General features: G+C 72.8%; 776 protein-coding genes, 15 tRNA genes, 3 rRNA genes, 1 other RNA gene, 18 pseudogenes and 3 riboswitches (2 of these 816 running past the window's edge). Of the genes and pseudogenes, 417 read left to right on the forward strand and 396 right to left on the reverse strand.

Going from position 1 to position 909,274, the window contains the following annotated elements; translation table 11 throughout:
* The 4 genes from C7M71_RS06200 to C7M71_RS06220 form a co-directional block, all read left to right on the forward strand.
* Positions 1-563: the final stretch of a YhgE/Pip domain-containing protein gene (locus tag C7M71_RS06200; RefSeq protein WP_111494225.1), read on the forward strand. It extends 1,672 nt beyond the left edge of the window; only the last 563 of its 2,235 coding nucleotides appear in the window; its start codon lies off the left edge, out of view; it ends in the stop codon at positions 561-563.
* Positions 564-592: 29 nt separating this feature from the next.
* Positions 593-1,183 carry a TetR/AcrR family transcriptional regulator gene (locus C7M71_RS06205; RefSeq protein WP_111494229.1) on the forward strand — a complete coding sequence of 197 codons (591 nt, stop codon included), beginning with the start codon at positions 593-595 and terminating at the stop codon, positions 1,181-1,183.
* A 401-nt stretch (positions 1,184-1,584) separates the two neighbouring features.
* Positions 1,585-2,220 (forward strand): DUF4126 domain-containing protein, encoded by a 636-nt coding sequence (locus C7M71_RS06210; RefSeq protein WP_111494227.1) that lies wholly within the window; start codon positions 1,585-1,587, stop codon positions 2,218-2,220.
* Positions 2,221-2,509: 289 nt separating this feature from the next.
* On the forward strand, positions 2,510-4,015 hold the full coding sequence (locus C7M71_RS06220) for a phytoene desaturase family protein (RefSeq protein ID WP_111493197.1): 1,506 nt from the start codon (positions 2,510-2,512) through the stop codon (positions 4,013-4,015).
* Between the two features lie 26 nt (positions 4,016-4,041).
* On the opposite strand, the gene C7M71_RS06225 is transcribed toward C7M71_RS06220, so the two are convergent.
* The gene (locus C7M71_RS06225; RefSeq protein WP_111493199.1) at positions 4,042-4,380 is read right to left on the reverse strand and encodes a winged helix-turn-helix transcriptional regulator; all 339 of its coding nucleotides are present in this window, start codon (positions 4,378-4,380) and stop codon (positions 4,042-4,044) included.
* A gap of 76 nt (positions 4,381-4,456) precedes the next feature.
* On the opposite strand from C7M71_RS06225, the gene C7M71_RS06230 reads away from it, so the two are divergent.
* Complete coding sequence (locus C7M71_RS06230; RefSeq protein WP_456107172.1) at positions 4,457-5,083, forward strand: malonic semialdehyde reductase; 627 nt, start codon at positions 4,457-4,459, stop codon at positions 5,081-5,083.
* A gap of 108 nt (positions 5,084-5,191) precedes the next feature.
* Here C7M71_RS06230 and C7M71_RS06235 read toward each other — a convergent pair whose 3' ends face one another.
* The 4 genes and pseudogenes from C7M71_RS06235 to C7M71_RS33140 all read right to left on the reverse strand — a co-directional run.
* A complete protein-coding gene (locus C7M71_RS06235) occupies positions 5,192-6,244 on the reverse strand; it encodes a DUF1996 domain-containing protein (RefSeq protein WP_111493207.1) in 1,053 nt (350 codons plus the stop codon).
* A 103-nt stretch (positions 6,245-6,347) separates the two neighbouring features.
* Positions 6,348-7,400: a LacI family DNA-binding transcriptional regulator gene (locus C7M71_RS06240; protein ID WP_111493203.1), complete on the reverse strand. Its 1,053-nt coding sequence runs from the start codon at positions 7,398-7,400 to the stop codon at positions 6,348-6,350.
* Between the two features lie 117 nt (positions 7,401-7,517).
* A complete protein-coding gene (locus tag C7M71_RS33135; RefSeq protein ID WP_407675973.1) occupies positions 7,518-9,215 on the reverse strand; it encodes a discoidin domain-containing protein in 1,698 nt (565 codons plus the stop codon).
* An 891-nt stretch (positions 9,216-10,106) separates the two neighbouring features.
* Positions 10,107-10,595 (reverse strand): annotated as a pseudogene (locus tag C7M71_RS33140) (discoidin domain-containing protein); the annotation flags it as partial.
* Positions 10,596-10,929: 334 nt separating this feature from the next.
* Here C7M71_RS33140 and C7M71_RS06250 point away from each other — a divergent pair.
* Together C7M71_RS06250 and C7M71_RS06255 are read left to right on the forward strand one after the other, a co-directional pair.
* On the forward strand, positions 10,930-13,380 hold the full coding sequence (locus tag C7M71_RS06250; RefSeq protein WP_114914218.1) for a glycoside hydrolase family 3 C-terminal domain-containing protein: 2,451 nt from the start codon (positions 10,930-10,932) through the stop codon (positions 13,378-13,380).
* 122 nt (positions 13,381-13,502) lie between these two features.
* Positions 13,503-14,219, forward strand: coding sequence for a VOC family protein (locus C7M71_RS06255; protein WP_111493896.1), 717 nt, complete (start codon positions 13,503-13,505; stop codon positions 14,217-14,219).
* 46 nt (positions 14,220-14,265) lie between these two features.
* Here the strand turns inward: C7M71_RS06255 and C7M71_RS06260 are convergent, their stop codons facing one another.
* Both C7M71_RS06260 and metF read right to left on the reverse strand, forming a co-directional pair.
* On the reverse strand, positions 14,266-15,165 hold the full coding sequence (locus C7M71_RS06260; protein ID WP_111493894.1) for a hypothetical protein: 900 nt from the start codon (positions 15,163-15,165) through the stop codon (positions 14,266-14,268).
* A 138-nt stretch (positions 15,166-15,303) separates the two neighbouring features.
* A complete protein-coding gene (metF, locus tag C7M71_RS06265) occupies positions 15,304-16,221 on the reverse strand; it encodes a methylenetetrahydrofolate reductase [NAD(P)H] (protein ID WP_111493892.1) in 918 nt (305 codons plus the stop codon).
* A gap of 142 nt (positions 16,222-16,363) precedes the next feature.
* Between metF and C7M71_RS06270 the strand changes: the two genes are divergently transcribed.
* A complete protein-coding gene (locus tag C7M71_RS06270) occupies positions 16,364-17,494 on the forward strand; it encodes a polyprenyl synthetase family protein (RefSeq protein WP_229758568.1) in 1,131 nt (376 codons plus the stop codon).
* A 57-nt stretch (positions 17,495-17,551) separates the two neighbouring features.
* Here the strand turns inward: C7M71_RS06270 and thiE are convergent, their stop codons facing one another.
* The 3 genes from thiE to C7M71_RS06285 form a co-directional block, all read right to left on the reverse strand.
* Positions 17,552-18,217, reverse strand: coding sequence for a thiamine phosphate synthase (gene thiE, locus C7M71_RS06275; RefSeq protein WP_111493890.1), 666 nt, complete (start codon positions 18,215-18,217; stop codon positions 17,552-17,554).
* Positions 18,218-18,221: 4 nt separating this feature from the next.
* Positions 18,222-18,587 carry an Rv2175c family DNA-binding protein gene (locus tag C7M71_RS06280; RefSeq protein WP_111493888.1) on the reverse strand — a complete coding sequence of 122 codons (366 nt, stop codon included), beginning with the start codon at positions 18,585-18,587 and terminating at the stop codon, positions 18,222-18,224.
* A 124-nt stretch (positions 18,588-18,711) separates the two neighbouring features.
* Positions 18,712-19,875 carry an NAD(P)/FAD-dependent oxidoreductase gene (locus tag C7M71_RS06285; RefSeq protein ID WP_229759065.1) on the reverse strand — a complete coding sequence of 388 codons (1,164 nt, stop codon included), beginning with the start codon at positions 19,873-19,875 and terminating at the stop codon, positions 18,712-18,714.
* A gap of 404 nt (positions 19,876-20,279) precedes the next feature.
* Between C7M71_RS06285 and C7M71_RS06290 the strand changes: the two genes are divergently transcribed.
* The 7 genes from C7M71_RS06290 to C7M71_RS06320 all read left to right on the forward strand — a co-directional run bounded on the left by C7M71_RS06290 (position 20,280) and on the right by C7M71_RS06320 (position 27,209).
* Positions 20,280-21,584, forward strand: a complete 1,305-nt coding sequence (locus C7M71_RS06290; protein WP_111491743.1) for an ABC transporter substrate-binding protein — start codon at positions 20,280-20,282, stop codon at positions 21,582-21,584.
* A 1-nt stretch (position 21,585) separates the two neighbouring features.
* On the forward strand, positions 21,586-22,500 hold the full coding sequence (locus C7M71_RS06295; protein WP_111491742.1) for a carbohydrate ABC transporter permease: 915 nt from the start codon (positions 21,586-21,588) through the stop codon (positions 22,498-22,500).
* Positions 22,493-23,371: a carbohydrate ABC transporter permease gene (locus C7M71_RS06300; protein ID WP_111491741.1), complete on the forward strand. Its 879-nt coding sequence runs from the start codon at positions 22,493-22,495 to the stop codon at positions 23,369-23,371. The genes C7M71_RS06295 and C7M71_RS06300 overlap by 8 nt, the downstream gene beginning before the upstream one ends.
* Positions 23,372-23,391: 20 nt before the next feature.
* Positions 23,392-24,747 carry a GH1 family beta-glucosidase gene (locus tag C7M71_RS06305; RefSeq protein WP_111491740.1) on the forward strand — a complete coding sequence of 452 codons (1,356 nt, stop codon included), beginning with the start codon at positions 23,392-23,394 and terminating at the stop codon, positions 24,745-24,747.
* 154 nt (positions 24,748-24,901) lie between these two features.
* A riboswitch (TPP riboswitch) is annotated at positions 24,902-25,014 on the forward strand.
* Positions 25,009-26,178 carry a glycine oxidase ThiO gene (gene thiO, locus C7M71_RS06310; RefSeq protein ID WP_111491746.1) on the forward strand — a complete coding sequence of 390 codons (1,170 nt, stop codon included), beginning with the start codon at positions 25,009-25,011 and terminating at the stop codon, positions 26,176-26,178. Its footprint overlaps the riboswitch before it by 6 nt.
* Positions 26,175-26,399 carry a sulfur carrier protein ThiS gene (gene thiS, locus C7M71_RS06315; RefSeq protein WP_175607642.1) on the forward strand — a complete coding sequence of 75 codons (225 nt, stop codon included), beginning with the start codon at positions 26,175-26,177 and terminating at the stop codon, positions 26,397-26,399. The genes thiO and thiS overlap by 4 nt, the downstream gene beginning before the upstream one ends.
* A 3-nt stretch (positions 26,400-26,402) precedes the next feature.
* A complete protein-coding gene (locus C7M71_RS06320) occupies positions 26,403-27,209 on the forward strand; it encodes a thiazole synthase (protein WP_111491739.1) in 807 nt (268 codons plus the stop codon).
* A 20-nt stretch (positions 27,210-27,229) separates the two neighbouring features.
* Here C7M71_RS06320 and C7M71_RS06325 read toward each other — a convergent pair whose 3' ends face one another.
* Positions 27,230-28,069, reverse strand: coding sequence for a MurR/RpiR family transcriptional regulator (locus tag C7M71_RS06325; protein WP_111491738.1), 840 nt, complete (start codon positions 28,067-28,069; stop codon positions 27,230-27,232).
* A 46-nt stretch (positions 28,070-28,115) separates the two neighbouring features.
* Here C7M71_RS06325 and C7M71_RS06330 point away from each other — a divergent pair, with 46 nt between their 5' ends.
* The 3 genes from C7M71_RS06330 (at position 28,116) to C7M71_RS06340 (ending at position 31,141) form a co-directional block, all read left to right on the forward strand.
* Positions 28,116-28,424: an EamA family transporter gene (locus C7M71_RS06330; protein WP_111491737.1), complete on the forward strand. Its 309-nt coding sequence runs from the start codon at positions 28,116-28,118 to the stop codon at positions 28,422-28,424.
* Between the two features lie 107 nt (positions 28,425-28,531).
* Positions 28,532-30,499: a Stk1 family PASTA domain-containing Ser/Thr kinase gene (gene pknB, locus C7M71_RS06335; RefSeq protein WP_111491736.1), complete on the forward strand. Its 1,968-nt coding sequence runs from the start codon at positions 28,532-28,534 to the stop codon at positions 30,497-30,499.
* A gap of 33 nt (positions 30,500-30,532) precedes the next feature.
* The gene (locus C7M71_RS06340; RefSeq protein WP_175607643.1) at positions 30,533-31,141 is read left to right on the forward strand and encodes a GNAT family N-acetyltransferase; all 609 of its coding nucleotides are present in this window, start codon (positions 30,533-30,535) and stop codon (positions 31,139-31,141) included.
* Between the two features lie 219 nt (positions 31,142-31,360).
* Here C7M71_RS06340 and C7M71_RS06345 read toward each other — a convergent pair whose 3' ends face one another.
* From C7M71_RS06345 to C7M71_RS06355, 3 genes are all read right to left on the reverse strand, one after another.
* Positions 31,361-31,582 carry an SGNH hydrolase domain-containing protein gene (locus C7M71_RS06345; RefSeq protein WP_229758569.1) on the reverse strand — a complete coding sequence of 74 codons (222 nt, stop codon included), beginning with the start codon at positions 31,580-31,582 and terminating at the stop codon, positions 31,361-31,363.
* A 108-nt stretch (positions 31,583-31,690) separates the two neighbouring features.
* Complete coding sequence (locus tag C7M71_RS06350) at positions 31,691-32,563, reverse strand: alpha/beta fold hydrolase (RefSeq protein WP_111491734.1); 873 nt, start codon at positions 32,561-32,563, stop codon at positions 31,691-31,693.
* Between the two features lie 14 nt (positions 32,564-32,577).
* Positions 32,578-33,219 carry a sulfite oxidase-like oxidoreductase gene (locus C7M71_RS06355; protein ID WP_229758570.1) on the reverse strand — a complete coding sequence of 214 codons (642 nt, stop codon included), beginning with the start codon at positions 33,217-33,219 and terminating at the stop codon, positions 32,578-32,580.
* A gap of 178 nt (positions 33,220-33,397) precedes the next feature.
* On the opposite strand from C7M71_RS06355, the gene bfr reads away from it, so the two are divergent.
* The gene (gene bfr, locus C7M71_RS06360; RefSeq protein ID WP_111491732.1) at positions 33,398-33,877 is read left to right on the forward strand and encodes a bacterioferritin; all 480 of its coding nucleotides are present in this window, start codon (positions 33,398-33,400) and stop codon (positions 33,875-33,877) included.
* A gap of 3 nt (positions 33,878-33,880) precedes the next feature.
* Here bfr and C7M71_RS06365 read toward each other — a convergent pair whose 3' ends face one another.
* Together C7M71_RS06365 and C7M71_RS06370 are read right to left on the reverse strand one after the other, a co-directional pair.
* Complete coding sequence (locus tag C7M71_RS06365) at positions 33,881-34,111, reverse strand: (2Fe-2S)-binding protein (protein ID WP_111491731.1); 231 nt, start codon at positions 34,109-34,111, stop codon at positions 33,881-33,883.
* 141 nt (positions 34,112-34,252) lie between these two features.
* Positions 34,253-35,587 (reverse strand): class II 3-deoxy-7-phosphoheptulonate synthase, encoded by a 1,335-nt coding sequence (locus C7M71_RS06370; RefSeq protein WP_111491744.1) that lies wholly within the window; start codon positions 35,585-35,587, stop codon positions 34,253-34,255.
* A gap of 281 nt (positions 35,588-35,868) precedes the next feature.
* Between C7M71_RS06370 and C7M71_RS06375 the strand changes: the two genes are divergently transcribed.
* Entirely contained in the window at positions 35,869-37,791 is a 1,923-nt protein-coding gene (locus C7M71_RS06375; RefSeq protein ID WP_114914220.1) for an anthranilate synthase family protein, read from the forward strand.
* A gap of 379 nt (positions 37,792-38,170) precedes the next feature.
* A complete protein-coding gene (locus C7M71_RS06380) occupies positions 38,171-39,298 on the forward strand; it encodes a P1 family peptidase (protein ID WP_114914221.1) in 1,128 nt (375 codons plus the stop codon).
* Between the two features lie 18 nt (positions 39,299-39,316).
* Here the strand turns inward: C7M71_RS06380 and C7M71_RS06385 are convergent, their stop codons facing one another.
* From C7M71_RS06385 to C7M71_RS06400, 4 genes are all read right to left on the reverse strand, one after another.
* The gene (locus tag C7M71_RS06385) at positions 39,317-40,342 is read right to left on the reverse strand and encodes a 6-phosphofructokinase (protein ID WP_111491285.1); all 1,026 of its coding nucleotides are present in this window, start codon (positions 40,340-40,342) and stop codon (positions 39,317-39,319) included.
* Between the two features lie 103 nt (positions 40,343-40,445).
* The gene (locus C7M71_RS06390) at positions 40,446-41,090 is read right to left on the reverse strand and encodes a response regulator (protein WP_111491296.1); all 645 of its coding nucleotides are present in this window, start codon (positions 41,088-41,090) and stop codon (positions 40,446-40,448) included.
* Between the two features lie 46 nt (positions 41,091-41,136).
* On the reverse strand, positions 41,137-42,330 hold the full coding sequence (macS, locus tag C7M71_RS06395) for a MacS family sensor histidine kinase (RefSeq protein ID WP_111491297.1): 1,194 nt from the start codon (positions 42,328-42,330) through the stop codon (positions 41,137-41,139).
* 79 nt (positions 42,331-42,409) lie between these two features.
* Positions 42,410-43,204, reverse strand: a complete 795-nt coding sequence (locus C7M71_RS06400; protein ID WP_111491298.1) for a lysophospholipid acyltransferase family protein — start codon at positions 43,202-43,204, stop codon at positions 42,410-42,412.
* Between the two features lie 169 nt (positions 43,205-43,373).
* Here C7M71_RS06400 and C7M71_RS06405 point away from each other — a divergent pair, with 169 nt between their 5' ends.
* The gene (locus C7M71_RS06405; RefSeq protein WP_111491286.1) at positions 43,374-44,141 is read left to right on the forward strand and encodes an alpha/beta hydrolase; all 768 of its coding nucleotides are present in this window, start codon (positions 43,374-43,376) and stop codon (positions 44,139-44,141) included.
* Between the two features lie 45 nt (positions 44,142-44,186).
* The gene (locus tag C7M71_RS06410; protein WP_229758571.1) at positions 44,187-44,831 is read left to right on the forward strand and encodes a DUF805 domain-containing protein; all 645 of its coding nucleotides are present in this window, start codon (positions 44,187-44,189) and stop codon (positions 44,829-44,831) included.
* Between the two features lie 45 nt (positions 44,832-44,876).
* On the opposite strand, the gene C7M71_RS06415 is transcribed toward C7M71_RS06410, so the two are convergent.
* From C7M71_RS06415 to C7M71_RS06440, 6 genes are all read right to left on the reverse strand, one after another.
* A complete protein-coding gene (locus tag C7M71_RS06415; RefSeq protein ID WP_111491287.1) occupies positions 44,877-45,647 on the reverse strand; it encodes an endonuclease/exonuclease/phosphatase family protein in 771 nt (256 codons plus the stop codon).
* Positions 45,648-45,798: 151 nt separating this feature from the next.
* Complete coding sequence (locus C7M71_RS06420) at positions 45,799-46,743, reverse strand: ROK family glucokinase (RefSeq protein WP_111491288.1); 945 nt, start codon at positions 46,741-46,743, stop codon at positions 45,799-45,801.
* Between the two features lie 222 nt (positions 46,744-46,965).
* Positions 46,966-47,448 carry a DUF5304 family protein gene (locus tag C7M71_RS32855; protein ID WP_111491289.1) on the reverse strand — a complete coding sequence of 161 codons (483 nt, stop codon included), beginning with the start codon at positions 47,446-47,448 and terminating at the stop codon, positions 46,966-46,968.
* An 89-nt stretch (positions 47,449-47,537) separates the two neighbouring features.
* Positions 47,538-48,758: an ArsA family ATPase gene (locus C7M71_RS06430; protein WP_111491290.1), complete on the reverse strand. Its 1,221-nt coding sequence runs from the start codon at positions 48,756-48,758 to the stop codon at positions 47,538-47,540.
* Positions 48,759-48,814: 56 nt separating this feature from the next.
* Positions 48,815-49,249: an SRPBCC family protein gene (locus C7M71_RS06435; protein WP_111491291.1), complete on the reverse strand. Its 435-nt coding sequence runs from the start codon at positions 49,247-49,249 to the stop codon at positions 48,815-48,817.
* Between the two features lie 107 nt (positions 49,250-49,356).
* Entirely contained in the window at positions 49,357-50,124 is a 768-nt protein-coding gene (locus C7M71_RS06440; RefSeq protein ID WP_111491292.1) for a metallophosphoesterase family protein, read from the reverse strand.
* A gap of 272 nt (positions 50,125-50,396) precedes the next feature.
* On the opposite strand from C7M71_RS06440, the gene C7M71_RS06445 reads away from it, so the two are divergent.
* A complete protein-coding gene (locus C7M71_RS06445; RefSeq protein WP_111491293.1) occupies positions 50,397-52,190 on the forward strand; it encodes an AMP-dependent synthetase/ligase in 1,794 nt (597 codons plus the stop codon).
* A gap of 74 nt (positions 52,191-52,264) precedes the next feature.
* Here C7M71_RS06445 and C7M71_RS06450 read toward each other — a convergent pair whose 3' ends face one another.
* On the reverse strand, positions 52,265-53,407 hold the full coding sequence (locus C7M71_RS06450) for a glycosyltransferase family 4 protein (protein ID WP_111491294.1): 1,143 nt from the start codon (positions 53,405-53,407) through the stop codon (positions 52,265-52,267).
* 146 nt (positions 53,408-53,553) lie between these two features.
* Between C7M71_RS06450 and C7M71_RS06455 the strand changes: the two genes are divergently transcribed.
* Entirely contained in the window at positions 53,554-54,975 is a 1,422-nt protein-coding gene (locus C7M71_RS06455; protein ID WP_229758572.1) for a glycosyltransferase 87 family protein, read from the forward strand.
* Between the two features lie 7 nt (positions 54,976-54,982).
* On the opposite strand, the gene C7M71_RS06460 is transcribed toward C7M71_RS06455, so the two are convergent.
* Positions 54,983-56,164 (reverse strand): M48 family metalloprotease, encoded by a 1,182-nt coding sequence (locus tag C7M71_RS06460; protein WP_229758573.1) that lies wholly within the window; start codon positions 56,162-56,164, stop codon positions 54,983-54,985.
* A 309-nt stretch (positions 56,165-56,473) separates the two neighbouring features.
* Here C7M71_RS06460 and C7M71_RS06465 point away from each other — a divergent pair, with 309 nt between their 5' ends.
* The gene (locus tag C7M71_RS06465; RefSeq protein ID WP_229758574.1) at positions 56,474-57,664 is read left to right on the forward strand and encodes a methyltransferase domain-containing protein; all 1,191 of its coding nucleotides are present in this window, start codon (positions 56,474-56,476) and stop codon (positions 57,662-57,664) included.
* On the opposite strand, the gene C7M71_RS06470 is transcribed toward C7M71_RS06465, so the two are convergent.
* From C7M71_RS06470 to C7M71_RS06495, 6 genes are all read right to left on the reverse strand, one after another.
* Positions 57,621-58,592 (reverse strand): hypothetical protein, encoded by a 972-nt coding sequence (locus tag C7M71_RS06470; RefSeq protein WP_229758575.1) that lies wholly within the window; start codon positions 58,590-58,592, stop codon positions 57,621-57,623. The two genes, C7M71_RS06465 and C7M71_RS06470, sit on opposite strands and share 44 nt — an antisense overlap.
* Before the next feature lie 332 nt (positions 58,593-58,924).
* On the reverse strand, positions 58,925-60,034 hold the full coding sequence (locus tag C7M71_RS06475; protein WP_111492431.1) for a C40 family peptidase: 1,110 nt from the start codon (positions 60,032-60,034) through the stop codon (positions 58,925-58,927).
* 197 nt (positions 60,035-60,231) lie between these two features.
* Positions 60,232-61,302 carry a C40 family peptidase gene (locus C7M71_RS06480; RefSeq protein ID WP_111492435.1) on the reverse strand — a complete coding sequence of 357 codons (1,071 nt, stop codon included), beginning with the start codon at positions 61,300-61,302 and terminating at the stop codon, positions 60,232-60,234.
* Positions 61,303-61,314: 12 nt separating this feature from the next.
* Positions 61,315-61,465: riboswitch (cyclic di-AMP (ydaO/yuaA leader) on the reverse strand.
* A gap of 352 nt (positions 61,466-61,817) precedes the next feature.
* Complete coding sequence (locus C7M71_RS06485) at positions 61,818-62,849, reverse strand: C40 family peptidase (RefSeq protein WP_111492432.1); 1,032 nt, start codon at positions 62,847-62,849, stop codon at positions 61,818-61,820.
* A 108-nt stretch (positions 62,850-62,957) separates the two neighbouring features.
* Positions 62,958-64,496, reverse strand: a complete 1,539-nt coding sequence (locus tag C7M71_RS06490; protein WP_111492433.1) for an NYN domain-containing protein — start codon at positions 64,494-64,496, stop codon at positions 62,958-62,960.
* Between the two features lie 454 nt (positions 64,497-64,950).
* A complete protein-coding gene (locus C7M71_RS06495; protein ID WP_111491931.1) occupies positions 64,951-65,202 on the reverse strand; it encodes a hypothetical protein in 252 nt (83 codons plus the stop codon).
* Between the two features lie 175 nt (positions 65,203-65,377).
* Between C7M71_RS06495 and C7M71_RS06500 the strand changes: the two genes are divergently transcribed.
* Together C7M71_RS06500 and C7M71_RS06505 are read left to right on the forward strand one after the other, a co-directional pair.
* Positions 65,378-66,211: a rhomboid family intramembrane serine protease gene (locus C7M71_RS06500; RefSeq protein WP_111491930.1), complete on the forward strand. Its 834-nt coding sequence runs from the start codon at positions 65,378-65,380 to the stop codon at positions 66,209-66,211.
* A 58-nt stretch (positions 66,212-66,269) separates the two neighbouring features.
* Positions 66,270-66,551, forward strand: a complete 282-nt coding sequence (locus tag C7M71_RS06505; RefSeq protein WP_111491929.1) for an Lrp/AsnC family transcriptional regulator — start codon at positions 66,270-66,272, stop codon at positions 66,549-66,551.
* Between the two features lie 21 nt (positions 66,552-66,572).
* Here C7M71_RS06505 and C7M71_RS06510 read toward each other — a convergent pair whose 3' ends face one another.
* The 3 genes from C7M71_RS06510 to C7M71_RS06520 all read right to left on the reverse strand — a co-directional run bounded on the left by C7M71_RS06510 (position 66,573) and on the right by C7M71_RS06520 (position 70,082).
* Entirely contained in the window at positions 66,573-67,979 is a 1,407-nt protein-coding gene (locus tag C7M71_RS06510) for an aminotransferase class V-fold PLP-dependent enzyme (protein ID WP_111491928.1), read from the reverse strand.
* 256 nt (positions 67,980-68,235) lie between these two features.
* Positions 68,236-68,355: riboswitch (SAM riboswitch) on the reverse strand.
* Between the two features lie 94 nt (positions 68,356-68,449).
* On the reverse strand, positions 68,450-69,523 hold the full coding sequence (gene trpD / locus C7M71_RS06515) for an anthranilate phosphoribosyltransferase (RefSeq protein WP_111491927.1): 1,074 nt from the start codon (positions 69,521-69,523) through the stop codon (positions 68,450-68,452).
* 127 nt (positions 69,524-69,650) lie between these two features.
* Positions 69,651-70,082, reverse strand: a complete 432-nt coding sequence (locus C7M71_RS06520) for a response regulator transcription factor (RefSeq protein WP_111491926.1) — start codon at positions 70,080-70,082, stop codon at positions 69,651-69,653.
* A 173-nt stretch (positions 70,083-70,255) separates the two neighbouring features.
* On the opposite strand from C7M71_RS06520, the gene ctaE reads away from it, so the two are divergent.
* The 5 genes from ctaE to C7M71_RS06545 all read left to right on the forward strand — a co-directional run bounded on the left by ctaE (position 70,256) and on the right by C7M71_RS06545 (position 74,996).
* Positions 70,256-70,876 (forward strand): aa3-type cytochrome oxidase subunit III, encoded by a 621-nt coding sequence (gene ctaE / locus C7M71_RS06525; protein WP_111491925.1) that lies wholly within the window; start codon positions 70,256-70,258, stop codon positions 70,874-70,876.
* Positions 70,877-70,945: 69 nt separating this feature from the next.
* Positions 70,946-71,749: a cytochrome bc1 complex diheme cytochrome c subunit gene (gene qcrC / locus C7M71_RS06530; protein WP_111491924.1), complete on the forward strand. Its 804-nt coding sequence runs from the start codon at positions 70,946-70,948 to the stop codon at positions 71,747-71,749.
* Between the two features lie 8 nt (positions 71,750-71,757).
* The gene (qcrA, locus tag C7M71_RS06535; protein WP_229758577.1) at positions 71,758-72,810 is read left to right on the forward strand and encodes a cytochrome bc1 complex Rieske iron-sulfur subunit; all 1,053 of its coding nucleotides are present in this window, start codon (positions 71,758-71,760) and stop codon (positions 72,808-72,810) included.
* Positions 72,807-74,465, forward strand: coding sequence for a cytochrome bc1 complex cytochrome b subunit (gene qcrB, locus C7M71_RS06540; protein ID WP_111491922.1), 1,659 nt, complete (start codon positions 72,807-72,809; stop codon positions 74,463-74,465). Before qcrA ends, qcrB (C7M71_RS06540) begins: the two co-directional genes overlap by 4 nt.
* A gap of 150 nt (positions 74,466-74,615) precedes the next feature.
* Positions 74,616-74,996, forward strand: coding sequence for a GntR family transcriptional regulator (locus tag C7M71_RS06545; RefSeq protein ID WP_111491921.1), 381 nt, complete (start codon positions 74,616-74,618; stop codon positions 74,994-74,996).
* On the opposite strand, the gene C7M71_RS06550 is transcribed toward C7M71_RS06545, so the two are convergent.
* From C7M71_RS06550 to ctaC, 5 genes are all read right to left on the reverse strand, one after another.
* Entirely contained in the window at positions 74,993-75,622 is a 630-nt protein-coding gene (locus C7M71_RS06550) for a hypothetical protein (protein WP_162824153.1), read from the reverse strand. The two genes, C7M71_RS06545 and C7M71_RS06550, sit on opposite strands and share 4 nt — an antisense overlap.
* Before the next feature lie 148 nt (positions 75,623-75,770).
* On the reverse strand, positions 75,771-77,084 hold the full coding sequence (locus C7M71_RS06555; RefSeq protein ID WP_111491919.1) for a L,D-transpeptidase: 1,314 nt from the start codon (positions 77,082-77,084) through the stop codon (positions 75,771-75,773).
* Between the two features lie 186 nt (positions 77,085-77,270).
* Positions 77,271-77,669, reverse strand: a complete 399-nt coding sequence (locus C7M71_RS06560) for a cytochrome c oxidase subunit 4 (protein WP_111491918.1) — start codon at positions 77,667-77,669, stop codon at positions 77,271-77,273.
* A complete protein-coding gene (gene ctaD, locus C7M71_RS06565; RefSeq protein WP_111491917.1) occupies positions 77,669-79,423 on the reverse strand; it encodes an aa3-type cytochrome oxidase subunit I in 1,755 nt (584 codons plus the stop codon). The genes C7M71_RS06560 and ctaD (C7M71_RS06565) overlap by 1 nt, the downstream gene beginning before the upstream one ends.
* Entirely contained in the window at positions 79,420-80,265 is an 846-nt protein-coding gene (ctaC, locus tag C7M71_RS06570) for an aa3-type cytochrome oxidase subunit II (protein WP_111491916.1), read from the reverse strand. Before ctaC ends, ctaD (C7M71_RS06565) begins: the two co-directional genes overlap by 4 nt.
* Before the next feature lie 354 nt (positions 80,266-80,619).
* On the opposite strand from ctaC, the gene C7M71_RS06575 reads away from it, so the two are divergent.
* On the forward strand, positions 80,620-82,062 hold the full coding sequence (locus tag C7M71_RS06575; RefSeq protein ID WP_114914673.1) for a cysteine desulfurase/sulfurtransferase TusA family protein: 1,443 nt from the start codon (positions 80,620-80,622) through the stop codon (positions 82,060-82,062).
* Here the strand turns inward: C7M71_RS06575 and C7M71_RS06580 are convergent, their stop codons facing one another.
* Positions 82,063-83,040: a carbohydrate kinase family protein gene (locus C7M71_RS06580; RefSeq protein WP_162824154.1), complete on the reverse strand. Its 978-nt coding sequence runs from the start codon at positions 83,038-83,040 to the stop codon at positions 82,063-82,065.
* 322 nt (positions 83,041-83,362) lie between these two features.
* Between C7M71_RS06580 and C7M71_RS06585 the strand changes: the two genes are divergently transcribed.
* On the forward strand, positions 83,363-84,088 hold the full coding sequence (locus C7M71_RS06585) for a hypothetical protein (protein WP_162824155.1): 726 nt from the start codon (positions 83,363-83,365) through the stop codon (positions 84,086-84,088).
* A gap of 74 nt (positions 84,089-84,162) precedes the next feature.
* Here C7M71_RS06585 and erpA read toward each other — a convergent pair whose 3' ends face one another.
* Complete coding sequence (gene erpA / locus C7M71_RS06590) at positions 84,163-84,516, reverse strand: iron-sulfur cluster insertion protein ErpA (protein WP_111492675.1); 354 nt, start codon at positions 84,514-84,516, stop codon at positions 84,163-84,165.
* Positions 84,517-84,777: 261 nt separating this feature from the next.
* Between erpA and C7M71_RS06595 the strand changes: the two genes are divergently transcribed.
* The gene (locus C7M71_RS06595; RefSeq protein ID WP_111492676.1) at positions 84,778-85,656 is read left to right on the forward strand and encodes a GNAT family N-acetyltransferase; all 879 of its coding nucleotides are present in this window, start codon (positions 84,778-84,780) and stop codon (positions 85,654-85,656) included.
* A gap of 36 nt (positions 85,657-85,692) precedes the next feature.
* On the opposite strand, the gene C7M71_RS06600 is transcribed toward C7M71_RS06595, so the two are convergent.
* On the reverse strand, positions 85,693-87,060 hold the full coding sequence (locus tag C7M71_RS06600; protein ID WP_229758578.1) for a pyridoxal phosphate-dependent decarboxylase family protein: 1,368 nt from the start codon (positions 87,058-87,060) through the stop codon (positions 85,693-85,695).
* 318 nt (positions 87,061-87,378) lie between these two features.
* Positions 87,379-87,870 carry an Lrp/AsnC family transcriptional regulator gene (locus tag C7M71_RS06605; RefSeq protein WP_111492677.1) on the reverse strand — a complete coding sequence of 164 codons (492 nt, stop codon included), beginning with the start codon at positions 87,868-87,870 and terminating at the stop codon, positions 87,379-87,381.
* Positions 87,871-88,092: 222 nt separating this feature from the next.
* Between C7M71_RS06605 and nadA the strand changes: the two genes are divergently transcribed.
* Positions 88,093-89,277: a quinolinate synthase NadA gene (gene nadA / locus C7M71_RS06610; protein ID WP_111492678.1), complete on the forward strand. Its 1,185-nt coding sequence runs from the start codon at positions 88,093-88,095 to the stop codon at positions 89,275-89,277.
* 74 nt (positions 89,278-89,351) lie between these two features.
* Here nadA and pspAA read toward each other — a convergent pair whose 3' ends face one another.
* Together pspAA and C7M71_RS06620 are read right to left on the reverse strand one after the other, a co-directional pair.
* Positions 89,352-89,630, reverse strand: coding sequence for a PspA-associated protein PspAA (gene pspAA, locus C7M71_RS06615; protein WP_111492679.1), 279 nt, complete (start codon positions 89,628-89,630; stop codon positions 89,352-89,354).
* 10 nt (positions 89,631-89,640) lie between these two features.
* The gene (locus C7M71_RS06620) at positions 89,641-90,435 is read right to left on the reverse strand and encodes a PspA/IM30 family protein (RefSeq protein ID WP_229758579.1); all 795 of its coding nucleotides are present in this window, start codon (positions 90,433-90,435) and stop codon (positions 89,641-89,643) included.
* A 183-nt stretch (positions 90,436-90,618) separates the two neighbouring features.
* On the opposite strand from C7M71_RS06620, the gene C7M71_RS06625 reads away from it, so the two are divergent.
* The 3 genes from C7M71_RS06625 (at position 90,619) to C7M71_RS06635 (ending at position 93,144) form a co-directional block, all read left to right on the forward strand.
* Positions 90,619-91,215: a DUF3043 domain-containing protein gene (locus C7M71_RS06625; protein WP_111492681.1), complete on the forward strand. Its 597-nt coding sequence runs from the start codon at positions 90,619-90,621 to the stop codon at positions 91,213-91,215.
* A gap of 140 nt (positions 91,216-91,355) precedes the next feature.
* Positions 91,356-92,114, forward strand: a complete 759-nt coding sequence (locus C7M71_RS06630; RefSeq protein ID WP_229758580.1) for a class I SAM-dependent methyltransferase — start codon at positions 91,356-91,358, stop codon at positions 92,112-92,114.
* A 25-nt stretch (positions 92,115-92,139) separates the two neighbouring features.
* Positions 92,140-93,144, forward strand: a complete 1,005-nt coding sequence (locus C7M71_RS06635) for an aldo/keto reductase family protein (protein ID WP_111492682.1) — start codon at positions 92,140-92,142, stop codon at positions 93,142-93,144.
* A gap of 62 nt (positions 93,145-93,206) precedes the next feature.
* Here the strand turns inward: C7M71_RS06635 and C7M71_RS06640 are convergent, their stop codons facing one another.
* Positions 93,207-93,407, reverse strand: coding sequence for a hypothetical protein (locus tag C7M71_RS06640; protein ID WP_111492683.1), 201 nt, complete (start codon positions 93,405-93,407; stop codon positions 93,207-93,209).
* Between the two features lie 8 nt (positions 93,408-93,415).
* Between C7M71_RS06640 and cobU the strand changes: the two are divergent.
* The 7 genes and pseudogenes from cobU to C7M71_RS06675 form a co-directional block, all read left to right on the forward strand.
* Positions 93,416-94,084 (forward strand): annotated as a pseudogene (gene cobU / locus C7M71_RS06645) (bifunctional adenosylcobinamide kinase/adenosylcobinamide-phosphate guanylyltransferase); the annotation flags it as partial.
* Between the two features lie 18 nt (positions 94,085-94,102).
* Positions 94,103-95,164, forward strand: a complete 1,062-nt coding sequence (locus C7M71_RS06650; RefSeq protein ID WP_111492685.1) for a nicotinate-nucleotide--dimethylbenzimidazole phosphoribosyltransferase — start codon at positions 94,103-94,105, stop codon at positions 95,162-95,164.
* The gene (locus C7M71_RS06655) at positions 95,161-95,958 is read left to right on the forward strand and encodes an adenosylcobinamide-GDP ribazoletransferase (protein WP_229758581.1); all 798 of its coding nucleotides are present in this window, start codon (positions 95,161-95,163) and stop codon (positions 95,956-95,958) included. The genes C7M71_RS06650 and C7M71_RS06655 overlap by 4 nt, the downstream gene beginning before the upstream one ends.
* Positions 95,959-96,647: 689 nt before the next feature.
* Positions 96,648-98,150 carry a leucyl aminopeptidase gene (locus C7M71_RS06660; protein ID WP_111494842.1) on the forward strand — a complete coding sequence of 501 codons (1,503 nt, stop codon included), beginning with the start codon at positions 96,648-96,650 and terminating at the stop codon, positions 98,148-98,150.
* 313 nt (positions 98,151-98,463) lie between these two features.
* Entirely contained in the window at positions 98,464-99,852 is a 1,389-nt protein-coding gene (lpdA, locus tag C7M71_RS06665; protein WP_111494840.1) for a dihydrolipoyl dehydrogenase, read from the forward strand.
* Positions 99,853-99,907: 55 nt separating this feature from the next.
* The gene (gene sucB, locus C7M71_RS06670; protein ID WP_114914224.1) at positions 99,908-101,782 is read left to right on the forward strand and encodes a 2-oxoglutarate dehydrogenase, E2 component, dihydrolipoamide succinyltransferase; all 1,875 of its coding nucleotides are present in this window, start codon (positions 99,908-99,910) and stop codon (positions 101,780-101,782) included.
* A 121-nt stretch (positions 101,783-101,903) separates the two neighbouring features.
* Entirely contained in the window at positions 101,904-102,419 is a 516-nt protein-coding gene (locus tag C7M71_RS06675; protein WP_111494501.1) for a DUF4240 domain-containing protein, read from the forward strand.
* A 6-nt stretch (positions 102,420-102,425) separates the two neighbouring features.
* Here C7M71_RS06675 and C7M71_RS06680 read toward each other — a convergent pair whose 3' ends face one another.
* Positions 102,426-102,926 carry a GNAT family N-acetyltransferase gene (locus C7M71_RS06680; RefSeq protein WP_175607644.1) on the reverse strand — a complete coding sequence of 167 codons (501 nt, stop codon included), beginning with the start codon at positions 102,924-102,926 and terminating at the stop codon, positions 102,426-102,428.
* A gap of 68 nt (positions 102,927-102,994) precedes the next feature.
* On the opposite strand from C7M71_RS06680, the gene C7M71_RS06685 reads away from it, so the two are divergent.
* Together C7M71_RS06685 and C7M71_RS06690 are read left to right on the forward strand one after the other, a co-directional pair.
* A complete protein-coding gene (locus tag C7M71_RS06685) occupies positions 102,995-103,900 on the forward strand; it encodes a TIGR01777 family oxidoreductase (protein ID WP_111494505.1) in 906 nt (301 codons plus the stop codon).
* 367 nt (positions 103,901-104,267) lie between these two features.
* Positions 104,268-105,587, forward strand: a complete 1,320-nt coding sequence (locus C7M71_RS06690; protein ID WP_111494507.1) for an NAD(P)/FAD-dependent oxidoreductase — start codon at positions 104,268-104,270, stop codon at positions 105,585-105,587.
* 129 nt (positions 105,588-105,716) lie between these two features.
* On the opposite strand, the gene C7M71_RS06695 is transcribed toward C7M71_RS06690, so the two are convergent.
* Positions 105,717-107,363: a regulator gene (locus tag C7M71_RS06695; RefSeq protein ID WP_229758582.1), complete on the reverse strand. Its 1,647-nt coding sequence runs from the start codon at positions 107,361-107,363 to the stop codon at positions 105,717-105,719.
* A gap of 340 nt (positions 107,364-107,703) precedes the next feature.
* Here C7M71_RS06695 and C7M71_RS06700 point away from each other — a divergent pair, with 340 nt between their 5' ends.
* The 6 genes from C7M71_RS06700 (at position 107,704) to C7M71_RS06725 (ending at position 113,889) form a co-directional block, all read left to right on the forward strand.
* Positions 107,704-108,495 carry a 3-hydroxybutyrate dehydrogenase gene (locus tag C7M71_RS06700; protein ID WP_111495146.1) on the forward strand — a complete coding sequence of 264 codons (792 nt, stop codon included), beginning with the start codon at positions 107,704-107,706 and terminating at the stop codon, positions 108,493-108,495.
* A gap of 138 nt (positions 108,496-108,633) precedes the next feature.
* Complete coding sequence (locus tag C7M71_RS06705) at positions 108,634-110,643, forward strand: helix-turn-helix domain-containing protein (RefSeq protein ID WP_114914225.1); 2,010 nt, start codon at positions 108,634-108,636, stop codon at positions 110,641-110,643.
* A gap of 127 nt (positions 110,644-110,770) precedes the next feature.
* Positions 110,771-111,541, forward strand: coding sequence for a lipoyl(octanoyl) transferase LipB (gene lipB / locus C7M71_RS06710; protein WP_111489209.1), 771 nt, complete (start codon positions 110,771-110,773; stop codon positions 111,539-111,541).
* Between the two features lie 100 nt (positions 111,542-111,641).
* The gene (gene lipA, locus C7M71_RS06715; protein WP_111489198.1) at positions 111,642-112,601 is read left to right on the forward strand and encodes a lipoyl synthase; all 960 of its coding nucleotides are present in this window, start codon (positions 111,642-111,644) and stop codon (positions 112,599-112,601) included.
* A gap of 209 nt (positions 112,602-112,810) precedes the next feature.
* Positions 112,811-113,068 (forward strand): hypothetical protein, encoded by a 258-nt coding sequence (locus tag C7M71_RS06720; RefSeq protein WP_111489197.1) that lies wholly within the window; start codon positions 112,811-112,813, stop codon positions 113,066-113,068.
* A 122-nt stretch (positions 113,069-113,190) separates the two neighbouring features.
* The gene (locus C7M71_RS06725) at positions 113,191-113,889 is read left to right on the forward strand and encodes a DUF4191 domain-containing protein (protein ID WP_407675870.1); all 699 of its coding nucleotides are present in this window, start codon (positions 113,191-113,193) and stop codon (positions 113,887-113,889) included.
* Between the two features lie 155 nt (positions 113,890-114,044).
* Here C7M71_RS06725 and C7M71_RS06730 read toward each other — a convergent pair whose 3' ends face one another.
* Positions 114,045-114,512 carry an RDD family protein gene (locus C7M71_RS06730; RefSeq protein ID WP_114914226.1) on the reverse strand — a complete coding sequence of 156 codons (468 nt, stop codon included), beginning with the start codon at positions 114,510-114,512 and terminating at the stop codon, positions 114,045-114,047.
* 333 nt (positions 114,513-114,845) lie between these two features.
* Here C7M71_RS06730 and glnA point away from each other — a divergent pair, with 333 nt between their 5' ends.
* Positions 114,846-116,255, forward strand: coding sequence for a type I glutamate--ammonia ligase (gene glnA / locus C7M71_RS06735; RefSeq protein WP_111489195.1), 1,410 nt, complete (start codon positions 114,846-114,848; stop codon positions 116,253-116,255).
* 324 nt (positions 116,256-116,579) lie between these two features.
* Here the strand turns inward: glnA and C7M71_RS06740 are convergent, their stop codons facing one another.
* The 5 genes from C7M71_RS06740 to C7M71_RS06760 all read right to left on the reverse strand — a co-directional run bounded on the left by C7M71_RS06740 (position 116,580) and on the right by C7M71_RS06760 (position 119,279).
* Positions 116,580-117,440 (reverse strand): alpha/beta fold hydrolase, encoded by an 861-nt coding sequence (locus C7M71_RS06740; RefSeq protein ID WP_229758583.1) that lies wholly within the window; start codon positions 117,438-117,440, stop codon positions 116,580-116,582.
* Between the two features lie 142 nt (positions 117,441-117,582).
* Positions 117,583-117,831, reverse strand: a complete 249-nt coding sequence (locus C7M71_RS06745) for a hypothetical protein (RefSeq protein ID WP_111489194.1) — start codon at positions 117,829-117,831, stop codon at positions 117,583-117,585.
* Positions 117,832-118,011: 180 nt separating this feature from the next.
* Positions 118,012-118,236, reverse strand: a complete 225-nt coding sequence (locus C7M71_RS06750; protein WP_111489193.1) for a hypothetical protein — start codon at positions 118,234-118,236, stop codon at positions 118,012-118,014.
* A gap of 218 nt (positions 118,237-118,454) precedes the next feature.
* A complete protein-coding gene (locus C7M71_RS06755; RefSeq protein ID WP_111489192.1) occupies positions 118,455-118,889 on the reverse strand; it encodes a response regulator in 435 nt (144 codons plus the stop codon).
* Between the two features lie 45 nt (positions 118,890-118,934).
* Positions 118,935-119,279, reverse strand: a complete 345-nt coding sequence (locus tag C7M71_RS06760) for a hypothetical protein (RefSeq protein ID WP_111489191.1) — start codon at positions 119,277-119,279, stop codon at positions 118,935-118,937.
* A 221-nt stretch (positions 119,280-119,500) separates the two neighbouring features.
* Here C7M71_RS06760 and C7M71_RS06765 point away from each other — a divergent pair, with 221 nt between their 5' ends.
* From C7M71_RS06765 to C7M71_RS06775, 3 genes are all read left to right on the forward strand, one after another.
* Entirely contained in the window at positions 119,501-121,123 is a 1,623-nt protein-coding gene (locus C7M71_RS06765) for a sensor histidine kinase (protein WP_111489205.1), read from the forward strand.
* A gap of 23 nt (positions 121,124-121,146) precedes the next feature.
* A complete protein-coding gene (locus C7M71_RS06770; protein WP_111489206.1) occupies positions 121,147-122,370 on the forward strand; it encodes a PP2C family protein-serine/threonine phosphatase in 1,224 nt (407 codons plus the stop codon).
* 74 nt (positions 122,371-122,444) lie between these two features.
* Positions 122,445-122,981: an SRPBCC family protein gene (locus tag C7M71_RS06775; RefSeq protein WP_111489190.1), complete on the forward strand. Its 537-nt coding sequence runs from the start codon at positions 122,445-122,447 to the stop codon at positions 122,979-122,981.
* Between the two features lie 98 nt (positions 122,982-123,079).
* Here the strand turns inward: C7M71_RS06775 and C7M71_RS06780 are convergent, their stop codons facing one another.
* Positions 123,080-123,994: a Gfo/Idh/MocA family protein gene (locus tag C7M71_RS06780; protein ID WP_111489189.1), complete on the reverse strand. Its 915-nt coding sequence runs from the start codon at positions 123,992-123,994 to the stop codon at positions 123,080-123,082.
* A gap of 702 nt (positions 123,995-124,696) precedes the next feature.
* Here C7M71_RS06780 and C7M71_RS32530 point away from each other — a divergent pair.
* Both C7M71_RS32530 and C7M71_RS06790 read left to right on the forward strand, forming a co-directional pair.
* Entirely contained in the window at positions 124,697-127,090 is a 2,394-nt protein-coding gene (locus tag C7M71_RS32530; protein ID WP_265737644.1) for an ATP-binding SpoIIE family protein phosphatase, read from the forward strand.
* A 90-nt stretch (positions 127,091-127,180) separates the two neighbouring features.
* Complete coding sequence (locus C7M71_RS06790; RefSeq protein WP_111489187.1) at positions 127,181-127,603, forward strand: CBS domain-containing protein; 423 nt, start codon at positions 127,181-127,183, stop codon at positions 127,601-127,603.
* Between the two features lie 61 nt (positions 127,604-127,664).
* Here C7M71_RS06790 and C7M71_RS06795 read toward each other — a convergent pair whose 3' ends face one another.
* The gene (locus tag C7M71_RS06795) at positions 127,665-128,387 is read right to left on the reverse strand and encodes a hemerythrin domain-containing protein (protein ID WP_111489186.1); all 723 of its coding nucleotides are present in this window, start codon (positions 128,385-128,387) and stop codon (positions 127,665-127,667) included.
* 212 nt (positions 128,388-128,599) lie between these two features.
* Between C7M71_RS06795 and C7M71_RS06800 the strand changes: the two genes are divergently transcribed.
* Positions 128,600-128,809: an antitoxin gene (locus C7M71_RS06800; protein WP_229758584.1), complete on the forward strand. Its 210-nt coding sequence runs from the start codon at positions 128,600-128,602 to the stop codon at positions 128,807-128,809.
* A gap of 84 nt (positions 128,810-128,893) precedes the next feature.
* The gene (locus C7M71_RS06805) at positions 128,894-129,469 is read left to right on the forward strand and encodes a hypothetical protein (protein WP_229758585.1); all 576 of its coding nucleotides are present in this window, start codon (positions 128,894-128,896) and stop codon (positions 129,467-129,469) included.
* Between the two features lie 80 nt (positions 129,470-129,549).
* Here C7M71_RS06805 and C7M71_RS06810 read toward each other — a convergent pair whose 3' ends face one another.
* Both C7M71_RS06810 and pulA read right to left on the reverse strand, forming a co-directional pair.
* A complete protein-coding gene (locus C7M71_RS06810; protein ID WP_229759070.1) occupies positions 129,550-131,250 on the reverse strand; it encodes a carbohydrate-binding module family 20 domain-containing protein in 1,701 nt (566 codons plus the stop codon).
* A 299-nt stretch (positions 131,251-131,549) separates the two neighbouring features.
* Positions 131,550-137,207 carry a pullulanase-type alpha-1,6-glucosidase gene (pulA, locus tag C7M71_RS06815; protein ID WP_229758586.1) on the reverse strand — a complete coding sequence of 1,886 codons (5,658 nt, stop codon included), beginning with the start codon at positions 137,205-137,207 and terminating at the stop codon, positions 131,550-131,552.
* A 415-nt stretch (positions 137,208-137,622) separates the two neighbouring features.
* On the opposite strand from pulA, the gene C7M71_RS06820 reads away from it, so the two are divergent.
* A complete protein-coding gene (locus C7M71_RS06820; RefSeq protein ID WP_229758587.1) occupies positions 137,623-138,486 on the forward strand; it encodes a phosphatase PAP2 family protein in 864 nt (287 codons plus the stop codon).
* A 16-nt stretch (positions 138,487-138,502) separates the two neighbouring features.
* On the opposite strand, the gene C7M71_RS06825 is transcribed toward C7M71_RS06820, so the two are convergent.
* The 7 genes from C7M71_RS06825 to C7M71_RS33145 all read right to left on the reverse strand — a co-directional run bounded on the left by C7M71_RS06825 (position 138,503) and on the right by C7M71_RS33145 (position 147,590).
* The gene (locus C7M71_RS06825; RefSeq protein WP_111489202.1) at positions 138,503-141,505 is read right to left on the reverse strand and encodes a bifunctional [glutamine synthetase] adenylyltransferase/[glutamine synthetase]-adenylyl-L-tyrosine phosphorylase; all 3,003 of its coding nucleotides are present in this window, start codon (positions 141,503-141,505) and stop codon (positions 138,503-138,505) included.
* 225 nt (positions 141,506-141,730) lie between these two features.
* Positions 141,731-142,885 carry an LLM class flavin-dependent oxidoreductase gene (locus tag C7M71_RS06830; protein WP_111489182.1) on the reverse strand — a complete coding sequence of 385 codons (1,155 nt, stop codon included), beginning with the start codon at positions 142,883-142,885 and terminating at the stop codon, positions 141,731-141,733.
* Positions 142,886-142,930: 45 nt separating this feature from the next.
* Positions 142,931-144,154, reverse strand: coding sequence for an SfnB family sulfur acquisition oxidoreductase (locus C7M71_RS06835; RefSeq protein ID WP_111489181.1), 1,224 nt, complete (start codon positions 144,152-144,154; stop codon positions 142,931-142,933).
* A 29-nt stretch (positions 144,155-144,183) separates the two neighbouring features.
* Entirely contained in the window at positions 144,184-144,744 is a 561-nt protein-coding gene (gene ssuE, locus C7M71_RS06840; protein WP_111489180.1) for an NADPH-dependent FMN reductase, read from the reverse strand.
* 150 nt (positions 144,745-144,894) lie between these two features.
* Positions 144,895-146,115 (reverse strand): acyl-CoA dehydrogenase family protein, encoded by a 1,221-nt coding sequence (locus C7M71_RS06845; protein ID WP_111489179.1) that lies wholly within the window; start codon positions 146,113-146,115, stop codon positions 144,895-144,897.
* Between the two features lie 79 nt (positions 146,116-146,194).
* Complete coding sequence (sfnG, locus tag C7M71_RS06850) at positions 146,195-147,328, reverse strand: dimethylsulfone monooxygenase SfnG (protein ID WP_111489178.1); 1,134 nt, start codon at positions 147,326-147,328, stop codon at positions 146,195-146,197.
* Positions 147,329-147,503: 175 nt separating this feature from the next.
* Positions 147,504-147,590, reverse strand: a complete 87-nt coding sequence (locus C7M71_RS33145) for a putative leader peptide (RefSeq protein WP_407675974.1) — start codon at positions 147,588-147,590, stop codon at positions 147,504-147,506.
* 160 nt (positions 147,591-147,750) lie between these two features.
* On the opposite strand from C7M71_RS33145, the gene C7M71_RS06855 reads away from it, so the two are divergent.
* Positions 147,751-148,743, forward strand: a complete 993-nt coding sequence (locus C7M71_RS06855; RefSeq protein WP_111489177.1) for a LysR family transcriptional regulator — start codon at positions 147,751-147,753, stop codon at positions 148,741-148,743.
* Here the strand turns inward: C7M71_RS06855 and C7M71_RS30990 are convergent.
* The 7 genes from C7M71_RS30990 to sigJ all read right to left on the reverse strand — a co-directional run bounded on the left by C7M71_RS30990 (position 148,665) and on the right by sigJ (position 155,662).
* Complete coding sequence (locus tag C7M71_RS30990; RefSeq protein WP_175607645.1) at positions 148,665-149,207, reverse strand: DUF302 domain-containing protein; 543 nt, start codon at positions 149,205-149,207, stop codon at positions 148,665-148,667. The genes C7M71_RS06855 and C7M71_RS30990 overlap by 79 nt on opposite strands.
* A gap of 51 nt (positions 149,208-149,258) precedes the next feature.
* Positions 149,259-149,762, reverse strand: a complete 504-nt coding sequence (locus tag C7M71_RS06865; RefSeq protein ID WP_111489176.1) for a MarR family winged helix-turn-helix transcriptional regulator — start codon at positions 149,760-149,762, stop codon at positions 149,259-149,261.
* Positions 149,759-151,771 carry an MFS transporter gene (locus C7M71_RS06870; RefSeq protein WP_456107177.1) on the reverse strand — a complete coding sequence of 671 codons (2,013 nt, stop codon included), beginning with the start codon at positions 151,769-151,771 and terminating at the stop codon, positions 149,759-149,761. The genes C7M71_RS06865 and C7M71_RS06870 overlap by 4 nt, the downstream gene beginning before the upstream one ends.
* A 212-nt stretch (positions 151,772-151,983) precedes the next feature.
* Positions 151,984-152,223 carry a ferredoxin gene (locus C7M71_RS06875; RefSeq protein WP_111489174.1) on the reverse strand — a complete coding sequence of 80 codons (240 nt, stop codon included), beginning with the start codon at positions 152,221-152,223 and terminating at the stop codon, positions 151,984-151,986.
* 13 nt (positions 152,224-152,236) lie between these two features.
* Entirely contained in the window at positions 152,237-153,475 is a 1,239-nt protein-coding gene (locus tag C7M71_RS06880) for a cytochrome P450 (RefSeq protein WP_111489173.1), read from the reverse strand.
* 148 nt (positions 153,476-153,623) lie between these two features.
* Positions 153,624-154,691: an NAD(P)/FAD-dependent oxidoreductase gene (locus C7M71_RS06885; RefSeq protein WP_229758588.1), complete on the reverse strand. Its 1,068-nt coding sequence runs from the start codon at positions 154,689-154,691 to the stop codon at positions 153,624-153,626.
* 83 nt (positions 154,692-154,774) lie between these two features.
* Positions 154,775-155,662, reverse strand: coding sequence for an RNA polymerase sigma factor SigJ (gene sigJ, locus C7M71_RS06890; RefSeq protein ID WP_229758589.1), 888 nt, complete (start codon positions 155,660-155,662; stop codon positions 154,775-154,777).
* Between the two features lie 343 nt (positions 155,663-156,005).
* Here sigJ and C7M71_RS06895 point away from each other — a divergent pair, with 343 nt between their 5' ends.
* Positions 156,006-157,205, forward strand: a complete 1,200-nt coding sequence (locus tag C7M71_RS06895) for a chymotrypsin family serine protease (RefSeq protein WP_111489171.1) — start codon at positions 156,006-156,008, stop codon at positions 157,203-157,205.
* Between the two features lie 108 nt (positions 157,206-157,313).
* Here the strand turns inward: C7M71_RS06895 and C7M71_RS06900 are convergent, their stop codons facing one another.
* Positions 157,314-157,682 carry a hypothetical protein gene (locus C7M71_RS06900; RefSeq protein WP_162824156.1) on the reverse strand — a complete coding sequence of 123 codons (369 nt, stop codon included), beginning with the start codon at positions 157,680-157,682 and terminating at the stop codon, positions 157,314-157,316.
* A 94-nt stretch (positions 157,683-157,776) separates the two neighbouring features.
* On the opposite strand from C7M71_RS06900, the gene C7M71_RS30525 reads away from it, so the two are divergent.
* The 3 genes and pseudogenes from C7M71_RS30525 (at position 157,777) to C7M71_RS30530 (ending at position 159,389) form a co-directional block, all read left to right on the forward strand.
* Positions 157,777-158,040 (forward strand): hypothetical protein, encoded by a 264-nt coding sequence (locus C7M71_RS30525; RefSeq protein WP_162824157.1) that lies wholly within the window; start codon positions 157,777-157,779, stop codon positions 158,038-158,040.
* 190 nt (positions 158,041-158,230) lie between these two features.
* Positions 158,231-158,688: pseudogene (locus C7M71_RS33345) on the forward strand (tyrosine-type recombinase/integrase); the annotation flags it as partial.
* Between the two features lie 203 nt (positions 158,689-158,891).
* On the forward strand, positions 158,892-159,389 hold the full coding sequence (locus tag C7M71_RS30530) for a hypothetical protein (protein ID WP_162824158.1): 498 nt from the start codon (positions 158,892-158,894) through the stop codon (positions 159,387-159,389).
* On the opposite strand, the gene C7M71_RS06905 is transcribed toward C7M71_RS30530, so the two are convergent.
* The 3 genes from C7M71_RS06905 to C7M71_RS06915 form a co-directional block, all read right to left on the reverse strand.
* Positions 159,374-159,634 carry a hypothetical protein gene (locus C7M71_RS06905; protein WP_162824159.1) on the reverse strand — a complete coding sequence of 87 codons (261 nt, stop codon included), beginning with the start codon at positions 159,632-159,634 and terminating at the stop codon, positions 159,374-159,376. The two genes, C7M71_RS30530 and C7M71_RS06905, sit on opposite strands and share 16 nt — an antisense overlap.
* Positions 159,635-160,561: 927 nt before the next feature.
* A complete protein-coding gene (locus C7M71_RS06910) occupies positions 160,562-160,792 on the reverse strand; it encodes a DUF7848 domain-containing protein (protein WP_111489168.1) in 231 nt (76 codons plus the stop codon).
* A complete protein-coding gene (locus C7M71_RS06915) occupies positions 160,789-160,986 on the reverse strand; it encodes a hypothetical protein (protein WP_111489167.1) in 198 nt (65 codons plus the stop codon). The genes C7M71_RS06910 and C7M71_RS06915 overlap by 4 nt, the downstream gene beginning before the upstream one ends.
* Positions 160,987-161,142: 156 nt before the next feature.
* Between C7M71_RS06915 and C7M71_RS06920 the strand changes: the two genes are divergently transcribed.
* Positions 161,143-161,865: a GntR family transcriptional regulator gene (locus C7M71_RS06920; RefSeq protein ID WP_019761424.1), complete on the forward strand. Its 723-nt coding sequence runs from the start codon at positions 161,143-161,145 to the stop codon at positions 161,863-161,865.
* A gap of 70 nt (positions 161,866-161,935) precedes the next feature.
* Here C7M71_RS06920 and C7M71_RS06925 read toward each other — a convergent pair whose 3' ends face one another.
* Positions 161,936-162,781 (reverse strand): GntR family transcriptional regulator, encoded by an 846-nt coding sequence (locus C7M71_RS06925; protein WP_111489166.1) that lies wholly within the window; start codon positions 162,779-162,781, stop codon positions 161,936-161,938.
* 259 nt (positions 162,782-163,040) lie between these two features.
* Here C7M71_RS06925 and C7M71_RS06930 point away from each other — a divergent pair, with 259 nt between their 5' ends.
* Genes C7M71_RS06930 through C7M71_RS06940 form a run of 3 tightly spaced genes read left to right on the forward strand, consistent with a single transcriptional unit; the run spans position 163,041 to position 164,944 of the window.
* Entirely contained in the window at positions 163,041-163,367 is a 327-nt protein-coding gene (locus C7M71_RS06930) for an SCO3933 family regulatory protein (RefSeq protein WP_229759071.1), read from the forward strand.
* Positions 163,367-163,642, forward strand: coding sequence for a hypothetical protein (locus tag C7M71_RS33150; RefSeq protein ID WP_162824160.1), 276 nt, complete (start codon positions 163,367-163,369; stop codon positions 163,640-163,642). Before C7M71_RS06930 ends, C7M71_RS33150 begins: the two co-directional genes overlap by 1 nt.
* Positions 163,643-163,675: 33 nt before the next feature.
* The gene (locus tag C7M71_RS06940) at positions 163,676-164,944 is read left to right on the forward strand and encodes a tyrosine-type recombinase/integrase (protein ID WP_111489164.1); all 1,269 of its coding nucleotides are present in this window, start codon (positions 163,676-163,678) and stop codon (positions 164,942-164,944) included.
* 73 nt (positions 164,945-165,017) lie between these two features.
* Here the strand turns inward: C7M71_RS06940 and C7M71_RS30540 are convergent, their stop codons facing one another.
* Together C7M71_RS30540 and C7M71_RS06945 are read right to left on the reverse strand one after the other, a co-directional pair.
* Positions 165,018-165,653, reverse strand: a complete 636-nt coding sequence (locus C7M71_RS30540; protein ID WP_162824161.1) for a hypothetical protein — start codon at positions 165,651-165,653, stop codon at positions 165,018-165,020.
* A 6-nt stretch (positions 165,654-165,659) separates the two neighbouring features.
* The gene (locus tag C7M71_RS06945) at positions 165,660-173,570 is read right to left on the reverse strand and encodes a ricin-type beta-trefoil lectin domain protein (protein WP_111489163.1); all 7,911 of its coding nucleotides are present in this window, start codon (positions 173,568-173,570) and stop codon (positions 165,660-165,662) included.
* A 453-nt stretch (positions 173,571-174,023) separates the two neighbouring features.
* Between C7M71_RS06945 and C7M71_RS06950 the strand changes: the two are divergent.
* The 4 genes and pseudogenes from C7M71_RS06950 to C7M71_RS06970 all read left to right on the forward strand — a co-directional run bounded on the left by C7M71_RS06950 (position 174,024) and on the right by C7M71_RS06970 (position 180,426).
* A pseudogene (locus C7M71_RS06950) lies at positions 174,024-177,241 on the forward strand (DNRLRE domain-containing protein).
* A 154-nt stretch (positions 177,242-177,395) separates the two neighbouring features.
* Positions 177,396-178,085 carry a polysaccharide deacetylase family protein gene (locus C7M71_RS06960; RefSeq protein WP_111489160.1) on the forward strand — a complete coding sequence of 230 codons (690 nt, stop codon included), beginning with the start codon at positions 177,396-177,398 and terminating at the stop codon, positions 178,083-178,085.
* Positions 178,066-179,388, forward strand: coding sequence for an SGNH/GDSL hydrolase family protein (locus C7M71_RS06965; protein WP_229758590.1), 1,323 nt, complete (start codon positions 178,066-178,068; stop codon positions 179,386-179,388). The genes C7M71_RS06960 and C7M71_RS06965 overlap by 20 nt, the downstream gene beginning before the upstream one ends.
* A 75-nt stretch (positions 179,389-179,463) precedes the next feature.
* Positions 179,464-180,426: an alpha/beta hydrolase gene (locus tag C7M71_RS06970; RefSeq protein ID WP_111489159.1), complete on the forward strand. Its 963-nt coding sequence runs from the start codon at positions 179,464-179,466 to the stop codon at positions 180,424-180,426.
* A 3-nt stretch (positions 180,427-180,429) separates the two neighbouring features.
* Here C7M71_RS06970 and C7M71_RS31525 read toward each other — a convergent pair whose 3' ends face one another.
* On the reverse strand, positions 180,430-180,858 hold the full coding sequence (locus C7M71_RS31525; RefSeq protein ID WP_229758591.1) for a PucR family transcriptional regulator: 429 nt from the start codon (positions 180,856-180,858) through the stop codon (positions 180,430-180,432).
* Positions 180,859-181,594: 736 nt separating this feature from the next.
* Here C7M71_RS31525 and C7M71_RS06980 point away from each other — a divergent pair.
* A complete protein-coding gene (locus C7M71_RS06980; RefSeq protein WP_111491140.1) occupies positions 181,595-182,959 on the forward strand; it encodes an extracellular catalytic domain type 1 short-chain-length polyhydroxyalkanoate depolymerase in 1,365 nt (454 codons plus the stop codon).
* A gap of 73 nt (positions 182,960-183,032) precedes the next feature.
* Here the strand turns inward: C7M71_RS06980 and C7M71_RS06985 are convergent, their stop codons facing one another.
* Entirely contained in the window at positions 183,033-184,394 is a 1,362-nt protein-coding gene (locus tag C7M71_RS06985; RefSeq protein ID WP_111491141.1) for an SGNH/GDSL hydrolase family protein, read from the reverse strand.
* Positions 184,395-184,980: 586 nt separating this feature from the next.
* Here C7M71_RS06985 and C7M71_RS06990 point away from each other — a divergent pair.
* Positions 184,981-186,480, forward strand: coding sequence for an endo-1,4-beta-xylanase (locus tag C7M71_RS06990; RefSeq protein WP_111491142.1), 1,500 nt, complete (start codon positions 184,981-184,983; stop codon positions 186,478-186,480).
* A 73-nt stretch (positions 186,481-186,553) separates the two neighbouring features.
* On the opposite strand, the gene C7M71_RS06995 is transcribed toward C7M71_RS06990, so the two are convergent.
* Both C7M71_RS06995 and C7M71_RS07000 read right to left on the reverse strand, forming a co-directional pair.
* Entirely contained in the window at positions 186,554-187,915 is a 1,362-nt protein-coding gene (locus tag C7M71_RS06995; RefSeq protein ID WP_111491143.1) for a glutamine synthetase family protein, read from the reverse strand.
* A gap of 189 nt (positions 187,916-188,104) precedes the next feature.
* Complete coding sequence (locus C7M71_RS07000) at positions 188,105-188,677, reverse strand: hypothetical protein (protein WP_111491144.1); 573 nt, start codon at positions 188,675-188,677, stop codon at positions 188,105-188,107.
* A gap of 174 nt (positions 188,678-188,851) precedes the next feature.
* Here C7M71_RS07000 and C7M71_RS07005 point away from each other — a divergent pair, with 174 nt between their 5' ends.
* Complete coding sequence (locus C7M71_RS07005) at positions 188,852-190,633, forward strand: NAD+ synthase (RefSeq protein WP_111491145.1); 1,782 nt, start codon at positions 188,852-188,854, stop codon at positions 190,631-190,633.
* 60 nt (positions 190,634-190,693) lie between these two features.
* Here C7M71_RS07005 and C7M71_RS07010 read toward each other — a convergent pair whose 3' ends face one another.
* The 3 genes from C7M71_RS07010 to C7M71_RS07020 form a co-directional block, all read right to left on the reverse strand.
* On the reverse strand, positions 190,694-191,737 hold the full coding sequence (locus C7M71_RS07010) for an endonuclease/exonuclease/phosphatase family protein (protein ID WP_111491146.1): 1,044 nt from the start codon (positions 191,735-191,737) through the stop codon (positions 190,694-190,696).
* Positions 191,738-192,048: 311 nt separating this feature from the next.
* The gene (locus C7M71_RS07015) at positions 192,049-192,720 is read right to left on the reverse strand and encodes a TetR/AcrR family transcriptional regulator (RefSeq protein ID WP_111491147.1); all 672 of its coding nucleotides are present in this window, start codon (positions 192,718-192,720) and stop codon (positions 192,049-192,051) included.
* A gap of 24 nt (positions 192,721-192,744) precedes the next feature.
* Positions 192,745-194,364: a DHA2 family efflux MFS transporter permease subunit gene (locus tag C7M71_RS07020; protein WP_111491148.1), complete on the reverse strand. Its 1,620-nt coding sequence runs from the start codon at positions 194,362-194,364 to the stop codon at positions 192,745-192,747.
* A gap of 238 nt (positions 194,365-194,602) precedes the next feature.
* On the opposite strand from C7M71_RS07020, the gene panB reads away from it, so the two are divergent.
* The 4 genes from panB to C7M71_RS07040 all read left to right on the forward strand — a co-directional run bounded on the left by panB (position 194,603) and on the right by C7M71_RS07040 (position 200,024).
* Positions 194,603-195,475 carry a 3-methyl-2-oxobutanoate hydroxymethyltransferase gene (gene panB / locus C7M71_RS07025; RefSeq protein WP_111491149.1) on the forward strand — a complete coding sequence of 291 codons (873 nt, stop codon included), beginning with the start codon at positions 194,603-194,605 and terminating at the stop codon, positions 195,473-195,475.
* 540 nt (positions 195,476-196,015) lie between these two features.
* Entirely contained in the window at positions 196,016-197,938 is a 1,923-nt protein-coding gene (locus C7M71_RS07030) for a glycoside hydrolase family 6 protein (protein ID WP_322975150.1), read from the forward strand.
* Between the two features lie 206 nt (positions 197,939-198,144).
* Positions 198,145-199,206, forward strand: coding sequence for an ATP-binding cassette domain-containing protein (locus tag C7M71_RS07035; protein WP_111491151.1), 1,062 nt, complete (start codon positions 198,145-198,147; stop codon positions 199,204-199,206).
* The gene (locus C7M71_RS07040; protein ID WP_175607646.1) at positions 199,203-200,024 is read left to right on the forward strand and encodes an ABC transporter permease; all 822 of its coding nucleotides are present in this window, start codon (positions 199,203-199,205) and stop codon (positions 200,022-200,024) included. The genes C7M71_RS07035 and C7M71_RS07040 overlap by 4 nt, the downstream gene beginning before the upstream one ends.
* Here the strand turns inward: C7M71_RS07040 and C7M71_RS07045 are convergent, their stop codons facing one another.
* Together C7M71_RS07045 and C7M71_RS07050 are read right to left on the reverse strand one after the other, a co-directional pair.
* Positions 200,025-203,441 (reverse strand): ATP-binding protein, encoded by a 3,417-nt coding sequence (locus C7M71_RS07045; RefSeq protein ID WP_114914229.1) that lies wholly within the window; start codon positions 203,439-203,441, stop codon positions 200,025-200,027.
* Between the two features lie 79 nt (positions 203,442-203,520).
* Positions 203,521-204,318: a VOC family protein gene (locus C7M71_RS07050; RefSeq protein WP_111491764.1), complete on the reverse strand. Its 798-nt coding sequence runs from the start codon at positions 204,316-204,318 to the stop codon at positions 203,521-203,523.
* A gap of 216 nt (positions 204,319-204,534) precedes the next feature.
* On the opposite strand from C7M71_RS07050, the gene C7M71_RS07055 reads away from it, so the two are divergent.
* Positions 204,535-205,317 (forward strand): site-2 protease family protein, encoded by a 783-nt coding sequence (locus tag C7M71_RS07055; RefSeq protein WP_111491763.1) that lies wholly within the window; start codon positions 204,535-204,537, stop codon positions 205,315-205,317.
* A 14-nt stretch (positions 205,318-205,331) separates the two neighbouring features.
* Here the strand turns inward: C7M71_RS07055 and C7M71_RS30995 are convergent, their stop codons facing one another.
* Positions 205,332-205,502, reverse strand: a complete 171-nt coding sequence (locus tag C7M71_RS30995; RefSeq protein WP_175607648.1) for a hypothetical protein — start codon at positions 205,500-205,502, stop codon at positions 205,332-205,334.
* Between the two features lie 140 nt (positions 205,503-205,642).
* Entirely contained in the window at positions 205,643-206,383 is a 741-nt protein-coding gene (gene npdG / locus C7M71_RS07060; protein WP_111491762.1) for an NADPH-dependent F420 reductase, read from the reverse strand.
* Between the two features lie 47 nt (positions 206,384-206,430).
* On the opposite strand from npdG, the gene C7M71_RS07065 reads away from it, so the two are divergent.
* Together C7M71_RS07065 and C7M71_RS07070 are read left to right on the forward strand one after the other, a co-directional pair.
* Positions 206,431-207,057 (forward strand): hypothetical protein, encoded by a 627-nt coding sequence (locus C7M71_RS07065; protein WP_111491761.1) that lies wholly within the window; start codon positions 206,431-206,433, stop codon positions 207,055-207,057.
* A gap of 145 nt (positions 207,058-207,202) precedes the next feature.
* Positions 207,203-208,549 carry an MFS transporter gene (locus C7M71_RS07070; RefSeq protein ID WP_111491766.1) on the forward strand — a complete coding sequence of 449 codons (1,347 nt, stop codon included), beginning with the start codon at positions 207,203-207,205 and terminating at the stop codon, positions 208,547-208,549.
* Between the two features lie 10 nt (positions 208,550-208,559).
* On the opposite strand, the gene C7M71_RS07075 is transcribed toward C7M71_RS07070, so the two are convergent.
* Positions 208,560-209,615 (reverse strand): class I SAM-dependent methyltransferase, encoded by a 1,056-nt coding sequence (locus C7M71_RS07075; RefSeq protein WP_111491760.1) that lies wholly within the window; start codon positions 209,613-209,615, stop codon positions 208,560-208,562.
* A gap of 83 nt (positions 209,616-209,698) precedes the next feature.
* Positions 209,699-209,923: a hypothetical protein gene (locus C7M71_RS07080; RefSeq protein ID WP_111491759.1), complete on the reverse strand. Its 225-nt coding sequence runs from the start codon at positions 209,921-209,923 to the stop codon at positions 209,699-209,701.
* Between the two features lie 165 nt (positions 209,924-210,088).
* On the opposite strand from C7M71_RS07080, the gene map reads away from it, so the two are divergent.
* On the forward strand, positions 210,089-210,937 hold the full coding sequence (gene map, locus C7M71_RS07085) for a type I methionyl aminopeptidase (RefSeq protein WP_111491758.1): 849 nt from the start codon (positions 210,089-210,091) through the stop codon (positions 210,935-210,937).
* 19 nt (positions 210,938-210,956) lie between these two features.
* Here the strand turns inward: map and C7M71_RS07090 are convergent, their stop codons facing one another.
* Positions 210,957-211,661: a bifunctional DNA primase/polymerase gene (locus C7M71_RS07090; RefSeq protein WP_111491757.1), complete on the reverse strand. Its 705-nt coding sequence runs from the start codon at positions 211,659-211,661 to the stop codon at positions 210,957-210,959.
* A gap of 331 nt (positions 211,662-211,992) precedes the next feature.
* Here C7M71_RS07090 and C7M71_RS07095 point away from each other — a divergent pair, with 331 nt between their 5' ends.
* Together C7M71_RS07095 and C7M71_RS07100 are read left to right on the forward strand one after the other, a co-directional pair.
* Positions 211,993-212,226, forward strand: a complete 234-nt coding sequence (locus C7M71_RS07095) for a hypothetical protein (RefSeq protein ID WP_111491756.1) — start codon at positions 211,993-211,995, stop codon at positions 212,224-212,226.
* Between the two features lie 44 nt (positions 212,227-212,270).
* Positions 212,271-212,456, forward strand: coding sequence for a hypothetical protein (locus C7M71_RS07100; RefSeq protein ID WP_111491755.1), 186 nt, complete (start codon positions 212,271-212,273; stop codon positions 212,454-212,456).
* A 55-nt stretch (positions 212,457-212,511) separates the two neighbouring features.
* Here the strand turns inward: C7M71_RS07100 and C7M71_RS07105 are convergent, their stop codons facing one another.
* Both C7M71_RS07105 and C7M71_RS07110 read right to left on the reverse strand, forming a co-directional pair.
* Positions 212,512-213,417: an RNA polymerase sigma factor SigF gene (locus C7M71_RS07105; protein ID WP_111491754.1), complete on the reverse strand. Its 906-nt coding sequence runs from the start codon at positions 213,415-213,417 to the stop codon at positions 212,512-212,514.
* A gap of 232 nt (positions 213,418-213,649) precedes the next feature.
* Positions 213,650-214,240: a hypothetical protein gene (locus tag C7M71_RS07110; protein WP_111491753.1), complete on the reverse strand. Its 591-nt coding sequence runs from the start codon at positions 214,238-214,240 to the stop codon at positions 213,650-213,652.
* Between the two features lie 186 nt (positions 214,241-214,426).
* On the opposite strand from C7M71_RS07110, the gene C7M71_RS07115 reads away from it, so the two are divergent.
* Both C7M71_RS07115 and C7M71_RS07120 read left to right on the forward strand, forming a co-directional pair.
* Positions 214,427-214,987: a MarR family winged helix-turn-helix transcriptional regulator gene (locus C7M71_RS07115; protein WP_111491752.1), complete on the forward strand. Its 561-nt coding sequence runs from the start codon at positions 214,427-214,429 to the stop codon at positions 214,985-214,987.
* 81 nt (positions 214,988-215,068) lie between these two features.
* The gene (locus C7M71_RS07120) at positions 215,069-215,464 is read left to right on the forward strand and encodes an ATP-binding protein (protein ID WP_111491751.1); all 396 of its coding nucleotides are present in this window, start codon (positions 215,069-215,071) and stop codon (positions 215,462-215,464) included.
* A 43-nt stretch (positions 215,465-215,507) separates the two neighbouring features.
* On the opposite strand, the gene C7M71_RS07125 is transcribed toward C7M71_RS07120, so the two are convergent.
* Positions 215,508-216,305 carry an N-acetylmuramoyl-L-alanine amidase gene (locus C7M71_RS07125; RefSeq protein ID WP_111491750.1) on the reverse strand — a complete coding sequence of 266 codons (798 nt, stop codon included), beginning with the start codon at positions 216,303-216,305 and terminating at the stop codon, positions 215,508-215,510.
* A gap of 263 nt (positions 216,306-216,568) precedes the next feature.
* Between C7M71_RS07125 and C7M71_RS07130 the strand changes: the two genes are divergently transcribed.
* From C7M71_RS07130 to C7M71_RS07200, 15 genes are all read left to right on the forward strand, one after another.
* The gene (locus tag C7M71_RS07130) at positions 216,569-217,645 is read left to right on the forward strand and encodes an NADH-quinone oxidoreductase subunit B family protein (protein ID WP_111491749.1); all 1,077 of its coding nucleotides are present in this window, start codon (positions 216,569-216,571) and stop codon (positions 217,643-217,645) included.
* Positions 217,646-217,772: 127 nt separating this feature from the next.
* Positions 217,773-219,557 (forward strand): nickel-dependent hydrogenase large subunit, encoded by a 1,785-nt coding sequence (locus C7M71_RS07135; RefSeq protein ID WP_111491748.1) that lies wholly within the window; start codon positions 217,773-217,775, stop codon positions 219,555-219,557.
* Complete coding sequence (locus tag C7M71_RS07140) at positions 219,554-220,072, forward strand: NifU family protein (protein WP_111491747.1); 519 nt, start codon at positions 219,554-219,556, stop codon at positions 220,070-220,072. Before C7M71_RS07135 ends, C7M71_RS07140 begins: the two co-directional genes overlap by 4 nt.
* The gene (locus C7M71_RS07145; protein ID WP_114914231.1) at positions 220,069-220,731 is read left to right on the forward strand and encodes a DUF5947 family protein; all 663 of its coding nucleotides are present in this window, start codon (positions 220,069-220,071) and stop codon (positions 220,729-220,731) included. Before C7M71_RS07140 ends, C7M71_RS07145 begins: the two co-directional genes overlap by 4 nt.
* Entirely contained in the window at positions 220,728-221,411 is a 684-nt protein-coding gene (locus C7M71_RS07150) for a DUF6084 family protein (protein WP_111495431.1), read from the forward strand. The genes C7M71_RS07145 and C7M71_RS07150 overlap by 4 nt, the downstream gene beginning before the upstream one ends.
* Entirely contained in the window at positions 221,408-222,823 is a 1,416-nt protein-coding gene (locus C7M71_RS07155; protein WP_114914232.1) for a hypothetical protein, read from the forward strand. The genes C7M71_RS07150 and C7M71_RS07155 overlap by 4 nt, the downstream gene beginning before the upstream one ends.
* Complete coding sequence (locus C7M71_RS07160) at positions 222,820-223,374, forward strand: hydrogenase maturation protease (RefSeq protein ID WP_111495188.1); 555 nt, start codon at positions 222,820-222,822, stop codon at positions 223,372-223,374. Before C7M71_RS07155 ends, C7M71_RS07160 begins: the two co-directional genes overlap by 4 nt.
* A gap of 84 nt (positions 223,375-223,458) precedes the next feature.
* Complete coding sequence (locus C7M71_RS33155) at positions 223,459-223,563, forward strand: DUF6893 family small protein (RefSeq protein WP_407675871.1); 105 nt, start codon at positions 223,459-223,461, stop codon at positions 223,561-223,563.
* 130 nt (positions 223,564-223,693) lie between these two features.
* Positions 223,694-224,110, forward strand: coding sequence for a hydrogenase maturation nickel metallochaperone HypA/HybF (locus C7M71_RS07165; RefSeq protein WP_111495186.1), 417 nt, complete (start codon positions 223,694-223,696; stop codon positions 224,108-224,110).
* A 6-nt stretch (positions 224,111-224,116) separates the two neighbouring features.
* Positions 224,117-224,854, forward strand: a complete 738-nt coding sequence (hypB, locus tag C7M71_RS07170; RefSeq protein ID WP_111495184.1) for a hydrogenase nickel incorporation protein HypB — start codon at positions 224,117-224,119, stop codon at positions 224,852-224,854.
* Positions 224,851-227,211, forward strand: coding sequence for a carbamoyltransferase HypF (gene hypF / locus C7M71_RS07175; protein WP_114914233.1), 2,361 nt, complete (start codon positions 224,851-224,853; stop codon positions 227,209-227,211). The genes hypB and hypF overlap by 4 nt, the downstream gene beginning before the upstream one ends.
* Before the next feature lie 65 nt (positions 227,212-227,276).
* On the forward strand, positions 227,277-227,597 hold the full coding sequence (locus tag C7M71_RS07180) for a HypC/HybG/HupF family hydrogenase formation chaperone (RefSeq protein WP_111489726.1): 321 nt from the start codon (positions 227,277-227,279) through the stop codon (positions 227,595-227,597).
* Positions 227,594-228,757 (forward strand): hydrogenase formation protein HypD, encoded by a 1,164-nt coding sequence (hypD, locus tag C7M71_RS07185; RefSeq protein ID WP_111489727.1) that lies wholly within the window; start codon positions 227,594-227,596, stop codon positions 228,755-228,757. The genes C7M71_RS07180 and hypD overlap by 4 nt, the downstream gene beginning before the upstream one ends.
* A 13-nt stretch (positions 228,758-228,770) precedes the next feature.
* Entirely contained in the window at positions 228,771-229,832 is a 1,062-nt protein-coding gene (gene hypE / locus C7M71_RS07190) for a hydrogenase expression/formation protein HypE (RefSeq protein ID WP_111489764.1), read from the forward strand.
* Positions 229,833-230,261: 429 nt separating this feature from the next.
* On the forward strand, positions 230,262-231,185 hold the full coding sequence (locus C7M71_RS07200) for an NmrA family NAD(P)-binding protein (protein ID WP_111489729.1): 924 nt from the start codon (positions 230,262-230,264) through the stop codon (positions 231,183-231,185).
* A gap of 23 nt (positions 231,186-231,208) precedes the next feature.
* Here C7M71_RS07200 and C7M71_RS07205 read toward each other — a convergent pair whose 3' ends face one another.
* The 3 genes from C7M71_RS07205 to C7M71_RS07215 all read right to left on the reverse strand — a co-directional run bounded on the left by C7M71_RS07205 (position 231,209) and on the right by C7M71_RS07215 (position 234,243).
* Positions 231,209-232,162 (reverse strand): NADP-dependent oxidoreductase, encoded by a 954-nt coding sequence (locus C7M71_RS07205; RefSeq protein WP_111489765.1) that lies wholly within the window; start codon positions 232,160-232,162, stop codon positions 231,209-231,211.
* A gap of 115 nt (positions 232,163-232,277) precedes the next feature.
* Complete coding sequence (locus C7M71_RS07210) at positions 232,278-233,180, reverse strand: ABC transporter substrate-binding protein (protein WP_162824162.1); 903 nt, start codon at positions 233,178-233,180, stop codon at positions 232,278-232,280.
* A 403-nt stretch (positions 233,181-233,583) separates the two neighbouring features.
* Positions 233,584-234,243: a ScbR family autoregulator-binding transcription factor gene (locus C7M71_RS07215; RefSeq protein ID WP_229758594.1), complete on the reverse strand. Its 660-nt coding sequence runs from the start codon at positions 234,241-234,243 to the stop codon at positions 233,584-233,586.
* A gap of 165 nt (positions 234,244-234,408) precedes the next feature.
* Between C7M71_RS07215 and C7M71_RS07220 the strand changes: the two genes are divergently transcribed.
* The 3 genes from C7M71_RS07220 to C7M71_RS07230 are packed head-to-tail and all read left to right on the forward strand — an operon-like array spanning position 234,409 to position 237,214.
* Positions 234,409-235,434, forward strand: coding sequence for a ScbA/BarX family gamma-butyrolactone biosynthesis protein (locus tag C7M71_RS07220; protein WP_162824164.1), 1,026 nt, complete (start codon positions 234,409-234,411; stop codon positions 235,432-235,434).
* The gene (locus C7M71_RS07225; RefSeq protein WP_114914234.1) at positions 235,431-236,540 is read left to right on the forward strand and encodes an acyl-CoA dehydrogenase family protein; all 1,110 of its coding nucleotides are present in this window, start codon (positions 235,431-235,433) and stop codon (positions 236,538-236,540) included. The genes C7M71_RS07220 and C7M71_RS07225 overlap by 4 nt, the downstream gene beginning before the upstream one ends.
* Complete coding sequence (locus C7M71_RS07230) at positions 236,537-237,214, forward strand: HAD-IB family hydrolase (protein ID WP_162824165.1); 678 nt, start codon at positions 236,537-236,539, stop codon at positions 237,212-237,214. Before C7M71_RS07225 ends, C7M71_RS07230 begins: the two co-directional genes overlap by 4 nt.
* Here C7M71_RS07230 and C7M71_RS33160 read toward each other — a convergent pair.
* From C7M71_RS33160 to C7M71_RS07300, 15 genes and pseudogenes are all read right to left on the reverse strand, one after another.
* The gene (locus C7M71_RS33160; RefSeq protein ID WP_407675975.1) at positions 237,199-237,573 is read right to left on the reverse strand and encodes a methylmalonyl-CoA mutase family protein; all 375 of its coding nucleotides are present in this window, start codon (positions 237,571-237,573) and stop codon (positions 237,199-237,201) included. The two genes, C7M71_RS07230 and C7M71_RS33160, sit on opposite strands and share 16 nt — an antisense overlap.
* Positions 237,556-237,960 (reverse strand): annotated as a pseudogene (locus C7M71_RS33165) (methylmalonyl-CoA mutase family protein); the annotation flags it as partial. The pseudogene C7M71_RS33165 and the gene C7M71_RS33160, both read right to left, overlap by 18 nt.
* Positions 237,961-237,973: 13 nt before the next feature.
* Positions 237,974-239,197, reverse strand: coding sequence for a dihydrolipoamide acetyltransferase family protein (locus C7M71_RS07240; protein WP_111489767.1), 1,224 nt, complete (start codon positions 239,195-239,197; stop codon positions 237,974-237,976).
* A 38-nt stretch (positions 239,198-239,235) separates the two neighbouring features.
* Positions 239,236-240,213: an alpha-ketoacid dehydrogenase subunit beta gene (locus tag C7M71_RS07245; RefSeq protein WP_111489734.1), complete on the reverse strand. Its 978-nt coding sequence runs from the start codon at positions 240,211-240,213 to the stop codon at positions 239,236-239,238.
* Entirely contained in the window at positions 240,210-241,301 is a 1,092-nt protein-coding gene (pdhA, locus tag C7M71_RS07250) for a pyruvate dehydrogenase (acetyl-transferring) E1 component subunit alpha (protein WP_407675872.1), read from the reverse strand. The genes C7M71_RS07245 and pdhA overlap by 4 nt, the downstream gene beginning before the upstream one ends.
* On the reverse strand, positions 241,294-242,214 hold the full coding sequence (locus tag C7M71_RS31530) for a MaoC/PaaZ C-terminal domain-containing protein (protein WP_229758596.1): 921 nt from the start codon (positions 242,212-242,214) through the stop codon (positions 241,294-241,296). The genes pdhA and C7M71_RS31530 overlap by 8 nt, the downstream gene beginning before the upstream one ends.
* 3 nt (positions 242,215-242,217) lie before the next feature.
* Positions 242,218-242,643 carry a hotdog fold thioesterase gene (locus C7M71_RS07260; RefSeq protein WP_111489736.1) on the reverse strand — a complete coding sequence of 142 codons (426 nt, stop codon included), beginning with the start codon at positions 242,641-242,643 and terminating at the stop codon, positions 242,218-242,220.
* 14 nt (positions 242,644-242,657) lie between these two features.
* Positions 242,658-243,341: a beta-ketoacyl-[acyl-carrier-protein] synthase family protein gene (locus tag C7M71_RS07265; protein WP_111489737.1), complete on the reverse strand. Its 684-nt coding sequence runs from the start codon at positions 243,339-243,341 to the stop codon at positions 242,658-242,660.
* A complete protein-coding gene (locus C7M71_RS07270; protein WP_111489738.1) occupies positions 243,338-244,513 on the reverse strand; it encodes a beta-ketoacyl-[acyl-carrier-protein] synthase family protein in 1,176 nt (391 codons plus the stop codon). Before C7M71_RS07270 ends, C7M71_RS07265 begins: the two co-directional genes overlap by 4 nt.
* Entirely contained in the window at positions 244,503-244,763 is a 261-nt protein-coding gene (locus C7M71_RS07275) for an acyl carrier protein (protein ID WP_111489739.1), read from the reverse strand. The genes C7M71_RS07270 and C7M71_RS07275 overlap by 11 nt, the downstream gene beginning before the upstream one ends.
* A complete protein-coding gene (locus C7M71_RS07280; RefSeq protein WP_162824166.1) occupies positions 244,760-245,032 on the reverse strand; it encodes an acyl carrier protein in 273 nt (90 codons plus the stop codon). The genes C7M71_RS07275 and C7M71_RS07280 overlap by 4 nt, the downstream gene beginning before the upstream one ends.
* 80 nt (positions 245,033-245,112) lie before the next feature.
* Positions 245,113-246,366, reverse strand: coding sequence for an enoyl-ACP reductase FabV (gene fabV / locus C7M71_RS07285; RefSeq protein ID WP_111489741.1), 1,254 nt, complete (start codon positions 246,364-246,366; stop codon positions 245,113-245,115).
* Entirely contained in the window at positions 246,363-247,787 is a 1,425-nt protein-coding gene (locus C7M71_RS07290) for a class I adenylate-forming enzyme family protein (protein WP_111489742.1), read from the reverse strand. Before C7M71_RS07290 ends, fabV begins: the two co-directional genes overlap by 4 nt.
* A 67-nt stretch (positions 247,788-247,854) precedes the next feature.
* Positions 247,855-249,030 (reverse strand): 3-dehydroquinate synthase II family protein, encoded by a 1,176-nt coding sequence (locus C7M71_RS07295; protein ID WP_111489743.1) that lies wholly within the window; start codon positions 249,028-249,030, stop codon positions 247,855-247,857.
* A gap of 57 nt (positions 249,031-249,087) precedes the next feature.
* Complete coding sequence (locus C7M71_RS07300) at positions 249,088-249,921, reverse strand: 2-amino-3,7-dideoxy-D-threo-hept-6-ulosonate synthase (RefSeq protein WP_111489744.1); 834 nt, start codon at positions 249,919-249,921, stop codon at positions 249,088-249,090.
* Positions 249,922-250,287: 366 nt separating this feature from the next.
* Here C7M71_RS07300 and C7M71_RS07305 point away from each other — a divergent pair, with 366 nt between their 5' ends.
* The 5 genes from C7M71_RS07305 to C7M71_RS07325 are packed head-to-tail and all read left to right on the forward strand — an operon-like array spanning position 250,288 to position 255,390.
* A complete protein-coding gene (locus tag C7M71_RS07305; protein WP_162824167.1) occupies positions 250,288-250,800 on the forward strand; it encodes a flavin reductase family protein in 513 nt (170 codons plus the stop codon).
* Positions 250,793-252,082 carry an FAD-dependent oxidoreductase gene (locus tag C7M71_RS07310; protein WP_111489746.1) on the forward strand — a complete coding sequence of 430 codons (1,290 nt, stop codon included), beginning with the start codon at positions 250,793-250,795 and terminating at the stop codon, positions 252,080-252,082. Before C7M71_RS07305 ends, C7M71_RS07310 begins: the two co-directional genes overlap by 8 nt.
* 4 nt (positions 252,083-252,086) lie before the next feature.
* Entirely contained in the window at positions 252,087-252,944 is an 858-nt protein-coding gene (locus tag C7M71_RS07315; protein ID WP_111489747.1) for an arylamine N-acetyltransferase family protein, read from the forward strand.
* Positions 252,941-254,149, forward strand: coding sequence for an LLM class flavin-dependent oxidoreductase (locus C7M71_RS07320; protein WP_111489748.1), 1,209 nt, complete (start codon positions 252,941-252,943; stop codon positions 254,147-254,149). Before C7M71_RS07315 ends, C7M71_RS07320 begins: the two co-directional genes overlap by 4 nt.
* Entirely contained in the window at positions 254,146-255,390 is a 1,245-nt protein-coding gene (locus C7M71_RS07325) for an acyltransferase family protein (RefSeq protein ID WP_162824168.1), read from the forward strand. The genes C7M71_RS07320 and C7M71_RS07325 overlap by 4 nt, the downstream gene beginning before the upstream one ends.
* Here the strand turns inward: C7M71_RS07325 and C7M71_RS07330 are convergent.
* Positions 255,368-256,048, reverse strand: a complete 681-nt coding sequence (locus tag C7M71_RS07330; RefSeq protein WP_162824169.1) for a TetR/AcrR family transcriptional regulator — start codon at positions 256,046-256,048, stop codon at positions 255,368-255,370. The genes C7M71_RS07325 and C7M71_RS07330 overlap by 23 nt on opposite strands.
* Positions 256,049-256,173: 125 nt before the next feature.
* Between C7M71_RS07330 and C7M71_RS07335 the strand changes: the two genes are divergently transcribed.
* Entirely contained in the window at positions 256,174-257,649 is a 1,476-nt protein-coding gene (locus tag C7M71_RS07335) for an MDR family MFS transporter (RefSeq protein ID WP_111489750.1), read from the forward strand.
* Between the two features lie 71 nt (positions 257,650-257,720).
* Here the strand turns inward: C7M71_RS07335 and C7M71_RS07340 are convergent, their stop codons facing one another.
* Positions 257,721-258,689: a zinc-binding dehydrogenase gene (locus tag C7M71_RS07340; protein WP_111489751.1), complete on the reverse strand. Its 969-nt coding sequence runs from the start codon at positions 258,687-258,689 to the stop codon at positions 257,721-257,723.
* A gap of 7 nt (positions 258,690-258,696) precedes the next feature.
* Positions 258,697-259,668, reverse strand: coding sequence for a 3-oxoacyl-ACP synthase III family protein (locus tag C7M71_RS07345; protein ID WP_229758597.1), 972 nt, complete (start codon positions 259,666-259,668; stop codon positions 258,697-258,699).
* A gap of 321 nt (positions 259,669-259,989) precedes the next feature.
* On the opposite strand from C7M71_RS07345, the gene C7M71_RS07350 reads away from it, so the two are divergent.
* The 6 genes and pseudogenes from C7M71_RS07350 to C7M71_RS33170 form a co-directional block, all read left to right on the forward strand.
* Positions 259,990-261,030 carry a 3-oxoacyl-ACP synthase III family protein gene (locus C7M71_RS07350; RefSeq protein ID WP_111489753.1) on the forward strand — a complete coding sequence of 347 codons (1,041 nt, stop codon included), beginning with the start codon at positions 259,990-259,992 and terminating at the stop codon, positions 261,028-261,030.
* Complete coding sequence (locus C7M71_RS07355) at positions 261,027-261,923, forward strand: 3-hydroxyacyl-CoA dehydrogenase family protein (protein ID WP_111489754.1); 897 nt, start codon at positions 261,027-261,029, stop codon at positions 261,921-261,923. Before C7M71_RS07350 ends, C7M71_RS07355 begins: the two co-directional genes overlap by 4 nt.
* Entirely contained in the window at positions 261,920-262,723 is an 804-nt protein-coding gene (locus C7M71_RS07360; RefSeq protein WP_111489755.1) for an enoyl-CoA hydratase/isomerase family protein, read from the forward strand. Before C7M71_RS07355 ends, C7M71_RS07360 begins: the two co-directional genes overlap by 4 nt.
* Positions 262,720-263,499: a crotonase/enoyl-CoA hydratase family protein gene (locus C7M71_RS07365; protein ID WP_111489756.1), complete on the forward strand. Its 780-nt coding sequence runs from the start codon at positions 262,720-262,722 to the stop codon at positions 263,497-263,499. Before C7M71_RS07360 ends, C7M71_RS07365 begins: the two co-directional genes overlap by 4 nt.
* Positions 263,500-263,511: 12 nt before the next feature.
* Complete coding sequence (locus C7M71_RS07370) at positions 263,512-264,273, forward strand: SDR family NAD(P)-dependent oxidoreductase (protein WP_111489757.1); 762 nt, start codon at positions 263,512-263,514, stop codon at positions 264,271-264,273.
* Between the two features lie 124 nt (positions 264,274-264,397).
* Positions 264,398-264,811, forward strand: a pseudogene (locus tag C7M71_RS33170) (4'-phosphopantetheinyl transferase family protein); the annotation flags it as partial.
* A gap of 201 nt (positions 264,812-265,012) precedes the next feature.
* On the opposite strand, the gene C7M71_RS31535 reads toward C7M71_RS33170, so the two are convergent.
* Both C7M71_RS31535 and C7M71_RS07385 read right to left on the reverse strand, forming a co-directional pair.
* On the reverse strand, positions 265,013-265,684 hold the full coding sequence (locus C7M71_RS31535; RefSeq protein ID WP_111489759.1) for a helix-turn-helix transcriptional regulator: 672 nt from the start codon (positions 265,682-265,684) through the stop codon (positions 265,013-265,015).
* A 2-nt stretch (positions 265,685-265,686) separates the two neighbouring features.
* On the reverse strand, positions 265,687-266,313 hold the full coding sequence (locus C7M71_RS07385; protein ID WP_111489760.1) for a TetR/AcrR family transcriptional regulator: 627 nt from the start codon (positions 266,311-266,313) through the stop codon (positions 265,687-265,689).
* 159 nt (positions 266,314-266,472) lie between these two features.
* Between C7M71_RS07385 and C7M71_RS07390 the strand changes: the two genes are divergently transcribed.
* Positions 266,473-267,636, forward strand: a complete 1,164-nt coding sequence (locus C7M71_RS07390; protein ID WP_111489769.1) for an acetyl-CoA C-acetyltransferase — start codon at positions 266,473-266,475, stop codon at positions 267,634-267,636.
* 126 nt (positions 267,637-267,762) lie between these two features.
* On the opposite strand, the gene C7M71_RS07395 is transcribed toward C7M71_RS07390, so the two are convergent.
* Positions 267,763-268,743, reverse strand: a complete 981-nt coding sequence (locus C7M71_RS07395; RefSeq protein WP_111489761.1) for a DsbA family oxidoreductase — start codon at positions 268,741-268,743, stop codon at positions 267,763-267,765.
* 145 nt (positions 268,744-268,888) lie between these two features.
* Here C7M71_RS07395 and C7M71_RS32535 point away from each other — a divergent pair, with 145 nt between their 5' ends.
* Entirely contained in the window at positions 268,889-269,011 is a 123-nt protein-coding gene (locus tag C7M71_RS32535) for a hypothetical protein (protein WP_265737645.1), read from the forward strand.
* A gap of 155 nt (positions 269,012-269,166) precedes the next feature.
* Here the strand turns inward: C7M71_RS32535 and C7M71_RS07405 are convergent, their stop codons facing one another.
* Entirely contained in the window at positions 269,167-270,132 is a 966-nt protein-coding gene (locus tag C7M71_RS07405) for a phosphotransferase family protein (RefSeq protein WP_111489763.1), read from the reverse strand.
* A 617-nt stretch (positions 270,133-270,749) separates the two neighbouring features.
* On the opposite strand from C7M71_RS07405, the gene C7M71_RS07410 reads away from it, so the two are divergent.
* Positions 270,750-276,716, forward strand: coding sequence for a DNRLRE domain-containing protein (locus tag C7M71_RS07410; protein ID WP_229758598.1), 5,967 nt, complete (start codon positions 270,750-270,752; stop codon positions 276,714-276,716).
* Positions 276,717-276,720: 4 nt separating this feature from the next.
* Positions 276,721-277,056, forward strand: coding sequence for a hypothetical protein (locus C7M71_RS07415; protein ID WP_111490584.1), 336 nt, complete (start codon positions 276,721-276,723; stop codon positions 277,054-277,056).
* A 121-nt stretch (positions 277,057-277,177) separates the two neighbouring features.
* On the opposite strand, the gene C7M71_RS07420 is transcribed toward C7M71_RS07415, so the two are convergent.
* Entirely contained in the window at positions 277,178-278,722 is a 1,545-nt protein-coding gene (locus tag C7M71_RS07420) for an FAD-dependent monooxygenase (protein ID WP_111490583.1), read from the reverse strand.
* 391 nt (positions 278,723-279,113) lie between these two features.
* Here C7M71_RS07420 and C7M71_RS07430 point away from each other — a divergent pair, with 391 nt between their 5' ends.
* From C7M71_RS07430 to C7M71_RS07445, 4 genes are all read left to right on the forward strand, one after another.
* Positions 279,114-279,692 carry a TetR/AcrR family transcriptional regulator gene (locus C7M71_RS07430; protein ID WP_229758599.1) on the forward strand — a complete coding sequence of 193 codons (579 nt, stop codon included), beginning with the start codon at positions 279,114-279,116 and terminating at the stop codon, positions 279,690-279,692.
* Between the two features lie 137 nt (positions 279,693-279,829).
* Positions 279,830-280,711 carry an SDR family NAD(P)-dependent oxidoreductase gene (locus C7M71_RS07435; RefSeq protein ID WP_175607778.1) on the forward strand — a complete coding sequence of 294 codons (882 nt, stop codon included), beginning with the start codon at positions 279,830-279,832 and terminating at the stop codon, positions 280,709-280,711.
* A gap of 600 nt (positions 280,712-281,311) precedes the next feature.
* Entirely contained in the window at positions 281,312-282,061 is a 750-nt protein-coding gene (locus tag C7M71_RS07440) for an SDR family oxidoreductase (protein WP_111490579.1), read from the forward strand.
* 155 nt (positions 282,062-282,216) lie between these two features.
* Complete coding sequence (locus tag C7M71_RS07445) at positions 282,217-283,488, forward strand: transcriptional regulator (protein ID WP_111490578.1); 1,272 nt, start codon at positions 282,217-282,219, stop codon at positions 283,486-283,488.
* Here C7M71_RS07445 and C7M71_RS07450 read toward each other — a convergent pair.
* The gene (locus C7M71_RS07450; RefSeq protein ID WP_111490577.1) at positions 283,469-284,128 is read right to left on the reverse strand and encodes an HAD family hydrolase; all 660 of its coding nucleotides are present in this window, start codon (positions 284,126-284,128) and stop codon (positions 283,469-283,471) included. The two genes, C7M71_RS07445 and C7M71_RS07450, sit on opposite strands and share 20 nt — an antisense overlap.
* A 356-nt stretch (positions 284,129-284,484) precedes the next feature.
* On the opposite strand from C7M71_RS07450, the gene C7M71_RS07455 reads away from it, so the two are divergent.
* The 6 genes from C7M71_RS07455 (at position 284,485) to serS (ending at position 291,891) form a co-directional block, all read left to right on the forward strand.
* Positions 284,485-285,294 (forward strand): sugar phosphate isomerase/epimerase family protein, encoded by an 810-nt coding sequence (locus C7M71_RS07455; protein WP_162824172.1) that lies wholly within the window; start codon positions 284,485-284,487, stop codon positions 285,292-285,294.
* Positions 285,295-285,356: 62 nt separating this feature from the next.
* On the forward strand, positions 285,357-286,394 hold the full coding sequence (locus C7M71_RS07460) for a Gfo/Idh/MocA family protein (RefSeq protein ID WP_162824173.1): 1,038 nt from the start codon (positions 285,357-285,359) through the stop codon (positions 286,392-286,394).
* A 280-nt stretch (positions 286,395-286,674) separates the two neighbouring features.
* Positions 286,675-288,204, forward strand: coding sequence for a radical SAM/SPASM domain-containing protein (locus tag C7M71_RS07465; RefSeq protein ID WP_162824174.1), 1,530 nt, complete (start codon positions 286,675-286,677; stop codon positions 288,202-288,204).
* 13 nt (positions 288,205-288,217) lie between these two features.
* Entirely contained in the window at positions 288,218-289,750 is a 1,533-nt protein-coding gene (locus C7M71_RS07470; RefSeq protein ID WP_111490573.1) for a nucleotidyltransferase family protein, read from the forward strand.
* A gap of 13 nt (positions 289,751-289,763) precedes the next feature.
* Positions 289,764-290,585, forward strand: a complete 822-nt coding sequence (locus tag C7M71_RS07475; protein WP_111490572.1) for a shikimate dehydrogenase — start codon at positions 289,764-289,766, stop codon at positions 290,583-290,585.
* A 73-nt stretch (positions 290,586-290,658) separates the two neighbouring features.
* On the forward strand, positions 290,659-291,891 hold the full coding sequence (gene serS, locus C7M71_RS07480) for a serine--tRNA ligase (RefSeq protein ID WP_111490571.1): 1,233 nt from the start codon (positions 290,659-290,661) through the stop codon (positions 291,889-291,891).
* 136 nt (positions 291,892-292,027) lie between these two features.
* Here serS and C7M71_RS07485 read toward each other — a convergent pair whose 3' ends face one another.
* The 5 genes from C7M71_RS07485 to C7M71_RS07510 all read right to left on the reverse strand — a co-directional run bounded on the left by C7M71_RS07485 (position 292,028) and on the right by C7M71_RS07510 (position 296,485).
* Positions 292,028-292,666, reverse strand: a complete 639-nt coding sequence (locus C7M71_RS07485; protein WP_111490570.1) for an HD domain-containing protein — start codon at positions 292,664-292,666, stop codon at positions 292,028-292,030.
* 617 nt (positions 292,667-293,283) lie between these two features.
* Positions 293,284-293,781: a hypothetical protein gene (locus C7M71_RS07490; RefSeq protein ID WP_162824175.1), complete on the reverse strand. Its 498-nt coding sequence runs from the start codon at positions 293,779-293,781 to the stop codon at positions 293,284-293,286.
* Positions 293,782-294,167: 386 nt separating this feature from the next.
* Complete coding sequence (locus C7M71_RS07495; protein ID WP_111490568.1) at positions 294,168-294,401, reverse strand: hypothetical protein; 234 nt, start codon at positions 294,399-294,401, stop codon at positions 294,168-294,170.
* A 702-nt stretch (positions 294,402-295,103) separates the two neighbouring features.
* Positions 295,104-295,502, reverse strand: an RNA gene (gene rnpB / locus C7M71_RS07505) — RNase P RNA component class A.
* A 62-nt stretch (positions 295,503-295,564) separates the two neighbouring features.
* Positions 295,565-296,485, reverse strand: a complete 921-nt coding sequence (locus C7M71_RS07510; protein ID WP_111490567.1) for a hypothetical protein — start codon at positions 296,483-296,485, stop codon at positions 295,565-295,567.
* A 10-nt stretch (positions 296,486-296,495) separates the two neighbouring features.
* Here C7M71_RS07510 and C7M71_RS07515 point away from each other — a divergent pair, with 10 nt between their 5' ends.
* From C7M71_RS07515 to C7M71_RS07525, 3 genes are all read left to right on the forward strand, one after another.
* Complete coding sequence (locus tag C7M71_RS07515; RefSeq protein ID WP_162824176.1) at positions 296,496-296,753, forward strand: hypothetical protein; 258 nt, start codon at positions 296,496-296,498, stop codon at positions 296,751-296,753.
* 312 nt (positions 296,754-297,065) lie between these two features.
* Positions 297,066-298,766 (forward strand): aa3-type cytochrome oxidase subunit I, encoded by a 1,701-nt coding sequence (gene ctaD, locus C7M71_RS07520; RefSeq protein ID WP_407675873.1) that lies wholly within the window; start codon positions 297,066-297,068, stop codon positions 298,764-298,766.
* A 27-nt stretch (positions 298,767-298,793) separates the two neighbouring features.
* Positions 298,794-299,324, forward strand: coding sequence for a hypothetical protein (locus C7M71_RS07525; RefSeq protein WP_114914239.1), 531 nt, complete (start codon positions 298,794-298,796; stop codon positions 299,322-299,324).
* A 71-nt stretch (positions 299,325-299,395) separates the two neighbouring features.
* Here C7M71_RS07525 and C7M71_RS07530 read toward each other — a convergent pair whose 3' ends face one another.
* From C7M71_RS07530 to C7M71_RS07550, 4 genes are all read right to left on the reverse strand, one after another.
* A complete protein-coding gene (locus C7M71_RS07530; protein ID WP_229758600.1) occupies positions 299,396-301,018 on the reverse strand; it encodes an alkaline phosphatase D family protein in 1,623 nt (540 codons plus the stop codon).
* Between the two features lie 217 nt (positions 301,019-301,235).
* A complete protein-coding gene (locus C7M71_RS07535) occupies positions 301,236-301,406 on the reverse strand; it encodes a hypothetical protein (RefSeq protein ID WP_322975151.1) in 171 nt (56 codons plus the stop codon).
* 41 nt (positions 301,407-301,447) lie between these two features.
* Positions 301,448-301,768, reverse strand: coding sequence for a MarR family winged helix-turn-helix transcriptional regulator (locus C7M71_RS07540; protein WP_229758601.1), 321 nt, complete (start codon positions 301,766-301,768; stop codon positions 301,448-301,450).
* Between the two features lie 288 nt (positions 301,769-302,056).
* Positions 302,057-303,499: an MFS transporter gene (locus tag C7M71_RS07550; protein ID WP_111492949.1), complete on the reverse strand. Its 1,443-nt coding sequence runs from the start codon at positions 303,497-303,499 to the stop codon at positions 302,057-302,059.
* 132 nt (positions 303,500-303,631) lie between these two features.
* Between C7M71_RS07550 and C7M71_RS07555 the strand changes: the two genes are divergently transcribed.
* Entirely contained in the window at positions 303,632-306,274 is a 2,643-nt protein-coding gene (locus C7M71_RS07555) for a SpoIIE family protein phosphatase (RefSeq protein ID WP_111492950.1), read from the forward strand.
* A gap of 66 nt (positions 306,275-306,340) precedes the next feature.
* Positions 306,341-306,760, forward strand: coding sequence for a DUF6597 domain-containing transcriptional factor (locus tag C7M71_RS07560; protein WP_111492951.1), 420 nt, complete (start codon positions 306,341-306,343; stop codon positions 306,758-306,760).
* On the opposite strand, the gene C7M71_RS31000 is transcribed toward C7M71_RS07560, so the two are convergent.
* Positions 306,757-306,900: a hypothetical protein gene (locus tag C7M71_RS31000; protein WP_175607650.1), complete on the reverse strand. Its 144-nt coding sequence runs from the start codon at positions 306,898-306,900 to the stop codon at positions 306,757-306,759. The genes C7M71_RS07560 and C7M71_RS31000 overlap by 4 nt on opposite strands.
* A gap of 226 nt (positions 306,901-307,126) precedes the next feature.
* On the reverse strand, positions 307,127-307,381 hold the full coding sequence (locus C7M71_RS31005) for a hypothetical protein (RefSeq protein WP_175607651.1): 255 nt from the start codon (positions 307,379-307,381) through the stop codon (positions 307,127-307,129).
* 284 nt (positions 307,382-307,665) lie between these two features.
* On the opposite strand from C7M71_RS31005, the gene C7M71_RS07570 reads away from it, so the two are divergent.
* Positions 307,666-309,252, forward strand: a complete 1,587-nt coding sequence (locus C7M71_RS07570) for a phytoene desaturase family protein (RefSeq protein ID WP_111492956.1) — start codon at positions 307,666-307,668, stop codon at positions 309,250-309,252.
* 53 nt (positions 309,253-309,305) lie between these two features.
* Positions 309,306-310,103, forward strand: coding sequence for a peroxide stress protein YaaA (gene yaaA / locus C7M71_RS07575; RefSeq protein WP_111492952.1), 798 nt, complete (start codon positions 309,306-309,308; stop codon positions 310,101-310,103).
* A gap of 49 nt (positions 310,104-310,152) precedes the next feature.
* On the opposite strand, the gene C7M71_RS07580 is transcribed toward yaaA, so the two are convergent.
* From C7M71_RS07580 to C7M71_RS07590, 3 genes are read right to left on the reverse strand one after another with little or no spacing between them, the layout of a single operon-like run.
* Complete coding sequence (locus C7M71_RS07580; RefSeq protein ID WP_111492953.1) at positions 310,153-311,304, reverse strand: bifunctional RNase H/acid phosphatase; 1,152 nt, start codon at positions 311,302-311,304, stop codon at positions 310,153-310,155.
* A 4-nt stretch (positions 311,305-311,308) separates the two neighbouring features.
* Positions 311,309-312,052, reverse strand: coding sequence for a zinc ribbon domain-containing protein (locus tag C7M71_RS07585; protein WP_114914676.1), 744 nt, complete (start codon positions 312,050-312,052; stop codon positions 311,309-311,311).
* Positions 312,053-312,083: 31 nt separating this feature from the next.
* A complete protein-coding gene (locus C7M71_RS07590) occupies positions 312,084-312,923 on the reverse strand; it encodes a Nif3-like dinuclear metal center hexameric protein (RefSeq protein WP_114914240.1) in 840 nt (279 codons plus the stop codon).
* A gap of 78 nt (positions 312,924-313,001) precedes the next feature.
* Between C7M71_RS07590 and C7M71_RS07595 the strand changes: the two genes are divergently transcribed.
* From C7M71_RS07595 to C7M71_RS07605, 3 genes are read left to right on the forward strand one after another with little or no spacing between them, the layout of a single operon-like run.
* Positions 313,002-313,454 (forward strand): hypothetical protein, encoded by a 453-nt coding sequence (locus C7M71_RS07595; RefSeq protein WP_111494459.1) that lies wholly within the window; start codon positions 313,002-313,004, stop codon positions 313,452-313,454.
* A complete protein-coding gene (locus tag C7M71_RS07600) occupies positions 313,451-314,314 on the forward strand; it encodes a tetratricopeptide repeat protein (protein WP_111494457.1) in 864 nt (287 codons plus the stop codon). The genes C7M71_RS07595 and C7M71_RS07600 overlap by 4 nt, the downstream gene beginning before the upstream one ends.
* Complete coding sequence (locus C7M71_RS07605; protein WP_111494455.1) at positions 314,311-315,582, forward strand: ATP-binding protein; 1,272 nt, start codon at positions 314,311-314,313, stop codon at positions 315,580-315,582. Before C7M71_RS07600 ends, C7M71_RS07605 begins: the two co-directional genes overlap by 4 nt.
* A 31-nt stretch (positions 315,583-315,613) precedes the next feature.
* Here the strand turns inward: C7M71_RS07605 and C7M71_RS07610 are convergent, their stop codons facing one another.
* Positions 315,614-316,804: a 4-hydroxybenzoate 3-monooxygenase gene (locus tag C7M71_RS07610; RefSeq protein ID WP_111494453.1), complete on the reverse strand. Its 1,191-nt coding sequence runs from the start codon at positions 316,802-316,804 to the stop codon at positions 315,614-315,616.
* Between the two features lie 310 nt (positions 316,805-317,114).
* On the opposite strand from C7M71_RS07610, the gene C7M71_RS07615 reads away from it, so the two are divergent.
* From C7M71_RS07615 to C7M71_RS07635, 5 genes are all read left to right on the forward strand, one after another.
* Positions 317,115-318,521 (forward strand): protein kinase domain-containing protein, encoded by a 1,407-nt coding sequence (locus tag C7M71_RS07615; RefSeq protein ID WP_162824177.1) that lies wholly within the window; start codon positions 317,115-317,117, stop codon positions 318,519-318,521.
* Positions 318,522-318,603: 82 nt separating this feature from the next.
* Positions 318,604-320,469 carry a S9 family peptidase gene (locus C7M71_RS32540; RefSeq protein WP_114914242.1) on the forward strand — a complete coding sequence of 622 codons (1,866 nt, stop codon included), beginning with the start codon at positions 318,604-318,606 and terminating at the stop codon, positions 320,467-320,469.
* A 290-nt stretch (positions 320,470-320,759) separates the two neighbouring features.
* On the forward strand, positions 320,760-320,948 hold the full coding sequence (locus C7M71_RS07625; protein ID WP_111494433.1) for a hypothetical protein: 189 nt from the start codon (positions 320,760-320,762) through the stop codon (positions 320,946-320,948).
* Positions 320,949-321,171: 223 nt separating this feature from the next.
* Positions 321,172-321,429 (forward strand): LysE family translocator, encoded by a 258-nt coding sequence (locus tag C7M71_RS07630; protein ID WP_265737690.1) that lies wholly within the window; start codon positions 321,172-321,174, stop codon positions 321,427-321,429.
* A gap of 86 nt (positions 321,430-321,515) precedes the next feature.
* The gene (locus C7M71_RS07635) at positions 321,516-322,184 is read left to right on the forward strand and encodes a class I SAM-dependent methyltransferase (RefSeq protein WP_111494437.1); all 669 of its coding nucleotides are present in this window, start codon (positions 321,516-321,518) and stop codon (positions 322,182-322,184) included.
* 25 nt (positions 322,185-322,209) lie between these two features.
* On the opposite strand, the gene C7M71_RS07640 is transcribed toward C7M71_RS07635, so the two are convergent.
* Positions 322,210-322,713, reverse strand: a complete 504-nt coding sequence (locus C7M71_RS07640; protein WP_111494439.1) for an NUDIX hydrolase — start codon at positions 322,711-322,713, stop codon at positions 322,210-322,212.
* A gap of 945 nt (positions 322,714-323,658) precedes the next feature.
* On the opposite strand from C7M71_RS07640, the gene C7M71_RS07645 reads away from it, so the two are divergent.
* The 3 genes from C7M71_RS07645 (at position 323,659) to C7M71_RS07655 (ending at position 326,411) form a co-directional block, all read left to right on the forward strand.
* Positions 323,659-324,360 (forward strand): hypothetical protein, encoded by a 702-nt coding sequence (locus C7M71_RS07645; RefSeq protein ID WP_162824178.1) that lies wholly within the window; start codon positions 323,659-323,661, stop codon positions 324,358-324,360.
* 106 nt (positions 324,361-324,466) lie between these two features.
* On the forward strand, positions 324,467-325,387 hold the full coding sequence (locus C7M71_RS07650; RefSeq protein ID WP_114914677.1) for an N-acetylmuramoyl-L-alanine amidase: 921 nt from the start codon (positions 324,467-324,469) through the stop codon (positions 325,385-325,387).
* A gap of 64 nt (positions 325,388-325,451) precedes the next feature.
* A complete protein-coding gene (locus tag C7M71_RS07655) occupies positions 325,452-326,411 on the forward strand; it encodes a hypothetical protein (protein WP_111493741.1) in 960 nt (319 codons plus the stop codon).
* Positions 326,412-326,547: 136 nt separating this feature from the next.
* Here C7M71_RS07655 and C7M71_RS07660 read toward each other — a convergent pair whose 3' ends face one another.
* The 3 genes from C7M71_RS07660 to C7M71_RS07670 all read right to left on the reverse strand — a co-directional run bounded on the left by C7M71_RS07660 (position 326,548) and on the right by C7M71_RS07670 (position 329,913).
* A complete protein-coding gene (locus C7M71_RS07660) occupies positions 326,548-327,645 on the reverse strand; it encodes a prenyltransferase (RefSeq protein ID WP_111493743.1) in 1,098 nt (365 codons plus the stop codon).
* Positions 327,642-328,451: a class I SAM-dependent methyltransferase gene (locus C7M71_RS07665; RefSeq protein WP_111493745.1), complete on the reverse strand. Its 810-nt coding sequence runs from the start codon at positions 328,449-328,451 to the stop codon at positions 327,642-327,644. The genes C7M71_RS07660 and C7M71_RS07665 overlap by 4 nt, the downstream gene beginning before the upstream one ends.
* An 85-nt stretch (positions 328,452-328,536) precedes the next feature.
* Entirely contained in the window at positions 328,537-329,913 is a 1,377-nt protein-coding gene (locus C7M71_RS07670) for a glycosyltransferase family 4 protein (RefSeq protein WP_111493747.1), read from the reverse strand.
* Positions 329,914-330,099: 186 nt separating this feature from the next.
* Here C7M71_RS07670 and C7M71_RS07675 point away from each other — a divergent pair, with 186 nt between their 5' ends.
* From C7M71_RS07675 to C7M71_RS07715, 9 genes are all read left to right on the forward strand, one after another.
* Entirely contained in the window at positions 330,100-330,708 is a 609-nt protein-coding gene (locus C7M71_RS07675; RefSeq protein ID WP_111493749.1) for a TetR family transcriptional regulator, read from the forward strand.
* A 224-nt stretch (positions 330,709-330,932) separates the two neighbouring features.
* Positions 330,933-332,327, forward strand: a complete 1,395-nt coding sequence (locus C7M71_RS07680; RefSeq protein WP_114914244.1) for a prenyltransferase/squalene oxidase repeat-containing protein — start codon at positions 330,933-330,935, stop codon at positions 332,325-332,327.
* The gene (locus C7M71_RS07685) at positions 332,324-333,040 is read left to right on the forward strand and encodes an SCO2322 family protein (protein ID WP_175607652.1); all 717 of its coding nucleotides are present in this window, start codon (positions 332,324-332,326) and stop codon (positions 333,038-333,040) included. The genes C7M71_RS07680 and C7M71_RS07685 overlap by 4 nt, the downstream gene beginning before the upstream one ends.
* Positions 333,041-333,044: 4 nt before the next feature.
* Positions 333,045-334,274: an energy-coupling factor transporter transmembrane component T gene (locus tag C7M71_RS07690; RefSeq protein ID WP_407675874.1), complete on the forward strand. Its 1,230-nt coding sequence runs from the start codon at positions 333,045-333,047 to the stop codon at positions 334,272-334,274.
* Positions 334,271-335,923 (forward strand): ABC transporter ATP-binding protein, encoded by a 1,653-nt coding sequence (locus tag C7M71_RS07695; RefSeq protein ID WP_114914245.1) that lies wholly within the window; start codon positions 334,271-334,273, stop codon positions 335,921-335,923. The genes C7M71_RS07690 and C7M71_RS07695 overlap by 4 nt, the downstream gene beginning before the upstream one ends.
* Positions 335,920-336,813 (forward strand): ECF transporter S component, encoded by an 894-nt coding sequence (locus tag C7M71_RS07700; protein ID WP_114914246.1) that lies wholly within the window; start codon positions 335,920-335,922, stop codon positions 336,811-336,813. Before C7M71_RS07695 ends, C7M71_RS07700 begins: the two co-directional genes overlap by 4 nt.
* Positions 336,814-337,006: 193 nt before the next feature.
* Positions 337,007-338,080: a sugar ABC transporter substrate-binding protein gene (locus C7M71_RS07705; protein WP_229758603.1), complete on the forward strand. Its 1,074-nt coding sequence runs from the start codon at positions 337,007-337,009 to the stop codon at positions 338,078-338,080.
* 45 nt (positions 338,081-338,125) lie between these two features.
* Entirely contained in the window at positions 338,126-338,929 is an 804-nt protein-coding gene (locus C7M71_RS07710) for an ATP-binding cassette domain-containing protein (RefSeq protein ID WP_111493213.1), read from the forward strand.
* A complete protein-coding gene (locus C7M71_RS07715) occupies positions 338,926-340,206 on the forward strand; it encodes a sugar ABC transporter permease (RefSeq protein ID WP_111493215.1) in 1,281 nt (426 codons plus the stop codon). The genes C7M71_RS07710 and C7M71_RS07715 overlap by 4 nt, the downstream gene beginning before the upstream one ends.
* A gap of 131 nt (positions 340,207-340,337) precedes the next feature.
* Here C7M71_RS07715 and cutA read toward each other — a convergent pair whose 3' ends face one another.
* Together cutA and C7M71_RS07725 are read right to left on the reverse strand one after the other, a co-directional pair.
* The gene (cutA, locus tag C7M71_RS07720) at positions 340,338-340,661 is read right to left on the reverse strand and encodes a divalent-cation tolerance protein CutA (RefSeq protein ID WP_111493217.1); all 324 of its coding nucleotides are present in this window, start codon (positions 340,659-340,661) and stop codon (positions 340,338-340,340) included.
* A gap of 31 nt (positions 340,662-340,692) precedes the next feature.
* The gene (locus C7M71_RS07725; protein WP_175607653.1) at positions 340,693-341,040 is read right to left on the reverse strand and encodes an antibiotic biosynthesis monooxygenase family protein; all 348 of its coding nucleotides are present in this window, start codon (positions 341,038-341,040) and stop codon (positions 340,693-340,695) included.
* Positions 341,041-341,224: 184 nt separating this feature from the next.
* Between C7M71_RS07725 and C7M71_RS07730 the strand changes: the two genes are divergently transcribed.
* Positions 341,225-341,914: a 4'-phosphopantetheinyl transferase family protein gene (locus C7M71_RS07730; protein ID WP_111493219.1), complete on the forward strand. Its 690-nt coding sequence runs from the start codon at positions 341,225-341,227 to the stop codon at positions 341,912-341,914.
* A 76-nt stretch (positions 341,915-341,990) separates the two neighbouring features.
* Positions 341,991-342,449, forward strand: coding sequence for a TIGR03618 family F420-dependent PPOX class oxidoreductase (locus C7M71_RS07735; RefSeq protein WP_111493221.1), 459 nt, complete (start codon positions 341,991-341,993; stop codon positions 342,447-342,449).
* Positions 342,450-342,553: 104 nt separating this feature from the next.
* Here C7M71_RS07735 and C7M71_RS07740 read toward each other — a convergent pair whose 3' ends face one another.
* Positions 342,554-344,683, reverse strand: a complete 2,130-nt coding sequence (locus C7M71_RS07740; RefSeq protein WP_111493223.1) for an MDR family MFS transporter — start codon at positions 344,681-344,683, stop codon at positions 342,554-342,556.
* A gap of 383 nt (positions 344,684-345,066) precedes the next feature.
* On the opposite strand from C7M71_RS07740, the gene C7M71_RS07745 reads away from it, so the two are divergent.
* Both C7M71_RS07745 and C7M71_RS07750 read left to right on the forward strand, forming a co-directional pair.
* Positions 345,067-346,074: a peptidoglycan-binding domain-containing protein gene (locus C7M71_RS07745; protein WP_114914247.1), complete on the forward strand. Its 1,008-nt coding sequence runs from the start codon at positions 345,067-345,069 to the stop codon at positions 346,072-346,074.
* Between the two features lie 34 nt (positions 346,075-346,108).
* A complete protein-coding gene (locus C7M71_RS07750; protein WP_111492840.1) occupies positions 346,109-346,696 on the forward strand; it encodes a hypothetical protein in 588 nt (195 codons plus the stop codon).
* Here C7M71_RS07750 and C7M71_RS07755 read toward each other — a convergent pair.
* The 3 genes from C7M71_RS07755 to C7M71_RS07765 all read right to left on the reverse strand — a co-directional run bounded on the left by C7M71_RS07755 (position 346,686) and on the right by C7M71_RS07765 (position 350,582).
* The gene (locus C7M71_RS07755) at positions 346,686-347,270 is read right to left on the reverse strand and encodes a TMEM165/GDT1 family protein (RefSeq protein WP_111492841.1); all 585 of its coding nucleotides are present in this window, start codon (positions 347,268-347,270) and stop codon (positions 346,686-346,688) included. The two genes, C7M71_RS07750 and C7M71_RS07755, sit on opposite strands and share 11 nt — an antisense overlap.
* 234 nt (positions 347,271-347,504) lie before the next feature.
* Positions 347,505-348,311: an ABC transporter permease gene (locus C7M71_RS07760; protein WP_111492842.1), complete on the reverse strand. Its 807-nt coding sequence runs from the start codon at positions 348,309-348,311 to the stop codon at positions 347,505-347,507.
* Between the two features lie 3 nt (positions 348,312-348,314).
* Positions 348,315-350,582 carry a family 2 encapsulin nanocompartment cargo protein terpene cyclase gene (locus C7M71_RS07765; RefSeq protein ID WP_111492843.1) on the reverse strand — a complete coding sequence of 756 codons (2,268 nt, stop codon included), beginning with the start codon at positions 350,580-350,582 and terminating at the stop codon, positions 348,315-348,317.
* A 337-nt stretch (positions 350,583-350,919) separates the two neighbouring features.
* Here C7M71_RS07765 and C7M71_RS07770 point away from each other — a divergent pair, with 337 nt between their 5' ends.
* From C7M71_RS07770 to C7M71_RS07780, 3 genes are all read left to right on the forward strand, one after another.
* On the forward strand, positions 350,920-351,720 hold the full coding sequence (locus C7M71_RS07770; protein ID WP_111492844.1) for an SAM-dependent methyltransferase: 801 nt from the start codon (positions 350,920-350,922) through the stop codon (positions 351,718-351,720).
* Positions 351,717-353,888 carry a putative bifunctional diguanylate cyclase/phosphodiesterase gene (locus C7M71_RS07775; RefSeq protein ID WP_111492845.1) on the forward strand — a complete coding sequence of 724 codons (2,172 nt, stop codon included), beginning with the start codon at positions 351,717-351,719 and terminating at the stop codon, positions 353,886-353,888. The genes C7M71_RS07770 and C7M71_RS07775 overlap by 4 nt, the downstream gene beginning before the upstream one ends.
* A 104-nt stretch (positions 353,889-353,992) precedes the next feature.
* Entirely contained in the window at positions 353,993-354,814 is an 822-nt protein-coding gene (locus C7M71_RS07780) for an SAM-dependent methyltransferase (protein ID WP_111492846.1), read from the forward strand.
* A 113-nt stretch (positions 354,815-354,927) separates the two neighbouring features.
* Here C7M71_RS07780 and C7M71_RS07785 read toward each other — a convergent pair whose 3' ends face one another.
* Positions 354,928-355,743: a rhomboid family intramembrane serine protease gene (locus C7M71_RS07785; protein ID WP_111492847.1), complete on the reverse strand. Its 816-nt coding sequence runs from the start codon at positions 355,741-355,743 to the stop codon at positions 354,928-354,930.
* Between the two features lie 140 nt (positions 355,744-355,883).
* On the opposite strand from C7M71_RS07785, the gene C7M71_RS07790 reads away from it, so the two are divergent.
* From C7M71_RS07790 to C7M71_RS07805, 4 genes are all read left to right on the forward strand, one after another.
* Positions 355,884-356,714, forward strand: coding sequence for a VOC family protein (locus C7M71_RS07790; protein WP_111492848.1), 831 nt, complete (start codon positions 355,884-355,886; stop codon positions 356,712-356,714).
* A 286-nt stretch (positions 356,715-357,000) separates the two neighbouring features.
* Complete coding sequence (gene mreB, locus C7M71_RS07795; RefSeq protein ID WP_162824179.1) at positions 357,001-358,008, forward strand: rod shape-determining protein; 1,008 nt, start codon at positions 357,001-357,003, stop codon at positions 358,006-358,008.
* A 129-nt stretch (positions 358,009-358,137) separates the two neighbouring features.
* The gene (locus C7M71_RS07800) at positions 358,138-359,268 is read left to right on the forward strand and encodes a carboxylate-amine ligase (protein ID WP_111495086.1); all 1,131 of its coding nucleotides are present in this window, start codon (positions 358,138-358,140) and stop codon (positions 359,266-359,268) included.
* A 130-nt stretch (positions 359,269-359,398) separates the two neighbouring features.
* Positions 359,399-360,445 (forward strand): iron-containing redox enzyme family protein, encoded by a 1,047-nt coding sequence (locus tag C7M71_RS07805; RefSeq protein WP_111495088.1) that lies wholly within the window; start codon positions 359,399-359,401, stop codon positions 360,443-360,445.
* 6 nt (positions 360,446-360,451) lie between these two features.
* Here C7M71_RS07805 and C7M71_RS07810 read toward each other — a convergent pair whose 3' ends face one another.
* On the reverse strand, positions 360,452-360,751 hold the full coding sequence (locus tag C7M71_RS07810) for a CDGSH iron-sulfur domain-containing protein (protein ID WP_114914249.1): 300 nt from the start codon (positions 360,749-360,751) through the stop codon (positions 360,452-360,454).
* A complete protein-coding gene (locus C7M71_RS07815) occupies positions 360,726-361,388 on the reverse strand; it encodes a HemK2/MTQ2 family protein methyltransferase (protein ID WP_111495205.1) in 663 nt (220 codons plus the stop codon). Before C7M71_RS07815 ends, C7M71_RS07810 begins: the two co-directional genes overlap by 26 nt.
* Before the next feature lie 130 nt (positions 361,389-361,518).
* Between C7M71_RS07815 and C7M71_RS07820 the strand changes: the two genes are divergently transcribed.
* From C7M71_RS07820 to C7M71_RS07830, 3 genes are all read left to right on the forward strand, one after another.
* Positions 361,519-361,956, forward strand: coding sequence for a phage holin family protein (locus C7M71_RS07820; RefSeq protein ID WP_111495207.1), 438 nt, complete (start codon positions 361,519-361,521; stop codon positions 361,954-361,956).
* Positions 361,932-362,390: a DUF3618 domain-containing protein gene (locus C7M71_RS07825; RefSeq protein ID WP_111495209.1), complete on the forward strand. Its 459-nt coding sequence runs from the start codon at positions 361,932-361,934 to the stop codon at positions 362,388-362,390. The genes C7M71_RS07820 and C7M71_RS07825 overlap by 25 nt, the downstream gene beginning before the upstream one ends.
* 864 nt (positions 362,391-363,254) lie before the next feature.
* On the forward strand, positions 363,255-363,641 hold the full coding sequence (locus C7M71_RS07830; protein WP_407675875.1) for an SRPBCC family protein: 387 nt from the start codon (positions 363,255-363,257) through the stop codon (positions 363,639-363,641).
* Positions 363,642-363,647: 6 nt separating this feature from the next.
* Here the strand turns inward: C7M71_RS07830 and C7M71_RS07835 are convergent, their stop codons facing one another.
* Positions 363,648-365,261 (reverse strand): phytoene desaturase family protein, encoded by a 1,614-nt coding sequence (locus C7M71_RS07835; protein WP_114914250.1) that lies wholly within the window; start codon positions 365,259-365,261, stop codon positions 363,648-363,650.
* A gap of 453 nt (positions 365,262-365,714) precedes the next feature.
* On the opposite strand from C7M71_RS07835, the gene C7M71_RS07840 reads away from it, so the two are divergent.
* Complete coding sequence (locus C7M71_RS07840) at positions 365,715-366,104, forward strand: ATP-binding protein (RefSeq protein WP_229758605.1); 390 nt, start codon at positions 365,715-365,717, stop codon at positions 366,102-366,104.
* 9 nt (positions 366,105-366,113) lie between these two features.
* Here the strand turns inward: C7M71_RS07840 and C7M71_RS07845 are convergent, their stop codons facing one another.
* The 5 genes from C7M71_RS07845 to qcrB (C7M71_RS07865) form a co-directional block, all read right to left on the reverse strand.
* Entirely contained in the window at positions 366,114-366,932 is an 819-nt protein-coding gene (locus tag C7M71_RS07845) for a trypsin-like serine peptidase (protein WP_229758606.1), read from the reverse strand.
* A 38-nt stretch (positions 366,933-366,970) separates the two neighbouring features.
* Positions 366,971-368,017 carry an NrfD/PsrC family molybdoenzyme membrane anchor subunit gene (gene nrfD, locus C7M71_RS07850; protein ID WP_114914251.1) on the reverse strand — a complete coding sequence of 349 codons (1,047 nt, stop codon included), beginning with the start codon at positions 368,015-368,017 and terminating at the stop codon, positions 366,971-366,973.
* Positions 368,014-369,006, reverse strand: coding sequence for a 4Fe-4S dicluster domain-containing protein (locus C7M71_RS07855; RefSeq protein WP_111494131.1), 993 nt, complete (start codon positions 369,004-369,006; stop codon positions 368,014-368,016). The genes nrfD and C7M71_RS07855 overlap by 4 nt, the downstream gene beginning before the upstream one ends.
* Positions 369,003-372,251 carry a formate dehydrogenase gene (fdh, locus tag C7M71_RS07860; RefSeq protein ID WP_111494135.1) on the reverse strand — a complete coding sequence of 1,083 codons (3,249 nt, stop codon included), beginning with the start codon at positions 372,249-372,251 and terminating at the stop codon, positions 369,003-369,005. Before fdh ends, C7M71_RS07855 begins: the two co-directional genes overlap by 4 nt.
* Positions 372,252-372,332: 81 nt before the next feature.
* A complete protein-coding gene (gene qcrB, locus C7M71_RS07865) occupies positions 372,333-373,934 on the reverse strand; it encodes a cytochrome bc1 complex cytochrome b subunit (protein ID WP_111494133.1) in 1,602 nt (533 codons plus the stop codon).
* A gap of 274 nt (positions 373,935-374,208) precedes the next feature.
* On the opposite strand from qcrB (C7M71_RS07865), the gene C7M71_RS30545 reads away from it, so the two are divergent.
* The 6 genes and pseudogenes from C7M71_RS30545 to C7M71_RS07895 all read left to right on the forward strand — a co-directional run.
* Positions 374,209-374,604, forward strand: coding sequence for a hypothetical protein (locus C7M71_RS30545; RefSeq protein ID WP_162824180.1), 396 nt, complete (start codon positions 374,209-374,211; stop codon positions 374,602-374,604).
* 36 nt (positions 374,605-374,640) lie between these two features.
* Entirely contained in the window at positions 374,641-375,405 is a 765-nt protein-coding gene (locus C7M71_RS07870) for a bestrophin-like domain (protein WP_111495126.1), read from the forward strand.
* A 108-nt stretch (positions 375,406-375,513) separates the two neighbouring features.
* Positions 375,514-376,614 carry a PP2C family protein-serine/threonine phosphatase gene (locus C7M71_RS07875; RefSeq protein ID WP_407675976.1) on the forward strand — a complete coding sequence of 367 codons (1,101 nt, stop codon included), beginning with the start codon at positions 375,514-375,516 and terminating at the stop codon, positions 376,612-376,614.
* Between the two features lie 34 nt (positions 376,615-376,648).
* Positions 376,649-377,101, forward strand: coding sequence for a MaoC family dehydratase (locus tag C7M71_RS07880; protein WP_111495124.1), 453 nt, complete (start codon positions 376,649-376,651; stop codon positions 377,099-377,101).
* Positions 377,102-377,177: 76 nt separating this feature from the next.
* Positions 377,178-377,606, forward strand: a pseudogene (locus C7M71_RS07890) (acyl-CoA dehydrogenase family protein); the annotation flags it as partial.
* Positions 377,607-378,250: 644 nt separating this feature from the next.
* Positions 378,251-378,706 (forward strand): annotated as a pseudogene (locus C7M71_RS07895) (DedA family protein); the annotation flags it as partial.
* A gap of 203 nt (positions 378,707-378,909) precedes the next feature.
* Here C7M71_RS07895 and C7M71_RS07900 read toward each other — a convergent pair.
* The 3 genes from C7M71_RS07900 to C7M71_RS07910 all read right to left on the reverse strand — a co-directional run bounded on the left by C7M71_RS07900 (position 378,910) and on the right by C7M71_RS07910 (position 382,021).
* Entirely contained in the window at positions 378,910-380,397 is a 1,488-nt protein-coding gene (locus tag C7M71_RS07900; RefSeq protein WP_175607654.1) for a dihydrolipoyl dehydrogenase family protein, read from the reverse strand.
* A 109-nt stretch (positions 380,398-380,506) separates the two neighbouring features.
* Positions 380,507-381,016: a DoxX family protein gene (locus C7M71_RS07905; RefSeq protein ID WP_111495481.1), complete on the reverse strand. Its 510-nt coding sequence runs from the start codon at positions 381,014-381,016 to the stop codon at positions 380,507-380,509.
* 99 nt (positions 381,017-381,115) lie between these two features.
* A complete protein-coding gene (locus C7M71_RS07910; protein ID WP_114914252.1) occupies positions 381,116-382,021 on the reverse strand; it encodes an ion transporter in 906 nt (301 codons plus the stop codon).
* 271 nt (positions 382,022-382,292) lie between these two features.
* Between C7M71_RS07910 and C7M71_RS07915 the strand changes: the two genes are divergently transcribed.
* Positions 382,293-382,646 carry a hypothetical protein gene (locus C7M71_RS07915; RefSeq protein WP_111494408.1) on the forward strand — a complete coding sequence of 118 codons (354 nt, stop codon included), beginning with the start codon at positions 382,293-382,295 and terminating at the stop codon, positions 382,644-382,646.
* Here C7M71_RS07915 and C7M71_RS07920 read toward each other — a convergent pair.
* Positions 382,628-383,377, reverse strand: coding sequence for a FadR/GntR family transcriptional regulator (locus C7M71_RS07920; RefSeq protein ID WP_162824181.1), 750 nt, complete (start codon positions 383,375-383,377; stop codon positions 382,628-382,630). The genes C7M71_RS07915 and C7M71_RS07920 overlap by 19 nt on opposite strands.
* Before the next feature lie 96 nt (positions 383,378-383,473).
* Between C7M71_RS07920 and C7M71_RS07925 the strand changes: the two genes are divergently transcribed.
* The 11 genes from C7M71_RS07925 to C7M71_RS07975 all read left to right on the forward strand — a co-directional run bounded on the left by C7M71_RS07925 (position 383,474) and on the right by C7M71_RS07975 (position 394,798).
* Positions 383,474-384,265 carry a (Fe-S)-binding protein gene (locus C7M71_RS07925; protein ID WP_111494412.1) on the forward strand — a complete coding sequence of 264 codons (792 nt, stop codon included), beginning with the start codon at positions 383,474-383,476 and terminating at the stop codon, positions 384,263-384,265.
* The gene (locus C7M71_RS07930; protein WP_111494414.1) at positions 384,262-385,833 is read left to right on the forward strand and encodes a lactate utilization protein B; all 1,572 of its coding nucleotides are present in this window, start codon (positions 384,262-384,264) and stop codon (positions 385,831-385,833) included. Before C7M71_RS07925 ends, C7M71_RS07930 begins: the two co-directional genes overlap by 4 nt.
* Positions 385,830-386,480, forward strand: coding sequence for a LutC/YkgG family protein (locus C7M71_RS07935; protein ID WP_111494416.1), 651 nt, complete (start codon positions 385,830-385,832; stop codon positions 386,478-386,480). Before C7M71_RS07930 ends, C7M71_RS07935 begins: the two co-directional genes overlap by 4 nt.
* Before the next feature lie 71 nt (positions 386,481-386,551).
* A complete protein-coding gene (locus tag C7M71_RS07940; protein WP_114914253.1) occupies positions 386,552-387,943 on the forward strand; it encodes a cryptochrome/photolyase family protein in 1,392 nt (463 codons plus the stop codon).
* 195 nt (positions 387,944-388,138) lie between these two features.
* Positions 388,139-389,014, forward strand: coding sequence for a ribokinase (locus tag C7M71_RS07945; protein ID WP_229759077.1), 876 nt, complete (start codon positions 388,139-388,141; stop codon positions 389,012-389,014).
* The gene (locus tag C7M71_RS07950; protein WP_111492465.1) at positions 389,011-390,012 is read left to right on the forward strand and encodes an ABC transporter permease; all 1,002 of its coding nucleotides are present in this window, start codon (positions 389,011-389,013) and stop codon (positions 390,010-390,012) included. The genes C7M71_RS07945 and C7M71_RS07950 overlap by 4 nt, the downstream gene beginning before the upstream one ends.
* 94 nt (positions 390,013-390,106) lie before the next feature.
* Complete coding sequence (locus C7M71_RS07955; protein ID WP_111492464.1) at positions 390,107-391,129, forward strand: sugar ABC transporter substrate-binding protein; 1,023 nt, start codon at positions 390,107-390,109, stop codon at positions 391,127-391,129.
* Positions 391,126-392,655, forward strand: a complete 1,530-nt coding sequence (locus tag C7M71_RS07960; protein ID WP_111492463.1) for a sugar ABC transporter ATP-binding protein — start codon at positions 391,126-391,128, stop codon at positions 392,653-392,655. The genes C7M71_RS07955 and C7M71_RS07960 overlap by 4 nt, the downstream gene beginning before the upstream one ends.
* A gap of 67 nt (positions 392,656-392,722) precedes the next feature.
* Entirely contained in the window at positions 392,723-393,178 is a 456-nt protein-coding gene (gene rbsD / locus C7M71_RS07965; RefSeq protein ID WP_111492462.1) for a D-ribose pyranase, read from the forward strand.
* A gap of 62 nt (positions 393,179-393,240) precedes the next feature.
* Positions 393,241-393,960, forward strand: coding sequence for a deoxyribose-phosphate aldolase (deoC, locus tag C7M71_RS07970; protein ID WP_111492461.1), 720 nt, complete (start codon positions 393,241-393,243; stop codon positions 393,958-393,960).
* 76 nt (positions 393,961-394,036) lie between these two features.
* Positions 394,037-394,798 (forward strand): GntR family transcriptional regulator, encoded by a 762-nt coding sequence (locus tag C7M71_RS07975; RefSeq protein WP_111492460.1) that lies wholly within the window; start codon positions 394,037-394,039, stop codon positions 394,796-394,798.
* 72 nt (positions 394,799-394,870) lie between these two features.
* Here C7M71_RS07975 and C7M71_RS07980 read toward each other — a convergent pair whose 3' ends face one another.
* The 4 genes from C7M71_RS07980 to C7M71_RS07995 form a co-directional block, all read right to left on the reverse strand.
* A complete protein-coding gene (locus tag C7M71_RS07980) occupies positions 394,871-395,452 on the reverse strand; it encodes a TerD family protein (RefSeq protein ID WP_229758608.1) in 582 nt (193 codons plus the stop codon).
* A 32-nt stretch (positions 395,453-395,484) separates the two neighbouring features.
* Complete coding sequence (locus tag C7M71_RS07985; RefSeq protein WP_111492458.1) at positions 395,485-396,060, reverse strand: TerD family protein; 576 nt, start codon at positions 396,058-396,060, stop codon at positions 395,485-395,487.
* Between the two features lie 176 nt (positions 396,061-396,236).
* The gene (locus C7M71_RS07990; protein WP_111492457.1) at positions 396,237-397,265 is read right to left on the reverse strand and encodes a FecCD family ABC transporter permease; all 1,029 of its coding nucleotides are present in this window, start codon (positions 397,263-397,265) and stop codon (positions 396,237-396,239) included.
* Positions 397,262-398,305 (reverse strand): FecCD family ABC transporter permease, encoded by a 1,044-nt coding sequence (locus C7M71_RS07995; RefSeq protein ID WP_111492456.1) that lies wholly within the window; start codon positions 398,303-398,305, stop codon positions 397,262-397,264. The genes C7M71_RS07990 and C7M71_RS07995 overlap by 4 nt, the downstream gene beginning before the upstream one ends.
* Before the next feature lie 123 nt (positions 398,306-398,428).
* Here C7M71_RS07995 and C7M71_RS08000 point away from each other — a divergent pair, with 123 nt between their 5' ends.
* From C7M71_RS08000 to C7M71_RS08065, 14 genes are all read left to right on the forward strand, one after another.
* Complete coding sequence (locus tag C7M71_RS08000; protein ID WP_111492455.1) at positions 398,429-399,496, forward strand: ABC transporter substrate-binding protein; 1,068 nt, start codon at positions 398,429-398,431, stop codon at positions 399,494-399,496.
* Positions 399,497-399,692: 196 nt separating this feature from the next.
* A complete protein-coding gene (locus C7M71_RS08005; protein ID WP_111492454.1) occupies positions 399,693-400,310 on the forward strand; it encodes a helix-turn-helix domain-containing protein in 618 nt (205 codons plus the stop codon).
* Positions 400,311-400,379: 69 nt separating this feature from the next.
* Positions 400,380-401,501 (forward strand): extracellular solute-binding protein, encoded by a 1,122-nt coding sequence (locus C7M71_RS08010; RefSeq protein ID WP_111491986.1) that lies wholly within the window; start codon positions 400,380-400,382, stop codon positions 401,499-401,501.
* Between the two features lie 3 nt (positions 401,502-401,504).
* Positions 401,505-402,383, forward strand: a complete 879-nt coding sequence (locus C7M71_RS08015; RefSeq protein WP_111491985.1) for an ABC transporter permease — start codon at positions 401,505-401,507, stop codon at positions 402,381-402,383.
* A complete protein-coding gene (locus C7M71_RS08020; RefSeq protein ID WP_111491984.1) occupies positions 402,380-403,171 on the forward strand; it encodes an ABC transporter permease in 792 nt (263 codons plus the stop codon). The genes C7M71_RS08015 and C7M71_RS08020 overlap by 4 nt, the downstream gene beginning before the upstream one ends.
* Positions 403,161-404,339, forward strand: coding sequence for an ABC transporter ATP-binding protein (locus tag C7M71_RS08025; RefSeq protein WP_175607655.1), 1,179 nt, complete (start codon positions 403,161-403,163; stop codon positions 404,337-404,339). The genes C7M71_RS08020 and C7M71_RS08025 overlap by 11 nt, the downstream gene beginning before the upstream one ends.
* Positions 404,336-405,742, forward strand: coding sequence for an NAD(P)/FAD-dependent oxidoreductase (locus C7M71_RS08030; protein WP_111491983.1), 1,407 nt, complete (start codon positions 404,336-404,338; stop codon positions 405,740-405,742). The genes C7M71_RS08025 and C7M71_RS08030 overlap by 4 nt, the downstream gene beginning before the upstream one ends.
* A gap of 16 nt (positions 405,743-405,758) precedes the next feature.
* The gene (locus C7M71_RS08035) at positions 405,759-406,136 is read left to right on the forward strand and encodes a cupin domain-containing protein (RefSeq protein ID WP_229758609.1); all 378 of its coding nucleotides are present in this window, start codon (positions 405,759-405,761) and stop codon (positions 406,134-406,136) included.
* Complete coding sequence (locus C7M71_RS08040; RefSeq protein WP_111491981.1) at positions 406,133-407,782, forward strand: amidohydrolase; 1,650 nt, start codon at positions 406,133-406,135, stop codon at positions 407,780-407,782. Before C7M71_RS08035 ends, C7M71_RS08040 begins: the two co-directional genes overlap by 4 nt.
* A gap of 307 nt (positions 407,783-408,089) precedes the next feature.
* Positions 408,090-409,118, forward strand: coding sequence for a cation diffusion facilitator family transporter (locus tag C7M71_RS08045; protein WP_111491980.1), 1,029 nt, complete (start codon positions 408,090-408,092; stop codon positions 409,116-409,118).
* A gap of 248 nt (positions 409,119-409,366) precedes the next feature.
* Entirely contained in the window at positions 409,367-410,404 is a 1,038-nt protein-coding gene (locus tag C7M71_RS08050; RefSeq protein ID WP_111491979.1) for a zinc-dependent alcohol dehydrogenase family protein, read from the forward strand.
* 99 nt (positions 410,405-410,503) lie between these two features.
* The gene (locus C7M71_RS08055; protein WP_229758610.1) at positions 410,504-411,517 is read left to right on the forward strand and encodes a DUF1996 domain-containing protein; all 1,014 of its coding nucleotides are present in this window, start codon (positions 410,504-410,506) and stop codon (positions 411,515-411,517) included.
* A 152-nt stretch (positions 411,518-411,669) separates the two neighbouring features.
* Positions 411,670-412,221 (forward strand): sigma-70 family RNA polymerase sigma factor, encoded by a 552-nt coding sequence (locus C7M71_RS08060; RefSeq protein ID WP_111491978.1) that lies wholly within the window; start codon positions 411,670-411,672, stop codon positions 412,219-412,221.
* Positions 412,218-412,976, forward strand: coding sequence for an anti-sigma factor (locus C7M71_RS08065; protein ID WP_111491977.1), 759 nt, complete (start codon positions 412,218-412,220; stop codon positions 412,974-412,976). The genes C7M71_RS08060 and C7M71_RS08065 overlap by 4 nt, the downstream gene beginning before the upstream one ends.
* Positions 412,977-413,084: 108 nt before the next feature.
* Here the strand turns inward: C7M71_RS08065 and C7M71_RS08070 are convergent, their stop codons facing one another.
* Complete coding sequence (locus tag C7M71_RS08070; RefSeq protein ID WP_111491976.1) at positions 413,085-413,762, reverse strand: hypothetical protein; 678 nt, start codon at positions 413,760-413,762, stop codon at positions 413,085-413,087.
* Positions 413,763-413,884: 122 nt separating this feature from the next.
* Between C7M71_RS08070 and C7M71_RS08075 the strand changes: the two genes are divergently transcribed.
* Both C7M71_RS08075 and C7M71_RS08080 read left to right on the forward strand, forming a co-directional pair.
* Entirely contained in the window at positions 413,885-414,163 is a 279-nt protein-coding gene (locus C7M71_RS08075) for a hypothetical protein (protein ID WP_111491975.1), read from the forward strand.
* Positions 414,163-414,786 carry a hypothetical protein gene (locus C7M71_RS08080; RefSeq protein WP_111491974.1) on the forward strand — a complete coding sequence of 208 codons (624 nt, stop codon included), beginning with the start codon at positions 414,163-414,165 and terminating at the stop codon, positions 414,784-414,786. The genes C7M71_RS08075 and C7M71_RS08080 overlap by 1 nt, the downstream gene beginning before the upstream one ends.
* Positions 414,787-414,861: 75 nt before the next feature.
* On the opposite strand, the gene C7M71_RS08085 is transcribed toward C7M71_RS08080, so the two are convergent.
* The 3 genes from C7M71_RS08085 to C7M71_RS31015 form a co-directional block, all read right to left on the reverse strand.
* Positions 414,862-419,268: an FtsK/SpoIIIE domain-containing protein gene (locus C7M71_RS08085; RefSeq protein ID WP_114914679.1), complete on the reverse strand. Its 4,407-nt coding sequence runs from the start codon at positions 419,266-419,268 to the stop codon at positions 414,862-414,864.
* Between the two features lie 65 nt (positions 419,269-419,333).
* Entirely contained in the window at positions 419,334-419,627 is a 294-nt protein-coding gene (locus tag C7M71_RS08090; protein WP_111491026.1) for a WXG100 family type VII secretion target, read from the reverse strand.
* Positions 419,566-421,497, reverse strand: a complete 1,932-nt coding sequence (locus tag C7M71_RS31015) for a putative T7SS-secreted protein (RefSeq protein WP_175607606.1) — start codon at positions 421,495-421,497, stop codon at positions 419,566-419,568. Before C7M71_RS31015 ends, C7M71_RS08090 begins: the two co-directional genes overlap by 62 nt.
* 215 nt (positions 421,498-421,712) lie before the next feature.
* Between C7M71_RS31015 and C7M71_RS08105 the strand changes: the two genes are divergently transcribed.
* Positions 421,713-423,110: a hypothetical protein gene (locus C7M71_RS08105; protein ID WP_162824182.1), complete on the forward strand. Its 1,398-nt coding sequence runs from the start codon at positions 421,713-421,715 to the stop codon at positions 423,108-423,110.
* A 46-nt stretch (positions 423,111-423,156) separates the two neighbouring features.
* Here C7M71_RS08105 and paaK read toward each other — a convergent pair whose 3' ends face one another.
* Together paaK and paaI are read right to left on the reverse strand one after the other, a co-directional pair.
* On the reverse strand, positions 423,157-424,503 hold the full coding sequence (paaK, locus tag C7M71_RS08110) for a phenylacetate--CoA ligase PaaK (protein ID WP_111491030.1): 1,347 nt from the start codon (positions 424,501-424,503) through the stop codon (positions 423,157-423,159).
* On the reverse strand, positions 424,500-424,925 hold the full coding sequence (gene paaI, locus C7M71_RS08115) for a hydroxyphenylacetyl-CoA thioesterase PaaI (protein WP_111491031.1): 426 nt from the start codon (positions 424,923-424,925) through the stop codon (positions 424,500-424,502). Before paaI ends, paaK begins: the two co-directional genes overlap by 4 nt.
* 105 nt (positions 424,926-425,030) lie before the next feature.
* Between paaI and paaN the strand changes: the two genes are divergently transcribed.
* From paaN to C7M71_RS08175, 12 genes are all read left to right on the forward strand, one after another.
* Positions 425,031-426,776, forward strand: a complete 1,746-nt coding sequence (gene paaN / locus C7M71_RS08120; RefSeq protein WP_111491032.1) for a phenylacetic acid degradation protein PaaN — start codon at positions 425,031-425,033, stop codon at positions 426,774-426,776.
* Complete coding sequence (locus C7M71_RS08125) at positions 426,766-427,989, forward strand: thiolase family protein (protein WP_111491033.1); 1,224 nt, start codon at positions 426,766-426,768, stop codon at positions 427,987-427,989. Before paaN ends, C7M71_RS08125 begins: the two co-directional genes overlap by 11 nt.
* A 5-nt stretch (positions 427,990-427,994) precedes the next feature.
* Entirely contained in the window at positions 427,995-428,744 is a 750-nt protein-coding gene (locus C7M71_RS08130) for an enoyl-CoA hydratase/isomerase family protein (protein WP_111491034.1), read from the forward strand.
* Between the two features lie 113 nt (positions 428,745-428,857).
* Entirely contained in the window at positions 428,858-429,667 is an 810-nt protein-coding gene (locus tag C7M71_RS08135; protein ID WP_229759079.1) for a 3-hydroxyacyl-CoA dehydrogenase family protein, read from the forward strand.
* A gap of 88 nt (positions 429,668-429,755) precedes the next feature.
* The gene (gene paaA / locus C7M71_RS08140; protein WP_111491036.1) at positions 429,756-430,784 is read left to right on the forward strand and encodes a 1,2-phenylacetyl-CoA epoxidase subunit PaaA; all 1,029 of its coding nucleotides are present in this window, start codon (positions 429,756-429,758) and stop codon (positions 430,782-430,784) included.
* A complete protein-coding gene (paaB, locus tag C7M71_RS08145) occupies positions 430,781-431,083 on the forward strand; it encodes a 1,2-phenylacetyl-CoA epoxidase subunit PaaB (RefSeq protein ID WP_111491037.1) in 303 nt (100 codons plus the stop codon). The genes paaA and paaB overlap by 4 nt, the downstream gene beginning before the upstream one ends.
* A 9-nt stretch (positions 431,084-431,092) precedes the next feature.
* Positions 431,093-431,956 carry a 1,2-phenylacetyl-CoA epoxidase subunit PaaC gene (gene paaC, locus C7M71_RS08150; RefSeq protein WP_111491038.1) on the forward strand — a complete coding sequence of 288 codons (864 nt, stop codon included), beginning with the start codon at positions 431,093-431,095 and terminating at the stop codon, positions 431,954-431,956.
* Between the two features lie 125 nt (positions 431,957-432,081).
* Positions 432,082-432,525, forward strand: coding sequence for a 1,2-phenylacetyl-CoA epoxidase subunit PaaD (paaD, locus tag C7M71_RS08155; protein ID WP_407675977.1), 444 nt, complete (start codon positions 432,082-432,084; stop codon positions 432,523-432,525).
* A complete protein-coding gene (gene paaE / locus C7M71_RS08160; protein ID WP_175607656.1) occupies positions 432,525-433,640 on the forward strand; it encodes a 1,2-phenylacetyl-CoA epoxidase subunit PaaE in 1,116 nt (371 codons plus the stop codon). Before paaD ends, paaE begins: the two co-directional genes overlap by 1 nt.
* A 215-nt stretch (positions 433,641-433,855) precedes the next feature.
* The gene (locus C7M71_RS08165) at positions 433,856-434,533 is read left to right on the forward strand and encodes a response regulator transcription factor (protein WP_111491040.1); all 678 of its coding nucleotides are present in this window, start codon (positions 433,856-433,858) and stop codon (positions 434,531-434,533) included.
* Entirely contained in the window at positions 434,526-436,019 is a 1,494-nt protein-coding gene (locus tag C7M71_RS08170; protein ID WP_229758611.1) for a sensor histidine kinase, read from the forward strand. Before C7M71_RS08165 ends, C7M71_RS08170 begins: the two co-directional genes overlap by 8 nt.
* A gap of 100 nt (positions 436,020-436,119) precedes the next feature.
* A complete protein-coding gene (locus C7M71_RS08175) occupies positions 436,120-436,623 on the forward strand; it encodes a hypothetical protein (RefSeq protein ID WP_162824183.1) in 504 nt (167 codons plus the stop codon).
* Positions 436,624-436,787: 164 nt separating this feature from the next.
* Here C7M71_RS08175 and C7M71_RS08180 read toward each other — a convergent pair whose 3' ends face one another.
* The 3 genes from C7M71_RS08180 to C7M71_RS08185 form a co-directional block, all read right to left on the reverse strand.
* Complete coding sequence (locus C7M71_RS08180; RefSeq protein WP_111491042.1) at positions 436,788-437,201, reverse strand: VOC family protein; 414 nt, start codon at positions 437,199-437,201, stop codon at positions 436,788-436,790.
* A complete protein-coding gene (locus C7M71_RS30550; protein ID WP_162824184.1) occupies positions 437,198-437,356 on the reverse strand; it encodes a hypothetical protein in 159 nt (52 codons plus the stop codon). The genes C7M71_RS08180 and C7M71_RS30550 overlap by 4 nt, the downstream gene beginning before the upstream one ends.
* 290 nt (positions 437,357-437,646) lie before the next feature.
* The gene (locus C7M71_RS08185) at positions 437,647-438,099 is read right to left on the reverse strand and encodes a winged helix-turn-helix transcriptional regulator (RefSeq protein ID WP_111491043.1); all 453 of its coding nucleotides are present in this window, start codon (positions 438,097-438,099) and stop codon (positions 437,647-437,649) included.
* A gap of 82 nt (positions 438,100-438,181) precedes the next feature.
* On the opposite strand from C7M71_RS08185, the gene C7M71_RS08190 reads away from it, so the two are divergent.
* Positions 438,182-438,880, forward strand: a complete 699-nt coding sequence (locus tag C7M71_RS08190) for an SDR family oxidoreductase (protein WP_111491044.1) — start codon at positions 438,182-438,184, stop codon at positions 438,878-438,880.
* Between the two features lie 151 nt (positions 438,881-439,031).
* Here the strand turns inward: C7M71_RS08190 and C7M71_RS08195 are convergent.
* Positions 439,032-439,103, reverse strand: a tRNA-Val gene (locus C7M71_RS08195).
* Between the two features lie 301 nt (positions 439,104-439,404).
* Between C7M71_RS08195 and C7M71_RS08200 the strand changes: the two genes are divergently transcribed.
* Positions 439,405-440,706: a hypothetical protein gene (locus C7M71_RS08200; protein ID WP_175607781.1), complete on the forward strand. Its 1,302-nt coding sequence runs from the start codon at positions 439,405-439,407 to the stop codon at positions 440,704-440,706.
* Between the two features lie 57 nt (positions 440,707-440,763).
* A complete protein-coding gene (locus C7M71_RS08205) occupies positions 440,764-440,985 on the forward strand; it encodes an FmdB family zinc ribbon protein (protein WP_111490682.1) in 222 nt (73 codons plus the stop codon).
* Between the two features lie 55 nt (positions 440,986-441,040).
* On the opposite strand, the gene C7M71_RS08210 is transcribed toward C7M71_RS08205, so the two are convergent.
* The 3 genes and pseudogenes from C7M71_RS08210 to C7M71_RS08220 all read right to left on the reverse strand — a co-directional run bounded on the left by C7M71_RS08210 (position 441,041) and on the right by C7M71_RS08220 (position 446,055).
* Positions 441,041-441,898: an HAD family hydrolase gene (locus C7M71_RS08210; protein WP_111490681.1), complete on the reverse strand. Its 858-nt coding sequence runs from the start codon at positions 441,896-441,898 to the stop codon at positions 441,041-441,043.
* Between the two features lie 82 nt (positions 441,899-441,980).
* Positions 441,981-444,661 (reverse strand): annotated as a pseudogene (locus tag C7M71_RS08215) (phosphoribosyltransferase domain-containing protein).
* A gap of 215 nt (positions 444,662-444,876) precedes the next feature.
* A complete protein-coding gene (locus C7M71_RS08220; RefSeq protein ID WP_111490680.1) occupies positions 444,877-446,055 on the reverse strand; it encodes an HpcH/HpaI aldolase/citrate lyase family protein in 1,179 nt (392 codons plus the stop codon).
* Between the two features lie 385 nt (positions 446,056-446,440).
* On the opposite strand from C7M71_RS08220, the gene C7M71_RS08225 reads away from it, so the two are divergent.
* Complete coding sequence (locus C7M71_RS08225; RefSeq protein WP_111490679.1) at positions 446,441-447,331, forward strand: TerD family protein; 891 nt, start codon at positions 446,441-446,443, stop codon at positions 447,329-447,331.
* Between the two features lie 34 nt (positions 447,332-447,365).
* Here the strand turns inward: C7M71_RS08225 and C7M71_RS08230 are convergent, their stop codons facing one another.
* Positions 447,366-448,049, reverse strand: a complete 684-nt coding sequence (locus C7M71_RS08230; RefSeq protein ID WP_229759081.1) for a TerD family protein — start codon at positions 448,047-448,049, stop codon at positions 447,366-447,368.
* A 347-nt stretch (positions 448,050-448,396) separates the two neighbouring features.
* On the opposite strand from C7M71_RS08230, the gene C7M71_RS08235 reads away from it, so the two are divergent.
* The 3 genes from C7M71_RS08235 to C7M71_RS08245 all read left to right on the forward strand — a co-directional run bounded on the left by C7M71_RS08235 (position 448,397) and on the right by C7M71_RS08245 (position 451,753).
* On the forward strand, positions 448,397-449,473 hold the full coding sequence (locus tag C7M71_RS08235; protein ID WP_111490678.1) for a DUF2637 domain-containing protein: 1,077 nt from the start codon (positions 448,397-448,399) through the stop codon (positions 449,471-449,473).
* Between the two features lie 89 nt (positions 449,474-449,562).
* Positions 449,563-450,459, forward strand: coding sequence for a chitosanase (locus C7M71_RS08240; RefSeq protein ID WP_162824186.1), 897 nt, complete (start codon positions 449,563-449,565; stop codon positions 450,457-450,459).
* A gap of 103 nt (positions 450,460-450,562) precedes the next feature.
* Complete coding sequence (locus C7M71_RS08245; RefSeq protein WP_229758612.1) at positions 450,563-451,753, forward strand: ROK family transcriptional regulator; 1,191 nt, start codon at positions 450,563-450,565, stop codon at positions 451,751-451,753.
* A 58-nt stretch (positions 451,754-451,811) separates the two neighbouring features.
* Here C7M71_RS08245 and C7M71_RS08250 read toward each other — a convergent pair whose 3' ends face one another.
* The 5 genes from C7M71_RS08250 to C7M71_RS08270 form a co-directional block, all read right to left on the reverse strand.
* A complete protein-coding gene (locus tag C7M71_RS08250; protein ID WP_111490675.1) occupies positions 451,812-452,963 on the reverse strand; it encodes a DUF475 domain-containing protein in 1,152 nt (383 codons plus the stop codon).
* A 101-nt stretch (positions 452,964-453,064) separates the two neighbouring features.
* A complete protein-coding gene (locus tag C7M71_RS08255; RefSeq protein WP_111490674.1) occupies positions 453,065-453,640 on the reverse strand; it encodes a TerD family protein in 576 nt (191 codons plus the stop codon).
* 279 nt (positions 453,641-453,919) lie between these two features.
* Positions 453,920-454,495 carry a TerD family protein gene (locus C7M71_RS08260; RefSeq protein WP_111490673.1) on the reverse strand — a complete coding sequence of 192 codons (576 nt, stop codon included), beginning with the start codon at positions 454,493-454,495 and terminating at the stop codon, positions 453,920-453,922.
* Between the two features lie 169 nt (positions 454,496-454,664).
* Positions 454,665-455,123, reverse strand: coding sequence for a peroxiredoxin (locus C7M71_RS08265; protein ID WP_111490672.1), 459 nt, complete (start codon positions 455,121-455,123; stop codon positions 454,665-454,667).
* A 252-nt stretch (positions 455,124-455,375) separates the two neighbouring features.
* Positions 455,376-455,816 carry a DUF3052 domain-containing protein gene (locus C7M71_RS08270; protein ID WP_111490671.1) on the reverse strand — a complete coding sequence of 147 codons (441 nt, stop codon included), beginning with the start codon at positions 455,814-455,816 and terminating at the stop codon, positions 455,376-455,378.
* Positions 455,817-456,450: 634 nt separating this feature from the next.
* Here C7M71_RS08270 and aceE point away from each other — a divergent pair.
* Entirely contained in the window at positions 456,451-459,201 is a 2,751-nt protein-coding gene (aceE, locus tag C7M71_RS08280; RefSeq protein WP_111490669.1) for a pyruvate dehydrogenase (acetyl-transferring), homodimeric type, read from the forward strand.
* Between the two features lie 437 nt (positions 459,202-459,638).
* On the opposite strand, the gene C7M71_RS08285 is transcribed toward aceE, so the two are convergent.
* On the reverse strand, positions 459,639-461,240 hold the full coding sequence (locus tag C7M71_RS08285; protein ID WP_111490668.1) for an MFS transporter: 1,602 nt from the start codon (positions 461,238-461,240) through the stop codon (positions 459,639-459,641).
* 220 nt (positions 461,241-461,460) lie between these two features.
* Between C7M71_RS08285 and C7M71_RS08290 the strand changes: the two genes are divergently transcribed.
* From C7M71_RS08290 to C7M71_RS08320, 7 genes are all read left to right on the forward strand, one after another.
* Entirely contained in the window at positions 461,461-462,180 is a 720-nt protein-coding gene (locus C7M71_RS08290; protein WP_229758613.1) for a TetR family transcriptional regulator, read from the forward strand.
* A 221-nt stretch (positions 462,181-462,401) separates the two neighbouring features.
* Complete coding sequence (locus C7M71_RS08295; protein WP_111490666.1) at positions 462,402-463,742, forward strand: sensor histidine kinase; 1,341 nt, start codon at positions 462,402-462,404, stop codon at positions 463,740-463,742.
* The gene (locus C7M71_RS08300; RefSeq protein WP_111490665.1) at positions 463,739-464,416 is read left to right on the forward strand and encodes a response regulator; all 678 of its coding nucleotides are present in this window, start codon (positions 463,739-463,741) and stop codon (positions 464,414-464,416) included. Before C7M71_RS08295 ends, C7M71_RS08300 begins: the two co-directional genes overlap by 4 nt.
* Before the next feature lie 181 nt (positions 464,417-464,597).
* The gene (locus C7M71_RS08305) at positions 464,598-465,785 is read left to right on the forward strand and encodes an alpha/beta hydrolase (RefSeq protein WP_114914255.1); all 1,188 of its coding nucleotides are present in this window, start codon (positions 464,598-464,600) and stop codon (positions 465,783-465,785) included.
* Positions 465,786-466,270: 485 nt separating this feature from the next.
* Positions 466,271-467,461: an alpha/beta hydrolase gene (locus C7M71_RS08310; RefSeq protein WP_114914256.1), complete on the forward strand. Its 1,191-nt coding sequence runs from the start codon at positions 466,271-466,273 to the stop codon at positions 467,459-467,461.
* Positions 467,448-468,704 carry an acyltransferase family protein gene (locus C7M71_RS08315; protein ID WP_229758614.1) on the forward strand — a complete coding sequence of 419 codons (1,257 nt, stop codon included), beginning with the start codon at positions 467,448-467,450 and terminating at the stop codon, positions 468,702-468,704. Before C7M71_RS08310 ends, C7M71_RS08315 begins: the two co-directional genes overlap by 14 nt.
* Positions 468,705-468,742: 38 nt before the next feature.
* Entirely contained in the window at positions 468,743-469,093 is a 351-nt protein-coding gene (locus C7M71_RS08320; RefSeq protein ID WP_111492849.1) for an MmcQ/YjbR family DNA-binding protein, read from the forward strand.
* Between the two features lie 23 nt (positions 469,094-469,116).
* Here the strand turns inward: C7M71_RS08320 and C7M71_RS08325 are convergent, their stop codons facing one another.
* The gene (locus C7M71_RS08325; RefSeq protein ID WP_111492850.1) at positions 469,117-470,127 is read right to left on the reverse strand and encodes an aldo/keto reductase; all 1,011 of its coding nucleotides are present in this window, start codon (positions 470,125-470,127) and stop codon (positions 469,117-469,119) included.
* Positions 470,124-470,612, reverse strand: a complete 489-nt coding sequence (locus tag C7M71_RS08330) for a MerR family transcriptional regulator (protein WP_111492851.1) — start codon at positions 470,610-470,612, stop codon at positions 470,124-470,126. The genes C7M71_RS08325 and C7M71_RS08330 overlap by 4 nt, the downstream gene beginning before the upstream one ends.
* A gap of 129 nt (positions 470,613-470,741) precedes the next feature.
* Between C7M71_RS08330 and C7M71_RS08335 the strand changes: the two genes are divergently transcribed.
* Positions 470,742-471,575, forward strand: coding sequence for a serine hydrolase domain-containing protein (locus C7M71_RS08335; RefSeq protein WP_111492852.1), 834 nt, complete (start codon positions 470,742-470,744; stop codon positions 471,573-471,575).
* A gap of 10 nt (positions 471,576-471,585) precedes the next feature.
* Here the strand turns inward: C7M71_RS08335 and C7M71_RS08340 are convergent, their stop codons facing one another.
* Entirely contained in the window at positions 471,586-472,359 is a 774-nt protein-coding gene (locus C7M71_RS08340; protein ID WP_229758615.1) for a pirin family protein, read from the reverse strand.
* A gap of 267 nt (positions 472,360-472,626) precedes the next feature.
* On the opposite strand from C7M71_RS08340, the gene C7M71_RS08345 reads away from it, so the two are divergent.
* The 7 genes from C7M71_RS08345 (at position 472,627) to C7M71_RS08375 (ending at position 479,401) form a co-directional block, all read left to right on the forward strand.
* The gene (locus tag C7M71_RS08345) at positions 472,627-473,883 is read left to right on the forward strand and encodes a PucR family transcriptional regulator (protein WP_111492853.1); all 1,257 of its coding nucleotides are present in this window, start codon (positions 472,627-472,629) and stop codon (positions 473,881-473,883) included.
* Between the two features lie 91 nt (positions 473,884-473,974).
* Positions 473,975-474,934, forward strand: coding sequence for an ACP S-malonyltransferase (locus tag C7M71_RS08350; protein ID WP_111492854.1), 960 nt, complete (start codon positions 473,975-473,977; stop codon positions 474,932-474,934).
* A complete protein-coding gene (locus C7M71_RS08355; RefSeq protein WP_111492855.1) occupies positions 474,931-475,977 on the forward strand; it encodes a beta-ketoacyl-ACP synthase III in 1,047 nt (348 codons plus the stop codon). Before C7M71_RS08350 ends, C7M71_RS08355 begins: the two co-directional genes overlap by 4 nt.
* Positions 475,978-476,083: 106 nt before the next feature.
* Entirely contained in the window at positions 476,084-476,326 is a 243-nt protein-coding gene (locus C7M71_RS08360) for an acyl carrier protein (protein WP_111492856.1), read from the forward strand.
* Positions 476,327-476,463: 137 nt separating this feature from the next.
* Positions 476,464-477,732, forward strand: coding sequence for a beta-ketoacyl-ACP synthase II (gene fabF / locus C7M71_RS08365; protein ID WP_114914257.1), 1,269 nt, complete (start codon positions 476,464-476,466; stop codon positions 477,730-477,732).
* 265 nt (positions 477,733-477,997) lie between these two features.
* Positions 477,998-478,594, forward strand: coding sequence for a hypothetical protein (locus tag C7M71_RS08370; protein ID WP_114914258.1), 597 nt, complete (start codon positions 477,998-478,000; stop codon positions 478,592-478,594).
* 90 nt (positions 478,595-478,684) lie between these two features.
* Entirely contained in the window at positions 478,685-479,401 is a 717-nt protein-coding gene (locus C7M71_RS08375; RefSeq protein ID WP_111489973.1) for a class F sortase, read from the forward strand.
* 93 nt (positions 479,402-479,494) lie between these two features.
* Here C7M71_RS08375 and C7M71_RS08380 read toward each other — a convergent pair whose 3' ends face one another.
* Entirely contained in the window at positions 479,495-479,989 is a 495-nt protein-coding gene (locus tag C7M71_RS08380; protein WP_111489972.1) for a DUF3145 domain-containing protein, read from the reverse strand.
* Positions 479,990-480,427: 438 nt separating this feature from the next.
* Here C7M71_RS08380 and C7M71_RS08385 point away from each other — a divergent pair, with 438 nt between their 5' ends.
* Positions 480,428-481,513 carry a cation diffusion facilitator family transporter gene (locus C7M71_RS08385; RefSeq protein WP_111489971.1) on the forward strand — a complete coding sequence of 362 codons (1,086 nt, stop codon included), beginning with the start codon at positions 480,428-480,430 and terminating at the stop codon, positions 481,511-481,513.
* Positions 481,514-481,617: 104 nt separating this feature from the next.
* Here C7M71_RS08385 and C7M71_RS08390 read toward each other — a convergent pair whose 3' ends face one another.
* The 6 genes from C7M71_RS08390 to C7M71_RS08415 all read right to left on the reverse strand — a co-directional run bounded on the left by C7M71_RS08390 (position 481,618) and on the right by C7M71_RS08415 (position 484,680).
* Positions 481,618-482,643: an NADP-dependent oxidoreductase gene (locus tag C7M71_RS08390; protein WP_111489970.1), complete on the reverse strand. Its 1,026-nt coding sequence runs from the start codon at positions 482,641-482,643 to the stop codon at positions 481,618-481,620.
* A gap of 102 nt (positions 482,644-482,745) precedes the next feature.
* Positions 482,746-483,168, reverse strand: a complete 423-nt coding sequence (locus C7M71_RS08395; protein ID WP_111489978.1) for a CBS domain-containing protein — start codon at positions 483,166-483,168, stop codon at positions 482,746-482,748.
* A gap of 145 nt (positions 483,169-483,313) precedes the next feature.
* On the reverse strand, positions 483,314-484,129 hold the full coding sequence (locus tag C7M71_RS08400) for an EI24 domain-containing protein (protein WP_111489969.1): 816 nt from the start codon (positions 484,127-484,129) through the stop codon (positions 483,314-483,316).
* Between the two features lie 129 nt (positions 484,130-484,258).
* Positions 484,259-484,332, reverse strand: a tRNA-Ile gene (locus tag C7M71_RS08405).
* A gap of 154 nt (positions 484,333-484,486) precedes the next feature.
* A tRNA-Asn gene (locus C7M71_RS08410) sits at positions 484,487-484,559 on the reverse strand.
* Between the two features lie 48 nt (positions 484,560-484,607).
* Positions 484,608-484,680: transfer RNA gene (locus C7M71_RS08415), tRNA-Asn, on the reverse strand.
* A 332-nt stretch (positions 484,681-485,012) separates the two neighbouring features.
* On the opposite strand from C7M71_RS08415, the gene C7M71_RS08420 reads away from it, so the two are divergent.
* Together C7M71_RS08420 and C7M71_RS08425 are read left to right on the forward strand one after the other, a co-directional pair.
* The gene (locus C7M71_RS08420; protein ID WP_111489968.1) at positions 485,013-485,294 is read left to right on the forward strand and encodes a hypothetical protein; all 282 of its coding nucleotides are present in this window, start codon (positions 485,013-485,015) and stop codon (positions 485,292-485,294) included.
* Positions 485,295-485,441: 147 nt separating this feature from the next.
* On the forward strand, positions 485,442-486,875 hold the full coding sequence (locus tag C7M71_RS08425) for an FGGY family carbohydrate kinase (protein WP_111489977.1): 1,434 nt from the start codon (positions 485,442-485,444) through the stop codon (positions 486,873-486,875).
* A 25-nt stretch (positions 486,876-486,900) separates the two neighbouring features.
* Here the strand turns inward: C7M71_RS08425 and C7M71_RS08430 are convergent, their stop codons facing one another.
* From C7M71_RS08430 to C7M71_RS08445, 4 genes are all read right to left on the reverse strand, one after another.
* The gene (locus C7M71_RS08430) at positions 486,901-488,175 is read right to left on the reverse strand and encodes an RNA polymerase sigma factor (protein WP_229758617.1); all 1,275 of its coding nucleotides are present in this window, start codon (positions 488,173-488,175) and stop codon (positions 486,901-486,903) included.
* A 322-nt stretch (positions 488,176-488,497) separates the two neighbouring features.
* Complete coding sequence (gene dnaG, locus C7M71_RS08435; RefSeq protein ID WP_111489967.1) at positions 488,498-490,414, reverse strand: DNA primase; 1,917 nt, start codon at positions 490,412-490,414, stop codon at positions 488,498-488,500.
* 58 nt (positions 490,415-490,472) lie between these two features.
* Positions 490,473-491,738 (reverse strand): NAD(P)/FAD-dependent oxidoreductase, encoded by a 1,266-nt coding sequence (locus C7M71_RS08440; protein ID WP_111489966.1) that lies wholly within the window; start codon positions 491,736-491,738, stop codon positions 490,473-490,475.
* 164 nt (positions 491,739-491,902) lie between these two features.
* Positions 491,903-493,204 (reverse strand): deoxyguanosinetriphosphate triphosphohydrolase, encoded by a 1,302-nt coding sequence (locus C7M71_RS08445; protein ID WP_111489965.1) that lies wholly within the window; start codon positions 493,202-493,204, stop codon positions 491,903-491,905.
* A 282-nt stretch (positions 493,205-493,486) separates the two neighbouring features.
* Between C7M71_RS08445 and C7M71_RS08450 the strand changes: the two genes are divergently transcribed.
* Both C7M71_RS08450 and lysA read left to right on the forward strand, forming a co-directional pair.
* Entirely contained in the window at positions 493,487-493,723 is a 237-nt protein-coding gene (locus C7M71_RS08450) for a hypothetical protein (protein WP_111489964.1), read from the forward strand.
* 6 nt (positions 493,724-493,729) lie between these two features.
* Entirely contained in the window at positions 493,730-495,004 is a 1,275-nt protein-coding gene (gene lysA, locus C7M71_RS08455; protein WP_175607657.1) for a diaminopimelate decarboxylase, read from the forward strand.
* Between the two features lie 164 nt (positions 495,005-495,168).
* On the opposite strand, the gene C7M71_RS08460 is transcribed toward lysA, so the two are convergent.
* Both C7M71_RS08460 and C7M71_RS08465 read right to left on the reverse strand, forming a co-directional pair.
* The gene (locus tag C7M71_RS08460; protein WP_111489962.1) at positions 495,169-496,071 is read right to left on the reverse strand and encodes an aminoglycoside phosphotransferase family protein; all 903 of its coding nucleotides are present in this window, start codon (positions 496,069-496,071) and stop codon (positions 495,169-495,171) included.
* The gene (locus tag C7M71_RS08465; protein WP_111489961.1) at positions 496,068-497,501 is read right to left on the reverse strand and encodes a helix-turn-helix domain-containing protein; all 1,434 of its coding nucleotides are present in this window, start codon (positions 497,499-497,501) and stop codon (positions 496,068-496,070) included. The genes C7M71_RS08460 and C7M71_RS08465 overlap by 4 nt, the downstream gene beginning before the upstream one ends.
* A 514-nt stretch (positions 497,502-498,015) precedes the next feature.
* On the opposite strand from C7M71_RS08465, the gene fxlM reads away from it, so the two are divergent.
* The 5 genes from fxlM to C7M71_RS08490 all read left to right on the forward strand — a co-directional run bounded on the left by fxlM (position 498,016) and on the right by C7M71_RS08490 (position 504,948).
* Positions 498,016-499,248 carry a methyltransferase, FxLD system gene (fxlM, locus tag C7M71_RS08470; RefSeq protein ID WP_111489960.1) on the forward strand — a complete coding sequence of 411 codons (1,233 nt, stop codon included), beginning with the start codon at positions 498,016-498,018 and terminating at the stop codon, positions 499,246-499,248.
* A gap of 51 nt (positions 499,249-499,299) precedes the next feature.
* Positions 499,300-499,506 carry an FxLD family lanthipeptide gene (locus tag C7M71_RS08475; protein WP_111489976.1) on the forward strand — a complete coding sequence of 69 codons (207 nt, stop codon included), beginning with the start codon at positions 499,300-499,302 and terminating at the stop codon, positions 499,504-499,506.
* Between the two features lie 86 nt (positions 499,507-499,592).
* A complete protein-coding gene (locus C7M71_RS08480; RefSeq protein WP_111489959.1) occupies positions 499,593-502,667 on the forward strand; it encodes a lantibiotic dehydratase in 3,075 nt (1,024 codons plus the stop codon).
* Positions 502,664-503,899 carry a lanthionine synthetase C family protein gene (locus C7M71_RS08485; protein ID WP_111489958.1) on the forward strand — a complete coding sequence of 412 codons (1,236 nt, stop codon included), beginning with the start codon at positions 502,664-502,666 and terminating at the stop codon, positions 503,897-503,899. Before C7M71_RS08480 ends, C7M71_RS08485 begins: the two co-directional genes overlap by 4 nt.
* Complete coding sequence (locus C7M71_RS08490; RefSeq protein WP_111489957.1) at positions 503,881-504,948, forward strand: thiopeptide-type bacteriocin biosynthesis protein; 1,068 nt, start codon at positions 503,881-503,883, stop codon at positions 504,946-504,948. The genes C7M71_RS08485 and C7M71_RS08490 overlap by 19 nt, the downstream gene beginning before the upstream one ends.
* A 614-nt stretch (positions 504,949-505,562) precedes the next feature.
* Here the strand turns inward: C7M71_RS08490 and C7M71_RS08495 are convergent.
* Complete coding sequence (locus tag C7M71_RS08495; RefSeq protein ID WP_111489956.1) at positions 505,563-506,018, reverse strand: hypothetical protein; 456 nt, start codon at positions 506,016-506,018, stop codon at positions 505,563-505,565.
* Between the two features lie 217 nt (positions 506,019-506,235).
* On the opposite strand from C7M71_RS08495, the gene C7M71_RS08500 reads away from it, so the two are divergent.
* Positions 506,236-508,002 (forward strand): ABC transporter ATP-binding protein, encoded by a 1,767-nt coding sequence (locus C7M71_RS08500; RefSeq protein WP_111489955.1) that lies wholly within the window; start codon positions 506,236-506,238, stop codon positions 508,000-508,002.
* A 9-nt stretch (positions 508,003-508,011) separates the two neighbouring features.
* On the opposite strand, the gene C7M71_RS08505 is transcribed toward C7M71_RS08500, so the two are convergent.
* The 3 genes from C7M71_RS08505 to C7M71_RS08515 form a co-directional block, all read right to left on the reverse strand.
* Positions 508,012-508,599, reverse strand: coding sequence for a hypothetical protein (locus tag C7M71_RS08505; protein ID WP_111489954.1), 588 nt, complete (start codon positions 508,597-508,599; stop codon positions 508,012-508,014).
* An 81-nt stretch (positions 508,600-508,680) separates the two neighbouring features.
* Positions 508,681-509,670 (reverse strand): SGNH/GDSL hydrolase family protein, encoded by a 990-nt coding sequence (locus tag C7M71_RS08510; RefSeq protein ID WP_111489953.1) that lies wholly within the window; start codon positions 509,668-509,670, stop codon positions 508,681-508,683.
* Between the two features lie 133 nt (positions 509,671-509,803).
* Positions 509,804-510,736 carry a PAC2 family protein gene (locus C7M71_RS08515; RefSeq protein WP_111489952.1) on the reverse strand — a complete coding sequence of 311 codons (933 nt, stop codon included), beginning with the start codon at positions 510,734-510,736 and terminating at the stop codon, positions 509,804-509,806.
* A 544-nt stretch (positions 510,737-511,280) separates the two neighbouring features.
* Between C7M71_RS08515 and C7M71_RS08520 the strand changes: the two genes are divergently transcribed.
* Positions 511,281-511,985: a GNAT family N-acetyltransferase gene (locus C7M71_RS08520; RefSeq protein ID WP_111489951.1), complete on the forward strand. Its 705-nt coding sequence runs from the start codon at positions 511,281-511,283 to the stop codon at positions 511,983-511,985.
* A gap of 285 nt (positions 511,986-512,270) precedes the next feature.
* Here the strand turns inward: C7M71_RS08520 and C7M71_RS08525 are convergent, their stop codons facing one another.
* Positions 512,271-512,966 carry a TetR/AcrR family transcriptional regulator gene (locus tag C7M71_RS08525; RefSeq protein ID WP_111489950.1) on the reverse strand — a complete coding sequence of 232 codons (696 nt, stop codon included), beginning with the start codon at positions 512,964-512,966 and terminating at the stop codon, positions 512,271-512,273.
* 185 nt (positions 512,967-513,151) lie between these two features.
* Between C7M71_RS08525 and C7M71_RS08530 the strand changes: the two genes are divergently transcribed.
* The gene (locus C7M71_RS08530) at positions 513,152-513,592 is read left to right on the forward strand and encodes a nitroreductase/quinone reductase family protein (RefSeq protein ID WP_111489975.1); all 441 of its coding nucleotides are present in this window, start codon (positions 513,152-513,154) and stop codon (positions 513,590-513,592) included.
* Between the two features lie 99 nt (positions 513,593-513,691).
* Here the strand turns inward: C7M71_RS08530 and C7M71_RS08535 are convergent, their stop codons facing one another.
* Entirely contained in the window at positions 513,692-515,056 is a 1,365-nt protein-coding gene (locus C7M71_RS08535) for an APC family permease (RefSeq protein WP_229758619.1), read from the reverse strand.
* A 21-nt stretch (positions 515,057-515,077) separates the two neighbouring features.
* A complete protein-coding gene (locus C7M71_RS08540; RefSeq protein WP_111489949.1) occupies positions 515,078-515,983 on the reverse strand; it encodes a carbon-nitrogen hydrolase family protein in 906 nt (301 codons plus the stop codon).
* A gap of 109 nt (positions 515,984-516,092) precedes the next feature.
* Here C7M71_RS08540 and C7M71_RS08545 point away from each other — a divergent pair, with 109 nt between their 5' ends.
* Positions 516,093-516,875, forward strand: coding sequence for a FadR/GntR family transcriptional regulator (locus C7M71_RS08545; protein ID WP_175607658.1), 783 nt, complete (start codon positions 516,093-516,095; stop codon positions 516,873-516,875).
* On the opposite strand, the gene C7M71_RS08550 is transcribed toward C7M71_RS08545, so the two are convergent.
* The 3 genes from C7M71_RS08550 to dusB form a co-directional block, all read right to left on the reverse strand.
* Positions 516,872-517,309, reverse strand: a complete 438-nt coding sequence (locus tag C7M71_RS08550) for a ribonuclease domain-containing protein (RefSeq protein ID WP_114914259.1) — start codon at positions 517,307-517,309, stop codon at positions 516,872-516,874. The genes C7M71_RS08545 and C7M71_RS08550 overlap by 4 nt on opposite strands.
* 163 nt (positions 517,310-517,472) lie before the next feature.
* The gene (gene ppdK, locus C7M71_RS08555; RefSeq protein ID WP_111494418.1) at positions 517,473-520,190 is read right to left on the reverse strand and encodes a pyruvate, phosphate dikinase; all 2,718 of its coding nucleotides are present in this window, start codon (positions 520,188-520,190) and stop codon (positions 517,473-517,475) included.
* A gap of 443 nt (positions 520,191-520,633) precedes the next feature.
* Positions 520,634-521,809, reverse strand: coding sequence for a tRNA dihydrouridine synthase DusB (gene dusB, locus C7M71_RS08560; protein ID WP_111494420.1), 1,176 nt, complete (start codon positions 521,807-521,809; stop codon positions 520,634-520,636).
* A gap of 138 nt (positions 521,810-521,947) precedes the next feature.
* On the opposite strand from dusB, the gene C7M71_RS08565 reads away from it, so the two are divergent.
* Both C7M71_RS08565 and C7M71_RS08570 read left to right on the forward strand, forming a co-directional pair.
* Positions 521,948-522,547: an NADAR family protein gene (locus tag C7M71_RS08565; protein ID WP_111494422.1), complete on the forward strand. Its 600-nt coding sequence runs from the start codon at positions 521,948-521,950 to the stop codon at positions 522,545-522,547.
* Between the two features lie 203 nt (positions 522,548-522,750).
* On the forward strand, positions 522,751-524,118 hold the full coding sequence (locus C7M71_RS08570) for a hypothetical protein (protein WP_114914260.1): 1,368 nt from the start codon (positions 522,751-522,753) through the stop codon (positions 524,116-524,118).
* A gap of 306 nt (positions 524,119-524,424) precedes the next feature.
* On the opposite strand, the gene C7M71_RS08575 is transcribed toward C7M71_RS08570, so the two are convergent.
* Positions 524,425-525,807, reverse strand: coding sequence for a glycine--tRNA ligase (locus C7M71_RS08575; RefSeq protein WP_111494892.1), 1,383 nt, complete (start codon positions 525,805-525,807; stop codon positions 524,425-524,427).
* A gap of 189 nt (positions 525,808-525,996) precedes the next feature.
* On the opposite strand from C7M71_RS08575, the gene C7M71_RS08580 reads away from it, so the two are divergent.
* Genes C7M71_RS08580 through C7M71_RS08595 form a run of 4 tightly spaced genes read left to right on the forward strand, consistent with a single transcriptional unit; the run spans position 525,997 to position 529,130 of the window.
* A complete protein-coding gene (locus tag C7M71_RS08580; RefSeq protein ID WP_111494894.1) occupies positions 525,997-526,956 on the forward strand; it encodes a metal ABC transporter substrate-binding protein in 960 nt (319 codons plus the stop codon).
* On the forward strand, positions 526,953-527,735 hold the full coding sequence (locus C7M71_RS08585) for a metal ABC transporter ATP-binding protein (protein ID WP_111494896.1): 783 nt from the start codon (positions 526,953-526,955) through the stop codon (positions 527,733-527,735). The genes C7M71_RS08580 and C7M71_RS08585 overlap by 4 nt, the downstream gene beginning before the upstream one ends.
* Positions 527,732-528,685 (forward strand): metal ABC transporter permease, encoded by a 954-nt coding sequence (locus tag C7M71_RS08590; RefSeq protein ID WP_114914261.1) that lies wholly within the window; start codon positions 527,732-527,734, stop codon positions 528,683-528,685. Before C7M71_RS08585 ends, C7M71_RS08590 begins: the two co-directional genes overlap by 4 nt.
* Before the next feature lie 34 nt (positions 528,686-528,719).
* On the forward strand, positions 528,720-529,130 hold the full coding sequence (locus C7M71_RS08595; protein WP_111493341.1) for a Fur family transcriptional regulator: 411 nt from the start codon (positions 528,720-528,722) through the stop codon (positions 529,128-529,130).
* 64 nt (positions 529,131-529,194) lie between these two features.
* Here C7M71_RS08595 and C7M71_RS08600 read toward each other — a convergent pair whose 3' ends face one another.
* From C7M71_RS08600 to leuA, 5 genes are all read right to left on the reverse strand, one after another.
* Positions 529,195-530,067, reverse strand: coding sequence for an isoprenyl transferase (locus C7M71_RS08600; RefSeq protein ID WP_111493339.1), 873 nt, complete (start codon positions 530,065-530,067; stop codon positions 529,195-529,197).
* 3 nt (positions 530,068-530,070) lie between these two features.
* A complete protein-coding gene (gene recO / locus C7M71_RS08605; RefSeq protein WP_111493337.1) occupies positions 530,071-530,817 on the reverse strand; it encodes a DNA repair protein RecO in 747 nt (248 codons plus the stop codon).
* Positions 530,814-530,942, reverse strand: coding sequence for a hypothetical protein (locus C7M71_RS32545; RefSeq protein ID WP_265737646.1), 129 nt, complete (start codon positions 530,940-530,942; stop codon positions 530,814-530,816). Before C7M71_RS32545 ends, recO begins: the two co-directional genes overlap by 4 nt.
* 165 nt (positions 530,943-531,107) lie before the next feature.
* Positions 531,108-531,803: a TerB family tellurite resistance protein gene (locus tag C7M71_RS08610; RefSeq protein ID WP_111493335.1), complete on the reverse strand. Its 696-nt coding sequence runs from the start codon at positions 531,801-531,803 to the stop codon at positions 531,108-531,110.
* A gap of 254 nt (positions 531,804-532,057) precedes the next feature.
* Positions 532,058-533,839: a 2-isopropylmalate synthase gene (gene leuA, locus C7M71_RS08615; RefSeq protein ID WP_111493333.1), complete on the reverse strand. Its 1,782-nt coding sequence runs from the start codon at positions 533,837-533,839 to the stop codon at positions 532,058-532,060.
* A 335-nt stretch (positions 533,840-534,174) separates the two neighbouring features.
* Here leuA and C7M71_RS08620 point away from each other — a divergent pair, with 335 nt between their 5' ends.
* A complete protein-coding gene (locus C7M71_RS08620) occupies positions 534,175-535,227 on the forward strand; it encodes a M4 family metallopeptidase (protein WP_111493331.1) in 1,053 nt (350 codons plus the stop codon).
* A 110-nt stretch (positions 535,228-535,337) separates the two neighbouring features.
* Positions 535,338-535,604 carry a protealysin inhibitor emfourin gene (locus C7M71_RS08625; protein ID WP_111493329.1) on the forward strand — a complete coding sequence of 89 codons (267 nt, stop codon included), beginning with the start codon at positions 535,338-535,340 and terminating at the stop codon, positions 535,602-535,604.
* A gap of 17 nt (positions 535,605-535,621) precedes the next feature.
* Here C7M71_RS08625 and era read toward each other — a convergent pair whose 3' ends face one another.
* The 12 genes and pseudogenes from era to hrcA all read right to left on the reverse strand — a co-directional run bounded on the left by era (position 535,622) and on the right by hrcA (position 548,982).
* Positions 535,622-536,572, reverse strand: a complete 951-nt coding sequence (era, locus tag C7M71_RS08630; protein ID WP_407675876.1) for a GTPase Era — start codon at positions 536,570-536,572, stop codon at positions 535,622-535,624.
* A gap of 43 nt (positions 536,573-536,615) precedes the next feature.
* On the reverse strand, positions 536,616-536,780 hold the full coding sequence (locus C7M71_RS30555; protein WP_162824188.1) for a hypothetical protein: 165 nt from the start codon (positions 536,778-536,780) through the stop codon (positions 536,616-536,618).
* A 258-nt stretch (positions 536,781-537,038) separates the two neighbouring features.
* Positions 537,039-537,404 carry a cytidine/deoxycytidylate deaminase family protein gene (locus C7M71_RS08635; RefSeq protein ID WP_175607783.1) on the reverse strand — a complete coding sequence of 122 codons (366 nt, stop codon included), beginning with the start codon at positions 537,402-537,404 and terminating at the stop codon, positions 537,039-537,041.
* 120 nt (positions 537,405-537,524) lie between these two features.
* Positions 537,525-538,883 carry a hemolysin family protein gene (locus tag C7M71_RS08640; RefSeq protein ID WP_114914262.1) on the reverse strand — a complete coding sequence of 453 codons (1,359 nt, stop codon included), beginning with the start codon at positions 538,881-538,883 and terminating at the stop codon, positions 537,525-537,527.
* 25 nt (positions 538,884-538,908) lie between these two features.
* Entirely contained in the window at positions 538,909-539,397 is a 489-nt protein-coding gene (gene ybeY, locus C7M71_RS08645) for an rRNA maturation RNase YbeY (protein ID WP_111494559.1), read from the reverse strand.
* A gap of 21 nt (positions 539,398-539,418) precedes the next feature.
* A complete protein-coding gene (locus C7M71_RS08650; RefSeq protein WP_111494561.1) occupies positions 539,419-540,621 on the reverse strand; it encodes a PhoH family protein in 1,203 nt (400 codons plus the stop codon).
* A 296-nt stretch (positions 540,622-540,917) separates the two neighbouring features.
* Entirely contained in the window at positions 540,918-541,838 is a 921-nt protein-coding gene (locus C7M71_RS08655; RefSeq protein ID WP_111494563.1) for a ribonuclease Z, read from the reverse strand.
* Between the two features lie 29 nt (positions 541,839-541,867).
* Complete coding sequence (locus C7M71_RS08660) at positions 541,868-542,233, reverse strand: histidine triad nucleotide-binding protein (protein ID WP_111494565.1); 366 nt, start codon at positions 542,231-542,233, stop codon at positions 541,868-541,870.
* A 156-nt stretch (positions 542,234-542,389) separates the two neighbouring features.
* Positions 542,390-545,607, reverse strand: a pseudogene (locus tag C7M71_RS08665) (S41 family peptidase).
* 400 nt (positions 545,608-546,007) lie between these two features.
* On the reverse strand, positions 546,008-546,757 hold the full coding sequence (locus C7M71_RS08670; protein WP_111491124.1) for a 16S rRNA (uracil(1498)-N(3))-methyltransferase: 750 nt from the start codon (positions 546,755-546,757) through the stop codon (positions 546,008-546,010).
* Positions 546,758-546,786: 29 nt separating this feature from the next.
* Positions 546,787-547,935 (reverse strand): molecular chaperone DnaJ, encoded by a 1,149-nt coding sequence (gene dnaJ / locus C7M71_RS08675; protein WP_111491125.1) that lies wholly within the window; start codon positions 547,933-547,935, stop codon positions 546,787-546,789.
* A gap of 30 nt (positions 547,936-547,965) precedes the next feature.
* Positions 547,966-548,982, reverse strand: a complete 1,017-nt coding sequence (hrcA, locus tag C7M71_RS08680; protein ID WP_111491126.1) for a heat-inducible transcriptional repressor HrcA — start codon at positions 548,980-548,982, stop codon at positions 547,966-547,968.
* A 267-nt stretch (positions 548,983-549,249) separates the two neighbouring features.
* On the opposite strand from hrcA, the gene htpX reads away from it, so the two are divergent.
* Genes htpX through C7M71_RS08695 form a run of 3 tightly spaced genes read left to right on the forward strand, consistent with a single transcriptional unit; the run spans position 549,250 to position 551,604 of the window.
* Entirely contained in the window at positions 549,250-550,158 is a 909-nt protein-coding gene (htpX, locus tag C7M71_RS08685) for a zinc metalloprotease HtpX (RefSeq protein WP_111491127.1), read from the forward strand.
* Between the two features lies 1 nt (position 550,159).
* Entirely contained in the window at positions 550,160-550,744 is a 585-nt protein-coding gene (gene pspAB / locus C7M71_RS08690) for a PspA-associated protein PspAB (RefSeq protein WP_111491128.1), read from the forward strand.
* Between the two features lie 23 nt (positions 550,745-550,767).
* Positions 550,768-551,604, forward strand: coding sequence for a DUF3097 domain-containing protein (locus C7M71_RS08695; protein ID WP_111491138.1), 837 nt, complete (start codon positions 550,768-550,770; stop codon positions 551,602-551,604).
* A 5-nt stretch (positions 551,605-551,609) separates the two neighbouring features.
* Here C7M71_RS08695 and hemW read toward each other — a convergent pair.
* Positions 551,610-552,838, reverse strand: a pseudogene (hemW, locus tag C7M71_RS08700) (radical SAM family heme chaperone HemW).
* A gap of 55 nt (positions 552,839-552,893) precedes the next feature.
* Positions 552,894-554,792, reverse strand: a complete 1,899-nt coding sequence (locus tag C7M71_RS08705) for an AMP-dependent synthetase/ligase (RefSeq protein WP_111491130.1) — start codon at positions 554,790-554,792, stop codon at positions 552,894-552,896.
* 288 nt (positions 554,793-555,080) lie between these two features.
* On the opposite strand from C7M71_RS08705, the gene C7M71_RS08710 reads away from it, so the two are divergent.
* Entirely contained in the window at positions 555,081-556,814 is a 1,734-nt protein-coding gene (locus tag C7M71_RS08710) for an ABC transporter ATP-binding protein (RefSeq protein ID WP_111491131.1), read from the forward strand.
* Positions 556,815-556,873: 59 nt separating this feature from the next.
* Positions 556,874-558,772, forward strand: a complete 1,899-nt coding sequence (locus tag C7M71_RS08715; RefSeq protein ID WP_322975215.1) for an ABC transporter ATP-binding protein — start codon at positions 556,874-556,876, stop codon at positions 558,770-558,772.
* A gap of 75 nt (positions 558,773-558,847) precedes the next feature.
* Here C7M71_RS08715 and lepA read toward each other — a convergent pair whose 3' ends face one another.
* Positions 558,848-560,719, reverse strand: a complete 1,872-nt coding sequence (gene lepA / locus C7M71_RS08720; RefSeq protein WP_111491132.1) for a translation elongation factor 4 — start codon at positions 560,717-560,719, stop codon at positions 558,848-558,850.
* Positions 560,720-560,934: 215 nt separating this feature from the next.
* Between lepA and rpsT the strand changes: the two genes are divergently transcribed.
* Entirely contained in the window at positions 560,935-561,204 is a 270-nt protein-coding gene (gene rpsT / locus C7M71_RS08725; RefSeq protein WP_111491133.1) for a 30S ribosomal protein S20, read from the forward strand.
* A gap of 321 nt (positions 561,205-561,525) precedes the next feature.
* Here the strand turns inward: rpsT and holA are convergent, their stop codons facing one another.
* Positions 561,526-562,518 (reverse strand): DNA polymerase III subunit delta, encoded by a 993-nt coding sequence (holA, locus tag C7M71_RS08730; protein WP_111491134.1) that lies wholly within the window; start codon positions 562,516-562,518, stop codon positions 561,526-561,528.
* A gap of 61 nt (positions 562,519-562,579) precedes the next feature.
* Between holA and C7M71_RS08735 the strand changes: the two genes are divergently transcribed.
* Positions 562,580-562,846 carry a hypothetical protein gene (locus C7M71_RS08735; protein ID WP_111491135.1) on the forward strand — a complete coding sequence of 89 codons (267 nt, stop codon included), beginning with the start codon at positions 562,580-562,582 and terminating at the stop codon, positions 562,844-562,846.
* A 123-nt stretch (positions 562,847-562,969) separates the two neighbouring features.
* Here C7M71_RS08735 and C7M71_RS08740 read toward each other — a convergent pair whose 3' ends face one another.
* On the reverse strand, positions 562,970-565,645 hold the full coding sequence (locus tag C7M71_RS08740; RefSeq protein ID WP_114914680.1) for a discoidin domain-containing protein: 2,676 nt from the start codon (positions 565,643-565,645) through the stop codon (positions 562,970-562,972).
* A 555-nt stretch (positions 565,646-566,200) separates the two neighbouring features.
* On the opposite strand from C7M71_RS08740, the gene C7M71_RS08745 reads away from it, so the two are divergent.
* Complete coding sequence (locus tag C7M71_RS08745) at positions 566,201-568,324, forward strand: discoidin domain-containing protein (protein ID WP_194104085.1); 2,124 nt, start codon at positions 566,201-566,203, stop codon at positions 568,322-568,324.
* 205 nt (positions 568,325-568,529) lie between these two features.
* Positions 568,530-568,964: an NUDIX hydrolase gene (locus tag C7M71_RS08750; RefSeq protein WP_111494807.1), complete on the forward strand. Its 435-nt coding sequence runs from the start codon at positions 568,530-568,532 to the stop codon at positions 568,962-568,964.
* 293 nt (positions 568,965-569,257) lie between these two features.
* On the opposite strand, the gene C7M71_RS08755 is transcribed toward C7M71_RS08750, so the two are convergent.
* The 6 genes from C7M71_RS08755 to C7M71_RS08780 all read right to left on the reverse strand — a co-directional run bounded on the left by C7M71_RS08755 (position 569,258) and on the right by C7M71_RS08780 (position 579,868).
* On the reverse strand, positions 569,258-571,759 hold the full coding sequence (locus C7M71_RS08755; RefSeq protein WP_114914264.1) for a ComEC/Rec2 family competence protein: 2,502 nt from the start codon (positions 571,757-571,759) through the stop codon (positions 569,258-569,260).
* Between the two features lie 31 nt (positions 571,760-571,790).
* Positions 571,791-572,726: a ComEA family DNA-binding protein gene (locus tag C7M71_RS08760; RefSeq protein ID WP_229758620.1), complete on the reverse strand. Its 936-nt coding sequence runs from the start codon at positions 572,724-572,726 to the stop codon at positions 571,791-571,793.
* 790 nt (positions 572,727-573,516) lie between these two features.
* Complete coding sequence (locus C7M71_RS08765; protein WP_111492999.1) at positions 573,517-574,362, reverse strand: DegV family protein; 846 nt, start codon at positions 574,360-574,362, stop codon at positions 573,517-573,519.
* Positions 574,363-574,453: 91 nt separating this feature from the next.
* On the reverse strand, positions 574,454-575,224 hold the full coding sequence (locus C7M71_RS08770; RefSeq protein WP_111492998.1) for a hypothetical protein: 771 nt from the start codon (positions 575,222-575,224) through the stop codon (positions 574,454-574,456).
* 232 nt (positions 575,225-575,456) lie between these two features.
* Complete coding sequence (gene leuS / locus C7M71_RS08775; RefSeq protein ID WP_111492997.1) at positions 575,457-578,348, reverse strand: leucine--tRNA ligase; 2,892 nt, start codon at positions 578,346-578,348, stop codon at positions 575,457-575,459.
* Between the two features lie 167 nt (positions 578,349-578,515).
* Positions 578,516-579,868, reverse strand: coding sequence for a hypothetical protein (locus tag C7M71_RS08780; protein WP_114914265.1), 1,353 nt, complete (start codon positions 579,866-579,868; stop codon positions 578,516-578,518).
* Positions 579,869-580,263: 395 nt separating this feature from the next.
* On the opposite strand from C7M71_RS08780, the gene C7M71_RS08785 reads away from it, so the two are divergent.
* The 4 genes from C7M71_RS08785 (at position 580,264) to C7M71_RS08800 (ending at position 585,657) form a co-directional block, all read left to right on the forward strand.
* Positions 580,264-582,030: a hypothetical protein gene (locus tag C7M71_RS08785; protein ID WP_114914266.1), complete on the forward strand. Its 1,767-nt coding sequence runs from the start codon at positions 580,264-580,266 to the stop codon at positions 582,028-582,030.
* On the forward strand, positions 582,030-583,544 hold the full coding sequence (locus C7M71_RS08790; RefSeq protein WP_111492102.1) for an NADH-quinone oxidoreductase subunit NuoF family protein: 1,515 nt from the start codon (positions 582,030-582,032) through the stop codon (positions 583,542-583,544). Before C7M71_RS08785 ends, C7M71_RS08790 begins: the two co-directional genes overlap by 1 nt.
* Positions 583,545-583,683: 139 nt before the next feature.
* Entirely contained in the window at positions 583,684-584,559 is an 876-nt protein-coding gene (locus C7M71_RS08795) for a fructosamine kinase family protein (protein ID WP_111492103.1), read from the forward strand.
* Positions 584,560-584,751: 192 nt separating this feature from the next.
* A complete protein-coding gene (locus tag C7M71_RS08800; protein ID WP_111492104.1) occupies positions 584,752-585,657 on the forward strand; it encodes a class I SAM-dependent methyltransferase in 906 nt (301 codons plus the stop codon).
* A gap of 58 nt (positions 585,658-585,715) precedes the next feature.
* On the opposite strand, the gene C7M71_RS08805 is transcribed toward C7M71_RS08800, so the two are convergent.
* The 3 genes from C7M71_RS08805 to C7M71_RS08815 are packed head-to-tail and all read right to left on the reverse strand — an operon-like array spanning position 585,716 to position 588,974.
* A complete protein-coding gene (locus C7M71_RS08805) occupies positions 585,716-586,804 on the reverse strand; it encodes an NAD(P)-dependent alcohol dehydrogenase (protein WP_111492105.1) in 1,089 nt (362 codons plus the stop codon).
* Positions 586,801-588,210 carry an aldehyde dehydrogenase family protein gene (locus C7M71_RS08810; RefSeq protein WP_111492114.1) on the reverse strand — a complete coding sequence of 470 codons (1,410 nt, stop codon included), beginning with the start codon at positions 588,208-588,210 and terminating at the stop codon, positions 586,801-586,803. The genes C7M71_RS08805 and C7M71_RS08810 overlap by 4 nt, the downstream gene beginning before the upstream one ends.
* Positions 588,211-588,218: 8 nt before the next feature.
* Entirely contained in the window at positions 588,219-588,974 is a 756-nt protein-coding gene (locus tag C7M71_RS08815) for a (5-formylfuran-3-yl)methyl phosphate synthase (protein ID WP_111492106.1), read from the reverse strand.
* A 232-nt stretch (positions 588,975-589,206) separates the two neighbouring features.
* Between C7M71_RS08815 and C7M71_RS08820 the strand changes: the two genes are divergently transcribed.
* The gene (locus C7M71_RS08820; protein ID WP_111492107.1) at positions 589,207-589,938 is read left to right on the forward strand and encodes an HAD family hydrolase; all 732 of its coding nucleotides are present in this window, start codon (positions 589,207-589,209) and stop codon (positions 589,936-589,938) included.
* A gap of 79 nt (positions 589,939-590,017) precedes the next feature.
* On the opposite strand, the gene C7M71_RS08825 is transcribed toward C7M71_RS08820, so the two are convergent.
* From C7M71_RS08825 to C7M71_RS30560, 10 genes are all read right to left on the reverse strand, one after another.
* Positions 590,018-590,090 (reverse strand) — tRNA-Ala (locus C7M71_RS08825).
* 187 nt (positions 590,091-590,277) lie between these two features.
* Positions 590,278-590,967, reverse strand: coding sequence for a class IV adenylate cyclase (locus C7M71_RS08830; RefSeq protein ID WP_162824189.1), 690 nt, complete (start codon positions 590,965-590,967; stop codon positions 590,278-590,280).
* A gap of 146 nt (positions 590,968-591,113) precedes the next feature.
* Positions 591,114-591,186: transfer RNA gene (locus C7M71_RS08835), tRNA-Ala, on the reverse strand.
* 1 nt (position 591,187) lies between these two features.
* Positions 591,188-591,260 (reverse strand) — tRNA-Ala (locus C7M71_RS08840).
* A gap of 154 nt (positions 591,261-591,414) precedes the next feature.
* A complete protein-coding gene (locus C7M71_RS08845; protein ID WP_111492109.1) occupies positions 591,415-592,062 on the reverse strand; it encodes a histidine phosphatase family protein in 648 nt (215 codons plus the stop codon).
* Positions 592,059-592,547, reverse strand: a complete 489-nt coding sequence (rsfS, locus tag C7M71_RS08850) for a ribosome silencing factor (RefSeq protein WP_111492110.1) — start codon at positions 592,545-592,547, stop codon at positions 592,059-592,061. Before rsfS ends, C7M71_RS08845 begins: the two co-directional genes overlap by 4 nt.
* A gap of 119 nt (positions 592,548-592,666) precedes the next feature.
* Positions 592,667-594,595 (reverse strand): LCP family protein, encoded by a 1,929-nt coding sequence (locus C7M71_RS08855; protein ID WP_229758621.1) that lies wholly within the window; start codon positions 594,593-594,595, stop codon positions 592,667-592,669.
* Positions 594,596-594,635: 40 nt separating this feature from the next.
* Positions 594,636-595,280 (reverse strand): nicotinate-nucleotide adenylyltransferase, encoded by a 645-nt coding sequence (gene nadD, locus C7M71_RS08860; RefSeq protein WP_111492112.1) that lies wholly within the window; start codon positions 595,278-595,280, stop codon positions 594,636-594,638.
* A 102-nt stretch (positions 595,281-595,382) separates the two neighbouring features.
* Entirely contained in the window at positions 595,383-595,529 is a 147-nt protein-coding gene (locus C7M71_RS31020; protein WP_175607659.1) for a hypothetical protein, read from the reverse strand.
* A gap of 177 nt (positions 595,530-595,706) precedes the next feature.
* The gene (locus C7M71_RS30560) at positions 595,707-595,859 is read right to left on the reverse strand and encodes a hypothetical protein (protein WP_162824190.1); all 153 of its coding nucleotides are present in this window, start codon (positions 595,857-595,859) and stop codon (positions 595,707-595,709) included.
* 206 nt (positions 595,860-596,065) lie between these two features.
* On the opposite strand from C7M71_RS30560, the gene C7M71_RS08865 reads away from it, so the two are divergent.
* Positions 596,066-597,139, forward strand: coding sequence for a M48 family metallopeptidase (locus C7M71_RS08865; RefSeq protein ID WP_111492113.1), 1,074 nt, complete (start codon positions 596,066-596,068; stop codon positions 597,137-597,139).
* 24 nt (positions 597,140-597,163) lie between these two features.
* Here C7M71_RS08865 and C7M71_RS08870 read toward each other — a convergent pair whose 3' ends face one another.
* The 10 genes from C7M71_RS08870 to C7M71_RS08915 form a co-directional block, all read right to left on the reverse strand.
* Complete coding sequence (locus C7M71_RS08870) at positions 597,164-598,693, reverse strand: SCO2583/SCO2584 N-terminal domain-containing protein (protein WP_162824191.1); 1,530 nt, start codon at positions 598,691-598,693, stop codon at positions 597,164-597,166.
* A 152-nt stretch (positions 598,694-598,845) separates the two neighbouring features.
* Positions 598,846-599,424, reverse strand: a complete 579-nt coding sequence (locus tag C7M71_RS08875) for an SCO2584 family spore wall biosynthesis protein (RefSeq protein WP_111493445.1) — start codon at positions 599,422-599,424, stop codon at positions 598,846-598,848.
* A 141-nt stretch (positions 599,425-599,565) separates the two neighbouring features.
* The gene (locus C7M71_RS08880; RefSeq protein ID WP_111493447.1) at positions 599,566-600,858 is read right to left on the reverse strand and encodes a glutamate-5-semialdehyde dehydrogenase; all 1,293 of its coding nucleotides are present in this window, start codon (positions 600,856-600,858) and stop codon (positions 599,566-599,568) included.
* A gap of 104 nt (positions 600,859-600,962) precedes the next feature.
* Complete coding sequence (locus C7M71_RS08885) at positions 600,963-601,433, reverse strand: hypothetical protein (protein WP_111493449.1); 471 nt, start codon at positions 601,431-601,433, stop codon at positions 600,963-600,965.
* Between the two features lie 80 nt (positions 601,434-601,513).
* The gene (gene proB / locus C7M71_RS08890; protein ID WP_229758622.1) at positions 601,514-602,695 is read right to left on the reverse strand and encodes a glutamate 5-kinase; all 1,182 of its coding nucleotides are present in this window, start codon (positions 602,693-602,695) and stop codon (positions 601,514-601,516) included.
* A 122-nt stretch (positions 602,696-602,817) separates the two neighbouring features.
* Positions 602,818-604,299, reverse strand: a complete 1,482-nt coding sequence (gene obgE / locus C7M71_RS08895) for a GTPase ObgE (RefSeq protein WP_111493451.1) — start codon at positions 604,297-604,299, stop codon at positions 602,818-602,820.
* A 118-nt stretch (positions 604,300-604,417) separates the two neighbouring features.
* Positions 604,418-604,675 carry a 50S ribosomal protein L27 gene (rpmA, locus tag C7M71_RS08900; protein WP_111493453.1) on the reverse strand — a complete coding sequence of 86 codons (258 nt, stop codon included), beginning with the start codon at positions 604,673-604,675 and terminating at the stop codon, positions 604,418-604,420.
* Positions 604,676-604,688: 13 nt separating this feature from the next.
* The gene (gene rplU / locus C7M71_RS08905; RefSeq protein WP_111493455.1) at positions 604,689-605,003 is read right to left on the reverse strand and encodes a 50S ribosomal protein L21; all 315 of its coding nucleotides are present in this window, start codon (positions 605,001-605,003) and stop codon (positions 604,689-604,691) included.
* A gap of 233 nt (positions 605,004-605,236) precedes the next feature.
* The gene (locus C7M71_RS08910; RefSeq protein ID WP_114914268.1) at positions 605,237-608,545 is read right to left on the reverse strand and encodes an Rne/Rng family ribonuclease; all 3,309 of its coding nucleotides are present in this window, start codon (positions 608,543-608,545) and stop codon (positions 605,237-605,239) included.
* A gap of 394 nt (positions 608,546-608,939) precedes the next feature.
* Entirely contained in the window at positions 608,940-609,740 is an 801-nt protein-coding gene (locus C7M71_RS08915; protein ID WP_111494043.1) for a TIGR03936 family radical SAM-associated protein, read from the reverse strand.
* 260 nt (positions 609,741-610,000) lie between these two features.
* On the opposite strand from C7M71_RS08915, the gene C7M71_RS08920 reads away from it, so the two are divergent.
* Positions 610,001-610,273, forward strand: a complete 273-nt coding sequence (locus C7M71_RS08920) for a hypothetical protein (RefSeq protein WP_111494037.1) — start codon at positions 610,001-610,003, stop codon at positions 610,271-610,273.
* Between the two features lie 55 nt (positions 610,274-610,328).
* Complete coding sequence (locus C7M71_RS08925; RefSeq protein ID WP_111494039.1) at positions 610,329-610,724, forward strand: twitching motility protein PilT; 396 nt, start codon at positions 610,329-610,331, stop codon at positions 610,722-610,724.
* Positions 610,725-610,764: 40 nt separating this feature from the next.
* On the opposite strand, the gene C7M71_RS08930 is transcribed toward C7M71_RS08925, so the two are convergent.
* The 10 genes from C7M71_RS08930 to folC all read right to left on the reverse strand — a co-directional run bounded on the left by C7M71_RS08930 (position 610,765) and on the right by folC (position 623,182).
* Complete coding sequence (locus C7M71_RS08930) at positions 610,765-612,693, reverse strand: TIGR03960 family B12-binding radical SAM protein (protein WP_111494041.1); 1,929 nt, start codon at positions 612,691-612,693, stop codon at positions 610,765-610,767.
* 86 nt (positions 612,694-612,779) lie between these two features.
* Complete coding sequence (locus tag C7M71_RS08935; protein ID WP_114914269.1) at positions 612,780-614,309, reverse strand: CYTH and CHAD domain-containing protein; 1,530 nt, start codon at positions 614,307-614,309, stop codon at positions 612,780-612,782.
* A 59-nt stretch (positions 614,310-614,368) separates the two neighbouring features.
* Positions 614,369-615,571 carry a rod shape-determining protein RodA gene (gene rodA, locus C7M71_RS08940; RefSeq protein ID WP_111495380.1) on the reverse strand — a complete coding sequence of 401 codons (1,203 nt, stop codon included), beginning with the start codon at positions 615,569-615,571 and terminating at the stop codon, positions 614,369-614,371.
* Positions 615,568-617,856, reverse strand: a complete 2,289-nt coding sequence (gene mrdA, locus C7M71_RS08945) for a penicillin-binding protein 2 (RefSeq protein WP_114914270.1) — start codon at positions 617,854-617,856, stop codon at positions 615,568-615,570. Before mrdA ends, rodA begins: the two co-directional genes overlap by 4 nt.
* Positions 617,857-617,909: 53 nt before the next feature.
* Positions 617,910-618,557 (reverse strand): rod shape-determining protein MreD, encoded by a 648-nt coding sequence (mreD, locus tag C7M71_RS08950; RefSeq protein ID WP_111493377.1) that lies wholly within the window; start codon positions 618,555-618,557, stop codon positions 617,910-617,912.
* A gap of 2 nt (positions 618,558-618,559) precedes the next feature.
* Positions 618,560-619,483, reverse strand: a complete 924-nt coding sequence (mreC, locus tag C7M71_RS08955; protein ID WP_114914271.1) for a rod shape-determining protein MreC — start codon at positions 619,481-619,483, stop codon at positions 618,560-618,562.
* Between the two features lie 85 nt (positions 619,484-619,568).
* On the reverse strand, positions 619,569-620,594 hold the full coding sequence (locus C7M71_RS08960; protein ID WP_111493389.1) for a rod shape-determining protein: 1,026 nt from the start codon (positions 620,592-620,594) through the stop codon (positions 619,569-619,571).
* Between the two features lie 376 nt (positions 620,595-620,970).
* Positions 620,971-621,384, reverse strand: coding sequence for a nucleoside-diphosphate kinase (gene ndk, locus C7M71_RS08965; RefSeq protein WP_111493381.1), 414 nt, complete (start codon positions 621,382-621,384; stop codon positions 620,971-620,973).
* Between the two features lie 63 nt (positions 621,385-621,447).
* Positions 621,448-621,783 carry a DUF4233 domain-containing protein gene (locus tag C7M71_RS08970; RefSeq protein ID WP_111493383.1) on the reverse strand — a complete coding sequence of 112 codons (336 nt, stop codon included), beginning with the start codon at positions 621,781-621,783 and terminating at the stop codon, positions 621,448-621,450.
* Between the two features lie 16 nt (positions 621,784-621,799).
* Positions 621,800-623,182 (reverse strand): bifunctional tetrahydrofolate synthase/dihydrofolate synthase, encoded by a 1,383-nt coding sequence (folC, locus tag C7M71_RS08975; protein WP_111493385.1) that lies wholly within the window; start codon positions 623,180-623,182, stop codon positions 621,800-621,802.
* Positions 623,183-623,282: 100 nt separating this feature from the next.
* On the opposite strand from folC, the gene C7M71_RS08980 reads away from it, so the two are divergent.
* The gene (locus C7M71_RS08980) at positions 623,283-624,317 is read left to right on the forward strand and encodes an Lrp/AsnC family transcriptional regulator (protein ID WP_175607607.1); all 1,035 of its coding nucleotides are present in this window, start codon (positions 623,283-623,285) and stop codon (positions 624,315-624,317) included.
* Positions 624,318-624,630: 313 nt separating this feature from the next.
* Here C7M71_RS08980 and C7M71_RS08985 read toward each other — a convergent pair whose 3' ends face one another.
* Complete coding sequence (locus tag C7M71_RS08985) at positions 624,631-626,205, reverse strand: carboxyl transferase domain-containing protein (RefSeq protein ID WP_114914272.1); 1,575 nt, start codon at positions 626,203-626,205, stop codon at positions 624,631-624,633.
* Complete coding sequence (locus C7M71_RS08990) at positions 626,202-627,449, reverse strand: CaiB/BaiF CoA transferase family protein (protein WP_111490844.1); 1,248 nt, start codon at positions 627,447-627,449, stop codon at positions 626,202-626,204. The genes C7M71_RS08985 and C7M71_RS08990 overlap by 4 nt, the downstream gene beginning before the upstream one ends.
* 335 nt (positions 627,450-627,784) lie before the next feature.
* On the opposite strand from C7M71_RS08990, the gene C7M71_RS08995 reads away from it, so the two are divergent.
* Genes C7M71_RS08995 through C7M71_RS09005 form a run of 3 tightly spaced genes read left to right on the forward strand, consistent with a single transcriptional unit; the run spans position 627,785 to position 631,005 of the window.
* Positions 627,785-629,230: an amidase gene (locus C7M71_RS08995; RefSeq protein ID WP_111490843.1), complete on the forward strand. Its 1,446-nt coding sequence runs from the start codon at positions 627,785-627,787 to the stop codon at positions 629,228-629,230.
* Positions 629,231-629,242: 12 nt separating this feature from the next.
* Positions 629,243-629,527 (forward strand): hypothetical protein, encoded by a 285-nt coding sequence (locus C7M71_RS09000; RefSeq protein ID WP_111490842.1) that lies wholly within the window; start codon positions 629,243-629,245, stop codon positions 629,525-629,527.
* Positions 629,524-631,005, forward strand: coding sequence for a sodium:solute symporter family protein (locus C7M71_RS09005; RefSeq protein ID WP_229758623.1), 1,482 nt, complete (start codon positions 629,524-629,526; stop codon positions 631,003-631,005). The genes C7M71_RS09000 and C7M71_RS09005 overlap by 4 nt, the downstream gene beginning before the upstream one ends.
* 73 nt (positions 631,006-631,078) lie before the next feature.
* On the opposite strand, the gene C7M71_RS09010 is transcribed toward C7M71_RS09005, so the two are convergent.
* A complete protein-coding gene (locus C7M71_RS09010) occupies positions 631,079-633,715 on the reverse strand; it encodes a valine--tRNA ligase (protein WP_111490845.1) in 2,637 nt (878 codons plus the stop codon).
* 146 nt (positions 633,716-633,861) lie between these two features.
* On the opposite strand from C7M71_RS09010, the gene C7M71_RS31025 reads away from it, so the two are divergent.
* Complete coding sequence (locus C7M71_RS31025; protein WP_175607660.1) at positions 633,862-634,833, forward strand: flagellar basal body-associated FliL family protein; 972 nt, start codon at positions 633,862-633,864, stop codon at positions 634,831-634,833.
* A 105-nt stretch (positions 634,834-634,938) separates the two neighbouring features.
* On the opposite strand, the gene clpX is transcribed toward C7M71_RS31025, so the two are convergent.
* The 5 genes from clpX to C7M71_RS09040 all read right to left on the reverse strand — a co-directional run bounded on the left by clpX (position 634,939) and on the right by C7M71_RS09040 (position 639,859).
* Complete coding sequence (gene clpX / locus C7M71_RS09020) at positions 634,939-636,222, reverse strand: ATP-dependent Clp protease ATP-binding subunit ClpX (protein WP_111490841.1); 1,284 nt, start codon at positions 636,220-636,222, stop codon at positions 634,939-634,941.
* A 260-nt stretch (positions 636,223-636,482) separates the two neighbouring features.
* The gene (locus tag C7M71_RS09025) at positions 636,483-637,139 is read right to left on the reverse strand and encodes an ATP-dependent Clp protease proteolytic subunit (protein WP_111490840.1); all 657 of its coding nucleotides are present in this window, start codon (positions 637,137-637,139) and stop codon (positions 636,483-636,485) included.
* 58 nt (positions 637,140-637,197) lie between these two features.
* On the reverse strand, positions 637,198-637,836 hold the full coding sequence (locus C7M71_RS09030; protein ID WP_111490839.1) for an ATP-dependent Clp protease proteolytic subunit: 639 nt from the start codon (positions 637,834-637,836) through the stop codon (positions 637,198-637,200).
* A 249-nt stretch (positions 637,837-638,085) separates the two neighbouring features.
* Positions 638,086-639,486, reverse strand: a complete 1,401-nt coding sequence (gene tig / locus C7M71_RS09035; RefSeq protein ID WP_111490838.1) for a trigger factor — start codon at positions 639,484-639,486, stop codon at positions 638,086-638,088.
* 299 nt (positions 639,487-639,785) lie between these two features.
* A tRNA-Pro gene (locus C7M71_RS09040) sits at positions 639,786-639,859 on the reverse strand.
* Positions 639,860-640,043: 184 nt separating this feature from the next.
* On the opposite strand from C7M71_RS09040, the gene C7M71_RS09045 reads away from it, so the two are divergent.
* Both C7M71_RS09045 and C7M71_RS09050 read left to right on the forward strand, forming a co-directional pair.
* Positions 640,044-640,117: transfer RNA gene (locus C7M71_RS09045), tRNA-Gly, on the forward strand.
* Positions 640,118-640,352: 235 nt separating this feature from the next.
* Positions 640,353-641,138 (forward strand): DUF6348 family protein, encoded by a 786-nt coding sequence (locus C7M71_RS09050; protein ID WP_111490837.1) that lies wholly within the window; start codon positions 640,353-640,355, stop codon positions 641,136-641,138.
* A 37-nt stretch (positions 641,139-641,175) separates the two neighbouring features.
* On the opposite strand, the gene C7M71_RS09055 is transcribed toward C7M71_RS09050, so the two are convergent.
* Together C7M71_RS09055 and C7M71_RS09060 are read right to left on the reverse strand one after the other, a co-directional pair.
* Entirely contained in the window at positions 641,176-641,349 is a 174-nt protein-coding gene (locus C7M71_RS09055) for a hypothetical protein (protein ID WP_229758624.1), read from the reverse strand.
* Positions 641,350-641,721: 372 nt separating this feature from the next.
* A complete protein-coding gene (locus C7M71_RS09060) occupies positions 641,722-642,903 on the reverse strand; it encodes a PP2C family protein-serine/threonine phosphatase (protein ID WP_111490835.1) in 1,182 nt (393 codons plus the stop codon).
* Positions 642,904-643,115: 212 nt separating this feature from the next.
* Between C7M71_RS09060 and C7M71_RS09065 the strand changes: the two genes are divergently transcribed.
* Positions 643,116-644,411 (forward strand): GNAT family N-acetyltransferase, encoded by a 1,296-nt coding sequence (locus tag C7M71_RS09065; RefSeq protein WP_111490834.1) that lies wholly within the window; start codon positions 643,116-643,118, stop codon positions 644,409-644,411.
* 164 nt (positions 644,412-644,575) lie between these two features.
* Here the strand turns inward: C7M71_RS09065 and C7M71_RS09070 are convergent, their stop codons facing one another.
* The 4 genes from C7M71_RS09070 to C7M71_RS09085 all read right to left on the reverse strand — a co-directional run bounded on the left by C7M71_RS09070 (position 644,576) and on the right by C7M71_RS09085 (position 647,418).
* Positions 644,576-645,385, reverse strand: a complete 810-nt coding sequence (locus C7M71_RS09070) for an Fpg/Nei family DNA glycosylase (protein ID WP_111490833.1) — start codon at positions 645,383-645,385, stop codon at positions 644,576-644,578.
* 7 nt (positions 645,386-645,392) lie between these two features.
* The gene (locus C7M71_RS09075) at positions 645,393-645,881 is read right to left on the reverse strand and encodes a ribose-5-phosphate isomerase (RefSeq protein WP_111490832.1); all 489 of its coding nucleotides are present in this window, start codon (positions 645,879-645,881) and stop codon (positions 645,393-645,395) included.
* 117 nt (positions 645,882-645,998) lie between these two features.
* Entirely contained in the window at positions 645,999-646,598 is a 600-nt protein-coding gene (locus C7M71_RS09080; protein ID WP_111490831.1) for a biotin transporter BioY, read from the reverse strand.
* 190 nt (positions 646,599-646,788) lie between these two features.
* On the reverse strand, positions 646,789-647,418 hold the full coding sequence (locus C7M71_RS09085) for a DsbA family oxidoreductase (protein ID WP_229758625.1): 630 nt from the start codon (positions 647,416-647,418) through the stop codon (positions 646,789-646,791).
* Between the two features lie 190 nt (positions 647,419-647,608).
* On the opposite strand from C7M71_RS09085, the gene pepN (C7M71_RS09090) reads away from it, so the two are divergent.
* Positions 647,609-650,212: an aminopeptidase N gene (pepN, locus tag C7M71_RS09090; protein WP_111490829.1), complete on the forward strand. Its 2,604-nt coding sequence runs from the start codon at positions 647,609-647,611 to the stop codon at positions 650,210-650,212.
* A gap of 93 nt (positions 650,213-650,305) precedes the next feature.
* Here the strand turns inward: pepN (C7M71_RS09090) and C7M71_RS32550 are convergent, their stop codons facing one another.
* Complete coding sequence (locus C7M71_RS32550; RefSeq protein WP_114914273.1) at positions 650,306-651,991, reverse strand: sigma-70 family RNA polymerase sigma factor; 1,686 nt, start codon at positions 651,989-651,991, stop codon at positions 650,306-650,308.
* A 234-nt stretch (positions 651,992-652,225) separates the two neighbouring features.
* On the opposite strand from C7M71_RS32550, the gene C7M71_RS09100 reads away from it, so the two are divergent.
* The 4 genes from C7M71_RS09100 to C7M71_RS09115 all read left to right on the forward strand — a co-directional run bounded on the left by C7M71_RS09100 (position 652,226) and on the right by C7M71_RS09115 (position 655,477).
* Entirely contained in the window at positions 652,226-653,398 is a 1,173-nt protein-coding gene (locus tag C7M71_RS09100) for an SPFH domain-containing protein (protein ID WP_114914274.1), read from the forward strand.
* 350 nt (positions 653,399-653,748) lie between these two features.
* Positions 653,749-654,573 carry a C40 family peptidase gene (locus C7M71_RS09105; protein ID WP_162824192.1) on the forward strand — a complete coding sequence of 275 codons (825 nt, stop codon included), beginning with the start codon at positions 653,749-653,751 and terminating at the stop codon, positions 654,571-654,573.
* 86 nt (positions 654,574-654,659) lie between these two features.
* Positions 654,660-655,193 (forward strand): response regulator transcription factor, encoded by a 534-nt coding sequence (locus C7M71_RS09110; RefSeq protein WP_111491082.1) that lies wholly within the window; start codon positions 654,660-654,662, stop codon positions 655,191-655,193.
* A 59-nt stretch (positions 655,194-655,252) separates the two neighbouring features.
* Positions 655,253-655,477: a hypothetical protein gene (locus tag C7M71_RS09115; protein ID WP_111491081.1), complete on the forward strand. Its 225-nt coding sequence runs from the start codon at positions 655,253-655,255 to the stop codon at positions 655,475-655,477.
* On the opposite strand, the gene C7M71_RS09120 is transcribed toward C7M71_RS09115, so the two are convergent.
* Entirely contained in the window at positions 655,462-656,277 is an 816-nt protein-coding gene (locus C7M71_RS09120) for a hypothetical protein (RefSeq protein WP_111491080.1), read from the reverse strand. The genes C7M71_RS09115 and C7M71_RS09120 overlap by 16 nt on opposite strands.
* Before the next feature lie 172 nt (positions 656,278-656,449).
* On the opposite strand from C7M71_RS09120, the gene C7M71_RS09125 reads away from it, so the two are divergent.
* The 3 genes from C7M71_RS09125 (at position 656,450) to pepN (C7M71_RS09135) (ending at position 661,237) form a co-directional block, all read left to right on the forward strand.
* Entirely contained in the window at positions 656,450-656,725 is a 276-nt protein-coding gene (locus C7M71_RS09125; protein ID WP_111491085.1) for a WhiB family transcriptional regulator, read from the forward strand.
* A gap of 95 nt (positions 656,726-656,820) precedes the next feature.
* Positions 656,821-658,485 (forward strand): outer membrane protein assembly factor BamB family protein, encoded by a 1,665-nt coding sequence (locus C7M71_RS09130; protein WP_111491079.1) that lies wholly within the window; start codon positions 656,821-656,823, stop codon positions 658,483-658,485.
* 130 nt (positions 658,486-658,615) lie between these two features.
* Entirely contained in the window at positions 658,616-661,237 is a 2,622-nt protein-coding gene (pepN, locus tag C7M71_RS09135) for an aminopeptidase N (RefSeq protein ID WP_111491078.1), read from the forward strand.
* A 96-nt stretch (positions 661,238-661,333) separates the two neighbouring features.
* On the opposite strand, the gene C7M71_RS33180 is transcribed toward pepN (C7M71_RS09135), so the two are convergent.
* From C7M71_RS33180 to C7M71_RS09155, 4 genes are all read right to left on the reverse strand, one after another.
* Positions 661,334-661,783, reverse strand: a complete 450-nt coding sequence (locus C7M71_RS33180) for a cellulose binding domain-containing protein (protein WP_111491084.1) — start codon at positions 661,781-661,783, stop codon at positions 661,334-661,336.
* Positions 661,738-662,466 carry a cupin domain-containing protein gene (locus tag C7M71_RS09145; RefSeq protein WP_111491077.1) on the reverse strand — a complete coding sequence of 243 codons (729 nt, stop codon included), beginning with the start codon at positions 662,464-662,466 and terminating at the stop codon, positions 661,738-661,740. Before C7M71_RS09145 ends, C7M71_RS33180 begins: the two co-directional genes overlap by 46 nt.
* A complete protein-coding gene (locus C7M71_RS09150; protein ID WP_229758626.1) occupies positions 662,463-664,052 on the reverse strand; it encodes a glycoside hydrolase family 43 protein in 1,590 nt (529 codons plus the stop codon). Before C7M71_RS09150 ends, C7M71_RS09145 begins: the two co-directional genes overlap by 4 nt.
* Positions 664,053-664,480: 428 nt before the next feature.
* Positions 664,481-665,539: a LacI family DNA-binding transcriptional regulator gene (locus C7M71_RS09155; RefSeq protein WP_111491075.1), complete on the reverse strand. Its 1,059-nt coding sequence runs from the start codon at positions 665,537-665,539 to the stop codon at positions 664,481-664,483.
* A gap of 213 nt (positions 665,540-665,752) precedes the next feature.
* Here C7M71_RS09155 and C7M71_RS09160 point away from each other — a divergent pair, with 213 nt between their 5' ends.
* From C7M71_RS09160 to C7M71_RS09180, 5 genes are all read left to right on the forward strand, one after another.
* Positions 665,753-667,015 (forward strand): ABC transporter substrate-binding protein, encoded by a 1,263-nt coding sequence (locus C7M71_RS09160; RefSeq protein ID WP_229759085.1) that lies wholly within the window; start codon positions 665,753-665,755, stop codon positions 667,013-667,015.
* 2 nt (positions 667,016-667,017) lie between these two features.
* The gene (locus C7M71_RS09165) at positions 667,018-667,947 is read left to right on the forward strand and encodes a carbohydrate ABC transporter permease (protein WP_111491073.1); all 930 of its coding nucleotides are present in this window, start codon (positions 667,018-667,020) and stop codon (positions 667,945-667,947) included.
* Between the two features lie 4 nt (positions 667,948-667,951).
* Positions 667,952-668,851, forward strand: a complete 900-nt coding sequence (locus C7M71_RS09170; protein WP_111491072.1) for a carbohydrate ABC transporter permease — start codon at positions 667,952-667,954, stop codon at positions 668,849-668,851.
* A 50-nt stretch (positions 668,852-668,901) separates the two neighbouring features.
* Entirely contained in the window at positions 668,902-671,304 is a 2,403-nt protein-coding gene (locus C7M71_RS09175; RefSeq protein WP_111491071.1) for a beta-xylosidase/alpha-l-arabinosidase, read from the forward strand.
* Positions 671,305-671,583: 279 nt separating this feature from the next.
* On the forward strand, positions 671,584-671,826 hold the full coding sequence (locus C7M71_RS09180) for a hypothetical protein (protein ID WP_162824193.1): 243 nt from the start codon (positions 671,584-671,586) through the stop codon (positions 671,824-671,826).
* Between the two features lie 24 nt (positions 671,827-671,850).
* Here the strand turns inward: C7M71_RS09180 and C7M71_RS09185 are convergent, their stop codons facing one another.
* On the reverse strand, positions 671,851-672,642 hold the full coding sequence (locus C7M71_RS09185) for a class II aldolase/adducin family protein (RefSeq protein WP_111491069.1): 792 nt from the start codon (positions 672,640-672,642) through the stop codon (positions 671,851-671,853).
* Complete coding sequence (locus tag C7M71_RS09190) at positions 672,639-673,604, reverse strand: C-terminal binding protein (RefSeq protein ID WP_111491068.1); 966 nt, start codon at positions 673,602-673,604, stop codon at positions 672,639-672,641. The genes C7M71_RS09185 and C7M71_RS09190 overlap by 4 nt, the downstream gene beginning before the upstream one ends.
* Before the next feature lie 185 nt (positions 673,605-673,789).
* On the opposite strand from C7M71_RS09190, the gene C7M71_RS09195 reads away from it, so the two are divergent.
* The 3 genes from C7M71_RS09195 to C7M71_RS09205 all read left to right on the forward strand — a co-directional run bounded on the left by C7M71_RS09195 (position 673,790) and on the right by C7M71_RS09205 (position 677,942).
* Positions 673,790-674,728 (forward strand): Lrp/AsnC family transcriptional regulator, encoded by a 939-nt coding sequence (locus C7M71_RS09195; protein WP_229758627.1) that lies wholly within the window; start codon positions 673,790-673,792, stop codon positions 674,726-674,728.
* A gap of 163 nt (positions 674,729-674,891) precedes the next feature.
* Complete coding sequence (locus C7M71_RS09200) at positions 674,892-676,529, forward strand: amidohydrolase (RefSeq protein WP_114914276.1); 1,638 nt, start codon at positions 674,892-674,894, stop codon at positions 676,527-676,529.
* Positions 676,530-676,604: 75 nt separating this feature from the next.
* Positions 676,605-677,942, forward strand: coding sequence for an MFS transporter (locus tag C7M71_RS09205; protein WP_111494601.1), 1,338 nt, complete (start codon positions 676,605-676,607; stop codon positions 677,940-677,942).
* A 98-nt stretch (positions 677,943-678,040) separates the two neighbouring features.
* Here C7M71_RS09205 and C7M71_RS09210 read toward each other — a convergent pair whose 3' ends face one another.
* Positions 678,041-678,493 (reverse strand): Lrp/AsnC family transcriptional regulator, encoded by a 453-nt coding sequence (locus tag C7M71_RS09210; protein ID WP_111494599.1) that lies wholly within the window; start codon positions 678,491-678,493, stop codon positions 678,041-678,043.
* Between the two features lie 83 nt (positions 678,494-678,576).
* Between C7M71_RS09210 and C7M71_RS09215 the strand changes: the two genes are divergently transcribed.
* Positions 678,577-679,602 carry an asparaginase gene (locus tag C7M71_RS09215; protein ID WP_407675877.1) on the forward strand — a complete coding sequence of 342 codons (1,026 nt, stop codon included), beginning with the start codon at positions 678,577-678,579 and terminating at the stop codon, positions 679,600-679,602.
* Positions 679,603-679,656: 54 nt separating this feature from the next.
* On the opposite strand, the gene C7M71_RS09220 is transcribed toward C7M71_RS09215, so the two are convergent.
* Both C7M71_RS09220 and malQ read right to left on the reverse strand, forming a co-directional pair.
* The gene (locus C7M71_RS09220; protein WP_111494595.1) at positions 679,657-679,887 is read right to left on the reverse strand and encodes a hypothetical protein; all 231 of its coding nucleotides are present in this window, start codon (positions 679,885-679,887) and stop codon (positions 679,657-679,659) included.
* 57 nt (positions 679,888-679,944) lie between these two features.
* A complete protein-coding gene (malQ, locus tag C7M71_RS09225; RefSeq protein ID WP_114914277.1) occupies positions 679,945-682,143 on the reverse strand; it encodes a 4-alpha-glucanotransferase in 2,199 nt (732 codons plus the stop codon).
* Positions 682,144-682,640: 497 nt separating this feature from the next.
* Here malQ and C7M71_RS09230 point away from each other — a divergent pair, with 497 nt between their 5' ends.
* Positions 682,641-686,876: a beta-N-acetylglucosaminidase domain-containing protein gene (locus C7M71_RS09230; RefSeq protein ID WP_229758628.1), complete on the forward strand. Its 4,236-nt coding sequence runs from the start codon at positions 682,641-682,643 to the stop codon at positions 686,874-686,876.
* A gap of 277 nt (positions 686,877-687,153) precedes the next feature.
* Here the strand turns inward: C7M71_RS09230 and C7M71_RS09235 are convergent.
* Positions 687,154-687,666 (reverse strand): annotated as a pseudogene (locus tag C7M71_RS09235) (HNH endonuclease); the annotation flags it as partial.
* 301 nt (positions 687,667-687,967) lie between these two features.
* Between C7M71_RS09235 and C7M71_RS09240 the strand changes: the two are divergent.
* The 14 genes from C7M71_RS09240 (at position 687,968) to C7M71_RS09305 (ending at position 706,480) form a co-directional block, all read left to right on the forward strand.
* Positions 687,968-689,158: a mechanosensitive ion channel family protein gene (locus tag C7M71_RS09240; protein ID WP_229758629.1), complete on the forward strand. Its 1,191-nt coding sequence runs from the start codon at positions 687,968-687,970 to the stop codon at positions 689,156-689,158.
* Between the two features lie 702 nt (positions 689,159-689,860).
* Positions 689,861-691,054, forward strand: coding sequence for an ROK family transcriptional regulator (locus C7M71_RS09245; RefSeq protein ID WP_111493599.1), 1,194 nt, complete (start codon positions 689,861-689,863; stop codon positions 691,052-691,054).
* A gap of 120 nt (positions 691,055-691,174) precedes the next feature.
* Positions 691,175-692,521 carry an ABC transporter substrate-binding protein gene (locus C7M71_RS09250; protein WP_229758630.1) on the forward strand — a complete coding sequence of 449 codons (1,347 nt, stop codon included), beginning with the start codon at positions 691,175-691,177 and terminating at the stop codon, positions 692,519-692,521.
* 5 nt (positions 692,522-692,526) lie between these two features.
* Positions 692,527-693,483 (forward strand): carbohydrate ABC transporter permease, encoded by a 957-nt coding sequence (locus C7M71_RS09255; protein ID WP_111494527.1) that lies wholly within the window; start codon positions 692,527-692,529, stop codon positions 693,481-693,483.
* A gap of 17 nt (positions 693,484-693,500) precedes the next feature.
* On the forward strand, positions 693,501-694,391 hold the full coding sequence (locus C7M71_RS09260; RefSeq protein WP_111494521.1) for a carbohydrate ABC transporter permease: 891 nt from the start codon (positions 693,501-693,503) through the stop codon (positions 694,389-694,391).
* On the forward strand, positions 694,391-695,695 hold the full coding sequence (locus C7M71_RS09265) for a 6-phospho-beta-glucosidase (protein WP_111494519.1): 1,305 nt from the start codon (positions 694,391-694,393) through the stop codon (positions 695,693-695,695). The genes C7M71_RS09260 and C7M71_RS09265 overlap by 1 nt, the downstream gene beginning before the upstream one ends.
* 110 nt (positions 695,696-695,805) lie before the next feature.
* Entirely contained in the window at positions 695,806-696,846 is a 1,041-nt protein-coding gene (locus C7M71_RS09270) for an N-acetylglucosamine kinase (RefSeq protein WP_407675978.1), read from the forward strand.
* Positions 696,847-697,049: 203 nt separating this feature from the next.
* Positions 697,050-698,450: a hypothetical protein gene (locus C7M71_RS09275; RefSeq protein WP_111495535.1), complete on the forward strand. Its 1,401-nt coding sequence runs from the start codon at positions 697,050-697,052 to the stop codon at positions 698,448-698,450.
* Between the two features lie 11 nt (positions 698,451-698,461).
* Entirely contained in the window at positions 698,462-699,400 is a 939-nt protein-coding gene (locus C7M71_RS09280; RefSeq protein WP_114914279.1) for a glutamate ABC transporter substrate-binding protein, read from the forward strand.
* Between the two features lie 20 nt (positions 699,401-699,420).
* Complete coding sequence (locus C7M71_RS09285; RefSeq protein ID WP_111495040.1) at positions 699,421-700,713, forward strand: hypothetical protein; 1,293 nt, start codon at positions 699,421-699,423, stop codon at positions 700,711-700,713.
* 22 nt (positions 700,714-700,735) lie between these two features.
* Positions 700,736-703,180: a serine/threonine-protein kinase gene (locus C7M71_RS09290; protein ID WP_114914280.1), complete on the forward strand. Its 2,445-nt coding sequence runs from the start codon at positions 700,736-700,738 to the stop codon at positions 703,178-703,180.
* A gap of 5 nt (positions 703,181-703,185) precedes the next feature.
* Positions 703,186-704,295 (forward strand): PP2C family serine/threonine-protein phosphatase, encoded by a 1,110-nt coding sequence (locus C7M71_RS09295; protein ID WP_114914281.1) that lies wholly within the window; start codon positions 703,186-703,188, stop codon positions 704,293-704,295.
* A gap of 30 nt (positions 704,296-704,325) precedes the next feature.
* Positions 704,326-705,657: a vWA domain-containing protein gene (locus C7M71_RS09300; protein WP_111495487.1), complete on the forward strand. Its 1,332-nt coding sequence runs from the start codon at positions 704,326-704,328 to the stop codon at positions 705,655-705,657.
* Positions 705,658-705,760: 103 nt separating this feature from the next.
* A complete protein-coding gene (locus C7M71_RS09305; protein ID WP_322975157.1) occupies positions 705,761-706,480 on the forward strand; it encodes an FHA domain-containing protein in 720 nt (239 codons plus the stop codon).
* Between the two features lie 492 nt (positions 706,481-706,972).
* Here the strand turns inward: C7M71_RS09305 and C7M71_RS32555 are convergent, their stop codons facing one another.
* A complete protein-coding gene (locus C7M71_RS32555; protein WP_265737692.1) occupies positions 706,973-707,620 on the reverse strand; it encodes a methyltransferase domain-containing protein in 648 nt (215 codons plus the stop codon).
* On the opposite strand from C7M71_RS32555, the gene C7M71_RS31570 reads away from it, so the two are divergent.
* The 4 genes from C7M71_RS31570 to C7M71_RS09330 all read left to right on the forward strand — a co-directional run bounded on the left by C7M71_RS31570 (position 707,556) and on the right by C7M71_RS09330 (position 710,486).
* Positions 707,556-707,753: a hypothetical protein gene (locus tag C7M71_RS31570; protein WP_229758631.1), complete on the forward strand. Its 198-nt coding sequence runs from the start codon at positions 707,556-707,558 to the stop codon at positions 707,751-707,753. The genes C7M71_RS32555 and C7M71_RS31570 overlap by 65 nt on opposite strands.
* Before the next feature lie 154 nt (positions 707,754-707,907).
* Entirely contained in the window at positions 707,908-708,825 is a 918-nt protein-coding gene (locus C7M71_RS09320) for an ABC transporter ATP-binding protein (RefSeq protein ID WP_111491946.1), read from the forward strand.
* Positions 708,822-709,988 carry an ABC transporter permease gene (locus C7M71_RS09325; RefSeq protein ID WP_229758632.1) on the forward strand — a complete coding sequence of 389 codons (1,167 nt, stop codon included), beginning with the start codon at positions 708,822-708,824 and terminating at the stop codon, positions 709,986-709,988. Before C7M71_RS09320 ends, C7M71_RS09325 begins: the two co-directional genes overlap by 4 nt.
* A 93-nt stretch (positions 709,989-710,081) precedes the next feature.
* Complete coding sequence (locus C7M71_RS09330; protein ID WP_111491947.1) at positions 710,082-710,486, forward strand: globin; 405 nt, start codon at positions 710,082-710,084, stop codon at positions 710,484-710,486.
* Between the two features lie 48 nt (positions 710,487-710,534).
* On the opposite strand, the gene C7M71_RS09335 is transcribed toward C7M71_RS09330, so the two are convergent.
* The 5 genes from C7M71_RS09335 to ssb form a co-directional block, all read right to left on the reverse strand.
* On the reverse strand, positions 710,535-711,236 hold the full coding sequence (locus C7M71_RS09335; protein WP_111491948.1) for a hypothetical protein: 702 nt from the start codon (positions 711,234-711,236) through the stop codon (positions 710,535-710,537).
* Positions 711,237-711,250: 14 nt separating this feature from the next.
* The gene (locus C7M71_RS09340; protein WP_162824194.1) at positions 711,251-711,703 is read right to left on the reverse strand and encodes an acyl-CoA thioesterase; all 453 of its coding nucleotides are present in this window, start codon (positions 711,701-711,703) and stop codon (positions 711,251-711,253) included.
* A gap of 162 nt (positions 711,704-711,865) precedes the next feature.
* Entirely contained in the window at positions 711,866-713,530 is a 1,665-nt protein-coding gene (gene ettA / locus C7M71_RS09345; RefSeq protein WP_111491950.1) for an energy-dependent translational throttle protein EttA, read from the reverse strand.
* Positions 713,531-713,704: 174 nt separating this feature from the next.
* Positions 713,705-715,237, reverse strand: coding sequence for a thioester domain-containing protein (locus tag C7M71_RS09350; protein ID WP_162824195.1), 1,533 nt, complete (start codon positions 715,235-715,237; stop codon positions 713,705-713,707).
* Positions 715,238-715,546: 309 nt separating this feature from the next.
* The gene (ssb, locus tag C7M71_RS30565) at positions 715,547-716,005 is read right to left on the reverse strand and encodes a single-stranded DNA-binding protein (RefSeq protein WP_162824196.1); all 459 of its coding nucleotides are present in this window, start codon (positions 716,003-716,005) and stop codon (positions 715,547-715,549) included.
* Positions 716,006-716,560: 555 nt separating this feature from the next.
* Here ssb and C7M71_RS09360 point away from each other — a divergent pair.
* Positions 716,561-716,633: transfer RNA gene (locus C7M71_RS09360), tRNA-Arg, on the forward strand.
* 182 nt (positions 716,634-716,815) lie between these two features.
* On the opposite strand, the gene C7M71_RS09365 is transcribed toward C7M71_RS09360, so the two are convergent.
* The 4 genes from C7M71_RS09365 to C7M71_RS09380 all read right to left on the reverse strand — a co-directional run bounded on the left by C7M71_RS09365 (position 716,816) and on the right by C7M71_RS09380 (position 723,242).
* Complete coding sequence (locus C7M71_RS09365; protein WP_111491953.1) at positions 716,816-717,691, reverse strand: glycoside hydrolase domain-containing protein; 876 nt, start codon at positions 717,689-717,691, stop codon at positions 716,816-716,818.
* A 182-nt stretch (positions 717,692-717,873) separates the two neighbouring features.
* Complete coding sequence (locus C7M71_RS09370; protein WP_111491954.1) at positions 717,874-720,123, reverse strand: endo-1,4-beta-xylanase; 2,250 nt, start codon at positions 720,121-720,123, stop codon at positions 717,874-717,876.
* 264 nt (positions 720,124-720,387) lie between these two features.
* A complete protein-coding gene (locus C7M71_RS09375; protein WP_111491955.1) occupies positions 720,388-722,400 on the reverse strand; it encodes a M3 family metallopeptidase in 2,013 nt (670 codons plus the stop codon).
* A gap of 233 nt (positions 722,401-722,633) precedes the next feature.
* Positions 722,634-723,242, reverse strand: a complete 609-nt coding sequence (locus tag C7M71_RS09380; RefSeq protein WP_111491956.1) for a DUF309 domain-containing protein — start codon at positions 723,240-723,242, stop codon at positions 722,634-722,636.
* A gap of 448 nt (positions 723,243-723,690) precedes the next feature.
* Between C7M71_RS09380 and C7M71_RS09385 the strand changes: the two genes are divergently transcribed.
* Positions 723,691-725,424, forward strand: a complete 1,734-nt coding sequence (locus C7M71_RS09385) for a bifunctional 3'-5' exonuclease/DNA polymerase (RefSeq protein WP_114914285.1) — start codon at positions 723,691-723,693, stop codon at positions 725,422-725,424.
* A gap of 7 nt (positions 725,425-725,431) precedes the next feature.
* On the opposite strand, the gene C7M71_RS09390 is transcribed toward C7M71_RS09385, so the two are convergent.
* Positions 725,432-725,938, reverse strand: a complete 507-nt coding sequence (locus tag C7M71_RS09390; RefSeq protein ID WP_229758633.1) for a GNAT family N-acetyltransferase — start codon at positions 725,936-725,938, stop codon at positions 725,432-725,434.
* A 150-nt stretch (positions 725,939-726,088) separates the two neighbouring features.
* Here C7M71_RS09390 and C7M71_RS09395 point away from each other — a divergent pair, with 150 nt between their 5' ends.
* The 3 genes from C7M71_RS09395 to C7M71_RS09405 all read left to right on the forward strand — a co-directional run bounded on the left by C7M71_RS09395 (position 726,089) and on the right by C7M71_RS09405 (position 729,743).
* Entirely contained in the window at positions 726,089-726,874 is a 786-nt protein-coding gene (locus C7M71_RS09395) for an SGNH/GDSL hydrolase family protein (protein ID WP_111492317.1), read from the forward strand.
* Between the two features lie 303 nt (positions 726,875-727,177).
* Positions 727,178-727,393, forward strand: coding sequence for a heavy-metal-associated domain-containing protein (locus C7M71_RS09400; protein ID WP_111492318.1), 216 nt, complete (start codon positions 727,178-727,180; stop codon positions 727,391-727,393).
* 64 nt (positions 727,394-727,457) lie between these two features.
* Positions 727,458-729,743 (forward strand): heavy metal translocating P-type ATPase, encoded by a 2,286-nt coding sequence (locus C7M71_RS09405; RefSeq protein WP_111492319.1) that lies wholly within the window; start codon positions 727,458-727,460, stop codon positions 729,741-729,743.
* A gap of 23 nt (positions 729,744-729,766) precedes the next feature.
* Here C7M71_RS09405 and C7M71_RS09410 read toward each other — a convergent pair whose 3' ends face one another.
* The 3 genes from C7M71_RS09410 to recD2 all read right to left on the reverse strand — a co-directional run bounded on the left by C7M71_RS09410 (position 729,767) and on the right by recD2 (position 734,687).
* Positions 729,767-730,486 (reverse strand): SDR family NAD(P)-dependent oxidoreductase, encoded by a 720-nt coding sequence (locus C7M71_RS09410; RefSeq protein WP_111492320.1) that lies wholly within the window; start codon positions 730,484-730,486, stop codon positions 729,767-729,769.
* Between the two features lie 460 nt (positions 730,487-730,946).
* A complete protein-coding gene (locus C7M71_RS09415) occupies positions 730,947-732,236 on the reverse strand; it encodes a citrate synthase (protein WP_111492321.1) in 1,290 nt (429 codons plus the stop codon).
* Positions 732,237-732,371: 135 nt separating this feature from the next.
* Complete coding sequence (recD2, locus tag C7M71_RS09420) at positions 732,372-734,687, reverse strand: SF1B family DNA helicase RecD2 (RefSeq protein WP_111492322.1); 2,316 nt, start codon at positions 734,685-734,687, stop codon at positions 732,372-732,374.
* A 182-nt stretch (positions 734,688-734,869) separates the two neighbouring features.
* Here recD2 and C7M71_RS09425 point away from each other — a divergent pair, with 182 nt between their 5' ends.
* Positions 734,870-735,358, forward strand: a complete 489-nt coding sequence (locus C7M71_RS09425) for a glutathione peroxidase (protein WP_111492323.1) — start codon at positions 734,870-734,872, stop codon at positions 735,356-735,358.
* A 138-nt stretch (positions 735,359-735,496) separates the two neighbouring features.
* Positions 735,497-736,174, forward strand: coding sequence for a MarR family winged helix-turn-helix transcriptional regulator (locus C7M71_RS09430; RefSeq protein WP_407675879.1), 678 nt, complete (start codon positions 735,497-735,499; stop codon positions 736,172-736,174).
* Positions 736,175-736,412: 238 nt separating this feature from the next.
* Here the strand turns inward: C7M71_RS09430 and C7M71_RS09440 are convergent, their stop codons facing one another.
* Complete coding sequence (locus C7M71_RS09440; protein ID WP_111492324.1) at positions 736,413-737,216, reverse strand: ZIP family metal transporter; 804 nt, start codon at positions 737,214-737,216, stop codon at positions 736,413-736,415.
* Between the two features lie 183 nt (positions 737,217-737,399).
* Between C7M71_RS09440 and C7M71_RS09445 the strand changes: the two genes are divergently transcribed.
* Positions 737,400-738,059 carry a hypothetical protein gene (locus C7M71_RS09445; protein WP_114914286.1) on the forward strand — a complete coding sequence of 220 codons (660 nt, stop codon included), beginning with the start codon at positions 737,400-737,402 and terminating at the stop codon, positions 738,057-738,059.
* A gap of 6 nt (positions 738,060-738,065) precedes the next feature.
* Here C7M71_RS09445 and C7M71_RS09450 read toward each other — a convergent pair whose 3' ends face one another.
* The 5 genes from C7M71_RS09450 to C7M71_RS30570 form a co-directional block, all read right to left on the reverse strand.
* Positions 738,066-738,500 (reverse strand): DUF6278 family protein, encoded by a 435-nt coding sequence (locus C7M71_RS09450; RefSeq protein WP_111493638.1) that lies wholly within the window; start codon positions 738,498-738,500, stop codon positions 738,066-738,068.
* Positions 738,501-738,575: 75 nt separating this feature from the next.
* The gene (locus C7M71_RS09455; RefSeq protein ID WP_111493640.1) at positions 738,576-740,243 is read right to left on the reverse strand and encodes a restriction endonuclease; all 1,668 of its coding nucleotides are present in this window, start codon (positions 740,241-740,243) and stop codon (positions 738,576-738,578) included.
* 209 nt (positions 740,244-740,452) lie between these two features.
* A complete protein-coding gene (locus C7M71_RS09460) occupies positions 740,453-742,150 on the reverse strand; it encodes a hypothetical protein (RefSeq protein WP_111493642.1) in 1,698 nt (565 codons plus the stop codon).
* A gap of 513 nt (positions 742,151-742,663) precedes the next feature.
* Positions 742,664-743,308 carry a YigZ family protein gene (locus tag C7M71_RS09465; RefSeq protein ID WP_111493644.1) on the reverse strand — a complete coding sequence of 215 codons (645 nt, stop codon included), beginning with the start codon at positions 743,306-743,308 and terminating at the stop codon, positions 742,664-742,666.
* A gap of 48 nt (positions 743,309-743,356) precedes the next feature.
* Positions 743,357-743,497, reverse strand: coding sequence for a hypothetical protein (locus tag C7M71_RS30570; RefSeq protein ID WP_162824197.1), 141 nt, complete (start codon positions 743,495-743,497; stop codon positions 743,357-743,359).
* A gap of 116 nt (positions 743,498-743,613) precedes the next feature.
* On the opposite strand from C7M71_RS30570, the gene C7M71_RS09470 reads away from it, so the two are divergent.
* Positions 743,614-745,374 (forward strand): protein kinase domain-containing protein, encoded by a 1,761-nt coding sequence (locus C7M71_RS09470; protein WP_111493646.1) that lies wholly within the window; start codon positions 743,614-743,616, stop codon positions 745,372-745,374.
* A 129-nt stretch (positions 745,375-745,503) separates the two neighbouring features.
* Positions 745,504-746,178: a hypothetical protein gene (locus C7M71_RS09475; RefSeq protein WP_229758634.1), complete on the forward strand. Its 675-nt coding sequence runs from the start codon at positions 745,504-745,506 to the stop codon at positions 746,176-746,178.
* A gap of 29 nt (positions 746,179-746,207) precedes the next feature.
* On the opposite strand, the gene C7M71_RS09480 is transcribed toward C7M71_RS09475, so the two are convergent.
* Positions 746,208-747,527, reverse strand: coding sequence for a DUF2637 domain-containing protein (locus C7M71_RS09480; protein WP_111493610.1), 1,320 nt, complete (start codon positions 747,525-747,527; stop codon positions 746,208-746,210).
* A 160-nt stretch (positions 747,528-747,687) separates the two neighbouring features.
* Here C7M71_RS09480 and C7M71_RS09485 point away from each other — a divergent pair, with 160 nt between their 5' ends.
* Positions 747,688-748,719, forward strand: coding sequence for an MBL fold metallo-hydrolase (locus C7M71_RS09485; protein ID WP_111493613.1), 1,032 nt, complete (start codon positions 747,688-747,690; stop codon positions 748,717-748,719).
* 65 nt (positions 748,720-748,784) lie between these two features.
* Here C7M71_RS09485 and C7M71_RS09490 read toward each other — a convergent pair whose 3' ends face one another.
* Positions 748,785-749,240 carry a lamin tail domain-containing protein gene (locus C7M71_RS09490; RefSeq protein WP_111493615.1) on the reverse strand — a complete coding sequence of 152 codons (456 nt, stop codon included), beginning with the start codon at positions 749,238-749,240 and terminating at the stop codon, positions 748,785-748,787.
* 572 nt (positions 749,241-749,812) lie between these two features.
* On the opposite strand from C7M71_RS09490, the gene C7M71_RS09495 reads away from it, so the two are divergent.
* From C7M71_RS09495 to C7M71_RS09505, 3 genes are all read left to right on the forward strand, one after another.
* Positions 749,813-751,240 carry a hypothetical protein gene (locus C7M71_RS09495; protein ID WP_111493618.1) on the forward strand — a complete coding sequence of 476 codons (1,428 nt, stop codon included), beginning with the start codon at positions 749,813-749,815 and terminating at the stop codon, positions 751,238-751,240.
* On the forward strand, positions 751,237-751,803 hold the full coding sequence (locus C7M71_RS09500) for a hypothetical protein (RefSeq protein WP_111493621.1): 567 nt from the start codon (positions 751,237-751,239) through the stop codon (positions 751,801-751,803). The genes C7M71_RS09495 and C7M71_RS09500 overlap by 4 nt, the downstream gene beginning before the upstream one ends.
* Before the next feature lie 112 nt (positions 751,804-751,915).
* Entirely contained in the window at positions 751,916-754,015 is a 2,100-nt protein-coding gene (locus tag C7M71_RS09505; RefSeq protein WP_114914287.1) for a hypothetical protein, read from the forward strand.
* An 82-nt stretch (positions 754,016-754,097) separates the two neighbouring features.
* Here the strand turns inward: C7M71_RS09505 and C7M71_RS09510 are convergent, their stop codons facing one another.
* Positions 754,098-755,969, reverse strand: a complete 1,872-nt coding sequence (locus tag C7M71_RS09510) for a DUF2075 domain-containing protein (protein ID WP_114914288.1) — start codon at positions 755,967-755,969, stop codon at positions 754,098-754,100.
* A gap of 85 nt (positions 755,970-756,054) precedes the next feature.
* Here C7M71_RS09510 and C7M71_RS31580 point away from each other — a divergent pair, with 85 nt between their 5' ends.
* The gene (locus C7M71_RS31580; protein ID WP_229758635.1) at positions 756,055-757,806 is read left to right on the forward strand and encodes an HNH endonuclease; all 1,752 of its coding nucleotides are present in this window, start codon (positions 756,055-756,057) and stop codon (positions 757,804-757,806) included.
* Between the two features lie 176 nt (positions 757,807-757,982).
* On the forward strand, positions 757,983-759,950 hold the full coding sequence (locus tag C7M71_RS09520) for a DUF2075 domain-containing protein (RefSeq protein ID WP_111492345.1): 1,968 nt from the start codon (positions 757,983-757,985) through the stop codon (positions 759,948-759,950).
* Between the two features lie 89 nt (positions 759,951-760,039).
* Here C7M71_RS09520 and C7M71_RS09525 read toward each other — a convergent pair whose 3' ends face one another.
* On the reverse strand, positions 760,040-761,419 hold the full coding sequence (locus C7M71_RS09525; protein ID WP_111492344.1) for a uracil-xanthine permease family protein: 1,380 nt from the start codon (positions 761,417-761,419) through the stop codon (positions 760,040-760,042).
* A 263-nt stretch (positions 761,420-761,682) separates the two neighbouring features.
* Between C7M71_RS09525 and C7M71_RS09530 the strand changes: the two genes are divergently transcribed.
* Together C7M71_RS09530 and C7M71_RS09535 are read left to right on the forward strand one after the other, a co-directional pair.
* Positions 761,683-762,477 (forward strand): metal-dependent hydrolase, encoded by a 795-nt coding sequence (locus C7M71_RS09530; RefSeq protein ID WP_111492343.1) that lies wholly within the window; start codon positions 761,683-761,685, stop codon positions 762,475-762,477.
* A 79-nt stretch (positions 762,478-762,556) separates the two neighbouring features.
* Positions 762,557-763,378, forward strand: coding sequence for a vWA domain-containing protein (locus tag C7M71_RS09535; protein ID WP_111492342.1), 822 nt, complete (start codon positions 762,557-762,559; stop codon positions 763,376-763,378).
* Positions 763,379-763,452: 74 nt separating this feature from the next.
* On the opposite strand, the gene C7M71_RS09540 is transcribed toward C7M71_RS09535, so the two are convergent.
* Positions 763,453-765,150 carry a hypothetical protein gene (locus C7M71_RS09540; RefSeq protein WP_114914289.1) on the reverse strand — a complete coding sequence of 566 codons (1,698 nt, stop codon included), beginning with the start codon at positions 765,148-765,150 and terminating at the stop codon, positions 763,453-763,455.
* Positions 765,151-765,945: 795 nt separating this feature from the next.
* Here C7M71_RS09540 and C7M71_RS09545 point away from each other — a divergent pair.
* The 3 genes from C7M71_RS09545 (at position 765,946) to C7M71_RS30575 (ending at position 769,858) form a co-directional block, all read left to right on the forward strand.
* Positions 765,946-766,374, forward strand: a complete 429-nt coding sequence (locus C7M71_RS09545) for a PPOX class F420-dependent oxidoreductase (protein WP_111492341.1) — start codon at positions 765,946-765,948, stop codon at positions 766,372-766,374.
* 365 nt (positions 766,375-766,739) lie between these two features.
* Positions 766,740-769,121: a protein kinase domain-containing protein gene (locus tag C7M71_RS09550; RefSeq protein ID WP_114914290.1), complete on the forward strand. Its 2,382-nt coding sequence runs from the start codon at positions 766,740-766,742 to the stop codon at positions 769,119-769,121.
* Positions 769,122-769,252: 131 nt separating this feature from the next.
* Positions 769,253-769,858 (forward strand): hypothetical protein, encoded by a 606-nt coding sequence (locus C7M71_RS30575; RefSeq protein WP_162824198.1) that lies wholly within the window; start codon positions 769,253-769,255, stop codon positions 769,856-769,858.
* 148 nt (positions 769,859-770,006) lie between these two features.
* On the opposite strand, the gene C7M71_RS09560 is transcribed toward C7M71_RS30575, so the two are convergent.
* The 4 genes and pseudogenes from C7M71_RS09560 to speB form a co-directional block, all read right to left on the reverse strand.
* Positions 770,007-770,903: a DUF4142 domain-containing protein gene (locus C7M71_RS09560; protein WP_162824199.1), complete on the reverse strand. Its 897-nt coding sequence runs from the start codon at positions 770,901-770,903 to the stop codon at positions 770,007-770,009.
* Positions 770,904-771,146: 243 nt separating this feature from the next.
* Positions 771,147-775,072: pseudogene (locus tag C7M71_RS09565) on the reverse strand (ABC transporter ATP-binding protein).
* A gap of 51 nt (positions 775,073-775,123) precedes the next feature.
* A complete protein-coding gene (locus C7M71_RS09570; RefSeq protein WP_111495394.1) occupies positions 775,124-775,567 on the reverse strand; it encodes a PPOX class F420-dependent oxidoreductase in 444 nt (147 codons plus the stop codon).
* Between the two features lie 156 nt (positions 775,568-775,723).
* A complete protein-coding gene (gene speB, locus C7M71_RS09575) occupies positions 775,724-776,698 on the reverse strand; it encodes an agmatinase (RefSeq protein WP_111495547.1) in 975 nt (324 codons plus the stop codon).
* Positions 776,699-777,069: 371 nt separating this feature from the next.
* On the opposite strand from speB, the pseudogene C7M71_RS32865 reads away from it, so the two are divergent.
* The 3 genes and pseudogenes from C7M71_RS32865 to C7M71_RS32875 form a co-directional block, all read left to right on the forward strand.
* Positions 777,070-777,288 (forward strand): annotated as a pseudogene (locus C7M71_RS32865) (PucR family transcriptional regulator ligand-binding domain-containing protein); the annotation flags it as partial.
* A gap of 635 nt (positions 777,289-777,923) precedes the next feature.
* Positions 777,924-778,073 (forward strand): hypothetical protein, encoded by a 150-nt coding sequence (locus C7M71_RS32870; RefSeq protein ID WP_229758636.1) that lies wholly within the window; start codon positions 777,924-777,926, stop codon positions 778,071-778,073.
* Positions 778,070-778,486 carry a helix-turn-helix domain-containing protein gene (locus C7M71_RS32875; RefSeq protein WP_229758637.1) on the forward strand — a complete coding sequence of 139 codons (417 nt, stop codon included), beginning with the start codon at positions 778,070-778,072 and terminating at the stop codon, positions 778,484-778,486. The genes C7M71_RS32870 and C7M71_RS32875 overlap by 4 nt, the downstream gene beginning before the upstream one ends.
* 75 nt (positions 778,487-778,561) lie before the next feature.
* On the opposite strand, the gene C7M71_RS09590 is transcribed toward C7M71_RS32875, so the two are convergent.
* Positions 778,562-779,194, reverse strand: a complete 633-nt coding sequence (locus C7M71_RS09590) for an SACE_7040 family transcriptional regulator (protein ID WP_111493146.1) — start codon at positions 779,192-779,194, stop codon at positions 778,562-778,564.
* Positions 779,195-779,339: 145 nt separating this feature from the next.
* On the opposite strand from C7M71_RS09590, the gene C7M71_RS09595 reads away from it, so the two are divergent.
* From C7M71_RS09595 to C7M71_RS09610, 4 genes are all read left to right on the forward strand, one after another.
* Positions 779,340-781,004: a carboxyl transferase domain-containing protein gene (locus C7M71_RS09595; protein WP_111493147.1), complete on the forward strand. Its 1,665-nt coding sequence runs from the start codon at positions 779,340-779,342 to the stop codon at positions 781,002-781,004.
* Positions 781,005-781,060: 56 nt separating this feature from the next.
* The gene (locus C7M71_RS09600) at positions 781,061-783,295 is read left to right on the forward strand and encodes an acetyl/propionyl/methylcrotonyl-CoA carboxylase subunit alpha (protein ID WP_111493148.1); all 2,235 of its coding nucleotides are present in this window, start codon (positions 781,061-781,063) and stop codon (positions 783,293-783,295) included.
* Positions 783,292-784,254, forward strand: a complete 963-nt coding sequence (locus C7M71_RS09605; protein WP_111493149.1) for a hydroxymethylglutaryl-CoA lyase — start codon at positions 783,292-783,294, stop codon at positions 784,252-784,254. The genes C7M71_RS09600 and C7M71_RS09605 overlap by 4 nt, the downstream gene beginning before the upstream one ends.
* 81 nt (positions 784,255-784,335) lie before the next feature.
* Complete coding sequence (locus C7M71_RS09610) at positions 784,336-785,526, forward strand: acyl-CoA dehydrogenase family protein (RefSeq protein ID WP_111493150.1); 1,191 nt, start codon at positions 784,336-784,338, stop codon at positions 785,524-785,526.
* Positions 785,527-785,656: 130 nt separating this feature from the next.
* Here C7M71_RS09610 and C7M71_RS09615 read toward each other — a convergent pair whose 3' ends face one another.
* The gene (locus C7M71_RS09615; protein ID WP_407675880.1) at positions 785,657-786,271 is read right to left on the reverse strand and encodes a universal stress protein; all 615 of its coding nucleotides are present in this window, start codon (positions 786,269-786,271) and stop codon (positions 785,657-785,659) included.
* 606 nt (positions 786,272-786,877) lie between these two features.
* On the opposite strand from C7M71_RS09615, the gene C7M71_RS09620 reads away from it, so the two are divergent.
* Positions 786,878-787,744 (forward strand): HAD family hydrolase, encoded by an 867-nt coding sequence (locus C7M71_RS09620; RefSeq protein ID WP_229758638.1) that lies wholly within the window; start codon positions 786,878-786,880, stop codon positions 787,742-787,744.
* On the opposite strand, the gene C7M71_RS32565 is transcribed toward C7M71_RS09620, so the two are convergent.
* Positions 787,699-788,523, reverse strand: coding sequence for a GNAT family N-acetyltransferase (locus C7M71_RS32565; protein ID WP_114914293.1), 825 nt, complete (start codon positions 788,521-788,523; stop codon positions 787,699-787,701). The genes C7M71_RS09620 and C7M71_RS32565 overlap by 46 nt on opposite strands.
* 867 nt (positions 788,524-789,390) lie before the next feature.
* Between C7M71_RS32565 and C7M71_RS09630 the strand changes: the two genes are divergently transcribed.
* The 4 genes from C7M71_RS09630 to C7M71_RS09645 all read left to right on the forward strand — a co-directional run bounded on the left by C7M71_RS09630 (position 789,391) and on the right by C7M71_RS09645 (position 792,162).
* On the forward strand, positions 789,391-790,728 hold the full coding sequence (locus C7M71_RS09630; RefSeq protein ID WP_114914683.1) for a GlxA family transcriptional regulator: 1,338 nt from the start codon (positions 789,391-789,393) through the stop codon (positions 790,726-790,728).
* A gap of 5 nt (positions 790,729-790,733) precedes the next feature.
* The gene (orn, locus tag C7M71_RS09635; protein WP_111492813.1) at positions 790,734-791,339 is read left to right on the forward strand and encodes an oligoribonuclease; all 606 of its coding nucleotides are present in this window, start codon (positions 790,734-790,736) and stop codon (positions 791,337-791,339) included.
* A 151-nt stretch (positions 791,340-791,490) separates the two neighbouring features.
* Positions 791,491-791,566: transfer RNA gene (locus tag C7M71_RS09640), tRNA-His, on the forward strand.
* A gap of 143 nt (positions 791,567-791,709) precedes the next feature.
* Positions 791,710-792,162 (forward strand): DUF4442 domain-containing protein, encoded by a 453-nt coding sequence (locus C7M71_RS09645; RefSeq protein WP_162824200.1) that lies wholly within the window; start codon positions 791,710-791,712, stop codon positions 792,160-792,162.
* Between the two features lie 29 nt (positions 792,163-792,191).
* Here the strand turns inward: C7M71_RS09645 and C7M71_RS09650 are convergent, their stop codons facing one another.
* Positions 792,192-793,142 (reverse strand): slipin family protein, encoded by a 951-nt coding sequence (locus C7M71_RS09650; RefSeq protein WP_175607787.1) that lies wholly within the window; start codon positions 793,140-793,142, stop codon positions 792,192-792,194.
* 239 nt (positions 793,143-793,381) lie between these two features.
* The gene (locus C7M71_RS09655) at positions 793,382-794,434 is read right to left on the reverse strand and encodes a LacI family DNA-binding transcriptional regulator (RefSeq protein WP_111492815.1); all 1,053 of its coding nucleotides are present in this window, start codon (positions 794,432-794,434) and stop codon (positions 793,382-793,384) included.
* Between the two features lie 427 nt (positions 794,435-794,861).
* Between C7M71_RS09655 and C7M71_RS09660 the strand changes: the two genes are divergently transcribed.
* The 5 genes from C7M71_RS09660 (at position 794,862) to C7M71_RS30580 (ending at position 800,301) form a co-directional block, all read left to right on the forward strand.
* Entirely contained in the window at positions 794,862-796,211 is a 1,350-nt protein-coding gene (locus tag C7M71_RS09660) for an ABC transporter substrate-binding protein (RefSeq protein WP_111492816.1), read from the forward strand.
* 136 nt (positions 796,212-796,347) lie between these two features.
* Positions 796,348-797,352, forward strand: a complete 1,005-nt coding sequence (locus C7M71_RS09665) for a carbohydrate ABC transporter permease (protein ID WP_111492817.1) — start codon at positions 796,348-796,350, stop codon at positions 797,350-797,352.
* 4 nt (positions 797,353-797,356) lie between these two features.
* Entirely contained in the window at positions 797,357-798,283 is a 927-nt protein-coding gene (locus tag C7M71_RS09670) for a carbohydrate ABC transporter permease (RefSeq protein WP_111492818.1), read from the forward strand.
* A 114-nt stretch (positions 798,284-798,397) separates the two neighbouring features.
* Complete coding sequence (locus tag C7M71_RS09675) at positions 798,398-799,873, forward strand: GH1 family beta-glucosidase (RefSeq protein ID WP_111492819.1); 1,476 nt, start codon at positions 798,398-798,400, stop codon at positions 799,871-799,873.
* A gap of 140 nt (positions 799,874-800,013) precedes the next feature.
* Complete coding sequence (locus tag C7M71_RS30580) at positions 800,014-800,301, forward strand: hypothetical protein (RefSeq protein WP_162824201.1); 288 nt, start codon at positions 800,014-800,016, stop codon at positions 800,299-800,301.
* A 65-nt stretch (positions 800,302-800,366) separates the two neighbouring features.
* On the opposite strand, the gene C7M71_RS09680 is transcribed toward C7M71_RS30580, so the two are convergent.
* A complete protein-coding gene (locus C7M71_RS09680) occupies positions 800,367-801,242 on the reverse strand; it encodes a spermidine synthase (protein WP_111492820.1) in 876 nt (291 codons plus the stop codon).
* Positions 801,243-801,344: 102 nt separating this feature from the next.
* The gene (locus C7M71_RS09685; protein ID WP_229758640.1) at positions 801,345-801,791 is read right to left on the reverse strand and encodes a hypothetical protein; all 447 of its coding nucleotides are present in this window, start codon (positions 801,789-801,791) and stop codon (positions 801,345-801,347) included.
* A gap of 236 nt (positions 801,792-802,027) precedes the next feature.
* Here C7M71_RS09685 and C7M71_RS09690 point away from each other — a divergent pair, with 236 nt between their 5' ends.
* Positions 802,028-803,392: an ATP-binding protein gene (locus tag C7M71_RS09690; RefSeq protein WP_111490245.1), complete on the forward strand. Its 1,365-nt coding sequence runs from the start codon at positions 802,028-802,030 to the stop codon at positions 803,390-803,392.
* Between the two features lie 25 nt (positions 803,393-803,417).
* Here the strand turns inward: C7M71_RS09690 and C7M71_RS09695 are convergent, their stop codons facing one another.
* Both C7M71_RS09695 and C7M71_RS09700 read right to left on the reverse strand, forming a co-directional pair.
* The gene (locus tag C7M71_RS09695; RefSeq protein WP_111490244.1) at positions 803,418-804,056 is read right to left on the reverse strand and encodes a histidine phosphatase family protein; all 639 of its coding nucleotides are present in this window, start codon (positions 804,054-804,056) and stop codon (positions 803,418-803,420) included.
* A 15-nt stretch (positions 804,057-804,071) separates the two neighbouring features.
* Positions 804,072-804,839 carry a TetR/AcrR family transcriptional regulator gene (locus C7M71_RS09700; protein WP_111490243.1) on the reverse strand — a complete coding sequence of 256 codons (768 nt, stop codon included), beginning with the start codon at positions 804,837-804,839 and terminating at the stop codon, positions 804,072-804,074.
* Positions 804,840-804,972: 133 nt separating this feature from the next.
* Here C7M71_RS09700 and C7M71_RS09705 point away from each other — a divergent pair, with 133 nt between their 5' ends.
* From C7M71_RS09705 to C7M71_RS09735, 7 genes are all read left to right on the forward strand, one after another.
* Entirely contained in the window at positions 804,973-805,797 is an 825-nt protein-coding gene (locus tag C7M71_RS09705) for a phosphatase PAP2 family protein (RefSeq protein WP_111490242.1), read from the forward strand.
* Positions 805,798-805,860: 63 nt separating this feature from the next.
* The gene (locus C7M71_RS09710; RefSeq protein ID WP_111490241.1) at positions 805,861-807,102 is read left to right on the forward strand and encodes a hypothetical protein; all 1,242 of its coding nucleotides are present in this window, start codon (positions 805,861-805,863) and stop codon (positions 807,100-807,102) included.
* Entirely contained in the window at positions 807,099-808,724 is a 1,626-nt protein-coding gene (locus tag C7M71_RS09715) for a hypothetical protein (RefSeq protein WP_111490240.1), read from the forward strand. Before C7M71_RS09710 ends, C7M71_RS09715 begins: the two co-directional genes overlap by 4 nt.
* A gap of 16 nt (positions 808,725-808,740) precedes the next feature.
* Positions 808,741-810,135: an AAA family ATPase gene (locus tag C7M71_RS09720; protein ID WP_111490250.1), complete on the forward strand. Its 1,395-nt coding sequence runs from the start codon at positions 808,741-808,743 to the stop codon at positions 810,133-810,135.
* Positions 810,136-810,343: 208 nt separating this feature from the next.
* Complete coding sequence (locus C7M71_RS09725) at positions 810,344-810,715, forward strand: hypothetical protein (protein WP_111490239.1); 372 nt, start codon at positions 810,344-810,346, stop codon at positions 810,713-810,715.
* Positions 810,716-810,834: 119 nt separating this feature from the next.
* Entirely contained in the window at positions 810,835-811,413 is a 579-nt protein-coding gene (locus C7M71_RS09730; RefSeq protein ID WP_111490238.1) for a bifunctional DNA primase/polymerase, read from the forward strand.
* Positions 811,414-811,430: 17 nt separating this feature from the next.
* A tRNA-Lys gene (locus C7M71_RS09735) sits at positions 811,431-811,503 on the forward strand.
* 87 nt (positions 811,504-811,590) lie between these two features.
* Here C7M71_RS09735 and C7M71_RS09740 read toward each other — a convergent pair.
* Both C7M71_RS09740 and C7M71_RS09745 read right to left on the reverse strand, forming a co-directional pair.
* The gene (locus C7M71_RS09740; protein ID WP_111490237.1) at positions 811,591-812,640 is read right to left on the reverse strand and encodes a right-handed parallel beta-helix repeat-containing protein; all 1,050 of its coding nucleotides are present in this window, start codon (positions 812,638-812,640) and stop codon (positions 811,591-811,593) included.
* Positions 812,641-812,810: 170 nt separating this feature from the next.
* Complete coding sequence (locus C7M71_RS09745) at positions 812,811-813,182, reverse strand: hypothetical protein (RefSeq protein ID WP_162824202.1); 372 nt, start codon at positions 813,180-813,182, stop codon at positions 812,811-812,813.
* A gap of 129 nt (positions 813,183-813,311) precedes the next feature.
* Here C7M71_RS09745 and C7M71_RS09750 point away from each other — a divergent pair.
* Positions 813,312-813,384, forward strand: a tRNA-Lys gene (locus C7M71_RS09750).
* A gap of 200 nt (positions 813,385-813,584) precedes the next feature.
* Positions 813,585-814,592 (forward strand): EamA family transporter, encoded by a 1,008-nt coding sequence (locus C7M71_RS09755; RefSeq protein ID WP_111490235.1) that lies wholly within the window; start codon positions 813,585-813,587, stop codon positions 814,590-814,592.
* 85 nt (positions 814,593-814,677) lie between these two features.
* Here the strand turns inward: C7M71_RS09755 and C7M71_RS09760 are convergent, their stop codons facing one another.
* Positions 814,678-815,013, reverse strand: coding sequence for a chorismate mutase (locus C7M71_RS09760; RefSeq protein WP_111490234.1), 336 nt, complete (start codon positions 815,011-815,013; stop codon positions 814,678-814,680).
* Between the two features lie 447 nt (positions 815,014-815,460).
* Here C7M71_RS09760 and C7M71_RS09765 point away from each other — a divergent pair, with 447 nt between their 5' ends.
* The 3 genes from C7M71_RS09765 (at position 815,461) to C7M71_RS09775 (ending at position 818,943) form a co-directional block, all read left to right on the forward strand.
* Positions 815,461-816,225, forward strand: coding sequence for a VOC family protein (locus C7M71_RS09765; protein ID WP_111490233.1), 765 nt, complete (start codon positions 815,461-815,463; stop codon positions 816,223-816,225).
* A 94-nt stretch (positions 816,226-816,319) separates the two neighbouring features.
* A complete protein-coding gene (locus C7M71_RS09770) occupies positions 816,320-816,745 on the forward strand; it encodes an OsmC family protein (protein ID WP_111490232.1) in 426 nt (141 codons plus the stop codon).
* 386 nt (positions 816,746-817,131) lie between these two features.
* Positions 817,132-818,943: a putative bifunctional diguanylate cyclase/phosphodiesterase gene (locus C7M71_RS09775; protein WP_111490249.1), complete on the forward strand. Its 1,812-nt coding sequence runs from the start codon at positions 817,132-817,134 to the stop codon at positions 818,941-818,943.
* A 58-nt stretch (positions 818,944-819,001) separates the two neighbouring features.
* On the opposite strand, the pseudogene C7M71_RS33185 reads toward C7M71_RS09775, so the two are convergent.
* Together C7M71_RS33185 and C7M71_RS09780 are read right to left on the reverse strand one after the other, a co-directional pair.
* Positions 819,002-819,130: pseudogene (locus tag C7M71_RS33185) on the reverse strand (carbohydrate-binding protein); the annotation flags it as partial.
* Between the two features lie 78 nt (positions 819,131-819,208).
* Positions 819,209-820,414 (reverse strand): annotated as a pseudogene (locus C7M71_RS09780) (carbohydrate-binding protein); the annotation flags it as partial.
* Between the two features lie 421 nt (positions 820,415-820,835).
* Here C7M71_RS09780 and C7M71_RS09785 point away from each other — a divergent pair.
* Entirely contained in the window at positions 820,836-821,687 is an 852-nt protein-coding gene (locus C7M71_RS09785) for an NAD(P)H-binding protein (RefSeq protein ID WP_111490231.1), read from the forward strand.
* A gap of 66 nt (positions 821,688-821,753) precedes the next feature.
* Here C7M71_RS09785 and C7M71_RS09790 read toward each other — a convergent pair whose 3' ends face one another.
* Positions 821,754-822,215 (reverse strand): MarR family winged helix-turn-helix transcriptional regulator, encoded by a 462-nt coding sequence (locus tag C7M71_RS09790; RefSeq protein WP_111490230.1) that lies wholly within the window; start codon positions 822,213-822,215, stop codon positions 821,754-821,756.
* Between the two features lie 383 nt (positions 822,216-822,598).
* Here C7M71_RS09790 and C7M71_RS09795 point away from each other — a divergent pair, with 383 nt between their 5' ends.
* Positions 822,599-823,213 (forward strand): TetR/AcrR family transcriptional regulator, encoded by a 615-nt coding sequence (locus C7M71_RS09795; RefSeq protein WP_111490229.1) that lies wholly within the window; start codon positions 822,599-822,601, stop codon positions 823,211-823,213.
* Positions 823,197-824,831 carry an acyl-CoA dehydrogenase family protein gene (locus C7M71_RS09800; protein WP_111490228.1) on the forward strand — a complete coding sequence of 545 codons (1,635 nt, stop codon included), beginning with the start codon at positions 823,197-823,199 and terminating at the stop codon, positions 824,829-824,831. The genes C7M71_RS09795 and C7M71_RS09800 overlap by 17 nt, the downstream gene beginning before the upstream one ends.
* Positions 824,832-824,964: 133 nt before the next feature.
* On the opposite strand, the gene C7M71_RS09805 is transcribed toward C7M71_RS09800, so the two are convergent.
* Positions 824,965-826,059, reverse strand: a complete 1,095-nt coding sequence (locus C7M71_RS09805; protein WP_111490227.1) for an LLM class flavin-dependent oxidoreductase — start codon at positions 826,057-826,059, stop codon at positions 824,965-824,967.
* A gap of 163 nt (positions 826,060-826,222) precedes the next feature.
* Here C7M71_RS09805 and C7M71_RS09810 point away from each other — a divergent pair, with 163 nt between their 5' ends.
* Together C7M71_RS09810 and C7M71_RS09815 are read left to right on the forward strand one after the other, a co-directional pair.
* On the forward strand, positions 826,223-827,503 hold the full coding sequence (locus C7M71_RS09810; protein WP_111490226.1) for a multidrug effflux MFS transporter: 1,281 nt from the start codon (positions 826,223-826,225) through the stop codon (positions 827,501-827,503).
* A gap of 58 nt (positions 827,504-827,561) precedes the next feature.
* Positions 827,562-827,634, forward strand: a tRNA-Lys gene (locus C7M71_RS09815).
* Positions 827,635-827,695: 61 nt separating this feature from the next.
* Here the strand turns inward: C7M71_RS09815 and C7M71_RS32570 are convergent.
* The 3 genes from C7M71_RS32570 to C7M71_RS09830 all read right to left on the reverse strand — a co-directional run bounded on the left by C7M71_RS32570 (position 827,696) and on the right by C7M71_RS09830 (position 830,128).
* The gene (locus tag C7M71_RS32570; protein WP_407675881.1) at positions 827,696-827,818 is read right to left on the reverse strand and encodes a hypothetical protein; all 123 of its coding nucleotides are present in this window, start codon (positions 827,816-827,818) and stop codon (positions 827,696-827,698) included.
* Positions 827,819-827,873: 55 nt separating this feature from the next.
* The gene (locus C7M71_RS09825) at positions 827,874-828,134 is read right to left on the reverse strand and encodes a hypothetical protein (RefSeq protein ID WP_111490225.1); all 261 of its coding nucleotides are present in this window, start codon (positions 828,132-828,134) and stop codon (positions 827,874-827,876) included.
* Between the two features lie 137 nt (positions 828,135-828,271).
* Entirely contained in the window at positions 828,272-830,128 is a 1,857-nt protein-coding gene (locus C7M71_RS09830; RefSeq protein ID WP_229758642.1) for a flavin monoamine oxidase family protein, read from the reverse strand.
* A 154-nt stretch (positions 830,129-830,282) separates the two neighbouring features.
* Between C7M71_RS09830 and C7M71_RS09835 the strand changes: the two genes are divergently transcribed.
* The 5 genes from C7M71_RS09835 to C7M71_RS09855 all read left to right on the forward strand — a co-directional run bounded on the left by C7M71_RS09835 (position 830,283) and on the right by C7M71_RS09855 (position 833,684).
* Positions 830,283-830,789: a GNAT family N-acetyltransferase gene (locus tag C7M71_RS09835; protein WP_111490248.1), complete on the forward strand. Its 507-nt coding sequence runs from the start codon at positions 830,283-830,285 to the stop codon at positions 830,787-830,789.
* Positions 830,790-830,970: 181 nt separating this feature from the next.
* The gene (gene lepB / locus C7M71_RS09840) at positions 830,971-831,885 is read left to right on the forward strand and encodes a signal peptidase I (RefSeq protein ID WP_111490223.1); all 915 of its coding nucleotides are present in this window, start codon (positions 830,971-830,973) and stop codon (positions 831,883-831,885) included.
* A 121-nt stretch (positions 831,886-832,006) separates the two neighbouring features.
* Complete coding sequence (locus C7M71_RS09845) at positions 832,007-832,264, forward strand: UBP-type zinc finger domain-containing protein (protein WP_111490222.1); 258 nt, start codon at positions 832,007-832,009, stop codon at positions 832,262-832,264.
* A gap of 5 nt (positions 832,265-832,269) precedes the next feature.
* On the forward strand, positions 832,270-832,911 hold the full coding sequence (locus C7M71_RS09850) for a phosphoribosyltransferase (protein WP_111490247.1): 642 nt from the start codon (positions 832,270-832,272) through the stop codon (positions 832,909-832,911).
* Between the two features lie 56 nt (positions 832,912-832,967).
* Positions 832,968-833,684 carry an alpha/beta fold hydrolase gene (locus C7M71_RS09855; RefSeq protein WP_111490246.1) on the forward strand — a complete coding sequence of 239 codons (717 nt, stop codon included), beginning with the start codon at positions 832,968-832,970 and terminating at the stop codon, positions 833,682-833,684.
* A 22-nt stretch (positions 833,685-833,706) separates the two neighbouring features.
* Here C7M71_RS09855 and C7M71_RS09860 read toward each other — a convergent pair whose 3' ends face one another.
* The 6 genes and pseudogenes from C7M71_RS09860 to C7M71_RS09890 all read right to left on the reverse strand — a co-directional run bounded on the left by C7M71_RS09860 (position 833,707) and on the right by C7M71_RS09890 (position 842,845).
* Complete coding sequence (locus tag C7M71_RS09860) at positions 833,707-834,690, reverse strand: aldo/keto reductase (protein WP_111490221.1); 984 nt, start codon at positions 834,688-834,690, stop codon at positions 833,707-833,709.
* Between the two features lie 99 nt (positions 834,691-834,789).
* Positions 834,790-834,906 (reverse strand): 5S ribosomal RNA (gene rrf, locus C7M71_RS09865).
* 74 nt (positions 834,907-834,980) lie between these two features.
* A 23S ribosomal RNA gene (locus C7M71_RS09870) occupies positions 834,981-838,101 on the reverse strand.
* Positions 838,102-838,371: 270 nt separating this feature from the next.
* Positions 838,372-839,888: ribosomal RNA gene (locus tag C7M71_RS09875) — 16S ribosomal RNA — on the reverse strand.
* Together the 16S, 23S and 5S rRNA genes form the textbook arrangement of a ribosomal RNA operon.
* A gap of 554 nt (positions 839,889-840,442) precedes the next feature.
* Positions 840,443-841,069: a MarC family protein gene (locus tag C7M71_RS09885; protein WP_111492642.1), complete on the reverse strand. Its 627-nt coding sequence runs from the start codon at positions 841,067-841,069 to the stop codon at positions 840,443-840,445.
* A 328-nt stretch (positions 841,070-841,397) separates the two neighbouring features.
* A pseudogene (locus C7M71_RS09890) lies at positions 841,398-842,845 on the reverse strand (aminotransferase-like domain-containing protein).
* Between C7M71_RS09890 and C7M71_RS09895 the strand changes: the two are divergent.
* The 5 genes from C7M71_RS09895 to C7M71_RS09915 all read left to right on the forward strand — a co-directional run bounded on the left by C7M71_RS09895 (position 842,844) and on the right by C7M71_RS09915 (position 850,797).
* A complete protein-coding gene (locus C7M71_RS09895) occupies positions 842,844-843,761 on the forward strand; it encodes a DMT family transporter (protein WP_111492644.1) in 918 nt (305 codons plus the stop codon). The pseudogene C7M71_RS09890 and the gene C7M71_RS09895 sit on opposite strands and share 2 nt — an antisense overlap.
* A gap of 173 nt (positions 843,762-843,934) precedes the next feature.
* Positions 843,935-847,399 (forward strand): S8 family serine peptidase, encoded by a 3,465-nt coding sequence (locus C7M71_RS09900; protein WP_111492645.1) that lies wholly within the window; start codon positions 843,935-843,937, stop codon positions 847,397-847,399.
* 443 nt (positions 847,400-847,842) lie between these two features.
* Positions 847,843-848,424, forward strand: a complete 582-nt coding sequence (locus C7M71_RS09905; protein ID WP_111492646.1) for a DedA family protein — start codon at positions 847,843-847,845, stop codon at positions 848,422-848,424.
* A 263-nt stretch (positions 848,425-848,687) separates the two neighbouring features.
* The gene (locus tag C7M71_RS09910; protein ID WP_229758643.1) at positions 848,688-850,004 is read left to right on the forward strand and encodes a polysaccharide deacetylase family protein; all 1,317 of its coding nucleotides are present in this window, start codon (positions 848,688-848,690) and stop codon (positions 850,002-850,004) included.
* A 43-nt stretch (positions 850,005-850,047) separates the two neighbouring features.
* The gene (locus C7M71_RS09915; RefSeq protein WP_111492647.1) at positions 850,048-850,797 is read left to right on the forward strand and encodes an SAM-dependent methyltransferase; all 750 of its coding nucleotides are present in this window, start codon (positions 850,048-850,050) and stop codon (positions 850,795-850,797) included.
* Positions 850,798-850,832: 35 nt separating this feature from the next.
* On the opposite strand, the gene C7M71_RS09920 is transcribed toward C7M71_RS09915, so the two are convergent.
* The 6 genes from C7M71_RS09920 to C7M71_RS09945 form a co-directional block, all read right to left on the reverse strand.
* Positions 850,833-851,735, reverse strand: a complete 903-nt coding sequence (locus tag C7M71_RS09920; RefSeq protein ID WP_114914294.1) for an alpha/beta hydrolase — start codon at positions 851,733-851,735, stop codon at positions 850,833-850,835.
* On the reverse strand, positions 851,732-852,853 hold the full coding sequence (locus C7M71_RS09925; protein WP_407675882.1) for a branched-chain amino acid ABC transporter permease: 1,122 nt from the start codon (positions 852,851-852,853) through the stop codon (positions 851,732-851,734). Before C7M71_RS09925 ends, C7M71_RS09920 begins: the two co-directional genes overlap by 4 nt.
* On the reverse strand, positions 852,850-853,737 hold the full coding sequence (locus tag C7M71_RS09930; protein WP_111492565.1) for a branched-chain amino acid ABC transporter permease: 888 nt from the start codon (positions 853,735-853,737) through the stop codon (positions 852,850-852,852). Before C7M71_RS09930 ends, C7M71_RS09925 begins: the two co-directional genes overlap by 4 nt.
* Entirely contained in the window at positions 853,737-854,447 is a 711-nt protein-coding gene (locus C7M71_RS09935) for an ABC transporter ATP-binding protein (protein WP_175607788.1), read from the reverse strand. Before C7M71_RS09935 ends, C7M71_RS09930 begins: the two co-directional genes overlap by 1 nt.
* 74 nt (positions 854,448-854,521) lie before the next feature.
* Positions 854,522-855,277, reverse strand: coding sequence for an ABC transporter ATP-binding protein (locus C7M71_RS09940; protein ID WP_111492564.1), 756 nt, complete (start codon positions 855,275-855,277; stop codon positions 854,522-854,524).
* 3 nt (positions 855,278-855,280) lie between these two features.
* Positions 855,281-856,531 (reverse strand): substrate-binding domain-containing protein, encoded by a 1,251-nt coding sequence (locus tag C7M71_RS09945; RefSeq protein WP_111492563.1) that lies wholly within the window; start codon positions 856,529-856,531, stop codon positions 855,281-855,283.
* Positions 856,532-856,727: 196 nt separating this feature from the next.
* Here C7M71_RS09945 and C7M71_RS09950 point away from each other — a divergent pair, with 196 nt between their 5' ends.
* Together C7M71_RS09950 and C7M71_RS09955 are read left to right on the forward strand one after the other, a co-directional pair.
* Complete coding sequence (locus C7M71_RS09950; RefSeq protein ID WP_111492568.1) at positions 856,728-857,492, forward strand: CoA transferase subunit A; 765 nt, start codon at positions 856,728-856,730, stop codon at positions 857,490-857,492.
* Positions 857,493-857,494: 2 nt separating this feature from the next.
* On the forward strand, positions 857,495-858,136 hold the full coding sequence (locus tag C7M71_RS09955; protein ID WP_111492562.1) for a 3-oxoacid CoA-transferase subunit B: 642 nt from the start codon (positions 857,495-857,497) through the stop codon (positions 858,134-858,136).
* A gap of 444 nt (positions 858,137-858,580) precedes the next feature.
* Here the strand turns inward: C7M71_RS09955 and ung are convergent, their stop codons facing one another.
* Positions 858,581-859,267: a uracil-DNA glycosylase gene (gene ung / locus C7M71_RS09960; protein WP_229759093.1), complete on the reverse strand. Its 687-nt coding sequence runs from the start codon at positions 859,265-859,267 to the stop codon at positions 858,581-858,583.
* Positions 859,268-859,481: 214 nt separating this feature from the next.
* On the opposite strand from ung, the gene C7M71_RS09965 reads away from it, so the two are divergent.
* On the forward strand, positions 859,482-860,627 hold the full coding sequence (locus tag C7M71_RS09965; RefSeq protein ID WP_265737648.1) for an NAD(P)H-dependent flavin oxidoreductase: 1,146 nt from the start codon (positions 859,482-859,484) through the stop codon (positions 860,625-860,627).
* Between the two features lie 4 nt (positions 860,628-860,631).
* Here C7M71_RS09965 and C7M71_RS09970 read toward each other — a convergent pair whose 3' ends face one another.
* Positions 860,632-861,411 (reverse strand): HAD-IIA family hydrolase, encoded by a 780-nt coding sequence (locus C7M71_RS09970; RefSeq protein ID WP_111492566.1) that lies wholly within the window; start codon positions 861,409-861,411, stop codon positions 860,632-860,634.
* A gap of 119 nt (positions 861,412-861,530) precedes the next feature.
* On the opposite strand from C7M71_RS09970, the gene C7M71_RS09975 reads away from it, so the two are divergent.
* From C7M71_RS09975 to C7M71_RS09990, 4 genes are all read left to right on the forward strand, one after another.
* A complete protein-coding gene (locus C7M71_RS09975; protein WP_111492559.1) occupies positions 861,531-862,589 on the forward strand; it encodes a Gfo/Idh/MocA family oxidoreductase in 1,059 nt (352 codons plus the stop codon).
* 98 nt (positions 862,590-862,687) lie between these two features.
* Positions 862,688-863,908, forward strand: coding sequence for a sensor histidine kinase (locus C7M71_RS09980; protein ID WP_114914295.1), 1,221 nt, complete (start codon positions 862,688-862,690; stop codon positions 863,906-863,908).
* Positions 863,909-864,419: 511 nt separating this feature from the next.
* On the forward strand, positions 864,420-864,716 hold the full coding sequence (locus C7M71_RS09985; protein ID WP_114914296.1) for a DUF6412 domain-containing protein: 297 nt from the start codon (positions 864,420-864,422) through the stop codon (positions 864,714-864,716).
* 84 nt (positions 864,717-864,800) lie between these two features.
* Positions 864,801-865,601, forward strand: coding sequence for a YidC/Oxa1 family membrane protein insertase (locus C7M71_RS09990; RefSeq protein ID WP_114914297.1), 801 nt, complete (start codon positions 864,801-864,803; stop codon positions 865,599-865,601).
* Between the two features lie 40 nt (positions 865,602-865,641).
* On the opposite strand, the gene C7M71_RS09995 is transcribed toward C7M71_RS09990, so the two are convergent.
* The 3 genes from C7M71_RS09995 to C7M71_RS10005 all read right to left on the reverse strand — a co-directional run bounded on the left by C7M71_RS09995 (position 865,642) and on the right by C7M71_RS10005 (position 868,681).
* Positions 865,642-866,718 (reverse strand): adenosine deaminase, encoded by a 1,077-nt coding sequence (locus tag C7M71_RS09995; RefSeq protein WP_111494793.1) that lies wholly within the window; start codon positions 866,716-866,718, stop codon positions 865,642-865,644.
* Positions 866,719-866,729: 11 nt separating this feature from the next.
* Positions 866,730-868,049, reverse strand: a complete 1,320-nt coding sequence (locus C7M71_RS10000; protein WP_407675883.1) for a DUF445 domain-containing protein — start codon at positions 868,047-868,049, stop codon at positions 866,730-866,732.
* 266 nt (positions 868,050-868,315) lie between these two features.
* Positions 868,316-868,681 (reverse strand): hypothetical protein, encoded by a 366-nt coding sequence (locus C7M71_RS10005; RefSeq protein ID WP_111494795.1) that lies wholly within the window; start codon positions 868,679-868,681, stop codon positions 868,316-868,318.
* Positions 868,682-868,819: 138 nt separating this feature from the next.
* Between C7M71_RS10005 and C7M71_RS10010 the strand changes: the two genes are divergently transcribed.
* The 3 genes from C7M71_RS10010 to C7M71_RS10020 all read left to right on the forward strand — a co-directional run bounded on the left by C7M71_RS10010 (position 868,820) and on the right by C7M71_RS10020 (position 870,909).
* On the forward strand, positions 868,820-869,179 hold the full coding sequence (locus C7M71_RS10010) for a hypothetical protein (RefSeq protein WP_111494797.1): 360 nt from the start codon (positions 868,820-868,822) through the stop codon (positions 869,177-869,179).
* Positions 869,176-870,096 carry a DUF4388 domain-containing protein gene (locus tag C7M71_RS10015; RefSeq protein WP_229758644.1) on the forward strand — a complete coding sequence of 307 codons (921 nt, stop codon included), beginning with the start codon at positions 869,176-869,178 and terminating at the stop codon, positions 870,094-870,096. The genes C7M71_RS10010 and C7M71_RS10015 overlap by 4 nt, the downstream gene beginning before the upstream one ends.
* A gap of 426 nt (positions 870,097-870,522) precedes the next feature.
* Positions 870,523-870,909, forward strand: coding sequence for a roadblock/LC7 domain-containing protein (locus C7M71_RS10020; protein ID WP_111492523.1), 387 nt, complete (start codon positions 870,523-870,525; stop codon positions 870,907-870,909).
* A 76-nt stretch (positions 870,910-870,985) separates the two neighbouring features.
* Here C7M71_RS10020 and C7M71_RS10025 read toward each other — a convergent pair whose 3' ends face one another.
* The 3 genes from C7M71_RS10025 to C7M71_RS10035 all read right to left on the reverse strand — a co-directional run bounded on the left by C7M71_RS10025 (position 870,986) and on the right by C7M71_RS10035 (position 873,695).
* Positions 870,986-871,981, reverse strand: a complete 996-nt coding sequence (locus C7M71_RS10025; RefSeq protein ID WP_111492524.1) for an ABC transporter ATP-binding protein — start codon at positions 871,979-871,981, stop codon at positions 870,986-870,988.
* 24 nt (positions 871,982-872,005) lie between these two features.
* The gene (locus C7M71_RS10030) at positions 872,006-872,821 is read right to left on the reverse strand and encodes an ABC transporter permease (protein WP_175607661.1); all 816 of its coding nucleotides are present in this window, start codon (positions 872,819-872,821) and stop codon (positions 872,006-872,008) included.
* 73 nt (positions 872,822-872,894) lie between these two features.
* Entirely contained in the window at positions 872,895-873,695 is an 801-nt protein-coding gene (locus C7M71_RS10035) for an ABC transporter permease (protein WP_111492535.1), read from the reverse strand.
* Positions 873,696-874,105: 410 nt separating this feature from the next.
* Here C7M71_RS10035 and C7M71_RS10040 point away from each other — a divergent pair, with 410 nt between their 5' ends.
* The gene (locus tag C7M71_RS10040) at positions 874,106-876,469 is read left to right on the forward strand and encodes a transglycosylase domain-containing protein (protein WP_111492526.1); all 2,364 of its coding nucleotides are present in this window, start codon (positions 874,106-874,108) and stop codon (positions 876,467-876,469) included.
* A 76-nt stretch (positions 876,470-876,545) separates the two neighbouring features.
* Here C7M71_RS10040 and C7M71_RS10045 read toward each other — a convergent pair whose 3' ends face one another.
* A complete protein-coding gene (locus tag C7M71_RS10045; protein WP_229759096.1) occupies positions 876,546-876,848 on the reverse strand; it encodes a GroES family chaperonin in 303 nt (100 codons plus the stop codon).
* A 141-nt stretch (positions 876,849-876,989) separates the two neighbouring features.
* On the reverse strand, positions 876,990-877,349 hold the full coding sequence (locus tag C7M71_RS10050) for a DUF3618 domain-containing protein (protein WP_229758645.1): 360 nt from the start codon (positions 877,347-877,349) through the stop codon (positions 876,990-876,992).
* Between the two features lie 136 nt (positions 877,350-877,485).
* On the opposite strand from C7M71_RS10050, the gene bcp reads away from it, so the two are divergent.
* On the forward strand, positions 877,486-877,953 hold the full coding sequence (bcp, locus tag C7M71_RS10055) for a thioredoxin-dependent thiol peroxidase (protein ID WP_111492528.1): 468 nt from the start codon (positions 877,486-877,488) through the stop codon (positions 877,951-877,953).
* Between the two features lie 225 nt (positions 877,954-878,178).
* Positions 878,179-878,263, forward strand: a tRNA-Leu gene (locus tag C7M71_RS10060).
* 74 nt (positions 878,264-878,337) lie between these two features.
* Here the strand turns inward: C7M71_RS10060 and rdgB are convergent.
* The 4 genes and pseudogenes from rdgB to C7M71_RS10080 all read right to left on the reverse strand — a co-directional run.
* Positions 878,338-878,946, reverse strand: coding sequence for an RdgB/HAM1 family non-canonical purine NTP pyrophosphatase (gene rdgB, locus C7M71_RS10065; RefSeq protein WP_111492529.1), 609 nt, complete (start codon positions 878,944-878,946; stop codon positions 878,338-878,340).
* Between the two features lie 52 nt (positions 878,947-878,998).
* The gene (locus tag C7M71_RS10070; RefSeq protein ID WP_111492530.1) at positions 878,999-879,373 is read right to left on the reverse strand and encodes a hypothetical protein; all 375 of its coding nucleotides are present in this window, start codon (positions 879,371-879,373) and stop codon (positions 878,999-879,001) included.
* Between the two features lie 120 nt (positions 879,374-879,493).
* A complete protein-coding gene (gene rph, locus C7M71_RS10075; RefSeq protein ID WP_111492531.1) occupies positions 879,494-880,219 on the reverse strand; it encodes a ribonuclease PH in 726 nt (241 codons plus the stop codon).
* 50 nt (positions 880,220-880,269) lie between these two features.
* Positions 880,270-880,506: pseudogene (locus C7M71_RS10080) on the reverse strand (glucose PTS transporter subunit EIIB); the annotation flags it as partial.
* Positions 880,507-880,735: 229 nt separating this feature from the next.
* On the opposite strand from C7M71_RS10080, the gene C7M71_RS10085 reads away from it, so the two are divergent.
* Entirely contained in the window at positions 880,736-881,890 is a 1,155-nt protein-coding gene (locus tag C7M71_RS10085; RefSeq protein WP_111492533.1) for a PTS transporter subunit EIIC, read from the forward strand.
* 23 nt (positions 881,891-881,913) lie between these two features.
* Here the strand turns inward: C7M71_RS10085 and C7M71_RS10090 are convergent, their stop codons facing one another.
* The 7 genes from C7M71_RS10090 to clpS form a co-directional block, all read right to left on the reverse strand.
* A complete protein-coding gene (locus tag C7M71_RS10090; protein WP_111492534.1) occupies positions 881,914-882,660 on the reverse strand; it encodes an MBL fold metallo-hydrolase in 747 nt (248 codons plus the stop codon).
* A 319-nt stretch (positions 882,661-882,979) separates the two neighbouring features.
* Positions 882,980-883,948: a PLP-dependent cysteine synthase family protein gene (locus C7M71_RS10095; protein ID WP_111493097.1), complete on the reverse strand. Its 969-nt coding sequence runs from the start codon at positions 883,946-883,948 to the stop codon at positions 882,980-882,982.
* Positions 883,948-884,226, reverse strand: a complete 279-nt coding sequence (locus C7M71_RS10100) for a MoaD/ThiS family protein (RefSeq protein ID WP_111493096.1) — start codon at positions 884,224-884,226, stop codon at positions 883,948-883,950. Before C7M71_RS10100 ends, C7M71_RS10095 begins: the two co-directional genes overlap by 1 nt.
* 380 nt (positions 884,227-884,606) lie before the next feature.
* Positions 884,607-885,038 carry a Mov34/MPN/PAD-1 family protein gene (locus tag C7M71_RS10105; RefSeq protein WP_111493095.1) on the reverse strand — a complete coding sequence of 144 codons (432 nt, stop codon included), beginning with the start codon at positions 885,036-885,038 and terminating at the stop codon, positions 884,607-884,609.
* A gap of 30 nt (positions 885,039-885,068) precedes the next feature.
* Positions 885,069-886,484, reverse strand: coding sequence for an amino acid permease (locus C7M71_RS10110; protein ID WP_111493094.1), 1,416 nt, complete (start codon positions 886,482-886,484; stop codon positions 885,069-885,071).
* 189 nt (positions 886,485-886,673) lie between these two features.
* Positions 886,674-887,273, reverse strand: a complete 600-nt coding sequence (locus tag C7M71_RS10115) for a DUF2017 domain-containing protein (RefSeq protein ID WP_111493093.1) — start codon at positions 887,271-887,273, stop codon at positions 886,674-886,676.
* A 50-nt stretch (positions 887,274-887,323) separates the two neighbouring features.
* Positions 887,324-887,626, reverse strand: a complete 303-nt coding sequence (gene clpS / locus C7M71_RS10120; protein WP_111493092.1) for an ATP-dependent Clp protease adapter ClpS — start codon at positions 887,624-887,626, stop codon at positions 887,324-887,326.
* Positions 887,627-887,776: 150 nt separating this feature from the next.
* Between clpS and C7M71_RS10125 the strand changes: the two genes are divergently transcribed.
* Positions 887,777-889,138 (forward strand): nicotinate phosphoribosyltransferase, encoded by a 1,362-nt coding sequence (locus tag C7M71_RS10125; RefSeq protein ID WP_111493091.1) that lies wholly within the window; start codon positions 887,777-887,779, stop codon positions 889,136-889,138.
* 168 nt (positions 889,139-889,306) lie between these two features.
* Positions 889,307-889,900: an isochorismatase family protein gene (locus C7M71_RS10130; RefSeq protein WP_111493090.1), complete on the forward strand. Its 594-nt coding sequence runs from the start codon at positions 889,307-889,309 to the stop codon at positions 889,898-889,900.
* Between the two features lie 3 nt (positions 889,901-889,903).
* Here the strand turns inward: C7M71_RS10130 and C7M71_RS10135 are convergent, their stop codons facing one another.
* From C7M71_RS10135 to C7M71_RS10170, 7 genes are all read right to left on the reverse strand, one after another.
* Entirely contained in the window at positions 889,904-891,394 is a 1,491-nt protein-coding gene (locus C7M71_RS10135) for a multicopper oxidase family protein (RefSeq protein ID WP_111493089.1), read from the reverse strand.
* Between the two features lie 99 nt (positions 891,395-891,493).
* The gene (locus C7M71_RS30585; protein WP_162824203.1) at positions 891,494-892,483 is read right to left on the reverse strand and encodes a hypothetical protein; all 990 of its coding nucleotides are present in this window, start codon (positions 892,481-892,483) and stop codon (positions 891,494-891,496) included.
* A 183-nt stretch (positions 892,484-892,666) separates the two neighbouring features.
* The gene (locus tag C7M71_RS10150; RefSeq protein ID WP_162824204.1) at positions 892,667-893,956 is read right to left on the reverse strand and encodes a S8 family serine peptidase; all 1,290 of its coding nucleotides are present in this window, start codon (positions 893,954-893,956) and stop codon (positions 892,667-892,669) included.
* Between the two features lie 11 nt (positions 893,957-893,967).
* The gene (locus C7M71_RS10155; protein ID WP_111493559.1) at positions 893,968-895,374 is read right to left on the reverse strand and encodes a PPE domain-containing protein; all 1,407 of its coding nucleotides are present in this window, start codon (positions 895,372-895,374) and stop codon (positions 893,968-893,970) included.
* A 30-nt stretch (positions 895,375-895,404) separates the two neighbouring features.
* Positions 895,405-895,800, reverse strand: a complete 396-nt coding sequence (locus C7M71_RS10160) for a hypothetical protein (protein ID WP_111493557.1) — start codon at positions 895,798-895,800, stop codon at positions 895,405-895,407.
* Between the two features lie 123 nt (positions 895,801-895,923).
* Positions 895,924-896,649, reverse strand: coding sequence for an endonuclease V (locus C7M71_RS10165; RefSeq protein WP_111493555.1), 726 nt, complete (start codon positions 896,647-896,649; stop codon positions 895,924-895,926).
* 81 nt (positions 896,650-896,730) lie between these two features.
* A complete protein-coding gene (locus C7M71_RS10170; RefSeq protein ID WP_229758646.1) occupies positions 896,731-899,106 on the reverse strand; it encodes an immune inhibitor A domain-containing protein in 2,376 nt (791 codons plus the stop codon).
* A 417-nt stretch (positions 899,107-899,523) separates the two neighbouring features.
* Here C7M71_RS10170 and C7M71_RS10175 point away from each other — a divergent pair, with 417 nt between their 5' ends.
* The gene (locus C7M71_RS10175) at positions 899,524-899,790 is read left to right on the forward strand and encodes a hypothetical protein (protein ID WP_111493551.1); all 267 of its coding nucleotides are present in this window, start codon (positions 899,524-899,526) and stop codon (positions 899,788-899,790) included.
* A 44-nt stretch (positions 899,791-899,834) separates the two neighbouring features.
* On the opposite strand, the gene C7M71_RS10180 is transcribed toward C7M71_RS10175, so the two are convergent.
* Both C7M71_RS10180 and C7M71_RS10185 read right to left on the reverse strand, forming a co-directional pair.
* Positions 899,835-900,452, reverse strand: a complete 618-nt coding sequence (locus C7M71_RS10180; protein WP_111493549.1) for an RDD family protein — start codon at positions 900,450-900,452, stop codon at positions 899,835-899,837.
* 75 nt (positions 900,453-900,527) lie between these two features.
* Positions 900,528-902,396 (reverse strand): RDD family protein, encoded by a 1,869-nt coding sequence (locus C7M71_RS10185; RefSeq protein ID WP_162824205.1) that lies wholly within the window; start codon positions 902,394-902,396, stop codon positions 900,528-900,530.
* A 379-nt stretch (positions 902,397-902,775) separates the two neighbouring features.
* On the opposite strand from C7M71_RS10185, the gene C7M71_RS10190 reads away from it, so the two are divergent.
* Positions 902,776-903,183, forward strand: a complete 408-nt coding sequence (locus C7M71_RS10190; RefSeq protein ID WP_111495362.1) for an SsgA family sporulation/cell division regulator — start codon at positions 902,776-902,778, stop codon at positions 903,181-903,183.
* A gap of 13 nt (positions 903,184-903,196) precedes the next feature.
* Here C7M71_RS10190 and C7M71_RS10195 read toward each other — a convergent pair whose 3' ends face one another.
* The 3 genes from C7M71_RS10195 to C7M71_RS10205 all read right to left on the reverse strand — a co-directional run bounded on the left by C7M71_RS10195 (position 903,197) and on the right by C7M71_RS10205 (position 907,078).
* On the reverse strand, positions 903,197-904,528 hold the full coding sequence (locus C7M71_RS10195) for a glycosyltransferase 87 family protein (RefSeq protein ID WP_111495364.1): 1,332 nt from the start codon (positions 904,526-904,528) through the stop codon (positions 903,197-903,199).
* Positions 904,529-904,925: 397 nt separating this feature from the next.
* Positions 904,926-906,350: a sensor histidine kinase gene (locus C7M71_RS10200; protein ID WP_111491914.1), complete on the reverse strand. Its 1,425-nt coding sequence runs from the start codon at positions 906,348-906,350 to the stop codon at positions 904,926-904,928.
* Complete coding sequence (locus tag C7M71_RS10205) at positions 906,347-907,078, reverse strand: response regulator transcription factor (protein WP_111491913.1); 732 nt, start codon at positions 907,076-907,078, stop codon at positions 906,347-906,349. The genes C7M71_RS10200 and C7M71_RS10205 overlap by 4 nt, the downstream gene beginning before the upstream one ends.
* Before the next feature lie 208 nt (positions 907,079-907,286).
* On the opposite strand from C7M71_RS10205, the gene C7M71_RS10210 reads away from it, so the two are divergent.
* Entirely contained in the window at positions 907,287-907,775 is a 489-nt protein-coding gene (locus tag C7M71_RS10210; protein ID WP_162824206.1) for a hypothetical protein, read from the forward strand.
* A 171-nt stretch (positions 907,776-907,946) separates the two neighbouring features.
* The gene (locus C7M71_RS10215) at positions 907,947-908,741 is read left to right on the forward strand and encodes an MgtC/SapB family protein (RefSeq protein ID WP_111491911.1); all 795 of its coding nucleotides are present in this window, start codon (positions 907,947-907,949) and stop codon (positions 908,739-908,741) included.
* Positions 908,742-908,749: 8 nt separating this feature from the next.
* Here C7M71_RS10215 and C7M71_RS10220 read toward each other — a convergent pair whose 3' ends face one another.
* Positions 908,750-909,274, reverse strand: partial view of an FAD-binding oxidoreductase gene (locus C7M71_RS10220; protein WP_111491910.1) — the 3' end only. Its footprint extends 840 nt past the window's final position; the window shows 525 of its 1,365 coding nt (coding positions 841-1,365); its start codon lies beyond the right edge, outside the window; it ends in the stop codon at positions 908,750-908,752.

Here is a 909,274-nt window from a genome sequence, read left to right on the forward strand (position 1 = left end):
TCTGGGTCGGCGCCATGGTCAGCTATATGCTGCTGCGCCCGCTCAGCCCCCGGGCGCTGTCCGCCAACGCCCCCTCCTGGCGGATCGCCCTGGCCGGCTGGCTGCCCGCCGCCGGGATCGGCGTCCTCCAGTGCTGCGCCCTGCTGGCGGTACTGCACTGGGGAGTCGGCCTGGAGACCGCGCGCACCGCCGGGGTGGTCGGCTATCTGCTGCTCACCGTGGGCTGCTTCACCGCCGTGATGCAGTGGCTGAACGCCCGCTTCGGCCCGGCCGGACGGCTGCTCGCCCTCGCCCTGCTGATGCTCCAGCTGACCTCGGCCGGAGGCACCTACCCGGTGGAGACCAGCCCCCGGTTCTTCGGCGCCCTGCATCCCTTCCTGCCGATGAGCCATGTGGTCCAGGGTCTGCGCCGGCTGATCAGCGGCGGCGATCTCGGCCCGGTCTGGACCGGCTGCGCGGTACTGGCCGCCTTCCTCGCCGCCGCGCTCGCCCTCACCGCGCTCACCGCCCGCCGCAGGCAGGTCTGGTCGCTCTCCCGGCTCCACCCGGAGCTGGCCCTGTGACCGCCGCCCGCACCCGCGACAATGCCACCATGAGCAGCAGCAGCACGCGACGCGGCGCCACCCGGCAGAAGCTGTACGAGGCGGCCGTGACCCTCATCGCCGAGCAGGGCTTCTCCTCGACCACCGTGGAGGAGATCGCCGACCGTGCCGGGGTCGCCAAGGGCACCGTCTACTACAACTTCGCCAGCAAGACGGAACTCTTCGAGGGGCTGCTGCGGCACGGGGTGGGCCTGCTCACCGACTCGCTGCGCGGCGCGGCGGCCGACCGGCCGCCGCTGGAGGCCCTGGACGCGATGGTCCGGGCCGGGCTGGAGTTCATCGCCGCCTACCCCTCCTTCGCCCAGCTCTTCGTGGCCGAGACCTGGCGTACCAACCGGGCCTGGCACGACACCCTGCGGCTGCTGCGCGACGAGGCGGTCTCGGTGGTCGCCGACGTGCTCGACGACGCCGTACGCCAGGGCGAACTCGCCCCCGACCTGGACACCCGGCTCACCGCCTCCGCCCTCTTCGGCATGGTCCTGGTGGTGGCCCTGGACTGGCTCGCCTTCCAACCCGAACGCGACATCGCCGACGTGCACGCCGCCCTGGTCCGCCTGCTCCACGGCCGGATCAGCGCCTGACCGCTCTGCCGGGACCGGTCGGCCGCCGCCGGGTTCCGCTCCGCCGCCCCGTGTCGGCGGTGCGGAACCCGCGGTCGGCTCCAGCGCGGCGGTCCCACCCGGCCGGGCCCCCGTGGAGCCCCGCTCCCCCCTCGCCCCCGTGTCCCCCCGTGGGCTCGCGGGCTCCCGTCCCCGGCGGGCGGTGTCCGTCGCGCTCCGGGCGGCCGGTGCCTCGCGGCCCGCCGTCCCGGTGCCACCACTCTCCCGTCCCGCCAGGTCACGGCGTATCCGTCGGACTACTCAAAGCCGCAGCCGAGTACTTCTGAGTACCCGTGCTCACCGGAACCGCCGCTTCCCCGGGAGGCGTCTCCCCCTCACCTACGCTGTGTCGGCGGCAGCACTTCGGAAGCAGGGAGACGGGCGTGTCGATCATCCCGATGATCTTCACCAGCGGATGGGCGAGCGGGATCAACGCCTATGCGGTGGTGCTGCTGCTCGGGCTCTTCGGCCGGTTCGGCGGCGCCGACTCGGTGCCGCCCGCGCTGGAGCGCACCGACGTCCTGATCGCCGCCGCCGTGCTCTTCCTGCTGGAGGTGGTGGCCGACAAGATCCCCTACCTGGACTCCGCCTGGGATGTCGTGCACACCGTGGTCCGCCCGGTGTCCGGCGCCGTCGTCGGCGCGCTGCTGGCCGACCAGGCCGACGGCTCCCTGGGCGAACTCGCCGCCGGGGCGATGGGCGGCACCAGCGCCCTGGTCAGCCACCTCACCAAGGCCGGACTGCGGATGGCGGTCAACACCTCCCCGGAGCCCGCCAGCAATATCGCGGTCAGCCTGCTGGAGGACGCCACCGTCGCCGGTGTCGTCATCCTCGCGGTCTTCCATCCGCTGCTCGCCGCCTCCGTCGCGGGCGTGCTGATGCTCATCGGCATCCTGCTGGTCTGGTTCGCCGTCTCCCGCATCCGCCGCTTCCTCCAGCGCCGCCGCGAACGCCGCACCCAGCGGACCGCCGCCGCCCCCGCACCACCCCCCTACACCGACTCCGGCCCGCCCCGCTGACCACATACCGGCCCAGCCGTCACCCCTGCCGCGCCGTATCCAGCGCCCGCGCAGACACCCGCTCCTCACCCGCACCGCCCCGCCCCGACTCCCCCGCCCGGCCCCGGTCCTCACCCCACCGCCCCGCCCCGACTCCCCACCCGGCCCCGGTCTCCACACCCCACCGCCCCGCCCCGACTCCCCACCCGGCCCCGGTCTCCACACCCGCCGACCCCACCTGGCTCCCCCAGGTCCTCACCCCGACGCCCCGCCCCGACTCCCCCACCCGGCTCCCCTAGGATCGTTGGCCATGGCAAAGATCGTGGTCATCGGTGCAGGCATGGGCGGGCTGGCAGCCGCCGCGCGGCTGGCCACGGTCGGCCATCGGGTGCTGGTGTGCGAGGCGTCCGGGACATACGGGGGCATGGTCGGCCGGTATGAACGGGACGGGTTCGCCTTCGACACCGGGCCGACGCTGCTCACCCTCCCGGCGGTCTACCGCGACCTGGCGCTGAAGACCGGCAAGGAGCGGCTGGAGGACCTGGTCGAACTCTCCCCGGTCGACCCGGAGAGCCGCCATCTGCTGCCGGACGGCACCGAGCTGCTGCTGCCCAATGCCTCCCGAGCCGGGGTGGTGCGGGCGCTGGACGAGGCATTCGGGGCCGGGTCGGGCGAGCGGTGGGGGGCCGTGATGGACCGGGGCCGGCAGGTGTGGGAGGCCACCCGGCGCCCGCTGCTGGAGGAACCGCTCACCGGGGACGCCGCCGCCCTGCACACCGACCCGTACCCGGACCGGCGGAGCACCCTGGGCCGACTGCTCGGCGGCGGCCCCACCCTGGCCCGGGTGGCCCGCCGGGAGCTGGGCGGGCAGCCGGGGCCGTCGGCGCTGCTGGCCGAGTATGCGCTGCGCTTCGGCCTGGACCCGCGCCGGGCCCCGGCGAGCCTCACGGTGGTGCCGTATATGGAGCAGACCTTCGGCGTCTGGTACGTGGCCGGTGGGATGCGGGCGCTGGCCGACGCGGTGTACGCGCGCTGCGAGCGGCGGCGGGCGGAGTTCCTCTTCCACGCGGCGGTCTCCGAGGTGGTGGTGCGGGAGGGCAGGGCCGCCGGGGTGGAACTCTCCGACGGCAGCCGGATCGACGCCGACCTGGTGGTCTCGGCCGTGGATGTGCGGGCGCTGTACGGGCAGCGGCTGGTCGGCGGGGAGCGGCAGGAGCAGTGTCCGCCGCTGCCGGAGCCGCTGTCGGAGCCGCAGCCGGGGCGGTTCACGGTGCTGCTGGCACTGCGCGGCGCCCGCCCCGGGGGGACCGCGCACCGTACGGTCGTCCACGCGGCCGATCCGGCGGACGAGTTGGACGCGCTCTTCGCCCCCGCCGCCCGGCTCTGCGAGCGGCCCACCGTGCAGGTGCTGCGGCCCGACGACCCCGCGCTGCGGCCGGACGGTGGCCATGAGGCCGTCTCGCTGACGGTGACCGTGCCGCGCCACGGGGCGGTGGACTGGGACGCGCCGGGCCGGGCGGAGGAGTACGCGGACCTGGTGCAGGCCCAGGTGGAGGCGGCCGGGCTGGGGTTGCGGGACCGGGTGCTCTGGCGGCAGGTACGCACCCCGGCCGAGGTCGAACGGGAGACCGGGGCGCCGGGCGGTTCGGTACCCGGGCCGGCGCTGGCGGGCGCCGGGGGCGCCTTCCTGGCCGCCCCCAACCGCTCCCCGCTGCCCGGCCTCTATCTGGCGGGCGGCTCGGCGCACCCCGGCGGCGGGCTGCCCCGCGCCGGGATGTCGGCGGCGGTCACCGCGGCCCTGATCGGCACCCCCTGAGCCGCACTTCCCCGGGCTGACCGCCCTCAGCCCGGCAGGTTGTCCTCGGCCCAGCTGGTGAGCTCCTCAAGGGCCGGAAGCAGCGCATGCCCGGACGGGGTCAGGCTGTAGACCACCGCGACGGGCGGCCCCTGCTCGACGGTGCGCCGCACCAGACCGGCCCCGGCCAGTTCGGTGAGCCGGTCGGACAGCACCGAGTCGCTGATGCCCGCCACGGCCCGCTTGAGGTCCGCGAAGCCGGCCGGGCCCTGGATGAGGGTGCCCAGCAGCACGCCGTTCCAGCGCTTGCCGAGGAAGCCGAACGCACGCCTGAGCGCGGCATCGCACGCTCGCGGCTCGTGCTCTTCGCCGCGTCGCCTCTCCATGCCGCCATCCTACCGGGCCTGCTATTCTCGGCACCGTTGCTCGTTTTTTCGAAGTAGCAAGGGAGATGAGAGTACTGTGACCACGGACTCCGGCACCGCCGTACCGCCCGCCCTGGACCTCCTGGACGACGCCGGCCGCGCCCTGCTGTTCACCGAGGCCCGGACGGCGAACAGCTTCGCGCCGACGCCGGTCACCGACGACGAGCTGTCCCGGATATGGGAGCTGGCCAAGTGGCCGCCGACCGCCGCCAACGTCCAGCCGCTGCGCGTGCTGTACGTGCGCACCGACGAGGGGCGCAAGCGGCTGGTCCAGCACCTGAACGAGGGGAACCGGGCCAAGACCGAGTCCGCCCCGGCGGTGGCGGTGCTGGCGATGGACACCCGGTTCCATGACCACATCCCGACGCTGCTGCCGTTCCGGCCGGAGCTGAAGGACGTGTTCGAGGCCCAGGAGGAGATGCGGGAGTCGACCGGTCGCTTCAGCGCGGCGCTCCAGGCCGGCTACTTTGTGCTCGCCGTCCGGGCGCTGGGCCTCGCCGCCGGGCCGATGGGCGGCTTCGACGCCGCCGCGCTCGACGCCGAGTTCTTCCCCGACGGGCAGTGGCGCTCGCTCCTGGTGGTCAACATCGGCCACCCCGGCGAGAACCCCTGGTTCGACCGGCTGCCCCGGCTCGACCACTCCGACGCCCTGCGCTGGGCCTGACCCGCACGACCCGGGGACAGCGCGACCGGAAACAGCGCGACCCGGAATACGGGCGGCCGCCCCGGGGTTCCCGGGGCGGCCGGCTCGGCGAAGGGTGTGCTCAGGCGGTCACGGCAGCCGGTACTGGTCGTTGAGCGCCGCGCCCGCCTCGGGGTGCTCCTGGTCGTAGCCACGGGCGTCGCACTGCAGGCCGCCGACGATGCAGTGCTTGACCATCGCGGCCAGGGTGGCGTCGTCCCAGGCGTTGAAGAAGTCGTAGTGGTAGCTGTAGGCAGCCCCGCTCGACAGGTGCACCTGGGACATGTTGCCGTCCACCGGGAAGGCCATCTTGAACTCGACCATCGGGAGCGCCACCGGGTGGTCGGCGGGGCAGATGCCGTCGACCGGGTAGGCCATGTGGCTCTTGTGGTCGGGGGTGTCCAGGTACTTCCCGTTCCAGCAGCTGGGCGCCTGGAGGCGGATGTTCAGCTGGCTGCCCGCCGGACAGCTCCCCGGGAAGTCGATGTTGTGGTAGCTGTCACCGCACTCCCAGCCGGCCACATAGCCGGGGTTGGCGCGGAACTCCGCGGCGGTGGCCGTCGGGCTGCCGACGACAAAGCGCAGCCCCTTGGGGAACGGGCGGACGCTGGTGTAGTCGATCACTCCCGTCTTGTAGTAGATGGTCTGCGGGCCGACCGGGGTGATGACCTTGTCCCCGTTGTACAGGGTGGGCACCCAGTAGCCCGAGGTGTCACCGGGCACCTTGCACGCCGTGCCACCGGCGGTCAGGGAGTCGACGGTGGAGTAGGCGTTGGTGTTGTTGGCGCCCATGAAGGTGTGGTCATGCGATGCGCCCGGCTGCCCCGGGAAGACGATCGGGTCGTCGGGGGCCCGGTGGGTGACCGAGCAGTTGGCCTGGAACTCGTGGAAGTAGCGGTGCGGGGGGTTGGCGGTGGAGGGGACCACGCCGGTCACCGGGGGGTTGGCGGGGATGTAGTTCCCGTCGGGCATGGCCATCGCGGCCATCGCGGCGTGCCCGGCGTGCGCAGCCGGGGCGGCGGGGGCCGCCGGGGTGGACGCGGCTTCGGTCGAGGTCGCGGGGGCGACCATCAGGGCAAGCGCGGTCAGGCCGCCGAGGGCGGCGGCGAGTGCCCCCGAGAGGAAGGGGGGTCGGCGGAACATGTGAGCCTCCATGTCGTGGACGAACATGGGAAAGCGCTCTCCAAGGTAGTCTCAGTCTCCTGGCCATTTCGCGGACATGTCAATGCTCTGGGAGCCGACGGCTTCAGGCCGACTGCCGCCGTACCAGCTCCGGCTTGAAGATCACCGAGGTCACCCGCTGGTCCGGCCGCTCGATCCGGTCCAGCAGCAGCCGCGCCATCTCGGCCGCCATGTCCTCCACCGGCTGCCGCACCGTGGTCAGCTGCGGCCGGGCGGCGAGCGCGGCGCTGCTGTCGTCGAACCCGACCACCGCGACATCCTCGGGGACCCGCCGCCCCCGGTCGCGCAGCGCCAGCAGGGCGCCCTGGGCCATCAGGTCGTTGGCCACGAAGACGCCGTCGGTCTGCGGGTGCTCGGCCAGCAGCCGCGCCATGGCCCGCTCCCCGCCGTCCTGGGTGAAGTTGCCCTCCACGCTGGGTGCGAAGGCGTGCCCGTGCTCGGCCATGGCCTCGCGGAAGCCGGCCAGCCGGTCCTGTCCGGCCGGGGCGTCCAGCGGGCCGGAGACGGTGGCGATATGCCGGCAGCCCCGGGCGAGCAGATGCTCGGTGGCCAGCCGGGCGCCGGCGTGGTGGGCCACGTCGACATAGCTGATCGGGACGGGCGTCGTCGGCCGGGCGAAGAGCACGGTGGGCACCTCGGTCTCGGTGAGCAGCCGGGGCAGCGGGTCGCCCGGGGCGATGGAGACCAGCACCACGCCGTCGATGCGCTGCTGCTGAAGCTCGGCGAGCAGGGCGGTGCGGCTGTACGGGGAGTCGGCGAGCATCAGCAGCGGATGCACCCCGCGCGGGCGGAAGACGGTGAGCAGCCCGCCGACGATCCGGCCGAAGAAGGGGTCGCTGAAGACCTGGCCCAGGAAGGGGTCCTGTTCGGCGTGGACCTCGGGCACCGAGAAGACCAGGGCGACGGCGTCGGTGCGGCGGGTGACCAGCGACCGCGCCGCCCGGTTGGGCACATAGCCGGTGGCCGCCACCGCCGCCAGCACGGCCTTGCGGATCTCCGGGTCGACATTGCGGGTCTCGTTGACGACCCGGGAGACGGTGGCCCGGGAGACTCCGGCGGACCGGGCGACGTCTTCGAGGGTCGGCAGGCGTGGCCCCGCCGGACGGCTGCTGGTCATGGAGCTGTTATACCACGCTCGGAAAGCGCTCTCCGAGGCAAAGCCGCAGACCGGGCGGGGTACGGCGGCGGTCGGTACCGCGCCGCCGTACCCCGCTCCAGGCCGGACGGGATCGGCTCAGGCGTAGACGCCGAACTCGTACAGCGAGTAGCCGTAGGCCGTCCCCCGCTGCGTCATATAGACCCGGATGTAGCGGCCGGAGGCGGTGACGTCGACATCGTCGACCCCGCCGCTCCCGGTGGACGTGGAGTACACGGTCCGCCAGGTGTTGCCGTCGTCCGAGACCTGGAGGTCATAGGACTTGGCGTAGGCCGCCTCCCAGCCGAGCTGCACATGCCGCACGGCGGTGGTCTTCCCGAGGTCCACCTGGACCCACTGGGGGTCGCTCCAGTCGCTGGCCCAGCGGGTGTCCCACTTGCCGTCGGTGGTGTTCGACGGCGGGAAGGGCGCCCCGTTGCCGGTGGCCTGGTACGAGGAGGCGGTGGTGGGCTTGGAGAGCGCCACATTGGTCCCGCTCGGGGTGGCGGCCACCACCCGGAAGGAGCGGGTCTCGATGCCCACGTTGCCGTGGCCGTCGTAGGCGTAGACATAGACCTTCCACACCCCGAGCCGCTTGGGCGCGGTCACCGAGAACCGGCCGTCCCCGGTCTGGGTGAAGGTCACCTGCTGGAGTCCGGTGCCGCCGTCGACGTACTTGGTGGAGTACATCAGCTGGTAGCGGATGGCATCGCCGTCCGGGTCGCTCGCCGAGGCGGAGACGGTGAAGGTGGAGCCGGCCGCCACCGCCGTGGCGCCGCCGACCGTCATGCTGCTGATCACCGGCGGGGTGTTGGACGGCGCGGTGCCGCCGTAGTCCTTGACGACCGAGTAGTACGCCAGCCGCTTCCAGCCGCTGGGCACGATGTTGAACCAGACGCCGCCGAAGTCGTTCTCATTGCCGTAGTGGAAGATCGTGGCGCCCAGCGCCACTCCGGTGTGGCCCTTGATGCAGTCCCAGGCGGACACATAGGCGTCGCGCTTGGCGATGTCGGAGGGCTCGGTGGGGACGCCGTTGGCGTCGTTGGGCACCTCCCACTCGCCGGCCTCACCGGTCTCGGTGACGATGTACGGCTTGGTGTAGCCGCCGGCCGCCCAGTCCTGCCTGACCCCGCAGACCTGGCCGTAGGAGTTCACCGCGTAGAGGTCCAGGCTCGGCGTGTACTGCTTGTAGTAGACCCAGGAGCCGGTCCAGGCGTCGGTGGAGGTCACCGGGTGGTTCGGGTCGACGGCGTGGATCGCCTGCACCACCTGCTCCACATACTTGGCGTAGGCGATGCGCTGCTGCTCGATCTGGGCGCCGGAGTAGTGGTCCTGCGTGGTCAGCAGCACCTCGTTGCCGACGTCCCACATCAGCACGCCGGGGTGGTCCTTGTAGGTGGTGACCCACTTCCTGATGTCGGCGAGGGTGTTCTCCTTGTACGCGGTGTCGCCCACGTAGTCGGCGCCCTGGTTGAGCCAGAAGCCGTTGACCACCTTCAGCCCGTAGGCGGCAGCGGTGTCCAGCAGCGGTTTGCTGCCCCCGTCGGTGCCCCAGGTGCGCAGGGTGTTGACGCCCATCGACTTGAGGTCGCGCATCCGGGCGCCGGCGGTGTCATTGGAGGGCCCCCAGGTCAGGCCCTTGACCTGGTACGGCTTACCGTCCACGGTGAGCTGCCAGTTGCCCTGGGAGCCGGTGACCTGGACCTTGCTGCCGCCGGTGGGCACCGCGGGGTCGGTGAGCGGGGCGGGGGCGGTGCCGGTGGTACGGGAGACGGTGACCGAGTCCAGGCTGAGCACGCCGCCGGAGGAGGTGTCGGCGGCCGGGGTGGTGCAGCCGCAGACGGCGTCCGGGTACGAGCCGCCGATGCCGAGGTTGAACACCAGGAAGAAGCCGTGGTGCACGGCGGCGTTCCAGGCGGCGGTGCCGACCTGGCTCTCGTTGACCTGCCAGACCTGCGCGCCGTCCAGGTACCAGCGGATCTGCTCGTCGGAGCGGGTGCGGTCGATGACGGTGGCGTAGGTGTGGTAGCCGGTCTGGCAGCCGGTGCAGCTGGCCAGGCCGCTGGTCATACCGTCGTACTCATTGCAGTTGCCGCCGGGGGCGGTGCCGCAGTGCAGGGTCGCCGACAGCTGGCTGCGGCCGTTGACGTTCTCCAGGATGTCCAGCTCGCCGACGCCGGGCCAGGTCGAGGGGGCGGCCCGGTAGCCGGCGCCCAGGGCGCGGAAGGACGGCCAGTAGCCCAGCGCCCGGTCGGGGTTGGGCTGCTTGATGGTGGCGGAGATCTGCAACTGGCCGCCGGCCGGGGCCTCGAAGTCGGTGCGCTTGGTCTCCACCCGGCCGGAGGTCCAGGCGGTGCCGGACTTGACCGCGGTGAGGTTGAGGTGGCCGCTGCCGTCGAGGGAGACATTGGCACGGTCGGCGGTGGAGGTCTCGACCTCGCCGGTGCCCCAGTGGGCGGAGCCGCCGGGGTAGGCGGTGCCGGTGTCGGTGATCCAACTGCCGCTGTCGGGGGCGGAGCCGGCCGCGCCGGAGAAGTCGTCGCTCCAGACGGTGGTCCAGTTGCCGGGCGGGGTGGTGCCACCGCCGGTCGTCCCGCCGGTCGTACTACCGCCGGTCGTACCGCTGGTCGTCCCGCCGGTCCCGCCGCCCGTCCCGGGGGTGCCGTAGACCTGGAACTCCCAGAGCGAGTAGCCGTAGCCGTTGGACCGGGCGGTCCCATAGAGCCGCACATAGCGCCCGCTGCCGCTCAGCGGGACGGTCTGGGTCCCGCCGGTGCCGGTGGTGGTGGTGTAGGCGTCGGTCCAGTGCGCGGCGTCGTCGGAGACCTGGATGCGATAGGCGGTGGCGTAGTTCTCCCAGGTCAGGACGGCCTTGCTGAGGGTGGCCGAGGCGCCCAGGTCCACCTGGAGCCACTGCGGGTCGCTCCAGGCACTGGCCCAGCGGGTGGCGGCGTCGCCGTCGACGGCCGCCGCCGCCGGGTAGCCGGCGCCCTCGGTGGAGGAGGCGGTGGCCGGCTTGCCCTGGGAGAGCAGTGCGTCGGCGGCCTGCGCACGGGTGGCCGGGACCACCAGGGCGTACAGCGCCAGGCCCAGCGTGAGGATCAGCGCGGCGGCGGTGCGCAGCGATGGCGGCGGTGGCAGGGTGCGGGGGCGCACCGGGTAGGGAGCGGTTCTCATTGCGGCGGCTCCTGGGGGGAAGGAGGGCGGACGGAGAGCATGCCTTGGAGAGCGCTCTCTCGTGGGGCGATGGTCGCGGTCCGGTTTCCGGGGTGTCAAGAGATGTGGCAGCACCCCGCGAGAAGCCGCCTCGGCGTATCCGATACATCATCACTTGTCCGGGCAGATCGCCGGTCCGATCGCCCCCGCCCGCCCGGCGGGGGCTTGACGTACTCCGCCGAGCCGCGTGACTGTTGCCTGGAGAGCGCTCTCCACCAGCGTTCACCGACCGCGTTCACCGACAGCGCTCACCGCCGCACTTCCACGATGGAACAGGCCCTGCGAAGGGATCACCATGACCACCCGCACCCTCACGGCCGGGCCGGACCTCACCGCCCACCTGGACGACCTGCTCGCCCGCCTCGACCTGCCCGCCAAGGTGGCCCTGCTGTCCGGCTGCGACGCCTTCCACACCCCGGGCGAACCGGCCGTCGGCCTGCGCGGGATGAGCGTCTCCGACGGCCCGGCCGGGGTGCGCGGCGAGCGCTGGGACGAGCGCGACACCGCCCTCTCGCTGCCCTCACCCACCGCCCAGGCCGCCGCCTGGGACGAGCAGTTGGTCACCGAACTCGGCGGGCTGCTCGCCGCCGAGGCCCGCCGCAAGCAGGTCGACGTGCTGCTGGCCCCCACCCTCAACCTGCACCGGTCCCCGTTCGCCGGCCGCCACTTCGAGTGCTTCTCCGAGGACCCGCTGCTCACCGCCCGCACCGGGGCCGCCTACATCCGGGGCGTCCAGGCCGGCGGAGTCGCCGCCACCGCCAAGCACTATGTGGCCAATGAGTCCGAGACCGAGCGGCTGACCCTGGACGCCCGGGTCGACGAGCGCACCCTGCACGAGGTGTACCTCGCCCCCTTCGAGGAGGCGGTGCGCGCCGGGGTCTGGCTGGTGATGTCGGCGTACAACCGGGTCAATGGCACCACCATGTCGGAGAGCCCGCTGCTCGCCGAACCCCTCAAGGGCGACTGGGGATTCGACGGGGTGGTGGTCTCCGACTGGGGCGCGGTGCGCTCCACCGAGGCTGCCGCCCGCGCCGACCAGGACCTGGCCATGCCCGGCCCGCACCCGCTCTGGGGCGACGCCCTGGTGGCCGCCGTACGCGAGGGGCGGGTACCGGAGGCCGCGGTGGACGCCAAGGTCCGGCGGATCCTGCTGCTGGCCGCCCGGGTCGGCGCCCTGGAGAGCGTGCCCGGCCCCGCCGCGCCGCCCGCGCCCGCCGACCCGGCGGGGCTGCTGCGGCGGGCCGTCGCGGCGGGCAGCGTCCTGCTGCGCAACGAGGGCGGCCTGCTGCCGCTGGACCCGGCCCGGCTGCGGCGGATCGCCGTCCTGGGGCAGGGCGCGGCGCAGGCCCGCATCCAGGGCGGCGGCAGCGCGGGCGTCTTCCCCGCCTCCGTGGTCTCCCCGCTGGACGGCATCCGGGCCGCGCTGGAGGGCCAGGCCGAGGTGGTGCACGCCGCCGGGCCGCTGCTCAGCGTCCGCCCCACGCCGCTGCACCCCGGCAATGCGCGCAACCCGGCCACCGGGGAGCCCGGCGTCCTGGTCCGCTACCTCGCCGAGGACGGCGGCGAGGTGCACCGCGAGCACCGGCTCAGCGGCCGGGTGCTGGAGCCCGCCGCCGGGCCCGAGGCGGTCGAGGGCGCGGCGAGCGTGGAGGTCAGCGCCCTGGTGCGGCCGGGCGCGGCCGGCCGGTGGAGCATCTCGGTGGTCGGCCTGGGCGCGGTGGTACTGGAGGCGGACGGCCGCACCCTGCTGGACACCCATGTCACCCCCGCCTCGCAGGACCCCACCTATCTCCATGTGGCGCCCTCCTTCCGCAGCGCGGAGGTCGAGGTGACGGAGGATCAGGAGATCCTGCTGGTCGCCCGGCGGCGCTTTGAGCCGGACACCGGCCGGGTCGTCGCCCTCGCTGCGGACCCGCCGCGCCCGGACCAGGACGAGGCCGTCGCGCAGGCGGTGCGGGCGGCGCGCGGCGCCGATGTGGCCGTGGTGGTGGTCGGCACCACCGACGAGATCGAGAGCGAGGGGTTCGACCGGGCCTCCCTCGCGCTGCCCGGCCGCCAGGACGACCTGGTGCGGGCGGTGGTCGCGGCCAACCCGCGGACCGTGGTGCTGGTCAACTCCGGCGGCCCGGTGGAGCTTCCCTGGCGGGAGGAGGTACCGGGCGTGCTGGTCGGCTGGTTCCCCGGCCAGGAGGGCGGGCACGGCCTGGCGGATGTGCTCTTCGGCCGGGCCGAGCCGGGCGGCCGGCTGCCCACCACCTGGGCGGCCACGGCGGAGGGCGCCCCGCTGCCCGCCGTCACGCCGGAGCAGGGCGTGCTGGACTACGCGGAGGGGCCCGACATCGGCTACCGGGCATGGCTGCGGTCCGGCGCCGAGCCCGCCTACTGGTTCGGCCACGGGCTGGGCTACACCACCTGGGAGTACGAGGAGTTGACCGCCCCGCAGCGGATCGACCCGGCGGCCGGGGCGGAGGTCCGGGTGCGGCTGCGCAACACCGGTGCCCGGCCGGGCCGCGAGGTGGTGCAGCTCTACCTCGACGCGGGCGACGGCCTGCGGCTGGCCGGGTATGCGGCGGTCACGGCCGGGCCCGGTGAGCGGACCGAGGCGGTGGTCCGCCTGGCGCCGCGCACCTTCCGGCAGTGGTCGCCGCAGGCGGCCGGCTTTGTGGACCGGCCGGGCCGGTACACCCTGCACGCCGGCTCCTCGGCCGGACGGCTGCCGCTGTCGGCGCGGTCCACCGTGGGCTGACCGGCGCCTCCCCGCTCCGGGACCGGGTCCTCCGTACGCTGCTGCGGACCCGGTCCCGGTCCCGGTCCCGGCGATGGCCACGGCCGACGGGGATTGTCGGACCCGCCCGCTACGTTGGGCCAATGACCTCTACCGAGAGCAGTCCCGAGCGGATCAGGCCGCAGCAGTTCCATGAGACCGCCGGCCTGGAGGATTGGCGGGTGCTGGGTGAGGGGGCCTGCGCGTACTTCCGCACCGGGTCGTTCGCGGTCGGCGCCCGGCTGGTGCAGGAGATCAGCGGGCTCACCGGCCTCGGGGACCGCCACCCCGACATCGATCTGCGGCCCGAGGGCGTGACCGTACGGCTGATCACGATCACGGCCGACTACTACGGGCTGAGCGAGCGGGACGCCGAGCTGGCCCGGCGGATCTCGGCAGTGGCCCACAAGCTGGACCTCCCCGCCGACCCGTCCGCGGTGCAGACCGTCCAGGTCACCATCGACGCCCTCGTCGGTCCCGAGGTGGTGCCGTTCTGGCGTGCCCTGCTCGGGTACCAGGACCGCGCCAACAGCCCCGAGGACCTGATCGATCCGCACCGCCGTGGGGCGCCGTTCTACTTCCAGCAGATGGACGCGCCGCGCCCGCAGCGCAACCGGGTCCATGTCGACGTCTGGGTGCCGTACGACCAGGCCGAGGCGCGGATCGCGGCGGCAGTCGCCGCCGGGGGCCGCCTGGTGACGGATGCCCATGCGCCGTCGCACTGGGTGCTGGCCGACCCCGAGGGCAATGAGGCATGTGTCGGCGCGGCCGGCTGGACCGGGCCTGCCCCCGAGGCCACCTCACCGTCGGACGCGGGGTGAGCGCTGAGGGGCCCGCTGGTCGTACCGGACTGCGGCGGCCACCCGCTCAGGCGGAGGGCTGCCAGCCGCCCGGCTGCTGCGGCGGCTGCGGAGGCTCCGGTGGCTGCTGCTGCTCGGGGACGGTGTACTGCTGGGTGCCGTAGTCGGCGTACGGCTGCGGCTGCGGCTGCGGCTGCGACTGCTGCTGCGACCAGTCGGTGTAGCCGGTGGCGGCGGGGCTGTACTGGGTCTGGTCGTAGCCGCCCTGGTACGCCGCCGCATAGGGGTCCTGCTGCGGATAACCGGCGTAGGAGGCGTCGTAGTAGCCCTGCTGGCCCTGGTAGGCGGCGGTGGCGCTGTACTGGGTCTGGTCATAGCCGCCCTGGTACGCCGCCGCATACGGGTCCTGCTGCGGATAACCCGCATAGGAGGCGTCGTAGTAGCCCTCCTGGGTGGCGGTGGTCGCGCCGGTGTAGACCCCGTAGCCGTCGGAGTCGTCGTCCTCGCTCAGCGGCTGCATCGCATACACCGGCTGCCCGGCGGGCTGCTGCGGCGGCTCCGCCTCGGCGGCCGGGGGGCCGGGGGCGTACGCCGGTTCCACCGGGCCGACCTCGCCGACCTGCGCCACCGGCGGCTCCGCCAGGCTGCCGCCGACCGCTCCGGCCAGGAAGGGGATGCGGGACAGCGGCCCGGGAAGGGAGCCGTCCGGCCCGCGCAGCGACCAGCCGGCCTGGTAGCCGCGCTTGACGGAGAGGGTGACAAAGGTCTGCCCCACCGCGAAGGCCGCCGCGCCCAGTCCGATGACCGCCACCGACCCCAGCGCCATCCCGCCGACCACCCCGAGGAAGCCCGCCAGCGCCACCGCCCGCCAGACCAGCGGAGCCTTGTTCTGGAGCAGCAGTTCGGCGACCAGCCAGAGCGCCACGACCACGAACGCGGCGTACAGCACCAGGTACCCGACGCTCACGAAACCTCCACTCACCGGCCCGGCGCCGCCGCCCGGCCCACCCCGTCCCGGCCCACCCGCGCCGCGCGTGTCGAGCGAGCGTACCGTGCCGCCGCGGCACGGGTGTTGCCACCGGGCCGGGGTTTGCGGCGGTGCGGGTCAGACCCGCTCGTGGAGCCCCAGGTTCTGGTAGATCTCCAGCGTCGCCGTGGAGTGGTTGAGCGTGATGAAGTGCAGGCCGGGCGCGTCCTCGGCCAGCAGCCGCTCCGCCATTCCGGTGGCGTACTCCACGCCGACCGCGCGGACCGCCGCCGGGTCGTCCGCGACCGCCAGCACCCGCTCGGCCAGCTCCGCCGGGAAGGCCGCATTGCTGAGCCGGGCGAAGAAGTCGATCTGCTTGACGTTGGTGACCGGCATGATCTCCGGGATGATCGGCACCTCGCAGCCGGCGGCGGCGACCCGGTCGCGCAGCCGCAGGTAGTCCTCCACATGGAAGAACATCTGGGTGATGGCGTAGTCGGCCCCGGCGCGCACCTTGGCGATGAAGTGCCGGATGTCCTCCTCCCAGGTGGCGGAGCGGGGGTGCATCTCCGGGAAGGCCGCGACGCCCACGCAGAAGTCGCCGATGCCCTTGATCAGCTCCACCAGCTCGGAGGCATAGCGGACGCCGTCCGGGTGGGGCACCCACTCGCCCATCGGGTCGCCGGGCGGGTCGCCGCGCACGGCCAGCACATTGCGTACCCCCTCATCGGCGTAGTGGCCGATGATGTTGCGCAGCTCGGCGACCGAGTGGTCGACGGCGGTGAGGTGGGCCACCGGGGTGAGGGTGGTCTCGCTGGCGATCCTGCCGACCATGTCGACGGTGCGGTCCCGCGACTTGCCGCCGGCGCCGTAGGTCATGCAGACGAAGTTGGGGGCGAGCGCCTCCAGTCGGCGGATGGCATCCCACAGCTTTCGCTCGCCCTGCTCGGTCCGGGGCGGCATGAACTCGAAGGAGAAGGAGCGGTGCCCTTCCGCCAGCAGGTCGCGGACGGTGACCGCGCGGTCCGTTCTGGTGGAGGGGATACCGAGTGCCATAAGGGCAGGTTATCCGCGATACGGACGGTCGGGGCACTCCGCGTCCACCTCGTGAGACGCGGTATCGGCCGGGCGGCTGCGCGGGGTGGACAGGTGTCCGGTTAGGCTGGCTGTCCCCCGCTTTATCCACCGGAGCCGCACCGTGACCCTGCCCGCCGACGCCGCCGCCGCACTCCTCCGGGAGCCTGTCGGCAACCCCGTGGACCAGGAGGGGCTGCGCGTCCGCGTCAACGAGGCGCTTGCGGAGTTCATGGACCGGCAGGAGGTGCTGCTGGCCAAGATCTCGCCGCAGCTGGTGGAGGCGTCCTCGGCGCTGCGCGACTTCCTGCTGGACGGCGGCAAGCGGCTGCGTCCCGCCTTCTGCTACTGGGGCTGGCGCGGCGCCGGCGGCCCGGTCGGCGCGGACGGGATCGTGGCGGCGGCGACCGCCCTGGAGCTGCTCCAGGCCAGTGCGCTGATCCATGACGACCTGATGGACCGCAGCGACACCCGGCGCGGGCTGCCCTCCGTGCACCGCCGCTTCGAGGCGCTGCACCGGGCCGGCGGCTGGCGCGGCGACCGCGCGCAGTACGGCACGGCCGCCGCGGTGCTGCTGGGCGACATGCTGCTCTGCTGGTGCGACGAGCTGTTTCTGCGGTGCGGGCTGGACCCGGCGGCGGTGCTGGCCGCCAAGCCGGTCTTCGACCTGATGCGCACCGAGGTGATGGCCGGGCAGTACCTGGACGTGCTGGAGCCGGTCGCGGGCGACTCCATGGGCGAGGGCGCGGCGGACCGGGCGCTGGCCGTGGTCCGCTACAAGTCGGCCAAGTACACGGTGGAGCGTCCGCTCCAGGTGGGCGCGGTGCTGGCGGGTGCCGGGCCGGCGCTGCTGGAGGCGTACTCGGCGTTCGGTCTGCCGCTCGGCGAGGCGTTCCAGCTGCGCGACGACCAGCTGGGGGTCTTCGGCGACCCGGCGGTGACCGGCAAACCGGCCGGTGACGACCTGCGGGAGGGCAAGCGCACCCTGCTGGTGGCGCTGGCCATGGAGTCCTGCGCCCCCGCCGAGGCGCGGCTGCTGGACGAGCGGCTGGGCGCCCCGGATCTGGAGCCCGCCGAGGTGGAGCGGCTGCGCGGGATCATCGCCCGGAGTGGTGCGGCCGATCGGGTGGAGCAGCGGATCGACGCGCTGCTGGGCGAGGCGCTGGCGGCGCTGGAGGCGGCTCCGCTGGCCGACGGGCAGGCCCGCGACACGCTGCGGGCGCTGGCCTCGGCGGCGACCACCCGGCGGTACTGAGCGCGGTGCGGAAGAGGGGGTTCCGGGGGCGGCGGGGCGCCCCCGGAACCCGGTCGGTCATCCGGTGCGCAGCCGGCGGGCCAGGTCGGCGGCGGCGGCCCCGGGGTCGTCCGCCGCGGTGATCGCCCGGACCACCACGACCCGGCGGGCGCCGGCCGCCAGCACCTGGTCGAGGTTGCCGGCGTCGATGCCGCCGATGGCGAACCACGGCCGGGTCGGCCGCAGCTGCGCCGCGTACCTCACCAGGCCGAGGCCGGGGGCGTGGCGGCCGGGCTTGGTCGGGGTGGGCCAGACCGGTCCGGTGCAGAAGTAGTCCACGCCGGGCTCGGTGACGGCGGCGTCCACCTCGGCCTCGGCGTGGGTGGACCGGCCGATGACCACCTCGTCGCCGAGGATCGCCCGGGCGTACGGCACCGGCAGGTCGCCCTGGCCCAGGTGGAGCACGTCGGGGCGGGCTGCGTGGGCCACGTCGGCCCGGTCGTTGACCGCCAGCAGCCGGCCGTGGCGGCGGCAGGCGTCGGCGAAGACCTCCAGGGTCTCCAGCTCCTCCGCGGCCTCCAGCGCCTTGTCGCGCAGCTGCACGATGTCGACGCCGCCGGCCAGCACCGCGTCCAGGAACTCGGGCAGGTCGCCCTGGTCCCGGCGGGCGTCGGTGCAGAGGTAGAGGCGGGCGTCCGCCAGCCTGGCCCGGGCCGGGAGGCCCGGGGTGTCCGTGTCCGCCACCGGGTCAGACCGCCATCGCCTGGGCGCGGCGCTTGACCTCGGTGCCCCGGTTCTCCCGCAGCGCCTGCACGGGGGTGCCGGGCAGGGTGGGGTCCTCGGTGAAGAGCCACTCCAGGGCCTCGGCGTCGCTGAACCCGGAGTCCCTGAGCACGGTCAGGGTGCCGAGCAGCCCCTTGACGGGCTTGTCGTCGCCGATGAAGTCGGCGGGGACCTGAAGGGCGTTGTTCTCTCCTCGGCGCACCGCGATCAGTACGCCGTCCTTGACCATCTGACGGACCCGGGTGACCTCCACACCCCACTGCTCGGAGATGTCGGGAAGGTACAGCCACGCCGGGACAAGGGCATCAATCTTGGGATCGATCTCGCTCACCCGTCCAGACTGCCATCCGTCGGGCCCCGATGGGTAACTCCGGGTGCGTGGCGGTGCCGCGCCGCGCGGGCCGCCGGGGCCCCGCCGGGGCCCCGTGGACGCACTGCAACGGGCTGCTGGGACCTCAGCGGGCGGCCGACTTCAGCGGGGTGCCCGGGTCCGCAGCGGCGGCCGGGTCGACCGGGGTGGAGCGCTCGATCAGCCGCCTGCCCTGGACGAGGTCGCGCGGCCGGTCCACGGCGAGCAGGGCCACCGGGACGTCGCCGCGCAGCCAGAGCACCGTCCAGGAGGCGTCCTCGGGGGTGCCGCGCCAGAGCAGCCGGTCGGCGGACGGGTGGTGTCCGGTGTACTGGACCATCCGGCCGAACTGCTCGGACCAGAAGTACGGCACCGGGTCGTAGGGCGGCGCATCGGGGCCGAGCAGGTCGGCGGCGACGGTGCGGGCGCCGAGCATGGCGTTGTCCCAGTGCTGGACGGTCAGCCGGGTGGCGAAGCGGGCGGAGGGGAAGGAGGCGCAGTCGCCGACCGCGTGCACCCCGGGCAGGGTGGTGCGCAGCCGGGCGTCGGCGAGTACCGCGCCGCCGCCGTCCAGGTCCACCCCGGAGCCGTGCAGCCAGCCGGTGGCGGGGCGGGCCCCGATGCCGACCACCACCACGTCGGCGGCCAGCCGGGTGGCGTCGGCGAGGTGCACCGCGCCGGGCTCCACCGAGGCGACGGCCGCGCCGGTGCGCAGCTCGACCCCGGCGGCGGCGTACCAGTCGCGGGTGAGCCGGCCGAGGTCGGCGGGGAGGGCTCCGGCCAGCGGCTGGTCGGCGGCCTCGACCACGGTGACGGCGCAGCCGAGCTGCCGGGCGGCGGTGGCGGTCTCGGCGCCGATCCAGCCGGCGCCGACGATCACCACGCGGACGCCGGGGCGGAGCGCCGTACGCAGCGCCAGCGCGTCGTCGGCGGTGCGCAGCAGGTGGACGCCGGGGACGCCCTGGGTGCCGGGCAGCGGTACGGCGGTGGCGCCGGTGGCGGCCACCAGCCGGTCGTAGCCGACCGGCCCGGCGTCGGTGTGGACGGTGCGGGCGGCGCCGTCCAGCCGCAGGGCGCGGCGGCCGGTGAGCAGTTCCACGTCCAGGGCGGCCCAGTCGAGGTCGAAGGCGGTGGAGTCGGCCTTGCCGAGCAGCACGTCCTTGGAGAGCGGCGGCCGGTCGTACGGGGGGTGCGGCTCGTCGCCGAGCAGCGTCAGCCTGCCGGTCCAGCCCTGCTGCCGCAGGGCGGCGGCGGTCTGGGCACCGGCCATGCCGGCGCCGACGATCACGATCCTGTCCTTGCCGGTCGCTTCTGCCACCCGGCCAATCTACCCACCTCCCACCGCCGCCGGGGCAGGCAGGGCAAAAAACTGGGAGAGCGCTCGCCCAATCAGTTTCCCGGCCCTGACCTGGGGGTGTCAAGGCATGTCACGCGGACCTTCGCGGCGGGGGCGGCCCGCGGCGGGGATATGCACCTGACGCCACCTCACCGACCATGGGAGGGTGTTTGCGCAGGCTGCGGCGGTACGGCGGGGGGACGGGGGCGAGTCGGCCGATCCCGAGGGCCTTTACCCCTTGACGGGAGAGTTTGCCCACGCGTTAAATCACGCCCTGAAGTAAGCCGTGATCCTGCCGGCCCTCACCACCCGTCTGCCCCTGGAAGGGGAACCCCGACATGCGTGCCTCCAGGCTTGCCACCGCCACCGCCCTCGTCGCCGCCCTCACCATCACGGCCACCGCCTGCGGAGGCGGCGGAAGCAGCTCCGGCAGCCCCAAGACGCTCACCTACTGGGCGAGCAACCAGGGCGCCAGCCTCGACAACGACAAGCAGGTCCTGGAGCCGGAGCTCAGAAAGTTCGAGAAGCAGACCGGCATCAAGGTCAAGCTGGAGGTCGTCCCCTGGTCCGACCTGCTCAACCGCATCCTGGCCGCCACCGCCTCCGGCCAGGGCCCGGACGTGCTCAACATCGGCAACACCTGGTCCGCCTCGCTCCAGGCCACCGGGGCCCTGCTGCCCTGGGACGACGCCGCCTTCGCCAAGATCGGCGGCAAGGACCGCTTCGTCCCGGCGACCATCGCCTCGGCCGGCGCGCCCGGCCAGGACCCGGCGGCGGTGCCGCTCTACTCGCTGGCGTACGCGCTCTACTACAACAAGAAGCTGTTCCAGCAGGCCGGCATCGCGGCCCCGCCCACCACCTGGGACGAGCTGGTCGCCGACGGGAAGAAGCTCACCAAGGACGGCCACTACGGCCTGGCGGTCGAGGGCGGCAACCTCTCCGAGAACATCCACAACACCTTCGTCCTCGGCAAGCAGCACGGCGCCGACTTCTTCGACGCCTCCGGCAAGCCGCAGTTCGACACCCCCGAAGCGGTGGCCGCCGTCAAGCAGTACATCGACTTCATCGCCAAGGACAAGATCGCGGCCCCCGGCAACGCCGAGTACGCCGCCAACCAGTCGCTCACCGACTTCGCCACCGGCAAGGCCGGGATGCTGATGTGGCAGGCGGCCGGCAGCAACCTGAAGTCCCACGGCATGTCGCCCGACGACTACGGGGTGGCCCCGGTCCCCTTCCAGACCGCCTCGCCCTCCGGCGACACCGCCGTCAACTCCATGGTGGCCGGCATCAACCTGGCCGTCTTCAAGAACACCAAGAACAAGGACGGCGCCCTGGACTTCGTGAAGTTCATGACCAGCGACGCCGAGCAGAAGATCCTCAACTCCACCTACGGCTCGCTGCCGCCGGTCACGTCCGCGCAGGGCGACCCGGCCTTCGGCACCCCGGACCTCAAGGTGCTCTCCCAGGTGCTCTCCACCAGCGCCGCGCCGCTGCCGCAGGTCGCCCAGGAGAGCCAGTACGAGACCCTGGTGGGCACCGCCGTCAAGAACCTCTTCGCCGCCGCGGCGGCCGGCAAGCCGATCACCGACGAGACCGTCAAGGCCGAACTCACCAAGGCCCAGCAGCAGATGCCGGCGTCCTGACGTGCGTGAACGACTGCGCCGAGTCGGCCTGCCCTATCTGCTCCTGATACCCGCCCTGATCCTGGAACTGCTCATCCATGTGCTGCCGATGGTCGTCGGCGCCCTGATGAGCTTCAAGGAGCTCACCCAGTTCTACATCCAGGACTGGACCGGAGCCCCTTGGAAGGGACTGGGCAACTACCGGATGGCGGTGGACTTCAACGCCCCGGTGGGCAAGGCGCTGCTGCACTCCTTCTGGGTGACCTGCTGCTTCACGGTGCTCTCGGTGGGCCTGTCCTGGCTGGTGGGGACGGTCGCGGCCGTCCTCATGCAGGACTCCTTCCGGGGCCGGGGCCTGCTGCGGACGCTCTTCCTGGTGCCGTACGCGCTGCCGGTCTACGCCGCCGTGATCACCTGGTCGTTCATGTTCCAGCGGGACACCGGCCTGGTGAACCATGTGCTCCACGACCAGCTGCACCTCACCTCCGACCGGCCGTTCTGGCTGATCGGCGGCAACAGCTTCACCGCGCTGGTGGTCGTCTCGGTCTGGCGGTCCTGGCCGTTCGCGTTCCTCACGCTGACGGCCGGGCTCCAGAACATCCCGCGCGAGCTCTACGAGGCGGCGGCGATGGACGGGGCGGGGGTCTGGCAGCAGATCCGCAAGATCACCCTGCCGTCGCTGCGCCCCGTCAACCAGGTGCTGGTGCTGGTGCTCTTCCTGTGGACGTTCAACGACTTCAACACGCCGTATGTGCTCTTCGGGAAGTCCGCGCCGGAAGCCGCCGACCTGATCTCCATCCACATCTACCAATCCTCCTTCGTCACCTGGAACTTCGGCTCGGGCTCGGCCATGTCGGTGCTGCTGCTGCTGTTCCTGCTGCTGGTGACGGCGGTCTACCTGCTCCTCACCTCCCGCCGGAAGGGCGCCGATGCATAGCGACCCGGCACGCGGCCGCGCCGCCTCCCCCATGGCCGCACCCGCCTCCTTCCGGTGGACCAGACGGATCGTGCTCACCGTGCTGACGGTCTTCACCGTGACCCCGGTGCTGGTGATGGTGAGCTCGTCGCTGAAGCCGCTGGAGGACGTCCAGGGACCGTTCCGCTGGATACCGAGCGGCTTCACACTCCGCCCCTATGTGGACATCTGGCACACCGTGCCGCTGGCCCACTACTTCGTCAACTCGCTGATCGTGTCGGTCTCCTCGACCGTCTGCTCGGTGACGGTGGCGATCCTCGCCGCCTACGCGGTGAGCCGGTACACCTTCCGGGGCCGCCGGGTGTTCACCGTGACGGTGCTCTCCACCCAGATGTTCCCGGGCATCCTCTTCCTGCTGCCGCTCTTCCTGCTCTTCGTCAACATCGGCAATGCCACCGGGGTCGCGCTCTACGGCAGCCGGGGCGGGCTGATCCTCACCTACCTCACCTTCTCGCTGCCGTTCTCCATCTGGATGCTGGTCGGCTACCTGGACTCCATCCCGCGCGACCTCGACGAGGCGGCCCTGGTGGACGGCTGCGGGCCGATCCGCGCCCTGGTGCGGATCATCATCCCGGCCGCCCGGCCCGGCATCATCGCGGTCGCCGTGTACGCCTTCATGACCGCCTGGGGCGAGGTGCTCTTCGCCTCGGTGCTCACCAGCGAGGAGACCCGGACCCTCGCCGTCGGACTCCAGGGCTACGCCACCCAGACCGATGTCTACTGGAACCAGGTCATGGCCGCGTCGCTGGTCGTCAGCGTGCCGGTGGTCGCCGGGTTCCTGCTGTTGCAGCGCTATCTCGTCGCCGGGCTCACCGCCGGCGCCGTCAAGTGAACCTCTTCGAAAGGCCCCTTGTGAACGACCTCAGTGCGCTCCCCGACGACTTCGTCTGGGCGGCGGCCACCGCCGCCTACCAGATCGAGGGCGCCGTGGAGGAGGACGGCCGCTCCCCCTCCATCTGGGACACCTTCTCCCACACCCCGGGCAAGGTGGACAACGGCGACACCGGCGACATCGCCTGCGACCACTACCACCGCTGGCCCGAGGACCTCGGTCTGATGGACAGGCTCGGCCTCGGGGCCTACCGCTTCTCCATCGCCTGGCCCCGGGTCATGCCCGAGGGCGGCGGCGCCGTCAACCCGGCCGGCCTGGCCTTCTACGACCGGCTCACCGACGCCCTGCTGGAAGCCGGGATCACCCCCTACCCGACCCTGTACCACTGGGACCTCCCCCAGGCGCAGCAGGACCGGGGCGGCTGGCCGGAGCGCGAGACCGCCGAGCGGTTCGCCGAGTACGCGTCGGTGGTCGCCGGGGCGCTGGGCGACCGGGTCACCCACTGGGCCACCCTCAACGAGCCGCTCTGCTCGGCCTGGATCGGCCACCTCGAAGGCAAGATGGCTCCCGGCCTGACCGACCTCACCGCCGCCGTCCGGGCCTCGTACCACCTCCACCTGGGCCACGGCCTGGCCGTGCAGGCCCTCCGGGCCGCCGTCCCCGGTGCGCAGATCGGCATCGTCAACAACCTCAGCCCGTGCGAGCCCGCGAGCGACAGCGACGCCGACCGCGCCGCCGCGCTCCGTGCCGACGGCCACACCAACCGCTGGTGGCTGGACCCGATCCACGGGCGCGGCTACCCCGAGGACATGGTCAAGCTGTACGGGGTGGAACTCCCGGTCCGCGCGGGGGACCTGGAGACCATCGCGGCGCCGCTGGACTGGCTGGGCCTGAACTACTACTTCCGCCAGGTCGTCGCCGACGACCCGACCGGCCCGGTCCCGTACGCCCGCCAGATGCCCGGCCCCGACCCGCGCCGCACCGCGATGGACTGGGAGGTGCACGGCGAGGGCCTGGAGACGCTGCTGGTGCGGCTCTCCGAGGAGTACGGCGCGCAGCGGGTGTACGTCACCGAGAACGGCTCGGCCTACCAGGACACGGTCGGCCCGGACGGCGAGGTGCACGACCCGGAGCGGACCGCCTACCTGGAGGAGCACCTGGCCGCCTGCGCCCGCGCCGCCGCCCGGGGCGTCCCGGTGGCGGGGTACTTCGCCTGGTCGCTGCTGGACAACTTCGAGTGGGCGTACGGCTACGACAAGCGGTTCGGCCTGGTCCACGTCGACTACGAGACCCAGCGCCGCACCATGAAGACCAGTGGCCGCCGCTACGCCGAGCTGATCGCCGCGCACCGCACCCGCACCCGCTCGGCCGTCTGACCGGCGCCCCCGCACGGGGCGCACACCACCGCGCACACCCACGCACACGCACACGCACGCGCACCCACGCACCACCGCACACACCACCGCACACACCGCTGCACCACCGCGCCCCGGGGCCCTTCGAGGTCACCGGGGCGCGGCGATAGGCTGGGGGCGTACACGCGGGAGCCCGGCGCACCGGGCTGAGAGGGAGGCTGGAGCGGCCTCCGACCGTCGGAACCTGATCCGGGTCATGCCGGCGAAGGGAGAGTCGCAGCCTTGGTACGCACAGAGACGGATGTACTGGTCGTCGGCGGCGGGATCATCGGCCTCGCCGTGGCCTGGCAGACGGCGCAGCGCGGCCTCTCGGTGGCGGTGCTGGACCCCGACCCCGGCCATGGGGCCGCGCAGGTCGCCGCCGGGATGCTGGCACCGGTCACCGAGTTGCAGTACGGCGAGGAGCCGCTGCTGCGGCTGGGCATGGCCTCCAATGCGCGGTACGCGGCCTTCGCCGCCGAGCTGGAGGAGGTGTCCGGGCTCTCCACCGGCTACCGCGCCTGCGGCACCCTCGCGGTGGCGCTGGACTCCGACGACCGGGCGGAGCTGCTGGAGCTGTACGCCTTCCACCAGCGGCTCGGCCTGGACTCGACCTGGCTGACCGGCCGCGAGGCCCGCCGGCTGGAGCCGATGCTGGCGCCGTCCGTACGCGGCGGCCTGCATGTGGCCGAGGACCACCAGGTGGACGGCCGCCGGGTGGGCGCCGCCCTGGTGGCGGCGTGCCGCCGGGCCGGGGTGCGGCTGGTCCCGGCCGCCGCCGCGCGGCTCACCGTGCGGTCGGACCGGGCGACCGGGGCGGTGGCCGACTCCGGTGAGGAGTTCACCGCCGACCAGGTGGTGCTGGCGGCGGGCAGCCGCAGCCATCTGCTGCCGGGCCTGCCCGACGGTGTGCTGCCGCCGGTGCGCCCGGTGAAGGGCCAGGTGGTGCGGCTGCGGGTGCCGCCGGTGTACGCGCCGTTCCTCTCCCGCAATGTCCGGGCGGTGGTGCGCGGCTGCCATATCTACCTGGTGCCGCGCGAGGACGGCGAGCTGGTGATCGGCGCCACCACCGAGGAGCTGGGGTACGACACCACGGTGACGGCGGGCGGGGTGTACGAGCTGCTGCGCGACGCCCATGAGCTGATCCCCGGCATCACCGAGCTGCCGCTGGTGGAGACCGGCGCCGGGCTGCGTCCCGGCTCGCCCGACAACGCCCCGCTGCTGGGCCCCACGGCGCTGCCGGGCCTGGTCGCCGCCACCGGCCACCACCGCAACGGGGTGCTGCTGACCCCGGTCACCGGCGACCTGATCGCCGAGTACCTGGCCACCGGTCGGCTGCCCGAGCTGGCCGCACCCTTCCTGACCAGCCGTTTCTCCCGTACCCCGACCCTCGCCCAGGAGGTCCTGCGATGACCGCACCGCACCCCCCGCAGATCGCCCTCTCCGTGAACGGCGAGCCGCGCCGCGTCCCCGGCGGCGCCACCCTCGCCGATGTGGTGGCGACCCTCAGCAGCGCGCCCTCGGGGGTGGCCGCCGCCGTCAACGAGGCCGTGGTGCCGCGCAGCGCCTGGGGCGCCACGCCGCTCGCGGAGGACGACCGGATCGAGATCCTGACCGCGGTCCAGGGAGGCTGAACCATGGCGGACGACGTTCTCACCATCGCCGGGACGGCCTTCACCTCCCGGCTGATCATGGGTACCGGCGGTGCTCCCAGCCTGGAGGTGCTGGAGCAGGCGCTGCGGGTGTCCGGTACGGAGCTGACCACGGTGGCGATGCGCCGGGTCGACCCGACCGTCAAGGGGTCGGTGCTGGAGGTGCTGGCCCGCAACTCCATCCGGGTGCTGCCCAACACGGCGGGCTGCTTCACGGCGGGCGAGGCGGTGCTGACCGCCCGGCTGGCCCGGGAGGCGCTGGGCACCGACTGGGTGAAGCTGGAGGTGGTCGCGGACGAGCGCACCCTGCTGCCGGACCCGGTGGAGCTGCTGGAGGCGGCGGAGACGCTGGTGGACGACGGCTTCACGGTGCTGCCGTACACCAGTGACGACCCGGTGCTGGCGCGGCGGCTGGAGGAGGTGGGCTGCGCGGCGGTGATGCCGCTGGGTTCGCCGATCGGCTCCGGGCTGGGCATCCGCAATCCGCACAACTTCCAGCTGATCGTGGAGAACGCCGGGGTGCCGGTGGTGCTGGACGCGGGCGCGGGCACCGCCTCGGACGCCGCCTTCGCGATGGAGCTGGGCTGCGACGCGGTGATGCTGGCCTCCGCCGTCACCCGTGCCCAGGACCCGGCGCTGATGGCCGACGCGATGCGGCGGGCGGTGGAGGCGGGGCGGCTGGCCCGGCGGGCGGGGCGCATTCCGCGCCGGTTCCACGCCGAGGCGTCGTCGCCGCTTGCGGGCCGGGCCGAGCTGGACCACCGGGAGATGCCCGCCTTCCAGACGTTCTGAGGTCAGCAAGCGTTCTGAGGTCAGTACGCATGGTCGGCCGTGACGTCCGCCGACAGCTCCAGGGCCCGTTCGGCGTCGGCGCCGCGCAGCGCCAGCAGGGTCAGGGTCAGGGCGTCGATCGCGGCGAGGTGGGCGAGTCGGCTGGCGACGGTCTCCAGCCCGAAGACGAGGTCCTGGCCACCGGCGACCAATGTCCAGCTGCTGGTCTCGCTCAGCGGTGAGTGGGCGTAGCTGGTCACGGCGATGACGCCCGCCCCTGCCGCGCGCGCCCGGCGGGCGGCGTCGACCGTGCTGCGGGTGGCGCCGGTGTGGCTGACGGCCAGGCAGACGGCGGAGTCGGGCAGCAGCCCGGCGGCCAGTTGCGCGGTGATCGGGTCGGCGGGTGCGTCGACGGCGCAGCCCAGTGCGCGCAGCCGGTAGGCGGCATCGGTGACCACCGCGCCGGACAGCCCCGCACCGACGACCAGGACGCGGGTCGCCCGGTGCAGGGCGTCCGCCGCCTGGCGCAGCTCGGTCGCGGAGAGGGTGGCCGCCAGCCCGCCCAGCGCCTCCCGGGCGGCGTGCACGGTGTCGCTGATCGCGCGGGTGGCGGGGTCCCGGTCCTCGGAGGGGCGGGTGCGGGGGGCCTGGCGCGCTGCGGCGATCTTCAGCTCCTGGTAGCCCCGGAAACCCATCCGCTGGCAGGCGCGGACCACGGAGGACGGTGCGGTACCGGCCAGCGCGGCGACATCGCTGACGCTGAGGTGCACCAGGTCCGCGCCCTGGTCGAGGACCACCCGGGCGACGCGGGCCTCGGCGTCGCGCAGCTCCGGCAGGTGTGCGCGGACCTGGGCGGCGAGTTCCTCGGAATTCCGTTCCATGTGATTAGGATACCGTGGAACGCGATTCCAGCACACCGGGAGGGTCCTGCTCCAGGGCCCGGCCCTGCCGCTGATCGCCTGGGCTCGGCGGGGCCGCGCACTGACCGCCCGGCTCAGGCCCGTCTGCGGGCGCGGCCTCACCGGAGGGGTGCTCTCCCTGCTGGCCTACGGACTCGTGGTCTGGGCGCAGGCCCGGGGCAACCTCGCCACCATCGCGGCGCTGCGCGAGACCAGCATCGTCATCGCCGCCCTGATCGGCACCCTGGTCTTCCGGGAGCGCTTCGGCCACCTGCGCCTCGCGGCCAGCGCCACCGTCCTGGCCGGTATCGCCGTGCTGGAGCTCGCCCATCCCTGAGCAGAACCGTGCCAGGACGGTCACAGACCCGGTACAGGTCACCCGCAAGGGGTCCCCTCCACGCCCTCCGGGACTCCCGCGACAGCGCCCGCCCTTAGACTCCCCTCGTGGACACGACGTTGCACGACCCGCTCATCGGAGCGCTGCTCGACGGCCGCTACCGGGTCGAGCAGCGCCTCGCGGTGGGCGGTATGGCCACCGTCTACCGGGGCACCGACACCCGGCTGGACCGGGTGCTGGCGCTGAAGGTGATGCACCCTGCGCTCGCCGCCGACGCCGAGTTCACCAGCCGCTTCATCCGCGAGGCCAAGGCCGTCGCCCGGCTCTCCCACCCCAATGTGGTCAATGTCTTCGACCAGGGCGCCGACGGCTCCCATGTCTTCCTGGCCATGGAGTACGTGCCGGGCTGCACCCTGCGCGACGTGCTGCGCGACCGGGGCGCGCTCTCCATCCGCGCCGCCCTGGACATCCTGGAGCCGGTCCTGGCCGCGCTGGGCGCCGCCCACCGCGCCGGGCTGGTGCACCGCGACGTCAAGCCGGAGAACGTCCTGATCACCGAGGGCGGCCTGGTGAAGGTCGCCGACTTCGGGCTGGTCCGCACGGTCGCCGGCGACTCCGCGCAGACCGGCTCCACGCCGCTCGGCACGGTGATCGGCAGCGTCTCCTACCTCTCACCCGAGCAGATCCAGCAGCGCCCGGCCGACCCCCGCTCCGATGTGTACGCCTGCGGCATCCTGCTGTACGAGATGCTCACCGGCCGCAAGCCGCACTCCGGCGACTCCCCCGCCCAGATCATCCAGCGGCACCTCAGCGAGGACGTCCCGCCGCCCTCGCTCGCCGTGCCCGGTCTGCCCCGCGACCTCGACGCCGTGGTGACCTCGGCCACCGCCCGCGAGCCGGGGCGCCGCCCGTACGACGCCGTGGAACTGCTGGCCGCGCTCCAGCGGCTGCGCCGCACCCTCGCCCCGGCGCAGCTGGACGCCGAGCCGCCGGCCTCCTCCCGCTCCACCCCGCAGTACTCCACCAGCGAGCCCACCACGATGCTCCCGGCGGTACCCGGCGGCGCGGGCGCCCCCGAGCCCACCAGCGTGCTGGAGCTGCCGTCGGACCTGGTGATGCCGCAGAGCCGCCCGTACGACGAGCCCTCCCCGTACGCCGAGCCGTCCCCGTACGACGAGGCCCCCCGGCCCCGGCGCTCCCGGCGCGGGCCGATCACCGTGGCCGTGCTCACCGCGCTGGTGGTGGCGGTGGGCCTGGCCACCTGGCTGCTCTCCGGCGCCCTGTACGCGACCACGCCCAGCGTGCTGGGGCTGGGCCGGGACGCCGCCTCGGCGCGGCTGAGCGCCGCCGGGCTGACCGCCTCCTTCACCGAGGCGTTCTCCGAGACGGTGGCACGCGGCCAGGTGATCGAGAGCGACCCCGGGCCGGGGGCGCGCACCCGCAAGGACGACCCGGTGAAGGTGGTGCTCTCCAAGGGGCCCGAGCGGATCGCGGTGCCCCGGCTGGCGGGCAGGCCGCTGGACGAGGCCCGCAGGCAGCTCACCGACGTCGGGCTGGCCCCGGGCACCACCACCGCGGACTTCAGCGACGCCCTCCCCCCGGGCGCGGTGATCAGCAGCAGCCCGGAGGCGGGCCGGGAGCTGGCCCGGGAGACACCGGTCTCGCTGGTGGTCAGCAAGGGCCCGGCGCCGCTGCCGGTGCCGCCGGTGGTCGGCCTGCGGGTGGACGAGGCCCAGGCGCGGCTGACCGACCAGGGCTTCACCGTGCAGATCAGCCCCGAGCAGGTCTTCTCCGACACCGTGGACGCCGGCTCGGTCGCCGCCCAGGACCCGGACGACCGCGCGGGACCGGGCGCCACCGTCACCCTGACCGTCTCCAAGGGCCCCCAGCTCTTCCCGGTGCCGGATGTCCGCGGCAAAACGGAGGACGAGGCCACGGCGACCCTCCAGGCGGCCGGCTTCGACGTACGGGTGGTCCGGCTCAACCCCTTCGGCAACCCCGCGGTCCGCAACCAGAGCCCCGGCGGCGACGACCAGAAGCCCAAGGGCACCACCGTCACCATCGTGCTGCTGTGACCCACCGCGAGGCGCCGTGATGGGATGACGGCCATGACCGCGCAGCCCACCGTCACCGTCACCACCTGGTACCTGGAGCAGACCTCCCCGGACGCCCTGCGGCCCTCCCCCGCGCCCCCGGCCTCGGTCGGCCTCACGGTGTCCCGCGCGGAGGCCGCCTACCCGGCGTTCAACCGGTTCCTCTACACCGCCGTGGGCGGCGACTGGACCTGGACCGACCGGCTGCCCTGGACCCACCGCCAGTGGGAGCAGTACCTGAACCGGGACGGCATGGAGACCTGGGTCGCCTGGGTCCGCTCCACCCCGGCCGGCTATCTCGAACTCTCCCCCACCGGCCCCGGCGAGGTGGAGATCGCCTACTTCGGCCTGGTCCCCGCCTTCCACGGCCAGCGCATCGGCGGCCACCTCCTCTCCCTCGGACTCGCCCGCGCCTGGGACCTCGCCGACCGCTGGCCCGCCCTCTCCCCCACCCGCCGCATCTGGGTCCACACCTGCGACCAGGACGGCCCGGCGGCACTGCCCAACTACGAGTCCCGCGGCATGACCCGCTACGACACCCGCACCACCCAGGAACCCCTCACCCACCCCCCGGGCCCCTGGCCGCACGCCTACCGCGACCACCCCGGCAGCACACCCCACTGACCCTCGCCCACCCACCCCGCCCCACCGATCACCGGTGACGGCCGGGGCCCGCCGGGGGAGGTCCGGCGGGTCTCCACGAGGTCCTGAACGGCCCACCCGAACTCGGCTGGGTGGGCCGACCGTGCGTCCGAGTGGCCGTGCGAAGCGGCTGACCCTACGCACCTGTCGCAGCCGCCCGTCGGGCGATCTGCTGATGCGGTGGGGCTGCCGCGTGCCGGCTCAGGCCCCGGGACGCCGGCTCAGGTCCGCCCCGAAGAGCCGCAGCAGTTCCTGCTCCATCACCGGGGTCAGCGCCTCCACGAACTTGTCCGCACGATGGCCGTAGTCCCGGTAGACCATGGTGTTCCTCACCGCGATCGGGCAGTTTCCGGACGGAGCGCAGACCCAGTCGTAGGGGTCGATGGTCGCCACGTGCTCGGCGGCCGCTGCCGCCTTGATCAAACGCCCAGTCAGTCGCTCGGTAAACTCGACAAGGCCGTCCGACGGAACCGGGCGATCCCAAACCCGGGTATGTCGCGCCCTGGGAGCAGAAGGGCGCCCTGTGCTGGGTCACCGGGTGAGGACTCGGCCGAGGAAGCCTCGGATGTAGCCGGCGATGGTGTCGAGGTGGCTCTCCAGGGCGAAGTGGCCGGAGTCGAGGAGGTGGACCTCGGCGTCGGGGAGGTCGCGTCGGAAGGCGCGGGCGCCGTCGGGGCCGAAGATCTCGTCGCCCGCTCCCCAGACCGCCAGCAGGGGGACCCGGGCGGCGCGGAAGTACTCCTGGAGCTCGGGGTAGCGGTCGACGTTGGACGGGTAGTCGCGGAAGAGCTTCAGCTGGATCTCGTCGTTGCCCGGGCGGTCCAGCAGGGCCTGGTCATGGGTCCAGGTGTCGGGGCTGACCAGGGTGGGGTCGGGGACGCCGTTCAGGTACTGCCAGCGGGTGATGTCCAGGGTGAGGGCGGCGCGGACGCCGGGTTCGGTCTCCGGCCCGGGTGCTGCCGCATAGGCGAAGAGCCCGTCCCAGAAGGACCTGACGAAGCCCTCGGTGTAGCCGTTGCCGTTCTGGGTGATGATCGCGGTGACCCGCTCCGGCGAGCGGACGGCCAGCCGCCACCCGATGGGGGCGCCGTAGTCATGCACATACATCGCGAACGTCTCGACGCCCAGCCTGCCCAGCAGGCCCGCAGTGACGTCGGTGAGCGCGTCGAAGGTGTAGCCGAAGTCGGCCACGGTCGGCATCGCGGAGAAGCCGAAGCCGATGTGGTCCGGGGCGATGACGTGGTAGCGGTCGGCCAGCGCCGGGATCAGATGGCGGAACATATGGGAGCTGGCCGGGAAGCCGTGCAGCAGCACGACGGCCGGCGCCTCGCTCAGTCCGGCCTCCCGGTAGAAGACCTCCAGGCCGTCGACGGTCGCGGTGCGGTGGTGTACGGAAGGGGTCATCTCTCACCTCGCGGTTACAGCTCGGGGCCGTCCCCGGGGCGCTCCTGGTAGGAGTAGCGCTGCTCCTGCCAGGGGTCACCGAGGTTGTGGTAGCCGCGCTCCTCCCAGAAGCCTCGCCGGTCGGCGCGCATGTACTCCACCGCGCGCACCCATTTGGGGCCCTTCCAGGCGTACAGCTGCGGCACGATCAGGCGCACCGGAAAGCCGTGCTCCACGGTCAGGGGCTCGCCGCCCCGGTGGGTGGCGAAGAGCGAGCGCTCGTCGGCGAAGTCGGCCAGCCGCAGGTTGGAGCTGTATCCGTACTCGGCCCACACCATCACATGGGTGACGTCGGGGGCGGGCGGGGCCAGTTCCAGCACGGTGCGGGTGGCGACACCGCTCCATTCGTTGTCCAGCATGGAGAACCGGGTGACGCAGTGCAGGTCGCCGTGCACGGTGATGCGGGGCAGGGCGCAGAACCGCTCATGGTCCCAGCTCTGCTTCTCGCCTGAGGCGGTGGCGCCGAAGACCTGAAACTGCCAGGTCAGCGGCTTGAACCGGGGGACGGGACCATAGTGCAGCACCGGCCAGCCGCGCTGTGTCCGCTGGCCCGGGGGCAGCCGAGGGTCGGCCTCTTCAGGCCGTGCGCCCTGCTGCTGGTGTTCGAACTGCCCCATACCTCCCATGGTCGCAGAGGGGTGGACGGATCCCTCAGGTGCCCCTGTTCCACCGCAGAACACACAAACCGAGTGAGTGTGCACTTACTGGCACTTCCGCCCACCCCGGTGCCACGATGCCCAGAGCCACTAAATCCGGACAGATGCGGCCAAATCACCAGAGACGTGGAGTGCACCCATGCAGGGCGACCCCGAGATCATCGAGTTCCTCAATGAGCAGCTGACCGGCGAGCTCACCGCGATCAACCAGTACTTCCTGCACGCCAAGCTGCAGGAGCACCACGGCTGGATCAAGCTCGCCAAGCACACCCGGCACGAGTCCTTCGACGAGATGCGGCACGCCGAGATCCTGACCGACCGGATCATCTTCCTGGAGGGCCTGCCCAACTACCAGCGGCTCTTCCACATCAGGGTCGGCCAGACGGTCACCGAGATGTTCGAGGCCGACCGCCAGGTCGAGGTGGAGGCCATCGACCGGCTGCGGCGCGGGATCGTGGTGATGCGCGCCAAGCAGGACATCACCTCGGCCAATATCTTCGAGGACATCCTCAAGGACGAGGAGGACCACATCGACTACCTGGACACCCAGCTGGCGCTGGTCGAGAAGCTCGGCGAGCCGCTGTACCTCGCCCAGGTGGTCGAACAGCCGGACAGCTGAGCGCTACGCGGCGTCGGCCGCCACCTCGGGCAGTCCCAGCCGGGCGGCGAGGCGGGCGGTGGGGCACGGACGGGCGCCGTGGTGGCCCAGCAGGGCCTGGATCCGGCGGACGCAGGAGCCGCAGTCCGTGCCGGCCCCGCAGCCGTTGGCGACCTGGCGGGGCGTGGTCGCCCCCTCCGAGATCTCCTGCCGGACGCGCTGCTCGGTGACCGCGTGGCAACTACAGACATACATCGCGCGGTCTCCCCCTCACGGCCGTTCAGCCAAGGCTTGCCTAACTCGACTAAGCCTTACCTTACCGGCGGCTCCGGGATGCGAAAAGCCCCCTCGGTACCGGATGCCCGATTTTCGAGGGGGCCTTCGTCACACTCCGGCTCAGTGGCCCCGGTACATCTCCGCCACCAGGAACGCCAGGTCCAGCGACTGGCTGCGGTTGAGACGCGGGTCGCAGGCGGTCTCGTAGCGCTGGTGCAGGTCGTCCACGAAGACCTCGTCGCCGCCGCCCACGCACTCGGTGACATCGTCGCCGGTCAGCTCGACATGGATGCCGCCCGGGTGGGTGCCCAGCGCGCGGTGCACCTCGAAGAACCCCTTGACCTCGTCCAGCACATCGTCGAAGCGGCGGGTCTTGTGGCCGGTCTCGGCCTCGAAGGTGTTGCCGTGCATCGGGTCGCAGATCCACACCGGCTGGGCGCCGGACGCGGTGACCTTCTCCACCAGGGTGGGCAGCCGGTCGCGGACCTTCCCCGCGCCCATCCGGGTGATGAAGGTGAGCCGCCCGGGCTCCCGCTCCGGGTCCAGGCGCTCGATCAGGGTGAGCGCCTCCTCCGGGCTGGTGGTCGGGCCCAGCTTCACGCCGATCGGGTTGCGGACCTTGGCCGCGAACTCCACATGGGCGCCGTCCAGCTGCCGGGTCCGCTCGCCGATCCACACCATGTGGCCGGAGACGTCGTACAGGTCTCCGGTCCGCGAGTCGGTCCGGGTGAGCGCCGTCTCGTAGTCCAGGACCAGCGCCTCGTGCGACGAGTAGAACTCGACCGTCTTGAACTCCTCCGGGTCCACCCCGCAGGCGTGCATGAAGGCCAGCGCGTTGTCGATCTCCTTGGCCAGCGACTCATAGCGCTGCCCGGCCGGGGAGTTGCGCACGAAGTCCTGGTTCCAGGCGTGCACCTGCCGCAGGTCGGCATAGCCGCCCGTGGTGAAGGCGCGCACCAGGTTCAGGGTGGCTGCCGACGCGTTGTACATCTGCTTCAGCCGCTCCGGGTTCGGAATCCGCGCCTCGGCGGTGAACTCGAAGCCGTTCACCGAGTCGCCCCGGTAGCTGGGCAGCGTCACGCCGTCGCGGGTCTCGGTGGACTTGGAGCGCGGCTTGGAGTACTGGCCCGCGATCCGGCCGACCTTGACCACCGGCACCGAGGCGGCGTACGTCAGCACGACCGCCATCTGGAGCAGCGTCTTCAGCTTGTTGCGGATGTGCTCGGCGGAGACACCGTCGAATGCCTCGGCGCAGTCGCCCCCCTGGAGCAGGAACGCCTCACCTCGCGCGACGGCCCCGAGCCGGGCGCGCAGCTGGTCGCACTCACCGGCGAACACCAGAGGCGGATACGAGGCGAGGTCCGCGAGCACCTTGCGCAGAGCCTCGGAATCCGGCCATTCGGGCTGCTGCGCCGCGGGCAGGGACTGCCATGTGTGGAGATCGTTCACGGTCACGTACACCAGGCTACGGTGTGTGTCCGCGATTTCGTCCCCGCCGCCCGAGGACTGAGACACGGTGTGGGCATCTTCACTCCACAGGGCCCCTGATCCGCTACAGTCGCTCATATGAACGCGCACCGGACCTTCTCCTGGTGGTGGACCGTCCCCTCGGCGGCCCACTGATCGCGCGTCCCTGACGCCACCACGGCCGCCCCACGGGGCGGCCGTCGGCGTATCGAGGCGACCTTCCCCGGACAGCGGAGCCCCCGCGCACCCCCTCCCCGGAAGGACGACCCGTGACCCCCGCCGACCTGGTCAGCCGCCTCACCTCCGCCGACGCCCCCGCCTTCGCCCTGCTGCACCGCCGGGCCCCCCGGATCGCCCCGGACACCGTGGAGGTCCTGCTCGGCGAGATGGCCGGCCACCAGACCCTGGCCGACCTGCCGGTGCCGTCCGGCGCCCCGGCCTCCCGCACCCCCGTGCACGACCTGCTCGCCCTGGTCCCGTACCGGCAGATCCGCGAACGCGGCTTCGACGCCCACGACGACGGCACCCCCCTCCAGGCCCTGCGCATCACCGAGCAGCACGCCTTCCCCCTCACCCAGCTGCTGGCCGCACTCCCCCAGCAACCCGTGGAGCTGCGCGACGGCGCCTTCGACATCGACGACCCCGGCTATGCGGAGATCGTCCGCCGGGTCATCGAGGACGAGATCGGCACCGGCGAGGGCGCCAACTTCGTCATCCGCCGCGACTTCACCGCCACCCTCCAGGACTTCACCCCCGCCCTCGCCCTCACCCTCTTCCGCCGCCTGCTGGAACAGGAGCGCGGCGCGTACTGGACCTTCCTGGTCCACACCGGTGACCGCGTCCTGGTCGGCGCCAGCCCCGAGGTCCATGTCCGGCAGACCGGCGGCACCGTTGTGATGAACCCCATCTCCGGCACCTACCGCTACCCCTCCGGCGGAGCCACCCTCCCCTCCCTGCTCGCCTTCCTGCACGACCCCAAGGAGCTCGAAGAGCTCACCATGGTGGTCGACGAGGAACTCAAGATGATGTGCACCGTCGGCGACCTCGGCGGCCAGGTCCTCGGCCCCCGCCTCAAGGAGATGGCACACCTCGCCCACACCGAGTACGAGCTGCGCGGCCGCACCAGCCTCGACGTGCGCGACGTCCTGCGGGAGACCATGTTCGCCGCCACCGTCACCGGCAGCCCCGTACAGAACGCCACCCGCGTCATCTCCCGCTACGAGGCCACCGGCCGGGGCTACTACTCCGGCGCCCTCGCCCTGATCGGCCGTACCGGCACCGGCGGGCAGACCCTCGACTCCCCCATCTGCATCCGCACCGCCGACATCGACCCCGGCACCGGCCGGCTGGTGGTCCGGGTCGGCGCCACCCTGGTCCGCCACTCCGACCCCGACTCCGAGGTCGCCGAGACCCACGCCAAGGCCGCCGGCGTGCTCACCGCGATCGGCGCCCACCCCTCCCCCACCCGGCGGAGCCGCCCCGACCACCCCGGCCCCCGACTCGCCGACAACCACCGGGTGCAGGCCGCACTGGACTCCCGCCGCGCCGGGCTGGCGCCGTTCTGGCTGCGGATGCAGCAGCCCGCCCCGACCGCCGGATCACACGCCCTGGTGGTGGACTGCGAGGACACCTTCACCTCGATGCTCGCCCATCTGCTCCGCTCACTCGGCCACCGGGTCACCGTCCGCCGCTACGACTCCCCCGGCCTCCGCGACACCATCGCCGCCCACCCCGGCCCCCTGGTCCTCGGCCCCGGCCCGGGCGACCCCACCCACCCCACCGACCCCAAGATGCAGCTGATGCGGCACGTCGTCGCCGACGCCCTGGCCCACCACCACGGCGGCGTCCTCGCGGTCTGCCTCAGCCTGCAACTGCTCGCCGCCGAACTCGACCTGCCCGTCGGCCGCAAGCACATCCCCTACCAGGGCGCCCAGGAAGAGATCGACCTCTTCGGACACCGGCAGACGGTCGGCTTCTACAACACCTTCACCGCCCGCTGCGACGGCCCCGCCGCCGCCCGGCTCGCCACCCTCGGCATCGAGGTCGCCCGCGACCCCCGCACCAACGACGTCCACGCCCTCCGCGGCCCCGGCTTCGCCGGCGTCCAGTTCCACCCCGAATCCGTCCTCACCCGCAACGGCCCCGCCATCGTCGCCAACCTCCTCCACACCGCAGTCCCCACCACCCGCTGACAGCCCACCCACCCGAGCCATGCACGGACAAGCCCCTCCCCCACCGGCCGGAGGGTGGCGGACGGGTAGGGGTGGGAGGTCCCGGGCCACCTTCAGGAGGCCGGTGCTGCCACGTCCTCAGCGCGGAGCGGGCTCGGGGACATGGGCGACCGGATGCGGCGGACAGGCTCGTGGACGTGCTCCTGTCCGCCGCATCCAGCTGACCAGCCGCAGTTACGGGCGGCGCCGTCCGATGTGCAGCGCCGTGCCCGCCTCGATCACCACGGCGCAGTCGCGCCCAGGGAGGTAGGGCGAAGCGAGACCCGCTCCGCGAAAGCCGGCCATGCCGGAGCGGCCCCGCCCGCTACCCCGATGCGGCGCCGACTGCGAGGCTCGGACCATGGCGACCACCGACGCGACGGAGAGCCCCCGGCCCGGCCCGCGGAATGCGATCACCGACGTCCCCGGCATCCGGGTGGGCCACGCCCGCCTCACCGGAGAACGGGCCCTGAGCGGTACCACCGTGGTGCTGGCGCCGCTCGGCGGGGCGGTGGCGGCGGTCGAGGTACGGGGGTCGGGGCCGGGCACCCGGGAGACCGATGCGCTGGAGCCCGGCAATGTGGTCCAGCGGATCGACGCGGTGGTCCTGACCGGCGGCAGCGCCTACGGCCTGGCCGCAGCCGACGGAGTCGCCGCATGGCTGGAGGAGGCGGGCCGGGGCCACCGGGTCGGGCCGGACCCCTCGCATGTGGTGCCGGTGGTCCCCACCGCCGCCCTGTTCGACCTCGGCCGGGGCGGCGACTTCCGGGCCCGGCCGGACGCGGCGACGGGCCGGGCCGCCATCGCGGCGGCAGCGGCCTCGCCGCCCGGCGCAGCCGTGTCCCAGGGCTCGGTAGGCGCGGGCACCGGCGCGATGAGCGCCGGTATGAAGGGCGGCGTGGGCACCGCCAGCACGGTGCTGCCCAGCGGCGCGGTGGTGGCCGCACTGGTGGCGGTGAACGCCCTCGGCTCCCCCGTCGACCCCGCCTCGGGCCTGCCGTACGGCTGCGCCGACGGCCTGCGGTACGCCGACGGCTCGGCGGAGTTCCCGCTGCGCGCGCCCGGCCCGGCCGCTGCGGAGCGGGCCGGACGGCGCCTGCGGGAGCTGGCCGCCCAGCGGGAGCACCTCGCCCCGCTGAACACGACCCTGGGCGTGCTCGCCACCGATGCCCGGCTGGACCGCGCCCACACCCGCAAGCTGGCCGTCGCCGCCCACGACGGCATGGCCCGTGCCGTCCGGCCCTGCCACACCCTCTCCGACGGGGACACCGTCTTCGCGCTGTCCACCGGCACCGCCGAGCCCCCGCCGCCGCACCCGGGTCTGCTGCCCGAGCACGGCCCGGCCGACTCGGTGAACCAGATGCTGGCCGCAGCCGCCGACGTCTTCGCCCGGGCCGTCGCGCACGCCGTACTGCACGCCCGCTCGGTGACCACCCCCTGGGGCCACCTCCCCGCCTACCGCGAGCTCTACCCGGAGGCCCTCGACTGAGCGGACACCGCCGCCACCTCACCCGAAGAAGACGTCGAACTCCTCGTAGAGCGAGGGGTCCACGGTCTTGATGCGGGCGGTGGCGACGTCCAGCGGGGCGCGGACGATGTCCGTACCGCGCAGGGCGACCATGGTGCCGAAGTCGCCGTCGCGCACGGCGTCGATGGCGTGCAGGCCGAAGCGGGTGGCGAGCCAGCGGTCGAAGGCGGTGGGGGTGCCGCCGCGCTGGATGTGGCCCAGGACGGTGGTGCGGGCCTCCTTGCCGGTGCGGTGCTCGATCTCGGAGGCCAGCCACTCGCCGATCCCGGAGAGCCGGACATGCCCGAAGGCGTCCAGTGAGTCGTCCTTGGTGACCATCCGGCCGGTGGCGGGTACGGCGCCCTCGGCGACCACCACGATCGGCGCATAGTTGATCTTGAACCGGTTCTCCACCCAGCCGCAGACCCGGTCCAGGTCGAAGGGGTGCTCCGGGATCAGGATGACATTGGCGCCGCCCGCGATGCCGGAGTGCAGCGCGATCCAGCCCGCGTGGCGGCCCATCACCTCGACCACCAGCACCCGCCGATGCGACTCGGCGGTGGTGTGCAGGCGGTCGATGGCCTCGGTGCAGATGTTGACGGCGGTGTCGAAGCCGAAGGTGTAGTCGGTGCCGTCCAGGTCGTTGTCGATGGTCTTGGGCACCCCGACCACGCGGACGCCGGCCCGGCTGAGTTCGGCGGCGACGCCCAGGGTGTCCTCGCCGCCGATAGCGACCAGCGCGTCGATCTCGTGCTTGGCCAGGTTCTCGGTGACCCGCCGCACCCCGCCCTCGACCTTGAGCGGGTTGGTGCGCGAGGAGCCGAGGATGGTGCCCCCGCGCGGCAGGATGCCGCGCACGGCGGGGACGTCCAGCCGCATGGTCTGGTTCTCCAGGGGGCCGCGCCAGCCGTCGCAGAACCCCACGAACTCATAGTCGTAACTCTGCACGCCCTTGCGCACGATGCCGCGGATGACCGCGTTGAGCCCGGGGCAGTCGCCCCCTCCGGTGAGCACTCCGATTCGCATGGTTCTTCCCCTCCGGCCGTGTCGGTGGCACAGGAACCCGCATCACGAGTGTGACCCGGATCACTCCACAGCGGGAGGGGGCGTGCAGGGAACCGACCCTGCGTCAGTCTCCGTCCAGGCCCTGCTCGATGGCGTACCGGACCAGCTCCACCCGGTTGTGCAGCTGGAGTTTGCCCAGGGTGTTCTGGACGTGGTTCTGCACGGTGCGGTGGGAGAGCACCAGCCGGTCGGCGATCTGCCGGTACGACAGCCCCTTGGCCACCAGCCGCAGCACCTCGGTCTCCCGGGCGGTGAGCTGCGGCGGCGCGGGGGTGCGGGCATCGGCCGACGCGGGCTCGGCGGCCAGTCGGCGGAACTCCCCCAGCACCAGCCCGGCCAGGCCCGGGGTGAAGACCGGGTCGCCGGCCGCCGTACGGCGCACCGCGTCCAGCAGTTCCTCCCGACCGGCGGACTTCACCAGGTACCCGGTGGCGCCCGACTTCACCGCCTCCAGCACATCGGCGTGCTCGCCGCTGGCGGAGAGCACCATCACCCGTACCCCGGGGTCGGCGGTGACGACCTCCCGGCAGACCTCCACCCCGGGCAGGCCGGGCAGATTGAGGTCCAGCACCAGCACCTGCGGTGCGGCGGCCCGGGCGCGGCGGACCGCCTCCCGGCCCTCCCCGGCGGTGGCCACCACCTCGAACCCGGCGTGGGCCAGGTCGCGGGCCACCGCGTCCCGCCACATCGGATGGTCGTCCACCACCATCACCCGAATCGGGCTCCCCCCAGCCGCACCGTCCGCCGCGACCCCGTCAACCACCACGTCGATCCGCCCTTCCTTGCTCCCCGCGCGGGCGCGGAACCCTCATCTCGACCTCCACGCCCTGCCCCGGCACGGAGCTGACCTCGGCGCTGCCACCGAGGTCGCGCAGTCGGCCACGGATGGACTGGGCGACGCCCAACCGCCCCTCGCGCTCCGCGTCGCCGAGCCGTTCTGGCGGGAAGCCCGGCCCGTCGTCCCGGACGCTGACCAGCACCTCGCCCGGCTCGTCCTCCACCAGGATCCAGGCATGGGCGGCCTCCCCGGCGTGGATCCGCACATTGTCCAGGGCCGCGCCCACGGCGGCGGCCACCTCGACTGCTGCCCGGCCCGGCAGCAGCACGGGGGTGCCGGGAGCGGACACGGTCACCCGGGCGTCGGCGTACCGGCCCACCAGGGCCCGCAGATCATGCGGCGCCGCCGGATCGGGCCCTGCCGCCGGACCCACGCCGCCCGCCACGCCTGCCCCTGGAGGCGCCCCCGCGAGCGGCACACCGGAGACCAGGTCACGCAGCGCCGCCTCCTGCTCACCGGCCATCCGCCCGATCTCCGCCGCCTCGCCGCCGAGTTCGGTACCGCGCCGCTGCACCATGGCGAGCACCTGGAGCACCCCGTCATGGATGTCCCGGGCCAGCCGCTCGCGCTCCCGGGTCGCCGCCTCCAGCTGGAGCGCCCGGGCGAGGGCGGTCTCGCTGGCGCGGGCCAGCTCGACCACGTACCCGATGGCGCAGCCGGCGACCAGCAGCAGCACGATGTTGTGGACGTTGCCGGTGGTCACGGCGCCGCGCTCGACGATGTCGGCGGCGCCGACCACGGCCCCGGCCAGCGCGGCGGTCCGCCAGCCGCCCTTGGCCGCAAAGCCCAGTACGGTGCCGGCCGCCCAGATGGTGGGCAGGGTGGCCTCACCGGCCAGCACCCGGGCGGGGTCGTCGAAGACCCGGGTGAGCACGATGCCGGTGACGGCGACCGTGAGGTCGGCGGCGAGCAGCAGCCGGCCGCAGCGCTCGGCGGAGAGGAACGACCGGGCGGTGGCCAGGGTCCACACGGTGAGCACGCCCATGAAGAGCCACCCGGCCACCGGGTGGGCGTAGGAGTGGTAGACGGCCAGATAGCGGATCAGGGCGTAGCCCAGGGTGAGCAGCCGGAAGAGCGAGATCGCCCGCCACAGCGGCAGCTCCACCGACATGCCGCCGCCGGGGCCGGTACCCCCGGCGCCGGTGCCTGCCACGGCCACGATCCCCACCCCCTGGTGTCCCCCCGGCAGGTCAGCCCGCCGACCCGTCCTGCTTCTCCGCCGACCCGGCCGACTCCACCGACCCAGCCTGCTCGGCCTGCTCGGCGTGCTCGGCCTTCTGAGCAGCCTTGCGCTCCGCGTCCGCCTTCTTCTTCTCATCCGCGATCCGCCGCTTGGCAGCGGTGGCGTAGATGTCCACATACTCCTGGCCGGAGAGCTTCATGATCTCGTACATGACCTCGTCGGTCACCGAGCGGAGAATGAAGCGGTCGCCCTCCATGCCCTGGTAGCGCGAGAAGTCCAGCGGCCGACCGACCCGGATGCCGGGGCGGATGCCGAAGTTGGGGACGACCTGGCCGGGGGGCTGCACCTTCTCGGTGTCGATCATGGCGACCGGAATCACCGGGGCGCCGGTGGCCAGCGCGACCCGGGCGAGTCCGCCGACCTTGCCCCGGTAGAGCTTGCCGTCGGGCGAGCGAGTGCCCTCGGGGTAGACGCCGAAGAGTTCACCGCGCTCGATGACGGCGATACCGCTGCGGATGGCGGCCTCACCGGCACCACGGGTGCCGGAGCGGTCCACCGGCAGCTGGCCGACGCCCTTGAAGAAGGCAGCGGTGAGCTTGCCCTTGAGGCCGGGCGTGGTGAAGTACTCGGCCTTCGCGATGAAGGTGACCCGACGCTTCATCAGCGCGGGCAGGAAGAAGGAGTCGGAGAAGGACAGGTGGTTGCTGGCGATGATCGCGGGGCCCTCGTCCGGAATGTTCTCCAGACCCTCCACCCACGGGCGGAAGAAAATCCGCAGCATTGGGGAGACGATCATCTTCATGAGCCGGTAGAACAACGCCTGACCTCCTGAGTCCCGGACCGATAGAACCTTAATGCCGATCCGGGCAAAGTCTCTCCCCGGAGTCCGCGGAACGGTGGGCGCCGGGCCGCTGTACGCACCCGCCGCCGCCGTGGGACGATGCGGGCTCCGCCTCGCCAAGGAGCCCGCGATGCCGCTGCTGCCCGGCGCCGAGCCGTTCCACCATGAGGGCGGACCGGTGGGTGTACTGGTCTGCCACGGTTTCACCGGAACGCCGCAGTCGCTGCGGCCGTGGGCCGACCATCTCGCCGACCACGGCCTCACCGTCTCACTGCCGCTGCTTCCCGGCCACGGCACTCGCTGGCAGGACATGCAGCTCACCCGGTGGGAGGACTGGTACGCCGAGGTGGACCGGGAGCTGCGGGCGCTGACCGAGCGGTGTGAGCAGGTCTTTGTCTGCGGCCTGTCGATGGGCGGTGCGCTGGCGCTGCTGCTGGCCGCCCGGCACGGCGCCGCCGTCTCCGGCCTGGTGCTGGTCAACCCCTCGGTGCGGTCGGACAACGCGGCGACCGTGCTGCTGCCGGTGCTGCGCCATCTGGTCCCCAGCATCCGGGGGGTGGCGGACGACATCGCCAAGGAGGGCAGCACCGAGGTGGGGTACGACCGGACGCCGCTGCACGCGGCCTGGTCGCTCTCCCGGCTCTGGCGGACCGTGCAGGGCGAACTGGAGCAGGTCACGCAGCCGCTGCTGCTCTTCCGCAGCCCTCGTGACCACATCGTCTCCCCCGCCAACGCACGGCTGCTGCTCGGCCGCATATCCTCCACTGAGGTGGAGGAGCGACTCTGTGAGCGCTCCTTCCACGTGGCCACGCTGGACCACGACGCCGAGGCGATCTTCGAGGGCAGCCTCGACTTCATCCGACGTCTGGCACCGGCCGCCAAGGCCGACCCGGTCTGATCCGGGGCGGCGGGGCTACCGACACGAGGGGCTTGGGGACCACCGGTGCAGGAGAGCGACAAGGCGGGCGGCGGCGCGGACCTGCCGGAGGACGGCGCGCAGGGCGGCTCCACGCCCGAGGGAGGGGCCGAGCGCCCCGCCGAGCGCCGGCCGCCGGCCGGCAGCCAGGCCGAGCAGGACGCCATCTTCAAGGAGCTGGTGGCCTCCTTCGACGCCCCGGTGGACCTACGGACCTGGCCGGACTCCGAGGACCTCAACGAGGTGCCCGGCAAGGGAGCGACCGGAAAGTCCGGCCCCCGTGGGCCCGGCGACCCCGGCGACCTCAACCGGCTGGACGACTTCGCCCCCCAGCCCCGCCCCCGCCCCCGGCCCGGCAGCGGGAGCCCGGTCTCCGGCCCGCCGCCCGGCCCCCGCGACTGGGACGCCCCGCAGGACCCGGACGACGACCACTTCGTGCCGCCGGAGCCGCCGCCGCTGCCGCGCGGCGACACCACCACCACCTTCGCCTGGATCGCGGTGCTCGGCGGGCCCGCCCTGCTGCTCTTCTCGGCGCTGGCCTGGCGCGACATCAGCGGCTGGCCGGCGCTGCTGGGGGTGGTCGCCTTCATCGGCGGTTTCGTCACCCTGGTCGCCCGGATGAGGGACCGCGACGAGGACGACGAGGACCCGCACGGCGGCGCCGTCGTCTGATCCGGCCGTCGTCTGACCCGGCCGTCGTCTGAGCCGGTCACCCGGTCACCCGGCGGGGACGCGCAGCACCGCCAGCACCGGCAGGTGGTCGGTGGCCGCCCTCAGGTCCGCCGGGTCGACGCCGGGCAGCCGGTCGGGCACGCCGCAGGCCAGCACCTCCAGGCCCGGGGTGGCGAACACGGCGTCGATGCGCTGGTACGGGTGGTCCGGCACCGAGGTCATCTCGCCGCCCCAGGGCGCCACCGCGTACCCGTCGCGCAGCCGCTCGGCGAGCAGCCGCCACGCGGGGCCGTCGGGGTGCTCATTGAAGTCGCCGCCCACCACCCCGTACGGCACGCCCTGCCCGGCGAGGTGGTCGAGCAGCAGGGACGCCTGCTGCCGGCGCTCGGCGGGGTCCAGGCTGAGGTGGCAGCTGGTGACGGAGAAGGGCGCGGCCCGGCCGATCCGGACCACGGCCGTGGCGAAGCCGCGCTGGTGCAGGCCGGGGGTGCGCGGCAGCAGCAGGTCGCCGGTGCGCAGCACGGCCGTGCGTACCTTGCCGAGCAGCAGCGGGCCCGAGGCGCTGCGCCCGCCGGAGAGCACCACGGTGCCGGTGCTGTGGGCGAGCCGGGCGGCCTGCTGGGCGGGGCGCCAGAAGCGGGGCGACTCCTGGAGGCAGAGCAGGTCGGGGTCGCAGGCGCGGACCACTCTGGCCAGGGCGGCGCGGTCGTCGCGCAGCGAGCGGAGGTTGTAGCTGAGGACGCGGACGCGTTCGCCGCCGTCGGGTTCGGGGCCGGAGGGGGGCAGCTCGGGCGGTCCGGTCGGTGCGTCGCCCATGGCGGCCTCCTCACGCTGACTGCCGACTCGACTGCCGGCTGCCGACTTGACCGCCGGCTGCGGCAGGACAACTGGCTGGGGCAGGACAGCAGGCTACGGCGGGACAGGAGGTGAGGGCTCCCGCCCCGCCGACGGAGGTCAGGCGTGCCGGTCAGGCGGTGCGGGCGAGGTCCCCCGCGCCGGCGATGCCGGAGGCCGAGCCCATGGACGCCAGTACCACCTCGGCGCGCGGCCGGTGGACGCCACCGGTCAGGTACTTCTGGAACGCCTGGGAGACCGGGTCGAGCAGCAGCCGGCCGGCGTCCGAGACGCCGCCGCCGAGCACGAAGACGGCCGGGTCGAAGAGCGCGGCCAGGTCGGCCATGCCCCGGCCGAGCCAGTCGGACACGTCCTCGTAGCACTCCAGGGCGAGCGGGTCGCCCTCCTCGGCGGCCTGGGTGATGTGGATGCCCCGGATGGTCTCGGCGACACCGTCGTTGAGGTCCAGCATCCGCTTGCCGGCGACCGGGTCGGCGGCGGCCTTCTCGCGGCCGTAGCGGCGCAGGGCGCGGCCGGAGGCGTACTGCTCCCAGCAGCCCTTGCCGCCGCAGCCGCAGGGCAGGCCGTCGGGGATCATATTGAGGTGGCCGACCTCGCCGGCGACGCCGAAGCGGCCTCGGTGCAGGCGGCCCTCCAGGACGATGCCGCCGCCGATGCCGGTGCCCACGGTGATCAGCACCATGTCGGAGTGCTCGGCTGCGGCGCCGAACCGGAACTCGGCCCAGGCTGCGCAGTTGGCGTCGTTCTCGACGACGGTGTCAAGGCCGGTGAGTTCCTCGATGCGGGTCTTGAGCGGCTCGTTCTCCCAGGCGATGTTGGGCGCCAGGATCACGGTGGAGCGGTCGCGGTTGATGTACCCCGGCGCTCCGACGCCGACCGCGGCCACCTCGGGATGCTGCTCCTTCAGTTCGCGCACCGCCTGGGCGATGGCGTCGACGGCCCACTGCGGATCGGCCGGCGTGGGCACCCGCGTACGGGCGAGGATCTGGCCGTTCTCGTCGACCACACCTGCCGCGATCTTGGTCCCGCCGACGTCGACGCCGATGGTGAGTCCCATGTATTCCTCAGTCATTCACTCGGTCCCCGCTGGGCGGTACCGTACCCGCCCGCAGGCCCGGGGACCACACCACCCCGTACATTAACCGAAGACATGGCCTGGGTGATCATGGGATGCCCATTCAGAAGTCGTACGATCCGTCCCGCTCCGTGATACTTCGGACCTTCTCGGTGACCGGCTGCGACCTGCGAGTTCATCCCTGCACGGGAGCCCCGGGGCCGGTCAGTCGAGGTCGATGTGCTCACTGTCGGACGGCTTCTCACCGGTCCAGCGGCGTTCCTGTCCGGAAACGGCCGCGCGGTAGGCGGCGAGCAGTTCGCCGCCGGCTGCGGCGAGGTGGCGGTAGACCTCCGGGTGGCGCTCGCGGAGCGGGGAGGCAAGCTGCTCCAGGCCCTCGCCGGCGCCCAGCGTGCGGGAGACCTCCTGCATCCGCTCGCCGACGGCGGAGGCGAAGCGGCGGACCTCGTCCACCAGCGGGGCCAGCTCGGGACCGCCCACGCCGAACGGGAACGCCTTCTCTCCGTCGCCGACCCCGCCGCCGCCGAACGGGTCCGCGTCGGCCGCCAACGGCTCCTGCTCGCCCTGCCGCTGCTCGCCCTGCCGCTGCTCGCCCTGCTGCTTCAGCCGCTCCTGTGCCTCGGCGTCCTCGGCGACCGCCTGGGCCCAGATGTCGTCGTCCTCACGGCGGTCGTCGGCACTGGTCATGGTGGACTGCTCCTCGGGTTCGGTGCTGATGTGCTGGTCTTTCGACGCTACCCGACACACCGGCCGCACGGAGGTCTCCCGGCGGCCTTTCAGCGCTGCGGCCACAGGGCCGGGTCGGGCGTGAAGCGCACCGAGAGCAGGCCGTCGCGCAGCCCGGCGCCGGAGACCGTGCAGCGGCGCAGCGCGGAGGGCAGCCGGGCGATCCGGCGGTAGGCCCCGATGCCGATGATCAGCTCGTCGCCGCGCCGTACCAGGTCCAGGTCGGCCCGCTCGGCTCCGGGCAGCGGCAGCCGCCAGACCAGCAGGCCGTCCTCGGCCAGCCGGTCGTCGACGGCCCAGGGTTCGGGGTGCGGCGGGTCCAGGTCGGCGGCGCTGCCGTAGAGGGCGGCGCCCAGCTCGGCGAGGTCGGCGGGGCCGTCCGGGGCGCGGCCCAGGTGGGGGGCGGGCAGCAGCGGTGCCTCCCCGGCGAACTCACTGGCCAGCGCGGCCGTCCGGGTCCGCCCCTCGGCGGCCAGTGCGGCCAGCCAGGGGTCGGGGGAGTCGGCGGCGGTCACCGGGAGTGCGCGGGAGGCCACCACGGCGTCCACCCGGTGCTCGAAGAGGGCGAGTCCGGCGCGGGCCCGGCGGACCTCCGGCAGGGTGTGCCCGTCGGCGTCGACCACCAGCCGTACCGAGGTCTGCGGCGCCTCGACCACGCGGCGGGCCTCCGCCAGTCGGCCGGCGGCCCAGGACCTGGCCTCGAAGAGCCAGTCGGCGGGCATCGGCACCCCGGCGAGGGCGGCCAGTACGGGGCGCAGCGCGCGGGCGGCCTGGCGCTGCTCGGGCAGCAGCCGGGCGAGGTAGCGGTCCAGCCGCTCGGGCAGGGCGAGGGCCGCGACCAGCTCCGGAACGGGCGGGCCGTCGACCACCAGCAGGTCCCAGTGGCCGGAGGCGGTGTGCTCGCAGAGGGCGCGCAGCAGCACCAGATGCCGGGTGCCGGGGAGGGCGGTGAGCTCCTCGGGGTCCAGCGGGTCGACGCCGAGCAGGTCGAAGGCGGGTTTGACGCGGCCGGCGAGGTGCAGCGCCCCTTCCTGGAAGGACCGCTCCTCGTCGATCCGGGCCGCGTGCGGTCCGGCGTCGCCGTCGCCCACGGGGGCGGGTGCCTCGCCGAGCCGTACGCCGAGCAGCGCGTCCATGGTGCGGTGCGGGTCGTGGGCGGCCAGCAGCAGGGTGCGCAGTCCGTGGCGGGCGGAGTGCACGGCGGTGGCGGCGGCGACCGTGGTGGCGCCGCTGCCGCCCCTTCCGGTGACCAGCACCGTGCGGGTCGTCATGGCGGTCCGCCCTTCACATCGGTCCGGTGGCGGCTTCCCTACTCCAGGGTGGCCGGTCAGCTCTCCACGCGCTTCTTGAGTCCGGCCAGTGCCCGGTCGATGATGACCTTCTCGGCCTTGCGCTTGATCATGCCCAGCATGGGGATCTTGACGTCCACGGCCAGCTGGTAGGTGACCTCGGTGCTGCCGCCGTCGGCGGCGGCGAGGGAGTAGGAGCCGTCCAGGGCCTTGAGCATCTGGCTCTTCACCAGGGTCCAGGTGACCTTGCGGTCGCCGTCCCAGGTGTAGGCGAGGACGTGCTCGTCGCGGATGGCGCCGGCGTCCAGCAGCAGCCGCACCTGCTCGGCGCGGCCGTCCGGCCCCTCGCCGAGCACCTCGATCTCCTTGACCTCGCCCGTCCACTCCGGATAGGCGGCGAAGTCGGCGATCACCCCCATGACCTCGGCCGGGGTCGCGTCGATCGTGATGCTCGACCTGGTGTGCTCCGCCATCGGGTGGCCCTCCGCGTTTCGGCCGCTGTGGTGTGGTCCGACTGATCGGGTGGTGTGTGCAGGAAGGTTATCGCGGCCGTACGCGGGCCCCCGGGGGGCGTGCCCGGTCACCACTCCAGTGCGTATGGACGGCCGGTGGCCCGGAAGTGGCCCACGTTGACGCACTCGGTGCGGCCGATCCGCATGCGGCGGGCGAGCGGCTGGTGCACATGGCCGAAGAGGACCAGCTGCGGGCGGGTGGCGTGGATCGCCGCCAGCACCGCCTCGCTGCCGCGTTCGAAGCGGCGGGCGACGGTGTCATAGGTCAACTCGGGGACGGCCGGGGGGATGTGGCAGCAGAGCACGTCCACCGCGCCGACGGCGGCCACCTTGGCCGCGTACTCCTCCTCGGTGACCTCGTACGGGGTGCGCATCGGGGTCGGCAGGCCGCCGCCGACGAAGCCGAAGGTGCGGCCGCCGAGCTCCACCGTCTGCCCGTCCAGCACGGTGACGCCGTCGCGGGCGAAGTCGGGCCAGAGCCGGGGGACGTCGACATTGCCGTAGGTGGCGTAGGTGGGGACGGGGAAGGCGGCGAAGAGGTCCGCGTACTGCTTGCGTACGGCGTCCTCGATCGCCAGTCCGCGCGGCCGTCCCAGGGTCTCCCACAGCCCGTCGGCGAAGGCCCGCGCCTCGTCGAAGCGGCGGGCGGTGCGCAGTTCCACATAGCGGGTGGCGTTGGCGGCGCCGAAGAGGTCGGGGAAGATGCCGCGCCCATGGTCGGCGTAGTCGAGGAAGAGCACCAGGTCGCCCAGGCAGAGCAGGGCGTCCGCACCGTCACCGGCCCGGGCCAGCGCCTCGGCGCTGCCGTGCACATCACTCACCACATGGACCCGCATGACCGCCACCTTAGGGGTTCGGACACGGACGGCCCACAGGCGCCCGCGTCCGAGGCTCCGCCGGGCCGTGGCGGGTCTGCCGTAGGGTGCGTCACATGGGGTCGGCGCCACCGGGTACGGGACCTCTGCACCGTCACCGGCCGGAAGCGCGGGGCCACTCGCGGTCAGTGGTCGTGTGACACGGGAAACACCTTGCCCGGTCCCCCTATCTGAACGCACCTACCCGGCAGTAACGTCCTGGCGTCCCGCAGCGTCGCAGACGAGGAGCAGTCTTGCGCGAGTTCAGCCTTCCGGCCCTCTACGAGGTACCGAGCGGCGGCAACCTCACCGACCTGATCCATCGGAACGCCGACGCCCATCCCGAGGTGGCCGTGGTGAGCCGCAAGGCCGACGGCCGGTGGCAGGACCTCACCGCCGTGCAGTTCCTGGCCGAGGTGCGCGCCGCCGCCAAGGGCCTGATCGCCTCCGGGGTGCGCCCGGGCGACCGGGTCGGCGTCATGTCGCGCACCCGGTACGAGTGGACCCTGCTGGACTTCGCCATCTGGTGCGCGGGCGCCATCACCGTGCCCGTCTACGAGACCTCCTCCGCCGAGCAGGTGGAGTGGATCCTCGGCGACTCCGGCGCCGTCGCGATCGTCACCGAGACCGCCGCGCACCAGGCCACCGTGGCCCAGGTACGGGACCGGCTGCCCGCGCTGGCGCACCTCTGGCAGTTCGACGCCGGCGCGGTCGAGGAGCTGGTGCGGGCCGGCGCGGAGGTAGCGGACGCCACCGTCGACGAGCGGCGGGCCACCCTCGGCCCGGACACCGTCGCCACCATCGTCTACACCTCGGGCACCACCGGCCGCCCCAAGGGCTGCCGGCTGTCCCACGGCAACTTCCTGGCGGAGCTGGGCAATGTCACCGCCCGGCTGGAGCCGCTCTTCCGCACCGGGGAGGGGTCGGTGCTGCTCTTCCTGCCGCTCGCCCACGTCCTGGGCCGGATCGCGGAGATCGCCTGCGCCATCGCCCCGGTCAAGCTCGGCCATGTCTCGGACATCCGGGATGTCACCGCGGAGCTGGGCACCTTCTCCCCCACGCTGATCCTGGGCGTCCCCCGGGTCTTCGAGAAGGTCTACAACACCGCCCGCTCCAAGGCGCAGGCCGACGGCAAGGGCAGGATCTTCGACCTGGCCGCCGGGACCGCCATCGCCTACAGCCGCGCCCTGGACAGCGGCGGTCCGGGGCTGGTCCTCAGGCTGAAGCACAAGGTCTTCGACGCGCTGGTCTACAGCAAGCTGCGGGCCGCGCTGGGCGGCAGGGCCACCCACGCCATCTCCGGCGGCGCACCGCTCGGCGAGCACCTGGGCCACTTCTACCGGGGCATCGGCTTCACCGTGCTGGAGGGCTACGGCCTCACCGAGACCTGCGCCGCCACCGCCTTCAACCCGTACGACCGGCCGAAGATCGGCACCGTGGGCCAGCCGCTGCCCGGCTCCGCCATCCGGATCGCCGACGACGGCGAGGTGCTGCTCAAGGGGCCGCACATCTTCACCGGCTACTGGAACAACCCGGAGGCCACCGCCGAGGCGCTGCACGACGGCTGGTTCGCCACCGGCGACGTCGGCACCCTGGACGACGACGGCTATCTGGTGATCACCGGCCGCAAGAAGGAGATCATCGTCACCGCCGGCGGTAAGAACGTCGCACCCGCCGTGATCGAGGACCGGGTGCGCGCCCATCCGATCGTCGGCGAGTGCATGGTGGTGGGCGACCGCAAGCCGTTCATCGCCTGCCTGATCACCATCGACGAGGAGTTCCTGCCGACCTGGAAGCGGCTCAACGGCAAGCCCGCCGACGCCACCGTGGCCGACCTCAAGGACGACCCCGACCTGCTCGCCGCCGTGCAGGCTGCCGTGGACGACGGCAACAAGGCGGTCTCCAAGGCCGAGGCGGTGAAGAAGTTCCGCATCCTCGACACCCACTTCTCCGAGGACAGCGGCCATCTCACCCCGTCGCTGAAGCTCAAGCGCACGGTGGTGCTCAAGGACTACGCCTCCGAGGTGGAGGCGCTCTACCAGCGCTGACCGGCCGCCTCCGGTACGGGGGGAGGGGACACCCCAGACGGGCCCCTCCCCCCGTAGGCGTCATCCCGTAGGCGTCACTCCGCCGGGTGCAGCAGCCCGGCCAGCCGACCCGCCAGCAGATCCCAGCGCCAGGACTCCTCCACCCAGCGGCGGCCCCGCGCCCCCATCCGCCGCCGCAGGCCCTCGTCCAGCAGCAGCTCGGCGATCCGGTCCGCCGCCGCCTCCGGGGAGCGCCCCGGCACCACAAAACCGGTCTCGCCCTCCAGCACCGCGTCCGGCGCCCCCCCGGAGTCGCCCGCCACCACCGGCAGCCCGGTCGCCGACGCCTCCAGGTAGACGATCCCCAGACCCTCCACATCCAGCCCGCCGCGCCGGGTGCGGCACGGCATGGCGAAGACATCGCCCGCGCCGTAGTGCGCCGGCAGCTCCTCCCACGGCACCGCCCCGGTGAACCGCACCGACGCCCGTACCCCGGTGGCGTCCACCAGCTTCTCCAGGTCCGCCCGGTAGGGACCGCCGCCCACGATCAGCAGCACCGCGTCGGGCACCCGGGCCAGCACCCGGGGCAGCGCCCGGATCAGGGTGTCCTGCCCCTTGCGCGGCACCAGCCGGGAGACGCACACCACCACCGGGCGGTCCGCCAGCCCCAGCCGACGGCGCACCTCGGCCCCGCCCGACCCCGGGTGGAAGGTCTTCTCGTCCACCCCCGGCGGCAGCTGCGCCATCCTGGCCGCCGCCGCCGGGCCCACCGCCGCCGCGATCCGGGACCGGGTGTACTCCCCCAGATAGGTGAGCACATCCGTACCCTCCCCGATCCGCCGCAGCAGCTGCCGCGAACCGGGCAGCTGCGCCCACGCCGCCTCATGGCCGTGCGTCATACCCAGCAGCCGCCGCGCCCCGGCCCGGCGCAGCGCCGGGGCCATCAGGCCCAGCGGAGCCGCCGCGCCGAACCAGACCGAGGTGCAGCCCTCCGCCCGCAGGATCTCCCCCGCCCGCCGGACCACCCGGGGGGTGGGCACCATCATCCGGGTGCGGTCGCGGACCACCGGGAAGGGCTGCTCCGCGTCGAAGCGGGCCACCTCGGAGCCGTCCCGCCAGGTCGAGGCATAGACCACCACGCTGCCCGGGGCCAGCCGCACCGCCATGTTGTGGACGAACTGCTGGATACCGCCGGGCCGGGGCGGGAAGTCGTTGGTGACGATCAGGGTCTTCTGCATGGTGGTCCGTACGATAGGTCAGGACCCCGGCCCCACGGGAACCGGCAAGCGCCCTGTCACCGTCTTCCGCGCGGACGGTACGCTCACCCGACCGGCCAGGGCGTCCCGCGACGCCGGCCGTCCGCCACCGAGTGAGGGATGCAGCTGTGGAGTTGGCAGAGCCCGGGGAGGCCCGGTCGCCGGCGGAGGTCCACGACACGCCGCCCCCGCAGCTCCCGCAGCCCCGACCGCGCACCGCCGCCGGACCGCTGGTCGCCCTCGGCTTCTGCTACGCCGCCACCCGGGTGCTCCTGGTGCTGATGTGCGTCGGCCTGGTGCGGATCTCCGACCTGGATGTCACCACCGATGTGTCGGTGATCTACCACGGCTGGTTCGAGGTGCTGCGGACCGGCACCTTCCCGATGGACGACGTCACCTGGCAGTACCCGCCCGGCGCCGCCCTGGTGATGCTGGCCCCCGGGCTGCTGCCCTGGTCGTACCTGACCTCCTTCCTGGTGCTCACCGGCGTCTTCGACGCGCTCGCCATGCTGCTGCTGGTGCGGGCCGGCATCCGGGGGCGGCGCCGCTACGCCGGGGCGTGGCTCTGGGTGGTCGCCGTACCGATGCTCGGTCCCACCGTCTACTGCCGCTATGACCTGATCGTCACCGCCGTCGCCATCGCCGGGCTGCTGGCCGTGGGCCGCCGCTCCCGGCTCGGCGGGGCGCTGCTGGGCATCGGCGGCCTGCTGAAGGTCTGGCCGCTGCTGGCGGTGCTCGGCACCGCGCGCGGTCGGCGCACCCGCCGCGTCTGGACCACCGCGGCGGCCACCGCCGCCGGGGTCGGCTTCCTGGTCGCGGCGGCCATGAACGGCGCCTTCCGGTTCCTCACCTTCCAGCGCGACCGGGGGGTGGAGGTCGAGTCACTGGCGGCGCTGCCGATCCACTGGGCGCGGCTGGCCGGGCACTGGGAGGGGAAGGTCGCCCTCAACTACGGCTCGGTGGAGTTCCTCGGCCCGTGGGTGCACTCCATCGCCCAGGTGTCGGTGGCCGCCACCGTGCTGGGGTTCGGCTGGCTGCTGGTGTGGCGGCTGCGGGCCCAGGTCTGGCAGCCGGCCACCCCGTACGACGCCGCGCTGGCCGCGCTGCTGGTCTTCACCGTCACCAGCCGGGTGATCAGCCCGCAGTACCTGGTCTGGCTGATCGGCCTGGCCGCCGTCTGCCTCACCGCGCGGGGCACCACGCAGAGGCCGGTCGCGGTGCTGATCCTGCTGGCCTCGGGGCTCACCGTGATGGAGTTCCCGGTGATGTTCGGCCCGGTCACCCTCTCCACGCCGAGCGGCGTGGCCGTCCTCACCGCCCGCAATCTGCTGCTGCTCGGTGCGGCGCTGCTCTCCTGCGGGCGGCTGTGGCGCTCCACCCGGCAGTACGAGGAGGCCGAGGAGGAGGAGTGGGAGCCGTCCGAGCCGCAGACCAGGGTGGGCGACCCGTTCGAGGCGGAGACGGTCGCCTACAGCGTCCGTCCCGGGATCGCCTTCGAGCAGCAGTTCCTGGACCACCTCGACCGCGACGACCGCTCCCCGCACCGCTGACGGTCGGTCACCCCGCGGCCTCGCCGGGTCGCCAGGCCCTGGCCGCCGCGATCCGGCGGGCCGCACTCGGATGGGTACCGAAGAGCAGCTGCAGCGCGCGCGGCGGGTCGACGTCCGCGACATTGGCCACCGCCAGCCGCCGCTGCATGGCCACAAACCGGTCCGGGTCGCCCGTGAGGTCCAGGGCGTGCCGGTCCGCGCGGGCCTCGATGCGGCGGCTGACCGCGCACTGGAGCGGCCCGGACACCGCCCCGAGCAGCGCGGCGCAGGCCGCCAGCAGCGGCAGCGAGCGGGGGTCCGCCGCGTCCGCCGCCCCGGCCGCCGACAGCAGCGGCCCCCAGGAGAGCAGCAGGCCCAGCAGGCAGACCACGGCGGCGGCGCCGACGGCCCCCAGCGCCGTACCGGTGAGGACATCGCGGTGCTTGACGTGGCCCAGCTCATGGGCGACCACCAGTTCCACCTCGCGCGGCTCGGCCGTGGCCAGCAGGGTGTCGTACGCGACGATGCGGCGGGTGGCGCCGAGGCCGGAGACATAGGCGTTCAGCGCCGTCGTACGACGGGAGGCGTCCGCCACCAGCACCTGCCTCACCGGCACGCCGTCGCGTTCGGCGAGGTGCAGCAGGGCGCTGCGCAGCGGGCCGTCCGGCATCGGCGTGAAGCGGTTGAAGAGCGGTTCCACCAGCAGCGGGAAGAGGAACGAGAACGCCACCGCCAGCACCGCCGCCGCGCCCGCCGCCGGCAGCCACCACCGCTGCGGCGACCAGGCCGTGAGCGCATAGAGCCCGCCGACCACCGGCAGCACCACCAGCAGGCCCAGCAGCAGCCCGCGCAGCACATCCACCGCCCAGCCGCCCCAGCCCTGCGTCACCAGGCCGTACCCGCGCCGGACCACCCGCACCCGGGCCGTGAACGGCAGTCGCACCGCCTCCCCGAGCAGCACCAGCAGCGCCACCCCGCCCAGCACCTGGGCCACCCGCGACCCGCCGAACAGCTCCCCCACGCCCGCCACCAGCCACGCCCCGGCCCCGCTGAACCCCAACCCGGCCGTCACCCCGAGCCCCGCCAGCCGCCCGGCCAGCACCCAGGGCACCTGCGCCCGCCGCAGCGCCCTCCCCCGGGCCACCTCCTCCGCCGTGAAGACGCCGCCCGCCACCTCACCGCCCACCACCGACCTCCCGCCGCCGTCCACCCCGCCATCATCTCCGACCCCGACCCGGTACGCGCCCCCGGACCGCCTCCGCACGCCTTTGACGGGGCGTCAGCCATGGCCTGATGCTGATGCGGTGGCCACCGGCTCGGATCAGCCAGGTCGGACAGCCAGGCCGGATCAGCCAGGTCGGATCAGCCAGGTCGGATCAGCCAGGAGGGAGACCCCCATGGGAGAGCACGAGAAGCCGCCGCCGGACCCGTCCCAGGGCACACCTCCGCCGGGGAACTCGGATGGGCAGGTCCCGACACCACCCCCTTCCGACGGCAAGCACCGGAGGAAGTAGGGCACGTGGACCATGAGGCGCAGCGGCGGCGGTTGGCCGAGGCCATGGAGCGGCGGGGGGACTGGCCGGTCGGGTCGCCCTGGGTGCGCCGGGCGGTCGAGGCGGTGCCGCGTGACGGGTTCGCGCCGGACCGGCTCTGGGAGTGGGACGGGCACCGCTGGGTGTCCGTGGAGCGCGGGGCCGACCCGGAGCGGTGGGGGCGGGTGGTGTACGCGGGGCCCGACGAGGCGGCGGTCACCCAGGTCTCCGAGGGGGTGCCGTCGTCCAGTCTGTCCTGCCAGGCGGTCGTGGCGGACATGCTCGACTGCCTCGTGCTGGAGCCCGGCCGGCGGGTGCTGGAGCTGGGAACGGGGACCGGTTGGAATGCCGCCCTGCTGGCCCGGCGGGCCGGACCGGGCCGGGTGACCAGCGTGGAGGTGGACCCCGGTCTGGCCGCCGCCGCGCGTGAGCGGCTGGGGGCGGCGGGGGTCCGGGTCGCGGTACGGGTCGGTGACGGCGTAGCCGGTTGGGCACCCGGGGCGCCGTACGACCGGGTGATCGCCACCTATGCGGTCGAACGGGTGCCCTGGGCGTGGGTGGCCCAGACGCGGCCCGGCGGGCGGATCGTCACCCCGTGGGGGCACCTGGGGCATGTGGCCCTCACCGTCGCCCCGGGCGGCCGGTCGGCCGTCGGCCGGGTGCAGGGGTTGGCCCGGTTCATGCCCGCCCGTGGCACCGGCCGGACCCCGGACTTCCGCCAGGTCCGGGGGGACGGCCCGGCGGAGGACGAGCGGCCGCTGTGCCGGGACCCGGGCCCGCTTCGGGACGATCCGCATCTGCGGTTCGCGCTGCGCGTCGCCCTGCCCCGGCTGCGGATCACGACGGGGACCGATGCGGACGGCGTCTCGGCGTGGCTGCACGACGGCACCTCCTGGGCGACCCTCTCCGCGCTGGGCCCCGGCCGCACCGTCGCCCACCAGGGCGGGCCGCGCCGCCTGGCCGACGACCTCGAACGGGCCTGGGACGACTGGCTGGCCCACGGCCGTCCGGAGCTGTACGAGTACGGCATGACCGTGGAGCCGGACCGGCAGTACCTCTGGTGCCGGGACCCCGTGACCGGTCCCCGGTGGCGGACGGCGGACCGGGAGGCCATCGGTCCAAGGCCCCCGGGGGTCAGCCCAGTTCGCGGGCAAGGGCGGCGAGCCAGTCGCGGGTGAAGGCGGCCAGGTCGGTGCCGAGGACGCGGCGCATGGCCCGGTCGACGCTGGTGTCGCGGTCGGCGGTGGCCGAGCCGGTGGCGGCGATGGTGCGGTAGAGGGTGACCAGCCGCTGGGGGCCGTGGCGGCGCGCGATCAGGGCGCAGGCGAACCAGGCCAGTTCATAGCTCTGCGCAAGGCCGTGGGCGGTGGTGGAGAAGTCGGCGTCGGTGGGGAGGGCGCTGGGGAGGCGTCCGGCGGCGATGTCGGTGGCGAGTTCAGGGGCGATCTGCCGGGTGGTGCGGCCGGTGCCCTGGTAGGCGGTCCAGTCGGCGGCGCCCTCGGAGAGCCAGAGGGGGGTCCAGGGCCGGGTGGCCGCGCGGGTGGCGACGTGTACGGCCTCGTGGCTGGTGACGACCTGCCGCCCGAGGTCGCTCAGCTCGCGGTAGGCGTCCGGGTTGACCAGGATGCGGTCGGCGGGCGCCGCGTCGGGGGCTCCGGGAGCGGCGGTGGTGACGGCGGCGATGCCCCGGTAGTCGCTCGAGGCGGCGCCCAGCAGCCGGGCGAGCTGGTCCAGCGAGCCGGGCGCGTACAGCAGCAGCCGGTCGGCCCAGGCGCTGCCCCAGACGGCACTGACGGCCGGTACGGCGCGGTCGGCGGCGCGGGACAGGGCGGTGAGTTCGGCGTCGTCCCCGAGGCCCAGCACCAGGCTCCGTCGGCCGTGCACCGCCTGTACGGTGCCGAGGTCCCAGAGCAGGACGCCGCCGACCGGGTCGTCGGCGGCGAGCAGCCACTGCCCGTCGGCGCGGGCGAGGGTGATCCGGCGGGTGGCGGTGGCGGGGTGGCGGTCGTAGCCGCCGATGCGGTGGTCCAGCTGCACCTCGGCGGTCGGACCGGCGGCGGTGCGTTCCAGCCGGGTGAGGCGGTGGCTCCAGGAGTCCAGCGGCACCTGTGCGGTACGCCGCAGCAGCTCCGCCTGGCGGGGGCGGAAGGCGGGCGTTGCGGTGGCGGCCAGCGCGGCGGGGTCGCGGCGCAGTACGGCGTCGGCGCGGCGGGCGAGCAGCGCCCGGACCTCCTCCCGGCTGGGCCCGGAGGCGCCGGGGGCGCCGGAGGCCCCGGAGGGTGCGGGGGGCGGCGGGGCAACGGCGGTCTGGACCCGGGTGGGCCGGGCCGGGGCGGCACCGGGGGCGGAGAGTTGCAGCAGCCCCCCGGCGGCGAGCAGCAGCGCCCCCCGCCGGGTGAGGCCGTGGCCCGGTATGCGGGGGGCCGGCCCGGTGCCGCTCAGACCCGCACCACGGCGGCGATGGGCATGGCGCGGGCGCTCTCATAGCGGACCCGGGCTCCCGGGTAGGGCGCGTGGATGATGGTGCCGCCTCCGACGTACATGCCGACATGGTGCATGTCACCGTAGTAGATGACCAAGTCCCCGGGGCGGGCGTCGGCGAGGGAGACCCGCCGACCTGCGAACGCCTGGCCCTGCGAGGTGCGGGGCAGGGTGACCCCGGCCTGCGACCAGGCCCAGTACATCAGCCCGGAGCAGTCGAAGGCGCGCGGCCCGGTGGCGCCGTAGAAGTAGGGCGAGCCGAGGGCGCCGGTGGCGGCGGCGACGGCGGTGGCCGCGCGGCCGTCGGGGGCGGGCACATCGCCGAGGTCGATCCGGCCGGTGCCCCGGGTGGCCCGCTCATGGGCGGCGCGGGCGTCGTCGGCGGCGAGCCGGGCGCGCTGCTCGACGCTGAGGGTGGAGAGCAGTGCGCGGGCGCGGCCGAGCCGCTGCTGCACGGTCTGCTTGTCGTGGGCGAGGGCGAGGCGGACCCGTTCGAGTTCGGCGAGCTTGGCACCGGCCTCGGCGCGGCGCTGATCGAGGGCGCGCTGCCGGGTGGCGACCTCGTGCAGCACCTCGGCCTGCCGGACGCTGACCCGGTCGAGCGCGGTGGCGCGGTCCAGATAGCTGGCGGGGTCGGAGGAGAGCATCAGCTGCACCGTCGGGTCGAGGCCCCCGGAGCGGTACTGGGCGCCGGCGACCTGGGAGAGGTCGGCGAGCATCCGGTTGAGGGCGTCCCGGCCCCGGGCCACCTGGTCCTGGAGGACGGCGGACTCGCTGCGCAGCCGGCGGAGGCTCTCCCGGGCGCCGTTGTAGCGCTCGGTAGCGGCCTCGGCCTGCGTGTACAACTGGTCGACCTGGCGTTTGACGTCCTGTTCGGCGGGCCGTTCAGCGGGCTGCTCGGGGGGCTGCTCGGCAGGCCGTTCGGCGGGGCGCGAGGGTGCGGCTGGTGCGCCGGGTGCGGCCTGGGCGGCGGCGCCGGCGGTGAGGGCGACTGCGGCGGCTGCGGCGGCGGTGAACACCGTGGCACGCGCCCGCCCAGGCTGTCTGGGGCGGCGGTGGGTGGCCAACGCGGTTGCGCTCCCTTCGTCCTGACCGCCGCCGGAGGGGCGGTGGTCCGAGCGCAGACGTTAGCGAGTCAGGCCCCATGCGTCCAAATTGCCGTTTATCGGACTTTTTGACTGCCTGAAGATAGCAACGGAGCAGAAGACGCCAAAGGGCCCGACCCCCACCGAGGGAGTCGGGCCCAGAAAGTATCGGAACCGGGTCAGATCCGGACGATCTTCGCAATCGGCATCACGGTCGCGGACTCATAGCGGACCACCGCGCCGGTGTGCGGGGCGTGGATGATCTGGCCGTTGCCCACGTACATGCCGACGTGGCTCATGCCGCTGTAGTAGATGATCAGGTCGCCGGGCTTGGCGTTGGCGAGGCTGGTACCCATGGAGGTGCCCGCACCGGCCTGCGCCTGGGAGGTGCGCGGCAGCGTGATCCCGGCCTGCTGGTACGCCCACAGCATCAGACCGGAGCAGTCGAAGGTGGACGGACCGGTGGCGCCGTAGACATACGGCGAGCCCAGCCGGGTCTCGGCGGCGGCAATCGCTGCGGCGGCGTAGCTGGAGGCGCCCACCGTGCTGGCGGAGCCGCTGCCGGTGGAGGTGTCCAGGCCGGCGCGGGGGGCGGCACGGGAGGCGCGCTCGGCGGAGGCGGCCTCGGCAGCCCGGAGGGCGGCGCGCTCCTGGGCGGTGAGGGTGTTGAGCAGCGACTGAGCCTTGGAGAGCTTCTGCTGGACCTCGCTCTTGGCGCTCTTCAGCTCCTTGGCGGTGCGGTCCAGCTCGGCCAGCTTCTGCTGCGCCTCGGCCTTGTCCTGGTCGAGCTTGCGCTGCTTCTGCTGGAGCTGCTTCAGGGTGTCCGCCTGCTGGCTGCTCACCTGGTCCAGCGAGGACGCCTTGTCCAGGAACTGCGCCGGGTCCGAGGAGAGCATCAGCTGGACGGTGGGGTCGATGCCGCCCGAGCGGTACTGGGAGGAGGCGAGCTGGCCCAGGGTGCCCTGCATCGCGGAGACCTCGGACTGCTGGCGGGCGACCTGGTCCTGGATGTTGTTGACCTGCTTCTGGAGCTGCTGCTGCTTCTCCTTGGCCCCGTTGTACTGCTCCGTCGCGACCTCGGCCTGCTCATTGAGCTTGTCGACCTGGGCCTTCACGGACTCCTTGGTCGGCTTGGGGGCCGCGCTGGCGGTACCCGCCTGGGCGGATATGGCAACGGCGGTTGCGGCTGCGGCGGTGAGGACAGAGATCCGCGCGCGGCTCGGCTGCTTGGGACGGCGGTGGGACGCCACGAAGGCGGGCTCCATTCTTCCTACGGCCGCCTACCGGGTGAGCTGACGGGTTCGGGCTGGAAGCATGCCCTACGACGCCTCAGCCGACTTCACAGTCGGCCCTGACGCCGATTCACCCCGAGGAAGTGGTTCCCCGGCTCCGATCCGACGGCATCCCCTGGAGGACAGAGACCTGCCCTGCCGCTTCTCGAACTCGGCGGGAGCCGCCGCCGTCACCCGGGTCGGGAGATCACTTCGCGGTGGCTCCCGCCAGACACTAGTAACTGAACTGTGATCCGTTCAAATCCTTGTAGGTAAAAAGTCTGAACGGCAGCGAGATTTCTTGGAAATTGCCACCAGGGGTAGCCACGACATGACCCTGGGGTGACCGAAGGGCGGTCCGGACGCCCCAGGAGGCCGGTCCGGGCGTGGCGGACCTCACGTGGGCCGGAGACAGCCCTCGGGCCCGGCATGTCCGAAATGCCGGGCCCGAGGGGATTACTGAAGGTCCATGACGAATGGACCGTGATGTGCGGTCAGACGCGCCGGATCACCGAGATCGGCATGGAGGTCGCCGAGACGACCTCGACCGACTTTCCGGGACGCGGCGCGTGCACCACCATCCCGTTGCCGATGTACATGCCGACGTGGCTGCCGCCGTAATAGATGATCAGGTCGCCCGGCTGCGCCTGGGAGAGCGAGGGCACATTGGTACCCACCGTGCCCTGCGCTGAGGCGATACGCGGCAGCGTCACACCGGCCTGGCTGTAGGCCCAGAGCATCAGACCGGAGCAGTCGAAGGTGGACGGACCGGTCGCGCCGCTGACATAGGCCATGCCCTGCCTGCTGAGCGCCGCCTGCACGGCGACGGCCGCATAGCCGTGGGCCGGCGGCAGATTGCCGAGGTCCACCCGCTCCGCACCGCCGCGCGAGGCCCGCGCGTCCGCCGCGTCCAGCGCCGCGCGCTCCTGCACGGTGAGGGTGTTGAGCAGCGCCTGGGCATCGTGCAGCCGGGTCTGCATCTGCGACTTGTTCTGCTTGAGCTCGCGGGTGGTGCGGTCCAGCTCGGCCAGCGTGGACGACGCCTCCGCCTTCTGCTGGTCCAGGAGGCGCTGCTGCTCCTGGAGCCGCCGCAGCGCGTCGGCCTGCTGGGCGCTCACCTGGTCCGTGGAGGACGCCTTGGCCAGGAACTCGTCCGGGTTGGAGGAGAGCATCAGCTGGACGGTGGGGTCGATGCCGCCCGACCGGTACTGCGCGGACGCCAGCGCTCCCAGGTTCAGCTGGAGCTTGCTCACCTCGGCCTGCTGCCGGGCCACCCGGTCCTGCAACTGGGCTGCCTGCTTGCGCAGTTGCTGCTGCTTCTCCTTGGCGCCGTTGTACTTCTCGGTGGCCTGCTCGGCCTCCTCGTACAGGTTGTCGACCTTGGTCTTCACCTGCTCCTTGGTCGGCTTGGGATCCGCGTGCGCGGCACCGGCCTGGGCGGAGATGGCGACGGCGGTCGCAGCCGCCGCGGTGAAGACCGAGACCCGGGCGCGGCTCGGCTGCTTGGGACGGCGGTGGGACGCCAAGGGTAATGCTCCTTAATCCTTCAAACACCACTCGCACGAGTGACAGTTGGGACGGAGGTTTGACAACAGACCATAGTGGGGAACCAGTTGAGCGGCCAACCCCCGGCCTCAGGTGCGAACCAGCCGCCTCAACAGCAGCGCCGACGACACCGGCCGCGCACCGGCCCGCCGTACACCGTCGGCCACCTCGCGGTCGGACGAGACCACCACCACCGGCCGGCCGTCGGGCTCGGCCCGCACCAGCCGCCGGATCAGCTCGTCGGCCGTCTCCCCGGTACGGCTGAACCGCACCCGCACCCCGCGCGGCTGCGCCATGATCACCGGCGTGTCCAGGTCCTGCCCGTCGAAGACACAGGTCACCTCGGCGCCGCTCTGCGCCGCCAGCATGGAGAGCCCACCCAGCAGCCGGAGGCGCTGCTGCTCCAGCGGCAGCATGGGATAGCCGGTCTTGGTGACGTTGTAGCCGTCCACCAGCAGATGTACCTGGGGCAGCGCCAGCAACTGGTCCAGCAGCGCCGGGTCGTCCTCGGCCAGCGCCCGCCGGGCGACATCGTGCGGGGAGGCCGCCCCGGGCGCCACCGCCTCCACCAGGTCGGCCGGGCGCATCCGGGTCACCGGCAGCGCCAGCTCGCGCTGGAGGCCCTGGGCGGCGTGCAGCACGGTGTCCAGCAGCAGCCGCAGCCGCATGTCCTCCACGCTGCGGCCCTCGCGGGCCGTACGGCGGCCGGCCTCCAGGGCCGACTCCAGTTCGGCGACGCGATGCCGCAGCCGCCGGGCCTCGCCCTCGGCGGTGGAGCGCTCGGCCTGCGCCGCCGCCCGGGCCGCCTCCAGCTCGGCGGCCACCTTCCGGGTCGCGGCCTCCGCGCGGCGGGTGTCGCTCTCCAGGCTGCGCAGCTTCTTGCGCAGCGCGTCCGACTCCCGCTTGGCGGCGTCCAGTTCACCGCGCAGCCGATCGGCGTCGGTGCGGGCGGAGGCGCGCAGCGCGGCCAGTTCGCCCTCCAGCTTCTCCGCCAGGCGTACGGCCTCGGCGGCGGTGCCCTCGGCGTCGGCCCGCTCGGCCTCCTCGCCGGCGTCGGCCACCAGTCGGCTCCAGCCGCGCGACCGGACCAGATAGGCGGCGGCGGCCACATCCATCGGATCGGCGGCGGCCGGGGCCGTACCGCTCTCCAGCGCCCGCACCAGCTCGGGCTGGCCGAGCCGCAGCCGGTCCGCTATGCGCAGCCGGAAGAGCGGCTCGGCGGCCAGCGCGGCGGCCAGCGCGGTGGCGGCGTACTTGGCCCGCCGGGCCGGGGTGAACTTGGCGTACGGCCGCAGACCGGCGGGCAGCTCGGCGGCGGGCAGGCTGCCCAGGGCGTCCGCCGCTATCCCGACGACCCGGCGGCGCACCCCCTCCGGCAGCGGCCGGTCCAACCGCTCGCCGCTCTCGTCCTCGCCATGGTCGGCCGCGGCGGCATCCCCAGCCGAACCGCCGCCGGGAGCAGCTTCGGTGGACGGCTCGCCGCCCGAGGAAGCAGCACCGGCTGCGCCGGGGGCGCCGGAGGACGAAGCACCGGCCGAACTACCGCCGGCGGCAGCACCGCCGGAAGCCTCACCGGCGGAAGAGCCACCCCCGACCGCAGCGTCCCCGGACGACCCGCCATCGGACATGCTGCCGCCCGAGGAAGCAGCAGCGGCTGCGCCGGGGGCGCCGGAGGACGAAGCACCAACCGAACTACCGCCGGCGGCAGCACCACCGGAAGCCTCACCGGCGGAAGAGCCACCCCCTGCCGCAGCGTCCCCGGGCGGGCCGTCGCCGGGGGTGCCGGCAGTGGGGGCGTCGGCCGGGGCGGCGACGCCGGAGGCCGGGGCTTCGTCGGGGAGCCGGGGACGCCGTCCGGGCCACGGCCGCCGGCGCCGACCGCGCCCGCCCCGACCCCGGCGTCATCGGCCGCTCCCCGCGCAGCGGGCTGCCGCCCCTGCGGTCCGGCGGCCGTTCCAGCTCTGTCCACCACGTCCACGACTCCGATCCGTCTCGTCCGGCGCCTCCCCGTACACCGCTACCTTCGATTCTCCCGCGTGCCGGTTCCTGCCCGGCAGTGCGCCGGCCGAACCACGGCCCGGTTCAGGCCGAGTCGGCCTCGCCGGCGCCCGGCCGGTCGACCAGCTCCACCTGGTCCACGGCGTTGCACCAGCGGCAGCGCACCGACTCCACGCTCTCGCTGAGCACCTCGCGCTCCTCCACGGAGGGCTCGCCCGCCAGGTCGAGGTGGACGAACTCCACCACACGGGAGGTCCGCGTGACGTCGAAGCGGGTCAGGTTGCCGCACAGGGTGCAGCGCCACCGGGTCCCTGCGGTGGGCACGGGGACAGGCATGTGGGGGTCCTCTCGGTCGTCCCGGGCGATTCGCGTACGCCAAACCCTATGGCCTGAGGCCCTGCCCGCGGGCACTCGTTCGCGCCTCGGGACCGCCCGGTCCCCGGTGGTACGGCTCGCCCGTCCGCAGCACCCCGCAGTGCCGGATCCACCGCACCGGGGAATGCTCCGAACCATGGTGATCCCGGTGCACGACGACAGCCCGGTCCGGCGCCTGCCCCTGGTGACCTATGCGCTGATCGCGGTGAACGCCGCCGTCTTCGTCACCGGCCCGGCCTCCGGCCTCGACCCGCTGTACGGCTCGCCGCAGCAGCGCGGCTGCGCCCAGCAGCGCTACACCCAGCGCTGGGGGGCGGTCCCGGAGGAACTGCTGACCAACCGGCCGCTCTCCCCCGCCGCCGTACCGCCGCCCCCGGCCGGGGCGCCGCACTGCCCGCCCGCCGAGGTCCCCGGCAAGGTCCCGGCGCTCTCCGTGGTCACCTCGCTCTTTGTGCACGGCGGCTGGCTGCACCTGCTGGGCAATCTGCTCTTCCTGCTGGTCTTCGGCCGCGATGTGGAGGACCGCATGGGCCGGCTGCGCTTTCTCGCCTTCTATCTGGGCGTCGGCACCGTGGCGACCTACGGTTACGCCCTGGCCGAGATCCACACCGCGGACGCCACCCGCACCCTGATCGGTGCGTCCGGCGCCATCGCCGGGGTGCTCGGCGCCTCGCTGCGGCTCTATCCGAAGGCGCGGGTCACCAGCCTGGTGCCGCTGCTGCTCTTTCTGCCGCTGCGGTTCCCGGCCTGGCTGGTACTGGGCTTCTGGTTCGCCGTGCAGTGGTGGTGGGCGCACTCCGCCGACGACTCCGACCCGGGGGTGGCCTATCTCGCCCATGTGATCGGCTTCGCCGCCGGCTTCCTCGCCACCTGGGCGCTCTACGGCCGCGCCCGCTCCCCCCGGCAGCCCCCGCAGTCCCCGCAGCCCGCCGCCGACCCGCGCCGGGAGTCCGACCCCGACCCGGTCTGACCGGCGGACCTCAGTACGCTGGCCCGGCAGCCGTCCCCCTCCCGATCAGGAGACCCGTGTGATCACCGCGATCGTGCTCATCAAGACCACCGTCGACCGGATTCCCGAGATCGCCGAGGCAATCGCCGCGCTGGACGGCGTGAGCGAGGTCTACTCGGTCACCGGCACCTACGACCTGGTGGCGATGGTCCGGGTGCGCAGCCACGAGGACCTGGCCGAGGTGATCCCCGGCCACCTCAACAAGGTCCCCGGGGTGCAGCACACCGAGACGCACATCGCCTTCCGGACCTACTCGCAGCACGACCTGGAGGCGGCCTTCGCCCTCGGCCTGGACGAGTAGCCGCCCCCTCCCCGGGGGTGGTCAGCCCCGGCGGCTGTCCGGCACGCAGCGCCCGCCCTCGGTCCGGTACGACCAGCGGGCACCGTCGCTGACCAGTTCCCGGACCGCTGCCAGGAAGCGCTCCACATGCTCGTCGGGCGTGCCCGCGCCGAAGGAGACCCGGATCGCGTTGAGGCTGCGCTCCCCCGGCAGGGAGGGCTCGGGGGCGCCGCACTCCGAGGGTGCGTCCGCGGTGCCGCCGAGCAGGGTGCGCACCAGCGGGTGGGCGCAGAAGAGGCCGTCGCGCACCCCGATGCCGTACTCGGCGGAGAGCGCGGCGGCGAGGTGCGAGCTGTTCCAGCCACGGACCACAAAGGAGAGCACACCCACCCGCGCGTGGTCCTCGCCGAAGAGGCTGAGCACCTGCACCTCGGGGATCTCCGCCAGGCCGGTCCGCAGCCGGGCGAGCAGCCGCTGCTCGCGGGCCTGGAGCGCGTCGAAGCCGGTCTCGGAGAGCGCCCGGCAGGCAGAGGCCACCGCATAGGCGCCGATGACATTGGGCGAACCCGCCTCGTGCCGGGCCGGGCCGCTGTGCCACTCCACGGCGACCGAGCCGTCCGCCGCGCGGGCGACGGTACGGCTGGCGCCGCCGCCGGCCAGGTACGGCTCGGCGGCGTCCAGCCAGTCGCTGCGGCCGGCCAGCACCCCCGCGCCGAACGGCGCGTACAGCTTGTGCCCGGAGAAGGCCACCCAGTCCACGCCGAGTTCGCGCACCGACACCCGGTGGTGGGGGGCCAGTTGGGCGGCGTCCAGCACCACCCGGGCGCCGTACCGGTGGGCGGTCTCGGTCAGCTCGGCGACCGGCCAGATCTCGCCGGTGACATTGGAGGCGCCGGTGACGCAGAGCAGCGTGGGGCCCTCGGGTGCGGCGGCCAGTGCCTCCTCCAAGGCGGCCACGGCCTGCTGCGGCGAGCGGGGGGCGGGCAGGTAGTCGGCGGTGAGGCCGTCGCGGCGCCAGGGCAGCAGCGAGGCGTGGTGCTCGGTCTCGAAGGCGAGGACGCGGGTGCCGGCCGGGAGCGCCGAGGCCAGCAGGTTGAGCGAGTCGGTGGTGGCCCGGGTGAAGACCACCTGGTCGTCCTCGCGCAGGTCCAGGAAGTCGGCCACGGCCTGCCGGCTCTGCTCGAAGAGGTCGGTGGAGAGCTGGGAGAGGTATCCGGCGCCCCGGTGGACGCTGCCGTAGTAGGGGGCGTACGCGGCGACGTCGTCCCAGACCCGCTGGAGGGCCGGGGCGCTGGCGGCGTAGTCGAGGGCGGCGTAGGCCACCTTCTCGCCGCCGACCAGCGGCACCTCGACCTCCCGGCCGAGCACGGGCAGCGGGCCGCAGTCGGCGGCAGCAGAGGCGGCGGAGGCAGAAGCGGCGGAGGCGGCGGTGAGGGGCTGAGCGGTCATGGCGGGGCTCCTGGAGGTGCGAAGGCGTGCGCGGGCAGGGGCGACCGAGGCACGGCGAAGCCACGCCGGAGCGGCACAGCCGGGCGGGCTGCGGGGCTGTGGCGGGTTGCGGTGGGTCGACCCCGGGGCCGTACGGGGGCGCGCGAAGAGCAGCGCGCCGTTCGGCGAGGGGGAGGGAGGAGGCCGGTGGCCTCTAGCGCATTCGCTTCGTCACGGTATGACTCCTCGGGACCAGGACCCCTGAAGTCTCACGAGGGGTCCGCGCTTGCCGTACGGCGTCTCTGCCGTGCGACCTGGTCTTCACCCGGGGCACCCCGCCACGGACGGAGGGTTGCCGGACAGCCAGCCGGGGCTTGCGGTGCTGTCACTCATGACCTGCCGAGGATTATGGCAGAGGACCGGCCGCCGTCCACACTGCCGTCCGCGATGCGGACAGCCGGGGGGTCGGTGCCGGTCCTCTGCCGTACGGGTCAGCCGCGCGCGGTGGCCGCCGCCCAGCGCTCCAGGGTGCGTTGCGCCGCCCCGGTGTCGAGGGCGTCCGCCGCCCGCTGGACACCGGCCGCCAACTGCTCGGTCAGCGGCGCTTCGGTGAGGTCCAGCGCGGTGAGGGCCGCGGCGGTGTTGAGCAGCACCGCGTCCCGTACCGGTCCGCGCTCCCCGGCCAGCAGCCGGCGGGCCACCTCGGCGTTGTGGGAGGCGTCGGCGCCGCGCAGCGCCTCGATGGGGACCAGCGGGATGTCCAGGTCGCGCGGGTCGAAGGCGGTCTCGGTGACGGCGCCGTCCCGGACCACCCAGACGTGGGAGGGGGCGGTGACGGTGAGCTCGTCCAGGCCGTCGTCGCCTCGGAAGACCAGGGCGGTGGAGCCGCGCCGGGCCAGCACCCCGGCCATGATCCCGGCCATCCGGGTGTCGAAGCAGCCGATCGCGGAGGAGGTGACCCTGGCCGGATTGGTGAGCGGGCCGAGGAAGTTGAACGCGGTGGGGATGGCCAGCTCGCTGCGGGCCGGGGCGGCGTGCCGCATCGCGGGGTGGAACCTGGCCGCGAAGCAGAAGGTGATGCCGACCTCCTCGGCGACCTCCGCCACCCGGCGGGCGGAGAGGTCCAGGCTGATGCCCAGCTTCTCCAGTACGTCGGAGGAGCCGCTGGCGGAGGAGGAGGCCCGGTTGCCGTGCTTGACGACCTTGGCCCCGGCGGCGGCGGCGACGATCGCCGACATGGTGGAGATGTTGACCGTCTTGGCCCGGTCGCCGCCGGTCCCGACGATGTCCACGGCGGGCCCGGGGACCTCCAGCGGCTCGGCGTAGGCGTACATCGCCTCGACCAGGCCGCTGACCTCCTCCACGGTCTCGCCCTTGGCGCGCAGCGCCACCATGAACCCGGCCACCTGGACCGGGGTGGCCTCGCCGCTCATGATCCGTGCCATGGCCCAGGCGGTGTCGGCCTCGGTGAGGTCCTGGCGCTGCACGAGTGCAGTCAGGACATCCGGCCAGGACCGTGCCTGCACGGGGTCGCCGCCGCCGTTCGCAGGTGCCACGTTCGCCATGACCAACTCCAGCCTTCGCCTGTACGGACAGTAGGGAAAAGGCCACCCTATCCAGCAGGAGAGAAGGGGCGCCTCGATCCGGGCACCCCTTCTCTCCTGGTGAGACGGGCTCTCCTGGCGGGACGGCTCAGGACGCGGCGTGCGCCCGGTCGGCGGCCCGGGAGCGCAGCAGCTCGGCCGCGGCTCCGGCCAGTGCCACCGGGTCGACCGGGTGGGAGACGGCGGCGTCGGCGCGGCTCCAGGCGGCCAGCCAGGAGTCCTGCGGCCGGCCGATCAGCACCAGCACCGGCGGGCAGCCGTAGATCTCGTCCTTGAGCTGGCGGCAGAGGCCCATGCCGCCGGCCGGCACCGCCTCGCCGTCCAGCACGCAGAGGTCGATGCCGCCTCCGCTCTTACGGGTGGCGTCCAGCGCGCGGACCACCGCGGGCGCCGTCGCGCACTCCAGGTACTCCACCGCCGGCAGGTCGGCCGCGGGCCGCCGGCCGAGGGCCAGGCGCACCTGCTCGCGGGTATTGCGGTCGTCGCTGTAGACGAGGACGGTGACGGTCTCGTGCGCCATGGACGATGCCCCCGGGGACTCGGCGGGATGTGATCGGGACCACTTGACTGCTGCTGGATGGTACTCCGGATCACGGCCCGCGACACCCCGCCTGAGCCGTTGGAGGGTACGTCACAAGCTGGACACACCGAGGGACCACCCCCGGAGTGAAGGCGGAATAAGGGACCGACATAATGTCGGTCGTGGCGACAGCAACAGCAGTAGAAACCGGGCACGCGCACGGATCGGTCAACCGACCGAACATGGTCAGCGTCGGAACCATCGTCTGGTTGAGTTCCGAACTGATGTTCTTCGCGGCCCTCTTCGCGATGTACTTCACGCTCCGGTCCGTGACGGGGCCCGACTTCTGGCACTCGAAGGCGCATGCGCTCAACGTGCCCTTCTCCGCGACCAACACCACGATCCTGGTGCTCTCCTCGTTCACCTGCCAGATGGGTGTCTTCGCCGCCGAGCGCGGCGACGTGAAGAAGCTCCGCTCGTGGTTCGTGCTGACCTTCATCATGGGCGCGATCTTCATCGGCGGTCAGATCTTCGAGTACACCGAGCTGGTCAAGGAGGACGGCCTGTCGCTGTCCTCGGACCCGTACGGCACGGTGTTCTACCTGACCACCGGCTTCCACGGCCTCCACGTGACGGGTGGCCTGATCGCCTTCCTGCTGGTCCTCGGCCGTACGTACGCCGCCAGGCGGTTCACCCACGAGCAGGCCACGGCCGCCATCGTGGTGTCCTACTACTGGCACTTCGTCGACGTCGTCTGGATCGGCCTCTTCGCGACCATCTACCTGATCAAGTAGCGGTCACCGGCCGACCTGCCTGCCGACCGGCACCTCCAGACGACCAAGATCCTCACACCGGGGTTATCCGTGAAAAAGCTCTCCGCACGACGGCGCCACCCGCTGGCGGCGCTTGTCGTCCTACTCTTCGCGCTCGCGGCCACCGGGGGGCTGTACGCCGCGTTCGCGCCCGCCGAGAAGGCGCAGGCCGACACCTCCTCGCAGTCGCTCAGCATCGAGGAGGGCAAGAAGCTCTACGCCGTCGGCTGCTCCTCCTGCCACGGCCTCAACGGCCAGGGCTCCAGCGACGGCCCGACGCTGGTGGGCGTGGGCGGGGCTGCGGTCGACTTCCAGGTCGGTACCGGACGCATGCCGGCGCAGCAGCCCGGCGCGCAGGTGCCTGCCAAGAAGAACATCTACTCGCAGGCCCAGATCGACCAGCTCGCCGCGTATGTCGCCTCGCTCGGCCCTGGTCCGGTGCCCCCGCTGCCGGGCCAGTACGACCCGGCCAAGGGTGACGTCGCCGCGGGCGGAGAGCTCTTCCGCACCAACTGCGCGCAGTGCCACAACTTCGCCGGCAAGGGCGGTGCCCTGACCAACGGCAAGTACGCCCCGGCGCTGGACAGCACCTCGCCGAAGCACATCTACGAGGCCATGCAGACCGGCCCGCAGAACATGCCCTCCTTCCCCGACTCGGTCATGCCCGAGAAGCAGAAGCGCGACATCGTCGCATACGTCCGCCACGCCGCCGAGGCGCCCAGCCCGGGCGGTATGGACCTCGGCAGCCTCGGCCCGGTGGCCGAGGGCCTCTTCGGCTGGATCTTCGGGCTGGGCGCGCTGATCGCCGTCGCCATCTGGGTCGCCGCCCACACCACCAAGGCCAAGAAGTCATGAGCCAGGACATGTCTGAAGAGAACCTGCCGGAGCGCCGCAGCTCCGAGAGCCACGAGGTGGCCGCGCACGACGACCCGTTCGCCGACCCGGGGCTGCCGCCCCACGAGGTCCGCCGCACGGACATCGACGAGCGGGCTGCCAAGCGCGCCGAGCGCCAGGTGGCGCTGCTGTTCACGGTCTCGATGCTGGCCACCGTCGCCTTCATCGCCTCGTATGTCGCCTTCGACATCGACACGATCGTGTTCATCTGGCCGTTCGGCCACGTCAGCCTCCTCAACTTCGCCCTGGGCATCACCCTCGGCGTCGCGCTCTTCTGCATCGGCGCCGGCGCGGTCCACTGGGCCCGCACGCTGATGTCGGACGTCGAGGTCGCCGACGAGCGCCACCCGATCGAGGCTTCGGAGGAGGTCCGGAGCAAGGTCATCGCCGACTTCAAGCAGGGCGCCGCCGAGAGCGGCTTCGGCCGCCGCAAGCTGCTCCGCAACACCCTGATCGGCTCCATGGCGCTGGTCCCGCTCTCCGGTGTGGTGCTGCTGCGCGACCTCGGGCCGCTGCCCGAGAAGAAGCTGGAGCACACCGGCTGGGACCAGGCCACCCCGGCCGCGCCGCTCAAGCTGGTCTCGATGAACACCGAGCAGCCGCTGAAGGCCGAGGACATCACGGTCGGCTCGCTGGTCTTCGCCATGCCCGAGACCCTGTCGATGGACTCCGAGAACTTCCAGGAGGCCATCGCCAAGGACGCGGTGATGCTGGTGCGCATCGCGCCGGAGGACATCAAGGACCGCCCCTCGCGTGACATGGGCTTCGAGGGCGTCCTCGCCTTCTCGAAGATCTGCACCCACGTCGGCTGCCCGATCAGCCTGTACGAGCAGCAGACCCACCACGTGCTGTGCCCCTGCCACCAGTCCACGTTCGACCTCGCCGACGGCGCCCGGGTGATCTTCGGCCCGGCCGGCCACCCGCTGCCGCAGCTGGCGATCAAGACGGACGCGCAGGGCAACCTGATCGCCACGGGTGACTTCAACGCGCCCGTCGGCCCGAGCTACTGGGAACGCGCATGAGTGCCGCGAGCAGCGCCGCCTCCGGCGGCGGCAAGCCGAGCAGCAGCCGAGCCAAGCCGGCCAACAAGGCCGAGGCGGCTGCCGACTGGGCGGACGGCCGACTCGGCATCTACAGCCTGGCCAAGTCCAACATGCGGAAGATCTTCCCGGACCACTGGTCCTTCATGCTGGGCGAGATCTGCCTCTACACCTTCATCATCATCATCCTGACCGGGGTCTACCTCACCCTGTTCTTCAAGCCGAGCATGGGCGAGGTCGTCTACCACGGCTCCTATGCGCCGCTGAACGGCATCAGGATGTCGGAGGCCTACGCCTCCACCCTGGACATCAGCTTCGATGTGCGCGGCGGTCTGCTGATCCGGCAGATCCACCACTGGGCCGCGATCCTCTTCGTGGCCGCCATGCTCGTCCACATGATGCGCGTCTTCTTCACCGGCGCGTTCCGCAAGCCCCGTGAGATCAACTGGATCTTCGGTGCGCTGCTGCTGATCCTGGGCATGTTCGACGGCTTCATGGGCTACTCGCTCCCCGACGACCTGCTGTCGGGTACCGGCATCCGGTTCATGGAGGGCGCCGTGCTGGCGGTGCCGCTGGTCGGCACGTACCTGTCGATGTTCCTGTACGGCGGCGAGTTCCCCGGCCACGACATCATCCCCCGGCTCTACACCGTCCATGTGCTGCTGATCCCGGGCATCATGCTGGGCCTGCTGGTGGGACACCTGATCCTGGTCGTCTACCACAAGCACACCCAGTTCGCCGGTGCCGGCAGGACCGAGAAGAACGTCGTGGGCATGCCTCTGATGCCCGTCTACATGGCCAAGGCCGGCGGCTTCTTCTTCCTGGTCTTCGGTGTCACGGCGGTGATCTCGGCCATCGCGACGGTCAACCCGGTCTGGTCGGTCGGCCCGTACCGGCCGGACCAGGTCTCCACCGACGCGCAGCCCGACTGGTACATGGGCTTCTCCGAGGGCCTGATCCGACTGATGCCGGGCTGGGAGATCCGGGCCTGGGGCCACACCCTCAACCTGGGTGTCTTCATCCCGCTGATGATCTTCCCGCTGGTGCTGGTGGCCATCTGGGTCTACCCGTTCATCGAGGCGTGGATCACCGGCGACAAGCGCGAGCACCACATCCTGGACCGCCCGCGCAACGCGCCCGTGCGCACCGGCTTCGGCGCGGCCTGGATCAGCCTCTACCTGGTGCTGCTGATCGCTGGTGGCAACGACCTGTTCGCCACGCACTTCCATCTGTCGATCAACGCGATCACCTGGACGATGCGGATCGGGTTCTTTGTGATCCCGGTGCTGACCTTCATGGTCACCAAGCGGATCTGCATGGGTCTCCAGCGCCGCGACCGCGACAAGGTGCTGCACGGCCGCGAGAGCGGCATCATCAAGCGCCTGCCGCACGGTGAGTTCATCGAGGTCCACCAGCCGCTGTCGCCGGCCCAGCTGCACAAGCTGACCGCCCACGACCAGCTCAAGCCGGCCGAGCTCCCCGCCGCAGTGGACGAGAACGGTGTCGCCCGCAAGGTGACGCTCTCCCAGAAGCTGCGGACCAAGATCTCCCGGGGCTACTTCGGCGAGGACGGCCAGATCCCCAAGCCGACCGCCGAGGAGTACAAGGAGATCACCAGCGGCCACGGTCACCACTGACCCGACCGCACCTGCTACGCCACCCAGAGGGCCCGCCCCCGGCATCCGCCGGGGGCGGGCCCTCGGCCGTTGCCGCCACAATGGGGCCACCACCCACCGTCACCCGCACCGTCACACCTGCCGCCCCGCCGAGCCCGAGGGACCCGTACCGTGCAGATCACCGTCGACCCGTCCTCCCCCGTCCCGCCGTATGAGCAGATCCGCGCGCGGATCGCGGAGCTGGCCCGCTCCGGCGAGCTGCCCACCGGCCACCGGCTGCCTGCCGTGCGGGCGCTGGCCGCCGAACTGGGCCTGGCGGCCAACACGGTGGCCCGCGCCTACCGCGAGCTGGAGGCCGACGGCGCGGTGGAGACCCGGGGCCGGCACGGTACGGTCATCGCCGCCGCCGGTGACGCGGCCCACCGCAGGGCGGCGGCTGCGGCCGAGGCGTACGCCGAGCGGGCCCGGCACCTGGGCCTGACCCCGGAGGAGGCTCTGCGGGCCGTGACGACCGCGCTGCGGGTCGCCTACGGGGAGTCGGAACAGCCCTAGGGTCCGCCGGTCGGGCCGGAGCTGGGGGCGGCCGGGGGCGAGGCGGCGTGCCAGGGGACGGTGCCCGACTCCTGGGCGCAGAACGCCTGCGGGAAGGGGTCCACCGGCTCGCCCCGGTCGCGGCGGGCCCTGACCCCCCGGCAGAAGGCGGTGAAACTGCCCTCCGACATACCGTCCAGCTCATTGGTCCGGCCGGCGTACCGCTCCCGCTGGCGGCAGTGGAAGGCCAGGTCGTAGTCGAGCGTGGGGTCCCCGGCGGCGGCCCGCCGGTCGACCGCCGAACAGGTGGGGCTGGACCCGGCGGCGGACCGCCTGCCCTGCGCCCGGGCGTCCTGCCGCAGCGCCTCCATGGCGTTGGACTCCTGCTGGTCGCAGGCGATGGCCTTGGCGGTGTCCACCGCCCGGCCCGCGCCGAGCGCCGCGGTGAGGGCCGCACAGTCGGGGGTCTGGCTGACGCCGAGCACCTTGACCGCCTGGAGGCGGCCGGGAGCCGGGGGCGTACCGCCTCCGGAGAGCGCGGCCAGCCCGGCGGCGGCTGTGCCGGCGACCAGCAGGCCGCCGATCAGCAGGCCCCCGGCGACCGGCATCCCTCTGCGGCGCGCGGCGGGACGAGTCGCACCACCCATGGCCACTTCCTTCCCAGATGCCCCCACCCGGCCGGCGGGCTCCCGGGGGAGGCCGCCGGAGCGACGCACATGCTCGGATCCTGGATACGGTGCCCGGCGGGGGCCGGCTCACCTCGGCTTCGGTCTGATGGCTCTCATGACGGCGGTCTCACAGCAGCGGCGCCAGGGTTCCGGCCGGGCGGGCCTGGATGTCCCCCGGGGCGGCGCCGCCGGACATGCCGGGGGCCCCGGTGGAGACCGGCCCGCCACCGGCGGAGCCGGCCAGCCAGGCGCTCCAGGAGAGGTTCCAGTCGCCGAAGCCGTTGCCGAACGGCTCCATCCCATGGCCCTTGCTGTTGACCACCTGGACGATGTCGCCGACCCGGACCTGGCTGTAGAACCAGTGGGCGTTCTCGGTGGACATCCCGGTACAGCCGTGGCTGACGTTCGCCCGGCCCTGCGAGCCCACCGACCAGGGCGCCGCGTGCACATACTCGCCGCTCCAGGTGACCCGGGTCGCCCACCTCACATCCAGGCTGTACGCCTCCGAACTGCCCGAGGAGATGCCGACGGTCTCCCCGTCCATCCGCACCTCGGCCTCCTGGCCCAGCACCACCTTGATGCCGTTGCGGGTCTCGAAGCCGCGCTTGCCGGTGGTCACCGGGATGGTCCTGACCACCGTCCCGTTGCGGCGGAACGTCAGATAGTCGCTGGCGGCGTCCACCACGGCCACCACCCGGTCCCCGGTGCGGAAGGAGATCCGGCTGGGAGCGCCGCCGTAGAGGCCCTTGCGGATGTGCCGCCCCTGGGCGTCGAAGGCGACCTGTACGGCGGTGTGCGCGGGCCAGTAGTGCTCCGGGCGGAAGTGCAGGGTGGTGTCGTCCACCCAGTGCCAGGCGCCGGTGACGGCGGGCTGCGAGGTGACCTTGAGACCGTGCTCCACGGCCGCGCGGGCGGCCGGTTCATGGACCGGGCGGGAGAGCGTCACGGTGACGGGTTCGCCGACGCCGTACACACCGGACCCGCCGTCCTGCTGGCCGGGGCCCAGCTCGGCGGTGAGCAGCGCGGGTCCGGGCTTGGTGGTGAGGGTGGCGATGGTCTCGCCGCGTCCGCCCCGGCCGTCGTCGGCGCCGATCAGCACGGTGTAGCGGGCGCCGGCGGCCAGCGGCGAGGTGCTGCGCCAGCTGCGTTCGTCGGCGGCGAGGGCTCCGGCGACCTGCCGTCCGTCGGCGGCGGTCACGGTGACGTCGGTGAGTCGGCCGCTGACCACGGAGACGGTGAGCGGCGCGGCCGGGTCGGCGGCGTGGCCGGCGGCGGGTGTCAGGCGGACCAGCGGTGCGATGTCCAGCCTCTTCGGCGGGCTGACGTCGGTGTCGGCGCGGTGCGAGGTGGTGCAGGCGGTGCCGAGCAGGGCGAGGGAGCCGAGCACCTTCACCGTGCGCGACGGGCCCACCCGCGATCTCCGACCAACCGCAGTGCTCATCGCTGCCTCCGTCTCACCGACGATCGATCACATCGTAGGAAGATCAGACAGGGCCGGGCATTCCGGGCAGGAAGGGCTACCCCCCGTACGGGTGAGTCCGCCACCCGTACGGGTGCACAGACGGCCGGGCCCGGACACCTCGCGGAGGTGTCCGGGCCCGGCCGTCGAACCGCTGGGAACCGGCGGCTACTGGTTCTGGTTCTCGCCCCGGTAGTACTCGAAGACCCAGCCCCAGAGGGAGACCAGGATGATCGGCAGGGACCAGTAGAGCAGCCACCAGCCGAAGATCACGCCCAGGAAGGCGAGCGCGCCACCGAAGCCCAGGCCCAGCGGCTGCCAGCTGTGCGGGCTGAAGAAGCCCTGCTCACCGGCGTCGTCGGAGACCTCGGCCTCGGGGTTGTCACCGGCCCCGGTGTCCACCCGCCGGGCGGTGAAGCCCAGGTAGAAGGCGATGAAGATGCAGAGACCGAACGCGAGGAAGAGCGCGGTGGTGCCTGCCGCCTCCTTCGACCACAGACCGTAGGTGATCGCCACGGCCAGGATGAAGATGGACAGGCCTCCGAAGATCTTGCCCTGTTCCTTCATCAGACGTCCCCCTCCTTCTGCGCACCCGGGGCCGCGGCAGCGGTGAGGTGCTTGGCGGGCTCGCCGTGGTTCTCCAGGTAGTCCTGAGCGGCGATCTCCGGGTGGTGCAGGTCGAACGCCGGGGATTCCGACCGGATGCGCGGCAGGGTGAGGAAGTTGTGCCGCGGCGGCGGGCAGGAGGTGGCCCACTCCAGGGAGCGGCCGTAGCCCCAGGGGTCGTCCACGGTGATCTTCTCGCCGTACTTGGCGGTCTTCCAGACGTTGTAGAGGAACGGCAGGATCGACAGGCCGAGCAGGAACGAGGCGATGGTGGAGACCGTGTTCAGGGTGGTGAAGCCGTCGGACGCCAGGTAGTCGGCGTACCGGCGGGGCATGCCCTCGGCGCCCAGCCAGTGCTGCACCAGGAAGGTGCCGTGGAAGCCGACGAAGAGCGTCCAGAAGGTGATCTTCCCCAGCCGCTCGTCCAGCATCTTGCCGGTCATCTTGGGCCACCAGAAGTGGAAGCCCGCGAACATCGCGAAGACCACGGTGCCGAAGACCACGTAGTGGAAGTGGGCGACGACGAAGTACGAGTCCGAGACATGGAAGTCGATCGGCGGGGAGGCCAGCAGCACGCCGGTCAGGCCACCGAAGAGGAAGGTGACCAGGAAGCCGACCGTCCAGAGCATCGGGGTCTCGAAGGAGAGCGACCCCTTCCACATGGTGCCCAGCCAGTTGAAGAACTTCACCCCGGTCGGGACCGCGATCAGGAAGGTCATAAAGGAGAAGAAGGGCAGCAGCACCTGTCCGGTGACATACATGTGGTGCGCCCAGACCGTCACCGAGAGGCCGGCGATGGCGATGGTGGCCGCGATCAGACCGGAGTAGCCGAACATCGGCTTGCGGCTGAAGACCGGGATGATCTCCGAGACGATGCCGAAGAACGGCAGCGCGATGATGTACACCTCCGGATGGCCGAAGAACCAGAAGAGGTGCTGCCAGAGGATGGCTCCGCCGTTGGCCGGATCGAAGACATGGGCCCCGAACTTGCGGTCCGCCTCCAGCGCGAAGAGCGCGGCGGCGAGCACCGGGAAGGCCAGCAGCACCAGGACACCGGTGAGCAGCACATTCCAGGTGAAGATCGGCATCCGGAACATCGTCATGCCGGGCGCGCGCATGCAGATGATCGTGGTGATGAAGTTGACCGAGCCGAGGATGGTGCCGAAGCCGGAGAAGGCCAGACCCATGATCCACATGTCGGCGCCGATGCCCGGGGTGCGCACCGCGTCGGAGAGCGGCGCATAGGCGAACCAGCCGAAGTCGGCGGCGCCCTGCGGGGTGAGGAAGCCGGCGACCGCGATCAGCGAGCCGAACAGGTAGAGCCAGTAGGCGAACATGTTCAGCCGGGGGAACGCCACATCCGGCGCACCGATCTGCAGCGGCATGATCCAGTTCGCGAAGCCGGCGAAGAGCGGCGTCGCGAACATCAGCAGCATGATCGTGCCGTGCATGGTGAACGCCTGGTTGAACTGCTCATTGGTGAGCAGCTGGGTACCCGGGCGGGCCAGCTCGGCACGCATGACCAGGGCGAGGACGCCGCCGATCAGGAAGAAGGCGAACGACGTACCGAGGTACAGCGTGCCGATCGTCTTGTGGTCGGTGGTGGTCAGCCACTTCACCGCGGAACGACCCTTGCGGGTGCGCGGTTCACCCCCGACCACCGGGGCCGGAGTGGCGCCCCCGGTTGCCCGCTGGGGCTCGCTGAGGATGGTCACTTCTCACTTCCCGTGGTGATGAGGCCGGACGGCACCGCGCCGGTCTGGCCCTTGGCCCGGAGCTCCGCCAGATGCTTCTGGTAGTCGGCCGGGGAGACGACCTTGACGTTGAAGAGCATCCGCGAGTGGTCCACACCGCACAGCTCCGCGCACTTGCCGCGGAAGGTGCCGTAGGCGGTCGGAGTCACCTCGAACTGGTTCACCAGACCCGGGACGACGTCCTGCTTCATCAGGAAGTTGACCGTCCAGAAGTCATGGATGACATCGCGCGAGGTCAGCTTGAAGAGAACGGACTCGCCCTTCGGCAGGTACAGCGTCGGAGGCTGGGCGGGGGAGCCCACCTCGTAGGCGCCGTTGGGGTTCTTGCCGTGCTCGTCGTTCTCGTAGTTGAACGCCCAGCTCCACTGGAAGCCGACCACGTTGACGATGTGGTCCGGCTTCTTGGAGGTGTGGAGCAGGCGGGTCTCGTCACGCGCGGTGAAGTAGAAGAGCACCGAGACGATGATGATGGGGACCGCGGTGTAGAGCGCCTCGATGGGCACGTTGTACCTGGTCTGGGGCGGAACCTCCACCTTGGTGCGGCTGCGCCGGTGGAAGATCACACTCCAGATGATCAGGCCCCAGACCAGCACGCCGACCACCAGTGCAGCGATCCAGGAACCCTGCCACATCTGGAGGACCATCGGTCCTTCCTTGGTGACAGGCGAGGGCAGGCCGAGCCTGGGGAGGTCCTGGGACGAGCAGCCGGTGGCGGTCGCGATGACGAGGCCCAGTGCCAGCGCCTGAGGCAGCTTCCGCCGCATCGTGCGCCGCGGCGAGCGGTCGGAGCCGTTGGGACTCACGTAGCGCCTTCCCGAAGTCTCGCCCGCGATCGCGCCCGCCGAAGGAAGGTTTGGCGCCTTCACCCGGTGGGGCCCGGCCACGGGCAGGGTTTGGATGTTTATGCGCGCCAAACCCTACTCCAGGCTTATCCGGGTCTCACGGGCAGGTCCCGGTAACGCGCCGTCCGGGAACCCGATCAGCCCCTGACGGCACGGAATCGCAGGTCACAAGGTTCGTACAGCCGATCGGGGGACGCCTGAGACGGGGTCTCGCGGGAGGCGTAAGGAGACCCCGGGCGGGGTATTCCCGTGATCGGCTGACGGGCGGTAAGTCCGCCCGCTCAGGGCTGCCCGGATCGGGCTACCGTGGGCCATGTGCCCTACTTCGACGCGGCCTCCACCGCACCCCTGCACCCGGTCGCCCGGCAGGCGCTGACCGCCGCTCTGGACGAGGGCTGGGCCGACCCCGCCCGGCTCTACCGGGACGGGCGGCGGGCCCGGATGCTGCTGGACGCCGCGCGGGAGACCGCCGCCGAGGTGCTGGGCGCCCGGCCGGACGAGGTCTCCTTCACCACCTCCGGTACCCAGGCCGTGCAGCTCGGGGTGCTGGGCGCGCTGGCCGGCAACCGGCGGACGGGGCGTCACCTGGTGCACTCGGCGGTGGAGCACTCCAGCCTGCTGCACGCCGCCGAGGTGCACGCGGCGGCCGGCGGCGAGGTGACCGAGGTGCCGGTGGACCGGCTGGGGCGGGTGAATGCGGCACGGTTCGCCGCCGCGCTGCGGCCCGCCGGGGTCGGCGGGGTCGGCGGGGTCGGCGGCGGGGTGGGCGGTGCCACCGCCCTGGCCTGCCTCCAGTCCGCCAACCATGAGGTGGGCACCGTGCAGCCGGTGGCCGAGGCCGCCGAGCTGTGCGCCGCGGCCGGGGTGCCGCTGCTGGTGGACGCGGCGCAGAGCGCCGGCCGGGTGCCGGTCCCCGGCGGCTGGTCGCTGCTGGCCGCCAGCGCCCACAAGTGGGGCGGCCCGGCCGGGGTGGGGGTGCTGGCGGTACGGAAGGGGGTGCGCTACTCCTCCCCGCTGCCCGCCGACGAGCGGGAGCGCGGCCGGGTGCCGGGCTTCGTCAACGTCCCGGCGATCGTGGCCGCCGCCGCCTCGCTGCGCGCCGTACGTGGGGAGGCCGAGGCGGAGGGCGCCCGGCTGCACGCCCTGGTGGAGCGGATCCGGGCGCGGGTGCCGCAGCTGGTGCCGGATGTGGAGGTGGTGGGCGACCCGGTGCACCGGCTCCCCCACATCGTGACCTTCTCCTGCCTCTATGTGGACGGCGAGGTGCTGCTCACCGAGCTGGACCGGGCCGGCTTCGCGGTCTCCTCCGGCTCGTCCTGCACCTCCAGCACGCTGACCCCGAGCCATGTGCTCAAGGCGATGGGGGTGCTGACCGAGGGCAATGTGCGGGTCTCGCTGCCGTACGGCGCCGAGGAGGCCGATGTGGAGCGCTTCCTGGAGGTACTTCCCGAAGTGGTGGGCACGGTGCGCGCCCCCCTGGGCCTGGACGCGCCCCCCTCCGCCGCCTCCGCGCCCGCCCCGGTGCTGGTGGTGAACGCGCTGGGACGGCGGTGCCCGATCCCGGTGATCGAGCTGGCGAAGCGGATCGGCGAGGTCCCGGCGGGCGGCACCGTCGCGGTGCTCTCCGACGACGAGGCGGCCCGGCTGGACATCCCCGCCTGGTGCGGGATGCGCGGCGAGGAGTACGCCGGCGAGGCCCCGGCCGCCGACTACGGCGGCGACCGGGGCACGGCCTACCTGGTGGTGCGGCGCGGCTGATCAGCTGCTGAGGTGCGCCCGGACCTCGGCGGCGGCGGTGTCGCCGTACGCCTTGGCAAACCGCTCCAGGAAGTGGCCCCGGCGGAGCTCGTACTCCTGGGTGCCCACGGTCTCGATGACCAGGGTGGCCAGCATGCAGCCGATCTGGGCGGCGCGCTCCAGGCCGAGCTCCCAGGAGATGCCCGCCACAAAACCGGCCCGGAAGGCGTCGCCGACACCGGTCGGGTCCACCTTGGCCTCCTCCTCCGGGCAGCCGACCTCGATGGGCTGCCCGCCCCGGCGGTCGATGCGCACGCCCCGGGCGCCGAGGGTGGTGACCCGGGTGCCGACCCGGTCCAGGATCTCGTCGGCGGTCCAGCCGGTCTTGGTCTGGATCAGGGCGGCCTCGTACTCATTGGTGAGCAGGTACTCCGCGCCCTCGATCAGCTCCCGGATGTCGTCGCCGTCCATCCGGGCCAGCTGCTGGGAGGGGTCGGCGGCGAAGGCGTAGCCACGGGCCCGGCACTCCTGGGTGTGGCGCACCATCGCCTCGGGGTCGTCGGCGCCGATCAGCACCAGGTCCAGCCCGCCGACCCGGTCGGCGATCGGCTTCAACTCGATGTTGCGGGCCTCGGACATGGCGCCGGTGTAGAAGGAGGCGATCTGGTTGTGGTCCGCGTCGGTGGTGCAGACGAAGCGCGCGGTGTGGCGCAGCTCGGAGATCAGCACCGACCCGGTGTCCACGCCGTGCCGCTCCAGCCAGGAGCGGTACTCGGCGAAGTCGGGCCCGGCGGCGCCGACCAGCAGCGGGCGCAGGCCGAGCAGGCCGAGGCCGAAGCAGATGTTGGGGCCCACGCCGCCCCGGCGCACGTCGAGGGCGTCGACCAGGAAGGAGAGCGAGACCGTGTGCAGCTGGTCGGCGACGAGTTGGTCGGCGAAGCGGCCGGGGAAGGTCATCAGGTGATCGGTGGCGATCGAGCCGGTGACGGCGATGCGCACGGCGGGGTCTCCTCGGTGGGTGGACGCGGGTGAACGGGTTCGAACCCTCACACGGTACCCGGGCACGGTTCGAGGGCGGTGGAAGCGCCGCGATCCGCCTCCGGAGCGTGCACGCGGGACTACCGTCCGAGAGCCTGGGGTGGCGGGGCCGTGGCGGGGCGGCTTCGCGGTGCCGCCGCGCGCCGCCTCCCTGGTGGCCGGAATGGCGGAGTACGGAGACTGACCGTCGGTCATGGGAACCGGTGGCGGACCGGCCGCGTCCCACCGGCGGTTCCGCGTCGGCGGGGCCGTACCGGCAGAGCGCGCGCCAGGAGGTCGAACGGTGGATCCAGAGAAGGCATCCGAGCCCCGGGAGTCCGAGAGCACCGGTGATGCCCCACGCCCCGAGGCGGCGGCTGGGGCGGCGACCGGGGCGTCCGGGCAGGACGGCGGGGGCGCGGCGGGGGCCGGTCGGCGGCTGCGCCGGGGGTGGCCGATGTCGCTGGCGGCGGCGGTGGCGGTGCTGGTGGTGGGCGGCGGCACCGCCTGGCTGGCGCATGGCACCTCCGGCTCCGACCGGGTGCAGGACACCGCCCGGGTGGATGCGGCGGCGGCCCCCGGAGCCGCGGACGGGGCGCCGGCCGCGCCGCCGGCCGCCGGCAAGGGCGGGCCGATCGAGGTACGGCCGCCCGAGGGTGCTCCCTCCGCGAGCCTGCCCGGCGGTCGGCCGGACGGGACCGGCGCCCACGCGGCGCGCTCGTACACCGTGGACGGCAAGCAGCTGACGGTGTGGTTCTGGGGCGGCGTCTGCGAGACCTATGCGCTGCGGACCGATGAGTCCCGGGACGGCGAGGTGGCCGTACGGGTGGTGGTGGACAAGCCGGCGGCCGAGGGCGAGGTCTGTCCGATGATCGCCAAGTACCAGCCGGTGCGGGCGGATCTGGAGCAGCCGCTGGGCGCCCGGCGGGTGGTCGACGCGACCACCGGCACGGCACTGGTGCACGGTGCCAGGCCGCCGGTGATGCCGCGCCCGGGCGTGGTCGCGCCCACCGCGAAGGTCCCCCACTAGCAGCGGACAGTCAGCGGACATACGGCGGGCGGCGGCCTCGGGGGATCCCGGAGCCGCCGCCCGCCGTCTGCCGATCAGCTGAAGGAGTCGCCGCAGGCGCAGGAGCCGGTGGCGTTGGGGTTGTCGATGGTGAAGCCCTGCTTCTCGATGGTGTCGACGAAGTCGACGGTGGCCCCGCCCAGGTAGGGCGCGCTCATCCGGTCGGTGACGACCTTGACGCCGCCGAAGTCCTTGACGACGTCGCCGTCGAGCGAGCGCTCGTCGAAGAAGAGCTGGTAGCGCAGGCCGGAGCAGCCACCCGGCTGGACCGCGACCCGCAGCGCGAGGTCTTCGCGGCCCTCCTGTTCGAGCAGGCCCTTGACCTTGGCCGCGGCGGCATCGGTGAGGATGATGCCACTTTCGACGGTGGTCTCGTCCTGGACGGTCATCTGCATACTCCCGGTCTTTGACGACAGACTGCCACCAGCACCAACCGGCGGCCTCCCGGAGGTATTCCGGGTGTGGACCCCGGGGCCTCTGCCGCCGGGACACGGCGGGTGGCGGCCCCGCTGCGTCCATGCTCGCACACCGGCCCGATGCGGTCACGGCCGAGCAGAGCCCCGCTACCCGGTCGGACGTGCGACGACGAGATCGCGCCGAGCAGCACCGAAAGGCTGCCGGACCGGCCCGCGCCATGCCAGCGTGGAGCCATGATCCTGCGACCGGTGCGTGACACGGCGGCCGATGCCGAGGCGGTGTACGAGGTGGCCCAGGCGGCGTTCCATGCGCTGGCGGTCTCCCGGGGCGAGCCGGTGGAGGAGCCGACGCCGGAGAGCCGGGCACGGGAGCTGGCCTGGTACCGCCATCTGGCGCGGCACAGCCCGGAGGGGTGCTGGCTGGCCGAGGAGGACGGCCGGCCGGCCGGGGTGGCGCTGTCGGGGCGCCGCGAGGGCACCTGGTTTCTCGCCCTCTTCGCGGTGCGGCCGGAGGCGCAGGGCAAGGGGGTCGGGCTGATGCTGCTGGAGCAGGCGCTCCAGCACGGGCGGGGCTGCCTGCGCGGGATGATCAGCTCCTCCCCCGACCCGAGGGCCGCCCGGCGCTACCGGCGGGCCGGGTTCACCCTGTACCCCGTGATGGGGCTGCGCGGCCCGGTGGACCGCTCGGGGCTGCGCGACCCGGGGGAGATTCCGGTGCATCCGGGCGGGGCCGCGCACCGGCATCTGCTGGAGTCGGTGGACCGGCTGGTGCGCGGCGCCTCGCACGGGGTGGACCACGACTTCCTGGCGCTGCACTCGGACGAGCTGCTGGTCGCCGACACCCTGGCGGGCAGCGGCTACTGCTACCGGCGCGGCGGCCGGGTGACGCTGCTGGCCGCCACCTCGCGGCGGCTGGCGGTGCGGCTGCTGCGGGAGGCGCTGGCCCGGGTGCCGGACGGGGTCGAGGCGTCGGTGGCCGAGCTGACCGCCGAGCAGGAGTGGGCGGTGGACGTCGGGCTGGAGGCGGGGCTGGCGCTCTCCAACCGGGGCTATCTGGCGCTGCGCGGGATGCGTCCGCCGTCGCCGTATGTGCCCAACGGCGGCTTTCTGTGAGCAGCCTGTGAGCGGCCGTTCGGGCGCGGGCGCCGGTCAGGCCATGGTGGCCAGGATCTCCCGCACCATCGCCATGCTGGTGCCGGGGTGCAGGAAGGCGAAGCGGGCGACGGTCTCGCCCTCCCAGCCGGTGGGGGTGACAAAGCCGACCTGCCCGGCCAGCAGCCGGTGCGACCAGTCGTAGTAGTCGTGGGAGCCCCAGCCCTTGCGGCGGAAGACGACGGCGGACAGCTCCGGGTCGCGGACCAGTTCCAGGTGCTCGCTCTCCCGGATCAGCTGCGCGGTGTCGCGGGCGAGCCGCAGCCCCTCCTCGATGGCGTCGGTGTACGCCTCGGTGCCGTGCACCGCCAGTGAGAACCAGAGCGGCAGGCCACGGGCGCGGCGGGTGAGGTGGTAGGCGTAGTCGGTGGGGTTCCACTCCTCGCCCTCGGTGTGCAGGCAGTCCAGGTAGGAGGCGTCCTGGGTGTGCACGCCCTTGGCCAGCCACGGCTTGCGGTAGATCAGCGCGGCGCAGTCGAACGGTGCGAAGAGCCACTTGTGCGGGTCGACCACAAAGGAGTCGGCGCGCTCGATGCCCTGGTAGCGGTCGCGGACGGAGGGGGCGAAGAGGCCCGCGCCGCCGTAGGCGCCGTCCACATGGAACCAGAGGTCGAAGTGGCCGGCCACGTCGGCCACGCCTGCCAGGTCGTCGATGATGCCGGCGTTGGTGGTCCCGGCGGTGGCGACGACGCCGATGATGGACGGCCGGTCGTCGTCGGCTTCGATGGCGGCGCGCAGCGCCTCGCCGGTGAGGCGGTGTCCCTCGGTGGGGACGACCAGGGCCTCCACTCCGATGATGTTGAGGGTGTTGATGATCGAGGAGTGGGCCTGGTCGCTGACCGCGATCCGCAGCCGGGCGCGGGCGTCGACGCCGTGCTTGCGGCGGGCGGTGTCGCGGGCGACGACCAGGGCGGAGAGGTTGCCGGCCGAGCCGCCGGAGACAAAGCAGCCGCCGGCGGTGGCGGGCAGTCCGGCCCGGTCGGAGATCAGCCGGAGCACCTGGTTCTCGGCGGCGATGGCGCCGGCCGCCTCCAGCCAGGAGATGCCCTGGAGGGAGGCGCAGGAGACCACCATGTCGAAGAGGAGTGCGGCCTTGGTGGGGGCGCAGGGGATGAAGGAGAGGTAGCGCGGGCTGTCGGCGGAGATCACGGCCCGGCTGAGGTGCTGGTCGTAGAGTTTCATCACCTCGGCGGGGTCGTTGCCGTGCTCGTTCAGCAGCCCGTCCAGGTGGGCGCGGAGCTTGTCGCCGTCCCCGGGGTGGTCCAGCGGGACCGGGTCGTACTGGAGGCGGGCCCGCATGTAGTCGAAGACCAGGTCGACCAGTGAGGCGTCGTACTGGTGCATGCGGTGCGGCACAGCGGACACGGGCATCCCTCTCGGCGGCGGCTGAGGTGTGGGGCGGGGCGGGGGGGACCGGGAGCTCCGGCGAACTCGGCGATGATCACTGGTCGCACGCATGTCGCCGGAGCGGTCCCGGGCCGGGCGGGCCCGCGCCCGGCGGATCTCCGCAGGGGCGTCAGGGGCGCAGCCGGACGGGGTTCAGCCTAGGCAGGGGGCGGCGCCGGGCGCGCGTCGATCTTTTGCACGGCGCGCAGCATTCGGGCGTGTTCGCCGGGGTCCATGCAGGATTCCTGCATGGATTCCCGCACGGTAAGCCGATCAGCGCCTCAGCCGATCAGCGCCTCAGCCGATCAGCCGGGAGAGGACGACGGAGCTGCGGCTGCGCTGGACGCCCGGTTCGCGGCGGATGCGCTCGATCACGGCGTCCAGGTGGCGCATGTCGGCGGCGCGCAGGTGGACCAGGGCGTCGGGGTCGCCGGTGACCGTCCAGGCGGCGACCACCTCGGGGAACTGCCGCAGGCTGGCCAGGATCTCCTCGGGCGAGGTGCGTTCGCGGCAGTAGACCTCCACAAACGCCTCGGTGCCCCAGCCGAGCAGCCGGGGGTCGAGGACCACGGTGAAGCCGCGCACCACGCCACGGGCGCGCAGCCGGTCGATGCGCCGTTTGACGGCGGTGGCGGAGAGGTTGACCTCGGCGCCGATGCGGGCGTACGAGGCGCGGCCGTCCTCGCCGAGCCGACGCAGCAGCCGCCGGTCGATGTCGTCCAGGTCGGCGTCGGGCGCGGAGTGCAGGGGCGGGAGCGGGCCGTGGCCGACGGGACGGCTCGTACTCATGGGATGCGGCTCCCGCAGTTGGTGAAGGCGGGGCGATGTACCCCGGGGCCCTTGAGAATCAACGCCCTCACCAGGCTAATGCCTGGGATTCGGTGCCGGGATCACCATGGTCGCCCGCGTCACATCGACAGAGTGGCCATCGTCAATCTGACACGAACGGGTTATGATAGATAACGTCAGATAGACGAAAAGCCGTTGGCGATCGAAGAAGGGCATCGGCCCGTGACCACCACACCCGTCGCAGAGCCTCTGCTGGACGTCCAGCCCACCCCCCTTGCCCTGCTGCTCCTCGGCCGCGACGCCGACCCGGACAGCGAGCGCGGCGTCGAGTGTCCCGGGGACCTCCCCGCCGCCTCCGACCCGGGCCTGGTGGAGCGCGCCCGCGCCGCCAAGGCACGCCTCGGCGAGCGCGTCTTCATCCTCGGCCACCACTACCAGCGGGACGAGGTCATCGAGTTCGCCGATGTCACCGGCGACTCCTTCAAGCTGGCCCGCGACGCCGCCGCCCGCCCCGAGGCGGAGTACATCGTCTTCTGCGGTGTGCACTTCATGGCGGAGTCCGCCGACATCCTCACCTCGGACCGGCAGCAGGTGATCCTGCCCGACCTGGCCGCCGGCTGCTCCATGGCCGACATGGCCACCGCCGAGCAGGTCGCCGAGTGCTGGGACGTGCTCACCGACGCCGGGGTCGCGGAGACCACCGTCCCCGTCTCGTATATGAACTCCTCCGCCGACATCAAGGCGTTCACCGGCCGTCACGGCGGCACCATCTGCACCTCCTCCAACGCCAAGCGGGCGCTGGAGTGGGCCTTCGGCCAGGGCGAGAAGGTGCTCTTCCTGCCCGACCAGCACCTGGGCCGCAACACCGCCGTCCGCGAGATGGGCTTCTCGCTCGACGACTGCGTGGTCTACAACCCGCACAAGCCGGGCGGCGGGGTCACCCCGGAGCAGCTGCGCGCCGCGAAGATGATCCTCTGGCGCGGCCACTGCTCGGTGCACGGCCGCTTCTCGCTGGACTCGGTGAACGAGGTCCGCGCCCGCATCCCCGGGGTGACCGTGCTGGTCCACCCGGAGTGCCGGCACGAGGTGGTGTCGGCGGCCGACCTGGTCGGCTCGACCGAGTACATCATCAAGGCGCTGGACGCGGCCCCGGCCGGCTCCAGCTGGGCCATCGGCACCGAGCTCAATCTGGTGCGCCGGCTGGCCAAGGCCCACCCGGACAAGGAGATCGTCTTCCTGGACCGGACGGTCTGCTTCTGCTCCACCATGAACCGCATCGACCTGCCGCACCTGGTGTGGGCGCTGGAGTCGCTCGCCGACGGCCGGGTGGTCAACCGGATCGAGGTCGACGCCGAGACCGAGACCTTCGCCAAGGCGGCGCTGGACCGGATGCTGGCCCTGCCGTAGCAGGTGCCGCTGAACGCGGGAGGGCCCCGGCATGTCGCCGGGGCCCTCCCGCGTGTGGTGCGCTGCCGCCGCGCTCAGCCGGGGATCAGGCCGTCGTCGCGCAGCAGGCGGCGGACCTCCTCCACCGTGGCGTCCGCGGCCGGCAGGATCAGGTCGGAGGGCTCCAGGGACTCCTCCGGCCTCGGCGAACCGGCCTCCCGCACCGCCGTCAGCAGATTGCCCAGCGCGGTGCGGAAAAGGCCCTCGTCGCCCCGCTCCAGGGCGGCGAGCAGTTCGTCGTCGAGCTGGTTCAGCCGGTCGAGGTGGCTTTCGGCCACATCCAGCTGCCCCTCCCCCATGATCCGGACGATCATGACGGCCCCCTCACTTCTCGAAGCGGTTGGGGGTGTCCTGCGGTGCGGACTGCGGCTGCTGCTGGCCGTTGCCCTGCTCCAGCGCCTGCTGCGGCGAACCGCCGGAGAGCTCCGCCTTCATCCTGGCCAGCTCCAGCTCGACATCGGCGCCGCCGCCGATCCGCTCCAGCTCCGCCTCGATGTCGTCCTTGCGCATGCCGCTCGGGTCGTCCAGCGCACCCGAGGCCAGCAGCTCGTCGATCGCCCCGGCCCGGGCCTGCAACTGGGCGGTCTTGTCCTCCGCCCGCTGGATGGCCAGGCCGACATCGCCCATCTCCTCGGAGATGCCGGAGAAGGACTCCGCGATCCTGGTCTGCGCCTGGGCCGCGGTGTATGTGGCCTTGATGGTCTCCTTCTTGGTACGGAAGGCGTCCACCTTGGCCTGCAACCGCTGCGAGGCGAGCGTCAGCTTCTCCTCCTCGCCCTGCAACTGCTGGTACTGCGTCTCCAGATCGCCGATCTGCTGCGCCAGCGCACCCTTGCGGGTCAGCGCCTCGCGCGCGAGGTCCTCGCGGCCCAGGGAGAGCGCCTTGCGCCCCTGGTCCTCGTACTTCGCCGACTGCTGCTGCAACTGCTGGAGCTGGAGCTCAAGGCGCTTGCGCGACGTGGCGACATCGGCCACACCCCGGCGCACCTTCTGAAGCAGCTCAAGCTGCTTCTGGTACGAGTAGTCGAGCGTCTCGCGCGGGTCCTCCATCCGGTCCAAGGCCTTGTTCGCCTTGGAGCGGAAGACCATCCCCATCCGCTTCATGATTCCGTCGCTCATGGGCCTCGGGCGCCCCCTTCTCAGGCCAGCTGTTCTCTCGTACCAACACTACGGGCACCGGGGTGCCTGCCGCACCGCACCTGCCTGCAACAAGACTGCTACACCGGAGGCCGGAGCGGCATCGTCCGCACGACGGATAAGGGCACTAGGGGTCGGACGCCGACACCACGTACTCTTCTCTACGTGTTCCGACGCCGTTCCCAGGATGACCCCGCCGCTGCCACCGCACTCGCGGACGAGCAGACCGCCCAGTCCCGCGACCCGCAGGCGCCCAAGGGCAGGCCCACGCCCAAGCGCAGCGAGGCGCAGGCCAACCGCCGCACCCGCGCCTCCGTCCCCAAGGACCGCAAGGAGGCCGCCCGGGACGCCCGCACCCGGATGCGCGCCGAGCGGGAGAAGCAGCGCCTGGCGCTGCTCAACGGGGACGAGCGGGCGCTGCCGCCCCGTGACAAGGGACCGGTGCGGCGCTTCGCCCGGGACTACGTCGACTCCCGCTTCACCGTCGCGGAGTGGTTCCTGCCCTTCGCCGTGGTGATCCTGATCCTCAGCGTGGTGCGCAACCCGGCCCTCCAGTTCCTCTCGCTGATGCTCTGGCTGGTGATCATCGTGGCGATCGTGCTGGACTCCGTCCGGCACGCCCTGGGCCTGCGCAAGCAGCTCCGGGAGCGCCTCCCCAAGGAGAGCCACAAGGGCGCCACCGCCTACGCGCTGATGCGCACCCTCCAGATGCGGCGGCTGCGGCTGCCCAAGCCGCAGGTCAAGCGGGGGGCCAAGCTCTGAGTACGGCGCCGGTCCCGTCCTGGTCCGGCGGGCTGCCCGAGCAGCACGCCGGCGGTCATGACCACCTTCCCGCCCCGGCCGCCGGCTTCACCCCCGGCGCCGGGGCGTGGCTCTCCCACCTGGGGGGCCTGCGCAACACGGTGCGGCAGGAGCTGGTCTCCCGGCAGCTCGCCGAGCAGCTGGCGGAACACTTCGGCGAGGACGGCCCCGGACGGCCGCTGCGGGTGCTGGACACCGGCTGCGGGCAGGGCGTCCAGGCGCTGCGGCTGGCCCGCGCCGGACACCTGGTGACCGGCCTGGACTCCGATCCGGTCGCCCTCGGCGCGGCGCAGGCCGCGCTGGCCGCGGAATCGGCCGAGGTGCGGGCCCGTGCCCGGCTGCTGGCGGGCGACGGCCGCGAGTGCGGCCGGTGGTTCGGGCCCGGCAGCTTCGATGTGGTGCTCTGCCACGGCGTGCTGATGTACCTGCCCGAGCCCGGCCCGATGCTGGCCTCGCTGGCCCGGGTGCTGGCCCCCGGCGGGCTGCTGTCGCTGCTGGTGCGCAACGGCGGCGCAGTGGCCATGCGGCCGGGTCTCACCGGCGACTGGCGGGCGGCGCTCCAGGCGTTCGACGGCGGCCAGGACGGTGGCCTCCGGCACACCGGCCTGCTCGGCCCGCCGACCCGCGCCGACCGGCTGGAGCAGCTGGCCCCGGTGCTGGGCTCGATGGACGTCCCGCTGCGGCACTGGTACGGCGTACGGGTCTTCACCGACGCGGTCCCGGACGACGCCCCGCTGCCCGCCGACGGCCGGCAGCTGGCCCAGCTGCTGGAGGCGGAGGAGCGGGCCGGCCGCACCGACCCGTACCGGCAGGTGGCCCCGCTGCTCCATGTGGTGGGGGCCAGACGCGCTGCGGTGTGATCATCCGCGGGTTACAGTCGCCTGCATGGAATTTCGTCATCTCGGCCGCAGCGGCCTCATCATCAGCGAGATCGCGTACGGCAACTGGCTCACCCACGGTTCCCAGGTCGAGGAGGAGGCCGCGCTCTCCTGTGTGCGTGCCGCCCTGGACGCCGGGATCACCACCTACGACACGGCCGACGTCTACGCCGAGACCCGCGCCGAAGCCGTCCTCGGGCGGGCGCTGAAGGGCGAGCGCCGGGAAGGGCTGGAGATCTTCACCAAGGTCTTCTGGCCGACCGGGCCCGGCCGCAACGACCGGGGTCTGGGCCGCAAGCACATCATGGAGTCCATCGACGGTTCGCTGCGCCGGCTCCAGACCGACTATGTCGACCTCTACCAGGCGCACCGCTACGACCCCTCCACCCCGCTGGAGGAGACCATGGTGGCCTTCGCCGACGTGGTCAGGTCCGGCAAGGCGCTCTACATCGGCGTCTCCGAGTGGACCGCCCAGCAGATCCGCGAGGCCCACACGCTCGCCCAGGAGCTGCGGGTGCCGCTGGTCTCCAGCCAGCCGCAGTACTCGATGCTGTGGCGGGTGATCGAAGCCGAGGTCGTGCCCACCTGCGAGGAGCTGGGACTGGGACAGATCGTCTGGTCGCCGATCGCCCAGGGCGTGCTCACCGGCAAGTACACGCCGGGCACCCCGCCGCCGGCCGGCAGCCGCGCCACCGACTCCAAGGGCGGCGCCACCATGGTCTCCCGCTTCCTGGGCGACGACGTGCTGGAGCGGGTGCAGCGGCTGAAGCCGCTCGCCGACCAGGCGGGCCTGTCGCTCGCCCAGCTGGCGGTCGCCTGGGTGCTCCAGAACCCCAATGTCTCCGCCGCCATCATCGGCGCCTCCCGGCCCGAGCAGGTCGGCGAGAACGTCAAGGCGGCCGGGGTGAAGCTGGAGCCGGAGCTGCTCAGCGCCATCGACGCCGTCCTCGACCCGGTGGTCGAGCGCGACCCGGCGCGCACCGCCGAGGGGTCGCCCAAGACCCGCCCGTAAGACCCGCACGCAGCAGCACGGAGGGGCGGCAGCCGGTCGGCTGCCGCCCCTCCGCGTCGCGCTCAGCCCTCGTGCAGGCTCATGGTGTAGACGGCGCTGCCGTCCTCCAGCAGCGCCGCCTGGTCGATCCCGTCCTCCAGCAGCTGCTGCCAGCTCTCGCCGATCCAGGACTCCGCGTCGCCCTGGGTCGGGAACTCCTCCTGGCCCCCCGCCGGGGCCACCACGGAGCCGTCGGCCTTCTCATACCGCCACGTCCACGCCATGCCCGGCTCCTCCCGGTCGTCTCCGCGCGGCGTGCGCCGCGCCGTCAGTGCGCACAGTAGCCGAGCGGTGGCCCGCTGATCACCACCCCGACGGCGCTGCCACGCGGCCCGCAGGTCAGGATGGCCGCATGACGCGCACCCTGATCCTCGGCGGCGCCCGGTCCGGCAAGTCCACCCGGGCCGAGCAGCTGCTGGCCGACCACGCCGATGTGCTGTACGTGGCCACCGGCGGCACCCGGGAGGGCGACGCCGGGTGGGCGCAGCGGGTGGCGCTGCACCGCGAGCGGCGCCCGGCCTCCTGGCGTACCGCCGAGACCTGCGACCTGGAACCGCTGCTCCGCGACCCCGCCGACCCGGCCCCGCTGCTGGTGGACTGCCTGGCGCTCTGGCTCACCGGGGTGATGGACGACTGCGGCGCCTGGGACGACGCGGTCTGGTCCGGCGGCGGCGAGCGGGCGGTGCAGGCGCGGGCCGCGTCACTGGCGGCGGCCTGGCGGGAGACCCGGCGCACCGTGGTCGCGGTGAGCAACGAGGTGGGCATGGGCGTGGTGCCGGCCACCGCTGCGGGCCGCCGGTTCCGGGACGAGCTGGGGCGGCTCAACATGGCCCTGGCGGAGGCCTCGGAGCGGGTGCTGCTGGTGGTGGCCGGGCAGGTGTTGCCGATCCGGCAGGGCTGACCGGTAGCCTTCGTGCCGATGGACAGCACTGTGGATCTGGATGCGTTCTCCTCCCTGGTGGAGCGGCCCGACGAGACCGCCCGGCGGGCCGCCGAGGAGCGGTGGGCCGCGCTCGACCTGCCGCGCGGCGGACTGGGTCAGCTCCAGGAGCTGGGCGGTTGGCTGGCGGGCGTTCAGGGGCAGTGGCCGCTGCGGTCGGTGGAGCAGCCCCGGGTGCTGCTCTTCGCGGGCGACCACGGGATCGCCTCGCTGGGCGTCTCGGCACTGCCGGCCGGGGGCACCGCAGCCCGGGTGCGGACCGTGCTGGACGGCGCGGCGCCGGTGAATGTGCTGGCCCGGCGGTTCGGGGCCCGGGTCCGGGTCGTGGACATGGCGGTGGACGCCGAGGAGGACGCCTTCCCGGCCGAGGTCGTACGGCACCGCGTGCGGCGCGGCTCCGGCCGGATCGACATCGAGGACGCGCTCACCCAGGACGAGGCCGAGCGGGCCTTCCTGGCCGGGGTCGCGGTCGCCGACGAGGAGGCCGACTCCGGCACCGACCTGGTGGTCCTGGGCGACCTCGGCGCGGGCTCCACCACGGTCGCCGCCGTGCTGGTCGGCGCGCTCTGCGGGACCGACGCGGCGGCGGTGACCGGGCGCGGCTCGGGCATCGACGACCGGGTGTGGATGGTCAAGTGCGCCGCGATCCGGGACTCGCTGCGGCGGGCCCGGCCGGTGCTCGGCGACCAGCTCGCGCTGCTGGCCGCGACCGGCGGCGCGGACTTCGCCGCGATCACCGGGTTCCTGCTGCAGAGCGCGGTACGGCGTACCCCGGTGCTGCTGGACGGCGTGGTGTCGGCGGCCTGCGCCCTGGTGGCGCAGCGGATCGCCTTCCGGGCGCCCGAGTGGTGGCGGGCCGGGCAGGCGACCGGGGAACCGGCGCTGATCAAGGCATACGACCGGCTCACCCTGGACCCGCTCCAGGACCAGCGGATCACCATGGGCGAGGGCGTCGGCGCCCTGATGGCCCTGCCCCTGCTCCAGGCAGCCGCCGCGACGCTCGCCGAACTCCCCCCGGCCGAGGCCGAGCCCACCACGTGAGGCCCGGTCTGCCGCCGCTGCACGGGCTGCGGTTCGCCTTCGGCACGCTCTCGGTCCTGCGGGTCCGGGTGGACCGCTGGGACCGGCCGACCGCCGGGGCCGCGATGCTCTGGGCGCCCCTGGTGGGCCTGGTCCTGGGCGCCACCGCCGCCGCCTGCGGAGCTGCGGTCTCCCTGCTCGGCGGCGGCCCGCTGACGGCGGCGGTGGCGGCGGTCGCCGTACCGGCCTGGCTGACCCGAGGGCTGCACCTGGACGGGCTGGCCGATGTCGCCGACGGGCTGGGCAGCGGCAAACCGGCCGAGGACGCGCTGCGCATCATGAAGCAGTCGGACATCGGCCCGTTCGGGGTGGTGACGCTGGTACTGGTGCTGCTCGGTCAGGTCGCGGCGCTGGCCCAGGCATACGGCACAGGCGCCTGGCGGGGCGCGCTCGCGGTGGTGACGGCAGCGGTGGCGGCACGCTGCGCCCTCGCCTGGGGCTGCCGCCGCCCGGTCCCGCCCGCCCGCCCCAGCGGCCTGGGCGCCGCCGTCGCCGGCACGGTGAACACCCCCGCCGCCGCAGCGGTGACGACCGGTTGGGCACTGCTGCTGCTAGGGGCGGCGGCGTTCACGCACGGCCCGGCGGCGGCCCGCTACCCGGTGGCGCTGCTGCTCGGCGTGGGCTGCGGCCTGCTCCTGCTGCGGCGCTGCGTACGGCGCTTCGGCGGCATCACCGGCGACGTCCTGGGCGCCCTCGCAGAGACAACGGCCACCGCCACCCTGCTCGCCCTCACCCTGCTGCCCCCAACCGCCTGACCAAGCCCAAGGGCTGCTGGAACGGTGACCCCCGGTGGAACGGGAAGGCCGAGCGAGCACGGGATACCCGCCGAGATCCCGCCAGGAACGGGTGCCCCCCGGCGCACTGGCCCGGGCGAGCGAGCACGGGATACCCGCCGAGATCCCGACGGGAACGGGTGCCCCCCGGTTGCACTGGGAAGGGCGAGCGAGCACGGGATACCCGCCAAGGTCCCGACGAGAACGGGTGACCCCCGGTTGCACTGGGAAGGGCGAGCGAGCACGGGATACCCGCCAAGGTCCCGAGCGGGAACGGGTGACCCCCGGTTGTACTGGGAAGGGCGAGCGAGCCAAAGGGCGCCGACGATGCCGAAAGCGAGGAGCGACAAGCGAGCGACGAAGGAGCGAGTGCCGGAGCGACGAGTGTCGGCATCGGCAACAGGGCGCCCGGCGGCGAGCGAGCCACAAAAAACCTGGCGTTCAGCCGCCGGTGGCGAGTACCCGCCGCTGTGGTTGGGGAATGGGTGCCGCCCGGAGCCGCAGCCGTCCAGTATGCGGACTACCATGCGTGAGGCACGGACAGCCCGGGAACCCCTTGCGCAGCCCTCACATCACAGGGCCTGATGTCGGAGGGCGGGGTCCGCCGACGGCCGGGGCGGCCCGTCTGAACCGATCCGGCTTTGGACCGCACAAGAACAGGACGCAAATACGTGACTGCATTGTCTGTGAGCACCTCCTCCGCAGCGTCGCTGCGCGTGGACGCCATCGTCGTCGGCGTGGCCAAGAGCGACAAGGGACTGGTGCCGGCGCCCGGCGCCGAGACCGTGGCCGAGGCATTCGGCGGCCGGCTGGCCGACGTCCTCGACACCCTCGGGGCCACCGGCGCCGAGGGCGAGGCGGTCAAGCTCCCCGCCCCGGACGGGCTCAAGGCCGACCTGGTGCTCGCGGTCGGGCTCGGCGACGCGGCCGAGGACGGCCGGTACGGCGCCGAGGCGCTGCGCCGCGCCGCCGGTGTCGCCGCCCGTACGCTGGCCGGTGCCAAGAAGGCCGCGCTGGCGCTGCCCACCGCCACCCCGGCGGAGATCGAGGCTGCGGCGCTGGGCGGGCTGCTGGGTGCGTACGCCTTCACCACGTACCGCAGTGAGAACGGCAAGGCGCCGCTGGGCGAGCTCATCGTGGTGGCCGCCCGCAAGGGCCAGAAGGACGCCAAGGCCGCCGCCGAGCGCGCCACCGTGCTCGCCGAGGAGATCAACCGCACCCGCGACCTGATCAACATGCCGCCGAACGACCTGCACCCCAAGGCGTTCGCCGCCGTCGCGCAGGCCGCGGGCAAGGAGCACGGCCTCAAGGTCGAGGTGCTGGACGAGAAGGCGCTGGCCAAGGGGTCGTTCGGCGGCATCCTGGGCGTCGGCCAGGGCTCGGCCAACCCGCCCCGGCTGGTGAAGGTCGCGTACACGCACCCCAAGGCCAAGGCCACGCTGGCCTTCGTCGGCAAGGGCATCACCTATGACTCGGGCGGCATCTCGCTGAAGCCGGCCGGCCACAACGAGACCATGAAGTGCGACATGTCCGGTGCCGCCGCGGTGCTCGCCGCCGTGGTCGCCGCCTCCCGGCTCGGCCTGGCGGTCAATGTCACCGGTTGGCTGGCGCTAGCCGAGAACATGCCGTCCGGTTCCGCCACCCGCCCCGGCGATGTGCTGCGGATGTACGGCGGCAAGACGGTGGAGGTCCTCAACACCGACGCCGAGGGCCGCCTGGTGCTGGCCGACGCGATCGTCCGCGCGGGCGAGGAGAAGCCGGACGCCATCGTGGACGTGGCCACCCTCACCGGCGCCATGATGGTGGCGCTGGGCAGCCGCACCTTCGGCATCATGGCCAACGAGGACGGCTTCCGGGACCGGGTCCACGACGCGGCCGGCCGGGCCGGTGAGCAGGCGTGGCCGATGCCGCTCCCCGCCGAGCTGCGCAAGGGCATGGACTCGCCGGTCGCCGACATCGCCAACATGGGCGAGCGGATGGGCGGCGGCCTGGTGGCCGGCCTCTTCCTCAAGGAGTTCGTGGCCGAGGGCATCAGCTGGGCGCACCTGGACATCGCCGGTCCGGCCTTCCACGAGGGCCAGCCGTTCGGCTACACCCCCAAGGGCGGCACCGGCTCGGCCGTGCGCACCCTGGTGCAGCTGGTGGAGGACGCGGCGGCCGGCGAGCTGCTGTAGCGCGGCGTCCCTCGATCGAGGGAGACCACTCGCGGTGTGAGCGGGGCCCGGAAGGAACTCCTTCCGGGCCCCGACTGCTTTCAGCGCCGCCTCATCCGACCCGGCGCACCGCTGTGACCTGCGGGGATGTCCACGTACCGGGGGTGGATCGAGCCCGCTGCACCCCGGTGGAGGCCCCTGCGGGGCGACCCGGGACATCGACACCCGCGAACAAGTGCGAAGATGTATTTCCGGCACGACTGGGCTCCCCACAAGGGAGCACACCCGGTCCGGGAGCGGCCGGGCATAAGCACCCATGCATGGAGGACGTGACGTGGCGAACGACGCCAGCACCGTTTTCGACGTAGTGATTCTCGGAGGCGGAAGCGGCGGTTACGCCGCGGCGCTGCGCGCGGCCCAGTTGGGGCTTCAGGTCGCGCTGATCGAGAAGGGCGAGTTGGGCGGCACCTGCCTGCACCGGGGATGCATCCCCACCAAGGCACTGCTGCACGCCGCCGAGATCGCCGATGAGACCCGTGAGGCCGCTCAGTTCGGCGTGAAGGCCACCTTCGAGGGCATCGACCTTCCGGGTGTGCACAAGTACAAGGACGATGTGATCGCGGGCCTCTACAAGGGCCTCCAGGGCCTGGTGGCCTCCCGCAAGATCACCTATGTGACGGGCGAGGGCCGGCTCTCCTCCCCCACCTCGGTGGATGTCAACGGGCAGCGCTACCAGGGCCGCCATGTCGTGCTGGCGACCGGCTCCGTGCCGAAGTCGCTGCCCGGGCTGGTCATCGACGGCAACCGGGTGATCTCCTCCGACCACGCGCTCAAGCTCGACTACCTCCCGAAGTCCGCGGTGATCCTCGGCGGCGGTGTGATCGGCGTCGAGTTCGCCTCGGTCTGGAAGTCCTTCGGCGTGGACGTGACCATCGTCGAGGCGCTGCCGCACCTGGTGCCGCTGGAGGACGAGGGCAGCTCCAAGCTGCTGGAGCGCGCCTTCCGCAAGCGCGGCATCAAGTTCGAGCTGAAGGCCCGCTTCTCCGGCGTGGAGTACACCGAGTCCGGGGTGCGCGTCTCGACCGAGAACGGCAAGCAGATCGACGCCGATGTGCTGCTGGTCGCCATCGGCCGTGGCCCGGTCTCGCAGGGTCTCGGCTACGAGGAGGCCGGGATCGCGATGGACCGCGGCTATGTCCTGGTCGACGAGTACATGCGCACCAATGTCGAGACCGTCTCCGCCGTGGGCGACCTGGTGCCGACCCTTCAGCTGGCGCACGTCGGCTTCGCCGAGGGCATCCTGGTCGCCGAGCGGCTGGCCGGGCTCCAGGTCGTGCCGATCGACTACGACGGCGTGCCCCGGGTGACGTACTGCAACCCCGAGGTCGCCTCCGTCGGCATCAGCGAGGCCAAGGCCAAGGAGATCTACGGCGCCGAGAAGGTCAAGGTCGCCAAGTTCAACCTGGCCGGCAACGGCAAGAGCAAGATCCTCAAGACCGCCGGCGAGATCAAGCTCGTCCAGGTCGAGGACGGCGCCGTCGTCGGCGTCCACATGGTCGGCGCCCGCATGGGCGAGCAGGTGGGCGAGGCTCAGTTGATCTACAACTGGGAGGCGCTGCCCGCCGAGGTCGCGCAGCTCATCCACGCCCACCCGACGCAGTCCGAGGCCCTCGGCGAGGCTCATCTGGCGCTGGCCGGCAAGCCGCTCCACAACCACGACTGAGCCCAGGACACGCCCACCACTTCCGCACCGCACGACTGAAGGAGTTTCTGAAACCATGGCGGTCTCAGTAACGCTGCCCGCGCTCGGCGAGAGCGTGTCCGAGGGCACTGTCACCCGCTGGCTGAAGGCCGAGGGCGACCGGGTGGAGGCCGACGAGCCGCTGCTCGAAGTCTCCACCGACAAGGTCGACACCGAGATCCCGGCGCCGGCGTCCGGCATCCTCGCCTCCATCAAGGTCGCCGAGGACGAGACGGTGGAGGTCGGCGCCGAGCTGGCCGTCATCGACGACGGCTCCGGCGCCCCGGTCGCCGCCCCGGCCCCGGCGGCTGCCGCTGCCGCTCCGGCTGCTGCGGCCCCTGCCCCGGCTGCCCCGGCTCCGGCTGCTGCGGCTCCGGTCCAGGAGGCCCCCGCTGCCGCCCCCGCGGCTCCGGCCGCTCCGGCCGCCCCCGCGCCGTCGGGTGAGGCCCAGGGCACCCCGGTGCTGCTGCCCGCGCTCGGCGAGTCGGTCACCGAGGGCACCGTCACCCGCTGGCTCAAGGCCGAGGGCGACACCGTGGAGGCCGACGAGCCGCTGCTGGAGGTCTCCACCGACAAGGTCGACACCGAGATCCCGGCGCCCACCGGCGGTGTGCTGCTGAAGATCCTGATCGGTGAGGACGAGACCGCCGAGGTCGGCGCCCAGCTCGCCGTCATCGGCGCTCCGGGTGCCGCTCCGGCCGCTGCCCCGGCCCCGGCCGCTCCGGCTCCGGCCCCGGCGGCTCCCGCCCCGGCCGCTCCGGCTGCTCCGGCTCCGGCTCCGGCGGCTCCGGCCCCCGCGCCGGTCCAGGCTGCCCCGGCCCCCGCCCCGGCGGCTCCCGCTGCCCCGGCTGCCCCGGCCCCGGCTGCTGCCGTTCCGGCTCAGGCTCCGGCTGCTCCGGCCCCGGCCGCTGCCGCTCCCGCCCCGGCTGCCCCGGCTCCGGTCGCCCCCGCCGCCCCGGCGGCTCCCGTCCCGGCTCCGGCCATCGGCGAGGGCGCATATGTCACCCCGCTGGTCCGCAAGCTCGCGGCCGAGCAGGGCGTCACCCTGACCGACGTCAAGGGCAGCGGCGTCGGCGGTCGCATCCGCAAGCAGGACGTCATCGCCGCCGCCGAGGCCGCCCGCGCCGCAGCGGTCCCGGCCCCGGTCGCCCCGGCCGCCGCCAAGCGGCCCGCGCCGGTCGTCCCGTCGCCGCTGCGCGGTCAGACCCTGCCGATGACCCGGGTGCGCAAGGCCATCGCCAAGCACATGGTCCAGTCGCTCCAGGTCTCGGCGCAGCTGACCACCGTGGTCGAGGTGGACGTCACCCGCATCATGCGGCTGCGGGCGCAGGCGAAGAACACCTTCCAGCAGCGCGAGGGCGTCAAGCTCTCCCCGCTGCCGTTCTTCGTCAAGGCCGCCGTCGAGGCGCTCAAGGTCCACCCGGTCCTCAACGCCCGGGTGAACGACGACGACACCATCACCTACCACGACGTCGAGAACATCGGCATCGCGGTGGACACCGAGAAGGGCCTCTTCGTCCCGGTCATCCACGACGCCGGCGACCTCAACATCGCCGGTATCGCCAAGAAGACCGCTGACCTGGCGGCCCGCACCCGGGACGGCGGCCTCAAGCCCGACGAGCTGGCCGGCGGCACCTTCACGGTGACCAACACCGGTTCGCGCGGCGCGCTGTTCGACACGCCGATCCTCAACCAGCCGCAGGTCGGCATGCTGGGCATCGGCGCCACCGTTCGGCGCCCGGTGGTCGTGGAGAGCGCCGAGCTCGGCACCACGATCGCCGTCCGCGACATGGTCTACCTGGCCCTGTCGTACGACCACCGGATCGTGGACGGCGCCGACGCCGCCCGCTTCCTGAGCACGGTCAAGGCCCGTCTGGAGGAGGGCGCGTTCGAGGGCGACCTCGGGCTGTAGCCTCCCGCCGCACGGCGCACTGCGCCCCGGTCCGCTCCGGCGGGCCGGGGCGCATCCGTTTGCCGGTGCGCCGTGGATACCGCATGCGTGCGGGCGCCGGGGCGTGGATGCTGGTGCCGTGATGTACGAGACGGAGTTCTGGCAGCTGATCGACGAGACCCGGGAGGCCGCCGACGGCGACCCGGACGAGCACGCCGATCTGCTGGTGGACCGGCTCGCCGGGCTGACGCCGGACGATGTGGTGGACTTCGCCCGGCTCTTCGAGGTGCGCTTCCGGCGGGCCTACCGCTGGGACCTGTGGGGTGCCGCGTATCTGCTGCTCGGCGGGGCCTCCGACGACTCCTTCGACTTCTTCCGGTGCTGGCTGATCGGCCGTGGCCGGGAGGTCTTCGAGGGGGCGCTGCACGACCCGGACAACCTCGCCGAGCTGGTACCGGACTTCGACGAGGAGGAGGACGGCGACGCCGAGGACCTCGGGTACGCCGCCGACGAGGCCTATGAGCAGCTCACCGGGCAGTCGCTGCCGGATCTGGACGTGCCCGAGCCCGACGAGCCGGAGGGCCGGGCCCTGGACTTCGAGGACAATGCGGTGATGGCGGACCGGTTCCCCCGGCTCTGGGACCGCTACGGCGGCTGACCCGGCTCAGCCCGCGACCAGGCTGCGGCCCATCAGCACATCGTCCACATACCGGCCGTCCAGCAGGAACTCCCCCGGCAGCACCCCTTCCACCGCGAAGCCGCACCGCTCGTACAGCGCCCGGGCCGGGGCGTTGTGTCCCAGCACCCGCAGGGTCAGCCGGGTGGCGCCCTCCTCGCGGGCCCAGCCGCAGGCCGCCTCGACCAGAGCCCGTCCGACGCCCCGCCCGCGCACCTCGTCGTCGACGGTCAGGCCCTGGATCTGCCGGACATGGGCATTGCAGGCCAGCGAGGTCGACGGCACCACCCTGATGTAGCCGACGGCCCGCCCGCCCAGCTCGGCGACCCGGTACCGGTCCGGGCGGTGCCGCTCGTCGAAGAACGGCGTGCCCGGCTCCGGCCGGGGAATCACAAAGGCCAGCCGGGACCAGCAGCGGCGGTCCAGCTCCGCGAGGGGGCCGTCGTCAGCAGCAGCGGCTGGTCGGATGATCAGGTCGTCTCCAGGCATGCGGATCACTCTAGGGCCGTCCCCGCGTGCCCTCATCCGGATATCCGCCCGGCTGGAAGGATGGGCGCATGCGCATCGCTGTCACCGGTTCGTCCGGGCTCATCGGCTCCGCCCTCGTCCGCTCGCTGCTGGCCGACGGCCACCAGGTGGTGCGGCTGGTACGCCACCGTCCGGAGGGGGCCGGGGCGCGGGCGGACGGGTCCACGGAGAGCTACTGGGACCCCCGGCGGCAGCAGGTGGACACCGCCGGGCTGATCGGGGTGGAGGCGGTGGTGCACCTGGCCGGGGCCGGGGTCGGCGACCACCGCTGGACGGACGCCTACAAGCGGGAGATCCGGGAGAGCCGGGTGCTGGGCACCGCCGCGCTCGCCGAGGCCCTGGCCGGACTGGACAGCAAGCCCTCGGTGCTGGTCTCCGGCTCGGCGATCGGCTTCTACGGGCAGACCGGCGACCGCGTGATCGACGAGACCGCCGTGCCGGGCGACGACTTCCTCTCCCGGGTGTGCCAGGAGTGGGAGGACGCGGCGCAGCCGGCGGCCGACGCCGGGATCAGGGTGGTGCACCCACGGACCGGCCTGGTGGTGGCCTCCGGCGGCGGGGCGTGGGGGCGGATGTTCCCGCTCTTCCGGCTCGGTCTGGGGGGCCGGCTGGGGTCCGGGCGGCAGTACTGGTCGTTTGTCTCGCTGCGGGACGAGGTCGCGGCGCTGCGCTTCCTGGTGGACGGCGAGCTGAGCGGGCCGGTGAACCTGACCGCCCCCGAGCCGGTCACCAACCGGGAGGTCACCGCCGCCATGGGGCGGGTGCTGCGGCGGCCGACGCCGTTCCCGGTGCCGGAGGCGGCGCTGCGGGCGGTGCTCGGCGAGTTCGCCGTGGAGGTGGTGGGCAGCCATCGGGTGGTGCCGTCCAGGCTGCTGGAGGCGGGATTCCGGTTCACCGATCCGACCATCGACCAGGCGGTCGCGGCAGCGCTCTGAGAGCCGCCCTGCCCGGGGCCCGGCAGCGCGCTGCCCAGCACCGAAACCGGCCTTCTCCTCCCCTGTCCGGCCCGCCCGGGCCGTCCGTACAGCCCCACCGCCCCCACCCGACGCGGCCCCGCCCCGGCGGTGCCGCGTGCCGTGTGCGCCCGGTCACCGTCGGTGTCCGGGGTGGGCGCGGGCAGGACCGGCGGCCACAGCAGGTGACCGGAATCGGGCCCTTCACCGGAAATCCTCCGCCGGTACGGAACAAGGCCGGAAGTCCTTGTCTGGTACGGCAGGTGATGGGGCATCACTTGTGCGGACCGCATCCTGGCCGCCCGGCCCGAGGGGCTTCGGGCGCCATGGAGCAGGGAGGGAGCGCCCCGTGCCCGCACACGACCTCGCCCACCGCAGCAGCGGCCGCACCACCGACCCCGATGTCGTGGTCGTGGGCGCCGGACCGGCCGGACTGGCCGCCGCCCGCCATCTCAGCGCCGCCGGGCTGAGAGTGACGGTACTGGAGTCCGCGCAGCGGGTCGGCGGCCGGATGGCCACCGTGGAGCTGGACGGATTCCGGCTGGACCACGGCAGCCACCTGCTGAACACCTCGTACCCGGAGCTCTCCCGGGTGCTGGACCTGGACCGCCTGGACCTGCGCCCGCTGGCGCCCGGGGTGCTGGTGCACTCAGGGGGCCGCCGGTACCGGGTCGGCGACCTGCGCCGCCCGGTGGCCCGGCTGGCGGCGGACCGGGCGCCGATCGGCAGCCCGCTGGACAAGGCCCGGCTGGGCACCGCGCTGGCCCGGCTGGCGGCGACCCCCACCGACCGGCTGCTGACCCGGCCGGAGCTGACCGCCTCGCAGGCGCTGGCCGCGCGCGGCCTCTCCGCCCGGGTGGTGGACGGCTTTCTGCGTCCGCTGCTGAGTGCCCTGCTCTGCGACCCGGAGCTGTCCACCAGCAGCCGCTGCTCCGACCTGGTGCTGCGGGCCTATGCGCGGGGGCGGCTCTGTCTGCCCTCGGCGGGCATCGCCGCGGTACCGCAGCAGTTGGCGGAGGGGCTGCCGCCGGGCACGGTCCGGCTGGGGGTGGAGGCGGTGGCGGTCTCGGCGGACGGGGTGGACACCCTGCGGCACGGGCGGGTCCACGGCCGCTGTGTGGTGCTGGCCACCGACGCGGCGTCCGCCGCCCGGCTGCTGCCCGGCCTGCATCTGCCGGGGTTCCACCCGGTGACCACCTACTACCACGCCGCCCCGGAGGCGCCGCTCGCCGAGCCGCTGCTGCTGCTGGACGCGGACCGGAGCAGCCCGGTGTCCCACTCCCTGGTGCTCAGCCGGGTGCACCCCTCGTACGCCCCGCCGGGCCGCTCGCTGGTCGCCACCACGGTGCTGGGTCGGCGGACCTTCGACGGGGGCGGCCCGGCGGCCCTGGAGCCGCTGGTCCGGCGGCGGCTGGCCGAGCTGTACGGGACCTCGACGGCCGCCTGGTCGTTTCTGACGGCACGTCATGTGGAGCATGCGGTACCGGCAATGCCGCCGCCGCACCACTTCCACCGCCCGGTGCGGGTGATCGGCGGACTCTATGTCTGCGGCGACCACCGGGACACCAGCTCCGTCCAGGGCGCACTGGTCTCCGGCCGCCGCGCCGCCCAGCAGATCATCCGCGACCTGGGAGTACGCGCCCCGGTCCCGGCCGCCGAAGCCGCCTGACCGCCGACTCCGGGCCGGGCCCCACGGAGGCGGCGTAGTGGGACGGCCGGGGCGGGCCGGAGCCGCTCCGGCCCTCGGCCTGCCCGCCGCCTCCGGCCCACCACCCCGGTGGCCGGAGGCGGCGGGCGGTCAGACGATCCCGGCCGCGCGGGCGGCCTCCTCGAAGGCCCGTACCACGGTGCTGCCCCGGTACGGGGAGAGCCGCCGGTGGAAGTCCCGCAGGTACTCCACCGCGCGGACCGAGCGCATCTCGGCCGCCGCCCGCAGCGCCTCGGTGGCCACCGCGCACGCCTCGTCCACGTCGCCCATGCCCAGCCGGGCGGTGGCCAGCACGCTGCGGGAGAAGACCCGGCTGCGGGCGTAGCCCGGCGACCGCAGCCGGAGCGACTTCTCGGCGTGCTGGGCGCAGAGCCGCCACTGCTGGAGGTCCCGGTAGCAGAGCGCGAACTCGGCGGCGAGCTGGGCCTCGTCGAAGGAGCGCGCCCAGGAGGGCTGCTCGTCGCCCGGCCGGACGGCTTGGAGGCACCGCTCGGCCCGGACCAGCGCGCCGGTGCAGGAGCGGCTGTCGCCGAGCACGCCGTGCCCGCGCGCCTCGGAGGCGTGCATCAGCGCCTGCACGCCGGTGGGCGCGGCGGTGCCCACCCCCTGCTGGGCGACCCGGGCCAGCTGCACCGCCTCCCGGCCGTGGCCCAGGTGGACGGCCTGGCGGCTCATGGTGACCAGCACGAACCCCCCGTACACCCGGTCGCTGGCGGCCTGCGAGAGCCGCAGGGCCTGCACGAAGTAGCGCTGGGCCAGGCCGTGCGCGGCGATGTCGAAGGAGGTCCAGCCGGCCAGCCGGGTGAGGTCGGCGACCGCTCCGAACAGGGCCCGGCCGACGGACTCCCCGTAGCGCCCGCGCAGCATCGGCTCGGCCTCGCTCTCCAGGTAGCGCACCAGCGCCTGGCGGGCGTGGCCGCCGCCGTAGGCGTGGTCCAGGGCGCGGAAGAGGTCCCCGACGGCGCGGACGGCGGCGATGTCGCCGCGCCCCACCCGCAGGGTGCCGCGGCCTTCCCGCTGCGGGTGCGGGGCGGGGCGCTCGGCGTCCGCCCTGATGCCCGCCCGGCCTGCGGCGGGGCCGCCGGGCCGGCGGCCCTGGAGCGGCACCCGGCCGCCGGGGCCCAGCTGCCGGGCGGGGGTGCGCAGCCCGGCGGCGGGGGCCCGGGCGGGCTGCGCGGCCGGGTCCTGCGGGTCTTCCCGGGCGACCCGCTCGTCGGTGCGGCCGATCAGCCAGTCGCGGCTGGGCACCACCAGGCCGGCCGGGGTGAAGGCGATCCGGCGCAGTTCGGCGTGCGGGCCGGTGTCCTTGCGCCACATGCTGCTGACGATGTCCACCGCCTCGGTCGGCGTCTCGGCGAACTCCAGGCCGGCGTAGACGGGCGCGCAGGCGTCCAGTCCGAGGTCCTGGGCGCCCAGTCGGCGTCCCAGTCGGCGGGTGAAGACCTCGGCGATCAGCGCCGGGGTGGCGCCGCGCGGCTGCTGGCCGCGCAGCCAGCGGGTGACGGAGGTCTTGTCATACCGCAGGTCGAGCCCGTGTTCGAGGCCGAGCTGGTCCACCCGGCGGGCCAGTCCGGCGTGCGAGAAGCCCGCCTCCTCGATGAGCGCGGCCAGGCGCTGGTTGTGGGACCGGTCCGCCGAGCGCGGTGGGCCGGTGGTACCGGGGCGCGGCTCGGCTGCCGGCGGCCGGTCGGTTCGGGGCGCGAAGGCCGGTCGGTCGGTTGCGGGCCGTTGGGACATGTGCGTCAACACCTTCCGAGCGCCGCGACGGCACGTGATCGTCCCCCGGTGCTACGTGCGGCGCCCCCTGTCGGGAATCGGCGTGAATGTAGCGAGCATTGAGGGGCTGTGGCCGGTCCCGTCCGAGCAATCCTCCGAACGGGTGACACGGGTGGACTCGATCTGACGAAGGCTGGGCTGTCGGGGTTTGCGCCGTGGTAGCACTTCCGTGCTGCTCCGGGCCGTACCGTCCGCCGCCCCACGGCGCCCCGCACATGGCCACCGCCCCCACATCCGTCGGGGACTTCGTGGTGTCCGGCCACATGGGAGCGGCCCTCCGGCCTTCCTAGCGTTTGCGGCCATGGACACCTCTTCTGCCCCGCTGCCCGACGGGCCCGCCCCCGGCTCCCGGCCGCTGGCCGGCCGCACCGCCCTGGTCACCGGAGCCGCCTCCGGCATCGGCCGGGCCTGCGCGGCGGCCTTCGCCGCCGCCGGCGCCCGGGTGTATGTCGTCGACATGGCGGCGGAGGCGGCCGAGGCGGTCGCCGAGGAGACCGGCGGCATCGCCCTGGTCGTCGACCTGTCGGACCCGGCGGCGGTGGACGGCCTCCCGGACGACGCGGACATCGTGGTCAACAACGCCGGGCTCCAGCATGTGGCGCCGGTGCACGAGTTCCCGCCGGACCGCTTCACGCTGATCCAGCGGGTGATGGTGGAGGCGCCGTTCCGCATCCTGCGCCGCACCCTGCCGCAGATGTACGCCCGGGGGTGGGGACGGGTCGTCAACATCTCCTCCGTGCACGGTCTGCGGGCCAGCCCGTACAAGTCCGCCTATGTCACCGCCAAGCACGCCCTGGAGGGGCTGTCCAAGACGGTGGCGCTGGAGGGCGCCGCGCACGGGGTGACCAGCAACTGCATCAACCCCGGCTATGTCCGCACCCCGCTGGTGGAGAACCAGGTCGCGGCGCAGGCGGTGGCGCACGGCATCGGCGAGGACGAGGTGGTGCGGCGGATCATGCTGGACCGCACCGCCATCAAGCGGCTGATCGAGCCCGCCGAGGTCGCCGAGGCCGCCCTGTGGCTCTGCTCCCCGCACGCCTCGTACATCACCGGCAGCAGCCTCCCGCTGGACGGCGGCTGGACCGCCCACTGAGCCCTACCCCCTGAGCAGTGCCCGCCGGCCCCGGCCGCCCCGAGGGCGAGGCCGGGGCGGCCGGGGCCGGCGCGGCGCACCCCTCCGCCCGTCGGCCCCTCCCCTTCCACCCGCCCCACCTGGCACGATGTCCGCACCATGACCGACGCCGCCCCTGTGAGCAGCGCAGCCCCCGCCCTGCGGCGGCTGCTGGCACTCCTCGCCTCCGGAGCCCCCGCCGAGGACTTCGCCGATGTGTCCGCCGACGAACGCCGTGCGGGTGCGCCGGATGCCGTAGTGGCGGAGGTCGCCGACGCCACCCGGCTCGCCCTGCGGGTACGCCGCACCCTGGACCAGCACCGGCGCCGCGAGGCCGAGCTGACCGCCCTCTTCGACACCGCCGGGGACCTCGCCGCCTCCCGCGACCTGGACGCGGTGCTCCAGGCGATCGTGCGCCGCGCCCGGCTGCTGCTGGGCACCGACACCGCCTATCTGACGCTCCCCGACGAGGAGGCCGGGGACACCTATATGCGGGTCACCGACGGGTCGGTCTCCGCGCTCTTCCAGACCCTGCGGCTCAGCCTCGGCGACGGCCTGGGCGGCCTGGTCGCACAGACCGCCCGCCCGTATGCCACCCCCGACTACCGGACCGACATCCGCTTCCACCACACCGGGGCGATCAACGCCGGAGTGCTGGACGAGGGGCTGGTCGCCATCCTGGGCGTGCCGCTGCTGCTCGGCTCCCGGGACGGCGGCAAGGTGATCGGGGTGCTCTTCGCCGCCGACCGCTCGCCGCGCGCCTTCTCCCCCGACGAGGTGGCGCTGCTCTGCTCACTGGCCGCCCACGCGGCCATCGCCATCGACACCGCCCGGGCGCTGGCCGACACCCGGGCGGCGCTCGCCGAGCTGAACGCCGCCAACGCGGTGATCCGCGAGCACTCGGCGGCCATGCAGCGCGCCGAGGAGGCCCACGACCGGCTCACCGACCTGGTGCTGCGCGGCGGCGAGGTACCGGATGTCGCGGCGGCGGTCGCCTCGCTGCTCGGCGGGGCCATCTCCGTCCACGACCCGGACGGGCACCCGCTGACCGGGCCCTCCTCCGTCGAGTCCGACCGCATACCCGCCCTGGAGTCCGGGTCCGGGTCCGGTGGGCGGCCCCGGCGCGACCGGACCGGCGACGACCGGGGGCTGGCCTCGGCCGTCGCCGACTCCCGCCTCTCGGGCCGCGCCGTGCGGCACACCGGGCGCTGGGTGTGCGCGGTGCTGGCCGGCCAGGAGACGCTGGGCAGCCTGGTACTGCACGGCCGACCCGAGCTGGACGACTCCGACCGGCGGCTCTTCGAGCGGGCCGCCGTGGTGACGGCGCTGCTCCTGCTGCTGCGCCGGTCGGTCGCGGAGGCCGAGAACCGGGTGCGCGGCGAACTGCTCACCGATCTGCTCACCGCCCCCGAGCGCGACCCGGCCGGGCTGGCCGCGCGCGGCCGCCGGCTGGGCGTGGACCTGATGCGCCCGCATGTGGTGCTGACCGCCTCCTGCGCCGACCGCAGCCGGCTGGCGGGCGCGGCGGTCCGCTACCTCTTCGGCTGCCGGGGGGTGAGCGCGGAGCACGGCGACACCGTGGTGATCCTGCTGCCCACCACCCCGACCGGCGGCGGACCGACCGCCGGCAAGCCGGGCGCCGCCTCCCGCGCGGCGGCCGACCGGCTGGCCCGGCTGTCCGGGCTGCCGGTGACCGTCGGGGCGGGCGGTCCGGCGGCCGGGCCGCAGGCCATCGCCGCCGCCCATGCGGAGGCGCAGCGGTGTCTGCGCGCCCTCCAGGCGCTGGGCCGGGAGGGCGACGGGGCAGCCGCCGAGGAGCTGGGCTTTCTGGGGGTGCTGCTGGGCGACGGGCATGACGTGGGCGGGTTTGTCGGCGGGGCGCTGGGCCCGCTGCTGGAGTACGACGCCCGGCGGGGCACCGAGCTGGTCCGCACCCTGCGGGCGTACTTCGACTGCGGCGGCAGCCTGACCCGGGCCAAGGACCAGCTGCATGTCCATGTGAACACGGTGGTCCAGCGGCTGGACCGGGTGCAGGCGCTGCTGGGCCAGGACTGGAACAGCCCGGAGCGGGCGCTGGAGCTGCAACTGGCGCTGCGGCTGCACCTGCTCTCGGCCCGGCGGGACGGCTGAGGAGGGACGGCTGAGGAGGGCCGGGGAGAGGGCTCCGGGGCCGCTCAGGGCCGGGCGTACAGTGGCAAGGCCGGACATGACGTGGTGAGGAGCGGCAGCGGTGGGCGAGGACGTGCGGTTTGTGCGCATGGGCATGGGCGAGGGCTCGGTGCCGTACCAGGAGGCGTGGGACGAGCAGCGCCGGCTGCACGCGCTGCGAGTGGCGGACGAGATCCCGGACACCGTGCTGCTGCTGGAGCACCCGCCCGTCTACACCGCCGGCCGCCGCACCAACCCGGAGGACCTTCCGCTGGACGGCACCCCGGTGGTCACGGTGGACCGGGGCGGCGAGATCACCTGGCACGGCCCCGGTCAGCTGGTCGGCTACCCGATCGTCCGGCTGCCGGAGCCGATGGACGTGGTCGCGTACGTCCGCCGGCTGGAGGAGGCGCTGATCCGGTCCTGTGCCGAGTTCGGCGTGGAGACCACCCGGGTGGAGGGCCGCAGCGGGGTGTGGGTGCTGGGCGACGCGATCCCCGGCGCCGTGGCGGACCCCGCGCAGCAGGTGGACCTCGGCGGGCTGACGCTGCGGATGGGCCTGAAGATGGGGCTCGACCCGAGGCTGGCGGGTCCCGAGTACGCCCCCTCCAACGCCGGGCAGCGCGGTGACGACCGCAAGGTGGCGGCGATCGGCGTGCGGGTGGCGCGCGGGGTGACCATGCATGGCTTCGCGCTCAACTGCAATCCCGACATGACCGGGTTCGACCGGATCGTGCCCTGCGGCATCCGGGATGCCGGTGTGGCGTCGCTCACCACCGAGCTGGGCCGGGAGTTCCCGGTGGCGGAGGCGCTGCCCGTGGTGGAGCGGCACCTGGCGGACGTCTTCGCCGAGATGTCGTCGGTGGTACGGGCGGCCTGACCCGTGAGGCTGCGATTGCACGCCACCCGGGCGGCGGGAGCCGCACAACCACAGGCGTACCCTGGGTGCGTCGCACAGAAGACGAGATAGGGAGCCGCACGTGTCCGCTGTCGCACCCGACGGCCGGAAGCTGCTTCGTCTGGAGGTCCGCAACAGCGAGACCCCCATCGAGCGCAAGCCCGAGTGGATCAAGACCCGGGCGAAGATGGGCCCCGAGTACACCGGTCTCCAGGCCCTGGTGAAGCGCGAGGGCCTGCACACGGTCTGCCAGGAGGCGGGCTGCCCCAACATCTTCGAGTGCTGGGAGGACCGCGAGGCCACCTTCCTCATCGGTGGCGACCAGTGCACCCGGCGGTGCGACTTCTGCCAGATCGACACCGGCAAGCCCGCCGACTTCGACCGCGACGAGCCGCGCCGGGTGGCCGAGTCCATCGTCACCATGGACCTCAACTACGCGACCATCACCGGCGTCGCCCGCGACGACCTGCCGGACGGCGGCTCCTGGCTGTACGCCGAGACGGTGCGGCAGGTGCACGCGATGACCGCCGCCCGCCAGGCCGGGCGCACCGGCGTGGAGCTGCTGATCCCCGACTTCAACGCGGTGCCCGAGCAGCTGGCCGAGGTCTTCTCCTCGCGCCCTGAGGTGCTGGCGCACAACGTGGAGACGGTGCCCCGGATCTTCAAGCGGATCCGCCCGGCGTTCCGCTACGACCGCTCGCTGTCGGTCATCACCCAGGCGCGCGCGGACGGGCTGGTCACCAAGTCCAACCTGATCCTCGGCATGGGCGAGACCCGCGAGGAGGTCAGCCAGGCGCTCCGGGACCTGCATGACGCCGGCTGCGAGCTGATCACCATCACCCAGTACCTGCGGCCCTCGGTGCGGCACCACCCGGTGGAGCGCTGGGTGAAGCCGCAGGAGTTCGTGGAGCTCCAGCAGGAGGCCGAGGAGATCGGCTTCGCCGGGGTCATGTCCGGTCCGTTGGTCCGTTCGTCGTACCGGGCGGGGCGGCTCTACCGGCAGGCGGTCGAGCGCCGTCAGCAGGCCGCGGCAGCGAGCTGAGCTGCGCCGGGCCGTCGCGGCCGGATTCCGGGAGCCCCGCGAACCGGGCATGTAAGACTTTCATCGCAGTTTGACGCTCCCGTCACCGACTGGTAACACGATGTGGTGACCCTGAACTGGTGACCGCATCCGCTGCCCTGTCCGGGGCGGGGGCGGGGCGACCGCCCGGACAGGGCGAAGACACGACCCGACGAGGGGAGTTGCTCACCATGCAGGTCGGCACCGTCGTACCTGGAACGGTTGGACTGAACGGCTTCGTCAACGGAGGACTGCGCTCCGTGGGCGGCGCGCTCCGCAGGGCGGAGTCGGTGCTCTTCGCCGGCGGCCAGCAGGTCGCCCGGCGGAACGCCTGGGACGCCGTCTGCGAGAACCGCCGCCATGCGGCGGACCGGGCGGAGACCGCGACCGTGCTGGGCGCTCTGGCGGCCCGTACGGACGCCGTAGAGGGCGTCTCCGCGCTGCGCTGAGGGCAGCCGCGCGGCCGCGCCCGCGCATCCCCCTCCGGCGGGAGGCCGCTCCGGATCGGTCCGCGGCCGAATCTGCCCGAACAGGGACCGGGCTTGGGCATCCACTGCCCCCTCCCCGTACCATGACCCTCATGGCGAGGGAAACTTCCGAGAACCCCGGACGGCTCAAGCAGATCCGTCAGGCGTATCAGATGACCAAGCGGGTCGACACCCGGATCGGTCTGATCATCGCCGGCGTAGGCATCATCACCTTCGGCGTACTCCTCGCCATCGGCCTGTTGATCGACCACCCGGTCTACCTGGGCATCCTGGGCTTTGTCCTGGCGTTCCTGGCCATGGCGATCGTCTTCGGACGACGCGCCGAGCGGGCCGCCTTCGGGCAGATGGAGGGCCAGCCGGGCGCTGCGGCGGCGGTGCTCAACAACATCCGGCGCGGCTGGAGCACCAGCCCCACGCCGGTGGCCGTGACCCGCAACCAGGACGCCGTCTACCGCGCGGTCGGCCGCCCCGGCATCGCGCTGATCGCCGAGGGCAACATCAACCGGGTCCGCCCGCTGCTGGCCGCCGAGAAGAAGAAGATGGCGCGGGTCGTCGGCGACGTCCCGGTGCACGACATCATCGTGGGCGACGGCGAGGGCGAGGTCCCGCTGAAGAAGCTCCAGGTGCACCTGATGCGCCTGCCCCGGGCCATCACCGGCTCCCAGGTCACCGAGATCAACGACCGGCTGCGGGCGATGGGCGACCTGCTCTCCAAGGCCCCCGTGCCCAAGGGGCCGCTGCCCCGGAACGCCCGGATGCCCAAGGGCGGCCGGATGCGCTGAGCGGCGCCCGCCGCTCACCCACTCCCCACCTCTTCGAACGGCGGCGGCCCCGCCGCGCCCCTCCCTCGGGAGAGCGCGGCGGGGCCGCCGCCGTTCCGGCTACGTGCCGTTCCGTCTACGTGCCGTTCCGTCTACGTGCCGTTCCGCTTACGGGGTCAGATCCGCACCTGGACGGTACCCAGCGCCTTGTCGTGCAGCCCCCGGGTGTCGCGGTCCCAGACCAGCGCCGGCACCACCAGGCAGAGCAGCAGGCTGCGGCCCAGCGCCTGGACCGGGGTCACCCGGCCGCCGTCCAGCCGGACCACCCGCAGGCCGAAGAGCCGCTTGCCCAGGGTGCTGCCGACGGTACCGACCAGCACCACGCTCATCACAAAGAACAGCGGGGTGGACCAGAGGTTGGCGTACGCCGCGTCGCCGCCCGCCAGCAGCCCGTACGCGATCAGGGCGCAGAGCCAGCCGTCCACGAACAGGGCGCCGACCCGCCGGCCCAGCGGGGCGATCGAGCCCGGCCCCTCCTCGGGCAGACCGAGCCGTTCGCCCCGGTAGCCGAAGTCGGCGCCCATCTTCTCGGCGGCAGCCCGGGGGCCGTCGATCCAGGAACCCAACGCTTCTCTGCTGTCCACGCGACCACAGTAGCCGGGCGGCCGGGGCCCCCGGCGGGCGGGGCCTTGACACGCAAGGCCGTCCGCCGGTAGGGCGGATTCCGGACGGCCCCGAGCGGGACGAGTGGTCCAGACCGCAGCCGGGCGAAGGCGCCGCGGCCCCGCTGCCCGCAACGCGAAACCCCCGGAGCCACGCAGGTCCGGCGGTAGCCCCGTCACGCCGGTTAACATCCGCGAAACAGGCGGGTCATGCCCGAGAAACGGCCTCTTTCTATCGTGGCGACAACGCGGCCGATCGGGACGAGCGGTCCGTTCATGAGACTCCTGGCGTTCCCGCCGGGCCGAGGAGGATGGATGTTCAACAACGCCGACGAGGTGGCGCGCTACATCTCGGACAACGACGTCAAGTTCGTCGATGTCAGGTTCTGCGACCTGCCGGGCGTCATGCAGCACCTCACGGTGCCGGCGGCGACGTTCGACCCCACCGAGCACCTGATGTTCGACGGCTCGTCGATCCGCGGCTTCCAGGCCATCCACGAGTCCGACATGGCGCTGGTCCCCGACCTGGCCACCGCCCGTCTGGACCCGTTCCGCAAGGACTCCACCCTCAACATCAACTTCTTCATCCACGACCCGATCACCGGCGAGCAGTACAGCCGCGACCCGCGCAACGTGGCCCGGAAGGCCGAGGCATACCTGGCCTCCTCCGGCATCGCCGACACCGCGTACTTCGGCGCCGAGGCCGAGTTCTACGTCTTCGACAGCGTGCGCTTCGAGACCAGCGCGAACCAGTCCTTCTACCACATCGACTCCGAGGCCGGCGCCTGGAACACCGGCGCCCGCGAGGACAACCGTGGCTACAAGGTCCGCTACAAGGGCGGCTACTTCCCCGCCCCGCCGGTCGACCACTTCGCCGACCTGCGCGCCGAGATGTCCCTGGAGCTCGCCGCCGCCGGCCTTGAGGTCGAGCGCCAGCACCACGAGGTGGGCACCGCCGGGCAGGCCGAGATCAACTACAAGTTCAACAGCCTGCTGGCCTCGGCCGACGACCTGATGCTGTTCAAGTACATCATCAAGAACGTCGCCTGGCGGAACGGCAAGACCGCGACCTTCATGCCGAAGCCGATCTTCGGCGACAACGGCTCGGGCATGCACGTCCACCAGTCCCTCTGGTCCGACGGCTCCCCGCTCTTCTACGACGAGCAGGGCTACGCCGGCCTCTCGGACACCGCCCGCTACTACATCGGCGGCCTGCTCAAGCACGCGGCCTCGCTGCTCGCCTTCACCAACCCGACGGTGAACTCCTACCACCGCCTGGTCCCGGGCTTCGAGGCGCCGGTCAACCTGGTCTACTCGCAGCGCAACCGCTCCGCGGCCATCCGCATCCCCATCACCGGGTCCAACGCCAAGGCCAAGCGCATCGAGTTCCGAGCCCCCGACCCGTCCTCCAACCCGTACCTGGCCTTCTCCGCCATGCTGATGGCCGGCCTGGACGGCATCAAGAACAAGATCGAGCCCCTGGAGCCGGTCGACAAGGACCTCTACGAGCTCGCCCCCGACGAGCACGCCGCGGTCCCCCAGGTCCCCGCCTCCCTCCCCGCCGTCCTGGACGCCCTCGAAGCCGACCACGAATACCTGCTGGCCGGCGGCGTCTTCACCCCGGACCTGATCGAGACCTGGATCGACTTCAAGCGCACCCAAGAGGTCGCCCCGATCCAGCTGCGGCCCCACCCGCACGAGTTTGAGCTGTACTTCGACATCTAAATCGACCTCCAAGGGGCAGTTGGCCAGGGCGCTTCCATAAGGCCCCGGACCTGCGAAAACGCCTCTCAGAAGCTCTCGCCGCTACTCGCCCGTCCTCGCCCTCATGTGAAACGAGTGTGAAACGGCGGCGCCCGTAGCTGACGATGGATCAGCCAAGCGGGCAGGGCTAGGGGTTGTCACGCTCCTCACAGAGCGTGACAACCCCTGGCTTCGCTGCATCGACCCGGCGCGGTGATTGCGCTTGACACCATGCCCAGGTTCGCGCACCCCGCTGGCTCTCCAAGGTGCCTCCGCTGCCGGTGTGCAGCGCTGACAACCCGACCACTAGCAGAGCGCGAGCATCGCCGCGGCGACCTCATCGGCGGACGCGGCGGGGATCGTGGTCGCGGCCTGTTCGAGCACGAGCAGCCGCGCATCAGGGATCTCGCGCGCTAGCGTCTCGCCATTGCCGACCGGGAAGAACGGGTCGCGACGACCGTGCACCACGAGCGTCGGCAATGCGAGTCCAGGCAGGCGCTCACGCCAGCGTGGCGCGCAGTCGATCCTGGCGAACGCCAAGCCAAGCTGGTTGGCCATCTGGACAGAGCGCGCCGTGCCCGGTGTGCGGTCGAAGATCCGCTCCGCGGTAGCCCGTGCCGCGCCGGGGTCGTCGCCGAAGACCGCGGCTGCGGCGGCTGCGAACTCCGCCACCGCGGCGCGGTCGGACCAGTCGGGCTTCGGGAGCTCGAACCGTCGCTTCACTGCCGCCTGGTCGTGGTCGGGCAGATCGTCGTCGACCGGGCCGGGTGCGACGGGCCGCGTCCCGGCGAGGGTCAGCGCAGAGAACGCATTCGGGTGGTCGAGCGCGGCCACCTGGGCGACCATCCCCCCGACGCCGATGCCCGCCAGGTGCGCGGGCCGGTCGTCGAGCCCTCGGGCGAGCGCGGCCGCGTCGGCGGCGAGATCCCGGAGCGTGTACGCCGGTGCCTCGGGGTCGACGGTTGTCGACGCGCCGGAGTCTCGCAGGTCGTAGCGAACGACGTGACGTCCGCCGCGCGCGAGCGACTCGCAGAGCGCGTCGGGCCAGGACAACATGGTCGTGCCACCCGCGAGCAGCACCAGTGGCGCCGCCGCATCGCCGAAGTGCTCGACCCCGAGCGTGCGTGGCTCAGCAGGTGGCTGGACCGGTGACTCGGGGTGCAGCAATGCCGCCCGAGTGCCAGGTGGGCGCACTCCAGCAGGTCCGCTGCTCCGATGTGCAACTCATATGCAAGATGCTTCGATGGAGCATAGAGCCACAGGCCAAAGCGCCCTTTGTGGATTGAGTCGGTCGGGACGGAGACTGGCGTCAGACCGCCAAGACCTTGATCTGCGCAGAGCTACCGGCCCGCCCGGGGCCGGCTCCATCCAGTCGCTCGCCGAGCAGAGTAGAGAGGTCGTCCACGTCCGAGGTCAGCACGGTCACCGGCTTGTCGGTCGCGGCCAGGGCAGTGGCGACGACCATGGCGTCGATCGCGTACTTGTGCCCGTGCAGACCCGCGCTCTTCAACAGGTTCGACGCGGCCCTGGCCAGATCCTGGGTGAGAGGGACGGCCACCAGTCGGGACAGAGCCCGGTCGAGCCTCGTGGGATGCGCCGCGACGTAGTCGGCCTCAACGATGGTGGCCAGGACGGTCTTGTCGGTCAGGGCGGCGTCCTGCTGTGCGGTGTTGCTCGTCAGGTGCTTGGCTCCGGCGTGGTCGTGAGGGCTGGGCGGGAGCAGGCTTCCTGGGCATTCTCACGGAGGCTCGGGAACTCCGGCGAGCCTGCGTAGGGTCGGGAGGACAGGCGCGATGCGGGTGACCAGGCCGCTGAGGCGGCTTGCCGCGAGGTAGAGCTGGATCGTCTGCTGTGGGTGCTGGCGGCCCTGGAGCAGGTCGAAGACGCCTCGCCGTAGTGTGCCGATCTCGTGGATCAGTTCGGGGACCGGCTTGCTGACGTACTCCAGAGAGACGGGCGACATCGGCTTCCACCTGCTCCAGCAGGATGACATCGACATTGGTGGTACTGGGACATTGGTGGTACTGGCGAAGGCGGATGAAGAGGGCTGACTCGGCGGAGTCGGCCGCGATGGCCGTGACCATCTCGCTCGGGCCGGCAGGTCGGCCAGGTCGTTGTAACTGGTCCGGGTGCGGGGGGAGGTTCTGCGGGCGGGGGCATGACTCTCGTGGCCGGGGGTGGTCAGGCTGGGGGGAGTTTGGCGGCGGTGTCGAGGAAGAAGGCGTCGATGCTGTGGACGGCGCGGGTGAAGTCGTCCAGGTTGACCGGCTTGGTGACGTAGGCGTTAGCGTGGCGCTGGTAGGCGCCGGAGACGTCGTCGGGGGCGGCCGAGGTGGTGAGGACGACCACCGGGATGATCTTCAGTTCGTCGTCGCACTTGAGGGCGGAGAGGAGTTCCCGGCCGTTCATCCGGGGCATGTTGAGGTCCAGCACGATGAGGTCCGGTCGGGGCTTGGCCGGGTCGCGCAGGAAGTCCAGTGCGGCCACGCCGTCCGAGACCTGGCTCAGGGTGCGTGCCATGCCGCGCTCGGCCAGGGCGTCCTCGATCAGCATGGCGTCGGCCGGGTCGTCCTCCACCAGCAGGACGTCATAGGGGCGTGCGGCTGCGGACATCATGGTGGGCTCCGGTCGGTCGAGGGCGAGGGAGGGCGGGGGGAGGGGTCAGTGGTGGGTCGGCGGTACGAGCCCGGGCCAGCGGCGGCGGGCTCCCTGGCGGCTGATGCTGCATGCCTTGCCGAGCTGGGGGTAGCCCGCCCCCGCCCGGGCGGCCTCGGCGGCGGCCCGGTCCGTCTGGCGGGCCACCGCGCGCTGAAGGTGCGCCAGCGCGTGCAGGCGGGCCAGCGCCGAGGTCTCGGGGGCCGCGGCCTCCGGGTCGTCGTCCGGTGCGGCGGGCAGCGGCTGGAACGCCTGGTGGGCCAGCCGGTCGGCCAGGGCGTCGACCACCCCGTCCGCGAGCGCGGCGAGCTCTCGTTCGGTCAGCAGGACGGCGAAGTGGGTGCCGGGCATGACCGGCAGCCTAGGCCCCGCCGCACAGCGACGACAACTCCCGTTGTCGCATACCTGTACTGTGTGGCTGCCGCATTGACCCCGACGCGGCGAGCAGGGCCCCTGGAGAGGAACCAGCCGTGGCAGTCCAGGCCGACGCAGTGCAGCACGCCACCGCCGCAGGCACGGAGGCCGTAGCAGGCAGAGGCATCGGCGGCGGACTGGCCGGCGGGGGTGCCGACATCGGGGTCAGGGGGGTGGCCGCCGGCTGGACCACCCGCCGCTGGCTGTGGAACGGCGTCGGCCTGGCGCTGGTGGTGCTGGGCCTGCTCGGCGCCCTGGGCGGATGGGCCCTGGTCCGGACGGCTTCGGTCACCGACCAGCTGGTGGACCACAGTTCACCGGCGCTGACGATGTCGATCCGCCTCCAGTCGGCCCTGGTCAACCAGGAGACCGGGATCCGGGGCTACGGCCTCTCCGGTCAGCGGGACTTCCTCCAGCCCTACACCCAGGGCCTGGCGGACGAGCAGGCGGCCGCCACCGCCCTGCGGCGGCTGACCGCCGGCGACCCCCGGTCCCGCGCGGACCTGACGGCGGCGCTGACGGCAGCCGAGCGGTGGCAGAGCCGCGTCGCCCGCCCGGTCGCCGCCGCCCCCGCCGAAGCAGCGGTGGCGCTGGCCGCCGAGCGGGCGGACGAGGGCAAGGCCGCCTTCGATGCCGTACGCAGCTCCACGAACACCCAGATCGCCCACCTCCAGGCCCGCCGCAGCGCCGCGCGGGCCGACCTGGACCGGGCGGTGGAGCTGCGCAACCTGGTCTTCGCCGCGATCAGCGCGGTGATCCTGCTGCTGGCGGTGCTGATCTTCGAGGGGCTGCGGCGCGGGGTCACCGCCCCGCTGGAGCAGTTGTCGGCGGACGCCCGCCAGGTCGCCCGGGGCCGCTTCGACCACCGGATCACCCCCACCGGCCCGGCCGACCTGCGCCGCCTCGCCGAGGATGTCGAGGCGATGCGCCGACGGCTCTCCGACGAACTGGCCTTCACCGACCAGGCCCGACGCCGACTGGACGAGCAGGCCACCGAACTGCGGCGCTCCAACACCGAACTGGAGCAGTTCGCCTATGTGGCCTCCCACGACCTCCAGGAGCCGCTGCGCAAGGTCGCCAGCTTCTGCCAACTGCTGGAACGCCGCTACGCCGACCAGCTCGACGACCGCGCCAAGCAGTACATCGCCTACGCGGTGGACGGCGCCAACCGCATGCAGACGCTGATCAACGACCTGCTGGCCTTCTCCCGGGTCGGTCGGCTGCACAGCCAGCACACCACGGTCGACCTGGAACGGGTCCTGGCCGACACGCTCGGCTCACTCAGCGTCGCCGTCGAGGAGTCCGGCGCCGAGATCGGCCATGACCCGCTGCCGCAGATCCTGGGGGACACCACCCAACTCGGCATGCTCTGGCAGAACCTGCTCTCCAACGCCATCAAGTTCCGCGACCCCGGCCGCGCCCCCCGCATCCGGATCGAGGCCGAGCGGCAGGGCGACCACTGGCAGTTCTCGGTGACCGACAACGGCATCGGGATCGACCCGGAGTACGCGGACCGGGTGTTCGTCATCTTCCAGCGGCTCCACACCAAGGACGCCTACCCGGGCAACGGCATCGGCCTGGCGATGTGCAAGAAGGTCGTCGAGTTCCACCGCGGCACCATCCGGATCGACCTGGACCACTCCCCGGGCACCCGCCTGGTCTTCACCCTCCCCGCGCTACCGGAGCAGCCGGGCCAACCGGACCAGCCGGACCAGCCGGACCAGCCAGCCGATGGCGCCCGGGCAGCCGGTACCGACGACCCGGAGCAGGCCCGTCCGTGATCCCCGCCGCCTCTTCAGGCCCCCTGCCCTCCTCCTGGCTCGGCGAGCCGACCGACGCCAACCCGGCGCCGCTGCGGATCGTGCTGGTGGAGGACGACGCCGGTGACGCCCTGCTGGTGGAGGAACTCCTGGTCGACACCGGCCTGGAGCACACCCTGCACTGGGAGCAGTCGCTCGGCACGGCCCTCGGCGAGCTGCGACAGCGGCCCGCCGACTGCGTCCTGCTCGACCTCCACCTGCCCGACGCCTCCGGCACCGCCGCCGTCGACGCGGTGCAGCATGCCGACCGCCATGCGGCGGTGATCGTGCTCACCGGCCTGGCCGAGTCCCAGGCAGGTGCCGAGGCGGTGGCGGCCGGCGCCCAGGACTACCTGGTCAAAGGCCAGGTCGGAGGGGAGCTGCTGCGCCGGTCGCTGCGGTACGCGGTGCACCGCAAGCACGCCGAGCGCGCCGCCGCCGAGCTGCGGGAGAACCGCATCCGCGCCCAGGAGAACGCCCGGCTGGAGCGCGGCCTGCTGCCGCCGCCGCTGCTGCACACCCCGGCCGTCACCGCGACCACCCGCTACCTCCCCGGCCGGGAGCACGCCCTGCTGGGCGGCGACTTCCTCGATGTGGTGGAGACCGGCGACGGCACGGTGCACGCCGTGATCGGCGATGTCAGCGGCCATGGACCGGACGAGGCGGCGCTCGGCGTCTGCCTGCGCATCACCTGGCGTGCGCTGACCCTGGCCGGGCACCACGGTCCCGAACTGCTCGCGCTGCTGGAGCAGGTGCTGATCGCCGAGCGTACGCGCGGCGACATGTTCGCCACCTGCTCCCTCCTCACCCTGGACCTGGCGGCGGGCACCGCCACCGTGCACCTGGCCGGCCACCATGAGCCGCTGCTCAGCGCCGGGGGCACCACCGGGCCGTTGGACGCGGAGCCGGGCATCGCGCTCGGTATCGCCCCCGGACTGGGCGACTGGACCGCCACCGTGATCGACCTGCCGCCCACCGGCACCCTGATGCTCTACACCGACGGCCTGATCGAAGGGCATGTCGGCCAAGGCTCGGAACGGCTGGGCACCGCAGGTCTGGTGGCCCTGATCGACCACCGGTCCCACCAGGATCCCGACAGCCATCTCGACCGGCTGGTCGGCACCGTACAGCGGCTCAACGCCGGTCGCCACGCCGACGACCTCGCCATACTCCACCTCGGCTGGCGCTGCCCCGGGTCGACCGCCGAACCGGCCGGAGAGGGCTGCTGATGGGCAGTCGGCGTCCGTGTGTCAGTGGTGGGGCCTACTGTGCTCGGTGGTGAGCCGACCGAGAGGAGAAGCCCGTGGAAGACACCGTGACCGGGGTGCGGGTCGACGTGGCGACGACCGTGGGGGTGCGGCGGGAGCGGCTCTGGGAGCTGATCACCGATGTGTCCCGGACCGGCGAGTGGAGCCCGGAGTGCACCGGGGCGGCATGGCTGGACGGCGACGCGGCGGCGGGGTCTGGGGCGCAGGCGCGGGTGGGGGCCCGGTTCGAGGGGCGCAACCGGTACCCGGACGGGTTTGTCAGCCGGGTGGTGTGCGTGGTCACCGAGGCGGAGCGGCCGAGCGCCTTCGCCTGGGTGGTGCTCGACGACAGCGGCGACCCGGAACGGCCCGCCTCGATCTGGCGGTATGAGCTGCTGCCCGCCGCAGAGCCCAGGCAGACCCTGGTACGGCACTCCTTCGAGCACGGCCCCGGTAACAGCGGGGCCCGGGTGGCGGACCGGCATGACCCCGGGTCGATGGCAGGCCGGTTGGAGCAGTTGCGGGGCAATATGGCGGCCACGCTGGCCGCCATGGTGGCGTCGGAGCAGGACCGGTGCGGTCCCGCCGACTGACCGTCCGGCCGTCGCCCCGGTTCGGGCCGGCGGCCTTTGCGCATCGGCCATGGGGGGTCGTGCGTGAAGGCCGCCGGCCCTGGGCGGGGTCCGGGTCGTCAGGGCCGGGGGGCGGCCGTCGCGAGGGCGGCGGTGGTGCCGGTGGCGAGGGAGTGCTCGGCGGCGGCGAGGACTTCGACCACGCGGAGGCCGAAGGCGGCGTCGCAGGGGTGCGGGACGCCGGTGGCGGCGGCCTTGCGCAGGGCGTCGACGGCCCGGTGCAGGGCGGCTGCGGGGCCGTCGTTCCGCTCGGGGAGCACGGCAACGCCGGACTCGCCGCGCAGTTCCACGGTGGCGCCGCTCGCGGCGGGCGGGGCGGTGAGGCTGAGCGTGGCGGTGGCGGCGGCGCCCGAGGAGTGGCGGCAGACCAGGTGGACGGTGTCCCCGGGACCGCGTACGGCGGTCACCTCGGTCACCTCGCCGAGGACCGGCAGCAGCACCGAGAGGGCGTGCGGGCCGACGTCCCACAGGGCGCCCTTCTCCCGACGCCAGGGCGAGGCCGCAAACGGGCTGTCGGAGGTGAACACCGCGCCCAGCCAGTCCGCCCGGCCGGTGAACCAGCCGCCGACGGCCGCCTGCTCGGAGATCCAGTCGCTCTGCTCCACGCCGAACCGGGTGGTGAAGAAGACCACCGAGGCCACACCCGCGTCGGCGGCGGCCGAGACCGCCTCCCGCGCCTCGGGCACGGTCACTGCCAGCGGCTTGTCCAGCAGCAGATGGCAGCCCGCCTCGGCGGCCCGTACGGCGAGGCCGGACTGCACGGCGGGCGGCAGGGCGACGGCGACGGCGTCCACATCGGCGAGCAGGGCGTCCAGGTCCTGGTACGGGCGGGTGCCGCAGCTTGCGGCCAGCTCGGCCGCCGCCTCCTGCCGCCGCCCCCACACGCCGACGAACTCGACATCCGTGTGGGCCGCCAGTACGGGGGCGTGAACCGCCGTGGCCCAAGGCCCAGTCCCCAGCAGTCCGAATCGCACGTCCCCACCCCTTCGCCACCATGACTCGCCCCGGGTCCGGGGCCTTTCCTCGCTGCTGTCCTCCCCGGCACCTCGTGTGCCCAACCGTCACACTTCCCACCGATGTCGAACGTGTTGTCTCACCCATTCGCCCCAATCCGCACGGCGGATGCCGGGGAGGGGGGCTGGGTGTCGGGGAAGGGCCGGGTGCCGGGGAGGCGCGAGGTGCCAGGGAGGGGGCCGGGTGCCGGGAAGAAGCCGGGGCCAGGGAGGGACCGGGGAGGAGCCCAGGAGGGGGGCTGGGTGTCGCGGGGAAGGGCCGGGTGCCGGGAAGAAGCCGGGGGCCCGGGAAGGGCCAGGGAGGAGACGGGGAGGAGACCAGGAGGGGCTGAGTGTCGGGGAAGGGCCGGGTGACGGGAAGCGCCCAGGAAGGGCCGGGTGCCAGGGAGGAGCCCGGGTGCTGGGGAGGAGCCCGGGTGCTGGGGAGATGTCCGGGAGGGGCCGGGCGTCCCGGAGGGGGCGGGTGTCGGGAAGGGCCGGGGCCGGGCCAGGAGGGGTCGGCTGGGGCGGTCGGTTGGGATGTGCCGTGCTGGGCCGCCGCCGCGCGGGCAGGCGCATGGACGGGTTGAATGGAACCACCATCACCGACGTCCGGGGGTGAGGCAGACGAGCACGAATCCCGATCCCCACTCCGAGGGCCGAGGGCCGGGCGGTTGCGCGGCGGTGCTGGTGCTCGACCGCCATGGGACCGTGCTCACCTGCACGGCGGAGCTGGAGTCGCTGGTCGGCCGCACGGCCGAGGAGATCTGCGGTCGGCCCGCCACGGAGCTGCTGGCGCGGCCCGGCGGGTGGTCGCACCCGCTGCCCCCGCCCGGTAGCCGGGCCGAGTTGCGCCATGCGGCGGGCGGCACGGTGGAGGTGCAGCTGGATGTGCTGCCGCTGCGGGCCGGGGCGGACGCCCGGTACCTGGTGGCGGCCATGCCCGCCGCAGCGGCCGAGCGGCGGCAGCAGAACGAGGCCCTGGTACGCGCGCTGTTCACCCAGACCCGGATCGGCCTGGCCATCCATGACACCGAGCTGCGGCTGGTACGGGTCAACCTCCCCCCGGAGCTGCTGGGCATCCCCGCCGCCGGTGCCGCTGCGGAGACCTCGTCCGTGCCGAGCCTGGAAGAGGTGCTGCTGCCGGACGATGCCGTCGCCGTGCGCGAGCAGTTGCGGAAGGTCGCCGAGACGGGTGTGCCGCTGGTCGACTGGGTGCACTCGGCCCGTCTGCTGAGCCGACCGGAGGCGGACCGGATCGTCTCGCTGTCGGGCTTCCGGCTGGAGGACTCCGAGGGCCGGTTCACCGGGGTCGCCGCGACCTTCACGGACGTCACCGAGCAGGAGCGCACCCGGCAGCAGCTGGCCCTGGTGGGGGCGGCGGCGAAGCGGCTGGAGGGCACGCTGGACGTGGTCCGCTGCGCCGAGCAGCTGGTCGAGGTGATGGTGCCGGAGTTCGCCGACCTGGCGGTGGTGGACCTCACCGAGGCCGTGCTGGTGGGTGAGGAGCCGGGCGGGTTCGCCCATGGTTCGCTGCTCCGCCGGGTGGCGCTGGCCGCCGCCGACGGCGGATGGCCGGACGAGCTCCATCCACGCGGGATGCGGCTGCGGGTGCAGGAGCAGGACAGCCACTGGATGCGCCCCGGCTCGGCGGTGCTGCTGACCGACATGGGGCCGGTGCGGGAGCGCGTGGCCGAGGAGCCGGAGCTGCGCGGGATGGTGCTGCCGGAGGCGGCGACCTCGATGCTGGTGGTGCCGCTGAACGCCCGTGGGCTGGTGCTCGGCGGCCTGCTGCTGTGGCGTACCGGGGACCGGGTCCCGTTCGGCCCGGACGACGCGGCGCTGGGCGAGGAGATCGGCTCCCGGGCCGCGCTCAGCATGGACAGCGCCCGGCGGTACACCCGCGAGCACCGTACGGCGGAGGCGTTGCAGCGCAGCCTGCTGCCCCGCGCGGTGGTGAAGATCAGCGCGGCGGAGACGGTCGGCCTGTACGTCCCGGCGGCGACCACGGCGGGGATCGGCGGCAGCTGGTTCGACGTGATCGCGCTCTCCTCGTCCCGGATCGCGCTGGTGGTGGGCGATGTGGTGGGGCACGGCCTGGAGGCGACGGCGGCCACCGGACGGCTGCGTACGGCGGTGCAGACGCTCTCCGATCTGGACATGACCCCGGAGGAACTGCTGACGCACCTGGACGACCTGGTGCGGCGGCTGGCCGCGGTGGAGGAGAGCGAGGCCTCGCCCGACGGCTCTCCGCCCGACGGCCCCCCGGGGTCCGAGGGGGACAGGGGCGGCGGGGTGTACGGCTCGACCTGCCTCTACGCGGTGTACGACCCCGTCACCGGCCACTGCTCGATGGCCAGCGCGGGCCATCCGCCGCCGGTGGTGGTCGCGGCCGGGGAGGCGGCCGGGATCGCGGACCTCAAGCCCGGTCCGGCGCTGGGCGTGGGCGGGGAGCCGTTCGAGCAGTTGGACCTGGGGCTGCCGCCGGGCAGTGTGCTGGCGCTCTTCACGGAGAAGCTGCTCTCCGCCTCCGGGGAGAGCCCCGGGGAGCGGCTGCGGCGGCTCTGCGCGCAGGTCGAGTCGGCGGCGGCGCCGCAGGCGTCGCCGGCCGAGGTGGGCCGGAACGTGCTGGACAACCTGCTGCCGGAGCCGCCCGAGCAGGACCTGGCGCTGCTGGTGAGCCGGGTCCGGGCGCTGCCCGCCAGCATGACGGCGGCCTGGGAGTTCCCGGGTGAGCCGACGGCGGTGGCGGAGGCGCGGGAGCTGGTCATCGCGCAGCTGACGGAGTGGCGGCTGGAGGAGCTGGCGTTCACCACCGAGCTGATCGCCAGTGAGCTGGTGACCAACTCGATCCGCTACGCCGGGGCGCCCGTCGGTCTGCGGCTGATCCGGGACAAGGTGCTGATGTGCGAGGTGTCCGACCCCAGTCAGACCCAGCCGAGGCTGCGCCGCGCCCGGCCGACCGACGAGGGCGGGCGCGGGCTCTTCCTGATCGCGCAGCTCGCGCACCGCTGGGGCAGCCGCTACACCCGGTTCGGGAAGACCATCTGGACCGAGCAGTTGCTGCCTCCCGGCTGACCGGCACCAGAGGCCGCCCTGCCCTGGCGGGGTCCGGCCGGGGCGCGCACGATGGGGAGAGGGGCCGCATCCAACCCGGGAGGTCCGGAGATGAGTACAGCCAGGGAGATCATGCATCTGGGCGCGCAGTGTGTCAGCGAGCACGAGACGCTGGACGCCGCAGCCCGGATGATGCGGGAGCTGAATGTCGGGTCGCTGCCGATCTGCGGGGACGACGACCGGCTCAAGGGGATCGTCACCGACCGCGACATCGTGGTGAAGTGCCTGGCCGAGGGCGAGGACCCGGCCGTGATGACCGCCGGGGAACTGGCTCAGGGCCGCCCGCTGGTGGTGCGTGACAGCGATGACGCGGACCAGGTGCTGCGGGTCATGGAGCAGCACCGGGTGCGCCGCCTGCCGGTGATCGACCATGACGACCACCGCCTGGTCGGCATGATCAGCGAGGCGGACGTGGCCCGCAACCTTCCCCGGGAGCGGGTGGCGGAGTTCGTCACCGCGGTCTGCGCCGAGTGAGGCCCGGGCCTGTCACGGCAGGTCACGGCAGTCACGGCAGTCACGGCAGGCTCCCGGCAGGTCACGGCAGGTGCGGCGGCTCGTCGTCCCAGAGTTCGGCGGTGACGCGGGCATAGGTGTCCCGCCAGTGCGGCCACTGGCGGACGGCCGAGTCGTCGCACTGGTGCAGCAGGTCGTCGGCGATGCTCGGCGGGACGCCGTCCAGCAGCCAGGCCAGCAGGTCGGCGGTGCCCGGCCCGGCGGCGCGGGTCCAGCGGAGCAGGTCGGCGAGGGTGCCGATCTCGGCGTCCTCGGCGAAGGCGTCGCGCATCACGGGGAGCACCTGGGTCTCCTCGATCCGCAGGTGGCCCTGGAGTTCGATGGCGAACCCCTCCATCACATGCGCGGCGTTCCAGGCGCCGCTGCGGGTGAGGGCGGTCTCCAGGACGCACGCGGTGGTGGCGGCGGCGCTCTGCTCCAGCCCGTGGTGGTCGGCCTCCAGCCAGTTGGCGAGCAGCCGCAGTTCGGGCACGGTACGGCGGAGCAGCGGCCAGAGCCGGGCGTCCTGGTACTCGTGGTAGCGCAGCAGCATGTCGGCCAGGAACTGCCAGTGCCGCACCACGGCGTCGGCGCGGACCTCGTCGCGCGGGCCCAGGGTGCGGATGGCGGCCGGGAGGCGCAGCAGGTCGCGGCGGAGGGCGGCGTGTATCAGGAGCAGGCCGGCGAACCGGACGGTTCCGCCCCCGGCTGCGGGGCTCCCGAACTCGCGGACGTTCTGGGCGAGGACGAACGGGGCAGCGGACATACTGCTCACTTCCGGACGGCCGGGGCGGGTGGTCGGCCCGGGCCTGGTAGGGGGGTCGCGGCGAGGGCGGCCGCGGTGTCCCCAGGGTGCACGGCGCGGATAATCGTGGGATCAACGCGCACGTCGCAGGCCTACGGCGGCCGGATCGGGCACGGACACCGCCTAGGGTTGGGACCGCAACGATCCCCGAGTACGGCAGGAGGGCCGGCAGCATGGGCGGCATCGGAGACTGGGTGGACAAGGCCAGGCAGTTCGCCGAGGAGCACCCTGACCAGATCGGCAAGATCGCCGACAAGGCGGAGGAGTTCGCCAAGGAGCGGACCGGTCATCGCTATGACGACCAGATCGCCAAGGGCGTGGACCAGCTCCAGAGCCGGCTCGGCGGGGACCGCAAGGACGGCGAGGCGGACCGCAAGGAGTAGCAGTGCGCGGCGGGCCGGGCCGGGCGGGACACGCACGGCCCGGCCGCCGGACATCGGGGCGTCCGGGATGCCATGGTGTTGGCCATGACCGTGCTCTCCACCGACCATCCGCTGACCCCGCAGCACGCCCGCCTGCTGCTGGCCGGGTTGCCCACCGAGATCGCCCCGGGGCTGGACGAGGCCGAGCTGGCCGGGGTGGAGCGGCGCTGGGGGTTCCGGTTCGCGCCGGAGCACCGCACCCTGCTCTCCGCCGGTCTGCCGCTGGGCGACGGCTGGCCGGACTGGCGCTCCGGCGACCCGGACCGGTTGGCCGCCCGGCTGGCCTGGCCGGTGGAGGGGGTGCTGTCGGAGGTCGGACCAACGTCGTTCTGGGTGCCGGCCTGGGGACCGCGTCCGGGCGACGACGCGGAGGCGGAGGCGGCGATCCGGCTGCTGCTGGCCGGGGCCCCGGCGATGGTCCCGGTCTTCGGCCACCGCTATCTGCCGGCCGACCCCGAGGTGACGGGGTACCCGGTGCTGTCGATGTACGGGGTGGATGTCATCCACTACGGCCTCGACCTGCTGGACTACCTGTACCGCGAGTTCGGCGTGGGCGAGCCGGCGGAGGACCGGCTGCCGCTGCGGGTGCCGTTCTGGTCGGACGTCATCGACGCGGCCTGAGGCCATGGCCGCGCCCTGCCCGGCTCTCGGTCGAGGGCTCCCGATCGAGGCCGGGCAGGGGGCGGCGGTCTGGCGGGAGGTCAGTTGCGCCAGGTGTCGTTGAGGGTGACCTTGCCGCCGGTGGGGACGGTGGCGGTGCGGTTGGCGCCGGTCTCCCAGGTGACATTGCCGCCGGCGTCCTTGCGTATGTACTTGTACTCGAAGGAGGTGTTGGCGCTCATGGCGACGTCGAGCCTCCACACCGGGTAGCTCGCCGAGGAGAGCAGCAGGGCCTTGCCGGTGTCCCAGTTGCCGAGGGTGGCGGTGTTGCCGACCACATAGATGTTCTGGCCGAACACGGTGGTGGCGTTGACCGCGAAGGAGGCTCCGGTGGCGGAGGTGGGGTTGGCGGTGGGGGTCGTGGTGGAGCCGGGGGCGCCGGTGTACAGGGCGATGGCGTCGCCCGCGCCGACGGTGGCGGTGAACCGGCCGTCGGAGCCGATGGTGTAGGTGGTGCCGGTGCAGCCGCCGCCGCTGGTGGGGTCGCCGTGCTGGATGTCGCAGTAGGTCCCGGCGGGCAGCGAGGTCTGGAAGGTCTGGGTGATCGCGCCGTTCTCGTGGTTGATCGCGACATAGCCCTTGCTGCCGCGGCCGAAGGCGATGGCGTTGTTGCCGTTGGACCACCAGTTGGTCACCGAGGTGCCGGAGACCGCGTTGCGGAAGCCCACCATGTTGGCGATCTGCTGCCACTTGTGCTGGCACTTCCAGCCGTCGCTGTAGCAGGCGTTGACGGTGCCGCCGTTGGGCGGGCCGGCGTCGTTGTCGGAGAACTCGTAGCCGGAGTAGACGTTGGGCGAGCCATAGGGCCAGGCCAGCAGGAAGACATTGGCCAGGGTGTAGGTGTTGCCGTACTTGTAGGTGAGGGTGGAGCCGTTGCGCTCGGTGTCCCAGTTGTCGACGAAGGTGCGGGCCTTGTCGCTGGAGAGGTAGCCCCAGGAGGCGCCCCAGTTGGAGAGGGAGGAGAGCCGGTCGCCGGTGAAGATCCGTTTGAGGTCGGTGGCGGAGCGGAACTCGTCCACGTCGCCGTTGCCGGTGTACTCGCCGGGCTGGATGGCCTCGCCGGCGCCGTAGATGACCTCCTGGGCCCAGAAGATGCCCGGGTTGCTGAGCTTGGACTTGATGGCGGCCAGGTCGGAGGCGGCCATGTGCTTGGCCGCGTCGATCCGGAAGCCGTCGACGCCCAGCGAGATGAGGTTGTTGAGGTAGGCGGCGATGGTGCTGCGGACGTAGTCGCTGCCGGTGTCCAGGTCCGCGAGGCCGACCAGTTCGCAGTTCTGGACGTTGCTCCGGTCGCCGTAGTTGGTGATGTCGCTGCGGCAGCTGTGGAAGTCCTGGTTGGCGTAGTAGCCCGGGTAGTTGTACTTGGTGTACTGGCTGCCGCCGGTTCCGGTGCCGGAGCCGGCCGACATGTGGTTGATCACCGCGTCGGCGAGCACCTTGACGCCCGCCGCGTGGCAGGTGTTCACCATGTTCCGGAATGAGGTGGCGTCACCGAGCCGGCCGGCGATCCGGTAGCTGACCGGCTGGTAGGAGGTCCACCACTGCGGGCCCTGGATGTGCTCGGTCGCCGGGGAGACCTCCACATATCCATAGCCCTTGGGGCCGAGGGTGCCGGTGCACTCCTTGGCGACGGAGTCGTACTTCCACTCGAAGAGGGTGGCGGTGACGTCCTTGCTGCCGGGCGGGGTGGCGTTGGCCGTGGGGACGAGGGCGAGGCCGGTGCCGACCGAGAGGCTGAGCACGGCGGCTGCGGTGAGGGCTCCGGCGGCGCGCGACCGGCGTCTGGGCTGCGGCTCGGGGGTGGGGTGGTCCACGGTGTCTCCTGGGGGGCTGGAGGTGGGCGGAGAGAGCGATCCGCAATCCCCTTCAGCAAGTTGCTGCAAGTCCGGTGAAACTTGCTGGAAACTTGCCGTGCGCAGAACCTAGAGCTCTGACCGGACCCCGTCAAGACTCCCCGCAGAACTCCCCCACCGCATGGCGGAGGGCCCTCCCATGAGCTGCGGGAGGGCCCTCCACCGAATACTGACTGTCCGTCAGGACGTCAGTGCTGCACGAAGACCGCGACGCTCCTCGCCGGAACCGTGAAGGTACCGGTGGCACCGTCGAAGGCGGACGCCCTGACCACCCGGTCGCCGCCGCCCGCCTGCACGGGGTGCAGCGCCTGCCGGCTGCCCCGGAGCCGGCTCAGCGTCTGCCGCTGGGCCTGCGGGGTGGCGTTGAAGACCACCGTGATGCCCTTCTCGGCGCCGGGCAGGCCGGTGCCGTCCAGATGCATGGTGATCACGCCCGGGGTCTCCCCGGCGGTGCCGGAGAGCGGGAAGGTGAGCCGCCGCTGCACCTCGGCGGCGGTGTCCAGGGCGAAGAGCGGCGAGGACTGCCTGATCCGCAGGAACTGCCGGTACTGCTCGCTCGCGCCCTCGATGGCCTCGCAGCCGGGCCGCAGCGCCGGGTCGGCCAGCAGGGACCTGGCGGTGGGCCACATCGCCTGGTTGTCGGCGGCCATCGGCAGGCCCCGGCCGAAGCCGTTGCCGTCCCGGCAGTCCCAGTGGATGGCGTTGAACCAGTCGCCGGAGTCATAGGAGTTGGAGTCCAGCGACTTGGAGCGCAGCAGGTCGCTGCCGGCCTGGGCGAAGCCCGGGCCCTGGGCGAGGGCGGTGGTGGCCAGCGCCAGCGCCTGCATCCGGGCCCGGTCGGCGGCCGAGGTGGCGACCGGCAGCTTGTAGGCGAGGGCGTCGTAGAGGTCGGCGTTGTCATGGGCGTCGACGTACTCGATCGCCTCGCCGGGGTCGGCCGCATAGCCGGTCGGGGCGCCGTTGTAGTCGACCCCGGCGCCGGTGGTGCGCTTCCCGGCGGTGTCGGTGAAGGAGTATCCGGCCAGGTTGCCGGTGAGGCCGACCTTCACCTGGTCCATCTGGTGCAGCAGCCGGGCCCGCTGCTCGGCGGGGGTGCCGTTGGCGGCGCTGCCGTTGGGGTCGGTGTACAGGCCGGAGGCGAAGCCCTGCTGGGGGGCGGAGGAGAGTTCGTAGTTGCCGCCGCGAGCGGCGTCGCGGAGGCGGTCGTTGAAGGTGGCGATGCCGGTACCGGCCATATTGGCCTGGGTGGCCTGGACGAACCGGGCGTCGTCGGCGACCACGCCGAAGTTCCAGCCCTCGCCGTAGAGGAAGAGGGTGCGGCCGTCCACGCCGTCGCGGGCCGGGGTGAGCTTCGCCAGCGCGGACTTGACGTCCAGCATGGTCTGCCGGGGGTCCAGGCCCATCAGGTCGAAGCGGAAGCCGTCCACCTTGTACTGCCGGGCCCAGGTGACGACCGAGTCCACCACCAGCTTGTTCATCATGGCGTGCTCGGGCGCGGTGTCGGCGCAGCAGGAGTCGGTGGTCACCTGGCCGGAGGCGGAGAGCCGCTGGTAGTAGCCGGGGACGACCTTGTCCAGCACCGAGTGCTCGGCCTGGCCGGAGGCGGCGGTGTGGTTGTAGACGACGTCCAGCACGACCCGCAGCCCGGCCTGGTGCAGCGCCTGCACCATCCGCCGGAACTCCACGGTGCGGGCGGTGCCGTCGGTGCGGGTGGCGTAGGAGCCCTCGGGGACGGTGTAGTGGTACGGGTCGTAGCCCCAGTTGTAGGCGTCGTCGGCCTGGACGGCGGCCACGCACTCCTGCTGCCGCTCGCTGTCGGCGGCGAGCGCCTTGAGGTCGCAGGCGGGGAGCTTCTGCTGGGCGCGGTTCTCCCGGATGGTGGCGATGTCGAAGGTCGGCAGCAGGTGGACGGTGGTGACGCCGGCCTGGGCGAGCGCCTTGAGGTGCTTCATCCCGGCCGAGTCGGAGCGGGTGAAGGCCAGGTAGGTACCGCGTTCGGCGGCGGGGACGGTGGAGTCCTCCACGGAGAAGTCGCGGATGTGCAGCTCCTGGATCTGCTGCCGGGTGGGCTTGACCGCCTTGGGGGCCTTGGCGCTGTCCCAGCCGGCGGGCTTGAGGGCCCGGTCGGAGAGGTCGGCGACCAGGCTTCGCTCGGAGTCGGTGGAGAGGGCGACCGAGTAGGGGTCGGTGACCTGGTTGTCGACGACCCGCTGCACGGTGGGGGCCCAGACCCTGACCTGGTAGCGGTAGTACCTGCCCTGCCAGGAGGCGGGGCCGGTCGCCGACCAGATGCCGGTGGCGTCGTCCCGCCTGAGCGGCACGGTCTGCGGGGTGCCGCCCCGGGCGCGGTCGTAGAGGTCGACGGAGACGGACCGGGCGGTGGGCGCCCACAGGGAGAGCCGCACCCGGCCGTCGCGGACCACCGGGCCGAGCTCGGCCTTGGCGGCGGTGCGGGCGTAGAGGTCGTCCAGCACGCCGGGGGTCTGGACGCCGGTGGCGGCGAGCAGGGCTCCGGAGGCGCTGCGCTGGGTGGCGATCAGCTGGCCGCGCAGGGCGCGGGTGATGCGGGCGGTGTCGCGGGGGTCGACGGTGAAGGCGCGGTAGCCCTTGAGATGCGGGTAGGCGGCGAGCTGGGCGGCGGTGAGGCCGCCGGCCTTGGGCAGCAGCCGGATCCAGTAGCCGTCCTTGGTCAGGGCGCCGTCCTGGACGGCGAGGCCGCCGGCCGGGTCGTACACCAGCTGGGCGGAGGCTCCGGCCGGGAGGTCGGCCCCTCCGGCGGCGGTGGAGGGCCAGGCGACGGTGGACCGGTCGATCCACTGGGCCTTGGCGGCGGTGAGGTCCAGGTCGGCGCCGACGCTGCCGAGCTGCGGGAGGATGTAGCCCTCCTGGCCGCCGTTGATCCACACCTCGTGGCCGGTGCCGGACAGGTCCAGCGACTGGTCGGTGGGCAGGTCCTTGGCGTCGCCCCGGTGGACGATGTAGCTCAGCGAGGTGGCGCCGTCGGCCAGTGGCACCTCGAAGACCGCGCCGAAGGCGTCCTTGCGGACGGGCCGCAGCGGGCTGCCCCAGTCGGTGCCGGTGGCGGCGCCGGTCCAGACGTGCAGCCCCCAGCCGTCGTAGTCGCCGTCGGCGCGGTGGTAGTGGATGACCGCCTGGGAGGTGCCCGGGGCGGCGGGGTCGGGGTTGGCGGTGGCGAGGTCGCCGCTGCCCTGGCGGACCCAGACCTCGGCGCCCTTGGAGAGGTCGACGGTGCGGTCGCCGTCGTAGTCCTTGACGCCGTCCTTCTCGACGATGAAGCCGACCGACGAGGCGCCGGGCTTCAGCCTGACGTAGGCGAAGGCGCCATAGGCGTCGCGGCCGATGAACGGGTGGCCGTCGGGCCAGGTGGTGGACTCGCCGTCGGCGATGTCGCCCCAGGTGTAGAGGTTCCAGCCGTCGTAGTCGCCGTCCTGGCGCTGGTAGTGCACCACCGCGTAGCTGTAGGAGGCGGCGGTGCCGGGGGTCTCCGCCACGGGGGCGCCGGTGGTGAAGCCGCCGGTGGCGGAGCGCAGGTGCCCGGCGGAGTCCTGGACGACGGCCTTGTAGCGGACGGCGGTGCCGGGCGCCGCCGAGGAGAGGTCCTGGGTGACCTGGTAGCGGCCGTTGTCGGCGGTGCCCAGGGTCTGCCAGGCGCCGTTGCCGACCTGGGCGGCGAAGGTGACCCGGTCGAAGCCTCCGCCGGAGACGTCCGCGCCGATGGTGACGGTGCCGGTGGAGCCCTCGGCGGGGGCCCTCAGGGTGATGGCGGGGGCGGCGGCGGGCGCGGCGGCCCGGCCGGCGGCCCGGTAGACCACGGCGGCGCCGGCCGGGACGGTCACGGTGGCCCTGCGGTCGGCGCCGCTGACGATGGTGGCGCCGGCCGAGGGGTGGATCCGGCTGAAGCGCATCCCGGCGGAGAAGGTGTCCAGGGTGACGGTCCGGTCGGTGGCGGCGTTGTTGACCGCGACCAGGTACTCGACCTGCTGCCCGGCGTCGATCCGGGAGAAGGCGTAGACGCCCGGGCCGTCGTCGGCGTGGCGCTCGATCTGGGCGCCGTCGGCGAGGGCGGGGTTCTCCCTGCGGAGCTTGGCCAGGGCGGCGATGGAGCGGTAGAGCGGCCCGCTGGTGCCGTAGCGGTCCTTGGCGCCCGGGGTCCCGCCGATCACGGTGTCGTCGTTGTAGGAGGCCACCCTGGAGGCGAACATGTCCTGGCGGGCGTCCTTGTCGCCGCCGTCGCCGGTGAAGCCCTGCTCGTCGCCGTAGTAGACGACCGGCTGGCCCCGGGTGAGGAACTGGAGCTCCTGGCCGAGGGTGTCCTTCCTCAGCAGCTCCGCCGCCGAGGCGCCGGGGTTGTCGCTCTCCAGGAAGCCGCCGAACCGGCCCATGTCGTGGTTGCCGAGGAAGGTCGGCAGCTCATAGGCGTCGGTGGCGGCGGTGGTGTAGCGGTAGTCCTGTGCGTACAGCCGGGAGAGCGCCTGGGCGGAGCCGCCCTGGGAGACATAGCTGCGGGCGGCGCTCTGGAACGGGAAGTCCAGCGTGGCCTGGAGCTTGCCCCGGGTGACATACGGGGCGGTGGCGGCCGGGTCGGAGTCGTAGACCTCGCCGAACATGAAGAACTTCGCTTTGCCCAGGCGGCCCGCGTCCTCCTTGAGCGCGGTCGCCCACTGGGTCCAGAAGGCCATGTTGACGTGCTTGACGGTGTCGATCCGGAAGCCGTCGACACCGGCCTCCTGCACCCAGTTCCGGTAGATCTGCTCCATGCCCTCGACCACCCGGGGGTTCTGGGTGTCCAGGTCGTCCAGGCCGGAGAAGTCGCCCTCGGTGGCGGACTCTCCGGCGAAGGTGGAGTCGCCCCGGTTGTGGTAGAGCGTGACGTCATTGAGCCAGGACGGGGTCTTGGCCCTGGCGTCGGCGGCGTTGCGGTAGGTCGGGGTGTAGGCGAAGGAGTCCTTGGTCACCGTGGGCCACCGGGCGGTGCCATGGGCCGCGTTGGCGTCGGCGATCTCGGTCTCGTGCACCGGGGCGCCGTCGGCGTCCAGGGTGGGGTAGGCGCCGGTGGAGCGGTAGCCGTAGGTCTGCTCGCGGTAGTCGATGACATCGGCGGTGTGGTTGGTGATGACATCGAAGAAGACCTTGATCCCTCGGGCGTGGGCCTTCCGGATCAGCTCCTTGAGCTGGGCGTTGGTGCCGAAGTGCGGGTCGACCTGGGTGAAGTCGGTGATCCAGTAGCCGTGGTAGCCGGCCGAGGCGTCCTTGCCGGTGCCCTGGACCGGCCGGTTCTTGAAGATCGGCGCCATCCAGAGGGCGGTGGTGCCCAGGTCCTGGATGTAGTCCAGCCTGTCGATCAGGCCCTTGAGGTCGCCCCCGTGGTAGAAGCCCTTGTCGGCGGGGTCCAGGCCGGTGTCCAGCCGCCCACCGGTGATGCCCCCCTGGTCATTGGCGGTGCTGCCATTGGCGAACCGGTCCGGCAGGACGAAGTAGAACTGCTCCCGGCTGAGGTCGTGCCGGGCGGCGGTGGCCGCCAGCGCGGCGTCCGACGGCGGGGCCGGTGGGGCGGCCGGCCCCGGGCGGCCCGGGCGGCGGGTATCGCGCCCAGGGTGGAGGCGAGCAGCGAGACCGCCAGCAGCACCGCTGCGCGACCGGCTCTCCTCGGGGTGGTGGATCTGGGCTGCGCGGGCGGTGCGGCCACGGATGGACTCCCTACTCCCTCTACGGCGGATCGAGTGGCAGGACCGTAGTGGCCTGCAATCCGTTTCAGCAAGATGACGCAAGAACGGCGCCGAGGTCTTGACTCCCCCGGCCCGCAAGGGCAGGGTCGGGGTGCGCACTCCGCAATCGCACCGCTGCCGACCGGCCGGGCTCCCCGACCCCGCTGTGGCCCGGCGGTCCGGCGGCAGGCGGAGCAGGCGCATCGCGCACCCCCGGTGAGGGTCGGGGGCCGCGCGGAGAGGATGGCCGCCCGTCGGGGGTTCCGACGTCCGACGGGCGAGGCCCCCCGGATCGGGCCGCGTCTGCGGCCACCCCCTACCTGTGGCAGCGGCGCTCCCTAGGCCCAGAGGGGTACATGCGGTGAAGAATCCCCGACCAAGGGATGATCGGGGGCTACGGGGCGGTCTGGCAGACTACTCCCCCATGGGGGAACCGACCGATATCCACGCAGCCGGCGCAGAGTGCGCCCGAGTGGTGCGACCCGCCGGTTCCGTCGCTGGTCAGCACAGCAGCGACGGGACGCGCCGCACCGCCATGACACGCACCCTGCGGGAGCGGGTAGGCCACTGGCGGCGGTTCCCCGGCAGACCCCGGCTCTGGTTCGAACTGCTGCTGATCGCGGTCAGCTACTGGGTGTACTCACTGATCCGCAACGCGGTCCCCGAGCAGGAGCGGTCGGCCCAGCAGCACGCCCGGCAGATCTGGGGCCTGGAGCAGCACCTCGGCATCGCCGTGGAGAAGAGCGTCAACCACGCGGTGAACTCGGTCACCTGGCTGATCACCGGCATGAACTACTACTACGCCACCCTGCACTTCATCATCACCATCGGCGTGCTGGTCTGGGTCTTCCGGTGCCATCCGGGCCGGTACGCGGCCGTCCGCACCGGGCTCTTCGTGACCACCGGCATCGCCCTGGTCGGGTACTACTTCTATCCGCTGGCGCCGCCCCGGCTGATGACCGGCGAGAGCTTTGTGGACACCGTGGCGGTGCACCACACCTGGGGGTCGATGGCCTCCGGCGACATGGCGCATGTCTCCAACCAGTACGCGGCGATGCCGTCGATGCACATCGGCTGGTCGCTCTGGTGCGGGCTGACCATCGCCTTCCTCACCCGGCACCGCTGGGCGCGGGTGCTGGGCCTGCTCTATCCGCTGGCCACGCTGACGGTGATCGTCGCCACCGCCAACCACTTCCTGATGGACGCGGTCGGCGGCGTCGGCTGCCTGACCGTGGGCCTCACGGCCTCCCGGCTGGTCTACCACCGCTGGGCGTTCCACCTGCCGCAGCTGCCGCACCAGCACCTCCCGGCCGGAGCCGCCGGGCAGGGCGGGCCGACGCTGCCCCGGCCGGCCACCGAGGAGCCGGAGCAGCCCAAGGTGGCCGCCTCCAGCCGCTGACCCGCGCGGCCCCCGGTCAGCCGTAGAAGATCCGCTCCACGGCGGCCCGCGCCCGCCGCGTCGTACGGCGGTAGTCGTCGACCATCGCCCCCGCGTGCCCGCCCCCGTAGCCGAGGTAGCGGGCCACCCCGCCGAGCTCCCGCACATCCACCGGGAAGCTGTCCCCGGGCCGCCCCCGCACCAGCATCACCGCGTTGCGGACCCGGGTGGCCAGCACCCAGGCGGCGTCCAGCACCTCGGCGTCCTCCTGCTCGATCAGCTCCGCCTCGCGGGCCACCGCCAGCGCGGCCCGGGTACGGGTGGTGCGCAGCTCCGGCACCAGGTGGCCGTGCTGGAGCTGGAGCAGCTGCACCGTCCACTCCACGTCGGCGAGACCGCCCCGGCCGATCTTGAAGTGGGTGGTGGGGTCGGCGCCGCGCGGCAGCCGCTCGGACTCCACCCGGGCCTTGATCCGGCGGATCTCCCGCAGATCGGCGTCGTCCACCCCGTCCGCCGGATAGCGCAGCGGGTCGATCAGCTCCCGGAACCGCTCCCCCAGCTCGGCGTCGCCGGCGACCGGCTCCGCGCGCAGCAGGGCCTGGCTCTCCCAGGCGTGCGACCAGCGGCGGTAGTACGCGGCGTACGAGGCCAGGGTCCGTACCAGCGGTCCCTGCCGCCCCTCGGGCCGCAGGTCGGCGTCGACCAGCAGCGGCGGTTCGGTGGAGGGGGCGGCGAGCAGGGTGCGCAGCTCATTGCAGACGGTCCGGGCGGCGCGGGCGGCGGTGGCCTCGTCGGCGCCCGGCAGCGGATCGTGGACGAAGAGCACATCGGCGTCGGAGCCGTAGCCCAGCTCATGCCCGCCGAAGCGGCCCATCGCGATGACCGCGATCCGGGTCGGCAGCTCCTCCTCGGCGGTCCCCTGCCAGCCGTCGACGGCGGCCCGCAGGGCGCCCTCCAGGGTGGCGGCGTTGAGGTCGGTGAGGGCCTCGCCTGCGGCGTCCACTGCCGTGGACGGGTCGTCGCCGAGTCGGCCGAGCAGGTCGGCGGCGGCGGTGCGGAAGAGTTCCCGGCGGCGCACCGAGCGGGCTGCCACCACGCCGTCGGAGGCGCTGCCGGCCCGGCCGACGGCGGCCAGTACCTCCTGCTGGAGCCCGGCCCGGCCGCGCGGCACCAGCCCGTCCGGGTCGCCCAGCATGGCGACCGCCTCGGGGGCGCGCAGCAGCAGGTCGGGGGCGAGCCGACCGGCCGAGAGCACCCGGGCCAGATACTCGGCGGTGGCCCCCTCGTCGCGGAGCAGCCGCAGGTACCAGGGGGTGGCGCCGAGCGCGTCGGAGACCCGGCGGAAGTTGAGCAGCCCGGCGTCGGGATCGGCGGAGTCGGCGAACCAGCCGAGCAGCACCGGCAGCAGGGTGCGCTGGATCGCCGCCTTGCGGCTCACCCCGGAGGCCAGCGCGGAGAGGTGGCGCAGCGCGGCGGCGGGGTCGGCGTAGCCCAGCGCCTCCAGCCGGGCGCGGGCGGCCTGCGGGGAGAGCCCGGCCTCGCCGGGGGCGAGGCGGGCGACGGCGTCCAGCAGCGGCCGGTAGAAGAGCTTCTCGTGGAGGCGGCGGACCTCCATGGCGTGCCGCTTCCAGACCCGGTCCAGCTCCTTCACCGGGTCGGTACGGAAGCCCAGCGACCGGCCGAGGCGCCGCAGGTCGGCCTCGTCGCGCGGGAGCAGATGGGTGCGGCGCAGCCGGTACAGCTGGATGCGGTGCTCCAGGGTGCGCAGAAAGCGGTACGCGGCGTCGAGGGAGGCGGCGTCGGTACGGCCCACATAGCCGCCGGCGGAGAGCTCGGCGAGCGCCTGGAGGGTGTTGGGGCTGTGCAGCGTGGAGTCGGTGCGGCCGTGCACCAGTTGCAGCAGCTGCACGGAGAACTCCACGTCGCGCAGGCCGCCGGGGCCGAGCTTCAGCTCCCGGTCGACCTCGGCGCTGGGGATGGAGTCCACCACGCGGCGGCGCATCTGCTGCACATCGGCGACGAAGTTCTCCCGGTCGGCGGCCTTCCAGACCAGCGGGGTGACGGCGTCCAGGTACTCCCGGCCGAGGTCGGCGTCGCCGGCCACCGGGCGGGCCTTGAGCAGCGCCTGGAACTCCCAGGTCTTGGCCCACCGCTGGTAGTAGGCGAGATGGCTGGCCAGGGTGCGGACCAGCGGGCCGTTGCGGCCCTCGGGGCGGAGGTTGGCGTCGACCGGCCAGATGGTGCCCTCACCGGTGGTGTCGGAGCAGAGCCGCATCATCCGGGAGGCCAGCCGGGTGGCGGCCCGGAGGGCCTGCTGCTCCTCCGCGTCACCGGCCGGTTCGGCGACGAAGATCACATCCACGTCGGAGATGTAGTTGAGCTCCCGGCCGCCGCACTTGCCCATCCCGATCACGGCGAGTCGGCAGGCGCGGGCGGCCTCCGGGTCCTCCTCGCCGGCGATCTCCAGGGCGGCGCGGAGGGTGGCGCCGGCCAGGTCGGCGAGTTCGGCGGCGGTCTGCGCCAGGTCGGTGCTGCCGGTGACGTCGCGGGCGGCGATGGCCAGTACGCAGCGGCGGTAGCCGAGCCGCAGGGCGTCGGCCGCGTCGGCGGTGCCCCGGCGGCGTACACCGTCCCGCAGGGCGGCCAGGAAGTCCTCCGGGCCCGGGTGCATGTCGCGGACCTCGAAGGTCACCAGGGCGTGCCAGTCGCCGGGGTGGCGGGCCAGGTGGTCGCCCAGGGCGGCGGAGGTGCCCAGGACGCCGAGCAGCCGGTCGCGCAGCGGCTTGGCGGTGGTGAGGGTGTCCAGCAGGCGGCGGCGCTCGTCGGCGCCCAGCGCCTCGGCCATCCGGGAGAGGCCCAGCAGCGCCAGGTCGGGGTCGGCGGTGGCGGCCAGTGCGTCCAGCAGCACGCTGTCCTGCTCCAGGCCGCCCAGCGCGGGCTCGCCGAGCAGCCGCAGCGCCGTCCCGGGGTCGGTGAACCCCCGGCGGGCAAGCCGCACCTCGGGACGGCTGGTGCGGCCCTCACGCGGCACTGCCGACATCTCCACGGCGATCACCCCTCCGTCCACCACGGCTACCGGCTCCGAGCCTAGAGCCCCGGCCCCGCGCTGGCAGGACCGGCTCGGCAACGGACTGCTGCCGTTCGCCGACTCGTCACCGCCCGACCCGGCGGCGGAGCGAGGACGGAGAAGGGAGCCGGGAGCGGCGGCGGGGACCGGGTGGTGCTGGACGGACGGACGCCCACTCCTCGCAACCGGCGGGGCGGGTCAGCGGGTGAGGGCGGCGAAGGGGACCGGGGCGGTGGTGGGCTGGGGTTCGGGGTGGGCCGGGTGGGTCCAGAGGCCCGCGTCGGCCAGCAGGGGCAGCACGCCCTCGCCGAACCAGTAGGCCTCCTCGACGTGGGGGTGCCCGGAGAGGATGAACTCGTCGATGCCGAGCCGGTGGTACTCGGTGATCCGTTCCGCGACCTCGGCATGGCTGCCCACCAGCGCGGTCCCGGCGCCGCCCCGGACCAGCCCGATCCCCGCCCAGAGGTTCGGTGCGACCTCCAGCCCGTCCCGGCCGCCGCCGTGCAGGGCGAGCATGCGCCGCTGCCCCTCGGACTCGCTGCGCGCCAGCCCCGCCTGGACGGCCTGGACGGTCTCCGGGGCGAAGCCGTCCAGCAGCCGCCGGGCCTCGGCCCATGCCTGGTCGGCGGTGTCCCGGGTGATGACGTGCAGCCGGATGCCGAAGCGGACGGTGCGGCCCGCCCGCCCCGCCAGGCGGCGGATCCAGGCGATCTTCTCGGCGACCTGCGCCGGCGGTTCGCCCCAGGTGAGGTAGACGTCGCTGTGGCGGGCCGCGACATCCCCGGCGGCGGGCGAGGAGCCGCCGAAGTAGACCTCCGGGACGGGGTCGGGCAGCCGGCCGAGCCGGGCCTGCTCGACCCGCAGGTGGTCTCCGGTGAAGTCGACCGTGCCGCCCTGCCACAGGGCTCGGACGATCTCCAGGAACTCGCCGGTCCTGGCGTAGCGGGCGTCCTTGTCCAGGAAGTCGCCGTATGCCCGCTGCTCATGGCTCTCGCCGCCGGTGACCACGTTCAGCAGCAGCCTGCCGCCGCTGTGCCGCTGGAAGGTGGTGGCCATCTGGGCGGCGAGGGTGGGGGCGACCAGGCCGGGGCGGAAGGCGACCAGGAACTTCAGCCGCTCGGTCTCCCGGGCGAGCATGGCGGTGGTGAGCCAGGCGTCCTCGCACCAGGCGCCGGTGGGGGTGAGGGCGCCGGTGAAGCCCAACTCCTCGGCGGCGCGGGCGACCTGGGTGAGGTAGCCGAGGGTGGCGGGGCGTTGGCCGCCCGCAGCCGCTGCGGGCAGGCCGTGCCCGCCTCCGACCACATGGCGGCTGTCGCCGTAGGTGGGCAGGAACCAGTGGAAGGTCAGGGCCACGGGGGTCTCCGGGGGTGGGGATGCGGGCGGGCGTACGGGCGGCGGTCAGAGCAGGCCGTGGCGGGGCGGCCGGGTGCCGTTGAGCAGGTAGCGGCCGATGTGCTGGACCTTCCAGCGGGCCGGGTCGTGCAGGGTGTGGGTGCGGGCGTCGCGCCAGTGGCGGTGGAGGCCGAGGCTGTCCAGGGCGGCGCGGGTACCGGCCAGTTCGAAGAGGGCGCTGCCGGTGTCGACCGCCGTGGTGGCGGCATGGGCCTTGGCGGCGGCCACGGCGATGGACGCCTCGGCGGCGGTGTCGTCGGTGAGGTCGGCCGTGGCGGTGTCCACCGCGCGGGCGGCCGCGGTCAGCAGTGCCTCGGTGGCGCGCAGTTGGATGCCCAGTTCGCCGAAGCGCTGGATCAGCAGCGGGTCCTCGGCGGCGGTCGCCACGCCGCTCTCGAACCAGGGGCGGCTCCTGGTACGGACGAACTCGGCGGCCTCGGCCAGGGCTGCGGCGGCGATGCCGGTGTCGATGGCGGTGTGCAGCAGTTGGGCGACGGCGCCATGCAGTTGGGGCCCCTGGAAGGTCAGGTGGTGGGGGACGACGCGGTCGGCCGGGATGCGGACCCCCTCCAGTCGGACGGTGCCGCTGGCGGTGGTGCGCTGGCCCATGCCGTCCCAGTCGTCGGCGACGGTCAGCCCGGGGGCGTCGCGCGGCACATAGGCGACCTGGAGGGTGCCGTCCTCGGCCCGGGCGAGGACGGGGATCCAGTGCGCGAAGAGGGCGCCGGTGCAGTAGTGCTTGACGCCGGTGAGCAGGTGGGAGCCGTCCGCCGCCGGGGTGAGCCGGGTGCGGATGTCCTGGATGTGCCGGGTACCGGCCTCGGACTGGGCGTTGCCGAGCCGGCGCCCGGCCAGCACCTCGCGGTGGAAGAACTCCTGCTGCGCGGGGGTGCCCTGGCGGCGCAGCACCCCCACATAGACGAAGTGGCTCTGCGGGATCTGGGCGAGGCTGGGGTCGGCGGTGGCCAGCAGGCGGAAGACCTCGGCCAGGGTCTCGGCCCTGACGTCGGCTCCGCCGTGGGCGGCGGGCACGGTGATGCCGAGCAGACCGGAGGCGGAGAGGCGCTCGACCTCGGCGTACGGGAGCCTGCGGTCCCGGTCGCGCTCTGCGGCTCCGGCGCGGAACTCGTCGGCCAGCCGCGCGGCCACGGCCAGCGCTTCGGCGTCGTCGGCGATCACCCGTGCGGGGTCGGCTGCGGTCGCGGTGCGGACGGGGGCGGGGGCGGTCACGGGGTTCTCCTGCGTCGTGGGGGCGGCGGTCAGCCGGCGGCGGCGAGGGCCGGGGCCGGGACCGGCCGGAGGGCGGCGGAGAACTGGTCGACCAGCCGGCCCAGGATGGCCTCGGTGCCGGGCTCGACGGCGGTGGTGCCGTCCTCCCGTACGGTGATGTGCCGGTCCAGGACGAACCAGCCCGGGACGATGTGCAGCGCCCCCATGGAGGAGAGCACCGGCCGCAGCGCGTAGTCGACGGCCAGGGCGTGCGCGGTGGAGCCTCCGGTGGCCAGCGGCAGCACGGTCTTGTCCGCCAGCGCGTACTGCGGCAGCAGGTCGAGCAGCGACTTCAGCAGGCCGGAGTAGGCGGCCTTGTAGACGGGGGTGCCGATGACCACGCCGTCGGCCTGGTGGAAGAGTGCGGCGGCGCGGACCACCTCGGGGTGGCTCGTGTCCGCGCCGAGCAGGGCTTCGGCGGGCAGCGTGCGGGCGTCGAGGGGTATCACGTGGTGGCCCTGGGCGGTGAGCCGCGCATCGAGGTGGCGGAGCAGCCGGGCGGTGCGGGAGGTGGCGGAGGGGCTTCCGGAGACGGACAGGACGGTGGCCATGGGGATTCTCGCCTTCGCGGCAGGAGGAGCGGCAGGGGGTGACAGCAGTGACATCAGTGACAGCAGTGACAGGGGTGACAGGAGTGACATCAGGGGCAGAAGGGCGCCGGGTGCACCGCCCGGGACGGCGGGCGCACCCGGCGCGGGCGGTCAGGAGTACCAGGTGGGCTCGGGGATCTCGTCGGTGAGGACGAACCGGCCGACCTCGCGGCGCTTGTAGGCGACCGGGTCGTGCAGGGTGTGGGTGCGGACATTGCGCCAGAAGCGGTCCAGGCCCTCGGCGGCGGCGGTGGCGCGGGCGCCGGTGACCTCGAAGATGCGGTGGGTGACCTCCAGGGCGACATCGGTGGCCCGCGCCTTCACGGCGGCGACCCGGACCTCGAACTCGCCCCGGCTGCGGGCGGTCACGGCGTCCGGGTCGTCATGGAGCCGCTGCCCCTCCTCGGCGATCCGGTCGGCCAGCGCCTCGGCGGCCCAGAGCTTGGCGGTGAGGTCGCCGTAGGCGTCGATGACATAGGGCTCGTCGACGGCCTGCTCATAGCCGCCGTGCAGCCAGGAGCGGGACTTGGTGCGGGTGTAGGTGGCGGCGGTCTCCAGCGCTCCGGCGGCGATGCCCAGGTAGAAGTTGGCGAAGACCAGCTGGATGGTGGGCACGTTCAGGGTGTTGTAGACGCGCGGCTGGAACTGCTTGTCGACATAGCCGGCGGCCGAGGCCCAGGGGACGCGGACGCCGTCGATGGTGACGCTGCCGCTCTCGGTGAGGCGCTGGCCGATGTTGTCCCAGTCGTCGTGGAAGGTCAGACCCTGGCTGTCGGACGGGACGATGGCGAAGACATGCTGGTCGGTGCCGTCCAGGACGCCTTCCAGCACGGTGACGTCGGAGACCCGGCTGCCGGTGGAGAAGGTCTTGCGGCCGGTGAAGACCAGGGTGTCGCCCTCGTCCCGGACCACGACATCGCGGTCGCGCGGGTTGACGGCCCCGCCGAAGAACCACTGCCGGCGGGCGGCCTCGGCCTCCACCTGCTCCCACTGCTCGCGGGTGCCGACCAGCCGGGCGGCCCAGTTCCAGAGGTAGTGGTAGCCCAGCAGTTGGGCGATGGAGCCGTCCGCCTTGGCCACCTCACGTACGACGCGGTAGGCGGTGGGCCAGTCCTGTCCACCGCCGCCGTGCTGGACCGGGCCCAGCAGGGTGACCAGGCCGGAGTCCTTCAGCAGCCGGACCTCGGCGTGCGGGGTGGCACCGGCCCGGTCGCGGGCGGCGGCGTCGGTGGCCAGGACGGCGGCGACCTCGGCGGCGCGGTCGATCCAGCCCTGGGTACCGGTCGGGGCCGGGCGGGTCTGCCAGTCGGCCGGGGTGGCGGTGGTGCTCATGGGGGCTCTCCTCTTCGGGGGTGCGGCTGAGGGCGTGGCGTGCGGCTGCGGGCGTGGCGTGCGGCTGCGGGCGTACGGGTCAGGCCAGGGCTGCGGCGGCCGGGTCCGGCTCGGCGGGGGTCTGCGCCTCCAGCTCGCGTACCAGCGGCAGCACCCTCCGGCCGAAGTACTCGACCTCCTCCAGGTAGTGCAGGAAGCCGAGCAGGAAGAGGTCCACGCCGAGCCGCTTGTAGGCGACGATCCGCTCCGCGATCTGCTCCGGGGTGCCGATCAGGCCTGTGCGGAAGCCGTCGTTGTACTGGACCAGGTCCTCGAAGGAGGAGTCCTGCCACATGCCCCTGCCGTCGGCGGTGGACTGCCCGGCCTGCCGGACGGCGGCGCCGAAGCCGTGCACCGCCTCGGTGTCGGCCTTGGCGACGATCTCCCGCAGCACCTCGCGGGCCTCGGCCTCGGTGTCCCGGGCGATCAGGAAGCCATTGAGGCCGAAGCGCGGTGCGGGGCGTCCGGCCAGCTTGGCGGCGGCGGCGATGTCGCCGAGCTGCTCGGTGACGCCGTCGAAGTCGCGGCCGTTGCTGAAGTACCAGTCGGAGACCCGTCCGGCCATCGCGCGGGCGGCGGTGGAGTTGCCGCCCTGGAAGATCTCCGGGTGCGGGCGGCCGGGGCTGCCGAGCGGCTTGGGCTTGAGGGAGAAGTCGCGGATGCGGTAGAAGTCACCGGCCAGTTCCGCGTGGTCCTCGGTCCAGATGGCGCGCAGCGCCCGGATGAACTCCTCCGAGCGGCGGTAGCGCTCGTCGTGCTCCAGCCAGGGCTCGCCCAGCGCGGTGAACTCGCCCTTGAACCAGCCGCTGACGACATTCACGGCGAACCGGCCGCCGGAGAGGTGGTCGGCGGTGGCGCCCAGCTTGGCCAGCACGCCGGGGTGCCAGAGTCCCGGGTGGACGGCGGCGATGACCTTCAGCCGCTCGGTGGCCAGCAGCAGCGCCAGGCTGAAGCTGGTGGACTCGTGCTGGTACTCGGCGCCGTAGCTGGCCATGTAGCGGACCTGGCTCAGCGCGTAGTCGAATCCGCTGTTCTCCGCCAGCACGGCCAGCTCGCGGTTGTAGTCGTAGCCCCAGTCGGTGCGCTGCTCGATCCTGCTGGTGACCAGGCCACCGCTGACATTGGGCACCCAGTAGGCGAAACGCACGGGTTCGGAGGACGGCGGGACGGACATCGGGGACTCCCGGTACAGGAAAGTGGGCATGGCGGAACAGCACCCGGAGATTCATCGGGAAAGCCCGGAAAAAGGGCCGGGTGAATCAGGGGAGGAAGAAAGGGAAGGAGCGCACCGGCGGCGTGGGCCTGGTCCCGGTCACGGGGTGGCGGCGGCGTGGTGGCAGGGCCGGAACTCAGGCTCCGCAGCAGCAACAGAAGGCGCTGGAGACACGCGCGAGGTCGACATGGCGTCGCCGCGTGAGGTCCTGTCGCATCTTCATGGGAAGGATTGAACCAAGCCGGCCCCCTGTCCGTCAAGAAAATCGGGGACGCGAAAAGCCGCCGCAATCCTTTGGCCAGGGAATACGCGGCGATTCGGTATCCACGATTCCCTGATAGGGTTTCCCTTCAGGACCGGGCCGGGGAGGGGCGGACACCGCTGTGCGGATCGAGCAGCTGGAGTACATCACCGCGGTCACCCGGCTGGGCTCGCTGCGCCGCGCCGCCGAGGAACTGCACATCTCGCAGCCCGCCCTCAGCGAGACGGTGCGCAATCTGGAGCGCGAACTCGGCGTCGACCTGCTCGACCGCAGGCGCTCCGGAGCCAGGATCAGCGACGAGGGCAGCGAGCTGCTGCCGCATATCGTCGGCGTGCTGGACGCGGTCGACCGGCTCCGCCGTGCCGCCCACGACCAGCATCTGACCAGCCGCATGGTGCGTCTCGGCACGGTCAACGCCGCCACCGTCCCGCTGCTGGTGCCCACCGTGCGCGCCTTCCGCGAGGCCCACCCGGGCACCCAGGTGGAGGTGGTCGGGGCGCAGCAGGCCGAGATCCACCGCGCGCTGCTGGAAGGCAGCCTCGACCTGGGGCTGGTGAACTATCTGCGGGGCGACGACCTGCCCCCGGACTTCCAGGCCACCGAGCTGCTGCGCGGGCGGCCGGTGGTCTGCATGCGGCCCGACAGCCCGCTGGCCGCGCTCCCGGCGGTCCGGGTGGCCGATCTGCTCCGGGAACCGCTGATCGTGATGCGGGCCGGGTATGTGATGCACCGTTATGTGCACCGCCTGCTGGCGGACCGCACCCCCGCCTTCTCCTACTCCACCGACGGTGCGGAGATGGGCAAGCTCATGGTCGCCGAAGGGCTCGGCGCCACGGTGCTGCCCGACTTCAGCGTCACCGGGGACCCGCTGGAGCGGCTGGGGGCGATCACCCACCGGCCGCTCGCGGACGACGACACCGACGTCCTGCTGGTCCTCCAGCGCCGCCGGTCGGGCACCGTGCCGCGGGCGGCCCGCAGTCTGCACGAGAGCTTCGTACGGTGCGCCGAGCAGTACCGCCGCAGCCCGGCCGGCGGTCAGCCGCCGGCGTCCCCGAGTTCCCCGAGTTCCCCGAGTTCTGCGGGGACGGCGGCGCCGAGGGCGTCAAGGAGCTGAGCGACCAGCCGGTCGAGGTGGTGGCCGACCTCGGTGATGGCGGGGTCGCCGTAACTGGCGAAGAAGGTGCTGGGCTGGTCGACCGCGAACCGGGTCTGCCCCCGGCTGTCCTCGTAGATGACCGTGCGCAGCGGTGCGTGGAGCATGACCGCCGGGTCGTGGCGGAACATGCGCTCGGCGATGACGTGGTTGCCCATCAGGTACTCGGCGCACTTCCAGCCGGACGGCGAGGCGGCCATCATGGCGGTGACATCGGCCTTCCAGTAGATCATGAAGCCATGCGGGGCATTGCTCCCGGCCAGCTCCAGTACGGCGTCCCAACTGGTCAGTCGGCCGAAGCGGGCGGTGTCGACGACGGGCACCAGCTCTTCGTAGCGGCGCACGGCCTGGTCGTAGGGGTGCGGCAGGGCCACGTCGAGTCGGCGGACCTGGTGGACGACGGGTCGGGTCTCTGTCGAGGTCACGGCGGTGCGCCTTCCGGTCGGGGGTGATGTGGGGGGGTTTCGATGGCGGCCTCAGGCTGGGCGGTCCGCGTCCGGCAGCGATCCCGGGGCGAGGCTGTCGGCCAGCGACTCCAGCACCGGGAGCGCGGCGGCGAGCCGGGCCAGGTCGTCGGCGGGCAGGGCGGTGACCGGGGCGGTCAGCCGGTCCAGGCTCTCCCGGCAGACGGCGTCCAGGACGGCCGTACCGCCGGGGGTGAGGACCAGCAGCGAGGCCCGCTGGTCGACCGGGTCGGCCCGGCGGGCCACCAGATCGGCGTCGACCAGGATGTCGAGCAGCCTGGAAACGCTGGGCGCGCTGGTACCCAGCCGACGGGCCAGATCGCCGACCCGCAGCGGGCCGTGGGCGGCCAGGGCGACCAGGGCGGCGAGCCGGGTGGGGGTCAGGCCGTGCTCCGCCGCCGGGATGCGCAGCCCGTACGCCAGGCGCAGCGCCGCGCCCCGCAGCCGGGTCACGACCGCATCGGGGCTGCCGGGCGGTGCTGCCTGGTGGGCAGGTGCCTGCTGCTGCTCGGTCATGGCGCCTCGCTGTCCAGTGAGAGATACAGGGCCGGTCGGGCGCCGTCCACCGCAGTGCTGTCGGGCAGCGGGCGGTCGGGCAGCGGCCCGGGCGCGGTCGTCCAGCGGTTGCCGCCGGGCAGACCCGGCAGCCGGAAGGTGCCGTCGCTCCCGGTGGTGGTCCGCCCGGCGACGCTCCCGTCCGGGCCGAGGGCCAGCACCTCCGCGCCGGGCAGCGGGGCATCACCGCCCGGCCCTCGGACCACGCCGATCAGTCGCCCGTCCGTCCGCAGGGCGAGACCGGCGGACGGCGGACGGCCGTTGCCGCTGACGGTGACCCCCAGCGCGGCGGGGCGGCAGCCGGGCGCGGTGGCGATCACCGTGTAGGAGGTCGCGGCCGGAGCGGCCGGGGCGGCGACGGGCTGGTCCCGGTGCACATACTTGCCGCCGCGCAGCCAGGAGGCCACGGCGGCGACCACACAGGCCGCGATGGCAAAGGCGAACGCGGTGTCCAGGCCCTGTCCGAACGGTCCGGAGACCAGGGCGGGGAAGAAGCCCCGGCCGGTCAGGTAGGCCGCGTGCCCGGCCGGCAGATGGGCGAGCACCGTGGGTCCGAGCAGCGCCCGGATCGGGTTGTAGCCCAGCAGCGAGGCGAAGAGCACCGAGACCGGCGGCAGGTGCGCCAGCCGGGCGGCGTCGGCTGCGGGCACGCCCTGGGTGGCCAGGCCGGTCGAGAGCGCGTGCGGCAGCGAGGCGGACAGGCCGAGGATCATCAGGCTGAAGAAGACGCCGATCGAGAGCACCATGGCCGAGTTCTGGAAGGTGGTGCTCATGCCGCCGCCGACGCCGCGCTGGTTGGCGGGCAGGCTGTTCATGATCCCGGCGCGGTTCGGGGAGGCGAAGAGTCCCATGCCGATGCCGTTGAGCAGCAGGATCGCGGCGAAGACCCAGTAGGTGAAGTCCACCGGCAGCAGGGCCAGCAGCACAAAGCTGCCGGCGGCCACCAGCATGCCCCCGGTGGCGAACGGCCGCGCCCCGAAGTGGTCGGAGAGCCAGCCCGAGACCGGTCCCGCGATCAGGAACCCGGCCGTCAGCGGCAGCATGTAGATGCCCGCCCAGAGCGGGGTGGAGGCGAAGTCATAGCCGTGCTGCGGCAGCCAGATGCCCTGCAACCAGATGATCAGTATGAACATCAGTCCGCCCCGGCCCATCCCGGAGAGCAGGCTGGCCACATTCCCGGCGGTGAACGCACGGATGCGGAAGAGGCTCATCCGGAACATCGGGTCGGCGACCCGGGTCTCCACGATGCCGAACAGCACCAGCACCGCCGCGCCGCCGATCAGGGCGGCCAGCACCAGGGGGTTGGTCCAGCCCATGGTGTGCCCGTGGTAGGGCTGGATGCCGTAGGTGATCCCGGCCAGCACCGCGATCAGCCCCACGGCGAAGGTCACATTGCCCCACCAGTCCAGCCGGGCGGGCTGCCGGATGCCGGTGTCATGCAGCTTCCGGTACGCCCAGAAGGTGCCGAACAGCCCGAACGGCACCGACACCAGGAACACCAGATGCCACTCCACCGGAGCGAGCAGCCCGCCGAGCACCAGCCCGATGAACGACCCGGCGATCCCCGCGACCTGGTTGAGGCCCAGTGCCAGGCCGCGCTGGTCGACCGGGAAGGCATCGGTGATGATCGCGTTGGAGTTCGCCATCAGCATCGCGCCGCCGACCCCCTGGGCCACCCGCATCAGGATCAGCCAGAGCGCACCGGCCGTGCCATGCATCCAGGTCACCGCCAGCAGCACCGAGAAGACGCTGAAGACGGCGAAGCCCGCGTTGTACATGCGGACCCGGCCGTACATGTCCCCGAGTCTGCCGAAGCTGACCACCAGCACCGCCGTGACCACCAGATAGCCCATGATCAACCAGAGCAGCAGGCTGGTGTTGCCCGGCTGGAGCGGGTTGATCCGCAGGCCCCGGAAGATGTCCGGCAGCGCGATCAGCAGGATCGACCCGTTGATGGTGGCCATCAGCATGCCCAGCGTGGTGTTGGACAGGACGATCCACTTGTAGTGCGGGCGGGCGGTGTCGGCGGCGGCCCTGGCCTGCCGCCGCTCCGTACGGGACAGGGGAGGCGCCGCAGCCATGGGCACCACTTCCTCGCACGAGGAGGGCTGGATAGTTGCCTATCTCAAACTAACCACAATGCGCACATATGGTCCACTTCCCCTCGGGCCGGGCCGACCGCTCAGGACTCGTCCTGGTCCTCGTCCTCGCCCTCGTCCTGGTCCTCGCCCTCGATGAGGCTGATCACCGCATTGGGACAGAGCGCGGCGGCGAGCCGGGCCTGGTCGTGGAGTTCGGCCGGCGGGTGGTCGTCGAGCAGCACGACGGTGCCGTCGTCCTCCGACTGGTCGAAGAGTTCGGGGGCGTTGAGCGCGCACTGACCGGCGCCTCGGCAGCGGTCGTGGTCCACTCTGATCCTCATGGCACGGTCACCGCTACCAGGTGACGGGGAGCCGGTGCACCCCGTAGATGAACATGTCGTCGCGCATCGGCACCCGGCCGGGCGGCACCGCGAGGTCGAGCGCGGGGAAGCGCCGGAGCAGGGCCGGGTAGGCGATCTTCATCTCCACCCGGGCGAGCTGCTGGCCCAGGCACTGGTGGATCCCGTGCCCGAAGGCGACATGCTGCGCCGGGGGCCGGGCGAGGTCCAGCTCATCGGGGTCCGGGAAGTGCTCCGGGTCCCGGTTGGCGGAGGCGAGCGAGGCGACCACGGTCTCCCCCGCCCGGATCAGCCGACCGCCCACCTCCACGTCCTCGCGGGCCACCCGGACGGTGCCGAACTGCACGATGGTGAGGTAGCGCAGCAGCTCCTCGACCGCACGGTCCACCAGCTCGGGGTCCTCCCGCAGGGCGCGAAGCTGCTCGGGGTGGCAGAGCAGCGCATAGGTGCCCAGCGCGAGCATGTTGGCGGTCGTCTCATGCCCGGCGACCAGCAGCAGGCGCCCCAGCCCGGCCAGCTCCGCGTCACCGAGCGGGGCGTCCGGGTCGCCGTCCCGGATCAGCGTGCCCAGCAGCGTGTCGTCGGGGTGGTCCCGCTTGGCGGCGACCAGGCCGAGCATGTACGCCCACAGCTCGTCGCGCGCCGCCCGCACGGTCTGCTCGTCGGCGTCCAGCCGGAGCAGGGTCGCGGTGCACCGCTGGAAGGTCGCCCTGTCCTCGTACGGCACGCCGAGCAGTTCGCAGATCACCAGCGAGGGGATCGGGCGCGCGAAGTCCGCCACCAGGTCCGTCGGGGGACCGCCGCGCTCCATCGCGTCCAGGTGGTCCGCGACGATCTGCTCGATGCGCGGGGCCAGCTCGCGCATCCGGCGCACCGTGAAGTGGCGGGTGAGCAGGTGCCGGTAGCGGGTGTGCTGCGGCGGGTCCATGCCGATCAGCGATCCGGCCAGGTCCGGCGACTCGCTCCGGAGCAGCGGGAACCGCCGCACCGGCGACGAGGCCCGCAGCCGGTCCGAGCTGAACCGGTCGTCCGCCAGCACCGCGCGGACGTCCTCGTGCCGGGTGAGCAGCCAGCCGGTCTTCCCGTCGGGGAAGGCCAGCCTGCTGACCGGCTCCTCCTCACGCAGTGCCCCGAGTTCCCCGGGCGGGTCGAAGGGGCAGCCACGGTGCGTCGGCAGCGGGGCCGGAGCCGGGGGCTGGGACGACGGCGTACGGGGAGGCAGCGTCACGGACATCGGGGTCTCCCTCCAGGACGGCCCAGCCGACCGGGTCCCGCCGACGCCGCGTCGGCGGCCATCCGGTCGGCCGGTGCCACCAGAGCCTCTGCCCCCGAGGATAGACCTGGCCGTATATGTCCGGCATTACGGCGATATGACCGGACGATCAGCGCAGAATGGCCACCACGAGCCGGACGATGCCCGCCTTGACCAGCCGCCCCACCGCTCCGGTGAAGACCATCGGCCGCATCGAGTCGTCGCCGTGGACCAGCTGCACCAGGCCGTCCCGCCGCCCGAGGCTCAGGCACTGCACCTGGTACCGGAAGGTGAACGGCGCGGACGTCCGGCCGCTGAGCACCCTGCCCAGGTAGCGGCCCATCGGCTGGGCGGTCGCACAGCCCATCCGCAGCGTGCCGACGCGCGGCAGGGTGACGGCGGCGGCGTCGCCGATCACATAGACGTCCGGGTGCGAGACCGAGCGCAGATACGCGTCCACCACCGCCCGGCCGTCCGGGGCCACCGTCAGCCCGGCCTCGGCGGCCAGTGCATGCGGCTCCATCGAGGCGGCCCAGGCGACCACGTCGGCCTCCACCGTGCCCTGCGCGGTGTGCAGCCCGTCCGGGCCGACGGCGGTGACCCGGGTGTGCTCGTACAGCCGGACGCCGAGCCGTTCCAGCACCCGCAGCACCTGGGCCCGTCCGGCGGCCGAGAACCAGCCGCCGACCTCGTCGGCCGTGACCAGCCGGACCTGCCACTCCGGGTATGCCTCGGCAAGCTCGGCGGCGAGTTCGATACCGGTCGCGCCGCCGCCGACCACGGCCAGCGTGCCCGGCCGGGGCGCCTCGCTCAGCCGCTGCCGCAGCTCGGCGGCGCGCTCGGCCGGGTAGGCGTGCTCGGCGGCGCCGGGGATCCCGTGCCAGGCGGTGCGGCTGCCCAGGGCGTAGACCAGGGTGTCGTACCCGATGGCCTGGCCGGAGTCGGTCATCAGCTTGCGGCCCAGCAGGTCCAGTTCGGTCACCCGGGCCCGGAGGTGCGTGACCCGGCGGCCGCGCAGCAGCTGGTCGACGGCGGGCCGGTGCTCGGGGTGGCCGGCAGCGGTCTCATGCTGGCGGACCCGGTGCAGGAAGCGGGTCTCCGGAGCGATCAGGGTCACCCGGTCGCGGCGGCCCGCGCGGGTGGCGGCGGTCAGGCCCGCGTAGCCCGCGCCGATGACCACGATGTGGCGATCGGTCACTGTGTCCTCCTCCGATGCGATGTCTCATGCATGCGTTCGGGAAGGGGACGGAGCAGCCGGTCGGGATGTGACAGTGAGGCGCGTCACACCAGGTGGGCGAGCTTCTCCGGGTTGACCACGATATGCACCTCGGTGATCCGGCCGTCCGCGACGGTGAAGGCGAGCACGCCGCCGACCCGGCCCGGGGACTCGTACCAGACCACCCCCGGCTCGCCGTTGACCCGGGCGAAGCCGAACGAGGCACCCGACTCCGGGGCGAGCCACCTGGCGGCCAGTCCGGCCACCAGCCGGGCCACCCGCTCGGCGCCCCGGATCGGCCGCACGCCGGCCGAGACGATGCCGCCGCCGTCCGAGTGCCAGACCACCTCGGGGTCGAGCGCCGCCATCAGGCCCGCGAGGTCCCCCTGTGCGGTGGCCGCCGCAAAGGCGCTGACGGCCCGGCGGTGCTCGGCCGGGTCGACGGTGCCGCGCCGGCCGCCCTCCCGGACCCGTCGGCGGGCTCGGGAGGCCAGCTGTCGGACGGCGTCGGGGGTGCGGTCGAGGGCGGCGGCGATCTCACCGAAGCCGACCGCGAACAGGTCGTGCAGCACAAACGCCGCCCGCTCGGCCGGGGTGAGCTGCTCCATCACCGCCAGCACGGCCAGCGACACCTCCTCCCCCAACTCGGCCCGCTCGGCGGGCGACTCCCCGTCATCGGTGACCAACGGCTCGGGCAGCCACTCGCCGTAGTACGACTCCCGGCGGGCCCGGGCGGAGCCGAGCAGGTCATAGCAGAGCCGCGTGACCACGGTGGTGAGGTACGCCCGGACATCCGCCACCTGCGACCAGTCAACCGCCTGCCAGCGCAGCCACGCCTCCTGCACCACGTCCTCGGCATCGGTGACCGAGCCCAGCAGCCGGTACGCCACCGCCCCCAGATAGCGCCGCTGAGCCTCGAACGCGTCCACACCAGCAGAGTCGCCGTCAGTCACCCGCCCACGGTAGCGCCCCCACCGGCCACCCGGCCCGGAACCAAAGGTGACCTTCGCCGCGGGGGGAGGCGGTTCGGGGCTGTCCGAATCAGGGCGCTAGGGCGTATGCGCACTATTGACGGTACATCGACATGTGGGGAGGCTGGGGGCTGCGAGGTCCGACACACCCTATGCGGCAGGCCGAGTCCTGCCGTCCCGAGGAGGCTGGCACATGCGGCTCCGCCCAAGAGGCCGAACCACCCGCGCATGGACCATAGGCACCGTCGTCGCACTTCTCTTCGCAGCAGCAGGACCAGCCGCGGCCGCAGGCCCCGGAACCGCCGAACCCACCGGCGGCAAGCAGTTGACCACCGCCCCGCCCACCATCCCGTTCGCCTCCGTCGAGGGCGCGCAGGCGCATGCCTTCGCCGTGCAGAGTGCGCTGGACCAGGCGGCCGACCGGATCAGGGCCGTCGCCGACTCACTCGCCCCGGCCCGCGACGGCTCCGGCTTCGCCGGTGACCGCGTGGATGTCGCGGGGAACGCGGTGACGCTCTACTGGCACGGCACCGTTCCCGCCAAGGTGCGCTCCGCCGTCACCGACGCCCGCCGCGCGGGGATCACCGTCACCGTCGAGTCGGCCGCCTACACCTTCGACCAACTGCTCGCCGAGACCGACCGGTTGGTGAGCGAGGTCCGGGCGGTCGGCGGCCGGGCGATCACCTCGGCCGGGCCGCGCCCGGACGGCAACGGCGTCCAGGTCTCGGTGGCGCCCGCACCGGCCGGGTTCGCCGCGCAGAGCCTCCAGCAGGTCGACGCGGAACTGACCCGCTCGGTGGCCCTCGACGTGACCACCGGCGAGGCGCCCCGCGCGGCGAGCCGACTCGCGGACAGCGCACCCTTCTGGGGCTCCGCCTACGCCGACATCTACAGCGGCAGCACCTACCAGGGCTCCTGTACCACCGGCTTCGGTGTGGCGGGGAACAACGGCGCCGCCCGCTATCTGCTCACCGCCGCGCACTGCGGCGGCGGCCAGTGGCGGACGGCACTGGGCACCGTGATCGGCAGCGTCATCCCCACCCAGGACCTCAGCCACGACGCCGAGTTGATCCTCACCGACGCGGGCAACGGCATCTACGAGGGCGCCTCGATCCAGGTCCAGGACACCTACTCCGGCCGTCTGGTCACCAGCGCGTCCACCAGCCATGTCGGCGACTCGATCTGCCACGGCGGCGCGTTCACCGGCAGCATCTGCGGCTACGTGGTGGCGGGCGTCGGCCAGAGCTTCACCATCGGCGGCTTCGGCGCGGTCAAGGACATGGTCCAGGCCGAGGCCCCCAACCATGTCTCCGGACTCGGCAACGGCGACAGCGGCGGTCCCGTCTACACCATCAACAGCAGCGGCTACGGCGTGGCACGCGGCACCGTCAGCGCCTACTCCGGCGTCGCGTCCGAAGAGGTGGACTGCCCCGGCGTGCCCACCGGCGGAGGCCGCCACTGCTCCTGGAAGTGGTGGTACCCCGACGTCACCAAGCAACTCGCCGGCGTCGGCGTCCACTTCTGACCGTCGCCCCACCCGGCCGCCCAGCAGGCCCGGCCGCCCAGCAGGCCGGGCCGCCCGACACCGCACGCCCGCGCCCCCGCACGGTGGCCCTCTCGGCACCGCCCTGCCTCACCCCACCGGGTACGTCGGGGAGAAGCGGGGGCCCGGCCCGGCGGTGGGGCGGCCGGGCCGCACCACGATCCGGGCGTCGTAGTGCCGGGAGAGCCGGGCGGCCTCCGCCTCCGTCCCGGCGGTGGTGAGGACGCTGACGCCGGAGCCGTCGGACAGCGGGCCCGCGCCGTTGACGGCGATGCCCTGCTGCCGCCAGTAGGCGGTGTCGGCGACGATCCGGTCCACCAGCGCGGCCATCTCCCGCTCGGACAACTCCGCGTCCGCGAAGCGCAGTTCGGCCCCCGGGGCGCCCGCACGCACCGCACGGTCCAGGTCGCTGCCCGGCTTGCGGTGGACGGTGAGCGTACCCGCCCGCCGGTCCACCACGGTCCCCGCGTACCACCCGGCGAAGCGAGCGCGGCCGATCCGGTCCACCGCATCGGCCGCCGACGCGAGAGCATCGCCCTCGGCGTCCCCCGCAGTGGGAGGGGAAGAGAGCGGCCCCCTGGAGGACGGCGCGGCGGCCGTCTCCCTCCCCGACCCGCACCCCGCCACGGCCGCACCCACAACCGCAGCCACCGCCGCCGCACACACCATCCTCGCCAGCCGCCCCGCCTTCACCCGCATCGCCCACTCCTCCCACGTCGACCGGTCCGCATATCTGACGGCGTACAGACGAATCGGGTTCCCCTGCGGCAGTGGCCCGCAGACGCTCATCCGACGCGACTCCGGCACTGCGGCGTGAACCCGCTCGGCGAGGGCCATGCCCACCGTGCGCGCCCAGACCGGTCCGCGAACCGGCGGGTCCCGCACGGTGAGCGCTGGGAACGGCCAGCCGGAGACCGAAAGACCTGGTGTCGGAGCCGCCCTGGCACCATGCCCGCCATGGAACGTGCACGCGCGCTCGAAGACCTGGACGGCCGCCCCTGGTCCAACTCGACCTGACGGGCGGCACCGCCGGCATCCGCCGCACCCTCCCACCGGCGGCCTGACAACCCTCCCCACCGAGACCCGCAGCTCCAAACGCCGTATCGCTCTGGCCGACCCCCACATCACCTCGCTGCGCGCCCACCAGACCCAGCAGGACCAGGAGCAGAAGAAGGCCGACGGAAGCTGGGTGGACGGGGGCCATGTCTTCACCCGGCCCGACGGCCACCCGGTCGAACCAGCTACCCTCACCCGACACTTCAAGGCACTCCGCCGACGAACGGGACTCCGCCAGACCCGATAGCACGACCTCCGGCACTCGACCGCGACCCTTCTCCTGGAACAGGGCGTCGAACTCGTCGTCATCAAGGAAATCCTCAGCCACGCCCTCCACAACCCCTCGGAGGTCACCGCCGAGCCCGACGACGGCGACGATCCACCGCTTTGTGCAGCGCCCGTCCGCTGACGTTGCCGTCAACTACTCCCGTCAGCCACCTCCAAGAGACCACAGCAGCCCCGCCGGAAAACCCGACGGAGCTGCTTTCTGCATGTCAGATAACTATTCCCTACCCGCAAATAGACGAATCCGGAGACTTATTGCCGCAAGGAAATCTACGGCTCACATAGACGGCATGATCACGGAGTTCCGAGAATACTTGCCACTGCTTCATGAACCTGGGCAGCGATACGGGCCAGCTACCTGAGATCGTCAGCTCCATGGGCGGCCATTTCCATCTGCCACTCGATAAACATTGGGGTGAACCAGATGAGCTACACAAGCCCCGACTCGATCATCTCCCCAGGCTGCGGGATCCGCGAAAGCAGCGCCACGTAAGCCTCGCCCGCATCCAGATCGAACTGCCCCGATCAAGACAACCTCCTACGGCCAGAACCCGACTACCGCTTCCGCTGGCACATTCCGCCAGATTACGGGAAGGGGCCATCGAAAATATCCGCATGCCCAAATGGAATGCGGCGCAGGTCGATTGCCACTACTCCATTACCCTGATTGCATTTTCCAAAGGCGGTGGCTGGATCCTTACCTGTGGCCATCCAGGGCGTCATCTTCTTTCCGGAAGAGAGACCTCACCGAGCATCTATTCGGCGGAGCCTCTCGAAATGTCCACAGCATGTTATGAGCTGAGCCCGAATTACCGACTCACCTGAAGGCGCTCCTCCAGGGTTTCCAGTGAAATCTCACCTTGCACCCACGCGGTGACGTATTGCAGGTCATGAGCCGAAAGACCGAAGGCCGATCGAAGCACTTGAGACAGCCGGAACGGCACCAAACTCAAGTTCGGGTGCTTGTCGATTAGGAGATCGGCGATCTCCGCGATACTGCACCCAATTTCGTGGTACTCGACGGCCAAGCGTGCCAATCGTTCATTTTCCTCGCCCATCAGTTCCCTCATCTTCGGAATGTAGCAAGGACTTGCTGGAAGTCCCCGTCGAGCCTCGGAACTGCTTCATCGATCCTCGCGCGAGTGAAGCCATATCTGGCTGCCTGTCTTCCATTCCAGGTCCCCTTGGCCGCCGATACTAGGCTCGCACCACCACGGACAGCTTCGTTGAAGCCTCCAAGGTTATCGCCGTATACCCAGATCCCCTGAACGCCCTGAACTCGGTCCCCGAAGTGGCCCATAACTTCGTCGAACATCGCCTTACCCCGCAACGGCGAACCCTTGTCGGGATTGTTGTGCTGGTCAGCGAATTCCGGCCGGTCCGTAGGTGTGCGTGGAAGTACCGTGCTGTGCGCCCCTGTTGCCGTCGGCGTTGCCGTCAGACGGCAACGCGCCTGAGGGCGGTGGAGTGGGCTTTGGCCGGTGTCCTACCCGGGTTGGGGTCGGGCATGGTCAGGGGGCCGTACGCTGGCCCGGCAACTCGGGCAGGCTTTGGACCTGCCCGGAATTTGAACGAGTGGCCCCCTGGCCTTGCCCGACGCGGGCCCCGACCCGGGGAGGTGGGTAAAGCCCATGGAGCCGACCGGCCCCACCCCCGGGCCTTCGGCTCAGCCAACTCCCCGCCGTCGCCTCGCCGTCGGCCTGGCGTTCGCTGTGCGGGCGCGTCCGGCTTTCTCCGCGCTTCCGTTCGTCCGCTGTGCTGTCTCTGCGCGGCCTGGTCGCTGGCCGGCCCGCGGTGGCGGAGCCGAGAGCGGGCCGGGTGGGCGGCCGTGCCGCGCGCGACCCGCGCCAGCGGGTCGCCTTGAAGACGTAGAGAAAGTTTGGACGCATCCCGCTTCGGCGGTACGCCCTGGCTGTCGGTTGAGCGTTCGGCTGGGCTGCTGGCCTGGTGCGATGGCCCACGGGTTGTGGGTCCTGTTCCGGCTGGCGACGGTGGTTCTACTCGGCTCGGGTGACCTTGGCGTGGTCGGTGACGACGCGTCTGAACAGGTCGTGGCCGGTGCGTCCGGTATGGCGGAGTGCCCACTCCTGTGCGGCTTCCTGCTCGGCGAGGGGTCCGGATTCGGCTCCGCAGTTAGCAGCGGTGCAGAACGCCTCGTAGGTGATGCCGCCTTCGGGTGCGTGGCGGATGGTGTGGGTGACGTGCCGGTATACAGCGCGGGGGCTCACTGGTGGCCCTCCGGGTGGCGTCGCATGTAGACGTTGCAGTCGCTGACGGTGGTCATGTCGCCGACCGCGCGGGCCCGGTCACGTACGTTGGCCAGCTCCGCGCACCCCGCACAGCCCTCAACGGGTACCGGCTCCAGCTCCAGGCGCAAGGGGAGTTCAACTGGCGGGGTCGAGTACCTGGTCGGCTCCGTCACTGCACATCGCCACCTTTCGAACGTCACATGGCCGACCTCTTGACAGGCCGGTGCTCTAGTTCAGTATTCGATTGGCCGAAGCACTCCCGCTACGGTTCGTAGTGCACTAGTGTGCCCTCGCTGACATCACGTCAACTCAACGGAGGAGCACGCCTTATGCCCAGTCCCAAGACGTTCACGAAGATCGCGGATCACTTCCGGGAGCGCATCCTGTCGGGAGAGCTTGAGCCGGGCGCCAAGCTGCCGACCAACCGGGAGATCGCCGGGCAGTGGCAGGCCGCAGCCGCCACCGTCTCCCGCGCCTTGCAGGCCCTCCAGGTCGAGAACTTCATCCGCACCACCCCCAGGGGCACCTACGTCGCCGACGACCCTCGCTGGACGCTGTCGGCGCGGGACCGGCTGGCCCGGGTCCAGCGGGTGAAGTCGTTCCTAGCGGAGGGCGAGACGAGCCGGGTGACGGCCGCCGAACTGATCACCCCGCCGCTGTACGTGGCGGAGATCTTCGACCTGGAAGCCGGAGACCAGGTGGTCCGGCGCGAGTGGCTGGCCGGCCGGGGCAAGACCCGGACCGTGTTCGCCGTGACCTGGTACCCGGCCCCATTCGCCGCCCTCGTGCCGGACCTGTTGAACACCGCCCCGGGCCGCAATCACGGACTGTCCGCCCGGGTTCTGGAAGCCACCGGGCGCACGATCACCCACGCCCGTGACGACATGCACGCCCGCCCCGCCGACGCCCGAGAGGCAAGCGCACTGGGGCTGCCGGTCGGCTCCCCGATCCTGGCCGGCGCCCACCGCTGGTCGGACGCGGAGGGGATCATCGAGTACGGGGAGTGGTGCCTGCCGCCCCGGTTCACCATCGGCTACGAGTACCAGCCCTGACCGATCCACGCGAAGCGTCCCCGAATGCCAGCCCGCGGCCTTCGGGGACGCCGTCGTTCACGCGCCCACCTCAGTCCGCGTCGCGGCCTTCGAGGCGTTCGACACGCTCCTCAAGCTCCTCGATCCGCTCCAGGGCTCGTTCCAGCTTGTAGGCGAGATCCGCTACTCCGGCCACCGCCGGGAACTCGTTCCGCGGGGTAGCCGACGCTTCGTCCGGCTCGTCCACCGGCTGCACCGAGACCGGTACCTCGGTGCCGAACTCGCCTCCCACGACGACATACGCCATCGACCCGTTGCGCTGGTGGGCCTTCTTCATCCTGCCTTCCAGGGTGAGGAAGGTCAGTGCCTGGTCGGCGGATTCCGGGTCGCCGCCGATCGTGTCGACCACGTCGTCCACGGTGACCGTGGCTCCCCTGGCGAGTGAGCCGTCTCTGATCTTGTGGACCAGGCGGCCGTGGATGAGCTGGGTGGCGAAGCCGTGGTCGTCCCAGTCGCGTACGTAGACCTCGTCGCCAGGCAGTTCGCCGGGGTAGCGCAGGAGGAAGTTGCCCGCCAGCAGAGAGATGGCATTGGTGACGACGTTGAGCGGCACCGCGTAGTGCTCCGCCAGGACCTCGCGGGCGGGGAGCCTGGCTCCGGGTGCCAGGGTGCCGGAGTAGATCTGCTGCTGGAGGTCGCCGGCGACCTTCTCGAAGGCGTCCTCGAAGTCGGCCGAGCGCGTGACGAAGGTGCCGCGCCCCTGGCGGGCGATGACCCAGCCCTCGTTCCTGAGGAGCCGGATGGCCTTCTGCACGGTCAGGCTCGATGCCTTGTAGGTCTGCATGAGCTGGCTCTGCGTCGGCAGGAGCTGGCCTGGACGCAGTTCGCCGTCCCGGATCTGCTGCCGCAGGTCGTCCGCGATGCGCTCGAATGTCAAGCGCGCTTCGTCAGCAGCAGCCATGTCCATCCCCAGTCCGAGTCCGATTCCACCCGCCGCAGGCCGCCCGCTGTCTGTCGTGTTTCACCAGCTCAGCGGCCTCACGGGGTCAGGGTAGCCGCCGGATGGATGGACCACCCCAAGAACGGATGGAACTCAATAGGGATGGACTTCGGATCGGATGAATGTATGGTTGCGGCACGCGATCACCCACACGAGTGACTCGCACCCCTCTACCTGGAGGTTTGCCGTGAAGACCATGCCCATCGACCAGTCCCAGGCCCTGGTGATCCTGGCCTCCGAGTCCCGGCCGCACTTCAAGGACCGCGAAGGCCAGCAGCCTGCGATCGACCGGGCCACCGGCGCCCACCTGCACCTGGTGGACGTGATGTTCGCCTTCAACGGCCGCGCCGAAGTGATCACCATGAAGGTCCCGGAGCCGGGCCTGGGCAAGGGCCTGAAGGTCGGCCTGCCGGTCGTCTTCACCAGGCTTGTCGCGTCGGCCTGGGAGAACGAGATCAACGGCAAGGACCGGCACGGCATCTCCTTGCGCGCCGACGCCGTCACCGCCAAGGCGGGCGCCTGATGACCGGCACCCCCCTCGGGCTCGCGCTCCTCGCCGTGGTCGGCCTCGGCGTGCTCGGGCTGCTGGGCTGGGCCGGGTACCGCTTCGCCCGCTGGTACCGGGCCGATGCCGAGACCCGGGTCAGTCTGCGGCAGGCGCGGCGGCTGCGGTGGGGCTGGAAACGGCTCGCCCCGATGCTCGGCCTGGCAGTCAAGGACGCCACCCCTGCGCACCCGACGACTCGCCTCACCGACCATCGGCCGCGCCCGCCGCATCCCCTCCCACGCCCTCGCTGACTACATCCACCGCCACGTAGAAGAGGCCGCCCGATGACCGCCCCCCAGCGCAGGAAGGCCCGCGCCAACGGCGAAGGCACCATCTACCAACGCAAGGACGGCCGCTGGGAAGCCACCGGCTACGTCCTCGCCGCCAACGGCACCCGCAAACGCGTCCGGGTCTACGGCACCACCCGCAAGAACGCGGCCGACAAGCTCGCCGAAAAGATCGCCGACAGCAACCGCGGGCTGCCCGTCGCCACCGCCGACAGCACCGTCGGCGACTACCTCACCTACTGGCTGGGCAGCGTCGCCATCCACCGACTCCGCGAGAACACCCACACCCGCTACGCCACCTGCGTCCGCCTCCACCTCATCCCCGGCCTCGGCACCAAGAAGATCGCCCGCCTCACCGCCAAGGACGTGCGCACCTTCCTCGACCGGCTCCGCACCACCTGCCAGTGCTGCACCCAGGGACTCGACACCGAACGGAAGAAGTGCTGCGCGATCGGCGAGTGCTGCCAGAAGCGGCTGTCCGCTTTGACCGTGACCTACGTGCACTCGGTGCTCAAGTCGGCGCTGGAGCACGCGGTCCGGGAGGACGAGTTGCCCCGCAACGTCGCCCGGAACGTCAAGACCACCACGCAGCGGCCGAGGCGCTTCCCGCCCCTCACCGCATCCGAAGTCCGCCAGTTCCTCGACGCAGCCCGCGCCGACCGGCTCGACGCCCTGTACGAACTCGCCCTGCGCACCGGACTCCGCAAAGGCGAACTCCTCGGCCTGCACTGGGAAGACCTCGACCTCACCACCGGAACGGCCAACATCCGCCGCTCGCTCCAGCGCACCCGCACCGCTGGCCTCACGCAACTGCCCACCAAGACCCGGGCCTCCGAGCGTCGCATTGCGCTGCCGACCGAATGCATCGACTCCCTCCAGGAACACAAGGAACGGCAGGACACGGAGCGCGAGAACGCAGGGCCGGACTGGAGAGACAACGGCCTCGTCTTCACCACGCCCATAGGACGGCCTCTCGACCCGGCCAACCTCACCCGCCGCTTCCGCAGCTTCCTCGGCCGGGCCGGACTCCGACGCATCCGCTTCCACGACCTACGCCACTCGACCGCCACTCTGCTCCTGGAACAGGGGGTCGACCTCGTCGTGATCAAGGAACTCCTCGGCCACGCCCACATCGGCGTCACCGCCGGCGTCTACACCCACGTCCGACTCCGCCTCCAACGCCAAGCCATCGACACCCTTGGCAACGCCCTCGGCCCGACCGACGACGACCCTGACGCCCCACCTGCTGCAACGGTCATCCGCTGACGTTGCCGTCAGCGTTGCCGTCAAAGCCCCGCCAGCGTGCATGCTGGCGGGGCTTTGACGGTTCGCTATGCCGCTAGAGTTCCCAGTTGCTAAGCGCGGCAACCTCTTCGATGGAAGGCGCCAGCCTCTCACTGAAGCCGGTCGATGATGCCTGGATTCGGTTCACAACCGAGGCGCGAGGTGCTCCCTGACCAGAAACTGTCGCCTCACGAGCAAGAACGTCAATTATTTCACGCTCCGCGTCGATCTCCATTTGAACAAGAGGTCCTACTGGAGGGGAGGGGTCGCCATATCTGACGACCACAGGCTTCTCTCCACCTACCTTGAAGTCGAGCATGGAGAGCAGTGACCTGACGGTGTTGATAGCCATCTCGGCCTTTACGGCGGATGGCCTCATTGAAACCGCGAGAGCGTTGCCGACCAACGCCATGGATTGAGCCACATAGAACTCAGGTTGAGAGGAATCATCCTCGCCATCCTGAGATTCCAGCTCTAGCTCATCCAGCGCCTCGGCGCACTCATCCTGCACGGAATCCCCAGCAGCTGCCGCCCAGACGAGACCGAGCGATGCGGCGACCCACTCAGACTGCTCCGACCGGCCAAGGGATCGACAGAAGCCAGCACCCCGCTCCGCTGCTGCGGCGCAAATCAGCGCCAGTTCAGATTCCGAAGCATTCGAGATTGCCTGCAGTTCCGGCGAAATCTCCATATCCCTCTAGCCTCCAGTGGCCCAGAAGATTGTGAATGGCGAGTTCTGTGCGGCATGACCACGTATCCCCGCACCTCCCGCTGTTATCCCCCGGGTATTCAGCATGGGCAAACAGATGGAAACGCAGAAGTTTCTTGATGCCGCACCAAACACAGCATGCTCGTTGGGGCCCAAACTGTTGAGAATCCCTTCTTCTGCATGCCCGGCAGCCTGCACGAACTCCTCCCCTGGCCGCAACGTCCAGCCGGACGGCATAGCACCACCTCCATTGATTCCAATGCGGGTGGTGAACGCCTTCGTTTTGGAGTTAAAGACGCCGATTACTGCCGTAGTGCCCTTAACGTCCGCCATGAAGTAGTCATTACGCGAGGCCTGCAATTCTTCCGCACGGCCAAGTGCGAGCATTGCATCGTCTTCAGTCGCAACCCCTGGGCCACAGTTGTGAACCAGGACCGGCGTGGCCCCCGCGAGCACATAGTACGTGTGGAGGTTGCCGACGGTCAGGTTGTGGACGGTGGTTTGCTGGGCTGTCCAGTGCTTGATCGCCGTGATCTGGACGTGGGTGCCGGCGCTGGTGCGGAGCCACTGGCCGGGCTGGAGGTCGGTGGCATCGATCCACTTGCCGAGTTCGGGGACCCAGAAGGGGTGGCCGTCGGTCGCGGTGATCTCGGCGGTCTTCGGGCCGCCCTGGGCGTGGGTGTCGATGGTGATCTGCACCAGGTGCTTGACGCCCTCGCCCTTGATCTCGGCGGTGACCGTCTCCGCCCGGGTGGTGCCCGTCTCCTGGTCGGTGGCCTTGACCTGGTCGCCGGGCTTGATGTCCTCGATCGGCTTGGCGGTGCCGTCGGCCATCAGGACCTGGGTGCCTGAGGTGAAGCTGTTGCTGGTGCAGCCGTCGTCGGCCTTGCCCGAGCCGCCGCTTCCGCTGGTGCCGCCGCTGCTGCGGGCGGAGCCGCCGGAGGAGCCGCCAGGTTTGGACGGGCTCTTGCCGCCGCTGGTTCCGGAGGCGGAGGAGCCCTTGGGGTTGGCCTTGGCCTGGGCCTGTTTCTGGACCGGGTTGCCGGTCTTCTTGGTGATGTTGACCGCGCTGTTGCTGGTTGTGTCCAGCTTGCTGGTGGGTTTCTTCTTGGCCGCCTGGGCGGCCTTCTTGGCCCGTTCGATGGCCGCCTTCTTGGCGCTGAGCGCCGCGCGTTCGGCCGCGCGGGCGGCGGCCAGCACGGCCTCGGCCGCTTTCTTGGCCGTTCGCCATGCCTGGATGGCGGAGATGGTGCGGTTGACGGCCTTGAACACCGACGGGATCTTGCCGAGCTTGCTCCAGGGGATCGCGCTGACGATGACGCCCCCGCAGGCCCACATGTCGCCGCCGAAGCAGGATATGGCGTCGTTGATGCCGATGAAGTCGGCCAGCACCTCCCAGGCCGCGGAGAGGATCACCGAGGTGAGGGAGCGGTTCATGGCGGCCTGGGACTGGGCGACCTGGGCTGCGGTGAGGCCCGCGCCCGCCAGGGCGGCGGCCAGTTCGGAGGCGGTCAGCGCCACCGACAGGCCCGATGGGTCGGACAGGGTGACCGGGTTGTTGTGGGCGTAGGCGTAGCCGTTGGCCTGCATCGGGTCCGCCAGGTCGAGGACCGGGTCGGCGGAGAGGAAGCGTCCGACGGCGGGGTCGTACAGGCGGGCGCCGAGCAGGGTGTAGCCGGAGGCGTCGTCGCGGGTCGCCCCGAGGAACCCGGTGTGGGTCTGGAGGTTGGCGGCGGTGGCGCCGGCGGCGCGCTGGTTGCCGAAGGGGTCCTGCTTGCGGACCCGGACCACCATGGAGCCGCTGAGGACGACCTCCGCATAGGCACTGCCCTGGTGGTCGCCGACGAGGGCGGTGAGCTGTGCGGCGGCGGAACCGTACGCGTAGCGCAGGACCGTGCCGCCGGGGACCGCGTAGGAGCGCTGGGTGTTGACCAGGGTGCCGCCCTGCTGGACGGTGACCTCGGCCTCGCCCAGGTGCAGGGTGGCCTGCCGGTTCTGGATGGTCAGCAGCGGGGAGCCGTCGGGCCCGTAGATGTGGCGGGTCTGGTTCTGCGCCTCCCAGGTCTGGGCGGCGGAGGTGCCGCAGGTGGCCAGCACGATCGGGGTGGCGTCGGCGGTGGCGGAGTCCTTGACGGCGAGGCAGAGGCCGGAGGACTGGTGGGTGAGCTGCCCGGTGGAGGTGTTGCGCTTCAGCTGCTGTGCGGCAGCGCCGCTGCACTTCTGCAGCTGCATCGCCGAACCGGCCGTGTTGGCGGCGGGCTGGGCACACCAGCCGTCGTGGATGGACAGGGCACCCAGGTTGGGGTCGCCCTGGCCCGGGGAGGGGGTGAAGGTCCACTTCTGGGCGGGCGAGGTGTTGCAGCTGTACAGCTGGATCGGCTGACCGGACGCCGCGGCACCGGACTTGAGGTCGAGGCACTTCTCTGCCAGGCCGACGTAGGGGGTCTTCCCGCCGCTGCCCTGGCCGGTGATCCGCTCGACCTGGCCGTCCCAGGTCCAGCTGAGCTCCTGCTTGTCGCCGTTCTGGAGCGAGGTGACGGACTTGGTCTCGCCGGTCAGCTCGTACAGCCGCTCGGCCTCGGCGGTGACCTGGGCACCGGCCGGGGTGGTGTACCTCCTGGTCGCCTTGGTGAGGGTGCGGGGCTGGCTGCCGTCGGCCTTGCCGTAGGCGTAGTCGGTGACGGCGTCCTTGGCGGTGTTGCCGGTGAGGTCCTTCTCTACCAGCTTGCTGCGGTTGCCGAGCAGGTCGTACTCGTACTCCTGCCAGAAGCCCGAGCCGTCGGTCCCGGCGGTCACGTTGACGGTCCCGTCCGCCTTGACCGGCCCGGTGGCGCAGGACGCCTGGTCCTTGGAGGTCCAAGCCTTCTTCAGCTGGCCGACCGGGTCATAGGTGAAGCACTGCCGCTCCTCGATGCCGACGGAGTTCTCGCGGATCGCGGTGACATTGCCCGCGTTGTCGTACCAGTACGAGCGGTGCGAGACAAGGCTGCCGCCGACGAGGGCGGTGTCCCCGGTCTGTTCGCGGAAGACCTGCTGGTCGGTGAGCGCGCCGCTGGCCTCGTCGTAGTTGGCGAGGGCCCACACCCGGTTGGGCTGTGCGCCGAGGGTGGAGCGCAGCACCTGGCCGTAGGCGGAGTAGACCGCCTCGGCTCCGTACCAGTTCTTGCCGGACACGGACAGCGGCAGGCCGTCCTTGTCGTAGCGCACCACCAGTTGCTCGGAGCTGAAGCCGCCGACGTCGGGCAGCGTGGCCGTCTCCACCAGGCCGGTGTCCGAGTAGGTGTAGCCGTAGCCATATGAGGGCTTGAGGCCCCAGGCGTCGGCTATGGACTTCGGCAGGGTGAGGGCGGTGGAGACGGGCTGGTAGTCGGGGGTGTAGCCGCCGACCTTCAGGGTGTACGGCAGGCCGTCGGTGTAGCGGGTGGCGGAGGCGGGCAGGCCCTTGCCGCCGGCGGCCGTGTCATAGGTGTATTCGGCGAGCAGGGTGCCGGTGTCGCCGCCGAGCCGCTGCTCGGTGGGGCGGGACACCTTGTCGTAGCCGGTCCAGACGGTGACGCCGCGCGCATTGGTGATGGTCTTCGGCCGGTCGAGGTGGTCGTAGGTGGTCTGGGTGGTGCCGGCGTCGGGGTCGGTGGCGGTCTTCACCAGGCCGCGCTGGTTGTAGGTCCAGGACCAGGCGTGGCCGGGGTCGGCGGAGTGGGTGGCCTTCTCCAGCAGGCCGCGCGCGTTGTACGTGTACTCCATCGTGGTGAACGCGGTGCGGGCGGCGTTGCTGAAGGTGTCCACGCGGACCGTGCGGCCCAGCGCGTCCGTGTACAGCTTGTAGGAGGCGGCGCCCGCCGGGTTGATCACCGTGGAGTGGTCCGCGCCGTAGGCGTAGCGGGTGGCCCGGTCCGCACTCTCCTTGCCTCGCAGGACGGGCATTTCCTCGACCACGCGGCCGAGGCCGTCGTAGGTATAGCGGGTGGCGTTGGGCACGGCCGTGTCGGCGAGCGGGGTGAACAGCTTGCCGCTGGGAGTGCCCTTGGCGAAGTAGGCGTTGTTGGTCTGCCACACCTCGCCGGAGCTGTTGTGCAGCGTGTCCGTGACCAGGATGCCGCCGCCGGTGGCCTGCTCCTGGCTCTGCCGCTCGCGGCCCAGGCCGTCGTAGAAGGTGACGGCGGTCTCGACGCGGTCCTCGTGGCCGCGCGTGTGGGTGGTGACGTACGGCGGCTTGCCGACCGGGGTGGCGTACACGGCCCTGAAGTCGGGCACGGCCGTGGTGGAGGGGGTGCGTCCGGGAGCCCAGGCTTCGACGAGGCGGCCCAGCGGGTCGTACTTGGCCTCGCTGCTGTGCCCGTTGACGTCCGTGGTCTTGAGGGAGACGGCCCGGCCGGGGTCCAGTTCGCTGGTCTGCTGGTGCAGCAGCGGGTCCTTCTCGATGACCTTGTACGCCTGCCCGGTGGGCGGGTCGTAGCTGATCGTGGAGGAGTTGCCGTCGGGGTCGGTGCGCCTGGTGACGCGGCCGATGGCGTCGAATTCGGTGGTGCCGTCGGACTGGTAGTCGGAACCGTCGGCCTTCAGCGACCAGGTCCGGGTCGCGAGGCCGCGGGTCGTCTCGGCCAGGTCGGCACCGTACTTCTGGCCGTCGTAGGCGACGAGGAAGGCATCGCTCAGGGTCTTCAGATCGTCGAAGTTGGCCTTCGCACAGGTCGTCGGGCTGGTGCGGGACCGCTTGGTCAGGCCGATGATGTGCTTGTCGCTGCTGTCGACGTACTCCAGGAGCGTGCAGGACTCGTCGCCGCTCTTCCCGGTGTCGCCCAGCATCTCCACCTGCGTGGGCAGGCCATAGGTCGGCTCGAACGTCGTCCTGGTCTCGACCACGCGCTCGGTGCGCTTGTCGTCGCCAGTGCCGGAGGATTTGGTGTACGAGACCTGCCGGGGCTCGGTGACACGCCAGGCGCGCAGGGCGCTGAGGCCGTCGTCGCGCTCCCGTTTGGCGAGCTCGGTGGCCTCGGGGTACGTGATGCTGCGGGTGAGCCAGGCGGTGTCGGCGTCGCCGGCGTCGGCGTAGGTGAGCTCCTCGGCGATGCGCCCGGCGAAGGGCTCCTTGTCCTTGGCGATCTCGATGGTGCCGCTGATGTCCTTCACAGGCACGGTCGCGCCCATGCCGCGGAAGTAGCGGGTGACGGACTTGGACCGCCTACTGCCGATGGCGGGGTCATCCGCACCGGTGAGGACGGCGACCCGCTCGAAGCCGGCGAACTCGGAGTAGGTGCGGGTGGACTTCTTGGTGAACTCCTGCTCCGCGAGCCGCCACCCGGCGTTTGTGTACGTATAGGCGGTGACGGTGCTGAACGCGCCGTCGACATTGGGGAGTTCCTCGATGCCGGCGACCACGTACTTGTGGAACCAGTCGATGTCCTCCTTCTCCGGGTCCGGGTGCCAGAAGGCCGGGTAGCACAGGCGGGTGTTGGCCTTCAGTGCGGCCGTGTCGTCCTTGCCGGGCAGGCCGCTGCCGGTGGCGCACTGGCCTGCGGGCTCGCGGTAGGTGACGACGGTCTCGCCGCCGTACTCGTTGATGACGCGGGCGATGCGCAGCCGGGAGAAGCCGGGGCGCGGGTCGCCGCCTGCCCGCTTGACGCGGTTCGGCATGTCCTCGTCGTTGTACTCGAAGCGCACCGGGTTGAGGGTGGCGGCGGTCCTGCCGTCCGCGCCGTGGCCTGTGCGCGTGATCGACTCCAGCCACAGGGCGGTGTTGGGGCCGGTCTTGAGGACGGGGAAGGAGTGCTTCAGCTGGTAGGAGTCGACGGGCTGGAGGCCGGTCGAGCCCCTGGTGCGCTGCGCCGATGTCGTGATCTTGTCCAGGCGGTGACGGGAGAAGAAGGACGGCGAGGCGTTCCAGCACATCTGACCCGAGGCGCAGCGCAGATTCGCCGGAGTGTCGTACCAGATGCGGTACTTGCCGGGGTCCTTGTCGGTGAAGTTGGCCTCGGTGCAGGTGAGGGTGCCCACGGTGAGGCAGCGTTCGGCGACGGTGAAGGCGATGCGGGCCAGCGGTGCGGCCGAGAAGAGGGTCTCCTTGCGCTGCCCGTAGTCGATGCGGGCGAGGTGGCCGCCGCGGTGGTAGGCGACCGGGGCCTTGAAGTTGAAGTTCTTCGCGTAGTAGTTGGTCTCGCGCACCCACCACAGGGACATGGCGTTGCCGTGGACGTCCTCCACGTAGTCGAGAGACCAGCGCCATGCCTGGGCGCAGGAGGAACCGGCGAAGTCGCCCGCCTTGTAGCAGGGTTCTTCCTTGTGGTTGCCGAACACCGGCACGGTCAGGACGGAGTCGGTGACCGGGTCGTCGTCCGAGGTGTCGGGGGTGCCCTTGTCGGACCAGCCGGGCAGGCGGTTGAGGCCGAAGTGGTAGGCGGTGCCGTCGCGGGTGGTGACGATCCAGTACTCGCCGTCCGCGTCACCGTTCTTCAGGCGTGTGTCCTTGACCAGCTGGACCCTGGAGCCGTCGCCGTTGGCGGTGGTCCAGGTCTCCTGGTCCTGGTCCCAGACCAGTTCGGTGGTCATGCCGCCGAGGGACAGGGTGGCGTTGTCGGAGCCCCAGCACAGGTCGCCGGTGCGGTGGTTGGCGTTGTTCGCCCCCGCCTTCTTCGAGTCCTGGGTGCAGCCGGCGTAGGTACGGGTGATCGCTCCCGCGCCGTACTCCCAGCCGTCGCCGATCCAGGACGCCTGGTTGTTGGTGGCGGAGGTGCGGCCGTCCACCGACTGCGAGGAGTACGAGAGGGCCACCTTCGGCATGAGGCCGCCCGCCGTCTCGGGCGTCTGCACCTGGTACGAGTAGGTGAACGCACCGGAGGAGGAGCCTGCGGCCCAGGAGCCGGAGGACAGCAGTGGCGTGGCGGTGTAGTCGCCTGCCGCCGAGGCGCCGGTGTCGAGCGCGCCGACGACTCGCGGGCTCGGCTCGTCGGCGGCGGTCAGGGCGGCCGTGTGGACCGAAGCCCCGCTGGCCCCGCTGGCCCCGGAGGCGGGGGCGGAGGTGGGGGCGCCGCCGACCAGTTGGCCGACGGGCACGGTGCCGGTGATGACGCGTCGGGTCGGTGTGTCCTCGGCGGCCATGGTGCGGGTGGGCGCTGCCTCGGTGGGCAGCAGCTCCACCTCGCTGGGCAGCGGCTGGAAGGTGTGCTCGCCGGGGGTGGCGGACAGGGTCCGCGCCTCCACGCCGGGGGCCCCGGCGGACACGGCCTCCACATCCGCGTCGGGGGCGCACTCGCCGCTGTAGGGGGAGGTGAGGACGCAGCCGGGGAGCAGCATCAGGCCGAAGCGGTCGGCGGCCTGCGGACCGTAGAGATCGGCGAAGGCCGTGTAGTCGACGCTGAGGGCGACCTCGGCGGCCGGGTCGGCGTCGGCGGGCGGCGTGATCCGCATGATCAGGCCGGAGACACCCGCGGTCTGGGATGCCTCGGGAGCGGCCAGCTCCACGGTCCACCGGCCGGCGAGGGCGGCCGGGTCGCCGCCCTCCGGGACTCCGAGGGCAACCGGCAGGTCGGAGACGGGAGCGGTGGCACCGGGCTGGACTCCGGTCAGGTCCACGGTGCCGCTTTCCGGCTTCCAGGGGGTGACGGCCTGTGGCTCGTACGGGACCACCGGGACCTCGTCGGCGGTGGTCAGGTCCGTCTCGGCGTTCTGGTCCTGGGTGACCGCCTCGCGCTCGGGTAGGTCCGGCAGTTCGAGCTGCGTATCCTCGCGGTGCATGCCGGGGCCGGGCACCGCCCAGGCCGGGGCGGACAGGCTCGTCGCCGTCAGCGCGGAGGCCAGTAGCAGGACGATCGCCGTGCGGGCACGACTCCGCCGGCGGCGGGCGGACTCCGGCAGGGCCGGTCGGCCACGCCCCCGCCAGGACAGCGGACCTGTAGCACGCATACGTGTCGACTCCCACCCGGGCGCGAAGGAAGAGGAATGGATCGAGGTGTGAGGACACCAAGGGGCACAGGCCGGTTGAGGCGTGTGCGCCCAGAACTCTCCGGTACGGCCACCGCCTCATTCAAGATCACGGGGTGTGACGGCAGGGGTGTGGAAGTGAAATGCCCCACTGTGCATCAGCAATCAGAACGAATAAACGACGATCATTCAGATGGTCCGGGTAAACCATCTCTTTCCCGTATCTTTACTCTGACGACAACACCTCAGATCCAGACATATCGGGCGTCACTCTCCTCGACCGCCGGGCTTTGATACCGAATCAATAAACTTTCCTCTCCGGGTTCACCTGCCCGGATGTGTGCGATCGTGTGCGCGTTCTCTGCCCCGCGGCCCGCCGAACGGGGTTCTCTGTGCCGCCCCCTTTCCGCCTGGTCCCCACGGGAGTAGACCGCCGTGACCGCGCCTCGCCTCCTCAGCCCCTTTGTGCGCACCCGCACCAGGCTGCTCTGCACCCTTGGCCTTCTTCTGGCCGCACTCACCGCCTCCCTGCTGCCGTGGTGGCAGCCGGAAGACAGCACGCGTACCCGCCAGGGCGGGACCGTTGACGCCCGTCCGGCGGCGACCGGACTCCGCGACGAGGCCGCCGCCCTGGCCGAGGCACGCCGCAGCGGCAAGCAGGTGCTTGTGGAGACGGCCACCACCGCCACCTCCCTCACCTGGGCGCTGCCGAGCGGCCAGTGGCGTACCCGGATCCACGCCGTGCCCCAGCGGGCGAGGAACGCGCAGGGCACCTGGGCGGCCATCGACACCAGGCTGGAGCGGACCGGGAACACCGCCGGCGGGCTGGGGATTCGACCCGTCAACGCCCCTGTCCCCGTACGCTTCTCCAACGGCGGCTCCAACGGCCGCTCCAACGGCCGCTCCAACGGCGACTCCGACGGAGCCCGGCAGGACGAGCGCCGCGCGGAGCGCTCGCAGAGCAGGGTCCGGCTCACCGCAGAGGGCGGCGGTGCTCCCGCCGGGGAGACCGTCCTGGCCGAGCTGGAGATCGCCGGTCACACCGTGGCCTACGCCTGGCCCGGTCCGCTGCCGGAGCCGGTGCTCGACGGCCCCCGCGCCCTCTACCCCGAGGTCCTGCCGGGCGTGGACCTGCTGCTCGTCGCCCGGGAGGAGGGCGGCTTCGGACAGCTGCTCATCGTCAAGACCCGGGAAGCCGCCGCACAGGAGGCTCTCAGCACCCTGACCTACGGCCTGCGTTCGCAGACGGCGGTCTTCCGGCACGACGGCACCACCGGCGGGGTGCAGGTCCTCGACCCGGGCAGCGGGGAGGAGATCGCCTCGATCCCCACGCCGTTCGCCTGGGACTCCTCCGGCCAGGACCCCGAGGCCCCCGAGACCGCCCCCCGAACCGCCGTGGCCACCGCCTCCGATGTGCTGGCGCTCTCCGGTCTGAGCGGCATCGAGCCGGGTGCCCACAGGAGTCCGCTGCCGACCCGGCTCGAAGGCGAGGGAACCGGCAGCGCCCGCCTGAGCCTGGAGGTCGCGGCCACCGGTCTGCTCACCGACCAGGACGTCCGCTTCCCCGTCTTCCTGGACCCGACGCTCACCGGCGGCTGGCAGGCGTGGACCACCGCCTACAAGCCGTATCCCAACACCAGCTTCTACAACGGCACCAACTTCAACTCCGGAACCTCGGACGCCCGGGTGGGCTATGAGAGCGACACCAAGGGCACCGCCCGGTCCTTCTGGCGTCTGGGCTACTCCAGCAGCCTCAGCGGCGCGGACATCACGTCGGCGAAGTTCAAGGTCCTGAACAACCACTCCTGGTCCTGCACGACCCGTGAGTTCCAGCTCTGGCTGACCGGCGCCATCTCCTCCGGCACCACCTGGGCCAAGCAGCCGGCCTGGACGACGTTGCAGGACAAGCTCTCCTTCGCCCATGGCTGGTCCAGCGCCTGCGCCGACGACTATGTGATGTTCGACGTGCGGAAGGCCGCTCAGGTCGGCGCGGACTCCGGCTGGTCCAGCATCACGCTCGGAATGCAGGCCACCAACGAGTCCGACACCCAGACCTGGCGCAAGTTCCGGGCCACCGACGCGGCGCTGGAGATGGTCTACAACCGCAAGCCCAACGAGCCGACCGGGGGCACGACATCACCCGGCGGCGCCTGCGTGCCCGGTCCCGGGGCAGGCCGTGCGGTCGCCAGGACCAATATCGTCCTCTCGGCGACCGCCACGGACCCCGACGGCAATCTGAAGGGCCTGCGCTTCCGCTTCTGGAAGAACGGCGGGACGGCTCCCGCCGGGACCCTCGTCACCAGCCTGAGCAGCGGCAAGGCCACGCTGACGATCCCCTCCACCAGCCTGGAGGACAAGGCCACCTACTCATGGGACGTGCGCGCCGAGGACACGACGGGAGCCGTCTCCAGCTACTTCCCGCCGGGCGCGGAACCCTGCCGCATCACCGTCGACGCCTCCGCACCCCCGGCTCCGGACGTCACCAGCCCGGTGTTCAAGGAGGCCACCCCCGACGGCGCCACCTGGGCGACCGCGAAGTTCGGCCAGCCCGGTCCCATCACCTTCACCGCCGCCGGCGCGGCCAAGTTCAGCTACGCCTTCGAGGGCCTCAACGCCAAGGAGGTCAAGGCCACCTCCGGCACCGCCACCGTGACCGACCTCAAGCCGCCTCACTCGGGCCCCACCTATCTGCACGTGTAGCCTATGACGCGGTCGGCAACCGCAGCGTCCGCACCGACTATGTCTTCTATGTGCCGCCGCGCGACACGGCCGACGGGCCCGGCGACACCGGCGGCGACGGACGCGCCGACCTGATCATCGTGGACGCCTCCGGCAATCTGCGGACCTACCCCGGCGACGTGGACGGCGGACTGTACGGCTCCCTCGCCGCCTCCTACGCCACCGGCAACAAGCTCAACCCCCCGGGCCACTGGTACGACCCCGCCACCGGGAAGGCAGCCCTGATCAGCAAGTACTCGGACGCCTACCCCGGCGACGGCGTCACCGACCTGTTCGCCCGCACCCCTGACGGCCGCTTCTGGCTCTACCCAGGCGACGGCTACGGCAGCTTCAACGTGGACCAGCGGCTGCGGGTCAGGCTGCCCGCCAACGCACCGGACCCGGCGACCTGGACCCAGATCAAGGCGGTCGGCGACGTCACCGGCGACAAGCTGCCGGACCTGTTCCTGCGGGCCGGAGGCGCGTTCTGGGCGCTGACCGGCTACACAGGCGCAAGCTTCCAGCAGGCGACCCTCATGGGCGGCGAGACCTGGACCCGCCGCGACATCGTCAATGTGGCCGACATCGACCTGGACGGCACCCCTGACCTGCTGTGGCGCAACCTGGACAACGGCAATATGTACCTCCGCCACGGCAAGCCGGGCACGGCCACCGGCAGCGTCGACCTGGCCTCGCTGATGGTGGCCGCCAACTCCCGCGACGGGGACGTCTCGTACGGGACCAACTGGTCGGAGGGGAACGTGTCGACGGTCATCGGCATCCCTGATGTGAACGGGGACAAGGTGCCCGACATGTGGGCCCGCTACGCGTCGGACGGGCAGATGCGGGTGTACCACCCGACCACGACCAACACCAAGCCCCCCGTGAGGATCGTCCTGACGGCGGACTGGACGAAGGTCAAGGCTTTCGGCTGAGACCCTCTCGCGGGCGGGCGCGGCTCGCCCCCACTGACAGCTCGGGTGGCCGGCGGCGGCTTGGGTGGATGGTGGGGGCGAGCGGTTGTCGGATGGGAGTGGCGGCTTGCCCGACGCCTGTCGGATGACCAGGCCGGGCGTTCGATGGAATGGTATGACGACCATCCCACCCGACGAGAGGGAAGCGTTGGACAGCGCCATGGGCACCAGGGCCGCCGTGGTGGACTCCACCCGGCAGGGCGGCGACACGGTCGCGCTGACCTTCGACGACGGCCCCGACCCCGAGCACACACCGGGACTGCTCGCGGTGCTGCGTCGGCACCGGGTCACGGCGGTGTTCTGCCTGCGCGGCGACCAGGTGCAGGCCGCGCCGGAGCTGGTGCGGGCGATCGTTGCCGACGGCCACCAGCTGGGCAACCACTCCATGCGCCATGACGACATGAGCGGCTGGCCGCCGGAGCGGATCCGCGCCGACCTGGCGCAGGCCGATGCGCTGATCCGCAGCGCGGCCCCGGGGGCTCGGGTTCCCTGGTTCCGCGCCCCGTACGGGAGATGGGGGCGGACCCCGCAGGTCGCCGCCGAGCTGGGGATGCAGTCGCTGGGGTGGCGGCTGGAGGTCGGCGACTGGGAGGCGCCGGGCGCCGATGAACTGGTCGGCCGCCTGGAGCGGGGCACCGCGCCGGGCGCGGTGGTGCTGCTGCACGACGGCGGCGGCGACCGCTCCGGGACCGTCGAAGCCGTCGACCGGTTCATCCCCGCCCTCCACGCCAGGGGCTGGAGCTTCGGCCTGCCCGCCGACCCGACCCGACGCCCAGGAGACCACTGTGCGCACCCTCGCCCGTAGCGTGGCACTGCTCGCCTCGCTCCTCGTCCTGGCTGCCGCGCCGGCCACAGCTGCCACCCCGAAGGCCGCGACCCCGAAGGCCGCCGCCCCAAAAGCCGCCGCCCCAAAAGCCGCCACCTGCAGCTGGACCGGTAGCTGGGCGACCGCGCCCACCAGTACCCCGCCCACGGTCGTGACGGTCTTCGAGAAGCAGACGATCCGGCAGACGGTGCACCTCAGCAGTGGCGGCGGCGCCGTGCGCATCCGGCTCTCCAACGAGTTCGGCGACCAGCCGCTGGTGATCGGCGAAGCCCGGGTGGCCCGCCCCGCCGGGTCCGACGGACAGCGGATCGACCCGCGCACCGACCACCGGGTGACCTTCGGCGGCCGGACCTCGGTGACCGTCCCGGCGGGCGCCCCGCTCCTCAGCGACCCGGTCGCGCTGCCGGTACCGGCCGGGGGCGACCTGGTGGTGAGCCTCTATCTGCCGCGCCGTACGCCCGGCAGCACCCTGCACGCCTTCTCCTTCCAGCACAACTTCGTCGCCGCCGGCAATGCCACGGCCTCGGCCGCCATCCGGCCGACCGCGACGATGGACGCCTGGTACTTCCTGACCGGGGTCAGCGTCGCCTCCAAGGAGCGCCGCGCCGCCTCCGTGATCGCCCTCGGCGACTCCATCACCGACGGCGCCAACACCACGCCCAACGCCGACCACCGCTGGCCCGACCTGCTCGCCCGCACCTTCCGCGACCACGCCGGACTGCGCCGGCTGGGCGTGCTCAACGCGGGGATCAGCGGCAACCGGCTGCTGCACGACCCCAACCCCCCGGCGGGCTCCGATGCCGAGTCCTACGCCGCGTTCTTCGGGCAGTCCGCACTCCGCCGCTTCGACCGGGACGTCGCGGCCCAGCCCGACGCCCGCTATCTGGTCGTCCTGCTGGGCGTCAATGACCTCGGCCACCCCGGCACCACCGCCCCCGCCTCCGAGAAGGTCTCCGCAGCGGACATCATCGAGGGCCACCGCCAGCTCATCGCCCGCGCCCACGACCGGGGCCTGAAGGTCTACGGCGCCACCATCACCCCGTTCAAGGACGACACCTTCGGCTTCTACAACCCCGAGAACGAGGCCGCCCGGCAGACCGTCAACCGCTGGATCCGCACCAGCGGCGCCTATGACGCGGTGATCGACTTCGACGCGGCGCTGCGCGACCCCCGCCACCCCGACCGGCTGCTCGCCCGCTACGACAGCGGCGACCACCTGCACCCCAACGACGCCGGGACCTCGGCGATGGCAGCCGCCGTCCCGCTCCGGCTCTTCCGCTGACCGACCCGACCGCCCGTCACCGAACGGCAGATCGGCCGAACCACCGACCGTCTGCGAGAAGCCCGGAGGACCGGTATGCGCCACCCCTTCGACCCCGAGCTGGCGGCAGCCCTCGCCATGGCCCCCGAGGTCGACCTCTCCGACCTCGCGGCGGCCAGGGCCGCCCAGGCGGAGGAGCTGGCGGCGGACCCGGCCGCCGCCGAGGGGCGGGGCGGTGCCGAGGGCGTCGAGGTGGGGGAGGTCAAGGTGCCCTGCCGCGACGCCTCCCGGCACCTGCTGCTGCGCACCTACCGGCCCCGGGACGTCCCCGGCCCGCTGCCGGTCCTCTACGGCATCCACGGAGGCGGGTATGTGCTCGGCTCGCCCGAGGTGGACCACGACACCAACCTGCGGTTCTGCCGCGAACTGGGCGCGCTGGTGGTCTCCGTGGACTACCGGCTCGCCCCGGAACACCCCTACCCCGCGGCCCTGGAGGACTGCTACGCGGGGCTGTGCGCCCTGGTCGAGCGCGCCGCCGAGCTGGACCTGCGGCCCGACCGGCTCGCGGTGTGGGGCGACAGCGCGGGAGCCGGCCTGGCCACCGCCCTGACCATGCTCGCCCGCGACCGGGGCGGCCCGGCCATCCGCTTCCAGCACCTGCACAGCCCCGCCGTCGACGACCGGCTGGCCACCCCCAGCGCTCGGCGCTTCACCGACACCCCGGTGTGGAACCGCCGCAACGCCGAAATCAGCTGGGACGCCTACCTCGGCCCCGGCACCCCGGGTTCTGACGGCGTCCCCCCGTACGCGGCGCCCGCCCGCGCCCGCACCGCCGACCTGGTCGGGCTGCCGCCCGCGTATATCGCCGTGATGGAGTTCGACCCGCTGCGCGACGAGGGCATCGACTACGCCCGCGCCCTGCTGGCCGCCGGGGTCCCCACCGAACTGCACCTCTTCCCCGGCACCTTCCACGGCGCGGCCATGGTGCCGCACGCCGCCGTCGTCCAGCGCATCACCGCCGAGGCGGTCGCCGTGCTGCGCCGGGCGCTGGGGCGGTGACCGTCATGGCGGGTCGGCCAACCGCATCGCATACAGCGCCAGTTGGGCGCGGAAACGGTCCTGCGGATCGCGCAGCCGCCAGCCCAGCGCGTCCTCGACATGGGCCAGCCGGGCCGCCACCGAGCTGTGGTGCAGATGCAGCTCGGTCGCGGCCTGCCGCAGGGACCCGGTACGGCAGAACGCCGCCAGCGCGGCCAGGACCAGCGGGCCCCCGTCCCGGCCCGCCAAGCCGTGCAGGGCCCGGACGTCCGGCTGCGCGGAGAGCGCCCCGGCCGGGATCGCCCCCAGCAGCGCGACCGGCCCCAGGGCGTCATGGTCGACCACCGCCTCGACCGGGTCGCCCGCCACCGCGAAGCGCAGCGCCAGCCGTGCCTGCCCCCAGGACGCCTCCGCGTCCAGCGGGTCCACGGCGCCGCCGACACCCACCCGCACCCCGCTCGCCGGGCCCCGGTCCCGCTCTGCTCCCGGGCCCGCTCGCCGACCACCGCCCGCAGCTCCCCGGCCGGGGAGGCTCCACCGCCCCGGCGCTGGATCAGCGCCACCCCCAGCTGGCCGAGCGCGGCCAACCGCACCGTCCCCCACCCGGTGCCGCGCCCGATCAGCGCCACCGCCTGCACCCCCGCGTCGGCGCCACCGCCGCCGGCCAGCGCGACCACCCGCAGCGGCAACTCGGGCGCCAACCCGAGCAGCCGCAGCGCCCGCGCCCGGTCGGCCACCGCCTCCCGTACCGAGAGGACCAGCTCCACCAGGGCCGGATCGGCCACATGGGGTGCGGTGGTCCGTACGGGTGTCCCGTCCGCCATGCGGGCGGCCAGCGCCATCCACTCCAGTACGAGTTCGTCCAGCGGGCCGGGCCCGCCGGGCCGCTCCAGCCAGACCCGTCCGGCCGCGCCGAGATCGGCGCTCCCGGACACCCGAGCCGGCCCTCCCGGAAGTGCGATGCCATCCGGGCCGAACCGCACCGTACGGCCGTCCGCCGACTCCAGCCCGGCCGGGCATTCGGCCAGGCCGGCGGTGGACCGCACCAGTGCCGGCGGATCGACGGCGCCTCCTGCCAGCAGCGCCTCGTAGTGCGCGATCACCCGTACCGCGGTCGCCGCGTCCGGGTCAAGCGCCGACAGGCGCAGCAGCAGCCCCTTCACCGTCCGCAGTCTAGAGAGGACACGACATGTTCGACAGAAGCAGGAGCAGAAGGAAAGGCAGGGCGCTGCTCACCGCTCTGCTGGGCGGGGTGGTACCGCTGCTGGCGGCACTGCTGATGGCCGCGCCGAGCGCGCACGCCGCCTCGCTGACCGAGGTGACCGGGTTCGGGAGCAACCCCAGCAACCTGCGGATGTACGCCTACGTCCCGAACAACGTCTCCGCCAAGCCGCCGATCCTGGTGGCGGTGCACTACTGCACCGGGTCCGGCCCGGCGTTCTTCTCGGGCAGCGAGTTCGCCTCGCTGGCGGACCGGTACGGGTTCATCGTGATCTACCCGTCGGCCACCCGGGACGGCAGCTGCTTCGACGTCTCCTCGCCGCAGGCGCTGAAGCGGGGCGGTGGCAGCGACCCGGTGGGCATCATGTCGATGGTGACCTACGCCGAGCAGCACTACGGCGGCGACCCGAACCGGGTCTATGTCACCGGTGCCTCCTCGGGCGCGATGATGACCAATGTGCTGCTGGGCGACTACCCGGACGTCTTCAAGGCCGGGTCCGCGTTCATGGGTGTGCCGTTCGGGTGCTTCGCCACCACCGACGGCTCCAGCTGGAACAGCGCCTGTGCCAACGGCCAGGTCAGCAAGACCCCGCAGCAGTGGGGCGACCTGGTGCGGGCGGCCTACCCGGGGTACAGCGGCGCGCGGCCGAGGATGCAGCTGTGGCACGGCACCGCGGACCCCACGCTCCAGTACCCGAACTTCGGGGAGGAGATCAAGCAGTGGACCAATGTCCTCGGCGTGAGCCAGACAGCGGTCTTCACCGACCACCCGCAGTCGTCCTGGACCCGTACCCGCTACGGTGCCACCGGCACCCAGGCCCCGGTCGAGGCCATCAGCATCCAGGGCGTGGGGCACTCGCTGCCCACCAACGGCATGGCGGCCCAGGCCATCGCCTTCTTCGGCCTTGACGGCAGCACCCCGCCGACCAGCCCCCCGACGAACCCGCCGACCACTCCCCCGACCACTCCGCCGACGAGCCAGCCCCCGACCACGCCGCCGCCGACCTCCCCGAGCGGCGCCTGCAAGGTCGAGTACACCGTCAGCGCCTGGAACAACGGCCTGACCACCGCCATCAACATCACCAACACCGGAAGCACGACGGTCAACGGCTGGTCCCTGGCCTTCACCCTGCCCTCCGGACAGGTCATCACCTCCGGCTGGAACGCCACCTACAGTCCCACCAGCGGTGCCGTGACCGCCAAGGACGCCGGGTACAACGCCGTGCTCAGCCCCGGCGCCTCGACGTCCATCGGCTTCCAGGCCACGCACACCGGCAACGCCGGCAAGCCCGCCTCGTTCACCCTCAACGGCGCTGCCTGCCAGACCGTCTGAGTACGGCTGCGCACAGCGGCAGGTGCGGACCGGGGGGCGACCCTCGATCCGCACCTGCTCGCCGCGGGCTGCCTCAGCCGGCGTAGCCGAACCCCGGCGGGAGCGGCCGCTGCTGGAAGAGGGTGGTCGGGACGGCCTCTGCCAGGGCCTGGTAGCCGACCGGGTTGAAGTGCAGGTGGTCACCGACGTCCAAGGTCGGCCTCAGCTGCCTGGGGTTCTGCGGATCGCGTGCGGCGCGGTCGAAGTCGATCAGGCTGTCGAACCGCCCGCTGGTGCGCATCCAGGTGTTGACGGTCTGCCGGGCCAACTCGCGGTACCCGCTGGGGTCGTCGTAGTCGTTGCCTCCGAAGGGGGTGATCGTGGCCCCGTACACCCGGATGCCCTGCGCATGCGCCCTGGCGATGATCTGCTCGTACGCCGCGATCAGATCGGCTGCGACCTGCCGCTGGGCCGCCTGGGTGGCCTCCGCCGTACCGATGTCGTTGACCCCCTCGAAGACCAGCAGCCAGTCGACCCCGCTCTGCGCCAGGACGTCACGGTCCAGCCGGGCCAGGCCGTTGGGGCCGAGGCCGTCGTTCAGCAGCCGGTTGCCGCCGGCCGCCTGGTTGAGCAGCGCGGTCGCGGCGGTCTGCGGGCCGGCCTTCAGCCGCTTCAGCAGCTGGTCGGGCCAGCGGTCGTTGCCGTTGGTGGTGGACCCTCGGCCGTCCGTCAGGGAGTCGCCGAGTACCACGGCGGCGGAGGTCTTGGCCTTGGACCAGACCTCCACACCGCTGACGAAGTACCAGTGGTCGGCGGTGGTGGCCCCGGCCAGGCTCGTGTCCGACAGGTGGTCACCGGCCAGCATGTACGAGGTGGTTCGGGACCCCGGGTGGGAGGTGATCGACGTGGATGCCTGGCCGCTGGCCAGGTAGATCGTCACCGTCAGATTGGAGTCGGGCTGGAGCGGGAAGTCGAGCGGGTCGGAGAGCGCTTGCGCCCCGGCCGGTACGGAGACCGACGAGCGGCCCTGGAAGGTCAGCCGGTGGGCGGTACCGGCCTGTATCGCGCCGGTGCCGGGCGCCCCGCCGGCCGGGAGGGCCACCGACACCGCGGTGACGGGCAGCACCGCTCCTCCGAACGCGTTGGAGATGCGGAGCCGGATGTGGTTGCCGCCGACCGAGACATGGACGGTCTGGCGCAGGGTGGTGTCCACCATGACGGCGCTGTCCTGGGTGAACGGTGCCGGCGGCATGTTGGAGGGCTCGGTCAGCTGCGGCATCGCGGCCCAGGTGCCCACCCAGTGGGCGTTGGGCTCTCTCGGACCGGCGGCCCCGATGGGGCCCGGCGCGTGGGTGTCGGGCGTGTGGCCGGCTCCCGCCGCCGGTGTGGTCACGGTGATGGCGGCCGCGAGGGCCGCCACCGAGATCAAGCTGACGAGCGATGACTTTGCGCGCATGGCAGTGTCCTTCTCCAGGATCTGTGAGGCCCGATTCGGTCCCGAGTGAGCGCTGTCAGGCGGGCGGCTGCGTGGTCCGGGGGGCGGCGTGCCCCGCTCGGCTGATGGTGAGCCTCGACCGGCTCGGTCCGGCCCGCGACGAAGCGAGTGTCACAGTCGGGTCAAGCGTTCGCAAGGGGAAGCGCTGTCCGAATGCATGAACAGCACCGCCCCCCGACAGGACCTCTCCGACCTTTCGAAATATTTCGGAATGGTACTTCAGGTAAGGGATTCCGCGACTGGCAGCGCAGGGAAATCGGCCGGTCAACACGCGTAGTGCCAGCTCAGCACAGGGGTGTCAGGTCAGCCCCAGGGAAGACTTTCGAAATGTTTCGGAAACAATAAGCATTGACGTGCTCATGTGTCGACTCCATACTCTTCAGCACCCAACACCTCTCTTCCCCTGCCGGGCGCACCCCTCCACCCAAGGGCCGTGCCCGGCAGGGGACGCACGGCTCCGCGTCCTCGGCCCCCACAGCGCGCGCGGATGGTCCACCCACCATGTCCGGGAAGGTCCCCCCGCCCCGGAAACCGGAAAGAGGTCAGCATGGCCCGCAACATCCTGCGCCCCCGCATCCGAACGGCGCTCGCCGTCGGCACGGCGAGCGCCCTTGCCGCAGTCGGCGTCGCCACCCTCTCCGGCTCCGCCGACGCCGCCGGCAGCACACTTGGCGCCGCTGCGTCCGCCCAGGGCCGCTACTTCGGCACCGCAGTCGCCGCCAACCACCTCGGCGAGGCCCAGTACGCCAGCACGCTGGACACCGAGTTCAACTCGGTGACCCCCGAGAACGAGATGAAGTGGGACGCCACCGAGCCCAACAAGGGCTCGTTCACCTTCACTTCCGCCGACCAGATCTTCACCCATGCGCAGAGCAAGGGGATGAAGGTCCGTGGCCACACCCTGGTGTGGCACTCGCAGTTGCCCGGCTGGGTCAGCGGCCTGAGCGCCACGGACCTCAGGGCCGCGATGAACAACCACATCACCCAGCTCATGCAGCACTACAAGGGCAAGATCTACGCCTGGGACGTCGTCAACGAGGCCTTCCAGGACGGCGGCAACGGCGCCCGGCGCAGCTCGCCCTTCCAGGACAAGCTCGGTGACGGCTTCATCGAGGAGGCGTTCCGCACCGCCCGCACCGTCGACCCTGATGCCAAGCTCTGCTACAACGACTACAACACCGACGGTGTGAACGCGAAGAGCACCGCCGTCTACAACATGGTCAAGGACTTCAAGGCACGCGGCGTCCCGATCGACTGCGTCGGCTTCCAGGGCCACTTCAACAGCCAGTCCCCGGTGCCCTCCGACTTCCAGGCGAACCTCCAGCGCTTCGCCGACCTCGGCGTCGACGTGCAGCTCACCGAGCTGGACATCGAAGGCTCCGGCTCCGCCCAGGCCGCCAACTACACCAAGGTCGTCAACGGCTGCCTCGCCGTCACGCGCTGCACCGGCATCACCGTCTGGGGCATCACCGACAAGTACTCCTGGCGCAGCAGCGGCACCCCGCTGCTGTTCGACAACAACTACAACAAGAAGGACGCCTACAACGCGGTCCTGACCGCGCTGGGCGGTGGCCCGGGCGGCACCACCGGCGGCACCACCACGGGCGGCACCACGACCGGGGGCACCACGACCGGGGGCACCACCACGGGCGGCACGACGACCGGCGGGACCACCACCGGGGGCACCACGACGGGCGGCGCCACCACCGGCGGCGGCACCACGGGCGGCTGCAAGGTTGCCTACAACCCCAACTCCTGGCCGGGTGGCTTCACCGCCGACATCACCATCACCAACACCGGCTCCACCGCGATCAACGGCTGGAAGCTCGGCTTCACGCTGCCCAGCGGCCAGGCGGTCTCCAACGCCTGGAACGCGACCATCACCCCCAGCAGCGGCGCGGTGTCGGCGACCAACGTCTCCTTCAACGGCCAGCTCGCGGCCAACGGCGGAACCGCGTCGTTCGGCTTCCAGGGCACCTGGAGCGGTTCCAGCTTCAGCAAGCCCACCTCGTTCACCCTGAACGGCGCGGCCTGCACCTCGGCCTGACCCTGACAGGACCCAAGGCCCGGACCGCCACCGCGCGGTCCGGGCTTCCTGCTGTCCCGGGTCCGGCCTGCCGCTACAGCACCGGGAGGATCTTGCGCAGCTCGAAGGGGGTGACCTCGGAGCGGTACTCCTCCCACTCCTGGCGCTTGTTGCGCAGGAAGAAGTCGAAGACATGCTCGCCCAGGGTCTCGGCGACCAGCTCGCTGCGCTCCATCAGGTCGATCGCCTCGCCGAGGTTCTGCGGCAGCGGCTCGATGCCCAGGGCGCGGCGCTCGGCGTCGGTGAGGGCCCAGACGTCGTCGTCAGCGCCGGGCGGGAGCTCGTACCCCTCCTGGATGCCCTTGAGGCCGGCGGCGAGGATGACCGCGTACGCCAGATAGGGGTTGCAGCCGGTGTCCAGCGAGCGGACCTCCACCCGGGTGGAGCCCTGCTTGCCGGGCTTGTACATGGGGACCCGGATCAGCGCCGAGCGGTTGTTGTGGCCCCAGCAGATGTACGACGGGGCCTCGCCGCCGGCCCCGGCGGTGCGCTGCGAGCCGCCCCAGATCCGCTTGTAGGAGTTGACCCACTGGTTGGTCACGGCCGAGGTCTCGGCGGCGTGCCGGAGCAGACCCGCGATGAAGGAGCGGCCGACCTTGGAGAGCTGGAACTCCGCGCCCGTCTCATGGAAGGCATTGCGGTCGCCCTCGAAGAGGGAGACATGGGTGTGCATACCGGAGCCGGGGTGCTCGGAGAACGGCTTGGGCATGAAGGTCGCATGGACGCCCTGCTCCAGGGCGACCTCCTTCATCACCAGCCGGAAGGTCATGATGTTGTCGGCGGTGGAGAGCGCATCGGCGTAGCGCAGGTCGATCTCCTGCTGCCCCGGGGCGCCCTCGTGGTGGGAGAACTCCACCGAGATGCCCATCGACTCCAGCATGGTGATCGCCTGGCGGCGGAAGTCGTGGCCCACCCCGCGCGGGGTGTGGTCGAAGTAGCCGGAGCGGTCGGCGGGGATGGGCACCGTGCCGTCGCCGGGCTGGTTCTTCAGCAGGAAGAACTCGATCTCGGGGTGGGTGTAGAAGGTGAAGCCCAGATTGGACGCCTTCTCCAGGGTCCGCTTGAGGACATAGCGCGGGTCCGCGTACGAGGGCGACCCGTCCGGCATCAGGATGTCGCAGAACATCCGCGCGGTGCCCGGCGCCTCGGAGCGCCACGGCAGTATCTGGAATGTGGTCGGGTCCGGCTTGGCGATCATGTCGGACTCATAGACCCGGGCGAAGCCCTCGATGGCCGAGCCATCGAAGCCGATGCCCTCCTCGAACGCCTGCTCCAGCTCGGCGGGCGCGACCGCCACGGACTTGAGGAACCCGAGCACATCGGTGAACCACAGCCGGACGAATCGGATGTCACGCTCTTCGAGCGTCCGGAGCACGAACTCCTGCTGCTTGCCCATGAGGACAGTCTCACCTCTGCTCTTTACGTCCGTGTTACGCAAGGGAGGACCCCGGGCGGGATCTGCCGGATGTTCCGTTCCCATCATGGCGGATACGGGCCGGTAGTCCGATACCCGGGCGGGCAGCGCACCGCCGCCCCGCCGCCGGGGGTGCGGCGGTGGGGCGGCGGAGGGGACAGCGGCCGGAGTTCAGGAGCGCTCGGCCTTGACGACCTTGGCGGTGAGCGGCGCCTTCAGCCGCTCCTGGCTGAAGACCACCACCTGCTCGGACTTCCCGGCGGGCACCTGCTTCTTCAGCGCATAGCCGGTGCCCACGACCTTGCCGGAGCGGTCCATGAAGTGCACCTCGACCGCGTAGTCGGCGGGCTTGGACTGCTTGTTGTCGATCGACAGCCGGGCCGCCGCGCGGCCGGCGCCCGAGCGCGCGGAGACGGCCTGCACGGCCGTCTCGGAGGCGGCGTTGCCGGTGCCGCGTACGCCGGCCAGCTTGGCCTTGGCCTGGGCCGCGTCGACGCCGCTCTGGGCGGTGGCGCCGGCCGCCGAGGTGGCCGCCGAGGCGCCCGACTCCGCCGCGGAGGCCGCCTCGCTCGCCTTCTCACTGGCGTCGGCGACCAGCGAGGAGGCGGCCTCGGTGGCCTGCCCAGCCGCCGACGACGCCTTCTCCTTGGTGCTGCTGCATCCGGCGGTGCCCAGGGCAAGGGCACCGGCTGCCAGCACCGCCACCGCCGCCGCTCCGGCCGAACGCTTACGGCTCTGCTGCATCCGTCCTTCTCCTCCGCAGTGGGCGGCACCCCTTCGGCGGCGCCCGTCCCGTCCAGGCTGTCCCGGCGCACCTCCGTCCGCGATCGTTGCGCGGCCGGGTGGGTGACCGCCCCGGTCGCGGCCGGGGCACCGGCCCGGCGGATATAGCGTCGAAGAGACGATTAGGCTGGGGCCGTGCCTCATCTACGTCTCGCACTCAGCCAGATCGATCCCTATGTCGGCGACATCGCCCGCAACAGCGACGAGATCGTGCGCTGGACCCGGCACGCCGCCGAGCGGGGGGCCCAGCTGGTGGCCTTCCCGGAGATGGCGCTGACCGGCTACCCCGTGGAGGACCTGGCGCTGCGCCGCTCCTTCGTGGAAGGCTCCCGCACCGCCCTGGTGGAGCTGGCCGGACGGCTGGCCGCCGAGGGCCTGGGCGCGGTCCCGGTCGTCGTCGGCTACCTGGGCCGCGCCGAGGGGAGCGCCCCGCCGCAGCCGGGCCGCCCGGCGGGGGCGCCGCAGAACTGCGCGGCGGTGCTGTACGGCGGCCGGGTGGTCACCCGCTTCGCCAAGCACCACCTGCCCAACTACGGCGTCTTCGACGAGTACCGCTACTTCGTGCCCGGCGACCAGCTGGCCGTGGTCCGGCTGCACGGCGTGGATGTGGCCCTGGCCATCTGCGAGGACATCTGGCAGGACGGCGGCCGGGTGACCGCCGCCCGCGAGGCCGGCGCCGGGCTGCTGCTGGTGGTCAACGGCTCGCCGTACGAGCGGGAGAAGGACGACGTCCGGCTGGAGCTGGTGCGCCGCCGCGCCGCCGAGGCGGGCTGCGCCCTGGCCTATGTCAACATGGTCGGCGCCCAGGACGAGCTGGTCTTCGACGGCGACTCGATCGTGGTGGACGCCTCGGGCGAGGTCCTGGCCCGCGCCCCGCAGTTCGAGGAGGGCTGCGTCCTGGTCGACCTGGAGCTGCCCGCCGCCGAGACCGACCCCGAGGCCGCCGCCGAGACCGAGGGCGCCGCCGGTGGGCTGGTGGCCGACGGGCTGCGGGTGGAGCGCACCGTCCTCAGCACCGAACCGCTGCCCGCGCCCGAGCAGCCGGTGGTCCCGGGGATCGCACCCCGGCTGGGCGACGAGGAGGAGATCTATGCGGCGCTGGTCTCCGGCACCCGCGCCTATGTGCGCAAGAACGGCTTCCGCTCGGTGCTGATCGGCCTCTCCGGCGGCATCGACTCGGCCCTGGTGGCGGCCATCGCGGTGGACGCGGTCGGCGCGGAGCAGGTGTACGGCGTCTCCATGCCGAGCGCGTACTCCTCCCAGCACTCACGGGACGACGCGGCCGAGCTGGCCCGCCGCACCGGGCTGAACTTCCGCACCGTCCCGATCGCCCCGATGTTCGACGCCTATATGAGCCAGCTGGCGCTGACCGGGCTGGCCGAGGAGAACCTCCAGTCGCGGCTGCGCGGCACCCTGCTGATGGCCATCTCCAACCAGGAGGGCCACATCGTGCTCGCGCCGGGCAACAAGAGCGAGCTGGCGGTGGGCTACTCCACGCTCTACGGCGACTCGGTCGGCGCCTACGGGCCGATCAAGGACGTCTACAAGACGCTGATCTTCCGGCTGGCCCGCTGGCGCAACAAGGCCGCCGAGGAGCGCGGCGAGACCCCGCCGATCCCGGAGAACTCCATCTCCAAGCCGCCCAGCGCCGAGCTGCGCCCCGGCCAGGTGGACACCGACTCGCTGCCGGACTACGACCTGCTGGACGCGGTCCTCCAGGCGTACATCGAGAACGACCAGGGGCGGGACGCCATCGTGGCGGCCGGCTTCGACCCGGCCGTGGTGGACCGGGTGGTGCGGCTGGTGGACACCGCCGAGTACAAGCGGCGCCAGTACCCGCCGGGCCCCAAGGTCTCGGTCAAGGCGTTCGGCCGCGACCGCCGGCTGCCGATCACCAACCGCTGGCGGCGCGGCTGACCCTCCGGCGCGGCTAGGCGCCCCCGAGTCCCCAAGTCCCCGGGCCCCCGGGCCCCCGGGTCAGAGTTCGACGCGGGCCGCCACCGGCAGATGATCGCTGCCGGTGGCGGGGAGCACCCAGGAGCTGATCGGGGTGACGCCCTTGGTCATGATCTGGTCGATCCGGGTCAGCGGGAAGGACGCCGGCCAGGTGAAGCCCACGCCGTCGCCGGCCGCGCCCTGCGCGGACCGCATCTGCGAGGTGATGTTGGCCAGGCTGCGGTCGTTCATGGTGCCGTTGAGGTCGCCCAGCAGCACCACCCGCTCCAGCGGCTCGGCAACGATGGCCTCGCCCAGCGCCTCGGCACTGTTGTCGCGCTGGTCGGCGGTGAACCCGGCGTCGAACTTGACCCGGACCGAGGGCAGATGCGCCACATAGACCGCGAGGGCCCCGTTGGGGGTGTCCACCTCGGCGCGCAGCGCCCGGGTCCAGCCGATCTTGATGTCCACGGCCCTGGCCCCGGTGATCGGGTAGCGCGACCAGAGCGCCACGGTGCCCTTGACGGTGCGGTACGGGTAGGCGGCGGCCAGCTCCTTCTCGTACACCGGCAGCGCGGTGGCGGTCAGCTCCTCCAGGGCCACCACATCGGCCCGGGAGGCGATCAGGTCGCGGGCGGTGGCGGCCGGGTCGGGGTTCTCGGCGTTGACGTTGTGGCTGAGGACGGTGAGGTCGCCGCCGGGGCCGCTGCGGTCGGAGAGCAGGCCGCCGAAGAGGTCGGCCCAGAGCAGCGCCGGCAGCAGCAGGGCGACCAGGGCGGTCGCCGAGCGCCGCAGCAGGGCGCAGAGCAGCAGCGCCGGGACGGCCAGGCCGATCCAGGGCAGGAAGGTCTCCAGCAGGCTGCCGAGGTTGCCGACCCGGTTGGGCACCTCGGCGTGGAAGGCCATCAGCAGCGTCGTGGCCACCGCGAGCAGCGCGATCACCCAGCCGCGCTGCCAGGCGGTGCGGCCGCGCCGGTCCCGGCCCCAGCGGCCGAGGCCGGGGAGGTGCGGGCGGCGGGGCCGGGGGCCTGACCGGCCCGGCTCTCCGCCGTCCGCCTGCGCCCACCCCGTCGCCGCCTGTGCCATGCCCGTGATCCCTTGCGCTGTGCTCTGTACCGGTGCCGTGCTCCCGCCGCAGCGGACCTGGGTGGCCCGGAAGCCCGGAGGCCCGCCCGCTCGGCTCAGCGTATGCCGGGACAGACGCTGGGACCGACCGGGGAGGTTCCGGTTGGCCGGGATCCCGGTACCCGCCCGGCGGCGGTCGGCGACCCCGTACGGAGCCGTTCTGCGCGCACCGGGGCCGCCGGACCGGCTCCTCCTCGGTCAGTCCCCTCCGGCGCGGGCAACCGGCTCGGGGATCCCGGCCGCGCCGGGCCGGTTGCCCGCGCCGCTGCTGGTCACCCGGCGGGGACAGGGCCGGACGGGCGGGCGGCGACGCCCTGGAGCGCGGTGTCCACGATCAGCTGGGGCAGCCCGGGGTCGTCCAGCGGGGCGTCGTCCCAGAGGACGGAGCGGACCAGCATCGGGGCCGTGAGGATCTCCGCGAGCAGGTCCAGGTCGAGGTCCGAACGGAGTTCGCCCCGCTCGACCCCGCGCTGGACCACATGGCGGATGAGTTCGCGGCGACGCTGCACCACCCGCTCGTGGTAGAGCTGCTTGAACTCGGGCAGCGAGCCCATCTGGCTGAGGGCCGCCTTGAGGATCCAGCGGGAGCGCTTGGCCAGACCTCGGCGGCGCATGAAGTCCAGCAGGGTCACCACATCGTCGCGGACGGACTCCCCGGCCAGCTCCGGCTCGGGCTCCTCCAGCCGCCGGACCACATCGATCAGCAGCGCCTCCTTGTTGGGCCACCGCCGGTAGACGGTGGCCTTGGCGACGCCGGCCTCCTGGGCGATCCCTTCCATGGAGAGCTCGGCGAGGCTGCTGCCCCCGGCCATCAGCCGTTCGACGGCGTCCAGGATGGCCTGGTCGACCGCCTCACTGCGCGGCCGACCGCGCCGGGGCGCAGCGGTGCACGGGTGGTCGTCCGCGCACCCGGTGCGGCTGGGGGCCGTACTGCTGCTGTCCATGGGCGGATTCTCCCCGACGGCCGGTCAGGCCGTCTCCGCGGGGGCTGCTTCGGGCTCTGCCTCGGGCTGCGCGCCGACGGCGTCGGGCACCGGCAGCCGGCCGGGGAAGAGGACCAGCGCCACGACGGCGCCGAGCAGTATCACCCCGGCCGAGGTCCCGGCCACGATGTGCATGGCGTGCACAAAGGACTCCTTGGCGGGGTCGACCAGCGCGGCGCCGCGCGGGCCGAGCTGCCGGGCGACGCCCAGGGTGGCCTCGATGGACTCGCCCGCTGGGCCGCGCAGGGCGGGCGGCACGGCCGACAGGTGGTCGGACATGCCGTTGCGGTACGCGGCGGAGAGCATGGCGCCGAGGACCGCGACCCCGAGCGAGCCGCCGACCTGGCGGAAGGTGTTGTTGATCGCCGAGCCGGAGCCGGCCTTCTCACGCGGCAGTGCCGACATGATGGTGACGGTGACCGGCGGCATCACATGGGCCATGCCGGTGCCCATCACAAAGCCGATCACCTCCAGGACCCAGATCGGGGTGGTGGTGTCCAGCGTCAGGTAGCCGAGGAAGGCCAGTGCCACCAGGGCCATGCCGCCGGCGCAGGTGGCGCGGACGCCGTACCGGTCGACCACCAGCCGGGCCCGGGGGGCGAAGGCCATCTGGGCCACCGCGAGCGGCAGCAGCAGGGCGCCGGCCTTGAGCGCGCTGTAGCCGCGCACGCTCTGGAGGTAGAAGGCGCCGAAGAAGGTCACGCCCATCAGGGCGAAGAAGACCAGGCCGATCACGGCGACCGAGGCGGAGAAGCGCGGGTTGCGGAACCAGGTGACGTCCAGCGCCGGGTGCTCGGCCCGCCGCTCGTACAGCACAAAGGCGGCGAGCACGGCCAGGCCGCCCGCGACGGTGCCCCAGGCGGCGGGGTCGGTGAAGTCGGCGAGCTGGCCGCCCTTGATGATGCCGTAGATCAGCAGCACCAGGCCGATGACCGAGAGCAGCACGCCCACCGGGTCGAGTCGGCCGGGGTTGGGGTCGCGGGAGTCGGGGATGAGCAGCACCATGCCGACCAGGGCGACCAGCACGATGGGGAGGTTGACCAGGAAGACCGAGCCCCACCAGAAGTGCTGGAGCAGCAGGCCGCCGGTGATCGGCCCTATGGCGATGGCCAGACCGACGGCACCGGCCCAGACCCCTATCGCCTTGGGCTGCTCGTCCCGCTCGAAGACATTCATGATGATGGCGAGGGTGGCGGGCATCACCAGGGCGCCGCCCAGGCCCATCACCGCCCGGAAGGTGATCAGTTGGCCGGGTGAGCCGGCCACCGCCGAGAGCAGCGAGCCACCGCCGAACACCACCATGCCCGCCAGCAGGACCTTCTTGCGGCCGAGGCGGTCGCCGAGGAGGCCGGAGGTGAACAGCAGTCCGGCGAAGACCAGGGTGTAGGAGTTGATCGCCCACTCAAGGTCGCTCTGGCTGGCGCCCAGGCCGATGGGCGCCGGGCTGGCGATGGTCTTCATCGCCACATTGAGGATCGAGTTGTCGAGGACGACGACCAGCAGGGCGAAGATGAGCACCCCGAGGATCGCCCAGCGGCGGCGGTGGACCGTTGCGGGCACCCGGCGCGGCGCGCCGGAGGCCCCGGCGGTGACTGCGGTGGACATGATGTTCCCGTCGATGGAGTGGGACCCCCTGCGGATTCCCAGGGCATCAACGGTACCGGGTTTTCGATACGGTCCCGTTCCGTATCGTAAATCCTCGGCAAAAGTTCCTGCGAGAGAGGCCGCATCCGGTCGGTGGGACCCGGCTCTTTGCGCACCGGCCGCCGCATGTCAGCATGGAGGGGATCCGGGGACGCCCGTACGGGCGCCACGAGACCACCCACACACAGGAGCCTGTTCCATGAACGCTTCTCCGCTTCAGCCTGCCCAGAAGTCCGAGCGCCCGGCCGCCACCCTCTACGGGGGCACCCGCAGCCGCCGGGTGACGGTGCGCGACATCGCCGCAGCCAAGCAGCGCGGCGAGCGCTGGCCGATGCTGACCGCGTACGACGCACTCACCGCCGGCGTCTTCGACGAGGCCGGCATCCCCGTCCTGCTGGTCGGCGACTCCGCCGGCAACTGTCACCTCGGCTATGAGAGCACCGTGCCGGTCACCCTGGACCAGATGGTGATGCTCTCCGCCGCCGTGGTGCGCGGCACCGAGCACGCCCTGATCGTCGGCGACCTGCCCTTCGGCAGCTACCAGGAGTCCCCCGCGCAGGCCCTGCGCAACGGCGCCCGGCTGCTCAAGGAGGCGGGCGTCGGCGCGGTGAAGCTGGAGGGCGGCGAGCGCACCGCCCCGGCGGTGGAACTGCTGGTGCAGTCCGGCATCCCGGTGATGGCCCATATCGGCCTCACCCCGCAGTCGGTGCTCGCCCTGGGCGGCTACCCCGTCCAGGGGCGCGGCGAGGAGGCTGCCAACCAACTGGTGCGGGACGCCAAGGCGGTGCAGGCGGCCGGCGCGTTCGCGGTGGTGGTGGAGGCCGTGCCGACCGAGCTGGCCGCCCAGTTGACCGCGTCACTGGCGATCCCGACGGTGGGCATCGGCGCGGGCGCCGAGTGCGACGCCCAGGTACTGGTGTGGACCGACATGGCCGGGATGACGGCCGGCCGGGTGCCGAAGTTCGTCAAGCAGTACGCCAACCTGCGCTCGGTGCTGGGTGACGCGGCCCGCGCCTTCGGCGAGGACGTGACGGCGGGCACCTTCCCCGGAGACGAGCACTCCTTCCACTGAGCCTGCTCTCCCGGGGGCCGGTTCCACACTCCCCCGGGCAGCCCGGTTGCATACATCAGGGGCCGGCGGTCGATCCGCCGGCCCCGCTGTTTTTGCGGGTTCGTTGAAGGTCTGATTGTGGGAGCGCTCCCAAGCTTGTCCATGGTCGAACTCCACGGCAGGTCCTGTCAAGACTTCGAGCGCCAGGCACCCCCGAGGCGTCCCTGACGGGTCATCAGCGCCTCGCTTCGTTCGAGAAGTGAAGTCGCGCAGACCATTGACATGCCCTGACCGTGATGGCTTCATGTGATCTGTCGCTGCGTCGACTCCCGCCCTGCACGATGTGCAGGCATGGAATCCACAGCCCACCACGGATCGTGGTGCTCTCGACTCCCGACACCCTTGTGGCCGCCGTGGCCAGGCGCACTGTGGAAGCGCTCCCACGATCGGTCGCGACGGAACTTCAGCAGTCCGGCGCCATCGGCCGGTCGTGACGCATCCACCCCGGCCGGCTGCCGGCCACCCACCGCAGCCGGTGACTCCCTCTCCCAAGGAGCCGACGTGACCATATCCTCACCGCGCGGAGAGCGCCCCTCGCGCCTCCGTCGCAGTATCGCCGCGCTGGGCGGGCTGGCACTCGCCTCAGGGCTGTGCATCGCCGCAGGCGGCACCCAGGCCCAGGCTGCCGCCGCTCGGGTGGACAACCCGTACGTCGGCGCCGGCGTTTACGTGAACCCCGAGTGGGCCGCCCATGCGGCCGCCGAGCCCGGCGGCAGCGCGGTCTCCAACCAGCCCACCGGTGTGTGGATGGACCGGATCGCCGCGATCAACGGCTCCAGCACCAGCATGGGTCTGAAGGCGCACCTCGACCGCGCGGTGCAGCAGGCCGCCGGCAAGCCGTTTGTCATCCAGGTCGTCATCTACGACCTCCCCGGCCGCGACTGTGCCGCGCTCGCCTCCAACGGTGAGCTCGGCCCGACGGACCTGCCGAAGTACAAGAGCGACTACATCGACCCGATCGCCAAGATCCTGGCCGACCCGGCCTACGCGAACCTGCGGATCGTGACCACGGTCGAGATCGACTCGCTGCCCAACCTGGTGACCAACACCAGCGGCCGTGACACTGCCACCGCCGCCTGTGACGTCATGAAGGCGAACGGCAACTACGTCAACGGTGTCGGGTACGCCCTGGCCAAGCTGGGCGCCATCTCGAACGTCTACAACTACGTCGACGCCGGCCACCACGGCTGGATCGGCTGGGACGACAACCTCGACGCGTCCATCACGCTGTTCAAGCAGGCTGCCACCTCGCAGGGCAGCACGGTCAACAACGTGGCCGGCTTCATCACCAACACCGCCAACTACTCGGCGCTGAAGGAGCCGTACTTCACCGTCAACGACACGATCAACGGTCAGGCGGTCCGCGAGACGTCCAAGTGGATCGACTGGAACCGCTACGCCGACGAGCTGTCGTTCGCCCAGGCGTTCCGGACCAAGGCGATCGCGGCCGGCTTCCCGTCGGACATCGGCATGCTGATCGACACCTCCCGTAACGGCTGGGGCGGCGCCAAGCGTCCGACCGGCCCCGGCCCGAAGACCAGCGCCGACGCCTACGTCGACGGTGGCCGCATCGACCGCCGGATCCAGCTCGGCAACTGGTGCAACCAGTCCGGCGCCGGCCTCGGCGAGCGTCCGAAGGCTGCCCCGGAGTCCGGGATCGACGCCTACGTCTGGATGAAGCCTCCGGGCGAGTCGGACGGTTCCAGCTCTGCCATCTCGAACGACGAGGGCAAGGGCTTCGACCGGATGTGCGACCCCACCTACGGTGGCAACGCGCGTAACGGCAACAACATGTCCGGCGCTCTGCCGAACGCGCCGGTCTCCGGCCACTGGTTCTCCGCGCAGTTCCAGGAGCTCCTGAAGAACGCCTACCCGCCGGTCACCGGCGGCGGCACCACCGGTGGCACCACCGCCGGTACCACGGCGGGCACCACCGCCGGTACCACGGCGGGCACCACGGCCGGTACCACCAACGGCGGCACCACCGCGGGCACCACCAACGGCGGCACCACGGCCGGCACCACGGCGGGCACCACCAACGGCGGCACCACGGCCGGTACCACCAACGGCGGCACCACCGCGGGCACCACCACCGGCGGCTCCACCACCGGCGGCAACGGCAACAACGCCGGCTGCACCGCCACCTACTCGCCCAACTCCTGGAACGACGGCTTCACCGCCGATGTGACGGTCAAGGCGGGCAACACGGCCATCAAGTCCTGGAAGGTCACCTGGACCTTCAGCGGCAACCAGAAGGTCACCTCCTCCTGGAACGCCAATGTGACCCAGAGCGGCACCTCGGTGACCGCGACCAACATGAGCTACAACGGCTCGGTGGCCGCCAACGGCACCACGTCGTTCGGCTTCCAGGGCACCTACAGCGGCACCAACAGCACCCCCACGCTCACCTGCACCGCGAGCTGACACACGGATGACCCGGTGCCCGGGGATCGGCGACCCGCCGATCCCCGGGCACCGCCGTATGTGCGCCCACCGGCGCCGGTGACGGCCCCTCCCGGCAGCGGGCCGACGGTAGGCCGACGGCAGGGCGACGGTGCGCCGACAGCCGGCCGACGGCGGTGACAGCGGGATACCGGCGGGCTGTCAGCGGCATCGGGCACCGTGGGGGCATGACACCGACCGACACCGCCCCCGCCGCGACGGAACTCGCCGTCGACGTACGCGGCATCGTCAAGCACTACGGCACCACCAAGGCCCTGGACGGGGTCGACCTCCAGGTCCGCCAGGGCACCGTCCTGGGCGTCCTCGGGCCCAACGGCGCGGGCAAGACCACCCTGGTCCGGGTGCTCTCCACGCTCGTCAAGCCGGACGCCGGCAGCGCCACCGTGGCCGGCTGGGACGTCCTGCGCCAGCCCCGGCAGCTGCGCCGCGCCATCGGGCTCACCGGCCAGTACGCCTCGGTGGACGAGATGCTCTCCGGGCGGGAGAACCTCTATCTGATCGGCCGCCTGCTCGACCTGTCCCGCAAGGATGCCAAGGCCCGCGCCGCCGAGCTGCTGGAGCGGTTCTCGCTCACCGAGGCCGCCGGACGCGCCGCCCGCACCTACTCGGGGGGCATGCGCCGCCGCCTCGACCTGGCCGCCAGCATGATCGGCCGCCCCCGGGTGCTCTATCTGGACGAGCCCACCACCGGCCTGGACCCGCGCACCCGCAACGAGGTGTGGGAGGAGGTCCAGCGGATGGTCGCCGAGGGCTGCACGGTGCTGCTCACCACCCAGTACATGGAGGAGGCCGAGCAGCTCGCCGACGAACTGACCGTCATCGACCGGGGCCGGGTGATCGCCGCCGGCGGGGTCACCGAGCTGAAGTCCAGGATCGGCGGCCAGTCCCTGCGGGTGCGCCCGGCCCGCCCTGCCGACCTGCCCGAGATGGCCCGCTGCCTCGCCGAGGCCGGTGTGCACGGCGCCACCACCGACCCGGACACCGGGCTGCTGACCGTACCGGCGGCCGGGGAGGAGCAACTGACCACCGTGGTCGGCGTGCTGGGCACCCGAGGCTTCGCCATAGCCGGCATCGACACCCACCTGCCGAGCCTGGACGAGGTCTTCCTGGCCGTCACCGGGCAGCGCGCCCCCGCCTCCGCCATGTCCCCCACCGACCGGGACGCCGAGCCCGCCACCGAGCCCGCCACCGAGCCCGCCACCGAGCCCGAGAAGGAGTACGCGGTATGAGCGCCGCCGTCGCAACCCCCCTGGCCGCCCCGGCCTCGTACGGCAGCGGCCGGATCGGCCCGCGCGCCCAGCTGCGCCACATCGGAGCGCTCACCCGGCGCAATCTGATGCGGATCAAGGCCGACCCCGAGTCGATGTTCGACGCCCTGCTGATGCCGATCGTCTTCACCGTGCTCTTTGTCTATGTCTTCGGCGGCGCCCTCTCCGGCAACCGGCAGGACTACATCCAGTACCTGGTGCCGGGCCTGCTCGGCCAGACCGGGATCAACCTGGCGATGGGCGTGGGCACCGGGCTCAACACCGACTTCACCACCGGGGTGATGGACCGCTTCCGCACCCTGCCGATCGGCCGCGCCTCGGTGCTGATCGGCAAGCTGCTGGCGGAGGTCTGCCGGGCCCTGCTCTCCTTCGCGATCCTGATCGCCTTCGCCATGCTGCTCGGCCTGAAGGTGCACACCGGTCCGCTCCAGGTGCTGGCCGCGGTCGCGCTCTCGCTGCTCTTCGGCGCCTCCATGGTCTGGGTGTCGATGCTGCTCGGTATGTCGCTGCGCAGCGCCCAGGCGGTGCAGGGGGTCTCCATGCTGGTGATCATGCCGCTTCAGTTCGGCAGCTCCACCTTCGCCAACCCCGACACCATGCCCGGCTGGCTCCAGGCGTTCACCAAGGTCAACCCGCTCTCGGCGCTGGCCGACGCCTCCCGCAGCCTCTTCAACGGCGGGCCGCTGACCCACTCGGTGCTGATGGTGCTGGCCTGGTCGATCTGCCTCACGGCGGTCACCGCGCCGCTGGCGGTGGCCCGGTTCCGCAAGCGGACCTGATCAGCCCTCGAAGCGGTCCAGCAGGGCGGCGGCCTCCTCGGCTTCGAGGCGGCCGCCCCTGGCGTACTCGGCCTCGAACTCCGGGTCGCCCAGCAGCTCGCGCAGCAGCCGCTGGTGGTCGGCGATCTCCAGCCGCTCCAGATGGTTGCCGACGTTCCTGCTGAGCGCGGCATGCGCACCGAGCAGTACGGCCCCCAGCCGGGCCGCCGCCGGCCGCTGCTCCCCGGCGGCCGCCTGCTCCGCCGCCATCCGGGCCAGGACGCAGCCGGCGAGGGAGAAGAGCATCACCGACATGAAGTCGGTGAACCAGGGCAACGTCTCGCCTGCCCGGACCCGTCCGATGCCCTGCCGCACCAGTGGCAGGGCCCGCTGCGGGTCCCCCAGCCGCGCCTCCGCCCAGCCGTCCAGGGTGGTCAGCAGACCCTGGACGGCCTCCGGGCCGAGCGGTCCCAGCGGGGTGTTCCGCCGCAGCAGGTGCAGCAGTCCGGCGGCGCCGACCCGGTCGCCGCGCCGGGTGGCCAGCAGAAGCAGCAGCAGTCGGCCGAAGAAGACCGCGCCGTCCCCCTCCCGGCGGCCGGCGCCGCCCCGCCGCACCCCCTCGGCGATCAGCCGCTCCCCCTCCTCCGGTGCCAGGCCGAGCAGCGCCTCGCCCTGGCGGACCAGCAGGATCGGCACCTCCTGGTGCGCGCCCAGCTCCTCGGCGAGCCGGATCGCCCGCGCATAGCTCTCGGCGGCCAGGGCGTATTCGCCCCGGCCGCCCGCCGCCTCGGCCCTGGCGGAGAGCGCCTCAGAGACGCCCCAGCGGTCGCCCAGCCGCTCGAAGATCTCCAGCGCCTCGTCGGCGTCATTGGTCGGCCGATTCCCATGGTCGATCCAGTCATTGGTGAACTTGGCGCGGAACTGGAGGGCGAAGGCCAGGTCCCAGGCGCTGCCGTGTCGGCGGCAGCCGTCCACCAGCGCGTCCAGCAGCGCAGGGAGCTGCTCCATCTCCCCGGTCAGAACGGCCGCGAGCACCCGGATCGGCGTCGGGAAGCGGCACGAGCGGGGCAGCTCGGGCGGGTACGCGGCCAGGATGCGCCGACTCAGCGCCGCCGCTTCCGCCGAGGTGAGGTCGGTGTGGTGGTCTCCGAAGCCGGAGGCCAGCCGGTTGAGTCCCACCTGCCGCCGTGCCTCCAGCAGCACCGCCGGAGCCCAGGGCGGCGGCTCGTCCAGCGGGCCGGGGGCGGTGCCCTCGGGGTCGGCCTCGTACGGGTCGGCGGCAAACGGGTCGGGGCCCAACGCCAGGACCGCGTCGCACCAGGTGCGGGACTCGGTGTCATAGTCCCGCAAGGTCCAGAACCAGCTCATGCCGAGGATCAGGCAGGCCGCCTCCTGCTGGTCCCCGGTCTCGATGGCGCGGCGCAGCGCCGCCCGGACGTTGTCCTGCTCGCGCTCCAGCCGGTCCAGCCAGCGCAGCTGGTCGGGGCCGTGCAGCAGTGGCGCGGCGCGGCGCACCAGCTCCCGGAAGCAGCGCAGATGGCGGCCCTGGGTCTGCTGGACCTCGGCCTCGCCCGCGTCATGCAGCCGTTCGGCGGCGTACTCGTGAATGGTCTCCAGCAGCCGGTAGCGGGCGGGTCCGCCCTCCCAGCCGAGGTCGGCGACGACCAGCGACTTGTCGACCAGGGAGAGCAGCAGCCCGGCGACCTCCACCTCGGGCACCGCTGCGCCGTCGGCGCAGACCTGCTCGGCGGCCTCCAGGGTGCAGCCGCCGGCGAAGACGGAGAGCCGCCGCAGCAGGGCGCGCTCGTCCTCGGCCAGCAGCTCCCAGCTCCAGTCGACCACCGCCCGCAGGGTCTGCTGACGGGGCATCAGGGTGCGGCTGCCGCTGGAGAGCAGCTGGAAGCGGCCGTCCAGCCGGTCGGCTATCTGACGTACCGTCATGCCGCGGAGCCGGGCCGCCGCCAGCTCGATGGCCAGCGGCAGCCCGTCCAGCCGGCGGCAGATCTCGGCGGACGCCTGCGGGTCCTGGGCCGGGTCGAAGCCGGGCCGGGCCGCCGCGCCGCGCTCGGCCAGCAGCCGCAGCGCGGCCGGGTCCGGCAGCGGGTCCACCGGGCGTACGGTCTCGCCGGGGACGCCGAGCGGCTCCCGGCTGGTGGCCAGGACGGTGATCCCGGGGCACTCGGCCAGCAGCCGGTCGGCCAGTTCGGCGCTGGCCTGGACCAGGTGCTCGCAGTTGTCGAGCAGCAGCAGCATCCGCCGCCCCGCGCAGTGCTCGACCAGCCGCCGCATCGGGTCGGCCGGTCGGCCCTCCAGGGCCTCGGCGACCTTGCCCCGGTGCAGTACGGTCTCGCGCAGGCCGAGCGCGGAGAGCACCGCGCCGGGGACCGCCGCCGGGTCGTCCAGTGGGGCCAGCTCGGCCTGCCAGACGCCGTCCGGCCATGCCCCGGCCGCCTCCTGGGCCCGCGCCGCCTCCACCGACAGCCGGGTCTTGCCGGACCCGCCGGGCCCGGTCAGGGTGACCAGCCGGGCGGCGGTGAGGGTGCTGCCCAGCGCGGCCAGCTCCTCCTCCCGGCCGACAAAGCTGGTCAGCCGTGCGCGCAGGCCCCCGGCGGCGGCGGTCCGCTGCGGCGCGGCGGGAGGGGCGGGAGCGGCTGAGGCGACGGGGACAGCAGGGGCGGGGGCCGGGACGGCCGTCCGCTGCGGCTGCGGCTCCTCCGGGGGGAGCAGCAGCTCGCGGTGGAGCGCCTGGAGCTCCGCCCCCGGGTCGGCGCCCAGCCCGTCGGCGAGCGCCCGGCGCAGCTCCTCGTACGCCTGGAGTGCCTGGGCGGTGCGGCCCTCGGCGCGCAGTGCCCGGATCAGCAGCGCATGCAGCTGCTCGTCCAGCGGGTGGTCGCGGCTGAGCTCCGCCAGTTCCGGGACCAGCTGTGCGGACCGGCCCAGCGCCAGGTCGGCGGTGATCCGGCGGCGCAGCGCGGTCAGCCGCTGCGCCTCATAGCGGGCCGCGGCGGAGGCCCGGTCCGGGAGGTCGGCCAGCGCAGGGCCGCGCCAGAGCGCCAGGGCCTCGCGCAGCAGCTCGGCGGCGGCGGGCGCGGCCCGGCCGTCGGACAGCGCCCGCTCCGCCTGGCCGACCAGCCGGTGGAAGCGGCCCAGGTCGATGTCGTCGGCGTCGGCGCGCAGCCAGTACCCCTCCGGGCCGGAGCCGACCGCCGCCCGGCCCAGGGCCCGGCGCAACCGGCCCACCAGGGTCTGGAGCGCGCCGGGCCCGTCCTGCGGGGGTTCGCCGTCCCAGACCTCCCCGACCAGGGTCTCGACCGGGACCGGTCTGCCCTGGCGCAGCGCGAGCGCGGCCAGCAGCGCACGCAGCCGCGCACCGCCGAGCGGGACCGGGGTGCCGTCGTCGTGGTGGGCCTGGGTGGTGCCGAGGATGCCGTAGCGCACACCCCCATTCTGATCGAAACCCGACCCCGCCCGAGCCAGGGGTCCAGGCATGGCCGCGGAGGACCGTCCGGCGGCGGTGTCAGCCGGTCGTGGGAGTGAGCAGCACGAAGTCGGCGCCGAAGGGGTCGAGGCAGACGGCCATGCGGCCGATGCCCTCGGCGGTCTCCGGGCCCATCTGCACGGAGCCGCCGTGCTCGGTGATCCTGGCGACGGTGGCGTCGCAGTCGGCGGAGCCGAACACGGGGTGCCAGTAGGGTCGGCCGCCGGTCAGGGTGAGGTGCTCGGCGGCGAGCTGCATGATGCCGCCGTGCATGCGCTCCTGGCCGAGGCCGGCCGGGGTGATCAGCGAGTAGGTCCCTTCGATGCCGCCGGGCAGCGGGACGTCCTGGGTCTGCCAGCCGAAGAGGGAGCCGTAGAACTCCTTGGCGGCGGCCGCGTCGGTGGTGTACAGCTCGGTCCAGGACAGGGCGCCCGGCTCGTCCACCGCCTCCAGCCCCCGGACCTTCCCCGGCTGCCAGACGGCGAACTGCCCGCCCTGCGGGTCGGTGAACTGGGCCAGCCGCCCCGCGTCGCCGACGTCGCCCGGGGCGAGCCGTACCGTGCCGCCCAACCGCTCCACGGCCTGGGCGGTGGCCTCCGCGTCGGGGGTGCCGAAGTAGGCCGTCCAGGCCGAGCGGGCCCCCTCCTCGGTGAGCGGGCCGATCGCGGCGACGGACCGGCCGTCCAGCGTACAGAGGCCGTATCCGCCCGCGTCCGGGCCGTAGGACCGAAACTCCCAGCCGAAGACGGCGCTGTAGAAGGCGGCCGTGGCGGCGATGTCGGGGGCGCCGAGGTCCAGCCAGCACGGGGAGCCGGGGACGAAGTCGGTCGTGATCATGGCGATTCCCTTCGAAGGGCGTAGGGGCGTTCTCCGGTGCAGACCGGCGCGGCGCCCGGAACTCATCGGTCGGCCGCGCCGTTTTCCGGGCACCGCCTTTTCGGGCACCATCGCATCGCCTTGTGCCGCATCGCCTTGTGCCACACCGCCTTGTGCCAGGAAGAGATCGACCTGCATGATCGGTGCTCCTGTCCCACAGCCTCGGAGACCGCAGAGATGACCTACGCCGGTACACAGCGCCAGCGCAGCGAGGAGCGCCGGGTCAGCCCGGTGTTCTGGGTGCTGCTCGCCGTCCTCGGCACGTCCTCCTGGGCGGTGTGGACCGGCTATGGGGAGAACGCCCGGTTCGGGGTCTTCCTCTTCGTGGTCTCCGGCTGGGTGGTCTCGCTCTGCCTGCACGAGTACGCGCACGCCCGCACCGCGCTGCACGGCGGCGACCTGACGGTGGGCGCCAAGGGCTATCTGACGCTCAATCCGCTGAAGTACGCCAACACCCTGCTCAGCGTGATCCTGCCGGTGGTCTTTGTGATCCTGGGCGGCATCGGGCTGCCCGGCGGCGCGGTCTTCATCGAGCGGCACCGGATCAGCGGTCGCTGGAAGCACAGCCTGATATCGGCGGCGGGCCCGCTGGTGAACCTGGCGCTGGCGGTGGCGCTGCTGCTGCCGATCGGCGCGGGCTGGCTGGACAGCGCGCCGCCGACCTTTGTGGTGGCGCTGGCGTTCCTGGCGATGCTCCAGGTCACCGCGACGGTGCTCAACCTGATCCCGGTGCCGGGCTTCGACGGCTACGGCATCATCGAGCCCTGGCTGTCACTGAAGGCCCGGCGCGCGGTGGAGCCGTTCGCGCCGTTCGGGATGCTGGCGCTCTTCGCACTGCTCTGGCAGACCCCGCTGGGCGACTGGTTCTGGAAGCTGGTCTACCGGGTGATGGAGCTGCTGGACGTGTCGCCGAGCCTGGCCGCGATCGGCTACCACGCCTTCCGCTTCTGGGAGGGCTGAGCCAGCGGCCCGGGTCAGCCCTGGGCGGTGCGCGCCCGGCGGATGTAGTACCAGGCCATGTTGCTGGTGAGGCCGGCCAGCAGGACCCAGATCACCCCGAACCAGTTGCCCTGCACAAAGGAGACGACGGCGGCGGCGACCGCCAGCAGGCAGGCGACGAGGGCGAGGACGGCGTTGCGGGGCATGGCTGCGGACTCCCGGCGGACGGTGGGGTGCGTACGGCCACCATTGTCCCCGATGCCGAACGGCCGGTGGGAGCGGGGCGCGGCCCCCGCCCGGGGCCGCGCCCGCAGGGTCGGACGTCGCTGGGTCGGGCGTCGCAGGCTCAGACGTCGGTGACCCGCAGGCCGGCGTGGGCCTTGTAGCGGCGGTTGACCGAGATGAGGTTGGCCACCAGGGACTCCACCTGGTGGGCATTGCGCAGCCGCCCGGCGTAGACGCCGCGCATGCCGGGGATGCGCCCGGCCAGGGCCTGCACGGTGTCGGTGGCGGCGCGGTCGTCGCCGAGCACCATCACATCGGTGTCGATCTGCTCGATCCCCGGGTCCTGGAGCAGCACCGCCGAGAGGTGGTGGAAGGCGGCGGTGACCCGGGAGTCCGGCAGCAGCGCGGCGGCCTGCTGGGCGGCGCTGCCCTCCTCGGGCGTGAGCGCATAGGCGCCCTGCTTGTCGAAGCCCAGCGGGTTGACGCAGTCGACGACGATCTTGCCGGCCAGTTGGGCGCGAAGCGGCTCCAGGGTGGCGCCGTGGCCCTCCCACGGCACGGCCACGATCACCAGGTCGCTCTGCTCGGCGGCGGACGCGTTGTCGGCGCCGCGAATGCCCAGCCCCAGCTCGGCGGCGGCGCTCTCGGCCCGCTCGGCGGCGCGGGAGCCGATCACGATCTGCTGCCCGGCCCGGGCGAGCCGGTAGGCGAGGCCCTTGCCCTGCGGACCGGTACCGCCGAGCACACCCACGACCAGGCCGGAGACATCGGGGAGGTCCCAGGGGCCGGGCTTGGGCGTGGCGGCGGGTGTCGCCGCAGCGGATGTCGCCGCGGCGGATGTCACTGCATCGGGTGTAGTCATGCCGCGATCCTGCCAAAGCGGCGGGGGCTGGGGCAGCATGGGGCGCCATGGACGCGATCCGGGTGTCGGCGCTGCGCGAGGTCCTGACCGGTACGGGTTGGCTGGAGTCGACCCGGGAGTTCGCCTGGGCGCTGCGCTCCAGCGTGTCGCGGGCGCCGGACGGCCCGGGTACGGCGGGCGGGCTGCTGCTGGTCGGCACCGAGGGTGAGGAGCCCTGGCACATGGCGGCCCATCTGGACAACGAGGCGGCCTGGTCGGGCCTGCCGCAGCTCTCCCCCACCCTGGTGCGCTGGCGGGTGCCGCCGGGCGCCCCCGCCCATCTGGCGGTGGACCTGCGGCGGCTGGAGCGGGCCGGGCGCGGCGAGACGGTGCTGGTGGTGGCGCCGGAGGCAGCCGGGGCGCCGCTGCTGGAGCGGGTGCACGACGCCCGCCGCACGGGGGCGACCGTACTCGCCCTGGACACCGGTGACACCGAGCTCCAGGGGCTGGCGCACGAGGCGCTGACGGTACCGCCGACCGGGCTGCGGGAAGAGGCGGCGCCGGCCTTCGACGTGGTGCAGCACCTGGTGACGGCGGCGGCGGGCGAGGAGCCGCCACGTGGCCGCCGCCGGGTGCTGGACCGGATGGCGCGGCTCGCGGAGCGGCTGACCGCCCCGCCGCCGATGCGCTGGTGAGCCGGAGCGCAGTCCCTCGGCCCGCGAGCCGTACGCGCACAAATCGTTTGCGCGTCCGGGAGCCGGGCCCGCATGATGCCCCCTCGTGACCTCCGAGCAGCAGCAACCGCCCTCCCCCGGCCGACTGCGGGCGCTCGCCCGCTCGATGCGGCCCGACCTCGCGCCCTGGCGTTCCTCCCGGGACTTCCGGCTGCTCTGGAGCGCCGGGCTGGTCACCACCTTCGGCAGCTTCCTGACCTATGTGGCGGTGCCGCTCCAGATCAAGGAGCTCACCGGGTCATCGCTGGCGGTCGGGCTGATCGGCGCCGTGGAACTGGTGCCGATGATCGTCTGCGGCCTCTGGGGCGGCGCGCTCGCCGATGCGGTGGACCGCCGCAAGCTGGTGCTGGCCTCGGAGGCCGGGCTGGGGCTGCTCTCGGTCCTGCTGCTGGTCAACGCCCTGCTGCCGCAGCCGCTGCTGTGGCCGATGTATGTGTTCGTCGGCCTGCTGTCGGCGCTGGACGGCCTCCAGCGGCCCTCGCTGGACGCGCTGACCCCGCAGATCGTCGCCCATGACCAGCTGACCGCCGCCGCCGCGCTCAATGCGCTGCGCTGGCAGGTCGGCGCCATCGCGGGGCCGTCGCTGGCCGGTCTGATCGCCGCCACGGCCGGGGTGCGGGTCGCCTATGCGCTGGACGCGGTCACCTTCGCGGTCTCCCTGCTGCTTCTGCTCCGGATGCGGGCGGTGCCACCGGCCCTCGGAGCCGAGAAACCGTCGCTGGGCGCGATTGCCGAGGGTCTGCGGTACGCCTGGAGCCGCAAGGAGCTGCTGGGCACCTACGCGGTGGACATCGTGGCCATGCTGTTCGCCTTCCCCAATGCGATCTTCCCCTTCCTCGCCGACCGGCTGGACGCCTCCTGGGCGCTGGGCCTGATGTACGCGGCCTCCTCGGTGGGCGGGCTGGCGGTCTCCGCGACCAGCGGCTGGGCCTCGCGCGTCCACCGGCACGGCCGGATGGTGATGGCCGCCGCCGCGCTCTGGGGTGCGGCCATCACCGGCGCCGGGCTGGTGGGCAACATCTGGCTGGTGCTGTTCTTCCTGGCGCTGGCCGGCGGCGCCGACATGGTGAGCGGCCTGGGCCGCTCCACGCTGTGGAACCAGTCGATCCCGGACGGGCTGCGCGGCCGCATGGCCGGGGTGGAGCTGCTGAGCTACTCGGTGGGGCCGCAGCTCGGCCAGGTCCGGGCCGGTGGCATGGCCGCCGCGGTCGGGGTGCGGGCCTCGGTGTGGTCGGGCGGGCTGATGTGCGTGGTGGGCGTGGTGGGCCTGGTCGCGGCGCTGCCCCGGCTGCTGGCGTACGACGCGCGCACCGACCCGCATGTGGCGGCCGTCCGCGCCGAGCGCGAGGCCCGGGCCGCCAGGCGGTCGGAGCCGGAGGCCGTGTCCGAGCCGGTGTCGGGGCCGGTGTCCGAGGCGGCGTCCGAGCCGGTGTCGGGGCCGGCGTCCGCCTGAGGGAGCCGGGTCAGCCCTTGCGGGCGACATGGTAGAGGCCGAGGATGCCGCCCTCGACCCGATGGGTCTCCACCTTGGTGAACCCGGCCTCGGTGAGCATCCGCTGCGCCGCCACCCCGTCGTCCCCCGGGGCCGAGGGGGTCGCGGTCATCCGCCGGAAGACCGTGAAGCCCTGGAGCGGGGACCCGGGCGGATGGCCGGCACCGGCCTCCGGGCGGTAGGGCAGCGCGGGGTCGCCCATCAGGAAGACGCCGTCGTCGTGCAGCGCGTCGCGGACCGCGAGCAGCGTACGGGCGGGCCGGGCCAGGCCGTGCACCAGGCCGAAGGCGGTGACCAGGTCGTAGTGGCCGTCCAGTTGGTCCGAGTCGGCCACATCGAAGGTGGTGTTGGCCAGGCCCAGCCGCGCCGCCTCCTCCCGTGCGGCGGCGATCCCGCCCTCCGCCGCGTCCAGGCCCCGGAAGCGGCTGGCCGGGAACGCCCGGGCCAGTACGGCGACCGCGCGGCCCTGCCCGCAGCCGAGGTCCAGCACCTCGATGCCGTCACGCAGCCGCTCGGCCAGCCCGGGGACCAGCGGGATCACGGTCTCCACCAGATCGGTGCCATGCACCTGGGCGCACCGCTCGGCCAGCAGTTGCCGAAAGCGCGGGTACGCCGAGTACGGCACCCCGCCGCCGGTCCGGAAGGACTCCACCACCTGCTGCTCGATCTCCCCCATCATGGCCAGGTACGGCGCCAGCCCGGCCAGGTTGCCGGTCCCGGCGGCCCGGGTCAGCGAGGCGGCGTGCTCGGGCGGGAGGGTGTAGCGGTCGGCGGCCGGGTCGTAGGCGGCGATGCCGCCGGCCACCATGCCGTCCAGCCACTCCCGTACCGGGCGCTCATGCAGCCCGGCGGCGCGGGCGAGCTCCGGGGCGGTGGACGGCGGCAGACCGGCCATGGTGTCGAAGAGCCCGGTGCGGTGGCCGACGCTGAGCAGCAGGCCCAGGCAGGAGTCGTCCAGAATGCCCACCAGCCGGTCGGCGAAGACCTGCTGATCCCGATGCACCGGGTCGGACTCGCGCACGGACATCGCTGCTCCTCACCTCGCGGCGGCGCCCCGTTCCCACGCTACGCCGGGACCGGCGGCCCCACCGCTCGGGCGGTGCGGGCGGCTCAGTCGTCCTCCTGCTCCTCGGTGCGGTCGCGCCAGCGCGGGTCGTTCTCCCACTCCTCATTGCGCTCGGCGGCGGTCTGGAGGGCGTGCTCGGCGTCGGCGCGGCTGGCGTACGGGCCGAGGCGGTCGCGGGCCGGGCACTCCGGGCCCTCCTCGACCTTGCGGTGCCGCACGCAGTAGAACCACTCGCCGGGCTTCCCCTGCGGCTTGCGTCCGAACGGCATGGAGCGGCCTCCTTGATCCGGGGCCGTCGTCCTCGGCCCTCCCTGGGGAGATCATGCCCCCTGCCCGGAGGGCCACTCCGGTTGCCCTCGGCGGCCCGTGCGGTGCCGGTCGGAGCCCGTGCGGTACCGGTCGGAGCCCGTGCGGCGCCGGTTAGACTCGCAGCCATGGCTCCCCTGGTTCCCGGCAAGCTCTCCCCCACCCGCAGCGTCCCGGCGCACATCGCCCGGCCCGAGTACGTGGGCAAGCGTGCCCCGCAGCCGTACACCGGCCCGGAGGTGCAGACCGCCGAGACCATCGAGAAGATGCGGATCGCGGGCTCGATCGCGGCCCGCGCGATGGACGAGGCCGCCAAGCACATCGCGCCCGGCGTCACCACCGACGAGCTGGACCGCGTCGCGCACACCTATATGTGCGACCACGGCGCCTATCCGTCGGACCTCGGCTACCGGGGATTCCCCAAGTCGATCTGCACCTCCGTCAACGAGGTGATCTGCCACGGCATCCCGGACTCCACGGTGCTCCAGGACGGCGACATCGTGAACCTCGATGTCACCGCCTACATCCACGGGGTGCACGGCGACCTCAATGCCACCTACCCGGTGGGCGATGTGGACGAGGAGTCCAAGCTGCTGGTGGAGCGCACCCTGGAGTCGCTCAACCGGGCGATCAAGGCGGTGCGGCCGGGCCGTCAGATCAATGTGATCGGACGGGTCATCGAGTCCTACGCCAAGCGGTTCGGCTATGGCGTGGTCCGCGACTTCACCGGACACGGCATCAACACCTCGTTCCACTCCGGGCTGGTCGTCCCGCACTACGACAGCCCGCGCGCCACCGAGGTGATCCAGCAGGGGATGACCTTCACCATCGAGCCGATGCTGACCCTGGGCACCTATGAGTACGACATCTGGCAGGACGGCTGGACGGTGGTCACCAAGGACCGCAAGCGCACCGCCCAGTTCGAGCACACCCTGCTGGTCACCGCCGACGGCGCCGAGATCCTGACGCTGCCGTAGCCCCCGTGGCCGGGGCCGGTCAGCCGATGCGCCACTGCTCCTCGGCGACCGCCCCGACAGTGGTGCAGGCGTCGGTGAGCACGTCCAGCACCCGCAGCGGGTCCGGCAGCGGGTGCTCCGGGCCGCGTACCCAGCGCACGGCCGAGGTGTCCGGCAGGGCGGACGGCGGCAGCAGGACGTAGGAGCCCCGGCAGTGCCAGCGCAGGCCGGGATGGTCCTCCAGGGTGTCGGGGTGGCTGTCCAGCTCGCAGGGCCACCACTCGTCCTCGTCGGCGGGGGTGCCCCGGGTGGCGGTGAAGAACAGGTAGCGCCCGTCGGCGGCGGCGACCGGGCCGGCCGCGTCCTGGTCCAGCAGGCGCTCCAGGGCGATCCGGCCGGCCTCCTCGGGCACGTCCAGCACATCGTGGGTGCGGCCGGTGGCGGTGACGAAGTTGGCCTGCGGGTCGCGGGCGATCCAGTGGGCGATCTGCTCGGTGTCGGTGGTGGCCTGGGTCTGCCAGGCGAAGGAGACCGGGTGGCGGGCCGGGGCGGGACAGCCGACCCGGTCGCAGGAGCAGCGGTACCCGGACGGCCGGGCGGCGGGGGCCACCGGGAAGCCGGCCCGGACCGCGCCGAGCAGCAGGTCCAGGCGGACCGCAGCCGCCATGTCACGGGCGGCCGGTGTGTCCCCCGTACGTCCCCGACCCCGCCACCAGCCCGTCCATCTGCTGCCTCTCGCTTCCATCGAGCCCCTTCGTCGCGCGTCCCTCAACCCGGCCCGGGATCACCGTCCGGCTACTGCCAAGGTCCACGGTACGGAGCGGAAGCGGTGCGGGGAGCGGAAACCGTGTCAGATCACCCTCGCCGGGCTCCGGCACCCCGGCCCGTACGGCGCGGCGGGCCCGGGGTACCCCGTGGGCGTACTGAGCAGGATAAGACCACCGGAGGGGTGCCGGTGACCGCGGGGTGCCCCAAGCGGCCCGGCGGCTTGTCCGGCGGGCTTGTCCGGCCGGGCCGTCCGGCGGGGTCGTCCGGCGGGCTGGGCGAACCTCGCGGGGGATGCGAAGCTGGCAGGTATGAGGAGTGCGGATACCGAGTTCGTGGGCGGGCCGCTGGACGGCAGGGTGCTGCCGATCCTGCTGAGCCCGTTCAACAACGTGCCCAAGGTCTACCGGGTACCGGTGCCCGCCCATCTGGACCGGCCCGCCGCCACGCTGGTGTACCACCGGGCGAAGCAGTACGACGCCCGGGGCCGCTGGCGCTGGCGGTACGAGTACGAGGCCGCAGACGGTGAGGCCGCCGACCGGTAGCCCGCCGCCCGCGGCCGTTCGCCGACGCCGTACGGAGGACAGCCATGGCATCCACTCCCCGCGATCCCCGACCGGGCACCCCGCACTCCCGTGGCCTGGCCCGGGTCACCCTGGCCTGCCTGGTGGTGGTGAGCGTCTACAGCGCGGTGTTCGAGGCCGACCCCTGGCTCTGGTTCGCCTGGACCGCGCTGGCGCTGATCACGGGGGCGATGCTGGCGATGCGGCTCTGAGGCGCTGCCGGGCTCCGGGGCTCTGCCGGGCTCCGGGGATCCGTCGCGCCGGGCCTCAGCAGGTCTCGGCGGCCATGCCCTCGCGCAGCCGGGCCAGGATGCGGGAGAGCAGCCGGGAGACATGCATCTGGGAGATGCCCAGTTCGGCGCCGATCTCCGACTGGGTCATCTCGGCGCCGAAGCGCAGCGAGAGGATCCGCCGGTCGCGGTCCGGGAGGGCGGCGATCAGCGGCTTCAGCGCCTCGTGGTCGAGCACGCCCTCCAGACCGGTGTCCTCCTCGCCGAGCCGGTCGGCGATGGAGCCCTCGGTCTCCTCGTCGTCGCTCTGCGCGTCGAGCGAGTAGGCGGTGTAGCCGGCCGAGGCGACCAGGCCCTCGCGGACCTCCTGCTCGTCCATGGCGAGCTTCTCGGCGAGTTCGGCGGCGGTGGGTTCGCGGCCGAGGGTGAAGGCCAGCTCATCGCTGGCCTTGGCCAGGTCCAGGCGCAGCTCCTGGAGCCGGCGGGGCACATGGACCGCCCAGCTGGTGTCGCGGAAGAACCGCTTGATCTCGCCGATCACGGTCGGCAGCGCAAAGGTGGGGAACTCCAGTCCGCGCTCCACGTCGAACCGGTCGATGGCCTTGATCAGACCTATGGTGCCGACCTGGACGATGTCCTCCATGGGTTCGCTGCGGGTGCGGAAGCGGGAGGCGGCGAACCGCACCAGGGCGAGGTTGAGCTCCACCAGCGTGTTGCGGACATAGGCGTACTCATGGGTGCCCTCCTCCAGCTGCGCCAGCCGCCGGAAGAGCACCTTGGACAGGGCGCGCGCGTCGTCGGTGCCGATCCGGTCGACGGGCGGGATCTCGGGCAGGTCGACCGGCGCGGCAGGGCGGTCGACTGCGGGCGCCCGAAAGGCGGGGGCGGCCTCCGGGGCGGCGGGGGCGTGCGTGACTGCTGCGGCTGCGACGTCGGCCCTCATCGGGTGGATTCCCTCCCTCGGATGTCCCGCGCCTCGGGGATGGCTGCGGGGCAGTGGTCGCCGCCTACCCCGGTCCGGTGGCTCCATGCGCGGCGAACGGGTGTATCGGCCCGGCAGGTGGTCATCGGGGTGTCGGCCTGACGGGCCTTCACCCCTTCTGCCGGTCACCGGGATTGCCGAAGGCGGGAGGGGACACCGTGACGTCCGGGCGGCATGGTGTCCCTCCGGGGGGTCAGCTGCCGGAGTTGAGCTGGCTGAGCGAGGGCACCTGGTTGGTGACATCGGCGCCCGCCGACTTGCCGGCCTGCTTGAAGCTGTCGATCACCCCTTCGAACTGGTTGGCGCCGGCCTCCGCGTTGTCGCCCTTGCGGATGTTGGTGGCGGCCTGCTTGAGCTTCTCCACCCCGGCCGTCAGCGGCGCGACCGCCTTGGACAGGGTGGGGTCGCCCTGGGCGTCCCTGATCGCCGCCTTCAGCCGGTTGTAGGTGAAGGCACCCGCCAGCGCGCCCTTGACCAGGGCCGCCTTGCGGCCGCTGGCGCCCTTCTTGAACTTGCCGTCCTTGTAGGGCTTGTAGAGCCACTGGTAGGTGGCCCCGGCGGCCAGGCCGGCGTTGAGCACGAACTTGGTCTTGGCGAGCTTGACCCGGTCCTGGGTGCTGGTCGGCGAGGCCGACCCGGCGTGGGGGTCATCGGTGGCGGTGGCAGCGGTGGCGCCGCTGCTCGTCGTGGACTTGTCGGAGCTGGAGCAGCCGGACAGCAGCAGCGCCGCCAGCAGCGGCGCGGCAAGGAACGTCGAGAGGCGACGGCGACGCGGATCGAGCATGAGGGTCCTCCCTGAGCGGGCCGGCGCGGGGTGCGGCCGGCGAGTCCATGACTCCGGCCCAACCTCGCACCCCGGGCAGGCCGCCGCGACGCGGCGGCGCCCTTCGGGTGACCGCCGGTCCCGGCGGGGGCGGTGCACCGGTGAGGCAGACTGTCGGGCACGGCTCGGAGTTGGGAGGGTTCCCGTATGACAGACCAGCACCCGGGCTCCCGCAGCGCACCCCTGACCTCCCCCGACGAGGTGGCCACTGCCCTGCTCACCGCCGTCGAGTCGCTGGTGGTGCTCTGGGGCCGGGCGCACCAGGCGCCGGGGACGACGGTGTCCACGTCCCAGCTGCGCGCCCTGATCACCATCGACCGGCACCGCCGCATCCACCTGCGCGGACTCGCGGAGGAGCTGGGAGCCGCGGCCTCCGTGACCAGCCGCATCTGCGACCGGTTGCAGACGGCCGGGCTGATCGACCGGGACGTCGGCGAGGCCGACCGGCGGCAGGTGATCCTGCGCCTCACCCGGGAGGGCGCCGCGCTGCTGGCGGAGCTGCGCGAGCGGCGGCGTGCCGGTCTGCGGGCCACCCTGGCCGGGATGGCGCCCGCCGCGCGGGCGTCGCTGCTGGCGGGGTTGGAGGAGTACCACCGCGCGGCGGAACCGGTGGCGCAGCCCGTGGCGCCGCCGGTGGCACAGCCCGTGGCACAGCCCGCTGCACAGCCGGTGGCGCCGACCGGTCATGATGCGGCTCCCGCCGGGTAGAAGCCGGTGGTACCAAGGCCCTTGCGGGCCGGCGACCCACTCACCGAGAGGCCGCGTCCCCCCGGGGACGCACCCGAGACCGTGGAGCTGACAGAGACCTTCGACGGCCGGCCCGGCACGACCGCCCTCGCCCGGAACGCCGCCGCCATGTTCGTACGGACGGTGGAGGGCGCCACCGGCAGGCGAGCCGACGCCGCAGGGACCGACGCGCTGCTGCTGGTCGTCTCCGAGCTGGTGGCCAACGCCTGCCGGCACGCCCCCGGCCCGTGCTCGCTGCGGCTCGGCTGGCGGCCGGGGCGGCTGGAGGTGGCGGTGGCCGATGCCTGTGAGGCGGAGCCGGCCGGTCGGCGGCCCGACCTGGTCGCGGGCACCGGCGGCTTCGGCTGGCCGCTGGTCTCCCGGCTGGCGGAGAGCGTACGGATCAGCCACCCCGCCGAGGGCGGCAAGTGCATCCAGGTCTCGCTGCCCGCCTGGTGACCCGGGGCCCGTACCGCACGGGCCGGGTCCGCCGCCGGGGGCGTCACGCGGTGACGGTGAAGCCGTGCGCCGCGCCGAGCCTGGTCAGGCTGGTGCGGCCGGGGATGCCGTCCGCGTCGGCGCCGCTGAAGCCATAGCGGCGCTGGAGGGCGGCGTATGCGGTCACCGTCTTGGTCCCGAAGCTGCCGTCCACCCACTGCGCGGCCAGCAGCCCCTCCGCCTGCAACGCCCGCTCCACCACCAGCACCTCGCTGCGGTGGGTGGTGTGCCCCTGGGCGGCGCCGGGGTCCTTCCGGGCGGCCGCCACCACATGGGCCAGGCTCACCGAGCCGCCCCCGGAGGTGGTGCCGACGATCTCCTTGGCGCGGGCGATGACCGCCGGCCGCTGCGCCTTGCGGAGGTCGCCGGGGCAGTCCGGGTGGTTGCCCCATGCCTCGCCGCCCACCCCGTGGTACGTGAAGCCGTGCTCGGTGGTGGAGTCCACCACGGCCAGCGGCCAGCCGAACGCCGAGTGGCCCCAGGCGTAGATGTGCGCCACCCCCTCCAGTTGCTCGGCGGTGAGCGCGGTGTCGGGGCGGCCCTCGGTCTCCACCGAGGCGTAGTACGGATTCCCGGCGGCCTGCGCGAAGGCGTAGTCCACGCCGGTGTCGCAGTACTGCTCGATCGTTCCGCCGGTGCCGACCCAGAAGTCGGAGGACGCCTGCGAGCTGGTCTGGTTGAACCAGCCGTAGGGGGAGCCGGTGCCGTCCTGCACATGGAGGACGAGGCCCCGGTGCTCCAGGACGCCGTTCTTGTGGACGTTGACGACGGGACGGTAGTCCGCCCCGGGCATGCGGGCCATGGGGTACCTTCGCGATGCTCTCGACAGAGGGTGCCGGAATCATCACCCGGCGTATCCAGAGCCTTCCCTCTGACAGGTGATCCGGTCCGGCGCACGGAAGCATCCGTCCGTGCACGAATCGGTGCGCGCGCCCCACCCGGACACGCGCCCGGGTCACCGGATTGGCCGCCTTCGACGTCCCACCCGGCGGCGACCGCCGGTAGGAAGGAAGGCAGACGCCGTCATGTGCCCATCGGCGCACCCCTCTCCGAGGAGGCATCCTGATGGATGCAACTGCTTCGACCTCCGCCCCCGGGACCACGGCCTCCGACGAGGAAGCCCCGATCCACATCCTCTGGATCAACGCCGGGCTCAGCTGCGACGGCGACTCGGTGTCGCTGACGGCGGCGACCCAGCCCTCCATCGAGGAGATCGCGCTGCGCGCCCTGCCGGGGCTGCCGAAGATCGCCATCCACTGGCCGCTGATCGACTTCGAGTCCGGGCCGGTGCAGGGCGCGGACACCTTCATCGAGTGGTTCTTCAAGGCGGAGCGGGGCGAGATCGACCCGTTCGTCCTGGTGATCGAGGGCTCCATCCCCAACGAGGACATCAAGGCCGAGGGCTACTGGTGCGGCTTCGGCGACAACCCCGAGACCGGCCAGCCGATCACCACCAGCGAGTGGATCGACCGGCTCTCGCCCAAGGCGCTGGCCGTGGTCGCCATCGGCACCTGCGCCACCTACGGCGGCATCCACGCCATGGAGGGCAACCCCACCGGCGCCATGGGCGTACCCGACTACCTGGGCTGGGACTGGAAGTCCAAGGCGGGCATCCCGATCGTCTGCGTGCCGGGCTGCCCGATCCAGCCGGACAACTTCGCGGAGACCCTGACGTACCTGCTCCACCAGGCGGCCGGCAATGCGCCGATGATCCCGCTGGACGACAAGCTCCGCCCGACCTGGCTCTTCGGCGCCACCGTGCACGAGGGGTGCGACCGGGCGGGCTACTACGAGCAGGGCCAGTTCGCCAGCACCTACGACTCCCCGCAGTGCCTGGTGAAGATCGGCTGCTGGGGGCCGGTGGTGAAGTGCAACGTGCCCAAGCGCGGCTGGATGGACGGCATCGGCGGCTGTCCCAACGTCGGCGGCATCTGCATCGCCTGCACCATGCCGGGCTTCCCGGACAAGTTCATGCCGTTCATGGACGAGCCGCCCGGCGGCAAGGTCTCCTCCGCCGCCAGCGGGGTCTACGGCGCCGCGATCCGCAGGCTGCGCTCGATCACCGCGAGCACCGTGGACAAGGAACCGAAGTGGCGGCACACCGGCCGCAAGCTGACCACCGGCTACCGGCAGCCGTGGTGACCGTCCGCCGCCGGACCGCCCGACCGAGGACAGCCCAGCCGAGGACAGCCCAGCCGAGGACAGCCCAGCCCAGGACAGCCCAGCCAAGGACCGCTCGACCCGCTCGACAAAGGACGTGGCAGACGAGATGACGCAGACCACCAACGCGGCCAGGGACGGCAGCGGCCTGACGGAGATGTCCTGGGACCCGATCACCCGGATCGTGGGCAGCCTGGGCATCCACACCAAGATTGACTTCAAGCAGAAGCGGGTCGCCGAGTGCTACAGCACCTCGTCGGTCTTCCGTGGCTACAGCGTCTTCATGCGCGGCAAGGACCCCCGGGACGCGCACTTCATCACCAGCCGCATCTGCGGCATCTGCGGCGACAACCACGCCACCTGCTCGGTGTACGCGCAGAACATGGCGTACGGCGTGAAGCCGCCGCACCTCGGCGAGTGGATCATCAACCTCGGCGAGTCCGCGGAGTTCATGTTCGACCACAACATCTACCAGGAGAACCTGGTCGGGGTGGACTACTGCGAGCGCATGGTGCGCGAGACCAACCCCGGCGTGCTGGAGCTGGCCGAGCGCACCGAGGCCCCGCACGCGGCGGACCACGGCTACCGCACCATCGCCGACATCATGCGGTCGCTCAACCCGCTGGAGGGCGAGTTCTACCGGGAGGCGCTCCAGGTCAGCCGCTACACCCGGGAGATGTTCTGCCTGATGGAGGGGCGCCATGTGCACCCCTCCACGCTCTACCCGGGCGGCGTCGGCACCATCGCGTCGGTCCAGCTCTTCACCGACTACCTCAGCCGGCTGATGCGCTATGTGGAGTTCATGAAGCGCGTGGTGCCGCTCCACGACGACCTCTTCGACTTCTTCTACGAGGCGCTGCCCGGCTATGAGGAGGTCGGCCGGCGCCGGGTGCTGCTGGGCTGCTGGGGCGCCCTCAACGACCCGGACCACTGCGACTTCACCTACCGCAACATGTCCGACTGGGGTCGGAAGATGTTCGTCACCCCGGGCATCGTGGTCGACGGCAAGCTGGTCACCAACGACCTCACCGAGATCAACCTCGGCATCCGCATCCTGCTCGGCTCCTCCTACTACGACGACTGGCAGGGGCAGGAGCTGTTCGTCAGCCGCGACCCGCTGGGCAACCCGGTCGACCCGCGCCACCCCTGGAACCAGCACACCATCCCGGCCCCGCAGAAGCGCGACTTCGCCGACAAGTACAGCTGGGTGATGTCGCCGCGCTGGTTCGACGGCACCGACCACCTGGCGCTGGACACCGGCGGCGGCCCGCTGGCCCGGCTCTGGTCCACCGCCCTGTCCGGGCTGGTCGACATCGGGTACGTCAAGGCCACCGGCCAGAGCGTGGTGATCAACCTGCCGCGCACCCTGACCAAGCCGGAGACCACCTTCGAGTGGAAGATCCCCCGGTGGAGCAACGCCCTGGAGCGCAACCGGGCCCGCACCTACTTCCAGGCGTATGTCGCCGCCGCCGCGCTGTACTTCGCCGAGAAGGGCCTCGCCGAGGTCCGGGCCGGCCGCACCCAGACCTGGGAGAAGTTCGAGGTGCCGGACGAGTCCATCGGCTGCGGCTTCACCGAGGCGGTGCGCGGCGTGCTCTCCCACCACATGGTGATCCGGGACGGCAAGATCGCCAACTACCACCCGTACCCGCCGACGCCGTGGAACGCCAGTGTGCGCGACAGCTACGGCACCCCCGGTCCGTACGAGGACGCGGTGCAGAACACGCCGATCTTCGAGGAGAACAGCCCGGAGAACTTCAAGGGCATCGACATCATGCGCACCGTCCGCAGCTTCGACCCCTGTCTGCCGTGCGGCGTCCATATGTACGTCGGCGGCGGCCGGACCGTGCAGTCCATGCATGTCCCCACCGGGCTGAGCGGCCTGGCCGGATGAGCGCCGAGGCGACCGGCCGCCGGGTCGAGGAGGCGCTGGACCGCCTCGCGGAGAGCGGCGACCGCGCGGCGGCCGACGCCGCCGAGGAGCTGGTCCGCGCGCTGACCGCCTTCTACGGCGCGGGCCTGGCCAGGATCGTGGACCTGCTCTCCGGGCGGCCCGGCGACCCGCTGGCCGCGCTGCTGGGCGACGAGGTGGCCGCCGGTCTGCTGGTGCTGCACGACCTGCACCCCGAGCAGACCGCGGCCCGCATCGCCCGGGCCCTGGAGGCGGCCCGCGCCGACTCGGTCGAGGTGGCCGACTTCGACGAGGCGACCGGCACCCTGCGGCTGGCCGCGCGGGACCAGGGCGGCTGCGGCTGCCCGTCCACCACCGAGGCGACCCGGCAGCGCATCGAGGCCGCGCTCTCCTGCTTCGCCCCCGAGGTGGCCTCGGTCGAGCTGCGGCAGCCCGGCGCCGCCGAGCGCGAGCCGGTGCTGCTCCAGATCGGCGCCCGCCCGGTGGCGGCGTCATGAGCCCGTCCCGTACGGCGCCCGCACCGCCCGGCCGGGAGCGCACGGGGCTGCGCCGCTTCACCGCGCCCCGGCCGCCGGAGCCGGAGCGGTGCGAGCTGTGCGGCGTCGGGCTGGCGGCCGGGCACCGGCATCTGGTGGACGCCGAGCAGCGCTCGCTGACCTGCGCCTGCGTCCCCTGCGCGCTGCTCTTCGACCGGCCCGGCGCGGGCAGCGGACGGTTCCGCACCGTACCCGACCGCTGGCTCACCGACCCGGAGCTGCGGCTGGACGCGGCGGCCTGGGAGAGCCTCGCCATCCCGGTCGGCGTCGCCTTCTTCTTCCGCAACTCCGTACTGGACCGGATGGTCGCCTTCTACCCCAGCCCCGCCGGGGCCACCGAGGGCGAGCCGGACCCCGCCGCCTGGGAGGCCGTCTTCGGCGACTCCCCGCTGGCCGCCCTGCTGCAACCCGATGTGGAGGCGCTGCTGGTACGGCGCAGCGAAGGGCGCAGCGACTGCTATCTGCTGCCGGTCGACGCCGCATATGAGCTGGTGGGCCGGATGCGGCTGCACTGGCAGGGCTTCGACGGCGGCGCCGAGGCGCGGGCCGAACTGGCCGGGTTCTTCGACCGGCTGGCCGAGCGGGCCACCGTCGTACGGCGGGAAGGCGGGCGGCCGTGACCGAGCTGAGCTTCGCCTGCGTCGGCGTCCGCGCCGACCCTTACGCGGCCGGGCCCACCCTGGTCCTGCGGCTGCGGATCAGCGCCTCCGGCGGCGAGCGGGTGCACGCCCTGGCGCTCCGCTGCCAGCTGCGCATCGAGCCCTCCCGGCGCAGCTACGGACCGGGGGAGGCCGACCGGCTGAGCGATCTCTTCGGCGAGCGGTCGCGCTGGGAGTCCACCCTGCACCCCTTGCAGTTCGCCCAGGTCTCGGTGGTGGTGCCCGGCTTCACCGACGAGACCGAGGTCGACCTGCCGGTGCCCTGCACCTATGACATGGACGTCGCCTCCGCCAAGTACTTCGCCGCCCTGGAGGACGGCGAGGCGCCGCTGCTGCTGCTCTTCTCCGGCACCGCGTTCTGCGGCCCGGGGGGCTTCCGGGTGCAGCCCGTGCCCTGGGACCGGGAGGCGGTCTGCCGACTGCCGGTGCGCGTCTGGCGGGAGATGATCGGGCACCACTTCCCCGGCTGCGGCTGGATCCGGCTGCCCAGTGCCGCCATGGACGCGCTGCTCGCCTACCGCTCCCGCAACGCCCTGCCCTCCTGGGAGGCCACCGTGCGGGCGCTGCTCGACGCGGCCGACGAAGCTCCCGGCCCCGCACCACTCGCCGTACCACTCGCCGCCGAGGGGATCGCACCATGACCACCGCCGTCGACACCCGGTTCGCCACCGCCCGCCAGGTGGCCGACGCCGTGCTCTTCGAGGGCTATGTCCTCTACCCCTACCGGGCGTCGGCCGCCAAGAACCGGCTGCGCTGGCAGTTCGGCGTGCTCGTCCCGCCGGCCTGGGGGCACGGCAGCGCCGAGCACTCCTTCCAGCGCACCGAGGTCCTGCTGGAGCCCCGGCGCGGCGCTGCCCTCCTGGTCGAGCTGCGGTTTCTGCACACCCAGCGCCGCACCGTGCAGCGGGCGCTGCCCGGCGGGGAGTTCGAGACGGTGCAGAGCCTGGAGCTGCCCGACCGGGTGCTGGTGCCCTGGGACGAGGGCGTCGAGGAGCGGGTCGAGCTGCGGCTGGACGTCGCCGACCTGTGCGACCAGGGCGCCCGGCTGCCCTTCCGGCGGCCGGTCCACGAGGAGGCGGAGACCGTGCACGACGCCTCGGGGCGGCCGGTCGGCCGACTGCTGCGGCGCCGTGAGCGGATCGACGGCGTGCTGCGGCTCACCGCCGCCGAACTGCCCGGCCCCTACCGGGCGCTGCGGCTGACCGCCGTGGTGGAGAACGGTTCCGACTGGACGCCGCCCGGCGAGGCCGACGCCGACCGGGAGGCCGCGCTGCCCCGGTCGCTGGTCTCCGCCCATCTGATGCTCGGTCTGACGGCGGGCTCGTTCCTGTCGATGACCGACCCGCCGGAGTGGGCCCGGTCCGCCGTCGCCCAGTGCCGCAATGAGCACACCTGGCCGGTGCTGGCCGGTGACAACGGCGCCGCCGATGTGGTGCTCTCCTCCCCCATCATCCTGGAGGACCATCCGCACATCGCCCCCGAGAGCCCCGGCACGCTCTATGACGCGACCGAGATCGACGAGATCCTGGCGCTGCGCACCGCCGCCCTCACCGACCGGGAGAAGCGGGAGGCGCGCGGCACCGACGACCGGGCCGCCGCCGTCGTCGACCTGGCCGACTCGCTGCCCCCCGAGGTGCTGGAGCGGCTGCACGGCGCGGTGCGGGCGCTGCGCGAGGCCACCGGGCCCGAGGCGCCGCCGCCCCCGCCGCCGGACTTCGGCGGGGCCGCCCCCGGGGTCCGCCCCGACACCCCCTGGTGGGATCCGGCGGCCGACCGCAGCGTCGACCCGGCGACCGACCGGGTGCTGGTCGACGGCACCCCGGTGGGGGCGGGCAGCCGGGTGCTGCTGCGCCCCGGGCTGCGGCGCACCGATGCGCAGGACCTGTTCCTGCACGGGCGCAGCGCCCTGGTGGAGGCGGTGCTGCACGATGTGGACGGCGGGGTGCACCTGGCGGTGACGGTCGACGGCGACCCCGGCGCGGAACTCCGCCGCGAGCAGGGGCGCTTCCTGTACTTCCAGCCCGACGAGGTGGCCCTGCTGGAGGAGGCATGAGCGGCCCCTCCGGCGGCGCGGGCCGGTCCGACCGGTCCGACCGGGTCCTGGTCGCGGGCATCGGCAATATCTTCCTCGGCGACGACGGCTTCGGGGTGGAGGCCGTCCGCCGGCTGGCCGGGCATCCGCTGCCGGACGGGGTCGAGCTGGTCGACACCGGGGTGCGCGGCGTCCATCTGGCCTACCGGCTGCTGGAGGGCTACCGGACCGCCGTACTGGTGGACGCCGTGCAGCGCGGCGGACCGCCGGGCACCCTCCACCTGATCGAGGCGGACCGGCCCGGCTCCCTCGACCCGCACGGTGCCGTGGTGGACGGGCACCGGATGACCCCGGACGCCGTACTGGCCCTGCTGGACACCCTCAGCGCAAGCACCGGCGGTCACCGGCCGCACCGGGTGCTCGTGGTGGGGTGCGAGCCCGCCCGGCTGGACGAGGGCATCGGCCTCAGCGCCCCGGTCGCCGCAGCCGTGGACGAGGCCGTCCGCCTGGTCCTGCGCGTGCTGCGGGACGAACCGGAGCCGAGCCCCGCCGCCGAACCCTCGGCCCGGTGACCCATGCGGCAGCAATGCAGGCATCAGCAATGCAGGCATCGGCGACGCAGACAGCGGCAACGCAGAGAGCGAGGAGCGAGACCCATGTGGAAGATCCTGATCGGCGGAACCGCCGCAGCCCTGGTGGTCAGCGTGGTGGCGGTCAACCTGCCCGACATCAAGCGCTATCTGAAGATCCGCTCGATGTGAGGCCCTGCCGGGCCCGAACGGCGGACGGCGCCGCCCGGCGGCGGCGTGGCGGAAGGGGCCCCGTACCGCCCCCACCTGTAATGGGGCGGGGCGGGCAGAGCCGGTCGGGCCGCACAGCGGAGAGAGACCCATGCACGAGATGTCCATCGCGCTCGCAGTGGTGGGGCAGGTCGAGGAGGCGGCGCGGGCCGGCGGCGCGGACGCGGTGGAGAGCGTACGGCTGCGGGTCGGCGAGCTGGCCGGGGTCGTCCCCGATTCCCTGCACTTCTGCTTCGGGCTGGCCTGCGAGGGCACCGTACTCGCCGGTGCCGACCTGTGTACCGAGACCGTGGCGGGCCGCGCCCGCTGCGCCCCCTGCGACGGGGAGTGGCCGACCGGCATGCCGCCGCAGCTGTGCTGCCCGCAGTGCGGCGGCGCCACCGCCGAGCTGCTGTCCGGGCGGGAGTTGCAGATCGTCAGCGTGCGCTGGGCGGACCGCCCCGCGCACACCCAAGCCCCCGCGCACACCCAAGCCCCCGCGCACACCCAAGCCCCCGAGGAGCACTGATCACCCATGTGCCGTGTCGTCGACCTCCAGCAGGCGGTGCTCGCCAGGAACGACTCCAGCGCGCAGGCGCTCCGCGCCGAGCTGACCGCCCGTGGGACCACCGTGGTCAACCTGCTCTCCAGCCCCGGCAGCGGCAAGACCGCCCTGCTGGAGGCCGAACTGACCCTCGCCCGGGAACGTGGCATCCCGGTGGCCGCCCTCACCGCCGACCTGGCCACCGAGAATGACGCGACCCGGCTGGCCCGCTCCGGCGTACCGGTGAAGCAGGTGCTCACCGACGGGCTGTGCCACCTGGAGGCGGCGATGCTCCGGGACCACCTGGCGGGCTGGCTGCCCGAGGGGACCCGGCTGCTCTTCGTGGAGAACGTCGGCAACCTGGTCTGCCCGGCCTCCTATGACCTCGGGGAGTCGCTGCGGGTGGCGCTGGCGTCGGTCACCGAGGGCGAGGACAAGCCGCTGAAGTACCCGACCGCGTTCGGGCTGGCGCAGCTGGTGGTGGTCACCAAGACCGACCTGGCCGAGGCGGTCGGCTTCGACGAGGCCGCGTTCCTGGCGGGCGTCCGCCGGGTGAACCCGGGGGTGGAGGTGGTCTTCACCTCGGTCCGGAGCGGCGAGGGCGTCGGGGTGCTGCTGGACCGGGCACTGGCCGCCGAGGACGGCGGCGCCGTGCACCGGCCGGTGATGGCCCGGCAGGCCGTCGGCCACACCCACCGCCACGACGGCGTCACCCACACCCACCCGTGACCGGCGGACAGCGGACGGCGACCGCCGCCCCGGCCGGGGCGGTGCGCCGCCGGGTCACCGTGCGCGGGGTGGTGCAGGGCGTCGGCTTCCGGCCGTATGTGCATGCGCTCGCCGGGGAGCTGGGGCTGACCGGGCAGGTCGCCAACACCGGCGACGGGGTGGTCGCCGAGGTCGAGGGGGTGCCGGAGGCGGTCGCCGCGTTCTGCCGGCGGATCGGCGCCGAGGCGCCGCCGCTGGCCGTGGTGGAGTCGGTGGCCCATGAGGCCGTGGACCCGGCCGGCGGGACCGGGTTCGCCATCGCCGCCTCCCGGGGCGGCACGGCCGTCCGCACCCTGGTCTCCCCCGACACCGCGACCTGCGCCGACTGCCTGGCCGAGCTGGCCGACCCGGCCGACCGGCGGTACCGGCACCCCTTCATCAGCTGCACCCACTGCGGACCGCGCTTCACCATCGTCACCGGCCTGCCGTACGACCGGGCCAACACCACCATGGCCCGCTTCCCGATGTGCCCGCGCTGCGCGGCCGAGTACGGCGACCCGGGCGACCGCCGCTTCCATGCGCAGCCGGTCGCCTGCCATGACTGCGGGCCCCGGCTGCGGCTGCTGACGCCCGGCCGGGAGGTCCCCGGCGACCCGCTGGCGGGGGCCCGGCGGCTGCTGGCGCAGGGCGCGGTCGTCGCCGTGAAGGGCCTCGGCGGCTACCACCTGGCCTGCGACGCGGCCCGCGCGGAGAGCGTCGGGCTGCTGCGCCGCCGCAAGGCGCGCGGGGAGAAGCCGTTCGCCCTGATGGCCCGGGACCTCGCCGACGTGGAGCGGCTGGTCCACCTCTCCCCCGCCGAACGCGAGCTGCTCACCGGCAGCCGCCGCCCCATCGTGCTGCTGCGCCGCCGCACCGGCGCCGCCCTGCCCGGCGACGCCCCCGCCGTGGCCGACGGCGTCGCGCCGGGCAGCGCCGACCTGGGCGTGATGCTCCCGTACACCCCGCTGCACCAACTGCTGCTGGGCCTGGACGGCGACCCGGCCGGGCCCCGGCTGCTGGTGATGACCAGCGGCAACCTCGGCGGCGAGCCGATCGTCACCGGCGACGAGGAGGCCCTGGAGCGGCTGGCCGGGCTGGCCGACGCCTGGCTCACCCATGACCGGCCCATCCAGGTGCCCTGCGACGACTCGGTGGTGCGGGTGGTGGAGGGCAGGGTGGTGCCGGTACGCCGGTCGCGCGGCTATGCGCCGCTGCCGGTACCGCTGCCGGTGCCGGTGCGGCCCGCGCTCGCGGTGGGCGGCGACCTCAAGAACGTCTTCTGCCTCGGCGCGGGCCGCCATGCCTGGCTGTCGGCGCACATCGGCGACATGGACGACCTGGCGACCCTCACCGCCTTCGACGCGGCCGAGCGGCAGTTGGAGTCCATCAGCGGGGTGGCGCCCGCGCTGCTGGCCGCCGACCGCCATCCCGGGTACCGCTCCGCGCAGTGGGCCCGCCGCCGGGCGGGCACCCGGCCGCTGCGGCTGGTGCAGCACCACCACGCCCATGTCGCGGCCTGCATGGCGGAGAACGGCCTGGACGGCAGCCGCCCGGTGATCGGCGTCGCCTTCGACGGCACCGGCTACGGCGACGACGGCGCGGTGTGGGGCGGCGAGTTCCTGGTGGCCGACTACGACCGCTGCCTGCGGTTCGCGCATCTGGCGTATGTGCCGCTGCCCGGCGGTGACGCCGCCGTCCGCCGCCCGTACCGGACCGCGCTGGCGCACCTGTACGCGGCGGGCCTGCCCTGGGACGGCGACCTGCCCTGCACCGCCGCCTGCCCGCCCGGTGAACGGCCGCTGCTGGCACGCCAGTTGGAGCGCGGGCTGCACTGCGTGCCCACCTCCAGCGCAGGGCGGCTCTTCGACGCGGTCTCCGCGCTGGCCGGGGTGTGCCAACTGGCCGGGTACGAGGCGCAGGCCGCGCTGGAGCTGGAGGCCGCCGCCGTCGGCTGGGGCAGCGAGCCGGGCGGGGCCTACCGCTTCGCGCTGCGGGCCCCCTCCCCGGCCGGCGCGCTGGCCGCCGACCCGGCGCCGGTGCTGGGCGCGGTCGTCGCCGACCTGCGGCGCGGGGTGCCGCGCGGGCTGATCGCGGCCCGCTTCCACCATGCGCTGGCCGGGCTGGTGCGGCAGGTCTGCGCCGTCGCCCGCGCCCGGCACGGGCTGGACACCGTGGCGCTGAGCGGCGGTGTCTTCGCCAATGCGGTGCTCTCCGCCGCCTGCGTCCAAGGGCTGCGCCGGGACGGCTTCACCGTGCTGTGCCACCGCCTGGTCCCGCCGGGCGACGGCGGGCTGGCGCTCGGCCAGCTGGTCGTCGCCGCCCGCACCACCACCCCCTGAACCACCCCCTGTACCACCCCTTGTACCACCCCCTGTATCACCCGGAGCAGAGCAAGGAGACCCCCATGTGTCTGGCGGTACCCGGCAGAGTGCTGGAGATCGAGGAACGCGACGGCACGCGCATGGCGACCGTCGACTTCGGCGGCGTGGTGAAGGACGTCTGCCTGGAGTACCTGCCGGACCTGCGGGTCGGCGAGTACGCGATCGTCCATGTGGGCTTCGCGCTCCAGCGGCTGGACGAGGAGTCGGCGCGGCAGACGCTCGCCCTCTTCGGCGACCTGGGGATGCTGGAGGAGGAGTTCGGCGACCCGTGGGAGCAGGCGGCCCGCAGCGCGGACCCGGCGCAGGAGACGGTGCAGGAGACGGCGAAGGAGGCGGCCCGGTGAAGTACATCGACGAGTTCCAGGACCCCGCGCTGGCGCGGCGGCTCCTCGACGACATCCACGCCACCGTCACCCGGCCCTGGGCCCTGATGGAGGTCTGCGGCGGGCAGACCCACTCCATCATCCGGCACGGCATCGACCAGCTGCTGCCCGAGCAGGTGGAGCTGATCCACGGCCCCGGCTGCCCGGTCTGCGTGACCCCGCTGGAGGTCATCGACAAGGCGCTGGAGATCGCCTCCCGACCGAATGTGATCTTCTGCTCCTTCGGCGACATGCTGCGGGTCCCCGGCAGCGGCCGGGACCTCTTCCGGGTGCGCAGCGAGGGCGGCGACGTCCGCGTCGTCTACTCCCCGCTGGACGCGCTGCGGATCGCCCAGCAGAACCCGGACCGCGAGGTGGTCTTCTTCGGCATCGGCTTCGAGACCACCGCGCCGCCCAACGCCATGACGGTGTATCAGGCACGCAGGCTCGGCATCCGCAACTTCAGCCTGCTGGTGTCGCATGTGCGGGTCCCCCCGGCCATCGAGGCGATCATGCAGTCCCCCGACTGCCGGGTGCAGGCGTTCCTCGCCGCCGGGCATGTGTGCAGCGTGATGGGCGTCGCGGAGTACCCGGCGCTGGCCGAGCGGTACCGGGTGCCGATCGTGGTCACCGGCTTCGAGCCGCTGGACGTGCTGGAGGGCGTACGCCGCGCCGTACGGCAGCTGGAGCGCGGCGAGCACACCGTCGACAACGCCTACGCCCGCGCCGTGCGGGAGGAGGGCAACCCGGCCGCCCAGGCCATGCTGGCCGATGTCTTCGAGGTCACCGACCGGGCCTGGCGCGGCATCGGCACCATCCCCGGCAGCGGCTGGCGGCTCTCCGAGCGCTACCGCGCGTACGACGCCGAGCTGCGCTTCTCGGTGGAGGCCATCGCCACCCGGGAGCCCGCCGAGTGCCGCAGCGGCGAGGTGCTCCAGGGGCTGATCAAGCCGCACCAGTGCGAGGCGTTCGGGACCACCTGCACCCCGCGCAACCCGCTGGGCGCCACCATGGTCTCCAGCGAGGGGGCCTGCGCCGCGTACTACCTCTACCGCCGGCTCGGCGGCACCACCACTGCCGCCACCACCGCTCCCCCAACCGCTCCCGTGACGACTGCCGTGGAGGCGAGCCCCGTTGGCTGACACCGCTGACCTGCTGCGCGACGACGCCCCGGACTTCTCCGGCTGGACCTGCCCCGCGCCGCTGCGCGACCACCCCCGGATCGTGATGGGCCACGGCGGCGGCGGGGCGCTCTCCGCCGAGCTGGTGCGGCATGTCTTCGCCCCGGCCTTCGGCGGCCCGGTACTCGCCGCGCTCGCCGACTCCGCGACGGTCACCCTGGGCGGGGCGCGGCTGGCGTTCTCCACCGACTCCTATGTGGTCCGGCCGCTCTTCTTCCCCGGCGGCTCCATCGGCGACCTGGCCGTCAACGGCACCGTCAACGACCTGGCGATGAGCGGCGCCCGCGCCGCCTACCTCTCCTGCGGGTTCATCCTGGAGGAGGGTGTGGAGACCTCCGTGGTGGCGCGGGTCGCCGAGGCGCTGGGCGCCGCCGCCCGCGCGGCGGGCGTGGAGGTGGCCACCGGTGACACCAAGGTCGTGGAGGCCGGCCACGGCGACGGCATCTACCTCAACACCGCCGGGATCGGGCTGGTCCCGGCGGGCGTCGACATCCGCCCGCAGCGCGCGGTACCCGGCGATGTGGTGATCGTCAGCGGCCCGATCGGCCTGCACGGCGTGGCGGTGCTCAGCGTCCGCGAGGGGCTGGAGTTCGGCGTGGCGGTCGAGAGCGACTGCGCCGCCCTCGGCGGGCTGGTCGAGGCCATGCTGGCGGTCACCCCGGAGCTGCATGTGCTGCGCGACCCCACCCGCGGCGGCCTGGCGGCGGCGGTGGGCGAGATCGCGGCGGCGGCCGGGGTGGGCGTCGTCCTCCAGGAGCGCAGCGTGCCGGTCCCCCCGGAGGTGGCCAATGCCTGCGCCATCCTGGGCCTGGACCCGATGTACGTCGCCAACGAGGGCAAGCTGGTCGCCTTCGTCCCGCGCGCCGAGGCCGACGCGGTGCTCGCCGCCATGCGCGCCCATCCGCTGGGCGCCGGGGCGGCGGTGATCGGCGAGTGCGTGGACGCCCATCCGGGCATGGTCGTCGCCCGTACCGGCCTGGGCGGCACCCGGGTGGTGGACCTCCCGCTCGGCGAGCAGCTGCCCCGCATCTGCTGACGGCGCATCGGCCCCGGGGCCGCCGGAGAAGGCGTCAGACGCCTTTCGCCCGGCGGCCCCGGGCCATCACCCCTGCCTGGTCGTCGGCTTCCGTGCCGACCGGTCTCGCGGCCGTCAGGGTCGCCCGCATCCACTACCTCGCCGCCGTCACCACCTCCGACGACGGATCCTGCACGCGCTCCGTGCTTTCGCCGCCGGCCGGATCACCCTGCTCGTCACCCACAACATCGGCAGCGCCGCCCTCGCGGACCGCATCGTCGTGAGGGACCGGGGCCGGATCGTCCAGCAGGGCGACCGGGCCCCGGCTGATCACCGGCGCCGGTGGTCCGCAGCCGGAATGCCGACCCGGCGTACCGCACATACGCTGAACAGGGCGCCGGGCGCGGCCCCGCCCCTCCCCGTTCCAGCCACCGCATCCGGGAGAGACCCATGGCCGGCGAAGATCCGATCCTTGTCACCGGCGCCACCGGAGAGGTGGGAGGCATCGGCAGGCTGGTACTCGACACCCTCCGACGGAGGCGGCTGCCGGTGCGGGCGCTGGTCCACCGGGAGGACGAGCGGGCGGAGGCGCTGCGCGGCACGGGAGCCGAGGTCGTGGTCGGGGACCTCACGCGCGGCGCGGACGTCCTCCGCGCGCTGGACGGCTGCCGCCGGATGTACTTCGGCATGGGCGTGTCGTCGCACTATCTGGAGGCGACCGTCACCACGGCGGCTGCCGCCCGCGCGTATGGGCGTCTGGAGGTGCTGGTCAACATGTCGCAGCTGACGGTCTCCCAGATGGATCTCACCAGCACCGCCGAGTCGACACAGCAGCGGCAGCACTGGCTCGCCGAGCAGGCCCTGGACTGGTCGGGCCTGCCCGTCACCCACGTCCGGCCGACCGTGTTCATGGAGAACCCGCTCTTCCGGGTCTTCGCCTATGCGTCGATCGCGAAGGACGGGACGATCCGGCTGCCGTTCGGCACCGGCCGCACCTCGCCGATCGCGGCCCGGGACGTCGCGGCGGTCGTCGCCGAGATCCTGGCGGACCCCGCTCCGCACCTCGGCCGCACCTATGAACTGACCGGGCCGCTCTCGCGCGACCTGACGGCCATGGCTGCGGAGTTCTCGGCGGCGCTGGGCCGACCCGTCAGCTATGTCAGCCCACCGTATGAGCAGTGGGTCGACCGGGAGCTGCGCGCGCTGTCCCTCCCCGACCATGTCTTCGACCACCTGGCGACCATGGCGCGGCTGCATGCGCAGAACCGGTACGACCGCGTGACCCGGGACGTCGAGGCCGTCACCGGGCACCCCGCGTCCAGCGTGCGGCAGTTCGTGGCGGACAACCCCGGACTGTTCCCGCCGCCGCCGTGACGCGGGGAGCCGCGCTCCGTCCGTCAGGAGGCGACCCGCAGCACGAGCTTGCCCCGGGTGCGGCCCTGCTCGGCCCGGCGGTGCGCCTCGGCGGCCTGGTCCAGCGGGAAGACCTCCTCGACCTCGACGGCGACCGTGCCGGCCTCGATGAGTTCGGCGATCCGGGTGAGCGCGGCACCGTCGGGCTCGACCAGGAACGGCATGGCGCGCAGGCCGCGCGCCCGGGCCCGGTCCAGCAGCTCGGGTGAGGCGCCCGAGGGCACCGCGATGATCACACCGCCGGGCCGGAGCGTGTCCAGCGAGCGGGTGCTGGTGTCCTCGTGGGCGTCGCCGACCAGGTCGATGACGACATCGACCTCACGCGCCGCCTCCTCGAACCGCACCTGGGTGTAGTCGATCAGCTCATCGGCGCCGAGCCCGCGCAGCCATGCGTGCTTGGCGGTCCGCGCGGTCCCGATGACATGGGCGCCCAGGTGCTTGGCGAACTGGACGGCGAAGTGGCCCACGCCACCGGCCGCGGCATGAACCAGCACCCGCTGTCCGGCCGTCACATGCGCGGCGTCGACCAGCGTCTGCCAGGCGGTGAGCGCCGCCAGCGGTACGGCCGCCGCCTCGTCGTGGCTCAGCGACCCCGGCTTGCGGGCGAACTGCCGGGAGGGCGCGGTCACATACTCGGCATAGGCGTTCGCCGCACGGGGGAACCACGGCATGCCGTACACCTCGTCGCCCACCTCAAGGGTGTGGACGCCGAAGCCGATCTCCTCCACCACACCGGAGACATCCCAGCCGAGGGTGAACGGCGGCTTGCCGAGCACACCCGCCATACCGCCCCCGGCCCGGGTCTTGGAGTCCACCGGGTTCACCCCGGCCGAGACGACCCGCACCAGCACCTCGGTCGGCAGCGGCTGCGGCTTCAGCGTCTCCACGAGGTGCAGCACCTCGGGGCCGCCGAACCTGTCCTGGCTGATCGCTCGCATGGTGCTCATGGCTGCCTTCTCCTCGCCCTCGGGCCGCCCTCGTGCGGGGCCGCGCGTCACGGTGACGACGGTATCCGCCGAGGGGAGGCGCCGAGGGGAGGCGCCGAGGGGGCGTTCAGCTGCCTGTCGCCAGCGCGTTCTGCACCGCGCCGTTGGTGAGGTTCCACTTCGCCAGGATCTTCTCGTACTCACCGCTGATGATGATCGTGTCGATTGCGCGGACCAGCGCGTCGCGGAGTTCGGTGTCCTCCTTGCGCAGCGCGATTCCGAAAGGCGCCGGCTGCAACTGATCCGGAGCCAGCTCGAATGCCTTTCCGCCGTCCGTGGTCCGCGCACTGTGCGCGGCCACCGGGAAGTCGCTCATCTGCGCATCGGCCCTTCCGGCGCGCACCTCCGCCAGCGCCTGCACATCGCTGTTCTGCCCGGTGACCTTGAGCGGCTTGCCCAGGTTCCTGCACGCCTGTTGCTGACGCACCGCCAGTTCATACTGGGTGGTGGACTTCTTCACCGCCAGGGTCCTGCCGCAGAGGTCGTTCAGCCCGAAGATCTTCTTCGGGTTCCCCTTCTCCACGACGATCGCGATACCGGCCAGGAAGTAGTCCACGAAGTTGACGCCCTCGTTGACCTTCCGCCCGTCGGCGTCCTGACCGTCCCTGCGCTCCCGGGTGTCCGTGATCGCCGACATGGCGATGTCGTACTTGCCCTGTAGCAGGCTGGGCAGCACATGGTTGAAGCCGTTGGTGTCATGGAACTCGAACTTCACGCCGAGCACCCTCCCCAGCGCCTCCGCGATATCCGGGTCCATCCCGATCGTCACACCGTTGGCATCCCGGAAGTCGACCGGCGCGTAATTGAGATCCGAGCCCACCTGTATGACCCCCGCATCCCGGATCGCCTTCGGCAGCCGATCGCGCAGGGACACCGTTTTACGCTCGGCATCGAACACCCCGCAGCCGCTCATCAGCAGCGATCCGGCCGTTACCGCGGCGCCCAGCACAAAAAGGGATCGATGACGCACGACAAGGTCCTCTTCTTCCAAGGGACGCCCAGCGCAGCGAGACCCCGCGCGATTGATTTCGACTGCGGGAGTGAGGTCGCCGGAGGCGTTGCTGGGAAGCTCAGCGGTTACTTGCCAGTAGATCAAGATCACAGGAGCGCAATCGCCCGCAAACCTCGGCGGATCGCACCATCCGAAACCGATCCGCTACCAATGTCCCGCTGGACGGACATCCATGTCCGGCCAGCGACCGCCACCCTCGGTGAAATGAACTCCGGCGCGAACACCTGAAAACTCGCCGACACGGTGTTCCGATCAGCGCGCCACCCACCGTCGGCACGGCTTCCCGGGGCGACTCACAGGTGGTTCGCCACGGGGAGAGCCGGTGTATGTCCGCCCGTGGAGACATGCGGCTCCGCCGCCGCTACAACGCCCGGATCGCGGGCAGGAGCGTGTCCTTGACCTCCTGCCAGCGCTCGACGATGTCCGTGCGGTTGTGCAGCGCGTCCGAGATGTGCTGGATGCCGAAGAAGGCGGCCACGATCACCCGGGCGGCCACCTCCGGAGTGCAGCCCGCGCGCAGCTGACCCGCCTCCTCGGCTCCCCGCAGCAGGTCGGTCAGCAGCTGCGTCCAGCCCACAAACGGGGTGGGCAGCGGGATCCCGATGGTGGTGCGCTCGATCTGGAGCCGGGCGCTGGCCTGGACGATCGGGTCGTCACGGAAGGTCAGGACGACTCTGTCCAGCAGGTGGACGACCGTCTCGAACGGGGGCAGTCCGGCCGCTCCGACGTCGGAGACGAGCGCGGGCCAGAGTGCATAGTGCTCCTCGACCACCGAGGCGGCGAGGTTCTCCTTGTTGCTGAAGTGGTGGTAGATCGCACCCTTGGTGATCTGCGCCCGCTTCGCGACGGACTGCAGTGAGGTGCTGCGGAAGCCGTTGGCCGCGAACTCGTCGGCCGCCACCCGAAGGATCAGCTGCCGGGTGTGCCGAGCCCGCTCCTGATGGATCGGTGGCCCCTCCTGGGCGATCTTCGCCCCCCAGGGTGCCTCGTCGGCGCGGGCGTCTATGTGGTGCTCCGTCATGTGCTGCCTCGCTCTTGCTGTTTGCGGCCACTGTCGCTGGTCGAGCCGACCGTTGCAATATACCTTCCGGAAGGTATATTTTTGCACCCGGGGGGGCACACCTTTGCCCACCAGTGCGATCTCAAACCGAGCACGTCAGCGAGGGGCGATTTGAACGTGGCCACCATGAATCCGTTAGCTGTCCAGGTGCCGCACACCGACACAGAGCAGCAGAAGCTGACTTTCGACCGAGGGGTGCCCCGCACCCTGGTCCACAAGACGGCCGTGTCGGAGGTCCTGCTGACCGACGCCGTCCGCATCGGGTCGAACCGGTACACAGTCGCGGCGCAATGGCCCCAGCACCACACCCTGTTCGGCTCCGGCATCTGCCCGGCCGGCACCGCCGATCCGCAGTTGCTGGTCGAGACCGTCCGGCAGAGCGGCATCTACCTCTCGCACGTGTACTACGGCGTGCCGCAGCACCACCCGTTTGTGCTGACGAGCCTCGAGTACGAACTCGAACCGCCCACCGCCCGGTCAGCCGCCCGCACCGCTCCGCACTCCGTGCTGGTGGACGTCGCCTGCCGGCTCGACGCCGGGGTCGACGACCGTTTCGGGATGACCCTGGATGCCACCCTGGTCGCGGACGGCCGTCTCGAAGGCCGGGTCGGCCTCTGCTGGCAGGCCCTCAGCCCCGAGCGCTACCAGCGTGTGCGCTACCCGCGCGGACGCGGGAGGACCACGCCCGTCCGACCGCATGCGGCGATCCTCGACCTGCCCCCGCCGGTGCTGCCGCCTCGGACCTTCGGCCGGCTCCACCAGCGGGACACGATGCTCGCCGCGGGCTGCACCCCGGACAGCTGGCAGCTGCGCCTCGACACCGCGCACCCTGTCTACTTCGATCACTCCTGCGACCACATACCCGGCATGTCGCTGATCGAGTCCTTCAACCAGGCTGCGGCGCTGTCCTCGGCGCAGGCCACCGGAGCCGATCCAGCCCTGCTGCGCTGGACCCTGGAATCCAGCGCCGTCTCGTTCCTCGCCTTCGGTGAACTGGACGCGCCCGTGACGATCACGGCGGAGCCGGTACCGGAGCCGTCCGAGCTCGGACGGCAACCCGTACGCGTCGCAGCCGAGCAGGACGGGAGACTGCTCGCCGCCGCTGCCCTCATCGGCGTCCTCACCAGCGCGGCGGCGGGCGGAGCCCAATGACCCTCGACACCGGATCGCTGACCGCTCTCGCCCGGACCTGGGCCGAAGACATCGAACACCAGAGACGGCTCACCCCGGGAATCGCGGACGCCATCACGACCGCCGGCTTCGCCCGGCACTTCGTACCCAAGCAGTGGAACGGCAGCGCCGGGTCCTTTGCGGAGGCGGCCGAGGCTGCCGCCGTACTCGGCGAGACCTGCACCTCCGGAGCGTGGTGCGCCGCGCTCTACGCGGCCCACGGCAGACTCGCCGCCTACCTTCCCTACGAGGGTCAGCGGGAACTCTGGGCCGAGTCTCCCGACATACGCATCGCGGCCGCCATCGTGCCGCCCTCCGGGGAGACCGAGGTGGTGGCGGACGGCTGGATGCTCACGGGGACGTGGAACCTCGCCAGTGGCGTGGACCATGCGCACTGGATCCTGCTCGCCGCATGGGTCGGCGAGGGCGCGGCCCGCGCCTGCCGGATCTTCGCGGTGCCCCGCGCGCGGTTCGAGGTCGCCGACACCTGGCACAGCCTCGGCCTGCGCGGCACCGGCAGCAACACGGTGCGGGTCGAGCGGACCTTCGTACCCGCGCACCGTACCTTCACCCTCGGCGACCTCGCGCACACCGAGCCGGGCCGGGAGCGCTGCCACTCCGTGCCCTATCTGCTGGTCGCGGGGGCCCAGTTCGTCGCCCCCGCGCTCGGGGCGGCCCGCCAGGCGCTACGCGACTGGACGGAGCTCACCCGCGCCCGGGTGCTGACGGACGGCCGCCCCGCGCACGCCACACCCGGCGCCCAGGAGGTGCTGGCCCGGGCCTCCGGAGAAGTCCATGCGGCCGGGCTCCTCGTCCGCCATGCCCTGGGCCGGGCCGACCTGGCCGACATCACCGAGCAGGCCGTCGCCGAAAACGTCCGGGACTTCTCGCTGGCCGCGGAAATGTCCGCCACCGCCGTGGACAGGCTGATGCGGGCCGCAGGCAGTCGGGCCCAGGCCGTGGACAGCCCGCTGCAACGCCGATGGCGGGACGTCGTGGCCGCGACGGGGCATGCCGCCCTCGGCTTCGAGGCGGCGAGCGCGCTCTACTCCCGGACCGGCCTCGGCCCGCCCAGGGCGAGCGGATGAGCGGGCAGGCGGCGGCGTTCTTCGATGTCGACGAGACCCTCCTCAACACCAAGACCATGGCTGCCTTCTGGCGGTACTGGCGGCTTCACCACCCCGCGTACGGACCGCAGACCACCCCTGCGGGACTCACCGTGGCGCAGTTGCTCACCCTGCCTCGCGAGCAGGCCAACCGCGGCTACTACCAGCTCTTCCGGGGTGTGAAGGCCGCCGACCTCGCCGAGGCAGGCCGCTGCTGGTACGAGGAGTACCGGCACAGCGACTCTGCGGTGATCGTCACCACGCTGGCGGAGCTGCGCAACCACCAGGCACGCGGTGACACGGTGGTCCTCGTCTCGGGTTCGATGCGGGCCTGCCTCGAACCGGTCGTGGCGGAGCTCGGCGTGGACCTGCTGCTCTGCACCGAGCAGGAGCAGACCCCATGCGGAGTGTTCACCGGTGAGCTGCTGCGGCCGATGACCGGTCCGGCCAAGGCCCGCGCGGTCACCGAAGCGATGTCCGCCCTGGAGGCCGACCCCCGCGAGTGCTCCGCCTATGGGGACCACGCAAGCGATCTGGCCATGCTCCAAGCGGTCGGCCGACCCGTGCAGGTGGGCTGTGATCCCGTGCTGCGGGCGGCCGCCCGCGCCGGGCGCTGGCGGGTGCTGCCGGCGCTGGCGGGTCAGCGGAACGGCTGACCGCGACGAGATCGAGGATCCGGCGGGCGCCACGCCGTGGCGCCCGCCGGATCGGCGCCGCCCGCGTGGTCCGCCGCAGCCGGGGGGTGCGTACCCCAGGTGTCGCGCAGCACGTCGCAGACCTCCCCGACGGTGGCCCCGGCGGACAGCGCGTCCTTCATCGGATAGACCACGTTGTCGCTGCCCGCTGCCGCGCGCCGCATCCGCAGCAGGGCCTCCGCAACCCGCTCCTGGCACCGCCAGGCGCGGAGTTTGGCGATCCGCTCGGCCTGGCGGGCCTCGACGGCCGGGTCGGTGGACCCGTGTCCGTGCCTGGCCGGCGCCGCGGCCGGCTGCGGCCCGGTGAACCACTCGGGGATCTCGGATCGGCAGTACGCGCGCAGCTCCGCGTCCAGCCGCGCCGACGGCCCGGGCGGGAAGATACGGCTCCGCCGGGCCGCCTGCCCTCTGAGCCGGTCTGCGGCGACTCCCTGTTCTTCGGCGACCAGTTGGTAGAGCAGCACCAGCACCGCGGCCGACGCGCCGGCCGCCATCGACGTGGAGATCCGGTCCAGCGGGATCCCGCTGAACAGCACCCGCATGTCGTCGACCGAGTCGACGGCGACGCCGGTCCTGCCCACGTGTCCCGAGGCCATCGGGGCGTCCGAGTCGCGGCCCATCCTGGTGGGCAGGTCAAAGACCACCGACAGGCTCGTCGCACCGCACGCGAGGAGTCCCCTGTACTGCGCGTTGCACGTCACGACGGTCAGGGACATACCGCTACCGCCCCATCATGAGCCGCTGAGGGTGTTCCAGTACGGCGGCGGTGTCGGCCAGCACCTTCGCGCCCAACTCACCGTCCACCAGCCGGTGGTCGAAGGAGAGGGCGAGCGTGGTGATGTCGCGGACCGCGAGCGCGCCCTTGTGCACCCACGGCTTCGGGCGGACCGCGCCGAACGCGAGGATCGTGGCCTCGCCCGGATTGAGCAGCGGGGTGCCGGTGTCGACCCCGAGCACGCCGATGTTGGTGATCGTCGCGGTTCCGCCCCGCAGATCGGCGGGGGTGGACCGGCCGGCCCGGGCGGTCGCCACCAGGGTCCGCAGCGCCCCGGCGAGCCCGGCCGGCGTCAGCCGGCCGGCGTCCTTGATGTTGGGGACGACCAGGCCGCGTGCGGTGGCCACCGCGATCCCCAGGTTGACCTGCTCCTTCAGGACGATCTCCTGGTTCGGCTCGTCCCAGGACGCGTTCGCCTCGGGGTGGCGCCGGAGCGCGGTGAGGTACGCGGCGGCGACCATGAGCAGGGGGCTGACGGGTATGTCACCCGGCGAGCCGGTCTTCTTCAGCCGCCGCACCAGCTTCATCGTCCGGGTGACGTCGACCTCCAGGAACTCGGTGACATGGGGTGCGGTGAACGCCGACGCCACCATGGCCTGTGCGGTGGCCTTGCGGACCCCCTGGACCGGGACGCGTCTCTCCCCGGGCCGGACGGCGGCAGCTTCCCGGAGTGCGGAGGAGGCCGCCAGTACGTCCTCGCGGGTGATCGACGCGTCCGCCCCCGACCCCCGGATCCGGGACAGGTCGACGCCCAGGTCCTTGGCCAGCTTCCGGACCGGCGGTTTGGCCCGGGGCCGCGGCTCCTCGGCCGTCTCCGCCGCCCGGGCAGGAGGGGCCGCCACCGGCTGCGCGGTCCGGTGCCGGCGCGGCAAGGCTGCGCCGTCCGTGCGGGGCCCGTAGCCGACCAGGACCTCCTGCCGCACGGGCGCCGGGGCGGGGGCAGCAGCGCCGGCCGGGGCGACGGAGATGATGGGCGTACCGACCGCGACGACGGCGTCGGCCGGGTGGAGGATCTCCGCCACGACCCCGTCATAGGGGATCGGCAGCTCCACTGCGGCCTTGGCGGTCTCGACCTCGCACACCGGTTGCCCGTCGGTCACGGTGTCCCCGGGCGCGACGTGCCAGGTGAGGATCCGGGCCTCGACAAGCCCCTCACCGACATCGGGCATCTTGAACGTCAGGACTGTCACGGGTTTCCTTCGCACTCTCAATACGTCAGGGCGCGGTCGACGGCGTCGAGCACCCGGTCCAGGTCCGGAAGGAAGGCGTCCTCCACTCGGGAGGGCGGATAGGGCGCATGGAATCCGCCGACGCGCAGGACCGGGGCTTCCAGGCTGTAGAAGCAGCGCTCATGCAGCCGGGCGGCCAGTTCCGCGCCCATGCCGAGGAAGACCGGCGCCTCGTGGACGACGACCGCCCGGTGGGTCCGCTCGACCGACTGCTGGAGGGTGGTGAAGTCCACGGGTGACAGCGAGCGCAGGTCGACGACCTCCAGGCTGCGGCCCTCGGCCTGGGCGGCGGCGGCCGCGTCCAGGCAGACCTTGACCATCGGCCCGTAGGCGAGCAGGGTCAGGTCCCGGCCCGGGCGCACCACGGCGGCCTGGTGCAGGGGACGCGGCGCCGGCCCGGCGGTGGTCAGCTCCCCCTTGTCCCAGTACCGGCGCTTGGGTTCCAGGAAGATCACCGGGTCGTCGTCCGCGATGGCCTGGCGCAGCATCCAGTACGCGTCGCCGGCGTTCGACGGGGTGACCACCCGCAGCCCGGCCGTGTGCGCGAACAGGGCCTCATGGGATTCGCTGTGGTGCTCGACCGCGCCGATGCCGCCCGCGTACGGAATGCGGATGGTGACGGGCAGTCTGATGTGGCCCAGGGCCCGGGCGTGCATCTTCGCGAGCTGGCTGACGATCTGGTCGAAGGCCGGATAGACGAACCCGTCGAACTGGATCTCAAGTACCGGCCGGTAGCCGCGCAGGGCCAGGCCGATCGCGGTGCCGACGATGCCCGACTCGGCGAGCGGGGTGTCGAAGACCCGGGTTTCGCCGAAGTCCTTGTGCAGCCCCTCGGTCACCCGGAAGACGCCGCCGAGCCGGCCGACGTCCTCACCCATGACCAGGGTCTTCGGGTCCTCCTCCAGGGACGCCCGAAGGGCGGAGTTGAGCGCCTGCACGATCGTGGCCGTGGTCATGCTGCTGCTCCGTTCCCCTCGGCGAAACCGGCAGCGTAGGTCTCGTAGGCGGCCCGTTCCTCGTCGACCAGCGGGTGCGGCCCGGCGTAGACATGACGGAAGATCAGCCCGGGGTCCGGATCGGGCATCTCGCGGACGCTGGTGCGGACATGGCGGGCGAGCCGGTCGCTCTCCTCCCTGACGGCGTCCAGGAATGCCTGGTCCGCCCAGCCCTCGCGGAGCAGGTACGCACGGACCCGCTCGACCGGGTCGCGGCGCTGCCATGCCTCGATCTCACCGGGCGGGCGGTAGCGGCCAGGGTCGTCGGAGGTGCTGTGCGCGCCCATCCGGTAGGTGAACGCCTCGATGAGCACCGGTCCCGAGCCCTGGCGGGCCCGGTCGAGAGCCCACCGGGTCACCGCGAGGCAGGCCAGCACATCGTTGCCGTCGACCCGTACCCCGGGGAAGCCGAAACCGGCTGCCCGCTGATGGAGCGGGACGCGGCTCTGCCGCGCCGTGGGCTCCGAGATCGCCCACTGGTTGTTCTGGCAGAAGAAGACCACGGGGGCGTCGAAGACGGAGGCGAAGGTGAACGACTCGCTGACATCGCCCTGGCTGCTGGCCCCATCACCGAAGTAGGCGATGACGGCGCCGTCCGCACCGTCCTTGCCGATGCCCATGGCGTACCCGGTCGCGTGCAGGGTCTGCGCGCCGATGACGATCGTGTAGAGGTGGAAGTTCTTCTCGTCGGGGTCCCAGCCGCCGTGGTTGACCCCGCGGAACATGCCCATCAGGTCGACCGGGTCGACCCCGCGGCACCAGGCGACTCCATGCTCCCGGAAGGTCGGGAAGGCGTGGTCGCCGGGGAGCAGCGCCCGCCCGGAGCCGACCTGTGCCGCCTCCTGGCCCAACGACGAGGTCCACAGGCCCAGTTCGCCCTGGCGTTGGAGGGCGGCGGCCTCCCCGTCGAAGCGGCGGACGAGCACCAGGTCCCGGTAGAGGGAGCGGACCTCCTCGGCCGAGACCTCCAGGCGGAAGTCGGGGTGGTCGACGCGCTCGCCGTCGGGGCTGAGCAACTGGACCATGGGAATGTCGTCGTCATCAGGCACGGTGGGTTCCTCGGTCGGTTCGGGGCGGCTGGAGGGCCGCCCGCCCGGTGGCGATGGAGGTGCCGGCGGCGTCGGTGGCCGCAAGGGCCAGGGCGCCGTTCGCCGCCGTCCGGTCGGTGATGGTGAGCCGGGTGCCGGCGGCCGGGACGTGCAGCGGGCGGTTGAAGCGCAGTTGCAGCTCAGCGATCCGCTCCTGGCCCACCCGGTCCGCCACATGCCGCCCGGCAAGGGCGAAGGTGAGCATGCCGTGTGCGATCACGTCGTCGAGTCCTGCGGCGCGGGCGGCCTCCCGGGACAGGTGGATCGGGTTGTGGTCGCCGGAGACGGCCGCGTACTCGGCGACCAGTTCGCGGGCGACCTCGTAGCTGGATACCCGCGCGGGGTCCGGCACGGTGGCGGGGTCAGCGGCGGCGGCAGCGGCAGCGGCAGCGGCAGCGGCAGCGGCAGCGGCAGCGGTCGGCGACGCGGGGGCGGTACGGGCAGTGGCCGGCAGCGGCGGGCTGTGCACCAGCAGGGAGGTCGACTCGGCGACGAGGTGCCCGCTCTCGTCAGCGAAGGAGACGGCGACCTCGGTGGCCGTGCCCGCGCCGAGCGGCTTCACGGACCGGACGACGGCCGTGGAGCTCAGCCCGTCGCCGGTACGCGGTTGCCGCACCAGGCGCAGCCTCTGCATCCCGTGCAGGGCCACCAGCCCCCGGTGCCGTAGCCGGCGGCCCGTCAGCAGCTCGGCCTCCCGCAGGGCGAGGGCCGCCAGCAGCCCGACCGGCGGCCCCTCGCCCGGCGGCGCTTCGGCGCGTACGCGGGATCGGCTCACCGTCCCGCCGGCCGACGCCAGCAGCGCCCGGAACCGCTCGGCCGCTGCCGCGGTGACCCTGGTGCTGCCGTTGAGCACCCCGTACTCCTCGGGAGTCATCGGTCAGCGCCCCGGACGCTTGCGCAGCAGGCAGGTCAGGCGTGCGGTGCAGACCAGCTGGTCCCGATCGTCCCGGATCGAGATCTGGTACGTGCCGACCTGGGAGCCCTGGTGCAGCGGTTGGCAGACCCCGGTGACCAGACCCTCCCGGGCTGCCCGGTGGTGGGTGACGCTCAGTTCCAGCCCGACCAGCATTCCGTCGGGCGCCACATAGGCACCGGCGGCCAGGGAGCCGAGGGTCTCGGCGAGTGCGGCACTGGCACCGCCGTGCAGCAGGCCGAACGGCTGGCGGTTCCCCGCCACGGGCATGGTGGCGGTCACCCGCTCCAGGGACCACTCCTTGATCTCGATGCCCAGCTTGTGGATCAGCTGCTCCGCCACCAGCGTGGGGGGCATGTCGGCCATCAGTTCGGCCAGTGACCGGTTCATTGGTTGCTCTCTCCTCACCGGTGCGGTCCGCTGTCCGCGAGCGCGGCCAGGTGGCGCAGATGGCCGGCGCCGTCGAGGTCCTGGTATCCGGGGCGGGCGGCGGCGGGCCGGTCGTCGCCGGGCCGGCGCAGCAGCAGGGCCACGGCGAGGTCTCCCTCGGGCGGCCGGGCGGTACCGCCCCGGTCGGCCAGGTGCCCGAAGGCGGCCCGGGTACGCGGGTTGACCGCCAGCTCCGCCGCGATCACCAGCACCTGGTCGATGGCGTCGTCCGTCAGCAGCAGTTCCGTGGCGGCCAGTGCCTCCTCGCCGACCCCGCTGTCCGCGGCGATGCAGGAGACCGGCCCGGTGAGCCCGTACTCAATGGTCAGGTGGCCCAGGATCGACGTGGTCACCGACTGGAAGAAGAGCAGCGGGTTGTGCACCCGGCCGCTGATCAGCTTGCGGCTGGCCAGGTCGGAGGTGGTCGCGTCCCCCGCCACGGTGGCCAGCACGATCGCGGTGGAGTCGGGGTACGGGCCGACGAGCGGGTTGGGCGCCCCGGCGGTGCCCGGCTCACCGAGGCAGCGCCGTACGGTCTCCCGTACCAGCGGGTTGAAGGCCGAGGCCACGAACCCGGGTACGCCCGGGAGCTCGGCGTCCTCCATGTGCGGGGAGACCCGGGCCGCCGCGACGACCCGTGGAGTGAGGGTGACGGTCACGGCTGCTCCAGGATGATTGCGGTGTTCAGCCCGCCGAACCCGGCGTTGAGCGAGAGCACCCGCTGCAGCACCGCACGGCGGGGCTCGTTCGGTACGTAGTCGAGGTCGCACGCGGGATCCGGTTCGTCGTACCCGGCAGTGGGCGGCACGGTCTGCTCCTCCAGCGCCATCAGGCTGATCGCGAGCTCCACCGCCCCGGTGGCCTCCAGCATGTGACCGGTCATGCTCTTGGTGGAGCTGACCAGGAGCCGCTCGGCGTGCCCGCCGAAGGCCGCGCGCAGTGCGGCGGTCTCGGCCGGGTCGTTGAGCCGGGTACCGGTGCCGTGCGCATTGACGTACTGGATGTCCCCGGGCATCACGGCTGCCCTGCCCAGAGCCCGGGTGATGGCCCGGGCCATGCCGAGGCCCTGCGGGTGCGGCTGGACGACATGGTGGGCGTCGGCGGCCATCCCGAAGCCGGGGATGCGGGCGAGTGAACGGGCCCCGCGGCGCAGCGCGTGCTCCTCCGACTCCAGGACCAGCGCGGCGGCGCCGTCCCCGAGCAGCATGCCGCTGCGCCCCTGCGCGAACGAGCGGAGGCGGCCGTCCCGGGCGAAGGTGCGGCCGGAGTCGAACTTTGCGAACTGCTCCTCGTCCACCAGGTAGACACCGCCGACGACGGCGACGTCCACCCGCCCGGCGTCGATCAACCGGCAGGCGTGGATCACTGCGCTCGCCGAGGCCACGCAGGCGTTGATGAAGGCCAGGCGGGGCCCGGTGAAGCCGAGTTCGGCGGCCACCGCCGCCGGGATGCCGCCGGCGAAGCTGCGGTGCGCGTCTGCGGGGTCGGGCGGGCGGCCGGCCGCCTCGTCCTGCCAGAAACGGTGGATGCCGGTGAAGTCGCCCTGGGTGCCGATGAGGACGGTCGCCCGGTCCGCCCGCACGGCCGCCGGGTCCAGCTTGGCCGCGTGGAGTGCTCCCCGTACGCAGTCCAGGACCGTCTCCAGCTGCCGTGGCGCGTTCTGCGGGCCGCCGTATGTGGCGCCGTGGGCGTTGCGGAAAGGGGCGGTGTCGAACCGCTCGATGGGGGCGAACGCCGACCGGCCGCTGAACACGGCCCGGCGCAGGGCCTCGGTGCCCGCCCCGAACGCGGTGAACGTGTCGTATCCGGTGACCCGGATGTCAGTGGGCATGGATTCCGTCCTTCGCATCGGTGGCGTGGTTCGCGAGGTACGTGCCGATGCCGCGCGCCGAGGTGAAGAAGTCGAGGTCCGCACCGTACGGGTCGATGCTGATCCCGTGCTCCTCGTCCAGGACGTGCTGGAGCCACACCAGGGCGAGCGAGTCAAGGGTGATCGGGGTGTCGTCGTCGAGCTCCTCGTAGTCGGCGGGGACGATCTGGTGCCGGGTGAGGAGTCGGCGGATCTCGTCCGTGCCGATCACGCGAGCGCCTCGGCGGACTCGCCGTCCCGGCGCTGGGCGACGGCCGCCACGAACTCGCCGAGGGTGGCGGTCGGCTGGGCGGCCGGGTCCTCGTCGGCGATCTTGACGTTGTACTCGTGCTCGACCTGGACAAGGAGCTCGACCAGGGCCAGCGACTCGAGCTCAAGGCCGCCGGGGCCGAGCGGCTGGTCGTCGGCGACGTCCTCGGTGATCTCCGGGTCGATCTCGCTGATGATGCCGATCACAAACGAGCGGATGTCGGTGTCCACAGCAACTCTCCTCGCGGATGGCGATGAAAAAGGGGGGTGAAAAAGGGAGGGGGAAGCGGGGTGTCCGGCGCGGGGCGCGGTCAGCTCCGGACGGCCGGGTGAGGCATGCCGTTGACCACCCGTATGTGGTCGGCGAGCGCCCGTACCGGATCGGTGTCGGCGGTGTAGTCGACCCCCGGCAGGCCGAAGCCGTTGAGCGCCAGGGACTCGGCGCGGTACTCGCGGGGGGCGCCCAGCTCGCCGACGTTGGCGGTGTCGGCGAGCGCAAGCCTGCGGTCGACCTCGGCCTGCACATCGGGCCGCAGCTCAAGGTCGTCCAGCCGCAGCCGGCCGCGGTCGTCCGTGGTGGGGAGGGCCGAGTGCTCGCGCGGGCCGGGGTAGAGGTGCTGGGTGAGCAACCGGTGCGCCTGCTCGATCGGACCCTCCTGCAGCCCCATGTCGAGCATCACGCGGCTGAGCACGACGGTGTACAGGGTCTGCGCGGGAATGACGGAGCTGGCCTGGGTGACCATCGCACGCATCACGGCGGTGACGGCACGGCCGCCGGTTCCGCGCAGCACCTGGTCGAGCTCGCGCCCGGTGGCCTCCAGATGCTCCTTGGCCAGACCCAGCGTGCCGCCGCGGTAGGTGGGGGCGAGCCCGGCGTTTCCGATGTAGCTGAAGGCGAGGGTGGTGACGTCCGGGGCGAGCACTCCGGCCGTGCCCAGCGCATCGATCCAGCGCCGCCAGTCATCGCCGCCCATGACCGAGACGGTGTCCTCGATCTCCTGCTCGGTGGCGGCCTCGACGGTGCCCCAGCCGACCTCACGGCTCACGCTGTCGTATGTCTTGGCGCTGAAGGGGGTGCCGAGGGTCTTCAGGGCCGAGCGGCGCACCCGACCGGTGACCGGGTCCGTGCGTCGGGGTGCGGCCAGGCTGTAGACGACCAGGTCCACCCGGCCGAGGTCGTCGCGTATGGTCCGGGCCGTCAGCTCCTTGACGGAGTCGCTGTACGCGTCGCCGACCACGGTGCGCCCGTACAGGCCGGCCCGCAGCAACTCGCTTTCCAGCGCTGCGGTGTTGTACCAGCCGGCCGTGCCGGTTCTGGTCGCTGTGCCGGGGGACTCCTGGCAGACGTTGACGGTCGCGGCACCGGCGCCGAAGGCGGCGGCGGTCCGGGTGGCGAGGCCGAGGCCCGCCGAGCCGCCGATGACGAGCACGGACCGGGGCCGGTCCGCGCCGGTCGACTTCGGCAGGCCCCGTACATAGGCGATGTCGCGGCGGACCCGCTCCGCGCAGCCGTCGGGGTGGGCGTTGGCGCACAGCGCGCCGCGCAGCATGGGCGTGACGATCATCCTCGGGCCCCGCTCAGACCGGACCGCGCGGGCGACGCCGGACTCATGCGCGACATCAGCAACTCGCGGTTGCGCACCAGCTTTCCGTTGCTGGTCCTGGGGATCGCGGGAGCGAGCTCGAACCTGCGCGGGATCTTGTAATGGCTCAGCCGGTCCCGGCACCATGCCTGCAGCTCGCGCGCGGTGGTGCCGCCGGTGACGCCGACGAACGCCTCGATGGTGCTGCCGAAGAGGACCACCGACTCGGTGACGTTCGGGTGCTCGGCCAGAGCCAGTTCCACCTCGCTGAGGTCGACCTTCAGGCCGCCGATGACGACCAGGGAGTCGGTCCTCCCGTGCACGGACAGCGCCCCGGTCTCCTCGTCGACCGTGCACAGGTCGTGGGTGCGCAGCCAGCCGTCGGCATAGCGGCTCGCGATGTCGCCGGCGTACAGGTAGGGGGATATGTCCGTATGGACCTCCAGCTCGCCGGCACGGACCCGGACTTGGGTGCCGGGGACCGGGTGCCCCACTGCGGGTGGCTCCAGGGCGCCGGTCAGGTCGGTTGCGATGATGCCCGTCTCGGTCATCCCGTAGGCCTGGCCGATCCGGACGCCGTACCGCTCGTGGAACTGCTCGTACACCTCGGGGCGCAGTGCCTCGCCGCCGGACACGGCGATCCGCAGGGCGGGCAGCGGCAGCGGCTCCGGGACACGGGTGAGCAGTTCGAAGTGGAAGGGCACCCCGAACAGCACATTCGCCTGCGACGCGGCGAGGGTAGACAGCATCGCCCGGGGCTGGGCGTTGGTGGTGAAGACCAGGGTGGCGCCCGCTCCGAGCGCGTGCAGGACACCGCCGATCAGCCCGAAGGAGTGGGTCAGCGAGTTGCCGAGCAGGACCCGCTCACCGGCACGCGGCATCTCGGGCAGCTTCGCAAAGCTGGCCAGTTCTGCCAGCAGCGAGTCGGCGGTGCGGCCGATGACCTTCGGGTAGCCGGTGGAGCCCGAGCTGAACTGGAGCAGCACATGCGGGTTGCCTGCCGGGTGCCCGCTGCGGCGGACCTCCACCTGGACCTCGCACTCGCCCTGGAAGACCACGCGAATCGCACCGGAGGAGCCGGAGCTGATCAGGAACTGTGGTTCGCACAGGTTGAGCAGGCGCTCCACCTCGGTCCGGGTGAGTCGCGGGTCCATCAGGATGACCTGGGCACCGCGCGTCCACAGCGCCAGCACGGTCCACAGGTAGGTGAAGCTGGGGATCATCTGCACGGCGACGGTCGAACCGGGCCTGATGCCCTGGATCTCGAAGAGCTGGGCCAGATCAGCCACCTTCGAGCGCAGAGTGCCCCAGGTCACCTGCGTCTGGGCCTGCGCCCAGATCGTGTCCTCCGGGTGCCGGCGGAGCATGTCCGCGATCCAGCTTTTGAGCGGCGCGTTCTCCATAGGGATCTCCGATGTCGGGACGTTGGTGCCGCAGGTGCGCCCCAGCGGGCGCACCCGAGCGGTCAGCTCACTTCTCGATGCAGAACTCGCCGACGGGCCAGCCCACGTGGCGCTTGTCGGTGGGCGTGTAGCCGAGCAGCTGGTCGCCCTTCTTCAGCTCGGTGACATTGAGGACGGCGGCCCCGGGGCCGAGCACCCGCACGTGCCAGTCGTCCTGGACGGTCAGGCTGACCTCGACACCCTCCGGGGACACCGCCTTGATGGTGAGCAGCGGGCGGGACTCGAGCTTGACCCGTCCCACAGCGATCCGACGGGTGCGGCCGTCGGCACCGACGCCGAGGACGGTCGCGCCGGCGTGCAGCTCGCTGAGGTAGTTGGTGCGGTTGTCGGCCCCGTACGTGTAGGAGTGCAGGGCGCCGGCGTTGACGCGGAACGGGCGGGTGGGCATGTACGGCAGCGGGTGGGTTTCGCTGACGCAGAGCACAAAGCCGTGCGCATACGAGCCGACCAGGATGCCTTCGTCCTTCTCGAAGTGGGTGCAGGTGTCGACGCACACCCGGTCGCCCATGCCCGAGTGCTCGATGGACTGGACGGTCAGGGGGGTCAGTTCGAGCGGCGCGGTCCTGGAGGCCAGCAGCTCCGCGAGCTTGAAGACGTCGTCGGCCGTCTTCGGGGCCATCATCAGGCCCTCGGACCCCTTCTCCAGCACGCCGACGACGATTTCGGCCTCCTCCAGGGAGGTGACCTCGCAGATCAGCTGGCCCTCGGAACGGTCGGCGGCGGCGATGACGATCTCAAGCGGGATCTTGGTGGGGTCGCGGAACCTGACCACGGTGTACGGCAGCACGCTCGCGGCGGCGCAGGCGAGGTCGAGCGTGCGCTGGTCCACGACCTCGACGAAGGCGGTCGCGGCCTTCTCGCCCGAGAGGAACCTCAGCCGCAGGTCGTTGAGTTGGCCGTCGTCGGTGACGGTCACCGCGACGAGGTCGGCGAAGGAGGACGCCGCGATGTCGGCGGCCTTGGCGTCGCCGCTCTTGCCCTTGCGGGACCTGGCGTCCTCGGCGGTGCCGGCGGTGGCCGGGCCGGACGGGAGGAGCACCTTCTTCACAGTCGGCGGCAGGGTGGCCAGCACCTCGGGGCGCGAGTCGACGATGCCGTCGAGCCGGGCGTGGATGGCCGCGTCCACGACCGCGGGCGCGTGGGCGGGGGCGACGGAACGAATGTCGATCCAGGCGAACTTCACGGGAATCCCTACGGGAGAAGTGGCGGAGGAGACACGGAATGCGGGGCGCCGACCGGGTCAGACCGTGGCGGCCGTGTCATAGAGCGCGGAGACGGAGAGCGGAAGCCCGACCGGATTGTGCGGGTGAGGAGCGTGCACGGTCTCGACGAGCTCCCGCACCAGCTTCTCGGGGTCGGGGCTGGTGAAGACCCGGCGGCCGACGGCGAGGCCGCTGCAACCGGCGTCGAGCGCGCTCTGCGCGTACCCGGCGAGGTCCTGGCCGTTCTGCGGACCGCCCGCGACCAGCACCGGCACCGGGCAGCTGGCCACGACCGCGGCCATCGAGCTCATCGGCACGGCCGCCGAGGTCTTGATGAGGTCGGCGCCGAGGTCGGCGGCGATGTTCACCACATGGGCGAGCAGTTTGGGGTCGTGTGCATTGCTGATCCGGGGGCCACGCGGATAGATCATCGCGAGCAGCGGCATCTCCCACCGCGTGCACGCGGCGGCCACGCTGCCGAGGTCGGCGAGCTGCTGGGCCTCTGTCTCGGAGCCCACGTTGACGTGGACGCTGACCGCGTCGGCGCCGAGCTGCACGGCGTCCTCGACACTGCCGACCAGCACCTTCTGGTTGGTGTCGGCGGCATGGGCGGTGCCCGCGCTGAGATGGATGATCAGCGCGCACTCCCGCAGATGCCGGGGGTCGATGTTCCGGGCACGGCCCTTGTGCACGATCACCGCGTCGGCGCCGCCGGCGACCAGCGCCCCCATGAGGGCGCCGAATTCATCGGCATTGACGACCGGGCCGTCGGAGACGGAGTGGTCCAGCGGGATGAAGAGGTATCGATCGTCGGCCCGGCGGGAGAGCCGGCTGAGACGAAGCCCCCTTCCACTGGAAAGGGATCGAGGCATGGGAATATCCGCCCTTCATGGACGACACATACGTCCGCAAGCACCTGGGGTAATTGTCAGCCCCATCGGCGTCACGTATTCGACAGGATCGCTGCCTGTTGGTGCGGTGCAGCGGATGACGAGGAATCTAGGGAATTCCGCCAGGCGTGGTCAAGGCGCCCAACCCCCCTCCTCCGTGCGGCGAAAAGACCTGGCAGGACGTCGGTCGTCGGCCGGACTGCCCGATGGTGCACCCCGTACGGGACTGGCGAATTTTGCCGTTCATTGAAGGATGGCCTTCACGACCGAGAGGAAGGTGGGCGGCAGATGAGTTCGGCCATCGATCATGAAAGGACCCGGTCGGACCGAGCGGAATTTCGGCAGGCCATGGGACGGTTCTGCACCGGCGTCACCGTCATCGCGTGCGGGACCGGAACGTCCACCGAGGCGATGACCGCCAATTCGCTGACGTCCGTGTCGCTCGATCCCCTGCTGCTCCTGGTGAGCGTGCGGACGAACGGCCGGCTGCACCGGCAGCTGAGTCAGGGCGAGGCGTTCTCCGTGAGCGTGCTGGCGGAGGAGCAGCAGCAGCTGTCCGGGGTCTTCGCCCGCCAGGACCGGCCCCGTGGCATCGCGGCCTACGAGCGGCTCGGCCGCTGGACCGGAGCCGGTGGCACCGCGCTGGCCGCAGGGTCGCTCGCCGCGTTCGAGTGCACCGTCGAGGCCGCCTATCCCGGCGGCGACCACACCCTCTTCCTGGGCCGGGTGACCTCCGTCCACCAGGGGCGGACCACGGACCGGCCGCTTGTGTTCTACGCGGGCGGCTATCCCCGGCTCACCGACCAACGTCCCGTGCCCGCCCTGAGCAGGCCACGCGAGGTGGAGAGCACCCATGTCTGAACCGTCCGCACCGTCCGAGCCGTCGACGAGGTCCGCGACCGGTCCCCTTCCGCAGCCGGCTACGGCCGCCGACCCGGATGTCGTCATCGTCGGCGCAGGCCCGGCCGGCCTGCTCCTCGGCCTGCTCCTCGGCCGCCTCGGCCGCCGGGTGCTGCTGATCGAGCGGGAACCCGCCCCACGGCCCGGCCCCGGCAACGGCATCTGCCCGATCCTGCAGCCCGCCACGCTCGGTGTGCTCGGCGACCTCGGCCTGCTGCCCGACCTGGTCAAGGGCACCACCCCCGTCACCCATGGCGAGGTGATCGCCGCCGACACCGTCGTCGCGGGATACTCCTACGCCGAACTCCCGGGCGCACCGGTCGACTTCGCTCTGCCGACCTCGATCGTCCACCTGCGCGACGTGCTCACCGAGGCCGTCCTCGCCACCCCGGGCGTCGAGATCGTCTATGAGGCCACCGTGCACGGCCTGCCCGAGCGCGATGGGGCCGATGACGGCCCCCGCGGCCTGCTGCTGGAGACCGCCGAGGGGATGCGTACGCTGCGTCCCTCGCTGATCGTGGGCTGCGACGGCAAGCGCTCCGCGGTCCGCCGGATGGCCGGGATCTCCTCCGAGATCACCGAGTTCCGCCGGGGCTACCTCGAACTGCGCGTCCCCATGCCCGACTTCTGGGGCGGGGTGATGCGCGCCTACTTCACCGCCGACGGCTATATGCTCGGCACCCCGATCGCCGACGACCAACTGCTCTTCGTCTGGATCACAGACGAGACGACCGCCGGGCGGGTGGCGGACGGCTCGCTGGCGGAGCTGGTGGAGCGCTATGCGAGCGGCATCCCGGGCGCTGCCGACTGGATCCGCGCCCACACCCGCGACCGGAAGCAGGTGCGGGAGTTTCCCCACCACATCGTGCGCCCCGAGCGCTGGGTGGCCGGCAACGTCCTGCTCGTCGGTGACAGTGCGCACGGCGTGCACGTCTACGGCGGGCAGGGGCTGAACCTCTCGCTGCAGGACGCGGCCTGCCTCGCGGACGCCGTGGACGAGGCGCTGACGGCGGGCGACACCGCAGCGCTGCGCCGCTTCGAGGCCATCCGTATGCCGTTCATCTCGGCCTTCCAGGACATGCAGCGGATCCACCTGGCAGCCCTCGCGGAGCGCAGCGGGCAGCAGGGCGGCGGCCAGGGCGTCGGGCATCTGCCGGAGTTCGCCCCGCTTGCCCTCGGCCAGCCCGAGCTGCGCGCCGCCCTCGCGGCGGCCGGTCGCCGTCCCACCCGGAACGAGGGCTGACCGGATGCCACAGCCGGACTGGCACGGGTACCTGGCCCGCATCGGCTACGAGGGCCCGCTCGACCCCACCCTGGAGGTGCTCCGCGCCCTGTGCCGGGCGCATGTGCGCAGCGTCCCCTTCGAGCTGCTCGACGGACCGGACGGCATCAAGCCGGAGATCGACACGCAGAGCGTCTTCGAGAAGGTCGTGGTCCGCCGTCAGGGCGGCTCCTGCATGGAGGTCAACAACCTCTTCGCGGCGCTGCTGACCTCCCTCGGCTATGACGTGACCACGCTGGCCGCCCGCCCGTGGCTGCCCCAGGACCGGGCTTACACGGAGACCGGCGACCACATGGTCCTTCTGGTGCGGCTCGCCGGCGCCGAATGGCTGGTCGACGTCGCCTACTCCCAGTTGACCGCTGTCGAGCCGCTTGAACTCGACGGGACCGTGCGCACCGAGCGGGGCTGGGAGTTCCGGGTGCTCCGCGACGGTGAGGCGTTCGTCGCGCAGCGCAAGGGGCTCAGTGGCCGGTGGGCTCCGATCCACTGCTTCACGCGCGACCCGAAGGGCGCCGAGCACTTCGGCGAGATCGTCGAGCTCTATCTCAACCCCGCGAACGACTCACCGATCCTGCACACCCTGATGTGCTCGCGCGTCACTCCGGACGGCAAGGTCACGCTCGTCAACGACCTGCTGATCGAGGCCGTCGAGGGCGGCGCCGAGCGCAGCAGCAGGGTCGAGACCGCCCATGCCTTTCACCAGGTGATGGAGACGGTGTTCGCCGGCCATCCGCAGCTGGCCGAGCGCGGAACACGTATCCGGCAGCGCCTGATGGGAGACCACCCCCCAGCCGCACCGACCACCGAGGAGACCATCGTATGAGCAGGCCGCACATCGGCTTCGGAGCCTTTATCTCCCCCCTCCACCCACCCGGCGAGAACCCGACCCTGCAACTGTGGCGGGACCTCGAACTGGTGGAGTGGCTGGACGAACTCGGCCTGGACGAGGCATGGATCGGCGAGCACCACTCCGGTGGCTGGGGCACCATCGGCAGCCCCGAGATCTTCCTCGCGGCAGCCGCCGAGCGCACCCGGCAGATCCGGCTGGGCACCGGTGTGACCAGCCTCCCGTACCACCACCCCTTCATGGTGGCCTCGCGGATCGTCCAGCTCGACCACCAGACGCGTGGCCGGGTGATGCTGGGCGTCGGCGCCGGCTCGGCCCCGGGCGACGCCCACATGCTGGGGATCGACCCCGGCGAGCAGCGCCGGATGACCGCCGAGTCACTGGAGGCGGTACTCGAACTGCTCGCCGGACGGGGGCCGGTGACCCGGCGGACGGACTGGTTCACCCTGCGCGACGCGCGGCTGCAGCACCGACCGTTCCGCCCCGGTGGCATCGAGGTCGCGATCTCCAGCGCCGCCTCCCCGCAGAGCATGCAGCTGGCCGGGCGGCACGGGCTGAGCCCGCTGTCGTTCGCCTCGCCGCGGCCCGGCGGTACCGCGCCGGATCTGGCGCGTCAGTGGGAGTACGCCGAGGAGGCTGCTGCGGCGGCCGGTCGGACCGTACGACGTGCCGACTGGCGGCTGGTCGTCAATGTCTACGTCGGCGAGTCCCGCCGGCAGGCGATGGAGGAGCTGCGCGAGGGTGCGGCCGCCTGGATGCGGGGCTACTTCGGCGACATCGTCGGCCTGCCGGTCGATGCGCTGGGCATCGAGCCCGGCGGTGAGATCGAGGCGCTGGTGGAGTCGGGCGCCGCGATCGTCGGTTCGCCCGACGAGGTGGCCGACGGCATCGAGCAGCTCCACAAGAGCAGCGGCGGCTTTGGAAAGCTGCTGGTCACCGGCGCGGACTGGGCGTCACGCGAGAACACCAAGCGCAGCTTCGAACGCCTGGCGCGGTTTGTCGTCCCGCAGTTCAACGGGTCGCTGGAGGGCTTCGAGACCTCCCGTGAGTGGGTGAGGGAGAACCGCACCGAGTTCGTCACCCAGGCGATCGGCGCCTTCCAGAGGGCCTTCACGGACTCCGGTGCAGCCGCCCCGAAGCTTCCGCTGCCCGTCCCGGCCACCCCGGAGGAGACCTCGTGAGACCCCACGTGAGACCCGAGCAGTCCGTACCCAAGGTCGGTGGCCGACTCGACTCGCTGACCGGTCTGCGCTGGTGGGCGGCGCTGCTCGTGTTCGGCGAGCACATCTCCGCACTCAAGCTGGGCACCCGGGTCGGTGCGGACGAGCGCGGGCCCGCCGACGAGGTGCTGCACTTCTTCTTCGGCACCGGAACCATCGGCGTCAGCTGCTTCTTCATCCTCAGCGGCTTCGTCCTCGCCTGGACCTACCGGCCGGACACGGACACGGTCCGGCGATTCTGGCAGCGCCGGTTCGCCAAGATCTACCCGGTGTACCTCGTCTCGACGGTGCTGGCGTTTGTGCTGTTCGCCGGTATGGGCCAGGCGCCCAGCGTGGCCAATGTGGCGCTGCACCTGACGCTGCTTCAGTCATGGGTGCCCGACCAGGGGCTGTACTTCGGGCTCAACCCGGTCACCTGGTCGCTGAGTTGCGAGGCGTTCTTCTATCTGGCGATGCCGCTGCTCTTCCTGTGGCTGCGCCGGTCCGGGGTCAGGACCCTGTACCTGGTGATCGGCGCGGCGGTGGCGCTGTCCTTGGTGCTGCCGTACACCCTGGGCGCCCTGGTCGACCTCCCCTACCCGGCAACGGAGATGATCCCGACGGGACCGGTGGGCGGTCCCTTCGCATACTGGTTCACCTATGTCTTCCCGGGCTTCCGGGTACTGGAGTTCGCCGCCGGTGTCGCTGCGGCGCTGCTGGTGCGCAGGCAGGCATGGCGCGGCCCCTCGGTGGCCTGGTCGCTGGTGATCTGCCTGGCGGGCTGGGCGGTCAACCAGCAGCTTCCGCCCCGGCTTCAGCACGAGGCGGGGACCTTCCTCCCGTTTGTGATGCTGATGGCCGCGCTGGCGGTGGCGGACCTGCAGGGCCGGTGGAGCCCACTGCGGGGCCGCCGGATGCGCTTCCTCGGTGAGATCTCGTACTGCCTGTATGTGTTCCAGCTGCTGCTGCTCGCCGTGGTGGCCGATGTGCTGCGCCCCGCGCTCGCCGCCGCCGGAGTGCTCGCCGACAAGGAGGCGGCGCTGCCCGGCTGGCTGGTGGGTCCGGCCGTGTTGGGCTGCCTCGCCCTGTGCTCGCTGGCGGCCTGGGCGGCCTATCGCTGGGTCGAGGTGCCGATGATGCGACGCCTGCGGCCACGCGTGATGCGACCGGACGGCACCGGCCCGGTCGCACCGGCCACGGTCAGCGCCCGTATGCCCGCATGAATATGCCGATCCCGCGTTCGGCGACTGCGGCGATCGCCTCCTCGTCCAGCGCCACCTGCCCGAGGACCGACTGCAGCTGAGCCTCACCGATCAGCAGGGCCCGCAGCTGACGGGCCGCGTCCTCGGCGTCGGGTACGGACAGCCGGCCGGCCCGGTCGAGGAGGGCGAGCTGCTCCGCGATGGCGCGGATGCTCGCCTCCTGGTCGACGCCCCTCAGCGCGACGCGGAGGGACTCCTCCAGCGGGGCGTCGGCCAGGATGCGCCACCGCAGGGCGGCCGTGTCATCGCAGAGCATCAGGCGCACCCAGCGGCGGCCGAAGTCGACGAACTGCGCTCTGAGGTCGGCGCAGTCGTGGGCGGCGATGGTCTCCTTCACCACCGTGCCGAACTGCGCGGCGAGGGGGTCCATCGCGCTCTCGACGACCTTGATGACCAGGGTCTCCCGGTCGCCGAAGTGGTTGTAGAGGGTCTGCTTCGCGACGTTCGCCTCGGCGGCGATGGCGTCGACGCTGCCGCGTACGAAGCCGTCCCGGATGAAGACGCCTGCCGCCGCCTCCAGGATCTGGGCCCGGCGATCCCGGCCGCCGTGGGTTCTGCGCGGGCGCGGTCCGGCCGTGCCCGCGCGTCCGGGCCTCGTGGCGCTCTGGGGTTTCGTCACCGGTCTGCCTCCGCGTCCCGATACCGGCTTGATTTCTGGACGACTCAGTCTACTATTCAAATATAGACGGCACAGTCCAACTTTCGTGCCGCCCTGACCTTGCTCGTACGGAGGGGACTCCTGCCATGACCCGACCCACGCCCCCGGCGGCGGAGCCGGACAGCCGGATCGACGCCCAGCTCTGGTGGCTGTGCGGCGTCCTTGTGCTCGGTGCTGTGACGACCCTGCTCGACGGGACCATCGTCAACGTCGCCATCGACGCCCTGACGCAGGAGTTCGGCTCCACGCTCGACACCATCCAGTGGACCGTCACCGGATACCTCCTCGCGCTGTCCATCGTGGTGCCGCTCTCCGGCTGGGCCATGGAGCGCTTCGGCGCCAAGCGGATGTGGCTGGCCGCGCAGGCTCTCTTCCTGGTCGGCTCGGTGCTGTCCGGCGCCGCCTGGTCGGTGGAGAGCCTCATCGTCTTCCGGGTGATCCAGGGGCTCGGCGGCGGCATGGTGATGCCCATGGCGCAGGCCATGCTCGCCCGGGCCGCCGGACCGAGCAGGCTGGGCCGCGTCATGGCCGTGGTCTCCGTCCCCGCCATGCTCGCCCCGATCATCGGCCCGGTGATCGGAGGAGCGTTCGTGGACGGGCTGAACTGGCGCTGGATCTTCTTTGTGAACATCCCCATCGGCCTGTCCGCCATCGCGCTGGCCTGGGTCAAGCTGCCCGCCGGGCGGCCCGCCCGGGAGGCCCGGCTCGATGTGCTGGGCCTGCTGCTGCTCTCCCCCGGCCTCGCCCTGCTGCTCTACGGTGCCGCCGAGAGCGGCAGCAAGGGCTTCACCGGCAGCGGCAGCCTCCCGTACACGGTGGCCGGTGTGCTGCTGCTGGCCGGCTTCGCCGTGCACGCGCTGCGCACTTCCCGCACGCCCCTGATCGACCTGCGGCTGCTCGCGGACCGCGGCTACTCGGCGGCCGTGCTCACCCAGTTCACCCTGAACGCGGCCGTGTTCGGCGCCATGTTCCTGCTCCCGCTCTACTTCCAGCTGGAGCGCGGCGACACCGTGCTGCAGGCCGGCCTGATGCTGGCACCGCAGGGCGTCGGCTATGTCATCGCGATGGCCCTCGTCGGCAAGGCCACCGACCGGATGAAGCCCGGACTGCTGGCGCTGGCCGGCGTGTTCATCGCCCTGCTCGGCACGCTGCCGTTCGCCCTGATCGACGAGAACTCCAACCAGGCGGTGCTCGCCGCCGCCATGGTCGCCCGCGGTATCGGCGTCGGCGTGGTCACCCTGCCCAGCCTGGCCGCGGCCTACCGCTCCCTGGCCCCGGCGGCGATGCCTCGGGCGTCGAGCGCCATGAACATCTTCCAGCGGCTGGGCGGTTCCGTCGGCACCGCGGTCGTCGCGGTCGTTCTGCAGAACGCCATCACGGACGGCAAGGCTTCCGGGACGCCGCTCGCCGAGTCGTTCAGCCTGTCCTTCTGGTGGGTGTTCGCCTTCACCGCGCTCACCCTGCTGCCGGTGCTGTTCCTGCCCCGTACGGTCCCGGCTGCCCGGCCGGCCCCGGACGGGCAGGCGTCCCAGCCGGCGGCCCAGAAGACGGCCAACGCGTAGCAGCGCCACGGTCACGGCAGTTCGGCCCGGCCCGCGGAAGCGGAGCCGGGCCGATGTGTCGGTACCGCCGCTCACACCGTGAAGACGATCTTCCCGAAGACCTCGCCGGACTCCAGGGCGGCCAGCCCCGTCCGTACGCTCGACAGCGGCAGCACCCGGTCCACCACCGGCCGTATCCCGGCGCGTACACAGAAGGCCGCCAGTCGGGCCAGCTGATCGGCCGTCCCCATGGTCGAGCCCACCACGGACAGCTGGTTGGCGAAGATCCGGCCGAGGTCCGCAGGCGGAAAGCCACCCGTCGTCGCCCCGGAGACCACCAGCCGGCCGCCGGTGCGCAGCGCCCGCAGGGAGTGCGCCCAGGTCCTCTCGCCCACCGTGTCCAGCACCGCGTCCACCTTGTGCGGCAGCCGGGCACCGGGGGCGAGCACCAGCTCGGCGCCGATCTCCTCCAGCCTCCGCCGCTTGTCCGGCGACCGGCTCACGGCCCACACCCGGTAGCCTGCGGCCCGCCCCAGGCTGACCAGTGCGGTGCCGACACCACCGCCCGCACCCTGCACAAGGACGACGGAACCCGGCTCCGCCCCCGACTTCTCGAAGAGCATCCGATAGGCCGTCAGCCAGGCGCCGGGCAGGCAGGCGGCGTCGGTGAAGCCGATCTCGGGCGGTTTGGGCACCAGGCAGCGCCGTGGGACTGCCACCTGTTCGGCGAAGGTCCCCGGCTGCTGCACGGAGAGGAACCGGACGGCGGGGTCGCGGGTCTCATCCCCGCCACCGGCCAGCGGATCGCCGATGACCGGGTAGACGATGACCTCGTTCCCGCTCTCGTCCACCCCGGCGGCGTCGCTGCCCAGCACCACCGGGAGCTGTCCGGGCAGCACGGCGACACCGCGCAGTGTCCACAGGTCATGGTGGTTGAGCGCGGTGGCACGGACGGAGACGGTCGCCCAGCCCTCCCGCTGCTGCGGCTCGGGCCAGTCACCGGTACGCAGACCGGCGAGCGGGTCGTCCGGTACGGACCGCTCGGCGACCACGGCATACATTGCCGCCTCACCCGGCCCGCAGGCAGAGGGTGCCCCAGATGAACCCCGCGCCGATCCCCGAGATGACCAGCAGGTCGCCCCGGTTGATCTCGCCGCGCTCCATGGCCTGGTGCAGGACGGTGAAGACGGTGGCGGCGCCGGTGTTGCCGTACTTGTCGACGGTGACTCCGGCCCGGGTGCGGTCCACGCCCAGCACATCCATCGCCTCATGGACGATGTTCAGGTTCGCCTGGTGCAGGACGTAGTGGTCGACGGCCGTCGGATCCAGACCTGCCCGGTCCAGCGTGGCGCGGATGCTCTCCGGCAGCCGCTTGGTGGCCTCCACCCACACGGCCCGTCCGTCCATCTTCAGGAAGTGCTGCCGCCGGCCGACGGTCTCCGCCGTGGTGGGCAGGCTCGCGCCGCCCGAGGGGATCTCCACCGCGTGGGAGAGCGACGCATCGAGGTCCCAGGAGAGCAGGCCGTGCCCCGGCTCGGTGCGGCTCATCACCACGGCGCCGGCCGCGTCGCCGAAGAAGACGCGGGTGGAGCGCTCCTCGGGGTCGGTCACCCGGGACAGGCATTCGGCGCCGATCACCAGGACGTTGTGCAGCCGCTCGTTCTGCAGCAGGTGCGCGGCCGTCAGCATGCCGTACACACCCCCCGCACACGCCGCCTGGCCGAGGTCCAGCGGGAAGGCGTTGGCGGCGCCCAGGGCCTCCTTCACGATCAGCGCGGTCGACGGCAGAGGCTGGTCGTAGGTGAAGGTTGCGACGATGATCGCGTCGATGTCCGTGGCGGCGCGGCCGCTGTTCTCCAGCGCCTGCCGGGCCGCCGCAACACACATGTCGGACGTGGTCCGACCGTCCTCCAGCCAACGCCGCTCCCGGATTCCGGTACGGGAGGTGATCCATTCGTCGGTGGTGTCCAGCGTCCGCACCAGATCGGCATTGGTGACGATGTCGGACGGCACATGGCAGCCGGTGCCGACGATGCCCACGGGAAACTGAAGGCCACCCTGCCGAACTCCGGTCAATTCCGCGGTACTCGCAATGGTGTCTGGCATTTCTGCTCACTTCCCGGAGAGAGGGGAACGCCGCTTCGCACGGCTTTCCTGCGGTGCTCGGGACTCTAATTTCCGGCCGACGGGCAGGACCAGGCGCGAAAGGCCAGTGACGGCAGTATTTTCGTGGTGGCTGTTCGGCGCGACCGATCACCCTGCCCGGACGGGCAGGGTGCTGACCGGACCTTCCGTCGATGGCGATGGGGCAGCCGGAACGGCTCTTCCGGCAGCCCCTGCCCGAAGACAAGACTCCGCACCATGGCAGACATTGCAATCAGCGGGCCGCACGGCGTGGGAATCAGAGCAATCGGCGGCCGTCTTCCCGAACGGGTCGTCACCAATGCCGAACTCGAGCAGCGCCTGGACACCACCGATGCCTGGATCAGCGAGTACATCGGGGTGCAGACCCGTCGCTGGTCGGCTCCCGACGAGTGGTCCTCCGACCTCGGCGCCGCCGCCCTGCTCGACGCCTGCGAGCGAGCCGGAGTCAGCCCCGAAACCGTCGACCTGCTCATCTGCGGCACCTACACCCCGGACCACCTCATCCCGGCGACGGCCGTGGCCATCATGGGCAAGGCCGGAATCCAGGGCGTGCCCGGCTTCGATGTCAACACCGGCGGCTGCCCCGGCGGCACCTGGGCACTGGACGTAGGCGCCAAGTACGTGGCCTCCGGCGCCTACCGGCGGGTCGCCGTCGTCCTGGCCGACGTCAGCACCAAGACCTTCGACCCCCAGGACCGCACCGTCGGCGTCATCTTCGGCGACGGCGCCGCGTGCTACCTGCTGGAGCCGGTCGAGGCGGGCAAGGGCGTCACCTCCGCCCTGCTGCGCAGCGACCCGACCGCGTACACCACCGCCTATGTCAAGCGCGAGAAGCGCACCTGGGCCGACGGCACCCCCAAGCAGTCGGCCTTCGGCGACAACTTCGCCCATATGCACGGCCGTGGCGTCCGTGACTTCGCCCTGGACCGGGTCCCCGGATTCGTCGAGGAGCTCGTCAAGACCCACGACCTCTCCGTCGACGACATCGACCTCATCGTCTTCCACCAGGCCAACTACCATCTGATCCACTTGCTGATGGAGAGGCTGGGCCTGCCCGCCGACCGGACGATGACCAACGTCCAGAAGTACGGCAACACCTCCGGCGCCGGCGTACCGCTCGTCCTCCGGGAGGCCATGGACACCGGCCGCCTGAAGCCCGGCAGCAACGTCGTCATCGTCTCCTTCGGCGCGGGCATGAGCCACGGCGGGACCTTGATCCGCTGGACCGGCGACGACGACTTCGGCCTCTTCTCATGAACGCCCCCGGACCGGTTGCCATCGTCGGCGCGGGCACCATGGGCGCGGGGCTGGCCCAGGTGGCGGCTGCGGCCGGCCGGGACGTGGTCCTCTACAGCCGCACCGGGGCAGGACTGGACCGGGCCACCGCGGCCATCGAGGAGTCGCTGCGCCGCATCGCCCGCCGGGATGCGGACGACGGCGCACCCGCTGATCCGGCCGAGGTGCTCGGCCGGATCAGCCGCACCACCGACCTCGGTGACTGCGCCCGGGCCGACGTGGTGATCGAGTCGATCGCCGAGGACCTTCGCGTCAAGCAGGGGGTCTTCGCCGCACTCGACCACCTCTGCACCGGCGCGCGGATCCTCGCCACCAACACGTCGGGCATCCCCATCGGCCTGATCGCCCGTGCCACGGCACGGCCCGAGCGGGTCGTCGGCACGCACTTCTTCTCGCCGGTGCCGATGATGAGGCTCTGCGAGATCGTGCGCGGCCCGGAGACCTCCGACACGGCGATGGCCGTCGCACGGGCCTTCGCCGACGAGATCGGCAAGGAGAGCGTCGTCGTCGACCGGGACACCCCCGGATTCATCACCACCCGACTGCTGACCGTCCTGATCCTGGAGGCCATCCGCATGGTCGAGGACGGCACCTGCCGGGCCGCCGACCTCGACCGGGCCTGCCAGTTGGGCTTCGGCCATCCCATGGGCCCGCTCGCTTCCGTCGATCTGAGCGGACTGGACGTCTTCCAGGACGTGGCAGCCGGACTCCACCGGGCCACCGGGAACCCCGCGTACCAAGCGCCTGCCCTGCTCGGCGACCTCGTCGCGGCCGGGCATCACGGACGCAAGACCGGCCGCGGATTCCATGACTACGCCGACACGGCCGGCCAGGCCAGGGCAGGAGTGCGATGACCAGGGACCCCACTGCGGAGTTCAGCAGGATCGAGATCACCTGGGAGCGCGGGGTCACCCGGCTGCATCTGATCCGCCCGGAGCGGCGCAACGCGATCGACCTGCGGCTCGCCCAGGAACTCCTGCGGGCCGCCCTGCTGGAGCGCACCGCCTCCAGCGGCTGCGTCCTGCTCACCGGAGCCGGCGACCACTTCTGCGTCGGCGGCGATCTGAAGGCGTTCGAGGCGGCGGACGACCTGCCCAGCCATCTGATGGAGATCACCAGCTACCTCCACGCGGCGCTCAGCCGTCTGGCGGCCATGGCCGCCCCGCTGGTGGTCGCCGCGCAGGGCCACGTCGCGGGTGCCGGCCTCGGCCTCGCCTGCCTGGCCGACGTGCTGCTCACCGACGAGAGCGCCACCTTCCGTTCGGCGTACGGCGCGCTCGGTCTGACCCCCGACGCCTCGACCAGCCATCTGCTGCCGCGGCTGGTGGGACTGCGCAGAGCCCAGCACATGACCCTGCTCGGCCATGTGATGAACGCCGAGGAGTCCGAGAAGTGGGGTCTGTCCACCGAGACCGTACCGGCGGGGCAGTTGCAGAAGCGGGCCCTGGAGGTCGCCGTGGAGCTCGCCGCCGGTCCCACCACGGCCTACGGCCAGACCAAGCGGCTGCTGCGGTCCTCGTTCGCCCGCTCTCTCGCCGACCACCTTGAGGACGAGTCGGTGACCCTCAGCGCTGCGGCGGGGACGGCGGACGCCATGGAGGGCATCTCCGCGTTCTCCGGCCGCCGGTCCGCACAGTTCGGAGTACGGACATGACCACCACCCCGCTGCTCGTCGAACGCCGCGGCCCCGTCGCCGTCCTCACCCTCAACCGACCCGAGGTGCTCAACGCCGTCGACTCCGCCCTGGCTGCCGAACTCGGCGCGGCACTGGACCTCCTGGACCGCGACCCCGAGCTGCGGGTCGGCGTGCTCACCGGCGCCGGCCGGGCGTTCTGCGCCGGAGCCGACCTCAAGGCACTGGCTGCGGGGGAACCCGTCCACGACCCCGCCCACGAGGAATGGGGATTCGCCGGGATCACCCACCACCCGGTGCGCAAGCCGCTGATCGCCGCCGTCGACGGCGTGGCATACGGCGGCGGCACCGAGATCGTGCTGGCCTGCGATCTGGTCGTGGCCGGCGAAGAGGCCCGATTCGGCCTGCCGGAAGCCTCCCGTGGGCTGCTTGCCGGGGCGGGCGGGCTGATCCGGCTGCCACAGCAGGTCCCGTTCCGCGCTGCCATGGAGGCCGCACTGACCGGGGAGCCCATCTCCGCCGCGACAGCGCGGGAATGGCATCTCGTCAACCGACTGGTCCCGCAGGGCGAGGCGCTGTCCATGGCGCTCGTCCTCGCCGAGCGGATCGCGGCCAACGCTCCTCTGTCGGTGCAGGCCAGCAGGCGGCTGATCCGCGCTGCCGCCGCCGGCGCACCCGAGTCAGAGATCTGGTCCGAGAACGCCGAATTCAGCACACAACTACTGGCCAGCCAGGACGCGAAGGAAGGCATGCTGGCGTTCGCCGAACGCCGCTCCCCGGTCTGGCAGGGACGCTGAGGAGGGGCAGAGGTGGACATTCACGGCAATGTCGCGCTGGTCACCGGCGGCACGTCCGGGTTGGGGCTGGCCTCTGCCCGGCGACTCGTCGCCTCCGGTGCCCGGGTGGTCTTCATGGGCCGCCGATCGGACCGGGCGGAGAAGGTCACCGCCGACCTCGGCAGCCACGCCGTCTTCGTACCCGGCGATGTCACCCGTACCGAGGACGTGGCAGCGGCCGTCGACGCGGCCCGTTCGCTGGGGCGGCTCGGAGCGCTGATCAGCTGCGCGGGCATCGCGGTGCCGGGACGCACCCTGGGCCGCAGAGGCCCGCTGCCTCTGGAGGACTTCGAGCGCGTGGTGCGGGTCAACCTCCTGGGCACCTTCAATGTGGTCAGGTTGGCCGCCGAGGCGATGGCCGCCAATCAACCGGTCGACGGCGACCGTGGGGTGGTGGTCTGCACCTCGTCCATCGCCGCGTACGAAGGCCAGGAAGGGCAGACCGCGTACACCGCCGCCAAGGCGGCAATCGCGGGCATGACCCTGCCGCTCGCCCGCGACCTGGCCCGGCACGCGATCCGGGTGGTGACCATCGCCCCGGGCCTGTTCGACACGCCCATGGTCGCCGGACTCTCGCACGAGGCACGCGACTCGCTCGCCCGGCAGACCCCGCATCCCGTACGACTGGGCCGCACCGAGGAGTTCGCGTCGCTGGTCGCGCACATCATCGACAACCCCATGCTCAACGGCGAGGTCATCAGACTGGACGGGGCGGTGCGCCTTGGCCCGATCTGACGGCGTGGGCCGGTCCAGGCGGCCGGGCCCCCGCATCTGGCTTGCCGGTACGGACCGATCGGCACGCGAACAGGCGGCGCTGGTACGGATGCTGTCCGCACCGGAACGGGCCCGCCTCGCGCGGATGCCGGCTGCGGCTCAGTCCTCGTACGCGACGGCGCACGCACTGCTCCGGCTCGTTCTGGCGCCGGTGCTGCGGGTCGCACCGGAGCGGGTCGGCATCGGCCGGGACTCGGCGGGGCGGCCGCTGGTCGAGGGTGCACCATGGCTGCACATCAGCCTCTCGCACACCGCAGGCGCCGTACTGGCGGGCTTCTCCACGACGGGCCCTTTCGGTGTCGACATCGAACGGGTGCGTCCGCTGCGGATGCCGGGGATGCTGGCCGAGCGGGTGCTCGACCCGGCGGATCTGGCCCGCTGGGCCGGTGCGGGGCAGGGCGGTACGGCAGGGGCGGCAGGTGCGGCGCGGTCGCAGGCAGCGCTGCTGCGGCGCTGGACCTGTAAGGAGGCGGTGCTCAAAGCCTGCGGTACGGGGCTGCCCGGCGGGGTCTCCCGGGTGGTGGCCTGGCCGGACCCGCATCACTGGTCCGTACCGGGTGTGCCCGGGCTGCGGGCCGGGTCGCTGTGGCGGACCGCCGAGCCGCAGGTCGGGGCCGGACATGTCGCCGCGGTCGCCGTGCCGGCGGGGTCGGCTGGGTCGGCTGGGTCGGCTGAGTTCGCCGTGATCACCGGAGGGCGCTCAGACCAGGCCCTCCTGGAGGGCCAGTGCCACAGCCAGGGTGCGGTTGGGGGAGTTGAGCTTGGCGAGCAGGTTGGTGACGTGCCGCTTGACCCCGTGTTCGGAGATGGTGAGTCGGCGGGCGATCTGCTTGTTGCTGAGGCCCTCCGCCAGCAGCGAGAGGACCTGCTGCTCGCGGGGGGTGAGCGAGACCTTGCGGGATGAGTGGAACCCGGCGGTCCCCCGGACGCGCACCATCAGGGTGCGGGCCAGCCCTGCGGGCAGCGGCATCTCCCCCCGGTCCAGCCGGGCCAACGCCTCGCACAGGCTCGCCGAGGTCAGCTCGGACTGTATGAGGAAGCCATGTGAGGAGAGCAGCACCACCTCGTCGATGGCCTCCAGGCGAAGGTCTTCGAGGAGCAGGAGGACGCGTGCCTCGAAGGCTTCCGCCTCCTGGATCAGCCCGGGCGCCAGCTCGCCGCTGCCATGGCAGACGACGATGTCGGGCCGGTGCTCGATAAGGAGTTCACGGGCGGCGACCGGGCCGCTGCACGACCAGACCTGGGCGACGGAGGGGACATTGTGGAGCAGGTTGAACACGCCGCAGCGGACCAACTCGCTCTCCAGGACCACCAGTACGGAGGTCCGGGCGAGGGAACCGACCGGATTCGAGTACACCTGTATATCGCTCATGGTCAGGCCCCGCGCCGGATGAGGGACCAGGTCGCCTGTGCGATGCGCTCGATGCTCACTGCGTCGTGTTCCTCGTTTTCCGTGCGGTCGAGTCGACCGCCGGTCCACTGGCTGATGACCGAGACCAGGGCTCCGCTCAGGAAGTGGGCGCGGAGCAGCAGGGCGGTCTCGTCAAGGCTGCCCGGGACCGCCTCGGTCAGCAGCTGCTCGAACCAAGCCTGGGCGAGCAGCTGTTCCAGTCGGCTGGCGAACCGGGAGCTGCCGTTCTCGCCCAGCATCCGGCGGTAGATGGCGCGGTGCCGGTCGACAAGGGTGAACAGGTTGACCAGGTGGACCGGGGGGGCGTCGGAGAGGGTGTGCGTGTCGGCCAGGAGTCGGCAGGCGCTCGCCGCGTCGACGATGCCCTCCATGGTGCTCTCCGTGGCGTCGAGCAGCAGGTCCTCACGGTCCTTGTAGTGCAGGTACACCGTGGCGCGGTTCACCTCCGCCCGTTCCGCGATGTCACTCATGGCGATGCCGTCCAGGTCCCTCTCCATCGAGAGTTCCAGGACGGCAGCCCGAAGGAGCGCCCTGGTGCGCCGGGCGCGAGGGTCACGCGAGGCGCTTCGGGTGTGCGAGGTGTTCGGCATGAGCCCAAGTGTCCTCTATCAATACCAGCAAATCAACACCTGTCGTCTAAGCGACAGGTGTCGTACAGTCGACCCGCCGCCGGTCGCCGGTGACGACCGCGACGGCTGCACCGAACTCAACTGCCCCCTGCGACAAGGATCCAGGTAGAGATGCGCGCAATATCTGAGGCATACATCGTCGACGCGGTGCGCACTCCGGTCGGCCGCAGGAACGGTTCGCTGGCCGGGGTCCACTCGGCCGACCTCGGCGCCCATGTACTGAGCGCCCTGATGGACCGGACCGGCATCGACCCGGCGGCCGTCGAGGACGTGGTCTTCGGCTGCCTGGACCAGCTCGGGTCCCAGTCCGGCGACATCGCCCGGACGAGTTGGCTGGCCGCCGGCCTGCCCGAGTCCGTCCCCGGAGTGACCATCGACCGCCAGTGCGGCTCCTCGCAGCAGGCCGTGCATTTCGCCGCCCAGGCCACGATGAGCGGCCTCTCCGGCCTCGTCGTAGCCGGTGGCGTCCAGAACATGTCACAGATCCCGCTCACGGCCGCCGCCCTCGTCGGCCCGCAGTTCGGAATGCCGGACCCGTACTCGGGGTCTCGCGGCTGGCGCAAGCGCTACGGCGACCAGACCGTGAGCCAGTTCCACGCCGCCGAACTCATGGCCCGCCACTGGGACCTCAGCCGTGAGGAGATGGAGGAGTTCGCGCTCAACAGCCACCAGCGGGCCGCGCACGCCGTCGACTCCGGCTGGTTCGAGCGGGAGATCGCACCCTACGTCGACGGCGAGACCGCCCTCGCCGTCGACGAGGGCCCGCGGCGCGACACCAGCCTTGCCTCCATGGCAAGGCTCAAGACGCTGGATCCGGCCGGCCGCATCACCGCGGCGACCGCCTCGCAGATCTCCGACGGGGCAGCCGCCCTGCTGATCGCCTCGGAGCAGGCCGTCCAGGACCACGGCCTCATCCCGCGCGCCCGCATCCACCGGATGACGGTACTCGGCGACGACCCGATCATGATGCTGAGCGCCCCGATCCCGGCGACCCGCAAGGCCCTGGAGGACGCAGGGCTGACCGAGGGCGACATCGATGCCGTCGAGATCAACGAGGCATTCGCCTCGGTGGTCCTCGCCTGGCAGCGGGAGATCGACATCGCTCCGGAGCGGGTCAACCCGGTCGGCGGCGCCATCGCGCTCGGCCACCCGCTGGGCGCGACCGGTGCCCGCCTGATGACGACGCTGCTCCACCATCTGGAGCGCACCGGGGGCCGCTACGGGCTGCAGACCATGTGCGAGGGGGGTGGTCAAGCGAACGTCACCATCCTTGAGCGCCTCTGAGGCATGCGAGACCTGCGCAGGGCCCGGACCGGGGAACCGGCCCGGGCCCTGCGCGGGCGGCGGCGGGGCGCCGGGGTGCCCGGCACCGGCGGGCTCAGGACTTGTACTGCTCAGGACTTGTACTGCTCAGGACTTGTACTCCGGAGTCATCGCCGAGGCCATCCGCAGATGCGGGGCGGCCTCGGCGCCCAGCCCCTGCCGCTTCAGTACGCGTCCCAGCAGGAGTTGCGCATAGGAGTCGTCCGGTGTCTCGGCGACCAGCGGCTCCAGGGTGGCGCGGGCCCGGCCCAGCTGGGCGGAGTGGAAATAGGCCCGGGCGGCCAGCAGCCGGACGTTCCGGTCGTCGGCGAACTCCTCCATCAGCGGGCCGAGCAGCGTCAGGCATCCGAGCGGGTCACCGAGCTCAAGGAGGGCTTCGGAGTGCCGGAACCGCTCCACCTCCGCCGGGAGTTCACGCGTCACAGAGCCCGCCGCGCCGCGAAGCAGCTCCGTGATGTGGGCCGGGGAGTGCGCACCGGCCAGCGCCTTGCCACCCACGACAAGGGTGGGCGAGGTCTTCACGCCGATCGCCTTGCCGCGCAGCAGAAGCTCGCGCACGGTCTCCTCACCGGCGCCGGAGGCCAGCAGCTCCGGCCCCTGCGGAAAACCGGCCCGCTCGGCGACGGCGGCGAGGGTGTCGGCCAGGCCGATGTCGAGGGCGTCGATGAAATGGGCCCGCAGCACCCCCTCCACCACCGCGTCCTGAAGTGCGGCGCCGCCGGATGCGTAGGCGAGGGCGATCAGCCGGTGTGCGGCCTGGGTGTTGGCACGCCAGGCCGCACCCCAGCGCGGTCCCAGCCCCTCGGCGGCTGCGATCTCCGACACGCGCAGCCGGTTCTCAGCGGGCGACATACCGGGGGCGCACTGCTGGAGGGCCGCGTCGACCACCGGGTCCTGGAGGACCTCGGCCATGGGAAGGGACTCGGCTGGGGCCATGGGGTCGATCCGGAAGGGCCGCCAGACCACTTCCACCGACTCCCCCTCCCAGCCCGCCAGGGCCGTCTCCACCCGCCGCTTGCCGATGTACGCCCAGGCGCAGACCACGTCCGCCCAGATCTCGATTCGCATCCTCAAAGGCTAATAAACACTCGTCGCCTAAGCAACAACCGTCGCGAAACTCGGAGCGCATGACCCACCCGTGCGCCCCGCGACCGCGATCACCCTGCTTGGGGCGGTTGCGATCCATTGCCCTCCGGCGGCTGACCCACCGGCGATGTTCCCGCGCGCGGCGGCTGCGGCCCAGGCGTCCGCCCAGGGCCTGGCCCTGTGCTTCGCCGCCGACGCCCCACGCGGAATCGTCGACTTCTTCACCGGCATGGAACGCGGGGAGCGCTGACTTCCACGCGCTGCGCGGGCCTTCCAAGACTTCCTCGCCTTCCTCGCCTTCCGGCGCTCGCAAGCAGAAGCACCTCGCCCGTAGGGTCTGCTCGATTCCCCACTTGGTCGAGCGGTGAACGATGTGGTCGGGGCCGCGCCCCGGACCGCCTTGGCTCAGCCCAGCGCGTCCATCACGGTGGTGACATAGGCATCCAGCCGCTCCTCCACGGCTCGCGTCGTCAGGTCTGTCCTCCCTGCCACCCGCCATGGCTGCGCCACCGATCGCACTTCTTCCGAGCACGCCAGCCCGTCCCGCACCTGCCAGTACAGCCGCTCGCTCGCAGCCGCCGCCAGCACCCCGCCGGCCTCCTCATACGCCTCAGCGAACCGCAGACCCCACGCCGGGCCGTGCAGCAGCGCGAGATTGGTGGAGCAGTGCGCGACATCGAGGTCCGCCGGACCCCAGGAAGCCGCTGCCCAGTCGACGACGCCGGCGATCCGGGCACCTGCCGGCCTTGGGGGCGGTACATCGAACAGCACGTTGCCGGGCTGGAAGTCCCGGTGCAGGAATCGCCCTTCATAGGGCGGCGCGGGCCTGCGGATCACGTCGATCGCCGCGGCCCATGCCGCCGCGTCGGCGCCCTTCGGGGTCACGACGGTGTCGGCGGTCGTCAGCGCCACATACTCCCGGGGCCGCTCGGCGGGTCTCAACGCGTGGATCGCCACGAGTTGACGGGCCAGCAGAGGGACGCGCATCTCCAAGCCCTCATCGTCGAGGACCGTCCGGCCCGCCAGATGCGTCATAAGGAGCGATGGATATTCGCAATGCTCGGCGGTCGAGTCGACCGCGACCAGTCCAGGAGCCGGCACGCCGGTCCCCGTGAGCAGGGTCAGGGCGCCGGCCTCCCTGTTCAGCCAGTCCTCGGCATGCCCCATGTAGAACGGGTCGACGAAACTCCGCAGCACCAGGTGACGGGGGCCTCCGTCCCGCGTGCCGATGGTCAGCCTCCGCATTTCGGCAGTGATGCCGCCATGCAGCACCTCGGTTCTGACGATCCGTTCGCCAACCTCCAGGTGCCGGCCCACCCAAGCCAGTGTCAACGGTCGGACCGCCGCCGCCGCCTCATCGTGATTGGTCACCGCGCCACCTCATCATCCGACCCGGACGTCGTCGAGCTGCTCGACACGTTGCTCGCGCAGGTGCCGGACCACGCTTCGCAGCAGGACAGGCGGGGTCTTCACCTCGGCCCAATTCGTGGAGAATGAAATCTCTTTTGGCAAATTGTAGACGGGTGTCAGTCTTTGACCATTGATTACCCGCCAGCCTCGCAGCTGACGTGACGTCAATTCCTTTACTCCCTGGTGATCTTGATGACATGATCACGTAGCTCATCCGCCACGTGGGCGGATGGTTCGAAGGAGGCTTCATGTCACGGGTGATCCGTGAAACCCGCCGTAGAACGGCGGGTGCATTTGCGTTGCCTAGCTCGTCGCGCCATTTGCGCCATATAGCGGCAGTGCTGACGCTGGCGCTGGCCGCCGGGGCGCTGACTGTCGTGGACGCAGGCGGTCAGGCGGTTGCGGCCGAGCGTTTGAACGGGCCCGCTGTCCCAACGGCCACAGCCCAGGGGCCGGCGGAGGCTCCGGATGCGGCGTCGGCGTTGCTGGCGGCCCGGCTGCAGAAGCGTCGGATCGAGATCACGGGTGAGCGGACGGATTCGACCACGAGTTGGGCGAATCCGGACGGGACCACCACGGTGGACGCCTACACCGGGCCGGTCCGGGTGCAGGACGAGCACGGCACCTGGCGGCCGGTGGACACCACCCTGGTCGAGGCCGACGGCGTGATCCAGCCGGCGATGACCGCCGCCGACATATCATTCTCCGACGGCGGCAAGGACGAGACCCTCGCCCACCTGTCCCGTGGCAAGCACGCCCTCGGGCTCGGCTGGGAAGGCAAACTGCCCAAGCCCCAGCTCGACGGCCCCACCGCTGTCTACCCCGACGCCGTCCCCGGCGGGGACCTGGTCGTCACCGCCCTCAAGGAGGGCTTCTCCCACTCCGTCGTCCTGCGCAACCGCCCCGACGGCCCCGTCGAGTACCGCCTGCCCATCACCGCCACCGGCCTGCACCTGAAGAAGACCTCCGAGAACCGCCTGAGCTGGGAGGACACCAACGGCAAGGCCCAGGCCACCGCCCCGGCCCCGATGATGTGGGACTCCTCCACCGACCCCGTCTCCGGAGACCCCAAGCACCTGGCGCCCATCGACGTCACCGTCGAAGCGAGCAAGAGCGGCAAGGGCCAGGTCCTGGTCCTCAAGCCCGACCCGACGTTCCTCGCCGACCCCGACCTCACCTACCCGGTCACCATCGACCCCACCGACTCCCTCATGGGCGCCGCCACCGACACCTGGCTCCAGTACGACGACTACCAGACCTCACAACGCGCCTCCACCGAACTCAAAGCCGGCACCTACGACGGCACCCACAAGGCCCGCTCCTTCCTGAAGTTCACCGTCACCAAGTACGCCGGCAAGCACATCGTCGACGCCAAGCTGCGCCTGTACTCGTACTACTCCTCGACCTGCGACACCAAGAACTCGGGCGTCGAGGTGCGGCGGATCACCGCCGACTGGGACCCCGCCGCGATCACCTGGTCCAAGCAGCCCGCCACCACCGCCACCGGTGCCACGGTCATCAAGGACGCCAAGGGCTACAACGCCAGCTCCTGCCCCGGCGGCTTCAACACCTGGGACCTGACCGCCATCACCCAGGCATGGGCCGACGGCCAGCCCAACTACGGCGTGCGCCTGGCCGCCGTCAGCGAGACCGACGTCCTCACCTGGCGCCGCTACCACTCCGCCAACTACGTCGACGGCTCCCACGACCCCAACTCCGAGCCGTCCCTGTCGGTGACGTACAACACGCTGCCGGGCAAGCCGACCGCTGCCGCGATCTCCCCGTCGGTGCTCAACGCGTACAACGGCAAGCGGTATGTCACCTCGCTGACCCCGAGCCTGTCGGCGACCGTCGCCGACCCCGACGGCGGCACCGTCAAGGGACAGTTCGAGGTCACCCCGGACCCGGCCTATGCGGACACCACCTACACCTACACCGCGACCAGCGGCGGCGTGACCTCCGGCAGTACGGCGACTCTCACCATTCCGGCCGCCTCCGCCTTCCCGGCCGGCAAGCACCTGCGCTACCGGGTGCGTGCCTACGACGGCACCGACTACGGGCCCTGGACCGGGTACACCGTCTTCGTGCTCAACACCGCCAAGCCGGACGCTCCGACCATCGCCTGCGACACCTACGAGGAGAACAGCTGGACCGCGAAGGCTGAGGCGGCGGTCACGTGCACGCTGGAGACCACCTCGGACGACGGTGCCGGCTTCCACTGGGGTCTGGACGACCCGAGTGTGCCCAAGCGTGCCCTGGACACCGTCAACGGCACCGGCGGCCACCCGCAGGACATCAGCATCAATCCCGGTAACGGCTGGCACACCCTGTACGCCAAGACCGTCGACTCCGGTGGCAACCTCTCCACCGCCACGACCGCCTACTCCTTCGGCGTCGGGGAGGACGGAGCCGCGATCCTGTCCCCGTCCGACGGCGACGAGACGGCCCGACGCCTGGTGCTCTCCGCCAAGGGCCTGTCCTCCTACACCGGCGTGACGTGGCAGTACCGACGCGGCGAGGAAGACTCCTGGCGCACCGTTCCGGTCGGCGACGTGACCGCCTCCGGCGCCACCGTGTCCTCGTGGCCCGTGCCGGTGACCGGTGGCTCCGCTCCCAAGCTGGTCTGGAACGTGGTCTCCAGCCTCGCCGAGGACGGCGTGATCGAACTGCGGGCCGCGTTCGCCAACGGCACCACCACCGGCTACACGCAGACCGTGACCGTCACCGTCGACCGCGACGCCGGCAGGGCACCAAGTGCCCCGGTGGGACCGGGTTCTGTGAACCAGTTGACCGGTGCCTTCACGCTGTCGGCCTCGGATGCCTCGGCGCTCGACGCAAGCGTGGGCCGTGTCTTCTCCTCCCGTGACAGCGGAAAGGCCACTGAGGGACAGGCCAGGATCTTCGGCCCTGGCTGGACCTCGTCCGTGGCGTCCCAGAGCACGTCCTACACCCTGGTCCGGACCACGTCCGGCACTTCGGTCGAGGTGGTGAGCGCGGACGGCAGCACCATCGCGTTCACCAGCGTCTCGGGCGGGGGTTGGAAGCCGCAGTCCGGCTATGAGTCGCTGACGCTGACGGGCACCCTGTCCGGGACGAAGTTCACGCTCACCGACACCAACGCCAACAGGACGGTGTTCGCCAAGGTCGACGCCGGGGCCTCGGCCTGGACGCTGTCCTCCACAGCAGCCTCGGTGTCGGATTCGACCGTGACCGTCGCCTCCGAGCCCGTGGTCGTCGGCAGCGAGAAGCTGGCGCGGCCGAAGTACGTCATCGCCCCGACCCCGGCGGTCACCGGCGCGGCCTGCCAGGCGGATCCGGCCACGCGAGGCTGCCGGGTTCTGGAGTTCGTCTACGCCGGCACCACCACCGCCACGGGCACCACCCTGGGCGACTACAAGGACCAGGTCAAGGCGGTCAAGCTGTGGGCCACCAGCCCCGGCGCCGCACAGTCGACCGCCGAGACACTGACGTCCTACTCCTACGACGCCTCCGGGCGGCTGCGCAACGTCTGGGATCCTCAGATCACCCCTGCGCTGAAGACGGCGTACACCTATGACGCGGACGGCCGGGTCGAGACCCTGACCGAACCCGGCGAGCTGGCGTGGACCTTCACGTACGGCAAGGCCGGAAACGCTGCCACCGCCAATGCGGGCATGCTGCTCCGGGCATCGCGCCCCACTCTCGTCCCGGGATCCACCAGTGAGGTCTCCGGAACCGCCGTCACCAGCGTCGTCTACGACGTACCGCTGTCCGGCGCGAACGCTCCGTACCAGATGGATGCCACCACGGTGGCCACCTGGGCCCAGAGCGAGGCGCCGACGGATGCCACGGCCGTGCTCCCTCCCGGCTCGACCCCGGTCTCGCACACAGGCAGCAGTCTGACCCCCGGCGCCTACGCGAACGCCAACATCACCTATGTCAGCGCCAACGGTGAGGAGACGAACACCGCGACCCCCGGTGGCTCCATCACCGCCACGGAATACGACAAGTTCGGGAACTCGGTCAGCGAGCTGACCGCCGGCAACCGCGACCTCGCCCTGGGCACCGCACGGAACGCGCAGAGCAAGCTCGCGATGCTCGGCCTGACGAACCTGTCGACGGCCGAGCGAGCCCGACGGCTCGCCACCGTCTCCGAGTACTCCGCCGACGGCGAGCGCCTGCTGGACGAGTACGGTCCGATCCACGAGGTCACTCTCGCCACGGATCTGGTAGGAACCAGGGCCGAGTACGTCCTGAGGGCGGGCACGGTCGTCCCCGCTCGCGCGCACACGGTCTACACCTACGATGAGGACCGCCCCGCCGACGCTGCGGTGTCGGGTCTGGTGACCACCACCAGGACCGGTGCCTTCATCGACGGATTCGACACCGACGGCGACATCCACACCGTGACCGCCGGCTACGACTGGTCCACGGGCCAGACGGTGGACAGCGGCGGCGATGACACCACCGGTATGGTCACGACCTACGACACCGCTGGAAAGGTGGCCACCACCCGCACGGCCCGATCCAACGGAGCGGACGCCGGAACCATCCGGTACGACTACTACACCGCCGACGGCACCGGCAGCTGTGCCGGCCGGCCCGAATGGGCGGGCCTGGTCTGCCGGACCGCTCCGGCCGCCAAGGTGACCGGCGGCGGCAGCAACCCCGACGAGACGGTCACCACGGTCTACACCTATGACCGCTGGGGCCAGATCGCGACCAAGACCGAGTCCGCCAACGGACAGGTGCGCACCACAACCAACACCAAGGACGACGCCGGCCGGCTCGTCAGGACGGCCGTCACCGGAGGCCCCGGGCAGGCCGTACCCGCCATGACGGTCACCTACAACCAGAACAACGGGCAGGTGGCCACGCGGACCGCAAGCGGGCAGTCCATCGCCTACACCTACGACGCTCTGGGCCGCCCGACCACGTACAACGACGGTGCGGGCAACAGCACCACCACGGCCTACGACAACCTCGACCGGCCGGTGAAGGTCACGGACTCGGTCCCCTCCAGCGTCACGTACACCTATGACGCAGTCGGCAACCGCGACAGCATGACGGATTCGGTCGCCGGCACGTTCACCGCCGCGTACGACGCGGACGGCACCCTCACCACCCAGACCCTGCCTGGCAACTCCACTCTGGCCATTGCCACGGACCCGACCGGCATGGTGACCGGCCGCACCTATGCCGATGCCGCGGGCAGCACCATCCTCTCGGACAACGCCCGGTACACCATCCACGGCGAGCCGTTCGGACACACCCAGACCGACGGGTCCACGACCGGGACGGCCTACAGCTACGACGGTGCCGGACGCCTGACCCAGGTCGCCGACACCACCGCCACCGGTTGCGTCACCCGCGCCTACACCTTCGATGCGAGCAGCAACCGCACCAGTCTGGAGACCACCACCGACAACTGCGACAGCGTCACCGGCGCGGCGGACACCACCACCGCCTCGTACAGCTACGACACCGCTGACCGGCTCATCGCCGCCGGCGTGGTCTACGACGCGTTCGGCCGCACCACCAGCAGTGGTGACAGCGAACTGACGTATTTCGCCAACGACCTCGTGCACAGCGAGACCGTGGGAGCCAGCCGCAAGACATGGTTCCTGGACCCGGTCGGGCGGCTGGCCCGTGTCACGGATCAGACCCGGGCGGCGGACGGCTCCTGGACCACGGGGGGCACCACCACCAACCACTACGGCTGCGACTGCGACAGCCCCAACTGGAGCAAGTCCTCGGCGAATGCCGTCAGCCGCAATGTCAGTGACGCCGCCGGCGCTCTCGGAGCGATCACCACGGCCACCGGTGACGTGGTTCTCCAGCTCTCCAACCTGCACGGAGACGTCGCGGTTCAGCTTCCGCTGGACACCACGGCGACACCGACCGTTCAGCACTTCGACGAGTACGGCAACGTGCTCGACGGCACGGTGTCGGCCGCCTACGGATGGCTGGGATCCCACCTGCGTGACAGTGGCACCCTCAGCGGGATCACTCTCATGGGGATGCGTCTCTACGACCCTTCCACCGGCCGCTTCCTCCAGACCGACCCGGTCTACGGAGGGAACGACAACAGCTATGAGTACTGCCGAGGAAACCCCGTGTCCTGCATGGACCTGGACGGCGCCTACTCGTACTCGTTCACATACGCCATCGGTGCCTACTTCAGCTCCGCCAAGACGGTCTTCAAATGGATTCGCACCCACTTCTGGGTGTTCCCGCTCAGTGGATGCGGAGCCACCCTCAACAGGGGTGAGCGATGCAATCTCAAGCCTGTGCTGGGACCGGTCAAGGTGGAGAAACTCACATCGACCTACTTCCAGTTCCTCTCCCTGAAGGGACACTTCGAGGGACCCGGAAAGAGGCTCAGGTTCACCTTCACGAAGAGCTGGGGGGTTCTCTACATGAAGGTCAAGGCATGGGGGCCGGATGTCACGAAGTGCGACAACAACACATTCTGCTCCACGGCGAACAAGATCGCAGCCCGCACGGGGTTCGCTCTCTTCGCGTCGAACATCGCGTTCTACACCACGTTTGCCGGAATTTGGTGACAACATGAAGACGACTGTCCGCGACACGGCATGGGAAACGCCGTACACCGTGGTGATCGTTATCGCGGCCGCAGTTCCCTGGCTCATCGCGGTGCTCCCGCTCGCTTTCAACGGCGTGCAGCAGGTGCAGGAATCCGGTCACACCGGAGACGGATCCGTCGGATTGGGCGTCACCATGCTCGCCATGGCTGCACTCCCCGTCGTCGCTGCACTGTCGGTGCTGGCGTTCGGGCGCGTCGCGGGAGTGCCGCCACGAAGGGTTCGCCTTTTCTCCGTGGCGGCACTGCTCCTCTGCGGGGTCGCATCCTTTCTGTACGCCTCGCTGCTCGCCATGGCGTAGCGCTGCCGTGGGCCGCGAACGGCCGGGAAGCCTGGACTCTGCAACACCCTGCGCTGCTTCACTGACGCACGGTGAGTCGCGGAGTTAGAGGGAAAGAAAAAGAGCAGTGGCAGCCCTCCTTTCAATCGGAGGGCTGCCACTGCGATGTCCGAGGGAGGCCGTCTCCCAAGGTGCGAGCCAGCCATGCGTCCAGCGCGGCCGGCGCGGTGCCGGACCACGCCAGATGGGCGTCAGGGCGTACCAGCATGACTCTCCTGCCGTGCGCATGAGAAGAAGACAGTGCGGCAACCGCAGCAGCCCCTCCCAGGCGCCGACGAGCGTGGTCCACATACACCTGCGCGTCCGCAGGGGGAGCGATGATCGCCCACCGGGACCCGAGCTCCGCATGCAGGCGGGTCCGACTTCCGTCGTCTCGGATGCACTCCACGTCAGGGACGCGGTCACCGGCACACGATCCGACTGCGGACCTCAAGCGTGGCCATCGGCTCGCCAGCGGTCCCTTGCGGTAGCCGACCTTGAGCTGCGACGACTTCTCCCAGAGCAGTCGCTGCACAACCGGCCGCCTCAGCAGCGGTACCAGAGCATGATCGCGTACCGCCCGAGCCGGCAAGCTCTCCCCGAGGACCAGGCGGGTCAACCCGCTCGTCGATGCCACCACCTCCCGGGCCACCGGCCGCCGCTCGGCCTCGTAAGTGTCCAGCAGTCCGTCCCGAGCGCGACCCGAGGCGACCAGAGCCAGTTTCCAGGCCAGGTTCTCAGCGTCACCGAGCCCGGTGTTCATGCCCTGGCCGCCGAACGGGCTGTGGATGTGGGCGGCATCGCCGGCCAGCAGAATCCGGCCGCGCCGGTACTCATCGGCCAAACGGCGTTGGATGCCGAACACGGACGTCCACACCACCTCCCATGCCGCCGAAGGGTCGACGCCGGCATGCGTGGCCAACTCCCTGCGCAGCACGGCCGCCACCCCGCCGGAGTCGACGTCGTCCCCGCCATCCGGCGGAGCCGAAGCCACCACGCGCCAGAGGTCGCCTCCCGGCAGCGGGAAGACCGCGAGCATCTGGTCCTTGCGCAGCCACACCGACGCGGTGTCCCTCATCAACGGCAGGGCTGCCCGCACGTCCGCGAGCAGAAAGCGCTCAACCACGGATGCTCCCGGAAACGCGATTCCCGCCACCTTGCGCACACGGCTGTGAGCGCCGTCGCAGCCGATGAGCCACTCAGTGCGCACCGTCCCGTCGGTGAGCTGTACGGTGACGCCGCCTCCGTCCTGATCGGCGCCGAGCAGTTCCCGTCCCCACTCCACTTCGACGCCCAGGTCGCCAAGCCGACGCCGCAGTCGGGTCTCCACCTCTGCCTGCGAATTGACCAGCACGGGCCAACTCGTCAACGCCGCATACCGGCCGACCCTCAAGCGCACCAGACACCTGCCGTTGACATGCGTGGCGACCTCCGCCATACGAACCGACCGTTCCGGCAGATCACCCAGGGCGCCGAGTCGGTTGAGCACTTCCGAGCCCCGCGGCTGCAACCCCAGGGCCCGCGATGCCACCGACGGCCGCTCCGCCTTGTCGATGACCCTGACCGACACCCCGGCCATGCGCAGTCCACACGCCAAGGCAAGCCCCGTCGGCCCTGCACCCGCCACCACGACCGTTGGAGTCGACACCCCAGCCCCTCCAAAACGCAGGACTCTCCTGCCCGAAGCGTCGAGGATAGTGCTGCTCAAGGACCTCAGGGTGCTTGGCGGTCACATAGGCGGAACGGAGATCACCCGCGCGCTGGAGGAGATCCACGCAAGGACCTTCGAAGCGCATGTGCCGGTCGTCGGCTACCCGGCGCCCCTGCCCCAGAACCCCCAGCCGGGCGATAAGGGGGGCCGGTTGCCCCCGGCGGGGGTCCGTCACGGACGATGAGCGGCGCCGGCCCAGCGCGCTGGATTCCCCTCGCCACGCCGTTCCGGTCGCCGGCGTGGCGGGCCCAGCCTCGTGGTCGGCGGCCTCGGGTGCCGGGTCTTCCGCCGCCGTCCTGCTGCCGGCTGCGGTCGTATGCTGGGGCCCGTGACACCGAAAGCCGATCAGGGAGCGATACTGCGGGCAGATGCCGCTCGCAACCGCGCCCGGGTGTTGCAGGTCGCTCGCGAGCAACTGGCTGCCGGTGACGACTCGCTCCAGTTGAACGCCATCGCCCGGCTGGCCGGCGTGGGCGTGGGTACCGTGTACCGGCATTTCCCCAACCAGCATGCGCTGCGGGAAGCGCTGTCGGCCGACCGGTTCAGGGAACTGGTCGGAGAGGCCCAGGCCGCGGCGGAGACGGACGACGCCCTCGCGGGCCTGCACCGTCTGCTGCGGTTCGCCCTCGCCCGCGCGTTGGAGGACCCCGGGTTCGCCGCCGTCCTCGAATCCGCAGCCGATGCCGAGGCGCACACCTCGCAGCTGAAGGCCGAGCTGGACCGGGCAGTCGCTCGCCTGCTGGACCGCGCCCGCCTCACGGGTGCCATCCGGCGCGACGTCGAGGCCGACGACGTGCGCCGCCTGCTCTGCGGCATCGAGCATGCCCTGCGTGCCGGGGACCGCGGTCCGGCGCGCACCGAGGTCTACCTCGACGTCCTACTGGAGGGCCTGCGCCCCTCGCGCTGACCCCGGCCCGGCAGTCGACACAGGACCGCTCCGGCACCCACCCAACCAAACCGGATAGTCATCCGGTTGTGCTAGCGTGCGCGCATCGAAACGGATAGCTATCCGGTTCATGGGCGAGGCGGCGGAGGGTGGCCATGATGGAGCAGCGGGCGGTCGTGACGGCGGGGACCGGAGGCATCGGCCTGGAGACCGCGTTGGGACTGGCGGCCCACGGGTTCGCCGTCACCGTGGTCGGTCGCGATGCCGAGCGCGGCGCCCGTGCGGTCCAGCGGATCGCGGCGGTCGCGACCGCAGGCGAGCCGCGGTTCGTGGCAGCCGACCTCGCCTCGCTGGGCGAGGTCCGGGCGCTCGCCGCCCGGCTGGCGGCCGAGGGACCGCTCCAGGTCCTGGTCAACAACGTCGGCGCGATGTTCGCGCAGCGGCAGCAGACCATCGACGGGATCGAGGCATCGTTCGCGGTCAACCACCTCTCGCCGTACCTGCTGACCGAGCTGCTGCTCGACCGGCTCCGAACCGGCGCTCCGAGCCGGATCGTGAACGTCAGTTCCGGTGCGATCAAGGTCGCCAAGCGCACCTTCGACACCGTCGAGCCGCCAGGCGGCTACTACGGCTTCCACTGGTACGGCCGGGCCAAGCTCGCCAACCTCGCCTACACCCTGGACCTCGCCGAGCGCCTGCGCGACAGCGGAGTCACGGTCTTCGCCGCAGACCCCGGCGGTGCCGCCACCGACATGACCAACGGCACCATGACCTCACCCAGGATCGTCTCCCCGCCCCTGCGGCTGCTGTGGCCGCTGGTCCGCCGCACCTTCGAACGCTCCACCGCCGGCCCCGCATCCGCGGCCGCCAAGCCGTCCATCGTCGCGGCCACCGACCCCGCACTCGACGGGCAGACCGGCCTGATCATCGGCCCCCGGACCCACCCCGTTCCCGCCTTCCGGGCAAGCACCGACCCCCGGACCGTCAGCGCCGTGCTCAAGCTCAGCCGGAAGCTGGCACCCCTTCCAAGCGGCCATTGACCGAGTGACCCGCGCATCCACCAGATGACCACGCCTTGAACCGTTGTTGGTCCGGCACGGGACAAAGCCCGGTCAGCGGATCACATCGGCCGCCGAGGGCGGCGAGAACAGGCTCGGGCACATCGGCGGCCCACGCGCCGACCGAGGCGACCCGCGAGGTCGCCCCGGTCGAGACCACGGCCGCCACCAGTGCGAGGACGTAGACCAGTGCGTGAGGGTCGGGGACCTGCGCCGGATATGCCGGCAGGTTCGGGCGCTCCTCGGGACGGACCGCGTCCTGGCTGCGGAGCTGGTCACGAGCTCAAGTTCAGTGGCGCAAGGGGAAACGGCCAGCACCCCGCGAGGGAGCACCCATCGCACCGCTATCTCTGGTTCCTCGGCGACCGAAGCAATCTTGAGAACCGTCGTGGCGCGGGCCACCGTGGGTTCACATCCCACACCCACCGCGCAGGCGAACGGCCCTTGACCAGCCAAGTTGGTCGGGGGCCGTTATGCTATGCAATTCCTGCTCGGACGACTCCCGATTTTCCGGCTGCGCTGTCCACTGGGTAGCACAGCAGGATTGGACGGATCTCGAGGTGATGGCGCACCTTTGATGTCATGTGGATCTCAGGAGCAGTCGCTCTCGTCACGGGTGCCAATCGTGGTCTCGGTGCCAGTTTCACCCAGGCCTTGCTCGCTCGCGGCGCGGCAACCGTGTACGCGGCCGCGCGAGACGCGAGCATGGTTTCGGTCACCGATCCTCGGGTCAAGCCAATCGATCTCGACATCACCGACCGAGCCGCGGTCGCGGCAGTCGCGCAACGGTGTGGCGATGTCGACCTGCTGGTCAACAACGCAGGCGCGATGCTGCTGGGTCCGCTGATCACCGCACCGGACACCGGGGCCGCCCGTACCGAGATGGAAGTCAACTACTTCGGCACCCTCGAGATGTGCCGGGCTTTCGCACCGGTGCTGGCCCGCAACGGCGGCGGCGCACTGGTCAATATGCTGTCGGTGGTCAGTTGGTACACGGTGCCGTTCAACGCCTCCTACTGCGCGTCGAAGTCCGCCGAATGGGCGCTGACCAATGCGGCCCGGGTGGAACTACACGGTCAGGGCACGCACGTGGTCGGCGTGCACGCGGGGTTCATCGACACGGACATGGCCGCTGACGTGTCCGAAGCGAAGATCGCCCCCGAGGACGTCGTCGCGCAGGCGCTCGACGCCGTCGAGAACAACGTGACAGAGGTGATCACGGACGAGTGGACTCGACATGTGAAGTCCACCCTGCCGGTGGACCAGGAAGAGCTTTACCCGGACCTGCGCCGCGCCTGGGCAGCCGGAGCGTCCCCGTGGGGGCGGGACTGATCAGGAGAGCGCGTCCGCGGAGCCTGAAGGCCACTCAGCGGACTCACAGAGGACTCAATTCGGCCTTCCCTCGGGTCACTGCCCTTAGGGAGTCCCCCTTCAGGCCTTAACGCGCTACGGTCTTGAGGACGCCCTGACGTTGCTGGAGGTGGCCCGTGTCTCGACCCGCAGGAAACACCCAACTCAAAGCAGCCCGCCAGGCCGCCGGCTTCACGTCGCAACAGGCCCTCGCGGATGCGATGACCGGTGCGGCGCTGGACCTCGGACTCCACGGCTTCCAGGTAAGCGTGCGTCAGGTACGGCGATGGGAGTCAGCGAGCCCGCCGTGGCCGCAGGCGGACCACCAACGGCTGCTCAGCCATGTCCTTCGGCTGCCCATCAAGGATCTCGGGTTCCGTGCGCCCTGGGATTCCAAGCCCGCAGGCGACGTACGAACGGCGCCGGAGGGGGTTCATGTCGTCACGGCGCTCGCCGCTTCCCTCCCCAGGCCGACTTCCTCGGCCGTACTACGGCCGCCCAGCACCGGTACGGACTACGCCGCGATCACGACTGCTCATCGACGTCTGTACTGGACCGTGCAGCCCGCCCAGCTCCATCAGGCCATCGTCGAGCACGCGAACCTCGGCACAAAACTCCTCGCCGAGACATCGGGAAACGCCCGGCGTGTCCTCGCCGCGGCTCTTGCGGAGTCCCTCCTACTCGCCGCGCGCATCGAGTTCTTCGACCTGCGTCAGGCCGACCAGGCGGACACCACGCTGATCCGCGCCCTGCAAGCGGCCGGCGAAGCCGACGATGCGCTGCTGGGTGCGGCCGTCCTGGCCCATGCCGCGTTCGTCCCGGGGTGGGCCGGTCGGAAGGACGAGGCCGAGGAGCGCATGGTCGCTGCACGCACATACGCCCGTCGTGGCCCAGCATCGGCCGAATTTCTGGCCTGGCTCAACGCAGTGGAAGCGGAGTGCCTGACCCGTTGCGGTGACTACCGAGGCGCCTTGCGCCTGCTGGCCCGGGCGGAGGAGGCGCTCGCAGCCGACGGCGAACACAGCTCCCCGAGCTGGATGGACTGGTTCTCCCCGGCACGTTTGGCCGCCTTCAAGGGCAACACGCAGTTGAAGGCGGGCCACCTCTCCCAGGCCAGGGCCACCCTCCGCCAGGTGCTCGCCGATCTTCCGCCCGACATGGGCAAGCAGCGTGCGGTGGTGCTCGCCGACCTCGCCGCCGTCGAGGCTACCGACCAGAACCTCGAGCAGGCGTGCAAGCTCGCGGGAGAGGCCCTCGACCAGCTGGCCGCCACCTGGTACGCGACGGGTATGGAAAGGATCCGCGACCTGCGTCGTTCCCTTGCCCCTTGGCAGGACATGGCTGCCGTACGGGCGCTGGACGACCGGCTGTACGGCTGGGGAACGACGCTCAGCGCCCTCCAGCGTTGAGCTGCGCGACCTTCTCGGGGAGTTCTTCGAGGCTGTCGATCCGCAGGGTCGGCAGCCGAATCGCGTCCGGGTCGTGCTGCTGGATGACGCCCCAGGGGCCCCGCCGGATCAGCGCCGTCGCCATACCCGCGGCGGCGGCGGGCCTGATGTCGTTGTCGAGGCGGTCACCCACGTACAGGATCTCCTGCGTCTCGCAGGGCGCAGCCTCGGCGACCCGTTCGAAGAAAGCGACATCCGGCTTCGAGGCCCCCCAGTCGTCCGAGGTACCGATCATGTCCGCGGGCAGGTCGAGGGAGCGGAGGATGCGACCGGCCCGGACGGTCTGGTTGCCTGCGACGCCGACCCAGAGGCTGTCGGCCCGCAGCTGCTTCAGCGCGGGGCGAACGTCGGGGTAGAGGTCTTCCTCCCCGAAGTGCTCCGGCTGCCCCGCCGCGGCGCGGGCCGCGCGCTGCTCGGCCAGATCGAAGCCGGGCCGGAAGACCTGGAAGGTCTCGCGGTAGTCCAAGCCGCGGGCGATGACCGCGCCGAACGTCGCAGCGAAGGTGTGGCGCGGCACCCCGAGCCAGTCCGCCCACGTGCCGTACTCCCGGGTCTCGTCCACCAGGCACTCGCCGACATCGAACACAACTGCGCGAATCATGGGAGCAGCCTACCGAGAGCGCACACCCGTCCGGGTTGTACGGCGGGACAAGCCGCCGGGAGGCCGTTTTCCGGACCCAGAAGGTCCTCTGTTGGACCTTCAGATGGTGCGTCAGGTGACCAAATATGAGTCTGTCAAAGCTGATGGGCCCATCGGCACACCAGCGGGCCGCACCTCGTACCGCCGCAGGGATCACCACAGTGCCCGGCAGGCACCCTCCCGCCGATGACCGCCTGCCTCGACCCGGGCGGCCGTCCCCCTGCCGGGGTGTGCCACGCGAGCCCTCACCCTGCGGCGGCGCTCCGGCACCGTGCGGTCGTCCGCGTCACACCTTCGGATGGAGGCATGCACTTCCGATGGAGTTATCGATCATCACTGATGAGGTCAGCCAGGATCCCGAAGAGGCAGCACGGCTCGCCGTGAGACACGGAGTACGTCACGTGGCGATCCGATCCGTCTGGGGGCAGAACATTGCCGAGTGTGACGACGCGCGGGCCGAAGGGCTTGCCGACGTGTTGCGGCAGTACGGCATCGGCGTCTCCTCCGTCCTGTCCCCTCTGTTCAAATGCCACCCCGGGGGCGCACCGGAGGACGAGCTCGTCGACCCTCACTTCGTCGGCTTCCCTCCAGTATTCGCCTCCCACATGAGGCAGGCCCATCGGCTTCCTGTCCTGGCCGGACTGCTCGGCGCACCTACGGTCCGCATCTTCACCTTCATCGCCGCGGCGCCCGCAGGCGGCGTCCTTCCCGGGCCGCTCCGCGACACGATCACGAGCGCGGTGGAGAACTGGGAAGGCACGCGGGCCGCAGTCGAGAACGAGCACATCTGCCACGTTCGTACGCTGCGCGAGCTTGAGGAGTTCTGCTCGGCCACCGGTCTCGGGGCCGTGGTGGACCCCTGCAATCAACACGTCGCCTCCGATGGAGACGGTCTCAAGGACCTCTCCGAGGAACTGGTTCGGAGCGCGGTCGACATCCACGTCAAGGACCGCCGGAACGGACAGTACGTGCCTGTCGGTCGAGGTGAGCTGAGATGGCAGCCGATCCTGGAGCGCCTCGAAGAGCTGGGTTATGTGGGACCGATCACGCTGGAGTCCCACCTGCGCGGAGACCTTGAGGGCATCACCGAATCGATACGCACACTTCGGCGCTGGGGGGTTGCGTGACCACACCCGGGGTTCGGGTCGAGCGAGCTGGACGTGGCATGCAGGCCGCACCGCCCGTGGGCATGGCACTGATCGGATGCGGGCGATGGGGCGTGAACCACGCAAGGACTGCTGCGACATCGGGCAGTGTGCACTTCGTGGGCGTGGTCGACCCGGACCAACCTCAGCGCTTCGATGCCATGGCCCGGTACGGAGTGAGGGGATGGCCGACGCTCTCGGACGCCCTCCGGGATGAGCGTGTCGAGGCCGTCGTCATCGCCTCGCCGGCGGGCACCCACGTCTCCCTGGCCCTTGAGGCAATGCGGGCAGGTCGCCACGTGCTGGTGGAGAAACCCGCCGCCCTGAGTGCATTAGACGCCAGCGCCATGTCGTTCGAGGCGCGGCGGCGGGGAGTGCAATTGTCCGCCGGGCACACGTTCCTCTACTCCCAGCCGGTCAGGAACATCGCGGCATGGCTGCGGGAAGCAGCGCCGAGCCGCCCGTGGTTGATCCGCAGCGAACGGCTCGGCGGCAGAAGGCGTGAGGACTGCGACGTTCTGTGGAACCTCGCGCCGCACGACGTCTCGATCCTGCTGCACCTGGTCGACGAACCCGTGGTGCACGTTGCTGCCAGGGGCCACATCTTTCCAGGCGGCCGCCACTGGGACCTCGCTGCCGTGGACCTGACCTTCGCCTCCGGGATACGCGGTGAGGTGTATGTCGGGTGGCGCCATGCCGGCGCCAAGCGGGCTCTGAGGCTCCTCGGCGAGCAGTGGGCCCTGCGCTACCGGCATGGACGAGCCGACGGAGACGCGGTCCAACTGACAGGCGAGGCCGCCACGGCCGGCGCCGAGCAGATCCTGCACCGCGGTTGCGGTCGGTCTCCGAGTGGAGCCTTACGGCAGTACGCCGAACCGCTGCGGGTCCAGCTCGAGGAGTTCGTCTCCGCCTGCCGAACCGGACAGCCGACGCTCACCGGGCCCTCACACCTCACGGCCGTCACCCGGGTGCTACACGCCGCGCACCGCTCCGCCTCTACCGGCGGGGCATCTGTCCGGCTCGACGCCCGCCGGGCCGACGAGCAGGACAACGACTCCACCACGGCGAATGTCGGCGCCTGACCGCCGTCGGCCCGCAAGCGCTCGGCCCAATGCAGGAGCCCCGGGCGCGGCCGTGCCCGCGTTCAACTGCCATTGCCCTGCGCGCGGGCAGCAGGCGAACCGCAGCTTCAGGAGGAACGTCATGACCGAACACCTGGAACACGAAAGCTTCGGATGTGGCTCGTGCGGGTCGGCGAACCAGGGTGTCCTGCTGCCGCTGCCGCGCTTACGCGACGCGGCCTTGCCCGGCGGTACCGACGGGTCCAGCCGCGATGGGCTCCCTGCCCTGACCGTGGACGCTGTGACGGCGGTCAGCCAGGTCTGGGCCGACGGTGAAGCCCTTCCCCGTCTCGCGGTCGACCCCGCGCGGCTGCGGCCGGAGACCAACACGCAGTTGCTCGACCTCGGCGGCGGGGCCTGGTGTCTCAACCACGCCCTCCGCCAGCAGCAGCTCTACGGAGGACAGGTCCTTCGGGAAACCTACCGTGACCTGCGGGACGGCATGACCCCGGCAGACCAAGACCTGGCCCGTGTGCTGGTGGAGCAGGGCTTCGCCGCAGCCCCTGGAGAGGCACCGGAGCGCTTCCACCGCGAACTGATGCGCGCGGAGGACGCCAAGCAGGACGTCCAACCGTCGTTCACCCTGCTGCGCATCCTGCTCACCGATGTCTGCAACCTGTCGTGCTCGTACTGCAAGGTGATCCCAAACGTCCTGGCACCCCAGGCCGAACCCACCGACGCCGACCGACTCGCCGAGGTCATCGCCTTCTTCTTCACCCACTCCGACGTCTCACGGCCCAAGATCATCCACATCACGGGCGGCGAGCCCACGCTCTTCTTCCACCAGGTGCAGCACATCGTCGAGGTGGCGGAGCATGCAGCGAGGCCCGGAGAGAACTTCTGGTTCGTCATCGGCACCAACGCCACCCTCATCCGGCAGCGCCAGGCTGCCTTCCTCGCAGAGCACGACGTGAAGTGCATCGTGTCGATGGACGGTCCCCAGCACATCCACGACGCGCTGCGCCGCAACCACGGAGGCCGGGGGTCCTGGCGAATGGTCGACGCCGGCGTACGCCGACTCAAGGAGGCCGGGGCCGAGGTCTCGCTCTCCATGGTCCTGGGCCAGCACAACCTGGACCAGGCCGAGGAGACCATCACCTGGTTCCTGGAGACCTACCAGCCCACCGGCCTCGGGGTGAACTTCATGAAGCCCCCCACTCCGGACCAGAAGGACTACCAGCACCTGGTCGACCCCGACCGGTACGCCGACCGGATGTACGCCATCCACCAAGCCTTCCGCGACCGTGGCCTGTTCCTCGAACTCGTCTACCGCAAGCTGCAGCCCTTCGTCGAACAGCGCTACCGCTTCCACGACTGCGGCGCCGCCGGCGGCACCAACCTCAACGTCGACGCCAAGGGCAACGTCGGCCCGTGCAAGAGCTTTCTGGTCATGGACCGCCTCGCCATGCAGGCACTCGACATCGACGCCTACCGCTCCACGGTGGTCACCAAGTGGCGCAAGCGCTCCCCCATCTACTACACCCACTGCGAGGGATGCGCGGCCCGCGGCATGTGCGGCAACGGGTGCGCGTACGACGCCATGGTGCACAGCGGCGACGAGATGGCCATCGACCTGCGCAGCTGCCAGTACACCCAGCGCTTCAACCAGTTGTTCGTCGAGGACCTCTTCAACCAGGTCCGCCCGGCCGGACCGGTGCCGGCCACGTGGTGGCACCTTCCCTCACGAGCTGAGCGGGGCCGCCTGCTCGGAGCCGTCTCCGCCCGTCCGCGCACCCTGTCCTACTCCATCGGCCACCAGACCCTCGACTGACGGGAAGCGCCCTGTGCCCTCTTCCCCCGCCGCCCTCTCCGACGCCACGACCGACTCGCTGCGTCTGCGCGCCATCGCCACCACCGCCTTCCACGACCATGTGCTCCCCGCCATCCATCGCGACATGCCCGAGGTCGCCGACCGCATCGTCGTCACCATCACCTCCTCCGTCGCCTACGGAACCGCCGACCGGCACTCGGACCTGGACGTCTTCGTCGTCTTCCGCCGTGAACAGGACTACCGGAGATACGCCACCGCCCTGCAGAAGCTGATCGACGGGCTGAACCTGGGCACCGTGTACGGCGCGGTCTGCGACAAGGGCGTGCGCTTCGAGCTGGAGAGCCTGGCGCGCTCCGACCTCAGCCGCCTCTTCCACCACCCTGAGAAGACCGACAACTGGCACCGCCAGACCGAGTGGCTCCTCTTCTGGTTCCTCGAATCCGTCCCGATCCACGACCCCGGGGGCATCCACGCCCGGTTGAAAGGCCGCGCCGGCCGCTGGCCGGCACCCGTCCTCGCCTCCCGGCACGAGGCCGCCCGTACCAGGGTGGCCACCTGGACGCACACCGCTCAGCGGGAACTCGCAGCGACCGGCTACACCTACACCGCCCTACGTGCCGCCTGCTACGCGGCGACGGCGGCGCTCGACCTGGCCTATCTGACCGCAGGACGGTACGGCCCTCACCCGAAATGGCGCCACCCGCACGCCGACCGGCTGCTGGCCGAGCATCCTCGGGCGCTGACCGCCCTGGAGAACATGAACCGACTGGCCCGCGCTCTGATCGACCTTCCCGACAGCCCCCGGGCATTCGGCGCCGCCCTGGCCGAGCACCAGGCCGAACAGGCCCCTCCGGATACCGCCGCAACCAGGCCCTGGGCCGAGGCACTGACCGCGGCAGCCCACCGGTTCGCCGACCAGCACGGGGTCATCTGGGTGGCCCACGACCGCTCCCCCGGCACCCGGTTCCTCACCGCCGCCAGAACGGCCGCCGCAGCGGGTGAGGCCGTCTACCTGGCCGAGGAACTCGGAGGCGACCTCCTGCAGCGCCCTGGCCGTTCCTACGACCAGGCCCTGCGCATCGCCGCCCCGCTGCGCTGGCTGGCCGGCAGCGCCCCGGAGAGCCAGGCCGTCACGCGCAGAAGGTGGCTGTACCTGAACTTCGTGATCTGGCGCAAACTCCGTGTGGTCGCCAAGGCCCGGCGGCGGGGGCATCCCTTCACCTGCCGCTGGTACCAGCTGCAGGTCATCGACCACCTCACCGAGGCCCGGGCCCTTCTCGCCGGCGGCCAGCCGCCACCGCTCCACCGCTACACCCGCCAGGCCCTCTCCCTCCTCTCCCCGCCATGGTCCGACCTCCTCACCACCGACGCGATCCTCGGCCGCCTTCGGGACCTCGACGGCTACCTGATGTGGGCCTGGGGAGAGCTGGAGGACGTCCAGCAGCGGCTGGTCGCAAGGCAGCTGCTCCCCGCCGCTGCGGTCACCGACCCCCTCGCCACGCAGTGGGACGTGCAGTACTGGCGATACGAGAACCTCTTCGTCTGAAGGAGCGATGCGCATGCGACTGGCCCTCCTCGGCTCACCGGTGGACCAAGCGCTCTCACCGGTGCTCCACCGCGCGGCCTACCAGGCCCTCAGCTTGAACTGGACCTACGAAGCCATCGACTGCCGCGAGGCGGACCTGCCCGGCTTCTTCGCCTCCCTGGACGACACCTGGGCAGGGTTCTCGCTCACCATGCCGCTCAAGCACGCCGCCCTGCCGCTGATGGCAGACGCCTCTCCCGTCGCTGCGGCCACCGGAGTTGTCAACACCGTGGTCGTCCAGGACGGCCGGCTGCTCGGGGACAACACCGATGTCGCCGGAATGCTCCAGGCGCTGCGCGAGATGCCGGGCAACCGCCCCGGGCCGGCCGCGGTCCTCGGCGCCGGCAGCACGGCAGCGACCGCGCTCGCGGCGCTAACCGAGCTGGGCATCAAGGAAGTCGTCGCTGTGGCCCGGAATCCCGCACGCGCGGGCGCGCTGCGAGCGGCAGCGAAGAGACTCGGCACCGACCTCGCCATCCAGCCGTGGCACACCGAGAGGCTCCCACCGGCCGCCCTGGTCATCTCTGCCCTGCCGCCGGGTGCAGCCGACGCCCTCGTGCCGGCTATGGCGGGCTTCCACGGTGCGCTCCTCGATGTGGTCTACCGGCCGTGGCCCACGCGACTCGCCGCTGCCGCCCGTACCGCCGGAGCCACCGTGGTGGGCGGGCTGACCATGCTCCTCCACCAGGCAGCCCGGCAGGTCACGCTCCAGACCGGGGCCGTGCACGCGCCCACAGCGGCCATGCGTGAAGCGGCACTCGAATCGCTCAACGACCGCACAGTCCAGCCAATTTAACTGATCATCATTAACTCGGGACGACACCTGCGAAGCCCGTACATCCCGGGTGCGAGTCACTACACTGAGGCGGGTGATCGACTTGAAGGCTGCTCGTCGAGAGCCAGACCGCTACCGTGCCGCCCTCGCCCGTCGCGGGTCGGCTGAAGACTTCGACGCCCTACTCGCCGTCGACGAGAAGTGGCGCGGACTGACCGAGCGGGTCGACAGTCTCCGATCTCAGAAGCGCCCCAAGGGCGCTCCGACGCCGGAAGAGTTCGAGGCACTCAGGCGGCTCAAGGAAGAACTGCGCCAGTCCGAGCAGGAACTCTCCGCCGCGGACAGCGAGCGTCAGGCGCTGCTCGACCGTCTCCCCAATCTGCCGCATCCGACCGCTCCCGACGGCGGCGAGGACGATGCGAAGCTCGTACGCACCTGGGGCCGAGTACCTACCTTCAGCTTCACCCCCAAGGACCACCTGGAACTGGCCTCGCCCTCCGGCCGGGTCGACATGCAGCGAGGTGCCCGGCTCTCCGGTTCCCGGTTCGCCTACCGCATCGGGGACGTCGCCCTGACAGAGATGGCGCTGTACCGGTTCGTGATCGACAAGCTCGCCGGCCAGGGCTTCCTTCCGGTGCTGGCCCCCGTACTGGTCAACGAGCGCGCCATGTACGGCACGGGCTACCTCCCCACGGACGAGAGCAATCTCTACTGCCTGGACAAGGACGGGCTCTACCTCAGCGGCACGTCCGAGGTCGCCCTCGCCGGCATCCACATGGACGAACGGCTGGAGGAAGACCAGGTCCCCGCCCGCTACACCGCCTTCTCGACCAACTTCCGACGAGAGGCCGGCGCCGCAGGCAAGGACACCCGCGGCATGTTCCGGGTGCACCAGTTCGACAAGGTCGAGATGTTCGTCTACTGCCTCCCCGAGCAGTCGGAAGAGATCCACGAAGAACTCCTCGCCAACGAGGAAGAGATCATCCAGGCTCTCGGACTGCCCTACCGGGTGGTGAACATCGCCGTGGGCGATCTGGGATCCCCGGCTGCCAAGAAGTACGACATCGAGGCGTGGTTCCCCGTCCAGGAGCGCTACCGAGAGGTGACCTCCTGCTCCAACACCACGGACTACCAGGCGCGCCGTCTCAACACCCGGGTGCGCCGCAACGGCGGCCTGGAATTCGTGCACACCCTCAACGGGACGGGGATCACCGCCCGCGCCCTGCTGGCCATCATGGAGAACTTCCAGGACGAAGGCGGCGCTGTCGCCGTACCCCAGGTCCTCCAGGATTTCGGCGCCCCCGCACGCATCGGCCACACCAGCTGACGGCTGCCCGAGGCACCGCCCGGCCCGGAACGGCGCTAGCCGTTCCGGGCCGGGCAGCCCCACTCCCCCACCCGGCGCACGGCAACCCGGCTGCCATCCGTGCTGCATCCCCATCAGCGCGCTGCGGGGAATATCTTCACCCAGCGGCCGGGGAATCGTCTGAACCCGTTCTGGCACGGGCGCTTTGATCATCAACCACTTGTACAGGGCCGAGTTCGCGGGCGAGCCGATCGAGGAAGTCGTGCGCATATGCGCGACGCTCCGCAGCGAGCCTCCGGCCAATCGTTGTACGGAAGACAGGCCGATCAAGGTTGCGGCGAGCAATCTCCAACGTGCGCTCGTAGCTCTGGCCCCTGGCGCCCCCGGTAGTGAACGCCTTGGCAATCCCCAGCGCTCCGACCGCCTCCAGATAGTTCGCGTCGTGAACCACGTTCTCCTCGGAGGTATGCGGATCCACGAGATGGCGAGCGAGAGCAGCAAGCCCCTCCGTAATCTCCCGGTCGCTCCAGCCGAGCCCTGTCAGAAGCTGCTTGACCATCCGCCGCACACCCGGCTCGGCCATCCGGTCGGCGACACCATGAAAGCATGCCAGGAAGTAGAGGAGATCCCAACGAAGTTGGAGCTGCTGGCCGACGGTGAGTGGCTCCAGTCTCTTCAGGATCCGCTGGATGTGCTCAACCCCGTGCGCGACATCCTTCTCTGCGTACAGGGGGCTCGAGCACCCCAGGTAGGGGGCTTCCTGATATCTCCTACCTTCCTCCCCTGCAGCCGACATATCTTTTCTCCGTTCAGGGCAAACGCGTCGGCATCACATGGCCATTCGATATGCCATAGATGCGCCCAGTCAATCCCCACGGTACCTCGATGCTGTGAGTCCGCACCATTCCTGCCACCCGTTACGAACCTCCGGAATTATGGGGACCGAAGCGAGGAACGTGTCGGTCCAGGCCTTGGCCAAGGCGGCGGTGACGGTGTGCAGGGCGGGCAGGCCATCGGCCCGCCCTGCGGCGATCCACTGGTCGAGCCCGATCTCTGCGGTATTCGCACATCAGCTCCACGAAGGAGCGGACGTGGAAAGCCGCCTGATTGGGGGTGGGGCACAGTGCAAGCAGTGACTTCAGCTGCTGGTTCTCATCGTCGCCGAAGGTGTCGGGAGTTGTCGATCACGTCAGGATTGCGACCCCTCAGAGGGGCGATGAGGACCGAGTTGGACGCCACGCAGGCCGCCACGTACGCCTACAGGGCGTCGGGCCGCTGCATCGAAACCTGCCCCTCGGCGCGGCGGCGCGGTGGAGCGGTTCGGCCCCCGGCGCGGTCCGGCGCGGTCCAGCAGAACGCGAAGGGCGCGCGCCACCCGCCGGGGTGGTGCGCGCCCTTGGATCAGCCAGTGCGCTAAGACTCCTGCGCGGTGCGCTCCGCGTCTCGCTGCGCCCGCCGAGCGCGCTTCGTTGCGGCCCGCCGCTCCGCCGCGCGCTGGCGTGCCTTCTCTTCCTCGGCGCGGAGCAGGTCGAGGTACCGCTCCGGGTGCTCGGCACGCAGTGCCTCCAGCGCGCGGCGGCGCGGGTTAGCCGGCGTGATGAGTTCACCGCGCCGCGCGGCGATGCCGGCGGTGACCGCATCCAGCAGGCGGGCCTCGTGCTCAAGTCGGCCGTGGACTGCACGTGCTTCGCGGAGGGAAACGCGCCGCGACTGGTCGCCGGGAGCGTTGGGCAGCCTCTTGGTGCTGAGCTGCCGCAGGAGGGATTGCACCGCCTTGCGGGACCGGAAGGCGAGAGCATCAGACCGGATGGCAGCCGCATCGATGGGGTCCTGCTCGCGGGCGAAGCCTACGAGGGCGGCCTCGTACTCGTCGTCGTCCAGGCCCTCGTAGTAGGCGATCTCAGCGGCCACAGCGTCTTGGTCAAGCTCAGACAGGTTCCGGGGCGGCATCGGTATCCATCTCTGGCGGGGCGCGGGCCTGTCGCTCTCGGCCTGGTGCGCCGACTGCGGGCCCGCCTGGTCGGTGGGGTGGTGACATGGGGGAGGTGGCCGCTTCGGGACCGGACCTGTCCGTGCCGGATCGTGACGGCCTGCGAAGCCGCTCCCCGGCCCCGGCACGCTTCCGCGTGGCCAGTGGGCTCGGCACCTTGATCCCCGCCCTGCCACCCCAGGGGCCACCCCCGAGCTGAGCAGCAGGGGCGCCTTAGGAACAGGGCGTAGGAGGCGCCTGACAGGTCCGGCCGCGAAGCGGCCACCTCGCGTCGGATCATACCCGCCCAGCAGGCAGGTTCACCTCGTCACTCCAGGGACGGCCCCCGGCTGGCCTGCTCCTCCTTGACCTGGACGTCGGGCTCAGTCCAGCTGGTCCGCTCCTCCAGCCACGCCGCCGCCTCCTTGAGCATCAGCGCATGCGCAGTCTGGGATGCCATGAGCACCGCACCGACGGTTGCCAGGGTGAGCCGTCCGTCCTGCAGACCGCCGTTCAGCTCCACGATCAGCACGCCGACGACGATGGAGCAGACCACGGCCATGACGCGCTTTCTGGAGGCCGACCAGTGCGCCTGCTACATCGCCGCCAGGAGTAGCGGCAGGAACCCTCTACATCGGCAGCTACGACGGCAAGGTCTACACGCTCTACGCCGCCGGCCGTAGCGGCTTACCCCGGGAATTCCGTCAGGCTGGACGAGCTGTTGCCCCGCAAGGCAACGCAGCCGATGCCCCGGCCAAGCCGACTGACGGCGATGACGTTCGCGGTGGCGCTGCGGGCGGGTCCGACCCGCCGACTGACTGACGTCTCGACTGTCCTGTTTGGGATTTGTCGGCTCGCCGGGCGCCACTAAGCACGTGGCCGGACGGGTGCTTGTGACTTCATAGGACCAGAATCGGGCACCCCCTACTTGCCTGCCCGGTCATGCCCATTCGACGCCGTGCTCGAGCTGCCCCGCGCTCCGCTTCGCCCGACCCCTTGTTGTCCACCTGGCCCGGACCATCAGGTGTCGCAGCCGCTGCAGGGGCCGTCGGAGTCCAGCTGATCCTCCAGGCAGACACAGCAGGAAGACCTGTTCAGCCGCTCTCAGGCAAGATCATCTCCGGGACTTCTCGGGGATTTTCCCGCGCGTCCCGGGGACTCTTCGGGGACTTTTTGCCACCTAAACAGGCAAGGGGCCGAAAGACCCGAAAGGGCCTCCGACGCAGGTCAGAGGCCCTTTCCAAAACAAAGCCGCAGGTAGCGGCGGACGAGTCGGCCTGTACGCCGGGTTCTGTCTCCCGGGAGCCTTGCGGCGCCCGGGGAGGCGGCCATCCATCTAGGGCTGCCGTTGCCGACAGCCTCGTGCGGTCTACCCGCGGACTCGGGCGGGCAGCCCTCGAACATCCGCGCAGAGCGCCCGGAGGCGCTCCATCTTGACCTTGCTCCGGGTGGGGTTTACCGAGCCGTCCGAGTCACCCCGGACGCTGGTGGTCTCTTACACCACCGTTTCACCCTTACCGGGGGCCGAGGCCCCCGGCGGTCTGCTTTCTGTGGCACTGTCCCGCGGGTCACCCCGGGTGGGCGTTACCCACCACCCTGCCCTGTGGAGCCCGGACGTTCCTCGGCGGGTCCGTGGACCCGTCGCGACCGCCCGGCCGGCTCGTCCGCCGTGCGGACCATGCTAGCCGACCGGAGCGGGCGACCGTGCGGGGGCGGGAGCGGGGCTCAGCTCTGGGCGGCCAGGTCGTCCTCTTCGAAGTCGAAGCCGGTCTCGTCGGCTCCGGCGACCATCATGCCCATCATGCCGTCCAGGTCCTTCTTGGTGAGGGCGACGGCGCCGGTGGGCGCCTGGACCGCTGCCGCTTCACGCGAGAGGGAGAGCTTGACGACCATGTGGTCGTCGGAGGTGGCCTTGGGCACCAGCTGGGCGAAGTCGAAGCCGATCGAGGTGATCACGCCGTCCTTGATCAGCAGCTCGGCCGAGACCTGGCGGTCCGGGATCTCGTTGAGCGAGCTGGTCGGCAGCTCCTTGTCCAGCCCGGGGAACTGCTTGGCCAGCGGCGTCAGCGCCTTCTCCAGGTCCCGCACCAGGGTGCGGGCCGGGGCGGAGATGAGGATGCGGTCGGCGTCGCCCTGGCGGCCCTTCTCCTCGAAGGTCACATCGCGGGAGAGCACGCTGCCGAGGGCGTCCAGCAGCTTCCGCTGGGTGTCGGCGTCCACCGACGGGGCGGCCGACGGCTTGGCTCCCGCCTGCCCCCCCAGGTCATTGGTGAACTGCTCCATCAGCTTGCTGTCGAAGGAGATCCACTTGCCCTGCAGGGCCTCCTTGAACACCTTGAGCTCGGGAGGCAGCTCGGACTCCATGCTCCGCAGCTCGCTCGCGTCCTCCCCGACCAGCCCGGCCAGCCCGTCGACGTCCACGCGCGCGTACGCCGTGCCGCCGACCTGGCGGATCTCCGCGAGGGCGGAGCTGCCCTTGCCGTGCAGGGCGAGGCCGAAGTCGATGGCGTCGGCACCGGTCAGCGCGTTCAGCCCGGTCCCACCGGAGGTGGACTTCAGCGACTCGACGTCCTTGAGGGGCTTGTCGGCGCTGACCGTGAAGGCGAGGCGCACCGAGGCCAGGTTCGCCGCGTCCTCGGGCTTCATCTTGTCGTCGGTGAGCGCGGAGAAGGCGCGGATCTGCGCGGCGGTGGAGTCGATGGACAGCTCACCGCCGAGGGTCCGGCCCTCGGCCAGCTTCTCGAAGGCCGACTGGACCTTCTGGGCGGCGGTCAGTTCCTTGACGGCGCCACAGGCGGTGACCCCGGTGGCGAGCAGTGCGGCGCAGCCTGCCGCCGTCAGGGCGACGCGGGTGGCCTTGCGTATGGCGGTGATGATCGTCTTCTCTCGGCGGGCGGCCGGTGTGCCGCGGTGATCAACGTCTCGCCCCAGCGAACCACAGAGCTTTCACAGGGGCATGCGAATTACCAAGCGGTCGTCAAGCTATCGCACAGGTGTGACAACCGGCCCTTCGGGTCATGGAGGGCCCGGCCCGCGCGGGCGACCTGACGGGTGCTCCTGACGGGGGTCCAGGCGGTCCGGGTGATCCGCCCCGTACGGGGACCCGGGGCCCGGTGAGCAGGGACGTTCGGCCCAGTACGGGCGAGGATGTCCGGCCCTGTCCGACCCTGAACGGTGCTGACGATCATTGAGCCGCGCCGGGGCCGGTCTGGTCCGGGCTCCGCCGATGTGTGTGTTCCGTGAAGGGGTTCGGGCTGTGAGTGCCGTCTGGGCAGAGGGAGAGAAGGCGGTGGTCCGCCCCGGTGAAGTGACGGGGAAGCACGGCCGGTCGGCGCTGAGGTGGCTGACCACTACCGACCACAAGACGATCGGCACCATGTATCTGGTGTCGTCGTTCGGGTTCTTCCTGATTGGCGGGGTACTGGCGCTGGTGATGCGGGCCGAACTGGCCCGGCCGGGCACCCAGGTGGTGACCAATGAGCAGTTCAACCAGGCGTTCACCATGCACGGCAGCATCATGCTGCTGCTCTTCGCCATGCCGCTCTTCACCGGCTTCGCCAACTGGATCATGCCCTTGCAGATAGGCGCCCCGGATGTGGCGTTCCCCCGGCTGAACATGCTCTCGTACTGGCTCTTCATGTTCGGCTCGCTGATCGCGGCGGCGGGCTTCCTCACCCCGCAGGGCGCCGCCGACTTCGGCTGGTTCGCCTATGCGCCGCTCTCCGACGCCATCCACTCGCCCGGGGTCGGCGCCGACATGTGGATCATGGGGGTGGCGCTCTCCGGGTTCGGCAGCATCCTGGGCGCCGTCAACTTCATCACCACCATCCTCTGCCTGCGGGCTCCCGGCATGACGATGTTCCGGATGCCGATCTTCACCTGGAACGTCCTGCTCACCGCACTGCTGATCCTGATCGTCTTCCCGGTACTGGCCGCCGCGCTCTTCGGCCTGGAGGCGGACCGCAAGTTCGGCGCCCATGTCTTCGACCCGGCCAGCGGCGGCGCCATGCTCTGGCAGCACCTCTTCTGGTTCTTCGGGCACCCCGAGGTGTACGTGCTGGCGCTGCCGTTCTTCGGGATCGTCTCGGAGATCATCCCGGTCTTCAGCCGCAAGCCGATGTTCGGCTACGCGGGCCTCATCGCGGCCACCATCGCCATCGGCGGGCTCTCGATCACGGTCTGGGCGCACCACATGTATGTCACCGGACAGGTGCTGCTGCCCTTCTTCTCCTTTATGACCTTCCTCATCGCCGTGCCCACCGGGGTCAAGTTCTTCAACTGGATCGGCACCATGTGGAAGGGGTCGCTCTCCTTCGAGACGCCCATGCTGTGGACCACCGGCTTCCTGGTCACCTTTGTCTTCGGCGGCCTGACCGGGGTGCTGCTGGCCTCCCCGCCGATCGACTTCCATGTGTCGGACTCGTACTTCGTGGTCGCGCACTTCCACTACACCCTCTTCGGCACGGTGGTGTACGCGATGTTCGCCGGATTCCACTTCTGGTGGCCCAAGATGACCGGGAAAATGCTGGACGAGCGGCTGGGGAAGATCACCTTCTGGACCCTCACCATCGGCTTCCACACCACCTTCCTGGTGCAGCACTGGCTGGGCGCCGAGGGCATGCCCCGCCGCTACGCCGACTACCTCGCCTCCGACGGCTTCACCACCCTCAACACCGTCTCCACCATCGGCTCCTTCCTGCTCGGCCTGTCGATCCTGCCGTTCCTCTACAACGTCTGGAAGACCGCCAAGTACGGCGAGAAGATCACCGTGGACGACCCCTGGGGCTGGGGCCGCTCCCTGGAGTGGGCCACCTCCTGCCCGCCGCCCCGGCACAACTTCCGCTCCCTGCCGCGCATCCGCTCCGAATCCCCCGCCTTCGACCTGCACCACCCGGAGATGGCTGCCGCCGAGTCGGCCCTGCACTGAGCCCGCCACCGGAGGAGGAGCAGGAACATGTCCCACATCGTCCTCGGCCTGGGCGCGGCGGCGCTGACCGCCGCCGGCTCGGTCTGGTACCTGCCGGCCGCCGCCGACCTGCGCGCAGGCGACGACCGCCCGCGCTCCACCCGCGCCGCCGCCCGGGCCTGCCTGGCCTGGTGGGCCACCTGCGGCGCGCTCGCCCTGGTCCTGCCGGCCACCTCGGGCTGGGCGGCACCCGGTGCGGTGGCGGCGGCGGGCGCCACCACGGCCGCCGCGCTGCGCCTGCGGGCCGGGCTGCTCCACCGGGCCGAGCAGCGCGAGGAGGCCGGGCGCTGGGCGGCGCTCGGCGGCCCGGTACCCATCGCCGACCGGGCCCGGACTCGGGCCCGGGCCCGGCGCACCTTTCTGGTGTGGCTGCTCAGCGGTCTGGCTGCGGCCTGCGCCACCGCCGGAGCCCTGCTGGCCACGGCGGGCACCGGGGGCACCCTGCCCGCCACCGCTGCGGCGGCGGTCGCGCTGCTCTCCCTGGTGGTGGCCGCAGCGCGTTCCCACACCCTGCGATAGGGGGCGGCGGCCAGGCCGCCGGGAGGTCGGGCCGGGCGGCGGCGGTGCGCCCGGCCCGCAGGAGGTTGCTTTCAGGCCGTCTTGAGACCGGGCTTCCCCGCCTCGGAGACCAAGGAGGCCGCCGTGGTGAGGGGGGCACCGGGGGTGGTGACGGCGGAGACGGTCTTGAAGTCGGCGCGGATGCGGTGCCGGTCGAGGTGGCAGGTCGCATAGCCCCGGCGGCCGTCGTAGAAGCGCAGGTGGGGGTTGGCGGCCAGCAGGGTGTCGTGGTTGGCGGGGCGCTCGGCGCCGTCCTGGCCGCTGGTGATGGAGGAGGTGACCAGTTCGACGCCGAGGGTGCGGGAGGCGGGGTCGTCGAAGTCGGCCTTGAGGTCGAAGGCGTAGTGGACATGGACATCCCCGCTGAGGACGACCAGGTTGTCGACCCCTGCGTGCCGAGCGCCGGTCAGGATGCGCTCGCGGGCGGCGGGGTAGCCGTCCCAGGCGTCCATGGAGAGCTTGGAGCGGGCGGCGGTGCTGTTCTTCCGCTGGGAGAAGACGACCTGCTGGGCGATGATGTTCCAGCGGGCGCGGGACGAGGCCAGGCCGTCCAGCAGCCACTTCTCCTGGGTGGCGCCGGTCATGGTGCGGGCGGGGTCCAGCGACTCGGGGCCGGGGTACTGCCAGCCGTCGCCGTACGCCTGGTCGGAGCGGTACTGCCGGGTGTCCAGCACGTCGAACCGGGCCAGCCGCCCGTAGTCGAAGCGGCGGTAGAGCCGCATGTCGGGGCCGGTGGGCAGCTGCGGTGTGCGCAGCGGCATGTTCTCCCAGTACGCCCGGTAGGCGGCGGCGCGGCGGATCAGGAACTCCTCCGGCGGGTCGTTGTCCTCGTCGATGGCGCCGGCGTAGTTGTTCTCGGTCTCGTGGTCGTCCCAGGTGACGATCCACGGGTGGGCGGCGTGGGCGGCCTGGAGGTCGCGGTCGGACTTGTAGAGGGAGTAGCGCAGCCGGTAGTCGTCCAGGGTCTCGGTCTCGGTGTCGAAGAGCGCGGGGAGTGTCCGGTCGGTGTAGCCGCGGGCGCCGCCGTTGGCGGTCACGGCGTACTCGTAGAGGTAGTCGCCGAGGTGCAGGACGACGTCCAGGTCCTCCCGGGAGAGGTGGTCGAAGGCGGTGAAGTAGCCGTCGTGGTACGCCTGGCAGGAGACGAAGCCGAACCGCAGGGCGGCGGGCTGGGCGTGCAGCGCCGGGGCGGTGCGGGTGCGGCCGACCTGGCTGGTCCAGCGGCCGACGTGGAAGCGGTAGAAGTAGCCCCGGGCGGGCTTCAGGCCGCGGGCGTCGACGTGCACGGCGTGGTGGTACGCCACGTGGGCGGTCTCGGTGCCCCGGGCGACGGGCCGCTTGAACGTTTCGTCCTGGGCGATCTCCCAGTGCACCTCGACCTTGGCCCCGGGCGGCATGCCGCTGCCGGGCTCGTATGGGCGCGGGGCGAGGCGGGTCCAGAGCACGACGGAGTCGGGGCGGGGGTCTCCGGAGGCCACGCCCAGGGTGAAGGGGTCCTCGCCGAGGGAACGGGGGTCGGCGGTGGCGGCGTGGGCGGAGGGCAGGTTGGTGGTGAAGGCGAGTGCGGCGGCGGCTCCGGTGGCGGTGAGGAAGCGGCGGCGGCCGAGGCGGGCGGCGCGGCGCATCTCGGCGGGCGTGGTGGTGTGGAAGTCCATGGCAGGTGTCCCCCTCGTACGGTCGGCGAACCGGTACTGCACAACGGCCGAACCAGTGGATCGGATGCGCCGGGCCGCGCGGTGGGGCCACGCGGTGTCCGTCGCCGATCGGGGACATGGCAGTCAGCTGAGAGCCGCTCAGCCGAGGTGGGGGTGGGATTGGCCGCTGAAGCCGTGGCGGAGGCGGAGCCGGGTGGTGGGTGAGATGTCGAGTGCGTCAAGGGCGGTCTTCGGGACCCAGCGGACTTCGAAGGACTCCGGGCTGGTTGTCGGAACGGCGTTCCAGCAGCACCTCGCCCTCGGCGTTCAGTACGAACGCGGTGACGGCGGGCACGATGCTGTTGGCCTGGGGCGCGTCAGGGTCGTCGAAGTAGTCGGTGCGGGCCACGCTCTCGCCTCCTGAGCTGTGCGGATTCGGAACAGCGGGGGTCAGTGGGGGCTGCGGAGGTGGGCGACGATGCGGTCGAGGGTGGCGGCGTCGGCGGGGTCGAGGGCGAGCAGGGGGGCGGGGGGTGTGCCGAGGATGCGGTCGGCCTGCTCGGCGGCGGCGCGGCCGGTTGCGGTGACGCTGACGATCTTGCTGCGGCGGTCGTCGGGGTGCGGGGTGCGCTCGACCAGGGCGCGGCGGGCGAGGTCGTCCACCACGACGGTGGTGTACGGGGCGTCGGTGGCCAGCTCGGCGGCGAGGGCGCGCAGCGTCATCGGACGGGCGGCGAGGTGGCGCAGGGCCTTGATGCGGATGAAGCTCAAGCCGAGCGCGTCGACCACCTCGCGGCGGCGGTCGTGGTCCTCCAGGACGAGGGCGCGGAGGTTCTGCCAGGCGTGAGTGGCGGTGGCGAGCTGCGCGGCGGAGGGGGCGGGGCAGTGGGGTTCGGGGTGGCGGCGGGGGCCTGGGTGCCGACGCGGGGCGGGGCAGCGACGGGGGTCGGGGTGGCGGCAGGGGGCTGCGCGGCGGGGGCCTGGGCGGCAGCAGGGGGCGCGGCGGCGGGGGTGGGGTGGCCGGGGCGCTGCCGTGGGGGGCGAGGTCGTCGGAGATCGTCACGTGCGGACCGGCGCCTTCCGGTGGTCGGGGTTGAGCCGGGCGGCCACGTCGGCGGCGGTGTGCCCCGCCCAGCGGGTGGTGCTGATGATACCGAGCAGCAGTACGGCGACCCCGCACCCTGCGGTGATCCACCAGGCCGCGTGGCTGGCAGCCGGGAAGCCCGTGGCGAAGGGCCCGACGACGGCGGAGACGGCGACGGTGCCGATGACGGCGACCCCCAGCGACTGGCCGACCTGGCGGCTGGTGGAGGCGACCGCGGCGGCGACCCCGGCGCGGTCCCGGGGCATCCCGGAGACGGCCGCGTTGGTGATCGGGGCGTTGACCATGCCGAAGCCCAGGCCGAAGAGGGCGTACGAGGCGAGCAGCAGCGCGGTGGAGGAGTCGGCGGTGAGGGTGGTGAGCAGCAGGCCGCTGGCGGTCATGGTGGCGCCGGCGACCAGCAGCGGCAGCCGGGGGCCGGTGCGGCCGACGATACGGCCGGACAGCGGGGCGCAGACCAGGGTGAGGGCGGCCATCGGCAGGGTCCAGAGTCCGGCGACGACCGGGCTGTAGCCGCGTACCTCCTGGAGGTAGAGGGTGTTGAGGAAGAGGAAGCCGCCGAGTGCGGCGAAGGCGCAGACCGCGATGGCGGTGGCCGCCGCAAAGGGGATGCTGCGGAAGAAGCGCAGGTCGATCAGGGGCTCCTCACGGCGGCGCTCCCAGACCAGGAAGCCGCCGAGCGAGGCGGCGGCGACGCAGCCGAGGGTGAGGATGGCGGGCGAGGTCCAGCCCTGGCCTGGGCCCTCGATGATGGTGTACGTGAGGGAGCCGAGCAGCGCGACGACCAGCAGCTGGCCCACCGGGTCCAGGCGGCGGGCGCGCAGCGCGCGGGACTCGGGGACGTACACGGCGGTGAGGGCGAGGGCGGCGAGGCCGACCGGGATGTTCATCCAGAAGATGGAGCGCCAGCCGGCGGTGTCGACCAGCAGCCCGCCGACGACGGGGCCGAGCGCCATGCTGATGCCGACCACGCCGCCCCAGACGCCGATGGCCTGGGCCCGCTCCCGGGGGTCGGTGAAGGTGTTGGTGATGATCGACATGGCGACCGGGTTGAGCATGGAGCCGCCGATGGCCTGGACGGCGCGGAAGGCGATCAGCCAGCCGAGTCCGGGGGCGATGCTGCACAGCAGCGAGCCGAGGACGAAGAGGACCAGCCCGGTCTGGAAGGTGCGGCGGCGGCCGATGCGGTCGGCGGTGGAGCCGGAGAGCATCAGCAGCGCGGCCAGTACCAGGGTGTAGGCGTCCACCACCCATTGCAGCCCGGAGGACTCGGCGTGCAGATCGGTGCGGATGGCCGGCAGGGCGACGTTCACCACCGTGTTGTCGAGCCCGACGATCAGCAGGCTGAGACAGCAGATCGCCAGGATGAGCAGGCGGCGCCGCCGGGTGAGCTCGGGCACGGGGCTGGGCACCTCGATGGTTGTAGTCAGCTAATTGTTTTGACGATACAACCATTCTGAAGGGCTGACTAGACGCCCATACGATGATGAGGTCTCCTTATATGGACGAAACGGCCGAAAGCGAGGCCCCTCATGATGCAGGGCGGTGACGGCGAGGGCAGCCGCGACAACGCCATCGCCCGGCTTCTCAGCTGCACCGACCCCGGCACCCTGCTGCACACCCTGGTCCACGCCGGACTCTCCGACCTCGGCGCCCGGGCCGGTGCCGTCTACCTCGTCCAGGACGACGGCTGGCTGCGCCTCGCCGCCGCCATCGGCGTGGAGCCGCACCTGCTGGAGGGCCGCCGCCTGCTGCCGCCCGACCACGACCTGCCGGTCGCCCAGGTGGTCCGCACCCACCAGCCCGTCTACGTCCCCACCGAGGCCGAGCACCAGGCATTCCCCAGCGTGGTGGAGATGAAGAGCGGCAATGTCTCCTTCGCCGCGATGCCGCTGCTGGTGGACGACCGCTGCCTGGGTGCGATCTTCATCGGACTGGACCGGCCGTGGGCGTTCTCCGAGGCCGACCGCGCCGCGCTCTTCGCGATGACCGCCGTCTGCGCACACCGCCTGGAGCACCTGCTCGCCTTCGACCGCGCGGGCGGGCCGCCGGACGGCCGCGCGGTGCGGCTGCTCGACGCCCGCAACCGGGCCGCCCGGCTGGAGTTGGCCATGTCGGCCACCGCCACCGGCTCCTTCGACTGGGAGTTCGCGGCCGGCACGCTGATCTGGGACGAACGGCTCTGCCGCATCTTCGGCCTGGACCCCGGCGACTTCGACGAACGCTTCGAGACCTTCCTCGACGCGGTCCACCCGGACGATGTGCCGTTGGTGGAGAGCGCCATCGCGGAGGCCATCGAGTCCCGAGGCGAGTACCGGGCGGTCTGCCGGATCGTACGGACCGACGGAGCCATCCGCTGGGTGGACGCCAAGGGCCGCGTCATCACCGACGCCGGTGGCCGTCCCATGCGGATGGTGGGCGTGACCTTCGACTGCACGGAGCAGCGGCTGCGCGACGAGCGGGAGGAGGCCCACCAGCGGACCCGGCGGGCCCGCGAGCGGTTCACCCTGCGGATCACCCGTGCCCTCTCCCAGGCGTCCACGGTGGACGAGGTGGTCCAGGTGATGACCGGCACCGCGCTGCCGGCGCTGGGCGCGGACGCCCTGGTGGTGCACCTCGGCGACGGCGGCCAACTGCGGCTGGCCGGGGCCGCCGGGTACGGCGAGGGGGCGCGCGAGCGGCTGCGCACGCTGGACCGGTCGGCCCGCTCCCCCATGAACCGCGCGCTGGCGAACGGCACCCCGCTCTTCTTCGAGCACCCGGCCGCGTACGCCGCCGCCTTCCCGGACACGGTCGCCGACCCGGAGCCCGACCACCAGGCGTGGGCGGTACTGCCGCTCACCGCCGCCGACCGGCCGGTCGGCACCTGCCTGATCGCCTTCCGCCGACCGCGCGGCTTCACCCCCGAGGACCGCACCCAGTACACCGCGCTGGCCGGCATCCTCGCCCAGTCGCTGGCCCGGGCCCGCCTCTTCGACCAGGAGCGGCGGCGGATGACCGAACTCCAGCGGGTGATGCTCCCCCGGCGCCTCCCCGAGCTGCCCGGACTCGCCACCGCCGCCCGCTATCTGCCCGGCTCGGAGGGCATGGAGGTGGGCGGCGACTGGTACGACGTGCTGCCGCTGCCCGACGGCCGGGTGGGCCTGGTCATCGGCGACGTCCAGGGCCACTCCACCCGGGCGGCGGCCGTGATGGGCCAACTCCGGATCGCGCTGCGCGCCTACGCCGCCGAGGGCCACGACCCCGCCACCCTGATGACCCGCACCAACCGGCTGCTCTGCGGGCTGGACACCGAACTCTTCGCCACCTGCTGCTACGTCGAACTGGACCCGGCCGACGGCTCCGCCCGGGTGGTGCGGGCCGGCCACCCCCACCCGCTGCTGCTGGACCCGGACGGCGACGCGGCCGAACTGGAGGTCACCGGCGGCCTGCCGCTCGGCCTGGACGCCGCCGAGGAGTACGCGGTCAGCCGGATCGTGCTGCCACCCGGCGCCCTGCTGCTGCTGCACACCGACGGGCTGGTCGAGAGCCGGGACAAGGAGTACGGCGACGCCGTCGAGGACCTGCTCGTACTGCTGCGCCACTGGGCCTGCTCCCCGGACGGCGACGGGCATGTCGGACCCTCCGGCCAGCGCCACGCCGTACAGCGGCTCGCCGACCGGGTGGCCGCCCCGGCGGCGGCCCGCCGGGCCCGGGAGGACGACATCGCCCTGCTGCTGGTCCGCCGCACCCCCGACCCGGACGCCGCGCCACCGGTCGCCGCCGACTGGCGGATCGCCGCCGGAGACCTGCGGGCCCTCGCCGACGCCCGGCGCGACCTGCGGCGGCAGCTCACCGCGTGGGGGCTGCCGTCGCTCGCCCGGGACGCCGAACTGCTGGCGGCCGAGCTGATGAGCAATGCGGTGCTGCACGCCGGCGGCGATGTCGAGCTGAACGCCCGGCTGGACGGCGATGTGCTGCGGGTGGAGGTGCTGGACAGCAGCCGGCACCGGCCGAGGCTGATGCCGGAGGGCGGCGGGCTGGACGGGGAGGACGGCGTGGAGGACGGCCGGGTCCCGGTCAGCGGGCGCGGCGTGCGGCTGGTCGACGCCTATGCGGAGCGGTGGGGGTGGGAGCCGCTGGGGGACCGCAAGGCGGTCTGGTTCGAACTCCGGGACGGGGACGGCCGGGGCTGATGCCGGAGCGCGGCTGGGCCTGGAGGCGGCTGGTGGCTGCGGGCCCGGGTCGGGCAGGCTGGCCGGGTGGCGGTCTCGCGGTATGCGGAGTGGCGGCCGGCGGCGGCGCCGGACCGGTATGTGGCCTGCCTCTGGGTCCGGGAGACGGACGGCCCACGCGGGCACGGCCAGCTGATCGTGCCCGACGGCTGCGTCGACCTGGTCTGGCGGGAGGAGCGGCTGGAGCTGGCGGGGCCGGACCGGGGCCCGCGAACGGTGCGGACGGGCGGCGGCGAGACCATCGCCGGGGTGCGGCTGCGTCCGGGGGCGGCCGGCCTGCTGCTCGGCCGGGTGCCGGTGGCGGAGGTGTGCGACCGGCAGGTGCCGCTGGCGGAGTTCCACCCGGACCGGGCGGACCGGCTGGCGGAGCGGCTGGCCCGGGCGGGCGGCCCGGCGGACGCCGCGCGGGTGCTCGACCGGTTCGTGTCCCGGCTGCTGCCCGGCTAGCGGCCCAGTTCGGCGTCGCTGAACCAGGCGCGGGCGAGGCTCTGCGGGTGCGGGGCGAAGTCGTACGGCAGGTGGTACTTGCCCGGGGCGTAGCCGGGCGCGAGCCGGGCCTCCCCGGGGCGGTCCGGTTCGAGCAGCACCAGGCGCTGCTCCCGGACCAGCTCGCCCAGCCGTCGGGCCTGCCGCCGGGCCCATGGCCGGTCCGGTACCCCGTCGAGGAAGGCGACGGCGGCCTCGGCCTCGTAGGGGTGGGTCTGCTCCAGCCGTTCGACGGCGTGGCGGCAGAAGTCGGTGGCCGGTCCCAGCCAGCGGTGCCGGACCCCGGCGCGGAGCAGCGGTCCGGCGATCTGGCCGGTGGCCAGCAGTTCACCGGCGGGTTCGGTGGGGATCGGCAGCCAGGGCGGGCAGTACTGAGGGGACCCCGCCGTCGGCGGCGGTGACCTGGGCCAGCCAGTCGCAGATCCCGGTGGCTCGCGGGCTGGGCAGCGCGCCCGCCTCCGCCAGGACCCGCAGGGCGGCGGGCAGCGCGATGGGCTGGCCCTCCGGCCCCCGTACATCGGGCTCCAGGCCGAACGCATAGCCGTCCTCCCGGCTGCGGTAGGCGTCCAGCGCGGCCAGCACCCCCGCCGGTGCGGCCTCACCGCCGAAGAGGAAGGCGAAGCGGCGCTGCTCCAGTACCCGGCCGGACGTCCAGAGGAAGCGCCCGGGCCCTGTCGATCATGTCGTTGTCGGCCCGTACCATGCCTCGACGGTAGGCGGGTCCGGGCCAGGGGTCTTGAACGAAACGGCCATCCGCGAAGGGCCGGGGCGGCAGCAGGGCGCATGGCCCTTTGCGGCGGGCGCGGGGCGGCGTAGCGTGACGGGATCTTGGACCCTTGGCCCGACCGCACCTCCGGGAGTTCGCCGTGGCAGTTGCTTCACCCCGCTATGACGCCGTGATCGTCGGCGGTGGCCACAACGGGCTGGTGGCGGCGGCCTACCTGGCGCGGGCGGGCCGCCGGGTGCTGGTGCTGGAGCGGCTGGGGCAGGCGGGCGGGGCGGCCGTCTCCACGCAGGCGTTCCCGGGGGTGGACGCCCGGCTGTCGCGCTACTCGTACCTGGTGAGCCTGCTGCCCCGGAAGGTGGCCCGCGACCTGGGTCTGCGGGTGGAGCTGCGGCGCCGCCGGATCTCCTCGTACACCCCCGCCGTGCGCGGCGGCGGGCCGACCGGGCTGCTGGTGGACGCGGCGGACCCGGACCGGACCCGGGAGTCCTTCCGGGCGCTGACCGGCTCCGACCGGGAGTGGCAGTCCTGGCAGCGCTTCTACGGGATGACCGCCCGGATCGCCGAGCGGGTCTTCCCCACCCTCACCGAGCCGCTGCCCTCGCGGGCCGAGCTGCGGCGGCAGGTCGGGGACGACACGGCGTGGGGTGCGCTCTTCGAACGGCCGCTGGGCGAGACCGTGGAGGCGGTCTTCACCGACGACCTGGTACGCGGCGTGGTGCTGACCGACGCGCTGATCGGCACCTTCACCCACGCCCATGACGAGTCGCTGCGGCAGAACCGCTGCTTCCTCTACCACGTGATCGGCAATGGCACCGGCGACTGGGACGTCCCGGTGGGCGGCATGGGCGCCGTGACGGGGGCGCTGGAGGCCGCCGCGCGGGCGGCCGGTGCGGAGATCCGGACCGGCTGCGAGGTGACCGCGATCAGCACCGACGACCGGGCCGACGGGACCGCCCACGCCGAGGTGACCTACCGCCACCGGGACGGCGAGGGCCGGGCGGTCGGGCGGCGGGTGCTGGTGAACGCGGCGCCGTCGGTGCTGGAGCGGCTGCTCGGCGAGGAACCGTCGGCGCCCGCCCCGGAGGGCGCCCAGCTGAAGGTCAATATGGTGCTGCGCCGCCTCCCCCGGCTGCGGGACTCCGCCGTGGACCCCCGGGAAGCCTTCGCCGGTACCTTCCACATCGCCGAGTCCTACGGGCAGCTGGAGACCGCCTACCGGGAGGCCGCGGCCGGGCGGGTGCCGCAGGCCCCGCCGTCGGAGATTTACTGCCACTCCCTCTCCGACCCGTCGATCCTCGGGCCCGGCCTCGCGGAGCAGGGCTGCCACACCCTCACCCTCTTCGGGCTGCATATGCCCGCCCGGCTCTTCGGCGACCCCGCCGCCAAGCAGCGGGCGCTGGCGGCGACGCTGGCGCAGCTGGACGCGGTGCTCGCCGAGCCGATCGCCGACTGCCTCGCCCTGGACGCCGAGGGCCGCCCGTGCCTGGAGGCGAAGACCCCGCCGGACCTGGAGCGGGAGGTGGGCCTGCCGGGCGGCCATATCTTCCACCGCGACCTGGCATTCCCGTTCCACGACGGCGACCGGGAGGAGACCCCGGCCGCCCGCTGGGGGGTCGCCACGGCGCACCCGTCGGTGCTGCTCTGCGGCGCCGGAGCGGTCCGGGGCGGCGGGGTGAGCGGCATCCCGGGGCACAACGCGGCGATGGCCGTACTGGAGGGTGCGTGAGGATGCATAGGGTTGCGGGGTAGCCCGCAGAGTGCCGACCGAGGAGTACCGCCGTGCTTGTCCTGCTGCCGCCGTCCGAGGGCAAGGCCGCTTCGGGGGAAGGCGGGCCGCTGGACCCGGCCGGGCTGGCGCTGCCCGCACTGAACCCGGCCCGGGAGCGGGTGCTGGACGCGCTGACGGCGCTCTGCGCAGAGGGGGACGGCGCCGAGGCCATGCGGGTGCTGGGGCTGAGCGAGGGGCTGCGCGGCGAGCTGGCCAGGAACGCCGGGCTGCGGACGGCTCCGGCGCTGCCGGCCGGGCGGCTCTACACGGGGGTGCTGTACGACGCGCTGGACCTGGCCGCGCTGGCCCCGGCCGCACGGGCGGCGGCGGAGCGGTCGCTGCTGGTCTTCTCCGGGTTGTGGGGCGCCCTGCGGATCACCGACCGGGTGCCGCCGTACCGCTGCTCGATGGGCGTGAAGCTGCCGCCGCTGGGCGCGCTCGGCCCGTACTGGCGGGCGGCCATGGCCGAGGTGCTGCCGGAGGCGGCCGGGGAGGGCCTGGTGCTGGACCTGCGGTCGAGCGCCTATGCGGCGGCGTGGCGGCCCACCGGTGCGGTGGCGTCCCGGACGGCGACCGTGCGGGTGCTGCATGAGCGGGAGGTCGCCGGGGTGGTGAAGCGGTCGGTGGTGAGCCACTTCAACAAGGCGACCAAGGGGCGGCTGCTGCGCGACCTGCTCCAGGCCGGCGCGGAGCCGCGCGACCCCGGGGAGCTGGCGGTGGCGCTGCGCGACCTCACGTACACGGTCGAGCAGCAGCCGGCCGCCGCCGGGAAGCCGGTGCCGCTGGATGTGGTGGTCACCGAGCTGTGAGCAGCCGGACAGCGGCGGGGGCGGGGGCCGGTGCGGCCCCCGCCCCGGTTCAGCGCAGGTGGCCGGTGTCGTTGAGCAGCCGTACCGAGGTGTTGCCGTCCGCGTAGTACTGCACGGCGGAGAGCGAGGCCGCCGAGAGCTCCATCCGGAAGAGCGACTCCGGCGGGGCGCCCAGGGCGAGCCGCACCAGGGTCTTGACCGGGGTGACATGGGTGACCAGCAGCACGGTGCGGCCGGTGTGGCGGGCCAGCAGCTTGTCGCGGGAGAGGGCGACCCGGCGGGCGGTGGCGGCGAAGCTCTCGCCGCCGGTCGGGGCGGCCTTCGGGGAGGCCAGCCAGGCGGCCAGGTCGGCGGGGTGGCGCTGCTGCACCTCGGCGAAGGTCAGGCCCTCCCAGGCGCCGAAGTCGGTCTCCCGCAGCCCCTCGTCGATCCGCACCTCCAGGCCGAGCCGGTCCGCGACGGCCTCTGCGGTCTGCCGGGCGCGCTTCAGCGGGGAGGAGACGACGACCTGGACGGTGCCCCGGGCGGCGAGCGCGGCGGCGGCCCGCTCGGCCTGCCAGTGGCCCTTGTCGGACAGTTCGGGGTCGCTGCCGCCACTGCCGGAGAACCGCTTCTCCGGCGTCAGGTGGGTCTCTCCGTGCCGCAGCAGCACAAAGGTGGTGGCGGTGCCGAGGTCGCCGGCCCAGCCTGCGGGCCGTACGGGCGGCTGCGGCTCCTCCTCGGCGGCCGGCGCAGGCCGCCCGGCCACAGCAGAAGCGGCAGCGGCCTTGGGCTCCCACTGCCGACCGGCCTTGCCCGCGTCCATGGCCTCGTTGGCGAGCCGGTCGGCGTCCTTGTTCCGCTCGCGGGGGATCCAGGCGTACGACACCCGGCCGCGCGGGAAGACGGTGCGCGCCTCGGCGGCGAGCGGCTGCATGTCCGGGTGCTTGATCTTCCAGCGGCCGGACATCTGCTCGACGACCAGCTTGGAGTCCATCCGGACGTCGACCCGGGCGTCCGGGTCGACGGCGTGCGCGGCCCGCAGCCCGGCGATCAGCCCCCGGTACTCGGCGACGTTGTTGGTGGCACGGCCGATGTACTCGGCGGCCTCGGCGATGATCTGCCCGGTGTCGCCGTCGCGGACGACGGCGCCGTATCCGGCCGGGCCCGGGTTCCCCCGGGAGCCGCCGTCGGCCTCCACGACAAGCCTGCGCTCCGCCATGGCGTCAGATGCCCGAGTCGGAGGTGCGGATCAGGATGCGGCCGCAGTTCTCGCACCGCACCACCGCGTCCTTGGGCTGCGCCTTGATCTCGTTGATGTCGGCGGTGGACAGCTCCACCCGGCAGCCCTCGCAGCGCCGCTGGTAGAGGCGGGCTGCGCCGATGCCGCCCTGCTGCTCGCGCAGCCGGGTGTAGAGCTTCATCAGGTCGGCGGGGATGACGGCGGCGACGGTCTCCCGGTCCCGGGCGACCTTGGCGGCGTCGGCGTCGATCTCGGCGTACCCGGCGTCGCGGCGGGTGACGGCCTCGTCCAGGACCACCGAGGCGTGCTCCAGCCGGGCGGTCAGCTCGGTGACCCGGCCCTGGGCGGACTCCAGCCGCTCCATCACCTCCAGGACGACGTCCTCCAGGTCGGACTGGCGCTTGGCCAGCGAGCCGATCTCATGCTGGAGGTTCTCCAGGTCCTTGGGCGAGGTGATGGCGCCGGAGTCCAGCCGCTGCTGGTTGCGGACGGCACGGGCGCGGACCTGCTCCACGTCCTGCTCGGCCTTGGTCTGCTCGCGGGCGGTGTCGCCGAGCTGCGTCTCGGCGGCCACCACCAGGTCGCGCAGCGCGGTGTGGTCGGCGCTGGCCTTCTCGATCTCGGCGTGCTCGGGCAGGCTGCGGCGCCGGTGCGCCAGCTGGTCGAGCCGGGAGTCGAGGGCCTGAAGGTCCAGCAGGCGGATCTGGTCGGCGGGCGCGGCGTTCAGCGGAAGCTCCTGGAATGGTCGGGTGGGGCGGTCAGTCGGTGGGGTACGGCATGGGCGCGTGGGCCGTCCACGGGTCGGTGACCAGCTCGGAGACCTTGATCTCCAGCGCCCAGCCGCGGCTCTCGGCCAGGGCGGCCAGGTCGCGCTCGGCCAGCCGCAGCCAGGGCCACTCGGTGGCCCAGTGCGCGGCGTCGACCAGGGCGACGGGCGCGGCCTCGGACGCCTCGGAGGCCGGGTGGTGGCGCAGGTCGGCGGTGACATAGGCGTCCACCCCGGCGGCGCGGACCTCGGCGAAGAGGCTGTCGCCGGAGCCGCCGCAGACCGCGACCCGCGAGACCGGCCGGTCCGGGTCGCCCGCGACCCGCACCCCCGTGGCGGTGGCGGGCAGTCCGGCCGCGACCCGGGCGGCGAAGGCGGAGAGCGGCTCGGGCGCGGGCAGCTCTCCGATCCGGCCGGTGCCGCGACGCCCGGCGGGGTCGGTCGGGTCCGCCACCAGCGGCCCGGTGACCCGCAGCCCGATCGCCTCGGCGAGGGCGTCGGAGACGCCCGGGTCGGCGTGGTCGGCGTTGGTGTGGGCGACATGCAGGGCGATGCCGTTGCTGATCAGGGTGTGCACCACGCGGCCCTTGAAGGTGGTCGCCGCGACGCTGGTGGTACCGCGCAGATAGAGCGGATGGTGGGTGATCACCAGGTCGGCGTCCCAGGCCACGGCCTGGTCCACCACGGCCTGTACGGGGTCCACCGCCAGCAGCACCCGGGACACCTCGGCGTACGGGTCGCCGCAGACCAGGCCCACGGCGTCCCAGGACTCCGCCCACCGGGGCGGGTAGAGCTGGTCGAGCACGCTGATGACGTCGGACAGTGTGGGCACGGGTCGAGACTACCGCGCGCCGTAACCGATCCCCGCCCCCGCTGGTCAGTGATCACTCCGGTACGCCAGACTGCGCCCGTGACATCCACCGACCCGCTGCTCCGACCCACCCTGCAACAGCAGCCGCGCAGCAGCGGCCGCCCGTGGCGGCTCATCTCCCAGGGGTATGTCGCCTTCTTCGGCGGCACCCTCGCCGGCACCGCCGTCGCGGTGGTCAACGCGACCCGGCTCGGCCTGCCGCGCCGCCGCGTCCTGGCGGTCGCCTCGGTCGGCGCCGCCGCCCTGGCCGCCACCCTGGCCCTGCTCACCGTCGGCAGCGGGATCCTGGCCGGCGCGCTGACGGTGGAGCGCATCCTGGCGATGGCGGCGTATCTGTGGCAGGTCCGGCTGCAACGCGAACCGGACCGGGTCTTCGTACTGCGCGGCGGCGAGTACGCACCGCTGCTGGGGGTGGGCGTCGCCGCCGTGGCCGGTCTCGGCCTGCTGGAGGGCGTGCTGGTGCACGGGGCCCTCGCGGCGGTGTCCCGGTGAGCGCCGACGCGCTGGCGCTGGCCGAGCACTGGCTGGAGCGCGGCCGACCCGACCGGGCGCTGGACGAGCTGAGCCGGCTCACCGGCGAGGGCGCGGTGTCGCGGCATGCCTTCCGGGTCCGCGCGCTGGCCCACCACCTGGCCGACGACGACCAGGCCGCCGTCGACATCGCCCGCAGCGGACTGGCCGCCCACGGCCCCGACGCCGGGCTGCTGGGCGTGCTCGCCCAGTCCCTCGCCGACCTGGGCCGCACCGCCGAGGCCGAGCACGCCTGCCTGAGCGGGCTGACCCTGGAGCCGCAGAACGCCTGGCTGCTCTGCACCTACGCCCGGCTGTGCGCCTTCGCCGGGCAGCACGACAAGGCCCGGCAGCTGGTGGACCGCGCCGCCGCCCACGACCCCGGCTCCCGCCCGGTCGCCCACACCCGGGTGGTGCTGGCCATCGCCCGGGGCGACCACGCCGAGGCGGAGCGGCTCACCGCCGCGCTGCTCGCCGCCGATCCCGACGACGTCGGCGCGCATGCGCTGCGCGGCCTGGCCGCCTCGCACCGGGGCGACCCGGGCGCCGCCTACGCGGGATTCCGCGCGGCGGCGGCGGGCAACCCGCAGAACCGGCACATGGTGGACGCCGCCCGCGAGCTGCGCGCCGCCAACCACTGGCTGCTGCGCCCGCTGCGGCCCTTCCAGCGGTTCAGCGTCTTCCAGATCTGGATCACCGTGGTGCTGATCCAGTTCGGGCTGCGGGCGGTCGGCCTGGGGGCGGTGGCCCTGCCGCTGGCCCTCGCCTGGCTGGCGTTCTGCGCGTACTCCTGGATCGCACCGCCGATCGTCCGCCGGCTGATGAGGAAGGGACTGCTGTGAGCGAGGAACGGATCGAGTCACTGCGGCGGGCGGTCGAGGCCAGCCCGGACGACACCATGCTGCGGCTGATCCTCGCCGAGGCGCTGCTCGCCGCAGACCTGGGCGAGCAGTCGCTGCTCCACTTCGAGGTGCTGCTCCAGGCACGGGCGCTGCCCGCCGAGTCGCTGCTCCAGGTCGGCGGGGCCGCCCTGGAGGCCGACCGGCTGGACCTGGCGCGGGCCTGCCTGGAGGCCGCCCGGCAGGCGGGCGTGGTGGAGGGGGTGGCCGCGCTTCAGCGGCGGGTGGAGGACCGGCTGGCGGAGCGCAGCGGCGCCGACCGGCTGCGGGTGCTCGCCGACGGCGCGGGCGACCCGGGCGGCGGTCCGGACGGCGACGCGGGCCCCGAGTCGACCACCTTCGCCGATGTGGGCGGCATGACCGAGGTCAAGAAGCTGATCCACCGGATGGTGGTGCTCCCCCGCTCCCGGCCCGAGCTGTTCGCCCGGTACGGCCGCCGGGCCGGCGGCGGGGTGCTGCTGTACGGGCCGCCGGGGTGCGGCAAGACGCTGCTGGCGCGGGCGACGGCCGGCGAGTGCGGGCTGCCGTTCCTCAATGTCCGTATCGAGGATGTGATCGACCCCTACCAGGGGGTCTCCGAGCGCAATCTGCACCAGGCGTTCGAGACGGCCCGCGCGGTCGGCCCCTGTGTGCTCTTCCTGGACGAGCTCGACGGGTTGGCGTACGCGCGCCACAAGCACCGTGGCTCGGAGGCGCGGCGGCTGGTGGACGTACTGCTCCAGGAGTTGGACGCGATCGGCTCCGACAACACCGGGCTGACGGTGATGGCCGCGACCAACGCCCCCTGGGACGTGGACGAGGCGATGCTGCGGCCGGGCCGCTTCGACCGGGTGGTCTTCGTACCGCCGCCGGACGAGCCCGCCCGGACGGACATCCTGCGGGTGCACACCGCCGAGCTGCCGTCGCAGGGCACGGTGGACACCGGGGCGGTGGCCGCCCGCACCTCGCTCTTCTCCGGCGCGGACCTGCGGGCCGTGGTGGAGCGGGCGGTGGACGAGCTGATCGAGGAGTCGCTGCGGACCGGCGGCGAGCCGCCGCTGGACACGCCCGGCCTGCTGGCGGCGGCGGAGCGGGTGCGGCCCTCCACGCTGGAGTGGCTGCAACGGGCCAAGGCGTATGTGGAGTTCGCCAACCAGAGTGAGCGCTACGAGGATGTGGCGGCCTATCTGCGGACGCGTGAGGTGCGGCGCCGACTGCCCAAGGGCGAGTGACGAGCCGTCAGACTCTCTTTGGGGAAGGGCTTCAGGCCAGTCCGGCCATCAGCTCGGCGAAGGCGCCGGCCGAGGCCCGGGAGGTGGAGAGCCGGTCCAGCCGGGCCCGGGCCAGTCGGCGGCGGAACGGGCCGGTCCGGGTGTCGTCGCCCGCGTCATGCAGCATCTCGGTCATCCAGCGGGAGAACTCCTGGTAGTTCCAGGCCCGTTGCAGGCAGACCGCCGAGTAGGAGCGCAGCCCCGCGTCATCGCCGTCCCGCACCAGGTCCCGTACGGCGCGGGCGAAGACCTCGGCCTCGTAGAGCGCGAGATTCATGCCCTTGCCGCCCATCGGCGAGATGATGTGGGCCGCGTCGCCCACCAGATGGAGCCGGCCGTGGCTCATCGGCTCATGGACCACGCTGCGGAGCCGGAAGACCTCCTTCTCGGTGACCGTGCCGGGCGGCGGGCCGTCGTCACTGCCGAGCCGGGCGCGCAACTGCTGCCGGACGCGGTCCTCCGGCCAGTCGTCCGGGCCGTCGCCGAGCGGGACCTGGAGGTAGAAGCGGCTGGCGCGGGGGCCCCGGGCGAAGTGGGCGGCGAAGCCGTGGCGGCTGACCGCCAGCAGCGGGTGGCGCGGCGGTGCGGCGTCGGCCAGCACGGTCAGCCAGGCGATCCCATGGTCGAACGGATAGGCGGTCAGCACGCCGTCGGGTATGGAGGCGCGGCTGACCCCGTGGTCGCCGTCGCAGCCGGCGACCAGGTCGCAGGCGATCTCATGCGCCACGCCGTCGGCGTCCCGGTAGCGGACCACCGGCTGCTCCCCGGTCACCCCATGAAGCGTCACCTCGGCCGCCTCGAACCGCAGATCGCCGCCGTCCTCCAGGCAGGCCGCGATCAGCCGCTGCACCAGCACCTGCTGCGGGCAGAGCCGGGCCTCCAGCCGCTCGGCCAGGCCGGTCTCGTCCAGCAGGCGGCTCTCGCCGTCCACCCGGACCTCCAGCACGCCGTCGTACGGGAAGCCGCCGACGACCCGCTCGGCCAGCCCCCACTCCTCGAACATCCGCACGGCGCGGTGCTCCACGATGCCCGCCCGCTGCCGCTGCTCGACCCGGGAGCGCGGTCGGCGCTCCAGCACCGTGCAGGGGATGCCCAGCCGCAGCAGCAGACCGGCGACGGTCAGCCCGGCCGGCCCCGCCCCGACCACCACCACGGTCGTCCGTTCACGTACGGTCCCCGGCATGCCGCCCCCTCCGCCGCACCAGGCCCCCAGCATAGTGATCCGGGTGACGCCGGCCGAGGGGCCTGAAGAGTCGGAGGCCAAGGCATCGAACCGGGGGGCGCCGCAGGGCAAATCGGCATCCGGTCACCCGTATGAGTGAAGGCGCGGTGATCGCGTTGAGCACCGTCCGCCCCGGCCGTAACTTCGATGCCGCGAGGGGCGGGAATGGGCCGGATGGGTCAGGGGGACCGGACACGCGTCCGTGACCGCCCCGCATTCCGAAGCCGGCGCAGGTCCGGCCGCCGACGGGTCCGAGGCAGAGGTGTGGAGCATGGGGAAGGGCACACCGCGCCGTACGACGGGTGGCTGGACGCCGGTGGAGGTCGCACGGGCGGCCGTGGCCGGCACCGGGGGCGGTGACGGCGGATGGGGGTTCGCCGCCGACGCCCTGCGGTGCACGGTCCGGCCGCCCGGCCACCGGGTCCGCGCCCGGGGTCGGCGGATCCACGTCCGCGTCGGCGCCGGTCGCGACTCCGCACGGGCGGCCCAGGTGCTGGCCGGGGTGGCCCGGATCGCGGCGGCCGACCCCTGCGCCTTCACCGTCACCGCCGACTGCGGGGAGATCACCCTCCACCCCGACGACGACGCCCACTACATCCGCCTGGTGCAGGCGCTGCACGGGGCCGCCGAGCGGCTGTCCGGCCTCGGCCCCGACCCCGGCCCCGGCCCGGAAGTGGAGCTGACACCCGGTCCGGTCCTGATCGGCCCCCGTCACCGGAGAGCGGACCCGGGCCGGGGCTATGTGCTGACCGCCACCGTGCGCCACGGCCCGGCCGGCTCGGTCCACCTGGGCCGGTCCACCGCCACCGGCGCCGATGTGGTGGTCAAGCAGGCCCTGGGCCGCAGCGCCCGCGAGGCCCTGCGCCACGAGGCCGAGCTGCTCCGGCGGCTCGACGGCAGCGGCCTGACCCCGCGTCCGCTGGAACTGGTCCGGCAGGCCGACCGGCTGCTGCTGGTCCAGGAGCGCATCCCCGGCCGGCCGCTCGGCGCCTGGGTCGCCGCCCGCCTCACCCGGGACGGCGCCCCCGATGTGCCCTGGGAGGCCGCCCGGCCGATGGCCGCCGCCCTGGTCGACCTGGTCGAGCGGCTGCACGCCCATGACCTGGTGCTGCGCGGGCTCACCCCGGAGAACGTCATGGTCCGGCCCGACGGCGGGCTCCGGCTGGTCAACCTCCGGCCCGCCGCCGCCACCGGATCGGTCGTCCGCTGCGCCGGCACCCCCGGCTATCTGCCGCCCGAGGACCGGCGCCCCCGGCGCGGTCTGCGCAGCGCCCGGCCCGGCGACCTCCCCGCCGGAAGCTGCCTGGCCCAGCCCACCGGGGACCTCTTCGCCCTGGGCGGCCTCTTCTTCCTGCTCGCCACCGGCCACGATCCGCTGCTGCCGGACGGCCCCGGCCCCCGCCCCGCCGAGGACCGCCTGGCCCGCTGGCTCGCCCTCGCCGCCCGCACCGGCCGGACCGCCCGCCGCCTCGCCCCGGCCGTCCTGGGGCTGCGGCGCAGCGACCCCGGCGAGCGGATGGGTCTCGGGGAGGTCCGGCGGCTGCTGTGCGACGGCACCCCCCGGCCGTCCTCCGCCGCCCCGCCACCGGCCCACCACCCGGCCGCGCCGGACCGCATCCCCCGCGACGGCTCCCACGCCGCCCGCCACCCCCACCCCACCCGGGCAGCCACCCCATGACGCCCGCCCACCGCCCAGCCCCCCTCACCCCCGACGGCTCCCACGCCGCCCGCCACCCCCATCCCACCCAGGCAGCCACCCCATGACCCCCACCCTCCACACCGCCACCCCCACCCTCCGCCGGGTCTCCTTCACCTTCGCCCCCGACGGCTCCCACGCCGCCTGCCTGGCCGCCTCCGACGGCGGCGGCTGGTACGCGGAGAGCTGGCGGCTGGACCCGGCCGGAGGCGCCTCCGTGCCGACCCCGCTGCCCCTGCCCGGCGGCCGGTCGGAGAACCTGCACGCCCAGCTGGTGGCACTGCCGGACGGCCGCGTACTGGTCTGCCGCAGCGAGGGCGAGTACCACCGGCCGGCCGTGCTCGGCCCCTTCACCGAGCAACCCCTCGGCGCCCTGCGGGCACCCTCGCTGCGGCTGCTCCCGCTGCCCGCCCCGGCGTCGGCCCGACCGGGCACGCCGCTCGCGGTGGCCCTGGGCAGCGACGCCCGGCCGGTCACCACGGTCTGGCTGGTCGACGCCGACGGCGGCGCCCCGAGGCAGGCCGCCGAGTTGCCCGGACTCTTCGGCGGCGGCATCTGGCTGGACCGCGACGGGCGGCTGCTCGCCCTGGACCGGATCGCCGACGGCCTGGTCCGGACCGTGGTGCTGGACCTCGCCGACGGCAGCGTGTCGCCCCTGCTGGAGATCGCCGAGAGCAGCAATGACCGCCTGGTGCTCTTCGACCCCGACACCCGGCTGACCGTGGTCCGCAGCGACGCACCCGGCGCCGACCGGCTGGGCTGGGGTGTCCTCGGCGACGGGCAGCCGCTGCGCTTCCCCGAGTGCCTGCACCCGTCCCGAGCCCTGCTGCGCCCGATCGCCGTGGAGCCCGCCACCGACAGGGCGGCGGCCGAACTGCGGGTCGCCGTACAGCTCGACCGGGGGGCCGGTTCCACGCTGGCGGTGTGGCGGCCGGCGGGCGGCGGCCTCGATCCACTGCCGATCCCGCCCGGTCGGCTCGGCGCGGTGGCGCACTGGTCACCGGCGGGTCTGCGGCTGCCGTACTCGGCTCCGGACCGCCCCGCCGCGCTGGCGACCCTGGACGTGGACGCGCTGCGGGCGCCGTCCGGGTTCCCGGCCGGGTGGCGGCTGGACTCCAGTGCCGAGCCCGGCGACGGCGGCCGATGGCACCCGGCCACCACCGCCGAACTGCCGGGCGCGGCAGGGCCGGTGGAGGCGGTGGTCTACGGCGGCGACGGCTGGGCCACCGCCCCGCACCTGGTGGTGGCGCTGCACGGCGGTCCGGCGGACGCCTGGCGGCTGGAGTTCGACCCGACCCTGCAACGGCTGGCCGCCCAGGGGCTGGCGGTGGCCGCCCCCAACCAGCGGGGCAGCAGCGGCTACGGGCCGGACCACGCCACCTGCCTGAACGGCGCCTGGGGCGGCCCGGATCTGGAGGACGTCCTCGCCCTGCTCGCGGACCTGGCGGCCCGCCGCGCCGCTCTCGGTCTGGAGCCGCCCGCCCTCTTCGGGATCAGCTATGGCGCCTTCCTGGCCCTGCTGGCGACCTGCCATGCACCCGCCGGACAGGTGGCGCGCTGCGCGGTGGTGGCGCCGTTCCTCTCCGGTGCCCGGCTGCTCGCCGAGGCGTCCGCCCCGGTGCGGGCGCTGATCGCCAGGCTCGGCGGCGGCGACCCGATCGACGACGACCGGGGGCCGCGCGATGTCCTGCGGCTCTGCCATCGCATCGGCGCTCCGCTGCTGATGGTGCACGGCGACCGCGACGAGGTGGTCCCGGTCGGCCAGTCCCGGCTGCTGCGGCAGCAGTTGCTGCGGGTCGGGCGGGTGGAGGGCAGGGACTTCCGGTATGTGGAGGCGGCGGGGTCGGGCCACGAGGTGCTGGCGGAGGGCGGCGCACCGGTGCTGCGGGAGTTGCTGGCGGCGTTTCTGCGTACCGGGCGTCCGGCCTGATCGGCCCTGTACGGACGAGAGTTGACGTACCGTCCGCTCTTCGGGGCGCGTACCCGGTCCCCGCACCACGCCCGGCCACTGACGGATTCGGGCCATGCGTGCACCGGCCGTGACCGCCTGGGTAAGGTGATCCATCCGAGCGGTCGCCACGGTGACCCAGGACCGGTCCGACGCTGGGCGCTTCAGCGTGCCCGCACGGCCTTCGCCGTCCTCCGGACGGCCGGGAGGCCCCCTGGGCCGGTGCGTCGCAACGCACCACCGACTCCTCACCCCTCCTACGGAGAAATCTGATGTCCGAAGCCTTCACCGACACCACTGAGAACCGCGCCGCCGAGGCGGCGGCGATGGCGGGCGTGGCCGGGCGGCACCGCGGAGCCGTCGCCCGGGACGACGGGACCGTCGCCCCGCAGCCGGAGACCGGCCACGGCCGCCACCGCCGCCTGGGCGAGTCCTTCTCCACCGCCTCGTCCGAGGCATAGCCGGACCCGCGAGACGCATAGGACGCACGGGGGCTCCGCACCGGCCGGTGCGGAGCCCTCGCTGTGGTGCCGGGACCCCGGCGCGGCCGTCCGCACCTGCGGCCGCGCCGGGGTCGTCCGCTGCGGCCTGGGGCCGCCGATCACGGGCCGTGCATAGAACGCGTTCTAGGCACGTGATCCATGTATAACGCATCGGGCCCGGCGCCCGGAACCCCCACTAGGGCTGCTCAACCCCAAGGTGGGCGTCTTCTACGTCGCCGTACTCCCCCAGTTCATCCCCGCCTCGGCGCCGCATCTGCCGATGGGTGTGCTGCTCAGCTGCGTCCATGTCGCCGAGGGGCTGCTCTGGTCCGCCGTCCTGGTCGGCTTCGCCCACACGGTGCGCGGCTGGCTGCTCCGCCCGGCGGCCCGGCGGCTGCTGGACCGGATCACCGGGCTGGTCGTCGTCGGTTTCGGGGTGCGTCTGGCCGCCGGCGACTGACCTGCCGCCACCCGCCGTCGAGTAGGGTCCAGCGGCAGACGGCAGACCGCCCCGGGGCGGCATGAGCAGGGAGCTAGGGAGCAGACATGGCGCACCACCCCCGGCAGACCACCGGCACCGTCCCCCGGCCGGCGCCGGAGGTGGTGGCGTCATTCGAGGCGGCGACCGGCTTCATGCCGCTGGACGAGGGTCTGGCGCTGTATGCGGCGGCGGTGGACGCCGCCGCCCGTACGGGACTGCCGCTGCTGGAGATCGGCACCTACTGCGGGCGCTCCGCCATCCTGCTCGCCGCCGCCGCGCGGGACGCCGGCACGGTCGCGCTGACGGTGGACCACCACCGGGGGTCCGAGGAGCAGCAGCCGGGCTGGGAGTACCACGACGCCTCCCTGGTCGACCCCGAGGTGGGCCGGATGGACACCCTGCCGCGCTTCCGCCGCACCCTGCACGCGGCCGGACTTGAGGACCATGTGATCGCCCTGGTCGGGCGGTCGCCGCAGGTGGCGGCGGTGTGGGGGGCACCGGTGGGGCTGGTCTTCATCGACGGCGGCCACACCGACGAGCACGCCACCGCCGACTACGAGGGCTGGGTGCCGCACCTGGCCGGGGACGGCCTGCTGGTGGTGCACGACGTCTTCCCCGACCCGGCCGACGGCGGCCAGGCACCGTACCGGGTCTACCGGCGGGCCCTGGCCGAGGGCTTCGCGGAGGTCTCGGTGACCGGGTCACTGCGGGTGCTGCGCCGCCGGGCCCGCTGATCCGCCGAATCCGCTGATCCGGGGCTCAGCTCCCGGCGATCGGCGGGGCCGCGTCGCGGACATGGCCGAGGTCGACGGGCGCCGAGGGCGGGCCCTCCTCCCGCAGCCGTGCGAGCAGGGCGGGAAGCTGCGGGGGCCACAGCGGCTCGGTGTCACCGGCCAGGTCGGCCGGGGTCCACCAGCGCCCGCGCAGGATTCCGTCCTCCGCATGCGCGGCGGCGAGGTCGCCCACCGGGTCCCGGCGCGGGCCCTGGGCGAGGAAGACCTGCTCGTACTGGCGCACCGGGACCCCGGCCCTGGTGTAGTCGTGCTCCCAGCTGAACCAGACCGGTCCGGGTGCGATGTCGGTCCAGCCGGTCTCCTCGCGCAGTTCGCGCGCCGCCCCTTGCCGGGGGCTCTCCCCCGGCTCCAGGCCGCCTCCGGGCATCGCCCAGTGGACGCCGACCTCCTCGTTGTCATACCGGAACATGAAGATCGCCCCGGCCGGGTCCAGCACCGCGATTCTCGCTGCTCTCCTGGGTGTCCGCATCCCGGTCACCCTGCCAGAGCGGACGCGCCTGCGTCGATCACCGTGCCCGGGGCGATGGGGCCCGCCCTCCGACGCCACCGCCGCCTCGGTCGGATCGACGCCCCGACCGCAGCGAAGCTCGCACCGAGCACCGAGCGCCGGGGAGGCGTCCTCGACCGCCTGGACGACCCTCCGGCCGCTCGGGTCGACGGTGGCGAAGCCTGCCGCCGGAGCGAGCACGATGCCGTCCGCGCCGCGTGCGACGGTCGGCGGGAGCGCAGCCGGCGGACCATGCCGTACCGGTCGCGGCCCTGTCGCCGGTGCTGCCCGGCCGGGCACGGTGCCGTGGGGCGTGGGTCGGGCCCGGTACGGTGAGGCCGTACGGCGGCGCGGGTGCGCGCGGCCGGGGAGCTCGATGGGACGCGGCGCGGCGGGCCGGCCGGGACCGACCGGGGGAGGCGGGATGGCGAACGACGACGAGAGCGCACCGGCGGTCTGGGACCCGACGGCGAGGGGCGGGGCCGGCGGCTGGGTGCGGCGCGGCGACGCCAGGACGCACCAGCTGCGGAAGCCCGCCGCCGACGGCGGGCCGCAGCCGACCGTGACCGGGCAGGAGACGCGGGGCGGGGAGGGCACTCCGCCGGGCGGGCGTCCCTATCTGCCGACGTCATTCGAGGCACCCGCCGCACCGCCGCCTCCGGCCGAACCCCCGACGGCGGCCTACGGGCCTGCGCCGGGTGCGGTGCCCGGGTACGGCTACCCCCCGGCGCCCCCGGCCGGACCTCCGACCACCGCCTACCAGCCTGGGCCACCGGGGCCACCCGAGGTGCCCGGCTACGGCTACCCCTGCAACCGCCGGCCGAACCCGCGCCGCCCGCGCCGGGCGCGATGCCCGGGTACGGCTACCCGTACCCGCCGGCGCCCGGGTACGGCTATCCGCCGCCGCCCGTTCCCGGTCCGGTGCCCGTGGCCGAGCGCCGGGGTGGGCGTACCGCGCTGCTGGTGGTGCTGGTGGTGCTGCTCGCGGCCGGGCTGGGCGGGGGCCTGGTGTGGGCGCTGAGCGGCGGCAAGCCCGGCACCACGGCCACTCCCCCCTCCACCGCCGCGCCCGGCGGCGACGCCACGGCCGCCCCGCCGCCCCCCTCGGAGCCGGACGCCCCGCAGTCGTCCGGCGCGGCCTCCGACAGCCCCTCGGCCGACCAGGACGCGGCCGGGCGCCAGGCGAAGGCGCTGGACGATCTGCTCACCCGCAACAGCGGCGCCCGCCAGCAGGTCGGCAATGCCGTCGCCACCGTGCAGAGCTGCCCGGACAGCGCGTCGATGCGGAGCGCCGCCAAGGTCTTCGAGCAGGCGGCGACCCAGCGTGAGCAGCTGATCGGCGAGCTGGACTCGCTGGATCTCGGCGCGCTCGACGGCGGCCAGGACGCCGCCCAGCTGCTGCGTACGGCGTGGCAGCAGTCCGCCGACGCGGACCGGGCGTACGGCAGGTGGGCCGACGCCGTGATCGCGGATGGCTGCCCCGACGGCACCGCGCCCCGGACCTCGGACCGCGAGCAGGGCGACGCGATCAGCGGCCGGGCCTCCAAGAGCAAGCAGTCCTTTGTCATCAGATGGAACCCGATCGCCAACCGGTACGGCCTCGCGTCGCGGACCGGGGATGGGATCTGACCGGAACGTGTCCTTCCAGCGGAACACCCCCGACCCCGACGACGCCCTCTTCGGCGCCCCGTACGGCGAACTGCGGCCCCGCCGGTCGCCCGCCGCCCGGGTGGCGATGGCCGTGGCGGTACTGGCGCCCACCTGCTTCGCCGGCTGGCTCGGCTGGCACGCGGTGGCGGGCGGCGGCGGCACGGGCGGCCGGACCGCCGCCGCGTCCACCCCTGCCGCGTCCACCCCTGCCGCGTCCGCCGTCCCACCGCCGCCCGCCACCTCGGAGCCCCCGTCGGCGTCGCCCTCCCCGTCGCCGTCCGAGTCCAAGGGCCAGGGCCAGGGCCAGGGCGCGGCCCCCGCAGGGCGCCCGCTGGCGGGCCGTACGGTCGTGCTGGACCCGGGCCACAACCCGGGCAATGGCGCGCATCCGGCGGAGATCAACCGCAGGGTCGACATCGGCAGTGCCCGCAAGGAGTGCGACACCACCGGTACCGAGACCGATGACGGCTACCCGGAGGCGTCCTTCACGCTGGACGTGGTGCGGCGGGTCCGGACCATCCTGGAGGCGGAGGGCGCCCGGGTGGTGCTGACCCAGGACGGCGACCGCGCCTGGGGGCCGTGCATCGACGAGCGGGCCGCCGCCGGCAACCGGGTGCACGCCGACGCCGCCGTGTCGGTGCACGGCGACGGGGCTCCGGCCTCGGCGCACGGCTTCCATGTGATCCTCCCGGCCCGGGTGGTGTCGGGCGCGGCGGACACCACGCCGATCACCGGTCCGTCGCGCACGCTGGGGCTGCGGCTGCGGGACAGCTTCGCGGCGGCGACCGGCGAACCGTTCTCCACCTATCTGGGCCATGACGGCATCGACGTCCGCGACGATCTGGGCGGGCTGAACCTGTCGAAGGTGCCCAAGGTGTTCATCGAGTGCGGCAATATGCGCAATTCCGCAGACGCCCGGCGCATGAAGGATCCCGAGTGGCGCAAGCGCGCGGCACAGGGCATCGCGGACGGCCTCACCGCCTTCCTCACCGGGCCGGGTCGCTAGGCTCTTGGTCCGTTCGAACATCAACCACACCGACCACGACATACACGACCGAGGGGAACCGTCCGTGAATCTGCGCTCTCTGACTCGGGGAGACGCCGCCGTCGCCGTCGGGGCACTGCTGCTGCTGATCTCGTCCTTTCTGCCGCTCTACGCGCTGAGCACGGAGTGCGTCGGCAGCGGCTGCTCGCAGAGCTCCTGGCACGGCGCCTTCCTGCTCCACCTCGCGTCGGTGGTGCTGGCGGGCGTCGCCGGCGGGGCCCTGGTGCTGTACGCCCGGTTCCAGCAGGGCGAGGCCGCGCGGTCGCGGCAGATCGCCGGTCTGCGGCTGGACCAGTGGGGGACCGCGCTGGCCGTCTTCGCCACCTGGAGTGCCCTCTGGTCGCTCTTCACCAGCACCGGCGAGGTCCTGGAGCGCGGGTTCGGCGCCTATCTGGCGCTGCTGTCGGCGGTGATCCTGGCCGGGGGCGCGGTGGCCACCCCGCTGGTTCCGGCGCTCCAGGCCAAGCTGCTGCCGGACCCCCCGGCCGCACCGGCCCCGCAGCCCGGCGGCTACCCCGGCCCTCAGCAGGGCGGCTACCTCGGCGGTCCGCAGCAGGGCGGCGGCTACGGCTACCCGGGCGCCCAGCAGCCCGGAGTCCAGCAGCCCGGAGTCCAGCAGCCCGGAGTCCAGCAGCCGGGCGCACCGCAGCCGGGCGGCGCCCAGGCGTGGGGCGCACCGCAGCCCGGCCCCGGCGTGCAGCAGCCGCAGGGCGCCTCCTTCGGCGGTCCGGCGGGTGCGCCCGTCCCGGCGCCCGCCCCCACCCCGGCCGCCCCTCCGGTGCAGGACTTCTCGCCCTTCTGGTTCGCCGTCCCATCGCCGCGCCCGCTGGCGCCGGAGGACAACCCGGTCGGCCCGCCGATCGGCGAGCTGACCCCGGGGACCTGGTTCCTGGCCGTGGAGCAGCGTGGCGCGGCGCTGCTGACCCGGCTGCCGGACGGGCGGCATGGGCTGCTCACCGACACCTCGGGCATCGAGCGCGGCTGACGCGGTGCCGGTACGGAGCACCGGCGGTACGGAGCACCGGCGGTACGGAGCACGGCAGTACCGAGCGGTGCGGGCGGGCGGGTCGGAGCAATCCGGCCCGCCCGCCGCGTCCGTCGGAGTCGGATGCACGCTGCCGTCAGGTGCGGCTGCCGTCCCGGGCGGCCTCGCAGCAGTCCGCCACGGCCAGCCCCGGCGGCAGTTGGTCGCCGCCGAAGACGGTGGCGGTGGCATGGTCGCCGCCGAGCGCGGCGACGGCCAGCAGCAGTGACCCGGCGGTCCAGGTGGTGCGCTCCTCCGGCCAGACGGCGTCGTCCTCGAAGACATAGCCGGTCCAGTAGGAGCCGTCCGGGTGGCGCAGGTGCCCGATCCAGCGCAGGATGTCCACCGCCCGGTCGGACTGGCCCACCGCCCAGAGCGCCAGCGCCAGTTCGGCGCTCTCGCCGCCGGTGACCCAGGGCCGGTCGGAGACGCATCGCACACCGAGGCCCTGGACGACAAAGCGGTCCCAGCCCTCCGCCATGCGCCGTTCGGCGGCGGCGCCGCGCAGCGCGGTGCCGAGGACGGGGTAGTACCAGTCCATCGAGTAGCGGCTCTTGTCCAGGAACCGCTCGGGGTGGTGGGCGATGGCGTGGGCGAGCCGGCCGGCGGCGAGTTCCCAGTCGGGCTGGGGCTCCTCCAGGTGGTCGGCGACGGCGAGGGCGCAGCGGAGGGCGTGCAGGATGCTGGAGGAGCCGGTGAGCAGGGCGTCGCCGGCCGTGGTGCCGTCCTCCTCCTGGCGCCAGCTGATCGCGCCGCCGGGCAGTTGCAGGCCGACGACGAAGTCGATGGCGCGGCGTACGGCGGGCCAGATCCGGTCCAGGAAGATGTCGTCGCCGGTGGCCAGGTGGTGGTGCCAGGCGCCGACGGCGATGTAGGCGCAGAAGTTGGTCTCCTTGGCCCGGTTGTCGGGGACGCCGTCGGTGTAGGAGGCGTACCAGGAGCCGTCGGCGTTCTGGGCGGCGGCCAGCCAGTGGTAGGCGGCCTCGGCGGCCTGGTGCTCGCCGGCGGCGTCGAGTGCCATCGCGGCCTCGGTGTGGTCCCAGGGGTCGAGGTGGCCGCCGGTGAACCAGGGGATGGCGCCGTCCGGCCGCTGGTCGGCGAGGATGGTCCGGACGGTGGCGGCGGCCTGGGCGGCGTCCAGGACGCCGGGCAGCACCAGCGCGTCGGGGACGGCCGCCTCCTCGGCGGCGGTCATGCGCCGCTCTCGGCGGCGACCTGCTGCGGCTCGGCGGGCTGCTCGGGCTCGGCGGGCTGCTGCGGCTCGGCGGCGTGCTCAGGCTCGGCGGGCCGGTGCGGTTTGGCGGCGTAGGCGACGAAGCTCTTGCCGATCAGCGGATCCAGCGCGGACTCGGCGAGCCGGGTGGCCAGCGGGCGCTTGACGATGTCCCAGACCAGCAGCTTGTGGTAGAGCTTCACCGGCAGCGCGCCGTCGTTGTCGACGCCGAAGGCGCACTTGAGCCACCAGTACGGGGAGTGCAGGCCATGGGCGTGGTGGGTGCCGTAGGGCCGCAGCCCGGCGCCGCGCATCTTCGCCAGCAGCTCGTCGCCCCGGTAGATGCGGATATGGCCGCCCTCGACCTCGTGGTACGCGTCGGAGAGCGCCCAGCAGATCTTCTCGGGCAGCCAGCGGGGCACGGTGACGGCGATCAGGCCGCCGGGCTTGAGCACCCGGACCATCTCGGCGAGGACGCCGATGTCGTCCGGGATGTGCTCCATCACCTCGGAGATGATGACCCGGTCGAAGGTCTCGTCCTCGAAGGGCAGCGCCAGGGCGTCGCCCTCCATGGCGGTGGCGGTGGCTCCGGCGGGGGCCTCACCGGCCTCCTCCATGGCCGCGAACCACTTCCTGACCTCGGCGATCTCCTCCGCGTTCCGGTCGAGCGCGATGACCTGGGCACCGCGCCGGTAGCACTCGAAGGCGTGCCGGCCGCCGCCGCAGCCCAGGTCGAGCACCCGGTCGCCGGGGGCGAGTGGGAAGCGGGAGAAGTCGACGGTCAGCACTGCGTGGCTCCCATTCGTTGCTGCGCCGGCCGGACCGGTCCGATCCGGCGTGATGGTGCGTCAAGAGTCGGTCGGCGGCGGGCCGTCAGACGTAGCGCCAGCCCCGGCCGGCTCTGGCCCGCTGCCCGGCGCCGGTGGCGATGGCCGCGCGGTAGCGGTCGGCGGTGAGGGCGGCGGCCCGCTCCCAGGTGAAGCGGGCCAGCACCCGCTCACGGCCGGCGGCGCCGAGGCGGGCGCGCAGCGCAGGGTCGTCCAGCAGCCGGCCGAGGGCGGCGGCCAGGGCGCCGGGGTCGCCGGGCGGTACGGCGAGGCAGGTCTCCCCGTGGCGGCCGGACACCTCGGGGATGGCGCCGCCGGTGGTGGCGACCAGCGCGGTGCCGGTGGCCATGGCCTCGGCGGCGGGGAGCGAGAAGCCCTCGTACAGGGAGGGCACGCAGGCGACCTCGGCGGAGCGGTAGAGGTCGACCAGTTCGCCGTCGCCGATGCCGCTGCGGAAGGTGACATGCGGTTCCAGGCCGAGTCGGCGGATCGCCTCGGCGACCGGGCCGTCCTCGCGGCTGCTGCCGACCACCACCAGGTGGGCGTCGCGCTCGGTGCGGACCTTGGCCAGCGCCTCGACCAGGAAGACCAGGCCCTTCAGCGGCACATCGGCGCTGGAGGTGGTGACGATCCGGCCGGGCACCACCGGCACGGCCGGGTCGGGCGACCAGAGGCGGGTGTCGGCGCCGATGGGCACCACGGCGATGCGGGCCGGGTCCACGCCGAGGTGGTGGCCGATCTCGTCCTTGGAGGAACCGGAGACGGTGACGATGTGGTCCAGCCGCCGGGCGACCCGCTTCTGCATCCGGGTGAAGGCGTACCAGCGGCGCAGCGAGAGCCGCCGCTTGAGGTCGGCGGCGGACTCCAGTTCCAGTTCGCGGTCGACGGTGACCGGGTGGTGGACGGTGGTGACCAGCGGGAAGCCGTGCCGCTCCAGGCCGAGCAGGCCGTAGCCGAGGGTCTGGTTGTCGTGCACGACGTCATAGCGGCCCCGGCGGGCGGCGAGGAAGCGGCGGGCGCGCAGCGAGAAGGTCAGCGGCTCGGGGAAGCCGCCGGTCCACATGGTGGCGACCTCCAGCAGGTCCACCGCGTCGCGGTACTCGCCGGGGCGCGGGGTGCGGAAGGGGTCGGGCTGGCGGTACAGGTCCAGGCTGGGGATCTCGGTGAAGGTGACCGACCCGGGCCCGTCGACCTGGTCCAGCACCGGGTACGGCTGCCCGCCGAGCACCTCGACCCGGTGGCCGAGCCGGGCCAGCTCGCGGGAGAGGTGGCGTACATAGACGCCCTGGCCGCCGCAGAACGGGTTTCCCTTGTACGACAGCAGCGCGACCCGGAGCGGCCGTTCGGCCTCCTGCGCCGCCCGGTGCCGCGAATCCTGCGGACCGGAGAGCTGCTGCCCCGACGATCGCGTCTGCGCGGTCACCCTTGGCTCCTTCTTCCCGCACCTCCCCGGGCGTCAGCGCCGGGGGTAAAGTAGAACAGGTTTCAGTATCGAACAGGTAGGAGAACTCGAAGATACCGGTCCGTAGCCTTCCCCCCGGAGGCAGGGCTGGTGATTCGCGCCACGCCCCGCGGCAGCCCGCCGCGCGGCCCACGATCGGGACCGCCCATGACGACCAGCGCCATCCAGGCTGCCAGGGCCGCCGGACCGCCGCTCACCGAACGGCAGGAGCAGCGGCGTCGCCGGATCCTGCGCACGGCGGCCGCGCTCGCCTGCCGGGGCGGCTTCGACGCGGTGCAGATGCGGGAGGTCGCGGAGACCTCGGGAGTGGCCCTGGGCACGCTCTACCGCTACTTCCCCTCCAAGATCCATCTGCTGGTCGCCACCATGCAGGCGCAGTTGGAGCGGATGCTGGACCAGCTGCGCCGCCACCCGCCCACCGGGGACGACCCGGGCGAGCGGGTCACCGCCACCCTGATGCGCGCCTTCCATGCGCTGCAACGCGAACCGCAGCTCGCCGAGGCCATGGTGCGGGCGCTGACCTTCGCCGACCGGTCGGTCAGCGCCGAGGTCGACCAGGTCTGCCGGCTGACCACCGCGATCATCGTGGACGCCATGGGCCAGGACCGGCCGCCGACGGCGGGGCAGCGTGCCGCCGTCCGGGTGATCGAGCACACCTGGCAGTCGGCCCTGGTCACCTGGCTGTCGGGGCGGTCCTCCATCGCCGAGGTCCGCTCCGACCTGGAGACCGCCGCCCGGCTGCTGACCCTGGAGTGAGCCGCTCCGGCCGCCGGTTAGAGTGTCGGGGCACAACTCCATGCGCCTCCCCCGTGGCCGCGCAGCCGCCACCCGGCCCCCGGCGGCGGGTGAGCCGCAGTGCCCGGCGGCTCTCCGGGCTGCCCGCGACAGCAGCGGCCCGGTCCACCGCCGAGGTCCATGGACGGCCCTCGCTCCCCTGACGGCGGCGGCCACGACCGCTTCCCGAAAGGCAATCCCCTCTCATGCTCTCCGCCGCCGTCCGCGCGGGCGCCGTGCTCGCCTCCGCCGTGCTCCTCGCCGGCACCGCCGCCGCCCCGGCCCTGGCCGATGACACCGCTTCCCCGGAGGCGTCCCCGTCGGCGGTGGCCGTACCGGCCGGCCTCTACGGCAAGGACGACCCCACGTACGACGGGGTCTGGCGGCAGTCGCTGGCCCTGCTGGCCCTGCACACCGCCGAGGTCGCGCCCGCCGACGAGGCGGTCCGCTGGCTCGTCGGGCAGCAGTGCGAGGACGGCGGCTGGCCGTCCTTCCGGGCCGACACCGAGGCGGACTGCACCGCCGCCACCGAGGACAGCAACGCCACCGCGCTCGCCGTACAGGCGCTGACCGCCCTCGGCGGCCACACCACCGCCGCCGCCAAGGGCGTCACCTGGATCAGGCGCCACCAGAACTCCGACGGCGGCTGGTCGTACAACCCCGGCGGCGCCAGCGACGCCAACTCCACCGGACTGGCCGTCAATGCGCTGATCGCCGCCGGGGCCGACCCGGCGCAGGTGCGCAAGCGCGGCCGGAGCGGCTACGACGGCCTGGCCTCCTTCCAGCTCGGCTGCGACGCACCCGCCGCGCAGCGCGGTGCCTTCGCCTACCAGCCCGGCAAGTCGGGCGGGCTGGACGCCAATGACTTCGCCTCCGCCCAGGCGGCGCTGGCCGCCGCCGGCAGCGCGCTGCCGGTGGCCCCGGTGACCCGCCGGGAGCAGCCGGCCGCCCCGCCGAGCTGCAAGGACGGCGCCAAGGGCGCGGTGCCGCAGCGGCAGTCCGCCGAGGCCGCCGCGCACTTCCTGGTCCAGCGGCTGGCCGACGGCAAGCAGCGGCTGATGCAGACGCTGCCCGGCGCCGACCCCGCGCCGGACTACAACGCCACCTCCTGGGCCGTGCTGAGCCTGGTCGCGGCCGGCCACCCGGACCAGGCGTCCGACGCCGCCGACTGGCTGGCCGGCAACGGCTACAGCTGGATGCGGGGCGAGCAGGGTGTCAACCCGTCCGCCGCCGCCACGCTGCTGCTGGTCGCCCGGGCGACCGGGCTCGACCCGTACAACTTCGGTGGCAGCAATGTCGTCCAGATGCTGATCAACTCCGGTCCGGCGCCCGCCGCCGTGCCGTCCGCCGCCGCGTCGGCCGCCTCCGCCGCGCCCGACGCCACCCTGGCGCCGGGCTCCTCGGTGACCGGCACCGACGAGGACGAGAACGGCGGCTTCTCCCCGGTGTGGCTGATCGCCATGGTCCTGGTCGTCCTGGTCGGCGGCGGGGTGTTCCTCCGCCTCAACCGCAGGAACGGCGCCACGGCCGCGCGGGCCGCCGCCGAGGCCCCGGAGCAGACCACCCCCGCCCCGGCCCCGGCCCCCGGCGAGGACCGGTGACCCCGCTGCCGACGGCCGGGCCCCACCGGGCGGGCAGCCGCGCCGCGATGCGGCACACGCCGGGCCTGGTGCTGGTGCTGGCCGGCCTGCTGGCGCTGCCGCTGCTCGGCGCGACGCCCGCGCACGCCACCGGATACCGCTACTGGTCCTTCTGGGACTGGTCCCAGGGCGCCTGGACATACCAGCAGCAGGGCCCGGCGACCTACCGCCCGCTGGACGGCGGCGTGGACGGCTGGCGGTTCGCGGTCAGCCCCGACGGCGGCAGCGACGCCGCCCGGCCCCGCGCGGCGGGCGACTTCGCGGCGATCTGCGCCACCACCCCGCCCCGCGACGGCCGCAAGCGCGTCGCCGTGGTCCTGGACTTCGGCACCCCGGCCGACGCCCCGTCGGGCGAGCGGCCCCCGGAGCGGCGCACCCTGTGCGCGGTGGTGCCGACCGACGCCAGCAGCGCCGAGGTGCTGGCCGCCGCCGTCCCGCCGCTGCGCTACAACACCGGCGGCGTGCTCTGCGCCATCACCGGCTACCCCCGTCAGGGCTGCGGCGAGGTGGTCGCCCCGACCGGCGGCACCGGCGGCACCAGCGCTGACGGCGGCGGCGGTGACGACGACGGCGGAGGAGGCGGCCCGGTGCTGGGACTGGCGCTGGGCGGCGGGTTGATCGCGCTGGTCGCGGTCGGCGCCGCCGTACAGGCCCGCCGCCGGCGCACCCGCTGACCGCATGCCCTCCAGGACTCCCCCCGTGACCGAAGCCCCCGCCCCCGCCCGCCTCCGCACGGCCCGTCCGGCGGCCGGTCCGCGCCAGCTGCACCCCGGCGCATGGTGGCTCTGGGCGCTGGGGCTGGCCACCGCCGCCTCCCGCACCACCAACCCGCTGCTGCTGCTCCTGGCCGCCGCCGTCGCCGGTCATGTGGTGGCCGCGCGGCGCGGCGCGGCGGCCTGGTCCCGCTCGTATGGCGCGTTTCTGAAGCTCGGTCTGCTGGTGCTCGGCATCCGGCTGCTCTTCGCGGTCGTCCTGGGCTCGCCGATCCCGGGGACCCGGGTGCTCTTCACGCTGCCCGAGGTGCCGCTGCCCGACTGGGCGCAGGGGGTGCGGCTGGGCGGCCGGGTGACGGCCGAGGCGCTGCTCTTCGCGCTGTACGACGGCCTCCGGCTGGCGGTGCTGCTGGGCTGCGTGGGGGCGGCCAATGCGCTGGCCAACCCGGCCCGGCTGCTGCGCGCCCTGCCGGGGGCGCTGTACGAGGCCGGGGTGGCGGTGGTGGTCGCCATGACCTTCGCCCCCAACCTGGTCGCCGACGTGCAGCGGCTGCGGTCCGCCCGGAGGCTGCGCGGACGCTCCGACCGGGGCGTCAAGGCGCTGCTGAGCGTGGGCATCCCGGTGCTGGAGGGCGCCCTGGAACGCTCCGTCAGCCTGGCCGCCGCCATGGACACCCGGGGCTTCGGCCGTACCGCCGAGGTGCCGGTCGCGGTGCGCCGCACCACCGCCGCGCTCACCCTCACCGGCCTGTCGGGGGTCTGTGTCGCGGTGTACGGGCTGCTCACCGACGCCGGAACGGCGTGGGCGCTGCCGCTGCTGGCCGCCGGGGTGGCCGCCGCCGGAGGCGGGCTGCTGGTGGGCGGGCGGCGGGCGCTGCGCACCCGCTACCGGCCGGACCCATGGGCGGCGCGGGAGTGGCTGGTCTCCGGTTCGGGGGCGGCGGTCGCGGCGCTGGCGGTGTGGCTGTCGACCCGCGACCCGGCCGCGTTCCACCCGGCGGCCGTGCCGGTCACCATGCCGGTGCTGCCGCTGGCGGCGGCGGGCGCCGTGCTGCTGGGGCTGGTCCCGGCGGTGGCCGCGCCGGTGCCGCCGATGCCGGTCGTACCGGCGCGGGCACGGCCGGGTGCGGGGGATGCCGGGACGGCGGTGCCCGGGCAGGCGGGCCGCGAGGAACGGAAGGAAGCCCAGCAGTGATCACCTTTGAGCAGGTCTCGGTCAGCTACCCCGACGCCGCCGCGCCCGCGCTCTGCGGAGTGGATCTGCACCTCCCCGAGGGGGAGCTGTGCCTGCTGGTCGGGCCGTCCGGCTCGGGCAAGTCCACCCTGCTGGGGGCGGTCAGCGGACTGGTGCCGCACTTCACCGGCGGCGTACTGCGCGGCCGGGTCACCGTCGCCGGCCGGGACACCCGCACCCACCGGCCGCGTGAACTCGCCGATGTGGTCGGCAGCGTGGGCCAGGACCCGAGGTCCCACTTCGTCACCGACACCGTCGAGGACGAACTCGCCTACGGCATGGAGTCCCTGGGCACCCCGCCCGAGGTGATGCGCCGCCGCGTCGAGGAGACCCTGGACCTGCTGGGCCTCGCCGAGCTGCGCGACCGGCCGCTCGCCTCGCTCTCCGGCGGGCAGCAGCAGCGGGTGGCGATCGGCTCGGTGCTCACCGTGAGCCCCCGGCTTCTGGTGCTGGACGAACCCACCTCCGCCCTCGATCCGGGCGCCGCAGAGGAGGTGCTGGCGGTGCTGCAACGGCTGGTCCACGACCTGGGCACCACCGTGCTGCTGGCCGAGCACCGGTTGGAGCGGGTCGTCCAGTACGCCGACCGGGTGGTGCTGCTGCCCGGACCGGGCCTGCCCCCGGTGGTCGGCGGACCGGCGGAGGTGATGGCCGCCTCACCGGTCTTCCCCCCGGTGGTCGGGCTGGGCCGGGCGGCCGGCTGGTCGCCGCTGCCGCTCTCGGTACGCGACGCCCGGCGCCGGGCCGCCCCGCTGCGGGCCCGCCTGGCGGGCACCGGGCCCGCCGTCCCCGTACGCGTCGCAGCCGAACCTGCCGCCCAGACCGCAGCCGAGCCCGCCGCCGAGGTGCGGGGCCTGGTGGTGCGGCGCGGGCCGGTGGCGGCGCTGCGCGGTGTCGACCTCACCCTGCACCGGGGCACGGTCACCGCCCTGATGGGCCGCAACGGCGCGGGCAAGTCCACCCTGCTGGGCAGCCTGGTCGGGCTGCACGCCCCGTCCTCCGGGTCGGTGCGGGTCGCCGGGCTCACCCCGCACCGCACCCGGCCCGCCCAGCTGATCCGCCGGGTCGGGCTGGTCCCGCAGGACCCGCGCGACCTGCTGTACGGCGAGACGGTGGCGGCGGAGTGCAACGCCGCCGACGCCGACTGCGGCGCGGCACCGGGCACCTGCCGCGCCCTGGTGGAGCGGCTGCTGCCGGGCCTGGCCGACGGCAGCCACCCGCGCGACCTCTCCGAAGGGCAGCGGCTCACCCTGGCACTGGCCGTGGTGCTGACCGCCCGGCCCTCGCTGATCCTGCTGGACGAGCCGACCCGGGGCCTGGACTACGCGGCCAAGGAGCGGCTGGTGCGCATCGTGCGGGAACTGGCCGCCGACGGTCCCTGCGCGGTCCTGCTGGCCACCCACGATGTGGAGCTCGCCGCCGAACTCGCCGACCGCACGGTCATCCTGGCCGACGGCGAGATCGTCGCCGACGGCCCCACCGCCGCCGTCGTCACCTCCTCCCCCGCTTTCGCCCCGCAGGTCGCCAAGGTGCTCGCGCCCGAGCCGTGGCTGACCGTCGGCCAGGTGCGCGACGCCCTCGCCCGTACCGAACCCGGGGCCCCCGTATGAAGCGCGACGCCACTCGCCGCTCGCTCGCCCGTCCGGTTCCGCTCGCCCGTCCGGTCCCACTCGCCCGTCCGGTTCCGCTGGGCCGCCGCTCGACCGCCGCCCTGCTGCTGACCTCGGCCGTGGGCGTCGCCGCCTTCGGCTGGCCGCTGCTCGCCTCCCCCGGCGCCGACCTGGTGGGCCACTCCGCCGATGCGCCCTGGCTCTTCGCGGCCCTGCTGCCGCTGCTGCTGGCCGTGGTGGTGGCGCAGATCGCCGAGGGGCGGGCCGCCTCCGGCGGCGGCGCGGGCCTGGACGCCAAATCGGTGGCGCTGCTCGGCGTGCTGGCCGCCGCCGGCGCCGCGCTGCGCCCGCTGGGCGCGGGCACGGCCGGGATCGAGCCGATGTTCTTTCTGATGGTGCTCTCCGGGCGGGTGCTGGGGCCCGGCTTCGGTGCCGTGCTCGGCGCGGTCTCGATGTTCGCCTCGGGTCTGCTGACCGGCGGCGTCGGGCCCTGGCTGCCGTTCCAGATGCTCGCCATGGGGTGGGTCTGCGCGGGCGCCGGGCTGCTGCCGGGCGCGGCCGGTCTGCGGGGGCGCGGCGAGTTGGCCCTGCTGGCCGGGTATGGAGCCGTCTCCTCGGTGCTCTACGGCACCGTGATGAATCTCCAGGGGTGGCCCTACCTCGGCGGTATGAGCAGTTCGGTCTCCTTTGTCCCCGGCGACCCGCTCTCCGCGAATCTGGCCCGCTTCGCCGCCTACTGCCTGGCCACCTCGCTAGGCTGGGACCTGCCCCGCGCCGCCGTCACCGTCATCCTCTGCCTCACCCTGGGCACCCCCGTCCTGCGGGCCCTCCGCCGTGCCACCCGGCGTGCCGCCTTCGACGCCCCGGTCTCCTTCGAGAGCGCAAACTGAGGGCACGTCACCGAGGGCGGCCGCCGTCCTGGGCGACGTGTCGCAATCGTTACCCGTCTGCGCATGGACACCCGCTGACCACGCTCATATGTTTTGCGCGCTGACAAATGGGTCCCACCACTGCCGTGCCGTCAGTGGATGCTCCGCGAGAGAGGCGAGTTCCGTGATCAAGCGAACGAGAATGCTGCTGGCTGTGGGACTTCCGCTGGTCCTGGGCCTGGCCGCGTGTAGCTCCGACGGCGGGACGGCATCGGCCGGCGGGGACGGCGCGAGCAGCGCCAAGCCGAAGGGGAAGATCGGGGTCATCCTGCCGGACACCAAGTCCTCGGCACGCTGGGAGACCGCCGACCGCCGGTACCTGGAGGAGGCGTTCAAGGCGGCGGGGCTGCCGTACGACATCCAGAACGCGCAGGGCGACAAGGCGCAGTTCCAGACCATCGCGGACCAGATGCTGACCAGCGGCGTCACCGTGCTGATGATCGTCAACCTGGACAGCGGCACCGGCAAGGCGGTCCTGGACAAGGCCAAGCAGCAGGGCGTGGCCACCATCGACTACGACCGGCTGACGCTCGGCGGCAGCGCCAAGTACTACGTCAGCTTCGACAATGTCGCGGTCGGCAAGCTCCAGGGCGAGGGCCTGCAGAAGTGCCTCACCGCCGACGGCAAGAAGGACGCCCGGATCGCCTACCTCAACGGCTCGCCCACCGACAACAACGCCACGCTCTTCAAGCAGGGCTACGACGGTGTGCTGTCCCAGGTGAGCGGCTACACCAAGGTCGCCGACCAGTCCGTCCCCGACTGGGACAACCAGCAGGCCGGCACGATCTTCGAGCAGATGTACACCCAGCAGGGCGGGAAGATCGACGGCGTGCTGGCGGCCAACGACGGGCTCGGCAACGCCGCCATCGCCGTGCTGAAGAAGAACGGCGTCAACGGCAAGGTGCCGGTCACCGGCCAGGACGCCACCGTCCAGGGACTCCAGAACATCCTCAACGGCGACCAGTGCATGACCGTCTACAAGGCCGTCCAGAAGGAGGCCGAGGCCGCCGCCGAGCTGGCCGTCTCGCTGGCCAACGGCAAGGAGGGCGAGACCACCGGCACCGTCCACGACCCGGAGGGCAACCGCGACGTCCCCTCGGTGCTGCTGGTGCCCGAGGCGATCACCAAGGAGAACGTCAAGACGGTCGTGGACGACGGATTCGTCACCAAGGCCGAGCTGTGCACGACCGAGTACGCCGACAAGTGCGCCAAGGCCGGCATCAGCTAGCCCGGCGACGGCTCCGGCCCCGGCACTCCACCACGAGGAAGCGCGATGCCCGACCCCATCCTGTCCCTCACGCAGGTGAACAAGAGCTTCGGCCCCGCCCATGTGCTCAAGAACGTGGACTTCCACGCCTACCCGGGGGAGGTCATGGCCCTCGTCGGGGACAACGGGGCCGGCAAGTCCACGCTCACCAAGTGCATCGGGGGCATCCACCCGGTGGACTCGGGGGAGTTCCGCTTCGAGGGGCGGCCGGTGCGCGTCCACGAGCCGCGTGACGCCTCGGCGCTCGGCATCGAGATCGTCTACCAGGACCTGGCGCTCTGCGACAACCTCGACATCGTCCAGAACATGTTCCTGGGCCGCGAGGAGCGCTCCGGGCTGGTGCTCGACCGGGCCGCCATGGAGGAGAAGGCTCTCCAGACCCTGGAGAGCCTCTCCGTACGCACCGTCACCTCCGTGCGGCAGCGGGTCGCCAGCCTCTCCGGAGGCCAGCGGCAGACCGTGGCCATCGCCCGGGCGGTGCTGTGGAACAGCAAGGTCGTCATCCTGGACGAGCCCACCGCCGCCCTGGGCGTCGCCCAGACGCGGCAGGTGCTCGACCTGGTGCGGCGGCTGGCCGACGCGGGGCTGGCCGTCATCCTCATCTCGCACAACATGAACGACGTGCTCAGCGTCGCCGACCGGGTCTCCGTCCTCTACCTCGGGCAGCTGGCCGCCGAGGTCAGGCGGGCGGACATCGACCACACCCGGATCGTGGAGCTGATCACGGCCGGGCGCTCCGGCGACCTGGGCCTCGCGCCCGCCGAGACCGGGGAGTCCCTCAACGAAACGGACGACGAGGTACCGGCATGACCATCTCCCCAGCCAAGACCGCGAGTTCCGGCGGGAGCACCGGCGAGCCCGGCGCCGCCGAGCGCGTCGGCCGCGATCTGGCGGCGCATCTGCGGGCGTACGGCGCCCGGGTGCGCGGCGGCGACATGGGGTCGCTGCCGGCCGTCCTGGGCCTGATCGTGCTCTGCGCGGTCTTCGGCGCCCTGCGGCCGGCGTTTCTGACGGCGGGCAACTTCGCCAACCTCTTCACCCAGGGCGCGGTGATCACCACCATCGCGATGGGGCTGGTCTTCGTCCTGCTGCTGGGCGAGATCGACCTCTCGGCCGGGTTCGTCAGCGGCGTGGCCGGGGCGGTGCTCGCGGTCACCCTCACCCAGCACGGCTGGCCGCTGACCGCCGCCCTGGCCGCCGCCCTGGGCACCGGTGCGGTGATCGGGCTGGTGCTGGGGACGCTGGTGGCCCGGGTCGGCATCCCGTCGTTCGTGGTGACGCTGGGCGGCTTCCTGGCCTTCCAGGGCGTGGTGCTGATCATCATCGGGCAGGGCGGCAATATCCCGGTCACCAATGAGGCCGTCCTCGCCATCCAGAACAAGAACCTGGCACCGGCGCTCGGCTGGGTGCTCTTCGCCCTGGTCGCGGGCGGGTACGCGGCGACCAAGGCGCTCACCGCGCGCTCCCGCCGCCGCAAGGGCCTGGAGAGCGAGCCGTTCGCCGTCGCCGCCGCCAAGGTCGCCGGGGTGGTGGTGATCGCGGCCTCCGCCGTCGCCGTCCTCAACCAGGAGCGCAGCCGCAACATCCTGGTGGTCAGCCTCAAGGGCGTGCCCATCGTGGTCCCGGTGCTGCTGGCCCTCCTCGCGCTGTGGACCTTCGTGCTCGGGTACACCCGCTACGGGCTGCACATCTACGCGGTGGGCGGCAACGCCGAGGCGGCCCGGCGGGCCGGCATCAAGGTCGCGCGCATCCGCACCTCCGTCTTTGTCATCGGCTCCACCATGGCCGCGCTGGCGGGCGTCTTCGCCGCCTCCCGCGCCAACTCGGTGGACCCCAACGCCGGCGGCAGCAACACCCTGCTCTACGCGGTGGGCGCGGCGGTGATCGGCGGTACCAGCCTCTTCGGCGGGCGCGGCCGGATCATCGACGCCGTCATCGGCGGCGCGGTCGTGGCCGTCATCGACAACGGCATGGGCCTGCTCGGCTACAGCTCCGGCGTCAAGTTCGTCGTCACCGGCCTGGTCCTGGTGGTCGCGGCCGGGGTGGACGCCCTCTCCCGGCGCCGCTCGGCGGCCACCGGCCTCTGAGCGGGTCACCCTGGCCCGCGGACGGCGCGGAGGCCCGGAAGCTCCCTGAGAGCCCGGGCCTCCGCTGCCTGCTGCCCGCTTCCTTGCTGCCCGCTGCCTGCTGCCCGCTGCCCGGCGCCGCATGCCCGGGGTCAGCGGGCCGTCTCGGTCGCCACCCAGTCCAGATAGGCGGCACTGCCCCCGGTCACCGGGACCGCGACGACCTCGGGGGTCTCATAGGAGTGGTGCTGCTCGACATAGGCGGTCAGCCGGTCGGCCAGGTCGGCGCGGGTCTTGAAGTCGATCCGGTACTCCGGTTCGGCCCGGACGTCCCCGTCCCACCAGTACACCGAGTCGACCGGGTAGACCTGGGCGCAGGCGGCCAGACGCTCGCGCACGACCCTGGCGGCCAGGTCCCTGGCCGGCTCCTCGGCTTCGTGGGTGGTGGTCACCACGATGAAGTCAGGATTCGTCATGCGGCGAGCGTAGGGCTGCCGGGCGGCCGGGTCAGCCCAGCTTCGGCGCGGCCTGCTGGACCACCTCGAACGACCAGAGCGAGGAGTCGGAGGCAGCCGGCTTGGGCCGCTCGCCGCCCGCCTCGCTGCCCGACCCGCCGCCGGCGCCGCCACGGTGTGCGGCCTGCATCGGCCCGGACATCCACTGCTGGAAGTCCTCCTCGCTCCGCCACCGGGTGTACACCAGGTACTTGTCGGTCCCGTCCACCGGCCGCAGCAGCTCGAACCACTCGAACCCGTCGGAGCCCTCCACGGCCCCGGCCCGGGAGGCGAACCGCTGCTCCAGCACCTCCCGCTGCTCGGCGGGCACAGTCAGCACATTGATCTTCACAACGCTCATGGGTCCATCCTGCCCCACGCCCGGGATTCCCTCGCGCTGGGTGATGCGGGTCGCCGCCATACGGCGCAGCTACCTGAGTGGCCGTCAGATGCCAGGGGCGATGGTCCGGCGGCCACTGCTCCGGCTACGGTGAGTCCCGATCACCTGTCAGCAGCGCGGCCCTGTCCACCAACGGGAGATCATCGTGATCGAGACGATTGTGGGCCCATCCGTGGTGTCGGCGGACACCTACGAGGACGTCCCCGACGCCCCGCTCTTCCCCGAGGAGCGGGCGGCGGTGGCCCGGGCGGTCGACAAACGGCGCCTGGAGTACACCACCGCACGGGTGTGCGCACGCCGCGCCCTGTCCCAGCTGGGCCTGCCGCCCTCCCCGATACCGTCCGGGCCGCGCGGCGAGCCGCTCTGGCCGCCGGGCGTGGTGGGCAGCATCACCCACTGCGAGGGCTACCGGGGCGCGGTGGTGGGCCGCTCCGCCGAGATAGCCACCCTCGGCATCGACGCCGAACCCCACCTCCCGCTCCCGGACGGCGTCCTGGAGGCGATCTCGCTGCCGGACGAGCGGACGCGCCTCCGGGAACTCACCGCCTCCGTGCCCGAAGTGGCCTGGGACCGGCTGCTGTTCAGCGCCAAGGAGTCGGTGTACAAGGCGTGGTTCCCGCTGGCCAAGCGCTGGCTCGACTTCGATGACGCGCTGATCACCGCCGACCCGGGCAGCGGCACCTTCAGCGCCCGGCTGCTGGTGCCCGGACCCGTGGCGCAGGCGGCGGGGGTGACCGGCTTCAGCGGCCGCTGGCTGGTCCGCGACGGCCTGGTGCTGACGGCCATCGTGGTACCGGCCGACGAGGTCTGCGCCGCCCCCGAGCGCGCGGCCTAGGGCGTGCGGTGAAAGTGGGTGGTCGGACTGGTGGAACGCAGGAAATGCCCTGACAGCCACGGAGGTTGAGGATGCCATGACTCAAGGTCCCGCACCTCGCCCGCTGTCCGACGAAGACCTCTCCAACCTGCTCGGCGAGCAGCAGTACGGCACCCTCGCCACCGTCAAGCGCACCGGCCATCCCCACCTGACCACCATGCTCTACAGCTGGGACGCCGAGGCCCGCATCGTGCGGTTCTCGACGACGGCCGACCGCGTCAAGGTCAAGCACCTGCGGCGCGACCCGCATGCCGCGCTGCATGTGCAGGGCGGCGACGTGTGGTCGTTCGCCGTCGCCGAGGGCGTGGCCTCGGTCTCCGAGATCACGGCGGTTCCCGGGGACGCGGTCGGGCGGGAACTACTCGGGATCATCCCGAGGGGCGCGGAGCCGGAAGACGAAGACGCGTTCCTGGGGCAGCTGGTCGCCGAGCGCCGGGTGGTCATCCGGTTGAAGGTGGACCGGCTGTACGGGGCGGCGCTCGACATCACCGCCTAGGGTCTGCCGGGAAGGACTCCCGCCGCAGACAACGTCGGATCGCCACGCCACCCAGGGCGTGCTCCTCCACGGCCGAGATCCACTGCCGAAGCAGACCCCAGGGCTCAGGCCGGGTCGCGGCCCGGGTGCGGCTGCGGGCGGGGGCCGATGGCCGGACCGCCGGGGTGGTCGCGCCGGTCGCCGCAGAGGGCGTTGCTGAGGCGGGTGAGCAGCGCGGCCAGATCGGCGTGGCCGGTGTCGTCCCAGTCGCCGAGGAGTTCGCAGAGCTGGGCGCGGCGGGCGGCGACCAGGCGGTCGGCGACCTGTTCGCCGCGCGGGGTGAGCCGCATCCGCAGGGTGCCCTCGCGCCGCGCCAGGCCATGGCCCTCGACTTCGATGGCGGCGTCCTCGACGACCTGGCGGGGGACGACGCCCCGGTCGGCGACCTCCCCGGGGGTGATCGCACCGTACTTGCGCATCATCAGGATCAGCCAGCTGGAGGCCGGCCGCAGTTCCAGGCCGGCCCTGGCCGTGATGCACCGGTAGAGGCCGTGCCGGGCCTCCCGGGTACCCAGGCTGGAGAGGGCGCGGGCGATCTCGTCGAGGGAGGAGCGCTCGACGGGGTTGGTGCCGATGGTCTCGCCGAGGTCGGGCGTGGTGACGGTCTGCCGCAGCGGCTGCTCCCGGAGGAACCAGCTGAGGGCGAAGGCCACCAGCACCACGGGTACCGCATAGAGGAAGACCTGGGTGATGGACTGGGAGTACGCATGGTGGACGGCGTCCCGTACCGGCGGGGGGAGCGCGGAGACGGTGCGGGGGTCCCGGGTGATGGTGCCGGGGGTGAAGCCGGGCGGCAGCCGCACCCCGGCGAGGGCGCGGGCCATGCGGTCGCTCAGGCCGTTGGCGAAGATCGTGCCGAAGACGGCGACGCCGAAGGAGGCGCCGATGGAGCGGAAGAAGGTGGCCCCGGCGGTGGCCACGCCCAGGTCCTCGTAGCCGACGGCGTTCTGCACCACCAGCACCAGCACCTGCATGACCAGGCCCAGACCGAGGCCGAAGACCAGGAAGGAGAGGCTCATCGTCAGGTTGCCGCTGTGCTCGGTGAGCCGGGAGAGCATCAGCAGGCCGACGGCGGTGATCGCGGTGCCGGTGATCGGGAACGCCTTGTACCGGCCGGTGCGGCTGACGATCTGCCCGGCGGCGATGGAGGTGACCAGGATGCCGAGGACCATGGGGAGCATATGGACGCCGGAGAGGGTCGGCGACACCTGGTGGACGACCTGGAGGAAGGTCGGCAGATAGGTCAGCGCGCCGAACATGGCGAAGCCGACGACAAAGGAGATGACGGCGGCGAGGGTGAAGGTCCGCATCCGGAAGAGCCGCAACGGCAGGACCGGTTCGGCGGCCCGCCGCTCGACCCGGATGAAGAGCGCCAGCAGGGCCAGTCCCAGCACGCCCAGGCCGATGACCCGCCAGGAGGACCACGGCCAGGTGGTGCCGCCCAGCGAGGTCATCAGCACCAGGCAGGTGGCGACGCCGGCGATGAGCCCGGTGCCGGCGTAGTCGACGGTGTGCCGCTGCCGGGTCGCGGTGCGGGGCAGCACCGCCGCGATGACCAGGAGCGCGACGATGCCGATGGGCAGGTTGATGTAGAAGACCCAGCGCCAGCTGAGGTGGTCCACGAAGAGGCCGCCGAGCAGCGGGCCGAGCACGCTGGTGACGCCGAAGACGGCCCCGAAGAGGCCCTGGTAGCGGCCTCGGTCGCGGGGCGGCACCAGGTCGCCGACGATGGCCTGGGTGAGCACGATCAGCCCGCCGCCGCCCAGCCCCTGCAAGGCGCGGAAGCCGATCAGCTCGCCCATGTTCCGGGAGATGCCGCAGAGCGCCGAGCCGACCAGGAAGATCACGATGGAGACCTGGAAGAGGCGCTTGCGCCCGTACATGTCGCCGAGCTTGCCCCACAGCGGGGTGGCGGCGGTGGAGGCCAGCAGATAGGCGGTGACCACCCAGGAGAGGTGGTCCAGGCCGCCGAGGTCGCTGACGATGGTGGGCAGGGCGGTGGCCACGATGGTCTGGTCGAGCGCGGCCAGCAGCATGGCCAGCAGCAGTGCGCCGATGGCCACCCAGAGGCTGCCGACCGGCCCGGGCGGGCCGGTCTGCGGGGCGGGCGAGGTGCCGAGCGGGAGCCTGGTGGCGCCTGCGGAGCTGCCCGTGGGGGGTCCCGTACGGCCGGGCTCGGCAGCGTGGTCCGCCATGCCAGCTCCTCACACCATCGGTCCGGTGATCGACCCTCCGCCAGACCATTCTGTCAGCTTTGTCCCGGTTTTTCCCTGCCGTGGCGAGGGGTGGGCGGCCGAGGCACCCGTCCATGGGCGCACGCATCCCCCAACCCGGTTGCAGGGGACGGAAATCCACCCCTATCCCGGCAAGCCGGGCGGGCCTGCCCACCGGTCTCCGGCCGTCACTGTGCGATCAGCTGCGCATCCTGCATAATCGGGCGCGACCGAGGCCCGTGCGCGCCCCGCCCTGTGCGACGCGCCCTTCGCCCGCCACCGGTCCCTGTTCCACCGAGCGGCTGCCTGCCCTGTGCCTCCCGCCCGGTTGGTGCAGCACTGCGCAATGGAGGAGGACCGGTCGGATGCCGGGACAGCACTGCCCCGCCTGCGGCGCCGAGCGCACCGGGGGGCTGTGCGCCTGCCCTCCCGATCTGACCGAGACGGCGGTGCTGCCGCATATCGAGGGTCCGCCGCTGGTCCGCCCCTATGTCCATGTGTCGGGCGAACCCGATGTCGCCACGGTGCCGCCGCCCGAGCCGTTCTCCCCGGGCCCGGCGCCGTCCGCACCGCCCTCCGGCGCGCAGGCATCGGCACCGGAGGCCGTACCCGCGGCGGCCCCGGGCGACTTCACCCTGGTCCCGATGGAGGGCCGGGCCACGGCCGTCCATGTGCCCTACTCCCGCGCGGCGGGCCGCCAGGCGGCGACCAGGCGGCGCCGCCATCGTGGGGCGCTGGTCGCCGCCGCGCTGGCGGTGCCGACCGCTGCGGGCATCGGCCTGGCGCTGACCGGTTCGGGCGGTGGATCGGACCGGGCCGCCATCGTCGTCCCCGCACCGTCCGCGTCCGCCCTGGTCGGCGCCCCGCTGCTCTCCGCCGGCCCGACGGCAAGCGGCCGTCCGGCGTCCACGACCCGGGCGGCGACCGCCGTGCCGTCCGCCACCCTCTCCGCCTCGGGCACCGCCCAGGCCACCGGCAGCACCGCCCCGGCGGCGGAGACCAGCACCACCGCCGCCGCCACCTCGGGCGCGGTCACCGCCGCCCCCGGGACCAGCGCGCCTGCGGCGCCGCCCCCGGACCCGGCCGTCAGCAGCAGCGCCGGGGAGGCCACCACCTCCGCGTCGGCCGTCGCCCCCACCCCTGCCGAGACCGGCCCGCGCACCCTGTCGCCGGGGATGAGCGGCCCCGAGGTCACCGAGTTGCAGCAGCGGCTGGCCCGCGCCTGGACGTACCACGGCAGGCCGTCCGGCAGCTACGACCGGCGGACCGAGGACGCGGTCGCCCAGTTCCAGTCCTGGTACGGCGTGCAGGGCGACCCCCGGGGCGTGTACGGGCCCAACACGCGGGAGCGGCTGGAGCGGGCCTTCCCCTGAGCCGCCTCCCCTCCTGACCGCGCATCCTGGGGGCATGGCGATCAACGGCTTCGGCCCCGTGGAGTTCCAGTTGGTACTGCTCCGCCGAATGGCGGACTTCCACCCCGAACTGGTCGAGGAGGCCGTCCGCAGGCTGGGCGCCTCCCGGGCCGAGATGCGGGAGGCCAACCGCCGCTGGCAGGCGATGCTGCGGTCCCGCACCTTCCCGCACGGCGAGCGCCGCTGCCTGGCCGTCCTCGGGCCGCCGGAGTCGGCGGGGCCGCAGCGGGTCGGCGACCTGGAGCTGCGGGCGCTGCGCTGGCCGCTGCCGCTCTGGCCGGACCTGCGGTTCGAGCTGCTGCTGGCCCCGGGCGGCGGCGTCCTCAACGAGTGGCTGGTACGGGCCGCCGGCAGCCCGCCGCCCGAGCTGCACACCCTGGCCGACCTGGACCCCTGGAGCTGCACGGTCGGCGATGTGGCCGCCGCCTTCGCCCCCGCCCGGCCGCTGGAGGGCACCGCCCCCACGCGGTGGCGGCTGGCCTTCACCGCGCCGGACGCCGACGGGGTGGCCCGGCAGGCGGTGGCCGACTTCACCTGGGGGCTGCTCCAGGAGGTCCGTACGGCGGACGGCGTCAGCCCCTGACCGCGCCCACGATGCTGACCGCCGCCATCACCAGCATGACGACGGCCGCCACCCTGGTGATGACCCGCAGCGGCACATGCTTCATCAGCTTCTGACCGCCGACGATGGCAATCGCCGCCACCGCGCAGAGCGCCAGCCAGGAGCCGAGGGCGACGGAGAGCGGGTCGGCGTAGCGGGCGGCCAGGTTGGCCGTGGTGATCTGGGTCAGGTCGCCGAACTCGGCCACCAGCACCAGCAGGAAGCCGGACCCGGCGACCTTCCAGAAGCTGTTGGAGGACGGCTCCTTGGCGGCGTGCTCGTCCTCGTCCCCCTCCCGCTGGAAGAGCAGCATCGCCGCCCCGGCCAGGAAGAGCAGGCCCACCACGCCCTCCACCCAGCGGTGCGGCAGCAGCGCCAGCAGGCTGCCGGCGGCGACCGCGATGGCGACATGGACGGCGAAGGCGGCGGCGATCCCCGCGAAGACATGGCTCGCCCGGTAGCGGGTGCCCAGCACCAGGCTGGCCAGGGCCGTCTTGTCCGGCAGTTCCGCCAGGAAGATGATGCCGAAGGTGATCGCGGCGATGGTGAGGCTCATCGGATGGGGTCTTCCTCGTCGGTCGGGCTCCCGTACCGGCGGTGACTCCCTCGGGGGTCGCTTCGGCACGGCAGCGCATGGCACACAGCACTGCGGCCGAAGGTCTCGCCGGCACCCGTCGCGCGGACCGTGCCGCGCCGAGCCGATGCCCCGGGCGCCGGGCCTTCGCGCGAGGCGGCGGCCAGTATGTCGACGGTCCGGTGGAGGGCTACTCCCCTTCGATCAGCCGCCACCCTACCGGATGTGCGGGCCTGCCCCCGGCTCGCGGGCCACCGGTGCCGCGCCCGGCACCAGCCCCCGGCCCACCAGCTCCAGCACCACCAGGACCGCGACCGCCTCCACCGCCAGCAGCGCCACCAGCACAAAGAGCTGCACCGCGCCCGCCGCCACCGGTGAGGCGCCACCCAGCAGCATCCCGACGAACGCGCCCGGCAGGGTGACCAGGCCCACGGTGCGGGTCTGGTCAAGCGCCGGCATCAGCGAGGTGGCCGCCGCCGTCCGGCAGATCTCCAGCCGGGCGTCCCGGTCGGTGAGCCCCAGCGACAGCGCCGCCTCCACCTCGCCCCGGCGCTGCGCCAGCTCGTCCAGCGCCCGGCGGCCGGAGAGCGAGGTCGCGGTGAGCGCGCCGCCGATCAGGATGCCGGCGACCGGGATCAGCGAGATGCCCTTGAGCGGCAGCAGTCCGGCCGCCACCAGCAGCACCAGCACCGGGGCCACGCCCGCCGCGATGGGCGCCGCCGCCCAGACCCAGTTCGGCCCGGCGGTCATCCGGCGGCCGGCGGTGCGCACCGCCACCGTGAACATCAGCAGGACGAAGAGCAGCGACAGCGGCAGCGACCGCACCACCCAGGCGATCACCGCGGCGACGGCGGCCAGTTGCACCACCGCCCGCAGCCCGGCCCGCAGCACCGCCCGGCCGTGCCCCAGCCGCCCCCATCCGGCGGCGGCCACCCCGGCGGCCAGCAGCACCGCCATGGCCACCCCCAGCGCGGGCGTCACCGGCAGCAGTTGCGACCCGCTGCCGCCGCTCGGGGCGGTCATGCGTCACTCCCGGCGCTGACCCACCAGGCCGAGTGCCGGTACGAGTCGGGCGGCGGAGGTGCCGAGCCCGGCGGGGCCGCCGAAGGGCCGCTCCGGTACCCCCACCGGGCGCCGCAGTTCGGACTCCAGGTACCGGCGGCACCCCCGGTGCCAGATGAGGATCCCGGCGAGCCAGTGTTTGAGCTCCTCCGCATAGCCGGTCAGTGTCGCACGGCCGGCCGCGTCGAGGTCGAACTCGTCGGCCAGCACCGGCAGCTCATCGGCGACGACATGCTCGAACTCCCGCATCCGGGAGGCCATCAGGTCGGCCACGATGCCCAGGGCCTCCTGGAGGCCGCAGCCGAAGAAGTCCTGCACCACCAGGACCGCGTTGTGGATCTCCCCCTCGAACTGGATCTCCTTCTGATAGGAGTACAGGTCGTTGATCAGCGCCGCGTAGTCCGACGCCGCGTGCTCCATCGCCTGCACCGGCCGGGAGCGGTAGACCTCGGGCGGCAGCGTCCTCGGGTGGGAGAGCCGGGAGAGGCTCATGGTGAGGTCCGCGCCGAAGGTCATCCGGCGCATCTCGATGTAGTCGACCGGGTCGGGGATGCGGTTCTCCGCCTGGTTGGCGAGCTCCCAGAGCCAACTGTCGGTCATGTCCTCGATGGTGGCCCGGAACCGCCGCCGGTCGCCGGGGGTCATCGGTCCGGCGGTACGGGCCCAGAGGTCCGCCAGCCCGCGCTCCAGGGGGTTGGTCGGGATGGGGGCGGTGCCGGAGTCCACCGGCATGAAGGCCGCCAGCCGCTTGGTGCAGAGCCGGGCGCCGACCAGGTCGGAGGTGCGCCCGAAGACGGCCGGGTAGTAGTCGTCGCCGTATGTCCCCCAGGTGAGCCAGCCGGTGGTCAGGTCCAGCTGGTCGAGGGAGGCGTCCGGGTGGATGCCGGCCGAGCAGAGGGCGAAGTCGAACGCCCTGAGGCTGTGCTCGTCCCAGATCCCGGAGGCGGGCACGCCCGGCACCGGGGCCAGCATGCCCATCCGGCGGGCCCAGGTCACCACGTTCTCCCGGGAGGTGTCGAGATACGGGCTCAGCTGGGTGGTGAAGGGCATGTAGAGGTCCGGGATGCGGATCACCCCCACGGCCTGGAAGGGCACATGGGCATGGCTCTTGAGCCGCTTGGGCAGGGTGGCCACAAGCGAGGTGGCGATCCGGGCGGCGGAGGTGCCCAGGCCGACCGGGCCGCCCAGCACCGGCAGGCCGCCGCCGGCCGGGGTGTCACCGGGGGCGGTGCCCCGGGTGGCGCCGTTCATATAGCGGCTGGAGCGCATATGCCACTCATGGCCGCCGGACTGCCAGTCCTGAAGGCCCTTCACATAGGCCAGGACGTCGGCGCAGGACGCCGGGTCCAGCCCGTGCTCGGCGAAGAGCGGTGCCAGCTCGGTGAGGGCGGTGTGCTCGAACTGCTGGAGCCGGGAGGTGATCAGCTCATTGACGGCGTCGGCGGCCTGCTGGGTGGTGCAGTCCAGGAACCGCTCGAAGACCAGCACGCCATTGGAGAGCTCGCCCTCCTCCTCGATCTCCCGCTGGTAGGAGAAGAGGTCGTTGCGCAGATGGACGCCGTCGGCGAAGGCGTCCCGGAGGACCCGCATCGGCCGGCTGGCCGCGATGGCGTCCGGGACCTCGGCGCCCGCGGCGTACTCCACCAGCCCGGCGGACCAGGGGGCGCCGCCGACCTTGCGGCGCATCTCGATGTACTCCAGCGGGTTGGAGACCCGGCCGTCGCTGATGTTGGACAGCTCCCAGAGGGACTCCTCCAGCAGGTGCTGGGTGGACTCGGCGAAGCGGCGCCGCCACCCCTCCGACATGGCCGGTACGGTCCGCGCCCAGAGGTCCGCCAGGCCGCGCTCCACCGCGGTGGTCGGCTCGGGCGGCGGCCCGGCGGACGGCTCGACCGGCATATAGGCCGGCAGCCGGTCGAGGTACGCCTTGGCGCCCTGCATGTCCGGAGTGCGCTTGAAGCTCTCCAGGAAGTCGTCGTCGAAGAAGAAGACCCACACATACCAGTCGGTTACCAGGGCCAGCTCGGCGGCCGGTGCGTCCGGATGGGTGTACGCGCAGAGCAGCGCATAGTCATGGGAGTCGAAGTCATGCTCGTCCCAGACGCCCGAGCCCTCGATCATCCCCATCTCGCGGGCCCATGCCTTGGAATGCTCCCGGGCGGCCTCCAGATGGGGGTTCAGCCGTGCGGGGTAGGGCTCGTAGAACTGCGGGAGCGTGAACGGCTGCGACATCCGTGCCTCGACTCTCCTCCGGGTCGGCGATCGGTACGGACGCTAGGCTCATCGGGGGAGCGATGGCTGCGGAATGGCGTGCAACCCATCAGAAAGGGTGATTCCGGGTGTTCGACGAATAATGATCACCACGATGGCGCAGTGCGTCCCACGCCACCTGCCGAACCGTCCATCGACACCCGGCGGGCTGCCCGGTAGTGCTCCGGGCCCACCGTCTTCGCGCCAATTCGCGGTCGGGATTCCGGTTGTGGGGATATCGCAGGAGTGTTCGGGGTAGCGTGCGGTCGGCAGCGGGGGCGACAGCGCTCCCGGCCAACCAGCGACTGGAGGGGCGCCAGTGGACCGTCCGACGTGGGCACCGCAGGGGATCGACCTGACCAAGGCCAGCGCGGCCCGCATGTACGACTTCTTCCTGGGCGGCTCGCACAACTTCGAGGTCGACCGCGAGGCCGGCCGCAGGGCGATCGAGATCCTGCCGGACCTGCCGAAGATCATGCAGGCCAACCGGGCCTTCATCCGCGACGCCGTACGGCAGTCCGCAGCAGCCGGTGTCACCCAGTTCCTCGACATCGGCTCCGGCATACCCACCTTCGGCAATGTGCACGAGGTCGCCCTGGAGGCGTCGCCGGACGCCAGGGTCGTCTACATCGACCACGACCCGGTGGCGGTCGCCCACAGCCAGGCGCTGCTCGCCGAGGTGCCGCAGGCGTCCGTCGTCGAGGCCGACCTGCTGCGGCCCAAGGAGATCCTGGCCCGGGTCGAGGCCGACGGGCTGGTCGACCTCAACCGGCCGGTGGCCCTGCTGCTGGTCGCGGTGCTGCACTTCGTGGAGGAGAGCGCCGACCCGTACGCGCTGGTGGGCGAGTTGCGGGACGCCCTGGCCCCGGGCAGCCGACTGGTGCTGTCGCACGCCAGCCAGGACACCCGCCCGGCGGAGGCCTCCCGGATCGAGGACCTCTACCAGCGGGTCGGCACCCCGTTCGTGATGCGGACCCGGCAGCAGGTGGAGCGGTTCTTCGAGGGCTTCGAGCCCGACCCGGGCGTGGTCCTCATCGGCGAGTGGGGCGACAACGCCCAGGCCGCCGACGACGACCCGTCCCGGTTCAGCGGCTATGTAGGAGTGGGACGCAAGCCGTGACCAGCGCCGCCCCCCACGGGGACCCCGCCGCCGCGCGGGGTCCCCGTGACGCCCTGGAGCGCTTCGCCGCCGTCTGGTGCCGCGCCGTCTACCCGGTCAGCACCACCTCGCTCAGCCGCGCCGAACTCCAGGCGTACCTGGAAACCCTGGCGGCCCGCCTGCACTCGCTGCTGGCGGGCCGCCCGTTCCATCCCTGGCCGGCCCGCGACATCGGCGCCGCCCTGGTCCGCGCGCACTGCACCGACCCGCAGGCCCTGGCGCAGACCCTGGACGTCATCGAGTCGTATCTGCTGCTCTACTGCCCGGCCGACCTCAGCGGCGAGCCCGGCACCGCGCGCAACCGGCTCACCCGGCTCCAGCACCACCTCGCCGCCGGCTACGCCCGGGAGCTGCGCGAACGCGCGCTGGGCGAGCAGGAGGCCATCTCCCGCGCCGCGCTCACCGCGCAGGTCCGCGCCGAGCAGGCGCTGCGCGCCAGCGAGGCCCGCTTCCAGGCCCTCTTCCGCGACGCCGCCATCGGCATCGGGATCGCCGACCTCCAGGGCCGCATCGTGGACGTCAACGACGCACTGGCCCGGATGCTCGCCGCCAGCACCGAGGACCTGCGCCACCTCAATGTCACCGACTTCGTGCACCCCGACGACACCGACGGCGTCTGGGAGCTGTACCAGGACTCGGTGCGCGGCGACCGCGACCACTTCCGGGCCGAGAAGCCCTACTTCCGGCAGGACGGCTCGGTCGTCTGGACCGACCTCACCGTCTCCCTGATCCGCGACGACCAGGGGCGCCCGCAGTACCAGGTCGCCATGATGGAGGACATCACCGAGCGCCGGATGCTGCACGACCGGCTGCACCACCAGGCCACCCACGACCCGCTCACCGGGCTGCCCAACCGGGCGCTCTTCCTGGAGCGGCTGGGCCGGGCGATGGCCCCCGACTCCTCCATCGGCTCCGTCGGCGTCTGCTACCTCGACCTGGACGGCTTCAAGACGGTCAATGACTCGCTGGGCCACCACGCGGGCGACCAGTTGCTCTCCGCCGTCGCCGAGCGCTTCCGGCACTGCCTGGACGACCCCGGCAAGACCGTCGCCCGGATGGGCGGCGACGAGTTCACCGTGCTGGTGGCCGACCCGGCCGGCGAGGAGGAGATGGCCGACCTCGCCCGGCAGTTGATCGGCTCCCTCGGCACCGCCGTGCAGGTCGGCGGCCGCCCGCTCTCGGTCACCGTCAGCGCCGGCGTGCTGGCCTGCGCCTCCGACGCCATGGAGCCCGCCGAGGTGGTGCAGGCCGCCGACATCGCGCTGCTGCGCGCCAAGGCCGAGGGGACAGGGCGCTGGGTGCTGTACGACGCGGACAGCCACGCCCGGGAGATCGCCCGCTCCACCCTCCGCACCCATCTGCCCACGGCCCTGGAGCGCGGCGAGTTCTTCCTGGAGTACCAGCCGCTGGTCTCGCTGCGCGACGGCGGCGTGGTCGGCGCCGAGGCGCTGGTGCGCTGGCGCCATCCGCAGCACGGCACGCTCGGCCCGGACGCCTTCGTCCCGCTGGCCGAGCAGACCGGGCTGATCGTGCCGCTCGGCCGCTGGGTGCTGGAGGCCGCCTGCCGGCAGGCCCGCGCCTGGCAGCGGCAGCTGCCGGACATCCCGCTGCGGATCAATGTCAACCTGGCGCCGCGCCAGGCGCGTTCGCCGGAGCTGGTGCACGATGTGCTGCGTATCCTCAAGGAGGCCGAGCTGGACCCGGAGGTGCTCTGCCTTGAGGTCACCGAGAACGCCCTGATCGGCGCCGACGACCAGGCGCTGCACGCGCTGCGGCGGCTCACCGACCACGGGGTCACCATCGCGCTGGACGACTTCGGCACCGGCTACTCCAACTTCTCCCATCTGCACCGGCTGCCGGTCCACAGCCTCAAGATCGACCGGTCGCTGACCGGCGACCTGTCCGGTCCGGACCTGCCCGACCCGACCGCCGAGAAGATCCTCACCGCGCTGGTCTCGCTGGCCCGCGCACTCGGCCTCGCCGTGACCGCCGAGGGGGTCGAGACCGCCGACCAGGCCGACCGGCTGCGCGCGCTGGGCTGCGACACCGCCCAGGGGTGGCTCTATGGCCGCCCCGGCCCCGCCGAGCGGCTGCCCGCCCTGGCCGCCTCGGCCGTCCTGCCGTGCTGACCGCCGGGGCGGAGGTCAACCCCTCCGGCAGAAGCTGTTCATGACGATCAGTCTCCTTCTACGATGAAGAGCAGGCAACAGCCCGTCAGGACAGGATGGTTGGCATGGCCGACAGCGCTTCCGAAGTGGACCAGAGCAAGCCGAGCATCGCCCGGGTCTACGACTACCTGCTCGGGGGCAAGGACAACTTCGCCGCCGACCGGGTCATCGGCGACCACTTCAAGGTGGAGCTGCCCGGTTCGGTCGCCATCGCGTACACCAACCGCGCGGTGCTGACCCGGGCGGTCCGGGACATCGCGCTGACCACCGGCATCCGCCAGTTCATCGACATGGGCAGCGGGCTGCCCACCGCCGACAACGTCCACCAGGTCGCCCAGCGGCACCACCCGGGCTCCCGCGTGGTGTACGTCGACAACGACCCCATCGTGCTCGCCCACGGCCGCGCGCTGCTGGAGGAGAACGAGTACACCTGCGTCATCCAGGCGGACGTCCGCGAGCCCGAGGCGATAAGGAACCACCCTGACACCGTCGACCTGATCGACTTCGAGCAGCCGGTCGCCGTGATCCTCTCCGCCATCCTGCACCACGTCAACGACGAGGAGGACCCGGGCGCCATCGTCCGGTACTGGCGCGAGCAGGTCCCCTCGGGCAGCCACTTCTTCATCTCGCACTTCCGGTCCGGCGGAAACCCGGAGACCGCCGAGGCCGAGGCGATGCTCCAGGGCACCTTCGGCCGGGGCCGCTGGCGCACCGACGAGGAGATACACGCCCTCTTCGACGGCCTGGAGATCCTCGACCCCGGGGTGGCCACCTGCATGGCCTGGCGCCCGGACCCGACGGACGGCCTCTCCCACATCGGCGCGGCGCACCGCGAGCCCACCGTCTGGGAGCAGCTGATCGTCGCCGGTCTGGCCCGCAAGCCGTAGGCCGGCAGACCGGGTAGGCCCGCAGACCGGGTAGGCCGCCAGACCGGGTAGGCCGGCAGACCGGGTAGGTCCGCAGATCCAGCGGAGCGGTGGAACCTCCCCGGGGGCGGTCGTCAGCGCAGCTGCCAGGGGCCGGGCCGGACCCGGGGTGGCGGCTCCGGCGGCTGCCGCGTACCGGGCCGCAGCGGCACCGCGATCAGGGCCCCGAGGGCGAAGCCGATGACATGGGCGACATAGGCGACGCCGCCCGCGTTCCCGACGCCGTACCCGGCCGAGTAGAACGCCTGGAGGACGAACCAGAGCCCGAGCACCGCCCAGGCGGGCAGCCGCAGCGGGATGAAGAAGAGGAACGGCACCAGGCTCCACACCCTGGCCCTCGGATAGAGCACCAGATAGGCGCCGAGCACACCCGCGATGGCGCCGGAGGCGCCGATCAGCGGCGTCCCCGACGACGGGTCGAGCAGCGCGAAGCCGTACCCCGCCGCATATCCGCAGAGCAGGTAGAAGAGCAGGTAGCGGACCCGGCCGAGGCGGTCCTCGATGTTGTTGCCGAAGATCCAGAGAAAGAGCATATTGCCCAGCAGGTGCAGCCAGCTGCCGTGCACGAACATGGCGGTGAGCACCGACAGCGGCGGCGACTTGTCGTACCCCGGCGGGCCCAGGATGCAGCCGGGGCCCTGCGGGCCGACCGCCGTACCGCCGGTCGGGACCAGCGCGGGCAGCCGGTCGTGGATCAGCTCGCGCGGGACGGCACCCCAGCGGTCGGTGAAGGCCTCAAGCCGGCACAGCTCCCCCAGCGAGCCGCGCCCCAGCGGGGTGGAGACCACCCCGGGCGTCCGCAGGAAGACCACGACATTGAGGACGATCAGCGCATAGGTCACCCAGGGGGTGCGGCGCACCGGGTTGACATCGTGTACGGGTATGACCACATGTGCCCCCTGCCCGCGCCCGGCACGGGTGAACCGGTGCCCACCGCGCGCCACCCGGGCGGAGCTGTGACGATCGAAGGGGCACCCAGGAGGACCGGGAGGCCGGGAGGACCGGGAGGACCGGGAGGAAGGCGGCGATGATGGCGGAGCACGTGTGGCGGTCCCTGCCGGGCACCCCGTGCTGGGTCAGCCTGACGGCCCAGAGCCTGGAGACGGCGTGCGCGTTCTACGGGGCCCTGCTGGGCTGGGAGTTCCGTGACTCGCGGCAGGGGCGGCTGGGCCCGTATCTGGAGGCCACCGTCGAGGGCTCCCCGGTGGCCGGCATCGGGTCCATGGTGCAGAACGTGGGCTTTCCGGTCTCCTGGATGGTCTACTTCGGGGCGGTCAGCGCGGACGCGGCGGCGCAGTCGGTGCGCGAGTCGGGCGGGACGGTGGCGGTGGGGCCGCTGCGCTTCCAGGACGGCCGGGCGGCGATGGCGGCCGACCCGGCGGGCGCGTCCTTCGGGATCTGGCAGGGCGACAAGACCCCCGGCTGGCGGATGCGGCGCTCGCGGGGCGTGCCGGCCTGGATCGAGTTGCAGACCCGGGACGCCTTCGCGGCGGCGGTCTTCTACGGGGAGGTCTTCGGGTGGGGGGCCGACCCGGAGGGGCGCAGCGATGTGGCCTGGGAGCACGACCGGGTGGTGCTGCGGGTCGACGGCCACCCGGTGGCGGGGCTCTGCGGCGGCGCGGTGGAGGCCGCGCCCGACCCGCGCATCCGGCCCCGCTGGGATGTCTTCTTCGCGGTGCCCGACGTGGACGAGGCGGCCCGGCAGGCCACCGGGCTGGGCGGCGAGGTGGCGGGCCCGCCCACGGACACCCCGTACGGCCGGGTCGCGGCGCTGCGGGACAGCGAGGGCGGCCTGTTCCGCATCGCGGACCTGCGCGCCCCGGACGTCGCCCCGGGCACCGCACCCCGGCCCTATCCGTGACCTGTTGGGGTGTGTCGGGGGGACAGGGGGTGCGGCGGCCTGGGGGGTGGGCACGGCGGGCGCGGGTACGGCGGGCGTGGGGGCCGGGCGGGTCACTCGGGTGGCGCAGTGGGGCGGGAGTTCCGGGTGGGCCGTGGGGCCGCAGGTGGGGGCGGGCGGCGCGGTCGGGGGTGCGGCGGGAGGCGCCGTACAGCGATTGCGGTGGTCAGCGGCCGGGCGAGCATGGTCGTACGGGTGCCGAGCCGAGCGGACGGCTCTGCGCGCCCGCACTCCTGGGAGGACCACCGTGGGCCTGCTGACGCGTGACATAGCACTCGACCTCGGCACCGCCGCCACCCGGATCTACAACGCACACAGCGGGGTCACGGTCAATGAGCCCTCGGCGGTGGCCGTGAACACCACCACCGGACGCATCCTGGCCATCGGCGCCGAGGCGGGGCGGATGTGCGGCCGTACCCCCGCCCATGTGAAGGTGATCCGCCCGATGCGGGCCGGGAACATCGACGACTTCGAGGTGGCCGGGCGGATGCTGCATCATCTGCTGCTGCTGGCCGGGCACCGCGGCCCCGGCCGGACCCAGGCGGTGGTGTGCGCACCGTCGGACACCACCGGCGTGGGGCGCCGGGCCGTGCTGGACGCCTGCCGGGTGGTGGGCGTCGGCCGGGTACGGCTGATACCCAAGCCGGTCGCCGCCGCACTGGGCGCGGGACTGCCCGTGCAGGAGGCCACCGGGACGCTGATCGTGGACGTGGGCGCCGGGACGACCGAGATCGCGGTGCTCTGCCTGAGCGGGGTGGTGGCCGCCAGGTCGGTACCGGTCTCCGGGGACGCCCTGGACGAGGCGCTCCAGCACCATCTGCGCAAGCGCTACCAGTTGGACATCGGCCGGCACACGGCGGAGCAGCTGAAGCGGGGGCTGGCCGAGGCGGCGGGGGAGGGTCGGACGCTGCCGGTGCGGGGGCGGGACGCGGCCAGCGGGCTGCCGGTGACGCTGGCGTTGGAGATCGAGGAGGTCCGGGCGGCGCTGCGGGATCCGCTGGAGCGGATCGTGTCGGCGGTCACGGCGGTGCTGGACCGCTGCCCGCCCGAGTTGTCCCACGACATCCTGGAGCGCGGGGTGACGCTCACCGGGGACGGTTCGCGGCTGCACGGCTTGGACCTGCTGCTCCAGGAGGCGACCGGGACGCCGGTACGCATCGCCCAGGACCCGGGGACGGCGGCGGTGCGGGGTGCCGGCCGCTGCGTCGAGGAGCCGTCGCTGCGGCATCTGCTGGAGGCGGCCCCGGCGCGCTGAGCGGGGGCTTCGCCCGCACTGAGCGGGGGCTTCCGGGGCGGGGGCTTCCGAGGCGGGGCGCGGGGCAGGTGCCCCTGGGGAGGGGGTCCTCAGGCGGTCCCTCAGGCGGTCGGAAGGGCGGCGGTCACAGTGGCGCAGAGCGGCGGTGAGGGCGGGGCCGGCTGGACGGTGGGGGTGGAGGAGGAGTTCCTGCTGGTCGACCCGGACACCCGGTGCGGGGTGCCGCTGGCGGCGGCCGTACTGGAGCGGGCCGGCGGACTGCCCGCGCCGGCCGGGGACGCCGCCGTCCACCTGGAGCTGCTGGCCAGCCAGGTGGAGTCAGCGACGGGGGTGTGCACCCGGCTGGACGAGCTGGCGCGGCAGCTCACCGCCGGGCGGCGGCGGCTCGCGGAGGCCGCCCGCGCCGAGGGCGCCCGGCTGGTGTCCAGCGGCACACCGGTGCTGCACGGTCCCGTCGAGGTGGCCCCGGGCGGCCGGTTCCGCCGGATCGCGGACGCCTACGCCGGGGTGATGTCCGACTACCAGTCCTGCGGGTGCCACGTCCATGTCGGCGTACCCGACCGGGACACCGCCGTCGCGGTGGTCAACCATCTGCGCCCCTGGCTGCCGACGCTGCTGGCGCTCTCCGTGAACTCCCCGTACGACCGGGGCCGGGAGTCGGGCTGCGCCAGCTGGCGGGCGGTGGAGCAGTCCCGGTTCCCCGGGGGCGGCGTGCCGCCGTGGTTCCCGTCCGCCGCCGCGTACGACGCCGCGCTGGACCGCCTGGTCGAGTGCGGGGTGCTGATGGACCGGGCCATGACGTTCTGGCTGGCCCGGCCCTCCTCGCATCTGCCCACGGTGGAGATACGGGCCGCCGACGCCGCGATCGGCGTACCCGAGGCCGTCCTCCAGGCCGCCCTCAGCCGGGCGCTGGTGCGTACCGCGCTGGCGGAGCTGGCGGTGGGCCGCGAGGCGCCGCCCCCGGGCGGCGCGGACGGGCAGCTCTCCGCCGCCGCGCTCTGGGCGGCTGCCCGGCACGGTCTCTCCGGTCCGGGCGTCGACCCGCTGCTGGCCCGGCAGGTACCGGCCCCTCGGCTGGTGGAACGGCTGCTGGACCTGGTCGCGCCGGAGCTGGAGGAGACCGGCGACCTGGCCGCCGCGCGGGCTGCTGCGGCGCGGCTGCTGCGGGTGGGCACCGGTGCGGTACGGCAGTGCCGTGCGGGCGGGGCGGGTCCGGCGGCGGTGGTGGACATGCTGATCGAGGAGACGTCGGGGTCGTAGGGGGTGTCGGGGGTGTCGGGGGTGTCGGCGGACTCGGGATGGGCCGTGGGTTCCGGGGCAGGAGCGCAGCAGGAAGCGTGATCCACGGCGCCGTTGGCGCCTCCTCGACGGACCGAGCGGAGTTCTTGCCATGGTTACGACGCTCTCCGGTCCGGGTACCGGGCAGCCGCTGCTCGGGCCCGCCCTGCCGGAGCCCCGCGGGCCGCTCTCGGCGGCAGTCGTCGCCGCACTTGCCCGGCCGCCGTCACCACCTCGCTCGGTGGGCGCGGCGGCACTGCCCATCGCACGGGCGGAGCGGGCCGAGCCCTATGGCGAGGATCTGCAACTGGCGCTGTACACCTGCTACGAGCTGCACTACCGGGGCTTCGGCGGAGTGGACGGCGGGTGGGAGTGGGATCCGGAGCTGCTGCGGCTGCGCGGCGCCCTTGAGCGGGTGTTCGGCTCGGCGGTGCGCGCGGATGCGGGGGGCGGCGATCTGGAGGCTGAGCTGGACGCACTGCTGGTGGAGCCGGTCGACGGGGTCGGCGTCTCGCACCACCTCAGGGATGTGGGCCAGTGGTGGCAGATGCGGGAGTACTTCGCCCACCGCTCGGTCTACCAGCTCAAGGAGGCCGACCCGCACGCCTGGGCGATCCCCCGGCTGACCGGTCAGGCGAAGGCCGCGCTGGTCGCGGTGGAGTTCGACGAGTTCGGCGGCGGCCGGGGCGAGCGGGTGCATGCGCAGCTCTATGCCGACCTGCTCGCCGGGGCGGGCCTGGACAGCGGCTACGGCCACTACCTGGACGCCGTACCCGCCGTGACGCTGGCGACGGTGAACCTGATGTCGCTGCTCGGGCTGCACCGGTCGCTGCGGGGCGCCCTGGTCGGGCACTTCGCCGCCGCCGAGATCACCACCGCGCCCAGCGCCCGGCGGATGGTCCGCGCCCTGGAGCGGCTGGGGGCCGATGAGGCGTGCGTCCGATTCTATGCCGAGCACATCGTGGCGGACGCGGTGCACGAGCAGGTGATGCGGCGCGAGGTGATCGGCGATCTGCTGGAGCGCGAGCCGGAGTTGACGGACGACGTCGTCTTCGGCATCCGGGCCACGCTGCTGCTGGAGGGGCGGCTGGGTGAGCATCTGCTGGACGCGTGGGGGGCGGGCCGTTCCTCGCTGCGCCGGGCGCTGCCTGGCGGGTGACGAGGGTCAGTCGGCGGGGGTGGGCGGGTTGGTGGGGGTGGCGGGGGTGGCGGGGGTGCGGCGGCGGTGGCTGGTGTCGCACCAGGGGTAGGCGTGGCTGCGGCGGCAGGCGCAGAGGGCGACCAGGAAGCGGTCGGAGCGCACGGTACGGCCGTTCTCCAGCACCACTTCGACCGGGCCCTCGATCAGGATCGGGCCGTCGGGGACCACGGTGACCCGGGTCGGTCTCCCCTGGCGGCTGGGCGTGGGGTCGGTGGGTGGCGTGGGGTCGGTGGACGGGTCAGGGGCGGCAGGGTCGGTCGGCACGGATGACCACCAGTTCCTCGTGTCGCTGTCCGGCGCCGATCACGCCGTGGCGCTCCAGTGCGGCCGCCCGCGCCCGCATCACCGGGCCGAACGGCTCCGGCCCACGGTCGACGACGGCCGCCTTGAGACCGGCGGCGCGGAGGGCGGCCAGGGTGGTGTGCACCCCGCAGAGCTCGGAGTGCACCAGGAGCAGCAGTCCGCCGGGCGCCAGCAGGCGGGGTGCCTCGGCGCAGACCCGGTCCAGCAGGGCGCGGCCGTCGGCCCCCGCGTCCCAGGCCCGGGCCCTGCTGTGCGGGGCTGGCCCGGACGCCCCCGCCCGGATCACATACGGTGGGTTGGCCAGTACCGCGTCGAAGGTCTCACCCGCGACGGGTTCGGCGAGGTCGCCGAGCAGCACCCGCAGCGGTACCCGGTGCACGGCCGCATTGAGCCTGGCCGTCAGGACCGCGCGGCGCGAGACGTCGACCGCCGTGGCGTTCGCCCCGGCGCGGGCCGCCGCGAGCGCCAGGGCGCCGGTGCCGGTGCAGAGGTCCAGCACCCGGGCACCGTACGGGAGGCCCGCCCGGCGCAGGGCCCGGGCCAGCATGCGTGTGTCTCCCTGGGGTCGGTAGACGCCCGGGGGCCTCAGCAGCAACACGGGTCACGCCTACCTCGGAAGTCGCCGGGCAAACCGGAGGCTCAGGGAGCTGCGGCCGGGTTTGCCCGCGCACACGCTGGAAACCCGGCGCAGTAGGGGGATGCGTACGGAAGGGCGAAGGAGGCTGACCATGGCCGGATCCCAGGTGTACGAACCGATCACCGACCGGCGGGCGACCATCCGCAGAGCCGATGGGGCCTCGGTGGGCGAGTTGGTCGGCGACCTCGGCCGGGACATGTCGCTGCTGATCCACCAGGAGATCGCGCTGGCCCGGATGGAGGTCAAGGAAGAGGCGGCCAAGGCCGGCAAGGGGGCGGGCATGCTCGGCGGCGCCGGGTACGCCGGACACCTGCTGGTGCTCTTCGGCAGCCTCGCCGGTGTCTTCGGCCTGGCCCACGTCATGGACCTTGCCTGGGCCGCCCTGGTGGTCACGGGCGTGTGGGCGGTGATCGCCGGAGTGCTGTTCCTGAACGGGCGGCGGAAGTTGCGCGCCGTACACCCCAAGCCGCAGCAGACCGTGGAGACGCTGAAGGAGGATGCGCAGTGGGCACGACACCCGAGGAGCTGAGGATCGAGATCGAGGACACCCGCCGCCACCTCACGCAGACGGTGGACCGGATCGCCGACAAGGTGTCGCCCGGGCGGGCGGCGCATCGCCGGGCCGAGGATGCCAGGCACCGGCTGGACGGGGTCCGGGGTTCGGTGACGGGGTCGGCGCAGGGTGCGGCGCATCGGGTGCGGGGGGCTGTGCGGCTGCCGCATCGGGGTGCGGGGGCGCCGAGCATGGACGGGTACACGGGGGCGAGTGGGGCGAGTGGGGCGAGCGGCGCGAGTGCGGTGGGTACCGGGTACCGGGTCGGCTCGGGGCGGCATCTGCGGGGCCGGGCTCCGCTGGCGGCCGGGGTGCTGGCCGTCTGCACGGGGGCGGCGGCCGGGGCGGTGGTGCTGCGGTCCCGGAGGGCTGGCGCCGCCTCGGTGTGCGGGGCTCGGCGGCGCCGCTGAGGGGTGGTGGGGGTTGTGTGGGCTGGTGCGGGTGTCGGCCGGTCCGGGGTGGGGGGTCCCGGACGTCCGGTGCTCGCCGGTGTCCCCCTACGCTCGTTCCTCGCTCCGGGGAAAACCGGCTGCATCCTCCTGAGTGCCCGGGACCCCCCACCCCTCCCCGTCCGCCACCCTCCGCCCGGAGGGGGGAAGGTCTTGTCCGTGCATGGCTGATGTGAGTGGGGCAGCGAAGCCTCCGGGCCAGGCCCCCCATGGGGCAAATCCTCCGGGCGTACGCCTCCCTGCCCATGGGGGCGAAGCCCCCCACCCACACGCCCCCCAGGGGCAAGCGGACCGGCCCCTCCCCACCACCGCCCGGAGGGTGCGAGGTTGCCGGGCCGAGTGCCTCACCCGCCCTCGCAGGGAAAGCAGGCCGCCGAAGCCTTCGAACCAGGCCCCCCGTGGAGGCGCAGCCCCCACCCGCACACCCCCGCAGCCCTCCTCACGCGGTCAGATGCCCCACTGCCACCCGCCCCCGCAGGGGAAGCCCCCGGCATCCTGCTCTTCCACCACCCGGCCGACCCGGACACCCGCCCCCGCAGGCGAAACCCCCCACCCCGAACGCCCCTCGCGCGGCCAAGTACCTCACCCACACCCGCCCCCGCAGGCGAAACCCCCGGCCGAACGCCCCGCAGCGCCTTCTCGCGCGGTCAAGTGCCCCACTCCCACCCGCCCCCGCAGGGGAAGCCTCCCGGCCGAACGCCGCTGCGGGGCCTGTCGTGGGGCTTTCGGGTGAAGAGGGGGGCGGCTTGGGCTGGATCCGGGTAGGCGGGGCTGGTGGCAGTGCGACATGTGCTTGTGAGGCGGCCGCCTGAGGCGGTCTGGGCCGTGCTCAGTGACGGCAGCCGGTATGCGGAGTGGGTCGTCGGCACCGCGGAGACGCGGGAGGCCGATCCTGGCTGGCCCCGGGTGGGGTCGCAGATCCAGTACAGCGTGCGGCTGGGGCTGTGCACGCTGCACAACCGCACGGTGGTGCGGGTCTGCGAGCCGCCCGGGCGGCTGGAGTTGGAGGCGCTGGCCGGGCCGTTGGGGACGGCGCGGATCGCGATCCAGGTGGAGCCGTGGGGGGAGGGCGAGACCCTGGTCGTGGTGGACGAGCATCCGCTGCGCGGGCCGGGGTCGCGGATGCATGTCGCCCCGGTGGAGCTGCTGATCCAGGTGCGGCATCGGAAGATGCTGGCCAGGCTGGCCCGGGTGGTGGAGCAGGACGGCTGACGCCGGTCAGGGTCGGGGGCCGGAGAGCAGCCGCTGGGCGGCGGCCAGGCCGGGGGCGAGCAGTCGGCGGTGGCCGCGCAGGGCGGCGCGGGCGGCGTTGGCGCCGCAGGCGCCGTGGACGCCGCCGCCGGGGTGGGCGGAGGCCGAGGCCAGGTAGAGGCCGGTGATGGGGGTCTCGGGGCGGCCGGTGCCGGGGACCGGGCGGAAGACCAGCTGCTGGTGGACGGCGGTGGTGCCGCCGTTGATGGCGCCGCCGACCAGGTTGGCGTCGCGGGCCTCGAAGTCCTGCGGTGCCAGGATGCGCCGGGCCCGGATCAGGTCCCGGAAGCCGGGGGCGGAGCGCTCCACCATGGCCTCCACGCGGTCGGCGAAGGCGGCCTTCTCGCGTTGGTCCCAGGAGCCGGTGAGGCCGTCGCCGCCGGCGTCGCCGCGCACCCGGCGGGGGATGTGGGTGTACGCCCAGGCGGACTCGGTACCGGACGGGGAGCGGGTGGGGTCGGCGGTGGTCATCTGGCCGAGCAGGCAGAAGGGGTGTTCGGGGACCCGGCCGGTGGCGATCCGCGCGGTGAACTCGGTCATCTCGTCCAGGTCGGCCGCCAGGTGGACGGTGCCGGCGGAGCCGGCTCGGGGGTTGGTCCAGGGGATCGGCCCATCCAGCGCCCAGTCGACCTTGAAGGTGGAGAAGTCCCACTGGAAGCGGGCGATGTCGTCGCGCAGCCGGTCCGGCAGCAGCTCCCCGGGGACCAGGCCGCCGTAGAGCACGGGGGCGGGCACATCGGCCAGCACCGCGCGGCCCGCCGGGACCTCCTCGCCGTCGGCGGTCCGTACGGCGACCGCCCGGCCGCCGCGCAGGACGATGCGGCGGGCCTCGGTGGAGCACCGTACGACGCCGCCTCGGGACTCCAGGCGGCGTACCAGGGCGGCGGTCAGCTCCTGGGAGCCGCCCTCGGGGACGGGGAAGCCCAGGCTCTGCCCGAGCATGGCCATCAGCCAGCCGAAGACGGAGCTGCCCGCCGCCTCCGGGGCGAGGTCGGCGTGCAGGGCGCAGCCGGTGAGCAGCAGCGGGCCGCCCTGGCCGGTGAACTCCTCCTCGCCGAGTCGGCGGACCGGCAGCACCATGAAGCGCAGCAGCCGCAGCCCCCCGGCGGCGCGGACCTTCGCGGCGAGCGCCAGCCCGGCGCGGACGGGTGGGAAGGGGGTGAAGAGCGACTGGAGCAGCTGCGGGCCCACGTCGTGCCAGAGGTCGTACAGCCGCAGCCAGGCGGCGCCGTCGCCGGGGGCCAGTTCGTCCAGGGAGGCGGCGGTGGCGACGGGGTCGCGGTGCAGCACCGGGCAGCGGCCGTCGGGCATCGGGTGGGCCAGTACGGCGGGGGCGTGCGACCAGCGCAGGCCGTGGCGCTCCAGTTGGAGGGCGTGGATCGCCGGGGAGGCGGCGGCCAGCGGGTAGAAGGAGCTGAAGACGTCGTTGACGAAGTCGGGGTGGACGCCCCGGTCGCTGCGTACGGCGCCGCCGGGCTCGGGCTGGGCCTCCAGCACTTCGACGGTCCAGCCGGCGTCGGCGAGCACATTGGCGGCCACCAGGCCGTTGGGCCCGGCTCCGATGACCACGGCGTCGGCCATGGGTCCTCCTCTGTCGGCGCCCCGGCGGGCATGCAGGGCTCCGTACCCGCATAGGCCGAGGACACACCGGGCACAGCAGGGCCCGTGGGGTCCGTCACGGAGCGTGTCGAAAGCGTGGGCGGGGAGCGGCAGTGGGCGCGGGGGCCGGGATGGCCGGCGGGGGGCTGCCGGACGGCTGCGACCAGCAGGATCATCGGTTCGCAGACCTGGTGGCAACACGCTGGCGGGGTGTCACCGGAATCGCCTACAACGCCTTCGGTTGCCGTTCAATCACTACACAACGTGTCCGGAAGGGGCCATCCTGGTGACCGGATCGCACCGACCCTCAGACAGGGGAACGCCCGCATGCCTCACCATCCCTCCCTTCCGGCCCCTGCTCCCCCGACCCGTACCCGGCGCGGGCTGCTCCGTGGCTTCCTGACGCCGGGGGGCCCGCCCGCGCATCCCCGCCTGGTGCCGCTGCTCCCCCACTTCCAGCGGTTGCCCGCGCTGCCCCAGTCGGTGGGCCGGGCCCGGCGCATCGTGCACGAGGTGCTCGGCGACGCCGAGGAGGCCGACACAGCCGCCCTGCTCACCAGCGAACTCGTCACCAATGCGGTCACCCATGGGCCGTCCGGCGAGGACCTGCGCATCGAACTCACCATCTGGCGTGCCGACGCCCACTGGTGGGTCGCCGTCGCCGACTCGGGCGAACTCATGCCCGCGCCCCGCACCCCGCCCGCCGACAGCGAGGGCGGCCGGGGCCTGCTGCTGGTGACCACCCTGGCCACGACCTGGGGCATCCTCCCCCGGCCCACGCGCGGCAAGGCCGTCTACTTCGCCCTTCCGGTACCGGGCAGCTGAGGCGGGCGGTCAGCCGCCGTGGGCGACGGCCTGCCGGTAGAGGGCGCCGATGTCCTTGCCGAAGTAGGAGCTGTAGGAGACCTCGTCGGTGTCGCCGCCCTGCTGGTGGCCGCCGATCACGCCGATCACCGTGCCGATGTGGGTGGTGCGGTCGACGCCGGTGACCCAGGGGCTGCCGCTGGTGCCCCGGCTGTACTCGGTGCACTCGATGCGCAGCTGGGTGGTGCCGACCCGGGTGGCGGTGTTGAAGCAGGAGAGGGGCTCGTCCTGGGAGTCGGGGTAGCCGGTGAGCCTGACCTTGCGGCCGTTGCCCGGGTTCAGGCCCAGCTTGTTGCCGCTGACGACATCCCCGATCCGCTTGCCACCCTGCGGCGCGACGATGGCGAAGGCCACATCGAGGTCCTCGTCGGAGTTGTCCGACCAGCGCTTGTCCACAAAGCTCGCGGTGAGCCGCCAGACACCGTACGGCGCCTTGCCGTCCCGGTAGCCGGGGACGAAGGTGACGTCGTCCGTGGAGTCGTCGAGGCAGTGGGCGGCGGTGACGATCAGGCTCCGCCCGGGGCTGTCGACCACGCTGGCGGTGCAGAAGTGGCCGTCTTCGAGTGGGCCGTGGAAGAGGGCTCCCACCCGGGAGGACTCCGGGGTGGGGTGGGAGATGTGCGCCCGGCCCGGGTGCCTGCCCCCGTGGTCGCGGGCCAGCACGGCGCTGGTGGGGCCGGCACCGGCCGCCAGCAGCAGCCAGGACAGCACCACCACGGCGGCGGGCGAGAGCGGCCACCACCGCCGACGCCGCCCGCCGACGCGGACCGACAATCGCGAGAACCTCATGCTCCTACTGTGCCGCACCGCGCGCGGAACGACAGGGGTCACACGCGTCCCGCGCCGTCACACTGCTCCGCCCGGCGCTGCTCCAGGCGCTCCCGCTGGGGGAGCACCGTGTACTTGGGGTCCCGGGCCGACCGCAGGCCCGCCTCGAAGACGCCGAAGCGGGTGCAGGCCGAGGCGGCGAGCAGGGCCACGCCGCTCGCGGCGGAGGCGGCCCGGCTGCGTCGGCCCAGCAGGGCCCCGGCCACACCGGCGGCGGAGAGTAGTTCGGAGGCGCGCATCAGCCGCCCGGCGGCGCCCTGCCGATAGGTCTCGGCGACCATGCCGAGGCGGCGTTCCATGGCCTTGACGGCGGCGGTCTCCAGTGCCGCGCCGAGCAGCGCGGCGCTGCGTGCGGGGCCGCCCTCCGCCACCGGCGCTGTGACCAAGGCCATTCCGGCGGCGGCGGTCGCGGCGGAGCCGACGAAGACGAACGGCAGCTCCCGGTGGCCGCCGTGCCAGGCGGGTACGGCGGTGTCGGCGGCCAGCACGGCGGTGTACGCGGCGACGGCCGGGCCGAGCAGGGCGGCTCCGGCGGTGGCGGCGCGGCCGAGGCGCGGCAGCCGCCCGGCGGTGTCGAGTACGGCGGCGGCGCCGGCCGCCGGGCCGTAGGCGGCCAGCAGCCAGGAGCCCATGCTCATGGGTGAGGTCGGTTTGAAGACCCGCAGCATGTTGGCGAACCGCCCGGGGCGGCCGAGGTCGTGGACCAGGGCGGCGGCCGAGCCGCTGACGGCGGCCAGCGAGGAGAGCTTCAGCGCCCGTGCCGTGGCCGGGCGGCCGGTGGCCTGGGCGCCGGCGGCCAGTACCGACCCGGCGCCGGCCAGGCCACCGAGGAAGAAGTACCCGGCGATGTCCAGCGGCGCCCAGGACGGCGGTTTGAGGACCGGCCTGCCGTAGTACGAGGTGAACTCGGCCTGCGGCACCATCGGCTGCTCGGCGCGGCGGCCCCGGGTGCGGCCCCGGGTGCGGCTGAGGCCCGCCCCGACCTGGGCCTCGCGGCCGGGGCGCTCGCCTCGGAGGCCCTGCTTGGTGACGTCGGAGGTGCTCATCGGCGGGTCCTTCCGGGTCGGCCGTGGGCGGCGAAGACGGCGGCGAGGCCGCCGAGCAGGGTGGCGGCGGCGATCCCGGCCTGCCGCCACATGGCGGGCAGGTCGCGGGTGGTGACCACCGGGTCCGGCGGCAGTCCGTACACCTCGGGCTCGTCCAGCAGCAGGAAGAAGGCGCCGTCGCCGCCGACGCCGTCCTCCGGGTCGTGGCCGTAGAGCCGGGCGTCGGTGACGCCGAGGCCGTGCAGCTGCTCGACCCGGGCGGCGGCGCGCTCGCGCAGCTCGTCCAGCGGGCCGAACTGGATGGACTCGGTGGGGCATGCCTTGGCGCAGGCGGGTTCCTGCCCGGCGCCGAGCCGGTCGTAGCAGAGGGTGCACTTGAAGACGCGGCCGTCGCCGGGCCGCTGCTCGATGACGCCGTACGGGCAGGCGGGTACGCAGTAGCCGCAGCCGTTGCAGATGTCCTGCTGGACGACGACGGTGCCGAACTCGGTCCGGAAGAGCGAGCCGGTGGGGCAGACGTCCAGGCAGGCCGCGTGGGTGCAGTGCTTGCAGACGTCGGAGGACATCAGCCAGCGCAGCTCGGTGCGGCCGTCGGCGGAGGGCGGGCCGGGGGTGGTGGGGGTGATCGCGGCCTGGTCGACGGGGGTGGCGGAGCCCCGGGCGGCCAGGGCGAGGACGTCCACGCCGCTGTGGTCGACATCGGCCTCGGCGAGGCCGAGCGGCTTGCTCTGCTCGATGAAGGCGACATGGCGCCAGGTGGAGGCGCCGAGGGCCTGGGAGTTGTCGAAGGACATCCCGGTGAGTTCCAGGCCGTCCTCGGGGATCGCGTTCCACTCCTTGCAGGCCACCTCGCACGCCTTGCAGCCGATGCAGACGGAGGTGTCGGTGAAGAACCCGACCCGGGCCGGGTGGTCGGTGTGGCCGGCGTCGCCCGCCGGGTCCGGTTCGGGGCCCGCCAGGAGGTTGCGGCCGATCAGCGAGCCGGTCATCCCCGCACCTCCGTGCCGGTGGTGGCGGTGATCCCGGCCCGCTCCCGGTACTCCCGGAGCAGGTCCAGCACCTGCGGCCCGCGTGGGCGGCGGCCAGGGCGGATGTCGGCGGTGAGCGCCTTGTCCTCCTGGATGTGGACATTGGGGTCGAGCGCCATCGCGGTCAGCTCATTGGCTGAGTCGCCGGTGGTGAAGCCGTTGGGCCCCCAGTGGAACGGCAGCCCGATCTGGTGGATGGTGCGGCCCTGCACCCGCAGCGGCGTCATCCGCTCGGTGACCAGCACCCGGGCCTCGATCACGCCGCGTGCGGTGACCAGGGTGGCCCAGCCGGCGTGCTCCAGGCCGCGTTCGGCGGCCAGCTCAGGGGAGACCTCGCAGAAGAACGCGGGTTGCAGCTCAGCCAGGTACGGGGACCAGCGGGTCATGCCGCCGGCGGTGAAGTGCTCGGTGAGCCGGTAGGTGGTCACCACATACGGGAAGACCTCGGCGCCTGGGTCGTCGCCGCTGGGGTGCGGCCGGTTGTGCTCATGGGCGAGCAGCTGCCGTACGGGGCTGCGCTGCTGGCCGCCGTAGAGGGGGTTGCGGACCGGCGAGTCCTGTGGCTCGTAGTGGGTGGGCAGCGGCCCGTCGACCAGCCCGGCGGGTGCGTACAGCCACCCCTTGCCGTCGGCCTGCATGATGAACGGGTCCAGGCCGCCGAGCGCGTCGGTGCCGGTGGCGTCCTCGGGCGGGCGGGCGTCGGGGGCCCGGTCGGGGATGAAGTCGGGGATGTCATGGCCGGTCCAGCGGCGCTGGTCGGCGTCCCACCAGATCAGCGCCTTGCGGTCGCTCCACGGGTTGCCGTCGGGGTCGGCGGAGGCCCGGTTGTAGAGGATGCGGCGGTTGGCGGGCCAGGCCCAGGCCCACTCGGCGGCGATCCAGTCCTGCTCGGTATGCGGTTTTCGGCGGGCGGCCTGGTTGACGCCGTCGGCGTAGACGCCGCAGTAGATCCAGCAGCCGCACGCGGTGGACCCGTCGTCCTTGAGCTCGGTGTACGCACTCAGCGGGCCGCCGCCGACCCGGCAGCCGTTGATCTCGGCGAGCACCGCCTCGGCGCTGGGCTCGGCCAGGGCGCCCTCGGTGGGGTAGTCCCAGGTCAGGTCGAGGACCGGGCGGTCCATCGGGTCGGTGGAGTCCTTCAGCCGCTGCCGGATGCGCCTGCCGAGGTGGTACAGGAACCAGAGGTCGCTGCGGGCGTCGCCGTCCGGTTCCCTGGCCGCGAAGTGCCACTGGAGCATGCGGTTGGTGTTGGTGAAGGAGCCGTCCTTCTCGGTGTGCGCGGCGGCGGGGAAGAAGAAGACCTCGGTGCCGATCTCCTCGGTGCGCAGTTCCCCGGTCTCGATCTCCGGGCCGTCCTTCCACCAGGTGGCTGACTCGATCAGCGAGAAGTCGCGGACCACCAGCCACTCCAGGTTGGCCATGCCGAGCCGCTGCATTCTGGTGTTGGCGGAGCCGACGGCGGGGTTCTCGCCCATCAGGAAGTAGCCCTTGACCTCGCCGCCGAGCTGGCCGAGCACGGTCTCATAGGTGCTGTGGGAGCCGGTGAGGCGCGGCAGGTGGTCGAAGCAGTAGTCGTTCTCGGCAGTGGCGGCCTCGCCCCAGTACGCCTTGAGCAGGCTGACCACATAGGCCCGCATGTTCGCCCAGAAGCCCTTCTCGGCCTTCACGGCGGCGATGAAGGAGTCCAGGTCCTCGTGCTGGTGGGCGTGCGGCATCGGGATGTAGCCGGGCAGCAGGTTGAAGAGGGTCGGGATGTCGCTGGAGCCCTGGATGGAGGCGTGTCCGCGCAGTGCCTGGATGCCGCCGCCGGGGCGGCCGATGTTGCCGAGCAGCAGTTGCAGGATGCAGGCGGTGCGGATGTACTGCGCGCCCACCGTGTGCTGGGTCCAGCCCACGGCGTACACGAACTCGGAGGTGCGGTCCGGGCCGGAGTTCTCCACCAGGGCCCGGCAGACCTCCAGGAAGGTCTCCCGGGGGATGCCGCAGGTCTCCTCCACCATCTCCGGGGTGTAGCGGGCGTAGTGCCGCTTGAGGACCTGGTAGACGCAGCGGGGGTGCTGGAGCGTCTCGTCGCGGCGCAGCCCGCCGGGCACGGCGGGGCCGCCGGAGCCATGGGACTCGGCGCGGCCCGACTCGGCGACGGCGGGTTCCTCGTAGTGCTGGTCGCGTTCGCCGGAGGCCGACTGCACCGGGGTGCCCTCGTACTGCCAGCTCCCGACGTCGTAGTGGCCGGTCTCCTGGTGCAGGCCGGAGAAGACGCCGTCGAGGTCCTCGGTGTCCTGGAAGTCCTCGCTGACCAGGGTGGCGGCGTTGGTGTAGTGGACCACGTACTCCCGGAAGTCCGCGCCGGTGGAGAGCACCTGGTTGATGATGCCGCCGAGGAAGGCGATGTCGGTCCCGGCCCGGATGGGGACGTACAGGTCGGCCAGGGCGCTGGTGCGGGAGAAGCGCGGGTCGACATGGATCACCTTGGCGCCCCGGGCCTTGGCCTCCATCACCCACTGGAAGCCCACCGGGTGCGCCTCGGCGAAGTTGGACCCCTCGATGACGATGCAGTCGGAGTTCTGCATGTCCTGGAGGAAGGTGGTGGCGCCGCCCCGGCCGAAGGAGGTTCCCAGCCCGGCGACGGTGGAGCTGTGGCAGACCCGGGCCTGGTTCTCGATCTGCACGATGCCCAGGGCCGTGAACAGCTTCTTGATGAGGTAGTTCTCCTCGTTGTCCAGGGTGGCGCCGCCCAGGTGGGCGATGCCCATGGTGCGGTTGACCCGCTTGCCCTCGTGCTCCCACTGCCAGGTCTCGCGGCGGGTGCGGATCACCCGGTCCACCACCATGTCCAGGGCGGTGTCCAGGTCGATCCGCTCCCATGCGGTGGCGTACGGGCGCCGGTAGAGCACCTCGTGGCGGCGGGCGTCACCGGTGGTGAGCTGGAGGGTGGCCGAGCCCTTGGGGCAGAGCCGGCCCCGGCTGACCGGTGAGTCGGGGTCGCCCTCGATCTGGACGACCCTGCCGTCCTTGACGTACACGTTCTGGGCGCAGCCGACCGCGCAGTAGGGGCAGATCGACTTCACCACCCGGTCGGCGGTCTCCGTACGGGGCCGCAGCGACCGGGTCGCCTGGGAGGCGGCGGCCGCGCCGCGCCCCAGCGGGTCGCTGCCGCTGAGCTGCCGGTAGACCGGCCACTCCTGGATCCAGGTGCGTACGCCCATGCCGCGTCCCTTTCCGCCGGTCGTGCCGCCGGGGAGGCGGGTGCCCACTCCGCGCGGGTTCACGCCTGCCGTCCGCCGAGGTCAACCGCCGGTCTCCTCGTCCGGCGGCCCCGGTTCGGCGGTGACCGATGCGATCGGCCGCTGGTCCGGGGTGGCGGGCAGCTCCACCCGATCGCCGTAGTACCAGGTGGAGAGCGCGGACCGCAGCCGCCCGCCGCGCCCGGTGGTGTCATGGACCGGGGTGGGGATGTCCCGGGCCAGGGCCACATGGCGGCGCTCGGCGGGCAGTGCGCGCCGGCCCTGGGCGAAGCCGCCCTGGACGCTCTGCCGGACGAAGCCGGTCTCCTCGCCCTCCTCCAGCAGCTCCCGCTCATGCGCCTGGAGGGCCAGGCAGGTCCGCTTGGTGACCCAGAAGGCGGCCACCGGAAGCACAAAGAAGAGCACCCGGAAGAGCAGCGCCAGGGTGTTGACCGAGAGGTGCATGGTGTACGCGATGACGTCCTGGCCGCCCGCCGCCAGCAGCACCGCGTACCAGGCGACGGAGGCAACGCCGAGGCCGGTCCGGACCGGCCGGTTGCGCGGCCGGTCGCAGAGGTGGTGCTCGCGCCGGTCGCCGGTCACCCACCGTTCGAAGAACGGATAGGCGTACAGCACCGCGAAGAGCACCCCGGGCAGCACCACCGCCGGAAGAAAGGGGTTCCAGGCCACGGTGTGCCCCCAGAGCCGGGTCTCGGCCCCCGGCATCAGCCGGATGGCGCCTTCCAGGAAGCCGACGTACCAGTCCGGTTGGGCGTCGGTGGACGCCTGGTCCGGCCGGTAGGGCCCGTACACCCAGATGGGGTTGATCTGCGCCAGCGCCGCCAGCGCGGCGAGCACCCCGAAGACCGTCAGCATCAGCCCGGTGGACTTCGCCGTGAAGTGGGGGAACATCGGCTGGCCCACCGCATTGCGGTTGGTCCTGCCCGGGATCGCCCACTGGGTGTGCTTGAGGTACACCACCAGGATCAGATGCACGGTGATCAGGGCCAGCAGCAGCCCCGGGACCAGCAGGATGTGCGTGGTGTACAGCCGGGGGACGATCGCCTGGCCGGGGAACTGGCCGCCGAAGAGGAACATCTGGAGATAGCTGCCGACCACCGGGATGGACAGCACGATGCCCTCAGCGGTGCGCAGCCCGGTGCCGGAGAGCAGGTCGTCGGGGAGCGAGTACCCGGCGAACCCCTCCAGCAGGGCCAGCAGAAAGAGGGTGACGCCGATCGCCCAGTTGACCTCCCGAGGGCGGCGGAAGGCGCCGGTGAAGAAGATCCGCAGCAGATGCACCCCGATCGCGGAGACAAAGAGCAGCGCCGCCCAGTGGTGGATCTGACGGATCAGCAGGCCGCCGCGCACATCGAAGCTGATGTCCAGGGTGGAGGCGTACGCCTCGGTCATCCGCAGGCCGCGCAGCGGTGCATAGCTGCCCTGGTAGACCAGTTCGGCCATGGCGGGCTTGAAGAAGAACGTGAGGTAGACGCCGGTGAGCAGCAGCAGCACAAAGCTGTAGAGGGCGAGTTCGCCGAGCAGGAACGACCAGTGGTCGGGGAACGCCTTGCGCATCACGGCCCTGCCGCCCTCCATCACGGGCAGCCGGGCGTCCAGGGCGCCCGCGGCCTGCTCGGCGGCACGGCCGGTCCTCCTGCGCATGGGGGACGCCCTCCTCTTCCTCGGCCGACGGGACGGCAGACGCTATGGGTCCCCCGGCGCCCGTCTCCGAAACGCGTCCGCGCGCCAATCGCCCTGAGCCTCAAATACGCCCTTTCGGGCTAATCACCCCTGCGTTTTCGGCGTGCCGCCCCACCAGAGCCCGCAGCATCCTCCGTGTGAGCGAACGGCTTGTCCATCGGATCGGCGCAATCGCGGTGCTGGCCCTGGCCGCGACGGGGCTGTGCGCCGCCGAGGCTGCGGCGACCGAGGTCCCGTGCCCTCCCCCCGTCATCCGCCCCCAGCCCCCGACCCCGCCGAGACCCATCCCACCGACCCCACCGACCCCGCCCAAGCCCCCAAGCCACCCACACTCCCCACCTTCCCCGCCCCACCGCCCCCACCCCGCCACCACCACCCCGCCCCCATCACTCACCCCACCCCGAAACCACCCCCGCCGCCCCCACCAGCTCCCAAACCCACCCCGAAGCCGACCCCCACCCCCACCCACCCCGTGGTGGTCCACCGCGCCGCACCGCCCGCCCAGCCGGCCCGCCGGGGCAACTCCGTGGTCACCACCACCATGGTCGTCACCGTGCCCGCCGTACTGGCCGCCGCCGCCATGCGCACCCGCTCGCGCACCGGCCGCACGGCCGGCCGCCGCTCGTCCTGATCCACCCCCGTCCGCTTCGCCCACGGAGGTACACCCGTGTCCGAATGGCTCGCCCTCACCCTCGCCATGGCAGCGTCCTGCGCGGTGGTCATCTCCGTGGTGACCCTGCGGCAGCGGCGCATCCCCGACGACGACGACCCATCCGAGACGCCCGACGTGATCGAGTACATGACGATGATGATCGGCGTGGTCTACGCCATCGTGCTGGGCCTCGCCATCGCAGGCGTCTGGGAAGGCCGCAGCGACGCCCAGACCGGAGCCCTGCAAGAGGCCCAGGCGCTGCACGAGGTCTCCGCGCGGGTCCAGGTCTACCCGCCGGCGGTCCGCGACCGCACCCGGGCCGACATCGACGCCTATGTCTCCTACGTCGTACACACCGAGTGGCCGTACATGGCCGCGCACGGCGCCCTCACCGACAAGGGCACCGCCCTGCTGGAGCAGGTCCGGCGGGACGTCAGCGACCACGCGCCGACGACCGACCTGGAGGGTCAGGCGTACCAGCCGATCGTGGACCAGGTCGGGTTGGCCGACCAGGCGCGCACCGCACGCGGCCAGAACGCCGGGGCCACCATGCCGCCGATCGTCTGGTTCGGCCTGATCGCGGGAGCGCTGGTCACCGTCGGCCTGATCTTCACCCTCCAGATCCGGCGCTCCGCACGCGAACTCCTGCTGGCCGGGCTCTTCAGCGCGCTGATCGCCTTCCTGCTCTTCCTCATCTGGGACCTCGACGCACCCTTCACCCGTGGCCTGTCCGTCACCGCCGGTCCCTTCCTCGACCTGTTCCCCAACGTCACCGGCTGAGCCCACCGTGCGCGGCCACCTCCCCGGGTGTACAGATGAGATGTGCGTCTGCGGCAACGTCCAGCAGGTCCTGTCCGGTCACGGCAGCGCAGCCGTGCTCTGGCGGCGCTGCCGCTCGTGCTCATCGCCGCAGTGGTCGTGGTGGACCTCCTCACGCCGCCGCAGATCTTTCTGACCCCGCTGCTGGTCGGGGCGCCCGCCGTCGCCGTCTCCTACGCGGGCCCGCGCTTCACCGCGGCGATCGGCGCACTGGCGGTGGCCGCCCAGGTCGTCCTCAGCTTCGCCCACGGCGGCCTCGGCGTCGCCAACAACGAGGCCCAGGTGGGCTCGCTGGTGCTGGTCTCCGCCTGCCTGGTGCTCTACAGCTCCATCCGGGAACGGCATGCCCGGGAGATGGTGCAGGTCCGGTCGGTGTCGGAGGCGGCCCAGCAGGTGGTGCTGCGCCCGCTGCCCAAGCGGAGCGGGCCGCTGCTGCTCTCCTCCCTCTATCTGGCGGCGGAGGCCGAGGCGCGGATCGGCGGCGACCTCTACGCCGCCGCCCGCACCGCCGCCGGGACCCGGCTGCTGGTCGGCGATGTGCGCGGCAAGGGCCTGGACGCGATCAGCGACGCCGCACTGCTGATGGGCGCCTTCCGGGCGGCGGCGCACCGCCACACCGATCTGCCCCAGCTCGCCCACTACCTGGACCGCTGCATCAGCCCGGAGCCCGCCGACGGCGGGCCGGACCCCGACCTGGAGGAGGGGTTCACCACCGCCGTGGTGCTGGACATCCCCGACAACGGCACGCAGACCTGGATGATCGACTGCGGCCACCCACCCCCACTACTGCTACGCGGCCCGGAGGTCATCACCCTGAGCACCCCCCAGCCGGCTCCGCCGCTGGGGCTGGGCGAGCTGGGCGGGGGCAGCTACCTGCCGGGCTCGTTCGACTTTCTGCCGGGGGACATGCTGCTCCTCTATACCGACGGCGTCATCGAGGCCCGCAACACGTCCGGCGACTTCTATCCGCTCACCGAGCGGATCACGGCCTGGGCCGGGCGCCCGCCACATGCACTGCTGGAGTCCCTCCACCGCGATCTGCTGGCCCACGCGGGCGGCCATCTGGGGGACGACGCCGCCATGGTGGCGGTGCAGCGGCTGCCGCAGGCCGCCCCGCCGCGAGGCTGCGATCCGGCCGTTGACAGGGCGGTCCGCCCGGATGAATGCTGAGCAAGCGCTTATTCCTCTCACGACAGGACCGGCCATGCGCCTCTTCCACGGGCTCGACGAACTCGCCGCAGCCAAGGGCGAGCACCTCGGCCACAGCGGCTGGCACACCGTCACCCAGCAGCAGGTCGACCTCTTCGCCGAGGCCACCGGCGACCACCAGTGGATCCATGTGGACCTGGAGCGCGCCGCAGCCGGTCCGTTCGGCGGCACCATCGCCCACGGCTACCTCACCCTCTCCCTGATCCCCCTGCTGACCTCGGAGATCTTCCGGGTGGAGGGCCTGGCCATGGGCGTCAACTACGGCACCGAGAAGGTCCGCTTCCCCTCCCCCGTCCGGGTCGGCTCCCGGATCCGCTCCGGCGCCGAACTGCTCGACCTCCGCGACGCCTCGATCGGCAAGCAGGCCGTCGTACGGCACACCATCGAGATCGAGGACGGCGCCAAGCCCGCCTGTGTGGCCGAGACCGTCTCGCTGCTGGTCCCCTGAGGTGGACCTCCGCCGACGCGTCCGCGACCTGGTGCCAGCTCTTCAGCGAACCGGGCGCCGCCATGAAACTGGCCTTCGCCCGCCTCTGGAAGTCGAACTCCTCGCCGAGGACGGCCTCTCCTACGGCCTCGGCCGCGACGCCGCCCCCGCCCTCGACCGGGCCCTGCTCACCGGCGCCGGACTGCTCGCCTCCGAACAGCTGGGCATCGCCGACTGGTGCCTGACCACCACGGTGTCCGACCCCAAGGAGCGCCACCAGTTCGGCCGCCCGGTCGGCTCGTTCCAGGCCGTCAAACACCGGCTGGCCAACCTCTGGCTGGAGGTGGCCGGCGCCAGAGCAGCGGCCCGCAACGCCGCCGAGGAGTGCATCCAACTGCACGGCGGCCTCGGCATGACCTGGGAACATCCGGCCCACCTCTACCTCAAGCGAGCCAAGGCCGACCAGATCGCCCTGGGCACCCCCGGCCACCACCGCGCCACCCTCGCCAACCTCCCCGCCCCCTGAAACCAGAGCTGGCGGACAGATAGCAGTGGGGCCACAAACCGGAGAATGGCGGACGGGTAAGAGCCAGGGCACCCACCCCGAACGCCTCACCGACCCACCCACCCCAGCCACCCACAGACCTTCCCCCCACCGGGCGGAGGGTGGCGGACGGGTAGGGGTGGGGGGTCCCGGGCACTCAGGAGGATCCCGCAGGTGGGCCGAAGCGAGGAACGAGCGCAGGAACACCGCGAAGACCGGACGCCCGGGACCCCCACCCCGGACCGGCCGACACCCGCACCAGCCCAACAACCCCAACCACCCACGCAGCACCCCGACCCGCCGAACCCCACCTCCCCGTCAACCCCGACAAAGCAACCGGCTGCGCCGAGGCAGAGGGGGAGACTTCTCTGGGGAGACCCGCCGAACCCCACCTCCCCGTCAACCCCGACAAAGCAACCGGCTGCGCCGAAGCAGAGGGGGAGACTCCTCTGGGGAGACCCGCCGAACCCCACCTCCCCGTCAACCCCGACAAAGCAACCGGCTGCGCCGAGGCAGAGGGGGAGACTTCTCCGGGGAGACCCGCCGAACCCCCCGGCCAGCCCTCGCCGGACCGCCCCACTGCGGCCAAGCTGGACGGTACGACGACCCGAGGGGCAGACCGGCGGATGCACCAGATCACCGACTGGCTGAACGACCTAAGCGGCACGCCCGCCTACGGCGCCGTCGCCCTGCTGGTCTTCTGCGAGGTCGCCGTCCCCTTCGGCTTTCTGCTGCCCGGCGAGACCTCCGTCATCCTCGGCGGTGTACTGGCCCACCGGGCACACACCTCCCTCGCCATCGTGGCCGCCGTAGCGGTGGCAGCCGCCATCGCGGGCGACTCCACCGGCTACCTGATCGGACGGCTGACCGGCACCAGACTGCGCGCCGACCGCCCCGCCGACCGCCTACGCCGAGCCGAGGAACTGATGGACCGCCGAGGCCCCGCCGCCGTGTTCTTCGGCCGCTTCCTCCCGTTCGTCCGCTCGGCGATACCCCTGCTGGCCGGCGCCGGCCGGATGCCGTACCCACGGTTCCTGCTCTTCGACGCCCTCGCCGCCCTCCTCTGGGGCACCGGCTCCGCCCTGACCGGCTACGCCGTCGGCGCCGCCTGGAACCGGTTCGTCCACGCCCTCGGCGGCTCCCTCCTCGTCCTGGCCGCAGCCGCAGCGGTCACCGTCCTCACCATCCACCTCCGCCGCCGCCACCACCGCCGCACCCCACCCCCACCACCCACACCACCCCCACAACACCCACCACCCACACAACACCCCCGCACTGACCCCCCTCACCCCCGATACGCCTCCAGCAGCCGCAACCAGACCTCGCTGATGGTCGGGAACGAGGGAACCGCGTGCCAGAGCCGTTCGACCGGCACCTCCCCAGCGACGGCGACCGTGGCCGAGTGCAGCAGTTCGCCGACCCCCGCCCCCACGAAGGTGACGCCCAGCAGCACTCCCCGGGCCTCGTCCACGACCATGCGGGCCCGTCCCCGGAAGCCGTCGGCGTAGAGGCTCGCCCCGGCGACCTGGCCGAGGTCGTAGTCGACCACCCGCACCCGGCGCCCTGCCCGCTCGGCCTCCGCAGCAGAGAGCCCCACCGCAGCGGCCTCCGGATCGGTGAAGATGACCTGTGGAACGGCCACGGCATCGGCGGTCGCCGCATGGGCGCCCCAGGGCCCGGTCTCCACCGGCCGTCCCGCCGCCCTCGCACCGATCGCCGCACCGGCGATCCGCGCCTGGTACTTGCCCTGGTGGGTGAGGAGTGCGCGGTGGTTGACATCGCCCACCGCATAGAGCCAGTCACCGTCCACGTCCCGGACCAGGCAGCTGTCGTCGACGTCCAGCCAGGAGCCGGGGGCCAGCCCGACCGTCTCCAGGCCGAGGTCGTCGGTGCGCGGGGCGCGGCCGGTGGCAAAGAGCACCTCGTCGGCCTCCAGCTCCTCCTCTCCGCTGCCGCTGCCGCTGCCGCCGCCGCCGCTGCCGCCGCTGCCGGCCAGCACAAGGGTGACCGGCCCGCTGCCGCCGGGGCGCCGCAGCTCGGTGACGGAGACCCCGGTGCGCACCTCCACCCCGGCCTCCACCAGCCCCTGCATGACCAGTTCTCCCGCGAACGGCTCCATCCGGGGCAGCAGGCCGGACCCCCGGACCAGCAGCGTGACCGAGGCGCCGAGGGCCTGCCAGGCGGTCGCCATCTCGGCACCGACCACGCCGCCGCCGACCACGGCCAGCCGCCCCGGCACGGTGGGCGACGCGGTGGCCTCGCGGCTGGTCCAGGGCCGGGCCTCGGCGATACCGGGCAGGTCGGGGACGACGGCCCGGCTACCGGTGCTGATGACCACCGCGTGGCGGGCCGAGAGGTCCAGCCGCCCGTTGTCGGCGGTGTCCACCGCGACCCGCCGTGGGCCGGACAGGCGGCCGTGGCCGCGCACCAGGTCGGCGCCGATGGCCTTGAGCCAGTCGACCTGGCCGTCGTCGTTCCAGTGCGAGGTGAAGTCGTCGCGGCGGGTCAGCGCGGCGGCCGCGTCCAGGCGGCCGGTGACGGCCTGGCGGGACCCTGCGACCCGGCGGGCGTCGGCGAGGGCGGCGACCGGGCGGAGCAGCGCCTTACTGGGGATGCAGGCCCAGTAGGAGCATTCGCCGCCGACCAGTTCGCTCTCCACGACGGCCACGGTCAGCCCGGCCGCCCGGGCCCGCTCGGCGGCGTTCTCACCCACCGGTCCGGCGCCGATCACCACCACGTCATAGGTGTCACGAGTCTCAGCAGATCCGCCCATGGCGGACTCCCCTCTCCAGGCGGCGGGGCCATCGACTACCTCGACCCCCCGCAATCCCTTCCCCACACCAACCCCAACCCCAACACCAGCCCGAACACCCCACCCCCGCTCAGCACACCAACTTGCCCTGGAGCCGACCTGCCGCAGCGGCGGGCCTCGCGGTGGCCTTGGCCGTACGGGCGGCGAGCGCCACATCATGGCGCGCGGTGTGCACGGCGTGGCGCCCACGCCAGGCGAGGGACGGCCGGGCCGCGGTGTCGGCGGCGGCGATCAGCAGGCCGCCCATCATGGACATGTTCTTCAGAAAGTGGATCAGCTGCTCCTGCCGCTGCTCCGGGCTGTCGGCCTCCCAGAAGCGGTGCCGGGCCCAGGTCAGGGGGGCCAGAACGGCGGCCAGGGCAAGCGCGGCCGGCCGGGGCTGCCGCCCCGTCGCCAGCAGTGCCCCGGCCGTCACCTGCACGGCCCCGGCGATCCGCACCGCCCGCTCGGGGTTGTCCGCCAGCGCGGGGAACCGCTCGGCGTCGGGTACCAGCCGCGCCGGGTTCCGCAGGGCGTCAATGCCCCCGGCGATGAACATCGAGGCGAGCATGGGACGGGCAAGCTGTCTCAGCATTGGCATGCCCGGCGGGTGCCCCGGCCCGCCGTTTCCATGCCCGCCACCGCCCGTACAGCCCAGCAACCCCGTCCCCACCCACCCCCCTCCACCCACCCCCGCCCCTCAGGACCGCCCGCGCGACCCACCCGACGGCGGATCCAGCGCCCCCAGCGACGCCTCCAACTCATCCAACCCCGCCCGAAGCCGCGCGATACGCTCCCGCACCTCCTCCGGTCCATCCCTCCCCTGACCCCCCTCCCCCTCGCCCTCGCCCTCGCCCTCCGCACCACCCGCCTCCTGCCGTTCCCGGTTGGACTCCAGCTGCCGCGCCTCCTCCAGCGAGGTGATCACCACCCCGATCAGCAGGTTCACCAGCAGAAACGAGGCGAAGAGCACATAGCTGGCGAAGTAGAGGAAGGTCCAGCGGGAGACCTCCAGCCCGGTACGGACCGCGTCCCCGAGGCCGTCCAGCGTCATCAGCAGGAAGAGCGAGAGCATGGCCCGCCCGATGGAGCCGTAGTGCGCGGGGTCGTCACCGGCGAAGAGCATCCAGCCGAGCATCGCGTAGACATAGGCCAGCAACCCGCCGACCAGGGTGAAGCTCAGGGTGCCGGGCAGTGCGCGGACCACGGCGACCAGGATGATCCGCACATGCGGCAGCAGCCGCACCGTGCGCAGCACCCGGGCCAGCCGGAGCAGCCGCAGCACGGTGGCGTTCTCCCGCACCAGGGGGAAGAACGCGGCGCCCACCACCAGCAGGTCGAAGACGTTCCACGGGTCGCGCAGAAAGGCGCGGGGGCCCCGGGCGGCGATCCGCAGGGCGAGTTCGGCGGTGAAGGCGGCCAGGAAGAGGGTCTCGGTTGCTCTCAGGGCGCCGCCCCACCGCGCGGTGGCCCCGGGGTAGGTCTCCACGCCCAGCAGGGCGGCGTTGGCCACGATCAGCAGGAAGACGCCGCCGCTGAAGGCGGGCGCCTCGGTGACACGCGCACACCACTGCGACCCGGGCGTCCGGCGCTCCGACCCAGCCATCGTCCCCACCCGCTCGAACCCTTTCCACACAACGCACTTGACGGCCCGTCAGCCACTCTCCCGCCCCGCCGCCACCAGCGTGATCCTAGATCAGCACGGGCCTCGTGACCGGTCCGGGAGGCAGCCTTCGGCCTTCCCCCCACCGCCCCCGGACCGGAACGACCGAGAGGCGGCGGCCGGCGATGCCTACGCCGTTCTTACAGCCTCTGGGGGATGCTCTTCACGAGCCCGCTGGGGGGCTGACACCAACCCCTCACGAACGGAGACAGCGATGACCTTCGTGCCGTACGTCGAAGCCCTCGCATTCTGGGGCCGTACCGTGCAGCAGGGCACCGTCCCTCGCACCTACGCCATCGGTGTCCTGCTGGGCCACCCTCTGATCACCGACCACTCCCCCGGCTCCGCCGAGCAGAAGGCGAAGCTGGTCGCCGCCGACCTCGACCGCTGGGAGGACCGGGTCGTCGAGATGGTGTGGGACCCCGAGGGGGACCTCCTGGAGGACCTGCGCCGCTGCGCCCGCCTGCGGGTCCGCCCGGACCAGCAGGACCAGCAGGACCAGCAGGACCAGCCCGGCCGACCGGGCCGGCCCGACCGTCCGGACCGGCCTCAGCACACCTCGGGGTAGCGCACCTCGGGGTGGACCCGGCGCAGATGCCGGTCGAGCGCCGCAACGCCGGCTGCCGCGTCCCCCGCCTCGATCGCGTCGAGAATCCGCCGATGGTCGTCGACCGGCGTCCGTACCGCAGTCGCGGGGTCGGGCATCCGCTCCACCGCACGCGCGGTATGGCGGTGCACGGCCCCGCACACGGCCTCCATGAAGGCGGTCAGCAGGGCATTGCCGGAGAGCCGGGCCAGCCCCAGGTGGAAGTCGGCATCCAGGGCGTGGAAGTCGGCGAGCGGCAGTCCCGGTTCGCACATCCGGGCCACCAGCTCGCGCAGCGGCCCCAGGTCGGCGCCGCCGCCGGACCGGGCGGCGGACTCCACGGCCCAGCGCTCCACCACCCAGCGCGACTCCACCACCTCGGAGAGGGTGAACCCGGCCAGCCCCAGATGGATGCGGACCAGGTCGGCCATGGCCCCTCCGGGGGAGGTCACCAGGGTCGCGCCGGCCTCCGGGCCGGAGCCGGTCCGGGCGACGAGCACCCCGCGCGCCTCCAGCACCCGCAACGCCTCACGCACCGAGGGCCGGCTGACGCCCAGCGCGGCGGCGAGTTCCCGTTCGCCCGGCAGCCGGTCGCCCACCCGGAGCCGACCGGCGGCGATCTGCTGGTCGATCCGGTCGAGCACCTCCTCGAACGTCCTGGTCCGGCGGACGGGCTCCCAGGCGGGGCCACTCTCATTACCCGACACGTCCACGTTTCCGTCCTCTGCGCTCGACCGCCTCCGACGTTCTATCGTCATGTGGTCAGACCGTGTGGTAAGACCACACTACTGCCTGCCCGGAGGAGCCCCGTGCGTGTAGCGATCTTCGTCACCTGCGTCAATGACGCGCTCTATCCGGACACCGGCCGCGCCGTGGTCAGGCTGCTGGAGCGGCTCGGCGTCGAGGTGGACTTCCCCGCCGCGCAGAGCTGCTGCGGGCAGCCGCAGTACAACACCGGCTACCGGCACGAGACCGAGCCCCTGCTGCGGCGGTTCGCCACCGCCTTCGAGGGCTACGACCATGTGGTCGCACCGTCCGGCTCCTGCGCCGCGATGGTCCGCGACAACTACCCGCGGATGGGCGCCCGGGCCGCAGCGGAGGGGCGCGGGACCGCACTGGCCGAGGCCGCCGCAGCGGTGGTGCCGAGGGTGTACGAGCTCACCGAGTTCCTGGTGGACGTGCTGGGGGTGGAGGACGTCGGCGCCTACTTCCCGCACACCGTCGCCTACCACCCCACCTGCCACGGCCTGCGGCTGCTGGGCCTGGGCGACCGGCCGACCCGGCTGCTGCGCGCGGTGCGCGGCCTGCGCCTGCTGGAGCTGCCGGGCGCCGAGGAGTGCTGCGGCTTCGGCGGCACCTTCGCGGTGAAGAACGCGGCGGTCTCCGCCGCGATGGGCGCCGACAAGGCCGACGCCGTACGCGGCACCGGCGCCGAGGCGGTCTGCGCGGTCGACAACTCCTGCCTGATGCACATCGGCGGCGTCCTCTCCCGGCAGGAGTCCGACATCCGCCCGCTGCACCTGGCCGAGATCCTGGCCGCCACCGAGCAGGACCCCTACCCCATGACCGGCGAACGCCTCGTCCTGGGGGAGGCCCGATGAGCGGCGTCCCGCTGGGCATGCCCGCCTTCCCCAAGGCCGCTGCGGTCTCCACCCGCGATCCCCGGCTGCGCCGCAATCTGCGGCACGCCACCCACACCATCCGCGACAAGCGGGCCAGGGCCGTCTCCGAACTCGGCGACTGGCCGGAGCTGCGGGCGGCCGGTGCCGCCATCAAGGACCGCACGCTGCGCCACCTGGACCACTACCTGGAGCAGCTGGAGGGTGCCGTCACCGCCGCCGGCGGCACCGTGCACTGGGCCGCCGACGCCGCCGAGGCCAACCGCATCGTCACCGAGCTGGTGCTCACCACCGGAGAGCGGGAGGTCGTCAAGGTCAAGTCGATGGCCACCCAGGAGATCGGACTCAACGATGCGCTGGCCGAGGCCGGGATCACCGCGTACGAGACCGACCTGGCCGAGCTGATCGTGCAGCTCGGCAACGACCGGCCGTCGCACATCCTGGTCCCCGCCATCCACCGCAACCGGGGCGAGATCCGGGACATCTTCACCGAGGCCATGGGCCGCTGGGGGCGGCCCGCGCCCGAGGGCCTGACGGACCGTCCGGCGGATCTCGCCGAGGCGGCCCGGCTGCATCTGCGGGAGAAGTTCCTGCGGGCCAGGGTCGGCGTCTCCGGCGCCAACTTCATGGTCGCCGAGACCGGCACCCTGGTCGTCGTCGAGTCCGAGGGCAACGGCCGGATGTGCCTCACCCTGCCCGAGACCCTGATCTCCGTCGTCGGCATCGAGAAGGTGGTGCCGACCTGGCAGGACCTGGAGGTCTACCTCCAACTGCTCCCCCGTTCCTCCACCGCCGAGCGGATGAACCCCTACACCTCCACCTGGACCGGCACCGCCACGACCGCCGACGGGGCGGCCGACGGCCCGCAGACCTTCCACCTGGTACTGCTCGACAACGGCCGCACCGACACCCTCGCCGACACCGTCGGCCGCCAGGCGCTGCGCTGCATCCGCTGCTCGGCCTGCCTCAATGTCTGCCCGGTCTACGAGCGCGCCGGCGGCCATGCGTACGGCTCCGTCTACCCCGGCCCGATCGGCGCCATCCTCACCCCGCAACTGCGCGGCATCAGCGGCGAGTTGGAGGCGTCGCTGCCGTACGCCTCCAGCCTCTGCGGGGCCTGCTACCAGGTCTGCCCGGTCGCCATCGACATCCCCGAGGTCCTGGTCCACCTGCGGGAACGCGTCGTCCAGGGCGGCCCGGCGACGGCCGACGGCAACCGGGTCGCCCTCCGGCCGGCCAAGGGCCACACCGTGGAGCGCGCCGCGATGCGGGCCGCCCGCTGGGTGCTGGACCACCCCGAGGCGCTGCGGCTGGCCGAGCGCACCGCCGCCCGAACCCGCCGCCTGCACCTTCGGCGGCTGCCCGGCCCCGGCCGGGCCTGGACCGACAGCCGGGACCTGCCGCAGCTGCCCGGCGAGCCGTTCCGCGACTGGTGGCAGCGCACCCGAGGCACCGGCACCGGCGCCCCCACCCACACCCGCACCGGCACCGGCACCCGCACCGGAACCGCCGGGTCCGGCCCCACCCCCCGCAAGGAGCAGCGCCGTTGAACTCCCGCGACCTGGTGCTGGGCCGCATCCGCCGCGCCCTGGCCGATGTACCGCCCGGCGAGCGGCCCGAGGACGTACCCGTCGTCCGCGACTACGCGCAGACGCACGCCACCCGCACCCCGGAGCAGCGCGCCGACCTGCTGGCCGAGCATCTCGCCGACTACCGCGCCACCGTGCACCGCAGCACCCCGGCCGACCTCCCCGCGCTGATCGCCCGGCTGCTGGCCGACCGGGGCACCCGCCGCCTGGTGGTGCCGGACGGGCTGCCGCAGCGGTGGCTCTCCGCGCTGGACAGCTCCATCGAGCGGGTCGCCGACCGGCCGGGACAGACCGCCCGCGAACTGGACGCCGTGGACAGCGTGCTGACGGGCTGTGCGGTGGCCATCGCCGAGACCGGCACCATCGTCCTGGACGGCTCGGCCGACCAGGGCCGCCGCCGGATCACCCTGGTCCCCGACCATCACATCTGCGTGGTCCGCGTCCCGGAGCAGGTCGTCGACTCGGTGCCGCAGGGCCTGGCCCGGCTGGACCCGGCCCGGCCGCAGACCTGGGTCTCCGGGCCGTCCGCCACCAGCGACATCGAACTCGACCGGGTCGAGGGCGTCCACGGCCCCCGCACCCTGGAGGTCGTGCTGCTGGCGGGGTGAACCCGCCGGGAGGCCGCCCCTCCCGGCGTGTCCCGGCGGCCCGGTGCCGACTGCGGCGCCACCGTAGCGCTATGTCCGTCTCTGTCGCTTTGTTCACCTCCGATCTGCGCGTCCACGACCAGCCGGTGCTGCGTGCCGCGCTGGACGGCGCCGAGCGGGTGGTGCCGCTCTTCGTACTGGACGATGCGGTGCTCGCCGCCGACTTCACCGCGCCCAACCGCGCGGCCTTCCTCGCCGACTGCCTGGCGGACCTGGATGCCTCGCTGCGGGCCCGGGGCGGCCGGCTGGTCGTCCGGCGCGGCGATCCGGCCCGGGTCGCGGCCCTGCTGGCGGAGCAGACCGGGGCGGCTGCGGTGCATCTGGCGGCCGGGGTGAGCGGGTACGCCCAGCGGCGCGAGGACCGGCTGCGCGAGGCGCTGGGGGACCGGCTGCGGGTCCATGACGCGGTCGTCACCGTGGTCGCGCCGGGGTCGGTGGTCCCGGCGGGACGGGACCACTTCGCGGTCTTCACCCCGTATCTGCGGCGCTGGGAGCAGGCCGCCCGGCGGCAGCCCGCAGCCCCGCCCCGCCGGGTGTCCGTCCCTGCGGAGGTGCGGGGCGAGACCCCGGCGCAGGTGCGCGCGGCGCTGGCGGCGGCCGGGGCGGGCGAGCCGTCCCCGGCGCTGCCGCGCGGCGGCGAGACCGAGGGGCGGCGGCGCTGGCATGCCTGGCAGGCAGCGCAGTTGACGGGCTATCAGGACCACCATGACGATCTGGCAGGCGACGCCACCTCCCGGCTCTCCCCGTATCTGCACTTCGGCTGCCTCTCCGCCACCGAACTGGTCGGCGCCGCCGAGTCGGTCCGGGCCGCCGGCGCGGCCCCCGGCCCCGGCGCCGAAGCCTTCGTCCGGCAATTGGCCTGGCGGGACTTCCACCACCAGGTGCTGGCGGCCCGCCCCGACGCCGCCCACGACGACTACCGCCCGCACGGCGACCGGTGGGAGGCGGACGCACAGGAGGTCGCGGCCTGGCGGGAGGGCCGCACCGGCTACCCGATCGTGGACGCGGGCATGCGGCAGCTCGCCCACGAGGGCTGGATGCACAACCGGGCGCGGCTGCTGACGGCGAGTTTCCTGGCGAAGACCCTGTACGCGGACTGGCGGGTGGGCGCCGCGCACTTCCTGCGCCTGCTGGTCGACGGCGACCTGGCGAACAACCAGCTCAACTGGCAGTGGGTGGCGGGCACCGGCACCGACACCCGGCCCAACCGGGTACTCAACCCCCTCACCCAGGCCCGGCGCTTCGACCCGCAGGGCGCCTATGTCCGCCGCTGGATCCCCGAGCTGGCCGGAGTCGAGGGCGCGGCGGTGCACCAGCCCTGGCGGCTGCCCGCCGAGCGCCGCGCCGCCCTCGACTACCCGCAGCCGATCGTCGACCTGTCCGCCGCCGCCCAGCGATTCCGCCACGGCCGGGGCCTGTACTGACCGGACCCCCGCACGCGCGGGAGTCTCCCGAGGGCGCCGATGTGTCGTTCAGGTAACGAATGTTCACACGGCCGCAACCTATTGACTATGGACATCACCATACATACGCTCCCCGTTGTTCATAGTTGTCCCCATACAAGGTGCGGTGCATCGGTGAAGATCGCTGTTGTCGGAAGTTACGGGGCTGGCCTCACCATGCGTGTGCCCAAGTCGCCTGCGGCAGGAGAGACCGTCTCGGGCGGCGTGTTCGATCCCGGCCCCGGTGGCAAGGGGAGCAACCAGGCCATCGGCGCCGCCCGGCTGGGGGCGGAGGTCTCCCTGCTGACCGCCGTGGGCGACGACGACTTCGGCCGCGCCGCCCGCACGCTCTGGCGGGAGGAGGGGGTCGGCGCCGAGTTCGTGGTGACGACCCGGACCCCCACCATGGTCGGCTTCATCCTGGTCGAACCATCCGGGGAGAACCGGATCGCCATCGCTCCGGGTGCCCTGGACGAGCTGGACGCCGCCGCCGTGGAGACCTTCCGCGCGGAGATCGCCTCGGCCGACGTCCTGGTGGTCTCCATGGAGATCCCCGAGGAGGCCGTGGTCGCCGCCGTACGCGCGGGCCGCCAGGCCGGAACCCGTACCCTGCTCAACCCCGCGCCCGCCCGGCCGCTGCCCGACGACCTCTGGCCGCTCATCGACGTGATCACACCGAACCAGACCGAGGCCCCCGTCCTGCTCGGCCTCGAAGACGGCCATGGACTCGGGGACGAGGAGCTGGTCCGGGCGCTCCAGGAGCGCACCGGAGGCGCCGCCGTCCTCACCCGGGGCGGCGAGGGAGCGCTGGTGGCGCAGCCGACCGGGGTGACGGCGGTACCGCCGCACCCGGCCGGAACCGTCGTCGACACCACCGGCGCCGGGGACTCGTTCACCGCCGCGCTCGCCGTCGCCCTCGCCGAGGGGCGGGGCCTGGACCAGGCGGTGGGCTTCGCCGCCGCAGCGGGCGCCCACACCGTGACCATCGCCGGGGTCGTCCCCGCCCTGCCCACCAGAGACCAGCTGAACGCCCGGATTGGAACCGCACGATGACCTCGACCACCGCACCGGCGAGGGAGTTCTCCCTCCCGTTCCGCAGACTGCTGCACGCCCGGGAGTCCGGAGTCTTCGCCGCCCTGGTGCTGCTCTTCGTGCTGGGCGTCTTCCTGTCGCCGAGCTTCGCCCAGTCGGACAATCTGCTCTCGGTCGGCCAGCAGGTCGCCCAGATCGGCATCATGGCCGTCGGCGTGACGTTTGTGATCCTCAACGGTGAGATCGACCTCTCCGTGGGCTCCACCTACGCGCTGTCCGCGATATCGACCGGAATGCTGATCTCGGACGGCTGGAGCTGGCCGCTGGCGATGCTGGTCGGCCTGGTGGTGGGCGCGGTGGCCGGGCTGCTCAACGGGCTGGCGGTGGTCGTCCTCGGGGTGCCGTCGTTCATCGTCACCCTCGGTACGCTCAGCGTCTTCCGCGGGGTCGCCCTGCTCATCTCCGACGGCGCCCCCATCTCGCTGTCCTCCTCCCAGCCCGGCGTCGCGGATTTCAACCTGCTGGGCCAGGGCATGCTCTTCGGGCTGATCCCGATGCAGTTCGTCATCTTCGCCGTGATCGCCGTCATCGGCGTGGTGCTGCTCTCCCGCTCGCGCTTCGGCTTCAACACCTACGCCGTCGGTGGCAACCAGGAGGCCGCCCGGCTGGTCGGCGTCAACGTCAAGCGGGTCAAGCTGACCGCGTTCGTGCTCTCGGGCTTCACCGCCGGTCTGGCCGGCGTACTGGGCCTCTCCTTCCTGTCCTATGTCCAGGGCGTCACCGGACAGGGCATGGAACTCACCGTGATCTCCGCCGTCATCATCGGCGGCGCGGCCCTCTTCGGTGGCTCCGGAACCATGTGGGGCACCGTCATCGGCGTCGCCTTCATCGGCCTGCTCCAGAACATCCTCAACATCAAGGGGATCTCCTCCTTCTGGCAGACCGTCGTCACCGGCCTGGTGATCGTCGCCGCCGTCGCGGCCGACACCTGGCAGCGCCGGCGCAAGACCCGCGCCTGAAGCCGCCCGCCGCCCGCGTCCCCGGGCACACCCCTTGGCATCTCCCACCGGGCAACTTCCCCCACCGGGCCACTTCCATGACAAAGGAGTCCTGATGTCCCCTCGCACCCTCGTCAGAAGCCTGCTCGCCGCAACCACCGCGGTGGCCGCCCTCACCCTCACCGCATGCGGTGCCGTCACCTCCGCGGACAGCGGGAAGTCCAGCGACGGCTCCTTCAAGCTCGCCTCCTACATCCAGCAGCGGATCGACGACGGCAAGCCGATGCGGATCAAGCTCAGCTACCACGACCCCTCCCTGGCCTTCGCCACGCCGATCAGCGCGGGCATGAAGCAGGCGGGCAAGGAGCTGGGGGCCGAGACCGCCCTCATAGGCCCCACCGGCGGTGACGCCGCCAAGCAGGTGTCGGAGATCCAGACGCTCATCCAGCAGAAGGCCGTGGACGGCCTCGCCGTCTCCTCCGCCTCCAGCGACGCGCTGAAGCCGGTCATCGCCCAGGCGTACAACGCGGGCATCCCGATCATCTCCTTCAACACCGACAACCCCGACTCCAAGCAGATGGGCTTTGTCGGCCAGGACCTCAAGGGCTCGGGCGAGGCTCAGGCCAAGCGCCTCCTGGAGGAGCTGAAGGGGACCGACAAGGGCAAGGTCGTCGTCTTCTCCGTGGACACCGGCGCTGGCTGGTCCCACGACCGGTTCAACGGCTTCAAGGAGGGCCTGTCCGGCAGCGGCCTGGAGATCGTCGGCCCGGTGAACGTCGGCAACGAGCCCAGCGCGGCGTACAACACCGTCGAGTCCACGATGTCCGGGCAGTCCGGTGTGGTGGCCGTCGCCGGCCTCGACTGCTGCTCCACGACCGCCGCGGCCAAGTGGGTCTCGCGCTCCGGTGACAAGGACGCCATCTCCATGGGCGGCTTCGACCTGCTCCCGCAGACCGCCGAGTACATCCGCAGCGGCGTGCTCGACTTCACCATCAGCCAGAACCCGACCAAGCAGGGCTACGAGGCCGTCAAGGTGCTGTACGACTTCCTCACCAAGGGCACCGAGATCACCGGCGTGAACACCGGCGCGCAGTTCATCACCCGCGACAACCTCGGGGAAGCCACGGTGGAGAAGTGACAGCCGCCACCCCCGCCGCCGGGTCCGCACCCGCCATCCGCGTCCGGAACGTCTCCCGCAACTTCGGCCCGGTCCGCGCCCTCAGCGATGTCTCCTTCGACGTCCCCGCCGGAGAGGTCACCGCGCTGCTCGGCGAGAACGGCGCGGGCAAGTCGACCCTGCTGAAGATCCTGGCCGGTCTCCAGCCGCCCAGCAGCGGCAGTGTCACCGTCCACGGCGAGGAGGTCACCTCCTTCGACCCCAGCACCATGCTCGACCGGCACGGCGTGGCGATCGTCCCTCAGGAGCTGTCGCTGCTGCCCGACCGCAGCGTGGCGGAGAATGTGCTCAGCGGCGTGGAACCGGGGCACCGCTGGTTCCCCTCCCGGCGGCAGATGCTGGAGCGCACCAGCGAACTCCTGGCCGGGATGGACCTCCGGCTGGACCCGGCCGCCCCCGTGCGGTCGCTGGACCTGGCGACGCAGCAGCTCGTCGTGGTGGCCCGGTCCGTCGCCCGGGGCTGCCGGGTGCTGATCCTGGACGAGCCGACGGCGATGCTCACCCCGGCCGAGGCCGAGCGGCTGTTCGCGCTGATGGGCAGCCTCAAGGCGGCCGGGACGACCATGCTCTATGTCTCGCACCGCATGCCGGAGGTCTTCCGGCTGGCCGACCGCATCGAGGTGCTGCGCGACGGCGCCCATGTCGCCTCCTGGCGGAACTCGGAGACCTCCCCCGACCAGGCGGTCGCCGCCATGGTCGGCCGGGAGCTGGGGCAGTTCGCGCGCCGCGCGGACCGACGCCCCGACCCGGCGATGCGTCCGGCGCTGCGCGTCCGGGAGCTGAGCGGGCGGCGGCACCGCGGAGTCTCCTTCGATGTACGGCCCGGGGAGATCCTCGGCGTCGCCGGGCTGCCGGACTCCGGCCGGGTGGAGCTGCTGCACAACATCTTCGGCGGCGACCGGGGCACCGGTGGCACGGTGGAGCTGCTGGGCGAGCCCTATGAGCGGCGCGACCCGATCGCCAGCGTGGAGCGCCGCCTGGCGTTCGTGCCGGGCGAGCGCCGCGCCCAGGGGCTGCTCACCACCATGAGCGTCGGGGAGAACGTCGGGGTGCTGACCGCGAAGGCGCTCAGCCGGTTCGGTCTGATCCGCCGTGGCGCCTTCGACCGGCAGGCGGCCGAGCAGGCGCAGCGGATGCGGGTCAAGACCGCCACCATGGGCCAGCCCATCACCAGCCTCTCCGGCGGCAACCAGCAGAAGGCCGTGCTGGGCCGCTGGCTGGCGATCAACCCCGATGTGCTGATCCTCGACGAGCCCACCCGGGGCGTGGACGTCGGGGCCAAGGCGGAGATCTACGAGCAGCTGTTCGCGCTGGCGGAGAAGGGCCTGGCGATCCTCTGCTCCTCCTCCGACCTGCCCGAACTGCTCACCCTGACCGACCGGATCGCCGTGATGAGCGAGGGCCGCCTGGTCTCCACCGTCGAGACGGCGGAGGCGACCGAGGAATCCATCATGACCCTGGCGACCGGGGCGGTACCGGCCGCCTGACACCGGCTCACACCGCTCTCGTCCCCTCTCCGACCCTCTCCGACCCTCTCCGAAAGGAACCTCCAGCATGAAGCGCAGCGGCATCCTCAACGCCGAACTGAGCGGGGCGCTGGCCACCCTCGGCCACACCGACCTGCTGCTGGTCGTGGACGCCGGATTCCCGATCCCCCGCGATGCGCACCGCATCGACCTGGCCGTGGCCGAGAACCTTCCGGACCTGCGGACCGTGCTCGGGCTGATCGCCGACGAGCTGGTGGTCGAGGGCGTGGTGCGGGCCGAGGATGTGCCCTCCCACAACCCGAGGCTCGACGCCTGGCTCCAGGAGCGCTTCCCCGACGCCGAGTTCACCACCCGTCCGCACGCCGAGGTGCTGGGCGAGCTGGCCCGCGAGGCCAAGGTCGTGGTCCGTACCGGCGCCTTCGAGCCCTGGGGCAACATCGGCCTCTTCTGCGGGGTGGACGCCCCCCGCTGGTTCGGCGGAGAGGGCGTCATCGTCCCCGAGTCATACGCGTCCAAGCTCTGACCCCGTCCGTGGCGGGCCCTCCGCCGCTCCATCCCATCGCTTCCACCACAGGAGACAACTCCGTGTCCGAGACCGTCACCACCACCGCCGTCGACGAACCGACGCTCAGCCCCGCCGAGTTGGCGCCCTACATCCAGCACACCCGGATCGAGGCGAATGCGACCCGGGACGACATGATCGCCCACGCCCAGGAGGCGATCACCCATGGCTTCAACGCCGCCATGGTCTCCGCTTCCTGGCTGCCGGTCGTGGCCGCCGAGCTGCGCGGGACCGGGATCGGCGTCGCGTCGGCCCTGGACTTCCCCGCCGTCGGCGTCATGACCAGCGCGGGCAAGGCCGCAGAGGCCGCCGAGATCGCCCGGCTCGGCGCGACCCAGCTCGACATCGGCGTGCAGGTCGGCTGGCTCAAGAGCGGGATGTACAACGAGTTCCGGGAGGACATCGCAGGCGTGGTCCGCGCTTCGGGCCTGCCCGTCAAGGTCATGCTGGAACTGCCGCTGCTCACCGACGCGGAGAAGGAGGCAGCCGTCGAACTGGCGATGGAGGCCGGTGCCTCCTTCCTGAAGAACGCCAGCAGTGGGCAGATCGAGACAGCGAACCCGACGAGTGTTCGCTACCTTGTTGACCGGGCCCGGGACGGCGTCCAGGTGAAGGCGTCCGGGTCCATCAAGACCTACCGGCAGTCCCTGGAGCTCCTGCGTGCCGGTGCCGTACTGCTCGGCACCAGCGCCGGGATAGCCATCGTCACCGACACCGGTGACGACTCCACCGTCAGCTACTGATCGGCCGCCGCCATGTCCCGGGGCACTCTCGCGCCGGGACATGGCGCATCCACTTCCGGAGAGGAGACGCCACACCGTGACGGCCGATGAAGGGGGTCTTCCGGACATCAGGCGCGACGTCCCCACGGCGATCCACGTCCAGATCTCGGAACACATCCGGTTGCGGATCGCAAGCGGTGAGTGGCCGGCGCACTACCGGCTGAAGAGCGAGCCCGAGCTGGCCCAGGAGTTCGGCGTCAGCCGGGGCACCGTGCGACGTGCCCTCGCGACCCTCATCGAGGAGGGGCTGCTGCGGCAGGTGCGGGGGCGCGGCACCTTCGTCACCTCGACGGTGATCGAACCGGCCATCGCCCAGAAGCTGAGCACCCTGTCGGAGGACTTCGCCAGCCAGGGCGTCGTCACCTCCACGGAGGTGCGGGAGTGCTCCCTGATCACCCCGCCCCGCCCCGTTGCCGCCCTGCTCGATCTGGCCTCGGGGGACACTCGGGTCCTGCGCCTGGTGCGGGTGCGCAGCACCACCGAAGGGCCGGTCGCGCTGCTCTTCAACTTCGTACGCACGGACCTCGCCCCGGGCATCGAGCAGGCGGACTTCGCCGGCTCCAGCCTCTTCGGGGTGCTGGAGGGCTCCTATGGGCTGAAGATCGCCACGGCCCGCCGTACCTTCAGCGCGGAGGCCGCCTCCCCCGATGTCGCGGAGGCGCTGGCCCTGGCGCCGGGCAGCCCGGTGCAGTACCTCCAGCAGGTCACCTACCTGGCCGACGGCCGACCGGTGGAGTACTCCGACGTCTGGATCCACAGCGGCCGGCTGCGGGTCACCTCGCTGCTGCTGCGCCGATGACCCACCCGGTCACCGGTCGGCGGCGCCTCGGCGGCGCGTGGGCCTGGCCCCGGAGGGCCAGGCCCCGGCGGCTCAGCCGACGTCGACGCCGTAGTCCTCGGCGATGCCCTTGAGGCCGGTGTCATAGCCCTGCCCGATGGCGCGGAACTTCCACTCGCCACCCCGGCGGTAGAGCGCCCCGAAGACCATGGCGGTCTGCGTCGCCGCGTCAAGGCTCAGCTCATAGCGGCACATCTCCCGGCCGGTCAGGTTGTCGACCACCCGGATGTAGGCGTCCTCGACCTGGCCGAAGGCCTGGGAACGGGCCTCGGCGTCGTAGATCGAGACGGTGAAGACCACCTGGTGGACCTCCGGGCCGAGGCCGTCCAGGTCGACGGCGATCTTCTCGTCGTCGCCCTCGCCCTCGCCGGTCCGGTTGTCGCCGGAGTGGCGCACCGAACCGTCCGGGCTGCTCAGGTTGTTGAAGAAGACGAAGTGCTGGTCGGAGAGGACCTTGCCGTCCGCCCCGCAGACGATCGCGGACCCGTCGAGGTCCACGTCCGGCCCGGCGTCGTCGCGTACGTCCCAGCCGAGGCCGACGGTGACGTCGGCCAGTGGGGTGCCGTCCCGGTTGAGTACGGTGTTCTCGCCCTTGGCGAGGCTCACGCCCGTCACTGTTCGCTCCCTGGTCCGGAATCCCGGCGCGGTCAGACGTTGACGCCGAAGTCGGCCGCGATCCCGGCGAGGCCGGAGGCATAGCCCTGGCCGATGGCGCGGAACTTCCACTCGGCGCCATTGCGGTAGAGCTCGCCGAAGACCATGGCGGTCTCGGTGGAGGCGTCCTCGGAGAGGTCGTAGCGGGCGATCTCGGCGCCGCCCGTCTGGTTGACGATCCGGATGAACGCCTCGCGGACCTGGCCGAAGCTCTGCCCGCGCCCCTCCGCGTCATAGATGGAGACCGGGAAGACGATCTTCGCGACCTCGGCCGGGACCCGGGCCAGGTCGACCTTGATGACCTCGTCGTCGCCCTCTCCCTCACCGGTGAGGTTGTCGCCGGTGTGCTCCACCGAGCCGTCCGGGCTCCTGAGGTTGTTGAAGAAGACGAAGTGCTGGTCCGAGAGCACCCGCCCGGACGCGTCGCACAGCAGGGCGCTGGCGTCCAGGTCGAAGTCGGCTCCGGTGGTGGTGCGGACGTCCCAGCCCAGGCCGACCAGCACGGCGGACAGTCCGGGTGCCTCCTTGGTCAGCGAGACATTGCCGCCCTTGGACAGGCTTACTCCCACGGCGTCTTCTCCTCTTCACTGCTGCGGCCAGGCGGGCAAACCGCCGCCTGATCAACTTTGCTCCGGCTTTGCCAACGGCCGAGCCGCCCGCCCGGTTCCCGCTGCCCCGGACAGACCTGGCGGACCTGACGGACCTGACAGACCTGGCGGACCTGACGGACCTGGCGGACCGGCGGTCAGATCCGCCCGGCCCTGCGCTCCCGGGCCAGCAGCCCCATCAGATAGCAGCCGCCCAGCACCCCGGTGACCACGCCGACCGGCAGCTGATGGCCGGTGAGCAGCCGCTGACCGGCCCAGTCGGCGGTCGCCAGCAGGGCGGCGCCCACACAGAGGGAGGGCAGCAGATTGGGCCCGGGGGTGCGGGTCAGCCGACGGGCGACCTGGGGGGCGGTCAGGGCGACAAAGGAGACCGGCCCGGCGGCCCCGGCGGCCAGCGAGGCGAGCAGCACCGCCGACGCCAGCAGCACCAGGCGGGTGTGCTCCACTCGCACGCCCAGCGCGCACGCCGTGTCGTCGCCGGTCTCCAGCATCCGCAGCGCCGGGGCGCGGCCGAGCACCACGGGCAGCAGCACAGCCAGGGCGGCGGCGAGCGGCAGCAGGTCGCTCCAGTCGCGGCCGTCGAGGGAGCCGGTGAGCCAGAGGACGGCGCGGGCGGCCTCCATCATCTCGGCGCGGGTGAGCAGATAGCCGTTGACGCCGGTGAGGATGGCCGCGAGGCCGATGCCGACCAGGATCAGCCGCTGGCCGTGCAGGCCGTGCCGCCCCGCCAGCAGCCGGACCAGCGCCCCGGTGGCCAGTCCCCCGCCGACCGCGCCCGCGGCGACCGCCGGGCTGCTGCCACCGGCCGCCACGATGACGGTCAGCGCTCCGGCCGCCGACCCCTGGGTGAAGCCCAGCACATCCGGGCTGCCCAGCGGATTGCGTACCAGGGACTGGAAGAGCGCGCCGCTGAGCCCCAGCGCGGCGCCCACCAGCAGGGCGGCGGCGACCCGGGGCAGCCGCAGCTCGCCCAGGACGAAGGCGTCGCCGGGGGTGCCGTGTCCGGCGAGGGTGCGGAGCACCGTGGCCGGGCTCATCGGGTAGTCGCCGCTGCCCAGGGAGACCACCCCGACGGCGAGGGCGAGCAGCGCGCATCCCGCGCCGACCGCCAGCGCCCTGGGCCGGTAGACGACGGACCGGCGGCCGGGCAGTCGCAGCACGCTCATGGGGTCACCATCCTGCGGCGCCGGACGAAGTAGAGGAAGAAGGGGCCGCCGAGCACCGCGGTGACGATCCCCACCTGGAGTTCGGAGGGCCGGGCGAGCACCCGCCCCAGCACGTCGGCGCCGAGCAGCAGCGCGGGGGCGAGCGCCGCGCAGTACGGGAGCTGCCAGCGCAGGTCGGGGCCGGTGAGGGCGCGGACCAGGTGCGGCACCATCAGTCCGACGAAGACGATCGGTCCGCAGGCGGCGGTGGCCGCGCCGCAGAGCAGGGTGATCGCGACCACGGCGGCGGCCCGGGTCCGGGCGGGGTGGGCGCCCAGCGCGCGGGCCGACTCGTCGCCCAGCGCGAGGGCGTTGAGCGGGCGGGCGAGGGCGAGGGCGAGCAGCGCGCCGGCTGCCACAAAGGGGGCGACCTGGCTCGCGGTGCCGGGTTCGGGACCGGCCAGCGAGCCCACGGTCCAGAAGCGCATCCGGTCCAGTGAGGCGGTGTCCAGCAGCTGTACGGCGTTGACGTAGGAGTAGACCGCCGCATTGACGGCGGTTCCGGCGAGCGCCAGCCGTGCCGGGGTGGCCCCGCGTCCGCCGCCCAGGGCGAAGACCAGGACCGACACCGCGGCGGCGCCGAGGAAGGCGAACCAGACGAAGCCGGTGAAGGTGGTGATCCCGGCGAAGGAGATCGCGGAGACGACGGCGGCCGAGGCTCCGGCGTTGATGCCCAGCAGTCCCGGGTCGGCCAGCGGGTTGCGGGTGAGGGCCTGCATCACGCCGCCGGCCAGCCCCAGGGCCGCGCCGGCGAGCAGGCCCAGCGCGGTGCGCGGCAGCCGCATCCGGTGCACCACCGTGTAGTCCGGGCTGTCCGGGTCGAGCAGGCCGTGCCACACCTCGCCGGGTGAGAGGGCCTTGGCTCCGACGGCCAGGCTGAGGACGAGGAGGGCGAGCAGCAGGGTCAGGGCGCCGAGCAGGCCGGCGGCGCGGTACCGCCGGGTGGGCGGGGGCGCGGCTGCCACGGTCCCGCCGGTCTGCGGGTCCTTGGTGAGGGTCACGTACGGGCTCCGGGGTGGCCGGGGTGAGGGGACCGCCCGACCGGGGCGGCGCTTAGGTTAGGTTAACCTAAGGTCCGTTCCGCCTTCCGGGCGGTCCCGCACGTACGAGAGAAAGACCCTGCCATGACGCACGCCGTACCCAGCCGCCGCCTCACCCGCCGGACGCTCCTCGTAGCGGGCGGCGCCGTGGGCCTGGGCGCCCTGGCCGCCGCCTGCGGCAGCAGCGGTGACGCGGCGTCCGGCGCAACCGGGACCGGGTCCCGGACCGGGGCCGGGTCCGGGTCGGCCACGCCGGCGGCCGGGCCGTGGTCGTTCACCGACGACCGGAAGAAGACGGCCTCGCTGAAGTCCGCCCCGACCCGCGTCGTCGCCTACACCGGCACGGCCGCCGCGCTGTACGACTTCGGGGCGGGCGACCGGATCACCGGGGTCTTCGGCCCCACCAGGCTCAAGGACGGCAAGCCCGACGTCCAGGCGGGCGACCTGGACATCGACCGGGTGACCGTGCTCGGCAACGCCTGGGGCGAGTTCAACCTGGAGAAGTACGCGGCGCTCCGCCCCGAGCTGCTGGTCACCGACATGTGGGAGCCGGACTCCCTCTGGTACGTGCCGGACGGCAGCAAGGACAAGATCCTGGCGCTGGCCCCGTCCGTGGCCCTCGATGTCGCCAAGATCTCGCTGCCGGAGGTCATCGGGCGCCATGCCGAGCTGGCCGAGGCGCTCGGCGCCGACCTCAAGGCCGAGCGGGTCACCGCCGCCAAGGCGCGCTTCGAGGCCGCCGCCGAGTCGCTGCGGAAGGCGGCCAAGCAGCGGGGCGGCGTCAAGGTGATGGCCGCCTCCGCCAGCCCCGAGCTGCTCTACCTCTCCGACCCGCGCGTCTACCCCGACCTGAGCTACTTCCGCAGCCTGGGCGTGGAGTTCGTGGTCCCGCAGAAGGTCACCGGCAGCTTCTTCGAGAACCTCAGCTGGGAGAAGGCCGACAGCTACCCGGCCGACCTGATCCTGCTGGACAACCGCACCGGCACCCTCCAGCCGAAGGACCTGGCGTCCAAGCCCGCCTGGTCGCAGCTGCCCGCCGTCAAGGCCGGCCAGGTCACCCCCTGGCTGAGCGAGCCGCGCTTCTCCTACGCGGGCTGCGCCCCGCTGGTGGAGACGCTGGCCAAGGCGCTGGGCGAGGCCAGGAAGGTCTAGCCGGCCACCGCACCACCCGACGACCATCCGACGACCGCCGCTGTCCCGCCGCCCGGGACAGCGGCGGTCGTCGCGTTTCCGGTCACGTTCCGGTGAAGGCGGAGCGGTGGGCCCTTGTGCTCCAGGTCACCTCGGCGTACGGTCCGTGTCACACCAGCGAACAAAATGTTTGCTAACGGCAAATCAGGTGTTCACCATGACCGATCGCTCGACGCCCGACGCCCCGGGAGACGACGCCCCGGGAGACGATGCCGACGCGCTCGCCGATGTGGCGCTCGGCGCCCGCATCCGGGAGTACCGCATGATGCGGCGCCTGTCGCTGCGCGCCCTGGGAGAGGCAGCCCAGGCCAGCCCCGGCTTCCTCAGCCAGCTGGAGCGCGGGCAGGCCAATGCCTCCATCGGCATGCTGCGGCGGATCGGAGCGGCGCTCGGCGTCACCGTGGCCGACCTCTTCGACCAGAACGGCACCCCCGGGCCGCGTGTGGTGCGGCGCGCCGACCGCCCGATGCTGCACACCGAGCCGGGCAGCCGGAAGTTCCTGATCTCCCAGCGTCCGCTCGGCCACCTGGAGGTCTACGCGGGCGAGTTCGAGCCCGGAGCGTCCACCGGGGACGACGCCTACACCCATGGCGACTCCCAGGAGATCCTCCTGGTGCTGAGCGGCATCATGCGCGTCGAACTCGCCGGCCGGGCCCATGTCCTGGAGACCGGCGACAGCATCGAGTACCGCTCCTCCACCCCGCACCGGGTGGTCAACGACCACCACGCCCCGGCCGAGGTCCTCTGGATCATCAGCCCGCCCACCCCGGACTGACCCCCCTCCGCCGCCTTCTCCCTCCCCTCTCCCCTCTCCCTGGAGACCCCCATGCCCAGAACGTCCAGAATGTCCAGCAGATACGGAAAGACCCTCGGAGCCACCGCCGTCGGCGGCGCCCTGCTGCTGGCGCTCACCGCCTGCGCGGGCGGCGCCCCGGCCGCCGCCGACATCGACCTCGGCTCCGGACCGGCCGCCGCCGGCCAGGTGAAGAAGGGCGCCCTGGACGGGGTCACCCTCACCTTCGCCTCCTACGGGGGCATCTACCAGGACGGCCAGGAGGCCGCCGCCGTCAAGCCGTTCGCGGCGGCGTCCGGGGCGAAGCTGCTCTCCGACGGCCCCACCGACTACACCAAGCTGAAGGCCCAGGTCGACTCGGGCACTGTCACCTGGGACGTGGTGGACACCGACTCCATCTGGGCCGAGCGCGAGTGCGGCAAGCTGCTGATGCCGCTGGACACCACCATCGTCGACACCTCCAAGCTGCCCAAGGACATGGTGGGCAAGTGCTCGGTGCCGGCCATGACCTACGGCATGGTGCTGATGTACGACAAGAAGAAGTTCGGCGACCATCCGCCCAAGGGCTGGGCCGACTTCTTCGACACCGCCGCCTACCCCGGCAAGCGCGCCATCCCCGGCGTCGCGTCGGACGCGGCCCCCGGCCCGCTGGAGGCGGCACTGCTCGCCGACGGCGTCGCCGCCGACCAGCTCTTCCCGCTCGATGTGGACCGCGCCCTGAAGAAGCTCACCAGCGTCCGCTCCTCGCTGGTCTTCTGGGACACCGGCGCCCGCTCCCAGCAGCTGCTGGAGTCCGGCGAGGTCTCGATGGCCATGGTCTGGTCCGGCCGCGCCTACTCGGCGGTGAAGAACGGCGCCGCCTTCGCCCCGCAGTGGAACCAGTTCCTGCCGATCTCGGACTCGCTCGCCGTCCCCAAGGGCGCCCGCAACCCCAAGGCCGCCATGGCGCTGATCAACTACTATCTGGGCGCCTCCGAGCAGGCCAAGCTCACCGAGCTGACCTCGTACTCGCCGGTCAACTCCGACGCCAAGCCGACCCTGGACCCGACCGCCACCGAGTACCTCACCTCCACCCCCGAGCGGCAGGCGCAGGCCCTCAAGGTCGACAACGCCTGGTGGGCCGAGAACCAGGAGCAGCTCATCCAGAAGTGGTCCGACTGGCTGGCCCGGTGACCCATGGCCGCCCTGATCGAGATCGCTTCCCCGGCCACCGCCGGCCGGCGTGCCAAGGGCGCCGGCGGCCGGTGGGGCTGGCTGCTGCTGCCGGCGCTGCTCCTGCTGGCGGTGCTCTTCCTGGTGCCGCTCGGCCTGATGGCCTGGCGCAGCGTCACCGAACCCGCCACCGGCCTGGGGAACTACTCCTGGTTCTTCACCAGTGACGTCGCCATCGCCACCCTGGTCCGCACGCTGGCCGTCGGCGCCGTGGTCACCCTGGTGACGCTGCTGCTCTCCTATCCGTACGCCTATCTGATGACCGTGGTCAGCGCCCGTCAGCGGATCTGGCTCACCCTGCTGGTGCTGCTGCCGTTCTGGACCAGCCTGATGGTGCGCACCTTCGCCTGGGTGGTGCTGCTCCAGGACAGCGGCGTGGTCAACCGGCTGCTCGGCGCGGTGGGACTGGGTCCGCTGCATCTGATCCGCACCCCGACCGGGGTGGTGATCGGGATGGCGCAGGTGCTGATGCCGTTCATGGTGCTGCCGCTGTACGCGGTGATGAGCGGGATCGACCGCCGGCTGCTGAACGCCGCGCAGGGCATGGGGGCCCGCCCGGCCGTCGCGTTCCTGCGGGTCTTCGTCCCGCTGTCGCTGCCCGGCGTGGGCGCCGGCGCGCTGACCGTCTTCATCACCTCGCTGGGCTTCTATGTGACGCCGGCGCTGCTGGGCTCGCCCGACCAGGCGCTGATCTCCCAGCAGATCTTCACCCAGGTCAACGGGTTGCTGGCCTGGGGCAGGGGCGGGGCGATGGGCATGGTGCTGCTCGCCGTGACGCTGGTCCTGCTGGGGCTGGTCGGTGTCGTCCTGCGGTTCACCCGTACCCGGGGAGGTGCCCGATGAGGACCGCACCCGCGCGGATCGCGCTCTGGGCGTTCAGTGTGCTGGTGGGCCTCTGGCTGATCGCGCCGACGCTGGTGGTGATCCCGCTGAGCTTCACCGACAAGGCGTCGCTGGTCTTCCCGCCGAGCGGCTGGTCCACCCGCTGGTACGCCAACTTCTTCACCGACCCCCGGTGGACCGACGCGCTCTTCTCCTCGCTCCAGGTGGGCGCCCTGGTCGCGGTGGTGGCCACCGTGCTGGGCACCGCCGCCGCCATCGCGCTGACCCGGTCCGACTCCCGCTGGGTGAAGGGCTCGTACGGGCTGCTGCTGGCGCCCATGATCGTGCCGACCGTGGTGGTGGCCATCGGCGTCTATGCGCTCTTCCTCCGCTACAACCTGCTGGGCACGCTCTTCGGCTTTGTGGCCGCGCACACCGTGCTGGCCCTGCCGTTCGTGATCATCCCGGTGACGGCGAGCCTGCGCGGCTTCGACCGGCGGCTGGAGGACGCCGCCATGATCTGCGGCGCCGGCCGCTGGGCCGCCATCCGGCAGGTGACGCTGCCGCTGATCGCCCCCGGGGTGGTCTCGGGCGCCCTCTTCGCCTTTGTCACCAGCTTTGACGAGGTCGTGGTCTCGCTCTTCATCCAGAGCCCCTACCTCCAGACCCTGCCGGTACGGATGTTCGCCAGCGTCACCCGGGACACCGACCCCACCATCGCCGCGGCCGCCACCCTGATCATCGTCTTCACCACGGTGCTCGTGCTGGCCGCCACCTTCACCGCCGCCAGGAGGAACCGTGTCCGCTGAGACCAGCCTCATCAAGGCGCGCGGAGCCCGCATCGAGTTGGCGCAGGTGCGCAAGGAGTATGCGGACTCCGTCGCCGTAGACGACGTCTCCCTGGTCATCGAACCGGGCGAGTTCATGACCCTGCTGGGCCCCAGCGGGTCCGGCAAGACCACCACGCTCAACATCGTCGCCGGGTTCACCGCCGCCACCTCCGGCACGCTCACCATCGGCGGCGTGCAGATGCAGGACCTGCCCCCGCACCGGCGCGACATCGGCATGGTCTTCCAGCACTACGCGCTCTTCCCGCATATGACGGTGGCGGAGAACGTCGCCTTCCCGCTCAAGCAGCGCAAGGTGCCCCGGGCACGCCGCAAGGAGATGGTCGACGCCGCCCTGGAGACCGTGCGGCTGACCGGCTACGGCCACCGCCGTCCCCGGGAGCTCTCCGGCGGGCAGCAGCAGCGGGTCGCCCTGGCCCGGGCGGTGGTGTACGAGCCCAGCGTGCTGCTGATGGACGAACCGCTCGGCGCGCTGGACAAGAAGCTGCGCGAGTCGCTCCAGATGGAGATCAAGCGGGTGCACCGCGAGGTCGGCTCGACCTTTGTCTTCGTCACCCACGACCAGGAGGAGGCGCTGGTCCTCTCGGACCGGATCGCCGTCTTCAACGACGGCGGCATCCAGCAGGTCGGCACCGCGAGCGAGCTCTATGAGCGGCCCGGCAGCCTCTTCGTGGCCGAGTTCCTCGGCGAGTCCTCCACGGTGCGCGGCACGGTGCAGGCCGACGGCGGCGACTCCCTCGTCACGGTGGGCGGCCGGACCGTACGCGCCACCGGCCGGCCGCCCGGCGGCGGACCGAGCGCCGCCGTGGTGGTCCGGCCCGAGCACCTGCGGGTGCAGCCGGCCGCAGCCCCGGTGGCGCCCGGGGTCAACGCGCTGCCCGCCCGGGTGGTCGAGGAGATCTACCTCGGCTCGGGCCGCAAGCTCGAACTGGCCCTGCCCGACGGCACCGTGCTGCTGGCCCGCGAACAGGCCGACCGGCTCTCGGCGGTCCGCCACGGCGACGAGGTCACCGTGGTCTGGGACGTCGAGCGGGGAGTCCTGCTCGACGACGCGCCCGCCACCGCCGCCGCCCCCACCACCCCCGGCGACCGGGTCCCGGTCGCCCTCGCAGCAGAGAGCGGAAGATGACCAGCACCGCACCCGCCACCAGCCCCACCTTCGTCAACGGGGACGTCTCCTTCTGGTACCGGGAGGGCGGCCTCCCCGCCCGGCGCCCGGCGCTGCCCGGCGACCTGGACGTGGATGTCGCCCTCGTCGGCGGCGGCCTCACCGGCCTCTGGACCGCCTACTACCTCAAGCAGGCCCAGCCCGACCTGCGGATCGCCGTGCTGGAGAAGGAGTTCGCCGGGTTCGGCGCCTCCGGCCGCAACGGCGGCTGGCTGAGCGCCGAACCGCCCGGCCAGATGCACCGCTACGCCAAGGCGCACGGCTGGCCGGCCGCCGTCGCCATGCAGCGGGAGATGTTCTCCTCGGTGGACGAGGTGATCCGGGTCGCCGCCGCCGAGGGCATCGAGGCGGACATCCGCAAGGACGGCCTGCTGCATGTGGCCACCAACGCCGCGCAGCAGCAGCGGCTGCGCGACCGGCTGCCGTCGCTGCGCGCCGAGGGCTGGGGCGAGGACGACCTGGTGGAGCTGGACGCCGACCAGCTCGCCGAGCGGGTCCGGGTCGCCGGGGCCCGCAGCGCTCAGTGGAGCCCGCACTGCGCCCGCATCCAGCCGGCCAAGCTGGTCCGGGGGCTGGCCGACGTGGTCGAGCGGATGGGCGTGGCGATCTACGAGGGCACCGAGGTCACCGAGATCCGCCCGGGCGAGGCCGTCACCCGGCTCGGTACCGTCCGCGCGACCAATGTCATCCGGGCGCTCGAAGGGTTCACCGCCGGGCTGCGCGGCAGCCACCGGGACTGGCTCCCGATGAACAGCAGCATGATCGTCACCGAGCCGCTGGAGCAGTCGGTCTGGGACGAGATCGGCTGGCGCGGCGCCGAGCTGATCGGCGACGAGGCCAACTCCTACTGCTACATCCAGCGCACCACCGACGGGCGGATCGCCATCGGCGGGCGCGGCATCCCCTATATGTACGGCTCGCACGTCGACCAGCGGGGCGAGACCCGCACCGCCACCCAGCTCCAGTTGCAGGCCATCCTGCGGCAGCACTTCCCGGCCACCCGGAACACCGCCATCGACCACACCTGGTCCGGCGTGCTGGGCGTCCCGCGCGACTGGTGCGCCACCGTCCACCTCGACCAGCGGACCGGCCTCGGCTGGGCGGGCGGCTATGTCGGGCACGGGGTGACCACCACCAACCTGGCCGGCCGCACCCTGCGCGACCTGATCCTGCGTCAGGACACCGACCTGGTGCGGCTGCCCTGGGTCGGCCGCCGGGTCCGGGGCTGGGAGCCCGAGCCGCTGCGCTGGCTGGGCGTGCGCAGCCTCTATGTCGCCTACCGCGCCGCCGACCGGCACGAGAACTCGGGCCTGGCCCGCACCTCAGCCATCGCGCGCCTCGCCAATGTCATCAGCGGGCGCTGAAAGGAGCCGATGCCCTGTGGACACCACTGCCACCGCCCCCTTCTGGCTGGCGGACGCCTCGACCGTCGTGCTGCCCCCCGCCCTGCCCAAGCCCACCAGCGTCGACGGCCAGCTGGAGGCGACCCTGACCACCTGGGAGTCGGCCGACGGCCTGGTGGAGGTCGGCGTCTGGGAGTGCGGCCCCGGCCGCTTCACCGCCGTCCGCGACGGCTATGACGAGATCTGCCAGGTGGTCTCCGGGTCCGCCACCGTGTACACCGAGGGCGGGGCCGACGTCGAACTGCGGCCCGGCTCCACGCTGGTGATGCCCGCCGGGTGGCGGGGCACCTGGCAGGTGCACGAGACCATCCGCAAGGTGTACCTGGTCCGCACCCACGCGGCGGTGGGCGCATGACGCTGATCCTGCGCGGCGGCCGGGTGTGGACCGGCGACCCGGAGCGGCCCGAGGCGTCCGCCGTCGCCGTCTCCGGCGGCCGGATCACCGCCGTCGGCGACGACGCCGAGGTGCGCCGGGCCGCCGGTTCCGGGCCGGTCGAGGTGTTCGAGCTGGCCGGTCGCACCCTGGTCCCGGGTCTCCAGGACGCGCACATCCACCCCGTCTGGGGCGCCCTGGAGGCGCTGCGCTGCGACCTGACCGGGGCCGCCGACGCCGAGGAGTGCGTCGCCACCGTCCGGGAGTACGCGGCGGCGCACCCCGGGCAGCCGTGGATCCGCGGCGGCGGCTGGGCCATGGACTGCTTCCCGGGCGGCTGGCCGACCCGCGAACTGCTGGACTCCGCCGTGCCCGACCGGCCGGTCTTCCTGCCCAACTCCGACCACCACTCGGCCTGGGTCAACTCGGCGGCGCTGGCGTGCGCCGGGATCGACGCGGCCACGCCGGACCCGGCCGCCGGGCGGATCGAGCGGGACGCGGACGGCCGCCCCACCGGAGTGCTGCACGAGGGAGCGATGGACCTGGTGGCCCGGGTGCTGCCGGAGGACACCGCCGAGGAGCAGCTGCGGGCGCTCGGCCATGCGCAGGCCATGCTCTTCCGCTATGGCATCACCGGCTGGCAGGACGCCATCGTGGGCCCGTACGGCGGGGCCGGCGACACCCTGGCCGCGTACCGGCAGGCGGATGCGAGCGGGCTGCTGGAGGCCCGGGTGACCGGGGCGCTGTGGTGGGACCGCGACCGTGGCCTGGAGCAGATCGACGACCTGGTCGCCCGGCGCGGCGAACCGGGCCGCCGGTTCCGGGCCGGTGCGGTGAAGGTGATGCAGGACGGGGTACTGGAGAGCGCCACCGGTGCGCTGCTGGAGCCGTACCTGGACTCCTGCGGGTGCGCGACCGGCAACCTCGGCCGCTCCCATGTGCCCGCCGAGCTGCTGGCGGAGGCGGTGACCCGGCTGGACGCGGCCGGGTTCCAGGTGCACTTCCATGCGATCGGGGACCGGGCGGTCCGCGAGTGCCTGGACGCGGTCGCGGCGGCGGTCCGGGCGGGCGGTGCCAGGGAGCGGCGCCACCACATCGCGCATGTGCAGCTGGTGGACGAGGCGGACATCGGCCGGTTCGCCGAGCTGGGGGTGACGGCCAACGTCCAGTCGCTCTGGGCCACCCACCACCCGCAGACCGACGAGCTGACCAACCCGATGCTGGGCGAGCGGCGGGCCGGTCAGCAGTACCCGTTCCGCCGGCTGCTGGACAGCGGCGCCCGGCTGGCCGGGGGCAGCGACTGGCCGGTCACCACGGCCGACCCGTGGCAGGCCATGCATGTCGCCGTGCACCGCACCGAGCCGCCCGGCTCGGCGCACTCCGGGCACCCCGGCGCCGACCGGCCGTTCCTGCCGGAGGAGCGGCTGGGGCTGGCCGACATCCTGCGCGCCTACACGGCGGGCTCGGCCTGGGTGAACGGCAATGACGCCGAGGTCGGCACGGTACGGGAGGGGATGGCAGCGGACCTGGCGGTCCTCGACCGGGACCTGTTCGACCCCGCCGCCGGAGTGGCCGGGACCCGCGCGGTGCTCACCATGGTGGCCGGGACGGTCGTCCACGCGGAGTGAGGTGGCGGCGCCGGGCGGCCGTCCGCCGAGTCGACCGTTCAATCACTGGGCGTAGTCAACCGTCGCACTATGCTGCCACAAGTGATCGGACATGGTCGTCTCCGGCAGTCCGTCCGGCGCCACGGGGGGCCTCATCACGTCGGGCGCCGACGACGGCATCGCGGCCGTCTCGGTCCGCGCGGACCGCTGAGGCTCGGGCCGGGGTCAGGCAACGACAACGGTCACCAGTGCAGCCTTTGGATCTTCCGGCGTTCTGCGTTTCACTGTCGAGGGCGGCTGGGACGCCGCTCCGAGAGGACGGCTTCCGATGCACAGCCACGACCAGCACGACCACAGCGGGCACGGGGCGGGGCAGGGCGGCCATCACCACCACGGGGTGGCGGCGGACGGCGACCGGCGCTGGCTCGTCATCGCCCTCACCCTGATCACCGTCTTCATGGCAGGCGAGGTCATCGTCGGCGTGGTGGCCGGGTCGCTGGCGCTGATCTCGGACGCCGTCCATATGCTCACCGACGCGGTCTCCATCCTGCTGGCGCTGGTGGCGATGCGGCTGGCCGCCCGCCCGGCGCGCGGCAGCTACACCTACGGCCTGAAGCGCGCGGAGATCCTCTCGGCGCAGGCCAACGGCCTCACCCTGCTGCTGCTCTCGCTCTGGCTCGGCTATGAGGCGGTCCGGCGGCTGATCTCGCCTCCGGAGGTCACCGGCAGCCTGGTGCTGATCACCGCACTGGTGGGAGTGGCCGTGAACCTCGCCGCCACCTGGGCGATCTCCAAGGCCAACCGGACCTCCCTCAATGTCGAGGGCGCCTTCCAGCACATCCTCACCGACCTGTACGCCTTCATCGCCACCCTGATCGCCGGCGCCGTCATCGTGACCACCGGGTTCGCCCGCGCCGACGCCATCGCCTCCCTGGTGGTGGTCGCCCTGATGCTGCGCGCCGGGTTCGGGCTGGTCCGCGACTCCGGGCGGATCTTCCTGGAGGCCGCCCCGGTCGACATCGACCCGAACGACCTCGGCGACCGGCTGGCCGCCGTCGGCCGGGTCGCCGAGGTCCACGACCTGCACCTGTGGCAGATCACCTCCGGCCAGTCCGCGCTCTCCGCCCACATCCTGGTCGTCCCGGACGGCGACTGCCACGCCGTACGGCGGGAACTCCAGCGGATGCTGCGGAACGACTACCGCATCACCCACACCACCCTCCAGGTCGACCACCTCGGCGAGGACCCGGACACCGACCTCCTCCACATCACCCCCCGCCGCTCCACCCCGCCCACCGACCCGCACTGCGAAGAACCCCACGGCCCCATCCACCGCCCCGGCCCCCACGAACACTGACCCCCGAGTCGGCGGGTCAACGGCCTGTGCGGTGAAGCCCTCCGCCTTTGCGCGTCACCAACCCGGATGCAAGCCTGGAACCCGAGGCTCCGGAAGAAGCCATTCGCCCCGGGATCGCAGCCTGATCAGGTTGAACGGGCTGAGCAGCGAGGAACCGGCGGAGGCGCCGAGGCATCCGGCCGCCCGCAGCACGAGTCCGCACACAGCACCTGACCCTGTGGGAGGGCCCGGGAAAGTGAGGTGTCCCCATGCGGGCAACGTTCATGTACAAAGCCGGCGATGTGCGCGTCGAGAACGCGCCCGACCCGGTCATCGAACACCCCACCGACGCGGTGGTGCGCATTGTGCGCAGCTGCGTATGCGGCAGTGACCTGCACCCCTACCACACCATGCCGGCGTCGGAGGGCCCTGCGCCGATGGGGCACGAGTTCCTTGGCATCGTGGAGGAGGTGGGCTCCGAGGTCTCCGGGTTCACCCGCGGTGACCTGGTGGTCTCCCCGTTCGCCTTCGCGGACAACACCTGCGAGTTCTGCCGCGAGGGCCTGCACACCTCCTGCCCGAACGGCGGCTTCTTCGCCGTCGGAGGCATCGGCGGCGCCCAGACCGAGGCGGTGCGCGTCCCTCAGGCGCAGGGCACTCTGGTGAAGCTGCCGGCGGATGTCGATGCGGCGCTGCTGCCGTCGCTGCTGACCCTGGCCGATGTGTACGGCACCGGCCACCACGCCGCCCACCAGGCCCGCGTCCGCCCGGGTGACACGGTCACCGTCATCGGCGACGGCGCCGTCGGCCTGCTCGCCGTCCTGTCCGCGAAGCAGCTCGGCGCGGAGCGGATCATCCTCATGGGCCGCCACCGGGACCGCACCGACCTGGGCCGCTTCTTCGGCGCCACCGATGTCGTCCCCGAGCGCGGCGAGGAGGGCATCGCCAAGGTGCGCGAACTGACCGGCGGCCACGGCAGCCGCGCGGTGCTGGAAGCCGTCGGGCACCTGCCGGCCTACCAGATGGCCGTCGGCGCCGTGCGCCCCGGCGGGGTGATCAGCCGGGTCGGCGTGCCGCAGTACGAGAACGCTCCGATCGGATTCGGCAGCCTCTTCGGCCCGAACGTCACCCTGACCGGTGGCCCGGCCCCGGTGCGCGCCTACATCGAGCAGCTGCTGCCCGCCGTGCTGGACGGCACCGTCGAGCCCGGTCGCGTCTTCGACCGCACGGTGTCCCTGGAGGAGGTGCCCGAGGGCTATCGGGCGATGGACCAGCGCGAGGCGCTGAAGGTCATGGTCACCCCCTGACGCGCGGCCCGGCGTCGATGCCTGTGGCCCGAGCCGCCTTTGCGCCGCGGAGATGGTAGAAAGTTTGACGATCGCTGGTGCGGGTGTAACACTCCCGCAGTGCGCAGCGGAATCCTGGTCGGCGCCGGCAAACTGGGCCGGACCCTTGTGATCCTGGGCGTCCTGGGGTCACTCTGCCTGGGCGTCCTGGCGCTGACGGGTGCCGAGTGGCCGTTCGGCCGGGCCGCCGCCGCGGTGGCGGTCGCCGGTGGGGAGCAGCCGCCGCCCCAGGACTATGTGGATCTGCGTACCGTGGCCCCCGCCGCGCCCGCGCCGCCGAACGGCCCGGACGCGTCCACCGGCTCCTTCGCCGAGGACTGCGGGCGGAACGCCGAGGGGCATCGCAATTCGGACAATGTCGTGACCTCGCCCGGGATCACCGACGGGGCGCACCACACCCACGACTATGTGGGCAACCTCTCCACCAACGCGTTCTCGACCGACGCGAGCCTGGAGGCGGCGGCCACCACCTGCACCGACGGCGACCGGTCGACCTTCTACTGGCCGGTGCTGCGCCGCCTGGACCGCAGCGGCGGCCCGGGCAGCGGGGCCCACGGCAACACCGGGCGGATCCTGGAGCCGGTCTCGGTGCGGGTGGAGTTCCGGGGCAGTCCGGTGAGCCCGGTGGTGCCGATGCCGCACGGGCTGCGGCTGCTGACCGGCGACCCGGTGGCCGCCACCTCCGACGGGAGCCTGACCAGGGCCGCGTGGGGGTGCAGCGGCCTGCCCGGCCGCAGCACCGAGCTGTACCCGCGCTGCCCGGAGGGCAGCCGGCTCACCCGCACGCTGGACTTCCCCAGCTGCTGGGACGGCCTGCACACCGACAGCCCGGACCACCGCGACCACGCGGTGTTCCCGGCGGCCAACGGGGTCTGCCCGCACGGCACCTTCGCCGTGCCGCAGCTGCGCGTCGTCGTCGCGTACGAGATGCCGTCCGGGGCTCCGTTCGCGCTGGACTCCTTCCCGGAGCAGCGGCGCAGCCCGGTGACCGAGCACGCGGTCTTTGTGGATGAGATGTCGGACCGGCAGATGGCCCGGGTGGCGGACTGCCTCAACCAGGGCCGCCGCTGCTGAACCACGCCGCCCCCCGGGCGGCGTGAGATGTGTCACCGGACCGGCTGCCGTGGCGGTGAACCCTTTGCGGGCGCTCAGCCGTGTTCTGCGCGACGCACCTCGACAACAACGCCTGCACCAGATGCCGGTGCAGCTGAGGACGGAGTGGGTGGATGGCGGCGTTGTGGTCGCGAACTCGACAAAGCGCGAGTGACGAGGCACTGATTCGATCGCTCTACGAGGAGCACGGCAGAGCGCTGCTGGCCTACGCGGTCCGGCTCACCAGCGACCACGCGGCAGCCGAGGACGTGGTGCAGGAGACCCTGATCCGCGCCTGGCGCCATCCCGAAGTGCTGGTCAACGGCAAGGGTTCGATACGCGGCTGGCTGCTCACCGTGGCCCGCAACATCATCACCGACCGCTACCGGGCCAAGGCGGCGCGGCCGACGGAGGTGCATGAGTCGCCGGCCAACCCGCCGGTGGAGCGGGACCACGCGGAGGCCGTGGTGGACTCCATGTTCGTCCTGGAGGCACTGGACCGCCTGTCGCCGGACCACCGCGACGTCCTGCGGGAGATCTATCTGCGCGGCCGGACCGTCACCGAGACGGCCACCACCCTGGGGCTGCCTGTCGGGACCGTGAAATCTCGATCACACTATGCCCTCAAGGCACTGCGTGAGATCTACTCGGCCAAGCCGACCGCACTCAAGGAGGTGGCGGCATGAGCACCCAGCACGGAGACCGGAGGCATGACCAGCACGAGGGCGAACGGCTCACCGCCTACCTCCTCGGCGTCCTCGACGAGCAGGAGGTGAGCGCCGTCGAGCAGCACCTGGCCGCGTGCCCGGACTGCCGGCAGGAGCTCGCCGAACTCCGTGAGATGGAGCGGGCATTGGGCGAAGTCCCCCCGGAAGCACTCCTGGACGGGCCGCCCGACGGCGGCGACCTGCTGCTTCAGCGCACGCTGCGCCAGGTCCGGCGGGAGCGCGTGGGCCAGGAACGGCGACGATGGGTCGCGGTGGGTGTGGCGGCGGCGGTCGCCGGGGCGGCGCTGCTCGGCGGCGGGATGCTGATCGGGCGGAGCGGTACGGGCTCCGGGCCCGGCGTCGCGCTGCCCACGCCGCCTTCGGTGAGCGGGGCTCCCAGCACTCCGGCGGTGCCGCCGGCCGGTACCAGGACGGCGTCGGTGACCGATCCGGAGACCGGGACCCGGATGACGGTGGCGGTGCTTCCGGCCAAGGGCTGGGTGCGGGTCAACGCCGCCGTGGTCGGTATCCCCGCAGGTGAGGAGTGCCGGCTGATGGTGATCGGCAAGGACGGCACCAAGGAGATCGCCGGTGGCTGGAAGGTCTCGCCGAAGGGCGCGACGTCCGGTATCAACCTGGACGGCACGGCCCTGCTCGACCCCGCCGAGGTCGCGGCGGTGGCGGTGGAGAACATCCACGGGAAGAGGTTCGTCACCGCGCCGCTCCCCTCCTGAGGCCGCGCGGCCCTTCCGGCGGACGGCGGCCACCCCCACCGTGCTGGGCGGCGGGGGTGGCCGCCGTCGTTCCGACGTGCCGGCCGTTCCGACGGGTCGGCGCGGCGCTCAGCGCTGCGCGGCCTTGCCACCGTCCGGCCCGACCGCGAACCAGGTGCCGCCGATGCCCTGGCCGTTGGTGTCGCCGGGCCGGTTGTCGCCGGAGTAGCGGTAGATGGGCCAGCCGCCGACGGTCAGCTGCACCGCGCCGTCCTGCCGCCGGATCGCGCCGATCCGCGATGGCTCGATGCCGGCCAGATAGACATTGCCGCCCTCCTTGATGATCACCGGCGGCCAGGTGGTGGCGCAGTCGGCGTCGCAGTTCGACTGGGAGGGGTCGGCGGTGTCCCGGTCGAACCGGTACAGCGTCGACTGGTTGACATTGATCAGGTGGGGGCCCAGGTCGGGGGCGTCGACGGCGGAGAGCTGCACCCAGACCGGCGGCTGGACCTGGAGGGCCGCGCCGACCACCGTGCCGCCGTTGCCGGACCGGCCGTGCTCGGCGGCCGATCCACTGACCAGCTGGAGCGTGTCATTGCCCGCCGGGGCCGAGTCCGGGGCCGAGTCCGCGGCCGGGGCCGTCGGCGGGGGTGCGGACTGGGCAGCTGCGGCCGGCGCGGGCGCGTCGCCGATCACCACGGTCTTGCCGCAGGCGGAGGCGCCCGCGAGTCCGCAGACCAGAAGGGTCGCAAGCAGGGCGCGCGAGGCTGACCTGCGCGCCGCATGGGTGTTGCGTTCACGTGTCACGTGGGGGACACGGAGCACGGGCCGGACCGGTTCACCTCGGCTCCGCGTCGGTGAACCGCAACCCGCCCCGGTACGTGTTCCGCAGCGAGGCCGACCACGGCCCAGACCATGGAGGAGGCGGGATGGCGGACATCAGGATTCCGGGGGACGAACTGGAGCAGGTGTCGCAGGCGCTCGGATTCGTCCTCGACCACATCGACACCGGCAACTCCGGGGTGGACCTGGACCGGGCGCTCGGCTACCCGCTGATCCACCAGGGCAACCACTTCGAGAGCCGCTGGAGCGACGGGCGCTTCCAGCTCAACAAGCAGTGCACCACCATCAAGAAGGCGGTCGACGACATCCTCACCCAGTTCAAGGACACCGACGACCAGGCTGCGGCCCATCTGGACGGTGCCTGATGGCCGACGCCGACCGCTTTCTGCTGGACGTACCGGACTCCTGGGCCCAGCTCGACCTCACCGGGAGCGCCCTCGCCGAGGCCCGGACCACCGCTCTGGCGCTCGCCCGCGACGCCCGCGAGCAGGCCAGGATCAACGACCTGTTCCGGCAGGCCCGCGAGGTCAGCCGGGCTGCGCGGCGGCGCGGCGCGCTCTTCGCCGCCGGTACGGCCACCCAGTACGACGACGGCCTCTTCATGGGGTACGCGATGGTCTTCGCCGTCACCGCCCCGCCCGGCCGCGAGCTGACGCTGCCGGTGCTGGCCGCCCAGCTCTCCCCGCCCGCCGGCGCCCAGGGGAGCGCCAAGCAGCCGCAGGGCCGGACGGTCTCGGCGGTGGAGCTGCCCGGGATCGGCCAGGTGGCACGGATCACCGGTATCGAGGACGCCCCGCTCACCGCCGACATCGTGGTGCGGATGGTCACCATGCACACGGTGGTGCCGATCCCCGGGTCGCCGCGCGACTACCTGGTCGTCACCTGCGCCAGCCCCAATCTGCCGCTGGCCGACGAGGTGTACGAGCTGTTCGACGCGATCAGCGGCACACTGCGCTTTCTGCCGGGCAGGGCCGAGGCCGTGTCCTGAGCGGCGTCCATACGGCGGTGGGGCCGGGCGGGAGCACCACTCCCGCCCGGCCCCACTTCTCTGCCCGGCCGCCGTTCAGCCGGGCAGCCGGGTCTCCGGCACCTGCACGGTGAGCAGGGCCCCGTCGCCCAGGTGCAGCAGGCCCCGGCCCGGCCTCGGGGGCTGCCCGACCACGCCTCGGGAGAGCCGCACCCCGACCACCTCCCCGTCGCTGAGGCTCTGCGGGGAGAGCAGCATCCCGGAGCGGTTCCGCTTCACCTGCCCGGTCCAGCCCGCCAGGCCCAGCGCCAGCGACTCGGCGTTCCCCGCCGCCACCAGCCCCCAGCCCGGCCCGGCCCCGCCCCGGGCCAGCAGCGCCAGATCGCTGTCGATCTCCGACTGCATATAGAGCTCGGCGTCGTCCACCAGGATCACCGCCTGGTCCTCCGGGACGTCGCGCAGCGCGGCCCGGAAGTCGGCGGCGGACAGCTCCGCATCGGTGAAGAGCGCGGCCACCCCGGGGACACCGGCCAGGTCGCGCAGCGGCGAGCGGCGCGGCGCCAGCACGATCAGCCCGGTGCCGGACTCCAGCAGCGAGCGGGCCACCACGGCAAGCGCGGTACTGCGGCCGGTGCGCGGCGGCCCGGCGATCACAAAGGTCGGCACATCCGCGAGGTCCGGCCCCAGCGCGGTGAGCGTGTCACCGCCGACGCCGACCAGCGGGCGCAGCGGCCCCGGGTCGCGGCGCAGCGCCATGGCGTCGGCGTACCTGACCAGGTCGGGCAGCACATCCAGCCGGATCGGCCGCCGCTCCTCGGGGACCTCCGCCTCACGGACGGTCAGCTCCTCGCCCAGGGCGGTGAGCAGCGACGCCTGGGCGGTGCCGGAGAGGTCCGGGCCGAGGACGGCGATCTGCACCTCTGCGGTGTCCCGCGCCCGGATGCCGCGCCCGGGCGGCGGGTCGGCCGGGGCCGACCGGGGGGTGAGGCCGACCACCGCGTAGTCGGCGCGGTCGTTGAGCCGGAGCACGATCCGGTCCTCGGTGGTGCCCGCGAACCGGCTGGACCCCAGCACCCGGTCGCCGGCCAGCACCAGGTGGATGCCGACTCCGGCGCCGTCGCGCAGCAGCCGCAGGGTGCGCTCCAGATAGCTGCCGTTGTCGAAGGTGGCGAACTCCCGCTCGAAGACCTCGAAGCGGTCCACCAGCACCACGATGTGCGGCGGCCGCTCCTCCGCCGGGACCATGCCGCGCAGCTCCGCCAGGTCGGCGGTGCCGCGTGCGCCGAGCAGCGCCTGACGACTGGTCAGTTCGGTGACCAGCCGGTCCAGCAGCCTGCCCAGCCGCTCCGTCTGGTTGCGGTCCACCACCGCCCCGCAGTGCGGCAGCGCGCTGAGGGCGTTGAGCGCCCCGTTGCCGCAGTCGATGCCGTACAGATGGAGGTCGGCCACCCCGTGGGCGCGGCCGAGGGCCGCCGCCAGGGTGCGCAGCGTCTGCGAGCGCCCGCTGCGCGGCGAGCCGATGATGTGCAGATGGCCGGACCGGTCCAAGTCCAGGACCAGCGGGGTGCGCGCCTGCTCGGCGGGCAGGTCGACCAGCCCGTACGCCACGGCGGGCAGCGCCGCCGCGCGGTCCGCCGGGGGCCTGGGCCCTGCGGGCTCCGTCCACGGGAGGACGTCGGGCAGCGGCGGCAGCCAGGGGCTGGGCTGCCGGTCCACCCCGGTGGCCTGCGCCGCCTCCGCGACGGCGGCGGTGAGCACCGCCAGGTCGGTCAGGGCCTGCCGACCGCTCGGGGCGCCGCCGCCGACCGGGGCCGCGCCCCGCTCGACCGGGCCGCCCAGCTCGCGCCAGCCGATGCCGTGTGCCCGTACCGGGGCCTCCGCCGACGCGGGGACCGCCCCGGCGGGCCGCCGGCCGCCGACCCGGCCCGCCTGGAACGGCAGCAGCGCCGCCGGGCCCAGCCTGGCGTAGGCGCGGCCGGGGGTGACCGGGGAGATGTCCCCGGCGTCGGGGGCGTCGATGATGTCGCGGCTCTCCCCCGCGTCGGTGGTGCGCAGCGCGATCCGCAGGTTGGTGTTGGCGCGGATGTCCGCCGTGACCGCGCCGGTGGGGCGCTGGGTCGCCAGCACCAGGTGGATGCCGAGCGAGCGGCCCCGCTGGGCGATGTTGACCAGGCCGGAGATGAAGTCGGGCAGCTCCCGGGCCATCGAGGCGAACTCGTCGATCACCAGCAGCAGCCGGGGCAGCGGCGGCAGGACGTCGCCGCCCCGGGACCGCTGGTCCAGGTAGTCCTCGATGTCCTTGGCCGACGCCTCGGCCAGCAGTTGCTCGCGGCGGCGCAGCTCCGCGCCGAGCGAGACCAGCGCCCGCTCCACCAGATGGGTGTCCAGGTCGGTGACCAGGCCGACGGTGTGCGGCAGGTCGGCGCACTCGGCGAAGGCGCTGCCGCCCTTGTAGTCGACCAGGACGAAGGTCATCTCATCCGGCCGGTTCACCACCGCGAGGGTCGCCACCAGGGTCTGGAGCAGCTCGGACTTGCCGGACCCGGTGGTCCCGGCGACCAGCGCGTGCGGCCCGTCGCGGACCAGGTCGACGGCGAAGTCCCCGTCGTAGCCGGTGCCCAGCACCGCCCGGGTGGAGCGGCCGGACAGCGCCCAGCCTGCGGCGACCGCCCCGGCCGTGGGCGGTTCGACACCCAGCAGGTCCAGCAGCCGCACCGCGCCGGGCAGCGCGCTCTCCTCGGCGTCGCCGACCCCGCGCAGCGGCGCCAGCGCCCTGGCTGCCTGCTCGTACCAGCCGGGCTCCGGGGAGTCCGCGCGGACGCCCTCCAGCGGGGCGCCCCCGCCGGTGCGCACCCGGAGGTAGCCGTCCGGGCCGGTGGTCACCACGGCGGTGCACTCCTCGGGGAGCAGCCGCTCCTCGCGTTCCAGGCAGACCGTGTACACCCCCACCGACGGGCCGTCACGGAGCAGCGACACCACGCCGGGCAGCGCACGGGCCCGGCGGGCCTGCTCCAGCACCACCAGGATGTCCGGGGAGCCGGCGGCGCCGCCGCGCGGCGCACCCGGGCCGGCGGCCAGCCGGCTCGCGACCAGTCGGCTCAGCTCGCCGATCCGGCGGGCCGTCGACTCGGCGGTGCTGCCGACCAGCGCATAGGCGTCCTCGCCCTGCGGGCGGCTGTGCGGCAGCCAGCGCACCCACGACCAGTCCGCCTCGCCCTCGGTACCGGCCAGCACATAGATCCGCAGATCGGCGGGGCTGTGCAGGGCGGCGGCCTGCGCCACCGTCCAGCCGGCCAGATTGGCGGCGCCCGCACCGGCGATGCCCGCGACCCCGGCGGAGCGCAGCGGCACCCGTACCGGCACCTGGGTCAGCCACGGCACGGTGGTGCGGCGGTGCTCGTCCAGCGCCGGGTCCTCCACGGTCAGCGAGGACGGCAGGTCGGCGGTGCCCACCCGGACGTCCAGGAAGTCCGGGTCCTGCCAGCGGCGCTCCCAGAGCCGCTCCGACGGCTGGGCCGCCATCTGGAGCAGCGAGGCCGGATCGGGGTGGGCGAGCCTGAGGTGGTGCTGCTCCGCCAGGACGGCGGTGTCCACATCGGCGCGGACCCGGGCCAGCGACTCCTCGTACCGGCGGACCTTCTCCGCATAGCTGACCTGGGTCTGCTTGCGGCTGCCGAACTGGGTCGCCAGCGCGCCGAGCGGGGAGAGCAGCGCCAGCAGTACGAAGATCCAGCGCCCGGTCGACACAATGGCGACCAGCGCACCGCCCGCCGGGACCAGCAGGATCGGCAGCAGCGGGATCGGCCGCTTGTCCGGCTTGACGGGGGCGCCCGGCAGCCGGAAGCGGCCGGCGCTGCGGGCGGCGAGGAAGCGCGGCGGCCGGTTGAACTCCAGCCCCAGCCCGTCGGCCGCAGGGGTCAGCGGCGCGCGGGCCGAGTTCGGCAGGGCCAGTTCCAGCAGGGTGTCCCCGACGGCGAGTTGGCTGCCCTCGGGCCAGCGGACGGTGCCCGCCGGCTCCCTGCCGTCCAGCAGCGCCTGCCCGGCCGCCGCCACCGCCACCTCGGCGGTGTGGTCCACCCGCACCCGGACCCGGGCGGCGACCGCCGGGGCACCGGGGGCCAGCCGGATGCGGCAGCCGGGGCCGCTGCCGATCTGGTACTCGCCGGGCGGCAGCCGGTAGGTCGTACCGGCCCCCGGTCCGCTGACCACCCGCAGCTCCAACCGGCCCTCGGGCTCGGCCTCCCGGGGAAGGGGGGCGCCGAGCCCGAGGTCCAGGCCGTCGCGCACTCCTGCGGCGTACAGGGTGGCCTCCGGGTCCACCGGATCCGAGCCGATGTAGAGCACCGGGCCGGTATCGGCGGCAGCGGCGCCGGTACCGGTCCGGTGCCCGACGGCACGGGCCAGCTCCGCGGCGAACCGCCCCGCCTGGGCGGAGGGTTCGGTGTCGACGACGACGGCTGTGGACACCCCCTCGTCCTCGGGGTCACGGACGCTGACGTTCAGGCGCACGGCAATCGATTCCCTCGTACGTGAGTCGTGAGTGGTGGGGCTGCGGGTGGGCCGACCCGCTACGACAGGTTGGAACCCAGCTGCTCGTCGGTCTGCGAGAACGCGTCGCCGACGGCCTTGATGTACTGGCCGATGCCCTGGAGGCCCTGGTTCACCTGGTCGAAGCCCCGGGCGAACTCGTCGAAGAAGGGCTGGAACTTCTGCTGGGCGGCCGGGGTGCTGTAGCCCTGGGCCAGCAGGTTCTGGATCTTCCCGCGCACCTCGGTGAGCTTGTCCTGGAGCTGCGAGAAGTCATTGAGCAGCGCGGCCGAGGTGGAGGCGGTCTCGTCGGAGTTGACGGCGAAGTTGGGCATGGTGGTTCTCCTTGGTTGCTGTGGTGCTGTCGGTCCGTCCACCTGGTGGTGGGGGTCTGTGGGGGCTCGGCTCAGCCGGAGCCGGTGGTCGGGGAGGGCGGCAGCGGGATGTCCTGCGGCTCGGGCCTGGGCGGGGACACCGGACGCGGCGGCGCCTCGATGGTCGGGGACGGCGGCAGCGGGACATTCTGCGGCTCCGCCACCAGAGCCGGGGCCGAAGCCGGGGGTGCCTCGGTGGTCGGGGAGGGCGGCAGCGGGATGTCCTGCGGCTCGGGCCTGGGCGGGGACACCGGACGCGGCGGCGCCTCGGTGGTCGGAGAGGGCGGCAGCGGGACACTGTGCGGCTCCACCACCGGGGCCGGAGTCGGAGCCGGAGTCGGGGCGGGCGCCGGAGTCGGGGCGGGCGTCGGAGTCGGGGCGGGCGTCGGAGTCGGGCGGGCGTCGGAGTCGGGGCGGGCGTCGGAGTCGGTGTCGGGGCCGGGGCGGCGGGGCCGGGGCCGTGCGAGGTGCCCTTGGCCGGGAAGATCGAGTCCACGCCGTGCCCGAACGCCCGCTTGCCCACGGAACCGACCGACCCCGGCAGGAAGTTGGCCGCCTCCCCCGCGACGGCCTCCGCCGGGTCGGTCCCCTCCGCGACCGCGACCCCGACCTTGGCGCCGCTGGACGCACCCTCCTGCACCAGTCCCGCGCCCTGGTCGATCAAAGCGCCGCGCAGCCCGACCGGCTCCGGCTCAGGAACCTCCGCCGCCGGCCGGAGCCTCGGGGCGAAGGCGCCCCCGTCGAACTCGCCGCCCCTGAAGCCGCGCGCACCCCGGATACCGGCACCGACCACGGCACCGGCCGCCGCGCCCGCCAGCAGGTTGGCCGCGGTGATCTCGTCGCCGTTGAGCTTCTTGACCACCGCCTCCTCGCCCACCTTGTGGCCGAACTCACCGATCGCGCCGGTGACCAGCTTCCCGCCCGGGCTGTCGAAGGCCACCTGGAACGCCTTGGTACCGGTCACGGTCTCCGTGGCCTTGGTGATGCTGCCGGCGACCGACCGGAAGAAGCCGCCCGACGAGATGCCCTTGAGCAGCGCCGGGGAGACCTTGGTGATGGCCAGTTCGGCCGCCCGGCCGCCCAGTTTGAGCAGCGAGCCGCCCGGGACGATCGCCAGCAGCCCGACCAGGAAGTCACCGGTCTTGAAGTCTCCGGTGACGATCTGTTGAACCGTCTGCAAGGCGAACAGCAACCCGCCGAGGACCAGGCCGACCACCGGGAAGAAGACGGTGACCACGGCCACCAGGATGTCGATCAGGATCTTGACGAACGGGAAGTCCGCGAAGAAGTCCGCGATCTTCTGGAAGAAGTTCCGCTCCGGGATGGCCTTCGCTGCGGCGTCGTCCAGCTCCTGGCCCGCCCGCCGGGACGCCTGCTCGCGGAGGTTCCGGGCGTCCTCGGCCAGCCGTCTGGCGCCGGACAGGCTCTGCTGGGCGGCATCGATGCCGTCCTGCTGCCGCCGCGCCTCCTCCCGCTGCTCGTCGGTGGCGTCCTCGGCGAGCGGGGGGACCGTCTGGCGGGCCGTCCCGGCGACCGGTCCGGCCTGGTCCATGGCCCGGTCGACCTGGGACTGCGCATCCTCCAGTTGACCGGCGTAGGTCTCATAGGCGGTGGCCGCCTCGGAGAAGGAGTCCGCCGTCCTGCCGAGCTTGTCCGGCAGCGACTTCAGCTGGCCGCGCAGGGCGTCCATCGCCTGTCCGCTGCCCTGCTCCACGGCGCCGCCGCCGCTCAGGATCCTGGTGGCGGTCTCGGCCTGGTCGCCGATCTCCCGGTAGCGGGAGGCCAGCCGCCGGATCTCGTCCGGGTCTCCAGGCGTCGGGTCCTGGGACATTCCGAGGACGTCGAATCCTGAGGTGTGTCGTCGCGGCACGTCTCCCCCTGGCGGATGGCTGGCTTGCTGACCTCCACACGGGTCGGCCGCGCAAGCGGTTCAGCCGAATTCCGGTGAACCTTTTCCACCACCCCTCCCGTGTCCCCTGTGAGGTGCGAAGGGGCCCGCCCGTGGCCCCGGTACCTCAGCGGGCGCCGAGAGATGGGTGGGACCAGATGATGGGGAGCGCCGGACCGCGAGGTTCGGGTCGGTGGACGGCCGTACGGACGGCCGTCGCCGTACTGCTGCTGACCGCATGGGCCGTACTGGTCCCGGGCGGGGCGGCGGCCGGCGCCGCCGACGGCGACGGCGACGGCCTCGTCAAGGTGTATGTGGTGCGGTCGGCGGACCGGAACGGCGGTACGCCCGACACCCTGGTCTCCGTCGCCGCGCGCACCCTGGGCGACGGCAACCGGGCCGGTGAGATCTTCGCCCTCAATCGCGGACGGCAGCAGCCCGACGGCTCCGCCCTGACGGACCCGGCCGACCTGCGGCCGGGCTGGATCCTCCGGCTGCCCCAGGACGCGGGCGGTCCCGATGTGCAACTGGCCCGCGAGACCGCCGCTCAGGACGGCGGCCGACAGGACGCCGCTGCCCCCAGCGGGCAGCAGGAGTCCGAGCCGCTGGTGATCCCACTCCCGGCCGTGCTCGCCGTGGTCGGCGCCATCCTGCTGGCCCTGCTGACGGCCGGGATCGTGGCCCGGCGGCGGGTGCGGCGGGCGTTCGCCGCATCGGTCCGGGTGGTACGCAGGCTCGGCGAACCGGCCCGCCGGGCGCGCAGGCTGCGCTACCGCAGGTCGCTCACGGAGTCCTTCGCCCGGGACCAGGAGTCGCTGCGCTACGCCCATGCGGTACTGGCCGAGCTGACCGGGCCCGAGGAGCGGGCCGTGCACGCCGTCGCCGTGGACGGTACGGGTGCCACCGCATGGGTGGCGGCCACCGGCACTCCCCCGGCGCCGTGGCAGGACCTGGGCGGCGGCCGCTGGCACCGCCCGCCCGGTGCACCCGCACGGCCCGGCGCCACCCTGCCACCGCATTACCGCCAGGACGTCCCCTGCCTGGTGCGGGTCGGCGTGGAGGCGCAGGGCCGACCGGTCTTCGTCGACCTCAGCCGACTCGACGGGGTGTTGAGCGTCACCGGGGACCGCGCGGTGGCCCGGGACACGGTGCAGACGCTGCTCGCCGAGATCGCCCGGACCCGTCCCGAAGTACCCGTCACGGCCTTGCAGGGCACCGGCGGCCTACCGATCGCGCTCCCCGCCGCCCTGCCCCGGATCGACCCGGCCGACCTCGCCGCCTACACCCCGCCGACCCGCCCGACCGCCGCCGCCCGGAGCGGCGGCACCCTCCGAGCGGCAGCCCGGCTCCGCCCGCTGCGGGCACTCCTGGTCGTCCCGGGAGCACCCACCGGCCGCGAGTCGGCCGACCTGGCCGCCCTCTGCGGGCCCGGCGGGGCCGGCTGGACGGCGCTGGTCTGCGGAGACGCCGACGGCGCCCACTGGCGCTGGTCGGCCACCCCGGACGGCTCCCTCGAACTCCCCCTGCTCAACCTCACACTCACCACCCCAGCCTGACCACGAAGCACCCACCGCCGGGCACGTGCCCGGCGGGTCGCAGCGGTCACTCCGGGCGCAGGTCCTTGATGCGGCGGATCTTGCCCACCGACCGCTCCAGGGTCTCGGGGTCGACCACCGCCACCTCGACGGTCACCCCGACCCCGTCCTTGACGCCCTTGGCGATGGACGCCTCGGCCAGCTGGCGCTGGTCCGGTGCGAGGCCGGGGCGGGCCTCGACGCTGACGGTCATATGGTCCATCCGGCCGCGCCGGGTGAGCTGGACCTGGAAGTGCGGGGCGACACCGGGGGTACGCAGCACGATCTCCTCGATCTGGCTGGGGAAGACATTCACCCCGCGCAGGATGATCATGTCGTCGCAGCGGCCGCTGATCTTCTCGATCCGGCGGAAGGCGGGCCGGGCGGTGCCGGGCAGCAGCCGGGTCAGGTCGCGGGTGCGGTAGCGGATGACCGGCAGCGCCTCCTTGGTGAGGGAGGTGAAGACCAGTTCACCGCTGTCGCCCTCGGCCATGGCCTGGTCGGTGAGGGGGTCGACCACCTCCGGGTAGAAGTGGTCCTCCCAGACGTGCAGGCCGTCCTTGGTCTCCACGCACTCCTGCGCCACGCCGGGGCCCATCACCTCGGAGAGGCCGTAGATGTCGACGGCGTGGATGTCCAGCCGCTGCTCGATCTCGCGGCGCATCTCCTCGGTCCACGGCTCGGCGCCGAAGATGCCGATCCTCAGCGAGGTGGTGCGCGGATCGACGCCCTGCCGCTCGAACTCGTCGAGCAGGGTCAGCATGTAGGACGGGGTGACCATGATGATCTCGGGTTCGAAGTCCTGGATGATCTGCACCTGGCGGGCGGTCATGCCGCCCGAGGCCGGGATCACGGTGCAGCCGGCCCGTTCGGCGCCGTAGTGCGCTCCGAGGCCGCCCGTGAAGAGGCCGTACCCATAGGAGATGTGCACCTTGTGCCCGGGTCGGCCGCCGGCCGCGCGGATGGAGCGGGCGACCACGTCGGCCCAGGTGGAGAGGTCCTGCTCGGTGTAGCCGACCACGGTGGGGCGGCCGGTGGTGCCGCTGGAGGCGTGGACGCGGCGGACCTCGGACATGGGGACGGCGAACATGCCGAAGGGGTAGGAGTCCCGCAGGTCGGCCTTGGTGGTGAAGGGGAACCGGGCCAGGTCGGCCAGGGTGCGGCAGTCCTCGGGCCGCACCCCGGCCGCGTCGAACTTCCTGCGGTACAGCTCCACGTTGTCGTACGCGTGCCGCAGCGTCGCCCGGAGGCGGGCGAGCTGATACTCCCTCAGCTGCTCGGCCCCCATCCGCTCACCGGCGTCCAGCAGGTGCTCGGGGATCGGTTCCCCCACGCGGGGTCCCGAGACCGCCGGGTCCACCGGGCTGCTGCTCATCGCGTCTCCTTCACGGTCCGGATACTGCGGCTGCGCCCGCGGAACTCCGCAATCACCTCGTCACCGCGCAGGATGGTCACGTCATAGATGCCGCTGCGGCCGAACCGGGTGCGCTCCCGCGCGGTCGCCAGCAGCACATCGCCCTCGTGGGCGGGGGCGACGAAGTCGATGTCGGCTCCGGCTGCGACGGTCACCGGTCCATGGCTGTTGCAGGCGCAGGCGAAGGCGGTGTCGGCGAAGAGGAAGAGATAGCCGCCGTGGGCGGTCCCATGCCCGTTCACCATCGCCGGGGACACGGTCATCCGGAGCTCGGCGGTTCCTTCACCGTACTCCAGCACCTCGATACCGAGCCCTCGGGACGCCTCGTCCCCGGCGAACATCGCCTCTGCGGGGCCGGGCGCCGCACCCGTGGCCTGCGTCATGCTTTCCACCGCCTTGTGAACCGACCGAACATTCGGTTAGCGTGCAGCATGGCCAAATAATCAGGATCGGGACTGCCTGTCAAGAGGTGTCAAGAGGTGGAAGAGATGCCCCACGCCCCCGAACGCCCCGACTTCTTCGCACGCCACCGGGCGCTGCTGGAGCAGGCGGTCGCCGCCACCGCGAGCCGTGGCCACTGGACGCCCTACCCGGAGTCGCCCAGCACCACCGTGTACGGCGACGAGGCCCCCCGGGCCGGGGAAGCGGCCTTCCGGTCCCAGCTCGGCACCCAGTTCACCCTCGGCGGCCATCCCGGCAGCGGGTCGGTACCGGCCACCGAGACCTCCCCGTACGGCTTCCCGCTCGGCGTCGGCTACCCCCGCGTCACCCCGGACGAGGCGGTGGCAGCGGCCAAGGCCGCCACCGGCCGCTGGCGCGACGCGGGCCCCGACGCGCGGGCCGGGGTGGCCGTGGAGATCCTGGCCCGGCTGAACGCGGCGAGCTTCGAGCTCGCGCACGCCGTGCAGCACACCACCGGGCAGGCGTTTGTCATGGCCTTCCAGGCCGGTGGGCCGCACGCCCAGGAGCGCGGGCTGGAGGCGGTCGCCTACGCCTGGGCGGAGCAGAAGCGGCATCCGGGCACGGCCCGCTGGAGCAAGCCGCAGCGCAGGGGCGGGGCGCTGGTGATGGAGAAGACATTCACGCCGGTCGGGCGCGGGGTGGCGCTGCTGATCGCCTGCAACACCTTCCCGACCTGGAACGGCTACCCCGGCCTCTTCGCCTCCCTGGTCACCGGCAATCCGGTGATCGTCAAGCCGCACCCCGGCGCCGTACTGCCGCTGGCGATCACGGTGCGCATCGCCCGCGAGGTGCTGGCCGAGGCGGGCTTCGACCCCAACCTGGTGATCCTCGCCGCCGAGCGGCCGGAGGACCGGACGGCGGCGCGGCTGGCGCTCCACCCCGAGGTGCGCATCGTCGACTTCACCGGCTCGACCGAGTTCGGCGACTGGCTGGAGGCCCATGCGCGCCAGGCGGTCGTCCACACCGAGAAGGCCGGCCTGAACACCGTCGTGCTGGACTCCACCGCCGACTACCAGGGCCTGCTGGGCAATCTGGCCTTCTCGCTCTCCCTCTACAGCGGCCAGATGTGCACCACCCCGCAGAACCTGCTGATCCCCCGCGAGGGCATGGCCACCGACCAGGGCATCAAGACCGCCGACGGGTTCGCCGCCGACCTCGCCGCCGCGCTGGACAGGCTGCTCGGCGATCCGGCCCGGGCGGCCGGCACCCTCGGCGCCATCGTCTCCGACAGCGTCGGGGAGCGGCTGGAGCAGGCCGCAAGCCTCGGCCGTACGGTGCGGCCGTCGGCGCCGGTCGCGCACCCCGACCATCCGGAGGCCGACATCCGCACCCCGCTGGTGGCCCGGCTGGACGCGGAGGCCGACCGGGAGACGTACACCCGCGAGTGGTTCGGGCCGGTCTCCTTTGTCATCGGTACCGACTCCACCGAGCACAGCCTGCGGATCTTCCGGGAGACGGTGCGCGAGCGCGGCGCGCTGACCGCCGCCGTCCACTCCACCAGCGAGAAGGTGCTGGCGGCGGCCGAGGAAGCGGCGCTGGACGCGGGGGTGCACCTGTCGGAGAACCTCACCGGCGGCGTCTTCGTCAACCAGTCCGCCGCCTTCAGCGACTTCCACGGCAGTGCGGCCAACCCGGCCGCCAGCGCGACCCTGTCCGACCCCGCCTTCGTCACCGGGCGCTTCGCGACGCTCCAGTCGCGCCGTCCCGCACCCGCGCCCGCACCCGCACCCGTCGAGCCCGCACCCGCCAAGGAGTACAGCCATGTCCGATGAGGTCTACCTGGTCGACGGGGCGCGCACCCCGCAGGGCCGCTACGGCGGCGCCCTGGCCTCCGTACGCCCCGACGACCTGGCGGCCCTGGTGGTCGGCGAGGCGGTCCGCCGGGCCGGGGTTCCGGCGGAGGCCGTGGACGAGGTGATCCTCGGCGCCGCCAACCAGGCCGGTGAGGACAACCGCGATGTGGCCCGGATGGCCGTGCTGCTGGCCGGGCTCCCGCACACCGTGCCCGGCTACACCGTCAACCGGCTCTGCGCCTCGGGTCTGACCGCCGTCGCCTCGGCCGCCCAGGCGATCCGGGCCGGTGAGGCCGACCTGGTCGTCGCGGGCGGCGTGGAGTCGATGACCCGCGCCCCCTGGGTGATGGCCAAGCCCGGCACCCCCTGGGCCAAGCCGGGCGAGGTGCACGACACCTCGCTGGGCTGGCGCTTCACCAACCCGCGCTTCACCGCCGCCGACCGGGCGGTACCCGCCGGTGCCGGTCCGGAGGCGGTGCGGACGACGCTGTCGATGGGCGAGACCGCCGAGGAGGTCGCGGCCCTCGACGGCATCACCCGCGCCGAGTCCGACGCCTTCGCGCTCCGCAGCCACCAGCGGGCGGTGGCCGCCCAGCAGGCGGGCCGCTTCGACCGGGAGATCGTGCCGGTCCCGGTACGGGACGGCGAGGTGGCCCGCGACGAGGGCCCGCGCCCCGGCACCACGCTGGAGAAGCTGGGCGCGCTGCGGACCATCTTCCGCAGCGACGGCATCGTCACCGCCGGCTCCTCCTCCCCGCTCTCCGACGGCGCCGCCGCCCTGGTGGTGGCGAGCGCGGCGGCCGTCGAGCGGTACGGGCTCACCCCCCGGGCGCGGATCGCCACCTCCGCCTCGGCCGGTGTGCAGCCCCAGCTGATGGGCCTCGGCCCGGTCCCCGCCACCGAGAAGGCGCTCGCCCGCGCCGGCTGGCAGCTCGGCGACCTGGACGCGGTGGAGCTGAACGAGGCGTTCGCCGCCCAGGCGCTGGCCGTCATCCGACGCCTCAAACTGGACGAGGAGAAGGTCAACGCCGACGGCGGCGCCATCGCCCTGGGCCACCCGCTGGGCTGCTCCGGCGCCCGCATCCTGCTGACCCTGCTCGGCCGGCTGGAGCGCGAGGACGCCCGCCGGGGCCTGGCCACCCTCTGCGTCGGCGTCGGCCAGGGCGTCGCCATGCTGCTGGAGAGGGTGTGACGCGGATGTCCCCGTACCGGACGCTCCTGGTCGAGGAGCGGGACGACCGGGTGGTCGTCACCCTGCACCGCCCCGAGGCCCGCAACGCCATCTCCGGCCGCATGGTCGAGGAGCTGCACGAGGTGTGCGGCCTGCTGGAACGCACGCCGAGGCTGCTGCTGCTCACCGGCCACGGCGGGGTCTTCGCGGGCGGCGCCGACATCGCGGAGCTGCTGCGGCGCGGCCGGGAGGAGGCCCTTCAGGGGATCAACAGCCGGCTCTTCGAGCGGGTGCGCAGGCTGCCGATGCCGACCCTGGCCGCAGTCGACGGGTGGGCGCTGGGCGGCGGCGCGGAGCTGGCGTACGCCTGCGACCTCCGTATCGCGGGGCCGGACGCGGTCTTCGGCAACCCGGAACCGGGGCTCGGCATCCTGGCGGCGGCCGGGGCGTGCTGGCGGCTGCCCGAGCTGGTCGGCGAGTCGATCGCCAAGCAGGTGCTGCTCGCCGGGCGGAACCTGGACGCCCCGGCGGCACTGGCCGCCGGGCTGGTCATCGATGTCGTCCCGGCGGAGACGCTGCTGGAGGCGGCGCATGCGCTGCTCGACCGGATGGCGCGCTCCTCGGCCACCGCGCTGCGGCTCACCAAGCTGGTGGTCGACTCGCCCGGCGCCCACCCGGTGGCGGACGACCTGGCCCAGGCGGTGCTGTTCGAGGGCCAGGACAAGCAGGACCGGATGGCACGGTTCCTGGAGAAGAAGGACAGGAGCAGGACATGAGCACTCCCCGCACCCCCGGCACCCCTCCCCCGTCCGACGCCCCGTCCGACGCCCCGTCCGAGTCCGCGTCCGCCGCCGCCCCGGCGGTCGTCGGGGTGATCGGCGGCGGCCGGATGGGCGCCGGTATCGCGCAGTCCTTCGCGGCGGCCGGATCGGCCGTGACCGTCGTGGAGAGCGGCGAGCGGGCCGCAGCCGCCGCGCTGGACCGGATCGCCATCGGTCTGAAGCGGGCCGCCGAGCGGGGCAGGCTCCCCGAGCCCGCCGAGCGGGTACTCGGCCGGATCACGACGACGGCCACGGTGGACGGCCTGCCCGCCACGGCCGACCTGGTCGTCGAGGCGGTACCCGAGGATGCCGCGCTCAAGGCCCGGATGCTGACGGCGGCCGAGCAGGCGGTGGGTGCCACCGCGGTCCTGGCCACCAACACCAGCTCGCTGTCGATCACCGAACTCGCCTCCGTGCTCACCCGCCCCGGGCGCTTCCTCGGCATGCACTTCTTCAACCCGGTGCCCGCCTCCGAGCTGATCGAACTGGTCTTCGCGCCGCAGACCGACGCCGAGACCCTGAGCGCCGCCCTGGGCTGGACGCATGCCCTCGGCAAGAAGGACGTCGTGGTCAAGGACTCGCCCGGCTTCGCCAGCAGCCGCCTCGGCGTGGCGCTGGGCCTGGAGGCGATCCGGATGGTCGAGGAGGGGGTAGCCGAGCCGGAGGCGATCGACGACGCCATGCGCCTGGGCTACAAGCACCCGATGGGGCCGCTGCGCCTCACCGACCTGGTCGGGCTCGATGTCCGCCTGGCCATCGCCGAGCATCTGCACGCGACCCTGGGCGGGCGCTTCGCACCGCCCCGGCTGCTGCGCGACAAGGTCGCCCGGGGCGAGCTGGGCCGCAAGACCGGTCAGGGGTTCTACTCCTGGCGCTGACGCTCCTCCCCTGACAGCGGGCTTGTCCGATCAGGGGAAACTTGTCACACTGATACCGAACGAACGGTCGGTTGGGAAGCTGGTATCGATGACCGCAACAGACTCCGCCCCGTCAGCCCCCGGCGACGGCTCCGGCTCCGGCTCCACCTCCGCCGAGCAGGAGCTCCAGCAGGGCTTCGACCACACCATCGCCCGGGACCAGCGGATCGAGCCTCGGGACTGGATGCCGGAGGGCTACCGCAGGACGCTGATCCGGCAGATCGCGCAGCATGCGCACTCCGAGATCATCGGCATGCAGCCGGAGGGCGACTGGATCACCCGGGCGCCCTCGCTGCGGCGCAAGGCCATCCTCTTCGCCAAGGTCCAGGACGAGGCCGGGCACGGGCTCTACCTCTACTCGGCCGCCGAGACTCTGGGCGCCGACCGCGCGGACCTGACCCAGCGGCTGATCGAGGGGCGCCAGAAGTACTCCTCGATCTTCAACTACCCGACGCTGACCTTCGCCGACGTCGGCGTGATCGGCTGGTTTGTGGACGGCGCGGCCATCTGCAACCAGGTGCCGCTCTGCCGCAGCTCCTACGGGCCCTATGCCCGCGCCATGGTGCGGGTCTGCAAGGAGGAGTCGTTCCACCAGCGGCAGGGCTATGAGCTGCTGATGACCATGATGCGCGGCACCGCCGCCCAGCGGGAGATGGTGCAGGACGCGGTCGACCGCTGGTGGTGGCCGTCGCTGATGATGTTCGGCCCGCCGGACGGCGACTCCCCCAACTCCGCCGCCTCGATGGCCTGGAAGATCAAGCGGCACACCAATGACGAGCTGCGCCAGAAGTTCGTGGACATGACCGTCCCGCAAGCCGAGCGGCTCGGCGTGACACTGCCCGACCCCGCACTGCGCTGGAACGAGGAGCGCGGCCGCCACGACTTCGGCACCCCCGACTGGACCGAGCTGCAACGCGTGATCAGCGGCGACGGACCGTGCAACAGCGAACGGATCGCGCGGCGCAGAGCCGCCCACGAGGAGGGCGCCTGGGTACGGGAGGCGGCGAGCGCCTACGCCGCCAAGCAGGCCGCCCGAGCCGCAGAAGCCGCAGTAGCAGCAGAAGGAGCAGCAGCATGAGCAGCACCGGGAGCGCCCGGGCCGAGTGGCCGCTGTACGAGGTCTTCGTCCGAGGCAAGCGCGGTCTGAACCATGTCCACGTCGGCTCGCTGCACGCCTCCGACGACCGGATGGCGCTGCTCGCGGCCCGCGACCTCTACACCCGCCGCAACGAGGGCGTCTCGCTCTGGGTGGTCCGCTCGGAGCACATCACCGCCTCCACGCCCGACGAGAAGGACCCGTTCTTCGCCCCCAGCGGCGACAAGGTCTACCGCCACCCCACCTTCTACGACATCCCCGACGACGTCCCCCACATCTAGGAGCAGGGCATGAGCGACGACGACCACGTCTATCTGTCCCTGGCCGAGGCCGAGGGGCACCCCGGGGGTGAGGCCCGCTGGGCGTTCGGGACCGGCTTCGAGGACCCGCTGCACGGCGTGGACACCGCCGTGCCCGCCGGGATCGACGCGGCGGAACTGGCCGGGTGCTGCCTGGCGCTCGGCGACGACGCCCTGGTCAGCGCGCAGCGGCTGGCCGAGTGGTGCACCCGGGCGCCGGAGCTGGAGGAGGAGATGGCGCTGGCCAACATCGGCCTCGACCTGCTCGGCCAGGCCCGGCTGCTCTATGCGCGGGCCGGGCAGGCGGACGGCACCGGGCGCGACGAGGACGCCTACGCCTACTTCCGGGACGCGGACGACTTCCGCAGTGTCCGGCTCGCCGAGCTTCCCAACGGCGACTTCGCCTTCTCCACCGTCCGGCTGCTGGTGCTCTCCTGCTGGCGGCTGGCGCACTTCGACCGGCTCGCCGCCTCGGCGGACCCGGTGCTGGCCGCCATCGCGGCCAAGGGCGTCAAGGAGCTCACGTACCACCGCCAGTTCGCCGCCGAGTGGGCGGTGCGGCTGGGCGACGGCACCGAGGAGTCGCATCACCGGATGCGGGCGGCGCTGGACCGGGTCGCCCCGTACCTGGACGAGCTCTTCGCGGCCCGCCCCGGGTTCGGCGTCGACCCGGCGGCCATACGGGACGAGGTGACGGCGGTGCTCCGCCAGGTCCTGGACGCCGCCGGGCTGCCGCTGCCCGAGGCCGCTGCCCTGCCGGGGCACGGCCGGGCGGGCGACCACACCGAGTACCTGGCCCCGCTCCTCGCCGAGCTGCAGAGCGTGGCCCGCGCCCACCCGGGGGCGACCTGGTGACCGCGCGACCCGCCACCGGCCCCACCGGCCTCGCCGGTCTCGCCGACCTCGCCGACCTCGCCGACCTCAGGGATGCGCGGCGGGCCCGGCAGATCGCCGAGCAGGTGCCCGACCCCGAGCTGCCGATGCTCACCCTGGCCGACCTCGGCGTGCTGCGCGGCGTCGAGATCGGCCCGGACGGCACCGTCGTCGCAAGCCTGACGCCCACCTACTCGGGCTGCCCCGCCATGGCCGAGATGCGCGCCGACGTGGCCGCGCGGCTGCGGGGGGCCGGATTCGCCCGGGTGGAGATCCGCACCGTACTGGACCCGCCGTGGACCACCGACTGGATCACCCCCGCCGGCCGCCGCACCCTCGCCGAGCACGGCATCGCGCCGCCCCACCCGGCGCCCCGACGCGCCACCGGGCCGATCCCGCTGGAGCTGACGGCCACCCGGCGTTCGGTGGCCTGCCCGCGCTGCGGGTCGGCGGAGACCGAGGAGACCTCGCGCTTCGCCTCCACCTCCTGCAAGGCGCTGTGGCGCTGCCGCGGCTGCCTGGAGCCGTTCGAGTACGTCAAGGAGATCTGATGGCCCCGACCACCGCCCCGACCACCGCCGGGCCGCTGCCCGCGCGCACGCGTCGCCGCCCGGCCTTCCACGCCCTGCGGGTCGCCGAGGTCGCGCCGCTGTGCGAGGACGCCGCCGTCATCAGCTTCGAGGTGCCCGGCCCGCTGGCCGACGAGTTCGCGCACCGCCCCGGCCAGTCGCTCACGCTGCGCCGCGAGGTCGACGGGCGCGACGAGCGCCGCTCGTACTCCATCTGCTCCCCGGCGGGCTCGCCGCCCCGCATCGGCGTGCGCACCGTGCCCGGCGGCCTCTTCTCGTCCTGGCTGGTGCACGAGGTACGCCCCGGGGACACCATCGAGGTCATGGCCCCGACCGGCGCCTTCACCCCCGACCTCACCGAGCCCGGCCACCATGTGCTGATCGCCGCCGGCTCCGGCATCACGCCGATGATGTCGATCGCCGAGTCCGTGCTCACCGCCGACACCCGCTCCCGGGTCACGCTCTTCTACGGCAACCGGCGCAGCGACACGGTGATGTTCGCCGACGAGCTCGCCGACCTGAAGGACCTGCACCGCACGCGCTTCCAGCTCGGACACGTCCTCTCCCGCGAACCCCGCGACGCCGAGCTGTTCTCCGGCCGCCTCGACGCCGACCGGCTCGCCGCGCTGGTGGACGCCCTGGTGGACGTGGAGACCGCCGACCACTGGTGGCTCTGCGGGCCGCACGGCATGGTCCGCGATGCGCAGCGGGTACTGGCCGGTCTCGGGGTCCCCGCCGACCGGGTCCACCAGGAGCTGTTCTTCGCCGACGACGAGCCCGTGCAGCCCGTCCGCCACGAGGACGCCCCGGCCGACGGTCCCGTCAGCCAGGTCACCCTGGTCCTCGACGGCCGCTCCACCACCTCCGCCCTCCCCCGTACGAGCACCATCCTGGACGGCGCCCAGCGCACCCGCCCCGACCTGCCCTTCGCCTGCAAGGGCGGCGTCTGCGGCACCTGCCGCGCCCTGGTGACCTGCGGCGAGGCCGACATGCGCCGCAACTTCGCCCTCGAACCCGGCGAAGTCGACGCCGGCTATGTGCTCACCTGCCAGTCATTCCCGGCCTCCGACACCCTCACCGTCGACTTCGACAGCTGAACCGCCCCCGGCGGGTGTCCCGCATGTCCGCCCGCCGCAAGGCAGCTGCCCGGTGACCTCACCTCCCCCACACCATCCAGCCCACCCCGCCCGGCAGCTGACCGGCACCACCGCCCGCGCTCACGATCACCCGCCCCCGCACCCAGCCACCTCCCCACCCCCACCCACCGGCGGCTGCGCGCGGAGGCCCCGAGGGCGTTTGGCATGCTTGCCGCATGCGTGTGCTGGTGGTGGAGGACGAGCTGAGCCTGGCCCGGTCCCTGCGGCGGGGCCTGGAAGCCGAGGGCTGGACCGTGGACCTCGCACACGACGGCCGCACCGGACTGCTGCTCGCCCGCGAACACCCCTACCGCGTGGTGGTACTGGATGTGATGCTGCCCGTCCTCAGCGGCCTGCGGGTCTGCGCCGAACTGCGGCGGGCCGGGGTGACGACCCCGGTGCTGCTGCTCACCGCGCGGGACGGCGAGTGGGACGAGGCGGAGGGGCTGGACACCGGCGCGGACGACTACCTCACCAAGCCGTTCTCGTATGTCGTCCTGACCGCCCGGCTGCGGGCCCTCGCCCGCCGCGCCGAGGTACGCCGACCGCTGGTGCACGAGGTCGCGGACCTGCGGCTGGACACCGCGACCCGCCGGTGCCACCGGGGCGAGCGGGAAGTACCCCTCACCGCCCGGGAGTTCGCGGTGCTCCAGTGCCTGGCACGCCGCCCGGGGGAGGTGGTCGGCAAGGACGAGACCCTGGACGAGGTGTGGCCCGCCGGCTACTCCGGCGACCCCAATGTGGTGGAGGTCCACGTCAGCGCCCTGCGGCGCAAGATCGACGCCCCGTTCGACCGACACAGCCTGCTGACCGTGCGCGGCGTCGGGTACCGGCTGGTCGCCGACCGTGGCTGAACCGCCCCGCCGGGCGGTCGTCGGCCCCCGGGTGCGCGGCGTACGCAACCGCGCCGCCCTCGCCGCCGCGCTGACCTCCGCGGCGGCGTTCGGCGCCGGGGGCCTGGCGGTCGACCAACTCGTCTACCAGGACCGGCTGGCCGAGGTACGCGAGTCGGCGGCCCGCCTCACCGGCAGCGCCGTGTCCGGGATGGTGGACAGCAGGACTCCCGTCACCGCAGCGCTCACCGACCGGACCTACGAGATCGTGCTCGACAACGGCAAGCTGCTGGAGGCGAGCCCCGACCTGGCGCCGTACGAGGTGGCCGGTGCCGTCCTCCCGCCGCTCCCCGGCGGCACGGACGGCGTGGTGCGCACCCGTACCGTCAGGCTGGGTGCCCTGCCCCGCACCCCGCTCGCCCAGCCGCCGGAGGTCCGCAACCGCTCCTCGCACTTCGCCGGACGCACCTGGACCGTGCTGAGCGCCACCGTGCACCGCATGGCTCCGCAGGCGGCTGCGGCCTATCTGGGCGGCGGCGCCGCCACCGCAGGGCACTCGTTCACCGTCAGCGTCCTGGTCCCCACCTGGGAAGCGGAGCAGGTGCGCTCCTCCCTCGACCGCCTGCTGCTGGCCGGCGTCTTCGCCGCGACCGGCTTTGTGGCGGTGGTCGCCTGGGCGGCCACCGGGCGGGCGCTGCGCCCGGTGGAGCGCATCAGGGAAGGCATGGCCTCGGTGTCCGCCACCGAACTGCACCGGCGCGTACCGATCCCCCCGGACGGGGACGAGATCACCCGGCTCGCCGTCACTACCAACCGGACGCTGGACCGCCTGGAGGAGGCCGTGGCCCGGCAGCAGCGGTTCGTCGCCGACGCCTCCCACGAACTGCGCAGCCCGGTCGCCAACCTCCGCACCGGACTGGAGGTCGCCCTGGCGCACCCGGACCGCGCGCCCTGGCCGGAGGTCGCCCAGGACGCCCTGGCCAACACCGAGCGGCTGCACCGGCTGATCGACGACCTGCTGGTCCTGGCCCGGCTGGACGCCGCAGCGCCCGCCCCGACCTCCCGCGTGGACCTCGCCGACGCGGCCCGGTCCGAGGCCGCCGACCGGAGCCGTCCCGGGGTGCGGCTGCGGTACGCCGCCGACGGCCGGGTACCGGTACCGGTCGCCGGCGACCGTGGGCAACTGCGCCGGATGATCCGCAACCTGCTGGACAACGCCGAGCGGCACGCCCGGTCGGCGATCGACGTACGGGTGGGCGCGGACGGTTCCGGCGACGCGCTGCTGGTGGTGCAGGACGACGGCCCGGGCATCCCGGAACCGGACCGGCAGCGGGTCTTCGAACGCTTCACCCGGCTCGACGACGCCCGGGCCCGGGACGACGGCGGCTCCGGACTCGGCCTGGCCATCGTGCGGGAGATCGCCGCCCGCCACGGCGGCTCGGTACGCGCGGACACCGCCGACGGCGGCGGCGCCCGGCTGACCGTGCGGCTGCCCCTGCTGCCCTGAAGCCCTCTTCAGGTGCCTTCAGCTCCGCTTCAGCGAACCACCGTGATCCTGAGTGCGACCCGGCCCTCGCCCGGAGGGGGCGGTGAGAGAGGCGGGACGCATGCGTACGCGGCACGACAGACGAATTCCCCCGGCCGCGATGGCCGCCGCCCTACTGGCCCTCGCCACCACAGCGGGCTGCGGCACCGCGCCCCCTCCGGCCGCCCCGGCGCCGCCCACGCCACCCCCGGGCGCCCGCACGGTCGACCTCGCACCGCCCGACTGCACCCCACCCGGCCCGAACCGCCCCGCCACCGCCTCCCTCCCGGCCCACGGCGACCCACTGCTGCTGGAGTACCGCTGCGACCGCACGGTGACCATTCCCGGAGCCCACACCGCCCGGGTGGACACCCCAGCCGACTGCACATCCGGCTCCAGCGCCCCCAAGGACGTCTACGGCGGAGGCGGACTGGCCACCGGCCTCCTCCCCGAACAACTGCTCTGGCACCTCTTCTGCGTCGACCGCACCACCGACCGCCTCGTGCTCGGCTTCACCGCCCTGCACTACAACCCCGGCACCTCCGGCCTCCCCGGCATCCGCCTCTGGGTCCTGCCGCACTCCTGACACCCACTCCCCCAGGGCTCCCCAGCCTGGCCGCTGCGGACCACCGGGCGTCCCGGACCATCGAGGGCTCTACCGAGCCGGCATGGGAGGCGGTGGAGCGGCTGCGGGAGGAGTTCGCCCCTGACGACCGTGGGCCCTCTCAGCCCGCAGCGGCCGGCTCGCGGTCACTTGGGTGAGTCGATCGCGACAAGCTCGACCTCGAAGCCGTCCTCGTTCTCAAGATAGGCGGCGTGGTGGTCTCCGCCGCCGGCGTGCGGGTGCAGGTCGGGGAACATGAGGCTCCAGCCGTGTTGGGCCGCTTCGGCGACCAGCTTCTCGACGGCGGCAGCGTCCCGGACATGGAAGGCCAGGTGGTTCAGCCCCGGACGGTGGCGGTCGTACCGCTCGACGGTGAGGGCCGGGGACTGTTCGAGGACGACGTAGGTCGGCCCGAGCCGCCAGCTGCGGCCCGCGTCCCAGCTCTGGAAGACGGTGTAGCCGAGGGTCTCCAGCAGCCAGCCGAGCGAGGCAAGGGCGCGGCCGAGGTCGGGCACCCAGAGCTCGACGTGGTGCAGCGTGCCGTGAGTCGGCCGGTTCATGCGGCCACCACCTCAGGACACTCGAAGAACCGGCCGCGCTCGAAGCAGGCTCCGTCGCCAACGGCGGCCCTGGTCTCGCCCGGCAAGGAGCCGCCTCGTGTGGAACCGTCGGCGTCGGCTTCGGCATCGGCATCGGCATCGACTTCGCTGAGCACGGGCGTACCTTCCCGACCGACGCTGCACCATCGGCCTACTCGAGACCATCACGGATCACTCGGCAAGGTACGCCCTCCCGCGTTCCTCCCCCAACCGATGCCCCGGTCCTGGTTGGCATCCAAAGCGGCACCCTCTCGCCGGACCACCACAAGACCCGTCACCGGTGTGGTCGCGGCTGTGGGGATCGCGCGTCGACTCTTTGCATGGCCGATCGTCAACGGACCACGGAACCATAAGTTCTGACGAGCGGACCGGCCGCCAGGCAGAACGCCTCGACCAGGCCGGGCGCTCAGCCGGGATAGGCGTCCGTGCGGACCATGGCCACCTCGGCGGGGGGCACCTCCCGGCCGTGGTCGTCCACGAAACCGACGTGGACCGGGCGGTCGGTGTCCGCCACCCGACGGAGCATGCTCGGCCCCTCCGGCCAGGGCAGGTGCCTGTCCCCCCACTGCTGCAGCGCGCCGAGCACCACGCTCAGCTCCCGGCCGGCCGGGGTGAGCACATACGCGAAGCGCGACCGTGCACCGGGCTCCTGGTAGGGCACCGTCTCCATCACCCCGTACTCGACCAGCGTCCCCAACCGATTGCTGAGCACGTCGGGGGCGATCCTCAGGCGATCCCGGAACTCGGCGAAACGGGTCTGGCCCTGGAACGCCTCGCGCAGGATCAGGAACGTCCACCGCTCACCGAGCACCCCGAGGCTGCGAGCGATCGAACACGGGTCGTCGGGAACCTTGGCCATGACCCCACCCTACACCTGGGTTGCAGATCCATACCCAGAGGTCTAGGTTGTGAATACCTACCCAGATGGAGGGCGATTCCCCATGCAGATCGCAGGACAGACCGCGCTCGTCACCGGGGCCAACCGGGGCCTCGGCCGACACCTGGCCCAACTGCTGCGCGACCGCGGCGCCACCGTGTACGCGGCAGCCCGCAACCCCGACTCGGTCGACCTCCCCGGCGTCACCCCGGTCGCCCTCGACATCACCGACCCGGCATCGGTCGCCGCAGCGGCATCCGCCACCCATGACGTCTCGATCCTCATCAACAACGCCGGCTCGTTCACCCACGCCTCCTTGCTCACCGGGGATCTGGCCGACATCCGCCTGGAGATCGATACGCACTTCTTCGGCACCCTCGCCGTCACCCGGGCGTTCGCCCCACAGCTCGCCGAGCACGACCGCAGCTACGTCCTGAACGTCCTCTCCGTGCTCTCATGGCTGAGCCTCCCCGACTCCGGCGCCTACTCGGCCGCCAAAGCCGCCGCCTGGTCGCTCACCAACGCACTGCGCCAAGAACTCGCCCCCCAGGGCACCCGTGTCGCCGCCCTGCACGTCGGCTACATGGACACCGACATGGCCCGCAACGTCGAGTCGGCCAAGTCCGACCCCGCCGACATCGCCCGCATCGCCCTCGACGCCATCGAAGCCAACCGAACCGAGATCGTCGCCGACGACATCAGCCGCACCGTCCTCAGCGGCCTCTCCGGCGGCGTCGCCACCCTCTACCCCCAGGTCGCCTGACCCCCAAGCCCCGGCCCCACGGCAGCGCTCTTCACCCCTCGGACCGGGCGCCCGATCGAGCCGCACACGGCTGGTACGGCGCCCCCGACCCCGAGGACACCAAAGGCCCCGGACCGTGGTCGGTCCGGGGCCTTTACGCTGGTCACGTGGGTGGGCGCAGACGGTTTCGAACCGCCGACCCCTGCTTTGTAAGAGCAGTGCTCTACCACTGAGCTATGCGCCCGCGCGGACGTGGCTCCGGGGAGCGGCACGTACACGGCGAAAGGCAAGCGTACCTGGTCCGGGGAGTGGTCTGCCGCAGTGGGCGGTGGGGTGGGGTCGGGTGGTGGGGGCGGTGTCGTGGGGGGCTGGGGGTGGGAGGATGAGATCGGCGACAATGGGTTGTGGATCAGTAGGCCGACGGTCGCACTGCCGTACGGGCGGGGCGCCTGGATGCCGGGCGTGACGCGAGCTTGGAGTGCGATGTGACGGCGGGAATCACGCGGGGGCGCCGCAGGTCTGTGCTGGGTGAGCTGGTCGCGCCGCTGGGGGCGGGGGCCGCGCTGGTGGCGGTGGCGCTGGTGGGGGTGCCCGGGTCGTTCACCGGCGGCGGGACGCGGTCGTGGTGGCGGCGGAACGAGAACATGCGGGCCGATGCGCAGGCTGCGAAGGATGCGGCGGCGCAGGCGTTCTATGAGCTGGACTCGGCGCAGCGGGATGTGCGGATCTCGGTGGAGACCGTGAAGGCGGTGGACGACTCGCCGGGCGCGCGGCGGGCGGTGGGCGAGTTCGACGAGCTGTCGCGGCGGGTGGACGAGGTGTCCGGCGCGTATATCGCGGCGCTGGACGCGCATGATCTGGACGCGGACGGGCTGGAGGCGGGGGCGGCGGCGCGGGCCCGGCGGGATCTGGAGCAGTCGCGGCAGCAGTTGCAGCGGATGAAGGCGGAGCTGGAGAAGTTCCACGGGACGCTGGAGCCGCTGCTCAGCCGGGCCGAGAGCCAGTTGGCGCAGGTGGCGCCGGCGGTGGAGCGGGCCCGGCAGGCGCTGCTGGGGGCGACGGCTGCGCTGGACGCGGTGCGGGCGGCGGGGCTGCGGGCGGATGAGCTGGCAGCGCGGCTGGCGGCGCTGGGGCCGGAGCTGACCCGGCTGAACGAGGGTGCCGGGCGGCACGGGGTGCCGGAGACGTTGCAGCGGGCCGACGATGTCCTGCGGCGGGCGGAGGCGGTGCGGGGCGAGGCCGCGCATCTGCCGGAGCGGGCGCGGGAGATCGACCGGCGGGTGGTGAGCCTGCGGACCCGGATGCAGGCGCTGGAGACCCGGGCGGGCACGGTGGACCCGACGCTCAGCGAGCTGCGCCGCCGGTTCAGCTCGGAGTGCTGGCAGGACTTGCAGCGGGTGCCGCAGCAGACGGCGGAGTCGGTGCGGACGGCCCGTACCAAGCTGGAGGAGGCGGCGGCGGCCCGCGACGAGCAGCGGTGGGCGGATGCCACGGCGGCGCTGGGTACGGCGCGGGCGCTGCTGAACACCTCGGATGGGGCGGTGGCCGCCGTCGGGGAGCGGTTGCGGCAGCTCACGGAGGTGGAGCGCGATCCCAAGGCGGAGATCGAGCGGACCCGGTTCGCGGTGCGGGACGCGCAGCGGCTGGCGATGGCGGGCCGCAATGCGCCCGACCCCCGGCACGCCGGTCCGCTGGACGCTGCGGTGGGGCGGCTGGACCGGGCGGTGGAGGGGCTCACCGGTCGGCACCCGGACTACTGGCACTTCCTGCGGGAGACGGCGGCGGTGCGGGAGACGGCGGCGCAGGTGGTGCAGCAGATCCGGGAGTCCATGGGTTCGGGCCACTGAGGCGGCTGCTCACGCGGTCCGGCTTTCGGTGTCGGACCTGCTGGGTACGCTGTCGCCATGCCTCGCTATGACTTCCGCTGCCGTTCCTGCGGCGCGACCTTTGAACTCCGCCGTCCCATGTCCCAGGCGAACGCCCCGGCCGTCTGCCCCGAGGGGCACGAGGACACCGTGAAGCTGCTCTCCACCGTCGCCGTCACCGGTACGGCGGCGGGCGGCGCGGCCTCGGCCGCACCGGCCGGGGGCGGTGGCGGCTGCTGCGGCGGGGGTTGCTGCGGATAGCCGGAGGACTCACCGGGCGGCAGCAGACGCGGGTGCCGGTGGGGTGCGGCGTGGGTCAGGACCGCAGGCGGGTGAGTTCGCCCTCGCGGACGCGGGCGAGCAGGCGGCGGACGATCTCCTCGCCTGCTGCGGCGCCGACCTGCGGGAGGACGGTGACGCCGGGGCCGGTCCAGCCGGTGTCGGCCAGTTCGCCGTGGCCGGGGCGGTAGCCGGCGTCGGCGGCCAGGAGGAGTTCGGCGTCGAGCAGGGAGTCGCCTGCGGTGAGCACGGTGGCGGCGCCGGTCCGGCGCTCCACTTCGGCGAGGGCGGCGCTCTTGGTGAGCGATTCGGGGACGGCGTAGACCTTGCGGCCCTGGAGGGAGACGGTCCAGCCGCGGTCGACGGCCCAGGCGGTCAGCTCGTCCAGCCAGCCCTCGGGGAGTTGGTCGCGCTCGACGACGAGGTAGGCGAAGAGGTCCTCGGCGACCCGGCGCTTGAGGGTCCACTCGGGGTCGGCGGTGAGGGCGAGGTGGTGGACGACCTCCTCCAGCGGCGCACAGGACTCGGCGAGGCGGCTGCGCATGTCGGCATGCCAGTCGTGGTCGGGCTCTCCGTCGACGAGCAGGTGGCCGCCGTTGGCGCAGATGGCGTAGCGGGGGACCCAGTCGGGGTGCGGGCCGGGGAGGTTGACCCGCTGGTACTGGGCGCGGGTGCGGGTGGTGGCGGGGACGAAGACGCAGGAGCGGATCAGCTCGACCAGGAGTTCGGCGGCGTGCTCGGTCATGAAGGAGAGCGGCTTGCCGTGGTGCACCTCGACGGCGAGCAGCCGGGGGGCTTCCTCGTCGGGGACGCCGAGGGCGAGGGCGCGCGGCGAGTAGATGAGGGTGCGGTCAAGGTCGCTGGCGACGAGGAAGCGGGGGGCTGCGCCGGTCACTGGGCGTCGCCTCCTGGGGTGGCCCCGGCCGGGGCGGCGGGAGGTGCAAGAGCGGCGGCTGGGTAGCGGGGGGCTGCGCCGGTCACTGGGCGTCGCCTCCGCGGGGTGGGGTGACGGCGGTGCCGTGTTCGCCGGTGGCGCCTCGGGTGTAGCGGGGGTGGATGAGGCCGACGCAGGAGTACGGCAGGCCGTCGACCTCCTCGACGGGGACGCCGCGCTGGGCGGCGAGCAGGCGTACGTGGTCGAGGTCGGCTCCGGAGCCCCGGCGGGCGAGGATGCGCCAGGGCACGCGCCGCAGCAGGACCCGGGTGGTCTCGCCGACGCCGGGCTTGACCAGGTTGACGCTGTCGATGCCGTACTCGGCGCTGATCCGCTCGACGGCGGCCCAGCCCTCCCAGGTGGGGGCGCGGTCTGCGGGGTCGGCCTCGACCAGGTCGGCGGCGTCCTGGACGGCGGCGTCGCGGACGGCCGGGAAGTGGTCGGTGACGATGTCCAGGAAGGCGCCGGAGACATCGGCGGAGGCCAGGTCGCGGTAGTACTTGGCGCCGTGGAAGTCGTCCGGTCCGATCAGGTCGGCGCGCAGCACCGTACGGGAGATCAGCCCGGAGACGGTGGAGTTGAGGCAGGCCGAGGGGATGAGGAAGTCGTCCCGGGTGCCGTAGGTGGAGACGCAGCGGCCGGGGTCGGCGAGTACGGCCAGTTCGGGGTCGAAGCCGGTGCCGTCGAGGGCGTCGTGGAGTTCGCGGGTGATGGCGCCCTTGCCGGTCCAGCCGTCGAGGAAGACCACGTCCAGCGGGTCGTGGTGGGCGGCCAGGTAGCGCAGGGCGACGGGGTCGATGCCTCGGCCTCGGACGATGGAGACCGCGTAGTGGGGCAGGTCGAACCCGTGGGCGTACGCGGCCCAACGGCGCATCAGGACGCCGACGGGGGTGCCGGCGCGGGCCAGGGAGGCCAGCACGAGGGAGCCGCCTTCGGAGCGGGTGCCGCGCTCGGCGAGCAGGGTCTCGGTGACGGCGCCGACGGCGCGGGCGATGCGGGCGGCGGAGGAGCGCAGCGCCTGGTGGAAGAGCTCCTGGTACTCGGGGCTGGGCTGGTACTCGACCGGCAGCATCTCGGCGTAGTGGGCGCCGCCGGACTGGATGGCCTCCTCCCGCTCCTCGGTGGGTGCCTCCAGGGGCACCTCGGAGAGGTCGGTGAGCAGCCAGGAGACCTCGTGTGCGGCATAGGAGGAGAACTCCGGCCCGTGCAGGGGCTCGGGGAGCACTCCCGTGGGCCCGGGCGGGGCCGGGGCGGCGGTGCTGGGCATCGTCGTCATGTTCGCCTTCGGTGATGCGCCGAATGGTTCGGACGGGTGGCCGGGTTCCCAGGGTCTGGCGGCTGCGGGTACGGGGTCTGTACGGGGGTCTGAGGGGGCTGGGGATGTGAGGCCGCCAGGATTCAAACGTCCCGTTGGTGGGGTTTGGTTCCCTCCCGGTGCGACCGGGCCGGCCGGTGGGAGGGGACGACGGCCAGCACGACCTGGTCGGTGACCTGCCGCAGCTGTGCCAGCAGGCCCTGGTCGGGCTGGTGCAGCAGCGGGGTGTCGGCGGCGCTGTCGACCACCGGCACGATGGCGTCGAAGCGGCGGCCGGGGTCGGCGCCGGGGGCGACGTTGTAGGCGTAGCGCTCGCCGGGGCCGTCGGCCGGGTCGTCGTGGGCGGGGAAGGCCAGCCGGGTGCGGATGGCGTAGCCGGGGTCGTCCACGGCGAGCACGGGTGACCGGGTGGTGGTGGAGAAGCGGACCTCGCTGCGGTCCCCGAGGGCGTGGCCGAGTGCTTCGGCGAGGCGCAGCGGTATGTACATCAGCTCTTCGGAGCCGAGGACGAGGACCCGGCGCGGGGTGCCGGTCAGCGCGGCGGCGAGGCGGCGGCCGAGCTGCGGCAGGGCGGTCTCCAGCCGGTCGCGGTGGCCGGGGGTGAAGCCGTGGCGGCCGCCGTCGGGCAGGTCGGCGGGCCAGTCCAGGTCGGCGCGGACCAGCGGGGCGGCGAGGGTCCCCGTGATGGCGGCGGGAGTCTCGGCGTGGGCGTCGATGAGGGCCTGGGCGCGGGCCAGGACGTCCGGGGGCAGGCGGACGGTACCGGTGGCGCCGGCGACCAGGTCCAGGCGGGCGCCGAGGTCGGCGACGGCCTGGGCGAGGTGTCCGCGCTGCTCGGTGTCGCGCAGGTCGACCAGCGAGACGATCACATAGCGGTCGCGGGGGTGCGCGGTGTGCAGGGCGCGGATGGTGTTGAGCAGGGTGCGGCCGGTGGAGAGTTCGTCGTCGACCAGCACCAGCGGGCCGCCCGTGGAGAGCAGCCCCGGGTCCTCGGGGAGCAGCAGGTGGGAGGTGGCGTGGGAGTGCTCCTCCTCGAACCCGCCGACCGGTGCGGCGCCCGGGACGGGGCGCCGGGTGGAGTGCAGGTAGGGGGCGGTGCCGAGGCCGTCGGCGACGCTGTGGCCGAGGCCGGTGGCGGTCTCGGCGTAGCCGAGGACGACGGCGCGGCGGGCCTGGTCGGGGCCGAGCAGGTCGCGTACCCGGGCGCCGAGGGCGCGGCCGGCGCCATGCACGGCGGCGGGGAGCTGCGGGACGTGCTTGCCGAGGACGTTGGAGACCAGCAGGTGGGCGCGGCGGGGGTTGCGGCGCAGCGCGAGGCCGAGCAGGTCGCGCAGCGCCGGGTCGCCGTCCAGGCGGACGTCGAGGTGGTCCGCCACCCACTGGCCGGTCCAGGTGTCCTGCTGCGTCAAGGTCGCTGCTCTCTCGGTCGGTTCGGGCCGGCCACGCGGTGGTCCGCGCGGTGGTCCGCGCGGTGGTCCGCGCGGCGGAACTCCGGTACGACGGTACGTGCTCGCGGGCCCCGGTCCGTACCGAGGGCCCTGCCCAGCCCACCATGCGGCCGTGGCGGGGAGGTGTCGGCGGGGCGTACCGGAGGTGTCCCCCGTACCCGTGTGCGCAGCGGCGCTCAGGCGTACAGGCAGGCGGAGAGCAGCTCGGCGAAGGTGATCTCCTCGCGGGCGACGCCGAACGCGGAGGCGCGCAGCATGACCCGCTGCGCCCAGGCGCGGTGCGGCTTCACCTCGTTCATCTTGTTGGTGTACGCGGAGCGCATCACCCCGCCGCCGGTGCGGTCCTCGTGCAGGATGTCGGACGCGTCGGAGAACTCCTCGTGGGTGACCACGGAGAGGGCGTGTACGGCGGGGACATGGCTGGGGTGGATGCAGGTCTTGCCGAGCAGGCCGTTGGCGCGGTCGAGTTCGATCTCGCGGATGAGGCCGTCCAGGTCGTGCTCGATGATCCTGCGGCGGACGTCCTCGCCCTGGGGGTCGGTGTGCAGGAACGGCGAGCGGCGCAGCTGCGGCTTGAACATGCGCTCCTGCACGGGGAAGTACTCCCAGACCGGCCCGGTGACGGTGTATCCGGTCCCGTCGGCCCGGCCCAGGACGTTGACCACGTCGCCGATCACGGAGGCGACCAGGGCGACGTCGTAGGCGGTGAGGTCCGGGGGGCGGCGCAGGCCGTAGGCGGAGCAGAGGTCGGTGACGCCCAGGCGGACGGCGAGGATCCGGTCGCGGTACTTCTCCAGCACACGGGAGACGCCGGCCAGGACCTCGTGGCGGCTCTCCAGGTGGGCGAGTGCGGGGGACTCCAGGACCGGCATGGCGAAGAGGCGGTGTCCGGAGGCGGCTTCGGCGGCGGTGAGTGCCTCCAGGAAGGCGGTGCCGGACTCCTCGGTGAACTTGGGGAAGACAAAGCCGGAGAGTATCCGGAGCGCCGGGCCGAGGCGGCGCACCAGGTCGCCGATCTGCTCGGGGGTGCGGACCCGGATGAAGAGCAGCGGGCCGTCGTCGCCGTCCGGGGTGTCGGCGGCGAGTTCGGCGAGCCGGGCCACCAGGTTGGCCTCGCCGGCCGGGACGTCGCGGTCGTCGATGGCGTCCTCCAGGCAGAGCACCATGGAGACCACGCCCCGGGCGGCCTGCTTGCGGATGTCGTCCGGCAGCCGGGGCCGGGTGGCGGGGCTGTAGAGCGTGGCGCCGAGCACGGTGGCGAGGGCTGCGGGGTCGCCACTGCGGGTGAAGTGCTCCGGCTCGCGGTGGAAGAGCCGGTGCCGGACGTCGTCGTCCAGGTGCCCGAAGTGGCGCATGTGCTCTCCCCTGCTGGTCCGGGCCCGCCGGGCGGCGGGGTGGCTGGGTGGTGTCTGCGGCCGGGTGCCGGTGAGGGCGCAGGCGCAGGCAGGCGGGACGGGGCCCCGGTGGCCGGGGTGGGGCGGGTACGGAGGGTGTCCCCGAGCGCGCGGCGTCAGCCGGTGGCGCGATCTCCCCGTGCCATGGGTCCACGGCCTGCGGCGGCAGGACTGGACACCATATGGCCGACAATCGTACGTACCTCCGGTCCGATATCCAGACCCGCACCATCGAATTCCCGGAAGGTTACCTTCCGATTCAGAGCGCCGGTCGCGGCGGAGTCCGGGCATCCGATGTCCTGCCCGCGTTGTCCGGAAGGCCGGGGAACCGGCAGGATGGTGGGTCATGACGCAGGTCATGGTGAAGGGCTCCAACATTCCGCTGTCCGCCGCCGCGGTCCGCGCCGTGCTGCGCTGGGACGCCGCAGCCGGCGTCCCGGACGTGGACGCCTCCGCGCTGCTGCTCGGAGCGGACGGCAACGTCCGCTCCGACGAGGACTTCGTCTTCTACAACCAGCCACTCCATCCGTCCGGGCATGTGCGGCACCGGCCGAAGCAGCAGGTCGGCGAGACCGTCGCGGACACCGTGGAGGTCGATCTGGCCGGACTCCCGGCCGAGGTGGAGCGGGTGGTGGTGGCCGGTTCGGCCGAGGAGGGCACCTTCGGGTCGGTGCCCGGCCTCCAGGTGCTGCTGTATGACGCGGTCGTACCGGACGGCGGCGAGCCGCTGGCCCGGTTCGACATCGCGGACGCCGGGGACGAGACGGCGCTGCTCTGCGGGGAGCTCTACCGGCGCGGCGAGGGGTGGAAGTTCCGGGCCATCGGCCAGGGCTACACCAGCGGCCTGGCAGGGCTCGCCACCGACTTCGGGATCACCGTGGAGGACGACGAGGCCGCCACCGACCCGGCCCCTGCCCCGCAAACGCCCGCACCGCAGACCCCGGCCCAGCAGAAGACCCCGGCCCAGCAGCCCCCCGCGCAGCAGCCCGAGTGGGGCTCCCCCGCCGCCCCGGCGCAGCAGCCCGGCTGGGGGTCCCCCCGGCCGGAGGCCGGGGGAGCCTATCCGCCCCCGCCGCCGCAGCCACCCCAGATGCCCCAGGCACCCCAGGCACCCCAGGCGCCCCCGGCCGCGCCCGCAGCCCAGGGCAGCGGCTACGGCTACCCGCCGGCCGACCCAGCCCCGGACCCGGCCGCCTTCACGCTGCCGCCGCAGGGCCCCCAGTTCCAGCCGCGCTGACCTGGCGTCACCGCCCCGCCCGCCCGGGGCGCCCTCACTCCGGGGTGCCCTGGGGGGACTTGTAGCCCCGCTGCCACTGCATGCCGAAGCCGTACAGCCGGTCCAGCTCCGCCTGGAAGCCGTAGACGTAGCGGACCTCGCGCCGCACCGTCAGATTGCCGCCCTTGTTCTCGATCATGATGACGGCGCATGAGCGCGCCTGGGGGGCGCGCTCGTCCAGCGACACCTCGATCCTCGGCCCGACGTACGGGAAGAGCGTCACCACCGCATGGGTGCGGTCGAAGGCCGGAGTGCCGTCGTAGATGTAGACGAAGATCAGCAGCCGCTTGAACTGGTCGCGCTTGTCGAGGTTGACGTACATCGTCTCGCCCGACGGGGCGCCGTACCGGTCGTCGCCGCTGAGCTTGATGTACGGCGGCCGTTGCAGGTCGCCCAGGAGGTTGCCCAGCGGCTGGACCACCCCCCGGCTGCCGTCGGCCATCTCGTACATGCAGGCCAGGTCCAGGTCGACGTTGACCATCGGCCTACTGGACCCCTGCGGCTGCATCGGCCGGAGGAGCGAGCCGCGCAGCAGGCCCCCGCGTCGCGACTGCACCAGGTCGGCCTCGCGCATCGTCCAGTGCAGATTGATCTGGAGATGCCCGGTGACCGCCCCCTGGTCCGTCAGGGACACCAGGGGTGACGCCTTGGTCAGCGTCACCTTGTGCTGTCCGCCCATGTCCACGGCCTGCCGAGACCGCCGCAGGTAGTCCCACAGCGCAGTCACCGATACCACCCCAGGATCAGATCGTCCTTGCCCAGCCTGAACTGACGGCGGGGCAACGCTGCCCCGCCACTGAGGGGTTACCCGCGCCAACCGCTCCGAGCACCAGCTTTCCGTACTCGTCCGGAAAACGCCGGACCGCCCCGGTACCAACCAGGCACACCGTTTACTATGCCGCGCCCGGGACGCGATATCGTCGTCCCGCACAGGTGTCCCCGCCGCCTCAGGCGGCAACGACTGCACGTCAGGACGCCCTGTCCACATGCCCGTTGCACGGCCGGAAAGCCGAGGCTCACTCCGCAATGACTCTCTCCTCCATACAGATGGTCTGGGCCGTCGTGGGCGGCGCCGCGCTGCTCTTCGCGGCGATCCTGATCGCCATGCTCCGCACCAAGCGGACGTCCGGCGACACGCAGAACCACGACTCCTGGGAACGCAGCGAGGAGCGCCGCCGCCGCAAGGAGCTGGTGTACGGCATCGCCTCCTATGTGCTGCTCTTCTGCTGCGCCGCGGTCGCCGCCGCGCTCTCCTTCCACGGCCTGGTGGGTTTCGGCCGGGAGAACCTGAACCTGTCCGACGGCTGGGAGTACCTGGTGCCGTTCGGTCTCGACGGTGCCGCGATGTTCTGCTCGGTGCTGGCGGTCCGTGAGGCCAGCCACGGTGACGCCGCGCTCGGCTCCCGGATGCTGGTGTGGCTCTTCGCCTTCGCCTCCGCCTGGTTCAACTGGGTGCACGCCCCGCGCGGCGGCGGCCACGACGGCGCCCCGCAGTTCTTCTCCGGGATGTCGATCTCGGCCGCGATCCTCTTCGACCGGGCGCTGAAGCAGACCCGCAAGGCGGCGCTGCGCGAGCAGGGCCTGGTGCCCCGCCCGCTGCCGCAGATCCGGATGGTCCGCTGGATGCGGGCCCCTCGCGAGACCTACGCCGCCTGGTCGCTGATGCTGCTTGAGGGTGTCCGCAGCCTGGACGAGGCGGTCGAGGAGGTGCGCGAGGAGCGCCAGACCAAGCTGGACTCCAAGGTGCGGGCCCGGGCCGCGGACCGGCGCGAGCGCGCCGAACTCAAGGCCATCGCCCGGCAGGGCCGGGTGTGGAGCGGCCGTCGCGGCGGCCGCCAGGTCCCGGCACTGACCGCCGCCGGCGGCGGCGAGCCCCCCGTTACGGAGCCTGCCCCAGAAGGCGAAGAGGCAGCCATCGGCGCGGCGGCCCTTGAGCCGGCCACGGTGACCGGGCGGCGTGCCGTCACGGCGGCGCCCGAGTCGGCGGCGCTGCCTGCGGGCAGCCGCACCATCGACCTCACCACCGAGGACGACACCCTGGCGATGCCCCGGCTGGACTCCCTGGAGCGCAAGCTGCGGGCGATCGAGCAGACCCTGGGCTGACCCCGCCGGCCGCCCCGGCGGCACCGGCCCGACCCGGCGGAGCGTACGCTTCGCTGAACCATCCCGCCTCGGCGCCTCTGGAGGAACCCGTGTCCGTGCGTCGGCTGTCGACCGCAGTCGCCGCCTGTCTGCTGGCGCCGACGCTGGCCGGCTGCGGATGGGCGACCGAGGGCGACCGGACCGGGTCCGGCCGCGCGGCGGACCGTACGGCGGCCACGGCAGGCGCCGGCGCAGGGCACACCGGTAACGCCGCAGCCGACCTGACGGCCGATCAGCGTCGCACCGCAGACCGGCTGGTGAGCGTCTTCGCCCACAGCACCACCACCATCAGCTACGACTCCGTCGAGGACCACCACGACGGGTGCGGCTTCACCGCCGGCCGGGCCGGCTTCTGCACCGCGACCGGTGACCTGGCGGAGGTGGTCCGCCGCTACGCGGACGCCGTGCCGGGCAATCCGCTGGCCCGCTACCTGCCGCAGCTGCGGGCGCTGGCCAAGCGGAGCAGCGCCGACACCGCCCCGTTGGGCCCCGACTTCGCCGACGCCTGGCGGAAGGCGGCGGCGGACAACCGCTTCCGTACGGTCCAGGACACGGCCGTGGAGGACCTGTACTACGGCCCCGCGCTGCGCGCCGCCCGCAGCCATGGCCTGACCTCCGCGCTGGCCGTCGCGGTCTTCTACGACACCGCGATCCAGCACGGCACCGATGTCGACGCGGACGGCCTGCCCGCACTCATCGAGCAGGCGGACGCACAGGCGGGCGGACGGCCCGGGGAGGGGGTGACCGAGGGCGCCTGGCTGACCGCGCTGCTCTCGGTGCGCCGCGCCGACCTGCTGCATCCGCACAACCACGACCGGGCGGTGGACTGGCCGGAGTCGGTGGGACGGGTCGACGCGCTCCAGCAGCTGGTGACCGATCGGCAGTTCGACCTGGCGCCGCCGGTGACGGTCGACCCCTGGGGCGACGAGGAGTTCACCGTCTCCTGAAGACGGCGGCGCCCTTGCCTCAGCCGATGCGAGGCCACGACCACCCTTGCCACCTGCCCGGACACTTTCCCCGGGGCCGAGTCCGCCCCCTGGAGTGATGCCCATGAACACCCGGCCGGCGACCTCGACCACCCTCAGGGAGATCAACCTCCGGGCGGTCTTCGATGTGATCCGCGCCGGGGCGCCGATCTCCCGCGCCGAGGTGGCGCGGCGCACCGGGATCTCCAAGCCCACGGTCTCCGCGCTGCTCCAGGACCTGCTGGACATGGGACTGGTGGTGCAGACGGTGCGCGCGGAGCTGGGGCCGACCTATGGCGCGCTCTTCTTCGCACCGCGTCCGGAGGCGGCGTATGTGCTGGCCCTGGACCTCGGCGCCCGGCGGCTGCGCGCGGTGCTCGCCGACCTGGCGGGCGAGGTGCGGCTGCGCCGCGATGCCGAGGTGGCCGGGGTGGACGCGCCGGGGATGGTACGGGCGGCCGCCGGGCTCGCGGACGAGCTGGCCGCCGCTGCCGGGATAGGCCGCGCCGAGCTTCAGTACGCGGTGGTGGGCCTGCCCGGCGTGGTGGACCGCCGCGCGGGGCGGGTCTGGCAGGCGGCCAACATCCCGGCCCTGGACGGCTTCCCGGTGCGGCGGGCCTTCGAGGAGGCGCTGGAGCTGCCGGTGACGGCCGAGAACGACATCCATCTGGCCGCGCTGGGCGAGCAGTGGCGCGGGGTGGGCCGGGACACCTCCGACTTCTGCTTCCTCTCGGTGGGCACCGGGGTCGGCGCCGGGCTGGTGCTCGGTGGGAAGCTGCACCGGGGGTTCGCGGGGGCGGCGGGCGAGCTGGACCTGGCCTTCGCCACCGAGCCGGGGCGCGGCTTCCACCCGGACGACCCATGCGCCCCGGCGCTGCTGCTGCACGCCGCCGGGCGGCTGCCGGCTGCGGAGTCCGCCGGGCTCACCCCGGAGCGGCTCTTCGCTCGGGCGCGGGCGGGCGATCCGGCCGCGCTGGCGGTGGTCGACGAGGAGGCCCGGCGGATCGCCGCGTATGCGGTGCCGGTGGCCTCGGTGGTCGATGTGGAGCTGGTGGTGCTCGGCGGCGGGCTGGGGCTCAACGGGGACCTGCTGCTGGACCGGGTGGCCGGGCGGCTGGCCGGACGGCTGCCGTACCCGCCCCGGGTGGAGGTCTCCGCGCTGGGCGACGCCGCAGTACTGACCGGCGCGGTGGCGGTGGGCGTACGGGAGGCCCTGGAGCGGATCCTGAGCCGCCGTTTCGACGCCCCGGGACACCGCCGCCCCGCCGTCCGATGAGGACGGCGGGGCGGGGCAGCGGGCCGGAACAGCGGCCGGGGTCGCGGCGAACGGCGCGTCAGACCTTGGTGGCGACGGCCTCGGACTCCGCCGACTCCCCCTCGGACTCCGCCAGGCGCCGGTTCCTCATCACCGAGGAGGCGAGCGAGGCGAGGATGAAGGCGACTCCGATCAGGCCGGTGACGATCTCCGGGATCTCGTGCTTGATGGAGACCATCAGGATGATCGCCAGGGCGCCGATGGCGTAGTGCGCGCCATGCTCCAGGTAGACGTAGTCGTCCAGGGTGCCCTTGCGGACCAGGTACACGGTCAGCGACCGGATGTACATGGCGCCGATGCCGAGGCCCAGCGCGATCTGGAAGATGTCGCTGGTGATGGCGAAGGCGCCGACCACGCCGTCGAAGGAGAACGACGCGTCCAGGACCTCCAGGTAGAGGAAGAGGAAGAAGGCGGCCTTGCCGACCACCCCGGCCACCGACGCATTGGCGTTCTTGACCGCCGGGGCGCGCTCCTCGTCCGTCCCGGCCTCGGCGCCCTCCTCGGCGTCCTCGTCCTCGTCGGCGTCCTCCAGGGTGCCCTCGAAGACATTGGCGAGGCCGTTGACCGCGAGATAGGTGACCAGGCCGAGGATGCCGGCCAGCAGGACGGTCTCGGCGCGGCCGTTGCCGAAGAAGTTGGCCGACAGCGTCAGCACGACCAGCGCGACCAGCGCCGAGAGCTGGTCCAGCTTGCCGATCTTCGCCAGCGGCCGCTCGATCCAGCGCAGCCACTGGTAGTCCTTCTCCTCGAAGATGAAGTCAAGGAAGATCATCAGCAGGAACATGCCGCCGAAGGCCGCGATGGCCGGGTGGGCGTCATGCAGGTGCTGGGCGTAGGTGAGCCCGTCGTAGGTCTTGTCCGAGTGGAGCGCCAGGTCGATCACGGTCCCCGGACCGATGTGCGCGGTGAGCCCCACCACCAGCAGCGGGAAGACCAGCCTCATACCGAAGACGGCGATCAGCACGCCGATGGTGAGGAAGATCTTCTGCCAGAAGGGGCTCATCCGCTTGAGCACCGATGCGTTGACGACCGCGTTGTCGAACGACAGCGAGATCTCCAGGACCGACAGGATCGCCACGACGCCGAACCCGGTGGGGCCCCAGAGGATCCCCGCCGCGATGAGCCCGGCGACCGTGATGGCGAATGACCATCCGAAAGTGCGGAAGAACACGGGAGGACGACTACCTTTCGTAGGTGGTGAGCGCCAGCGCCTGGAGGGGACGGCGACCCGTCACGGTCCGATCAGGTTTCCCCCGCACTGCCCGCAGCTTTTTACTGAACGTTTACTCCGAAGTCTAGGGCGATCCCGCGCAGACCCGACGCGTACCCCTGGCCCACCGCGCGGAACTTCCACTCGCCCTGGTAGCGGTAGAGCTCGCCGAAGATCATCGCGGTCTCGTTGGAGGCGTCCTCGGTGAGGTCGTAGCGGGCCAGTTCGCTGTTGTCCGCCAGGTTGACCACCCGGATGTAGGCGTTGCGGACATGGCCGAAGGACTGCATCCGGGTCTCGGCCTCGTAGATCGACACCGGGAAGACGACCTTGTCGACCTGCGGCGGGACCAGGTCGAGGTTGACGACCACGACCTCGTCGTCCCCCTCGCCCTCGCCGGTGAGGTTGTCGCCCTGGTGCTCCACGGAGCCCTCGGGGCTCTTGAGGTTGTTGTAGAAGACGAAGTACTCGTCACCCAGCACCCGGCCGTTGGCGCACAGCAGTGCGCTGGCGTCCAGGTCGAACGGGGCTCCGGTGGTGGAGCGCGCGTCCCAGCCGAGGCCGATCTGGACCTGCGTGAGGTTGGGTGCGGCCTTGGTGAGGGAGACATTGCCCCCCTTGGCGAGCGTGACGCCCATGGTCGTTCATCCTCCCAATTCCCCGCAGTGGCGGGGTCTCCCGGACACCGGGCCGGTTCTCCGTTCGGCCGCCGCACGGAGCACGCAGTATGTCTACGCCCCCGCCGGCCCGCACGGCTGCCTCCGACCCGCTGAACTTGCTGAACTCGGCCGCCGGCATCCGTACGGCTGTGGGACCCGTACGGAAGCGGGGCCGCCGAGGCCCCGGCGGCGGCAGGCTCTCCACCTGCGTCGACCGGGGTCCCGGCGGCCCCGCCGCGACCGTGGTGACTGCCGGACTCAGACGTTGACGCCGAAGTCCTGGGCGATGCCGCGCAGACCCGAGGCGTAGCCCTGGCCGATGGCCCGGAACTTCCACTCGGCGCCGTTGCGGTAGAGCTCTCCGAAGACCATCGCGGTCTCGGTCGAGGCGTCCTCGGACAGGTCGTAGCGGGCGATCTCCGCGTTGCCCGCCTGGTTCACCACGCGGATGAACGCGTTGCGGACCTGGCCGAAGTTCTGCTGGCGGTTCTCGGCGTCGTAGATGGACACCGGGAACACGATCTTGGTGACATCGGCCGGGACGCCGGCCAGGTTCACCTTGATCTGCTCGTCGTCGCCCTCGCCCTCACCGGTGAGGTTGTCGCCGGTGTGCTCGACGGAGCCGTCGGGGCTCTTGAGGTTGTTGAAGAAGACGAAGTTGCCGTCCGAGGCGACCTTGCCGGACTCGTTGACCAGCAGCGCACTGGCGTCGAGGTCGAAGCCGGTCCCGGTGGTCGTCCGGACGTCCCAGCCCAGGCCGACGACCACGGCGGTCAGGCCGGGCGCCTCCTTGGTGAGCGAAACGTTGCCGCCCTTGCTGAGGCTGACACCCACGAGTCCTCCAATGGTCGGGGAGCACCTCGCTGTGCCCCCGCGGTGCGGTCTGCCCGGGCCGGCCGGTCCGAAACGGCCGACCAGGGGTTTTCTCTCCAGCCAACGGCCCGATCGTAGTGCCGGGTTCCCCGGGCGGGGAGCAGGCGCACCTCCGTGCCGCCCGGGTGCGTCAGAGCGCGGCGAGCGCCTTGAGGTACTCCTGCTCGTCACGCGCGTCGGGGATGGCGTTGACCACGGACCAGCGGACGGCGCCCTCCTTGTCGATGACGAAGGTGCCGCGCACCGCGCAGCCCTTGGCCTCGTCGAAGACGCCGTACGCGGTGGAGACCTCGCCGTGCGGCCAGAAGTCGGAGAGCAGCGGGTACTCCAGACCCTCCCGCTCGGCGAAGATCCGCAGGGTGAACGGGGAGTCATTGGAGACCGCGAGGATCTGCACGTCGTCGTTCTGCAGACGCGGCAGCTCCTCCTTGATGGCGCAGAGCTCGCCGGTGCAGACACCGGTGAACGCGAACGGGTAGAAGACCAGGACCACGTTCTTCTCGCCGCGGAAGTCGGAGAGCTTGACCAGCTCGCCGTGCTGGTTCTTCAGCTCGAAGTCCGGAGCCTGGCTGCCGACCTCGATCGCCATGGGTGCGACCCTCCTGCTCGACTGCGCCGCTCCGGGCGGAGCGGCTGATCACATCCTTGCATCCGTGGGCGGGGGCCCGGCGGTCCGGGTGGCCCGCCGAGGCGGAGTTCGCCCTGGGTGAACAAGCGGTCCTCGATGCCCTGGCCCTCGATGCCCCGGTGCTCGACGCCCCGACGAGAGGCGGGCCCCGCCGGAGAGTCTCCGGCGGGGCCCGCAGGGCGGCCGGGGGTCCGGCCTACCGATCGGGTCCGCTCAGCGCTTGGCCGGGCGGGCGGTCTTGGGCGTGGCCAGACGGGTGCCCGCCCAGTCCTTGGCCACCGTCACCGAACTGGTCTGGGAGAGACCCGCAGTCCGGGCGGCGTCGGCGATGTCACTGGCCTCCACATGGCCGTCACGGCCGGTCTTCGGGGTCAGCAGCCACACCAGGCCGCCGTCCGCGAGGTACTCCTGCGCGTCGACCAGGGCATCGGTGAGATCCCCGTCCTCCTCGCGGAACCACAGCAGCACGGCGTCGGCGACGTCGTCGTACTCCTCATCGACGAGATCGGTGCCGGTGAGGCTCTCGATTCCGTCGCGGAGCTCCTGGTCGCAGTCGTCGTCGTACCCGAGCTCCTGGACCACCTGTCCGGGCTCGAAGCCCAACCGGTATGCCGGGTTGGACCTGTCCTCCGCGGGGTCCGCGGTCGCGCTCACGGGAATGACCTCCTGTATCCGGCCCGGCGTCGGCGCCGAGCTTGTGGCCGTAGTCCACACGGGCGGGGCGGTTCGCGCAAGTACCCGGCGCCCCTTCCCGCCCAAACGTTGACGTGTCGCAGCAAGTCTCGCTGTCGATTGTGGCGGCTGTCGCACCGTTTTGTCCCTATCTGCCCCGGGCGTGGCGGGGCCCGATGGCGTCCGCCGGTCACCGCCGGTTCGCCGCCCGCCTACCCGGAGTACAGCCCGGCCACGCGCGCCGGTCGATCCGCACGCCTCGATACGCACTCCGCGCGCCCGCGGTTCGCGACCCCTGGAGGGCGCCCGGCATGCGGGCACCGTTCGAAGGGCCGCACGGCGCGGCGTAGAGTCTTCTGTTGGCCCTCACCCCAGCCTTAACCGGCACCGTTCGGGCCACCTCGTCGTAACAACCGGCACCGGGGCGGTGCGGGCGCCGAGGGAGCGGGCAGCAGCGTAGCCCGCCTCCGCGTGCGGCCGCCGCGTCGGCGCCAGACCGGCATGCCTGACCGGCGACGCCGGTTACCCATCGGTAGAGATGACGGATCTCCGAGCGCGGTACACGATGGAGGCGGCGCGACACCACCTCAGTTACGACCGACAGTGAAGGAACAGCGTGGCTTCCGGATCCGATCGCAACCCGATCATCATTGGCGGCCTTCCCAGCCAGGTCCCGGACTTCGATCCCGAGGAGACCGCGGAGTGGCTGGAGTCGCTCGACGCGGCCATCGACGAGCGCGGCCGTGAGCGTGCCCGCTTCCTGATGCTGCGGCTGATCGAGCGCGCCCGCGAGAAGCGTGTCGCCGTGCCCGAGATGCGCAGCACGGACTACATCAACACCATCGCGACCAAGAACGAGCCGTTCTTCCCCGGCAACGAGGAGATCGAGCGCAAGGTCCTCAACGCGACCCGCTGGAACGCGGCCGTGATGGTCTCCCGGGCCCAGCGCCCGGGCATCGGCGTGGGCGGCCACATCGCCACCTTCGCCTCCTCCGCGTCGCTCTACGACGTGGGCTTCAACTACTTCTTCCACGGCAAGGACGCCGAGGGGGCCTCTGGCGACCAGATCTTCTTCCAGGGCCACGCCTCCCCCGGCATCTACGCGCGCGCCTTCCTGCTGGACCGGCTCTCCGAGCAGCAGCTGGACTCGTTCCGGCAGGAGAAGTCCAAGGCCCCGTACGGCCTCTCCAGCTACCCGCACCCGCGGTCGATGCCGGACTTCTGGGAGTTCCCGACCGTCTCCATGGGACTGGGCCCGCTGGGTGCGATCTTCCAGGCCCGGATGAACCGCTATGTCACCGCGCGTGGCATCAAGGACACCTCCGACTCGCATGTGTGGGCCTTCCTCGGCGACGGCGAGATGGACGAGCCGGAGTCGCTGGGCCAGCTCTCCCTGGCCGCCCGCGAGGGCCTGGACAACCTGACCTTCGTGGTCAACTGCAACCTCCAGCGCCTCGACGGCCCGGTGCGCGGCAACGGCAAGATCATCCAGGAGCTGGAGTCGGTCTTCCGTGGCGCCGGCTGGAATGTGATCAAGCTGATCTGGGACCGCACCTGGGACCCGCTGCTGGCCCAGGACGTCGACGGCGTCCTGGTCAACAAGCTGAACACCACCCCGGACGGCCAGTTCCAGACGTATGCGACCGAGACCGGCGCCTACATCCGGGACCACTTCTTCGGCAGTGACGTGCGGCTGCGCAAGATGGTCGAGTCCATGACCGACCAGCAGATCCAGCACCTGGGCCGTGGCGGCCACGACCACCGCAAGGTGTACGCCGCCTTCAAGGCCGCCCAGGAGCACAAGGGCCAGCCCACGGTGATCCTGGCGCAGACGGTCAAGGGATGGACGCTGGGCCCCAACTTCGAGGGCCGCAACGCCACCCACCAGATGAAGAAGCTGACGGTCGAGGACCTCAAGCGGTTCCGTGACCGGCTGCACCTCCCCATCTCGGACCGCGAGCTGGAGTCCGGCCTGCCGCCGTACTACCACCCGGGTCGGGACTCGGAGGAGATCCAGTACATGCACGACCGCCGCAAGGAGCTGGGCGGCTACATGCCGACCCGCAAGGTGCGGCCGACCAGGCTCCAGCTCCCCGGCGACGACACCTACAAGGCCCTCAAGAAGGGGTCGGGCAACCAGTCCATCGCCACCACGATGGCCTTCGTCCGGCTGCTCAAGGACCTGATGCGGGACAAGGGCATCGGCAACCGCTTCGTGCCGATCGCGCCGGACGAGTACCGCACCTTCGGCATGGACTCGCTCTTCCCGTCGGCGAAGATCTACAACCCGATGGGCCAGACCTATGAGTCGGTCGACCGGGAGCTGCTGCTGGCGTACAAGGAGTCGCCGACCGGCCAGATGCTGCACGACGGCATCTCCGAGGCGGGCTGCACCGCCTCGCTGATCGCGGCGGGCTCGTCCTACGCGACGCACGGCGAGCACCTGATCCCGGTCTACGTCTTCTACTCGATGTTCGGCTTCCAGCGGACCGGTGACCAGTTCTGGCAGATGGCCGACCAGCTGGCGCGCGGCTTCGTACTGGGCGCCACCGCCGGCCGCACCACGCTGACCGGTGAGGGCCTCCAGCACGCGGACGGCCACTCCCAGCTGCTGGCCTCGACCAACCCGGCGGTCGTGGCGTACGACCCGGCCTACGGCTTCGAGATCGCGCACATCGTGCAGGACGGCATCCGGCGGATGTACGGCACCAGTGCCGAGCACCCGCAGGGCGAGGACGTCTTCTACTACCTCACCGTCTACAACGAGCCGATCCAGATGCCGGCCGAGCCCGCCGGTGTCGACGTGGACGGCATCCTCAAGGGTCTCTACCGCTACCGGGCGGGCGAGACCGGCCAGATCCCCGCGCAGATCCTCGCCTCGGGCGTGGCGGTGCCGTGGGCCCTGGAGGCGCAGCGCATCCTCGCCGAGGAGTGGAACGTCAAGGCCGATGTCTGGTCCGCGACCTCCTGGAACGAGCTGCGCCGCAATGCGGTGGAGTGCGAGGAGTACAACCTGCTCCACCCGGAGGAGGAGCAGCGCGTCCCGTATGTGACGTCCAAGCTCACCGGCGCCGAGGGCCCGTTTGTGGCGGTCTCGGACTGGATGCGGGCCGTGCCCGACCAGATCGCCCGCTGGGTGCCGGGCTCCTGGCAGTCGCTGGGCGCGGACGGCTTCGGCTTCGCCGACACCCGTGGCGCGGCCCGCCGCTTCTTCCACATCGACGCCCAGTCGGTCGTGGTGGCGGTGCTGACCGAGCTCGCCAAGGAGGGCAAGGTCGACCGCAGCGTGCTGAAGGCGGCCATCGACCGCTACCAGCTGCTGGACGCGGCCGCCGCCGACCCGGGCGCGGCGGGCGGCGACGCCTGATCCGCACCGGATGACCCCACCGCAGGGGCCGGATCTCCTTCCAGGGGTCCGGCCCCTGCGGCGTTCCCAGGCGGAGCCGGCGAGGCAGGCGGCGGGCGCAGAGACAGCGGGCGCAGAGGCGGCGGGCGCAGAGACGGCAGGTGCACGGGCAGCAGGTACGCAGGCGGCGGGCATGCGGGCGGCGGGGGCGCGAGGGCCCGTGGGCGGGTCTGTCGCGGGTGTGGCGGCAGCGTGGTGCATGGGACACAACCTCCCCCGTGAGGGCGCCCGCAGCGGGCGCCGGTCCACGCTCAGGTTGGCCCCGGGCCGCGCCGCCGCGCCAGCCCTTACGGCTGGAATCACTCGTACGAGTGTCCGAGGCGCCGGGGCATGCGAAAGGGCCGGTCCGACCTCGTGAGGAGGTCGGACCGGCCCCGGGCAGGGTCTCGGACGGCCGGTCAGATGTGCACGGCGGGCCCGGCGTCGGTGCTGCCGCGCTTGGTGAGCAGCCCCAGTCCCGCTGCGGCCACCGCCACCACCGCGGAGGTCAGGAAGGCGAGCGACATCCCGTTCATGAAGGCGTCGTGGCTGACCTGGGTGATGGTCTGCGCCACCGTCGCCGGAGTGCCCGGCTGCACCGGCGCCACCCCCACCTGGACGGCCTGCTTGACCGCCTCGTACTGCTCGCCGGAGACCGGCGGCAGCTGGGCGGCGGCCCACTTGCCCGGCAGGACGTTGTCGATCCTGGCGGCCATCAGCGCGCCCAGCACGGCGGTGCCCAGGCTGCCGCCGACCTGCATCGCGGCCTGCTGCAACCCGCCGGCCACCCCGGACAGCTCCAGCGGCGCATTGCCGACGATGACCTCGGTGGCGCCCACCATGACCGGGCTGAGCCCGAGCCCCATCAGCACGAACCAGAGCGACATGACCCCGCTGCCGGAACCGGCCTCCAGGGTGGACATGCCGAACATCGCGACGGCGGAGAAGACCATGCCGGTGACGATCGGGATACGCGGGCCGATCCTGGCCATCACCACACCGGCGATCGGCGATCCGACGATCATCATCGCGGTCATCGGCAGCAGGTGGACGCCGCTGTCGACCGGCGACATACCGCGCACATTCTGCAAGTAGAAGGTGACAAAGAAGATCGCACCGAAGAACGAGAAGGCCATCAGCACCATCAGCAGGGCACCTGCGGAGAGCGGCACCGACCGGAAGAGGCCGAGCGGGATCAGCGGCTCGGCGGCCCGGGTCTGCCAGACAGCGAAGGCCGCCCCCGCGACCACCGCGCCGATCAGGAAGACCAGCGTCCGGGCGTCGCCCCAGCCCCACGCGGGGGCCTTGATGATGCCCCACACCAGCAGGAACATGGCGCCGGAGAGCAGCACGATGCCGGGGACGTCGAAGGACTTGGCGGCCTTCTCGGACCGCGCGTCACGCAGGATCCAGAGACCCAGCGCCAGGGCGATCAGGCCGACCGGGATGTTGATGAAGAAGACCGACTCCCAGCTGACGTGCTCCACCAGCAGGCCGCCCACGATCGGGCCGGCCGCCGTGGAGGCGCCGATGACGCCACCCCAGATGCCGATCGCCATATTGAGCTTCTCGGCCGGGAAGGCGCCGCGCAGCAGCCCCAGCGCGGCGGGTTGCAGCAGGGCGCCGAAGAGGCCCTGGAGCACCCGGAAGACGATGATCAGCTGGATGCTGCCGGCGAAGCCGATCGCCGCCGACGCGGCGGCGAAGCCCACCGCGCCGATCAGGAAGGTGTTGCGGTGGCCGAACCGGTCGCCGATCTTGCCTGCGGTGATCAGGAAGACCGCGAGCGCCAGCAGATAGCCGTTGGTGACCCACTGCATATCGGCGAGCGAGGCGCCCAGATCGTGTGCGATGACGGGGTTGGCGATGGCCACGATGGTGCCGTCCAGGGCGACCATCATCACCCCCACCGCCACGGTGAGCAGCGTCAGCCAGGGGTGACCCCGCAGCCCGGCGGCCTTGGACGGCGGTATCGCGCCCTGCGCTTCCTCGGTCGCCTCGGCGGCGGCGGTGTGGTTCATCGGGCCCCTCCCGGACGGGGATGTGCGGTGTGGACGTGCAGCGAGTGCGGAAGGTGGCGCCCCACGGGCCGCCCGTCCCCACGAGCTCGCAGGCCGGCGGGCGCCACCTCGCGGAACGTTATGTCAGCCTCTGACATTTGACAAATGGTTTCCAGTGCCGATGACTGACAGATATCGTCCCGGTATCGTGTCGGGGACCAGAGCCGTCGGAGGTGGCACCTTGGCCCAGCACATCGCGGAGGGTGCGGCCGCACCCCTGGCGGCCCGCTGCCGGATCACCGCAGTCTGCGCGCCGACGGCGGGGCTGCGCCAGCGCAAGAAGCAGCGCACCCGCGACGAGCTGGTCGGCGCCGCCCACGAGCTCTTCCTCCGCCAGGGCTACGGCCGCACCACGGTCGACGAGATCGCCGCCGCCGTGGACGTCTCCCAGCGCACCTTCTTCCGGTACTTCGCCAACAAGGAGGAAGTCGCGCTCGCCGTCCTGTCCGACGCCGAGGACCACTTCATCCGATGTCTGCGCGACCGCCCCGCCGAGGAGTACCCCCTCCAGGCGCTGCGCTCCGCCATCAGCGAGGCCTGGCGGAGCCTGCACGCCACCGATCGCGGGCCCGCCTCGGTCACCGCCGCCCTGGAGCTCATCCAGCTGATCGAGTCGACGCCCGTGCTGCTCGCCGCCCATCTGCGGCGGACCGCTGCGCAGGAGCGGCAGGTCACCGCGATCATCGCGGAGCGCGAAGGCGTCGACCCGGCGGTCGACCTGCGGCCGCGCCTGCTGGCCGCCGTCTTCGGAGCCGTGGTCCGGACCGCCCACGAGGCATGGGGCACCGCCGAGCCGTCGACCGCCGACGCCGGGCCCGACAGCATGATCACCGTGATCGACCGCCATCTGGACCAGCTCGGCCCGGCGATCACCGGCGACTGGCAGGCCGCCACCCGCTGAGGCCGTACGACCCTGAGCGGCGCGACCCCTGAGCGGCGCGACCCCTGAACGGCGCGACCCCCGAGCGGCACGGCCCCTGGACGGCGGCGACCCCCGAGCAGCACGGCCCGCCGTCATACCCCGGTACTACGGTGCAGCCGGTCCCCCGGTATGACGCCCGGGCCGCCGGGCCCCGGTACGGTCGGAAGCCCGCCGCCAGCACCCCACCCCGAGGACCCGCCGTGCCCGTACCGCCGCAGCTGCGTGCCCTGACGCGCCCGCTCCTCGGCCCCGCAGCGGACCACCCGCCGCTGCTCGGCACCGCGTCCCGGTGGTGGGTGCGGCTGCTCCCGTACGGGGTGGCGGTGGTGCTGATCGCCGCACTGCTGCCGACCACCACCCTGCTGCTGGCCCATGACTACCGGCTGAACAGCGGGATCGCCGGGGCGCTCGCCACCGCCCAGACGGTGCCGCTGGTGCTCGCCGTCAGCCGGCCCCGGCATGCCTGGGCACTGATCGGCTCCGCCCATGTCCTCACCGCCCTGGCGGTGCTCACCGGCCCGCACACCGACTCGCCCTGGCCCTGGACCCCGCCCGGCGTGGTCGGCTACACCTTCCTGATGGCGGCGCTCGCGCTGCGCGAGAACCGGCAGACGCTGGTGGCCGTCTGGCTGGCCACCGGCGCGGCCGGCTTCGGCATCGACGCCATCGTGCCCGGCCGGGTCGGCACCGTGATGAGCGTGACCGCCTTCACCCTGAGCGGTGCGGTGCTGCTGCTCGTCGCCGCGCTGCGCGAGCGGGCCGAGGCGCAGCGGCGGCTCACCGAGCAGGAGCACATCAGCGAGGCCGAGCGGGCCCGCCGCACCCTGCTGGAGGAGCGCACCCGGATCGCCCGGGAGCTGCATGACGTGGTGGCGCACCATATGTCGGTGATCACGGTCCAGGCGGACAGCGCCCCCTACCGGATCGACGGCCTGTCGGAGGCCGCCCGGGAGGAGTTCGCCGCCATCGGCACCGCCGCCCGGGAGTCGCTCTCCGAGATGCGGCGGCTGCTCGGGGTGCTGCGCAGCGAGGACGCCCAGGGCGAGCGGGCCCCGCAGCCGGGGCTGGACCGGCTGCCGCAGCTGGTGGAGGCCGTCGGGCGGGCCGGGGTGCCGGCGGAGCTGACGGTCTCCGACACGGTCCGGGCGCTCGGCCCGCTGCCGCAGGCGGTGGACCTGTCCGCGTACCGGATCGTGCAGGAGGCGCTCGCCAATGTGGTGCGCCATGCGCCCGGGGCGCGCACCTGGGTCTCCGCCACCACCTCCCGGAGTACGGAGGGGGCGGTCGAGCTGCGGATCACCGTGGTCAACTCCGCCCCGCCGAGGAGCACCGCCGGGCGCCGGGCCGCGCCGGTCGAGCCCCCCGGTGCGGGAAGCGGCCAGGGACTGGTCGGAATGCGGGAACGGCTTCGGCTGCTCAGCGGCAGACTGGACGCCGGACCGCTGCCCGACGGGGGGTTCCGGATCGCGACGGCCATCCCCCTGGACGCCCCGCCCGACCGACCGATCGCCGCCGACCGAGAGCAGGAGCCCGCCCCATGACCATCCGGGTGATCATCGCCGACGACCAGGCCATGGTCCGCGCCGGGTTCGCCGCCCTGCTGGCGGCGCAGCCCGACATCGATGTGGTCGGCGAGGCACCGGACGGCCGGCAGGCGGTGGAGGTCAGCGGCCACACCCACCCTGACGTGGTGCTGATGGACGTCCGGATGCCCGAGATGGACGGCCTGGAGGCGACCCGGCGGCTGCTCTCCGCGCCGCCCGGCACCGTCCACCGCCCCCGGGTGCTGATGCTGACCACCTTCGACGTCGACGACTATGTGTACGAGGCGCTGCGCGCCGGGGCCAGCGGCTTTCTGCTCAAGGACGCGCCGCCCGCCGACCTGATCGCCGCCGTGCGGGTGGTCGCGGCCGGTGAGGCGCTGCTCGCGCCGTCCGTCACCCGCCGCCTGATCGAGGACTTCGCCCGGCAGCGCCCGGCCCCGCGCCGCGCTCCCGGACTGCGGCTGAATGCGCTCACCCCCCGGGAGACCGAGGTGCTGGAGCACATCGCCCGGGGGCTCTCCAACACCGAGATAGCCGAGGCGCTGGTGCTGGCCGAGCAGACGGTGAAGACGCATGTGGGGCGGATTCTGGCCAAGCTCGACCTGCGCGACCGGGCGCAGGCGGTGGTCTTCGCCTATGAGTCGGGGCTGGTCACCCCGGGCAGTGTGTGAGCCTGTGGTGAAGGCTCGATCCGGTTCCGGCGGCCTTGGGAGCCTTCGCCCGGCTTTGCCGGGTCGGCCGCCGTCCGGGTCCGACCCCGGCGCCGCTTAGGCTGGCTCTCGGTACACGGCACGGCAGGACCTCCGGGCACGGCCCGTTCGACGGTCGGCGGACCCAGGAGGACATGCACCGATGCGGCTCAAGCGCCTGGTCACCGCCGTCCTCGCCACCGTCGCCGTGCTGGCCGACACCGGGGCCGCCGCAGGCGGTGCGGTGGTCGCGGGCGAGCAGGTGCCGATCACCGCTCCTCCGCCCGGCAGCGGCGACTGGAACCAGCAGCGGTTCGGCGGGCAGGCCCCGCCCGACCCGGCGTCGGCCGCGCCCGCCGTGGTGGCGGCGTTCTTCGGCGGGCTGCCGGAGGTCGAGCGGCAACTGCTGGTGGCGCGCTTCCCGCTGGTCGTCGGCAACCTCGACGGCGCCCCGCCCGGGCTGCGCTACCGGGCCAACGCCGTCGCCCTCGCCACCGAGCAGCGGCGCGAGCTGGCCGTGGCGGCCGACCCCGGGCGCCCGGCCCGGGAACGGGCCTCGGCCGCCGACCGGGCCGCCGTCTGCCGCCGGCTGCTCCACCCCGGCCGCCGCATCCTGGCCTTCGATCCACGCGGCCGGGGCCTGGTCACCGAGGTGTACGGCGACCTCGCCGCAGCGCAGCGGATCGCGGTGCTGATCCCCGGGGCCGACGCCGACCTGGGCCACTTCGACCGCAGGCAGGACCCGCTGCGCTCCCCCGCCGGCATGGCCAGGGCGCTGCGCGCCGAGGAGGAGCGGCAAGCACCGGCCGCCCGTACCGCAGTGATCGCCTGGGTCGGCTACACCACCCCGGTCGGCCTCGGCCCGGACACCGCGACGGCCCGGCTCGCCGATGCCGCCGCACCCCGGTTGGGACGCCTGCTCGCCGGGCTCGCCGCCACCACCCGCCGCCCCGCCGCTCCGCCGACGCTGCTCTGCCACTCCTACGGCTCGGTGGTCTGCGGCGTGGCCGCGCCGCACATCCACCGGGCCCGGCCCACCGGGGTGGACCCGACCGGCCTCACCGACGCGGTGGTCTTCGGCAGCCCCGGGCTGGGCGTCGACCACGCCGACCAACTGGGCGCGGGGGTGCGGCTCTGGGCGGCCCGCAACCCCAGCGACTGGATCGGCGATGTGCCGTATGTGGAGATCGCCGGGCTGGGCCACGGCGCCGACCCCGTCGACCCGGCGTTCGGCGCCCGCGTGGTCTCCTCCGCCGGCGCAACGGGCCACGCCGGCTACCTCGCACCGGGCACCGCCAGCCTGCGCAACTTCGCCGCCATCGCACTGGGCCGCTACGGCAACGTGAACTGACCACCACCCGGGCCGCAGTGCCGACCCCGCCTCCGCCCGCGCAACGGGTACACCCGCCACCACGCACTGCCGCCACTACAGCAGCGCCGACTGACCACCGCCCCGGGCCATCGGCACCGACCCCGTCAGCCCGGCGTCCGCCCCCGCAACGGGCCACATCCGACTACCGCGCACCACGCACCGCCACCGCAACGTGGACTGACCACCCCCGGGCCGCAGTGCCGACCCCGCCTCCGCCCACGCAACGGGCCACGCCGACTACCACGCACCGCCACCACACCGGGCCGCCACGGCAACGCCGCCCAACCACCTCCGCAGCAAGGCACCTGACGCCCCGTCACCACGCTCGCCCCTCCCCTACCCCGGTATCACCCACGGGTTGGCTCCCCGGGGTGACGCCCCGCCACGCACCGCATTCCTAGGTTCCCCTCACCGGCCGCCGGACCCTCCGCGGCCCCGGCACCCACCGGAAGAGGAGACCACCCATGCTGCGCCTGAAGCGCGCCCTGATCGCCGCCGTCCTGGTAGCGGCCGCCATCGCCGGCACGGCGGGCTGGGCGGCGGCCTCCGGGCAGACCCCGGTGACCGGACCGCCGTCCGGCACCGGTGCCTGGCTGTCGGACACCGCGTCGGGCAGGCGCCCGCCCGACCCGGCGACCGCCTCCGCAGCCGCCGTCGCCGCCTTCTTCGCCCGGCTGCCCCCGGCCGAGCAGCGGGCGCTGGCCGCCCGCCACCCGCTGGTCGTCGGCAACCTCGACGGTGCGCCGCCCGCCCTGCGCTACCGGGCCAACGCCCTCGCCCTCGCCGCCGAACGGACCCGCGAGCTGGCCCGCGCCACCGCCCCCGGCCTCACCGCCGAGGACCACGCCCAGGCCCGGCGCCGCGCCGAACGGTACGGCACGCTGCTGCGGCCGGGACGGCAGATCCTGGCGTTCGACCCGCGCGGCCGGGGCCTGGTCGCCGAGGTGTACGGGGACCTGGCGGCGGCCCGCCGGGTGGCCGTGGTGGTCCCCGGCTCCGACATCGACCTGGGGTCGTACGACCGCGAACGGGACCCATACGGCACCCCCGCGGGCATGGCCAAGGCGCTGCGGCAGCGGATGGCGCGGCAGCAGCCGGGCACCGCCACCGCCGCCGTCGCCTGGGTCGGCTACACCACCCCGGTCGGCCTGGGCGTGGACGCCGCCACCGCCCGGCTCGCCGAGGCCGGGGCCCCACGGCTGGACCGGTTCCTCTCCGGGCTGGCCGCGACCGTCCACCCGGCGGCGCCGCCCGCCGTCTTCTGCCACAGCTACGGCTCCGTGGTGTGCGGCCTGGCCGCACCGGCCATCGGCCCGGACGACGTCTCCGACCTGGTGGTCCTCGGCTCCCCCGGGATGCGCGCCGACGACGCGGCAGCCCTGCGCACCGGGGCGCGGGTCTGGGCGGCCCGCGACCCCGGCGACTGGATCGGCCGGGTCCCGCACCTCTCCCTGGGCGGCCTGGGCCACGGCGCCGACCCGGTCGACCCGGCCTTCGGTGCCCGCGTGGTCTCCGCCGACCGCGCGCAGGGCCACACCGGCTACTTCGCGCCGGACACCGACTCGCTCGCCAACTTCGCCGACATCGCGCTCGGCGACTACCCCGCCGTCGGCTGCGCCACGGACGACCAGGAGTGCCGCGATGACCTCGTCTGACCTCGCCCCCGCCCGCACCCCCGCCCCCGCCCGCGCCGCCTTCCACCGGGCCGCGCTCCGCGTGGACGCCGCCACCCCCGCCCACCGCGACCGGGCCCTGGACGGCCTGCGCGCCCTGGCCCTGCTGGCCGTGCCCACCGGCCACTGGCTGCTCGGCGGCTTCACCCGGTCGCCCGACGGCGCGCTGCACAACGCCAGCCCGCTCTCCTCCCTCGGCTTCTTCGCCCCGGTCAGCTGGGTGCTTCAGATGCTCGGGGTCTTCTTCCTGGTCGGCGGCCACGCCTCGGTGCTCTCCCTGCGCCGCGCCACCGCCCGTGGCGCGTCCACCGGCGACTGGCTGCGCGGCCGGCTGGCCCGGCTGGGCCGCCCGGTGCTGGGCGTCACCGCCGTATGGGCACTGCTGCTGCCGCTGCTCCAGGCGGCCGGGGTACCGGGGGCCACCCTGCGGACCGCCGCCGTACTGGTGGTCCAGCCGCTCTGGTTCGTCGGCGTCTACGCCGGGGTCACCGCGCTCACTCCGTACTGCGTGCGGGCGACGCGCCGCCTCGGCGGCTGGGCGGCGGCCCCGCTGCTCGCCTCGGTGGCCGTGGTGGACCTGCTGCGGTACGGCCCGTGGTCGGCGTCGATGCCCTCCTGGCTGGGGCTGGCCAACCTGCTCCCCGGCTGGCTGTTCGCCTACCAGCTGGGCGTCTCCTGGGGTGAGGGGCGGCTGGGGCGGCGCGGTGGGCGGCTGCTGCTGGCGGGCGGGGCGGCGCTGTTCGCGGTGCTGCTGGTGGCGTTCCACTACCCGGCGAGCATGGTCGGGGTGCCGGGGGTGGACCGGACCAACTCGCACCCGCCGTCCCTGCTGGTAGTGGCGCTGGCGGCGGTGCAGTGCGGCGCGGCGGTGCTGCTGCGGGAGCGGCTGGGCCGGTGGCTGCGGCGCCCGGCGCTGTGGGCCCCGGTGGTGCTGGTGAACCTGTCGGCGATGACGATCTTCTGCTGGCACCAGAGCGCCATGCTGGCGGTGGCCGTGCCGGGTGCGGCCCTGGGCACCGTCCCCGGTCTCACGGGCGCCCCGGACTCGCCGGGCTGGGCGCTGGCCCGGCTCTGCTGGCTGCCGCTCTTCGCCGTCGCGCTGGTCGGGATCGGCCGCCTCACCCGGCGGCTGGAGGCGCCGTGGACGGGTGTCCCGCGCGCCGGGCGGGCGGTGGCCGGGGCGCTGGCGGCCGGGTTCGCGGTGTACGCCCTGGCGGTGGTCTGAGCGGGCCCGCTGTCGGACCCTGCGGTTAACCTCGGGCCATGGTGACGTTCGACGAGTTCAAGGCCATGGGTCTGGCCCTGCCCCAGGCCACCGAGAGGGTGACCTGGGGCACGAGTGTGACCATCCGGATCGGCGAGCGGATGTTCGCTCTCGGCGCCCCGGAGTCGCGCTCCGCCTCGGTGAAGGCGACCCGGGAGGACCAGGCGGAGCTAGTCGCCGCCGCGCCGGAGACCTTCTCGGTGGCACCGTATGTCGGCCGCTTCGGCTGGGTCCGGATCGCGCTGGACCAGGTCGATCCGGACGAGCTTCGCGACCTGCTCACCGATGCCTGGCGGCGCACCGCGCCCAGGAGGCTGGTCAGGGAGTTCGACGCGGCCGAGCCGGGCTGACCCGCCCGACTGCTCGCGGCCGACTACTCGCGACCGGCGGAGGTGCCGCTCATGTCGGAGTAGCGGTCACCGACCACCCGGTCGGCGATCGGCTCCAGCGCGGCCAGCTCCTCGGCGGTGAGGTGCAGTGTCGCGGCGGCGGTGTTCTCCTCCAGCCGGCTGCGCCTCCGGGTACCGGGGATCGGCACCACGGTCAGCCCGTGCACCTCGGCACGCTGGTGCACCCAGGCCAGGGCCACCTGGGCCGGTGTCGCACCGCGCGCGGCGGCGATCTTCCGGATCGGCTCGACCAGCTCGGCGTTGGCCTTGGCGTTGTCGCCGCTGAAGCGCGGCTGGTCCCTGCGGTAGTCGTCCGCGCCCAGTTCGGCGCCGGAGGCGAACGCTCCGGTCAGGAAGCCCCGGCCGAGCGGGGAGTACGGCACGAAGGCGACGCCCAGCTCGGCCGCCACCGGGACGGCGGAGCGCTCCACGTCCCGGGAGAAGAGCGACCACTCCGACTGGAGCGCGGAGATCGGGTGCACGGCGTGCGCCTCCCGCAGCTCGGCGCCGGTCACCTCGGAGAGGCCCAGATGGCGGACCTTCCCGGCCCGCACCAGCTCCGCCATGGCGCCGACCGACTCGGCGAGCGGTACGGCGGGGTCGCGGCGGTGCATGTAGTAGAGGTCGATGACGTCCACACCGAGGCGGCGCAGCGAGCTGTCGACGGCGGAGCGGATGTACTCGGGGCGGTTGCAGACCCCCCGGTACGCGGGGTCGTCAGCGCGCCGCTCGATGCCGAACTTGGTGGCGAGCACCACCCGGTCGCGGTGGGCCCGGACGAAGGGCCCGATCAGCTCCTCGTTGTGGCCGGAGCCGTAGATGTCGGCGGTGTCGAAGAGGGTGACGCCCAGTTCCAGCGCACGGTCGAGGGTGGCCAGGGCCTCCGTGGTGTCGGTGGGGCCGTAGAACTCGCTCATGCCCATGCAGCCGAGGCCCTGCACCCCCACGGTGGGGCCGTTGCTGCCGAGCGTGCAGGTGGGGAGGGTGGTGGTCATGCGGTGCGGTTCCCTTCCGCCGCCGGTGCGGCGTCCGAGTAGAAGCCGATCTTGTGGTCGAGGACGGCGAGGGTGGTCTGGAGGTCGGTGATGCGCTGCCGCACCTCCTCGCGGTGGGCCCGGAGCAGTTCATGGCGCTCGGCGAAGGTGTGGTCGCCGGCCCGGACCAGTTCGGCGTAGCGGACCATGTCGGCGACCGACATGCCGGTGAGGCGCAGCTTGCCGAGGAAGGCGAGCCACCCCAGGTCCTTGTCGCTGTAGCGGCGCTGCCCGGAGTAGGAGCGGTCGATCCGCTCCAGCAGGCCGATCCGCTCGTACCAGCGCAGGGTGTGGGCGGTGAGGCCGCTGCGGGCCGCCACCTCGCCGATGGTGTGCCGGGGCGTGTCGTCGGCCCCCGGTCCGCCCGGCGGGGCGTCGGCGCAGCTCGCCACGGCGGCGGGTGCGTCGAGGACGACGGGTCGGGTGATCGGGCGGGCGACGGCCATGGCGGTACCCCCTGGTTTCCTGCGCTCCGTACGGCAGTTCCGACGCTAGCGACATGGAGTGCACTCCAAGCAATCACAGCCTGCGGCCTCCCGCGATCCGACCCGCCGGGGGCCCGTAGAGTCGGGGCCATGGAGAGTCTGAGGGTGATCGAGGAATGGCCGGTTCCGGTGGCGGCGGCGGCCGTGGTGCGGGGACGGGACGGGGCGGTACTGGGGTCGCATGGGCCGCAGCAGCGGGAGTTCGCCCTGGCCTCGGTGACCAAGCTGCTCAGCGCGTACGCGGTGCTGGTCGCGGTGGAGGAGGGCGTCTTCGAGCTGGACGACCCGGCGGGCCCGGAGGGCTCGACCGTACGGCACCTGCTGGCGCACACCTCGGGGCTGGCCTTTGACGAGCACCGGGCGATGGCGGCGCCGGGCACCCGCCGGCTGTACTCCAACGCCGGTTTCGACGTGCTGGCGGAGACGCTGGAGAAGGCGTCGGGCATCCCGTTCGCGCAGTACGCCGCCGAGGCGGTGTTCCAGCCGCTGGGGATGGCGGCGACCCGGATCGACCCCGGCCACCGGGCCCCGGCGGGGGCGGGCGGGGTGTCGACAGCGGCCGACCTAGCCCGGTTCGCCGCCGAGGTGCAGGCACCGGCGCTGCTGGACCCCTCCACGGTCGAGGCGGCGACCCGAGTGGTGGCGTACCCGGGGCTGAGCGGGGTGCTGCCGGGCTTCGGGCACCAGCGGCCCAACGACTGGGGGCTGGGCTTCGAGATCCGGGGCGGCAAGGCGCCGCACTGGACCGGCGCCCGCAGTTCGGCGCGGACCTTCGGCCACTTCGGGCAGTCCGGCACCTTCCTGTGGTTCGACCCGGCGGCGGGCGCGGCCTGCGTCTGCCTCGCCGACCGCGACTTCGGGCCGTGGGCCGCCGAGGTGTGGCCGCCCTTCACCGACGGCGTCCTGGCGGAGCTGGCCGGCTGACCCCCGGGGTTCAGCCGAGCAGCAGTCCCGAGTGCATCTCCCAGAGCAGCAGTTCGGCGCCGTCCTCCCCGGCGGTGGGGGCGATCAGGGCCGGGCCGGTGATCCGGGCGCTGTCGCCGGGGCGCAGGTCGCGGCCGGTGCCATGGGGCCCGGCGGCGGTACGGAAGCCGAGTGAGCCGCGCAGCAGGTGGAGGTGGCGGAAGGGGGCGTCGGGCAGCTCGGGGAGGGGCTGCCAGGGCCCGGCCGTGACATGGTGCAGGGCGGCGTCGCGGCGGCGCAGCCGCAGCGCCTCGCCGTCCGCGTCGCGCTCCATGCCGGAGGCGAGCAGGGTGAGCCCGCCGCCGCCGGGGGCCGGGCGGCGCAGCCCGTACGCGGGTTCGGCGTCGAACCGGTCCGGCTGCAGCCACATCTGCACAAACCGCACCGGCTCGGTCGCCCCGCCGAGGTTGCGCTCGGTGTGGGCGACGCCGGTGCCCGCGCCGAGGTACTGGACCATGCCGGGCCGGACCACGCCCGCGTGGCCCCGGTCGTCGCGGTGGGCGAGCGCGCCTTCGGCCACCCAGGTGAGGATCTCCGTGTCGCGGTGGCGGTGGGACGCGAAGCCGGCGCCGGGGGCCAGCAGTTCCTCGTTGCAGGCGAGCAGCGCGCCGAAGTGGGTGTTCCGGGGGTCGTAGTGGCCGGAGAAGGAGAAGGCGTGCCGGGTCTCGATCCCCTCCGCGGGGGTGGAGCGGTAGCGCTCGGCGGCGCGGCGCACCTCCGCGCGCGGCCGGGGCTGCTCGGTCACATCGGGCTCCGTTCGGGTGGGCGGCTCGGGGTGGGCGGCCGGGCGGGATGCCGGGTGGGGCGCCCGGCATCCGGAAGATATCCGGAAGATATCCGGAACGGCCCCGCGCTCCGGGTCGGCCTGCGGAGATGTGAGCGGTGCCACCGCCGTCGAGCGGGGGCGTGTGCACGAGCACAGCCGCGCGTGAGGCACGCTAGTGCTGTGCCAGCCGCCTCAGCGAAGAACGCAACGAACGACCCGGCAGAGAAGGCCGTGGAGCCTGCCGCCATGCCCGGGCCCGCCCCGACCGGTGGTGGTGCGGCCGTGCCGCAGCCACCGAAGCAGGGGGCGCGGCGCGGCACCGCACTGGAGCGCAGACTGGCCGCCGAACGGCATGCCGCCACGCTGCGGCGGCTGGAGAAGGCCTCCGGCCGGCTCGCCACCAACGCCATCCAGCGGATGGACGAGACGCTCTCCTGGTACCGCCGGATGCCGCCCGAGCACCGGTCCTGGATCGGCCTGGTGGCGCAGGCGGGCATCGCCGCCTTCACGGAGTGGTTCCGCCACCCCGAGGCGCCGCAGGCGATGTCCACCGATGTCTTCGGCACCGCACCGCGCGAACTGACCCGGGCGGTGACGCTGCGCCAGACGGTGGAGATGATCCGGATCAGCATCCAGGTGGTCGAGGAGGCCATCGACGAGCTGGCCGCGCCCGGCGACGAGGCGGGGCTGCGCGAGGCGGTCCTGGTGTACGCCCGGGAGCTGGCCTTCGCCACCGCGCAGGTGTACGCGCAGGCGGCCGAGGCGCGGGGCGCCTGGGATGCCCGGCTGGAGGCGCTGGTGGTCAACTCGCTGCTCTCCGGGGACGCCGACGAGGGGGCGCTGTCCCGGGCGGCGGCGCTCGGCTGGGGGTCGCCCGACCAGGTGATGGTGGTGATGGGCAGCGCTCCGGACGGCGACAGCGAGCTGGTGGTGGAGGCGATCCGCCGGGCCGCCCGCCGGGCCCGGCTGCATGTCCTGACCGGGGTGCTGGGCAACCGTCTGGTGGTGGTGGTCGGCGGGTCCATGGACCCCATGCACGCCGCCCGCGCGCTGATCGGCCAGTTCGCGCCCGGCCCGGTGGTGGTGGGCCCCACGGTGGGCGACCTGCTCTCCGCGACCCGGTCCGCGCAGGCCGCCTCGGGTGCGCTGCGCGCCTGCGGAGCATGGCCGGACGCGCCGCGCCCGGTGCTGGCGGACGATCTGCTGCCGGAGCGGGCACTGGCGGGCGACCAGGCCGCCAGGCGCCAGCTGGTGGAGGAGATCTACATCCCGCTGGAGGAGGCCGGCTCCGCGCTGCTGGAGACGCTCTCGGTCTACCTGGAGCAGGCATCGTCGCTGGAGGGGGCGGCGCGGATGCTCTTCGTCCATCCCAACACCGTCCGCTACCGGCTGCGACGTGTGACCGACGTCACGGGCTACACCCCGTCCGACGTACGCTCGGCATTCACCCTGCGGATCGCCCTGGCCCTGGGCCGTCTCGACGCGCCCGGCGACCGCCGCTGAACCCGCTGTAGGGAATCCACAAACCGCGTGTAATTTCTTGGTAACCGCCGTCTACCCGTGCCGGAGCACCCGGCAGGAGAGGGTTGATTCCGTGCTCGTACTCGTCGCTCCCGGACAGGGTGCCCAGGCCCCCGGCTTTCTCGCTCCCTGGCTCGAAGTGGACGGTGTAGCCGATCGGCTGCACTGGTGGTCCGCCGTTGCCGGGCTGGACCTGGTGCACTACGGCACCGAGGCGTCCGCCGAGGAGATCAAGGACACCGCGGTGGCGCAGCCGCTGCTGGTCGCCGCCGGGCTCGCCGCCATCCACACGCTGCTTCCGGACGCCGCCCTCGGGCAGGTCGGCGCGGTGGCCGGCCACAGTGTGGGCGAGATCACCACCGCCGTGGCGGCGGGCGTGCTGACCGCCGAGTCGGCGATGGCCTTCGTCCGGCAGCGCGGGCTGGCCATGGCCGACGCCGCCGCCGTCACCGAGACGGGGATGACCGTGGTCCTCGGCGGCGACGCCGACGAGGTGACGGTCAAGCTCGCCGAGCACGGCCTGACCGCCGCGAACAACAACGGCGGCGGCCAGCTGGTCGCGGCCGGCACCCTGGAGCAGCTCGCCGCGTTCAAGGCGGACCCGCCCGCCGGGGCGCGGCTGATGCCGCTGAGCGTGGCCGGCGCCTTCCACACCCACCACATGGCTCCGGGCGTCGAGGCGCTGGCGAAGCTGGCCCCCGGCATCCCCACCGCCGACCCGGCCACCGCCTATGTCTCCAACCGGGACGGCGAGGTCGTCAAGACCGGCGCCGAGGTGCTGGCCCGCCTGGTCTCCCAGGTCTCCAACCCGGTCCGCTGGGACCTGTGCATGGAGGCCCTGCGGGAGCTGGGCGCGACCTGCGTCATCGAGGTGCCGCCGGCCGGCACCCTCACCAACCTGGTCAAGCGCAACCTCAAGGGCGTCGAGACCCTTGCCCTCAAGACCCCCGCCGACCTGGAGAAGGCCCGCGAGCTGGTCGCCAAGCACGGCGAGCCGATCCGGCTGCCCGCCACGGAAGGCGTGAACGCATGACAGAGAGCAGCGGCGCGACACCGAGCATCCGGCCCAGCCGGGGCGCGGACTTCTCGCGGATCCACGGCGTGGGCGGCTACCGCCCGGTGCGGGTGATCCCCAACGAGGAGGTCCTCCAGTGGATCGACTCCTCGGACGAGTGGATCCGCACCCGCAGCGGCATCACCGAGCGCCGCTGGGCGGGCCCGGAGGAGAGCGTCTCGGAGATGTCGGTGCAGGCGGCGGGCAAGGCCATCGCCCAGGCCGGCATCGCGCCCGAGCAGGTCGGCGCGGTGGTGGTCTCCACCGTCTCGCACCTCAAGCAGACCCCGGCCATCGCCACCGAGATCTCGCACCGGCTGGGCTGCGGCACCGCCGCCGCCTTCGACATCTCGGCCGCCTGCGCGGGCTTCGGCTACGGCCTGAGCCTGGCCGACGGCATGATCCGCGCCGGCAGCGCCGAGTATGTGCTGGTGATCGGCGTCGAGCGGCTGAGCGACCTGACCGACACCTCGGACCGCTCCACCGCCTTCATCTTCGGCGACGGTGCGGGCGCCGTGGTCGTCGGACCGTCCGACCGGCCCGGTATCGGCAAGGTCATCTGGGGCTCGGACGGCTCCCAGGCGGACGTCATCTCGCAGACCCATGCCTGGGACACCGCCTTCGCCAAGGAGGACGCGGTCAACGGCACCGGCAGCGAGGTGAAGTGGCCGGCGCTGCGGATGGAGGGCCAGACGGTCTTCCGCTGGGCGGTGTGGGAGATGGCCAAGGTCGCCCAGCAGGCGCTGGACGCGGCCGGGGTCACCGCCGACCAGCTCGGCGCGTTCATCCCCCACCAGGCCAACATGCGGATCACGGATGCCATGATCAAGGCGCTGAAGCTGCCGGCGTCCGTGCCCGTCGCGCGCGACATCGCCGAGACCGGCAACACCTCGGCGGCGTCCATCCCGCTCGCCATGGAGCGGATGCTCGCCTCCGGCGAGGCGAAGAGCGGCGACCTCGCCCTGGTCATCGGGTTCGGGGCGGGTCTCGTCTACGCTGCCGCAGTCGTTACCCTCCCGTAAGTCAAGACCTGTGCCGCCCCGTGCGGGCGCACCCCTTGACCACCGCGTCCCGCACCCGCGGGACACGGAGCACACAGTGGAATCACCCTTCGATAGGAGCGCCGCAATGGCTACCAAGGACGAGGTCCTGGCAGGTCTCGCCGAGATCGTCAACGAGATCGCCGGCATCCCCACCGAGGACGTCGAGCTGGACAAGTCCTTCACCGACGACCTGGACGTCGACTCGCTCTCCATGGTCGAGGTCGTCGTCGCCGCCGAGGAGCGCTTCGACTGCAAGATCCCGGACGACGAGGTGAAGAACCTCAAGACCGTGGGCGACGCCGTCGAGTACATCCTCGCCAACAGCTGAGACACCGTACGGGACGGCCACCGGCCGTCACCACCCAACCTCGGGGCACCTGAGTTCCTGTCAGGCCGACGCGCATGCCGGCGTCCCCTCGGCACCAGCGCCGCCTCGCACGCTGAACACGTGGGAGTAAGAGACCAGTGACTACTGACACCCGCACCACCGTGGTCGTCACGGGTATCGGCGCCTTCACGCCGCTGGGCGGCGATGCCGCGTCGACCTGGGAGGCACTCCTCGCCGGACGCTCCGGCGTGGCGCTCCTCAAGGACGAGTGGGCCGCCGAGCTGCCCGTGCGGATCGCCGCACGGGCAGCCGTCGACCCCGGTGAGGTCCTGCCGCGGCCGGTGGCCCGCAAGCTGGACCGGTCGGCGCAGTTCGCGCTGATCGCCGCCAGGGAGGCGTGGGCCGACGCGGGCTTCGCCGCCCCGGCGACCGACGAGTCCTCCGCCATCGACCCCGACCGCCTGGGCACCGTGGTCGCCTCCGGCATCGGGGGCGTCACCACCCTGCTCGACCAGTACGACGTGCTCAAGGAGAAGGGCGTCCGCCGCGTCTCCCCGCACACCGTGCCCATGCTGATGCCGAACAGCCCGGCGGCCAACGTCGGCCTGGAGATCGGCGCCCGCGCCGGCGTGCACACCCCGGTGAGCGCCTGCGCCTCCGGCGCCGAGGCCATCGGCTACGCCATCGAGATGATCCGCACCGGCCGCGCCGACATCGTGGTCGCGGGCGGCACCGAGGCGGCCATCCACCCGCTGCCCATCGCGGCCTTCGCCAACATGATGGCGATGTCCAAGAACAACGACGAGCCGCAGCGCGCCTCCCGCCCGTACGACAAGGCCCGGGACGGCTTTGTGCTGGGCGAGGGCGCCGGTGTGGTGGTCCTGGAGTCGGCGGAGCACGCCGCGGCCCGTGGCGCCCGCGTCTACTGCGAGGCGGTCGGCCAGGGCCTCTCGGCCGACAGCCACCACATCGCGCAGCCGGAGCCCTCCGGCCGTGGCGTGGCCGCCGCCGTGTCCAACCTCTTCGACGCCACCGGGCTGGACCGCTCCTCCGTGGTCCATGTGAACGCCCATGCCACCTCCACCCCGCAGGGCGACATCGCCGAGGTGAAGGCGCTGCGCAAGGTGCTCGGCGACGACCTGGACCACATCGCGGTCTCCGCGACCAAGTCGATGACCGGCCACCTGCTGGGCGGCGCCGGCGGCATCGAGACCGTCGCCACCGTGCTGGCGCTGCACCACCGCCTCGCCCCGCCGACCATCAACGTCGACGACCCGGACGACGAGGTCGACGCCGACATCGTGCGCGGCGAGCCCCGGAAGCTGCCGGAGGGCCCGATCGCGGCGCTCAACAATTCCTTCGGCTTCGGCGGTCACAATGTGGTTCTGGCCTTCCGCCGGGACTGACTCCGACAAGCCGTCAGGAAGGCCCCGCCCGATCTCTCGGGCGGGGCCTTCCGCGTCCCCGGGCCACCCGCTCTGACCTGCTCGAACAGTGTGTTCGAACCGTCTGAGGGGCCGTTGATTCGGCCGAAAGGATCATCATCTCACCCGATTGCGACTGTCGACTGGCGCCAGGGCCTCCAGTGACGGACGGTGATCGAGGTGCTTCCGCGATTCCCCTGAGTTGACGTCCTGTCACCGATCGTAGAGGCGCTGGAAGGTCATCGTCATGCGTGCACGCACGTTCGTCGCCGGCGCCGCGCTCAGCGCCGCCGCACTCACCCTTGTCATCCCTGCCGCCCATGCGGACGCCTGGTCGCCCGGCAAGTCCGGTGGGGCCGCTCTGCAGGGCGGCGGGGGCTGGGGTATCGACGGGGGCAAGGACGAGGGTCGGGATGAGGGTCGGGACTGGGGCAAGGACGGGGGTCGGGACGAGGGCCGCGACTTCGGCCGGGAGGGTGGCCGGGACGAAGGCCGCGACTTCGGCCGCGAGGGTGGCCACGAAGAGGGCCGCGAGTGGGGCAAGGGCGGCCGCGAGCACGGCCACCACGGCGAGGGCGGGGAGTGGGTCAAGGACGAAGGCCGCGAGTTCGACGAGGAGTACAGCGACTTCGACCACGAGCGCAAGCACTGCCACGGCAGGGAGGAGCAGCACGTCATCAAGGAGGAGCGCCGTCACGAGCGTCCGCACGGCGGCGTCCACACCGGCGGCGGCGGCATGGCCTCCACGGGCGGCCTGGCCGCCGGTGGCGCCCTGCTGGCGGGCGGCCTGGGCGCCGGCGCGTGGAGCATGCGCCGCCGCAACAACCTCGGCCGTGCCATCTGACACGACCTCGCACTGCTGACCGACCCGACGTGGCCACCGCCGTTCTGCGGCGGTGGCCACGCCGCCGCTCCCAGAAAGGCAGTCCCCAGGATGGGCATCAAGGACAAGGTGCAGGGCGGGCCCGCCACCCGCAGCACGGGCGGCCGCGACGCCGGGGCCGGCCGGATCCGGCTGGCCGGGGCGGCGGTACTGCTCGGCCTCTTCATGATCCACAGCTCCCTGGACGGCTCCTCCCCACCCGCACCGGCCGCCGCCTCCCCGGCCTCCTCCGGCCCGGCCCGCGCCAAGGCCGCACCCCCGTCCGCCCCGGCCGGCTCCGCCGCCCCGCAGGGTCCGGCCATGGCCGCCTCCGCGCCGACCCGCCTGACCATTCCGGCCATCGGGGTCAACGCCCCCTTCACCAAGCTGGCGCTGGACAAGGGGGGCGTGCTGCAACCCCCGCCCAACACCGACAGCAACCTGGTCGGCTGGTACGGCGCCGGGGCCAGCCCGGGCGAGCGCGGCACCGCCCTGGTACTCGGCCATGTGGACACCAAGCGCGGCCCCGCCGTCTTCTGGGGCCTGGGCGCGCTCAAGAAGGGCAGCAAGGTCGAGATCACCCGGGCCGACGCGACCACCGCGGTCTTCACCGTCGACTCGGTGGAGGTCTTCCCCAAGAACAACTTCCCCGACGAGCGGGTGTACGGGGACACCCCGAGCGCCCAGCTGCGGCTGATCACCTGCGGCGGCACCTACGACCACAAGCGGCGCGACTACACCTCCAACGTGGTGGTCTTCGCCCACCTGGACTCCTCCCGTAAGCGCTGACCCACTCGCCGCCCACAGGGAAACGCGCCGCACCCGGCAACTGCTTCCGGGTGCGGCGCGTTTCTGCGGTCGGGGGGCTTGCCGGTCGGAGTGTCAGACGACCTGGTGGAGCCAGCGGACGGGAGCGCCCTCACCGGCGTAGCGGAAGGGCTCCAACTCGTCGTCCCACGGCTTGCCGAGCAGCCGGGAGATCTCCGCCTCCAGGTCGGTCTCGCCCTTGCGCGCACGGGCCATGGCGGCGCGCAGCCGGTCCTCGGGGATCAGGATGTCGCCGTGGATGCCGGTGACGGCATGGAAGATGCCGAGATCGGGGGTGCTGCTGTAGCGCTCGCCCTCGGCCGTGGCACAGGGCTCGGCGGTCACCTCGAAGCGCAGCAGGTGCCAGCCGCGCAGGGCCGAGGCCAGGCGTGACGCGGTACCGGGCTCCCCCTGCCAGGAGAACTCGGCACGCCAGTTGCCGGGTGCGGCGGGCTGGCGGATCCAGTCAAGGTTGACGCGCACACCGAGCACGCCCGCGACGGCCCACTCGACGTGCGGGCACAGCGCGCGCGGCGCGGAGTGGACGTACAGAACTCCACGTGTCGTCACCGGGACCTCCAGGCTGTGGACGAGGGTCGCCTTCCCCAGCGGCCTCGTGCCTCTTGCCCGAGATTCCTGTCCGGCACCGTCATTCTGCACCAACTGCCACTACTGCACCACTACCCGGCGTGACTTTCGGTAAACGCTATCCGATCACTAAATCCATCAAACCGGACAGACTGTCACCCCATGTGATCAGATGCCCAGTGAGTTCTACTCACCGTCAACAGCGCCTCCAGCAGCGGCCACTGCCGAAGGAAACGTTATCGCGGGGCAGGACGTCACGGGTGGCGGACCATCGGACGCGGCCTGAATCCGCCTCCCGGGGGTTGGGTCGGACTGGTGTACGACCGTCGTACACATGGGGCAGGTGCAAGCGCGTCGCACCTGAGGGGCGGCGGCTGTTCCAGGGTGGCTGCAATGCCGCGGCTGTGCCACGGTGATGCCATGACGGGTCGCCCGCACACGCATGGGCATGCTCACCGGCACGAGCCGGGCCGTCGGCTGGGTCATCGGCTGGGTCGTCGGCTGGGCCATCTGCTGGGCCATCTGCTGGGCCATCGCTGGGGGCATGCGCTCAGACCACACAGCCATGACCCCGCCGCCAGGGTGGACGCCGCGCTCGAAGGGTCGGCGGAGGGACTGCGCACCCTTGCCTTCTCGCTCGGCGTGCTGGGGCTCACCACCGCCGTGCAGGCCGTGATCGCGGCGCTCTCCGGCTCGGTGGCGCTGCTCGGCGACACCGTGCACAACGCCGCCGACGCGCTCACCGCGCTGCCCCTGGGTGTGGCGTTCCTGCTGGGCCGGCGGGCGGCCACCCGCCGCTACACCTATGGCTACGGCCGGGCCGAGGACCTCGCGGGCGTGGTGGTGGTGCTCGCCATCGCGGCCTCCTCGGCGGTCGCCGGGTACGAGGCATTCCGGCGGCTGGTCGAACCCCAGGACGTCACCCATCTGGCGGCGGTGGCGGCCGCCGCCCTGGCGGGCTTCGCCGGGAATGAGCTGGTCGCCCGGCGGCGGATCACCACCGGTCGACGGATCGGCTCGGCCGCGCTGGTCGCCGACGGGCTGCACGCCCGCACCGACGGCTTCACCTCGCTGGCGGTACTGCTGGGCGCGGGCGGCGCGGCGCTGGGGTGGCGGGCGGCGGACCCGGTGGTGGGCCTGCTGATCACCGGGGCGATCGTGCTGGTGCTGCGTGACGCGGCACGCGAGGTCTGGCGGCGGCTGATGGACGCGGTGGACCCGGCGGCGGTGACGGCGGCCGAGGAGGCCCTGGGCGCGGTGCCGGGGGTGCGCGGTGTCGGCGCCGTACGGATGCGCTGGCTGGGGCACACACTGCACGCCGAGGCGGCGATCGTGGTGGACCCGCAGCTCACGGTGGTCGAGGCGCACCGGCTGGCGGTCGAGGCGGAGCATGCGCTGATGCACACCGTCCGCCGGCTGGTCTCGGCCACCGTCCATGTCGACCATCCGCCGGTGGGCGGCGCGGAGCCCGACCCGCACGCGGCCCTGGCGCACCACCTGGTCTGACCCCGGCCCACCCTCCGCGCCCGCCCTGCCATCGTCGCGCAGAACGGACGTGAGGCGGATCGCGGGAGCGGGCCTCCGGGCCTCCGGGCCTCCGGGCAGGCGGGCTACGGGGTCAGGCGGACGACCATCTTGCCGGTGTTGGCGCCGCGCAGCATGCCCAGGAAGGCGTCCACCGCGTTCTCGATGCCGTCCACCACCGTCTCGTCGTAGCGGATCCGGCCCTCGCGCAGCCAGCCCCCCACCTCGGCGGTGAACTGCGGCTGGAGCGCCGCGTGGTCGCGTACCAGCATGCCCTGGAGCCGCAGCCGCCTGCCGATGGCGAGCGCCAGATTGCGCGGCCCTGCGGGGGCCTCGGTGTCGTTGTACTGGGCGATGGCGCCGCAGAGCGTGACGCGGCCGTGCACCCTGAGAGCGCCGATGGCGGCCTCCAGGTGCTCCCCGCCGACGTTGTCGAAGTAGACGTCGATGCCCTCGGGGGCGGCCTTGGCGAGCTGCTCGGCGACCGGCCCGTCCTTGTAGTTGAAGGCGGCGTCGAAGCCGTACTCGTCCACCAGCCTGGCCACCTTCTCGGGCGAACCGGCGCTGCCGACGACCCGGGAGGCGCCCCTGAGCCTGGCGATCTGGCCGACCAGGCTGCCGACCGCACCGGCCGCGCCGGAGACGAAGACCGCCTCGCCCTCCTTGAAGGAGCCCACCTCCAGCAGTCCGGCGTAGGCGGTCAGGCCCGGCATGCCGAGCACCCCGAGGAAGGCGGAGAGCGGCGCCGCCTCGGGGTCCACCGTGACCGCGTGGTCGGCGTCGACCACGGCGTACTCGCGCCAGCCGAGCCCGTGCAGCACGGTGTCCCCGGTCATGAACCCGGCCGCCTCCGAGGCCACCACCCGGCCGACCGCTCCGCCGTCCATGGGCTCCCCCAGCCGGAAGGGCGGGACATAGGACGGGACGTCGTTCATCCGGCCGCGCATATACGGGTCGACCGAGAGGTACTCGTTGCGCACCAGGATCTGCCCCGGGCCGGGCTGCGGCACGGGTGTCTCGCGTAGGGCGAAGTCCTCGGGGGTCGGCCAGCCCCGGGGGCGGGCCACCAGGTGCCATGCGCGGCCGGTGGTCCGGAGTGCCTGCTCTGCCATGTCGCGACATCCCTTCGAAAAGATCAAGGTACTGCCGGATGCCGGACGGCGCCCGGGCCTGAGGCCTGGGCGCCGCTCCGCCGGTACTGCGCGACCGCCCGCTCACCGCGTGACGTACACCCGCTCCACAAAGCTGGCGATCTCCGTGTCGGAGAGGTGCTTCGCCACATCGGCCTCGCTGATGATGCCGATCAGGCGCTTGTTCTCGTCGATCACCGGGAGCCGACGGATCCGGTGGGTACCCATCTCCTCCAGCACCTGCCGCACATCGGCGTCGGCGGGCACCCAGCGCGGGGTGCCCTCGCACAGCTCTCCCACGGTGACCCGGGCCGGGTCCTTGCCGTGCGCGATGGCCTTCACCACGATGTCCCGGTCGGTGATGATGCCGCACATCCGGTCGTTGGCATCCGCCACCGGCAGCGCGCCCACCTCCAGGTCGCGCATCATCTGCGCGGCCCGGTCCAGCGTCTCGGTCACCGGGATGTACCTAGCGCCGGTGTGCATGATCTCTCGGGCAGTGGTCATCGAGTCCTCCTTGCGAAGGCCGACCGGCGGCAGGCCCCGGAGGAAGGCCGATCGCACCTCCGGCCGGCGGGTTCGCGGGACACCCTTCCATCCTCTGCACCCGGCCGCCGACCGGCCAGCCCTATCGTCCGAATGGGTGAATCCATCAGCTCCGGTACGGCTCCGGCTCGCCCTCGCGCCCGCCCTCGCGCCCGGGCTCCGGCTCGTCCTCCGGCCGCTTCCCCTCGGCCGGGACCAGGTCGCGCACCAGCAGCGTCGCACCGGCCACCGCACCGGGCATCACCAAGACCGCGACCAGCGGGAGCAGGAAGAGCAGCACCAGCGGTACCCCGAAGCCCAGTGCCAGCAGCTTCCGGCCGCGCAGCAGCGCCAGCCGCTCGCGCACCGGCACCCCACGGCGCTGCATCGCCACCGCCGTCAGCTCCACCGCGAGGAAGAAGCCGGAGACACAGCACGCCAGGACCGGCACCACGGTCTGCCCGAGCAGCGGGACGAACCCCAGCAGAAAGAGCAGCAGCCCCAGGCCCGCCGCGCGCACCAGCACATGGAGGCTGTCCCGGGCCGAGTTCCACAGCTCGCGCCAGAGCGGCAGCTCGGGCCCCTGCGGGGCGCCGCCCTCGGACTGCTCGACCTTCTCCGACAGCGCCTCGTAGAACGGCTCCCCCACCAGCAGCGTCACCGCCGTGAAGGTCACCACGGCCAGCAGCAGCCCGCCGCCGAGGAGCAGCGCCGTGAAGAGGCCCCGCAGCAGCGACCGCCAGGGCGAGCCCCAGCCGTCCGCGAACGGCGTCGCCCAGGTCGCCAGATCGTCCGCGCGGAACCCGAGCACCAGCAGCACGGCCGTGTACAGCACCAGCGTGATCAGCGCCGGCAGCAGCCCGAACCCCCACCATCGGCCGTGCCGCGCCACCCAGCGCTGGCCCCTGCCCAGATATCCCAGCCCCGCCGCGAGATCACGCATGATCCAAGCCTAGAGCCGGGGCAAGGAGCCACCGGATGTCCACGTTCGGGTGAATTCCCGGTGTTGCGGGCGATGCTGCCGCTCCGCTGCTCTACTGTTGCGCCTGGCACGGCGTGACGGTCCGTGAAGTGGGGCGGGTGGGACTCGAACCCACGACCCAGGGATTATGAGTCCCCTGCTCTAACCGGCTGAGCTACCGCCCCGTGCCGGCAGGACACCCCCCAGCACGGCCGACCCTCGTCGGGCCGCCTGCCGCAGCATAGCTGCTCAGCCGCTCGTCCCGCGCGCCGGGGTCCGGCCGCCCGGCCACCGCACGACAGAGGCCCCCCGGATCACCGGAGGGCCTTCGATACCGCGCTCCCGCCATTGGACTCGAACCAATAACCTGCCGGTTAACAGCCGGCTGCTCTGCCAATTGAGCTAGGCGGGACCGTGCACTCACGCGCACGCGGAGCAGGACGTCGACCGCCCTGCTCTGCTCCCGCCATTGGACTCGAACCAATAACCTGCCGGTTAACAGCCGGCTGCTCTGCCAATTGAGCTAGGCGGGATTGCTTCCGGAGCGCCACCGTCCCGGTCCTCCCGGTCGTGGGCGCTCGTTGCGGGACATACATTAGCGCACCCAGGGGGGTGGTCCGCCAATCCTTCTCCGGACCGGCGCCCCCGTGACCCGCCCGGCGCGTCCGGCGCGCGACCGGCGCACCGGCCCGCGATGCTGGTGGGACGGCTGCCGCAGTGCGCCGGCGGGCGGCGGTTCGCGGATGCACACGGCGGGTAGGGGCGTGCCGACGAGCACGGGCACCAACGGAGAGCGGACCGGAGGAGCGCGGACCGGAGGAGCGCGGGCAGCCGCGCGCAAGAGTGCGGAAGAGTGGAGCCGAGGATGCGCAAACTGACGTTCGTCGCGGGGCTCGCCGCCGGCTATGTGCTGGGCGCCCGGGCCGGCCGCGAGCGGTATGAGCAGCTGGCCAAGTCCGCGCGCGGCGTCGCCCAGAGCCCCCGGGTGCAGGACGCCGCCCGGCAGGCCAAGGAGACGGCCGGCGCGGTGGCGGGCAAGGCGGCGGGCAGGGTCGGCGACCGGCTGCCGCCGTCGGTCGCCGACCGGGTCCCCTACCTGCGCCGGAAGACGACCGAGGAGGACGGCTGGGGCACCGGCAGGCACTGACGCCGGGCCCGCCCCGACCGATGCAGCCGCCGGGCGGCCGAGGCGGCCCTCCGCGGAGCCGGGCCCCGCGCCCGGCTCCATACCGGAAGGGACACGCTTGCGGAGTCCGGCGGTACGCGGGCGCGCGCGGTGGTGCATGATCTCGACATGGCCATTGTCGCCGGTATCGACTGCTCGACCCAGTACACGAAGATCGTCGCCTGCGACGCCGACACCGGCGGCGTACTGCGCGACAACCGCGCCCCGCACCCGGTGCCCGCCGGATCGGAGGAGACCTCCCGGACCTCCGAGATCGACCCCCAGCTGTGGCTGCACTCGCTCGGCGCCGCAGCCACCGGGGGCATCCTGGAGGGCGTCCGCGCCATCGGCGTCTCCGCCCAGCAGCACGGCATGGTCGGCCTGGACGCCGGGGGCGTGCTGGTCCGACCCGCGCTGCTCTGGAACGACCCCCGGGCCTCCGGCGCCGCCGCCACGCTGATCGACGCCCTCGGCGGACCCGGCGCCTGGGCGCAGGCCATCGGAGCCGTGCCGGACGCCTCCTACACGGTCGCCAAGCTGCGCTGGCTCGCCGAGTTCGAACCCGGCTCGGCGGCACGGCTGGCCGAGGTGCTGCTGCCGCACGACTGGCTGGTGTGGCAGCTGCTGGGCCACCCCCGACGCCGTACCACGGACCGGGGTGACGCCTCCGGCACCGGCTACTGGTCGCCGGTCACCGGCCAGTACCGGACCGACCTGGTGAAGCTGGCGCTCGGCCACGAGGTACGGCTGCCCGAGGTGCTGGGCCCTGCGGAACCCGCCGGGGAGACCCCGGAGGGGCTGCTGATCTCGGCCGGGACCGGTGACAACATGGCCGCCGCACTGGGGCTGGGCGCCGGGCCCGGTGACGCGGTGGTCTCGCTGGGCACCACCGGCACCGTCTTCGCCGTCCATGACGAGCCGCTGGTCGACCCGGGCGGCACCATCTCCTCGTTCGCCGACGCCACCGGCCGCCATCTGCCGCTGGTCGGCACCCTCAACGCCGTCCAGGTGCTGCGCTGCACGGCGGCACTGCTCGGCGTCGACCTGGAGGGGCTCAGCGAACTCGCCCTCCAGTCCTCCCCCGGCTCCTACGGGCTGGTGCTGCTGCCCTACCTGGAGGGCGAGCGCACCCCGTATCTGCCGCACGCCGCCGGGACGCTCAGCGGGCTGCGCGCGGAGTCGATGCGGCGCGAGCATGTGGCGCGGGCGGCGGTGGAGGGCATGCTCTGCGGGATCGCGGACGCGCTGGATGTGCTGCGTGGGCGCGGGGTCGCGGTACGCCGGGTCTTCCTGGTCGGATCGGCCGGCCGGCTCGCCGCCGTGCAGCACATCGCCCCGCTGGTGCTGGGTGTGCCCGTGGTGATCCCGCCGCCGGGCGACTACGCGGCGCGCGGCGGGGCGCGGCAGGCCGCCTGGGCGCTGGCCGGTACCGCCGAGCCGCCGCAGTGGGAGCTGCCCGACGCGGTGACCGTGGAGCCCGGCGAGGATGTCGCCTTCGGACAGGCGGTGCGCCAGCAGTACGCCTCGGTGCGCGAGCAGATGCACCCGGAGGAGCGCTACTGACCCGGCCGCGTTCCCCGGGCTGCGTTCAGTCGAGGTAGCCGCGGAGCTGGTCGGCGAAGGCGTGGTCGCGCAGCTTGTTGAGGGTCTTGGACTCGATCTGCCGGATGCGCTCCCGGGTGACGCCGAAGAGGCGGCCGATCTCCTCCAGGGTGCGCGGCCGTCCGTCGGCCAGGCCGTAGCGCAGCTGCACCACCTTGCGCTCGCGCTCGCCGAGGGTGGAGAGCACGGCTTCCAGGTGCTCGCGGAGCAGGATGAACGCGGCGGACTCGACCGGCGAGGCGGCGTCGGCGTCCTCGATGAGGTCGCCGAGGGCCACGTCGTCCTCCTCGCCGACCGGCGCATGCAGCGAGACCGGTTCCCGGGCGAGCCGCAGCACCTCGGTGACCCGCTCCTCGGGGAGGTCCAGGGCGGCGGCGACGTCGGCGGGGCTGGGCTCCTGGCCCCGCTCCTGGAGCAGCCTGCGCTGCACCCGTACCACCCGGTTGATCAGCTCCACCACATGCACCGGGACCCGGATGGTGCGGGCCTGGTCGGCGAGGGCGCGGCTCATGGCCTGGCGGATCCACCAGGTGGCGTAGGTGGAGAACTTGTAGCCACGGGCGTAGTCGAACTTCTCCACGGCGCGGATCAGCCCCAGGTTGCCCTCCTGGACCAGGTCCAGCATGGTCAGGCCGCGGCCGACGTACCGCTTGGCCACCGAGACGACCAGCCGCAGATTGGCCTCGATCAGGCGGCGCTTGGCCATCCGGCCGAGCACCACCAGGCGGTCGAGGTCGTCGGCGAGCCGGTCGTCGACTCCTCCGGCCAGGTGCTCGCCCAGGTAGTGCTCGGCGAAGAGGCCGGCCTCGACCTGGCGGGCCAGCTCCACCTCCTCGGCTGCGGTGAGCAGCGGGATGCGGCCGATCTCGCGCAGATACTGGCGGAACAGGTCGGCGGAGGGGCCGGCCGCCTCGTCCAGGGCCGGGGCGCGCTCCTCGGGCTCCTCGGGCTCGTCGGCTGCTTGGGCGTCCTCGGGCTCCTCGGGATCCGCGACGGCCTCGGGCTCCCCGACGGCCTCGGGCTCCGCGATGGCCTCGGGTTCCTCGGCGGGGAGGTCGGCCAGGTCGGCGTCGCTGGGGTCGGCGGCGTCCTCGGGCGCCTCCGGCTCGTCCTGCTCCCCGGCCGCGTCGCCGGGGGCCTCGGGGCGGCCCTCCGGGAGGCCGGGGTCGTCGGGGCCACCGGGCGGCCCGTCGTGGTGGCGGGCGCGGTCGGCGGCCGGGCCGGTGTGCGGGGCGGGGCGGGCCGTGAGGGCGAGGTCCACATCGTTCCCTTCCTGCGCGGAGGGCCCGGGGGGTGCTGAGGGTCCGGGCGCCTGCTGGACGGGGTGCTGCTGGACGGGGTGCTGCGCGGGGTGCTGCTGCTCGGGGTGCTGTGGGGCTTGCTGCTGCTGGGGTGTCGGCGCATGCGACACCGGGGCGGCGGGCGGCGTGCCGCCCTCCACTCGGGAATCCGTGGGCGGGGTGCCGACTGCCGCGGCCGTCCCGCGCTGCGATGACTGGGGCACCGCTTCCAGTGTGGGGTACGCCGCACGTCACGGCCGATACTCGTGCGGTGGTTTTTTGCCCGGTACGGGCCGTCGGCGGTTACAAGGCCGCCGCGCCCCTCGTCCGCAGGCTGTTGCGGTACTGCTCCAGCGCCCACAGCTCGCCCTGGACGGCGGCCAGCTCCTCCGGGGAGGCGCGGTTGCCCAGCCGCTGGAGGTGGGCGCGGACCTCGGCCACCCGGGAGTCCACCGCCTGGAGGCGCAGCTTCACCAGGAACTCGCCAGCGTAGACGGCATCGGGGGCGCGGCGGGTGCGGATGGGTTCCACGGTCAGCTCGGTGATCAGGCCCCGTACGCCGTCGTCCGGCGCGGCCTCGCGGACCCGGGCGGTGAAGTCGGGCAGCTGCGCCCCGTACGCGGCGCCCCCGGCCTTGGCGACGGCGCGGCGGACGGCGGTGTAGGGGGCGGTGGGGAACTCGTCCTCGCCGAAGTTGTCGAAGGCCGGGGTGACCAGGGCCGGGTACTGGAGGGCGAGCTTGAGCAGCTCCCGCTCGACGAACTGCGCCGGGTCGCGCGGGTTGAGGCGCGGCGCGGCCGGACGCGCGGGCGCCGGAGCCGGGGCGGGTGCCTCCGTACGGCGCCCGGCGGGGGCGCCCGCGCCCCTGGTCTGCTCGCGTTCCCGCTGCCAGCGGCCGATCTGGGCGACCCGGCGGACCACGAACTGCTCGTCCAGGATGCCGAGCATGCCGCCCAGCTGCACCGCGTACTGGTGCTGGATGGAGCGGTCCTTGATCCGGGCGACGATCGGCGCCGCCTCCTCCAGCGCGGCGGCGCGTCCCTCGGCGGTCTCCACCCGGTGCCGGGCGACCGTGCTGCGGATGGCGAACTCGAAGAGCGGCACCGGGTTGTCCACCAGGTTGCGGACCGCCGCGTCCCCCTCCGCGAGCCGCAGTTCGCAGGGGTCCATGCCGCCGGGGGAGACCGCGATGGAGGTCCGCGCGGCGAACTTCTGGTCGTCCTCGAAGGCCCGCAGCGCGGCCTTCTGCCCGGCCGCGTCGCCGTCGAAGGTGAAGACGGTCTCGCCCCGGTAGGCGGAGGTGTCCATCAGCAGCCGACGGATGATCTTGATGTGGTCCTCGCCGAACGCCGTACCGCAGGTGGCCACGGCCGTGGTCACCCCGGCCAGATGGCAGGCCATGACGTCCGTGTAACCCTCCACCACCACCGCCCGGCCCGACTTGGCGATCTCCTTCTTCGCCAGGTCGATGCCGTAGAGCACATGCGACTTCTTGTAGATCGCGGTCTCGGGGGTGTTGAGGTACTTGGGCCCGTTGTCGTCCTCGCGCAGCCGGCGGGCGCCGAAACCCACCACCTCGCCGGTGATGTCGCGGATCGGCCAGACCAGGCGGCCCCGAAAGCGGTCGATCAGGCCGCCCCGCTGCCCCTGCGAGGCCAGGCCGCCGCCCAGGATCTCCCGGTCGGCGAACCCCCGGCCGCGCAGGAACCGCACCAGGTGCTCCCAGCCCACCGGGGCGTAGCCCACCCCGAAGTGCTTGGCCGCCGCCGCGTCGAAGCCGCGCTCGCCCAGGAAGCGGCGGCCGATCTCCGCCTCGGGGCTCTCCAGCTGCTCGGCGAACCAGGCGGCGGCCACCTTGTGCGCCTCCACCAGCCGGGTCCGCTCCCCCTTCTGCCGACCGGGGGTGTAGCCGCCCTCCTCGTAGCGCAGGGTGATCCCGGCCTGGGCCGCGAGCCGCTCCACGGCCTCGGTGAAGGAGAGGTGCTCCACCTTCATCACAAAGTCGAGGGTGTCCCCCCCGGCCTGGCAGCCGAAGCAGTGGTACACGCCCTTGCTGGGGTTGACGTAGAACGACGCCGACTTCTCGTCGTGGAACGGGCAGACACCCTTGAGCTGCGCGCCGCCGCCGCTGACCAGCTGGACGTAGTCGGAGACGACCGCGTCGATGGGCAGCGCGCTGCGCACCGTCTGTACGTCCTCGTCCCTGATCCGGCCTGCCACCCAGGCAGTCTACGGCGGCGGCCCCACGCCCCCGACCGGCGTCGCCCCCGATCGGCGCTCAGCCCGGCAGCGCGTCCAGCGGCACCCCCGGGTCGGCCAGCCGCTCCGGGTCCACCGGCCGCCGGGAGCGGACCAGCCGCTGGATCGGGTCGGTGACGTCCCACACATTGACGTTCATCCCGGCCAGCACCCGGTTCTCGCCGTCCAGCCAGAAGGCGATGAACTCGCGCTTGCCCGCGTCCCCCCGGATCACCACCTGGGCGTACTCCCCCGGCGCGGCGTAGCCCGAGTACTCCATGCCCAGGTCGTACTGGTCGCTGAAGAAGTACGGCAGCCGGTCGTAGACCACCTCCCGGCCCAGCATCGCCCGGGCGGCGGCCGGGCCGCCGTTGAGGGCGTTGGCCCAGTGCTCGACCCGCAGCCGCCGACCGAAGACCGGGTGGTACGCGGAGGCCAGGTCGCCCGCCGCGAAGACATCCGGGTCGGCGGTGCGCAGCGAGGCGTCCACGGCGACCCCGCCGCCCTCCTCCCGGGGTGCGATCTCCAGTCCGGCCGCCTCGGCGAGGGCGGTGTCCGGGGCGGCGCCGATGCCGATCAGCATGGCGTGTGCGGGCAGTTCCTCGCCGGTGTCGGTGAGGGCGGCCAGCACCATCCCGTCCTGGCCGACCACCTCGGTGATCGAGGCGCCCAGCTGGAAGGAGACACCGCGGTCCCGGTGCAGGTCGGCGAAGAAGCCGCCCAGCTCGGGGCCGAGCACCCCGTACAGCGGGGTGGGCTGCGGCTCGACCACGGTCACCTCGGCTCCATAGCCGCGCGCCGCCGCCGCGACCTCCAGGCCGATCCAGCCCGCGCCGACGATCAGCAGCTGCCCGTTCTCCCGGCCCAGGTTCCGCAGCACCGCCCGCAGCCGCTCGGCGTGCGGCAGCCGCCGCAGGTAGTGGACCCCGGCCAGGTCGGCGCCGGGTACCCGGAGGGGGCGCGGCGAGGAGCCGGTGGCCAGCAGCAGCTTCTGGTAGCGGATGGCCGTGCCGTCCCCCAGCCGGACCTCCTTGGCCTCCCGGTCCAGGGCGGTCACCGGCTGGCCCAGGTGCAGTTCCACCTCGTGGGCGGTGTACCAGGAGGGGTCGTGGACCCGGAGGGCGTCGCGCTCCTCGGCGCCGGTGAGGAACTTCTTGGAGAGCCCCGGCCGCTCGTACGGCTTCTCCCGCTCGTCGCCGAGCAGTATCACCCGCCCGGTGAAGCCCTCCGAGCGCAGGGTCTCCGCCGCCTTGGCACCGGCCAGGCCGGCGCCCACGATGACATGGGTCTCGTTGGTGTCCACCACGTCCGCTCTCTCCTGTTCCGCGGCGGGCGGATGCCGCCACGCACCGTGAGTGCCAGGTTACTGCGCCGCCGGGGCTGGGGCCGGGGCCCAACGGGCCGTTCGATGCGGTCGAGCGTCCCCCATGCGGTCGCGTACGTGAAGAGTGCTGCGTGACCGATCTCGGCTCAGCGCTCCCGTACCAGCGTGCGGTGCAGCGCCAGCGCGGAGGCGTCGGTCAGCGAGGCGATCTGGTCGACCACCGCGCGCAGCCGCGCCCGGTCGTCCGCCGCCTCCTCGAAGAGGGCCCTGAAGAGCGGGTCCAGCCCGTGCGGTGCGTCCCGGACCAGCACCTCGGCCAGCTCCGCGATCACCACCCGCTGCCGGGAGCGCAGCTCGGCCTGCTCGGCGCGCTGCATCACATAGCGGACCGCGACCGCCTTGAGCACGGCGCACTCCAGCCGGGTGGCGTACGGCACCACCAGCTCGGCCCGGTAGCGGGTCAGCCGCCCCGGGCCGTAGCGCTCCCGGGTGGCCCGCTCGGCGGCCAGGCAGAAGCGGCCGATCAGCTGGCTGGTGGCGTCCTTGAGCCGCGACCGGTCGCGGGCCGATCCGTCGTAGGTGTGCGGCCACCACTCCTGCGCCTGAAGCCGGTCCAGCGCCTCGCCGAGCTCCTCGGGCTCCGCGCCCGGCGCATGACGGGCCGCCACCCGGAACAGCTCCGCCCGCTCGTCCCGGTCGCCCAGCGCGGCCGGGTCGACATGGCCGGCGTGCAGGCCGTCCTCCACGTCGTGCACCGAGTAGGCGACATCGTCGGACCAGTCCATCACCGTCGCCTCGAAGCACCGCCGCCCGGGCGGCGCGGCGGCCCGCACCCAGCGGAAGACCGCCAGGTCCTCCGCGTAGACGCCGTACTTCCGCGACCCCGGCTCGGTCGGGTGCTCGCCGCGCACCCAGGGGTACTTGGTGGCGGCGTCCAGCGCGGCCCGGGTGAGGTTCAGCCCCACGCTGCGGCCCGGCCAGGGCGCCAGCCGGGCCGGGGCCTCCTCGGCCGGGGCGAACCGCTTGGGTTCCAGCAGGGTCAGGATCCGCAGCGACTGCGCATTGCCCTCGAAGCCCCCGCACCCCTCGGCAGCCTGGTCAAGCGCCGACTCCCCGGTGTGCCCGAACGGCGGATGCCCCAGGTCGTGTGCCAGGCAGGCCGTCTCCACCAGGTCCGGATCGCATCCGAGCGCCGCCCCCAGTTCCCGCCCCACCTGGGCGCACTCCAGCGAATGGGTCAGCCGGGTCCGGGGGAAGTCGCTGAGCATCGGCGCCACCACCTGCGTCGTCCCGGCGAGCCGCCGCAGCGCGGCGGAGTGCAGCACCCGCGCCCGGTCGCGCTGAAACGCCGTCCGCCCGGGCCTCTTGTCCGGCTCGGGCACCCACCGCGCCTCGGCGGCGGGATCGTACGCGGGCTCGACCGCAAGGGCCTGATCGGTGTCATCCATATACCGGCAACCGTACGCCCGGCCCCCGACACCCCGGCCCAGCGCCGCGCGGACCGCCGCCGCCCGGCGCGAGATTCGGCGGCGGGCCAGGCTCCTCCATGAGCGGGCGCCGCCACGGCCGGGAGACCATCGCCTGCGCCATGGACGAGCCGGACGCGGACGCCTCCGGGGTGCTGCGGCCCGGCGGACGCCGGGTGGACGCGGTCTTCCGGCGTTCTGCCCGTTCTGCGTGGAGCTCGGCTCGTACATCGCGGCATAGCTGACGGGCCATCATACGGCGGGGTGCTCTCGGCCGCCGCCGCACTGGACCGGGTCGCGGACCATCCGGCGGTACGCCAGGTGGCGGGCTTCGAGGAGTACCGGACCGGGCCGGGTCTGCCGGTGAAGGCCGGGCAGGTGGCGGCCCGCTTCATCCTGCACGGGCCCGACCACCCGTCCGTCCTGCGGACGGCGGAGCAGATCCTGCGGGGACTGGAGCAGGATCTGGGCATCGGGCTGCTGATCGGCGAGAAGGACTGACTGACCATGACCACTGCCCCCACCTCAGGCACCGGCGAGCTGTCCGGCGCCCTCAGCGGCCCCCGCGTCGCCACCGTCGCGGAACGGCACGGCACCCCGGTGTGGATGTACGACGCCGCCCGTATCCGCGCCCAGATCGCCCGGCTGCGGCAGTTCGACGTGATCCGCTTCGCCCAGAAGGCCTGCTCCAACATCCACATCCTGCGGCTGATGCGGGAGGAGGGCGTACTCGTCGACGCGGTCTCGGTCGGGGAGGTCGAACGGGCGCTGGCCGCCGGCTACACCGTCGGCGGGCCCGAGGAGCCGGTGGTCTTCACCGCCGACCTGCTGGACCGCGCCACCCTGCGGCGGGTGGTGGAGCTGGGCATCCCGGTCAACGCCGGGTCACCGCAGATGCTGGACCAGGTGGGCCGGGCCGCACCCGGCCACCCGGTGTGGATCCGGATCAACCCGGGCTTCGGCCACGGCCACAGCCGCAAGACCAACACCGGCGGCGAGCACAGCAAGCACGGTATCTGGCACGAGTACCTGGCGGAGAGCCTGGAGCTGGTGGACCGCCACCGGCTGGACCTGGTCGGCCTCCATATGCACATCGGCTCCGGGGTCGACTACCTCCACCTGGAGCAGGTCTGCGAGACCATGGTCAAGCAGGTCCGGCTGACCGGGCGGGACGTGCGCGCCATCTCGGCCGGCGGCGGGCTCTCCGTGCCGTACCGGCCGGGCGACCCGGAGGTGGACACCGACCGGTACTTCCGGCTCTGGGACGCCGCCCGGCAGGAGCTGGTCTCCGAACTCGGCCACCCGGTGCGGCTGGAGATCGAACCGGGCCGCTTCCTGGTGGCCGGCTCCGGGGTGCTGGCCGCCGAGGTACGGGCCGACAAGCCCATGGGCGGCAACCACTTCGTGCTGGTGGACGCCGGCTTCAACGACCTGATGCGGCCCGCCATGTACGGCAGCAGCCACCGCGTCTCGGTGCTGGCGCCCGGTGGCGCGGTGCGCGGCGAGGCGCTGCGGGACACCGTGCTGGCCGGGCCGCTCTGCGAGTCCGGGGATGTCTTCACCCAGGTCGAGGGCGGCGATGTACAGCCGATCCCGCTGCCCCGGGCCGAGATCGGCGACCTGGTGGTCTTCCATGACACCGGCGCCTACGGCGCCAGCATGTCCTCCACCTACAACTCCCGCCCGCTGATCCCCGAGGTCCTGGTGGACGGCGACCGCACCCGGCTGATCCGCCGCCGCCAGACCGTCCAGGAACTGCTGGCCCTGGAGACCGAGGTCTAGGCCCAGCACCCAGCTCGTTGACGCTCCCCAGCACCCCCGCTGCCCGCCGCCCGCCGCCCGCCGCCCGCCGCCCGAGACCGGACCGCCACAACGCGTGCGTGGCGTGTCAGGCCATCCCGCCTCGGCCGGGTGGTCCTTCGTGGTCCTGGGCTGTCCGGTGCAGGTCAGTCCATGACCGGCCAGTCCCAGGGACGGGGTCCGTGATGGCCCTGGAGGCATTCCAGGCGGTGGCGAGCGCGGTCCGCCATGCCGGGGTGGTCCGAGGCGTACTGGAGGGCAAAGAGTGTGACGCGCAGTTCGCGGACTCCGCGCAGGATCGGGAAGCCCTTCCATGAAGTGACGTCATATCCGTATGCACGGGTGTACTGCTCGTATTCGGCCGTGCTGACGTGTGCGAACAGATCGCGACCGGCGGCTGTGGAGGTCAGGTCCCATTCCGGGGGGCCGATGGCGCAGCGTTCGAGGTCAAGGAGATGAGGGGTGCCATCCGGGGTGACGGCGAGGTTGCCGATCCAGGCGTCACCGTGGATCACGCAGTGTGGTCTGCCCTGAGGCAGGTGCTCCCATTCGACGTGGAGTCGGCGGAGGTGTGCGCGCAGCCAGTCCTGCTCGGCGGTGTCGATGATGTCGGCGGCTGCCGCGGTGGCGATGCGGGCGTCAAGTCGTACGAACGGGTCGAGTGGACCGATGATCCCGGTGGTGGGGGGCTGGAGGGAGTGCAGGCGGCGGAGTACGGACGCGGTCTCAGCGGGGGTGCCGCGCCTGTGCGGGGGCAGTTCGTGCCAGTAGGTGATGCTGTGGCCGCGGACCTCGACCGGCTGCTCGACATCCAGTGGTCGCACCGCAGGCAGGCCGACATCCGAGAGCCAGCGGGCGACAGCGATCTCCTTGCGGGCGGCAGCCTGCTGGCCGGGTCTGGCAATACGGGCGACGACTTCGCCGGGAAGCCGCCAGACGGCGTTCTCTCCGAGGCGGATCGGCTCCCCCGGCTCAACCGGCAGGCCGAGCCGACCGGATGCCTCACGGAGGATGGACAGACTGCGTTCTCGTGCCTGGGCGATGCTCACGCTTGGGTCACGGCCACGACGATGCGCTCCCGAAGATGGTCGACCGCCGCGTTCCCCTGGTGCGGGTCTGCGAGCTGGTGAAGTACGCGCATATCGTCTGCGGCCCTCCGGGACCGCAGCCGGCCGATTTCGGCCAGCGCCGTGGTTCCGACGACTGACGCTTCCTCAGGGTCACCTGTCGCCATCAGCACAGTGGCGATCCTGCCGCGGGATAGGGCCCGGGAGCGGACGACGTTCGAGGTGTGGCCGTCGACTGCGGTCTGCAGGCGGGTGACGGCCTCCTTCGCGGGGCCGCCGTACAGCGCGATGTCGCAGAGAGCGTGCCCGGTGTCGCCGTGGTGCTGAGCGTGGTCGTAGAAGTTCATCCATACCGGGATCGGCTCTCGGCCGGGGTCATGGTGTGCCCAGGCGTCGTCCGAGGCGCCGACGGCGGCGAGGGTGTCCTGGAGGCGGCCCATCTTCGCGAGTCCGCGGGCGCACGCGTTGTACAGCCAGGCACGCTCCACGGGCAGGAGCCGATCGGCGCGAGCCAGACCCAGCTCGGCGTAGGTCAGCCCCAACTGCAAGTTGCCGCACCAGGTCTCCTGACGGGAGCGCCAGGAGAGGGCGTGGGCGCGCAAGCCCCAGTTTCCTGCTTCCTCGGCACAGGTGGTCGCCAATGACAAGACCTTGCGCGCGTCGTCGTGGGCATAGGAGTCGAAAGCCGCTGCACCGATCACCACCGCAAGTAGCCCGACAGCGGTGAGCAATTGGGGACGCAACGACGAGGTGCAGCGTCTGTCCAGAAGCCTCACCGCCCATCCCAGCTGGGCGATGGCAGCGTCCCGGACGATGCCGCCTCCGCCGTAGCGCCCGTCCAGCCCCTTCAGGGCAGCTGCGGCTGCGTGAACGTGGTCCACGTCCTCTGACCGGACTTCCTCGGGAAGAGGACTGCGCCCCAGTGACTCGACCAGCGCCAGCATGGTTCCAGGGGTCAGTGCTGCCACGCCACCAGCGCCAATAAAGGTTCGTCGGTCCACAGGCAGCTCGCTTCCGAACGGCGGAACCCCCATCATGCGCCCGATCCCGGCGGTAGCAAAAGCCGGGGCTGAGACCGTGCCTGGCCGGGGACTGTTCGCCAGCAGCTCACCGGCCCCAAGCAGTTCCTCGACAGAGATGCCCAGGACCTTGGCAATGGAGGGTAGCCACCGAGTAGGGCGAACGCGTCCCGTCTCCCAGCGGTAGAGCGCGCTGCGGTCCACACTGCCCGGCACTGTGCCGTTGGCCGCGCTATTGAGCAGAGTCACGAACTCGGTTGTGGTCCAGCCTCTCGCAGCGCGTTCGGCTCGGATGCGTGCCCCGAGAGCCTGGCGGGGTGTCGGTCCGTTGGCGGGCGGGACGCTGTCCTCGGAAGGCATGGCAATCACCAGACCCGAGCGAGGCGGACGCATACCGGCCGCCGGCCCATGCCGACGTCGAGAGCTTCCGGAGCGTTCGCGAGGACGCGAGCGACGCCAGGAGCCGAGGTGTCGCAGCAGTGCGCGAACTGGGCAGGGAGCCGCCCTAAGAGTGTGCCCTGCATCTTCGTCATGCCCAATGCTCCACCGTGCCTACACGTGCATACACATCTGCATACGTCCGTACAGCAGCCAACACAGTCGGAGGGGCGGTTAGGTACTGCCAGGTGGCCGGGTCTACCGGCATCCGTCAGTCGAGAGGCCCGCCAGCCATGACCAGCCCCATCTGCGCGCCCGTGGTGCCGCCTGCGCCAGCTGAGCCTACGTGTGCAGTGATCCACGTGCGGCCCATTTGCGGTGATCGGCCCGATCGGGCATGGACTGATCCGCCCGCACCCGCCTCAGGGCGTAATGGCGTGATTACACTCCGGCGCGGCCGGCGCCGGATCTACCTCGGCCCGCGATGCGGTGACCAACCAACAGATGCATTGCAGGAAGGACTTTCTCCATGACTGACGTGACCGCCGACCCTGATCGGGCCGCTCAACTGCGCGACCAGATCGTCGATACCCTCATCGCGGACGGCACGATCGTCTCGAAACCGGTCGAGACCGCGATGCGTGCGGTCCCCCGGCACCAGTTCGCCCCGGACGCGTCCATGGACGAGGTGTACAGCGCCTACAACGCCGTGTTCACCAAGAAGGACGAGCACGGGGTCATCATGAGTTCGGTGTCGGCACCGCAGATCCAGGCGATGATGCTGGAGCAGGCCGGGATCGAGCCGGGCATGCGGGTGCTGGAGGTCGGCTCGGGCGGATACAACGCGGCCTTGATCGCCGAGCTGGTGGGTGCTTCCGGCGAGGTGACGACGGTCGACATCGACCCTGAGGTCACGGATCGGGCTGCTCGTCTGCTGGCGGGCGCCGGCTACACCCGTGTCCGTGTGGTCTGCGCGGACGCCACGGACGGTGTTCCCGCGTACGGCCTGTACGACAGGATCGTGGTGACGGCCGGTGCCTGGGACATCCCGCCGGCCTGGGTGTCCCAGCTGACCGCCGGCGGGCGGCTGGTAGTGCCGCTGCGGATGCGGGGGCTGACCCGGTCGATCGCCTTCGACCGCGCCGGTGACCACCTGACCAGCGTCTCGGCGCAGGTGTGCGGGTTCGTGCCGATGCAGGGCGCGGGCGCGCACCGTGAGGAGTTGCTGCTGGTCACCGGTACGGGCGAGATCGGGCTGCGCTTCGACGACGGACTGCCCGCAGACCCCAGCCGCCTGGACAACGCGGTGCGCACGCCGCGGGCGGAGACCTGGAGCGGCGTGCTGATCGGGCGGCAGGAGCCGTTCGACACGCTCCAGCTGTACCTGGCCACGGTCCTGGACGGCTTCTGCATCATGGCCGTCGACCCGGATCTGGATACCGGTCTGGTGGCGCCGGCGAACAGGTGGTTCTGCATGGCCGCCGTCGACGGCGGCAGTTTCGCCTACGTCACCACCCGCCGCACTGCCGACGAGGCGTCGGTCGAGTTCGGCGTGCATGCCCTCGGGCCCGACGCCGTCGCGCTCGCCGAGCGCGTCGCCGAGCAGATCCGCACCTGGGAACGGGAGCGCCGCAGCGGCCCCGGCCCGGTGATCCGCGTCTACCCGGCCGACACCCCCGATGACCAGCTGCCCGACGGGCGGGTCATCGACAAGCAGCACTGCCGGATCTCCATCTCCTGGCCTGCGGCGACCGCCGCCTAGGCCAGGCGTCCTGCACCACCCACCGAGAAGAAGAACAGGAGAGTGATCGAGATGGCGGACACCCGCGTCTCGGGCGGCGCCACGGCGCTGGCCGAGCGGCCCGCTGCCGACGGCGCCTTCGCCGACGAGTTCTCGCTCGACGTGAGGGTCGTCGTCGCCGCCCATCCCAACGGCAAGCTCGCGTGCTCCACGAGTGACGGCTGCGGCTCCTCCTGCAGCGGAAGCGCCTGCACCAGCTTCACCGACGACCCGGTCTGACGGGTCCGACGCCGGTGGTGTGCCGGGCGGTCCCCGCCCGGCACACCACCGGTACCCGGCAGCACGCGTTCCCAGGGGAGGGGCCGATGGCATCGAGTTCACCGCTGCGCTACCGGTGGCGGGGCGGCGCGATACTGCGCGCCACCACCGATCCGGGGGACCTGGGTCTGCCCGGTGATCTGGACCTGTGCGGCGACGCCGGCGCGGCGCGGGCCCGGGGATGGCTAGGCCAGGTGTGGCGGCGCGAGGACGTCCGCGACGCCCTGAGCGCGGCCAGCCCCGTCCTGTGCCGCCAGGTCGACGCCGTCCTGGCCGACGCGTCCTGCGGGGCACGGCAGCTGCGCCGGACCGTGCTCTCGGTCGCCTCCTACCTGCTGCGCTGGCAGCGCCGCCCCACGCCTTTCGCCCTGTTCGCCGGCGTCGCCGCCGCGCGGATCGGCTCCGTGCCCCGTGCCTCCTGGGGAACCGGGCACACCGCGTTCGTGCGGCCCGACGCGGAGTGGCTGGCGGATGTCATCGGGTGCCTGGAGCAGCATCCCGACCTGCTGCGCCGGCTGCCGGTGGTCGTCAACGACGCGGGGCGGATGCGCGGGGGCCGCTTCGTGGTCCCGGGGGCGCCAGCGGATGGGCGTGCCCACCTGCTCGCCCCCCTGGAGGTCTCGGTCGGTGTGACCCGACCGGTCTGCGCGGTGCTGGACGCTGCCCGGGCCCCGATCCCGTACGACGACCTGCGCTCCCTGCTCGTAAGCCGGTTCCCCGCCGCTGCGCCGCAGCAGGTCGACTCCGTGCTGCGCGGGCTGATCACTCAGAACATGCTGATCACCAGCCTGTGGCCGCCGATGACCCACCTGGACGGCCTGGGGCACCTGTGCCGGGAGCTCGAAGCCGCCGGGGCCGAGACGGTCGGGGCGGTCGCGGACCTGGTGCGCAGGCTGTATGAGATCCGCGACGGACTCGCCGACCAGGACCCGACGGCTGCGTGGTCGGCCCGTGCCGGGCTGATCGAGCGGATGAACGCGGTCAGCACGGTCACGCCGGTGCCACTGATCGTCGACACCGCCCTGGACTGCGACATAGAGATCCCCGAGCAGGTGGTCCAGGAGGCGCAGGAGGCGGCCTGCGTCATGTACCGGCTCACCCCGCAGCCGTTCGGGTACCAGCAGTGGCGCGATTACCACCGCGCGTTCCGCGCCCGGTACGGGACCGGCGCGCTGGTCCCCGTCCTGGACCTGGTCGCCGACAGCGGCCTCGGCCTGCCCGCCGACTACCAGGGCGCCGCGCTGGGCCGCCCGCCCCGGCAGGTGACCGAGCGCGACGAGAAGCTCCTCGCCCTGATCCAGCAGGCCCTGCTGGAGCGGCGCGAGGAGATCGTCCTGACCAAGGAGGTGATTGCGGACCTGGCCCTCGGCCAGGACGCTGAGCTGATCCCCGTGCCGAGGGTCGAGATCGCGGTCGAGATCCACGCCGCCTCCCTGGAAGCCCTCGCGCGGGGGGCGTTCCGCCTGGTGGTGACCGGGGCGCCGCGGCCGGGAGCCAGCATGGCCGGCCGCTTCACCCACCTGCTGCCCGAACCGGACCAGGCCGCGGTCGCCGCCACCTACGAGACCGCCGACCCCGGGGTGGTCGCCGCGCAGTTGTCGTTCGCGCCGAGGCGCCGCCGCACCGAGAACATCATCCGCACCCGGCAGGTCCTGCCCCACGTCATCCCGGTCAGCGAGCACCGCGCCGATACCGACGGCGTGATCGGTCTTGCGGACCTGGCGGTCACCGCGGACGCCCGCGCCTTCCAGCTCGTGCAGATGTCCACCGGGCGCCTCGTGGAACCGCGGGTCGCGCACGCGCTGGAGGCCGGTGTGCACACCCCTGCCCTGGCCCGGTTCCTCGCAGAGATCACCACCGCCCGGTCGGCCGCCTACAAGGGCTTCGACTTCGGAGCGGCCGTCCATCTGCCCTACCTGCCGCGGGTGCGCTACCGCAGCACCGTGCTCTCCCCTGCCCGCTGGATGCTCAGATCCCAGGACCTGCCCAGCCACGGTGCCGCAACCACCGAGTGGGACAAGGCGCTTACGGCGTGGCGGGGCAGGCTGCGGGTACCTGAGCGGGTGACGGTCGTCGACGACGACCAGCGGCTCCCGCTGGACCTCGACCACTCGCTGCACCGGATGATGCTGCGCCGCAGCCTGGATGCCGCCGGACGCCTCGAACTGGGCGAGGCACCGGCTCCCGACGCGGTGGCCTGGCTCGGCCGCCCCCACGAACTGCTCCTGCCCCTGACCCTGGAGACGCCTCTCGCCCCCAGACGGCCAACCGGGCCGCTCCGCCGCGTCGCGGGCGACGCCGCCCAACTGCCGGGGCGCGGCCAGGTGCTGGCGGTGCATCTGTCAGCCCATCCGGCCCGCTACGACGAGATCCTCACCCACCACCTGCCGAGCTGGCTCGACCCCGCCGAGCGGTGGTGGTTCCGGCGCCACCGCGACCTGGCCCGCCCGGACGCCGACCAGTACCTCGCCCTCTACCTGTCGCTGCCCCACCCGGACGCGTACGGGCAGGTCGCGCGGCGCGTCAGCGACTGGGCGGCCGAACTGCGCCGCCGACACCTGGCCTCCCACCTGGCCCTGGCCACCTACGAGCCCCAGACGGGACGCTACGGCCACGGCGCGGCGATGGACGCCGCGCACATCGTGTTCGTCGCGGACTCCGCCGCGGCGCTCGCCCAGATCCGCCTGGCCGAAAAGGCTGGAGTCCCAGCGCAGGCACTGGCAGCGGCCGGCATGGTCGACCTCGCCGCCCGCTTCGCCGCCTCCCCCACGCAGGGCCTGCACTGGCTGGTGGAGAACCTGCCCCGCGAGCACGGCCCGCTGGACCAGGCTCTGCGTGACCAGACCCTGGCCCTCGCGGACCCGTACGAACCGTCCGCCGGCGTGCGGGAGCTGCCCGGCGGCGGCGACCTGGCAGCCGCATGGCAGACCCGGGCATCGGCCCTGGCCGCCTACCGGGAGCATCTGAAGGTCGAGCGCGACCCGCTGACCGTCCTTCGGTCCCTCCTGCACCAGCACCACGTGCGCTCCCTCAGCGTCGATCCGGACGACGAACGCGCCACCGGCCGTCTGGTCAGGGCGTGCGCGCTGCGCCACACCTCTCGCCGGGATGGCGTCCGATGAGCACGCCGCCCCGGCCGCCCGCCGCCCCGGCCGACCTGGTGGAGCTGTTCGCCGCGGCCCTGGACCGGCCCGCACCACCACCGCCGCACGAACCTTGGCAGGCGCACTCCCTCGCCGAGGGCGCCGCCGGGATCGCCCTGCTCCACCTCCAACGCGCCTACACCGGCCACGGAACCTGGCAGCAGGCGCACGCCTGGATCACGACCGCAGCCAGCGGCGACATCAGCGCCGCCGACAACACCGGTCTGTTCCTCGGCGTGCCCGCCCTCGCCTTTCTGCTGCACGCCGCCACCGGCTCCCCAGCCCGCTACGAGGAGTCCCTGGCCACGCTCGACCTCCACGTCGCCGCCCTCGCCCGGCGCCGCAGCGCCGCCGCCCTCGCCCGCATCACCCGAGGCCAACTCCCGGCGTTCGCCGAGTACGACATCTTCTACGGCCTCACCGGCATCGGCGCCTATCTGCTGCGCCGCGACCCGGTCGGCACCGCGCTGGAGCAGGTCCTGGACTATCTCGTCGCGCTCACCCGCCCGCTGCGGGCCGACGGCCACCAACTGCCCGGCTGGTGGGTCGCCCATGACCCGCACGGCCGAATGTCCTCCCGCTACGCCGGGGGGCATGGCAACCTCGGCGCCGCCCACGGAATCACCGGCGTCCTTCTGCTCTTGAGCCAGGCCGCGCGCCGCCGCGTCACCGTCGCCGGTCAGCTCGACGCCATCGCCGCCCTGTGCGCCTGGCTGACGGCATGGAGACAGGAGGGGACGAGCGGGCCATGGTGGCCGGAGCACCTGTCGCCGGCCGACCTGCGCACCGGGACGACGCACCAATCCGGACCCGGCCGCCCGAGCTGGTGCTACGGCACCCCCGGCATCGCCCGCGCCGGTCAGCTCGCCGCCATCGCACTCCATGACCACCAGCTCCAACGCGAGTTCGAGGACGCGCTCACCGCCTGCGTCCATGACCCCGCGCAGCTGGACCAGATCACCGACACCGGCCTGTGCCACGGCTGGGCGGGCCTGTACCAGACGGTGTGGCGTGCGTCCCGCGACGCTCTCACCCCAGCCCTGCGCGCACGCCTGCCCGGCCTGGCCAAAGCGCTGGCTCGCCACGCCCGCCCAGGCACCGCCGGTCCCGGCTTCCTCGACGGCGACGCGGGGACCGCCCTCGCCCTGACCACGGCCGCCAACGACGCGGCACCGACCTGCGGATGGGACGCATGCCTGCTGATCGACTGACCTCGCCCCCGGCCGTGCCGTCGGCCCGGCTACCGGCCGGCGTCCCGGAGACGGCGCGGGCCGTCCGGGAGGTCCTGGCCGGTACCCCGCTTGGTGAAGCCGCTCTCCGGGCGGACCTGGACCCGGCCGAACTGGCAACGGCCGTCGAGCTCTTCACGACCGCCGGCCGCCGAGCGCTCGCCGAGCAGCACGGCGCCCACAGCCGGTGGACGCAGCTCTACCTGGAGTTCACCCACTGGGCGAGCGCGGAAAAGACGGCCGCCGAGCACCTGGCACCGCTGCTGCACACCGCGCAGCGGCAGGGCGATCTCACCGGCTGGTGGTTCATCCGCAAGCACCCCTGCTGGAGGCTGCGCCTGCGAACCTCCCACGACGCCGCGAAGGCCAGCGTGCCGGCTGCGCTGGACGGCCTCGTCACTGCGGGGCATCTGCGGCGCTGGTGGCCGGGCATCATCTACGAGGCGGAGACACCGGCCTTCGGCGGCGGCGCCGCCATGACGGTCGCCCACGAGCTGTTCACCGCGGACAGCACCGGCATCCTGGCCCTGACCCGCCGCGGTGACCGTGCGCTCGGCCGTCGCGAGCTGTCCGTCCTGCTGTGCACGACGCTGATGCGCGCCGCCGCCCTGGAGTGGTACGAGCAGGGCGACGCCTGGCACCGCGTCAGCGAGGACCGCCCCCTTCCCTCCGATGTCCCGCCGGACCGGCTCCAGGAGCTGGCCGGGAACATCGCCACGCTCCTGCGCGCCGACTTCGCCCCCGACGGCCCGCTGTGGGGCCCCGGCGGACCGGCGGAGTTCGCCGCCGACTGGGCCGGCGCCTTCCGCCGAGCGGGACAGGACCTCGGGGCAGCGGCCCGCACCGGGACGCTGGAGCGCGGACTGCGCCACGTCCTGGCGTACCACGTGATCTTCCACTGGAACCGCCTCGGCCTGCCGCTGCACACCCAGAGCGTCCTGTCGTGGGCGGCCCGCGCCGCGATACTCGACGCGCCCGCCTCCCCCGCCCCTCCGGCACCGGGCCCCGGACTCCAGCGGGAGGGCACATGACCGGGTCGGAGCACCGCCGGCCGGGCAGCGAGCTGCCGGATGCGGCCCGCCGGGTGGTCGCCCGGTTTCCGCTGGTGTCCCGCCCCCGCCTGACCTGCCCCGACCTGGCGACGCGGATCGGCGAAGTGCGCGAGCACGCCCTCGCCGCCGAGCAGGATCCGGACCCGGCTGCCCGGCGACACCGGGCCTGCGCCGCCTGGAACCTGGCAGCGCTGATCGCCGCGGACTGCGGCATGCCCGCCTACGCCGCGCAGCTGTGCGAGCAGCAGTTCCACCTCTTGCGCGCCTCCTGGCCGACGACCGGCCCGGCCTCGATCGCCTCCCTCCAGCCGCTGGTCAACCTCGCCCGGCTCACCCACCGTGCCGGGGACCCGTACGGCGCATATCAGGCGCTGCTCGGCCTGGACGAAGCCGTGAACCACGGCGGAAGCGTCCCGGTAGCAGGCATGCCTGTGCCCTTCGACGCCTTCGCCGCGACCGATCGGGACCGAAGCCAGGCCGCGGAGTGGCTGCGGATCCTCGTCCGCCAGGACGGTCCCCGCTTCCTGGCCGCCGCCGGCCGGTGGGACACCGCCGCTGAACGCACCATGCTCGACGGCCCCGACGGCGGGCGGCTACGCGAAGGCCGCCAAGTCCACGTGATCGCCCACCTGCTCACCGGACGCACCCGCACCGCGCTCGCGCTCCTGGAGATCAGCCTGGTCAACAAGCCGTGGGAAGAAGCCGTCGCGGAGTGCCTGCACACGCTCGCACTGCTGCTCGACGAGCACCTCACCCGCCGGGACGCCGAACGGCTGCTGGCCGCGTTCCACGCCCTCCGGGAACCGGTACCCCGTCCGGACACCGGCGCCTTCCGGACCCGGCTCGGCCTGGCCGTGGCCGACCTCATGGCCGGCCCATGCCCGCAGCAGGCAGACCTGCTGCACGGCGAGCTGATCCGAGACGCCCAGGGCAGCGACGACGCCTTCACCGCCCGGGACCTCCTGGGCCACCCCGGGGCACGCGGACGGATGACTCCCGGCGAAGCCGGCACGCTCACCCTCATGGTGAGCAACGCCGGCCTCGACCACGGCTCGATCCCGCAGCCGCTGCTCGGCCTACTGCGGACAGCGACCCAGAGAGCCGAGACCGTCCTCACCCGGGTCCTTGCCCGTGGGTCTAGCCCCCGGCCCCCGCCGGGAGGGGGCGGCCAGGAACTCCGGTGCGGGTGGGGATGCGTTTCTGGGAAGATATGTGGGCCCTCACGGCATGATCCCAGCCCGACCCCTCGCACAGGAGACTCCCGACATGGCGTTGCCGCAGGGACCTCTCGATCACCGCTACCGAGGCGAGCACCCCGTCCGCACCCTCGCCTATCTGCTCCACCAGGACCGGGGACGGCTGGCGCTGGCCGTGCTCGCGTTCCTGATCAAGCACAGCCCGACCTGGCTCACCCCGCTGATCACCGCCAATGTCATCGATGTCGTGGTGCAGCACCGGCCCATCACCCAGCTGTGGCTGGGCGCCGGGCTGCTGCTGGTGATGCTGGTGCTCAACTATCCGTTCCAGCTGGTCTACATCCGCTGCTGGTACGGCAGCGCCCGCCGGATGGGCACCCGGATGCGGACCGCGCTCTGCCACCGGATGCAGCAGCTCTCCATCGGCTACCACTCCCGGGTGAGCGCCGGGGTGCTCCAGACCAAGGTGATCCGCGATGTGGAGAGCGTCGAGCAGGCGTTCCAGCAGACCGGCGACCTGGGGCTGTCGGCGCTGGCCACGCTCACCGGGGCGCTGGTGGTGATCGGGGTGCGGGCGCCCGCGTTCCTGCCGGTCTTCCTGGTGGTGGTGCCGGCCGCGTCGGCGCTGGTGATGTGGCTGCGCGGGCGGCTGCGCGCATACAACGAGTCGTTCCGGCAGGAGGTGGAGCAGCTCTCGTCGCGGGTGAGCGAGATGACCACCCTGATACCGATCACCCGGGCGCACGGCCTGGAGCACACCGCGCTGCGCCGGGTGGACGGCACCCTGCGGCAGGTGCTGACGGCGGGTCTGCGGCTGGACCGGCTCAATGGGCAGTTCGGGGCGCTGGCCTGGATCATGCTCAATGCGCTGGGGGTGGGCTGCCTGGCCGGCTCCGCGCTGGCCGCGTACTACGGCTGGCTGGCCGTCACCCCCGGCGATGTGGTGATGCTCAGCGCGTACTTCTCCGCCCTGACGGCGGCGGTGACCACGCTGATGGGGCTGACCCCGGTGATCAGCAAGGGCCTGGAGTCGGTGCGGTCCGCGGGCGAGGTGCTGGAGGCGCCGGACCTGGAGCAGAACGCGGGCAAGGCCCAGGTGGCCGAGGTGCGCGGCCGGGTGGACTTCCAGGGCGTCGGCTATGCGTACGACGACGCGGAGCGGCATTCGGTGCGGGACTTCACCCTCTCGGTGCGGCCCGGCGAGACCATCGCCCTGGTCGGCGCCTCGGGCGCGGGCAAGTCCACGGCGCTCAACCTGGTGACCGGCTTCCTGCGGCCCACCGAGGGCCGGATCCTGCTGGACGGCGCCGACATGGAGTCCCTGGACCTGCGTAGCTACCGGCGGTTCCTGTCGGTGGTGCCGCAGGAGTCGATCCTCTTCGAGGGCACCATCCGGGAGAACGTCACCTACGGGATGTCGGATGTCTCCGAGGAGCGGGTACGGGCGGCGCTGCGCGACGCCAATGCGCTGGAGTTCATCGAGCGGCTGCCGACCGGGCTGGGCACGGTGGTCGGCGAGCGCGGGGCCCGGCTGTCGGGCGGTCAGAAGCAGCGGCTGGCCATCGCGCGGGCGCTGATCCGGGACCCCCGGGTGCTGGTGCTGGACGAGGCCACCTCGGCGCTGGACTCGCACTCCGAGGCGCTGGTGCAGCAGGCGCTGTCCCGGCTGGTGCGCGGCCGTACGGTCTTCGTGGTGGCGCACCGGCTCTCCACCATCCGCAGCGCCGACCGGATCGTGGTGATGCACGACGGCCGGATCACCGAGGTCGGCACCCATGAGCAGTTGCTGCGCAGCGGCGGGGCGTATGCGGGGCTCCAGGCGGCGCAGTCCGCCTGATCGCGGTGCTCAGCCGCCGACCTGGAGGAGCACCTGCGCCGTGTCGGGGTTGCCCGAAACGGACACCTGGCCGGTGACGGGGTAGCCGGTGGGTAGCAGCACGCCCGTCCAGCGGGCCACCCCGGTGCTCGGCTCCTCCAGGCCGCACATCCGCGACGCGCCCAGCCACCCGGTGGAGGTCTCGGCCCGCAGCGCCAGGCCGTTGGCCTCCATCGACGCGTCCAGCGTGGCGCGCGGGACGCGGTAGGCGAGGTGCAGCGGCACCTTGGCGCCGCCGGCGCCACCGGGGTCGGCGAGGTAGTGGACGTCGACGGCGCCGGCGGGCAGCCGCACTCCGTACCGGGCGGTGGCCGAGTCCAGGCTCTCGGTGCTGCCGGGGCAGGCCCGCGCATCGGTGCCGTCCGGGGCGGAGAGCTGCCGGTAGAGCAGGGTGCCGACCACCGCCGCCAGGGCGACCGGCAGGCCGATCACCACCAGCGGGCCGAGCCAGCGCGGCCCGGGGCCGGGTGCGGCCGGCTCCGGGGCGGGCGGGGTGAGGTCGATGACCGCCTCGGTGTCCTGCGGCCCGGCCCCGCCCATGTCGCCGGTCATGCCCATCGCGCGCCCCTCGCCGTCCGACCGGCCTGCGGCCGGGTGCGTCCCGATGCTACTGACGCGGCGGTGCGTCAGAGCAGTGCGTCAGAACGGGCCCCGTACCGCCCGCAGCACCGCGTCGGCCATGCCGCGCTCGCCGCGCTCATTGGGGTGGGCGGGCGCGGCGGGGGCAGCCGGGGAGAGCGGCTCGATCCAGCGGACCGCCTCGGCGGTGCAGGCGTCGTGGCCCAGCGACGGCGTCCAGGTGTCCACATAGCGCGCCCCGGCCGCCTCGGCCCGCTGCCGCAGCTCGGTGTTGAGCCGCTGCTCCTCGTCGTGCAGAAAGGCGACGTCCCCGGCGGCCAGCCCCAGCTGCGAGGGGCACGCCGCCCCGGACTCCGGCACCAGCGCCGGGTAGCCCACCACGAAGACCCGGGCCAGCGGCGCCCGCTGCCGGACCTCCGCCAGCCCGGCCGCCAGCCGCCGCCCGGCCGTCTGCACCCGCTGCCCCAGCTCATCGTGGCCGGAGGCGGTGTAGAAGTCCTTGCAGGGCGCGTCACCGGACGGCGCTGCGGACCGGTCCAGGCCGAGGGAGCGCAGCACCCCCGCCTGGACGCAGCGGCTGAGCAGGGCGACAAACCCCACGTCATTGCCGCCGATGCTGAGCGTCACCAGCCGGGTCCGGGTGGACAGCGCGGCGAGCTGCGGCGGGTTGACACCGTCGGAGGTGGACTGCGGGGCGGCGAGGTTGGCGGTGGTGGCGCCGCTGCAACTGACGTCGCGGAAGTCCCGGCCGGTCAGGCCCAGCGCCTTGGCGACCAGCGACGGATAGTTGCGGTCGGAGCGGTCGCAGCCCAGCGGGGTGCCCGCCTGGGTGGGGATGCGCGGCCCGGAGGTGTAGGAGTCGCCGAGCGCCGCATAGGGGCCTGCGGACGAGCCGCTGCCGGGGCTCGGCGCGGTGGTGGCCACCGGTACGGGGGCGGGCTTGGCGGGGCCCGCCTGGGAGCCGCCGCCGCCGGAGCAGGCGGCGGTGAGCAGCAGCGCTCCGGTCGCGGCCAGGGCGCCGGCGGCGGTCCGCAGGTCCTTCTTCTGCATCGGCGGGCTCCCCGGGGGTCGGGTCAGGGCGTGCGACGGCCCTCTCCTCGAACCGTACGAGCGTGCAACGTCCGGCGCCCGCCGGAGGACTCCCGGCGGGCGCCGTCGGGGGGACGGCGGGACGGCCGCCGGGTCAGTCCGCGCCGTGCTCCTGCTCGGCCAGGAACTCCTCGAAGCGCCGCCCCAGCTCGTCGGCGGACGGCAGCTCGGCCTGCTCGGCGAGCAGGCTCTCCCGGCTCTCCGCGCCGGCCACGGCGTCGTACTGGCTCTCCAGGCCACGGATGGCGGTGGGCAGCTCGCCGTCGGTCTGGGCCAGCTGCTCGTCGATGTCCGCGCGGACCTCGGTGACCCGCTCGCGCAGCTCGGTACCGGGCAGCACCAGGCCGGTCGCCGACTGCACCGCCTCCAGCACCGCGACCGCCGCCGCCGGATAGGCCGACCGGGCGACATAGTGCGGGACGTGGACGGCGAAGCCGAGCACATCGTGGCCCGCCTCCGCGAGTCGGTACTCCAGCAGCCCCTGGGCGCTGCCGGGCACCTGTGCCTGCTCGAACCAGCGGGGGTGGGCGGCGGCCAGGTCGAGCCGGTTGCCGTGCGGGGTCAGGCCCACCGGGCGGGTGTGCGGCACGCCCATCGGGATGCCGTGGAAGTCCACCGCGAGCCGCACCCCGAAGCGGGCGACCAGCCCGCGTACGGCCGCCGCGAACCGCTCCCACTCGACATCCGGCTCGGGGCCGCTCAGCAGCAGGAACGGCGTACCGGCCGCGTCGTGCACCAGGTGCAGCAGGATCTCCGGCGGCTCGTACGCCGACCAGCGGTCGCGGTCGAAGGTCATCGGGGGCCGGCGTGCCCGGTAGTCCACCAGCCGGTCGTGGTCGAAGCGGGCCACCACCTGCGGCTCGCCGTGCTCCAGCAGGTGCTCCACCACCTGGGCGCCGGCCTCGCCGGCGTCCATGAAGCCCCCGAGGTGGTACAGCAGGACCAGCCCGGGCGACTCGGCGGCGGTGGCGGCCACCGCCTCCACGCCCTCCCGCTCCAGGTCGTACAGAGCCTCCGGATCACGCACCGTGCACCCAATTCCTTCCGTCCCGGACGGGTGCCCGGCGCCATGCGCGCGGGAACCCTCTCTCGGGACACCTCAGCGTCACGGGCGGCCACCGCATTCCCCTGCCCGGCCACCTGGTCCGTCCCCGCCGGGATTCCGGCAAACGCGCTGGCCAGAGGGTGTGCCCGGGCGGCCGGGGCCACTGGTCGGTGCGCGGCGGAATCCGCGCGCCCCTCTCGGCGTGCCGAGGGATGACGCACGGCCCGCGGCCCTGTATCGTCCTCTCGCTGCCCGGCTTCGCACGGCCGTGGCCAGCCCCTCCCCGCACCTTGCCTTCATCTGGCCGCCTGCTTCCTTTCGCGCACCCGTTCCTGCCTCGGCCATCTCGCGGACACACACTGTCCCCTCCCGCTCCCCCCGCCGGGCCCATGCGATCCGTCGCCGACCCCGGCATGCGCCGCACGCCGCAGGGGCCGCCGCACCGATCCGCCAGGCCGGTGCCGGACCGCACCTGCGCGGCGGGGCGACCGTCCACTCCGCCTCCTCGCCGAAGGACCGAAGGCCCGTGCCCGTCTCCGTCACCCTCACCGGCCGCATGGTGCGGCTGGAGCCGCTCACCGAGCGGCACGCCCCGGCCCTGGCCGCCGCCGCGGCCGAGGACCGCACGGCGTATGCCTTCACACCCGTGCCGCACGGACTGAAGGCCGCCCGCGCGTATGTCGCGGCGGCCCTGGCCGACCAGGCCGCCGGGCTCGCCATGCCCTTCGCCACCGTCCGGGTGTCCGACGGGCTGGTGGTCGGCTCCACCCGGTTCGCCGAGCTGGACTACTGGCAGGGCCCGGTGCTCTGGCCGCCCGTGCCGCGCGGCCCGCTGGGCGACCCGTACGCCGCCGTGCCCGACGCCGCCGAGATCGGCGGCACCTGGCTCTCCGCCCGCGCGCAGGGCACCGGGATCAACACCGAGGCCAAGCTGCTGATGCTGCGGCATGCCTTCGAGACCTGGGGGGTCCGCCGGATCTCGCTCCGCGCCGACGCCCGCAATCTGCGCTCCCGGGCCGCCATCGAGCGGCTGGGCGCGGTCTGCGAGGGCGTCCGCCGGGCCCACACCCGGGGCCTTGACGGGCTGGTCCGGGGGACGGCCTTCTACTCGATCCTGGACGAGGAGTGGCCGGCCGTACGGGACATCATCGAGCTGCGGATCGCGGCGGCCGACTCCCCAAGCGCCCCGGACCGCCCGCTGACCGCCGATCCCGGCCTGATCCCGGCCTGATCCCGGCCTGACCTCCGCCGCGCCCGACCTCCGTTCTTCGGGTACGGCACACTCCGCCCCGGCCAGGGCGACTACCTGATCCACCCTGGCCGGGCACACCCCTCCGCCGTGCGCGGGGACCTGTCGGCGGTGCCCCTGGCGGAGTACCCGGGCGTGCCGGGCCGAGCCGGACGCCTTGGAGGACCACCGGGAGGACGGGACCGGCGACTAGCTACGGCCCCGCCGCCGGGTGGCACCGGCGGTCGGCGAGCGCGGCACTGGCGGCGGACTGGCTGCGCCGCCGAGTCAGGGGGCCTCGGGCAGCCCGAGGAAGTCGGCCATCTCCTCCACCGCATGGGCGAAGAACGGGTCCGCCGGGTCGGCGGAGCCGACCAGATGGCCGAAGAGTTCAAAGCTGACCATGCCGAAGAGCTGCGTCCAGGCGATCAGGCCGCGCGCCATGTCGGAGGGGCGCAGCTCGCCTCCGAGCTGCGCGGCCAGGCCGGTCAGCTGGTCGGCGAGCTGCCCGGTGGGGACCCGGGCGGCGGTCTGCGGGCCGGGCCCGGCGGCGCGCACCACGGCGACCAGGACCAGGGCGACCCTGGCCGCCGGGCCGATGGTGGCCTGCGGCGCCTGGTAGCCGGGCACCGGGGTGCCGTACACCAGCGCGTACTCATGGGGGTGCTCGCGTGCCCAGTCCCGTACGGCGTGGCAGAGGGCCCGCCAGCGGGCGCGGTGGTCGCCGGGCGGGGCGGCGGCGACCGCTGCCTCGGTCCGCTCGCCCAGGGCGTTGTACGCGTCGATGATCAGCGCGGTCAGCAGTTCGTCGCGGCTCGGGAAGTACCGGTAGAGCGCGGACGAGACCATGCCCAGCTCGCGGGCGACGGCGCGTAGCGAGAGTCGCTGGGCGCCCTCGGCGGCGAGCTGCCGGCGGGCCTCCTCCTTGATCTCCAGGGTGAGTTCCTCGCGGGCCCGCTGCCGGGCGGTACGGATGGCGGCCATGGGCGCAGTCTGCCAGAGATCGGAGCGTCGCACGCATTCGAGAGCACTGCTCTTGACAACGCTCGGAGCCGGGTGCCACTCTCAGGGCAGACGAAACGAGAGCACTGCTCTCGGAAGTCGCCGAAACCATCCAAAGGGAGCCCGAGATGTCCGACGCCACCACCCCCCGGCCCGTCCGCTATGTGATGCCGACCACCGCCCTGGGCCGCCTGGCCGGTGACCTCACCAACCGCCTGGTGGCCGCGCTGACCAGGGCCGGGCTCAGCGTCTGGGGCTCCCGGGTGCTGGCGGTGCGCGGACGCAGCAGCGGCGAGTGGCGCACCACCCCGGTCAACCTGCTGACCCACCAGGGCGAGCGCTATCTGGTCGCGCCGCGCGGCCACACCCAGTGGGTGCGCAACATCCGCGTCTCCGGCGGCGGGGAGCTGCGGCTGGGCCGCCGCGCCGAGCCCTTCCGGGTGGCGGAGCTGGCCGACACCGAGAAGCCTGCGGTGCTGCGGGCCTACCTCCGGCGCTGGAAGTTCGAGGTCGGCGTCTTCTTCGACGGCATCGGCCCGGACGCCTCGGACGCCGAGCTGCTGCGTATCGCCCCCGGCTACCCGGTCTTCCGGGTCCTCGACCGCTGAAGACCCGCTGAACCGGACACCCGGCGGGCACCTGGCGGACACCCGGCGGGCAGCGGTCAGGGCCGGCCCCCGCACGGCGGGGACCGGCCCTGGCGTCGCTCAGCCGGCCTCGGCGACCCGAGGCTCCTCGGAGAACTCCATCTCCGGCGGCGCGGTGCGGAACATCCCGGTCAGATAGGCCAGGTAGGCCACCCCGAGCCCGAGCCAGATCAGCCCCAGCACCAGGGCCTTGCCGTCCAGGTGGGCCAGCAGCCAGAGGTCCACCACGGCCCCGATCGCGGGCGCGGCCACATGGCGGAGCGCGCCGAGGTCGCGGCCCGCGCGGCGTTCGCGGACGAAGGTGGCGATGACGCTCACATTGACGAAGGTGAAGGCGGTGAAGGCGCCGAAGTTGATGAAGGAGGTGGAGGTGGCCACATTGAGCCGCAGCGCGATCAGCCCGACCGCGCCGGTCAGCAGGATGTTGAAGGCCGGGGTCCGGAAGCGGGGGTGCACATAGCCGAACAGCTTGCGCGGCAGGACGGAGTCACGGCCCATGGCGAAGAGCAGCCGGGAGGTGCTGGCCTGGGCGGCGATCCCGGAGGAGAACTGGGCGACCACCAGGCCCGCGAGGAAGATCGAGGAGAAGAGGTCGCCGCCGATGGTCTTGGCGATCTCGAAGGCGGCCGAGTCCGGGTCGGAGAAGGTGCTGCCGGGGTGGACCAGCTGGGTGGCGTATGCGACGCCGACGAAGATGCCGCCGCCGATCAGCGCGATCAGCATGATGGCGCGCGGGATGGTGCGGCGCGGGTTGACGGTCTCCTCGGTGAGCGTGGTGACCGCGTCGAAGCCGAGGAAGGAGTAGGCCGCGATGGCGGCGCCGGCCGAGATGCCCGCGAAGGTGGTGGCGCTGTTGGCGAACGGTGTGCCGCTGACCACCGCCCCGGCTCCGCCGAGGTGGAAGACATGGCGCAGCGAGAGCAGTACGAAGATCGCGATGACCAGGATCTGGAAGACCATGAGCAGGTCGTTGACCCGCTCGGCGGTCTTGATCCCCAGCAGGTTGAGCACGGTGGTGAGGACCACGAAGGCCAGGATCCAGGTCCAGAAGGGGACCCCGGGGAACTGGGCCTGGAGGTAGGCCCCGCCGATCAGCCAGATGACCATCGGCAGGAAGAAGTAGTCCAGCAGGGTGGCCCAGCCGACCAGGAAGCCCACCCGGGAGTCGATGGACCGCCGGACGTAGGTGTACGCGGAGCCGGCCACCGGGTGGAAGGCGGCCATCCGTCCGTAGCTGTGGGCGGTGAAGATCATCGCCGCCAGCGCCAGCAGATAGGCGGTGGGGGTCGCGCCATGGGTGATGTCGGCCACCACGCCGAACGTCCCCAGGACGATCAGCGGAGTCATATAGGCGAGGCCGAAGAGAACGACGGATCTGAGCGTCAGGGCGCGCGTCAGGCTCGGCGCGGCGGTGCTGTGGTCCACGGGGTGGGCTCCTGGGGTGGTTCAGGTGCGGGCGGGGGGTTCCGCCGGGGGCTCGGCGGGGGTCGCGGGGCGCCAGCGGCGGGGGTCGATACGGCCGCCGTACAGCGGTAGCTCCAGCGGGGAGTCGGCGTCGGTGAACTGCTCCCACATGCGGTTGATCCCAGCGGTGCCATAGGTGCGCACCCGGGAGACCTCATCCAGGTCGAGGACGTCGGTGAGGACGGTCGCCCCCTCGGACGGGGCCTCGGTGCGGACCCGCCCCTCGGGGTCGACGACCAGGCTGCGACCGGTGCCGACCGGTCCGGCGGTGTTGACGCTGACCACGAAGACCTGGTTGACGATGGCGTTGGCCCGGGCCAGGACCAGCTCCTGGGCCCGGTCCCCGGTGGTGGTCATCACCGGGTTGACGATCACCTCGGCGCCCATCCAGGCCAGATGGCGGGCGACCTCGGGGAACCAGGCGTCGTAGCAGATCGAGAAGCCGATCCGCCCGGTCCCGGGGATCTCCATGACCACGAACCGGTCCCCCGGAACGTACGGCTCGCGCGGCCGCCAGGGGAAGACCTTGCGGTACGACGCCGCCAGCCGGCCGTCCGGGGAGAAGGCCAGCGCGGTGTTGAACAGCTCCCCGCCCGGGCCGCGCTCGCAGACGCTGCCGGGCAGCAGCCAGATGCCCAGGTCGCCGGCGAGCTCGGCGAGCTGCCTGGTACGGCGGCCGTCCAGCGGCTCGGCGGCCTCCTGCAACTGCTCCTCCTCCCGGCCGGGAGGCCCGTCCACCCCGCACAGGTGCAGCTCGGGGTAGACCGCCAGCCGGGTCTGCGGAAAGCGCGCGAGGAGGGACTCCACCTCCTCGGCGAAGCCGGAGAGCGGTGCCGTCGCCAGGCGCGGCGGCGCCTGGGCCAGGGCGATGGGCAGAGGTCGGGACACGGAAGTCACCTGCTTCTTACGGGGCGTCGGGGTGAAATTAGAGCAAGATGAGCACTTAAGCAATACTGATCAGCATGAGATGTTTTCTTCTCCGGCTACAGTGACACCCATGCCTGGCTCCCCCGACCGACCGGAACCGGACCCGGATCCGGGCGCGGACGTCGCCCTGGGTCTCAACACTCCCGCGCTCAGCGGCATCCGGCGGCTCTCCGCCCTGGACGCCGTACGGGCCAGGATCGGCCTCGCCGTCGACCTCGGCCTGCTCGCGCCCGGCGAGCGGCTGCCGAGCAGCGACCGGATCGCGGCGGCGCTGGGCGTCGGCGAGATCACCGCCCGCCGGGCCCTGGTCTCACTCTGCCGGGACGGCGTCCTCGAACGGCGTCGGGGCCGGACCGGCGGCACCCTGGTCGCCGAGCGGCCCGCCCGCGCCGCCGCCGAGACCACCGCCGCCTTCCGGTCGGACAGCGCCGCCGTACGCCGGCTGATCGACCACCGGCTGGTCCTGGAGTGCGGGGTGGCGCACCTGGCCGCCGCCCGGGTGGACGACGACACCCTGAAGCGGCTGGACGACCTGGTCGCGGAGATGGACGAGGCCCCCAGCTGGGCCGAGTTCCACAGCTGCGACGAGCGGTTCCACCTCGCGGTGGCCGCCGCCACCGGGCTCGACTCGGTCACCGAGCCGTACAGCGCGCTGCTGCGGGACCTCTACCGCTACTACCTGCCGTATCCCATGGAGGCACTGCGTGCCTCCAACGCCGAGCACCGCGCCCTGGTCGAGGCGCTGCGCCGGCACGACGCCGCCGGGGCGGCCGACATCACCCGGCGCCATGTCGAGGAGCTGCACCAGACGATGTTCGTCGGCCTGCTCGGCGGCGAGGCGGACACCGCCTAGCAGCGTGTGTCGATCTCCTTGAAGGACGCGTAGTGGTCGGCGGTCCAGTACTCCTCGCCGCCGCTGCCGGTGATGATCCGCCGGGCGCCGCGGTCCCGGGAGCCCGGGGTGCGGACGGTGAACTCGTGGTAGTAGCCGGACCGCTGACGGGGCAGCAGCCGCTCGCGGTTGCCGAAGACCGTGCCGTCCGAGCGGTACGGGTAGGGGCCGCCGGCCTGGATCAGCGCCAGGGTGTCATGGGCCTGGTCGGGCAGCCGGGTACCGCAGATGTCGGGTATCGCGGGGTCCGAGGGATGCCAGGCACCCGACGGCCCGGACGACGCAGGCGGCGCGGTCGGCCCGGCGGGGTGGGCGCCCGACGGCGCGGAGGTCGAGGCGCAGCCGGCGGCGAGCGCGGCCAGCAGTGCGGCGGCGGCCGCGCGGCGGAACGTCATCCCAGCAGCATGGCCGCCCACGGCTCCGCGATCAAGGCGGGAATGCCGCCGGGGCGGGACCGGACGCCATTGTCCGGCCCCGCCCCGGGGCCTGCCGTGCGGCGGCGTCTCCTGCGCCGAGCTCCGCCGCACGGGTGCGGTCACCGACTCTCGCTGCGTGGTATCAGCGCGAGTCGCTGCCCGCCGTCTCGATGGCGGCGCGGCCGGCCTCCAGGCGTGCCACCGGGATGCGGAAGGGGGAGCAGGAGACGTAGTCCAGCCCCACCTCGTGGAAGAAGTGGACCGAGTCCGGGTCGCCGCCGTGCTCGCCGCAGACGCCCAGCTTGAGGTCGGGCCGGGTGGCCCGGCCGGCCGCGACGGCCTGCTTGACCAGCGAGCCGACGCCGTCCCGGTCGATGGTCTCGAACGGGGAGACGCCGAAGATGCCCTTCTCCAGGTAGGCGGTGAAGAAGGACGCCTCGACGTCGTCGCGGCTGAACCCCCACACGGTCTGGGTCAGGTCGTTGGTGCCGAAGGAGAAGAACTCCGCCGCCTCGGCGATCTGCCCGGCGGTGACGGCGGCGCGCGGCAGCTCGATCATGGTGCCGAGCTTGATGTCCAGGTCGACGCCGGTGGCGGCCCTGACCTCGGCCAGCACCTTCTCGGCGTCCTCGCGGACGATCTCCAGCTCCTGGACGGTGCCCACCAGCGGGATCATGATCTCCGGCCTGGGGTCGCCGCCCGCCAGCCGCCGCTCGGCGGCGGCCTCCGCGATGGCCCGGACCTGCATGGAGAAGAGGCCGGGGATGACCAGGCCGAGGCGTACGCCGCGCAGGCCCAGCATCGGGTTCTGCTCATGCAGCCGGTGCACGGCCTGGAGCAGCCGCAGGTCGTTCTCGTGCGGGTCCTTGCGGGCCTCGGCGAGGGCGACCCGCACCGACAGCTCGGTGATGTCGGGCAGGAACTCGTGCAGCGGCGGGTCCAGCAGCCGTACGGTGACCGGCAGCCCGTCCATGGCCTGGAAGAGCTCGACGAAGTCGCCCTTCTGCAGCGGCAGCAGGGTGCGCAGCGCGGACTCGCGCTCCTGGTCGGTGTCGGCCAGGATCAGCTGCTCGACCTCCTTGCGGCGCTCCTCGCCGAGGAACATGTGCTCGGTGCGGCAGAGCCCGATGCCCTGGGCGCCGTAGCGGCGGGCGCGCGAGGCGTCGTCGGCGTTGTCGGCGTTGGCGCGGACCCGCAGCCTCCGCCGTACGTCGGCGTGCGCCATGATCCGGTGCACCGCCTGCACCAGGCCGCCCTGCTCGTCGGCCCCGGCGTGCAGGGTGCCCTCGAAGTACTCCACCACCGGGGAGGGGACCACCGGGACCTCGCCCAGGTAGACCTTGCCGGTGGAGCCGTCGATGGAGATCAGGTCGCCCTCCTCGACGACCCGGCCGTCGGCGGTGGCGAAGCGGCGCTTCTTGGTGTCGACCTCCAGCTCCTCGGCGCCGCAGACACAGGTCTTGCCCATGCCTCGGGCCACCACGGCCGCATGCGAGGTCTTGCCGCCCCGGGAGGTGAGGATGCCCTCGGCGGCGATCATGCCGTCCAGGTCGTCGGGGTTGGTCTCCCGGCGTACCAGGATGACCTTCTCGCCGGAGCGGGACCACTTGACGGCGGTGTAGGAGTCGAAGACGGCCTTGCCGACGGCGGCGCCGGGCGAGGCGGCGATGCCCCAGGCGATCCGGTCGGCCTTGCCCTCCCCCGAGGAGGTCGCGGGCTCCGCGAAGCGGGGGAACATCAGCTGCGCCAGCTGGGCGCCGTTGACCCGGTGCAGCGCCTCGTCCAGGTCGATCAGGCCCTGGTCGACCAGCTGGACCGCGATCCGGAAGGCGGCGGCCGCGGTGCGCTTGCCGACCCGGGTCTGGAGCATCCACAGCTTGCCGCGCTCGATGGTGAACTCGATGTCGCAGAGGTCCCGGTAGTGGTTCTCCAGGGTCTCCATGATGGTCATCAGCTGGTCGTACGACGCCTTGTCCAGCGTCTCCAGCTCGGCCAGCGGGACGGTGTTGCGGATGCCGGCGACGACGTCCTCGCCCTGGGCGTTCTGGAGGTAGTCGCCGTAGACGCCCTGGGTGCCGGTGGAGGGGTCGCGGGTGAAGGCGACACCGGTGCCCGAGTCGGCGCCGAGGTTGCCGAAGACCATGGAGCAGACGTTGACCGCCGTGGCCAGGTCGTTGGGGATGCGCTCCTGGCGGCGGTAGAGCCTGGCCCGGTCGCTGTTCCAGGACTCGAAGACCGCGTGCACGGCGAGGTCCATCTGCTCGCGCGGGTCCTGCGGGAAGTCCCGGCCGGTCTCCTTGCGGACGATGTCCTTGAACCGGTCGACCAGGGCTTCCAGGTCGGCGGCGTCCAGGTCCAGGTCATTGGTGGTGCCCTTGGCGTGCTTGGCCTCATCCAGCGCCTCCTCGAAGAGGTCGCCGTCCACACCCAGCACCGTCTTGCCGAACATCTGGACAAGGCGGCGGTAGGAGTCCCAGGCGAAGCGCTCATCGCCTGCCTGGGCCGCGAGTCCGGCCACCGAGGCGTCGGAGAGGCCGATGTTGAGGACGGTGTCCATCATGCCCGGCATGGAGAACTTGGCCCCGGAGCGCACCGAGACCAGCAGGGGGTCGTCGGCCTGTCCCAGCCGCTTGCCCATGGTCTGCTCCAGGGCGTCGAGGTGCGCACTCACCTCGTCGCGGAGTCCGGCGGGCTCGCTGCCGGACTCCAGGTAGACCTTGCATGCCTCGGTGGTGATGGTGAAGCCCGGAGGGACGGGCAGTCCGAGGTTGGTCATCTCGGCGAGGTTCGCTCCCTTGCCGCCGAGAAGATCCTTGAGGTCCTTGTTGCCCTCGGTGAAGGAGTAGACGAATTTCGGCACGGGTGTTCTCCTCGCGCAACGGGTCGCACGGTTGCCCTGACGGCGGAGAACATACCCATTTCAAAGGCCGCTCAGCGCAGCCGATAGGCCGTCAGAGCTTCGGAGTCGGCCCCGACCCGACACTTCCATGCCTTCAGGGCTTGATCACCTGCGTTTGTGAAATCGTCCGCTTGACGCTAGCTCGCGTTCATTTGTCGAAGTCGGCGAAACTCCATGATCACATCTGGGCGACCGCCGGAGAGCCGGGCTGGCACTCAGTGCCACCACGTCTTGATTACCTGGAGACAGCGCGCCCGATCCGCCGGACCCCCCTTCGGGAACCGATCCGCGCCCGGCACCGGCCGCCGCGCACCCCCGGGGAGCGGCGACCGCCCCGGTATGTGTCCAGCGTCACGGCCGCGTCTCACCAGCCGTACGGGCTCCGGTACGGACGCCGCCCCGGCTCAGCCGCCGGAGGTGTCCAGCTCGGCGTCGGCGCCCGGGACCGCGCAGTCGTACGGGTCGTCCAGCCAGCCCTCGGGGAGGACCACCCGGCGCTCCCCGGTGGTCCGGCCGCGCGGGCCGTCCGCCCCCTCCGGCCAGGGCTGGTCCAGGTCGAGCGAGGAGAGCAGGCCCTCCAGCTCGGCCAGCGAGGAGGCGTTCGCCAGCTTCACCCGCATCTCGGAGCCGACCGAGAAGCCCTTGGTGTACCAGGCCACATGCTTACGGAAGTCGATCACGCCGCGCGCCTCGTCGCCGATCCACTCCCCCAGCAGCTCGGCATGGCGCAGCATCACCGAGGCGACCCGGCGGAACGACGGACGCTGGTAGTCCACCTCGCCCTCGAAGATCGACACCAGGTCCTTGAACAGCCACGGCCTCCCCAGGCAGCCGCGCCCCACCACCACGCCGTCGCAGCCGGTCTCCCGCATCATCCGCACCGCGTCGTCCGCCGACCAGATGTCGCCGTTGCCCAGCACCGGAATCCCGTCCGGCACCGCCTCGCGCAGCCGGGCGACCGCCGACCAGTCGGCGGTGCCGCCGTAGTGCTGCACGGCGGTGCGGCCGTGCAGGGCGATGGCCGCCACCCCCTCCTCGGCGGCGATCCGCCCGGCGTCCAGGTAGGTGAGGTGGGCGTCGTCGATGCCCTTGCGCATCTTGACCGTCACCGGCAGCGCGCCCGCGTTGCCGACCGCCTCGCGCAGCAGGGCGCGCAGCAGGTTCCGCTTGTACGGCAGCGCCGAGCCGCCGCCCTTGCGGGTCACCTTGGGCACCGGGCAGCCGAAGTTCAGGTCGATGTGGTCGGCCAGGTCCTCGTCGGCGATCATGCGCACGGCCCGGCCCACGGTGACCGGGTCCACCCCGTACAGCTGGATGGAGCGCGGCTGCTCGCTGGGGTCGAACCGGATCAGCCGCAGGGTCTTGCGGTCCCGCTCCACCAGCGCCCGGGTCGTGATCATCTCGCTGACGAACAGCCCCCGGCCGCCGCTCTGCTCCCGGCAGAGCGTGCGGAACGGCGCATTGGTGATCCCCGCCATCGGCGCCAGCACCACCGGCGGCCACACCTGCATCGGCCCCACCCGCAGCGGCGCAAAGCCGCCCTGGGGTGCGGTGGCGGCGGGTTCGGCGGTGGTGGTCATGCCTGTGGTCCTCGGGGTGGGAGCGGTGGTCCGGAGAGACCCATTCTCCCCCACCGCCCGGGGGCGCCGGTGCGTACGTCATCCGGAAATTCCGTGGGCGCTGTCGGGGGCGGGTGCGACGATCGGGCCATGAGCGCGATGCAGCCCAGCACCGGGCACACCGAGCCCACCCGGCCCACCGAGCCCGCGGCCGTCCGCAGCCGCTCCGAGCTGGCCGACCTCACCGCCTCCGGGGTGCGACCGAGGTATCTGATGTTCTGGGGACCCCGGCCGCAGCGGGACGGGAGCGTCGGCGCCGGGTGCCTCAGCCAGTGGTGGCCGTCCCCCTTCACGGTGGACGGGGTGGAGTACGCCACCGCCGAGCACTGGATGATGGCGGGCAAGGCCCGGCTGTTCGGGGACGAGGAGACACTGGGCGGCATCCTGGCGGCGCGCACCCCGGGGGAGGCCAGGAAGCTGGGCCGGCTGGTGCGGGGGTTCCGCGAGGAGCAGTGGGCGCGGGAGCGGGCCGAGCTGGTGGTGGAGGGGAACGTCGCCAAGTTCGGACAGGACGCGGCGCTCTCCGCCTATCTGCTCGCCACCCGGCACCGGGTGCTGGTGGAGGCCAGTCCGCTGGACCGGATCTGGGGCATCGGCCTGGCCGCCGATGATCGGCGCGCCGCCGATCCGGCCCGCTGGCGAGGGCTCAACCTGCTGGGTTTCGCGCTGATGGAGGCCCGCCGCAAGCTTGCTGACTGATAGTCAGGCGGCTGCGGCCGCCGCCGCCCGGAACCGCGCCGACAAATGGACGCGATTCGCTACCTTCCCATGCCCTCTTTGCGGCAGGATGGCCACCGGCCATGACCCCCGGTAACCAAGTGGACGCCCGGGGTCGGTGGCCGGTGCCAGGTCGGGGGAGACGAGGGCCGGGGCCGGACGGGCGCCCGGTGGGAGGTCGCACCATGGCGGTTCACGGCGGGGCTCCGGACCCCGTGCAGGTCGACGACATGCGCATGCAACTGGACGAGATGCTGCGGGCACGCCAGTACGCCGTACAGCGGGAGCGGCGGCTGGCCGCCGAGCTGCGGTCGGCCGGGCATCGCTACGCCGCACCCCCGGCGGGGCCGGACCCGGAGGCGGCCCGGCAGCTGGCCCAGGCGCGGGCATACCGGGAGCAGCTGGGGGCGGAGTGCCTGCGGCTCAGCGAGCAGCTGCGCGGCGTGGAGGCGCAGGCCCGCTGGAACGGGGCCTCCCCACCGCCCCCGGGCGAGGCGGAGCCCGAGGCCGAGGCGCCGATCGACGTCGAGATCGAGGGGGACCTCGCGCCCGAGGCCAGGGTCGAGCCGGAGCCCGGCCCGGCCGCCGGTCGGCGGACGCGTCCACGGCGGGCGGGCGGAGCCCGGCACGGCGGGGCCGCCGCCGACCGGCCCATACCGGAGCCACCGGCCGAGGTCCCCGAGGCACGCGACGGCCGGGACCGCCAGGTGGCCGGGGAGCGCCCGATGGCCGGGGAGCGGCCCGGGTCCGACGCGGAGGCGGCCCGGCAGCAGCCGTGGCCGATCGTGGACCCGGTCGCGCTGGCGGCCCGGGTGTCCGGGATGCATGCGGCCGGGCAGGGCCGGCAGGCGGTGGCGGCGGTCGCCGAGGCCGCGCTGTCGCTGGCCCCGGCCGATGTGGCCGCGCTGGCCGCCGAGCTGCACACCGGGGGGCCGTCCGGCTCGGCCGGCTATCTGGCCCGGGCCGCCGCCGGCGGTACGGCCGACCATGCCGCGCAGGTGCTGTCGCTGCTGCGCCAGGCGGAGCTGACCGAGGAGGCGCAGGAGCTCTTCCACCAGCTCTGGTCATGGCCCCCGGACCGGCTGCCGCCGCTCTTCGCCGCGCTGGAGCGCACCGGGCAGGCGGCGGACGCGGCGACGCTGCTCTGGGAGTCGGCGTCGGCCCCCGCGGACGAGGTGGCGGCGCTGGTGGGGGCGCTGGCCGACGCCGGACGCGACGCGGACCTGCGCAGCCTGCTGGGCCAGACCGCCAGCCGGGCCGCGCCCGAGGTCGCGGACCTGGTCCGGGCCCTGGCGGACGCGGGCCGGGAGTCGGCGAACGAGGTGCTGCTGCGGACCCTGGTCCGTGGGCGGCAGCCGGGCGACCTGGCGCGGCTCGGCTCGGTGCTGATGGCCGAGGGCCGCCCCGAGGTGTACGGGCGGCTGCTGGCCGCCGCCGAGGAGACCGCCCCGGAGCGGCGGCGCGACATCGCCTCGGCGCTCCGGCTGGCCGGACTGCCGCTGCATGTCCCGGCGTCCTCCGGCCGCAACCGCCTGGGCCGCCGCAGCCGCTGAGCCCAGCCGAACTCCGCCGAGCCCAGTCGAGCCGAGCCGATCGCCACTGAGCGCCGCCGTTCCCCGGCGGTGTCTCAGGGGTGCGGCGAGGAAGCGCAGCACCGCGAGCACCCGGCGGTGGTCGGCGTCGGCGGGGGGCAGGTCCAGCTCGCCCGCTTGGCCGGCCCGCTCCGGCCGGGGCCCCGGTGCCGGACCGCCGCGCCCTGCGGAGGGCCGCCTGAGAGACGGCGAGGGCGTACCGGCGGTCGAGCCGCCGGTACGCCCCTGCGGTGCGCGGAGGGTGCGCGGAGGGTGCGCGGGTGGGTGTCAGCAGCCGAGGAGGCGGGCACCCAGGTAGGACTTGACCTGGTCCAGGGAGACGCGCTCCTGGGCCATGGTGTCGCGCTCGCGGACGGTCACCGCGTTGTCCTCAAGGGTGTCGAAGTCGACGGTGACGCAGAACGGGGTGCCGATCTCGTCCTGGCGGCGGTAGCGCTTGCCGATGGCGCCGGCGTCGTCGAACTCGACGTTCCACGCCTGGCGGAGGTCGGCGGCCAGGCCGCGCGCCTTCGGGGAGAGGTCGGTGTTGCGGGAGAGCGGCAGCACGGCGACCTTGACCGGCGCGAGGCGCGGGTCCAGGCGCATGCCGACGCGCTTCTCCAGCACGCCCTTGGCGTTGGGCGCCTCGTCCTCGAAGTAGGCGTCCAGCAGGAAGGCCAGCATGGCGCGGTTGAGGCCGGCCGCAGGCTCGATGACATAGGGGAACCAGCGCTCGCCGGACTCCTGGTCGAAGTACTTCAGGTCCTGGCCGGAGTGCTCGCTGTGCACCGAGAGGTCGTAGTCGGTGCGGTTGGCGACGCCCTCCAGCTCGGAGAACTCCTGACCGCCGAAGTTGAAGCGGTACTCGATGTCCACCGTGCGCTTGGCGTAGTGGGAGAGCTTCTCCTTGGGGTGCTCGAAGAAGCGCATGTTGTCGGGGTTGATGCCCAGGCCGGTGTACCAGTCCCAGCGCTCCTGGAGCCAGTACTCGTGCCACTTCTCGTCCTCGCCGGGCTTGACGAAGAACTCCATCTCCATCTGCTCGAACTCGCGGGTGCGGAAGATGAAGTTGCCGGGGGTGATCTCGTTGCGGAAGGACTTGCCGGTCTGGGCGATGCCGAACGGCGGCTTCTTGCGCGAGGTCTGCTGCACGGCCTTGAAGTTGACGAAGATCCCCTGCGCGGTCTCCGGGCGCAGATAGGCCAGACCGGAGGCGTCCTCGGTCACGCCCAGGTGGGTCTTGAGCATGCCGGAGAACTGCTTGGGCTCGGTGAAGGTGCCCTTGTTGCCGCAGTTGGGGCAGTTGACGTCGGCGAGGCCGCCGGCCGGGACATGGCCGTGCTTGGCCTCGTACGCCTCCTCCAGGTGGTCCGCGCGGAACCGCTTGTGGCAGGAGGTGCACTCGGTCAGCGGGTCGTTGAAGGTGGCGACGTGGCCGGAGGCCTCCCACACCTCGCGGGCGAGGATCACCGAGGAGTCGATGCCCACCACATCCTCGCGACCGGTGACCATGGCACGCCACCACTGCCGCTTGATGTTCTCCTTGAGCTCCACGCCCAGTGGCCCGTAGTCCCAGGCGGCGCGCTGACCACCGTAGATCTCGCTGCAGGGGTAGACGAAGCCACGGCGCTTGCTCAGGCTGACGATCGTGTCGATCTTGTCGGCGGCCACAGTGCTCTCTTCAGTACGACGACGCGGTCAAAGGGCTCGGGGAGGGTGCCGCGGAGCGGCACAACCGAATACCTCAGGTTACCGGCCCGGGCAGGAGCGGTTTCAAATCCGTTGCCCCGCTGCGGCGGTCTGATCGTCCGAACAGCTGAGAATTGACAATCGTTTCCACTTCAAATGAGAATGGTTGTCATGAGCCACCGTCGCGTCCTTCCCTCCATAGCCCTCGCCGCCACCGCCTCCCTGGCCCTCGCCGCCTGCGGAAGCGGAGGCGGCACCAGTGCCTCGGCCGGCGGCGGGAGCCCGGCCGGAGGCGGCAAGTTGGGCGTGGTGGCGTCGTTCTACCCCCTGGAGTACCTGGCCGAGCAGATCGGCGGCAGCCATGTCGCCGTCACCGACCTCACCTCCCCCGGCGTGGAGCCGCACGACCTGGAGCTCTCCCCCAAGCAGGTCGCCGCCGTGGGCAAGGCCGGCGTGGTGGTCTACCTCAAGGGGCTCCAGCCCGCCGTGGACGACGCCGTGGCGCAGTCCGGCGTCTCCCATGTGGTGGAGGCATCCACCCTCTCCCCGCTGGTCGACCACCACCTGGACGAGGAGGGCGGCGAGGACGGCGAGGAGCACTCCCACACCACCGGCGACCCGCACATCTGGCTCGACCCCACCCGCTACGCCACCGTGGCCAAGGGCGTCGGCGAGGAGCTGGCCAAGGCCGACCCGGACCACGCCGCCGAGTACCGGAAGAACGCCGAGGCGCTGGTGACCCGGCTCACCGCGCTGGACCAGGAGTTCCGCACCGGCCTTGAGCCCTACAAGGGCAAGGAGTTCATCACCAGCCACGCCGCCTTCGGCTACCTCGCGGACCGCTACGGCATCACCCAGATCGCCATCAACGGCGTGGACCCCGAGTCCGAGCCCAGCCCCGCCCGGCTCGCCGACATCCAGAAGCAGGCCAAGGCGCACGGCGTCAGCACGATCTTCTTCGAGACCCTCACCAACCCCAAGCTGGCCACCACCCTCGCCCACGACCTGCACCTCAAGACCGCCGTGCTGGACCCGATCGAGGGCGTCAAGGACCCCGCCAAGGACGACTACTTCTCGGTCCAGCGGCAGAACCTCAAGAACCTCGAAGCGGCCTTCGGGGCGGCCCGATGAGCGCGGACGCCCCTGCGGCCGTCTGCCTCTGCGACGCCGTCGCCTCGCTCGGCGGACGGCCGGTGCTGCGCGGGGTGGACCTCGTGGTGCGCCCCGGCGAGGTGGTCGCCCTGCTGGGCGCCAACGGCTCCGGCAAGTCCACCACCGTCCGCGCCGTGGTCGGCTCGGTGCCGCTGCAACGCGGCGGGCTGGAGCTCTTCGGCACCCCGTACGGCAGGTTCCGCGACTGGCACCGGATCGGCTACGTACCGCAGCGCACCACCGCCGCCAGCGGCGTACCCGCCAGCGTCCGCGAGGTCGTCGCCACCGGCCGGCTCTCCCGGCACGGGCTGCTGCCCTTCCGCCGCCGCGACCGCGAGGCCGCCGACCGCGCGCTGGCGGCGGTCGGCATGCTGGACCGGGCGGGAGACGGCGTCGCCGACCTCTCCGGCGGCCAGCAGCAGCGGGTGCTGATCGCCCGCGCCCTGGTCTCCGAACCCGATCTGCTGATCATGGACGAGCCGATGGCCGGCGTGGACCTCGCCAGCCAGCAGGTACTCGCCGAGACGCTGCACCGGGAGGTCGAGCGCGGCGCGGCCGTGCTGCTGGTGCTGCATGAACTGGGCCCGCTGGAACCGCTGATCGACCGCGCCGTGGTGCTGCGTGACGGCTGCGTCACCCACGACGGACCGCCGCCACCGGCCACCGGCCAGCATGCGCTGCCCGGCCATGACCACGTGCATCCGCACGCCGCCGACGACCACCGTAGGAGCACGACCGCGACGGGGCTGCTGCCATGACCGAGATGCTCTCCACCGACTTCATGCGGCGGGCGCTGCTCGCCGCCCTGCTGATCGGCATCACCGCCCCCGCCGTCGGCCTCTACCTGGTGCAGCGCCGCCAGGCGATCATGGGCGACGGCATCGGCCATGTCGCCCTCACCGGCGTCTCGCTGGGCTTCCTGCTCAACACCAGCCCGGTCTGGATGGCCACCCTGGTAGCCGCCGCCGGCGCGGTCCTCATGGAGCTGATCCGCGCGCGCGGCCGGACCCGTGGCGACATCGCGCTGGCCATGCTCTTCTACGGCGGCATGGCCGGCGGCGCGCTGATCATCAAACTGGCGCCCAATGGCTCGATGGCCAACCTCACCACCTATCTGTGGGGGTCCATCCTCACCGTCTCGGCCGGCGACATCCTCACCATCACGCTGCTCGCCGTCTTCGTCATCGCCATGACCGTCGGCCTGCGGCGGCAGCTCTTCGCCATCTGCCAGGACGAGGAGTTCGCCAGGGTCACCGGGCTGCCGGTGCGGCTGCTCAACCTGCTGCTGGCGGTCACCGCCGCCGTCACCGTCACCGTGGCCATGCGAGTGGTCGGGCTGCTGCTGGTCAGCGCGCTGATGGTGGTTCCGGTCGCCGCCGCCCAGCAGGTCACCCGGTCCTTCGCCGCCACCCAGGCACTGGCCGTCGGCGTCGGCGTGGCGGTCTCGCTGACCGGCACCACCGCCTCCTACTACCAGGACCTGCCGCCCGGCCCCACCATCGTGGTCCTCGCCATGGTCGTCTTCGGTCTGATCGGCCTGGTCGCCATGCCGCTGGCCCGCCGCCGCCACCGCGCCGGCACCGCCGATCCGGCCGCCTGCGACCTGGTGCTGCCCGCCCCCCGGGCGAGCGGCGAGAGCGTCAGCGGCGGCAGCGGCGGCGCGGCCGACGAGCGGCAACCGGCACCGGGGGCAACGCTGGCACAATGAAGCTTCACAGCACCCGCAACCGAGGAGGACTCCGGTGACCACCGCCAGTCCGTCGCCGCGTGCCCGATCGACCCGGCAGCGCGCCGCCGTGTCCGCTGCCCTGGACGAGATCCAGGACTTCCGCAGCGCGCAGGAGCTTCACGACCTCCTCAAGCACAAGGGCGACTCGGTGGGCCTCACCACCGTCTACCGCACCTTGCAGTCGCTCGCCGACGCGGGCGAGGTCGATGTGCTGCGCACCGCCGAGGGCGAGGCGGTCTACCGGCGGTGCAGCAGCGGGCACCACCACCACCTGGTCTGCCGCAGCTGCGGGCGCACGGTGGAGGTCGAGGGTCCGGCGGTGGAGCGCTGGGCGGACGCGGTGGCCGCCGAGCACGGCTTCTCGGACATCGCCCACACGCTGGAGATCTTCGGTACCTGCGCGGGCTGCGCCGCCGCCGGTTAGCGGGCGCGTTCCAGGGGCCCGGGAGGCAGTCGCCTCCCGGGCCCCTGGTGTGCCGCCGTACCCGTCAGACCTGGTCGCCTGCGGTCTCCTCGCCGACAGTCTCCTCGCCTGCGGTCTCCTCGCCGGCGGGCACCTGGTTGGGCTGGGCGCCGCCGAACCGGCGGTCGCGCATCGCGTACTGCTCGCAGGCCCGCCACAGGTCGCGGCGGTCGAAGTCCGGCCAGAGCACGTCCTGGAAGACGAACTCGGCGTAAGCGGACTGCCAGAGCAGGAAGTTGGAGGTCCGCTGCTCGCCGCTGGGGCGCAGGAAGAGGTCCACGTCCGGCATGTCGCGGTGGTAGAGGTAGCGCGCGAAGGTCTTCTCGGTGACCTTCGCCGGGTCGAGCCGACCCGCCGCCACATCCTGCGCGAGGGCTGCGGCGGCGTCCGCGATCTCCGCCCGCCCGCCGTAGTTGACGCACATGTACAGCGTCACCGCGTCATTGTCCCGGGTCATCTCCTCGGCGACCTGGAGCTCCTGCACCACGCTCTTCCAGAGCTTGGGCATCCGGCCGGCCCAGCGCACCCGCACGCCCATGGCGTTCATCTCGTCGCGGCGGCGGTGGATGACATCCCGGTTGAAGTTCATCAGGAAGCGCACCTCGTCCGGGGAGCGCTTCCAGTTCTCGGTGGAGAAGGCGTACAGCGAGAGGTTCTTCACCCCCAGCTCGATGCACCCCTTGAGCACGTCCAGCACCACGCCTTCGCCGACCTTGTGGCCCTCGGTGCGGGGCAGTCCCCGCTCCTTGGCCCAGCGGCCGTTGCCGTCCATCACGATGGCGACGTGTTCCGGCACCAGCTCGCCCGGGATCTTCGGCGGCTGGGCGCCGCTGGGGTGCGGGCTGGGCGGCAGGTACGTGCGCTGCTGCCCGCCGCCGAAGAACCGTCGTCCTGCCATCGCCTACTTCTCCACGTATCTCAATGAACGGAGGCCCCGCTCCAGGTGCCACTGTAGATAGGCGGCCACCAGGCCGCTGCCCTCGCGGCAGTACCGGGACTCGCAGGCGTCCGCGGTCTCCCAGTCGCCCGAGAGCAGGGCGCCGAGCAGTTCCAGTGTCTCAGGGGAGGGTACGGCACTGCCGGGCACCCGGCAGTCGCCGCAGAGCACGCCACCCGCCTGGAGCGAGAAGAAACGATTGGGCCCCTCCAGCCCGCACTTGGCGCAGTCGTCGAAGGTCGCGCCATAGCCGTTGACCGCGAGCGAGCGCAGCAGAAAGGCGTCCAGCACCAGATGGGCGCCATGGTCGCCGGAGGCCAGCGTGCGCAGCGCGCCGACCAGCAGCAGATACTGCTGGACGGCGGGCTCGCCCTCGTTCTCGGTGAACCGCTCGGCGGTCTCCAGCATGGCGGTGCCCGCGGTGTAGCGGCCGTAGTCGGCGACTATGGGGCCGCCGTACGGGGCGATGGTCTCCACCTGGGTGCAGAGCGGCAGACCCCGGCCGATCAGCTCGCTGCCCCGGGCGAAGAACTGCACATCCACATGGGAGAACGGCTCCAGCCGGGCGCCGAACTTCGACTTGGTGCGGCGTACCCCCCGGGCGACCGCCCGCACCCGGCCGTGGTGGCGGGTGAGCAGGGTGATGATGCGGTCCGCCTCGCCCAGCTTCTGGGTGCGCAGCACGATGCCGTCGTCGCGGTAGAGGCTCATCCGGCGGCCCCGCCGGGCGCGGCAGCGGTGACGGCGGTCGTGATGACGGCGGTCGTGATGACGGTCGTGATGACGGTCGTGATGACGGTCGTGGCGGTGGTGCGGGCGGGCAGCGGGGGCGGCATGGGGCCATTCTCCCGCACGGGCCGGACGGCCGTGGGCCCGTCCGGGGCGCCCCGAAGTCCCGCACCGGGGGCTGCGCGGCCACGACGGGGCCGATGCCCGCACCGGTGCGGGACTGGGCAGGCCCGGGAGGGGGGACGCGGGCCCGTCCGGGGAGGCTCTTGCCGCTACGGGTGCGGGGTACGGGCGGCGGCCTCCAGCAGTTCCGCGATCTGCTCCGTGCCCAGGTGCAGGCAGTGCCCGACGGCGGCCAGCGCGTCCCGCTCGGCGGGTCGGTAGGGGCCGTCGGCCAGCGCGATCCAGGCACCCTGGAGCAGCAGCCGTTCCAGGCCCTGCGGGGCCAGATGCGGGGCGAGCGGCTCCAGCGCGGCGTGCAGTTCGATGGCCAGGCCGCTGCCGATCCCCCCGTACGCCTCGTCCAGCGGGCTGCCGGAGCCATGCGGCGCATCCGTCGAGCCGAGGCCGGAGAGCGCCGCCAGGGAGGCCAGCACCTGGACCTCGCCGCAGTCCTCGAAGCCGGCCTCGCGGATCACCTCGCAGGCCGCCTCCCGGGCCTGACGGCCGGCCGCACCACCGGCGGCGAGCACCGCCAGCGCGATGGTGTACTGGGCGTCGCGCAGCATCCCGGAGAGCTTGGTGCAGGTCGGCCGCTCCAGGGCGGACGGCGCATAGCGGCTGCGGCAGGCGGTGCACTGCACGCTGGTCCCCGCCTGGCCCAGCGGCAGCGCGGGAGCCCCGCAGAGCCGCAGCCAGCGGCGCCCCCGCTGCCGGCGGTAGTTGCGGTCCCCACCGCAGCCGGGGCAGAAGAACTCGCCGAGGACCTCCGTCCGCCACGACGGACGGACACCCCACAGACGCGTCACAGGCGCACTCCCCTGTCACTGTCGGCGGCCCTGCCCGATACCCACGGGCGAGGTCACGCATCCGAACACACTTCTAGGGGCGTCCCACCGACCCCGGTGTCGGTGTGATCGATGCTGCCACGCGAGTGATGTCCTGTCAGTACCCCGGACGGCCCTCAAAGGAAAAAATGTGGCCCTGGACACACGCACGCCGCCGGGGTGGCCCGGCGGCGTGCGTGGTGGTACGTGGTGGTCTGGCGCGGGGGTGGCGAGGGTCAGCGGTGGTGGGCGCGGTTGACGGCGCTGACGATGGCCTTGAGCGAGGCGCGGACGGTGTTGGCGTCCATGCCGACGCCCCAGAGCACCCGGCCCTCGACGGCGCACTCGACATAGGCGGCGGCCTGGGCGTCGCCGCCCTCGCTCTGGGCGTGCTCGGCGTAGTCCAGCACCCGTACGTCCACGCCGATCCCGGCCAGGGCGTCGACGAAGGCGGAGACCGGGCCGTTGCCGGAGCCGGTCAGGGTGGTCTCCACACCGTCGACCACGGCCTCGGCGGTGAGCGCGTCGCGGCCGTCGTCGGTGGACAGCTTCTGGGCGCTGCGCAGCGAGATGCGGCCCCAGGGGGCGTCCGGGACGGGCAGGTACTCGTCCTGGAAGACGGCCCAGATCTGCGCCGGGGTGACCTCGCCGCCCTCGGCGTCGGTCTTGGCCTGGATGATCTTCGAGAACTCGATCTGCATCCGGCGGGGCAGGTCCAGCTTGTGGTCGTTCTTCAGGACGTAGGCGACGCCGCCCTTGCCGGACTGGCTGTTGACCCGGATGACCGCCTCGTAGGAGCGGCCGACGTCCTTGGGGTCGATCGGCAGGTAGGGCACGCCCCACGGGTGCTGGTGGACGCTGTGGCCGGCGGCGGCCGCATCGGCCTCCAGGGCGTCGAAGCCCTTCTTGATGGCGTCCTGGTGGGAGCCGGAGAAGGAGGTGTACACCAGGTCGCCGGCGTAGGGGTGGCGCTCGGGGACCGGCATCTGGTTGCAGTACTCGGCGGTGCGGCGGATCTCGTCGATGTCGGAGAAGTCGATCTGCGGGTCGACGCCCTGGGAGAAGAGGTTCAGGCCGACATTGACCAGGTCCAGGTTGCCGGTGCGCTCGCCCTGGCCGAAGAGGCAGCCCTCGACCCGGTCCGCGCCGGCCATGATCGCCAGCTCGGCGGAGGCCACGCCGGTGCCGCGGTCGTTGTGCGGGTGCGAGGAGAGGCAGATGTACTCGCGGCGCGACAGGTTGCGCGACATCCACTCGATGCGGTCGGCGTAGATGTTGGGGGTGGAGCGCTCCACGGTGGTGGGCAGGTTGAGGATGATCTCGCGGCCCTCGCCGGGCTGCCAGACGTCCATCACCCCCTCGCAGACCTCCAGGGCGTAGTCCAGCTCGGTGTCGATGAAGATCTCCGGCGAGTACTCATAGCCGAAGACGGTCTCGTCGCCCAGGATCTTCTCCGCGTACTCCATCACCAGCCGGGTGCCGTCCACCGCGATCTGCTTGACCTCCTCGCGGCTGGCCCGGAAGACCACCCGGCGGAACATCGGCGCGGTGGCGTTGTACAGGTGCACGGTCGCCCGGGGTGCGCCGACCAGCGACTCCATGGTGCGCTCGATCAGCTCCTCGCGTGCCTGGGTCAGCACCGAGATGGTGACGTCCTCCGGGATCGCCCCCTCCTCGACCAGGGAGCGGACGAAGTCGAAGTCGGTCTGGCCGGAGGAGGGGAAGCCGACCTCGATCTCCTTGTAGCCCATGGCGACCAGCAGGTCGAACATCTTGCGCTTGCGGGCGGGCGACATGGGGTCGATCAGCGCCTGGTTGCCGTCCCGCAGGTCGGTGGAGAGCCAGCGCGGCGCCTGGGTGATCACCTGGCTGGGCCAGCGGCGGTCGGGCAGGTCCACGGTCTCGAACTGGGAGTAGCGGTGGTACGGCATCGGCGACGGCTGCTGGCGTACGGTCGCGGCGGTGATCGGGGTGGGGCGCTCGACGAAGGCGCGAGCGACGGACTCCGGCTGGGTCATGGCAGTTCTCTGCTTCCTCTGGCGACGGGCTGGTCGGGTAGGACATCCGACGGCCGACCGCTGCGGCGGTACGCACACAGCACCGGTCCCCGCGGCGAGGGGGCCGGCCTCTGTGATCTACAGGCCCTCGCCGCGGCAGCTAAGAAGAAGCAGCCCGTAACGCATGATGCCGCCCAGAGTAACCCAGCCCCTCCGTGCACCGCAGGGACATCCCGCCCCTTGAGACGCCGAGCGGACACCTCGGGAGGGTGCCGAAACGATCCCTCCTCGCCGCCACGGGGGAATCCCGCTCCCGATCCGGTGACATTCCGTACCCGCTCGGCCACTCTGGGCGCATGGACTCCACAGCCCGCAGCCACGCCTGCTTCTGCACCATCGTGCCGCCGCATGTCCTGGACCGGCTCGCGGAGGCGGCCGACGCCTCGCTGCGCGACGCCGCGCGGCGTGCCCTCGCCCTCGACACCCGGCACCGGGAGAACCGGCTGCTGGCGCCGCGCGTCGCCCTGCCGCTCAGCTCCGGCGGCGACCGGCCCCAGCGCACCATCGCCGACGCCCACCACAGCGAGGCGCTGCCCGGCCGCGCCGTCCGCCACGAGGGCCGCCCGGCGGTGAAGGACGGCCCGGTCAACCACGCCTACGACGGCCTGGGCGCCACCTTCGCCCTCTTCCACGAGGTCTACGGCCGCCGCTCGATCGACGACGCCGGGCTGCCGCTGAACGCCACCGTGCACTACGGCCGCGACTACGACAACGCGTTCTGGAACGGAGAGCGGATGGTCTTCGGCGACGGGGACGGCCAGATCTTCACCGACTTCACCGCCGCCGTGGACGTGATCGGCCATGAGCTCACCCACGGCGTCACCCAGTACACCGCCGGTCTCGCCTACCGGGGCCAGTCCGGCGCCCTCAATGAGTCGCTCTCCGACGTCTTCGGCTCCCTGGTCAAGCAGTACGCCCTCCAGCAGACCGCCGAGCAGGCCGACTGGCTGATCGGCGCCGGTCTGCTGACGCCCCGGGTGCACGGGGTGGCGCTGCGTTCGCTGCGCGAGCCCGGCACGGCGTACGACGACGAGGTACTGGGCAAGGACCCGCAGCCCTCCACCATGGACGGCTATGTGCACACCTTCGACGACAACGGCGGGGTGCACATCAACTCCGGCATCCCCAACCACGCCTTCTACCTGGTGGCGACCGCGCTGGGCGGGCACGCCTGGGAGAAGGCCGGGCAGATCTGGTACGACACCCTCACCGGCGGCCTGCTCCGGCCGAACGCGGACTTCGCCGCCTTCGCCACCGCCACCGTGTCCGCCACCCGGGCCCGCTACGGCGAGGGGCGGGAGGCGGAGGCGGTGGCCAAGGGGTGGACCCAGGTCGGCGTCCTCGGGTGAGCCGGGCAGGCGGGGCCGCCCGGGTCACCGAGATCGTTTTCCGCTCCGAGATCGTTTTGTAAGGGCCAATCCCTCGCCAGACGGCGCCGTTCCGTAGCACACTGGCAACCATGCGTATCCGGGTGACCCGCACCGGCGGCCTCGCCGGGATCTCGCGCCGGGCCGAGCTGGACACCTCCGCACGGACCGATGCGCCACACGTCCATGCGCTGGCCCGGGAGGCCATGGCCTCCGGCCTGCGCACCCCCACCTTCGGCGTGCCCGACGGCTTCCACTACGAGATCACGGTGGACGGCCGCACGGTCCACTGCGCCGACCCCCGCCTCACCGAGTCCCAGCGGGAACTGGTCTCCCTGGTGCTGCGCGAGGGCGCCTGACTGACGCTACGCCGGCGTCAGAAGCCCAGCTTGCGGAGCTGCTTGGGGTCGCGCTGCCAGTCCTTGGCGACCTTGACATGCAGGTCCAGGAAGACCGGGGTGCCGAGCAGCGCCTCGATGTGCTTGCGGGCGGTGGTGCCGACGTGCTTGAGGCGGGCCCCCTTGGCACCGATGACGATGGCCTTCTGGCTCTGCCGCTCGATGTAGAGGTAGGCGTGGATGTCCAGCAGCGGGCGGTCGGCGGGGCGGTCCTCGCGGGGCAGCATCTCCTCGACCACCACGGCCAGGGAGTGCGGCAGCTCGTCCCGGACGCCCTCCAGGGCGGCCTCGCGGATCAGCTCGGCCACCATCACCTGCTCGGGCTCGTCGGTGAGGTCGCCGTCCGGGTAGAGCGGCGGGCTCTCGGGCAGCAGCGGGACCAGCAGGTCGGCGAGCAGGCCCACCTGCTTGTCGCCGACGGCCGAGACCGGGATGATCTCCGCCCACTCGATGCCCAGCTCCTTGCCGAGCTGGTCGATGGCGATCAGCTGCTCGGCCAGCCGCTGCGAGTCCACCAGGTCGGTCTTGGTGACGATCGCGACCTTGGGGGTCCGCTTGACCTCGGAGAGCTCCTTGGCGATGTAGCGGTCGCCGGGGCCGAGCTTCTGGTCGGCGGGCAGGCAGAAGCCGATCACATCGACCTCGGCCCAGGTGGCGCGGACCACGTCGTTCAGCCGCTCGCCGAGCAGCGTGCGGGGCTTGTGCAGGCCGGGGGTGTCCACCAGCACCAGCTGGGCGTCGGGGCGGTGCACGATGCCGCGTACGGTGTGCCGGGTGGTCTGCGGGCGGTTGGAGGTGATGGCGACCTTCGTCCCCACCAGCGCGTTGGTCAGGGTCGACTTGCCCGCGTTCGGCCGCCCGACGAAGCAGGCGAAGCCGGCGCGGAAGGGGGCGCCGCCGGAAGGGGGAGTGAGGCTCATGGCACCCATTCTCCCCGACCGCCGAGGCTGCGACGTACCAGCCCCGGCGCGGTCACTTCTTCTTGCCGCCGCTCGCCAGCGCGTGGATCACGCTGGCCAGGGTGAGCACCGCGACGGTGATGGAGGCGGCCAGCCAGCCGGTCGAGCCGGTCTCGTACCAGATGCCCATCCCCCAGAGCACCACCAGCACGGCCGCGAAGAACGCGCAGCCCCCCATCACCCCGGTCCTCCTCCGCCCCTGCCCGCCGCCTCGCCAAGCTTATGATCTTCCCGGCAGCAGGCCCAGACCAGGGCCGTTCAGGACAACCGCCGCTGCTCCCCCGCCGCCGCGGCCACCGCCGGGCGTCCCGTACGGCCACCCGCAGCACAGCGGCGACGGCGGCCACGAACGCCCAGACCCCGTAGAGCGGGACCGCCCTGTCGAACACATGGCGCCAGGTCCAGCCTCTCGACCACGGCCCCGGCACCGGGATCCTCAGGCGGGCGTGGTGGACCGCAGCACCCCGTCCGGCCCGGCCAGCAGCACCGGCGTACCGGCGCCCCCCAGCTCCCGCACCGCCGCCACATCGCCCTCGGCCGGAGCCTCGGCCCCGCTGACCACGGCCGCCGCCTCCAGCCCCTTGGCGCCGCTGGCCACCGCCATCGCCACGGCGGTCTGGAGCGCACTCAGCCGCAGCGACTCCAGCCCGACCGTGCCCGCCACATACGTCCGCCCCATCTCGTCCCGCACGGCCGCCCCCTCCGGCACACCGTTGCGCGCCCGCACCGAGCGGGCCAGGGTGATGATCTTCTTGTCCTCGGGGCCCAGTTCGGCCGCAGCGTCACTCATATGCCTGAGCATACTGATCACCCGATGAGTAGGCCGGTAGTGCTCAGCCGAACGCCAACTCCCGGAAGGCGTCCCGGATCCCGGTGAGGCAGCAACGGGGTCAGTCGCTGACGGTATCAGTCGGTGACGGGGTCAGTCGGTGGCGGGGTCAGTCGGTGGCGGGATGGGGGTGTCGGCGGGCGGGGTGGGGGCGGGGTGGCGGGGGACGGGTTCGGTGAGGACGGTGCCGATGCGGTTGCGGCGGCCGGCCGAGGACTCGGCGGTGAGGCGCAGGGCGATGATCGGCAGGGCGTCGTCCTCGGGCAGCGGCACCTCGCAGGAGGCACCCGGGATGGGCACCCGGCCCAGGTGCTTGGCCAGCAGCCCGCCGACGGTCTCCACGTCCTCGTCGACCAGTTCCAGGCCGAAGAGCTCGCCGAGGTCCTCCACCGGCAGCCGGGCGGTGACCCGGTAGCTGCCGTCGCCCAGCTCCTCCACGGGCGGGGTCTCCCGGTCGTACTCGTCGGTGATCTCGCCGACGATCTCCTCCAGGATGTCCTCGATGGTCACCAGGCCGGCGGTGCCGCCGTACTCGTCGATCACGATGGCCACATGGGAGCGCATCTGCTGCATCTCCCGCAGCAGGTCGCCGGCCGGCTTGGAGTCGGGGACGAAGACGGCCGGGCGCATCACCGAGGAGACCGGCTCGGACTCCGCGTCGCGGTTGATGTGGGTGCGGCGGACCAGGTCCTTGAGGTAGACGATGCCGACGACGTCGTCCTCGTTCTCGCCCACCACCGGGATGCGGGAGAAGCCGCTGCGCAGCGCCAGGGTGAGGGTCTGCCGTACGGTCTTGTGCCGCTCGATCAGCACCAGGTCGGTACGCGGCACCATCACCTCGCGGACGATGGTGTCGCCGAGTTCGAAGACGGAGTGCACCATGCGGCGCTCCTCGTCCTCGATCAGCGAATCCTTCTCGGCGAGGTCGACCAGGGCGCGCAGCTCCGCCTCGGAGGCGAAGGGGCCTTCGCGGAAGCCCTTGCCCGGGGTGAGCGCATTGCCGAGCAGGATCAGCAGCCTGGGGATCGGGCCGAGCACCCGGGCCAGCGGCAGCAGCACCACGGACGCCGCGGTGGCCGTGTACAGCGGGTGCTGCCGGCCGATGGTGCGCGGCGAGACCCCGACCATGACGAAGGAGACCAGCACCATCACGCCGATGGCGACCAGCACCGCGACCCAGGTGGAGCGGAAGCCGCGCACACAGACGACGGTGACCAGGACGGCCGCCGCCATCTCGGAGCCGACCCGGATCAGGGTGGCCAGGTTGAGGTAGCGGATGGGGTCGGTGGCCATGGCGAGCAGTCGACCGGAGCCGCGCCGACCGGCGCGGACGGCCTCCTCGGCGCGAAACCGGGAGACCCGGGAGATGCCCGCCTCGGCGCAGGCCGCCAGCCATCCGACGATGACCAGCAGGACCGCGCCGATGACGAACGTCGTCGTATTACCGCCCATGTGCGTCTGTCAGCTCCCGGCCGGCTCAGCGGGTGGTGGGGGCCGGGGAGGGGCCCTCCAGGCCACGGGCGGCGCGCCAGTCGTCCAGGATGCGCTTCTGCAACCCGAACATCTCGCGCTCCTCCTCGGGCTCCTCGTGGTCGTAGCCGAGGACGTGCAGCACGCCGTGCACGGTGAGCAGTTGCAGCTCCTCGTCCATGGAGTGGCCGGCGGTCCCGCCCTGCTTGAGGGCCACCTCGGGGCAGAGCACGATGTCGCCGAGCAGGCCCTGCGGCAGCTCCTCGCCCTCCTTGCCGGGGCGCAGCTCGTCCATCGGGAAGGACATCACATCGGTGGGGCCGGGCTCGTCCATCCACTGGATGTGGAGCTGCTCCATGGCATCGGCGTCCACCAGGATCACCGAGAGTTCGGAGAGCGGGTGGATGCGCATCCGGTCGAGGGCGTAGCGGGCGACGTCGAGCACGGACTGCTCGTCGACCTCCCAGCCGGACTCGTTATTGACGTCGATCGACATGATCGGTTGGGCTCTCGGCTCTCAGCTGTGGTTGCGGCGGGGCTGGCGGGGGGCGCGGCGGCGGTCGGGCGGGTCTCCGGCGTCGTCGCCCGCGTTGCTGCCGGAGGCACCGTTGGGGGCGCCGCCGGGGGTGTCGCCGATCTGGGCGACGTCCCAGCGCTCATAGGCGTCGACGATCCGGCTCACCAGCTTGTGGCGGACCACGTCGGTGCTGGTGAGCAGGGAGAAGTGGATGTCCGGCACATCGCTCAGGATCTCCTGGACGACCTTGAGTCCGCTCCTGGTGCCGCCGGGGAGGTCGATCTGGGTGACGTCTCCGGTGATGACGATCTTGGAGTTGAACCCGAGCCGGGTGAGGAACATCTTCATCTGCTCGGGGTTCGTGTTCTGCGCCTCGTCCAGGATGATGAACGCGTCATTGAGCGTACGGCCTCGCATATAGGCCAGCGGGGCGACCTCGATGGTCCCGGCGGCCATCAGACGCGGGATGGAGTCGGGGTCCATCATGTCGTGCAGCGCGTCGTAGAGCGGGCGCAGATAGGGGTCGATCTTCTCGTAGAGGGTGCCGGGCAGGAAGCCCAGCCGCTCGCCGGCCTCGACCGCGGGGCGGGTGAGGATGATCCGGTTGACCTCCTTGGCCTGAAGGGCCTGGACGGCCTTGGCCATGGCCAGATAGGTCTTGCCGGTACCGGCAGGGCCGATGCCGAAGACCACGGTGTGCTTGTCGATGGCGTCGACATAGCGCTTCTGGTTGAGGGTCTTGGGGCGGATGGTGCGGCCACGGCTGGAGAGGATGTTGGCCGTCAGCACCTGCGACGGGTTCTCCGACGCCTCGGGGTGGGCAGGGTCGACCGCCGCGCTCTTGAGCATGGCGATGGAGCGCTCCACGGAGTCCTCCGTCAGGGGCTGGCCGGTGCGCAGCACCAGCATCATCTCGTTGAACACGCGCTGCACAAGAGCGATCTCGCCCGGGTCTCCGGAGGCGGTCACCTCATTGCCGCGGACGTGGATGTCGGCTCCCGGGAACGCGTTCTCGATCACCCGGAGCAGGGAGTCCGCAGAGCCCAGCACCGTCACCATGGGGTGCTTCTCGGGGATCACAATGCGGGCTCGGGCCGGGCCGCCGCCATCGGCCGCCGGGCTGCCACCGGCGGGACGGGCGCCATTGGGGCGCTGGACGGGGGTACGGGCGTTCGAGGTGCCGCTGTCTGATGTCGCAGTCATGGGTCGGCCGCGCGGGCCTGCCTCATCCCATCCGTAGATCCGATACGCCGCTTCCGGCCTGGCACCCCAAGGGTACGCCGAGGCCCCAAAAGCCGTGCTCCCCTTTTTTGTGGCTCGGCTCGCCTCCGGGCGCCCTGTTGCCGATGCCGACACTCGTCGCTCTGGCACTCGCTCCTTCGTCGCTCGCTTGTCGCTCCTCGCTTTCGGCATCGTCGGCGCCCTTTGGCTCGCTCGCCCTTCCCAGTACAACCGGGGATCACCGTTCCCATCGGCAGGCATCCCCTGGGGTGTCGTGGTCAGCGGCGGGGTGGAAGGTCTATGCGGGCCAGGTCTTCGGCGAGGACGATCTCGCCGTCGAAGTGGCGGCGGGCCTCGGTGAGGTGGGCGTCCAGGTCGGGGTAGCGCTGGGAGAAGTGGGTGAGGACCAGGGTGGTGACCCCGGCTTCGGTGGCGGTGCGGGCCGCCTGGGCGGCGGTGAGGTGGCCGTACTCCTCCGCCAGGGCGGCGTCGGCCTCCAGGAAGGTGGCCTCGATCACCAGCATGTCCACCCCGTCGGCGAGCGCCGCCACTCCCTCGCAGAGCCGGGTGTCCATGACGAAGGCGAAGGACTGGCCGCGCCGGACCTCGCTGACCTCGGCCAGGCCCACGGTGCGGCCGTCCGGCAGGGTCAGGCTGCCCCGGCGCTGGAGTCGGCCGATGTCGGGGCCGGTGATGCCGTACGCCGCCAGCCGCTCGGGGAGGATCCGCCGCCCGTCCGGCTCGACCAGCCGGTAGCCGAATGACTCCACCGGGTGGGAGAGCCGTACCGCCCCGAGTGCGAAGGGGCTGCCCGGGGCCTCCAGCGGACCGGCGGCGGCGATCGGGCGGGGGCGCAGCTCCACCGTCTCGTGGAAGGCGCTGGCGTGCCGCAGCCGCTCGAAGAAGTGCGTGCCGGAGGCGGGGAAGTAGCAGTCCACCGGGTGGGCCACCCGGTCCAGGTTGAGCCGCTGGACGACGCCGGCCAGCCCGAGGCAGTGGTCGCCGTGGAAGTGGGTGACGCAGATGCGGGTGATGCCGGTGGCGGAGACCCCGGCGTAGAGCAGCTGCCGCTGGGTCCCCTCCCCCGGGTCGAAGAGCAGGCCCTCGCCGTCCCACCGCAGCAGGTAGCCGTTGTGGTTGCGGTGCCGGGTGGGCACCTGGCTTGCCGTGCCGAGCACGACGAGTTCGCGGTGGGACAAGGCGGGGGCCCTCTCGGGGGTGGCTCGCGTCAGACCAGGGCGCCGTGCAGGCTGCCCTTGCCGCCGAGGACGTGCACATGGGCGTGGAAGACGGTCTGCCCGGCGCCCTCCCCGGTGTTGAAGATCATCCGGTAGCCGGACTCGGCGATCTTCTCCTGGGCGGCCACCTCGCCGGCCTCGGCCAGCACGGCGGCGGCCTGTACGGGGTCGCCGACCGCCAGCGCCGCAGCGTTGGGGTAGTGGGCCTTGGGCACCACCAGCACATGGGTCGGAGCCTGCGGGTGTATGTCGCGGAAGGCGAGGGTGGTGTCCGTCTCGCGGACCACCTCGGCGGGGATCTCCTTCGCCACGATCCGGCAGAACAGGCAGTCCGCCACCGGGTTGCCGTCGGACATCGGCTTCTCCTCCCAGCACAACGTCAACGTCGGGCCCCGCATGCCACGGGGCGGGCGGGCCGGAACCCGCAGGCAGGAGACTACCGCGCCGCCCGGGGGCGGCCCGGTGGCCGGGGCGGTGGGTCGGCTGCCCGCACCCGCCCCGGCCACAGGGCGCTACAGCTCCGGGAGGGCCGGCGGCTGCTTGGCCGGCTGCTCGGCGAGGGCGGCCAGGGCGATCCGTACGCCCTCCGCCAGCTGCGGGTCCTCGTCGGCGGCCCAGTGGTGCGGGGCCATGACGACCTCGACGTCCGGGTCGATGCCGTGGTTCTCCAGGCCCCAGCCGTAGTTCTCGAACCAGGTGGCGTACTTGGGCTGGGTGACACTGGTGCCGTCCACCAGGTGGTAGCGCCCGTCGATGCCGATCACCCCGCCCCAGGTGCGCACGCCGACCACCGGGCCGATGCCGAGCGCCTGGATGGCGGCGTTGACGATGTCGCCGTCCGACCCGGAGAACTCATTGGCCAGCGCCACCACCGGGCCGCGCGGGGCGTCCGACGGGTACGGCTCGGCGGACCGCATCCCGCGCGCCATGCCCCAGCTGACGATGCGCCGGTGCAGCTTCTCCACCACCAGCTGGGAGGTGTGGCCGCCCCGGTTCTCCCGTACGTCGACGATCACGCCCTCGCGGGCCATCTCCACCCGCAGGTCGCGGTGGAGCTGCGCCCAGCCCGCGCCGACCATGTCGGGTACGTGGAGGTAGCCCAGCCGGCCGTCGGAGAGCCCGTGCACGGCGGCGCGGCGCCCGGCCACCCAGTCGTGGTAGCGCAGCGGTTCCTCGTCGGACAGCGGCACCACCACGACATGGCGGGGTTCGCCGCCGCCCGCCGGGGCGACGGTCAGCTCCACCGGGCGGTCGGCGGTGCCCGCGAGCAGCGGCATGGGACCGGTCACCGGGTCGACCGGGCGGCCGTCGACTGCGGTCAGGGCGTCGCCCGGCCGGATCGCCACGCCGGGGGCGGCCAGCGGGGAGCGGGCCCGGGGTCGGAGGACTCCCCGGGCAGCACCCGGACCACCCGCCAGGCGTCGCCGTCGCGGGCCAGGTCGGCGCCGAGCAGGCCCTGCCGCCGGGCCGCCTCGGTACCGCGGCCCGGCGGGGTGACATAGGCGTGCGAGGTGCCCAGCTCGCCCTGCACCTCCCAGAGCAGGTCGACCAGGTCGTCATGGCTGCCCAGCCGGTCGACCAGCGGGCGGTAGCGGGCGAGCACGCCGTCCCAGTCGATGCCGTTCAGGTCCTCGCGCCAGTAGTTGTCGCGAGCCAGCCGGCCGTTCTCGTCGTACATCTGCCGCCACTCGGCGCCCGGGTCGACGGTGACCCGGATGCGGGAGAGGTCGACGGACAGGTCGTCGTGGGAGTCGCCGCCGGAGACCTTGCGGTCGGCGGGCAGGACGCGCAGCCGCCCGTGGTCGAGCACCGCGATGCGGCTGCCGTCGCCGGAGACGGCGAACGCGTCCAGCCCGTCCAGCAGTTCGTCGTCCTTGAGGTTCTTCAGGTCGTAGCGCTCCAGCACGGGACGCGGCTCGTCGTCGTCGGGCGAGGCCAGGTCGTCGCCGAGCACCCCGGCGAGGGGCAGCCGGGTCCAGAGCACACCGTCCTTGGCGGCGTGCAGGGTGCCGAAGCGACCGCCGGGAACCGGGAAGGGCACGATGCGGTCGGCCAGCCCGTCGAGGTCGACCCGGGTCGTCGGCGCCTGCTCGGCGTCGTCGCCCTTGCCCTTGCCGGACGTACCCGCCTTGCCGCCGTGGTCGCCGTCGCCGTCCGAGTCCCCGCCGAACGGCCTGCCGTGCCGCTGCGGACCGAACGGGGAGGGGGTGTCGGCGGCCAGCGTGATCAGGTACGGCCGGCAGCCGGTCGGGAAGGACAGGTCGAAGACATGCGCGTCATAGACCGGGTCGAAGTTGCGGATCGACAGGAACGCCAGGTGCTTGCCGTCGGCGGTGAAGGCGGGCGAGCTGTCATGGAAGCGGAGCGGCGTCGCATCGCAGACCGCCAGGTCGGTGGTGTTGGCCAGCTTGAGCTGCCGCAGCGGCCAGGGGCCGGGGTGGGACCAGGCCAGCCAGCCGGAGTCGGGCGAGAAGGCCAGGTCGGAGACGTCACCCTCGTCGCTGCGGGTGACCTCCCGTACCTCGCCGGTCTCCACCTCGACCAGCAGCACCCGGCCGTCGTGGGAGGCGACGGCCACCCGGCGGCCGTCGGGGGCGGCGGCCAGCTCCAGCACCCGGCCGAGCCTGCCGCCCGCGACCCTGCGCGGGGTGGCGCCGACGGCACCGGTGGCCGGGGCGAACTCCAGCGCGTCCTCACCGTCCGCGTCGGTCACCCAGACCACGCTCTGGCCGCCCTCGCCGGGCACCACCCGGGCCAGCCGGGCCCGCACACCGGGCTCGGCGGCCAGCGCCCGGACCGGGCCGTCGCGGTGGGTGACCCAGTGCACGGTGCCCCGGACCGTGACGGCGCTGGCGCGGCCGGTGCGGTCCGGGGCGGGCAGGCCCAGGTGGTGCCCGGCAGCGGCCGGGAAGGGCTGCCGGGCGGTACGGGGGCCGCCGAGGACGATCTCCGGGCGGCGCGGTTGGACGCCGTCCGCCAGGGAGTCCAGCAGCCACAGCTCGCCGGCCTCGTGCCAGACGACCCTGGAGCCGTCGGTGGTGGCGTTGCGGGCGTAGAACTCGCCGCCGCTGTGGCGCCGCAGGTCACTGCCGTCGGGCAGGCTGGACCAGAGGCGGGCGACGCCGTCGTGGTCGGAGAGGAAGGCGATGCGGTCGCCGACCCACATCGGGGAGTCGATCTGGGTGTCCAGCCCGGCGTGGACCCGCTGGAACTCCTCGCCGGTACGGCCGATCCAGAGCTTGCCCGCAGTGCCGCCCCGGTAGCGCTTCCAGTGGGCGGGCTCCTTGCCCGCGCCGACCGGACCGGCGGAGAGCAGCAGCACCCGGCCGTCCTCGGCGCCGTCCGGGACCGGCTCGAAGGCCAGCCCGCCGATCGGCCCATACGGCAGCCGGCGCGGCTCGCCGCCGTCCAGCGGGACGGCAAACGCCCAGGTGCGGCGGAGCGTGGACTGGCCGGCGGTGGTGATGGCGATCGGCTCGCCCTCGGGCGTCCAGCCGCGCAGCGCGGTCTTGGCGCTGCCCCAGTGGGTCAGCCGCCGCGCTGGGCCGCCGTCGACCGGGGCGACATGGATCTCGGGGGCGCCGTCGCGGGTGGAGGTCCAGGCGACCTGGCTGCCGTCCGGCGAGAAGCGGGGATGGGCCACAGGGTCCTGGTCCGCGCTGAGGCGCCAGGCACGGCCGCCGTCGACCGGGGCGATCCAGACGTCGTCCTCGGCGACGAAGGTGACCAGCTCGCCGTGGAGGTACGGGTGGCGGAGGTAGGCGCCGGCAGGGTTGGCGGTGGGTCCGGAGTCAGCATCGATCACGTCGGCCACCCTAACCAGGGGGATCAGACACCGGCGAGAGTTTTGTGGCAGCGGCCCTTTTTGTGGCTCGGCTCGCCGCCGGGCGCCCTGTTGCCGATGCCGACACTCTTCGCTCCGGCACTCGCTCCCTTTTCTGAGGCTCGGCTCGCCGCCGGGCGCCCTGTTGCCGATGCCGACACTCGTCGCTCCCGCGCTCGCTCCTTCGTCGCTCGCTTGTCGCTCCTCGCTTTCGGCATCGTCGGCGCCCTTTGGCTCGCTCGCCCTTCCCAGTACACCGGGGATCACCGTCCCGCTGGGGCCGGACAGTCAAGCGGGCAAGCGGCGCTTAACTCCAGCGCCCTGTGCGGCCGAGCAGCAGGGCTCCGGCGGCGACTCCGGCGGTGGAGGTGCGCAGCACCGAGCTGCCAAGCCGGTAGGGCCGGGCGCCGGCCTCGGCGAAGGCTGCCAGTTCGTCCGGGGAGACGCCGCCCTCCGGGCCGACCACCAGGACGATGTCGCCGGTGTCGGGGAGTGCGGCGGTGGCCAGGGGTTCGGCGCCCTCCTCGTGGAGTACGGCGGGCAGCGCGGCGGTGCCGAGCAGCGCCGCGACCTGACGCGTCGTCATCAGCTCGGCCACGTCGGGGAAGCGCAGCCGCCGGGCCTGCTTGCCCGCCTCGCGGGCGGTGGCCCGCCACTTGGCCAGCGCCTTCTGCCCGCGCTCGCCCTTCCACTGGGTGATGCAGCGGGAGGCGGCCCAGGGCACCACCGCGTCCACGCCGACCTCGGTCATGGTCTCCACGGCGAGTTCGCCCCGGTCGCCCTTGGGGAGCGCCTGGACGACGGTGATCCGGGGCCGGGCCTCGGGCTCCTGGCGGACCTCGGCCACCTCGGCGTCCAGGCCGTCCTTGCCGTGCAGCCGCGCCACGGTGCCGTACGCGCCGGTGCCCCGGCCGTCGGTGAGCACGATCGGCTCGCCGACGGTGAGCCGCTTCACGGCGGCGGCATGCCGCCCCTCGGCGCCGTCCAGGCGCACCAGGGCGCCGGGGCCGACGCCGTGCAGGCGGTCGTCGTCGACGACGAAGACGGGGGCGGTCATGGTGACGGGGGTCCTTTTCGGGGGAGCGCTCAGCGGCCGTTGAAGGCGTCCTTGAGCCGGGAGAAGAGCCCCTGCTGGCCGGGTGCGAAGGTGCCGGACGGCCGCTCCTCGCCGCGCAGCTTGGCGAGCCGGCGGACCAGCTCCTCCTGCTCCGGGTCGAGCTTGGTCGGGGTCTGCACCTCGACGTGCACGATCAGGTCACCGCGCCCGCCGCCGCGCAGGTGGGTGATGCCTCGGCCGTGCATCGGGATGGACTGCCCGGACTGGGTGCCCGGCCGGATGTCGACGTCCTCCAGCCCGTCCAGCGTCTCCAGCGGGACCTTGGTGCCGAGCGACGCCGCCGTCATCGGGATGGTGACGGTGCAGTGCAGGTCGTCGCCGCGCCGCTGGAAGACCCGGTGGGCGGTCTCGGCGATCTCCACGTACAGGTCGCCGGCCGGGCCGCCGCCGGGGCCGACCTCGCCCTCGCCGGCCAGCTGGATGCGGGTGCCGTTGTCCACACCGGCCGGGATCTTCACCGTGAGGGTGCGGCGGGCCCGTACCCGGCCGTCGCCCGCGCACTCCGGGCAGGGGGTGGGGACGACGGTGCCGAAGCCCTGGCACTGGGGGCAGGGCCGGGAGGTCATGACCTGGCCCAGGAAGGAGCGGGTGACCTGGGAGACCTCGCCCCGCCCGCGGCACATGTCGCAGGTCTGCGCGGAGGTGCCGGGCGCCGCGCCCTCACCGTTGCAGGTGGTGCAGGTGACGGCGGTGTCGACCTGGATCTCCTTGGTGGTGCCGAATGCGGCCTCCTCCAGGGTGATCTCGATGCGGATCATGGCGTCCTGGCCCCGCCGGGTACGCGACCGCGGCCCCCGCGACCCGGCCGCAGCACCGAAGAAGGCGTCCATGATGTCGGAGAAGCCGAACCCGGCCGCACCGGCGCCGAAGCCGCCCGCGCCGGCACCGCCGCCGCCGTTCGGCGACAGCGGGTCGCCGCCCAGGTCGTAGACCTGGCGCTTGGCCGGGTCGGAGAGCACCTCGTAGGCGGCGTTGATCTCCTTGAAGCGCTCCTGCGTCTTGGGGTCGGGGTTGACGTCGGGGTGCAGTTCGCGAGCCAGACGCCGGAACGCCTTCTTGATCTCGTCCTGACCCGCGTCACGTCGGACGCCCAGTACCGCGTAGTAGTCCGTGGCCACCAATGACTCCGCTTGCTCCGCCTATCGAACTTAAGACTCAGCCAGGATCTGACCGACGTACCGTGCCACCGCGCGTACCGCCCCCATTGTGCCTGGATAGTCCATCCGGGTCGGGCCGATGACGCCCAACTTCGCGACGGACTCGTCGCCCGAACCGTAGCCCACCGAGACGACCGACGTGGAATTCAGGCCCTCGTAGTCGTTCTCATGACCGATCCGGACCGTCATCCCGGGCTCCGCCGTCTCACCGAGGAGTCTCAGCAGCACCACCTGCTCCTCCAGTGCCTCCAGCACCGGCCGGATGGTGAGCGGGAAGTCGTGCCCGAAACGGGTGAGGTTGGCCGTGCCACCGAGCATGATCCGCTCCTCGGTGCGCTCCACCAGCGTCTCGAAGAGCGTGGAGAGGACCGCCGTGACGATCGGCCGGTCGTCCGCCTCGAAGGCGTCCGGCAGGTCCTGGAGCCGCGTGGGCACCTCGGGGAACCGCACCCCGCCGGCGGCGGCGTTGAGCCGCGCCCGCAGATCGGCCAGGACCGTCTCGCCGACCGGGGACGGGGCGTCCACGATCCGCTGCTCCACCCGGCCGGTGTTGGTGATCAGCACCAGCATGATCTTGGTGGGCGCCAGGGCCAGCAGCTCCACGTGCCGCACGCTGGACCGCGAGAGCGACGGGTACTGCACCACGGCGACCTGCCGGGTGAGCTGCGCCAGCAGCCGTACCGTGCGGGCCACCACGTCGTCGAGGTCGACGGCGCTGTCCAGGAAGTGCCGGATGGCCCGCCGCTCCGGCGCGGACAGCGGCTTGACCTCGGCCAGGCGGTCCACGAAGAGCCGGTAGCCCTTGTCGGTGGGCACCCGGCCGGCGCTGGTGTGCGGCTGGTGGATGTAGCCGTCGTCCTCCAGCGCCGCCATGTCGTTGCGCACCGTGGCCGGGGAGACGCCCAGGCTGTGCCGCTCCACGAGGGCCTTGGAGCCGACCGGCTCCTCGGTGCCGACGTAGTCCTGCACGATGGCGCGCAGCACCGCGAGCTTGCGTTCGTCGAGCATGGCACGCACCTCCGGCGTCACGCGTTGCATCAGTACGGGTTCGGTTCCCGGCCCCTGCGGGTCTGGCACTCTGCGCGGGCGAGTGCCAGAACCGTACCTGCCAGTGTAAGGCCCGACTCCCGTGCCCGGAACGGGCCGTCGCCGGAAGCCGCCAGGATCACCTCGCGTGCTGCTGCCGCCGGGGGCCCGACGGTGGCAGCATCGAAGCAGAGGGGCGCACCCGCAGCCGCCCCGGCCGCCGTCGGCGGCACATCTGGAGGAGGCGCCATGGCTGTGTCAGGGCAGCGGACCCGTTTCGCACCCGACCGCGGGCTGACCCGGCGGATGGTCACCACGATGTTCCTCATCGGCCTGGTCTACGTGGGCTTCACCGGCCTGCTGGTCGCCCTGCTGGGGCGGGCCTGGCCGATCGTGGTGGTGATCGCGGTCGTCCTGTTCGTCGTGCAGTTCTGGTTCAGCGACACCATCGCCGAGAAGGCGATGGGCGCCCGGGAGGCGAGCCCCGAGCAGTACCCGCAGCTGCACGGCACGATCGACCGGCTCTGCGCCCTGGCCGACATGCCCAAGCCACGGGTCGCGGTCGCCGTCAACGACATGCCCAATGCCTTCGCCACCGGCCGCAACCCGGAGCGGGCGGTGGTCTGCGTCACCACCGGGCTGCTGCGGCGGTTGGAGCCCGAGGAGTTGGAGGGCGTGCTCGCCCATGAGCTCTCCCATGTCGCCCACCGGGACGTCGCGGTGATGACCATCGCCGGCTTCCTCGGGGTGCTGGCCGGGGCCATCACCCGGATCGGCCTCTGGGGCGGCTTCCGGGGCAGCCGCGACCAGAACATGGCCATCGCGGCGATCGTCATCCCGCTGGTCTCCATCGCCGTGTACGTGCTGAGCCTGCTGCTGACCCGGCTGCTCTCCCGCTACCGCGAGCTGGCCGCCGACCGCGCGGCGGCGCTGCTCACCGGGCGGCCCTCCGAGCTGGCCTCGGCGCTCACCAAGGTCACCGGCCAGATCGCCCGGATCCCCAGCGAGGACCTGCGGCGGGCCCAGCCGTACAACGCCTTCTACTTCGCCCCGGCGCTCAACGCCCGGGAGACCGCCGCACAGCTCTTCTCCACCCACCCCACGCTGGAGAAGCGGCTGGAGCAGCTCGGCCGGATCTCCACCGAGCTGGGCCGCTGAGGTGGGGTTCCTGGAGGCGCTGCTCGGTCGGCGCAAGCCCGTCCGCCCGGACCTGGACCAGCTCTTCGGCCTGCCCTCGGCCGCCATCACCCTGGAGGCGGCGGCCGGCTTCCGGCCGACCGGGCTGGGCTCGGTCTGCTTCGCCGCCGTGGAGGGCGGCGCCTTCGCCGAGGTGGAGCGGCAGGTACGGGCGCTGCTGGACGCCGACACGGCCGACGGCGGGGTGCCGGTGGAGACCAGCCGGGACGGCTACGGCTACTCCTGGCTGCTGGCCCGCCACTCCCCCGACGACCTGCCCGGCCTGGTCAACGACCTGCACGCGGTCAACAGCGAGCTGGAGGCCAATGGCTTCGGCCCGCAGCTGCTCTGCTCCCTGGTCGGCTTCAAGGACGCCGAGGGCCGGTCGCTGGCGCTGGTCTACCTCTACAAGCGGGGCACCTTCTACCCGTTCGCGCCGGTCGCGGGCGGCGGGGAGAAGCGCGACAGCGCACTGGAGCTCCAGGTGAAGGCGATGGTCGGCGACGACCTGCGGGTGGAGCAGGACCTCACCCGCTGGTTCCCGGTGTGGGGCGCCCCGGGGCTCTGACGGCGGCCCCTATCATGCGGGGGATGCGCAGCAGGCAGTACGGACCCGACCTCACCCCGCCGTGGAAGCGGCAGCGGCCCGCCCCGGAGGTCCCGGCCGAACCCGACCTGGTGGTGGAGGAGGCGGCCACCGGCTTCTGCGGCGCCGTGGTGCGGTGCGAGAAGACCGCCGAGGGGTTCACCGTCACCTTGGAGGACCGCTTCGGCAGGCATCGGGTCTTCCCGATGGCGCCGCGCGGCTTTCTGCTGGAGGGCAGGGTCGTCACCCTGGTGCGCCCCACCGCACCCGCCGCGCCCGCCGCGCCCCGCCGCCCTGGGCTGACCGCCTCCGGGTCGATCGCCGTGCCCGGCGCGCGGGCCCGGGTCGCCCGGGAGTCCCGCATCTATGTGGAGGGCCGCCACGACGCCGAGCTGGTGGAGCGGGTCTGGGGCGACGACCTGCGGATCGAGGGCGTGGTGGTGGAGTACCTGGAGGGCGTGGACGACCTGCCCGCCGTGGTGGCCGAGTTCGCCCCGGGCCCCGGCCGGCGGCTGGGCGTGCTGGTGGACCACCTGGTGCCGGGCTCCAAGGAGCAGCGGATCGCCGACCGGGTCGGCGGCGACGGCGTGCTGGTGGTCGGCCACCCGTACATCGACATCTGGCAGGCGGTGAAGCCGTCCAGCGTGTCCATCCCCGGCTGGCCGGAGGTGCCGCGCGGCGAGTCCTGGAAGGAGGGCGTCTGCCGCCGCCTCGGCTGGCCGGTGGACACCCCCGCCGCCTGGCGCCGCATCCTGGCCTCGGTGCACTCCTACCGCGACCTCGACCCGGCGCTGCTGGGCCGGGTCGAGGAGCTGATCGACTTCGTCACCGAGCCGGGCTGACTGTCTCAGTCGACCAGGTCGCGGACCAGCGCGTCGGCCAGCAGGCGGCCCCGGAGGGTGAGGGCGGCGCGGCCGGCGGCGTAGGGCTCGGGGCGGAGCAGGCCGTCGGTGAGGGCCCGGTCGGCGGCGCGGCGGCCGGCGGGGCGAGCAGCGCGAGCGGGCAGCCGTCGGCGAGGCGCAGCTCCAGCAGGATGCGCTCCACGCGGCGGTCCTCGGCGGTGAGCAGTTCGCGGCCCTGGCCGGGGCTGCGGCCCTCGGCGAGGGCCTGGGCGTATGCGGCGGGGTGCTTGGCGTTCCACCAGCGGACGCCGCCGACGTGGCTGTGCGCGCCGGGTCCGGCGCCCCACCAGTCGGCGCCGGTCCAGTAGAGCTCGTTGTGGCGGCAGCGCCCGGCCTCGGAGGCGGCCCAGTTGGAGACCTCGTACCAGGCGAAGCCGGCGGCGGTGAGCAGTTCCTCGGCGATCAGGTAGCGGTCGGCGTGCACATCGTCGTCGGTCATCGGGATCTCGCCGCGCCGGATCCGGGCGGCGAGCCGGGTGCCGTCCTCCACGATCAGGGAGTAGGCGGAGATGTGGTCCGGCCCGGCGGAGAGGGCGGCGTCCAGTGAGGTCCGCCAGTCGGCGTCGGACTCGCCGGGGGTGCCGTAGATCAGGTCCAGGTTGACATGGTCGAAGCCGGCCGCCCGTGCCTCGGCGACGCATGCCTCGGGACGGCCGGGGGTGTGGTGCCGGTCGAGCAGGCGCAGCACATGGGGGCGGGCGCTCTGCATGCCGAAGGAGATCCGGTTGAAGCCACCCGCGCGCAGCTCGGCCAGGTAGGCAGGGTCGACCGACTCGGGGTTGGCCTCGGTGGTGACCTCGGCGCCCTCGGCCAGCCCGAACTCCTCGCGGATCGCGGTCAGCATGGCCACCAGGTCGGCGGCGGGCAGCAGGGTGGGGGTGCCGCCGCCGACGAAGACGGTGGAGACCGGCGCCTCGGCCGCTCCCAGCACCTTGCGGGCCAGCCGGACCTCGGCGACCAGGTTCTGCGCATAGGTCTCCTGCGAGGCGACCGCCCCGGAGGAGCGCAGCTCGGTGGCGGTGTAGGTGTTGAAGTCGCAGTAGCCGCAGCGGGTGGCGCAGTAGGGCACATGGACGTAGAAGCCGAAGGGGCGCTCCCCGACGCCGGCCAGGGCGGAGTCGGGCAGAGCACCGTCGGACGGCACGGGCTCGCCGTCGGGGAGGGTGGAGGGCATGGCTCCATTGTCCGGCATCCGGCGCGCTGCCCCGCCGGGCGCCGGGCCGCCGGGGTCATGCCTCCCGGGCGCCCTCGTACATCGACTCGATGACCTCGGCGTACCGGCGCTCCACCACCGGGCGCTTGACCTTGAGGCTCGGGGTGAGCTCGCCGTGCTCGATGTCCAGGTCGCGCGGCAGCACCGTGAAGCGCTTGACCGTCTGCCAGCGCTGGAGCCCGGCGTTGAGCCGCGCCACCGAGCCGTCGATCAGCCGGTGCACCTCGGCGGAGGCGCAGACCTCGGCATAGGACTTGCCGGCCAGGCCGTGGGCCTTGGCCCAGGGCATGATCGCGGACTCGTCCAGGGTGATCAGCGCGGTGCAGTAGTTCCGTCCGCTGCCGATCACCAGGACATTGCCGACGAAGGGGCAGACCGCCTTGAACCGGCCCTCGACCTCGCTGGGCGCCACATACTTGCCGCTGGAGGTCTTGAACATGTCCTTCTTGCGGTCGGTGATGCGCAGAAAGCCGTCCGGGTCGACCTCGCCGATGTCACCGGTGTGGAACCAGCCGTCGCTCTCCAGCACCTCGGCGGTCTGCTCCGGCAGGTTGTGGTAGCCGCGCATCACCCCCGGGCCGCGCAGCAGGATCTCGCCGTCCTCCGCGATGCGGACCTCGGTGCCGGGCAGCGGCGGACCCACGGTGCCGATCCGGTAGCCCTCGCCTCGGTTGACCGTGGAACCGGCGCTGGTCTCGGTGAGGCCGTAGCCCTCCAGGATGTGGACGCCGGCGCCGGAGAAGAAGTAGCCGATGTCGGGCGCCAGGGCCGCACTGCCGGAGATACAGGCCCGCATCCGGCCGCCGAAGGCCTCCCGGATCTTGGCGTAGACCAGCTTGTCGGCGAGGGCGTGCTGCACGGTGAGGGCGAGCGGGGCGGAGCGGGTGCCGGTCTGCACCGCGGACCGCTCGGTGGCCTTGGCGTACTCCCGGGCCACCCCCGCCGCCCACTGGAAGATCCGGTACTTGGCGCTGCCCCCGGCGCGGGCCTTGGCGGCGATGCCGTTGTAGACCTTCTCGAAGATCCGTGGCGCCGCCGCCATATAGGTGGGCTTCACCTCCGGCAGGTTGTGGATGATGCGCTCCACCCGGCCGTCGACCGCGATGACCACGCCGAGCTGCATGGCGCCGGAGGTGAGGGTCTTGCCGAAGACATGCGAGAGCGGCAGCCAGAGGAACTGCATATCGCCCTCGACGAGCAGCCCTGAGGCCACCTGGGCGGCGGCCTGGTACGCCCAGCAGTCGTGCACCAGGCGGACGCCCTTGGGGCGGCCGGTGGTGCCCGAGGTGTAGATCAGGGTGGCCAGTTGCTCGCGGTCGATGGCCTGGACGGTCTTGGCGACGGCGTCCGGGTGGTCCGCGAGGTGGAGCGCGCCACGGGCCTCCAGCTCGGCGAGCGACAGCACCTCGACGCCCTCGGGCTCGGGCAGCTCGGCGGGGGCGTCGAAGACGATCACATGGCCCAGCTCGGGCAGCTGGGCCCGCTCGCCGAGCACCTTGGCGAGTTGGGCGGCGTCCTCGGCGAAGATCGCCCGGCTGCCGGAGTCGGCGAGGATGTAGGTGGTCTCGTCGGCGTTGGTGGAGGGGTAGACGGCGGTGGTGGCGGCTCCCGCGCACATCACGCCCAGGTCGGCGAGGATCCACTCGATCCGGGTGGAGGAGGAGATCGCCACCCGCTCCTCGGGGAGGATCCCCAGCGCCATCAGCCCGGCCGCGATGGCCTTCACCCGCTCGGCCGCCTGCGCCCAGGTCATGGACCGCCACTGCTCGGCGCCGGGGGTGCTGTCGGCGGCCTGCTCGTCCACCGGCACCGGGTAGCGGTACGCCTCCCGGTCCGGTGTGGCCTCGACCCGGGAGAGAAAGAGGTGGGCCACGGAGGTGGGGCGGTTCTCGATCAGTGATTGCGCGGAATTCACGGCTACCTCCGGGGGACCGAGTGCCGATCAACGACGTTGTTAACTGGCGGGTAACTCGCAAGCAACGGTCAGCGTAGGGGGAAACCGGCCGTGGCGTAAGGGGGCGCTCGGCATTGCAAAGTCCCCGGTGGGGACTGGTGCGCACGGGCGCCGGTAGGGTCCCGGCAGCCGGTGGCCGCTCGGTCCTCGGACCGAGGTCGGATATCCGATACGCGAACGCACCGGAATAACCGATGATGGACCCCGCCCCGTTCCAGCCCACCGTCCGCCACCTCCGAGAGAATCCGCGTGCTGATCAGACTCCTCCGGGCCCATCTGCGGCCCTACACCAGGCCGATCGTGCTGCTTGTGCTGCTCCAGCTGATACAGACGATCGCCACGCTCTACCTGCCCACGCTCAACGCCGACATCATCGACCAGGGCGTGGTCAAGGGTGATACCGGTTACATCATGCGCACCGGCGGGGTGATGATCGGCGTCACCCTGGTGCAGATCGTCTGCGCCGTCGGCGCGGTCTACTTCGGCGCCCGCACCGCCATGGCCCTGGGCCGCGATGTGCGGGCCGCCGTCTTCGACCAGGTGCAGTCCTTCTCCGCCCGCGAGGTCGGCCGCTTCGGCGCACCCTCGCTGATCACCCGGACCACCAACGACGTCCAGCAGGTGCAGATGCTGGTGCTGATGACCTTCACGCTCATGGTCTCGGCACCGATCATGTGCGTCGGCGGCATCATCATGGCGCTCAACCAGGATGTGCCGCTCTCCACCCTGCTGGTGGTGATCGTGCCGGTACTGGGCATCCTGGTGAGCCTGATCGTCCGCCGGATGCGCCCGCTCTTCCGCACCATGCAGGGGCGGCTCGACATCGTCAACCGGGTGCTGCGGGAGCAGATCACCGGCCTGCGGGTGATCCGGGCGTTCGTCCGCGACCGCTATGAGCAGCAGCGGTTCGCCCGCGCCAACGACGAGCTGATGGACGTCTCGTTGCAGACCGGCCGGCTGATGGCGCTGATGTTCCCCACCGTGATGCTGGTGGTGAACGTCTCCAGCGTCGCCGTGCTCTGGTTCGGCGGCCACCGGATCGACAGCGGCGGCATGGAGATCGGGGCGCTGACCGCCTTCCTCAGCTATCTGATGCAGATCCTGATGTCGGTGATGATGGCCACCTTCATGTTCATGATGGTGCCGCGCGCCGAGGTCTGCGCCGAGCGCATCCAGGAGGTGCTGGAGACCGACTCCAGCGTCGTCCCGCCCACCGCCCCCGTACGGTCCCTGGCCCGGCACGGGCACCTGGAGCTGCGCGGGGCCGACTTCCGCTACCCGGGCGCCGAGGCGTCCGTACTGCGCGGGGTCGACCTGGAGGCGCGGCCCGGCGAGACCACCGCCGTGATCGGCTCCACCGGCAGCGGCAAATCCACCCTGCTGGGGCTGGTCCCCCGGCTCTTCGACGCCACCGGCGGCGCGGTGCTGGTCGACGGGGTGGACGTACGGAAGCTGGAACCGGCGCTGCTGGCCCGCACCGTCGGCCTGGTGCCGCAGAAGCCGTACCTCTTCTCCGGCTCCGTCGCCTCCAACCTGCGCTACGGCAACCCGGACGCCACCGACGAGGAGCTGTGGCACGCCCTGGAGGTGGCGCAGGCCCGCGACTTCGTCGAGCAGCTGCCGGAGGGGCTGGCGGCGCCGGTCGCCCAGGGCGGCAGCAACCTCTCCGGTGGGCAGCGGCAGCGCCTGGCCATCGCCAGGACGCTGGTGCGGCGGCCGGAGATCTACCTCTTCGACGACTCCTTCTCGGCGCTGGACTACGCCACCGACGCCGCCCTGCGGGCCGCGCTCGCCCGGGAGACCGCCGACGCCACCGTGGTGATCGTCGCCCAGCGGGTCAGCACCATCCGGGACGCCGACCGGATCGTCGTCCTGGACGAGGGCAGCGTGGTCGGCACCGGCACCCATGGCGAGCTGATGGACGGCAATGCCACCTACCGGGAGATCGTGCTCTCCCAGCTGACCGAGGAGGAGGCCGCGTGAGCATCCCCAAGACGGCCCCGCGCCGTGGCCCGGCGCCGATGGCGGGACCGGGCCGCTTCATGAGCGGCGGCCCGGTGGAGAAGTCCATGGACTTCAAGGGCTCCGGGAAGCGGCTGCTGGGCACCCTGCGTCCGGAGCGGGCGCTCGTCGCGGCCGTGCTGGCGTTCGGCGTGGTCAGCGTCGGGCTCTCGGTGCTGGGGCCGCGCATCCTGGGCCACGCCACCGACCTGATCTTCTCCGGGGTGATCGGCCGCCGGCTGCCGTCCGGCACCACCAAGGCGGAGGCGGTGCAGCATCTGCGGCAGCAGGGCCAGTCCACCCTGGCCGACCTGCTGAGCTCGATGCACTTCACCCCCGGGCAGGGCATCGACTTCGACGCCGTGGGCCATGTGCTGCTCTGGGTGCTGCTGATCTACGTCGGCGCGGGTGTGCTCGGCATCCTCCAGGGCCGGCTGGCGGCGCTGGTCATCCAGCGCACCGTGTTCCGGCTGCGCGAGCAGGTGGAGGCCAAGCTCTCCCGGCTGCCGCTGGGCTACTTCGACCAGCAGCCGCGCGGCGAGGTGCTGAGCCGGGCCACCAATGACATCGACAACATCGGGCAGACCTTCCAGCAGACCATGGGCCAGGTCGTCAACTCGCTGCTCACCATCGTGGGCGTGCTGGTGATGATGTTCTGGCTCTCCCCGCTGCTGGCACTGATCGCCCTGGTCACGGTGCCGGTCTCGGTCGTGGTGGCGACCGCCGTCGGCAAGCGGGCCCAGCCGCAGTTCGTCGCCCAGTGGCGGACCACCGGCAAGCTCAACGGCCATATCGAGGAGATGTACACCGGGCACTCCCTGGTCAAGGTCTTCGGCCGGCAGCAGGAGTCCGCGGAGACCTTCCGGGCGCACAACGAGGAGCTGTACGCCTCCAGCTTCAAGGCGCAGTTCATCTCGGGCATCATCCAGCCCGCCATGATGTTCATCGGCAACCTCAACTATGTGCTGGTGGCCGTCGTCGGCGGGCTCCGGGTCGCCTCCGGCGCGCTGTCGATCGGCGAGGTGCAGGCGTTCATCCAGTACTCGCGGCAGTTCAGCCAGCCGCTGACGCAGGTCGCGAGCATGGCCAACCTGGTGCAGTCCGGGGTGGCCTCCGCCGAGCGGGTCTTCCAGCTGCTGGACGCCGAGGAGCAGTCCGCGGAGCCGTCGAAGCCCGCCCGCCCCGCCGAGCTGCGCGGCACGGTCGCCTTCGAGGACGTCTCCTTCCGCTATGAGGCGGACAAGCCGCTGATCGAGGGGCTGTCGCTGGCGGTGGAGCCGGGCCAGACGGTGGCCATCGTCGGCCCCACCGGCGCCGGCAAGACCACCCTGGTCAATCTGCTGATGCGGTTCTATGAGACGACCGGCGGCCGGATCACCCTGGACGGGGTGGACATCGCCGCCATGTCCCGCGAGGAACTGCGGTCCGGTATCGGCATGGTGCTCCAGGACACCTGGCTCTTCGGCGGCACCATCGAGGAGAACATCGCCTACGGCGCCGAGGGGGCCACCCGGGAGCAGGTCGTGGCGGCGGCGCGGGCGGCGCATGTGGACCGCTTTGTCCGCACCCTGCCGCACGGCTATGACACGGTGATCGACGAGGAGGGCTCGGGGGTCAGCGCGGGCGAGAAGCAGCTGATCACCATAGCCCGGGCGTTCCTCTCCGAGCCGGTGATCCTGGTGCTGGACGAGGCCACCAGCTCGGTCGACACCCGTACCGAGGTGCTGATCCAGCGGGCCATGGCCACCCTGCGGTCGGGGCGGACCAGCTTTGTGATCGCGCACCGGCTCTCCACCATCCGGGACGCCGATGTGATCCTGGTGATGGAGTCGGGCGCCATCGTGGAGCAGGGCTCGCACGCCGAGCTGCTGGCCTCGGGCGGCGCTTACGCCCGGCTGTATGCGGCGCAGTTCTCGGCGGCGGTGGCCGAGGTCGACTGACGCACGGCCGTACATGCCGAAGGGCGCCCCGGGAAACTGCTTCCCGGGGCGCCCTTCGTACGGGCTGCGTGGGTCCTACTTCTTCTTCTCGGACGGGCTGTCGGAGTCGGTGGAGAGCGCGGCGATGAACGCCTCCTGGGGGACCTCCACCCGGCCCACCATCTTCATCCGCTTCTTGCCCTCCTTCTGCTTCTCCAGCAGCTTCCGCTTACGGGAGATGTCACCGCCGTAGCACTTGGAGAGGACGTCCTTGCGGATGGCGCGCACCGTCTCGCGGGCGATCACCCGGGAGCCGATGGCAGCCTGGATCGGCACCTCGAACTGCTGACGCGGGATCAGCTCGCGCAGCTTGCCGGCCATCTGCACGCCGTAGTTGTACGCCTTGTCCTTGTGCACGATGGCGGAGAAGGCGTCCACCTTGTCGCCGTGCAGCAGGATGTCGACCTTCACCAGCTGGGACTCCTGCTCGCCGATCGGCTCGTAGTCCAGCGAGGCGTAGCCCCGGGTCTTCGACTTCAGCTGGTCGAAGAAGTCGAAGACGATCTCGGCGAGCGGCAGGGTGTAGCGCAGCTCGACGCGGTCCTCGGAGAGGTAGTCCATGCCCTGGAGGTTGCCCCGGCGGGTCTGGCACAGCTCCATGATGGCGCCGACGAACTCATTGGGCGCCAGCACGGTGCCGCGCACCACCGGCTCATGCACCTCGGCGATCTTGCCGTTGGGGAACTCGCTGGGGTTGGTGACGATGTGCTCGGTACCGTCCTCCATCACCACCCGGTAGACCACATTGGGCGCGGTGGCGATCAGATCGAGGTTGAACTCACGCTCCAGCCGCTCCCGGATGATCTCCAGGTGCAGCAGGCCGAGGAAGCCGCAGCGGTAGCCGAAGCCCAGCGCCACCGAGGTCTCCGGCTCATAGACCAGGGCCGCGTCATTGAGGCGCAGCTTGTCCAGGGCGTCGCGGAGCAGCGGGTAGTCCGAGCCGTCCAGCGGGTAGAGGCCGGAGAACACCATGGGCTTGGGGTCCTTGTAGCCGCCCAGTGCCTCGGTCGCGCCCTTGTGCATCGAGGTGATGGTGTCGCCGACCTTGGACTGCCGGACGTCCTTCACCCCGGTGATCAGGTAGCCCACCTCGCCGACGCCCAGCCCGTCGGACGCCTTGGGCTCCGGGGAGATGACGCCGATCTCCAGCAGCTCATGGGTGGCGCCGGTGGACATCATGGCGATGCGCTCGCGCTTGGTGAGGTTGCCGTCGATCACCCGGACATAGGTGACCACGCCCCGGTAGGCGTCGTACACCGAGTCGAAGATCATCGCGCGGGCGGGCGCGTCCGCGTTGCCGACCGGGGCCGGGATCTTGGCGACGACCTCGTCCAGCAGCGCCTCGACGCCCATACCGGTCTTGGCGCTCACCTTGAGGACGTCCTCGGGGTCGCAGCCGATGATGTGCGCCAGCTCGGCGGCGTACTTCTCGGGCTGGGCGGCCGGGAGGTCGATCTTGTTGAGCACCGGGATGATGGTGAGGTCGTTCTCCAGCGCCAGGTAGAGGTTGGCGAGGGTCTGCGCCTCGATGCCCTGGGCGGCGTCCACCAGCAGAACGGTGCCCTCGCAGGCCGCCAGCGACCGGGACACCTCATAGGTGAAGTCCACGTGGCCGGGGGTGTCGATCATGTTCAGCACATGGGTGCGGCCCGCGCCCTCGCCGACCGTCGGCGCCCAGGGCAACCGGACGGCCTGCGACTTGATGGTGATGCCGCGCTCACGCTCGATGTCCATCCGGTCGAGGTACTGAGCGCGCATCTGCCGCTGGTCCACCACCCCGGTGAGCTGGAGCATCCGGTCGGCGAGCGTCGACTTGCCGTGGTCGATGTGGGCGATGATGCAGAAGTTCCGGATCAGCGCAGGGTCGGTGCGGCTGGGCTCCGGCACGGTGTTGGAAGTCGCGGGCACCTAGTGGTCCAGATTCTCAGGGGATCGATACGTCCCTCCCATAGTCCCATGAGCGGACGCCCGCCCGCTCGGGGCGCTACCGGGCGGCTCGGCCGCCGGGCGGCGGCCGAGCCGGTTTGGGTGGCCGAACCGCCCCTGGTAACGTGGCCTGCTGCGCCTGCGTACGACTACGCGGGCGCGCTCAATCCCGACCCAGACCAGACTGAGGCTCCTTCGTGGCGAACATCAAGTCCCAGATCAAGCGGAACAAGACCAACGAGAAGGCGCGGCTGCGCAACAAGGCCGTCAAGTCCTCGCTGAAGACCGCTGTCCGCAAGGCCCGCGAGGCCGCCGAGGCCGGCGACTTCGAGAAGGCCACCGTGCTGGCCCGCGAGGCGTCCCAGAAGCTCGACAAGGCCGTGAGCAAGGGCGTCATCCACAAGAACCAGGCCGCCAACAAGAAGTCGGCCCTGGCCCAGCGCGTGAACACCGCCAAGGCCGCCTGACCCCAGGCTCCTCGCGGCACCCGGCCGGACGGCGCAGCGGTCCCTCTCAACCGCCGCCCTCCACGGCCACCCCCGCCCGACCCGGACCGGCCCTCTACCCGGTCCCGTCGCGGCAGCACGACCTCGCACCGCACGCGGCCTGCGTTCGCCACGCGGGTGCGGTGCACAGCTTCACCAAGCGAACCGGCCGGCCACAGGCCAGCCGACCACTGCCCGCCAGGGGATGCCCTGGCGGGCAGTTCGCGTTCGGTACGCAGGATGCACGTGGTACACAGGCGCGTCGGCGACCCCGTCCGGGCCTGTTTCGGTGTGCCCGGTCTGTCAGCGGCCTCGGCCGTAGCGTGACGCCTGGGAGACCGAGACCACGGCCCGCTCCAGGGCGTATGCGGGGTCGTCGGAGCCGCCCTTGACCGCGGCGTCGGCCTCGGCGACGGCGGTGAGGGCGGCGGCCACCCCGTCGCCGGTCCAGCCGCGCATCTGCTGGCGCACCCGGTCGACCTTCCACGGCGGCATGCCCAGCTCCCGGGCGAGGTCGGCCGGGCGCATGTTCCGCCCGGCGGTGGCCAGCCGCCCGATGCTCCGCACCCCGGACGCCAGGGCGTAGGTGATGCCGGTCGGCGGCTGGCCCACCGCCAGCGCCCAGCGCAGCCGCTCCAGCGCCTCGGCCGTGCGGCCGGTCACCGCCAGGTCGGCCACCTCGAAGCCGGTGGCCTCCGCCCGGCCGCTGTAGTAGCGGGCGACCACGGCCTCGTCGATGGAGCCGTCGGTGTCGGCGACCAGCTGGCCGACGGCGGCGGCCAGCTCGCGCAGATCGCTGCCGATGGCGTCGAGCAGCGCCCGGCATGCCTCCTCGGCGGCCGACCGCCCGGCGGTGCGGAACTCCCCCTTGACGAACGCCAGCCGCTCCGCCGCCTTGGCCAGCTTGGCGCACTGCACCTCGCGGGCGCCGGCCTTGCGCGCGGCGTCCAGCAGCCCCTTGCCCTTGGCGCCACCGGCGTGGACCAGGACCAGGATCACCTCGTCGGCGGGGGCGTCCAGGTATGCCTTGACGTCCTTGACGGTGTCGGCGGCCAGGTCCTGGGCGGCGCGGACCACCACCACCTTGCGCTCGGCGAAGAGCGAGGGCGAGGTGAGCTCCGCCAGGGTGCCGGGCTGGAGGGCGCCGGGGGCGAGGTCGCGTACATCGGTGTCCGGATCGGCGGCCCTGGCAGCCGCCACCACCTGCGCCACGGCACGGTCCAGCAGCAGCTCCTCCTGGCCGACCGCGAGGGTCAGCGGGGCGAGCAGGTCGTCGGGTGCGCTCTTCCTGGCCATCGCCCACCAGCATCCCACGACCCGCTGACAGTCCTCCCCGGCGACCGGGGAGAATGGCCGCGTGAACGACCACGCCCACCCCGTCCGCCGACTGCTCGTCCTCCCCGACCGCGACGCGGCGGAGGAGGTCGCCGCCGAGGTCGGCCGCCGCTGGCCCGCGCTCGGCGAACCGGAACTGGTCCGCGAGGCACTGGCCGGTGAGGACGACGCCGAGGACGCCCAGTGGCTGGTGGTCCTGGACCAGCCCGCCGCCGTCTGGACCGCCGACCTGCGGGACGCCGTCGATGCGCTCGCCGCCGAGCACGACGGCTGGGGCGAGGAAGGCTGAGCGGGGGCCCGGACAGCGCGGGGCGGGGGCCGCGATGCGCGGCCCCCGCCCGTCAGATGTTCAGTGCTGTGTTCAGTCCTGTGTTCAGTGCTGTGTTCAGTCCTGCTGCCGACCCGTCGCGGTCTACGGGTAGTTGGTGACGTAGGACTGCTGGTTGGCCAGGTTGGCGGCCGCCCCGGTGTTGTTGATCACGTGGCTGATGGTGCCCACGCCACCGAGCGACACCGTCACCAGGTTGTGGAACTTGACCCCCGGGGTGTTGGGCACCTCGAAGGCGTGGCTGGCCACGATGGAGTTGTTGGTGTTGAAGAAGCAGTAGCTTCCGACACCCCACGCCTCGTGGGTGGTCACCGAGTCGGCGACCTTGTAGGACGCCCAGCCCTGGTTGCCGTTGCCGCTGGTCCACGCCGCCTGGTTGGGCACGTCGTACGGCATCTCGTTCTGGTAGAAGTACGTCCGGCCGCCGTTGCCGTTCCAGAGGGTGTTGAACTGCTGGTAGTGCTCGACGAAGAGGCCGTACATGGTGACGTCGTTGCCGTTCACCACCAGACCGTTGGCGGCGGTGTTGACGTCCCAGCCGACACCGGCGTTGCCGTGGTCGGCACGCCACAGCCACATGTGGTCGCCGATCACGTTGTTGCTGTTGACCTGGAGGCTGACGGTCGCCTTGCCGAGGTGCGCGCCGCCGACGCGGAAGAACACGTCGTGCAGCGAGCTGGGGTTGTTGGAGTGGTCGGCGGAGGAGCCCGCCGGGCCGAGCTGGACCAGCGTCGGGGAGTTCACCGGACCGGCGTCGATCAGCAGACCGGCCAGGTTGACGCCGTCCACGTCGGCGGCGGTGATCGCCGGCAGACCGGTGTCAGGCGTCAGGGTGGCCAGGCCGAGGCCCAGCACCACGGTGTCCGCACGGGTGATCCGCAGGGTGTCGTTGAGGTGGTAGACACCCGGGGTGAAGAGCAGGTTCTTGCCCTGCGCCAGAGCGGCGTTCATGGTGGCCGCCGAGGCACCCGGCTTGACCACGTAGAACTGGCTCAGCGAGAGCGAGGTGCCGACCTGCGCGCCGTGCCCCCAGCTGGTGCCGGTGGTGTTCCGGCGCACACCCGGGACGAAGACGTTGTAGCTGCCGGAGCCGTCCACGTACAGGAACGGCTTCTCCCGCTCCACCGGGGTCTGGCCGACGACCGTCTCGGGCGGGTTGGGGAAGCTCGCCGCCGGCGCACCCTGCGTGCCGACGAAGACCATGTTCCACACGCCGCCGGCCCAGCTGCCGAGCTCGCTGTTGCGGGTGAACCACTGCTGCTGCGAGCCGGAGACGACCTGGCCGTCGATCTTGCTGTCGGCCAGCAGGCCGCCACTGGCCCAGCCGTCGCCGCCGTTCCACAGCTGGATCTGGCTGCCGCGCAGGTGCATCCGGCGGTAGGGGGCGGCCTGGGCCACGGCCCAGCGCTCGACCTGGTTGTTGGGCAGGGTCACCGAGAGGTTCTCGGCGCTGCGCCAGAAGTTCTGGGTGGCGTTGCTGAGGTTGTTCGGGTTGTCGCCCTGCTGGAGCCAGTCGGCCTCGACCCGGACGTGGCCGTTGAGGTTGACATCGTCAGGGGACAGGCCCAGACCGGCGACCTGGGTGTAGAAGCCCAGGTTGACGTCGGCGTTGTAGTTGCCCGGCTTGAAGAGCACCGCATAGCGCTGGTCGCCGAACTGGTTGGTGTGCTGCTGGGTGGCGATGGTGTTGAGGCGGTTCTGCATATCGGTCTGGGACGTCGAGGGGTCGACGATGTAGACGTTCGGGCCCAGATCCGGGTTCTTCGGGTCGGTCGGGGGCACAGTGCCGCCGGTTCCTCCGTTGCCGCCGGTGCCGCCGTCGGTGCCGCCGGTGCTGCTGGTGCCGGTGGTGTGGACGGTGACCTCCCAGAGGGAGTAGCCGTAGGCGGTGGCGCGCTGGGTGCCGTAGACGCGCAGGTAGCGGCCGGTGCCGGTGATGTTGAGGGTCTCGTTGCCGCCGGGGCCGTTGGTGGTGGTGTAGATGCTGGTCCAGGTGTTGGCGTCGGGTGAGACCTGGATCTGGTAGGCCTTGGCGTAGGCGGTCTCCCAGTTGAGGGCGACCTGGCAGATCTGCTGGGAGGTGCCCAGGTCGATCTGGAGCCACTGCGGGTCGGCTGCGGCGCTGGACCAGCGGGTGCCGTTGTCGCCGTCGACGGCTGCGGAGGCGGGGGTGCCGGCGTTCTCGGTGGAGGACGCGGTGGCGGGCCTGCCCTTGGCGGCGTTGTCGGTGGAGCAGCCGGTGCCGCCCGAGGTGGACCCGTAGACCTGGAACTCCCACAGGGAGTAGCCGTACTGGGTGGCCCGCTGGGTGCCGTACATCCGGACGTAGCGGCCGGTCCCGGTGACGTTGAGGGTCTCGGTGCCGCCCGCGCCGGTGGTGGTGGAGTAGACGCCGGTCCAGTTGCTGCCGTCGGCGGAGACCTGGATCTGGTACGCCTTGGCGTACGCGGTCTCCCAGTTGAGGACCACACGGCTGATCGAGGCGCTGGAGCCCAGGTCCACCTGGAGCCACTGCGGATCGGCTGCGGCACTGGACCAGCGGGTCCCGGTGTTCCCGTCCACCGCCGCCGAAGCCGGCGTACCGGCGTTCTCCGTCGAGGACGCCGTAGCCGCCTTGCCCTGCGACAACAGAGCATCAGCAGCCCGAGCAGAGGTCGCGGGCACGACCAGCAGGGCGGCCGCGACTATGAACGCCGCCCAGAGCGCGGCCGGCCCTCTGAGCAGGAGCGGCAGTCGATGACGCGTTCTCGGACGTGTCATGGCTGGGGTCATGGGGGTCTCCACGGTGTCGGGATGGGGGGAGGACGCGCGGGCGGAGGACACCTGTCGGATCGTCAGAAAGCCTGCTGCTCAGGCATCTCGCGCTCGGGATGGGTGGACCGCGCGCCGAAAGGAGAGCGCTCTCACACGCTCACCGCGCCGAGTGTTGTCGCGGAGACTTCAAGGTGTCAAGAAGGAGGACTGGCTTGGCCACATCCTTGCGCGAAGCCTTGACGGGGGCTTTTTGCCTGAGTTAAATCACACCTCGAAGTAACGCGGACACGACGCAACCCTCACTCTCGCCCGGCTGCGACCCCGCTGTGACGTGGGGGTTTGTTCCGGACTTGGCGAGAGAGCGCTCTCTCCACTGATCGCCGGTGAGCAGCCCTGCGCAGATTCGCGGTGCGGTGCCGGCTTCCGCCAGTCCTTTCGGATCCGCCACCAGGAGACGTGATGACAGTGCACCACCTCGGCGCCCCGGCACGGGGCAGACCTGCTCGACGCGGCCCCCGCACGGTCGCCCTTGCCCTCACCACCGCCCTGCTCGCCGGCCTCATGGCGGTGCTGACCACTGCTCCCTCTGCTCGGGCTGCTGATGCTCTGTTGTCGCAGGGCAAGGCGGCTACGGCGTCCTCGACGGAGAACGCCGGTACGCCGGCTTCGGCGGCGGTGGACGGGAACACCGGGACCCGCTGGTCCAGTGCCGCAGCCGATCCGCAGTGGCTCCAGGTGGACCTGGGCTCCAGCGCCTCGATCAGCCGTGTGGTCCTCAACTGGGAGACCGCGTACGCCAAGGCGTACCAGATCCAGGTCTCCGCCGACGGCAGCAACTGGACCGGCGTCTACTCCACCACCACCGGCGCGGGCGGCACCGAGACCCTGAACGTCACCGGGACCGGCCGCTACGTCCGGATGTACGGCACCCAGCGGGCCACCCAGTACGGCTACTCCCTGTGGGAGTTCCAGGTCTACGGGTCCACCTCGGGCGGCACCGGCTGCTCCACCGACAACGCCGCCAAGGGCAGGCCCGCCACCGCGTCCTCCACCGAGAACGCCGGCACCCCCGCCTCCGCAGCCGTCGACGGCGACAACGGCACCCGCTGGTCCAGCGCCGCAGCCGACCCGCAGTGGCTCCAGATCGACCTGGGCACCTCCCAGCAGATCTGCCAGGTCGCCCTCAACTGGGAGACCGCCTACGCCAAGGCCTACCAGATCCAGGTCTCACCCGACGCCAACACCTGGACCAGCATCTACACCACCACCAACGGCCCCGGCGGCAACGAGACCCTCAACATCACCGGCACCGGCCGCTACCTGCGCGTCTACGGCACCCAGCGCGCCACCGCCTACGGCTACTCCCTCTGGGAGGTCACCGTCCACACCACCGGCACCAGCAGCACCGGCGGCACCGACGGCGGCACCGGCGGCAACGGAGGAACCGGCGGCAACGGAGGCGGGAACGCCACCCTGCTCTCCTACGGCAAGCCCGCCACCGCCTCCTCCTACCAGGACGACGCCAACTGCGGCGGCTGCACGCCCGCCAAGGCATTCGACGTGAACCCGGCCACCCGCTGGGCGACCAACGCCACCACCGGTTGGGTCGACCCGGGCTGGATCGCGGTCGACCTGGGCGCCACGGCCACCATCTCCAAGGTCGTCCTCCAGTGGGACCCGGCCTACGCCACGGCCTACCAGATCCAGGTCTCGCCCGACGGCAACAACTGGACCAGCATCTACTCCACCACCAAGGGCGCCGGCTTCAAGGAGACCCTGAACGTCACCGGCACCGGCCGCTACGTCCGGATGTACGGCACCGCCCGGTCGAACGGCTACGGGTACTCGCTCTGGGGCTTCGACGTCTACGGCACCGGTGGCAAGCCGACCCCGCCGCCGGCGCTGCCGCCGAACCCGGGCAACCCGCTGAAGCTCATCTGGAGCGACGAGTTCAACGCGGCCGCCGGAACCGCCCCCGACGCGTCCAAGTGGACCTCCGACCCCGGCCCGGGCGTCAACGGCGAGCTGGAGTACTACACCACCGGCAACAAGAACACCTACCAGGACGGCAACGGCAACCTCGTCCTGGAGGCCCGCAAGGAGGTCACCCCCGGTTCCGGCTGCCCGCCGGACCCGCTGACCGGCAGCACCACCTGCCAGTACACCTCGGGCCGGATCAACACCTCCGACCACCTCAACATCACCTATGGGCGCGTCGAGGCCCGGATCAAGGTGTCGGGCACCCAGGGCCTCTGGCCGGCCTTCTGGATGCTGGGCTCCAACTTCAAGACCGGCACGCCGTGGCCGTACAGCGGTGAGATCGACATCATGGAGCACATCGGCAAGGTGCCCGACACCGTCTACTCCACGCTGCACGCCCCCGCCTACAACGGCGGTGGCGGCTACGGCCAGCCGTACACGCTGCCCGGCCAGGACTTCGCCAACACCTTCCACACCTACGCGGTGGACTGGGACTCCACCCATATGACCTTCTCCGTCGACGGCAACAACTTCTTCACCGTGGACCGCGACAACCTGGAGAAGACCAAGGGGCCCTGGGTCTTCGACCACCCCTTCTACCTGATCCTCAACAACGCGGTGGGCGGCGACTGGCCCGGCGGGCCGGACGCGAGCACCGTCTTCCCGCAGAAGATGCTGGTGGACTACGTGCGGGTGTACCAGTGACCCCGCGCCGCTGACCCACCTGCGCCAACCCCCGAGGCGGGGGCCGGTCCCACGACCGGCCCCCGCCTTCCGTGCTGCCCGCCGTCGCTGTTCACCAGCCCGAATGCCTGCCCGCTGAGTGTGTAGAAGCCCCACGGTTACGCCCCGACCGCCACGAGAGCTGTCCGGCAGCCTGATCATTCCCGACCACGTGGAGGTTGTTCCGATGCCCGAGAAGGTCACCAAGGAGAAGGTACTCGTCTACGTCGTACGCGACGGGCGGCTCCTGGTCTTCCGCCACACCGACTACAGCTACGAGGAGGTCGGCATCCAGGTCCCGGCCGGCAGCATCCGCCCGGGGGAGACTCCGGAGTCCGCCGCGCTGCGGGAGGCCCGCGAGGAGACCGGCCTGACCGACTTCGAGATCGTCCGCAAGCTCGGCGAGACCGAGTACGACATCAGCCCGTACCGGTTCGAGGTCCAGCACCGGCACGTCTTCCACCTGGAGCTCACCGAGCCCACCCCGGAGCGCTGGATGAGCCAGGAGGACCACGACGGCGAGCAGGAGCCCACTCGCTTCGAGTGCTTCTGGATTCCGCTGGAGGCCGCTCACATCCTCCAGTCCGGCCAGGGCGCCCTGCTGGGACGCCTGTCCGACTGACCCGACCGGTCACGGCAGCAAGGGAGGCGGCCGATGCACCGCACCACCGAACAGCACCACCCGATCGACCAGCTCTACCGGAGCCTGGAGCCTGAGGACACCACCCGTGCATCGCCGGACTCCACGAGCCGATCCGGAAGTCTGTTCTCCTCGGCGACGAACCAGCCGAGCCCCCGCCGGACGCGAGCACCGTCTTCCCGCAGAAGATGCTGGTGGACTACGTGCGGGTGTACCAGTGACCTCGCCCCGATGACCCACCTGCGGTAACCCCCAGGGCGGGGGCCTACGGGCGGTCAGTTGTCGGGGTGGTGGGGGTGGACGGCGGCGTGGAGGGTGGCGGGGGTGTCGCCGAGGACGGCGATGTCGCCGGAGGTGTCGGTGCGCAGGACGGTGGCGCCGAGGGCCGTGAGGTAGGCGACGGTGGCGGGTGCGGGGTGGCCGTAGGGGTTGTCCTGGCCGCAGGAGATCAGGGCGAGGCGGGGGTGCAGGGCGGCGGTCAGGGACCAGTCCTGGTGGGCGGAGCCGTGGTGGGCGACCTTGAGGACGTCGACCCGGCCCAGCGCGGCGGCGCCATGGGCGAGCAGGTGGGCCTGGGCGGGCGGTTCGAGGTCGCCGAGGAGGGCGATCCGCAGTCCGTGGACGATGGCGACGGCGGCGATGCTGGAGTTGTTGGGGCCGGGGGCGTCGGGTGCGGCCGGGCCGTCGGGCCAGAGCACGTCCCAGGTCACCCCGGGGGCGGCGGTGCGGTGTTCGCGTGGCGCCGCGCGGACGACGGGCACGCCGGAGCGGGCGGCCCAGCGCAGCACCCGGGCCTCCTCGCCGGGTGGGTCGTCCAGGGTGGTGGTCTGGACGGCGGCGACGGTACGGCCATGGAGCACCCCCGGGAGTCCTTCGACATGGTCGGCGTGGAAGTGGGTGAGGATCACCAGGGCGACGCGGGTGACGCCCAGCGAGCGCAGGCAGGCGTCGGCGGCACGCGGGTCGGGGCCGGTGTCGATCACCACGGCGGTGTCCGGGGCGGCGCCCGGAGCGGCGGGCAGCACGGCCATGTCGCCCTGGCCCACGTCGCACATCACCAGCCGCCAGCCGGGCGGCGGCCAGCCGGTGGCGATCCGGGTGAGCAGCGGTGGGCGGAGCAGGGTGGCCAGCAGGGCGAGGACCAGCAGCACCGTCAGGAAGGGGTGGCGGCGCAGCCGGGGCAGTACCGCCGGGGCGGCGCAGGCAGCGGCGGCGGTGACCACGGCCAGGGCTGCCGCGCCCGCCCAGCCGGCGGGCCAGGCGACCTGGGCGCCGGGCAGTGCCGCTCCATGCCGGGCGACGGCGGCGAGCCAGCCGGTGGGGATGCCCGCCAGCCGGGCGAGCAGACCGGCCACGGTCGCGGAGACCGGTGCGATGGCGAGGGCGGCGAAGCCGACCAGGGTGGCCGGGGCGACGGCCAGTTCGGCGAGCAGGTTGCAGGGTACGGCGACCAGGCTCACCCGGGCGGTGAGCAGGACGATGACCGGACCGCAGAACGCCTGGGCTGCGGAGGCGGCGCCGGTGGCCTCGGCGAGGCGTACCGGCCAGCCGCGCCTGGCCAGCGCGGCGGACCAGCGCGGCCCGAGGGTGAGCAGCCCGGCGGTGGCCAGGACGGAGAGCAGGAAGCCGTAGTCCCGGGCCAGCCAGGGGTCGGCGAGCAGGAGTAGCAGGACGGCGGCGGACAGGGCGGTCAGGGCGTGGCTGCGGCGCCCGGCGGCGAGGGCCAGCAGACCGATCAGGCCGGTGGCTGCGGCCCGCAGCACGCTGGGTTCGGGGCGGCACAGGACGACGAAGGCGGCGGTGAGGGCGGTGCCTGCGGCGGCGGTGGTACGCAGCGGCAACCCGAGCCGGGCCGCCAGACCGCCGCGTTCCGGGGTGGCCGCCCGGGAGGGGGAGCCCAGCAGGACGGCCAGGATGATCGACAGGTTGGCACCGCTGACTGCGGTGAGGTGGGCGAGGTCGGTGGTCCGGAAGGCGTCGCGCAGGTCGTCGGGGAGGCGGGAGGTGTCGCCGACGACCAGCCCCGGGAGCAGGGCGCGGGCGTCGGGGGCCAGCGGGTCGGCGGCGCGGCGGAGCCCCTGGCGGAGGCTGCCTGCGGCCCGCTGCACGGCGCTGGGCGGTGCGAGCAGGCGGGGCGGGGCCCTGGTCAGCAGGACGGCGGCGGTGGGTTCGGCGGGGTCGGAGGGTGGCAGTGCCGTGGTGTCGGCGGCGACCCGGGTGGAGGGGAGCAGCGGCAGCCACTGTGCGGCGGCGGTGCCCTGGGCGATGACGGTGACGGGTGTCCTGGTCGTGGTGGTGCCGGTGGTCCGGGCGGTGACCCGGTCGGCGCGGGCGTGGATGACCACCATGGACTGGCCGCGTCCGGAGCCTCGGACCCGGGGGCCGAGGGCGACGGGATCGCTGGTGAGGGTGAGTTCGACGGTGGCCTGGGAGTGGAGTCGGGCGAGTGCGGGGAGTGGGCCTCGGTGCAGGTCGGCGGTGTGGAGGGTGGTGGCTGACGCTGCTGCGGCGGCGGTCAGCAGCACCGCCGGGAGTCCATGGCGGCGGCCTCGGGCGAGCAGCGGCAGGGCGGCGAGTACTGCCAGGGCTGCGGTGGTCAGGACCAGCGGGGTGTGGCGATGGTCGGTGGGGAGCAGGGCCGCCGTGGTCGCCCAGGCGGTGGCGGCGGGTGGCAGCAGGCGCAGGTCAGGGCGGGGGGTGGTCGGTGGGGCTGGCGGGTCGGGTCGGTCGGGTCGGTCGGGTCGTGGTTCTGCGGTGGGGGCGGGACGGTTGCTCATGCGGGGCGGCGGGCCTCTGCCTGGCGGCGCATCAGGGGGTGACCAGGGGGCTCAGCTCCGCGTACTTGCGGTCGCCGATGCCGGTGACCTGTCTGAGCTGTTCGACGGAGGTGAAGCCGCCGTGGGCGTCCCGGTATTCGATGATGTGGCGGGCGAGGACCGGCCCCACGCCGGGGAGGGCGTCGAGTTGGTCGACGGTGGCGGTGTTGAGGCTGATCGGGCCGGCGGGCGCTCCCCCGGTCGGCTGCGCGGCCGGACCCGGTGCGCCGCCCGGGGCGCCGACGAGGATCTGTTCGCCGTCGGTGAGGACGCGGGCGAGGTTGAGCCCGGTGGTGTCGGCTCCGCGTACGGGGCCGCCGGCCGCGCGGAGCGCGTCGGCCACCCGGGAGCCGCGTGGCAGGGTACGCAGCCCGGGGTGGCGGACCTTCCCGGACACGTCCACCACGACCTCGGCCACCGGACCGGGTGAGGGCCGGGGAGCAACGGCCCCAGCCGGGGCGGCCTCGCCGAATGCGGCTGCCTCGGGAGTGGGACCGGGCGTGGTTCCGGCCGGGGAGGCGGGTGCGGCGGTGACGGGTACGGAGACCTGCTGCGGGCGGCCGAGCCAGAAGTGCTGGACGCCGTATCCGACCGCCAGCAGGAGCAGCACCAGGAGTCCGACCAGGGCCCTGCGGTCAAGGTCCAGCGCCCCCGCCAGGCCGGGCGGGAACCATCGCCTCGGCCAGGGGGCGGCGGCACCTGGAGGCTCGGAGAGGGGGTCGGCGGCGGACGGTGACGAGGGCTGGGGTGGGGACAGGGGCAGCCGGTCGGTGTGCGCAGGGCCTGGTGAGGCTTTGGGCTCCGGCGGCGAGAGCGCCGCCGCGTACGGCCAGTCGGCGTGCGGAGGATCCGGGGCGGGCCCGGGCAGGGCACCCACCAGCACCGAGGGTGCGGGGCGATCGGGGTGGCGAGGCTTGGGAATCGGCACGGAATTCAGCGGCGCTGGGGTGGGGAGATCGGCGGCCTGCCATGGGTCGGCGGGGGCGGGGGCGAGACCGGGGGCGGCATCCGGCAGCGCTGAGGGTACGGCCTGCCATCGATCGGCGGAGGCGAGGCCGGGGGCGGGCACCCCATCCGCGACGGCACTGGGCAGCCCGTCACCGCACGGAAGCCCTGGCAACAACACGGCATCCGGCGGCGCCGAGGACGCGGCCTGCCATCGGTCGGCGGGTGCGAGGTCAGGCACGGCATCCGGCGGCGCCGAGGACGCGGCCTGCCATCGATCGGCGGGGGCGAGGCCCGGGACGGGCACCGCATCGGGCGGCGCCGGGGGTGCGGCCTGCCATCGGTCGGCGGGTGCAAGGCCGGGGGCGGCATCCGGTGTCGCCGAGGGTGCGGCCTGCCATCGGTCGGCGGGGGCGAGGTCAGGGACGGGCGCTGCATCGGGCGGCGGGGAAGGTGCGGCCTGCCATCCGGGGGCGAGGCCGGGGGCGGCATCGGGCAGCCCGTGGGCGCGGGGAAGCTCGGGTGGGAGCAGGGCGTCCGGCGGGACTCGGGGTGAGGCGGGGGCGGCGGGGAGGAGGGTCTGGAGGCGGTGGCGGACGGTCTCGGTGGTTGGCCGGCGGCGGGTGCCGGATGGGGTCATAGCTCTCATGGCCATGGACAGTAGGGCTGCGCCGAGCGGTCGGGGCGAAGACGTCCGCCGCCTGTGGACAACCCCGGGCTGTGGATAACTCCATTCACCCTCAGGCGTTAAATGCCACGCACCGCATTGACATTCAGCGGGGCGAGACCACCACGGCAAGCAGTCCCGGGCCGACGTGGGCGCCGATGACGGCGCCGACCTCGCCGACGTACAGGTCCCGCAGGCCGGGGATGCGGGCGCGCAGCCGTTCGGCCAGGGGTTCGGCGCGGTCCTCGGCGGCGAGGTGGTGGACGGCGATGTCCACCTCGGCCTCGCCCGCCTGCTCCACGGCGATCTCCTCCAGCCGCGCGATGGCCCGGGAGGCGGTGCGGACCTTCTCCAGCGGCTCGATACGGCCGCCGGAGAGGTGCAGCAGCGGCTTGACGGCGAGTGCGGAGCCCAGCAGCGCCCGGGCGGCGCCGATCCGACCGCCGCGCCGCAGGTACTCCAGGGTGTCGACGTAGAAGTACCCGGTGGCGCTGCCCGCCCGCTTCTCCGCCGCCGCCGCGACCTCCTCCAGGTCGCCGCCGTCCTCGGCGGCGGCTGCGGCGGCCAGTACGCAGTAGCCGAGCGCCATGCCCACCAGCCGGGTGTCGACCACCCGGACCGGCAGTCCGGCCGATTCGGCGGCGAGCTGGGCCGCTTCGTAGGTGCCGGACAGTTCGGCCGACAGGTGGAGCGAGACCACCGCGTCGGCGCCCGCCTCGGCGGCAGCCCGGTAGGCGGCGGCGAAGGACTCCGGGCTCGGCCGGGAGGTGGTCACCGATCGGCGGGCCCGCAGTGCCTGTGCGACGTCCTTCGGCGAGACCTCGATGCCTTCGGCAAGTACCTCGTCGCCCATCACCACACTGAGCGGCACCACACCGATGCGGTGGCGGTCCACGGCGTCCTGCGGCAGATAGGCCGTGGAATCGGTGACAAGCGCAACGTGGACGGGCATGTGCGGGAGGTTACCTCCAGGCGGCGGCCCAGGACAGTGGCAGTGCCCGGCAGGGGGCGCTTCGCCGCAGGTGGCGGCGGGACGGCGGTGGTCAGCGGGCAGTCGGAGTGCCGGGGTCGGGACGGGGCTTGCGGAGCCGGTCCGCGAGCCTCAGCCGGGGGTCGCCGAGCCCAAGGGCCTCGGCGGCGCTCACGCCCCGTCCGGCGGCGAGTCCGCGCCGCTGCCGCCGCTGCTCCTCGGCGCCCGAACCAGCGGAAGCGCCGTCGGCAGCACCACCGGCCGCCGCCGCCCCGGCCGCCCCGGCCGCAGTCGGCGTCCAGTGCCGCAGCGCGCCCGCCTCGGTCTCGCACTCCCGGCTGAGCCGGATCAGCTCGCTGTCCGAGAAGTGCTGCGCCCGGTCCTGCGCCGCCCAGCGCAGCGACTCGGCGGCGTGGGTGATGCGGTCGGCGCGCTCGCGCAGTTCGGGCAGCTTGGCGTCCAGCCGCTGGGTACCGGTCTCACGCTCCAACAGCCGCAGCTCCCCGTCGAGGGCCTGGGCGTGCTCGTCCAGCTGGGCGAGCAGGTGCAGGGCTTCGGCGAGCTGTGGATCCCCGGTGACGCCGGACTCCAGCACCCGGCGCGTCCCCGCGAGCGAGTCGCGGACCTCCAGCCGGAGGGCGGCGATCCGGCCCTGCGGACCCGTCTGGGTGTACTTGCGGGCCCTGAGGGTGGCGTCCTCGACCGCGCGGCGGGCCTGGGTGCCGTGCTGCTCGACCTTGCGGCTGACGGCCTTCCCCGCCTTGACCGCCGCGACCACCATCAGGGCGATCAGGCCGAGGACGAACAGCGCCACGATGCCGACCACGATGCCGACCGCCTCCATGGGTGCCACCTCCGCACGAGGGCGGGACCACCGGAAGGGCCCCGCTCGGGATGTCCGGTCCTGCCGTTCCGGTGGTTCCACCGTAGCCGGGTCCGCAGGGCCAACGACCGGACAATCCGGGCGGGTTCCCGGAGTTCAGGGACAGTTCGGGGTTTCCCCCGACGTACTGCCCCGACATGGGGCGGGGCCGGGCGGAGGAAGGACCCTCCGCCCGGCCCCGCAGCGACAGCTGTCAGCCGGTGACGATGTTGACCAGCTTGGGCGCCCGGACGACCACCTTGCGGACGGCCGCGCCGCCGATCGCCCGGACCACGGCCTCGTCGGCCAGCGCCGCCGCCTCCAGCTCCTGCTCGCCGATGCCAGGCGGGACCTCCAGCCGGGCCCTGACCTTGCCCTTGATCTGCACCACGCAGGTCACGGTCTCGTCCACCAGGTACGCCGGGTCGGGCACCGGGTAGTCGGCGAAGGCCAGCGACTCGGCGTGGCCCAGGCGGCGCCACAGCTCCTCGGCGATGTGCGGGGCCAGCGGCGCGACCAGCAGCACCAGCCGCTCGGCCACCGCGCGCGGCGTGGAGCCGCGCTTGACCAGGTGGTTGTTGAGCTCGATGGCCTTGGCGACGGCGGTGTTGAAGCGCAGCCCCTCCATGTCGCCCCGGATGCCGTCGGCCGCCCGGTGCAGGGCGCGCAGGGTCGCGTCGTCCGGCTCCTCGTCGGTGACGACCAGCTCGCCGGTCTCCTCGTCCACCACATTGCGCCAGAGCCGCTGGAGGAAGCGGTAGGAGCCGACGACCGCCCGGTCCTCCCAGGGGCGGGAGACGTCCAGCGGGCCCATCGCCATCTCGTACAGGCGCAGCGTGTCGGCGCCGTACTGCTCGGCGATCTGGTCGGGCGCCACGGTGTTCTTCAGCGACTTGCCCATCTTGCCCGCCTCGCGGCGGACCTCCTGGCCCTGCCAGTAGTACTGGCCGTCGCGCTCCTCGACCTCGGCGGCGGGCACCGCGAAGCCCCGCGCGTCGCGGTAGACCCAGGCGGTGATCATGCCCTGGTTGTACAGCTTGTGGAACGGCTCGAAGGAGGAGACGTACCCCAGGTCGAAGAGCACCTTGTGCCAGAAGCGGGCGTACAGCAGGTGCAGTACGGCGTGCTCGGCACCGCCGACGTACAGGTCGGCGCCGCCGGCCGGCTTGCCGTCCCGGGGGCCCATCCAGTACCGCTCGGCGGCCGGGTCGACGACCACGTCGCTGGAGAGCGGGTCGACATAGCGCAGCTCGTACCAGCAGGAGCCGGCCCAGTTGGGCATGGTGTTGGTCTCGCGGCGGTAGCGCTTGGGCCCGTCGCCGAGGTCCAGTTCGACGTGGACCCACTCCTCGGCCCGGGAGAGCGGGGTCTCCGGGGAGGTCGCCGCGTCGTCCGGGTCGAAGGTGCGCGGCGAGTAGTCGTCGATCTCCGGCAGCTCGACCGGCAGCATCGACTCGGGCAGCGCGTGGGCCACGCCGTCCTCGTCGTAGACGATCGGGAAGGGCTCGCCCCAGTAGCGCTGGCGGCTGAAGAGCCAGTCGCGCAGCCGGTAGTTGACGGTGCCCTCGCCCAGGCCGCGCTCGGCCAGCCAGTCGGTGATCCGCTTCTTGGCCTCGGGCACGCCCAGGCCGTCCAGGGTGACCGAGTCATTGGCGGAGGCGATGATCGCCGCGTCATAGGAGTCGAAGGCGTCGTCCCAGGTGGACGGGTCGGTGCCGCGGTCGTCGCTCGGCTGCACCACGCAGCGCATCGGCAGACCGAAGGCCCGCGCGAAGGCGAAGTCACGGGAGTCGTGGGCGGGCACCGCCATGATGGCGCCGGTGCCGTAGCCCATCAGTACGTAGTCGGCGATGAAGACCGGGATCCGCTCGCCGCTCACCGGGTTGACCGCGTAGGCGCCGGTGAAGACGCCGGTCTTCACCTTGGCGTCGGCCTGCCGCTCCACGTCGGACTTGGCGGCGGCCTCGGCGCGGTAGGCGGCGACCGCCTCGGCGGGGGTGGCCGCGCCGCCGGTCCAGTCCGCGCGGACGCCCTCCGGCCAGGCGGCGGGGATGATCCGGTCGACCAGATCGTGTTCGGGGGCCAGCACCATGTACGTGGCGCCGAACAGGGTGTCGGGGCGGGTGGTGAAGACGGTGACGGCGGCGCCGCCGTCGGCGTCCACCGCGAAGTCCACCCGGGCGCCCTGGGAGCGGCCGATCCAGTTGCGCTGCTGGAGCTTGATCGCCTCGGGCCAGTCCAGCAGGTCCAGGTCGGCGATCAGGCGGTCCGCGTAGGCGGTGATCCGCATCATCCACTGGCGCAGCTTGGCCTTGAAGACCGGGAAGTTGCCGCGCTCGGAGCGCCCGTCGGCGGTGACCTCCTCATTGGCCAGCACGGTGCCCAGGCCGGGGCACCAGTTGACCGGTACCTCCTTGGCGTAGGCCAGCCGGTACTCGCCCAGCAGCTCGTCGCGCTCGGTGGAGGTCAGCGCCGCCCAGGGACGGCCGTCCGGGGTGGCGCGCTCACCGGTGGTGAACTGCTCGACCAGCTCGGCGATCGGCCGGGCCCGGTCGGCGGACTCGTCGTACCAGGACTCGAAGATCTTCAGGAAGATCCACTGGGTCCAGCGGTAGTAGTCCGGGTCGATGGTGGCGATCGACCGGCGGGAGTCGTGGCCCAGGCCCAGGCGGCGCAGCTGGGCGCGGAACACCTCGATGTTGCCCTCGGTGGAGACCCGGGGGTGGGTGCCGGTCTGCACCGCGTACTGCTCGGCGGGCAGGCCGAAGGCGTCGTAGCCCAGGGTGTGCAGGACGTTGTGGCCGGTCATCCGCTTGAAGCGGGCGTAGACGTCGGTGGAGATGTACCCGAGCGGGTGCCCGACGTGCAGGCCCGCACCCGAGGGGTACGGGAACATGTCCATGATGAAGGCATGCGGCTTGCCGGTGATGTCGCCGGCTGCGGGATCGGCCAGCGGGCCGGTCGGGTTGGGGGCGTTGAACGTCCCCTCCTTCTCCCACAGGTCCTGCCAGCGCGCCTCGATGTCGGCAGCCAGGGCAGCTGTGTAGCGGAAGGGCTCGCCGGCGGCGGTCTCGGCCGCGCCCGCAGCGGGGGTCGTCTCGCTCATCGTCCTCAGGACTCCATCGGTGTCAGATAGCGAACCGTCATGTCAGCCGGAAATGAAAAAACCCCTCGCATGAGGGGTCGCCGCGCCGACTCCGGCCTGTCCGCCAGGCGTCGGCCGGTGCTGGTCAGCGCGGCCGGCTAAGGAGCAGGCGCACGGTTCGCATGGGGTCAGGGTACCGCAGGGGCGCCACCGCCCGCGCGGCCCTCGGCCGGGGCGGCCCGCCGCTCCGTGCGCGGAGCGCGCAGGGCGGCGTCGAACTCCTTCAGCGCCGTCGCCACCCGGATCGACAGCATGCCCGCCGCCAGCCCGCGTGCCCGGTCCGCCGCCTGCTCGGCCGCCTCGGGCCGCCCGTCGAGCAGGCAGCACTCGGCCAGCCGCACCAGGGCGAGCGCCCTGGCCCGGGCCTGCTCCGGCGCGATCCCCGCCACGGCCGCCTCCAGATGGCGCCGGGCGCGCTGCCGCACGCCGAGGAAGAGGAAGCACTCCCCCAGCATCCGGTGCAGGTCCGCCCGCTCCTGCGGATCGCCCTCCGGCCCGATCTCGGCGAGCGCCCGGTCGGCCGCCGCCTCTGCGGCGGGCCGCTCCCCGAGCCGGCCGAGGGCGCGGGCCATCCTGCCGTACTGCAACGCCCGCTCGGCGGCGGTGTGCGCGCTGCCGGCGGCCTCCAGCGCCATACCGACCAGGGTCACCGCCTCCCGTTCCAGGTTCGGCAGGAAGGTCGCCTGCGCGGCCAGGCAGCCGATCACCGAGGCGCCCATCCGGACGTCCCCGGAGACATGGGCGGCGCGCAGCGCGGCGACAAAGCAGCGCTGGGCGGTGACCTCGTCGCAGGCGTCGGCGGCGGCCCAGCCGGCCAGCCGGGCGAGCCGGGCCGCCACCCCGTACAGCTCGCGGCCGGTCGCCTCGTCGTACGCGCCCAGCTCCAGCAGCTTGACCAGCACGCCGAGCTCGCGGCGGGCGGACTCCAGCACCAGCCCGCCGCCGAAGGACAGCTCCAGCCGGTGCTTGCTGTCGGAGGTGCCGCGCAACTCCGCCACATGGGACGGACCCACCGGCAGCGGCCCGGTGCCGACCGGCGGCGGGGAGTCGCTGCCGGCCCAGTGCCGCGCGACCAGGCGGAGTCCGTCGGGGCGGAAGAGGTCGGCCGGGCGCTGCAACCGCACGGGGGCGCCGGCGGTGGCGTCGGCGAGGGCGGCGCGGGCGAACTCCGGCGTCCAGTCGTCGGTGAGCAGCCGCGCGGAGAGGGTCCTGGCGCCCCGGCCGGGTCCCATGGCGGCCCACAGCTGCTGGTAGGTGACGGCGATGCCGAGCGCCCGGCTGAGCACCTCGCAGACGACCTGGTCGTACGGCGGCCGGGGGACCCGGCCCCGGTCGCGCCAGTGGTAGGGCGTGGTCCGGTTGATCGCCGCCTGGTCGCCGACGACCGCGTTGACCTCGGCCGCGAGCCGCTCCGGCCCCCAGTCGAGGTGGGACAGGATGCGCACCAGCTCGTCGTTCTGCCGGGGTGACAGGTCCGCCATGCCCGGAACGGTAACGCGCGGTCCAGCGCGCGGCGCAGGGGGGCCGCCGAGCGGGCCGGGGCACGGGGTCGGCGGGGTTTTCCCGGGCCTTTCGGATATGCCATGGAATTCCGGCCCGGGGAATTCCGCTGATTGCGTTGCGGGGATTTCAGAAATCCCGGAGGAGTGCGTCCGCACGGCGGCGCTCGGTCCGCAACCACCCTCCGCAGCAGGCGGGTTGTGGACAAAACGGGCAAAGATCGCAGCCTGCGCCCGCACCCTAAGCGAGTCCTAAGAGCCCCCTAACGCTGGCGGTGAACAATTCCCCGGAATGCGTATACGGCCGTCCGGGCCACTGCCTCGGCATAGCATCGCCATGTCATCGGCTTTCGGGCCAAGACCATGGAGGGCCCTTCGTGAACACCAACAGCTCACAGCCGCGACGCCGCGCCGCACTGCGGGGCGCCGCCCGCCTGCGCGACGCAGCCACCGGAGGGACGGCGAGCCGCAAACGCCTGCCGTTCCCGCTGTTCCTGGTGCTCGTCACGGTCGCGGTGACCATCACCTCGACCGCAGTGAGGGCCTTCTCCAGCCCGGCGGGCAAGTCGTGGATGGACGGCGCGTCGCTGGGGGTGCTCAACTTCCTCGACTTCTTCATCGGCGTGGTCACCCTGATCTCGCTCACCGGCTCGGTGGTGTGGGGCCTGATCTCCACCAACCAGTCGGTCCTGAAGCCGCATCAGCGGGTCTTCTCGCAGTCCGTGCACCGGGGCATCTCCACCGCCGCCCTCGGTGCCCTGGTGCTGCACATCGTGGTGAAGATCTCCTTCGGTGAGGCCGCCCCGGTGGACGGCGTCATCCCGCTCGGCGGCGTCGGCACCCCGGTCGCCGTCGGGCTGGGCACCGTCGCCGCCCACTTGATGGTGGGCGTCGCGGTCACCGGCATCCTGCGCAGCAGGTTCGCCCACGGCCGCTACCCGTGGATGTGGCGGCCGATCCATGTGATGGGGTACGCCTCCTGGCTGATCGCCCTCGCCCACGGGCTCACCGCCGGACGCCCCGGCAAGTGGTACGTGCTCTGGGGCTATGGGCTCTGCGTGGCCGCCGTCGCGCTGGCCGTACTGGTCCGCGCCCTCGGCAACACCGGGAAGAGCGCTGCCGAGCTGGAGTCCACCCGCAAGCTGATGGCCCGCGACCTGATGGTCTCCGCCGACAGCGGCGACCGCCGCCCGGCCGCAGACCGCCGGGAGCGTACCGCTGCGGCGGCCGGCCAGGACATCCCGCTCACCCGCGACATCCCCATCCCCGGGTCGACCGCTCCCGAGCCGGAGCCTGCCGTCGCCGCCGGACCGGACCAGACCGCCGTTCTGCCCACCGCGCCGTCGTACCTCACCTCGGCCGAGCCTGCTGTTGCCGCCGCCGAGCAGCCGATGCCCCAGCAGTCCATGCAGCAGCAGCCCATGCAGCAGCCGATGCCGCAGCCCGAGCCGATGCAGCCGCAGTACCAGCAGCCGATGGCGCCGCAGCAGCCCGTCGCCCAGCCGGTCCCCCAGCCGGTCGGCGCGGTGTTCGACACCGGCGAGTTCGCCGCCAGCTTCGCCGCCGAGTGGGACACCGGCGAACTCAACGCCCTGCTCGACGTGGGCCGTCAGCAGTACGCCGCAGCGCAGGCCGCCGGGGTCCCCTACACCGGCGACCCGTACACCGCCGCCGCATATGCGGCCGCGCAGTCCCAGGTCCAGCCCCAGGTTCAGGTCCAACCCCAGCCGCAACCGCAGCCGCAGCCGCAGCCCGGCTACGGCTACCCCGGCGGGCAGTACCCCACCGGCGGGTACCCCGTCGCCCAGCCGCCCGCCGCACAGCCCGCCGACCCGTTCGCCACCGGCTCCTTCCCGCAGGTCCAGGCGCCCGGGGTGACCCTCGGGGCCGCCGCCGCACCGCTCCAGTACTTCCCGCCCGCCCCCGCCGCCCCGGTGGACCCCTTCGCCACCGGTGCCATCCCCCAGGTGCCCACCGCCGGATACGGCTACCCCGCCGCCCCGCAGCCCCAGCCGCAATCCCAGCCCCAGCCCCAGCCCCCGGCCCCCGCGCCCAACCCCGCCGCCCCCGGCGCCCCCGGCGCCGGCCCGGCCTATGGCTCGGTTCCCGCCGCCTACTCCGCCGACCCCTGGCAGGCCCGCTGATGACCACCCCCGTCGTGGACGACGTTCCGGAGGTCCTCCGGATCGGCCCCGCCCGCCTCACCGCCGGGCTGGACTCCGCCGTCCGACTCGACTACACCGCGCACCAGCTGACCCACGGCCCGCTGCCCCGCTACGACCTGGACGGGCTGATCGCCCTGGCCGAGCGGATCAAGCTCAAGGGCAAGGGCGGCGCCGGCTTCCCCTTCGCCCGCAAGCTCCAGGCGGTCCTGAAGACCGTGGAGCGGCAGCGCATCGCCCCCGCCGTGGTGGTCAACGCGACCGAGGGCGAGCCCGGCAGCGCCAAGGACCGGATGCTGCTGGCCCGCGCCCCGCACGTGATCCTGGACGGGGCGAGCCTGGTCGCCGACGCGCTGGGCGCCGCCTCGCTGGCCATCGGCGTGGACGAGGGCAGCCCCGGCGTCACCTCCATGCCGCCCGCCGTGGCCGAACGCCGCTGGGACATCCCGGTCCGGGTGGTCTGCCAGCCCGAGCGGTTCACCTCCGGCGAGGGCGGCTCCCTGGTACGCGGGGTCAACGGCCTGCCCGCCATCCCGCCCAGCCGCAAGATCCGCACCTCGGACGGCGGCAACGGCGGCGTCGACGGCCGCCCCACCCTGCTCTCCAACGCGGAGACCTTCTCCCAACTCGGCATCGCCGCCCGGCTGGGGCCCGACGCCTACACGGTGATCGGCACCAAGGCCGAGCCCGGCACCGTACTGCTCACCATCAACCGCCCGGACGCCAAGCGGCCGCTGATCGTGGAGACCCCGGCCGGCACCCTGCTCGGCGACGTCCTGGACGCCGCCGGGGTCTCCCCCGGCCAGGGCGTGCTGGTCGGCGGCTACCACGGCATGTTCCTGGACGCCGACGCCGCCGTGAAGGCGCCCTGCTCCCGGGCCGGAATGTCGGCGGCGGGCGGCTCCTTCGGCGCCGGCATCGTCATCCCCATCCCGGAGGACACCTGCCCCCTGGGGGAGGCCGCCCGGATCGCCGACTGGCTGGCCGTGCAGTCCGCCGGGCAGTGCGGCCCCTGCCGGATGGGCCTGCCCAACCTGGCCCGGGTCCTCACCGACCTCGCCAACGGCGGCGGCGGCACCCGCGCCCTGGAGGAGGCCCGCCGGATCGCCGGCGGGGTGATCGGCCAGGGTGCCTGCTCCCACCCGGACGGGTCCTCCCGCTTCATCCTCTCCGCGCTCACCGCCTTCACCGACGACCTGGCCAACCACAGCCTGCGCGGCGGCTGCGGCCGACGGGTGCGCGGTGTGATGCCGCTCTCCCCCTGGGGCCCCGGCCAGGACCAGGACCACCTCAACGGCCCCACCCTCGTGGTCGACTGGCAACGCTGCCGGGCCCACGGCCTCTGCGCGGCCCTGGCCCCCGAACTCTTCAGCCTGGACGCCCACGGCTTCCCCGTGGTCTCCAACGCCCCGATCCCGGTCTGGCTGGAGAACGACGCCCAGCGAGCCGTCAACCAGTGCCCAGCCCTCGCCCTCCGCTTCAACCGCCCCCGCTGAACCCTTCGGTCCTGACGCCCGGTATCCCCTGTTCCACGCTGCGGCTGCCGCGCAGGCTCCGGCGCAGCACCACCCGCATCACCGACCTGGTCAAGGCCAGCTGACGGAACCACCGGGCCGTGATGTAGCGTGCACGCCCATGCCCATCCCCTCCCTGCTTCTGGACCGGCTGCGCCGGGCCGGGCTGAGCGATGCGGTGTCGGTGACCCCGGCCGAGGGGGGAGTGGCTGCCCTCGCGGGTATCGCGACGCGCCGCGAGGGTCCGCCGGTGTTTGTGAAGGCCTTCCGGGAGACCCCTGCTGACGGCCTGTTCGCAGCGGAGGCCGAAGGGCTTCGGGCGTTGCGCGAGCTGGGCGGGGCCGCCACCCCGGAGGTGGTGTACGCGGGCCGGGATGTGCTGGTGCTGTCCGTTCTGGAGGCGCGTCCGGCCCGGGAGGACTTCTGGGAGCGGCTCGCCCACACTCTCGCGCGGCTGCACACCACCACCGTGCACGACCGCTTCGGCTGGTCCCGCGACAACTGGCTGGGGCGCTACCGGCAGGACAACACCTGGGACACCGACGGTCATGCCTTCTTCGCCCGCAGCCGCCTGCTCCGCTGGCTGCCGGAGCCCCGGGTACGGGCGGCGCTGGACGAAAGGGACCGGCGGGCGCTGGAGCGGCTGTGCGAGCGGCTGCCCGAACTGCTGCCTTCCCGGCCGGCCTGCCTGACCCACGGTGACCTGTGGGCGCACAACATCCTCGCGACCCGGGACGGGCAGCCCGCTCTGATCGACCCGGCCGTCTCCTATATGTGGGCCGAAGTGGATCTGGCCCATCTGTGGAGTTCGCCGCACCCGCCCGAAGCGAAGCGGTTCTTCGCGCGGTACGCGGAGCTGACCGGGCTCGACGACGACTGGCCTGCCAGGATGCCGATCATCCAGTTGCGGCAGCACTTGGCCGTCATCGCCCAGTACGAGCACGACTGGGGTGCGGCGGACCAGGTCCGTGCCACGCTCAGGCCGTTCCGTTCGTAGCGAACCCGCCGCCAGGCGAAATTCACCTATTCGGGTGAATCCTATTGGCTTGTTCGTGCAAGGGACGATCGTCGGCTGGATAGTGAGGAGGCTGCGGGACGCCGATCATTACCGAATTCCATTTGCGCCATCCGATACCATCTTTCGCGTTCCTCGCTGTTCGTGGTCTCAATTCGCCCCAAGGGAGGACGCATGGTCGGCACAGCGCATCAGAACGCCGGTGTGGAAGGCGTGGAAGGGGGTGTCGGCCTGACCGCTCTCCTGGTCGCCGCGGCACGGGCGATCGAGACCCACCGCCGCGACAGCCTGGCCCGGGACGTCTACGCAGAGCACTTTGTGCTCGCCGCACCGGCGTCCGCAGGCTGGCCGGTCCGCATGCAGCAGGTGCCGGACGGGGACGCGGACCCGCTCTGGGGGCGCTTTGCGCGCTACTTCGGTCTGCGGACGAGGGTCCTTGACGACTTCCTTCTCCGGTCGGTGCACGCCGGTGCCCGCCAAGTGGTCCTGCTCGGGGCGGGGTTGGATGCGCGGGCGTTCCGACTCGATTGGCCTGCCGGCTGCGTGGTCTTCGAGATCGACAGGGAAGGCGTGCTGGCGTTCAAGCACAAGGTGCTCGACGGGCTGTCGGCCACCCCGAAGGCGGCGCGCGTACCGATCCCGATCGATCTGCGCGCCGACTGGGTCCAGGCGTTGACCGACGCCGGCTTCGACCCGGCCGCACCGAGCGTCTGGCTGGCCGAGGGGTTGCTGTTCTATCTGCCCAACGCCGCCGAGACCTACCTCATCGACATGGTGGACCAGTTGAGCACCGGGGGAAGTGCTCTCGCATTCGAGGTCAAGCTCGAAAAGGACCTGCTGGAATACCGCGACAGCCCGATCTACACCTCGACGAAAAACCGGATCGGCATCGACCTGCTCACCCTGTTCGACGGAGAGCCGCGGCCCGACTCCGCAGGTGATCTGGCGGGCAAGGGCTGGTCCACCTCGGTCCACACCCCGTTCGACTTCACCCGTCGGCACGGACGCGGCCCGCTGCCCGAGCAGAACGACGCTCTGGCGGGCAACCGGTGGGTGTTCGCGAACAAGCCCCGGCCGTAACTCCCGCCGTCAGACGGCCCGGTGCGTCTCCCCCCGGGATGCACCGGACGAGGCTCCCCTACGGAACCAGGACGGGTTTGACCACCCGGCCCGCGTCACAGTCGCGTTCGGCCTCGTTGATGTCGGCGAGCGGATACGTACGGATCAGCTGGTCGAAGGGGAACCGCCCGGCCTGCCACAGTCCGGTCAGCCGGGGAATCAGCAGTCCCGGCACCGCGTCCCCTTCGCAGATATGGGAGATCCTTCGGCCCCGGTCCAGCGCCCCCGGTTCGAGCGGCAGCGCGGTGTGGAGCCGCGCCACCAGGCCGAGGTGGCCGGTCGGGCGCAGGGCCCGGAGCGCGTCGTTGATCAGCTGGGCGGAGCCCGTGGTGTCCAGCGCGTACTGCGCGCCACCATCGGTCAGTCGCTGGATGCGGTCGGGCAGGTCGCCCGATGCGGCGTACAGCGGGATCGCACCGAACCGCTCGGCGAGGGCCAGCCGTTCGGGGTGCCGGTCGACGGCCACGGTCACCGCCCCGGCGGCGGTGGCCGCCATCACCGCGGCCAGGCCCACCGCCCCCGCGCCGAAGACCGCGATGGTGTCGCCGGGGCCGACGCCGAAGGAGTTCATGACCGCTCCGGCGCCGGTGAGGAAGCCGCAGCCGAGCGGTCCGAGCAGTTCGACGGGCAGCGCGGGATCGACCCGGACGGCATTGCGGGCCGCGACCACCGCGTACTCGGCGAACGACGACTGGCCGAACCACCGGGGGGCCAGTTCGCCCCCGGCTGCGTCGGTGAACCGCGCCGCGTTCTCCTTGCGCCCGCCGAAGAGGTTGAGCGAGGCGAAGGAGTCACAGTAGGCCGGGGCCGCACCCATGCAGTTCCGGCAGTGTCCGCAGGAGTCGAAGCTCAGCACGACATGGTCGCCGACGCTCAGGCCGGTGTCCGGGCCGCCCGTCTCCACCACCACCCCGGCCCCCTCGTGGCCGAGCACCGCCGGCAGCGGTGAGCGGCCCGCCGAACGCCGGACCGCGAGATCGGTCCGGCACATCCCACAGCCCGCGATCCTGACCAGGAGCTCGCCATCGGCCGGCCCCGCGTCCAGGATCACCTCCTCGACGGCGAATCGGTTCTCGTACGAGCGCAGTACCGCCGCGCCGAACCTCATGGTCGCGCCTCCTCCGGACGATGCACCACGAACGGCCTGAGGTTCCCGTAGAGCCCCCACGGCCCGCCCGCGACGCCGACACCGCTCTCCTTGATGCCCGCGAAGGGCTGGGCGAGGGACAGTTCGGCATGGTGGTTGATCCACACCGTTCCGCACTCCAGCCGGTCGGCCACCGCCTCGGCCCGGTCGAGGTCGGTCCCCCATACCGAGCCGCCCAGCCCGAAGTCGGTGTCATTGGCCGCCTCGATGGCTTCGTCAAGGCTCCGGTACGGCAGCACCGGCAGGACCGGACCGAATTGCTCCTCCGTCACCACCGGGCTGTCGGGCGGGACCTCGGCCAGGATCGTCGGGGCGAAGAAGTAGCCCGGTCGGTCCAGCCGGTGGCCACCGGCCACGGCTCGGGCGCCGTCCGCCAGGGCCTGGGCCGTGTAGCGCTCGACCCGGGCCAGTTGGGGGGCGTTGTTGACCGGCCCCAGCTGCGAGCCCGGGTCGATCCCGGGTCCGACGACCGCGGCCTTCGCGCGCTGCGCAAGGGCCTCGACCACCTGGGAGTAGAGCCGGGCCGGAGCGTAGACGCGCTTGACCGCCATGCAGACCTGCCCGCAGTTGCGGAACGCCGCCCAGAAGAGCCGGTCGGCGATCCGCTCCACATCGACGTCCTCCAGCAGGATGGCGGCGTCGTTACCGCCCAGCTCCAGGGTGACCCGAGCGAGCGAGGCCGCCGCGCCCTCCGCGACGGCCCGTCCGGTGGGAATCGAACCGGTGAAGGTCACATGGCGCATCCCCGGATGGGACGCGAGGCGGGCGCCGAGGGGTTCGCGACCGGTGACGACCGTCAGTACGTCCTCGGGGAGGGCGGCGGAGATGACGGACCCCAGCAGCCGTGTGGCGAGGGGTGTGAACGGAGAGGGCTTGAGCACCATCGTGTTGCCTGCGGCGAGCGCGGGAGCGAACTTCGCCGACGCGAGCTGGAGGGGAAAGTTCCACGGAACGATCGCGGCGACGGGCCCCAGCGGGCGCCAGCGGACCTCGCTGCGTACCGGCCGACCGTCGGTGATCGGCTGGGGCCGGGGGTCCAGCTCGGCGAAGTAGCGCAGGCGGGCCGCCGTACGGGCGACCTCCGCATACGACTCCGCCAGAGGTTTGCCCTGTTCACGGGTGAGCAGCGGAGCGAGGTCGACCCCGGCCGCCTCCACGGCGTCGGCCGCCGCAAGCAGCGCGGTGGTGCGGGCGGCGGGGTCGGCCCGCCAGCTTCGCCATGCCCCGTGGGACCGGTCGACGACGGCGTCCAACTCGTCCGGTTGCTGGTCGGGAGCCTCGTCGAAGACCTCACCCGTTGCCGGGTCGAGGACGGCGAAGCGGTCGCCGCAGGTCCCGGCCGCGCGACGGGGCTGACGTGTCGGCATGCCGGTGGTCAACTCACGGCGGTGACGGCGGCTTCGTATTCTCGGGCATGCCGGTCCATCTCCGCCCGGAAGGCGGCCACCAGGTGCGGCTGAATCCTCCCGGCGTTGCGGTCGCCCCCCTCGCAGACCGCCCCGCGCACCCCCACGATGTCCGTGCCGATGCGGGTCAGCTCGCCGAGGTCTCCCGCCTTGACGCTGCCCGCGAGGGCAGCGAGCAGCTCGGCCTCGTGGGCCAGCCGGACGAACTCCGCGCAGACGTCCGGCGGAACGTGGTCGAACAGCCGTGTCCCGTCCTTGATCGCGGTGTCGAGCATGGCCGCGTCGGCGCCGGAGCGGAGGGCGATGTCGGGCAGTGCCAGCGGGTTGACGCAGCCGATCCGGTGGGCGTCGGCGTAGCCCGAGGCGACGACAAACGCGTCCGGCCGGTAGTCCTTCACTGCCCGGACGACCCCTCGCATGACATCGACGGCCTGTTCGGGCGTCGTGCATCCATAGAGGCCGACCTTGATGTACGTGGCCCCGGAGACAGCTGCACCGAGCGCCGCCTGGGCCACCGTGCCGGGCTTGTACGGTACGTCCCCCACCGTGGCGGACACCGGCTTGTCCGCCGGGACCGCTTCGCGGATCTCCCTGATGACCCACGGGAAGTTCGCGCCGAGCGAGCCCTCGTCGGGCTTCTTGACATCGACGATGTCAAGGTGCTCCGCCGCCTTCGCGCAGTCGAGGGCCTCCTCGACGCTGTCGGGGGAGATGAGAAGCAACAACCTGGACTCCTTCCGCCGCACGTCCACCTGCCAAAGGTCAGGTGTGCGGAGTCGCCTGGATCACTTGCGGTCTGCTCATCATTGCTGCGGCCCGGTGGCCACCGGTAGAGCGCGCGGAGTCCGAACGGGTCGTTGCCACGGCGTGCCCGCCCCCCAGTGCGCCGTCCACGCCGGTTTGCCGCCGACAGCGTCCATCTGGGCGCCGATGAGCCGACGCTCTACGCTGTCCCCCATGTCCACGGACAACGCCGCCTCTGGCCAAGGTCGTTCGGATCGACATCTCGTCCTCTGGGATGTGGACCACACACTCGTGAGGATCGGTGGCGGGGTGAGCCGCGCCATCTACGCCCAGGCATTCGAGAGCGTGACCGGTCGCCCGCTGAATGCGCTGGCCGACATGTCCGGTCGGACCGAGCGGGCGATCACGGTGGACACACTGCGCCTCAACGGCATCGATGAGCCGGAAGTGCGCTTTGCCGCCTTCTACTCCGCACTGGCGACAGCCGCCGAACAGCAGGCGGACCGGATACGGGAGTTCGGCATCGTCCTGCCCGGCGCCCGTGAAGCGTTGGACTCCTGTGCAGCCCACAACATCGTCCAGTCCGCAGCCACCGGCAACATCCGCCCCATTGCCATGACCAAGCTCACCACCCTGGCGGTGGGTGCAGACCTCGACTTCTCCGTTGGCGGCTACGGAGATGACGGCAGCGACCGGGCCGACCTGGTCCGCCAAGCACGCAAGCGGGCTGCGGAGAAGTACGGTCACGACTTCGCCGGCACCCGGACCGTCGTCGTCGGCGACACACCCCACGACGTTCGCGGCGCCCGGGATGCCGATGCACTGGCCGTGGCGGTCGCCAGCGGCAACAGCACCGCCGAGGAGCTGCGCCAAGCCGGCGCAGACATCGTGCTGACCAGCCTCCGGGACTTCCCCGTCCACTGCGGCGAAGCGCTCGGCTGGTGATCACACCTCGGCTTCGGCCGCGAGCCCTGCCGGACAACCAACAGGGGCCGCCCTGGCGGACGGCCCCTGAAAGTAAAAGTGGAGCTTAGGGGATTTGAACCCCTGACCTCTTGCATGCCATGCAAGCGCTCTACCAACTGAGCTAAAGCCCCTTGACCTGCGGTGCCGCCGGTTCTGGTCCCTGCTGGTTCCCCCCGGCGACATCGCTTACTCTACACGTTCGCGAGAGCGGTCCACGAATCCGTATCCGGCTCGGCCGGGCGTCGGACGGCGCCCCGCGCCGGGCGACGCCCCCGAGCCTCCCCTACGAGCGGTTGGCGAGTACGCTGTAAGCGAGCGTTACTCAGGGTGACTGAGAGCCTGGGCTGGCCGAGCCCGGCACCACGGCGAGGGCAGCGGGTGGACCCCGCCCGCCGGAGTGCGACCGGCCGCCGGTCCTGCGGGAGAGGGGTCATCCCGGGCCTCCTCCGCGATGCCGCTGCTGCCCAGGTCGGCGAACGTGAGCCGGGGCATCGACGCGATGTCGATGCCGTACCGGCGGTAGACGAGCGTGGTGTTCTCACTGGTGAGGTCCTCCACCAGCAACCCGATCGCGTGGACGGTCTCGTGAACGTGTTCGCCGCTGCTCCCCTCGACCTCCAGGTACGGGGGGATGAGCGGCCAGTGGTCGATCTCGATGGCCGCTCCGAGCAGCGACCAGGACGATCGGCGGTTCTCCTGGTACGCCTTGGGCTGGTATCCGAGCTTGCCGAGAATGGCGTTGGTGGCGTCGAAGTCGCCGACGGTGGTCTCGGTCTCCCTCACACCGTCGATGGCTTCGGGGTCCGAGATCTCCTTGACGCACAGGGTCACGGCGGTGCCGGTGTCCCGCAGGCGGACCCACGTCCCGGCCTTGCCGGGGATGTCGTAGACATAGCGGCGCTGGAGCCGGTCCCCGTGGTGCTCGGCGCCCGCCTCCGCCAGCGCGGCGCGGATCTTCTCGGGGTCGACGTCAAGGATCTTCGCCTCGTACTCGACTTCGGTGCTCATATGAACTTCCCTCCAGGGTGCGGGAGTTGCGAGGCAAGGGAGCTGAGTCTGGAGGGCAAGCTGCCGCAGACGGAGCCTGCGGGGTGTCTGGGCGGGGATGCGGAACGGGCCGCCTCCCGTGGGGGAGGCGGCCCGTTGCGTCGCTGTGGAGCTTAGGGGATTTGAACCCCTGACCTCTTGCATGCCATGCAAGCGCTCTACCAACTGAGCTAAAGCCCCGTGGAGCCTAGGGGATTTGAACCCCTGACCTCTTGCATGCCATGCAAGCGCTCTACCAACTGAGCTAAGGCCCCGCTGTTCTGCCTGCGCGTCCCGTTTTCCGGGCGGCGCTGCGAACGAGGAAGACTTTAACGGGTGACTTCAGGATTTGGCCAATTGGGCCTTGGGCCCCTCCTCGCCGGGGGCGGGCGAGGAGGGAGGGCAGGGCCCCGCCCCGCCCCCGCGCGGTCAGGTGTCGTCGCCGATGACCGGCTCGGGCAGGGTCCCGGCGTTGTGCTCCAGCAGCCGCCAGCCGCGTCCGCCCCGGCCCAGGACGGACCAGCAGCAGTTGGAGAGGCCGCCCAGGGACTCCCAGTGGAACGGCTCCAGGCCCAGCAGCCGGCCCAGGCTGGTGCGGATCGCACCGCCGTGGCTGACCACCACCAGGGTGCCGTCGCCCGGGAGCCGCTCCACGGCCTCCAGGATCACCGGGACGGCCCGGTCGGCCACCTCGGTCTCCAGCTCCCCGCCGCCCCGCCGGACCGGCTCGCCACGCCTCCAGGCCGCGTAGTCGTCGCCGTACTTCTGCTGGATCTCGGTGTTGGTCAGCCCCTGCCACACCCCGGCGTAGGTCTCCCGCAGGGCCTGGTGGCGGGTGACGGGCAGGCCCGTGACGGCGGCCAGTTCGGCCGCCGTTTCGGTGGCCCGCCCCAGGTCGGAGGCGATGATCGCATCCGGTTGCAGCGCCGCGAGCTGCCGGGCGGCCCGGCGCGCCTGGGCACGGCCGGTCTCCGTCAGCGGGATGTCGGTGGAGCCCTGGAAGCGGCCTTCGAGGTTCCACGAGGTCTGCCCGTGCCGCCAGAAGACGACGCGCGGGCCGCGCCTCGCGCCGTTCAGCTGAGGCTCCCGTCGGCGACCTCCACGGCCTTCGCGGCATTCCCGGCTTCGGTGGCCTCGGTGGCCTCGACGGCATTGCCGGCGGCGTCGGTACGGGCCTCGGGGCGGTTGCGGGTCGCCACCGCGTCCTCGGGCAGCTTCAGCTCCGGGCAGTCCTTCCAGAGCCGCTCAAGGGCGTAGAAGGAGCGCTCCTCGGAGTGCTGCACATGGACGACGATGTCGATGTAGTCGAGCAGGATCCAGCGGCCCTCGCGCTCGCCCTCGCGGCGGACGGGCTTGGCGCCGCGCTCCTTGAGCAGCCGCTCCTCGATCTCGTCCGAGATGGCCTTGACCTGGCGGTCGTTGGGGGCGGACGCCAGCAGGAAGGCGTCGGTGATGGCGAGGACCTCGCTGACGTCGTACGCGATGACGTCGTGGGCGAGCTTGTCGGCCGCTGCCTGCGCGGCGGTGGTGATGAGCTCTACGGCCCGGTCGGTAGCGGTCACGATCGGCTTTCGGTAGGGAACGGGGTTCGCCTCCCAGGATCTCACGCCGCCGGGCCGCTCCCGCATCGATATCCGTGGCCGCCGCCCCCTGGGGCAGGGGACGGCGGCCACGGGGCGGTCTACTGGTCGGCGGCGGGCCTCCCCTTGTAGTCCTGGCCGAGCACCACCAGGATGTCGGCCGTCTGGCCGCCGGTGGCCTTCTTCACCGAGGTCTTCGGCAGATCCAGGGTGAGGGCGAGCTGCCTGGCCGCCTCGGCGCGGCCGTCGTCGGTGTACCGGATCTCGGTGGTGGCGACCGGGGTGGCGGCCTTGGCGAGCGGCGGTACGAAGGTGTAGCCGCTGTTCACCACCTGGACCTGGGCGTCGTCTGCCCGGCCCTTGGTGCCGCTGGCGTCCTGGATGGCGACCCTGGCCGGGCCGCTGCTGCTGTCGGCGTTGTGCACGGTGCCGCCCAGCACCTCCTTGACCAGCGTTCCGGCGGAGGACTCGTCCACCGTGCCATTGGCCTTCACCGGCAGCGTACGGACGGTGAACCGGCCCGCGCCGGACTCCTTGGCCAGTGCGGCGAGCGAGGCGCCGAGCTGCTTCTCGGAGAGCGAGGGGTCCATCACCGCGTTCATCCGCTTGACGGTGTCGGCGGCGGACGAGCCGTCCGTGGGCATCGCCTTGAGTATCGCGCTCAGCACCTGCCCGAAGCGGGCCAGCTGGGCGTCGGGCTGCTCCCCCCCGGCCCGGTAGGTGGCGTAGGCGACGGCGGCCTGGCCGTTGAGGCCCTGCGCCTTGCCTGCCGTGACCACCGTCTTGCCGCTCTGGGTGACCGCCGTGTCGGTGTCCAGGGTGATGCCGCCGAGCTGGTCCACCAGGATCTGCAGATACGGGGTGTCCAGCCGCCAGGTGCCGGCGATGGGTGCGCCGAGGACGGTGGCCAGTGCCTCCTGGGTGCCGCCGGCGCCCTGGCCGTCCAGGGAGGCGGCGAGGGTGGTGGTACCGGAGTCGCCGCCGTCGTCCGGGAGCAGCAGGGCGCCGGGCAGCAGCAGGGCCGAGCCCTTGCCGCCGGCCGCGTCGTCCACCAGCAGGGCGGTGGAGGTGGTGCCCTTGAGGTCGTGCAGGTGGACGGCGATCACCTCGCGCTTGCCGCCGGCCACGTCGGCTGCGGCCCCGTCGCCGAACACCCCGGTCTTCCAGAGGTATCCGGCGCCGCCCACGGCCGCCAGCACCAGCACCACGACCAGCGCGACCACCCGGTTGCGGCCGCGCCGCTTGCGCTCGTCGCGCCGCTCACTCCGGGTCTCGGCGAACTTCAGCCAGTCGATGACGTCTTCGGACTCCTCCTCGTCGTCGACAAAGGTGAACTCCTCGCCGTCATAGCCCGCCTCCCCACCCTTGCCCGCGCCCGCGCCCTTGCCGCCGCCCCCCTGGCGGCGGGGCTGCTGCTTCGAGGGCTGGGCCGGAGCCTGGGCCGGAGGCTGCTGCCCGGGGGCCTGCGGCTGCCGTGGGGGCGGCACAGCGGCCTGCTGCTGCCCCTGCCCGGCGGCGGCGGAGTACGGGTCCACGGCGGGGTACTGGCCGGTGCCATAGGGGTCGGCCGGGTAGCCCTGGCCCTGCTGCGGCTGCGGCTGGGCGTACGGGTCGACGGGGTAGGACCCGGTGTCGTACTGCTGCCCGCCCTGGCCCCCCTGCCCGCCATAGCCGCCCCCGTACGGGTCCGCATAGCCCTGGCCCTGCTGCGGCTGCGGCTGCGGCTGGGCGTACGGGTCGGCGGGATAGGACCCGGTGTCGTACTGCTGCCCGCCCTGGCCCCCCTGCCCGCCATAGCCGCCCCCGTACGGGTCCACAGCCGGATACTGGCCGGTGCCGTACGGGTCCGCACCGTAACCGCCGTGCTGCTGCTGGCCGTAGCCGCCCTGCTGCTGCGGCGGCTGGCCGCCGTGGGCCCCGGGTGACCACTCGCCGGGATCGTCCCAGCCGTCCTGCTGCTCCACGGGCGCATAGCGCCTCGCGGACCAGTCGTCGCCCCCCGGTCCCCTGCGGTCTGCCGTTCCGGTCACGCCGCCCCTCAAGGTCTTCCGTTTGCCTCTGCGCGGCGCGTCAGCCGCCGGTGGCGGCCTGGCCGCCCTTGCGGTGGTAGAGCGCGCGCTTGTCGATGTAGCGCACCACCCCGTCGGGGACCAGGTACCAGACCGGTTCCCCGCGGGCCACCCGTGAGCGGCAGTCCGAGGAGGAGATGGCCAGCGCGGGCACCTCGACCAGGGACACCCCGCCCTCGGGCAGTCCAGGGTTCGTCAAAGTGTGCCCCGGACGGGTCACTCCGATGAAATGTGCGAGTCCGAACATCTCCTCGGCGTTGCGCCAGGAGAGGATCTGCTCCAGCGCGTCGGCGCCGGTGATGAAGAAGAGGTCGGCGTCGGGGTGTTCGGCCCGCAGGTCGCGCAGGGTGTCCACGGTGTAGGTGGGGCCCTTGCGGTCGATGTCGATCCGGCTGACCGAGAACTGCGGGTTGGAGGCGGTCGCGATGACCGTCATCAGATAGCGGTCCTCGGCCGGGGAGACCCGCTGCTCGCTCTTCTGCCACGGCTGCCCGGTGGGGACGAAGACCACCTCGTCCAGGGCGAACAGGCTCGCCACCTCACTGGCGGCCACCAGGTGCCCGTGGTGGATCGGGTCGAAGGTGCCGCCCATCACTCCGAGGCGCTTCTTCACCGGCGCACCGCCGGTATCGGCCTGCTGTTCCATGCCGACTCACCTTACGGGATGTGTCCGGATGCGGAACCGGCCCTCCGCCCGAGGTGGGCGGAGGGCCGGACGGGACGGCGGTCGCGGCTCGGCGGTCGCGGCTCAGCGGTCGCGGTTGAACCGGGTCGCGATGAAGAGGAGCACCAGCAGGGCGAACAGCGCCCCGCCACCGGTCAGCGCGGGGTTGAGGCTCTCGTGGTTGCCGCCCTCGGCGAGCAGGCTCAGGGCGGGGACTGCGGCAGTGGTCATCGTCGGCAGGACCTTCTCGGCTCGGGGGCGGGTGCGGGGTCCCGGTCCTGGCCGTGCCGGCGGCTGCCGCCGCCGTGGGGGCACCGGTGGCCCGCGTGCTCATGGTACGGGTGGGCCGTCCGCAACCGCGCGGCGGCTCCATGCGTCCGTAGCCGCAGGGGGTCTCGCGCGTGGCGGTCAGCGGCTGTTGTCGCGGCCGGCCCGGGCGATGGCCCAGACCAGCAGGAGTACGCCCACCACTGCGGCGATCACCACGACGCGCAGGAAGATGCCCGGTCCTCCCTCCTCGGAGATGGGCCGGGCAAGCATCATCAGGGTCTCGGGCGACATGGTCGGGGCTCCTCGGTCGACGGTCTCGGCCAAGCCTAGACCGGGGCGATCCGGACACCCTGGCCGCCCCGCCCGTCCGCAGGGGGGACGCGGCGGGACCCCGCACCGTAGGGTGACGGCGGGGACGAGTACGAGCAGGCGACGGACGAAGCGGACGGCGGGGGCCGACACCTCAGGGACCCGCGCCGCCAGGAGGTACTCAAGACATGACCGACCCCACCGACAGCAGCAAGGTGCCCAGCCGCAGCCGCAAGCGGTTCCCGGGCATCTCCACCCGCGCCTGGGAGCACCCGGCCGACCGCTCGGCGCTGGTCGCGCTGCGCAAGCTCTCCGGGTTCGACGAGGTGCTGAAGAAGCTGGCCGGTCTGGTGTCCGAGCGCAGCGTGCGGCTGATGTTCCTGGCCACCGCCGTGAAGACCTCGGAGCGCCAGTTCCCGCACATCCACGAGATGGTGCGCGACGCGGCGTACATCCTGGACCTGGAGAAGGTCCCCGAGCTGTACGTCACCCAGGACCCGCAGCCCAACGCCATGTGCATCGGCATGGACACCCCGATCATCGTGGTGACCACCGGGCTGGTGGAGATGCTGGACGAGGAGGAGCTGCGGGCGGTGGTCGGCCATGAGGTCGGACACGCCATGTCCGGCCACGCCGTCTACCGGACCATGCTGCTGATCCTCACCAATATCGCCACCCGGATCGCCTGGCTGCCGCTGGGCAATATCGCGATCATGGCGATCATCACCGCGCTCAAGGAGTGGTTCCGCAAGTCGGAGCTCTCCTGCGACCGGGCCGGGCTGCTGGCGGGCCAGGACCTCCAGGCGTCGATGCGCGGCCTGATGAAGCTGGCCGGGGGCCACCACCTGGCCGAGATGAACGTGGACGCGTTCATCGAGCAGGCCGAGGAGTACGAGAAGGCCGGCGACCTGCGCGACGGTGTGATCAAGCTGCTCCAGGTGCTGCCGCAGACCCACCCCTTCGCGGTGGTCCGGGTGGCGAAGCTGAAGAAGTGGGCGGAGAGCGAGGAGTACCGCTCGATCATGGCGGGGGCCTACCCGCGCCGCAGCGACGACGAGAGCACCTCGGTGACCGACCAGTGGAAGGCCACCGCCGAGTCGTACGCCAAGTCGGTCAAGGAGAGCAAGGACCCGCTGATGGGCCTGATCCGCGACATCACCGGCGGCGCCGGCGACATGGGCAGCAAGCTGCGCGACGTCTTCAGCGGCTCGCGCAGCGGCGGCGGGCAGGACGGCGAGCAGGGCGGCGCCGAGCGCGGCTGAGGCCGCTGCCGGGCGGGGGGCGGCTCAGCGGTCGTCGGCCGACAGGCTCGCCATCGGCCCGCTGAGCACCCCGCACACCTGCCAGGCCGGGCGGTGCAGGCGGTCCAGCGGGTCGATCCCGGCCGGCCGGGTGCTCTGCGAGGCGGTGGCACCGGGGCCGCCGGTGGCCTGCGGTGTACCGGGCGAGCCGTCCGCCGCCCCGGTCTCCTGGCCGACCAGGATCGGGCGCAGATACCGCTCCGCGTGCGCGTCGCACGCCATCGGCCCGGCCTGCACCACGGAGTCCACCAGCTGTAGCTGCGAGGCGGCGATGTCGGCTCGGTCGAAGTGGAAGCGCAGCTCGCGGCGGATGGTGAAGAGGGTCACCGGCTCGCCGGGGACCGACAGCTGGTCGGGGTCGATGTCGGGGTAGACGGTCGCGTCCCCGGAGGGCGATGCCGACCACGGGGAGGCGCTGCCGCCGGACCCCTCCGGGGCGGGGGTCGTGGTGCCCGGGGTCGTGGTGCCCGGCGCCGTGGTGCCGCCGGGGGTGGTCGCGGTGGGGGTGGTCGCGGTGGGAGCGGTCGCGGTGGGGGCCGTGGTGCCGAGGCCGATCGGGCCGGGGGGTGCCTCGGGCAGCCGGGTCGGCTCGGACCCGCGCGCGGCCTGGCCGGAGGGCGGTCGGGAGCCGTTCTGCGGCGCGGCCTGCAACGCATAGACAAAGGTGTGGTCGGTGACCACTTCCAGGGTGTCGTCGTCGGCCTCGTCCACGGTCATCCCGCCGGCCACCTTCACCTTGGAGACCCCCAGGGTCACCTGCGCCGGGTCGAAGCGCACCAGCCAGCCGGTGGCCGCGTGGTGGAGGTCGTCCCGGGGGTTGGCGACGCTGTCGTCGAACTGGGCGCGCTGGCCCGGCGCCAGCAGGTCCCGTACGGCACCCGTACTGCCCTCCACCAGGACCTTGGAGTCCAGCGAGGACGCATAGAGGTACTGCTGCACGGCAGCCAGGGCACGGGTGACCTGGTCGATCGAGAAGTGCCGGGTGGCGATGGCGGGCGGGGGCGCCAGACCGACGCCGCCGTCGTAGAAGGCGGTGCCGGCGGCCTTCTCCAGCCGGGCGAAGGGGTCGTCGTCCCCTCTCCTGTCCCCCTTGTCCTCCTTGTCAGCCTTGTCGCCCTTGTCGCCGCCCTTCTGCCTGCCCGTGCCGCTGCCCGCACCCGGGACGGCCGGGCCGGTCACCACGGGCAGGGTCAGCGGCACGATGGTCATGGTCAGCCGGCTCTTGGCGTTGGCCGGCTCGCGGTAGGGATGGCGGATGCCCATATAGACGGCGGCCGCGAAGGCCATCGCTATCAGCAGCATCACCGTGAGGGCCTGCCGGGGCAGCGAGGTCAGCGGCCGGATCGTCCGGGGGCGTACGCCCCGGTCGGTGCCACCGAGGCGCTCACTGGCCGAGAGTTCCTGGATACGGGCAGCTCTGACGAACGACTCGTCGAACACGACGGATCGGAATTCGTCGTCGCCACCGGGAACGCCCTCGGGCACGCCCTCCGGCGGCTCATCCCGGCCACCCATGTGTCAAGGGTAAGTCTCTCGGGCGATGGTGAACGAGGCTGGACAGGTCAAGTTCTGACAGCACCTCATCACAGTCCGATACGGAACGCACCGATACGTTCGGCTCGCGGCGGATTCGGGCCCTATGGCACGGCGGGTCAGGGCCGGGCGGGTCAGGGCGCGGCGGCGGACGGAGCGGTCACCACGGGCTGCCGCGACTGGTCCACGGCCGGGGTGCCGACGCTGCCGCTGTCCGAGCGGGACGGGCCGGGCGTACCGGTCCCACCGGCGCCCCGGTACACGGCCGCCACCGCGACCGCGACCACGCCCACCCCCATGATCACCGCAAGGAACCAGGCCACCGGCCGATGCCAGCGGGCATGCGCCGCCGTATGGCGACCGACCGGAAAGCCGCGCCGCCCGGCGAGGCGGCCCCGTCGGCCGCGCCGCAGCGACGCGGCCAGCCAGTCGGCTTCGTCCTCGTCGTCCCGGTACGGGCGCAGCTCCTCCGGGAGGCCGTCGTCGGCCGGATCACGCGGATCGTCCACGCCCCCGTACGCGCGACCGGCCCCGGTCGCCTCCAGCTCCAGACGCGCCTCCACCGCGGCGAGCATCCGCTCATGCGCGGACGGCTCATGCACGGTGGCTGCCCGGATGAATGCCTCATCGAAGACCACGGCTGCGAACGCATCGTCCGCACCACCGTGGTCGGCGCCGTCCGGGTACGGCGAACCCCCCACATCGTCGGGCACGCATTCAGCCTATTACCGCGCGGCCCTTTTGTCTGTGGGTCGCCCGAAAGCCCACTCCCGGGGCCCGGATCCGGCCAACCGGACACCCCGCCGGACCCCGGCCCCGGCCCGGCCCCGGCCCGGCCTCGGCCCGACCCCGGGTCAGCCCCGGATGTGGCCGTCGCCGGTGAGGATGTACTTGGTGGAGGTCAGCTCCGGCAGGCCCATCGGCCCCCGGGCGTGCAGCTTCTGGGTCGAGATGCCGATCTCGGCGCCGAAGCCGAACTGGCCGCCGTCGGTGAAGCGGGTGGAGGCGTTGACCGCGACCGTGGTGGAGTCCACCAACTGGGTGAAGCGGCGGGCCGCCGGCTGCGAGGAGGTGACGATGACCTCGGTGTGGCCGGACGACCAGCGCCGGATGTGGGCCACCGCGTCCTCCAGCGAGTCCACCACGGCCGCCGCGATGTCATGCGAGAGGTACTCGGTCTCCCAGTCCTGGTCGGTGGCGGCCACCACCACCGCCGGTCCGCCGTGGAGCCGCGCCGCCTCGGCCACCGCCGCATCGCCGTGCACGGTCACCCCGGCCCCGGCGAGGGCGTCCAGCGCGAGCGGCAGGAAGGCGTCGGCGATGTCCCGGTGCACCAGCAGCGTCTCGGCGCTGTTGCAGACGCTCACCCGCTGCGCCTTGGAGTTGAGCAGGATCTCGACCGCCATCCTCAGGTCGGCCTGGGCGTCCACATAGACATGGCAGTTGCCGGTGCCGGTCTCGATCACCGGGACGGTGGACTCCTCCACCACCGTACGGATCAGCGAGGCCCCGCCGCGCGGGATCAGCACATCGACCAGGCCACGGGCGCGCATCAGCTCCTTGACCGAGTCCCGGCTCTCCCCCGGCACCAGCTGGACGCTGTCGGCGGGCAGCCCGGCGGCGGCGACCGCGTCGCGCACCACCTCCACCAGCTTGGTGTTGGAGCGGTAGGCCGACGACGAACCCCGCAGCAGCACCGCGTTGCCGGACTTCAGGCAGAGCGCGGCGGCGTCCACGGTCACATTGGGCCGCGCCTCGTAGATGATGCCGACCACCCCGAGCGGCACCCGCACCTGGCGGACGTCCAGCCCATTGGGGAGGGTGTAGCCGCGCACCACCTCGCCCACCGGGTCCGGCAGCCCGACCACATCGCGGACGTCGGAGGCGATGGCCGCGATCCGCTCGGGGGTCAGCGTCAGCCGGTCCACCACCGAATCGGCGGTGCCGGCCTCGCGGGCCCGGGCGACATCCTCGGCGTTGGCGGCGGTGATCTCCGCCGTACGGGCCTCCAGCGCGTCCGCGACGGCCAGCAGCGCGGCGTCCTTGGCCGAGCGCGGCACCGGGGCGAGCACGGCGGCCGCCTCCCGGGCGCGGCGCGCGGTGGCGAGGACGGGCGAGTCGGTGGCGAAGGCGTCAGCGCTGCTCATACCGGAAGGGTACTGACCCGGACCGGCCGGGCCGCCGCATTTCCGACGGGTGAGACGCCGGACCGGCGGGCGGGGCAGCCGGGGAACCCCCGTTCACCACGCATTCAATACGGGTGGACCCCGCCCAGGAAGGCCGGCGCCTCGCCGTACCCCTCGGAGACCCGCTGGTGGTAGGTCGCCCGGTCCACCACCTCCAGCCCGACGATCTCCCACGGCGGCAACTGCGCGCTGGCCCGGTGCTCCCCCCAGAGGCGCAGCGCCATGGCGGCGGCGTCATGCAGGTCGCGGGCCTGCTCCCAGTAGCGGACCTCGGCATGGTCGGCCGCGTACCGGGCGGTGAGCAGGAAGGGGTGGTCATGGGCCAGCTGCTCCAGGCCGCTGCGCAGCTCGGCGAGCGGGGTGGAGCGGCCGGCCACGCTCAGCACCACATGCCAGAGTCGGCCCTGCTCGGGCGCCACCGCAGGGGCGGTGTGCCGTCCATGCTCCGCCGCCCCTCCCTCCAGACCGCCGTCGATGCTGGTCAGCACCCGTCCCACGGATCCTCCGGGCAGCGTTTCCTGGCGCCTGCGTCCCACCGGGGGCCTCCTGTCCGGCGATGTCGTCTCCGGACCCGACCGCCCCCGGGCCCGCTCCTCACCCCTGCTCCCCCCGCGTCTCAGCCGCGCAGTACCACCAGGTCGTCGCGGTGGACGACCTCGCGCTCGTACGCGGGACCCAGCTCCCGGGCCAGGTCGTGGGTGGACCGGCCCAGCAGGCGGGGCAACTCCCTCGCATCAAAGTTGACCAGCCCACGCGCCACGATGTGGCCGTTTTCGTCAAGAAGGTCCACCGGATCGCCCGCAGCGAAATCGCCGTCGACGCCCGTCAGGCCGGCCGGCAGCAGGGACTTGCGCCGCTCGACCACCGCCTTCACGGCGCCCGCGTCCAGGGTGAGCGCCCCGCGCGGACTACTGGCGTGCGCCAGCCAGAGCAGGCGGTCGGCGGTGCGTCGGCCGGTGCGGTGGAAGAGGGTTCCGGTCGGTCGTCCGGCCAGCGCGTCGGCGGCCTGGCTGGCGGCGGTCAGCACCACCGGGATGCCGGCGCCGGTGGCGATCCGGGCGGCCTCCACCTTGGTCACCATGCCGCCGGTGCCCACACCGGCCTTGCCGGAGCTGCCGATCTCGATGCCCGCCAGGTCGTGCGGGCCGTGCACCTCCGCGATCCGGCTGCTGCCGGGGCGGCTGGGGTCGCCGTCGTACAGGCCGTCCACATCGGAGAGCAGCACCAGCAGGTCGGCGCGGACCAGATGGGCGACCAGGGCGGCCAGCCGGTCGTTGTCGCCGAACTTGATCTCGGCGGTGGCGACGGTGTCGTTCTCGTTGACGATCGGCACCGCGCCCATCGCCAGCAACTGCTCCAGGGTGCGGTAGGCATTGCGGTAGTGCGCCCGGCGGCTGGCGTCCTCGGCGGTCAGCAGCACCTGGCCGACCCGGACGCCATGGCGGGCGAAGGAGGCCGTGTAGCGGGCCACCAGCAGTCCCTGGCCGACGCTGGCGGCGGCCTGCTGGCGGGCCAGGTCGCGGGGCCGCCGGGTGAGCCCCAGCGGCGCCAGGCCGGCGGCGATGGCGCCGGAGGAGACCAGCACCACCTCATTGGGCGCCTCGTCGCCGCCGCGTGGCGTACGGGCCTTGGTGACCACGTCGACCAGGGCGTCGACCCGGTCGGCGTCCAAGCCGCCGGCGGCGGTGGTGAGCGAGGAGGACCCCACCTTCACCACGATCCGCCGGGCCCGCAGGACGTCCTCCCGCAGGTGTCCCTCGCCGTGCCCGTCCCCCGCTGCCGCTGAGGCCACCGCCACACCCTCGCTCCCACGCAGATCCGCTGGTCCGGCGGGCGCCCGAGGCGCCCGCCGCTCCGCAATCTACGCGATCCCGCCGTGCGGCCCGCCCGGTGTTCCGCTCCCCGGACGGGCGCCCCGGGTCAGGCGTCGTCGTCCCCGCCGTGGTCGCCGCCGTGGTCGCGGCCGGAGGAGAGCGGGTCGAAGGCGGCGTACTCGGCCTCGGCCTCGTCCCCGCCACGGCCCCGCTCGCGGCGCCGGTCGACGGCCGGACGCTGGGTCTGGAAGCGGTGGTCCTCGCCTCGGCGGCCGAGCATCTCGGCGCCGGTGGCCATGGTGGGCTCCCAGTCGAAGACCACCGCGTTCTCGTCGGGGCCGATGACGACCTCGGCGCCCGGCTTGGCGCCGGCCTTCCACAGCTGCTCCTCGACACCGAGGCGGGCCAGCCGGTCGGCGAGGTAGCCGACGGCCTCGTCGTTGGCGAAGTCCGTCTGCCGCACCCAGCGCTCGGGCTTGGAGCCGCGCACCCGGAAGAGGTCGTCCTCGACGGTGACGGTGAACCCGGCGTCGTCCACGGCCTTAGGCCGCAGCACGATGCGGGTGGCCTCCTGGACCGGCTTGGCGGCGCGCGCCTCGGCGACCAGTCCGGCCATGGCGAAGGAGAGCTCGCGCAGGCCCCTGCGGGAGGCGGCGGAGACCTCGAAGACGCGGTGGCCCCGGGCCTCCAGGTCGGCGCGGACGATGTCGGCGAGGTCCTGGCCGTCGGGCACGTCGGTCTTGTTGAGGGCGACCAGCCGGGGCCGGTCCTCCAGGCCGCCGTACGCCGCCAGTTCGGCCTCGATGGTCTCCAGGTCGGAGAGCGGGTCGCGGCCGGGCTCCAGGGTGGCGCAGTCCAGTACGTGCACCAGGGCGGCGCACCGCTCGACATGGCGCAGGAACTCCAGGCCGAGGCCGCGGCCCTCGCTGGCGCCCGGGATGAGGCCGGGCACATCGGCGACGGTGTAGACCACCTCGCCGGCGGTGACCACGCCCAGGTTGGGGACCAGGGTGGTGAAGGGGTAGTCGGCGATCTTCGGCTTGGCGGCGGAGAGGACCGAGATCAGCGACGACTTGCCGGCGCTGGGGTAGCCGACCAGGGCCACGTCGGCGACGGTCTTGAGCTCCAGCACGATGTCGCGGACGTCACCGGGCTCGCCCAGCAGTGCGAAGCCGGGGGCCTTGCGGCGGGCGGAGGCGAGGGCGGCGTTGCCGAGGCCGCCGCGACCGCCGGCCGCGGCCACGAACACGGTGCCATGGCCGACCAGGTCGGCCAGCACCTCGCCGTGGGCGTCCATGACGACGGTGCCGTCGGGCACCGGCAGCACCAGGTCCTGGCCGTCGGCGCCGGAGCGGTGGCCGCCGGCGCCGGGCTTGCCGTTGGTGGCCTTGCGGTGCGGCGCGTGGTGGTAGTCGAGCAGGGTGGTGACATTGGTGTCGACCACCAGCGTCACATCGCCGCCCCGGCCGCCGTTGCCGCCGTCCGGGCCGCCGAGCGGCTTGAACTTCTCCCGGTGCACGGAGGCACAGCCGTGGCCCCCGTTACCCGCGGCGACATGCAGCTCGACGCGGTCCACGAAGGTGGTCATGGGAAGTGCCTCCAGGGATGGGAAAACAGTCAATACAGTCGATACAGGTCAATGAGGAAACAGGAAGGGTGGACCGGGCATTCCGGTCCACCCTTCACAAAACTGCGTCAGACGTCGGTCACTCGCCGGCGGCGACGATGTTGACCACGCGACGGCCGCGGCGGGTACCGAACTCGACGGCACCGGCGGTCAGCGCGAACAGCGTGTCGTCGCCACCGCGCCCGACGTTGGCACCCGGGTGGAAGTGGGTGCCGCGCTGGCGGACGATGATCTCGCCGGCGTTGACGACCTGGCCGCCGAAGCGCTTCACGCCGAGGCGCTGGGCGTTCGAGTCGCGGCCGTTGCGGGTAGAGCTAGCGCCCTTCTTGTGTGCCATGTCTCCCTGCCCCTTACTTCGCGGTGTCGATGCCGGTGATGCGGACCGCGGTGTGCTTCTGGCGGTGACCCATCCGCTTGCGGTAACCGGTCTTGTTCTTGTACTTCAGGATGGTGATCTTGTCGCCCTTGGTGTGGTCGACAACCTCGGCGCTGACCTTGATGCCGGCCAGGACCCACGGGTCGCTGGTGACGGCGTCGCCGTCCACGACCAGGATGGTCGAGAGCTCGACCGAGTCACCGGGCTTGACATCAACGCGGTCGATCTCCAGCACGTCGCCGACGGCGACCTTGTGCTGGCGGCCGCCGGCGCGAACGATCGCGTACACGCGGAACCTACTTTCCTTCACTCGGTCGAACCCCCGATGCCAGCCTTCCTGGCGAGTACACAGGAGGGCCTCCCCCGGCCGCTGCCGGGAGGTGGATGCTCGGGAGCATGGCGCAGACACGCCGAGGGTCAACAATACGGACCGGCTCTCCGGCGAGCAAACCGGGCCTCCCCGCCGCGCGCCCCACCGCCCGAAGGCGGGGAGGCGCGGGGGCGGGGAGGCCCGGTCGGGTGCTACTCGGCCACCGGGGCGGAGGGCTCGCCCTCCGCCGACGCGGCCGTCTTCTTGGCCGCGGTGGTCCGCTTGGTGGCGGTCTTGCGGGTGGTGGTCTTCTTCGCCGCGGTGGTCTTCTTGGCCGCCGTGGTCTTCTTGGCGGCCGTCTTGCGGGCGGCGCGCTTGCGGGGCGCCTCCACCTCGGGCTCGCCGTCCGCCACCGGGGCCGCCACGGCACCGTCGGCGGCGACCGGCTCGGAGACCACCGGCTCGGAGACCACCGGCTCGGAGATCGCCGGCTCGGGGACGACCGGCTCGGGGGCAGCCACCGGGGCCGGAGCCACGGCTGCCTGCGCCGCCTCGCCGTCCGGCGTACGGGCCGGCAGCACCAGCACCGCGGCCTCCGCCTCCACCGGCGGACCGGCCGGAGCGGTGGCCTTGCGGACCGCGCGGCGGCGGGTACGGCCGCCCGGCGCCGGGGCCGGGGGCAGCTCCACCAGGCTGACCGGCTGCGGCTCCGCCGGGGCCTGCTCGGGTGCCGGCTCCGGGGCCTGCGCCACGGCGGGCTCGGGCTCGGGCGCGGCCGGGGCCTCCAAGGGCTCCGGGGCGACCGGCTCGGCGGCCTCCTCGGGCTCCTCCGGCTCCTGCACATGCTCAAGCTCGTGGACGTGCTGCTCGTCGCCCGCGCCCGCGCCGCCCTTGCCCCGGCGGCGGCGCTTGGCGGCGCCACCCGAGGTGCCGCCGCCACCGCCGGAGGTGGACGGCTGGTCCATGTGCACGATGACGCCACGGCCATTGCAGTGCACGCACTGCTCGGAGAAGGACTCCAGCAGGCCCTGGCCCACCCGCTTGCGGGTCATCTGCACCAGGCCCAGCGAGGTGACCTCGGCCACCTGGTGCTTGGTGCGGTCGCGGCCCAGGCACTCCAGCAGGCGCCGCAGCACCAGGTCGCGGTTGGACTCCAGCACCATGTCGATGAAGTCGATCACGATGATGCCGCCGAGGTCGCGCAGCCGCAGCTGGCGGACGATCTCCTCGGCCGCCTCCAGGTTGTTCCTGGTGACCGTCTCCTCCAGGTTGCCGCCCTGGCCGGTGAACTTCCCGGTGTTGACGTCGACCACGACCATCGCCTCGGTGCGGTCGATGACCAGCGAACCGCCGCTGGGCAGCCAGACCTTGCGGTCCAGCGCCTTCATCAGCTGCTCGTCGATCCGGTACGTCGCGAAGACGTCGACGTCCGAGGTCCACCGCTGGAGCCGGTCGGCGAGGTCGGGGGCGACATGGCTGACGTACTCGTGGATGGTCGACCAGGCGTCGTCGCCCTGGACGATGACCTTCTTGAAGTCCTCGTTGAAGATGTCGCGGACCACCCGGACGGTCATGTCCGGCTCGCCGTAGAGCAGCGTCGGGGCGTTGCCGCCGGAGGCCCGCTTCTGGATGTCCTCCCACTGCGACTGGAGCCGCTGGACGTCCCGGGTCAGCTCCTCCTCGCTGGCGCCCTCAGCGGCGGTGCGCACGATCACGCCCGCGTCGTCGGGGACGATCTTCTTGAGGATCTGCTTCAGCCGGGTGCGCTCGGTGTCGGGCAGCTTGCGGCTGATGCCGGTCATCGAGCCCTCGGGCACGTACACCAGGTAGCGGCCGGGCAGCGAGACCTGGCTGGTCAGGCGGGCGCCCTTGTGGCCGATCGGGTCCTTGGTGACCTGCACCAGCACCGGCTGGCCGGACTTGAGCACCGACTCGATGCGGCGCGGGCCGCCATGGCCGCCCAGGCTCTCGAAGTTGACCTCGCCGGCGTAGAGGACCGCGTTGCGGCCCTTGCCGATGTCGACGAAGGCGGCCTCCATCGACGGCAGCACATTCTGGACCTTGCCCAGGTAGACGTTGCCGACGTAGCTGGTGGCCTGCTCCTTGTTGACGTAGTGCTCGACCAGGACGCCGTCCTCCAGGACGCCGATCTGGGTGCGCTCGCCGCTCTGCCGGACCACCATCACGCGCTCCACCGACTCGCGGCGGGCCAGGAACTCGGCCTCGGTGATGATCGGCACCCGGCGGCGGCCCAGCTCACGGCCCTCGCGGCGGCGCTGCTTCTTGGCCTCCAGGCGGGTGGAGCCCTTGATGGACTGCACCTCGTCCGGGTCGAAGGCGGGCTCGTGCGACGCCTTCTTGCGCGGCTCGCGGACCTTGACCACGGTGCGCTCGGGGTCGTCGGTGCCCGCGGCGTCCAGGTCCGGGCCGGTGTCCCCGCTGCGGCGGCGACGGCGGCGACGGCGGCGGGAGGAGGCCAGGCCGGCGGCCAGATCGTCCTCGTCGTCGTCCTCGTCCTGCTCCTGGGCCGACTCCTCGGCGGAGTCGTCCTGGTGCTCGTCGTGGTCCTCGTCGGCGCGGTCCTCGGCGTCCCCGCGACGGCGGCGGCGGCCACCACGCCGGCGGCGGCGCGACGGACGGCCGTCGTCCTCGCCGTGCTCGGCGTCGTGGGTCTCGGCCTCCTCCTCGTGGGCGGCCTCGTCCTCGGCGGCCTCCGGCTCGGCCTGCAGCTCGGCGACGGCCTCCTCCGACACGGCCGGGCCGGCCGGAGCTGAGGCACGGCGGCGACGGCGGCGGCGGCCGCTCTGGTCGGCCTCCTCGGCCTCCTCCTCGTCATGGTCGCGGTCGCGCGGCGGCGCGATCGGGGCTGCGGGCTCCTGGAAGACCGGGGGCTGGAAGATCGCGGTGGGCGGGCGCACCACCCGGCGGCGGGTCCGGTGCCCCGGCTCGGGCTCGGGCTGCGGCTCGGCGGCGGTCTCGGCCTCGGCGGCCTGCTCCTCCTCCGGCTCCTCGGCGGCGGGCTCCTCGGCGACCGGGGCGGGGGCCTCCGGCTCGGCGGCGACCGGCTCCGGCGCCACCTCCGCCTTCTTCCGCGTACGGCGCACGCGCTTGGGCTTCTCCACGGCCTCCACGGCCTGCTCCGCCTGCTCCGCGACCGGGGCGGCAGCCTCCGGCTCGGCGGGGGCCTCCGGCTCGGCGGCGACCGGCTCCGGCGCCACCTCGGCCTTCTTCCGCGTACGACGCACGCGCTTGGGCTTCTCCACGGCCTCCACGGCCTGCTCCGCCTGCTCCACGGCCGGGGCGGCAGCCTCCGGCTGGGCCGGGGCCTCGGCCGTGGCCTCGGCTCCCTGCGGAGGTCCGGCCGGGCGCGACACGGCACGCCGGCGGCGGCGCGGCGGCGCGGCGGCCGACTCCTCGTGCGCGGCTTCACGGTTCACAGCGGCCTCCGCAGAGGCCGCCGATGCGGTGCCGTCGGCAGTGCCGTCCGGCGCCGCACCCTGCGGCTCGTTGATCTCGAGCATGCGGGCGTATCTCCCGTCAGGCCCCCGGGCTCCGGGACCGGGCACGGCAGGGCACCGGTGCCGGCAGATCCACTGCCTGTCGGCTCACGGTGCCGCCATGCGGGCGCGGGGCCGCACGGGGGCGCGTTGTCTCACTCGGCGCCCGCCTGTGCGGGCGGCCGAAAGTCTTCTGGTCTGACCAGTCTTCTCAAAGTGCACGGTCCCCAACCCCGGGTGGCTCCCTGGGGCCGGGACCTCTCCTCGCGTCCTGTCGGCCGGTGGCCGCGGCGGGAGGAGGGTTCTCCGCGCCCGGCGCTCGGGTGCGGAGGGGCCCCGCCTGCCCCGGTGGCGGGGCGAGGGGGCCAGGTCCCTCGTTGACGACGCTCGCGCACTCGGCTGAGCGGCGGGGCCGACGCTAGGCGGTCGCGGCGGCGCGCGGCCCGGCGGTCGAGGGTAGGACGGCCGGGGCAGCGGCGCGGTCGGGCGCCAGCGGGTCGGTCACCGTGCCGGACTCCCCGTCGATCGGCCCCTGCGCCAGCCTGGTCACCTCTGCGGGGACCGGCGGCGCGAGGTCGGCCGTCGCACGAAGACCGGACAGGACGTCGTCAGGTCGTACGGCGGGTGTGGCATGCCGCACTACCAGGCGCAGTATCGCACAGGCCCGACCCGGCCGAACATCGGCACCGCCGTCCGGCGGTACCGTGCCCCCTGCCGCCACCTGCGGGTCGACGACCTCCAGGGAGGCCACCGCACCGCGCGCGTCGAAGGTGCGGACGCCGTTCTTGGTGAGGCGCTCCACCGCGACGCTCTCCGCCGCGAGGAACACCGCAGCGGCCTCGGCCGCCTCCTCGGAGGTGACACCCTCCAGCCGGATCTGCCACACCGAGGCCTGCAACTGGTCGGCGAAGTTCGAGGTGTGCACCTCGACCGCGTCCACCACGTCCAGGCCGTCGGGGAGCGACTCGTCCAGCTGGGCCCGCAGTTGCTCCGGGTCCCTGGCCTGGGTGAGTGCGATCTCCAGGTACTCGGCCTCGCTGGCGACACCGGTGGGTGCGGCGTTGGCATACGAGACCTTCGGGTGCGGGGTGAAACCCGCCGAATAGGCCATCGGGACCGCCGACCGCCGCAGTGCCCGCTCAAAGGCCCGCTGGAAGTCACGGTGGCTGGTGAACCGGAGACGGCCGCGCTTGGTGTAGCGCAGCCGGATGCGCTGCACCGCCGGAGCGGGCGGCGGGCCTTCGGGCATACGGCGTGCCAGTGTCGTTCAGTCCCTCGTCAGTCGGCCGTGCCCGACCCTCACGGACCGGACTCTTACACCCCCAAGCGTACGCGGCCCGTTCCGGCCCGCGTCCATGGGCGCGTCCGGCTGGGGCGTCCGGCTCGGCCACCCCTGGTCAAGCGCCAGGTGACACCCGTGCGGGTGAAGTCCGGCCGGACCGGCCCCGGCAGTCGGCCCACCGCAATAAGATCGCCGGTATGAGCCTGGAGCGGGTCACCATCACCATTCCCTCCGAGACCCTGGCGGACGCCAGGGCAGCAGCCGAGCGCGAGGGCCTGAGTGTCTCGGCCTGGCTGTCGCGGGCTGCCGAGCGGGCCGCGAAGATCCAGGCCGGTCTCGCCGCTGCCGAGGAGGTCCTCGCGGAGATCGGTCCCCCCACGCCCGAGCAGCAGGCATGGGTGGACGCGGTCATGGAGTCGGTCACCCGGCCGCAGCACGAGGCGGCGGACAGCGCATCCGGCGCGGCCTGAGCTGAACCGGCCCGAGCTGAACCGGACAGGACGAGCGAGGAACGGGGGCATCGGCATGCTTCGCCCGATGGTGTACGACGCGGGGGCGCTCATCGCCGCCGAGCGCGGTTCGGTCGCGGTCTGGCGGGCCCACCGGGCCTATCTGCTCGCCGGAGGCACCCCGGTGGTACCCGCCGCCGTGGTCGCGCAGGTGTGGCGGGACGGCACCCGCCAGGCACGGGTGGCCCAGCTGCTCAAGGGGTGTGACATCGCCCCCCTCGGCGACGAGTCCGCGCGTGCGGTCGGAGAACTGCTGGGGCGCGCGGGCACCGTGGACACGGTGGACGGGGCGGTGGCCCTGCTCGCCTCGGCCCTCGGGGCGGAGGTTCCCACCTCCGACCCCGAGGATCTCCAGCACCTGCTCGACCACCTCGGCGTCCCCGGCAAGCGGGTCACCGTGCGCCCGCTCTGACGGCACCGGTACTCGGCGACCGCCGCCAGACCGGCGACCCCTACTGGTTGACCACGGTCAGCGGGAGCAGCTTCTTGCCGGTGGGGCCGATCTGGATCTGGGTGTCCATCTGGGGGCAGACGCCGCAGTCGAAGCACGGGGTCCAGCGGCAGTCGTCGACCTCGACCTCCTCCAGGGCGTCCTGCCAGTCCTCCCAGAGCCAGTCCTTGTCCAGGCCGGAGTCCAGGTGGTCCCAGGGCAGGACCTCCTCGTGGCCGCGCTCGCGGGTGGTGTACCAGTCGACGTCCACGCCGAACTCGGCGAGGGCCTTGTCGGCGCAGTCCATCCAGCGGTCGTAGGAGAAGTGCTCGCGCCAGCCGTCGAAGCGGCCGCCGTCCTCGTAGACGGCGCGGATGACCTTGCCGATGCGGCGGTCGCCGCGCGAGAGCAGGCCCTCGACGATGCCGGGCTTGCCGTCGTGGTAGCGGAAGCCGATGTTCTTGCCGTACTTGCGGTCGCTCCGGATGGCGTCGCGCAGCTTGGCCAGCCGGGCGTCGGTCTCCTCCACGCCCAGCTGCGGGGCCCACTGGAAGGGGGTGTGCGGCTTGGGTACGAAGCCGCCGATGGACACGGTGCAGCGGATGTCGTTCTGCCCGGTGACCTCGCGGCCCTTGGCGATGACGTTCTTCGCCATCTCGGCGATCTGGAGCACGTCCTCGTCGGTCTCGGTGGGGAGGCCGCACATGAAGTACAGCTTCACCTGGCGCCAGCCGTTGCCGTAGGCGGTGGCGACGGTGCGGATGAGGTCCTCCTCCGACACCATCTTGTTGATCACCTTGCGGATGCGCTCGCTGCCGCCCTCGGGGGCGAAGGTGAGACCGGAGCGGCGGCCGTTGCGGGTGAGCTCGTTGGCCAGGTCGATATTGAAGGCGTCGACCCGGGTGGAGGGCAGCGACAGGCCGACCTTGTCGTCGGTGTAGCGGTCGGCGAGGCCCTTGGCGATCTCGCCGATCTCGGTGTGGTCGGCGGAGGAGAGGGAGAGCAGGCCGACCTCCTCGAAGCCGGTCGCCTTGAGGCCCTTCTCCACCATCTCGCCGATGCCGGTGATGCTGCGCTCCCGCACCGGGCGGGTGATCATACCGGCCTGGCAGAAGCGGCAGCCCCGGGTGCAGCCGCGGAAGATCTCCACGGACATCCGCTCATGCACGGTCTCGGCCAGCGGCACCAGCGGCTGCTTGGGGTAGGGCCACTCGTCCAGGTCCATCACGGTGTGCTTGGAGACCCGCCACGGCACGCCGTGGGTGTTGGGCACCACGCGGCCGATCCGGCCGTCCGGCAGGTACTCGACGTCGTAGAACCTGGGCACGTACACGCTGCCGGTCCTGGCCAGCCGCAGCAGCACCTCCTCGCGCCCGCCGGGGCGGCCCTCGGCCTTCCAGGCGCGGACGATCTCCGTGATGTCCAGCACGGCCTGCTCGCCGTCGCCGACCACCGCGCAGTCCAGGAAGTCGGCGATCGGCTCCGGGTTGAAGGCGGCGTGGCCGCCGGCCACCACGATCGGGTCGTCCAGGGTGCGGTCCCTGGCCTCCAGCGGGATGCCGGCCAGGTCGAGCGCGGTCAGCATATTGGTGTAGCCCAGCTCGGTGGAGAAGCTGAGGCCGAAGACGTCGAACGCCTTCACCGGCCGGTGCGCGTCCACGGTGAACTGCGGCACGCCGTGCTCCCGCATCAGCGCTTCCAGGTCGGGCCAGACGCTGTAGGTGCGCTCGGCGAGCACGCCCTCGCGCTCGTTGAGGACCTCGTAAAGGATCATGACGCCCTGGTTGGGCAGCCCCACCTCATAGGCGTCCGGGTACATCAGAGCCCAGCGCACGTCACAGGCGTCCCAGTCCTTGACGGTCGAGTTGAGCTCGCCGCCGACGTACTGGATCGGCTTCTGGACGTGCGGGAGGAGGGCCTCCAGGCGTGGGAAGACCGACTCGACAGGCATCAGACACAGGTCTTTCGTGACGTGAGCAGGGTGACCCCCAAGAGTAACGCGGCCCGAGGGTACGCCACGCCGGAGCGGTCGGGGGATCAGCCCGTGTGCCGCCGGCGCAGCCGCCGCCGGGAGGCGCGGCGCCAGGCGCGGGGCAGCTGCCGCTCGGCCGTGGCGGCGCGGTCGTGCTCGACCTGGTGCAGCAGCCCGTAGCTGAAGGCGGACTCGCCCGCCGCGTCGGCCTGCGCGGCCAGCTCCCGCAGGGCGGTGCGGGCGACCACGCTGTCCTGGTGCTCGCCGAGCAGTTGCTGCATGGCCTTCAGCCGGGCGCCGAACCGCTTTGCGGGCCTGCCCAGCACCGGCCGGGCGGCCTCGGCCGCGTACCGGGCGCGTTTGGCGGCCTTGCGCGCCTCATGCAGCAGCAGATCGCGCTGGTGGCCCGGCGGGGCTGCCAGGGCGACCTCCATCCGGCGGGCCAGCCGCCGCCAGTCGCGCCGCACCGCCCGGGACAGCACCCGGGCGGCCGGGCGGTGGGCGGCGGGCAGCAGCGGCGGCCGGCCCGCCAGCGCGTCCAGGGCGTCCAGCAGGGCGAGGTAGCGGGGGCTGTCCAGCGCCGCCTGGAGTGCGGCGCCGGTCTCGGCGCGGCGGCGTACCGCCCGGATCCGCAGCCGGGCCGGGACGGGGCCGACGACCAGTGCGTCCGGGAGTTCGGCGACCCGGGTGTCCAGCCGCTCGGTGAGCACCTCGCGGTCCCGTTCGGCGCCCAGTTCGGCGCCGAGCCACTTCAGCTCCTCGGCGAGCCACTCGGTGGCGCGGCGGTCCAGCACGGTGCGGAAGGTCTTCAGGGTGCTGCGCAGCCGCCGGGTGGAGACCCGCATCCGGTGCACCGCGTCCGGCCGGTCGCGGCGGACGGCGGCGTCCAGGGCGGTGAGCTGCTCGGTGTGCTCGGCGAGGTAGCGGAGGACGGCGTCCCCGGCGGTGGTCCGGCGGCCGAGGACCGCCGCGGCGGGGGCCGGGCCGATGCCCAGGACCCTGGCGAGCTTGGAGGCGGCGGCGCCGCGGTGCAGGCCGGCGGCGGCGAGCTGCCGTTCCACGGTGTCCAGGAACGCGGGGTCGGCCTCGGCCAGTTCCACCTCCACCTCGGCCCACTCCACCGGGGCGGCCACCTCGGGAGCCGATCGGTCGATGCGGTGGGCGGTGACCCGGTCCCAGGCGACCTCGGCGAGGGTCCGCCCCTCGGCGTCCCGCAGCAGCCGCACCTCGCGCACGCTGACCAGGCGGACCACCGGCAGCAGCGGGCGGCCCCGGGTACGGGCCCGGACCAGGGCGGCCAGCTGCGGCGGCACCTCGGTGCCCGTACCGAGCGGCAGCCGGATCTCCTCGCGGGTGTCGGGGCCGACCGGCAGCTTGAGGTGCCAGCCCGCGTCACCGCCGCCGGTCCGGCGGCGCAGTGTGCTGCCGTGGGTGACGAGCCGCAGGTCGGCGGTGTCGTAGTAGGTGGCGTCCAGGGTGGCGGTGGGGCCGTCGGCGACCTCGGCGACGCCCTCGATGCCGTCCAGCGGGGGCAGCGCGGGGGTGCCGCCGGCGGTCTCGTACTTGCGCTCGATCTCCTGCACCGTGCCGGTCATGCCCTGCGCCTGCCCCGTCAGGTGCGGACGGCACCTGACGGGGGGCGGCTACACCATGGCTAGGCGGAGAGGGGCCGCTGCATCCGGACCGACTGGAGCAGTCCGATGCCCATCCAGACGGCGAACATCGAGGAGCCGCCGTAGCTGACGAACGGCAGCGGCAGGCCCGCCACCGGCATGATGCCGAGCGTCATGCCGACGTTCTCGAACGCCTGGAAGGCGAACCAGGCGACGATGCCCGCCGCCACCACGGTCCCGTACAGGTCACCGGCCTGGCGGGCGACCCGGCAGGCCCGCCACATGACCACGCCCAGCAGCACCAGGATCAGCCCGGCGCCGACGAAGCCCAGCTCCTCCCCCGCCACCGTGAAGATGAAGTCGGTCTGCTGCTCCGGCACGAACTGGCCGGTGGTCTGGGTGCCGTGGAAGAGGCCCTTGCCCAGCAGGCCGCCCGAGCCGATGGCGATCCTGGCCTGGTTGGTGTTGTAGCCGACGCCGGCCGGGTCCAGGGCGGGGTTGGCGAAGGCGGCGAAGCGGTCGATCTGGTACTGGCTCAGCAGCTTGAACTTCCACACCGCCAGCGCACCGGCGACCCCGGCCGAGATCAGCCCGAGCACCCAGCGGTTGGGGGCGCCGGAGGCCAGCAGTACGCCGAGCACGATGACCACCATCACCATCACCGAGCCCAGGTCGGGCATCAGCATGATGATGCCCATCGGGATCGCGGCCAGCAGCAGCGCCTGGATGACGGTGCGGTGGTCGGGTGTCTCCCGCTCGCCGGCGTCCACCCGGGCGGAGAGCAGCACCGCCATCCCCAGCACGATGGTGATCTTGGCGAACTCGGACGGCTGGACGGAGAAGCCGCCGCCCAGCACGATCCAGTTGCGGTTGCCGTTGATGGTGGCGCCGAGCGGGGTCAGCACGGTGAGCAGCACCAGCAGCGACAGCACATAGAGGAACGGCACGGCGGTGCGCAGTCGGCGATGCCCTATTCCGATGATCACGGCGAAGAAGCCGATGCCGATCACGGTGTTCAGCAGGTGCCGCAGCAGGAAGTACTGCGGGTCGCCGTGGTTGAGGTCGGTGCGGTTGCGGGTGGCCGACCAGACCAGCAGCGAGCTGCCGAGGGAGAGCGCCAGGGCGCAGAGCACCAGCACCCAGTCCATCCGGCGGACCGGCGAGTCGCGGTCCAGCAGCCGTTGCAGGGCGTTGCGGCGGGGGGCGAGCCGCACGGTGCGGTACGAGGAGGACAGGCCGCTCATGCGAGCCTCCTGAGCTGGCGGGGGTCGGCCCACAGGGCGTTGCGGTCCGGGGGCAGCGCCGTGCTCTCCAACGGGCCCGAGGCGGTGGTGAAGATGCCTCCGGCGGGTGCGAGGGCGGGGGCGGTGTCGGCGGTGGGGGCCTTGCCGGGGGTGGGGGCCTTGCCGGGGGCGGTGTCGGTGTCGGCGGTCTTGACGACCGCGCTGCCGTCGGCGTTGAACTTCGGCAGCGTGGACTGCGGCTTGGGCAGCAGCGCCAGCTTGGGGTCGACCTTGCCGTCCTTGACGCCGTACAGGCCCTCGTAGATCTTGCGGATGGCGTCACCCGAACCGCCGGAGCCGGTACCGCCCTGGGAGATGGTCATGACCACCGCGTAGTCGTCGCTGTAGGTGTCCAGCCAGGAGGTGGTCTGCTTGCCGACGACCTCGGCGGTACCGGTCTTGGCGTGCAGCTCGATCTTGTCCTGGGGCCACCCCGCGCTGGTGAACTTCCAGGCGGCGGTGCCCTCGGTGACCACGCCCGCGGTGGCCTGGTTGATGTACTGGAGGGTCTTCCTGTTGTCCGGGAGCCTGCCGTCGACCTTGGGCTTGATCTCGCGCACCAGCTTGCCGTCCGGGCCGACGACGGCCTTGGCGATGGCGGGCCGGAAGAGGGTGCCGCCGTTGGCGAGCGCGGAGTAGATGCGGGCCATCTGGATGGGGGTGACCAGGGTGTCGCCCTGTCCGATGGAGTAGTTCACCGAGTCACCGGCGCGCATCACATAGCCGTCGGCGCAGTTCTCCGCGGCGACCTGGGTGGCGTAGTCGTGCTTGCCGCTCTTGGCCTGGCGGCACCAGTCCTCGTGGTTGGCGTCCCAGTAGTCCTGCTTCCACTTGCGGTCCGGGACCCGGCCGGGGACCTCGCTGGGCAGATCGATGCCGGTGGTGGCGCCGAGGCCGAACTGGTGGGCGGTCCGGTAGAACCAGTCGGCGGGCTTCTTCTTGGGCCTGGTGCCGCCGTCCTTCTGCCACTGGTCGTAGGCGAGGCCGTAGAAGACGGTGTCGCAGGAGACCTCCAGCGCCTTCTCCAGGGTGATCGGTCCGAAGCTCTCGCCCTCGAAGTTCTTGAACTCCCGGTTGCCGATGGTCATGCTCGGCGAGCAGAGGTAGTGCCCGTCCAGCGAGTACCCGGCCTGCACGGCCGCCGAGGTGGAGACGACCTTGAAGGTGGAGCCGGGTGCCGACTGACCCTGGATGGCGCGGTTGAGCAGCGGATAGTTGGACTTCTTGTCGGTGAGGGTCTTGTAGTCCTTGGCGGAGATGCCGCCGACCCAGAGGTTGGGGTCATAGCTGGGCGCGCTGGCCATGGCGATGATCCTGCCGGTGCGCACATCCATCACGACGGCGGCGCCGGAGTCGGCCTTGTAGTAGCTGTTGGTGACGGTGTCCCAGGTCTTCCGGGCCACCTGCATGGCCTCCAGCAGCTCCTTCTCCACCAGCGCCTGCACCCGGGCGTCGATGCTGGTCACCAGGTTGTTGCCGGAGACGGCGGGGGTGGTGCCGGCGCTGCCGATGACCCGGCCGAGGTTGTCGACCTCCAGCCGGTTGACGCCGCTGGTGCCGCGCAGGTCGTCGTCGTAGACGGACTCCAGACCGGCCCGGCCGATCTGGTCGGCGGGCTGGTACTTCTCCCGGCCGGTCTTGTGCGCGGTCTTCTTGACCTCCTCGTCGGTGACCGGCGAGAGGTAGCCGAGCATCTGGGCGGCGTTGGCGCCCGCCGGGGAGGGGTACTGGCGCAGCGCGGTGGGCTGGGCGGTGACTCCGGGGAAGTCCTCGCGGCGTTCCATTATCTGCATGGCCTGCTGCGTGGTGGCGTCGGTGGTGACCGGGATCGGCTGGTACGGGGAACCGTTCCAGCAGGGCTTGGGGGTGGTCGCGTTGCAGAGCCGGACCTTGTCGTGGACGTCCTTCTCGGACATGGACAGCACCCCGGCGAGCCGCGCCAGCACGGCCTGGCCGCCGTCCTTCTGCTGGAGCAGCGAGGTGCGGCTGACCGAGACGACCAGCTTGGTGGTGTTGCCGGCCAGCACCCGCCCGGAGGCGTCCAGGATCTCGCCGCGCACGGCGGGCTCCACCACCTCGCGGATGTGGTTCTGCGAGGCGGCGGCGGTGTACTCCTGGCCGTTGCGGATCTGGAGGTACCAGAGGCGGCCGCCGAGGGTCGCCAGCAGGGACAGCACGAGGACCTGGAGCACCACCAGACGGATCGTCACCCGCCGGGTGCGGCCGGTCTCCGGGATGTTGCTCACTCAACACTCCTGTACATGGGTGCTACGGCTTCCGGCGGTGGGCGTCACGCCCGTCACGGACGTCTGACCAGGCCCGACAGGCGGCCCTTCCGCTTGCCGCCGCCGTAGGAGGTGCCGCGTGCGTAGGCGGAGAGGGTGCCCATCGCCGAGCCGCCGGCCGAGCCGCCGGGGCCGATGCCGCTGACGGTGACCATCGGGTCCGGCTCGCCGCGCCGGGCGAGCGCCATCACGGCGGGCACCACGAACGGGGCCAGCAGCACGTCGTACACCAGGGCGGTGAAGACCAGTCCGGCCAGCCCCACATGGCGGGCGGCGGTGTCGCCGACCAGGGCGCCGACGGCCGCGTAGAGCAGCGTGGAGGCGACCGCCGCGACGGCCACCACCAGCAGCGGGCCGGTGACCGACCGCAGGCTGCGGCTCTCCGGGCGGGCCAGTCCGGCCGCGTAGCCGAGGATGCAGAGCACCAGGGCGTAGCGGCCGATGGCGTGGTCGGAGGGCGGGGCGACATCGGCGAGCAGTCCGGCGGCGAAGCCCACGATGCAGCCGCCGGTCGGCCCGTACACCAGGCCCAGGCCGACCACCACCAGCAGCAGCAGGTCGGGGACGGCGCCCGGGAGCCCGAGCCGGGCCAGCACGCTGACCTGGACGACCAGGGCCACCACGATGAGCACGGTGGGGAGCAGCATGCGGTTGAGGCGCATCGTCAGCCCTTCTTCCTCGTGGTCGTGGCAACGGACTTGGGTGCGGCCGGGGAGGCGGCGGGCTTGGGCTTGGGGGGCAGCACCGTGTCGCGGGGGTCGGTGCGGGGCTCCTCGACGACCACGCCCACCAGGTCGAGCTTGGTGAAGGAGACAAAGGGGTCGACCAGGACGGTCTTGGTGAGTTCGCCCGGGGTGGCCTCCACCTCGGTGACGGTGCCGACCGGGACGCCCGGGACGAAGGGGCGGCCCTTCTGCGAGCCGAAGGTCACCAGCCGGTCGCCCTTCTTCACCTGGGCGCGGCCGTTGAGCAGCTGCACCTTTATCGGCCGGGTGCCCTGGCCGGTGGCGAAGCCGATCTCGTCGCTGCCCTCCATGCGGGTGCCGACGGTGAAGTCGGGGTCGGAGGCCAGCAGGACGGTGGCGGTGGTGTGGCCGACGGTGGTGACCCGGCCGACCAGTCCGGCGCCGTTGATGACGGTCATGTCGCGGGCGACGCCGTCGTCGGTGCCGGCGTCGATGGTGATGGTCCAGGAGAAGCCCTGGGCCGCTCCTATGGCGATCACCTGCGCGGCCTTGATGGCGTACTGGCCGGAGCCGGCGGTCTTCAGCAGGCTGTCCAGCTGCCTGGTGCGCGAGCCGGCCATGTCGGAGGAGGCCAGGCGCTGCTTGAGTACGGCGTTCTGACGCTCCAGCCGCCGCATCCGGTCCTGGTGGGAGCCTGCGTCGCGGACCGCCCGGATGCCGTCGGCCACCGGGTTGACGGCGGAGGCGACGCCGTTCTCGACCGGGCCGAGCACGGTCGAGGCGGCGTCGCGGGCGCCGTTCAGCGGCGAGTCGTCGCCGCCCCGGATGTCGACGGTGATCAGGGCGAAGGCGATGGCGACCAGCAGGATGAGCAGCAGCCGGCTCTCTCGTGTGTCCCTCACGGTGCTCGGACGAGCCCTTCGTCTCTGGGGTCGGCCCGGGGCGCCGGCCGGGCCCTGGAGCCCGGCCGCGGCGCCGCCGGTTTGGCTAACGACGCGGCTGCGAGTCCAGGACCTGCTGGAGCGCCTCGAACTCCTCGACGCACTTGCCGGAGCCGAGCGCGACGGAGTCCAGCGGGTTCTCGGCGATGTGGATCGGCATGCCGGTCTCGCGGCGCAGCCGCTCGTCCAGGCCGCGCAGCAGGGCGCCGCCGCCGGTGAGCACGATGCCCCGGTCCATGATGTCGCCGGCCAGCTCGGGCGGGCACTGGTCGAGGGTGGTCTTCACCGCGTCGATGATCGAGTTCACCGGCTCGTCGATGGCCGTCCGGACCTCGGCGGCGGAGATCACGACGGTCTTGGGCAGTCCGCTGACCAGGTCGCGGCCACGGATCTCGGCGTGCTCGTCCTTCTCGCCGTCCATGCCGTACGCGGAGCCGATGGACATCTTGATCTGCTCGGCGCTGCGCTCGCCGAGGAGCAGCGAGTACTCCTTCTTGATGTGCTGGACGATGGCGTTGTCCAGTTCGTCGCCGGCCACCCGGATGGACTGCGCGGTGACGATGCCGCCCAGCGAGATCACGGCGACCTCGGTGGTGCCGCCGCCGATGTCGACCACCATGTTGCCGGTGGCCTCGTGGACCGGCAGACCGGCGCCGATCGCGGCGGCCATCGGCTCCTCGATGATGTGCACCTGGCGCGCACCGGCCTGCGAGGACGCCTCGATGACGGCGCGGCGCTCGACGCCGGTGATGCCGCTGGGGACGCAGACCACGACCCGGGGGCGGGCCAGGTAGCGGCGGCGGTGGATCTTGAGGATGAAGTAGCGGAGCATCCGCTCGGTGATCTCGAAGTCGGCGATCACGCCGTCCTTCAGCGGCCGGATGGCGACGATGTTGCCGGGGGTGCGGCCGATCATCTTCTTGGCCTCGGCGCCCACCGCGAGGATGCCGCCGGTGTTGGTGTTGACCGCCACGACCGACGGTTCGTTGAGGACGATGCCGCGACCCCTGACGTACACCAGCGTGTTGGCGGTGCCGAGGTCGACAGCCATGTCACGGCCGATGAACGACATGTTGTTCGCCATGGGATCAGGGGGCCTTCCCGAACTCGAGGGTGGGGGTGGCAGGCGGTGCTGGACAGCCGTGCCGACGTGCTGCGTCACCGGCATCGCCGCACCGGGCGGGCAGCCCGTGAGCCGTCCCCCATCGTAGCCACGCCCGCTTTGGGGACGCCTACGCACACCGTCCGCCCATTGTCGGTGCGCGAGGAGTGTTCTCACGGGATTGGGACGCCGTGTCGGTGCGTGCAGTTCCCGGTCGGACGATCATCGCAGCAGATCATCGGGGTGGTCCGGGGCTGCGGACCACCCCGGGGCAGGGCGGCGGGACCGCCCCGCGACGACCCGCCGCCGGGCGGGGCGGCGGGCCGTGCGGACCCGGCCGTCCGGGTCAGGCGTGCGCCGGGAAGAAGATCTTGATCTCGCGCTCGGCGGACGCCTCGGAGTCGGAGGCGTGGATCAGGTTCTCCCGGGTGATGGTCGCGAAGTCGCCACGGATGGTGCCCGGGCCCGCCACGATCGGGTCGGTCGCCCCGGCCAGCGCCCGGATGCCCTCGATCACCCGCTCACCCTCGACGATCATGGCCACCGACGGGCCGGAGGCCATGAACTCCAGCAGCGGCTCATAGAACGGCCGGCCGAGGTGCTCGGCGTAGTGCTGCTCCAGCGTGGCCCGGTCGAAGGTGCGCAGCTCCAGCGCGGTGATGGCCCAGTCCGCCTTGCGCTCGATGCGGCTGGTGATCTCGCCGATCAGACCGCGGCGGACGCAGTCGGGCTTGAGCAGGACGAGGGTGCGCTGGGACACGGGGCGGCTCCGGAAGAGGTGCGTACGGGACAGGGATGGTATGGGCAGGAGGTTACCCGGGCGTCATACCTGCGCCGCCGCCCGGGCCGCCTTGATGGCGTCGATCCTCCGCCCGTAGCGCACCGAGCACCACCACAGGGCGGCGAAGACCGCGCCCAGCACATACATCATGGGCACCACGGCGCCGGCGGCGATCAGCCCGAGCTGGAGCGCCCAGCCGAGGGCCACGCCGCCACGGCGGCCGACCACGCCGCAGAGCAGCAGGCAGAGCACCATCGCGGCGCCGCTGACCGCCCACAGGGCGCCGTGCGGGACGTCGGAGAGCTGCATGGCGACGAGGGCGGCGAACAGGATCACCAGTGCCTCGCCCAGCAGGGTGGAGGAGCACAGCATGCGCATGGGTGGGGGTTCTCTCTCAGTTCCGGCCGAGGAGGATGCGGGCCTCGCCGACGGTGATCACCGAGCCGGTCACCAGCACACCGGCCCCGCCGAGGTCGCCCTCCTGCTCGGCGAGTGTGACGGCGGCCTCGATGGCGTCGTCCAGCCTCGGCTCCACCTGCACCCGGTCGGCGCCGAACACCTCGACGGCGAGCGCCGCCAGTTCGTCGACCGGCATCGCGCGGTGGGTGGAGTTCCGGGTGACCACCACCTCGGCCAGGATCGGCTCGAACGCCTCCAGCACCCCGCGTACGTCCTTGTCGCCGCTGGTGCCGACGACGCCCACCAGCCGGGTGAAGCCGAAGGACTCGCTGACCGCCTCGGCGGTGGCCCGCGCACCGGCCGGGTTGTGGGCTCCGTCCAGCAGCACGGTGGGGCTGCGGCGGACCACCTCCAGTCGGCCCGGCGAGCTGGTGCCGGCGAACGCCTGCCGTACCTTGTCGCCGTCCAGCGGCTCGCTGTGCGCGGTGCCGACGCCGAAGAACGACTCCACGGCGGCCAGCGCCAGCGCGGCGTTCTGCGCCTGGTGGGCGCCGTGCAGCGGCAGGAAGAGGTCCTCGTAGGTGTGGCCGCCCAGGCCGCGCAGGGTGACCAGCTGGCCGCCGACCGCCAGGTCGCGGCGGACCACGCCGAACTCCATGCCCTCGCGGGCCACGGTGGCGTTCACCTCCACGGCGCGGCGCAGGATGGCCTCGGCGGCGTCCAGCGGCTGCTGGGCGACGACGGCGAGGGCGCCCTCCTTGATGATCCCGGCCTTCTCCACCGCGATCCGGCCGGGGGTGTCGCCCAGCTTGTCGGTGTGGTCCAGGCCGATGGGGGTGATCACGGAGACGGCGGCGTCGATGACATTGGTGGCGTCCCAGGACCCGCCCATGCCGACCTCGACCACGGCGACGTCCACCGGTGCGTCCGCGAAGGCCGCGTACGCCATGGCGGTCAGCACCTCGAAGAAGGAGAGTGGGATGGGCTGCGACTGGTCGACCATGGAGACATAGGGGGCGATGTCGCGGTAGGCCTCCACGAACCGGTCCTCGGAGATCGGCTCCCCGTCCAGGCTGATCCGCTCGGTGATGGACTCCACATGCGGGCTGGTGTAGCGGCCGGTGCGCAGGTCGAAGGTGCGCAGCAGCTGCTCGACCATGCGGGCGGTGGAGGTCTTGCCGTTGGTGCCGGTGATGTGGATCGCCGGGTAGGACCGCTGCGGCTGGCCGAGGATGTCCACCAGCGCCGCGATGCGGTCCAGCGAGGGCTCGAGTCTGTTCTCCGGCCAGCGCCGCGCCAGCTCGGCCTCCACCTCCCGCAGCCCGGTTTGGAGATCGTCGGCGGAGGGGGTCGAGGACTGGCGGGGTGCTTTGCTCACGGGTCAAGTCTACGAAGCGCCGGAGGCCGTTCCGTACGGGCCCGCCGAGCATGGGCGGCCCGGCTGGAGTCGCGGCATCCCGGCCGACGATACTGGCCGGGTGAAGGCAGCCGATGTGACCGTGGACGACCTCGACCGGCGCATCGTCGCCGCCCTCCAGATCGACGGCCGGGCCTCCTGGCGCCGGATCGCCTCCGCGCTCGGCGAGCCGGAACGCACGGTGGCGCGGCGCGGGGCGCGGCTGCTGGAGGCCGGACTGGTCACCGTGACCGGGCTGATCAGCCGGGGCGAGACGGTGATCGTCCGGCTCCAGTGCCGGCCGGGCACCGTCCGGGACGCGGCGGTGGCCACCGCGCTGCGGGGCGACACCGTCTTCAGTTATGTGCTGGCCGGGCCGCTGGACTGCGTCGCCGAGGTGCAGTGCCCGCCGGAGCAGCTGGCCCGCTTCATGCTGGACGAGCTGCCGGCGCTGCCGGGGATCGCGGTGCAGCATGTGTCGCCGGTGCTGCGGTACTTCCGTACGGTCCACGAATGGCACCCGGGCATCCTGGACGCGGCGGAGACCGCCGCCCTCTCCCGGTTCCCCGCCCCGCCGGAGGGGGTCTCGGCGCCGGTCGAGGAGCTCGGCCCGGAGGAGTGGCGGATCCTGGAGGCGCTGGCCGAGGACGGCCGCCGGACACACGAGGAGCTGGCCGCCCTGGCGGGCGTCTCGGAGGCGACCGCCCGGCGGCGGGTGGAGTCGCTGTCGCGCAGCGGCCGGATCAGCATCCGGGCCTCGGTGGAGCCGGCGCTGCTGGGGCTGCCGGTGGAGGCGCTGCTCTGGATCCGGACCCGGCCGGACGAGGTCGCGGGGGTGGGGCGGCTGCTGCTGGAGTCGCCGCTGGTGCGGTATGCGGCGGAGGTGATGGGCGAGTACCAGCTGCTGGTGGACGTCACCCAGCCGTCCAAGGAGGCGCTGCACCGCTTTCTGAGTACCGAGCCGTGGGTGCGGAAGGCCGAGGCGGTGCAGTCGAGCCTGGTCGTGGAGGCATGGAAGCGCAGCGCCGCCCCCACCCCGCTGCTGCGCGAGCGCCTCGCCCAACAGCGGAGCGGCACCGACGACCTGACCTCGGCCGGGGGCGTCGGAGCGCGCTGAGCCTCCGGCCGCCTGGGGTCAGCCGTGACACCGGGCGGGCTGCGAGCCGTGTGGTGGGGGTCTGGGCTCGGCCGGGGGTCGCGGTGCACTGAGTCCCCCGTCGACCGGGGGCCAGCCCCGCAGGGCCGCGGGGCGGTAGCAGTCCAGGCTGGGCGGCGAGTCAGGTGGGCGGGGCGGAGGGGTCGCAGCGCACTGAGCCCCCCGCCGTCCGGGGGTCGGCCCCGCAGGGGTGCGGGGCGTCAGCGCACCGGGCGGGCGGCGAACCGCGCGGCTGGGGGCTGGGCTCGGGTGGGGGTGTTGCGGCCGCTGGGGGTCAGGGCTGGATGGGGCGGTAGCGGTTGAGGCGGGCGGCGAGTCGGGTGGCGGGGGCGGCGGCGGACTGGGCCAGCAGCTCCGCTTCGAGGGCGGCGGCGGTGCGGCGGAGGAAGGCGGGGCCTTCGGCGGCGGCGTCCGGCTGCTCGGGGAGGATCCGGTCGACGATGCCGCCGCGCAGCAGGTCGGCCGCGCCGACGCCCTGGTCGGCGGCGAGCTGCGGGGAGTGGTCGGCGGTGCGGTACAGGATGGCCGAGGCCCCCTCGGGAGGCAGCGGGGCGAGCCAGCCGTGCTGGGCGGCGAGGATCCGGTCGGCGGGGAGCAGCGCCAGGGCTGCGCCGCCGGCGCCTTCGCCGAGCAGCAGGGCGACGGTGGGGACCGGAAGGGCCGTCAGGTCAGCGAGGCAGTGCGCGATCTCGGCGGCCAGTCCGCCCTCCTCGGCGTGCACGCTGAGGTCGGCGCCATGGGTGTCGATCACCGTCAGCAGCGGCAGCCGCAGTTCGGCGGCGAGCCGCATGCCGCGCCGGGCGGTGCGCAGGCCGCCGGGGCCGACCGGCCCTGCGGTGGCGGCGCGGTCGCGGTCGTGGCCGACGACGACGCAGCGGGCGTCCCCGAAGCGGGCCAGGGCGAGGCGCAGTGCGTCGTCCCGTTCGCCGGCGGCGGTGCCGCTGAGCGGGACGACGGTGGCGGCCTGCCCGAGCAGGGCGGAGAGGCCGGGGCGCCGGGGGTCGCGGGAGCGCTGGACCGCCTGCCAGGCGGTGGGCGGCGCAGTCACGGGGGCTGGGTCGGCGGGTGGGTCGGCGGGTGGGTCGGCGGGTGGGTCGGCGGGTGGGTCGGCGGGTGGGTCGGCCGGGGCCGGGGCGGTCCGCCGGGGCGGCAGCAGGACGTCGAGGACGTCCAGCAGGGCGCCGCGCAGCCGGTCGGTCGGCAGGACGGCGTCGACCAGGCCCCGGCGGTGCAGGTTCTCCGCCTGCTGGACGCCCGGCGGGAAGTCCTCGCCGTGCAGTTCGCGGTGGACCCGGGGTCCGAGGAAGCCGACCAGGGCGCCCGGTTCGGCGCTGGTGAGGTGCCCGAGCGACCCCCAGGAGGCAAGCACGCCGCCGGTGGTGGGGTGGCGCAGGTGGACGAGGTAGGGCAGGCCGGCGGCCTTGTGGGCGCGTACGGCGGCGGCGACCCTGACCATCTGGACGAAGGCCCCGGTGCCCTCCTGCATACGGGTGCCGCCGGAGACGGGTGAGGCGAGCAGCGGCAGCCGTTCTGCGGTGGCCCGTTCGACGGCGCGGACCAGGCGTTCGGCGGCGTCGGCGCCGACCGACCCGGCGAGGAAGGCGAACTCGCCGAGGGCGAGGGCGACGCGGTGCCCGCCGGCCCGTCCCTCGCCGGTGACCACGGCCTCGTCCACGCCGCTGCGGTCGCGGGCGCGGGCCAGCGTGTCGGCGTACGGGCCGGTGGCCGGGCGGTGCGCGGGCGGGGTGTCCCAGCTGCGGAAGGTGCCGGGGTCCAGGATGCGGCGGGCCAGCTCCCAGGAGTCGGGGGCGGGGGGTGCCTGGAGGGCGGGGGCGGCGGCGGGGGTCACCGGGTGGCCCCTGCGGCGGCTGGGTGGCGGTCGGCGGGCGGTTCGGGGGCCGTGTCCGGGGAGCCGAGCCCCTCGACCTCGTCCAGCCAGGCGCGTACCGAGGCGTTGTGCTGGCCGAGGGTGGGCGGCGGGTCGTGGCGGGTGCGGCCGCCGTCGTCGAACCGCCAGGGGGTGCCGGGCAGTTCGATCGGGCCGAGGACGGGGTGGTCGACCTGCACGATCAGCCCCTGGGCGCGGGTCTGCTCCCAGGCGTACACCTCGTCGATGGTGCGGACCCGGCCGACCGGGACCCCGGCGGCGTCCAGCCGGGCCAGCCAGTCGGCGGCGGGGGCGGTGGCGAAGACCTGCTCCAGTTCGCGGGCGAGCCGCACCCGGTTGCGGACCCGGTCGGCGTTGGTGGCGTAGCGGGGGTCGGCCGGGTCCAGACCGGTGACGGCGGCGACCGAGCGCCACAGCGACTCGCTGCCGGCGGAGAGCTGGATGTCGCCGTCGGCGCAGTGGAAGAGGCCGTACGGCGCGATGGAGGGGTGCTGGTTGCCCTCGGCGACGGGGACCTCGCGGGCGACCGTCCAGCGGGTGCCCTGGAAGCTGTGGATGCCGATCAGGGAGGAGAGCAGCGAGGTGCGGACGGTGCGGCCGCGGCCGGTGGAGCGGCGCTCCAGCAGGGCGGCGAGGACGGCCTGCACCCCGAAGATCCCGGCCAGCAGGTCGGCTATGGGGGTGCCGACCTTGAGCGGGGCGCCGGGTGTGCCGGTGATGGACATCAGCCCGGCCTCGCCCTGGGCGATCTGGTCGTAGCCGGCCCGGCCGCCCTCGGGGCCGTCGGGGCCGAAGCCGCTGATGGAGAGGATCACCAGGCGGGGGTTGAGTTCCCGCAGCCGCTCCTCGGGGAAGCCCAGCCGGTCCATGACGCCGGGCCGGAAGTTCTCGATCAGCACATCGGCCTGCCGGACCAGCCGGGCTACCAGGGCGCGGCCCTCCTCGGACTTCAGGTCGGCGGTGACGGACTCCTTGTTGCGGTTGCAGGCGAGGAAGTACGTCGACTCGCGGGCGTCCTCGGGGCCCACGAAGGGCGGGCCCCAGCCCCGGGTGTCGTCGCCGCGCCCGGGCGCCTCCACCTTGACCACCCGGGCGCCGAGGTCGCCGAGCATCATTCCGGCGTGCGGACCGGCCAGGGCCCGGGAGAGGTCCAGGACCAGATGGCCGTGGAGCGGTCCCCGGCCGGGCTGCTGGCTGTCGGACATGCGTCCTCCTGATGCGCTGTGGCTGAAACATTCACGAGCGAATCACATGAGGCTGAATTCGTCCAGAAGTCATCTGTTGGACGCCAGATCCTTCCGGACTTCGCAACGCCGGACACACCGTCGCTGAGCTGCGGCGACGGCCGGGCACACAGGACCGTTCACCCGCTCGGCCCATGGCGACCGGAAAGTTCACTTGACTGGATGCATTGACTGAAACCGTCACGCCCTCGCATGATGGGGCCCACGTCACCCCCGGCCCGGCGCCCTGTCCCCCCGTGCCCGGCCCCGTGCCGCACACCCCGCCCCACCCCGACCCACCGCGCCCCTGGACGGCCATGACCGACGACATCTGCCATCTCGACGCCACCGACCTCGCGGCCCGCATCCGCCGCCGCGAGCTCTCCTCACGCGAGGTGGTCCAGGCCCACCTGGACCGGATCGCGCAGGCCAACGGCGCGGTCAACGCGATCGTCACCCTCGACCCGGAGGGCGCCCTCACGGCCGCCGCCGCAGCCGACGAGCGCACCGCGCACGGCGAGCCGCTGGGCCCGCTGCACGGCCTGCCGATCGCCCACAAGGACACCCACCTCACCCGGGGCATGCGCACCACGCACGGCTCGCCGCTCTTCGCCGACCACATCCCGGACCAGGACGAACTGCTGGTCCAGCGGATCGCCGCCGCCGGGGCGATCCGGATCGGCAAGACCAACGTCCCCGAGTTCGCCGCCGGGTCGCACACCTTCAACCCGCTCTTCGGCGCCACCCGCAACCCGTACGCCCTGGACCGGTCGGCCGGCGGCAGCAGCGGCGGCGCGGCAGCCGCCCTGGCCGCCGGGATGCAGCCGCTCGCCGACGGCAGCGACATGGGCGGCTCGCTCCGCAACCCCGCCTCGTTCTGCAATGTGGTCGGCCTGCGCCCCACCCCCGGCCGGGTCCCCTCCCTCCCGGCGGCCAACGCCTGGGAGACCCTCGCGGTGGCCGGGCCGATGGGCCGCACCGTCGCCGACACCGCGCTGCTGCTCTCCGTGATGGCCGGCCCCGACGACCGCTGCCCGATCGCGCTGGACGAGCCCGGCTCGGCCTTCCGCTCCCCCGGCGCCGCCGACCTCTCCGGCCTGCGGATCGCCTGGGCGCCGGACCTCGGCGGGCGGGTCCCCGTCGACCCCGAGGTGCTGGCCGTACTGGAACCCCAGCTCAAGGTCTTCGAGCAGCTCGGCGGCCGGATCGAACCCGCCTGCCCCGACCTCGACGGCGCCGACGAGGCATTCCGCACCCTGCGCGCCCAGGAGTTCGACCTGGGCCTCGGCCCGCTGCTCGACGCCCACCCCGGTGCCCTCAAGCCGAGCGTGGTCTGGAACATCGAGGAGGGCCGGCGGCTCAGCGGCGGTGACATCGCCCGCGCCCACGCCGCGCGCACCCGGCTGCACCTCGCCGCCACCGGCTTCTTCGACGCCTACGACGTGCTGCTCGCCCCGGTCAGCCAGGTCGTCCCCTTCCCGGTGGAGCTGGAGTACCCCACCGAGATCGCCGGGCAGCGGCTGCACACCTACCTCGACTGGATGCGCTCCGCCTACCTGGTCTCCGTCCTCGGCGGCCCCGCCCTGTCCGTACCGGCCGGCTTCACCCCCGAGGGCCTGCCGGTGGGCCTCCAGATCATCGCCCGGCCGCGCGCCGAGCTGACCGTGCTGCGGGTCGGCGCCGCCTATGAAGCGGCCACCCGGCACGGGCGGCGGCGCCCGGACCTGCCCCCGATCCCCCTCACCACCCCCCTCGCCGGCTGATTGGGAACCGCCATGAGAAAGCGGCATCTCGCCTGGGCCTCGGTGCCCGTGCTCGGCTTTCTGAGCACCCCCTACCTTCCCTTCGTCAACGGTCCCCACCTGTGGTTCGGCCTGCCCTCGGTGGTCGTCTGGGCGGTGCTGTGGACCATCGGCACCACCGTCGCGCTCGCCGCCGTGGAACGCTCCGCCGTCCGCGCCGGCATCGACGAGGACGACGCCCTGGACGACGCCCCGGACGACGTCCCGGGCAGCGCCCAGCCGGACGCACCCACCGACCGAGCGGAGGCCCTCCGATGAGCAGCACCCTCGCCATCTCCCTGGTCGGCATGGTCCTCATCGCCGGCCTCGGCTTCCTCGGCCGCCGCCAGCCGGCCCGCGAACTCAGCGAGTGGACCGTCGGCGGACGCCGCTTCTCCACCGCCACCACCTGGTTCCTCCAGGCCGGGGAGTCCTTCACCACCTTCAGCTTCCTCGGCCTGGCCGGCCTGGCCTTCGGCGGCGGCGTCGCCGCCACCTATGCGCTCGGCTATCTGGCGATGTCGCTGATCGGCATGTACTTCATCGGCCCCCGCACCTGGCGGCTGGGCCGCGACCACGGCTACCTCACCCAGGCCGACTTCTTCACCGACCGCTACCGCAGCCCGCTGCTGGGCAAGGTCGTGGCCCTGGTCGGCGCCGTCTTCCTGCTCCCGTACCTGCAACTGCAGATCACCGGGCTGGGCCTGATCGTCCAGCTGGCCACCGGCAGCAGGAACGGCAGCCATCTGAGCATGGTGGTGGCCACCGTGCTCACCGTCGCCTTCGTCCTCTGGTCCGGCATCCGGGGCATCGCCAAGGTCGCCTACCTCAAGGACATCCTGATGGTGGTCGCCCTGGTGGTCCTGCTGATCGCCGTACCGGCCACGCTGACCGGCGGCATCGGGCACCTCTTCCACACCATCCAGCAGAGCCACGCCGGGCTGCTCACCATCCACTCCGGCGACTACGACCGCACCTGGTTCACCACAGCCATGCTGATCAGCGGCATCGGCTCCGGCCTCAACACCATGCCGCACCTGTGGCCGCCGGTGCTCTCCGCCCGCAGCGGCCGGGCGCTGCGCTCCAACTACGTCTGGCTGCCGCTGTACCAGGTGGCGCTGGCCATCCCGGTCATCATCGGCTTCGTCGGGGTGCTCTCGCTCTCCCCGGACACCCCCGGCAACGGCGTCCTGCTGACCCTCAGCCACCAGGCGCTGCCCGGCTGGGTGGTGGGCGTGATCGCGGTGGCCGCCGCCGCTGCCGCGATGGTGCCCTCCGCCGCCATCGTGATGGGCATCTCCACCCTGGTCTCGCACAACCTGCTGCCCAGCCGCAGCGAGCGGGCCCGGCTGCGCACCAACCACCTCTGCGTGGTGGGCGCTTCCGGCCTGGCACTCATCCTCGGCATCGCCCGGCCCGACCTGCTGGCCAACCTGCTGCTGCTCACCTACGGCGGCCTCTCCCAGCTCGCCCCGGCGACCGTACTGGCGCTCGGCCGGCGCACCCGGCTGGGCGCCGTGCCCGCCCTGCTCGGCATCGTGACCGGGGTGGCCGTGCTCGGCTGGCTCACCTTCGGCGGGGTGGACATCGGCACCGTCGACGCCGGGCTGATCGCGATGGTGCCCAACCTCGCGGTGAGCGCCGTGGCGCAGCTGCTGCTCCGCCGCCGGAGCGGCGCCACCGCCGACCGGGAGGCGCCCGCGCCGGTGCACCGGCCCGCCGACGCCGGGGCGGCGGTGGGCTCGGCCGCGCACTGACCACTGCCGTGACACCGGCGAGGCCCGGCACCCCCGAGGGGGTACCGGGCCTCGCCGCCGTATCGCGTCAGCGTCAGGCTTCGGGCAGCGCCGCCAGCTGGGCCGTGATCCGGGCGATGTCCGCCTCGGCGGCGGCCAGCCGGGTGCGGATCTTGGCCACCACCGGCTCGGGCGCCTTGGCCATGAAGTTCTCGTTGGAGAGCTTGCCGCTGGTCTGCGCCAGCTCCTTCTCGGCGGCGGCCAGGTCCTTCTGGAGCCGCTTGCGCTCCGCCGCCACATCGATGGCACCGGAGAGGTCCAGCGAGACCGTGGCCCCGGCGACCGGCAGCGAGGCGGTCGCGGCGAAGCCGTCACCGGCCGGCTGGAGGCGCAGCAGCGACCGGATGGCGTCCTCGTGGGCGACCAGCGGGGTGCCGGCCAGGTCCAGCCGGGCCGGGACCTTCTGGCCGGGCTTGAGGCCCTGGTCGGCGCGGAACCGCCGGACCTCGGTGACCAGCTGCTGGAGGGTGGCGATCTCCGCCTCGGCCGCCGGGTCGCGGAAGCCCCGGTCGGACGGCCACTCGGCGATCACCACCGACTCGCGGCCGGTGAGCGTCGTCCACAGGGTGTCGGTGACAAACGGCATCACGGGGTGCAGCAGCCGCAGGGCGACGTCCAGCACCTCGCCCAGCACCCGGCGCGAGGCTGCGGCGGCCGGGCCGCCCTTGGCCAGGGTGGTCTTGGACAGCTCGACGTACCAGTCGAAGACCTCGTCCCAGGCGAAGTGGTACAGCGCGTCGGACGCCTTGGCGAACTGGTAGTCCTCGTAGAACGCGTCCACCTCGGCGACGGTGGCGTACAGCCGGGAGAGGATCCAGCGGTCCTCGGCGGAGAGGTCCTCCAGCTCCGGCAGCGGGCCCTCCACGGTGGCGCCGTTCATCAGCGCGAAGCGGGTGGCGTTCCAGACCTTGTTGGCGAAGTTGCGGGACGCCTGGACCCAGTCCTCACCGATCGGCACATCGGCGCCGGGGTTGGCGCCGCGGGCCAGGGTGAAGCGCACCGCGTCGGAGCCGTAGGCGTCCATCCAGTCCAGCGGGTCCACCGAGTTGGGGTTGGACTTGGACATCTTCTTGCCGTGCTCGTCGCGGACCAGGCCGGTGAGCGCGACGGTGTGGAACGGCGCGACGCCGTCCATCGCATAGAGGCCGAACATCATCATCCGGGCGACCCAGAAGAAGATGATGTCGTGGCCGGTCACCAGCACATCGGTCGGATAGAACTTCGCCAGGTCGGCGGTGCGCTCCGGCCAGCCCAGGGTGGAGAACGGCCACAGCGCGGAGGAGAACCAGGTGTCCAGGACGTCGGGGTCCTGCGTCCAGCCCTCCCCGGACGGCGGCTGCTCGTCGGGGCCGAGGCAGACCACCTCGCCGTCCGGGCCGTACCAGACCGGGATGCGGTGGCCCCACCACAGCTGGCGCGAGATGCACCAGTCGTGCATGTTGTCCACCCAGTCGAAGTAGCGCCCGGACATCTCCTTGGGGTGAATCTGCACCCGGCCGTCGCGGACCGCGTCCCCGGCCGCCTGCGCCAGCGGGCCGACCTTCACCCACCACTGCATGGAGAGGCGCGGCTCGACGGTGGTCTTGCAGCGGGAGCAGTGGCCGACCGCGTGCATATACGGGCGCTTCTCGGCGACGATGCGGCCCTGCTCGCGCAGCGCGCCGACCACGGCCTCGCGGGCCTCGTAGCGGTCCAGGCCGAGGAACGGGCCGTGCACGGTGACCCGGGCGTCCTCGTCCATCATGGTGACGGACGGCAGCTGGTGGCGCCGGCCGATCTCGAAGTCATTGGGGTCGTGGGCCGGGGTGACCTTGACCGCGCCGGTGCCGAACTCCGGGTCGACATGCGCGTCGGCCACCACCGGGATACGACGGTCCGTCAGCGGCAGGGCGATGGTCCGCCCCACCAGGTGGGCATAGCGCTCGTCGTCGGGGTGGACCGCGACCGCCGTGTCGCCGAGCATGGTCTCGGCGCGGGTGGTGGCCACCACGATGGACTCGTCGCCGTCGCCGTAGCGGATGGAGACCAGCTCGCCGGCGCTCTCCTCGTGCTCCACCTCGATGTCGGAGATCGCGGTGTGGCAGCGCGGACACCAGTTGATGATGCGCTCGGCGCGGTAGATCAGGCCGTCCTCGAAGAGCCGCTTGAAGATGGTCTGGACGGCCCGGGAGAGGCCCTCGTCCATGGTGAACCGCTCACGGGACCAGTCCACGCCGTCGCCGAGGCGGCGCATCTGACCGAGGATCCTGCCGCCGTACTCCTCCTTCCACTGCCAGACCCGCTCCACAAAGGCGTCGCGGCCCACGTCGTGGCGGGAGAGCGCCTCCTCGGCGAGCTGCTGCTCGACCTTGTTCTGGGTGGCGATGCCCGCGTGGTCCATGCCGGGCAGCCACAGGGCCTCGTAGCCCTGCATCCGCTTGCGGCGGGTCAGCGCGTCCATCAGCGTGTGCTGGAAGGCGTGGCCCAGGTGGAGCGAACCGGTGACGTTCGGCGGGGGGATGACGATGGTGTACGGCGGCTTCTCACTCTTGGCGTCTGCCTCGAAGTAACCCGCGGCTACCCAGCGCTCGTACAGCTTCCCCTCTACCTCGGCCGGTGCGTACTGGGTCGGCAGGGTGGCGGCGGCGCTGTGGTCCCCGGCCTGGTGGGCCTCGGGGCGCTGGTTCGTCATGTCGGTCACGACCCATAGTTTACGGATGCCCGAGGGCCGGTCGGGCACCGATGGTGCCGGGCGACGCGGATGAGCGCGGTGGGATACCGTGCCGCCCACGACGACCTATCACGACGCGCCGCCCCGGGCGGCCGGGGGAGACACCGATGTACGGGCAGGGACAGCAGTATCCGCAGGGCCCGGGGCAGCCGCAGCAGCCACCGTACGGGGGCTCTCCCGGTTACCCGCCGCCGCCCCCGCAGCAGCCCTATGGCGCACCGCCGCCGCAGTACGGCCAGTCGCCGTACGGGCAGCCACCACAGCAACCCCAGCAGCCCCAGCCACAGCCGCAGCAACCCCAGCCGCAGCCCCAGCCGCCGCAGCCGTACGGTGCGCCTCCGCAGTACGGGCAGCCCCAGCCCCCGCAGGGCTACCCGCAGCCCGGCCCCGGCTACCCGCCGCCGCCCCCGTACCAGCAGCAGCAGCCTTATGGCACCCCCGGGGGCTATCCCCCGCCCCCGGCCGGGCCGCAGAAGAGCCGCAAGGGGCTGATGATCGGCATCGTCGCGGCCGTGCTGGTACTCGGCGGCGGGGCCGCCACGGTGACGGCCCTGAGCGGCGGCGACGAGGGCGCGGACATGGCGGGCAACTACCGGATCGCCACCCCGACGACGCTGCCCGGCGGCTACGCCCGCACCACCACCAAGGAGCAGCCCACCGACGACGCCCAGACCGGCACCTTCGGCAAGGAGATGACCGCGGTGATCGCCAGCTACGTCGGCGGCACCCCCCGGTCGCTGCTCACCCTCACCGGCGCCTACGGGAAGATCTCCGACCCCAAGGCCACCATGGGCCGGGTCGAGGCCACCCTGGCGGAGAAGAAGACCCGGTTCAGCACACCGCTCCAGGACTTCCCGGCCAAGGACCCCAAGGACAGCGCCGCCGTGCTGCGCTGCGGCACGCTCCAGACCTCCAGCGGCGACATGTCCGCCTGCTACTGGGTGAACCACGCCACCCTGGCCACCGCCATCTTCACCGTGGTGCCGTCCTCCCCCGACACCCCCGCGCAGCCGCTCACCCTGGAGCAGGCGGCGGAGCAGACCCGCACCATCCGCGACGGCGTGGTGCAGCACCGCTGACCCGGCCCTCCCCCCGGCATGCGCTCGGGCCCCGGTACGAACCCTCTCGGGGGTTCGTACCGGGGCCCGACTGCGCGTGCGGGGCGCGGGGAGGCAGGCGCGGGGTCAGGCGCTCTTCTCGCGCCGCTCGCGCTTGATCATGTCGCGCGGGACCAGCGTGGGGATGGCGTGCTTGGAGACGACGTCGCCGGTGACGACCACCCGGGCCACATCCTTGCGGGAGGGCACCTCGTACATCACCGACATCAGCACCTCCTCCATGATCGCGCGCAGCCCACGGGCGCCGGTGCCGCGCATGATCGCCTGGTCGGCGATGGCCTCCAGCGCGTCGCGGGAGAACTCCAGCTCCACCCCGTCCAGCTCGAAGAGCCGCCGGTACTGCTTGACCAGCGCGTTCTTCGGCTCGGTGAGGATCTGGAGCAGCGCCTCGCGGTCCAGGTTGTGCACCGAGGTGATCACCGGGAGGCGGCCGATGAACTCCGGGATCATCCCGAACTTCACCAGGTCCTCCGGCATCACATCGCGGAAGAGGTCGCTGGAGTCGATCTCGTGCTTGGAGCGGATGGTGGCGCCGAAGCCGATGCCCTTCTTGCCGGCCCGGCCCTCGATGATCCGCTCCAGGCCGGCGAAGGCGCCGCCGACGATGAAGAGCACATTGGTGGTGTCGATCTGGATGAACTCCTGGTGCGGGTGCTTGCGCCCGCCCTGCGGGGGCACCGAGGCGGTGGTCCCCTCCAGGATCTTCAGCAGTGCCTGCTGCACACCCTCGCCGGAGACATCGCGGGTGATCGACGGGTTCTCGCTCTTGCGGGCGACCTTGTCGATCTCGTCGATGTAGATGATCCCGGTCTCGGCCTTCTTGACGTCGTAGTCGGCGGCCTGGATCAGCTTGAGCAGGATGTTCTCGACGTCCTCGCCGACATAGCCGGCCTCGGTCAGCGCCGTGGCGTCCGCGATGGCGAACGGCACATTGAGCATCCGGGCCAGGGTCTGCGCCAGCAGCGTCTTGCCGGAGCCGGTGGGGCCCAGCAGCAGGATGTTGGACTTCGACAGCTCGATGCCGTCGTCGCGGCCGCCGTGGCGGCCGCTCTCGCCCGCCTGCACCCGCTTGTAGTGGTTGTAGACGGCGACCGAGAGCGCCTTCTTGGCGACGTCCTGGCCGACCACGTACTGGTCCAGGAACTCATAGATCTCGCGCGGCTTCGGCAGTTCCTCGAACCGCACCTCGGAGGTCTCGGCGAGCTCCTCCTCGATGATCTCATTGCAGAGGTCGATGCACTCGTCGCAGATGTATACGCCGGGGCCGGCGATGAGCTTCTTCACCTGCTTCTGTGATTTGCCGCAGAACGAGCACTTGAGCAGGTCGCCACCGTCTCCGATGCGTGCCACGAGGTGCTTCCCCTTCGCCAAAGGCCCCGTGGGGGTCGGAGCCTGGTGCTTGGTATCCGACGGTACTCCGTCGGGCCCGCCGATCGACCGTCTTCGGCAGCTTGGCCGTACGCCCTGGGCGAATCCGGCCGAGGGGACCTGGAGGACGGCGGATGCCACCGGGCGCCCGCGCAGCGCACAGCCTTGGTGTCCGATGGTGCCAGGCCGCGACCCGCCCCCGGAAGACGGGGGGTGGGTCGCGGCCTCACGGCACCGTGGGCTCAGTCGATGAGCGAACTCTTGCGGGTGGAGATGATCTGGTCGATGAGACCGTACTCCAGGGTCTCCTCGGCGGTGAGGATCTTGTCCCGCTCGATATCCTCGCGGACCTGGTCGATCTCCTTCTTGGAGTGCTTGGCCAGCAGGGTCTCCAGCTGCTCGCGCATCCGGAGGATCTCCTTGGCCTGGATCTCCAGGTCGGAGACCTGGCCACGGCCGGTCTCGGTGTACGGCTGGTGGATCAGCACCCGGGCGTTGGGCAGCGCCATCCGCTTGCCGGGGGTACCGGCCGCCAGCAGCACGGCCGCCGCCGAGGCCGCCTGGCCCATGCAGACGGTGGAGACATCCGGCTTCACGAACTGCATGGTGTCGTAGATCGCGGTGAGCGCGGTGAACGAGCCGCCGGGCGAGTTGATGTAGATGGAAATGTCCCGGTCGGGGTCCATCGACTCCAGGCAGATCAGCTGGGCCATGATGTCGTTGGCCGAGACGTCGTCGATCTGCGAGCCCAGGAAGATGATGCGCTCTTCGAAGAGCTTGGCGTACGGGTCGTACTCCCGGATGCCCTGCGAGGTGCGCTCGACGAAGCGGGGGACGATGTAGCGGCCCTCGGCGCGCAGGCGCTCCTGGGCCTCGCCCATCAGGCTGGGGATGTTCATGGTTACTGGGCCTCCGTGTGCGTGCAGGCTGTCGTGGGAAACGGCTTCACCGGGCGTCTCAGGCGCCCGTGCCACCGCCGCCGGGGACATCCGCGGCGTGGTGCATGACCTCGTCGATGAGGCCGTAGTCCTTCGCCGCCTCCGCGGAGAACCAGCGGTCACGGTCGGAGTCCTTGGTGATCTGCTCCAGCGACTGCCCGCTGTGGAAGGCGATCAGCTCCGCCATCCGGTGCTTGGTGCGGATCAGCTGCTCGGCCTGGATGCGGATGTCGGTCGCCGAGCCGCCCAGACCGGCGGACGGCTGGTGCATCAGGATCTCGGCGTTGGGCAGCGCGAACCGCTTGCCCTTGGCGCCCGCGGTCAGCAGGAACTGGCCCATGGAGGCCGCCAGGCCCATGGCGATGGTCACCACGTCGTTCTTGATGTACTGCATGGTGTCGTAGATCGCCATGCCGGCGGTGACCGAGCCGCCGGGGCTGTTGATGTAGAGGTAGATGTCCTTGTCCGGGTCGGCGGCAAGGAGCAGCAGCTGGGCGGTGATCTTGTTGGCGATGTCGTCGTCCACCGCCTGGCCCAGGAAGATGATGCGCTCGCCGAGCAGACGGTTGTACACCTGGTCACCGAGGCCGACACCGGGAATGTCACCGGCGGCGCGGGGCGCCACGAGGCCCGGGGTCGCGAACTGGGGAGTCGTCACGTAGCCACCTGCTCAGTTGAATCGGACGGCCGGCCGCCCGGCCGTCGCGCGTCTGCTGTGCTGATTGTTCCTTCTCATGGACCCTAACGCGCGGCCCGGGCCCGGCCATCCCCCACGCAGAGCTGTTCGCTGTGAGCGCAGGCTTCACAGGCAGTGACGGCCCCTTCAGGGCCGGGCGTCACAGCACGGCGGGCCCGGGTGCGGCGTCACTCGCCGCACCCGGGCCCGCCGGGTGGTCCAGCCCGAGGATCAGCCCTCGGTGCTCTCCGAGGTCTCCGAGGTCTCCGAGGCGGTCTCGGTGGCCGCCTCGGCGGCCTCCTCCTCGTCCTCGTCCGCGAAGTCGACGGGGTTGCCCTCGGTGTCGACGACCTTGGCGCCCTCGACGACCAGCGCCAGCGCCTTCCCCCGGACGACCTCGCCGACCAGCAGCGGCACCTGGCCGCCCTGGACGACCTGCTGCGCGAACTGGTCCGGGGTGAGGCCGGAGCCGGCGGCGCGGCGGATCAGGTGCTCGGTGAGCTCCTCCTGGCTGACGGAGAGCTCCTCGTCGGAGGCGATCTGGTCCAGGACGAACTGGGTCTTGATGCCCTTCTTCGCCTGCTCCTCGGTCTCCTTCTCGAACTCCTCGACCGTCTTGTCCTGGGTCTTCAGCCAGGCTTCCAGGTCCAGGCCCATCTGGGGGAGCTGGTGGTGCTCCAGGTTGTGCTTGCGGGTCTCGATCTCGTCCGCGAGCAGCTTCTCCGGGAAGGGCATCTCGACCTTCTCCAGCAGCGCGTCCAGGACGCGCTCCTGGGCCTGGGTGGCCTGGTCGAACTCCTTCATCCGGGCCAGGCGCTTGCGCGAGTCCTCGCGCAGCTCCTCCAGGGTGTCGAACTCGCTCGCCAGCTGGGCGAACTCGTCGTCCAGCTCGGGGAGCTCCTTCTCCTGCACCGCGGTGACGGTGACCGTGACCTCGGCCTCCCGGCCCGCCTCGGTGCCGCCCTTGAGCTCGGTGGTGAAGGTGGCGGTCCCGCCGGCCTCCACGCCGATCACGGCGTCGTCGATGCCGTCGAGCAGGCGGCCGGAGCCGATCTCGTACGACACGGCGGTGGCGGTGCCGTCCTCCGGCACCTCGCCGTCGACCTTGGCCTCAAGGTCCAGGATCACGACATCGCCGGCGGCGGCGGCGCGCTCCACGGCCTTGACCGAGCCGAAGCGCTCGCGGAGCTGCTCCAGCGACTTCTCGATGTCCTCGTCGGTGACCTCGACCGGGTCGACGGTGACCTCGATCGCACCGAACTCGGGAAGGGTGATCTCCGGGCGGATGTCCACCTCGGCGGTGAACTTCAGGTCACCGCCGTCGCCGAGGTTCTCCACCCCGGCGATGTCGGTGATGTCGGGCTGTCCGAGGACCTCGATCTTGCCCTCGTCGACGGCCTGCGTGTAGAAGCGGGGCAGGGCGTCGTTGACGGCCTCCTCCAGCACCGCAGCACGGCCGAAGCGCTGGTCGATGACGCGAGCCGGGATCTTGCCCTTGCGGAAACCCGGAACCGTGACCTGCTGGTTGATCTTCTTGTACGCCGCGTCGAGGCTGGGCTTGAGCTCCTCGAAGGGCACCTCGACGGTGAGTCGAACCCGGGTCGGGTTCAGAGTCTCCACGGCGCTCTTCACGGTTGGGTCTCCTTGGGGCTTTGCGGTCGGTTTGTCCGCCGGGCGGGGCCCGTGAGGGCTGGGTGGCCGGCGAGACGGGTGATAGGCCACACGGAGCGGCATCTCCCGCGAGTGGACGGTGAGCGTGCTCCTCGCCCTCGGACGGCCGAAGGGTGAGCATGCCACACAAGCGGTCTCCAGCGATCCATCCTACCGGTACCACAAACCAGGATGGACGGGGACGACAGGCGGGGCGCGACCGGCCCCTGGCCAGGACCGCAGGCCCCCGCCCGTCCCGGGCGGGGGCCTGCGCGGTGCTGTCGGGGTGACCGGATTTGAACCGACGACCTTCCGCTCCCAAAGCGGACGCGCTACCAACCTGCGCCACACCCCGTTGCAACGACAGGTAGCGTACATGCTCACCTGGGAGATTCCGCCGGAATATCGGGAGCTGCGCCGACCGGCGCGGCCGGCCGACGATCACGGCGACGTGCATCCGGGCCGGGCGACCCGCTAGGCTGTGCGCGTCCCGGCTTCAGCAGCGATACCGGGCGGCGTAGGCTCCGGCGTACGCATATGCGGGCGTAGCTCAATGGTAGAGCCCCAGTCTTCCAAACTGGCTACGCGGGTTCGATTCCCGTCGCCCGCTCCAGCAGTGCAGGCCCCGGGCCGGCGGTACCACCGCCGACCCGGGGCCTTGCCGTTCCCCCCATGGGCTGCTCGAATTCTCCTGACGGTAGGTCAGCAAGGTTGCGGTGCACGCGCCCCACCGGGGCCCCGGCAGCGTTTCGCCAGCGGGAGGCCGCGCCGCTAGCCTCACGGTATTCGATCCATCGATCGCGTATTCGAGCCCAGTGTGGGCCCCTGTGAGCCCAGAGGAGCGTGCCGTGCGTCCCCAGGAGCGGCTGGACGTCATCCAGCGCAGCGTCGTCCGGGAGATGGCGGGCTACGGCCGCCGGTTCACCGTGGACGGTGCGGTGGTGCGCGGCCCCGGGACGACGGCGGTGGCGGTACGGGAGCACCCGGACGCCGGCGGCGGCCATGTCGACCTCGGCTTTGTGCTGCACCTCGGGCGCTCCGACACCCCGGTGCTGTGGGACTGCGCGGCGGGCCTCGGCAAGACCGAGGAGGAGAAGCTGGACAACGCGGTGCGGATGTGGGCGACCACCACCGCCGCCACCGTGGTGGAGCTGCTGGACCGGCGCGGGGAGCACGGCGACCACTACGGGCCGGACCGGCCGGGCGGGGTGCCGGGCTGGCACGCGGTGCAGGGTCCGGCCTGCGTCTTCGGCTTCGGCAACGAGGCGCTGGCCGACTGGCTGGGCGGCAACCATGTGCTGCCCGCCCTCGCCCCGATCCTGACCTCGGAGCTGGACCACCCGCTGCTCAACGGGGTGAAGCTGTTCCTTGGCGGCCGGGCCGGCGACGACGTCGCCGAGGTGCGGGTCAACGGCGAGGTCTCGGAGGCCGCCTCGGCGGCGCTGCGGGCGCTGGACTGGCCGCGCGGTGAACGGCTCGCCTGGGCGCGGCTCTATGTGCTGCTGCTCGCCGAGGGCACGGACACGGCAGCCGTACGGGCGGCCGAGCAGGACGGGCCGGGGCTGCCGGTGGCCGCAGCCCCTCAGGAGGGGCCGCTGCGGAGGTGGTGGGCAGCGCGGCGGGCCGGCCGCTAGGCGGTCAGACACCGCCTAGGCCGGGCCCGACGCTCCTTCAGCTCGTCAGGTCGTTGAGTGTCTTGGCGATCTGACTGAGGAAGTTCTGGATCGGCGAGGCGGCCGAGGACTGGGCGAGGAAGAAGCCGAAGAGCGCGCCCAGTATCGCGTGCGCCAGCTTCATCGTCTTGTTCCTGATCAGGATGACCAGGATGATGGCAAACAGGACCAACGCGGAGACGGAGAAGACCACCCGGATTCACTTCCTCGGTCGCGACTGCTCAGGGGCCGGTGCTGACGGTCCCGGGGCAGGGACGACCGGTGACGCTCTCTCAGACCGCCGCCCGCTGGCCTGCGGACGACGCTCCTCTCCCCGAGTGCCGGACCGGTCCCGCCCACCACTCAGTCTCGTCTGCTGTGCCCACTCCGTAAAGGACCCACCGGGCACATCACATCACGCCCCGTCCCGCACAGCGAAAATGCGCCGATCAAGCCGTACGCGTGATCGGCTTGGGCGGTATGCGGTGCACGGACGATCCGGTGATCACGCGGGCCGCTGCGGCAGGGAGGATTGTCCGAAGATCGACTCGGGCGTTTGACACCGCTACTCGCGCCAGATCAACAGCAGCGCACGGTCGTCGTTGACATCCTTGGCCACCGTCTCGATCAGCCGCCAGGCCGCATTCCGGAAGCCGCCCGCGACCAGCCGGTCGGCCTCGCCCATCAGCCGGTCCATGCCCTCGGAGAGGTCCCGTCCGGGCGCCTCCACCATGCCGTCGGTGCAGAGCAGCAGCACATCGCCACGGTCCAGCCGCCCCCGGACGCCCTCGAACTTGGCGCCGTCGTAGATGCCCAGCAGCGGCCCCTCGGACGCCTCCTTGACCTCCCAGCGCCCGGCGCCGGCGCACATCTGCATCCCCGGCAGATGGCCCGCCGACAGCAGCTCGTAGTCGCCGGTCTCCAGGTCGAGGGCGAGGTGGACGGCGGTGGCGAAGCCCTCCTCCCACTCCTGGCGCAGCAGATAGCCGTTGGCGGCGGGCAGGAAGTCATGCGGCGGCAGCGAGCCGAGCAGCCCGCCGAAGGCACCGGAGAGCAGCAGCGCCCGGGAGCCCGCGTCCATACCCTTGCCGGAGACGTCCGCGACCACCGCCTCCAGCACGCTGCCGCCGGAGCCGGTACGGGCGGCCACCACGAAGTCGCCGGAGAAGGACTGCCCGCCGGCCGGGCGCAGCGCCATCTCGGCGTGCCAGCCGGCCGGCAGCGCCGGGATCTGGCTCTGCACCCGCAGCCGCTCGCGCAGGTCGAAGAGCATCGAGCCGCCGCGCCGCCAGGGCACCCCGACCCGGCTGCGGAACTGGGCGAGCAGCAGACCGGCGATGCCAACCGCGCCCACCACCAGTGCGGCGCCGGGGGTGACCCCGGTCGCATAGGCCATGGGGTGCTCGCCGGAGGCGCGCTCGGCGGCGTGCACCACGGACTCCACGGAGAGGCCGGCGGCGGAGGCGGCGTAGAGCAGCACCAGGCTGCTGGGCCGCAGCAGGAAGGCCCCGGCGAGGATCGGCAGCACCAGGGCGGTGGGCGGGCACCAGACGGGCTGCTTGATGTTGAGGACCACCAGCACCGGGCAGAGCAGCACCAGGACCGCGAAGGCGAGCCAGTCGGAGGCGTCGCCCCGGAAGTAGTCGACACCGGCGCGGCGCACCCTGCGGTAGGCCCGGAGGAGCGCCTTGCGCACCCGGGCCGTCGCGGTTGTCCGGGGGGCGGTGCCCGGCTTGCTGCCTGCCATGGGTTCTGACCTTATCCAGCCGCCGGTCGGGCGTCGATGTCCGGCGGCTGAGGAGGGCCGGACTTCAGCCGTTTCAGGCCGGAAGGAGGTTTGGGCAGTACAGTGGCGCGCGAGTGCGTGCCGGGGGGCGCGGCGGCGACATGCGCCGGGGCGCCACCATGGCGGTCGGGAATTCCCTCGCCATCGGCATGCCCCGCTGGTAGCACTGCCATATGACCGACAATGCGTACACCCGCCCCCGGACCAGCCTCCGGAGCCGACCCCGCGCCGACGAGGGGCCGGAGGTGCGGATCCGCTCCGCGGACGAGTGGGACCCCTGGTTCGCCACTCTGCTCCGCGCCTTCGGCGGGACCGAGGCGTCACCCGAGGGCCGGCAGCTGTGGCACGACCTCGCCGAGCCGGAGCGCTCGCTGGGCGCCTATGACGGCACCGCCGTCGTGGGCACGGCGGGCGCCCTCTCGCTGCGGGTCGCGGTGCCGGGCGGGTCGGTGGTCCCGATGGCCGGGGTGGCCATGGTCGGCGTACTGCCCACCCACCGCCGGCGGGGTCTGCTCACCGCGTTGATGCGCCGCCTGCTGGACGACAGCCGGGAGCGCGGCGAGCCGCTGGCCGGGCTCACCGCCTCCGAACCCGCCATCTACGGGCGGTTCGGCTATGGGCTGGCCACCCAGCGGATACGGCTGGCCGTCCCCCGGCACCGGGTCTCGCTCACCCCGCCACCGGACAGCGGTCGGGTCCGGCTGCGGCTGGTCGATCCGGCGGAGGCGGCGGCCGCCTGCGAGCAGCTGTACGCGGCGCGGGTGCCGCTCCGCCCCGGCATGCTGGAGCGGCAGCCCGGCTGGGAGCGGCTTCCGCTGCTGGACCCGCTCGCGGACCGGAACGGCTGCTCGCCGCTCCAGTGCGTCCTGGCGGAGGATCCCGGGACCGGCCTGCTGCTGGGCTACGCCCGCTACGCGGTGAGGCCGGAGTGGGACGCCTCCGGGCCGCGCGGCACGGTGGAGGTACGCGATGTGGAGGCCGCCGACCCCGCCGGGTACGCGGCGCTCTGGTCGTACCTGATGGACATCGACCTCACCGAGACCGTGGTCGCCGACAGCCGCCCGGTGGACGACCCGCTGCTGCACCTGGTGTCGGACGCCCGACGGTGCGAGGCCCGGCTGCTGGACGGCCTCTTTCTGCGCCCGGTGGACGTCGGCGCGGCGCTGGAGGCGCGGCGGTATGCGGCGCCGGTGGATGTGGTGCTGGACGTGGTGGACGCCTTCTGCCCCTGGAACACCGGCCGGTGGCGGCTGTCCGGGGACGCCAAGGGCGCCTCCTGCCTGCGGACCGGCGATCCGGCGGAGCTGGCGCTGACCGTGCGGGAGCTGGGTACGGCCTATCTGGGCGGGACCACGCTGGCGGCGCTGGCCGCCGCCGGGCGGGTGCGGGAGGTGCGGGCGGGCGCGCTGGCGGCGGCGTCGCGGGCGTTCACGGGTGAGGTTGCGCCCTGGCTGCCGCACTCCTTCTGACGGCCGGACAACACGGTGGGCCGGACAACACGGTGGGCCGGACAGCACGGCGGGACTGACAGCACGGTGGGCCGGACAGCTCGGCGGGACTGACAGCACGGCGGGCCGGACACCTCGGCGGGCCGGACACCTCGGTGGGCCGGACAGCTCGGCGGGCCGCGGGTTCAGCGCTGCTGGCAGCCGCCGCACCAGAAGAGGTTGCGGGCGGCAAGGCTCTCGGTCCGCACCGGCTCCGCGCAGACCAGGCACGGCATGGCGGCCCGCCGGTAGACGTAGACCTCGCCGCCGTGGTCGTCCACGCGCGGCGGGCGGCCCATGGCCTCCGGGGTGTGCTCGGGGCGGACGGTGTCGATGCGGCCCACCGCGACACCGTCCCGCATCAGCTCGACCAGGTCGGCCCAGATCGCGTCCCACTCGGCGCGGGTGAGGTCGCGGCCGGCCCGGTGGGGGCTGATGCCGAGGCGGAAGAGGACCTCGGCGCGGTAGACGTTGCCGACGCCGGCCAGCACCTTCTGGTCCATCAGCAGGGCGGCTATCGAGGTGCGGCTGCGGGAGATCCGCTGCCAGGCCCGCTGGGGCTCGTCGTCCGGCCGCAGCGGGTCGGGGCCGAGGCGGGCGTGCAGGGCGTCCTTCTCGGCCTCGGTGATCAGCTCGCAGGCGGTCGGGCCGCGCAGGTCGGCGTACCCGCCGTCGCCCTCCAGGCGCAGCCGGACGGCGCCGACCGGCTCGGGGGCGGGGGCGTCGCCGAATGCCACGGTGCCGTACAGGCCCAGGTGGACATGGACCCAGCCGGCCCCGCCGAAGCCCAGGAAGAGGTGCTTGCCGTGGGCTTCGGTCCGGTCCAGGACGCGGCCGTCGACCAGTGCGGCGCCCGCGCCGAACCGGCCCTGCGGGCTGGTGGCGCGGACGGGCCGGCCGCCGAACACCCGGAGGTGTGCGGCGGCCAGTCGGTGGATGGTGTGACCCTCGGGCACGTGCGGCTCAGGACTCCTGCGGGTGGTGCGCCGGGATGGGCGGCAGCGCTCCGGTGGTCTCGTACTCGGTGAGCATCGCGATCCGGCGGCTGTGGCGCTCGGCACCGGAGTACGGGGTGTTGAGGAACGCCTCGACAAAGCGGGTGGCCTGCTCCTGGGTGTGCATCCGGGCGCCGACGCTGACCACGTTGGCGTTGTTGTGCTCGCGGCCCAGGACGGCCGTCTCCTCGCTCCACGCCAGGGCGGCGCGGACGCCCTTGACCTTGTTGGCGGCGATGGCCTCGCCGTTGCCGGAGCCGCCGATGACGATGCCCAGCGCCTCGGGGTCGGCGGCGGTGCGCTCGGCGGCGCGGAGGCAGAACGGCGGGTAGTCGTCCTCGGCGTCGTAGAGGTGCGGCCCGCAGTCGACGGGCTCGTGGCCGGCGTCCTTCAGCCACTGGACGAGATGCTGCTTGAGGTCGTATCCGGCGTGGTCGGATCCCAGGTACACGCGCATACCCAGGAGTGTGGCACGCCGGGCCGGGAGGAGGCCGCTCAGGGTCCACCGAGCGGGGGATCGCGGTCCCACCCGCCCTGCGGTGTTTCGCGGCCTCCTCCGGTGGTCTGGTGCCGGTCAGGCGCGGCGGCCGACCAGCCGCCAGGCGAGCGGCAGCGCGCCCATGGCGACCGCGATCTTCAGGCCGTCGCCCAGCAGGTACGGGTAGAGGCCCAGGTGGGCGGCGTCGGCCAGCGAGCGGTGCAGCGAGGCGGCCAGGTAGGGCACGCCGACGGCGTAGATGGCGAGGTTGCCCAGCAGCATCGCACCGGCGGTGCGCAGCGGGCTCCGGTCGGCGCCACGGCGGGCCAGCGCCCCGACCAGCCCGGCGGCGAGCACCATGCCGACCACATAGCCCAGCGTGGCCAGCCCGGCGCCGGAGGCGCCCTCGGAGAACCAGGGCAGCCCGGCCATCCCGGCCAGCAGGTACAGGCCGAGCGCGGCGGCGCCACGGCGGGCACCCAGGGTGGTGCCGACCAGCAGGGCGGCGAAGGTCTGGCCGGTCACCGGCACCGGCGAGCCGTGCACCGGCACGCTGAACTGCGCGGCCAGGCCGGTGAAGGCGGCTCCGCCGACGACCAGGGCGAGGTCGCGGGCCAGGGCGCGGGCGCCTGCGGCGGCGGGCAGCAGGTCGGCCAGGACGGCGCCGGGACGGATCGAGGCGGTGGCGGTGCTCATGCGTGGATCTCCGCAGAAGTGGGGGTTCGGGGTGTCGATACCGTGAACCTACTCGGGCGACCGGTGCAGTTCCCACACAGGTTTCGACAAGACCGCAGGCCGAGGCGTTGTCGCCTTCCGCGTTGCGGGCGGCGACAACGCCTCGGTCGGCCGGTTCAGCCGGTTCAGCCGGTTCAGCCGGTTCAGCCGGTCAGTCGAAGGACGGGCCGACGGTGCGGGTGCGCTTGATCTCGTAGAAGCCGGGGGTGCCGGCGACCAGCAGGGTGCCGTCCCAGAGGCGGCCGGCGGCCTCGCCGCGCGGGATCGGGGTGACCACCGGGCCGAAGAAGGCGACCTGCTCGCCGTCCGGGCCGGGCACCGCGATCACCGGGGTGCCGACGTCCTCGCCGACCAGGGTGATGCCCTGCTTGTGGGAGGCGCGCAGGGCGTCGTCGTACTCGTCGCTGTCGGCGGCGGCGGCCAGCTCGCGGGGCAGGCCGACCTCGGCCAGCGCGTCCTCGATGGTGGCGCGGTCGCGCGGCAGCTCCTGCTGGTGGAAGCGGGTGCCGAGCGCCGTGTACAGCGGGCCCAGCACATCGTCACCATGCTGGGCGGCGGCCGCTATGCAGACCCGGACCGGGCCCCACGCCTGGTCCAGGAACGACCGGTACTGCTCCGGGACGTCGCGCCCGTCGTTGAGGACGGCCAGGCTCATCACATGCCAGCGGGTGTGCACCGGGCGGACCTGCTGCACCTCCAGCATCCAGCGGGAGGTGATCCACGCCCACGGGCAGAGCGGGTCGAACCAGAAGTCGGCGGTCTTGGTCTCTTCGGCGGTCACGGATACCCATCCTTCTGAGCGGGGGCCTGGTCGTCCGGCCTGGTCGTCCAGCCTTGTCGTCCGCGCAACACGGGACGGCCGCCGCCCATTCCCCGGGACCTCCCCAGGTGAGGGACGCGTGAAAGGATGCGGAAGGCGTACCCGCCATGCCCCAGCCAGACCGCCACAAGCCGGACAAGGGAGTACCGCAGTGCCGGGACGAAACCTGACTCGTGAGGAGGCCCGCGAGCGGGCCCGCATCCTGACGGTGGACGCCTATGACGTCCATCTCGACCTGCGCTCCGCCGTGGTGGCGGTGGAGGACGGCACGGCGGGGACGTTCCGCTCCCGGACGACGGTCCGCTTCCGCTGCGCCGAGCCGGGCGCGGCGACCTTCCTGGACCTGCTGGCCCCGGCCGTGCACGCGGTCACCCTCAACGGCCGCGCGCTGGACCCGGCCGAGGTCTTCGACGGGGCCCGGGTCACCGTGGACGGCCTGGCGGAGCAGAACGAGCTCACGGTGGACGCCGAGTGCGCCTACAGCCGCACCGGTGAGGGCCTGCACCGCTTCACCGACCCGGTGGACGGCGAGACCTACCTCTACACCCAGTACGAGCCCGCCGACGCCCGCCGGGTCTTCGCCACCTTCGAGCAGCCCGACCTCAAGGCGCCCTTCACCTTCACCGTCACCGCGCCCGCCCACTGGGACGTCTTCTCCAACTCCCCGGCCGAGGGCGACCCGGTCGACGACGGCGAGGCGCTGCGCACCTGGCGGTTCGCGCCCACCCTGCCGATCTCCACCTACATCACCGCCGTCGTGGCCGGCCCCTACCACGTGGAGCGCGACCACTACCGGCGGCAACTGGCCGACGGCAGCACCCTGGAGATCCCGCTCGGAGCGTTCTGCCGCAAGTCGCTGGCGAAGTACTTCGACGCCGACGAGATCTTCACCGTCACCCGGCAGGGCCTGGACTTCTTCCACCAGGAGTTCGACTACCCGTACCCGTTCGGCAAGTACGACCAGGCGTTCGTTCCCGAGTACAACATCGGCGCCATGGAGAACCCCGGCTGCGTCACCTTCCGGGAGGAGTTCGTCTTCCGGTCCAAGGTCACCGAGGCCGCGTACGAGGGCCGGGCCACCGTGATCCTGCACGAGATGGCGCATATGTGGTTCGGCGACCTGGTCACCATGCAGTGGTGGGACGACCTGTGGCTCAAGGAGTCCTTCGCCGACTTCATGGGCACCTTCTCGCTGGTGGAGGCCACCCGCTACCAGGCCGGCTGGACCACCTTCGCCAACCGGCGCAAGGCGTGGGCCTACCGGCAGGACCAGCTGCCCACCACCCACCCGGTCACCGCCGACATCCGCGACCTGGAGGACGCCAAGCTCAACTTCGACGGCATCACCTACGCCAAGGGCGCCGCGGTGCTCAAGCAGCTGGTGGCCTACGTCGGACGGGACGCCTTCTTCGAGGGCGCACGGCGGTACTTCAAGCGCCACGCCTACGGCAACACGGTCCTCGGCGACCTGCTCGCGGTGCTCGCGGAGACCTCCGGGCGCGGCAGCGAGGCCATGGCCGAGTGGTCCCGGGCCTGGTTGCAGACCGCCGGTGTCAACACCCTCACCCCGCAGGTCACCACCGACGCCGACGGGCGGATCACCGAGCTGGCGGTGGTCCAGGAGGCCACCGCCGACCACCCGGAGCTGCGCCCGCACCGGATCGCCGTCGGCCTCTACAACCGCTCCGCCGACGGCGCCCTGGTCCGCACCGCCCGGGCCGAACTCGACGTGTCCGGCGCCCGCACCGCCGTCACCGAACTCGCCGGGCAGCCCCGCCCGGAGCTGGTGCTGATCAACGACGACGACCTCACCTACTGCAAGGTCCGCTTCGACGACGCCTCGCTCGCCGCGCTCCACCACGGGCTCGGCGACATCACCGAGCCGCTGGCCCGCGCGCTGGCCTGGTCGGCGCTGTGGAACATGACCCGCGACGGGGTGCTGCCGACCCGCGACTACCTGGCGCTGGTACTGCGCTTCGCCGGCCAGGAGTCCGACATCGGCGTCCTCCAGTCGCTGCACCAGCAGGCCAGGACCGCCCTCGACCAGTACGCCGCCCCCGACCGGCGGGACGAGGGCAACCGGCTGCTGGCCGAGGGCGCACTGCGCGAGCTGCGCGCCGCCGAACCCGGCAGCGACCACCAGCTGGCCTGGGCCCGCGCCTTCGCCCAGGCCGCCTCCTCCCCCGAGCAGCTGCAACTCGTCCAGGGACTGCTGGCCGGCACCGCCCGGATCGACGGTCTGGACATCGACCAGGAACTGCGCTGGACCCTCCGGCAGTCGCTGGCCGCCGCCGGTGAGGCGACCGAGGGCGACCTGGCCGCCGAGCTGGACCGGGACAACACCGCCAGCGGGCGCCGCCAGTACACCCTCGCCCTGGCCTCCCGCCCCAGCGCCGAGGCCAAGGCCGCGTCCTGGAGCGCGGTCGTGGACTCCGACGAACTGCCCAACGCCCTGGTGGAGGCGGAGATCGCGGGCTTCCAGCAGGCCGGGCAGCGGGAGCTGACCGCGCCGTACGCGGACCGGTACTTCGCCCTCCTGGAGGACGTCTGGGAGCACCGCACCATCGAGATCTCCATGCGGATCGTCAGCGGACTCTTCCCCCGCTACCAGACGACCCCGCAGACCCTCGCCGCCACCGACGACTGGCTGGCCGGGCACCCCGACGCCGCCCCGGCCCTGCGCCGGCTGGTGCTGGAGTGCCGCGACGACCTCGCCCGGGCGCTTCGGGCCCAGCTCTGCGACGCCAAGGCGTAGCCCGGCATCAGCAAGCAGGCACCCCCGGCCGTTCCGGCGCGGGGGTGCTTGCTTGCGGGGGCCTTGCTTGCGTGGGGGGCTTGCCTGCCGGGGTCAGGCAGCCGGGCGGCGGCCGTCGCCGGGCCGCGACCAGGCCACGGGGTACGGCAGCCGCATGGGCGCCGGTGGCCGGGCTGCGACCGCTGGTGCGGTGCGGGGCTTGCACCCGGGGAACCAGTGGTGGTCCGTGCAGGGGCACCAGTGGCCATGGCCGGACCAGTCGCCGGGCTCGCAGCCGGTGCCTCCGGTGGGGTCCGGCCCGGGAGTGGTGCTGGGCTTGGGGTCGGGGGTGGTGCTGGGCTTGGGGGTGGGGGTGGTGCTGGGCTTGGGGTCGGGAGTGGTGCTGGGCCCGGGGTCGGGGGTGGTGCTGGGCCCGGGGGTGGGGGTGGTGCTCGGCCCAGGGTCAGGGGTGACGCTCGGCCCCGGGGTGGGGGTCGGCTGCGGTTCCGGGCTGTTTCCGGGGCCGGGGCCGGGGTTGGCGGTGCGCTTCGGCTCGGCGGTCGACGGTTCCGGGGCCGGTGGGCGGGTGGGGCCGGGGGCAGCGGTGGTCGGGAGGGGGTCGGCCGGGACCGGCGGCGGCGTTGACGCGGCGGGTATCACCAGCAGGGACGACGGCTCCGGGCTGACGCCCCCGTCCGGTGTCGGCTCCGACTGTGCTGGCTCGGCCGGCGGCGGTTCGGCGGCCGGCGGCCCGGAGCTGACGGCGGGCAGCGGCCGGGCGGGTTTGCCGGCCGCCCCCTGGCCGTCCTTCACCGCATGGTCGGTGCCGCCTGCGGAGACCAGCGCCCACGCCGTACCGGCGGCGACGGCCGCCGCGCCGACCACGGCCGACGTGGTGAGCCCGCGCCCGGGCAGCCTGGGGCGGCGGGGTCGAGGCAGACGGCGCGGACGGGGCGGCACAGTGGCGGTGGCGGTGGCGGTGGCGGTGGAGCCGGACGCGGACACCAGATAGCCCGCTGCGGCGGCGCCCAGCAGCACCGGGGCGACAGAGGCGCGGAGGGCGGCGGAGACATCCGCCAGTTCCAGGTACAGGCCCCGGCAGTGGTCGCAGCTGTCGAGGTGCCCATGGACACCTGCGGCGTCCCGCTTGCCGAGCTTGTCGCGGACATAGGCGCTCAGCCGGTCGACGTACCGCCGGCACGACTCCGACGGCGCATGGGTCAGATGCGCCTGGACATATGCCGTGCGGAGCCCCTCCCGGGCGCGGTAGGCCAGCGCCGAGACCCCGTTGGCGTTGAGGCCCAGCAGCGGCGCGACGGCAGCGGGGGTCTCGCCCTCGATCTCGGTGTGCCAGAGCACGGCCTGCCAGCGTTCCGGGAGGGACCGGAAGGCGCTGACCACGGCCTTGCGGTCAAAGGCGTCGGCGGCCGTGTCCGGGGGCTGCTCCGCCTGGTCGTACCCCTCCCAGACGTCCGTGAGCACGGCGCGGCGCTGCTGCTTGCCGGTCCGGAAGCCGTAGTTGGCGATGGTGCGCACCAGGTAGGCGCGGAAGAACTCCCGGGGTCCGGCTCCTTTGCGGATCGCCTCCAGGACGCTGGTGAACGCCTCGGCGACCAGGTCGTCCGCGTCCGAGGCGCGTGGCGCATAGCGGCGGGCGGCGGACTGCGCGGCCTTGCGGTGCCTGGTGTACAGCCTCTCGTAGGCGGCGGTGTCGCCACGGCGTACGCGAGCGATCAGTTCCGCGTCGCCGGGGCCGTCGGCCGCCGGGTCGCAGGCGGCTGCGGAGGCGGATTCGCCCATGGGACTCCCTCGGAGCAGGGTCGGGTCGTCTCCACGCTAGGAGCCGTCAATTCCCAGGTCAAAAAGTACTGGGGCCGCTCCCATGGTTTTGCTGATACAGCGCCAGATGCGCTGGTCCCGGCCCTGGAGCGGCGATGTGGTCCACCTCACAGGCCATTCCGCGTCATATGCCGTCCGCTTCTCCCTCTCTCCGTCCGAGGGTGCCGCCCCAGGCCGACGAGAGAGGAGACCCGGTTGGAACCCAACGATCGACAACTGCGTCTGGACTCGCTCTTCGAAGCGAAGCCCAGGCCCACCGCCCGGGAGATGCCGCCGACGCCCGAAACCCCCGCCGCACCCCGGCGGAGGGCCCCCCATCTGCCCGCCGAGGTACGCGAGCGGCCCGCCCGGGGCGTGCTGCCCGGGTGGCTCGCGGTGACCGCCCTGCTGCTCTGCCTGGCCGCGATGGCGGCCTTACTGGTCCGCTCCGGGCAGTGGCCCCGGCTGTGGGAAGCGCTGCCCGGAGTGGAGGGCGGCGGGCAGGCGCCCCGGCTGGACGCGGTCGGGACGTGGACGCTGGCGGGCCTCGGCGCCGTGCTGCTCTTTCTGCTGGCGGGGCTGGTCGGCAACCGGGAGGGCACGGCCGTGGTGCTCACCCGCTGGGGCCGCTACCGGGGGACGCTGCGCCGGACCGGGCTCTCCTGGGTGGCGCCGTCCTGGCGCCGCAGGCGGGTGGTGGTGCGGCTGCGGCACTGGCGGAGCGAGGAGATCCCCGCAGCGGACCGGGAGGGGTTCCCGCTCCGGGCCACCCTGCTGGTGGTCTGGCGGGTCCGGGACACCGCGCGGGCCGTCTTCGCGGTCGGCGGGCACGAGGAGTTCCTGCGGCAGCAGTCGGCCGCCGCGCTCTGCCGGGTGGCCGGTGAGCTGCCCTGCGACCGGTTCGTCCGCCCGGGCCCGTCGCTCCGGGACGGCGGCTGGCTCGGCGAGGAGCTGACCCGGGTGCTGGCCGCCGAGCTGGCACCGGTCGGGGTGGAGGTGTTCTCGGTGCAGCCGCTCTCGCTGGAGTACGGGCCGGAGGTGGCGGCGAGCGTACGCCGGCGCCGGGCGGCCGAACTCGACGCGGGCGCCCGCGCGACCGCCGTGGTGGACGCCGTGGAGACCGCCCGGTCGGCCCTGGACCGGCTCAGGGCTGCGGGCCTCGCCGACGGCGACGGGCAGCAGGACGCGTCCTTCGCCCGCCATCTGGTGATCGCCCTGGTGTCCTCGGGCGCCCCCGACCCCCGCGCCGAGCGGGAGCGCCCTGCCGCGGCCGGGCCGCCGGGAAAGCCCGGGCTGTCCGGGCCGTCCGGGCCGACCGCCCCGTCCGGGCCCACCGCCTCGTCCGGGCTTCCCCGGCGCATTCGGCCGGAGCCGGCGGCCGAGGCATAGCGGCGGTCGGCCCGCGCTGCGGCGGGGTGCGCCCGTCGCGGCTCAAACCTTCGGAGCATTCGGAGAACAGGAGCATCCATGTCCGGATCACCTCGGTTCGTCGAGATCACCCCTGACGCCTGCGGCTGCCCCGCCTGCGGCGCCGCACCGCCGCCGATGGCGGGGGAGGCCGGGGGTTCCGGCCACCCGGTGCGCCATGCCGCCGGGCGGGCGGGGGTCGCCACCGCCCTGCTGGCCGCCACGGGCGCGGTGACCCTGCTGGGGGCGGCACCGGCCGCCGCGCTGTCGGCGCCGTCGCAGGCCGGCTGGGACGGCAGCCGCTACTGGTTCAAGCGGGACGGCCAGTGGCGGTGGACCAGCCACCACACCGTCTACCTCGCACAGACCGCCGGCGGGTCGGCGTCCTCCGCCCGGGGGCGGCGCTGCCGAGGAAGGAGGGCTGGGACGGCAGCCGCTACTGGTTCAAGCGCAGCGACGGCTGGCACTGGACCAGCCACTACAGCGTCTACCTCAAGGCCCGCTCCACCACCGGGACCAGCACCGGGACCAGCACCGGGGCCAGCACCGGGACCAGCACCGGAACCGGCACGGGGGCGACCTGGCCGCTGCCGAGGAAGGAGGGCTGGGACGGGACCCGCTACTGGTTCAAGCGCAGCGACGGCTGGCACTGGACCAGCCACTACAGCGTCTACCTCAAGGCCCGCTCCACCACCGGCGCCAACTCCGGCGCCAACTCCGGTTCCAACTCCGGTACCGGCACCGGGACTTCCCCCGTCGGCACCACGACGGTCTCCGCCGGTGCCACGGCCTCCGCCAAGGTGGACACGGCGGTGCGCTTCGCCCTGGCGCAGCTCGGCAAGCCGTACTACTGGGGCGGCAACGGCCCGGTGGGCTACGACTGCTCGGGCCTGGTCCAGCAGGCGTTCCTGCGGGCGGGCCGGACGCTGCCGAGGGTCGCCGACCAGCAGTACGGCGCCGTCACGCCGATCACGGCCGGTCAGGCGCGCTATGGGGACCTGCTCTTCTGGTCGTCCAACGGCAGGCAGTCCGGCATCCACCATGTGGCGATCCACATCGGCGGCGGCAAGTACGTGGAGGCGCCGCGCCCCGGCCTCACGATCCGGATCTCCGCCATCTCGGCGGGCAACCTCCCGACCTTCTACGGCAGGCCCTGACCTGCCGGGCGCCGGTGCCGCCGCCCGGCACCGGCGCCCTCCCGCACCCCGGCAGACCCCGACCCATACCGGCCCCGGAGGCCCCCATGACCTCGCCCGACCCGCAGCACCGACCACTGACGCCACGTCAGGAGAGCGTGCTGAAGCAGATGCTGAACGGCGCCACCGCCAAGGAGATATCCCAGTCACTGCGGATCAGCACCGCGACCGTCCACTCCCATATGCGCTCCATCTACGCCGCCTTCGGCGTGCGCAACCGGGCGCGGGCGGTCATCGCCGCCATGGAGCACGGCTACCTCCAGGGCGAGGGCGCCGCCGCCCTGCGCTGGAACAGCGAGCGGACCCGCATCCTGCACGAACTGCGGGACGCCTGGCGCCCCTGCGAGGTGCACTCGGTCCACCGGGCGGACTGCGCCACCTGCGCCCGGGCGGCCACCCTGACGTACGCGATGCTCCTGGTCCGCGATCCGTGGTCGCCGCACCCGGACCCGCCACCGACCCGGGCCGCTCCGGCCGCCCCGGCCCGTCCCCGACTCCACGATCCGCGCCCGGCCGAGGCAGCGCGGCTCGTCCGCCGCCGCTCGGAGCCCCTTCAGCCGTCGCCGTACCGGCCACGGTGAGGGCGCCCGCCCCACTCCGCCGTCGCTGATCCATCCATCACCCCAGGGGGTCACCCGCCATGCCGTTTCCGCTGTCCACCCCGCCTCCCACCCCGTCGCCCGGAGCGGTCACGCTCCAGGGGCCCGCCGCCGCCGACCTGGCGGTGCTGGGCATCGCGCTGGCCGTCGCGCTGGCCGTCGCCGTGTGCGTCTTCGTCGCCGCCTATGAGTGCCGGATGCGGGAACTCGACCGGTCGGCCCGCCGCCGCGGACCGGCCGGGCGCGGAGGTCACCTCGCCAGATGACCGGCACCACCGCGCCAGGCGGCCCGGCCCCGGCCGCCGTCCCGCCGCCGGACCACGGCCTGGGCCACCGTCGACTGGAGGCTGGACCCCGGCAGCACGATCTCCGCCGCCAGCAGCCGGCAGAGCGCACACCCCGCCAGATGGCGGCGGGCGTCCTCCAGGGGGGCGGGCGCCAACTCATGGCGGACGCAGGCCGCCGCCGTCTGGTAGGAGAGGTGGTCGAGGCGTACCTCCGCCGGTCCCCCGGACCGGGTGCCCCGGCGCAGATACTCGTCCACCAGCGCGTCCTGGGCGGTCCGCAGCGCCCTGCGGGCCTCCTGGTGGGTGAGCTGCCGGCTGCGGGCGTACCGGTCCGGCGGGCAGCGCTCGACCTCCACCGCCCAGAGCGGATCGGCCTGCGGCAGCGGGAGGGCCGCCAGCGCCGAGCGGGCCAGGGAGGCTTCCCGTCCCAGCGGGCCCCGCTCCCCCGTACCGGACAGCCAGGCGGTGGCGCGCAGCCGCACCTGGCAGCGGACCTGCGCGGAGAAGGACCCGCCGTGCCCGCCGTACTGGGCGTGCTGGTCGCCCGGGTCGTTCTGGAGCGCGGCGACGGCCGCCCGGAACGCCTCGAAGACCAGGTCCTGGGCCTCCCGCCGGGTCCGCCGGTAGCACCGGGCCGTCGCCAGGGCCGACCGGGCCTCGGCGGCGCAGAGCTGCGCGACGGCGCGGTTCTCCCCGGCCCGCGCCCGGGGCAGCAGTTCGCCGTCGTCCCCGGCCACCGCCCGGGGCAGCACGGCCGTCTCCGTCTCACCCAGGCGCATGGCCACCCTCCACGGCGATCCCGCCCACCGCGTGCGTGGGCTCCTGCCTGGGGAGAGCCCGCAGCCAGGGATCCATGACGCGGCGTAGGGCAACCGGCCGGGGTGAGCCGCGTCATGGCCGCCCGGCAGCGGTCTCGGAAGCGACAGATACGACAAGGAGGTCAGACAGGTGATGAGGGCTGGCAGGGCACTGCCCGGCGGGGGCGCCGAGGATCGCGGCTGGGTCGACTCGGCGCTCTGCGCCCAGACCGACCCCGAGGGCTTCTTTCCGGAGCGGGGCGGCTCGACCCGCACCGCCCGCAGGGTCTGCCTCGCCTGCGAGGTGCGGGTGGAGTGCCTGGAGTACGCCCTGGAGAACGACGAGCGGTTCGGCGTCTGGGGTGGCCTTGGCGAGCGCGAACGCCGCCGTCTGCGAAGGGCGTCGGGGGAGGCGGGCGGGCTGCCGTGACCCCTGCGGGCCCTGGCTGTCAGAGGGCGCCTTTACGATGTCGTTGCCTTCCCGGTGGAGGGCGGTATGTGGCACCGAGCGGAAGACGGTCAGGCATGACGGGGGAATCTGCCACTCAGCGCACCGGTGACGGCCAGGGGCAGCCGCCCCGGCCTGCGCGCGGGGTGCGCCTGGGCAAGCAGGGCGGCGGGGTGGGCCAGGACGCCGAGGGGGACTTCGCGTTGCGGCCGCCCACTGCGGCGGTGCCGCATCCGGTGGCGGGTCCACCGCAGCAGCCCGCGTATGGTGCGGCGCCGCCGTATGGTGCCGCGCCGCCGTACGGTGCGCCGCCGCCGTATGGCTATCCGCAGCAGCCGCCGCCCTATGGGTATGCGCAGCCGGGCTTCCCGGGTCAGCCAGGCTATCCGCCGGTGCCCGCGCGGAAGAGCCGGGCGGGCCTGATCGGCGGGTTGGTCGCCGGTGCGGTGGTGCTGGCGGTGGTCGCCGCCGGAGTCGTACTGCTCGACGGCAAGAAGGAGAAGGACGACAGCGCCCTGGCAGGCGGCGGCGCCAGCGCCTCCGCCGGTGCCGGGCCGTCCGGTGCGGCCGGCGGAAGCCCGCTGGGCGGCGGCCTGGCGCTGGCCTGGCAGCTCCCCGCTCCGGCAAAGGCCGACCTCCGCGACCGGCTGCTGGGCACCTGGCTGACGCCGCAGGCCGCCGTCCGCGGCTCCTCCTCCGGGGTGAAGGCCTACGACCCGGCCACCGGCCGCCCGCTGTGGACGCTCGCGCTGCCGCCCGGCGCCACCGATGTCTGCGCAATGGCCCCGGAGCCCAACCGGGACGGCGTCGCGGCGGTCGCCTTCGACCAGGGCGAGCGCAACTGCGCGCTGGTGTCGGCGGTGGACACCGCGACCGGCCGCATCCGGTGGACCCACACCCTCACCTCGCCCCGGGGGAACAAGCTCTCCAGCACCAGGGTGTCCGTCTCCGACACCACGGTCGTGGTGTCCAACGCCTATGTGTCCGGCGGGCTGCGGATCTCCGACGGCGGGGCGGCCTGGACGCTGCTCGACCGGGAGGACATCTGCATCACCCATCTGCGGAGCGCGGGCAACACCGTGGTGGTGGACGACTTCTGCGGCGGCGGCAGCCCCCGGGCGCAGCTGCGCGCGGTGGACGCGGGCACCGGCCGCACCCTGTGGACCTGGGCGATCCCCGGCAAGTACCCCAACGTCAGCCGGGTGCTCTCCACCGAGCCGGTGGTGGTGGACCTGGTGCAGGAGGCGGGCAACGAGTACCTGCTCGCCTTCGACTCCCATGGGACACCGGGGACGCCCATCCCGATCAGCGGCGGGGCGTTCGGCAGGGTGCGCTTCTCCGAGGTGGGCGAGCCCGTCCCGGTCTCCTTTGTGCACGGCACCACGCTCTTCGCCCGCTCCGAGGAGACGGCCGGCAGGCCCGCCGTGGTCGCCTACGACCTGCGGTCCGGCGGCAGGCTGTGGAGCTGGGCGGGCGGCGGCGGGAACGGCGCGGGGGCGGTCGGGGTCTCCGCCGACGGACGGCCGCAGGCCCTCTCCTATGGCGCGTACAAGGAGTCCTCGCAGCTGGTGACGTTGGATCCGGCGACCGGCAGCCCCACCCCGGTGGCCGCGCTGCCCGAGTCGGTGGCCGGTTTCTCGCTGAAGTACAGCAGGGTGCGGGTCGGCGGGGCCGCGCTGCTGCTGGCCTCCGAGATGTCGATGGGTGCGCCGCTGGCGGTGTACGCGGCGGCCGGGGGCTGACCGGGCGGCAGGGCCGGACCGGCCCCGGCTCCGTTCGCGGGCAGCGGAGCCTGCGGGGCCGATATGGCAGGGCGCTGCCGGGGGCCGCGTGGGAGGATGCCCGGGAACGACGACAAAGGAGTCACGCGACGTGCCTGGCACCAACCTGACCCGTGAGGAGGCCCGCACCCGGGCCCAGCTCCTCCACGTGGACGCCTACGACATCGAGCTCGACCTGGGCGGTGCCCGGCTGGGCCCCTCCTCGCCCGAGGCGGGCGAGGAGGGAGGAGGAACCTTCCGGTCCACCACCGTGGTCCGGTTCACCTCCCGCAAGCCGGGGGCGGCGAGCTTCATCGACCTGGTCGCACCGACCGTGCACAGGGTCGTGCTCAACGGCACGGAGCTCGATCCGGCCGAGGTCTTCGCCGACAGCCGGATCGCGCTGCCGTCGCTGGCCGCCGAGAACGAGCTGACGGTGGTCGCGGACTGCGCGTACACCAACACCGGCGAGGGCCTGCACCGCTTCGTCGACCCGGTCGACGGGGAGACCTACCTCTACACCCAGTTCGAGGTGCCGGACGCACGGCGGGTCTTCGCCTCGTTCGAGCAGCCGGACCTCAAGGCGGAGTTCCGCTTCACGGTGACCGCCCCGGCCGGGTGGGCCGTGGTCTCCAACTCGCCGACGCCCGAGCCGGTCCCGGGCGAGGCGGAGGGCACCCAGGTCTGGGCGTTCGAGCCCACCCCGCGCATCTCCTCGTACATCACCGCGCTGATCGCGGGCCCGTATGTGGGCGTCTTCGACGCCTATGAGGACGGCGACCAGAAGGTGCCGCTGGGCGTCTACTGCCGCCCCTCGCTGCGGGAGTTCCTGGACCCGGAGCAGCTCTTCGAGGTCACCAAGCAGGGCTTCGCCTACTTCCAGCAGAAGTTCGACCACCCGTACCCGTTCGCCAAGTACGACCAGCTCTTCGTGCCGGAGTTCAACGCCGGCGCGATGGAGAACGCGGGCGCGGTCACCATCCGCGACCAGTACGTCTTCCGGTCCAAGGTGACCGACGCGGCGTACGAGCTGCGGGCGGAGACCATCCTGCACGAGCTGGCCCACATGTGGTTCGGCGACCTGGTCACCATGGAGTGGTGGAACGACCTCTGGCTGAACGAGTCGTTCGCCACCTTCACCTCCATCATCTGCCAGGCCGAGGTGGAGGGCAGCCGCTGGCCGCACGCCTGGACCACCTTCGCCAACTCCATGAAGACCTGGGCCTACCGGCAGGACCAGCTGCCGTCCACCCACCCGATCATGGCGGAGATCAACGACCTGGAGGACGTCCAGGTCAACTTTGACGGCATCACCTACGCCAAGGGCGCCTCGGTGCTCAAGCAGCTGGTGGCGTATGTCGGCAAGGACGAGTTCTTCCGGGGCGTGCAGGCGTACTTCAAGCGCCACGCCTGGGGGAACACCCGCCTGGTGGACCTGCTGGGCGCGCTGGAGGAGACCTCCGGCCGCGACCTCAAGGCGTGGTCCAGGGCGTGGCTGGAGACGGCCGGCATCAACATCCTGCGCCCGGAGCTGACGCTGGCCGAGGACGGCACCGTCGCCTCCTTCGCGGTGCTCCAGGAGGCCCCGGCGCTGCCCGCCGGTGCCAAGGGCGAGGCCGTGCTGCGCCCGCACCGGATCGCGGTCGGCGCCTACGACCTGCGGGACGGCAAGCTGGTCCGCACCGACCGGATCGAACTGGACGTGGACGGGGAGCGCACCGAGGTCCCGCAGCTGGCGGGGCGGCCCCGCCCGGCGGTCTTCCTGCTCAACGACGACGACCTGTCGTACGCCAAGGTCCGGCTGGACGCCGAGTCGCTGGCCGTGGTCACCGAGCACCTGGGCGACTTCGCCGACTCGCTGCCGCGCGCCCTCTGCTGGGCGTCGGCCTGGGACATGACCCGGGACGGCGAGATGGCGACCCGGGACTACCTGGCGCTGGTGATCTCCGGCCTCGGCCGGGAGTCGGACATCGGCGTGGTGCAGTCCGTGCAGCGGCAGGTCAGGCTGGCCCTGGACCTCTACGCCGACCCGGAGTGGCGCGAGCAGGGCCTGACCCGCTGGGCCGAGGCGTGCGAGGAGCAGCTGCGCGCCGCCGCCCCCGGCGGCGACCACCAGCTGGCCTGGGCGCGGGCGCTGTCCGCCGTGGCCCGTTCGGCGGACCACCTGGCGCTGCTGGCGGGGCTGCTCGACGGTTCGCAGTCGGTGCCGGGCCTGGCCGTCGACACCGAGCTGCGCTGGGCGCTGCTGGAGCGGCTGGTGGCGACCGGGGCGGCGGACGAGAAGGCGGTGGACGCGGAGCTGGAGCGCGACCGCACGGCCGCCGGCGAGCGCTATGCCGCCACCTGCCGGGCGTCCCGCCCGACGGCGGAGGCCAAGGCCGAGGCGTGGGCCTCGGTCGTGGAGACCGACACCCTGCCGAACGCGGTGCAGGAGGCGGTGATCGGCGGCTTTGTGCAGACGGACCAGCGGGAGCTGCTGGCGCCGTACACCGAGCGGTACTTCGCTGCGGCGAAGGACGTCTTCGCCTCCCGTACGCATGAGATCGCCCAGCAGATCATCGTCGGGCTGTACCCGTCGCTCCAGGTGGAGCAGGCGACGCTGGACGCCACCGACGCCTGGCTGGCGTCGGCCGAGCCGGCGCCGGCGCTGCGCCGGATGGTGGTGGAGTCCCGGGCGGGTGTGGAGCGGGCGCTGCGGGCGCAGGCCGCCGACCGGGCGGCCGGCGGGCGCTGACGCCGTCGGACGGACATCGGTGACCGTCGGGCATCGGTGAGGGGGAGCGCGGCAGCGGTGCCGCGCTCCCCCTCACGTCTGTTCAGCCTTGGCTGCTCAGCTGAGCGTGACGGTGGGGATGGGGTTGGAACCGAAGGAGGTGGACCCGCCGGCCGGCACGGCGCCGTTGTAGGAGGCGTTGGTGCAGGTGGCGGCGGCGCCGCTCTGGGTGCAGTCGGCGTTCCACGCCTGGGTGATCTTCTGCCCGACGCCGTAGGTCCAGGTGACCTTCCAGCCGTTCCGGGACGAGCCGGCGGCGCAGCTGATCTTCACATCACCGGTGAAGCCGTCGTTCCACTGGCTGGGGATCGGGTACGTGGCGGTGCAGCCGCTGCCGCCGTCAGCCGGGGGCCGGCGGAGTGCGGAGGTCCGTGCCTGCTCGGCACGGGCATGGCCTGAGGGCGCGCGAGAGGGCGCCGGCGGTGCGGTACGGAAGCGGGTGAAGTCCGCACCGCCGGCGGTCAGGGGTGGGCGGGTTCGAGGTCGTAGACGTCCAGTCGGCCGCAGAGGCCGTACGCCCGGTCCGCCCGGGTCGGTGCCGCGCGGACGGCGACGGCCGCCTCCAGCAGATGGTCGATGCGACCGTCGCGGAGGGCGGCGAGCTGGTCGCCGGTGCGGAGGGCCGCCGCCTTGGGGCCGTTCCGCCAGCCGGTCTGCCACTCCCCCAGCCGGTCGGCCCGCAGGGCCAGCGCCCGGCGGTAGAAGGCGGGCAGGGCCTCGGTGTCCCCTGCGGCGACCCGGTGGACCAGGGTCCGGAAGCCGCGTACTGCCAGGTCCCGGCGGTACCGGGCGGCGCCCGCGCCGGTGGGGGGCTCGGCCGCCGCCGCGTATGCGGCCGGGTCGTCCAGGAACTCCGGCGGGAAGGTCAGCACGGCGTCGCCCGCCTCGGGCAGCCCACCGTTCTGCGTGACGACCACGGCGTGCAGCGCCTCGCCGGTGTTCACCGTGCGGTGGATGGTGCCGGGACCGAACCAGGCCACGGTGCCGGGGCGCAGCGGGGTGATCCGCAGGCCGTCGGCGGTCAGGGTGTGCAGCTCCCCCTCCCCGGCGACGACCGCGTATGCCTCGGTGCAGGCGAGGTGGACATGGGGGGTGCCGCCACGGCGGCCGTCCTCGGCCGGCCAGTCGTAGACCTCCAGGCCGGAGACGGCGGCGCCGCCGGGGAAGGCGGGCGCGGGTCTGCTGCTCATGCCGGGCCCTCCTCGCCGTCCGGTGCGGGCCGGGGGTCGGTGGGGGTGTAGCGGAACCAGTCGAAGTCGGCGCCGCGCGAGGCGCCGTGGAGCCGCCCGCCGGCGGCCGACCCGGTAGCGGCCGGTCCGGTGGCGTACAGGCCCACATAGGCGCCGGTGAAGCCGCCCGCCAGGCGGCTGCTGAGGATGCGGCCGTCGACGGTGGCGAGCTTGTCCCAGCGGTCGGCGTGCTGGGAGCAGAGCAGCGTGTAGTCCTGTCCGGCGGCGCGGACGGCGAGCCGTACCGGGCCGGGGGCGAGCGGCAGTTCGGCGGGTACGGCCTCGGTGCCGCCGCTGCGTACGGTGACCCGGGCGGCCTTGGCGCCGTCGGCGGTGGCGCCGACGGTGAGGCGGATGTGGAAGTCGTGGTTCTGGAGCAGCACCAGGCCGGCGCACTCCTCCGGGGCGGCGGGCTCGAAGTCCAGCTCGGTCTCGGCGGTGAAGTGGTGGTGCTGCTGGCGGCGGCCGACGAAGGCGGGGGTGCCGGGTTCGGCGAGGGTCTGCGGGAGGAGCCGCAGCCGCAGGTGTCCGGGCCGCTCGGTGAGGGTGTACAGCTCGGTGCGGGGGGTGCGCAGCAGGTTCCACTCGGGGCGCAGCACGGGGGCGTCGAAGTGGTCGACCGGATCGGGCTCGGGCCAGGGGTGCGGCGGCAGGGCGACCTCGGTCCACTCCTCCAGCCGACCGGTGCCGGGGTTGACCACCGGCCAGCCGTCCTCCCACTCCACCCGGGCGAGGAAGGTCTCCCGGCCGAGGTTGGCGTGGTCGCCGCCGTAGGGGCGGGAGGCGAGCAGCAGCGCGTACCAGTCGCCGGCCGGGGTCTGCACCAGGTCGGCGTGGCCCGCTCCGGTGACGGGGTGGGAGCGGCCGAGGTGGCGGTGGGTGAGCACCGGGTTGCGCGGGTTGTTGCGGTACGGGCCGGTGAGGGTGCGGCTGCGGGCGACGGTGACGGCGTGGTCGTGGTCGGTGCCGCCCTCGGCGATGACCAGGTGGTAGTAGCCGTCGTGCCGGTACAGGTGGGGGCCTTCGGCCCAGACGGCGTCCACCAGGGCGCCTCGGAAGATCACATGCTCCGGGCCGGTGAGCCGGCCGGCGGCCGGGTCGAGGGCGCGCAGCCAGATCTCGGTGTGGCCGGCCTCGTCGGTCTGGCGGGTGCCCAGCAGATGGGCGGTGCCGTCGTCGTCGAAGAAGAGCGAGGGGTCGAAGCCGGGGGCCTCGGGCAGCCAGACGGGGTCGGACCAGCGTCCGGCCGGGTCCTCCGCGGTGAGCAGGAAGGTGCCGGACTGCTCCGGTCCGTCGACCAGGGTGCAGACCAGGTGGAAGAGCCCGCCGTGGTGGGTGAGGGCGGGGGCGTAGAGGCCGCCGGAGGGGCGGATGCCGTCCAGGGCGAGCTGGTCGGGGCGGTCCACGGCGTGTCCGATGGGGCGCCAGTGGACCAGGTCGCGGCTGTGGTGCAGGGGCAGGCCGGGGAAGAACTCGAAGGAGGAGTTGGCCAGGTAGTAGTCGTCGCCGACCCGGCAGACGGCGGGGTCGGGGTGGAAACCCGGCACCACGGGATTGCGGGCACGGGTGTGCTGTGTGGGGTGGGGACGGTGCATGGCGGTCGCGGACCCATCCCGTACGCTGCCCGGGTGGGTCGGGCGGCGCGGGCGGGGAGGCCGCACGCCTCCCTTCGCGCGTCGGGCGAGTGCGGGGGCCGGGCCGTTCCTGCCCGGATGCCGAGGCAGGGAAGCTGATCGTGAGGGCCGATGTGCTCGAAACTTTCGGCCATGTTCCCGATCTGCTTCGGAGACGTTACGGCTCCGTCTGCGGGACCGTCAATACATCTGCGCAAGCAGGGCCGCCAAGGTTCCGGCGGAGCGTCGGCGGTGGCGCCAAGGGGGCTTCGGCGGGGGTTCAGCGGTGCTCTGAGCAGTGGTTTCGGCGGTGGCTCCGGCTCTGGTTTCGGTGGTGTTTCGGCGGTCGCGGCGGTACGGCGTCAGCGGGCCGGCGGGGCGGTACTGCTCCGCATCACCAGGCTGGTCGCCAACTCGACCCGGGTGACGCCGGGCTGGCGGCCCCGGCCGAAGTCCAGCACCAGCCGGGCGGCGGCCTCGGCCATCTCGGTGAGCGGCTGGCGCACGGTGGTGAGCGGCGGGCCGACCCAGCGGGCCAGCGGCAGGTCGTCGAAGCCCACCACGCTGAGGTCCTCGGGGATGCGCAGACCCAGTTCGCGGGCGGCCTGGTAGAGGCCGAGCGCCTGGAGGTCGTTGCCGGTGAAGACGGCGGTGGGCGGGTCCGGCAGCCGCAGCAGCTCCAGCCCGCAGGCATAGCCGGCCTCGTGGTGGAAGTCGCCGTCCCGGACCAGCCTCGGGTCGAAGGCGACGCCCGCGGTCTCCAGGGCCGCGCGGTAGCCGTCGATCCGGGCCCGGCTGCACATCATCGAGGAGGGGCCGCCGATCACGCCGATCCGGCGGTGCCCCAGCTCCACCAGGTGGCGGGTGGCCGCGAGCCCGCCGTGCCAGTTGGTGGCCCCGATCGAGGGCACCTCGTCGCCGGGGTCGCCGGCCGGGTCCACCACCACAAACGGTATGTCACGGCTCGTCAACTGGGTACGCTGGGCCGAGTCCAGATCGGAGAGGACCAGGATCACCCCCGCCGGACGGCGGGCCAGTACCGCGTCCACCCAGGTCTGACCCGGCGTCAGTCGCCCTGCGCTCTCGGAGAGCACCAGGCTGAGGCCCTCCTGCCGGGCGACGTTCTCCACGCCCCGGATGACCTCCATCGCCCAGGCGCTCTCCAACTCGTGGAAGACCAGGTCGAGCAGTTGGGACTGCTGGGCGCCGCCCCGCCTGCGGCGGTAGCCGTGACGGCGCAGCAGCTCCTCCACCCGGCTGCGGGTGGCCGGGGCGACATCGGCCCGCCCATTGAGCACTTTCGAAACTGTCGGAGCCGAGACCCCCGCGGCACGAGCGATCTCGGCCAACGTGGCACCACCCTCCGACACATGGACGGACGGTGGCTCCTCCTGGCGGGACTGGACCTCTGCGGCACTCATGGAGGGATGGTAGCCCTCCGTCCGCTGAGCTCAAGCCCCCTCCGAGCTGGCGGATAGTTCCTCCTACCCCCTTGACGCGCCCGATACACACCCGTACGGTTCCGGCAACATTCGTAGTACTACCCGAAACATTCGACAGAGGTGCAAGTCATGGGGTCGGGCATTCTCCGCAACGGCGCGCGTACGGGCCGATGGACCGCGGCAGCCGCTGCGATGGCGATGGCAGCGGTGCTGGCCGGATGCGGCTCTGGGGGGAGCGACGGCAAGGACAGCGGCGGTGACGGCGGGGGCACCCTCACCGCCTATGTCTACGGCGACGACGCTGTGAAGGTGCAGCAGGCTGCCGTCGACACGTTCAACAAGACCTCCAAGGTCAAGGTCAAGCTCATCAAGGTGCCCGGCACCGACTATGTCAACAAGCTGCGCAGCGCGATGGGCTCGCCCAACGCTCCTGACATCTTCTTCAACTGGGGCGGCGGCTCCATCAAGCCTTATGTCGATGCCAACCAGCTGGTCGACCTCACCTCCACCGTCGAGAGCGACGCGACCCTGAAGGACGGCTTCCTGCCGTCGATCATGAAGGCCGGCAGCCTCAACGGAAAGATCTACGGCGTGCCGATGCGCGGCATGCAGCCGGTGATCCTCTTCTACAACAAGACCCTCTTCGCCAAGTACAACCTTCAGCCGCCGGCGACCTGGGACGACCTTCAGAAGGACATCACCACTTTCAAGTCCAAGGGCATCACCCCCTTCGCCCTCGGTGGCTCCGACAAGTGGCCTGAGCTGATGTGGCTGGAGTACCTGCTGGACCGGATCGCCGGCCCGGAGGTCTTCAAGAAGATCCAGGACGGTGACACCTCCGGCTGGGGCGACCCGGCGGTGCTCAAGACGGCCCAGACCGTCAAGCAGCTCGTCGACGGCGGTGCCTTCGGCAAGAACTTCACCTCGGTCGACTACGGCAACGGCGGCGCCCCGACGCTCTTCAGCAAGGGCAAGGCCGCCATGCACCTGATGGGTTCGTGGGAGTACTCGACCCAGCTGGGCAAGGCCCCCGACTTCGCCAAGAACGACCTGGCCTGGACCCCGTTCCCGACCGTGGCCGGCGGCGTCGGCGACGCGGCCGACGTGGTGGGCAACCCCACCAACTACTGGTCGATCAACGCCAAGACCAAGCACAAGGACGCCGCCATCGCGTTCCTGAAGACCATGGCTGCGCCGGAGTACACCAAGGCCCTGGTCGACAACGGCGACATCCCGACCTCGTCCAACGCGGGCGACCTGCTGAACACCTCGCCCAACCCGGAGTTCGCGACCTTCCAGTACAACCTGGTCGAGAAGGCCCCCAGCTTCACCCTCTCGTGGGACCAGGCGCTGGAGGCCAAGTACGCCAGCCCGCTGCTCACCGAGATCAGCAAGCTGTTCGCCGGGCAGTCCACCCCTGAGCAGTTCGTCGACGCCATGAAGGCCGTCAAGTAACGATGTCCACCGCAACTCCGCTGACGAAGAAGCGGGGAGGCAGCGCGGCGGCCGGCAGCAATGTCGGCCGCCCGCACGTCGCCTGGGCCCTCCCCGGCATCCTCTTCTTCGCCGTCTTCGCGATCGTCCCGCTGGCACTCGCCGTCTACCTCTCGTTCTGCAACTGGGACGGCCTCAACTCGCCGACCATGACCGGCCTGGACAACTGGACCCGGCTGTTCAAGGACCCCGAGTTCACGCAGGCGATCTGGCTGAGCTTCCTGCTCACCACCATCAGCTGGGCCTTCCAGACGCCGGTGGCGCTGCTGCTGGGAGTCTGGGCGGCGGGGCGGCAGCGCAGCCGAGCCGTGCTGTCGGCGATCTTCTTCATCCCGCTGCTGCTCTCCAGCACCGCCATCGCCATGCTCTTCCACGCCCTGCTGGACCCCAACTTCGGCGTGATCAAGACAATCGGCCCCTGGGTGGGGATCGACCCCAACATCATGGGCAACTCCACCGGCGCGCTGCTCACCGTGGCCTTCGTCGGCGGCTGGCAGTTCATGCCGTTCCACACGCTGATCTACCAGGGCGGCGCCCGGCAGATCCCGGAGGTCCTCTACCAGGCCGCGTCGATCGACGGCGCCGGCATGGTGCGGCAGTTCTTCCACATCACGCTGCCGCAGCTGCGCAACACCATCACCACCTCCTCGGTGCTGATGATCGTGGGCTCGCTGACCTACTTCGACACCGTGCTGATCATGACCAAGGGTGGTCCGGGCACCGACACCACGGTCCTGCCGTACCTGATGTACCGGACCGGATTCCAGACCTACGACCTCGGCTACGCCGCCACCATCGCCACCGCGCTGGTCATCGTCGCCACCGGTCTCTCGCTGGTGCTGGTCCGCTTCAGCGGCTTCGGGTCCATGCGCTCCACCCGGGAAGGTATGTGACGAGATGGACACCGAAACCCGCGCCGCGGCGCCGTCCGTGACATCCGCCTCCCCCAGCACCGTCGCCGCTGCCCCCCGCCCCCGGTGGCGGCTCCGGGGCAACCCGCTGGCCGGTCTGGGCTCGCTGGTCTGGCTGGTCATCGTGGTGGTGCCGATCTACACGATGATCTCCTCGTCGCTGATGCGCCAGGACGAGGCGCTCGACGGCGACCCGCTGGCCTTCCCCACCCACCCCACGCTCGACAACTACAACACCGTGCTGCACAGCGGCTTCTTCACGCTGCTGAGCAACACCGCGATCGTGGCCGTGGCAACGGTCGCCATCGTGGTGGTGCTCTCCGTCCCGGTGGCGTATGTCGCGGTGCGCACCCGCAACCGCTGGTCGTCGCTGGCGTTCCGGGTCTTCCTGCTGGGCGTGGCAATCCCCGCCCAGGCGGTGATCGTGCCGCTCTATCTGCTGATCGGCAAAATGGGGCTGTACGACACGCTGCCCGCGATCATCCTGCCCACCGCGGCGTTTGCGATGCCGGTGGCGGTGCTGGTGCTCAGCGGCACCATGCGCGATGTCTCCGAAGAGCTGTACGAGGCGATGGCGCTGGACGGCGCCACACCGCTGCGCATGCTGGTCCAGCTGGCGGTACCGCTCTCCAAGGCCGGTATCAGCACGGTGGCGATCTTCTCCGCACTCCAGGCGTGGAACGGCTTCCTCTTCCCGCTGATCCTCACCCAGTCGGAGGAGAAGCATGTGCTGACCCTCGGCCTCTTCAATTTCATGAGCCAGTTCGGTGTGAACATCCCTGCTGTGCTGGCGGCGGTCGTCCTCTCCGTGGTGCCCATCTTCGCCGTCTACCTCGTCGCCCGGCGTGCCCTGATCAACGGCCTGATGGGGGTCGGCGGCAAATAACACCCCCACGCCGCCCGCATCACGCCACTCACGAGAGGAACCCCTGCCCGATGGCAATCCACCCCACCCCGCACGCTCCCGCGGAGGCCGCCGAGACGGCTACAGCGGAGGGTCCCTGGAGGGACCCCTCGCTCGCGCCCGCGGCGCGGGTCGCCGACCTGATCGGCCGGATGACCCTGGAGGAGAAGGCCGCCCAGCTCTACGGGGTCTGGGTGGGGGCCGACGCCGACGGCGACGGGGTGGCCCCACACCAGAACGACATGGTCGACCCGGTGGACCTGGACGAGCTGACCACCCGGGGCCTGGGACAGCTGACCCGGCCGTTCGGCACCGCGCCGGTGGACCCGGGGGTCGGCGCGGTGGCGCTGGCCCGTGCCCAGCGGCGGATCACCAGCGCCAACCGGTTCGGCATCCCGGCGCTCGCCCACGAGGAGTGCCTGGCCGGGTTCACCGCCTGGGGCGCCACCGCCTACCCGGTGCCGCTGGCCTGGGGCGCCGCCTGGGACCCGGCGCTGGTCGCCGAGATGGCCCACCGGATCGGCCGCGACATGCGGTCGGTCGGCGTCCACCAGGGCCTGGCCCCGGTGCTGGATGTGATCCGCGACCTGCGCTGGGGCCGGGTGGAGGAGACCATCGGCGAGGACCCCTACCTGGTCGCCACCATCGGCACCGCGTATGTCCGGGGGCTCCAGTCCGCCGGGATCGTCGCCACCCTCAAGCACTTCGCCGGGTACTCCGCCTCGGCCGGCGCCCGCAACCTCGCCCCGGTGCGGGCCGGCGTCCGGGAGCTGGCCGACGTCATCCTGCCGCCGTTCGAGGCCGCCGTGCAGGAGGGCGGTGCCCGCTCGGTGATGCACTCCTACGCCGAGATCGACGGCGTGCCCGCGGCCGCCGACCCCACCCTGCTCACCGGCCTGCTCCGGGACACCTGGGGCTTCACCGGCACCGTGGTCGCCGACTACTTCGGCATCGGCTTCCTGGAGACCCTGCACCGGGTCGCCGGCGACCGCGCCGACGCCGCCCGCCTCGCCCTGACCGCCGGGGTCGACGTGGAGCTGCCCACCGTGCGCTCCTACGGCGACGCGCTGATCGGCGCCGTCCGGGACGGCTCCGTCCCGGAGGAGCTGGTCGACCGCGCCCTGCACCGGGTGCTGGTGCAGAAGTGCGAACTGGGCCTGCTCGACCGCGACTGGTCGCCGCTGCCGACCGCGCTCGGCGGAGAGTACGACGACGCCGACCCGGAGCAGGCGCGCGGCACCGTCGACCTCGACCCGCCGGAGAACCGGGCCGTCGCCCGGCTGCTGGCCGAGCAGTCCTGCGTCCTGCTCGCCAACCCCGGCGGGACGCTGCCGCTGCCCGCCGGCGCCCGGATCGCGGTGGTCGGCCCGCGCGCCGACGACCCGCTGGCGATGCTGGGCTGCTACTCCTTCCCCAGCCACGTCGGCGTCTCGCACCCCGATGTGCCGCTCGGCGTCGCCATCCCCACCCTGCTGGAGGCGGTCGGCGCGGAGTTCCCCGACGCGGCGGTGACCCACACCCCCGGCTGCGACGTGGACGGCGACGACACCTCCGGCATCGAGGCAGCCGTCGCGCTGGCCCGCGAGGCGGAGGCCTGCGTCGCGGTGCTGGGCGACCGGGCCGGGCTCTTCGGGCGCGGCACCTCCGGCGAGGGCTGCGACGCGGCCGACCTGTCGCTCCCGGGCGTACAGGGCGAGCTGCTGGACGCGCTGCTGGCCACCGGCACCCCCGTGGTGCTGGTGCTGCTGACCGGCCGTCCGTACGCACTCGGCCGTTGGGCGGACCGGCTGGCCGGAGCGGTCCAGGCGTTCTTCCCCGGCGAGGAGGGCGGACCGGCGCTGGCCGGGGTGCTGTCCGGCCGGGTCAACCCGTCGGGCCGGCTGCCCGTCGGCGTGCCGTACGGGCCGGGCGGCCAGCCGTGGACGTACCTCCAGCCGCCGCTGGGCCTGGCGGGCGGGGTCAGCAACCTGGACCCGACCCCGCTCTACCCCTTCGGGCACGGGCTCTCCTACACCGCGTTCGACTGGGAGCCGGCCGAGGCGGACCGCAGCGAGATGGCGACCGACGGCGCCGTCGACGTGGAGCTGACGGTGCGCAACACCGGTGACCGGGACGGCGCCGAGGTGGTCCAGCTCTACCTGCACGACCCGGTTGCCCAGACCACCCGGCCCGATGTCCGGCTGGTCGGCTACGCCCGGGTGCCGCTCGCCGCCGGCGAGGCCCGGCGGGTGCGGTTCCGCTTCCACGCCGACCTGGCCTCCTTCACCGGCCTGGCCGGACGCCGGATCGTCGAGCCGGGCGAGCTGGAACTGCGCCTGGGCGCCTCCACCGGAGACATCCGGCAGACGCTGCCGCTCCGCCTCACCGGCCCCGAGCGCACCGTCGACCACCACCGCCGCCTGGTCTGCGAGACCTCGGTGGACGCCGCCGAGTAACCCTGACGTTCCATCAACTGCCGGTGGGGCGGGCCATAGCGGCCCGCCCCACCGGCAGTATGCTGTTGCGCCACACGTCGGCGCCGCCCGCACCGGCTACACCGAGAGCGCACAGCAGGCCGGGACCCTGGGGACGGCGAAGGACGGCGTGGACGACGGGCGTTTCGAACCTGGCCCGGGTGCTCCACCGACGACCGCCGACGGCTGCTGAACCCCAGGGCGGTGGTCCCGGAGGAGTCGGTCCAACAGCTCAAGCCGGATGGCACTCCCTGGCCGCTGATGAGGCTCAACCATCTTTTCTGGCAGCTGCGCAGCCTTCCCGGTAACACCTCGGCCGTGCGGTTCGCCGGCGATCTGCGCTACGGCGGGGTGGTGTCCCCCACCGACCGGGCTGTTCCCCTCCAGGCGTTCCGCCGCCACCGCTGGAAGCCCGGGACCAGGCGGCTGAAGGCCACCCCGGAGGCGGAAGCCGCCTCCCACGCCGCCGGGCTCGACAAGAGCCGTCTGATCTGGGACGCCTGATCCGAGGCGTTCGGCTGAGTGGGGTCAGTTGCGGTGGTCGGGGGCGATGCGGTCGACCAGGCGTAGCAGGGCTGCCCAGGCGAGGTCGTAGGCGTCGTCGTCCTGGAAGTCGGCGTCGGCGGTGCCGCTGAGCTGTTGGGCGGTGTACTCGCAGACCTCGGGGGAGGGGATCGTCAGGGGGGCGCCACCGGCCTGGGCGGTGACCTGGATCTCGCAGGCCTTCTCCAGGTAGTACATCCGCAGGAAGGCCTGGGCCGGGGTCTCGCCGACGGTGAGCAGTCCGTGGTTGCGCAGGATCAGTGCGGGGTGGCCGCCGAGGTCGGCGACCAGCCGCTGCTGCTCGGCGAGGTTGAGGGCGATGCCCTCGTAGTCGTGGTAGCCCACCCGGTTGTGGAACTCCATGGACATCTGGTTGAGCGGCAGCAGCCCGTCCCGCTGGGCGGCGACGGCGCAGCCGGCCTTGGTGTGGGTGTGCAGGACGCAGTGGGCGTCGGGGCGGGCGGCGTGGATGGCGCTGTGGATGACGAAGCCGGCCGGGTTGACCCGGTACGGGGTCTCCTCGACGGCGTTCCCGGCCAGGTCGATCTTGACCAGGTTGGAGGCGGTGATCTCCTCGAAGAGCAGCCCGTAGGGGTTGATCAGGAAGTGGTGGTCGGGGCCGGGGAGGCGGACCGAGATATGGGTGAAGATGAGGTCGGTCATCCGGAAGTGGGCCACCAGCCGGTAGACGGCGGCCAGTTCGCGACGCAGCCGCAGTTCCTCCGCCGCGTCGGCGGCGCGGTCGGCGGTGCCGGTGCCGGTCAGCAGCTCGGTCATGCGGGGACTCCTTCGGTCACGGGGGTGAGCGGGCGGCCGGTGCGGTGCCAGGAGACGACATTGGCGGCGGGCCGCTCCACATAGGCGCGCAGGCTGGCGTCGCTGAGGAAGGCGCTGTGCGGGGAGAGCAGCAGCCTGGGGTGGGTGCGCAGCGGGTCGTCGGGCGCGGGGGGCTCCTGCGGCAGGACGTCCAGTGCGGCTCCGGCGAGGCGTCCTCCGTCGAGCGCCTCCAGCAGGGCGGTGTGGTCGACCAGCCCGCCCCGGGAGACGTTCACCAGCACGGCGCCGTGCGGCATCCGGGCGAGTTCGGCGCGGCCGATCAGACCCCGGGTGGAGTCGGTGAGCGGGAGGTGCAGGGAGAGTACGTCGCTGGTCTCGATCAGCCGGTCGAGGTCCAGCTGCCGCACATGGGCGGGATGGTCGGTGCGGCCGCGCGGGTCGTAGCCGGCGACGGTGCCGAAGACCGGTGCGGCGAGGTCGGCGACCCGGCTGCCGATCCGGCCGAGCCCGACCAGGCCGAGGGTCAGTTCGCTTGCGCGGCGCGGCACTTCGGTGAAGTCCTGGTTCCAGCCGCCGCCGCGCACCACCGCGTCGGCCTGGGGGAGCCGGCGGACCAGGGCCAGTGCGGAGGCGAAGGCGTGGACGGCGACGTCCTCGGTGGCGGCGTCGGGGAGGTTGCAGACCCAGATCCCCCGGGCCCGGGCGGCCTCGGTGTCGATGTGGTCGTAGCCGGCGGAGAGGGTGGCCAGGATGCGTACCGCCGGGAGCCGGTCGAGCAGGGCGGCGTCCACGGCGGCGTAGCCGACGAGCAGGGCGACCGCGTCGGCGGCTGCCCGCACGATGGAGTCCGGGTCGGGGCCGTCGGCGATCCGGACCTCGAAGCCGGCTTCGGTGAGCAGGTCGACGCCGGGTGCCGGGTCGAGTTCATCCAGGTCGGTGAAGACGGCTACGGGTGGGGACATGAACTGCTCCGCAGATGGTTCGAACGTGCTGGACGCTAGGAACTTACGTTTCGGCTGTCTTTTTGTCCATGCATGGCCCTTGATCGGCCTGGACGGCAGCCCGCGCAGGGTGCCGGGTGGCGCAGAATGGCCAGGTCCGGCCGACATGCGGGCCGGCCGGCGGGCGAGCGAGAGGGAGCCTCGGGGTGGATCTGGAGAGCACGGGCCTGGACGACGTCGACCGGGAGGTCGTACGGGAGCTCCAGGCGGACGGCCGGCTTCAGTACGAGACGCTGGCGCAGCGCGTCGGCCTGTCGCGGCCCGCCGTGCGCGCCAGGGTGCAGCGGCTGCTGGACTCGGGCGCGCTGCGGGTGGTGGCCATCGTCCACCCGGCCGTGCAGGGGGTCACCGCCTCGGGGCATGTGTCGATCGACGTCCGGGGCGAGGCCGAGCCGGTCGCCCGGGCGGTGGCGGCGCTGCCGCAGGCGCCGTTTGTCACCCTGGCGGCGGGGCGCCGCCCGGTGGTGGCCGAGCTGCGCGCGGCCGACTTCCCCGCGCTGACCGAGGTGCTGGACCGGGTCCGGGCGCTGCCGGGGGTGGAGGGGGTGCAGGCGCAGGTCTACACCCGGGTGATCAAGGACCCGTATCTGATGCCCGCCGCGCCGGCCGACGGGTCGCTGGACGAGGTGGACCGGCATCTGCTGGACATCCTCCAGCTCGACGGCCGGCTGCCGTTCGCCGACCTCGCCGAGCGGGTGGGGCTCTCTCCGGGGGCGACCCGGGCCAGGACGCTGCGGCTGATGGACAGCGGGGTGGCCCGGGTGGTGGCGCTGGTGCGGCCGGAGGTGCTCGGACTGGGGTTCCTCTGCGGCTTCGCGGTACGGCTGGAGGGCGCGGCGGCGGGGGCGGCCGAGCGGATCGCCTCCTGGCCGCAGGTCTCCTACCTCTCCGCCTGTGTGGGCTCGGCGGACCTGGTGGGGACGGTGACCGCCGAGTCGCTCGGTGCCGTACGCCGCACACTGGAAGCGGTCCGGGCCTGCCCGGGGGTGCGGTCGGTGGAGAGCTGGCTCCATCTGGAGCTGGTCAAGGAGCGGTATGACCTCGGCCGAAAGGTGCAGCACACGGCCACCCCGGGTCGCCACTGACGATTCGTCCGCGAGATAGACAGGTGATGGTCGAAAAGTTCATTGCGCTCAGATCTGGCAATCGAAACGATTGCCCTCTAGTGTCTGCGCCAACGAATCGTCCGCGCTGCACATTCGCTGCGGCCGTATCGCCATCCCCTGGAACGGAAGCAGGCACACCCCCATGCACGACAACGACCGCACCCTGCTGGTGACCGGCGCCACCGTGGCCGCCGCCGACGGCACCAGGGCCGAGGCACTGGCCGTACGCGGCGGCCGCGTCCTGCACGTCGGCAGCCGGGAGGACGCCCGCGCCGCCCTCGGCCGGGTCGACGAGGAGGTGGCTCTCGACGGCGGCGTGGTCCACCCCGGCTTTGTGGACGCCCACTGCCATCCGGTGATGTACGGGCAGGCGCTGGCCTGGGTCGACGTCCGGCCGGAGCGGGTCCCGGACCTCGACACCCTGGTCCGGGTGCTCGCCGAGGCCGCCCGCGAGCTGCCCGCCGGGGTCCCGCTGCGCGCCTTCGGCTACGAGCACCGCCGGCTGGCCGAGCGCCGCCACCCCACCCGCCACGACCTGGACCGCGTCGCCCAGGACCGCGAGGTCTATGTGATGAACGCCTCCGGCCACGGCGGCGTCGTCAACTCCGCCTCGCTGCGGCTGCACGGCATCACCGCCGCCACCGCCGAGCCCGAGGGCGGCCGGATCGGCCGCTTCCCGGACGGCGAGCCCAACGGCGAGCTCTGGGACGCCGCCTGCGACCTGATCACCGGCCCGGACGGCATCAAGATCGGCAACCATGGCCCCAACTTCCACCTCGACGAGCCGGAGGCGGTGCTCGCCGCCCAGCTGCGGCACGCCCAGGACGTCTTCCTCGCGGCCGGCGTCACCACCGTCGGCGACGCCCAGGCGTCCCGCCGCGAGATGGGGGCCTATCTGCGGCTGCGCGACGCGGGCGAGCTGCGGATGCGGGTCTCGGCGTACCTCACCTCCGCCCTGCTGGACACCGCCCTGGACCTCGGCCTGGTCCGCGCCCTGGGCGACGACCTCTTCCGCGTCCAGGGGGTGAAGTTCTACGCCGACGGCACCCTCGGCGGCTGGACCGCCTACTTCCCCGAGGGGTACGCCGCCGACTGCTGCCACCACGGGCAGCTCTACCACACCGCCGAGGAGTACGCCGAGCTGGTCGCCCGCGCCCACCGCGCCGGGTTGCAGACCGCCACCCACGCCCAGTCCCCGCACGCCATCGGCATGGTGCTGGACGCCGTCGAGAAGGCCCAGGCCGACCTGGACCGCCCCGACGCCCGGCACCGCATCGAGCACTGCGGCCTCCCCACCGACGAGCAGGTCCACCGGATGGCCGCGCTCGGCGTGGTCCCCGTGATGCAGCCGCAGCACCACCTGCGCACCGGCGACGGCACCCTGGCCGCCGTCGGCGACCTCGGCCACCGCTACAACCCGGCCGGGCGCTGCGCCGACGCCGGCGTCCCGGTGGTCTTCAGCTCGGACGCCCCGGTCGCCCCGCCCGCGCCGCTGGAGGCCGTGTACGCCGCCGCCACCCGCCGCACCGTGCTGGGCACCGAACTCGGCGACGCCTCGCTGCGGCTGCCGGTCGCGGCGGGGCTGCGCGCCCACACCGCCGACGCCGCCCGCGCCCTGCACCTGGAGCACTCCGTCGGCACCCTGGCCCCCGGCGCCTGGGCCGACTTCACCGTGCTCAGCGCCGACCCGGCGCAGACCCCCGCCGAGGAGCTGCGCTCCATCGCCGTCCGCGAGACCTGGGTGGGCGGACGCCGCGCCTGGGCCGCCGCCGGCCGCTGACCCGGCCGCTCCCCCTCCCCGAGCCTTCCCCCCAGCCCTCCCCCAGCCCGTCCCCCACCCTGCCCGGAGGCCCCCATGGCGGAACCCAGCACCAGTGCTGCCAACCCGCGAAGAGCGGCGCTCGCCGCCCTCGTCGGCACCTCGATCGAGTGGTACGACTTCTACGCCTTCGCCACCGCCGCGGCGATCGTCTTCAATGACGTCTTCTTCCCGGCGGACATGCCCCCGCTGCTGCGCACCCTCTCCTCGTTCGGCACCTTCGCGGTCGGCTTTCTGCTCCGGCCGCTCGGCGGCATCGTCTTCGGCCACATCGGCGACCGGATCGGCCGCAAGAAGACCCTGGTCACCACGTTGCTGATGATGGGCGTCGCGTCCTTCTGCATCGGCCTGCTGCCCACCTATGCGCAGATCGGCGCCTGGGCACCCGCGCTGCTGATCGTGCTGCGGCTGGTCCAGGGGATCGCGATCGGCGGCGAGTGGGGCGGCGCGGTACTGGTGGCGGTGGAGAGCGCCCCCAAGGGCAAGGCCACCTTCTTCGGCTCCTTCGCCCAGCTCGGCTCCTCGGTCGGCGCGCTGCTCTCCACCGGCGCCTTCAGCCTGATGAACCTCTTCGGCAGCAGCGCCTTCCACAGCTGGGGCTGGCGGGTGCCCTTCCTGCTGTCGGCGGTGCTGGTGATCGTCGGCCTGGTGATCCGGCTGCGGCTGGAGGAGTCCCCGGCCATGGCGGAGATCCAGGAGCAGCGGACCACCGACGACCGGCTGCCGATCGTGGAGGTGCTCCAGAAGGACTGGCGCACCGTGCTGCTGGGCGTCTTCGGCCTGGCCACCGCGACCGGGGGCTACTACCTGGTCACCAGCTATCTGCTGGCCTACGCCGACGACCATGTCCATATCTCGCAGTCGATGCTGCTCAACGGCCTCACCCTGGCCGCCTTCGTGGAGCTGCTGGTCACCCCCTGGCTCTCCTGGCTCGGCGACCGGATCGGCGCCCACACGGTGGTGATCGCCGGGCTCGCGGGCGTGGTGGTGCTGGCGGTGCCGCAGTTCCTGGCCCTGCACACCCGTAGCACCCTGCTGATCTGGGGCGCGATGGTCGCCATGCGGTTCACCATGTCGGCGCTGTACGGGCCGATGGCGGCGATCCTGGCCGAGGGGTTCGACGCCCGGGTCCGCTACACCGGCATCTCGCTCTCGTACCAGGTGTGCAACCTGGTCTTCGGCGGGTTCTCCCCGCTCATCGCCGCCTCGCTGTCGGCGGCGGCGGGCGGTAGCTACTGGCCGGTGGCGGCCATGCTGATGGCGGTCTCGGCGGTCGGCATCCTCTCCATCTCCCGGCTGCGCGCCCGCCGGGAGGCCGCACTGGCAGCCGACAGCGGCCGGGTGGGCGGCGACCGGGTTCCGGCGGCCGTCTGACCGCCGCGCGCCACGCCTCCGGTCCGGGGCGCCCTCCACCCGGAGGGCGCCCCGGACCGCGTCCGGCCCCCGGCGGCCCGGCGGCCCGGTGACCCGGTTCAGTCGACCGGGAGGCCGGACGGGTCCTTGATCCGCTTCATGATCATCTGCGAGTTGACCTCATGGACCCCGGGCAGCGCCGTCAACCGCTCGATCCAGAACCGCTCGAAGGCGTCGCTGTCCGCCACCGCGATCCGCAGCAGGCAGCCCGGCGCCCCGTACAGCCGGTAGGCCTCGACCACCTCCGGGATGGTCGCCACCTCCGCCTCGAACGCCTCCACCGCCTCGCGGTCGCGCCGCACCTCCACGGTGACGAAGACCTCGAACCCCCGGCCCACCGACGCCGGGTCCACCTCGGCGCGGTAGCCCTGGATCACCCCGTCCTCCTCCAGCCGGCGGACCCGCCGCAGGCACGGCGAGGGCGACAGGCCCACCCGCCGGGCGAGGTCATGGTTGCTCAGCCGGCCGTCGGCCTGGAGCTCGCGCAAGATTCTTCTGTCGATCGCGTCCACAGCGCATCCTTCTGCCGCCCAACGGCCCAAGAGCGGCCGCATGGGCAATCATGTGCCGCAATAATCCGGATATTCTTGCCCATGTGGAACAGAAGCACCAGCGGAACGTCGTCGTGGTCAGCACCGGCGGCACCATCGCCAGCCGGTGGCAGGGCACCGGATACGCCGCCGAAGCCCCCGGAGAGGAAGTCCTCTCGGCCGCCCCGGTACCGGACGGCGTCACCGTCCGGGTGGTGGACCTCTTCACCGTCAACAGCCCCCGGCTGACCACCGCCCACCAACTGGCCGTGGTGCACGCGGTACGGGAGGTGCTGACCGACCCCGCCGTCGACGGGGTGGTGGTCACCCATGGCACCGACACCCTGGAGGAGACCGCCTTCCTGCTGGACCTCTACCACCGCGACCCGCGCCCGGTCGTGCTGACCGGCGCGCAGCGCCCGCTGGACGACCCCGACGGCGACGCGCCGGGCAACCTCTACGACGCACTGCTCACCGCCTCGCTGGCGCACGGCGCCGGGGTGCTGGTGGTCTTCGACGGGCTGGTGCACGCCGCCCGGGGCACCGTGAAGACGCACACCCTGGCGGCCGACGCCTTCGCCGACCCCTCCGGCGCACCGCTGGGCAAGGTCGGCTTCGGTACGGTCACCCCGCTGCCGCGGGCACCGCGCCGGGAGGGCCTGCGCCTTCCCGACGCCGACGCCGCCACGCCTCGGGTGGACATGGTGATGCACCACTGCGACGCCGACCCGCTGCTCTTCGACGCCGCGGTGGCGGCGGGCGCGCGGGGCGTGGTGCTGGTGGCCACGGGCGCGGGCAACGCCACCCCGGAGTTCACCGAGGCGGTGGCGCGCGCGGTACGGGCGGGGGTGCTGGTGGCGGTCACCACCCGGGTTCCGGCCGGCCCGGTCACCCCGATCTACACCAACGGCGGAGCGGTCGACCTGGCCGCCGCCGGGGCCGTGCTCACCGGGACGCTGCGGGCCGGTCAGGCGCGGATCGCGGTGGTCGCCGCGCTGCTCTCGGCGGACGGCCCGGAGGAGCGTACGGCGCTGCTGCGCGGCATCGTCGAGACCCCGGCGGCCGCACGGCCCGGCCCGGACGTGGGCTGACCCCGGGCATGGCTCAGCGCCGCCGGGCGGACCCGGCGGCGCTCGGCGGTCGCGTCAGGACTTCTTCTTGCCGGTGATCGAGGGCAGCATGACCAGACCGGCGATGACCAGGAAGGCCACGATCGGGATGACCACGTACAGGCCGACGGTCTCGCCCACGCTCAGGCCGCCGCCCGGCTCGTCGCCGTCGTCCCGGATCAGGGCGAAGGCGGGGGACGACATCAGCATCATCAGCGTGGCGACGGCCGAGACCGCACCGGCACGCAGGGCATTCCTCTTGTCCACGTCCCCTACGGTAGCTCGCCCGGCCCCGGAGCCGTGCGCCGGGGTGTCCGCTGCGCCTCAGCGTCGCGCCGCCCGATCGAGGCCGGCCAGCACCGCCGCCAGCTCCGCCGTACGGGGTGCGGCGGCCAGCTGCTCCAGGGAGGCGGGGTGCCCGGCGGCGTCCGCGACCGGCAGCCGCCAGTTGGGGTACTGGTCCCAGGTGCCCGGCAGATTCTGCGGACGCGGGTCGCCGAGGGTGTCCGGCAGCCAGACCCCCACCAGCCGGGCCGGGGTGCGCAGCAGATAGCGGTGGAGCGCCGCGACGGCCTCCGGAAGATGCGGTCCCCGGTCGGGCGTGTCCTCGTCGGCGGCCGGGCCCTCCCCGTACGGCGGGACCGACAGCAGCCCCTCGCGGGCCAGCTCGCCCAGCCACTCCTCGCGCTCCTCGTCGTCCTCGGCCTGCTCCTCCTCCAGCGGCCGGGCCAGCAGGCCCAGGCGGTGGCGCAGCTCCACATGCTCGCCCGACAGCCGGGCGGCGGTGCTCGGCAGGTCATGGGTGGTGAGGGTGGCCAGGCACAGCTCCCGCCAGCGCTCCGGCGGCAGCGGGCCACCGGAGCCGTCCGGGCCGTAGTCGCGCTCGAACCAGAGCACCGAGGTCCCCAGGATGCCGCGCTCGGCCAGCTCCTCCCGGACGCCCGGCTCCACGGTGCCCAGGTCCTCGCCGATGACGGAGGCGCCCGCCCGGTGCGCCTCCAGGGCGAGCACGCCGAGCATCGCCTCCTGGTCGTAGCGGACATAGGTGCCCTGGGTCGGCGGCAGGCCCTCGGGCACCCACCAGAGCCGGAAGAGGCCCATCACATGGTCGATGCGCAGCGCCCCGGCGTGCCGCAGCGCGCCGCGCAGCAGGTCGGCGAAGGGGGCGTAGCCGGACTCGGCCAGGGCGTCCGGGCGCCACGGCGGCAGCCCCCAGTCCTGGCCGTGGGCGTTGAAGGCGTCCGGCGGGGCCCCGACCGAGATGCCCTCGGCCAGGAACCGCTGGAGGGCCCAGGCGTCGGCGCCGTCCGGGTGGGCGCCCACGGCCAGGTCGTGCACCAGGCCCACCGGCATGCCCGCCCCGGTGGCCGCCGCCTGCGCGGCGGCCAGCTGGTCGTCCACCACCCAGCAGAGCCAGCGGTGGAACTCCACCGCCTCGGCGTGGTCCTCGCGGGCCCGGACCACGGCGGGCCCGGCCGGGTCGCGCAGCTCCTCGGGCCAGCGCCGCCAGTTGCCGCCGTGCAGCTCGGCGAGGGCGCACCAGGTGGCGTAGTCCTCCAGCCGGGCGCCCTCGCGGGCCAGGAAGGCGCGGTAGGCGGCCTCCCGGCCGACGCTGCGCGGGATGCGGTGGACCAGTTCCAGCGCCTCGCGCTTGAGCACCCAGGTGGCGTCGCGGTCGATCAGGCCCTCCTGGACCAGGACGCCGGTGCGCAGCGCGGCGCCCCGGGCGGCCAGCCGGTCGGCCTGCTGCCGGGCCTCGGGCGGCAGATAGGCGTACTCGGGCACCGCCTCCACCCGGATGTGCACCGGGTCGGCGAACCGCCGTGAGGAGGGGCGGTAGGGAGAGGGGTCGGAGGGGGTGCCGGGCAGCGCCGCGTGCAGCGGGTTGACCTGGACGAACCCGGCCCCGAGGGCATGCCCGGACCACTGCGCCAGATCGGCCAGGTCGGCCAGGTCGCCCATGCCCCAGGAGCGCTGCGAGAGCACCGAGTAGAGCTGCACCAGGAAGCCCCAGCTGCGGCCCGGCGGCAGGGCGAGCCGCGCGGGGGCGACGACCAGCGGGACGGCGGCCGTACGGTCGGGCAGCCGGGCGTGCAGGGTGTGCCGTCCCAGCGGCAGGTCGGGCGGGAGCACCCGGGCATGGGTGCCGCTGCTGGCCGCCACCGGCCGGGCGCCGCCCTGCTCCAGCTCCACCCACAGCTCGGCGCCGGCCGGTACCGCGACCGCCACCGGGCGGCCCGCCCGGGCGACCACGCACGGTGGCAGCAGCCGGGCTGCCGCGCCGTGCCGGTGCCGTTCCAGCGCGGCGCGTACGGCCTGCGGGGTGGCGGCGTCCACGCCGAGCGCGGCGAGCACCGCGACCAGGGTCTCCTCGGAGACGGCGACCCGGCCGCCGCCGGGGTCGTAGGAGGTGTCCACGCCGTGTGCCCGGGCCAGTTCGGCGAGGCCCTCCGGGAACGGCTGGGCGTCCGGCTGGTGCGTACGGTCGTCGGGCGCTGCGGCACTGTCGAGGGATGCGGCCAACGTCGGGCTCCTCCGGGGTCGGCGACGCCGTACGGGAACGGGTGACGGGAAGACACCTACCCCGCCTGACCTCGCCCGGCACTCCGGCACGCCCCGCCGCCCCCGCTTCTTCCCCGCTCGGGTCAACGGCCGCCCCGGGGCCGGGCCAACCGCCGAGCCAGGATCCGGGCCAACGGTCAAGCCGGAGGCCGCGCCGGAGGTCGGACCAGGAGTCGGGCCAACCACCAAGCCGGAGGCCAGGCCAAAGGCCGGGCCAACCGCCCAGCCGGAGGCCAGCCCAGAGGCCGAGCCCACCGCCGGATCGAGGTCGGCGTGCCGTCGGCATCACATGACAATCCCTCATAAATCCGGCATAGGTGTCGGGGACGTTGACACCCCTGCCGTCCGAATGGTGGGCTCTTGGCGAATCCGTATGCTGCACCGGGTGGCCCACAAGGCCGCCTGGCCTGCCGTGCGCGGATCGCCGGCCGCTGGACGACCCGCTGCGAGGAGGACCCGTGCCGACCCGCCTCTCGGTGCCCGCGGTGGCGGGGCTTCAGCTCCGCCGCCATCTGGAGCGCAGCGCCGCCCTGCGCGATGCGCTGTACCACCCCGCCGCGCTGGCCGCCCGCCGGACCACCGCCCGTACCGCCCGGCGGCTCGCCCCGCTGACCGCCGACCGGCTGATTGCCGACCTCAAGGGCACCGAGCCGCTGCTGGAGCGGGTCCGCGAGGAGCGCGCCGCCGCGGACCGGACCGGACAGCAGCAGCCGTCGCCGCGCCCCGGGGGCCGCCGGGCGGCCCTGCGCGCGACCGCCGCCCTGTCGGCCGCCGCCGTGGTGGGCGGGCTGGTCGCCGGGGCGCAGCCGGCCGCAGCGGCGGGCCGGGACGGCGGCGGCACCTCCGCCGTGGCGGTGGAGGGGCAAGAGCAGGCCCGCAGCACGGTGGCGGTCCCCGAGGTCTTCCCCCGCCCGCAGGACCAGCAGGCCGCCGGGCGGGCGGTGACGGTCCCCCGCCGGGTGGCGGTGGTGGCCGCGCCGCAGGCGGACCCCGGTGCGCTGGACGTGGTGCGCGAGGTGCTGCGCGGGTCCGGAGCCGAGGAGGTGTCCGTGGCCCGGCAGGCCCCGGCGCCGACCGCCGGGAGCCTGCTGGTGCTGGTGGGCGGTATCGCCGAGGGTGCCGACGGGCAGACCGACCGGGTGCTGCGGGAGTTGGCGATGGCGGCGGGCCGCGCGGACACCTCCGCGCCGTCGCCGTCCGGGCTGCCGGCCGGCGGCTATGTGCTGTCGGCGGGTCAGCTCGCTGCGTCCGGCGGCGGCGCGTATGGCGCGGTGGTGCTGGCCGGGGTGGACGGCGAGGGGACGTTCAACGCGGCGCAGACGCTCCGTCAGCTGGTGACGGCGGTACCGGCGGGGCAGGGCCAGACGGCGGAGGCGGGGCGCGGGCTGCCGGGTGTGACGGTCCGCGACTGGCCGTCGACCCGGGTGCGCGGCACGGTCGAGGGCTTCTACGGCCGGCCGTGGACGGCGGAGCAGCGGCTCTCCGAGATCGACTTCCTGGGCGCGACCAAGCAGAACTCCTATCTCTACGCGCCCGGTGACGACCCCTACCGGCTCTCCCAGTGGCGGGAGCCGTACCCGGCGGCCCGGCAGACCGAGCTGCGCACCCTGACCGAGCGCGCCGCCCGCAACCATGTGGTGCCCGGCTATGCGCTCTCCCCTGGCCAGTCGCTCTGCTACACCTCCGAGAACGACGTCAGGGCGCTGGTCGGCAAGCTGGAGTCGCTGTGGGGGCTGGGCTTCCGCGCCTTCCAGCTGCAGTTCCAGGATGTGTCGTACGAGGAGTGGCACTGCCGGGCGGACCGCAACGCCTATGGCACCGGCCCGGAGGCGGCGGCCAGGGCGCAGGGCGAGCTGGTCACCAAGGTGCTGGAGCGGTTCGCGGCCGGGCACGCCGGGCAGGGCCTGGCGCCGCTGTCGGTGATGCCGACCGAGTACCACCAGCGCGGTGCCACGCCGTACCGCGAGGCGCTGGCGAAGGCGCTGCCACCGGCCGCGCAGGTGGCGTGGACCGGTGTCGGCGTGGTGCCGGAGCGGATCACCGCCGACCAGCTGCGGGACACCGAGGCGGTGCTCGCCCATCCGCTGGTCACCATGGACAACTACCCGGTGAACGACTGGTCCGAGGACCGGCTCTACCTCGGCCCGTACACCGGCCGGGAGGCGGGGGTGGCCACCGGTTCCGCCGCGCTGCTGGTGAATGCGATGGAGCAGCCGGTCGCCTCCCGGATCGCGCTCTTCACCGCCGCCGACTACGCCTGGAACCCCGCCGGGTACCGCCCGCAGGACTCCTGGCGGGGCGCGCTGCGGGCGCTGGCGGGCGGGTCCGGGGCGGCCGACGAGGCGCTGCGGACGCTGGCGGGCAACAGCTCCTCCTCGCCGCTGGCCACCCAGGAGTCGGCGTATCTGCTGCCGCTGCTGCAACGCTTCTGGTCGGCGGTGGAGCCGACCGTGATGCCGTCGGCCAAGGAGCAGCCGGGCCCGGGGAAGTCGGGCCACGGGAAGCCGGGCCAGGGGAAGCCGGTCCAGCGGAAGAAGCCCGCCGACGTCGACGCGGAGCGGCTGGCCGAGGCGGCCGACGCACTGCGGGACGCCTTCACCGCCATGGAGCAGGCCCCGGAGGCGCTGCGTCCGGTGGCGGCCGGGGCGCTGGCCGACGAGGCAGGGCCGTGGCTGGAGCAGCTCGCCCGGTACGGGAAGGCCGGCCGCTCGGCGGTGGACATGCTGCTGGCGCAGCGCAGCGGGGACGGCGCGGCGGCCTGGCGGGCGCGGCTGGAGCTGCGCGGCCTGACGGCGGAGATCGCCGGCGGGTCGGCGACGGTCGGCGCGGGGGTGCTTGACCCGTTCCTGAAGCGGGTGCTGAAGACCGCCGACAGCTGGTCCGGGGTGAGCGGCTCGGCGGCGCGGGCGACCACCACCATGGGGCCGGAGCCCGGGCACGGTGCGGCGATGATGACCGACGACGACCCGCGGACGTTCTTCTGGAGCGATGCGCCGCCGCAGCGGGACGACTCGGTGGGGGTCGACCTCGGCGCCGACCGGCCGGTGGGCCGGGTCGTGGTGCAGATGGGTTCGCAGGACCCGGCAGGCGACGCCTCCGGCGACTCGCCGGACGACGTCCCGGTCGGCGGCGGGTCCACGGCGGCGCCGTCCGGTGCCGGGGAGGACGTCGACGACGGCTATCTGCACCAGGCGGTGCTGGAGTACTCCACCGGCAACGGCGGCTGGCACCGGATCACCGAGGTCTCGGGCACCAGGACGGTCTCCGCCGCGCTGCCGGCCGGCACCGTCGCCCGCTATGTGCGGCTGCGCGCCACCGAGGCGCAGGAGACCACGGTCGCGGTGCGGGAGTTCACCGTGACGGCGCCGGGCGCCGAGCAGCCGACGGTCAGCGGGGGACCGCCGGCCGCGCCGGGCTCCTCGGTGGCGGCGGTCGTGGACGGCGACGCGGACACCGCGTACCGGGCGGCCTCGGCACCCGGCGCCGACGACCGGCAGCTGGTGGTGGACCTGGGGGCGACCCGCCCGCTGGACCGGGTGTCGGTGCTGACCGACCCGGCGGTGAACACCGAGGCGGTGGTCGAGGCCCGGAAGCCGGACGGCGGCTGGGTCCGGCTGGGCGCGGTGCGGCCCGGCTACACCGAGCTGGCCGGGCACGGCCGGCAGGTCGACGCGCTCCGGCTGACCTGGGCGTACGGCGGCGAGGCGCCGGTCGTCAATGAGATCGTCCCCTGGTACGCGGACTCCCCGGTCGCCCGGCTGGAGGTGTCGCGCAGCACGCTGGACGTGGTGGCGGGCGCCCCGCAGCCGGCCACCGCGAGCGCCACCCTGGAGGCGACCCTGGCGGGTGCGGCGGCCGGGCAGTTCACCGTGCGGCTGCCGAAGGACGCCAAGGGCCTGACCGCCTCCGCCCCGGCCGCCGTCACGGTGCCGCGCGGCGGTCGGCTGGCGGTGCCGCTGGCGGTCTCCGCCGCTGCGGGCACGCCGAGCGGGGTCTACCGGGTTCCGGTGTCGTTCACATCGGGCGGCCGGACCGTGGACGAGGTGCTCCAGGTGCGGGTGGTCCCGCCGGTCTCCGGGCCGGACCTGGCCCGGACCGCCACCGCCACCTCCTCCGGGGACCGCGACGACCATCCGGCCGCCGCTGCCGTGGACGGCGACCCGGAGACCCGCTGGGCCTCCTCCGGCGGCGACGACTCCTGGTTCCAGCTGGAGCTGGCCGAGCCGGCCCGGCTGGGCTCGGTCATCCTGCACTGGCAGAGCGACGCCGTACTGAGCTGGCAGAACGCCTATGCGGTCGCGTACCGGGTGGAGACCTCGCCGGACGGGGTGTCCTGGACCGCCGCCGCGACCGTGGAGGACGGGCACGGCGGCACCGAGACCGTCCGCCTGGACGCCCCGGGGACCCGGTTCGTCCGCGTCCAGGGCGTGCTGGCGGCCAACCGGTTCGGCTACTCGCTCTCCTCGGTGGAGGCATATGCGGTGGACCGCCCGGTCGGCGGCGGGACGCCCCTGGCGTCCGCCACGCCCCCCGCGCCGCCGGTCGGTCCGGACCTGGCGGACGGCGCCGCTGCCCCGCCCTTCACCTCCGCGACGCCCTTCGCCTCCGCCTCGCCGTTCGCCGCCGTCCCCCCGGACGCCGTGGACGCTCCGGACGCGGTGGCCCCCGCCCCCGAGACCACGGACCTGCCGTAGGCGGTGCCTGGCCATTCCCACCTGACCATTCCCGCCTGACCATTCCCGCCTGGCGGAAACGCGGCGGGCCGACGGCGCGTCCCTTGCGGATGCGCCGCCGGCCCATGAGGCGTGCCGTGCCGGTCCTCGTCGGCCGAGCGACCGGGCAGCGGGGTCAGGCGGAGAGCTGCTGCGCAGGCTCACCGCGGCGGTCGTGGAGGGTCCGCCCATGGGGGGAGCGGTCGAGGGGGATGGGCGGCTGGCCGGGGGCGCCGGCGCGGTCCGGATGGCCGGACTCGGCGAGCTGGTCCCGGCCGCCGTACGGTTCGAGGTAGGGGCGCCACCGCGGATCCCGGTGCCCGGTGCCGATGATGCGCCAGGCGAGTCCGGTGGGTGGCGCGGGTGGTCGGTTCATCCGCCAGCCCAGCTCCGAGAGGTGGCGGTCGCTCTTCACATGGTTGCAGCGGCGGCAGGCCGCCACCACGTTGTCCCAGCGGTGCTGGCCGCCCCGGCTGCGCGGGACCACATGGTCCACGCTGGTGGCCGCGGCTCCGCAGTAGACGCAGCGGCCGTTGTCGCGGGCGAAGAGCGCCCGGCGGGTGAGAGGTACGGGGCCACGAAAAGGGACCCGCACGAAGCGGGTCAGTCGGACGACGGACGGCGCCGTGACGGCGCTGGTGGCGCTGTGCATGGTGATCCCGGAGTCCTCCAGGCTGACCGCCTTGTTGTTGAGGACGAGGATGAGTGCGCGGCGCATCGATACGACGCCGAGTGGCTCGTACGACGCGTTGAGGACGAGGACATGCGGCACGGATGCCTCCTTGTACGCCTACGGCGCGTGGCTCGCGCCGGGACGAGCGGCTGGTCGCGTATCGCTACGCGATCTCCCCTCAGTGTCGCCGTATGCCTCCCCACGGCGCCACCAATCCCAGGTAACGGACCGGGTGTGTGTTCACCCACATCCGATATGCCCAGCGAGGACGCCCGGTTCACGTCCGGATGGCGGCGTTCCGCACCGGCTTGGTCACGCAGCGTCCCCAGCCGGGCGGGGGATTCGCGTACCGCCGGTAGGGTGAACCCCTGCAACGCCCCCGCACCGAAGGGTTCCCGCCGTGTCCTGGTCCGGCAGCGCCGGCCTCCTGCTCGCCGCAGACGCCTCCCCGTCACCGTCCTCCCTGCCCGGGTCCCCCTCCCCCGACCCCGCCGACGGCGGGCTGCTGGGCAACACCCCGACCAGCCTGACCCAGGTGCAGCAGAGCGCCAATGACGCGGCCGGCTGGGTGGACCAGAACTGGCAGGGGTGGGTGGCGGGCGGCGTCCGGATCGTCTTCATCGTCTTCCTGGCGCTGATACTGCGGGCCGTGGTGCGCAAGCTGATCACCCAGCTCATCGCGCGGATGACGCGGGGCGCGGAGGAGTCCGCCACCGGCACCGGCCGGCTGGGCGGGCTGCTGGTCAACGCCGAGCGGCGGCGGCAGCGCTCGGAGGCCATCGGATCGGTGCTGCGCAGCATGGCCTCGTTCGCCATCCTGGGCACCGCCGCCCTGATGGTGCTCTCCGCGCTGGGGGTGAACCTGGCTCCGCTGCTGGCCAGCGCCGGGGTGGCGGGGGTGGCGATCGGCTTCGGGGCGCGGAATCTGGTGACCGACTTCCTCTCCGGTGTCTTTATGATCCTGGAGGACCAGTACGGCGTCGGCGACGAGATCGACGCGGGGGTGGCCACCGGCACGGTGCTGGAGGTCGGCCTGCGGGTGACCAAGCTGCGCGGCGCCGACGGCGAGATCTGGTACGTGCGCAATGGCGAGGTCAAGCGGATCGCCAATATGAGTCAAGGCTGGTCGACGGCCGTCATCGATGTGCAGGTCGGCTACCGGGAGGACCTGGACCGGGTGCAGGCAATCATCCTGGCGACGGCGGAGGAGATGGCGAAGTCCACGCCGTGGGACGAACTGCTCTGGGAGCCGGTGCAGGTGCTGGGCGTGGAATCGGTGGCGGCCGACTCGGTGGTGCTGCGGGTGGAGGCCCGGACGATGCCCGGCAAGGCGGGCCTGGTCGCCCGCTCGCTGCGGGCCCGGCTGAAGACGGCCTTCGACGACGCCGGGGTCAGGCTCAAGGACGACGGGGTGACGGCCTCCCCCGACCCGGACCGGCCGGTGCCGGGCGGCGATGCGGCCCCGCCGTCGGCGCTGGCCAATCCGGACTCCCCGCAGTCGCTGGCGGCGCGTCCGCTGGACGGCGCCAGGGCGCGGGCACCCCGTACCCGCGGCGAGTCGGCCGTCGGCCGCGACCTCGGCAAGGGCTGACGCCCAACCGCACCCGGCCCCGGCCCTCCTGGAGAGAGGGCCGGGGCCGGGTGCTGTCCGCCCGATACAGGCGGGGAGGCAGGCGGCGTCGACCGGCCCCCCGGTCGACGCCGCGCCGGCCGTGCAGCGGGCCTGGAGCGGGCCCGTCGACGACCGGTCGGAGTGCGGGCGGCGGACGGCAGCCGTATCCACCCCTTTCCCGGGTTCCGCCGCGCCGGTTCCCGGATATACGGTCTGCCGCATTTTCGCGCTACACCGGGCAGGCCGGAAACTGCCCGGGGATTGGCGCAATCGGGCGCCTCCAAGGGCATTCCCGTACGGCCGTCCGCACCCCTCGCACCGCCCCCGGACTGGTCCGGTGCGGCGGTACGACTGAGATCCTTCACCGCTGACGGGCCCTCGTCAAACCGACCTTCCTGGTCATATGTTCAATCCTAAAGAATCCATGACGTTGGGTAGTGGCGAATGCGTTCGGGAATGCTGGATCGCCACATTTCCCGACCGCTCGCACACATAGCGTCACGGACCGTCCACACATGTGATGCGCCACACATTTTCACCGAGCGTCGCCGGGCGGTCACACGGAGGCGGTGGTAACGCTTCCGCATCCCCGGCCGCACGGACCATTGACACCCCGCACGGCCGGACCTAGGTTCCTGGCACCGATAGGAAAGTTTCCTAACAGTTCACGGAGGCGGCCAGGTGACCGGAGGCAGCGGCAACCCCGCCGGCCCCATCGCGGGCACCCCCCGCCTGCTGCGCGCCATCAACGACCGGGCCGCGCTGCACCTGCTGCTGGAACGCGGCCCGCTCTCCCGGACCCAGATCGGCACCCTCACCGGGCTCTCCAAACCCACCGCCTCGCAGCTGCTGGCCCGGCTGGAGTCCGCCGGGCTGGTGGTGCCGGTGGGCACCACCGAGGGCGGGCCCGGCCCCAACGCCCGGCTGTACGAGCTCAACCGGAGCGCCGCCTTCGTGGCCGGCCTCGATGTCACCCCGGCCCGCATCCGGGTCGCCGTCGCCGACATCACCGGCCGGGTGGTCGGCGAGCACCGGCTGGCCACCCCCGGGCGGCAGGCCGCAGGCACCGTCGACCGGGTGGTCGCGGCCGTCGACCAGGCGGTCCGCCAGGCCGGGCTGGAGCGCCGGCAGCTGTCCCAGGCCGTGATCGGCGCCCCCGGGGCCATCGACCCGCTCACCGGGCGACTGCGCTACGCCCCGCACCTCACCGGCTGGCACGCACCCGGGCTGCTGGCCGAGCTGGCGGAGGCGCTGGGGATGCCGGTCGCCTTCGAGAACGACGTCAACCTGGCCGCCGTCGCCGAGCAGACCCTGGGCGAGGCGCGCGGCTGCGAGGACTTCGTACTGCTCTGGGCCGCCGAGGGGATCGGCGCGGCGATCATGATCGCCGGCCGGCTGCACCGGGGCTTCACCGGCGGCGCCGGCGAGGTCGGCTATATGCCACTGCCCGGAGCGCCGCTGATCCGCAATGTGCGCCGGGAGAACTCCGGCGGCTTCCAGGAGCTGGCCGGCGCACCCGCCGTACTGGCCCTGGCCAAGCAGCACGGGATCGGCGCCCGCACCGCCAGGGAGGCCGTCGCCAGGGCCGCGACCGCCCCCGGCGGCGGCGCCGTCCTCGCCGAGCTGGCGCACCGCCTGGCCACCGGGCTGGCCGCGATCGTCGCGGTGGTCGACCCGGAGCTGGTGGTGCTCTCCGGGGACGTGCCCCGGGCCGGCGGGGAGCGGCTGCGCGCCCTCGTCCAGGAGGAGCTCACCGGGCTGGCCGTGCCCCGGCCCCGGCTGCGGCTGAGCGCCCTGGAGGGGTCCCCGGTCGTCCACGGCGCCTTGCAGAGCGCACTGGCGACCGTCCGCGAATCCGTCTTCACCACCTCCTGACCCCAGCTCCTGACCCCACCTCCTGACACCGCCACCTGGCCCCACCTCCTGTCACCACCGCCCCCGAGCCCCTCCGAGCCCCCGCCCCGCCCCGCCCCGCCCCTCCAGGAGGACATCCCCGTGACCACCAGCACCCGCAGAGTGCGCCGGACCGCCGCCGCCCTCGCCTGCACCGCCTCCCTGGCCCTGCTCGCGAGCGCCTGCACCGGCAGCAGCGAGGGCGGCGCCACCGACGACGCCTCCAAGGAGACCACCATCACCTTCTGGCACGGCTGGAGCCAGCCGTCCGAGGTGAAGGCGATCGACGACAACATCAAGGCGTTCGAGAAGGCGCACCCCAACATCCACGTCAAGGTCGTCAAGAACGTCACCGACGACAAGATCAACCAGGCGCTGCGGGCCGGCGGCGACAACGCGCCCGACGTGGTCTCCTCCTTCACCACCGACAACGTCGGCAAGTTCTGCGCCTCCGGCGTCTGGGCCGACCTCAAGCCCTTTCTGGACAAGTCCGGGATCGAGGTCTCCGCGACCTTCCCCATAGCGATGGCCCAGTACACCGAGTTCAACGGCACCCGCTGCGCGCTGCCGCTGCTCGCCGACGCCTACGGGCTGTACTACAACAAGGACGCCTTCAAGGCGGCCGGCATCACCGCCCCGCCGAAGACGCTCTCCGAGTTCTCCGAGGTGGCGAAGAAGCTCACCAAGGCGACCGGCGACGGGTACAGCCAGCTCGGCTTCATGCCGGACTTCCACGGCTATGAGTCCACCCCCACCCACTTCCTGGGCCAGTGGGGCGCCACCTACTTCGACAAGGACGGCAAGTCCAACCTGGCGTCCGACCCCAGCGTCACCGCCATGTTCGAGTGGCAGCGGAAGCTGGTCTCCGAGCTGGGCGGCTTCCAGAAGCTGGAGAAGTACCGGACCGGCTTCGGCGACGAGTTCTCGGAGAAGAACCCGTTCGAGACCGGGCAGGTCGCCATGGCGATCGACGGCGAGTGGCGGATCGCCAACCTCAAGGCGGACGGCGTGAAGTTCGACTGGGCCACCGCGCCCTTCCCGGTGCCGGACGACCAGCTGAAGACCTACGGCCGGGGCTACCAGACCGGCACCATCATCGGCATCGCGCAGACCAGCAGGAAGCAGAACGCCTCCTGGGAGCTGGTGAAGTACCTCGCCACCGACACCGACGCGGTGGTCGGCTTCGCCAACGCCATCCACAATGTGCCCAGCACCTTCGAGGCGCTGAAGTCGCCCGCGATCGACCCGGACCCCAACTTCAGGACCTTCCTGGACATCGCCGCCAACCCGTACTCCTCCACCACCCCGGCGAGCATCAACGGCGGCGCCTACCAGGTGTCCCTCCAGAACTTCGGCTACTCCTACGAGTCCGGCAAGGTCTCCGACCTGAAGGCGGGCCTGGCCGGCGTCGACAAGGAGATCGACGCCGCCGTGGCCCAGGCCAAGTGACCGGAATGGCAGCCCATCTCCCCGTCCTGGCGGCGCTTCGCAGCAAGCGCCGCCGGGAGGCGGCCCGCACGCTCGCCTTCCTGGCGCCCTGGCTGATCGGCTTCGCGGTCTTCTTCGGCTACCCGCTGGTCTCCACCCTGTACTTCTCCTTCATGCACTACGACGGCTTCGCCCAGCCGACGTTCACCGGGCTGAAGAACTGGAAGTACGTCTTCGGCGACTACCCGTACTTCTGGCAGGGCGTCCGCAACACCCTCTGGCTGGTCGTGGTCATGGTGACGCTGCGGGTGGCCTTCGGGCTGGGCGTCGGCATGCTGATCACCAAGGTCAAGACGGGAGCGGGCTTCTTCCGTACCGCCTTCTACCTGCCCTACCTGGCCCCGCCGGTGGCCGCGACCATCGGCTTCGCCTTCCTCTTCAACCCCGGCACCGGGCCGGTCAACCACCTGCTGGGCTCGATCGGCCTGCCGCAGCCCGGCTGGTTCACCGATCCCCACTGGTCCAAGCCCGCGCTCACCCTGCTCGCCCTGTGGGGCATCGGCGATCTGATGGTCATCTTCATGGCCGCGCTGCTGGACGTCCCCAGGGAGCAGTACGAGGCGGCCTCGCTGGACGGCGCCGGGCCATGGCAGCGGTTCCGCTTCGTCACCTACCCCAACATCTCCCCCATCGTGATGTTCGCCGTGGTCACCGGTGTCATCCAGGCCCTCCAGTACTACACACAGGCCCTGGTCGCCGGGAAGGTCGCCAGCGGCATCATCGGCAACTCCGGCCAGCAGTTCGAGCCCGGCTACCCGGCGGGGTCCACCTGGACGCTGCCGCAGATGGTGTACAGCCTCGGCTTCCAGCACTTCGACTACGGCTCCGCCTGCGTGGTCGCCCTGCTGCTCTTCGCCGTCGCCATGGCCTTCACCGCACTGCTGCTGCGCCGCCGCTCCGGCCTCATGGGCGCCGAGGACTGAGAAGGGCCGCGATCACCATGACCGACATCCTCCCCGCCGCCGCGCTCGGCACCGCGTCGCCGGTGGCCGCCCGCGCGGCCCGCCGCCGGGCGGCGCTGCACTGGGTCGCCGTACACGCGCTCTCCATAGCCGCCGCGCTCTTCTTCCTGCTGCCGTTCGTCTTCCTCTTCCTCACCTCGCTGATGACGGACCAGCAGGCGCTCACCTCCGACCTGTGGCCGCACCAGTGGGCGTGGGCCAACTACGACAAGGTGTGGAACACCCCCGGCTTCCTCACCTGGTGGCGCAACACCCTGCTCTACGCCGGGCTGGGCACCGTACTCACCGTCGTCTCCAGCCTCCCGGTGGCCTATGCGCTGGCCAAGTTCCGCTTTCCCGGGCGGCGGATCGCGCTGATGGCCGTGATCTCCATGATGATGCTGCCGCCGCAGGTCGTGGTGATCCCGATGTACCTCTTCTGGGCCAAGCAGCTGCACCTCTCCGGCACCCTGTGGCCGCTGATCATCCCGATGGCCTTCGGCGACGCCTTCACCATCTTCCTGCTGCGGCAGTTCCTGCTGACCATCCCCCGGGAGTACCTGGAGGCGGCCCGCATCGACGGCTGCGGCGAGCTGCGCACCCTGCTCAGGGTGGTCGTGCCGATGGCCAAGCCGGCCATCGCCGCCGTCGCCCTCTTCCAGTTCTTCGCCTGCTGGAACGACTACTTCGGCCCGCAGATCTACGCGGGCGAGAACGAGTCCGCTTGGACCCTCTCCTACGGCCTGGAGTCCTTCAAGGGCGCCCACCACACCAACTGGAACCTGACGATGGCCGCCACCCTGCTGGTGATGGCGCCGGTCATCGTCCTCTTCTTCTTCGCACAGAGGGCCTTCATCGAAGGCGTGACACTGACAGGGGTCAAGGGCTGATGTCCACCTCCACCGGTCCGCTCAAGCTCGCCGTCGTCGGCGGCGGTTCGACCTACACCCCGGAGCTCGTCGACGGCTTCGCCCGGCTGCGCGACACCCTCCCGCTGGGCGAGCTCGTCCTGGCCGACCCGGCGGCCGACCGGCTGGACCTGGTCGGCGGCCTGGCGCGGCGGATCCTCGCCCGGCAGGGCCACCCCGCGACCGTCACCACCACCACGGACATCGACGCCGCCGTGGACGGCGCCGACGCCGTACTGCTGCAACTGCGGGTCGGCGGCCAGGCCGCCCGCGACCGCGACGAGACCTGGCCGCTGGAGTGCGGCTGCGTCGGCCAGGAGACCACCGGCGCCGGCGGCCTCGCCAAGGCGCTGCGCACCGTCCCGGTGGTGCTGGACATCGCCGAGCGGGTCCGCCGGGCCAACCCCGACGCCTGGATCGTGGACTTCACCAACCCGGTCGGCATCGTCACCCGCGCCCTCCAGACCGCCGGCCACCGGGCCGTCGGCCTCTGCAATGTCGCCATCGGCTTCCAGCGGAAGTTCGCCGGGCTGCTGGGCGTCGCCCCGGAGCGGATCCGCCTGGACCACGTCGGCCTCAACCACCTCACCTGGGAGCGCGGCGTCACCCTGCTGGACACCCCCGGCGGGGAGACCGGCCGCGAGGTGCTGCCCGAACTGCTCGCCGCACACGGGCAGGCCGTCGCCGACGACCTGGAGCTGCCGCTCGCCCTGGTGCGCAGGCTCGGTGTGGTCCCTTCCTACTACCTGCGCTACTTCTACGGGCACGACACCGTGGTGGAGGAGCTGAGGGTGAAGGGCTCCCGGGCCGCCGAGGTGGCCGCCATCGAGCGGCAGCTGCTGGAGATGTACGCCGACCCGGCGCTGGACGAGAAGCCCGCGCTGCTCGCCAAGCGCGGCGGCGCCTACTACTCGGAGGCGGCGGTGGCGCTGGTCGCCTCGCTGCTGGGCACCGGCTCGGCGGCGGGGTCCGTCCAGGTGGTCAATGTCCGCAACGGCGGCACCCTGCCCTTCCTGCCCGACGACGCCGTGGTGGAGGTCCCCGCCGTGGTGGACGCGGGCGGCGCCCGGCCGCTGCCGCAGCGGCCGGTGGAGCCGCTGTACGCGGGGCTGATCGCGCATGTCACCGCCTATGAGCAACTGGCCCTGGAGGCCGCCCTGCTGGGTGGCCGCGACCGGGTGTACGACGCGCTGCTGGCCCACCCGCTGGTCGGCCAGCTGGACCTGGCCGAGCAGTTGACGGACCGTCTGATCGCTCACAACCGCGCGCACCTGGCCTGGGCATGACCCGGTCCGGCGGGACCTGCCAGGCTACGGCGGACGGAGGCGGTGGGGAGCACAGCGTGGAGAACGACGACGGCGGCCTGCCGACCGGAACGGCCACCGTGGGCAACCCGATCGGCTCGGGGACGGTCGGGGCGACGGAGCCGGAGCGGATCTGCGGCGTGCTGGCGGTGGACGCCGGCAACAGCAAGACCGACGTGGCGGTGGTGACCGCCGAGGGCACCGTCCTGGGCACCGCCCGGGGCGGCGGCTTCATCCCGCAGCTGATCGGCGCCGAGGCCGCCGTCGCCGGGCTCGCCCCGCTGGTCGCCGCCGCCGCTGCCGAGGCCGGGTTCGACCTCGGCCGGGGGACCGGCCCGCTGGTCACCCATGTCTCCGCCTGCCTGGCCAACGCCGACCTCCCGGTGGAGGAGCAGCGGCTGCAACAGGCCCTGGCCGCACAGGGCTGGGGCCGCACGGCGGTGGTCGCCAACGACACCTTCGCGCTGCTGCGGGCCGGTACCGACACACCGCGCGGCGTAGCGGTGGTCTGCGGTGCGGGCATCAACTGCGTGGGCCTGCTGCCGGACGGCCGCACCGCCCGCTTCCCGGCGCTGGGCACCATCACCGGCGACTGGGGCGGCGGCCACGGGCTGTCGCTGGAGGTGATGTGGTGGTCGGTGCGGGCCGAGGACGGGCGCGGCCCGGCCACCGCCCTGGCCGCCGCCGTCGCCCGCCACTTCGGGCGGCCGACGGCGACCGCCGTGGCGGAGGCGGTGCACCTGGAGGAGATCCCCGACGCGCGGCTGCACGAACTGGTGCCGGTGCTCTTCGCCGCCGCCGAGGAGGGCGACCGGGTGGCCCGCGACCTGGTGGACCGCCAGGCCGACGAGGTGGCCCGGCTGGCGCTGGTGGCGCTGCGCCGGCTCGATCTGCTGGACGCGCCCGCCGATGTGGTGCTGGGCGGCGGGGTGCTGGCCTCCCGGCAGCCGCTGCTGCTGGACGCGGTACGGGAGCGGCTGGCCGCCGGCGCCCCGCTGGCCGTACCGCGGGTGGTCAGCGCGCCCCCGGTGGTCGGCGCCGCGCTGCTCGGGCTGGACCACCTGGCCGCCGAGGGGCTGGGCGGCGGCGCCGCCGCGCAACGGCGCCTGCGCGCCTGGTACCCCGCCGACTGACCGGCCCCCCGACGGCTCGTACAGTGCCGTGGAGCTGCGCGACTGCACAGACGCCGGACTTGTCCGGGAATATCCGCCTTTGACGGGTTCGCCGAGGCTCAAGATCGGCGCAATTCCGGTGTGGCTGTCACAGGGGGTGGCCATACTGCAGGCGGAGGGGCCGGAATCCCTCCGCCGGCGGTCCGCAGGGGAGGGTGGAGCGCATGACGATCACATCACCACCGGTGCACAGGCCGGACCCGCCGGGCGGCAGACCCTCGGCACCGGCCGAGGCCCGCGCCCGGCTGCTGCGCGCGGTGCGGACCGTACCGGGCGGGCTGCGGCTGTCCGGTCTGGTGCTGGCCGTCCTGGTACTGGCCTTCGGCGCGGTGACGGGGTGGCAGGTCGACGGGCGGGCGCAGGCGGCGGACCGGATCGTGGAGCGCAGCCAGCCGCTGAGCCAGGACGCCGCCGAGATCTACCGCTCGCTGGCCGACGCGGACACCACCGCCGCGACCGGGTTCCTGCTGGCGGGCAGCGAGCCCAAGGCGGTCCGGGAACGCTATGAGCAGGACCTCACCCGGGCCTCCTCCCTGCTGACCAGGGCCGCCGCCCGCACCACGGCCTCCTCCGGCAGCCAGCGGTGGCTGACCGCGCTCAATGAGCAACTGCCGGTCTACGCGGGCCTGGTGGAGACCGCGCGGGCGTACAACCGCGAGGGGGTGCCGCTCGGCGGCGCCTATCTGCGGTTCGCCTCCACGCTGATGCAGCAGCAGGACCAGCTGCACCCGGACGACCCGGACAAGGCACACGGCATGCTGGCCGCCGCGCAGCAGCTGTACGAGGCCGAGAACCGGCAGCTCCAGCGGGACTACGCCGACGCGCGGGCCGTGCCGTATGCCTCGCTCGCCCTGGGGGTGCTGGCGCTGGTGGCGCTGGTCCGGTTCCAGCGGCAGCTGTTCCGGCGCACCAACCGGGTCTTCAACGTGGGCCTGCTGGGCGCCACCGCGGCCACCGCGACGGCGCTGCTCTGGCTGCTGGTGGGCCATGGGCTGGCCCGCTCCGACCTGGCCGACAGCGACCGGGGCGGCGCCGCCCCGCTGCGGATGCTCGACCAGGCCCGGATCCAGGCGTTGCAGGGCCGGGGCGCGGAGAACCTCAACCTGGTGGCGCGCGGCTCCACCACGGAGTACGCGGACCGCTGGGAGAGCGTCACCAAGCAGTTGGCGGGCGACCGGGCCGACGGGTCGGGCGGCACTCTGGGCGACGCCCTGGCGCTGGCCGCCGGGGACGCCGAGGGCAGGGCCCGGGTGCAGGCGGCGGTCGCCGCGTTCCGCAGCTGGGACCGGCTGCATGACACCGCCACCGCCGACAACGACAAGGGCGACTACCCGGCGGCGGTCGCCGCCACGGTGGGCAGCGGTGCGACCACCGATGCCGCCTTCGAGCGCATGGACCGCGAGCTCTCGGCCGCAGTCGACCATGAGCAGCGGGACTTCCGGGCGGCGGCCGACGACGGCCGGGACGCCCTCGGCGGCCTGGCGGTGGGCGCGGGTGTGCTCGCGCTGCTCGCCGCGGCGGCGGCGCTGCTGGGCATCGGCCGCCGACTGGCCGAGTACCGGTGAGGGGGATCGGGATGGCAAAGCCGATGGTGCGGCTGATGGCGGCGGCTGTGGCGGTGGCGGCGGCGCTCGCCGGGGCGGGCGGGTCGTCCCCGGCCCGGCCGACGGTCGCGGCGGCCGGGCACACCACCGCCGTGCAGGCGGCGGCCGACGACGGCTGCACCCCGCAGACCATGACCCGCAGCGTGCCGCCGTCCGGCGGCGCCGGCCCCAAGGTCGCCGCCATCGTGCGGCGCGGGTACCTGATCGCGGGCGTCGACCAGAACAGCTACCGCTGGGGCTACCGCAACCCGGCCACCGGCGACTTCGAGGGCTTCGACATCGACCTGGTGCACGCCATCGCCGGGGCCGTCCTGGGCGACCCGAAGAAGGTGCAGTACAAGACGGTGCCCACGGCCAAGCGGATCGAGGCCATCACCTCCGGGGAGGTCGATCTGATCGCCCGTACCATGACGATCAGCTGCAAGCGGCTGCACGATGTGGCCTTCTCCACCGCGTACTTCGAGGCCGGCCAGCAGATCGTGGTCCCCCGGTCGTCGCCCGCCCGCACGGTCGACCAGGCGCTGCGCAAGCGGACGGTCTGCGCCGCCGAGGGCTCGACGGCGCAGGAGGAGTTGGAGAAGGATGCGCATGGCGCGACGGTGCACCTGGTGGGCAATCAGCTGGACTGCCTCGTCCTGATGCAGCTCGGCCGGGTCGACGCCACCATGACCGACAACGCGCTCGGCGCCGGCCAGGTGGCGCAGGACCCGACGGTGCACCTCATCGGCCGCCCGCTCACCGTGGAGCCGTACGGTGTGGCGATGAACAAGAAGGACACCGATCTGGTGGCGCGCGTCAACCAGGTGCTGGAGCAGTACCGGAACGGTTCCTGGCAGCAGAGCTACCGCACCTGGCTGGAGCCCTACCTGGGTCCGTCCGCCGGTCCGCCGGCGGCACGGTACCTTCCGTAGAGAGTCGAGAGAGGCGGGGCATGGCGCTGACGGGACCTGCGGGCCCGGTGATGAACCGGGAGGAGGTGGACCGCGCCCTGGTGCGGCTCGGCGCCGAGCGCGACGCGATCGAGGCGGCGCTGCTGGCGCTCCAGGACCACCCCGGCCGGCGGCTGCTCGAAGGCGCCGAGCTGACCGGCCGCACCGCCGAGCGCTGGGCCGTCGCCGAGCAGGGCGTGGCGCTGCTCTGGTCGCTCTTCGACCGGTATGTCGAGGCGCTCGCGGCGGCCCGCGCGGTCCGCTTCCGCCGCGCCCGGCCCGGCCAGGCCGAGCTGGTGGAGCTCACCGAGCTGCTCCAGGGCGCCGGGGTCACCGTGTCGGGCAGCCATGTCCCGGACGCCGCCCGGGCGCTGGCCGGTCCGGCCCGGCTGAGCGAGCAGCTGACCCTCGCCGAGCTGGTCGCGCGGATGAACGCCTGGTACGCCACGGTGATCGACGTGGTCGCGGCGGCGGACGCCGTCTGGTCGGCGCTGCCCGCCCGGATAGACCTGCTCCTCGCCGAGGGTCAGCGGGTGCAGGCGCTGGCCCGCTCGGTCGGGGTGCGACCGGGCGCCCATCCGGCCGCCGACGCCCTCCAGCAGCTGGGCGGCGAACTCACCACGCTCCGCGCCGAGGTGGTCTGCGACCCGCTGGCGCTCTGGACGCCCGGCGGCACCGGGGCCGACCAGTCGGGCGGCGCCGGCACCGGCACCGTGGACACCGCCCGCTTCGACCGGGCGGCCCGCGAGCTGGACGACCTGCGGGTGGAGCTGGAGGCGCTGCTGCGGCTGCGCGACGAGGCCGACGAGCGGCTTCAGCAGGTCGGCGAGGTGCTGGTACGGGCCGACGCGACGCTGGCCGAGGCCCGCCGGGCGCGCGGCGAGGTACTGGCCAAGATCGCGGCGACCGAGGTACCGGCCGTGCCGGGACCGGCCTCCGCGCTGCGGGAGCGGATCGCGGTGGCGGCCGAGCTGCGCCACCAGGGCCAGTGGCACCGGCTGGCGCCGCTGCTGGACTCGCTGGAGGACGCGGCGGCCAAGGAGCTGGTCCGGGCCCGGCACTCGCTGACCTCGGTGACCCGGCCGCTGGCCGTCCGGGCCGAGCTGCGCGGGCGGCTGGACGCCTACAAGGCGATGGCGGCCCGGCTCGGGCTGGCCGAGGACCCGGTGATCATCGAGCGGTATGAGAAGGCACGGTGGCTGCTCTGGAGCGCACCGTGCGACCTGCGGGCCGCAGAGTCGGCGGTGGCCCGGTACCAGCAGGCGCTGCGGCCGGTGGCCGAACCGGCGGACTGAACGGCAGAAGGGGGAGAGCACCATGGGCGTACCGTGCACCCGGCAGGAGTGCGACGGCGGGGAGATCGACGCGGACGGCTACTGCACCGCCTGCGGCCTGGCACCGGCGACCGAGCCGCCCGCCGCGCCGCCCGCCTCGTCGGCCTGCCCGCAACCAGGCTGCCCCGGCGAGATCGACCCCGACGGCTACTGCACCGCCTGCGGCCTCGCCCCCACCCCCGCCCCCACCGGCTCCGTCCCCTCGCAGCGCTCCACCCCCACCGGCTCCACCCGCACGGGCTCCACCGGCTCCACCGGCTCCGGCCGCTCCGTCTCGGTGCGCAGCTCCCGGGCCTCCTCCTCCGCCGCCACCCGGAGCCGACTGGGCGCGGGCCTGGTGACGGTGCCTCCGGTACCGCGCCCGGACCCCCGTACCGCCGTGCTGGAGAACCCCGAGGTCCCCGAGCGCAAGCGGTTCTGCTCCAGCTGCGAGGCCCCGGTCGGGCGCGGGCGGGCCGACCGCCCCGGCCGTACCGAGGGGTTCTGCACCCAGTGCGGCGGCACCTACTCCTTCTCCCCCAAGCTCCTCGGCGGCGATCTGGTCGGCGGCCAGTACGAGGTGGTGGGCTGCCTGGCGCACGGCGGCCTGGGCTGGATCTACCTGGCGATCGACCGCCGGGTCAACGACCGCTGGGTGGTGCTCAAGGGCCTGCTGGACACCGGCGACCAGGACGCGCTCGCGGTGGCCATCGCCGAGCGGCGCTTCCTCGCCGAGGTCGACCACCCCAATATCGTCCGCATCATCAACTTCGTGGAGCACCCGGACACCCGCACCGGGTCCACCGACGGCTACATCGTCATGGAGTACGTCGGCGGGCAGTCCCTCAAGGAGATCGCCAACGCCCGGCGCGGCCCCGACGGCCGCCGTGAGCCGCTGCCCGTGGAGCAGGCCATCGCCTTCGCGCTCGAAGCGCTCCCCGCCCTCGGCCATCTGCACAGCCGGGGCCTGGTCTACTGCGACTTCAAGGTCGACAACGTGATCCAGAGCGAGGACACGCTCAAGATCATCGACATGGGCGCGGTCCGCCACCTGGACGACGACGGCCCGATCTACGGCACGGTCGGCTACCAGGCCCCGGAGATCGCCACCGAGGGCCCCTCCCCCGCCTCCGACCTCTACACCGTGGGCCGCACCCTGGCCGTGCTCACCTTCGACTTCCAGGGCTACACCACCACCTACCGCGACACCCTGCCCGGCCCCGACCAGGTCGAGCTCTTCGCCCGCTATGAGTCCTTCCACCGGCTGCTGCTCCGCGCCACCGACCCCGACCCCGGTCGGCGCTTCTCCTCCGCCGAGGAGATGGCGGACCAGCTGACCGGTGTGCTGCGCGAGGTGCTCTCCCTCCAGGACGGCCGGCCGCGCCCTGCCCTCTCCACCCTCTTCGGCCCCGAGCTGCGCGTCGCGGACACCGCCCTGGTGCCGCCCGAGAGCGCCGTCGAACCACCCGAGACCCCCCGGGGCAGATCCGCCCCGGCGACCCGCCCCGCCCTGCCGCCCGGCACCCCGCCCCGGGTGACCACACTGGACGCCCGCGCGGCGGCCCTGGCGCTGCCCGTCCCCCGCACCGACCCGGCCGACCCGGGCGCCGGCTTCCTGGCCACCCTGGTCGCCACCGCGCCCGCCGAGGTCGTCGCCGCCCTCCAGACCGCCCCGGCGACCTCCCCCGCGCTCACGCTGCGCGCCCTGCGGGCCCACCTCGAACTGGCCGACACCCCGGCCGTCAACGCCGCCCTGGACGCCCTGGAGGGGTCCGAGGACTGGCGGGTCGTCTGGTACCGCGGCCTGGCCGCCCTCTCCGCCGCCGACGACGAGGCGTCCCTCTCCGCCGCCGCCGACGCCTTCGACGCCGTCCGCGACGCCTTCCCGGGCGAGGCCGCCCCCAAGCTGGCCCTCGGCATCTGCGCCGAACTGCTCGGCCGCCGCGACACCGCCGCCGCCTGCTACCGCCTGGTCTGGAACACCGACCGCTCCTACGTCAGCGCCGCCTTCGGCCTGGCCCGGGTCCGGCTCGCCGCCGGCGACCGCAGCGGCGCCGTCCAGGCCCTGGAGTCGGTCCCGGAGACCTCCAGCCACTACACCCCGGCCCGGGTCGCCGCCATCCGGGCCCGCATCCGCGACCGCGCGCCCGGCGAACCGCTCGGGGCCGACCTCGCCGCCTGCTCCGCCCAGCTGCCCGCCCTCGACCTGGACGACCGGCGCCGTACGGAGCTGCGCGTCGAAGTCCTCGGCGCCGCACTCGGCTGGGTCCTGACCGGCCCGCCGGACCCGCCGCACCTCACCCTGCTGGGGCATCCCGCCACCGAACGGGAACTGCGCGGGGCCCTGGAGGACTCCTACCGGGTGCTGGCCCGGTTGGCGGACCGGCAGGAGAACCGGTTCGCCCTCGTGGAGCGGGCGAACCGAACCCGGCCCAGGACATGGGTGTGACAAGGATGCCGCAGATGACCGTGTGCCCGTCCTGCGCGGAGCCGCTGGAACCCGAAGACGTGTTCTGCGGCGCGTGCGGAATCAACCTCGCCCAATCCCCCGCCACCCCCCGGGGCGGCACCGGGGACTTCGTACTCGCCGCCCCCGCCCACCTCCTCCTCGACGAACCGTCCGGCCCGCCGTGCGCCCAGTGCGACGGCCGCATCGCCGCCGACGGCTACTGCGACACCTGCGGGGCCGCCCGGCCCAACCCCCGCGACCATGTGGAGCGCTGCCTCGAAGGCGTGGCCGGGGTGAGCGACCGCGGCCACCGGCACCACCGCAACGAGGACTCCTTCACCGTCGCCGCCACCTCCCTCCCCGACGGCGCCTCCGCCGTGGTCGCCGTGGTCTGCGACGGCGTCTCCTCCGCCACCCGCCCCGACGAGGCGTCCCAGGCAGCGGCCGACACCGCTTCCGAGTCGCTGCTCACCGCCCTGGAAGCCGGCACCGACCCCACCCGCGCCATGCATGACGCGCTGCTCGACGCGGCCCGCGCGGTCGACGCCCTCGCCGACGGCCGCGCCCCGGAGCCCGGTACCAACTCCCCGGCCTGCACCTGCGTCAGCGCCGTCGCCGCAGGCGGCGCGGTCACCATCGGCTGGATCGGCGACAGCCGCGCCTACTGGATCCCCGACGACCGCGAGGCCGCCGAGCCCTACCGGCTGACCGAGGACGACTCCTGGGCCGCCCGCATGGTGGCCGCCGGCCTCATGGAGGAGGCCGAGGCGTACGCCGACCCCCGCGCCCACGCCATCACCGGCTGGCTCGGCGCCGACGCCGGGGAGCTGGACCCGCACACCGTCACCTTCACTCCGCATGTCCCCGGCGTGATCCTGGTCTGCACCGACGGCCTGTGGAACTATGCCGAGGCCGCCACCGCCCTCGCCGACGCCGTCCCGGCCGACGCCCGCACCGAACCGCTGAGCGCCGCCCGGGACCTGGTGCAGTTCGCCCTGGCCGGCGGCGGCCACGACAACATCACGGTCGCCGTACTGCCCTTCCCCCCGGCCCCCGGCCGCCGCCCCGAGGCCCCGCCCACCCCCACCCTGGTCGACCTCCCGCCCACCGTCTGACCCCCCGCCACCTCGACAGGAGCATCGGCGATGGCCAAGCTGACCAAGTCCAACCTCCCGAGTTTCACGGTCGACATCTTCCAGAACGCGTACCTCTCCGAGGGCGCCCGGGAGGTCAACGCCATCATCCAGGTGACCTCCACCGGGGGCGGCACCTCGGGCGGCCGTCCGCCGGCCGACTCCGGCGGCTCCGACGCCGCCGTGGTGATCATGGTGGACTGCTCCGGCTCCATGGACTACCCGTCCGCCAAGATGCGCGCCGCCCGCGAGGCCACCGCCGCCGCCATCGACACCCTCCGCGACGGAGTGGCCTTCGCCGTGGTCGCCGGCACCCACACCGCCGCCGACATCTACCCCGGAGACGGACGCCTCGCCGTCGCCACCGCCACCACCCGGGGCGCCGCCAAGCAGGCACTCCGCCGCCTCCACCCCGGCGGCGGCACCGCGATAGGCACCTGGCTGCGCAAGGCCGACAGCCTCTTCCTCACCCGCCGCGACATCCCCATCCGGCACGGCATCCTGCTCACCGACGGCCGCAACGAACATGAGCAGCCCGAACTGCTCAAGGCCACCCTGGACGCCGTCTCCGGCCACTTCACCTGCGACTGCCGGGGCGTCGGCACCGACTGGGAGGTCCAGGAGCTCCGCCGGATCTCCGCCGCCCTGCTGGGCACCGTGGACATCGTCGCCGACCCGTCCGGCCTGGAAGCGGACTTCCGCGCCATGATGGAGACCGCCATGGCCAAGGAGGTCGCCGATGTCTCCCTGCGCGTCTGGACCCCGCAGAACGCCCTGGTGAAGTTCGTCAAGCAGGTCGCCCCCACCGTCGCCGACCTCACCGACCGCCGTACCGAGGCCGCCCCCCGCGCCGGCGACTACCCCACCGGCTCCTGGGGCGACGAGAGCCGCGACTACCACCTCTGCATCGAGGTCCCGGCCACCGCCCTCGGCAATGAGATGCTCGCCGCCCGCGTCAGCCTGGTCCTCCCCCGACCCGACGGCTCCGCCGAGGTGCTCTCCCAGGGTCTGGTCAAGGCCGTCTGGACCGACGACCTGGCCGCCTCCACCCGGATCAGCCCCCAGGTCGCCCACTACACCGGCCAGGCCGAACTGGCCGAATCCATCCAGCAGGGCCTCGAAGCCCACCGCAGCGGCGACCTCGACCAGGCAACCGCCAAGCTGGGCAAGGCCGTTCGGCTCGCCCACGCCTCCGGCAACGAGGACACCTTCAAGCTGCTCCAGAAGGTGGTGGACGTGGTCGATCCGAAGGAAGGTACCGTTCGGTTCCGCAAGCATGTGAGCGAGGCCGACGAGATGACCCTTGAGACCCGCTCCACGAAGACCGTACGCGTGAAGAAGTAGTAGGGGGGCATTGATGCCGATCTGCCCGAGAGGCCATGACTCGCAGGCCGAGGACTGGTGCGACGTCTGCGGCTTCCCGATGGCGTCACCGAGCGCGCCGCCCATGGCGCCTCCGCCATTCGCCGAACCGGAGGCCACCGACGCCCTCGCCGCCTGCCCGATCTGCCGCACCCCGCAGACCGGCCGGTACTGCGAGGAGTGCGGCTACGACTACGACCTCTCCTCCCCCTCCCTCCGGCAGCGCCCCGCCGACCCGCCGCAGCAGCAGACCTACGGCTACCAACCCGACTACAGCTTCCAGCAGCCCGCCGGCTACCCGCCCGACCCGGGCATATCCACCGACCCCCAGTCCGTCTACAGCGGCTACGACACCGACTTCCGCCTCACCCCGCCGGCCCCCGAACCCCCGGCCCGGACAAACTGGGTCGCCGTGGTCAGCGCGGACCGCGACTACTTCGCCGAGATGATGGCCCGCAGCGGCCCCGAGGCACAGGGCCTGTACTTCCCGCCCTACTGCCCGGAACGCCGCATCCCCATGACCGGCAGAGGCCAACTGCGGATCGGCCGCCGCAGCCACCACCGGGGCACCGTCCCCGAGATCGACCTCTCCGTCCCCCCGGAGGACCCCGGCGCCTCCCACCAGCACGCCCTGCTCCAGGAGCAGCCCGACGGCAACTGGATCGTGGTCGACCAGGACTCCACCAACGGCACCACCGTCAACGGCTCCCCCGACCCCATCTCCCCGCACACCTCCGTCCCCCTCCAGGACGGCGACCGCATCCACGTCGGCGCCTGGACCACCATCACCATCCACCGCGCCTGACCCCCACCCCCAGCCAACCCACCCACCCCAACCCCGCACGGACAGCCCTCCCCCCACCGGGCGGAGGGTGGCGGACGGGGAGGGGTGGGGGGGTCCCGGGCTCCCTCCTTGCCCGCCTTCGGCGAGGAGGGGCCCATGGAGGATGCAGCCGGTTCCCCCGGAGCGAGGAACGAGCGCAGGGGGACACCGGCGAGCACCGGACGCCCGGGACCCCCCACCCCGGACCGGCCGACACCCGCACCAGCCCACACAACCCAACCCCCACGCAGCACCCCGACCCGCCTCACCCCCACTCCCGGTCCGCCCGGTCCAGCCACACCCACCGCCGCCCCGCAGCCACCGTGAGCCCGTACCGCTCCCGCCCTGGCCGCCCCGCCTCCATCCACCGGTCGTACACCGCCTCCACCCCCGGCCAGATCTCCCGGGGCCCCGTCCGGCTGACCGCACCGTCCGGAGCCGCCCGCGCAGTCGACCCGTCCGCCGCACTCACCGTCAGCCAGGTACTGCGCCGCCCCCGGTCGTACACCGCCCGCACCTCCAGCTCCGGCAGCGCCAGCCCCAGCGCAAACAGAAAGCCGTCCCCCGCCGGCCGGACAGCCGTCCGCGAACGCCGCGCCCTCCCCCACCCACCGCGCCTCCCCACAACCACCCCGCCCCACCACCCGAACCACCAGCCCCACCACCACCAACCGCACCACCACCAGCACCACCACCCCCCACCCGCACCCGCCCCGCCAGAAACCTCCCCGCCGCCGTACCGTCCACCGCCACCCTCAGCCGCACCAGCCCACCCCCCACCGGCGCGAGGATCACCGCACCCGGACGACACTGCGCCACCCACTCCCCCGGCAACGCCGCCACCGTCCCCACCCCGCACCTGGCGACCACCCGGTCATACGGCGCCCCCGCCGCCCACCCCTGGGCCCCGTCCCCGACCACCACCGCCACCCCGCCGTACCCCGCCGCAGCCAGCCGCCGCTCCGCCTCCGCCGCCCTCCCCGCCTCGGCCTCCACGGTGACCACCCGCTCGGCGCCGACCCGATGGGCCAGCAGCGCCGCGCTGTACCCACTCCCGGTGCCGATCTCCAGCACCCGGTGGCCACCCCCGACCAGCAACTCGTCCAGTGTCCGCGCCACCACCGGCAAAGCCCCATGGCGGAGCGGTACGAAGAGCCGCCGGGGCACCTCCTCGAACGCCCGCCGCCACGCCGGATCCCCCAGCATCCCCTCCGCCGCCAACTCCCGCACCAACCGCGCCGCCCACGCCCCCTGAGCCCCGCCGGCCACCCCAGACCGCTGCTTCATGCGCCCTACTCTGCACCCCCGAGCCCCTACCGCGCCGCCACAGAGGGCGATGCAGAAAAGAGATCCCAATGATCCACCGAAAATCCGTTCCTGACCGCTTGCCATCCCTAGGCTGATGCCTCATGACTGCTGCAATAGCCGCCGAGGGAATCCGGAAGCGGTACGGGGACATCCAGGCCGTCGACGGGGTCGCACTGACCATCGAGACTGGTGAGTTCCACGGCATCCTGGGTCCGAACGGAGCAGGCAAGACCACCACCCTCGAAATCCTCGAAGGCATCCGCGAGCCCGACGAGGGCCGCATCGAACTGCTGGGCATGAGCCCCTGGCCGCGCAACCCGAAGCTGCTGCCCCGCATCGGGGTGCAGTTCCAGGCTTCGGCCTTCTTCGACGGCCTGAGCGCGCGCGAAACCATCCACACCTTCGCTTCCCTCTACGGCATCGGGCCCAAGCCCGCCGACGCCATGCTGGAACGCGTCGGCCTCACCGGACTCGCCGGCACCCGCGCCGAGAAGCTCTCCGGCGGCCAGGCCCAGCGCCTCTCCATCGCCTGCGCCCTGGTCCACGACCCGGAGCTGGTCTTCCTGGACGAGCCGACCACCGGCCTGGACCCGCAGGCCCGCCGCAACCTCTGGGACCTCCTCCGCGACATCAACGCCGAGGGCCGCACCGTCGTCCTCACCACCCACTACCTGGACGAGGCCGAAATCCTCTGCGACCGCGTCTCCGTGATGGACCACGGCAGGGTCCTGAAGACCGGCGCACCCGCCACCCTGGTCCGCGAACTGGACGAGACGGTCCGGGTCAGCGTGGAGTCCGGCCTGGTCACCGCCGACGCGGTACGCGACCTGCTGACCGCCGCCGGCGCCGACGCCACCTCCGTCGAGGACGACGGCGTCTCGCTCTCCGTGGCGACCCGCACCCCCGCGCCGGTGATCTCCGTACTGGCCGATCAGGGCGCACTGCGCGGCCTCGAAGTACGCGGCGCCACCCTGGAGGACGTCTTCCTCCACCTCACCGGACGGGAGTACCGGGCGTGACCACCAACCACCCCACCACGCCCAACCCCGCCCCACCCACCACCCCAGTCACCACCCCGCCCACCACCAGCCCACCCCCTCCCCGCTCCGCCAACCTGAGCGCCTTCCGCAGCCTCTCCCGAGTGATGATCGTCACCTTCCTCCGGGACAAGTCGGCGCTCTTCTTCGTGATCATCTTCCCGCTGATGTTCCTGCTGCTCTTCGGCACCCTGTTCAAGAGCGCCTCCACCCCACACGCCAAGATCGCCCAGGTCGGCGCGGTGGCCGTGCTGGACTCCGTACAGGGCCAGGGCCGCGACGACCTGGCCAAGGTGCTCACCATCTCCAGGGAATCGGACGAGGCCGAGGCGCTGCGCAAGGTCCGCAAGGGCGACCTGGACGGCCTCATCGAGCAGGACGGCTCCGGCACGGTGCTGCTCCGCTTCAGCGCCGCCGACCAGGTACGCGCCGGCTCGGTGCAGGCCATCGTCAACTCACTCGTCCAGCAGGCCAACCAGGCCGCCACCGGCCGGCCCCCGGCGTTCACGCTCAAGGCCGTGCAGGTCGAGGACCAGTCGATCAAGCTGATCCAGTACCTCACCCCGGGCCTGCTGGGCTGGGCCATCGCCACCGGCGCCGTCTTCAGCACCGCACTGACCCTGGTGACCTGGCGCAGGAAGCGCATCCTGCGCCGACTGCGGCTGGCCCCGGTCAGCGTGGGGTCCATCGTCGCCTCACGGGTCGGCGTCAGCGTGCTCACCGCCCTCACCCAGACGGCGATCTTCGTGGCGGTGGCCTGCACACCCGCCTTCGGCCTCAAGCTGACCGGCAACTGGTGGCTCGCCATCCCGCTGGTGATCTGCGGCACCATCTCCTTTATGTCGATCGGCCTGCTGGTCGGCGCGGTCTCCAAGACCGAGGAGGCGGCCAACGGGATGGCGCAGATCATCGTGCTGCCGATGTCGTTCCTCTCCGGAGCGTTCTTCTCCGTGGACGACGCCCCCTCCTGGCTGCACGCGATCTCCGAGGTGATGCCGCTGCGCCACCTGGTGACGTCCATGCAGAGCGTGCTCACCCGTGGCGGCGGCCTCGGCGACGCGCTGCCCACCATGGGCGGGCTGCTGCTCTTCGCCGCCGTGGTGACCGGGATCGCCTGGCGCTTCTTCGACTGGGACGAGGCCTGACCGGCTGCGGACCGGCTGCGGACGGGCCGGCAAGGGAGGGGAGGGGAGGGGAGCCCCTCCCGGCCCGCCCACCGCTTCTGCGACCATGGTGGGGTGACAGAGATCGGGCGCACCACCACCGGCGAGGAGACCTTCTACGACGCGGTCGGCGGCGAGGCCACCTTCCGCCGCCTCGTGCACCGCTTCTACCAGGGGATCGCGGAGGACCCGCTGCTCCGCCCCATGTACCCGGAGGAGGACCTGGGTCCGGCCGAGGAGCGCATGACCCTCTTCCTGATGCAGTACTGGGGCGGCCCCCGCACCTACAGCGAGCAGCGCGGCCACCCCCGGCTGCGGATGCGCCATGTCCCCTTCCGGGTGGACCGGGCCGCCCATGACGCCTGGCTGCGCCATATGCGCACCGCCGTCGACGAACTCCAGCTCCCCCCGGACCAGCAGCGGCAGTTGTGGGACTACCTCACCTACGCCGCCGCCTCCATGATCAACACCCCCACCTGAGCCGCCTCCCCACTCCTCTGCCGCCCCCTCCCCGCCCCCGACCTCGGGTCACACCAGCGGGGTCAGCCCCAGACCACTGCCCGGAGCAGCCACCCGCCGCAGCGCCACCGACCCATGCGGGGCGCTGAGCCGCAGCCATCCACCGGCCGCGTACACCGACAGCTCCGCCCCGGGTCGGATGAACCCCAGCACCTGGGCGGCATGCGCGGCCCGCAGCGGCACCGCCGCGGCGTCGTCCAGCGGACGGGACCAGATCTCGTCGGCGAGCGCGTCCAGCGCCGCGCGGGTACGGGCCTCCGGACTCAGCGCCTCGCTGCGCGCCCGGAACTCCCCGACCGCCGCCGCCACCGCCGCCGCCACCGGGGCGGGGGGCAGTGAGCCCAGGCAGCGCCAACCGCCGCGCGGCGGCAGCAGCCCCGCCCAGGCGGGGCCGGTGACCCCCGGCGGGATGCCCAGCACGGCCGAACCCTCGTCCAGGCCCTCCAGCAACTGCCCCGCCGAGACGGTGACATCCAGCGGCCGCACCGTGCCCCCGAGCCGGGCGGTACGCACCGCCACCGCCCCCGAGCTGCCCAGCGGCACCCGCCCGAACACGGCAAGCACCCCCGCAGCCTTCCCATCGCCCTTCCCATCACCACCCGGCGCAGCCTGAAGCCGCACCGCCGCCGCCCGGTCGTAGCGCAGCAGCCGGGTGAGGAAGGACGCCAGGTCGGCGGCCTCCCCGCTGTCGGCAAGGTGGAGCGTGGTCATGACCGTTGCGGTGTTCAGGCCGCCGCCTCCTTGACCTCGGCGCCGTCCAGGAAGCGGCTCAGGAAGGCCCGCTCCACGGGAGAGATCCGACGCGGTCGCCCGGCCGCCAGGTCATAGGGGACGACCACGGTGGAGGCACGGACGTATACCGTCTCGTCCGCCTCCTCCCCGCTCCCGATGTCCTTGATCTCATAGGAGACGGTGAGCGAGGCGGCGGTCAGCCGGGTCACCCAGGTCTCGACGGTGACCGGCTCCGGCCGGTGGATCAGCGGCTTGAGGTAGTCGATCTCATGGCGGGCCACGACCGAGCCGCCCGCGAACTCACCGGCCCCGGCCTCGGCGGCCTGGGTGAACATGAAGTCGATCCGCGCCTCCTCCAGATAGCGCAGGAAGACGACGTTGTTCACATGGCCGAAGGCGTCCATGTCGGACCAGCGCAACGGGCAGGCGTAGATGTGGCGTGCCACCGGGGGTGCTCTCCTCGTTGTTCTCCGTCGACCCACATTGTTCTCCGTCGACGTTGTTCCCCATCGACGTTGCTCTCCGCCGACGTCGGCCAGCCTATGCGCGCCGGCCCGGCGGACCCCCCTGGGGCAGTCCGCCGGGCCGGCGCGGCGGGTCGGCTCGCGTCAGCCGCGGGTGAGCTTGCGGTAGGTGGCGCGGTGCGGACGTGCGGCGTCCTGGCCGAGCCGCTCGACCTTGTTCTTCTCGTACGACTCGAAGTTGCCCTCGAACCAGAACCACTTGCTCTCGCCCTCGTAGGCGAGGATGTGGGTGGCCACCCGGTCCAGGAACCAGCGGTCGTGGGAGACCACCACGGCGCAGCCGGGGAACTCCAGCAGCGCGTTCTCCAGCGAGGAGAGGGTCTCCACATCGAGGTCGTTGGTGGGCTCGTCGAGCAGCAGCAGGTTGCCGCCCTGCTTGAGGGTGAGCGCCAGGTTGAGGCGGTTGCGCTCACCGCCGGAGAGCACCCCGGCCGGCTTCTGCTGGTCCGGACCCTTGAAGCCGAACGCGGACACATAGGCGCGCGACGGCATCTCGACCTGGCCCACGTTGATGTAGTCCAGCTCGTCGGAGACCACGGCCCAGAGGGTCTTCTTGGGGTCGATGCCGCCCCGGTTCTGGTCGACGTACGAGATCTTGACGGTCTCGCCGACCTTGATCTCGCCGGAGTCCGGGGTCTCCTCGCCGGTGATCATCTTGAACAGGGTGGTCTTGCCGGCGCCGTTGGGGCCGATGATGCCGACGATGCCGTTGCGCGGCAGGGTGAACGACAGGTCGTCGATCAGCACCTTGTCGCCGAACGCCTTGTTGAGGTTCTTCACCTCGACCACGATGCTGCCCAGGCGCGGGCCCGGCGGGATCTGGATCTCCTCGAAGTCCAGCTTCCGCATCTTGTCGGCCTCGGCGGCCATCTCCTCGTAGCGGGCGAGGCGGGCCTTGGACTTGGCCTGGCGGCCCTTGGCGTTGGAGCGGACCCACTCCAGCTCTTCCTTGAGCCGCTTGGCGCGCTTGGCGTCCTTCTGGCCCTCGACCTTGAGCCGGGATGCCTTGGACTCCAGGTAGGTGGAGTAGTTGCCCTCGTAGCCGATGGCGCGGCCCCGGTCGAGCTCCAGGATCCAGCCGGCGACGTTGTCGAGGAAGTACCGGTCGTGGGTGACGGCGACGACGGTGCCGGCGTACTTCGCCAGGTGCTGCTCCAGCCACAGCACGGACTCGGCGTCCAGGTGGTTGGTGGGCTCGTCGAGCAGCAGCAGGTCGGGGGCTTCCAGCAGCAGCTTGCAGAGCGCCACCCGGCGGCGCTCGCCACCGGAGAGGTTGGTGACCGGCCAGTCGCCGGGCGGGCAGCCCAGCGCGTCCATGGCCTGCTCCAGCTGGGCGTCGAGGTCCCAGGCGTTGGCGTGGTCCAACTGCTCCTGGAGCTTGCCCATCTCCTCAAGCAGCTCGTCGGAGTAGTCGGTGGCCATCAGCTCGGCGATCTCATTGAACCGGTCGAGCTTGGCCTTGGTCTCCTTGACGCCGTCCTGGACGTTCTCCAGCACTGTCTTGTCGTCGTCGAGCGGAGGCTCCTGGAGGAGCATGCCGACGGTGTAGCCGGGCGACAGGAAGGCGTCGCCGTTGGAGGGCTGCTCCAGGCCCGCCATCATCTTCAGCACCGTGGACTTGCCGGCGCCGTTGGGGCCCACGACGCCGATCTTCGCTCCCGGCAGGAAGCTGAGCGTCACGTCGTCAAGGATGACCTTGTCGCCGTGCGCCTTGCGCACCTTGCGCATGGTGTAGATGAACTCAGCCAAGGAAATCGCTCCGGCGTCGTCGGGAATGGCTTACGGGGTTACGACCCTCCATTGTGCCGCACCCGGGGGTGCCGCCCAGCACGCCGGGACCCGGCCCCCGCGAACGGGGACCGGGTCCGGTGCACTGCTTCTTCTGCTACCGCCTGGGGTACCGGCTCAGGTAGCCGGTCCGGATCAGGAGCGGCGCTTGCGGAGGAAGAAGACCACGCCGCCGCCGGCCACGACCAGGGCCACGGCCACACCCGCGATCAGCGGGGTGGCGCTGCTGCTGCCGGTCTCGGCCAGGTTGCCGCCGGTGGTGGCGCCGGTGGAGCTGTCGCCGGTGGAGCCGTTGCCGCCGGCGGTGGTGTCGCCGGTGGTGCCGGTGCTCGGCGAAGCGCTCGGGGTGGCGCCGCCCGTGGTGTCACCGGTGGTGGCGCCCGCCGTGTCGCCGCCGGTGTCACCGCCGGTGGTGGCCCCTGCGGTGTCGCCGCCCGTGTCACCGCCGGTGTCGCCACCGGTCGTGTCCCCACCGGTGTCCCCACCGGTCGTGTCACCGCCGGTGTCGCCACCGGTCGTCCCGCCGACCGTGCTGTTGGTCTGGCAGTCCAGCACGCCCTCGAAGGTCTGGGAGAAGTCGTTCGACCCCTTGACCTCGATCTTGTAGGCCGCGTCCTCCTCGACGGGGACGCCGACGTCCTGGGACTCGCCCGGCTTCACCGTGATGCTCTGGTCGCCCACGGTGCCGACGAAGTCGTCGTCGCCGCTGTTGGTGACGGTCACCACGACCTTGCCCTCGGCGCAGTCGACCCGGGCCTCGGCAGCCGGGCTCGGGCCCTTCCTCTCCCACTGGGCGGTCGCGGTCGCCTTGACGTCGACCTTGCCGGAGCCAGCCAGGATCATGGTCTGGCTGTGCTTCTCCGGGGTGTAGCCGAGGCTGGTGAACGCCCGGCCGATCGGCACCTCGGTCACGGCGTCGGCGGTCAGCGTCGCCGTGCCGGGGGCCGCTCCGGCCGGCACCTTGAAGTAGACCTCGCTGCCGTTGGATGCCTGACCCAGGGCGTTGCCGTCCTTGTCGGTCAGCTTGACCCCGGCACCGGCGGCGGCGCTGTCGAGCTGGAGCTGCACCGTCGTGTTGGTGGTGACGCTGACCGGGCCGAGCAGGTCACCGCTCTTGCCGGAGACCGCCGTCGGCGACAGGTCGAGCGACGGCTTCGGCTCGGGGAGGTTCTTGGCGTTCTTCACCAGGTAGTCGGCGAGCTGCCGGGCGTCGCTGTCGACCGGTACGGCGTTCTTGCGGTCGGAGAACTTCCAGATCGCGGCCTGGGTACCGGCGGCGGCGTCCTCAGCGGTGAAGCTGCGGCCCAGGCGCAGCTTGGCCGCGAGGGCGTCGCGCGACTGGGTCGGGTAGGAGTTCTCCAGGATCCACTTGATCCGGCCGGCCTCGGAGTTGGTCGCCAGCGAGGTGGAGTCCCAGCCGGTCTCCTGGTACTGGGCCTTCGGCTTGGTCTCGTGGCCGAAGTCGATGCAGTAGGTCTGGATGGAGCCCTGCTTGGTCTTCAGCGTGAAGAGCCCACCGGAGACCGTCGAACGGTCCACCTGGATCTTGCCGCCGAAGAGCCCGCTCTGAAGCGTCGCGGTCGCACCGGCGTCACCCTGACCCGGATCGGCCGCAGCCGACCCGGCGAGAGCGACACCGCCGGCCACGAACATGCTCGACGCGAGCATGACAGAAGACGCGCGGGGTATGACCCGCCCGCGAACACGGAACATAGGTGTCTCCTCCGAGCGGCCGCACATCGTGGCGCGCACCGCCGCACATTGCCGCGCCCCCCGAAAACGCAGCCCGTCCTGACCTGACGCATCCTATTGATCCCGAAGGGCTATCAAACCTCCGTGCCAAACCAGGACAGTCTCGTTTCCCGATCGTTACCAAGCGGTTCCGGAACCACCTGGTGCTGTCGACAAATCATCAATGGCGGTGCGTGGGCGCTCTTTTCACTTCCCATTCGCCGAGGCTTTGCACTGCAACCACGCCTACACCGGTGCAACCACCCGCCCCGGTGGCACCACTGCCGCCCCTCCCCCGTCCGCCCGCTCCCAGGACGGCTGCTGCTCCACCAACTCCGGCCGGGCGCGCACCGCCCGACGGAAAGCGGAGGTGCCCCGCGACAGGTCGTGCCCGAGCGCCCAGGCGTCGATGTCGACCGTGACGGTCCGCTTGCCGTCCTGCTCCCGCTCCCGCACTCGCAACTTCCCGGCCACCAGGAGCGGATCACCCTTGCTCACCGAACTGACCACGTTCTCGGCCATCCACCGCCAGGCCCATACCGTCACAAAGCTGGTCTCACCGTCCACCCAGGCCCCCTGCTGCCGGTCGTAGCGCCGCTCGGTGGAGGCCAGCCGAAAGCTGGCGAGCGGCACCCCGGCCGAGGTGGTCGAGTAGCGGACATCGGTCGCGGCGTTCCCGACGATCGTCACCATGGTCTCGTTCACGGACACTCCCCCGTCGTTGGTTGCGTTGCCGAGAGAGTGCCCCGCCCCACCGACGCCCGCCAGCCACCCCCGGAAACCTGTGGACAACTCCGGGATGTGGAAAACTCCATTCCCTCGAACGGGCGCCCCGGTAATCAGCCGATTGACCATTCGGCTGCGTTCATGACAATTTACGGGGTTGCCAATCCCCCGATCGAGTGCCCACCGCTCCACCTGCCCGGATCGTCCGGTCGGACGAAAAGGACACCTCCTCCCGATACCCACCGGGTCCATAACGGGTGAGGCGGCAGGGCCGTAACGAGTGCACAACGTCCGGCGGGATGCCCGGCAATACCGCTGCGCACACGGGCCCCACCTGCGATTATCGGACCGCTTCACCAGCGCCGACCGCGACGGCGCACCGGTGGAACACCAGGGAGAAAACCCGGACACCCTTATCCTGTCCCCGACAGGACAACGGCTGGCCCCGCGCACCCCGCGCCGTGCCCGAGACCAGCCACCGCTTCCGCGCGCCGCACCCGCGCCGCTCACGGCAGCCCCGTCCGGGCCTGTCAGGCCCCCGTAGCTCAGCGGATAGAGCAGGTGCCTTCTAAGCACTTGGTCGCAGGTTCGAGTCCTGCCGGGGGCACACCTTCATGGGAGCCCGGCCCCTTCCGGCCGGGTTCCCTGCCATCCGGCGTCGTCGGCCCGGATGATGCGTCGATGCGGTATCCGGCTGTGTTGGACATTCCCCGGTGGGTTGGGGATAGCGCGCGGGAAGGGGCCGCCTGCGACGTCGGGGTGGAATTCCGGAGGGGGCCGGGGGCCGGGCTACTTGGCGATGACGGCGACCGGGGCGTCCCAGGCGCTGCGGTCCACGGTGAGGGTGACGCCGCCGCGGGTCTCCTTGCTGTTGACCATGTACTGGTGGCCGCGGCGGTGGCCGGTCCATAGGGTCGGGCGGTAGGGGAAGTCGCTGGTGGTGGTGTTGGTCTTGTCGTAGAGCGCGTACCAGAGGGCGTCTGGCAGGTCCGTGCGGTCCTTGGCGTTGGCGACGGCGGCGGCGCTGGTGCTCTTGAAGCCGTAGAACCCGGCCCAGTAGCCCTTGGCATGCACGGCGCGGTCCCAGGCGCGGATGTAGGTCAGTACGGAGTTGACGCAGGAGGTGTTGGAGATGTCGTACGGCTCCATATCCAGGTAGATGGCGCTGCCGGCCTTCATGCCGAGCTTGGATGCCTTCGCCACCGCGTCCGCGCCGTTCGCCGCCCCCAGCTTGGCCGCGTTGGCGGATGAGATCCGCTCCGGGTTGCGGCTGGTCTGGCACGGCGGCTGGGCACCCACATAGAGCGGGATCAGCTTCCAGCCGGACGCGGTCACCGACTTGACCCATGACGCCGTCAACTGCGGCTGCGCACAGCCCCGGTTCTTGCCGCCCACATAGACGGCCGCCGCGCCGTAGAACTTGGACGCCTTCCACGCCTTCATCGCCGACAGCGACGGGGCCGTGCAGGTGTCGAACGCGCGCCCTGTGTAGACCGACGGTGCCGGCCTCGACGTCGAGGCGGACGTCGTCGCCGAGGCAGCGGTCGGGGCAGAGCTCGACGTGGTGGCGGCCTCAGCGGTGAGCCCGCCCCCCACGAGCACGGCCGCCCCCGCGACCGACCATGCGACATAGCGCCGCCGCTTGGACATCCGATGGCTGGACACTGTTGCCCCCCAGAAAATAGGAAACGAGTCCCCTCCATGACACGGCGCGGGTCCGACGACACAGACTCCAACGCCCGGAGAGGAACGCACTCTAGTGAACCCTGACGTCAAGATCAATCAATGGTCGTCACACTCCGGCCCCCCGGCAGCTGCCCGCCGGGGGGCCGGAGTGGGATGGGGCGTCAGGCGGCGGTGCAGGTGAGGGTGGGGGCGGGGTTGGCACCGGTGTTGCCGGCCTGGAAGCCGAAGGTGGTGGCGGCGGCGGGGGCCAGGGTGCCGTTGTAGCTCATGGCGGTGGCCGTGACGGAGGTGCCGCTCTGGGTGGCGTTGGTGTTCCAGGCGTTGGTGATCTTCTGCTTGCCGGACCAGCGCCAGGCGACCTTCCAGGACCTGGTGGCTGAGGTACCGGTGTTGGTGACGGTGACCGTGGCGGTGAAGCCGCTGCCCCAGTCGCTGTCCACGTGGTACGCCGCGGTGCAGCCGGTGCTGCCGCCGGCGGCCCGGGTGGTGGCGGTGACGGCGGCGGAGGCCGGGGACGCGTTGCCTGCCGCGTCATGGGCCTTCACGGTGTAGCTGTGGGTGGTCGAGGGGGCCAGTCCGGTGTCGGTGTAGGTGGTGGTGGTCACGGTGGAGACCCGGGTTCCGTCGCGGTAGACGTCATAGCCGGTCACGCCGACGTTGTCGGTGGAGGCGTTCCAGGTCAGGGTCACGCTGTCGGCCGTGGTCGCGGAGACGGCCAGACCGGTGGGCGCCGAGGGGGCCTCGACATCCCCGGCCGGCGGAGTCGTCGGCGGGGTCGTGGGCGGAGTCGTCGGCGGAGTCGTCGGCGGGGAGGTCGGCGGGGAGGTCGGCGACTGGCCGACGATCGACCAGTACGCCGCCTTGGCCTGCAACTGCCGGTCGAAGAGCAGCGGGGCGTCCAGCCGGTTGACCGGGAAGGAGTCCAGCCAGCTGTCGTCGTCGGCCAGCCCCCAGAGGGTGACCGCGCTGATGTCGGCGCGGTGGCTGCGGTACACGTCGAACAGCGCCTTGTACTCGGCGGCCTGCTGGGTCAACGCGGCGTCCGGGATCGTGGTGTACGACGAGGTGTTGTCGGTGTAGACGCTGACGTCCATCTCGGTGATCTGCTGGTCCACGCCCAGCTGTGCGAACTGCTCGATGGTCGCCGCGGTGTCCGAGGCCGAGGGCCACTGGAGGTTGCCGTGCATCTGGTGGCCGACGCAGTCGATCGGCACGCCCTGCGCCTTGAGGGTGCCGACCAGTGTGTACAGCGTCTGCCGCCGGGCGGGCACGGTGGTGTTGTAGTCGTTGAGGCAGAGTTCGGCGCCGGGGTCGACCGCGTGGGCGGTCCGGAAGGCGTCGGCGATGTAGTCGGTGCCGGTGATCTGGTACCACATGCTGTGCCGTAGGCCGTCGGACTGGGACTCGTCAAGGACCTCGTTGACCACGTCCCAGGCGTACATCCTGCCCTGGTAGCGGCCCATCACCGCCCGGATGTGGTTCTCCAGGCGGGAGAGCAGCAGCGCCTTGTTGGCCGGGGTGGGCGTCATGGTGTTGCCGTCGGCGTCCCGGAAGACCCAGGCGGGGGTCTGGTCGTGCCAGACCAGGGTGTGCCCGCGCACCTTGATGCCGTTGGCGGTGGCGAAGTCCACGATCGGGTCGGCGTCGGTGAAGGTGAAGGCGCCCTCGGTCGGCTCGGTGGCGTCCCACTTGAGGGCGTTGCCCGGGGTGATCGAGCCGAAGTGCTTCTTCAGCAGGTCGGCGTGGACGCCGAGGAGCTGCGGGCGGCCGACGGCGGCGCCGACCGTGAAGTCCGGTGCCAGCACGTCCTTCAGGGACGGGATGTCCTGCTGGATGGGCACCGCCGGCAGGTGGGTCATGGTGAAGTCGTCGATGAGGAAGGACGGAGTGCCGCTCGCCGTCTCCACGTACACCTTGAGTACGTCGACGCTGCTCGCCGGGGTGTAGGTGCCGCTGAGCCGCGCCCAGCCGTCGCTGGTGGCGGTGACACCCGAGGCCACCGTTTCGTAGGCGGCGGCGCCCTGCCACTGGCGCTCGATCGAGAGCCGTACCGGTGTCGCCGACTCGCCTGAGGCGAGCCGCACCCAGACCGAGAGCGTGTAGGCGGTGCCCTGCTGCGCGGTGTCGAGCAGGCTCAGCGCCGGGCCCTGCCAGCTGTCGGTCCGGCCGGTCACGGCGAGGCTGTGGGTGCCCTGGTGGGCGGCGGCGGTGGAGACGGCCACGGTCTCCGGCCCCCGGGCGGCCCAGCCCTGCGTGGTGCCGGACTCGAAGTCGCTGCTGATGTCGGTCACCGGGACGGTGTCGGCGCGGGCCGGTGGGGCCGCCACCGCGAAGGCCAGGCAGAGCGCGGTGACCAGGGTGAGGCAGACCGCCGCGAACAGGGCGGCGGTCCTGGGGCGTCGTTCGGGCATGCGTCGGATCCTTCTCTGTGAACGCACGCAGACCACCGGTGGTCGTGGCACCGGGGCTGCCGGGATCACGCTGGCATCAGCCCGGCGTGCCGGAGAGGAGACTGCCGCGGTACCCCCGCGCCGGATTCCGGGCGCGAGCCGCAAGGGCGGTAACGGCCACCGATCCTAGGAGTGGCCCACCCCGCTGGCAACGACTGCGCCGAGGTGGTCCGGAAGGGGCCACCTCGGCGCGGGTCGGCGGATTATCGGGTCATCACCCGGCCATTACCCGGTCAGGCCGCGCCGGTCCAGCAGCGGTCGGATCTCCGGGTCGCGGCCCCGGACGGCGCGGAAGGCGGTGAGCGGGTCCACGGAGCCGCCCCGGGAGAGCAGTTCCCGGCGGAGCAGTTCGCCGTTCTCCCGCCGCATCCCGCCGTTCTCCCGGAACCACTCGACGGTGTCGGCGTCCAGCACCTCGCTCCAGATGTAGGAGTAGTACCCGGCCGCATAGCCCCAGGCGAAGATGTGCGCGAAGTAGGTGGTGCGGTAGCGCGGCGGAATGGCCTCCACCGCGATGCCGGCCTTCTCCAGCGCCGCCGCCTCGAACGCCTCCGCGTCGCCGGGTTCGGCGCCGGCCGGGAGGGTGTGCCAGGCCCAGTCGAGCAGGGCCGCCGCCAGGTACTCCACGGTCAGGAAGCCCTGCCCGAACCGCTCCGCCGCGTGCATCCGCTCGACCAGCTCGGCGGGCATCGGCTCCCCGGTCTCATGGTGCCGGGCGTAGTTGGCCAGGACCTCGGGCCAGACCGCCCACATCTCATTGACCTGCGAGGGGTACTCCACGAAGTCACGCGGCACCCGCAGCCCGGAGAAGAAGGGGTACCGCACCCGGGAGAAGAGCCCGTGCAGGGCGTGGCCGAACTCATGGAAGAGGGTGTGCACCTCATCGAAGGTCAGCAGCGCCGGCTCGCCGGACGACGGCTTGGCGATGTTCAGGTTGTTGACCACCACCGGCCGCTGCCCCAGCAGTTCGGACGGCTGGACCAGCGCGTTCATCCAGGCGCCGCCGCGCTTGGACTCCCGGGCGAAGAAGTCGCCGAGGAAGAGGCCCAGCGGTGTGCCGTCCTCCTCGAACACCTCGAAGACCCGCACCTCCGGGTGGTAGCCCGGCAGGTCGGTCCGCTCGGTGAAGGTCAGTCCGTACACCTTGCGCGCCGCGAAGAAGACGCCGTCCCGCAGCACCCGGTCCAGCTCGAAGTAGGGCCGCATCTCCGCCGCGTCGATGTCGTACTCGGCCCGGCGCACCTTCTCCGACCAGTACGCCCAGTCCCAGGCCCGCACCTCGCCGCCGCTCAGCTCGGCCAGCGCCTCGGCCTCGCGGGCGGCGTTGGCGACCGCCGGGGGCACCAGACGGGCCAGCAGCTCGGCGACGGCCTCGGTGGTGCCGGCGGTCTGGTCGGCGACCTCGTACGCGGCGTGGCTCTCGAAGCCGAGCAGTGCCGCCCGCTCGGCGCGCAGCCTGGCGATCCGCACCACCAGCTCGCGGTTGCTCTCCAGGCCACGGCCGACGGAGGCCGCCAGCAGCCTGCGGCGTACCTCGCGGTGGTCGAGCAGGGCCAGCTCGGGCTGGTTGGAGTAGTTCTTCAGGCTGAGCACATAGGAGCCGTCGTGGCCCAGCGCCCTGCCGTTCTCGGCGGCGGCCGCGATGGCGTCCGGGGAGAGCCCGGCCAGTTCCTCGGCGCTGTCGACGACCAGGGCGGCGGCCCGGGTGTCGGCGAAGAGGTTCTGCTCGAAGGCGGTCGCGGCGGTGGCGATCTCCTGGTTGAGGTCCCGCACCCGCTGCTGGTCGGCCTCCGTCAACTGGGCTCCGGCCCGGAGGAAGCGGGTGCGGTAGCGCTCCAGCAGCCGCAGCGACTCGGCGTCCAGGCCGAGCCCCTCGCGTGCCTGGTACAGCGCCTCGATGCGGGCGAAGAGCGGGCGGTTGAGGAGGATCGCGTCGCCGTGGGCGGCCAGCCGCGGGCTGATCTCGGCCTCGATGGCCTGCACGCCCTCGCTGGTGTCGGCGGAGGACTGGTTGAAGAAGACGTTCTCCACCCGGTGCAGCAGGGCGCCGGAGCGCTCCAGGGCCACCACGGTGTTCTCGAAGGTCGCGGGCTCGGCACTGCCCGCGACGGCCTCGACCTCGGCCAGCTGCTCGGCCATGCCGCGCTCGAACGCCGGCAGGTAGTGCTCCTCGCGGATCTCGGCGAACGGCGGCAGTTCGTACGGCAGCGTGGAGGCGCTGAAGAAGGGATTCGTCACCCGGCCGACCCTACGCCGCACCGGCGGGCACGCCCTGGGCAACGCATCTAACGGAGCCTGGGATCGCCATACGGATCACGGTGTGGATCAAGGCTTCAGGGGGGCTCCATGGCAGTGTGCGGTACGGCCGAGCGGGATGCGGCCACAGTGATCGCCTACGCCGCCGTCTCCACCCTGCTGCTGGCCGGTGCCACCCCCCGTCGGAGCCGGGAGGCGGCCCGCAGGGCCGCTGGTCAGCGGCGCAGCCGTGGGGGCGTCAGGTCGGGTGCGGCGAGGGTGCCCGCCGTCAGGCCGTGCGAGGTCCGGTGGGCCCAGTCGGCGAGGGCGGCGGCGTCGATGCCGTGCGGGGGCTGGTCGCGGTAAGGGCCGATCACGTCGGCGGCACGGCCGAGCAGCGAGGCGGCGCCGGAGGTGTTGCCCCGGGCCGCATGGGTGAGGCCCACGGCGAACTGGGCGAGGCCGCGCCAGAGTTCGCGCTCGGGGCCGGGGGTGGTCTTCCAGGCGTCCTCGAAGACCTCGTGCGCATGGAAGGGCATCCCGGTGTCGAGCAGCCGCTGCGCCTCGGCCAGGGTCTCCTCGGGCGGGCGGCGGATGCCCTCGGGCTGCCGGGCGACGCCCGGGGTCCCGTACGGCAGCGGCCTGCCCAGGCCGTCGCGGGGCCGGGCGTTGCGGGCGCGGCCCCGGGCGTCCCGGTCACGCGGTCGCGGTTCCGCGGCCGGGCCGGAGTCCGCCACGGGCGCCCCGCAGTATGCGCAGACGGCCGAGCGGCGGTCCTCCCGGAACCGTCCGCACGCGGCGCAGACCTGGCTCAGCCAGCACGCGGAGTCCCCACCTTCGTCCATGGGTCGATTGTGCCCCGTCCCTGGGGGCCGTGGGCACGGGGCGGGGAGCCGTGGGCAGGGGACACGGGGCAGGAGGCCGTGGGCAGAAAGCTGTGGACACGGGGCCATGGACACAGGGCTGTGGGCGCGGAGCAGGAGGCACGGGGCACGGGCACGGGCAGGAGGCACAGGGGCAGGAGGCACAGGGGCCGTGGGCACGGGGCGGGGAGCCGTGGGCAGGGGACACGGGGCAGGAGGCCGTGGGCAGAAGGCTGTGGACACGGGGCCATGGGCACAAGGCTGTGGGCACAGGGCTGTGGGCGCGGAGCAGGAGGCACGGGGCAGGAGGCACGGGGCAGGAGCGCGAGGTGGGGGCCGTGGGCAGGGGGCGGGGGCGATGTCGGAGACTGCGGATACCGTCGGAGGGCAGACCCTGGTGAGCAGAGCCCCGTGAACGGAGAAGGACCCCATGGCAGCCCGCATCGCGCTGGTGGCCGACCCCGACGGCCCCGGCGGGCGGTTGCAGCGGCTGGCCGACGACGGCACGCCCGCCGCGCCGCCCGAGCAGGCCGCCGACCTCGCCGCCGCGGTCGCCGCCGCCGAGGCCCGGGAGCAGCCCCGCTGGGTGTGGGCGTCGACCGACGGCGTCTACCCGGGCCTGCTGCCGCAGCGCCTCGCCCGCTGCCACGACCTGGCGCTGGTCGAGCCGCTGCTGCTCGGCCACGAGGACCGCTACGGCCATCCCCGTTCGCTGGGCGCCGCCTGGGCGCGGCTGCACGGCCTGCCCGTCCCCGAGGACCGGCCGGACAGCGGCGCACCGGACGGCCAGCCGACCCTCTTCCAGGCCGACCGCCACCAGCTGCCGCCGGGCACCGATCCGCTGCGCGCCGTGGTCGAGGTCCACGCCGACCAGCAGCGCAGGGTCGCCCGCACCGAGCATCCCGGCCGGATGCGGCTGCTCTGCGCGGCCGAGTCCGCCGGGGCGCTGGCCGCTGCGGAGATGGCGTACGAAGGACTGCCCTGGCGGGCCGATGTCCATGACGAACTGCTCACCCGGCTGCTCGGCCCGCGCCCGCCCGCCGGGGGACGCCCTCGGCTGCTGGCCGAGTTGGCCGCCGAGGTGCAGCGGGCGCTGGGCGGGCGGCCCTTCAATCCGGACTCGCACGCCCAGGTGCTGCGGGCCTTCGCCGAGCAGGGCATCAGCCTGCCGTCCACCCGCTCCTGGGTGCTCCAGCAGGTCGACCATCCGGCCGCCGCGCTGATGCTGCGCTACAAGGAGGTGTCGCGCATCCACGCCGCGCACGGCTGGGCCTGGCAGGAGACCTGGGCCCGGGGTGGGCGGTTCCGGCCGGAGTATGTGGTCGGCGGTGTGGTCTCGGGCCGCTGGGCCAGCCGGGGCGGCGGTGCGTTGCAGATCCCGCGCATGCTGCGCGGCGCGGTGGTGGCGGACCCCGGCTGGTCGCTGGTGGTCGCCGACGCGGCACAGCTGGAGCCGCGCGTCCTGGCGGCGCTCTCGGGCGATGCGGGTCTGGCCCGTGCCGCCGCGCAGGGTGATCTGTACCAGGCGCTGGCGGCGACCGCGTTCGGCGGCGACCGGGCGCGGGCCAAGCTGGGGCTGCTCGGCGCGATGTACGGGCAGACCAGTGGTGAGGTGGGTCCGCTGCTCACCGTGTTGCGGCGCCGGTTCCCGGCCGCGATGGCCCATCTGGAGGCGGCGGCCCGTACCGGCGAGCAGGGCGGGGTGGTCCGCTCCCGGCTGGGCCGGGTCTGCCCTCCGCCGTCCGGCGCCTGGCAGGAGGCCACCGGGTCGCCGGAGGCGGGGGAGGCCGGCGGGGAGGCGGGGGTGGCCGGGTGGGTGGCGGAGCCGGACGGCGACCGGGCTGCTCGGGCGGCCCGCGCCCGGGGGCGGTTCACCCGCAACTTCGTCATCCAGGCCAGCGCCGCCGACTGGGCGCTGGCACTGCTCGCCGCGCTGCGCAGGCGCCTTGCCGAGATCGGCCCGGACGCCACCGGGGGGCGGCCGCAGCTGGTCTTCTTCCAGCATGACGAGGTGGTGGTGCATGTCCCCACCCAGCAGGCGGACGCGGTTGCGGCGGCGGTCGCCGCGGCCGGTGAGGAGGCCCGCACCCTGGTCTTCGGGGCCACTGCGGTCCGGATGCCGCTGGAGGCCCATGTGGTGGAGTGCTACGCGGACGCCAAGTAGGCGGCGGTCAGCGCAGCGGCTTCTCGAACCAGTGGTCGGCGTACGGGGAGGCGTTGTAGGACGGGATCTCGGTGTAGCCGTGCCGGGCGTACAGGGCGCGCGCCTCCACCAGGTCGCGGCGGGTGTCCAGCCGCATGGTGCGGCGGCCCAGGCCGCGTGCGGCCTGCTCGGCGGCGGCGAGCAGCACCGCGCCGCCGCCGGTGCCCCGGGCGGCCGGGTCGATGTACAGCCGGGTCAGCTCGGCGATCTCGGGGGTGAGCAGCCGCACCCCGACGCAGCCGGCCGCCTCGCCGCCGTACCGGGCCACCAGGAAGATGCCGCCCGGTGGCGCCAGATCGTCGCTGGGCTCCTCCGCGAGTACCGCGTCGACCTCCTCGGCCGTCGCCTCCCGGCCGTGGTACCGGCCCACGATGTGGGTGTAGTAGCGGCGCAGCAGTCCGGCCGCCTCGGCGCCGCCGACCGGTGCGGCGGCGACGGCCCAGTGCGTCGCCTGGTCGATGGGTGCAGTGGTCACCGTCCGATTCTTGCCGCACCGTCAACCGGTTTGCCCTGGGCGGGGAGCCGGGTGCGGGTTATTCCCCGCCGGTGAGTGGCGGATGTCACGGCCCGTCAAGCCCTCCCTACGGTGGCGTAGGTCACGTCGCCGGGTTCAGGATGGGGAGCCGTGGCTGATCATTCGGAGAACTTCACCATCGCCTCGTACGCGGCAGTCGGGGACAGTTTCACTGAGGGCCTGAACGACCCCCGGCCCGACGGCGAGGGCTTCGCGGGCTGGGCCGACCGGCTGGCCGGGCTGCTGGCGGCGGGCCACACCTCGGGCGGCTTCCGGTACGCCAATCTGGCGGTGCGCGGGAAGCTCATCGACCAGATCGTCGAGACCCAGGTGCCACGGGTGCTGGAGCTCCGGCCCGATCTGGTGAGTTTCTGCGCCGGGGGCAATGACGTGCTGCGGCCGGGCAGCGACCCGGACGCGGTCGCGGAGACCTTCGAGGCTGCGGTGGTACGGCTGCGCGGCGCGGCGGGCACGGTGCTGATCTGCACCGGCTTCGACACCCGGGAGATGCCGGTGCTGCGCCGGCTGCGCGGCAAGATCGCGACCTACAACGGACACCTGCGGGCCATCGCCGACCGGCATGGCTGCACGGTGCTGGACCTCTGGTCGCTGCGGTCGGTCCAGGACCGCCGGGCCTGGAGCGAGGACCGGCTGCACCTGTCGCCGGAGGGGCACCGGCGGGTGGCGCTGCGGGCCGCCCAGGTGCTGGGCGTTCCGGTGGAGCAGGACCCGGAGGCCGCCTGGCCGCCGTCGGAGCGGCACAGCCCGGCGGAGCTGCGCCGGGAGAACCTCCAGTGGGCGCGGGAGTACCTGGTGCCCTGGGTGGGCCGGCGGCTGCGGGGCGAGTCCTCGGGCGACCATGTCGAGCCCAAGCGCCCGGATCTGCTGCCGCTCTGAGCGGCGGCAGCCGAGGTACGGGCGGACCAGAAGCGGTCTGCGGGCCGGAGAGCACCCCTCTCCGGCGCGCGGGCCGCTTTGCCGTTTCCGGCCCCCGGCCTGGCCCGGCACGGCATGGACCTGCCCCTGCCTGTACCGGGCCGACCCGCCGGTAACGGTCAAAACGGGTAAACCGTGACGCTGTCACTAGTCTCGGCCTTCATCGGCACCATCCGTCCCGACTCCCCTCCGAGGGAATACCCTAGGGGGGTATGCTGCTGAACAGAGCAGAGCAGAGCGTCGAACCGCCAGGAGGCTTGCGAGATGTCCACCACCACCGTTTTCACCGTCACCGGCATGAGCTGCGGCCACTGCGAGAAGTCGATCAGCGAGGAGGTCTCCGCGCTCCCCGGCGTCACCGCGGTCTCCGCCAGCTCCGAGGCCGGCACGGTGACGGTCTCCTCCGAGCAGCCGCTGGACGAGGCCGCGGTGCGCGCCGCCGTGGACGAAGCCGGTTATGAGCTGGTCGGCCGCGCCTGATCCGTCCGCCCGCCCGGGGGCGCAGGGCACTGCGCCCCCGCCGACCGACCCCTGGGGAGCCGTGATGAGTACACCCACGACCGTCCGCGAGCAGACGGGCCGTGTGGAGTTGGCGATAGGCGGCATGACCTGCGCCTCCTGCGCCGCGCGGATCGAGAAGAAGCTCAACCGCCTGGATGGCGTCCAGGCCACCGTCAACTTCGCCACCGAGAAGGCCCGGGTGGACTTCGACCCCCGGACCAGCGTCGCCGAGCTGATCGCCACCGTGGAGAAGACCGGCTACGCCGCCGCTCTGCCCGCACCCCCCGAACCCGAGACCGGGACCGGGACCGGGACCGAGACCACGCCCGAGACCGAGACCGAGACCGGGGCCGGGGCCACAACCGGGCCCGACCCGGTACGCCGGCGGCTGCTGATCAGCCTGGCGCTCTCCCTGCCCGTGGTCCTGCTCTCCATGATCCCCGCCCTCCAGTTCGACAACTGGCAGTGGCTGGCCTTCGCCCTCACCGGCCCCGTCGTCACCTACGGCGGCTGGCCCTTCCACCGCGCCGCCTGGACCAACCTCCGGCACGGCGCGGCCACCATGGACACCCTGATATCCCTCGGCACCCTGGCCGCCTTCGGCTGGTCCGTCTGGGCCCTGTTCCTCGGCCACGCCGGGATGCCCGGCATGCGCCACGGCTTCACCCTCACGGCCGGCACCAGCGACGCCTCCTCCACCCTCTACCTGGAGACCGCCGCCGCCGTCACCACCCTCATCCTCCTCGGCCGCCACTTCGAGGACCGCTCCAAACGCCGCGCCGGCGCAGCCCTGCACGCCCTGATGGAACTCGGCGCCAAGGACGTCACCGTCCTACGCGACGGCCGTGAGACCCGCATCCCCATCGGCCGACTCGCCGTCGGCGACCACTTCACCGTCCGCCCCGGCGAGAAGATCGCCACCGATGGCACCGTCATCGACGGCACCTCCGCCATCGACGCCTCCATGCTCACCGGCGAATCCGCACCCGTCGACGTCACCCCCGGCGACCCCGTCACCGGCGCCACCCTCAACACCAGCGGCCACCTCACCGTCCAGGCCACCCGCGTCGGCGCCGACACCCAACTCGCCCGGATGGCCCGACTGGTCGAGGACGCCCAGAACGGCAAAGCCGCCGCCCAGCGCCTCGCCGACCGCATCTCCGCCGTCTTCGTCCCCACCGTCATCCTGACCGCCCTGGCCACCCTCACCATCTGGCTGCTCACCACCGGCAACACCACCGGGGCCTTCACCGCCGCCGTCGCCGTCCTGATCATCGCCTGCCCCTGCGCCCTCGGCCTGGCCACCCCCACCGCCCTCATGGTGGGCACCGGACGCGGCGCCCAACTGGGCATCCTCATCAAGGGCCCCGAAGTCCTGGAAACCACCCGCACCATCGACACCGTGGTCCTGGACAAGACCGGCACCGTCACCACCGGCACCATGACCCTCATCGGCATCCACACCGCCGACGGCACCACCGAGCAGCAGGCGCTGCGGCTGGCCGGCGCCCTGGAGCACGCCTCGGAACACCCCATCGCCCGCGCCATCGCCACCGCAGCGGCCGAGCGCACCGGCGACCTCCCGCCCGTCACCGACTTCACCAACACCCCCGGCCATGGAGTCCAGGGCACCGTCGACGGCCACACCGTCACCGCCGGACGCCACCGACACGCCCAGCCGCTCCCGCCGGAACTGGCCACCGCCCAGCGCACCGCCGAACAGGCCGGACACACCGCCATCACCGTCGCCTGGGACGGTCGACCCCGCGCCGTCCTGGAAATCGCCGACACCGTCAAACCCACCAGCGCCCAGGCCGTCCGCGACCTCCGCGACCTCGGCCTCACCCCCATCCTGCTCACCGGTGACAACCACGCGGTGGCCCGGACCGTCGCGGCCGAGACCGGCATCGACCAGGTCATCGCCGACGTCCTCCCCCAGGACAAGGCCACCGTCATCCGCCGCCTCCAGGACCAGGGCCACTCGGTGGCCATGGTCGGCGACGGCATCAACGACGCCGCCGCCCTCGCGCAGGCCGACCTCGGCCTCGCCATGGGTACCGGCACCGACGCCGCCATCCAGGCCGCCGACCTCACCCTCGTCCACGGCGACCTCCGCACCACCGCCGACGCCATCCGCCTCGCCCGCCGCACCCTGGGCACCATCAGGGGCAACCTCTTCTGGGCCTTCGCCTACAACACCGCCGCCATACCCCTCGCCGCCAGCGGACTCCTCAACCCCATGATCGCCGCCGCCGCCATGGCCTTCTCCTCGGTCTTCGTCGTCACCAACAGCCTCCGCCTCCGCCGCTTCCAGCCGCAGGCCGGCTGACCTCGGCGAACCCGGTCGGCCGGTCAGCGGCCCAGCAGCTCGCCGCCGTTGCAGTTGAGGATCTCGCCGGTGATGTAGCCGGCCTCCGGCGAGGCCAGGAAGTACACGGCGGCGGCGACATCGTCGGGGTCGCCGATCCGCCCGAGCAGGGTCCGGCCGGCGCGGCGGGAGACCTCCGCCTCGTCCAGCCTCGGGCCGAAGAACTCGGTCCCGGCGACGGTGCCGGGCGCCACGATGTTGGCGGTGATGCCCGACGGGCCGAGCTGGGCGGCCAGGAAGTGGTTCCAGGCGTGCAGAGCGGCCTTGGCCGCGCCGTAGGAGCCGGCGCCGCGCAGCGCCGCGATGGAGCTGACGGTGACCACCCGTCCCTCCCCCGGGGTGAGCCGGTCGCGGACGGACTCGGTGAGCAGTACCGCCGTCATCACATTGCGCTCGAAGTCGCCGCGCCAGCGGGCGAGCAGGGCGTGCGGGCCCGGGCCCATCGCGGTCTCGCGGCTGCCGGCGTTGTTGACCAGCACGTCGATGCGGGCGGGCAGCGTCTCCAGCGCGGCTTCGACGGCGTCCGGGTCGGCGAGGTCGCAGACCAGCGGGGTGACCCCGGGCCCGAGTTCGGCGGCGGCCCGTACCAGTACCTCGCGGCGGCGGCCCACGATGACGACCCGCTCCCCGGCGGCGGCGAAGCGGCGGGCCACGGTGCGGCCGATGCCCGTGCCACCGCCGGTGACGACGACGTTCCTGGCCATGCGTCTCTCCCTGCGCTGGTCGGCCCACCGGGCCTCGGTAGCAGAACGGGTGATTCCTATCACGGAGGGTGAGCGGGACCGGCGGCGGGGTGCCGCTGAAGGCGCCTGGCAGGGGTGGTTTTCCGGCTCGGGGCGGGCGGGAGAGCTATCTCACACGACAGTCCGGCAACCTCGCGGGGGGTTCCGCGTCATACCTTTAGAGAGCGGCGGTCGTGCGGGTTCGCCCGGACCTACCGCCGACGGGGTTCCGGCGGACCCCGGCCGGACCGTCTTCGCTGGGCGGTCCACCTCGCACGGCGCCGTGACGCGGCCAGGGACGCTTTGAGCGGCCGTCCCGGGTCGGCGTCCGGCGTCGTGCGCCGCCCCCGTCGCGAGGCGGGGAAGACTGCGGGCCCGGCTGCTCTCCCCCCTGTCGGGGGGAGAGCAGCCGGGCCCTGCCATGCCGGGGTGCCCGCTGCGGTCAGCGGTCGCCGAGGGCGACGTAGTCGCGGATCTCGACACCGGTGTAGATCTGGCGCGGACGGCCGATGCGGCTGCCCGGGTCCTTGATCATCTCATGCCAGTGGGCGATCCAGCCCGGCAGCCGGCCGAGGGCGAACAGCACGGTGAACATGCTGGTGGGGAAGCCCATGGCGCGGTAGATCAGACCGGTGTAGAAGTCGACGTTGGGGTAGAGCTTGCGCTCGACGAAGAAGTCGTCGGAGAGCGCGTGCTCCTCCAGCTTCAGCGCGATGTCCAGCAGCTCGTCGGCCTTGCCCAGCTGGGAGAGGACGTCGTGCGCGGCGCCCTTGATGATCTGGGCGCGCGGGTCGAAGGACTTGTAGACGCGGTGACCGAAGCCCATGAGCTTCACGCCGTCCTCGCGGTTCTTCACCTTGCGGATGAAGGCGTCGACGTCGCCGCCATCGCTCTTGATCTTCTCCAGCATCTCCAGCACGGCCTGGTTGGCGCCGCCGTGCAGCGGGCCCCACAGGGCGGAGATGCCGGCCGAGATGGAGGCGAACTGGTTGGCCTGGCTGGAGCCGACCAGCCGCACCGTGGAGGTGGAGCAGTTCTGCTCGTGGTCGGCGTGCAGGATCAGCAGCTTGTCCAGCGCGCTGACGACCACCGGGTTGAGCTCGTACTCCTCGGCGGGCACGGCGAAGGTCATCCGCAGGAAGTTCTCGACATAGCCGAGGTCGTTGCGCGGATAGACGAACGGGTGGCCCACCGACTTCTTGTACGCATACGCGGCGATGGTGGGGAGCTTGGCGAGCAGGCGCACGGTGGAGAGGTGCCGCTGCTCCGGGTCGAACGGGTTGTGGCTGTCCTGGTAGAAGGTGGACAGGGCGCTGACCACCGAGGACAGCATCGCCATCGGGTGGGCGTCGCGCGGGAAGCCCCCGTAGAACCGCTTGACGTCCTCATGCAGCAGGGTGTGCTGCGTGATCTCGTTGCGGAACTCCGCGAGCTGCTCGGCGGTCGGCAGCTCACCGTTGATCAGGAGGTATGCGGTCTCGATGAAGCTGCCGTGCTCCGCCAGCTGCTCGATGGGGTAGCCGCGGTAGCGCAGGATGCCGTTCTCGCCGTCCACGAAGGTGATCGCGGACTTGTACGCAGCGGTGTTGCCGAAGCCGTTGTCCAGCGTGACCAGGCCGGTCTGCGCACGCAGCTTCGAGATGTCGAAGCCGGCGTTGCCCGCAGAGCTCTCGACGACGGGGTATTCGTACTCGCCGTCCTGGTACCGCAGTACTACCGAGTTGTCGCTCACGTCTTCCTCACCGACGAATGAAACCTCTTCCAAGGTGCCCTGACTAGGTCTACCTTCCCCCATCCGGGGGACAGCCGCCCACCCGGGGTGGCCCAAAGGAGGGCGGTGGCATGCCTTCGTTCCTTGAACGCCACGCTAACCGGCGGCCAGCCGGTGGTCGAGGGCCGAGTGCCGCCGACCTGCGCTGACGGTACGCACCGCCTGGCCGAGCGCCTTGCGCGAGCCGACCAGCACCACCATGCGTTTCGCCCGGGTGACGGCCGTGTACAGCAGGTTGCGCTGGAGCATCGTCCAGGCCGAGGTGGTGACCGGGATCACCACCGCCGGGTACTCGCTGCCCTGGGAGCGGTGAATGGTCACCGCATAGGCGTGCGCCAGCTCGTCCAACTCGTCGAAGGCGTACGGGACCTCCTCGTCCTCGTCGGTGAGCACCGTCAGCCGCTGCTCCTCGCTGTTGATCCCGGTGACCACGCCGACGGTGCCGTTGAAGACGCCGTTGGCCCCCTTCTCGTAGTTGTTGCGGATCTGGGTGACCTTGTCGCCGACCCGGAAGGTGCGGCCGCCGAAGCGCCGCTCCGGCGCGTCGGGGCGGGCGGGGGTGACGGCGGCCTGGAGCAGCACATTGAGGTTGCCCGCGCCGGCCGGGCCACGGTGCATCGGCGCCAGCACCTGGATGTCGCGGCGCGGGTCCAGCCCGAACCGGGCGGGGATGCGCCGGGCCACCACGTCCACCGTCAGCCCGGCGGCACGCTCGGCGTCGTCCTCGACAAAGAGGAAGAAATCCGCCAGGCCCTCGGTGATCGGGGGCAGGCCCTCATTGATCCGGTGCGCATTGACGACCACACCGGACTGCTGGGCCTGGCGGAAGATCCTGGTCAGCCGTACGGCGGGGATGGGCCCACGGTCGGCGAGCACATCGCGCAGCACCTCGCCGGCGCCCACCGAGGGCAGCTGGTCGACATCCCCCACCAGCAGCAGATGGGCGCCGGGGGCGACCGCCTTGACCAGCTTGTTGGCCAGGATCAGGTCCAGCATGGAGGCCTCGTCCACCACCACCAGATCGGCGTCCAGCGGATTGTCGCGGTCGTATGCGGCGTCACCGCCCGGGCGCAGCTCCAGCAGCCGGTGCACGGTGGACGCCTCGCAGCCGGTGAGCTCGGACAGCCGCTTGGCGGCCCGGCCGGTGGGGGCGGCCATCACCACCTTGGCCTTCTTGGCCAGCGCGAGGGTGACGATGGACTTCACGGTGAAGGACTTGCCGCAGCCGGGGCCGCCGGTGAGCACCGCGACCTTCTCGGTGAGCGCGAGGCGCACCGCCTGCTCCTGCTCGGGCGCGAGGTCGGCGCCGGTCCGGGTGTGCAGCCAGCCGAGCGCCCGCTCCCAGTCGACCTCGGCGAAGCCGGGCATCCGGTCGGTGTCGGCGCGGAGCAGCCGCAGCAGCTGGTTGGCCAGCGAGATCTCGGCGCGGTGGAAGGGGACCAGGTAGACGGCGGTGACGGGGGCTCCGCCCGGGTCGGGGGAGGGCAGCTGCTCGCGCACCACGCCCTCCTCGGCGACCAGCTCCGCCAGGCAGTCGATCACCAGGCCGACGTCCACCTGGAGCAGCTTCACCCCGTCGGCGATCAGCCGCTCCTCGGGGAGGTAGCAGTGCCCCTGGTCGCTGCTCTGCGACAGGGCGTACTGAAGGCCGGCCTTGACCCGCTCGGGGCTGTCATGCGGGATGCCGACCGCCTGCGCGATCCGGTCGGCGGTGAGGAAGCCGATGCCCCAGACGTCGGCGGCCAGCCGGTAGGGCTGGTTCTTGACCACGCCGATGGAGCTGTCGCCGTACTGCTTGTAGATGCGCACGGCGAGGGAGGTGGAGACGCCCACGCCCTGGAGGAAGACCATCACCTCCTTGATGGCCTTCTGCTCCTCCCAGGCGGCGGCGATCAGCTTGGTGCGCTTGGGACCGAGCTTGGGGACCTCGATCAGGCGGGCCGGCTGCTGCTCGATCACCTCCAGGGTCTCGGTGCCGAAGTGGTCCACGATCCGCTCGGCGAGGCGCGGGCCGATGCCCTTGATCAGCCCGGAGCCGAGATAGCGGCGGATGCCCTGGACGGTGGCGGGCAGCACCGTGGTGTAGTTCTCCACCGTGAACTGCTTGCCGTACTGGGGGTGCGAGCCCCAGCGGCCGTGCAGCCGCAGCGACTCCCCCGGCTGGGCGCCGAGCAGCGCGCCTACGACGGTCAGCAGGTCGTTCGCCCCACGGCCGGTGTCGACGCGGGCGACGGTGTAGCCGGTCTCCTCGTTGGCGTAGGTGATCCGTTCGAGCACGCCCTCGACCACGGCGAGCTGCCGCTGCGCTGCCTGCCCCGTCTGCCCTGCCTGCCCCGTCTGGCCCGCCTGTCCAGCCTGCCCCGCCTGTCCAGCCTGCCCCGTCTGCTGCTGGACCGCCGCGCGTCCGCCCATGCGTCCACCCCCTGCGGTCTGCGGTACGCCTCGGCACGAACCGTACCCCGTGGCTCCGACATCGGGGGCCGGCTCCGCTGCCTGCACCACCGGCACGGGTGAGGCCGCCGGGAACAGCTACGGGAGCGGGGCGGTTGTCGCTGCCGCACGATCTGCGTCCCGAACCCTCGAAGGGAACTCCCGTGAGCCTGTACGACATCCCGCTGCGCACCCTGACCGGCGAGGCCACCTCGCTCGCCGACTACCGGGGCAAGGCCCTGCTGCTGGTGAACGTCGCCTCCAAGTGCGGCCTGACCCCGCAGTACGAGGGCCTGGAGCGGCTTCAGCAGCGCTATGCGGAGCGCGGCTTCGCGGTGCTGGGCTTCCCCTGCAACCAGTTCGCGGGGCAGGAGCCGGGCACTGCGGAGGAGATCCTGAGCTTCTGCTCGACCACCTACGGGGTCTCCTTCCCCCTCTTTGAGAAGACCGAGGTCAACGGGGAGAACCGGCACCCGCTCTTCGCCGAGCTGACGCAGGTGGCCGACGAGTCGGGGGCGGCGGGTGACGTCCAGTGGAACTTCGAGAAGTGGATCATCTCCCCGCAGGGTGAGCCGGTGGCCCGCATCCGGCCGCGCACCGAGCCGGAGGCCGAGGAGGTCATCGCCGCGATCGAGGCGCAGCTGCCTCGCTGACGCGCCGCCGCGCCGGGGGTCGGGGGTCGGGCGGGGGTCGGGCGGGCTCAGGCCGGGTCGCCCTGGTTGCGGTGGACCAGGGCGGGCGCGCCGGTGTCGCGCGTGCCGAAGCGGACAATGGTGAGCGTAGCTCAACATGTGCCTCCCTCACCCTGCCGCTACGCTGGGCGACCACCGCGCACCGAGGAGCCCCGCCATGGCCCCGCCGACCACCCTTCCCGCCCCTCCCCCGACGGCCCGGCCGCCGCCGACCCCGGCGATGCAGCCGAGTTCAGCGACCCTGCCGAACCCGAAGACACCGCCGACCCCGAAGACACCGCCGAACCCGGCGACGCCGCCGAGCTCGCCGACGCGCTGATGCGTGCGATGAAGCGGATGCGCCGGCAGACCGCCACCCGCCTGGAGCCGTACGGCATCACCCCCGGCCAGGGCCGGGCCCTGCGCGTCCTGGCGCACGCCGCCGACTGCGAGACGCCCGGCCGCGCGATGCGCCTCAGCGAACTGGCCGACCGGCTGCACATCGCCCCCCGCTCGGCGACCACCGTGGTCGACGCACTGGAGGCCTCCGGTCTGGTGGAGCGCGTACCGGACCCGGCCGACCGGCGGGCCGTCGGCCTGCACCTCACCCCGGCGGGCCAGGGAGCCATGCAGCGGATCGGCCGGGTCCGGCAGGAGGTCGCGGAGGAGTACTTCGCCGGAATCAATGCGGAGGACCGGGAGGCGATGCTGCGAGCCCTGCGGAACGCGGAGGCGTCATACGCGGCGCGGGCGGAGTGCTCGGGTCGGGGGCGGCGCCGCTCCGGCGGCGCGGCCTGAGCGCGGTCAGGCCGACCCCGGCGATCACCAGCGCGGCGGCGCAGCCGGCCTGCGGGCTGATCCGCTCGCCGAGCAGCAGCCAGGCCGACGACATGCCGAAGACGGGGACCGCTCTGGCGGCGGCAGGCGTCGCGCCGCCCGGCGATCACGGCGGCGCTGGCCGCGATGCGGGACCACTGGCCGCCGCGCGGGGCGGCGCCCGATCCGCTGGACGGCGCTGCGGCGGCCGGCGGCGCTCTCAGGCCAGGCCGATGACCAGCCATATGAAGAGCGCCCCGGTGACGGTGCAGAGCAGGGTGACCCGGGAGGGGTGGGCGCTGTGCGCCTCGGGCAGGATGTCCGAGGTCGCCAGGTAGAGCAGGAAACCGGCGAAGAACCCCAGGTAGAGGCCGAGCAGCCGGGTCGGGATGGTGAAGGCCAGGGTCACCGCCGCGCCGGTGACCGGCGCCAGCGCGTCGGCGGTCAGCAGTGCGGCGGCGCGGCGGTGGTTGTTCCCGTACAGCCGGATGACGGTGTACGTGTTGAAGCCGTCGGCGAAGTCATGGGCGATCACGGCGATGGCGACGGCCACCCCGACCGTCCCGCCGGCCTGGAAGGCGGCGCCGATCGCAAAGCCGTCCAGCACGCTGTGGCCGACCAGGGCGGCCCCGGCGGTGAGGCCGATGCCCGGGAGTCGGCCCGCCCGGGCGTCCGCGGGCGCGAGCCGGTGGCCGTGCGGGTGTGCGTGCGGGTGTGCGCTGCCCAGATGGTGGGTGTGTGCGGCGTACTCGTCCTCATGGCCCCGGTGGATCGCCACCGAGCGCTCCACGATGTGCAGGACCAGGAAGCCGAGGACAAAGGCCAGCAGCGCGGCGGGGACGCCCAGGAGCAGGCCGGGCTCGGCCCGCAGCGACTCCGGCAGCAGATCGAAGGCGACGACGCCGAGCATCAGACCGGCCGCCAGGCCGAGCACCAGGTGGCGGCGGTCCCCGATGTGCTGGGCCACCCAGCCGCCGAGCAGGGTCATCAGAAAGGCGCCGGAGGCGACCAGGACTGCGGTCATGCCCTCGCTCTCTCGCGCGTGCGACCGCCGAGGCTGCCGGGCGGCCGGGGCGGCGTTCGTCCGCCCATCGTGTGTACGGAGCCGCAGGGGCCGCCCGCGCTGCTGCTCCGTACGGGCGGAACCGGGTACGGGCGGAACGGGGTGCGGGCGGAACCGGGTGCAGGCGGACCACGTCGGATTGGCATGGATGCGACGCACATCGACCGGTCCACGGTTCCGACCGGCCCCCCGGCCGGACGCCATCGGGCGGCGGCCGGTCTGCTGGCCGCCCTGCTGAGCATGGGCGCGCTGACCGCCTGCGGCTCCGCCGCGCCCTCGGAGGTCTCCCCCGGGGTGGACCCGCCCACCACAACGCCGTCCGGCCGGATCACCGCGCCGCCGTCCGCGCCGCCCACCACGCCGCCGTCCGCTGCCCCGGCCGGGCCGCACCGGGTGGCCAGCGGGCTCGACTACCTCCATGCGGCGGTCGGCCTCTCCGGCGGCGCCGACGCGGTACTGACCACCCCGCAGCAGGCCCGGAGGTACCCCGGCTGGTTCGACCGCAGCGGGGAACGCACGGTCGCCGCCCAGCTGCGCGCCCGCCTGGACCGCCCGGGCACCGTCCACCCGGCGCCCGGCCAGGCCCTGGTCGCGGTGGTCGGCACGGCCGGATGCGGCCAGCCGCGCAGCGCCGAACTCTGGGCGGACGGCAGCGACCTGACCGTGCGCTGGACGGGCGCCGCCACCGTGCCGCCGGAGTGCCTGGCCCCGTTCAAGGCCGTGGCGGTGTTCCGGGTGGCCGCTGCGGCGCTGCCCGAGCATCCCACCGTGGAGGGCAGGCAGCCCTCACCGGCCGGGCCCTGACACCGGTCAGTCCTCCTCCACCTCCGCATAGACCGCGGCCAGCTCCGGGTAGCCGTCGGTGGCCCAGCCGTGCCCCATCCGCACCACGTCCAGCTCCCTGCCCGCGCGCAGCAGCACCACCGGGCGGCCGTCCGGCCAGATCCGCCAGACCGCGCCCGGCACCGTGCGGACGATGACCGTCCCGAGGTAGAGGCCGGCGTCGTTGCCCAGCCACTCCGACGCCTCCGGGTCGTCCCGCCAGCGCGGCAGCAGCTGGTCCAGAGCGGCGAGCGAGGCCCGGCTGTCGTCCAGCACGACACCGGCCTCGTCCGCCTGCTCGCGCAGCAGCTCGCACTCGGCGAGCAGCCCACCGATCCCTTCCCCCGCGTCGGTCCCGTCCGGGCCCGCGCCGATCGTCTCCTCGTGTCGTGCCCGCCACCGGTCCATGAAGGCGATTCCCATGGCCACCAGCCTGACAGGCCGGGGCCGCCGGGAACAGGACCTGCCTGCGGATGGCCCAGTCGCCGGGCCGCGCGGTCAGCCCTCGCCCGCCAACTCTTCACCCAGATGGGTGCGGAGCAGCAGGCGCAGGCGCTCACCGTCGATCAGCAGCAGGCCGTCCTCGGCGGCGGCGAGCTCGGCCGCTTCGGGGGTGAAGTGGGTGGTGGTCAGCCAGAGCCCGCCGTCGGCCGACTCCTCGGTGACGGCCTCGTCCAGGGTGCGTACCGCGTCGGCGTCCACGCTGCCGGGGCGGCGGGCCGCCCACACCACCCAGCGGCCGGGCAGCGCAGTGCCGTCGGTGCCGTCGGCGACCGCGACCAGACCGTCGCGGCCCTGGAGCCGGGGTGTCCAGCCGTCGAGCCCCATCCGGGCCAGCAGCTCCCGGACCAGTCGGCCGAACTCGGCCGGCGACAGGTCGGCGGCGGCCGGCACGGCCGCGCCGGCGGTGGCGTGCGGCGGGACGGCGACGGGACCGTATGGGTCCGGGGTGACCGTGGAGGGCAGGGCCCGCAGCACGGCGAGCGCGTCCTCCAGGTCGGGGGCGGCCGGTGCGGGGCCGGCCGGCAGCAGCCGGGTGCGGGCCAGGTCGTCCCGGTCGGCGTCCACGGTGAGCAGGCAGCTGCCGCCGGGGGGTGTGCCGGGGCCTCGGACATAGCCGTTGAGGACGACGCCGCTGAGCACCTCGTCGCTGTCGGCGGCCGCCACCGCGTGCAGGGCGCGCAGCGTGAGGCGGGCGGCGAGCTGGAGGTAGTGGGTGGCGCGCTCGCTGTCGGGACGCGGCACCGGCTCCAGCCCGCCGCCCTCCGGGGCGGGGCGGTAGCCGGCGACGGACGGGACGATCTGCGGGGAGGGCAGCTCCAGGTCGAGCACGGCGGTCCGGGTGAGCGGCCGGTAGGCCGCCCGGCAGGCCGTGGGCAGGTCGGGGGTGGCGTGGCCGGCGGCGGCCAGTGCCCGCTCCAGGAGCGACTCCACGGCGGCGGGCTCCCCGGCCCGGTAGGCGCGGTGGCACTCGTCCAGGGTGGCGTTGTACTCCTCCACGGCGCGGGCGCGGGCCAGTTCGGCGCGCTCATGCTCGATCCGGTCCCGGTGGACGCGGTCCTGCGGGGCGGCGCCGCCGTCGCCCAGCAGCTCCTGCTGCTCCCGCCATTCGCGCAGGGCGCGCTGGTGGCGCAGCCGGGCCTGGGCGCGCTCCCGCTGGTAGGCGGGGTCCAGCAGGCGGCGGCCGGGGCCGGCGTCGGAGCCGTCCGGGTTGTCCTCGGAGCCGTCCGGCGGCTCGGGCGGCGCGAAGTCCTCCCAGCGGGGCGGACCCGCCGGGTCGGGCCCGGTGTACGGGCGTGGCTCGTAGAGCCGCCGCTGGGACGCGAAGTCCACGGCCGGGCCGGGTCGGGCCGCCCGGCTCAGCAGGTCGAGGAAGCGTGCCAGTTCGGCGGCGGCGGTCGCGGTGCGCTCCCGGGCGAGACGGGTGTCGCGGTCGCGGTCCCCGGGCTCCTCGCGCCCGGGGGTCGCGGTGCCTTCGTCCAGGGCGCCTTCGTCCAGGGTGTCGGCGTCAAGGGTGTCGGCGTCAAGGGTGCCGGCGTCCAGGGTGCCGGCGTCCAGGGCGTCGTTGCCCTGGGCCGGGACCAGCCCCTCCGCCGGGTCGTCCGGGCCCTGGCGGCCCGGAATGCGCGGGAAACGGCCGGTGCTGCGGCTCTGCGGGTACTGCATCGGCGGTCGCTCCCCCGTGGTCGGCTTCGTCCGGTCGCGCGGTGTCGGTCCTCGGTGGTCGGCTCTGGTCGATGCCGCAGTAGGCACACCTCGCCGACCCCCTCAGGCATTCTCCCGTCCGGAGGGAGTTTTGTGGGGGATCACCGAGAGCTTTCCGGCGGACGGGGATGCGCCGGGGCGCGGGAGCCCGCACCGGAGGCCCTCCCGGTTCAGTTGGTGCGGGTGTTGGTCAGGTGCAGGCCGATGTAGCCGATGTAGATCCGGCCGGTGCCGGAGCAGTCGTCGAGGTAGTGCAGCCGGGGTGCGGTGCCACCGCCGCCGATCCGCAGATGGGCGCCCATGAAGGCACGGCCGGACGGGTCCACGGTCTGCGGCACGGGCAGCATCCGCTCCTTCTTCCATTTGGCGTTGGTGGACACGGTGTGCGACTCCCCGCGCACCGCCTTGCGCGGCGGGAAGGGATGGCAGCCGGGCGGGGTGTGCTCGCACCACTGCTTGAAGTCGCCCCCGGCCCGGCCCTGCACGGCGGCGTCCGCGTAGTCCTGAAGGGCGAGCAGGCCGTCCCAGGCGAGCCGGGCCCAGCCGGACCCCGCGTTCTGCTCGTCCAGGGCCATCGCCTCCTTGGCCTCCCCGGTGAACACCAGGGCCGGGAACTCGCCCAGCCGGGAGACCAGATCGGAGAAGGATGCGGGGGTACCGTCCTCGTCGTCCTGGGCGTCGGTGGCCACGGTGGCCGGGTCGGCCGCGGCGGGCCCGGCGGCGGCGACCAGCCTGCGGGTGAGCACCCGTACCTGTGCCCGGGCATGCCGCAGCGCGTCGTACTGCTCGTCCGCCTCGGCGAGCAGGGTGCGCTCCAGCCGCTCGGCACACCTCAGCTGGAGGCGGATGTGCTGCAACTCGTCGACCCCTGCCTGCTGCTCCTGGGCGGTCTCGTCGGCGAGGGCGGCGGCGGTGGCGGGGGACGGCTGCGGCAGGGGGAGCACCCGCAGCGGCGGGACGTCGGCGAGCACATCCGGCAGCGGGGTGTCGGCGGCGAGCCGGCGGGGCTCGCGGGCCAGGATGGCGGCGGCCCGGCGCGGATTCTCCTCGATGAGGTGGCGGGACATCACCGGGTGGTGGACGCCGTCGCCGCGCGCGGCGGGGTCGAGGCCGGGAAGGTAGGTGCGGACGGCGCCGCCGTACACCGGGTGGTACTCCAGGGCCTGGTTGAAGGCCGGGCGGGCGGAGTGGTCGAGGACATAGAGGACGGCGAGGCCGGTGAGGTTGGCCAGCACCGGTTCGACCGTGTCGGCCAGCCAGGAGTCGCGGTCCAGGTTGGCCGGGATGCTGGCGACCACGATCGGCAGCCGGCGCTCCGGATCGCAGAGCTCGTCGATGACGCGGTCCACCTCGCGGGGGCCGATGACGGTCGGATGGTCGCGGACGGCACCCGGGCCGTCGGCGGCGTCGAGCAGCGGCAGCAGGCTGCGGGCCAGGTCGGGGACGGGCACCCGGCCGGAGGTCCGCACCGAGGGGCCGCTGGGCAGGTGCTCGGCCTCCAGCCGGACCCAGGTGGGGCCGCCCGGCGGGGTGGCGACGGTGAGGGTGGTCTGCCGGGTGCCGTGCGGGGCCGGCTCGCGGACCCGGCAGCGTAGATAGCGCCCGGAGCCGCCGCGCAGCCGCCCTGTGTCGAGGTCGAGGGAGGTCCGGTCTGCTATCCGGTAGCGGGTGGCCTCCGGTGGGCCGGGCTGGTCCGGGACGGTCGCGGGCGCGGGTGGGGGCTCGTCGTACCCCTCCCGCTTCAGCCAGCCGCGCAGCCGCTGGTCGGCCAGGGCTGCGGTGTCGGTATGGCCGTGGCCGCTGGTGACCACCATGCGGTAGCGGGTGGCTGGTGAATCGGCCTGGTCTGACGGGGTCTGGTAGGTCATGCGCAGGTCCTCCCGTGGTGCGGCAGTGGGGTCCGGCTGTCCTCCGTGGGTGCGGTGTCGGGTTTCGGTATGAACGTGGTGCCGCGTCCGTACCGGTGGAGGGAGAACGCCGCCGCCCGGGGCAGGAGTTCCTGCATCGGGCGGCGGTCATCCGTTCGAGTGATCGGCGGTCGGGCGCGGGGGTCGGTCCCCGGGGCACCTCGACCCGATGTGGCGTGGGGCGGGCCGACCTGCGCCACCCGGGCCCGGGGTGCCGTACCGGGCGGTCATCGGGACCTGTCCGGGGCGGTGGCCCCACCCGGCGCGCAGTGACCCGCGCTGCGCCACCGCACCGGTGCGGCGTGCGGACGCCCCGGCAGAGGTGCCGACGGACTCCGTCGCGCCCGCCGCAACGGGCCGCTGCTCTCCCCGCGCTGCTCCTGCCGCGTCGCCTGCTGTGCGGCAGGGCCTGCCTGCGGAGATGGAGCGGGCATCCGGCGAGGCGGTGTGCCGGGCCCCGGCGGACGGACCCGGTCAGGCCGTGTCGACCTCGACATGGGTGCGGCCGGCCGGGTGGGCGGTGGCGGTGCCTCCGGTGGCCTCGGCGAGCCAGGTGTGGAAGGCGGCGGTGCCGGGCTCGGGGACGCCGACCTCGATGCGGGCCCCGGCGGCGTCGTAGGAGACGTCACGGACGGCGTGTCCGGCGGCGCGCAGGTCGTTCTCCAGCCGCCCGGCGCGGGCGTGGTCCACGGTGACGGCCAGCAGCGCGACCGGGCGGCGTTCCACGATGCCGACCTGGTCCAGGGCTTCGGAGACGGCGGACCCATAGGCGCGGACCAGCCCGCCCGCCCCGAGCAGCACCCCGCCGAAGTAGCGGGTGACCACGGCGGCGGTGTCGGTGAGGCCCCGGCGGCGCAGCACCTCCAGCATCGGCACCCCGGCGGTGCCGGCCGGTTCGCCGTCGTCGCTGGAGCGCTCCCGCCGCTGCTCGTCGCCGACGACAAAGGCGGTGCAGTTGTGCCGGGCGTCCCAGAACTCCTTGCGGACGGCGGCGATGAAGGCCTGCGCCTCCTCCTCGTCCGCGACCCTGGCCAGCGAGCAGATGAAGCGGGACTTCTTGACCTCGGTCTCATGCCGTCCCGGCCGCTTGACGGTGAGGTAGCGGTGCTGGTCGGACATGGCGGGGCTGCTCTCGGTCGGCGGGGCGGGTCGGTGACGGCACCCACCCTATGCGGGAGTCCGGACGGCCGAACCCCGCACCGGCTCCGCCCACCCCGCCAGGGCCTCCGGCCCGGCCCGGCCCACCTCGGCGGGGTGCAGCGCGCCGCAGCCCAGCCCCCGCAGCAGGTGGCCGCCGAGCGCCCCCACCGCCACTCCACGCCGTCAGCCGTGAACCCTTCGGCGCTCCGCCGCGTCATGCGTGCAGCCGTAGGCCGCCACCGCCGGGGTGGCGGATCGGCCCGCCACCCCGCACCCGAGGAGCCATGGCCACCAGCCGCGTTCTTCCCCTGGTCGACGGAGACGTCGCCGAGATCGGCCCGTACCGGGTGCTGGGTCGGCTGGGTGCGGGCGGAATGGGCATCGTGTACGCCGGCGCCGACCGCGCGGGCCGCCGGGTCGCGGTGAAGGTCGTCCGCGCGGAGATCGCCGACGACCCGTCGTTCCGGGCCCGCTTCCGTCGCGAGGTGGACCTGCTGCGCCGGGTGACCGGCCCCTGCCTGGTGCCGCTGCTCGGGGCGGACACCGACACCGCGCGCCCCTGGCTGGCCACCGAGTACATCGCCGGTCCGACGCTCCACGACCACCTGGCCCGCCAGGGGACGCTGGGCACCGGCGCCCTGCTGTCGCTGGCGGCGGGCGTCGCGGGCGCCCTGGCCCGGGTGCACGCCGCCGGGGTGGTCCACCGCGACCTCAAGCCCGGCAACATCATCCTGGCCGAGGGCGGCCCCCGGGTGCTGGACTTCGGCATCGCGCATGTCCTGGACGAGACCTCGATCACCCGCACCGGCGGCTGGACCGGGACACCGGGCTGGACCAGCCCCGAGGAGTACCGGGGCCGACGGGCGGGCACGGCGGCGGACGTCTTCGCCTGGGGCGCCCTGGTGGCGTACGCGGCCACCGGGCGGCTGCCCTTCGGCAGCGGCGCACCCGATGCGGTGGCGTACCGCATCATGCGCGAGGAGGCCGACACCGCAGGGGTGCCCGTCGGGCTGCTGCCGCTGGTGCGGGCGGCGCTGGCCAAGGATCCGGAGCTGCGGCCCGAGGCGGCGGAGCTGGTCGACGCATGCCTGCGGCTGCTGGCCGCCCAACCCCCGACGCCGGGGGCCGCCGCCCATGCGTACACCACCACGCAGGTGGGCGGGAGCGCGCTGGAGGCGGCAATCGCGGGCCACTGGATGCCGCCGACCGTGGCGGACTCCCCCTGGCAGCACGTCCGTTGGCAGGACGCGCCCCGGGAGCGGCGGCCCGCCGTACGCCGACCCGGGCGGCCCCGGCTGCTGGCGGCAGCGGCCACCCTGGTGCTGCTGGCGGGCGGCGGCTTCGGGTACACGATGGTCAACCGGCCGGGGGAGGCAGGCGGGCAGGCGGTGACCGGACCGTCGGGCCAGGGCGCCTCCTCCCCCGGCGGCCCGCCGACCGCCGACGCCTCGCGGGAAGGCGCAGGGGCGGGCGGCAGCGCGGTGGACGGCCAGGGCGTGGATCCGGCCATCGCCGTCTCGGGTGTCTTCGGCACCAAGGCTTCGCTGACCCTCCCGGACCGGCTGCCCCATGACGAACCATTCGGCCTGGCCGTGGTGGGCGAGGGCGACGGTCCGGCGGTACGGCAGCAGGACTGGGTCACCGTCAACTACACGGCGGCGGACTGGACGGCGGGCAGAGCGCTTGCCAGCTCATATGACCCGGGCGAGCGCCCGCAGGTGTTCCAGGCCGGGGCCGACCAGGTGATCGACGCGCTGGAGCGCAGCGTGGTCGGCCGGCCGGTCGGCACCCGGCTGCTGGTGGTGGCACCGCCGGAGGACGCCTTCGGTGCCAAGGGCAGCGAGGCGCTGGGGGTGGGACCGGACGCAACGCTGGTCTTCGTGCTGGACATCATGTCGGCGGTCGCCCCCGGCTCCCCGGGCGCCCCGGACAGCGGTTCCTCGACGGTCGGCTCTCCCCGGGGCGGTCGGCCGTCCGCCAGGCTCCCGGAGGCCGCGCCGATCCATGGCGGCAGCGAGCGGGCGGACCGGCCTGCGGCCGCCTGAGCCACGGCGGCGAAGCCCTTCTCCCGGCACCGGGACCCGGTCCACGTCGACCGCCACAAGGGTCACTGTCAGTGGTGTGGTCTATACGTAGTGTTCCGACTTTCGCCGGACGACGGGGGGAACACGACGATGGCGGAATCCCGGAACAACGACGCCCTGACGCCTGCCGCAGCCGCCGACCGCGAGCGGGCCGAGCGGCACCGCGCCTACTACACCCTGGGGGCCCTGCGGGCACGCGGTTGGACCCCGTCCATGGTCCGCGACCTGCTGGGCGAGCCCGACGCCCAGGGCCGAAGTCCCTTCTACGGCCCGGCCGTCCCGACCCGGATGTATGCGATCGGGCGGGTCGAGACGGCCGAGGGCACCGAGGAGTTCGCCCGCTCGCTGGCCGCCGCCGCGCGCCGTTCGGCCGCCGCCCGCGAGGCGGCGGCCCGGCGGCGGCGCGAGGTGCTGGACCGCATCGCGGCCGAGCCCGTCGAAGTGCCCCGGCTGAGCCGCGACGAACTGGCCGAGCAGGCGGTACGGCACCGCAACCGCCGCGACCGCGAGCGCGCCTGGGACCGGCCGGACCACGTCCCCCGGCCTGCGGTGGCCGCCACCACCGACGCCGCCGCCCTCGCCCGCTGGCAGGTCGACTATCTGCGGCACCGGCTGACCGGCTATGACGCCCTGCTGGACGGCCTGTACGGCAGCGCGGGCCGCACCGAGGCCGCCCAACTGCTGCGGGAGCGCATCCACGACGCCATCGCCCGTACCTACCCGGAGCTGGCGGCCGAGTGCCGCCGCCGGCTGGCCGAGCGATGAGGCGCGGCGCGGCCCGGGGCCGGGCACGCCTACTCCCGGCCCAGCTCCGCGTACCGCTGCTGAAGCTGCGGCCAGACCCGGCGCAGCTGGTCCGGGCTGACCGGGCGACCCGGGCGGCCGGACACACCGTGCTCATGGAAGAGGTGCTGGGAGAGGCGGAAGTGGTCGGGTTCCTTGCCGTAGGTGTCGATGTAGGAGCAGAGGCCCTTGAGGTAGACGTCGAGCTTCTGCTCGCCGCCGGACGGCCCCGCCTCGGCGGACACCGACTGCGGCACACCTTCGGGCTGCGGTTCGGGCTGCGGTTCGGGCCGACGCTCGGGCATCGGCTCCGGCTCCGGCATCGGCTCGTCGAGCGCGGGCTCCTGCTCCGCGACCCGGCGCCTCCGCTGCGGCTCGGGCACCAGCAGCGGGCGGCGGTGCCCGTTCACCGACGCCACCACGACCGGTTCGGGCTCCAGGTCCGGTTCCCGCTCGGGCGCAGGGTCAGGCGCGGATTGGGGTTCGGGTTCGGCTTCGGACTCCACCGCTGGGGCACTGCGCTGACCCGGAAGCCGCCGGGGCTGCCCCAGCGCCGACGGCGGGATCTCACGTGGCCGAGACGGACCATCCACCGTGCCCGCCGACTCCTGTGTCCGCTCCTGCACCCGCTCCTGACGCTGCTCCCACTCCTGGTCCTGCTGCCGCTCCTGCTCGACGGGGACATCCAGCGGCACCCCGTACCGGGCCAGCTTGAGCGGCAGCAGCGCCTCGATCGGCGCGGCGCGGCGCCAGTTGCGCCCGTACCGGGCACGCAGCCGGGCCCGGTACACCAGGCGGTTCTGCTCATGGCGCACCACCTCGTCGTAGGAGCGCAGCTCCCAGAGCTTCATACGGCGCCACAGCCGGAAGGTCGGGACCGGGGCCAGCAGCCAGCGGACCAGCCGGACCGACTCCATGTGCCGGTCGGCCGTGATGTCCGCGATCCGGCCGACGGCATGCCGGGCCGCCTCGACCACGACCACGAAGAGGACCGGGATCGCGGCGTGCATCCCCATCCCCAGCGGGTCGGGGTAGGACGCGGCGGCGTTGAAGACCACCGTGGCGGCGGTGAGCAGCCACGCGGTCTGCCGCAGCAGCGGGAAGGGGATGCGCAGCCAGGTGAGCACCAGGTCCAGGGCCAGCAGCACCACGATCCCGGCATCGATGCCGAGCGGGAAGGCGTAGGAGAAGGTGCCGAAGCCTTTGCGTACGGCCAACTCGCGCACCGCGCTGTAGGAACCGGCGAAGCCGATACCGGCGATCAGGCAGGCGCCGGCGGCGACCAGGCCGATCAGTGCACGGTGCGCGCGGGTTATCGAGGGGCGTGCCACGGCGCTCTCATCCTCCGGGTCTCGGCGGCACCGGACGGCACAGCTTGCCACACCCCGGTTTCCGGCCGATGGCCCGGCAGCCCCTTGCCAGGAGTCGGCGAGACGGGCCCCGGGCGGGCTTCCCGGTCGGCACACTTCCCGGTCGGCACAATCGACGTCCATGACCTCGCATGCGCGACTGCGCACGATCACCGACGACCTGCACATCTGGTCGCCGCAGCCCTCCACGGGCTGGGGCATGGCCAACTGCGGGCTGCTGAGCCCCCGCAGGGGTCGCACCGCAGCCTGGATCGACAGCCCCTACGACCGCGCCCGGGCCCTGGAGTTCCTGGAGCTGGGCCGACCGCTGCTCGCCGAGGGTGCCCGCATCGACCGGGTCATCGTGACCCATGGGAACGGCGATCACCTGTGGGGCGCGGAGGTGGTCCCGGAGGCGGAGGTCATCGCCACCCGGGAGACCCTGGGCCACATCGACCACGAGCCCGACCCGGAGCAGCTCCACGCCCTGGTGCACGGCATCGACCCCGACACGGTGCTGGGCTGGTACCTCAGGCGCAGCTTCGGCCGCTTCGACTGGTCGGGCACCGAGGTCCGCCGACCCGGCACGGTCTTCACCGGCGAGTTGGAGCTGCAGGTGGGGGACATCCCGGTGCACCTCATCGCCCTGCCCCCGGCCCACACGGCGGGCGACCTGCTGGTCCATCTCCCGCAGCAGGGCACGGTCTTCACCGGCGACGTGGTCTTCGCCCACACCGCGGACCAGCCGGGGGACCACCCCGTGCACTGGGCGGGCCCGCTGGCGGGCGTGGTCTCCGCCTGCGAGCGGGCGCTGGCCACCGGTGCGTCGACCTTCGTCCCCGGTCACGGCCCGATCCTGGACCGGGAGGGCGTCCAGGGCCACATCGGGTACCTGGAGTACGTCCGCGAGCGCGCCCACCGGCTGCACACGGCGGGGGTCCCGGCCCTGGAGGCCGCCTGCCGGGTCATCGCGGAGCGGCGTCATCCGGGGATGTCCCTGCCCGAGCGGCTGGTGGTCACCATCGCCACCGAGTACCGGCATCTGGAGGGCGGCGGCGGGCTGCCCGACATGCTGGCGACCGTGAGCCAGGTCGCCCAGGTGGCATGGGAGTTGGAGCACCCCGGCCTGCCTACCCCGCGCGCGGCGGAGCAGCCGTCGGCCGACCGGCCCTGAGCCGATCGCGGTCCCGGTCGCGGCCCCGGCCGGCGCAGCGGCGCCGGCCGGGGCCCGGGGGTCGGTCAGCAGGCGGTCCAGGAGCGGCGGCTGTCGTTGTAGGAGCAGGTGTCCTGCACGGCGCCCGAGGCGCGCTTGAGGGTGGCCTTGTCGCGGTCGTTGTTCCACACGTAGGCGCGGCGCTGCTGGTAGAGGTGGGCGGCGGTGTTGCTGCCCCGTCCGGTGTGGACGGTGACGGTCTTGCCCGGCTTGAGGGTGAAGGACGGGAAGACGTAGGAGTGCCGGGAGGCGTCGACCAGGGTCCAGCCGCGCAGGCTGACCGCCTTGGACGTGGTGTTCTTGATCTGCACGTACTCGGCGTTGAGGCTCGCGTTGGAGCGGGTGTCCTTGCCGGGGCTGTCGTAGTAGATCTTGGTGAGGTGCACCGATCCGGCGGCCTCCGCCGGGCCTGCGGTGAGCAGGCCGGTGGTCGCGCCGAGGGCGGCGACGGCGATGGCGGCGGATATACGGCTCTTCTGCAAGGGGACGTCACCTTTCGCATGGTGGTCCGGAGCCTGCGCGGATTCCTGCTGCGGCCATGGGCCCGGGCGCGCGGAGCATGCCTCGGGCTGCCGCGCACGGAGGCTCCGGAAGGGACCCGCACGGGTGTCCTGACGACCGGCGGTGTTGCAGCGTAGCGCACGCCTCAACCATCACGCCGACACAATCCCTCCATCTCCCAGGCGGGTTGGCGTCCTGGGCGGAACCGCCGACAACGCACCGCAATGGTGCCGATGACCGACCGGACGCCCGCCGCTCCCCCCGCCGGGCACCGCCACTGACGGCTGGGCGCCGACATCGGCGGGCCGGTCTCCGGCGTACCATGGGGGGCCGCCGCTGAAGGCGTCCGGACCGTCGCGCAGGTGACGGACCGATACCCGCATCGTGCGGTCACGATTCGGCAAAACCCGCTGGTAGCCGGGCCCGGATGTGATGGGCTGCCCCGGAGGTGAGGCAGCCGATGGACGGGGCCGCGTCGGGCAGCGGTGACCTACCCCGCCCTACCGGCGAGGAAAAGGTCCGGCGGCATCCAAGGACACAGGGAGAGCAGGCAGTGCCGCACGCACAGCTGACGGATCGGACCGAACTTGCCCGCCTGCTCACGGAACTTGCCGACCACCCGTTCCTGACGCCACGCGCGGCCGAACTCCGGGGACTGGCCGAAGACCTGCGCCAGGACACCGACCTGGACCAGTGGGCCGAGTTGGACCTGCTGCACTCCTTCGCCCGGCCCGACGACTTCGCCGCCCCGCAGCGCCCCGCCCGGTCCGGCGCGCTGGCAGGGCTGCTCGCCCTCGCCCGCCAGCTGAAGGGCCTGGCGCCGGGCGCCGCGCTGCGCCACCTGCGGGACCGGTTCCGGGAGCGGCCGGTCCGCGAGGACCTGGCCGAGGCCGCGCTGGGGGTCCTGGTCTTCGTGCCGCTGCTGGTCACCTGGTTCGCGCTGATGGAGGCTTCCGACGCCTACGGGGAGCTCAGCCGGGAGGACCCCCGGCAGGCGTCCCGGCCCTTCCTCCAGCTGTGGCAGTCGGGCTTCGGCGGCCGGCTGCCCTGGCCGGCCCGGTTCGGGAACGTGGCGCTGCTGGCGGTGGTGCTGATCACCCTGCTGCTGATGGTGGCCGGCTGGCATGCCCGGCTGCGGGCCCGGGCGACCCGTGAGCAGGTCGCGGAGCAGGAGCAGCGGACCGCGCTGGCGGCCGAGTTGGCCTCGGTACTGACCCGTACGCAGCTGCTGCTGATCGGTCACCGGGCCTCCTCCCCCCAGCGGTTCACCGCCGAACTCACCAAGGCCGCAGGCCGGATGGAGCAGCTCGGCCGCAAGGCGGTGGCCGCCCAGACGTCGCTGGCCCGTGCGGCGGCCTCGGCCGAGGGGGCGGCGACCGTGCTCCAGGAGGCCGCCTGCCGACTGGCCGACGAGGTGCCGCCGCTGGGCGACGCGGCGGCCAGGATCGAGCGGGCCGTCAAGGCCGGCAGCGACACCCTGCAAGCCATGCACACCGGTACGGCGGACGCGGTACGGGGTGTCGGCGACCGGATCAGCCACGCCGGCGAGGTGGTGGACGCCGCCGTGACCAAGCTGGCGGGTGTCCAGCAGCGGCTGCTGACCAGTTCGCAGTCGGCCGTCGAGGAGACCGTACGGGCGTCCCGGGCCCTGGTCGACAGCGCGGGGCGCACGGCGGGCGCCGTGGACGAGATGCGGCAGAGCGCCGAGCGGTGGGATGCGGCGGCGGCCCACTGGGAGAACGCTGCCGCCCGGTTGGACTCCGGCATCCGGCGGCTGACCGGCGTCCCCGTGCAGCGCGCGGACGCGCTGGAGGTCGTGCCGGTGGCGACCACGCTGTCCGGTTGGCCGCACGACCACGGCCCGGCCCACCGTGGCACCCAGATCGGCACCGGCACCGCACCGGTGCGGGGGGCGGCGCCCCGGGATACCGTCCCCGGGACCGCCGCAGGCGGCCCGGCCGGGCAGGAACACAGCCGGTGAACCGCCAGACACCACGGTCCGGCCGCACGCTCGGGCCTGCGCTCGTGGGATGGCTCTTCGCCGATCTGCTGCTGGTCCTCGCCCTGGTCGCGATGGGAGGCCAGGCCGACCCGCTGGCGGCCCAGACCTCCGCATCGCCGTCCCCGTTACCGTCCGCATCACCGTCACCGCAGCCGACTCGTACGCCCACGGCCACGCCCACCCTCACGGCCACGCCCACACCCACGCCCACGCCCACGCCCACCCCCGAGCCGACGCCCAGCGGGCCCCGCGCGGTGGAGAAGGCCTCGGTGACATTCGCCGTGCAGGGGGTCGACCGCAGCAGCCTGCTGGACCAGATCCGGCAGGCGACCCGGCGCTACGGCCACCGGCAGGCCGCTATCGTGCTGACCTTCGGCGGCGGAACCGCCGGGGAGGCGTACGCCGCCAAGGTCAACGGCCTGCTGGAGGCCGCCCGTCCCGGGCTGTTCCCCAGCGGCACGACCACGCGCGACTACCTCAACCTGAGCGGGCGGTCGGACACCGCCACGCTGGAGGTCTTCTTCTACACCTCCCCCCACTGACTGCCAGAGAGGACGGAAGCCAGTGGAAGGAAGCCGGTGGGCGCGGCCCGGTGGCCACGGCAGGGACCTGCCGCAGAAGCCGCAAGGGCCGCAGGGGCCGCCAGCGCCACCGATGCCGCTGCCGGTGCCGGTGCCGGTGCCGGTGCCGCCGTACTTCCCCGGGCTGGCCGGATACCGCGAACTGGTCGCCGAGCTGCATGCGCTGGGCCTGCGGCACGCCGCCGAACTGCTGCGCCCCCCTGCCACGCCCGGCGCCGGCGCACCCACTCCGCCGCAGGGGGGCCTCCGGGTGCTCGACGGGCTGTGGTTCCCGGGCCGTGGAGAGAGCCGGCTGCTGGTCGACCGGGCTTTCCTACGCGAGGCCAAGGACCGCTGGGACGCCTCCGGTGACCCCCGTGCTCCCGCCGTGGGGGGTCTGCTGCGCCGCCTGGGCGCCGCGCTGGCCGCCGATCCGCAGGCGCTGCACAGGGTCGTGCTCTACCAACTGTGCTGCCTGCTGCGGGACTCCCCCGGCCGACCCCGGGCCGTGGACGCCGAGGCGCTCGGTGTCCACCCCGAGGAGTCGGGACGGCTGGCGGCGGCGGTCGACGGCTTCCCCGCAGCCGGCCCGGTACGCAGCGCGGCGGAGTGCGTCGTCGACGCCGTCGCCGAGCGGCGGCTGAACCACGCCGCCACGCTGGCCGGGCGGCTCACCGCCCAGTCGGCCGCCGACCGTGCGCTGGCCGACCTGCTCGTAACGGTGGACCAGCGGGTCCGGCAGGTGGGGCTGCTCCGGCGGCAGGCGGCCGAGATGCGGCAGCGGGGCCGGGCGTCCGAGGCCGCCCGGCTGCTGCTGCGCGCGGTGCGCCAGTCAGTGGACGACCCCGCTGCCATGGCGGACCTGCTGGCCTCGGCAGCGCACTGCGCGGACGAGGCGCAGTCCGCAGACGCCGTGGACCTCCGGACGGACGTGGCGCCGGACGGAATGCGGCTGCGGTGGACGGCCGTGCGGGGCTCCAGGTTCGGCGTCGGCGTCGGCGTCGGGCTCGGCAACACGCTCCAGTACCGGGTGCTGCGCTTCCCGGACGGCCGCCCCGAGGAGGCCGTGGAGGTCGCGACGACAACCGACCGGACCTCACTGCTCGACCCCGAGGTCCCCCCGGCGGTGCCGCTGCGCTACGCGGTGGTGCCGCTGCGCGGCCATCACCTGGCGGGAGTTCCCCTGGCCACGCCGCTGCTGGTCGCCACCCCCGAGGTCGGGCGGCCGGTGGCCACGGCGGTGCCCGACGGTCTGGCACTGTCCTGGCAGCCCCATCCGCGCGCGGTGGCGGTCCGGGCCCGGCGCTGGGCGGCGGGCGGCCCGGATTCCACCTCGGCGCCGGGCGCAGTGGTCCCCTGCACCGCCGACGGGCTGCTCGACGCGGAGCTGCCGCCCGGCTCCTACCGCTATCTGGTGGCCAGCGCCTACCCCGGCCCGTCCGGTGAGCCGGTGTGGTCGCCGGGCCGGACGGTGGAAGCGACGGCGGAGAGCTGGCCCTCCCCGGTGGCGTCGCTGACCGTGGAGCCGCCGGACGGCGAGGGCAGGGTGCGGCTGCGGTGGACCGCCACCGCGCGCGGACAGGACCGCCTGGTGCCGTGGTCCCGACCGCCGGTGACGCCCGGCGAGGATCTCTCCGCCCGGCTGGACGGGCTTCCGGCCGCGCTTGCCGAGAAGCCCGGTCCAGCCGCCGCGCAGCGCCAGGCGGAGCTGGTGCCACCGCCCCGGACGGCCACCAGGATCACCGCCGTCACCGTGCTCGGCCGGCGCGCGGTCGCCGGGCCCTCGGTGCTGATCGAGACCCCCGGCACCGTCACCGGCCTGGCGGTCCGCCGGGTGGACGACGGCAGTCACGCGGAGGTCCGCTTCGACTGGCCGGACCCCGCCGTCCTGGTGCTGGTGGCCTGGGAGTCCGACGGGACCCACTACGAACACCGGGTGGCGCGCAGCAGCTACCGGGCGCAGGGGCTGCGCATACCCGTGGACCGCGGGCCGTCCCGGGTCGCGGTGACCCCGCTCCCGCGCCCCGACGCGGCAGCGGCGGTGGCCGGCACCGCATGGGCCCCCCTGGACCCGGCCCCACCCCCACCCACCCCCGCACCCCCGTCCCCCACACCCCCCGGCCCCACACCGCCCACCCCCTCCCCCACCCGACCCCGCCCACCCTGGCCCCGACGCCGGACCCAGCGCCCCTGAACCGCCCAGCCGCTCTGAGTCCGCCGTATCCCGCTGCCGCTGCCACTGCCACCAGCCGCACGGGTGACAGGCCTGGCGCGTATCAGCGGTCGCCGCTGACCAGCTGCCGGATCAGGGAGTGGGTACGCGCGTCCGTCGAGTGGAGAACGATCCCGCGCGTCGCTCGGGTGAGCAGCACCTGGTAGGCATTGCGCACATACTGCTCGAAGGACTCCCGGGTATCCGCACGCTTGACGACGTCGTCGGCGCTCCCCTCAGGTCGGCCCTGCCAGCCGGAGTCGCCGAACACATAGTCGGGGCCGAGGATCACGCCGCCCCACTCGTACTCGAGCCCCTGTGCGGTGTAGATGCAGCCGATCTGCCCTTCCCCTCCGGGTGCGGTGGCCCACAGGGTGGACGGCGGCAGTCCCAGGAGGGGCCGTGTGCTGCGGACGTTCCACGGCCGATGCCAGTCACGGATGGTTACGTCCGGGACGAGGCTGCCATCCCGTCGAGGGTGACTCCACGGCCAGCAGTAGCCGGCCGCGATCCGTGTACGGTGCCCCTCGCCCTGTTCGGCCGCAAGGATCTGCTCCATCTCCCATGGGCTGTCTGCGACCCGTACTCGGAAGGAGGAGTCGGGACGCCATGGCTGGGGGGATCGTCCGCCGAAGCCCAGAAGATCGCGCACCCAGGAGCCGTACGCGGCACTGCCTCCGCAACGGAACTGGCCGTCCAGGCGGACACGGCGCACGATCCGGCCCTCCGCCTCGGCCATGCGGCGGATGGACTCCACCGAGCCGGCATCGGACGGGCGAACCGCCTGATCGTCATCGAGCAGGAACACCACCGACTTGGCGGCGCGGCACAGGGCACGCACACCGTTCTTCCCGGGCCGCCAACCGGTGGCCGACCGCCATCCCGGCTCGTCCCGCAGACGCTGCGCCTCATCGCACACCAGGAGGTCGAAGGAGTCCGCCGCCGCCCTCTCGATATCGTTGACGCTGCGTACCAGGGTCTCAAGCCTGCTGTCCGCAGCCCGCAGATAGTGGCGCAGGGTGTCGGTGACCGCTCCGGAGGCAGCCACCAGAGCCGTCGAGCGGCCCTGCTTCGCCATGTCGGCCAGCAGGCTCAGAGCGACGACCGTCTTGCCGGCTCCGGGACCGCCGCTGACGATCACAACCTCTCGGCTGCTGCCGGACATGCCTGAGTCCACCGCACGGCGCACCAGTTCGTAGGCGGTTCGCTGCCCGTCCACGAGTACGTAGTCGTGGCGTCCGGCGAGCACGTCGGCGGCTCGCTCGAGGACCGCCGGGCTGAAGCGGAAGGGACTGCTCTCCAGAAGGTCGGCTGCCTGCTCTCCCGACTCCGGGGCGAGTCGCTGCCGCAGGTAGGTGTGAAGCTCCGATGTCGTCTGACGGGTGAAAACCCGCTGCCGGCCACCATGAGCCGACTCCAGCAGTGGGGCGACACCGGCGTCCTGGGCATTGTGCAGGTAGGCGATGGCCTCCACTCTGTCCTCGCATCCGTGCAGCACCTCGAGGTCACCGGTGAGGTGATCTCGGTAGCCGACAGCCTGCACAAGCGGGTGGAGCTGCGGATGGTTGCGCATCCCGGGTACGAGGAACAGCTCCTCACTGCCCTGGATCGGTGTGACCCGGCTCCACTGCTTGAGCTCGATCACCACATAGGACGGCTCTCCGCTGACCGGATGCGTACCGGCGAGGACGACGTCCGCCCGCCGGCTTGAGGCGGGCATGCGCTGTTCGATGAGGATGGGCACATCACCGAGCCCTGCGGCTTCCAGTTCCCTGCCCAGGGCGGGGAGGCTCTCGGCCCATGACGCCACCTCCGACTCACCGGGCGCCCGACCTTCTTCACGTTCCATACGCGCCGCAAGGACCCGGGCGAGCTCCCGACGATCAGCCTCGTCCGCCAGTGCGATGGCTTTCGCCCTCGTGCGCAGCAGCGCCACAGATCTCCCCCAGGCCACCGGCTCCGGTACATGACCCACCGGTTAATAAGTATGACTGTCGTATAGGCACTCTAGGCTCTGGCGCATGGGTCTTGCTGATGTGACGCGTGAGGGTGTGCTGAGCGCGATACGCGAGTACGACGAGGTCGGAGGTCCGGCCTTCCTCCGCCGCTACGGGTTCCGCCGAGCCCTCGCCTACGACCTGGTCTTCGAGGGGCGGCGGTACGACTCGAAAGCGATTGCAGGTGTGGCACACCGCCACTCCGAGGGAACCGTCCTTGCGTCCGTGGCCTTCACAGGCGGCGCCAACACCGTCGGCCGTCGGCTCTCGGCTCTCGGTTTCACCATCGAGCACCGCGCCCCCTCCAGCGGCAGCCCGGCGGCTGCCGGGTCTCCGGTACACCGGCCCGAGGCCCGGCCGCAGTTGGTGCTGCAGCCGCGAGGTGGGGTGAGGGTCCATGGACCACGGCACTTCGCGCACTCCGTACGGCGAGGCGTCCGAATCGCCGCCCACCGCCAGGAGTTGGGGGAGCACGCCGACCTGATCTCATCGCTCTACCCGGACGGGACCGCGCGTCTCTGGGGCTCCACACCGACAGCGCTGTCCAACAACGCAAAGGCCAGGGCACTTCGAGGCCGGCGGGTCGGGGACGAGGTCCTCTTCTACGCCGAGAAGAGCTTCATCGCCAGAGCCACCATCCTGCATGTGTTCCGCAGCCGGGCACTCGCACTGGCGGTCTGGGGCAAGGACGAAGACGGCGCCACCTGGGAGCACATCATGGCGCTCGGCGAGGTCGAGGAGTTCGCCACCCCCGTCCCCGCTGCGCCGGTCCTCACTCGCCTGGGCATCGCGGACACGCTGCGCAGCATCACCCTCGCCTCAGCGACGGAACGTGAATCCGTGCAGGAGTTCCTCCCGCCGCAGCGCCGACCGCGGACTCCGGTACGGCGGGCGCCCGTCGAGAGCGCAGCTCCCCAGCCGAATCCCGAAGAGTTCATCGAACGGCTCAGGCATCTGCGCTCCGTTCCTCCGGGGGCCGTACACGGGCCGTGGACACTGCTCAGGGCAATCGCCCGGACCACGACGGGTGCTCCACGTCTCTCACAGTGGTCGGAGATCCGGCAGGAGATCGGCTCACTGGTGGCCGAGCTCACCCCGGTCGGCTCAGCCGCGCCCCCGAAGGACCGGTTCTGGGATCTGCGGAGCAGCGGCGTCTGGGAGGTCCATGGAGCCGACGCGGTCGACGGCAGCCCGCTGGCCGGGCTCACGCCGGAGGCGGCACGCCTGCTGAGCGATCCGCAGACACGCGCCGAGGCAATCGCCGCACTCCGGGGGAGCCACCTCGCCGCCGTTGACCAGCACACACTGCTGGTCCGTCTGGGACTCGGCGGCTACGACACCGCGAGCGGACTCGCCGACGAGACGGATGCCACCGACGAGCGGCAGCAGGCAGGCCCGGCGGCACGGCTGACGACCACGATCTCACGCCCCGTACGCGACAGCCGACTCGTCAGCACGGTCAAGCGGCTCCACGGCCATCAATGCCAGTTCTGCGGCCTGCGGCTACGCACCCGGGACGGCCACTACAGCGAGGGCGCACACATCCGGGGACTCGGACGACCCCATCACGGACCGGACATCCTGGCAAACCTCCTCTGCCTCTGCCCCAACCACCATGTGCAGTTCGACCAGTTGGCCGTCTACGTGGACGAGGACGACATCGTCAGAACGACCTACGGCACCGCCCCGGTGGGACAGCTCCGTCGGCACCCTGAACATGCCATCGACAACGCCTTCCTCGGCTACCACCGCAGCCTGTGCGGGCGGAACTCCTGAAAACCGGCCGTGCATCGCACTGCCGCCTCGGGCGGGAGGGCCTCCGGAAGCGCTTTTATCCGGGTTGTCCGTGTGCCGCGCTAGGGTTCACCTCATCGCCATGCGGCCCGACGGACTTCCGCCGTAGGACAGGTCCCCACCCGCACGAGTCTCTTCGTGCTGCCTGGGGGTAGGTCTTGCTGTTCCGCGGTTCCGCGTCCGCCGTCGCCGCCGAGAGGATCTCAGGGACTCTCGCGGTGCGGTTGAGTGAGCAGTTCGTGCACGAGCACGGCCACCGGCCGGGTGCGGCAGAGGTGCGGTCATGGGAGCGGAGCATCCCGGTGCTGACCGATGCGCTACTGGATGCCGGGTTGGGTGACGTCGAGGTACTGCTGGAGTACCGGCTGCCGCTGACCAGTCGGCGGGCCGACGCGGTGCTCGCCGGGGTCCATCCGCGAACGGGCGAGCCGTCCTACGTCGTGGTCGAGTTGAAACAGTGGAGCAGTGCCTCCCAGGAGGACGGGGCGCCGCAGCTGTGCCGGGTCGACTCCTACCCTGAGCCGAGGCTCAACCCCGTCGAGCAGGTGCGCGGCTACTGCGACTACCTCGCCGACTTCAACGGCGCCCTCGCCGAGCACCCCCACCGGGTCGCGGGGGTCGCGCTCCTGCACAACGCGACGGAGTACGGCGTCCAGGGCCTGCACCAGGTGCGGCAGGACGTTCGGGGGCGGCTCTTCACCGGGGAGCGGCGTGCCGACTTCCTGGACTACCTGACGTCCGTGCTCGCCCCGGTGTCCGGCGCACGGGCCGCCGACGAGCTGGTACAGGCGAAGCAGCAGCCGTCGAAGCAGCTGATGGCCATGGCCGCCGAGGAGGTGCGGCAGCAGGAGCAGTTCGTCCTGCTGGACGAGCAGCGGCTGGCGTACGAGCTGGTGCTGCGTGCCGTCCAGCGGTCCCGGCAGGCGGACCACAAGGAAGTGGTCGTCGTCCTCGGCGGACCGGGCACGGGCAAGAGCGTCATCGCGCTGTCGCTGCTCGGGGAGCTGAACCGGCAGGGACGCTCGGCGCTGCATGCCACCGGTTCGCGTTCCTTCACGCTGACGATGCGCAAGGTCGTCGGCGCACGCAAGCCCGCAGTGCAGAAGCTGTTCAGGTACTTCAACGACTTCATGACATATGAGAAGAACGGCCTCGACGTGCTGATCTGCGACGAGGCACACCGCATCCGGGAGACTTCCAGCACGCGCTGGACTCGCGCTGCCCACCGCACCGGTCGGCCGCAGGTGGACGAACTGATCGATGCCGCCCGGGTCCCGGTGTTCTTCCTGGACGAGAAGCAGGTGGTACGGCCCGGGGAGTTGGGCACCGAGAAGCAGATCACGGCGGCCGCCGAGGCCAGGGGCCTGGACGTGCACGTGGTTCGTCTCGGCGACCAGTTTCGATGCGGCGGCAGCGAGGCGTACCTGTCCTGGGTGAACCGTCTGCTGGCACTTGACGAGGGCGGCCCGGCGGTCTGGACGCCGGACGGCCTCATGGAGGTACGGGTCGCGGATTCGCCATCCGAGATGGAGGAGTTCCTGCGCCGGCAGCAGGACCAGGGCCACCAGGCGCGGATCACGGCCGGGTACTGCTGGCGGTGGAGCCCCGAGCCGAAGGACGGGCAGCCGCTGCCGCTGGACGTGGTGATCGGCGGCTGGGCCCGGCCGTGGAACGTGCGCGGCGACCGGTCGGTCTCCGGCGCACCTCCGGCCGCGCTCTGGGCGACCGACCCGGCCGGCTTCGGCCAAGTCGGCTGCGTCTACACGGCGCAGGGCTTCGAGTACGACTGGAGCGGCGTCATCATCGGCCCCGACCTGCTGTGGCGGGACGGCCGCTGGGTGGTGGACCGTACCGCGTCCAAGGACAACGTCTTCACGAAGGCGACCAGCGACGCCGAGATCGACCGGCTGATCCGGCACACCTACAAGGTGCTGCTGACCCGTGGCATGCGCGGCACGGTCGTGTACTCACCGGATGCCGAGACGCGTGCGCGACTGCACGGACTGGTGGCGGGGGAACCGGGTGGGTCGGGGTCGAGGGGCGGCACGGCCGCATGCCTCCCCGACGCCGTGCCTCCGCCGACCGGCGGCCACAGAGACAGCGAAGGCGCCGGGACGGCTCCGTAGTCCTGGGCCGAGGCGGGCGGACGGACCGGCTGCACAGCCCGGCGGGCGGGGCGGCGAGGCTGTGCAGCGGGCGTGGTTGGCGGGGGTGGTCAGTCGTCGTGGTCGGCGGTGCCGGGTTCGGCGGCGTCGAGGAGTGGCGGTACGCCCTTGAGGTGGGGCGGGGCGAAGAGGCGGAGGAGGTGGTAGCCGGCGATGGTGACGATCGTGCCCAGCGGGATGCCGTCGAGGACGAAGTCGCGGGTGAACTCGATGGAGACATTGCCGATGCCGATGATGATGCCGGCGGCGATGGGTACCAGGTTGAGCGGGTTGCCGAAGTCGACGCGGTTCTCCTGCCAGATCTTCGCGCCGAGCAGGCCGATCATGCCGTACAGGACGACCGTGATGCCGCCGAGCACCCCGCCGGGGGTGGCGGCCACGACGGCGCCGAACTTGGGGCAGAGGCCGCACAGGATGGCGAAGAACGCGGCGCACATGTAGGCGGCGGTGGAGTAGACGCGGGTGGCGGCCATGACGCCGATGTTCTCCGCGTAGGTGGTGGTCGCGGGGCCGCCGACGGCGGTGGAGAGCATGCTCGCCGCGCCGTCGGCGGCGATGGCGCGGCCGAGGTCCGGGTCGAGGTCGTCACCGGTCATCTCGGCCACGGCCTTGACGTGTCCGGCGTTCTCCGCGATGAGCGCGATGACGACGGGCAGGGCGAGCAGCACGGCGGAGAGCTTGAAGTCGGGGGCGTGCAGGGTGGGCAGGCCGAACCAGTCCGCGTGCCGGACACCGCTGAGGTCCACCCGCCAGTGGTCGGTGACCTTCCCGGAGCCGTCGGCCGAGTGGATCTTCCCAAAGGCCAGGTCGAACACCCAGGAGGCGAGGTAGCCGAAGATCAGCCCCAGGAAGACCGCGATCCGCGACCAGAAGCCGCGCACCACGACCATGGCGCAGAGCGTGAACGCCATCGTCAGCAGGGCGATCCACTGGTCCTGGGGCCAGTACGTCCGGGCGACCACCGGAGCCAGGTTGAACCCGATGATCATCACGACGGCGCCGGTGACGACCGGGGGCAGTACGGCGTGGACGACCCGCGCACCGAGCGCCTGGACCGCCAGTCCGGCTGCCAGCAGCACCGCGCCGACCACCAGCATCGCGCCGGTGACCGTGCCGATGCCGCCCCCGGCCGCCTTGATCGAGGCGGCGACACCCACGAAGGAGAGGCTGCTGCCCAGGTAGCTGGGGATGCGGCCACGGGTGATCAGCAGGAAGAGGAGCGTGGCGACACCGGAGAGCATCACCGCGAGGTTGGGGTTCAACCCCATCAGTACGGGTGCGACAAAGGTCGCACCGAACATGGCCACCACATGCTGGGCGCCGAGACCTGCGGTGCGGGGCCATGAGAGCCGTTCACCGGGACGGACGACCTCGCCGGGGCCGGGCGTGCCGCCGTCCCCGTAGAGCTTCCAGCCGAGGCGGAGCCCCATGTCACATCCCCTTCGCCGACGCTGCGGACCGGGTCCGGGTGCGCCCCGACCGCCGGTTTGATCGTCGGACATGGTCGCACAGCGCCGATTCGGGCTCCGGGCCGGAGGGTCGGCCGGTCGGCGGCGGTGGGACGAGGCCGGCAACCGCGGCCGTCGCCCGGACTGCCCCGGCACTCTGATGATGATCACATCACCGCTATGCTGCGGGCCGGTCCAGGTGCCGAGGTATGCCCTGGGAGGTCGAGCGAGGGCGGGGATCGGAAATGATGGGACCGGCGCATTCACTCTCCGGCGCCACGGCATGGCTGGGAGTGGGAGCCGCCGCCTATGCGCTGGACAGTCCCATGCCGTGGCCGGTACTGATCGCCGGGGCACTCATCTGCGCCGGCGCCGCCCTGGCACCCGACCTCGACCACAAGGCGGCGACCATCTCCCGCGCCTTCGGGCCGGTGTCCCGATGGCTCTGCGAGGTCATCGACAAGCTGTCGCACTCCGTCTACCAGGCCACCCGCGGCAAGGGCGACCCCCGCCGCTCCGGCGGCCACCGCACCCTCACCCACACCTGGCTGTGGGCGGTGCTGTGCGGGGCCGGAGCCGCCGCGATATGCGCGTACGGCGGCCGGTGGGGCGTGCTCGCGGTGCTCTTCGTCCACATGGTGCTCGCGATCGACGGCCTGCTCTGGCGTCAGGCCCGCGTCTCCAGTGACGTACTGGTCTGGCTGCTCGGCGCCACCAGCGCCTGGATGCTCGCCGAGATCCTGGACAAGCCGGGCAACGGCTCCGGCTGGCTCTTCACCGGCCCGGGCCAGGAGTACCTCTGGGTCGGCCTGCCGATCCTGCTCGGCGCGCTGATGCACTGCATCGGCGACGCCCTGACCGTGTCGGGGTGCCCGATCCTGTGGCCGATCCCCGTCGGCCGCAAGCGGTGGTACCCGGTCGGTCCGCCCAAGGCCATGCGGTTCCGGGCCGGCAGCTGGGTGGAACTGAAGGTGCTGACACCCGTGTTCATGGTGCTCGGCGGGCTGGGCGCGGTCAGCGCGCTGGGGCTGCTCGACTGAGGCGGGCATCGCGACTTCCCCTGCCGAGCGGCGCCGCAGGCGGTACCTTGCCGACCACACCCGGCGGAGGAGTACGGCCATGGCCATCGACTATGTGAAGCGTCCCGGCGGCAGCGGTGGGGGCGGAAGCGGCGCGAGCGGCGGGAGCGGCGGGAGCGGCGGGAGCGGCGGGAGCAGCGGCAGTACGTCGGTGACCCTGGAGAAGGTGCAGAGTGCCGCACCCGGGCTGGTCAACCTGTACAAGACCGCCCGGGTCAGCCTGGCGAAGAGCGGGTTGTCCGGACAGCGCGCCGCCGTCTACCTGGTGCTCGACCGGTCCGGCTCCATGCGGCCCTTCTACCGCGACGGCACCGTGCAGCACCTCGCCGAGCAGGTGCTCGGCCTCTCCGCCAACCTCGACGACGACGGCACCGTACCGGTGGTCTTCTTCTCCACCGACGTGGACGGGATCGCCGAACTCTCCCTGGACGACTACGCCGACCGCATCGGCCGACTGCACGACTCATACGGGCACATGGGCCGCACCAACTACCACACCGCCATGAAGGCGGTGCTGGAGCACTACGAGGCGTCCGGGGCGACCGACCCGGCGTTCGTGGTCTTCCAGACCGACGGCGGCCCGACCTCCCGCAGCGCCGCCGAACGCCTGCTCTGCGACGCCGCGCGGCTGCCGGTGTTCTGGCAGTTCGTGGGCTTCGGCAACCCGGAGCGCAAGGAGTTCGCCTTCCTGCGCAAGCTGGACGAACTGCCCGTGCCCGCCGCGCGGGTGGTGGACAACGCCGGGTTCGTGGCGGCCGGCCGCGATCCGCGTGCGGTGCCCGACGCGGTGCTGTACGACCGGCTGTTGGAGGAGTTCCCGAGCTGGCTGGCGGACGCACGCGCGGCCGGCATCCTGCGCTGACCTGCTGAACTGCTGGGCATGGAGGAGGCCGCGCCGCTCGATGGAGCGGCGCGGCCTCGTCCTGCTTCTCCGGCTCAGGCGGCGGAGCGGGCCGCCTCCACGGCGGCGGAGAGGGCCTCCTTGATACGGGGGCCAAGGCGGCCGAAGCCCAGTTCCTTCATGATCGCGCGCAGCAGTTCGTCGTCGGTGCGCTCGACGCCGTCGCTGTCGATCCAGCGGGCCAGGGCGGCGAGTTCGGTGGCCGAGTAGGCGTTGATCGGCCGCCCGGCGGTGAGCGAGGGCTTGCGCGGGCGACGCGCCTTGGCGGCGGCTTCGGGGGCGGCCTCGGCAACCGGGTCCGGCTCGGACTCGACCTCGGGCTCAGCCGCGACCTCGGGCTCGGGCTCGGGCTCGGGCTCAGCCGCCGGGGCCTCCACGACAACCGGCGCAGCCTCGGACACCGGCTCGACCGACTCCGGCTCGGACTCAACGGCAGGAGCCTCCTCGACAACCGAGGCAGACTCGACAACCGGCTCCGGCTCGGGCTCGGGCTCGACCACGACCTCGGGCTCCGGCTCCGGCTCAGCCGCCTCAGCCGCCAGCTCGGCCTCGGGCTCAGCCACGACCTCGGGCTCAGGCTCGGGCTCAGCCGCCGGGGCCTCCTCGACAACCGGCGCGGTGGCAGTGGCGGCCTCGGCCTCGCGAGGCGACTCCGACTCTGCGGCAGTGACCTCCTCAGCCTCTGCGACCTCTGCGACCTCTGCGGCAGCAGGCGGCTCGGGGGCCTCGGGCACCGCAACCTCGGCGGTTTCGGCGGCGGCGGAATCGGCCTCAGCCCCGGCCTCAGCCTCAGCCTCCACCTCGGCGGTGTCGCTCGGCAGCGCGTCGTACGCGGCCACCGCAGCCTCCGCGTCGGCCTGCCGCTCGGTCAGCTCGGCGATCAGCGAACCCAGCCCGGCGCTCTCCAGGCCGCTGCGCTGCTGGTGCAGCGCCGCAAGCCGGTAGAGGGTGCCCTCGTCGGCGGCGAGGGCGTCGAGGAGGCCGGCGAGGTCCGCGAGCGGAAGGTTCTCCGCGTCACGGCCGGAGAGGACGCCGCCGAGTTCCTGGAGGCTGCTCTCCATCCCCTGGACGTGCTGGACCAGTTCACCCAGCAGGTCGCCGTCGGAGGGCAGCGCGGGGATGGAGTCCGGCGCGGCCGCCTGCCATGCGGTGCGGACGTCGGCGGCCTCGGCGAGGACGGTGTGCAGGGTCGCACGGCGCACCCAACGGGAGACCGCAAGCCGCTTCGCCTGCTTGACCAGCGCACGGCGCGGGCCCAGGGCGAGCCCGCCGGTCGCGGTGGCGTCGGCGAGTGCGGCCAGGTCGGCCTCGTACGCCTCGGGGCGCAGCGTGTCGAGCGTGGCCGCGACGCTGACCAGCAGGGCTGCGGTGCTGCTGAGTTCGGCGGCGGTGGCCGGTTCGGCGAGCGGGGTGGCTTCGGCGATGCGCGGTGCGGCGGCGCGGAGTGCGGGCAGGTCGCGGCCTCGGAGTTCGGCGAGCGCGGTGGAGGCGGCGCGGGCCTCCTCGGCGGTGGTGACGGTGCCGGCCGCCGCGTACCAGGGGTTGGTGGCGGGGGTAAGGGTGAAGCCGCCCTGGGCCGCGTAGGCGTGCAGCTGCTCGCGGGTGCTCGGGCGGCTCTCGCCACCGGTGGCCGATGCGCCCTCCGGGGCCGGTGCGCCGTCGTGGGCGCGCGGCTCGGGGACGGTGGCGTCGGTGGCGGCTTCTTCGATACTGGGGAGCTGTGGCGCAGGCATGTGGAGTCCGGTCTGAGGCGAGGAGTTCAACGGGTCTGGCCAATGAGGGTGAGGGAAGGCTGGCCGGGCTGCTGCTGCGGTTCCGGCGCGGTGGGGCAAAGGGTGCTCCGGGGCCGCGGTGGACGCCAACAATACGGGTGGGGCACGAAGGCGTGCACGTACCCCGGGGATGTGGCGGGCAATCGTCGTCCGGTCTGCCCACAGCCACTACGGCCAGTACACCGTCAACTCCCCTCGGACAGAAGGCTTCCGCCCTCCCCCGCGCTCTGGTCGTACAGCGTGGGTTCGGCCTTCGCGATGCCGACCCGGTCAACCAGGCGGCGGGCCGGACCCGGAGCGAGGTGCCAACGGCAGGGAAGAGGTCGCATGCCTTGGCCGCGCGTGCCGACCGCTGCGCCGACCTTGAGGCGTACCTGCTGGCGCGCCATCCGTGGAAGAACCCCGGGATCGCCGCAGTCCCGATCATCGCGGGCGCGCAGGCGTACCTCACCTGGCTGAGCCAGACGACGGAACCGGAACGCTCGGCCCGAGCCGTCAGGCCACTCGGGCCTTCTCCAGGGCTTCGGCCACCTGCGGCAGAGGAGACGCCTGCCACCCACGGCCGGGACTCCACATCGTTGCCGTGGCTGAGGTGCACCGCCTGGTCGAGGTCGGTGCGGGTCGGATCGAGGGTGGTCGGAGAGCCGGAAGCCCGCCGCCGCCCGGGTCCACCGGTGGCGCTTCGGTGCCCGGGCGGGGGTGGGGTCCGGGGGTGGGCGGATGCGGTGGCGGGCGGGTTCCCGCACGATGGATGGCATGGCAACCCCCATGACGGACAACGAATGGCGTGCCTTCGTCGGCGAGGGCACCCGTACCGCCAAGCTCGCCACCACGCGGGCGGACGGGCGGCCGCATGTCGCCCCGGTCTGGTTCCTGCTGGACGGCGACGAGTTGGTCTTCAACACCGGCCGGGACACGGTCAAGGGCCGCAACCTCGCCCGGGACGCCCGGCTGGCGCTCTGCGTGGACGACGACCGGCCGCCGTTCTCCTTCGCCGTGCTGGAGGGGACGGCGCAGCTCAGCGAGGATGTCGCGGAGGTGCGCGCCTGGGCCACCCGGATCGCCGCCCGCTACATGGGCGAGGAGCGGGCGGAGGAGTACGGCGCCCGCAACGGCGTGCCCGGGGAACTGCTGGTGCGGGTGCGGGTCGACAAGGTGCTGGCCATCCGGGACCTCGCGGCCTGACGGGGCCGATCGCGACCGCCGTCCCGTCGGCGCTCCGCCCTACGCTGCTGAGAGCAGGTCCACGGGGAGCGCACAGGGGGCGGCGGGGCCGGAGCAGCCCGGCCCGCCCGACGGGTGGCCGGCGCGCGAGGAACCCGAGGGGCGCTGCCGACCCCGCGTCACCGGCGGCCGCCGGAAGCACCGCGAGCGCTTCCACCACCCCCGCCCGCGCAGGACGCGCTGCCCGGCCGTGCATGGGTCGGCGGCCTCGGATCGGCGCCGCGACCGGCACGACGGGCCGTCATGCCGCCACGTATACCCTCTGTGGACACCACCCCCCAGCGGCAGGGCTCCCCTGCGCACACGGAAGGCAGGCGTCGGCAGCGATGAAGCCACTGGAGGCACAGGACCCCGAGACGCTCGGCCCCTACCGGCTGGTGGCCCGACTCGGCGCAGGCGGTATGGGCCGCGTCTACCTCGCCCGGAGCGTCGGCGGTCGCACCGTGGCCGTGAAGGCGATCCGGGCGGAACTGGCCGAGGACAGCGACTTCCGCGCCCGCTTCCGACGTGAGGTGGAGGCCGCCCGCTCCGTCGACGGCGCCTACACCGCGCCCGTCGTCGACGCCGACCCCGAGGCCGCCACCCCCTGGCTGGCCACCGCCTATGTGCTCGGCCCCTCCCTCGCCGACGCCGTCGCCGAACACGGCCCGCTGCCCGAGGAGACCGTACGGGCGCTGGGCGCCGGACTCGCGGAGGCACTCGCCGCCGTGCATACCGCCGGGCTGGTCCACCGCGACCTCAAGCCGTCCAATGTGCTGCTCGCCGCCGATGGGCCCCGGGTCATCGACTTCGGCATCGCCCGGGCCGTCGACGGCAACCGGCTCACCCAGACCGGCATCGTCGTCGGCTCCCCCGGCTACATGTGCCCCGAGCAGGCCACCGGGCAGCCGATGGGCCCGGCCGGGGACGTCTTCTCGCTCGGGTCGGTGCTGGTCTTCGCCGCGACCGGGAACGGGCCGTTCGGCGACTCGTCGGCCGCCGCACTGCTCTACCAGGTGGTGCACGGCGAACCCGATCTGACGCTGCTTCCCGAGTCGCTGCGCGCCGTGATCGCCCCATGCCTGGCCAAGGACCCCGCCGCCCGGCCCGCCCCCGCTCAGCTGTCCGCCGCACTGGCGCCCGGCGGCGCCGAGCAGCGGCTGCGGTCCGGTTGGCTGCCCGTATCCGTCAGCTCCGCGATAGCCCGGCACGCCGCCGCCGTGATGGACCTGGACACCCCCGCCTCCGGCAGCGCCCCCGCGCCCGCCGCCGACCCTCGGGTACTGCTGGCCGGAGCCCCCGCGCAGCAGATGCCCGCCCCGCTGGCCGGGGCCGGTCCCGTCCGGCAGCACCAGCCGGGTTCCCCGGCCACCGTGCAGCTCGGCCGCGTCCCCGCCGCACCGCCCGGCTATCCGGCCGGATACCCGGGCGGGTACCCGGCCGGGCCCGGCACCGCCCCGGCGCCCTCCGCCGGCGGGGCCTCGCCGTCCCGGCGGCGCCTCCTGGCCGCAGCCGCCTCGGTGGGCGGGGTCGCGGTGGTGGGCGGCGGCACCGCGTTCCTGCTCACCCGAGGCAAGGACGACGCCGGAGGGAGCAGCGGCGACGCTGCCAAGGGCCCCGGCACCTCCCCGGCGGGCAGCGCACCGGACGCCCCCGCCGAACCGGCCGCCCGCCCCGACGGCGTGGCCCCCACGCCGGTGTGGACCTACAGCGGCACCAGCCTCACCAGCACCCGGCCGACGTACCACAACGGCACCATCCTGGTGAACAGCGAGGCCGGCATCGTCTGCCTGGACGCCGCCGACGGCACCAAGCCCAAGTGGGTCTACGAGGGGGTCAGCAACTTCCTGACCTCGCCGGTGCTCTCCAACGGCGCGGTGGTGGCCCTCGACGGCGGCACCACCATCGTCGGCATCGACCCCGCCAAGGGCATCCAGCTGTGGCGGCTCAAGGCCGATGTCGAGCACGCCTTCGACTTCATCCTCGGCACGGATGACACGGCCGTGTACATCACCGGCCGCACCTACGCGAGCAAGAACGGCCAGATCGACATCAACGACCACTCCAACACGGTCTTCTGCGTCGACCTGGTGAAGCAGAAGTTCCGCTGGAAGGTCACCCGCGACGTGGGCACCGACCAGCGGCTGGCGGCGGTGGTCTCCGGCAGGTACCTCGTCTACACCGACGACCGCCACAACGTCACCGTGCGCGACACCGCCACCGGCCGGCAGCTGTGGACCCGCAAGTCCGGCGGCCAACTGGAGTGGATCCCCTCGGTGCAGGGCTCCACCGTGTTCGTCGGCGGCGACCATGTCACCGCGCTGGACATCGCCACCGGCACGGTGCGCTGGCGCGTGCAGGACCAGGGGGTCCGCAGCTACAGCTCCACCACCGCCGTCGGCGACACCGTCTACTGCACCGGGACCGGCCCCGGCGTGGCGGGCGTCTTCGCGTACAGCGCCGCCGACGGCTCCCGCCGCTGGTTCAGCGACACCGGCCTGACCTCGGGCAACACCCCCGCCACGGTCAGCGGCACGACCGTGTTCGTGGCCGACTTCACCGACAGGCGCGGGCTGCACGCCCTCGACATCGAGACCGGCAAGCGCCGCTGGGACTTCACCGACGGCAAGGACAAGGGCGGCATCGATCCCTGGGAGCTCTCCTCCGACAGCCGGGGGCATCTGATCGCCCAGCACTACGACCGGGTGTATCTGCTCCCCGACCACTGAGCCCGGCTGAGCGGGACGGGCGGTGGCGAGGGAAGAACGGGCTGAGCCTACGGAATCTCACTCCCCGGATCTGGTATGGGTGCCCGGGGTGCGCGAAGATCTTCCGAACAGCAGACCGGAGGCCCAGCCGCATGACCGCCGCCGAACAGCCCGGCTCACCGCCGGCCGACGAGACCCCGCGCAGCCGTCTCGCGGCCGAGCTCAGGTCCGCCTACGAGAACGGGGCCCGGGTGAAGGATCTGGCCGTGGTCTCGCACCGGGCGCAGAGCGAGGTGCGGCGGCTGCTGCGGGAGGCGGGCGCGGTACTCGGCGGGGGTGCGCGGCGACGGCCGGTGCGGTGGACACTGCCCGCGCCGGGGGCCGGTACCCGGGCGGCGGTGGGCGGGGCGGGCACTGAGCGGGCGTCCGGGCCGCCGAAGTTGCCGAGGATGCCGAAGCTGGTGGAGCCGCCGGGATTGCCGGACACGCCGGAGCCGCCGGTGGGGCGGCGGCGGGTGCCGGCCAGGGTGGTGCGGGTGGGGGTGGAGACCTGCTTTGTGGTCCTGCCGGAGTGGCGGGCGGCCATCGCGGTGCCGGTGGCGACAGAGGTGCTGCTGACCGCCACCGGGCTGCCGTACGGGGAGCTGTCCGGAGCCGAGTTGACGGTGCTGGCGCGGCTGGAGGCGCTGCATGACCGCGAACTCGCGGTGGCGGATTGGCAGTTGGCCGGTCAGTCGCGGGGTACCGGGCTCTCGTAGGCGGTGCGGAGCCGCACCGGCACGTTCGCCCCGGCATGTTCGGGTAACTCGGCGGTGGCCCCACCTGGTGTGCTGCCGGGGCGGGGCCACCGCCTGGTGTGCCGGACGGCCGAGCCTGCGCCGTAGCGGTTGACGGGTGAGCTCGGCGTCAGCGGACGGCGGTGCCCGCGCCCGAGGTGCTCTGGACGCCCTGGCCGATCTGGACACCCTGACCGACCTCGCCCGCCTGCGGCTGGGTGCCCTGGCCGCCCGCCGAGGTGCCGCCGGAGGCCACCGCGCCGGTGGTGTTGGCCCAGGCGGTGGCCAGTTGGGTGACCGGGAGTGCCTGGCCCACGGCGACGCCGGGCGGCAGCGCGGTCGCCGGGCCGGGCGGCTGGGTGGAGGCGGCGGCGATGGAGTCGAAGTCGACCACGCCGGTCTTCTCCAGCACGGTGATGTGGTCCAGCACGATGGTGTTGGCGCTGTCGGCCAGTTGCCGGACCAGGGTGTTGCGGGTGCTGTTCCGGATCTTGGCGATGGCCTGGAAGATCAGACCGTGCTGGGTACGCAGCAGTTGGGCGAAGACCCGGTCGAAGTCGGCACCCTGGGCGGCCTGTTCCTGGCGGAGGAAGTCCTGCTGCTGCTGAGAGGGCTCGTTGGGCAGTCCCATGCCCAACTGGGCGGCGATCTTGAGGGCCTGCTCGTCCAGCTTCTTGTGGCCGTCCAGCAGGTGCTTGCCCGCCTCGTGCACGGTCGGGTTGGTGGTGTGCGTCTGGGCCATCATGCCGCTCGGCAGCTCCCAGAGGCCGGCCAGCCGCACCTTGGTCACAAAGGTCCGCTCATCGGGGGTGAGCGGGCCGAACGCGGTGTTGACGATACCGCCCGGCAGGCCGTCGGAGGCCACGGTCTGCGCTGCCGGGGCGGTGCCCCCGCCCTGCTTGTAGACCCAGAGCGGGACGATCACCGCCACCAGGCCGACAGCGAGCATCCGCAGCAGCCGCGACTGCCCCGGGCCGCCCCGGGACTGCCCTCGCGCGTCCGTCGACGATCGGTGGGGCGTACGCATACGCATCAGGTCTCCTCGGTGGCGGTGGGAGCCTGCGGTGGAGCAGGGCTGCCGGTGCGGGCGGTCGGTGGGCCGCAGCGGCTGGGCGCACGCGGCGGTCGCCTTTCGTACGCCCCGCCGGACGCTCCGGTTCAGTTCGGCAGCAAGGGTCGGTGAGACGGCCGTGCCCGCTCCCGGGCGGGGAGCGGGCACGGCAGGGCACGGCCGGGCAGGCGTTGGGTGGTGCGGGTGGTGGTGCGGGCGTCACCGGGCGGGGGCGGGCTCCCAGCGGTCGGCGGTCTCGTCCTCCTCGCCGGTGAAGGCCCGCCACAGCCTGGCGTATGCGCCGTCGGCGGCCAGCAGTTCGTCGTGGGTGCCGTCCTCCACCACCCGGCCACGGTCGAGGACGACCACCCGGTCGGCGCGGGCGGCGGTGCTGAGGCGGTGGGCGATGACCAGGGTGGTGCGGCGGCCGGCGAGGCGGTCGGCGGCATGGTTGACGGCGGCCTCGGTGGCGAGGTCGAGCGCGGCCGTGGCCTCGTCGAGCAGCAGGATGTCCGGGTCGACGAGTTCGGCGCGGGCCAGGGCGAGGAGCTGGCGCTGGCCGGCGGAGAGGTTGCGGCCCCGCTCGGAGACGCGGTGCAGATAGCCGCCGGGCAGCCGGGCCACCATCTCGTGGGCGCCGACGGCGCGGGCGGCGGCCTCCACCTCGGCGTCGGAGGCGTCCGGTCGGCCGTAGGCGATGGCGTCGCGGACCGTGCCCGCGAAGAGGTGGGCCTCCTGCGGGACGACGCCGAGGCGGTGCCGGTAGGCGGTGAGGTCATAGGCGCGCACATCGGTGCCGTCGACCCGGACGGCGCCGCCGGTCACGTCGTAGAACCGGGCGACCAGCTTGACCAGGGTGGACTTGCCCGCGCCCGTCTCGCCGACCAGAGCCACGGTCTGGCCGGGCGGGATGCGCAGCGAGATGCCGGTGAGGGCTTCCGGCTTGCGGTCGCCACCGCCGTCGTAGGCGAAGTGGATGTCGTCGAAGTGGACCTCGCCGCGCAGGTCGGGGACGGGCAGCGGGGCGGCGGCGGCCGGGGTGCCGGTGGGGGTGCGCAGCAGTTCGCGGATGCGGGCGAGGCCGACGGCCGCCTGCTGGTAGCCGTCGAAGATCTGGGAGAGCTGCTGCACCGGGGAGAAGAAGAGGTCGATGTAGAGGAGGTAGGCGACCAGGGCGCCGGTGGTGAGGGTGCCGGAGCCGACCCGATGGGCGCCCTCGATCAGGACCAGCGCGGCGGCCGTGCTGGAGAGGAACTGGACGAAGGGGAAGTAGAGCGCGATGTAGAGCTGGGCGCGGGTGCGGGACTGGCGGTACTCGTCGCTGCGGGCGACGAAGCGGTCGGTGTTGACGCCCTCGCGGCGGAACGCCTGGACGATCCGCATCCCGGCGACGTTCTCCTGGAGGTCGGCATTGACCGTGGAGACCTTCTCGCGGGCGAGCGTGTACTGGGCCGAGGACTTCCTGCGGAAGACCAGGGTGGCGATCACCAGCACCGGCAGGACGGCGAAGACGGCGAGGGCCAGCCCGGCGTCGATGATCAGCAGGGCGGCGAAGATGCCGACGAAGGTGAGCAGGCTGACGACGGCGGTGACCACGCCGGTCTGGAGGAAGGTGGAGAGCGCGTCCACGTCGGTGGTCATCCGGGTCATGATCCGGCCGGACAGCTCGCGCTCGTAGTAGTCCAGGCCGAGCCGCTGGAGGTGCGCGAAGATCTTGACCCGCAGGACGTAGAGGACCCGTTCGCCGGTCCGGCCGCTGACCCGGGTCTCGGCGGTCTGCACCAGCCAGTCGAGGAGGACGACGGCGAGCGCGGCGAGGGAGGCGGCGGCCACCCCGGCGAAGGCGGCCTTGCTGACGCCGTCGTCGATGCCGTGCCGGATCAGGACGGGCAGGGACAGGCCGGCGGCTGCGTCGAGCGTCACCAGCAGCAGGGCGGCGGCGAGTGGGCGGCGGAAGGGGGCCAGCAGGCGGCGCAGGCTGAAGTCGGGGTCGGCGGCGCGGGCCTGGTCCAGGGGATGTCCGGGGTGTCCCGGGCGGGCGGGAGGGCGGCGACCTTGGCGAGCAGTTCGGGGGTGGCCGACATCGAGCCGAGGCTGCGGGAGACCGGGCCGTCACCACCGGCTGCGGGGGTGGGGGTCGGGGTGGCGGGGTCGGTGCTGTCGGTGTCGGGGTACTGCTCGCGGTCCCAGAGTTCGGGGGTGGTGGAGGTGGCGGGGTCGACGGGGGTGGTGGGGGTGGTGGGGTCGGCGGGCGTGGTGGCGGCGGGGGTGGTGAGGCTGGTGGGACCGGCGGCCGGGTCGGGGGTGCGGATGTCGGCGGCCAGGGTGTCGGGGTCGGTGAGCAGGGTCCGGTAGAGCGGACATCGGGCGTCGAGTTCGTCGTGGGTGCCGAGGTCCACGAGGCGGCCCCGGTCCAGTACGGCGATCCGGTCGGCGAGCTGGAGGGTCGAGCGGCGGTGGGCGATCAGCAGGGTGGTCCGGCCGTGCATGACGCTGCGCAGCGCGTCATGGATCTCGGCCTCGATCTGGGCGTCGACGGCGGAGGTGGCGTCGTCCAGGAGCAGGATGCGCGGGTTGGCGAGGATGGCGCGGGCCAGGGCTATGCGCTGGCGCTGGCCGCCGGAGAGGGTGAGGCCCTGCTCGCCGACGACGGTGTCGTAGCCGTCGGGCAGCGCGGCGATGAACCCTTCGGCCTGGGCGGCGCGGGCGGCGGCCTCGATCTGGCGGTCGGTGGCGTGGGCGTGCCCGTACGCGATGTTGGTGCGGATGGAGTCGGAGAACAGGAAGCTGTCCTCGGGGACGATGCCGATGGCGGCGCGCAGCGAGTCCAGGGTGAGGTCGCGGACGTCGTGGCCGTGGACACGTACGGTCCCGGCGGTGGCGTCGTAGAAGCGGGGCACCAGCATGCCGACGGTGGACTTGCCCGAGCCGGAGGCGCCGACCAGGGCGACGGTCTCGCCGGGGGCCAGGTGGAGGGTGAGGTCCTGGATGACGGGGGCGGGGGCGTCGGAGGTGGCGTGGGTGGCCTGGGTGGCGTGGGTGTAGGCGAAGGTGACGTGGTCGAAGGCGAGGGCGGGGGTGGTGTCGTGTCCGGCCGGCTCGTCGGGGTCCAGGGTGACCGCGTCGGGCTTCTCGCTGATGACCGGGCGCTCGTCGATGAGCTGGAGGACGCGTTCCACGCCCGCCCTGGCCTGCTGGCCGACCGTGAGGATCATGGTGAGCATCCGGACTGGGCCGGTCATCTGGGCAATGTAGGTGGAGAAGGCGACAAAGGTGCCGAGGGTGACCTCGCCGCGCACCGCCAGCCAGCCGCCGAGGGCCAGCACGGCCACCTGGCCGAGGGCCGGGATCGCCTGCATCGCGGGGGTGTAGTGGCTGTTGAGGCGGATGGAGCGCAGCCGGGCGGCGAAGAGGTGACGGGAGACCCGTTCCAGGCGGCCGAGTTCCTGCTCCTCCTGGCCGAACCCCTTGACCACGCGGACGCCGGTGACCGCGCCGTCCACGACTCCGGCGACGGCTGCGGCCTGCTGCTGGGCGGCCCAGGTCGCGGGGAACAGCCGTCGGCGGCTGAGCTGCGCGAACCACCACAGGGCCGGGCCCATCACCAGGGCGACCACGGTGAGCAGCGGGGAGAGCCAGAGCATGACGGCGATGGACATGCCGAAGAGCAGGACGTTGCCCGTCATCATCGGCAGCATCGACAGCAGGCCCACCACCAGTTGGAGGTCGGAGGTGGCGCGGCCGACGACCTGGCCGGTGTCCAGCTGGTCCTGGCGGGCGCCGTCGAAGCGGGTGAGGGAGCGGAAGAGGTCGGTGCGCAGGTCGTGCTGGACGTCGAGCGCGAGGCGTCCGCCGTAGTAGCGGCGCACCCAGGTGAGGCCGAAGACGACTACGGCGGCGAGGATCAGCAGCACTGCCCAAGGGGCGAGGGACCGGGTGTGGTCGGTGACGACGTCGTCGATGATCAGCTTGGTGACCAGGGGGACAACGGCGGTGACCGCCATGCCGGCGAGGGAGGCGCCGAAGGAGAGCAGCACATTGCGCCGGTAGGGACGGCAGTAGCCGACCAGGCGGCGCAGCCAGCCGCCGGCGGTCGGCTCCTGCGGCGCCGATGTTTCCCCGGCGGAGTCATGAGCCTCAAACATATTTAGAGATACTAATCATCTTCCCGGGCAGGCGTCCATCGGGTTTTCCGGTCATGGCTGCCGCCCCGGTGCCCAGCCGTAGGCGCGCTCCACGTGCAGCCGGACCACCAGGCGGCGGTCGGCCACCATCGCGGCGCGGTACTCGTCCCAGTCGGGGTGCTCGCCCTGGATCAGCCGGTAGACCTCGACCAGCTCCTCCACGACCGCGTCATACGGGTCGGCGGCGACCGGGGTCAACTCGGCGGTGCCCTCGGCGACGGCGTACGAGCCGAAGTCGGGGGTGGTGACATAGAGGCTGGCGCGGGGGTCGCGGCGCAGATTGGCGGTCTTGGCCCGGTCGGCGGTGGTGGAGATGCGGGCGGTACGGGTCGCCGGGTCGTAGCTGAGGCTGACGTTGGAGAGCTGCGGGCGACCGTCCCGCTTGAGGGTCACCAGCGCGGCGGCGCGGGCGCTGCCGAGCAGGTCTTCGAGGGCCGGGGGGATGGCCTCTGCCATGGGCTCCACCTTGTCTCCGGAGTCGTGGTTGCGACTCCAGCATCCCTTCCCGGGGCGGTGCGCCGCACCCGTCCACGGCCTGGCGGAGGGTGCGGCGAAGGTCGTACGACCAGGGGGGTCAGGGGGTGGGGTGGGGTGGGGTGGTGTGGTGTGGGGTCAGGGGGTGGGGCGGGTGGCCGCGATCTGGCGGGACATGACGGTGGTCAGCTCGTAGGCGGTGTGGGAGGCGGCGACGGCGGTGATCTCGGCGTGGTCGTACGCCGGGGCGACCTCGACCAGGTCGGCGGAGACCAGGTTGCAGGAGGCCAGGCCACGGATGATCTCCAGCAGTTCGCGGGAGGTGAGGCCGCCGGCCTCGGGGGTGCCGGTGCCGGGGGCGTGCGCCGGGTCGAGGACGTCGATGTCGATGGAGATGTAGAGGGGGCGGTCGCCGATACGGGCCCGCAACTGGTCCGCGACCTCGTCGACGCCCCGGCGCATCACATCGGCGGAGGTGACGATGCCGAAGCCCATCCGCTCGTCGTCGGCGAGGTCCTGCTTGCCGTAGAGCGGGCCTCGGGTGCCCACGTGGGAGAGGGCGGAGGTGTCGAGGATGCCCTCCTCGACGGCGCGGCGGAACGGGGTGCCATGGGTGTACTCGGCGCCGAAGTAGGTGTCCCAGGTGTCCAGGTGGGCGTCGAAGTGCAGCAGGGCGACGGGGCCGTGCTTGGCGGCGACGGCGCGGAGGAGGGGGAGTGCGATGGTGTGGTCCCCGCCGAGGGTCATCAGGCGGGCGCCGGTCGCGAGGAGGTCGGTGGCGGCTGCCTCGATGGTCTCGATGGCCTCGTTGATGTCGAACGGGTTGACCGCGATGTCGCCGGCGTCGGCGACCTGGGCGAGGGCGAAGGGGGAGGCGTCCTGGGCCGGGTTGTAGGGGCGCAGGAGGCGGCTGGCCTCGCGGATGGCATTGCCGCCGAAGCGGGCGCCGGGGCGGTAGGAGACGCCGGTGTCGAAGGGGATGCCGACGACGGCGACATCGGCGTCGGTGGGGGCGTCGAGCTGGTCGATGCGGGGGAGCCGGGCGAAGGTGGCGGGGCCTGCGTAGCGGGGGGTGCGGCTGGCGTCGACGGGGCCGCGGGGAGGGGTGCTCATGAGGGGTCCTTCGCTCGGGCGTGGTTTGTCGCGGGTCGGGGTGCGGGGTTGTGGTTGGGGTTGTGTGGGCTGGTGCGGGTGTCGGCCGGTCCGGGGTGGGGGGAAGGTCTTGTCCGTGCGGGATTGGTGAGGGTGGGTGGGTCTGGGTCTTGCAGGGTGAACGCTAGCCAGGCGGGGGGTTTCGCTGAAGTGGAGGTTTCATCCATTCTGGTGGGGAGTGGTGGATGGTCTGCACAGGTGGAGGTGGCATGGAGGTGGCACGTCGGCTGCCGTCGGCGGATGTGACGGCGGTGCCGTTGAGCGTGGTGCTGGCGCGGGTGGAGTTGGCGCTGGAGCGGATCGCGGGGCCGGCGGAGGACCGGCCGGTGGCGATGGTGCAGGCGAGCGAGCTGGACGATCCGGCGCAGTATCTGCTGGGGGGTGAGCTGCTGCTGACGGCGGGGGTGCACTTCCCGGAGTCGGCGGAGGCGGTGGACGCGTATGTGCGGAGGGTGGCGGCGGCCGGGGTGGCGGCGCTGGGGTTCGGGGTGGCGCCGGTGCACCCGGAGGTGCCACGGGAATTGGTGGCGGCGTGCGAGCGGTATGGGCTGCCGCTGCTGAGGGTTCCGCCGCAGACGCCGTTTGTGGCGGTGGGGCGCGCGGTGTACGCGGCGATGGCGGAGGCGCGGAGCCGGGATCTGCGGCGGCTGTCGCAGGCGCAGGCCGCGCTGGCGTCGGCGGCGGCGCGGCCGGATGCGGTGGAGGCGGTGCTGCGGCAGCTGGCGGCGCGGCTGGGGGCGTGGGCGGTGCTGCTGGACGGGGAGGGGCGCGAGCTGTTCGCGGCGGGGGCGCGGCCCGGGTCGCCGGTCCCGGAGCGGCTGCGGTCGTTGGCCGGGCAGTTGGCGGCGCGGTCGGCGCGGACGCCGGGGTCGGCCACGGAGCACCATGCGGGGGCGCAGTTGGTGGTGCACACGCTGGCGGGCGAGTCGTTGCTGGGGCTGGCGGCGGGGCGGTCGCTGACGTCGCTGGAACGGTCGGTGGCGGGGGTGGGGGTGGTGCTGCTGTCGCTGCTGAGCGGGCCACGGCATGCGCTGGGCGGGGACACCAGGAGCGCGGCGGCAATGGTGCGGGTGCTGCTGGGGGCGGAGGCGTCTGAGGTGGCGCCGCTGCTGCATCCGGCGGAGAGCGAGGGGCGCTGGGTGGTGGTGTGCGGGCGGAGTACCGGGCGGGGGAAGCGGGGGGCGCGGTGCACCTGGCGGCGCTGGGGACGGCGTTGGGCACGCCCTATCTGGAGGTGGCGGGGGAGTCGCTGCGGGCGGTGGTGCCGCTGCGGGGGCGGGAGGCGGAGGAGGCGTCGTTTGCGCTGCCGGAGCGGCTGGGGTGGACGCTGGGGTGAGCGGACCGGTGGTCGCCGGGGATCTGGGGCTCGCGGCGGCCCAGGCGGAGCGGGCGTTGCGGCGGGCGCTGGCCGTGGGGAGCGCGGTGCTGCGGCACCGGGAGGCGGAGCCGAGCGTGCATGGGCTGGTGGCGCCGGGGGAGGCGGAGGCGCTGGCACGGGCCCGGTTCGCGGCGTTGCGGGAGGCGGGGCCGCCGGGGGAGGCGGTGCTGCTGGAGACGCTGAGGACCTGGCTGTCACTGCACGGCAGTTGGGACCGTACGGCGGTGGCGCTGGATCTGCACCGCAACACGGTCCGGCAGCGCATCGCCCGGATCGGTGGGCTGCTGGAGGTGGATCTGGCGGATGCGGATGTGCGGATGGAGCTGTGGTTCGCGCTGCGGTGGCTGCCGGAGGCGGACGACCGGGGGTGAGGCCGTTCGGGTGGTTGGGTGATCCATGGCGGTGGGGGCGGGGTACGGGGCTGGGATGCGACTGGTCGGCAGGGGTTAGCGGGCGTGGCCGTCGGGGCCGGCGGCGGCGCTGAAGGCGCCCAGGGCGAGGCGGTGCAGCAGGGCCGCGATGGTGTCGCGGTCGAGCGTCGGCTGCGCGCCGCGCTGGCCGGCGCTGTGCGGGGTGGAGTTCAGCAGGCCGAAGACGGCGTGGACGGCGGCGCGGGCGCCGGGTTCCTCGGCGAGGGCGGAGGGCGCGGGGAAGGCGCGGCGGACCACGGCCACCCAGAGCTCGACATAGCTGCGCTGGAGGCGGCGCACCCGGTGGCGGTCCTCGTCCTTGAGGTGCAGCAGTTCCCGGTCGTGGAGGGTGATCAGGTCCTGGTCGTCCAGCGCGAAGTCGATATGGCCACGGATCAGGGCGTCCAGCGCCGCAGTGGCGTCGGACGCCTCCTCGGCGCGGCGGCGGCCCTCGTCCAGCAGCCGTTCGCTGATGCCCACCAGCAGGTCGGCCAGCATGGCGTCCTTGCCGGGGAAGTGCCGGTAGAGGCCGGGTCCGCTGATGCCGACCGCTTTGCCGATCTCGTCCACGCCCACGCCGAGGAAGCCGCGGGCGGCGAAGAGCCTGGCGGCCTCGCGGCGGATCTGGTCGCGGCGCGGGGTCGCGGCGGGAGCGTCGGTGTTCGGCATGCCCCGATCCTAGACAGTCCGGTTATCGGTGGTTAACCTGACCGCGTAAGTTAACGTTAATTAACCTCGTTGGGCACGGTCGCCGGCGCGGTGGGCCGGACGGGCTTGCGCGCCGCCCGGTTCAGGGGCAAAGGAGCTCTTGGGCATGGTCTTCTCGTCATACGCCGCCGCTCCCCCGACCTGGGCGGCCGAGGCAGCGGCGCCCCGGCTGGACACCACTGCCGATCCCGGGTCGGCCGCCTACCGCGCCAACACCGAGGCGCATACGGCGCTCGTCGGCGAGCTGCGCCGCAAGCTGGCCGCTGCCGCGCTCGGCGGCGGCGAGCGGGCCCGGCAGCGCCACATCGCTCGCGGCAAGCTGCTCCCCCGCGACCGGGTGGACACCCTGCTCGACCCCGGCTCGCCCTTCCTGGAGCTGTGCCCGCTGGCCGCCGACGGCCTGTACGACGGCGCGGCCCCCGCCGCCGGGGTGGTGGCCGGGATCGGGCGGGTGGCCGGACGCGAGGTGGTGGTGGTCGCCAACGACGCCACGGTCAAGGGCGGCACCTACTACCCGATGACCGTGAAGAAGCACCTGCGCGCGCAGGAGGTGGCGCTGGACAACCGGCTGCCCTGCGTCTACCTGGTGGACTCCGGCGGGGCGTTCCTGCCGATGCAGGACGAGGTCTTCCCCGACCGCGACCACTTCGGGCGGATCTTCTACAACCAGGCGCGGATGTCCGCCGCCGGCATCCCGCAGATCGCCGCCGTGCTCGGGTCCTGCACGGCAGGCGGGGCGTATGTACCGGCGATGAGCGACCAGGCCGTGATCGTGCGCAACCAGGGCACCATCTTCCTGGGCGGGCCCCCGCTGGTGAAGGCGGCCACCGGGGAGGTGGTCACCGCCGAGGAACTGGGCGGCGGCGAGGTGCACTCCCGCACCTCGGGAGTGACCGACCACCTGGCGGAGGACGACGCCCATGCGCTGGCGATCGTCCGCTCCATCGTGGGCGGCCTGGGCCCGCGACCGCCGCGGCCGTGGGAGGTCGCGCCGGTCGAGCCGCCGGCGGTGGATCCGGCGGGGCTCTACGGGGCGGTGCCGGTCGACCCGCGCACCCCGTACGACGTGCGGGAGGTGATCGCCCGGATCGTGGACGGCAGCCGCTTCGCCGAGTTCAAGGCCGAGTACGGGCCGACCCTGGTCACCGGCTTCGCCCGGGTGCACGGCCACCCGGTGGGGATCATCGCCAACAACGGCATCCTCTTCGCCGAGTCGGCCATGAAGGGCGCGCACTTCATCGAGCTGTGCGACCAGCGTTCCATCCCCCTGCTCTTCCTCCAGAACATCTCCGGCTTCATGGTCGGGCGCCAGTACGAGGCCGGAGGCATCGCCAAGCACGGCGCCAAGATGGTCACGGCAGTGGCCTGCACCCGGGTGCCCAAGCTCACCGTGGTGGTCGGCGGCTCCTACGGAGCCGGGAACTACTCCATGTGCGGACGTGCCTACTCACCCCGCTTCCTGTGGATGTGGCCCGGGGCCAAGATCTCCGTGATGGGCGGTGAGCAGGCCGCCTCCGTGCTGGCCACGGTCCGCCGCGACCAGTTGGAGGCGCAGGGCACCGACTGGCCGACCGAGGCGGAGGAGGAGTTCAAGCGCCCGGTGCGGGAACAGTACGAGCGTCAGGGCAGCGCCTACTACGCCACCGCACGGCTGTGGGACGACGGCGTGATCGACCCGATGGACACCCGCACCGTGGTCGGCCTGGCCCTCACCGCCTGCGCCAACGCCCCGCTCGCCGAGCCGCGCCCCTACGGCATCTTCCGCATGTGACCGCGGCCGTGACGGACAGCCAGCCTGCCTTTCCTGTGACCGGAGGAGCACCTCCCATGTTCGACACCGTCCTGGTCGCCAACCGCGGTGAGATCGCCGTTCGCGTGATCCGCACCCTGCGCCGCCTCGGCGTGCGCTCGGTGGCCGTGCACAGCGATGCCGACGCCGACGCGCTGCATGTCCGGGAGGCTGACACCGCCGTGCGGCTGGGCCCTCCGGACCGGGCCGACAGCTCCGCCGCCGAGACCTATCTGCACATCCCCCGCATCCTGGAGGCGGCCCGCCGCACCGGCGCCCAGGCCGTCCACCCCGGATACGGCTTCCTCGCCGAGAACGCCGCCTTCGCCCGCGCCTGCGCCGACGCGGGCCTGGTCTTCATCGGTCCTCCTCCCTCCGCCATCGAGCTGATGGGCGACAAGATCAACGCCAAGGAGGCGGTGCGGGCCGCAGGCGTGCCCGTCGTCCCCGGCAGCCGGGACACCGCCCGCAGCGACGCCGACCTGGCCGCAGCAGCCGACGCGATCGGCTTCCCGGTCCTGCTGAAGCCCTCGGCCGGCGGCGGCGGCAAGGGCATGCGGCTGGTACGGGACCCGGCCGCGCTGCCGGACGAGATCGCCGCCGCCCGCCGCGAGGCCCGGACCGCCTTCGGCGACGACACGCTCCTGGTGGAGCGCTGGATCGACCGGCCCCGGCATATCGAGGTACAGGTGATCGCCGACGCCCACGGCACCACCGTGCACCTGGGCGAGCGCGAGTGCAGCCTCCAGCGGCGCCACCAGAAGCTGATCGAGGAGGCCCCCTCCGTCCTCCTCGGGGAGGACACCCGCGCCGCCATGGGCGCCGCCGCCGTCCGCGCAGCCGAGGCATGCGGCTACACCGGGGCCGGCACGGTGGAGTTCATCGTGCCCGGCAGCGACCCGTCCGCCTACTACTTCATGGAGATGAACACCCGCCTCCAGGTCGAGCACCCCGTCACCGAACTCGCCGCCGACGTGCGCGGCATCGAGGGCCCGGCCGGCCCCGGGCGGCCGGACCTGGTCGAGTGGCAGCTGCGCATCGCCGCCGGGGAACGGCTCCCCGTCACCCAGTCGGACATCTCCTTCCGTGGTCATGCGATCGAGGCCCGGATCTGCGCCGAGGACCCCGCTCGCGGCTTCCTGCCCACCGGCGGCCGGGTACTGCTGCTCCACGAGCCGACCGGCGAGGGCGTACGGGTCGATTCCGGACTCACCCCGGACACCCTCGTCGGCTCCACCTACGACCCCATGCTCGCCAAGGTCATCGCCTACGGCCCCGACCGGGACACGGCTCTGCGAAGGCTGCGCGCCGCCCTCGCGGAGACCCGGATCCTCGGCGTGACCACCAATACCGGCTTCCTACGCCGGCTCCTCACGCATCCCGATGTGGTGGCGGGCGATCTCGACACCGGCCTGGTCGAGCGCACCGTCCAGCAGACCCCCGAACTCCTGGCATCCCCGCTCGACCCCGCCGGCGAACCCGGCGGCTCTTCCCCTGAGGCCGTTCCCGCGGCCCCGCTCCCCCACGCCGTACTCTGCGCCGCAGCCCTCGCCCGGCACCTGGACCTCACCCCGGCCGCCGCCCCCGGCGGCTGGATCGACCCCTTCTCCCTTCCCTCCGGCTGGCGGTTGGGCGGCGAGCCCGCCTGGACCGTCCACCGGCTCCGCATCCCGGGCGCCGAACCGGTGGAGGTACGGGTACGACCCGCCTCGATGGAGAACGTAGCGGGTACCACTGACAACGGGCCCGAAAGCGCCGCTGACCTGGCAGTCCGCCTCGGCGACGGGCCGGTGCACAACGCCCGGGCCGCACGCCGCGACGACCGTCTGGAGATCGCTCTCGACGGCGTCCGGCACAGCTTCACATACGCCACCGACAACGCCCCTCCCGGTGCCGTCACCGGCCCCGTCACCTGGCTGGGGCTGGACGGCGACGCCTGGGCGGTGCTGCCGTACGACCCGGTCGCAGAGCGCGCCGGGGACGGCAGCCCCGGTACGCACCACGGCACCCTCACCGCCCCGATGCCGGGAACCGTCACGGTGGTGAAGACCGCCGTGGGCGAGCGGGTCGCCAAGGGGCAGCCGCTGCTGGTCCTGGAGGCCATGAAGATGGAGCACGTGATCGCCGCGCCGCACGACGGCACGGTGGAGCAGCTGCGCGCCGTCGCGGGCGCCGGTGTCGCCATGGACGAGGTACTGGTGGTGGTGTCGGCGGGCGACGGCGACGAGGCCGCCGCCGCGACCGGCGACGAGCCTGCGGAGGTGGCGAGATGACCGGGTCGGTGCTCTCACTGGGGCTGCCCGAGGCCGTGCCGCTGCCGGGCCTGCCGGCGCGGGTGCGGATCCACGAGGTGGGCGCGCGCGACGGGCTGCAGAACGAGGCGCTGCCGCTGCCGGTGGAGGTGAAGGCGGAGTTCGTCGCCCGGCTGGCGGCAGCCGGTCTGCGCACCGTGGAGGCGACCAGCTTTGTGCACCCGAAGTGGGTGCCGCAGCTGGCCGACGCCGAGCAGCTGATGCCGCTGCTGGCCGACCTGCCGGGGCGGTATCCGGGACTGCGGCTGCCGGTGCTGGTACCCAACGAACGCGGCCTGGAGCGGGCGCTGGCCCACGGCGTCTCCGACATCGCGGTCTTCGCCAGCGCCACCGAGACCTTCGCCCGCCGCAACCTCAACCGCTCGCTGGAGGAGTCGCTGGAGATGTTCGCGCCGGTGGTTGCGCGGGCGGCGGAGGAGGGCGTACGGGTGCGCGGCTATCTGTCGATGTGCTTCGGCGACCCCTGGGAGGGCCCGGTGCCGCCGGCCCAGGTGGTCGAGGTCGGCCGTCGGCTGATGGAGCTGGGGTGCGACGAACTCAGCCTCGGCGACACCATCGGGGTGGCCACTCCGGGCCAGGTCACGGCGCTGCTGGCGGCGCTGGACCGGGCCGGGGTGGCCCCGCAGCGGCTGGCCGTGCACTTCCACGACACCTACGGCCAGGCGCTGGCCAACACGCTCGCCGCGCTGCACTTCGGCGTGTCGGTCGTGGATGCCTCGGCGGGCGGGCTGGGCGGCTGCCCGTACGCCAAGAGCGCCACCGGCAATCTCGCCACCGAGGACCTGGTCTGGATGCTGCACGGTCTCGGCATCGAGACCGGCGTCGACCTGGAGGCGCTCGCCGCCACCAGCGTCTGGCTCGCCGGGCACCTCGGCCGACCCAGCCCGTCGCGGACGGTGCGCGCGCTGACCGGCGGCTGACCCTCTGCCATCGGCCGGGCGGCGACCCCGCCCCGGCCCTCCCCGTCCCTCGCCACCCTCAAGAGGCCCAGGAGCGTCACCATGCTCGACCATCGGCTCGACTCCGAGTACGAGGAACTTCGCCGCACCGTCGCCGAGTTCGCCAACGACGTCGTCGCACCCAAGATCGGCGACTACTACGAGCACAACGAGTTCCCGTACGAGATCATCCGGGAGATGGGGAGGATGGGCCTGTTCGGGCTTCCGTTCCCCGAGGAGTACGGCGGTATGGGCGGCGACTACTTCGCGCTCTGCCTGGCCCTGGAGGAACTGGCCCGGGTGGACTCCTCGGTGGCCATCACGCTGGAGGCCGGGGTGTCGCTGGGCGCCATGCCGATCTTCCGGTTCGGTACCGAGGAGCAGAAGCAGGAGTGGCTGCCCCGGCTCTGCTCGGGCGAGCTGCTGGGTGCCTTCGGCCTGACCGAGCCGGAGGGCGGCTCGGACGCCGGGGCCACCAGGACGACGGCCCGGCTGGACGAAGAGACCGGGGAGTGGGTGATCAACGGCACCAAGTGCTTCATCACCAACTCCGGGACGGACATCACCGGTCTGGTGACCGTCACCGCCCTCACCGAATCGACCACTCATTCGAGTGAAGCGGGCGGAAAAGCCTCGACCCGGCCGGTGATCTCCTCCATCATCGTTCCTGCCGGCACCCCCGGCTTCACCGTGTCGAAGAAGTACTCCAAGGTCGGCTGGAACGCCTCGGACACCCGGGAGCTGTCCTTCGCCGACTGCCGGGTCCCGGCGGCCAACCTGCTCGGCGAGGTCGGTCGCGGGTACGCCCAATTCCTCCGCATCCTCGACGAGGGGCGGATCGCCATCGCAGCCCTGTCCACCGGCCTGGCTCAGGGATGCGTCGACCAGTCACTGGCCTACGCCTCGGAGCGGCGTGCCTTCGGCCGCACCATCGGCGCCAACCAGGCCATCCAGTTCAAGATCGCCGACATGGAGATGCGCGCGCACACCTCCCGGCTGGCCTGGCGGGACGCCGCGTCCCGTCTGCTGCACGGCGAGCCGTTCAAGAAGGAAGCCGCAATCGCCAAGCTCCACTCCTCGGACGCGGCTGTGGTCAACGCCCGGGAGGCCACCCAGATCCACGGCGGCTATGGATTCATGAACGAGTTCCCGGTGGCCCGGTTCTGGCGGGACTGCAAGATTCTGGAGATCGGCGAGGGCACCTCCGAGGTCCAGCGGATGCTGATCGCCAGGGAGCTGGGCATGGCGTCCTGACGGGCTGTCCACGGCGGGGCTCCGGGAACGGCCGGGTCCCGCCGCAACACCCGGCGCAGCCATTGGATTCCGACGTGCCGTCAGGCGCATCGCGAAGGAAGGGGGGAGGAAGGAAGGAGGGGACGGCCCCTCAGGGGATGACCACCACCGGGCGGTTGGCCCGGCGGGCCAGTCGGCCCGAGACCGAACCGAAGACCTTGCCGATCAGGCCGTGCGTACTGCCCACGACGATGGCGTCGGCGGCGTACTCCCGACCGACCTCCTCCAGTTCGTGGCAGATGTCCCCGCCGCGCTCCACCAGGACCCATGGCACATCGGCCAGGTAGTCGGCGCAGGCCAGCTCCAGACCGAGGACCTCGGTGCGGTGGTCGGGTACGTCCACGAAGACGGGTGGTTCGCAGCCCGCCCACACGGTCGCCGGCAGCCGGTTGGCGACATGCACGATCACCAGGCCGCACCTGGAGCGGCGTGCCATGCCGACGGCGTATGCGAGGGCGCGCTCACTGGAGAGCGACCCGTCGAATCCGACCACCACGCCGTGCTGGAACGCGGGATCGCAGGCATGCGCGCTCTGCGGCTCGCCCTGGGGTCCGGGGAGGCGCGGGTGCGTCGCGGACTTCTGCTTCGGCTTCGCTCTGTGCCTGCGCGGCTCAGCGGAGGAGGACTCCCCGGCGGAAGCGGAAGGCCCGGTCGGCCGAGCGGCGGAGTTGCCGTCGGCGGGCTCATGAGGCTCGTAACCGGCCATGGCTCTGGATTCTCGGAGGGAGGGAGTGGGGCGGGAGGAGGACGGCGGCGGGGGGGTTGTGGGGCACCATGCGCAGCGGGCCGACCGGCACCGAAAGCCGGAGGACTTCCTGCGTGGCCTCTTCCTTCCAGCGTACGGCGACAGGGCGTTCCCGCCCAGGTGCGGAGCGCCGAGACCCTGTGGTTACCGCGCACGGGGGATGCGTGCGGCCTGCCGCCCACGCCCCCGTCCTCGGCCGGGCCGCCGCCCCGCTCCCGGAGGTTCACTGGAGAATGCCGGAGCCTGGCCGGAAGCGCAACAGGGAGCGCGCGCACGGTGACGCTGCGGTCGTGTAACGGGCGTCTCCGGGGTGCCCGGTGCTGCGGCGGATTCCGGCGCCGGGTTCTGCCGCCGGGTTCCGGCGTCGGGTGCCGCCGGGTGCCGCCGCCAAATCGGCGAGCCGGCCCGCGCGCGGCCCGGCCCTGCTCCGCCGGGCGGGGCCGGGCAGGGCAGAACCCAGGCCGGGCACAGCCAGGCACCGGCCGACAAAGCAGGATTCCAGCCATTCGACAGGGCTTCGGACGGGCGTTGGCAATTGCCAGGTGCATGAGCCCGCGCACTGGCAGCATGCAGCGCATGCCGCTGCTGCTGATGGACCTCGACAACACGCTGCTGCCCAGGGACGCCGCCTTCCGTGCCTGGGCAAGGGATTTCCTGGCCGAGCACCACCTGCCGCCCGAGGACCTCGACTGGCTCTCCACCCTCGACGGCAGCGGCTTCGTCCCCCGCTCCACCGTCCTCGGCGCCGTCCGCCGGCGGTACGGCCTGGACGCCCCGCTCGGCAGCCTGCTCGACCACTACCGCCGGGGCATCAACGCCCACATCCACTGCCCCGCCGCCCACCTCGCGGCCCTGCGCGCGGCCCGCACCGCCGGCTGGACGCTGGGCATCGTCAGCAACGGCGGCACCGTTCCCCAGTTGGACAAGATCCGCCGCACCGGCCTGGCCCCGTTGGTGGACGGCTGGGTGATCTCCGAGGAGGCACACTGCGCCAAGCCCGACCCGGAGATCTTCCGCATCGCCGCCCGCCGCTGCGGGATACCCACCAGCAGGAGCGCATGGGCCGCCCGCACCTGGATGGTCGGCGACCACGCACCCGCCGACATCGCCGGTGCGACGGTCAGCGGGCTGTACAGCGTCTGGCTCCACCACGGCCGTCCCTGGCCGGAGCTCGGCTACCGCCCGACGCTCTGCGCGCCCGGTCTCCCCGAGGCCGTCGGCATGGTGCTCAGCGCCCGCCCGGCGTCCACGCCGACCGCGCGCCCTGCCGCGGCGGCCCGTACCCGGTTCGCCGTCCCGGCGGTCCGCCCGTCCCACGCGCCGGTGCCGCCCCGCACGCCCGTGCCCTCGTCGCGCACTGCGGTGGCGTCCCGCAGCGGGGTGCCCGCCTACCGGTCGGCGGCAGTGGGCACGGCCGGTCCGCTCGCCGGGTAGCGCCACCAGCGGGAGAGCGCCCGCTCGGTGAACCCCAGCCGCCGGTAGAGCGGCTCACCGAGCAGCGTGGCCGTGAGCGTGGCAGGCCGTCCCGGATGGGCGGCGAGCACGGCCTCCACCACCGCCCGCGCCACCCCGCGCGAACGGTGGTCGGGCAGCGTCGCCACCCAGTACAGCCCCACCACCGAGCCGTCGTCGTAGCTGACGCAGGCTCCGGCCGGTGCACCGTCACGGCGGGCGACCCAGGCCCGCCAGCCGGGTTCGCCGAGCAGCGCCCCGGGCAGCAGCCCGCCGCGCCGCCACGGCAGCCGCGCCGGCAGCGGAAAGCCCTCCACCACCACCCGCTCGGCCACGGCCAGTCCGTCACCGTCCACCGCCTCGCGGACCTCCACCCCGCTCCCCCGGCCGGTACCCGGGCGAGCAGCCGGGCCGACACCCGAGCCAGGGCCCAGCGGGGCGGGCTCCCGTACCATCACGGCCTGCGCCAGCGCACCTTCTCCGCCATACAAGGCCAAATCCAGCCCACCGTAGGGGTCTTCGAGGCAGACTCGACCAGTGCCCCACTCCCGGAACAGCCCGGCCAGCTCCGCCAGCAGCCCCTCCGGGTCCGAGTACGGCCGCGTCACCACCACCCGGTGGGCGTCCAGGCCGTCCGACCCGCCGTGCACCGCCGTCCACCCGGCGGTGCGGACGGCATGCAGCCCCAGCGCCCGGGCGCGGGCGAGCCAGAAGGCTGCGGCATTGTCATGGGCGGCTTCCGGAAAGGTGTGCTGCTCCATGCAGCCGACCCTATCCGCCCCACCGGTCCCAGTGGCCCCGATGGCCCCATCCGACGCAGTGTTGGCCGGAGACCGCCGGCCGGGTCGGCCGCATCCCGGCGGAGCGGCGGCCGCTGCACCCGCCCACCGGTCCAGGCGGCACCGCACCGCCCCACCGGAAGCGCTTCCGCCTCCGCAGATGCGCTCCGGCTCGGCCGCGCCCGCGCGGGCGCGTCATCGAACTACCGTCGACGGCGTCCCGCAACGCTGCTTTTCAGTCAACTTCTCGGCCACACAAGGGGTTTGGGCATATGCGCAGTCCAGACCGGAAGCCCCCGGAATTGCGCCCCCATGCGCGCCCCCTGCGCCGTGTGACAACCAGCCACCCGCCCCTATGCCCCCTTCCCAGCGGGGTCGACGGGTGCCACGCTTCGTGATCGAATGCATCACGCCAAATTGCCATGTCGACATAGCGTCGGATGGTGAATTTGTCACAACGGCGTCTCCGAACCCAGTAGATTCGATCTTGGCTAGCGTCGGGGGAGCGAACAGTGCCGGAGCAGGACAGGGACGGACAGCCATGACACCGCGGACCCGGGCAGCAGGGCGAGGCGCCGCCGAGCGCCTCCCGGGCACGCCAGGGCACCGCGGCCACCGGCGTCCGCGAGCCACACGACCTAGGGGGGCTTGAGCGCCTTGAGCAGGGTGAGCAGGAGCGGCGCAGTGCAGGACGGTGCCGGTGTCCCGTCCCGCCCCGCGGGCGGTGACCCGAGAACTGCCGGCACGCCCGCGCATCCGGGCTCGCCTTCCTCGACCGCCGTCGCGCCGGGTGTCGGCTCACCCTCCGGCCCCGCCGCCTCGGCCGCCGGGTCCGCCGTGCCTCCCTCCCTGTCCGGCGGCCCCACCGCGACCTCCCCGGGGGCGTTCCGCAAGCTCTCCGGGCGGCGGCGCCGGGAGACCGTGGCGGTGCTGATCTTCGGCGGTGCGCCGATCTTCGAGTCCTCCATCCCGCTCTCCGTCTTCGGCGTGGACCGCCAGGACGCGGGCGTCCCCCGCTACCGCCTGCTGGTGTGCGCGGGCGAGGAGGGCCCGCTGGCCACCACCGGCGGGCTGACCCTCACCGCCCCGTACGGGCTGGACGCGCTCGCCCGGGCCGGCACCATCGTCGTACCGGCCTGGCGTTCGATCTCCCAGGCTCCCCCGGTCGAGGCCATCGCCGCCCTGCGCAAGGCCCACCAGGAGGGCGCCCGGATCATCGGCCTCTGCACCGGCGCCTTCGTGCTCGCCTCCGCAGGGCTGCTGGACGGCCGCCCGGCCACCACCCACTGGATGTACGCGCCGACCCTGGCCAAGCGCTATCCACGGGTGCACGTGGACCCACGGGAGCTCTTCGTCGACGACGGCGATGTGCTCACCTCGGCCGGCACGGCCGCCGGCATAGACCTCTGCCTGCACGTGGTGCGCACCGACCACGGGGCCGAGGCTGCCAACGCCCTGGCCCGGCGGCTGGTGGTGCCCGCCCGCCGGCCCGGAGGCCAGGCCCAGTACATCGACAGGTCTTTACCTGAGGAGATCGGCAACGACCCGCTCGCCGAGGTCGTGACCTGGGCGCTGGAGAACCTCAACCAGCAGTTCGACGTGGAGGCTCTGGCCGCCCGGGCCTATATGAGCCGGCGCACCTTCGACCGGCGTTTCCGGTCGCTGACCGGAAGTGCCCCGCTCCAGTGGCTGATCACCCAGCGGGTGCTCCAGGCGCAGCGGCTGCTGGAGACCTCCGACCTGTCCGTGGACGAGGTGGCCCGCCGCTGCGGCTTCCGCTCCCCGGTCGCGCTGCGCGGGCACTTCCGCCGCCAGCTCGGGGTCTCCCCTGCCGTCTACCGGACCAACTTCCGTTCCCGGCGCCCGCAGCCGCCCGTCTCGGTGCCTGCGCAGGCACCGCCGGGCGACCGGCTGCCGGGTCCGTACCCGGGCGGTGGCGGCGGAGGCGGCGGTGGGGTCCCGCTCCAGCCGGGGCCGTCCGGCGAGCGGGCCGGCCGGTCCGCGCCGCCGTCCGCCCTGCCGGACCATGCCGCCACCGACGACGGCCGACCGCAGCCGGGTGCCCGTGGCCGTGGGCACCGCGCCGACCGCCCCGACGGCCAGGAAGGTCAGCCGACCGGCTCCCGGGCGGGAGAGGTCCGCCACAGCCGCGCGGTGCCCGGTCAGCGTGATCGCGCCGTAGGGTGAGACATGTGAACGACCGGATGGTATGGATCGACTGTGAGATGACGGGCCTCGACCTCGTCCAGGATGCCCTGGTCGAGGTCGCCGCGCTGGTCACGGACTCCGAACTCAACATCCTCGGCGAGGGCGTGGACGTGGTGATCCGGCCGCCGGCCGCGGCGCTGGCGAACATGCCCGAGGTGGTGCGTCAGATGCACACCGCCTCCGGGCTGCTCGACGAGCTGGACTCCGGGGTGACGCTGGCCGATGCCGAGGCCCAGGTGCTGGCCTATGTCCGCGAGCACGTCCCGGACGCCGGCAAGGCCCCGCTCTGCGGCAACTCGGTGGCCACCGACCGGGGTTTCCTGGCCCGGGACATGCCCGGCCTGGAGGCGCACCTCCACTACCGGATCGTGGATGTCTCCTCCATCAAGGAGCTGGCCCGCCGCTGGTACCCCCGCGCCTACTACAACAGCCCCGAGAAGAACGGCAACCACCGCGCCCTGGCCGACATCCGGGAGAGCATCGTGGAGCTGCGCTACTACCGCGAGGCGGTGTTCGTGCCGCAGCCGGGTCCCGACAGCGACACGGCGCGCGCCATCGCCGCCAAGCATGCGCTGCCGCCGTCGCCCTGACCTGCCGCCCTCCGTGACCGCGCCAACCGCGCTGGCCACACCGCCCGCACCGGCCGCACCACCGGTGGGACGCGCCGAAAGCCTGGCACGAGCACTCCTGCGGATCCTGTAGAGTTATCCGCGTCGGAGCGCGAGGCGCACCGAACAGATGGTGGGTGTAGCTCAGCTGGTAGAGCACCGGGTTGTGGTCCCGGGTGTCGCGGGTTCAAGTCCCGTCACTCACCCCATGAGAAAGATCCGCTGGCCTGCAGAAACGGGCCGGCGGATCTTTTCGTTTCCGCACGGGCGCGGGGCCGCTTCTGACCGGTGCTCAGCAGACCGTCCGGCGGGGCCTACCCGGGAAAGCTACCTGCTGGTAACATCCGCTGTCATGACCGGACCCTCGCCGTCGATCGGCGCGCTGCTGGCGGACACCGTGCCCATGGCCCGCACGCTCGGGCTGGAGTACCTGGAGACCTCGGCCGAGCGGGCCGTGCTGCGGCTGCCGGACCAGCCGGAGTACCGCAATCACGTCGGGGGGCCGCACGCCGGGGCGATGTTCACCCTGGCCGAGTCGGCCAGCGGGTGCGCCGTACTCGCCGCCTTCGGCGACCAGCTGTCGCGGGCGGTGCCGCTCCTCGTGCGCGCCGAGATCGCCTACCGGAAGCTCGCCATGGGCCCGGTCACCGCCACCGCCGTACTCGGCCGCCCGGCCGGGGAGGTCGTCGCGGAGCTGGACCGGGGGGAGCGGCCGGAGTTCACCGTCACGGTGGAGATCGCCCGCGAGGACGGCGCCGTCACCGGCGAGATGACCGCTGTCTGGACGCTCCGGCCGCACCCCTGAGCACGGCCGTACGGGTCCCTACGGGCGCCTTACAGCTCCTTGCGCTCCGGGGGCGCCGCCTCGTCCGAGGACGGCTCCTCCAGCTCGGGCACCGGCGCCGGGAACGGGACCGCCTCCGGCACCGGCTCCTCGGCCTCGGCGGCCTGGACAGCCGGAGCGGCCGGAGCGGCCTGGGCAGCCTGCGCGGCGGTCGAGGGAGGGCTGGAGGCGTCCGCAGGGGCCTCGCCCGGGGTCACCCGCTCCAGGAACCGCAGCAGCTCCACCGGGAACGGCAGCACCAGCGTGGAGTTCTTCTCGGCGGCGACCTCCACCATGGTCTGCAACAGCCGCAGCTGGAGCGCCGAAGGCGTCTCCGACATGATCTGCGCGGCGTCCGCGAGCCGCTGCGACGCCTGGTACTCGCCGTCCGCCGTGATGATCCGCGCCCGGCGTTCACGGTCCGCCTCGGCCTGCCGGGCCATCGACCGCTTCATCGACTCGGGCAGCGCCACATCCTTGATCTCCACCCGGTCGATGTGCACGCCCCAGGCCAGCGCCGGGCTGTCGATCATCAGCGCCAGGCCCTGGTTGAGCTCCTCGCGGTTGGAGAGCAGGTCGTCCAGTTCGCTCTTGCCGATGATCGACCGCAGGGATGTCTGCGCCACCTGGAGCATGGCGAACATGTAGTCCTGGACATTCACCGTGGCACGTACCGGGTCGACGACGTTGAAGTAGATCACCGCGTCGACCCTGACCGTCACATTGTCCCGGGTGATGCCCTCCTGGGCCGGGACCGGCATCGTCACGATCTGGAGGTTGACCTTGCGCAGCCGGTCCGCGACCGGCACCAGCAGCCGCAGCCCTGGTTCGCGCACCACCCTGTGCACCCGGCCGAACCGGAACACCACGCCCCGCTCGAACTGCTGGACCACCCGGACGCCCATCGCCGCCCAGACGGCACCCGCGCCGAGCACCGCGATCACCACATCCACGGCCAGCATCACCGGACCTCCGTCTCCGCCGGGCAGCGCCCGCCGAAGCGCCGCTCCCCCCTCCACGCTAACGCGCGGCCGCTCCGCAGTGGAACGGCGCTCGCGCCGGCCCGGAGGGGGGCGGCTCGGAAGGCAACAGCCCAGGTCGGACGGCCCGGCCCAGACGGCCCGGCTCGGACGGCCCAGCCCAGACGGCCCGGCCCAGACGGCCCGGTCCAGCTCGGGGGCCCCGGCTCGGACAGCCCCGCTCAGGCCGAGGTGCGCACCATCAGCTCGGTCGCCAGCACCACCTGCCGACGGGCCCGGCCCTGCTCGGAGATCTCCTCCAGCAGCAGCCTCGCCATGGTGCGGCCCATCTCCTCGATCGGCTGCCGGACGCTGGTCAGCGGCGGGTCGGTGTGCCGGGCGATGATGGAGTCGTCGAACCCGATCACCGCCACGTCGTCCGGCACCCTCCGCCCCGCCTCCCGGAGCACCTGCATGGCACCGACGGCCATCAGGTCCGAGGCGCAGAAGACCGCGTCCAGGTCGGGCCGCCGCTCCAGCAGGCCGCGCATGGCCTCCCGGCCGCCGGTCTCGGTGAAGTCGGCACGGCCCACCAGGTCCTCGTCCCAGCCCAGCTCGGCCTCCTCCAGGGCCCGGCGGTAGCCTGACAGCCGGGCTCGGGCCGGTTCCATGTCCAGCGGGCCGGTGATGGTGGCGATCCGCTCGCAGCCGCGCCGCAGCAGGTGCCGCACGGCCATCCGGGCGCCGCCCGCGTTGTCGGCGTCCACATAAGACAGCGGCTCCAGGTCGGAGCGCCGGCCGACCAGCACGGACGGCATGTCGATGCGTTCCAGCAGGTTGGGCAGCGGGTCGTCCTCGTGGACGGAGACCATCAGCACGCCGTCCACCCGGTGGGCGGCGAGGTAGGTGGCCAGCCGGTCCCGCTCCTTCTTGGTGCGGACCAGGATGAGCAGCAGCTGCATGTCGGTGTCGGCCAGTTCCGCCGAGACACCGCGGATGATGTCGTTGAAGAACGGTTCGGAAAAGAGACGCGTCTCGGCCTCGGGGACCACCAGGGCGATGGAGTCCGTTCGAGAAGTGACAAGAGTCCGCGCCGCGCGATTGGGCACATAGCCGAGCTCGGCGATTGCCTGCTCCACTGCGGCGCGCGCCTTGTCGCTCACCCGGGGCGAGCCGTTGATGACCCGGGAGACAGTGCCCCTTCCGACGCCTGCCAGGGCGGCCACGGCCTCCAGTGTAGGACGGGCACCGCCTCTCACCGCAGGGCCCGCGGGACGCTGCGCGGCTTGACTCATGGTTCACCTCTCGGGCTTCGCGGACGCGGGCTGCGCCTCATTGTGGCCGGTTCGAGACCGGATGTCGCCGTTCGTTGCCTCGATCACCGGTCTGATCTGCGCATTGTCGCCCCGAAACAGGGTCCCGCCGCTCCGGTCCGCCGGGTTGGCAAGCCCTTGTCCGGACACGGTCGCGTGACTTGCAGGACACGCTCACGCAACGGAACCGACTTCAACTCTTGACACCCACCCCCCTGAGGCAGGAGTCTTCACGACATGCCTCGTGGGAGCGCTCCCACACATTAGCGGTGAAACGACCACGGGGACAGCGCTGACACAGCACCCTTCTTCTGCACCACCCGCCAACGCCACGTGAGAAATTGACCCGCACGGCTCTGCGGAGCCGTTGTGGCGCACCCCGGACCCACCCTGGACATAGGAGAGTGGAATGCGCACCACCAGCAGCCTTCGCGGTCGGAGAACCACGCTTGCCGCGGTTGCGGGGCTCGCGACCTGCGCCGCCCTGGTCACCGGTTGCAGCAGCAGCAACAGTGACAACAAGGGCGGCGACACCAAGGACAAGGGCAACGCCCAGATCACCCTCCGCATCGGTACCTTCGGTGACTTCGGGTTCGACAACAAGACCGGTGCCAAGCTCTACGCCGAGTACGAGAGCCTGCACCCGAACATCAAGATCGTCTCCGAGAGCAACACCGACGGTGGCAAGTACTGGGACGCCCTGAAGCTGCACCTGGCCAGCGGCAGTGGTGTGGACGACATCCAGGCCATCGAGGTCGGCTACATCGCCGAGGCCACCGGCAAGCTCTACGACAAGTTCGTGGACCTGAGCAAGGCCCCCGGCATCGACTCCTCCGCCTGGGTCGACTACAAGTGGAAGCAGGCCACCACCGCCGGCGGCCAGACCATCGGTCTGGGCACCGACGTCGGCCCGATGGCGATCTGCTACCGCACCGACCTCTTCAAGGCCGCCGGTCTGCCCACCGACCGCGACGAGGTCGCCAAGCTGTGGGAGGGCGACTGGAACAAGTACCTCCAGGCGGGCGAGACCTTCAAGAAGAAGTCCCCGTCCGGGGCGAAGTGGGTGGACTCCGCCGGCGGCATCTTCAACGCTGTGGTCTCCAGCCAGCCCGACCAGTACTCCAACGCGCAGGGCGAGCTGGTCTACAAGGACAGTCCGGGTGTGAAGCTGGCCTGGGATACCGCTGTGAAGGCCATCTCCGAGGGCCTGAGCACCGGTCTCCAGCAGTTCGACGACGGCGGCAGCTGGGCGGCCGGCTTCAAGAACAACAAGTTCGCCACCATCTCCTGCCCCAGCTGGATGACCGGCATCATCACCAGCAACGCCGGCCCCGAGGGCAAGGGCAAGTGGGACATCGCCAAGGCCCCGGTCGCCGCCAACTGGGGCGGCTCCTTCCTGGCCGTCCCGAAGGCCGGCAAGAACCAGGAGGAGGCCATCAAGCTGGCCGCCTGGCTGACCGCGCCCGAGCAGCAGGCCAAGGTGTTCGCCAAGTTCGGCAACATCCCCTCCACCAAGGCCGGCCTGGACTCCCCCGAGGTGCAGAACACCACGCAGGAGTACTTCAACAACGCGCCGACCGGCAAGATCTACGCCGACATCGCGAAGAGCGTCACCCCGGCCCCGATCGGCCCGTGGGACGGTCAGGTGAAGGACATCATCACCAAGAACGGCCTGCTGGACATCGAGCAGAACCACAAGGACCCGGTCAAGGCGTGGGAAGAGGTCGTCAAGGCCGTCACCGACAAGACCGACAACTGATCCTGGGTAGGGGGCCGGCAGGGCCTCCCGCAGGATCACGACGGTGAGGCGAGGCTGCCCGGTCGGTGCACCATCCCGACCGGGCAGCCCGTCCGCCTGACAGACCGCCAGACCCATCCCGGGAAGGACGCCACTCGTGGCCACCTCCGTCAGGGCGAAGACCGGCGCCAGCCCTCCGTCGCCCCCGCCCGCCCCTCACCGCACCGCACCCGCGTCGGGCGACAGCACCTGGCGCAGCCGGCTGTACCGCCTGGACCTGAAGGCCAGCCCGTACGCCTACATCGCTCCGTTCTTCATCTGCTTCGCCGCCTTCGGGCTCTTCCCGCTGATCTACACCGGCTGGCTCTCGCTGCACCGGCTCCAACTCGGTGAGACCGGCAGCGGTGACTGGCGCGGCTTCGACAACTACACCAAGCTCTGGGACAACGACCAGTTCTGGGGTGCGCTGACCAACACCTTCACCATGGGTGTGATCTCCACCGTTCCGCAGCTGATGATGGCCCTGGGCCTGGCGCACCTGCTGAACTACCAGATGCGCGCCCGGGGCTTCTTCCGGGTGGCGATCCTGGCGCCGTACGCCACCTCGATCGCCGCGGCCTCGCTGGTCTTCGTGCAGCTGTTCAACTCGGACTACGGGTTCATCAACCAGCTGATCGGCTACATCGGGATCGACCCGGTGAAGTGGCAGAGCGACAAGTGGCCGGCCCAGATCGCCATCTCGACCATCGTCACCTGGCGCTGGACGGGCTACAACGCGCTGATCTACCTGGCCGCCATGCAGGCCGTCCCGGGCGACCTGTACGAGGCGGCGGCGCTGGACGGCGCCTCCCGCTGGCGGCAGTTCATCAGCGTGACCATCCCGTCGATCCGGCCGACCATCCTCTTCACCATCGTGGTCTCCACCATCGGCGCCACCCAGCTGTTCGGCGAGCCGATGCTCTTCGGTGGCGGCGTGGGTGTCACGGGCGGCTCCGCCCACCAGTTCCAGACGCTCAGCCTGTACATGTACGAGCTCGGCTGGCCCAACAGCCAGCTCGGCCGGGCCGCTGCCGTGGCCTGGGTGATGCTGCTCCTGCTGCTGCTGATCGGTGCCATCCAGGCGGTCGTCTCGCGCCTCAACCGCAAGAAGCTGGGGGGCTGACACCATGGCCATCTCCGCCACCTCCGCGACTCCCGCGACCTCCGCTCGGGCCACGGACCGCCCGGACCGCCGCCGCAAGCGGGTGAAGAAGCCGGCCACCGGCGCCGGCCGCCAGCACCAGGCCGGACCGGTCACCTATGTGGTGCTCGCGTTCGCGGCGCTGATCTCGCTCTTCCCGCTGTACTGGACCGTCGTCGCCGCGTCCCGCACCGACACCGAGATCGTGCAGCCGCCGACCCCGCTGCTGCCCGGCAGCCACCTCTTCCACAACCTCAATGTGACGTGGAACGAAGTGCACATGGGCGATGCACTGATCAACTCCACCATCGTGGCGGGCTGTGTGGCGCTCTCCACCGTGCTCTTCTCCACGCTGGCCGGGTTCGCCTTCGCCAAGTTGCGGTTCAGCGGCCGGAACGCGCTGCTGGCCGTGGTGGTCGCCACCATGACCATCCCGCCGCAGCTCAGCGTGATCCCGCTGTACCAGATCATCACCAAGCTGGGGTGGGGCGACCGGCTCCAGTCGGTGATCCTGCCGTCGCTGGTGGCCGCGTTCGGCGTCTTCTTCATGCGGCAGTTCCTGCTGGAGGCGCTGCCGCTGGAGCTGATCGAGGCCGCCCGGGTGGACGGTGCCAACAGCCTGCGGGTGATCTGGCACGTGGTCTTCCCGGTCGCCCGGCCCGCGATGGCGGTGCTCGGCATGCTGGTCTTCGTCCAGTCCTGGAACGACTTCTTCTGGCCGTTCATCGCGCTGAGCCAGCAGAACCCCACCGTCCAGGTGGCGCTGGCCGGCCTGGGCGCCGGCAACCACACCACCGACCACGCCGTCATCCTGACCGGAGCCCTGGTCGCCACCCTGCCGCTGCTGCTGGTCTTCGCCGTGCTCGGCAAGCACATCGTGGGCGGTATCACCGCGGGCGCGGTCAAGAGCTGACCCGCCCCGCCCCGCCGGCCGTCCCGTACGGCTGCCGCCCCACCGCGCGGCCGTACGGGATCCCGCCCCGACACCGTCTCTGCCCGCCCTCGCCCTCTTTGGGAGCGCTCCCGCATGACCGCTGTACGTGAGACCGCACCCGGCACCCTGCCACAGCAGGCCGCCGCGCTCAGCTTTCCGCCCGGCTTCACCTGGGGGGCGGCCACCGCCGCCTACCAGATCGAAGGCGCCGCTGCGGAGGGCGGCCGTACCCCCTCCATCTGGGACACTTTCAGCCATACCCCCGGCAAGGTGCGCAACGGTGACAACGGCGACATCGCCGCCGATCACTACCACCGCTTCCGGGACGACGTGGCGCTGATGGCCGACCTCGGCCTGAACGCCTACCGCTTCTCCGTCTCCTGGCCCCGGGTCCAGCCCACCGGCCGCGGCCCCGCCGTGGAGCGCGGCCTGGACTTCTACCGGGCGCTCGCCGACGAGCTGCTGGAGAAGGGCATCACCCCGGTCGCCACCCTCTACCACTGGGACCTTCCGCAGGATCTGGAGGACGCCGGCGGCTGGCCGGTGCGCGACACCGCCGAGCGGTTCGCCGACTACGCCGCCATCGTGGCAGAGGCGCTGGGCGACCGCATCAAGGTTTGGACCACGTTCAACGAGCCGTGGTGCTCGGCCTTCCTGGGCTACGGATCGGGCGTGCACGCTCCCGGCCGCACCGAGCCCGACGCCGCGCTGAAGGCCGCCCACCACCTCAACCTCGCCCATGGCCGGGCGATCGGGGTTCTGCGCTCCACACTCCCCGCTACCGCGCAGACCTCGATCACCCTGAATCTGCACCACGTGCGGCCGCTGACCGACTCGCTCGGCGACCTGGACGCCGCGCGCCGCATCGACGCGGTCGGCAACCGCATCTTCACCGGTCCGGTGCTGCGCGGCGCCTACCCGGCGGACCTGCTGGAGGACACCGCCCACCTGGTCGACTGGGACAACCTGGTCCACGACGGGGACCTGGCCGAGATCTCCCGCCCGATCGACCTGCTGGGCGTCAACTACTACACGCCCACGCTGGTCTCCGCGCCCGACGGCTCGGTGGCGGCCGGCGAGGCGTCCCGCAACGACGCGCACGGCAAGAGCGACCACTCCCCGTGGCCGGGCTCCGAGCAGGTCGTCTTCCACCTGCCGCCCGGTGAGACCACCGCGATGGGCTGGGCGATCGACGAGAGCGGCCTGTACGACCTGCTGCGGCACGTCGGCCGGGAGAACCCCGAGCTGCCGCTGATGATCACCGAGAACGGCGCCGCCTTCGACGACTACGTCGACCCCAAGGGCGCCGTCAACGACCCGGAGCGCATCGCCTATCTGCACGGCCACCTCTCGGCGGTGCACCGGGCCATCGCCGACGGTGTCGACGTCCGTGGCTACTTCCTCTGGTCGCTGATGGACAACTTCGAGTGGGCGTACGGCTACGGCAAGCGCTTCGGCGCGGTCTACGTCGACTACGCCACCCAGCGTCGGATCCCCAAGGCCAGCGCCCGCTGGTACGCGGATGTCATCCGGCACCATGGACTCCCCTCGGCCGACGGCCTGGCGTAGGTCGGAGGGAAGGCCGGCGGGGGGCCATGGAGGGCTGACACCCCGTCGAACGGGCGGGCGCGGCGGCTGTGAGGGGATCGCTGCGCCCGCCCTGCCGTGTCCGCGTGACTTCACCCGGTCGGCGGTCGTTCTCCCTTCACGTGCGAGCTATTCACCGTACGGCCGGTGCCCGCCGGCTGCTCCTGGCCGCCGGAGTCCTGCTCCTGGCGGCAGTTCCGCTGACGATCCGTCACCCCGCTGCTGCCGGGACGGTCTCCGCCGCCTCGGCCCGGCCCGCGCCACCCGGGCCACGCACCGCCGACGCCTCACCCCGGATGCCGCCCGCCCCGTCGGGCATCGGCGCAGCGGTCCTGGCCCCGATCACCGCCGGTCTGGTGCTCACCGGCATCGCCGCCTACCGGCGCCGGGGGCTGCCGGGCGGGCACTGAGGAGTCGGCCACGGGGGCCACGCACCGCCGATGCCTCACCCCGGGTGCCGTGGGGGGCCTGGGGGTCAGCGGGTCGCGTCACGGAAGACGTCGGGCGGCGGAGCAGGGGACGGCACTGCGGTGGCGTCGGTGGCCGGGGCGGCCCCGCCGGTGAAGTCGACCAGTCCCCTGCCGTGCTCGACCCGGCCGGGGAAGGGGTCGGAGGCGACCCGGCGGGTCAGCTCCGGCAGCGGCAGGGGCAGTCGCCCGGCCAGCAGCACCAGATTGCCGAACCGGCGGCCCCGCAGCACCGCCGGGTCGCCGATCAGGCAGACCTCGGGGAAGATCCTCAGCAGCGTGGCGACCTGGGAGCGGGCGAAGGCGAGCGACGCGCCGTCCGTGATGTTGGCCGCGTACAGGCCGCCCGGGGCGAGTGCCCGCAAGGCCAGCGCGGCGAACTCCTCGGTGGCGCAGTGGGCGGGCACCCGGGCGCCGCTGAACACATCGGCGATCACCAGGTCGGCGGCGCCCTCGGAGGCCCGCTCCAGCACCGCCCGGGCGTCGGTGCCACGGACCCTGACCTGCCAGGAGCGGTCCAGCGGCAGTTCGGTGCGCACCAGCTCGGTGAGCGCGGTGTCGGTCTCGGCGGCCTGCTGCCGAGACCGGGGCCGGGTGGCCGCCACATAGCGGGCCAGGGTGAGCGCGCCGCCGCCGAGGTGCAGCGCGGTCAGCGGTCTGCCGGGCGGGGCGGCGAGGTCGGCTATGTGGCCCAGCCACCGCTGGTACTCGAAGGAGAGGTACGCGGGGTCGTCAAGGTCGACATGCGACTGCGGGGCGCTGTCCAGCAGCAGGGTCCAGCCGCGCGGGCGGTCCCGGTCGGGGACCAGCTCGGCGAGCCCGGAGTCGGTGCGGCGGGCCACCGTGGCGCGGGTGCGGTGGACCGGTCCTCTGCTGCGTGCCATGCGGACCAGTATGAATGCGCACCCCTACCGGCAGATCGGCCGGTCCGATCAGTCGGATCAGTCCGATCAGTCGGTACGGCCGGTACGGCCGGTACGGGCCGGTCAATAGGGGCCGAAGCCGCCTGCCATCAGGGTCCCGGCCGCCTCGCACAGGGCCGACCGCAGCACCCACGGGTCGGTGGCGCGCAGGGTGCCGCCCTCCGTCTGCGGCGCGACCAGCCATCCGGCGTCCGGCCCGGCGGCCGCACCCGGGGTACAGGAGCTGCCCGGCAGATGCCAGCGGGCGGCGGTGCCGGCCGGTACCAGGAAGAGCAGCCGGGTGCCGCCTCCGTCGCTGAGCACCGCCCCGCAGATGCCGCGCAGCCGCAGGATGTCCACGGTCTCCAGGCCGTGCCGGAGCGGCACCGCGACGGTGTCGTACGGCAGGGCCTCGGCGCGGCCGGGGCCGTCGGCCGCCCGCCGGGCTGCCGCGCGCAGCCCCGCCACCACCGAGGGCGGCAGCAGGACACCGCCCGCCCGTGGCACTGACTGCGGCACTCCGGCGCCCATGCGCACCTCCAGCTGTCGACGGGCCGAGTTCCCGACCAGCTCAACGCGGCGGAGGTGGGCACGGCCACGGGGCGGTGGCGGGCAGGGTATGGCATTTCATGGCAGATCTGCCGAGGCGTGTCCGGTTTGTGGCGAAACCCTGCGTGTTCGATCCGATACTCCCGGTACTCTCGGTGCGTCCTTCCGGCCGCATCGGAGACCACAGCGGACCCAGGAGCCACCCGGGGAGCAGAACCATGGCACCCACCCGATCCCCCGACCAGGCCAGTCGGCCCTCGGTATCTGCGCCATCGGCCAACAGCGCCATGCGCGAGCTGCGCGGCGACCTCTCCCCCGGGGAGTTCGCCGCGCGGGTCCGGCGTGCCGGCCGGGAGATCGGTGAGCACGTCTCCTGCGACGCCCGCTATATCGGGCGGGTGGAGGCGGGCGAGATCCGCTGTCCCAACTACGCCTATGAGCGGGTGTTCCGGCATATGTTCCCGGGCCGCTCGCTGGCCGATCTGGGCTTCGCCCCACGCGGGTCGGTACGCCGCCGGGTGAACCGGCCGCGCTGTGAGGACGTACCACGCTGCGAGCCGCAGCCCCGTACCGACGAGGAGAACGACGACGTGCACCGCCGCACCTTCATGGCGGGCGGCCCGGCCGCCCTGGTGACGGCGCTCGGCCTGGACGAGCCGACGTACACCTCGCCGACCCCGCCCCGCCGGGTGGGTGCCCAGGAGGTGGACGGTGTCGAGCAGGCCGTCCGCCGGATCCGGCTGCTGGACGACCGGCAGGGCGCCGACGCCCTCTTCGAGTCCGCCGGGCAGTCGCTGCGCAGCGCCTATCTGCTGCTCAACGCCGGCAGCTACAGCGAGGAGACCGAACGGCGGCTCCAGGCGGGCGCCGGGGAGCTGGCCATCTCGGTCGGCTGGCTGGCGCACGACTCGGGCCGCCTGGCCGACGCCCGCTCCTTCTACGCCGAGGCGCTGGCCACCGCCCGGATGGCCGGTGATCCGGCGCTGGAGGCCCACGCCTTCTGCAACAGCGCCTTTCTGGCCCGCGACGCCGGCCGCCCCCGGGAGGCCGTGCGCGCCGCGCAGGCGGCGCAGCAGGCGGCCTCGCATGTCGGCTCCTACCGGCTGCTCTCGCTGCTGGCGATGCGGGAGGCGGGCGGCTGGGCGGTGCTCCAGGAGCGGCGGTCCTGCGAGCGGGCGATGCTGCACGGGCAGCGGCTCTTCGACCGGGGGAGCTGCGACGCCGACCCGGAGTGGATGTCCTTCTTCGGCCGGGCGGAGCTGATCGGGCTGGAGGCCCAGTGCTGGTCGGCGCTGGGCGACTGGGACCGGGCCGTGGACCGGGCCCGGCTGGCGATGGACCTCCAGAAGCCGCACTTCGTCCGCAACCGGGCGCTGTACACCGCCGAGCTCGCCCACGACCAGCTCGGCCGCGGCGACCTGGCGGCCGCCGCGGTGAGCGGGACGCAGGCGCTGGACCTGCTGACGGAGGTCCGCTCGGCGCGGATCCGGTCGATGCTGGCCGGCACGGCGGGCGGACTGCGCCGCCACCGCGATGTGCCGGAGGTGGCCGCCTTCGTGGAGCGGTACGACATCGCGGGGTGACCCGGTCCGCCCGGTGCCGCAGGGGTCAGCCGAGGTGCGAGGTGTCGTTCCACAGCTCGATGGCCGGGGCGGCGTACTCCCAGCCGAGCACGCAGAGCGAGGCGGGCCGCAGCTTGAAGCGCTGGCCGTACTGCGGCGGCAGCCCCAGCCAGCGGGCGGTGAGGATGCGCAGCAGGTGCCCGTGGGCGAAGACCACCACGGTGCGGTCGGCGCAGTCCATGGTGACGGTGTCGTGGTCCGGTCTGCCGTGCGCCTCGTCGATCCGGGCGAGGAAGCGGTCCACCCGGGCGGCCACGTCCTCGATGGTCTCGCCACCGGGGACGCCGTCGCGCCAGATCACCCAGCCGGGGTGGCCGGTGGCCCGGATGTCCTCGCCGGTGCGGCCCTCGTACGCGCCGTAGTCCCACTCCATCAGCTCGGGGGTGTCCACCGCGCGGTCGCCGAGGCCGGCCAGGTCGCAGGTGTCGCGGGCGCGGGCCAGCGGGCTGGTGAAGACGCGGGCGTCGGGCAGGCCGTCCCAGGGTGCGCGTTTGAGGCGCTCGCCGAGGGCGCGCGCCATATGGCGGCCCTCCTCGGTGAGCGGGATGTCGGTGCGGCCGGTGTGGCGGCCGGTGGCCGACCACTCGGTCTCACCGTGCCGGACGAGCAGGATGCGGGCGGGCATGGGGACCGTGCCTCCTCAGATGTGCTGCGGGGATGGGGCCCCGTCGTCGCGGCCCGCTTTCTCCCATGATCCCGCAGTCCGCAGCCCGGCGAGGATCAGGTCCAGCCCGAAGGCGTACTGCTCGGCGCCCTTCTGGGCCTCGGCGAGCTCCGGTGCCAGGTCGACCACCAGCGGGAACTCCTCCGCCGGCAGCGCCTCCAGCCGCGCCCGGAGGAGGCGCCGGCGCTCCTCGTCGGAGCAGTGGGCGTCGGAGCAGCGGGCGCGGCTGGCCCGCAGCGCGGCGCCCACCGTGTACTGCACCAGTGCGGTCTGCGCCCGGGCGGCCTGCTGCCGGCCGATGCCCGCGCCGCGCAGCAGGCCCAGCATGTGCTCCATCATCGCGGCGGCGCTGCCGGCCGTAGCCTGCTCCTCGCGCCCCTCGGGGCCCTCGGCCCGGTGCTGCTCGGCCAGCAGTTGGAGCACCGAGGGGCGTCCGGTGAAGAGTCCGTAGAGCGCGAGGCAGGCGTCGCGCAGCTGGTCGGCCCAGGGCGCATCGGTGCGTACCGGCGGCGCGTGCTGGGTGAAGACGCGGGCGCGCGCGGCCTGGAAGAGCTCCTCCTTGGAGCGGAAGTAGGTGTAGAGCGCCATGGTGCCCACCCCGAGTTCCTCGGCGAGGGCGCGCATGGAGAAGGCGTCGATGCCGCGTTCGTCGAGCAGCCGCAGGGCGGAGTCGACGATCAGCTCGGCGCTGAGCGAGTTGCGGGGGGCGCGCGGCCTGCGGCCTGCGCGGGGCTGTGGGGACATGGCGGGCTGCTGTCGGTGAGGATGCCGGTCGCGTTCCCCGTCCCCGGACATCGACTCCGGGCCGCTCTCGTTCCGGCCCAACGTACAACGTACGGTAGGTCTACGCATCGGCCGTCACCCGGAGTTCACCGCCATGTCATCGCAGACCGCTCCCCCACCCGCCGGCCGACCACGCCACTGGTGGCGGGAGCTGTTGCTGGTGGTGCTGGTCTACGCCGCCTACGACGGCAGCCGGCTGGTGGTCTCGGGCGATCTGACCGAGGCGCTGCGCAACGGGCATGCGCTGCTCTCCGCCGAGAACCTGCTGCACCTGGCGCCTGAGCACTGGCTGAACGGCGCCTTCACCCGGCACAGCTGGCTCGCGGTGCCCGCCGACTTCGCCTACGCCACCCTCCACTACCTGGTCACCCCGCTGATCCTGGTCTGGCTCTGGCGGCGCCACCGGGACCGCTACCGGCACGCCCGGACCTGGCTCGCGATATCCACCGTGCTCGGTCTCATCGGCTTCACCACCATGCCGACCGCCCCGCCCAGGCTGCTGGAGTCCTCCTACGGCTTCACCGACTCCATGCAGCAGCACGCCGCCGTCGGCTGGTGGGGCGGCGAGGCCAGCGCCCCCAAGGGCCTGGGCCATCTGACCAACCAGTTCGCGGCCATGCCCAGCCTGCACGTCGGCTGGGCGCTCTGGTGCGGGCTGATGCTCTGGTTCTTCGCCCGCCACCGGCTGCTGCGCATCGCCGGGCTGCTCTACCCGGTGCTGATCGCGGTCGTGGTGATGGGCACGGCCAACCACTATCTGCTGGACGCCGTCGCCGGCTGCGCCGTGATGGGGCTGGGCGCCCTGCTGGCCGCGCCCGCGCTCCACCTCACCGACCGCACGCGGCGCCGCTCGACCGTGGTGGCGGCCCGCGTACCGGCCCAGTCCCGGGGCGAGCAGAGCCGGGTCCCGGCCCCCTGAACGAGGGGGAGCACCGCCGACCGGTCCCGTTTGTCAGTCCCGGATGCAAGACTGGCGCGCACCATGAACGTCTCGCACCCCCGGCCCATGGAGCCGCCCGCGCAGCGGCTCGCCAGGCTGCGCGGCCCCGCGCCGCAGCGCAGCCTCGACGCCCGTGCCCTCGCCGCGCTCGCCGCCAACCCCGGCTGCCGCCGCCGCGCCCTGCTGGACGCCGCCGGGGTCGACAAGGCCGCCCTCGCCGACCGCCTCGGGACCCCGGCCCCCTTCGGCCGGTCACCGTTCGCCATCGCCCGCGGCCATGTCTTCGAGTCCCGGGTCAAGGCCGACGGATACGCCGAGCTGCTGCTCCTCTTCCATCGGCACCTCGGCCTCCCCGAGCCGGGCGACGCCGAGGTCGCCGTCCCCGATCTGCTGCCCCGGGCCGGCAACGCCGTACGCGCGGAGCGCACCCGGCAGGCGCTCGCCGAGGCCGCCGACCGCCCCGGCGGCTGGACCCTGCTCGACCACCCCATGCTCTGCCTGGAGGTGGCCGGCTCCCCCGCCTTCCTGGAGCCCGACGCCGTGGTGGTCCGCCCCGACGGCCGCTGGACGGTGGTGGAGATCAAGTCCTTCCCGATCCTGGACGGCTCCGCCGACCCGGCCAAGGTGGGCGCCGCCGCCCGCCAGGCAGCCGTCTACGTCCTGGCGCTGCGCGAGACCGCCGCCGACCTGGCCGGCACCAAGCCCGACCCGGACCCGTACGCCGCCCCCGACGGCCTGGCCGCAGCGCCCGACCACACGGTGCTGCTGGTCTGCCCCAAGGACTTCTCGCACCGCCCCACCGCCGCCGTGGTGGACGTCCGCCGGGAGATCGCGGTCACCCGCCGCCAGCTGCTCCGGATGACCCGGATCGACCGGATCCTGGACGCGCTGCCCGCCGACGCCGACTTCGACCTCGCCACCGGGGACGACGGCGCCCCCGCCCGCTCCACCGAGCAGCTCGGCGGCTCGGTCGCGGCGGTGCCGGCCGCCTACTCCCCCGATTGCCTCTCCACCTGCGAGCTGGGCTTCCACTGCCGTCAGGAGGCCCGCTGCGCCGGCTCGGTCGAGCAGTTGGGCCGCTCCGTCCGGGGCGAGCTGGGCTCCCTGCACACCGTCTCCGCCGCCCTGGCCGCCGCCGAGGGCTCAGCGGATCGCGGCGGCGTGGACGAGGGCGGCGTGGACGAGGGCGGTGTGGACGAGGCCGCCGCCCGCCTCTCCCGCGCCGCCGCGCTGCGCGCCGAGGCGCTGGCGGGTGCCCGCAGCGAGGAGGCTCCCGGCAGATGAGCCTGCTCACCACCCTGGCCCGGCTGGAGGCCGTACGGTCCGGCCGGGCCCAGCCGCTGGCGACCGTGCGCCACCGCCATCTCTCCGACCGCCCCATGGTCGTCGTCCCGCTCACCGCCGCCGGTGAGGACGGCGCCCCGCTCGCCGCCATGCTCGGCACCGACCGCGACGCGCCCCGCCTGCATGTGGTGGCACAGCCGCTCGACCGCGACCAGCGGTTCGCCTTCCTCGCCGCACTCGCCGCAGACCTCCTCCCCTATCTGGAGGGCTACGGCGACGACATCGAGCAGATCGAGTCCACCGAGAGGGACCCGCAGACCGGCGAGCGGACACCGGTGCTGCGGGAGCTGTGCGCGGACGCCCCGCAGCTGATCGTCCCCAACGGCGGCGGCATCCACCAACTGGGCCTGCTCGGCCGCTCCACCCGCTTCCGCCGCACCGCCGACGACGCGGACGCCGGGCCGTACCCGGTGCCGACCAAGGTGCCGCTGCTCGGCCGCTGGCTCACCCATCTGCGGGAGCGCTCCGAGGTGCCCGGCTCCTCCCTGCTGCTCGCCATGACGGCACTGCTCGGCCGCCACTGGGCCACCGGCCAGTCCCATCTGGAGGACCAGCACCTGGGCGCCCAGCTCGCCTGGATCGCCCCGCCGCCGGGCCTCAGCGGCGCCGAGGCGGCGCTGCACGCCGAGACCGCCCGCGACCGGCGCGGCCAACTGCTCTGCCCGCCCGCCGGACCGGCCACCGACCCGCGCTTCGACGAGAAGCTGCTGGGCCCCGCCGTCACCCGCCATGACGCCGCCCGCGCCGCGCTGCGCGCCGCGCCGGAGGGGGACGCCCGCGCCGAGCGGCATGTCCGGAGCACCGCCGAGGAGGTCCGCACCCTGCTGGCCGGGGTGCTGCGCCCCACCTGGGACCAGGTCTGGCAGGGCATCGACCTGCTGCGCACCCTGCCGCCCGCCGACCACCTCCCGGAGCGCTGGGAGAGCGACCGCTGGTCCTACACCGGCCACCGCGAGCGGCTGGCCGCCGGTGAGCCGCCGCAGCCCCGGTACGACGACGCGGTCACCGCCGCTCGCAAGCTGGCGCAGCGCGAGCGGGAGCAGGCCAAGGTGGAGCTCCAGGAGGCGCTGGACGACCCGCTGGCGATGGCCGAGTGCCGGCTGGCCGGGGAGGCGTTCGCCGGCACGGTGGTGCACACCGAGCCGGCGTACGACACCTCCGGGCGCTCCCCGAAGCCCCGGCCGCTGGTCACGGTCCGCACCGACGACCGGCCGCACGCCGACCCCGGCCGCGAGGTGCACCGGGCCTGGGGGGCGCCCCGGCCGGACGGCGGGGGCAGTGCCACCCCGCAGAAGGCCGAGATCGTGCGGTTCGACCCGGCCGACGGCACCGTGGTCCTCCGGCTCACCTCCGGCATGGGGCGCCGCAGGGAGCCCGAGCCCGGCACCGTGCCGCAGCCGGGCGAGCGGGTCTGCTTCACCCTCTTCGAGCTGACCGTCCGGCAGTCCGCGCCGCTGCCGGACCCGGAGGACACCCCCTGGACCCACGGCGGCCCGCCCGGCACCGCCGCCGCACCCCGCCCGGCCGCCGCCGCCTGGGCCGACGACGAGGAAGGGGAGTAACCCGCCCGTGAACCCCATCGACTCCCCCGACTCCGCAGACGCCCCTGACTCCCCCGCCGCCGCAGGCGCCCCCGGGCCGTCCTCGCCCGGGGCCGCCGCCGACCGGGTCACCGCCGAGATCCTGGCCGCCGTGCTCTCCGGTACCGAGCGCGGTGTGGTGGTCGACTCCCCGCCCGGCGCCGGCAAGTCCACCCTGGTGGTGCGGGCCGCCCGCGAACTGGTCGCCGCCGGCGAGCGGCTGATGATCGTCGCGCAGACCAACAGCCAGGTGGACGACCTGGTGGACCGCCTCGCCGAGACCGCCCCCGACCTCTCCATCGGCCGCCTGCACAGCAGCGACGGCAGACCCGCCCCCGAGGCGCTGCGGCACGCCGGGGTGACCGCCTCGGGCAGGGTCGCCGACCTGGTCGAGCAGCAGGTGGTGGTCTCCACCGCCGCCAAGTGGCAGTGGGTCAAGGACGTCGACCCCTGGCGCCATGCGATCGTGGACGAGGCGTACCAGATGCGGTCCGACGCGCTGCTGGCCGTGGCCCGCCTCTTCGAACGGGCGCTCTTCGTCGGCGACCCCGGTCAGCTGGACCCCTTCACCGTGGTCGGCACCGACCAGTGGGCGGGCCTCTCATGGGACCCGTCGCGCAGCGCGGTGACCGCGCTGCTGGACCACAACCCCGGCATCCGGCCGCACAACCTCCCGGTCTCCTGGCGGCTGCCGTACTCCGCCGCAGCGCTGGTCTCCCGGGCGTTCTACCCCTTCACCCCGTTCCGGTCCGGTACCGGCGAGGGCGACCGGCGGCTCACGGTGGGCGTCCGCGCCGACGGCGGCCCGGTGGACGCGGTGATCGACGAGGCCGCCGAGTCCGGCTGGGGGCTGCTGGAGCTGCCCGCCCGGCACACCGTGCGTACCGACCCGGAGGCGGTGCACGCCGTGGCGCGGACCGTGCGCCGGCTGCTGGACCGGGGTCTGGCCGCCGTCTCCGAGCGCGGCACCGCGCCCGTCACCGCTGACCGGATCGCGGTCGGCACCGCCCACCGCGACCAGGCCGCCGCCGTCCGGGCCGCGCTCACCGGGCTCGGGGTGCCGGTGGACGGCGCGCTGGGCCCCGCCGTCACCGTGGACACCGCCAACCGCCTGCAAGGCCGCGAGTACGACGTGACCGTGGTGCTGCACCCGCTCTCCGGCCGACCCGACGCGACCGCCTTCCATCTGGAGACCGGGCGACTCTGCGTGCTGGCCTCCCGGCACCGGCACGCCTGCATCGTGGTCGCCCGGGCCGGCATCACCGAGCTGCTGGACGAGCACCCGTCCACCGAGCCCGTCCAACTGGGCGTCAGTGTGAAGTTCCCCGACGGCTGGGAGGCCAACCACACGGTGCTGGCGGAGCTGGCCGAGCACCGGATCCGCGCCGGGTGACCGGGCCGCCCGCGCATACGGCACCCCTCGGCGAGGAATACCACCGTGGGGCACACTGTTCCGAACCTCCGTCGCCCCATGCGTCACGGCCGACGCCGGAAGCCACTGCCCGAGCAGCGGTGCCCGGTGGATCGGCCGGTCGCCGTGCGTACAACCCCGAGCCGTCCCCCGCCCAGCCACCCCGCCCAGCCACCCCGTGGAGGTGCCCATGTCCGACCCGGCCGACCGGCAGCGCTCTTCGGAGGGCGAAGGAGCCGCCCGGCGGTTCCGGCCCGCCCCGCTGCTCTTCGAACCGAGGGCGGACGAGACCGAGGTCGAGCACTTCTTCGACCTGGAGTCGATCGACGACCCCAGGGAACTGCTGCGCCGCTCCACCGAGCTGGCCCTCGCCTTCCGGGCGGCGGCCGAGCGGGCCACCGAGTTCCAGGCGGTGGCCGCCGCCGAGCTGGCCGACCCGCGCCGCTTCGACGCGCTGAGCTGCGCGGAGATCGCGGCTCGCGCCGACTGGACGCCGGACTACGCCGCCAAGATGGTCGAGTACGGGCGCGGCCTGATCAAGCAGCAGCGGACCATCGACTGACGCCTGCCTACGCGTTCTGGCATATGCGGGCGGAAAGAGTACGCCGCCGTTGCCCGTCCTGTCCGGCAAACGGCGCTTCCCCCGGCGTGCGGTGGGCCCGGCGGGTAGATCTGCTTTCCGTGGACATCTGGACGTTTGAATCCGTCGAGTACGTGACCGTGGCTGGTGAGGCATGGTTGGCGTCCGCGAGCGCATACCCGCGCAGCACGCGGGCCCTGTGGCAGGAGCGCCCCTGGGCGCCCACCGTGCTGCCCTGCGGGCGGGCGTTCGATGTGGTGAGCATGCCGGCGCTGTTCGGCCGCCGGGTACTCGACGAGCTGTGGACCTCCGGGCCGGGGTGCGGGCCGGTGGCCTCCTACCGGGGCCGGCTGCTGCTCTTCGCCCAGGTGGGCACGGCCGAGCGGCTGCGTCCGCTGCTGGGCTGGGAGGAGTGGGCCCCCGAGGTGCCGACCGTGCTCTGCCACGGCGCGGGTGACGCCGTGACCGTGCCCCCGTTGCAGCGCATGGTGGACTCCCCCGACGCGCCCGGCCTGGGCCCCGGCCGCTGGATCGTGGCCCCGGACCGCCGCGAGCCGTGGCTGCCCGACACGCCCGTGCTGCTTCGCGCATGCGTCCGTGCGGCCCGCCGCAGTGGCCGCAGACCGGCCCCGCCGCCGCACGGAGCAAACCGATTTCTGTCCGGCGAACCCGACTGCTAGAGTTCCGATGTCAGCGAGCGCCGCTAGCTCAACTGGCAGAGCAGCTGGCTCTTAACCAGCGGGTTCGGGGTTCGAGTCCCTGGCGGCGCACCGTGGGCGAGGGCCCTTCCACTTCGGTGGGAGGGCCCTCGTCGCATTCCCGGCGTCAGCAGTGCCCGACATCAGCAGTGCCCGACGTCAGCAGTGCCCGGCGGGCTGGGAGAGGGCGCACCGGTTGTCGGCGAAGACATTGCCGGTGCCCTTGTCCCGGTCGGCCAGGTCGGCCGGCTGGTTGCCCCGGACGGTGTTGCCGCTCACCGTGTTGCGGGAGTTGGCGACGCCGACCACGCTCGGGAAGAGCACGATGCCGCCGGACATCGGCGACGCGCCCTGGTTGTCGCGGACCTCATTGCCGGTGACCCGGGTCTCCTCCACGCCGGTGAGCAGGATGCCGACGCCCTGGATGTCGGGGAGCCTGGAGCTCGACGGGCAGAAGCGGTTGTTCTCGTACACCCGGTTGGAGCGCACCGCGAGCTTTCCGGCGCGCGGAAGGTTCTCGTCGCCGACGACGAAGATCCCGCCGCAGTTGCCGGTGACGATGTTGCGGTCGACGGTGAGGTCCTGGAGGCGGCGGATGGTGATGCCGATCCGGTTGCCCGACACCTCGTTGCCGCTGACGGCCGCGCCCTGCGCATCGGTGGCGCCGCCCTCCTCGCTGACCGTGTTGGCGAGGAAGATGCCGGTCTCGGCGTTGTCGAGGGCGTGGTTGCCCCGGAAGACCCCCCGTACCGAGTGGTCCTGGCGGATGCCGTGCTCGCCGTTGCCGCGCGCGACCACATTGCGCACCGCCAGCCCGTCGGTCCAGGTGGCCATGATGCCGTCCTTGGCGAACCCGGTGACGGTCAGCGACAGGATGCGCACCCCCGTGAGCGAGTGGTCGGGGGTGCCGGTGACGCAGATGCCGTGGCCTGACTGGGCGCAGGCGCCGCCGCCGGTGCCCCGCTCGATCAGGGTGTCCGGGCCCGCGCCCAGGAGGGTGACACCGTCGCCGAGCTGCACGCTGCCCCGGTAGGTACCGGCCGGGACATAGACGGTGTCGCCCGGCCATGCCTGGTCCACCATCTGCTGGATCGATCCGCCGGACGGGACCACCAGCACCCTCGCGGCGCGGGCGGGCGCGGCGGCGCCGATCCCGGCCAGCACGGTGAGTCCGGCGGCGGAAAGACATGTGAGCTGACGTAGGCGCATCGGTGGTGACCTGCTTCCCCTGGGAGTCCGACCCTCTGCTCGGCTTGGACGCAGCGGCCCGCACCGGGTCGAAGCTACGCACGCCGTCGGCCGTTCCGCACCCGATGTCACCCGTTGGGTACCGTGGGTGACGGCCGAGTGGCGCATTCCACTGTCGCGTCGATGCCGGTTCAGCCCTCGATCCTGCGGACCGCGCCCGCCCGGTCGACGGCATAGAGGTCGGTCCGCAGCAACTGCCGGACCCGCCAGGTGACCTGCCGGGCCGCCGCGACCGCGCCCTCCGGGACCACCATCGCGTAGCGGCTGCTCGGGACGTCGTCCATGCGGCGGAGCAGCCGCCCATAGGCGGTGTCCAGGTCGGGCCCGAGGGTGTCGGCGCCGGTGTCGGCCTGGACCTCCACCAGCAGGCGGGCGCCGTCCGGGTGCCACGCCTCGATGTCCGCGCAGCTGTGGATGCAGGACGTCGCGAGGATCTTCCAGCCATGGGCGCGCAGCCAGTCCTCGAAGGCGCTCCGCATCCGCTGTCCGTCACCGCTGCCCATGCCCCCAGGATGCGGCAGGTGGCCGCCCGGCGCACGGCCGGGCGGGCCCGATCCGGCTCGGGGGTCGGGGTCGGGGAGGCCGTGGCCGAGGCGGCCCCGGAGATGCGGTAGAGTTTCGGCCGTCAGCGAGCGCCGCTAGCTCAACTGGCAGAGCAGCTGGCTCTTAACCAGCGGGTTCGGGGTTCGAGTCCCTGGCGGCGCACCTGTGAACGATCGAGGCCCTTCCACTCCGTGTGGGAGGGCCTCGGTCGTATGCAACGATTCCGCAGCGGTGCCCCCGCCGGGGGCGGCCCGGCTCCGGGGCTCTCCGCCGTACCGGCGACCGGGACTGACTGCCGCTCAGCCGCCGCCCGCCCCCTCCGGCCGCCGTACTCCCCCGCCGAGCGCTGCCAGAATGGCCGAATGCGCAGATCACAGACGCGCGGCGCGGCCGCGCCGCACCCCGGCCGGGGAACGGGGCTCGCCCTCGCCCTGCTGTCCGCGTTCGCCTTCGGCGGCTCCGGGACGGCGGCCAAGCCGCTGATCTCGGCGGGGCTCGATCCGCTGCATGTGGTGTGGCTGCGGGTGGCCGGTGCGGCGCTGGTGCTGCTGCCGGTCGCGGTCCGGCACCGGGGGGTGCTGCGGCGGCGGCCCGGGCTGCTGGTGGGGTTCGGGCTGCTGGCGGTGGCCGGTGTCCAGGCGTTCTACTTCGCCTCGATCTCGCGTATCCCGGTCGGGGTGGCGCTGCTGATCGAGTACCTGGGGCCGCCGCTGCTGCTGGGCTGGGTGCGGTTTGTGCAGCGCAGGCCGGTGACCCGGGCGGCGGCGTTCGGCGCGGTGCTGGCCGTGGGCGGCCTGGCCTGCGTGGTCGAGGTCTGGGCGGGCCTGGGCTTCGATCCGGTGGGCGTACTGCTGGCGCTGGGCGCGGCCTGCTGCCAGGTGGGGTACTTCGTGCTGTCGGACGCGGGCAGCGGCGGCGACGACCCGGTGGACCCGCTGGCGGTGAGCGCCTATGGGCTGCTGGTGGGCGCGGTGGTGCTGACCGTGATCGCCCGGCCGTGGCGGATGGAGTGGCCGGTGCTGGGCCACGACGTGGCGATGGGCGACGCCCGGGTACCGGCGCTGCTGCTGGTCGGCTGGGTGGTGCTGGTGGCGACGGTGCTGGCCTATCTGACCGGGGTGGTGGCGGTGCGGCGGCTGTCGCCGCCGGTGGCGGGCGTGGTGGCCTGCCTGGAGGCGGTGGTGGCCACCGTGGCGGCCTGGGTGCTGCTGGGCGAGCACCTGGGGACGCCGCAGGTGGTGGGCGGCCTGATGGTGCTGGCGGGCGCGTTCATCGCGCAGACCTCGACACCGGCCGGGGCGCTGGTGGTGGAGGGGTCGCTGCCCGCCGCCGGAGAGGCGGACCGTACGGAGGCCGCGCGCCGGGTCTGAGCCGCGTCCGGCGGCACCGGACCGGGGCGGAGGCTCAGCAGGGGCGGTGGCTCGGCCGGGGCAGGGGCTCGGCCGGAACAGGGGCTCAGGAGCGGGCGATGGCCTCGTGGTGGCGGATGACCTCGGCGATGATGAAGTTGAGGAACTTCTCCGCGAAGACCGGGTCCAGGTGGGCCCCGGCGGCGAGGGACCGCAGCCGCTCGATCTGCTCACGCTCGCGGGCCGGGTCGGCGGGGGGCAGCCGGTGGGTGGCCTTGAGGCGGCCGACCTGCTGGGTGGCCTTGAACCGCTCGGCCAGCATATGGATGACGGCCGCGTCGATGTTGTCGATGGACTCCCGGAGCCGGGTCAGCTCGGCGCGGACCTCGTCGTCGACCCGGTCCAGGGGGCTGTCGGCGGCGGTCTGCGGCTGATCCGTCATCGGGGCTGCTCCGGGCCGGTTCGGGGGCGGTTGGCGAGCGCCACAGTAACAGGGGAGGGCCGCGCCGCCCTCGTCGAAATGCCTGGTTGTCCGCACTGTGGGCAGACCCGGGGTGCCGGGGCGGCGCCTGGCCTGTGCCGCGACCGGCCGTCCCCGGGCCGTGCGGACGTGCGGGTATGCGGGCGGTCCCCCGATCGGGATCGGCCGAGTACGCCCCGATGGGGGCGGATGGTCGGACACCTCCCAGTGGCGCTGCCCGGTGGTGCTGCCCGGTGGCGGTGGCCGTGGCGGGGCCGCCCGGGGGCCGGGGGCTGCCACGGTCGGCCGCCGAGCGGTTGCGGGCTCCCCCGGACGGCCGGATTCTGGGCTCGCGGAACGTCCGTACGCGCCTGCGCGGAGTGGCCATACCCGGGGCGCGGAAGACCGTAGCAGCGAGGAAGAGACCCCATGCCCCCACGCGACTCGTACCCGGACGGCGCCCCGTGCTGGGCCGATCTGACGACGCCCGACCTGCGGGCCGCCCGCGACTTCTACGGCCCGGTCCTCGGCTGGGAGTTCGAGGATCTCGGCGCCCGGATGGGGGGCTACACCATGTGCCTGAGCAGGGGGAGGCGGGTGGCCGCGCTGATGGCCCCGCCGTCGGGCGCCGAGGCCATGCCGGCGCTGTGGAACGTCTACCTCTCGTCTTCGGACCTGGGCGCCGTGTACGGCAGGATCGCCGAAGCGGGCGGCAAGCCGGTCATGGGGCCGCACGAGGTGCCGGGCGCGGGGCGGATGGCGTTCGCGTTCGACCCGGCGGAGGCGTCCTTCGGGCTCTGGCAGCCGGGTGGGCACCCGGGTGCCGAGCTGTTCGGCGAGCCGGGTGCGATGTGCTGGCACGAGCTGAACACGCCTGTGGCTGAGCAGGCGGACGCCTTCTACCGCGCGCTGTTCCCGTACACCCAGGAGCAGATCGGCGACGGCAAGGACTTCGACTACACGGCATGGAAGGTGCCCGGCAGCGACACGCCGGTCTGCGGTCGCTACCGGACCGAGGTGGCGCACCCGTACTGGTCGGTGTACCTGGCGGTGCCGGACGCCGACGCGGCGGCGGAGCGGGTGCAGGAGCTGGGCGGCCGATTGGTGCGGGAGCCGTTCGACTCGCCGCACGGCCGGATGGTGCCCTGTACCGACCCGGTGGGCGCCCGGCTGACGCTCTGCCAACTGCCCTGACGTCACCGGCCCGGCAGGGCCGCCGCCGTAGGGTGGGGCCGGATCTCCGCCGGAGCACCGTACGGCTCACACCCCAGCACAGGAGGAACCGATCGTGGCAACCAAGCGCATCGCCCGCACGACCTGGGAAGGCAGTCTGATCGACGGCAAGGGGCTGGTGGGCCTCGCCTCCTCGGGGGTCGGCGAGTTCCCGGTCACCTGGGCGTCCCGCGCGGAGCAGCCGAACGGGAGGACCAGCCCGGAGGAGCTGATCGCGGGCGCCCACTCCGCCTGCTTCTCGATGGCGCTCTCCCACACCCTCACCGGCGCCGGCACCCCGCCGACCCGGCTGGACACCGAGGCGGAGGTGGCCTTCCAGCCGGGCACCGGCATCACCGGGATCCACCTCACGGTGACCGGTGAGGTGCCGGGGCTTGACGAGGCGGGCTTCACCAAGGCGGCCGAGGACGCCAAGGCCAACTGCCCGGTCAGCCAGGCGCTCTCGGGGACGACGATCACCCTCACGGCACGCCTGGCCTGAGGTCTCCGACCCGGCACCCAAACCGCCGCGCACGCCCCCGGCGCGCATGTGACAGTCCGCGCCGGGGGCGCACGGAGGCGGTACGAATCGCCGGGAATCCTGGCGAATCGCCCGGATTCCCATGGCCCCCGAATCATCGGACGCCCTATGATCCCGACTGCGCGGGGAGCGGATCCCGCCCCCGCGCCACCGGGCGAGGCGAGGCTGCGAGCAGCGGACGGGAGCGTGCCGTGCGGGGCCGGATCGAGGGGGCCGACGCACACCGGGGGGCCGAAGCGCACGACGGGACCGACATGTACGACGGCGCCGATGTCCACGAGGGCTCGGAATCCCCGGCCTCCGGGCCGCCCGGCACCCTGCCGGTCTCCCTCCATGAGCTCCGGGAGATGCCGCCCGGCCACGATCCGACCGAGATCGTCTGCCCCACCTGCGACACCCCGCTGCATGACGTCACCGAGCGGCTGCGGGACGCCCTGCAGGCCAGCGAGTCGCGCTTCCGCGCCGCCTTCGCCGACGCCGGGATCGGCATGGCGCTGGTGGACGCCGACGACTGCATCATCGAGGCCAATCCGGCGCTGGCCGCCATGGTCGGCCTGGACGTCTCCGAGCTGGTGCGGATGCACATCCACCGGTTCATCGACCCGGAGGAGTCCGCACGCCGGCTCTACCGCGAGCTGGTCGCCGGGAAGCGCGACCGGCTGCGGATCGAGAAGCGGCTCAAGCACCGCGACGGCGGCACCGTCTGGACCAACATCACCGTCTCGCTGATCCGGGACGGCGACGGCAACCCCCTCTACACCCTGGCCATGGTGGAGGACGTCACCGAGCAGCGCCGACTCGGCGACCGGCTGCACTACCAGTCGCTGCACGACCCGCTGACCCGGCTGCCCAACCGCTCCTACTTCTTCGAACGGCTCGCCGCCGCCTGCGAGGCTCCGGCCTCCGCCCGCCGCCGGGTCGGCCTCTGCTACCTCGATCTGGACGGCTTCGCCGCCGTCAACGACACCCTGGGCCACCACATCGGCGACGAACTGCTGGTCGCCGCCGCCAACCGGCTTGAGCAGCATGTCGCCCTCGGCGAGGGCCGGCTGGTGGCGCGGCTCGGCGGCGACGAGTTCGCCGTGCTGGTGCCGGACAGCGAGGGCGGCGAGCAGTTGACCGCGCTGGCGACCGAGCTGCTGCGGGTGCTGGACCAGCCCTTCGAGGTGGCCGGGCACCGGCTCGCGGTGACCGCCAGCATCGGCGTGGTGGAGCGTCCGGTGCGCGGCACCACCCCCACCGAGCTGGTCAAGGACGCCGACGCCACCCTCTACTGGTCCAAGGCCGACGGCCGGGCCCGCTGGACGCTCTACGACCCCGACCGGGGCGCCCACCAGATGACCCGGCAACTGCTGGCCACGGCGCTGCGCCCGGCGCTGGAGCGGGGCGAGTTCGCGGTGGAGTTCCAGCCGCTGGTGGGGCTGGCGGACGGCCGGGTGCACGGCGCCGAGGCGCTGGTGCGGTGGCGCCACCCCCGGTTCGGGACGCTCTCCCCGGACCGCTTCATCCCGCTGGCCGAGGAGTCCGGGGCGATCGTCCCGCTGGGCAAGTGGGTGCTGGAGGAGTCCTGCCGGCAGGCCCGGCACTGGCTGGACGAGTTCCCGTCGGCGGCGGTCTTCGTCAGCGTCAATCTGGCGGTGCGCCAGGTGTGGGACTCCGATGTGGTCGCGGATGTCGCCGAGGTGCTGGAGGCCACCGGCCTGCCGCCCCGGCTGCTCCAGCTGGAACTGACCGAGAGCGCGGTGATGGGCCCGGCCGGAAGGCCGCTCCAGGCGCTCCAGGCGCTCGCCGACATGGGGGTGCGGATCGCCATCGACGACTTCGGCACCGGCTACTCCAACCTGGCCTACCTCTCCCGGCTGCCGGTGCATGTGCTGAAGCTGGACGGCACCTTTGTGGAGGGGTTCCGCGACCCCGGCGGCACCCGGCGGGAGGCCGACGAGAAGATCGTCTCGGCGGTGGTGCGGCTCGCCCATGCGCTGGGCCTCACGGTGACCGCCGAGGGGATCGAGAGCGCGGTGCAGGCCGAGCGGCTCCGGGCGACCGGCTGCGACACCGCCCAGGGCTGGTACTTCGCCCGGCCCGGGCCGCCGCACCGGGTGGTCCGGATGCTGCGTGAGGGGCCGTGGCCGGCCGGTGGACCGGCCGTACCCGTCTAGGCGGCACGGCGGCGTGCCGGGCTGGTGTCCCGGCACGCCGCCGCTGGGGGTCGGCGGCTCAGCAGGCGCCGTTGTCGGTCCAGACGTCCTGGCTGTTGCTGCCGGGGGTGTCACCCTGGGTCCACCACTTGGCCGTCCAGCGGTGGCCGCTGTACGACACCACCGCGCCGCCGCTGTACGCGGTGCCGCTGTTCCACGCCGGGGCGGTGCAGCTGCCGCCGCCCGTGGTGCCGCCGCCCGTGGTCCCGGCGGAGGAGGAGCCGGTGCAGGCGCCGTTGTCGGTCCAGACGTCCTGGCTGTTGCTGCCGGGGGTGTCACCCTGGGTCCACCACTTGGCCGTCCACTGGTGCCCGTTGTACGACACCACCGCGCCGCCGCTGTACGCGGTGCCGCTGTTCCACGCCGGGGCGGTGCAGCTGCCCGGCGGCGGTGTGGTCGGACCGCCCGTCGAGCCGCTGGTGGAACCGCTGGTGGAACCGCCCGTGGTGCCGCCGGGCGGGGTGGCGCCGGCGAACCGCACCGAGTAGGTGGCGAACTCCCAGGGCCGCTGCGCCACGCTGCTACAGGTGCCGGAGGTCTGGCCGTTGTTGTCCGGGGTGGCGCACTGCCGGTCGCGGTTGAGCGACCAGAAGGTGTAGCGGGCCAGCTTGTGGGAGGTGGCGTAGTCCAGCACCTGCTGGAAGTCGGCCTGGCGGAAGTACTCGCCGGTGTCGCTGCGGCCGTTCATCATCGAGACGCCCTCGTGGGCGTAGGCCGTGGCGGCGTCCCAGCCGAAGGTGGAGCGCAGCACCCCATTGAAGTTCTCCAGCGCGCTGATCTGCGCCGACGCCCCGTTGAAGCCGCCGTCGAAGGGCATGATCGAGAAGTTGGCGGGGGTGAAGCCCTGCGCCTTGGCCTCGTTCAGCATCTGCTTGCCGAACCAGCCGGTGCCGTCGGCGGTACCGGCCGTGGTGACCGAGACATAGAGGCCCGGGTTGCCCGACTGGAGGATCCGGGCGGCGCCGATCTCGTTGTGGATGGCGGCGGCGTTCTCGTACTCCGGCTCCTCCAGGTCGAAGTCGATCGCCTTGAGCTGGTACTTGTTGATCACCTGCTGGTAGGCGGCGGCGGTGGCCTCCGGGGTGCCGCAGGTCTGGCCGAGCTTGGTGCCGCCGTAGCCGCCGATCGAGACGGAGACATCGCCGCCGGCCGCGCGGATGGAGTTGATCACGCCGGCGACCTGGGTGTCGGAGGAGACCGCTGCGGTGCCGTCCCAGGTGGGCGAGCAGCCGCCGCCGTTGGGGGCCAGGATGAACGCCAGCTGGAAGGCTTTCAGGCCGGTGGCGGACATGATCTCGGTGGCGCTGGGCGGGTTGTTGTCACGCGGCATCAGATAGGGAGCGGCGGCGTACCAGTTGCTGCCGAGTGCGGCCTGAGTCGCTGCCGGGGCCGCTGCGGCCTGGGCGGAGCCGCTCTGGACGGCGGTCAGCAGGCCGCCGGCGGCGAGCGCGGCGGTGGCGGTGACGGCCGCCGCCCTGCGGAAGCGGCGGCGCGGAGCCCGGGGGGCGGGGGGTTGCGCGGTGCGCGGGGTGCGCGGCACGGGGGCCTCCTCTGTGGGGGATGAGGGATGCGCCGTACCCGGCGCTCCGGGGGGAGGAGCGGCTACGGGGATCCGGGGACCCAGGGTGGCCGTGTGTCGGGACCGCGTCAATAGATTGGACTAGACCTAGGGCTAGACCAATTGCGCCGACCGCTGCCGACCACCGCCGGTGACCGGAGTGGCGGGCGGGTGGCGGGGTAGTACCCGATCGGCCAACCGGCGGTCGGGGCGGGGCAGTGGCGCCCCCGAGGTCGAGCGGCTGCGCCGGAGTTCGCCGTACTCCCCAGCCGTACCCCTACCGGAAGGACCTCCCGTGATCCTCGTGACCGGAGCCACCGGCAATGTCGGCCGCCAGGTCGTCTCCCTCCTCCTTGACACGGGTGCGCCGGTCCGCGCCCTCACCCGCACCCCTGCGGCGGCGGAGCTGCCGGCCGCCGCCGAGGTGGTCGGCGGTGATCTGGCGCGACCGCAGGACCGGGCCTCGGCGCTGGCCGGGATCTCCTCGCTCTTCCTCAACCCGGCGGCGATCGGCTCCGCCGCCGTCCCGTTCCTGGCCGTCGCCCGCGAGCAGGGCGTGCGCCGGGTGGTGCTGCTCTCCTCCGCCTCCGTCGAGGACGGCGTCGCCGAGCAGCACGGCCCGATCGCGGTCCTGCACAAGCGGATCGAGGACGCCGTGGAGGCGTCCGGCCTGGAGTGGACCTTCATCCGCCCCGGGGAGTTCGCCGCGAACGCGCTCGTTCAGTACGGTCCGCAGATCCGTGCCACGGGGGTGGTCCGGGGCGCCTACGGGGAGGCGGCCATGGCCCCGATCCATGAGCGGGACATCGCCGCCGTCGCCGTACGGGCACTGCTCTCCGACGGCCATCTGGGGGCCCGCTACAGGCTGACCGGTCCGGAGTCGCTGACCCAGTACGACAAGGTGCGCCTCATCGGGGAGGCGATCGGCCGGGAGGTGCGCTTCCAGGAGGCGCCGCCCGAGGAGGCGCTGAAGGCGCTGGTCGCGCGGGGCGTCCCGGCGGACTCGGCGGAGGTCCTGCTCGGCTACCAGGCGGCGGCCGTCGGCCGGGAGGCCCCGGTCTCCCCCGCCGTGCAGGAGATCACCGGCCGCCCGGGGCTCACCTTCGCCGCCTGGGCCGCCGACCACGCGGATGCCTTCCGCGCCTGACCGGGCACCCCTCCCCCGCAAGCTCGACTCTCCGCGCGGCCCGGCCGGTCCGGCACGCCGGGAGCCTCAGCGCGCGGCGGCGGGGGGCTTGGGCAGGGTGGCCAGGGCGGCCACCAGGGGGGCGAGCTCGGGGAGTTCGGCGGCCTCGGCGAGGGCCCGGGCGAGGGCGTCGTCGTGGGTGGGCCGGGCGGTGTCCAGCAGGGCGCGGCCGGCCTCGGTGACCTCGGTGTAGATGCCGCGCCGGTCGGTGTCGCAGAGGTAGCGGCCGAGCAGGCCCCGGCTCTCCAGCCGGGTGACCAGGCGGGTGGTCGCACTCTGGCTGAGCACCACGGCGCGGGCGAGCTGCTGCATGCGCATATGCCAGCCGTCCTGCCGGGCCAGCGCGTCCAGCACGGTGTACTCCACGACGGAGAGGCCGTGGGTGCGTTGCAGGGCCTTCTCCAGGGCGTCCTCGATCAGGCCGTGCAGTGCGGCGAGGGTGCGCCAACCCTGGGCCCGGACCTCGGCGGCGTCGTCGGCGATGGCCATCTGCGGCCTCCTCCCTTTGCACCCAGCTTACCCGCGCGTTTACATAGAGCGCGCCTGCAACTATTGCGCCTGCGCTCTCCCCGTCGGCGAAGCGGTATGCCGCCGAACTCCTTACGGAAGTCCTACGGATTCGGGCTGATCGTGATCTTCCCGGCACGGGCGGCCCTAGACTCGCCCGCACCCCTCGCACCCCTCGCACCCCTCGCACCCCTCGCACCCCCGCACCCCCGCCGAGGACTGCGCCATGACCCACCCCGCCGACCCGACCGGCCCTGGCGGTCACCGGTACCGGGCGCTGGTCGTCGACGACGACCCCACGGTCGCCGAGGTCGTCTCCGCCGCCCCACTGGCCGAAGCCATGAATCAGTGCTTCACTTCTTGGTATGCCCTATCGCCGCACCCCCGCCGTCCAGGCCCGGCTCGACGACCGGCGCGAGGCCGTGCTGCTCGCCGCCGTGGAGCTGCTGGCCGAGCGCGGCTACGCCGGGTGCTCGGTGGCGGCGGTGGCGGAGCGGGCCGGGATCGCCACCGGCAGCGTGTACCAGCACTTCACCGGCAAGGCGCAGCTCGCCGTGGAGCTGTTCCGCACCGTGGTCCGCGGCGAGGTGGCGGCGGTCACCGCCGCCGCTGCCCGCCCGGCGCTGGAGCCGCAGCAGCGGGTCACCGCCGTGGTGGAGACCTTCGCCGCCCGCGCCCTCAAGGCCCCCCGGCTCGCCTACGCCCTGCTGGCCGAACCCGTGGACCCGGCCGTCGACACCGAGCGGTTGGTCTTCCGGCGGGCCTTCCGCGATGTGATCGCCGTCCAGGTGGCCGCCGGAGTCGCCGGTGGCGCGCTGCCCGCCCAGGACCCGGAGCTGACCGCCGCCGCACTGGTCGGCGCGGTCGCCGAGGCGCTGGTGGGCCCGCTCGCCGCCGGGGCCGCCCCGGCCGACCTGGTCCCCGCCCTGCGCTCCTTCACCCTGCGTGCCCTGGGAGGACACGATGCCGCAGACACATGAGGTCACCAACCAGGTCCCGGACCCATACGGCCATGACGTCGCCGCCGAACCGGCGCTGCTGGAGGCGGTCCGCCGGGAGGGCGCCGGCTGGGCCGAGCCGGAGCTGCGCGAACTCGGCGTCCTGGCCGGGTCCGAGCAGGCCGCCGAGTGGGCGCGGCTCGCCAATGAGAACCGGCCGGTGCTGCGCACCCACGACCGGTACGGGCACCGGATCGACGAGGTCGAGTTCCACCCGTACTGGCACGAGCTGATGCGCACCGCCGTCGGGCACGGCCTGCACGCCGCGCCCTGGCAGGAGCGGCAGCCGGGCGCGCACCTCGCCCGCGCCGCCAAGTTCCACGTCTGGAGCCAGGTCGAGGCGGGCCACACCTGCCCGATCTCCATGACCTACGCCGCCGTGCCCGCGCTGCGCGCCGCTCCGGAGCTGGCCGACCGGCTGGAACCGCTGCTGGCCTCCCGTACCTATGACTTCGGGCTGCGCGAGCCGCACACCAAGCGCGGCCTGATCGCCGGTATGTCGATGACCGAGAAGCAGGGCGGCTCCGACGTCCGTACCAACACCACCCGGGCGGTGCCCGGCCCCGACGGCATGTACCGCCTCACCGGGCACAAGTGGTTCACCTCCGCGCCGATGTCGGACGTCTTCCTGACGCTCGCCCAGGCGCCGGGCGGACTCTCCTGCTTTCTGCTGCCCCGGGTGCTGCCGGACGGCTCCCGCAACCGCATCCACCTCCAGCGGCTCAAGGACAAGCTGGGCAACCACTCCAACGCCTCTGCCGAGATCGAGTACGACGAGGCGGCGGGGTGGCTGGTCGGCGAGGAGGGCCGGGGGGTGGCGACCATCATCGAGATGGTCGCCATGACCCGGCTGGACTGCACCATCGCCGCCGCCGCCGCGATGCGGTACGGGGTGGTCCGGGCGGTGCACCATGCCACCCATCGGCGGGCGTTCGGCAAGGCGCTGGTGGACCAGCCGCTGATGCGCAATGTGCTGGCCGACCTGGCCGTGGAGTCGGAGGCGGCGACCACGGTGGCCATGCGGCTGGCCGGGGCCACCGACCGGGCGGCGGCCGGCGACGAGGGCGAGGCGCTGCTGCGGCGGCTGGCGCTGGCCGTCTCCAAGTACTGGGTGTGCAAACGCGGCCCGGCGCATGCCGCCGAGGCCATGGAGTGCCTGGGCGGCAACGGCTATGTCGAGGAGTCGGGCATGCCCCGGCTCTACCGGGAGGCGCCGCTGGTGTCGATCTGGGAGGGGTCCGGCAATGTCGCCGCGCTGGACGCGCTGCGCGCCATGGCCCGCCGCCCGGCCACCGTGGACGCCTTCTTCGCCGAGGTCGGGCAGGCCGGCGGCGCCGACCGGCGGCTGGACGCGGCCGTCATGGCGCTCCGGAAGGAACTGGCCGACCTCTCCGACCTCGAGTACCGCACCCGCCGCCTGGTGGAGTCGATGGCGCTGGTGCTCCAGGGGTCGCTGCTGGTGCGGCACGGCCACCCGGCGGTGGCCGACGCCTTCTGCGCGTCCCGGCTGGGCGGCGGCCTCGGCGGCGCTTTCGGCACCCTGCCGCCGGGCGTGGACACCGCCGCCGTCCTGGACCGCGCCCGCCCGGTGGCCGCATAAGCACCGGCCCCACCCCGGCCACCCGCCCGCGTAGCCCTCCCCGACCGCCTCCCGGACGAAGCCGACCTCCCCCGGCTCCGGGAAGACGTCCGATGCGTACGGGAAGCAGCCGCACCTCCGGGGAGGGGCTGTCCTAGCCTGCGGTGAGCCCGTATGCCTCCGCGATCAGCCCGTAGGAGGCGATCCGGGCCTCGTGGCCGTGGATGTGCGAGGTGACCATCAGCTCCTGGGCGCCGGTGCGCTTGCGCAGCTCCTCCAGCCCGTCCCGGACCCGGCCCGGCTCGCCCAGCACCACATTGGCCAGCCAGTCGTCCAGGAAGCCCAGCTCCAGATCGCTGTACGGGTAGGACTCCGCCTCCTCCGGCGTCGGGATCAGACCCGGCCGCCCGCGTCGCAGCCGCAGCATCGACAGCCCGCCGCTCCGCGCCAGCCGCAGCGCCTGCTGCTCGCTCTCCGCCGCGACCGCGCTCACCCCGATCACCGCGTACGGCTCGTCCAGCGCCTCCGACGGCTGGAACGAGGACCGGTACAGGTCCAGCGCCGGAACCGTGTTGGCCGCGCTGAAGTGGTGCGCAAAGGCGAACGGCAGCCCCAGCTGCCCGGCCAGCCGCGCGCTGAACCCGGACGACCCCAGCAGCCAGACCGGCGGCCGGCCGAGCGGACCGCCGCCGTCCCGCGTCGGCCCGGGCACGGCGGTGATCCGCTCGTACGGGTGCCCGGGCGGGAAGCCCCCGTCCAGGAAGCCGGTCAGCTCGGCCAGTTGCTGCGGGAAGTCGTCGGCGCCCTCGCCCAGGCCCCGGCGCAGCGCCCGCGCCGTCGCCTGGTCGGTGCCCGGGGCGCGGCCGAGGCCCAGGTCGATGCGGCCCGGGTGCAGTGCGTGCAGCAGGCCGAACTGCTCGGCGACGGCCAGCGGTGCGTGGTTGGGCAGCATCACTCCGCCGGACCCCAGCCGCAGGGTGCGGGTGGCCGCTGCCAGGTGGGCGATCAGGACCGGCGGAGAGGAGGAGGCGACCCCCGGCATGCCGTGGTGTTCGGCCACCCAGAAGCGGTGGTAGCCCCACTCCTCGGCCCGCCGGGCGAGTTCGGTGGTGGCCTTGAGCGCTTCGCCGGGGGTGTATCCCGCTCCGACGGTCGCCAGGTCGAGGATGGACAGCGGCGCGGGTGCCGATCCGCGCGCCCTGCCCCGGATCGGGTCCTGCTGCTCCGCTGCGGTGTCGCTGCCGGTCACGGCCTCGTCCTTTCCCTGTTGTACGGGTTCCGTCCCCCGAGCGGCTGCAACCGGTATGTGAGACCGCCTGTTCCCCGCTGAGTGCCGCCCCGTACGGTGTCAGTTGTCACACCGCCCTGCACCCCTTACCGCGCCAGTGCCCCGCCGAGGAGCCACCACCGGCATGCCCGACATACGCCAGTCCTCCGCCGCCCCTGTCAGCCCCACCACTTCCGCCGCCCGGGTCAGCACCCCGCACCGCGCCGGGCTGCTGCTCATCCTGGTACTGGGCTCGCTGACCGCGCTCGCCCCGCTGTCGATGGACCTCTACCTGCCCGCGCTGCCGCGCATCGCCGAGAATCTGAGCACCGGCGAGGGCACCGTCCAACTCACCCTCACCGCCTGCCTGCTGGGCCTGGCCGCCGGGCAACTGGTGGCCGGTCCGCTCAGTGACGCACTGGGGAGGCGCCGCCCGCTGCTGGTGGGCCTGGCGGTGTACGTCGCGGCGACCGCCGCCTGCGCGGCCGCCCCCGACGCCCGACTCTTCATCGCCTTCCGGCTGGTGCAGGGCCTCTCCGGCGCCGCCGGGATCGTGATCGCCCGCGCGGTGGTGCGCGACCTGTTCGACGGGCTCGCCGCCGCCCGCTTCTTCGCCTCGCTGATGCTGGTCTCGGGTACGGCGCCGATCCTCGCCCCGATGCTGGGCGGCCAGATCCTGCGGGTCACCTCGTGGCGCGGCGTCTTCGTGGTGCTGGCCGTGCTGGGGCTGGCGATCCTCGCCGCCTCGGCGCTGCTGCTGCGGGAGACCCTGCCGCCGGAGCGGCGCCACCGGGGCGGGCTCTCCGAGACCCTGCGCACCATGCGCGGCCTGCTGCGCGACCGCCCGTTCACGGGGTACGTCCTGAGCGGCGCCTTCGCCTTCGCCTCGCTCTTCGCGTATGTCTCCGGGTCGTCGTTCGCGATCCAGCAGGTGTACGGAGCCTCCCCGCAGACCTACAGCCTGCTCTTCGGCGTCAACTCGGTCGGCCTGGTGGCCTTCGGCCAGCTCAACGGCAAGGTGCTGCTGGGCCGCTTCCGGGCGCACCGGGTGCTGCTGCTCGGCCTGGGGCTGATGGCGGCCTCGTCGGCGGCCCTGGTGCTGCTGGTCACCCTGACCGACGCGGGGCTGCCGTGGATCGCCGCTGCCCTCTTCGTCTTGGCCTCCTCCCTCGGTCTGGTCATGCCCACCACCACCGCCCTGTCGCTGCAACGCGCCCCGCACGCCGCCGGCACCGCCTCGGCCCTGCTGGGCACCGTCCAGTTCGCCGCCGGCGCGCTCTCCCCTGCCCTCGCCGGTCTCGGCAGCGGCGGCACCGCGCTCCCGATGGCCGCCGCCATGCTGGCCATGGCCCTGCTCGCAGCGGTGGTCTTCCTGGCCTTCTGCCGCCCCTGGCGCCCCACCGCCGACCCCCTCGCCACCGGCTGACCCCTGCCGCGGTGGCGGGAACACCCGTCCAGATCAGGTACTATTGACGTCGTGCCGAGCGCCGCTAGCTCAACTGGCAGAGCAGCTGACTCTTAATCAGCGGGTTCGGGGTTCGAGTCCCTGGCGGCGCACAGTATCCCCTTCGACCTGGGCTTTCCCGCTACGGCGGGGAAGCCCGGGTCGTTTTGGCGCTCAGGAGTCCGGCAGGCTGCGGGCCGCTCCGAGCAGTTCCAGGGCCTCCTCCCACCGGAAGTCCTCCCGGCCACCACCGGCCTTGGGCCGGTGGGGCTCGTAGCTGCCGATGAGCACACCCATCGAGCGGAGCCGCTCCAGGCTCCGCGCATAGGCGGGATGGGCCGCCTGGGCGGCGTCAGCGGCGGCGGAAGAGGCAGACGACGGCGATGCGCTCGCCGGTCATGGTCTTGCTCTCGGCGGTGGCCAGGTTGCAGAGGGTCCAGCCGATGGCCTCGACGGCCTGGATCTGCGGGCCGATGCCGACCATGGGCCCGGTGGTGATGGATCCCTTGTTGGCCTCGATGAACTTGTAGACGAGGACCTGGTCGCCGTTGGCATAGGCATCCTGCGCCTGGCGGAGGGCTTCGTTGGTCTTGGCCTGGTTGACGAATCCCACGGGTGCTCCCCTGGTGTGCGGCTGAGCTGCACAGCATGGCGGGCAGGAGTCGGCGGCGGTGGCGTTGTGACGGTCCTGTGACCGTGCTGGTCCCGCCGGGCCCGCGCAACGGCGCCGTTGCGGGGGCCCGGGGGTGGTCAGCGGCGGTGGAGTTCCAGGCTGGTGCGGACCGCGCTCTCCAGCGATCCTTCGATCCAGGCGGGTTTGAGGCTGGTGTGCTCCCCGGCGAAGTGCACGCGGCCCTCGGGGGTCCGGGTGGCGCCGTGGTGCTCGTGCAGTTGGCCGGGGGTGATGATGGCGGCCTCGCCCAGGGCGTAGCGGGCGCGGGCCCAGGACTGGGTGGCGCCGACCCCGGTGTACTGGTCGTAGACCTGGCGGCCGAACATCTTCGCCAGGTTGTCCAGCGCAAAGGCGTAGCGCTCACCCGGGGTGAGGGAGTCCCAGCGCATGGCGTCGTCGGACCAGGTGTAGGAGGCCAGTACGACGCCGCCGCGCGACCCGTCGACGTGGGAGGGGAAGTAGGTGAAGCGGTTGGGGCTGTCGGAGACGCAGCCGCCGCCGGTGAAGCCGCCGGGGCCGTGCTCCCAGAAGCGGTTCTTGAACTCCAGCAGCACCTTGGTCGCCGAGTCGTAGTGGATCTCGGTGATCGCGCGCCGCTTGGGGTAGGAGAGGGCGGGCTCGAAGTCGCAGAACCGCAGCGCGGTGAGCGGCACGGTGATGATCGCGTAGTCGCCCTCGAAGGTCTCCTTGGGGGCGCGGGGGGCGCCGTCGCAGGACTCCTCGGTCCCGGACTCCGCCGTGGTCTCGATCCGCACGCCGTGAGCGGTCTGGATGAGGCGGGTCATCCGCCGGCCGGAGCGGATGTGCTTCCGCAGCGGGGCGGTCAGGGCGTCGGTCAGGGTCGCGGTGCCGCCCTCCAGCTCCCAGTAGCGGGAGGTGGGGTTGATGATGGAGTGGTCCATCAGGGTGGGGAAGAGCGAGTAGTGCAGCCGCGAGGTCATGTTCTCCAGCGTGCCCGCGGCCTGCAACCGGGCCAGGTCCCAGCCGGCCTCCTCGGCCAGGAAGCGGTGGGTGGAGTAGTCGTCATAGGTGCGGATGAGCTTGCTCCAGGCGTCGATCCGGTCGTGGATCGGGCCGGTCGCCGAGACCGTCACCGGGGCCAGCGCCTTGTCCACCGCAGCGGACATGGTGGTGGACACGGCGGCGCCGAAGGTGCGGTTGATCGGGCCGGGTGCCTGGGCGTACTGGGAGCGGGTGACCCGGCGGCCGTTGACCTGGACCAGGGTGCGCCCGGTGGCGGCGGGCGGCCGGAAGTCCCCCGGCCTGCCGTGGCCGTTGCTCCACCGCTCGCCGGTGAACGCCTCGTAGACCACCGGCGGCACCGGCCCGGTGGGGCGGGCTCCGGGGGCCACGTCGGCGTTGTAGAAGAGGCGCCGCCTGATGCCCAGCTTGTCCGCGAGGGCCAGCACCAGGGGATGGAAGTCGGGCAGCCGCATCGCCCCGGCCTCCGCATAGAGGGACTTGTCGGCGAAGACCTTGCGGAAGGTCTTGATCCGGCCGCCGGTGCGGCCGGCGTTGGCCTCGATGACGGTCACCTGGTGTCCGGCGTTCCTCAGCAGCGTCGCGGCGACCAGTCCGGCGACGCCCGCGCCGACGATCAGGACCTTCTTCGGCGAGGTGGTCCTGGGCAGGCCGTGGTCGATGAGGATGCGCAGGTAGTCCAGCTTGAGGTCCTGGTCGTGGTCGCCCACCAGCAGCAGCTCGCGGGCCAGCTCCCGGCTGTTGTCGTCGGCGCGCAGGCCCGCCAGGGCGGCTGCGGCAGGTGCGGCTGCGACAGGTACGGCAGCGGAAGCGGCTGCGGGGGCGGTCTCAAGGGCGGCGGGCGCGGCGAAGGCACTGCCGGACGCGGCGGCGGCAGCGGTTCCGGCGGCCACGGCGGCGGCGGTGCCGAGGAAGCGGCGGCGCCCGATGACGGATGAATGGTCAGAAGTCACGCCGCACAAGCTAGGGCCGGAGATGGGGGTGTATTCACCCGTTTGCCACAAGATCCACCATGTGGGTGACAGCCCGGCCCGGTCTGCCTCTGCCGCTGAGCCGCCGGCCCGGCCCTCCGTACCGCCCGGTGCGGGGGCCCGGAATAATGGCCGGATGCGCATCCGACCGGCCCTCGTCGACGAACTTCCCCTCCTTCAGGACATCGAGCGGGCCGCCGGGCAGTGCTTCCGCGACCTCGGCATGCCGGAGATCGCCGACGACGAACCCCTCCCGGTGGATGAACTCGCCCGCTACCAGCGGTCCGGGCTGGCCTGGGTCGCGGTCGACGGCTCCGACCACCCGGTGGCGTACCTGCTCGCCGAACCCGTCGACGGCGGCCTGCACATCGAGCAGGTGTCGGTGCACCCCGACAGCGCGCGCCGGGGCGTGGGGCGTTCCCTGCTGGACCACGCCGCCGCCCGGGCCGCAGCCGACGGCAGGTCGGCGCTGACCCTGACCACCTTCAGCCAGGTCCCGTGGAACGCGCCCTACTACGCCCGCTGCGGCTTCCAGCCGCTGCCGGAGGAGGCGCTCACCCCGGGCCTCCGCGCGATCCGCCGTCAGGAAGCCGCCCACGGCCTGGACCGCTGGCCACGGATCTGCATGCGCCGACCGCTCTGACCGGAGCGCTGGTGCGACCGCACCGTCCGGTGGGGCAGCCTGCAAGACTGCATCCGGCGGCCCGCACCCGGACCGCCCGCGCATCCTGACCCCGCTCCCGGGAACTCCCACACGTTGGACAGCCTGTGATGGTCATGGACGCGCAACCGGCGTGTACCGCAGACCACAGAGGGGACGGACCGTGGAAGAGACCCGCAGCAGGTCGGCGGCGGACGAGGGAGCGGACGCGGCGGCGCCCCCGCCGCAGTCTCAGCCCCAGCCTGAGCAGCCCGAGCCGGAGCAGCCCGAGCCGGAGCAGCAGCAGCCTCCGCAGCCGCAGCGCCGCAGGAGACCGCTCTGGCAGGAGGTGCCGCTGCTGATCGGCATCGCCGTGGTGCTGGCCCTGGGCATCAAGACCTTCTTCGTGCAGGCGTTCTCCATCCCCTCCGAGTCCATGCAGAACACCCTCCAGGTGGGCGACCGGGTGCTGGTCGACAAGCTCACCCCCTGGTTCGGGTCGAAGCCCGAGCGCGGCGAGGTGGTGGTCTTCCACGACCCCGGCGACTGGCTCTCCGAGCAGCCCGAGCAGAGCAACGCCTTCGCACGCAATGCCCAGAAGGTGCTGAGCACCATCGGGCTGATGCCCTCCGCCGACGAGGCGGACCTGATCAAGCGGGTCATCGCGGTCGGCGGGGACACCGTCACCTGCGAGGCCGGCTCCCCCCTCAAGGTCAATGGCGTGCCGCTGCACGAGACCTACCTCTTCCCGGGTGCCACGCCCTGCGACAACGACCCGGTCGGCACCTTCACCGTCCCCAAGGACAGGATCTGGGTGATGGGAGACCACCGCAACGACTCCCAGGACTCCCGCTACCACCAGATCCAGAATCCGGGCGACGGCTTCGTCCCCGTGGACGACGTCATCGGCCGGGCCTTTGTGGTGGCCTGGCCGATCGGCCACTGGGCCACCCTCCCCAAGCCCGCCGCCTTCACCGAGCAGCCCCCCACCGCCGCCGGCCGGCCCACCGCAGTCGGCGACGCGGCCCCCGGCCTGGCCGCGCTGGCCGGTGCCGTACCCCTGACGCTCTGGCAGCGGCGCCGCCGGCAGCGGGGCTGAACCAGCAGCGGGGCTGAACCGGCAGCGGGCTGAACCACCGAGGCCGCTCCGGCGGCGCCCGAGGTGCCGGGTGCCCGCCGGAGTGAGAGGCTTTCCGGTGTCGCCGAGGCGGGAGTCCACCATGATCTGCGCACATCTGGCCGACGCGGGTTCCCCGGAGCCCCGCACCGTCGAAGGCTGCCAGGACTGCCTGGCCGCCGGGCTGCACGACTGGGTGCACCTGCGGGAGTGCCTGACCTGCGGCCGGATCGGCTGCTGCGACTCCTCGCCGCGCAAGCACGCCACCGCGCACTTCCACGACACCGGCCACCCGGTCATCCGGTCGGCCGAGCCCGGCGAGCAGTGGCGGTGGTGTTTCGCCGACGGCATGTTCGGGTGATCCCGGTGCGCTTCCAGGACCGGCGGGAGGCCGGACGCGCCCTCGCCGAGGAGCTGCGGGAGCGCCAGCGGGCCGGGGCGCTGCCCGAACCGCTGGTGTTCGGGCTGCCGCGCGGCGGACTGCCGGTCGCCCGCGAGGTCGCCGACGCGCTCGGGGCGCCGCTGGAGGCCCTGGTCGCCCGCAAGATCGGCGCCCCCGGCCAGCCGGAGCTGGCCATCGGCGCCATCGCCGGGGAAGCCCCGCCGCTCTGGGACCAGGAAGCACTGCGCTGGCTGCACGCCACCCCCGAGGAGCTCGCGCCCCTCGCCGAGCGGGAACGCGTGGAGCTGCGCCGGCGCGAGGCCCTGTACCGGCAGGGCCGTCCCGTCCCCGAACTGGCCGGTCGCACCGCCGTGGTCGTCGACGACGGCCTGGCCACCGGCTTCACCGCCCGCGCGGCCCTGCGGTCGGTACGCATCCGGCACCCCGCCCGGCTGGTCCTGGCCGTGCCGGTGGGTTCCCGCGAGGCCACCGAGGCGCTGGCAGCGGAGGCCGACGAGGTGGTCTGCCTGCACCAGCCGTATGTCTTCGGCTCCGTCGGCCGCTGGTACGAGGACTTCGGGCAGCTCACCGACGACCAGGTGCTGGAGCTGCTGCGCGGGGGGTGACGCCGCTTCGGCAGTGGCGGGCAGGCGCGATCCACACCCCGGCCGAAGGGCACACCATGCAGCTCCACACCCGCACCTGGGGGACCGGCCACCGGACAGCCCTGCTGGTGCACGGCATGATGTCCGACCACCGCAGCTGGCGCCGGGTCGGCCCCCGGCTCGCCGCGCTCGGCTACCGGGTCCTGGCGGTGGACCTGCGCGGGCACGGGCGGAGCCCGCGCGGACACGGCGCCGACCCCGTGCAGCGGTACCGGCCCGACCTGCTCGCCCAGGACCTGGTCGACACCCTCCCCGCCGAGGCGGACCTGGCCGTCGGCCACTCCCTGGGCGGCCTCGCGCTCTCCCTGGCCGTCGACCGGCTGCGCCCCCGGCGGGCCGTCTACTCCGACCCGGCGTGGTGCATCCGGGGCCCCGGGCGGGGCCTGGACCCGGCGGGCTTCGCCTGGTTCCGTACCGCCGCCCGGGAGCAGATCGCCGCGCTCAACCCCCGGTGGGAGGCGTCGGACGTCGACCTCGAACTGGCCACCATCGCCCTGTGGGACCCCGACACGGGCGGCGGACTCGCCGAACTGGCGGGGCGCGCGCTGCTGCCCGAGCGCCCCACCGTGCCCTCACTGGTCCAGCTGGCCGACCCCAGCTTCGTGATCGGCCCCGAGCACGCGGCGGAGCTGTCCCGGCGCGGCTTCGAGGTCCGTACGGTGGCCGGGGCCGGCCACACCATCCACCGCGACGACCTGCCGGGCTTCCTCGCCTCGCTCGACGGCTGGATCTGACCGGACCGGCCCCGCTCCACTGCTACCAGCGGTGGTGCACCTGCGCCCGGATGCGGCGGTCGTACAGGTCGCGGACGGCCTCCAGCACGGGCGCCGTAAGCGGCGGCAGCTGCGCGGCCGAGGCATTGGCCCGCGCCTGCTCCGGCGAGCGGGCCCCGGGGATCACCGAGGTCACGCCGGGCTGCTGGATCAGCCAGCGCAGCGCCGTCTGCGCGGGCGTCGCCCCCTCCGGGGCCAGCTCGGCAAACTCGGCCGCCGCCTCCAGCCCCGACTCGAACTCCACCCCGGAGAAGGTCTCCCCCTGGTCGAAAGCCTCGCCATGGCGGTTGTACGTCCGGTGGTCGTCGGGCCCGAAGACGGTCTCCCGGGTGTAGCGGCCGGAGAGCAACCCCGACGCCAGCGGCACCCGGGCGATGATGCCCACGCCCGCCTCGGCGGCGGCCGGCAGCACCTCCTCCAGCGGCTTCAACCGGAACGGATTGAGGATGATCTGCACACTCGCCGTACCCGGGCGCGCGATGGCGGCCAGCGCCTCCGCGCAGGTCTCCACGCTCACCGCGTACGCGGCGATCCGCTGCTCGGCGACCAGGGTGTCCAGCGCGTCGAACACCGCGTCAGAGGAGTACACCGGCGTCGGCGGGCAGTGCAGCTGCACCAGGTCCAGCGTCTCCGTGCCCAGGTTGGCCCGCGAACGGTCGGTCCAGGCGCGGAAGTTGTCGAGGGTGTAGTTCTCCGGTCGCTGCTCGACCCGGCGGCCCATCTTGGTCGCCACCAGCACCTCGGCGTCCGGACGCTCCCGCAGATAGCGGCCGATCAGCTGCTCGCTGCGGCCGTCGCCGTACACATCGGCGGTGTCGAAGAAGGTCACCCCCGTCTCGACCGCCGCGTCCAGCACCGCCAGGGCGTCCTCCTCGCGCACCTGCCCCCAGTCAGCCCCCAGCTGCCATGTGCCCAGCCCGACGACGGACACCTTGCGGCCCGTCCTGCCCAGTACTCGCTGTTCCATACGGCGATCGTAGGCCACCGTCCGGGAATTCGGATCCGTGTCCGGGCATGCGAAAGGGCCCCGTAGCCTTCCGGCTACGGGGCCCTCCCGTCAAAGATTGTTCGGCGGCGTCCTACTCTCCCACAGGGTCCCCCCTGCAGTACCATCGGCGCTGTAAGGCTTAGCTTCCGGGTTCGGAATGTAACCGGGCGTTTCCCTCACGCTATGACCACCGAAACACTATGAAGTTGACCCACCGGCAAACGGCACAGGTCATTGCTTCAGAACAACACAGTGGACGCGGAGCAACTATGGACAAGCCCTCGGCCTATTAGTACCGGTCAGCTCCACCCCTCACGAGGCTTCCACACCCGGCCTATCAACCCAGTCGTCTACTGGGAGCCTTACCCACTCAAGGTGGTGGGAGCCCTCATCTCGAAGCAGGCTTCCCGCTTAGATGCTTTCAGCGGTTATCCCTCCCGAACGTAGCCAACCAGCCATGCCCTTGGCAGAACAACTGGCACACCAGAGGTCCGTCCGTCCCGGTCCTCTCGTACTAGGGACAGCCCTTCTCAAGACTCCTACGCGCACAGCGGATAGGGACCGAACTGTCTCACGACGTTCTAAACCCAGCTCGCGTACCGCTTTAATGGGCGAACAGCCCAACCCTTGGGACCTACTCCAGCCCCAGGATGCGACGAGCCGACATCGAGGTGCCAAACCATCCCGTCGATATGGACTCTTGGGGAAGATCAGCCTGTTATCCCCGGGGTACCTTTTATCCGTTGAGCGACGGCGCTTCCACAAGCCACCGCCGGATCACTAGTCCCTGCTTTCGCACCTGCTCGACCCGTCGGTCTCACAGTCAAGCTCCCTTGTGCACTTACACTCAACACCTGATTGCCAACCAGGCTGAGGGAACCTTTGGGCGCCTCCGTTACCCTTTAGGAGGCAACCGCCCCAGTTAAACTACCCACCAGACACTGTCCCTGATCCGGATCACGGACCCAGGTTAGACATCCAGCACGACCAGAGTGGTATTTCAACGATGACTCCACCATGACTGGCGTCACAGCTTCACAGTCTCCCACCTATCCTACACAAGCCGAACCGAACACCAATATCAAGCTATAGTAAAGGTCCCGGGGTCTTTCCGTCCTGCTGCGCGAAACGAGCATCTTTACTCGTAATGCAATTTCACCGGGCCCGTGGTTGAGACAGTCGAGAAGTCGTTACGCCATTCGTGCAGGTCGGAACTTACCCGACAAGGAATTTCGCTACCTTAGGATGGTTATAGTTACCACCGCCGTTTACTGGCGCTTAAGTTCTCAGCTTCGCCACGACGAATCATGACTAACCGGTCCCCTTAACGTTCCAGCACCGGGCAGGCGTCAGTCCGTATACATCGCCTTACGGCTTCGCACGGACCTGTGTTTTTAGTAAACAGTCGCTTCTCGCTGGTCTCTGCGGCCACCACCAGCTCAGAGTGCAAGACCCATCACCAGCAATGGCCCCCCTTCTCCCGAAGTTACGGGGGCATTTTGCCGAGTTCCTTAACCACGGTTCACCCGAACGCCTCGGTATTCTCTACCTGACCACCTGAGTCGGTTTGGGGTACGGGCCGCCACAGAACTCGCTAGAGGCTTTTCTCGACAGCATAGGATCATCCACTTCACCACAATCGGCTCGGCATCAGGTCTCAGACTTATATGCAGGGCGGATTTGCCTACCCCACGTCCTACACCCTTACCCCGGGACAACCACCGCCCGGGCTGGACTACCTTCCTGCGTCACCCCATCGCTCACCTACTACCCTGTTGGACCGGCGGCTCCACCACTCCCCTTTGTCCGAAGACTCCGGGGCGGCTTCACGGCCTTAGCATTCAGAGGTTCAGCGTTGACGCTCTACAGCGGGTACGGGAATATCAACCCGTTGTCCATCGACTACGCCTGTCGGCCTCGCCTTAGGTCCCGACTTACCCTGGGCAGATCAGCTTGACCCAGGAACCCTTGGTCAATCGGCGCAAGAGTTTCCCACTCTTGTATCGCTACTCATGCCTGCATTCTCACTCGTATACCGTCCACGACTGGCTCCCGCCGCCGCTTCACCCGGCACACGACGCTCCCCTACCCACCCACACACCCGTTAAGGCTCTTGTGTGAGTGACACGGCTTCGGCGGTGTACTTGAGCCCCGCTACATTGTCGGCGCGGAATCACTTGACCAGTGAGCTATTACGCACTCTTTCAAGGGTGGCTGCTTCTAAGCCAACCTCCTGGTTGTCTCTGCGACTCCACATCCTTTCCCACTTAGCACACGCTTAGGGGCCTTAGCCGGTGTTCTGGGCTGTTTCCCTCTCGACCACGGAGCTTATCCCCCGCAGTCTCACTGCCGTGCTCTCACTTACCGGCATTCGGAGTTTGGCTAAGGTCAGTAACCCGGTGAGGCCCATCGCCTATCCAGTGCTCTACCTCCGGCAAGAAACACACGACGCTGCACCTAAATGCATTTCGGGGAGAACCAGCTATCACGGAGTTTGATTGGCCTTTCACCCCTAACCACAGGTCATCCCCAGGTTTTCAACCCTGGTGGGTTCGGGCCTCCACACGGTCTTACCCGCGCTTCACCCTGCCCATGGCTAGATCACTCCGCTTCGGGTCTTGGGCATGCGACTAAGAACGCCCTATTCGGACTCGCTTTCGCTACGGCTACCCCACACGGGTTAACCTCGCCACACACCGCAAACTCGCAGGCTCATTCTTCAAAAGGCACGCAGTCACGGCCCGCCAGCAAGCTGACGAACGACGCTCCCACGGCTTGTAGGCACACGGTTTCAGGTACTATTTCACTCCGCTCCCGCGGTACTTTTCACCATTCCCTCACGGTACTATCCGCTATCGGTCACCAGGGAATATTTAGGCTTAGCGGGTGGTCCCGCCAGATTCACACGGGATTTCTCGGGCCCCGTGCTACTTGGGAAACGCACAAGCAAGCCGCACAGATTTCGTCTACGGGGGTCTTACCCTCTACGCCGGGCCTTTCGCATGCCCTTCGACTACCTGTACGGTTTCTGACTCGCCCAGCCGCCGGCAGACGACTGAAGTACGCTCCCACAACCCCGCACGCGCAACCCCTGCCGGGTATCACACACATACGGTTTAGCCTCATCCGGTTTCGCTCGCCACTACTCCCGGAATCACGGTTGTTTTCTCTTCCTGCGGGTACTGAGATGTTTCACTTCCCCGCGTTCCCTCCACACTGCCTATGTGTTCAGCAGCGGGTGACAGCCCATGACGACTGCCGGGTTTCCCCATTCGGACACCCCCGGATCAAAGCTCGGTTGACAGCTCCCCGGGGCCTATCGCGGCCTCCCACGTCCTTCATCGGTTCCTGGTGCCAAGGCATCCACCGTGCGCCCTTAAAAACTTGGCCACAGATGCTCGCGTCCACTGTGCAGTTCTCAAACAACGACCAGCCACCCACCCAGAACAAGCATGGGACCGGCACAACCAGAGGAAACAACCAACCGTTCCCTCAGGACCCAACAGCGCGCCCGACACCAGCCACCCCGCCACACCCCGTTCCACACGCCAAAGACGCAGTACTTGGAGACAGACGAGACAACCAGTGCCGAATAGTCAACGTTCCACCCATGAGCAACCGCTCCGAGACACTCGCTCGAAGCCGGCCAATGCTCCTTAGAAAGGAGGTGATCCAGCCGCACCTTCCGGTACGGCTACCTTGTTACGACTTCGTCCCAATCGCTGGTCCCACCTTCGACGGCTCCCTCCCAGAGGGTTGGGCCACCGGCTTCGGGTGTTACCGACTTTCGTGACGTGACGGGCGGTGTGTACAAGGCCCGGGAACGTATTCACCGCAGCATGCTGATCTGCGATTACTAGCGACTCCGACTTCATGGGGTCGAGTTGCAGACCCCAATCCGAACTGAGGCCGGCTTTTTGGGATTCGCTCCACCTCGCGGTATCGCAGCCCATTGTACCGACCATTGTAGCACGTGTGCAGCCCAAGACATAAGGGGCATGATGATTTGACGTCGTCCCCACCTTCCTCCGAGTTGACCCCGGCAGTCTCCTGTGAGTCCCCGACATTACTCGCTGGCAACACAGAACAAGGGTTGCGCTCGTTGCGGGACTTAACCCAACATCTCACGACACGAGCTGACGACAACCATGCACCACCTGTACACCGACCACAAGGGGGCGCCTGTCTCCAGACGTTTCCGGTGTATGTCAAGCCTTGGTAAGGTTCTTCGCGTTGCGTCGAATTAAGCCACATGCTCCGCCGCTTGTGCGGGCCCCCGTCAATTCCTTTGAGTTTTAGCCTTGCGGCCGTACTCCCCAGGCGGGGAACTTAATGCGTTAGCTGCGGCACGGACGACGTGGAATGTCGCCCACACCTAGTTCCCAACGTTTACGGCGTGGACTACCAGGGTATCTAATCCTGTTCGCTCCCCACGCTTTCGCTCCTCAGCGTCAGTATCGGCCCAGAGATCCGCCTTCGCCACCGGTGTTCCTCCTGATATCTGCGCATTTCACCGCTACACCAGGAATTCCGATCTCCCCTACCGAACTCTAGCCTGCCCGTATCGAATGCAGACCCGGGGTTAAGCCCCGGGCTTTCACATCCGACGCGACAGGCCGCCTACGAGCTCTTTACGCCCAATAATTCCGGACAACGCTCGCACCCTACGTATTACCGCGGCTGCTGGCACGTAGTTAGCCGGTGCTTCTTCTGCAGGTACCGTCACTTGCGCTTCTTCCCTGCTGAAAGAGGTTTACAACCCGAAGGCCGTCATCCCTCACGCGGCGTCGCTGCATCAGGCTTTCGCCCATTGTGCAATATTCCCCACTGCTGCCTCCCGTAGGAGTCTGGGCCGTGTCTCAGTCCCAGTGTGGCCGGTCGCCCTCTCAGGCCGGCTACCCGTCGTCGCCTTGGTAGGCCATCACCCCACCAACAAGCTGATAGGCCGCGGGCTCATCCTGCACCGCCGGAGCTTTCCACGCACACCCCATGCGGAGGTACGTCGTATCCGGTATTAGCACCGGTTTCCCGGTGTTGTCCCAGAGTGCAGGGCAGATTGCCCACGTGTTACTCACCCGTTCGCCACTGATCCACCCCGAAGGGCTTCACCGTTCGACTTGCATGTGTTAAGCACGCCGCCAGCGTTCGTCCTGAGCCAGGATCAAACTCTCCGTGAATGTCTCATTCGCGGAAGAGCGGCACGGCATCCGGCGGAATAAGCCGGACCCGCGCACAGCGTCCTCGCTGCACTTCATTCAAAGGAACCCAAAGGGTTCAAATATCTGGCGTTGACTTTTGGCACGCTGTTGAGTTCTCAAGGAACGGACGCTTCCATCGAAACCCTTCCGGGCCTCTCCGGGCGCTTCCCTTCTTCGTGTTCCAGCCTATCAGATCCGCTTTCCGCTTCCCTGACCCCCGCTGGCGGGGCACCGCATTTGCCTCGGAGGGTTTTCGGCCCTCACCGGCTGGGTAAAACCTTAGCAAAGAGAACCTGTCAGGTCCAATTCGCCGACTTCCCTGTCCCAAGGCGCACGACTGCACGGAAAAACGGCAGCACACCGCGCTTGCGAGAGGGGAGGTTGCCGCTCCGGGACCGTACATGCAGACTGCGCGTCCGGGGCTCCCTGTCGAGCGACCAGGGAACTGTACGACCTTCCGGCCCCGGGAGGCAAAACCACCCTGGTCCGGCGGCAGCAGGCGGCGGCGAGCGGCGGCCGAACTCGACGGTGCCTCAGTAGTCGCGGGCGCCCAGCGGTACGCCGAGGCCCTGCATGCCGTCGAGGACCAGGTCGATGCCGACGGCGGCGAGCAGCAGTCCCAGCAGCCGGCCGAGGAGTTCGATGGTGGTGTGGTGGGTGCGCCGGAGCAGTTGGGCGAGGAGCAGCACGCAGAGCAGGTCGAGGGCGATCACGGCGACATAGGCGCCGCCGACGGTGGCACGCCAGGTCCAGCCGTTCCGCTCCACGGCCTCCAGTAGGACGGCGGTCATGGCCAGCGGGCTCACTACATAGGGGAGGAGCAGTTCCCGTACGCCGTCGGCCAGGCGGGGGCCGGCCTGGTGGGCTTCGCTGCCGAGGTGGAGGCCGAGGACGAGGCCGATGGCGTAGACGAAGAAGATGACGCCGCCGGCGATCTCCAGGGCCTGGGTGCTGATGTGGAAGAGGCCGAAGAGGACCGGTGCGGCGAAGTCGGCGAGCAGGCCGACCAGGGCGGCCCCGGCGGAGGAGACCAGCGCGAGGATCTGGAGTTCGCGGGTGGTGCGGGACTGGGCGAGCACGGCGAAGGAGAGCAGCACCTTGGGTGGCCCGACCACCGCGAGGAAGGTGATGAAGGTGTCGCCGAGGCTCAGCTGGTTCATGGGCGCATCATCGCCGGGGGCGGGCGGGTATCCCGGTGCTGACACGGCTCCGGCCGCCCCCGTTCCTGGCGGGGGCGGCCGGTTCCCTGCGGTTGGCGCGGCGTTCACCATGCCGCGTGCCGCTCCACGGGCTGCTCCGGAGGGCGGCTCGCGGGGGTTCTCGGGTGTGGGCCGGGCGGCCGGTACTGCCGGGCCCTCGACCACTGTGGCCGCTGCGACTGCTGCGGCTGCTGCTGTGGGGGATCATCCTGCCCGACCGGTGGGCGGCGCGGCAGCTCTTCTCGCCGGATTCCGGTCACAACTCGGCCTCAGCATGACATACCGTCAATCACACTGCGCCATAGGCCGCTTCGCCCAGTCTGCGGGCTCCCTCGGCCGCCTCGTCCGCACCGGCCGTCTCGGCAAAGCTGACCCTGAGGTGCGGCGCCGGGGGTTCGGCGGCGTAGTAGGGCCGGCCCGGTGCCACCGCGACTCCGGCGCGCAGCGCGGCGGCGGCCAGCCCTGCCTCGTCGGTGCCGTCGGGTAGGCGCAGCCAGAGGTGGTAGCCGCCGTGCGGGATGTGCCGGGGGGCGGCCTGCGGGAGGTGGGTGTGGAGTGCGGCGGCCATGGCGTCGCGGCGCTGCTGGAGTCCGGCGGCGACGGAGCGCAGATGGCGGGGCCAGGCGGGCGAGCCGACGAGTTCCAGGGTGGCTTCCTGGAGCGGGCGTGGGACGAAGAAGCTGTCCACCACCTGGATGGCGCGCAGCCGTTGCAGGGCCGGGCCGCGGGCGACCAGGGCGGCGACCCGCAGCGACGGGGAGGTGACCTTGGTGAGGGAGGCCAGGTGGACCACGGTGCCGTCGGGGTCGTCGGCGGCGAGCGGGGGTGGCAGTGGGGGGCCGGAGGTGTGGCCGAGGCGGCGGGCGAAGTCGTCCTCGACCACGAACGCCCCGGCGGCGCGGGCGACTTCGAGGACCTGGCGGCGGCGCTCTGCGGAGAGGACGGCGCCGGTGGGGTTCTGGAAGAGCGGTTGGCAGAAGAAGACCCGGGCGCCGGTGGCGGCGAAGGCTTCGGCCAGCAGGTCGGTGCGGACTCCGTCGCTGTCCATGGGGACCGGGACGGGGCGCACTCCGGCGGCGCGGGCCACCGCGAGTACGCCGGGGTAGGTGGGCGATTCCACCAGGACGGCGGCGCCGGGGGCGGCGAGGGCGTGCAGGGCGGTGGTGAGGGCGCTCTGGCCGCCTGCGGTGATCAGGACGTCGGCCGCGCCGAGGGAGCCTGTCGGGCCGCCGATCTCGCGGGCGAACCAGGCGCGCAGTTCGGTCAGGCCCTCCACCGGGGGCCGATCCCAGGCGCCGGGGCGGCGGCCGGCGCGGGCGAGGGCGGCGGCCAGTGGCTCGCGGGGCTGGAGGGAGGGGTGGAGGTAGCCGCCGGTGCAGGGGATGACGCCGGGGGTGGGGTGGCGAGGGTGGCCAGGACGCCGGTGGCGTCCACGGCGCGGGGGGCGGCGTCCGGCCCTTCGGGTCCTTCGACGGTGAGGGCGACCTGCTGCCAGGAGGTGTCCCCGGGGGCGGCGGCGGGGCGCGGGAGTTGGGCGCGGTAGGTGCCGGCGCCGGGGCGGGTGACCACCAGACCTTCGGCGGCCAGGGCGGCGAGGGCGCGGGAGACGGTGACGGGGCTGACCCGGAAGCGTTCGACCAGGGTGCGGTTGGAGGGCAGTCGCTGGCCGGGTGAGTAGCGGTCGAGCTCCGAGCGCAGGGTTCCGGCGAGACTCGCGGTACTGCTACCGTCGTTCATGAGGAACCACGATAGCGCTACTCTCCCCGGGCCGATAGCGGTCGACGCCCCGGCGGTGCCGTCCGCCCGGTACGGCACGCTGCTTGCCGCGCTGGGCGTCGTCTCGTTCTCGCTGAGCTTCCCGGCCACCCGGTGGGCGCTGGAGGGGTTCGGCGTATGGAGCGCCGCTGCGGTGCGGTGTGTGCTGGCGGCCGTACTGGCGGCGGCGGGCCTGGCCGCCGCCCGGGTGCCCCTCCCCGACCGGCGCCACTGGCCCGGCCTGCTGGTGGTCTCCGCCGGGTGTGTGCTGGGTTTCCCCTTCCTCTCCACGCTGGCGCTGCGGACCACCTCCACCTCACATGCGGCGGTCGTGATCGGCGCGCTGCCGCTGGCCACGGCTGCCTTTGCGGCGCTGCGCACCGGGCGGCGGCCGTCCTGGGCGTTCTGGGCGGCGGCGCTGGCGGGGGCGGCGGCGGTGACCGCGTTCACGGTGCTGCGCGGTGACGGCACTCCGGCGCTGGGCGATCTGTATCTGGTCGCGGCGCTGCTGCTGTGCGCGGCCGGTTATGCGGAGGGCGGCCGGCTGTCGGCGGTGATGCCGGGGTGGCAGGTGATGGCATGGGCACTGGTGGCCGCCGCGCCGGTGACGGTGGTGGCCGCAGTGCCGGCGCTGGCGGCCGAGCCGGTGCGGCTGTCGGCCCATGCGCTGCTGGGGATGGCGTGGCTGGCGGGCGTCTCCCAGCTGGGTGGGTTTGTGCTCTGGTACCGGGGGATGGCGGCGATCGGGGTGGCGCGGGCCAGCCAGCTCCAGTTGGCGCAGCCGCTGCTGACGCTGGTGTGGGCGGCGCTGCTGCTGGGCGAGGCGGTACCGGCGGCGGCGCCGGTGACGGCGGTGGCGGTGCTGCTCTGTATCGGGGTGACGCAGCGGGCCCGCTGAGTAGGGGGCCCACTGAGACGGGGCCCACTGAGACGGGGGTGCGGTCGGGTCGCCGGTGACTTGGCGACGTTCTGCCACGGCTGGACTTCGCCACCCTTATCTCTCGTAAAGCGGAGGTAAGTTCGGACAATCTGATTGGCTATCTGGTTCTCAAATTCCGACCAAGGATGCCGATGCCTCATCAGATACGCGCCAGAGCCGGACTGACCCGCGTCACCCTCGCAGCGGGACTCGTCGCGGCGCTCGGCGCGACCGGCCTGGCCCCCGCCTTCGCGACCTCCACCCCGGCGCCCGCGCCCGCAGCCGACCAGGCGGCCACGTCGGCCGTGGCGGACAAGCTGGGCAGCCACGACGCCGACCTGCTGGCGCAGGCCAAGGCCGAGGGCGACCCTACGGTCACCCTGATGCTCGCCGTCACCCCGGGCACCACCGCCGCCACGGCGGCGCAGCTCACCGCAGCCGGCGCGAGCGTCGGCAAGACGGTCGACCGCATCGGCTATGTGCGGGCGACGGTGCCCACCGACCGGGCGGACGCGCTGATCGGCCGCGCGGCCAAGCTCTCCTCGGTACAGGCCATCGACCTCAATGAGTCGGTGCCGCTGCCCGATCCCTACGCCGACTCCGACTCCGACTCCGACGCCGGAAGCACGGCCTCCGGCGCCGCGACCGAGCTGCCGGCGCCCACCCTCGGAGCGCCGTACCTCGCCAAGCCCGGCCCCGCCACCTGGCACACCCACCGGCCCAAGCACCGCAAGCCGGCCAAGCCCGCCAAGCCCGCCCCCGGCGCGTACCCGGCGCCGAGCGCCAAGACCCCGGCGGCCAACCCCTACCAGCCGTCCCACGAGACCGGCGCGGTGGACTTCGTACGGCAGAACCCGGCGGCGGACGGCCGAGGGGTCACCATCGGCATCCTGGACTCGGGCGTGGACCTGGGCCACCCCGCGCTCCAGACCACCACCACCGGCGAGCGCAAGATCACCGACTGGGTGACCGCCACCGACCCGCTGATCGACGGCGACGGCTCCTGGCTGCCGATGCTCACCGAGGTCACCGGCCCGCGCTTCAGCTACAACGGGCGCAACTACCTGGCCCCGGCGGGCACCTACAAGATCCGGGTCTTCAAGGAGAGCGTCACCCTCGGCGGCGACGCGGAGGGCGACCTCAACCGGGACGGCGACACCACCGACTCCTGGGCGGTGCTCTACGACCCGGCGACCGGCCAGGTGCGGGTGGACCTCAACGACAACGGGGACTTCACCGACGACACGGCGATGCTGCCGTACCGGCAGAAGTTCCAGGTCGGCCACTTCGGCACCGACGACCCCAAGACGGCGATCTCGGAGTCCGTGCCGTTCACCGTGGAGGTGCGCAAGGACGTCGACCTCTCCCCGGTCGGCGGCGACTACGTCGGCCGGCACGCCGACTTCGTCAACATCGGCCTGGTGGCCAGCGAGCACGGCACCCACGTGGCCGGTATCACCGCGGCCAAGGGCCTCTTCGGCGGGAAGATGAACGGCGCCGCCCCCGGCGCGAAGATCGTCTCCGCCCGGGCCTGCATCTTCGGCCCCAGCTGCACCGCCACCGCCCTGACCGAGGGCATGATCGACCTCGCCCTCAACCACGGCGTGGACGTCATCAACATGTCCATCGGCGGTCTGCCGCAGCTCAACGACGGCAACAGCGCCAACGCCCGGCTCTACACGCAGATCGTGGAGCAGACCGGCGTGCAGCTGGTCATCTCGGCCGGCAACGAGGGCCCGGGCCTCAACACCATCGGCGACCCCGGCCTGGCCAGCAAGGTGATCAGCGTCGGCGCCGGTGTCAGCCGCGACACCTGGGCGTCCAACTACGGCGCCGAGGCGTCCGAGGAGTACGGCCTCTTCACCTTCTCCTCCCGTGGCCCGCGTGAGGACGGCGGGTTCACCCCGACCATCAGCGCGCCCGGCTCGTCGGTCAACACCACCCCGACCTGGCTGCCGGGCGGTTCCTTCGCCCTGGCCGGCTATGAACTGCCGCCCGGCTACGGCATGCTCCAGGGCACCTCGATGGCGTCCCCGCAGGCCGCCGGCGCCACCGCGCTGCTGATCTCCGCCGCCAAGAAGGCCAACCGCGAGCACCGGCACATCGACTGGTCGCCGCTGGCCCTGCGCACCGCGATCACCAGCACCGCCCGCCCGATCAAGGGCTACCAGCCGGCCGACCAGGGCTCCGGCCTGTATGACGTGGTCGCCGCCTGGAAGCTGCTCCAGCGCGGCACCGGCACCAGCCACGAGTACACCGTGAAGGCCCCGGTCAGCACGGTCCTCTCGGACTACCTGGCCACGCCCGGCTTCGGCACCGGCGTCTACGACCGGGCTCCGGCCGGGGCGGGCGGCCCGGCCGTGGGCAAGGCCAAGACGTACGCGATCAGCATCACCCGCACCACGGGCGCCAAGGGCAACCTGAGCCACACCCTCTCGCTCTCCGGCGACGACGGCACCTGGCGGATCGAGGGCCCGACCACCGTCAAGCTGCCGCTGAACACCCCGGTCACGGTGAAGGTCACCGCCAAGCCCAAGGCCAACGGCCTGCACAGCGCGGTGCTGCGGGTGGACGACCGGGACACCCCGGGCATCGACCAGCAGATCATGCTCACCTCGGTCGTCGGCGACACCCCGACCGCACCGAAGTTCGACTACGGCTTCTCGGGCAGTCTGCTCCGCAGCCGGGTGGAGCGGCACTTCGTCACCGTGCCGGTGGGCGCCAAGGCGCTGGAGATCTCGCTGAGCGGCGTCGCGGCGACCAGCCAGGTGCGCTACCTGGCGGTGCGGCCGGACGGCATCTCGGCCGACCCGACCGCGAGCAACGAGTGCTGGACCAACTACCCGACGCCGGGCGGCCTCTGCGGCGACCCGGGCACCCGCTCCTTCCGGGACCCGCAGCCGGGCGTGTGGGAGATCGTGACCGAGGCGCGGCGCACCACCGGCACCAACGCCAACCCCTACACGGTGAGCGCCAAGGTCCTCGGGGTCTCCTTCAACCCGCAGGTGCAGACGGTGGACTCGGTCACGGTCGGCACCGCCACCCCGGTCGACTGGACGCTGAAGAACGGCTTCGGCCCGTTCCAGGGTGTGCTCAAGGGCGGTGAGCTGGGCTCCTCGTTCAGCGAGCGGCCCACCGTCACCCAGGGCGAGACCCGGACCAGCACGGTGGTGGTGCCCGCCGGTACCTCCCGGCTGGACGTGGCGATCGGCAACCCGGCCGACCCCAACACCGACCTGGACCTCTTCCTCTACCTGGACGGCGAGTTGGTCGCCTACTGCGCCGACGGCGACTCCGAGGAGTCCGTCACCCTGCTGAATCCGGCGGCCGGTACCTACACCGTCGAGGTCGACGCCTATGCGGTGCCGACCGGCAGCACCGCGTTCGACTACCGCGATGTGTACTACTCGCCGCAGCTCGGCACGGTGACGACCGACGAGTCGAAGACCGTCTCGCTGGGCCACGGCGCCACCGGCGTCGCCGGGGCGCGGATCACCGCCGCCGGGGCGGCGCCCGCCGGGCGCCGGCTCTTCGGCGAGGTGCAGCTGGTGAATGCCCATGGCACGGTGGCCGGCAGCGGCCAGGTGCTGATCGGGTCGGTCGCCGCCGCGCGCTGACCCTGTGCCGAGGCCCCGGTACCCCTCGGGGTGCCGGGGCCTCGGCCTGTCCGGCGGTCCTGCCCGGCGGCCCTGTCCCCGGCCCTGTCCGGCGGCCCTGTCCCCGGCCTTGCCCGGGCAAATTCAGCGGCCGTAGAATTCGCGGCGCGTCCCACTCCGGGCGGCGCGGTTCCGTGAACCGCGTCACACAGGGGTGCCTCAGGGCATGGAACGCCGAGGCGCTAAGTTGTCTCACTGATGTGAACGGCTCCGCCGAGCAGGAGGAATGCCCAGGAAGGTGCCCCCCGCACCCTCCCCCACCGGCTCCCGGAACCCGCAGGACCGCCCGATCCCGGCACACCGTCCCAGTGCCTGGCCGCAGCGGCCCTGGTCACCCCGTACCTCCTGCCAGGGGGACGGGCCAACCGACAGCGGACTCTCCGGGAAAGTAGGGACAGCAGCCCATGGACACCGCGGCGCTCCTGAGCTCGTCGTGGATCTTCATCCTCGCCTTCGCGGCTGTGCTCGGCGACGCCTTCCTTCCCCTCATCCCGAGCGGGACCATGGTGATCATGGCGGTCCTCAAGACCGCCGACCTGGACGGCGCTCCCGTACTGCTGGCCCTCGGAGTCGCGACCGCCTCCTTCCTCGGCGACCTGCTGCTGCTGCGCATCGCCCGGCACGGCGCCCCCTGGGTGCAGGCACGGCTGGACCGCCGCCCGCAGTGGGCCGGCGCCACCAGCAAGGTCCAGCAGGCTCTGGAGACCCGCGCCGCCCGGACGGTGATCGTCGCCCGGTTCGTGCCCGCCGGGCGGACCGTCCTGGACCTCGCCATGGGCGCCAGCGCCAACCCGCGCCGGTTCAAGCGCTGGTCCGCGCTGGCCGCGCTGCTCTGGGCCGCGTACATCGTCACCCTGGGCTGGCTGAACAGCCACTGGTTCGACACCGCCTGGCTGAGCCTGGCCGTCTCCTGCGCGGCGGCCACCGGCATCAGCGCCTCCATCGCCCGGCTGGTCCGGCGGCAGCGGCAGGCGACGGCCGCCTGACCGACCGGCCCCGGCCAGTGGTGGACCCGGAGGCATCGCGGCAAGTGTCTCGAATCGGCAACAAGGTGCCCTGCGGGGGAGCCGACCACCCGTTCCGGACGTCAGTGCGACCGATGGGTCTTCGTCGTATCGGCTTACCGACTGCCGAGTCTGCGACCGCTGCGGCCAGGGCCGGGGGCGCGGCCGACCCGTCCGCCGCACCGGATGGGCGGTCGATGGCACATGTGCCCGGGCCGGCGGGGCACCACAGAGCAGGGGAGACCATGGGGACCATCTCGCGCCGGACCGTCCTGACCGCCGCAGCCTCCACGGCAGCGCTGGGCACGGTGGCCGCCTGCACCGGCGGGGGCGGCAGCGGCCCCGCGCGTACCAGCCCAAGTCCCAGCGCCTCCACCAGTGGCGGCGCCAAGGGCACCGGGCTCGGCGAGAAGCAGCCCGTCAAGCCGATCGGGGACGGCTCCACCGCCGACACCGGGCCGCAGCCGGGGCAGCCCAAGGCGGAACGGCTGAGGCCCGGTCAGCGGCCCCCGCAGTTCGTGGTCTTCTCCTGGGATGGAGCGGGCGAGCTGGACAACCGGCTCTTCTCCCGGTTCCGCGGGCTCGCCCAGCAGCACCACGCCTCGATGACCTTCTTCCTCAGCGGGATCTACACCCTGCCCGAGTCCAAGAAGAACCTCTACCACCCGCCGCGCCATGCCGTCGGCGCCTCCGACATCGGCTACCTCACCGACGAGCACATCCACGCCACCCTCCAGGAGGTGCGGCTCGCCTGGCTGGAGGGCCATGAGGTCGGCACCCACTTCAACGGCCACTTCTGCGGCTCCAACGGCGTCGGCCGCTGGTCGCCCGCCGACTGGGAGAGCGAGATCCGGCAGGCCAAGAAGTTTGTGACGGAGTGGCGCACCAACACCGGCTTCACCGATCTGGAACCGCTGCCCTTCGACTACGAGAAGGAGCTCATCGGCGGCCGCACCCCCTGCCTGGAGGGCCAGCGCAATCTGCTGCCGACCGCCGCCAAGCTGGGCTGGAAGTACGACGCCAGCTCCCCGGGCGGCCTCCAGATGTGGCCCGGCAAGGTGCAGGGAGGCAGGATCTGGGACTTCCCGCTGCAGTCCATACCCTTCCCCGGGCACTCCTTCCAGGTGCTGTCGATGGACTACAACATCCTGGCCAACCAGTCCGGCGGCTCCACCAAGGGCAACTCCTCCCGGTACGCCGCCTGGCGCACCCAGGCCCGCGACTCCTACCTGGCGGGCTTCAAGCGCGCCTACGGCTCCAACCGCGCGCCCTTCTTCATCGGCAACCACTTCGAGCAGTGGAACGGCGGCATCTACATGGACGCCGTCGAGGCGGCGCTGAAGGAGATCGCCGACCACCCGGAGGTCCGCATGGTCTCCTTCCGCCAGCTGGTGGAGTGGCTGGAGGCCCAGGACCCGGCCGTGCTGCGCAAGCTGCGCACCCTCAACCCGGGCGAGAAGCCGACCGGCGGCTGGGAGGAGTTCCTGGGCGTCCCCACCCCGCCCGCGCCTCCGTCCGCATCCGTCTCCCCCTCCACCTCCGCTTCCGCTTCCGCAGGCTGAAAAACGGGGTGCGGCGGGGCGTCGGGAGTGCGAGGGTGCCTGGATGGACCCACGACGTCTCAGCGTCCTCGCCCACGCCCATCACCCCATAGCCGCGCCGCTCAGCGACGAGTCGGTCCGCAGGTTGCTCGACCGGGCCGTGGTGCGCGGCGACGAACGCGCCCTGGACCTGGGGTGCGGTGAGGCGGAGTGGCTGCTGCGGGCGCTGGAGCGGCACCCCCGGATGCTCGCCGAGGGGGTGGACATCGACGGGGAGACGCTGGATCGGGTACGGGACGAGGCCGAGCGGCGCGGAGTCGCGGACCGGCTGGCCCTGCACCACATGCCGGCGGCGGAGTTCACCTCGGCGCGCAGCTTCGACCTGGTGCTGAACATCGGCGCCAGCCATGCCTACGGCGGGCTGCTGCCCACCCTCTCTGCCGTCCGGGAGCATCTCGCCCCGGGCGGCCTGGTGCTGGTGGGCGAGGCGTTCTGGGAGCGGGAGCCGGACCCGGCGACGCGGGAGACGCTGGCCGGGCCCTGCGTCTGGGCGGACCTGGCCGGCACCGTGGACCAGGCGCTCGCCGACGGCTGGGTCCCGGTGTACGCGCACACCAGCACCCTGGACGAGTGGGACGACTACGAGTGGTCCTGGACCGGGTCGCTCGCCCGGTGGGCGCTGGACAACCCGGACCACCCGGCATCACAGGACGCGCTGAAGGCCGCGCAGCAGCACCGGGACCAGTGGCTGCGCGGCTACCGGGGCGTGCTGGGGTTTGTCACCCTGCTGCTGCGGCGGACCGTCGGCGGCTGAGCAGCCGGGCGGCCACCGCGCCGTCGGCCGCTGCCTCAACCGGCCGGGTGGGCCTCCGCCAGCAGCAGTCCGGCGACGGTGCGGGCGCCCCCCGCGCCGAGCAGGACGGAGTAGTGGTTGGTGCCGGGGGCGGCGATGGTGGTGACCCGCTCCGGGTCGAGCCCGGCGGCGGTGAGGCGGGCCGCGTCGTACATGCCCTGGGGCTGGTCCAGCAGTCCGCGCTCCGCCCAGAGCAGGGTGGCGGGGCAGGGGAGCCGGTGGACGGCGGCGGCTGCCTCGGCGTCCAGCAGCACCTGGGCGCCGTCGGTGTGGATGGCCTCCTCGACGCAGGAGGAGCGCAACTCCGGCTCGCTGCCGACCAGATCGCGCTGGAGGTGGCGGTCGAGCCGGTCGGTCCAGACGGCGTCGTGGAAGGCGGGGTGCTGCCGCCAGAAGTCCCGGTAGGCGTCCCGGGAGGGGAAGGACATGGTGAGGCGGGCCAGCGCCGGGCCGAGGACGGCGGCGAGGGCGTCGTCCTCGGTGACACCAGGCGGCAGCGGGAAGCTCACCGCGCCGTCGACCAGCACCACCCGGCGGATCCGCCCGGGGTGGCGCACGGCCGCGAGCGCGGCGACCCAGGCGCCCATGGAGTGGCCGGCGACCACGGCGCCGTCCAGCTCCAGGTGGTCCAGTACGGCGGCGGCGTCGTCGGCGTGCCGGGCGAGCCCGTACGGTCCGGCGACGGCCCGGCTGCCGGCGCGGCCCCGCAGGTCGGGGGCGACCAGGGTGGCCCGGCCGGCGAGCTGCTCGGCGACCTCGCCCCAGGCCAGGCCGTTGGCGGTGATGCCGTGCAGGGCCAGCACGGTGGGCGCGGCCGGGTCGGTCGCGGGCCAGCGCAGCACGGTGAGGTCCCCGCCGGGGACGGCGACGGCGAACTCCTCGGGATGACGGTCGGTCATGCGGTGCTGCCTCCGGTACGTCGGGTGGATCGGGCGTCGCGGATGCGGGCCGGCAGTCGGACCGCTCCGCCCGGCAGCAGGTACACCACGGCGACGAAGACCGCGCCGAGCAGGAAGAGCGGCTGGGAGAGCGGGACCCGGAGGACGGCGGGCAGGTCGTTGACGGCGGCGGAGTTGGCGAGGTCGCCCAGGCGGTGGTCGGCCCAGGTGTAGAGGACGCCGCCGAGCAGCGGCCCCCACCGGGTGCCGGAGCCGCCGAGGACGACCATGACGAGCAGGGAGAGGGTGAAGTCGGAGGTGGCCGCCTGGGGGGTGGCTCCTCCCGAGAGAAGAAGGTAGACCACACCACCGACAGCGGCGAGGGCGGCGGCCAGGACGAAGGCGACCAGCTTGAAGCCGTAGGGGCGCAGGCCCAGCACCTCGACCCGGCGCTCGTTCTCCCGGATGCCCTCCCAGACGCGGCCGGTGGGCGAGTTGACGGCCCAGTGGACGACGGCGAGGGTCAGCACCAGGTAGCCGAGGGCGATCCAGTAGAGGTTGGCGGTGTTGCCGATGCCGACCAGGGCGTCCGGCAGCCGGTCGGCGGGGGCCGAGCGGCCCTCCTCGCCGCCGGTGAGGCCGCCGGGGTTGCGCTGCACCAGGATCGATCCGGCCTGGGCGAAGGCCAGCGTCACCATGGAGAAGCCGATGCCGGTGACGCGCAGCGACACCGAGCCCAGCACCACCGCGAGCAGCACCGCGAAGGCGAGGCCCAGCAGGGCGGCGACGACCAGCGGCAGCTGCCACTCCAGCATGAAGATGTCGGTGGCGTAGAGCCCGGCGGCGAACCAGAGGGCGTGGCCGAAGGAGAGCAGCCCGGTGCGGCCCAGCAGCAGGTCGTAGCCGGTGGCCAGGGCGCCGAAGACCATGCACAGGGCGAGCAGTTGGAGGCTGCCTGCGCTGCCGAGCGGGCCGTCGAGCAGGCCGGGCAGCGAGAGGGTGCTGAAGGGGGCGGTGAGGAGCAGCAGCAGGACGGCGGCGGGCCACCAGCGGGCGGCGCGGCGCAGTGCGGCGGCCCTGGTGGGGGCGGCGGCGGGGGTGTTGTCGGTGGGGGCCTGCATGATGGTTCCGGTGGTCATGCGAGCCTCCCGGTCAGGCCGCGCGGACGCACCAGGAGCAGCACGGCGAGGAGTACGACGACGGAGAGGTCGCCGAGCCCGGCGGCGGTGTAGTAGTTGGCGAACTGCTGGACGAGGCCGACGCCGACGGAGGCGACGGCGGCCCCGGTGACCGAGCCCATGCCGCCCATGACGACGACCACAAAGGCGAAGATCAGCAGCGAGGTGCCCTGCCCGGGGCTGACGGAGCCGAAGTAGAGGCCGCCGAGGGCGCCGGCGAGGGCGGCGGCGGCGCCGCCGATGGCGAAGACGAGGGTGAATGCCTTGCGGACGTCGATGCCCAGGGCGGTGACCATCGCCCGGTCCTCGACGCCGGCCCGGACGACGAGTCCGTGCCGGGTGCGGCCGAGGAAGAGCTTCAGTACGCCGAGGACGACGGCTGCGGCGGCGATCAGGACGAAGCGGTTGACGGGGACGGCGGCGCCGAGCAGGTGGACGGTGCCGGAGAGGGCGTCGGGCTGCGGGAAGGGGCGGGCGTCGGCGCCCCAGATGGCCATCAGCAGCGCGGGTACGGCCAGTCCGACGCCGACGGTGGCCAGCACCTGCTCGCGCGGGCGGGAGTAGAGGGGGCGGATCAGGGCGAGTTCCAGCAGGACGGCGGCGGCGGTGCCGACGGCCGTGCCGAAGACCACGGAGAGGAGGAAGCCGAAGCCGCCGGAGCCGGCGCCCGGGAGGTTCCCGTCGGCGGCCCACCAGGTGGCGTACGCGCCGATGGAGAGCAGTGCGCCATGGGCGAAGTTGAGCACGTCCATCAGGCCGAAGATCAGCGAGAGCCCGGAGGCGACGAGGAAGTAGAGCGCACCCAGGCCGAGGCCGGTGAGGGTGAGCAGGACGACGGTGTCCATCAGGGGCGGGCCTCCTGCGGGGTGGCGGCGGGGTGGCGGCCGACGCCGAGGAGGCGGCGGGCGGCTTCGGCGTCCTCCAGCAGTTCGGCGGTGGCGCCGCGGTGGGCGGTGCGGCCGTCGGCGAGCACGGTGCAGCCGCCCGCCAGGCGGCGCACCACGGCGAGGTTCTGCTCCACCAGCAGGACGGGGACGGCCTCGGCGGCGCGTTCCAGGACCTGGGCGACTTCGGTGACGACCTTGGGGGCGAGGCCCTTGGTGGGTTCGTCGGCGATGATCAGGCGGTTGCGGTTGAGCAGGGTGCGGCCGATGGCGACCATCTGCTGCTGGCCGCCGGAGAGGGTTCCGGCGGCCTGCCGGGCGCGCTGCTTCAGCTCGGGGAAGAGGCTGTGCACCAGGGCGTAGTCGGGCTCGGGGTCGCGTTCGGCGAGGCGGAGGTTCTCGGCGACGGTGAGGGCGGTGAAGATGCCGCGGTCCTCGGGGGCGTAGCCGATGCCGCGGCGCACCACGGCGTGGGTGGGCAGCTGCACGGTCTCCTCACCGCCGAGCCGGACGCTGCCGCTGCGCGGCACCAGGCCGAGGACGGCCCGGACGGTGGTGGTCTTGCCCGCGCCGTTGCGGCCGAGCAGGGCGGTGACTCCGGCGGGGGCGACCTCCAGGTCGACGCCGTGCAGGATGTGCCGCCCGCCGATGACGACGCGCAGGTCCCGCACCGCCAGCAGCGGCTCGGCCACCGGCGATTCGGCCGACAGCGGCTCGGCCGCCGGGGGTTCGGTCGGCGGGGGTGTCACAGTGCCTCCCCGAGGTATGCCTGCTGGACGGTGGCGTCGGCCATCACGGCGGCCGGGGTGTCCAGCGCCAGCAGGGTGCCGTGGTGCATCACGGCGAGCCGGTCGGCGAGGCCGAGCAGCACGTCCATGTGGTGCTCGACCATGAGCACGGTGCGGCCCTCGTCGCGGTGGACCGAGCGGATCAGCTCGGTGAGGGCGGGCACCTCCTCGGCGGAGACGCCCGCCATGGGCTCGTCGAGCAGGATCAGCCGGGGCTCGCCGACCAGCAGGACGGCCAGCTCCAGCTTGCGCTTCTCGCCGTGCGAGAGGGAGCCCGCCGGGGTGTCAGCCCGGTGGGTGAGCCCGGTGCGTTCCAGGGTGTCGGCGACCTGCCGCGCATAGCGGTCGGCCCGCCGCCAGATCCGGTACGAGGTGTGTCCGGTGGCCTGGGCGGCGAGGCGGACGTGGTCGGCGACGGTCATACCGGGCCACAGGGAGGAGGTCTGGAAGGTGCGGCCGAGGCCGCGCCGGGCGCGGGCGTGGACGGGCTCGGCGGTGATGTCGGCACCGTCGAGCTCGATCGTCCCCGCGGTGGCCGGGTTGATCCCGGAGACCAGGTTGAACAGCGAGGTCTTGCCCGCGCCGTTGGGGCCGATGAAGGCGACGAACTCGCCCTCGGCGACCTCCAGGGAGACGTCCTCCACGATGGTGGCGCCGCCCACCGTCCAGCCGAGCCCGCGCAGCCGCAGGACCGGGGATGTGGGGTCGGTCATGGTTCAGCCCGCCGCCTTGGCGACCGGCGGGGCCACCTCGTCGGGGCCGAGGACCTTCTCCACCGACGGCTTGGCGGCGGCACCGTTGCCGGTCAGCCGCACCTGGAACATCGGCTGGAGCAGGGCGTGGTCCTCGGCGCGGATGGTGAGCCGGCCCTTGACGCCGTCGAAGGACCAGCCTTCCAGCGCCTTCACCAGGGCGTCGGTGTCGGCCACCTGACCCTTGGTCTCCTCCACCGCGTGGACGACCATCTGCGCGGCGGTGAAGCCGTCGGGGGAGAAGAGGTCGGCCTTGGCACCGGCCTTCTCCAGGGAGGCGGTCATGGCCTTCTCGACCTCGGTCCCGGCCGCGCCACCGAAGTAGTGGTTGAGGAAGGAGATCTTCTCGCCGGCCGCGCCGAAGAGCGGGTAGGAGGCCGCCACGTCCAGGCCGGTCACCACCTTGGTGGCCGAGAAGACGCCCTGCTGGTTGAGCGACTGCCAGAGCGCCGGAGCGGTCTCGCCGGCCCAGGCCACATAGAGCAGGTCGGGCTTGGCGGCCTTGGCCTGCTTGGCGAAGGGGGTCAGGTCGGTGGCGCTCGGCGGGGCCAGCACCGCGTCCACGCGGGCGCCCTCGCCGCCCAGCACCTGCTTGACCGCCGCGACGTTGGCCTGGCCGAAGGCGCTGTCCTGGGCGAGCACGGTGACCTTGCGGCCCTTGGCGTCGCCGATGAAGGAGGCCGCGGTCAGGGTGTCCTGGTAGCTCTGCCGCCCGGAGCGGAAGGTGTAGTCGTTGATGCCGGTCACCTGGTCGGCGGCGGCCGGGCCGCTGATGAAGAGCACCTTGTTCTGGGCGGCGATCGGGGCGAGTTGCAGCGCCACGCCGGAGGCGGTGGACCCGGCCAGGATCTTGTAGCCCTTGCCGATCAGGTCTTTGGCCTCGGAGACGGCCTTGGCGGGGTCGCCGGTGTCGTCCTGCTCGGCGATCTCGATCGGGTGGCCGTCGACGGCCCCGGTGCCCTTGGTGGCGTACTCCAGGCCGGCCTTGAAGCCCTCCAGGTACTGCTTGCCGTAGGCGGCGAGCGGCCCGGTGCGGGAGTAGACCAGCCCCACCTTGACGGGGGCGGCGGCCTTCGCGCCGTCACCGTCGCTGCTCCCCGTGGCAGTTCCGGCGGTGCCGGCCTTGGCGCAGCCGGCGGCGAGAAGGGTGCCCGCTGCCAGCAGCACCAGGGTGCGGGCGGGTCTGCGGAGACTGCGGTGGCGGGACAGGTACATGGTGACCGACTCCTGTGGCGGCTGCGGTGGCGGGGTGATTCCCGGAACCGTAGGAGCAGCACGCCGCCGCGGACATGTGGTCGGTCACTGCTTCCCCGGCGGGAGTTGTGTGAGTGTCCCACATGGAAGGCGGGAGCGCGCCGCCGGAAGGGTGACCGAGGTGGCCGGTGCGGCCCGGGAATCGGAGAGGAACGCGATGGACAAGGTCCTGCACTCCGCCGCGGACGCGGTGGCGGACATCCCCGACGGCGCGGTGCTGGCCGTCGGCGGCTTCGGGCTGTGCGGCATTCCGTCGACGCTGATCGGCGCGCTGGCCGAGACCGGCGTCGGCGGGCTGCGGGTGGTCTCCAACAACTGCGGCGTGGACGACTGGGGGCTGGGCCTGCTGCTGTCGGCCGGTCGGATCGCCCGGGTGACCGGCTCCTATGTCGGTGAGAACAAGGAGTTCGCCCGGCAGTACCTGGCCGGTGAGCTGGAGGTGGAGCTGACCCCGCAGGGCACCCTCGCCGAGCGGCTGCGCGCCGGCGGCGCCGGCATCCCCGCCTTCTTCACCCCCGCCGGGGTCGGCACCCAGGTGGAGGAGGGCGGCCTGCCCTGGCGCTACCACCCCGACGGCAGCGTGGCGCTGGCCTCCCCGCCCAAGGAGGTACGGGAGTTCGGCGGCCGACGCTATCTGCTGGAGGAGGCCATCACCGCCGACTTCGCCCTGGTGCGGGCCGAGGTGGCGGACCGGCACGGCAACTGCGTCTTCCGCGCGGCGGCCCGCAACTTCAACCCGCTCTGCGCGACGGCGGGCCGGGTGACCCTGGTGGAGGCGGAGCGCATCGTCGAGCCGGGCGAACTGCCGCCGGACGCCGTCCATCTGCCGGGGGTGTACGTGGACCGGGTGGTCGCCGCCGATCCGTCCGACAAGCGCATCGAGCGCCGTACCGTGCGCCCCGCCGCCACCCCGGAGGTCTGACCGTGCCCCTCGACCGCGATCTGCTCGCCGCCCGCGCCGCCCGCGAACTGCGGGACGGTCAGTACGTCAACCTGGGCATCGGGCTGCCCACCCTGATCCCCGGTCATCTGCCGCCCGGTGTCGAGGTGGTGCTGCACTCGGAGAACGGCATCCTCGGCGTCGGCCCGTACCCGTACGACGGCGAGGAGGACCCGGACCTGGTCAACGCGGGCAAGGAGACCGTGACCATGGAGCCCGGCGCCGCCTGCTTCGACTCGGCGCTCTCCTTCGGGATGATCCGGGCCGGTCGGATCGATGTCTCGATCCTGGGGGCGATGCAGGTCTCCGCCCGAGGCGACCTGGCCAACTGGATGATCCCGGGGAAGACGGTGAAGGGCATGGGCGGTGCCATGGACCTGGTGCACGGGGCCCGCCGGCTGATCGTGGTGATGGAGCACACCGCCCGGGACGGCTCACCCAAGATCGTCGAGGAGCTGGACCTGCCGGCCACCGGCCGGGGCGTGGTCGACCGCATCGTCACCGACCTGGCCGTCATCGATGTCACCCCGGACGGCCTGCGGCTGGTGGAGGTCGCTCCGGGGACCTCGGAGCAGCAGGTGCGGGCGGCGACCGGGGCGCCGCTGCTGGCACCGGCCGCCGTCTGACCGGCCGTCGCCGACCATACGACCGGACGCTCCGGCGGGGGCGTCCGGTCGTCCGCTGTCCCGGGCCTTCTCACCAATCGGTTGCGATCAACCGCCACCCCCCGCGACAGTGGGGCGAGGACAGACGACAAGCCTTGGGGGAAGCGGAGTCGTCCGGCCCGCCCGCTCGGCCTCCCGGGTCAGCTGCTGGGCCTTGGCCCCGGAGTCGGGGCCGCCGAGCCAGCGGGCGCTGGGCCGGTCGGCGATCCGGGACAGCTCCCGGGCCTCGTCCTCCCGGCCCTCCCGGCGCAGCGCGGCGACCTGCCGGGCCGCCGAACCCGCCCCGACGTAGAACTCCTCGTCCTCCGCCCCCGGCAGCCGCCCCCACCCATCTGCGGCGCACCCCGGCGCCCCTCCCCGCCCGGCGCATACCGTCTCAGCTTGGCACAGCCCGGCGATGGGCCGTCAGCTCTCCTCAAGGTTGGGGATGCGCCAGTCCATCGGCTCATGCCCGAGGTCGGCCAGCGCCTTGTCGATCTGCGAGAAGGGACGGCTGCCCAGGAAGAGCTTGGCCGACAGCGGCGAGGGGTGCGCCCCCTGCACCACCACATGCCGGGTGGTGTCGATCAGCGGCAGCTTCTTCTTGGCGTAGTTGCCCCAGAGCACGAAGACACAGGGCTCCGCACGGTCGTTGACCGCGCGGATCACCGCGTCGGTGAACTTCTCCCAGCCCTTGCCCTTGTGCGAGTTGGCCTCGTGGGCCCGCACGGTGAGCACCGCGTTCAGCAGCAGCACGCCCTGCTCGGCCCAGTGCATCAGATAGCCGTTGTCCGGGGTTTCCACGCCCAGGTCGGTGCGGAGCTCCTTGAAGATATTGCGCAGCGACGGCGGCACCTTCGTCCCCGGCCGGACGGAGAAGCACATGCCGTGCGCCTGGCCGTCGTCGTGGTACGGGTCCTGACCGAGCAGCAGCACCTTCACCTTCTCGTACGGGGTGGCCTCCAGCGCGGAGAACACCTCGCCCTGCGGCGGGAAGACCTGGTGCTCCGCGCGCTGGGCGGCCACGAACTCGGCCAGCGCACCGAAGTACGGCTGCGAGGTCTCCCCGGCCAGCACGGGCCGCCATGACTCCGGCAGCGCGAACTCCTCCAGCGACGCCTCGCCCACCTGCTCCGACACAGCCACGACCTCCCACAACACCGCATGCATCCCCGGACGGCCGAAGCCAGCACGGCCCGCCCCCAACACCGAGCACCGTATACGCAGCCACTGACAACAACGACCCGCCGCAGGTAGACGGGTGCGGAGCCCCGGGGCGGGTACGGTCGGTCCCAGACGGACCCGCAACCCGGAGGAGGCCGCCGCCGTGAACGGCACCGAGCACCACCCCGTCCCACTGCCCCGCACCCTCCTCTCCAGGCTGCCCCACCCCGTGGTGCAGGCCCCGATGGCCGGGGGCAGCTCGACTCCGGCCCTCGCGGCGGCCGTCTCGGGCGCCGGCGGCCTGGGCTTCCTCGCCGCCGGCTACAAGTCCCCGCAGACCCTGCGGGAGGAGATCGCGCTGACCCGGACGCTGACCGACGCGCCGTTCGGCGTCAATGTCTTCGCCCCCACCCAGCCGGCCCCGCACGCCGCACAGGCCGCCGCCCGCTACCGGGAGGAACTGGCCGGCGAGGCCCGGCGCTACGACACCGCGCTGCCGCCGGTCCCCGACTGGGACGACGACTGCTACGCGGACAAGTTGGACGTGCTCGCCGAGACGGCCGTGCCGCTGGTCAGCTTCACCTTCGGCTGCCCCGACCCCGATGTGATCGCGCGTCTCCAGTCGGCGGGCACCGAGATCGCCGTGACCGTCACCTCCCCCGAGGAGGGCGTGGCCGCGCTGCGGGCGGGGGCGGACATCCTGGTGGTGCAGGGCCCGGAGGCGGGCGGCCACCGGGGCTCCTTCGAACCGCTCGGCGTCACCGACACCGGCCCCAGCCTGCTGGAGCTGCTGCCGGAGGTCCGCAAGGCCGTCGAGGAGGACGGCGCCCGGATGCCGCTGCTCGCGGCCGGCGGGGTGATGGACGGCGCCGGGCTCGCCTCGGTCCTCGCCGCCGGCGCCGCCGCCGCCCAACTGGGCACGGCCTTCCTGGCCACTCCCGAGAGCGGCGCCCACCCGGTGCACAAGTCGGCGCTCACCGACCCGCGTTGGACCGAGAACGGCGCCTTCGGCTCCTCCACCACGGTCACCACGGCCTTCACCGGCCGCCCCGCCCGCGCACTGGTCAACCGCTTTGTGGCCGAGCACCGGGCAGCCGCGCCCAGCGCCTGCTACCCGCTGCTCCACCACCTCACCGCACCGCTGCGCCGCGCCGCCGCCGCACGGGGCGACGCCGACGGCATGGCCCTCTGGGCGGGCACCGGCCACCGGCTGGCCCGCACCCTGCCCGCCGCCGACCTGGTGGAACTCCTGGTCACCGAGCTGGCGGCGGCCATGGAGACGCCGTACGGGCACCGCGCGGCGCCCTGACGGCTCAGATCTCGTCGATCAGCTCCGCGATCGACTTCACGACCCGGCCCGGCCGGTAGGGGAAGCGCTCCACCTCGCCGGGCTGGGTCAGCCCACTGAGCACCAGTACCGTCTCCAGGCCCGCCTCCATGCCCGCGACCACATCGGTGTCCATCCGGTCGCCGATCATGGCGGTGGTCTCGGAGTGCGCCTTGAGGGTGTTCAGCGCCTCCCGCATCATCAGCGGGTTGGGCTTGCCCACGAAGTACGGCTCCACCCCGGTGGCCTTGGTGATCAGCGCCGCCACCGAACCGGTGGCCGGCAGCGCGCCCTCGGCCGAGGGGCCGGTCTCGTCCGGGTTGGTGGCGATGAACCGGGCACCGCCGTTGATCAGCCGGATCGCCTTGGTGAGCGCCTCGAAGCTGTAGGTCCGGGTCTCCCCGAGCACCACATAGTCGGGCGAGACATCCGTCAGCACATACCCGATCTGGTACAGCGCCGTGGTCAGCCCCGCCTCGCCGATCACATACGCGGTGCCGCGCGGCCGCTGCCCGTCCAGGAACTTCGCGGTGGCCAGCGCCGACGTCCAGATCGACTCCTCCGGCACCTCCAGCCCGATCCCGGCGAGCCGGGCGGCGAGGTCACGCGGGGTGTAGATGGAGTTGTTGGTGAGGACCAGGAACGGCTTGCCCGACTCCCGCAACCGCCGGATGAACTCCTCTGCGCCCGGGATGGGAGTCCCCTCGTGAACGAGGACCCCGTCCATGTCGGTCAGCCACGACTCTATGAGCCTGCGTTCTGCCACGTGCATATCCCCAATACTTCGGCTCTGCCCCGACGGTCACAGCGTAATCGCCACCCCAAGATCGGCGCCGGGCCCACCCGACCTTGTACGTGTGCACCACCATTGCTTTAGTAGGGCCCATGCCCGCAACCGTCCGCGTGGGCCTGGTCGGCTTCGGCCTCGCCGGCTCCGCCTTCCACGCCCCGCTGATCGCCACCACGCCCGGGATGCGCCTGGACGCCGTGGTGACCGCCAGCCCCGAGCGCCGTGCGCAGCTGCACCGCGAGCACCCCGGCGCCCGCGCCGTCGACACCCCCGAGCAGCTGCTCGCCACCCCCCTCGACCTGGTCGTCATCGCCTCCCCCAACCGCACCCATGTCCCGCTCGCCCGCGCCGCCCTCGACGCCGGCCGCCCGGTCGTGGTCGACAAGCCGCTCGCCGCGACCGCCGCCGAGGCCACAGCCCTCACCGACCTCGCCGAGCAGCGCGGACTCCTGCTCACCGTCTTCCAGAACCGCCGCTGGGACAATGACTTCCTCACCGCCCGCCGCCTGATCTCCACCGGCGCCCTGGGCACCGTCCACCGCTTCGAGTCCCGCTTCGAACGCTGGCGCCCCCAGATCAAAACCGGTTGGCGCGAGCTGCCGGACCCGGCCGAGGTCGGCGGCACCATGTACGACCTCGGCAGCCACCTGGTCGACCAGGCCCTCACCCTCTTCGGCCCTGCCGCCACCGTCTACGCCGAGATCGACACGGTCCGCCCCGGCGCGGCCGTCGACGACGACTCCTTCATCGCCCTCACCCACACCTCGGGTGTCCGCTCACACCTCTGGATGAGCGCCACCGCCGCCCTGCTCGGCCCCCGGCTGCGGGTCCTCGGCGACCGCGCCGGCTATGTCAAGCACGGCCTCGACCCCCAGGAGGCCGACCTCCGGGCCGGCCGCCGCCCCGGCGACGGCTCCCCCTGGGGCGTCGAACCCGAGACCGCGTACGGCACCCTGGGCACCACCGACTCCGCCCACCCCGTCCCCACCGAGCCCGGCGACTACCCCGCCTTCTACCGGGGCGTCGCCGCCGCCCTCCGCGACGGCACCCCGCCCCCGGTCGACCCCCGCGACGCGGTCGCCGCCCTCGCCGTCCTGGAGGCCGCCCGCCGCTCCTCGGCCACCCGCACCACCGTCGACATCCCCCGGGCATGACATTCGTCATGCCCGGTTCGCCACCATTCTCACTGGCACCCCTCCCCCGCCCTCCGGCAGGCTGATACCTCCCGCCCCACCACCGGAGGAGAACCCCCATGCGGCGGATCAGCGACTGGTGCCGCCGCTGGAAGGCGCGCGAGTGGTGGTTCAGCGTCTTCTGGCTCTGGGGCCTCGCCCCCGGCCTCAGCGCCCTCCCCCAGCACCACTCCGCCCCCACCATCGCCCTCGCCGCCGCCGGCGCCGCCGTCTTCTCCGCCGCCTTCGTCGTCACCGTCGCCAACGGCACCCGCCACAGCAACCCCCGGCTCAGGTTGGCCTGCTACACGGTCACCGCGACCCTGGCCATCGTCTACCCCCTGCTGCTCGGGCCGTCCTGGCTGGCGATGTTCATCTACGCCGCCATCTGCAACGCCAACGCCTTCCCGATGCGCCGCGCGGCGACCACCGCCGTCCCCCTGGTCGCCGCCCAGTGGGCCGTCGCCGTGGCCACCGGCTCCCCCTTCGCCGACTACTGGCCGTGGCTCGCCTCCACCGCCGTCAGCGCCTCCTTCTCCATCCTCGGCGTGGAACGCTCCCGCACCAAGGCCCGGCTGCGCCAGGGCGAGGAGGCCATGGCCCAGCTCGCCGTCAACGAGGAACGCCTCCGCTTCGGCCGCGACCTCCACGACCTCCTCGGCCACTCACTCTCCCTGCTCTCCCTCAAGGCCCAGCTCGCCGAGCGCATGGTGCACACCGACCCCGACGCCTGCGCCAAGCAGATCGCCGAAATGCGCGAGATCACCTCCACCGCCCTCGCCGAGGTCCGCGAGTCCGTCACCGGCTACCGCCGCCCCACCCTCGCCACCGAACTCGCCCGCGCCCACACCACCCTCACCACCGCCGGCATCCACCCCGAGATCGACCCCGGCCTCGAACCCCACGCCAAGACCCTCGCCCCCGCCCGCGAAGCCGCCCTCGCCTGGGCCCTGCGCGAATCGGTCACCAATGTCGTCCGCCACAGCAGCACCGCCCGCACCTGCCACATCAGCCTCACCCGCAGCGACGACGGCTACACCCTCACCGTCCAGAACGACGGCCCCACCACCCCCACCGCCGCCCCCACCTTCGGCAACGGCCTCTCCGGCCTCCGCGAACGCCTCGCCCTGGAAGACGGCCACCTCGACGCCGCCCCCACCCCCCACGGCTTCCGCGTCCGCGCCCACCTCCCCCACCCCCCACGCCCAGAGGGCGACGGACGAGTAACAGCGGGGGGCCAGAGCACAGACGGACAGGCAGCAGTAGGAGCCAGGCGCAGACCCCCCACGGGCAGAGGGTGACGGACGACTAGCAGTGGGGGCCAAGACCCCAGACGCCCACAGCCAGAGGGCGGCGGACGGGTGGCAGTGGGGGCCAGGACGCAGACCCCCCACGGCCGGAGGGCGGCGGACAGGGAGCAGTAGGGGGCCCAGGTCCACAGACCCCCCACGGCCGGAGGGTGAGGGACAGATAGCAGTGCGAGACCCCCACCAGCCGGAAGGTGGCGGACGGGTAAGGGGTGGGACACCCGGCCCGAGAGCCTGACCGACCCACTCACATCAGCCAGGCACGAACAGACCTTCCCCCCACCGGGCGGAGGGTGGCGGACGGGGAGGGGTGGGGGGTCCCGGGCACTCAGGAGGATGCCGCCGGTTCCCCCGAAGCGAGGAACGAGCGCAGGGGGACACCGGCGAGCACCGGACGCCCGGGACCCCCCACCCCGGACCGGCCGACACCCGCACCAGCCCACACAACCCCAACCACAACCCCGCACCCCGTACACTCGTCCCGAGAACACCCCCAGGAGGCCCCATGCAGCTGATCACAGCCGCCCTCGGCCTGACCTGGAACGCCCTGGGCCAGCTCCTGCTCGCCCCCACCGGCCTCACCGCCCTCGCCGCAGCCGCCACCCTGGCCCTGCTGGCCGGCCTGATCTCGGGCACCCTGGCCACCGCCCGCCTGCTGGGCGCCTCCGCCCCGCACGCCGTACGCGACCGCGCCCTGCGCCGCCGCGCCTGGCGGACCGCCTTCCTCCCCCAGCGCGACCCCGACGCCCGGGGCAGGTCACGCCCCCGAGCACCCTCCACCGCGGCCCCGACGGCCGCCTAGCACCCGCGCCCCGCTCCCGCACCGCGGCCGTCCTCCGCCGACACCCGTCGTCACCCGACGAGACCCCCGGAGGGCTCCCCCAGCATGTCCATATTCAGCATTCTCGACCCCGCCGTCGGCCTGGCCCACAACGCCGTCGCCGGCCTCGCCCACGCCGTCCCCACCGCCGCCGCCATCGTCATTTTCACGGTCTGCGTACGGCTGCTGCTGCACCCCCTGGCCCGCGCCGCCGCCCGTGGCGAGAAGTCCCGCGCCCGGCTCGCACCCCAGATCACCGAGATCCGCCGCCGCCACGGCCGCGACCCGGAACGCCTCCAGCAGGCCCTCGCCGAGCTCTACCGCAAGGAGAACGCCTCCCCGCTGGCCGGCTGCCTCCCAATGGTGCTGCAACTGCCCTTCTTCTCCGTGATGTACCGGCTCTTCACCCACCCCACCGCCGCCGGCGCACCCGACGACCTGCTGCACCACACCCTGTTCGGCGTCCCCCTGGGCAGCCATGTGACCGCCGCCCACGGCCCGCAGCAGCTCCTCGTCTTCCTGACCCTCTACGCCGCCCTGGCCGCCGTCGCCGCCGTCAGCTTCCGCCGCGCCCGCCGCACCGCCAAGACCGCACCCACCCCCACCCCCGCCACCCCCCACGCCACCCCCCACGACCCCACCGCCCAGGTCGCCGCCCTCGCCCCCTACCTCTCCTTCGGCACCGTCCTCTTCGCCGCCCTGGTCCCCCTGGCCGCCGGTCTCTACCTGCTCACCACCACAGCCTGGACGGTCACCGAACGCGCCCTACTCCACCGCGCCACCCACCACCCCCACCCCTCCCCCGCCACCACCCCCGCTGCCACCACCCCCGCCGCCACCACCCCCGCCGCCACCACCACCACCTGAGCCAACAGGGACGGAGGGGGCGGCGGCAGGCAACAGCGGCCTACCGCCCGCCGCCCCCTACCCAACCGGCCAGATACGCGTCGATCTCCCCCACCAGCCGCGCCTTCGCCCCGGCATCCATGAACGACGCCTCCACCGCGTTCCTCGCCAGCCCCGCGACCCCCGCCTCATCCAGCCCCAGCAGCCGCGCCGCCACCCCGTACTCGGTGTTGAGGTCGGTCCCGAACATCGGCGGGTCGTCGCTGTTCACCGTCACCAGCAGCCCGGCGTCCACCATCTGCCGAATCGGGTGGTCCTCGATCCGCTCCACCGCCCGCGTCGCGAGGTTGGACGTCGGGCAGACCTCCAGCGGAATCCGGTGCTCCCCCAGGTAGTCGACCAGCCGGGGGTCCCGCACCGCCTGCGTACCGTGCCCGATCCGCTCCGCGCCCAGCTCCCGCAGGGCGTCCCACACGGTCTGCGGCCCGGTGGTCTCCCCGGCGTGCGGCACGCTGTGCAGACCGGCCGCCCGCGCCCGGTCGAAGTACGGCTTGAACTGCGGCCTCGGCACCCCGATCTCGGGGCCGCCCAGACCGAAGCTGACCAGCCCCTCCGGCGCCAGGTCCAGGGCCAGCCGCGCCGTCTCCTCCGCCGATTCGAGCCCCGCCTCGCCCGGGATGTCGAAGCACCAGCGCAGCACCACCCCCAGCTCCGCCTCCGCCGACTTCCGGGCGTCCTCGATCGCCTCCATGAAGGCGACGTCCGGAATGCCCCGGCGCACCGAGCTGTACGGGGTCACCGTCAGCTCCGCGTACCGGATGTTCTGCCGCGCCATGTCCTCGGCGACCCCGTAGGTCAGCGCCCGGACGTCGTCCGCGTCCCGGATGAGGTCCACCACCGACAGATAGAGCTCGATGAAGTGCGCGAAGTCACGGAAGGTGAAGTACTCCGCCAGCAGCTCCGGGTCGGTGGGCACCCGGCTGGTCCCCTCGTGGCGTGCGGCCAGCTCGGCCACCACCCGAGGCGAGGCCGACCCCACGTGGTGCACATGGAGCTCCGCCTTCGGCATCCCCGCGATGAACGCGTCCACCTCTGTCCCCTCTTCCTCTCGAATCTTCCTCTCGAACGACCCGGGCATCGTCGCACGGTTCACCCGCCCACCAGCACCGAGACCGTGTGGATCAGCAGCCCCGCCAGCGCCCCCACCACCGTGCCGTTGATCCGGATGAACTGGAGGTCACGCCCGACATTGGCCTCGATCTTCCGGGATGCCTCCACCGCGTCCCACCCGGCGACCGTGTCCGAGATCAGGGAGGTGATCTCGTCCCGGTAGGTCGCCACCACATACCCGGCGGCGTCCTCCAGCCAGCCGTCGACCTTGCCCTGCAGGCGCGCATCCGAGGCCAGCCGCTCGCCGAACGACCGCACCCCGTCCCGGATCCGCCGCCGCAGTTCGCTGTCCTCGTCCTCCGCCGCGTCCAGTACCAGCGACCGCACCGCGCTCCAGGACGACGCGATCAGCTCCTGCACCTCCGGCCGGGCCAGCAGTTGCGTCTTGGCCCGCTCCACCCGCCCGATGGTCTCCGGGTCGGTCCGCAGCTCCTGGGCGAAATCCGTGAGGAAGCTGTCCACCGCGCCTCGCGCCGGGTGGTGCGGGTCGTCCCGCACCTCGCCCGCGAACCGCAGCAGTTCCTTGTGGACCCGCACGCCCACCTGGTGGTCGATGAACTTCGGCGTCCACCCCGGGGACTCCTCAGCGATCCGCTGCACCACCTCCTCGCGGTGCTCCACCAGCCAGTCGTGCAGCCGCCGCGCGACCAGGTCGACCATGCCCTGGTGGCCGCCGTCGGCCACCACCCGGCCGAGCATCCGGCCCATCGGCTGGGCGACCTGCTGGGCCGCCACCCGCCGGGTGACCGCCTCGCCCACCACGGCCTGCACGTCCTCGTCGCGGAGCACCGCGAGGACGCCCCGCAGCGCCGCCGACGCCTCGGTGGTCACCCGTTCCGCACTGCCGGGCGCGGCCAGCCACTGCCCGGCCCGCCGGCCGATCCGCAGCGCCCGCAGCCGTTCCCGGACCACCTGCGCCGCCAGGAAGTTCTCCCCCACGAACTCTCCGAGGCTCCGCCCGAAGACGTCCTTCTTGGTCGGGATGATCGCGGTGTGCGGGATCGGCAGCCCGAACGGCCTGCGGAAGAGCGCGGTCACCGCGAACCAGTCGGCCAGCGCACCCACCATGCCGGCCTCGGCCGCCGTCTCCACATAGCCCGCCCAGGCCCCGGCGCCCGCGGCCTCGGCCCAGCGGGCGAGCGCGTACACGGCGGTGGCCAGCAGCAGCAGCCCCGTAGCGAGGGCCTTCATCCGCCGTACCCCGCGCCGTTTCACCTCGTCGGCCGCCGTGAACCGCACCGCTCCGGTCGCCACCCCGGTCGGCGTCACCTCAGCCGACCTGTCACCCTCAGCGTTCACGCCATCCACTCTTCCCGCAGCTGCCACGACCCCCAGCCTGCCGGAAGAGACCCACCGATTGCTGCCCCACCCCTCTACATCGCATGCCGCAGTTCACCGGGCGGTGCCCCGCCACCGCCCGTGCCTCCGCCCCCGTTACAGCCCAATTCCCTTCTCCCCTTTGCGGATCAGCGGACGCGATCCCCCCGCCGCGCTCGGAAGAGAATGATCCGAATTACCGTCAGAAAAACCGCGTCCGCCGGACTCCGCACGCCCCCCGTGGCGAACTACACGTCGAGGATTCCCTCGATGCGCTTGAGTTCATGCCGGGCAAGCGCCAGATTGCCACGCACACGGTCGAGCGCGAGGTAGAGGAAAAGCGACCCATGGCTGCGCGCCAGTGGACGGATGAGGTGGTACTGCGAGCCGAGGGTGATGAGGATGTCCTCGACGGAGTCGTTCATGGCGAGCGTGGTCAACGTGCGGACCTTCGCTCTGACCACCTCGGTATTCCCGGCGGCGGCGACTTCCAGGTCCAGATCCTTGTCACCGCCGAGCGATCCGAGCGACATACCGCTCTCGTAGTCGACGAGCGCCACACCGATCGCTCCGTTGACAGCCATCGCTTCCTTGAGCGCGGTCTCAATGTTCATGGTGCTTCCTTCTCCTGGCGTCCCTCGGGGATTCCTGCGTGTGAGACCAAAGCGGTCACGAAACGTCACCTTCAGCCACTGTTGCGCAAGATGGGGGTTAAAGTACTCTGCCGAGTGTCACAAAGTGAAGGGGTACAGGTGCAGACGCTCGAAGCATCGCTCTCCGAAATCCTCGGCTCTCCCGGAGTGATCGGTGCCGCCCTGGTGGACGCCGTCACCGGCCTCACCTACTGCACGGTCGGAGACCGTGCCGCTGTCGGGGACGGCACCGAACTTGCCGAACTGGCGAACCTGATCGCCGACTCATTCAACGAGGCAGGTGTCACAGGGGAGTTGGAGAGCGTGGTGGTGACCAGTCAACGCCACTGCCATATCACCCATATGGTGCCCAGGCAGGGGGACGCCCTCCTGCTGACCGCTGCGGTGGACCGCGAGCGGACCAATCTGGCCCTGGCCCTGCGGCAGCTGGCCGACCACACCAGAACCGTGCTGAGATGACCGGCCCCACCGCATCGCAGACCCCGCGCAACGTCCCGACGCTGCTCGCCAGGCTGCGGGAGCAGCAGTTCAGCGGAACCGTCACGATATCCGGCACCCCCGGTGGAACCCTCCATCTGCGGGACGGGCTGGTCGGCGCGGTCGAGACTCCCGGGGCGCCGTCCGCCGAGACGGTGCTGCTGAGGTCACGGCGGATCAGCGAGGTGGACTGGACGGCAGCCCGCACCACCGGCCGGGCCGGCGGCGGTCTGGCCGCCGCGCTGGTGGCCGGCGGATCCATCGGCGCCGCCGACCTCGAAGTCCTCTGTACGGCGGCCGTGTTCGACGGCGTCTTCGCGATGGCGCTGAGCCCGTCCGGCAGTTGGCAGGTGGACGACTCGGCCGTACCCGCGGAACTGGTCGCGCATCCCGGGATCGAGCCACAGCAGCTCACCCGTGAGGCATCCCGGCGGGTGGCCCTGCTCTCCCGGCTCTGGGGGCCACCCCGTGAACTCGCCGGTGTCAGAGTCCGGCCCACGTCCCGCGCCGAGTCCCCCACCGTGCCGCTGGCGCCGCGCTACCGGGACATCCTGCTCAGCGCCAACGGCCGACGCATACCGCGCGACATCGCCTTCGCCCTCGGCCGCGGCGTGTTCCCCGTGATGCTCGACCTGGTCCGGATGAGCGCCCGGCACCTCGTCCAGTTGGAGATCCCGGGCACCGCCACCACGGTGCCGAGCGTGGCGCCCCGCACGGCCGGCACCGGTGAACCGCCCAGCGCCGCCGCGTCGCCGCTGCCGCGCCGCATGCCCGGCGTCCGCCTCCCGAGCCCGGCGCCCAGCGAGGCGGCCAGGCTCTCGACGGCAGCCGGGGCGGACCCGGCCGCCTCCCCGCCTTTCGGGGCGCGGGACGGGGAAGACGGAGAAGACGCCGGGTGAGCGCGCATCGACGCCGGTCGGCGGCCGCAGGCCGCCGGGCCGCGGCTGCCCCACAGCTTCCGGCAGCCCCGCTCCCCGGCCCTCCGCTCCCCCTCCCCGGCATCCCGCTCCCGAACCGGCGACTCCCGACTGTGGGACTCCCCACCCCGGACTCGGGGCCAGGGCCTGACGCCGCGCTGCCGCAGCGGGTACCGTCCCCTTCCCAGGAACCGGGCTGGGCGGTCACCACGGCCGTGCGACCGGACACCGAGACCCTGCAACGGGTCCGCGACGCCCTCAGCGCCCTCCGCTGACCCCACCCTCACCCCACCCCCCGCCCCTCCCTCACCACCCCCTCACCCCGCCCCTCCCCTCACCGACCTCTTCTTCACCGGCCCTTCCGTCCCCCCGGACCCGCCGTACCACTCGCACCAAGGAGAGCGCACCATGAGCAGCCAGGCACCGTCCGAAGCGCTCGTCGATGAGCTGACGTCGCTGCGCGAGCGCGTCATGGGTATCGCCGAGAGCCTCATCTCGACAGCCGACGGTCTCCTGGTGACCGGCGACACCGCCACCGTCCAGCCGGAGTCCGTGGCGGCACTCTCCGCCGCCGCCCTGGCGCTCGGCCGGCGTACGGCTGCGGAGGTCGGCTTCGGCGGCCTGCGCGATGTGGTCAGCCGGTGCAACCGGGGCTATGTGGTGGTCCTGGCGATCGGCGACCACGCCCTGCTGGTGGTCCTGGGCGACGAGGGCCTGGACATCGCCGCCCTGCACCGCGAGTGCCCGACCACGATCGACCGCCTGGACAAGCTCCTCACCGCGAACGCGGCGTAGCAGCAGACCCCACCCCGAGGAGCGGGGCGCCCGCTATGCCCTCCACAGCGCCCCGCTCCTCCCCCAACCCCCCGGCTCAGCCGACCGACGCCCGGGGCTGCTCCGCATCCGGCTCCGTGGCGAGCTCTCCCGCGTACACCCGGGCGATCACGTCCTCGATGGCCGGTTCCCGGACCGACAGGTCCACCAGCGGATACCGGTCGGCGACCGCCGCCACCACCGGCGCGGCACTGCGCGCCGCCGGGAAGGCCAGCCACTGCCGGGGTCCGTCGACCCGGACCACCCGGGCGCCCTCCACCACGATCGGCGGGCAGGGCTCGGCCAGGTCCACCACCAGCGTCCGCTCGCTCTCGCCGACCGCGTGCAGCCCCTCCAGCCCGCCGTCGTAGACCACCCGGCCGTGGTCGATGACCATCACCCGGGAGCAGAGCTGCTCGATGTCGGTGAGGTCGTGCGTGGTGAGCAGCACGGTGGTGCCCCGTTCGGTGTTGACCTCGCGCAGGAACTCCCGCACCCGGTTGCGGCTGACCACGTCCAGCCCGATCGTCGGCTCGTCCAGGTAGAGCACCTGCGGGTCGTGCAGCAGGGCGGCGGCGAGGTCGCCGCGCATCCGCTGCCCCAGCGAGAGCTGCCGTACGGGGGTGTCCAGCAGCGGGCCGAGGTCGAGCAGGTCCAGGCAGCGGTCGAGGTTCTTCCGGTACCGGTCGGGTGGGACGCGGTAGATGCGCCGGGCCAGTTCATAGGAGTCGCGCAGCGGCAGGTCCCACCAGAGTGTGGTGCGCTGCCCGAAGACCACGCCGATGCGGTGGGCGAGGCGTACCCGGTCCCGCGAGGGGTCGACTCCGGCGACCCGCAGCCGTCCGCCGCTGGGGACCAGGATGCCGGTGAGCATCTTCACGGTGGTGGACTTTCCGGCGCCGTTGGGCCCGATGTAGCCGACGCACTCCCCCGCCTGCACGGCGAAGGTCAGCCCGTCCACGGCGCGCACCTCGCGCTTCTCCCTGCGCAGCCGTCCCTTGCGGGTGCGCACGGTGAAGGTCCGGCTGACGTTCTCGACCTCGATGAGAGCCATCGCTCTCTCCTTTCGTGGATGTGTTCAGCTGCCGGTGCTGCGGTAGGCGCGCAGGCCGCACCGCCAGAGCAGTCCGGCCACGGCGAGCGTCAGGGCGGCGACGAGCGGTGAGGCGAAGCGGAGGGCTTCGGGCAGGTGCAGGGGGTCCGGCATGCCGAGGATGTGCAGGGCGGGCAGCCAGTTGACGAAGGCCAGCGGGATGCCGAAGACGGCTCCGGCCACCAGTTCCCTGGTGAAGACGGTGGGCGGGTACTGGAGCATGGTGCCGCCGCCGAAGGTGAAGGAGTTCTGCACCTCCGCCGCGTCGGCGGCCCAGAACTGGAAGCAGGAGCCGGCCACGAACAGGGCGATGAAGATCGCGGTGCCGCAGAGCAGCAGCATCGGCACCATCAGCACCCGGTCCCAGGTCCAGTCCACCCGGAGTCCGGAGAGCGACCAGAGCAGGATCAGGGTGGCCTGCACGGGGCGGCCGATGCGGCGCAGTGCGAAGTGGTCGGCGGCCATCTGGGCCAGTGCCGGGGCGGGCCGCACCAGCATGCTGTCGAAGGAGCCCAGCCGGATGCGCTCGCCCAGCCGGTCGATGCTGCCGACCAGCATGTCGGCGAGGCCGATGGCGAAGCTGGAGGTGGCGTAGAGAAAGGCGACCTGGTGGAAGTCCCAGCCACCGAGGCTGCGGGTGTGGTGGAACATCACCGCGATGATCAGGAAGTCCATGGTGGTCATGCAGACATTGCCGATGGTCATCATGGCGAACGAGGCGCGGTACGCCATCGCGGAGCGCACCCACATCGCGGCGGTCATCCACCAGACGCGCAGCGCCCAGCCGACCCTCCCAGGCATCTTCTCCGAGCCCGAGCCCGAACCCGAATCCCAGCCCGCACCCGCACCCGCACCGGAGACCGGAGCCGCTGTCTCAGCCACCCTGGACCACCACCCTCCGAGCGGCCCCGCGCTGCACGGCCCGTCCGGCGGCCAGCAGCAGCACCGCCCAGAGCAGCTGGAAGCCGAGCCCGGCGGCCAGCCCCTGGCCGGTGCGCCGTTCCAGCAGCACATCGGTGGGGATCTGCACCATCGCCGACCAGGGCAGCACCCGCGCCAGCTCGCCCAGCGCCCCGGGGAAGAGGGTGATCGGGAGCAGCATGCCGGAGAGGAACATGCCCGCGATGGTCACCATCGACCGCACCCCGTCGGCGTCCAGCAGCCAGAAGCCGGTGAGGGAGACCAGATAGCGGATGGCGAAGCTGACCAGGACGGCAAGGCCGACGGAGAGCAGGAACGCCGCCCAGGTGCCCGCGTTCCGGGGCAGCCGCAGGTGGAAGGCGAGCGCGCCGACGGTCAGCGGCGCCGCACCCCGGGTGAGCAGCTGGAAGCCGGCTCGGCCCAGGTCACCGGCCAGCCACCAGGACTGGAGGTCGACGGGCCGGTAGAGGTCGATGGCGATGTCGCCGTTGCGGATCCGGGCCTGCAGGTCGTCCTGGAAGCCGCCGCCCCAGATGGCGACGGTGGCCAGCAGCGCCTGGCTGGTCCAGATGTAGGTGACGGCGGCCGAGGTGTCGTATCCGCCGAGTCCGGGCCGGGCGTTCCAGAGGGCGATGTAGGTGTAGGTGAGGATGAAGCCGAAGACGCTGTTGGTGAAGATGCCCGCGAAGGTCGCGGCCCGGTAGGTGGAGTAGCGGCGGAAGGAGCCGCTGGCGATGGATCCGTAGAGCGTCAGCTGCACGGGGAGGCCTTCCTGTCAGGCGGTTCCGAATATGTCGACTTGTCGACAGCGGGATGGACCGACCGCGTCCGGGCACGCCGAATCGGCCCCGTCCCGGAGCCCCCCGGGGGTCCGGGGGCTGGGGCGGAGCCTGCACAGGGCTCGGTATGCGGTTGTACTCCGCAGCGTAGCGACGCCGGTCACGCTCGGCATCCATGTTTCGGGCATCCATATTCCGTACGGCGACCGCGAATCAAGTGACTCGCCTCACAGACACCGTCACAGGATCGCCACAAACTGGGCCGGAGGCGTGCCGTCAGGGCAATCGGTACCGATGATGCGAAAGTGTGGCTGGCAGCGGCGAACGTTTCCGGCGGCCACGCACGCCAGGACATGACAGCCAACAGGAGCCACGAGCAGGAGCCATGAGCGAGGAGACAAAGAGCGCCGCCCGACGTGCCCGCAAGCGGGCCGCCCGAGCGGCGCGCAGGGCCAGGCGCACGGGCTGGAGGCGCCTGCTGCCGACCTGGCGGATGCTCCTCGGCTCGTTCTTCATGCTGGTGCTGATCGGCGCCGGGGCGTTCATCTTCCTGTACCTGACCGTGCCGGTGCCCAACCCCAACACGCAGGCCGTCGCCCAGAGCAACATCTACTACTACTCCGACGGCAAGACCGAGTTGGGCCGTACCGGCGAGGTCAACAGGGAGTCCATCCCGCTCGCCCAGATCCCGTTGGACACCCAGCACGCCGTGGTCTCCGCCGAGGACCGCTCCTTCTACAAGAACAAGGGCGTCGATGTGAAGGGCTCCCTGCGGGCCGTTCTCAACACCGTCACCGGCAAGGGCACCCAGGGCGGCTCCACCATCACCCAGCAGTACGTCAAGAACTACTACCTGACGCAGGAGCAGACCGTCTCCCGCAAGGTCAAGGAGATCTTCATCGCGCTCAAGGTCGACCAGACCGAGAGCAAGTCGGAGATCCTCGACGGCTACCTCAACACCAGCTACTTCGGCCGCAACGCCTACGGCATCCAGGCTGCCGCCCACGCCTACTACGGCAGGGACGCCTCCAGGCTCACCACCGAGCAGGGCGCCTACCTCGCCGCGCTGCTCCAGGCGCCCAGCCAGTACGACGTCAGGAACGCCACCCCCGCCAACCGCCAGGCCGCCATCGCCCGCTGGAACTACGTCCTGGACGGCATGGTCACCGAGGGCTGGCTCACCCCGGCGCGGCGCGCGGCGATGACGTTCCCCCAGCCGATCGAGCCCGGGCCCACCCAGGGCGTCGGCGGGCAGGCCGGCTATCTGATCGAGATCGCCAAGGACTACCTGCTCAAGAACAAGATCATCGACGAGGCCACCCTCCAGGCCGGCGGCTGGAAGATCACCACCACCTTCGACAAGGCGAAGCAGGACGCCTTTGTCACCGCCGTGAAGACCGAACTCACCGACGAGCTCAACCCCAGGAGCCGACCCGGGACGGACACCGACGTCCGGGTCGCCGGCGCCTCCGTCGACCCCACCACCGGCAGGATCGTCGCGGTCTACGGCGGCCCCGACTACGCCACCCAGCCGTTCAACGACGCCATCCGCCAGGACAACGCCATCGGCTCCACCTTCAAGACCTTCGACCTGGCCGCAGGGCTGGAAGGCGACCACACCACCCAGGACGGCCGCCGCATCACCACCCAGACCAGCTACGACGGCACCAGCCGCCGCGCGGTCGTCGGCGGCCCCGGCCACTATGCGCCGCCCAACGAGGACGACGTCGACTACGGCACCATCTCGCTGCGCTACGCCATGATGAAGTCGGTCAACTCGGTGTACGCCCAGGAGGCCGTCGACGCGGGCCTGCAGAACGTCCGGGACACCGCCGTGGCCCTCGGCATCCCCTCAGGGGTCGACGGCATGGACCCGTCGAACAACTCCATGGCCCTGGGCACCGCGACCCCCAGCGCCCTGGACATGGCCGGCGCCTACGCCACCCTCGCCAACCACGGCAAGCGGATCGCCCCATGGGCCGTACAGAAGCTGGAACGCGACGGCACCAGCACCGACCTGCCGTCCCACACCAGCAGCGAGGCCATCAGCCGGGGCACCGCCGACGCCGTCACCTCCGTCCTCCAGGACGTGGTCAGCGCGCGCGGCACCGGCTACGCCGCCCTCGCCCTTGACCGTCCCGCCGCCGGCAAGACCGGCACCACCGACTCCAACCTGTCGGCCTGGTTCGCCGGCTACACCCCCCAGCTGGCCACCGCCGTCGGCATCTTCCGCGAGGACGCCAAGACCCACGCCAAGCTGTCGCTCAACGGCACGGCCGGTCTCGCCCGGATCAACGGCGGCGCCTTCCCCACCGAGATCTGGACGGCCTATATGAAGGGCGCCCTCAAGGGCACCCCGGTCGCCGACTTCGAACTCGCCCCCAGCAACGGCAACAGCGGCCCGCCGGTGGTCGCGTCCAGCCCGGCCCCGAACCCCAGCGGCAGCAGCAGCGCCGGTCCCAGCCCGAGCAGCACCCCCAGCCGCCCCGGCGGGTCCCCGTCCCAGCCGCCGTCGCCGGGATCCGAGAGCCCCGCCGGCAGCCCGCCGCCCTCCTCACCGTCCACGGACGGCGGTCTGATCGGCGACCTCGGCGGCGACATCCCCGGCACCGGCTCCACGCCCGGGGGCGGCGGAGGGACCGGGGGTGCCGGGGGGACCGGCGACGGCGGTACGGGCTCCGACACCGGCTCCGCCCCGGGCGCCGGCGTCGGCGACTCCCCCGGATCCCACCCCATCACCCCCCAGTGAGCCTCCGGCCGGGCAGCGCAGGCCGGTCCGCTCCCGAAGGCAGCGGGCAGGGGGCGAGCGGGCAGCGGGAGAGCGGTCAGAGGTAGAGGCCCGTGCTGCCCCCGGCGTCACCGACCCGCTCGGACGCCACCGCGTGGATGTCCCGCTCCCGCAGCAGCACATAGAGGGTGCCGCGCACCTCGACCTCGGCCCGGTCCTCCGGGTCGAACAGCACCCGGTCGCCCGGCTCGATGGAGCGCACATTCTGCCCCACCGCGACCGCCTCCGCCCAGGAGCACCGCTTGGACAGCTCCGCCGTCGCCGGGATCAGGATGCCGCCGGTCGAGCGGCGCTCCCCCTCCCCTCCCTCGGTGCGCACCAGCACCCGGTCGTGCAGCATCCGGATCGGCAGCTTCTCGCCGAGGTTGTCGTTCCGCTTGGTCTCACTCACACCCCCGAAAATACCTTCCCCCGGCCCCGCCCGGACACGCGAGGGCCGGACCGGGTGCATCACCCGGTCCGGCCCTCCTCGCAAGGCGCGCTACTTACGGCGGCGCAGCGCCACCACGGCCACCACCGCGACCGCGGCGACCGCCGCCACGGGCACGATCCGCTCCATGCGCGGGTTGCCCTTGGCGTCCACGAACTGCGCCCGTACCTGCTCCATGCCCCGGTTGGCCGCCACATAGGCCCGGCCCGCCGTGCGGTCCACGGCTGCCGCCGCCTTCGCCTTGGCCTGCGCCGCCACCGTGGACGGGTGCACCCGCACCGCGATCTCGTCCAGGGTCGCCGCCAGCTGCTTCCGGGTCGCGGCGATGGACGCCTCGATCTCGGCAGTGGTGCGCCCGACCGGGTCGCCGCCGCTCCTGCCCCGCGTGCCGACCTCGCCCAAGAGGGCCACCTCACTCACCCATGCCGTTTGCGTTCGATGGTGGACAGTCTGTCAGGCGCGCTGCCGCCGTGCGCAGCGGCACCCCGCCCTCGGAGTACCTTTCCTGGTAGCACGGCCGCATCCCACCCCGAGGAGAGAATTCCCCGTGAGCGAGCGACTCCAGCCCGGCGACCCCGCCCCGGCCTTCACCCTGTCCGACGCCGATGGCAAGCAGGTCTCCCTCGCCGACCACCTGGGCCGCAAGGTGATCGTCTACTTCTACCCGGCCGCGCTCACCCCCGGGTGCACCAAGCAGGCGTGCGACTTCACCGACAACCTGGACCTGCTGGCCGGGGCCGGGTACGACGTGATCGGGATCTCCCCGGACAAGCCGGAGAAGCTCGGGAAGTTCCGCGAGAAGGAGAGCCTGCGGGTCACCCTGCTGGCCGACCCGGAGAAGGCGGTGCTGACCGCGTACGGCGCCTTCGGCGAGAAGACCATGTACGGCAGGACGGTCACCGGGGTCATCCGCTCCACCGTGGTGGTGGACGAGGAGGGCAGGGTCGAGCGGGCCCTGTACAACGTCAGGGCCACCGGGCACGTCGCCAAGCTGATCAAGGACCTCGGCGTCTGATCCGGCGTCAACCGGGCAGCCAGCGATGGCGGCCGGCCCCCCGACAGGACCTGCCGCCACCGCCGTCACTCACCCCGGGCCCGCATCGGCAGGGTCCGGGGTCGCTCCTGAATTGACGGCGACTCTACAAAGGTCTGGACCAGTTGGGCAAGAGGTCTGTACCACCGGAGAATCCCGCCGCCGCGCCCCGAGCCGATGGGGAGCCAGTACGATGGGCGGCGGCGAGCGGCCGTGGCGGAGTTGGCAGACGCGCTGGGTTTAGGTCCCAGTGGGGTTCATCCCCGCGAGGGTTCGAGTCCCTCCGGCCGTACGTACGCAGAGCCCGAAGGCCGCCCCGGACGATGTCCGGGGCGGCCTTCGGTCCGTCCGGGGCCGGGCAGTCACCTAGCCCAGCAGCTGCTTGACGATCGGGACCAGGGCGCGGAACGCCTTGCCCCGGTGGCTGATGGCGTTCTTCTCCGCCGGGGTGAGTTCGGCGCAGGTACGGGTCTCGCCGTGCGGCTGGAGGATCGGGTCGTAGCCGAAGCCGCCGGTGCCGGCCGGGGCGGTGCGGAGGGTGCCGTCAAGGGTCCCCTCGACCACCTGCTCGGTCCCGTCGGGGAGGGCGAGGGCGGCGGCGCAGGCGAAGTGGGCGCCGCGGTGGGGGGCGTCGATGTCGCCGAGCTGGGCGAGCAGCAGGTCCAGGTTGGCCTGGTCGTCGCCGTGCCTGCCGGACCAGCGGGCGGAGAAGATGCCGGGGGCGCCGCCGAGGACGTCCACGCAGAGGCCGGAGTCGTCGGCGACGGCGGGCAGACCGGTGGCCTGGGCCAGCGCATGGGCTTTGAGCAGGGCGTTCTCGGCGAAGGTCACACCGGTCTCGGGCACGTCGGGGATGTGCGGGTAGGCGTCGGCGCCGACCAGTTCGACGTCGAGTCCGGCCTCGGTGAGGATGGCGAGGAGCTCGGCGACCTTGTGCCGGTTGCGGGTGGCGAGGACGAGGCGCTGGGTGGTCATGGCAACCGATTATCCCGGCTCGCACCGGACCGGTTCGTACGGCCCCCGGTGGTCACCCGGTGCAGACGGTGCTGAGCCGACCGGCCGCGCTGACCAGCGGGGCGAGGTCGGGGGTGGACCCGGCGTCGGCGGACCGCCGGAGGGCGTCGGCCTGGTCGCGCAGGTCCTGGACGGCCTTGCCCACGTCGGCGTTGCCGGTCTGCTTGCCGAGCCGGTCGAGATCCCGGCCGAGGGTGCCGAGGGCGGTGTCGACGGCCCCGGGGTCGTCGTCGGCGTGGAGCGCGGCGCTCTGCACCTTCTGGACGTCGCTGGTGATCTGAACGGCGAGCTTGCCGCAGTCCCATGCCTTCTCTGCGGCCGAGCAGCCGAGCGAGAGCGGGAGGGAGGCGAGCAGGGCGGCTGCGGCCAGGGCGGCGGTGCGGCGCATCGGACGGTCTCCATACGGGGCTCGGTGGCGCTGTCGGGTCGTCCTTGCGGGTGACGCTGCCACGGTGCCCGCCGGTTCCGGGTGGGAGTCGGCGGGCACCTGTGCCGAGTCGGAGAGCCGTCAGGCGTCGAGGGCCTTGCGCTGGATCTCGTCCAGTTCGGCGCAGCCGAGGGAGCCGAGGTCGAGCAGCTGGTCGAGGAGGGCGCGGTCGAAGGGGGCGCCCTCGGCGGTGCCCTGGACCTCGATGAAGCGGCCGTCGCCGGTGCAGACGATGTTCATGTCGGTCTCGGCGCGGACGTCCTCCTCGTAGCAGAGGTCGAGCATCGGGGTGCCGTCGATGATGCCGACGCTGACCGCGCTGACGGTGCCGGTGATGGGTCGGCCCTTGGCGCGGAGGATCTTCTTCTCGCGGGCCCAGCCGACCGCGTCGACCAGGGCGACATAGGCGCCGGTGATGGCGGCGGTGCGGGTGCCGCCGTCGGCCTGGAGGACGTCGCAGTCCAGGACGATGGTGTTCTCGGCGAGCGCGCGGTGGTCGATGACGGCGCGCAGCGAGCGGCCGATGAGGCGGCTGATCTCATGGGTGCGGCCGCCGATCCGGCCGCGCACGGATTCGCGGTCGCCACGGGTGTTGGTGGCGCGGGGGAGCATGGAGTATTCGGCGGTGACCCAGCCTTCGCCGCTGCCCTTGCGCCAGCGCGGTACGCCTTCGGTGACGCTGGCGGTGCACAGCACGCGGGTGTCGCCGAAGGAGACGAGCACGGAGCCTTCGGCGTGCATGCTCCAGCCCCTCTCGATGGTGATGGGGCGGAGCTGGTCGGGGGTGCGGCCGTCGATGCGTGACATAGCGGACGAGCCTAGTCGAGGGGGCCCGTCCTGGGTCACACGGTCACCGGTCACATCATGTCTTCGATCTCGGCGGCGAGGGGATCGGCGTCGGTGCCGACCACGACCTGGATGGCGTTGCCCATCTTGACCACGCCATGGGCTCCGGCGGCCTTCAGCGCGGCCTCGTCGACCAGGGAGGCGTTGTTGACCTCGGCCCGCAGGCGGGTGATGCAGCCTTCGACCTCTTCGATGTTCTCGATGCCGCCGAGACCGGCGACGATCTTCTCAGCCTTGGTGGCCATCTGCTTCTCCTGCGTGTGCGGGCGCCCGGTGGAGGGCCTCTCCGGCTGGTCTACACCAGTTCGGGGCGGGAGCCAAACGTGAGCGGATCGACGTCATTTATGCAGCAGGGTATCGATTTGGCAGCGCTTCCGGCCTGCGTGTTTACCGGGGGTTCCTGGGGTGCGCGAGGCCGTGCTAGAACCGGGGCTGGACCTACATTGGTGTAGACCATTTACCCGTGAGGAAGCGCCCATGTTCCAGGGGTTGCAGAAGATCGGCCGCAGTCTCCAACTGCCCATCGCGGTACTGCCCGCCGCGGGCATCCTGCTCCGGCTCGGCAAGGACGACGTCTTCGGCGTCCAGGGCCTGCACTGGGTCAAGGTCGCCGACGTCTTCGAGACCGCAGGCGGGGCGATCTTCGACAATCTGCCGCTGCTCTTCTGCGTGGGCATCGCCATCGGGTTCGCCAGGAAGGCCGACGGCTCCACCGCGCTGGCCTCGCTGGTCGGCTACCTGGTCTACCACAACGTCCTCACGGTTTTCCCCGACGGCCAGGGCAAGCCGCAGGACCCAGGGGTGCTGGGCGGCATCGTGGTGGGGCTGCTGAGCGCGGTGCTCTGGCAGCGCTACCACCGCAGGAAGCTGGTGGAGTGGCTGGGGTTCTTCAACGGCCGCCGGCTGGTGCCGATCGTGATGGCCTTCGCCGGCACCCTGCTGGGGGTGCTCTTCGGCCTGCTGTGGGGCCCGATCGGCTCCGGGCTGGACCGCGCCAGCGGCTGGGTGATCGGCCTGGGCGCCTCCGGTGCCGGAGTCTTCGGCCTGGTCAACCGGGTGCTGCTGCCGTTCGGCATGCACCAGTTCGTCAACACCTTCTTCTGGCAGCAGGTCGGCACGTACCACGGCATCCACGGCGACCAGAACCGCTTCTTCGCGGGCGACCCGACCGCCGGGCAGTTCATGGGCGGCTTCTTCCCGATCATGATGTTCGGCCTGCCCGCCGCCGCGCTCGCCATCGCGCACTGCGCCCGCCCGGAGCGCCGCGCTGCGGTCACCGGCATGATGTTCTCGCTGGCGCTCACCTCGTTCATGACCGGCATCACCGAGCCGATCGAGTTCGCCTTCCTCTTCATCGCCCCGGTGCTGTACGGCATCCATGCCGTGCTGACCGCGCTCTCGCTGGCGGTGACCTGGCTGCTGGGCGTGCACCACGGCTTCACCTTCTCCGCCGGGGCCATCGACTATGTGCTCAACTGGCACTACGCCAGCAGACCCTGGCTGATCATCCCCATCGGGTTGGTCTTCGCCGTGGTCTACTACGTGGTCTTCCGCTTCGCGATCACCAGATTCGACCTTCCGACGCCGGGCCGGGAGCCCGAGGAGGAGGTCGAGGACACCACCCAGGCGTGACGCGGAGGGCGCCGCGGACCCGGTCAGACCCGGTAGACCGCGCCCGCCCGGGCCGCCTCCACCGGGCCGCCGAAGGCCGCGCGGGCGTCGGAGACATTCCGCTCGGTGTCGGTCCACGGCGGGATATGGGTGAGCACCAGGCGCCCGACACCGGCGTCGGCGGCGCACTCGCCGGCCTCCCGGCCGTTGAGGTGCAGGTCGGGGATCTCCTCCTTGCCGTCCGTGAAGGACGCCTCGCAGAGGAAGAGGTCGGCGCCGCGCGCGAGATCGGTCAACTCCGGGCAGCGGCCGGTGTCGCCGGAGTACACCAGCGAACGGCCGCCGTGGACCAGCCGGAAGCCATACGCCTCCACCGGGTGCGCGACCGGTGCGGCGGTGATCCGGAAGGGGCCTAGCTCAAAGGAGCCCGGGGTGAGGGTGCGGAAGTCGAAGACCTCCTTCATGCCCGGCTGCTCGTCCATGTCGTAGGCGCGGGCCAGCCGCTCCGCAGTGCCCTGCGGCCCGTACACCGGCAGCGGGTCGGGGCAGCCGCCGACCCGGTAGTTGCGGGCCACCCAGTAGGCGCACATGTCGATGCAGTGGTCGGCGTGCAGATGGCTGAGCAGCACCGCGTCCACGTCGTAGAGGCCGCAGTACTTCTGGAGGGCGCCCAGCGCTCCATTGCCGAGGTCGATCACGACACGGAAGCCGTCGGCCTCCACCAGGTAGCACGAGCAGGGGGAGTCGGGTGACGGGAAGCTCCCCGAGCACCCCACCACGGTCAGGTCCATGCCGCGCCCCTCCGCACCGGCTCGTACCGGCCGGGCGGGCCGACCGGTCATGCTGCTATCGCGAGTCGAGGTCGAGAGTACGGGCGGGGCGGCACTATGCCCCTGCCCCCGTGCCGCGTTGTGTCCGGAATCACCAGGACGAGCGGACATGGGGGGCGCGCGGGTCATCCCCTCCGCCTGCCCGGTCCTCGGCGGCTCCACTCCCGGGCGCCCGGCGGCAGCGGGTCGGCCGGGCCGCCTACGGGGTCCGGACGTGCGGCGGCCCCGGCGGCGGGTCGCCGCCGGGACCGCCGCCCGTCGCCCGGTACCCCCGTCCGCACTACGCCCAGAGCTGGCCCTGGAGGGCTTCCACCGCGTCCTCGGTGGTCTCGGCGGTGTAGATGCCGGTGGAGAGGTACTTCCAGCCGCCGTCGGCGACCACGAAGACGATGTCGGCGCGCTCCCCGGCGCGGGCGGCCTTGCGGCCGACGCCGATGGCGGCGTGCAGGATCGCCCCGGAGGAGATACCGGCGAAGATGCCCTCCTGGCGCAGCAGTTCACGGGTGCGCACCACCGCGTCCTGCGAGCCGACGCTGAACCGGGTGGTCAGGACCTCGGCGTCGTAGAGCTCCGGCACAAAGCCCTCGTCGAGGTTGCGCAGTCCGTAGACCAGGTCGTCGTAGCGGGGCTCGGCGGCGACGATCTGCACACCGGGCACCTTCTCCCGCAGATAGCGGCCCACGCCCATCAGGGTGCCGGTGGTGCCAAGTCCGGCCACGAAGTGGGTGACGGTGGGCAGGTCGGCAAGGATCTCGGGGCCGGTGGTGGCGTAGTGCGCGCCGGCGTTGTCGGGGTTGCCGTACTGGTAGAGCATCACCCAGTCGGGGTGCTCGGCGGCGATCTCCTTGGCGACCCGGACGGCGGTGTTGGAGCCGCCGGCCGCCGGGGAGGGGATGATCTCGGCGCCCCACATGGTGAGCAGTTCGCGGCGCTCGGCGCTGGTGTTCTCCGGCATCACGCAGACCATGCGGTAGCCCTTGAGCTTGGCCGCCATGGCGAGCGAGATGCCGGTGTTGCCACTGGTGGGCTCCAGGATGGTGCAGCCGGGGGTGAGCCGGCCGTCGGCCTCGGCCCGCTCGATCATATGGAGGGCGGGGCGGTCCTTGATGGAGCCGGTGGGGTTGCGGTCCTCCAGCTTGGCCCAGAGCCGCACATCCCCGGACTCGTTGCCGGGGATGGCGGCGGAGATCCTCGGCAGCCCCACCAGCGGGGTGTTGCCGACGGCCTCGATCGGGGAGTCGTAGCGCATCAGCGCGCGCCGCCTGCCACCGCCGGGAGGATGGTGACGCTGTCGCCGTCGGCGATGCCGGTGGAGATGCCGTCCAGGAAGCGGACATCCTCGTCGTTGAGGTAGACATTGACGAACCGGCGCAGCTCGCCGCCGTCGACCAGGCGCTCGCGGAGGCCCGGGTGGCGGGAGTCAAGGTCGGCGAAGAGGGCGTCCAAGGTCGGCCCACTGCCCTCGACGGCCTTCTGCCCGTCGGTGTAGGTGCGGAGGATCGTCGGGATGCGGACCTCGATGGCCATGGCTGCGCTCCTGAGGAGTGGGTGGGCGCCGGTGGGCGCGGGCAGGAAGGGTGGGAACGGGGTCGGCCCCGGTGGCTCGCGGGGGCCCGGTCGGTGACGTGCCGGCGAGGGCCGGGTGGTCAGCCGCGGACGCGGCGACAGACCCCGTCGGCGAGGCGGCACAGGTCGATGTGCAGCCGCGCCACGAGGCGGACGCCCGGGGCCTTGGTGCTCACATCGACGGAACGCATGCGGTCATCGTATCGATTCCCGCCCGCTCCACGGGATGCCCGTCCCAGTGGACGGATGACCGCGTCTCACATCCCGGTACGGCGGCACCACGGAGGCCTGTCGGGGGCCGCCCGTGGTGCCGCCTGGTGGTGGTGCCGCCGCCCGTGGGGTCAGTCCTGGTAGACCTCGACCACCTGGACGTCTTCCTCCGTGACCACGCCGTCCACGATGCGGAACGAGCGGAACTGGAAGGGCCCCTCGCCATTGCCGCACTCCGCCGTGGAGACCAGGACGTAGTGGGCGCCCGGCTCGGAGGCGAGCGAGACGTCGGTGCGCGAGGGGTGGGCCTCGGTGGCGGTGTGGGAGTGGTAGATGACCACGGGTTCCTCGTCCCGGTCGTCCATCTCCCGGTAGAGCTTCAGCAGGTCGGCGGAGTCGAACTCGTAGAAGGTGGGCGAGCGGGCCGCGTTCAGCATGGGGACGAACCGCTCGGGGCGTCCGCTCCCGGCCGGCCCGGCGACGACCCCGCATGCCTCGTCGGGGTGGTCGGCCCGAGCATGGGCCACGATCGCGTCGTGCAGCTCTCGGGTGATGGTCAGCATGCGGCTCAGGATATGCGGCCGCGGTACGGCTCAGACCTGGCCGAGCGCCTTGGTCTGCCGACCGCTGTGGGCGGCGACCGCGTCCGGGTTGCGGCGCCTCAGCACGGCGTACCCGGCGACCAGCAGCAGCGCCCAGCCGGGGAAGACATAGAGCGAGATCCGGGCGTCGGCGTCACAGGCGATCAGTACGGTGACCAAGCCCAGGAAGGCGAGCGCGAACCAGCTGGTCCACGGTGCGCCGGGGGCTCTGAAGCCGGGTGCGGGCAGCCGCCCGGCGAGGTAGGCGGTCCGGTAGCGGAGCTGGCAGACCAGGATCATCGCCCAGGTCCAGATCCCGGCCACGGTGGCGACCGAGGTGATGTACAGGAACGCCTTGGCCGGGGCGGTGTAGTTGAGCAGCACGCCGACGCCCATCAGCAGCGCGGAGGCGGTGATGGCGGCGGCGGGGGTGCGGCGGCCGTTGAGCCGGGTGACGGTGGAGGGCGCCTGGCCTCTGAGGGCGAGGTCGCGCAGCATGCGGCCGGTGGAGTACATGCCGGAGTTGCAGGACGACAGGGCGGCGGTGAGCACCACGAAGTTGACGATGCCGCCTGCCGCCGGGATGCCGATCCTGCTGAAGGCGGCGACGAACGGGGAGACGCCGGGCTGGAACTCGCCCCAGGCCACCAGGGAGAGGATCACCAGCAGCGCGCCGATGTAGAAGATGCCGATCCGCAGCGGCAGGGTGTTGATGGCCCTGGGGAGGGTCTTCTCCGGGTTCTCGCTCTCCCCGGCGGTGACGCCGACCAGTTCCACGCCGAGGTAGGCGAACATCACGATCTGGAGGGTCATCAGGGTGGAGCCGACGCCCTTGGGGAAGAGCCCGCCGTCCGCCCAGAGATGGGTGACCGAGGCGGTGTCCCCGGCCTTGCTGAAGCCCAGGGTGAGGACGCCCACGCCGATCAGGATCATGCCGATGATGGCGGTGACCTTGATCAGCGAGAACCAGAACTCGATCTCACCGAAGAGCTTCACCGAGATCAGGTTGGCGGCGTAGAGCACCACCAGGAAGAGCAGCGCGCTGGCCCACTGGGGCACCGACGGCGCCCAGTAGTGGATGTAGACGGCGGCGGCGGTCACCTCGGCCATGCCGGTGACGACCCACATCAGCCAGTAGGTCCAGCCGGTGACGAACCCGGCGAAGGGGCCCAGGAACTCGCGGGCGTACTCCGCGAAGCTGCCGGAGACCGGGCGGTAGGTGAGCAGTTCGCCGAGGGCGCGCATGATGCAGAAGACCACCGCGCCGGCCACCGCGTAGGAGATCACCAGGCTGGGGCCTGCCTGGTGGATCGCGGTGCCCGCGCCGAGGAAGAGCCCGGTGCCGATGGCACCGCCGATGGCGATCATCTGGATCTGCCGGCTGCCGAGCCCACGTGCGTATCCCTCGTCGAGGTTCTTTCCTGACATGAGGTGATGCGACCTTTCGTCCGCAGCCCGGGGCGGGGGTTCTGGCCCCGGGTGTGATCGTGCAGTCGTACCACCGGGTGCCCGGATACCGGTATCGATCTGATCGGAATTTGAGCGTGCCCAGGGATGATTCATCCCTTTGGGCACCGGTTCCGGCCGCCGCGCATCCCAGGATGCGGACAGCCCGAGTCAGGCGGTGACGGCCTCGATCAGCGACTCCTGCATCGCACCCAGCCAGAGGTACGCCATGACCAGCGGCTTGGCGGGGTCGTCGTCGGGCAGCCGGTACAGCCGCTCGTCCTCGCCGTCGTCGGTGACCTCCAGCCGGGCCCCCAGGGTGAGCCGCAGGTCGTTGAGGGCGCCCAGCCAGCGGCGGCACTGCTCGGCGTCCAGCCGCAGCACCCCGCCCCCGCCGCCCGCGGCGGAGAGCTCGTCCAGCGAGCGCACCACGGCGAGCGCGTCGTCGCGCTTGCGGGCCCGCAGGTCCACCTCGGTGAAGCGGCGGAACTCGGCGGAGGCGCTCCGCTGCTCGTCGTCGGGCGCCTTGCCCGGCTCGCCGTAGGCGTCGGGGAAGAGCCTGGCCAGCGCCGGGTCGTCCGGCGGGGCGGAGGGGCCCTCGGCAAAGAGCGCGGCCAGCGGATCGGCCTCGCCGCCCTCCGCCGGGCCGGCCGGTCCAGGGCCGATCAGCTCCAGCATCTGCACCGCGAAGCTGCGGAGGATGGAGGTCTCCACCTCGTCCAGCGCGATCGCCGCGCCGCCGCCGGGAGCCGTCTCGAACAGTCCTGCCATCAGGGTCTCAGGGCGCCCTTCGTATCTTCTGCTGCCGCGTCCTAGCGGTCTTACCGGTCCTGGCTGAGCGTGGCCCAGAGGCCGTAGCCGTGCATCGCCTGCACGTCCCGCTCCATCTCCTCGCGGGTGCCGCTGGAGACCACCGCCCGGCCCTTGTGGTGCACGTCCAGCATCAGCTTCCGCGCCTTGTCCTTGGGGTAGCCGAAGTAGGACTGGAAGACGTACACCACATAGCTCATCAGGTTGACGGGGTCGTTGTGCACGATCGTCACCCAGGGGGTGTCGGGGTTCGGGACGGCCTCGGAGGCGGACTCCGATTCGGTGCGCTCGATCTCGGCCGGCGCGACGCTCACTGGATGCGTCCCCTTCACTCCATCGCATGCCGCACCCACGTCGGGCGCGTCCCCACAGGGTCCATGCTGCCATCCGGGCGGCGGCGATGCGATCCGGCTCACCCTCGCTGGAAATCGTCAAACTGACGCTAAGGGGGTAGCATCCCTCATATGGACGTCACGGACGCATCCGGCGCCGAGCGCGCCTCCAGCGCGCCCTCCACAGCGCTGCTCACCGACCGCTATGAGCTCACCATGGTGCAGGCCGCGCTGCGCAGCGGCGCCGCGCACCGCCGCTCGGTCTTCGAGGTCTTCACCCGGCGCCTGCCCGAGGGCCGACGCTACGGCGTGGTCGGCGGCACCGGCCGGGTGCTGGACGCCATCGAGTCCTTCCGCTTCGACGGGGCCCGGCTGGACTGGCTCTCCGACCAGGGCGTGGTCGACGACGCCACGCTCGGCTGGCTGGCCGACTACCGGTTCGGCGGCGACATCAGCGGCTACCCCGAGGGCCAGGTGTACTTCCCGGGCTCGCCGATCCTCACCGTGGAGGGCAGCTTCGCCGAGGCGGTGGTCCTGGAGACGGTGGTGCTCTCCATCCTCAACCACGACTCGGCGGTGGCCGCCGCGGCCTCCCGGATGACCGCCGCCGCCGGGGAGCGCCCCTGCATCGAGATGGGCGCGCGCCGCACCCATGAGTACGCGGCCCCGGCCGCCGCCCGGGCCGCCCATATCGCGGGCTTCGCCTCCACCTCCGACCTGGAGGCGGGCTTCCGGTACGGCATCCCCACCGGCGGCACCAGCGCCCACGCCTTCACCCTGCTGCACGACACCGAGCGGGACGCCTTCACCGCCCAGGTGGTCTCCATGGGCCGGGGCACGACCCTGCTGGTGGACACCTACGACCTGGCCGAGGCGGTGCGTACCGCCGTCGACGTGGCCGGGCCGTCGCTCGGCGCCGTCCGCATCGACTCCGGCGACCTGCTGATGCTCGCCCACCGGGTGCGCCGCCAGCTGGACGAGCTGGGCGCCAAGGAGACCCGCATCCTGGTCACCTCCGACCTGGACGAGTACGCCATCGCCGCACTCGCCGCCGCTCCGGTGGACGCCTACGGGGTGGGCACCTCGCTGGTCACCGGCAGCGGGCACCCGACCTGCTCCATGGTCTACAAGCTGGTCGCCCGCGCCTCCTCGGACGAGCCCGACGCCCCGCTGCTGCCGGTCGCCAAGCGGTCGGCGGGCGCCAAGACCAGCCGGGGCGGCCGCAAGTGGGCGGCGCGGCGGCTGGACGCGGACGGCATCGCCGAGGCCGAGGTGGTCGGTACCGGGCCGGTCCCGCACGACCTGGCCGACCGGGTGGTCCAGGTGCCGCTGGTGCGCGGCGGGGAGGTGGTGGGGCGGGAGCCGCTGGCGGTCGCCCGGGCGCGGCACGCCGCCGTACGCGCGCAGTTGCCGCTGTCGGCGACCCAGCTCTCCCGGGGCGAGCCGGTGCTGCCCACCGAGCTGGTGTCCCGGTCGGGGCACGCGGGAGGGTGAAGGGGCAGGGAGGGTGAAGGGGCCGGGGCCTGCGGGGGCTGCGGGGCGTGGAGATGGCAGGTGCACACCCCTCCCGTCGGCGGTCCGGGCTGCCTACGCTCTACCTCATCCCGATCCCACCAGGACCATCCGCCGACCCTTCGACCCAGCTTCGTAAGCGAGGACCCCATGCACCGGGCACTGATCGTCGTCGATGTGCAGAACGACTTCTGCGAGGGCGGCAGCCTCGCCGTCGCCGGCGGTGCCGAGGTGGCCGCAGCCATCACCGACCTGGTCGCGGTGAGCGCGGCGGGCTACGCCCATGTCGTCGCCACCCGTGACAGCCACCTCGACCCGGGCGACCACTTCTCCGACCACCCCGACTATGTGCACAGCTGGCCCGCCCACTGCGTGGCAGGCACCGAGGGGGTGGGCTTCCACCCCAACTTCGCCCCTGCGGTGATCTCGGGCGCGGTGGAGGCCGTCTTCGACAAGGGCGCCCACGCGGCCGCGTACAGCGGCTTCGAGGGGGTGGACGAGAACGGCGTGTCGCTGGCCGTCTGGCTCCGTTCCCGGTCGGTCGGGGAGGTGGACGTGGTCGGCATCGCCACCGACCACTGCGTACGGGCCACCGCCCTGGACGCCGCCCGGGAGGGGTTCCGCACCCGGGTGCTGCTGGACCTGACGGCGGGCGTCGCCAAGGAGACCACCGAGCGCGCCCTGGAGCAGATGTACGCCGCCGGGATCGCCCTCACCGGCACGCCGGTGGTGCTCGCCACCTGAAGGTCAGGCCGGTCTGACCTTCAGGGACGTCATCATCCCCAGATCCTCGTGCTCGGCCATATGGCAGTGCAGCATGTAGAGGTAGGTGTCCGAGGCGTAGTCGGTGAACCGCATCGCGATCCGCACGGTGGCCCCTCGGCGGACCTCCACGGTGTCGCGCCAGCCGAGGTCGACGCCCCGGGGCGCCACGCCGTTCACCGAGACCAGCTGGAACGGCACGTCGTGGACATGGAAGGAGTGGTCCCGTGGCGACCGGTTGACCACCTCCCACAGCTCCAGCTCGTCCTTGCGCACCTCGATGACATTGCGGTCCATCGCGCTCATGGTGGTGCCCGAGACGCCGTCGATCCCCAGCAGACCGCCCCGCTCGGTGAGGGTGATGACGCGCGGCCGGAGCCCCGAGACGTCATAGCGGGAGATGGTGTTCAGCCAGGACGGCAGCGGGCGCAGCTTGGCGCGCTCCGGGCCCGGCAGCACCCGCAGAAGGGGCTGCCGGCTGTCCCGGTTGCGGCCCACCGTGGTCCGTACGGCCGCCTCCAGGGTGATCCCGTCGGTCGCGACATCGGCCACCACCTCGGCCCGGCAGCCCGCCGGCAGCCGCACCGCGTCGACCTCCGTGGGGCTGGGGAGCAGGGCCGACTCGGTGGCCACCTGCACCAGGGGGCGGCGGTCGGTACGGCGGACCGCGAGGACCTCCGAGAGCGAGGCGTTGAGCAGCCGCACCCGGCCCCTGGTGGCGGTGAAGGTCGGCGGGTCGCGGTCCACGGCGACGCCGTTGACCAGCAGGGGGAAGGACACATCGCGGGCGGCGAAGCCGTCGGAGTCGTACTTGATGGCGCCGCGCCGGTCCACGGCCACGCTCTGCACGATCACCGGGATGTCGTCGATGCCGTACTCGCCCGGCAGGCCGGAGGACGCGGACGCCGACGCCGACGCGGCGTCGTCGACGATCAGCATCCCGGCGAGGCCCCAGGAGATCTGCCGGGCGGTCCTGCCCATGGTGTGCGGGTGGTACCAGAGCGTGGCGGCCTGCTGCTTGACGGTGAACTCCGGGTTCCAGGACTGTCCTGGGGCGATGGCCGAGTGCACACCGCCGTCGTCCTCGGGCGGCACATGGGCGCCGTGCCAGTGCACCGCCAGGTCCTCGTCCAGGCCGTTGGCGACCTCGAACCGGACGCGCTGCCCGTCGCTCACCCGGATGGTCGGCCCGAGGTAGGAGCCGTTGAACCCGGCGCTGCGGCCGGTCACCCCCGGCAGCACCTCATGGGTGCCGAACGCGGCCCGCAGCGGGAAGACCAGGACGCCGTCGCGCAGGGTCGGCACCAGCAGTTCGGGTAGCGGGAGCCGGGTCGCGGCGGCTGCGGAGCCCCTCGGCAGGGCGATCCCGGTGGCACCGGCCACGGCGGCGGCGGTGGTGGCCAGTCCGGCGAGGAAGCGCCGCCGGGAGATGCCCGGCCTTCCGAGGCGGAGGGCCGGTGGAGCGATGTCGTCCATAACCGTGGACGCTAACCCGCTGATTCATGTGATTAACGGACTCTGGTGGGGGTCCACTCGATCAGTCCCGCCATCATGGGCCGCCGTCATGACCGGTCGTCACCCAGGCAGCACCATCAGCGGTACCGGGTCGACCCCGCCCGCCGCCAGAGCCTCCCGCACCTCGCGCTCCACCGCCTCCGGCTCGGCCTCCAGCCGCTCCGACGCCAGGTACACCACCCGCACCCCCAGGTACTCCATCCGGTGCTGGCAGCCGCGCACCCACGCCGACTCCCCCTCGCTCACACACCGGGCATCAGAATCCAGCTCCAGCGCGACCGCCTGCTCCGGCCAGAAGGCGTCCGGCAGCGCCACAAATGTGCCACCCCGCATCCGCAGCTCCGGCCCGAACTCGGGCGCCGGCAGCAGCCAGGTGTCCAGCAGATCCGCCAACCGCTGCCGGGCGCCCTCCCGGGCGGCGGTCAGCACCTCGTCCAGCGCAGCCCGCACCGGCGCCACCTCCAGCAGGCCCGCCGCGCGCAACTCCCCCACCAGCTCACGCACCGGGCAGCCCCGGTCCACCACCGCCTCCCGCAGCAGCTCCCGGGCGGCCCCCGGCCCGGTCGGTGCGGCCAGCGCGTCCGCCACCGCCCGCGCCATCGGCGCACACGCCAGACCGCGCACCAGCCGGGACTCCAGCGAGCGGTCGGTACGCACGATGCGCACCTCACCCGCGTCCCGCAACCGCCGCTGCGCCGGCACCAGCACATCCACCCCGGACACCGCCGGCAGCCGGGGCACCGAGGCGAAGCCGTACAGCGCCAGGGCCGCCGCCCCGGTGAGCGCGGGTGCGCCGCGCCGCCCCACCAGGCCGTTCTGCGCCGCATAGAGCAGCGCCGCCCACAGCCGCTGCTCGGGCGTCGGTGTGCCGGGCTGGAGCAGGAAGACCCGGGGCAGGATCCGCTGCCACGGCCCGCCGTGGCGGCAGTGCTCGGTGACGGTACGGGCCGGCACCCCACGGGCCCGCAGCTGACTTGCCGTCACCACGTTGTGCTGCGCCTGGGCGAGCTGGTCGAGGGAGGGCGTCGAGAAGGGGATCTGGTAGCTCATGGCCCCACGATCCCCGGCCGCCGCCGACGGCTACCCGCAACCCGGCCCCTGTTACAGACCCGTCGCCGATTCAGGACACCGCCGCACTAAAGTCCGCCTACCCTCACCCGAACAGCCCACGAACGCAGCCCCCTTGCCCTCACTCGTTCAGGGGAACCCGACGTGAGGCGCGGCGCCGACCGCCTACTGCTGGTACGGGTTGCTCTGCTGATACGGCGGGTACCCGCCGCCGCGCCGCCTCCTCACCACCACCACGACCACCAGCACCACCGCCACGACGACCCCGGCCCCGAGCACCACCACCCACACCGGCACCCCGCCGCCACCCGCCGAGCCCGCCGCCTCCCCCGCCGCCGAGTCCCCACCCCCCGGCACCGCCGCCACCGTGGCCGGCGCCTGCGCCTCGGCCCTCCCCAGCAACGGGTTCTCCTTCGGCCCGGCCGGGATCTCCATCGTCAGCGCCCGCCGGGGACTCGCGATCCCATACCCATACCGGTCATTGGGCACCCGGCTCCCATCAGGCGGCGCCACCGCCGACCTGATCAGCCGATTGACCACCTGCCCAGCGGAGAGGTCGGGGTACCTGGACCGTACGAGCGCGGCGATGGCGGAGACATACGCCGTGGCATCGGAGGTGCCGCTTCCGGTGCTGTATGCGGACGGGTCGGCATTGCTCGCGTCCCGGATCTGCACCCCCGGGGCGACGAGAGTGATCTCCGGGCCCGTGTCCGACTTCTCCCAGACCTTGCCATCCACGTCGACGGCACCGACCGCGATGACTCCGGGGAAGGCGGCAGGGTAGCCCACCCTGTCCACTCCGATGTTGCCGGTTGCTGCCACAAGCACGACATCGTGGTCCACCGCGTACCTGACCGCCGACCGGACCTCGGACACGTGTGCCTGAGCTCCGCCGATCGACATGTTGATGACCTTGGCACCGTGGTCCACCGCATAGCGGATCGCGTCAGCCACCCGCGTCTCCCCCGGGGGGAAGTCCAGTTTGTCGGCAGCAAGACGGAGCTTCACCGGAAGGATCTTGGCCTCCGGGGCAAGGCCCATGACACCGTCCAGCCTCCCCGGACCATGGCCGTGCCCCACAATCAGGCTGGCCATCGCGGTACCGTGGCCGATCTCATCGGTTCGACCGTCCGTGGACCCACCGGAGAAGTCTGCACCGGGGAGGATCTGACCGGTGAGGTCCTGATGCGCAGCCAGGACTCCGGTGTCGATCAGCCCGATGGTCACACCACCGCCCTTGGTGATGGGCCATACGTCCTGGGGCGCGTTGTACTTGATCAATGGCCACTGGGCGTCGCGTTCCCGGTCAGCCGAAGCACTCCCTGCGCCACCCCCCAGCGCGAGGCATGTAGCGGCAGCCGCCGCTGCGACGCGGCCCAGAGCCCTGACTCTCACCCTCGACACCTCGTTCGACTGTGCGGTCGCTTCGGAGCCCCCTGCCTGCCGCGCGACCACATACCGGATCGTCATTCCACCACGCCGGGATTGGGGCGCTCGCCGTCCACCCAGGTCTCCTCGTCCTCGACCAGGTAGTCCGGTCGTTCGCCCCGGCGCTCCTCGTCCTTCTTGCGGCCCCGGCTGCTCGCCCCGCCGAAGGGCTGCCCCAGCCGGGACCTGCTGCCGATTCCGGTTCCGCCTTCGGTGAAGACGCCGCTGCTGCCACTGCGCGTGCTCTCACCGATGATTCCGCCGGACCGCCGGGCTGAGCCGCTACCGCGCCGTGCCGACTCTCGGGCTCCCGCTCCGAGACCGCCCCCGGTACCGACGCCGCCCGCCGCGTGCTCCCCGCCCTGACGCATCGAACCTTCGCCGATGACGCTGCCTCCCATGGCAGATCGTGAACGGCCTGCACCCTCGCCGGAACGGCCGACATCGCCGCTGCCCGCGCGTCCACGGCCGACACCGGGTGCCGACCCTGCTGCCGGGTATGCGCCGCCGACCGGTCCACCGCCCGTGGCAGGGATGCCCCCGCCGATGCCATGGGAAGCCGGGCTGCCCCCGCCCGGCAGCACTCCCCCGGTCGTCGGCACTCGGGTGCCACCGGCGATGCCGCCGACGGAGCCGTCGAGGCCGGTCCCTGCTCCCGCCCCCGGCGACGCGGGCACGGAGGTGGCCGCTACCGCAGTACCGCCGTGGATCGCCGCATCCGTCACGATCCGGGAGGAATCCGTGGCTGCGCCGGGGCTACCGGCCGTGGCAGTGCTACGGCTCCGGCGCGCGTTGCCGGAACCGCTGCTGCCGCCAGCCGCCGCACTGATTCCGCCGAGGCCCGCTCCGACAATGGCGCCACTGATGGCTCCGGCGCCCGTGGGGTCCGGTGCAGGCGGTGGCCACTCCTCGTCCTTCTCACCCCACGAGCCTGCCGCCGGCGGATTCAGGATGGCTGCCGACGCCTGGTAGCGCCTGGCCAGGGTCTGCATGATGGCGACGGCCCGCTGTTTGCGGGAGTCGGCCTCGCTCTGACGGGTGTCCGCGTCGTCCGCGCCGAACAGCCCCGAGACCTTGTCGTCGACCCAGTCGGTGGTGCGGTCCCAGGCTGACGGTTCGTCGGGCATGGCTGCTTTGGCCTCGTCGATGGAGTCGGCGACGATCTCCAGGGTCACTGCGGTGTCGTTGGCGTATTCGGCGGTGTTGTTGACGCTGTTGGCCAGCTTGGTCATGCGGGTGTAGAAGGCGTCACTGGCCTGGCCCTCCCAGTCGGTGGTGGCCTGGCCCGAGTAGGACTGGAGGGCGGTGCGGATGCCCTTGAGGGTGTCGTAGGTCCGGCGCCAGGGGTCGGCGGCCTTCATGATGTCGCCGGAGTTGAGGGAGTCGACCATGCGTTTCAGTTCGCCGTGGCTGTACTGGCCGAAGTCGGTCGTCGCCTCATCCATGGTGGCCCTCCCCGGTCTGCCCGGTCCCCGTCACCACTTCTCGCTCTTCTCCACCTCGGAACGGCTCGGCGGGCCTGGCGGGCTCGGCTGCGCCGGGGTGTTCGCGGCGCCGGGGTGGAGGGCGGCGGCCGTGCCGTGCTCCTGGTCGCCGTAGTTGCGGGCCGTGGCGTCGGCGTTCTGCTGGGCCTCGTCCAACGCCTGGTGGAGGACGTCGAGGACGTCGCGCAGCGAGTCGCGCATCACGCCGTACTTCTCGTCCAGCTGCCGCGCCTCGGCGAAGGGCCCGAAGCTGCCCGACGCCACGCCGGTGCCGGCGTGCGTCCTGCTGCCGTCGGCGCCTGCCTCGAACTCCGAGAGCAGTCCCCGGACCTTCCTCGCGAACTCCTGGAGGTTCTCCATCTGGACCTGGTAGCCCGAACCGGCCACGGCCTGCCTCCCCCTCGGCCTTCTGGCGACATGCGGAGCACTCATGTCTAACACAGCGTCGGCCCGGTTTGAACCGAACCTCACCCGTATCGGTCATGCCCCGGCCGGTCATGCCCCGGCCGGTCAGTGGCGCTGGGCGGCGGCCAGGGCGCGGCGGCAGAGGGAGTCGGCGTGGCGGGTGGTCTCGGGGAGGCGGTAGCGCGGGGTGAGGTGGAGGGTGTGGGCGCAGGCGTGGTCGAGGGAGACGGCGTGGCCGGTGGAGACGAAGACGGGTTTGACGCCGGTGCGGGTGCGGAGGGCTCGGCCGACGTCCTCGCCCGCGTCGAGCAGCGGGCTGCGGTCGCCCCGGGTGGGGCCGGGGGGCTGGTGGGTGAAGGTGAAGGGGGTCTTGGCGACGCCGAAGGCGGGGATGCCGGTGGTCAGGCCGAGGTGGCTGGCCAGGCCGAGGCGGCGGGGGTGGGCGATGCCGTAGCCGTCGCAGACGATGAGGCCGGGGCGGGTGGTGAGGCGGTCCAGGGCGTCCAGGACGGCGGGGAGTTCGCGGAAGGCGAGCAGGCCGGGGATGTACGGGAAGGCGATGCGGCCGACGGCGGTGGCCTGGTCGACCACCTGGAGGGTGGCGACGTCGAGGACCACGGCGGCGGCGGCCACCAGGTCGCGCTGCTCGTCGTAGGCGACGTCCACGCCGGCGACGGTGCCGCCGTCCTCGACGGCGGGGCCGGGGCCGATGCGGTCGACGAGTGGGCGGAGCCGCTGCTGTTCGGCGACGGCCTCGGCCTCGGTGCGGGGCCGGTGGGGCCTGCGGGGCCGGTCAGGGGTCGGGGGCGCTGCCGGGTCGGAGGGGGTCACGGCGGCGAGGGTACCGGGGCAGCGATCCGCCCGCCCCGGGCGGGCCGGAGCGGGCGGGGTCTGGGGTGAGACCGGCGGTGGTTACCTGGCCGGTGTCACGAGGACCAGGGTCTCCAGCTTGTCCGGGGTGCCGGCGAGCACCTCGATGCTGGTCCTGGTGTCCGGGACCTTGACGCTGTTGTACGGGTTGTCGGCGTACCAGTAGGTGCCCTTGTGGTCGTTGAAGACCGGGACGCCCGGCTGGGACGGGACGGTGGTGGCGACGTCGGCCTTGTGCAGGGTCAGCTTGTCGGTCTTCTCCAGCCCGAAGGTGGAGTCGTAGCCCTGGAAGCGCGTCCGCATCAGGCTGCCGTCGGCCCACTTCAGCGGCTTGGCGTGGGCGTCGACCGGGAGGACGAGGCCCTGACCGGGGTGGGCGCTGACGTTGTTGTCGGCCTGGGAGGTGTCCCAGTACCAGACCAGCAGGCCGTTCTGGTAGGGGAAGTGCTCGACCCAGTCCGGCCGGGAGGCGAAGCCGAAGTTGTACGGGCCGGTCTTCAGCGTGGTGTCGTAGGACACGTACTGCCGGTTCTCGGCCAGGTAGTACTGGGCGTAGTCGTTGGTGACCGACCCGGTGATGCGCTGGAAGCCGTTGGCGGTCCAGCCGTTGTCGCCGTTCTCGGCGCCGTCGATGAAGAGCCGGGTGCCGTCGGCGGTCACCGCGATGTCGTCGAGGGCGAGGCCGCGGTAGTGCAGGCCGCCGTCGGTGACGTAGTGGAAGCGGATCTTGATGGCCTGGCCGGCGTAGGCGTCCAGCGGGAAGGCGAGGTCGCCCCACTGGGCCACCTGGCCGGTGAGGCCGGCCTTGCCGCCCTCGTTGTGCGGGATGGGCTTGCCGTTGTAGGTGCCGTCCAGGACGGTCCAGGTGGCGCCGCCGTCGGTGGACGCCTCGGCGTAGCCGAAGTCGTAGTCCTGCTCGATCTCGTACCAGCCCTTGGCGGTGAGGGTCGCCGAGGTCCGGCCGGTGAGGTCGACGTCGCGGGTGAGCGAGACATTGAGGTCGTCGGCGGCGCCGCTCCACCACTCATAGGAGCCGGCGGCGGGCGTGTTGACCGCCGTGGTCACCTTCTTCTTGGGCAGTTCGACCAGCAGGCCCTGGGCGCGCTTGCTGTTGTACTCGGCCGGGCCGAGCAGGTGCGCCGAGGTCTTGCCCGCCTTGGCGGTGTCGTAGTTGAGCCAGCCCAGCTGGAGCTTGCTCCACACGTCCAGGTCGTTGGGCTTGTCGCCGATGCTGTCCTTGCCGTCGCCGAGCCAGGAGCCGGAGGACATCAGGGACCAGAAGCCGACGGAGTTGTCCTGCGGGCCCTGGGTGTCGTACAGGTCGGGCAGGCCCAGGTCGTGGCCGTACTCATGGGCGAAGACGCCGAGGCCGCCGTTCTCCGGCTGCATGGTGTAGTCGCCGACCCACATGCCGGTGTCACCGATCTGGGTGCCGCCGAGCTTGTTGAAGTCCGGGCCGCTGGTGCCCATTCCGGAGGAGTACGCGTACCAGCGGTGGGCCCACAGCGCGTCGTCACCCTGGACGCCGCCGCCGGCCGACTGGTCCTCGCCGGCGTGCACGATCTGGAAGTGGTCGATGTAGCCGTCGGGCTCGTCGAAGTTGCCGTCGCCGTTGTAGTCGTAGCGGTCCCACTGGTCGTAGGAGGCGAGGTCGGCCTTGATCTGGGCGGCGGTGCGGCCCTTGGCCTTCTGGTCGGCGGTCCAGATGTTGACGGCGTCGCGGATCAGGTCATGGGCGTTGGTGCAGACATGGGAGCCGCAGAAGTCGCTGCCGTAGCGGGCCTCGTTCCACGGCACCTTGACCCAGTCGGATACCACGCCGTCGACCGAGTAGCGGCCGGAGGACTGCTTCTCGTAGTAGGTCTTCAGGGAGTCGCCGGTCTTGCTGAAGTACAGGTCCTGGTAGTGCTTCTGGTTGTAGTCGGACTTCCAGGCGGTGGAGTTGTCGTTCTTGCGGTCCGGCCCGGCTATCTGGTTGTGGGTCGGGCCGGGGGTGCCGCCGTACTTGACGACGGGCGGCTTGGGGCCGGGGCCGTCGGGGTCGTACATGGTGGTGTTGTCGACCTGGTCGCCGAACTCCACCAGGATGGTGAAGATCTTGTCGTTGCGCTCGCGTGCCAGCTCGACGTACTTGTCCCGGCCCAGCTTGATGCTCTTGCTGCGGCCGTGGGTCTCGATCTTGGCGGTGCCCTTGAGCAGCTGCTCCAGGGCGCTCTTGCGCTCCGCCTCCTGCTTGACGCCGAGTGGGCTCGGCAGATCGTGGTCGACCTGCTGGATCTGCACATCGGCCGGATCGTGGCTGACCGGGGCGGCCCCCTGGCCGGCGGCGGTGGCTGTTCCGGGCAGCGTCGCGGCAGCGAGCGCGGCGATGAGCGCGGCGGCGGCGCTGCCCGCGACGGCTCTCTTGGTGGTCTTCAACGTGGTGACGTCCTCCCCTTTCCGCCTGGTCCACGGGGGCGGGCGGTGGCCCGGCCGGTGGGCCAGTAAAAGCCAAGTGGAGGACATTTGATCGGACGAGTACGGCAAAAGAAAGATCTTGACCCGAACATGACGACCGCTTTAGACTGCCCGGCCGCAAACCTCCTGACGCAGCGTCATATGGCGTCCGGGACGTGATCTTCGCCATACTCGGCCCGCCCGGCTGTGAGCCCGTGCGCCCCCCGTGCACCTCCCTCGGCGGTTAGGGTGGACTCGCCTGCACATGCACCGGGTAGATGCACAGTAAAAAAACTGCAACAGCCCTGACGGCCGTTCGCGAGCACGGGTGCCCAGGGCTGGGGAGCAGCAGAACCGACCCGCCCCGGACGTCCCCCCGATGCGAAGGACGGAACCACCATGCCCCGCCCCACCCCCGCCCAGGTCTGCTGGGGAACCCTCGCAGTCGTGTCCGCCACGGTGGTGCTGCTCGCCGTCTCCGGCGCCGACAGCCCGCTCTCCATCACCGTGCTGGTGGTCTTCGCCCTGGCCCTGGGGACCCTCGGTACCACCCTCTCCATCACCGGGCACGCCCATCGGACCGCGAGGACGGGCGGCGCCGCGCACCCGGCCCGGGCGTCAAGCGAGGCCGGGTATGCGCAGCCGTCGTCGTCCGGGCGGCGCTGAGCGGCTGACCGCCTGACCGCCTGAGTGCCTGACCGCCTGAGTGCCTAGTACTGGGTGGAGACCACCACGGTCCGCACCGCCTTGTCGTGCACGCACTGCCGATACGGCTGGTCGAAGAGGCACCAGCCGCCGTCCACCACCACCCAGGCGCCGCAGCAGAGCACCGAGGGCAGCGTGTAGACGGCGGCACGCCCCCATGCCTCGCCGGGGGTGGGCACATTGCCGTCCACCAGCCGGGCGACCCGCACCTTGGTGATCTTCTTCCCGACGGTCTGGCCGTCGCGGGAGAGCATCAGGCTCTCGTACACCCAGTAGACGAGGCCGAAGACCAGCGAGAGCGTCGCCTCACCGCTTCGGCTGTTCCAGTCCACGAACCAGCCGACGATCAGGCTGCACACGGCCGAGACCAGTACCGCGTCGATGATGCGGGCCAGCAGCCGCCTGACCCGCCCGCCCAGCGGAGGCATCCCCGGCACGGGCCCGCCGCCCGGTCCACCGCCCGGCGCACCGTACGGGGTGCCGGCGTCATACGGCGGCGGGGGCGCCGCCTCGAACGGCGGGGTGCCATACGGGTCGCCCGGCGGCGGCTGCTTGTCGAAGGAGGGCGGCGGCGCGCTGCCCTCCTGCTCGGGGCCCGGTCCGGGCGGCTCATGGGTGCTCATAAACCGAGTAGAACACCGCAGGATCACCCCTATGCGGACGACTACGCCCTTTTGGCGACCATTCGGGCCCTGGTGTCAGTCGTCCGCCGCGACGAAGGTGCCCCCTGCCTTGTCGTGCCAGCACTGGCGGAGCGGGCGGTCGAAGAGGCACCAGAGCGTGTCGAGGAGCCCGCCGAGCAGCATCCCCGCCAGCAGCTGCTGGGCCAGCCAGCGGCGGACCGCGCCGCCGAGGCCCGGAGGCCGCTGGGACTTCGTGTCCAGCACTCGGACACGGGCGAGACGCTTGCCGGGGGTGCGGCCCCAGCGGGCGGTGGGCAGTACCTCGTACAGGAAGCCGATGAGCAGCAGCACCAGCAGGAAGAGGCCGAGCTTGCCCAGCACGGTGGGGTCGATCAGCCATACGCGTACGGATCTGCCGGAGTCCCGGGCGGCGTCGATCTTCTCCTGGATGTGGTCCATGGCGGACGCGGCGAGCGGGATGCCGACGGCGGCGGCCAGGGCGGCCACCACCAGGCTGTCGACCACGCGGGCGGCGAGGCGTCTGCCGTACCCGGCGGGGCGGGCCTTCCGGCGGGCGGCCGCCCTCGCGGCGGTGGGCTGCGGCCGGCGGGTGGGCTCGGCCGCGGTGCGGTCCGGCCGGGGTGGCTGGGCGGTTCGGGCGGTCTGAGGTGCGGGGGGCTCTGCGGTGGGGGTGACGGCGGGGGTGCGGTGGGCCGTTCCCGGGGCGGGTCGGCGGGCGGGGGTGGCCGTCTGCCGGGCCTCCGGCTCGCCGTCGGCGACGCCCCAGGAGACCCACCGGGGGGCGGCCTGGGACTCCATCAGCCCTCGCTGACTGTGGGCGTCCACCTGCCAGCCGGACGAGCGCTCGCGGTCGTCCGGCGACGCGGGGGGAGCCGAGGGGGTGGAGGGAGTGGCGGCGGGCGGCTCGGTGTCGGGGGCGGCGGGCGACCATGCCGAGCCGGTGGGCGCGGCAGCTGACCCCGTGTACGCGGGCGAGGCGCCGAACGGCGAACTGCCGGACCCAGGGTCGGGCGGCTCCGAGTAGCCCGGCGACGCGCCGAACGCCGAGCTGCCGGACCCAGGGTCAGCCGGCTCCGAGTAGCCGGGCGCGCCAGGCGCAGACGATGCGGCCGACTGGCGCTGGTCCGACGCGGCAGCGGCAGGTGACCCCTCGTAGCCCGGCTCGGCAGACCCGGGCGATGCGGCGAACCCCGAACTGCCAGGCCCGGGGCCGGGCGACCCCGCGTACCCCGACTCGTCGGATGCGGCAGGGCCGGGCGACCCCGCGTACCCCGGTGCAGCGAATCCCGGGTCGGCGGGTGCGGCAGGGGCGGGTGGGAGGGCGGCGGCGGTGGAGGAGCGGGCGGTCGGGCCGGTGGGGGCGGCCGAACGTTCCGGCGCGGTCCGGGCGGCCGGGTGGGAGGGGGTGGCCCAGGGGCTCGGCGGGGCGGGGTGGGGCGGGAGCGGGGACGCCGGGGCGTACGGCGGCAGCGGCCCGGCGGGCAGCGCCGGCCGGGCGGCCGGGGCGGGCAGTGCGGCCGGCGGCGGCTGCTCGGCCTCCCGGGGCGGGGGGCCCGCTGCGGCGGCGCCGGTCCAGGGCTCGGTGGTGAACGACGTACCGCCCGTGGTCTCGTCGAAGAAGACCGGCCCCGACTCGTCCAGCCTGGCCGGTCCGGCCCAGCCCCGGGCGGGTGCTGGTTCCTCCGGGGCCTCCGCCGCGCCCGGCGCCACCGGTGGCGGCACCGACCGCATCGACGGCGCCGAGCGCCGCGCCACCACCCGGGGCGGGGCCAGCACCTCGCCGGGGCCCGGTTCGGGCCTGCTGGTGCCGGGCGCCCACCCCCGGCCGTCCCAGTAGCGGACGAATCCGGGGATGGAGGGGTCGGGGTAGTAGCCGGGCGTGGGTGCGCCGGCTGTGGTGCCGGAAGAGGGCCGGTCCGTCATCTGTCCCCTGTCCCGTGGTCCGCTCTCGCTGTCGGGTGGTGGCCGTGCTGGTACGCCCGCCTCCCGCCGCGGGTTCGCAGACGCGCGGCAGCGGGACGCACGGGGTCCCCCGGGCGCGTATCGGCACGGCGCGCACCCGAGCAGTGACAAAGCGTAGTACCCGCGCGCCTCTCGGTGGGGGCGTTGCCAAAGGAACCGGCGCTCGGCCGCCCCGCGCGCTCCTTTGCTGACACGATGTCTTGCGATGTCTTGCGGCGCACCGTCCGGCGAAGTCGTGTAAGAGTCCCCCGTCCGGGCGCTCTCACGTATCACAGGCTCAGCGGCGGGGCAGACGCGTCCTGCCACTGGGAGAGACCAGTGCAGAGAGGAAGTCACACCCATGGAGACCGTGGTCGAGCACGAGCTCGAACTGAACCTCGTGCTCTCACCCGAACGAAGCGTCGCGGTGCCCGCCCGCCTCTCGTACGACGCGCACGACCCCTACGCCGTGCACATCACCTTCCATCTGGGCTCGGACACCCCGGTCACCTGGGTCTTCGCTCGCGAACTGCTGGCGGAGGGCATCTTCCGACCTTGCGGGCAGGGGGATGTGCGGATCTGGCCTGCCCGCCCGGGTGGTCGCGGCGTGCTCTGTATGGGCCTCAGCTCCCCGGCCGGGGACGCGCTGCTGGAGGCCCCGGCGGCAGGGGTCACCGAGTGGCTGGAACGCACGCACCGACTGGTGCCGCCCGGCTGCGAGGGAGAGTCGCTGGACCTGGACGCCGGCCTGGCCGAACTGCTGGCGTGACCAGGTCGGCCGGTCAGCGGGTCGCGGGGGCCTGCTCCCGGTTCCCGGGGCGTTGCGCGGGCAGCGTGGTGGAGGTGGGGCCTACGGCGGCCCGCCTCCGCCGGACCCGCGTCGCGGCGACGGCGAGTACGGCGACGCCCAGCAGCGGGTAGACCGCCGCCGGTACCTGCTGCCAACCGGGCAGGTACAGGTCGCGCGGGCCCTCGTGGGGCACCAGCCACATCCCGTAGCAGCAGAAGCCGAGGACGACCGCAGCCGTGATGGGGCGCCACCGCCGCCTGCGGACGGGCAGCGGCCGGGCCCGCTCCTGCGCGGCCTCGGCACTGAGCAACATGATCAGCGGGACGCACCACACCCAGTGATGGGTCCAGCTGATGGGTGAGATCAGCAGCGCGGTGATCGCCGCGCACAGGCTGCCCCATGCCTCGGCCCGGGGCAGGTGGGCGACGCTGCGGCCCGCCCACACCGCGACCGCCAGACCGAGCGCCGCCACTCCGGCGCCGGCCAGCAGACCGGCGTTGCCGGGGTCGGTGGTGTGCAGCAGCCGGGCCACCGCGCCGCGCACCGACTGGTTGTCGACGATCTCGGTCTTGCCGACCCGGCTGGAGTCGAAGAGGTAGGTGGTCCAGAAGCCGTGCGTGGCGTCGGGCAGCGCGATCCAGCCGATGGCGACGGTGCCGAGGAAGGCGCCGAAGGCGACGAAGGCGGCACGCACCCGGCCGGTGAGCAGCAGGTAGACGGCGAACAGGCCGGGCGTGAGCTTGATGCCTGCGGCGATGCCGATGCCGATGCCCTTGGCGCGGTGTGCGTCGGAGCGGGTGAGGTCCCAGAGGATCAGACAGGCCAGGCCGAGGTTGACCTGTCCGTACCGCAGGGTGGTGAAGACGGGTTCCAGCCAGACGCCGAAGCCGACGGTGAGCAGCACCGCCATCGGGCGGAGTTCGCGGCGCGGCCAGCCGACCAGTCGGCAGGAGAGCCAGGCCAGTACGCCGAGCAGGGCGACGTTGGCGCCGGTGATGAGGACCCGCAGCAGGCCGGTACCGATCCAGGCGGTCGGGACGAAGAGCATCGCGGCGAACGGAGGGTAGGTGGCCGGCAGATCCCACTCGGTGACCCGGATGGAGTACAGGTCCGTCCCGTCCAGGACGGCGCGGCCCTCTGCCCGGTACACCAGCATGTCGATCATCGAGGTGCCGACGAAGTGCCGGACGACGGCGTAGGCGAGCAGCGAGACCACGGCTGCGGCGGCGGCGATGAGGGTGGGGCGGCGGGGGGCCTCGCGCAGTGCCTGGACGAGCGTCGTGCCGCCGCCGGCTGCCGACCGCTCCTGCTCCACCACTGCCACTGCCGTACTCCGTCCCACGCCGAACGCCCGCGACCCTACCTGATGGGGCTGTGCAGCCACGCTCCTCCCAGGTGGGACTTCCAAGACCGCCCGCCCGGTTCCCGGCCCCTGCGGGTGCGGGGCGGGGCAGGGCGAAGAGTAGGGCGGGGGGCAGGGCACGGGCGGCGGGCAAGGCGGGGCGAGGCGGAGGCGAGGGGCCCGTGTCGGGTGGGGGTGGTGCCGCTCGCCCCCGCCGGTCGGGGGTGTGCCTGGTCGCGGGTGGGCGTGGCGACGTCGGCGGTCTGCTTGACCACGTCGCACGTTAGCGAAGCGGCAGGTGGCTGGGGCGGCGCCTCAGCTGGGCATAGCCCTGCCGTAAGGCCCGCTTAACGAATCCGCTCGGCGCAGCGGCCGACGGTCAGCGGCGGGAGACGGCCCGGACGCCGCCCCGGCGGCGCGAGCGGCGGGCGAGGCGGCGGCTGAGGCCGTCGGTGCGGGGCTCGACGCGGGTCTGGAGGCGGAGCCGGATCTCGGTGCCGCCGAGCAGCACCGAGCGGCCCACCGCCATGTCGCCGCCGGTGGCCTCGGCCATCTTCCGCACGATGTCGAGCCCGAGCCCGGTGGACCCCTCGCCGCCCTGCCCCTCGCCGCGCCGCAGCGCCGCCTCGGGGTCGGCGATGCCCGGGCCGGCGTCCGAGACCATGAGGATCACCGCGTCGTCGCCGGTGTGCACATCCACCGAGAAGGCGACGCCCTCCTTGGTGTGCCGGAAGACATTGCCCAGCAGCGCGTCCACCGCGGCGGCGAAGTCGCCCCGCTGCACCGGGACCAGTACCGGGGCGTCGGCGCCGGCCAGTTGCCAGGCGCGGCCCTCGTCCTCGGCGAGCGCCGACCAGAAGCCGACCCGCTCCCGGATCACCTCGGCGGCGTCGCAGCCCACGGCGACCGCCGGCTGGTCGCCGACGGTCCGGCGGGCGGCGCGGATGATCTGGTCCACCTCGCGTTCCAGCTGGGCGACCCCGTGCCGGGTCGCCTCGGCCGCGTCGCCCTCCCCCAGCGAGGCGGCGTTGAGCCGCAGCACGGTGAGCGGGGTGCGGAGCCGGTGGGAGAGGTCGGCGGCCATCTCCCGTTCGGCGGCCAGCAGGTGGACGACCCGGTCGGCCATGGCGTTGAAGGCGACGGCTGCCTCCAGCAGCTCCTGCGGGGCCCCTTCCGCCCTGCGGCCGTCCACCGGGACGCGTACGGCGAGGTTGCCGGAGCCCAGCGAGCGGGCGGCGGCGGCCAGCCGCCGCGCGGAGGAGACGATCCGGGCGCCCATCCGGTCGGCGACCGCGACCGAGATGGCGACCAGCGCGAGTGCCACCAGGCTGAGTACCAGCCAGGCGGTGCCGACGCCCCGGGTGAGGTCGGCCTCGGGGACGTACACCTCGACCACGGCCTTGCGGTTGATGTCCACCGCGATCGGCTGGAGCAGCGCGAAGCCGCCGGGGACGTGCACGGTGAAGGAGCGGCCCCGGCGGGTGGCGGTTGCCAGGTCGTCGGCGGCGGCGCGGGCGGTGCCGACGGTGGTGAGCGCCTGCGGGGCGACGGTGCCGCTGGCCGGCGGTACATGGACGGCGACCCGGTGCTCGGCGCCGGCCTGGGTGGAGGCCACCGCCCGTTGGAGGGCCTCCCGGTCGGTGGTGATGGCCAGGGCCGGGCCGAGGGCTGCCGCCTGCCGTTCGGCGGCGGCGAAGGCCCGGTCGCGGGCGGTCTCCCGGACCATCAGGCCCAGCGGGATCAGAAAGGCGAGGGCCACCATGGTGGTGCCGGCGATGGCCGCCTTCACCAGCGCCCATCTCACCGGTGGCGCTCCCGCCCGGCGTCCGCCGGGGTGGGTGACCCCGCGTCCGGCGGGGCCTCCAGCTTGACGCCGACGCCGCGCACGGTGTGCAGATAGCGGGGGTTGGAGGCGGTCTCGCCGAGTTTGCGGCGCAGCCAGGAGAGGTGGACGTCGATGGTCTGGTCGCCGCCGTAGGTCTGCCGCCAGACCTCGGCGAGCAGTTCCTTGCGCGGTACGACCACGCCGGGCCGGGCGGCGAGGAAGGCCAGCAGGTCGAACTCACGCCGGGTCAGGTCGAGCCGCGCGCCGTCCAATGCGGCCTCACGCCGCTGGAGGTCGATGTACAGGCCGCCGACGCGCAGCAGTTGGGCGGCGGGTGAGGCTCCCGCGCCGGCGCGGCGCAGCACGGCCGCCATCCGGGCGGAGAGGTGTTCGCCGGAGAAGGGTTTGATGAGGTAGTCGTCGGCGCCGTCGTTGAGCAGCCGGACGATCTCCGCCTCCTCGTCGCGCGCGGTGGAGATGATGACGGGGACATTGGTGAGTCCCCTGATCATCTTCAGTGCCTCGCTGCCGTCCAGGTCGGGCAGTCCGAGGTCCAGGATGACCAGGTCGCAGCCGACCTGGGCGACCTCCCTCAGGGCCTCCAGTGCGGTTCCCACACTGCGGACGGCGTGACCGGCGTCGGAGAGGTGCCGGATCAGGGCGGAGCGGACGAACGGGTCGTCCTCGACCACTAGCACAGTTGCCATGGCCCGCACCGTACGCCATTCGGGTGATTCACGTGCATGACATGACGAGGCTTGCGATACGGCAGGATGGCCCTCGATGCGGAGAGGAATCGTGCATTTGGGCGCCTGGGCGGTGGCCACCGGAGCAGCGGTGTCACTGTCCTGGTTCGGCGTGCACGCGGTGCTTTCGGACAGTGCGTTCGATCCGCCCCGTACGCTGACGGTCCCTTTGACCGACGGTCCGTCGGGTCCCGACGCCTCGTCCACCCGGCTGCCGCTCGGCGAGCTGGGTCCGGCGACGGCGCGGGCGGCCGAGCCACGGGAGACGGCGACCGTGCCGAGCGCGACGCCGAGGGCGACCGTGAGCCCCTCGGTGGGGCGTCGGCAGTCGGTGCCCCAGCAGCGGCCGACGGGCGGGGCGGCCTCACCGACCGGGCAGACCGGACAGACCGGACAGACCAAGCCGGCCAAGCCGGCCGGTGGCGCGGGGGCGGACGGCGAGGTGCGCTCCATCTCGGTGACCGGCGGCCGGGTGGCGGTGGAGATGCATCCCGACTTCGCCGAGCTGGTCTCCGCGACGCCCGACCCCGGGTGGGAGATGGAGATGTGGGCCGGTGAGCAGTGGATCCGGGTGGACTTCTCCCGGGACGGCGCCGCCAACTCGGTCTTCGTCACCTGGAACGGCCACCCGCCGACGGTGCAGACCGTCAACCGCTGACGCCCGCCCGGCCGGGCGCGGGGGTGCGGCGGCGTACGCGAGGAGCGGGGCGGCGGACGGCGGTGGCGCGCGGCCCGGCCGCACTGCGGGCCGCCTCGCCGGACCGGGTAGCCGCCGCACCCCCGGGGTAGTCATCGCATCCGTAGGACGGCAGCGAACAGGAGGCGCCCCGTGCAGTCGATCGCCTCACCACTGTGGCAACTGGGGGACGGCCAGAGCTTGCGCCAGCTGACCGAGCTGGGCCTGGCGCTGGTGTTCTCCACACTGATCGGCCTGGAGCGCGAGGCGAAGCAGAAGAGCGCCGGGCTGCGCACCCACACGCTGGTCGGGGTGGGCAGCGCGCTCTTCATGGAGGTCTCCCAGCACGGCTTCACCAATGTCCTGCTGCTGCACGGCATCTCCTTCGACCCCTCCCGGGTGGCCGCGCAGATCGTCTCCGGTATCGGCTTCATCGGCGGCGGGCTGATCTTTGTGCGCCGGGATGCCGTCCGGGGCCTCACCACCGCCGCGACCGTCTGGCTGACCTGTGCGATCGGCATGGCGTGCGGCGGCGGGCTGCCGGTGCTGGCCGGTGTCGCCACGGCGGTGCACTTCCTGGTGGTCCGCGGCTATCCGCTGGCCACCCGGCGGCTGCCCGCCGTGCTGTCGGCCGAGCGGGTCGAGATCCAGCTCAGCTACTCCGTCGGCGAGGGGCTGCTGGCGCGGGTGCTGGAGCTCTGTACCGGCGGCGGCTTCCAGGTGCTGGACGTACGGGTGGACCGGGCGCCCTGGAAGGACGGCCTCACCACCCGCCGGGCCCGCAGGAGGGATGTCACGGAGGGCGAGGAGGAGGCAGCGGCGGTCAGCGCCGATGTGCTGCTCACGCTGGAGGGGACGGGGGATATGCCCCGGCTGGTGGCGGCCATCTCCGAGCTGGACGGCATGCTCAGCGTCGGCGCGGCGGGCGAGGCGGACGCGGCCGAATAGCGGGGCGTTCAGACCACCTTGCCGGGGTTGAGGATGCCCAGCGGGTCGAAGACCGACCGGATGCCGCGCTGGAGCTCCACCCCGACCGGTCCCAGCTCGCGGGCCAGCCACTCCTTCTTCAGCAGGCCAACGCCGTGCTCGCCGGTGATGGTGCCGCCGAGTTCCAGGCCGAGGGCCATGATGGCGTCGAAGGACTCCCGGGCGCGGGCGGCGGCGGCCGGATCGGCGGCGTCGAAGACCACCACCGGGTGGCTGTTGCCGTCCCCGGCGTGGGCGCAGACGCCGATGGTCAGCCCCTGCCGCTCGGCGATGGCGGCGACGCCGTCCAGCAGCGCGGCGAGCTGCGAGCGGGGCACCGCCACGTCGTCGATCATGTTGGTGCCGAGCCGTTCCAGGGCGGGCAGCGCGAGCCTGCGGGCCTGGAGCAGCAGCTCGGACTCGGCGGCGTCCTCGGCGGGCACCACCTCGGTGGCCCCGGCGGTGCGGCACAGCTCGGCGACGGCGGCCAGGTCGGCGGCCGGGTCGGGGGTGTC

Source organism: Peterkaempfera bronchialis (assembly GCF_003258605.2).
In the GTDB taxonomy this organism is placed as follows: domain Bacteria; phylum Actinomycetota; class Actinomycetes; order Streptomycetales; family Streptomycetaceae; genus Peterkaempfera; species Peterkaempfera bronchialis.

What these genes read in the sequence shown, in the direction of transcription:
- C7M71_RS06205 (WP_111494229.1), top strand. Translation starts at nt 593, where the DNA reads ATGAGCAGCAGCAGCACGCGACGCGGCGCCACCCGGCAGAAGCTGTAC.
- C7M71_RS06220 (WP_111493197.1), top strand. Translation starts at nt 2,510, where the DNA reads ATGGCAAAGATCGTGGTCATCGGTGCAGGCATGGGCGGGCTGGCAGCC.
- C7M71_RS06225 (WP_111493199.1), bottom strand. Translation starts at nt 4,380, where the DNA reads ATGGAGAGGCGACGCGGCGAAGAGCACGAGCCGCGAGCGTGCGATGCC.
- C7M71_RS06235 (WP_111493207.1), bottom strand. Translation starts at nt 6,244, where the DNA reads ATGTTCCGCCGACCCCCCTTCCTCTCGGGGGCACTCGCCGCCGCCCTC.
- C7M71_RS06240 (WP_111493203.1), bottom strand. Translation starts at nt 7,400, where the DNA reads ATGACCAGCAGCCGTCCGGCGGGGCCACGCCTGCCGACCCTCGAAGAC.
- C7M71_RS06250 (WP_114914218.1), top strand. Translation starts at nt 10,930, where the DNA reads ATGACCACCCGCACCCTCACGGCCGGGCCGGACCTCACCGCCCACCTG.
- C7M71_RS06255 (WP_111493896.1), top strand. Translation starts at nt 13,503, where the DNA reads ATGACCTCTACCGAGAGCAGTCCCGAGCGGATCAGGCCGCAGCAGTTC.
- metF (WP_111493892.1), bottom strand. Translation starts at nt 16,221, where the DNA reads ATGGCACTCGGTATCCCCTCCACCAGAACGGACCGCGCGGTCACCGTC.
- C7M71_RS06285 (WP_229759065.1), bottom strand. Translation starts at nt 19,875, where the DNA reads ATGGCCGGTGCCCAGACCGCCGCCGCCCTGCGGCAGCAGGGCTGGACC.
- C7M71_RS06290 (WP_111491743.1), top strand. Translation starts at nt 20,280, where the DNA reads ATGCGTGCCTCCAGGCTTGCCACCGCCACCGCCCTCGTCGCCGCCCTC.
- C7M71_RS06300 (WP_111491741.1), top strand. Translation starts at nt 22,493, where the DNA reads ATGCATAGCGACCCGGCACGCGGCCGCGCCGCCTCCCCCATGGCCGCA.
- thiS (WP_175607642.1), top strand. Translation starts at nt 26,175, where the DNA reads ATGACCGCACCGCACCCCCCGCAGATCGCCCTCTCCGTGAACGGCGAG.
- C7M71_RS06320 (WP_111491739.1), top strand. Translation starts at nt 26,403, where the DNA reads ATGGCGGACGACGTTCTCACCATCGCCGGGACGGCCTTCACCTCCCGG.
- C7M71_RS06325 (WP_111491738.1), bottom strand. Translation starts at nt 28,069, where the DNA reads ATGGAACGGAATTCCGAGGAACTCGCCGCCCAGGTCCGCGCACACCTG.
- C7M71_RS06340 (WP_175607643.1), top strand. Translation starts at nt 30,533, where the DNA reads ATGACCGCGCAGCCCACCGTCACCGTCACCACCTGGTACCTGGAGCAG.
- C7M71_RS06350 (WP_111491734.1), bottom strand. Translation starts at nt 32,563, where the DNA reads ATGACCCCTTCCGTACACCACCGCACCGCGACCGTCGACGGCCTGGAG.
- C7M71_RS06355 (WP_229758570.1), bottom strand. Translation starts at nt 33,219, where the DNA reads ATGGGGCAGTTCGAACACCAGCAGCAGGGCGCACGGCCTGAAGAGGCC.
- bfr (WP_111491732.1), top strand. Translation starts at nt 33,398, where the DNA reads ATGCAGGGCGACCCCGAGATCATCGAGTTCCTCAATGAGCAGCTGACC.
- C7M71_RS06365 (WP_111491731.1), bottom strand. Translation starts at nt 34,111, where the DNA reads ATGTATGTCTGTAGTTGCCACGCGGTCACCGAGCAGCGCGTCCGGCAG.
- C7M71_RS06380 (WP_114914221.1), top strand. Translation starts at nt 38,171, where the DNA reads ATGGCGACCACCGACGCGACGGAGAGCCCCCGGCCCGGCCCGCGGAAT.
- C7M71_RS06385 (WP_111491285.1), bottom strand. Translation starts at nt 40,342, where the DNA reads ATGCGAATCGGAGTGCTCACCGGAGGGGGCGACTGCCCCGGGCTCAAC.
- C7M71_RS06390 (WP_111491296.1), bottom strand. Translation starts at nt 41,090, where the DNA reads ATGGTGGTGGACGACCATCCGATGTGGCGGGACGCGGTGGCCCGCGAC.
- macS (WP_111491297.1), bottom strand. Translation starts at nt 42,330, where the DNA reads ATGTCGGTGGAGCTGCCGCTGTGGCGGGCGATCTCGCTCTTCCGGCTG.
- C7M71_RS06400 (WP_111491298.1), bottom strand. Translation starts at nt 43,204, where the DNA reads ATGAAGATGATCGTCTCCCCAATGCTGCGGATTTTCTTCCGCCCGTGG.
- C7M71_RS06405 (WP_111491286.1), top strand. Translation starts at nt 43,374, where the DNA reads ATGCCGCTGCTGCCCGGCGCCGAGCCGTTCCACCATGAGGGCGGACCG.
- C7M71_RS06415 (WP_111491287.1), bottom strand. Translation starts at nt 45,647, where the DNA reads ATGGGCGACGCACCGACCGGACCGCCCGAGCTGCCCCCCTCCGGCCCC.
- C7M71_RS06420 (WP_111491288.1), bottom strand. Translation starts at nt 46,743, where the DNA reads ATGGGACTCACCATCGGCGTCGACGTCGGCGGGACCAAGATCGCGGCA.
- C7M71_RS32855 (WP_111491289.1), bottom strand. Translation starts at nt 47,448, where the DNA reads ATGACCAGTGCCGACGACCGCCGTGAGGACGACGACATCTGGGCCCAG.
- C7M71_RS06430 (WP_111491290.1), bottom strand. Translation starts at nt 48,758, where the DNA reads ATGACGACCCGCACGGTGCTGGTCACCGGAAGGGGCGGCAGCGGCGCC.
- C7M71_RS06435 (WP_111491291.1), bottom strand. Translation starts at nt 49,249, where the DNA reads ATGGCGGAGCACACCAGGTCGAGCATCACGATCGACGCGACCCCGGCC.
- C7M71_RS06440 (WP_111491292.1), bottom strand. Translation starts at nt 50,124, where the DNA reads ATGCGGGTCCATGTGGTGAGTGATGTGCACGGCAGCGCCGAGGCGCTG.
- C7M71_RS06450 (WP_111491294.1), bottom strand. Translation starts at nt 53,407, where the DNA reads ATGCAGAAGACCCTGATCGTCACCAACGACTTCCCGCCCCGGCCCGGC.
- C7M71_RS06490 (WP_111492433.1), bottom strand. Translation starts at nt 64,496, where the DNA reads ATGTCCGATGGCGGGTCGTCCGGGGACGCTGCGGTCGGGGGTGGCTCT.
- C7M71_RS06495 (WP_111491931.1), bottom strand. Translation starts at nt 65,202, where the DNA reads ATGCCTGTCCCCGTGCCCACCGCAGGGACCCGGTGGCGCTGCACCCTG.
- C7M71_RS06500 (WP_111491930.1), top strand. Translation starts at nt 65,378, where the DNA reads ATGGTGATCCCGGTGCACGACGACAGCCCGGTCCGGCGCCTGCCCCTG.
- C7M71_RS06510 (WP_111491928.1), bottom strand. Translation starts at nt 67,979, where the DNA reads ATGACCGCTCAGCCCCTCACCGCCGCCTCCGCCGCTTCTGCCTCCGCC.
- trpD (WP_111491927.1), bottom strand. Translation starts at nt 69,523, where the DNA reads ATGGCGAACGTGGCACCTGCGAACGGCGGCGGCGACCCCGTGCAGGCA.
- C7M71_RS06520 (WP_111491926.1), bottom strand. Translation starts at nt 70,082, where the DNA reads ATGGCGCACGAGACCGTCACCGTCCTCGTCTACAGCGACGACCGCAAT.
- ctaE (WP_111491925.1), top strand. Translation starts at nt 70,256, where the DNA reads ATGTCGGTCGTGGCGACAGCAACAGCAGTAGAAACCGGGCACGCGCAC.
- qcrA (WP_229758577.1), top strand. Translation starts at nt 71,758, where the DNA reads ATGTCTGAAGAGAACCTGCCGGAGCGCCGCAGCTCCGAGAGCCACGAG.
- qcrB (WP_111491922.1), top strand. Translation starts at nt 72,807, where the DNA reads ATGAGTGCCGCGAGCAGCGCCGCCTCCGGCGGCGGCAAGCCGAGCAGC.
- C7M71_RS06550 (WP_162824153.1), bottom strand. Translation starts at nt 75,622, where the DNA reads ATGGGTGGTGCGACTCGTCCCGCCGCGCGCCGCAGAGGGATGCCGGTC.
- C7M71_RS06555 (WP_111491919.1), bottom strand. Translation starts at nt 77,084, where the DNA reads ATGAGCACTGCGGTTGGTCGGAGATCGCGGGTGGGCCCGTCGCGCACG.
- C7M71_RS06560 (WP_111491918.1), bottom strand. Translation starts at nt 77,669, where the DNA reads ATGAAGGAACAGGGCAAGATCTTCGGAGGCCTGTCCATCTTCATCCTG.
- erpA (WP_111492675.1), bottom strand. Translation starts at nt 84,516, where the DNA reads ATGACCGTCCAGGACGAGACCACCGTCGAAAGTGGCATCATCCTCACC.
- C7M71_RS06595 (WP_111492676.1), top strand. Translation starts at nt 84,778, where the DNA reads ATGATCCTGCGACCGGTGCGTGACACGGCGGCCGATGCCGAGGCGGTG.
- C7M71_RS06605 (WP_111492677.1), bottom strand. Translation starts at nt 87,870, where the DNA reads ATGAGTACGAGCCGTCCCGTCGGCCACGGCCCGCTCCCGCCCCTGCAC.
- pspAA (WP_111492679.1), bottom strand. Translation starts at nt 89,630, where the DNA reads ATGATCGTCCGGATCATGGGGGAGGGGCAGCTGGATGTGGCCGAAAGC.
- C7M71_RS06620 (WP_229758579.1), bottom strand. Translation starts at nt 90,435, where the DNA reads ATGAGCGACGGAATCATGAAGCGGATGGGGATGGTCTTCCGCTCCAAG.
- C7M71_RS06635 (WP_111492682.1), top strand. Translation starts at nt 92,140, where the DNA reads ATGGAATTTCGTCATCTCGGCCGCAGCGGCCTCATCATCAGCGAGATC.
- C7M71_RS06640 (WP_111492683.1), bottom strand. Translation starts at nt 93,407, where the DNA reads ATGGCGTGGACGTGGCGGTATGAGAAGGCCGACGGCTCCGTGGTGGCC.
- C7M71_RS06650 (WP_111492685.1), top strand. Translation starts at nt 94,103, where the DNA reads ATGGACAGCACTGTGGATCTGGATGCGTTCTCCTCCCTGGTGGAGCGG.
- sucB (WP_114914224.1), top strand. Translation starts at nt 99,908, where the DNA reads ATGGCGGTCTCAGTAACGCTGCCCGCGCTCGGCGAGAGCGTGTCCGAG.
- C7M71_RS06675 (WP_111494501.1), top strand. Translation starts at nt 101,904, where the DNA reads ATGTACGAGACGGAGTTCTGGCAGCTGATCGACGAGACCCGGGAGGCC.
- C7M71_RS06680 (WP_175607644.1), bottom strand. Translation starts at nt 102,926, where the DNA reads ATGCCTGGAGACGACCTGATCATCCGACCAGCCGCTGCTGCTGACGAC.
- C7M71_RS06685 (WP_111494505.1), top strand. Translation starts at nt 102,995, where the DNA reads ATGCGCATCGCTGTCACCGGTTCGTCCGGGCTCATCGGCTCCGCCCTC.
- C7M71_RS06695 (WP_229758582.1), bottom strand. Translation starts at nt 107,363, where the DNA reads ATGTCCCAACGGCCCGCAACCGACCGACCGGCCTTCGCGCCCCGAACC.
- C7M71_RS06700 (WP_111495146.1), top strand. Translation starts at nt 107,704, where the DNA reads ATGGACACCTCTTCTGCCCCGCTGCCCGACGGGCCCGCCCCCGGCTCC.
- C7M71_RS06705 (WP_114914225.1), top strand. Translation starts at nt 108,634, where the DNA reads ATGACCGACGCCGCCCCTGTGAGCAGCGCAGCCCCCGCCCTGCGGCGG.
- lipB (WP_111489209.1), top strand. Translation starts at nt 110,771, where the DNA reads ATGGGCATGGGCGAGGGCTCGGTGCCGTACCAGGAGGCGTGGGACGAG.
- C7M71_RS06720 (WP_111489197.1), top strand. Translation starts at nt 112,811, where the DNA reads ATGCAGGTCGGCACCGTCGTACCTGGAACGGTTGGACTGAACGGCTTC.
- C7M71_RS06725 (WP_407675870.1), top strand. Translation starts at nt 113,191, where the DNA reads ATGACCCTCATGGCGAGGGAAACTTCCGAGAACCCCGGACGGCTCAAG.
- glnA (WP_111489195.1), top strand. Translation starts at nt 114,846, where the DNA reads ATGTTCAACAACGCCGACGAGGTGGCGCGCTACATCTCGGACAACGAC.
- C7M71_RS06750 (WP_111489193.1), bottom strand. Translation starts at nt 118,236, where the DNA reads ATGTCGCCCGTCTCTCTGGAGTACGTCAGCAAGCCGGTCCCCGAACTG.
- C7M71_RS06755 (WP_111489192.1), bottom strand. Translation starts at nt 118,889, where the DNA reads ATGATGTCCGCAGCCGCACGCCCCTATGACGTCCTGCTGGTGGAGGAC.
- C7M71_RS06760 (WP_111489191.1), bottom strand. Translation starts at nt 119,279, where the DNA reads ATGCCCGGCACCCACTTCGCCGTCCTGCTGACCGAACGAGAGCTCGCC.
- C7M71_RS06790 (WP_111489187.1), top strand. Translation starts at nt 127,181, where the DNA reads ATGAGTACAGCCAGGGAGATCATGCATCTGGGCGCGCAGTGTGTCAGC.
- C7M71_RS06795 (WP_111489186.1), bottom strand. Translation starts at nt 128,387, where the DNA reads ATGTCCGCTGCCCCGTTCGTCCTCGCCCAGAACGTCCGCGAGTTCGGG.
- C7M71_RS06800 (WP_229758584.1), top strand. Translation starts at nt 128,600, where the DNA reads ATGGGCGGCATCGGAGACTGGGTGGACAAGGCCAGGCAGTTCGCCGAG.
- C7M71_RS06805 (WP_229758585.1), top strand. Translation starts at nt 128,894, where the DNA reads ATGACCGTGCTCTCCACCGACCATCCGCTGACCCCGCAGCACGCCCGC.
- C7M71_RS06820 (WP_229758587.1), top strand. Translation starts at nt 137,623, where the DNA reads ATGACACGCACCCTGCGGGAGCGGGTAGGCCACTGGCGGCGGTTCCCC.
- C7M71_RS06825 (WP_111489202.1), bottom strand. Translation starts at nt 141,505, where the DNA reads ATGTCGGCAGTGCCGCGTGAGGGCCGCACCAGCCGTCCCGAGGTGCGG.
- ssuE (WP_111489180.1), bottom strand. Translation starts at nt 144,744, where the DNA reads ATGGCCACCGTCCTGTCCGTCTCCGGAAGCCCCTCCGCCACCTCCCGC.
- C7M71_RS06845 (WP_111489179.1), bottom strand. Translation starts at nt 146,115, where the DNA reads ATGAGCACCACCGCCACCCCGGCCGACTGGCAGACCCGCCCGGCCCCG.
- sfnG (WP_111489178.1), bottom strand. Translation starts at nt 147,328, where the DNA reads ATGTCCGTCCCGCCGTCCTCCGAACCCGTGCGTTTCGCCTACTGGGTG.
- C7M71_RS33145 (WP_407675974.1), bottom strand. Translation starts at nt 147,590, where the DNA reads ATGAAGATGCGACAGGACCTCACGCGGCGACGCCATGTCGACCTCGCG.
- C7M71_RS06865 (WP_111489176.1), bottom strand. Translation starts at nt 149,762, where the DNA reads ATGACCGAGCAGCAGCAGGCACCTGCCCACCAGGCAGCACCGCCCGGC.
- C7M71_RS06870 (WP_456107177.1), bottom strand. Translation starts at nt 151,771, where the DNA reads ATGCTGATGGCCACCATCAACGGGTCGATCCTGCTGATCGCGCTGCCG.
- C7M71_RS06875 (WP_111489174.1), bottom strand. Translation starts at nt 152,223, where the DNA reads ATGAGGATCAGAGTGGACCACGACCGCTGCCGAGGCGCCGGTCAGTGC.
- C7M71_RS06880 (WP_111489173.1), bottom strand. Translation starts at nt 153,475, where the DNA reads ATGTCCGTGACGCTGCCTCCCCGTACGCCGTCGTCCCAGCCCCCGGCT.
- C7M71_RS30530 (WP_162824158.1), top strand. Translation starts at nt 158,892, where the DNA reads ATGAACCTGGGCAGCGATACGGGCCAGCTACCTGAGATCGTCAGCTCC.
- C7M71_RS06905 (WP_162824159.1), bottom strand. Translation starts at nt 159,634, where the DNA reads ATGAGGGAACTGATGGGCGAGGAAAATGAACGATTGGCACGCTTGGCC.
- C7M71_RS06920 (WP_019761424.1), top strand. Translation starts at nt 161,143, where the DNA reads ATGCCCAGTCCCAAGACGTTCACGAAGATCGCGGATCACTTCCGGGAG.
- C7M71_RS06930 (WP_229759071.1), top strand. Translation starts at nt 163,041, where the DNA reads ATGCCCATCGACCAGTCCCAGGCCCTGGTGATCCTGGCCTCCGAGTCC.
- C7M71_RS33150 (WP_162824160.1), top strand. Translation starts at nt 163,367, where the DNA reads ATGACCGGCACCCCCCTCGGGCTCGCGCTCCTCGCCGTGGTCGGCCTC.
- C7M71_RS06940 (WP_111489164.1), top strand. Translation starts at nt 163,676, where the DNA reads ATGACCGCCCCCCAGCGCAGGAAGGCCCGCGCCAACGGCGAAGGCACC.
- C7M71_RS30540 (WP_162824161.1), bottom strand. Translation starts at nt 165,653, where the DNA reads ATGGAGATTTCGCCGGAACTGCAGGCAATCTCGAATGCTTCGGAATCT.
- C7M71_RS06945 (WP_111489163.1), bottom strand. Translation starts at nt 173,570, where the DNA reads ATGCGTGCTACAGGTCCGCTGTCCTGGCGGGGGCGTGGCCGACCGGCC.
- C7M71_RS06960 (WP_111489160.1), top strand. Translation starts at nt 177,396, where the DNA reads ATGACGACCATCCCACCCGACGAGAGGGAAGCGTTGGACAGCGCCATG.
- C7M71_RS06970 (WP_111489159.1), top strand. Translation starts at nt 179,464, where the DNA reads ATGCGCCACCCCTTCGACCCCGAGCTGGCGGCAGCCCTCGCCATGGCC.
- C7M71_RS06980 (WP_111491140.1), top strand. Translation starts at nt 181,595, where the DNA reads ATGTTCGACAGAAGCAGGAGCAGAAGGAAAGGCAGGGCGCTGCTCACC.
- C7M71_RS06985 (WP_111491141.1), bottom strand. Translation starts at nt 184,394, where the DNA reads ATGCGCGCAAAGTCATCGCTCGTCAGCTTGATCTCGGTGGCGGCCCTC.
- C7M71_RS06990 (WP_111491142.1), top strand. Translation starts at nt 184,981, where the DNA reads ATGGCCCGCAACATCCTGCGCCCCCGCATCCGAACGGCGCTCGCCGTC.
- C7M71_RS06995 (WP_111491143.1), bottom strand. Translation starts at nt 187,915, where the DNA reads ATGGGCAAGCAGCAGGAGTTCGTGCTCCGGACGCTCGAAGAGCGTGAC.
- C7M71_RS07000 (WP_111491144.1), bottom strand. Translation starts at nt 188,677, where the DNA reads ATGCAGCAGAGCCGTAAGCGTTCGGCCGGAGCGGCGGCGGTGGCGGTG.
- C7M71_RS07010 (WP_111491146.1), bottom strand. Translation starts at nt 191,737, where the DNA reads ATGGCACAGGCGGCGACGGGGTGGGCGCAGGCGGACGGCGGAGAGCCG.
- C7M71_RS07015 (WP_111491147.1), bottom strand. Translation starts at nt 192,720, where the DNA reads ATGGACAGCAGCAGTACGGCCCCCAGCCGCACCGGGTGCGCGGACGAC.
- C7M71_RS07020 (WP_111491148.1), bottom strand. Translation starts at nt 194,364, where the DNA reads ATGTCCACCGCAGTCACCGCCGGGGCCTCCGGCGCGCCGCGCCGGGTG.
- panB (WP_111491149.1), top strand. Translation starts at nt 194,603, where the DNA reads ATGAACGCTTCTCCGCTTCAGCCTGCCCAGAAGTCCGAGCGCCCGGCC.
- C7M71_RS07035 (WP_111491151.1), top strand. Translation starts at nt 198,145, where the DNA reads ATGACACCGACCGACACCGCCCCCGCCGCGACGGAACTCGCCGTCGAC.
- C7M71_RS07040 (WP_175607646.1), top strand. Translation starts at nt 199,203, where the DNA reads ATGAGCGCCGCCGTCGCAACCCCCCTGGCCGCCCCGGCCTCGTACGGC.
- C7M71_RS07050 (WP_111491764.1), bottom strand. Translation starts at nt 204,318, where the DNA reads ATGATCACGACCGACTTCGTCCCCGGCTCCCCGTGCTGGCTGGACCTC.
- C7M71_RS07055 (WP_111491763.1), top strand. Translation starts at nt 204,535, where the DNA reads ATGACCTACGCCGGTACACAGCGCCAGCGCAGCGAGGAGCGCCGGGTC.
- C7M71_RS30995 (WP_175607648.1), bottom strand. Translation starts at nt 205,502, where the DNA reads ATGCCCCGCAACGCCGTCCTCGCCCTCGTCGCCTGCCTGCTGGCGGTC.
- npdG (WP_111491762.1), bottom strand. Translation starts at nt 206,383, where the DNA reads ATGACTACACCCGATGCAGTGACATCCGCCGCGGCGACATCCGCTGCG.
- C7M71_RS07065 (WP_111491761.1), top strand. Translation starts at nt 206,431, where the DNA reads ATGGACGCGATCCGGGTGTCGGCGCTGCGCGAGGTCCTGACCGGTACG.
- C7M71_RS07070 (WP_111491766.1), top strand. Translation starts at nt 207,203, where the DNA reads ATGCGGCCCGACCTCGCGCCCTGGCGTTCCTCCCGGGACTTCCGGCTG.
- C7M71_RS07075 (WP_111491760.1), bottom strand. Translation starts at nt 209,615, where the DNA reads ATGTCCGTGCGCGAGTCCGACCCGGTGCATCGGGATCAGCAGGTCTTC.
- C7M71_RS07080 (WP_111491759.1), bottom strand. Translation starts at nt 209,923, where the DNA reads ATGCCGTTCGGACGCAAGCCGCAGGGGAAGCCCGGCGAGTGGTTCTAC.
- map (WP_111491758.1), top strand. Translation starts at nt 210,089, where the DNA reads ATGGCTCCCCTGGTTCCCGGCAAGCTCTCCCCCACCCGCAGCGTCCCG.
- C7M71_RS07090 (WP_111491757.1), bottom strand. Translation starts at nt 211,661, where the DNA reads ATGGAAGCGAGAGGCAGCAGATGGACGGGCTGGTGGCGGGGTCGGGGA.
- C7M71_RS07095 (WP_111491756.1), top strand. Translation starts at nt 211,993, where the DNA reads ATGAGGAGTGCGGATACCGAGTTCGTGGGCGGGCCGCTGGACGGCAGG.
- C7M71_RS07100 (WP_111491755.1), top strand. Translation starts at nt 212,271, where the DNA reads ATGGCATCCACTCCCCGCGATCCCCGACCGGGCACCCCGCACTCCCGT.
- C7M71_RS07105 (WP_111491754.1), bottom strand. Translation starts at nt 213,417, where the DNA reads ATGAGGGCCGACGTCGCAGCCGCAGCAGTCACGCACGCCCCCGCCGCC.
- C7M71_RS07110 (WP_111491753.1), bottom strand. Translation starts at nt 214,240, where the DNA reads ATGCTCGATCCGCGTCGCCGTCGCCTCTCGACGTTCCTTGCCGCGCCG.
- C7M71_RS07115 (WP_111491752.1), top strand. Translation starts at nt 214,427, where the DNA reads ATGACAGACCAGCACCCGGGCTCCCGCAGCGCACCCCTGACCTCCCCC.
- C7M71_RS07125 (WP_111491750.1), bottom strand. Translation starts at nt 216,305, where the DNA reads ATGGCCCGCATGCCCGGGGCGGACTACCGTCCCGTCGTCAACGTCCAC.
- C7M71_RS07130 (WP_111491749.1), top strand. Translation starts at nt 216,569, where the DNA reads ATGGATGCAACTGCTTCGACCTCCGCCCCCGGGACCACGGCCTCCGAC.
- C7M71_RS07135 (WP_111491748.1), top strand. Translation starts at nt 217,773, where the DNA reads ATGACGCAGACCACCAACGCGGCCAGGGACGGCAGCGGCCTGACGGAG.
- C7M71_RS07140 (WP_111491747.1), top strand. Translation starts at nt 219,554, where the DNA reads ATGAGCGCCGAGGCGACCGGCCGCCGGGTCGAGGAGGCGCTGGACCGC.
- C7M71_RS07145 (WP_114914231.1), top strand. Translation starts at nt 220,069, where the DNA reads ATGAGCCCGTCCCGTACGGCGCCCGCACCGCCCGGCCGGGAGCGCACG.
- C7M71_RS07155 (WP_114914232.1), top strand. Translation starts at nt 221,408, where the DNA reads ATGACCACCGCCGTCGACACCCGGTTCGCCACCGCCCGCCAGGTGGCC.
- C7M71_RS07160 (WP_111495188.1), top strand. Translation starts at nt 222,820, where the DNA reads ATGAGCGGCCCCTCCGGCGGCGCGGGCCGGTCCGACCGGTCCGACCGG.
- C7M71_RS33155 (WP_407675871.1), top strand. Translation starts at nt 223,459, where the DNA reads ATGTGGAAGATCCTGATCGGCGGAACCGCCGCAGCCCTGGTGGTCAGC.
- C7M71_RS07165 (WP_111495186.1), top strand. Translation starts at nt 223,694, where the DNA reads ATGCACGAGATGTCCATCGCGCTCGCAGTGGTGGGGCAGGTCGAGGAG.
- hypB (WP_111495184.1), top strand. Translation starts at nt 224,117, where the DNA reads ATGTGCCGTGTCGTCGACCTCCAGCAGGCGGTGCTCGCCAGGAACGAC.
- C7M71_RS07180 (WP_111489726.1), top strand. Translation starts at nt 227,277, where the DNA reads ATGTGTCTGGCGGTACCCGGCAGAGTGCTGGAGATCGAGGAACGCGAC.
- C7M71_RS07200 (WP_111489729.1), top strand. Translation starts at nt 230,262, where the DNA reads ATGGCCGGCGAAGATCCGATCCTTGTCACCGGCGCCACCGGAGAGGTG.
- C7M71_RS07205 (WP_111489765.1), bottom strand. Translation starts at nt 232,162, where the DNA reads ATGCGAGCGATCAGCCAGGACAGGTTCGGCGGCCCCGAGGTGCTGCAC.
- C7M71_RS07215 (WP_229758594.1), bottom strand. Translation starts at nt 234,243, where the DNA reads ATGACGGAGCACCACATAGACGCCCGCGCCGACGAGGCACCCTGGGGG.
- C7M71_RS07220 (WP_162824164.1), top strand. Translation starts at nt 234,409, where the DNA reads ATGAATCCGTTAGCTGTCCAGGTGCCGCACACCGACACAGAGCAGCAG.
- C7M71_RS07225 (WP_114914234.1), top strand. Translation starts at nt 235,431, where the DNA reads ATGACCCTCGACACCGGATCGCTGACCGCTCTCGCCCGGACCTGGGCC.
- C7M71_RS07230 (WP_162824165.1), top strand. Translation starts at nt 236,537, where the DNA reads ATGAGCGGGCAGGCGGCGGCGTTCTTCGATGTCGACGAGACCCTCCTC.
- C7M71_RS07240 (WP_111489767.1), bottom strand. Translation starts at nt 239,197, where the DNA reads ATGCCCGATGTCGGTGAGGGGCTTGTCGAGGCCCGGATCCTCACCTGG.
- C7M71_RS07245 (WP_111489734.1), bottom strand. Translation starts at nt 240,213, where the DNA reads ATGACCACGGCCACGATCGTGCAGGCGCTCAACTCCGCCCTTCGGGCG.
- C7M71_RS31530 (WP_229758596.1), bottom strand. Translation starts at nt 242,214, where the DNA reads ATGACTCCCGAGGAGTACGGGGTGCTCAACGGCAGCACCAGGGTCACC.
- C7M71_RS07260 (WP_111489736.1), bottom strand. Translation starts at nt 242,643, where the DNA reads ATGAACCGGTCACTGGCCGAACTGATGGCCGACATGCCCCCCACGCTG.
- C7M71_RS07270 (WP_111489738.1), bottom strand. Translation starts at nt 244,513, where the DNA reads ATGCCCACTGACATCCGGGTCACCGGATACGACACGTTCACCGCGTTC.
- fabV (WP_111489741.1), bottom strand. Translation starts at nt 246,366, where the DNA reads ATGATCGTCACGCCCATGCTGCGCGGCGCGCTGTGCGCCAACGCCCAC.
- C7M71_RS07290 (WP_111489742.1), bottom strand. Translation starts at nt 247,787, where the DNA reads ATGGAGAACGCGCCGCTCAAAAGCTGGATCGCGGACATGCTCCGCCGG.
- C7M71_RS07300 (WP_111489744.1), bottom strand. Translation starts at nt 249,921, where the DNA reads ATGCCTCGATCCCTTTCCAGTGGAAGGGGGCTTCGTCTCAGCCGGCTC.
- C7M71_RS07305 (WP_162824167.1), top strand. Translation starts at nt 250,288, where the DNA reads ATGGGACGGTTCTGCACCGGCGTCACCGTCATCGCGTGCGGGACCGGA.
- C7M71_RS07310 (WP_111489746.1), top strand. Translation starts at nt 250,793, where the DNA reads ATGTCTGAACCGTCCGCACCGTCCGAGCCGTCGACGAGGTCCGCGACC.
- C7M71_RS07315 (WP_111489747.1), top strand. Translation starts at nt 252,087, where the DNA reads ATGCCACAGCCGGACTGGCACGGGTACCTGGCCCGCATCGGCTACGAG.
- C7M71_RS07320 (WP_111489748.1), top strand. Translation starts at nt 252,941, where the DNA reads ATGAGCAGGCCGCACATCGGCTTCGGAGCCTTTATCTCCCCCCTCCAC.
- C7M71_RS07335 (WP_111489750.1), top strand. Translation starts at nt 256,174, where the DNA reads ATGACCCGACCCACGCCCCCGGCGGCGGAGCCGGACAGCCGGATCGAC.
- C7M71_RS07340 (WP_111489751.1), bottom strand. Translation starts at nt 258,689, where the DNA reads ATGTATGCCGTGGTCGCCGAGCGGTCCGTACCGGACGACCCGCTCGCC.
- C7M71_RS07350 (WP_111489753.1), top strand. Translation starts at nt 259,990, where the DNA reads ATGGCAGACATTGCAATCAGCGGGCCGCACGGCGTGGGAATCAGAGCA.
- C7M71_RS07355 (WP_111489754.1), top strand. Translation starts at nt 261,027, where the DNA reads ATGAACGCCCCCGGACCGGTTGCCATCGTCGGCGCGGGCACCATGGGC.
- C7M71_RS07360 (WP_111489755.1), top strand. Translation starts at nt 261,920, where the DNA reads ATGACCAGGGACCCCACTGCGGAGTTCAGCAGGATCGAGATCACCTGG.
- C7M71_RS07365 (WP_111489756.1), top strand. Translation starts at nt 262,720, where the DNA reads ATGACCACCACCCCGCTGCTCGTCGAACGCCGCGGCCCCGTCGCCGTC.
- C7M71_RS31535 (WP_111489759.1), bottom strand. Translation starts at nt 265,684, where the DNA reads ATGAGCGATATACAGGTGTACTCGAATCCGGTCGGTTCCCTCGCCCGG.
- C7M71_RS07385 (WP_111489760.1), bottom strand. Translation starts at nt 266,313, where the DNA reads ATGCCGAACACCTCGCACACCCGAAGCGCCTCGCGTGACCCTCGCGCC.
- C7M71_RS07395 (WP_111489761.1), bottom strand. Translation starts at nt 268,743, where the DNA reads ATGCGAATCGAGATCTGGGCGGACGTGGTCTGCGCCTGGGCGTACATC.
- C7M71_RS32535 (WP_265737645.1), top strand. Translation starts at nt 268,889, where the DNA reads ATGTTCCCGCGCGCGGCGGCTGCGGCCCAGGCGTCCGCCCAGGGCCTG.
- C7M71_RS07415 (WP_111490584.1), top strand. Translation starts at nt 276,721, where the DNA reads ATGAAGACGACTGTCCGCGACACGGCATGGGAAACGCCGTACACCGTG.
- C7M71_RS07435 (WP_175607778.1), top strand. Translation starts at nt 279,830, where the DNA reads ATGGAGCAGCGGGCGGTCGTGACGGCGGGGACCGGAGGCATCGGCCTG.
- C7M71_RS07440 (WP_111490579.1), top strand. Translation starts at nt 281,312, where the DNA reads ATGTGGATCTCAGGAGCAGTCGCTCTCGTCACGGGTGCCAATCGTGGT.
- C7M71_RS07450 (WP_111490577.1), bottom strand. Translation starts at nt 284,128, where the DNA reads ATGATTCGCGCAGTTGTGTTCGATGTCGGCGAGTGCCTGGTGGACGAG.
- C7M71_RS07455 (WP_162824172.1), top strand. Translation starts at nt 284,485, where the DNA reads ATGGAGTTATCGATCATCACTGATGAGGTCAGCCAGGATCCCGAAGAG.
- C7M71_RS07460 (WP_162824173.1), top strand. Translation starts at nt 285,357, where the DNA reads ATGGCACTGATCGGATGCGGGCGATGGGGCGTGAACCACGCAAGGACT.
- C7M71_RS07475 (WP_111490572.1), top strand. Translation starts at nt 289,764, where the DNA reads ATGCGACTGGCCCTCCTCGGCTCACCGGTGGACCAAGCGCTCTCACCG.
- C7M71_RS07485 (WP_111490570.1), bottom strand. Translation starts at nt 292,666, where the DNA reads ATGTCGGCTGCAGGGGAGGAAGGTAGGAGATATCAGGAAGCCCCCTAC.
- C7M71_RS07495 (WP_111490568.1), bottom strand. Translation starts at nt 294,401, where the DNA reads ATGGCCGTGGTCTGCTCCATCGTCGTCGGCGTGCTGATCGTGGAGCTG.
- C7M71_RS07510 (WP_111490567.1), bottom strand. Translation starts at nt 296,485, where the DNA reads ATGAAGCCCGAGGACGCGGCGAACCTGGCCTCGGTGCGCCTCGCCTTC.
- ctaD (WP_407675873.1), top strand. Translation starts at nt 297,066, where the DNA reads ATGTGTGTGTTCCGTGAAGGGGTTCGGGCTGTGAGTGCCGTCTGGGCA.
- C7M71_RS07525 (WP_114914239.1), top strand. Translation starts at nt 298,794, where the DNA reads ATGTCCCACATCGTCCTCGGCCTGGGCGCGGCGGCGCTGACCGCCGCC.
- C7M71_RS07530 (WP_229758600.1), bottom strand. Translation starts at nt 301,018, where the DNA reads ATGGACTTCCACACCACCACGCCCGCCGAGATGCGCCGCGCCGCCCGC.
- C7M71_RS07555 (WP_111492950.1), top strand. Translation starts at nt 303,632, where the DNA reads ATGATGCAGGGCGGTGACGGCGAGGGCAGCCGCGACAACGCCATCGCC.
- C7M71_RS07580 (WP_111492953.1), bottom strand. Translation starts at nt 311,304, where the DNA reads ATGGCGGAGCGCAGGCTTGTCGTGGAGGCCGACGGCGGCTCCCGGGGG.
- C7M71_RS07610 (WP_111494453.1), bottom strand. Translation starts at nt 316,804, where the DNA reads ATGCCGGGGACCGTACGTGAACGGACGACCGTGGTGGTGGTCGGGGCG.
- C7M71_RS07615 (WP_162824177.1), top strand. Translation starts at nt 317,115, where the DNA reads ATGGGGAAGGGCACACCGCGCCGTACGACGGGTGGCTGGACGCCGGTG.
- C7M71_RS32540 (WP_114914242.1), top strand. Translation starts at nt 318,604, where the DNA reads ATGACCCCCACCCTCCACACCGCCACCCCCACCCTCCGCCGGGTCTCC.
- C7M71_RS07625 (WP_111494433.1), top strand. Translation starts at nt 320,760, where the DNA reads ATGTCCGAAGCCTTCACCGACACCACTGAGAACCGCGCCGCCGAGGCG.
- C7M71_RS07635 (WP_111494437.1), top strand. Translation starts at nt 321,516, where the DNA reads ATGGCGCACCACCCCCGGCAGACCACCGGCACCGTCCCCCGGCCGGCG.
- C7M71_RS07640 (WP_111494439.1), bottom strand. Translation starts at nt 322,713, where the DNA reads ATGCGGACACCCAGGAGAGCAGCGAGAATCGCGGTGCTGGACCCGGCC.
- C7M71_RS07650 (WP_114914677.1), top strand. Translation starts at nt 324,467, where the DNA reads ATGGCCGTGGCGGTACTGGCGCCCACCTGCTTCGCCGGCTGGCTCGGC.
- C7M71_RS07660 (WP_111493743.1), bottom strand. Translation starts at nt 327,645, where the DNA reads ATGACCGCCGCCGAGGAGGCGGCCGTCCCCGACGCGCTGGTGCTGCCC.
- C7M71_RS07675 (WP_111493749.1), top strand. Translation starts at nt 330,100, where the DNA reads ATGACGACCAGCGCCATCCAGGCTGCCAGGGCCGCCGGACCGCCGCTC.
- C7M71_RS07680 (WP_114914244.1), top strand. Translation starts at nt 330,933, where the DNA reads ATGCTCTCCGCCGCCGTCCGCGCGGGCGCCGTGCTCGCCTCCGCCGTG.
- C7M71_RS07690 (WP_407675874.1), top strand. Translation starts at nt 333,045, where the DNA reads ATGCCCTCCAGGACTCCCCCCGTGACCGAAGCCCCCGCCCCCGCCCGC.
- C7M71_RS07700 (WP_114914246.1), top strand. Translation starts at nt 335,920, where the DNA reads ATGAAGCGCGACGCCACTCGCCGCTCGCTCGCCCGTCCGGTTCCGCTC.
- C7M71_RS07710 (WP_111493213.1), top strand. Translation starts at nt 338,126, where the DNA reads ATGCCCGACCCCATCCTGTCCCTCACGCAGGTGAACAAGAGCTTCGGC.
- C7M71_RS07715 (WP_111493215.1), top strand. Translation starts at nt 338,926, where the DNA reads ATGACCATCTCCCCAGCCAAGACCGCGAGTTCCGGCGGGAGCACCGGC.
- cutA (WP_111493217.1), bottom strand. Translation starts at nt 340,661, where the DNA reads ATGACGAATCCTGACTTCATCGTGGTGACCACCACCCACGAAGCCGAG.
- C7M71_RS07725 (WP_175607653.1), bottom strand. Translation starts at nt 341,040, where the DNA reads ATGAGCGTTGTGAAGATCAATGTGCTGACTGTGCCCGCCGAGCAGCGG.
- C7M71_RS07735 (WP_111493221.1), top strand. Translation starts at nt 341,991, where the DNA reads ATGACTCAAGGTCCCGCACCTCGCCCGCTGTCCGACGAAGACCTCTCC.
- C7M71_RS07740 (WP_111493223.1), bottom strand. Translation starts at nt 344,683, where the DNA reads ATGGCGGACCACGCTGCCGAGCCCGGCCGTACGGGACCCCCCACGGGC.
- C7M71_RS07745 (WP_114914247.1), top strand. Translation starts at nt 345,067, where the DNA reads ATGCCGGGACAGCACTGCCCCGCCTGCGGCGCCGAGCGCACCGGGGGG.
- C7M71_RS07750 (WP_111492840.1), top strand. Translation starts at nt 346,109, where the DNA reads ATGGCGATCAACGGCTTCGGCCCCGTGGAGTTCCAGTTGGTACTGCTC.
- C7M71_RS07755 (WP_111492841.1), bottom strand. Translation starts at nt 347,270, where the DNA reads ATGAGCCTCACCATCGCCGCGATCACCTTCGGCATCATCTTCCTGGCG.
- C7M71_RS07760 (WP_111492842.1), bottom strand. Translation starts at nt 348,311, where the DNA reads ATGACCGCCCCGAGCGGCGGCAGCGGGTCGCAACTGCTGCCGGTGACG.
- C7M71_RS07765 (WP_111492843.1), bottom strand. Translation starts at nt 350,582, where the DNA reads ATGTCGCAGCCGTTCACGCTCCCGCAGTTCTACGAGCCCTACCCCGCA.
- C7M71_RS07780 (WP_111492846.1), top strand. Translation starts at nt 353,993, where the DNA reads ATGGCCGACAGCGCTTCCGAAGTGGACCAGAGCAAGCCGAGCATCGCC.
- C7M71_RS07790 (WP_111492848.1), top strand. Translation starts at nt 355,884, where the DNA reads ATGGCGGAGCACGTGTGGCGGTCCCTGCCGGGCACCCCGTGCTGGGTC.
- C7M71_RS07805 (WP_111495088.1), top strand. Translation starts at nt 359,399, where the DNA reads ATGGTTACGACGCTCTCCGGTCCGGGTACCGGGCAGCCGCTGCTCGGG.
- C7M71_RS07820 (WP_111495207.1), top strand. Translation starts at nt 361,519, where the DNA reads ATGGCCGGATCCCAGGTGTACGAACCGATCACCGACCGGCGGGCGACC.
- C7M71_RS07835 (WP_114914250.1), bottom strand. Translation starts at nt 365,261, where the DNA reads ATGGCCGACGCCGTGGTCATCGGAGCCGGGCCCAACGGCCTGGTGGCC.
- C7M71_RS07845 (WP_229758606.1), bottom strand. Translation starts at nt 366,932, where the DNA reads ATGAGGTTCTCGCGATTGTCGGTCCGCGTCGGCGGGCGGCGTCGGCGG.
- nrfD (WP_114914251.1), bottom strand. Translation starts at nt 368,017, where the DNA reads ATGAGCACCTCCGACGTCACCAAGCAGGGCCTCCGAGGCGAGCGCCCC.
- C7M71_RS07855 (WP_111494131.1), bottom strand. Translation starts at nt 369,006, where the DNA reads ATGACCGGCTCGCTGATCGGCCGCAACCTCCTGGCGGGCCCCGAACCG.
- fdh (WP_111494135.1), bottom strand. Translation starts at nt 372,251, where the DNA reads ATGGGCGTACGCACCTGGATCCAGGAGTGGCCGGTCTACCGGCAGCTC.
- qcrB (WP_111494133.1), bottom strand. Translation starts at nt 373,934, where the DNA reads ATGCGCAGGAGGACCGGCCGTGCCGCCGAGCAGGCCGCGGGCGCCCTG.
- C7M71_RS07880 (WP_111495124.1), top strand. Translation starts at nt 376,649, where the DNA reads ATGCGCCTCTTCCACGGGCTCGACGAACTCGCCGCAGCCAAGGGCGAG.
- C7M71_RS07900 (WP_175607654.1), bottom strand. Translation starts at nt 380,397, where the DNA reads ATGGGCGGATCTGCTGAGACTCGTGACACCTATGACGTGGTGGTGATC.
- C7M71_RS07905 (WP_111495481.1), bottom strand. Translation starts at nt 381,016, where the DNA reads ATGCCAATGCTGAGACAGCTTGCCCGTCCCATGCTCGCCTCGATGTTC.
- C7M71_RS07910 (WP_114914252.1), bottom strand. Translation starts at nt 382,021, where the DNA reads ATGGCTGGGTCGGAGCGCCGGACGCCCGGGTCGCAGTGGTGTGCGCGT.
- C7M71_RS07915 (WP_111494408.1), top strand. Translation starts at nt 382,293, where the DNA reads ATGACCTTCGTGCCGTACGTCGAAGCCCTCGCATTCTGGGGCCGTACC.
- C7M71_RS07930 (WP_111494414.1), top strand. Translation starts at nt 384,262, where the DNA reads ATGAGCGGCGTCCCGCTGGGCATGCCCGCCTTCCCCAAGGCCGCTGCG.
- C7M71_RS07940 (WP_114914253.1), top strand. Translation starts at nt 386,552, where the DNA reads ATGTCCGTCTCTGTCGCTTTGTTCACCTCCGATCTGCGCGTCCACGAC.
- C7M71_RS07945 (WP_229759077.1), top strand. Translation starts at nt 388,139, where the DNA reads ATGCGTGTGCCCAAGTCGCCTGCGGCAGGAGAGACCGTCTCGGGCGGC.
- C7M71_RS07950 (WP_111492465.1), top strand. Translation starts at nt 389,011, where the DNA reads ATGACCTCGACCACCGCACCGGCGAGGGAGTTCTCCCTCCCGTTCCGC.
- C7M71_RS07955 (WP_111492464.1), top strand. Translation starts at nt 390,107, where the DNA reads ATGTCCCCTCGCACCCTCGTCAGAAGCCTGCTCGCCGCAACCACCGCG.
- rbsD (WP_111492462.1), top strand. Translation starts at nt 392,723, where the DNA reads ATGAAGCGCAGCGGCATCCTCAACGCCGAACTGAGCGGGGCGCTGGCC.
- C7M71_RS07990 (WP_111492457.1), bottom strand. Translation starts at nt 397,265, where the DNA reads ATGAGCGTGCTGCGACTGCCCGGCCGCCGGTCCGTCGTCTACCGGCCC.
- C7M71_RS08000 (WP_111492455.1), top strand. Translation starts at nt 398,429, where the DNA reads ATGACGCACGCCGTACCCAGCCGCCGCCTCACCCGCCGGACGCTCCTC.
- C7M71_RS08005 (WP_111492454.1), top strand. Translation starts at nt 399,693, where the DNA reads ATGACCGATCGCTCGACGCCCGACGCCCCGGGAGACGACGCCCCGGGA.
- C7M71_RS08010 (WP_111491986.1), top strand. Translation starts at nt 400,380, where the DNA reads ATGTCCAGCAGATACGGAAAGACCCTCGGAGCCACCGCCGTCGGCGGC.
- C7M71_RS08015 (WP_111491985.1), top strand. Translation starts at nt 401,505, where the DNA reads ATGGCCGCCCTGATCGAGATCGCTTCCCCGGCCACCGCCGGCCGGCGT.
- C7M71_RS08020 (WP_111491984.1), top strand. Translation starts at nt 402,380, where the DNA reads ATGAGGACCGCACCCGCGCGGATCGCGCTCTGGGCGTTCAGTGTGCTG.
- C7M71_RS08030 (WP_111491983.1), top strand. Translation starts at nt 404,336, where the DNA reads ATGACCAGCACCGCACCCGCCACCAGCCCCACCTTCGTCAACGGGGAC.
- C7M71_RS08040 (WP_111491981.1), top strand. Translation starts at nt 406,133, where the DNA reads ATGACGCTGATCCTGCGCGGCGGCCGGGTGTGGACCGGCGACCCGGAG.
- C7M71_RS08045 (WP_111491980.1), top strand. Translation starts at nt 408,090, where the DNA reads ATGCACAGCCACGACCAGCACGACCACAGCGGGCACGGGGCGGGGCAG.
- C7M71_RS08050 (WP_111491979.1), top strand. Translation starts at nt 409,367, where the DNA reads ATGCGGGCAACGTTCATGTACAAAGCCGGCGATGTGCGCGTCGAGAAC.
- C7M71_RS08060 (WP_111491978.1), top strand. Translation starts at nt 411,670, where the DNA reads ATGGCGGCGTTGTGGTCGCGAACTCGACAAAGCGCGAGTGACGAGGCA.
- C7M71_RS08065 (WP_111491977.1), top strand. Translation starts at nt 412,218, where the DNA reads ATGAGCACCCAGCACGGAGACCGGAGGCATGACCAGCACGAGGGCGAA.
- C7M71_RS08075 (WP_111491975.1), top strand. Translation starts at nt 413,885, where the DNA reads ATGGCGGACATCAGGATTCCGGGGGACGAACTGGAGCAGGTGTCGCAG.
- C7M71_RS08080 (WP_111491974.1), top strand. Translation starts at nt 414,163, where the DNA reads ATGGCCGACGCCGACCGCTTTCTGCTGGACGTACCGGACTCCTGGGCC.
- C7M71_RS08090 (WP_111491026.1), bottom strand. Translation starts at nt 419,627, where the DNA reads ATGCCCAACTTCGCCGTCAACTCCGACGAGACCGCCTCCACCTCGGCC.
- C7M71_RS31015 (WP_175607606.1), bottom strand. Translation starts at nt 421,497, where the DNA reads ATGTCCCAGGACCCGACGCCTGGAGACCCGGACGAGATCCGGCGGCTG.
- C7M71_RS08105 (WP_162824182.1), top strand. Translation starts at nt 421,713, where the DNA reads ATGATGGGGAGCGCCGGACCGCGAGGTTCGGGTCGGTGGACGGCCGTA.
- paaK (WP_111491030.1), bottom strand. Translation starts at nt 424,503, where the DNA reads ATGAGCAGCAGCCCGGTGGACCCGGCGGTCTCGGGACCCCGCGTGGGG.
- paaI (WP_111491031.1), bottom strand. Translation starts at nt 424,925, where the DNA reads ATGACGCAGGCCACGGGTGCGGCGCCCGGCCCCGCAGAGGCGATGTTC.
- paaN (WP_111491032.1), top strand. Translation starts at nt 425,031, where the DNA reads ATGCCCCACGCCCCCGAACGCCCCGACTTCTTCGCACGCCACCGGGCG.
- C7M71_RS08125 (WP_111491033.1), top strand. Translation starts at nt 426,766, where the DNA reads ATGTCCGATGAGGTCTACCTGGTCGACGGGGCGCGCACCCCGCAGGGC.
- C7M71_RS08130 (WP_111491034.1), top strand. Translation starts at nt 427,995, where the DNA reads ATGTCCCCGTACCGGACGCTCCTGGTCGAGGAGCGGGACGACCGGGTG.
- C7M71_RS08135 (WP_229759079.1), top strand. Translation starts at nt 428,858, where the DNA reads ATGGGCGCCGGTATCGCGCAGTCCTTCGCGGCGGCCGGATCGGCCGTG.
- paaA (WP_111491036.1), top strand. Translation starts at nt 429,756, where the DNA reads ATGACCGCAACAGACTCCGCCCCGTCAGCCCCCGGCGACGGCTCCGGC.
- paaB (WP_111491037.1), top strand. Translation starts at nt 430,781, where the DNA reads ATGAGCAGCACCGGGAGCGCCCGGGCCGAGTGGCCGCTGTACGAGGTC.
- paaC (WP_111491038.1), top strand. Translation starts at nt 431,093, where the DNA reads ATGAGCGACGACGACCACGTCTATCTGTCCCTGGCCGAGGCCGAGGGG.
- paaD (WP_407675977.1), top strand. Translation starts at nt 432,082, where the DNA reads ATGCTCACCCTGGCCGACCTCGGCGTGCTGCGCGGCGTCGAGATCGGC.
- paaE (WP_175607656.1), top strand. Translation starts at nt 432,525, where the DNA reads ATGGCCCCGACCACCGCCCCGACCACCGCCGGGCCGCTGCCCGCGCGC.
- C7M71_RS08165 (WP_111491040.1), top strand. Translation starts at nt 433,856, where the DNA reads ATGCGTGTGCTGGTGGTGGAGGACGAGCTGAGCCTGGCCCGGTCCCTG.
- C7M71_RS08175 (WP_162824183.1), top strand. Translation starts at nt 436,120, where the DNA reads ATGCGTACGCGGCACGACAGACGAATTCCCCCGGCCGCGATGGCCGCC.
- C7M71_RS08180 (WP_111491042.1), bottom strand. Translation starts at nt 437,201, where the DNA reads ATGAACCGGCCGACTCACGGCACGCTGCACCACGTCGAGCTCTGGGTG.
- C7M71_RS08185 (WP_111491043.1), bottom strand. Translation starts at nt 438,099, where the DNA reads ATGGCCAAGGTTCCCGACGACCCGTGTTCGATCGCTCGCAGCCTCGGG.
- C7M71_RS08190 (WP_111491044.1), top strand. Translation starts at nt 438,182, where the DNA reads ATGCAGATCGCAGGACAGACCGCGCTCGTCACCGGGGCCAACCGGGGC.
- C7M71_RS08205 (WP_111490682.1), top strand. Translation starts at nt 440,764, where the DNA reads ATGCCTCGCTATGACTTCCGCTGCCGTTCCTGCGGCGCGACCTTTGAA.
- C7M71_RS08220 (WP_111490680.1), bottom strand. Translation starts at nt 446,055, where the DNA reads ATGCGCCACTTCGGGCACCTGGACGACGACGTCCGGCACCGGCTCTTC.
- C7M71_RS08225 (WP_111490679.1), top strand. Translation starts at nt 446,441, where the DNA reads ATGACGCAGGTCATGGTGAAGGGCTCCAACATTCCGCTGTCCGCCGCC.
- C7M71_RS08230 (WP_229759081.1), bottom strand. Translation starts at nt 448,049, where the DNA reads ATGGGCGGACAGCACAAGGTGACGCTGACCAAGGCGTCACCCCTGGTG.
- C7M71_RS08235 (WP_111490678.1), top strand. Translation starts at nt 448,397, where the DNA reads ATGACTCTCTCCTCCATACAGATGGTCTGGGCCGTCGTGGGCGGCGCC.
- C7M71_RS08245 (WP_229758612.1), top strand. Translation starts at nt 450,563, where the DNA reads ATGAACACCCGGCCGGCGACCTCGACCACCCTCAGGGAGATCAACCTC.
- C7M71_RS08255 (WP_111490674.1), bottom strand. Translation starts at nt 453,640, where the DNA reads ATGGGCGTCACGCTCGCCAAGGGGGGCAATGTCTCCCTCACCAAGGCC.
- C7M71_RS08265 (WP_111490672.1), bottom strand. Translation starts at nt 455,123, where the DNA reads ATGGCGATCGAGGTCGGCAGCCAGGCTCCGGACTTCGAGCTGAAGAAC.
- C7M71_RS08285 (WP_111490668.1), bottom strand. Translation starts at nt 461,240, where the DNA reads ATGAACCACACCGCCGCCGCCGAGGCGACCGAGGAAGCGCAGGGCGCG.
- C7M71_RS08300 (WP_111490665.1), top strand. Translation starts at nt 463,739, where the DNA reads ATGACCATCCGGGTGATCATCGCCGACGACCAGGCCATGGTCCGCGCC.
- C7M71_RS08305 (WP_114914255.1), top strand. Translation starts at nt 464,598, where the DNA reads ATGCGGCTCAAGCGCCTGGTCACCGCCGTCCTCGCCACCGTCGCCGTG.
- C7M71_RS08310 (WP_114914256.1), top strand. Translation starts at nt 466,271, where the DNA reads ATGCTGCGCCTGAAGCGCGCCCTGATCGCCGCCGTCCTGGTAGCGGCC.
- C7M71_RS08315 (WP_229758614.1), top strand. Translation starts at nt 467,448, where the DNA reads ATGACCTCGTCTGACCTCGCCCCCGCCCGCACCCCCGCCCCCGCCCGC.
- C7M71_RS08320 (WP_111492849.1), top strand. Translation starts at nt 468,743, where the DNA reads ATGGTGACGTTCGACGAGTTCAAGGCCATGGGTCTGGCCCTGCCCCAG.
- C7M71_RS08325 (WP_111492850.1), bottom strand. Translation starts at nt 470,127, where the DNA reads ATGACCACCACCCTCCCCACCTGCACGCTCGGCAGCAACGGCCCCACC.
- C7M71_RS08330 (WP_111492851.1), bottom strand. Translation starts at nt 470,612, where the DNA reads ATGGCCGTCGCCCGCCCGATCACCCGACCCGTCGTCCTCGACGCACCC.
- C7M71_RS08335 (WP_111492852.1), top strand. Translation starts at nt 470,742, where the DNA reads ATGGAGAGTCTGAGGGTGATCGAGGAATGGCCGGTTCCGGTGGCGGCG.
- C7M71_RS08345 (WP_111492853.1), top strand. Translation starts at nt 472,627, where the DNA reads ATGCCCGGGCCCGCCCCGACCGGTGGTGGTGCGGCCGTGCCGCAGCCA.
- C7M71_RS08355 (WP_111492855.1), top strand. Translation starts at nt 474,931, where the DNA reads ATGACAGAGAGCAGCGGCGCGACACCGAGCATCCGGCCCAGCCGGGGC.
- C7M71_RS08360 (WP_111492856.1), top strand. Translation starts at nt 476,084, where the DNA reads ATGGCTACCAAGGACGAGGTCCTGGCAGGTCTCGCCGAGATCGTCAAC.
- C7M71_RS08370 (WP_114914258.1), top strand. Translation starts at nt 477,998, where the DNA reads ATGCGTGCACGCACGTTCGTCGCCGGCGCCGCGCTCAGCGCCGCCGCA.
- C7M71_RS08375 (WP_111489973.1), top strand. Translation starts at nt 478,685, where the DNA reads ATGGGCATCAAGGACAAGGTGCAGGGCGGGCCCGCCACCCGCAGCACG.
- C7M71_RS08385 (WP_111489971.1), top strand. Translation starts at nt 480,428, where the DNA reads ATGACGGGTCGCCCGCACACGCATGGGCATGCTCACCGGCACGAGCCG.
- C7M71_RS08390 (WP_111489970.1), bottom strand. Translation starts at nt 482,643, where the DNA reads ATGGCAGAGCAGGCACTCCGGACCACCGGCCGCGCATGGCACCTGGTG.
- C7M71_RS08395 (WP_111489978.1), bottom strand. Translation starts at nt 483,168, where the DNA reads ATGACCACTGCCCGAGAGATCATGCACACCGGCGCTAGGTACATCCCG.
- C7M71_RS08400 (WP_111489969.1), bottom strand. Translation starts at nt 484,129, where the DNA reads ATGCGTGATCTCGCGGCGGGGCTGGGATATCTGGGCAGGGGCCAGCGC.
- C7M71_RS08420 (WP_111489968.1), top strand. Translation starts at nt 485,013, where the DNA reads ATGCGCAAACTGACGTTCGTCGCGGGGCTCGCCGCCGGCTATGTGCTG.
- C7M71_RS08425 (WP_111489977.1), top strand. Translation starts at nt 485,442, where the DNA reads ATGGCCATTGTCGCCGGTATCGACTGCTCGACCCAGTACACGAAGATC.
- C7M71_RS08445 (WP_111489965.1), bottom strand. Translation starts at nt 493,204, where the DNA reads ATGGATGACACCGATCAGGCCCTTGCGGTCGAGCCCGCGTACGATCCC.
- lysA (WP_175607657.1), top strand. Translation starts at nt 493,730, where the DNA reads ATGACCACTGCCCCCACCTCAGGCACCGGCGAGCTGTCCGGCGCCCTC.
- C7M71_RS08465 (WP_111489961.1), bottom strand. Translation starts at nt 497,501, where the DNA reads ATGCGTCCGCCTCGCTCGGGTCTGGTGATTGCCATGCCTTCCGAGGAC.
- fxlM (WP_111489960.1), top strand. Translation starts at nt 498,016, where the DNA reads ATGACTGACGTGACCGCCGACCCTGATCGGGCCGCTCAACTGCGCGAC.
- C7M71_RS08475 (WP_111489976.1), top strand. Translation starts at nt 499,300, where the DNA reads ATGGCGGACACCCGCGTCTCGGGCGGCGCCACGGCGCTGGCCGAGCGG.
- C7M71_RS08480 (WP_111489959.1), top strand. Translation starts at nt 499,593, where the DNA reads ATGGCATCGAGTTCACCGCTGCGCTACCGGTGGCGGGGCGGCGCGATA.
- C7M71_RS08485 (WP_111489958.1), top strand. Translation starts at nt 502,664, where the DNA reads ATGAGCACGCCGCCCCGGCCGCCCGCCGCCCCGGCCGACCTGGTGGAG.
- C7M71_RS08490 (WP_111489957.1), top strand. Translation starts at nt 503,881, where the DNA reads ATGCCTGCTGATCGACTGACCTCGCCCCCGGCCGTGCCGTCGGCCCGG.
- C7M71_RS08500 (WP_111489955.1), top strand. Translation starts at nt 506,236, where the DNA reads ATGGCGTTGCCGCAGGGACCTCTCGATCACCGCTACCGAGGCGAGCAC.
- C7M71_RS08505 (WP_111489954.1), bottom strand. Translation starts at nt 508,599, where the DNA reads ATGGGCATGACCGGCGACATGGGCGGGGCCGGGCCGCAGGACACCGAG.
- C7M71_RS08510 (WP_111489953.1), bottom strand. Translation starts at nt 509,670, where the DNA reads ATGCAGAAGAAGGACCTGCGGACCGCCGCCGGCGCCCTGGCCGCGACC.
- C7M71_RS08525 (WP_111489950.1), bottom strand. Translation starts at nt 512,966, where the DNA reads ATGGCCGCCATCCGTACCGCCCGGCAGCGGGCCCGCGAGGAACTCACC.
- C7M71_RS08530 (WP_111489975.1), top strand. Translation starts at nt 513,152, where the DNA reads ATGCCGACCACCGCCCTGGGCCGCCTGGCCGGTGACCTCACCAACCGC.
- C7M71_RS08545 (WP_175607658.1), top strand. Translation starts at nt 516,093, where the DNA reads ATGCCTGGCTCCCCCGACCGACCGGAACCGGACCCGGATCCGGGCGCG.
- C7M71_RS08550 (WP_114914259.1), bottom strand. Translation starts at nt 517,309, where the DNA reads ATGACGTTCCGCCGCGCGGCCGCCGCCGCACTGCTGGCCGCGCTCGCC.
- dusB (WP_111494420.1), bottom strand. Translation starts at nt 521,809, where the DNA reads ATGACCACCACCGCCGAACCCGCCGCCACCGCACCCCAGGGCGGCTTT.
- C7M71_RS08565 (WP_111494422.1), top strand. Translation starts at nt 521,948, where the DNA reads ATGCAGCCCAGCACCGGGCACACCGAGCCCACCCGGCCCACCGAGCCC.
- C7M71_RS08570 (WP_114914260.1), top strand. Translation starts at nt 522,751, where the DNA reads ATGGCGGTTCACGGCGGGGCTCCGGACCCCGTGCAGGTCGACGACATG.
- C7M71_RS08580 (WP_111494894.1), top strand. Translation starts at nt 525,997, where the DNA reads ATGAGCCACCGTCGCGTCCTTCCCTCCATAGCCCTCGCCGCCACCGCC.
- C7M71_RS08585 (WP_111494896.1), top strand. Translation starts at nt 526,953, where the DNA reads ATGAGCGCGGACGCCCCTGCGGCCGTCTGCCTCTGCGACGCCGTCGCC.
- C7M71_RS08590 (WP_114914261.1), top strand. Translation starts at nt 527,732, where the DNA reads ATGACCGAGATGCTCTCCACCGACTTCATGCGGCGGGCGCTGCTCGCC.
- C7M71_RS08600 (WP_111493339.1), bottom strand. Translation starts at nt 530,067, where the DNA reads ATGGCAGGACGACGGTTCTTCGGCGGCGGGCAGCAGCGCACGTACCTG.
- recO (WP_111493337.1), bottom strand. Translation starts at nt 530,817, where the DNA reads ATGAGCCTCTACCGCGACGACGGCATCGTGCTGCGCACCCAGAAGCTG.
- C7M71_RS32545 (WP_265737646.1), bottom strand. Translation starts at nt 530,942, where the DNA reads ATGCCGCCCCCGCTGCCCGCCCGCACCACCGCCACGACCGTCATCACG.
- leuA (WP_111493333.1), bottom strand. Translation starts at nt 533,839, where the DNA reads ATGACCCAGCCGGAGTCCGTCGCTCGCGCCTTCGTCGAGCGCCCCACC.
- C7M71_RS08620 (WP_111493331.1), top strand. Translation starts at nt 534,175, where the DNA reads ATGGACTCCACAGCCCGCAGCCACGCCTGCTTCTGCACCATCGTGCCG.
- C7M71_RS08625 (WP_111493329.1), top strand. Translation starts at nt 535,338, where the DNA reads ATGCGTATCCGGGTGACCCGCACCGGCGGCCTCGCCGGGATCTCGCGC.
- era (WP_407675876.1), bottom strand. Translation starts at nt 536,572, where the DNA reads ATGGGTGCCATGAGCCTCACTCCCCCTTCCGGCGGCGCCCCCTTCCGC.
- C7M71_RS30555 (WP_162824188.1), bottom strand. Translation starts at nt 536,780, where the DNA reads ATGGGGGGCTGCGCGTTCTTCGCGGCCGTGCTGGTGGTGCTCTGGGGG.
- C7M71_RS08635 (WP_175607783.1), bottom strand. Translation starts at nt 537,404, where the DNA reads ATGCTCAGGCATATGAGTGACGCTGCGGCCGAACTGGGCCCCGAGGAC.
- C7M71_RS08640 (WP_114914262.1), bottom strand. Translation starts at nt 538,883, where the DNA reads ATGGGCGGTAATACGACGACGTTCGTCATCGGCGCGGTCCTGCTGGTC.
- ybeY (WP_111494559.1), bottom strand. Translation starts at nt 539,397, where the DNA reads ATGTCGATCGACGTCAATAACGAGTCCGGCTGGGAGGTCGACGAGCAG.
- C7M71_RS08650 (WP_111494561.1), bottom strand. Translation starts at nt 540,621, where the DNA reads ATGACTGCGACATCAGACAGCGGCACCTCGAACGCCCGTACCCCCGTC.
- C7M71_RS08660 (WP_111494565.1), bottom strand. Translation starts at nt 542,233, where the DNA reads ATGTCCGACGGCAACCCGGTGGCGGACTGCCTGTTCTGCCGGATCGTG.
- C7M71_RS08670 (WP_111491124.1), bottom strand. Translation starts at nt 546,757, where the DNA reads ATGACCGCCCCCGTCTTCGTCGTCGACGACGACCGCCTGCACGGCGTC.
- hrcA (WP_111491126.1), bottom strand. Translation starts at nt 548,982, where the DNA reads ATGCTCGACGAACGCAAGCTCGCGGTGCTGCGCGCCATCGTGCAGGAC.
- htpX (WP_111491127.1), top strand. Translation starts at nt 549,250, where the DNA reads ATGGCTGTGTCAGGGCAGCGGACCCGTTTCGCACCCGACCGCGGGCTG.
- C7M71_RS08695 (WP_111491138.1), top strand. Translation starts at nt 550,768, where the DNA reads ATGCGCAGCAGGCAGTACGGACCCGACCTCACCCCGCCGTGGAAGCGG.
- C7M71_RS08715 (WP_322975215.1), top strand. Translation starts at nt 556,874, where the DNA reads ATGAGCGGCGGCCCGGTGGAGAAGTCCATGGACTTCAAGGGCTCCGGG.
- holA (WP_111491134.1), bottom strand. Translation starts at nt 562,518, where the DNA reads ATGGCCAGGAAGAGCGCACCCGACGACCTGCTCGCCCCGCTGACCCTC.
- C7M71_RS08740 (WP_114914680.1), bottom strand. Translation starts at nt 565,645, where the DNA reads ATGACACGTCCGAGAACGCGTCATCGACTGCCGCTCCTGCTCAGAGGG.
- C7M71_RS08745 (WP_194104085.1), top strand. Translation starts at nt 566,201, where the DNA reads ATGGCGGTGCTGACCACTGCTCCCTCTGCTCGGGCTGCTGATGCTCTG.
- C7M71_RS08750 (WP_111494807.1), top strand. Translation starts at nt 568,530, where the DNA reads ATGCCCGAGAAGGTCACCAAGGAGAAGGTACTCGTCTACGTCGTACGC.
- C7M71_RS08755 (WP_114914264.1), bottom strand. Translation starts at nt 571,759, where the DNA reads ATGAGCAACCGTCCCGCCCCCACCGCAGAACCACGACCCGACCGACCC.
- C7M71_RS08765 (WP_111492999.1), bottom strand. Translation starts at nt 574,362, where the DNA reads ATGCCCGTCCACGTTGCGCTTGTCACCGATTCCACGGCCTATCTGCCG.
- C7M71_RS08770 (WP_111492998.1), bottom strand. Translation starts at nt 575,224, where the DNA reads ATGGAGGCGGTCGGCATCGTGGTCGGCATCGTGGCGCTGTTCGTCCTC.
- leuS (WP_111492997.1), bottom strand. Translation starts at nt 578,348, where the DNA reads ATGAGCGAGACGACCCCCGCTGCGGGCGCGGCCGAGACCGCCGCCGGC.
- C7M71_RS08780 (WP_114914265.1), bottom strand. Translation starts at nt 579,868, where the DNA reads ATGGCGGACCTGTCACCCCGGCAGAACGACGAGCTGGTGCGCATCCTG.
- C7M71_RS08790 (WP_111492102.1), top strand. Translation starts at nt 582,030, where the DNA reads ATGACCACCCCCGTCGTGGACGACGTTCCGGAGGTCCTCCGGATCGGC.
- C7M71_RS08795 (WP_111492103.1), top strand. Translation starts at nt 583,684, where the DNA reads ATGCCCATCCCCTCCCTGCTTCTGGACCGGCTGCGCCGGGCCGGGCTG.
- C7M71_RS08800 (WP_111492104.1), top strand. Translation starts at nt 584,752, where the DNA reads ATGGTCGGCACAGCGCATCAGAACGCCGGTGTGGAAGGCGTGGAAGGG.
- C7M71_RS08805 (WP_111492105.1), bottom strand. Translation starts at nt 586,804, where the DNA reads ATGAGGTTCGGCGCGGCGGTACTGCGCTCGTACGAGAACCGATTCGCC.
- C7M71_RS08810 (WP_111492114.1), bottom strand. Translation starts at nt 588,210, where the DNA reads ATGCCGACACGTCAGCCCCGTCGCGCGGCCGGGACCTGCGGCGACCGC.
- C7M71_RS08820 (WP_111492107.1), top strand. Translation starts at nt 589,207, where the DNA reads ATGTCCACGGACAACGCCGCCTCTGGCCAAGGTCGTTCGGATCGACAT.
- C7M71_RS08830 (WP_162824189.1), bottom strand. Translation starts at nt 590,967, where the DNA reads ATGAGCACCGAAGTCGAGTACGAGGCGAAGATCCTTGACGTCGACCCC.
- nadD (WP_111492112.1), bottom strand. Translation starts at nt 595,280, where the DNA reads ATGGAACAGCAGGCCGATACCGGCGGTGCGCCGGTGAAGAAGCGCCTC.
- C7M71_RS31020 (WP_175607659.1), bottom strand. Translation starts at nt 595,529, where the DNA reads ATGACCACTGCCGCAGTCCCCGCCCTGAGCCTGCTCGCCGAGGGCGGC.
- C7M71_RS30560 (WP_162824190.1), bottom strand. Translation starts at nt 595,859, where the DNA reads ATGTCGCCCGAGACCCTGATGATGCTTGCCCGGCCCATCTCCGAGGAG.
- C7M71_RS08865 (WP_111492113.1), top strand. Translation starts at nt 596,066, where the DNA reads ATGACCGACCCCACCGACAGCAGCAAGGTGCCCAGCCGCAGCCGCAAG.
- C7M71_RS08870 (WP_162824191.1), bottom strand. Translation starts at nt 598,693, where the DNA reads ATGGGTGGCCGGGATGAGCCGCCGGAGGGCGTGCCCGAGGGCGTTCCC.
- C7M71_RS08880 (WP_111493447.1), bottom strand. Translation starts at nt 600,858, where the DNA reads ATGAGCAGCGCTGACGCCTTCGCCACCGACTCGCCCGTCCTCGCCACC.
- obgE (WP_111493451.1), bottom strand. Translation starts at nt 604,299, where the DNA reads ATGACCACCTTCGTGGACCGCGTCGAGCTGCATGTCGCCGCGGGTAAC.
- rpmA (WP_111493453.1), bottom strand. Translation starts at nt 604,675, where the DNA reads ATGGCACACAAGAAGGGCGCTAGCTCTACCCGCAACGGCCGCGACTCG.
- C7M71_RS08910 (WP_114914268.1), bottom strand. Translation starts at nt 608,545, where the DNA reads ATGCTCGAGATCAACGAGCCGCAGGGTGCGGCGCCGGACGGCACTGCC.
- C7M71_RS08920 (WP_111494037.1), top strand. Translation starts at nt 610,001, where the DNA reads ATGAGCCTGGAGCGGGTCACCATCACCATTCCCTCCGAGACCCTGGCG.
- C7M71_RS08925 (WP_111494039.1), top strand. Translation starts at nt 610,329, where the DNA reads ATGCTTCGCCCGATGGTGTACGACGCGGGGGCGCTCATCGCCGCCGAG.
- C7M71_RS08930 (WP_111494041.1), bottom strand. Translation starts at nt 612,693, where the DNA reads ATGCCTGTCGAGTCGGTCTTCCCACGCCTGGAGGCCCTCCTCCCGCAC.
- C7M71_RS08935 (WP_114914269.1), bottom strand. Translation starts at nt 614,309, where the DNA reads ATGACCGGCACGGTGCAGGAGATCGAGCGCAAGTACGAGACCGCCGGC.
- rodA (WP_111495380.1), bottom strand. Translation starts at nt 615,571, where the DNA reads ATGAGCGGCCTGTCCTCCTCGTACCGCACCGTGCGGCTCGCCCCCCGC.
- mreD (WP_111493377.1), bottom strand. Translation starts at nt 618,557, where the DNA reads ATGCGCCTCAACCGCATGCTGCTCCCCACCGTGCTCATCGTGGTGGCC.
- C7M71_RS08960 (WP_111493389.1), bottom strand. Translation starts at nt 620,594, where the DNA reads ATGTCGTTCATCGGCCGTGACATGGCTGTCGACCTCGGCACCGCCAAC.
- C7M71_RS08970 (WP_111493383.1), bottom strand. Translation starts at nt 621,783, where the DNA reads ATGCGCATGCTGTGCTCCTCCACCCTGCTGGGCGAGGCACTGGTGATC.
- C7M71_RS08990 (WP_111490844.1), bottom strand. Translation starts at nt 627,449, where the DNA reads ATGTCCGACAGCCAGCAGCCCGGCCGGGGACCGCTCCACGGCCATCTG.
- C7M71_RS08995 (WP_111490843.1), top strand. Translation starts at nt 627,785, where the DNA reads ATGACCGACGACATCTGCCATCTCGACGCCACCGACCTCGCGGCCCGC.
- C7M71_RS09000 (WP_111490842.1), top strand. Translation starts at nt 629,243, where the DNA reads ATGAGAAAGCGGCATCTCGCCTGGGCCTCGGTGCCCGTGCTCGGCTTT.
- C7M71_RS09005 (WP_229758623.1), top strand. Translation starts at nt 629,524, where the DNA reads ATGAGCAGCACCCTCGCCATCTCCCTGGTCGGCATGGTCCTCATCGCC.
- C7M71_RS09010 (WP_111490845.1), bottom strand. Translation starts at nt 633,715, where the DNA reads ATGACGAACCAGCGCCCCGAGGCCCACCAGGCCGGGGACCACAGCGCC.
- C7M71_RS31025 (WP_175607660.1), top strand. Translation starts at nt 633,862, where the DNA reads ATGTACGGGCAGGGACAGCAGTATCCGCAGGGCCCGGGGCAGCCGCAG.
- C7M71_RS09025 (WP_111490840.1), bottom strand. Translation starts at nt 637,139, where the DNA reads ATGAACATCCCCAGCCTGATGGGCGAGGCCCAGGAGCGCCTGCGCGCC.
- C7M71_RS09060 (WP_111490835.1), bottom strand. Translation starts at nt 642,903, where the DNA reads ATGGCAGGCAGCAAGCCGGGCACCGCCCCCCGGACAACCGCGACGGCC.
- C7M71_RS09065 (WP_111490834.1), top strand. Translation starts at nt 643,116, where the DNA reads ATGACCGACAATGCGTACACCCGCCCCCGGACCAGCCTCCGGAGCCGA.
- C7M71_RS09075 (WP_111490832.1), bottom strand. Translation starts at nt 645,881, where the DNA reads ATGCGCGTGTACCTGGGATCCGACCACGCCGGATACGACCTCAAGCAG.
- C7M71_RS09080 (WP_111490831.1), bottom strand. Translation starts at nt 646,598, where the DNA reads ATGAGCACCGCCACCGCCTCGATCCGTCCCGGCGCCGTCCTGGCCGAC.
- C7M71_RS32550 (WP_114914273.1), bottom strand. Translation starts at nt 651,991, where the DNA reads ATGGGCGAATCCGCCTCCGCAGCCGCCTGCGACCCGGCGGCCGACGGC.
- C7M71_RS09110 (WP_111491082.1), top strand. Translation starts at nt 654,660, where the DNA reads ATGACCTCGCCCGACCCGCAGCACCGACCACTGACGCCACGTCAGGAG.
- C7M71_RS09115 (WP_111491081.1), top strand. Translation starts at nt 655,253, where the DNA reads ATGCCGTTTCCGCTGTCCACCCCGCCTCCCACCCCGTCGCCCGGAGCG.
- C7M71_RS09120 (WP_111491080.1), bottom strand. Translation starts at nt 656,277, where the DNA reads ATGCGCCTGGGTGAGACGGAGACGGCCGTGCTGCCCCGGGCGGTGGCC.
- C7M71_RS09125 (WP_111491085.1), top strand. Translation starts at nt 656,450, where the DNA reads ATGAGGGCTGGCAGGGCACTGCCCGGCGGGGGCGCCGAGGATCGCGGC.
- C7M71_RS09130 (WP_111491079.1), top strand. Translation starts at nt 656,821, where the DNA reads ATGACGGGGGAATCTGCCACTCAGCGCACCGGTGACGGCCAGGGGCAG.
- C7M71_RS09145 (WP_111491077.1), bottom strand. Translation starts at nt 662,466, where the DNA reads ATGAGCAGCAGACCCGCGCCCGCCTTCCCCGGCGGCGCCGCCGTCTCC.
- C7M71_RS09155 (WP_111491075.1), bottom strand. Translation starts at nt 665,539, where the DNA reads ATGAGTGCCGCAGAGGTCCAGTCCCGCCAGGAGGAGCCACCGTCCGTC.
- C7M71_RS09160 (WP_229759085.1), top strand. Translation starts at nt 665,753, where the DNA reads ATGGCGATGGCAGCGGTGCTGGCCGGATGCGGCTCTGGGGGGAGCGAC.
- C7M71_RS09165 (WP_111491073.1), top strand. Translation starts at nt 667,018, where the DNA reads ATGTCCACCGCAACTCCGCTGACGAAGAAGCGGGGAGGCAGCGCGGCG.
- C7M71_RS09170 (WP_111491072.1), top strand. Translation starts at nt 667,952, where the DNA reads ATGGACACCGAAACCCGCGCCGCGGCGCCGTCCGTGACATCCGCCTCC.
- C7M71_RS09175 (WP_111491071.1), top strand. Translation starts at nt 668,902, where the DNA reads ATGGCAATCCACCCCACCCCGCACGCTCCCGCGGAGGCCGCCGAGACG.
- C7M71_RS09180 (WP_162824193.1), top strand. Translation starts at nt 671,584, where the DNA reads ATGAGGCTCAACCATCTTTTCTGGCAGCTGCGCAGCCTTCCCGGTAAC.
- C7M71_RS09185 (WP_111491069.1), bottom strand. Translation starts at nt 672,642, where the DNA reads ATGACCGAGCTGCTGACCGGCACCGGCACCGCCGACCGCGCCGCCGAC.
- C7M71_RS09190 (WP_111491068.1), bottom strand. Translation starts at nt 673,604, where the DNA reads ATGTCCCCACCCGTAGCCGTCTTCACCGACCTGGATGAACTCGACCCG.
- C7M71_RS09200 (WP_114914276.1), top strand. Translation starts at nt 674,892, where the DNA reads ATGCACGACAACGACCGCACCCTGCTGGTGACCGGCGCCACCGTGGCC.
- C7M71_RS09205 (WP_111494601.1), top strand. Translation starts at nt 676,605, where the DNA reads ATGGCGGAACCCAGCACCAGTGCTGCCAACCCGCGAAGAGCGGCGCTC.
- C7M71_RS09255 (WP_111494527.1), top strand. Translation starts at nt 692,527, where the DNA reads ATGGCAGCCCATCTCCCCGTCCTGGCGGCGCTTCGCAGCAAGCGCCGC.
- C7M71_RS09260 (WP_111494521.1), top strand. Translation starts at nt 693,501, where the DNA reads ATGACCGACATCCTCCCCGCCGCCGCGCTCGGCACCGCGTCGCCGGTG.
- C7M71_RS09265 (WP_111494519.1), top strand. Translation starts at nt 694,391, where the DNA reads ATGTCCACCTCCACCGGTCCGCTCAAGCTCGCCGTCGTCGGCGGCGGT.
- C7M71_RS09275 (WP_111495535.1), top strand. Translation starts at nt 697,050, where the DNA reads ATGACGATCACATCACCACCGGTGCACAGGCCGGACCCGCCGGGCGGC.
- C7M71_RS09280 (WP_114914279.1), top strand. Translation starts at nt 698,462, where the DNA reads ATGGCAAAGCCGATGGTGCGGCTGATGGCGGCGGCTGTGGCGGTGGCG.
- C7M71_RS09285 (WP_111495040.1), top strand. Translation starts at nt 699,421, where the DNA reads ATGGCGCTGACGGGACCTGCGGGCCCGGTGATGAACCGGGAGGAGGTG.
- C7M71_RS09290 (WP_114914280.1), top strand. Translation starts at nt 700,736, where the DNA reads ATGGGCGTACCGTGCACCCGGCAGGAGTGCGACGGCGGGGAGATCGAC.
- C7M71_RS09295 (WP_114914281.1), top strand. Translation starts at nt 703,186, where the DNA reads ATGCCGCAGATGACCGTGTGCCCGTCCTGCGCGGAGCCGCTGGAACCC.
- C7M71_RS09300 (WP_111495487.1), top strand. Translation starts at nt 704,326, where the DNA reads ATGGCCAAGCTGACCAAGTCCAACCTCCCGAGTTTCACGGTCGACATC.
- C7M71_RS09305 (WP_322975157.1), top strand. Translation starts at nt 705,761, where the DNA reads ATGGCGCCTCCGCCATTCGCCGAACCGGAGGCCACCGACGCCCTCGCC.
- C7M71_RS09320 (WP_111491946.1), top strand. Translation starts at nt 707,908, where the DNA reads ATGACTGCTGCAATAGCCGCCGAGGGAATCCGGAAGCGGTACGGGGAC.
- C7M71_RS09335 (WP_111491948.1), bottom strand. Translation starts at nt 711,236, where the DNA reads ATGACCACGCTCCACCTTGCCGACAGCGGGGAGGCCGCCGACCTGGCG.
- C7M71_RS09350 (WP_162824195.1), bottom strand. Translation starts at nt 715,237, where the DNA reads ATGCTCGCGTCGAGCATGTTCGTGGCCGGCGGTGTCGCTCTCGCCGGG.
- C7M71_RS09370 (WP_111491954.1), bottom strand. Translation starts at nt 720,123, where the DNA reads ATGCCCGAACGACGCCCCAGGACCGCCGCCCTGTTCGCGGCGGTCTGC.
- C7M71_RS09380 (WP_111491956.1), bottom strand. Translation starts at nt 723,242, where the DNA reads ATGGACGAAGGTGGGGACTCCGCGTGCTGGCTGAGCCAGGTCTGCGCC.
- C7M71_RS09385 (WP_114914285.1), top strand. Translation starts at nt 723,691, where the DNA reads ATGGCAGCCCGCATCGCGCTGGTGGCCGACCCCGACGGCCCCGGCGGG.
- C7M71_RS09400 (WP_111492318.1), top strand. Translation starts at nt 727,178, where the DNA reads ATGTCCACCACCACCGTTTTCACCGTCACCGGCATGAGCTGCGGCCAC.
- C7M71_RS09405 (WP_111492319.1), top strand. Translation starts at nt 727,458, where the DNA reads ATGAGTACACCCACGACCGTCCGCGAGCAGACGGGCCGTGTGGAGTTG.
- C7M71_RS09410 (WP_111492320.1), bottom strand. Translation starts at nt 730,486, where the DNA reads ATGGCCAGGAACGTCGTCGTCACCGGCGGTGGCACGGGCATCGGCCGC.
- recD2 (WP_111492322.1), bottom strand. Translation starts at nt 734,687, where the DNA reads ATGGGCGGACGCGCGGCGGTCCAGCAGCAGACGGGGCAGGCTGGACAG.
- C7M71_RS09440 (WP_111492324.1), bottom strand. Translation starts at nt 737,216, where the DNA reads ATGACCGCAGTCCTGGTCGCCTCCGGCGCCTTTCTGATGACCCTGCTC.
- C7M71_RS09445 (WP_114914286.1), top strand. Translation starts at nt 737,400, where the DNA reads ATGGATGCGACGCACATCGACCGGTCCACGGTTCCGACCGGCCCCCCG.
- C7M71_RS09450 (WP_111493638.1), bottom strand. Translation starts at nt 738,500, where the DNA reads ATGGGAATCGCCTTCATGGACCGGTGGCGGGCACGACACGAGGAGACG.
- C7M71_RS09455 (WP_111493640.1), bottom strand. Translation starts at nt 740,243, where the DNA reads ATGCAGTACCCGCAGAGCCGCAGCACCGGCCGTTTCCCGCGCATTCCG.
- C7M71_RS09460 (WP_111493642.1), bottom strand. Translation starts at nt 742,150, where the DNA reads ATGACCTACCAGACCCCGTCAGACCAGGCCGATTCACCAGCCACCCGC.
- C7M71_RS09465 (WP_111493644.1), bottom strand. Translation starts at nt 743,308, where the DNA reads ATGTCCGACCAGCACCGCTACCTCACCGTCAAGCGGCCGGGACGGCAT.
- C7M71_RS09470 (WP_111493646.1), top strand. Translation starts at nt 743,614, where the DNA reads ATGGCCACCAGCCGCGTTCTTCCCCTGGTCGACGGAGACGTCGCCGAG.
- C7M71_RS09475 (WP_229758634.1), top strand. Translation starts at nt 745,504, where the DNA reads ATGGCGGAATCCCGGAACAACGACGCCCTGACGCCTGCCGCAGCCGCC.
- C7M71_RS09485 (WP_111493613.1), top strand. Translation starts at nt 747,688, where the DNA reads ATGACCTCGCATGCGCGACTGCGCACGATCACCGACGACCTGCACATC.
- C7M71_RS09505 (WP_114914287.1), top strand. Translation starts at nt 751,916, where the DNA reads ATGCCGCTGCCGGTGCCGGTGCCGGTGCCGGTGCCGCCGTACTTCCCC.
- C7M71_RS31580 (WP_229758635.1), top strand. Translation starts at nt 756,055, where the DNA reads ATGGGTCTTGCTGATGTGACGCGTGAGGGTGTGCTGAGCGCGATACGC.
- C7M71_RS09525 (WP_111492344.1), bottom strand. Translation starts at nt 761,419, where the DNA reads ATGGGGCTCCGCCTCGGCTGGAAGCTCTACGGGGACGGCGGCACGCCC.
- C7M71_RS09530 (WP_111492343.1), top strand. Translation starts at nt 761,683, where the DNA reads ATGATGGGACCGGCGCATTCACTCTCCGGCGCCACGGCATGGCTGGGA.
- C7M71_RS09535 (WP_111492342.1), top strand. Translation starts at nt 762,557, where the DNA reads ATGGCCATCGACTATGTGAAGCGTCCCGGCGGCAGCGGTGGGGGCGGA.
- C7M71_RS09540 (WP_114914289.1), bottom strand. Translation starts at nt 765,150, where the DNA reads ATGCCTGCGCCACAGCTCCCCAGTATCGAAGAAGCCGCCACCGACGCC.
- C7M71_RS09545 (WP_111492341.1), top strand. Translation starts at nt 765,946, where the DNA reads ATGGCAACCCCCATGACGGACAACGAATGGCGTGCCTTCGTCGGCGAG.
- C7M71_RS09550 (WP_114914290.1), top strand. Translation starts at nt 766,740, where the DNA reads ATGAAGCCACTGGAGGCACAGGACCCCGAGACGCTCGGCCCCTACCGG.
- C7M71_RS30575 (WP_162824198.1), top strand. Translation starts at nt 769,253, where the DNA reads ATGACCGCCGCCGAACAGCCCGGCTCACCGCCGGCCGACGAGACCCCG.
- C7M71_RS09560 (WP_162824199.1), bottom strand. Translation starts at nt 770,903, where the DNA reads ATGCGTACGCCCCACCGATCGTCGACGGACGCGCGAGGGCAGTCCCGG.
- C7M71_RS09570 (WP_111495394.1), bottom strand. Translation starts at nt 775,567, where the DNA reads ATGGCAGAGGCCATCCCCCCGGCCCTCGAAGACCTGCTCGGCAGCGCC.
- speB (WP_111495547.1), bottom strand. Translation starts at nt 776,698, where the DNA reads ATGAGCACCCCTCCCCGCGGCCCCGTCGACGCCAGCCGCACCCCCCGC.
- C7M71_RS09590 (WP_111493146.1), bottom strand. Translation starts at nt 779,194, where the DNA reads ATGCCGAACACCGACGCTCCCGCCGCGACCCCGCGCCGCGACCAGATC.
- C7M71_RS09595 (WP_111493147.1), top strand. Translation starts at nt 779,340, where the DNA reads ATGGTCTTCTCGTCATACGCCGCCGCTCCCCCGACCTGGGCGGCCGAG.
- C7M71_RS09600 (WP_111493148.1), top strand. Translation starts at nt 781,061, where the DNA reads ATGTTCGACACCGTCCTGGTCGCCAACCGCGGTGAGATCGCCGTTCGC.
- C7M71_RS09605 (WP_111493149.1), top strand. Translation starts at nt 783,292, where the DNA reads ATGACCGGGTCGGTGCTCTCACTGGGGCTGCCCGAGGCCGTGCCGCTG.
- C7M71_RS09610 (WP_111493150.1), top strand. Translation starts at nt 784,336, where the DNA reads ATGCTCGACCATCGGCTCGACTCCGAGTACGAGGAACTTCGCCGCACC.
- C7M71_RS09615 (WP_407675880.1), bottom strand. Translation starts at nt 786,271, where the DNA reads ATGGCCGGTTACGAGCCTCATGAGCCCGCCGACGGCAACTCCGCCGCT.
- C7M71_RS09620 (WP_229758638.1), top strand. Translation starts at nt 786,878, where the DNA reads ATGCAGCGCATGCCGCTGCTGCTGATGGACCTCGACAACACGCTGCTG.
- C7M71_RS32565 (WP_114914293.1), bottom strand. Translation starts at nt 788,523, where the DNA reads ATGGAGCAGCACACCTTTCCGGAAGCCGCCCATGACAATGCCGCAGCC.
- C7M71_RS09645 (WP_162824200.1), top strand. Translation starts at nt 791,710, where the DNA reads ATGACCGGACCCTCGCCGTCGATCGGCGCGCTGCTGGCGGACACCGTG.
- C7M71_RS09650 (WP_175607787.1), bottom strand. Translation starts at nt 793,142, where the DNA reads ATGCTGGCCGTGGATGTGGTGATCGCGGTGCTCGGCGCGGGTGCCGTC.
- C7M71_RS09655 (WP_111492815.1), bottom strand. Translation starts at nt 794,434, where the DNA reads ATGAGTCAAGCCGCGCAGCGTCCCGCGGGCCCTGCGGTGAGAGGCGGT.
- C7M71_RS09660 (WP_111492816.1), top strand. Translation starts at nt 794,862, where the DNA reads ATGCGCACCACCAGCAGCCTTCGCGGTCGGAGAACCACGCTTGCCGCG.
- C7M71_RS09670 (WP_111492818.1), top strand. Translation starts at nt 797,357, where the DNA reads ATGGCCATCTCCGCCACCTCCGCGACTCCCGCGACCTCCGCTCGGGCC.
- C7M71_RS09675 (WP_111492819.1), top strand. Translation starts at nt 798,398, where the DNA reads ATGACCGCTGTACGTGAGACCGCACCCGGCACCCTGCCACAGCAGGCC.
- C7M71_RS09680 (WP_111492820.1), bottom strand. Translation starts at nt 801,242, where the DNA reads ATGGCACGCAGCAGAGGACCGGTCCACCGCACCCGCGCCACGGTGGCC.
- C7M71_RS09685 (WP_229758640.1), bottom strand. Translation starts at nt 801,791, where the DNA reads ATGGGCGCCGGAGTGCCGCAGTCAGTGCCACGGGCGGGCGGTGTCCTG.
- C7M71_RS09690 (WP_111490245.1), top strand. Translation starts at nt 802,028, where the DNA reads ATGGCACCCACCCGATCCCCCGACCAGGCCAGTCGGCCCTCGGTATCT.
- C7M71_RS09695 (WP_111490244.1), bottom strand. Translation starts at nt 804,056, where the DNA reads ATGCCCGCCCGCATCCTGCTCGTCCGGCACGGTGAGACCGAGTGGTCG.
- C7M71_RS09700 (WP_111490243.1), bottom strand. Translation starts at nt 804,839, where the DNA reads ATGTCCCCACAGCCCCGCGCAGGCCGCAGGCCGCGCGCCCCCCGCAAC.
- C7M71_RS09705 (WP_111490242.1), top strand. Translation starts at nt 804,973, where the DNA reads ATGTCATCGCAGACCGCTCCCCCACCCGCCGGCCGACCACGCCACTGG.
- C7M71_RS09710 (WP_111490241.1), top strand. Translation starts at nt 805,861, where the DNA reads ATGAACGTCTCGCACCCCCGGCCCATGGAGCCGCCCGCGCAGCGGCTC.
- C7M71_RS09715 (WP_111490240.1), top strand. Translation starts at nt 807,099, where the DNA reads ATGAGCCTGCTCACCACCCTGGCCCGGCTGGAGGCCGTACGGTCCGGC.
- C7M71_RS09725 (WP_111490239.1), top strand. Translation starts at nt 810,344, where the DNA reads ATGTCCGACCCGGCCGACCGGCAGCGCTCTTCGGAGGGCGAAGGAGCC.
- C7M71_RS09740 (WP_111490237.1), bottom strand. Translation starts at nt 812,640, where the DNA reads ATGCGCCTACGTCAGCTCACATGTCTTTCCGCCGCCGGACTCACCGTG.
- C7M71_RS09745 (WP_162824202.1), bottom strand. Translation starts at nt 813,182, where the DNA reads ATGGGCAGCGGTGACGGACAGCGGATGCGGAGCGCCTTCGAGGACTGG.
- C7M71_RS09755 (WP_111490235.1), top strand. Translation starts at nt 813,585, where the DNA reads ATGCGCAGATCACAGACGCGCGGCGCGGCCGCGCCGCACCCCGGCCGG.
- C7M71_RS09760 (WP_111490234.1), bottom strand. Translation starts at nt 815,013, where the DNA reads ATGACGGATCAGCCGCAGACCGCCGCCGACAGCCCCCTGGACCGGGTC.
- C7M71_RS09765 (WP_111490233.1), top strand. Translation starts at nt 815,461, where the DNA reads ATGCCCCCACGCGACTCGTACCCGGACGGCGCCCCGTGCTGGGCCGAT.
- C7M71_RS09775 (WP_111490249.1), top strand. Translation starts at nt 817,132, where the DNA reads ATGCCGCCCGGCCACGATCCGACCGAGATCGTCTGCCCCACCTGCGAC.
- C7M71_RS09790 (WP_111490230.1), bottom strand. Translation starts at nt 822,215, where the DNA reads ATGGCCATCGCCGACGACGCCGCCGAGGTCCGGGCCCAGGGTTGGCGC.
- C7M71_RS09795 (WP_111490229.1), top strand. Translation starts at nt 822,599, where the DNA reads ATGCCCTATCGCCGCACCCCCGCCGTCCAGGCCCGGCTCGACGACCGG.
- C7M71_RS09800 (WP_111490228.1), top strand. Translation starts at nt 823,197, where the DNA reads ATGCCGCAGACACATGAGGTCACCAACCAGGTCCCGGACCCATACGGC.
- C7M71_RS09810 (WP_111490226.1), top strand. Translation starts at nt 826,223, where the DNA reads ATGCCCGACATACGCCAGTCCTCCGCCGCCCCTGTCAGCCCCACCACT.
- C7M71_RS32570 (WP_407675881.1), bottom strand. Translation starts at nt 827,818, where the DNA reads ATGGGTGTGCTCATCGGCAGCTACGAGCCCCACCGGCCCAAGGCCGGT.
- C7M71_RS09835 (WP_111490248.1), top strand. Translation starts at nt 830,283, where the DNA reads ATGCGCATCCGACCGGCCCTCGTCGACGAACTTCCCCTCCTTCAGGAC.
- C7M71_RS09845 (WP_111490222.1), top strand. Translation starts at nt 832,007, where the DNA reads ATGATCTGCGCACATCTGGCCGACGCGGGTTCCCCGGAGCCCCGCACC.
- C7M71_RS09855 (WP_111490246.1), top strand. Translation starts at nt 832,968, where the DNA reads ATGCAGCTCCACACCCGCACCTGGGGGACCGGCCACCGGACAGCCCTG.
- C7M71_RS09860 (WP_111490221.1), bottom strand. Translation starts at nt 834,690, where the DNA reads ATGGAACAGCGAGTACTGGGCAGGACGGGCCGCAAGGTGTCCGTCGTC.
- C7M71_RS09885 (WP_111492642.1), bottom strand. Translation starts at nt 841,069, where the DNA reads ATGAACCAGCTGAGCCTCGGCGACACCTTCATCACCTTCCTCGCGGTG.
- C7M71_RS09895 (WP_111492644.1), top strand. Translation starts at nt 842,844, where the DNA reads ATGAGGAACCACGATAGCGCTACTCTCCCCGGGCCGATAGCGGTCGAC.
- C7M71_RS09900 (WP_111492645.1), top strand. Translation starts at nt 843,935, where the DNA reads ATGCCTCATCAGATACGCGCCAGAGCCGGACTGACCCGCGTCACCCTC.
- C7M71_RS09905 (WP_111492646.1), top strand. Translation starts at nt 847,843, where the DNA reads ATGGACACCGCGGCGCTCCTGAGCTCGTCGTGGATCTTCATCCTCGCC.
- C7M71_RS09910 (WP_229758643.1), top strand. Translation starts at nt 848,688, where the DNA reads ATGGGGACCATCTCGCGCCGGACCGTCCTGACCGCCGCAGCCTCCACG.
- C7M71_RS09915 (WP_111492647.1), top strand. Translation starts at nt 850,048, where the DNA reads ATGGACCCACGACGTCTCAGCGTCCTCGCCCACGCCCATCACCCCATA.
- C7M71_RS09920 (WP_114914294.1), bottom strand. Translation starts at nt 851,735, where the DNA reads ATGACCGACCGTCATCCCGAGGAGTTCGCCGTCGCCGTCCCCGGCGGG.
- C7M71_RS09925 (WP_407675882.1), bottom strand. Translation starts at nt 852,853, where the DNA reads ATGACCACCGGAACCATCATGCAGGCCCCCACCGACAACACCCCCGCC.
- C7M71_RS09930 (WP_111492565.1), bottom strand. Translation starts at nt 853,737, where the DNA reads ATGGACACCGTCGTCCTGCTCACCCTCACCGGCCTCGGCCTGGGTGCG.
- C7M71_RS09940 (WP_111492564.1), bottom strand. Translation starts at nt 855,277, where the DNA reads ATGACCGACCCCACATCCCCGGTCCTGCGGCTGCGCGGGCTCGGCTGG.
- C7M71_RS09945 (WP_111492563.1), bottom strand. Translation starts at nt 856,531, where the DNA reads ATGTACCTGTCCCGCCACCGCAGTCTCCGCAGACCCGCCCGCACCCTG.
- C7M71_RS09950 (WP_111492568.1), top strand. Translation starts at nt 856,728, where the DNA reads ATGGACAAGGTCCTGCACTCCGCCGCGGACGCGGTGGCGGACATCCCC.
- C7M71_RS09975 (WP_111492559.1), top strand. Translation starts at nt 861,531, where the DNA reads ATGCCCGCAACCGTCCGCGTGGGCCTGGTCGGCTTCGGCCTCGCCGGC.
- C7M71_RS09980 (WP_114914295.1), top strand. Translation starts at nt 862,688, where the DNA reads ATGCGGCGGATCAGCGACTGGTGCCGCCGCTGGAAGGCGCGCGAGTGG.
- C7M71_RS09985 (WP_114914296.1), top strand. Translation starts at nt 864,420, where the DNA reads ATGCAGCTGATCACAGCCGCCCTCGGCCTGACCTGGAACGCCCTGGGC.
- C7M71_RS09990 (WP_114914297.1), top strand. Translation starts at nt 864,801, where the DNA reads ATGTCCATATTCAGCATTCTCGACCCCGCCGTCGGCCTGGCCCACAAC.
- C7M71_RS09995 (WP_111494793.1), bottom strand. Translation starts at nt 866,718, where the DNA reads ATGCCCGGGTCGTTCGAGAGGAAGATTCGAGAGGAAGAGGGGACAGAG.
- C7M71_RS10005 (WP_111494795.1), bottom strand. Translation starts at nt 868,681, where the DNA reads ATGAACATTGAGACCGCGCTCAAGGAAGCGATGGCTGTCAACGGAGCG.
- C7M71_RS10015 (WP_229758644.1), top strand. Translation starts at nt 869,176, where the DNA reads ATGACCGGCCCCACCGCATCGCAGACCCCGCGCAACGTCCCGACGCTG.
- C7M71_RS10020 (WP_111492523.1), top strand. Translation starts at nt 870,523, where the DNA reads ATGAGCAGCCAGGCACCGTCCGAAGCGCTCGTCGATGAGCTGACGTCG.
- C7M71_RS10025 (WP_111492524.1), bottom strand. Translation starts at nt 871,981, where the DNA reads ATGGCTCTCATCGAGGTCGAGAACGTCAGCCGGACCTTCACCGTGCGC.
- C7M71_RS10030 (WP_175607661.1), bottom strand. Translation starts at nt 872,821, where the DNA reads ATGCCTGGGAGGGTCGGCTGGGCGCTGCGCGTCTGGTGGATGACCGCC.
- C7M71_RS10040 (WP_111492526.1), top strand. Translation starts at nt 874,106, where the DNA reads ATGAGCGAGGAGACAAAGAGCGCCGCCCGACGTGCCCGCAAGCGGGCC.
- C7M71_RS10045 (WP_229759096.1), bottom strand. Translation starts at nt 876,848, where the DNA reads ATGCTGCACGACCGGGTGCTGGTGCGCACCGAGGGAGGGGAGGGGGAG.
- rdgB (WP_111492529.1), bottom strand. Translation starts at nt 878,946, where the DNA reads ATGACCACCCAGCGCCTCGTCCTCGCCACCCGCAACCGGCACAAGGTC.
- C7M71_RS10070 (WP_111492530.1), bottom strand. Translation starts at nt 879,373, where the DNA reads ATGCGCCGCACCGCCGCCCTGGCCGCAGCCGCCCTGCTCGCCTCCCTC.
- rph (WP_111492531.1), bottom strand. Translation starts at nt 880,219, where the DNA reads ATGTCACGCATCGACGGCCGCACCCCCGACCAGCTCCGCCCCATCACC.
- C7M71_RS10085 (WP_111492533.1), top strand. Translation starts at nt 880,736, where the DNA reads ATGTTCCAGGGGTTGCAGAAGATCGGCCGCAGTCTCCAACTGCCCATC.
- C7M71_RS10090 (WP_111492534.1), bottom strand. Translation starts at nt 882,660, where the DNA reads ATGGACCTGACCGTGGTGGGGTGCTCGGGGAGCTTCCCGTCACCCGAC.
- C7M71_RS10095 (WP_111493097.1), bottom strand. Translation starts at nt 883,948, where the DNA reads ATGCGCTACGACTCCCCGATCGAGGCCGTCGGCAACACCCCGCTGGTG.
- C7M71_RS10100 (WP_111493096.1), bottom strand. Translation starts at nt 884,226, where the DNA reads ATGGCCATCGAGGTCCGCATCCCGACGATCCTCCGCACCTACACCGAC.
- C7M71_RS10105 (WP_111493095.1), bottom strand. Translation starts at nt 885,038, where the DNA reads ATGCTGACCATCACCCGAGAGCTGCACGACGCGATCGTGGCCCATGCT.
- C7M71_RS10110 (WP_111493094.1), bottom strand. Translation starts at nt 886,484, where the DNA reads ATGTCAGGAAAGAACCTCGACGAGGGATACGCACGTGGGCTCGGCAGC.
- C7M71_RS10115 (WP_111493093.1), bottom strand. Translation starts at nt 887,273, where the DNA reads ATGGCAGGACTGTTCGAGACGGCTCCCGGCGGCGGCGCGGCGATCGCG.
- C7M71_RS10125 (WP_111493091.1), top strand. Translation starts at nt 887,777, where the DNA reads ATGGACGTCACGGACGCATCCGGCGCCGAGCGCGCCTCCAGCGCGCCC.
- C7M71_RS10130 (WP_111493090.1), top strand. Translation starts at nt 889,307, where the DNA reads ATGCACCGGGCACTGATCGTCGTCGATGTGCAGAACGACTTCTGCGAG.
- C7M71_RS10135 (WP_111493089.1), bottom strand. Translation starts at nt 891,394, where the DNA reads ATGGACGACATCGCTCCACCGGCCCTCCGCCTCGGAAGGCCGGGCATC.
- C7M71_RS30585 (WP_162824203.1), bottom strand. Translation starts at nt 892,483, where the DNA reads ATGAGCTACCAGATCCCCTTCTCGACGCCCTCCCTCGACCAGCTCGCC.
- C7M71_RS10155 (WP_111493559.1), bottom strand. Translation starts at nt 895,374, where the DNA reads ATGGATGAGGCGACGACCGACTTCGGCCAGTACAGCCACGGCGAACTG.
- C7M71_RS10175 (WP_111493551.1), top strand. Translation starts at nt 899,524, where the DNA reads ATGCCCCGCCCCACCCCCGCCCAGGTCTGCTGGGGAACCCTCGCAGTC.
- C7M71_RS10180 (WP_111493549.1), bottom strand. Translation starts at nt 900,452, where the DNA reads ATGAGCACCCATGAGCCGCCCGGACCGGGCCCCGAGCAGGAGGGCAGC.
- C7M71_RS10185 (WP_162824205.1), bottom strand. Translation starts at nt 902,396, where the DNA reads ATGACGGACCGGCCCTCTTCCGGCACCACAGCCGGCGCACCCACGCCC.
- C7M71_RS10190 (WP_111495362.1), top strand. Translation starts at nt 902,776, where the DNA reads ATGGAGACCGTGGTCGAGCACGAGCTCGAACTGAACCTCGTGCTCTCA.
- C7M71_RS10205 (WP_111491913.1), bottom strand. Translation starts at nt 907,078, where the DNA reads ATGGCAACTGTGCTAGTGGTCGAGGACGACCCGTTCGTCCGCTCCGCC.